Source organism: Bradyrhizobium sp. USDA 4516, from assembly GCF_054055915.1.
In genome coordinates this window covers 1,872,036-2,794,781 of sequence record NZ_JBSRXT010000001.1, presented here as the reverse complement: position 1 = coordinate 2,794,781, position 922,746 = coordinate 1,872,036, and the positions used below count along the sequence as shown (strand labels likewise).

Here is a 922,746-nt window from a genome sequence, read left to right as displayed (position 1 = left end):
ACGGTGAGCGGCGTTCGCCTTTCGGCCTAACTGCCTTCCCAAAAAAGCGTTTCCCGGTTATCCATCCGAGCCGGCGGAGGGGAATCGCCGGGCCATCTTGCAGTCACAATGATGGGGGAACCAGTTGGCCGTGCGGCAGATTCTGACATCACTGGTTGCTTGTATCCTGGGCGGGTTCATCACCCTCGCGCCGGCGCAGGCCGCGCCCAAGAAGGATACGGCCAAGGAAGCAGCCAAGCCGGCGCCTTCGGCCGCGGCGGCTGCGGCCGGCGGCGCGGAGCCGACGCTGATCGGCCAATTCGGGACCTGGGGCGCGTACACGGCATCGCCCAACGGCAAGAAGGTGTGCTTTGCGCTCGCCAAGCCGTCGTCGTCGAAGACCAATCCGGCGAACCGGCCGCGCGATCCGGCCTATGCCTTCATCTCCACCCGTCCGGCGGAGAAGGTCGTCAACGAAGTCTCGATCATGATCGGCTACACGGTGAAGCCGGGCTCCGAATCGACGCTTCAGGTCGGCGGCGGGACCTATGCGATGTACACGCAGGGCGACGGCCTCTGGATCAAGAATGCGGCCGAGGAGGAGCGGATGGTGGAATCCATGCGCAAATCGGCCGAACTGACGGTAAAAGCCGTCTCGGCCAAGGGCACCGAGACGACAGACACCTTCTCGCTGAAGGGCCTGGCGCAGGCGCTCGACCGGCTCGGGCAGGACTGCCGGCGCTAGAGCATGATCCGGAAAAGTGTGAAGCGGTTTTCCGGAAAGATCATGCTCTGAAAATCGACTTAAGGCCTGAAATCGAGGTATTCGGTGGCTTTCCAGCACCGGCTGGAAGGCCTATTTGAGGTTTCATGACCGACACCGTGACCACCCATGCCGTCTCCGGCGCCAGCGCGCTGGTCGAGAAGGTTCCGCTCGAGACCTACGTGCCGCCGGCCAAGCCGTCGCTGATCGGGCTGTCGCGCGCCGAGATCGCCGATCGCCTAGGCGAGATCGGGGTGCAGGCCGGCCAGCGCAAGATGCGCACCCAGCAGCTCTGGAACTGGATGTATTTCCGCGGCGCCAAGAGCTTTGCCGAGATGACCAACGTCTCGAAGGACATGCGCGCCGAGCTCGAGAAGCATTTTACCGTCGATCGTCCCGAGGTGGTCGCCGAGCAGATCTCCAACGACGGCACCCGCAAATGGCTGCTGCGGCTGCCGAGCGGCGACAAGGTCGAGCGGCCGCACGAGGTCGAGTGCGTCTACATCCCCGAGACCGATCGTGGCACGCTGTGCGTTTCCTCGCAGGTCGGCTGCACGCTGAACTGCGCGTTCTGCCACACCGGCACGCAGCGGCTGGTGCGCAACCTCACGGCCGGCGAGATCGTCGGCCAGGTGATGGTGGCGCGCGACCGGCTGAATGACTGGGCCGACCGCGAGGACGGCACGCGCCGCGTCACCAACATCGTGATGATGGGGATGGGCGAGCCGCTCTACAATTTCGACGCGGTGCGCGATGCGCTGCTGATCGTCGCCGACAATGAAGGCATCGGCATTTCGCGCCGGCGCATCACGCTGTCGACCTCGGGCGTGGTGCCGAACATCCAGCGCACCGGTGACGAGATCGGCGTGATGCTCGCGATCTCCTTGCATGCGGTGCGCGACGAGCTGCGCAACGAGCTGGTGCCGCTGAACCGCAAATATCCGATCAAGGAATTGCTGCAAGCCTGCCGCGATTATCCCGGCGCCTCCAACGCCCGGCGCATCACCTTCGAATATGTGATGCTCAAGGGGGTCAACGATTCGCTCGATGACGCCAAGCTCCTGGTGAAGCTGCTCAAGGGCATTCCGGCGAAGATCAACCTGATCCCGTTCAATCCGTGGCCGGGCACTGCCTACGAATGCTCGGACTGGGAGCAGATCGAAAAATTCTCCGAATACATCTTCAACGCCGGCTATTCCTCGCCGGTGCGCACGCCGCGCGGCCGCGACATCCTCGCCGCCTGCGGCCAGCTCAAGTCGGAGACCGAAAAGCTCTCGGCCCGCGAGCGCCAGGCGCTGCGCGCGATGGCGATGACGGATTGAGTGTGACGCCCTCCATGCAATCCGTCATTGCGAGGAGCGAAGCGACGAAGCAATCCATGCCTCGGCGAGCTGCGAGATGGATTGCTTCGCTCCGCTCGCAATGACGGGGAGGTCGTAGCATGGCCCTGATCGGCCGCCTGTTCGTCGTCGCCTTCGGCTTCCTGATGGCCTGCTTCGTGGCAGGGATCATCGTGGTCGTCGCGGTGCTGTATCCCGAGATCAGCGATTTCGGCGGGCAGATCGACCAGAGCGCGATCAACGTTGTGCTCGGCTTCGGGTTCATCTTTATCTCAGGCTTTGCGCTGCTGCCGGCGTTGATCGTGGTGCTGATCACCGAGGCGTTCTTCATCCGGAGCGTGCTGGCCTATGCCGTCGGCGGCGCGATCGTCGGCGCGGCGTGCTATCTCGGCCTGGTTCCGTTCGATCCCGACATGATGCAATTCCATGGCATCGTGCGCCGGCACATGGAGATCATGACCGGGGCCGGCATCGTCGCGGGCCTGGTCTACTGGCTGATCGCCGGCCGCACCGCCGGCGCCTGGCGCGAGCCGGCGCGACCGTTGCCGCCGCCCCCGCCATTGCCGTCGCAATCGCAGCGGCCGTGACCTCGTCCAGAGTGCCAACATGGATTCGAACCAGAGAGCCGCATCCGCAATCTTGGGAAGCGTGATAAGCGCGCAGTCGGGCAAATTGTCACTTCCCGAGCTTGAACGAGATATCCTCGCTCAATTGCCGGCGATCGACTCAACCTTGCCCAGAGCGACCCGGGAACTTCTGGATGGACTAGTATTGAGCGTTTTTCAGGCGCAGACGAAAAATGGTGCTGCAGCGCTCAATACTCCGCGGCAGTTTAACTACGACGAAAATGAAGGTGTCGATCACCTGTTTGATCAAGCGGCAAATGCCCTTCGGGCTTACTTGAAATGATTGCGTCGCCTCATCCGCCTCGGCTAAACCGCGCGCCATGAACCGGACCGGACTTTTCATTGCGCTGGCGCTGGCGCTCATCATCGGCATCCTGTTCGGGATCTATCCCGAGCTCGACCTGAAGCTGGCAGCGCTGTTCTACGATGTGGCGCAGAAAACCTTCCCGCTGAAGCTCGACGCGGTGGCGTCGTTTGCGCGCGATGCGGCGATGTGGATCGCCTGGGCGCTGGTGCTGCCGGCGATCGTGACCATCGTCTGGAAATTCATCCGGCCGGACCGGCCGATGCTGATGTCCGGCCGCGCCGCGGTGTTCCTGCTCACCACGATGCTGCTCTCGGCCGGCGTGCTCACCAACCTTACCTTCAAGAATTATTGGGGCCGGCCGCGGCCGGTGTTCGTGACGCAGTTCGGCGGCGACCTGCAATTCATGCCGTGGTGGGACCCGCGCGGCGGCTGCCCGCGCAACTGCTCGTTCTTCTCCGGCGAGGGCGCCACCGCGTTCTGGACCTATGCACCGGCGGCGCTGACACCGCCCGCGTGGCGGCCGCTGGCCTTTGCCGGGGCCACCGTGTTCGGCATCGTCACCAGCGGGCTTCGCATGGCCTTTGGCGGCCATTTTTTCACCGATGTGGCGATCGCGGGCCTGGTGTCGTTCTTCACGGTCTGGCTGTTCTACGCGCTGATCTACCGCTGGGCAGCGACCCGGCTGACCGACGCCCAGGTCGATGCCGCGCTGACGCGCCTTGCGATGCCCGGCTACCGGTGGATGCAGCGCTGGCGCCGGGGCGGCAAGGCGGCGTCCAGCCAGCCCGAGGCCTGATTTGGGCCTGATTAAAGGCGTGCTCAGCCTTCGGAAATTTGATATCGCCACCCCGGAAACATCATTGATTTCGACCGATTGGACCGTCCCATGAGTACGATTCTGAAAAGCCTGCCCACTGGCGAAAAAGTCGGCATCGCGTTCTCGGGCGGGCTCGACACGTCGGCGGCGCTGCTCTGGATGAAGCTGAAAGGCGCCAAGGTCTTCGCCTATACCGCCAATCTCGGCCAGCCCGACGAGGCCGACTACGACGCGATCCCGCGCAAGGCGATGGATTTCGGCGCCGAGAAGGCCCGCCTCGTCGATTGCCGCACCCAGCTGGTCCATGAGGGCATCGCCGCGATCCAGTCCGGCGCGTTCCACATCTCGACCGGCGGCATCACCTATTTCAACACCACGCCGCTCGGCCGCGCGGTGACCGGCACGATGCTGGTCGCGGCGATGCAGGAGGACGGCGTCAACATCTGGGGCGACGGCTCGACCTTCAAGGGCAACGACATCGAGCGCTTCTATCGCTACGGCCTGCTGACCAACCCGAGCCTGCGCATCTACAAGCCCTGGCTCGACCAGCAGTTCATCGACGAGCTCGGCGGCCGCGCCGAGATGTCGGCGTTCATGACCGCGCAAGGCTTCGCCTACAAGATGAGCGCGGAGAAGGCCTATTCGACCGACAGCAATCTGCTCGGCGCGACGCATGAGGCCAAGGATCTCGAGAGCCTTGCGAGCGGCATCACCATCGTCAACCCGATCATGGGCGTGCCGTTCTGGCGCGCCGATTGCGACGTCAAGGCCGAGAAGGTCGTGGTGCGGTTCGAGGAGGGGCAGCCGGTCGCGCTGAACGGCAAGACGTTTGCCGATCCGGTCGCGCTGTTCCTCGAGGCCAATGCGATCGGCGGCCGCCACGGCCTCGGCATGAGCGACCAGATCGAGAATCGCATCATCGAAGCGAAGAGCCGCGGCATCTATGAGGCGCCGGGCATGGCGCTCTTGCACATCGCCTATGAGCGTCTCGTCACCGGCATCCATAATGAAGATACGATCGAGCAGTACCGCATCAGCGGCATGCGGCTCGGCCGCCTGCTCTATCAGGGCCGCTGGTTCGATTCGCAGGCCTTGATGCTGCGCGAGACCGCGCAGCGCTGGGTGGCACGTGCCGTCACCGGCGAGGTGACGCTCGAGCTGCGCCGCGGCAACGACTACTCGATATCAAACACCGAGAGCCCGAACCTCACCTACGCGCCGGAGCGGCTCAGCATGGAGAAGGTCGAGGACGCCGCCTTCACGCCGGCCGACCGCATCGGCCAGCTGACGATGCGCAACCTCGACATTGCTGACACCCGCGCCAAGCTCGGCCTGTACAACAAGACTGGCCTCATCTCGAGCGGCGAAGGCTCGCAGATCTTCCAGCTCGAGAACGACAAGGACTGAGGCGGCACCCTCTCGCCTTGTCGTCCCGGGCAAGCGAAGCGCGACCCGGGACCCATAACCACCGGCCATGGTTATGAAGCACGCTGGTGCTCCAGCGCTTCCACGACTCCTCCCTGTGGTTGGGTCCCGGCCTTCGCCGGGACGACGTGGGGAGAGAGGCCTGCCTACTTCACCCTGAGCGCATCCAGCAGCGAGCGGAACGCGCGCGCGTAATCGGTGCCGGTCTTGCCGATATCCGGCCCCGCGGAGACCGCAACCGCGGCTTCCGTCACCGCGCCGAGCAGCAGCCGCGCCAGGGGCTCGATCGGCTGCTTGGCGATCACGCCGGCATCCATCGCGGCGGCCAGCGCGCGCGGAAACTTGCCGCCGAAATGCTTGGCGTCGATCTCGCGCCAGCGTTCCCAGCCGAGCACGGCGGGGCCGTCGCGCAAGATGATCTGGCCGGTCGGGCCTTTCGAACACGCCGCGAAATAGCCCTGCGTGCCCGCCGCCATCGCCGCCAGCGGATCGTTCTCGGCGCGCGAGATGCGGTCGAGATCGGCAACAAGGTCGATCGACACCTGCTCGAACACCGCCTCGAACACCGCCTCCTTGGTCGCGAAGTGATGATAGACCGCGCCCTTGGCGACACGCGCGCCGGCGGCGATGTCGTCCATCGTCGCAGCGGCGAAGCCGCGCTCGCCAAAAATGCGCCGCGCCGCCTTGACGATGGCGGCTCTGGTTTTCTCGCGCCGTTCGGCCTGGGTTGCCATGGCGCATCTCTAGCCCAGTTCCAGACGCAAGCCAATTGACTTACCGACTACTAGTCGATAAATACCGACTGTAAGTCGGTAAATGGAGAATGCCCGATGCCCTCGCTTAGGACGTTGCAAGCCTTCGCTGACACGGTCGAGTCCAACGACCATGTCGGCGCGATCAGGAACTTCTATTCAGTCGATGCCCGCACCCAGGAGAATGACGGCGAGTGGCGGGTCGGCCGCGAGGCGCTGGCGGCGCGCGAGGCGGCGGTGCTGGCGGCGGTCGCCGGCGTCAAGACCACGCGGCTCGGGCCGCTCCTGCTCGACGGCGATCATTCGGCGATCTGCTGGCGCTTCGAATTCACCGGCAAGGACGGCAAGGTCCGCAGCATGGAGGAGGTCGCCTGGCAGATCTGGCGCGACGAGGAGCTGGTCGAAGAGCGCTTCTTCTACGATCCGCAGCAGATGGCGCGCTGAAATCGCGCCGGCCCTTGCGGCAATACGCCCCGGCGCGCCTCATTGCGCCGTCATCCGCCGCAACTAGCCTCCGCTCCGATGCGCATGATGCGCGAGAGCGGAGCATCGATCATGATCAAGCAAGTTGCCGGTATGGCCGTCACGCTGGCGTTGTCGGCAGCGCCGGCGTTCGCCCAGACGATCTATCCGATCGATCGCGCCGATATCCTCGTCGGCGCCAAATTCGACTTCAAGGTCGAGCTTCCGGAATTGGTCGATCAAGCAAAGCTCAAGGTCACGCTGAACGGCGCGGACTATGCCGCGGTGTTCGGCCAGGGCGGCACATTCACCGCGCACGAGGCCGGCCGGGAGCAGTCGGCGCTGTTGCTGCGCGATGTCTCGCTCGTCAAGCCCGGGCAGGTCGCCGTCGAAGTCAGTGACGGCACGCAGAGCCGGACCGTGACCTGGACCGTCTACGACACCGGGGCACGCAAGGCCAGGAACGTGATCCTGTTCATCGGCGACGGGATGTCGCCGTCGCATCGCGTCGCCGCGCGAATCCTCTCCAAGGGAATCGCGGAGGGCAAGAGCCGCGGCAAGCTCGCGATCGACGACATGCCGCATATGGCGCTGGTCGCGACCGCCGGCTCGGACTCGATCATCACCGATTCGGCGAATGCCGCGAGCGCCTACGCCACCGGTCACAAGGCCGCGGTCAATGCGCTCGGCGTCTACGCCGATCGCACGCCCGATCCGCTCGACGATCCCAGGGTCGAGACCATCGCGAGCCTCGCCAAGCGCCGGGCGGGCCTCGCGGTCGGCATCGTCACCAACACCGAGGTCGAGGACGCGACGCCGGCGGCGATGGTTGCGCATACCCGCCGCCGCGCCGCCTATGACGCGATCGTCGCGCAATATTTTGACGCGAAGCCCGACGTGCTGATGGGCGGCGGCTCCGCGAACTTCCTGCCGCAATCCGCGTCCGGATCGAAACGCAAGGACGATGTCGACTATCTCGCGCGCTTCCGCGACGCCGGCTATCCGGTAGCGATGACCGCAGGCGAACTCGCCACGCTCGCGGCCAAACCGGACACCCGCCAACTGCTCGGCCTGTTCGCCGCCGGCAACATGGACGGCGCGCTTGACCGCAAATTCCTCAAGGGAGGCGGCGTCAGGAAATTCCCCGAACAGCCGGACCTGACCGAGCAGGTCCAGGCCGCGCTCACGGTGCTGTCGAAGCACGAGGCCGGTTTCTTCCTGATGGTCGAGTCCGGCCTGATCGACAAATACGCCCATCTGCTCGACATGGAGCGCGCGGTCCACGACACCATCATGCTCGACAACGCGGTGCGGCTCGCAAAGGACTGGGCGAAAGCGCGCAACGACGACACGCTGATCCTGGTCGTGGCCGACCACAACCATCCGAACAGCCTGGTCGGCACCATCAATGACGACATGGCGGCGACACCCAACGTGCCGCTGCGCGAGCGCGTCGGCGTCTACGAGAAAGCCGGGTTTCCGAATTATCCGGCGCCGGACGCCGAAGGTTATCCGTCAAGGGTCGATGTCAGCCGGCGCCTTGCGATCTTCTCGGCCAGCCTGCCGGATCACTACGAGACGTTCCGCCCGAAGCTCGACGATCCGAACGAGCCGACCGTGAGGGGCGACCAGCCCGACACGTTCAAGGCCAATGACAGGTACAAGGATGTCCCCGGCGTTGTGCTGCGGTTCGGCAATCTGCCGGCGATGATCGGCGCCAGCGTGCATTCCGGCGAGGATGTCATCCTCACCGCGACCGGACCGGGCAGCGAGCGCGTCCATGGCTCGATGGACAACACTGAGGTGTTCCGCGTGATGGTCGAGGCGCTGGGACTGGGTGCGGGCAAGTAACGCATGATGAGATTGAGACGAGGCATGCCCGCTGTACCCCTCCCGCTTGCGGGGGTCGAGATGAGCAAAGTTTGCTGTTGGAGGGTTGGTGTGAGCGGCGAGGCTTCTCCGACCTCTCCTTGAAAAGGGGAGGTCGCTTTGCTCGCGAGAGCAAAGCGGGTGGGGATCTGCTCTCTCCGTAGACACCGTCACCTGCGGCTGACCCCCATCCCGACCTTCCCCCTTTCAGGGGGAAGGAGAACAAACAAAAATGGCCGGGATCGCTCCCGGCCATTTCGTATCGTGATGTCGCGCCGGCTCAGCGCGGCGGCGCGGCCGAGGCGGTGCCGCCGTTGAGCAGCGGGGTGATGCGGCGGACGGTGACGCGCCGGTTGATGCGGCTCGGTCCGTCGGTCTGCTCCTTCGGATATTGAGAGCCATAGCCCTGCGAGGTCAGGTTCTCAGCCGGCACACCGAACTGCTGCGTCAAGAGCTCGGCGGCGGATTGCGCGCGGCGGTCGGACAGCGACAGATTGTCGGTGTCGTTGCCGGTCGCATCCGTGTGGCCCTCGATCAGGAACACCTCGCGCGGATTGCGCTGGATGGCCCGGTTGAGGCCGTCGGCGATCACTTGCAGCCTCGCCGCCTGGTCCGGTGGGATGGTCCACGATCCGGAGTCGAAGTTGATCGTGTTGACGTCGATGCTCGGCATCTGCATGCGGATATTAGGGCTGTAGCGGATCTCGTCCAGCGAGTAGCGCCGTTCGATCCGCTGCACCGGCGGTGCCTCCATGGTCTCGTAGATCACGTCGGGCGACGCGTCCTGCGCGTCGACGATGTAGCGATCGTAGGGAATGTTGACCACCGGCGGTGGCGCGTCGACATAGAAGCCGCCGACCGCCCGCGGATCGCGATAGCTGTTGTCGATGATGACGACCTCGCGTCCGCCAGTATCCCTGCGGATCCGGCGCAACATCTGGCCGTCGGAGCCGACCACCGTGATGATCTCGCTGCCGTCGGGACGAACCACCACGGTGCGGGTTTCGCCGCCGACCGTTTCGGTGCGGATGTCGCGCGCGCCATAGCGGAAGCGATAGACGTCGTCGCCGCGCACATAGGCCTGCCCACCCGGATCGCGGATGATGACCCGGTCCGGCTCGGTGTAGATGGTGCGGCCGCCTTCGACCACCTCCTGCCGCTGGCTGTGCAGGTCGGCGATGCTGCCGCCGATGATGGCGCCGGCGACCACGCCGGCGCCGACCGCGGCGCCGATCGCGAGCGGCTTGATGTTGTCATGCCGCGGCGGCGGCGGCAGCGGTGCTGCGACGGCAGGCGCGGCCCGGAAGGCGGGCGCAACCGTCGGCGGGGCGTATTGCGCGCGGCCGGGCGGCGGCGTTGCGGCGGCCGAGCCGGGGACGACCGACGGTGCCGGCGCGCCCATGGCTGCTCCCTGGGCCGGCGAGACGCCGGGCGCGACGCCGGGACGTGCTGCCGGCTGACCCGGAGCCGGGGTTGCGCCAGGCGCGCCCATTGCCGCGCCCGGGGTCGCCGGCGTTCCGGGCGGTGTCGCCGGACGTCCCTGCTGACCTGGCGTCGGCGTCGCGCCGGGTGCCGGAGGCGTCGCGGCAGGCGGGGTGCCTGGCCGTGCGGGCTGTGCGCCGGCTGCCGGAGGTGTCGGCGTCGGTGTCGCACCGGGAGCTGTCGCGGCGGGCGGCGTGCCCGGTCGTGCCCCTGCTGCCGGAGGGGTTGTCGTTGCCGAAGGCGCGGGCGTTGACGTCGCCGCGGGCGGCGTGCCCGGCGGTTGCTTGGCGCCGCCAGGACGTTCACCGCGTTCGCCACCCGGACGATCGCCAGGGCGGCGTTCGGCCGGCGCCGTTGTCGGAGCGCCGGGCGTTGCGGGCGTCGGTGTCGGCGTTGCCGCTGTGGGCGGGGTGCCGGGGCGTGCTGCCGGCGCGGCATTCGGCGTGGCGCCGGGGGTTGGCGTCGGAGGCGTGTGCGCGGGCCCTGCGCCGGGTGGCGGCGTGCCCGGTCGCTGCGGTGCTGCGGCCGGCGGCGGTGGGGTCGGCGTCGGATGTGCGGGGGCAGCCGCCGGCGGTGGCGGGGTTGGCTTCGCAGGCGCTGCTGCGGGCGGCTCCGGCCGTGCCGGTGCCGGCGATGGCTTCGCGGGTGCGGCCGCGGGCGGCGGCGGTGTGGGATGTGCGGGAGCAGCCGACGGCGGAGGTGTCGTCGGGCGCGCCGCAGGCGGCTCGGGCCGTGCGGGAGCCGGCGGCGGTGCCGGATGCGGTGCGGCTGCCGGAGGCGGCGTCGGCTTTGCCGGTGCAGCTGCGGGCGGCTCGGGCCGGGCAGGTGCTGGAGGCGGGGTCGGCTTCGCGGGTGCTGCGGCCGGCGGAGCGGGATGCGCGGGTGCCGCGGCGGGAGGTGGCGCCTGCGGATGCGGTGCTGCGGCCGGCGGTGCGGGACGTGCGGGAGCACCCGGCGCACCCGGCGCCGGCCGCGCCTTCGGCTTTCCGTCAGGTCCGGTTTCTTCCTTCTGCTGCGCCTGTGCGACGACAAGAGGCGAAGTTTGGGCGTGCGACGCCGAGGTGGCGAATTGCATCACCGTCAGCGCAGTCGTGGCAAGCAGCACGAGACGAAGCTTTGTCATTGTCTAGGAGTCCCCGGCGGAAAGTCTGGGCAGGAAAGCAAAGTGAGAACCGAACAATTCGGCAGGACGATGAACCGCCAGCCGTTAGGCCGGATTGTGGCGAGCCACGAATCATCGGCGAAGTTTATTTCGACATTATAACGGGTTGCATGTGTGGTTGTTCACCGTGCGTTCAGAAGAAACGCGCCTACACATTTGCAATCGACGTGGAACTTGGGCGCAAGGGCGACTCACCGGCGGCGAGTCGATCTGTCGCAGGCGGCGGGCCGGACGGTCCAGGCGGTCCGCGCACCGGTGATTCGTCAGGTGTCTTGCCGGGCAACTCGTCCGGTCGCGGCGGCTCGCCGGGTTCGCGCACCGGCTCCGGAATCTCGGGGCGCGGACTGCCGGGCGGAATTCCCGGCGGCGGTTCGCTCGGTGTGCCCGGCGTCGTCGGCGGAATCTCGGGAGGCTCGATCGGCATCATATCGAGGCCCCGCGGCTGCCGCCGCCAGATCGCGTCGCGCGCATTGATCGCTCCATCGAAGTTCGAAGCGACAACGGATCGCGCGCCGCGGCGTTCCGATGTTTCACCCGGGCGTGTGGCAGACCGCCTCGATATTGTGGCCGTCGGGATCGAGGACGAATGCGCCGTAATAGTTCGGGTGGTAATGCGCACGGATGCCGGGCGCGCCGTTGTCACGGCCGCCGGCCGCCATCGCGGCCTTGTAGAAGGCGTCGACGGTAGCGCGGTCCCTGGCCGTGATGGCGATATGCACCGGCTTGTTCATTGCGCCTTCGCCGCCGATCCAGAAGTCCGGCTTGCCGTCGGCGCCGAAGCCCGCGGCGGGCGCGTGCCCGGTCACCTCCGCGGGCACTTCCATGATCAGGCCGTAGCCGAGCGGCGCCAGCGCCGTCTGGTAGAAAGCCTTCGCGCGTTGATAGTCGGAGACGGAAAAGCCGATATGGTCGATCATCGCGAGCCTCCCTTGTTGTGTGACGCTACAGACTCGTTGCACCTCCTCCGCAAGCGGGAGAGGGAGCAGATCTCAGAAGCGTAGATGGGGTAACGGGCCGGCCGCCCGCTCGCTACGGCGCAATTTGGAAGCGCGCTCGCGAGCGGCCTGTTGGTTGGAAGGCGGTCGTCCCTCAAACTGATGGTGTTCAACGGAGTCGGGCAAGCCCGCTCCAAGCATCATTAAGGGACGACCATGTACCACTATGCAGGAATTGACGTGTCTTTGGAATGCTCGAGCGTTTGCCTTGTCGATGGGACAGGCAAGATTTTGCGCGAGACGAAGGTTGCGAGCGAGCCGGCGGCGCTGATCGCCTGGTTCCGGTCGCTGGGTCTGGTACTGGAACGGATCGGGCTGGAGGCAGGCCCCTTGTCGCAATGGCTGTATGCGGGTCTGCGAGACGCAGGGCTTGCGGTCGAGCTGCTGGAAACGCGGCACGTTCGCGAAGCCTTCAAGTCGATGCCGGTGAAGACGGACCGCAACGATGCCCGCCGGATCGCGCAGTTGATGCGGCTCGGCTGGTTCCGGCCGGTGCACTGCAAGTCGGTCGCGGCGCAGGAGACCCGCGCCATCCTGACGGTGCGCAAGCTGCTGCAATCCAAGCTTCGCGATGTCGAGAACAGCCTGCGCGGCATACTTCGCGGTTTTGGCCTGAAGGTCGGTGCGACCACCGAGCGCACGTTCGCCGGGCGCATCCGCGAGCTCGTGACCGGCCATCCCGGACTGGAGTTGGTCGCGGCGGCGCTGCTCCAAGCCCATGCGGTGCTGCTGCGGGAGTTCAAGAGCCTGGACAAGCACACCCAGAAGCTCGCCAGGACGCATCCATCCGCCAAGCTCCTGATGACAACGCCGTCCGTTGGTCCGATCGTGGCGCTCACCTATGCCGCGGCGATCGACGACCCGAAGCGCTTCCGCTCCTCGAAGGCCACGGGAGCCCACTTTGGGCTCACCCCGAAGAAGTACCAGTCCGGTGAGACCGACTACACCGGCCGCATCAGCAAGATCGGGGATGCCTCCGTGCGCGAGGCACTCTACCAGGCAGCTCACGTCATGCTGACCAAGCCGGTCAAGAATTGCTCGGCATTGAAGAGCTGGGCGATGCGGATCGCCCGGCGCGCAGGCATGCGCAAGGCCAAGGTAGCGCTGGCTCGCAAGCTCGCCGTGATCCTGCATCGCATGCTCGCCGACACCAAACCGTTCAACCCGATGACCAAGGCCATCTAGCCAGGAGCAGCAATCGGTTCCGGGCGGGCCACGACACCAGGCTCTCCCCGAGCGAAGTCCCTCCGCTGGGACGATGGATCCGGTCAGGCCGCCATCCGGGAAGTGGCTCACGACCACGCAATCCGTAGATTGGCCGGCCGGCTCCTCAATGCACCCCATCAGGCGACGGCCTTCGCGCCGATCCCGTACAGAAGCAAGTGCCCGGCGAGTGGATGACGCGAAAAGGGATTGACTAACCAAGGCCCGTTACAGAAGCCCGGATGAAGCGAAGCGCAATCCGGGGCTGCTCTAGCCGCGGATGGTCTGGTCCCGGATTTCGCTGCGCTTCATCCGGGCAACCTCAGCCGCGGCCAGGTCTCAACTCCGCACCAGCAGCGTGTTGCTCCGCGTCCGGCCGTGCTCGACGTAACCGCGCGCATGCATGTCCGCAATGCAGTCGTCGGTCCATTCGTCCTTCGACAGATGCTCGATCACCACCGCGCGCGGCCACAGTGCCTGGGGCGCGTCGCGGAAGAAGCCGATCAGCACGCGGTCCTCGAAACCCTCGACGTCGATCTTGAGCGCATCGACCTTGCTCGCGCCGGCCTCGTCGAGGATGCGTTGCAGCCGCAGCGAGGGCACCTTGAACGCCTTGCCCGTCGGCGTGCCGGTGACGATGTGGCTGGCGCCGAGATTGTCGCCGTCGGTCTCGATCATCAGTTCGCCATCGGTCGGGCCGGCGGCCGCCGCAACCAGGCGCACCTGCGGAAAGCCGGAGGCCTGGGTGTTGAATTTGAGCCGCGCATGCGTCACCGGATGCGGCTCGATCGCGATCACCTTGCCGCCGGGCCCGACATCGTGCGCCAGCGCCAGCGCATAGGTGCCGACATTGGCGCCGAGATCGACGAAGGTGCCATCCGCGCCGACATGCGCCCGCAGGAAGGCGAGTTCTTCAAGGTTGTAATCGGGATTGAACAGCGCGCCGCGCTCGGTCGCGCTTTGCTGATGATAAAAGCGGAACGATGCGCCCTGATAGGTCACGTCCAGCGGCCCCGCGCCGAACAGATTGACCAGTTTCGACAGCCAGGGCCGGAACGCGCCGCGCTTCAATCCTGAGCCATGAGCCAGGCGGATGATGGCGGCCTGCGCCGCATTGGGCGCGAAGGCGCCGAACGGCGCCGGCGATATGTCGTTGCTCGGGATCACGCATGGCCTCGTCGAAAGCGCGGCATGCATAGCCGGTTTTGCCGGCAGCGCCAACGCCCGTTACGCCGCCCTGCCCGCTGCCTGCCGTTACCGCAGGAAGCGGCCGAGCAGCCTTCGCTTGCCCTTGCGCGGGATCAGATCGACGTCGCTGACCAGTTTGGCGCCGCCCTTGCGGCGCTCCAGCACGATCTTGCGGCTATGGAACGCTTCGAGCTCGACGCGGTGGGCGACGCTGACGATAGTCGCCTTCGGCAGTTCCGTCGTCACCGTCTCCATCATCTTGTCCTGGCTCTTCTCGTCGAGCGCGGACGTCGCCTCGTCGAGCACGACGATGTCGGGGGCATGCAGCAGCAGTCGGGCAAAGGCGAGCCGCTGCTTCTCACCGCCGGACAGGGTCTGGTCCCACGGCGCGTCCTCCTCGATCTTGTCCTTGAGATGGTCGAGGCCGACCTTGTGCAGGGCACGGCTGATCTCATCGATGGTCCAGTCTTCCGCCGCGCCGGGATAGGCCACCGCGCGCCGCAGCGTGCCCGAGGGCACGTAGGGCTTTTGCGGCAGCATGAACAATCGGCGGTCCGCGTGCAGGCCGACACTGCCGCCGCCCCACGGCCACAGCCCGGCGATGGCGCGCACCAGCGTGCTCTTGCCGGTGCCGGATTCGCCGGCGACCAATAGCCGCTCCCCCGGTTCGATCACCACTTCGGTCTCGCCGACCACGGCGGTGCCGTCGTCCAGTGTGACGGAGAGATCGTTGAGGCTCAGCATGGCCTCGCCCGCGGTCTCGCCGCGCTCGATGCGGCCGAAGCCGTCGCCGGTCTCGGCGCGTTCGAGCCCGTCAAGCGACGTCATCAGCGAGGCGATGCGCCGGGCGCAGGCGTTCCAGTCGGCGAGCCGCGGATAGTTGTCGACCAGCCAGCCGAACGCGGTCTGCACGATGGTGAAGGCCGAGGCCGCCTGCATCACCTGGCCGAGCGACATGCTGCCGTCGAGGAATTTTGGCGCGCACAGCAGCAAGGGTACCACCGGCGCAATGAGGTTAGATCCCTGCGACACCAGCGTCGTGCGCATGTGCTGCCCAGCGAGCCGCGCCCATTGCCGCAACACATTCGAGAACGTCTTGTCGATGCCGTCGCGCTCCTCGGTTTCGCCGCCGAGCAGCGCGATGCTTTCGCCATTCTCCCGCACGCGGGTCAGTATGTAGCGGAATTCCGCTTCCGCCTGGTTCTTGTCCTCGGAGATCTGCACGAAGCTGCGGCCGATCGCCGTGATCGAGCCCGACGCGATCGCAGCATAGATGATCGCGGCAATGACCAGGAAGCCCGGGATGCTGATCGACGAGCCGCCGAGCGTCACCGTCAGCGCGCCGCCGATGGTCCAGAGCACGACGATGAAGGTAACGGCCGAGAGCAGCGCCGACGTCACGCCGGCGATGAAGTCGACCGGAGAATCGGTCGCGATCCGCAGATCCTCCGCGATCCGGTACTCCGGATTCTTGTGATCGCCGTCGACGAGGTTGAGCTGGTAGTAGCGGCCGTTCGTCAGCCAGCGCGACACGACGGCGTTGGTCAGCCAGGCGCGCCAGCGCCGCTGGATACCCATGCGGCCGAACACCTGGGCGACCCCCAGCAGCACGCTGCCGATCGCCAGCGGAAAGAAGATGGCCGTCAGGTGGAAGACACTGGCCGCGTCGCGCTTTTCGATCGCATCGAAGATCGCGCGATTCCAGACATTGATGCCGTACTGAACGGCGACATTGGCGACGATCAGCAGCAGCAGGCCGACCGTGAACAGCCACGCCAGCCGGTCGCCGCTCCGGCCCCAATAGCCGCGCGCGCTGATCCAGAACCGAGTCAGCAAATAGTCCTTGCGCGCCTGTTCGGCTTCTTCGGCCGACAATTCGGGATCGGGTTCGACGATTTCCGGCGGCGGCGGTTCGACATCCTCGCCGCCTTCGGCAATCACCTCGACGAATTCCGACTTCTCATCCCCTTCGCTTGCCGCGGGATCCTTGCGCTCTTGACCGGCCGCCTTTGCGCTCGCTTTCCGAGACGATGAAGTCCTGGCCGACGACGGCCCGTCCGACGATTTGGATTTTGCCTCAGCTTTGCCCATGGCACGATAACGCCAGGCAAATTACCCGGTTCCGCACTGGGACCGGCGGTCAGTCGCGCGGATTGCAACGACTTCAGGGGCTGAGGCCCGCGCATGCGGGCGATCCAGTACGCCGCGACCTCTTGATTCAAGCACAGCCGTCTCTGGGACACTGGATCACCCGCGGGTGATGACACCGATATTCGATATCTTGAAACGAGACCTATCCTCATCGTCGTCCTGGCTTTCGCCAGGACGACAACGTGCTTGAGATGTGCCGCGCAACTACCTCACTCCGCCGGCGCCTGATCGCGCTTCAGCCGGCGCGAGCGCGTTGCTTTGTGCAGCACGCGCGCGAGCTGCTCGGCCGAATAGGGCTTCTGCAGCAGCTCGAAGCCGCCGCTGCCCTGCTGCGACAGCACCTGGCTGTAGCCGGAGGCGAGCACGATCGGCAGATCGAGGCGCTGCCGGCGGATCTCTTCCGCAAGCTCGATGCCGCTCATGCCGGGCATCACGACGTCGGTGAACACCAGGTCGAACCGGTCGGCGTCGACGGCGAGCTCCTCCAGCGCGTGGGTGGCGTTGTCCACCAGCACGCAGGTGCAGCCGAGCTGGGTCAGCGTGTCGGCGGCAAACTTTCCGACCTCGGCATTGTCCTCGACGATCAGGACCGATGCGTTGGTCCGATCGACCGAGGGCGCGTCCTCGGTGCGCTGCGCTCGCGCGCCATGCCCGCCGACGACGCGCGGCAGATACAGCGTGAATGTCGCACCCTTGCCGACTTCGCTGGTGACGGTCACCTCGCCGCCGGACTGCTTGGCGAAGCCGAACACCTGCGACAGGCCAAGGCCGGTGCCGTGACCGACCTCCTTGGTGGTGTAAAACGGCTCGAAGATGCGGCCGAACAGCTCCTGTGGAATTCCGACGCCGGTGTCGGTCACCGACACCGCGACGTGGCCGGGCGAGTTCGGCGGCGTGCTGGTCGCGGACGGCAGTCTGTCCACGGCGCGGACCGCGATCGTGAGCCGGCCGACGCCGTCCATGGCGTCGCGCGCGTTCACCGCCATGTTGATGATGGCGGTCTCGAACTGGCCGGCATCGGCGTTAACGAGACAGGTCTCGTCCGGCACCTGCGCTGTGATCTCGATGCGCGCGCCGATCAGGGTTGCGATCATCTCGCTCAGGGTGCGGACATTCTGGCAGGCGTCGAACACCTCGGGCTTGAGGGTTTGCCGCCGCGCGAATGCAAGCAGCTGGTTGGTCAGCTTGGCGGCACGGTTCACGGTGTTGGAGATCGCATCGATGTAGCGCTGCCGCCGCGGCTCCGGCAGGTCCGGCCGCCGCAACATGTCGACCGATGCGCGGATCACGGTGAGCAGGTTGTTGAAGTCGTGCGCGACGCCGCCGGTGAGCTGCCCGAGTGCCTCGAGCCGCTGGCCGTGCCGCAATGCCTCCTCGGCCTCGATGCGCCGGTTGGCCTCCTCCTGCAGGCGCTGGGTTCGTCGGAAGGCGAGTGCGAGCAGGCCGAACAGCAGGGCGGTGGCCGGGATCCCGAAGATCAGGTGCTGGGCCATGGTCGACATCCAGCGCGACTGGATCGCCGAGGTTTCAAGGCCGGCACTGACATAGACCGGGTATTCCGCCAGCCGCTGATAGCGCATGCGCCGCTCGATGCCGTCGGCTGGGGATTGGATCGTCATCGTCCCGGCCTCGGGATTGGCGACGATCTGCCGCCCGAGCGGGCCGCTCGGCTGGAACCGGACATCGTGGCCAACGGCAGGGAAATGCGCCAGCACGGCGCCGTCGGTCCGGATCAGCGCCAGGAAGCTGCCCGGCTCGCGGCCGATCCTGGCGTAGAAATTCTCGAAATATTCCGGAAGCACGGAGGCCTGGATCACGCCGGCAAAGCTGCCGTCGTCGCCGTTGCGGCGCCGGCCGACGCTGAAGAACCGCGAGCCCTGATAGGGCGGCCGCGGCGTCAGCACCTCGCCGATATAGGTGCCGATGTCGCCCTGGGCATGGATCCGGAAGTAATCCCGGTCCGAGAAGTCGACGTCGGGGGCCGGCTGCACCAGGCTGTTGACGAGGGCACGGCCGTTGGCATCGAACACCCAGACCGATTTCACCTGGGGAAGCGCCATGGCGACCTGCCGCAGCCGCTCGTGCAGGCTCTTCTCGCGCGCGCCGATATCGGCATCGCCCATGCCGCGGACGACCTCGGTGACCTCGGCTAGGCCCCGATCGATGGTCTCGAACACCTTCAGCGCATGCTCATGGGCGACATCGAGCGTGCGCTGGATCTCCCGGTCGGCGGCCTCGCTGATCGAGATCCAGGACATTGCGGAGGCAAAAACGAACAGCGCCAGCGGAAGGGCCAGCGCGGCGGCCATCATCCATTGCAGCAGTCTCAGCGAATTGCGTTGTGCGGTCTGCACGGGCGCTCCGGCTCCGCGCGGACCATAGCGCAAACCGTTGCACGGGAGGAAGCGAAACGGCGCCGCCGGGCGCGGCGCGGACGCCCGTTCGCCATTCCGCGACCCGTCAAGGTTACCGGAGGCCAACCCGGATCGATCAATTCGCAGCCGGCTCGCGTCCGGGGCAGCACGGGGCGGCTGCGGCGCGGCGGCATCACGACCTCGTTAGCGCCTCGCCGGCAGTCAAGCGGAAAATCGGCCTGGATGGCGCTTCCGGGCGCTGTTTTTAGGAGTTCTAAAACCTCTCACGGGCAAACGCTTGACCCTGTGACTACCTGCTGAAAAACAGGCCGCATGACAGGCGATCCAAACAGCTCCCGGGATGATTTGCAGGACGTCCGGCTCGGACATGCGGATCGCGGTTTTGTCGGAAAGATCATCAGGCTCGATGCGCTCGTGACGGGCTCATCGCTGTCTCCGCAGGAGCTGGAGCAGCGCCTGGTCGAGATGGGATTTGTCGAGGGCGCGCGCGTGGAAATCCTGCATGAAGGCACGATCCGAAAGGACCCGATCGCGGTGCGCGTCGACAACATCACGATCGCGCTGCGCCGGAGCGAAGCCATGGCTGTGATCGTCGAATGACCGCTGCATCCCTGCGCCTGGCGCTGGTCGGCGCGCCGAACACCGGCAAGACGTCGCTGTTCAACAGCCTGACCGGCAGCCGTCAGAAGGTCGCCAACTATCCGGGCGTCACGGTCGAGCGCAAGTCCGGCGGCTTCGTCACGCCCGAGGGCCGCAGCGTGACCGTGCTCGACCTGCCCGGCACCTATTCGTTGCGCGGCCGCAGCCCGGACGAGGAGATCACCCGCGACATCGTGCTGGGCCGCTTCGACGGCGAGGCGGTGCCCGACCTCGTGCTCTGCGTCGCGGACGCCACCAATCTGCGGCTGACCCTGCGGCTGGTGCTCGAGCTGAAGCGCGTCGGCCGGCCGATGATGCTCGTGCTCAACATGATCGATATCGCCAAGCGCCGCGGCGTCACGATCGACATCGACCGGATGTCGCAGGAGCTGGGACTGCCGATCGTGACCTCGGTCGCGGTCCGCAAGGGCGGCATCGACGAGCTCCTGAAGCGGACCGACGAATTCCTCTCCAAGTCGCATGAGGCGGCGGCCAGCGAATGGACGACGCCGACGATTGCCGACCTCAAGGCGGCGCAGCGCGAGGCGGACCGCATCATCGCGGCGGCGGTGACGCTGCCGACCAAGCCCGACACGCTGACCAACCGGATCGATTCGGTCGTGCTGCATCCGGTCTGGGGTCTCGTGATCCTGGCCGTGATCCTGTTCGTGATGTTCCAGGCGGTGTTCACCTGGGCGCAGCCCGCGATGGAGTTCCTGTCGGACAGCTTCGCCGCGCTCGGGCAGCTGATCCACAATTTGCTGCCCGAAAGCTGGAGCCTGTTGCAGAGCTTCCTGCAGAACGGCGTGATCTCCGGCGTCGGCAGCGTGATCGTGTTCCTGCCGCAGATCATCATCATCTTCCTGTTCATCCTGCTGTTGGAAGATTTCGGCTACATGGCGCGCGCCGCGTTCCTGATGGACCGCATCATGGGCGGCGCCGGGCTGCATGGCCGCGCCTTCATTCCGCTGTTGTCGAGCTTTGCCTGCGCCATTCCCGGCATCATGGCGACGCGCGTCATCGACAATCGCCGCGACCGCCTGACCACGATCCTGATCGCGCCGCTGATGACGTGCTCGGCGCGCATTCCGGTCTACACGCTGATTATCTCCGCTTTCGTTCCAGCGACCACGCTGTGGGGTTTCGTCAATCTGCAGGGACTCGTGATGTTCGGCCTCTACGCCGCCGGCATCACCAGCGCGCTGACGGTGTCGGCGATCGCGAAATTCTTCTTGTGGCGCGATCACGCGCCGGCACCGTTCATGCTGGAATTGCCCGACTACAAGATGCCGCGGCCGAAGAGCATCGCGATCGGCGTGTTCACCCGCGCCAAGATGTTCCTGTACCGGGCCGGCACCACGATCCTCTCGATGATGGTGCTGATCTGGTTCCTGGCCTCGTTCCCGCAGGCGCCGGCCGGCGCCGAGGGGCCGGCGATCAACTACAGCTTTGCCGCGATGATCGGCCATGCGCTCGAGCCGCTGCTGCGGCCGATCGGCTTCAACTGGCAGATCGCGGTGGCGCTGATCCCCGGCATGGCGGCGCGCGAGGTCGCGGTCGCGGCGCTCGGCACGGTCTATTCGATCGAGGGCGGCAAGGAGGCGGCGGACCAGATCGGCCAGGTGCTGGCGCAGAAATGGACGCTGGCGACCGCGCTCTCGCTGCTGGTCTGGTACATCTTCGCCCCGCAATGCGCCTCGACGCTCGCGGTGATCCGCCGCGAGACCGGCGGCGCGAAGTGGATGGTGGTGACGTTCGTCTACATGCTCGCGCTGGCCTATGTCGCGAGCTTCCTGACCTTCAACCTCGCGCAGGCGCTCGGCCTGCATTGATCGGCAACACAGTTTCATCATCTCGACTCGAAACTGCGATAGGTGCATGCAACCAAGCGAAGCAGTAGAGTTGGTCGAGGGCGCATGAAGCGGGCGCCTCCGCGTGTTCCCTGCGAGACCATGCAATGTCGACGTACGGCCTGGAGCGGCTATTTTCGCCTCGAAGCATCGCAATCGTCGGCGGCAGCCCGCGTCCGTCGTCGCTCGGCGCGGCGGTGCTCAGGAACATCAGAGCGAGCGGCTTCACCGGCCGCGTCGGCGTCGTCAATCGGAACTATGCCGACGTCGATGGTGCGCCGACCGTTCCCGACCTGAAATCGCTGCCATTCGTTCCGGACCTCGTCGTCATCAGCGCACCGGCGGCTGCGGTTCCGGAGATCGTCGCGGAGGCGGCTTCGGCCGGCGTTGCCGGCGCGGCGATCCTGTCGGCCGGTCTCGGCCATGGCCCGGGCTCGCTCGCGGAGACCGCGGGGCAGACGGCGCGACGGCATGGTATGCGCCTGATCGGGCCGAACTGCCTCGGCGTCATGGTGCCGCGCGCCAAGCTCAATGCGAGCTTCGCCTCGCATCAGCCGTCCGACGGGCACGTTGCCCTGATCTCGCAGTCCGGCGCGGTCGCGTCGGCGATGATCGAGTGGGCGGCGGAACGGCGGCTCGGCTTCTCCGGCATCGCGTCGATCGGCGACCAGCTCGATGTCGACGTCGCCGACCTCCTGGACTATTTCGCGCTCGACGACCACACCAGCGCGATCCTGATCTATCTCGAAGCCGTCAAGGACGCGCGCAAGTTCATGTCGGCGGCGCGCGCCGCGGCGCGGCTGAAGCCGGTCGTCATCGTCAAGTCGGGACGGATGGAGCAGGGCGCCAAGGCCGCCGCGACCCACACCGGCGCGCTGGCCGGCTCCGATGCGGTCTACGACGCCGCATTCCGTCGCGCCGGCATGCTGCGCGTCTACGACCTGCGTCAGCTGTTCGATTGCGCCGAACTGCTTGGCCGCGGCTTCGTTCCGCGCGGCAACCGGCTGGCGATCCTGACCAATGGCGGCGGGCTCGGCATCCTCGCGACCGACCGGCTGGCCGAGCTCGGCGGCGTTCCTGCGACACTGACGGCGGAGACCATCGAACGGCTCGACAAGGTGCTGCCGCCGGGCTGGTCCTATGCCAATCCGGTCGACATCGCGGGCGATGCCGATGCCGACCGCTACGTGGTGGCGCTCAGCGCACTGCTCGATGATGCGAACAGCGATGCGGTGCTGGTCGCGAATGTGGAAACCGCGGTTGCGCCGGCCCAAGGAATTGCAGAGGCGGTGGCGCAATGCGTCCGCGACCGCAGGACGAAGCGGAGTGCGGTCGCCGCACTGGTGCTCGCGGCCTGGGTCGGCGCCGACGAGCGCACCGGCGCGATCTTCGAGGCGGCACGGATTCCGCACTTCCCGACCGAGGACGATGCGGTGCGCGCCTTCATGTATCTGGTGCGCTATCGCGAGGCCTCGACCGCGCTCGCCGCAACCCCGCCTGGGGTCGCATCGGTGTTCACGCCGGAGACGGCGGCGGCGCGCCATGTCGTCGTGAACGCGCTGTCGGAAGGGCGCGCCTGGCTCGATCCGGCCGAGATCGTCGCCCTGTTCGCGGCCTATCGTATTCCGATCGCGACGACGCTCGTCGCCAACAGTGCCGAGGACGCTGCCGAGAAGGCGGCGCCGTTCCTCGCCGAGGGACATGCGATCGTGGTCAGGGTGTTCTCGCGCGACATCCGGCACGCCTCCGACGTCGGCGGCGTGATCCTCGACCTGCGCACGAAAGACAGCGTCGTTGAAGCTGCCCGGACCGTCATGGCGCGGGCACGAAGTGCCCGGCCCGATGCCATCCTGCAAGGCGTGACGATCCAGCCGATGATCGTGCGGCGCGCGGCGCGCGAACTGATCCTCGGCATCGCCGAAGATCCGACCTTCGGTCCGGTGATCGTGTTCGGGCGTGGCGGCTCCGCGGTCGAGGTGATCAACGACAAGGCGCTGGCGCTGCCGCCGCTCGACATGAATCTCGCTCGCGAACTGATCGGGCGCACCCGCGTCTCGCGGCTGCTCGGCGGCTATGGCGATGTGCCGGCGGTCCCGGCGGACGTCGTGCCGCTCACCCTCGTCAAGCTGGCGCAGATGGCGGCCGACATTCCCGAGGTCGCCGAGCTCGACATCAACCCGATGCTGGCGGACGAGAGCGGCGTGCTCGCGCTCGATGCGCGGGTCGCGATCCGCAAGCCGGCGCGGCTGTTTGCCGGCCAAACGCGGCTCGCGGTGCGGCCCTATCCGTCGCAATGGGAAGGTGAGCTTGCGTTGCGCGACGGCTCGCGTGTCACGGTACGCCCGATGCGGCCGGAAGACGAGCCGATGGTCAGCGAGTTCTTCAAGCGCGTCACCGCCGAAGACCTCAGGCTGCGCTTCTTCCATGCGATGAAGGAATTCTCGCACGCCTTCATCGCGCGCCTGACCCAGCTCGACTATGCGCGGGCGATGGCGTTTGTGGCGCTCGATCCGAACACCGGCGAGATGATGGGTGCGGTCCGGCTGCATTCGGACTCGCTGTACGAGAATGCCGAATACGCGATCCTGCTGCAGTCCGATCTCAAGGGCAAAGGGCTCGGCTGGGCGCTGATGCAGCTCCTGATCCACTATGCGCGGTCGGAGGGATTGAAGCGTCTGTCCGGCCAGGTGCTGACCGAGAACACCACGATGATCGGGATGTGCCGCGATCTCGGCTTCACCGTGACGATGGATCCGGACGATCACAGCATCGTCGATGTCGTACTCGACCTCGATCGATCCGGCGTCGATGCGGTCGGCGCCGATATCCTGATCCGGCCTGCTGCGGCTGGCCGCTGATAACAGCGCCAGCCGCGGCTGCAACGGATCAGATCTGGCGTTCGACCAGCTTGAACTTGAGCTCGGCGATCGCTTCGGAGGGGTTGAGGCCCTTCGGACACGCCTTGGCGCAGTTCATGATGGTGTGGCAGCGATAGAGGCGGAACGGATCCTCGAGATTGTCGAGCCGCTCGCCGGTCGCTTCGTCGCGGGAATCGGTGACCCAGCGGTTTGCCTGCAGCAGCGCGGCGGGGCCGAGGAAGCGCTCGCTGTTCCACCAGTAGCTCGGGCATGAGGTCGAGCAGCAGGCGCACAGGATGCACTCGTAGAGGCCGTCGAGCTTCTCGCGGTCCTCGTGGCTCTGCCTCCACTCCTTCTGCGGCGTCGGCGTCGTGGTCTTCAACCACGGCTCGATCGAGGCATATTGGGCGTAGAAATTGGTCAGGTCCGGGACCAGGTCCTTCACCACCGGCTGGTGCGGCAGCGGATTGACCTTCACCGCGCCGCCCGCGCCGACGTCGTGCATCGACTTGGTGCAGGCCAGCGTGTTCTGGCCGTCGATGTTCATCGCGCAGGAGCCGCAGACGCCTTCGCGGCAGGAGCGGCGGAAGGTCAGCGTCGGGTCGATGTGGTTCTTGATCCAGATCAGGCCGTCCAGCACCATCGGACCGCAATCATTGGTGTCGACATGATAGGTGTCGACGCTCGGATTCTTGCCGTCGTCCGGGTTCCAGCGATACACCCGAAATTCGCGCGTCTCGGTGGCGCCGGCCGGCTTCGGCCAAGTCTTGCCGCCGGAAATCTTCGAATTCTTCGGAAGTGCGAATTCAACCATGCTTGCTCGCCTTCGTTCTCAGTAGACCCGCGCCTTCGGCGGGATGTACTGCACGTCATTGGTCATCGTGTAGCTGTGCACCGGACGGTACTCGATCGCGGTCTTGCCGGCCGGATCGATCCAGGTCAGCGTGTGCTTCATCCAGTCCTTGTCGTTGCGGTCCGGGAAGTCCTCGCGCGCATGCGCGCCGCGGCTTTCGGTGCGGTTGGCCGCCGAATCCATCGTCACGACCGCCTGCACGATCAGATTGTCGAATTCCAGCGTCTCGACCAGGTCGGAATTCCACACCAGCGAGCGGTCCGACACCGAGATGTCGCCGACGCCGCCATAGACCTTGTGGATCAGGTTCTGGCCTTCCTGCAGCACGTCGCCGGTGCGGAACACCGCGCAATTGTTCTGCATCACATGCTGCATGCTGTCGCGCAGCTTCGCAGTCGGCGTGCCGCCGGAGGCATGGCGGAAATGATCGAGCCGGCCGAGCGCGAGGTCGGCGGAATCCTTCGGCAGCTCCGGCTGCTTGGCGTTCGCGGTCAGCTTGTCGGCAAGGCGCAGCGCCGCGGCGCGGCCGAACACCACGAGGTCGATCAGCGAGTTGGAGCCGAGGCGGTTGGCGCCGTGCACCGAGACGCAGGCCGCTTCGCCGATCGCCATCAGGCCCGGCACCACCGAATTGTCGTCGCCATTGCGCTTGGTCAGCACCTCGGCGTGATAATTCGTGGCGATGCCGCCCATGTTGTAGTGCACGGTCGGCACGATCGGGATCGGCTCGCGGGTGACGTCAACATTGGCGAAGATCTTTGCCGATTCGGAGATGCCCGGCAGCCGCTCATGCAGCACCTTCGGATCGAGGTGGTCGAGGTGCAGGAAGATGTGGTCCTTCTTCTTGCCGACGCCGCGGCCTTCGCGGATTTCGATCGTCATCGCGCGCGAGACGACGTCGCGCGAGGCGAGGTCCTTGGCCGACGGCGCATAGCGCTCCATGAAGCGCTCGCCCTCGGAGTTGACGAGATAGCCGCCTTCGCCGCGGGCGCCTTCGGTGACGAGGCAGCCCGAGCCGTAGATGCCGGTCGGATGGAACTGGACGAATTCCATGTCCTGCAGCGGCAGGCCGGCGCGCAGCACCATGCCGCCGCCGTCGCCGGTGCAGGTGTGCGCCGAGGTGCAGGAGGCATAGGCGCGGCCATAGCCGCCGGTCGCCAGAATCGTGGTCTGGGCGCGGAAGCGATGCAGCGTGCCGTCGTCGAGCTTGAGCGCGATGACGCCGCGGCAGACGCCCTGATCGTCCATGATCAGGTCGATGGCGAAGAACTCGATGAAGAACTCGGCCGAGTGGCGCAGCGACTGGCCGTACATCGTGTGCAGCATGGCGTGGCCGGTGCGGTCGGCGGCGGCGCAGGTGCGCTGTGCCTGGCTCTTGCCGAAGTCGATGGTCATGCCGCCGAACGGGCGCTGATAGATCTTGCCGTCCTCGGTGCGCGAGAACGGAACGCCCCAGTGCTCGAGCTCGTAGACCGCGTCGGGCGCGTTGCGCACCATGTATTCGATCGCGTCCTGGTCGCCGAGCCAGTCCGACCCCTTCACGGTGTCGTACATGTGCCAGCGCCAGTCGTCCTGATGCATGTTGCCGAGCGAGGCCGAGATGCCGCCCTGCGCCGCCACCGTGTGCGAGCGGGTCGGGAACACCTTGGTGATGCATGCGGTGCGCAGCCCGGCTTCCGAACAGCCGACCACTGCGCGCAGGCCCGCGCCGCCGGCGCCGACCACAACGACGTCGTAGGTGTGGTCCTGGATCGGGTAGGCCTTGCCGTTCGTGGCCGGGCCACCGTTGGTGGCCTTGCCGTTTCCTTCACCGGCCATGGATCAAACTCCCGACGACAATTTGAGGATTGCGTAGATCGAGGCCAATGCGACCGCGACGCAGAAGAAGTTGTTCGCCATCACGCTGGCGATCTTCAGCTTCTCGTTATGGATGTAGTCCTCGATCACGACCTGCATGCCGATCTTCATGTGCCAGGTGCTGGCGACGATGAAGAGCAGCAGGATGATGGCGATTGGGATCGAGCCGAGGATCTGCGCCGCGCCGGCATGGTTGCGGCCGATCAGCGTGATCACCACGACGATCACGGGAACGATCAGCAGCGTCATCGCAACCGCGGTGAGGCGCTGGCGCCAGAAATCGCCCGTGCCGGTGTGCGCGGAGCCGAGGCCGCGGACGCGCTCCAGCGGCGTGCGCATCGAGGAGGGGCCGCTCATCGTCCACCTCCCACGGCGTAGGCAATGATCCAGACCAAAACGGTCAACGCGATGCCGGCGACCAGCGCGCCCCAGGTCAGGGCTTCGCGCTCATTGGCCTTGAAGCCGTAGCCGAGGTCCCAGACGAAATGCCGGATGCCGCTGCAGAGATGGTGCATCAGCGCCCATGTGTAGCCGAACACGATCAGCTTGCCGATCGCGCTGCCGGTGAAGGCCTGGACGTTGGCGTAAGCCGAGGGGCCGGAAGCTGCGGCGATCAGCCACCAGGCCAGCAGCAGCGTGCCGAAATAGAGGGCCAGACCCGTGGCGCGGTGGACGATGGACAGCGCCATCGTCAGCGTCCACCGGTAGGTCTGCAAATGGGGTGAAAGCGGTCGTTCGATCCTGGCGGTCATCGGCGGGCTTTATGTTGTGAGGGACCGCGGCCGGCCCATCGGGGAACGCGGTAGAGGAGTTCTATTTACGGAGTCGGATCACCCCGCGCAACGGCCAAATAGCCTTCGGTCGAACCGAAGTTCATTGTTAGAGTTGCCGAATTCTGGTTGATCCGCAGTGTGGTATACCAGATGCAAGGCTGAGCGAACCAAGTAGTGAATTGAGATGTTCGAGGATCGATTGGCGCGCTCAGCTGTCCGCAAACGGGGGTCGCAAGGCGTCGATTTTGCCCCAGCGTTCCACCAGATAATCGACAAATGCCCTGATCTTAGGCGATGCGAGACGTGAGGGTTGAAGCATCAGATGCAGCGGCGTCGGCGCCGGCTCATGGTCGATCAACAGGCGCGTCAGGCGACCGTCGGCGAGTTCGGACTGCACTTGCCAGGACGGCACGCGGACGATGCCGGCGCCCTCCCGCGCCGCGCTGACCAGCGCGTCGAGGCTATTCATCCAGAGCCGACCGGATATGCGGATTTTGCGACCCGTGTTGCTGCCGTCGGCAAAGCGCCACTCCGCGCTGCCGGGCGAATCGGAAAACACCAGGCAGTCATGCCCGGCAAGATCAACCGGTGTCTGCGGCGCGCCGCGCCGGGCCAGATAGTCCGGCGACGCGCACACAATCATCTGCAGATCGGTGAGCTTGCGCGCTACCAGCTGCGAGTCGCGCAAGCGGCCGATGCGTATAGCCAGATGGATATCCTCCTCGACCATGTCGACGGCGCGGTCGACCAGAAGAAGGTCGACGGACAGCGCCGGATAGCGGCGCAGAAACTCGACCAGCAGCGGCGCGATCACGAGCCGTCCGATCAGACTCGGCGAGCTGACGCGGATCCGTCCCGATGGCTGATGCGGGTCGCGCGCCAGCGCCGCCTCGATCTCCCTGACTTCGCCGAGGATCGATTTCGCGCGCTCGTAGAGGATGCGTCCGTCGTCGGTCAGCGCGAGCTGGCGGGTGGTGCGCAACAGCAGGCGAGTGCCGAAATGCTCCTCGAGCGCGCTGATCTGCCGGCTCACCGAGGTCAGCGAGCTCGGCAGCGAGCGCGCGGCCGCCGACAGGCTGCCGCTCTCGACCGCGCGGACAAAGGCCGCCATCGCCGCAAGCCGGTCCAAGCCCGATCCTTCCGCATTTCGCAAGAGAGCCTGCTCATCTGCAGCAATACCCCCGTCTTTCAGAAGGGTCTAGCCTGACGGCTCCACGATTTGAGGAGTTCGACATGGCCTCAACGTCCATCCGTCCAAATTCGCTCGAGCGGCGCGGACGTGCCGGCGCCGACGATCCGGCCATCCTGCTTGTTTTCTCCTGCGTCGGACTGTTAATCGACGTGCTGACGTTGCCGATGCAGGGCGCGACGTCCTCGATCCCACTCCGCTTTGCCTTGATTGCGGTCGCTGCTCCCGTGGCAGCGCTGGTCGCACTGTGGTTGGCCGACCGCACCGAGGCAGGCGCCTCCTGACGATGCGAAGGACATGATGGCCGGCCTCGATCCCAAGGAATTGCTCGAACTTGCGCTGCTGCTGATTGCGGTCGGGGCGCTGTCCGGCTTTCTCGCCGGCCTGTTCGGCATCGGCGGCGGCGCGATCCTGGTGCCGGTGTTCTACGAATGCTTCCGGCTGGCGGGCGTGCCGCTCGAGGTGCGGATGCCGCTGTGTATCGGCACCTCGCTCGCGATCATCATCCCGACCTCGCTGAGCTCGTTCCGCGCCCATTATCGCCGCGGCGCGGTCGATATGGAGATCCTGAAGCGCTGGTGGCTGCCGATCGTGATCGGCGTCGCCGCCGGCAGCGTCACCGCGCGGTTCGCGCCGGAGCGGCTGTTCAAGATCGTGTTCGTGATGGTGGCGTGGTCGGCGGCCGCGCGCCTGCTGCTGGCGCGCGAGACCTGGAAGTTCGGCGACGACGTGCCGAAGGGCTTCCTGATGCGCGCCTATGGCTTCTTCGTCGGCCTGTTGTCGACGTTGATGGGCATCGGCGGCGGCCTGTTCGCCAACCTCTTGATGACCTTCTACGGCCGGCCGATCCATCAGGCGGTCGCGACCTCTTCCGCGCTTGCGGTGCTGATCTCGATCCCCGGCGCGCTGGGCTACGTCTATGCCGGCTGGCCCGCGGCCGCGCGCTTCCCCGACGTCGCCGCGCTGCAATCGCCGTTCGCGCTCGGTTACGTCTCACTGATCGGGGCGCTGCTGGTGATGCCGACCACGCTCGTCACCGCGCCGCTCGGCGTCAAGGTTGCGCACGCGCTGTCGAAGCGGGCGCTGGAGGTGGCGTTCGGGGCCTATCTCTTCATCGTCGGCGGACGGTTCGTGATCAGCCTGCTGGGCGGGCACTGATCGGCTCGTCCTTCAGCCGTACTTCGCTGTGACCCCACGGTCGGAGGTCTCCGACGCCCTCGATCCGATCGGCGTGGGACAGGAATCGCAAGCGTGCTCCGATCATTTCAGGAGCTATCGGCAATTTCAGTTTCTCGCAGTCTGCCATCGCGACCCCTATAATCATCGCGACCTTCTGCCATCGCGATGTCAGGGCCGACATGATGACGTCGTCGAGCGCAGCTTCCGTAGCGCCACGGGGAAGACGCACGTCACTCCACTTCAGTTCGGAGGTCGGGGGAGGCAGTTCTTCGTGAAGCTCCAGCTTCATCAGGTCGCGAAACTGTTCGTAGAGCGGTAGCATCACCTGCCATTCCAGTTCGAGCAGGAGGTCATAAAGCCGGCCATCCAATTCAAGCCGCTCCTGCTTTCCGAGCTCCGCAATCGCGATTCGAGCCTTCTTCATCGCCTCGTGCGCGATGACGAGTTGATCGTTAATCTGGATAGCCTGCTCCCGCTCCATCTACCCCTCACGACGTTCTTGCGGCTTCATCCCTTCGCGTAAATATTCTTATACGTATCCCGCAGAATATTCTTTTGCACCTTGCCCATCGCGTTGCGCGGCAATTCCTCGACGACGAAGACGCGCTTCGGCATCTTGAACTTCGCCAGCCGTCCGTCGAGCGCCTTCAGCACCGCGGCCTCGCTGACATCGGCGCCCTTGGCGCAGACCAGAACGGCGGTGACGCCTTCGCCGAAATCGGCATGCGGCACGCCGATCACGGCTGACTCGATCACGCCGGGCATGGCGTCGATCTCGCTCTCGATCTCCTTCGGATAGACATTGAAGCCGCCCGAGATCACAAGATCCTTGCCGCGGCCGAGGATGTGGACATAGCCCTTGTCGTCGATCTTGCCGAGGTCGCCGGTGATGAAGAAGCCGTCGGCGCGGAATTCGGCCTTGGTCTTCTCCGGCATGCGCCAGTAGCCCTGGAACACGTTCGGGCCCTTGACCTCGATCATGCCGATGGTCTCGCGCGCGAGCTCCTTGCCGGTCTCGGGATCGGTCACCCGCACCGAGACGCCGGGCAGCGCGAAGCCGACTGCGCCGGGTACGCGGTCGCCGTCATAGGGGTTGCTCGTGTTCATGTTGGTTTCGGTCATGCCGTAGCGCTCGAGTACGGCGTGGCCGGTGCGATCAGACCATTCGCGATGGGTGTCGGCGAGCAGCGGCGCCGAGCCGGAGATGAACAGCCGCATGTGCCTGGTCGCGTCCTTGTTCAGGCCGGGGTTCTGCAGCAGGCGGGTATAGAAGGTCGGCACGCCCATCATCACGGTGGCGCGGGCCATCAGCTTGATGATCACGTCCGGATCGAACTTCGGCAGGAAGATCATCGAGGCGCGCGCGAACAGCGTCACGTTGCTCGCCACGAACAGGCCGTGGGTGTGATAGATCGGCAGCGCGTGGATCAGCACGTCCTTGTCGGTGAACCGCCAGTAGTCGACCAGCGAATACGAGTTCGAGGCCAGATTGTCGTGCGACAGCATCGCGCCCTTGGAGCGGCCGGTGGTGCCCGACGTGTAGAGGATCGCGGCGAGATCATTGTTGCCGCGCGGCACCGTGGCGAATTCCTTCGCCGCCTTGTCGGCGGCCTCGGTCAGCGAACCCTTGCCGCTGGCACCGAGCGTCTCGACCTTGGCGCCCACCTTGGCGGCGATCGCCTTGATGCCGTCCTGCTTGGAAGGATCGCAGACCACCAGCGCCGGCTCGGCGTCGGTGATGAAGTATTCGAGCTCGTTCAGCGTATAGGCGGTGTTGAGCGGCAGGTAGACGCCGCCGGCGCGCACGGTGGCGAGATACAGAACCAGGGCCGAAACGGACTTCTCGGTCTGCGCCGCGACGCGGTCACCCGGCTTGACGCCGCGCTCAACCAGCACGTTCGTCATCTGGCCTGCGCGCGCGATCAAATCGCCATAGGAGATGCGGCTGCCGTCGAGCTGCTCGATCGCGAGCCGGTTGGGGTCGTCGAGGCCGTCGAACAGGCGGGAAAACAGGTTGGCGTTGGTGGTCGTGTTCATGCAAACATTCCCCGGGGGGCGAAGGGCCGGAAGATTTCGGCTGGATTAGCAAAAACGCCCTTCGGAAAGCAACGGAGACAGTTTGCATGACAAATAATGGGAAACGCGTGGCCTGGGTTACCGGCGGCGGCACTGGAATCGGCGAATCCGGGGCGGAATTCCTGGCTGCGGACGGCTGGACGGTGGTGGTCTCCGGCCGCCGCAAGGAAGAGCTCGACCGCGTGGTGGCCAACATCACCAAAAAGGGCGGCAAGGCCGAGGCGATCCCGCTCGATGTCAGCAACAAGGCCGACGTCAACAAGGCCGCCGAGGCGATCGTCGGCAGGCACGACCGCATCGACCTCCTGGTTAACAGCGCCGGCATCAACGTGCCGAAGCGCAGCTGGGCCGACATGGAACTGGAAGGCTGGGACAAGCTCGTCGAGGTCAACCTCAACGGCGTGCTCTACTGCATGCGCGCGGTGCTGCCGACGATGCGCAAGCAGAAGGACGGCTGCATCATCAACGTCGCCTCCTGGGCCGGCCGCCACGTCTCGAAGATGCCGGGCCCGGCCTACACCACGACCAAGCACGCCGTGCTGGCGCTGACCCATTCCTTCAACATGGACGAATGCGTCAACGGCCTGCGCGCTTGCTGCCTGTCGCCGGGCGAGGTCGCGACCCCAATCCTGAAGCAGCGGCCGGTGGTGCCGAGCGAAGCCGAGCAGGCCAAGATGCTGCAGCCCGAGGATTGCGGCCGCACCATCGCCTTCGTCGCCAGCATGCCGGCACGGGTGTGCATGAACGAGATCCTGATCAGCCCGACCCACAACCGCGGCTTCATCCAGACGCCGGCGAACCGGGATTAGATGAGGACCGTCTTCTCCTTCCCCCTGAAAAGGGGGAAGGCCGGGATGGGGGTCAGCCGCAGGCTATGCTGTATGCGGAGAGCGCTGATCCCCACCCGCTTTGCTCTGCGAGCAAAGCGACCTCCCCTTTTCAAGGGGAGGTTGGAGCTCCGTAGCCCGGATGGAGCGAAGCGTAATCCGACGGTCTGCCCGCGGAGAGGCTGGTTCCGGATCTCGCTGCGCTTGATCCGGGCTACAAACGACGGAGTCCCGCGCGACTCACTCGATGATCTCGTTCAGCTCTTTCCCGGTATGCTCCGGCACGAACAGGAACACGCCGATCGCCATCGCGATCATCAGCACCGGGATGCAGAGGAACGACAGCGCGAACGAGCCGGTGTGCTGCTGAAGCGCGATCGAGACGAAGGGAAACAGCACGAAGCCGACGAAATAGGCGATCGCCCAGACCACGCCGTTGGCGGCGCCGCGGATGCGGGTCGGGAAGATCTCCGCGGTCAGCGTCGTGCTCGGCCCCCAGAAGCCGAGGAAGCCGAGACACCAGGCGAGCCCGAACGTCCATAGCAGCACGCGGTCTTCGGAATAGACCCAGAGCGTCATGAAGATCGCACCCTCGATCAGGGTGATGATGAAGGTGCGGCGGCGGCCGATCTTGTCGATCAGCCAGCCCACCAAGCACAGTCCAAGGAAGCCGCAGAGCCCGTAGAACACGTAGAACAGGCTGTACTCGGCGGTCGACCAGTGCTTCTCGGTCGACAGATACAGCGGCATCCAGGCGCCGACCGTGCCGTAGATGCAGGTCGAGGCGCAGGCGACGAACAGCGCAACAAGCGTGGCGGGCAGCACGTCGGGCATGAACACCTGGCGGATGCCGACCGACTTGGCCTTGCCGAACCAGGCGCTGTCCTCGGCGCTGACCGTGCCGCCGCGCGCCAGCGTCTCCGAGATGCGCCGCTTGCGGTCCTGCGCGCGCACCCAATAGGGCGATTCCGGGCAGGTGGAGCGGATATAGATCGCAAGCAGCGCGATCACGCCGGGCACCATCACTGCGATGCGCCAGCCGAAATTGGCAGCCACGAGCCCGGTGATTGCGCCGGCGAGCGTGGCGCCGAGGCACCAGGCCGAGCGGGTGATGCTGATGACGCGGCCGCGCAGCCGGGCCGGCCAGGTCTCCGCGACCAGCATCGAGCCCAGCGACCATTCGCCGTTGAGCGCGAAGAACAATAGCGAGCGCGCGATCACGAACACCGCGAAGGTCGGCGACATCGCCGCGACCGGCATCAGGAGCGAGAACAGCGCGATATTGACGGCGAGCAGCGTGCGGCGACCGTAGCGGTCGGCGAGCCATGGCCAGAAGTAAAGCCCCGCGATGCCGACGAACAGCGCGATCTGCATGCCGGAGCGGTACTCCGGCAGCCTCAGCGAAAATTCCTTGATCACCATCGGCGAGATCAGCGCGAAGATCACGCCGTCCATGCCGTCGAAGCCCCAGCCGAGCGCGTTGGCAGTGGCGATATGCCAATGCGTTTTCGTGATCTCGGTTGTGTCCGCAACCGCGCGGTAGTTGGCGTATTGCAGGTGCTTCTGCTCGAGCGGACCGATGTCGATACTTGCATCGTTCACCGCAGGTGCGGCGTGGCCGTCAGCCGTGATGCTGCTCATGATGCCTCCCCGCGGCCGCTTTCTGCGAAGCTGTGCCGCAACCTCAAGCTGAACCAATCAGCTGACTGCGGCAAGCAAATTGCTCGCGGCAGCGCACGCGTCCATTCCGCTGAATGGAATGCATGCCGGGCAGCGCGAGGCGTCGCGTGTACGCAGCGCGCGCCGGCCGGTTTCAACAATCACAAAGAATTATTTCCGGAAACCGTCCGGAAAGCCTGCCGTAGCTCAGCCAACGACGACGCACTGATCAACCAGCACGCGCCGTTGTTGCCCCTTCAACGCCGGCGAAGCCTCGCCGGTCGGCCTACTCATCGGGAGATGAAACCATGTCGAAGCGTATTGCCTATCTCGCCGCCGCCGCCTTCAGCGCGCTTGCGATCACCGCCACTGTCGTGGCGCCGGTCCGTGCCGAGGAAAAGACCGTGATGGTCGGCGGCGCCGCGATGTTCCCGTCGAAGAACATCGTGCAGAACGCCGTCAACTCGAAGGATCACACCACGCTCGTCGCCGCAGTGAAGGCTGCGGGCCTGGTCGGCACGCTGGAAGGCAAGGGCCCGTTCACGGTGTTCGCGCCGACCAATGCCGCGTTCGGCAAGCTGCCGGCCGGAACCGTCGACACCCTCGTCAAGCCCGAGAACAAGGCGACGCTGACCAAGATCCTCACCTACCATGTGGTGCCGGGCAAGCTCGAGGCCTCCGACCTCACCGACGGCAAGAAGCTGAAGACCGCCGAGGGCGAGGAGCTGACCGTCAAGAAGCAGGACGGCAAGGTCTGGATCGTCGATGCCAAGGGCGGCAGCTCGATGGTGACGATTTCCAACGTCAACCAGTCGAACGGCGTCATCCATGTGGTCGATACCGTGCTGATGCCGGCGACGTAACACCTGGCGGCCTGCTTTAGTCCCTCAAAGGACCCGCGACATAGCGAGCCGGCGCCTCGCCCGGCTCGCATTTTTGTGACCATGTGAAGCAGCCTATATCAAACTGATGATGCCTGACCCCGTAACGGAACGCCGGTTCCGGGCGTATAACCTGGTAACGATCACGAGCAGAGACATCCCATGACGAGCCTTGCCGTCAGCGACCACCAGGCAGAGACCGCGACGCCCGCGAAGGCGATCCAGCCGGTCTGGGTGCGCATGGTGCACTGGATCAACGCCTTCGCGATGATCCTGATGATCATGTCCGGCTGGCAGATCTACAACGCCTCGCCGCTATTTAGCTTCACCTTCTCGCGGAGCATTACGCTCGGCGGCTGGCTCGGCGGTGCGCTGCTCTGGCATTTCGCCGCGATGTGGCTGTTGATGGCCAACGGCTTGGTCTATCTGGCGCTGGGTTTCGCCACCGGCCGCTTCCGCAAGAAGCTGCTGCCGATCACCCCCGGCGGCGTGATTGCCGACACCAAGGCGGCGCTGGCCTTCAAGCTGTCGCATGACGATCTCAGCAAATACAATTCGGTGCAGAAGTTGCTCTATGCCGGCATCATCGTGGTCGGCGTCGTCATCGTGCTGTCCGGCCTGTCGATGTGGAAGCCGGTGCAGCTGCATTGGCTGGTGTCGCTGTTCGGCGGCTACGATTTCGCCCGCTACGTTCACTTCACCTGCATGGCGCTGATCGTCGCCTTCCTGGTGATCCATGTCGCGCTCGCGCTGCTGGTGCCGAAGAGCCTGCGCGCCATGATCATCGGACGCTAGGGAGGTAGTCATGGGTCGTCTCCGCAAGCTCCTGATCCCCGGTGTCGACAAGAAGCTGCTCGTGCGCGATGCGATGAAGACGATGCCGGAGCTGACGCGCCGCCGCTTCATCACGGCGGGCACCAGCCTCGGCGCGCTGACGCTGCTCACCGGCTGCGATGTGGTCGATTCGTCGTCAGCCGAGGAAATGCTCAAGCAGGTCTCGAAGTTCAACGATGCGGTGCAGGCCTGGATGTTCAATCCGGATGCGCTGGCGCCGACCTTCCCCGAGAGCATGATCACCAAGCCGTTCCCGTTCAACGCCTATTACGATCTCGACGACGCGCCTGAGATTGCGGCAGCGGACTGGAAGCTCGAGGTGCGCGGGCTGGTCGAGAACAAGAAGTCGTGGACGCTCGACGAATTGTACAAGCTGCCGCAGGTCAAGCAGGTGACGCGGCATATCTGCGTCGAAGGCTGGAGCGCGATCGGCAGCTGGACCGGTACACCCTTGCGCGATTTCCTCAAGCTGGTCGGCGCCGACACCCGTGCCAAATATGTCTGGTTCCAGTGCGCCGACAAGGACGGCTACAACTCGCCGCTCGACATGCGCTCGGCGCTGCACCCGCAGACCCAGATGACGTTCAAATTCGGCGACGAGATCCTGCCGCGCGCCTACGGCTTTCCGATGAAGATCCGGGTCCCGACCAAGCTCGGCTTCAAGAACCCGAAATACGTGCTCTCGATGGAAGTCACCAACGACTACAAGGGCGGCTACTGGGAAGACCAGGGCTACAATTCGTTCAGCGGGAGCTAACTCGCTGTCGTCCCGGCCTAATGCGCAATTGCGCACGGGAGCCGGGACCCATACCCCGCGGCCGCGGGAATAGGTACGAGGGGAGACGCTCCCTTCCATCACAACCGCTTGTGGTTATGGGTCCGGCCTTCGCCGGGACGACGCTGGGAGGGGACCTTCCTCTGAAACGCCGACAGCAGCGCGCCGAGCGCGAGCATCGCGGCCGAGACGTTCAACGCGAATGACAGGCTGCCGACCGCGTCGGTGATGGCGCCGACCACGATCGGTCCGAGCGTCTGGCCGATGCCGAAGGCGATGGTCATCGCCGCGATCGCGGTCGGCCAGGATTGCGGCGGGTAGTTGAAACGCACGAAGGCGGTGGTCGAGCCGACCACGGCGAAGAAGGCGACGCCGAACACCAGCGCCGAGATCGCCAGCAGCAGCGGCGAATGCCCGAAGATCGGCAGGCTGGCGCCGAGCGCGTTGACGCCGAGGATGATGGTGGTGGCGAGCCCGCCGCGGTCGAGCGCCAGCACCCGCCCCCAGACCCAGGGCGTGACGAATGCGCTGACGCCGATCAGGCTCCAGAACGCGCTCTGTGCAGCTGCGCCGCCGCCGCCGTCCCGGACATAGGCGATCATGAAAGTCATGTAGGCGATGTAACCGGCGCCGAACAGGAAGTAGGCGGCGAGGTAGATCAGGACCGGCATGACAGCGAATTGGGTCCGCACGATACCGCCGGCGGCGGTGTTGGCGTGGAGCGGCGCCAGCATCAGCGGCACGGTCATGATCGCGGAAAGCAGCGTCATCGCCCACCACACGATCGACCACGAGCCGGCGCCGAAACCCTGCAGCACGAAGGGCGCGATCAATCCGGATGCCAAGATGCCGACGCCCGGCCCGGCATAGAACAGGCTGAGCAGGAAGTTCGCGCGTTCGGGTCGCGATTGCGCGATGGTTGCCGCAAGCGCGCCGCCGCCGACGAAGCCGATCGCGGCGGCGAAGCCGACCAGCAGGCGGGCAAAGCTCAGCACCACGAAATTGCCCGAGAGGGCGCAAAGCGCCAGCGACAGCGCGCAGGCCAGCGTCGACCAGCGCACCGACGCGGCAAGTCCGAAGCGTTCGATCAGGCGTGAGGCGAGCAGTGCGCCGACCAGATAGCCGGCGGCGTTGATCGTGTTCATGAAGCCGGCGGCCGAATAGGACCAGGCCAGCTGCTCGCGCATGTCGGGCAGCACCAGCGAATAGGCAAACCGGCCGATGCCGAGACCGACCGTCGGTGCGAGCGACAGAATAAGGATCAGCCGCGCGGCATGCGGGTAGGACGGGGCGGGGGCTCTCACAATTCACTCCGGCAATGCGGCCATTGTGACAGGCCGCGGCGGCGCTGCCCAGCGCCGATGCCCGCAACACTGTCTTGCGTATCAGGCAATCAGGCGATCAGGACCAGCGCGACGCCGATCACGGTCAGCAGGGTTCCGCCGACGATCCGCGCGGTGATCTCGACATGCTTGAGCACCACCGCGCTCATCACCACGGTGACCAGCGGATAGATCGCGGCGAGCGGTGCCACCAGCGTGATCGGGCCGTTGCGGACCGCGGCGAACAGGCTGAGCGCGCTGAGCCCGTTGCTGATCCCGGTCAGCGCGAACCAGAACCGGCCCTCGCGCGGCGCCTGCACCATGAAGCTGCCCTTGCGGACCCGTTGCACGGTCAGCACCACCAGCGAGGACATGACGTAGCCGACCAGGCAGGCCCATAGCGGGCTCGGCCAGATCGCAAGGCCGAGCTTGGCGATCGGCGGCACGATGCCGCGCACCAGCGCGCTGGTAAGCGGCAGCAGCAGCGCCCAGCTGCGCCAATGGCCGAGGTCGCGCGGCCTCGTCACGGTGATGATGGCGGCGCCCGCGACCGCGACGACGAGGCCGATGAGCTGCTGCGGCAGCAAGGGCTCGTGCAGCAGCACCACGGCGGCGGTGACCGCAAACAGCGGCGCCAGATTGCCCAGCGTCGAGGTGATGACCGGTCCCAGCGCCCGGTTTGACGCAAAGGTCAGGAGCGTCAGCGAGGCCGGGAAGAACAGCCCGATCGCCATGAAGATCGGCAGCGCACGCCAGACCACCGGCTCGCCATGCAGGATCAGCGGCGACAGCACCAGGAATAGCAGGGTGAAAGTGGGCACGCTGATCGCGGCGCCCGACAGCGGCTCGACGGTGCGCAGGCCAAGCTGCGCCAGCACCACCCCGGCGCCGAGGAAAATCGCCGAGGCGAAGGCGTAGACGATGGCTGCGGTCATGAGGTCCGTCTTGTTGGCTTCTAGAGGCGCGGGTTGCCCGTTGGGACCATTCTGGGCCGATCCGAGGTGCCTTGCCAATCCGGCTCCGGCGCTTTAGCACTCCGGCCGGATTTCCCCCGCTCGTCATGCCCGGGCTCGACCCGGGCATCCATCCATCTTCAGAGGCCTTTCGAAGCGGGATGGATTGCCGGGTCATCTGTGCGAGGACGCGCTTCGCGCTCTTGCCCGGCAACGACAACAACGATTAGCTCGAGGTAACACCATGGCGACCCATAAACTGCTGCTTCTCCCCGGCGACGGCATCGGCCCCGAAGTGATGGCCGAGGTGCAGCGCCTGATCGACTGGCTGAATGCGCAGGGCATCGCGAAGTTCGAGACCGAGCAGGGCCTGGTCGGCGGCTCCGCCTATGACGCCCACAAGGTGTCGATCTCCGAGGGCGACATGGCCAAGGCGACGGCGGCGGACGCCGTGATCTTCGGCGCGGTCGGCGGCCCGAAGTGGGACAGCGTGCCCTATGAGGTGCGTCCCGAGGCCGGCCTGCTGCGGCTGCGCAAGGATCTCGGCCTGTTCGCCAATCTGCGCCCGGCGGTGTGCTACCCGGCGCTCGCCGAGGCCTCGAGCCTGAAGCGCGACGTGGTCGAGGGGCTCGATATCATGATCGTCCGCGAGCTCACCGGCGGCGTCTATTTCGGCGAACCGAAGACCATCACCGATCTCGGCAACGGCCAGAAGCGCGCGGTCGACACCCAGGTCTATGACACCTACGAGATCGAGCGCATCGGCCGCGTCGCCTTCGACCTGGCGCGCAAGCGCCGCAACAAGGTGACGTCGATGGAGAAGCGCAACGTCATGAAGTCGGGCGTGCTCTGGAACGAGGTCATGACCCAGGTCCACGCGCGCGAATACAAGGACGTCACGCTCGAGCACCAGCTCGCCGATTCCGGCGGCATGAACCTCGTCAAGGCGCCGAAGCAGTTCGACGTCATCGTGACCGACAATCTGTTCGGCGACATGCTGTCCGACATCGCGGCGATGCTGACCGGCTCGCTCGGCATGCTGCCATCGGCCTCGCTCGGCGAAGTCGATTCGAAGACGAAGAAGCGGCGCTCGCTGTTCGAGCCGGTGCACGGCTCGGCGCCCGATATCGCTGGCCGAGGCCTCGCCAACCCGATCGCGATGATCTCGTCGTTCGGCATGGCGCTGCGCTATTCCTTCGACATGGGCGAGCTCGCCGACAAGGTCGATGCCGCGATCGCGGCCGTGCTCGCCAGCGGCCTGCGCACCGCCGACATCAAGTCGGAAGGCACCACGCCGGCCAGCACGAGCCAGATGGGCGAGGCGATCCTGAAGGAATTGCAGAAGCTGCACGCGTGACGGCTCTGCCGTCATTCCGGGGCGATGCGTAGCATCGAACTATGGTGTGCGCTTGCGCACCTGAGAATCTCGAGATTCCGGGTTCATCGCTGCGCGATGCCCCGGAATGACAGCACCAAAAATGAAAATGCCCGGCCGGAGCCGGGCATTTTCGTATCGGCTGCTCGCCGAAATTCTCAGTACAGCGGGAAATTCCGCGGATAGCCGCCGAGATCGGCCGGCGGGCTGAGCGGCTGGCGATCGATCGGGCGGTTGTTGTTCTCACGCGCGAACGAGGGATAACCGATCTCCGGCGGATAGGCGTAGTCGTTGAACTTGCGGTCGCCCGGCAGCACTTCGGTGCCGGCGTCGAGCCACGAGCGCGTGGTGACGTAAACGCGGGTGCGCGGACCCTGCTGATAGACCCGGTTCGGACCCTGCGCGCCGTAGTAGCGGCGGCCATCGCGGTCATACTGCTCCTGCTGCTTGCGCGTGCTCGGGCTCTGCGCGCTGGCTGCGGTCATGCCGAACGCGGTTGCGGTGACGGCAGCCGCGGCAAGCAACACCACGAGCTTGTTCGCGGCAGGGAATTCTAGGGTCATCGCATCCTCGTCATTACGGCCCCGTCGGGGCTGGCGCGTCCGCCAAAATCACTCGGAACACATTGTAGCCATGGTGGGGAGGCCGTCACTAGGTCAATTGCGCCACACCGGCCGAGATAATGAGTGTCCAAGCGCAAAAGTTTCATGAAAACCAGTGCTTTGCCACGGTCTCGCCATCAAAGGGCGCCGCGCAGGCGCGGGTTCTCGCTGCCCATGACCCAGTCGGCCGACAGGGCCGGCGCGCTGGAAGTAACGCAGTCGGTGCGCTTGAGCTCGGCATGCGCGAACAGGGCGGCGAGCCGCGGATCGTTGCCCGCGGCCAGCAGGGTCAGGCGGTTCAGCATGCAGATGATCGCGGCGCGCCGGGCCGGCAGGCTGGCGCCCTGGCAGGTCCAGCCGGAGATCCGGAGGTCAGGCGCGTCGGCCTGCTTGAGGAAGCCGAGGCAGGCGCGGTCGCCGTCCTGCCGCGCCGGGCGCAGCAAGGTGACGCTGCCGAACTTGCTGTCGACGATGCCGGCAGCCTCGAACTCGCGGACGCCGCCCGGGTGGAGCCGCCCGGCAATCTCGGTGACCGCAGGCCCCATGGCCTCGCCGCCGGGGCGATAGATTTCCAGCTCGGCGACTGTTGCACCGTTGGCATCGGCCCAACGGAAGGCGTCCTTGCGGCCGCCCTCGGGGTGCCGGAAGATCTCGTAAGTCTCTGTTTTATCTCGCAGATCGAGCTGGCTTACGGCAAAGGCCGGCGCCGTGCGGCCGGCCGGGCTCCAGCCTGCGGCGGCAGGGGCCGCCATCGCCGTTGCGTCGGGCAGTTGCTTCCATAGATAGTTGCCGAGGACGACGAACAGCGCGAGCACGGCGACATAGGCGAACAGCCGGGAGAGCGTGGCGTACACCTCGTCGACGAAGCTCGTCAGTGCTGACGGAATTCTCGTATGATGGGGCGCGGCCGGATCGGCCCGAAATAAACGCATCAAAACGCTCAAAAGCTACGCAACGTTGTCTTGACGGGGTTTCTCGCATAGAAGCGCTGCCTCTTCCCTTTCTGCAGCTTGCGGGGGAACGGGCATTTTTCGTCGGAGAGTGAACGATGGGTTACAAAGTCGCGGTGGTCGGAGCGACCGGCAATGTCGGGCGCGAAATGCTCAACATTCTCGACGAGCGCAAATTCCCCGCCGACGAGGTCGTCGTGCTGGCCTCGCGCCGCAGCGTCGGCATCGAGGTCTCCTATGGCGACCGCACGCTGAAGGTGAAGGCGCTCGAGCACTATGACTTCTCCGACATCGACATCTGCCTGATGTCGGCCGGCGGCTCGGTCTCCAAGGAATGGTCACCCAAGATCGGCGCCGCCGGCGCCGTCGTGATCGACAACTCCTCGGCCTGGCGCATGGACCCCGACGTGCCGCTGATCGTGCCCGAAGTGAACGCGGATGCGACCGCCGGCTTCACCAAGAAGAACATCATAGCCAACCCGAACTGCTCGACCGCGCAGCTCGTCGTCGCGCTGAAGCCGCTGCACGACAAGGCGACGATCACGCGCGTCGTGGTCTCGACCTATCAATCGGTGTCGGGCGCCGGCAAGGACGCAATGGACGAATTGTTCTCGCAGACCAAGGCCGTCTACACCAATGACGAGCTGGTCAATAAGAAGTTTCCGAAGCGCATCGCCTTCAACGTCATTCCTCAGATCGACGTCTTCATGGAAGACGGCTACACCAAGGAAGAGTGGAAGATGATGGCGGAGACCAAGAAGATCCTCGATCCGAAGATCAAGCTCGCCGCCACCTGCGTACGCGTGCCGGTCTTCGTCGGTCACTCCGAAGCCGTCAATGTCGAGTTCGCCAATCCGATCACGGCGGACGAGGCGCGCGACATCCTGCGCCGCGCGCCGGGCTGCCTCGTGATCGACAAGCACGAGCCGGGCGGCTACGTCACGCCCTATGAGGCTGCCGGGGAGGACGCGACCTATATCAGCCGCATCCGCGAGGACGCGACGGTGGAGAACGGCCTGTCGTTCTGGTGCGTGTCGGACAACCTGCGCAAGGGCGCGGCGCTCAATGCCGTGCAGATCGCCGAAGTCCTGATCAACCGCAAGCTGATCACCGCCAAGCAAAAGGCGGCATAAAAGCTGCCGCGGGAATACGGCGTCAGGAAGCGCGTGGCATGGCGGAAGCGGAACAACCGGGGACCTATCGGCCCAATCCGACGCTGAAGCGGGTTGAACGTCGTTTCGAGAACCTGCTGTTCAACAGCCGTTGGCTGATGGCGCCGTTCTATTTCGGCCTCGTCATCAGCCTCGCGGCGTTGCTGTTCAAGTTCTGCATGGAGCTGTGGCACTTCATCCTGCATGTGCCGGATGCCAAGGAATCCGACATCATTCTCGGCGTGCTGGCGCTGATCGACATCTCGCTGACCGGCAATCTGATCCTGATCGTGGTGTTCTCAGGCTACGAGAACTTCGTCTCGAAGATCGATCCGGAAGGGCATCCGGATTGGCCGGACTGGATGACCAAGGTCGATTTCGGTGGCCTGAAGCAAAAACTGCTGGCGTCGATCGTCGCGATCTCGGCGATTCAGGTGCTGAAGGCGTTCATGAACCTCGATACCGCGTTCGACCCCAGCAAGCTCGCCTGGCTGGTCGGCGTGCACCTGGTATTCGTGGTGTCGTCCTTCATGCTCGCGATCTCCGACCGCTGGGGCAGCGGCCATCACGGCAACGAGTAGATTACTGGTCTGATTTCAGCTCGTCGCGGACGCTGATGAATTCCTTCGCGACCCGGTCGAGCACGAACAGCGAGCCCTCGGCGACGCCGAAATAGGCACCGTGCAGCTGCATCTCGCCGCTCTCGACGCGTTCGCGCACGAATGGGAACGTCATCAGGTTCTCCAGCGAGCGGAACACCGCGGCCTTCTCGATGCGGACGACGAAGTCCTGCATGGTCTCATGCTCGCGTTGCTCGACGATTTCGCCGGGCTTGATGAACATCTGCATCCATTTGCCGATGAAGTCGCCGGGCGTGAGCGGCTTGATCTTGTCGACGAAGGCGCGGATGCCGCCGCACTGCGCGTGGCCCAGCACCACGATGTTCTTCACCTTCAAAACGGTCACGGCATATTCCAGCGCGGCCGAGACGCCGTGGGCGTTGCTGTCGGGCTGATAGACCGGAACCAGATTGGCGATGTTGCGGACCACGAACAACTCGCCGGGGCCGGCGTCGAAGATCACCTCCGGCGAGACGCGGGAGTCGCAACAGCCGATCACCATCGTCTCGGGAAACTGGCCGCGCTCCGAGAGATCCTGGTAGCGCGACTGCTCGGTCGGCAGCCGCTGGGTCGCGAACGTCCGGTAGCCGTCGATCAACTGCTTCGGAAAGAATTTCATGGCCTCTGGCTAACCACATGCGGGTAACGGGAACAAGACTTTCGGCGTGTGGCCTGAGATGATACGGCAGCGTTGAAGAATGGTTCCCGCCCGATGCCTAAACAATGGCCACCGGCGGAGCCCGAGCCTCCAGGAGAATGTCGATGACCCGTCCGCGCCGCAGCTTGTTGTTCATGCCGGGATCGAATGCACGGGCGCTGGAAAAGGCCCGGACGCTGCCGGCGGACGGCATTATCCTCGACCTGGAGGATTCCGTTGCCCCCGACGCCAAGGCCACAGCCCGGGAGCAGATCGCCACGGCGGTCGCGGCCAAGGGCTTTGGCAAGCGCGAGGTGCTGATCCGCATCAACGCGCTCGACACGCCCTGGTGGGTCGACGACATCGGCATGGCCGGCAAGTCGCAGCCGGACGGGATCCTGGTTCCCAAGATCTCGACCGTCGACGATCTCAACGCCGTCGCCGATCGCCTCAGCGACATCAATGCGCCTGCCTCGATCCGGGTCTGGGCGATGATCGAAACCGCGCGCGCGGTGCTCGACGCCGACAAGCTGGCCGCGGCATCGAAGGATTCCGAAACCCGGCTCGCCGGCTTCGTGTTCGGGCCGAACGACATTGCCCGCGAAACCCGGATCCGGATGAAGCCGGGCCGCGCGGCGATGATTCCGATGATCACGCATTGCATCCTGGCGACCCGCGCGCACGGGCTCGAGATCCTCGACGGGCCCTATAGCGACATCAGCAATGTCGACGGCTTCGCGGAGGAATGCGCGCAGGGCCGCGATCTCGGCTTCGACGGCAAGACGCTGATCCATCCGAGCCACATCGATGCCTGCAACGCGATCTTCACGCCGCCGGAGGCCGAGGTCGCCGAGGCGCGCAAGATCATCGCCGCCTTCGAGAAGCCGGAGAACGCCTCGCGCGGCGCGATCCAGCTCGACGGCCGCATGGTCGAGCGCCTGCACGCCGAGATGGCCAGGCGCACCATCGCGATCGCCGATGCGATCGCCGCGATGGGGCATTAGCCCTGCGAAGCGTCTTCCCTTCTCTCCCTGTGGGAGAGGGTGCAGCGGTGTTTGCGTTACGCTCCAAATCTCTCCGCCGCCCACGCGTAGAGGCTGCCCGGGATCGGCGCCTCCTTGCCGCGCCCTTTCGGCGAGATGTGCAGGCCGATGATCCCGGGATCGTTCAGGTAGCGCGAAAAATCCGACGGCTCGAAGAACAGCTTCGGCTCGGCATGCACGGCGTAGAATGATCGCTTCGGCAGCGCGTGCTGCAATTCGCCTGCGCGGCGCGCCAGCGCGGTGAGCGCCGCCGGGCCGTAGATCGCGACACGGATGTCGGCGAGGCGATTGGACTTGCCGCGCAGCCGGCGCATCGCGAAGGTCAGGCGATGGCGCAGCGCCAGCCAGTCCGGGATCAGCTCGTCCTGCTGCATCAGCGCCTCGAACGCGCGCACGATTGGATCGTCGGTCGGCAGATACAGCACGGAGTTGCCGAGCTGCCGCGGCCGCTCCCAGGCAAAATAGGGCTTGGCCGGATCGAGCTCGACGCCCTTCAGCAGCAGCACGTCAGCGTCGAGCCAGAGACCGGCGCGCCGCGCCATCAGCCGCATGCGGAAGAAGTCGCTGAACTGCAGCATGGTCCAGTCGCGCCACGAGCCGTCGGGCTCCGCCGGGCGCAGCTTCTCCGCGAACGAATGCGGCAGCACGGCTTCGGCTTCGGCATTGCCGATACCGTCGGGCAGGCCGGGAATCGGATCGAAACTGTAGACGGTGACCTTGTGCCCCGCCGCCGCCTGCGAGCGCAGGCAGGTCTGGCGCAGCGCGTCCATCGAGCCGTGCCAGAAGGTGACGATGTCAGGCAGCATGCGCGTCAGCTATCAGCGGGTTTGCGGCGAGCGAATTCGGCAAAGAAAAGCCCCGGCGCCTGACGGCACCGGGGCACGATGATGCGCTGAGCCTCAAGCCCAGGCGCGTTCCCTAAGCTTCGTCTCGTAGCTGTCGATCGACGATTTCTTTTCCATCGTCAGGCCGATGTCGTCGAGGCCGTTGATCAGGCAGTGCTTGCGGAACGGGTCGATCTCGAACTTGACCTTGCCGCCGTCGGGACCGCGGATCTCCTGGTTGGGGAGGTCGATGGTCAGCGTCGCGTTGGCGCCGCGCTCGGCGTCGTCGAATAGCTTGTCGAGGTCCTCCTGCGACACGCGGATCGGCAGGATGCCGTTCTTGAAGCAGTTGTTGTAGAAGATGTCGCCAAACGAGGTCGAGATCACGCAGCGGATGCCGAAGTCGAGCAGTGCCCAGGGCGCGTGCTCGCGGCTCGAGCCGCAGCCGAAATTGTCGCCGGCGACCAGCACCTTCGCGTTGCGATAGGCGGGCTGGTTGAGGACGAAATCCGGGTTCTCGCTGCCGTCATCCTTGTAGCGCTGCTCGGAGAAAAGCCCCTTGCCAAGGCCGGTGCGCTTGATTGTCTTGAGGTATTGCTTCGGAATGATCATGTCGGTGTCGACATTGATGATCTTCAGCGGCGCCGCGACGCCTTCCAGCGTGGTGAACTTATCCATCGGTGCTCTTCCCGGGCAAAAAATAGCGGATATCGGCCGGATGTTTATCGCGAATGTGACAGCGGTAAAAGGGCCATTTCTGCAGGGCTAGCCCGCATCGGCCTCAATCGCCTCCATATCGGCGTCGGAGAGGCCGAAATGGTGCCCGATCTCATGGATCAGCACGTGGCGAACGATGTGGCCGAGGGTCTCGTCGTGCTCCGCCCAGTAATCCAGGATCGGCCGGCGGTACAGCCAGACCAGGTTGGGCAGCCGGGCCACGTCGCTATGGCTCTGCTGCGGCAGGCCGATGCCCTGAAACAGGCCGAGCAGGTCGAACTCGCTCTCGGCCTGCATCTCGTCGAGCACCTCGTCGGTCGGAAAGTCGTCGACGCGGATGATCAGGCCCTCGCAGAGGGCCCGGAACGTCTTGGGCAGGCGCTCGAAAACCTCGTGCGCCATGGCCTCCATCTCGGCCAGCGAGGGGGCTTTTTCTGTGGTCCACATGACACTCCTTTAGCGCGAGTGCTATCGGCGGCGCCAGCGCAGTTGACCTTGGCGGCGCAATGGGAGACCGTGCCGCCCACGAATGGGGCTCAAGAATCGAGCTTGGGTGGGCGTAATGAAACGGATCGTGGCGACAGCGCTGTTGGCTGTAGCAGTCGGGCTCTCGCTCCCGGCGACAAAGGCGCAGGCACAGAGCGCGGCGGCTGAGGCGCGCGTCGGCGAGGCGGCACCGGTCGCGCGCACGCGCGTCGTCGAGCGCCGCCGGCTGAAGCGCGTGCCGATCTACCGGTCCCGGCCCGATCATTGGGAACCCGATGTCATCCCGCGCTACAACCCCGGTCCGAACGCCGTGCGCGACTGCACCGCGACCTATGTGCAGGAGCACCGGCCGAGCGGTACCGTGATCACGCCGCGCATGAACTGCTTCTGGCGGCCGGGCTAGTTACGCGTATGTCGGCGCGTTGCGCCGATCATCGCAACAGCCGCGATCAAACCTGTCGCCCATAAAACCGCCGCCGCCATCAGCATCCGCGTGCGATGGCTTGCGGTGCCGATGTCGTCGCCCGGTCCTTGGCGGCGAGCGCGACATCGCCGGGCATGATGGAACAGCTGAGCGCCGCGAGGGCTGTTCGAAGCAGCCACCTGCGTGCGCGTTTGTGTCATGGCAATCCTGCAACGGACAGAACGCGAGATACGACCATCGTCTATGTCGTTTGCACACCAACGCGAAAAATCGCGCGCAGTGCCGGAACCTGAAGCGCGCCGGCAGCATTCATGTTCGTGGCGCAGTCATTCACTTCCCATTCACGTCGTCCGCATTCTGCTAGCGATCTGCGTCGCGGCAACGGCGTCGATTCGAAAGCTGAAGCGTTTTCCAGCGGAGCCTGTCCCGCGCGTGATGCGGGACGGACACCGGTTCGCGTGAGGAAAACGCGTCAAGCAGAAGTTCAAGTCGTCGCTGCAAGACGTGACATCAAAGGATCAAGGAGACAATTCATGAAGGCGATGAAGGTTCTGGGGCTCGCGGCTGTCGGTGCCGTGTTGGTGTTGGCGGCGCCGGCCGAGCGTGCAAGCGCGATGTCGCTCGCCACGCCGGGCACAGCCGCCACGGTTCAGGACAACGCGAACCAGGCGACCACGCAGGTACGCTGGGGTGGGCGCGGGTGGCATCGTGGCTGGCATCGCGGACATCACCGCGGCTGGGGGCATCGTCGCCACTGGCGCCGTTGATCGCGCGGCGTATTAGCGCAGTTGAGACACAGGCCCGTGAGCAGCGGGCCTGTTGTCGTTCTCAGCCATCAAACCGGCAGATTCGCCCACGCGAGATGATATCCATCGCAATCTGCAGGAGTTGATCATGATGAGATGGATCGGTGTCGCGGCTGTCGCTTGTACATTCGCGTTGACGGCGCCGGCATCGGCAACCGCCGCGGCATCAGCCCAGCCGCAGGCCGCGGCACCGCAGCGGCAAGTAGGCAAGGCAACGGATATCAGCGCGCAGCGCTATCATCATTACCATCGTCGCCACTATCACTACGGCTACCGTCCTTATTACCGGCCGTACTACCGGCCCTATTCCTATTATCGGCCGTACGGCTCCTATTATTTAGGGCGGCCCTATTACTATCGGCCGTACCCCTATGCTGCGCCGGCGCCATTCACCTTCGGCTTCGGGTTCGGCCCGTTCTGGTGATGCACGCAGTCGCGCCGTGCGCGACATCAGCCGTGCAACAAGAGAGCAGCTCTCCGATCGGAGCTGCTCCGTCCGCCTCAGGGCGCGAAGCCCTTCGCCAGCAGCACAATGCCCTGCGCACCCGCCTTGCGATCCCTGGAGATCTCGACATATTCGGGCGACTCCGACCAGGCGCGGAATGCGGCTTCGTCAGGGAATGACATCAGCACCAGCTTGTCGCGATCCCAGCTGCCCTCGAGCACCGCGGGCTGTTCGTCGGCCGACAGCAGGCGTCCGTTGAACTTCCTGAATACGTCGAAGAAGCGCGCCTGATACCGATCATAGGCGGCGCGATCGGTCATCTTGAGTTGCGCGATCACATAGACAGTCACTGACGTTTCTCCCGGACGTTTCGCCGCAGCGTTTTGCGCGTTCATGGCGCATTCACTCAGCGATTTCTAGCGTCATGCCGGGAGCGACTGCAATGAACGCAATGAAACCGGCTGCCATGCAGCTTGGTGCTCGTTGCCGTTGTCAGGGAGGTTCAGAGATGAGGGAGAGCTATTTGCGGCGCGGATTGGTGCGCCGTCTCGGCGTTGTGGCGGCCGCTGTCTTCGCATTGTCGGTTGCTTCGCAGCAGCGCGCCGAAGCGCTGTCGCTGGCAAGCCCGGCCGCCGCGCCCGCGGCAAGGTCTGCGGCCGATGCCATGACGACCCAGGTCCGGCACGGCGGTGGCGGCCACGGCGGCGGATTTCACGGCCGCGGCTTCCGTGGTGGCGGCTTCCGCGCCGCGCCGGCGTTCCATGGCGGCTATCGCTATGGCGGCTTCCATCGCCATTATGGTGGCTACCACCGCTTCTACGGCGGCGGTTACCGCTACGGCTATCGGCCCTATTACCGCCGGCACTTCCATCACCGGCGCTTCTTCTACGGATCGTCCTACTATTACCCGGCCTATTATCATCACCGCCGTTGCCGGGTGGTCTGGACCTATTACGGACCGCGCCGGATCTGCCGGCCGTGGTGGCACCACCGCCACTACTGGCGGCCGTATCGCGTCTATTGGTAAAGTTTGAAATGACAGCGGGCGCCTCACGGCGCCCGTCTTGTTGGGTCCCTCTCTTTGCGCGCTGGAGCGTGTTCGAACGAAGTGGGCGCCGCTTCGCGTGAAGAAAACGCGTCAAGAAAGGGGCGTTAGTCCCAGTTCTTCAGCTTCCAGGACTTTATCTTCCACGGCGTCAGGTTTTCCATCCGCCATTGCGTCCAGCGCTCCGGCGGCCAGTGGCTGAGGCGCGAGGTTTCCTTCACCTCGGGAAGCGGATCGATGATGCGCGCCACGGCACGACGGCGCTTCTGGCGCGTCGCGTCGCTGATCATGTCGACGAATTCGGGTTTATCGGCCACGGCACGCGCTCCTTGCGAAGGCTTGTTTTCGCAAGGAGGCAGTGTGCGTGCGCCCCGTTAACGAGCCGTTTCCGAAACGGCTCGAGCTTGAGACGAAGCAATAGCGTTTTCGAGCGAAGTGGCCTCGGTTCGCGTGAAGAAAACGCGTCAAAAAAGAATCTGGCGCGTACCTTACCGCCAGTCGCGGACGTCGACGAAGTGGCCGGCAATCGCGGCGGCCGCGGCCATCGCGGGCGACACCAGATGGGTGCGGCCCTTGAAGCCCTGGCGGCCCTCGAAGTTGCGGTTCGAGGTCGAGGCGCAGCGCTCTTCCGGCTTGAGCTTGTCCGGGTTCATCGCAAGGCACATCGAGCAGCCCGGCTCGCGCCAGTCGAAGCCGGCCGCGATGAAGATCTTGTCGAGGCCTTCGGCTTCCGCCTGCTCCTTCACGATGCCCGAGCCCGGCACGATCATCGCGTTGACGTTGGCGTTGACGGTTTTGCCCTCGGCAATCTTCGCGGCAGCGCGCAGGTCCTCGATGCGGCCGTTGGTGCAGGAGCCGATGAAGACGCGGTCGAGCTTGATGTCGGTGATCTTGGTGCCGGCGGTCAGGCCCATATATTTCAGCGCGCGATGCTTGGAGATGCGCTTGGCCTCGTCGGCGATCTTGTCGGGATCGGGCACGAAGCCGGTCACCGAGATCACGTCCTCAGGGCTCGTGCCCCAGGTGACGATCGGCGGCAGCTTGGCCGCATCGAGCCGGATCTCGTGGTCGAAATGCGCGCCCTCGTCGGAGCGCAGCGTCTCCCAGTAGCGCATCGCGGCGTCCCAGGCGGCGCCCTTCGGCGCCTTCGGGCGGCCGCGCAGGAAATCGAACGCCTTCTGGTCGGGCGCAACCAGGCCGGCGCGCGCGCCGCCTTCGATCGACATGTTGCAGACCGTCATGCGGCCTTCCATCGAGAGCGCACGGATCGCCTCGCCGGCATATTCCAGCACATAGCCGGTGCCGCCGGCGGTGCCGATCTCGCCGATGATCGCCAGGATGATGTCTTTGCCGGTCACGCCTTCGGGCAACTTGCCGTCGACGACCGCGCGCATGTTCTTGGCCTTCTTCTGGATCAGGGTCTGCGTCGCCAGCACATGCTCGACCTCTGACGTGCCGATGCCGTGCGCGAGCGCGCCGAACGCGCCATGCGTCGAGGTGTGGCTGTCACCGCAGACGATGGTGGTGCCGGGCAGCGTAAAACCCTGCTCCGGGCCGATGACGTGGACGATGCCCTGACGCTTGTCGAACTCGTTGTAATACTCGATGCCGAATTCCTTGGCGTTCTCCGCCATCACCCGCATCTGCTCGATGCTTTCAGGATCGGGGTTCGGCTTCGAGCGGTCGGTGGTCGGGATGTTGTGGTCGACGACGGCGAGTGTCTTCTCAGGTGCGTGCACCTTGCGGCCGGCGGCGCGCAGCCCCTCGAACGCCTGCGGCGAGGTCACCTCGTGCACCAGGTGGCGATCGATATAGAGCAGGCAGGTGCCGTCGTCGGCCTCGTGGACCAGATGGTCGTTCCAGATCTTGTCGTACAGGGTTGTCGGTTTGGACATGAGCTTCAGCTCCAGAAGAAATTCGGTGGTGAATGGCATGAGCGCGTCTTAAGCGCGCGGACAGGCGAAAGCGTCCAGGCAGCGTTACGCTGCGCGTCTAAGCTCTGATGTTGCCGACGTCGCAAAGCGCCCGAAGAAGCGGCCGGGCAGCCGCGAGCGATCGTCGATCACGACGCGCTGGCAGGTCTGACTTGGACAGCGCTGGCTTGCTTGATCCGGAACCATTCTAAATTTCTAACACAGGGCTCGCGCCCGCGACAATCGATCGATGCGCGGGCCTGTCCGTCAGATAGGTATGCCGCAACAAAAAAGCGCGGGGCAGGCCCCGCGCTTTTGGTCACATCCCCTGAGGGAAACGTTACTCGCCAACGGCGGTCTGGCGGTCCTGCTTCTCGACGATGCGGGCCGACTTGCCGCGCAAGTTGCGCAGATAATAAAGCTTGGCGCGACGAACCTTGCCGCGACGCACGACCTTGATCGAGTCGATCATCGGCGACATCACCGGGAAGACGCGCTCGACGCCTTCGCCGTAGGAGATCTTGCGCACGGTGAAGCTCTCGTTGAGGCCCTGACCGGAACGACCGATGCAAACGCCCTCATAGGCCTGCACGCGGGTACGCTCGCCTTCGACCACCTTCACGTTGACGATGACGGTGTCGCCGGGGCCGAATTCCGGGATATCCTTGGTGGCGGCGAGCTTGTCGAACTGCTCTTTTTCGAGCTGCTGAATAAGGTTCATCGAAATCTCCATCGGCGGCGCGCCCAGCCTGTATGGGGGCTGCGCAAACGTCCATCTATCCTGCGCGGGTGCGGATTTGGCCGCCCGTATAAGGCAAAGCGCAGGGTTTGTCACCCGTCTGTCGTGTTTTTTGTCCCTCGCCGAGCGGCTTTTTGGCCGGCCTTGCGGGCCCAGAGATCGGGCCGCCGGGCCGCCGTCAGGGCCTCGGATTGGGCCAGCCGCCAGGCCGCGACCTTGGCGTGATCGCCGGAAATCAGGATTTCCGGGATCTGCCTGCCCTCGAACTCCTGCGGGCGGGTGTATTGGGGGTATTCCAGTAGTCCTTCGGAAAAGCTTTCCTCGGTTCCCGAGGTCTGCTTGCCCATCACCCCTGGCAACAGGCGGACGCAGGCGTCGATCAGGGCCATCGCGGCGATTTCGCCGCCGGACAGCACATAATCGCCGATCGAGACCTCCTCGAGGCCCCGCGCCTCGATCACCCGCTGGTCGATGCCCTCGAAGCGGCCGCAGACGATGAGGGGGCCGGGGCCGGCCGCAAGCTCCGCGACCTGGGTCTGGGTCAATGGCCGACCGCGCGGGCTCATCAAGAGGCGCGGACGGTCAGGCGCGATATCAGCGGCGTCGATCGCCGCCGCCAGCACATCGGCCCGCAGCACCATGCCGGGGCCGCCGCCGGCCGGCGTGTCGTCGACGCTGCGGTGCTTGTCGGTGGCCGAGGCCCGGATGTCGCGCGCTTCCAGCGCCCAGAGTCCGCCAGCCAGCGCCTTGCCGGCGAGGCTCACGCCGAGCGGCCCCGGAAACATGTCTGGGAACAGGGTCAGCACGGTGGCGCGCCATGGTGTCGCCTGGGCTGTGGTGTCTTGCGATGTCATGGCCTCTGGTTACGGCACCACGGCCGTGAGGTCGAGGCTCTGCATCATCGCGGCCGCGTCCACCGCGCGTCGGAAGTCGGCAAGCTTGAAAGTCGCGACATTGATCTTGCGCAGGTCCAGCAGGCCTTCGGCGGCGAGGCCGGCGAGCTGGCCTGGTGCCGTGCGGTCGTACATGAACTGCCCGACCACCTCCCAGTCGTTGGCCAGCATCTCGCGGAACGAGAGTTCGAGCGGCACCTCGGCGCTGCCCATCAGCACCATCCGGCCGCCACGCCTGAGCGCGCGCAGGGAGGACAGCGTGGTCGAGGTGCTCTTGGCGGTGCCGAGCAGATCGAGCGCGACATCGGCGCTGCCGCCAGCGGCGCGGCGGATGACCGCAAGGTCGGCTGCGGCATCGCCGCTGACGACGGCGGGAATGACGCGAGGGCCGAACGCGTCGCGCAACTGCTCGAGCGCGGCCTCCTTGCGGCCGACGGCGACGACGCGGCCCGCGCCCATCGCGACCGCGAGCATCACGCCGCCCGAACCGAAATAGCCGGTCGCGCCGTTGACAATGATGGTCTGCCCGCCGCGCAGGCCGGAGCGCTGCAAGCCGCCGAACGGCACGATCAGTTTTGCGAGCCCGATCAGCTCGGTCGCCGGCTTGTCGTCGAGATTGGCAAGTGGCGTAACGCAGGCGGCCGGCCAGTGCGCGATCTCCGCGAATACGCCGTCGCGCCAGCGCGCCTGCAATGCGAGCGCCTCCGGCGTCGTCACCGTGGCGGTGAGGCCGATCAGGATCTGCGGCGGATCGCGATCCGGCACGTCGCCGCGCAGATGCGGGCTCAGGAACACGCGGTCACCGCTTTGCACGTGCGTGACGTTGTCGCCGGCGGCGACGACGCGCGCGATCGCGTTGGTGCCCGGCACGAACGGCATCGGTGGCAGGCTGTAGGGCAGTGCGCCGGACAGCAGCCTGTTGGTGTAGGACAGCACCATGCCGGCTTCGATCCGCACCACGACGCCATCGGGCGCGGGCATCGGCGTCGTGACATCCTCGAAGCGCAGATCGTTGTGGGCGTGCAGCCGCCAGGCCTTGTGCGTGCTTGTCATTGGGATGCTCCGTGAGACCATTGCTTAAGTAGCCCGGATGGAGCGAAGCGCAATCCGGGAATCACGCAAGCAATGACGAGCGGCTCCGGATTGCGCTGCGCTTCATCCGGGCTACGGGCTAACCCACGTTATGGTCACGCCGTCGTCGGATCGTCAGCGAGATGCCGCGCGAGCGCGACGGCAAGCGGACAGATCGCCAGCGCCGTGAGCGCGGTTGCTGCGGTCGCGAGCGACGGGCCGAGCGCGTCGCCAAGCAGGCCGTAGATAACAGGCGCGATCGCGCCCGATCCGATCGTTCCGGTATAGAACTGCGCGAAGGCGCGCTCGGTCTGATGCGCGGGGGTGAGCTCGGGCACCGTGCCGTAGAGAACCGAGGAGGTGCCGTTGAGCATCACGCCGAGCAGCGGCAGCAGCACGATAGCGGGTGCGAGCGGCAGCGCCAGCACGGCTGCGATCAGCGCCGCCGTACCGCCTTCGGTGATCAGCACGGTGCGCAGCGTCCCGACCCGCGCGCCGAGCCAGCCGCATGTGAATTTTCCCGCAGCGCCGCCGATGAAGACCAGCGCCAGCGCAAGGCCGTTGGTCGGCAGCGAGGCGCCCTTGTCGCGCAGCAGGAACGGCAGGAAGGTGAGAAAGCCCATCCTGACCGCGGTGTCGAGAATTCCGATCGCGAGCAGGCAGTGAAAGCCGCGGCCTGTGCTGGCGCCGCGCGATGCTGATGCCGCCTTGTGCTCGGCGCCCTTGCCGACGGCCGGCATCCAGAGCGCAATGCAGACCGCGACGAGCAAGCCTGCGAGAGCGAGCACGAGCAGCGCGTGCCGCCACGACATGATCACCAGCAGGATCGAGGTCAGGGCCGGGATCGCCGCCTTGCCGAGATCGCCCGAGAAATTGTAGATACCGAGCGGCCCGCGCGCCGCTGCGCCATAGGCGCGCGACACCGCGGCGGAAGCGATCGGATGCTGCGTGCTCGATCCCGCGCCGGAGAGCGCGAGCGCCAGGCCGAGGCCAATGACACCGCCGGAGCATCCAGCAAACGCGTAGCCGACTGCGGACAGCGCCGTGCCCGCGATCAGAATCACCTTGCCGTCGATCCGCTCCGCGATGCGTCCGACCGGAATCTGCAGCCCGGCCATGGCGCCGGCATAGAGCCCGCGCAGCAGCGCCAGCAGGCCGTAGCTCAGCGCGAATTCGGCCTGCCAGACCGGCAGCAGCACGTAGATGACGTCGGTGTAGCCGTCGTGGAGGGCGTGGTTGAGCCCGGTCACGGTCAGGGTGCGGGTTGACCGGGCACGGTCGGGCCGCGTCGTGCCGGTTTCGGCCGACACGCTCATTGCCGCCCTCCAATGCAAGAAAATCTAAAGATTGCGCGGGCGAGCATCAGGAGGGGACCTCAGAAAAGAAAGCTATACAAGGAGCTTGCATGGCAGTATGCGCCGCCAAGGCGCTTGTCACAAATCAGTAATAATCGGATCATACGTTAGAAAATCTTGTATTGAGGGATCATGTTCGTCCCACGCCGCAGCCTGCCGCCGCTCAATGCGGTGCGTGCCTTCGAGGCCGCCGCACGGCTAGGCAGCTTCAAGGAAGCCGCCGCCGAGCTCAGCGTGACCCATGGCGCGGTCAGTCAGCAGATCCGCCTGCTCGAGGAATGGCTGGGCGCGCCGTCGCTGTTTCGGCGATCGGTGCGGCGCGTGGTGCTGACGCCGGCAGGCGCGGCATTGCTGGCAGAGTTCGCGCCCGCGCTCGACCGGATTTCCGCCGCCGTGCAGCAGCATCGCGAGCGGCGCGGCGATCTGGCGGTCGCGGTGTTGCGCGTCAATGCACTCGCGACCTTCAGCCTGCGCTGGCTGCTGCCGCGGATGAGCCGGTTTCGCGCCGAGCATCCCGATATCGAGGTGCGCCTGAGCACGTCGAACGATCCGGTGGATGCGCTGCCTGAATCATTCGACGTCGTGATCCGCGGTGGCCCCGACACCTTCCACGGCTTCTCGTCACGCTTCCTGGTGTCGGAGCGGAGATTGCCGGTATGCAGTCCGTCGCTATTGGCGCAGCTGCCGCTCAATGAGATCGCGGACCTCTCCAGGCACACGCTGCTGCATGTCACGTCGATGCCGCGGCTATGGCGCGACTGGCTCACCGAGGCCGGGCAATCCGCGCTGGAGCCGGCGGCCGCGCTGACCTTCGATCACTTCTATCTGACGATCCAGGCCGCGCTCGATGGTCTCGGCGTCGCGATGGGACCGACCGCGCTGATCGCGGACGATCTCGCGGCCGGGCGCCTGGTGACGCCGTTTCCGGATGTCAGCCTGCCGGCGCGGAGCTACTTCGCTTACTTCCCGGCGGGGCGCAGCAACGATCCGCACAGCGCGGTGTTCTGCGACTGGCTCGAGCAGCAGGGCCGGATGACGGGTTGAAGATTATTTTCGATCAGGCCGCCGACGGATCGTCGCCGTCGATTTCCTTGGGCAGGTCGATCACCACGCGGCCGCCGTCGAGATCGACAGTCGGCACCACGGCATTGGTGAACGGCAGCAGCATCGTCGCGCCCTGCGGCGGGGCGATCTCGATGATGTCGCCGGCGCCGAAATTATGGATCGCGATCACCTTGCCGAGCGGCTGCTCCGTCGTCGTCACCGCGGCGAGCCCGATCAGATCGGTGTGGTAGTATTCGCCGTCGTCGGTGTCCGGCAGCCGGTCGCGCGGAACGTAGAGCTCGAGCCCGTTGAGCCGTTCGGCATCATCGCGGCTGGCGACGCCCTTCAGCGTCACCACCAGATGGTCTTTGGCCTCACGCAGATGCGTGACCTCGAACTGGCGCGTGCCGTCCTTGGTCATCAGCGGACCGTAGTCCTTCACGGCCAGCGGATCTTCGGTGAAGGTCCAAAGCCTGACGGCGCCGCGCACGCCATGCGCAGCGCCGATGCGGGCGACACAGACCGGTGCAGCCACCGTGGTCGCCGTTCAGCCTTAAGCCTTGGCGGCGGCTTCGGCCTGCGCCTTGCGCTCCTTGCGCGGCACGGCCTTTTCCGGGTTGTTGCGCGGCGCGCGCTTCATGACGCCGGCGGCGTCGAGGAAGCGGGTCACGCGATCCGACGGCTGCGCGCCCTTGGCGAGCCAGGCCTTCACCTTGTCCATGTCGAGCTTCAGGCGCGACTCGTTGTCCTTCGGCAGCAGCGGGTTGAAGTGGCCGAGACGCTCGATGAAGCGGCCATCGCGCGGGAAGCGCGAGTCGGCGACGACGACGTGATAGACCGGACGCTTCTTGGTGCCTGCGCGAGCGAGGCGGATAACAACGGACATTCAGTTCTCCTTCAAAGGTCGATGTGTTCGATTGATTGGCATTCCGCGTCGCGCCGGCCGTATGCGAGCCGTCGCGACGAATTCCTCATTTCTTCTTGCCCGGGAAGCCGCCGAGGCCCGGCAGCATCGGCTTGCCGGAAAGGCCGGTCAGGCCCGGCACGTTCGGCAGGCCGCCGCGCAGCCCGGCCGGCAAATCCTTCGGCAGATTGGGCAGGCCGCCGCCGGCGCCGCCCTGCATCTTCTCGGCGAGCGCCTTCATCTCCTCGGCCGAGGGCGGCTTCATGCCACCGCCGAATCCCATCGCCTGCGCGATGCCGGCGAGCGGGCCGCGTTTGCCGCTTCCCATGGCCTTCATCATGTCGGCCATGTTCCGATGCATCTTCAGCAGCTTGTTGACGTGCTCGACGCTCTGGCCGGCGCCTGCCGCGATGCGCTTCTTGCGGCTCGCCTTCAGGATGTCCGGGTTCTTGCGCTCCTGCCGCGTCATCGAGTCGATGATCGCGACCTGGCGCTTCAAGATCTTGTCGTCGATGCCGGCCGCCGCGATCTGGTTCTTCATCTTGGAGATGCCGGGCATCATGCCCATCAGGCCGCCGATGCCGCCCATATTGGCCATCTGCTGCAGCTGCTCGCGCATGTCGTTGAGGTCGAACTGACCCTTGCGCATCCGCTCGGCGGTGCGCGCGGCCTTTTCGGCGTCGATATTGGCGGCGGCCTTCTCGACCAGCGAGACCACGTCGCCCATGCCGAGGATGCGGCCGGCGATGCGGTTCGGATGGAAGTCCTCCAGCGCGTCGGTCTTTTCGCCGGTGCCGATCAGCTTGATCGGCTTGCCGGTGACCGCGCGCATCGACAGCGCCGCGCCGCCGCGGCCGTCGCCGTCAACGCGCGTCAGCACGATGCCGGTGAGGCCGACGCGCTCGTCGAACGAGCGCGCGAGGTTGACCGCGTCCTGGCCGGTGAGGCTATCCGCGACCAGCAGCACTTCGTGCGGGTTGGCGGCGGCTTTGATCTCGGCCGCCTCCTTCATCATGTCTTCGTCGAGCGTGGTGCGGCCGGCGGTGTCGAGCAGCACGACGTCGTAGCCGCCGAGCTTGCCGGCCTCCAACGCGCGCCTTGCGATCTGCGGCGGCATCTGGCCGGCGACGATCGGCAGCGTCGGAATGTCGAGGTCGCGGCCGAGCACCGCGAGCTGTTCCATCGCCGCCGGGCGGTAGACGTCGAGCGAGGCCATCAGCACCTTGCGCTTGTCGCGCTGGACCATGCGGCGCGCGAGCTTTGCGGTGGTGGTGGTCTTACCGGAGCCTTGCAGACCGACCATCATGATCGGCACCGGCGGCACGGAGTTGATATCGATGGTCTGGCCGTCGGAGCCGAGCGTGGCGACGAGCTCGTCATGGACGATCTTCACCACCATCTGGCCCGGCGTCACCGACTTGACGACGGTGGCGCCGATCGCCTGCTCGCGGACCCGGTCGATGAAGCTACGGACCACCTCGAGCGCGACGTCGGCCTCGAGCAGCGCGCGGCGCACCTCGCGCATTGCGGCATCGACGTCCTTTTCGGTCAGCGCACCGCGCCCCGTCAGACGATCGAGAATGCCACCAAGCCGTTCCGACAGATTGTCGAACAATGCCGTTGTCCTCTTTTACCTCTCCCCGTCTGCGGGGAGAGGTCGCCACGCACTTGCGCGGCGGGTGAGGGGGTACAGGGCTATCCACACGCACAGTGCGCGGAGAGAGCCCCTCACCCCGACCCTCTCCCCGCAAGAGCGGGGCGAGGGAGAAGGAAATCCAAACACTTTCGCGCCCGAGGGCGCATCGCGCTGTCGGGCGTTGGCCTCTGGCCTCCAGGACCAGTCGGCGGGTCGAAAAGACGGAGCTTTCCGAGAAAGTGGCCGCGTTAAACGCCGCCGGGGCGGCAAAGTCAAGGAAAGTTTCGCTGAAATTCGCTCAGTATCGACCGTAAGGTACTGAAATCACGTCGATTTGCCCTATTGGTTCCGAATTCGCCGCTGCCACCCATATAACCGGAGCCTGCCTCCTATTCCGGAACCCGCGTGCTGATCACCCGCCGCCGCCTTCTCGCAACCTTGACCGGAGCCGCCGCCGCAATCGGCGTGCCCTCGATCTGGATGTCTCTTATGAAAACCTACGACGGCCCCGTCTCCGATCATTTCGACGGTCTGCACTTCTTCGATCCGGACGGCTCGCCGCCGAAATCGCTTGGTGAGGTGCTGCGCTGGCAGTTCGGGGGCGGCCGGAAGCGCGCAGTCTGGCCGGAATGGGCGCCGAGCCCCCATGCCGATACGCCGCCGCCCCGCGTCGAGGGCGACAAGGTGCGGCTCTGCTTTGTCGGTCATGCCAGCTGGCTGATCCAGACCGCGGGCCTCAACATCCTGTTCGATCCGGTGTGGTCGATGCGGGCCTCGCCGTTCAGCTTCGCCGGGCCGAAGCGGCACAACGATCCCGGCATCGCATTCGATAAACTGCCCAGGATCGATGTCGTGCTGGTGTCGCACGGCCACTACGACCATCTCGACGTCGCGACGCTGTCGAAGCTCGCGGGGGCATTTGGTCCTCGCGTGATCACACCGCTCGGCAACGACGTCACGATGCGCGCATCCGATGCCGCGATCAAAGCCGAGGCCTTCGACTGGCATCAGCGCGTCGAGCTCGGCAATGGCCTTGCCGTGACACTGGTGCCGACGCGGCACTGGTCGGCGCGCGGGCTGTTCGATCGCAACAAGGCGTTGTGGGCGAGTTTTGTTTTGGAGACGCCGGCCGGCAAGCTCTACATCGTTGGCGATTCCGGCTACGGCGACGGAGGACATTTCCGCCGGGTGGCCGAGGCGTATGGACCGTTGCAGCTCGCGATCCTGCCGATCGGCGCCTATGAGCCGCGCTGGTTCATGCGCGACCAGCACATGAACCCGGAGGATGCGGTGAAGGCGTTGGCCGATTGCGGCGCCGCCCAGGCGCTGGCGCATCACCACGGCACATTCCAGTTGACCGACGAGGCGATCGACGCGCCCGCGATGGCGCTTGGCGAAGCGCTCGACGCCGCCAAGGTGCCGCGCGGGAAGTTTGTCGCGTTGAAGCCCGGGCAGGTGTTCGAAATCTAAATGCTGTCGTCCCGGCGAAGGCCGGGACCCATTACCCCAAATATTAATTGTTGCGCGACGCTGGGGCCACGATTCCGTTCACAACCAAACTCGGTGGTAATGGGTCCCGGCCTTCGCCGGGACGACGTCAATTGGCTGCCTTGAATTACTTCTCCTTGATCGCCCAGGAGACGCTGACATTGACCGTCAGTGTTTCCTCGCCTTGCGCCACCGGCGTCGGCGCGGCGAAGCCTGCCGTCGCCATCTTGGGACGGAACACCGGGACCGGCGCCGAGCCGACCTCCGCAATATTCACGGGTGCGCCGAGCGTGACGCCGGCGGCCTTGGCGTAGATCTCGGCCTTGCGGCGGGCGTCGGCGATCGCCTTTTCGCGCGCCTCGTCGAGCAGCTTCGAGGCCTGTGACACCGAGAAATTGAGCCCGCCGATATCGTTGGCGCCGGCGCCGACCAGCACGTCGATGACGCTGGCGACCTTGCTTACATCGTGCAGCCTGATCGTGACGCGATTGCTCGCATGGTAGCCGACGATGCTGGGCGGGGCGTTCGGCGACGACGGCCCACGATTGGCGAATTGCGGCTGCAGCGACAGCCGCGAGGTCTGAAAGTCCTTCTCCGCGATCCCGGCGCCCTTCAGTGCGGCCAGCACCTTGCCCATCGTCACATTGTTGGCTTCGGCGGCTTCGCGTGCGGTCTTGGCGTCGGTGGTGACGCCCGCGTCAAGCTGCGCCTGGTCGGGCGGCGCCGACACGGTCGCCTCGCCGGTGACCGAAATCGCAGGCGGAAAGTCGTCATTGGCCAGTACGGGCGCAGCCAGCAGCGTGGTCGCGATCAGGGGGACGGCGAAGGAGAGGCCGAAGGGGAGGCCAAGGAGAAGGCGATGGGTCATCTGGCTCACTTCAGGGGTACGTAGACGTTGATCACAAGCTTGTCCTCCGCGGTCTTCAGCGGATCGGTGATGTATTCCTCGACAAAGGTGTCCTTGGCTTCGAGCTTCTTGTCGTCGAGGTGGTTGGTGATCGCCTCATAGGTGTTGTCCATGTTGTCGTAGGAACCGCGATGGACGAACTTCAGCGCCTTGCCGTCGGGCGAATTGCCCATGCTCATGTTCTTGCCGAGGTTCTTGACGTCCTGATCGACCGGGATCTCGGCGATGAAGGTGAAGCCGGTGTCGTCGGTCGAGGTGTAGACGATCATCGGATTGCCCGATGCCTTGACGCCGTCCTTGTCGAGCAGCGCGGTGAGCTGCTTGAACGCCTCGATCAGGGCGTCGAAGGCGGAATCCCAATTGGCCGTGCCCTTCAGCATCACGACCTTTTTCGGCTCCAGCGTGAACGGCTCGCCGAAGGGATCGGCGGTCTGCACCGGGGCGGCCGGCGCCGGCGCCGGGGTCTGCGCTGCGGCCGGGCTGTCGGCCGGCGACTTGGTCTCGGCCGGCGGGGGCACCGGTGTCGCCGACGGTGCAGGGGCAGGGGTCGGGCTCGCTGCGGGAGCGGGCGAGGCTGACGGCGACTGGGCAGGGGCCGGGCTTGCCAGTGCGATCGCGGCCAAGGGCAGCAGCGCGACCAGGGCCGCGCGGAGCGTGTTGATACGGTTCATTGGTTTTTCTCCATCCCCTGCCTCGAACGGCCGCTCGATCTGTCCCGGCGCGCGGTCCGCGAGGTGCGATATTCCTAACACGCAAGTTCTGCATTCGTCCCATGACAGATGTGTCATGGGGCCATTCAGGCTGGCTAACTGGCCACCACTCGCCATATAACCGGGCAGAATTTGGGAAAATCGATGAGCGCGCTCGCCAATCACGCATTCGCCAAGATGAACGGCATCGGCAACGAGATCGTCGTCGTCGACCTGCGCGATTCAGCGGCACAAGGTCGGGCACAGGTGTCGGCGGCGGAGGCGCGCGCCGTGGCTTCGCCGGCGGGCGTGCCCTATGACCAGCTGATGGTGCTGCAGCCGCCTCGGCTCGACGGCACCGAAGCGTTCATCTCGATCTACAACAATGACGGCTCGGAGGCCGGGGCCTGCGGCAACGGCATGCGCTGCGTGGTGCGGCGGATCTTCGAGAAGACCGGCCAGACATCAGCGACGTTCCAGACCCGCGCCGGCCTGCTCAATTGCTGGCAGGGGCCGGCGCCCGATCTCTACACCGTCGACATGGGCGCGCCGAAGTTCGGCTGGCAGGACATTCCGCTGGCTGAGGAATTTCGCGACACCCGCTACATCGAGCTGCAGGTCGGGCCGATCGACAATCCGGTCTTGCATTCGCCCTCGGTGGTCTCGATGGGCAATCCGCATGCGATCTTCTGGGTCGACGACGTCAATGCCTACGACCTCGAACGTTTCGGGCCGCTTTTGGAAAACCACCCGATCTTTCCGGAGCGCGCCAACATCACCCTCGCCCATATCGTCGATCGCGACCACATCACGATCCGCACCTGGGAGCGCGGCGCCGGTCTCACCAAAGCGTGCGGCTCGGCGGCCTGCGCGACGGCGGTTGCGGCGGCGCGGCTGAAGCGTGCCAATCGCAGCGTCGAGATCACGCTGCCCGGCGGCAAGCTCGGCATCGAGTGGCGCGAGCGCGACGATCACGTGCTGATGACCGGCACCGCCGATTTCGAATATGAGGGCCGCTTCGATCCGGCGCTATTCGCCAGCGTCGCTTGATCGGGCGTGAGATCGGTTATGGGCGTCGATGTCGTCACCTTTGGCTGCCGCCTCAATTCATTTGAATCCGAGGTGATCAGGCGCGAGGCGGAGCAGGCCGGGCTTACCGATGCCATCGTCATCAACAGTTGCGCCGTCACCAACGAGGCGGTGGCGCAGGCGCGGCAGTCGATCCGCAAGTTGAAACGCCAACGCCCGCATGCGCGCATCGTCGTCACCGGTTGTGCGGCGCAGACGCAAAGCCAGATGTTCGCCGAGATGGCCGAGGTCGATCGCGTCGTCGGCAATGACGAGAAGATGCGCGGCGAGGCGTGGCGCGTGACACGTTCAGCATTCGAGGCGCCGTTCGGCATCGATGCGAGCGAGAAGGTCGCGGTCGCCGACATCATGGCGGTGACCGAGATGGCGCCGCATCTGCTCGACGGCTTCGAGCGCGGCCTGCCTCGCGTATTCGTGCAGGTGCAGAACGGCTGCGATCATCGCTGCACCTTCTGCATCATCCCCTACGGCCGCGGCAATTCGCGCTCGGTGCCGATGGGCGCGGTGGTCGATCAGGTCCGCGCGCTGGTCGAGCGCGGCCATGCCGAGATCGTGCTGACCGGCGTCGATCTCACGAGCTATGGCGCCGACCTGCCGGGCGCGCCAAAACTCGGCCAGTTGACCCGGCAGATCCTGCGCCATGTGCCCGAGCTGAAGCGGCTGCGCATCTCGTCGATCGATTCGATCGAGGCGGATCGCGACCTGCTCGATGTCATCGCCGACGATGCGCGGCTGATGCCGCATCTGCATCTGTCGTTGCAGTCCGGCGACGACATGATCCTGAAGCGGATGAAGCGCCGGCATTCACGAAAGGACGCGATCGATTTCTGTGCGCAGGTCCGCCGGCTGCGGCCGGACATCGCTCTCGGCGCCGACATCATCGCGGGCTTCCCGACCGAGTCTGAAGCGATGTTCGCGCGTTCGCTCGATCTGGTCGCGGAATGCGATCTTACCTTCCTGCACGTGTTTCCCTATTCGAAGCGCCCCGGAACGCCCGCCGCACGGATGCCGCAGGTCGATGGCGGCGCGATCAAGGAGCGCGCCAGGCGGCTGCGCGCGGCAGGCGAAGCCGCGCTGCTGCGCCGGCTTGACGCGGAAGTCGGCGCGATGCGCGAGGTGCTGATCGAGAGCGAGCGGCAAGGCCGCACCGAGCACTTCCTGCCGGTCGCGATCGAGAGAGATGTGCCGGGCATGGTACGCGCGATGACTATCCGCGGCCATGACGGTGCGCGGCTCATTGCATCGGGCCGCTGAGAAAGTTCGCTCCCATTGTTCTCCCGGCGCAGGCCGGGGCCCATTACCCCAGATCTCAATTGCTGCGCGACGCTGGGGCCGCGATCTCGCACGGTCACAGAATGCGGTGGTTATAGGTCCAGGCTTTCGCCACGACAACGAATGTGGGGAGCCGCGCATGGCGCGTCCGGAGCAGCGGACACCTGCATTTCGCATGTGATGATACTGAACCAGCTATTTGACAGGTTGAATCTCTACATGCGCATCGTGCATGACGCACTCAGTGCGTGCGCCCGCCCAGCCTTGCCGGCTGCGACGCGCGAACCTGCCAGAACCGCAGCAGGCGATCGGCGTTTTCGCGGGTCAATTTCGTGAACTGGCTCTTCGCACGGGCGAGCTCGACCGGTCCCATGGAGCCGGTGGTATAGCGACATTCCATCACCGCGGCGGCGGTATCCCAACTCAGGCCTGCCGCCCGGCACGGCACCAGCAGGCCTTCGCTGCGCAGGCTTTGCATCAGGGAGCGGATCACCTCGATGTTCGACTGCGCAAGATACGCCAGCGCAACGATGGTCTCTTCATATTTTCGCTGCCTGGCGAAGCCGAGCAGTGAGGCTTCGTTGAGCTCGCCGTCGTCCTTCAGCTTCGCGACGTGGTGCTTGGCCGCGGTGAAGTCGCGGACTTGCGACATGTCGCGCTCGACGCCGGCGGCGACCGCTGCGATCGCATGCCGAATTTCTTCGAACAGATAGGGCGGGGCGCGTTCCAGCAGACGGCCGCGAACCTCTTCCGTCGCGCGGCGCAGGAGTTGAAGGCGGAGCTCCGACGGCAGGTCCGCGCGAATGCCGGTCTCGACCGCAAGCACCGGATCGTGCTCGGCCTGCGCGAGGATGACGGCAAATCCGCCCGGCGATACTTTGGCGCCGGGATTGGTGACCAGGCGGTGGCTCACGCTCGCAAAGCGACGCGCCAGAAGCGCGTCAGTGACGACCTCCTTCAGCCACCAGCGGCCGGAGACGGCGAGCAGATGCTGCTCGCTCTTGGTCCGTGCGATCTCGACCAAATCGTCCGCGCTGAGCCGCGACGATTCCTGCAGGATCGGCCGCGCGATCCTGATCTCGTCATTGCTGGCGAGACGGCGAATGATTGCGGGCGGTGCCTGGGCGACCGGTGCGAGCTGCTCGCTGATGTCGGTGAGCGCCATCCGGGCGCTGATGTCAGCGAGCGCGCGCAACTCGATGGTCTTCACCAGACGCTCGAGCACGTTGTCGAACAGCTCGATCTGTTCGCTGTTGAACTTGCCGGCGGATGCGAGGAAGAGGCTGGTGACGCGCCTTGCCGTGGCCAGGCATTTATCGGCGGAGCCGGCGCGTATCGCAGCCTCGACCTCGTCGACAATTGCTTGTCCATCATTCAGCATTGCTCGTCCTGAGCCGTCGCGGCGCGCTTTTCTAAGCTGCCTTCAGGACTAGCGGATGGGCCTGAATGTTCCGTAAAGGATAATTCTCCGTAAAATCACGGAGGCTAAAGCGCGATGAGGTTGGGCTGGATCGTCATCGCGCTTTAGCTCTTTGTTTGAGCATAATCTTTTCGGAAAAACGCTTCGCACTTTTCCGGATCATGCTTAGTCGCCGTTCCAGCCGCAGGCCCTGAGCCGCTCCCGCATGTGTTCGGGTGCCGGCGCGACCACATGCACCGGGTCCTTGTTCCTGGAGATCGGGATGCCGATCTCGCGGGAATGCAGATGCAGGGTCGGCTCACCGAAGCGCGGACCATTGCCATAGATATTGTCGCCGACGATCGGCCAGCCCATCGCCGCCGAATGCACCCGCAGCTGATGGGTGCGGCCGGTGACCGGCTCCATCGCGAGCCAGGTGAGGCCATCGCCACGCCCCAGCACCTTCCAGTTGGTGATCGCCTTCTGGCCATCCGGGTCCGGCTTCTGCCACCAGCCGCGCTCGGCGTTGAGCCGGCCGAGCGGCATGTCGATGGTGCCTTCATCCTCGGCAGGGCCGCCCTCGACCACGGTCCAATAGGTCTTCGAGATCTTGCTGTGCTTGAACAACAGCCCGAGCGAGGCGGTTGCCTTGCGGTGACGTCCCAGGACGAGGCAGCCCGAGGTGTCCTTGTCCAGCCGATGCGCCAGCACCGGCGGCCGCGGCAGGCCGAACCGCAGCGCTTCGAACGAGGCCTCCAGATTGGGGCCGCCCTTGGGACCGCGATGCACCGGCAGGCCGGCCGGCTTGTCGATCACCAGCATCAGGCCGTCGCGGTGGAGCACCCGGCCCAGGATTTCTTCCGCGGTTAGTTGGGGAACATCGATCAATTCGTCGAGACTTTCGTTTGTGGGCCGAAACGGCTAACACGTCCGCGCCATGAACGATACCACTGCGGGAACTCCAAAACAGAGCTGGTGGCAGCGGCTGAAGGGCGGCCTGAAGCGGACCTCGAGTTCGATCGGGACCGCGGTCGCCGACCTCGTCACCAAGCGCAAGCTCGATTCGGCCATGCTCGATGACATCGAGGATGTGCTGCTGCGCGCCGATCTCGGTACCGATGTCGCGGTCCGCATTGCGGAGGCTGTCGGCAAGGGGCGCTACGACAAGGCGATCTCGGCCGACGAGGTCAAGGACGTCGTCGCGACCGAGGTCGAGAAGGTGCTGTCGCCGGTGGCGAAGCCGCTCGAGATCGATACCGCGAAGCAGCCGTTCGTCATCTTGGTGGTCGGCGTCAACGGCTCCGGCAAGACCACGACGATCGGCAAGCTGGCCGCGAAATTCTCCGCCGAGGGCCGCAAGGTCATGCTGGCCGCCGGCGACACCTTCCGCGCCGCGGCGATCGAGCAGCTCAAGGTTTGGGGCGAGCGCACCAAGTCGCCGGTCATATCAGGCGCCCAGGGCTCGGATTCGGCGAGCCTTGCCTTCAGCGCGCTGACCGCGGCCAAGGAGCAGCAGCGCGACGTGCTGCTGATCGACACCGCCGGCCGCCTGCAGAACAAGTCCGAACTGATGAACGAGCTGGAAAAGGTCGTGCGCGTCATCAGGAAGGTCGATGCGTCGGCGCCGCACGCGGTGCTGCTCGTGCTCGACGCCACGGTGGGACAAAATGCGTTGTCGCAAGTCGAGGCGTTTCATCGTACGGCAGGCGTCACGGGGCTCGTGATGACCAAGCTTGACGGCACGGCGCGCGGCGGCATCCTTGTCGCGCTGTCGGAGAAGCACAAGCTGCCGGTGCATTTCATCGGCGTCGGCGAAGGCGTCGAGGACCTCGCGCCCTTCGCGGCGAAGGATTTTGCCAAGGCAATTGCTGGAATCGAGGCATGACCCCGACCCGAAGGGCCGCGTTAGCGCAAAGTGGACACCGGTTTTCGGATCGGGTCATGCCTCAAATCAAAGTAGAGAGTTGATGGACAAGACCCAGCCGCATCCGCTGTTCAAGCTGGCGACCGAACTCGGGCCACTGCTCGTGTTCTTTATCGCCAACGCCAAGTACCATCTGTTCGTCGCGACCGGCGCGTTCATGGTGGCGATCGTGGCCGCGATGATCGCATCCTATGTGGTGACCAGGCACGTGCCGATCATGGCGCTGGTGACCGGCGCGATCGTCTTGGTGTTCGGCACGCTGACGCTGGTGCTGCACGACGAGACCTTCATCAAGGTCAAGCCGACCATCATCTACGGGCTGTTCGCGGCCGTGCTCGGCGGCGGGCTGTTGTTCGGCCGGTCCTTCATCGCCATTATGTTCGACCAGGTGTTCAACCTGACGCCGCAGGGCTGGCGCATCCTCACCCTGCGCTGGGCGCTGTTCTTCGCCGGCATGGCGGTGCTCAACGAGCTTGTCTGGCGCACGCAGACCACGGATTTCTGGGTGAACTTCAAGGTGTTCGGCGTGACGCCGCTGACCATGATCTTCGCCATCGCCCAGATGCCGCTGACCAAGCGCTATCACCTTGAGCCGGTCTCGCTGGAGGCGAGCGAGGCCGACGCGGGCGACGTGCGGAAGGGGTGATCAGCACTCTGCTCCCTCGCCCCGCTCTCTTGTCCGCCGAAGCCCGCCTTCGGGCGAAGGCGGATGCGGGGAGAGGGTGGGGTGAGGGTCTCTCCACGGATAGGCTCGGAGTTTATTTACAAACACCGTCCAAAGCCCCTCGCCGTAAAGGACGGGGAGAGGTGAGCGCAAGTAACGGCTATCAACTGCCCGCCGCGAGCGCCTTCTCGATCTCGGCCTTGAGCACGCGGTTGACGTTGTCCGGAGTCACCGGGCCGACCAGCTTGTAGACGATGGTGCCCTCGCGCCCGACCAGGAAGGTCTCGGGCACGCCATAGACGCCCCATTCGATCGAGGCGCGGCCGTTGCCGTCGACGCCGACGATGCCGAACGGATTGCCGTAGCGGCCGAGGAAGCGCCGGGCATTCTCGGGCGAGTCCTTGTAGTTGATGCCGATGATCTGGAAGCGCTTGTCCTTGCCGAGCTCGGTCAGCAGCGGCGCCTCGTCGTGGCAGGGCACGCACCACGACGCCCAGACATTGACGACCGAGACCTTGCCCTTGAAGGCGGCGGGATCGAGACCGGGGACAGGCGCGCCGTCCCGCACCAGGCCGTCGAGCGCGGGCAGCGCGGTCTGCGGCGCCGGCCGGCCGATCAGCGCCGATGGGATTTTCGAGGGATCGCCGCCATAGAGCCGCAGCAGGAACAGCCCGGCGAGGCCGAGGAAGATCAGCAGCGGCAGCACCACCAGCAGGCGGCGGGCTTGCGGCGGGCTGTTGGTTGCCTGATCGCTCATCTTATATCCGCCGCGCTGCGGCCGGAGCGACGCGTCACGCCGCTGGCCTCGATCTCCCTGAGGCGCGCCTGTTGCCGGCGATAGTCGGCGATGATCCAGACGATCAGCAGCAGCACGACCGCCGCGACCAGCGCGTAGGACGTCACGATGAAGGAGGCGTAGGGACCAAGCGCCATCGTGTCACGCCGCTCCAATTTCGTTTGACGCGCTTTGATCGCGCGAACCGGTCGTGAACGAGACGCGGCTGGCCTGTATCATCTGCAGGCTGCGCACGCGCCGGCGCAGGATCTCGTTGCGCATCGCCGCCAGGTGCAAGGTGATGAACAGCAGCGAGAACGCGATCGCCATCACCAGCAGCGGCCACAGGAACGCCTTGTCGAGCGTCGACCCGCCGGCGCGAAACACCGAGGCCGGCTGATGCAGCGTGTTCCACCAGTCGACCGAGAACTTGATGATCGGGATGTTGATCGCGCCTACCAAGGTCAGCACCGCCGCCGCCCGTGCCGCACGTGACGGATCCTCCACCGCGCGCCACAGCGCCATCAGGCCGAGATACATCAGGAACAGGATCAAGACCGAGGTCAGGCGCGCATCCCACTCCCAATAGGTGCCCCACATCGGCCGGCCCCACAGCGAGCCGGTGACGAGCGCAAGGAAGGTGAAGGCGGCGCCGATCGGAGCGGCGGTCTTTCCGGCGACGTCGGCGAGCGGATGCCGCCAGACGAGCGTGCCGAGGGCGGCCACGCTCATGACGCCCCAGACGAACATCGACAGCCACGCATTCGGAACGTGGATGAACATGATCTTCACCGTGGCGCCCTGCTGGTAGTCGTCTGGCGCCATCGCCGACTGGTAGAGCCCGATCGCGAGCAGGATCGCGGTCACGCCCGCGAGCCACGGCAGGATGCGCGCGGTCAGCGCCAGAAACTTGGTCGGGTTGGCGAGGTCGGTCAGCGTCATGGCACCCTGATAATCGTCCGACGTGTCGCAGGCAATTGGCCGATTTCCTCCGGGCGAGATTTGATCGGGCTCATTTCAGTCCAGCCCGTGCCGCAGGCTCGCGGCGGCGGCAAAGGGGCCGATCACGAGGCTGGCAAGCGACAGCGCGCAGAGGATCGAGAACGGCGTTCCAAACGGCAAAGGGCCCGATATCGCCGCCTGCGAGGCCGCAACCCCGAAGATCAGCACCGGGATCGACAGCGGCAGCACCAGCACCGCGAGCAGCAGCCCGCCGCGATGCAGCGTCACCGCCAGGGCCGCGCCGATCATGCCGGTGAAGGTCAGCGCCGGTGTTCCCGCCAGCAGCGTCGCGGCGACCGCAAGCGTCGCGGTGCCGTCGAGATTGAGCAGCAGGCCGAGCACCGGGGTTGCGATGATCAGCGGCAGGCCGGCGGCGATCCAGTGCGCCAGTGCCTTGGCGGCGCAGGCGAGTTCCAGCGGCGTCCGGCTCATCACGATGAGGTCGAGCGAGCCGTCCTCGTGGTCGGCCGTGAACAGGCGGTCGAGCGTGAGCAGGCTCGCCAGCAACGCGCCGAGCCAGAGGATGGCGGGCCCGAGCCGCGACAGCAGCGCGAGATCCGGTCCGACCGCGAACGGCATCAGCACCGTGACGGTGAGGAAGAACAGCACGCCGATCAGCGCACCGCCGCCGACGCGCAGCGCGATGCGGATGTCGCGCCGGATCAAGGCGCCAAGCGCGCTCATGCCGCGCCTCCCATCCGCAGATCGCGCGCATCGATGCCGAGCGGCAGATGCGTCGCCGCGACGATCAGGCCGCCCCGTGCGAGATGGTCGCGCATCAGGTCGATGAACAGCGCCTGTCCGGCCGCGTCGAGCGCCGATGTCGGCTCGTCCAGCAGCCACACCGGTCGCCGCACCGAGAGCAGGCGCGCGATCGACAGGCGGCGGCGCTGCCCGGCGGAGAGGTAGGCCGCCGGCAGATGCGCGGCGTGGTCGAGCGCCACGGCGGCAAGGCAGCGGCCGGCGTCCTCGGTCTCGCCGCCGAGGAATTCCCGCCAGAAGGACAGATTTTCCGCAACGCTCAGCGCCGGCTTCAGGGCGTCGCGGTGGCCGAGATAGTGGGCCTGCTCAGGCAGGCTGAGCTCGGCGTCGCCGCCGTCGAGCGCGACCACACCCTCGGCGGGAACCAATAGCCCGGCGAGGACGCGCAGCAGCGAGGTCTTGCCGGCGCCGTTAGGGCCGGTGATGGCGAGCGCCTCGCCTGACGTGGCCGACAGATCGAGGCCGGAAAACACCTCGCGTCCGCCGCGCACGCATTTCAGATTTCGTCCCGAGAGCCGCATGGTTCGTCTTGTCACAGCCCTCTGAAATCTTTCGCTACCGCGTGAGAATTTTTGGGTCGCGCAACGCTATCGCACGCTTGTCGGTGTGGCGGCGCTTCTAGAAAGGTTCTATAAGCCCGGAACTTGATGCAGCACACACAATCGGCGGCCGCAACCCACCCCAGGCCATCCCTTGGCCAGTGTCGATCGCCGGTGTTTAGTTACCCTTGCCGGGTATAACTGAGAATTGGGATTCCTCGCATGACCTCGCTCGACAGCTTCAAATGCCGCAAGACCCTGAAGGTCGGCGGCAAGTCCTACGTCTATTACAGCCTGCCCCAGGCAGAGAAGAACGGACTGAAGGGGATTTCGAAGCTGCCGTATTCGATGAAGGTTCTGCTGGAGAACCTGCTGCGCAACGAGGACGGCCGCACCGTCAAGAAGGAAGACATCGTTGCGGTGTCGAAGTGGCTGAAGAAGCGCCAGCTCGAGCACGAAATCGCGTTCCGCCCGGCGCGCGTCCTGATGCAGGATTTCACCGGCGTCCCGGCCGTGGTCGACCTCGCGGCGATGCGCAACGCGATGCAGAACCTCGGCGGCGATGCCGAGAAGATCAACCCGCTGGTGCCGGTCGATCTCGTCATCGACCACTCGGTGATCGTCAACTTCTTCGGTGACAACAAGGCGTTCGCGAAGAACGTCACCGAGGAATACAAGCAGAACCAGGAGCGATACGAGTTCCTCAAGTGGGGCCAGAAGGCGTTCTCGAACTTCTCGGTGGTGCCGCCCGGCACCGGCATCTGCCACCAAGTCAATCTCGAATATCTCGCGCAGACGGTGTGGACCAAGAAGGAGAAGATGACGGTCGGCCGGAAGACCGGCACCTTCGAGGTCGCCTATCCCGACTCGCTGGTCGGCACCGACTCGCACACCACGATGGTCAACGGCCTCGCCGTGCTCGGCTGGGGCGTCGGCGGCATCGAGGCGGAGGCCTGCATGCTCGGCCAGCCGCTGTCGATGCTGCTGCCCGAAGTGGTCGGCTTCAAGCTCAAGGGCCAGCTCAAGGAAGGCGTCACCGCGACCGACCTCGTGCTGACCGTCACCCAGATGCTGCGCAAGCTCGGCGTGGTCGGCAAGTTCGTTGAATTCTTCGGCCCGGGCCTCGACTATCTCTCGGTCGCGGACAAGGCGACCATCGGCAACATGGCGCCCGAATACGGCGCGACCTGCGGTTTCTTCCCGGTCGATGCCGCGACCATCGATTACCTGAAGACCTCGGGCCGCAAGGCCGATCGCGTCAAGCTGGTGCAGTCCTACGCCAAGGCGCAGGGCCTTTTCCGCACCGCCAAGTCGACTGACCCGGTGTTCACTACCACGCTGACGCTCGACCTCGGCGACGTCGTGCCGTCGATGGCCGGGCCGAAGCGCCCCGAAGGCCGCATCGCGCTGCCGGCGGTGTCGACCGGTTTCGCGACCGCGCTGGTCGGCGAATACAAGAAGCCCGAGGGCGAGCAGAAGCGTTATGCGGTCGAGGGCCGTGACTTCGATCTCGGCCATGGCGACGTCGTGATCGCGGCGATCACCTCCTGCACCAACACCTCCAATCCGAGCGTGCTGATCGGCGCCGGCCTGCTGGCGCGCAAGGCGGCCGCCAAGGGCCTCAAGGCCAAGCCGTGGGTGAAGACCTCGCTCGCGCCGGGCAGCCAGGTGGTGGCGGAGTATCTCGCCAATTCTGGCCTGCAGGCCGATCTCGACAAGGTCGGCTTCAACCTCGTCGGCTTCGGCTGCACGACCTGCATCGGCAATTCCGGCCCGCTGCCGGAAGACATCTCGAAGTCAATCAACGAAAACGGCATCGTCGCCGCCGCCGTGCTGTCGGGTAACCGCAACTTCGAAGGCCGCGTCTCGCCCGACGTGCAGGCGAACTACCTCGCCTCGCCGCCGCTCGTCGTCGCGCATGCGCTCGCCGGCACCGTGACCAAGGATCTCGCGGTTGAGCCGCTCGGCATCGGCAAGGACGGCAAGCCGGTGTTCCTCAAGGACATCTGGCCGACCGCCAAGGAGATCAACGCCTTCATGAAGAAGTACGTCACCGCGACGATCTTCAAGAAGAAGTACGCCGACGTGTTCAAGGGCGATACCAACTGGCGCAAGATCAAGACCACGGAAAGCGAGACCTATCGCTGGAACATGAGCTCGACCTATGTGCAGAACCCGCCCTATTTCGAGGGCATGAAGAAGCAGCCGGATCCGGTCACCGACGTGGTCGACGCGCGGATCCTCGCGATGTTCGGCGACAAGATCACCACCGACCACATCTCGCCGGCCGGTTCGATCAAGCTGACCTCACCCGCCGGCAAGTTCCTCAGCGAGCACCAGGTGCGTCCCGCCGACTTCAACCAGTACGGCACGAGGCGCGGCAACCATGAAGTGATGATGCGCGGCACCTTCGCCAACATCCGCATCAAGAACTTCATGCTGAAGGGTGCCGACGGCAATATTCCGGAAGGCGGTTTGACCAAGCACTGGCCCGACGGCGAGCAGATGTCGATCTACGACGCCGCGATGAAGTACCAGCAGGAGAGCGTGCCGCTGGTGGTGTTCGCCGGCGCCGAATACGGCAACGGCTCGTCGCGCGACTGGGCCGCAAAGGGCACGCGCCTGCTCGGCGTGCGCGCGGTGATCTGCCAGAGCTTCGAGCGCATCCATCGCTCCAACCTGGTCGGCATGGGTGTGCTTCCGCTCACCTTCCAGGACGGCACGTCGTGGTCCTCGCTCGGCCTCAAGGGCGACGAGAAGGTCACGATCCGCGGGCTGCAGGGCGACCTGAAGCCGCGCCAGACGCTAACGGCCGAGATCGTCTCCGCTGACGGCGGCAAAAAGGATGTCCCGCTGCTCTGCCGCATCGATACGCTGGACGAGCTCGACTACTATCGCAACGGCGGCATCCTGCATTATGTGCTGCGCAAACTCGCGGCCTAAGGCCCCTTTGTTTGAGCATGGTCTGTCCGGAAAACCGTTTCACACTTTTCCGGACCATGCTCCAACGCGGATTTGTGATCGGTGCCTCACTGCTTAGTGAGTAGCGGCTAAAAAGAAGGCGGCCTATGAAAAGGCCGCTTTCTCGCGTTTTGGGGCACGCAAGTTCAGGGACAGACTTCATGCTCCGTACAATTACGGATGGAAATCATCACGACTGGTTCGCAGTATGACAGCGATGATGGCCTATAACTGTATCTCGCGATGGTCCAGCGCCCTTGGTATCTGCGCAATCGTCGCGATCATCCGCCCCGCCCACGCCGATCCGCGTGCCGTCGTCGAACTCTTCACCTCGCAGGGATGCTCGTCCTGTCCGCCCGCGGACAAGATCATCGGTGACCTCGCGAAGGACCCCAACGTCATCGCGCTGAGCATGCCGATCGACTATTGGGACTATCTCGGCTGGAAGGACACGCTGGCCGATTCCCGTTTCAGCGCGCGCCAGAAGGCCTATTCGCATGTTCGCGGCGACCGCGACGTCTACACGCCGCAAGCCGTGATCAATGGCTCCGCGCATGTGATCGGCAGCGATCGCGCCAGTATCGAGGACGCCATCAAGGACACCGAAAGGAGCGGCAGCGTGATGTCGGTGCCCGTGACGATGACGCTGAGCGGCAAGCAGATCAACGTGTCGGTCGCCGCATCGAAGTCGCCGGCCGTGTCGCGCGGCGAGGTCTGGATCTGCTCGATCTCGAAGTCGGTGCCGATCTCGATCGCGCGCGGCGAGAACCGCGGCCGCGAGATCACCTACCACAACGTCGTGCGCAATCTCCTCAAGGTCGGTGACTGGAACGGTTCGTCCGGGAGCTGGACCGTGCCGCTGGAGAACATCACGCGTGACGGTGTCGATGCTGCGGCGGTGTACGTCCAGGACGGCAACCGCGACAAGCCGGGCCCGATGCTCGGCGCTGCCTTCACCTCACTTCACTAGCGCCTCGCTGCGGTAAGGCGCGATGCGCTGGCTTCCGCCGGTCGCACGCATGTTTTCGTGCAGCCGCATGGCGACAAACCTGCATTCAGTGATCTGCCGAAAGGAAGGCGCCGGTGCTTGGCGCGCGCGTCTTGCTTGCGCAGGTCCCAAAACAAAAAGGACCAACTTTCGTTGGCCCAGTGTTGGGATTTGACTCCCCTGCGAACAGGCCCGATCCCGACGGCCCCGGGGGGCTGGGGGCTGAGGAATCCGGAACCGAAAGGACCGGGCCAACGCAGGATTTCGTTTTCGCAGGGCAGCGGGGCGGGCGATGGGCGGAAGTGGGGCAGCAATATGATTCCGCTAACGTTCCCGTGACTCTGCGGTTTTTCGGACAATCCGCCGCGCGCGGCGGTGGTTAAGGCCCGGTTGCATTGCGATTGGCCCCTTGCGGGCCCGCGCGCTTAGCGCGATCATGTCACTCTCGTGACGATCCCGAAGAGGGGCCTTCGGAACCCGATCGCCACCGAGGTGACAGGAGGCGCTCGATGAGTTTGATCTCGGAGGACACTGATCCGAGCGGGAGTCGTGCCGCGGCGCGCACCGCCGCCGCGACCCCTCAGCCCAATCGCGTGACTTTCAATCGACTTGAACTCAACCGCATTCTCAATCTCTACGGCCGCATGGTCGCCGACGGCGAGTGGCGCGATTATGCGATCGACTTCCTGAAGGACCGTGCCGTGTTCTCGGTGTTCCGGCGCGCGTCGGAAGTGCCGATCTACCGGATCGAGAAGGACCCCCGGCTTGCGCGCAAGCAGGGCATGTACAGCGTGATTTCCGCGACCGGCCTGATCCTCCGTCGTGGCCATGAACTCGAACGCGTGCTGTTCGTGATCGATCGCAAGCTGTCGCTGGTGTAAGCGCGTCAGGTCAGTCCGCTTGTAGCCCGGATGGAGCCAACGGGCCGCGCGAACGCGCTCGATGGCAGGCTCCGCTCAATCCGGGGCCGTTGAAGCCGCGGATGAGCCTGTCCCGGATTTCGCTTGCGCTTCATCCGGGCTACATCACATCTCGCCTCGCCCAAAAGAAAAGCCCCGGCGGAATGGCCGGGGCTTGGATTTGATCGGCTCGCTCGAGGCGCTTAGTCGCGCTGGCCGAGCAGCTGCAGGAGCAGCGTGAACAGGTTGATGAAGTTCAGGTAGAGCGACAGCGCACCAGTGATTGCCGCACGCTCTGCCATCACGCCACCCTGCGCGGCATAGCCGTAGATGTAGTCGTTCTTCAGCCGCTGGGTGTCCCAGGCGGTGAGGCCCGCGAACACCAGCACGCCGACCACCGACACGATGAACTGCAGCGCCGAGCTCGCCAGGAACAGGTTGACCAGGCTCGCGATGATGATGCCGATCAGACCCATGAACAGGAACGAGCCCATGCCGCTCATGTCACGCTTGGTGGTGTAGCCGTAGAGGCTCAGCGCACCGAACGTTGCCGCGGTGATGAAGAACACGCGCACGATCGAGGTGTGCGTGTACACCAGGAAGATCGACGACAGCGACAGACCCATCAGCGCCGAGAACACCCAGAACAGGAGTTGGGCGGTCGCGGGCTGCAGGCGGTTGATGCCGGCCGAGATGACGAACACCATCGCCAGAGGGGCGAGGATGAACAGCCACTTCAGCGGGCTCACGAACATCGCGTAGCCGAACTGCGTCAGATAGGCGTTGCCGAACTTGGCGACGGCGGCCGACTGGTCGGTCGTCACCGCACCCATGTAGACGCCGAGCGCGGCGAGGCCGGTGATGGCCAGGCCGATACTCATGTAGTTGTAGATGCGCAGCATGTAGGCGCGCAGACCGGCGTCGACGGCCGCAGCGTCAATGCGCCCGGCGGCCCGGCCGAAAGGAGAAGCGTAGTTGCGGTCTAGGTCCGACATGGTCGAATTCCCGTGGTTGGTCCCGGTGGAGCGCAAGGGATTTGCGGCGCCGGTCGTAAATCTATCTCAGATGGCTCGGTTTGCGGAACATTAATTCCGTGTCATTCAAACCGACTATCCGACCCGATTGGTATGTGGGAAATTAACACATCCGACGCAAGCTTCCACGCGCGGCCGAATGTCGCTCTGCCCTAGCATCATAGGCAAAAACGGCGCTCGCGCCGCTACATTTTGTCACAAATTCCGCAACACTGAGGCCGGCTTCTGGTTTAGCGCGAGCAGCGTCCCGGCGAGCCCCAGTCCGACCGTGACGACCAGCGCGGCGACCACGACCAGCGCGGCGCTGCCGGCCTGCCAGATAAAACTCAGCGTCATCAGCCTAGTCACGATCAGCCAGGCAGCGATCGAGCCGGCGATCACCCCGAACACCGCGGTTGCAAAACCGATCATCAGATACTCCAGCGCGTAGGCGCCGAGCAGTCGCACCCGCGTGGCGCCGAGCGTCTTGAGAATCACGGCGTCATAGACGCGGTGGCGGTGTCCGGCGGCGAGCGCGCCGCCGAGCACCAGGATCGCGGAGATCAGCGTCACGGCGCTGGCGCCGCGGATCGCCAGCACCAGATTGCTGACCACGCTGCCGACCGTCTCCAGCGCCTCGCGGACCCGCACGCTGGTCACCATCGGGAACGCGTCGGCGACCTGCTTGATGATGCGCGCGTCGTCGGCGGAATCGGCGTGTGGTTCCGTCAGGGTCGCGACATGGCTGTGCGGCGCACCCCTGAAGGCATTCGGCGAGAACACCAGCACGAAATTGATGCCGAGGCCCTGCCAGTCGATGTTGCGCAGGTTGGCGATTTTCGCCGGCACGTCGCGTCCGAGCACGTTGACGACGATCTCGTCGCCGATCTTCAACGACAGGCCGTCGGCGATCTTCTTCTCCATCGAGACCAGCGGTGGCCCGCTGTAGTCCGGCCCCCACCATTCGCCCTCGACGATCTTCGAGCCCTTGGGAATTTCGCCGGTGTAGGTCAGGCCCCGGTCGCTCTGCAGCACCCACTCCGAATCGACCGACGGCTTGAGCTGGTCGGCCTTGACGCCGCGCGCGGCCACGATCCGTCCGCGCAGCATCGGTACATCCTCGACGGTCGAGCCGGCGGCGACCTTCGCCAGGAAGGCATTGAAGCGGTCGGCCTCGGTGGAGGGGATGTCGATGAAGAAGAACGACGGCGCCCGCTCCGGCAGGGCGGCCAGGAATTGCCGGCGCAGATTGCCGTCGATCTGGGTGATGGTAACGAGCACCGCCAGCCCGAGCCCCAGCGACAGCACCACCGACGGCGTCAGCGCGCCCGGCCGGTGGATGTTGGCGATCGCGAGCCGCAGCATGGTCATGCGGCTGCGCGGCAGCCGCCGCGCCACCGCCATCAGGAGCTCGGCGATTCCGCGCAGCAGCAGGAACACCGCGATCGACGAGGCGACGAACACGGCAGCGACCCGCTTGTCATAGGCAAGCCCGATCGCGACTCCGATCAGGAGCGCGATCACCACGGCCATCAGCGCCAGATAGCTCCAGCGCGGGCGATGCCACTCGCTGGCGACGGTCTCGCGGAACAGCGCCGCGACCGGCACGTCATGGACACGGCCGAGTGGCCACAGCCCGAACGCCAGCGCGGTGAGCTGGCCGTAGAGGAAGGACAGCGCGAGCTCGTCGGGATGCAGCGCGGGCACCACCGGCAGCGGCAGCAGCTTGCCGAACAGGCCGACGATGACGAAGGGGAGCGCGGCGCCGAGCACGAGCCCGATCACCGAGCCGATCCCGGCCAGCACCACCACCTGCGTGCAGTAGATCGTGAAGACGTCGCGGCCGGTGGCGCCGAGCGCCTTGAACGAAGCGATGACGTCGCGGCGCCGGTCGATATGGCTCTTCACCGCGTTGGCGACGCCGACACCGCCGACCAGTAGCGCCGCGAGGCCGACCAGGGTCAGGAACTGGGTGAAGCGGTTGATGGTGCGCTCGAGCTGCGGCGAGGCATTGCTGCGGCTGCGGACCTCCCAGCCGGCCTCCGGCGCCGCGGTCCGCGCGCCGTCGATCAGCGCGGTGGTGGCGCGATCGTCGTTGGCGCCGTCAGGCAGCTTCACGCGGTAGATCCAGCGCACCAGGCTGCCCGGTTGCAGCAGGTCGGTGGCGTGCAGGCTGGCTTCGCTGACCAGGAAGCGCGGCCCGAGGCCGACGCCGCCGGCAAGCTTGTCGGGCTCGGCCACCACCACGCTGCGGATCTGGTAGGTCGCACTGCCGATGGTGACGCGGTCACCGAGCTTCAGGTCGAGCCGCGCCAGCAACGTCGAATCGGCGGCCGCGCCGTAGACGCCGTCGCGTTCGGCAAGCAGATCGGCGACCGGCATGTTCGGCTCGAGCGTCAGCTCGCCGAGCATCGGATATTTGCCGTCGACGGCCTTCAGCTCGACCAGCGCCAGCTTGCCGTCATTGCTGCGGGCCATCGCGCGCAGCGTGGCCGCGATCGAAACCTCGCCGCGCGTGCGCAGATAGGCGACCTCGTTGGGTTTGGCCTCGCGCGAGATCAGCGAGAATGCGACGTCGCCGCCGAGCAGCGTACGTCCCTCGCGGGACAGGCCGTCGCCAAGGCTCGCGGCGACCGAGCCGACGCCGGCAATCGCCATCACGCCGAGCGCGATGCAGGCGATGAACACGTAGAAGCCGCGCAGGCCGCCGCGCAATTCGCGCAGCGCATAACGGAAGGCAAGCGACGACGCGCGGCCCTGCACCGCGGCTTCGGACGCGATGCTCATGTCGTGGATTGTCCGTCGATGCGGCCGGAGCGCAGCCGCACGACGCGGTCGCAGCGCTGCGCGAGCGCGAGATCGTGCGTCACCAGCACCAGCGTCATGCCGCGCTCGGCGTGCTTGGTGAACAGCAGGTCGACGATCTGCTTGCCTGTCGTCTCGTCGAGATTCCCGGTCGGCTCGTCGGCAACGAGGATCGCGGGATCGGGCGCGAGCGCGCGCGCGATCGCGACGCGCTGCTGCTCGCCGCCGGAGAGTTGCGTCGGATAATGATGCAGCCGCTCGCCGAGCCCGACCGATTGCAGCTCCTGCGCGGCGCGCGCAGCGGCATCGGGATTGCCGGCGAGCTCGAGCGGCACCGCCACGTTCTCCAGCGCCGTCATGGTCGGGATCAGATGGAATGACTGGAAGACGATGCCGACCTGGCGGCCGCGGAAGCGCGCCAGCGCATCTTCGTCGAGGGCATTGAACGAGGTGCCGTTGACGACCACTTCTCCACTGTCAGGACGTTCGAGCCCCGCCATTACCATCAGCAAGGTCGACTTGCCCGAGCCCGACGGGCCGATCAGGCCGATGGCCTCACCCGCCGCCACACGAAGGCTGATATCTTTGAGGATATGGACCCGTGCCGCGCCGGTGCCGAGCGAGAGATTGACGTTCCTGACGGCAATGGTGTCCGGCTCGACGTCGGTCAGTGAAGAGGATTCGATGAGACTGTCCATGGTTCGGTCATATGGCACTTCCGCGTCTGCGGTCGAGGGCCGGTTGAGAATCTTCGTGCACATACTCGTGTTGCTTATGGGCTTGATGACGGCGGCCAGCGCGCAGACGCCAAGGCTGGAGAATGGCCCGGAGAAGGGCCCGGCGAAGCCGATCAAGATGGTGGTTCTGGGCGATTCCCTGAGCGCCGGGTACGGCCTCCCGGGCCCGGCGGCATTCCCGATCCGGCTGCAAAAGGCGTTGGAAGCCAAGGGGATAAAGGTCGAGATGAGCAATGCCGGGGTGTCCGGCGACACCGCCTCGGGCGGCCGCGAGCGGCTCGACTGGTCGGTGCCTGATGGAACCGATGCCGTGATTGTCGAGCTTGGCGCCAACGATGCCTTGCGCGGCATCGATCCCGCCGTCACGCGTGCCGCGCTCTCCGACATCATCACAAAGTTGCAGGCGCGCAAGATCGCCGTGCTCTTGTGCGGCATGCTCGCGCCACCGAACTATGGCAGTGAGTATGCAGCGAAGTTCAACGCGATCTATCCGGACCTCTCGAAGACCCTTGGCGTGCCGCTCTATCCGTTCTTCCTCGATGGGGTTGCCGCCGACGCGAAACTCAACCAGGCCGACGGCATGCATCCGACGGCAGCAGGTGTGGACATCGTTGTGAAAAATATCCTGCCCACAGTGGAGGCATTTCTCGGCGCAATATCAGGGCAACGCAGTTGAAGCGCAGGCAGTGAGCCGTGCCGTGTCCGTAGGTTTACGAGCTGTTAACGGGTCATGCTTCGCAGAGTCACATATCTCGGGTACAAATAGGCATCGGTGATTCGTCGCCGGGCCGTTACAGGGTGCGGGCTCCCAAAACCCGCGCCAAGCATCGAGGATTATTGCGATGCCGCGTCTGTTCACTGGACTGGAAATTCCGGCCGATATCGGCCAAACCCTCTCCAGCTTGCGTGGCGGCCTTCCCGGCGCACGCTGGATCGATCCCGAAAATTATCATGTCACTCTGCGCTTCATCGGCGATATCGATGGCATGTGGGCCAACGAGATCGCGACGATGTTGTTTCGGGTAAACCGCAAGCCGTTCGAGGTCAAATTGCAGGGCCTGTCGAGCTTCGGCGGACGCAAGCCGCGCGCGGTGGTTGCCGCCGTCGAGCCGAGCCGGCCGCTGATCGAACTGCAGGCCGAGCTCGAGCGGATGATGCAGCGGATGGGGCTCGATCCCGAGGGCAGGAAATTCACGCCACATGTCACGCTCGCTCGTCTGCATGACGCTTCGAGCCAGGACGTCGCGGATTATCTGTCCGTGCGCGGCTACTTCCCGAGCCGCAGCTTCCTGGCGGACCGCTTCGTGCTGTTCTCGTCGCGCGCGTCGACAGGCGGCGGCCCCTATGTGGTCGAGGATTCCTACGCGCTCTGCGCGTGAGCCTCTTCACCTCGCCCCGCTTGCGGGGAAAGGTCGGATCGCATCGAAGATGCGATCCGGGCGAGGGGGTACGGGTCCGTCGATAGAGCGCGTCGGGTGGTGAGAGCCCCTCACCGCAGCCCTCTCCCCGCAAGAGCGGGGCGAGGGAGAGGAAAGTGCATACCCCACTGGCACAATTCACGGCTTGCAATTTGCCGCACACTAGGGCCGTAAGGTGGGCTCATGCTGTCCACCTCGCCCAGTTCCTTTCTCGAGCTCTACAAATCCCTGGTCGCCTCCGGCGCGATCGAGGCCGATCCCGCCCAGGCCCGCGCCGCCGAGGCATTCGGCGCGCTGGATGAGCGGCTCGCGAGCTACAAGCCGCAGCGCAAGCAAGGCCTGTTCGGGCGGCTGTTCGGCGGCGACAAGGACGACAAGCCGCCGCGCGGGCTCTACGTCCACGGCGAGGTCGGTCGCGGCAAGACCATGCTGATGGATCTGTTCTTCCAGCAGAGCCCGGTCGAACACAAGCGCCGCGCGCACTTCCACGAATTCATGGCCGAGGCGCATGAGCGCATCTACGGCTACCGTCAGCAGATCGCGCGCGGCGAGATCGCGGACGGCGACGTGATCGCGCTCACAGCGCAGGCGATCTTCGACGAAGCCTGGCTGCTCTGCTTCGACGAATTTCACGTCACCGACATCGCCGATGCGATGATCCTCGGCCGGCTGTTCGCCAAGCTGTTCGATCTCGGCACCGTGGTGGTCGCGACCTCGAACGTTGCGCCTGACGATCTCTACAAGGGCGGGCTCAATCGCGCGCTGTTCCTGCCGTTCATCGCGCAGATCTCCGACCACATGGACGTGCTGCGGCTCGATGCGCGCACCGACTTCCGGCTGGAGAAACTCGTCGGCGTCAAGATGTGGCTGGTGCCCGCGGATGACGCGGCCGATGCCGCGCTAAACGCGGCCTGGCGGAAGATGACCGGCAATGCCCCGTGCAAGGCACGCCTCATTCCGATCAAGGGACGCATCCTGAACGTGCCCTGCTCGGCGCACGGCGTCGCGCGCTTCAGCTTCATGGACATCTGCGAGAAGCCGCTTGCCGCGTCCGATTATCTCAGGCTCGCGCACGACTACCACACGATCCTGATCGACCACATTCCGGTGATGGATTACGCCGAGCGCAATGCCGCCAAGCGCTTCATTTCGCTGATCGATACGCTCTATGACAATGCCGTGAAGCTGATGGCCTCGGCCGAGGCCGATCCGGTGTCGCTGTACCTTGCGACCGACGGCGTCGAGGCGATGGAGTTCAAGCGCACATCCTCGCGCCTGATCGAGATGAGCTCGGAATCCTACCTGGCGCTGCCGCACGGCCGGAAGGACTCCTCCGCGAGCGGCGCGTCGACCGGCCTGGTCGAGACCTGAAATTCAGCCTCGAAATTCCGTCTCGAGATTCCGTCTTGCGCGCGGTCCGGTTCGGAGCAACTTTTCGTGTCTCCGCGGCGGATGTTGCTGGCATGCCTGATCGAATTCCAGGCAGGGCCCGCAATCGGGCAGGCCGCGACTTGAATGGATCATTCGAAAGGGATAACCACCCTTGCAACCGACTTCCCTCCCTCCCGTACACAGTTCAAAGGACTGATTTCCCATGGCACGCGACAAGATTGCTCTGATTGGCTCCGGACAGATCGGCGGAACGCTGGCGCACCTCGTCGGCCTCAAGGAACTCGGAGACGTCGTGCTGTTCGATATTGCCGAGGGCGTGCCGCAGGGCAAAGCGCTCGACATCGCGCAGTCGTCGCCGGTCGACGGTTTCGATTCCAATCTGGTCGGCGCCAATTCCTATGAAGCGCTCGACGGCGCCAAGGTCTGCATCGTCACCGCCGGCGTGCCGCGCAAGCCCGGGATGAGCCGCGACGATCTCCTCTCCATCAACCTCAAGGTCATGGAGCAGGTCGGCGCCGGCATCAAGAAGTACGCGCCCGACGCCTTCGTCATCTGCATCACCAACCCGCTCGACGCCATGGTGTGGGCGCTGCAGAAGGCCTCGGGCCTGCCGCACAAGAAGGTGGTCGGCATGGCCGGCGTGCTCGACTCCGCGCGTTTCCGCTATTTCCTGGCCGACGAATTCCACGTCTCGGTCGAGGACGTCACCGCCTTCGTGCTCGGCGGCCACGGCGACACCATGGTGCCGCTGACCCGCTACTCGACTGTCGCCGGCATTCCGCTGCCCGACCTCGTCAAGATGGGCTGGACCTCGCAGGCGCGCATCGATGAGATCGTCGATCGCACACGCAACGGCGGCGCCGAGATCGTCAACCTGCTCAAGACTGGCTCCGCCTTCTACGCGCCGGCTGCGTCCGCGATCGCGATGGCCGAGAGCTACCTGAAGGACAAGAAGCGCGTGCTGCCCTGCGCCGCCTATCTCAACGGCGAGTACGGCGTGAAGGACATGTATGTCGGCGTGCCGGTCGTGGTCGGCGCCAAGGGTGTCGAGCGCATCGTCGAGATCGAACTGGCGGGCAAGGACCGCGAGGCTTTCGACAAGTCGGTCGGTGCGGTGCAGGGCCTGGTCGACGCCTGCAAGAAGATCGCGCCCGATCTGCTCGGCAAGTAATCTCGATTGGCAATGGCCCGATAGGCGGTTTCAATCGCCTGTCGGGTGCAAGGCGATGAAATTCCGGCGGATTTTTTAGTTGCGCGAGCTTTGGTATATGGTATGCCAGTCTCAAGGCTGATGTAAAAGGTCGCCGCACGAGGGTTTGGGAGCGTCTTTCCATGAATATCCATGAATACCAGGCCAAGGCTTTGCTGCATGAATTCGGCGTGCCGATCTCGCGCGGCGTGCCGGTGCTGAAGCCGGAAGAGGCCGACGCGGCGGCCAAGCAGCTGCCCGGCCCGATCTGGGTGGTGAAGAGCCAGATCCATGCCGGCGGCCGCGGCAAGGGCAAGTTCAAGGAAGCATCGGCCGGCGACAAGGGCGGCGTCCGCATCGCCAAATCGGCCGCCGAGGTCGCCGAATTCGCCAAGCAGATGCTCGGCGCGACGCTGGTCACGGTGCAGACCGGTCCGCACGGCAAGCAGGTCAATCGCCTCTACATCGAGGAAGGCTCCGACATCGACAAGGAGTTCTACCTCTCGATCCTGGTCAATCGCGAGACCTCCGAAATTTCCTTTGTGGTGTCGACCGAAGGCGGCGTGAATATCGAAGAGGTCGCGCATTCGACCCCGGAAAAGATCGTCTCGTTCTCGGTCGATCCCGCGACCGGCATCATGCCGCATCACGGCCGCACGGTTGCCAAGGCGCTGAAGCTGACCGGCGATCTCGCCAAGCAGGCCGAGAAGCTGACCGGCCAGCTCTATGCCGCCTTCGCCGCCAAGGACATGGCGATGCTCGAGATCAATCCGCTCGTCGTCACCAAGCAGGGCCAGCTTCGCGTGCTCGACGCCAAGGTGTCGTTCGACAGCAACGCACTCTATCGTCATCCGGACGTGGTCGCGCTGCGCGACGAGACCGAGGAAGACGCCAAGGAGATCGAGGCGTCGAAATACGACCTCAACTACGTCGCGCTCGATGGCACGATCGGCTGCATGGTCAACGGCGCCGGCCTTGCCATGGCGACCATGGACATCATCAAGCTGTACGGCATGGAGCCGGCGAACTTCCTCGACGTCGGCGGCGGCGCCAGCGTGGAGAAGGTCGCGGCCGCGTTCAAGATCATCACCGCCGATCCGAACGTGAGGGGCATCCTGGTCAACATTTTCGGCGGCATCATGAAGTGCGACGTGATCGCCGAGGGCGTGGTCGCCGCGGTGAAGCAGGTCGGCCTCAAGGTTCCGCTGGTGGTGCGCCTCGAAGGCACCAATGTCGAGCAGGGCAAGAAGATCATCCGCGAGAGCGGCCTCAACGTCCTGCCCGCCGACAACCTCGATGACGCTGCACAGAAGATCGTGAAAGCCGTCAAGGGAGGCTAACGATGGCCGATCATCTCGACGCTCCGACACCGCTGGACGAACACCGCAAGCTCGCGGCGTTTGCGGGCGAGTGGAGCGGCGAAGAGATGGTCTATCCGTCGCGCTGGACCGCGGGCGGTCCGGCCACCTCGCAGGTCGTTGCGCGCATCGCGCTCAACGGCTTCTACCTGATCCAGGACAGCGTGCAGACCCGCGACGGCAAGGAGAGCTTCGCCACCCACGGCGTGTTCACCTACGACCGCGACGATCGGGCCTACAAATTGTTCTGGCACGACTCGCTCGGCTACTACCCGCCGTCACCGGCGTCCGGTAGATGGGCGGGCAAGTCGCTGATCCTGGTGCGCGGCTCGCTGCGCGGCAATGCCCGTCACGTCTACGAGGTCGTCGACGACAACACCTACAACATGAAAATCCAGTTCTCGCCTGACGCGGAAGGGTGGGCCGACGTGCTCACCGGCGTGTACCGGCGTATTCACTGAGCATGATCCGGAAAAGTGGTCTCCGGTTTTCCGACAAGATCATGCTCAAACCATAGAGTCCCATCACCGATCGTCTCGCGAAAGCATCTCGAACCATGTCCATTCTGATCGACAAGAACACCAAGGTCATCTGCCAGGGCTTCACCGGCAAGAACGGCACGTTCCATTCGGAAGCGGCGATCGCTTACGGCACCAAGATGGTCGGCGGCGTGGCGCCGGGCAAAGGCGGCTCGACCCACCTCAACCTGCCGGTGTTCGACACCGTCGCCGAAGCGCGCGAGAAGACCGGCGCCGACGCCAGCGTGGTCTATGTCCCGCCGCCGGGCGCAGCCGACGCGATCTGCGAGGCGATCGATGCGGAAATCCCGCTGATCGTCTGCATCACCGAGGGCATCCCGGTGCTCGACATGGTGCGCGTGAAGCGCTCGCTGTCGGGCTCGAAGTCGCGGCTGATCGGGCCGAACTGCCCCGGCGTGATGACCGCCGGCGAATGCAAGATCGGCATCATGCCGGCCAACATCTTCAAGCCCGGCTCGGTCGGCATCGTCTCCCGCTCCGGCACCCTGACCTATGAGGCGGTGTTCCAGACCACCCAGGAGGGTCTCGGCCAGACCACCGCGGTCGGCATCGGCGGCGACCCGGTCAAGGGCACCGAGTTCATCGACATGCTGGAGATGTTCCTGGCCGACGAGAAGACCAAGTCGATCGTGATGATCGGCGAAATCGGCGGCTCCGCCGAGGAGGACGCCGCCCAGTTCCTCAAAGACGAGGCCAAGCGTGGCCGCAAGAAGCCGATGGTCGGCTTCATTGCCGGTGTTACCGCACCTCCCGGCCGCCGCATGGGCCATGCCGGCGCGATCATCTCGGGCGGCAAGGGCGACGCCGGTTCCAAGACCGCGGCGATGGAAGCCGCCGGCATCAGGGTGTCGCCATCGCCGGCCCGCCTCGGGCACACGCTCGCGGAAATGCTGAAGTAACCGCCGTCCGGCGAGTTCCCTTCGAGGTTTGACGTGATTTGGGGCGGGTTCTCCTTGGGGAACCCGCTCTTTTATTGCGTTTTGGTGCCGGAATGCCGATCAATAAAAAATGAAAATAAATTCACTTCTTAGTTCTTTTAGGCAGGAATATCTGTCCTAGATAGGGTAAAGGGTATCAATCCAGCCGGCGCACTTCCAGACCGGCATCAGCGCCGTCTCCTACGCGCGAACCGAAAAAATCACCAGGACTGCCCATGTCTCGCCAAGACGCGAACGCCGCTTTTGCACTCTCATCATTCCTGCAGGGCACCAACGCCGCCTACATCGACGACCTCTACGCCCGCTACGAGCAGGACCCGTCGTCGGTCGACGCCGAGTGGCAGGATTTCTTCAAAAGCCTGAAGGACGCCCCGGCCGACGTCCAGAAGAACGCCGAGGGCGCCTCGTGGGGCCGCGACAACTGGCCGGTGACGCCGCGCGACGATCTGACTTCCGCGCTCGACGGCAACTGGGCCCAGGTCGAGAAGGCGGTCGGCACCAAGCTCGCAGCCAAGGCGCAGGCCAAGGGCGCCGAGCTGTCCGATGCCGACGTCCATCAGGCCACCCGCGATTCGGTTCGCGCACTGATGCTGATCCGCGCCTACCGCATGCGCGGCCATTTCCACGCCAAGCTCGATCCGCTCGGCATCGAGGCGCCGCGCGACCGCGAGGAGCTCGATCCGCGCTCCTACGGCTTCACCGAGGCGGACTTCGATCGCAAGATCTTCCTCGACCACGTGCTCGGCCTCGAATACGGCACGCTGCGCGAGATCGTGCAGATCTGCGAACGCACCTACTGCCAGACGCTCGGCGTCGAATTCATGCACATCTCGAACGCCGCGCAGAAGGCGTGGATCCAGGAGCGCATCGAGGGGCCGGACAAGGAGATCTCGTTCACGCCCGAGGGGCGCCGCGCGATCCTCAACAAGCTAATCGAGGCGGACGGCTTCGAGAAGTTCTGCGACACCAAGTTTACCGGCACCAAGCGCTTCGGCCTCGATGGCGGTGAATCGCTGATCCCGGCGCTCGAGCAGATCATCAAGCGCGGCGGCAATCTCGGCGTGAAGGAGATCGTGGTCGGCATGCCGCATCGCGGCCGCCTCAACGTGCTGACCCAGGTGATGGGCAAGCCGCACCGCGCGCTGTTCCATGAGTTCAAGGGTGGTTCGGCCAACCCCGACTCGGTCGAAGGCTCGGGCGACGTCAAGTATCACCTCGGCGCCTCCTCGGACCGCGAGTTCGACGGCAACAACATCCATCTGTCGCTGACCGCAAACCCGTCGCATCTCGAGATCGTCGATCCGGTCGTGATGGGCAAGGTGCGCGCCAAGCAGGACCAGCACGGCGATCCGCCGGATATGCGTATCTCCGTGCTGCCGCTGCTGATGCACGGCGACGCGGCATTCGCGGGCCAGGGCGTGGTGGCTGAATGCTTCAGCCTGTCAGATCTGAAGGGCTACCGCACCGGCGGCTCGCTGCATTTCATCGTCAACAACCAGATCGGCTTCACCACCTATCCGCGCTACTCGCGCTCGTCGCCCTATCCGTCCGACGTGGCGAAGATGATCGATGCGCCGATCTTCCACGTGAATGGCGACGATCCGGAGGCCGTGGTGTTCGCGGCCAAGGTCGCGATCGAGTTCCGGCAGAAATTCCACAAGCCGGTCGTCATCGACATGTTCTGCTACCGGCGCCACGGCCACAACGAGGGCGACGAGCCGGCCTTCACCCAGCCGGTGATGTACAAGAAGATCGCTTCTCACCCGTCAACGCTCGAGATCTACGCCAAGCGGCTGGTCGCTGACGGCGTGTTGACCGAGGGCGAGGTCGAGAAGGCCAAGGCCGACTGGCGCGCGCGGCTCGACGCCGAGCTTGAAGCCGGCGCCGGCTACAAGCCGAACAAGGCCGACTGGCTCGACGGCAAGTGGGCAGGCTTCAAGATCGCCGACCAGGAAGAGGACGCCCGCCGCGGCGTCACCGGCGTCGATGTCGCCGTTCTCAAGGATATCGGCCGCAAGATCACCAAGGTGCCGGACGGCTTCCGCGTCCACCGCACCATCCAGCGTTTCCTCGACAATCGCGCCAAGGCGATCGATAGCGGTGTCGGGATCGACTGGGCCACCGGCGAGGCCCTGGCATTCTGCACGCTGCTGCAGGAAGGTCATCATGTGCGACTGTCCGGCCAGGATTCCGAGCGCGGGACTTTCTCGCAGCGCCATTCAGTGCTGATCGACCAGGAGGACGAGAGCCGCTACACGCCGTTCAACCATCTCGGCGGCGAAGACACCGGCCACTACGAGGTCATCAACTCGCTGCTGTCGGAAGAGGCGGTGCTCGGCTTCGAATACGGCTACTCGCTGGCCGAGCCGAACGCGCTGGCGCTCTGGGAAGCGCAGTTCGGCGACTTCGCCAACGGCGCGCAGGTGGTGTTCGACCAGTTCATCTCCTCGGGCGAACGCAAGTGGTTGCGCATGTCGGGCCTCGTCTGCCTGCTGCCGCACGGCTACGAGGGACAGGGGCCGGAGCACTCCTCCGCGCGTCTCGAGCGTTACCTGCAGATGTGCGCCGAAGACAACATGCAGGTGGTCAATCCGACCACGCCGGCGAACTACTTCCACGTGCTGCGGCGCCAGCTGCATCGCGAGATCCGCAAGCCGCTGATCCTGATGACGCCGAAGTCGCTGCTGCGCCACAAGCGCGCCGTGTCGCAGCTCGAGGAGCTCGGCAAGAACGCCACGTTCCATCGCATTCTGTACGATGACGCGCAGATGCTGCCGGACGAGAAGATCAAGCTGGTGCCGGACGACAAGATTCGCCGCGTCGTGCTGTGCTCCGGCAAGGTCTACTACGATCTCTATGAGGAGCGTGAGAAGCGCGACATCGACGACATCTATCTGATGCGCGTCGAGCAGCTCTATCCGGTGCCGCTGAAGGCGCTGGTGCAGGAGCTCGGCCGCTTCAAGAACGCCGAAGTGGTCTGGTGCCAGGAAGAGCCGCGCAATATGGGCTCCTGGCACTTCATCGAGCCCTATCTGGAATGGGTGCTCAACCAGATCCACGCACCCAACAGGCGTCCGCGTTATGCGGGCCGTCCGGCATCGGCGGCAACCGCGACCGGCTTGATGTCGAAACATCTGGCGCAGCTCAAGGCGCTGCTCGACGACGCACTGAACTAACGACTTTCATTGAAGCCATGCCCCGCGAATGCGGGGCATCCGGTATCCCGCGTCATCCAGCAGAAGTGCTGTCGTCACGGAGTACCGGATCGCTCGCTTTGCGGGCGGTGGCGGACAAGTTTCACGACCGCAAATTTTGCGACCGCAGGGTTATCGAGGAAAAGACCATGACTGAAATTCGCGTTCCAACGCTCGGCGAATCCGTGACCGAGGCCACGATCGGCCGCTGGTTCAAGAAGGCCGGTGAAGCCGTCGCGGTGGACGAGCCGTTGGTGGAGCTGGAGACCGACAAGGTCACCATCGAGGTGCCCGCGCCGGTGGCCGGTACGCTCGGCGAGATCATCGCCAAGGACGGCGAGACGGTCGCCGTCGGCGCGCTGCTCGGACAGATCAATGACGGCGCCGCTCCGGCCGCCAAGCCGGCTGCTGCGGCTCCCGCCAAGGCCGCCGCACCGGCTGCCGCTGCTGCGCCGGCTGCTGCCGCTGCGCCGAAGGCGCCGCCGGCGGATGCGCCGCTGGCACCCTCGGTCCGCAAGCTGTCCGCTGAAAGCGGCATCGATGCGTCCACCGTTCCCGGCTCGGGCAAGGACGGCCGCGTGACCAAGGGCGACATGCTGGCCGCGATCGAGAAGGCCGCCTCGGCGCCGACCCCGGTCAACCAGCCGGCCGCCGCCGTGCAGGTTCGTGCGCCGTCGCCGGCGGACGACGCCGCGCGCGAGGAGCGCGTGAAGATGACCCGGCTGCGCCAGACCATCGCGCGCCGCCTCAAGGACGTGCAGAACACCGCCGCGATGCTGACGACCTTCAACGAGGTCGACATGACCGAGGTGATGAAGCTGCGGGCCCTCTACAAGGACACGTTCGAGAAGAAACACGGCTCGAAGCTCGGCTTCATGGGCTTCTTCACCAAGGCGGTCGTGCAGGGGCTAAAGGACATTCCGGCGGTCAACGCCGAAATCGACGGCTCTGACCTGATCTACAAGAACTACTATCACATCGGCGTTGCGGTCGGCACCGACCGCGGCCTCGTGGTGCCTGTGGTGCGCGACTGCGACCACAAGTCGATCGCCGAGATCGAGAAGTCGATCGCCGACTACGGCCGCCGCGCCCGCGACGGCCAGCTCAAGATCGACGAGATGCAGGGCGGCACCTTCACCATCACCAATGGCGGCATCTACGGTTCGCTGATGTCGACGCCGATCCTGAATGCGCCGCAGTCCGGCATCCTCGGCATGCACAAGATCCAGGAGCGGCCGATGGTGGTCGGCGGCAAGATCGAGGTGCGCCCGATGATGTATCTGGCGCTGTCCTATGATCACCGCGTCATCGACGGCAAGGAAGCGGTTACCTTCCTGGTGCGCGTCAAGGAGAGCCTGGAGGATCCGGCCCGCCTGGTGCTGGACCTCTAAGGTCGTATCGCGCGCGGCGTCCGATCGGCTCGGGCGCCGCGATCTGTTGGTTGCTCACATTTGGGGATCAAAGTGACGGATAAGGTCGTTGTCATCACCGGCGGCAGCCGCGGCATCGGCCGCGCCACCGCGCTCGCTGCCGCCGCGCGCGGCTATCGCATCGTGGTCGGCTATGCATCCAACAAGACCGCGGCGGACGAGGTCGTCGCCGCGATCGAAGCCGGCAACGGCAAGGCGATCGCGGTGAAATGCGATGTCGGCAGCGAGCAGGACATCCTGGCGCTGTTCAAGGCGGCCGACGGCTTCGGCACGCTCGGCGCGCTCGTCAACAATGCCGGCATCGTCGGCAAGAGCGGCGTGCGTGTCGACGAGATGTCGGCCGAGCGTATCCAGCAGATGATGGCAGTGAATGTCACCGGCAGCATCCTGTGTGCGCGCGAGGCGGTGAAGCGCATGTCGACCAAGCACGGCGGCAAGGGCGGCGTCATCGTCAACCTGTCCTCGGTGGCGGCGAAGCTCGGTGCGCCCAACACCTATGTCGACTATGCCGCTTCCAAGGGCGCGATCGATTCCTTCACGATTGGCCTCGGCTACGAAGTCGCGAATGAGGGCATCCGCGTCGCCGGCATCCGGCCCGGACTGATCGACACCGACATCCACGCCGCGGGGGGCGAGCCCGATCGCGCGCACCGGCTTGCCCATATGGTGCCGATGAAGCGTGTCGGCACCGCCGATGAAATCGCCAACGCCATCGTCTGGCTGATCTCGGACGAGGCTTCCTATGTCACCAGCGCGATCCTCGACGTGTCGGGCGGTCGCTAGCACACGATCAAGAGCGGGCGGCGGTCTGCCGTCACGATCGCGCCCCGCGCAATTGTCACAGAGCTTAGCTACAGGACCTTCCATCATGGCTTCTTACGATCTCGTCGTCATCGGCACCGGCCCGGGCGGATATGTCTGCGCGATCCGCGCGGCGCAACTCGGCATGAAGGTCGCCGTCGTCGAGAAGGACGCGACGCTGGGCGGCACTTGCCTCAACGTCGGCTGCATGCCGTCGAAAGCGCTGTTGCACGCCTCCGAGATGTTCGAGGAAGCCGGGCACTCCTTCGCCAAGATGGGCGTCAGCGTCCCGGCGCCGAAGCTCGATCTGCCTGCGATGATGAACTTCAAGCAGCAGGGCATCGACGGCAACGTCAAGGGCGTCGAGTTCTTGATGAAGAAGAACAAGATCGACGTGCTCAAGGGGACCGGCAAGATCCTCGGTGCCGGCAAGGTCGAGGTCTCCGGCGACGGCAAGTCCGAGACCGTCGAGACCAGGAACATCGTGATCGCCACCGGCTCCGATATCGCCCGCCTGAAGGGTATCGACATCGACGAGAAGCGCATCGTGTCCTCGACTGGCGCGCTGTCGCTGGAGAAGGTGCCGGAGAAATTGCTGATCATCGGCGCGGGGGTGATCGGGCTCGAGCTTGGCTCGGTCTGGCGGCGTCTCGGTGCGGACGTCATGGTCGTGGAATTCCTCGACCGCATCCTGCCCGGCATGGACGGCGAGGTGGCAAAGCAATTTCAGCGCATGCTCGAGAAGCAGGGCTTCGTCTTCAAGCTCGGCGCCAAGGTCACCGCGGTCGATAGCTCCGGCAAGACGCTGCAGGCCAAGGTCGAGCCCGCCGCGGGTGGCGCTGCGGAAACCATCGAAGCCGACGTCGTGCTCGTCTGCATCGGCCGGGTGCCCTACACCGAGGGCCTCGGGCTGAAGGAAGCCGGCGTCGCGCTCGACAATCGCGGCCGCGTCGAGATCGACGCGCACTTCTCGACCAACGTGAAGGGTATTTATGCGATCGGCGACGTCGTGGCCGGGCCGATGCTCGCGCACAAGGCGGAAGACGAAGGCGTTGCCTGTGCGGAGATCATCGCGGGCCAGGCCGGCCACGTGAACTACGACGTCATTCCAGGTGTTGTGTATACCACGCCGGAAGTGTCGTCGGTCGGCAAGACCGAGGAAGAACTCAAGCAGGCCGGCGTCGCCTACACCGTCGGCAAATTCCCGTTCACGGCAAACGGCCGGTCCAAGGTCAATCAGACCACCGACGGCTTCGTGAAAATTCTCGCAGATGCGAAGACGGATCGGGTGCTTGGCGTCCACATTGTCGGCCGCGAAGCCGGCGAAATGATCCATGAAGCCTGCGTTCTGATGGAATTCGGCGGATCGGCCGAAGATCTGGCTCGCACCTGCCACGCGCACCCGACCCGTTCGGAGGCGATCAAGGAAGCCGCGCTTGCGGTGGGCAAGCGCGCCATCCATATGTGATGATCGAAAGTCCGGCGTCAGCCGGGTTGAGATCATAGCGATGCTGCGCCGCCTGCTTCAGCCGTTCTGGGTCCTGCTTGCGATCATCTTCCTGGTCGAGGCTTGGCTATGGGACCATCTCGAGCCGATCGTGGCGCGGGCGGTGGCGTGGATTCCGCTCCGCGCGCTCAAGCAGTGGCTTGCCGACCGGGTCGATTCGCTGTCGCCGGCGATGACGCTGATTGTCTTTGTCGTGCCGGTCATCCCGCTGTTTCCGCTCAAGCTGATCGGGCTCTGGCTGCTCGCGAACCAATACTGGTTCAGTGCGGTCTCGCTGATCCTGTTCGCCAAGTTCGTCGGCGTCGGCGTGACGGCCTTCCTGTTCGACGTGACGCGGCCGAAACTGCTGGAGATGCCCTGGTTCGAGGCACTCTATAATTTCGTGATGGCGCTGCGGGCCAAGGCCACCGCGCTGGTCGAGCCAATCAAGCGGCGCATTCGCGAGATGATCAGTGGCGACGGCGAGGGCTGGGCGGCGCGCACGCTGCGCGTGATCGCGCGCTTCCGCAAAAGCGTGCATCAGACCAGCAAGCCTCTTTGATCAAGACTTTCTATTCCGTCATCCTGAGGAGCGCGGAACGCGCGTCTCGAAGGATGCACGGCCCGGCCGGTGGCCGTCGATCCTTCGAGACGCGCGCAAGGGCGCGCTCTTCAGGATGACGGTTCGAAAGCGGCGCGCTGCGCCTCAATGCAGATGCAGCAAGTGCGGCTGGAACAGGCCGAGCGCCGTCATCACGATGCCGGCGAGCGTCACCAGGCCGGAGACCCAGGCCAACGCGATGATGCCCGTGATGATGGTCGCCGATGCCAGCACGATGGCGATCTGGAAGGCGGCGGAGGCAAGCTCGAAATGATGATATTTCGCGGTGGCCTCGTCGCGCTCATGCTCGGCGTGCTTGGCGCGTTCGGAGAGCTGCTCTGAACCCTCGCCGGTTTCCGGCTCCGAGCGATAGCGCGCCGCGGTCTTCTGCCAATCGTCGATCTGCTTCTGCAGCGCGGCCCTGGCCGCCTCGTCGGTGGTGGTCGCGAGGTTCAGCTTGCCCTGTTCGGCCGCGGTCTGCACCGCGGTCCGGCGGATGCTCTTGGCCTGGAAGAAGGCCCACAGGTTGGAGGCCTCGACATTCTTGCTGATCGATTCGGTCTGGGCGCCCTTGCCGAGCGTTTCCGACAGCGCCAGGCACAGGGCGATCACGGCGATCAGGAGCGCGATCTTCTTGTTCTCGCCCGAGGCATGCTCGGCATGCTCCGCGTGCTCCATACTTTCATGTGCGCTCATGATTCCCCTCCGGATGAGACCGCGCCACGATTGCCGAATGCGGTGCACAAGGCAAGGGCCGAACGGTTTTGGGTAACCGTCTGAAGATGAACGGCGCATGACGGCGGGCCAAAGCCCGCGCTTTATTTTTTCAGAACCGAACGTTCAACCTCGGGGATGCGCGGAGCGATAGACTTCGAGCAGGCGCTCGCTGTCGATGCCGGTGTAGATCTGCGTGGTCGACAGCGAAGCGTGGCCGAGCAATTCCTGGATCGCGCGCAGATCGCCGCCGCGGCTCAGCAGATGCGTGGCGAAGGAATGCCGCAGCGCATGCGGCGTTGCGCTGTCGGGGAGGCCGAGCGCGCCGCGCAGCCGCTCCATGGTGAGCTGGATGATGCGCGGGCTCAAGGGGCCGCCGCGCGCGCCGACGAACATCGGCCCCGCGGGGCTGAGCTGATGCGGGCAGATCGCCTCATAGTCCGCGATCAATTGCAGCACGTTCTGCAGCACCGGCACCATGCGGGTCTTATTGCCCTTGCCGGTCACCACGAGCACGTCGCCTTCGCCAGGTTTCGGCACGTCGCGGCGCTTCAGCCCCAGCGCCTCGGAGATGCGCAGGCCCGAACCATAGAGCAGCGCCATGACGGCGGCGTCACGCACCAGGATCCAGGTCTCGCGGGTTTCGTCCGCGCGCTCGTCGGCGTCGGCGAAGCGTTTCGCCGCTTCCATGTGAATCGGCTTCGGCAGGCTCTTCGCCACCTTGGGCGCGCGGATCGCCGAGAGCGCGCCGACCTTGCCCTTGCCCTCGCGTTCCAGGAATCGTCCGAACGAGCGCAGGCCCGCCAGCGCCCGCATCAGCGATCGCCCACCGATCTCCTCGGTTCGGCGCATCGCCATGAAGGCGCGCACATCGCTCGCCTCGAGCGCGGAAAATGCCTTAAGCGTCACCCGCGCGCCCCAGTGCCCGGCCAGGAAGGCGAGGCATTGGCGCACGTCCCGGGCATAGGCCTCAAGCGTCTTCGGCGACAGCCGCCGCTCCGCACGCAGATGCGACAGCCAGCGCGTCATCTCCTGCGTAACCGATGCGTCGGCGCAGTCGAGTTCGAGCGGTTGGATGGGCTGATCGGTCCGGGCCATCTGTTAGGGGCTATTGGCACTACGAATCTCCTGATTATATCGCACTGCCTTCGTTTACCGATCGCTAAGACCGCGTAGCGGTGCTAGCCCGGCGCAAAGTTCGGATTCAATGGACCACACCACGCGCCACAACCCAGCCTCCGCATCGACGACACGTGTCGTCGACGTGCTGGTGCCTGTCGCGCTGAACCAGACCTATTCCTACCGCGTTCCGCGCGGCATGGAGCTTGCGCCGGGCGACGTGATCGGCGTTCCGCTCGGGCCGCGTGAGGTCGTCGCGGTGGTGTGGGCGGAAAATGCCAATCCGGATCCGCGGCTGCACAACCGGCTCAAGGACGTCAGCGAGAAGCTCGATGTTCCGCCGCTGAAGCCGGAGCTGCGCCAGCTGGTCGACTGGGTCTCCAATTACACTTTGTCGGCACGCGGCACAGTGCTGCGGATGACGCTGCGGATGGGCGAAAATCTCGGGCCGGAGCGGATGCGGCTCGGCGTGCGGCTGGTCGGCGAGCCGCCGCGGCGCCTGACGCCGGCGCGCCGGCGGGTGATCGAGGTGCTGTCGGACCGCTTGCTGCACGGCAAGTCAGAGGCGGCGCGGGAGGCCGGCGTCAGTTCCGGCGTGATCGACGGCCTGGTCGACGAAGGCACCCTGACGGTTGAGGCGATGCCGCCGCCGGGACCGCCGCCCGTTCCGGATCCCTCCTACGCGCAGCCGGATTTTTCGCGCGAGCAGCGCAGCGCCGTCGACGTGATGCGGACGCTGGCCGCGAGCGGCAGCTTTCACGTCGCGTTGCTCGACGGCGTCACCGGTTCCGGCAAGACCGAAGTCTATTTCGAGGCGATCGCCGAGAATATCCGCCGCGGCAAGCAGACGCTGATCCTGATGCCGGAGATCGCGCTGACCGGCCAGTTCCTTGACCGTTTCGCGCAGCGCTTCGGCGTGCGGCCGCTGGAGTGGCATTCGGAGCTGACGCCGCGCACGCGCGCGCGCAACTGGGCCGCGATCTCCGAGGGCAAGGCGCCGGTCGTGGTCGGCGCCCGCTCCGCGCTGTTCCTGCCCTATGCCGATCTCGGTCTCATCATCGTCGATGAGGAGCACGACCAGGCCTACAAGCAGGACGACGGCGCGCATTATCACGCGCGCGACATGGCGGTGGTCCGCGCCCATATCGCAAAGATCCCGATCGTGCTGGCGTCGGCGACGCCGTCGGTCGAGAGCGAGGTCAATGCGCGCAAGGGGCGCTACCAGCGCGTGGCGCTGCCGTCGCGGTTCGGCGGCCAGCACATGCCGCATATCGAGGCGATCGACATGCGCCGCGCGCCGCCGCCGCGTGGCCGCTTCATTTCGCCGGTGCTGGCCGAGCAAATCGGCCATGCCATTGAGCGCCGCGAGCAGGCGCTGCTGTTCCTCAACCGCCGCGGCTATGCACCGCTGACGCTGTGCCGGGCCTGCGGCCACCGCTTCGCCTGCACCATCTGCGATGCATGGCTGGTCGATCACCGGTTCCGACAGCGGCTGGTCTGTCATCATTGCGGCTTCTCGATGCCGCGCCCGAATATCTGCCCGCATTGCGCGGCCGAGGAATCGCTGGTCGCGGTCGGGCCCGGCGTCGAGCGCCTGCAGGAGGAGGCCGCCCACATCTTCCCCGAGGCACGGACGATGGTGCTGTCGAGCGATCTCATCACCTCGATCGAGACCATGCGCAGCGAGCTCAACGAGATCGCCGAGGGCCGCGTCGACATCATCATCGGCACCCAGCTGGTGGCGAAGGGCCACAACTTCCCGCGGCTCAATCTGGTCGGCGTCATCGACGCCGATCTCGGCCTGAGCAATGGCGATCCGCGCGCCGCCGAGCGGACGTTCCAGCTGCTGAACCAGGTGGTCGGCCGCGCCGGCCGCGAGCAGGGCCGCGGCGTCGGCTTTCTGCAGACCCATCAGCCGGAGCATCCGGTGATCAAGGCCCTGATCGCCAATGACCGCGAGGCGTTCTATGCCAGCGAGATCGAGATTCGCGAGCGCACCGGCTACCCGCCGTTCGGTCGGCTGGCGAGCCTGATCGTCTCCGCCGGCGACCGTCCGACCGCGGAAGGCTTCGCCCGCAAGCTCGCCGCGGTGGCGCCGCTCGATGAGCGGATCCAGGTGCTCGGCCCCGCCGAGGCGCCGCTCGCCGTCATCAAGGGCCGCTATCGCTTCCGCCTGCTGGTGAAGTCGCTGCGCAATGTCGACCTGTCGCAATATCTGCGCGAATGGCTGGAATCCGGTCCCAAGACCAAGGGCAATCTGAAGCTCGAGGTCGACGTCGATCCGCAGAGCTTTTTGTAAGCAGCTTCAATCTTGACCGTCATTTGCGAGGAGCGAAAGCGACGAAGCAATCCATGTGTCCGCAAACGCGGTGAAATGGATTGCTTCGCTCCGCTCGCAATGACGGCGGCTGGCAGCACGTCCCGCAAAAGAAAAAGCCTGCCGTCATTTGCGACGGCAGGCCATTTTTTGGCGCGAAGCAGGCCTCGCGGCCGTTACGCAACGCAACGCTTACTGAAGGCGCTTACGAGACGACCTCAGCGGTGACGCGGCCGACGCCGGCACCGGTCAGGCCGATGGCGCGTGCTGCGCCGGTGGAGAGGTCGAGCACGCGGCCGCGGATGAACGGGCCACGATCGTTGATGGTGACGACGACGCTGCGGCCGCCATGGGTGACGCGGAGCCTGGTGCCGAACGGCAGCGAGCGGTGGGCCGCGGTCATGGCGTTCTGGTTGAAGCGCTGGCCGGAAGCGGTGCGGCTGCCCGACTCATTGCCGTAGAAGGAGGCCATCCCCGAGAACGAGTGGCCGCCGGACGGCTGGATCGATGCATTGGCGTCGCGCCAGGACGAGCCTTCGGCGCGGGCGTGGTGATGATGGTGGTGGCGATGATGGTGGTGCCGGGACTTCGCGGACGCCTCGGTCACGCTGCCCCCGACCAGAATAGTTGCGGCTACAAACGCAAGCGCCGTACGCGAGCGGGTTACGTTGCCCGCCGCCTTCTTGATATTCAGCATTGATAAGACCCTCAGACAGTATTGCCGCTAACGCGGCAAGTGGAACCCCCGTCCCTTCGTTGACCAAGGCCGTTTGGTTTCCCAATGAGGCACGAATTGGGCAGTAAATCCGGATTATCTCGTGCTGAAATATCTTGTTACCGCCTTGGGGTAGTCAATCGAGGTCCCGTAATCTTGCTGTTTAACCAATTTTTAACGATCAATATACTTACCAATACTGATTATCGAGGCGACGGTAAGTTTTCGGTAAGTAATCGCTAAATGAAACCGCAGCCGGCCCGGAGTTCCCTGCGCGCTCGGCCATAGGCCTATGCAAATTTCGATGGAACAAAATCGCGGCGGCGCGAATCGGAGCCGACGCGCCGAATTTCCGCGCGCCAAATTTTCCGGTTCGGCCACCGGCTGCGGTCGGCAAAAAGCGCATGCGACAAGGCGGCACTCACGATGCCGTCATGTTGCACCTGCGCGATTGCTATGTTAGCAAAGCCGCGATTTTAACGGTCCCGGCACGTCCTGTGCCGGTCGAAAATCGAAGTCCCGCTTGAATTCCAAGGGCTTGGATCGCTAGGCGCTGCTTTGGTGGCGACGGTTTTTCCCTTGCGAATTTGACAGCAAAAAAGAGCGAGCTCGTGGCTGCTGAAGATCCGTCCGTTTCGGGAGTGTCCGGTCGTTACGCAACGGCCCTGTTCGAGTTGGCGCGCGACGAGCAATCCGTCGATCAAGTCCGGGCCGACCTCGACAAGTTCGAGGCCCTGCTCAACGAGAGCGCCGATCTCAAGCGCCTCGTCCGCAGTCCGGTGTTCGCGGCGGACGCCCAGCTGAAGGCGCTGACCGCGGTGCTCGACAAGGCCGGCATCGCCGGCACGTCGGCCAAGTTCCTCAAGGTGCTCACCGCCAATCGCCGGCTGTTCGCCGTTGCCGATGTGATCCGCGCCTATCGCGCGCTGGTGGCGAAGTTCAAGGGCGAGGCGACTGCGGAAGTCACCGTCGCCGAGCAGCTCAGTGACAAGAATCTCGACGCGCTGAAGGCCGCACTGAAATCAGTGACGGGCAAGGACGTCGCGCTCAACGTGAAGGTCGATCCCTCCATTATTGGTGGCCTGGTGGTCAAGCTCGGCAGCCGCATGGTGGATAGTTCGCTTCGCACCAAACTCAATTCGATCAAGAACGCGATGAAAGAGGCAGGCTGATGGACATCCGCGCCGCAGAAATTTCTGCGATCCTCAAGGACCAGATCAAGAATTTCGGCCAGGAAGCCGAGGTCACCGAAGTTGGCCAGGTGTTGTCGGTCGGTGACGGTATCGCCCGCGTCTACGGTCTCGACAACGTTCAGGCCGGTGAAATGGTCGAGTTCGAGAACGGCACGCGCGGCATGGCGCTCAACCTCGAAACCGACAACGTCGGTATCGTGATTTTCGGCGCCGACCGCGAGATCAAGGAAGGCCAGACCGTCAAGCGCACCCGCGCGATCGTGGACGCGCCGGTCGGCAAGGGCCTGCTCGGCCGCGTCGTCGACGCGCTCGGCAACCCGATCGACGGCAAGGGCCCGATCCAGGCCACCGAACGCAAGCGCGTCGACGTCAAGGCGCCCGGCATCATTCCGCGCAAGTCGGTGAACGAACCGATGGCCACCGGCCTCAAGGCGATCGATGCGCTGATCCCGATCGGCCGCGGCCAGCGCGAGCTGATCATCGGCGACCGTCAGACCGGCAAGACCGCGATCGCGCTCGACACCATCCTGAACCAGAAGCCGCTCAACGCCCAGCCGGACGAGAACCTCAAGCTGTATTGCGTCTACGTCGCAATCGGCCAGAAGCGCTCCACCGTCGCGCAGTTCGTCAAGGTGCTCGAAGAGCAGGGCGCGCTGGAATACTCGATCATCGTCGCGGCCACCGCGTCCGATCCGGCGCCGATGCAGTACATCGCGCCGTTCACCGCCTGCACCATGGGCGAGTACTTCCGCGACAACGGCATGCACGCCGTGATCATCTATGACGACTTGTCCAAGCAGGCCGTCGCTTATCGCCAGATGTCGCTGCTGCTGCGCCGTCCGCCGGGCCGCGAAGCCTATCCGGGCGACGTGTTCTACCTGCATTCCCGCCTGCTCGAGCGCGCCGCCAAGCTCAACAAGGAGCATGGCTTGGGCTCGCTGACGGCGCTGCCGGTCATCGAAACCCAGGCCAACGACGTGTCGGCCTACATTCCGACCAACGTGATTTCGATCACCGACGGCCAGATCTTCCTGGAAACCGATCTGTTCTTCCAGGGTATCCGTCCCGCCGTGAACGTCGGTCTGTCGGTGTCGCGCGTCGGTTCGTCGGCGCAGACCAAGGCGACCAAGAAGGTCGCCGGCAAGATCAAGGGTGAACTCGCGCAGTACCGCGAAATGGCGGCGTTCGCGCAGTTCGGTTCGGACCTCGACGCCTCGACCCAGCGCCTGCTCAACCGCGGCTCGCGCCTGACCGAACTCCTGAAGCAGCCGCAATTCTCGCCGCTGAAGATGGAAGAGCAGGTCTGCGTGATCTGGGCCGGCACCAACGGCTATCTCGATCCGCTGCCGCTCAACAAGGTCAAGGCGTTCGAGGACGGCCTGCTATCGCTGCTGCGCGGCAAGAACGCCGACATCCTCGATGCGATCCGCACCAGCCGCGATCTGTCCGACGACACCGCCGCCAAGCTCAAGACGGCCGTCGAGGGTTTCGCCAAGACGTTTGCATAACGAATGGGGCGTCGCCCGGCTTGCCGCCGGGCGTGACGAACGGAGGCTTGCGATCTGACCATTGTGGTCGGATCGCCGGGGTGAACGAAGAATGGCGTCACTAAAAGACATGCGGGTCCGCATCGCCTCGACCAAGGCGACGCAGAAGATCACCAAGGCCATGCAGATGGTCGCAGCCTCGAAGCTGCGCCGCGCGCAGAACGCCGCCGAAGCGGCGCGGCCGTATGCCACCAAGATGGATGCGGTGATTTCCAACATCGCCGCGGCAGCCAACGGCACGCCCGGCGCGCCGGCGCTGCTCGCCGGCACCGGCAACGACCAGGTGCACCTGCTTCTGGTCTGCACCGGCGAGCGCGGCCTGTCCGGCGCGTTCAACTCCGCCATCGTGCGCCTGGCGCGCGAACGGGCGAACGCGCTGCTCGCGCAGGGCAAGGAAGTGAAGTTCTTCTGCGTTGGCCGCAAGGGTTACGAGCAGCTGCGGCGGACCTTCGAGAAGCGCATCGTAGAGCATCTCGACCTGCGTTCGGTGCGCCAGATCGGCTTCGTCAATGCCGAGGATATCGCCCAGAAGGTGCTGGCGCGGTTCGAGGCCGGCGAGTTCGATGTCTGCACGCTGTTCTACTCGCGCTTCCAGTCGGTGATCGCGCAGATCCCGACCGCGCAGCAGATCATCCCGCTGGAGGTGGCTGCGCCCGCGGCCAATGCGGCGCCCTCCACGTCCTACGAATACGAGCCTGAGGAAGACCAGATCCTCGGCAGCCTGTTGCCGCGCAACCTCGCGGTGCAGATCTTCCGCGCGCTGCTGGAGAACAACGCCTCGTTCTATGGCGCGCAGATGAGCGCGATGGACAGCGCGACCCGCAATGCCGGCGAGATGATTCGCAAGCAAACCCTGATTTACAACAGAACCCGTCAGGCCCAGATCACGAAGGAGCTGATCGAGATCATCTCCGGCGCTGAGGCGGTCTAAGGCAGATTTCGAAGGAGAACAGTCCATGGCTACAGCAGCCAACCAGATCGGTCGCGTTACCCAGGTCACGGGCGCCGTGGTCGACGTGCAGTTCGAAGGCCACCTTCCGGCGATTCTGAACGCACTCGAGACCAAGAACGGCGGCAACCGCCTGGTGCTCGAAGTCGCGCAGCATCTCGGCGAATCGACCGTCCGCACCATCGCGATGGACATCACCGAGGGCCTCGTGCGCGGCCAGGAAGTGACCGACACCGGCGAACCGATCCGGGTGCCGGTCGGCGAAGGCACGCTCGGCCGCATCATCAACGTCATCGGCGAGCCGATCGATGAAGCCGGCCCGATCAAGTCCGACGGCCTGCGCGCCATCCATCAGGAAGCGCCGACCTATACCGACCAGTCGACCGAAGCCGAAATTCTCGTCACCGGCATCAAGGTCGTCGACCTTCTTGCTCCGTATGCGAAGGGCGGCAAGATCGGCCTGTTCGGCGGCGCCGGCGTCGGCAAGACCGTGCTGATTCAGGAGCTCATCAACAACGTCGCGAAGGCGCACGGTGGTTACTCGGTGTTCGCCGGCGTCGGCGAGCGCACCCGCGAAGGCAATGACCTCTATCACGAGTTCATCGAATCGAAGGTCAACGCCGATCCGCACAATCCGGATCCGAGCGTGAAGTCGAAGTGCGCGCTGGTGTTCGGCCAGATGAACGAGCCGCCGGGCGCCCGCGCTCGCGTCGGTCTGACCGGTCTCACCGTTGCCGAGCACTTCCGCGACCAGGGCCAGGACGTGCTGTTCTTCGTCGACAACATCTTCCGTTTCACCCAGGCGGGTTCGGAAGTGTCGGCGCTGCTCGGCCGTATTCCTTCGGCGGTGGGTTATCAGCCGACGCTCGCCACCGACATGGGCGCGCTGCAGGAGCGCATCACCACCACCCAGAAGGGCTCGATCACCTCGGTGCAGGCGATCTACGTGCCGGCCGACGACTTGACCGACCCGGCGCCCGCCACCTCGTTCGCGCACTTGGACGCCACCACGGTGCTGTCGCGCGCGATCTCGGAAAAGGGCATCTATCCGGCGGTGGATCCGCTCGACTCGACCTCGCGCATGCTGTCGGCGCTCGTCGTCGGTGACGAGCACTACAACACCGCGCGCATGGTCCAGCAGATCCTGCAACGCTACAAGTCGCTGCAGGACATCATCGCCATTCTCGGCATGGACGAATTGTCGGAAGAGGACAAGCTGACGGTCGCCCGCGCCCGCAAGGTCGAGCGCTTCCTGTCGCAGCCGTTCCACGTCGCCGAAGTCTTCACCGGCTCTCCGGGCAAGTTCGTCGACCTCGCCGACACCATCAAGGGCTTCCGCGATCTCTGCCAGGGCAAGTACGACCATCTGCCGGAAGCGGCGTTCTACATGGTCGGCACCATCGAAGAAGCCGTCGAGAAGGGCAAGAAGCTGGCGGCCGAAGCCGCCTAAGCTTTGGGATGTCGTCATCGCCGGACCTGATACGGCGATCCATCGCACGTGAAGTATTTTGACTGATGGACCCGCGGGTCGAGCCCGCGGGTGACAGCGCAAAGAACGGAAAGACCATGGCCACCTTCCACTTCGATCTCGTCTCTCCCGAAAAGCTCGCCTTCTCCGGCGAGGTCGATCAGGTTGACGTCCCCGGTGTGGAGGGTGATTTCGGTGTGCTCGCCGGACACGCTCCGGTCATCGCCACGGTTCGTCCGGGCATCCTGACGATCACGACCGCCGGCAAGCGCGAGAAGGTGATCGTGCTCGGCGGCCTTGCCGAGGTGTCGGACAAGGGCCTCACCGTGCTCGCCGACGTCGCGACCGCGCTTGCGGACATCGATCGCGCGAAATTCGCCGAGACGATCAACGAGATGCAGGAGAAGCTCGCCGAGAAGGAGGGCTCCGAGCTCGACCACGCGATCGAGCGGCTCGACCACTTCAAGAGCATCCAGCAAGAGCTCAACACGACGGCTATGCACTAAGGCGCGGTTGCCGACCGGCGATCGCGCCGCCATGTCGAGTGAGCCGACCCCTTAGTGGAATAGCTCACACTTTTTCGATCATCGCCTGAGAAGGCTTGAATAATTCAACGCTCGCCACGCCGTGGCGAGCGTTCAATGTTTATTGCGCGCGGGATCGTCTGGCGGCATTCTCCTCGGCATATCTGGGTTCGGGGGCCGCTACTCATGAAGCGCAAGGTCGCAGCGATCCTCGCGGCCGATATCGCAAGTCAGAGCCGATTGGTTGCCGACGATGAGGAAGAGACGCTGCGGCGGCTCGCCTCTTCTCGACAAGTCCGCTTCTTCGCGGTCGGCCCGAACGAACGACCTGCAAATATGTGAAGCAGCTTGCAGCAGGGATCGTGCACAAATGACAAGCTGCAGCGCGATTACGATTTGGCCCGACCGCATCGCGATTTCATTCCTGACATAACGGACAAGCTGCCGTGCTGACCTTCACCACCGATGCTCTCCGCCCGCAGGACCGTTTCGAGCACTGGTGCGAGGTGCGCGGCAAGAGCCTGTTCGGGGTCACGATCGAGCTCGAGCGCGACAAGAGAGCCGATTTCCGCGGACACTTCTCGGCGACGCCCGTGGGCAGTGCCGTGCTGGCGCAAATGTCGGCTTCCTCCTACCGCGTCAGCCGGACCGCATCCGACATCGCGCGCGTTCCGAGCAACAGTCTGCATCTCGCCTGGCAGGTGCGCGGTCCCGGCCACATGAATATCGGTCGCGATCGCGTCCAGTTCGTGCGCAACGGCGACCTGGTGTTCGGCCATTCCAATCTTCCGTTTGCCTCGACACCCGAACGGACCGACGGCTTTGACTTCTTCAGCCTCAAGATCCCGGTCACCGACGAGCTCGTGCTCGGCGCGCGGATCGAGGATGCGCCGCCGGTCGCGCTGGCGCGTGATGCGAGCCTGACCCGGCTTGTCGGCGCCATGTTCCGCTCGATGACGCGAGATCTCGCGCAAGCCGGGCAGTTCGCCGACGACGTTGCGCATATGGTGCGCCTGGCGCTGCTCGCGCGCGGACGCGTGCGGCCACGCCAGGACGAAATCCGTGCCGCGCTGCATGCGGGCTACCTTCATGCCGCCCGCGAAATTCTGTTCCGCGACCTGCATCGCGCCTCGCTCACGCCGGCCGCGGTTGCCGCCGCGCTCGGCATCTCACTGCGGCAATTGCATGCGCTGTTCGAGCCGACCGGCCTGTCATTTGCGCGGACGCTGACGGCGGCAAGGTTGAAGGCGGCGAGGCGCGCGCTCTACGCCATACGGGAGCGCAGCATCGACGAGATCGCGTTCTCGTGCGGCTTCGACAGCATCGCGACCTTCTATCGCGTCTTCCGTTCGACCTACGGCATGACACCGGGCGACGCGCGGCGCATACCGCCGCAGGATCAGCCGGCGAATTCCGCGAACCGGGTCGCCACCGCGCGATAGACGTCGCGGCGGAACGGCACCACGAGATCGGCGACGCGGTCGAGGCGCTCCCAGCGCCATTGATTGAATTCGGCGGGCTGGCCGTTGCGCGGCGTCAATGGATCGATCTCCTCGTCGCGTCCGGTGAAGCGCAGCGCAAACCATTTCTGCCGCTGGCCGCGGAACTTGGCGAGCCGGTGCGATGCCGGCCCGTCATAGGCGGGGAATTCGTAGGTCATCCAGTCGGTCTCGCCGAGATAGTCGGCGTTGACCGCCCCGGTCTCCTCCCACAATTCGCGCATCACGGCCTGGCGCGGATCCTCGCCGGCGTCGATGCCGCCCTGCGGCATCTGCCATTCGAGGCCGGGCAGCACGATCTCCGGACCGTCGTCCTTGATCCGGTGGCCGATCAGCACGCGTCCGTCGGCGTTGAACAGCGCGATGCCCACATTGGGGCGATAGGGCTTATCTGATGACATCTCGGTGGGTACGTCGCGCGTTGACCCGGTCGGCTACTTGGCCGCCAGACCGGCGAATTCCTTCACGACGCGCTCATAGACCGGACGCTTGAACGGCACAATCAGCTCCGGCAGATTCTTCATCGGTTCCCAGCGCCAGGTGATGAACTCGGCCTTGTGGCCGCCGCCCGGATTGGCGACGTTGATCTCGTTCTCATTGCCGGTGAAGCGCAACGCGAACCATTTTTGCCGCTGTCCGCGATAGCGGCCCTTCCAGGCGCGGCCGGCGACGGTGCGCGGGATATCATAGATCAGCCAGTCCGAGACCTCGCCGAGCTTCTCCACGGACTTGATGCTGGTCTCCTCATAGAGCTCGCGTCGCGCCGCCTGAAACGTATCCTCGCCGGGATCGACGCCGCCTTGCGGCATCTGCCAGACATGCGCGTCGTCGACATGCTCGATGCCGCCCGCGCGGCGTCCGATGAAGACCAGCCCCGCTGTATTCAGCAGCATGATGCCGACGCAGGTTCGATAGGGCAGGTCTTCATAACGTGCCATGCTGCCGCTACCTCGCACATTTTCTGGAGCCGCCCGACCCGGCCCCCCGGCAAGGTCTCGAGCTGCACCAACGGATTGAATCTTTAGCCCGATTTTGATTTCAGCATCGCCGTTGTCAATGGCACAAGCATAATGCCCTTGGAGTCCAGTGTCTTGAGCCAGGCGCCGAGCCGCTCGATCGAGACCGGCAACGCCGAGGCGACGCCCACCGCCATGCCGCGTTCCTTGGCGATCGTTTCCAGCTTGACCAGCGCGCGGTCGATTTCCGCCGACGTCGGCACTGCGTCGATGGCGAAATCGGCCTTGGCGAACGGCAATGCCTGCCCCGCTGAGAGGGTCTGCGCGACGCTACGCGGGGTGGAACCGTCGTCGAAATAGCTCAGGCCGCGCTTTGCCGCTTCGCGGACGATGGGCTGCATCACGGGATCGGCCGCAACGAACCGGCCTCCCATGAAATTGGCGATCCCGGCATAGCCCTGCAGGCGGCTGAGGTGCCAATGGAAGCGGTCAAGGTTCTGCTCGCTGCTCAGCGTGGTCAGCAGGGTTTGCGGCCCGGGATCATTGTCGGGATAGTCGAACGGCTCCATCGGGATCTGCAGCAGGATCTCGTGACGCTGGGTCCGGGCACGTTCCGCAAGCTTGCCCGGATCGGAGCCATAGGGCGTGAAGGCCAGCGTCACCGCCGGCGGCAGCTTCATGATGGCGTCGGTGGTCTTGGCGGCGCCGACGCCGAGGCCGGCGACCACAATGGCGACCACGGGCATCCGGGCGGCCTTGGCGCGGTCAGCCTCGGCCGCGTAGACCGTGAACGGCTTCAGGCCGTCGGCGACCACCGGGATCATGCCGTAGCGTGACTTTTCCAGCAGGCGCGGATCGATGCCAGTCATCGCGAGTGGCGGCGTATCGCCATCGGCCTTGTCGGCCCGATCGCCGGCGCCGATCACCACGTCCTGGCGCTTGCCGCTGGAGCCGTCGATGATGGTGACGGTTCTCGCGTCACTGGCTGCGGCCGGGGTCTTGGCGGCGGATTTGGCCGCCGGTTCGGCCGCCGCCTGGGCGGCTGGAGCGTGCTTGTCGTCAGCGGCGGCGGGCGGAGGATTGCGGAGCGTGACACGGGCGATCGGCTCGCCCCCGAGCGGGTTGTCGTTGAACAGCGCGATGCCGACAAAGCCGACCAGCACGAGCCCGAGCAGCACGGCGAGCGCCTGCATCGCCGTGAATGGCAGGCGAAACCGGCGCGTCCTGCCCACGGTCGTCTGCCCAAGCGGCGTGCTCAGTTCGTCGGCCGCTTCTGCCATGACCCTCCCCGAATCAACAGCGCGAACGATAGCACGATGCGGTGCAATCCCGCGCGCCGGCCTGCCCGGCAAAGCACGGTTACGGGTGGACACCGAAAGCAGAAAGGGCGGCCCGCGGGCCGCCCTGTTCGCCGAATCGATCGGATTAAATCAGTTCGCGGCCTTGTTGCCCGGCTTGTCGACCGCGGCCTTGTCGCGCGCGGCCTCCGGCGCCGCTGGTGCGCTCGAGGTCGACTTGATGCCGTGCAGCAGGTCGTCGGCCATCTTCAGCGCCTTGTCGTCCTTGGCGTCCGGCGGGACGTAGGACTGCGAGCCGGTCTTCTCGTCGCCGTCGTTCTTCAGATGGCCGCGCAGCGAAGCTTCGCCCTTGGTGTCGGTGCGCGCCTTCAGCTCTTCCGGCACGTCCTGCAGCACCTCGATGTCGGGCACGATGCCCTTGGCCTGGATCGACTTGCCCGACGGCGTGTAGTAGCGCGCGGTGGTCAGGCGCAGCGCGCCATTGCCCGAGCCGAGCGGGATGATGGTCTGCACCGAGCCCTTGCCGAACGAACGGGTGCCGACCAGCGTCGCCCGCTTGTGGTCCTGCAGCGCGCCGGCGACGATTTCGGAGGCCGATGCCGAGCCGCCGTTGATCAGCACGATCACCGGCTTGCCCTTGGTCAGGTCGCCCGGATGGGCGGCGCGGCGCTGGGTTTCCTCGGCGTTGCGGCCGCGGGTCGAGACGATCTCGCCACGCTCCAGGAAGGAGTCGGACACCGTGACCGCTTCTTCGAGCAGGCCGCCGGGGTTGTTGCGGAGATCGATGACGTAGCCCTTCAGCTTGTCGCCGATCTGGCCCTGCAGATTGGTGATCTCCTTCTTCAGGCCTTCGGTGGTCTGCTCGTTGAAGGTGGTGATGCGGATATAGGCGATGTCATCGGCCTCGACGCGCGCACGCACCGAGCGGACGCGGATGTTGTCGCGCACCAGCGTGACGTCGATCGGATTGTCCTGGCCCTTGCGGATGATCTTGAGCTTGATCTTGGTGTTGACCGGACCGCGCATCTTCTCGACGGCCTGGTTCAGCGTCAGACCCTGCACCGCCTCGTCGTCGAGGGTCGTGATGATGTCGTTGGCCATGATGCCGGCCTTCGAGGCCGGGGTGTCGTCGATCGGCGAGACGACCTTGATCAGGCCGTCTTCCATCGTGACCTCGATGCCGAGGCCGCCGAACTCGCCGCGGGTCTGCACCTGCATGTCGCGGAAGCTCTTGGCGTCCATGTAGCTCGAGTGCGGGTCGAGGCCGGTCAGCATGCCGGAGATCGCGGATTCGACCAGCTTGCTGTCATCGGGCTTCTCGACATAGTCGCTGCGCACCCGCTCGAACACGTCGCCGAACAGATTGAGCTGGCGATAGGTGTCCGACGTCGCGGCGCGCGCGCTCGATCCCATCAGCACAGCGCGGGGCTGCGTAACGAAAAGCGTCAGGGCCGCGCCGGTGGCGGCGCTAAGGAGAATTACCGAAGTCTTGCGCATCATCCGCGAACCTTTTCGCCTTCATTTGCGGCCCACCATGGACCTGGATCGATTGGAGTGCCGTCTTTCCGGAACTCGACATAGAGCACTGGCTGGCTCGCATTTGTCGCGAGAATGGATGCAACTTGGGACGTCGACCCCATGGTCGCAACCGGCTCCCCCGTAAGTACAAACTGGCCGATGTTTACCGAAATACGCTCCATCCCGGCGATCAGGACATGATACCCGCCCCCGGCATTGAGGATCAAGAGTTGTCCATAGCTACGGAAAGGACCAGCGTAAACAACCCAGCCGTCACACGGGGTTGTGACCTGCGCGCCCGGCTTGGCTGCCAAAGAAATGCCTTTTTGTACGCCCCCCGCGCCGTCGGAACCGCCAAATTCGCGAATCTTGGTGCCATTCACGGGATAGGAGAACAGGCCCTTGGCCGAGGCGAAAGCGACCGCCGGGCTCATGCGGGCCGGGTCCTTGAGCGCCCCCAGATTCGGCTTGCCGTTAACCGTCGCCGGCGCTCCCTGGAGGCTGGCGGTGGCGGCGGCCTTGGCCGCGCTCTTGATATCCTGCTCCATCTTGGCGATCAGGGTCTGCAGATTGTCGGCCTGCTTCGACAGTGCGATGGCGCGGGCGCCTTCGGCCTCCATGTCCTTTTCGGCCGCGCTCTGCTGCCGCTGCCGTTCGTCGACCAGCGCCGCCAGCCGGGTCTGGTCTTCCTTCAGCTTGTCGCGGTCGGCCGCCAGCGCATCGCGCTCGGTCGAGATGGTCTTGCGCAGCGCCACCAGCTCGCCGAGATCGGCCGCAAGCTTCTCGGCGCGGACGCGCAACTCCGGCACCACGGCGCCGAGCAGCATTGCGGTGCGCAGCGATTGCAGCGCGTCCTCGGGCCGCACCAGCAGCGCCGGCGGCGTGCGTCGCCCGGCGCGCTGCAGCGCGGCCAGCACCTCGATCACCTCGGAGCGGCGTGAATCGAGCGAGGCGCGGATCTCGCGCTCACGGCCGTCGAGCGGCTGCAGGCGTGCCTCGGCGTCAGCGATCCGCGTCTCGACGCCGCGGACCTGGCCGGCAATATCGATCAGCTGCTGATTGAGCTTGCTGCGGTCCTGGCCGATCGCGGCGATGTCGGCCTTCAGCTTCTCCTGCAGCTCGGTCGCCTTGCGCTGCTGCTCGCGCGCGGCCTCGAGTTCCTGTTCGCGCTGCTTGATCGCATCGGGCGATGGCTCCGCGGTTGCGGCCTGCTGCGCCGGCGGCGCGGATTGCTGCGCTGGTGGTGTCGCTTGCCCATGCGCCGCGGCCAGCGGATAGGCGGCGAACATCGCGATCGACAGCGGCAGCGATGTCGGCAGCCGGCGGCGGCGCGCGGTGCCGGCATGCGAAGCCGAATACGAAGCTGTGTCCCGCTTGTGCTGCATTCGCGTGAGTTCAGTGGTTTCGACTGTCCGTCACCACGCCTTACGCGCGATGATAGGGGTGGCCGGCCAAAATGGTTGCGGCGCGATAAATCTGTTCCAGAAGCATGACGCGGACCATTTGATGCGGCCAGGTCGCGGAGCCGAATGCAATTCGCAACAAAGCCTTGCGCTGCAATTCAGGCGAAAGTCCGTCTGCGCCGCCGATCACGAAGACAGTATGTGCTGTTCCCTCGTCGCGCCAGCGACCGAGCTGCCGGGCAAAGGTCGCACTGTCGATGCTCTTGCCGCGTTCGTCGAGGGCGACCAGCGCGTGCTTCTCAGGCAGCAATGCGGAGATCGCCGCAGCCTCCTCGGCAATGCGCGCGGCGGTGTCGCGCGCGCGGCTTTCCGCGATCTCGTGGATGTCGAGGCCGCGAAACCCGAGCTTGCGGCCGATATCCTCGAAGCGCTCGCGGTAACGCTCGGCGAGCTCCCGTTCAGGGCCCTGTTTCAGACGGCCGATGCAGATCACGACAAGGCGCATCAACGCAGACTAGCTGCGCTGCAGCCGATTCGCATCGGCTTCGAACCCCCTTAGACCGCCGCGACCGCCGGGTTCTGAGTCCACAACCGCTCGAGGTTGTAGAACTCGCGCACCTCAGGCCTGAACACGTGCACGATCACCTCGCCGGAATCGATCAGCACCCAGTCGCAATTGGGCAAGCCCTCGACATGGATGTTCTTGACCCCGTTCTCCTTGAGGCTCTTCGTCACATTTTCCGCGATCGCGCCAACGTGCCGGTTAACCCGGCCGGTGGTGACGATCATGTAGTCGGAATATGCGGATTTGCCCCGAAGGTCGATGGTGACCGTCTCTTCCGCCTTCATGTCCTCAAGGCGGGAGAGGATCAGGCTCAGCGTCTTGTTGGCATCCGGTTTGTCGGCGTCCGGTTGCGCCTGCAAGGCCGCGGTTTTGGTCGATGTTTTACGCGCAGTCTTTGGAACCTTGGGTAAAACAGACTTTGACAATACAGATGTGGCCAGGGACCATTCCTTTCACTGTATCGCGGGTGCCGAATCCTCGGCCCCACGCGCCATACTACGCATGTGGGGTTAATGGTTTCAATATTCCAGTAACCCTTTTGCGCTTCATGCCGTTCTCCAGCTCCCGTCCGGGTTCCGAAGTCCGGTCGAAGACAAATTGGATTTCATTCCTGTCAGGAACACCCAGGCCGGCGCCTGCTGGTCGGCCAGCCGTGTCGCCTGATTTTCGGGCATGCGATAGCGCGCGAGCGCCTGCGCCGCCGGTGCGGCAAGGGCGCGGAAGCTTTGGGGCGGACGGTCGATCACGGCAATCGGCACATCGGACGCGATGCGCCGCCAATCTTTCCAGCGATGAAATTGCGCGAGATTGTCAGCGCCCATGATCCAGACGAAGTGCACGCCGGAGACACGGCGGCGCAAGTGGATGATCGTGTCCACAGTGTAGCTGACGCCAATGACAGCTTCGAGACAGCTGATGTCGATGCGCGGATCGTCGGCAACGCGGCGCGCTGCCTCGGCGCGCTCGGCGAGCGCGTGCAGGCCATCATGGTTCTTCAGCGGATTGCCCGGCGTCAGCAGCCACCACACGCGGTCGAGCTGCAGGCGCTTGAGCGCGAACAGGCTGATGGCGCGATGCGCGGCGTGCGGCGGATTGAACGAGCCACCAAGCAGCCCGATGCGCATGCCGTTGGTATAGAACGGAAGCGCTTGGGCTGCGGATAACGACACGCTCGATGCTTGCTGCAATGGCTTACCGTGCGCGTGCGACAATGATCACGGCCGCGTCTGCCCGGTGCCGTGGACGCGGTACTTGAAGCTCGTCAGCTGCTCGGCGCCGACAGGCCCGCGGGCGTGGAATTTGCCGGTAGCAATTCCGATCTCCGCGCCGAAGCCGAACTCGCCGCCGTCGGCGAACTGGGTCGAGGCGTTGTGCAGCACGATTGCCGAATCGACCTCGTTGAGAAATCTTTGCGCGGCAGCGGCATCCTCCGTCACGATCGCATCGGTGTGATGCGAGCCGTGATTTTGAATATGCGCAATCGCTTCATCGAGACCGTCGACGATCCTCGCCGAGATGATCGCGTCCTCGTATTCGGTGTCCCAGTCCTCGTCGGATGCGGGCTTCACCCTGGCATCGACGCCCTGCACGGCGTCGTCGCCGCGCACCTCGCAACCGGCATCGATCAACAGCTCGACCAGCGGTTTCAGCTGCGTCGCGGCAGCGTTGCGATCGACCAGCAGGGTCTCGACGGCGCCGCAGACGCCGGGACGGCGCATCTTGGCGTTCAGCACGACCGCCTTGGCCATATCGAACCTGGCGCTGGCGTCGACGTAAATGTGGTTGACGCCCTCGAGATGCGCGAACACCGGAACGCGCGCCTCCGCCTCGACACGTGCGACCAGGCTCTTGCCGCCGCGCGGCACGATCACATCGATGCCGCCGTTCAATCCCGTCAGCATCAGGCCGACGGCCGCGCGGTCACGGGTCGGCACCAGGGTAATCGCGGCCTCGGGCAGGCCGGCCTCACGCAGGCCCTGCACCAGGCAGGCATGGATCGCGCGGCAGGAGCGGAAACTGTCCGAGCCGCCGCGCAGGATCACGGCGTTGCCGGACTTCAGGCACAGCACACCGGCGTCGGCGGCGACATTGGGCCGGCTCTCGAAGATCACGCCGATGACGCCGAGCGGCACGCGGACGCGTTCGATGGTCATGCCGTTCGGCCGCTGCCAGCTTTCGGTGACGGCGCCGACCGGATCGATGATCTCGCGCACGGTCGCAACGCCATCGGCCATGCCGGCAACGCGCGCCTGGGTCAGCGTCAGGCGGTCGACGAAGGCGGAGGTCATGCCGCTCGCGCGCGCCTCGGCGACATCCTCGGCATTGGCGGCGAGGATGGCCGGCGCGTCGGCGCGGATCGCGCGCTCGATCGCGGCGAGCGCCCGGTCCTTCTGCTCCGGCGGCGCCAGCGCCAGCACGCGCGCCGCGGCGCGCGCCTTGGCGGCGAGGTCGGTCATCAGGGCAGTAAGATCGGCGTTGCCGTCGATCGCCTTCAGGGGGGCGCTCATGAAACTACCAGCTTTGGACTAAGGCCATGTTCTAGCATGGCAATTGAAGGGTGGCGAGGCGCGGAACCGGCATGGCAGGTGGGCGGCAGGCCGCCCCGCTCGGCCAATGGCCTATCCAGTGGCTTATTTGGGCGGGATCGCCCCGGCCGGGCCGATCACGAGGTCGTCGCGATGGATCATCTCGGACCGCCCGCTGATGCCCAGAATGGTCATCACGTCGGGCGAGGAGCGGCCCATGATCTTCTCGGCGTTCTCAGCGTCGTATGCGACCAGGCCGCGGCCGATTTCATGGGTGTCGGGGCCGCGCACCACCACGGCATCGCCGCGGGCGAACTGGCCGTCGACCCGGATCACGCCAGCCGGCAACAGGCTCTTGCCGGCGCGCAGCGCCGCGACCGCGCCGGCATCGATGGTCAAGGTACCCTTTGGCTCGAGTGAGCCCGCGATCCAGCGCTTGCGCGCGGTGACCGGATTGGCGGGGGTCAGGAACCAGGTGCAGCGGCCGCCGTCGGCGATCGCAGCAAGCGGATGCTCGATCTTGCCCGATGCGATCAGCATGTGGGTGCCGGCCGTGGTCGCTATCTTCGCGGCTTCGATCTTGGTGGTCATGCCGCCGCGCGACAATTCGGACCCGGCCGAGCCGGCCATCCCCTCGATCTCCGAGGTGATGCTTTCGACCACCGGGATCAGCTTGGCGTCGGGATCGAGCGCGGGCGGCGCGGTGTAGAGGCCGTCGATATCGGACAGCAGGATCAGAAGATCCGCGCTCGCCATGGTGGCGACGCGGGCGGCGAGGCGATCATTGTCGCCATAGCGGATCTCGGTGGTCGCGACCGTGTCATTCTCGTTGATCACGGGCACCGCGCCCCATTCCAGCAGCTTTGCGATCGTCGAGCGCGCGTTGAGATAGCGGCGGCGCTCTTCGGTGTCCTGCAGCGTCACCAGAATCTGCCCGGCGCCGATGCCGTGATGGCCGAGCACCTCCGACCAGATTCGCGCCAGCGCGATCTGGCCGACCGCTGCGGCAGCCTGGCTCTCTTCGAGCTTCAGCGGGCCGCGCGGCAGCTTCAGGCGGCTGCGGCCGAGCGCGATCGAGCCCGACGACACCACCATGACCTCGCAGCCTCGCTTGTGCAGCTTTGCGATGTCCTCGACCAGCGCGGCGAGCCAGGACGCGCGCACCTCGCCGGCCTGCGAGTCGACCAGCAGCGATGAGCCGACCTTGACGACGATGCGGCGAAAGTTCTTGAGCGCGGGGCGTTTCATGGATTTGGTCTGGCAGGAAGGTGGAAGCAATAGACGCCACAATGTGGCTTGGGAAGTCCAGGCGTTGCGCGGCTTGTGCCGTTCAACCCTGCGGCACCGGCGTCGCCCACGGCTCCGCCTGGCCACCCTTGGCCTTGTTGGACACCGGCGCCTCGCCGATCACCTCGACCAGCGCGCGCAGCGCATCCTGCACGCCTTCGCCGGTCGCGCCCGAGAGCAACAGCGGCGTCTTCTTCGCCGCCCGCTTGAGGCGGTCCTTCTGCTTCTTCAGTTCGTCGGGCGCGACGGCGTCGATCTTGTTGAGCGCGACGATCTCGATCTTGTCGGCGAGATGGCCCTCATAGGCTTCGAGCTCGGTGCGCACCGTCTTGTAGGCCTTGCCGGCATGCTCGCAGGTCGCATCGACCAGATGCAGCAGCACGCGGCAGCGCTCGACATGGCCGAGGAAGCGGTCGCCGAGGCCGGCGCCTTCATGCGCGCCCTCGATCAGGCCGGGGATGTCGGCGAGCACGAATTCGCGGCCGCCGAAATTCACCACGCCCAGCTGCGGATGCAGCGTGGTGAAGGGATAGTCGGCGATCTTCGGCCGTGCCGCGCTGACCACCGAGAGGAAGGTCGATTTGCCGGCATTGGGCAGGCCGACCAGCCCGGCGTCGGCGATCAGCTTCAGCCGCAGCCAGATCCCGCGCTCTTCGCCGGGCGCGCCGGGATTGGCGTTGCGCGGCGCGCGGTTGGTGGAGGATTTGAAATGCGCGTTGCCGAAGCCGCCATTGCCGCCTTCAGCCAGCACGAATTTCTCGCCGAGTTCGGTGAAGTCGTGCAGCAGGGTCTCGCGGTCCTCGTCGAACACCTGGGTGCCGACCGGCACCTTCAGCACGATCGGCTTGCCGTTGGCGCCATGGCGGTCCTTGCCCATGCCATTGGTGCCCTTCTGTGCCTTGAAGTGCTGCTGGTAGCGGTAATCGATCAGCGTGTTCAGTCCGTCGACGGACTCGATGATGACGTCGCCGCCGCGGCCGCCATTGCCGCCGGAGGGACCGCCGAACTCGATGAACTTCTCGCGCCGGAACGCGACGCAGCCGTTGCCGCCGTCGCCCGAGCGAATATAGACCTTGGCTTCATCGAGGAATTTCATGATTTTCACTAGTTAGGGCAGGGTGGCCGCGGCGGCAACCCGGAAAGGCCCTGACTTCAGCGAAAAGCCTTAATTTTCGGGCCTTTTTACGGCCCTTGCGGCTAACTCGGCCGCCGCCGGACCAGGAATTTCTGCATCCCCTCCAGCACCAGCTCGCGGCGCTGGTTGTGCACGGTCGAGCGCAGCGTCACGACGCCGGTGGTCTTGCCCGGCGACAGCTCGATCACCTCCAGCGCGGGGTAGATGGTATCGCCGGCATAGACCGGTTTCAGGAACTTGCTCGATTGCTCGAGGAAGCCGATCAGCGACTCCTCCACGACATAGGGGAATAATCCCGCGCCGGGCGCGGTGTGCACCAGGGTCTGGAAGCCGTGCGCGAGCAAATCAGGCATGCCGCGCGCGCGGCAATATTCGACGTCGTAATGGATCGGATGGGTGTCGCCGCTGGCGGTCTGGAACGCAGCGAAAACAGCCGAGGTCTGGGTCCGGCTCGGAATCACGAAGCGCTCGCCGAGCACGAAATCCTCGAACCAGCGCTGCGCGGGGACCATGCGATGCTGGGTGGGGTCGAAGTCGCTCATGCGGCGTTTCCTGCTCTTTTTGTTGCCGGGATCAGCTACCGGTATCGCAGCGGCGCAGGTGCGGCAATCCGTTCAATTCGTCATGCCCGGGCTTGTCCCGGGCATCCACGTCTTTAAAACCGGACGACTCGGGAACAAAAGCGCAAGTCTGCTCATGAGCCTGTTCGCAAAGCTGTCCTCCTACGACGACCGATCGGCGCGGCTCGCCGGCATCGGGTTGATGCTGCTGTCGATCTTCATGTTCTCGTTCGGCGATGCGATGGGCAAATTCATCGTCGCCACCTATTCGGTCGGGCAATTGCTGTGGCTGCGCGCCTGTGCGGCGCTGCTCGTGCTGCTGCCGATCGTGTGGCAGCGGCGCGCGGATTTTCTGCATCTGGAACGCCCGTGGCTGCAATTGCTGCGCGTCACGCTGTCGACGGTGGAGGTTGCGGCGTTCTTCCTGGCGACCGTCTATCTGCCGCTCGCCGACGTCATCACCTACTATCTGGCCGGACCGATCTTCGTCACCGCGATGTCGGGCCTCGTGCTCGGCGAGCATATCGGCTGGCGGCGCTGGACCGCGATCCTGGTCGGCTTCTGCGGGGTGTTGATCGCGCTTCGGCCGTCGGCGCAGACCATCAGCTGGCCGGCAATGATCGCGCTCGGCGGCAGCCTGTCGTTCGCGGTGCTGATGCTGATCACGCGTTCGCTGCGCGCTACCCCCGATATCGTGCTGGCGACGTCGCAATTCGGCGGCACCTTCATCCTGGGCCTCGTGCTCTCGCCGTTCGGCTGGGTGACGCCGTCAGCCGGCAGCCTCGTGCTGTTCTTCACCGCCGGCATCATCTCGGTCGCGGCGCTGCTTTGCGTCAATCGTTCGCTGAAGCTCGCGCCGGCGAGCGTGGTGGTGCCGTACCAGTATTCGATGATCGTCTGGGCGGTGATCTTCGGCTTCGTGGTGTTCGGCGACGTGCCGTCCTGGGCCACCATCATCGGTGCCGCTGTCATCATCGCGGCTGGCCTCTACATCTTCGTCCGCGAGCAACAGCTTGGACGCCCGGACTCCGCAGTGAATCCGCCGGCGTGATGTTTACCCTCCCCTGGAGGGGGAGGGTCGACGCGAATGCAATGAGCGGCGGGGTGGGGTGAAGGTCTCTCCTCATCCAACGGTGCCCGAGTGGATAGATCACCCCACCCCGCTGCGCTTCATGCGCAACGACCCTCCCCCTCCAGGGGAGGGTGAAGCCAAAAGCCTCAGCTCTCCCGCCGGGTCGAGTTGTTCCAGCTCTTCAGCGACGCCCAGACGCCGCGCGACAGGCGGAAGCAGTCGACCGGGCTCGAGGAGCCCAGCGCCTCGAAGCGGTGCAGCTCGACGCCGCCCCACTGGAAGCCGCACTTCTCGAGAATGTTGCGCGACGACGGATTGACGACGCGGGCGCCCGAGATCAGCTGGTCGAGATCGAACTCCTCGAAGAAGTAATCGATCACCGCGCGCGCAGCCTCGGTGCCGAAGCCCTGGCCCCAATAGTCGACGCCGAGCCAGTAGCCGAGTTCGGCCGATGTCTCCTCGCGCCAGTCGATGCCGACCATGCCGATCGGCGTGTGATTGTTCTCGATCAGGAAAACGGTTTCGCGCCCGCCGGCGCCGAGCGCGCGCACGAAGTCGATGGCGTCGTCCTGGGTATAGGGATGCGGCAGGCGGCGGGTGTTCTCCGCGATGCGGCGGTCATTGGCGAGGCGTGCGATTGCTTTTACGTCCGCGAGCGTCGGCTTGCGCAATGTCAGCCGTTCTGTCTCGAGGACGCAAGCTCTTGCCTCACGCAAGGTCGGCGTCGGGATGTCCTGCAACATGTCGAGCTCCTGTGATGCGAAAAAATCGGTACGCAACGCTTGGAACGTCACGCGCGGTCGAACTGGAACGCGCGCAACAAAAAGGGGAGGCCGGTCATCCCGCCTCCCCTTGGAGCCCTTTGCGACTCCGCCGGTTCAACAGGACCCGGCGGACTCATGTGTGTCCACCGTCTACTCGGCCGCCTCTGCCATCGGAATAACCGATACGAATGTGCGGCCGTTGGCTTTGGCACGGAACTCGACATGACCCTCGACCTTGGCGAAGAGAGTATGATCGGTGCCCATGCCGACATTAAGGCCAGGATGCCAGGTGGTGCCGCGCTGACGCGCGATGATGTTTCCGGGGATCACGCGCTCGCCACCGAACGCCTTGATGCCAAGGCGCTTGCCCTTGGAATCACGCCCGTTGCGCGATGAACCGCCTGCTTTTTTGTGAGCCATGGCTCGTCTCCGACTTCGCTTTGATCTCTAGATCAATTCCTTGACGGAATCATTTCACGTTTTGTCACGCTTCACATCTGAAAGCGCGACGATCACTTCTTCTTAAGCCTTGGCCGCGGCCTTCTTGGCCGGAGCCTTCTTGGCGGCCGGCGCCTTTGCGGGCGCCTTCTTCTTGGCCGCCTTTGGCGCTGCATCCTCGCCATCGGCGGGCGCTGCGACCTTTTCCTTCTTCGGCCGCGGGCCGACGGTCGGCTTGGCGTTATCGGCGAGGATCTCGGTGATGCGAAGCACCGTGAGCTCGTCGCGATAGCCGCGCTTGCGGCGTGAATTCTTGCGGCGACGCTTCTTGAACGCGATCACCTTGGCGCCGCGCTTGTGCTGCAGCACTTCGGCTGCAACGGACGCGCCTGCCACGGTGGGCGTTCCCAGCACCGGCGTGTCACCGCCGAGCACCAGAACTTCGCCAAGCTGCACGATCGTGCCGACATCGCCGGCGATCTTGCCTATCTCGAGTACATCATTCGGAACGACACGGTATTGCCGGCCGCCGGTTTTGATGACTGCGAACATCGTTTGATTCCTTCGTGTTCGATCCCGGCCTCGGACGATTCGCCCGGGTCGGCTTTTTGTTCAGTCGCTATGGGTTGCGTGTCTCGTGCGAAGGGAATGAATTCCCAAATGGTCCGCACAAAAACGATCGGCGCGAGAAATCCCCGCGCCGGATGGGGGGACTTATAGCCGCAAACGACCGAGAGTCAAGGTAAAGCAGGGCAAAAACCGGCCAAAAATGAAGGGTTTGGCATGGTTTTGGCCGAGATTGGCGGCTCAAGCCTGCGCCTGGGCCGCGATCCTCGCGTGGCGTCGGATGGTCTGGGGCGGCTGGCCCAGCACCCGCAAGAACGCCCGCCGCATCCGTTCGCGGTCGGCAAAGCCGGTCTCTACGGCAATTTCGTCCATCGAATGGCGGCCGTCACCGATCAATTCGCGCGCCGCCTCGACCCTAAGATGCTCGATCGCCTTGGCCGGTGACTGGCCGGTCTCTGAACGGAAGGCGCGGCTGAACTGGCGCGGGCTGAGCCGTGCGACGGCGGCCAACTCCTCGACCGAGAGCTCGTTGCGCAGATGCGCCTTGGCGTAATTGAGCGCGTTCTGGATACGATCGGATTTCGGGTCGAGCTCGAGCAGCGCCGAAAACTGCGACTGTCCGCCGGTGCGGCGGTGATAGACGACGAGCTTGCGCGCCACCGAACGGGCGACCTCGACGCCGAGGTCATGCTCGACCATCGCCAGCGCCAGATCGATCGTCGCGGTCATGCCGGCCGAGGTCCAGATCGGCCCGTCGACGATGTAGATGCGGTCCTGCTCGACTTTCAGCTTGGGAAAGCGCGCCTGCAGTTCGGCGGCGTATTGCCAATGCGTGGAGACGCGCCGGCCGTCGAGCAGGCCGGCTTCGGCGAGCGAGAAGGCGCCGACGCAGGGCGCGGCGATGCGCTGTGACGCCGTCAGGGCGCGGCGAACATAGTCGGTCAGCTTCGGTGACGCTGGATGCAGCTCGGTGCCCGCGCCGACGAACAGCGTGTCGAAGCTGCGCTCGCTGAACGCATCGGTCTCGACATTGAAGCCCGCGGATGACCGCACCGGGCCGCCATTCTCGGACAGCAGTGTGACCCGGTAGAAATTTTCACCGGCCACCAGATTGGCGATCTCGAAGGCGGTGATGGCGGTGAAGCCCATCACCTGGAAGCCCGGGAAGACGACGAAGCCGATGTGCTGCATGGAACCCTCCGGCCGCAATTCATGTCCTAAAAAGGTGTATATATGACATTTGAGACATGCAAGGGGGCCTGTAGAACCTGAACAGCGGCCAAAACCGGCCGTTCGGGTCAAACAGGAGACCAACATGACCAAGTCAGCCAAAGGAACGGCGCTCGTTACCGGTGCGTCGTCCGGAATCGGTGCCATCTACGCGGACCGGCTCGCACGGCGTGGCTACGATCTGATCCTCGTCGCACGCAACCGCGAGCGCCTCGACGGGCTTGCCAGGCGTCTGTCGGCGGAGACGGGCCGATCGATCGAGATCGTTGCCGCCGACCTCGGCAAGCGCGGCGACGTGTCACGGATCGAATCCATTCTGCGCAGCAATACCGGCATCAGCCTGCTGGTGAACAATGCGGGCGTCGGTGCAACCGCGCCGCTGCTCGCATCCGATGTCGACAAGATGAGCGACATGATTGCGCTCAATGTCGATGCGCTGATGCGCCTGACCTATGCGGCGGTGCCGGGATTTGTCGCGCGCGGCAACGGCACCATCGTCAACATCGCCTCGATCGTCGGTGTCGCGCCCGAAATTCTCAACGGCGTCTACGGCGGCAGCAAGGCTTTCGTCCTCGCCTTGACGCAGTCGTTGCAGCACGAGCTCAAGGACAAGAACATCCGGGTCCAGGCCGTGCTGCCGGGCGCCACCGCGACCGAGTTCTGGAACGTGGCCGGCACGCCGGTCGAGCATCTGCCCGGCGAGATCGTGATGAAGGCCGAGGACATGGTCGATGCCGCGCTCGCCGGTCTCGATCAGGGCGAGGTCATCACCGTGCCTGCGCTGCCGGATGCCGCCGATTGGCAGGCCTATGAGTCAGCCCGCCAGAAGCTGATGCCGAACCTGTCGCGCAGCACGCCTGCGGCGCGCTACGGGCTGAAGGCCGCCTGACGCCCCTGCGAAAATTGCGTCCCGCGCCTGGCCAGACGGCGCAGCGCGGGACGCAACCATTTGAGTTCCCGGCCGTTACAGCATGATCCGGAAAAGTGCGAAGCGGTTTTCCGAAATGATCATGCTCAAACAATAGTGCAGGCAACCTCAAGCGGGCAGGCAAGGGCGAATGGCTGAAGACGCTGGATTGACCACGGGCATCGCGCACCACGGTGCCGCGCGGTTGCCGTCTGTCGACATCGACAGCTTCAACATCGAGCTGAAGGACGACGAGGGCTTTCTCGGCGATCGCGCCTCGAAGGGCGCGTTCCGCAAGATCCTCGACCGCTGGCGCAAGCCGCTGCGCAAATCGGACGAAGATCCGTTCGGCGACGAGCCGTCGGACAAGATCAGCAAGAAGAAGCTCGATGAGTTGCTGGTCGGCGACGACACCGAGGCCTCGGCGGTCGTGCACAGCGCGATCGAGGAGTTTGCGCAGGAGCTCGCCTATGTGACGCGGCGCTTCCTCAACACCAAGGCCTGGGCCAAGACCGAGCGCATCGTGGTCGGCGGCGGCTTCCGCGACTCCAGGCTCGGTGAGCTCGCCATCGCGCGCACCGAGATCATCCTGAAGTCGGAGGATTTCAAGGTCGATTTGCTGCCGATTCGCTTCCACCCCGACGATGCCGGGCTGATCGGCACGCTGCATCTGGCGCCATCGTGGATTTTCGAAGCCCATGACGGCGTCCTCGCCGTCGACATCGGCGGCACCAATATCCGCTGCGGCGTTGTCGAGACGCGCTGGAAGAAGGCGCCCGATCTCTCCAAGGCCGCGGTCTGGAAATCGGAGCTGTGGCGCCACGCCGATGACGAGCCGACGCGCGAAGGTGCGGTGAAGCGGCTGGTGAAGATGCTGAAGGAGTTGATTGCCGCCGCCGAGAAGGAGAATCTCAAGCTCGCGCCGTTCATCGGCATCGCCTGTCCCGGCGTCATCAATGAGGACGGATCGATCGAAAAAGGTGCGCAGAACCTGCCCGGCAATTGGGAGAGCAGCAAATTCAACTTGCCGGCGAGTCTGGTCGAGGCGATCCCGCAGATCGGCGATCATGACACCGCGATCGTGATGCACAATGACGGCGTGGTGCAGGGGCTGGCCGAGGTCCCGTTCATGCAGGACGTCTCGCGCTGGGGCGTGCTGACGATCGGAACCGGGCTTGGCAATGCCCGCTACACCAATCGCAAGCGGGAGAACGGCAAGGACGAGAAGAAGGCCGAGAAGAAAGACAAGGATGACGAGAGCGAAAAGAGCGAGAAAAAGGCCAAAAAAGCCAGGAAAGCCGACGCCTGAGCCGTGCGGGCTTCAGCGATCGTGCGCGCTCCATCCGGGCTACGGTCTGCCTTCTCCTTCCCCCTGAAAGGGGAAAGGTCGGGATGGGGGTCAGCCGCAGGCGATGCTGTTTGCGGAGAGAGCAGATCCCCACCCGCTTTGCTCTGGCGAGCAAAGCGACCTCCCCTTTTCAAGGGGAGGTAAGCATGCGTAGCCCGGATGCAGCCAACGGGTCGCGCGAATGCGCGCCCGATGACAGGCTCCGCGAAATCCGGGGCACCTCCATCCGCAGATCCAGCGGCCGCGGATTACGCACGGTAAGGTTGATCGGTTAGGTTAAGATCGGGTTCGCGTTGCCGTTTCGACGTCGCTCGCTACCGTGGCCCGTGTCGCTCCCGCCGACCGGCGAAGCCGCACTTCCCGGCCAGCAATATTTAGAAGCGGCACGGGACCGCCAGTTTTTGTCGCGTCCTGGCGGTCCCACCACTTCTACTTCCAATTGATCCGCCCGAAGAAGCCGGCGATCTCGGCGGCCGCGCGGTCGGGGTCCTCGCGATGCGGGAAATGCCCGACATCGGGAAACATCCCAAGGTCCAGATTGGAGAAGGTCTCGCCTAATCGGTCGGTCCAGGCATAGGGAAACAGCGGATCGTGCTCGGCCCAGCGAATGCAGGTCGGAACAGTGATCGGCGGCAGCGCCGGGGCTTCGCCCTGCATCATCTTCACGCGCGCCGCATGCGACGCGCGATAATGCGCAAAGCCGCCGGCGAGATTGCCGGGCTTGAAGAAGTTGTCGGCGAAGTCCTCGATCACGTCGTCGAACGCAGCCTTGCGGTGCGACCAGTTGTGCAGGAAATGGCCGATATAGGTGCGGCAGCTGTCTCTGTTGGCGCCGACCAGCGCCGGCGCCATCTCCATCTGGTGGAACGACTGGTACCAGATGTGGTTCAGCCGGTCGGGCGCGGCCATCCGCGGCCCGATGCCGGGATAGACGAAATCGAAGAAAAACAATCCGGCGATGCGCTCGGGCGCCTTGCGGGCGAGGGGCTGCATCACGGCGCCACCGACGTCGTGGCCAACCACGCCGGCCTTGTCGATCCCGAGCGCGTCCAGCAGCGCCAGCATGTCGTCGGTATGCTGATCGGGGCCATAGGGGCCTTCGGGCTTGTCGCTGTCGCCGAAGCCGCGCAGGTCGGGGGCGATCAGGGTGTAGCGGCCGGCGAGGCGCGCCATGACAGGCTTCCAGGTCAGCCAGAACTCCGGCCAGCCGTGCAACAGCAGCAGCGGCTTGCCCGTCCCGGTCCGCGCGACGTGGAACGCCGCGCCATTGGCTCGAATCGTCACATGCTCCATGGCCCGCTCCTGCTCCGGCTGGTTCGCTCGCGCGCCGATCGAGCCAGAACCGTTCTGCTAGCGCTTTGTTTCCGCGCGCTTTCTCCGGCCGTCCTGGTGCTTTGGTGGCGCGAGGCACGGGTGACGGAAATATTATTGCAGCGCCTTGTCTGGCCCGCCATCCTCGCCTAGAACACGCCCCGACCGCGGGTGGCGCAAATCACCCGGGCCATCGGAGAGGTGGCAGAGTGGTTGAATGCACCGCACTCGAAATGCGGCATAGGTGCAAGCCTATCGGGGGTTCGAATCCCTCCCTCTCCGCCACCCTTCGCCCTGCCGGGCTCGAGTGGCAGGCCACCCTGCCTAGCGGGCTCCGCTGCGCGCTGACATTCCACACGATCACGACCGCTCGCCTGACGCTGCGTCCGCAGGCGATTGACGAGTTCCCCGCCGATCAGGCGTTCCTGGCCTCGCTCCGATCGGCCGGAATGGGCGGCCCGATCGACGTGCGCGCGGCGGTGGGGGATGTTTTGCCACGACCTAGCGTGCTGGCGCTTGTTCGGCCATGGCGCGTTGATGATTGAGGTCACGGCTTCGAAGCAGTGCGTCGGCCAGGTCGGCATCAACCATGGACCGCTGTTTCCGGAGCAGGAGCTTGGCTGGCTGCTCTATGACGGACAGGGCTACGCCACCGAGGCGGCGCTTGCCTTGCGCAACTGGACCTTTGCGGCAGCCGCGATCCGCTACAGCCTCGACCTCCCGGTATTTCGAACAGCCTTAGCGGGAAAACTAGCGATCCGAATCAGCCAACTGCGCCGTTTGGCGCCCGCCGTTCAACTCTCTCAACTGATTTACGTATTCCTCAGGCTTCAACAAATGGAATGGCGCCTTCAGGCCCATGAAGTTGGCGATGCGACCAATAAAGGCCGTGCAATTGGTCGTTTCCGCATTCCAAACAGGCGAGGTCGCCTGGAGGTGCTTGATGTACGCAAAGACCTTCTTCGCGTCGGCCTCGCTCAAGTACACGCGATAGCTGGCCGTCAGATACTGCTCGTCAAGGTCGCCGTAGCTCGCTCCGGTCTCGGAGGGCACCCAAGTAAGATGTCCGAGCACATAAGGCAGGACATCGCCCGCCGGGTGCAGCCCGGCGACTTCGACCTGCTTCTCGCTTGTCTTGCCGTACCAAACAAACGCATGCCCATAAGAAGCCGCCGTGCGGGCACGAAAGTCGACGTAGTACGGCCCTTTGGCCGAGGACCTTCGAACCAGCTTCGCGGCTGCTCCGGAAGCGGGACCGCTTGAACCCGCGACGGCCGTTGCCACAACCGACCTCGTCGACGGCTTACGCGGCTTGTCCTGCCGCAGCGGCGCTTGATCCGTTTGCGCAGCCAATTGCTGCGCATGACCGATGCCGGCTCCCAAAGTCACGGAAGCCACAATGACACCAATTCCGGCAAGCAGCCACAAGCCGCCCCGTGTCCGATTGGATTCTGGCACGTTCAAGCCCTCACAAGGGTAGTCGGCCCCAAGCAGCGCCTTCAGCAAAACTAAAGCGTGCGCTGACTGAGCGATCCTCGAGCTAACCCTTCGTCACGATCGGAGCAGGAGCTTTTCCAACCGGGTACTTACCGACGGGGTACTTGCCAACCGGATACTTGCCGATCGGCATCTTGCCAACCGGAGCCGTAGCAGTAACCGGCTGCGGATGAGGAAGATCTGCCGCGCTGGCGGCAGCCACAAAACCAAACGTCGCAACTCCAGCAACCAGGAACTTCAACATCGTGATCTCCGAGATGGGTAGCGTGAACATGAACAGCCTACCCTCTAAAGGCCATGGCGTAATTAACGCTGTAGCAAAGCTGGCGCTTGCGCGGTCATTTCCTTGCCGAGTGTGACAAAAACGGCACGGCATTATTGCTTTGTGTGAGTATCCGGACGTGAGTTCGGCGAGAGGAGTCTCTTGTGGCCGGCTCAGAACAGCCTCGGTAAAAGGCGTCCGGTCCGGGCCATATATTCGCGATACTCGTCGCCGAAGGCTTCCAGCATCATCTGCTCTTCTCGGGCAACTCGCCCGAAAAACAAGGTTCCAAATCCGATCAGGCCTGCGAAACCGGCCACCCAGTTCGGAAGGAGCAATGCCTGAGCAGCAGCCCAAAGCCAGAATGCAGTATACATAGGATGGCGAACTGTCCGATAAATACCGTCTGTGATCAGGCGATGATTTTCCCGCACGTCGAGGCTTAAGGACCAATTCCGACCAAGAGCTCGGTGGGTCAGCCGGAACATGACCAGCGCCGCAACCGCGACGAAAACACCCAGCCAGGCTTGAGCTGGCCGGAAAGCGTATGATGCGAAATGAGGCATGGCCGTTGCGATGTAGACGAGCGGCACAATGCCAAGACCCGTGAGCGATATCAGCAGCAGGGTGTTTTCGCGCGAGCCTCGGGCGCTTCTCGCGACCTTTTCACGGCGAGCACGACGCGCGTGTCTGTAGCGGATGAGATACCAACCGACCGCCATCATCACGAACACGAACTTGGCAATACCGGGCGTCATCATGGACCACGCGCTTGTTTCGCTGGCGCGCCATCTTCGCCGATCATCGAAAGGGTAGCATCCTTGGCGAGCGTCTGAGATCTGACAGAAGCACGTCCACAGACCGGCATGAACCAATCATACAGGGCTTGCGGGTCGTTTCCACCGATTAGTTGGCAGTCCGACAGGTGGATCCTGGGTGGATGCGTCGCCCGGTTCGCTCTATCGAACCGGATAGCACAATGCCGGCATGGCAAGGCTTTTTCTATCTCGCGCGCGGCGGAGGCACGGTGGCTCTCCGGTCTATCTCCAACACTCGCGGGAGCAATTGCGACGCTATGAAAGCATGCCCGGCAGCCGTGAGGTGAATAAGATCGAAAGCGTAATACTGCGGAGGAATCTCTTCGTCGTACAAAATGACTTTGATGGCGCGATCACGGAGCCGTCGCTCCATCGCCGCGATGTTGGCCGCCCGCTGCTCCTTCGTGACAAGGAAGCGCCTATCGTTGCCTCCAGGCTGCAAGATGACGATGTCGGTTCCCTTTGGCACGTCGCTATCAATGCGCTTCAACATGCCGGCGGTGGTGTCAAAGGGGACTCCGGCATTGGCGACGGTCGCATTGACGCCCTTCTCCCTCAGCAGGGCTTCTAGCTTGGCCGGGTAAGCGCCTTGCCTCCCAACGTACCAGCCTTGGGTGTTGCTTGCGCCGACTGCCACGATATGAATCGGCTTTGTGAAGGCTGCACACACGGCCGCCACGCAACAAATGGCGATGGCGGCTGAGAGTTTTCTAAATGGCGTCACTGACTGTCTCCCGGCCTAAAGTGCTAAGCAAAAACAACACCGACACCGGGCTCCTGCAGGGACCTAATCTAAAGCCTCACATCTTGCGTCAACGCCAACTTCAAACTGTCCTTTTGGACGGTATGCTAAGAGTTGGTCGAAGCTCGGGCTGCAGATGAAACCGGGTTCGAAGGACTCTGATTTCTTCGTGGGCGCGCGACAGCCGATCCGATTGCCCTGATCTTTCGTAGAACCATGCTATGCAACGCCGTGTCTTTATCGATGTTGAAGTGAGTGACGTTTGCATTACGAACATAGAAATTCGTCAGCTCGCCGCGGAAGCCGGGTCCGCGACCTATTCTAACGCCTTCATTTTTGTACAGATTTAGAACGCGCCCTACGTTGGCCGATGCCATATGCGACGATGTTCCGTCGAATGGGACGACCAAAGCAACCGGCACGCCCATTTGGCCAAGGTGCTCTGCCATCGACATCACGGCATCAGCACCAAGAGAGTGCCCCACCAGTATGATAGGCCCGCGCTGGCCTGCCCTATATCTTACGATGATTTCGTCGGCGACGCTTCTCCATTGAGTGTGATTTGCGACAGCCGCGACAACGCCAGCCGCTTGCAACTGAGCGGCAAGGTCGTCCATGCCCAAAGAAAAGACGTTCAACAATCCGCGGAATAAATAAACGTGCGCCGCAGAAGAGTGCAGTCGAGCGGGCGAATTTGTCGATCTAAGCGCCACCGCCGTTCCGGGCTTCGCCTGAGCCCCATTGTTCAAAAGCAGACTGCTTGCCAAAAGAATCGTCAAGCCGGCGCAAATCAGCGCCGTGCTGCAACGCAATCTCTCCATTGTCAGAATCCCCGCCACCTCAGGTCGAGACGCATTAAATCAGACTTACGAATCGTGACAATCCTGAACGGCTTCGAAAAACGCGTTGAGGCGCGCAATTGGCTCGCTGTCGCGGATTTGCCACACGAAGAAAGCGATCGTGCCGCGACCGTCAGGACCCTCTACTGTCAGTGACTCCGGCGCCCTGCGCTTTTTTGCTCAAAGCCAAACTCAACGAGTGCCACCCCGCGGACGAAGTGGTAATTTTACAAGCCGAGATCCGCATCATCCATGTCAGGTTCGCCAAGGGCTGCGGTCAACGAGGAGTAGCGCCAAAGTGTCCATGCATTTCCGTCTTACAGAATGAGCGCCGATCAATATCTTTACAGAATTCGAGCTGCTGGATGATTCGACGACGGCACGTCTTTCACATTGGTGGTTACGATCCAATCACCCCCGAAGAGCAGGTCGAGCGCTTGCGGCGCTCGCTCTCGAGCTTCCAAAAGATTTGGGGCGCTTCTTCACGGCTGTCGGAGATATCGAACACGTCTGCAATTAGTGCTTCATGCAGCCTGGAAGCATGGGGGCCAAACTGGAAAACTCACGTCACCTTCGAAATACTCCGCTGGGATGATCTCATTCGGTGCGATTCGAAAGCCGGCTTCGTGTCTCGTCTCGTTCAATCCTTGAAAGCGCTATTCGACTTCATCGTGACGGGAACAATATTTAGATATGCGATCGCGAGCTGGAAGTACGCTGTCTTTTTCATCTTTCCATATTGCTGCTTGCTATTGATCGCATTTTGCAGCCTCGGGCTGTCATATCTGGTGATCAGGCTCATACACGCTACATTTTGGATCGAATTACTGCTTGGACTTTCTTTGTCGCTTGCCATCTTTGTCGGCGCGATGCTCTGGATCGGACCAAAGCGTAGGATAAATCACATTCTCGATGATGCCATTTTCTCCCACCAATTTCTTTACGGGCAGAAGAACAAACTTGACGAGCGGCTCGGCGCTTTTGCGAACCTGATATCAAGAACGGTTCGGGCCGCAGAAGTTGATGAAGTTCTGATTGTTGGCCACTCCCTCGGCGCAGCGCTCACAATTGCGGCGGTGGCGCGCGCGCTGACATCGGATCCTCCGCTCGAAACGTGTGGACCCAAACTATGCGTTCTCACGGTGGGCGCTACCATTCCTAAATTCGCGCTGCATCCGATGGGCGGCCAAATACGGAAAGCGGCGCAACTTGTGGCCGGAGCGTCTGCGATAGGCTGGGTCGAATACCAGGCTCGAGATGACGCAATCAGCTTCTATCGCTTCGACCCCGTCACTCTGAAACGTGTCAGTCGAGACCATTCAGGTGGCCACCCAAGGATTCGGCGCGTCCAAATACATTCAATGATAAGTCCAATCCGCTTCAGACGTCATCGATTCGATTTTATGCAGATTCACTATCAGTTTCTAATGGGAAACGATCAACGTTCGGCTTACGACTATTGCATGATTACTTGCGGTCCGCTCGATTTCGACGTTTCGACTTCACCGTGCGGAGCGGTTGGCCTGTTCGACGCGGACGGTTCGGTGATGACGACCGAAGTTGATGATCGGCTGGATCCATGTCGAGAATAGACGCGAGCCAGCGCAGCCAGGCGTCGTGCACGACATCCTCCGCGTCCGCGACCGAGCCCAGCATCCGAAAGGCTAGCCGGATCAGGCGCGGACGCAGCTCGGCGAAGATTTCGGCTGCCGACGCTTCGGCTGCATCTGTCATGACGCCACCGGAACGGGCACCGAGGCCGCGTCACGGCCGCGCACGAACTAAAGCGCGGTTTTCGCGACCCGCTTTCCCAGGTGACCGGCGGTTGCGAGATCGGATCCCGGCGGGGCGGTGTCCGCGCCCTCGTCGGTGTTCGACTGTGCGTCGGCTCCGAGCCAGAACCCCAGCCTGTTCGGATCGGCTTCCGATCCCGATGCGGAGTTGTTCCCCGGGGGCAGATCGAGATTGACTCCAATGCATCCCATGCTGCGCGGCGAACAATGCAAGCTGGATCAATGTGGACAGCTTGTCGCCGGCGTGTGCCCCCGAATTGGCGAAGCCCGCCGCGAGCTTGTCTTTCCAGCGATAGCCTTTGGACATCACCGCGCGTGACGTTGCTTCCTGAAAGGCTTTGAGGGCCGCGGAGGCGGCGCCCATGTAGGTGGGCGTGCCGAAGATCAACGCTTCCGCATCCATCAGCCGATCCCAGTTCTGTTCCACGTTCTCGACGGGCACCAGAAGCGCCTCCGCGCCATCGATATCCTGGACGCCGGACCTGACGGCCTCCGCCTGCCGCCGGTATGGCCGTAGGCGCTATGATAGACGATTGCGATCAGGGTGCGACCGCCGCCGGTTCCGAGTGTGTGCATGCTGTCCTCTGCTGCTGCCCTTGCAGAAGCCAAGAAGACAGCGCGTCGAAACGTGACATGCCCTGCGAATTTTCGTCCGGAGGATGTTGCTCCAATTGACCGCCACGCAGGCCGGGAGCGGCGGCCGCCGGCTCCTTTGCATGGGGTTGTTTTCGATATTTTGGCGGGAGCCGCGGTCGCGTCGGGGGCGATCGACCTCGCCGAAGGTTGACCCCGACAATCCCATCCATCATCACCGGGTGTCGGCAGCGAGGTCGAACCTCGCGCGGTCGCGCCGGTAACCTTAATTTTTCCTTTCGATTGTCGATAAAGTTTTATCGATTATCCTCGTGGCAGTTGAGCGGTGTGACGAACCGCACGATGAGCGGCAACAGCCGAGTGGCTGGACGACCGCTCTGAAATCGAAGGGTGGGCAGAGCGCAGTGCCAGCCACCTTTCGGGCTGTCCGGCGGCGGCCGGCGGGGCAAATCAATTTTGAAGTGCTTTTGATTGCCAGGTTGCGGCGCATATCGCTCCGCAAGAAGCCTTTCAATTGGGATGTTCCAAGATGACGCTCGCGCATGTCTTGATCGCGGCCGGTGGCGGCTTTTTGTTGCTCGCTGGCTTCGTCGCATTTGGCCTTTGGAGAAACGCGCTTCATTCGACGGCGCGGATTTAGCAACAGACCAGATTCAGCTCCGACGGCCTCGCGCTTGGGGACAAGCGAGGCTGGCGGGATGGCCGCACCGCCGCGCGGCCTGACAGCCGAGCACCGCGCCTTACGACCTGCCCAAGGTGACGCGTGCTCGGCTGTTCACTTTCCTGACCAATCTTCGTCGTTCGAAACATTGATTGCGCAATGGCAATTGCTCCGCTCTCCGCGTCACCTCCACGACGCGAGATCCAGTCTGCGCGTGATCGCGATGGCCTCGAGGAAGGCCTCATCGTGGCTGACGACCAGCAGCGCGCCGTCATAGGCGCGCAAGCCGGCCTCGACCGCTTCCATGGATTCGATATCCAGGTGATTGGTCGGCTCGTCGAGGATCAGGAAAGGCGGCGGCCTCACGCCGCCCAGCACACAGGCAAGACCGGCGCGAAGCAATTGGCCGCCGGAGAGGCTCGCAACGGCCTGCAGCGCGGCATCGGCGCGGAACATGAATCGCGCCAGCGCCGCGCGACAGGCGTTCTCGCCGGCGTCCGGATTGATGCGGCGGAAATTCTCCAGGATGGAGGCCGACGCATCGAGCAGGCTGACCGCCTGATCGAACACGGCGAACCGGGTCATCACCTCGACGGTGCCGCGCGCCGCGGTCAGGTCGCCACTGACGAGCTTGAGCAGCGTCGTCTTGCCGGCACCGTTGGGGCCGGTGATCGCGACGCGCTCCGGACCCGACATGGAGAAGGTGACGTCGCGCAGGATCGGCGCGTCCGCGCTGTAGCCGACATCGGCCGCGTCGATCCGCAGCACCATCCTGCTCGCCGGCAGATGCGTCGATGGCAGCTGCACCGAGAACGGTTGCAGCACCTCGATGCGCTGCCGCGCCGCGGTGGCAAGCTCGAGCGCTTGCGCCCGCCGTCGTTCGGCGAGACGGGCGTTCTCGCCGCCGCTGTCCTCGCTGCGGTCCTTGCGCAGCCCGGCGGCGATGCGCGGCAGATCGCCCTTGGCGCGCTTCCTTGCGCCCGCGCCGTCCTTGCGCGCCTTGCGTTCGTTGGCTTCTCTGGCGTTGCGGTCGATCTCGGCGACGCGCATCTCGGCATCCGCCAGATCGTGCCGTGCTGCCGACAGTTCGATGGCCTTGCGAGCGCGGTACTGGCTCCAATTGCCGCCGTACCGCCTGGCTTCCAGCGATGTCAGTTCGACGATCGCATCCATCGTCTCCAGCAGTTCGCGGTCGTGGCTGACGATGATGGCGCCTTGCCGCCAGTCGGCGAGCAGGTCGATCACCGCCTCGCGTCCCGCGCGGTCGAGATTGTTGGTCGGCTCATCCAGCAGCAGAAAATCAGGTTGCGCGAAGGTCAGGGCGGCGAGGCGCGCCCGGGTGGCCTGGCCGCCGGACAGCGCTGCCAGCGGCGCGTCGAGTGCATCGCTCAGTCCGACGCGCTCGAGCGCGGCCGCGATGCGCGTATCGAGCGTCCAGTCGACGTCGGCAATCTCCTCGGAGCTCGCAAGGCCCTGTTCGGCACGACGTAGCGCGGCCAATGCGCGGCGCGCGTCGAACAGGTCGACGACGCGTTCATCCGGCTTTAGCTGAACCGTCTGATGCAGCATCCCGACGCGTCCCTGAACCGAGACCGTGCCGGATTGCGGCGTGCGCACCCTCGCGATGAGGCCGAGCAGCGTCGTCTTGCCGACGCCGTTCCTGCCGACAAGGCCGGTGCGTTCAGGTCCGAAATTCAGATCGACATTGGAAAGGAGAACCCGGCCGTCAGGCGCGGACAGGGTCAGATGAGAGAGCGCGATCGATGCAGGCATGGATATCCCCGAGGGCAAGGCTGATGGGCGTTGCTGTCAGGGTGAAATCCATGGCCGTCGGCATCCTCGTGGATTGATGATTGGCGTGATGTAGTCATCTATTGAGCCGGGATCAAGGCGCGAAGCAAGCCGTCACGCGGCCTCGGCGAAGGTCCAGCGGTCTGGATCGGGTGTGTGGCCGATCAAAGCGAGGCCGTAGGCGATCGATTCGAATTGATCCGCCGAAGTCAGCCGTGCCGCGCCGAAGCGCTCGGCGAACAGCCGCTGCACGGCCGGCACGAACGAGGTGCCGCCGGTCAAAAACACCTTCTCGACGTCGCGCGCGGTGATGCTCGACTTGGTCAGCGCCTCGTCCACCGTCGCGCCGAGCCGCTCGATGTCGTCGGCGATCCAGGATTCGAAATCGTCGCGCGTCACGGTGGCGCCGATATCGATGCCTTCGCGGGCGAAGCGGAACTCGACGCGGTCGCGGCTCGACAGCGCGACCTTGGTGTCGGACACGGCGCGATAAAGCGCGAAGCCGAGATCGTGGTCGACGATGGTAATGAAATCGTGCAGCGGCGCCGGATCGAGCGCGGTGCGCGCGAGCTGCTGCAACTCGCGCAAATCGCCATTGCCCCGCATCATCGCCAGCTGGTGCCAGCGGGCGAGGCTCGAATAATAGTGATTGGGGATCGGCAGCACCTTGTCGAACGAGCGGTAGCTGGTGCCCTTGCCGAGTCGCGGCGAGACGATGTGGTCGACGATGCGGTAATCGAAGGTGTCGCCGGCGATGCCGATGCCGGCGTGGCCCAGCGGTTCGGCGCGCAGCACGCCGCCCTTGCGCGAGAACCGCATCACGGAAAAGTCGCTGGTGCCGCCGCCGAAATCGGCGACCAGCACCGTGGCATCGTGGTCGAGTGTGCGTGCGAAGGAGAACGCCGCGCCGACCGGCTCGTAGACATAGCGCGCATGGCCGGCGCCGAGCCGTTCGAACGCAGCGCGGTAGCGCTGCATCGCCAGCTCGTCATTGGGATTGCCGCCGGCAAATTTCACCGGACGGCCGACCATGATGGTCGGCGCGCCGAGATCGAATCCTTCGCCGGCATGGCGCGTCAGCGTGCGCAGGAACGCCGCGAGCAGGTCCTCGAACTTGTAGCGTTGCCGGAAGATCTGGGTGGTGTTGAAGGCCGAGCTTGCCGCGAACGTCTTGAACGACTGGATGAAGCGATGGATCGTGCGTCCCTCGAGGAACTGCTCGATCGCCCACGGGCCGCCCTCGGCGCGCGGATGCAGGCCCGCGCCCGGCCGCTCCTCCCAGAAGCACAGCGCAGACACATAGACGCTATGCGTGCGGCCGCCGTGGTCGAAGCGAACAGCCTCGACGCGGCCATCGCCGTCGGACAGCGCGACCACGGTGTTGCTGGTGCCAAAATCGACGCCAATCGAGACGGCGGGCGGGGCGCTCGACATGTCATGCTCGGATTGTCTGTGAAAGGGGGCGGACCTTTAGCGGCTTTGGCCGGATTTGCCAACCCGTCTGGAGCTATCCAGTTGGGCCAGTTCGACCTCCCCTTGGAAAGGGGAGGTCGCTTTGCTCGCCAGAGCAAAGCGGGTGGGGATCCGCGCCCTCCGCAGAGAGCATTGCCTGCGGCTGACCCCCATCCCGACCTTCGGGAAGGAGAAGGAAGATGACGGCCTCGATGACGCGGCTCAATCCTTCAACGCGTAGGCGATGACGTAGTCGCCGCGTTTGGTGCCGAACGAGCCGTGGCCGCCGGCTGCGGTGACGACGTATTGCTTGCCGCCAGCCTCGTAGCTCATCGGCGTCGATTGCGCGCCGGCCGGCAGGCGATCCTCCCAGAGCACCTTGCCGTTGCGGACATCGTAGGCCCGGATCGTGTACTCATAGGTCCCGGTGTAGAACGCAACGCCGCCGGCGGTAGTGATCGGCCCGCCCAGCATCGGCACGCCCATCTTGAATGGAAGCGGCAGCGGCGTGGTGTCCCGGATCGTGCCGTTGGGATGCTGCCAGACGATCTTCATCGTCTTCAGATCGATCGCGGCCATCGAGCCCCATGGCGGCCGGTAGCACGGCACGGAGAGCGGCGAGAGGAAACTCGAGACGCCGACGCCGAACGGCGTGCCGTACATCGGCTGCACCCCGACCTCGCTGCCGACCGGTTTCTCGGCCGTCGGCGCCGGAGGATTGAGCGGACCGCGCGGAATGAGCCTGGAGGCGAACGGCAACGACATCGGATTGGCGATGGCGATCTGCCTGACAGGATCGACCGCGATGCCGCCCCATTCGAACATGCCGAGATTGCCCGGGAAGACCAGCGTGCCCTGCAACGAGGGCGGCGTGAAGGTGCCTTCGTAGCGCAAGCGGTGGAACATGATCCGGCACAGCAACTGGTCGAAGATCGTGCCGCCCCACATGTCGGCGCCGGTCAGCTTCGCCTCCGGGCGGAAGGTCAGTTCGGAAAACGGCTGGGTCGCTGCAGAGCGGTCGCCGGGCGCGGGCCCTTGCGGCACCGCGCGTTCCGGCGCCGGCACGATCAGCTCGCCGGTCCTGCGGTCGAGCACGAAGATGTTGCCCACCTTGGTCGGCTGGATCAGCGCGGGAACGACGCCCTTGGCCGTCGTCACATCGACCAGGCTCGGTTGCGAGGGAACGTCCATGTCCCAGAGATCATGATGCACGGTCTGGTACGACCAGACGCGCTTGCCGGTGTTGACGTCAAGCGCGACGATGGCGCTGGAATAGCGCTCGACCAGCGCATCGCGATTGCCGCCCCAGATGTCAGGTCCGTTGTTGCCGGTCGGGATGTAGACCAGATTCAATTTCGGATCGAACGAGGCCGTGATCCAGGAATTCGGCGACCCGTTGGTGTAATGACGCGTCGGCGACGGCAATGCGTTCTCGTCCGCCGCGCCGGAATCCCAGGCCCAAACCAGCTTGCCGGTATAGACATCGAAGCCGCGGATCACGCCCGACGGCACCTCGACCGCATAATTGTCGATCACCGCGGCGGCCACGACCAGGATCTTGTCGCTGACGACCGGCGGCGACGTCGGCTCGAAGAAGCCGGCGGTCTTGATCCCCATGCCTTGCTGCAGGTCGAGGATGCCGTGATCGGCGAAGCCATCGCAGAGCTTGCCGCTGTCGGCATCGAGCGCGATCATGCGGCCGTCATTGACGGGCAGGAAGATCCGCCGTGGGCATTCGGCCGGCGCCGAATTGCCGCCAGAGTCGACGGCGCCCTGCGCGGTTTCGTGATAGGAGACGCCGCGGCAAGTCATGTGCTGGAACGTCTTGTTGTGCACGAGCTTGGGGTCGTAGCGCCAGCGCTTCGTGCCGGTCTTGGCGTCGAGCGCGAACAGCACCTGGTGCTGCGAGCAGAGATAGAGCGTGTCGCGCACCTTGATCGGGGTGACCTCGAAGGTCGTCTCCCCGGAATCGTCTGGTGTCTTCACGTCGCCGGTGCGGAAGGTCCAGGCGACCTTGAGGTTGCCGACATTGTCAGGCGTGATCTGCTTCAGCGGCGAATAGCGCTGTCCGAACTGCGTGCGTCCATAGGCGCGCCAGTCGCCGTCCGGCTGCGGGTCGGCTTCGCTTTGCGGCACGGCAGAGCCGGACTCGGCAATCGTGCCGTTGATGTCGTGATAGCTGGACAGCAGCCCGGCGATGAGCACCGCCGCAGCAGCGACGACGCCGATCCAGAGTGGCGCCGTCGCGCGCATGTAAGGCACCGGCCCGCTTCGTGTCAGGGCACGAACGATCACCGGCGTAAGCAGCCAAAGCGCCATGGGGAAGATGATGTCGCCACGCGCCGCGAGCGGCCACCAGTCGAACCGCACCTCATAGACGGCCCACGCCAGCGTGCCGAGCAGCACGATCGCAAACAGCCAGAGCGCCTGATGGCGCCGCGCCAGCAACAGCGCAGCCGTGGCGAGAATGCCGACGCCGAGGACAATGTAGAAGGGCGATCCACCTAGTGCGGCGAGCCAAATGCCCCCGCCCGCGAGGACCAGGCCGATCAGGGCGTAGACGATAGCCGTGATGAAGACTGCCCTGGATCGCTGCATGGTCGCTCCGGTGCGGGGGAGGGACCGGGCTTGTCCCGCACAAGCGCGACAGACCGCGTCCGCCATCGCGGACTGTCGTTCAGCCAACCGCAACTTGCAACCTGGAACTGCGATGTTGATGTGCCACAAGCGCGTAAGGTTGCTATGCAAAACCCGCCGAAGCAAATCATTCAAAATGCGCGCATCTTCAACGGGGAGCAGTGGAGCTGCGGGGCTGACGCAAAGGTGAGAGATCTTCAGCGAATTTTGAATCGACGCGCTCTTCCAGTCCTGTGCAGGCGCTGCTCTATACCGTTCCGCGGATCGCACCGCGGATGGTTGGCGCGCAGGAGAAGCAACAATGACACTGAACCCCACTGCCGAGAATTATCGTGTCGCGGTCGCCGCCTACGAGGCGGGCCGGCCGAGCTACCCTGCGGAGATCGTCGCCGCGCTGCCGCTTGCGGCCGCGCGCTGTGCCGTCGACCTCGGTGCCGGAACCGGCAAATTCACCCGCCTGCTGCTGCAGCATTTGCCCGCGACTGCGCGCCTGGTCGCGGTCGAGCCCGTCGCCGAGATGTCGGCCAGGCTGGCCAGGGAAGCCGGGGTGGAGGTCATCAACACGCGCGCCGATGCGATCAATCTTGATACCGGCAGCGTCGACCTCGTCACCTGCGCCCAGGCGTTTCACTGGTTCGACAACGAGGCGTCGGTTGCCGAGATCGCGCGACTGCTGCATCCCGGCGGGACGCTTGCGCTGGTCTGGAACAACAGGGACGACCGCACGCCGTGGGTCGACGCGTTGTCCGTCATGATCGAGGGTTATGCGGGCGACACGCCCCGGCACCGGACCGGACGCTGGCGCTGGATCCTGAAGGACCCGCGCTTCGTGCTTGAGAGGGAAATCGTGCAGGACCATCCGCACCGGATGAAGCGACAGGACGTCTTCGAGCGCATCGCATCGACGAGCTATGTCGCCAATTTACCCGATGCGGAGAAGGCGATCCTGCGCGACAAAACCGACAATATCCTGCGCGAAGCCGGTCTCGGCGACGCCGACGAAGTGGTGTTTCCCTACGTCACGCAGCTCTTCTTGCTGAAGCGGATCTAGACCACGCTATTGCGCGGCGCGTCCTTGCTCGACCGCCTGCTTCAGGCGCGGCAGCGTCATGCGCCAGTAGAAGGAAACATGCTTGGCGCCTGAGTCAGGCCCGATTTCCCAGCCGCTTCCGCGGCGGGTCGGCGAAGGCGGCACCTGCTGGGTGACGGTCAGCACCGTTTCGCCGCCGTCAGGCACGAGCGTCATCGTGATCGTCGCATAGGATTGCGGAACATCCGGCAGGCCGGAGACCTGCGACCAATAGGAGTATTCGAGCCGCATCGGCGGCTCGACATGGAGGACGCGGCCCCTGTCGCGATAGCGCGTTGTGCCGATCTCCGCCTCGATCTCGATCGGCGCGCCGATCCGCCAATCGGTCCTGAAATGCGCGTTGCGCCATCTCTCGCCCGCTTTGGAGTCCATGATCGCGTCCCACACCTGCCTTGGCTCGGCAGCGATGCGGATCGTTTCGGTGACGGACTGAAAGGCCGGGGGCTCGTGCGTCATCGAATGCTCACTTGTCGCCCACGACCTTCCATTTTCCATCGGCGCCGCGCCGCAGCGAGGGATCGCCGATGCGGATGTTTTGCGCGAGAAAATCGATGAAAGCGCGGACCCGCGCCGGCAGCGGGCCGGCATGGCCGACATAGACCGCGTGGATGTCCTCGCGGTCGCCGGGATTGAGATTTTGCAGCACCGGCACCAGACGCCCGGCCTCGATATCGGGGCCGATGTGGAACAGCGCCAGCCGGCCGAGCCCGACACCGCCGAGCGTGAGCTGGCGCGCGGCTTCGCCGTCGCTGACGCGGGCGACCGGCGGCGGCAGCGCTTCCTCGATTCGTTCAGCGCGGCGGAACGGCCAGCCGCGGATGCTGCGTGGAAAGGTCCAGCCGATGCCGCGATGGTCGGCGAGGTCGGCCGGCGTCTTCGGCGTGCCGAAGCGGGCGAGGTAGGACGGCGCGGCGGCCACCACCATGCGGCTGGTGCCGAGCTTGCGTGCGATCAGCCGCGAGGCGCCGAGCGGGCCGACCCGGATCGCGACATCAGCGCGCGCCTGCATCAGATCGACCAGCGTGTCGGTCAGCACGATGTCGAGCGTGATATCGGGATGTTCGCGCATGAAGCGCGGCAGCAGCGGCATCACATGCAGCATGCCGAACGGGATGTTGCTGTTCACGGTGAGATGGCCGCGCGGCACGCATGAGGCGGCCTCGCGTTCGGCCTCGTCGATATCGGCGAGGATGCGCTGGGCGCGCTGATAGAAGGCCTGGCCTTCCTCGGTGAGCTGCAGCTTGCGCGTGGTGCGGTTGACCAGCCGCGTGCCGAGCCGGGTCTCGAGCCGCGAGACCAGCTTGCTGACGCCGGACGGTGTCTGGCGCAAGCTGTTCGCGGCAGCCGTGAAGCCGCCGAGATCGACGACGCGGACGAATACGTCCATCTCGCCGGAGCGGTTGGTATCTGTGCGGGCCATCTTGAATTCAAGTCACAAATGATTGGATTGCGGTCATTCTAATCCTTCCCCGCCCGGACCGCTATCTCGCTTTGCGGAATCCTTTTTGTCCGGAGCGACACATGCCTGCTGCAGTCCTTGCCTTGACCGCCGGTGCCTTTGGTATCGGCACCACCGAATTCCTCATCATGGGACTGCTGCTGCAAGTCGCCGCCGACATGCAGGTATCCGTATCCGCGGCTGGCCTGCTGATCTCCGGCTATGCGCTCGGCGTATTCGTCGGCGCGCCGATCCTGACGCTGGCAACACGGCGGATGCCGCGCAAGGCGGTTTTGCTGGCGCTGATGGCGATCTTCACGCTCGGCAACGCAGCGTGTGCGCTGGCGCCGAGCTACGGGCTCTTGATGGCGGCACGCATTCTCACCTCGCTGGCGCACGGCACCTTCTTCGGCGTCGGCTCCGTGGTGGCGACAAGCCTCGTCCCGGAAGACAAGCGCGCGTCGGCGATCGCCACGATGTTCATCGGGCTCACGGTTGCGACCCTGCTCGGCGTGCCCTTCGGCGCCTGGTTCGGGCTGATGCTCGGCTGGCGCGCGGCGTTCTGGGCGGTGGCCGCGATCGGCGTGATTGCGTTCATCGTGCTGGCGGTGCTGGTCCCCGGCCATGTCGGCGCCAACGACAAGCCTGCGCCGCTGCGCGAGGAGCTCGCCGTGCTCGGCCGCCCGCAGGTCCTGCTCGGACTGGCGATGACGGTGTTCGGCTTCGGCGGGCTGTTCGCGGTCTTCACCTATGTGCAGCCGATCCTGACGCGGCTCACCGGATTCTCCGACGCCGCGGTGTCGCCGATCCTGCTGGTGTTCGGTGCCGGCCTTGCGATCGGCAACGTCGCCGGCGGACGGCTCGCCGACAAGGGACTTGCGCGGGCGCTGCTGGTGTCGCTCGGCGGCCTCGCCGCCGTGCTCGTCGCGCTGACGGCGGTCGTCTCGATCAAGGCATTGGCGGTCGTGCTGCTGTTCATTCTCGGCATCGCCGCGTTCGCGACCGTCGCGCCGCTGCAGCTCCGCGTGCTCGAAGCCGCCGGCGTCGAAGGGCGGACGCTGGCCTCCAGCCTGAACATCGCGGCGTTCAATCTCGGCAACGCGCTCGGCGCCTGGGCCGGCGGCGTCACCATCGATCGCGGCCTCGGCCTCGGCGCGCTGCCGCTGGTGGCCGCCGTCATCACTGCAATCGGCCTGCTGCTCGCGCTGTGGAGCCTGCGCCTCGATCGGCCGATCGCGCTCGCCGCGCAGTGCCCGGCGGAATGAATCGGATCAAGGGAGCATGACCATGGAATACCGCAATCTCGGTGCATCCGGCCTGAAGGTCCCCGTGCTTAGCTTCGGCACCGGCACCTTCGGTGGCCAGGGGCCGCTGTTCTCGGCCTGGGGCCGCAGCGACGCCAGCGAGGCGCGCCGGTTGATCGACATCTGCCTCGAGGCCGGCGTCAATTTGTTCGACACCGCCGATGTCTATTCAAACGGCGCGTCGGAGGAGATCCTCGGCGCCGCGATCAAGGGCCGCCGCGACAAGGTGTTGATCTCGACCAAGACCGGCCTGCCGATGGGCGACGGCCCGCTCGATGCCGGTACGTCGCGATATCGCCTGGCCGCCGCGGTCGACGCCGCGCTTCGCCGGCTCAACACCGACTATATCGACCTGCTGCAGCTTCATGCTTTCGATGCCTTCACGCCGGTCGATGAAGTGCTGTCGACGCTCGATGCGCTGGTGCGCGCCGGCAAGCTGCGCTATGTCGGCGCCTCGAATTTCTCCGGCTGGCATCTGATGAAATCGCTCGGTGCCGCCGAGCGGCACGGCTGGCCGCGCTATGTGGCGCACCAGGTCTATTATTCGCTGGTCGGCCGCGACTATGAATCCGAGCTGATGCCGCTCGCGCTCGACCAGGGCGTCGGCGCGCTGGTCTGGAGCCCGCTCGGCTGGGGCCGCCTCACCGGCAAGATCAGGCGCGGGCAGCCATTGCCGACCAACAGCCGCCTGCACGAGACCGCGCAGTTCGGGCCGCCGGTCGACGACGAGAAGCTTTACGCGATCGTCGACGCGCTGGACGCGGTCGCCACGGAGACCGGCCGCAGCGTGCCGCAGATCGCGATTGCCTGGCTGTTGGCGCGGCCGAGCGTGTCGTCCGTAATCATTGGCGCCCGCGATGAGGCGCAGTTGCGCGACAATCTCGGCGCGGTCGGATGGTCGCTCTCGCCGGACCAGATCGCGCGTCTCGACCGCGCGAGCGCGGTGATGCCGGCCTATCCGTATTATCCCTACCGAATCCAGGAAGGCTTCGCGCGCCTCAATCCGCCGCCGGTGTGAGTCCGTCGCAGTCTCACGCCTGGACGGTGTGCTCGCAGACCTGCCGGCGGTATTCCGCCGGGGTGACGTTCATGTGCTGCCGGAACACGCGATTGAGGTGGCTTTGATCGGCAAAGCCGGCGAGCAGCGCGATCTCCTTCAGCGCGACGCGGTCCTTGCGCAGATGCTGGCACGCATGCTCGACCTTGCGCCGCAGGACATAGGCGTGCGGCCGCATGCCGTAATGCACGCGGAACTTGCGGGCGAACTGGACCGGCGTGCAATTGCAGATGTTCGCGAGCTCCTCCAGCGTGATGTTCCGGAAGATGTTCTGCTCGATATAATCCTCGATCAGCCGGGCATGCGCCGGGCGAAAGGGTCCTTGCGCGCAGGGCATCTTGAACTCGATCGCCGCATATTTCCGCAGGATATGCACGCTCGCCTGCAGCGCCAGTGCATCATAGCAGAGCCGTCCACCGGGACCGCCCGCGGCGACTTCCTGGACCATTTGATCGTTGATCCAGGTCAGCATTGGGTCTTCGACCTTGAGCAGGTCGTGAATCTCGATCGTTTCGGCGTCGCGGTCGAAGGCATCGCTCGCGGTCTTCGTCATGAGGGCAGGAGAGATGTAGAAATGGCTGACCTCAATGTCGTTGTTCCAATGCCAGCTTGACGGCTCTGCGCGCGTCATGAGCGACGTGACGCCGCGACCGACTTGATCCTGCTTCCACGCGCCGGTGACGCGGCGGTTCATCGACGTCACGCCGTCGCGATAAAGCACCAGGAGGAAGTTTGCCGACGGCGGGACCCAGATGTCCGACGGCGCATAGCGGAAAATTCGCAGCCGGAAATCACTTCTCCCGACCGCCAAACTATCCAGCTTCATCTCGCCGGGAGCGTAGCGCGGCAGCTCCTCGACCGTGATCAACTGGCCCATCGCGTGAGCCTCCTCCCTGGGATTGGTGGCGCGGTTGACCGCTTGTTCTTGGCCGGACGGCTGAGCGCAGAATAGGCCGCTTTCGCCATTTGCCAAGCCGACCAACGGCTGGTGCTCGATTGCACGGTCGCGTTCCAGAGATTGTCGGTTTCATCCAAGCCGCGCGGCCGAACGGCCCGTAGCCTGCTCTGCGTTTCGGCGACAACGCGAACGGCCGAAACCCAAATTGACGCAACGCACCATCATCCGGCGACACCGCGGGTGGGAAGGTGCGTGCGAGAAGCCAGACACAGGAGGAAACCATGACCGAGACCGTCACAAGGTCGAATGGAAGCAATGGTGCGCATGCAACGACCAAGCTCGACGCCGTGGTCGTCGGCGCCGGCGTCGCCGGTCTCTATCAATTGTTCCGCCTGCGTGAGCAGGGACTGAGCGTGAAGGCGATCGATGCCGGGTCTGGCGTCGGCGGCACCTGGTACTGGAACCGTTATCCCGGGGCGCGCTTCGATTCTGAAGGCCACACCTATCAGTACCTGTTCTCCGAGGAGCTCTACAAAGGCTGGAGCTGGAGCGAGCGCTTCCCGGGCCAGCCGGAAATCGAGCGCTGGCTGAACTACGTCGCCGACCGCCTCGACCTCAGGAAGGACATCCAGTTCGGCACCACGGTGAAGAGCGCGCACTTCAATGAGGCGACGCAACGCTGGCTGGTCGCGACCGACCAGGGCGACGTGATCGATACCCAGTTCCTCGTCTCCTGCTGCGGCATGCTCTCGGCCCCGCACGTGTCCTTCCCGGGACAGGAGACGTTCAAGGGCGAGCTGTTCCACACCGCGCGCTGGCCCAAGGGGCCGATCGAGCTCGCCGGCAAACGCGTCGGCGTGGTCGGCAACGGCGCGACCGGGATCCAGGTGATCCAGTCGATCGCCGGTGAGGTCGGCCACCTCAAGGTGTTCATCCGCACCCCGCAATACATCATCCCGATGAAGAACCCGAAATGGGACGCGTCGGATGCCGAGGCCTACAAGTCGAAGTTCAAATTCCTCACCGAGCGGCTGCCGAAGACGTTCACCGGATTCGAATTCGACTTCGAGCACGCCTGGGCCGACCTGACGCCACAGCAGCGCCGCGAGGTGATCGAGGACTGCTGGAACGACGGATCCCTGAAGTTGTGGGTCTCGTCCTTCGCCGAACTGTTCTTCGACGAAGCCGTCAACGCCGAGATCACCGAATTCGTCCGCGAGAAGATGCGCGAGCGGATCAAGGACCCCAAGCTGTGCGAACAGCTGATTCCCGCCGACTACGGCTTCGGCACGCACCGGGTGCCGCTCGAGAGCAATTTCCTCGAGGCCTTCCACCGGCCCAATGTCGAGATCGTCAGCGTCAAGAACAATCCGATCGCCCGCATCACGCCTGAGGGCATCCAGACCGCCGACGGCACGGTGCACGAGTTCGACGTCATCATCCTGGCGACCGGCTTCGACGCCGGAACGGGAGCGCTGACGCGGATCGACATCCGCGGCCGCGACGGGCGATCGCTGAAGGACGATTGGGGCAGGGACATCCGCACCACGATGGGCTTGCAGGTCCATGGCTATCCGAATCTGTTCACAACGGCGGTGCCGCTCGCGCCCTCGGCCGCACTCTGCAACATGACCACCTGCCTGCAGCAGCAGGTGGAGTGGATTGCCGACTGCATCAGATATTTGCGCGGCAAGAACCTGAACGTCATCGAGCCGACCAGGGATACCGAGGATCAGTGGGTGGCGCATCACGATGAGACCGCCAACGCAACGCTGATCGCCAAGACCAACTCCTGGTACCTGGGCTCCAATGTCGAGGGCAAGCCGCGCCGGGTGCTGTCCTATTGCGGCGGTGTCGGCACCTATCGCCAGAAATGCGATGAGGTCGCCGCGAGCGGCTATCGCGGTTTTGCCACGCAGTAGGGCTGACCGCATTTCGACCGCGTAGCCGGATGGAGCGAAGCGTAATCCGGGCTGCGCGGGTCAACATCACAAAACACAGGAGGAAGACAATGAGCACGAATTTCAGTGCAGCCGCCGATGCAATCCTTGACGGCGTCGTGACTTCAAACCCGCGCGTTCCCGGCGTCGTTGCGATGGTGACCGACCGCCATCGCAACATCTATGAAGGTGCCGCCGGCAAGCGCCGCCTCGACCAGCCCGCCGATATGACGGCCGATAGCGTGTTCGCGATCTTCTCGACCACCAAGGCGATCACCGGGACGGCCGTCCTGCAGCTCGTCGAGGAAGGCAAGCTCGATCTCGACGCACCCGCCAGGACCTACGCGCCCGACATCGGCAAGCTCCAGGTGATCGAGGGTTTTGACGACAAGGGCGAGCCGCGGCTGCGTCCGCCGAAGCGCGACATCACCACCCGCATGCTGATGGTCCACAGCGCGGGTCTGAGCTACGACTTCATCAATCACACCTATAACCGGCTGGCGCAAGAGAAGGGGCAGCCCAGCGTCATCACGGCATCCAAGGCTTCGCTGATGACGCCGCTGCTGTTCGATCCAGGCGAGCGCTGGGAATACGGCACCAACATGGATTGGTGCGGCCAGATCGTCGAGGCCATCGCCGGCAGGCGGCTCGGCGAGGTCTTCAGGACGCGGATCTTCGAGCCGCTCGGGATCATGGACACGACGTTCGAGCTCACCGACGCGATGCGTCGCAAGCTCGCCGGCATCCACGCCCGCAACGCCGACGGCTCACTCACGCCGATGGATTTCGAGCTGCCGGCCAATCCCGAGATCCACATGGGCGGCCACGGGCTTTACGGCACGATCGGCGACTACATGCGATTCATCCGGATGTGGCTGAACGACGGCGCCGGCGAGCATGGGCGGGTCCTGAAGGCGGAGACCGTGCGGATGGCGGAGAAGAACCATCTCGGCAACAACAAGGTCACCGCGATCACCGGCGTGATCACCTCGCTCGCCAACGACGCCGAGTTCTTCCCCGGTCAGTCGAAATCCTGGGCGCTGAGCTTCATGATCAATGAGGAGCAGGCTCCGACCGGCCGCCCCGCCGGCGCGCTCGGCTGGGCTGGGCTGGCCAATTTGTTCTACTGGATCGATCGGCAGAACGGTTTTGGCGGATACTGGGCGACGCAGATCCTGCCGTTTGGCGATCCGACGTCCTTTATCGGCTACATCAATTTCGAGACCGCGTTCTACGAATCCCTGAGGCTGCGCAAGGCGGGATAGGGACAGCCAATCGGAGCGTGCTAAAGGCTAGCTCGCTCCGAGCAGCTCCGTGATCAGCCCCGCCGCCTTGATCCCGGTGCCGCTGATGATGACGACGGTGCGCTCCGCCGGCCGGATCGCGCCGCGCGCCTTCAGGACATCGAGCGCGGCGGCGGCCGAGGCCGAGGTCGGCTCGACGAACAGACCGGTCTGCGCCAACCGCTTCAACGCGGCGACGATGCCGTCTTCGGAAATTGCGACGGTGCCGCCGCCGCTCTCCTTCAGCGCCGCGATCATCTGCTTCAGCCGCAGCGGATGCTTGATCGCGGTGCCCTCGGCGATGGTCTTGCGGACCGCGCGATCGACCGGCGTGTCGACGCCGGCGGCGAAGCTGGCATCGACCGGCGAGCAGTTGAGCGGCTGTGCCGCGAACAGGCGCGGCAGGCGCGCGATCTGCCCGGCCGCCAGCAGCTCGTTGAAGCCGATATAGCAGCCGAGCAGGCTGCTGCCGGCGCCGACCGGCATGATGACGTTGTCCGGCGCGGTGAAGCCGAAATCTTCCCAGATCTCATAGGCCAGCGACTTGGTGCCCTGCAGGAAGAACGGTTGCCAGTTGTGGCTGGAGTAGAAGATCTGCTTCGACTGGCGGATCGCCTCTGCCTCGGATTCCTCGCGCGGGCCTTCGATCAGCTGCACCTCGGCACCGAAGGCGTGCATCTGCGCCACCTTCATCGGCGACGTCGTCGCCGGCGCAAGGATCCTGACCCGCATGCCGCCGGCCGCGCCATAGGCCGAGACCGACGCGCCGCCATTGCCGGAAGAGTCCTCCAGCACCGCATCGACGCCGAGCTGGCGCAGGAACGACAGCATCACCGTGGTACCGCGATCCTTGAAGCTTGCGGTCGGATTGAACCATTCGAGCTTGAAATGCGGCCGCAGATCATCCCACGCCTTCTCGACGGCTGGCGTGCAGCCTTCGCCCATCGTGATCGGCCGCCTGATCTCGACCGGCAGCGCCGCGCGGTAGCGCCACAGCGACCGCGTCGTGCGATCGATGTCGTGGCGGGAGATGCCCGGCAGCGGCGTTATCAGGAGCGGCTTGCCTTCGTCGGAGCACCAGCGCGGGATATCCAGCGGATAGAGCTTTCCGTTGAGCGGGTCGATGTAGCTGGGTGAAGGCATGTCGTGAAATCCCAAACGCGAGTGGCATTCAGCGGCCGTTACGCCGCGCCGGCCTGCCTGCTCAGATAACTCTTTGCAAAATCGAGATACCAGTCGAGGCATCCTGGATTGGCCATCGCATCGCGATTGATGATCTTCTCGACGGGGTGGCCGAGCAGCAGCTTCTTGACCGGCAGCTCCTGCTTTTTGCCGGACAGCGTGCGCGGAATTTCCGCCACCACGAAGATGTCGTTGGGCAGGAAGCGGCGCGACAGCCCGGCCTCGACCGCCTTGTTGATCTTCGCCTTCATCGCGGCATCGAGCGCGATGCCCTCGCGCAGCACCACGAACAGCGGCATGTAGCTGTCGCGGCCGAGATATTCGAGGTCGACGACCATCGAATCCAGCACCTCCGGCAGCGCCTCGATCGCGGAATAGAGCTCGCTGGTGCCCATCCGCAAGCCATGGCGGTTGATGGTGGCGTCGCTGCGGCCATAGATCACGCAGGAGCCGTCGGGGTTGATCTTGAGCCAGTCGCCATGCCGCCACACCGGGCCGCGGCCACTTCCGTCGAAATTGTCGGGGTAGGTCTCGAAATAGCTGGAAAGGTAGCGCGCATTGCCGGGATCGTTCCAGAAGCGCAGCGGCATCGAGGGCAGCGGCTCGGTGCAGACGAGCTCGCCGACCTCGTCGATCACCGCGCGCCCCTGCTCGTCGAACGCTTCCACCGCGCAGCCGAGCAGGCGGCATTGCATGATGCCCGGCGTCTGCGGCAATTCGCGATTGCCGCCGATGAAGGCGCCGGCGAAGTCGGTGCCGCCGGAAATATTGGCCCACCACATATCGGCCTGCGCGGCGTTGCCGTTCTGCTTCGCAAGCGCGGCGAAGCGCTCGTTGAACCAGGCCTGGGTGTCGGCGCTGAGCGGCGAGCCGGTCGAGCCGAGCGTGCGCAGGCCGGAGAGGTCGCCGACGGCAGCGAGATCGATTTCCGCCTTGGTGCAATTGGCAAAGAACGCCGCCCCTGCGCCGAAGAAGGTGGCCTTGGCGTCGGCGACGAAGCGCCACAGCGTGGTCCAGTCGGGCTTGTCCTTGGTGCCGCCGGGACTGCCGTCGAAAATGCAGCAGGTCGTGCCGTTGAGCAGGCCGTTGGCCTGGCAATTCCACATGATCCAGCCGGTCGAAGAGTACCAGTGGAAGCGTTCGCCGAACGAGTTTGGCTGATAGCTGCAGCCGATGTCGTTGTGCAGGGTCGAGAGCGGCAGCGCCACGACGATGATGCCGCCATGGCTGTGCAGGATCGGTTTCGGCAATCCGGTGGTGCCTGAGGAATAGACGATCCAGAGCGGATGATCGAACGGCAGCCATTCCGGCTCGAAGGCGTCGATCTCCGCACTCCGGCCCGCGAGGATCGCTGACAATCGCGTCTCGGACGGCGCGGCGTCGCTGTGCAGGATGACATGCTGCACGGTCGGCAGCGCGCGCCGCAATTCCTCGATCACACCTTGCCGGTCGTGGCGGCGGCCGGCATAGGTCACGGCGTCGCAGGCGATCAGCACCTTCGGCTCGATCTGCTTGAAGCGATCGATCACCGCGGGTGCCGCCATGTCAGGCGCGCAGACGCTCCAGACCGCGCCCAGGCTCGCGGTCGCGAGGAACGCGATGATCGTCTCGGGAATGTTCGGCAAGTAGGCGGCGACGCGATCGCCGGCGCGCACGCCGTTGGCCTTCAGATGCAGCGCCAGCGCTGCCGATTTGCGCTGCAGCTCGGGCCAGCTCGTCTCCGAGAGCTTGCCGTCCTCGCCGCTCGAGATCAGGGCCGGCAGGCCTGCGGCATGCGCCGGCGCGACGTGGCGGAAGACCTGGCGCGCGTAGTTCACCGAAGCGCCGGGAAACCACACCGCGCCCGGCATCTTGCGCTCGGCCAGCACCGCCGAATGCGGCGTCGGCGAGCGCAGGTCGAAATAATCCCACACGCTCTGCCAGAAGGCGTCGATATCGGTGACCGACCAGCGCCGCATCGCCTCGAAATCCGCAAATTCAAGGCCGCGCGTCTGCTTCAGCCATTGGCGGTAAAGAGCCATTTGCGGGACATAAGCTGCTGTCATGGGCGGTTTCCGAAAGTCCTTGTGTCGTGGCGGGCGACCGAGGCCCGCCGGCGTGTCTTAACATAGTGATGCGAGCACGGGGAACGCAGTCGAGCAGCAAGCTGCGTCATATTCTTACCGCCGCTGCAGCGTGCTATTCCATCGGGTGCGGCTGATTCCATGCGGCAACTGAATCGAGCGGCCATGTCCGTCGGCGAACTCTTCATTCTCGGCTTTTACGGCAAGGTCGTTCCGCCCTGGCTGAAGGAATTTGCCGCGCAGTTCGGGCTCGGCGGGGTAATCCTGTTCGACTATTCCTGCCAGACCCGGCAGTATGACAACAACATCGCCTCGCCCGCGCAGGTGCAGTCGCTCTGCGCCGAGATCGCGGCGCTGCCGTCGCGGCCGCTGGTCTTCATCGACCAGGAGGGCGGCCTGGTGCGCCGGCTCAAGGACAGCTGCGGTTTTCAGCCGCTGCCGAGCGCGAAGGAGTTCAACCTGCTCGCGCGCGCGGAAAAGCAGACGGTGCTGGCCGCAAGCTACGGCGAGCTGCGCCGGCTCGGCATCCGCTACAATTTCGCGCCTGTCATCGACGTCGACTACAATCCCGACAATCCCAACATCGGCAGGATCAAGCGGTCCTATTCGCCCGATATCGGTGAGGTCGAGGCCAATGCCCGGCTGGTCGACGCTGCGGCGCGGCAGGCGGGAGTAGGCCTCTGCCTGAAGCATTTTCCGGGCATCGGCGGTGCAAGCGTCGATTCGCACCTGGAGTTCATGGACATTTCCGATGCGCTGCGTCCCGAGCAGGAGGAGCTGTTCTACGCGTTGGCGCCGCGCACCTATGGCGATGCGGTGCTGGTCAGCCACGCCATTGTCCGGCAGTGGGACGCGCAGCGTCCGATGACATTGTCATCGGCCGGGCTCGGCCGGCTTCGCCGTCGTCTGCCCGAGACGCTGCTGATCACCGACGACATGCAGATGCAGGGGCTGCAGAAGGCGCTCGGCACAAGCGCGGCCAGCCTGCAGTCGATCGCCGCCGGCATGGACATGATCTGCATCGGCAACAATCTGTTCGACCAGGAGCAGGGGATGGCCGGCATCGCCGCGGCGGTCGCGGGTGCGGTGCAGGATGGATCACTCGATCAGGCCGCGGTGCGGCGATCCATTGCGCGCGTGCAAAAGCGCAAGGCGCTGTTCGCCTGACGGCGTTGAACCAAATTTTGCGTCGGGCGACCACAAGGTGTGGAACCAAATTTCATTGCCGCGATTTAACAATGACGCTCATCGGGGCTGACAACCATGAAGATGCTCAAGCGTCTCTTCCGATTGACCTGGCTACGTCGGGCCGCACGCAAACCAGCCGATTTTCCGCCTGCCTCCATCGATCCTGACGAATTCAGCCGCCTGCTTTGCAGCGGGCGCGCCGAGGATTTGCGGACACTGGCAAAGCGATTGAGCCAGCGCTCGCGGGCTCACGCATAGGCGGTGGATCGGATCCAATCGCCAGCCCGGTCTTCGGCCAAAACCGGCAAGTCCGGCGCGCGGCCGTGACTCCCGGCATCGGTCTCGATGCGACCGGCTACTGCTTTGCTTTTTCATGATTGCCGATCCCGACCGCCTTGTAGTCGTAGGTCGGGTAGAACTCGGTGTGGTAGGCGCCCCAGGCGCTGTTCTCGATGACGCGGTTGACCTCGCGCAGCCGCGATGCCGGCAACCGCAGCGTCACCACCTGGCCGATCCCCATCATCACGTACCAGCTGACTACCTCGACACCCTCGGGCGGAAACGCCTTGTAGAAGCCCTGCCGCTCAAGCTGGGCATTGAGCTCACCGAGCGGTCGTGACTGATCATGCTTGAAGAAGATGGTGAGCATGACCGCGGTGTCGGGCGTCGGCGTTGCATCGCTGGTCGGCGGGGTCTGGGCCTGCGCGCCTGCGCCAAGCAGCAGTGCCGCGGCGAGCGCCGCAATCGTCATCCAGGAAATCCAGGATCCGTTCCGCCCTCGCTCCATGGCCGCGCCCTTATTGCTGATCGAGAGGCGGCGATCATCGCGACGCCTGCCGGGGCTGTAAATTGACATTCGCCTGATCCGGTGCCTGCCCGACGCTTCTCGGTTGATGTGAACCGTCTCATAGGTGCGCGCGCCCGCGTGCGGTATGCCGGGGCCATCCCGATGCCCAGAGGGATGATCGATGACGACCCGGCGAATGGCGTATTGGTGGTTCAGGTTCGTTCTTTCGGGGCGGTTCCTGCAGAAATTCCTTCGGCTCCGGCGCCCCTGAGGCGCCGGGCCGCGAATTCCGGCCTTTTTCAATCCGAACCAGGGGGGCCGGAAATGGCTGCCCGAACCGTTGAAGGTCGATGCCCGGCGGAGAATCCCGCCGGTGGCAGCCTCGCCCATCCGTCCCGTAAGAATACTGTAATTCGACTCAAATATGCGAGATTCGTTGCCAAATCAGCGGTAACCTGCGCCTGCTTGGCAGGTCGGGGACCGAGGTCACAGTTGCGTCACCCGTAGTTCTACGGAGCCCCATGTTAACGCGGCCACAAGTTCACCTTTGGTAAACCATACTTATGACGCAACATGACAACCGAGCCGAGGCGCGCCCTCCGGCATGGACGGGTGGAACCGCGACGCTCGAGCCGCAGTCGCTTGACACTCAGGGACCCGCAGGGCCGCGGCCGCAGGCGGACGCCGGTGCCGCGATCGTCCGGCAGTTCAATGGGCCGGTGACGGCGCTGCTGCTCTATATGAACGAACTCAAGCAGCACAGTCAGCAATTCGCGCACGCGCCCGGCAACGGCGTCTATCTGCGGCAGGTGATCGAGAACGCGCTCGAGCAGACCGAGCGCGTGTCCGCGATGCTGAAGCAGATTTCCGACCTCTATCCCAATGCCGTCCCGGCCGCAGACCTCAAGCCGCCGGGCGACGACAAGCCGGCAGGCTCCCAGCCGCCGGATGTCATGTTCGCGCCGGAAGCCGGCCGCAAGCCGTTGACCAAGCGCGAGCGTGAAGTGCTAAGCCTGATCAGCGACGGCTATTCCAACAAGCAGGGTGCGCTGCGGATGAACATCAGCCCGCGCACGTTCGAGAGCCATCGCGCCGAGGCGATGCGCAAGCTCGGCGCGCGCAACACCGCCGATCTCGTCCGCAAGGCCTTGCTGCATTCCGCATAGAGCGATTTCAAGCGAAGTGGTTCGCGCAAAGAAGACGCGTCAAAACTGAAAACCAGAGCCCCGTTCCGATTCCATCGGAATGGGGCTCTGAGCGGTGTTCGGTTCGTTAGGACCCGGTTCTCAGAAATCGTCTTTTCAGAAATCGTCTTCCGCGGCGAAGCACAGGCGCGGTGCGAGCCGCGCGGCCGTCGCGGATGCCTTCGGTTCATCCGGAACGATCGTGACCACCCATGCCGCGGTCGCGCCAGACCTGCTTTCGACGATCGCGCGCACGCGTCCCGTGACGGTCGCGCCGGCCGACCGTATGGTGGCGGTCCGGCCGTTGAACTGGGCCATGCGGAAGCGCCGGGCTTCCTTCCGGTCGGTCGTCTGGTACGTGAACATCGGCTCCCCCGTGCGTCCACGTGAATGTGAGGAAACAGCGTTATCCGACGATGAAAATCGCACGCCGTAGAAGTACGGCTTGCACAGCGGTCAGAGCGCTTTTGAGCGAAGCGGGTGCCGGCTTGCGCGAAGAAGACGCGGCAAAAACAACAAACTCTAACGGCCGACTTCCTGACAATTCAGCAGTCCGGCATATTGCGCCTTGACCGCGGCGTAGCATTCGCACGCCGTCTTGATCAGCCCATCCGCGTTGGTGATCTCGATGTGCCCGCGGCTGTAGTGGATGAAATTGGCCTGTTGCAGGGTATGCGCGACCAGCGACACGCTGTTGCGGCGCGCGCCGATCATCTGCGCCATCGCCTCCTGCGTCAGGACGATCTTGTTGCTGCCGGAGAGATCGCGCGTGTGCAGCAGGCATCGCGCCAGCCGTGACTCCACGGTGTGCGCGGCGTTGCAGCCGGCGGTCTGCTGGATCTGGGCATAGACGGCGAGCCCGTGCCGGATCAATCTCGCGCGAAGCGTCGGGCTCTGGCCGGCAGCTGCGCGCAACGGCTCGAGTTCCACGGTCGAGGCGACGCCGGGCACCAGCACCGTGGCGTTGTTGAGGACAGGCCCTTCGACGAGCGGGGCGAATGCGCCATAGACGCTGTCGCGGCCGACCATCGCGACCTGCACGCGCTCGCCTCTAGCCAGCTTGACCACCAGCGAGATCACGCCCTTGTGCGGCATGTATGTCCGCTTGAGCATCTCGTCGGTCTCGACCAGGACCGAATCGGCCGCGAGGTCGACCGTCCGCAGATGCGGCCGAATCAATTCGAAATCGCTCGCCGAGAGCGACGCCAGGAATCCGTTGGGTGATCGAGGAACCGTTTCCAAAGCAACCTCCAGCCTGCCGGCAAAGCTTGTCTCTGGGCCCAGGGCTGACGTGCGGCTGGACGTCCTTGCAACCTATTCTGGCACGCCAGGGTTCCAATGGAAACATGTCTTGGTTCCAATAGGAATAGACCTATCGCCGCACATTCGGGTTGTCTGCTCGATCACAGTTGGGGCTGGCGGCGCGCCAGTCAGTCTTCCGGCCCGATCAATTGTTCGGCGTGCGCCCTGACCGTCGTATAGCATTCACACGCCGCCTTCCGCAGGCCGTCGATATCGGTGATCTCGATATGACCGCGGCTGTAACGCAGGATGCCGGCCTGCTGAAACCCATGTGCGACAATCGAAACCGCATTGCGCCGGACGCCGATCATCTGCGCCAGCATCTCCTGGGTTAGCGGCAACGCCTCGCTGCCGCACAGATCGCGTGCGCGCAGCAGCCATCGTGACAGCCGTGCCTCCACCGGATGCGAAACATTGCAGGCGACGGATTGTTGCGTCTGCGCCATCAGCGCCTGCTCATAGAGCGCGACCAGGGTCCGGAAATCCGCGCTGCGATTTGCTGCCTCGCGGAAATCCTCCGCCCGCATCATCGAGGCTGAGCCTGGCACCACGACAATCGCATCGGCAAGCAGCGGCCGCTCGTGCAGGGCGGCAGACGCGCCCACGACGCCGTCGCGACCGACGGTTGCAATCTCGACAGATTGCCCGTCGGACAGATTGATCATCATCGAGACCACGCCGCTATGCGGAAAATAAACCCGCTGCACCGGCGCGCCGGCATCGGCGAGCGCCGTTTCCTTGGTCAGGTCGACGGTTTCCAGGAGGGGATGAAGTTGCGCGTACTCCGTGGGGGGAAGTGCTTGCAACAGACGATTGGGCGGACGCGATACCGCGGACATTGCTGCTCCTGCCGAGGGCGGGAGCACTACGGTCTCGCATCACCTACTCTTGGCGTGTGGAAGGACTGCGAACATAGCTTGCCTGTCCAATTGCACAAGGGTTGTGGTGTTGAAACTATACCCTCTGGAGGGCAGACGGCGTGGCCGCCGCCGGGACCGGTGATCGACGTCGATCCGCGCGGCGCGAGATCCCAGCGCGACTTTGTCTCTCATTTATTGATTTCCATTAACTCTGTTCCTCGCTGGACTTTGCATCGTGGTGACCTGCAACGCCGGCTATCGACGCGCCGGGCCTGCCGCGCCGGGATGTCGCAAGTCCTGCACATGCGCAGGAAATTCACGGCCATGACGTCGGTCCGGCGCCGACCGCGCGCTGCCGCGGCCAGCCATCGCGCCGGCCGCCCGTCGAATCACCGGCAAGGCCGTCCTGGGTATTTGTACGGACCAGCCCTTTAACGAACGGGTAGCGCGGACGGACCAGTGTGACGTGGGTCGCCGTGCGAAATTTACGGCGTCGCGTCAATCGTGTTCATCCAGAAGGGTATCCAGTATGTCCGGCATCGTTCTTTCGGCATCGGTCCGTCAAAACCTGCTTTCGCTGCAGTCGACCGCTGACCTGCTCGCCACCACGCAGAACCGCTTGTCCACCGGCAAGAAGGTCAACACTGCGCTCGACAATCCGACCAACTTCTTCACGGCGCAGTCGCTCGACAACCGCGCCAGCGACATCAACAACCTGCTGGACGGCATCGGCAACGGCGTGCAGGTGCTGCAGGCCGCCAACACCGGCATCACCTCGCTGCAGAAGCTGGTCGACAGCGCCAAGTCGGTCGCCAACCAGGCCCTGCAGGCCGCCGTCGGCTATTCCGCGAAGTCGTCGGTGACGACCGCCGCGATCCCCGGCGCGACCGCCGACAACCTGCTCGGCACCGCGACCCCGACCAACGCAACCCTCACCAGCACCGCCGCCTATACCGGCATCGACCTCACCGCGGCCGGCGCGAACCTGACGTTCCAGATCAACAGCCAGACTGTGACCTTGAACTCGGGCACGAACTACTCCGCCACCCAGGTTCGCGACGCCATCAACACGCAGGTCGGCGCCAGCGCCAAGGTCGCCGCCTCGATCGACGGCACCGGCAAGCTGGTCCTGACCAGCACCAACACCGCCGGCACCGGCGACACGCTCACCGTCGGTACGTTCAGCTCGGGCGACGCGACGCAGCTCGGCCTCCCGGCCGGTGCTACGGCAACCGCAACCGGCACGGCTGGCGCGAGCCCGCTGGACACCCTCACGCTGACCATCGGCGCAACCGGCAACGGCACCGCGACCAACATCACCTTCGGCACCGGTGCCGGCAAGGTGAAGTCCCTCAACGACCTGAACGCCGCGCTGGCGGCCAACAACCTGCAGGCCTCGCTCAGTGCGGCCGGTGCGCTCACCATCAGCACCACCAACGATGCCGCTTCGGCGACCATCGGCACGATTGGCGGCACGGCGGCCGGCGCCGGCAAGCTGTTCAACGGCCTTGCGGGCAGCGCTCCGGTGCAGGACCCGACTGCGCTGGCGAACCGCGCCAACCTGGTCAACCAGTACAACAACATCCTGGACCAGATCACCACGACCGCCCAGGACGCGTCGTACAACGGCATCAACCTGCTCAATGGCGATCAGCTCAAGCTGACCTTCAACGAGACGGGCTCCTCGACGCTGAAGATCCAGGGCGTGACCTTCGACGCCACCGGCCTCAACCTCACCAAGCTGACCGCCGGCACGGACTTCGTGGACAACGCTTCGGCCAACGCGACGCTGAAGACGCTGAACAGCGCGAGCGGCCTGCTGCGCACCCAGGCTTCGACCCTTGGTTCGAACCTGTCGATCGTGCAGATCCGCCAGGACTTCTCGAAGAACCTGATCAACGTGCTGCAGACCGGCTCGTCCAACCTGACGCTGGCAGACACCAACGAGGAAGCGGCCAACAGCCAGGCGCTGTCGACCCGCCAGTCGATCGCGGTGTCCGCGCTGGCGCTGGCCAACCAGTCGCAGCAGAGCGTGCTGCAGCTGCTCCGCTAAGCGTAGCCGCGACAGGCATCGACTATCGAGGCGGCGGAGGAAACTCCGCCGCCTTTTCTTTGGCTGCGCTTAGCCATCCCGCCGGGTTCAACCAATGAGCGATCGCGTTCGGATGCAGGCGGTCGTCATGTCGCGAACGTTTTGCCAGACTTAGAGGTCCTCAATTCCAATTAGTTCAAATTGCGATGACCGGTGGAACGGGCTCTTTCCCGTCCGGGTGGTAAGGGCCTGAGACCGGCCGTGATGTCGTGATGCGTCGTCGAACTGCTGAAGGGCTTCATCGTCCGTATTTGCACGGACGGCAAAATTAACGTCGCCGTGAAGCCGGCCAAGTTATCGATGCAAGGCGAGCGTTCCGTAGCACCTTGAGGGGACCTATCCATGGACGATCTGTTGCGCGAGTTCCTGACGGAGAGCAGCGAGAGCCTGGATACGGTCGACAACCAGCTGGTGCAGTTCGAGCAGGATCCGAACAACGCGAAGATCCTGGATAACATCTTCCGGCTTGTGCACACCATCAAGGGCACCTGCGGCTTCCTCGGGCTGCCGCGGCTCGAGGCGCTGGCGCATGCCGGCGAGACCTTGATGGGCAAATTCCGCGACGGCATGCCGGTGAAGGCGGAAGCCGTGACGCTGATCCTGTCCTCGATCGACCGCATCAAGGAGATCCTCGGCGGCCTCGAGGCAACCGAGGCCGAGCCCGAGGGCAACGACCGCGATCTGATCGATCAGCTGGAAGCGATGGTCGAGCACGGCATGGCGGCGATGTCCGATTCGACGCAGTCGATATCGTCAGGCTCGACGCAGTCGATGGCGGTTGCTGCTGATGAAGATGTGCCTGTCGTTGAAGCCCCGTCGGTGCAGGCGGCAATGACCGAAGGCGCGCTGGTGGTGCAGACGCTGGAGCGTCCGCTGCGTCCGGGCGAGGTCTCGCTCGACGAGCTCGAGCGCGCCTTCCGCGAGACCGAGACCGAAGTCGCCGCACCGGCGCCGGCCGCGAAGCCTGCCGCTGCGGCTCCCGCCGCCGAGCCGGCCGAGGCTGTGAAGAAGCCGGCCCGCAAGGCGGCCGCTGAGGACGTCCAGGAAGGCGACAAGATCGCCAACCAGTCGATCCGGGTCAATGTCGACACCCTCGAACACCTCATGACCATGGTCTCCGAGCTGGTGCTGACCCGCAACCAGCTGCTGGAGATCTCCCGCCGCAACGAGGACACCGAGTTCAAGGTGCCCTTGCAGCGGCTCTCCAACGTCACCGCCGAGCTGCAGGAAGGCGTCATGAAGACGCGCATGCAGCCGATCGGCAATGCCTGGCAGAAGCTGCCGCGCATCGTCCGCGATCTCTCCGGCGAGCTCGGCAAGCAGATCGAGCTCGAGATGCACGGTGCCGACACCGAGCTCGACCGCCAGGTGCTCGACCTGATCAAGGATCCGCTGACGCACATGGTGCGCAACTCCGCCGATCACGGGCTCGAGACCACCGCCGAGCGCCTCGCAGCCGGCAAGCCGGAACAGGGCACCATTCGCCTCTCCGCCTACCACGAAGGCGGCCACATCATCATCTGCATCGCCGACAATGGCCGCGGGCTCAACACCGAGCGGATCAAGGCCAAGGCGCTCCAAAACGGTCTCGTCACCGAGGCCGAGCTCGAGAAGATGACCGAGGCCCAGATCCACAAGTTCATCTTCGCGCCGGGCTTCTCGACCGCCGCGCAAGTGACTTCGGTGTCCGGCCGCGGCGTCGGCATGGACGTGGTGCGCACCAATATCGACCAGATCGGCGGCACCATCGACATCAAGAGCGTGGCCGGCGAGGGCGCCTCGGTCACCATCAAGATCCCGCTGACCTTGGCGATCGTCTCCGCTTTGATCGTGGAAGCCGGCGGCGACCGCTTTGCGATTCCTCAATTGTCTGTCGTCGAGCTGGTGCGGGCCCGCGCCAACTCCGAGCACCGCATCGAGCGGATCAAGGACACCGCAGTGCTGCGCCTGCGCAACAAGCTGCTGCCGCTGATCCACCTCAAGAAGCTCTTGAAGATCGACGACGGCGCGACGACCACGGATGCCGAGAATGGCTTCATCGTGGTCACTCAGGTGGGCAGCCAGACCTTCGGCATCGTGGTCGACGGCGTGTTCCACACCGAGGAGATCGTGGTCAAGCCGATGTCGACCAAGCTGCGGCACATCGACATGTTCTCCGGCAACACCATCCTTGGCGATGGCGCCGTCATCATGATCATCGACCCCAACGGGATTGCAAAAGCCCTCGGCGCGTCCGGCTCCTCGGCCCATGACCTCGCCGACGACAATGCGAACGCCCACGCCGCAAGCGGCGAGCAGCTGACCTCGCTGCTGGTGTTCCGCGCCGGCTCCTCGCAGCCCAAGGCGGTGCCGCTCGGCCTCGTCACCCGGCTGGAGGAGATCGCAACCGACAAGATCGAGCTCTCGAACGGCCGCTACATGGTGCAGTACCGCGAGCAGCTGATGCCGCTGGTGCAGATGGCCGGCGTCGAGGTGCAGTCGCAGGGCTCGCAGCCGATCCTGGTGTTCGCCGACGACGGCCGCTCGATGGGGCTCGTGGTCGACGAGATCATCGACATCGTCGAGGAGCGGCTCAACATCGAGGTCGCGGGTTCGCAGGACGGCATTTTGGGCTCGGCCGTGATCAAGGGCCAGGCCACCGAGGTGATCGACGTCGGCCACTTCCTGCCGATGGCGTTCGCCGACTGGTTCTCGCGCAAGGAGATGCGGCCGTCGGCCTCGGCGCAGTCGGTGCTGCTGGTCGATGACAGTGCCTTCTTCCGCAACATGCTGGCGCCGGTCTTGAAGGCCGCCGGCTACAAGGTCAGGACCGCGGGCGGCGCGCAGGAAGGGCTCGCCGCGCTGCGTTCGGGACAGAGCTTCGACGTCGTGCTGACCGACATCGAGATGCCCGAGATGAACGGCTTTGAGTTCGCCGAGAACATCCGAAGCGACCACAATCTGAACCAGCTGCCGATCATCGCGCTGTCGGCGATGGTGTCGCCGGCGGCGATCGAGCGCGGCCGGCAGGCCGGCTTCCACGACTATGTCGCCAAGTTTGATCGTCCCGGGCTGATCGCGGCGCTGAAAGAGCAGACCGCCGAACTGCGCCGCGCGGCTTGAGGGGAGAGAGCATGATCCGGAAAAGTGTGAAGCGGTTTTCCGATCGGATCATGCTCAAACAAAGGGTTCATTGATGACCAGCAAGACCGAGACCAGCGAAGGCGCGATGGCCGAATACGTCACCGCCGTGATCGGCGGGCAGCTGTTCGGCCTGCCGATCTCGCGGGTGCAGGACGTGTTCATGCCGGAGCGGCTGACGCGGGTGCCGCTGGCCTCCAGCGAGATCGCCGGCGTGCTCAATCTGCGCGGCCGCATCGTCACCGTGGTCGACATGCGCGCCCGGCTCGGGCTGCCGAAGGCCGACGACGGTAAGCCTCCGATGGCGGTCGGCGTCGACCAGCGCGGCGAATCCTACGGCCTGTTGATCGACCAGATCGGCGAAGTGCTGCGGCTCTCCGAAAACAGCCGCGAGGACAATCCGGTCAACCTCGATCCCCGCATGGCCAAGCTCGCCGGCGGCGTCCACCGCCTCGACGGCCAGCTCATGGTCGTCCTCGATATCGATCGCGTGCTCGAACTGGTGCCCAAAACAGCTGCTGCAGCGTAACACTCCACCGCGGAGACGGTGGATTCCACAGGGAGGCCAACACATGAAGACATGTCTCGTCGTCGACGATTCCGGCGTGGTGCGAAAGATCGCGCGCCGCATCCTGGAAGGAATGGAGTTCACCGTCATCGAGGCCGAGGACGGCGCGGTCGCGCTCGAGGCCTGCAAGCGCGCGCTGCCGGAAGCGGTGCTGCTCGACTGGAACATGCCGGTCATGGACGGCTTCGAATTCCTCGTGCAGCTCCGCCGCATGCCCGGCGGCGATCAGCCCAAGGTCGTGTTCTGCACCACCGAGAACGGCATCGACCACATCTCGCGGGCGCTGCATGCCGGCGCCAACGAATACATCATGAAGCCGTTCGACAAGGACATCGTGATCGCGAAATTCCAGGAAGTGGGCCTGCTGGCGCTCGACGCGTCGGCCGAAGCCTGACACCCAGTTTCACCATTCAGTCCCTTGTGAGGCTCCCGTGACGCCCCCCGACTACGAGTATCTGCGTAAGCTCCTGAAGGACCAGTCCGGTCTCGATCTGTCCGCGGACAAGCAATATCTGATCGAGAGCCGCCTGCTGCCGCTGGCGCGCAAAAGCGGCCTGTCCGGCATTCCCGACCTTGTCGCCAAGATCAAGGCGGGCTCGTCCACGCACACCGTCCAAGTGGTCGAGTCCATGACCACCAACGAGACGTTCTTCTTCCGCGACAAGGTGCCGTTCGAGCACTTCCGCGATACCATCATGCCGGAGGTGCTGAAGGCACGCGCCGCGCGCCGCAGCGTCCGGATCTGGTGCGCCGCCGGCTCGACCGGCCAGGAGCCCTATTCGCTGGCGATGTGCCTGAAGGAAATGGGCGCGGCGCTTGCCGGATGGCGCGTCGAGATCATCGCGACCGATCTGTCGCAGGAGGTGTTGGAGAAGTCGAAGGCCGGCATCTACAGCCAGTTCGAGGTGCAGCGCGGACTGCCGATCCAGATGCTGGTCAAGTACTTCAAGCAGTCGGGTGAGTTCTGGCAGGTCAATCCCGAGTTGCGCGCGATGGTCCAGCACCGCCAGCTCAATCTGCTGCACGATTTCTCCCAGCTCGGCACGTTCGACGTGATCTTCTGCCGCAACGTGCTGATCTATTTCGATCAGGACACCAAGATCAACATCTTCAACCGTCTCGCCCGGTTGATGGAGGCCGACGGCTTCCTGGTGCTGGGCGCCGCCGAAACCGTGGTCGGCCTGACCGACACGTTCAAGCCGATTCCCGAGCGGCGCGGTCTGTACCGGCCGAGCGGGGTGCGGGGCGGGCTCGCCATGCCGAAGCCTGCCATGGCGGTCGGATATTGAGCGATGACCGAGGACGGCAAATCCATTGAGCGGGTCACCTTCAGCCGGGGTGTCGATGTCTGCATCATGGCCATCGACGGCACCTGGCGGCGCGACTGCCAGCTCAATGCCATCTCCGACACCGATGCCTCGCTGACGGTCGAAGGTTCCATTCAGGGGCTCAACCTGAAGGAGTTTTTCCTCCTGCTGTCCTCGACCGGACTTGCCTATCGCCGTTGCGAACTGGTCCGCGTCAACGGCACCGAAATGGACGTCAGTTTCCTCAAGGGCAAGCCGAGCAAACGCCGATCGGCCGCGGACGAAGAGCGGGCCAGGGCCTGACGTCAAGAAGGCCTATCCGACCGGGCGGGCAAGGCCCGCGGCCAATCCGGACGATGCGTGGAACGGATCGTCGCCTGATGGGTTGGGCGTCGTCGGGACAATCGAGGTGATTGGGCCGAACCCGTCGGTGGCGGCGGGTCAGTTCAGCAGACGCGCTGCTGCCCCGGAATCGCGCAGGCGGTCGAGCGTCGTGCCGAGGCCGGCATCGCATGTCTTCAGGGCGGTGGATGCTGTGAGATAGCGCGGGGTAACGTCGTCGAGAACGACGGTGTCGACGTCGGCCTGCCGCGCGGCCAGCACGGCCTCGCGCGCGATCGCCGCTTCGATCAGCCGCAGGCTCGCCTGGACATGGCCAATCAGCGCGACCAGGTCCGTCACGATCAGACCGTAGGGATCATGGCCCTCGTCCAAGCGCGCTGCAACGCGGTCCGACGCTGCATTTTCCATGCATGTTTCTCCACTGCCCCCCACTTTTAGGGAACGCGGTGCTACTTGTGCGTTAAGCGGACGTCCCGTACAAATACGGGTCCATTGATCGAGATGGTCGAGTTAGTTCTTGTGCGGTCAGGGCAGCACGCTTCACCACTGATGGACGATGCATATGGTTGAAAATGGCGCTCCGCGCGGGGAAATCTTTGTAGTCGACGACGATCCTGCCGTTCGCGAGACGCTTTCAGTGGTCCTGTCGACCGCTGGTTACAAAGTGATCTGCTTTGCGGACGGCGCGGCGTTGCTCGCGGTGGCGCGCAGCAGGACGCCAGCCTGCATCCTGCTCGACGTGCATATCCCCGGCAAATCCGGCCTCGATATCCTGAGAGAGCTGCATGGCGAGGATTATCCGGCGCCGATCTTCATGATCTCCGGTCAGGGTGACATCGCGATGGCGGTCAGTGCCATCAAGAACGGCGCGCTCGACTTCATCGAGAAGCCGTTCCGCGGCAACGAGATCGTGAGCCGTCTGAACGAGGCGATCGACGCCTACACCAGGCGCCAGGCCGAGACCTCCGCGTCGCGGATCGCCGCGCTGCACTTCCCGGGTCGCGAGCCGCTGACCCGCCGCGAGCGCGAGGTGCTCGAGCAGTTCACCGCGGGCGCCTCCAACAAGGAAGCCGGGCGCCACCTCGGGATCAGTCCGCGCACGATCGAGGATCACCGCGCCAACATCATGAAGAAGCTCGGCGCGCGCAACGCCGCCGATCTGGTCCGCATCGTGATGACGGCGCAGCAAAAATAACCTAGGGCCGGTTTACGTTCCGATTGCCACATTGCGGAGCGTGTGCGGCGCACGTTCAGCGAACGGCACGTCTGCGCCGGGGGCGGGACGACATGTCTGAAAATCGAGTGTATGCCTGACGCAGGGCAAGCGCGCCGGAACCGCGCGCGTGCGAGCAATGTCGAGACCCATGCCGATGACGAAGAAGACCCCTGATCAATTGCGCAGCGCGCGCTGGTTTGCGCCCGATGATTTGCGCGCCTTCGGCCACAGATCGCGGGCGATGCAGATGGGTTACGCGCCGGAGGAGTGGCGCGACCGGCCGGTGATCGCGATCATCAACACCTGGTCGGATGCGCAGCCCTGCCACATGCATTTCAAGAGCCGGGTCGACGACGTCAAGCGCGGCGTGCTGATGGCCGGCGGTTTTCCGCTCGAGCTGCCGGCGCTGTCGCTGTCGGAATCCCTGTTGAAGCCGACCACGATGCTCTACCGCAACATGCTGGCGATGGACGCCGAGGAACTGCTGCGCGGCCATCCGGTCGACGGCGTGGTGCTGATGGGCGGCTGCGACAAGACCACGCCCGGCCTGCTGCTCGGGGCCACCAGCATGAACCTGCCGGCGATCTACCTGCCCGCCGGACCGATGCTGCGCGGCAACTGGAAGGGCCGCACGCTCGGCTCCGGCTCGGACGCCTGGAAATACTGGGACGAGCGCCGCGCCGGCAAGATCTCCGACAGGGACTGGGTCGACATGGAGGCCGGCATCGCCCGCAGCTACGGCACCTGCATGACCATGGGCACGGCCTCGACGATGACCGCGATCGCGGAAGCCATCGGCATGACGCTGCCGGGCGCCTCGTCCATCCCCGCGGCCGACGCCAACCACATCCGCATGAGCTCGGAGGCCGGCCGCCGCATCGTCGAGATGGTGTGGGAGGATCTCACGCCGCAGAAGATCCAGACCCGCAAGGCCTTCGAGAACGCGATCACGGTCGCGATGGCGATGGGCTGCTCGACCAACGCCATTATTCACCTCATCGCGCAGGCGCGCCGCGCCGGCCAGGACATTTCGCTGGACGATTTCGAGAAAGCGAGCCGCAAGGTGCCTGTCATCGCCAATGTGCGGCCGAGCGGCGACCTCTATCTGATGGAGGATTTCTTCTATGCCGGCGGGCTGCCCGGCCTGATGAACCGCATCAAGCCGCATCTGCATCTCGACTGCATGACCGTGTCAGGCAGGACGCTCGGCGAGAACATCGATGGCGCCGAGGTGCACAATGACGACGTCATCCGCACCGTCGACAACCCGATCTACAAGGAGGGCGCGCTCGCGGTGTTGAAGGGCAATCTCGCGCCCGACGGCTGCGTCATCAAGCCAAGCGCCTGCGATCCGCGTTTCCTCAAGCACACCGGGCCTGCGCTGGTGTTCGACGACTATCCGTCGATGAAGAAGGCGGTCGATGATCCCGATCTCGACGTCACGGCCGATCACGTGCTGATCCTGCGCAATGCCGGTCCGCAGGGCGGGCCGGGCATGCCGGAATGGGGCATGCTGCCGATCCCGACCAAGCTGGTGAAGCAGGGCGTGCGCGACATGGTGCGGCTGTCGGACGCGCGGATGAGCGGCACCAGCTACGGCGCCTGCATCCTGCACGTCTCGCCGGAATCCTATATCGGCGGCCCGCTGGCGCTGGTGAAGAACGGCGACCGCATCACGCTCGACGTCGCCGCGCGCACCATCAATCTTGATGTGCCGGAGGCCGAGCTCGCCAGGCGCCGCGCCGAATGGACGCCGCCGGAGCTGCGCTTCGAGCGCGGGTACGGCTGGATGTTCTCGAAGCACATCAAGCAGGCCAATGAGGGCTGCGACTTCGATTTCCTCGAGACCGGCTTTGGCAAGCCGGTTGGCGAGCCGTCGATTTATTGATCACTGTCGTTCCGGGGCGATGCGCAGCATCGAACCCGGAACCTCGAGATTCCGGGTTCGGTCGCTGTAGCGCCCGCCCCGGAATGACAATCGGAAAAATCATCATGTCAAAACTCAGCGACACCACCCGCAACAAGCTGAAATCCGTCTCCACCGCGACGGTCGCGACCGCGCTGTTCAAGCGCGGTTTCCGCATCCAGATGATCCAGGATGTTCATCCCCTGGGCCCGGATCAGCCGACCATGGTCGGCGAGGCCTTCACGCTGCGCTACATGCCGGCGCGCGAGGACCTCAACAAGATCGAGGTGTTCCGCGATCGCGCGCATCCGCAGCGCAAGGCGATCGAGGAGTGCCCCGTGGGCGCGGTGCTGGTGATGGACAGCCGCAAGGATGCGCGCGCCGCGTCGGCCGGCGCGATCCTGGTGACGCGGCTGATGAAGCGTGGCTGCGCCGGCGTTGTCACCGACGGCGGCTTCCGGGATTCGGCCGAGATCGCGCGGCTCGGCTTCCCGGCCTTTCATCATCGCCCGAGCGCGCCGACCAACCTCACGCTGCATCAGGCGATCGAGATCAACGTTCCGATCGGCTGCGGCGATGCGCCGGTGTTTCCCGGCGACGTCATCCTCGGCGACAGCGACGGCGTCATCGTGATCCCGGCGCATCTCGCCGACGAGATCGCCGACGAGACGTTCGAGATGACCGCGTTCGAGGATTTCGTCACCGAGCAGGTCCAGAGCGGCCGCGGCATCTTCGGGCTCTATCCTGCGACCGACGAACAGACGCTGAAGGATTTTGCGACGTGGCGGAAGGCGAAGGGGCGGTAGCGCCTCACTCTCCGCCGTCGTCCTTGATAAGCGATCGCCATACATCCCGCCGTCGTCCCGGCGAAAGCAGGGACCCATAACCACAGGGAGGAGTTTGGCGAAGACTGGCAGTTGCGTTGTGTGCCGTGGTACTGTGACTGCCTTGCTCGATAGATCACGCGGTATGGGTCCCGGCCTTCGCCGGGACGACGATGGGGAGGGGACCGCGCAAGCCAACCGGCACCCTACACCTCCGCCTTGTCAGCCATCCCGACCGCCCACAGCGCGAACGCATAGACGATCGCGACCTCGTCGAGGCGGTTGAAGCGGCCGGAGGCGCCGCCGTGGCCGGCGCCCATGTTGGTGCGCAGCAGCACCGGGCCGCCGCCGCGCATGGTGGCGCGCAGCCGCGCGATCCATTTCGCCGGCTCCCAATAGGTGACGCGCGGATCGGTGAGCCCGCCCATCGCCAGGATCGCCGGATAGTCCTTGGCCGCGACATTGTCGTAGGGCGAATAGGACAGGATGGTGCGGAAATCCTTCTCGCTCTCGATCGGATTGCCCCATTCCGGCCATTCCGGCGGCGTCAGCGGCAGCGTGTCGTCGAGCATGGTGTTGAGCACGTCGACGAACGGCACTTCGGCGACGATGCCGGCGAACAGCTCGCCGGCGCGGTTGGCCACCGCGCCCATCAGCATGCCGCCCGCCGAGCCGCCATGGCCGACGATGCGCTTCTCACCGGTGTATTTCGTCTCGATCAGCGCACGCCCGGCGGAGGCGAAATCGTCGAACGTGTTGGTCTTCTTCTCGCGCTTGCCGTCGAGATACCAGCCCCAGCCCTTGTCGGCGCCGCCACGGATATGCGCGATCGCATAGACAAAGCCGCGGTCGACCATCGACAGCCGGTTGGCGGCAAACGAGGCCGGCATCGCCATGCCGTAGGAGCCGTAGCCATAGAGCAAGAGCGGCGCCTTGCCGTCGCGGACAAAATCCTTGCGATGCAGGATCGAGACCGGCACTTGCGCGCCGTCATGCGAGGTCGCCATGATGCGGGTGGTGACGTAGTCGGCCGGGTTGTGGCCGGACGGGATCTCCTGGCGCTTGCGCAGCACCCGCGTCCGCGTCGCCATGTCGTAGTCATAGACTTCCGACGGCGTCGTCATCGACGAATAGGCAAAACGCAAGTTGGTGGTGTCGAACTCGTAGCCGCCCATGGTGTCAAGCGAATAGGCCGCCTCGTCGAAGGCGATCGCGTGCTCTTCGCCGCTGTTGAGGTCGTGGATGATAATCGCCGGCAGCGCATTGGCACGCTCCAGCCGCACCATGTGGCCGGCATAGAGCTCGACGTCGAGCACATAGACGCCTTCGCGATACGGGATCAGGTCGCGCCAGTTGCTGCGCTCGGGCGCGGTGAGCGGCGCGGTGACGACCTTGAAGTCGATGGCGTCGTCGGCGTTGGTGAGGATGAACAGCTCGTCGCCGCGGTCGGCGATCGAATATTGCACGCCTTCCTCGCGTGCCGCGACCAGCCGCGGCGGCGCGTCGGGACTGGAGAGATCGATCAGCCGCTGTTCCGAGGTCTCATGGTCGCCGCCCGCGATCACGCAGAAGCGGCCGCTCGCGCTCTCGTGCAGGTGGGTGAACCAGCCGGAATCCTGCTCCTCATAGATCAGCGTGTCGTCGGCCTGTTTGGTGCCGAGCTTGTGCCGCCACACCTGCATCGGCCGGTGATTGTCGTCGAGCTTGACGTAGAAGAAGCTTTTGGAATCCGCGGCCCAGACCACGCCGCCGTCGGTCTCCTCGACGAGGTCGTCGAGATCGCCGCCGGTGGCCCAGTCGCGCACCCGGATCGAGAAATATTCGGAGCCCTTGGTGTCGGCGCTCCAGGCGTGCAGGCGGTGATCGTTGGAATGCCGGCTGCCGCCGAACTTGAAATATTTGTGGTCCTTCGCCAGCGCGTCGCCGTCGAGCACGACATGGGCGTCGCCGCCGTCGCGCGGCGTGCGGCAGTACAGCTCGTGCTGGCCGCCCTCGCGGAACTTGCGGAAATAGGCGAACGGGCCGTCCGGCGACGGCACGCTGGAATCGTCCTCCTTGATCCGCCCGCGCATCTCCTTGACCAGCCGCTTCTGCAACACGTCGGTATGGCCGAGCAGGCTCTCGGTGTAACCGTTCTCGGCTTCGAGATAGGCCCGGATGTCGGGATCGAGGATCGAGGGATCGCGCAGCACCTCCTGCCATTTCGGATCCTTGATCCACGCATAGTCGTCGGTCACCGTGATGCCGTGGGTGGTGAAGGAATGCGGCCGGCGCGGCGCGACCGGGGGCGATGTTGTGGTGGCGGATTTGGTCACACGATCCTCATGGTGCGGGGTTCCGCTCTATATCGGGATGAATGTGGCGATTGCCAGATGGGGCGGGCATCCTTGGTTGCCTCGTCATTGCGAGCGAAGCGAAGCAATCCATCGTTCCCCGAAGGGATAGAATGGATTGCTTCGTCGCTTCGCTCCTCGCAATGACGACGTGGTTAGGGCGAACTACCCGTTCCGCAGCCGCGCGCCGGCATTGCCGCCGGACATCGGAATCCGGTTCACCGCCAGCACCACGGCGAAGGTGATCACCAGCATCGCGATGCCGAGCACCGCGATCGCGGCGAGGTCGCCGCCTTCGTTGAGGTCGTAGATCAGGACCGAGAGCACCTTGGTCTGCGAGGTGAACAGCACGATCGCCGCCGACAGTTCCCGCATCACGCCGATGAAGATGAAGCACCAGGTCGCGATCACGCCGGTGCGCAACAGCGGCGCGGTGATCTGGCGCAGCGCCTGCAGCCGGGTCGCGCCGAGGATGCGGCTTGCCTCCTCGAGCTCGGGATGGATCGTCGCGAACGCCGCCTGCAATTGCTGATAGGCGGACGGCAAATTGATGGTGAGGAACGCCAGCAGCAGGATCCACAGCGTGCCGTAGAGCACGAAGGGCGGCCGCGTGTAGCTCAGGAACAGGCCGACGCCGAGCACGATGCCGGGGACCGCGACCGGCGCGGTGGCGAGGAAGCCGAGCACGCGGTGGCCCGCGATCACCTTGCGCGTCGTGACATAGGCGATGACGAGCGCGAGGATGGTGCCGATCGTCGCGGTCGCGGTGCCGAGGATCACGGTGTTCTTGAGCGCGAGCTGGGTCGACGACAGCTCGGTGAATACGAAGACGATGTTGTGCAGCGTCGCCGTCGACGGCGTCACCAGCGTGGTCGCGTTCGGCGAGAACGCGGCGTTGAGCAGCGCGAGGTAAGGCAGGAACACCGGGTTGAGCAGCACCAAGAGGCAGAAGCCGAGCGCGGCCCAGCGCCAGCCGCGCAACTCGACCCGGCGCGGCGCGCCATATTTGCCGCCGATCACCGAATAGCCGCGGCGGCCGAGCAGCGCCTTCTGGCCCTGCAGCAGCAGGATCGTCAGCACCAGCAGCGGCACCGCGGCGGCGGCGGCGAGCTCGAGCTTCGGCGGATACTGGAATAGGCTCCAGATCTTGGTCGTCATGGTGTGGAAGCCGGCGGGCAGCGCCAGGATCGCCGGCGAGCCGAACAGCGTCATCGCCTGCAGGAACGCGATCAGGGCGCCCGCGACCAGCGCGGGCAGCGCGAGCGGGATCGTCACCCGCCGCGCCGTGGTCCAGGCATTGCCGCCGAGGATCGCCGACGCATCTTCCAGCTCGCCCGGCATGGTGTCGAGCGCATTGGCCACCAGCACGAACACGAACGGAAACGTGTAGCAGGAGATCACGAAGATGATCCCGGTCATCGAATAGATGTTGAACAGCGCGTCGGCATCCTCGCCGGCGAACAGCCGGTAGAGCTGGTTCAACAGTCCCGAATTCGGCGCCGCCAGCAACTCCCAGGCGACCGCGCCGAGGAACGGCGGCGTCACGAACGAGGCCGTCACCAAGGCACGAATGGTCTGCCGCCCCGGCATGTCGGTGCGCGACACCAGCCAGCTGATCGGCGCCGCGACGACGCAGCAGATCAGCGCCGACGTGGTCGCGATGATCGCAGTCGTCAGCAGCGGATCGAGGAAATCCGGGTTGCTGAACAGCGTGACGAAGTTTTGCAGCGTCGGATGCCGGCTCTTGTCGGTGAAGGCAAACACCGCGAGCCACGACAGCGGCAGCAGGATCAGCAGGATGAGCAGCGCCGCGAACAGCCACAGCACGGGGCGTGTCCAGTCGATGCGGGGCTTTGCGGCGGGGGAGGCGGTTGTTGTCATGTTGACACGCTGCAAGCTGTTTCGACTCCCTCGCCCCGCTCTTGCGGGGTCGAGACAAGCGAAGCTTGCTCTTGGAGGGGTGGTGTGAGGGGCTGCCTCCGCAGACACCGAATGCGCGGAGAGTCCCCCTCACCCGCCGCGCATCTTGCGATGCGCGTCGGCCTCTCCCCGCAAGCGGGGCGAGGCAAGAAAGCGTGCACGGCGACCTTCATCGCTCAAACCCTGAACAAGCGCGCATAGCGCGTCTTGATCTCTTCGGTCATCGCCTCCACCCCCGCCGGGTCCTCTTTCATCAGCTTGATGTCGGAAAGCTTGCGCCGGCCGGCCTTCGGCTGCACCTGGGCGTGCAGCGAATATTGGCCGGTGAAGTCGACGAAGAATTGCTGGGTCGCGCGGCTGTGCAGCCAGGCCTGGAACAGCTTTGCGGCGTTCGGATGCGGCGCGCCGGCGAAGATGCCGGTGAGACCCGAGATCGTCGGCGTGCCTTCGGCCGGATAGACCGGCTCGACCGGTTGCCCGGCTTCCTTCAGGAGCACGATGCCATATTCATTGCCATCGGCCATCACGGCGCGCTCGCCGAGCGAGAGCTTCTTCGGCGGATCGGTCGAGGACTGCACCTGCATCACACGCTGTTTTGCGAGCTTTTCGAGGTAAGGCCAGCCGAGCTCGCGCACGATCTGGAATGTGGTGGTCATGATGGTGCCGCTGTAGGCCGGATGACCCTTCACCATCTTGCCCATCCACTTGGGATCGAGCAGGTCGGCAAAGCTCTTCGGCGCGTTCTCCGCCTTCACCAGATTGGTGTTGTAGGCGATCGACGACAGCCACAGCCGCGTGGTCACGGCCATGCCGTCGGGGTCGCGGTAATTGTCGGGAAAATGCTTCGCGACGTCTTCGGGCACGAACGGCATCAGCCAACCGCTCTTCTTCCAGGGGATGAAATGCGAGGCATCGGCGCTGTTGACGACGTCGGCGGCGTGGATGTTGGAATCGAATTCCTGCGCCACGCGCTGAAACAGCCGCTCCGAGCCTGAGCGTTCGATCTGCACGGTGATGCCGGGATAGGCGGCCTCGAACGCCTTGCCGAGCTTTTCGCCGACCGGCAGGTCCATCGACGAATAGAACACAAGCTTGCCTTCCTTGGTCGCGGCGGCGACGAGATCGGGCGTGATTGCGACCGGCTCGGGCGCGGCAGCGCGTGCCGGTGACGCGAACACCGTGCCGACCGCAAGCGCCGCAGAGCCTTTCAGGACATCGCGTCTGGAAATCGGCTTCCGCATCGCTCGCTCCGTTACTCGTTGTTATCGGCTGAGCGCCCGGCAGCGCGCGGGCGGCAGGGTCAGCCAGACCTCGCTGCCCTTCTCGACTGCGGTTTCGGTCGGCGTGGTCACCCGCAGCGCCGTGCCGTCAGCGGTCTCCAGCATGTAGTCGCGATTCATGCCGAGATAGACCTGCCGCGTCACGATGGCTTTGAGCGTGTTCTGCGCTGCCGCGGGCGGTTGCGTCGCGAGCTGGATCTCGTGCTGGCGGATCGCGACCGGCGCACTCTGGCCGGTCGTCAGCGTGGCGCCGACCACCTCGAGCGTTGCGCCGGCGAACTCCACGTGGTTCGCATCGCGCGCGGTGCCCTTGATCACGTTGGCGGCGCCGATGAAGCGCGCGACGAATTCCGATTCCGGCCGCGCATAGATGTCCTCAGGCGCGCCGAGCTGGTCGATCTTGCCGGCATTCATCACCGCGATCAGATCGGCGGTCGTCATCGCCTCGGACTGGTCGTGGGTGACATAGACGGTGGTGTAGCGATATTCGTCGTGCAGACGGCGGATCTCGAATCGCATCTCCTCGCGCAGATTGGCGTCGAGATTCGACAGCGGTTCGTCGAGCAGCAGCGTCTCGGGACCGACGATCAGCGCGCGCGCCAGCGCGACGCGTTGCTGCTGGCCGCCGGAAAGCTCGCCCGGATAGCGCTGCGCCAGTGGTTCCAGCTTGGTGGTGGCCAGGATCGCGGCGAGCTTCTTGGCGATGGTCTCGCGATCCATTTTGCGCAAGCGCAGGCCGTAGACGATGTTCTCCGCCACCGTCATATGCGGCCACAGCGCGTAGCTCTGGAAGATCATCGACATGTTGCGCTGCTCGGGCGGCAGCGTGCGCGCCTTCGATGACACCACGCGCTCGCCGACGCGGATCTCGCCGTCGGATGGTTCGAGGAACCCGGCGATCAGCCGCAGCGTGGTGGTCTTGCCGCAGCCGGACGGCCCGAGCAGGCAGACCAGCTGGCCATGATCGATCGTGAGCGAAACATCATCAACCGCGACAAACGATCCAAACCGCTTGACCAGGCCGCGCAATTCCACCGATGCCAAGCGGTCCCTCCATTTTGTTGTGTCGCAGGGATCCGTGCCCGGCTGTTGCCGGCAGTAAAGCGGAAAATGATGACGACGAAAAGTGCTCGTGCCCCGTCAAAAAGTCGTGGCACCTCTTCGTTGCGTTATTCCCCGACCACTCTTCCGTCATCCTGAGATGCGAGCGGAGCGAGCCTCGAAGGATCGACGGCCCGGCTACTTCCGCGCACTCCGATTCGATCACGGCGGGAGCGCGGCCGTCGATCCTTCGAGACGCCCGACTTTGGCGGGCTCCTCAGGATGACGGGTTAAAGCCTCAGACCGGCTCAAGCTACGCCTTCACGTTCTCGCCGAGCCACTGGATGGCGGCGTCGGCGCCTGCCTTGCCGTGCGGGATGTTCAGCGCTGTCAGCGCGACCTCGACGACGCCGAGGGTGCCGAGAATCATCGGGGCGTTGACGTGGCCCATATGCGCGATGCGGAAGGCCTGGCCCTGCAAATCGCCGATGCCGGTGCCGAGCACGACGCCGCATTTCTCCTTGGCGTAGCGCTGGATCGCGGCGGGGTCGGCGCCCTTCACGGTCACCGTCGTCACGGTGTTGGAACGCTCGGCGGGCTCGGCGATGTTGAAGCCGAGCACCTGTCCTTCACCCCAGACCGCGACCGCGCGGCGCACCGCTTCGCCGAGCAGGCGATGCCGCTCAAAGGCATTCTCCAGGCCTTCGGCGTGCAGCATGTTGATCGCCTCGCGCAGCGCGAACAGCAGATGCACCGGCGCGGTGCCGGCATATTTGCGGTAGTGCTCCGAGCCCTCGCGCTCGGTCCAGTCCCAATAGGGCGTGCGCAGATCGGCCTTCTTGTGGGCGTCCCAGGCGCGGTCATTGGCGGCGACGAAGCCGAGGCCGGGCGGTGTCATCAGGCCCTTCTGCGAGCCCGACATCGCGACGTCGACATACCATTTGTCCATCTCGAACGGCATGCAGCCGAGCGAGGCCACGGTGTCGACCATGTACAATGCGGGATGGCCGGCGGCCTTGATCGCCTTGCCGATTGCCTCGATGTCGTTATAGGCGCCGGACGCGGTGTCGACCTGTACCACCAGGATCGCCTTGATCGTGTGCTCCTTGTCGCGCCGCAGCCGCGCCTCGACCTCGGCCGGACGGATCGCGCGGCGCCAGTCGCCCTTCAGCACCTCGACCTCGGCGCCCATCGCGGCCGCAGCCTGGCCCCACCCGATCGCGAAGCGCCCGCTCTCCAGCACCAGCACCTTGTCGCCGCGCGACAGCACGTTGGAGAGCGTCGCCTCCCACGCGCCGTGGCCGTTGGAGATGTAGATGTAGGACTTGCCCTGGGTGGCGAACAGCCTCGAGAGGTCGCGCAGCAGGCTCTCAGTCAGTTCGACCATCTCGTTGGAGTAGATGTCGAGCGCCGGGCGGTGCATTGCCTGCAGCACCTGATCGGGCATCGTGGTGGGCCCGGGGATGGCCAGAAATTCCCGGCCCGCGCGAACGGTCATCGTCCTGTTCCTTTTGGATAAAGCGCGCAAATCATGCGTGTGAGGGGTCAAGCGCGGAGACTATTCCATCGCGGCTTCGATTGCGAGCAGGACGAAGCAATCCAGCGTTTCCAAAACCGCGGGACACAATGCTATTTGCCGATCGATTCGACGACCGCGCGCCAGATCTGGTCCTTCAACTCGGTCGCGGCGGGGCTCGGGAGCTGCTCGACGGTGCCGTTGTTCTTGCGGCAGGCCTCGACCAGCAGCAGCACCCAGATTTCGCCGTCGGTGTAATAGGGATCGCCGCCGCCATTGCGGCCGTTGAAGGTCGGGCCGATGCCGGTGACCTGATATTTCGCGGTGACCATGCCGGCGGACTCGAGGTCAGTGGCGAGCAGCGCGCGTTCGGCGTCGAGGTCGGCCGCGATGTGATGCGTCACCGCGCCGGTGTAGTGGCTGACGCCGACGCTGCGGTCGAGCGTCGCAGCGCCCAGCCACACCGGGCGTTTCTCCTCGCCCTGGTCGAGCACTTTCCAGAACCGGACATGGTTGCGGCGGTCCGCGCTCGATCCGACCGGCCGCTCGAAGGCGAGATCCTCGCGGCGGTCGAGATAGAACAGGTTGCTCACCGGCGCATCCTTGTAGGGACGATCGAGCAGCACGCTGCCCACGATCTCGATCGAGGATTTCAGCGTCACCGGATCGGCCGGAAACCAGCCGGCCTCGTGCATCGCGCAGACCACATCCCTCTTGTCGCCGATCAGCCCGACATTCATCGGATCGCCGGGAATGCCCTGCGCGGTGCGCGTCACCATCGGCAGATTGGCGAGGCCCTTCTGATGCTCGTAATGCGTCCACAGTGCCGGCAGCAGCAGATAGGCTGCGATCAGGTAGATCGCCAGGACGAGCAGCAATGCCATCTGCGCTTGCCTGAGGCGGCTGCGCCGGCGCACGGAAGGCGGATCGATCTCGACATCGGTCATGCCGTGGTCCTTCACCTCTCCCGCTTGCGGGGGTCGAGACGAGCGAAGCTCGCTCTTAGGTCGGATTGCATCGAAGATGCAATCCGGATGGGGGCTTTCTCCTCATAAAGAGCGTCGCAAGCGGTGCCGATGAGGCTACAACTCAATCGCACTTCCGACTAGCGCCGCGTCTCGCGGCAGCCGGCTGCCTCGGCCTCCTCGACCGAGCAGAACCAGCGCGTGCCCTTGCTGATCTTCATTTCGATCTTGGCGTACCAGCGGCTGGTCCGCTGGTGAAAGATGCATTCACCGGAGCGGTTGACGTTGCCCTTGATGGTGCAGTCGGGTGACGGCGCCACCGGGCCGGAGGCCGAGGCGAGCAGGATCGCATTGGCGCCATCCGGCGGCTTCACCGCGCCGAGCACGGTGGTCTTCTTGTTGCGCACCCGCCAGTCCCACGGCGCGATGAAGGCGCCCTGCCACATCCCGGCTTTTGCCTCACGCGCGGCCTTCTCGTCGGCTTCGTAGTCATGCGAGGCGCGGGTGTAGGCCAGCGCCCAGCCGCTCGCGACCAGCCATTTCTGGATGTCCTCGCCGTCGACCTCGCAGCGCGCGATGGTGCGGCCGCGACGATCGACCGAGCGGGCGTGGCAGGTCCAGCTCTTGCTGCCGGCATGCTTGATCAGCTCGTCGCGCGCCGCGACGCCGCAGGTCCAGCGCTCGCCCTTGGTGTTGAGGCAGAGCTGGTCGGTCGACGGCGCGTCGACGCCTGCGAGCCGGATGCGGACGCTGCCGATCATGAGCTGGTCGCCGTCGCGGATCTTCGGCACGCCGGTGATGTCGGCGGCGACAGCCAGCGTCGGCAGCGAGAGCAGCAGGCCCGCGGTGAGCAGCGTCTTGAACATCGGCGTTCCCGGCCAGGTTCTTATCGTTCAAAATGGCTTTTAGCGTGCAGTGGTCAGTGCCCAACGATTGTGCGGGCAATTGGGCAACCGTGCCAGTGCTGTTGCGTTTCCGCCAGTTTCAACTTCGCGTCATCCCCGATGTCCGCCATCCTCCCCTGGAGGGGGAGGATCGGGTCGCATGAAGCGCAGCGCAATGCGAGCCGAGGTGGGGTGAAGGTCTGTCCACTTGAGCAGTGCCCGTGTTGAGAGATCACCCCACCCCATATCGCATCTTGCTTCGCGCGACGCGATACGACCCTCCCCCTCCAGGGGAGGGTGAAGTCCCGCAGCCCGGATGAGTAGAGTGCAGCGTCATCGGGTATCGACGAGGCGTTGGTCTTTATCCATAGCCCGGATGGAGCTCCGCGCAATCCGGGAATCTTTGTCGGCGGGCAACACCCCGGATTACGCTGCGCTCCATCCGGGCTACGAAACTACACCGCGGCCATTCGTCGCTTCGCCAGCGCCAGCGCCATCAGCACGAACGCCGAGGTCACCTCCGGCCCGCCGACCAGGATGCGGGTCGGCGTCTTCATCTTATTCCACTCATAGGCCCGGTAGGGCCCCTTGCGGCCGCCCTCGCCGAGGCCCTGCACGATGCAGTGCAGCGCCGGCGTGAAGGTCGAGACCTCGGCGCCGAGATGCGCCAGCGCCATCAGCGCCAGCGCGGCGTCGAACGGGTTCATCTCGTGGGCGATCAGCTCGAGCGTGACATAGCCGAGCACGCGGGCGCGGATCAGCGCGAACACGTTGCCGGGATCGATGATGCGCTGCGCCGCCAGCGGCAGCGCGACGAAGGCGGCATAGCAGCGGCCGAAATAGGCCGAATAGAGCTCGGGCAGATAATAGATGTGCGAGCGCGGATTTTTAAACGCGCCGCTTTCGACCAGATTCTTCTGGAAGGCGATGATGCGATGCACGGTTTCCAGCAGCTGCGGCGTCTCGATGATCTGCCAGCGCGCGAGGTTGCGGAACGAGACCTCGAGGATGTCGAGGTTCAGTGTCGGATCGAGGTCGTTGCCATAGGGCCGCTCGCCGGCGAGATTGTCGATCCAGGTGACGATGCCGCCCTCGTAGTCGATATTGTCGTTGAGCGGCACGGTGACGCGCGGCTCGTTGGCGCCCGATCGCACCTGGTAGCCGCGGTAGAAGTCGAGCAGCGGCTGCTTGAGGATCGGATCGTCGGAGCCGGCCTGGGTCGCGGCCGAGAACGAGCACGCCGTGGTGTCGCAGTCCGGCACATAGATGCCGAAGCCGAGATCCTGCTTGATCTGGGCGAAGAAGCGCGAGAAGCGCGGATGCCGGCCCGGCGCCAGCGCGGTGATGACCTTCACTGTCGAGCCGTCATGCGACGGCACCTCCTCGGCGCTGGTCTTGAGGCAGAAGTCCACCATGTCGGCGATCGCGCGCCGCGCGGTAACAGCTTCATCCGGCGAGGCAAGCCCGGTCTCGACGAAGCCGAGCAGCGCCTCGGTGAAGAAGGCGTCGTAATAGGCCGAGCGGTGGCGGATCTGCACTGGCTCCCACATCGGCTCGGCGATGCCGCGCCAGGCCGGGTTGATCAGCGCGCGCGCCGGCGAATGCGCGATGAAGATCCGCGCCAGATTGAACAGCAAGGTCGAGTTCTTGTAGCCGCGCGCGTTCAGCCCGGTCAGCGCCATCAGCAGCTCGCGCCCGCCGACGTCGGGGTCGCCGATCAGGTTGAAGGCGGCATAGGTCGGGATGAAGCCGTTCCTGCCGAACGAGCCGAGCAGATGCGCGCCGGTCAGGCGGATCACGCGGTCGATCTCGGCGATCTCCGGCGGACGGCCCGGCGCCGTCGCGACGGGCGGGGCCGGGTGGCGCACGCCGATACCGTCCATCAATGCTGCGACGGGCGTGCCGATCGCGGCCCAGTCCGGCGCCGCGACGTCGCGCGCCGCGGTGAGCGCCGCGCGCAGGCCGGCAAGGCGGTCGGGATCGTTGAGCCCGGGCAGGCCGGTGCGGCGGAGCAGCGCGCGCAGCGGCGGATTGCCGAGCGCGGTCCGGTAGAATTTTCCGAGATGGGCATCGCCGCCGCGATAGGCCTGCAGCACGGGGTCGCAGACATCGTACAGCGACGGGCCGTCCTTCTTGACAGTCAGCGACCGGCACACCGCGCCTGCGATCTCGTGAAGGCCCAAGAAGCTCAAACAATCCCCTTTCCCGAGGAACCGGTTAACGCCGCCGCCCGACGGAGTTTCCTGTCGCTCTGCCCCAAACCCGCAAGCCTTTGGAAAGCTACATGAATCCCTGAAGAATACAAATGTGACAGAGATCACGTAACGGGATCTTAACGGCGTCAATGGCCTCTGCCGGGCGGCAGCATGCGGCAATTCGGGTTGCCCCGGGCGGCCGTCCGGGTTAAAGGAGCGTTTGTTGCGGCGCCGCAAATTGAGTTCAATTCAACGGCACACACACACCTCAACCCCATTAAACCTGAACGTCTTTGACGCGACTAACTGGCGCGATCTTCGCTTGAGCGCCATCGGGATAAGAATTGGGACTTAGGAACGCTATGGACCTTAGGCAGCTTCGCATTTCCCGCCGCACCATCGCCGTCTGCGTGGCGGTGGCCGGCACGGTGTCGCTGGCGATTGGCGCCCATGCCGCGCTCAACAAGCGCACCCTCGATGTCGCCAAGGGTGGCGACAAGATCGCCCCCACCGAGCTGACCGGCAGCATTCCGGCAGGCACGTCCCGCCTCGCGCTGATCATCGGCAACGGCCATTATCCGGACGCCGCGGCGCCGCTGGCCCAGCCGATCAACGATGCCCGCACCCTGTCGTCGGCGCTGCGCCGCGAGGGCTTTGACGTCGACGTGGTCGAGGATGCGACCAAGGACGACATGTTCCGCGCGGTCGAGCGCATGAAGGCCAAGATCCGCCCCGACACCGTCGTGATGCTGTTCTTCGGCGGCTACGGCGTGCAGGTCGGCCGCGAGAGCTACATGATCCCGGTCGATGCCACGATCTGGAAGGAAGCCGACGTCAAGCGCACCGGCGTCAGCGTCGAGTCCGTGCTCGATGCGATGAAGGAGCGCGGCGCCAAGGCCAAGCTCGTCGTGCTCGACGCCTCGCGCCGCAATCCCTATGAGCGCCGCTTTCGCGCGTTCTCGCACGGCCTCGCCCCGATCAGCCCGCCGGAGAACACCATCGTGCTGAGCTCGGCAACGCCGGGCAAGGTCGCCGACGATAGCAAGGCGCCGAACAGCGTGTTGGTCTCCGAGCTGCTCAACAACCTCAACGCCCAGGCCGGCGCCGAAAGCGCCTTCAACAAGACCCGCGTCGCGATCTCGCGCGCCAGCGAAGGCGAGCAGGTGCCGAGCGTGTCGTCCTCGCTGCTGGAAGACATCAAGCTCGGCGGCTGAGCCCGACTCTTTCCCCACGTCGTCCCGGCGAAAGCCGGGACCCATAACCACAGGGCCGCATTGTTGAAGTGCACTGTGGCTACAGCTCTTCAGACAATTCACATTGGTGGTTATGGGTCCCGGGTCGCGCGGAGCCTGTCATCGGGCGGCGCTTTGCGCCGACCCGTTGGCTTGCCCGGGACGACGCTGTAGATGGAGCGCCGCCTACTTCGCATCCGCGCTGGCGCCGACCGGCCGCACCGGATCGCCCTCGCGCAGCAGCGCGCCGGCGCGGGCGACGACGATGTCGCCTTCCTGGATGCCATCTCGGATCTCGACCTGGCCGGCCGACATCAATCCGGTCTCGACCCGCCGCGTCTCGACGCGGCCGCCGCGCACCACCTGCACCACGGTGCCGGCGGTGGAATAGAGGATCGCGGTCAGCGGCACCGCGACGCCGCAGCTCTGCCCGGTCTTGATCTGGGCGCGGCCGGACGAATTCACCAGCAGCCGCTTGTTCGCGCCGATGCCGATGAACACCTGGCCGAGCTGGCTGTTCGGCTCGACCGTCGGCGCGATCCGCCGCACCTTGCCATCGAGATCGCCGGCGCCGAGGACCTTGAGCTGCGCCGTCTGCTCGGTCTTCAGCTTGGCGATGTCGCGGGTCGGCACCATGCCGACCAGATCGTACTCGCTCTTGGCGATGATCGAGAACAGCGCGTCCTTGCCCGAGGCCGGGCTGCCTACAATCGCCGACGACGCGGAGATCGTGCCCGCCACCGGCGCCGTGACGTTGACCGAGTTGGCCCCATCGGTCAGCTTCGCCAGCACCTGGCCGGCGGTGACGGTGTCGCCGGGATCGACCATCACCTCCGCCACCTTCAAGCCGAAACGGTCGGGCCGGATCTGCTGCTCATCGCGCGGCAGCACGATGCCCGAAACCTCGACGATATTGCCGAAGCAGAATTTCAAGGCCTTCAGCACCGTCACCGCCGCGCCCTTCGGCACGGCGTCGGCCTCGCCCGCGGCAAGCGCGGGAGAGGCCGCGAGCACGAGCAGTGCGGAGGCGGCAAGGGCTGGGGCGCGCGTGCGAGGCAAAATCATTGGCAAACTATTCCCAAAATGAGGGCCTCCTGAATACCAGATGCCGCCGGGCCGAACCAGCCGCCTGCGCTGCCTCGGCCGGCCCCGCATCCGCCGCCAGCTCCAAATTCGCCAGCTCCAGCTTCGCCAACTCCTGGGCGCGCCAGATGTGCCGCAGGATCTCCGGGTTGACCCGATCGGCATGCGTCACCGGCAGCATGTGGCCGGCACCCGGCAGATGCCGCAGCTCGGCGCCATCGATCAGCGCGGCGAGTTTGGCGACAATGCGCTGCGTCACATAGGGCGACAGCCCGCCCGAGATCAGCAGCGTCGGCACCTTCAAGGCGCGCGCGGCTTCCGCCACGGCGTCGAGGTCGAGCGCGGCGCTGAAATCGCAAGGCAGCTTGTCGGCCTGCTCGATCATCCGCAGCCGCCCGCTCGGCGAGAACTGCTCGCGCGGCCCGGAGCCGGCCCAGAACGCGGTGAACGCCTCGACCGCCTCCAGCACGGCGCCATCGACAATATCCTTTGAGACGATCTGCGCGATCCGCGCGAAGCGGTCGTACAGCCGCGCATCGGCAGGCGTGTCTCTGAGCAACGTAGGCAGGACGGGCTCGATCAGCGTAAGGCTGCGGATGTACTGCGCATAAGGCGTTGCCGTCGCCAGCCGAAACGCGATCGCCCCGCCATAGGAATGCCCGATCAGATGGAACGGCCCGTCGGCCCTGGTGAGCCAGGGCTCGAGCCGCGCAATCTCGCCATCCAGCGTCTGTGGCCAGTCGCGCCCGCAGGCGGCAACGCCATAGCCGGAAATATCCGGCGCCATGAACCGATCGCCGCCGAGCGCAGCCGCAAGCTTGGTCCATTGCCGTCCCGACCCCAGCGAGCAATGCAGCGCCACCACCGACGCCGCCGCGTGCGTCCCATCCAAACCTGTCATCAAACCCATCCTGCTTGTTCTTGTTGTCGCCGGGCGCGCGTTCGCACGCGCCCGTCATGACGCGAGCGAGGTGGGGGACGGGTTATTCCTGGCAGGGGAGGGAGGGGGGCGGGATCGTGATTGCGGAGGTGATCAGATTCACTGGATGTTGATTTGAGGCTCGTGGCAATCGGCGCCCGGCCTTCCCTGCGCCCTCTCCTGTGTGAGGCTGGATTGATCGCATGACTCGGGCGCGATCGCGTCGCGAGGATGCGGGCGTGTGCTTCTCCCCTCGGGTCTATCCCTTGGCTGTTTGATAGTTGAATCAGAAACGGGGCCGCATATTCAGTGTCGTCCCGGCTTTCGCCGGGACGACGTGGGAGGGAGCCGTGTCTTGACTACTCCGCCGCCGCTTCCGCTGATGGCTCGCCCTTCCAGCTCAGGATCTCCGCCGCCAGGATGGGATGATTGAATCCCTTCAGCACGAGGTCGTCGATGGCGCGGCCTTCGACGTAAGGCTCGACCATGCCGTAGACGCGGCGGCTCACCACGATCTGGCCGGCCTTGGCCTCGCCGCACAGGCGCGAGGCGAGGTTGGTGACGCTGCCGATCGCGGCATATTCCAGCCGCTGCTCGAAGCCGACCTGGCCGAGCGTGGCATAGCCGAGCGCAATGCCGATGCCGAAGCCGAGACTGTGCCCGCGGTTGCGCCACTTCTCGGTCAGCGGGCCGACCGTGTCGCGCATCTCCACCGCCATCTTCACGGCACGCGCGGTGTGGTCGGCGAGCTGGATCGGCGCGTTGAACAGGATCATCACGCCGTCGCCGGCATATTTGTCGAGCGTGCCTTCATACTTGAAGATCAGCTTGCCGAGCGCGGCGTGATATTCGCGCAGCACGTTCATCGCCTCTTCCGGCTCGGTCGCCTCGGTGAAGGCGGTGAAGCCGCGCAGGTCGCAGAACACGACGGTGACCTCGCGGCGGTGGCTGTCGAGCAGGCCCTCGGGATTGTCCGACGAGGCGATCAGCTGCGCAACCTGCGGCGCCAGGAAGCGCTCGAGCCGGCGGACGCGCTCGAGCTCGCCGAGCTGGGTCTCGACCCGCTGCTCCAGCGACTTGTTCCAGTCCTTGAGCGCCTCGGTCTGCTCGCGCAGCTTGTCGGCCTGCTCGCGCACGGTGGCATTGGCCTCTTCCAGCGCGTGGCTCTTCTGGTCCACCTCGGTGAACAGCCGCGCGTTGCGCATCGCCAGCACCGCCTGGTGCGCAAAGGTTTTCATCAGGCCGATCAGGCTCGACGGGAAGTCGCCGGCCGCCTTGCGCAGCACCACCAGCGCGCCGAGCACGCCCTGCTGGTCGACCAGCGGCACCACGAGCACGGAGTGGAAGCCGGCGCCGACCACGACATCGCGCAGCGGATGATTTGGCTGGTCGGTGAGATCGGGAAACGCCAGCGGCTCGCCCTTCGCGGCGGCTTCGCCGAGCGGGCTGCTGTTCGCCGCATCGATCGCGCGATGATGGCCTTCGGTCGCAGCGTCGATGCCGATCGATTGCGTCAGGTTAAAGCTGCGTTGCGCGGCGTCATAGCCATAGATCAGCACGGCGTCGGCATGGGTGATCTCGAGCGCGCGGGCGCCGACCGTCGGCAGCACCGCATTGAGGTCGAGCGAGGACGCCACCGCGCGGCCGACCTCCTCCAGCACCTTCAGCTCGTTGATCGATTGCGCGAGGTCGCGGGTGCGCTCCTTCACCTTGGCCTCGAGGTCGGAATAGGTCTCGGCAAGCTGGGTGGCCATGCTGTTGAACTGGCCGGCGAGCTCTTCCAGCTCATCGGATGTCTTCACCTCGATGCGATGGCCGAAGTCGCCGGCCCCTAACCGCCGCGCGCCGATGCGCAGCGCGGTGATCGGCTCCAGCATGCGCCGCGCCAGGATCGTGCCGGCGATGATCGCGACCACGAGGCCGAGCGCGATCAAAAGCGCAATGCGCACCAGCTGGTCGCGGATCGGCGACAGCGCCTGCGCGGTCGGCTGCTCATAAAACACGTGCCAGCCGAGGTTCGGCGCGGCCGTTGCTGTCGTCAGCACCGCGTTGCCGTCGACATCCTTGCCGGAGACGATCGGCCTGCCGCTAGGCGACAGCACCGCGGCGACCTGCGGCAGCGCGGCAAGGTCCTTGCCGACCTCCGGACCCTTCGACGAGCTCGCCAGCACGCGGCCCTTGCCATCGACCACATAGGCATGAGCGAGGCGGCCGACCTGGGAATCGCCGAAATAATCATTGAGGAAGCGCAGGTCGATCTCGGCCATGGTGACGCCGGCATTGAAGCCGGAATGCTGCTCGCCGATCGACATGAACGGCCGCCCGTCGCGAAAATACGCCGGCGCGTAGGCGGTGCCCCGGGCGATGGTCTCGGTGAATCTGATATCGCGGGAGAAGTCGGCGTTGGAGTTGACGGTGGTGGTCTGGCGCGACAGCCGCAACAGCTCGCGGCCCTGGCCGCTGATCAAGCTGAGCTGGCTCACCGCCGGCACCTGGCCGAGCAACTGGGCGTAGTCGGCGCGGCGCAGCTCGATCGTGTTGGAGGAGGCGCGGGTCACCCAGGAGATCTGCCGCTCGAGGTCGGAGATCGCCTGCTCGATGCGCTTGGCGGTCGCATTCGCCTTCTCGCTCATCGCGTCCGTCAGCGTGCCCTTGATGCCGCGGTAGCTGATCCAGGTTTCGAGCGCACCATTGACCGCGAGCACGAACACGACGAGGCCGACCAGCGCGAGGACATATTTGGCGAACAGGCCGCCGCGCAGGAACCAGTTCTTGCCCTTGTCCGTAGCCGCGTTCATCCAGCCTCGTCCGGCCCCCAATCGGGTGCGCCGCATGATCCGCCGCTGTTTAGCACGGATCGGCGAGGCGGGGCGGCCGCTCGGGCCGCATGGTTATCCCTTCATATCGGCGGGGGATATCCGGGAATATCAGCGATTGAACAGCTGACGCAGCACGTCCTTCATCGCCGGACTGTCGTGCTGCTCGGCGGTCTCGCCGGGCGGAGGGGGCGGTGGCGGCGGGGCCTGGTCGGGGGCCGGCGGCGCGGGCTGGCTCAGGTCGCGGCTCGGGCGCGATGCGTTGCTCTGGTTGAGGGTGGAAAGGCCCTGCTGCAGCAAATTGCCGATGGTGTCGCCAAGCTGCCCGCCGAGCGGGTTGCTCTGGCCGGCGCCGCCGCCCTGGCCGCTGCTGCCGGGCTGCGCGCCGCCGCCCTGCACGCCGTTGAGCAGATTGGTCAGCCCGTTGATGCCCTGACTCAGCCCCTGGCCGTTCGCCCCGAACAGGCCCTTGCCCATCTCCTTGAGCTTGGCATAGGCCGCCTGCGGATTGTCGAGCATGCCCTGCATCTCCGGATAGATCCGCGGCGATACCCAGGGTCCCTCGAGCATCACGGGGATGCCGAGGCCGACCGGATTGCCGGCGCGGCCCTGGCCTTCGGTGGTCATCACGAGCTGCGGCTCGACGCGGAACCCGATCTGGCGGGTGTTGAGGTCGATGGTGCCGACCCCGGTCATCTTCACCAGCGGACCGATCAGATTGAGGTCGGTGGTGACGGCCTGGCCCTTGTCGACCTTGAACGAGGCCGAGAGCTGGCTGAGATCGGTCGACAATTCCTGGCTCTCCTGCCAGCCCGACAAGGTGCTGGTGGTGAGGCTCCGGATCATCTGCGCCACGTTGAGGCCGAGGATCTTGCCGTCCTGGAACACGACGAAGGCGGTGCCGGCGAGATTGCCGACGATGGCGCGCTCGCTGCTGCCTTGCGAGGTCAGCGCGATCTTGGCCTGCATCTTGCCGTCGAGCTTGTCGAACTCGGCGAGGCTCTTCAGCACCGGCAGCGCGCGCGCGCCGGCGAGGTCGAGCCGTAACGCGTAGGTTGGATTCGGAGCTCGCGCGTCGATGGTGACGTCGCCATCGGCGGTGCCCTCATAGGCGCCGAGATTGGCGAACCGGCCCTTCAGCACGCCGCTGTCGATGGACGCATCGATTGCCGCCTGCGTGAAGCGGCCGTCGCCGATCACGAGCTCCGCCGCCGAGATGCGCGCCTGTGCGTCGACATAGTTGAGCCCGGCAAGATCGACCGACGCGTTGCTCCACGTATTCGTACCCAGCGGCTGCTTGGAGCCGGCCTGCCCCGGCGGCATCGCGATCGCAATGTGCTGGAAGTCGAGATCGAGCTTCACCAGCGGCTTGTTGCTGGCGAAATCGACCGAGGCCCAGCCGGTGAAGCCGCCGTCGCCGAGCGTGCCGGAGACGCCGTTGAACATCACCACCGTGCCGTTCAGCCGCGCTTCCGCATTCGCCTTGATCGCCGCGGGCAACAGGCCGGGCGCATCGATGCTGAATTCGGCCGGCACGCTCTGACGCTCCAGCGGTGCTTGCGGCGCGGTGGCGCGGATCTCGAATTTCAGCGGCTTGTCGCCGGCGTGTGCGTCACCCGTGACGACGATCTTGCGGTCGTCGCCGATGGTCGCGTCCGCATTGAGCGTCTCGATCCGGCTCTCGATCCGGTCGCGCACATTGGCGAAGACGATGGTGCCGCCGCTGACGCTGACATGCCGGATCGTGATGCCGCTGCTATCGGACGCGGAGGATTTCGCCGGCGGATTGTGGTCGCGGGTGCGCTCGCGCTGCAGCGGCAGGTTGATCACCGGCTTGACGATCGAAAGGTCGGTGATGTCGGGCCGGCCCGACCACAGGCTCGACAGCGTCATCTCGGCCTCGACGCTGCTTGCCGCGAACCGGTTGTTGACGTCGCGTCCGCGCGGGTCCTGCAGCACGACGTCGCTCAGCGTCAGATTGATCTTCGGCCAAAGGCCGATCTTGGCGCCGCCCTTGATGGTGAGCTTGTAGCCGGTCTCGCGCTCGACCCGATCGGTGATGGTCGATGTGAGGAACGAGGACGGGATCCCGACCACGGCCACCAATGCGATGATCACGATCACGGCAGCGATGGCGGCCCCGGCGAATTTCAGTGCTCTCATGTCGCTGTTCCAGGCCGGGCAAGCGGGGTTCCGTTGCAGAAAGTCACGGCCGATCACACGAGTTTATCCCGCAAGCGGGATCTGGCTCCAATGACTGGAAAAATAATCCGTTACCGCATGAACTTATGTGACCTCTCCCACACTCTTATGAGGGTGATTTTTGCTAACCGGGCGTCAGGGGACTGCTCGGATGGATTTGGAAGGCAGTACAATGAGCAAACAGGCCGAATTTGCGGTCATTCTGAAGATGAATCCGATGTTCGCCGATCTCGGTGCGGACGAGTTGCAGCGGCTTTCCGGCCTCTGCCACACCCAGCAACTCGCGACCGGTGAGGTGCTGTTCCAGAAAGGCGATCCCGGCGATGCCCTGTTTGGGGTCCGCCGCGGCCAGATTCGGATCGAGACCGGTGCTTCCGACGGCAGCCGGCTCACACTGAACTTCATGGGATCCGGCGACCTGTTCGGCGAAGTCGCCGTGCTCGACGGTCAGGACCGCACCGCGGATGCGACCGCGGGCGAGCCCAGCGAATTATTCGTGTTGCGGCGGCAGGATTTCCTCGGCTTCCTCGAGCGCGAGCCGAAGGTTGCGGTCAGGCTGATCGAATTGCTGTGCCAGCGAATTCGTTGGCAGAGCGAGCGGATGGAAGAATCCGTGCTGCAGCCTTTGCCGGTCCGCCTCGCACGGCGGCTGTGCGCGCTGGCCGAGGATTTCGGTTCCGAGGTGCACATCTCGCAGGAACAGCTCGGCATCTTCGTCGGCGCCGCGCGCGAAAGCGTCAACCGGCAGCTGCAGACCTGGCGCAAGGACGGCATCGTCGACCTGCAACGCGGCCGGATCATGCTGCACAACATGACCAAGCTGACCGCGGTCGCCCGCAACGACTAGAGCGGACTGCATGCAACGCGCGCGGGAAGATTCAATTCTCTCGCGTGCTCTGCTTGCCGATGTTGACGCACTCCTGCCTAAAAGACGTGCTTGCATGATGAGGCCGGTACCGCTTTCATCCGGCCGCCGGTCCTTGGGGTGACACCCAGCCTTGCTGGCCTCACGCCATCCACCTGCAAACCCCTGCGGTCTCTCCCGTTGACCGCAGGGGTTTTGCATTTCGATAGATGCGTGACGCGAGGGCGCCTACCGCATCACCACTTCGGGATCGGCCCAGCGCAGATACTGGCGCGGCGCGGCGCCGAGCTCGCGCTTGAACATCGCGGCGAAAGCGCTCGGACTTTCATAGCCGACGTCGAGCGCAACGCAGGTGACGGCCTCGCCGGCGCCGAGCCGCGCCAGCGCTTCGAGCAGCCGCACCCGCTGGCGCCAGGCCGCAAAGCTCTGGCCGGTCTCGCGCCGGAACAGACGCGTCAGCGTCCGCCGGCTGAGCTGGCAGCGATCGGCCCATTCGTCGAGCGTAAGATCGGAACTCGGATCGACCAGCACGGCTTCGCAGATCGCGGCGAGCCGCGGATCGGGCGGCACCTGCACATGCAGCGACACTTCCGGCATCCTGCCGATCTCGTCGAGCAGGAAATCGACCAACCTGCCGTCGCGCCCTTCCGGATCGTAACGGGTCGGCATGTGCACCGCTTCTTCCATCAACGCCTCGACCAGCGCGGAGACTTTGATCAGGCGGCATGTCGCCGGAGCATTCCTGATGCGGTCAGGCGTGACATAGATGGTCTGGATCTCGACCTCGCCCCATGCCCGCGACTGGTGCGCGACGCCGGCCGGAATCCACAGGCCGTGGCCGGGCGGCACGACGAAATGGCCGCGCTCGGTCATCATCGAGGTCACGCCCGCGGTCTGCAGGATGAATTGATCGCGTCGGTGCGCGTGCCGCGCGCTGGTGCTTTCGTTCGGATAGGAGGCCGCCATCGCCGCGAGCGGCCGTTCGACCTGTTGCAGCTGTCCGGCATAGTGCGCGGCGGCTGCAGGACCCGATTGCTTGCGGCAAACGCGCAAGCCGGTGGTGTCATTTCGTCGCGCTGCGACTTTCAAGTGTCGTGAGCTCCTGATCGATCGTCGTTTTCGCAGGGTGCTCATGCATCTTCCGGGCCACTTGGCCCGATCGCGATGGTTGTTGTCCCCCTTCAGGTAGCGCGGGATATGGCGTTTGGCAACAATGCCTCACCCCGCGGCATTCGCCGAAATCGAATGTGAGAGCGCGGAGACGGAGAGGTCCGATGAACAGACGCGAATTCACCAAGGCAATGCTGGCCTGCGGTGCAGCCATCCCGTTCGGCATCACGCGGGCGGCGGGCCAGACCCGCGGTGGGACGCTCAACACCATCATCCAGCCCGAGCCGCCGGTGTTGGTGACCGCGCTGAACCAGCAGCAGCCGACCTTGACGCTCGGCGGCAAGATTTACGAAGGCCTGCTGAAATACGGCGCCGATCTCAAGCCGATGCCGGGCATGGCGCAGTCCTGGGAGATCTCGCCCGACGGCCTGACCTATACGTTCAAGCTGTTTCCGGGCATCACCTTCCACGACGGCAAGCCGATGACCTCGGAGGACGTGGTCTTCAGCTGCATGAAGCTGCTGGTGGAGACGCATCCGCGCGCACGGCAAAATTTCGCCCGCGTGGCGTCGGCGGAGGCGCCCGATCCGCTCACCGTCGTGTTCAAACTGAAGCAGCCGTTCGCGCCCTTCATCGGCTGCTTCGATTGCACGTCTGCACCGATCGTACCCAAGCACATCTATGACGGCACCGACTACCGCAAGAACCCGGAGAACGACAAGGCGATCGGCACCGGCCCCTTCAAGCTGAAGGAGTGGGTGCGCGGCTCGCACGTTCATCTCGTCCGCCACGATGGCTACTATCAGAAGGACCAGCCCTATCTCGACGAGATCGTCTACCGCGTGATTCCGGATGCGGCCTCGCGCGCGCTGGCGCTCGAGAACGGCACGGTGCAGCTCGTGCAATGGTCCGACGTCGAATTCTACGACGTCCAGCGCTTCAAGGCGCAGAAGAACCTCGAATTCACCACCAGGGGCTACGAGTATTTCGCGCCGCATCAGTGGCTCGAGATGAACAACCGCATCGCGCCGATGAACGACAAGCGGTTCCGGCAGGCGGTGATGCACCTGATCGATCGCGAGGCGTTCAGCAAGCGGGTCTATTTCGGCAATGCCAAGGTGGCGACCGGACCGATCTCGTCGAAGACGCGGTTCTACGATCCGAACGTGAAGCGCTACGAGTTTTCGGTCGACAAGGCCAAGGCCCTGCTCGACGACATGGGACTGAAGCCTGGCGCCAACGGCAAGCGCGCCGAGATCAAGTATATCGTGCCGCCCTATGGCGAGTCCTATCAGCGGGCCGGCGAATTCTTCCGCCAGAGTTTTGCGCGGGTCGGCATTGATCTCGTGCTTGTCGGCACCGACATGGCCGGATGGGCCGAGAAGGTCGGCAACTGGGATTATGAGATGACCCAGAATCTGCTCTACCAGCTCGGCGATCCCGCGCTGGGCGTCGCCCGCACCTATATTTCGTCGAACATCAAGAAGGGCATCCTGTTCTCCAACACGCAAGGCTATTCGAATACCGAAGTCGACAAACTGTTCGACGAGGCCGCGGTGACGCTCGATGAAGCCAAGCGCCAGGAGCTCTACAGCAAGGTGCAGCAGATCCTGGTCGAGGAAGTGCCGGTGGCCTGGACGCTCGAGATCGAATATCCCATCATCTACGACAAGGCGTTCAAGAACATCGTGACGACGGGCATCGGCTCGCACGAAACCTTCGGGTCGGTCTACAAATCGTGACCCGGCTCGGCAGCGCCGCGACGATCGGACTTCAGGCGGTCAGCCGCATCGCCCAGCTCGTCGCCGTGATCCTCGTCATCGCGACGTTCAATTTCGTGCTGGTGCGCGCCGCGCCCGGCGATCCGGCCCAGGTCATGGCCGGGCAATCCGGCGCGTCCGATCCAAAACTGCTCGACGACCTGCGCAAGGAGTATGGCCTCGACAAGGCGTATTTCGTGCAGCTCGTGAGCCACCTCGGCCGCGTCATCAGGCTCGACCTCGGCTATTCCTATCGCCAGCGTCGTCCGGTCGTTGATCTGATCCTCGAACGGCTGCCGGCGACGCTGCTGCTGTCCGTCACGGCGTTTTGCCTCGCGCTCCTGATCGGCACCGCGCTCGGCGCGCTGGCCGGGCTCGCGGCCGGCAGCGTGCTCGACACGGTGTTCACCGTGCTCTCGCTCGTGCTCTACGCGACGCCGGTGTTCTGGCTCGGCCTGATGCTGGTGCTGGTGTTCTCGGTGACGCTCGGCTGGTTGCCGCCGTTCGGTTACGAGACCATCAACGTCCAGCTCTCGCCGGTCGAGCATGCGCTCGACATCATGAAACACATGATCATGCCGGTCACGTCGCTGGCGGCGATCTATCTGGCGATCTATGCGCGGCTGATGCGATCCTCGATCATCGAGGTCGCGCAGCAGGATTTCATCAAGACCGCGCGCGCCAAGGGCTTGTCCGGAACGCGCATCGTGGTCGGCCACATGCTGCGCAATGCGCTGGTGCCGGTCGTCACCGTCGCCGGCATGCAGGCCGGCGCGCTGGTCGGCGGCGCTGTGGTGATCGAGACGGTGTTTGCCTGGCCGGGCCTTGGCCGCTTGACCTTCGAGGCACTGTTGCAGCGCGACTATCCGGTCCTGCTCGGCATCTTCCTGATCCTCTCGATCGTCGTGATCGCGCTCAACCTGCTCACCGACCTGGTCTACCGGTTGATTGATCCCCGCATGACCACGGGAGCGGCGTGATGGACACGGTGCGCGCCTTCCTGCGTCATCCGAGCGGAATGATCGGCCTCGTCCTGCTGCTCGTCGTTGTTGTCGTCGCGATCGTTGCGCCGATCGCGTTTCCGGTCTCGCCCTGGGAGATGGTCGGCGCGCCGTTCACGCCGCCCGGCGAGGACGGATTATGGCTCGGCGGCGATACGCTCGGCCGCGACGTCGCCGCCGGCGTCGCCTATGGCGCACGCGTGTCGCTCCTGATCGGCATCGCCTCAGCGCTCGCGGCGATGGCGATCGGCGTCGTGATCGGCGCGATCTCAGGCTATTTCGGCGGCAAGGTCGATCTGGTGCTGATGCGGATGACGGAATTGTTCCAGACCATTCCAGCCTTCGTGCTGGCCATCCTGCTGGTCGCGACCTTCAATCCGTCGCTGCTCACGATCATCCTGACCATCGGCGCGGTGAGCTGGCCGCCGCTGGCGCGGCTCACGCGCGCCGAATTCCTCCGTCTGCGGCACCGCGAATTCGTCGAGGCCGCGCTGTGCCAGGGCGCACGCACCTGGCGCATCGTGCTCGGCCATATCCTGCCGAACGCGATCTCGCCGATCCTGGTGGTGACGTCGCTGACGGTTGCCACTGCGATCCTGCTGGAAAGCGCGCTGTCCTTCATGGGGCTCGGCGATCCCAATCTGATGTCGTGGGGCTTCATGATCGGCGCGGGCCGCACCGTGATCCGGAACGCGTGGTGGATGAGCGTGTTTCCCGGCCTCGCCATCCTCGTCACCGTGCTGGCGATCAACCTGTTCGGCGAGGGACTGTCTGATGTCCTCAACCCGCGCGTCTCGAGGCGCCGCTCATGAGCGAAGCCATGCAGTCCGGTGCGCCTGTTCTTGCCGTCGATGGTCTCTCGATCGCGCTCCCCAAGGGCGGTGATCGGCCCTTCGCGGTCGAGAACGTCTCCTTTGAGATCAAGCCAAACGAAGTGGTTTGCCTGGTCGGCGAGTCCGGCTCCGGCAAGTCGATGATCGCGCATGCGGTGCTGTCGCTGTTGCCGCGGGGCGTCGACATCGCGTCCGGCGCCGTGGCGGTCGCAGGGCAGGATCCGTCGAAGCTCGACGGCCGCGCTCTCCGCAAGCTGCGCGGCGGCAACGCCGCGATGATCTTTCAGGAGCCGTTGTCTTCGCTCAATCCGCTGAAGCGCGTCGGCAGGCAGATCGAGGAGATGATCCTGGCGCACCAGCGGCCTGCGCCCTCGGCGACCGAACTCCGCGAGCGGGTGCTGACGCTGCTGACCCAGGTCGGACTGCCGAATCCGCAGCTGCTGGAAAAGAGCTACCCGTTTGAGCTTTCCGGTGGCCAGCGCCAGCGCGTGATGATCGCGATGGCGATGGCCAACCGCCCCGCGCTCCTGATCGCAGACGAGCCGACCACCGCGCTCGATGTCACGACCCAGCGCCAGATCCTGCGCCTGATCGACGATCTCCGGCGCGAGCGCGGCATGGGCGTGCTGCTGATCACCCATGATTTCGGCGTTGTCGCCGACGTTGCCGATCGCGTCGTGGTGCTGCGCCATGGCAAGGTGGTCGAGCAGGGCACGGCCAGCGAGGTGCTTCGCAATCCGCAGGCCGCCTACACGCGCGAACTGATCGACGCGGTTCCGAAGGCGCGCCTCGCCGACATCCACGAGGCCATCCTGCGTCCCGAGCCGCTGCTCGAGGTCATCGGCCTGCAAAAGACCTTTCGGGTCAAGCGCGGCTGGCTGCAGCCGCCACGCGAGGTGATCGCCGCTGATGGCGTCTCGCTGACGCTGCACGAGGGCGAGACGCTTGCGGTGGTCGGTGAATCCGGTTCCGGCAAGTCGACGCTCGGGCGCATGATCATGCGGCTTACCGAACCTGACGCCGGCGCCATCCGCTTTGGCGGCGCGGATCTCCGGCAGCTGCGCGGCGAGGCGTTGCGCCAGGCGCGGCGCCAGCTCCAGATCGTGTTCCAGGATCCGTTTGCCAGTCTCGATCCGCGCCAGAAGGTCGGCGATGCCATCGCGCGCGGACCGATGGCCTATGGGACGTCGCGGGCCGAGGCGATGGCCCAGGCGAACAAGCTCCTGGTGCGGGTCGGCCTGTCGGCGACCGCCGCCGATCGCTACCCGCACGAGTTCTCGGGCGGCCAGCGCCAGCGCATCTGCATCGCGCGGGCGCTGGCGCTGAAGCCGCGGGTTCTGATCGCCGACGAGGCGGTGTCGGCGCTGGACGTCTCGGTGCAGGCCCAGGTGCTGGCGCTGCTCGCCGAGCTGCGCCAGGAGATGCGGCTTGCGATGATCTTCATTACACACGATTTGCGGATCGCCGCCGAGATCGCCGACCGCGTCATCGTCCTGCAGAAGGGGCGTATCGTCGAGGAAGGCACCACCGCCGAAGTGTTCACCGCGCCGCGCCAGGCCTACACTCGCGATCTGCTCGACGCGATTCCCGGGCGCGATTTCTTCGACCAGCCGGGCTTTGCGGCCGTGGCCGATACACGCTCCACAGCAAGGATCAATTCATGACCGACAGCCGTTCAGTTCCCCTTCCGGCCGGCGCGCGCGAGCGCATCGAGGCGGCTGTCGACGCCGCCTTCGAGCAGCAGCTCGCGACCACGATCGCCTTCTCGTCGATTCCCAGCACGCGCGGCCAGGAAGGTCCGTGCCAGGACATGTTCGCGAAGCTGCTGCGCGAGCGCGGCTATGAGGTCGACGACTGGGTCATCAATCAGGACGAGCTGAAGACCTTGCCCGGCTACGGGCCGGTCGAGACCGATTTTTCCCGCGCGCGGACCGTCGTCGGCACCTATCGGCCGGCGCGCGAGGAGGGACGTTCGCTGATCCTTCAGGGGCATTGCGACGTGGTGCCGGTCGGGCCGCTCGACATGTGGGAGCGGTCGCCGTTCCAGCCGGTGGTCGAGGACGGCTGGCTCTATGGCCGCGGCACCGGCGATATGAAGTCGGGCACCATTGCCGCGCTCTACGCGCTCGATGCGGTGAAGGCCGCGGGCTTTGCGCCGAAGGGCCGCATCCATCTGCAATCCGTGATCGAGGAGGAAAGCACCGGTCTCGGCGCGCTGTCGACGTTGCAGCGAGGTTACCGCGCCGATGCCTGCCTGCTGCCGGAGCCGACCGAGGAACGGTTGATGCGCGCCCAGGTCGGCGTGATCTGGTTTCGCCTCAGGGTTCGCGGAATCCCGGTCCATGTTGCGCGCGCCGGCACTGGCTCCAACGCTATCCGCGCCGCCTATCATCTGATCGGCCATCTCGACGCGCTCGAGGCGGAGTGGAACGAGCGTGCCAAGTCGCATCGCCATTTCGGCGCGGTGCATCACCCGCTCAACTTCAATCCCGGCATCATCAAGGGCGGCGATTGGGCCTCCAGTGTGCCGGCGTGGTGCGACGTCGATTGCCGGATCGGAATCCTGCCGGGATGGAAAATCGCCGACTGCCAGGCCGAGATCGTCGAGTGCGTGACCAAGGCTGCCAGGGCCCATCCGTTCCTCGCCAACAATCCGCCAGAGATCGTCTGGTCCGGCTTCCTGTCGCCGGGCTATGAAGCGACCGAGGTGCAGGAGAGCGAGGCGGTCCTCGGCTCGGTCTACGAGCATGTGTTCGGGCGCAAGCTGACGGATTTTCCCTCGACCGCGCTGACGGATGCGCGCTTCTATGGCCTGGATTATGGTGTTCCCGCATTCTGCTTCGGCGCCAGGATGGAGAACGCGCACGGCTTCAATGAACGGGTCCAGCTCGATTCGCTGAAGAAGGTGACCAAGGCCTACGCCCTCTTCGTCGCGAGCTGGTGCGGGATCGACGCGGTATAGAGCATGATCCGGAAAAGTGCGAAGCGGTGTTCCCTCGCGACAAACGCGGAGCGTTTGCGCGGAGATCATGCTCAACGAATTGAGACAAACCAAACGGGAGGTTCGCTATGGGTGACCAGAGTGCGGGCGGCAAGCCGCCGGTCAAATCGCACGAGGATCTTCGTGCGCATTTCGGGCAATTGAGCCCGCTCGCCGAGAAAAAGGTGCTCTATCATCTCGACAAGTTCTGCCGCGACTTCATCGCGCTGTCGCCGTTCCTCGTCATCGCTTCCAGCGACGGCAAGGGTCATGCCGACGCCAGCCCGCGCGGCGATGCGCCGGGCTTCGTCTCCGTGCTCGACGACAAGACGCTGCTGATCCCGGATCGGCGCGGCAACAACCGGGTCGATACGTTCGGCAATATCATCGCGTCGCCCGGGATCGGGCTGATCTTCATGGTGCCCGGCATCAACGAAACGCTGCGCGTCAACGGGCGGGCCGAAATCTCGCAGGAGGCGGATCTGTTGACGCCGCTGACGGTGCAGAACGTCACGCCGATCATCGGGCTCAAGGTGCATGTCGATGAGACCTACTTCCACTGCGGCAAGGCACTGATGCGCTCGAAGCTCTGGAATCCCGCCGCGCAAGTCGAGCGCCACAGCTTTCCGACGCTCGGCCGGATCATCGCCGAGCAGACCGCCGCGATCGAGGTCGAAGTCGCCGAGAAGGCGATGGAAGAGGCCTATCGGACGCGGCTGTATTAGAACTTGAGATCACCCGCATGCGCAGGCGATGACACCGCCTGGTGTAACGCCCTGAATCGATATCCTTCCTTACCGTCGTCCCTGCGAAAGCAGGGACCCATAACCACAGCTACCAATCGTTGGGCGATGCTGGAACGACGAGTCGCTGCAACAAGGTCCGCCGCGGCGTATGGGTCCCTGCTCCCGTGCGCAATTGCGCACCAGGCAGGGACGACGTGTTGGAGGAGTCGTAGACTCACCATGATTTCGGAATAATGGAAAAATATCGCTGATTTGCCCGACGTGTCAAGTCGCCGTGTCGGATTCCGGCCGCCGTCGGCTCCTTTGCATGGGGTTGTTTTCGATATTTTGGAGTACGTCATCTCGTACGGGTCGCACCGCTGGCGAGGCGCGGCCTCAGCTCATTCCGCGGCGGGCGAGATCATGTTCGGCGGGCCGGGCGGGCGCTTGGTGTCGTCGGACTGGTGCTCGTTCGGGGTCAGCTCGTGGTCGGCATGCGAGACCACGAGCCGCTTGCCGAAGCGCCAGATCAGGCCGCCGACATCATCCATCACCATGAACATCGCCGGCACGAACACCAGCGACAGCGCGGTCGAGAAGATCAGGCCGCCGATCACTGCGAGCGCCATCGGCGAGCGGAATTCGCCGCCCGCGCCGAACGCAAGCGCTGACGGCATCATGCCGGCGGCCATCGCGATCGTGGTCATCACGATCGGGCGGGCGCGCTTCATGCCGGCGTCGATCATGGCTTCCTCGCGCGCCTTGCCGTCGCGGATCGCCTCCACCGCGAACTCCACCAGCATGATGGCGTTCTTGGTGACGATGCCCATCAGCATCAGGATGCCGATCCACACCGGCGTGGTGAGCTGCTTGCCGGTCAACAGCAGTGCGCCGATCGCGCCGCCGATCGAGAGCGGCAGCGAGAACAGGATGGTGATCGGCTGCAGGAAGGTGCCGAACAGCAGCACCAGCACGGCATAGACCATCATCAGGCCGGCGGTGATCGCGGTGGCGAAACCGTCGGACAGCTCGGCGAGGCTCTCGGCGTCGCCGGACGGGCTGACCCGCACGCCCTTCGGCAGGGTCTTCATGACCGGCAGGTCGTAGATCAGCTTGGTGGCGTCGCCGAGCGCGGCATTGCCGACAAGGTCGGCGGCGACGGTGGCCTGCCGCTCGCGGTCGTAGCGGTTGATGCTGGTCGGGCCCTGGTCGAGCTGGATGTCGGCGACGACGGAGAGCGGCACGCCGCCGCGTTCGCCGCGCTGGCCGAGCGGCACCCGCAACTGCTCCAGCATCTGCAGATCGCTGCGCGCATTGTCCTCGAGCTGGACGCGGATCGGCACCTGGCGGTCGCCGGCGTCGAACTTCGCCAGCGCCGGGCCGACGTCGCCGATGGTGGCGACGCGAATGGTCTGCGACAGGCTTTCGGTCGAGACGCCGAGCCGGGCCGCGAGCTCGGCGCGCGGGCGGATGCGCAGCTCGGGCCGGTCGAGCGCGGTCTCCGAGATCACGTTGGCGATGATCGGAATCCGCTTCATCTGCGTCGCGAGTTCGCTGGCCACGTTGTTGACGATGTTGCTGTCGGTACCGGTGACGACCAGCGAGATCGCGCGCAGGCCGTTCTCGTCGAGGAACCAGAACCTGATATCCGGGACGTTATCGAGCTCCTTGCCGATCGACAGTTCGAGCTCGCGCTGGGTGATCTTGCGGTCGGCCTTCGGCGTGTAGTTGATGATCAGCGCGGCGCGGCGCACCTCCTGCAGGCCCGGCGGCACCCGGCCGCCATCGACGAACACGCTCCGTACCTCAGGCCGCTTGCGCAGCCGCGCCACGATCTCCTCGGTGACCTTCTCGGTGTAGGCGAGTTGCGAGCCGGGCGGCAGCTCCATCGCCAGCAGCGAGCGCGCGGTGTCCTGCGCCGGCAGGAAGCCCTGCGGCAGCAGCGTGATGCTCCAGATCGACGCGGCGAAGATCGCAAAGCCGATCAGCACGGTGACGAAGTAATGCTTCACCGACCAGGTGACGAGGCTGTGATAGCCGCGCAGGATCGGGCCGGGCGGTGGATCGTCGTGGTCATGATGCTTGAGGAAATAGGCGGCCAGCATTGGCGTCACGAAGCGCGCGGCGAGCAGCGAGAAGAACACCTGCACCGACACGGTGATGCCGAACTGCTTGAAGAACTGCCCGGCGATCCCTGACATGAAGCTCGCCGGCGCGAAGATCGCGATGATCGTGAGCGAGATCGCGATCACCGCAAGGCCGATCTCGTCGGCCGCTTCGAGGGCGGCACGATAGGGCGTCTTGCCCATCCGCATGTGGCGGACGATGTTCTCGATCTCGACGATGGCATCGTCGACCAGGATGCCGGTCGAGAGCGTGATGGCGAGGAAGGAGACGAGGTTGAGCGAGAAGCCGAGCAGGTCCATCGCCCAGAAGGCCGGGAAGATCGACAGCGGCAGCGAGACCGCCGCGATGATCGTGGCGCGCATGTCGCGCAGGAACAGCAGCACGATGATCACGGCGAGGATCGCGCCCTCGAACAGGGTCGAGATCGCGGCCTCGTAATTGCCCTTGGTGAACTCGACCGAGGTGTCGATCAGCTTCAGGTCGACATCGGGATAGGCCACCTTCAGCGCGTCGATCCGCTTCTGCACCGCGGCCGCGACGACGACGTCGCTGGCGCCCTTGGAGCGCTTGATGCCGAGCGCGACAACCGGCTCGCCGTTGAAGCGGGCGAAGGTGCGCCGGTCGGCGATGGTGTCGGTGACGGTGCCGAGATCGTCGAGCCGGATCTCGCCGCCGCCGAACAGCGGGATCATGGTGCCGGCGAGCTCGTTCAGCGTCTTGGCGCCGGCCAGCGTGCGGATCGCCTGGTCGTTCTTGCCGATCTCGGCGCGGCCGCCGGCGACGTCGACATTGGTGCCGCGCAGGATCTGGCTGACATTGACCGCGGTGAGTCCCACCGCCTGCAGCTTGTCGGGATCGAGCGAGACCAGGATCTCGCGCTCGACACCGCCGATGCGCTCGACCTGGGCGACGCCGCGCACGCCCTGCAGGGCGCGCTTGACCACGTCGTCGACGAAATAGGACAGCTGCTCCGGCGTCTTGCCGGGCGAGATCGCGGCATAGGTCACGATCGGCAGGCCGATCACGTCTACCCGCTGGATCAACGGCTCGGTGACATTCTGCGGCAGGTTGGCGCGCACGCGCGTCACCGCATCCTTGACGTCGTTGAGCGCGCGGTCGGTGTTGGTCTCCAGCGCGAATTGGATCGTGGTCACCGACAGGCCGTCGGTGATCGAGGAGGAGATGTGGCGCACGCCCTCGACGCCAGAGACGCCGTCCTCGATGGTCTTGGTGACCTGCGATTCAAGTTCCGACGGCGCGGCGCCGAATTGCGAGACCGCGACCGAGATCACCGGAATGTCGGCGCTCGGCAGCCGCGTCACCGCGAGCTTGGTGAAGGAGACCCAGCCCAGCACGAGCAGGATGATCGAGAAGACGATCGAGGGAAGCGGGTTCCGGATCGACCATGCCGAGATGTTCAAAGCCATTAGCGTGCCCGAATTACCGTGATCGCGTGCGATCGAGTTCGTCGGCGAACATGGTCTTGATCTGGTCGCCGTCATGCAGCGAGGTGCCAGCGTCGGCCACGACGATTTCGCCGACGTCGAGGCCTTCAAGGATTTCGGTCGAGGTGTCGGAGGTCAGCCCGACGCGCACCCTGCGGGTCTCGACGGTGTTGCCCTTCACGACCTGCAGGGTCAGGCGGTCGATCGCGGTGCGCGGCACCGCGACGCCGCAGGAGCGCTTGGCGTCGATATTGGCGCGCGCGAACATGCCGACCTTCAGCGTCGGATTGTTGTTGATGGTGATGCGGACGTGCCCGAGCTGGGTGGTGCGGTCGATCTGCGGCGAGATCTGGCGGACCTTGCCGACCATGTCGGGCGCATCGTCGCGGCTGATCCGCACATTGGCGCCGGGATTGAGCTTCAGGAGCTGGAAGCCCGGCACTTCGGCGTCGAGCTCGATCTCGTTGTTGATGGAGATCTTGAACATCGGGGGAGCCTGCGGCGAGGCCGGCGCGCCGGGCGCGGTGCGCACTTCGGTGACGAGGCCGGCCGCCGGCGCCCGCAGCACAAGCGGCTTGGCATTGGCCTGTGCGGCCTGCTGCGGCGGCGGGGTCAGCCGCGCCAGTTCCTGGTTCTCGGTGACGGTGTCGCCCTCGCGGACCAGCACGTCGGTGACCTTGGAGCCGTCCTGGTCGACATTCACCTGCGCCTCGCGGCGCGGCACGATGAAGCCGGTGACGCGGACCATGTCGGAGAAACAGGCATTGGTCGACTTCGTGACCACGACCAGCGCCTGACCCGGCGTCACCTTCTCTTCGGGATGGGAGCGATGCTCGAACGCGTAATAGGCGATCGCGAGGGCGAGGAAGAACACCGTGCCGAGCGCAGGCTTGAGGTATTGGGAAAAATTCATCGCCTGATCAATCCGGAGCTTGGCGCGTCATGGGTGTTGGTCGAAGTCTCATCACGCTCGCTATCGTATTGCCTGGGCATTCGGAAGGCCGGTGCCATTGTTCCGGATCATGCCCTGACGTCATGTGAGGCGGGTCACCTGTTATGCCACATTGGGGCTCGGCCCAAACAGCATTGGCCCTAAAGCAAATGCGCCCCGCCGGGGTGCGGGACGCATTGTAGCCTCAAAAAGGGGCCACGCCACCGCCCATCACTTGGCGGCGGCGGCCTTGTTTTCCACGTTCACGACCTGCACGCGCCGGTTCACCTCCGCCATCGGGTGGCTCGGGTCCTTCAGCTTGCTCTTGCCATAGCCGACGGTGACGAGATCGGTGCCGTTGATGCCGTATTTGTCGACGAGATAGCGCTTGATGGCATCGGCGCGGCGTTCCGAGAGGCCCTGATTGTAGTCCTCGCCACCGGCGGCGTCGGTGTGGCCGGCGACCACGAAGGTCGAGCCCTTCAGGTCCTGATTGGTCAAGGCGCGGCCGAGCGCCTGCACCGACGGCAGCGACTTCGCGCTGATGTCGGCGGAGTTGTAGTCGAAGTTGATCTCGAGATCGATCTTGGGCTTGTCCTGGACGATGGTCGCGATTTCCTCGCGCTCGGCCGAGGACAGCGAGCGGGTGGCGCGGCCGCGGACGCTCTGCACGAATTTGGCCTGGTCGGCGTTCAGCTCCGGCGAGGTGGTCTGCGGGCCGGCCGAAAGACCGCGGGTCAGCGGCTTCTTGTCGGGCGTCAGCGCTCTGATGATCTGGTCCTCGGTGACATCGTCACCGGCGCGGGCGGCCGCCAGGCAAAACGACAGCGCGGCGCCAATGGTGATTGAAACGATCGCGGCCTTTGCCGACGGCTTGAACATTTCGGTCCCTCCTGCGCAAGCTGGCGCGGTTCCAACGACTATTCAGATTGATTGCCGGCATCGCTGCCCGGCTCGCACCCTCTGATTAGTCGCTCAATTCCGTCAGCGGTTCGCGCCGCGGGCAGACCTTCGTCCATTGTCACTGCACGCCGTAGTCGGCGAATTCCTTGACGATGTTCGGGTCCATCGCCTTGGCGTTGGCGATGTCGAGATCGCCCTCCGCGACCGCGCCGTTGCGCTGCTTGGCGAGCCCGCGCCCGTACAGCGACGAGGTCAGCCGCGGGTTGATCTTCAGCGCGGCGTCGAAATCGGCGATCGCGTTCTTGTTCTGCCCGCCCTTCAGGTTCATCAGCCCGCGGCTGTCGAGCGCATCGACGAAGTTCGGGCGCAGCCGCAGCGCCTCGTTGCAGTCCTTCAGCGCCGCCTGCAGGTCGCCGATCACGGTGCGGACCCAGCAGCGGTTGTTATAGGCCTCGACATCCTTTGGGTTCAGCCGCAGCGAATTGGTGAAGTCCTTCACCGCGAGGTCGTAGGCCCCCTTGCTGGCATAGACCTGGCCGCGGCGATACAGCGCCGCTGCGTCATCGGGATTCTTGTCCAGCTTTTCGCTCAAGCTCTTGATCGTCGGATCATCGGCGAGCACAGGCGAATTGCTCGGGGCCGGCGTGGGCTGGATCACCACCGGCGGCGGAGCCGCGGGCGGCGGCAGGGCGATCTCGGGCGCCTTGGGCTGGGGTGGCGGTGCAGTCGGCGCTGCCGCAATCGGAGGCGTCGGCGGCGCCGGTGATGGTGTCGGCGCTGTTGCCGCTGGTGGCGTCGGGGTCGCCGCGGGCGGTGTCGGCGTTGCTGCGGGCGGAGCCGGCGGAGGCGCGACTGGCGGTGCCGCTGCCACTTCCGGTGACGGCGACGCGGCGGTTGCCGGCGCGGCGTTCGACGGCCCGGCCGTGCCGGCCGGAATGAACGAGAAATCCTCGGCCAGTGACGACGAGATCCACGGCACCTGTTCCTGCCGCGAGGCGCGGGTGACGCCGACGCGGGTGCGGTTCAGCGTTTCCTCGGCCATCAGGTCGGGGGTGCGGATCTCCTTCAGGAGTTCCCGCACGAACAGGCTGTGGTCGCTGCCATTGTCGGAGACGACAGACGACAGCGCGGCCGAATACATCACCAATGTACCGTTCGGGGCGATCACCGGGGCGAGCCCTGCCGAAAAGCTGCGGAAGCGCCGCTCGAACGGGTTGCGCCGCGAGGCGTCGATCAAGGCGATCTTCACACCGGCGCCACGGCTGTTGATTTCCCCGAGCACGGTCTCGAGGCTGAAGCCGTCGCGCCGAACGTCGGCCTCGGCCCAGATCTGCGCATCGATCGGGATCATGTAGCTCTGCCGGTTCGACTGGATACCGTAACCGGAGAAGAAGATCAGGGCGACCGAGCCCGGCTTGATCTTGCCGTAGAGCCGGTCGAAGGCGCGACGCATGCCGTCGCCGGTCAGGTTCTCGCCGACCTCGACGGTGAAGCCGTCGCGCTTGAGCTCGTCGCCGACGTCACGGGCGTCGTTGACCGGCTCCTTCAGCGGTGCGTCGGCGTCGGGATATTTGGCGTTGCCGATGACCAGCGCGAAACGGTCGCCGGCGGCAAAGGACAAAGTGGGCGCCGCGATTGAAAAAATCAGCGTGGCGAGCAAGGCAAGGCGGATTTTCATAATCGCAGCAAATCCAGATCGCGGCATTCCAGTGAAACGGCGCCGCTTCCAGCCTGCGCCTCGGGAACCTTACTCTAGCGAAAATCCATTATCAAACCACGGCCAAACCCCGTCAACGGCTTGCGGCAGCATCGTTTATCGCGGTGATGCCAGCCAGACCGCAGTGCAGCAGCATGCGGTCATGGCGGCCATCGTCATCCGGCACGGTGCTGGTTCCTGCGGGCCGATAACGTGCCTGCCTCACGAAGGCTGTCGCCACCCTGTCATGCGCTCGTCGCACGCCGCGCGGTTTGACCTTTGCGCGAGGCGATGGCTTTGTGTTCGGGACGGCAGGCTATTCAAAGACAAGCCGTTCAAAACGGGCCTTGCAAACAAGAGCGAAACCGATGGGAAACGCCTACGAGATCTACGCCCTGCGCTATGCGACGATGTCGCCGCGCACGCCCCACCTCAACTTCCTGGTGCCCGATCCGCACGATACCACCGCGCAGGACCTGGATTATTTCGTCTGGCTGATCCGTGGCCATGGCCGCGACATCCTGGTCGACACCGGCTTCAACGCCGAGGAGGCCAAGGCGCGCGCCCGCAAGCTGACGCTCAACCCGGTCGACGCGCTGGCCGGCTTCGGCGTCAGTGCCGATAGCATCAAGGACGTCGTCGTCACCCACCTGCATTACGACCACGCCGGCAATCTCGATCGCTTCCCGAACGCCAAATTCCATCTGCAGGAACGCGAGATGAGCTATGCGACCGGCCGCTGCATGTGCAACGGCATGCTGCGCCATCCGTTCTCCATCGAGCACGTCACGCAGATGGTGCGCCACGTCTATGGCGAGCGCGTCACCTTCCACTCCGGGGACGGCGAGATCGCACCCGGCGTCACCGTGCATCGCGTCGGCGGCCATTCCGACGGCCTGCAAGTGGTGCGCATCGAGACCGCGCGCGGCCCGGTCGTGCTGGCGTCGGACGCCGCGCATTATTATGCGAACCTGCACAAGCGCAGCCCGTTCCCGATCGTCTACAATGTCGGCGACATGGCGCAGGGCTGGGAGACCGTCGAGCGGCTCGCCGGTCATCCGGACCGCTTCATTCCCGGTCACGATCCGATCGTCAGCGAGATCTATCCGCGCGCCAGCGACAAGGTCGATGCGTTCGCGCTGCATCTCGCGCCATCGCGATCGTTCGCGAAATAGCCTCGCCGATTGGGCGAGGCTCGTCTGCAACACGTCAAGAAACGTCAAAAGAAGCGATATGACTGACACCAAGACGACTGACACCAAGACTCTCGGGTTCATCGGCCTCGGCGTGATGGGTGAGCCGATTTGCCGCAACCTGATCAAGAAGAGCGGCAAGCGCGTTGTCGTGTTCGACCTCTCGGCCGAACCGCTGCAGCGGTTGCGCGCCGACGGTGCCGAGGTTGCGGCGTCGGTCGCCGACGTCATCAAGCGGAGCGATGTGCTGTTCCTCTGCTTGCCGAGCGCCAGGCACGTGCGCGCGGTGTTCGAAGGCGACGGCATCTTGAAGAACACGAGAAGCGGCCAGATCGTGGTCGATCTCGGCACGTCTTCAGTCAGCCAGACCCGCGATTTCGCCGCGCAGTTGCAGGCCAAGGGCGCGGCGTGGGTCGACGCACCGATCGCGCGCACGCGGCAGGCGGCGCAGGACGGCACGCTCAGCGTGATGGTCGGCGCGGTGCCCGCGCTTTATGCCGCGATCGAGCCCTTGATCCGCTGCTTCGCCACCGATGTCACCAATTGCGGTGACGTCGGCGCCGGGCAGGTGACCAAGATCCTCAACAACATGGTGCTGTTCGAGACCGTGAACGCGCTGGCCGAGGCTGTCGCGGTGGCGAAGCATAACGGCGTCGATCCGAAGCTGCTGCTGGAAACCTTGTCGAAGGGCTCGGCCGACAGCTTTGCGCTGCGCAACCATGGCATGAAGGCGATCGTGCCCGGCGTGTTTCCCGAGCGCGCATTCTCGACCGAATATGCGCTGAAGGATCTGTCCTACGCGCTGGAGCTCGCCGCCGATGCGGGCATCAAGATCCGCGGCGCGGAGCTGATCGGCACGGTGCTGCAGGAAGCGATCGACAAGGGATCGAAGGACAATTATTTTCCGGTGATCGCCAAGTATATCGAGCGGACATAGCTCGCCCCGTCGTCATTCCGGGCTCGTGCTGCGCACGCCCCGGAATGACGGTGAGATCAAGCTGCGTAGGGCGAGGCGCGAAGCCAACCCCGGCGTCGTCCTGGCGAAGGCCAGGACCCATAACCACAAATCTCGCTTGTTTGGCTCGCTGCAACGACGGGTCCCGTTCACAACACCGGCCGCGGCGTATGGATCCTGGCTTTCGCCAGGACGACAGCGTAGCGTGTGTCCAACGCGGAGCGCGTGTCTAATACGCGTCCTTCGCGTCGGCCTCTTCGCTGGTCTGCACCAACTCGAGGGTGCTCTCGACCTTGCCGAGCAGGCGGCCGAGGTCGCGGCGTTCCTGTGCGGAGAGGCAGGACAATATCTCCTGTTCCTTGCGCAGCAGGCGCGGGATCAGTTCCTCGTAGAGCGCCTGGCCCGTTTTGGTCAGTCGCAGGCGGAATTCGCGGCGGTCGTCGGCGTTCTCGACGCGCTCGACGATCTCGCGCTCCATCAGCGCCGACACCGCGCGGCTGATGGTGGATTTATGGGTGCGCGTGCAGTGCGCGATGTACTGCGCGCTGCAGGGATCGCTGCGGAAGCCGAGCGTTGCGAGCACGCGCCACTCCGGAATGTCGAGGCCGTAGCGCGCCTGATATTCGCTCGACAGCGCCGAGGACACCTCGGCCGCCAGCCGGTTCAGGCGGAACGGCATGAAATGGAAGAGATCGAGGCGCTTCTTGGTCGGCGCGATAGTGTCGCGCAGCTCCGCTTCCACGGCACTGCGCGGCCGGGCTGGAGGCTGGCTTGCAGAGGTCCGTGCCAAAAATCCCTCCAATTTGAGTTGACGGCAGCCCCGACTGGGGGTTTAAGATAGTTGCAAGTGAGACTAATTTAGCAAGGTCGCGGCCGGCTCGCAAGGTCCCGGTCGCACGCCGGTCACACAGAACCGCAGCCAGAGGCCGCGGCGCAAGGGAAACATCCAGGGTCACGCAATGGCACACGCCAACACGGCACAGGCCAAAACCCAGTTCGGCTATCGCCGTCATCCCGACCAGGAGCGCTCGGGCGCCAATGTCGCGGAGCATCCCGTCGTCGTGGTCGGCGCCGGGCCGGTGGGATTGTCGCTCGCGATCGATCTCGCGCAGCGCGGCCAGCGCGTGGTGCTGCTCGACGATGCCGACCGGATCGGCGAAGGCTCGCGCGCGATCTGCTTCTCGAAGCGCTCGCTTGAGTTCTGGGATCGCCTCGGCGTCGGCGACCGCATGGTCGAGAAAGGCGTGGTGTGGAGCGTCGGCAAGATCTTCCACGGCGCCTCGCAGCTCTACCAGTTCAATTTGCTTCCCGAGGAAGGCCACAAGCGGCCCGCCTTCATCAACCTGCAGCAGTTCTACGCCGAGGCCTATCTGGTCGACCGGGTCGGGCAACTGCCTGAAATCGACCTGCGCTGGCGCAACAAGGTGATCGCGCTGGAGAGCCGCAACGATGGCGTTGCGCTGACCATCGCAACCCCTGACGGCTCCTACCAGGTGCACGCGACCTTCGTGGTCGCCTGCGATGGTGCTCGTTCCTCGCTGCGGCAGATGGTCGGCGCGGAGTTCGCGGGCCAGGTGTTCGAGGACCAGTTCCTGATCGCCGACGTCAAGATGACGGCGGCGTTCCCGACCGAGCGCTGGTTCTGGTTCGATCCGCCGTTCCATGCCGGACGCTCGGCGCTGCTGCACAAGCAGCCGGACGACATCTGGCGGATCGATCTGCAGCTCAACCCGGATGCCGATCCGGTGGCCGAGAAGCAGCCCGAGAATGTCCGGCCGCGGATCGAGCGCATGCTCGGCCATGACAAGTTCGAGTTCGAATGGATCTCGCTCTACAAGTTCCAGTGTCGCCGGATGGCCAAGTTCATCCACGGCCGGGTGATCTTTGCCGGGGATTCCGCCCATCAGGTCTCGCCGTTCGGCGCGCGCGGCGCCAATTCCGGGCTCGAGGACGCCGAGAATTTGGCGTGGAAGCTCGACCGCGTGCTGCGCCGGCTGTCGCCGGAGGGCTTGCTGGAGAGCTATCACATCGAGCGCAGCGCGGCTGCGGACGAGAACATCCGCGAGTCGACCCGCTCGACCGACTTCATGGCGCCGGTGACACGGCAGGAGGCGCGGCTGCGCCAGGCGGTGCTGTCGCTCGCCAAGGATACCGAGTTCGGCAAGCGCATGGTCAATGGCGGGCGGCTGTCGGTGCCGTCGGTCTACGATACGCCGCTGTCGAGCGGCGATCGCGATGATTGGCGCGGCGGCCCGCGGCCCGGCGCCTCGATGCCGGATGCTCCGGTGACGGAGCAGGGCGGAGGTTCCACCTATCTGACCGATGTTTTCATCAGACAGGGAACGCGCTTCACGCTGCTGGAGTTTGGCAATGGCGCGGCTGCCGATGTGCCCGATGGCGTCGGCAGCATCCGAGTCGGCGGCGAGGATGGGCTGGTCGACGCGCAGGGCCTTGCCGGCAAGCGCTACGATGCCGAGCCCGGCACCGCCTATCTGCTGCGGCCGGACGGCTATGTCGCGGCACGCTTCCGCAACGCGGCGCGGCCGGCACTTGATGCGGCGCTGGCGCGCGCAGCCGGCCTGAACTGAGGAGCAGTCATGGCGCTGTCGACCGGTTCGAATTTCGCAAAGCCCGACGACGCCTTCCGCGCCATCGTCGAGGCCCATCGCGGCCTCACCGAGGCGCAGAGCGCCGATCTCGATGCTGCGCTGGTTCTGGTGCTCGCCAACCATATCGGTGATCTCGACGTGCTGCGCGAGGCGATCGCGCTGGCGAAGCGGCGGATGCTGGACGCCAGCCAGCAGCAACAACAGCAACAGCAATAGTTACGAGCTGAATCAGGATGGATCTTTATCAAGTCGCGCAGCAGCCTCCGCCTCACCTCGCCCCGCTTGCGAGGAGAGGTCGGAACGCATCGTCAGATGCGGTCCGGGTGAGGGGGAGCTTCCGCAGACACATCTGTCGCCGTGTATGCGGAGACAGCCCCTCACCCCAACCCTCTCCCCGTAAGAACGGGGAGAGGGGGCGAATGCTCTTGAACGGACAGGATTGAACTGATGGCCAAAGGTTTCGCATCGACCACGGATCTTTCGGAGAAGAAGGTCACCTTCTCCGAGATCGGCACCGACCTCTATGCCTTCACCGCCGAGGGCGATCCCAACACCGCCGTGATCGTCGGCGACGACGGCTGTCTGGTGTTCGACGCGCAGGCGACGCCGGCGATGGCGAACAAGGTGATCGAGCGGGTCAAGACCGTCACCGACAAGCCGATCAAATATGTCGTGCTGTCGCACTATCATGCGGTGCGCGTGCTCGGCGCCTCCGCCTATCACGCGCAAGGCATCGTCGCCTCGCAGGAGACCTATCGCCTGATCGAGGAGCGCGGCCAGCAGGATTGGGATTCCGAATATGGCCGCTTCCCGCGCCTGTTCCAGGATGCGGCAAGCATTCCCGGCCTGACCTGGCCGACGCTGACCTTCGAAGGCGAGATGTCGATCTATCTCGGCAAGCGCGAGGTGCGGCTGATGCAGCTCGGCGCCGGCCATACCTCGGGCGACATCGTCGCCTGGGTGCCGGATGCCGAGGTGATGTTCTCCGGCGATCTGATCGAATATCACTCGGCGTGCTATTGCGGCGATGCGCATTTGCGCGAATGGCCGACGACCTTGAACGAGATCCGCGCCTTCAATCCGAAGGCGATCGCGCCGGGCCGTGGCGATGCGCTGAAGGGCCTCGCCACCGGGCGCGATGCGATCGCGATGACCCGCGATTTCGTCACCACGCTCTACGGCGCGGCCGAATCATCCGTCGCCAAGGGCCGCAGCCTGAAGGAATCGATGTCGGCAACGCGCGAGGTGATGGATCCGAAGTTCTCGAGCTTTGCGATCTACGAGCACTGCCTGCCGTTCAACGTTTCGCGCGCCTATGACGAGGCGTCGGGGATCGACGATCCCGTGATCTGGACCGACAAGCGCGACCAGGAAATGTGGGCCGCCCTGCAAGGAGGATAGCGATGAACATCAATACCTCGCCTGATCAGATCGTCCGCAGCTCAGGGCAAGTCACCCCGGGCTACATGTCCGGCTTCGGCAACAGCTTTGAGACCGAGGCCTTGCCCGGCGCGCTGCCGATGGGGCGCAATTCGCCGCAGCGCTGCGCCTACGGGCTTTATGCCGAGCAATTGTCCGGCTCGCCGTTCACGGCGCCACGCGGCACCAACGAGCGCTCGTGGCTCTATCGCATCCGCCCGTCGGTGCGGCACTCCGGCCGCTTCGCCAAGGCAGATAGCGGGCTGTGGCGCACCGCGCCGTGCCACGAATACGACATGCCGATCGCACAGTTGCGCTGGGACCCCGCGCCGATCCCGAAGGAGGACATGACCTTCCTGCAGGGCGTGCAGACCATGACCACGGCGGGTGATGCCAACACCCAGGCCGGCATGGCCGCACACATCTATCTCATCACCAAATCGATGGTCGATCAGCATTTCTACAATGCCGATGGCGAGATGATGTTCGTGCTGCAGCAGGGCAATCTGCGTTTCGTCACCGAGTTCGGCCGGATCGACGCCGAGCCGGGCGAGATCGTGGTGATCCCGCGCGGCGTCAAATTCCGCGTCGAAATTCCCGGCGGCCCGGCGCGCGGCTATCTCTGCGAGAATTACGGCGGCGCGTTCACGCTGCCGGAGCGCGGCCCGATCGGCGCCAACTGCCTCGCCAATTCGCGCGACTTCCTGACGCCGGTCGCGAGCTACGAGGACAAGGACACCCCGACCGAGCTCTACGTCAAATGGGGCGGCTCGCTGTTCAAGACCACGCTGCCGCATTCGCCGATCGACGTGGTCGCCTGGCACGGCAATTACGCGCCCTACAAATACGATCTGCGTACTTTCTCGCCGGTCGGCGCGATCGCCTTCGATCATCCCGATCCCTCGATCTTCACGGTGCTGACCTCGCCGTCGGAGACCGCGGGCACCGCGAATATCGACTTCGTGATCTTCCCGGAGCGCTGGATGGTGGCCGACAACACCTTCCGTCCGCCGTGGTACCACATGAACATCATGTCGGAGTTCATGGGGCTGATCTACGGCGTCTACGACGCCAAGCCGCAGGGCTTTGTGCCGGGCGGCATCAGTTTGCACAATTGCATGTTGCCGCACGGTCCCGACCGCGAAGCCTTCGAGCACGCCAGCAACAGCGAGCTGAAGCCGGTCAAGCTGACCGGCACGATGGCCTTCATGTTCGAGACCCGGTTCCCGCAGCGCGTGACCGAACATGCGGCGAAATCGTCGACGCTGCAGGACGATTACTCGGATTGCTGGAAGGGCTTGGAGAAGAAGTTCGACCCGAACAAGCCGTGAGTTTGTGTCCCTCGTCATCGCCGGGCTTGACCCGGCGATCCATCGCGCTTTCCGAAGATGGATGCCCGGGTCAAGCCCGGGCATGACAGCTTCTTGATTGGAGGAATCAGTGACCCACCCCAACGACCCAAAGCTCCGCTCCTTCATCGACGTCGCCCCGACCTCCGACTTCCCGATCCAGAACCTGCCCTATGGTGTGTTCTCGTCGAAGGATGGCCTTGCGCCGCGCGTCGGTGTTGCGATCGGCGATTATGTGCTCGACCTGTGGGAGCTCGAGCAGGACTCGCGGCTCGATGTCGGGCCGCTCGGCGTGTTCTCGCAGCCGTCGCTCAACGCCTTCATGGCGCTCGGGCCGAAAGTGTGGTCGGCGACGCGGGCGCGGATCAGCGAGCTGCTCCGCTCGGATCATCCGGAGCTGCGCGACAACAGGGAATTGCGGGCGCGGGCGCTGGTGCCGATGGCCGACGTCAGGCTGCACATGCCGTTTGCGGTTTCGGGCTATACCGATTTCTATTCGTCGAAGGAGCACGCCACCAATGTCGGCGTCATGTTCCGCGGCAAGGACAATGCGCTGCAGCCGAACTGGCTGCATATGCCGATCGGCTACAACGGCCGCGCCTCGACGGTGGTCGTGTCGGGCAGCAAAGTGCGCCGCCCCCGCGGCCAGCTGAAGCCGCCGACCGCTGAGGCGCCGAGCTTCGGCGCCTGCAAGCGGCTCGACTTCGAGCTCGAGATGGGCGTGGTCGTCGGCCAGGCCTCGCCGATGGGCGAGATGCTGACGGAGAAGCAGGCCGAGGAGATGATCTTCGGCTTCGTCATCCTCAACGACTGGAGCGCGCGCGACATCCAGCAGTGGGAGTATGTGCCGCTCGGCCCGTTCCAGGCCAAGGCGTTCGCGACCTCGATCAGCCCGTGGGTGGTGACGCGCGAGGCGCTCGAGCCGTTCCGCATGCAGGGCCCGGCGCAGCAGCCGGAGCCGCTGGCGTACCTCAAGCAGACCCAGCCGAACAATTACGACATGCAGCTCGACGTCGCGCTGCGCGCCGGTGCAATGAACGAGGCGAAGACAATCTGCAGCACCAACTTCAAATACATGTATTGGTCGTCGGTGCAGCAGCTCGTGCACCATGCCTCGAGCGGCTGCGCGATGAATGTCGGCGATCTCCTCGGCAGCGGCACGATCTCCGGCCCCGAGAAGCACCAGCGCGGCAGTCTCCTGGAAATCAGCTGGAACGGCACCGAGCCGGTCGAACTTGCCAGCGGCGTGACGCGGTCGTTCCTGGAGGACGGCGATTCGCTCGTGATGCGCGGCTGGTGCCAGGGCGACGGCTATCGCGTCGGCTTCGGCGAGGTCGAAGGCACGATCGTCGCGACGGAGTAGCTCCCCGCGCATTCCGCGGCTTCACCTTCCCTTGAAAAGGGGAGGTCGGTTTGCGCAGCAAACCGGGTGGGGATCCGGTCTCTCCGTAGACGCCAGCGCTTGCGGCTGACCCCCATCCCACCTTCCCCCTTTCAGGGGGAAGGAGCCAGGCAGGCGTGCAAACCTCACCGTTCCTCGGGCCTGACATCCCTCAAGCGCGCCGTATTCGCCGCGACGTCCTCGAGGCTGTATTTCAGGTGCACCCGCTTGTCCGACGGCGGCTGATTGACCGTGCAGACACCTGGCCGCCACGGCTTGGCCGGGCGGATCGGCCGCGGCGCAAAGCCGCCGCCGCAGTTCGGGCAGACATTGCCGAGCCTGGTCTCGGCGCAATCCGCACAGAACGTGCATTCATAGGAGCAAATCCGCGCGTCGGTTGCGCTGGGTGGCAGGTCCTTGTCGCAATATTCGCAGTTCGGTCGCAGCTGCAGCGCCATGGTTCGTCTCTCTTGCCGTTGTCGGAATGATCGCAAGCCAAGCCGCAAAAGCGAATGGCGGATTTCCCTCGATTCGAGCCATCACGCCTGTAGCGACTTCAGCGGCAGCCTGGTGCTCTCCTTTAGCCGGTCGAGCACGATCGAGGAGCGCACATGGGCCACGCTCTGGTGCGGCATCAGCACGTTGTTGACGATGTCGGACAGGCTCTTGAGGTCGCGCAACATCACCTTGAGCACGTAGTCGGCATCCCCGGTCAGCGCATAGGCCTCCTGGATATCATCGACCCGGTTGACCAGCTCGCGAAACCGCTTGGCGTTGTCGGGCGAGTGGGTCGCCAGCGTGATGTGGATGAAGGCGATCAGGCCGAAGCCGAGCGCCTCGCCGGCGAGATCGGCGTGGTAGCCGGCGATGACCTTCTCTTCCTCCAGCCGCATCCGCCGCCGCGAGCATTGCGAGGCGGAGAGCCCGACGAGGTCAGCCAGCTGCTGGTTGGTCAGCCGGCCATCGTCCTGCAGCGCGGCGAGCATTTTCAGGTCGAAGGCATCGACTTCAGGCATGCGAAGAATGTCCATTTCATGCATGGATCGTGCGCGACAATAGCAAAAAGGGACCTATTTTGCACGCACGTTGCGCAGCAAGTGACGGAAACTGACCCCCAGACAAATCAGGGAGTTGCCGCCATGGGTCCGTTTCCGCACGATGCGCCGCCGGCCGAAATCAGCACTGAGAACCCGATGGGCACCGACGGCTTCGAGTTCGTCGAATATGCCCATCCGAATCCGGCGGAGCTGCACGCGCTTTTCAAGCTGATGGGCTTCGTCGCGGTCGCCCGCCACCGGACCAAGCAGATCACGGTCTATCGCCAGGGCGACATCAACTATCTCGTCAACGAGGAGCCGGGCAGCCACGGCTTCAACTTCGTCGCCGCGCACGGTCCCTGCGCCCCGTCGATGGCGTTCCGCGTCGTCGACGCCAAGCATGCCTATGAGCGCGCGATCGCGCTCGGCGCGGAGCCGGCGGATGTCTCGCCTGCAGCGAAGACGCTCGATGTGCCCGCGATCAAGGGCATCGGCGGCAGCCTGCTTTATTTCGTCGACCGCTACGGCGCCAAGGGCTCGGCCTATGATGCCGAGTTCGAATGGCTCGGCGCGGCCAACCCGCGCCCCGCAGGCTCGGGCCTGTATTACGTCGATCACCTCACCCATAACGTCCATCGCGGCCGGATGGATGTCTGGACCAGCTTCTATGCAAAACTGTTCAACTTCCGTCAAATCCGTTTCTTCGACATCGAGGGCCGCGCATCCGGCCTGTTCTCCCGTGCGCTGACCAGTCCGGACGGCAAGATCCGGATTCCGATCAACGAGGACGCCGGCGATTCCGGTCAGATCGAGGAATATCTCAACGCCTACCGCGGCGAGGGCATCCAGCACATCGCCTGCGGCGCGCGCGACATCCACGCGACCGTCGAGAGGTTGCGCGCCGACGGCCTGCCGTTCATGCCGTCGCCGCCCGATACCTATTTCGAGCGGATCGACGCCCGCCTGCCCAAGCATGGCGAGGACGTCGCCCGGCTCAGGACCAACGGCATCCTGATCGACGGCGAGGGCGTGGTCGACGGCGGCCAGACCAAGGTGTTGCTGCAGATCTTCTCGGCCAACGCGATCGGGCCGATCTTCTTCGAGTTCATCCAGCGCAAGGGCGACGATGGCTTCGGCGAAGGCAACTTCAAGGCGCTGTTCGAATCGATCGAGGAAGACCAGATCCGCCGCGGCGTGCTGAAGGTCGATCACGCGGCGTGAGCCATGGCGCGCCGCGCCAGCGCACAGCAAAGGGTGTCGTCCCGGCCTCGTGCGCAATTGCGCACGGGAGCCGGGACCCATACCGCGGAATCTATCGCGTGTGCCGGGTAGTAGTCCCGCGGAAAAAGCCGCGCGCCACAACCGCGTGTCGTGGTTATGGGTCCCGGCTCGCGCTTCGCTTGGCCGGGACGACAACGAGATTTACTTCGCTGCTTTCCAAGCCGCCGTCACATCCCCGATATTCGCCAGTTCCGGCTCGCGGATCGCGGACGGTGTCCGCGAGAAGCGCGGCGCGGGGGCGGGCTGGGTGACGCCGTGGCGGTCGACGAACACCTGGCGTGCGGCCATGTGCGGATGCTTGGGCGCTTCCTCCATGGTCAGGATCGGCGCGAAGCAGATGTCGGTGCCTTCCATGATCTGACACCAGTCCGCGCGCGATTTGCTCTTGAACACCCGGGTCAGCTTCTCCTTCAGCGCCGGCCAGGCCTTGCGGTCCATCTGCGCGTCGAAGTCGGCGTCGGTCAGGTCGGCATGCTTGCGCAGCAGCGCGTAGAACTGCGGCTCGATCGAGCCGATCGAGATGAAGTTGCCGCAGGAGCATTCATAGACGCCGTAGAAATGCGCGCCGCCATCCAGGAAATTCTGGTCGCGGCCGCCGCTCCAGCGGCCCTGCGCGGCCATGTCGTAGAACATCGACATCAGCGAGGCCGCGCCGTCGCACATCGCGGTATCGACCACCTGGCCCTTGCCGGACTTCTGCGCTTCCAGCAGCGCGGCGAGCACGCCGACCACGAGGTAGAGCGCGCCGCCGCCGAAATCGCCGACCAGGTTGAGCGGCGGCACCGGCTTCTCCTTGGTGCCGATCGCGGCCAGCGCGCCCGTGATCGAGATGTAGTTGATGTCATGGCCGGCGGCATTCGCCAGCGGGCCTTCCTGGCCCCAGCCGGTCATGCGGCCATAGACCAGTCTTGGATTGCGCGCGAGCACGACATCCGGGCCGAGGCCGAGGCGCTCCATCACGCCGGGACGAAAGCCCTCGATCAGCGCGTCGGCGTGGCCGAGCAGGTCGAGCACTTCAGCAATCGCCGCCTTGTTCTTGAGGTCGAGCTCGATGACCTTGCGGCCGCGGGTTGCGACCGCCTTCAGATTCTTGCCGGCGCCGACCCGATCGAGCGTGATGACCTCGGCGCCCATGTCGGCGAGCAGCATGCAGGCGAACGGGCCGGGACCGATGCCGGCGAATTCGACGATGCGGAAGCCGGCGAGCGGGCCCGAGGTGCGGGCGGCAGTCTGGGAGGCAGGTTTATCGAGCACGTTGTTCTTCCGTTGGTTGCGGGGCGCTAGGCGGCTGAGATGTCACGGCTGGCTTGGTGCCGAACTTCATGCGTTCTCCCAGCCGTCCGTGGGACGGTATTTTTAATTAGCTGATTAGCTAAATTGTCTCGCCTAAAGCCGGATGTGGCAAGCACCTTTTGTCCTGTGCCGCCGGTAAAAACGCGAACGGCGCGCATCGCTGCGCGCCGTTCTGGACTTGTGTTTAGGCGCTATCAGCCCGCGGCCGCGACCGCCCGCTGTCCCATCACCTTGATCAAGTTGGCGCGGTAGTCGGCCGAGCCGTGGATGTCAGCGAGCAAGCCGCTCGCCGGGATATTGACGCTGTCGAGCGCCGAGGCCGCCCAGTTCGCCTTCAGCGCCTGCTCGATCGGCGCCACCCGCATGACGCCGCTCTGCGATGCGCCAGTGGCGGTGGCGCGGACGTCACCCGACTTGGTCTTGGTGACGAACACGCCGGTCAGCGCGAAGCGCGAGGCCGGGTTCGGAAACTTCGCGTAGCCCGCCTTGGCCGGGACCGGAAACGACACCGCAGTGATGATCTCGCCATCCTCGAGCGCCGTCGTGAACAGGCCCTTGAAGAAATCATCCGCCGCGATCGACCGCTTGTTGGTCTTGACCGTCGCGCCGAGCGCCAGCACCGCCGCCGGATAATCCGCCGCCGGGTCGTTGTTGGCGAGCGAGCCGCCGATCGTGCCGCGATAGCGCACGGCGGGATCGCCGATCAGCGACGCCAGATTGGCGAGCGCCGGGATCGCCTTCTGCACCGCATCACTTTGCGCCACATCGTAATGCGGAGTCGCGGCCTTGATGGTGACGGTGTCGCCCGACACCTCGATGCCGATCATCTCCTGCACCTTGGACAGGTCGATCACGTCGGAAGGCGCGGCAAGACGCTGCTTCATCACCGGAAGCAGGGTCTGTCCGCCGGCGAGGAATTTTGATTCCGCGCCTTTGGCGAAGGTTGCGGCGGCGTCAGCGACCGAGGAAGCGCGGTGATAATTTGTCTCGTACATGGCTCTTCCTCCCTCAACCGTGAATGGCGTGCCAGACGCGATCGGGCGTCGCCGGCATTTCCAGCTTGTTGTTGCCGATCGCGTCCGTGATCGCGTTGATCACGGCAGCCGAGGCGCCGATCGCGCCGGCTTCGCCGCAGCCCTTGACGCCGAGCGGGTTGCCCGGACACAGCGTCGTGGTGTGGGAGAGCTGGAACGAGGGCAGGTCGTCGGCCCGCGGCATGGTGTAGTCCATGAAGGACGCGGTCATGAGCTGACCGGTGCCGTCATAGACCACACCTTCGAGCAGTGCCTGGCCGATGCCCTGCGCAAGGCCGCCATGGACCTGGCCCTCGACGATCATCGGGTTGATCAGCCGGCCGAAATCGTCGGCTGCGACGAAGTTGACGAAGGAGGTCTTGCCGGTGCCGGGATCGACCTCGAGTTCGCAGATATAGGCACCGGCCGGGAAGGTGAAGTTGGTCGGGTCGTAGAACGCCGTCTCCTTCAACCCGGGCTCCATGCCATCGGGCAAATTATGCGCGGTGTAGGCGGCGAGCGCGACCATCGGCAGCGCGATCGACTTGTCGGTGCCGGTGACCTTGAACTCGCCGTTCTCGATCACGATGTCGCTCTCGGACGCCTCGAGCGCATGCGCCGCGATCTTCTTGGCCTTGGCCTCGACCTTCTCCATCGCCTTCACGATCGCCGTACCGCCGACCGCGAGCGAGCGCGAGCCGTAGGTACCCATGCCGAACTGCACCTTGTCGGTGTCGCCATGGACGATCGAGACCTGGCTGATCGGCACGCCGAGCCGCTCCGCGATGATCTGGCAGAACGTCGTTTCGTGGCCCTGGCCGTGGCTGTGCGAACCGGTGAGCACCTCGATGGTGCCGACCGGGTTGACGCGGATCTCAGCCGACTCCCACAGGCCGACGCCGGCGCCGAGACTGCCGACCGCCTTCGACGGCGCGATGCCGCAGGCCTCGATGTAGCAGGAGATGCCGATGCCGCGCAGCTTGCCGTCGGCTTTGGCCTTGGCCTTGCGGGCCGGGAAGCCGGCATAGTCGATCGCCTTCATCGCGGCATCGATCGAAGCGTGGAAGTCACCAATATCATACGCCATGATCACAGGCGTCTGATACGGGAACTGGGTGATGAAGTTCTTCTTGCGCAGCTCGGTCGGATCGACCTTCAACTGCCGCGCCGCCGTCTCCATCATGCGCTCGATCAGATAGCTGGCCTCGGGGCGGCCGGCGCCGCGGTAGGCGTCGACCGGCGTGGTGTTAGTGTAGACGCCGATCACCTCGGCATAGATCGCCGGAATCACGTACTGGCCCGACAGCAGCGTCGCGTAGAGATAGGTCGGGACGGCCGAGGAGAACAGCGACATATAGGCGCCGAAATTGGCGTGGGTCTTCACCCGCAGGCCAAGGATCTTGTTGTCCTTGTCGAACGCCAACTCCGCCTTCGAGACATGGTCGCGGCCATGCGCGTCGGTGAGGAAGGCTTCCGAACGGTCGCCGGTCCACTTCACCGGGCGGCCCACCTTCTTCGAGGCCCACAGCGCCACCATCTCTTCGGGATAGATGTAGATCTTGGAGCCGAAGCCGCCGCCGACGTCGGGCGCGATCACGCGCAGCTTGTGCTCGGGCGCGATGTTGTAGAACGCCGACAGCACGAGGCGGGCGACGTGCGGATTCTGCGACGTCGTGTAGAGCGTGTAGTGCTCTTCGGCCTGGTCGTAATGCGCGATCGCCGCGCGCGGCTCCATCGCGTTCGGCACCAGGCGGTTATTGGTGAGGTCGAGCGTCACCACATTGGCCGCCTTGCCGAAGGCATCCTTGACCGCGGCTTCGTCGCCGAGATGCCAGTCATATACGATGTTGCCGGGAGCTTCGGGATGAAGCTGCGCGGCGCCCGGCTTGATCGCGGCCTTGATGTCAGGCACCGCGGGAAGTTCTTCGTAATCGACGACGACCGCTTCGGCGGCGTCCCTGGCCTGGTTCTTGGTCTCGGCGATCACGACCGCGACCGCCTGCCCGACAAAGCGCACGGTCTCCGGCGCCATAGCCGGCCACGCGCCCATTTTCATCGGTGAGCCGTCCTTCGAGGTGATGGCCCAGCCGCAGATCAAATTGCCGACCTTGTCGTCGACGATCTGCTGTCCGGTCAGCACCGCGATCACGCCGGGCATCTTCATGGCCTCGGCGGAATCGATGCCCTTGACCTTGGCATGGGCATGCGGGCTGCGGATGAAGTGAGCGTAGCTCATGCCGACCATTTTGACGTCGTCGACGTAACGTCCTTGTCCGGTGATGAACCGGCGATCTTCCTTGCGCACGACACGTGCGCCAATTCCTTCAACACCCATTGTCTAGTCCTCCCGACCGGAGATTCGATTTGCCGCCGTTTCCATCGAGACCGGCGGTGGTGAGCTTGATCGTGTGCGGTGCGTGGCGCGCTATTCGGCGGCCTGCGCAACCTTCATGCGGCCGGCTGCGTCGAGCACCGCCTTGACGATGTTGTGGTAGCCGGTGCAGCGGCAGATGTTGCCTTCGAGTTCGTGGCGAACCGTTTCCTCGTCGAGCTTGCCGCCATGGCGGTGCACGATGTCGACAGCGGACATGATCATGCCGGGGGTGCAATAGCCGCACTGCAGGCCGTGATTGTCGCGGAACGCCGCCTGCATCGGGTGCAGCTCGTCGCCTTTGGCGAGGCCTTCGATCGTGGTGACGTTGCAGCCCGCGGCCTGGCCGGCCAGCATGGTGCAGGATTTGACCGCCCGTCCATCGACATGGACGACGCAGGCGCCGCATTGGCTGGTATCGCAGCCGACATGGGTGCCGGTGAGGTTCATGTTTTCGCGCAAGAGGTGCACGAGGAGGGTTCGGTCCTCAACGTCGACCGAGACCGCCTTGCCGTTTACCGTCAGTTTGACTGTAGACACGCGTTTCTCCCAATAGCTTCGTTATGGGCCCAGTAGACCACGCTTCATGTGGGTCGTAACCGCGATCAAAGTCGTAGTCGCGGCCCTGTCATGAAGGCGCCGGGCAGTGCCTGCGATCCTAGCAGGCAGCCGTTCAATGGGCAATTTGCAAGCAGCCTGCGACGCACTCCAGCGCGACGAAATTGCCCGGCAGCGCAAGCGGTTTTCGGCAAACTGACGGTGCTCGCCGCACGCCAAAATCGTCGCCGCGATCGCTACTACCTTCCGCCTATAACGACGCAAGGGCGTTGCTGTCATTTTCATCGCCGACGCAGCGGCAGAAGATCGCTGGTTCATGAAATTCGGTAGCGATCCGCGCCCGCGATGCATCCATCGCGGCAACAAAATCATATTGGAGGAAGCCAATGAAGCTGAGGAGCGGGATTTTCTTTGCCGGCGTGTCGCTGGTCGCCATGGTGCTGGCAGGCATTGGTGCGTCGAAAGCCAATGATTCCGTCGTGAAGGCGGCATCCGATCCCAACGGATGGGCAATTGCCGGCCACGATTACGGCAATACGCGTTTCAGCCCGTTGAAGCAGATCAACTCCGAGAATGCCGGCAAGCTGCAGCTGGTCTACTCGCTGTCGCTGGCTTCGCTCCGCTCCAACGAGTCGTCGCCGGTTGTGATCGGCAAGAACCTGTATGTGTCGACCTCGTGGGGTCCGAAATACGTCTATGCGATCGATGCCGCGACCGGCGCGCGCAAATGGACCTGGCAGCCCGATATTCCGGATGACGTGCTTCAATACGCCTGCTGCGACGTCAACAATCGCGGCGTGTCCTATGCCGACGGCAAGATCTTCGTCGGCCGGCTCGACGGCAAGCTGACCGCGCTCGACGCCGAGACCGGCAAGGAGCTCTGGACCTCGACGGTCGTCGACTACAAGCAGGGCTCGGTCATCACCTCGCCGCCGCTCGTCGTCCGCGACAAGGTCATCACCGGCTTCGGCGGCGGCGAATATGGCGTCCGCGGCGCCTTGCAGGCGTTCTCGCTCAAGGACGGCAAGCTGCTCTGGCAGACCTACACGGTGCCGGCGCCGGGCGAACCCGGCAGCGACACCTGGAAGGGCGACACCGGGCTGCACGGCGGCGGCGCCGCCTGGCTGGTCGGCTCCTACGATGCCAAGTCCGACACGGTCTACTGGGGTACCAGCAATCCGGGGCCGTGGAATACCGCGGTGCGCTCCACCGGCGACGGCAATTTCGGCAAGCTGACCAACCTTTACACGGCCTCGACGCTGGCGATCGATCCCAACACCGGCAAGATCAAGTGGCACATCCAGGGCACGCCGGCTGACGCCTGGGACTATGACGGCGTCAACGAACTGCTGCTCGCCGACCTCAAGATCAAGGGTACCGAGACGCCCGTGCTGATGAAGGCGGACCGCAACGGCTTCTTCTTCGTGGCCAACCGCGAGACCGGCAAGATGATCTCCGCGGAGAAATACGTCTTCGCCAACTGGGCCAAGAAGTGGGACATCAACACGATGCGGGCGGAAGAGGATCCGGACAAGCGTCCGGGCCCGGGCCATCCCGCCAAGGACATCTGCCCGAACCTGATCGGCGGCAAGAACTGGCAGCCGATGTCGTTCAACCCGCAGACCGGCCTCGTCTACATCCCGAGCAACAATGTGTGCATGGACTGGTCGGTCTCTGACGTGAACTACAAGCGCGGCGTGTTCTATCTTGGCGCCGAATTCCCGACCAAGCCGGGCCCCGGCGGCTTCCTCGGCGAGCTCGTAGCCTGGGATCCGATCGCCAACAAGAAGGTGTGGAGCATCAAGGAAGACCTGCCCTTCAACGGCGGCACGCTGACGACCGGCGGCAATTTGGTGTTCTCCGGCAACCTGCATGGCGACTTCCGCGCCATCGATGCCAAGAACGGCAAGGTGCTGTGGAGCAAGAACCTCGGCAGCGGCATCGGTGCAGGTCCAGTGACCTATTCGGTCGACGGCAAGCAGTATGTCGCGATCGTGGTCGGACGCACCGCGGCGCTGCCGGCCTTCCTCGGTGACATCGGCAAGAAGATGGTCGCCGCGGCGCCCGAAGGCGGCTCGCTGTTCGTGTTCGCCCTGCAGTAAACGATCGTCTAGGAGGCAGCATTGTCCGTGTCCTGCATCGCCCGAAACGAACTGCGCACCCCCTCGCGCAACACGCGGTTGGAACATGCAATCCGGACCGTGCTGCTCTCCGCCCTGCTCATGGTGCTGGCCCTAGCGGCCGGCGCCGACGAGACAAAGCCGCCGCTGCGGCTCTGCGCCGACCCGACCAACCTGCCTTTCTCGAGCGACGACCCGGGCAAGCCCGGCCTCTATCTCGAGATCGGCCAGGCGGTGGCGCAGACGCTCGGCCGCACGGTGAGCACCAACTGGTACAAGTCCTATTTCGGCAAGCGCACGGTGCGGGAGACGCTGCTCAGCAAGCAGTGCGACGCCATGGTCGGCCTGCCTTTGATCGACGATTTCATGGGCCCGGCGGTGATCTTCTCGAAGCCGATCGCCCATGAGGGCTATGCGCTGGTCGGCAGCAAGGACCGCAAGCTTGCCGGCGTCGACGACCTCAGGGGATTGCGGGTTGCGGTGCAGTATCAATCGACGCCGCAGAACCTGCTCGCGCTGCGCGACGACGTCCGGAAGGTGACCGTGCTCAGCCCGGAGGAGGGCATGGCGGCGCTCGAACAGGGCAAGGCCGACATCGCCTTCATCTGGGCGCCGGTGGCGGGCTGGCTCAACAAGACCAGCTTCGGCGACAAATATCAGATCGTGTCCACCGAGGGCGACGGCCTGCTCTGGGCGACCGCGATCGGTTTCGCCAAGGCGTCCGGCGCGTTGCGCGATGAAGTCGACGGCGTGCTGCCGGCGCTGCAGCCGGAGATTGCCGCCCTGTTTGCCAAATATGGCGTGCCGAACGGCGCACCGGTGAAGTTCGGCGAGGCCGACCGCGCGACGACGTCGTCCGTCGGCGCCAGCGAGCCCGTCACGGTCGGGCAGGCCGCGGCCGCGGCGGCCGAGAGACCGGTTCAGACCGCCGCGACCGCCGGCGACGCCAAGGGGGATGCCACCGCCGGGCGGGAGGTCTTCAACGGAACCTGCGCGCATTGCCACGGCCCGGACGCGGTGCAGGCCGAGCGAAAGATCGATCTCAGGCTGCTCAAGAAGCGCTATGCTGACGACATGGAATCGACATTCTGGAAGACGGTCCATGACGGGCGGCCGGCCAAGGGCATGCCGGCCTGGAAGGACGTCTTCAACGACGACGAGCTCAGAAACGTATATGTCTATCTGCAGAGCGTGCAGGATACCGGCGGATCGAACTAGAAGCTGCGGTTCGCAAGAGGAGCGTTTTCGAGCGAAGTGGATACCGGTTCGCGTGAAGAAAACGCGTCAGAACATGAATCGAGAGCCCCGTTCCGATCCAATCGGAACGGAGGCTTGGGCAGTGCGAGGGTCCTCATGATGGGGTTCCTGATCATCGACGATCACCCCCTGTTCGGGGAGGCGCTTGGCAACGCCATCCGCATCTCGCATCCCGATGCCCGGATCTATGAGGCCACCTCGATCAAGGGGGCCCTTGGCATCCTCGCCAGCGAGCCGAATATCGACCTGGCGCTGCTCGATCTGCTGCTGCCCGACGTGGTCGGCTTCTCCGGCTTCCAGAAGATCAGGGATCGCTATCCGCGGCTGCCGATCGCCATCGTCTCGAGCGAGGAGGACAAGCACACCATCCGCGAGGCGCTCGAGATGGGCGCGGTCGGCTATCTGCCGAAGTCGACCTCGCTCGGCGAGCTCTCGCAGGCGATCGCGCGCGTGCTGAGCGGCTCGGTCTCGGCGCCGCGGGATTTCGTCGCGGTCGGTGCGCTGGAACAGTCCGAGACGGCGCGGACGCTGCGCGAACGCATTCAGAAGCTGACGCCGCAGCAGATCCGGGTGCTCCATCTGATCATCCGCGGCCTGCAGAACCGCGAGATCGCCGCCGAGCTCAAGCTCGCGGAATCCACCGTGAAGGCGCATGTCACCGAGATCCTGCGCAAGCTGAAGCTGTTCAGCCGCAACAAGGCGATCATCGAGCTCGGCAAGATTCCGCTTCCGGTCCCGGAGGCCTGTTCGGGCGCAAAGGCGGAGAAGGCGCCCTAGTGTGCTGAATGCGAAGTTCGTGCGATTTCGCGGCAGCCACTTTCACGAACTTCGCATTGATAAAGCACACTAGAATCATAAGTTTGCTAGTGTCCTTATCGAATCCGAAGTTCGCTCCGAAGGTGCGGCAAATGATGCGAACTTCGGATTCGGGACACTAGCCGTGCTGCACTGCGAGGCGGGCGCATTGGAAATCCTGCCTATAGGCTGCCATCCGGCTTTGAGATAACGTCGTGCGCACAATGGCTGTTATGAGCATCCGAGGGAGGACGGCGCAGCATTGACCACGACCGCGCCCCTGGCGGACGAGCCGCCGCTCGGCAAGGCGGGTACGCCTCGACTGCTGATTGTCGAGGATCACCCGCTGTTCCGTGCCGCCCTGATCGGCGTGATCGGGGCCGAGTTTCCCGATGCCGAGGTGCTGCAGGCGACGTCGATCGACGGTGCGCTGGATGTGATCGCGGCGCGCGACGGGCTCGATCTGATCCTGCTCGATCTGTCGATGCCCGGCACCACGGGCCTGCTCGGCGCCTACCGGGTGCGTGCCGCCGCGCCGCGCAGCGCGCTTGTGATCGTGTCGGCGCATGACGATCCCCGGATCGTCGGCGGCGCGATCTCGCTCGGGATTTCCGGCTACATCCCGAAGTCGACGCCGAAGCTCGAGCTGGCGCGGCTGTTGCGCGGCATTCTCGAAGGCGCGGTGTGCCTGCCGCCGCGCTTTCGCGATACCGCCGCCGCCCGGAAGGCCCAGGCCGAGGCGCGCGAGCTGGTGCAGCAGCTCGGCCAGTTCACCGCGCAGCAGCTTCGCGTGCTCGACATGATCTGCCGCGGCCTGCAGAACAAGCACATCGCCTATGAGCTCGATATCTCGGTCACCACCGTGAAGGTGCATGTCTCGGAGATCCTGCGCAAGCTCGGCGTGCGCAGCCGCACCGAGGCCATCATCGCGCTGTCGAAGCTGGACTTCGGCAAGCACGACCACGCGCCGGTGACGGCCTCGCCGTCGTCGCATGGCGCCTAGAGCCTTTCCCGTTTCGATGGAATCGCAACGGGAAAGGCTCCAGGTTCTTGTCTGACGCGTTTTCTTCACGCGAACCGGTATCCACTTCGCTCGAAAACGCTCTGCTCATAACCGCGCGCCCGACTGCTCCGCCGCCAGCAGGAACGACAGCAGCGAGCGCATCTCGGCGGGCTTGATCGGCTTCTTCAACAGCTCATGGCCGAAGGCCGATACGTCGGAGGCGGCCTTGGCCGAGTAGTCGGCGGTCACGATGATCGCCGGTACCTTGGCGTTGATCGCGCCGCGGATGACATCGACGGCCTGAATGCCGGTCTCGCCATTGTCGAGATGCAGATCGGCGATGATGGCGTCGGGAATGCCGTCGAGCGCGTGGATGCGCTCGAGCGCCTCGGTCTTGGAGATCGTCACCGCGACGTCGCAGCCCCATTTCTCCAGCAAATGGGCGAGCCCCTCGGCGCTCGAGAGGTCGTTCTCGATCAGCAGGATCTTGGCGCCCTCCATGCCGCCATATCGATAGTCGACGCTGGCCTGTTCGCGCACCGGGATCGCAACCGGATCCAGCGTGCGAGGCACGGTGACCGAGAACACCGAGCCTTTGCCGGCGCGCGAGCTCAGCCTGATGTCATGGCCGAGCAGGTCGGCAAACCGGCGCACGATCGAGAGACCAAGCCCGATGCCGGCCTTGTCGCCAGCGCTGGTTTCGCCGCGCTGAAACTCGACGAAGATGGCTTCGCGCTGCGCTTCCGGAATGCCCGGCCCGGTGTCGTGCACCTCGATGCATATGTCATCGCCCCTGGCACGGCATCCCATCAGCACGCTGCCGCGCTGGGTGTAGCGCAGCGCATTGGCGACGAGGTTTTGCAGGATCCGTCGCAGCATCAGCGGATCGGAGCGAACGACCGCGGACGACGGCATGATCCGGAAACCGAGATTGCGCTTGGCGGCGGTCGCGACAAATTCCTGCTCCAGCGGCTCGAACAGCGAGGCGATCGCGACCGGCCCGAATTCGGGCCTGAGCACGCCCGCATCGAGCTTGGAGATGTCGAGCAGCGTCCGCAGCATGTCCTCGAGCGTCGCCAGCGAACGATCGATCTGATCGGTAAGCGCGACGCTCTTGGACTCGGTTGCCATCTCGGTCAGCGCGGACAGCGTCAGCCGCGCCGCATTCAGCGGCTGCAACAGATCGTGCGTGACCGAGACGAGCACGGATGATTTCAAGGAGCTCGCCGCTTCGGCCTGCTGCTTGGCCTGCAGCAGGCGACCATTGGTTTTCTCCAGCGATTGCAGCGCCTGCTTGAGCTGCTGGGTGCGGTCGCGCACCTGCTGATCCAGCGCGATCGCGGTCTCGAACAGCGAGAAGGCGTTGAGCTGCTGATCGGTCGAGCGTTCGACGCGCGACATCAGCGCCGCGTTGATCTTGCGCAGCTTCTCGGCCTCGCGTTCAAGCGCCGCAATTCGCGTGGTCTTGGTATCCGTCATTGCGGCGCGAGTGCCCGCTTGCCGATGGCGATGCCGGTCAGCGTCTGGTTGACATGCATGGAGCGATACTGCTCGCCATAGGTCTGAAAGCCAATCACTTTGTTGCGGCGATAGAGCTCCGACATCTCCCGCGACAGCTGGCGCTGCTCGACGTCGAGCCGGCGCAGCACGCATTCGAAGCCGATGAACATCGAGACCTCGCCGAGATCGTCGGTCAGCTCCTTGAGCAGGCGGCTCGTCACGTCGATCGGGTCGCGCTCGCGCGCCACCGTCAGCACCATGCCCTCGTCGATGGCGCAGAAGAATTGCAGCGATCCGTCCGGGTTGGTGCGCTGGATCGACCGCGCGTAATAGGCGCCGCCGACGCGAACCAGCACGGGATGCGCGGCGAACGAGAACAATTCGAGCTTGCTGTCGCTGAGGCCGACGGCGCGGGAATATTCCAGCGCCGCCGGCTCGGCATTCAATTCCTTGACGATGCGGTGCTCGATGTCGGCCTCGGTCACCACCATCTTGGTCGATGTCGGTTCGAAGTGATCGCACTTGAACAGGCGGAACGGCAGCCGGGTCCGGATCAGGATCAGGACCGCGGCATCGGTAAAGGCCTCGCCGCCATGGAAGACCCACGATTTCTCGAAGCGCAGACCGTCGCCGGCGGAGCCGCCGACCACCGGGATGTCGCCGAGCGACGCATAGATCGCCGACATGATGGTCTCCTCACGCTGGCACATGCCGTCGATGAAGAGCAGCCCGAAGGAATCGTGGGTGTGATCGCAATGCTCGGTGCGTTGCGCGAATTCGTTCTGCAATTCGGTGCAGATCGAGCGGCCGTGATCGACCCGAAATGTCGAAAGGTCGAACAGCGGCCGGGCCGCGATGACGAAATCGGCCGCGTTGAAGCCCATCGCGACGACGCTGTCCTCGTCCCAACCGCCGGGCGACAATTCGCCGGCCGTGGTGCAGCCGAAGATCGGTACGTCGGGCATCCGGCTGGACAGTTCGGCAATGAATGTCTGCGGCTCGTAGACCGGTGACACGAACACCACGAGCATCGCGAGATCAGCCGCCGCCAATTGGCGCGCGATCTCGTCGGCTGCTTCCCGCGGCCCGTCGGTCTTTGCCTGCACCACGACGATACTGTCGGCGGTGCTACCGTTCTGCTTCGCCAAAGGCGCTCTCCCTGACCAGAATTTTTTGCTTTTCTTGGCGCGGCCGATTGAACCCGCGCGGGTCGTGAGGGCATCCGGACCATGCCGCGATGGCTGGCGTTCCGGCTTGCCCGCGGCTTTCAGGTCGTGAGGGGAAATGCCATTGGCCGGGCTATTGCGCCGGCAGCTACGCTCGCCGCAAGCGCCAATGGCGCCGGTCGACGCGATGACATGGGACACCTCCCGATGTGTGTTCTCCTGGCCCGGGCAGGGACAGGATTTGATCGGTTCTAAACTATCGGGCCGGACCTGCGCGTCAATCACCTTACCCACCCGCCTAGCCCGACCAAGGTAGTATCGCGCCGGGCCCGGCGGCCGCTGCCCATTTACCGGGCCTTATCGATTCTGCCTTAGTTTTGCGCTCCGGGGTCTGGGGCGGGTTGCTGCCGGACCTCGCGTGGTTTTCAGAATGAAGACGGGGGTTGGAATGCCGGGGCTGAAGCGATCGTTGTCGATCAGGATCCCAACCCTCAGATTTCGCGCCAAGATCATGCTCGGCTTTGCCGTCACGCTGGCGCTTTCGGCAGCCACCATGGGCTTTGCCTATATGGGCTTCGAGCGGGTCTCCGCCGGCGTCGGCTCCTATCGCCAGAGCGTCGCGGAAGCCGATCTGGCCCGCAACATCGATCGCGAATTGATCTCCTACCGTTCGCTGGCGCGCTACTTCGTCGCGACCGGCAAGGAGGACGACGCCAAGGCCGCGCTCGCCGCCGAGGGCAGCCTGAAGGACGCCATCATGGCGTCGATGAAGGGCACCACCAATCCGGCCCGGCTCGAGCAGATCACCAAGCTGGAGCGCGAATTCCGCGCCTTCACCAAGATCTTCACCGAGATCGTCCGCATCAAGGACGACAGCGCACAGACCGCGCAGAACAAGCTGACCCGCAGCGCGACCTCGATGCGCTACAAGCTCGACGATCTTCCGAGCAATGCCGATGATTCCGAGCTGCAGTCGATCCAGTTCGGCGCCAAGAAGGTGACCGACCAGCTCCAGTCGATCACCGGGGCCGTCAATACCTTCGTCGTCAACGGCGACAAGACGGTCGCTTCGAGCGCGCTCGCCCGGCTGAAATTCGCCGACAATCTGGTGAAGGCGATCACCTCGAATAACGAGCGGATCACCCAGAGCGTGAAGGACATCACCGCGCTGCTCGAAGAGTACCGCGAGGCGCTCGCCAAGCTGATCGCGAACGCGAAGTCGATCGACGAACTGACCGTCGAGATGACGGAGTCCGCGGCCGCCATCAGCCAGGGCGCGGCGGCGATGAAGTCCGATCTGCTCGCCGACCAGAAGCGGCTTGAAAACGAATCGCACACCATGATCGGCGAGACCGAGCAGCTGATCCTGATGCTCGCCGCCGGCAGCTTCGTGCTCGGGCTGGTCTGGGCGTTCCTGCTGGGCAAGGGTATTTCGCGACCGATCGCGGCGATGTGTGCGGCGATGCGCGAGCTCGCGGCGGGCAATTTCGACGTCGTGCTGCCGGGCCTCGGCCGCCGCGACGAACTCGGCGAGATGGCCGGCGCCGTGGAGGAATTCAAGGTCCAGGCGATCGCCAAGGCCGAACGCGATGCCGCGACCCAGGAAGCGCAGAACAAGGCAAGTGCGACCGCGCGGCGCAACGAGCTGATTCGTTTTGCCGACGAATTCGAATCCGCGGTCGGCTCGATTGTCTCCAACGTGTCGGCCTCAGCCGTGCAACTCGAATCCGCGGCCGGTACGCTGACCCGGACGGCGGAGACCACGCAGAACCTGTCGAGCCAGGTCGCCGGCGCCTCGGAGGAAGCCTCCAGCAACATGCAATCGGTCGCCTCCGCAACCGAGGAGCTGTCGGCGTCCGTCGACGAGATCGGCCGCCGCGCCAAGGAGTCGAGCCAGATCGCGGATTCCGCCGTGCGTCAGGCCGAGCAGACCGACGCGCGGATCGGCAAGCTCTCGCGCGCTGCGCAGGAGATCGGCGACGTCGTCAAGCTGATCACGGCGATCGCCGAGCAGACCAATCTGCTGGCGCTGAACGCCACCATCGAGGCCGCGCGCGCCGGCGATGCCGGCCGCGGCTTCGCGGTGGTTGCGGCCGAGGTGAAGTCGCTGGCGAGCCAGACCGCCAGGGCCACCGACGAGATCTCCACCCATATCTCGGGCATGCAGGCGGCGACGCAGGAATCGGTCGCCGCTATCAAGGAGATCGGCGGCACTATCGGGCAGATCTCCGGCATCGCGACCAACATCGCAAGCTCGGTCGAGCAGCAGAGCGCGGCAACGCAGGAGATCGCGCGCAGCGTGCAGAACGTCGCGCAGGGCACACAGGAAGCGGCGTCCAGCGTCACCCAGGTGAATCGCGGCGCCACCGAGACCGGAGCTGCTTCCGAAGAGGTGCTGAATTCGGCCCGCTCGCTGTCGGTCGAGAGCTCGCGGCTGCGCGAGGAGCTCGACCGCTTTATGGCCAATATCCGCGCGGCATAAGGCGCGCGCGGATCTATCCATCGTCGTCCTGGCGAAAGCCAGGACCCATAATCACCACTCACTATTGTTTTAAGTGCAACTCGCCGCGTGCCCTTTTGTTGGGCCGCGGCGTATGGGTCCTGGCTTTCGCCGGGACGACGCTGTTTGGTTGGCGAGATGATGCGATTAATCTCGTCCGAACTGGTGCTTCAACTCGACCTTGGCGCGCTCCAGCCGCGACCGCTCGGTCTTCGGCAGCGTCTTGCCGGCGCGGTTGATATAGAAGGTCAGCATCGAGAGCGCGGAACGATAGGCGCCGCTCTTGCGGCGCGCGCTGTGCTCGGCGGACCGCTTCAGCGATGATGCGATCTTCTTCGCGCTGGTCTGCTTGAACACGCCGCGCTTGAGGTCGAGCGCGTCGCTCTCCTTTGTCACCCGCTGCGACCAGCGCTTCGCCGTCCTCTTGCTTGCGCCGCGCCTGCGACGCGTCGTGCCCATGGACCGTGCCGGTAATGTCCTTGCCGTCTTGCGTGTTGCTTTCTTGTGTGCGGCCATCGATGCCTCCGTGTGTTTTGAGCCGAGAACAGTTCACCGCGATCGTGGTTCCTATGCCGCATTGCGGGAACCCTTGCCGGCCTGCCGCGTTGACACCGCGTGGCGGGCACTCCGTTTGCCGCAATTCCGGGTGAGTGAACCTTGGAACAGATCGTTCCGGGGTTTTTCTCATTGGTCGATTCTGATGACAGTGCAGCCGACACAATTGAGTTCCGCGACGACGCGACAGGCCGTGGCTCCGGTCACGCCGGACGATGACCGCATCATCGAGACCTCGATTCCGGTCCGGCTCGACAATCTCAGCTGGAGCCGCTTTCACACCCGCGTCGTGCTGGCGCTTGGCATCACCTGGATCCTCGACGGGCTGGAAGTGACGCTCGCGGGTGCATTGTCGGGTGCGCTGAAGGACAGCCCGACGATGAGCTTCTCCAATGCCGATGTCGGTCTTGCCAGCAGCGCGTATCTCGCCGGCGCCGTGCTCGGCGCGCTGGGCTTCGGCTGGCTCACCGACCGGATCGGGCGCAAGAAGCTGTTCTTCATCACGCTCGCGCTTTATCTGTCGGCGACCGCCGCGACCGCGCTGTCGTGGAATGTCGCGAGCTACGCGCTGTTTCGCTTTCTCACCGGTGCCGGCATCGGCGGCGAATACACCGCGATCAACTCGACCATCCAGGAACTGGTGCCGGCGCGCTATCGCGGCTGGACCGATCTCGTCATCAACGGCAGCTTCTGGATCGGGGCGGCGATCGGTGCGCTGAGCGCCATCATCCTGCTCGATCCCGCGTTCCTTGCGCCGGACCACGGCTGGCGGATCGCCTATTTCACCGGCGCGGTGCTCGGCCTCGTCGTGCTGTTGATGCGGATGTGGATTCCGGAGAGCCCGCGCTGGCTGATGATCCACGGCTATCCCGACCGGGCCCACAAGATCGTCGCCGATATCGAGACCTCCGTGCTCGGCCACGAACAATCGAGCGCGGACTTCGAGAAGATCAGGCTGCGGATGCGTGATCACACGCCGCTGCGCGAGGTCGCGGTGACGCTGTTCTCCACCTACCGGCAGCGCTCGCTGGTCGGGCTCACGCTGATGGCCGCGCAGGCGTTCTTCTACAATGCGATCTTCTTCACCTTCGCATTGATCCTGACCGACTTCTTCGGTGTCGCCGCCAGCAATGTCGGCTGGTACATCCTGCCCTTCGCCGCCGGAAACTTCCTCGGGCCGCTGCTGCTCGGCCGCCTGTTCGATACGCTCGGCCGCCGCACCATGATCGCGCTGACCTATGGCATCTCGGGCGTGCTGCTGGCGCTGTCCGGCTATCTGTTCTCGATCGGCGTGCTCAGCGCGCAGACCCAGACCATCGCCTGGATGGTGATCTTCTTCTTCGCCTCGCCGGCCGCGAGCGCCGCCTATCTCACCGTCAGCGAGACGTTTCCGCTGGAGGTCCGCGCGCTCGCGATCGCCGCCTTCTATGCGATCGGCACCGGCATTGGCGGCGTAATTGGACCGGCGCTGTTCGGCGTGCTGATCGACACCGGATCGCGCAACAGTGTCTTCGCCGGCTACCTGCTGGGGTCGGCGCTCATGATGGTCGCCGCAGCGGTCGCATGGCGCTATGCCGTCGCGGCCGAGCGGAAATCGCTCGAATCTGTCGCGCGACCACTGGCATGTGTGGAGTAGACTATGACGAAGCATGACGTGGCCGAAATGCCCATGGATGATGACATCGCCCCTGACGCCAGGACGGACAGCGTGCCGACGCCGGCGTCGCTGATCCCGCCGCTCCGCCAGGCCGCGGTGCTGCTTGACATCGACGGCACCCTGCTCGATTTCGCGCCGACGCCGCGCGAGGTCTGGGTGCCGCCGGAACTGTCGACCACGCTGAAGCAGCTGCATGAGCGCACCCACGGCGCGCTGGCGCTGGTCAGCGGCCGCTCCCTCAACGACATCGACCTGATCTTCGCGCCGGAAGTGTTTCCCGCGATCGGCGGCCACGGCGCCGAGATGCGGCTGCAGCCGGACAGCGAGGCGGTCGCCGCACACGCGCCGCCGCTCGACAAGGAGTTGAAGCGCCGTCTTGCCGCGATCGCAAAGCTCAGCCCCGGCATTCTGCTCGAGGACAAGGGCTATTCGCTGGCGCTGCACTACCGGCTGGCGCCGCAGGCGGAGAAGGCGATCTATGAAGCGGTGTCGCTGATCCGCGCCGAGTTGCCGAATGCGCCGATCGAGGTGCTGCCGGGCAAGAGCGTCTGCGAGATCAAGCATTCCGGCTTCACCAAGGCGACCGGCGTGCTCGAGCTGATGACGCATGAGCCGTTCAAGGGACGGCGCCCGTTCTTCATCGGTGACGACGTCACCGACGAGACCGTGTTCGCGATCATGCCCGATTTCGACGGTCTAGCGTTCTCCGTCGGCCGTCGCGCAACCGGCGTCGCCGGACATTTCGACGGACCGAGCGATGTGCGCGAATTCCTCGCGCATCTGCTCGACGTTGATAGGGACGTCAGCCTGTCCTAACCGAAACGCATTCATCGCAGGCGAATCGAATACGGTGCTTTTGCGTCGTGGCGTCAACCTCGCGCGTAATTTTCTTTTCGCGAGTTCCCGCGAGTTCCGTGCGTGTTCGCCAGAATTTGGTTTCAATTGGGAGATTCCTTGATCAGGAACCATCTTGATGAATGGTTGTTAATACGCGAGTTGACCAACAGGAGGGGACCTGGTGAACCTCGTCGTCGTATCGAACCGCGTCTCGCGCGGAAAACCCAATGAACCCATGACGGGGGGGCTGGCTGCGGCATTGTTGCCGGTGGTGGAAAAGACAGGGGCAATATGGGTGGGTTCCAGCGGACGCGTCCGCGACGGGAACCTGAAGGAACCTTTCGCAGAGGTCGAAGCGCTCGGGGCGGGCGCGCTGGCGATGCTCGATCTGCCGGCCGCGCACTATGGCGGCTATTACGAAGGCTTTGCCAATTCGGCGCTGTGGCCCGCGATGCATTCGCGCGCCGATCTGATTCGTGCGTCTCGCGAGGACTACGCGAGCTATCGCGAAGTGAACGCGTTCATGGCGCGCGCGTTGCTGCGCTTCCGCAAGCCGGATTCCGTGTTCTGGGTCCAGGACTATCATTTCCTCGCGCTCGGCGCCGAGCTGCGCGATCTCGGCGTCACGCAGCCGATCGGCTTCTTCCTGCACACGCCATGGCCGGCGCGCGCGGTAATCGCGGGCGTGCCCAATCATCGCGAGCTGATCGAGGCGATGCTGTCCTATGACCTGATCGGCTTCCAGACCGATGAGGACTGCGAGAACTTCCTGAGCTATGTGCAGCACGATCTCGACTTCGAGGTGCGCGACGGCGTGATCAATTCGTCGTTCGGCCGCACCCGCGCCGCGGTGTTTCCGATCGGCATCGACCCCGGCAAGTTCGCGCAGCAGGCGACCAAGGCGATGACGCATCCCGACGTGACGCGGCTGCGGCGCAGTCTCAACGGCGAGAAGCTCGCGATCGGCGTCGACCGGCTCGACTACTCCAAGGGCCTCGTCAACCGCATCAAGGCGTTCGACAAGATGTGGACGCTGCATCCGAACCTGAAACGTTCGGTGTCGCTGCTGCAGATCGCAACGCCCTCGCGCGGCGCGATCGAAGCCTACGGCAATCTGCAGAGCGAGGTGGCGAAGCTCGTCACCGACGTCAACGGCGTGCATGGCGAGGTCGACTGGACGCCGATCCGCTACCTCAACAAGGGCTTTGGCCAGGGCGTGCTCGCAGGCCTTTACCGCACCGCGCAGGTCGGCGTCGTGACGCCGCTGCAGGACGGCATGAACCTCGTCGCCAAGGAATATGTCGCCGCGCAAAACCCGGCGGACCCCGGCGTGCTGGTGCTGTCGAAATTCGCCGGTGCGGCGAACGAGCTCGACGCGGCGCTGCTGGTCAATCCGCACGATATCGACGGCATGGCGCGCACCTTGGCGACGGCCCTCGCGATGCCGCTGACCGAGCGGCGGATGCGCTGGGAAGCCATGATGGAGAAGCTCAACAGCGGCACCATCCAGCAATGGTTCGCCGACTTCATCGAGGCGCTGCAGGATACGCACAATGCGGGAAACGCGGCGCTGCCGGAGCCACCAACCCTGTGGCCGCGCCGCACGGCGGATTTTGCCGCGCGCTATCACTGAGCGAGCATGACGATGCAGGGTGGGTGCGTTAGTTCGCCCATCCGCGGTTCTGTCGTCCCTGCTAATGCGTAATTGCGCACTAGGCAGGGAACGACACTGAATGTGTTGCGCGGCCAGTGGTCGTAACTTCGCGTTCCCGCGACGGGGCTCGCGAAAGCGGGAATCCGGCATCCGTTCTTCCAGGAGCGATGCGGTCCAATAGATTCCCGGCTCTCGTCTGCGGCGAGCCTCCGGACGAAGAGGCGGGCTGATCGGATGCACTCATTGATTTGCGCCGGTCCCTGACCGACCGCCGGCCAAAATCGCGCGCGTCCACGCGCAAGGCCGCAGCGCGCGGCTGCCGTCGCTATCAATTTACCCAATGTTTTCAATCTGTTGTGGAAATTTCGCGCTCCCGGCCTGCGCTCCCTTGCAAAATCCGCCTCAGCCCTTCAAGAGAGGGCCTCCCGGAGAGATGGCCGAGTGGCTTAAGGCGCACGCTTGGAAAGCGTGTGTGCGGGAAACCGTACCGTGGGTTCGAATCCCACTCTCTCCGCCACTTTGTCCCGGATTTTCGTACCTCGAAACGGAGACAGGCCCGAAAACTCGGCCGTTTTCGTGCATTTTCTCGCCCTGGAGAATGCGGCCGTACTAAAAACGAGGTCGTCAATGGCGGTGGAGAATGCATTTTTCTCCGAATCCTAGAACGCTAGAAATCGGTACGGTACGACATTTCACGGAAAACAAAGCCCTCATAGGGGGCCGGTTTTGAATCTCTCTCGCTCAAGCGACGCGTTCTCGCCGAGGCCAAGATCCTTCAGGTCCTTCTTTTTTGATGAGGCCCCCGATCGGTGGTCTCCACGCTTCCTTAGGCGACACCCCTGCACGCTCACTAGAACGCATGTGAGAATTGGCTACTCGTCCATTGGTCCACAATCTTGGTTTCGAAGCCGCGCTTAACTACTATTTTCGTGCTATTGCCTCCGACATGGATTTCTAGGAAGGGTGCACTACCATCCCTGTGCAGCTCGATAGTCCATGCGCGCTTGCCCCAACGTATCTCAAAGGCGGAGAGCGTCGTCGTCGTAATCGGAGGGTAAGGGGCGCTCTAGAATGCACATAGGCTGGAACGAGATTCGTGTGCGAGCAGCACGGTTCGCAGACGAGTGGAAGGACGCGCGCTACGAGAAGGGCGATACTCAAAGTTTTTACAATGAGTTTTTTGAGGTCTTCGGCGTTCGTCGCCGAAGAGTTGCGAGCTATGAAGAGCCGGTCCGCCTCCTCGGTGCGAGAAGGGGCTTCATAGACCTGTTTTGGAAAGGCACGTTGCTTGTTGAGCAAAAGAGCGCCGGCCGCGATCTCGCACCCGCCAAGACACAGGCGCTGGACTACTTTCCGGGTCTTAAGGACTCGGAGCTGCCGCGTTACATCCTTTTGAGCGATTTTCAGACGTTCGAACTGTACGATTTGGACGAGGGCGCGCCGCCTCTCAAGTTCAAGCTTAAGGAATTTCCCCGGCACGTAAATACGTTTGGTTTTATGCTCGGAATCCAAACACGCCAATTTCGGGACCACGATCCCGCGAGTATCGATGCGGCCAATCTTATGGGGAAGCTGCACGACGCGTTGGAGGCAACAGGATATAGAGGCCATGCGTTGGAGCGATTGCTAGTTCGCCTGCTCTTTTGTCTCTTCGCAGAGCACACTGGCATCTTCGAACCCGGAGATTTCGCCGCACTTATCCAAGATCGTACTCGCGAGGACGGCAGCGATCTAGGTCTTTGGCTGAACCATCTATTTGAGGTGTTGAACACTCCGCGAGAACAACGGCAATCAACACTTGATCCGGACTTAGCCCGGTTCGATTACATCAACGGCAGGCTATTCGAGGAGCATCTGCCGGCGGCTATCTTTGACACGAACATGCGGAATCTGCTGCTGGAAGCGTGCGATTTTCGATGGTCGGAGATATCTGCTGCGATCTTTGGCTCCTTGTTCCAATTTGTTATGAATCCCGTTGAGCGGCGAAAGCAAGGCGCTCACTACACAAGCGAGCGTGACATTCTGAAGGTAATCGAACCGCTGTTTTTGGACGAGCTAAGGGCAGAGCTGGCAAGGTGCAAGGCCTTGCAAAGAGGACGAGAGGCTGCGCTGCATCGACTGCAGGACAAAATAGCTGGATTACGCCTTTTTGATCCAGCTTGTGGCTGCGGAAATTTCCTGGTCATCGCCTATCGCGAGCTGCGTCTGCTTGAGCTCGAAATACTAAAGTCGCTGTTTCCGGACCGGCGGCAAGGCTGGCTAGACGTAGCCTCTTTGTCCCATGTGAACGTGGACCAGTTTTTCGGGATTGAGTTGGATGAGTTTGCGACCCTGATTGCGGAGGTCGCGCTTTGGCTAACTGACCATATCGCGAACAATCAACTCTCCGAAGAATTTGGTGAATCATATGTTCGTATACCGCTAAAGACATCTCCCTCAATCCGCTGCGGGGACGCACTTGAGATGGATTGGACGGAAGTCCTTTCTCCCTCCGACTGCTCATTTGTTTTCGGAAACCCGCCATTCGGTGGCGCAAAATATCAGAGCACATTCCAGAGGGCTCAGGTTCGGAGAATCGCAAATCTTGGTCGGTCCGGTGGAACGCTGGATTTCGTGACGGCTTGGTTTTTTAAGGCCGGAGAGTTTGTCCAACGAGGTGGCAATGCGCTGATTGGGTTTGTTGCGACAAATTCCATTACCCAAGGCGAGCAGGTAGCACAATTGTGGCCATCCCTTTTTGGCCGGTATCAGTTGGAGATTTCATTTGCCCACCGGACATTCGCCTGGGAGTCAGAGGCAAGGGGGGCCGCTCACGTTCATGTTGTGATTATTGGCCTCGCACCTCGAAGCCGTCAGCCCAATTTTAAGCGCTTGTTCTCCTACAGCGACCCCTACGCAAATCCGCACGAAACAAGGCACCCTGCGCTATCAGCTTACCTACTGGATGCGTCAGGGCTTGCCGATCCTCACGTGGTTGTAACAGAAAGAAATCGGCCGTTGGCGGATGTGCCTGCTATCGAGTCAGGAACGCAGCCGATTGACAATTCTCATCTGATTTTCAACGCCGATGAACGTGCGGTGTTTTTGAGACAAGAGCCCAAAGCTAGGCGGTTCATGCGCCCCTTTTGGGGCACCACGGAATTTCTGAGCGGGGCGGGCAGGTGGATTCTGGCGCTCCAGAACGCCACGCCTGCCCAGCTGAGGGCGATGCCCCGCGTGCGGAACCGGCTAGCGCTTGTGAAGAAATTTAGGAAGGCAAGTAAGAGGGCGCAAACCCTACGAATTGCCGACTTCCCAACTCGGTTCAATGTCGAGAGCATACCTACCGCCGATTATTTGGCCATTCCTGAGGTCAGCTCGGAAAACCGGGAATACATCCCCATCGGATGGCTTAGCCCACCAACTATTCCGTCCAACCTGTTGCGGATCATCGAAGGCGCGGATCTCTGGCATTTCGGCATAATCACGTCCCGTATGCATATGGCTTGGGCGCGGCTAATAGGTGGCCGTCTTGAAAGCCGGCTCCGATACTCTTCGGGCATCAACTACAATTGCTTCGTATGGCCCGAAGCCAACGCCACCCAGCGGTCACGAATTTCAAATCTCGCTCAACGTGTTCTTGATGCTCGGACCCAGGCCGGCTCAGTAAGCTACGAAGATATGTATGACCCAATAGCGATGACCCCCAACCTTCGGCGGGCGCACCGCAATCTCGACGTGGCCGTCGATCGCCTTTATAGGCAATCGGGATTTCAATCTGACGCAGACCGCGTTACGTTTTTGTTGGCTCTCTACGAGCGTGCTGTTGCACCATTGCAAGTGGCGGCTCGCCCTGCACGACGACGGGGGCGCGAACAGGCTCCGCAAGCAGAGGCTCCGTGATCAAAAAGGAGACTGGGAATGTCGGCGTGGGCGGCGAGTTCATCCTTCGTTCGGTTGCACGCGTATTTGGAGCTGAGCTTCACCGAATTTTCGTATTATTTCTCGATCACGTCCATGCAAGACTATCGTAGGTGCCTCGCACGCACCAAGGCCGCGCTATTTCGATCGTAGACATAGTCAGTGATCGTCCCGTCCTTGATGCGATCAACTGCCTCGTCGATTACGAACAGCGGCACCAGAAACCATTCGCGCGGGGTCACTGGATTCCCGAAGCGATCGTTAATCTTGATATCGAGCCGTGCGGGGTCAAAGATTCGGTGGATGAGGTTTTCAAGCTTAGTGCGGCTAATATTGGAAAGTTTGTATGTGGCTACGATTTCTACGTCCGCCATCAGGAAGGTCGGATCGAGCCGCGCGTTGGTGATTCGCGTCTCAACCTTACTGCCCGTCACGCCGATCTTGTGCAAAACGTCGCGGCTTGCGGCGACCACTGGATGGTCGGATTTGCTTCGGGCGACATAAATGATGCCGCTTGCGTGATCGCCGCTCTCGCCTTCGCTGCCGAACAGCGGCCCCGCAACAGGATCGGTTATGCGCCGTCCGGCTTCGTCGCGGTGAAGCGCCCGCTGAAGTGAGCGTAACAGAACATCACTTTCTGTCCCGTTATCATAGATCACGCGCAGCCGGCTGTCGCGGCGGTCATATCGCGAAATGAATTCCTTTCCCAATTCCGCGACATAGGCGATCTGTCCGCCGACGATAAAGAACTCGCCTTTCTTGATTTCGGCCATCATTTGGAAGGGGCGCGTTTCGCGTACTCCACCGTCGAGCTCCTTTTTGACCCGCGCGAACAGGGGCCTGAACCGGTCAAAATCCTCGCATTTGGTTCGATTGGCGATTTCCTCCGCCGCCCTTTTGTCAGCAGCGGAGCGGACATGTCTGAGTTTGGTGATGTCGCCTTCGGTTACATTCATTCCCAATTCCGCTAGAAGCGCATCATCGTTCAAATCATCGACGGTGGCGACCGGCGCAGGTGTTGCGCCCGCCAGGAGGCCCTGACGGTCGACCGGCTCTAGCAGAGCCAGACAATCGGCTTCACGCAGCCGATCGAGACGCGCCGCATACAATCGCTCGAATATGTCGCGGCCTTTGCCGTGCTGGGGCGCACGGCCGTGCTGATCGACAAAACGTTGGATTTCCTCAAACCCTGCGATGACACGTTCCTCTCGCGCCGTGCGGCCCGTCTCTTTCTTAGTCTCGACCTTAACGCCCAATTCTTCGAGAAGGGCATCGTCCTCGTTGGTGAACTTATTCGCCACGGGCTGCCTCCGCCTTCTTGCGCGCAAGGAAGGCAACCCCCTCAGCCATCCGTTTTTCCCAAGCGTCGCTTGATGTGATTGAGGGTAAGCGCCCACGTTCTTGCTTGAATTTCAAAGCCCGCTTCGCAAGCTCGCGTGCCTCGTCGACCGTGAGGCTGACGCGCTTTGCGGAAATCACCGCTGCCACCTGTTTCAGGCTATCCTCGCTCATCGTCTTGGCGAGGATGGCATAGGCCTCGCCGAAAGGATTGATACGGTCGATGAGGTCAATGTTCAGTTCGCGTACGTCCATCGCAAACTTGCGCACACCGTCAATCAGGGCAGTGTTTGCGCTCGGCTGATCATAGCCTCCCACGTCAGCGAGGACGATTTTTTTAGCTTGTTGCGTGAGATTCAGGGCAGCGACAGCGTACTGGCGCACGGATTCCCGATCCGCTTCGTCCAGTTCGGGGTATTTGTCCTTGATGATCTTGCCCATGCGAGCGACCGTCAGTTCCTCGGGCACAAGTTCTTCATCGAACAAGCCGCGTTCGATGGTGGCTTTGTCCTGCACGAAGGCGGCAATAACCTCGTTCAAATCCTCGCGGCAGATGCGTTCGGCTTCCTTGCTCTTGGGTTCGACTAGTCCCTTGATCTCGATCTGGAATTGCCCAGTTTGTTCGTTAAAGCCGACATTGGTCTTGTTCGGATCGTACCCGCCCTCGCCATACTTGAAGCCGGGCGTCGCCGTGTTGTCTGGGTTCTTAGGCTTGAACTCGAAACGCGGCGCAAGCACCTGCTCCATCAATAAGCTGGCCGCGATGGCTTTGAGTGTATCGTTCACCGCTTCCGCGACGATGTCCGCCGCCGCATCCGGCTCGGTGATCAGATTCGTAAAACGAGCGCGAGTCTTGCCCGGCGCGTCGCGGGTAGCGCGGCCGATGATCTGCACGATTTCGGTCAGGCTCGCCCGGTATCCGATGGTCAACGCGTGTTCGCACCAAATCCAATCAAAACCTTCCTTGGCCATGCCAAGCGCAATAATAATGTCCACATGGTCACGATTGTTCTTCTGCGCCGAGTCTTTTAGAGCGGCGGACACGCGGTCGCGGCTGGTCACGTCATCATCGACCAGATCGGCGATCTTGATAACGCGGCCTGAGGCCGTCTTGACCAACTGAAAACCGGTCGTGGGATCGGCTCCCTGCCACTCGCCCAGTTCTTCGATGATGTGTTCCACCTCCTTGATCTTGTCCTTCGTACTTTCGCGCGAATTGACGCTGGGGATATGGATGATTGTCTTTTCCGTAGAGTCGAGAACTTTCAGAATGTCGTTGGTATAGGAGCCCGAATAGAAGAAGTAGCCTATGTCGAGTTGCTTGAGATACTCGTAGCCGTTGAGCTGTTCGTAGTAGGTATAGGTGACGGTATCGAACTTGGCCTCGTCTCGCGGGGCGAGCACCGCTTCCGCATCCCCGCGGAAATAAGAACCCGTCATCGCAACGATATGGACCTTCTCGCGGGCGATGAACTGGCCGAGATGAAATCCGAGCTTGTTGTCAGGGTTGGCCGAAACATGATGAAACTCGTCGACGGCGATCAACCGGTCGTCAAACTTCTCGACTCCGAACTTCTCAACTGCAAAGCGGAAGGTGGCGTGCGTGCAGACCAGCGCCTTGTCGCCGCCTTCCAAGAATGTCCCGACGGAATTGACTTTGCCGCCGTTGTCCGAGCCAGGGGCGTCGCAGAGGTTCCATTTCGGCTCAACAGTCCAGTCGGCAAAGAACCCATGTTTAGTCAGAGGTTCGTCATGGAAGCTCGCGCCAATGGATTTTTCCGGCACCACGATGATCGCCTGTTTGATGCCCTGATTAGCGAGCTTGTCTAGAGTGATGAACATGAGCGCGCGGCTCTTGCCGGAGGCAGGCGGCGACTTGATAAGCAGGTATTGCTCGCCACGCCGCTCATACGCGCGCTCCTGCATTGGCCGCATCCCAAGGGCGTTTGCCTTGGTCGAGTTGCCGTTGCGGGCATAATTGACTGAAATGGATGGGATTAATTTCGTTCCGTCGGTCATGTGCCTGTCTCTAGCTTTGCCTTCTTGGCCGTTCCGCTCGCCGCGGTCATTTTGGTGTAGAGATCAAACAGCTTCTCCAGCCGTTCAGTATCGTTGCGGAAGCGGCGACCAATATAGATGCGTTCCAAGACTTCATCGTTGCGCTCATGCGCTTCCCGTAGATCGGTGGGCATGTTTTCGGGATCATACATGTCAGCAATGGTCGCCGGGAAATGCGCTTCGCGAGCCAACAGGATCTCTTCCGCGCAGCAGGCAAGGTCGGCTTTGTTTTTCTCAGTAAGAGTGGGGACGGGGAAGGTGTTCCAACCGAGTGTGTTGGAGTAGCGGTATCGAGTTTCCAGCTTGCCGCAAACCGTCGCTATCCAGACGAGATGTAATCGCGAAGCGATCAATGCCATATTCCAAATCGGGGCATCAAAAAATGCAAAGGCTAGATTGCTGACAATCGTTCCCGCAGGCGAGTATCCCACCGGTAGGTACTGGCGCCTCTCAGATGAGACGCTCGGCACGATAATAACTGTCTCATCTCCTCTCTGTCGGACCTCACCAAATCTGAACGGCACGCTGCTAAGTTTCGCCGTTGTTGCTCGACTGCTCGCAAGCCGTTGTGCTTCCACGGCTTCGAAGCGACTGAAGAGCCAAGCATTATTCCGGGCTTTATTCTGGTCGGCCTCGCCTACCCAGATGCATCGACGCTCGATGCCGTTGATGAACTCCTGCGAGCCTAAGAACGGGCGAACGAACGTTTGCTCGACGCCGTGACGATCTACAGCCAACGATCCCTCTTCGGCAGTCAGCAGAAGGTGGCCGCCGTCGTTCGGCATGTTGCCAAAGGTCATTTCGTTGACCATGCTGAGGGGACGCGAGAGTTGGCCTACGACGACGTTTGGCCCTGGGACTAAGTAGGCATTGATGTTGTCGACGGCCTTCACAATGGCTTCGGCACCCTCGGTCTCCGAAAACAACAATCGTGTTCGGCCGGCGTGGTTTGAGATACCCACAATTACGACGGTCACGCCTGCATTGTGACTCGCTAGGTTCGCCCATTTGAAGGAGCTATGGGCAAAGGCAATCTCGTGCTTGGTCGAAAAAATTAGCGACCAGAGCGTATCAATCTGCCGTCCTTGACAGATTGAATTCGTTGTCACGAACGCAGCAACCGCTCTGGTAGCCGCGCCATAGTCGGCCGCCTTTATGAGCCAGCCGGCTACATAATCGAGAGACTTCCAGTTGCTCGTGCGTCCCTCAAAGATGGCTTTCAGGTCGGACTTCTGTTGATCGGTCTGCCATTGGCTGCCGCGGTAAGGCGGATTCCCGCAGATGTAGGTTTCTCCGCCTTCGTTCTCGAAGTCAATCTGCGCTTGATCGAGCGGGGTGCTAAACAGGTCGTCCGCCTGAAGCTTCACCCCTGTTCCGGTAGGCGGGCAGATACTTAGCCAGTCGAGTCGCAGCGCGTTGCCGCAGGTGATCCAGTTCTGCGTGTCTAGCGGCAGAAATTCCTCGAGAGCCTCCTTCTGGCCGCGATGCAGGATATCGCACTGATATTCCGCTATAATGAGGGCAAGGCGCGCGATCTCGGCCGGGAAGTCGCGCACTTCGATCCCTCGGAAATTGGTCAGGGGAATTTCGGTTCGCTGACCAGCCTCGCCGCGTCGCTTGTTGATCTTGGCTTCAATCGCCCGCATTTCCTTGTAGGCGATGACGAGGAAATTGCCGGAGCCGCAGGCCGGATCGAATACCCTGATCTTCGCCATGCGCTTGCGCAAATTGAGCAGCATGCGGGGATTATCTCCGGCTTCCTCTAGCCGCGCGCGCAACTCATCAAGGAACAGCGGGTTCAGCACTTTCAAGATGTTTGGCACGCTAGTGTAGTGCATGCCGAGGGCGCCACGCTCTTCTTCGTCGGCGACGGCCTGGATCATCGATCCGAAAATGTCGGGGTTGATCTTCCTCCAATCGAGCCTACCGATATGGATAAGGTAAGAGCGAGCGATCTTGCTAAATCGTGGCACCTCGGTGCTGCCCGCAAACAGGCCGCCGTTCACATAGGGAAATGCGTCTGCCCACCGGGGCAGCTTTGCAGCCGCTCGATCATCGATCTTCGTGTTCATCGCGCGGAAGATTGTGCTTATCACCTCATGCGTATTGGACGAATCCTTCTCGCTCATTTGCTCGGCTGTGTCGGTAAACAGGTCGACCTTGCGGAAGATGTCGGTGTCTTCGGCAAAAAAGCAAAAGATCAGCCGCGCCATGAAATGATTCATGTCGTGGCCGCGGGTCGCCGTTTCCCAATCGGGATTGTCCTTCAGCAGTTCGACATAGAGGCGATTGAGGCGGCTGGTCGCGCGGATATCGAAGGAACTTTCACGAACCTGCGCAATGGTCGCGATACCGGCCAGGGGTAGGAAGAAACCAAAGTGGTCGGGGAAGTCCCTAAAGGCGCACGCAAGCGCTTCGCCGCTTGTAAGGTCTTCGGCCTCAAACGAGTCACCGTCCGTCGCCAGGACGAACTTAGCCTTCGCTTTTGCGGTCGCCGGACTTACCCTTAGGGCAGCCAAGGTCTTCGTGACCTCGCCGGGCGCGGCAACGGCGATGTGGATGTTGTTAGTCTGAAGGACGCCGCAAAGGTCCGACTTGTTCGACTCGCCCTTTCGCAAGCGCTTGAGGGTCGTTTCCTTGTTGCCGAAAGCTTGAAGGAAAGCGAAGGGAAACTCGGTCGCGTTGAAGGGCTGCTCGGCCAAAGCCGAAATAGCCTCTTCGATTTCAACGGCATTCATAGGTCCCGCCCCAAAAGGTAAAACGCCTGGTGTTTTGTCCGGCCCAAGCACTCAACATAGCGCTATCATGTCGATGGCAGTTTCTTGCCTAACATCTTCCATCTTCAACTACACCAATGGTAGAGCCCGCAAGAAGAGTGCCCAGCGCTTGGGAGCCGTCATCGTCGGATGCTCCTTGGAGGGCCCGGATAAGCTCGCGACGCTTTCAGGATGGCTTTGGCTTCGGTAGGAAGCCCTTTTCTCGGCTCAGCGGCGTCTTCGAAAGGCGAACTTTCGCACTGAGGGTTCTGATCGAGGTGCAGGCTGTCGGTCGCTCAACCAAACGAGGCTTCGGGCGCTCGCCAGAGGATCGAGCAGGTCTCCTCAATGAGATAACGCACCCGCCCCGCCACTGACCCTCGCTTCTGTGGAACCGTTGTGGCGCCGAAAGGGAGTTTATGGCAGTCATTTCAGGTAGTTCAAGCTACTAGAAGGGCTTATCTGGCGCTGCCGGACAGACTGTTCCATAACATTCGATGGGCGAATCTGCGCTGGCCTGATAGGCCAGTTCAGCCGCAAATGACTGTACGTTCCTGCTCCTGATGACAGACAAATTCGATATCATCGGTGACATCCACGGCCACGCTGACGCTCTGCGGCGGCTTTTGGCCGCTCTCGGATATCAAGAGGTCGATGGTCTCTTTCGCCATCCGGAGCGCCGGGTGATTTTTGTCGGTGACTTCGTCGACCGTGGGCCTGAGCAGCTAGCCGTTCTGCAAATCGCGAAGCGAATGTGCGAGACAGGACTGGCTTTGGCCGTTATGGGCAACCACGAGTTCAATGCGCTGGGGTGGGCTGAGCCGGATGGGAAGGGAGGCTTCCTCCGACCGCATACGGAAAAGAATAACCATCAGCACGAGGAGTTTGTTAGGCAGGCTCGAGAAAAGCCGGGTGCGTACCAACAAGCGCTTGAGTGGTTCAGAGAATTACCGGTCTGGCTAGACCTTCCCGGCCTGCGCGTAATCCATGCGTGCTGGAACAGCGTAGCGCAAGGGGCACTGGCCGGCTGCCTCGATCCTGGTCATCGGTTCACCCAGCAAGGATTCCGAACGGCTAACCAGCGCGGTACTCCTGCCTACCAGGCTGCCGAGGTGTTGCTAAAGGGGCCCGAGGTACCACTCCCGGACGGACGCTTCTTCTTCGACAAGGATGGCCACAGGCGCCAGGACGTGCGCATTCGCTGGTGGGATGCAGCGGCGGTAACCTATCGAACCGCGGCGCTGGGCATGGACGGGGAGGAGACCACCTTGCCCGATCTGCCGCTGGTGACGGACTATCAATACAAAGACGAAACGCCGGTCTTCTTCGGCCATTACTGGCTTCGTGGAGAGCCGTCGCTCTCGAGTGAATATGCGGCTTGCCTCGATTTCAGCGTGGCAAAGGGCGGGTTTCTGACCGCTTATCGGTGGTCCGGCGAAAGGGTACTTTCACCTCACAACATCGCTTACGTCGCTGCTGGGTTTCCAATTGAGCGAGCAACACCGGATAACTAACATCGGATCCACCCCCGAGTCGCACGCTAGAAGCAGCCGGAGTAGCATTGCATGGCAGAGCTGGATCTCGTGAAACTGGCAGATGGGCGCAAGGCGCTCGAAGCGTGGCAAACACCTGAGCAATTTAAGAAGAAGATTGACGAACTCGCCGATGCGGTCGACAGCGAGGCGCTCTTTAACCGCAACGAAACCCAATTCCTTCGCGACGCCATGGCACTCGAGACGTTTACGCGATGCCGAACGACGGAAAAAGTTCGGTTGGCTCAACCCAGTGATCAATGGCCGGACGGACAAATAGGCACGCCCGAACAGCCCATTAACATCGAAGTCACGGAAGTGATGGAAGAAGGACGAAAACGAGGGGACGAATACAAGGACGGTGCGAAGCCCCTCGATGGCGACGCTGAGAATTGGAGACGCCGCGCCCTGGATATTCCGGTGCAGCTTGAGAAAGCAATCAAGCGCAAGAAGAATAAGGGCTACGGCAAGAAGTGCAAGCTTGTGATCTATCTCAACATGAGCAACTACGGCCTCCTGCAAAAGGAGACCGAGGCTAAGATCGCCGCCATCAAGGGCAAGTACGCTGCTGACTTTCAAGAAATCTGCGTACTCTGGCAACAGAAGCTGCTTTGATCTGCGCTAGCCCAATCGGTTCACTTAGAGCCCCCGGAACGGCGACGGCTGTCTGCATCATGCGGGTGTAGTCTGCCTGTACTTGGGCGCGAGTTACCTATTGCACGTCGTTGCCTGGAGAAGAGCCCGCTGTTGATCCCATTCGACTGGAAGCGATTGGAGTAGCCGTGCGAGATCCAAGCCCTCTGGTTGTTGGCCGTTAAGGATGGCCTCAGTGATCGTCGGTGACAGAAGAGTCAGCCGAAGAACGCGGCAGAGATAAGATTCATTGATCTTTTCGGCCTTTGCCAAGTCTCGGACCGAGGCAAATAGGTTGGACTCGAGCATACCGCGCCATCGATGAGCGCGAACAAGCGCCTTGATCATGGTGTTATCGACATACGCGGGGGCCGGTGACCAGGGCGATGAGTCGGCCGGGGTAACAACGCGCTTCCGGCCTCCCTGTCGGCGCAGCGAAATCGGTATGCTCACAACAATAGTGCGGCCATCACGGCCCAATTTGGGGCGGCCGGGTACGCCGATGGTAATGGGAGCGGGGCGGGTCATTCGGCAGCTTGTTGGACGACGGGCTGTGTGCTGAGTTGGTTAGTGAGTGAGGTTAGGCCCTCGACCTTGAGCGTGATGTCCAGCTTGTCCGACCCAAGATCGGCGCGCTCAACGAGCAGCTCAACGATGCGAGCTTGCTCCGCCGGAAACAGCTCATTCCATAGTTCGTCAAACCCGAGGAGCGCTTCGCGGACATCGTTCTCATTGACGTCCTTGCGTTGCTTGCGCACGGCACGCCAAGTCTGGACGATGACTTCGGGCGTTTGGAGGATGAGGCGAACCTGATCAACGACGATCCGTTCGATCTCGGCAGCTGGCACCATTCTGACCGGGCAGTCGGACCTGCCCTGCTTCAGAGCCGTCTGGCTGATGTAGTAGCGGTAGAGCCGCCCGGCTTTCCGTGTGTTGGTTGGCGTCATGGCTGCCCCGTCAGGAGCAAAGAGGAGGCCTCTCAGCAGTGCTGGCGATCGCGCCCGAGCGTTGTTTGCTCGCTTGCGGGGGCTCACCTTTAAGATGCCGTGGGCCTGGTCCCAGAGCTTGCGATCGATAATCGCTTCGTGCTCGCCGGGATACGACGTACCCTTATGCACCGCTTCGCCGATATAAACCCGGTTGTGGAGGATCTTGTACAGGACCCCTTTGTCGAGCACGTGGCCATATCGGTTTTTCGCACCGGCGGCGACGAGTTCGCGAGCCAGCAGCGTTGCAGACTTAAGCTGCACAAATCGTCGAAAGATCGATCGCACGCGTTCAGCATCCGGCTCGTGGATGAGCAGCTTGCGGTCGCGGACTTCGTAGCCGAGGGGCGTCCAGCCGCCCATCCACTTGCCACGCCTACGGGACGCCGCGACCTTGTCGCGGATCCGCTCGCCGATCACTTCTCGCTCGAACTGCGCAAACGTGATCAGGATATTCAACGCCATGCGGCCCATAGCGTCCTTTGTATTGAAGGACTGAGTCACAGAGACAAATGTGACGCCGTGCTGTTCGAATAACTCGACCAGCCGAAGGAAATCGAGCATCGAGCGAGAGAGGCGGTCGATTTTATAGACGACGATGACATCAATCTTCCCGGCTTTAACGTCCGCCAGGAGTCGCTTGAGCGCAGGGCGCTCTAACGTGCCACCCGAGAAGCCACCATCATCGTAGCGGTCTGAAACGGGGGCCCAGCCCTCGGCTCTTTGGCTGGTGATGTAGGCCTCACAGGACTCCCGCTGCGCGTCGAGCGAGTTGAAGTCCATGTCGAGTCCTTCCTCACTCGACTTGCGAGTGTAGACGGCGCAACGCGCTTTACGAACAGCGTTAAGAGGGGAAGCGGCATCAAACAGGCTGCTCGAGCGCTTGGCGCCAGCTTTGGGGCGATGGCGCAAGCTCATTTGCGATCCAGAGTGTTCTTAAGGCCGAAAAAGACCCAGCCATTCCATTTGGTGCCTGTGATCTCCCGGGCAACAGAGGAGAGGGACTTGTAGGGGCGGCCAAGGTACTCGAAGTCATTCAACCGGACCGTCACGGAATACTCCGCGCCCTGCCATTCCCGGATCAGTCTGGTTCCAGCTATCGGTCGCAAGGCGAGCCGAGCTTTACGCTCAGCCGGCTCCTGATTGGCATATTGCTTGGCCATAGCCTTCAGGCGGTCTTGGGTCTCGCGACCGAGGCCGCCATAAGCCAGCTCCTGAATGCGATAGGCCAATCGGTTCTCCAGGAAGCGCCTGTTGTATGCCGGAGGTTCGGTATTAAAGAGCTCGCGCCAGCGGGCTTTAAGGACGTCGACAGGGGCGCTCTTCAGGGCCGCCAGCTGCGACAGGACGTGGGTCTTCACAGGGCCATTTCCTTGCTGTTTCGCCGGACATGACCTTCAACGACCGCTCCACAGTCGAGCGGATTTTCTTCGCTGCGGTGCGATAAAGGACTGGACTTTCGCTCCAGAAGACGCTGGAGGCCGGCGGCCAGCAACGAGCCCAATTCGGCCAGGTCGTCTTGATTGCGATGGAGAGCGTCTGAATGCATGACCAGCAAGCTGCATTCGACTGAAGACGCGCGCTAGGTCGATTTTGGCTTGCCGCAGCTGGCGGGCGTCAAACGCGGTGCATCGCAAATGGTCGCCGTGGATGATTTGCAGATTTTCCTGTCTTGAAGACGATCTATTGCACTTAATTGCGGTCGAACACCCGAATCACTGCACAGGTTTTGCATGTCAAAAGAGAAGCGCGGATCGGTCCCTCTCCAGGAGGTAAGAGAGCTATTGTACTCCAAAGAGAAGGAGCCGGTAATTGTCAGCACCAGGCGGAGGGGGTTCCTGCTCGACGTCGGCATCAAGACCCACACGGGCGCCCTCAGTGAGCTCTTCTTTCAGCCGAATGGGAAGGAGGTTTTGAGCGCTCTTGCCAACCGACTGCGTGCTCACTTAATTGCTCGCCACTTGCCTACCGATAAAACTCCTCTCGCGCCTATTGAAAATGCTCATGCATATACGCCTGAGGAGCTTGCCGCCGCGGCAAGCGAGGATGCCTGGTTTGAGATAGCGCGCGATTCGACAGAGCCGTTGAGCGAAGACCGCTTAGCGGCCGAGCTTCTTCATGCGATCACCCGTCTGTTTGCTAAATTCAGAGACGACGAGCTGAGCGATATATACCGCGCGATGTACCTCCATCACCTCCATTCCTCTGCTGGTGAACTTAACGAGCTGGCGGTCGAGGCGAACATTTCAAGAGGCAACAGAGCGAAAGGATGGCAAGCCAAGAAGTCGAAGGGAGAATTGCAGCGTCAATCGATCTTATCGATTGCACAAGAATTCTGGAAGCAGCATCCGAAGCTGAACGGCCAAAGTCGTAATACAGCTAAGAAGATCGAAGAAGCCGTAAACGACGAACGGAAGAAGCAAGGGCTCGGTCGAGAGCCTCTCGCCGTGAAGTCCATTTCAGACCATTTGAGTGCAGCTTTGAAGGAAGCCGGCGCCAAGCCGTAACGGATTCAACTCCGAATTCGCCAGTTCGGACGTACACGCAATCCAAATTGTCCAGTTCAGACGTACAGCTGGTTGGATCCGGCTCGCCGCCCAATTACCCCTTGAAGCGCTGAATCGTATTTGATCGCGCTCCAGGAGGTTCCGATGACTACCCCCGAGTTTGGCAGTATCGCCCTGCTCAATGAGAAGCAGGCCGCGCGTTTGCTCGCTATCTCATTTCGAACGCTGCAAGCTTGGCGGAGGACAGGCGTCGGTCCATCCTTCATTAAGCTGGGACGCGCGGTCCGTTATCGGCAACAGGATCTCCTTGCGTGGGCCGACGGACATCGTCGGGCAGGCTGATCCGATCGCTCGTCATGGCAGCAAAATCCAAAAGCGCCGATTTATTCGATCAGGCTAATCCCTCGGTCGGACCTACTCCGATCGCGCAAGAGCTCCAGACCTACTTTGAACATGGAGGCTCGATTGATGGCGCAGTGCCATTTGTCGCGGCTCTTGAGCGGGCCAAGAAGGGAACGCTTCCCGTTCGGAGGCAGGATCAAGGACGTGGCTGCCGCCTGCCAGCCGGGTGGCGGCCGACGCCACATGAAATGCAATTCGCCTTAGACCGTGGTCTCAGCCACGAGCGTGCGCTGGCTGAAGCCGAAAAATTCACGAACTACTGGATAGCCAAAGTCGGCGCCGGTGCTACGAAACGCGACTGGAGTGCCACTTGGCGAAATTGGATAATTGCAGCCGCGGAGCGCATCTATGCCCGTCCTTCCTATCCCGCTTCCCAACGTTCGCAATCTGGACCAGATGCCGTGTTGGCCGGAATGGGTCGACTTGCGCGTGCGATCGATGAAAGACGAGTGCCAGCGGTCGTTGGTGGACGGGAAATACAGGACGCTGCCGACGCTCCCCGTCAACTTGGTTTTGACCCGAGATCAGAGAGTGGTGATTGAGCGTTATGTCTCAGAGGTGAATGCCCTCTTTCAGCAGACGCCAGCTCAGCATGAAGATTGGGAGCGGGCGACGCTGGCCAAGATCACAGTGCTGCTCATGAGCCAATTTCGCAATGCGCGGCTCACGGCTGTAGAGGCCGAACTAGCCGGGAAGCATTATCTTCTGGCACTTAGGGACGTGCCATCATGGGCAGTCGAAATTGCGATCGATAGCTGGAGCGGCGGTTTCTGCGGTAACGATGAACACGGGGAACCGTACGACTGCGCATGGCGGCCCGTTCCCTTCGTGCTGAAGAAGCTTGCTATCACTGTGACCTTCCCCCTTTACAAGCAAACCCGAACGCTGCACCGGCTTCTTGCGGCAGAGCCGATCGTCGAGTTTAGCGAGGAGCACCGCGCCAGCATGAGAGCTAGGGTCGCCGGCCTGTTATCATCGGCGCGCTCTTAATTCGTTTTTTGAGTTCGTATGCGCTGGTCGGTTAACGGCGGCGGCGCATATTGATCGCCTACCGTGGGATGCAGCCAAAGCAAGCCCGGCCTCGAGCGTGAGGGCGGCTGCCGGCGAGATGATGATCGCCGCAAGTAGACGCGACCTGTGTGGCACCATCGCATGCACGGGGTCCGATAGCGACGGGCCTGGCTCCGCCGAGCATGATCGCTGAGGACATGGGAAGCATCTCGGCGTGAGAGCGCTGGGATTGCTCGCCTATGTCCTCCGCAACAAACCTTCACCACCGAACATTCGAGGGCTCCGCCGTCGGTGAAAGATGCGGACGCGACGGTGGCCGTAAGGCTGAGAAAGCGGTTGTGGCCTGTTTAACGGGGGGGGTGGGTCAGAAGTCTACGAGTTGTTCTCGTCGACCGGTCTCCCTGGTTTGCAGGCAAAAAGTTGAAATTAAATACAAAAAGCCACCCGCAGGTCTCTTTGGAAGCGGCATGTCCCACCGAATGAGGACGCATTGATGGAGCCGTGCAGATTTTGTCGCGCATCCCGATCGGCAGGCTTTCGTTCCGAAACAATTTAGAATCGCCACGGTTGCGATCCAGAGATCATCCCGAAATGTGTCCTCCGGGGCGAGGCATCACGTGCCTCACAATCCAACAATACCTTCGGCGCATGGTGTCTCTTCCACCTTGACTCTCATCATACGAAGTCGATCTAATTCACCAACTACAAGGTGAATACATGGCTCATACTATTCAGCGACTAACGCTCTACGCTCTAATTTCGTCTCTTGAACGAGACCTTCGAGATTTTTTGTCCTTCTACATCGCTCCTCTTGTGTCTTCCAAGAAGGTGCTGTCTGACGCGTTGGCCGAAAAGGCCTCCGAGAGATTCGTAAAGGACAATCCAGACTCTGTGCCGGACACGGCGGACTTAATTGAATACCTCGATCTAGGCGAGGAAGTTCAAGCTATCAGAGTTCACGACAAGCTGCTTGACCCGATTACCAAGTCATACATCAAGCGCTTCTACCCACAGCTCGAAAGTCTGATTTCTATTCGCAATCGGGTAATGCATTCGCGGCCGCTCGAATTTGATGACTACTACAACGTGTCAAATCTGGCGTCTGAGCTAGTAAAATCCCATCGCTCGCTCTGGGCAAACCTCAGAACAACCCGCCGCGAGTTAGATCGAGATCCGGATTTTGCCACGAAGATCGTTATTCCAGACACTGCCGACGAGAATGCTCGTATCCTTCATAATCTTCCGCAAGTTGAATTCGACGATACTGGTTTCGTCGCTAGAGAAAAAGAACTAGGAGAGCTAAAGCGCGCGATCTTGGGTTCCTATCCTGTCGTGACAGTTGTGGGCGAGGGAGGGCTCGGCAAGACCGCGCTAGCAATGAAGGTCTGTTATGACCTCCTGGACGATGACGAAGCAAACCTCGATGCTATCGTATGGACCACGGCCAAAGCCACCAAGCTAACCGTCTCGGAGATTCAATCCATTGAAGGCTCAATCTCTACTTCATTGGGGATCATCGAGAGCGCTACCGCGTTGCTAGGGCGTGAGCAGGGAGGAGCTGCGATCGATGATCTGCTCAGCCACCTAAGCAACAACAAGATTCTGTTAGTGATTGATAACTTAGAGACGGTTATCGACAACACTATCCGCGATCTCGTTAAGCGCTTGCCAAAAGGCAGCAAGATACTCTTCACGACACGGATCGGATTGGGGGCGTTCGACTTTCCTGTTCCGTTGGCGCCTCTCCAGAAGAAGGAAGCGGCATTCTATTTCCGTCGAGCTGCCCAGGTGTTCGGTGTCAGTGATCTAGCCAGCGCTACGAATCAGGTCGTTGAGGGTTACTGCGAAAAGCTTCAGCACAATCCATTGTTCATAAAATGGTTTATACAGAGCGTGCGGGCGGGCAAGAGACCGTCCGTGATTGCCAGCGATCCCCGAATTCTGCTTCAGTTCTGTCTCCAGAACGTATTCAACTCGATTTCTCCGGAGGCGCAGAAGGTCGCGAGCATTTTGGCTAGCGTGAGTGGCGCTCAATCGGTAGCCAGCATTGCGTTCTATTCAGATCTGGACAGCCTGGGTGTGCAGAGCGCTCTCTCGGTGCTCATTACCTCCAATCTGGTATCCACTGAAAGGGGAAGATCTTCGGAGGATGAAGATCGTTACACGCTGAGTCCCCTCGCTAGGCTGTATTTTCAAAAATTCATCCGCCCGAATGTTGGGGATCAAAAGAAGCTTTTGCAAAAGCAGAGTGAGCTCCGATCAGCGCGCGAGGAATACTCAGCTCGCGCGGGTACCGATGTCGTCGACATGTATAATGTCTACATTCGTGATAAGGATGATTACATAGTCGCGAAGATGCTCACAAAAGCAGTCTCGCTAATTTTCAAGAAGAAGCTTGATGTAGCTGAAACAGAAATCGAACGCGCCAGAGATCTTTCTCCGAACTACTTTGAAGTGTATCGCGTTAAGGCGCTTTTGCATGTTGAACAAGAGGACTACTTCTCAGCCGAGGCGGCGTATGAAACAGCCATATCTCTGGGTCAGGAGCGCCCCTCATTGCGGCTATGGTTTGCTGGATTCTTATCGAGGAAGCTAGGCGATCAAGACAGGGCAGTTGAACAATTGATTGTAGCTGAAAGGCTCGCTCCGGAATCGGCGCTGATCAAGCTCGAGATGGCTCGAGTTCTGCAATATCAAAGGAAATTTGCTGAGGCAGCCAGCCGTCTAAAGGCGATACTTGGCATAGATAAGCTGTCCTCCAGGACGCGAAGGGTTCATCTGGATCTCTCGTTGCAAAACGAGCTAAGGCAAGCCGAGTATCTTACAAGTCAGCACGACTTTATGGGGGCCCTCGAAAGTTTGGAAACTGCAAGAGCGATACTGGAAAAAGCACCGAATTCATTGATAGATCCCGAAACCACAAGACACGTTTTGCGGCGGTCATCTCAGTTTACAGCCCTCGCACGTGCCTTTCAGGGGTTAGCGGAAGAGCGTCGGCTTGGGGCGGTATTGGAATGGCTTATGAACCCAACCGGTTGGTGTGGAGGGAATGGCGTTTCATCGCCTCCGTCAGGTGCGATGCAGAGCGAGCCGACACCTTCGCTAAACGATTCCGAGCTCCCTCCCAATCGAGGGAGACTTGTGCAGTTGCATCCGACATTTGCTTTTATCGACACAGGCGGTCAACGCTTCTTTTTCCATAAGAGTGATTGGAAAGGAGATGCGCGCCATTCGGCCTACCAGGAAGGGACAATCGTTGATTTCGATGTTGGTGCGAATAGCAAAGGGGTGTGTGCGAAGAACGTCAGGCCGATTGGAACGAGAGAAGCTGCCGTAGGTGCAGACAAGCTATTGGGAGAAGTGATGTCCCTCTTTGTCGCGCACGGCTTTATTCGAATGGATGTCGGTGGCAGTGTCTTCTTTCACCGCGACACCTGTTTGAGTCCTAGCGAGTTCAGATCGATTCATCTTGGCAGCCGCGTGGCATTCAGACTTGGTCAAAACGCTGTAGGAAAGCGGAGAGCAGAAGAGGTCGAACTATTGAAGTAGTGTCGATCGCTTCTCCAGAATCTTTGCGGTATTGGGGCGAGCGCGCATTGCGGCTTGTTTGTGGGCAACCCAAGCTGTGCTAGGCGAATAACCGGTTAAAGTAGCAGGTGCGAATCGGCCGAGGATATTTCCCAGGTGCAGCGCCCCGCCGAGGAACAAGGACTTGCTGGCTGCTAGGGCTAAGCGGATCGAAATTGCGTTTGGTGCGAAGACATGTCTCACCGGGCGCCCGTTTTCGGTTGGCCAGATGGGCCATTAGAGTCCCGGCTGACGTGATGGAGCGAGAGCGCGTGGTCGAAATCGCCTTAGGAAGACATACTCCAGAAGAGTCTGCGTCCCGTTTGTGACGCCCGGCCGTAGCGCAATGAACGTAAGCTCGACACAGGCGAAGAGCAAAGGTCGAGCTCAGCACGGGACGCCAGATGTGGGGCGCAAGATGGGCCGCAGTCGAAATCGGCCATTGGCCGATCTCTTCCATAACGTCTCATTTGCGAATCCAAATTGGTTCATGTCACCAAGCGGTAGCCTACTTCCATCCCACAATTGAGGACGGAGAAATAAGGCTCGGCGACTTTGTTGATGTGTGGTCGCCGCTCATGCGAAGCGAGTAGCCGCGCCGTAGATGCTCGACCACCTCTCTGATGCTTTGTAGCCGGATGTAGTCGCTTTCAAAGCGGGTCATGCTTACAACAAAGCGGCCGTCACTGTGTCGATGTGGAACGAGGATCGATCCTTTGGCGCGGCCTCGTTGCACCGTGACGCGCAGTTCGTGGCTCCCTGTTGAGGCAAAGTCTTCCGAAGCGGGACTTGTTTGGGTGCCGACGAATTTTTGATCCAATGGACGCTCCTGTTGCTTTGATTGGAGCGAGCTGGGTTTCGAGGCGAGTGGGGGTGCAGAGCTGATCTGATTAACAGCCGCAACGGCGCTACGTTGCTTCTCGCCCTGTGTTGAGCGGTCACCGGCCAACCAAGCATTTATGTGGCTCTGTGCGAGTGGACTGCCATGTACGGTATGAACCCACGTCACCCGACCGTCTGAATAAGCGACAGGGTTGATTCTGCGTATACCGGGATACAGCTGACCAAGCCTGCTAAAGCAGGCGTCGATGTAGCTGTCATCGTTCGATAGCAGGACGACCACCTCCAGTCTCGCGGGTAGTTTAGAAAGGAAGTTGTGCATGCAGTTATACGCCCAATCATCTCCTGCAGCGCGCTTCGCGAGGCGGCCGATAATGTCTCCCGATTTGAGCGGTTTGCTCGTAACAGGGTCCAGATGAGCAACGCTGCAGCGAATCAGCGAACCAAACCCGAAGTCTTGCTCCTTGTCGTGGATGCGGTCTTCAATCTGCTCGTGTGGACCCAACAGGCCAAGCTTCCGAACGATTGCCGTTACATTTTGTCGAAAGCCGGCGAACGGAATCTGCTCATGCTGAGCAGACTGCAGCAGGTTGCACTGCCGTATTCCCTTTGAAAAGCCTAGGACGAGATAGCGCGGATTGTTCGACCCCCATGACAATGGATTGTTTTCGAGAATCCACCCGTTTCGTTCGATGCTGGTCGCCCCCCAAGTTGCGCCTGATGGAAAGCAACGTGTACAGCTAATGCGGCCATGGCTTGGTAGGCTTGTCATCGGAGCGCCTTATGCAGCCTCATGCGAAGGCGTTAGGCAAACCACAAGAAAAATAGGAATTCTATTGGCAATTATAGGAAGTTGTTGTGCGCCGCACACCAGACAAATCCCGTCGCCGACCTACTCTCAGTTTGCCGCCGAGCCGCGTTTCTTCCGCAACGTTCGAAACAGAGTAGGTGAAGACGTCATCGTTTTGAGCGCCTTCCTTGGTGCCGGCGTCCGATTTAGCTAGCGAGCTACCAGCGGGGCCTACGAACGATCTTGCAGTGCAATGCGAACGCAATTCGAAATGCGTATCAGCGCACACGCCGTCGACACGTAGCCAGCTCCGCCTCATCGAACAGGCCAGCCCATCGCTCTTCTAAAGCCAACGATTCAACTGTTAAGTCGAGGCGCTCCAGCAGCACCAATCTCTTAAATCCATCCGATATCGGATTGGCGATGAGCCGTTTGACCGCCCCGACGGCGCCATACTCCTGCATCAAATCGAGCATACCTGTCGGTCGATAGCCGAGGCGATCGCACTTCCGGTAGATCTCAAGTAGTGCTTCCCGGAGTTCTCGTTCCTTGGCTCGATTCGTCTCAGTAGATGCAGGCGAGACGTGGCGCGGTTGAAATAGATCGCCAAGCTTCTCGGCATTGTTTTCGAGCCAGGCTGTAAGGTCGCGTATAGCGTGAAGCCCCTCCAGTATTTTTTGGCGTTGAGGCTCGAAGGGGGCTGTCGGATCGATGCCTGGCGTCGACTTGCGGACGAATAGAGTCTTGTTTGTGACTTCCAACGAAAATCCAGAGCCCGCCAACAATTCACTCCGAGCGAGTGAGTCTTTCGCACCGGCCAAGTTATCAAACTGGACGTTTGCATACTTGGTGGCCGTCTTCGAGCCGAACTCGTGCTTGATCCGTGTAGCAGGAAAGTTCGCGGGCAGCCTGGCACCATCAAAGAACTTGGTAATTGCCTTGGGCCCGTCGCTTGATGCCCTAACCGTCAGGGTTGGGACTATCTCTGCCGCCATCTGCGCGTAAAGTTCTGAAAATGCCCGCTTCTCGGGAAGCGTGATTGGCGACCACGTTGCACCAATTCGCTTTCCGCAAAGTGCTTCCAATATGTCAATGCGCGTCTCCAGACGGCTGATGAGTTCGGCGGGCATGGCTTCATTCTCCACGCGAGCTCGAAGAAATTGAACGATTTCCTCGATTGGAAGGCAATCGTCGAAGGCTTCGCGGCCAACCATTGTCGAAAGTTTCGCAGCTGGAGCGACAAGAACTGCGCATGCCGCCTGCGCACCTAACAAGTTTCGACAATGTTCAAGTTCCGCTGCGTACGACTCTGCTTGCCCCTTCTGAAAGTCGGCAGTCACTTTGCTCTCAATCAGAATGCAGGCGAGCAGCCGTTGCTCCTGATCAAACCATCCCATGCGAACGTCGGTCTGCCGATTGTCCTGAAGCCGCTTGGGCGACTTACCAAGTCGGACCAATGCAGCTCGGGGGCTCACGAACCAGTCGCTTAGGCGAGCAATAAACCAAGACCGAAACTTAGGTGAAGAGTGCAGTTCCTCGACCAGGAAGTTATCAAGGTCGCGCTCTCTGACCCGATCTTGAAACAGCAATTCTTCGCTCAAACGTGCTCTCCGACGTCCAGTTTGCGAAATAGCCGCCAAGAAGGCTTTCGCGGCGGAACCCGCGAATGTCGAGATAATGAGATTATGCCCAGGTCTTTCCGGCCAACTCAGCGGCGATCTCAGGCAGTGACATCCTCTTGCGGCCCGAAAAATATCCCTGCAGGTTTAGATAGCGATGTCCCATAATCCCTCCGCGGTCTGACTTTCTAAAGTCCGTCGGTATTAGGTCGTCGCACAGAAAGAATTTGTGGCCAGTCGTGATATCCCACCCCGTGGTTTTCCTGGCGTCGCCAATCGCTCCTGCGATGCGCGTCGTTTCGGAAGTGCTAAGCGAGAGCTGACCTCCGCCCACCTTGAGCAACTGCTCCCCGTGTAGTTCGCAATGCACGATCTTCGATATCTCGCCTATATATTGCACTGCTTTCTCGCGGTAGATCCCTAGATATTTTACTTTGCGTCTGCTCCAGTCGGAAGGGCAGAAGTATAATTTGTGCTTCACGTTAATCTCGAACGACTGTCCACAGGGCGGGACAAAGATTGTCACGTCGTCCGTGCCAAGCAAGTCGTGCTCGCTGCAAAAGCTTTCAAAGTCCTGAATTAGCTCATGCAGTTCATCATCATGAGGTCGCAGACAGTCTCGAAAACTCTCAATGATCTGCTGGAATGTTATAGAGCTCACGATGACACGTTTTTTCTTGGCCGCATCGTGGAGCTCCCTCCAGGCGTCTTCTGCAAGGTCGACCTTGTCTGGCCGGAGAAGAAGCAGGTATCCCGACCCACCGTCGTCGAAACGCTCGAGATGATTCAATAATTGCTGTTTATCGAACTCGGTTCGAGGGGCCTTGGCTTCGATGCCGATTCGAACGGCGCTCTGGTAAAGGAATCCGTCTAGCACGCTCCTTCCCGAGGATTCCTGTTGGTTCATCTGGAGCCCTAGCGCTGCAATGGGAACGTCGGCGGTCTCATCTAGTAGCCTCGTCAAAAATTCCTGAAATCGCCGCCGACTTGTCTCGTACAGCCGATACATGAGCAGAAGCGTGTTGTTTGTTGCAAAATTTTCGCGCTGAGAATAACGGGCAAAGTAAAATACGTTGGTCACTCAGATGCTCCTCGGCGCTTAGTCTGATTTGATTTGGCAAGTTGCTGCGGGAGAGGGGATCAGGCGTGATCGATCTTCTCTTCCATCCACTTCAACGCGCTCATGATTTTCGCCTCGCCCTCCGGGTCAGCTGTTATGGTACGCAGCGGAATGGAAGGATATCTGCTCAGATCAGCCTCTCTCAGATTGGCTCCGCGAACCGTATTGAAATGCTCCATCAGCGCACGGCGAGCCTCAATCGGTCCGAAGACGGGCTTGCCCTCCAAGGCGCCGAACTGGAGCCACAGCTTGCCGTCGGACGAAAGATAAGCGGGATTGATCGGAATGCCGTTTGGCTTGAAGACCGGATAGACGGACCCGTTCTCTTTACCTGTCCCAAAGGCGAGTGGACGACTCCCACCCTTTCCCATCCAATTGTAGATTGCTCGCGCGATTGCTAGCTCCTTTTCACCTACGTTCTGCGAGAGTTTCTCGAACAGTGTGGTTTCGTCCCACCGTTGCACTGGACCGGCCCGCTTTCGAGCGGTCGCTTGTGTCTGGCCATACACGGTTGGTACAATCGTCTTGAGATCTTTGCTGGCAAACTGACGGAGTTCGATGGCCAGTACCTCTGCAGGGTCCATCTGCTCATTTAAAAACTCGACGATGCGCCGCAGTTCGATCGGAATTACGTCTGCGACAAAGAGCAACCTGATCTTCTTGGCCTGAAGGTTGGTTCTCACGCGCTCCCAGAAGTCGCTGACGCCATCATCCGCTCCTAAGAGCTCGCGGAGTGCCGCATCAGACTCGCGCCCCAACTCTCGGCAAGTTTTCTCGAAGCCCGACTGTAGAGTTTCGAGCGACCAATAGGTGATGCAGTTTGCTGCGTAGTCTAGCATTTGGCCGACAACTTCACGTCGAAGCCGGCTGTCGGTCTGTCGCTTTATCTCGACTAGCGTTGGAATGCCGTCCTGGTCCAGAAACACATGATCGATCGACCAGAGCGACGCTCCAACTTCCCCCGTTGAAATTGATTGCTCGCGCTTGACCAGAATCCAGCGTCTGGGGTTCTGAGGATCAACCTGATCTCCGACCAACAATTCTGGAAAACGGGATAACAGCCGCTGAAAGTCATCTTCGCTGGCGAATTGACCGGGCTCCATCGGGACCAGCGAGTGCTCGCCTTGCAATAAGAAGACCCCTGAACTTTGCGTCATATGCTTCCCCGGTTAAAAATGGAGAGAGGGCCAGAACTCAAGCGGTTAGGCAAGCTCAACCTTAAGACGAGGCGGTTTCCGCTTATAACCCTTAACCCGGCACCGCTGGTGCTGCCGAATGATTGCCAGAGCGCATCTCATGTCATTGGCATCGGCGCGGCCCTCCTCGCCGGACGCCCTCAGGTATGCCGCGCCTTTGAGGAGGCGGAGCCTGGCCGGATCAATTCGCGCCTTGCGTGTCTCAGCCTTCCCTTTCGCGCCGGCCTAAAGGCCGGTATCGTAGTTACGAAAGCCGCGTCCCTAGGGCTCCGGCAGCAGTCTAGGGGGAAGGATGCAAAAGAACGGTGGGGCGATCGTCTTCAGCGCTGGCGACCTGATTGGGCACCTGAATTGTCGTTACCTCACGTACCTCGACCTCAAGGTCGCGCAGGGCGAACTGGCCAAGCCAAAGCTCCGCGATGATCCGACCCTTGATGCGCTGGTGGAGCGCGGCAAGACCCATGAGCAGGGCTTTGTCGACCATCTCGCCGAGCAGGGCGGGGCCGTCACCGTCATTGCCGGCGTTGGCATCGATGAGGCCTCGGTTACCCAAACGCGGCAGGCGATGACGCGCGGTGACGCGGTGATCGTTCAGGCGGCATTACGGGATGGGCATTGGAGCGGTCGAGCCGACGTGCTGCGACGGGTCGAGACACCAAGCGGTTTGGGCGCCTGGACATACGAGGTCACCGACACCAAGTTGGCCCGCGAGACCAAGGGCAACACGGTCCTCCAGCTCAGCCTCTACTCGGACCTCTTGGCGACGTTGCAGCAGAAGGTTCCGGAGACGGCCCATGTCGTGACGCCCGGGACGGAGTACCTGCCGGAGGCCTACCGCGTGGCCGATTTTGCGGCGTTCTACCGACGCGTCAGACGAAGCCTGGAGACCTTTGCGGCGGCGCCCCGGCCTGATGGTCTCTATCCCGACCCGGTCGAGCACTGCGAGGTCTGCCGATGGCGCGAGCCCTGTGCTTCGAGGCGGCGCGCCGACGATCACCTGTCCTTTGTCGCAGGGATAGCTAAGACCCAGATTGAGGAGCTGGTCGGGCGAGGTGTGGGCACCATGGCAGAGCTCGCCACGCTACCCATCCCGCTGCAATGGCGGCCTGATCGGGGCACTGCGCCGAGCTACGAGAAGATGCGCGAGCAGGCGAGACTTCAGGTCGAGGGACGCAGGGCGGGCCAGCTGCTTCACGAGACGCTGCCGTTGGTCGCTGAATTTGGCTTGTTCCGGCTGCCTGAGCCTTCGCCCGGCGATATCTTTTTCGATTTCGAGGGCGATCCGTTCGTGGACGGCGGGGGGCTCGAGTTCCTGTTCGGCTATCTTTATGCCAATACAGACAGCACGGACGCCTATGTTGGCGATTGGGTGACGACAAGGCAGCATGAACGGGCAGCGTTTGAACGCTTCATCGACTTCGTCACAGAGCGGCTGACCAAGTATCCCGGTTTGCACATCTATCACTTCGCGCCCTATGAGCCGGCCGCGCTAAAGCGGCTGATGGGGCGGTACGCCACGCGAGAGGACGAGGTCGACAACTTGCTCCGGGCGGGCGTGTTCGTGGACTTGTACGCCATTGTCCGGCAAAGCATCCGCGCCAGCGTCGAAAGTTACTCGATCAAGAAGCTGGAGCCGCTGTACCGGTTTGACCGTAGCGTCCCGCTGATCGATGTCGGCGGCGCCATGGCGCGGGTGCAGGCCTGCCTTGAATTGGCCGACGCCGATGGAATTGACCCAGGCGATCAGGCCGCCATCATCGGCTACAACCGCGACGACTGCGCCTCGACGCGCGCCTTGCGGGACTGGCTCGAGGGGGTACGGGTCGGGCTAATCGCACAGGGGAAGACGATCGATCGGCCGCAGCCGAAGGCCGCCGAGATCAGCGAGGATCTAAGTGCCTGGAAGCGCCGGGTCGCCGGACTTGTGGCGCGGTTGACCGCCGACGTCCCGGACGACGTGGCCGAACGCAGCGATGAGCAGCAGGCGCGCTGGTTGCTGGCCCACCTGATCGACTTCTTCGGCCGCGAGAACAAGGCAGTCTGGTGGGAGTATTTCCGGCTGAGCGACCTCTCGGCCGAGGATCTCTTGCACGAGCGCGCCGGGGTGGGAGAGCTGACTTTTCTTGGCGCTGTTGGCGGGACGGTGAAGACGCCGATTCATCGCTACAGGTTTGCGGTCCAGGAGACCGATGTCCGCCCCGATGACGATTTGAAATGCGTTGGTGGGGACAAGTTTGGCTGCGTCGTTGCGATTTCCGATGACGAGAGAACAATTGACATTAAGAAACGACAGGACACGGCAAGCTTTCATCCCGAAGCCGTGTTCGCGCACAAGTTTGTCGGCAATCAGGTTCTTGCAGAATCGGTCTTCCGAATCGGCGAGCATGTGGCGGATAAAGGGATCCTCGGGCCGGGCACCTATCGTGCTGCTCGCGATTTGCTGCTCAAAGTCGCTCCACGTCTTCGCGGGCAGGTATTGGAGCAGGCTGGCGAGCCGCCGTTGACAGCCGCACTGCGCGCTGCGCTCTCGCTGGATCAGAGCGTCTTCCCGGTCCAGGGCCCACCAGGCGCTGGCAAGACCCATGCTGGTGCACGCATGATCTGCGCGCTTGCGCGCGACAAGCGGAAGGTCGGTGTTACTGCCAACAGCCATAAGGTCATTGGCCACTTGCTTGACAAATCGCGAGAGGCGGCCACTGAGCAAGGTCTTGCAATTCAGTGCATTCAAAAGGTCAAAGATGAGCCGGTCTCCCTGCCGGGGCTCCAGCAAACGACCGAGAATCCAGATTTTATCGACGGGCTCAGCAACGGTTGCCAGGTCGGCGGTGCCACCAGCTGGTTTTGGGCGCGTCCGGACGCGTCGGGCATTGTGGATGTTCTGTTCGTCGACGAAGCGGCGCAAATGTCACTGGCAAATGTGCTGGCCGTCTCGCAGGCGGCCGAGAGCATCATCCTCCTGGGCGACCCAAGGCAGCTTGAGCAGCCGATACAGGGGAGCCATCCGGACGGCGTCGCGACATCGGCGCTTGACCATGTCCTGGGCGGGCACGCAACGATCGAGGCCAGCCACGGACTTTTCCTTGGGGAAACCTGGCGCTTGCACCCCGACATCTGCGCTTTCACGTCGGAGCTCTTCTACGAAGGCCGGCTTCGCTCGCACGCGGGATTGGAGCGGCAGGAGATCAGATCATCGAGCCCTGTAAATGGGGTCGGCCTTCGTTACCTTGCCGTCCAACATGTAGGTAACCAGAACTCGTCTCCCGAGGAGGCCGATGAGATCAAGAGGCTCGTCGATGAAATTCTCAGCAGCAACGCGAGCTGGGTCGACGGTACGGGGAAGGAAGCCGCCCTCAGGCTGGAGGACATCCTGATCATCGCTCCCTACAACGCGCAAGTCTTCGAACTTCAGGAGCGATTGCCCGGCGCGCGCATTGGCACGGTTGACAAATTTCAAGGACAGGAGGCGCCGATCGTAATTTACTCGATGACCACCTCGACTCATTCGGACGCGCCGCGGGGAATGGAATTTCTATATAGTGCGAACCGCCTGAACGTGGCGACTTCGCGTGCGAAGTGTATCTGCGTAATAGTCGCCTCTCCGCGCCTGTTTGAAGTCGAATGCCGAACACCGCGCCAAATGCAGTTGGCTAACGCTTTTTGCAGATATCTGGAGTTGGCGTCGGTGCTCTGATCCACGACAATTCGCGGTTGACGGCGGACGTGCTGACCCCAGGCTGGTCGTGCGCCCCCTCTCCCCGCCTGCCTGTCATTTCCCCGATTTCACCTACGCCCCACTACAAGAAGCTCGAAAAAACCGAAGCGATGAGATCGAACCATGAATGTGCGATTTATTGCTCTTGACCCGCGAAACCGAGCGCAACCAGATTTAGATAATCTGCTGTCCCATGGAACGGATCAATTGGCTATCGCGTGTGCTTTTCTGACGCCGGGCGGAGTGGAGACGCTGAAGCGACATGCCGCGCGGCTGAAACAACCCAATTCCTTCGTGGTTGTAGCATGGGACACTCCCACCAGTCTCGACGCCTTAAACGAGCTGCACACATTCATCCCCGGCAAGCTATATGTTCATTTGGGATCGCTGACGCCGGTCGAGCGTGGCGTAGGACCGGGACTCATGCATTCCAAAGTATTTTTCGCCAGAGCCGGAGAGCAGTGCCGGCTCTGGACGGGCAGCCATAACTTGACCGCCTCCGCCATGCAGGGCGTTAACTGTGAAGCGGCGGTTCTGATCGAGGGCAATAGAGGTGAGGCCGTGTTCACCGACGCGCTAACGCATCTAAACCAGTGCCGCGCGGAGGCAATGCTTTTCGATCCGCTTAATCCGCCACCACCCTTGACCCCCGAGCAGACGTTGGTGATCCACGCGGAATGCCACACGGTCTTGAAACCTCATCCGTGGTTCGTGCATCTACTGCCGGACAACACAGACTACGACAAAGCGATGCGACCGCCGGCTGCGGTATGGCTTTATCTGTATGATCGCGGGACGCTTCAACCTGGAACTCGCCGTCCATCTGCCGTTGCAGCCTATTCTGGCACTCTTACCGCTTTGAATTTCACCGAACGCCATCCTCGGTATCGCGGCATTTCTGCAGACTGGAGTGCTGCTGATTACGTCGTTGAATTTAAGGGTGGGATTCCATGTTTGACGGAGCCTGCTCCACATAGGATCACTCCCTCGCAAGGTATCTTGCGGATGGAGACAAAAGAAACTACGGACACTGTGTGGCTGACGGAGAGTCCGAAGCCGGCTCTGGAGAGAGTTGTGGGTGAGCAGCATCTTTCTCAAATTGACCCGGAGTTTCGGCAATTCTTCACGACGAAGTCGTTGAGAGAAAACCAATTGCTGCATCAACAGTATCGAAGTGTAAGGACGGTCATCCGCATTCCGAGAAAGGAAATGGGATTCGTCGAGCCAGCTCAAATATTGACTCGTCTCGAGGCGCCGGGGAACGTCGAGATTGTCATCGACGAAGGATTGGAAGCAGAGGACAGATTCGCCTTCATTTATCGCGCGAAGTACCGCACATGATCCCAGCCCGAGCCCTCGGCTGCCAGACTGCTTCTCACTGGGGGGTGGAAGGCTAGACAGCTTACGTGGGCTCGCGATCGTGGGGTGAGAAGCCGTTGTCAGGACTTGCTCATTCGGCCAAAGGCCGAGTTCTTCCATAACAATGGATATGCGAAGATCGGGGGCTGTCAGTTAAGGTCCAGCAGCTTCGTCGCGTCATTCAGGTGAACAAGTTCCGCTGAAAGCCGATCCTTTGAAAGCGACAGCTTGGCCGTCTTCTGTAGAACCTCTCTCGCACTAAGCAGCTCAGTTTTGTAGCGTTCGAAGAGCTCGTTCGCTTCGTCCGACGTTAGGTCGGGGCTCGTGATCATCTGCTGGTATAGCGTAAGAAGAAGAGCTTTTGCTCGTTTCCATCCTTCCTCTCCCGAAAGGACGGATTCGAGTGCTTGTTTCCGAAGCGAATAAAAGGGCAAGCTGCTTTCGTCCGCTCGTCGGGCGTATCCGAGCAGGGAATACAAGACGTAGTCTTGAGATTCGAATTTCTGCTGCCTGCTCGCATCTTTCCCCACCGACAACCGGCCATTTTCTACGACTAAATCCTTGTAAGGAAGGTCGCCTGTGGCCGTCAGAAGCCAACACGAGGATGAAAGGCCAGAGATGTCCGATGTGTCTATTTCCAAGCGATTTCCGAAAAGGGGGACCGTATCACCCAGATCGATCAATGCCTCTAGTCCATCGATGAAGGCGTTGCCAACTTTCGAAAGAAGACCAATGTCGGCAGGAATTCCCACGGCGGTGGAAAGGCCCTCTACGAACTTAAGTGTCTTCTTTGCGAAATTGTCTCGCTTCACCTTATAGAGCATCAAACTGAGTGCGACGTTACCGCCGCGGAACGGATGAGGTCCAGCGACCAAAATGTCATTGAATAGGAGGGCGTGAGCTGCTTGGTTGGATTTTTGCTTGAGTAGGTCGGAGCCGACGACGAACGGAACGGATAGCTTCTTTCCGTCATACAAGAATTCTGTAACCGCAATTAACATTGGATCATAGGTGTCCCAGAGCGACCTTCCTTCCTTTAGAAAGAGCTCATTCACCCTCACAGCAAAGTAGCCTGCATCTTTTGGAATTCTAGCTCCAAACGCGTCTGCAGGTTCGCACATCGTTGCTGGCACTCTGAGCAGGCTCGGGGTTGGATAAGGCGATGATATGATCCGGCTCGCCAGACTCTCCAATCTTTCCAGAAATGAAGCCATCATCATTTGCCCTCACAAGGTTGGCGGTCACGTCCTGCAAATAAGTTTCTAACTTCGATAGGTGAGAATCTGTTGCTTCCTTCGAACCCGGCGACTGCACAGGCGAGATCACGTAGTTCGTCCAATGTCATCGCGTCCAGCTTAGTCTCGTAAGCCGAACTCAAGTCCCAGATCCGAAATACGGCAGGATCGAGAAAACCCGACTGTGATACTGCGACCAGCCAACGACCGTCCGGGCTAAGTTCTATCCGAACGATCGAATCGAGAGGCGCTGCCGGAAGTAAGGGCTGTGCTCGAACGAGCGTACCTAATCCTTCTTTTGAGGCTTCGAGCAGGTCGATGCCTTCGGCTCCCAGCCAGGCCAGCCGCCAAAGATTATCAAGTTTTACGCCAGTGATTAAGGGCCGCGAGAAGCCAAATCGCGGTCTAATAGGTGCACTCTGTCTCGCTTCATATATGCCAAGTCGCAGTGGCTCCGATGTTCCGGTGCGGAAAATCAAAATCTCTGATCGGGACGGTCGGATCAATATCGCTGAATCATCTCGGGCGAAGCCGATCGGTTCTAAGAATAGCTCGGGTCCTTGGCCGACCATATCCCGGCCTTCCTTGCCGAGCTTCGATTGCTCTGCAATCGCGCCAACCTGGTTTTTGGAGGAAGGCGTAGACCGACTAGTTTGCAAGAGTTCTTTGTTGCTCGAAAGAAACGCAATCTTGTCGCTGTACTGAGAATAAACTGGCCAGAGAGGATAGCTCCAAGCGAAATGCCTCACCTCACTCGCAACAAACTTGTTGCCAGAAAGCGAAATGTCGAGAAAGTGATATACTCGCGGAGAATTTGTAACCTGAGTTACGCGCACGCGCCCATCTGTGATTTCGACCCATGTGAACCCAGCAGTCCCGAACTCGGCTGGCAATAAGGACTTGAGTTCAAGCCTCAGCGGTTGATCTGGCTTGGCGTCCGTTGGCCACCAATATAGATAGCCATTTTGATATGCGACTGGTCTCGCTGCGCCCGAAATGTACCCGACTGCCGATTGAGATTGATCGTCTGCTGAGCGGGGAGGTATGTTTCCAATGAGTTGCTCGGTCTGAGGCTTGTCAATTGACTGAACCCAAACCTTTCCCTGCCGGTCGAGGCTCACGATTCGATCGTCATTGAAGCCAATTGCCATTGATGGTTGGCTCACGAAGACCGGAGACCGTATTAGGTTCTGCCTGAGACTGCGGACATGCCCCGCATGCGACAGTTGTTTCGATAATAATCCGCTCGATTCAATTGCTGCTTCGAGAGTTAGGAGGACGCGGCTCCTATAAATTGGGGTGCTGTCATTGTCGGATAATGTTGCCATCAACTGCAAGGACTGCGATCTGTTCTGATAGATTTGCCAGAGCACGATCGCTGCACCGATGAGGATGAGCCCTGAGGTAATTGCGAGGGCAATTTTGAAGCGGCGCGCAGCGCGACGTTCTTTCAGAATATCTTCGCGAGCTTCACGCCATTGAAACAGCGAAGGGGCCAATGCATCATGCCCTAGACTGAATTGGGTGGCTCCTGCTCCCTCCGAGATCCTAAGCAACCCTGAGTGCTCGGACGCCATCTCCTTGAGGCCTTGTGAGATGTTCCCATCGATTCCTCTTGATTTGGCATCTTCGACAATACCCTCCTCGTCGACAAGCAGGCTGGTCAAGACTCCGCCTTCTTGCCTTGCGACGAGATTGGCTAACACCTCCTGCCACCTGGAAATCTCTACTTCGCTTGGGTTCGCACGCTTTAAAGTCCTTAGGACGTCTCGAATCGAGTTTTCAATAAACGCATTCACCCGTCCGTCAACGCGGCCAAGTCGGTCGTAGTCTCGCAGGGAAATCATACGGCACGTTTCCGGCCGACTATCTCCAACAACAGAGCGAAAGAGATCGCGACAGACTATCTGCATCACAGGTAGAATGCTGGACTCGCCACAATGTTGGAGTAGATCAGTCGCGATCTGCCGTGCAACGCTTTCCTCAAACGCGAAGTTATAGATTTTCCGCGGAGGACCATATGGACCAATAGATTCATCAAGCGTGGGACGCACGATGGTTGCTACTATTTGATCTTCGGTTCTTAGACCATGCAGCATGTATTGATCGAGGGAAGTTCGCGAGGTCGATACGATCAAGTTAGGATCGATACGAAGCTGATCGCAAAACTGCCCGTAATACTCGGTTCGGATCGAAACAATGAGCTTCAGGTCTATATGTCTGATGCACAGCTCTTCGATCAGATAGAAAAAGGCCGCCTTGGTCTCGGGGGAGCTTCCTAAAGTAAAAATCTCCTCACCCTGATCGATTGTAAAGAGAATGGGTCGAGATGATGCCGCGGAGACATAGTGGAACGCCTCCAGGAGGCGGTCAGCAGTTGAGATCTGGTCGACTGCTGGCTCCGCCTGGAGCAATGAAAGAGCTTTCTCTCTGCCGATCTGTCCCAATATGGCGGAGCAGTCAGGGTCGATCAGGCGAAGTTGCAGGGTGTGTCGAAGTTGGCGGAGAGGGTCCGCCGTGCATCTAACCAGCAATGGCTCTTCGCCAGCGCCTGCGCTCTCAAAACTATAGAATCGAGCACGTCGAAGTTCCGGAAGAAGGCCTGCTCGCAAGAACGAAGACTTGCCAGTTCCGCTTCGACCATGAAGTAGAAGTACCTTGTTTGTTGCGGAGCCGAGGATCGCCGCGCAATTGCTTACGTCCGAATCTCGCTCGCCGAAGAGCGGCGCGTCTGTTCGTTGAAAAAAATTTAGTCCCTTGTATGGTTCTGCCGGCCATTGAATTATTGCCTCCGAGGCAGCCCTCACTTCAAGCTTTTCTGGGGCGAGCAAGATCATGCAGCTTCTCCCCTCGGAGGGGCGGCTAATTTGAAATCCGGTTGGGCGTAGCAGGAGTAAAGCAGGTTGAGTGGGAAGAAGTCGTCTCGTGCCCTCAAGGAGGCGAAGGCTTCTTGCACGGATACCCTGTCTACGCACATCTTCTGCATAAATGCAGCGCCGTATCGGGTGGCGAAGACATTAGATAGTTCTGCTTCGCTGCCAACGAAGCCAAAGAAACCTTTGCTGGCAGTCACCGAGAGGAAGCTGCTGCCTAGTAGCCCAGCGCCCGTACGACATCCGTTTATGAAACAGATCGTATTTGACCTTGCGCCCGCGCGCTTTCGGAACGTGGCTGAAAAGCCATTGGCGTCTAGTATATACTTTGGATCATCAGTGTCCTCCGAGAGGAAGATGTTCTGACCATCCGAATGGCCGAAGATGTAGATGATACTGTCAGCGTCCTCGCTTTTGCGCCATTTCTGCCTACAACTGTCCCAGTCTGTCGTGTTGCCAATTTCGAGGTTCAGCAAGTGATCAACGACTGTCGTTTCAGCATCGGTTAGGAGCGACTTGGCGTCGTTGAAGTGCTTTGCGTGTAGTGCGTGTAAAACAAAGGGGGCGCGGCTTTCGCTTTGAGGGGCCTTCAGAAACGTCGTCCGGCTATAGCTAACGTTGATGTCAAATACGTTTGTCCAGAAGTCCCGAAAGTCGTCTAAGGTCCCCGAAGCCGGCGGTAGCGAATCGAGGTCGCCCCGAAAGACGAAGCCCCAGGGGACATGTATCGGCGTTCCGGAGATCACGACTGTTAGAGGAACTTGCCCGCTGATGGACGATATCAACGAGCGCGCTTCATCAGCCGAACCTTGATCGCCGCTGGATCTGTTTAGCAAAGCTTCGGCCAGATGAGCGCCGGCGCGAACTAAGTCCACGTAGTAGGACGAGTAATCCGGCTTCGTTTTCGTGATTTCACACTGGCGATAATGTTCGCTCAGAGCATTGAGAACCTCTCGGACCCCTTCACTGGCCTTTGTAACAAGAGTGCCGCTTACGCAATAGGGCTGCAAATCGCTGAAATGATCACTCCAAACGAGCTTGAACTCGTCCCCTTCCTCGGGCGAAACACTTAATCGATATCCGGCACGCACGGCGGCCCTCAATAAATCGCGAGTGGCAAATCTTTGGGTGGGATAGCGAGGCATCCCTTAAATTGTAACTAGTCTGATGCGCTACTTAAGGAAGATCAAGGGCAATCTTGCTGGCTAGCGGCTTCCCGAGATTGGACAGCGCAGCTGTCCGTATTGGGCTGCACGAACTAGGGCTCAGCTCGATCAAGGCAATCCCGGTGTACTCCCCTTTCGAAAATCTTGAGTGCGACCAATCCAATCTCATCGATTGCTGACGCTGCACGAATTCCATGATTTCCAATAAGCGAAACTCGAACGAAGCCCTGGCTCCCCTATAGATTGCATTGAAATAGAATGTCTCTTTCGGCGATTGACAATCTATAAGGGTGGTGAGATTGTTACGCAATTATTAAATTGATTTACGCGCTTGGAGGGGCAGGCGTGTCGCATGTTCCATCTGCAGGTTTTTTCGTGTGGTTGAGAGCGGCGTGCGTGACGCCGCCCGTCGATAGCTCGCCGCTTCACGTCGCTGTTGACCCCTGCAACGATCACATAGGCCAGTGAGCCAAAATTGGCTGGCAAGAAGTATTCTCAGTTGAACTAACGAGTTGCGAGGAACGATTTTTCTATTTCGGATGCAGTTGTTTTCCTGAACAGTCTTCTGTGTCGCCGCCGTAATCGTCGGCGGTGGGGGGGTGCATGCGTACGATCGTGTGCGTTGCTTTTGGGGCATTGATGTTCGCCGTTGCTGGCTGTACCTCAACGCAGGTAGGCCCTGTGCGTCCAATCACGATTGCCGACGACGTCGCATACGTTAGGCCTCTTGCAGAGCAAGACCTGTCGACGTTCTATGCCGCGCCTCCTTCGACGCAGGCATCTGTCCGAAATCAAATTCTTACCGCGCGAATGTATATCGCCGACATGGAGTATCACTATTACGAAGCGCGCTTGACCAGGGAGATGCAGGAGGAAGGAGTCGCCGCGACTTTGGCAAGTCTTGGTCTTACGACGGCATCGACTTTGGTAACTCCCGTTGCGACGAAATCTATCCTGTCAGGAACCGCCGCTGCTGTCATTGGAGCGGACAAAGCTTACAACGAAAAGGAATTACTAAGTAACACGATGCAAGCCCTGCAAACGCAAATGCGAGCGGACCGAAAGATGCAGGCAGCGGTTATATTTGCCAAGATGTATAAGAACGCCGGCAACAACGCAAAGATCGTAACGTCGATTGCCGAATATACGTTGCCAATGGCGCTATCCGACGCCGAAACCTATTATCAGGCCGGCACCATTGCGTCCGCTCTTATCGGTCTTTCGAAGACCGTGGCAAATGCGGATCGTAACGCTGATCAGGCCAAATCTCAGAACGGACCAAATCCAGCAGCGGTCTCCGATGCGAAAAGTATCGCGGCGCCAATCGTCAACTAACCTTTACGATAAGGCGGAGGTCGCCATATCTCGACTCTCTCGCCGCCATCTAAACCGGGATGGAAATTGTCGAATTACTTGGTCGAGCGTGCGCTACCTTAAGATGCCGCGATAACGTGACAGTTTGTGCAAAAGAGAACTACGAGACCGATTTTATCATATTGGCTGCAGTGCTTTCCTGAAGAGCTTTGGTTTCGTCGCCACGATCCTAGTGGGCGGTGGGGGGATGTTGCATGCGTACTTTCGTGTGCGTTGCTTTTGGGACATCGATGTTCGCCGTTGCTGGCTGTACCTCAACGCAGGTCGGCCCTGTGCGTCCCATCGCGATTGCCGACGACGTCGCATACGTTAGGCCTCTTGCAGAGCAAGACCTGTCGACGTTCTATGCCGCGCCTCCTTCGACGCAGGCATCTGTCCGAAATCAAATTCTTACCGCGCGAATGTATGTCGCCGACATGGAGTATCACTATTACGAAGCGCGCTTGACCAGGGAGATGCAGGAGGAAGGAGTCGCCGCGACTTTGGCAAGTCTTGGTCTTACGACGGCATCGACTTTGGTAACTCCCGTTGCGACGAAATCTATCCTGTCAGGAACCGCCGCTGCTGTCATTGGAGCGGACAAAGCTTACAACGAAAAGGAATTACTAAGTAACACGATGCAAGCCCTGCAAACGCAAATGCGAGCGGACCGAAAGATGCAGGCAGCGGTTATATTTGCCAAGATGTATAAGAACGCCGGCAACAACGCAAAGATCGTAACGTCGATTGCCGAATATACGTTGCCAATGGCGCTATCCGACGCCGAAACCTATTATCAGGCCGGCACCATTGCGTCCGCTCTTATCGGTCTTTCGAAGACCGTGGCAAATGCGGATCGTAACGCTGATCAGGCCAAATCTCAGAACGGACCAAATCCAGCAGCGGTCTCCGATGCGAAAAGTGCCGCAGAGCCGATCGTCGACGTGTCAGCACCTCTTGCTCGCCGCGTCGGCTTCACGATCCGCCAATCCATCCCGAGTAGTCCCCGATCTCCGTTGCCAGGCGTGGCCGGGCAACCCGGCGGTCCCAAATCCGAACCTGTGATTGAGGGAGCACAAACGGAGGTGGAAAGAAGTTTGTCTGTTTCCCTTGGTAAACAGATCCAAGGGAATCTGTGTGTTTCGGTGCCCGATGGCGACTTTGGAGCAGAGACGCGGGAAGCCATTCGTCAGGCAAAAGTGGCCGCGAACATGAGTAGGGCCAACAGGGCAACGGCTTCGCTCTTTAAGTCTGCTAACAACCAAATTGCCACGAACGACGAGGCCCAAATTTTCCTCAGCGCCAAACACTGCGAACTAGACCGCTCGGGCACAGATCGCGCGTACGCGACAGCTTTTGAGAAGTACCGATTTGCCGACGATGCCTCAATTAAGGACTTACAAAAGGTGCTCGCCGGGTGTGACCCGAAAGTTGAGCCGACCGGAGTATTCGATCAAAGAACGCGTGACGCAATCTCTGTGGCTACGGGCAGGAAGACAGATAAGTTGGACGAGAAGTCGTACGAAACGGTAAGCGGGACCTGTATTCGAGGCTCCCGTCGTTAGGCACATTCGCTCCCGGGAGGCGGGACATGACCGCAATGAAGAAAGTCATCGTGACGCAGTTTTTACGGAGCGAGCCGAAATTCTTGCCGCTCACCTTTATCGACCCCGGTGACGGAGGCGGCAAATTACAAGTTCTATTCGGCGAGCAGGTGAACGTCGGCGCAAAACCAGATGTTGATGAGACAGTCGATGGCAGATCCTTCAAATGGGTCTTCGCCGAAGCAACCGCAGGCCAGCAAGTCGAAAAACGAAAAGGATTTGTTTCAGACGAATTTTTGGGGCCGGATGGCACTGCGATTCCTGTATCAGGAGGTTTTGAGCCGTTCGCTACGCAGGTCAATAAAGAGGATTTTGCGAGCACCTGCTATTTGCAGGCCGCGTTGAATGTAACCAATCCGGCGTATCTTTACGCATTGGCTTTTGCATTGAGTGGTGATCAATGGAGCGCTAGCGACGTCAAGACTGACGATCCCGTTGATGCCCCGGCTGTTGGGGTGTTTCGTTTCCCGAAGGAGACGTGGCAGCGCCTCATATCGGAACCCGAAGCGACAAATGTTCTACCCGAAGAGATCAAATTTCCGGAAGTTCAATGCATTGTGGCGGCGATCTGCGCCGCGAAGTCAGCGAAGCTGCTGAAAGGAAAGATCACGAACCGCGAACTGACTGCCCTGGATCTTTTCCTGGCCCATCTTTTTGCCGACACCCTAAACTTTGGATCGGATGCGGTGGCAGTAATTCTCCGGGCCATGAACGAGAATAAGACGCAGTCGGCAGAAGCTGTCATCAAAGCGATTTATCCGGAGACTGCCGTACGAACTGCATTCTTCGCGCGCAATGCGAACATTTTTAGTGCCGACGGGACCGCAACCATCGAGCAAGCGGTTGCGGTTTGCGAGACCGCGCTAAATGCGGGTTTTGCCGACGCGGGTAGAATAGCTAGTCAGATTGACTCTAACATTTTCGGCGACAACGTCCCCGAAAGTTCGGCGGCGCCGATTCCAGTAGGCGCAGGCAATCGTGGTTCGGAAATCCAGACGACAAAAAGCGTCCCTTGCGCGAAGAACGGCATCGATCGCAGGCAGTTTCTTGACGAGCTCAGGAACCCAACCATCGTAAGGAAATTGGCGGACATGGTGAAGGGCGAAGTAGGCTGGAATGCTCCGCACGACACTAAAATCGTCCAATTGGAGACGGTGTTCAATCGTGCCATTGCTCGCGGCCATTCGCTTGCGCAAGCCCTGCTCTCAACCTCGGAAGACAGGATACGCGGTTATTATCAGGGCGGCCCGAAAGGGACTTATTCCCGTCCGGCAACCACCGCAGAGTTCGAGGACTTCCAGAAAAACGTTTTTCCGGAGGTCGTTGCTGGCTCGAACAAGTCGGAAGAACTGCTCCACTTCATTGCTACGGGCAACGCTTCACCGCCAACGTCTACCGAGCAGTATCGTCGCGGAACGCAAGGCGGCGATCTGCCGACGGCTCTCCCTGGACATCCGGAAAGCTATTTCTATGAGCCCCCATTTCGGTTTCCTTTTAAGCGGCTTCAGGGTACGGAATCTATATCGCTGCCAATAGGAAAATTGTCAGAGCAGCTATCGGATCGCGGTGAGCCTCCCGAGCATATGGACGGCGATACGGAGGGGTACGGTCCTCCCGGGGGCAAGTTCAATGTGAGCGCAGGCACACCAATTGCTCCCGCAAAAGATCACCAAACGATCACACTCGATAATGATCAAGCTGTAACCGTCAATAAGGCGGTCGCGGAACAGTTCCGCGGATTCTTCAACGATCTCGTTAAACTCGGAGCGCCCGTCAAGGGCCTTGGTGGCTTCGGGCTCCGCGGAAATCCTTCGGAGCATCCCATTGGATTCGCAGTCGATTGGGCACAGCGCGGCCGGAATGATGTTGCGTCTGACGTGGGCCAATGGATAGCTGCCAATCTCGAGGTGCTAAAGAAATTGGAGCTGCGATGGGGGCTAAGCGGCGGTGAAAATTGGCATAATCCCGATACCGGTCACTTCTCCATCGAGCGAATCTTTGGCGCTCAGCACTTGAAGGCATCGAAGGAGGCGAGCGCAAGGGGCTAATCACCCCATTTTACGGGTCCGACAATCTGGTCGATGATATACGTATTGCCGTTCCGCCGCTCGACGTGCGCCCTGAACGTGCAAAAGTTATCGTCGTTGCAGTATTTCTGGACGTCCGGCCATGCCCTGCTGTTGTTGGGAATTTCGCATGCTGGCGCGTTCTCGTCGTTGATATCAAGCGTAACTAAGTCGCGGACCCTCATCCCATAGCGATAGCCGTTGCAGTCGATCTCGCTCGCGGATGCTGATGTCGGCAAGGCCAGCAAACAAACCGTCGCAAGTAGGATGTTACGCATTTGCTGTCCTTTCGGGTGGAATATATAGCATCACGCAGGCACTCGCGCACCTGAGCGGATTTTCTGATGCGGATTTTGGTGGACTGAGAGAGCGTGGGGCCTGTCCTGGAGCACGGTTCTCTCCCCGGGGGAGACGACCTCAGCTGCAGCAGTCGAGCAATTCTTTTTCTAGATTCCCTCCCTCCGCCATTTCCACGATTTAGTGCGCCAAGCCGCGATCTTCTACGATTTTGTGCGACCGGCGGCGCGTATGCAGCGCTTACACAACATGCGCGGCCCCGCCAAGAGAAGTTGAGCCCTCTTGGAGCTCCCCCGTTTCTGGCAATCGAAGCCGCAACCGCTCTTATGAGGCAGACAGCGAGAGCGCAAGCAGCGAAAGTACCAATGCCGGCGGCATGACCACAATGCCGAGTTGCAGAAAGCGAAGCGCGCCAACATGCTCACCCTCGCGCCGCAGCGCGATCAGCCACAGGATTGTGGCGAGTGAACCGGTGACTGAAAGGTTGGGTCCGAGGTCGACGCCGATCAGGATTGCGCCGGTGACGTGATGCGACGCCTGCGCGGCTTGCATGGTCGTCGCCGCGATCAGACCCATCGGCAGATTGTTGATGAGGTTCGAGGCGATCGCCGTGATGACGCCGGCGCCCCATGAGGTTGCGTGCGGCGATAGCGCGGCGGTTCGCTCGAGCTCTTCCGCGAGTGCCGGCAGCGCGCCGGTGCGATTGAGGCCCTCGACCAGGATGAACAGTCCGGCGACGAGAGGAAGGACCGACCATGAGATATCGCGCGCGATCGATAGCGGCGATGTGCGGCCGAGCAGGAGCACGATCACGGTCACCATCGCCCCGCAGGCAAATGTCGGGATTCCAAGATCCAGACCCAACGCCGATGTGGCGAGCAGGACCGCCGCCGTCGCGCCGATGCCGGCGGCGACGATCGCGGCACTTCTGGCAAGCACGGCCGGCTCTCCGTCGCGCACATCGACACTACCCGACAGGCTGTTCCGCAGGCTGAGCCGGAGCATGATGAAGGTCGCTGCAATCGCCACGATCGAGGGCAGCAGGAAGTAGTGCAGCCACTGCGGCAGCGTCGGCATCCGCGCGCCGAACAACACGAGGTTGGCCGGATTAGAGATCGGCAGCACGAAGCTGGCGGCGTTGGCGATGAACGCACAGACGAAAAGATACGGCAGCGGCTCGACCTTCGCGGCACGGGTCGCGGCGTAGACCGCGGGCGTCAGCACGACGGCGGTGGCGTCGTTCGACAGGAAAATGGTGACCAGCGTACCGACCGCATAGACGATCGAAAACAACCGCGACGCTGAGTTGCGCGAATGCTTGACGGCGAGTTCGGCGAACCAATCGAACAAGCCCTTTTTCCGAGCGACCTCGGCCAGCAGCATCATGCCGATCAAAAAGAAGTAGACGTCCGTTCCCTTGCCTGCCGCCGCGACGGCGTCTCGCCACGGCAACAGGTCGAAGGCGATCAGCAGGACGGCGCCGGTCACTGCCCAGATGTATTCCGGCAGATTCCAGGGGCGCGCAATGACGCCCAAGGTCGCAAGACCGGCGATTCCCCAGGTCGCGGCGTTGTGAGTGAACATCAGGCGACGCTCGCGGCGCTTGAAACCATTGCATCCGATGCGTGCCCGGGCTTTGTCGCACAAGCAGGCTTCGACAACGGCGCGAAGACGCTCCACAGCGCGACTGAGACCGTGGCGCAGCCACCGAGAATGAGAAACATCGGCCCGTACCCGAACTCCTGCGCGATCCAGCCACCGATCGCAGGGCTGAGCGAGGCACCGATGTTTTGGACCGTCATGACCGCGCCATGGCCGGCATTGATCCGCCCGGTCCCGTCGAGAATCCGCGCGACGAGGCCGGGCACTGCCACGCTCTGCAATCCCGCGCCGACGCCGTCAAGAATCTGTACCGGATAAACGCCCCAGCTGTTCAGGAGCCACGCCGCGATGATGCCCCGGACCGGCAAGGCGATGAACGACACCAGCATGACCAGCCAGTAGCCCTCCCTTTCGGCCATCCGCATCGCAACCAGCGAGGTCAGGATCATGGTGCCCTGGGCGATGACGATGGTCATCGCGACGAAGCTCGCGGGGTCGGCCTGCTTGTCGGCCACGACCGCCAGGCCGTACAGCGGGAGCATCGCCGCATTGCCGAGGTGGAAGAACAGCAGAGTTGCGGCGAGGATCAGCAATGGCTTCGATTCGATCAGCACTTGCAACCCGCTCGCGCGCTTGTCGTCCGTGCTCTCGCGTTCGAGCCCGCGGGCTGCGTCGTCGTCGATGGACGCGCTCGGGATCATCATAACGGAAGCGATCGAGAGAACACCGAAGACCGCCGCGAGCCAGAACACCGCGGTGAAGCCGTACACCCAGCCGACGAATCCGGACAGCCCGGCGCCGACCATGTTGCCGGCGTGGTTGAAGGCCTGGTTACGGCCGTTCTGTCGATTGAAGCCTGCCTGGCGGACGATACCCAGCGTGATGCCGGCGACGGCCGGACCGATCGCGGCGCCGGCAATCGCCGTCGCGACCTGTGAGGCTGCCACGAGCCAGAACTCCTGTGACAGCAGCACGATGCCGGAGGCGACGACACTGCAGATGCCGGGGATGATGACGAACAGCTTCTTGCTGCGCGTGGCGTCGATCAGGGCTCCGGCCGGCGTCGTCATCAACATCCCGGCAACGCCGCCCGCCGTCATCACCGTCCCGATCCAGCCGGCCTGCCAGCCCTGCGCGAGCAGAAATACGCCGAGGAACGGCCCGATGCCGGCCTGCATGTCGGCGATGAAGAAGTTCAGCGCGAGCAGCGGACGGAGCGCCTTCTCTGGACTTGCGCTGTATGAGGCCGTCGGTGCTATCGACACGTTGCATCCCGATGCTTGATTAAACAAACTGCCTGTCCGATGAGATCCTCGACGCACCCGAGCCGGTTGAGTCCGGTTCGGGTCCGGTTTCCTGTTACGGCTGCTCAGAGCGGCGTCAGTCGTCCCCTAAGCGTCAAGCAGCTTCGTGTCCGTTGCCGACGAGCTTGGCTTTCCGGATTCGTCCGCCCAATTCGACGTGCAGTTCGTAGGTCTCGCCGTTGCGCCGGCCGTCTATTTCGAAATGCTTGGGCTTGCGACGGGGCGTACCCATCGGTTCGAACCCGGCCGAGCGAGCGGCCTCGATCGCTGCGGCGGGGTCTGCGGGTTCGTGGTGGGCGTGCTCGGGCTTCTTCTTGTGCTGGATCGTCACGCCCGCGCCATCGCACGCGAAATGCGTCACCTTGAGCTCAGAAGGCTTCTGCTCGCCTTCCAGTTCGACATCGGCTCCGATCCGGAGCTTGACGAGGTCTGCTCCATGCGGCGTGAGATCGGCAAGCACCATGCCTTTCGGGGTCTGAACCACAAAGCGGTGCGCAAAAACGTGCACGATCCTGCCGGACAATTTGATCTGGTCTTCCGACATCCTGATCTCCTGATTTTCTACTGTTCGTGATTTGCTCAAAGCGCTTTGGGCCCAGGGGGCGGTGGCGGTGCTCCGGGCGGTGGTGGCGGGGCGTCAGCCCGCGGTGGTGGGGGTGGTGCCCCTGGGGGCGGCGGCGGAGGCGGCCCGTCGGCCCGCGGAGGCGGCGGTGGCGCGCCGCGAGGCGGATGCGGCGGAGGACCGAAGGCTTCGGTTCGGCCGTGGGCATGCGAGACGATTTGAGCGCGGAAGATCCCCTGATCGAACATTCCCTGGACCGTCACGATCTCTCCCCTGGTGACGGCATCGGCATTATCCCCACGCGGTCTGAGATCGATCAGGGCGCGGCCGCCGCCGTCCTCCATCAAGAACATGTGGCCGAAGATCTCAGCGACGTTGCCGCGCACGGCGGACGGACCGCCGGGTTGCAGCCTGTCGATCGCGGTCGGCTGCAGCAGCATGACGTTGCGCGGCGGCCAATTCTGGGCGACGCGAACGCCAGCGGCACCGGCCGCTGCGCCGGCGACAAGCACGGCAAGCGCGGCCCCTGCCAACAGGCCACGATGCCGGACCTGCCGACGCCCAGGCAGCGACGGGCTCGTATCCCTCTGTGCATCGCTTTCGGTCATTGGACGCTCCTTTCATGATTGCGATGCCTGAAGCCTAGGACACTGTCCCCAATCCAGCCTGAACCGTTCCGTTCAGCTTGAGTTAAGCTTGGGCGCCTAGTTCCGGTCCGAGGTGTGAGCCGAATGAAAATCCTTCTGGTCGAAGACGATCGCCTGCTCGCGCAAGAGATTGCCCGAGCCCTGCGTGAGGAGAATTTCGCGGTCGACATCGCCGCCAACGGCGAGGACGGACAGCACCTCGGCGAAACCGAATCCTACGATGCCGCGGTGCTCGATCTCGGGCTGCCCAAAGTGCCCGGCGTCGAGGTGCTGCGCGGTTGGCGGAAGCAGGGCCGGCACCTGCCGGTGCTGATCCTGACTGCGCGCGACGGCTGGACCGACAAGGTGGAAGGCTTCAAGGCCGGGGCCGATGACTATCTCACCAAGCCATTCCGGATCGAGGAACTGGTCATGCGCCTTCGCGCGCTGGTCCGTCGCGCCTCGGGGCATGCTGTGCCGCGAATTTCCTGCGGACCCCTGAGCTTCGAAACGCAGACCGGCGTGTTCGAGCTCGATGGATTGCCGTTGAAGCTGACCGGGTTGGAGTGGCGTGTTCTCGAATGCCTGATCCTGCGCAAGGACACCGTGGTCGAGCGAGGCCTGCTGTCGGAAAAGGTCTATGAGGGCGACGTCGGGACGGATTCGAATTCCATCGAAGTGATCGTCGCGCGGCTCCGGCGCAAGGTCGGCAAGGCGCTGATCGAGACCGAAAGGGGCCGCGGCTACAAGCTCAACTCGGGATCCCCATGATGAGCCGGAATGCATCGCTCGGCCGGCGCCTCATGATCGGAGCCGGCGTGTTCATCACCGCGGCCCTGATCGTCGCCGCGATCCTGATATCGTTCGTGCTGCATCGATTCGTGCAGGGGCAGATCGATCAGAGGCTCGACGCGCAGATCCTCTTCCTCGCGTCCATGCTTGAAGCCGACGGCGCCGGCAACATTCGTCTGGCGGGATCCGCCGACGGGCCGCCATTCGATCGACGCCGACGCGGCTGGTACTGGCAGATTTTGGGGCCAAAGAACGCCTTGCGGTCGCGGTCGCTCGACGGAGCGGATCTGGCTCCTCCCGATATCAGCAACAGACCCCTGCCGCCCCCGCCGCCGCCTCCCCCGATCGGCGAAGATCCGCCTCCGCGAGAACGCCCGCTGCCTGCCGACGGCAAGGGTCCATACGACAACGTACTCCACTTTCGCATTTTGAACGTCGCGGTGTCCGGCACTCCTGTCACGATCGTGGCCTCCGCGCCGAGAGACGCGGTGCGCGGGCCGTTGTGGGAAGCAATGCGCACGTTGGCCTTGTCGCTCGCGGTGCTCGGCATCGCATTGATCTTAGCGATGCTGATCCAGGTTCGTCTGGGGTTGCGTCCCCTCGAACGACTTCGTCAGGCGGTCGCCGATGTAAGAGCTGGACTTCGCGACAACGTGCCCGACGCGCAGCCGGGCGAGGTGCAGCCATTGGCCACCGAACTGAATGCGCTGCTGGTTCAGAACGCCACCAACCTGGAGCGGGCGCGCAAACACGTCTCGAATCTGGCGCACGGACTGAAAACGCCGCTTGCGACGCTGGCGGTCGCGCTGCAGAAGCAATCGTCAGGCTCAGAGGATCTTCACGGTCTCGTCGTCCTAATGGACCGGCGCATCCGGCATCATCTGGGCCGCGCCCGATCGGCCGCACTTTGCGGTCCGGTTCGGACAAGAACAGTAATCGCGCCACGCGTCGCGGATCTCGGTCTCGTCCTCGGCAAAGTGAACGCCGACAAGACGATCGATTTCGTCAATCATATACCAGCCGGCCTGGCGGTAGCCTGCGAACAGCAGGACGTCGACGAGATGCTGGGAAACGTGCTGGAGAACGCCTTCTCCTGGTGCGGCAGCAAGGTTGTCGTCGAATCTCGCGAGGAGACGCGAAGTGTCGTCCTCGTCGTCGAGGACGATGGACCGGGGCTTTCGCCGGAGCAGATGTCGCAGGCGGTGCAGGCCGGCCAACGGCTCGACGAAAGCTCTCCAGGATTCGGCTTCGGGCTGTCGATCACGCGGGAACTCGCCGAGCTTTACGCCGGATCCCTTAGCCTGGACCGGTCTCCACTCGGGGGACTTCGAGTGGCGATACGTCTGCCGTCCGCGGGGCTGGAGTGAGGGAAATCCCGGATGTCTGGTGCCGGTGACCGGTCCCGCGCTGCCGCGGCGTGGGGACACGCACAATGGATAATCCGGAAGGAGTAGTGGGCTCCCCCATGGGGAGAAATAGCGCGCGCCGATGAACTGCATGAAACTACGACAAAATCACCGATCGGCGAGGGCGGAGATCCCATGGGACAGACCGCAAAAAGGGAATTGCACCCGTTGCGCATGCTGGCGCTGCTGATTCCGCTGCTCACGACCGTTCCGCTGTCAAATGTGGATGCACAGGCGCAACCTGCTGCACCGCGTCAATTGCGCCGTGAGCCGCCGCCGCAAAAGCCGCAGGTGACGATGAATGCCTGGACGATCGGCCTCGCCGGGGGCCTGCTCGAGGGCGCGCCCATTCGTCTCGCGGCCGAAATCGCCCGCGTGGTAGACGATGGCGACAAGCTGCATGTGTTGCCGGTCGTGACGCGCGGGCCGACGGAGAATGTGAACTCACTGCTGTATTTGCGCGGCATCGATGCCGCCATCATCAATTCCGACGTGCTCGAGGAATACAGGAGCCAGGTGCCGGATATCCAGCAACGGCTGGCTTTCGTGCTGAACCTGTTTCCGTCCGAACTGCATATCTTCGTTCGTCCCGAGATCCAAAGCCTGAGCGATCTCGCCGGCAAGAAGGTGAACTTCAATAATCTGGGTACCGCGGCGGCCTATTCGGGGCCGCTGATCTTCAGCCGCCTTGGCCTCGATGTGGAAAAAACGTTCATTCCCCATCAGGTCGCGCTCGAGCAGATGCGCAAGGGCGAGATGGCCGCGGTCGTCTTCATCACCTCGAAGCCGGTGGATGCCTTCGTGCGCGGCCGCTGGGACCCGGGGTTCAAGTTCCTGCCTGTTCCCTATGACAGGAGGTTCGAAGACTTTTATCTTCCCGCCTCGCTCGAGGCCACGGAGTATCCCAATCTCATCAAGCAGGGCGAGCGCGTCACGACAATCGCCGTGCCGACCGCCCTGGTGGCTTTCAACTTTCCGGCCAAATCGAACCGCTATGAGCGCCTTGCGCGCTTCGTGGAGTATCTGTTCTCGCGGATCGACAAGCTGCAGCAGCCGGGCTTCGACCAAAAGTGGAAGACGATCAATCTCGCCGCGACCGTTCCCGGCCTGACGCGCTTCCCCGCAGCGCAGGCGTGGCTCGATCGCGAGCCGCGCGCCGCCGCAAATACATCGCAATGAGACGCGCGGCGACCTGCGCGGTGGCTGGAGTCTTGCTCGCAAGCGGCATTGCTTCGGCGCAGGCGGCAGGATATCGCCAGATCGCTCAGCTCCGCGATTGCTCCGCCAAGGAACGCTCCGAACGGCCGGAGTGCTCCGAGAAGACACCGCGGGCGTCGGCGCTGCCCCAGGCGAACCTGGGTAACAGCTGGGTCGTCAGCCTGACGACTTCACCGCTCGACTATTCACCGGTCGCCACCGCCACGACGTCATCGCGCGACGGTGCTGGCGAAAGCGCAATGACGCTTTCGATTCGCTGCCATGGCGGGCGGAGCGAACTGATCGTCGCGGGCTCCCGCGTGTCCGGTCGCGGCGATGGATATGCGATTTCCTACCGCATCAACGACGGTCCGCCGCAGCAAGTAGCGGCAGCTGTGCCTGCGTCCGGGACCGGCGTTGCGTTCGGCGGTGACGTGGTTCGCTTGCTGCAGTCCCTTCCGGACGGCGGAGGTCTCAATATTCACCTCGCACCCCGTACCGGACCGGCGCTGGATGCGGTGTTTCCGTTGGGCGGGATGGATGTGGTGCGCGCGAAGATCACCGCTGCCTGCAGGTGGCCACAACCGACCGCAAAACCCAACGGCTAGGGATTTCAATAACGTGTCTTTAACAGGAGGTATCCATGCGCGTGTTTCAGCATATTGCGAAGGTAACCATCATCGGAGCCGCAACGGCGCTCCTGGCCGCTTCATACGCTGCGGCGGAGCAAGGCGGCGGACGGTACTGGACACCGACAACAACGAACCGCACTGCGGACTATCAGCACGTTTCAGAAAAGGTCCAAAGGGTTCATATCTCGCGCAAGGCGACCACCCACAAGAGGGAACGATCTCCTCTCGACGCCAACGCCCGGCTTCCATCCAACGCCAAGTCGCACAACCTGATCCTGCAGGTGAACACGAACGATCCCGCAGCCATGAATCTCGCGCTCAACAACGCAGTCAACGTTGCGCAATACTACAAGGATCTCGGCGAGAAGGTGAAAATCGAGGTGGTCACCTTCGGACCCGGCCTGCACATGCTGCGCGACGACACCTCGCCGGTGAAAGCCCGTCTCGAGGAAATGGCGCTGAGCACGCCGGAGGTCTCGTTCAAGGCCTGTGGCAATACCCAGGAAAAAATGCACAAGGCCGAGAACAAGGATATCCCGATTGTTCGCCAGGCGGAGGTGGTGAAGTCAGGCGTCGTGCGCGTGATGGAACTGCAGGAGAAGGGCTGGTCCTATGTGAAGCCGTGACCTGTGGCCTAACCCGAAAGGGGTGGGTGGGGTCCTCCATGCGGGCTGTAGGCTTCGCGCTGCGGTACGGCGCATAATGCCGTACCTCAACAGATCGTGTCGCCACGCGACAGGTGATTGCGGATGGGCCCGGTGATCCTCAAGGACAAGGCAGTTGCCGGCTGCGACATCGCAGATTCGTCGCGCCGCCTGCTGCCCAAGGCGGGACGGTCCGCGCTGTCGTGGACGACTGCTGCCATGCTCGCAATGGTGTGCGCGCCGGAAACACGGGCTTCCCCAGATCCGGCGCGCCCTTCGACGCAACCGCAGCATTCGGCGGCTGCCGGTAGTCCCGCTTTCATCGAAGCGGCAAGGAACGGCGCTCCCGAAGCCTTGCCGCCGGGTCGAGGCGGCAATGACAGACCGGTGCAGGTCGCCCAAGCGAGCGTCGGCGACACGGGGCAGGCCTCGAAACGGGAATACAACTGGGCGGAGTCGCTCTCCTGCGAACTGACGAATGCAAGACGTGACATCGAGTTGCTGCAACGTCTCGAGCAAGAGCGCTATCGGGCCGAGTCGATGGAGCAGAGTCTCGCGGCGGCGCGCCGCGATATCGAGGCCCAGGCCGCGTTGACGGACAAGGCGGCCGAAGAGAAGCAGGCCGCGCAGGGCGGCGCGGAGTTGCTGAACTCCCTGCAAGAGACGCGTGAGCGGGCGGATCGCCTGGAGCGGGATCTGGCGGCAGCGCGGCGTGATGTCGAAACCCAGACCGTGCTGGCGACAAAAACGGGTGAGGAAGCGTCTCGGCTGAAAGCAGCGGCGGAAGGTGGCGCGGCGGATCTGCAGCGGGAGCGCGAGCGGTCCGCGCGGCTCGAGCAGGATCTCGAGGCATTGCGCCGCAACGTCGAGACTCAGACGGCGCTGGCGGCAAAGGCAGGCGAGGAGGTTTCCCAGCTGAAGGGGATGCGTGAAAGCGGCGCTACGGAGCTGCAGTCGGCCCTGCAAAGGGAGCACGAGCGGAGCGCGCAGCTGGAGCAGGATCTGGCGGCAGCGCGGCGCGATGTCGAGACCCAGATGGCGTTGGCGACAACGACAAAGGAAGAAGCCCTGCGGCAGAAGCAGGCAGCGGACGTCGGAGCTGCCGAGCTCAGGCAATTGCGCGAACGAGCCGAGGCGCTGGCGCAAGACCTCTCGCTGTCGCGGAGCTCGATCTATGCATACGAAGCCCAAGTCCGTAAATCCGGAGACGAAGCGACGGAGCTCAGGCAGGCGGTTGCAAGCTGCACGGCTTCGGTCAGCAAATTCACACCCGACGAAGGTGAGCGGTTCGCACGGCTGGAGCGGGACCTTGCGGCTGCCCGCAGCAACGTCGAGACCCAGGCCGCGCTGGCGACCAAAGCCGGCGAGGAGGTTTCCCGACTGAAACAGCAAAGCGAAAGCGGAGCGGCCGAGTCGCAGGGCTCCCTGCAAAAGGAGCGAGAGCGGTCCGAAAGGCTGGAGCAGGATCTTGCGGTCGCGCGGCGTGATGCCGAGACTCAGACCGCGCTGGCGGCAAAGGCGGCCGATGAAGCCCTGCGGCAGAAGCGGACGGTGGAGGCCGGGGCCGCCGAGCTGCGGGACTCGCGTGCCAAGGCCGACGCGCTGACACAGGAGCTTTCCCAGACGCGAAGCACGATCTACGCCTTCGAGGCGCAGGCCCGCAAAGCCGGTGAAGAAGCAGCGGAGCTCAGGCAGGCGGCCGAGAGCGGCGCGGCTTCGGTTCACAAATCCACACCGGACGAACGTGAGCGACTGGTGCGGCTGGAGCAGGATCTTGCGGCTGCGCGCCGCGATGTCGAGACGCAAACCGCGCTGGCGACGAAAGCAGGCGAGGAAACCGCCCGACTGAAGCGGGAAAGGGAAAGCGGTGCGGCGGAGTTGCAGAACTCACTGCAAGCGGCGCGGGCCGACCGGCTGGAGCAGGAACTCGCGGCAGCGCGGCGCGATGTCGCGACCAAGACGGCGCTGGCGACGAAAGCAGACGAGGAAACGTCCCGGCTGAAGGCGGTGGAGAAGAGCGGTGCGGCCGAGCTGCAAAAGGAGCATGAGCGGTCCGCCCGGCTGGAGCAGGATCTTGCGGCGGCGCGCCGTGATATCGAGAGCAAGGCCGTGCTGGTGACCGAGGCGGGCAAGGAAACGTCCCGGCTGAAGGCGGTGGAAAAGAGCGGTGCGGCCGAGCTGCAAAAGGAGCGTGAGCGGTCCGCCCGGCTGGAGCAGGATCTCGCGGCGGCGCGACGTGACGTCGAGAGCAAGGCCGTGCTGGTGACCGAAGCGGGCAAGGAAACGTCCCGGCTGCAAGCTGTGGGAAAGAGCGCTGCGGCGGACCTGCAAAAGGAGCGTGAGCGGTCCACGCGGCTGGAGCAAGATCTGGCGGCAGCGCATCGCGACAGCGAGACCCAGACGGCGCGGGCGGCAAAGGCAGGCGAGGAAATCTTGCTGCAGAAGCAGGCGGCGGAAGCCAGCGCTGCCGAATTGAGACAATTGCGCGCCAGGATCGACGTGCAGCCCCAGCACCTCCCTTTGTCGCGGAGCGCAATCCATGCGTATGAAGCCGAGGATCGCAAGGCGCACGGCGCGGCGTTGACGACCGGTGCAACCGCGCGGGACAAGTCCATCGAAGTGGCCACCAATCCAACCGCCGAACAGACGCGAGCGGCGCCTGCTCGCGCGGTTGCCCAGCCTGCTCCCGAGCAGGCCGCGGAAGCCGGAGGGTTGGTTGCGCGGGCGAGCTCCTTGTTGCGTCAGGGCGACATAGGCGCGGCGCGGCTTGTACTCGAGCGCGCCGTGGAAATGGGCAGCGCCCAGGCGAGCTTCGCGCTGGCAGAAACCTACGATCCCCTGATTCTTGCGAAGTGGGGGACTTACGGCACGCGCGGCGACGAGCGCAGGGCGCAAGACCTCTACGCCAAGGCCAACGCCGCGGGAGTCCATGAGGCGAAATCGCGTCTGGAAGCGCTGCGCCGATAGCGCATGTGCCAATCCACCGGCAATTTCACCGCAATCGTCCTAACGACGGGCGCCACCGCGACGAGCTTCGCTCTCACGCGCGTGGCGCCCAGCCGGGCGCAACGTCCGGCGACGGGCTTCGCTTTAGCGTTCGCGCAGGGCCTCCTGCCGGTAGCGTGCCAGCGGCGACAGCAGGTAGCTGATGATCCTGCGCGTGCCGGTCTTGATTTCGACCGTCACCGCCATGCCCGGCCCGAGCTTGACGAGCTTGTCCTCGATTTGCATGTGCGTCCGGTCGAGCGAAACGCGCGCGGCGTATTCCAGCTCCTGACCTTTAGGCTCGCTGCTGCTTTGCGCCGCGCCCAATGTCCGGTCATTGGGGTTGCCCTGTTGCTTGTCGCGCGTGATGGCATCCGTCGACACGCTGAGCACATCGCCATGAAGCAGCCCGTACCGGGTGAAGTTGAACGTATCGACCTTGATCTCCGCCTTCTGGCCGGGATGCACGAAGCCGATGTCGCGGTTCGACAGCATGGCCTCGATCTCGAGCTGGCTCTCGCTCGGGACCACGACGGCCAGCGCCTGAGCGGGCGTCACCACGCCGCCCACCGTATGAACGGCAAGCTGCTGCACGACGCCGTCGACCGGTGCGGTCAGGCTCTGCAGTTTCGTTCGCCGATCCGCCTTGACCACCTCCTGCGCGGCGCTCGCAGCTTTCTGCTCGGCCTTCGCAAGAGCATCATAGGTCGCGCGGCGATACTCCGCGGCAGTCTTGTCCTTGGTCTCCTTCAGCAGCGCGATCGCCGCATCGGCTTCGCGCAGCCGGCTCTGCTGCAGGACGAGGTCCTGCTGCATGGCGACCAGTTCCTGATATTCGGAGAGATAGACGACCTTCGACGCCAATGCCTTCTCGACGAGACCCTTGCGGATATCGACGCGCTCCTTCAGTACCGGAATCGTCGCCTCCAGCTTGTCGACGCTCGCCGATGTGGTCGCCCGTTCCGCCTCCTTCTGCCCCTGCTGGCGCTCGATTTCAGAAAGCTTTGCGCTCTGTTCGGCGCGCTGGCTGATCAGGAACTGGCGATGCATCTCGATTTCGGCCGCACTTGCGTTTTGCGGCGGCCGGAAGGCCGCGAGCGGGTCTGCGGCCAGCGCGGCGCGCAGCCGCGCGACGTCCAGCTCGGCTGCAAGCAGATCGCTCTTCTGGCGTTCCTGGTCGGCTTCCGTCATTGTCGGGTCCAGCTCGATCAGGACGTCGCCGGCCTTGACGCTCTGGCCGTCGCGGACGCGGATGGCGCGGACCACACCGGTCTCGAACGGCTGGATCAGCTTGGTGCGCCCGCCCGGCACGATCTTGCCGGTCGCGCTGGCGACGATATCGACGCTGCCGAGCGTCGCCCACAACAGCGCGATGCAGAACGCGGCGATGATGCAGGCCCCGATCGCGCGCCCGATCGGCGACGGCGGCGATTCGGCGATCTCGAGCGCCGCCGGCAGAAAGGCGATTTCGTGCTCGCGGCGGCGAGGTTCGCGTCTCGGGAACGCGACGACATTGCGGCTAGCGGACGTCATGGATACCGGCCTGCAGATAATGGAGGTTGGCGTAACGGCCGTTGGTGCGGATCAGCTCGTCATGGCTGCCGTCCTCGACGATGCGGCCATGCTCGAGGGTGATGATCCGGCTTGCATTGCGCACCGTCGACAGCCGGTGGGCGATGACGAACACGGTCCGGCCGGCGGAAATCCGCCTCATGTTCTGCTGGATCGCGCGCTCGCTTTCGTAGTCCAGCGCGCTGGTCGCCTCGTCCAGGATCAGGATGCGTGGATCGGTGATGAGTGCACGCGCGATTGCGATTCGCTGGCGCTGCCCGCCGGACAGGCTGCTGCCGCGCTCACCCACGACGGTGTCGTAACCCTCCGGCAGTTCGAGGATGAAGTCGTGGGCGCCGGCTAGCTCCGCCGCTTCGATGACGCGCTCCATCGGCATCGCCGGATCGGCCAGCGCGATGTTGTCGCGAACCGTGCAGTTGAACAGTACGTTCTCCTGCAACACGACGCCGATCTGGCGCCGCAGCCAGCTCAGATCGACCATCGCGAGGTCGACGCCGTCGACGAGCACGCGCCCGCTTTCCGGGACATAGAGACGCTGGATCAGCTTGGTGATGGTGCTCTTGCCCGAGCCCGACGAACCCACGATGCCGATGACCTGGCCTGGCTCGACGCTGAAGGACACGTCGTGCAGCACCTCGGGGCCGTCGATGCGGTAGCGGAAAGTCGCGTGCTCGAATGTGACCTGACCGCGGATCGGTGGCAGCGCCGCGCGGGCCGGCGTGAAGCTCGGCTCGGGAATGGTGTTGAGGATGTCGCCGAGACGATCGATCGACAGGCGGGCCTGATGGAAGTCCTGCCAGATCTGCGCGAGTCGCAGAACCGGCGCGCTGACACGCGCGGCCAGCATGTTGAACGCGACGAGCTCACCGACAGTCAGGTCCCCGCTGACCACCAGGCGGGCGCCGAAGTAAAGGGTCGCGGCGATGACCAGCTTGTTGATCATCTGGACCGCCTGGCTCGCCGTGTTGTTCAGGCTGAGCACGCGGAAGCTTGCGGACACATAGCCGGCGAGCTGCTCCTCCCAGCGGCGCTGCATCTGCGGCTCGACCGCCATGGCCTTCAGCGTCTCGATACCGGTGACGCTCTCGACCAGGAAGGCCTGGTTCTCGGAGCCGCGATTAAATTTCTCGTCGAGGCGCCGACGGAACAGCGGCGCGGCTCCCGCGGAGATGCCGATGTAGAGCGGGAAGGACGCCAGCACGATCCACGTCAACGTCGTCGAGTAATAGAACATCACCGCAAGGAAGACGACGGTGAACAGCAGATCGATCACCAGCGTGAGCGCCGAGCTGGTCAGGAACTGGCGGATGTTCTCGAGCTCGCGGACGCGCGCCACCGAATCGCCGACGCGGCGGGTCTGGAAATAGGCGATCGGCAGCGCCAGCAGGTGACGGAACAGCCTGGCGCCGAGCTCGACGTCGATACGGTTTGTCGTATGCGCGAACTGATAGACGCGCAGCGTCTCGAGAACGGCCTCGAACACGGTCAGTACGACAAGCCCGACGACCAGCACGTCGAGCGTGCTCATGCTTCGATGCACGAGCACCTTGTCGATCACCACCTGGAAGAACAGCGGTGAGACAACGGCGAAGATCTGAAGGAAGAACGACGCCGCCAGCACCTCGCCGAGCAGGCGACGATACTTTTGCATGGCGCCGACGAACCAGGAGATATCGAAGCGCCGCGCGAGGTCGGTCAGGCTGGCGCGCCGGGCCATCAGGATGATGCCGCCGTCCCAGATCGCCTCGAGTTGGGCCTGGGTGATTGCTTCGGGCCGCGGAGACAGCGGGCGCTGAACGAGAAGCTTGTCGTCGATAACCTTGCCGAGGATCAGGAAGCTGCCGTCGCGCAGCACCGCAATTCCCGGCAGCGGGGTGACGGCAAGCCTGTTCCAGCTCGTCCTCTGCACCTTTGCCTTGAGTCCGAAATCCTTGGCGCAGCGCAGGATTTCAGTAACGCCGAGGCGCGCCGCGCCGATCCGGTGACGAATTTGGCCGGGGTCGGCAGCGATGCCATGGCAACGCAGCAAGATCGCCAGCGCAATGAGCCCGGATTCATCGTCATGTTCGGATTCGACGCCGGCGGCCGGGGATTCGGTGTTTGTGTTCGCCGGATGGATTGCGGCATCGTCGCGAGGCCCGCGCATCAGGATGCCAGGTCTCATCGCCAAGAAGCTCTTCGTGAGACCGTCACGAGCCCGCATCAGGCCCTCGCCGGCGCGGTGCATCAGGCCGGCGCCCAGGTCAAACGAGCGCGTGCGGATGCCGGCAAATGCATGACGTGCGCGCTGCGCGAGGCTCTGTGATCCAGCACAGATCAAACCGCCATCCCAGATCGCTTCGAATTCCGCGCGCGTCATCCGGCTCGGATGCGGCGAGGTCGGGTGCAGCACAAGCGCCACCTGGTCGTCGATCTTGCCCAGCAGCAGAAATCCACCGTCACGCAGCGAGGCGATTCCGGGCAGCTGGATACCCGCAAGGCGGGTCCAATCCATTGTCCGCGAGCGGACCTTGACTCCGAATTCGCGCGCGCAGCGAAGCATCGCGCGGACGCCGATCTCGTCGCTCCCGCAACGATCGCGGAGCTGGTCCGGCACAGTATTCACGCCATGGAGGCGCAGGAACAGAGCTAGCGCGCGAAGCCCTAGATCTGCGGCGGGGGCATTTCCGTTCTGGATCGCCATTCTTACTCAACCCTTCGCGGCTACCCGGCCGCGTTAGTGTTCCTTCTCATGCATTTCCAAAGACTGGGAATTCCAATGCCGCGCATCGACAGAGCATGCGACATACCGCTTGCTCGCAGCCAAAAAGGCGCAAGCAACATCAAAGCACTAGGGCCTCGAACCGCGAGGGGATTTCAAAGCAGTGGGATTTTAGACCTGCCCCCCGACTGCTGAACCGGTTCGTTAATGCGCAAAAATGGCGAAAAAAGTTTCAAATCTTGATTTTTGCACCGTTATGTTGCGCGCAAATTTGCCGCATACCCGAAGCTGTTGCGCCAGCACGCATTTTGATCGCTTGGAAACAGATGCGAGCGATGAAGCCAACCGAGACCAGGACCCGCGCGTGGCAGTCCCTTCGCCGTTACCGTCCGCGATCGACCGCCCGTTTCCAATTCCCAACACGTTGATGGTACTGCACCCGGGCGCAGAGCCCCCGGGTGCAGTAGCCGGATCAACCCTGAGGTTTGCTCAGGAACGAGTTGTGCGTCCAGCTGTTCGCATTCGACATGGCCGCCGCGATCTGACCAGCGTCGACCCGACCGGAGCTGCCGGCCAGATACTGGTTCAGCAGCGCAAAGCCCTGGCTTGCCTGGGACGCTCGCGCGCCTTGATCGGCCCCACCGGTCGTCTGCGATGCTGTGTTCGCCAGGGTGCTGGTGTCGCCCATCTGCTGCTGCAACTGCGCAAAGCCGTGGTTTGCCCAGCTCCCTGCGTTTCCGCCAGTCCAGCTGGACGGCCGGGGATCCGTCACGCGGATCGTCTGCGGGTCCGACGACATCACAGCGCCGGTGGTCGGATCCATAGCGCTCGCGGTCAGCGTGAGGTTCGCGACCGGATGAGCATTGCCCCTGTAGTACGATGTCAGCGTCAGTCCGCTGTCGACCTGCGCGGACGTCAGGGTGATGTTGTTGCCCCTGAGCGTCGTGCCGTCGCCGGTCGTGATCGTCTCGTATCGCGGCAATCCCATGATACTGAGGGTGAGGTTATCGTTGGGGTCGGTCGTCGTAATGGTCGTCCCCAGGTCGACCTGACCGCCTCTGCCGGCCACCCAGAGCGACTTGTCCGCGACGTCGAGCACCGGTGCGGTCACGCTTGGAGTCGTGGGGGTTGTCGGCGTCGTGGGGTCGGTCGGCGTCGTCGGCTGCGCCGGTATCGTGGGATCGGTCGGCGTCGTCGGCGTCGTCGGTGTCGTGGGCGTCGTCGGCGAAGAGGTGCCCTTCAGCGGAGGCGGCAGATCGGCCTGCAACTGCGCAGAAGTCATCGAGGTGAAGTAAAGGGTCTTGTAGTTCGTCGTCAGTGCGACCCAATCGCTCATCCCGGCACCGGGATTGTTGGAGAAGCCATCGACGTATGCGGCCGTCGAGTTCGACCACCAATCAGCTCCCAGATCGGCAACGAGATGCTCGTTCGGATCAGTGGTCCTCATATCGGCCTGGACATAGACGCCATCGACCGTTCCGGCAGAATAGGTGCCGCGCGAGCCCGGCCAGAAATGGTCGTTGTATCCGCTGAGGGGCGCAGCGCCCATCGCGCTGCCGTCCGCCTGCCTTGTCACGCTCCAGGCAGAGTTCGTGTTTCCGGAAAAGTCAGCGAGAAACTGAGATCCGGCGATCGGGTCCGTCGCCTGATCTTGCACGAGAGACCAGCCGCCAGTTTTCAGATGCACCCACGTCTGGAAGTTCGCGATCTGGACGTTGGCCGGATTAGAATCGTTGCTTGCCCCGGATTGGGGATAGACCTGTCCCCACCCTGTGACGGCGGTGAAATTGGAGGGCGGGGTGCTACCTGTATGGCCGGTGCTCCCGCCGTACCAGGAATAGCTTGTGGGAACGCCAAGCGGAAACCCTTCGCTGTTGCCAGGCGTATTTTGATAGGTGACATCGGTCAGCGCCACTTTAGTTCTCCATTGCAGACCAGATTTAAGGACGAGGAATTCCGCTGCCGCGCATCAGGGATGTGCGACAGATTGCATGCTCGCGACTTCAGTCGCGAACAGATTCCAATGACTTGCAGCCTCGAACCGCGAGGAGATTTCAAGCAGTGGGTTTTTTGGAAGTTGGCCCCCCCGACTGCTGAGCCGGTTGGTTAATAATCAAAAATGGCAAAAAAACTTTCAAAGTGTGATTTATACACACGTATACCTGACCGGCATTTACTCCACATGGGCGATTTTCCGCTGACATTTGCCGCGGTGGTCGGTTTCACGCCATATTTGATTTCTGCAACGTCGCGTCGGCTTCGCCTGGCTCAGCCTACGGTCTCATGGCTTGCGCAGACCGAGCGCTGCCAAGAGCTCTGGGATAAATGCGCCGTTGTCGCTGGTGATGCGAAACGACTCATCAAGGTCGTGAACGCACCAGCCAAATCCGTTGTCCTCGACGGCTTGACGCACCGACTGCAACCACATCGCCCGATCCGATAACGCGGCACCGGTGCGACCGGCGAAGTCGCCAAAACATCCGAACTCACCGCACATGATGCGCTTGCGATCGACCTTGTTCTGGTCGGACCAAGCGGCGACCTCGCCCACTCTGCGACGGATGAACTCGATATCCTGAGGGACATTGAAATATTGATCGGCGCCGCTCATCAGCTGCTGGACAAGGTACTCCTTTCGCAACACGGAGGTTTGCTCATCCGATTTCAACAGACCTATCGCTCGCTCGATCGCCCGAGCGCGGTCGCCGGGTTGCGGGGGAAACTGGAGGCGATGCAAATATTTGCTATAGGATAGATTGACGCCCTGAAGAGTGAATATGAACGGCTCGTAGTAGTGAAAAACGAATATCGTATTCGCGTCGAAGGCCTTTACGTCGATCGAGAGCAGACCATCGATGCTCGCGTAATTCATTCCTGAAAGTAGCAGCGTGTGTTTCGGAGCGGCTGATCGTACTGCGTCGTAAAGATGTTTGAGCTGTTCCGCCCAAGCCGTCTTGGAGCTGAAATCCGACGGCGGCGGCGGTTCATTGAACAGCTCCAACGCGACCGACTTGGGCTCATATCTCGTCTGCAATGCCGCTGCGATGCTCGTCTCGACTTCGACAAGACGCAGGAAATGCGGGCCTGCGAGTCCATCGGTCAACGTCTGAATGTTCCAGTCCTCGTGCTCCGTACTGACGTGAACGTCGAATAACACCTTCATGCCGGCCTGAAGGACGGCGTCGACCGATCGAAGGACAGTTTCGATGCCTGAGGTCAAATCGGCCTTGGTCTCGACAGCGAGTAGCGGCGCTGGATCGACACAGATGCGCAGGAAGTCGACTCCGCTGGCAGCGATTCTTTCGAGCCGCTGTTTCGGCATCCAGCTGTCCCAGCCCCTGCGGATGTTCCAGGGCTCACCTTTCTGCCAATGCGCGAAAGGCTGCTGGATGTTTATGCCGCGCAGGCGGTCGTGCGACGACGTGAACGCGACGTCCGACTGGCGATCAAGGGACGGCGCGGCGGTTGGCTGTCCGAAGACCGGCGATCGCGTCACGCCGTACGCAGCCGCGCAGGCGGCGGCCCGAAGTGCGTGACGCCGGCTCAATCCAGGTCGAGATCTAGGTGGAACGCCGTTCTTCCGCGACTGCAAGGTTACGTTCTCCAAATGCTGCGCTGGCCGGCGAACCGGCGGTCATCAAAAGCTGGCGGAAGGACCATCCGGGGTTTCGCGCGGTGACCGCTTCCGGCTGAGACAGGATTATGAAAACGGTGACGATCAAATGCGAGAACGCCACTGTTTCCCGGTTGAAGCTTTGATCGAGTAATGCAACCAGCGTCACGCCGACAAAGATGGCAACCCAGAAATGCAGAATTCCGGCTTCCGCTGATTTCTTTCCGAATGTGTTGATGATCCGTCGCCGGTCGGACATTGCAGCCAGTGGAAGGCTGAACCAAAACGCGGCAAAGGAGATCAGGCCTACCATGCCCGTATCGAAGAATATCTCCACGAACTGATTGTGTGCCTGCAGAAGGAACGGACTGTAGATCGGGGTTTGACCGGGGCCATATCCGATCCATGCTCGTTCCAACCCAAGCGTGGACAGATAGTACCAGTGGTGAATGCGCCAATGGACCGAGGTCACCGCGGTTTGCCAGTCCCACACCACATATTCGCCGTTCATGATGTAGTCCGGAACGGTCTTCAGGTCCGAAAACAACTCTCCAAATGGAGACAGCCATAGGAGGATCGCGAATGCTGCCGCGAACGCGGGAAGGAGGCGAGGCCTCTGGATGAAGAGGTATACGCTGAGGGCCACCCCGAGCAGCGCGACGCCGGTCCTTGAAGCAGAAAGGACCAGGGCAACAACAAACAGCAAGTACACCGCGAGGTGAAAGTGCTGAATGGGAAGGCGCATTTTCCGTCGCGACAGCTCGCAAACGAAAAAGGTCAGCACGATCTCCAGGCTGTAGGGTACGGGGTGCGAAGAAAGACCCGCCACCCGTTCAAACTTGTCGTATTGCGTGACGAGCTCTGCATGACCGGTCAGGTATTGACCGAGCCCCACCGCGGAAATGATGAACAACAGCCACATATAAACACGATGGAGGCGCGGGCAAAAATCCGGATGACGATAAAGGGCAGCAAGTAGTGTGACGAACATGATCAGGTGCACGTACCTGAACATCTCGTACAAGGCGGCATACTGGTTGACGATCTTGCCGGCTCCGAAGCCATTGGTGACAAAAGACAGGATGCAAGCGGCAACAAAGACGGACATGGCTATCAAGAGCACGAACAGTCTTTTATGTATCCTGACATGTCGCGCATGCCAGGCGGCCACAACACCGATCCCGATGACGGTGAGCGACAGGATCATGGAAAAGCTCGTCCCGGACAGACGGTCGAGGCCGTTGGAGATCGATCGAAAGAACGTATAGATGAGGAAATACAGCAAAAGCATATTCATCTTGAACGTCGCTTTGGTTCGATCGGTTTGAGGCGATACCTCAACTGCGGGACGGGAATCGCGCGTTGGCCGATGCGCCGCGTGCGCAGCTCGCTAGGCGGTGCTGGGCGGCGCCGTCCGGGACCGCGCATGAGGACCGCCTCGACGAGGTTCAATCGCCCTGCGATAGCATCCGAGAGTGCGCTCTGCGATCGAGCGCCAGTCTTCCCGTTCGGCCAACCAGTTGCGTGTCTTCTCGCGCAACTCCAACGGCCACGGACTGTGTGCAAACGATGCCAGGCGATCCGCGAGCGCTGATACATCTCCCACATGAAAATAGTGCGCGTCATTCAATCCGATCTCCAGGTGAGCAGGAATGTCACTGGCCACCACGGGCAAACCGAAGCTCAGAGCTTCCAGCAGCGCGATCGGCAAGCCTTCGTGCGAGGATGGCAAAACGAAAATGCCTGCGTGGGCGTATAGCTCCCGCAGTGCGAGCCCGCACTGGAAGCCCGCCATGATGACCCCAGCAGTCGCCCCAGCGCGTGCCGCAAGCATCTCGGTATAGGCGTCTGGATGCTCGGAGGCGCCGACGAACACGAGCTTCCATCCGGTGAGCCTGGCATCGGCAAAGGCCTGAATCAGGTCGGTGTGCCGCTTCTCCGGCACCAGCCTGCCCACCATCAACACGTATCGTCCCGGCGTAAGCCCAAGCTTGTCCAGCACCGAGGTGCTTTTCGGCACGTCGGGCAAGGTGACGCCGTTTGGAATGAGGTCCGAATTCAGGCCGTACTTTTCCCGCACCAGCTTTCGGATGGTCTGGGAGATGACGATGCGGCCGTCGGAAAATCGCATGCCCCAGGCCTCGCCGGCGCGCAGGGCCATCCTGGCCAATCGGCCCCATTTCTCCCGTTCGTAATCCGGGCCGTGGTGCGTCACCACAACATGCAGTCCCAGCAATCGCGCGAGTGGCGCCATCAGGGCCGGTCCGATGGCCTGGATGTGCAGCACGTCCGGCCGCTGCCATGCAGCGACAAGCACCCCGAGGAACGAATGGACGATTGTCTCAAGACCCGAGGTCTTCGGACACCATACCCGCTGGTAGCGTACGCCGTGCCACTCGTCGCCGCGATCAGGCGGCATATAGGAGGAGCGAACGATTACCTCGACATCGCAGCCCAGTTCCTTGAGATGGGGGCACAGGTGCTCCGCGTGAACTTCCACTCCTCCCTGCACATTGGGAAATCCACGCAAGCCAAGCATGATCACCCGCAGTACCAGATGATCCGCACTCACTGCACCCTCCTGTCGAATTAGTTATTGATGAATTCCTTGAGTGGATATCGGGCGTCGGCCGTATCTCTCCCGCGCACCAACCGTGCCTTTTGCTTTTCGTTGAGGAATGACGTTCGCTGGACGCGCGGAGTAGGCGCGACATTGGAATAATCAATGTATTGATCGAAACAGATCGGTCGGCCGAGCTCGACCTTCAGCTTGTTCTTCAGCACCCAGATGAGCGGCCCCATCTTCGGTGCCTGCGGAATCAGCGTTGACCGCATTGCCGTGCGCGCGGTCGTCACCATCCAGCAGTTCTGTTGGCAAGCGTGAACCTTGGCGACGGAGTTCTTGGCCGTGTCACTGGCCATGATCTCGCTCCAGGACTGGCGCGCCAAATTACCGAGCGGCAGGTCCGACCGCACGTTGCAGGCCCACACATCGGACCATGGGTCGATGAATGCGAAATCCGTCCCCGCGCTGCAGCGGATCAACCGTGGGTGGCCGAGGATCTTTTCGATCAAGCCCAGATTCAGGTAGGCGCGAAACCAGTTCTTCGGCTTGTTGCTCTTGAGCATCGCAGTGATAAGCCCTTCGACTTGCCGGGCCACCGCGACGCGTTCATAGAAATAATTGTCGTTCTTGTAGAATTGCCACGCGTTGTGCAGCGTCGATGTCGCAAGTTCGAACCCCATCGAACGCGCCAGTTCATAGGTTCGAACGAGCTGCGCCACATTCTCATCCTGGATGACGAAAGCGAATCCCAGGTCTTGCCCACCTGCCTCCTGCAGCATGCGAAGTCCGGAGACCTTCGTGGCGTAGCCGTCCTTCTCGCCGCGGATGCAGTCGCTGGTGGTCGCGTCACCCTCGAGGCTGAAACGAACCTTGACCTTCGGGTGCTTCTTGACGATGGGCAGGAGACGCTCGGGATGCAGGCCGTTCGAGCTGATCTCTATGATCCGGGCCTTTGGGTGGAGCAGGTCCACCATCTCGGCCAGATCCTTCCGCAGGGTCGGCTCTCCGCCGGAGATATTGAGATTATCGAACCCCGCAGGAAGTTTCGCCAGGGTCTCGAGCGTGACCTCTTCCTTTGGATCGGTCGGATTCTTCCAGATGTAACACATCTGGCATCTCGAGTTGCAACGAAACGTGGAGATTACGGTGAGGTCCATTTGCAATCCTCAATGCGATGAATGCCGCTCGCTCACCAGTGATCGGTAGACGGCCATCAGCTCGGTGTTATGCTTCTCGAGGGAGAAGTCCGCTTCGACGCGACTTCTTCCTGCTGCTCCCATGCCTGCACGGCGTGAGGCGTCGTTCATCAGGCAGTCGACGTGCTGACGAAGCTCGTCCGTATTGCCGGGCTCAAACAAAAGCCCCGTCACTTGATCGTCCACGAGCTCCGGAATGCCGCCGACGCGGGTCGCTATGACCGCCTTGCCATAGGCCATCGCCTCCAGCACCGACATCGGACAGTTCTCGCACCACTCCGAAGGCACAACCACCACGGAAGCCTCGGCGATCGTCTCGTTTAAAGTCTCGCCGGATAGCTGGCCCGCGAAACGCACATTCCGGGTGAATTGCGTCTTCAAACTATCCGCCAGCGGGCCGGAGCCTGCGATGACGAGAGGCCACCGGCAGTCCGCTGCTTCGTGGGCGCGCAACAGCGTCTCCGCACCTTTTCCCGGCGCGAGCCGGCCGCAATAAAGCACGTATCCCTTGTCCCGATCGCTCGCCAAAATGCCGCTGACATCCACGCCGTTGTAGAGCACCTGTACCCGGTCCGCGGCGAACCGAGGCAACACCGACTCCCGCATGAACTGGCTCGGCGCGAGGAAGCGATCCACCTTCTCGTAGCTGCCAAACCAGCGCTGAATGACCGCTTCCATGTAAAGCGTGGCGCTCTGTGCGATCGAGCCGTCAGCGCAACGGTGCATCAGCACGTGATGGAAATCGCCTGAGAGACACGATGAACACAATTGGTCCTCTCGCATGCGGGTGTGCACCGGACACACGGGCTTCGAATCGTGCAGTGTGAGCACGACCGGAATCCCGCGCGACTTGGCGACGCCGACAATCGACGGGGTCAGCTGATGATAGATGTTGTGGCAATGCATCAGGTCTGGCCGAGTCTCCTCGATCAGGGATGCGAGTTTGCTCACGGCTTCGCGTGAGTGAATCAATGACAGCGCGCTCTTGATCTTGGCGAGATGGCCGCCGGTCCGGTATTCCTGGCGAGACACGAAGTGATTTGCATAGCGGGATTCGATGTTCCGCTCGTGCTGCATCGCGAAGTCAATGACGTCCGCCCCGCTGCTCGTCAGGAACATTCTCTCCTGAAGCAGCACTGCCTCTGCGCCACCGTTGTTGAACAGAAACTTATTGGCGAGCAGTACTTTCATTGAGGCCCTCGACACGCGCATCACGAAGGCCGGCATCACCAGTGGCCGGTGCACTCTGTGTCTGACGAAAAGCTACCGTGAAAGCAGTTCGATGCAGGCGGCGCATTCAGAGTGGAGGCGATGAAATCTGGGGTACCCAGTAGTGAGTACCAGCGCCGTGGTTGCCAGAGCGGCGCGGTTTGTCGATAAATGGAGGGGTGTTTCCCATCGGAAACACTGCTGTGTTCACGAGGGCTATTTGAGATGAGCATGGGCAGATCGCGCACGCAATCACATGAGCACCGACGACGCTTGGTCGGCTTGCGCGCAATCAACCTGTCCGGTGGTGATTTCGCGTGAAGCGACTACTCAGCCGAACGATATTCCATGCGGCAAGTTGGGCGGGACTTGCGCCTGCTTTGCGCATGGCATTTGCCGGCAGGGCCACTATCCTGATGTTCCACGAGATTCAGCCGGATTGGCGCTCGGAGCTGAAGACCGGTGCATCGCCTGATTTCTTTGAATACACCCTGAAGTGGCTGCGCCAGCAGGGATGGGAGATTGTCAGTCTCGATGCTTGTCTCGAGCGGCTGGCGGTGGATCCTGAACCCCGCCGCTATGCGGTGCTTACCTTCGACGACGGCTACAAGGACAACGTCACGACGGCATTGCCGATCCTTGAGCGAAATAACGCGCCCTTCACCGTATATGTTCCAACGGGTGCGGTGAAGCGAACGCTGCAACCGTGGTGGCTGGGCTTGCGCGACCTGTTTCGCTCGAGAGACAGTCTTGCGATCGACGCAATGAACATGCGATTCAGCTGTCGCGATTTTGACGAGAAAGCATCGGCCCTGGAGAAGGTGAGCAACTGGGTCCATGAAGATTACCAACGAGTCGAGATGCTCGCCCCTACGTTCAGCAAGGCCGATCTGTCGCTGGAGGCCTTGAACGACGCCTATTTCATCAACGAGCGGGAGCTTCAGCTCCTGGCACGACACCCCCTGGCTACGATTGGCGGGCATACGGAATCGCATCCAGCGCTCGCGTACCTGAATGCAGCTTCAGCGCGCGCCGAAATGGCGGGTAATCGCACCTATCTGGAGAGACTGCTTCAGCGCCCGGTTCGGCACGTCGCTTTTCCCTACGGCAACTCCAGGGCATGCGGTGATCGAGAACAACATCTCGCGGTGGAGGTCGGTTTTTCGACCGCAGTCACAACCCGGCATGGACAGATATCTGATCGGAAGCTGAATCCTTTTGGGCTCCCCCGCATCGCGGTCGGAGGTCCTTCCGACGGGAGAATTCCGTTCGAGGGGCGAATGAATGGCGTCCAGTCGGCGGTCCAGATGCTGTTCGGTCGCGGCGACTGATATCGTGCATTCCGATCGCGTCGAAGAGTTGAGTGCACGCGAATTCTGGCTCGGGCGCGCGAACTAGGTTGAGCCGCCGGCGATCTCGCGCCCAGGATCGGCGCCCGACACGATCAGGCCTGACTGGCGATTCCTGATATCCAGCGGTGGAAGCCGGATCCGGGTGGGCAGGTCGCGAAATTGTAGCCGATTTTGGGGTTCACCTTCAGGCGATCCAGTGTGCCGAGGTCACTGACCTTCGTGATTGATCCGTCTGCAGCAAGAGCAAACACCGGAAGTCCAAGTGCCTCGAACACATACCTCGTGGTCGCGTGGCTGCGATCCTGGCCATGATCTTCGTAGATGATCAGCGTGTCGCGCTTCAGAGCCTGCCGAGCGCCCTTCAGGGCCGCAACCTCCTGGCCCTCGACGTCGAGCTTGATGACGAGCCGATCGCTGTCGGTCAGCTGCTGGTCCCTTGCCAACGCATCGATCGTTATCGACATGACGGGTTCGGTGTGTGACGGACGGCTGCTCTGCGACGTTACGATGTGCCGGGCCGAATGAGGTCCGTCGTCGGAGAAGAACAGGCTGCGCCCGTCGTACTCGAACAATGCCCTTCGGCAGATCTCGAAGCGCTGATCATTCGCGTCACGGTTCTGCTCGAGAATTGCAAGCGTCTCCCGTGAAGCCTCGACGGCAATCGCGCGCTTGCGACCCAGCATTTCCGACGTGACGAGAACGGACCAGTATCCGATGTTTGCACCGCAATCGAAGAACGTATAGTCGGTATCCTTCAGCCGCAGCAGAAGCGTCGCTATGTCCGGCTCGTAGGTCATGCCGGGCTGGCCGATGAAGAACGCATTCCAATAGACGTCGTTCAGCTCGAAGTACAAGCGGCTACCGTCGGCGAAATGGACGCAAGACAACTGGGAATGCAGAAGCGGCTTGACCGCCCGCATGGCAAGTCCCATACCGCGCCCGGTACTCCGCGCAACAACGGTGTGCAGAAGCCTCACCAGCCCCATGGAAAGCCGGCTTCCTGACACCTCGTAATCGAATGTAGACCGGCCCATCAGGTACCGCCTCCCGCGCGTAAATCCAATTGCAGCAGTCGCGTCCTCGGATGACAGCGAACGCATTCAACTATCTCCCCAATTCATGTACGTGTGTCCCGACTGCCGCGAGCAGGCTGCAGGTCAAGAATGGTGCCGCTGGCTTCTGGCCGTATTGCCTCGCTACGCGGTTCGGATACTCCTCGGCTCGTTGCGCGCCTAACCAACGCGCGGAGCGCCGTGGTGGCGGTGATATCGATCCCTTCCGCCGAATAAATGTAGGCCGCAGTCCACACCCTGGTCGCGATGCCCGCGCAGGAGCCAGCAACCGCTGCTCCTATCGTCCCGAAGGCCCAAGTCGCGCCGACCATGGCTAGGATTCCCGACACCCAAGTGATCACCACGATGTGCATCGCGGCGCGCTGATGGCCTGTCATATTCAGGGCGATGGGGCCGATCCCGAAATATGTCGACACCAGCATGCCGGTTGCCAGGACCATCAGGACGCCGTAGGCGCGGGTGAAAGTCGCTCCGAACGCCATCAACGCGAGGTCGCCACCAAGCGCCAACGTCGCAACGCAGCCGAGCACAGCGACAAACGCAGCCAATGACGCTCCCGACGTGACGCGCGTGATTTCCGCATGACGATTCTCATCGAACAGACGTGCGATGAGGGGCGCCGCGGGAATACAAAAGGTCGCCAGGAAGAAATCAAGAAGGAGCGCGATCCGGCTGGCAGCGTAGTAATATCCTCCGGCTTCCGGGCCGACCATGACCGAGATGACGACGAGGTCGACTGTGCCGCCCATGATGCTCGTGACGCTGGTTACCCAGAACGGTCCCGAAGTGGACACGATGTCGCGAAGCCGGTCATTCGATCGCCCCACCGCCATGGTGAATACCTTACACCCCTCCGCGAGATGCCGCAGGTAGATGTTCTGGGCGGCGATCAACACGATCAGGATTCCAGTCGCAATCAGCAGAACGTCTTCAGCCGGCAGCGGATTGCCAGACGTCGCGAAGAGAACGGCGCCCAACAATATGATGAGAAATCTCCACAGCACATCCTTCGACACGAGTGCGAGATTGACGGAGCCGAGCGCGCGCCCCAGCGAGCTCTGCATTTCGATCAAGGACAACGGCAATATCAGGAGCACGCTCGTGGCATATTGCCAGCCTCCGAATATTCCGTCGCGGCCGTGAGCGGCGACGAACGGAAGGAGGGCGAGTACGGCCACGGCAACGCTGCCCAGACATGCCACGCGAACCCGCTTCGCGACAATCGAGCCGATCTCCGGGTAGTTTTTCCGGGCGGCGATGCTTGGTATTTCCCGCAACACGCGAAATTGCTGACCGATGAGGCCGACCGTCGAGGCGACGAGCGCGAACGTCATCAACGACATGAGCGCACCGTATTCCTCTATGTTCATCATCCGCGCAAAACTTACGCCGAAGAGGAGGGAGACGACGGCGCCCGAGCATCGGTATGCCAAGGCCAGCCATGACTGCCGGAAGACATTGCTGAACATGGTCGCCGGTCCGCCGGACGGTCGAGTAAAGCTCGTCATTGCTCAAGCCAACGTTGGTGGGCGCCACGCGGCGCCCAGTAATTGTGATCGAGCTCTTGCCCGGAATTCCCGGTTCGGCGCACCTCGTGGGCGGAGGAGCGGACTGCGCGGAGGCTGAGCGTTCAAATGTTACACATTGTCAAATCGGCACATTGTCGCAGGGTCGAATATAACCCCACGGCTGCGGAGAGCGTCCGGCCCTTCTGGATTACCCACTCCGGTGGCCGTAACGAGAAACATGCTGCCTTCGTCGCGATGAAGGCGGTTCGCCGACGAGCATTGTTCGACGGGTGATGTACGGGGCGTTTCAATCGAGCTTGCGGTATCGCGATCGGGAGCCAATTCATGCGACTATAAGTCAGGATTGGCCTCCTTGTAGGTGTGTTGTTTCTCGACCTTGAACGAACCATCGAAATGGGGCTTCACGCCGTTCGCCTTGAGTCCCTGGACGACTGCAGTTCCTCCGGATGCGGTGGCTGCAGACCTGCGCGCGGGCGCGCGTTCCCGGTCCGACCTGTCGCGCAGCAATCCTATTCCAATCCCCAGTAGCATGCCGCCGAGGATCGCTGATCCAAGTATCAAACGGGCGTTTGGCGAACTGGCCGTGTAGGGATGAGACACTCCGGTGAGCAGACGAGCCTCGAACACCGGCGCGGATTGCTGCTGCATGGCGTCCATGTAGCGCAACATCCGCAGGAAATTGTCATACGTTCTGGTGGCGGCGTCCGCCGTGGCTTCCAGTTCGCGGAGTTCGTCTTGCGCCGTTCCGGTCGACTGCGACGAGGGTGGACCTGCCCCGGTGGTGTTCGCAGGAGCCGCGATGCCATTCCTGGGCCTGTTGTAATCCGCTACGGCCTTTTTGGCAGTCGACGCCTGGTTGCTCAATTCGTTGACACGTTCCTTGACCCATTTCTCGTTTTGCAGACCCCATTTGTATTTCGCGTCCATTTGCGTCGTGATGTAGGTCTCTACGACGGTGTCCAGGACCTGCGCGGCCCGATCGGGGTCGGCGGAGCTGAAGGCGAGATCGACTATGTAGGTGAGACCGGCGCGCTTCACCGAGAGCTTGCGCGCGAATGCTTCCATCGCATCACGCGTGACGACGTCCGTGTCCTGCCTGCTCCAGCCGAGCAGCCGGGATGTCGACCGACTGAGGTGGTGCAGGGCGCCGCCGGAGAATTCCCGGTCTCCTGCCAAACCGAGCTTCGCGATCGCTGCGCGAGCGACGCTCTCCGACTTCAAGATTGCGACCTGACTTTCGACGGCCGTCGTTGCCGACGCCGTGTCGTTGGAAGAAGTCGTCTTGGCGTCGACGATGAGTTGCGCGGTTGCCGTAAACGTCGGAACTGCGACAACGAGATAGAGCAAGCCGGCGCCAAACATCAAGGAACACGTCAGCAGTATGATCGAGAGGCGGCGGCGCAAGAAGGCGAGAACCTCCGCCACGAATTCGGCCGGCGAGCCAAATTCAGGCGGCATCGCGTCCTGAGGTGCCGAATTGTCAGTTCTGTGAGTTTGCAGCATTGTCTCGAACCTGCAGTTACTGGTGGCCTACCGAAGCCTCCGCCGATCAAACGGGAACGGGATCGACTGCAATGCCCTTGCGATCTTGCTGTACAGACTGCATGCAGCAATCGTCATCGCGCTAGAAGGCATTCCAATAGACCTTTCTGGAGAAGAGGGTCATGACGATGATCTTGAGATCGAGAAGGAATGACCAATTGTCGATGTAATACAGGTCATGCTCGACACGACGTTGCATTTTCTCCAGGGTGTCGGTTTCGCCACGATAGCCGTTGACCTGTGCCCAGCCGGTAATGCCGGGCTTGACGTTGTGGCGGCGGGAAAATGACGAAATCATCCGGGCGAAGCTCTCGTTCTGCGAGGTCGCGTGCGGACGAGGCCCGACGAGTGACATATCGCCGACCAGCACGTTGAAGAGCTGTGGAAGCTCATCGATATTGGTGTGGCGCATGAAGCGTCCCAACCGGGTCACGCGTGGATCGTGTCTGGTCACCTGCTTGAAATTGTCGCCGTCCTCCGTCACGGTCATCGATCTGAATTTCAACACGCGAATAGTCTCGTTGTTGTAGCCGTGCCGCGTCTGACGAAATAGCACCGGCCCGGGGGAATCGAGCTTGATTGCGATTGGAATGATGACGAAGAGGGGACTGATGATGACAAGTCCGGCAATTGCGGCCGCGATGTCGAAGGCTCGTTTGATCGCCCGGTGGAACGGCGTCAGGGGAGACTGGAAGATGCGCATCGTCACCATGTTGCCGAATTGCGTGATGCGCGACACGGCCATGAGGTCGATTGCACCGACCGGGACGACGTGAACGTCGACCGGGAGCTCTGACAGGGCGCCGGCGAGCGCGAGGGCCGCCCGAACATCCGACTCCGAAGTCAGAATGACAATGTCATCCGCTCGCAGGGGCCGGCACTCTGCGATCAGTTCGCGGACATGGGATAGCACTTCGACCGCCCCGAAGTGCTCCGATGCCGAAGAGCCCTTGCGAAAGGTCGGCAACTCGAACGAGCGAATGGTCCGGATTCCGGTGGCGCTTACTCGTGCGGAAAAATCCAGGCAGTGGCTCGGTTCACCTATGAGGATGACGCGCCTGGCGTCGATCAGTCCGGATGCGATGGCAGGCTGCAGCAACGAGAAGCATATTGCCCGCGCGAAGAGCACCATGACGATAACGCTTGCCGCCTGGGCCATCACGGTCGCGCGCGAGTAGCCATCCGAGATCTTGAGAAGAAATATCGTTGAGATGAAGAAGGAGAATACGAAGAAGACGGCGCTGACGCCGCTCCATAGGAAGATGTGGCGGGGCTGCGTCTGGATCCGCGAATACTGCCGGAGCCCAACGGATACGAGCAGTTGCAACGTGGCAATCAGAAGAGATTCCAGGATGTATTTGGGAGTGTCCGGATAGTCGAGCGCAAGGACCAGCCGATAATAGAGGACGGCAGCGGCAAAAGCCCCAACGGCTACGAGGAGGAACTCGGCGCCTGCCGCCAGCACCAGCAAGGCGGCCAATCTGTTCTTGCCAAGGTCAGCCGCAATCGCCTTGCGGCCAGTGACCGAATGCGCCGAACGCTCGGTAGGGGCCGGCGAATTGGTGAAAAACGCATAACTCACCGGTTACTCCCAAGCAGTCCGTCACGCAGTCCGTCCCCCTGACAAAAACATAGCATTCGGGTCAGGAGGCGGATTGGCAATAAATGGGTAGCCGGGAGTAACTACGATGGTCAGTTGAGCCGAGGCGCTGCGGGATTAGATTGTCGATCAATCCGTGAGACCGAGCCATCGAGCACGCCATGCCGCACGCCAAGCTGCGTAATTTCCTCCGTCTTGACAACCGTCGCGGTCAAACAGGCCATTGCGTCAGGTGGGGCCTGGTGGCTGTTGGCCTGACGATTTCCGCGCAGGCGAAAGCCGAATATCGAGTGAGCGTCGGAGATGTTCTGGAGGTCGCGGTAGCCGGCGTGCCGGAGCTGCGGCAGCGCGCGCCCGTCCAGGTCGATGGCAATATCTCTTTGCCGCTGGTCGGGATGGTCCCGGTCGCCGGCCTGCCGTTGCAAGAGATTCGGGCCAAGGTCGGGGCCGCAATGACGAGCAAGGTCTTTCGACAGAGGACCGTGGACGGCCGCGAGGTCGTGGTCGTGATAGATGCAGATCAGGTCACGGCGATCGTTGCGGAGTACAGGCCTGTTTACGTCAACGGGGACGTGTCGAAGCCGGGAGAGTACCCTTATCGTCCGGCGAGCACCGCGCGCCAGCTCATCGCCATGGCGGGTGGCTACGACATCATGCATATCAGGATGAACAACCCGTATCTCGAGTCGGCCGACCTGAGAAGCGAGTATGGTTCGCTTTGGACAGAACTCGCCAAGGAACAGGCGCGTATGTGGCGCATCAAGAGCGAGCTCGGGGAAGGGACGCAGATCAATCCAAGCGCTTCTCTTGCCGACCTGCCGATAGCCCGGTCGGCGGTTTCGGAAATCGTCAATGCGGAAGCCGAATACCTGAAGACGAAGCAGAGCGACTATCAGCAGGAAAAGGCGTACTTGCAGCGCAGCGTTCGGCAGGGAGACGACGAGGTCCGCGTGCTGTCGGAGCAGCAAAAGAAAGATGAAGAGGGACTTCAGTCCGACGTCGAGGACCTTCAGAAAGCGACCGATTTGTTCGGCAAGGGATCGTTGATCAGCCCTCGCGTGACGGATGCGCGTCGCGCGGTTCTGCTGTCGGCGACCCGGAGGCTGCAAACCTCTGCGCAATTGCTCCAGGTCAAGAAATTGCAGGACGAGTACGCCAGACGGTTGGCAAAGCTCGACGATCAGCGGAAGCTTGATCTGTTCCGTGAGCTGCAAGAGACCAGCTTAAAGCTCAATCAGATTCGCGAGAAACTGCAGAGCGTCGGTGAGAAGCTTCAATACACTTCGATGGTTCGATCGCAGCTCGCACGGGGAGCCGGCAGTAAGCCCGATATTGCTATTATTAGAAAGAGCGAGAAAGGACCGGAACGGATTGTCGTGAACGAGGATGCCGAGTTGCAGCCCGGTGACACCATCGAGGTCTCGCTGCGATACCAGGATGGTCCCGACGCGGCACCCCGAAAGCTGAGCAGTTCAAACGTTCCGGTCGTGATAGGCCGGACCGACGTGACCGCGGCAGACTCGCGGAGTGACAGCAGGTGACAAAGCCGGAAGCGGCAGAGTGATCGGAATTGGCACGTCGAGAAGACACGAGCAGCCACGGAGTTTGATGCCGCTTGTCCGTATATTTTTAGCCTATGCGACGGTGTCGCCGCTTAGGCATAGGCATAGGGTAATTCCGCTTGATCTGAACCTTGAATATTTTGTGACTTTTGCCGTTCTCGATCCGCTGTTCCGCTTCGCTGCGATCTGAACTTACAGAAGGGGCAACCTCCTTGTGCGGCTTCGTTGGCATCTTTGGATTTAAAGAATCGCTCGAGACGGCGCGCGGCCGGGCGCTCGAGATGGCCAAAACGGTCAGGCACCGCGGGCCAGACTGGAGCGGCATTTATTCCAGCGACAGCGCAGTGCTCGCGCACGAGCGCCTTTCCATCGTCGACGTGGAGCACGGCGCTCAACCCCTTCTCGACGTGACCGCGGGTCGCGCTTTGGCCGTGAACGGAGAGATCTACAATCATGTCGGTTTGCGCGCGGCGCTGAAGCTGCCGCACGCATGGAAAACGAAGTCCGACTGCGAAATCATCCTGTATCTCTACGACGAGTACGGCCCTGCCGTGTGCAATATGCTGAGTGGAATCTTTGCATTTGCCCTCTTCGATGAGCGCAGTGGCGATTTCTTCGTCGCCCGAGACCACATTGGCATTGTTCCGCTTTACATCGGATGGGGCAGCGACGGCACGACTTACGTCGCGAGCGAAATGAAAGCCCTCGATGGCGTATGCGAGACGATCCGGGAGTTTCCTCCGGGACATCATTACAGCGCCAAGGCCGGAAAGTTCGTCAAGTGGTATGATCCACAGTGGGCACATACTCTTCCAAGCAGGAAGGTGTCGCTGCAGGAGCTCCGATCTTCGCTCGAAGCTGCGGTCAAGCAGCAGATGATGTGCGATGTGCCTTACGGGGTGCTTATTTCCGGCGGGCTCGACTCGTCGCTTATCGCGGCGCTCGCGGCGCGCCACCGCTTCAAGCGGATCGAGTCGGGAGAAACCGAAGAGGCATGGTGGCCGAGGCTGCACTCGTTCTCGGTCGGCCTCGAAAACTCACCTGACATGAAGCATGCGCGAGACGTGGCAGCTCACATCGGCACGGTCCATCACGAGATTGTTTTTACCGTGCAGGAAGGATTGGACGCATTGCCGGACGTGATCCGGCACCTGGAGACCTTTGACGTCACCACCATTCGTGCCGGCACGCCGATGTATCTCATGGCGCGCAAAATCAAATCAATGGGCATCAAAATGGTGTTGTCCGGAGAAGGCGCTGACGAGGTATTCGGCGGCTATCTCTACTTCCACATGGCGCCGTCAGCAGAAGAATTCCACGACGAGACTGTCCGAAAGATCTTTGCGCTCAGCAAGTATGATTGCTGTCGCGCGAACAAGGCAATGGCGGCGTGGGGGGTCGAAGCCCGTGTGCCTTTCCTGGACAAGGAATTTCTGGACTACGCAATGTCGATAAACCCCGCCGAGAAGATGTGCCCTGGCGAGAAAATCGAGAAGGGCATATTGCGGGAAGCATTTACCGATCTGTTGCCGCAAGCGATCTTGTGGCGTCAAAAGGAGCAGTTTTCCGACGGGGTAGGGTACAGCTGGATTGAAAGCTTGAAGCATCAAGCCGAGAATAAAGTCTCGGATCAGATGCTCGCAGAGGCGAGCAAGCGCTTTCCGCGGCAAACGCCGACGTCCAAAGAGGGATATTTCTACAGGACCATCTTTGATGGCATTTTCAACAACCCGACAGCCTGCCTGACTGTGCCCGTCGGTCCTTCGATCGCATGCTCCACGCCGACCGCGTTTCTTTGGTCTCAGCAATTTGCGAGCATGAATGACCCATCCGGAAGGGCAGTGAAAGGGATCCACGTTCAGGCCATTGATCATGTTCGGTCAGTTGAAAACCTCAACAGTTCGAAGGCCCCATCGGGCGGACGGGTTGCAGCGGCGGAGTGAAATCGTCCTTCAAGTGAATTTCGGATTCCACACAGCGTCTTCGGCGGCAATGACGCCTGCCCGATTTCGTGGGTGAATCCGGCGCGCCGTATGCTGCGTCGGTCGCCGCGACCCGGCCCGGATGCCGAGACCATTCAAAGCCCGGCCCGCCGCGCGAAGCGCCGGCACTTGGCCTTTCTGCAAGCAACGCCAGAGCGACGCCTCAACGCCGCGTCAGGATCATGACATCGATGCGACCACCTCAAGCATCACTTCGGTCGCGCCGCCGGCGATCGAAAGGACGCGGGCGTCACGCGCGACGCGCTCGATCGCGCTCTCGCGCATGACGCCCATGGCGCCGTGGAACTGCACGCAATCATACGCGACCTCGTTGACGAGTTCGCCGCAGATGGCCTTCAACATCGAGATCTCGCGCAGGCAATCGTCATCGGCCGCCATGCGCCAAGCGGTGGCATAGAGAAACCCGCGGCTTGACTCGACTTTCGCAGACAGCATCGCGAGCCGCTGACGGATCGCCTGCATGTCCCAAAGGACGCCCCCGAATGCCCGGCGGGTTTTCACGTAGGTGAGGGTCATGTCGATCGCTGCCTCGGCCATCCCTATCGCCATGGCGGCGAGGACAAGGCGTTCGTTCTGCAAGTTGCGCATGATGGAGTAGAAGCCTTGTCCCTCCGCGCCCAGCACGTTCTCGGCGGGGATGCGGCAGCCGTCGAAGACAAGTTCCGCCGTGTCGGAGGAGCGCCAGCCGAGCTTGTCCAGCTCGCGCGCGACGCTGAAGCCTGGCGTTCCCTTCTCGACGAGGAACATCGTGATCCCGTTGCTCCCGGCCGAGGGATCAGTCTTGGCCGCGACGCAGTAGAGATCCGCGTGGACGCCGTTTGTGATATAGAGCTTGGTGCCGTCGAGCACGTAAGAGTCGCCGTCCCGCACCGCGCGCGTGCGGATGGCTTTCACGTCCGAGCCCGCATCCGGCTCCGTGATCGCGATCGCGGTGATCACCTCGCCGCTGATAATGCCCGGCATCCAGCGCGCCCGCTGGGCTTTGGTCCCGTCGTGAAAGACGTACGAGGAAGCCATGTCGGCATGGACGAGCATCGCGTCGGCGGCGCCGCCATAGGTCGAGCGCCCGAGCTCCTCGGCGAAGACCGTTGATGCGACAGAGTCCATTTCGGCGCCACCATACTCAGCCGGGTAGCGGATGCCGAAGAAGCCGAGTTCGCCCATGCGGCGCAGGATCGAACGGGGAATGAACCCGTTCTCTTCCCAGTGATCCGCGCAGGGCTTGATTTCCTCCTTGACGAACCGGCGGACCTGGTCCCGCAAGAGCTCATACTCCGCCGCCATCCAGGGCAGCTCCGGCTCTCGTGACGCCTTCCAAGCTTTGTCCATCATCTTCATCCGATCTGCTACGAGCCTGACTCAAAGGCTCCTGTCCCGCCCAAGACCAGGCGGAGACCTTCCGGCTAGAGTTCGACCTCCTCTCTCGGTCCCTCCGAGAGGGAAGGGGCATTGGAATCGGCCACCCAGCGCATTCCGTCGATGACTTCCGCCAGTTCGGCCAGTGTCGGCCGCTCAAAGAGGTTGCGAAGCTGCACGTCAACGCCGAAGATCTTTCGCATGCGCGACACCGCCCGCACCACCAGGAGCGACTCCCCGCCCAGCTCGAAGAAGTTGTCGTGGCGTCCGATCGACTCGAGCTTCAGGAGTTGACACCATAGAGCGGCCAGCGCCTTCTCGGTCTCTGTCGAGGGGGCGGCGAAGACCTGCGCCGGCTGGATGTTTTCCGCCGTCGGCTCGGGAAGCGATGAGCGGTCGATCTTGCCGTTGGGCGTGAGCGGCATCCGCTCGAGGCGAACGTAGTGCGTCGGAATCATGGACTCCAGCAGTTCTTCGGCGAGGTGCGCGCGCAGGTCCGCCACGGTCAGGGGTTTCGACGCAACATAGTAGGCCACAAGTCGTGCGATGCCGTCTTCGGGCGTCGACGGTTCGCCATGGCCGATTTGGGCCGTTTTTTGTGTCGCTCCTTTCGTCATCGAGGTGACGACGGCGCATTCGTGAACGTCCGGGTGCTTGAGAAGCCGTGCTTCGATCTCGCCGAGCTCGATACGGGTGCCGCCGACCTTCACCTGATGATCGGCGCGGCCGAGAAATTCCAGGCGTCCTTCCGAGTTCCAGCGGGCGAGATCGCCCGTTTTATAGAGCCGCAGCTTCGAGCGCCCATCTCGGGGATCGGCGACCGTGCGGAAGCGCTCGTCGGTCAGATCGGGGCGATTGAAATAGCCTCTCGCGAGACCGTCGCCGGCAATGAACATCTCACCGATGATTCCGGGGCCGGTGGGCTGATATTCTTTGCTGAGGACGTAGATTCCCGCATTCGCGGCCGGAATGCCGATCGGCACCGATGCGGATTGATCCCGGTCGGTATCGAAGCGGTGAATCATGCAGCCCACCGTGGCTTCGGTTGGTCCATACTCGTTGTAGATCTCGATAGGATGGGGAATAGCGTTGGTGATATCGCGCGCCAGCGCGGCCTTGAAGTCCTCACCGCCCACGATGAATTTGCGCAGTCTTGTGGTCTCTAGATTGCGGTCGCGGATCATCGCGAGATGCGCCGGCGTCAGCTTGATGATATCCACTGCATTGTCGTCGATCACCTTCAGCACGACCATGCTCTGCACTCCGGGATCGCCAAGATAGACCACGATGCGGCCGCCGGTGATGAGTGGCGTAAAGAGCGTTGTGACGGTCAGGTCAAATGCGAGAGATGAGAAAAGGGGCCATGCGAGGCTTTCGTCGGAACTGTACACCTGGGCGGCCCACCAGATGTAGTTCACCAGGCTTCGGTGCTCGATCTCGACGCCCTTGGGAGCGCCGGTCGAGCCGGAGGTGAAGATGATATAGGCGGCGCCGTCCGGCGTGGCAGCGGACGGTCGAGCCGAGGCCGGTTGATTCGAGATCGAATCGAGATCGGCGTCGAGTACGAAAATGTCGGCAAGGTTCGAGGCAATGCCCGAACGCAGGCGCGACTGGGTGATCGCCACGGGGGCCCGCCCGTCGGTCCCGTTGGAAATGTCTTGCAGGATTGTTGTGATACGCCCCTTCGGCGTTGCCGCATCCACCGGCACATAGGCTGCGCCGGACTTCAGGACGCCCAGGATCGCAACGACGACTTCAATGGAGTGCTCCATGAAGACAACGGCAATCCGGCCCGGGCCCACGCCGATCGAGCTCAAATACGCGGCCATCTGGTTGGAGCGTTCGTCGAGCTGCCGGTAGGTCAGCGTCGCATCGCCAAAGCGGATCGCTTCGGCGTCAGGATTACGCGTCGCCTGGTCGCGGAAGAGATCGATGATCGTCCTGTCCGACGGATAGCGTGCCGCCGTGGCGTTGTAATCGACAACCAGCGCCTGATGATCGGAATCCTTCAGCAGGGGAAGCGCTACGCCCTCCGGCGCGATAGGTAGGACTTCGTTCATGAAATACGCTCCCGTCGGGAAAACCAAAAAAGAAAATCACGTCAATCGTTCTGCTTCTGGGTAGCCTGGCGATAGAGGTCTGCGATGGCAGGTGCGTCAGGTTCCATCAGCATCGAGGCTTCGTTGCAGTCATCGGGCCCGAAGTAAAATTCGGCATGCGGCACTACTTGTAGCCATCGGTGTGGCGCGGCGCCCGATCGCAGCCAGGCTTTGTTGGGAAGGATGATGCAAACCCGACCGGAATACGGAGTGGGAGTGTAGCGCTGAAAGGCCGCGATCGCCGTGGATTTGAGCAGAGCCCTGCTCGCCAATACCGGGTCTGTCGCGACAGGCTCATTGCTCTTGCCAACGAGGGGTACGAGGGCGCGGACGTGCTCGCGCAGGCGACTGCCGAAATATCGGAGACGGGCGCCGAATGTCGGCAGCTTCGCTGTCTCATGCAGGAACGATTCCGCCTTGCCCCTGGCAATGAAATACAGCCGGCGCGGCCATTCCCCATAGGTGGTGGGGTGAAGCGGGCCAAACAGCGCAACGCATGAGACCTCGGACTCGCGCTGTCCCAGGATTCTCGCCAGTTCAAAAGCTGTTGGAGCGCCCGAGCAATAGCCGACGATGATGTACGGACCGGTCGGCTGATATTCGACGATCTGGCGGGCGAAGTACTCGGCGATATCTTCGACGCGATCCATCGGCTCGCTCTGCCCATCGAAGCCAGGCGGTTGGAGGGCGTAGAACGGTTGATCGACGCCCAGGTGCTTCGAGAGGTCCAGGAATGAGGACGGTGCCCCGACATGACCGGGTACGGCGTAAATGGGCGTGCGTGTGCCGCGAGACTGCAACGGAACAATTGCAGACGGTTGCTTGGCCGCGGCCGTGGCCATGTTCAGAAACGCGATGATCTCGCCCTTCCGCCCCTGCAACTGATCGCGAAGCTCCGCCGTCAGCGCGCCGGCCGGGGCGTTGCAGCGCAGCCGGTCGCCATCCACCCAGACCTTGATGTCCTTGACCGCGAGGTCTGCGAGCAGCTCCGAGAACTGCATCACGTGCGCTGACATCGGGCTTTTCATCGATGAAGCTGACATTTCCTGTTCCGTGCGCCATCGCGGTGACTTCGACTCCGGATGACAGTTCATTTCCGGACGACCACGCTCCCAACATATCCAGGTTGCGGTACGAAGCTTCGGACAGCCCAATCCCTTTCATCCCAGGAAATCGGCTGTCCCAAGCCACACCCCAGCGCCTTGGAGACAGCCTCCAGCCGGGTCCAACGCTGGAGGAAGCCTTCCAGCCGGTCTTCCGGATCGAGGGCGGCGTAGGACTCGTATTCGGAGGTGGAAAGGCAGAGCGCTGCGATCTCGTCCGCTTCGGGCACAGGGAGGATTGCCTCGATGTCCACGCCGACCTCTTGCCTGATCGAGAGGGCGATGACCGCTACTTCTCCAGATCGCGAGACGCTGAAGCGCACGTCGCGGGCGGGCATGCGGCGGGAGAGGTGGGGTTTGCCCAGCCGTCCATATTCCAGCTCGATCTCTGAAGGCGAAATTCCCAGTCTGGAAGCGAGGACCTGGCGCAGCTGCCCGCGGCTAACAATGAAGCGGCGGCGATCGCGCTCCAATCTCAATCCCGCGGCGCGCCGATGTTCTTCCTCGTTGAGGCAAGCGCTTAGCTCCCGGATGACGTCCTGCTCCACATGGAGCATGAATGCCAGGAGCTCCAGACCATCATGCTCGAGAACCGGCGTGATGACCCCGGGTCTCAGCTCAACTGCTTTGTCCAAAAAGCTCAAAGGGGCGGTGCCGGCTCCGCGAGCCCCACGTTCAAGTTTGTGATAGCCTCGCCCGTCAAAGGAACGACTATTTTCCCACTCGCTCTGTTCACAGGCACCTGTGCGAAAAGCCATCACAACTTGCTTTCTATTAGCCTCGATCCGGATTGCCGCCGGTAGGTTGCGAACGGTATTGCGATGGGCATTCGAGCGGACTGCTGATTGAAATTTTAATCGCGCACCGCCATGGCTCAATGGACCATCGTAATTACCCATTTTTTGCCAGTTCCCGTCCGGTGCCCCGGATCGGACTGCTTGAGTTGAGTGACCTGGTGGCAAAGTGCCGCGTCCTTCCGCCAAAAGCGCAAGCGGGGGAATATTCCTGGGGGAATCGGACCGCTAAACGGTCAATGGATGCAGTCCAGGCGTCAGCCTGCCCCGGCCGGCAGTCAGAGGGGGAGAAGCACCGACATGGCCACATCGCTGACCTGGACATTGGTTCTCGCCAAGGAGCCCAAACCGATCGACTAGGAGCCAGCCCCGAATACGGAATACAGAGCCGCGGTCTTTTTTGGAAGATTCGTGGCAATGGTCCGTAGCATCCGCTTGGCACTGCGGAGCTTGGCCTCGATGTGGCGCTCTGGACTGTCTCTGCCGACAGCGATCCACGTCATGGCCTGCTCCCTGTTGGCCAGATGGGACTTGTGCCCGCCGCCACCGGCCAGGAAGTCGTAGCCACTTTCCCCGCGTGCAATGCTGTCCTCAATAGCCAGCACATGGCTGACGAGCCCGGGCTTGAGCCGGCTATCGCTCTCATAGAGAAAGCCGCTCTGGTAGTTCAGGACCCGGCCGTCGTGCACGAAATTGTACACGACCCCAATTGTCTCGTTCCCAACCAGCGTCCGTGAGATGCGAATGGCCCCCGTCGGGACTCCGCGCGCAATCAGCTCCTCGTGAAACGGACGGAAGCCGGGATTGGCGAAGGCTCCCCTGCGTCCCCATCGCGACCGATGAAAGTCGCCCAGCAATTCGAATGCGGCGAGGGCCTCCGTCGTCGTTTCCATGATCCGGAGTTCAACGGGGCCGCGTTCGGCATACAACCGCATGGCGCGATTCACGGCCTGGCGTGTGCTGCGGCCCAATGTGGCGCGATAATCCCCCCCGCGCTGGCGGACCGGGGCAAAATCAACCCACAATGCCGCATCAGCCTTTTTCACCTCGGTCACGAGCCCGGCCCGGCCTGCGGCGCGACTGGCCGTCGCCTCAAGGTCCGGATCAATTCCGGAGAGCACCAACTGATCCGAGCGGTGCAAGCGGGACGTCAACGCATTGAGGCCTGCCGATATGATGGCATCGGATTGCTCTGCAAGAATACCGTTGTACTCGATGAACAATCGGTCGAAGCGAGTATCTCCCGTTTCATTGAGCAGCCAGCGCGTCCGCGCATGCGGCCCGAGACTCCACGCCCTCCGCCGGCAAATAATCGCCAGGCCAACGATCTTGCCTGATGACCGAGCCACGAGGACGTGCGGTCGCGCGCCATCCGGGATATGCCGCAGCCAAGTGCCGATCCAGAGCCAGGACAGGAAGAACGAGTGAGTCACTCGCGCTTCGAGCTCCTTCCATGAGGTTTCAAGCCAGGCGATGCTTTCCAGGGCATCCAGGCTGACATCGGTGACCGTCTCAGGCATGCTTTCCCGTTCCAACGCCGGAGGGCTGAATGCGCGATGTGACGGGAATACCGAAGGATCGAGCTGCAGTGTTCGCGCAAGATCCGATGATGGATGGCTCGTCACGCGCGGATATCCCTCTGGCAGACACGTCCTGGTTGGGCGTCTCTGACCGTTGTCTCGGCGGAGGCCGATGACGGCAACTATATCCGGAATTCGATCGAGGCGCGGACCCTTTCTGATTACCCACGGTAGCTGCTTGTGCCAGCGCAGCAACTGTGCCGAGGTGAAGCTGTGATCGACCGGGTTCGAGGCTGGTGCAGCGCGCTCCGGCCTTCGGCGTCCGACGGCCTCGATGCTCCGCCCGCTCATCGGGGCGTGTCATGGCTGACGTCCGATTTCTCACGTGGCGCTCGATCCCGAGGCGAGTTTTTCAAATCTCCGCCGCAGGTGATCCACGAGCAGTTCCGCACCGATCAACAGGCAGCCAGGATGTCCGCCAGGCACCTGTATCAATTCCAGTTGAGGGCTGAGACGCCGCCACGCTCGGCCATCGTGGTCGGCCGCGTAAAAGGCCACCGGGATCTCGAGCGGCGCCGGACAATACCGCGCCATTGCGATTGAATGAGCGTCCCACAACGCCGTTGGAATTGCGACTTTGGCGATCGCAGGCTGTTCGTTCGCCGGGAGCTTCAGGTATCGCTCCAGTCTCACCATTTGCTCGAAGGTCCAACGCAAGAGATAAGGCGAAACCAGCGGCTTCAGCAGCCCCAGGATCGCCCGTGGCATTGGACGGGCACTGACGGTCGGCGGGTCCACCATCGTAACCAAATCAACCGTGTGGCCGGCAGCCATCAGCTGGCGGGCCACTTCGAACGCCACCATGGCGCCATTGCACTTGCCGCCCAGAAGAAAGGGACCGCTCGCTTGCCTTGCCAGGATGAACGGCAGGCGGTCGGCGGCCATCGCCTCGATCGAGCCCGGAATCGGCTCGCCATGAAGACCGTGGGGATTGATCGAGATGATCGGATAATCCGGCCCCAGAAGCTCTACCACCCGCCGCACACTCGCGTGGCCGCTGACAAGGTCGCCGTTGAAAAAGTACAGCGGAGACCGCGTGCCAGGCGCATGGGGCTGGAAGAACGGCGTCGTCCACGTGTCCGTTGGTGCGGAAACCCTTGCGGCAAATTGCCGGACGGTTTCTGCCCCGAACATGATGGTTTCCGGCACGGGATAGCCGACGAGCCGCTCGACCTCGACCAGCATCTCCATCGCGAGAAGGGAGTCTCCGCCGCTGGCAAAAAAATCATCGTCGACGGTCACGACCTCGTTCTTGAGCAGCCTGCGCCAGAGGGTCAGCAACTCGGCTTCCAAATTCAACGGCCCGTTCGCGACGGGCGCCGGCACCGTCGCCTGGTGCCCCCGTGGCCGGTCGACCAGCTCGCGCAGACGTCGCCGCTGAACCTTTCCCGTCACCCCCTTCGGCAGATGGTCGAGCGTCAGAATGCGTCTCGGAATCTTGAACGAGGCCAGCTCGCGTTGAAGGAACAGGCGAAGCTCCGCAGCGCTCGCCTGCGCGCCGCGATGAGGGACGATGGCGACTGCGACGTCCTCGCCCAGGCGCGGATGCGAGATCGCGAAGGCCGCAGCTTCGGCGATGGCCGAATGTCGCAATAGCGCGGCCTCGATCTCGGCGGGAGAAATCTTCTCACCACCGCGATTGATCAGCTCGCTCAGGCGGCCGTGCAGCGAAAGGAAGCCGTCTTCGTCGAGGCTGCCGATATCGCCGGTGCGAAACCAACCCTTCGTGAAAGCGGCTTGATTGAGTTCCGGCGCATCGAGATAGCCCGACGTCACGGTCGGTCCACGAATCCAGATCTCTCCGCGCTCGCCGGCTGCCAGGGGATGTCCATCCTCGCCAACGATGGCCACGGTATCGGGCCAGGGTCTTCCGCAGGTGCCCGGCCTGTTCGGACCGGGCGGCAGCTGGTTGGCGGCGATCTGGGCCGCCTCGCTGGAGCCGTAATGCTCGAGCACCGGCACGCAGAGAGCGTGTTGCAGGCCGTCCTGCACGGCCCTCGCGAGCGGCGCGCCGCCCGACATCGCGAACCGCAAAGTGTGCGCCGGGTGTGCATTCTCGAGGCTTTGTGCCTTGTCCAGCACCGTGGCGTGAAGCGTCGGGCCTGCCGAGTACCAGGTCGGCCGCAAGACATCGAACCACTCATCGAGTGCGACGACGGCACTGTTCGCCGGGATGGCAATGCTGCCTCGCGTCAGCAACGGCGTGAAGACCGTCACTTTGAGCCCATGGGAATAGTAGGGGGGCGACACGCTCAGGCATCGGTCCCGGGACGTGAGGCCGAACCAGGCCTGAAGGCGTTCGGCCGCCGCCAGCATATTGTCATGGCTGAACGGAATGAGCTTCGGCTGCGCGGTCGTGCCCGACGTCTGCAGAATGAAGGCGGGGGAGCGCGGATCCGGCTCGGCGTCGATGGCAGGTGAGCCGGCAACTTGCACGGCGATCTCGAGTCCAAGCTGGCCCTGTCCGACCGGAGCGGCTTCTATGATGGCAAGCGTTCTGCGTGCTGCGGCCTGGCGAGCTTCAGGGGCACTGCCCTGCAGCACAACGAGGGCGCTCAAGTTGAGCATGTCGAGGCGCTGCTCGATTTCAGGCAGGGAGAGGCGTGGGTCGAGGGGCACCGCGACGCTACAGCAGGCGACTGCCACGATGGCGAGAACCGCCTCCGGGCCGTTCGGCATCAAGACCCCGATCCGGGTATTGCAATCGAAACCGGCCAAGCGCAGCCGCCGGCGGATTGCCTTCAACTGGCGTTCAAGACCGTTGTATGTCAGAGGCTCGAAAGCGCTCGAGACGATCGCCGGCTGGTTCGGAAACCGACTGGCAGTTCGACCTATGACCTGGCTTATTGTGAGCCGGGCTTCCGACTCCCCATGGTCGCGAGCGTGGAAGCTCTCGGAACACATGGTGGCGCCAGGCGTCTCGTTGTCCAGAAGCATTCCGTCCTACCTTGAACAACGTAAGTCGGTTGGCAGGACCATAGCCCGCCGCTCCCGAAGATGCCTTGCCGTACAGCAAGTGAAGCTAGCAATTAAGGATTAGCCAATATTCGGTGCGTCATCCTGCCATCCTGCCGATTGCGACCATTGGTGAGTGGTGGCGGAACCAGGCAGCGGCGCGACTTGAGCTTGCCGATGAGAGCAGTCGTCTGGCTTGCGCGGGATTGAGCAGGCCTCGAACAAGACAGAAATTCTCGAAGACGCAGATGGCTCTCGCCGACTACGTGCCGCGATAGCCATTCGGGTTCTTCATCTGGAAATGCCAATGGTCGGCACACATCTGTGTCAGCGATCGCGCTGATGTCCAGCCCAACAGGTTCTTCGCGACAGTTGGATCGGCATAGCAGATTGCGACGTCACCGACCCTGCGTTGGTCGATCACATACGGCACGGGCCGGCCACTCACTTCCTTGAATGTCCGGATCACGTCCATGACGCTACTGCCGCTTCCTGTTCCGAGATTGACCGTCAGAAGGCCGGGCTGTCTCAGTTGGCTAAGGGCGCTCAGATGTCCGGATGCAAGATCGACAACGTGAATGAAGTCGCGGATCCCGGTGCCGTCCGGAGTATCATAGTCGTTTCCCCAAACATGCACCGTCGGACGTCGTCCGATCGCCACTTGTGCCACAATAGGCAACAGATTGTTCGGCACATCCAGGGGATCTTCTCCGATCAGTCCGCTTTCGTGGGCGCCAACCGGATTGAAGTAGCGCAAGATGGCAATCCGCCAATCCTTGTCGGACTCATGAAGGTCCTTCAGTATTTCTTCGATGAAGTATTTTGTGCGGCCGTACGGATTGATCGGTGCGACGGGATGCTTCTCGTCCAGCGGCAGGTACGCGGGTGTCCCGTAAACGGTTGCGGATGAACTGAAGACCAGCGTCTTGACGGATGCTCGCGTCATGGCCGACACGAGCCGCATCGTTCCCACGACGTTGTTGTCGTAATAGGTGATGGGTTGAGCGCTGGACTCGCCCACCGCCTTGAGGCCGGCGAGATGAATGACCGCAGTCACGTCGTGGGCGCGCAGGATCTGGTAGATCGCCTCTTCATTGCGAATATCGGCATGCCGGAAAATGACCGATCGCCCGCAGATGGCTCGTATCCGTTCGAGAGAGGCGCTGTTGCTGTTGGAAAGATTGTCGACCGCGACGACATCGAGCCCGGCGTCGAGTAGGGCGACAGCGATGTGGGATCCGATATAGCCGGCACCGCCGGTCAACAAGATCATTTCCGCTTCCGTTTCGCGTCTGCGTGGTCAATGCTCGCCGCGCGCGGGAAATCATCCCGCGCGGTGATGCCGATGCGCCAGACCGGACGAGTCTCAGCTATTTCCGCAGTCGGATCGCCCCGTCGGCTTTTGAGCTCATGTCCTTGCGGGTATGGCCGTTGGCGAGGGAGACTTCGAAGTAGTTCTCCGCATGGTCGATCCCGCCAAGTGGCGCCGGCCGGCCCGCTCTCGCGATCTTGGGAATTTCCCGGCCGGGTGGGAGGAGCCGCTCGGTCACGTCAACGATCTGATGCGCCGAACTGCTGTTTCTCGACCAAGCCGCAGATCGATGGTTCAATCCCCAGATTGCTGCCTGCGTTCTGTTTTGAACCCGAATCTTGCGAAGGATCGCCTTGATGTGAACCTTCACCGTGGCTTCGGCAATCTTGATCTTGCGCGCAATGCACTTGTTGGAATCGCCTTCAATCAGGCACTGCACAATTGAAACTTCCCGCGGCGAAAGTTGCTGAGCCAGCGTGTCATCTGCCGTTGCGACGGCATGATCGTCATCGTTGGGTACAGGAGCATCGTCCACCTCGCGTTTCTCGGTCTCGAGAGCGGACTCCAAGAATGCCGGCGGGAATACCGTCCCACCCATCATGACGAGTTCGATGGACTTGATGAACGCGTCGCAGTTCATCACGTCGATGAAATATCCGGTGGCGCCGGCTCGGAATGCGGCAACCAGATCATTCAGATGAAAGTGATCCGCGACAACTGCGACACGTGCATCCGCGTGACGGCGCTTGAACGAGTCGATTTGCTCGACTGTCGGGCGAAAATCATCGCCACTATGAACGATGAGGAACAATGACGGACTCGCGGGGGCTTTCTGAAGCGCCTCATCGCTGGGCCAATCATCGGCGTCGTATATCGAGGTTAGGACGAAATTCTCCGAATTTAGAATTCTTGCAAGGCCTTCTTTGCGAAGACTATTTTCACCAACCAGTGCAATGGCAAAAGGATATCGTCGTCTCATGGAAACTCTCCCGGACGCTACAATGATACAAGCGGTTGAAGGGTTGAACCCGATTCATTTTTGGTGGCCCGCCCAGCTGAAAAGAACGACGTAAAAACAAGCTTCCTCAGATTCGGTCGATAGAACAAACCTGGGACGAAAAGCGCTTAACCCACTCCGAAAATATTTAAGAATGTTAGATGCTAATCCCCAATATCCCTATATACCGTTGGTTATAGGCATTTGGGGCCGCCAAACTGACGAGGGTGGTCTCTCGGTCCTCGTCGACAGGCACTCGCTGAGGGTGCCTCGGATCGTCGCTGCGATTACGCGTTGTGGAATCTGGTTATCGGCGCGCTCCAGGCGGTAGATTCACGGGACCAAACGACAACAAAACCTTACTGAAATGCCTCATATTGGAGTAGCTTATTAATGTCATGGGCGCCGATCTGAACTGAGGGGGATTGAGGGTTGATCGGAAATGCATTTCAGTCGTGTAGTCATTGCCAGTAGATATCCAGTCGTTTTATTGGGTCTGAACTGCCTGCTCGAAGCAGAGCGTGATTTCAAAGTTGTTGCTCGCTGCAATGATATTGCGAGCTGCTTCAAGGCAATACAGAGCCTCGCGCCCGACATCGCCATTTTGGACATGTCGATGCCTGACATTTCTGGGCAGGCCATGCTCGAGGTCGCAAACTCCGGGGCGCTTGGTGTGCGGCTCGTGTTTCTTGCCGCCTCGGTTGAGGATCGCGATCTCGCCATGCTCGCAGCAGCGGGAGCTTGCGGTGTTCTTCTGAGCGAGGAGGAGCCCGAAACGCTCTTGCAGACGTTGCGGCAAGTCGCCGACGGCCAGAAGACATTGCCTCCGCCCTCGTACGAAGAAGCCATCCCTTATGCGCAAACGACGATCCCGGAGAAATATCTTGCGGTGCTGACGGACCGCGAGCGTCAGATCATGCGTTTGGTGTCGGAGGGCTTGTCGAACAAGGAGATTGGCCGCCGTCTGAAGGTGGCCGACGGTACCATCAAGGTTCATCTGCACCACATCTTCCGCAAGCTCGAGATCAGTAACAGGACCGTCCTTGCTACGCTTGCCGTCTCATATTCCGGGCCGACCGGGTCTCCATCCGTCGAATAGCGGCGACGGACCGGCGTTTTTCATCGAGCTTCATGCGCGATGATCATCCCCGCTAGGCCAACGGGCTGTCTGTACGCCTGGAGATTGCGGAAAACGAGCGTCGCAAGGCAGTTGCGATGAAAACGCCTGCACAGCAGCCGGCGCCTTTGACGAACATGTCCTTTACGTATCCATGTCTGTCGGGGAGCAGTCTTTGGATGAGTTCGAAGCCGACGACGATAGCGAGAAGGACGAGCAGGATTGGCAGCACGTGCTTCGGATAGGCGAGCGAAAAGGCGCCCCCGATAATGAACAGAGCTGCAAAACGATCGATGTTCGCCGATATCAACGTGTGCGGACGGAATGCCAGCGGTGTATCGGTGACGATGAAGAGGCCTAGGATCAAACCCCAAGCCAAGCATCGGAATACGGCTTGCGTCATCCCTTGTGGTTCAGCAAGAGCGCAGTAACCTGGTTTCATCATTCGCATTCGCAACTACTCTTCAGGCGCGGCCGTTTTAAAGAGATGGATCGTCGTTGCACGATGGGGGCAAGCTCAACTGCGGATCACCATGGCGGGCTAGGTTTTGCCAAGCCACTGGCCAATGTCTCTGGATCCGATGACCCGTTTGGGCCGGTATGGGTTGATCGTTCCGGCTGAAAGTCTCTCGATGCGCTGGTCCTCCGCCAGTTTCCTTGTGAACTGCTTCGCATCCTGTTCGGATACGAATGTCGCAGTCCTTCGTGCGTGCCTGTCGGGCGGAGCATCGCGTTGATCAATGAAGGAGACGTACCAGATGTGCCTTGCTGTCATGCGGGACCTCCGAGGTCAGGTCTAGGCGCGAATACAAATTCGAGACACCAGGCGGTGATATCTGAAAGCTGATCGGCAGAAAGCTTCTTCTCCATTGTGTAGTCGTGATTGGTTTCTGCGAGCCAAAGCAAGCCGGCGATTGGTCCGTCCGCAATGGACGGGAATTGCAGCTTTCGCTCAGCGTGTCGCCGGGGCTTTCAGAGTACTCCTCCTGGACATCAAGCTTGCACGCTTCGTTCCATCGCGAAGAAGATGGCCACGAGGCGCCGCAGGCGAGCGCTGCGATTCATGCCGCAATGGAAAACTGAAGGACGAACAGTGACTGGCCGCCCGGCTCGGGGCTGTCGCTGATTTCGACATGCCAGCGAAGATGACGCAAGAATGGCTCCGTCACGTCGTGCTTGAGTATCTCGCCGCTCAGTTCAATCGCCGTCGTCCGTGCGGCGAAAATGTCGGGAAGATCCAGGCCGACATCATCGAGCACTGAATGGCCGCCGTGGATATGAAAAAAATACCGCGGCATTGGTGTCTCCGGATGAGGCGAACATTCCGACGACTGCGACGAGCTCGACGCATCAAAGTGGTGTCATCGCACCACGGTGAGGCGGACGGCAAGCCGCTATTCTAGGAGGGCGGATCATCATTGTTGGGTACCCCGACGTGGACCTGCACCATCATCGGTTCGGAAGGTCGAGCGACGCATCGGGTCGATAGCAGGGCAATCGCATTTGGAATGAACTGATTCTTCCGCGCCGTCATGGCCGGGCTTGTTGTTTAGCCCGGACAGATCACTGACGGGTGTTCGGAGACATAGCTGACACATCAACATTGGCTGGATTGGTCCGATTCGGGAGGCCGTCCATGCCGTGGAGTGAGGTGTCAGTAATGGATCAGCGCCACGAGTTCGTGCGGCTGGCATTGCAGGAAGGCGCCAACCGGCGCGAGCTGTGTCAACGGTTCAACATCAGCCCTGACGTTGGCTACAAATGGCTGCGGCGCTGGCAGGCTGGTGATCGGGAACTGGCTGACCGCTCCCGGCGTCCGCATGCGATGCCCAAGCGCAGTGAGGCTGCCATCGAGGAGCAGGTGCTTGCGGTGCGCGACAAGCATCCGGTCTGGGGCGCGCGCAAGATCGCCCACTGCCTGAAGCGGGACGGCAAGACGGTGCCTGTGCCCTCGACGGTGCACCGGATCCTGTGCCGGAACGGCCGCGTCAAGCCGAGCGAGAACGCGCCGCCAAATCCAGGGCACCGCTTCGAGAAGGAAGCTCCCAATCTACTGTGGCAGATGGACTTCAAGGGCCACCTGCCGCTCGCCGACGGAACGCGGTGTCATCCGCTAACGATCGTCGACGATCACTCGCGCTATGTCCTGTGCCTGAAGGCCTGCGCCGACGAGCAGCGTTTCACCGTGCAGGATCACTTGACGACGACGTTCCGCTGCTATGGTTTGCCGGAGGCCTTCTACACCGACAACGGCTCACCATGGGGCGATACGTCCGGCATTCGCTGGACCGGATTGAAGGTCTGGCTGCTCAAGCTTGGCGTCAGGGTGGTGCATGCCAGGCCTTGCCACCCGCAGGCCCGCGGCAAGAACGAACGCTTCCATCGCACCCTGAAGGCCGAGGTCTTTGCGATGCGCCGCTTCCGCACCCTACCGGAAGTCCAGCGTGCCTTGGATGCCTGGCGGCCGATCTACAATCTGCAGCGCCCTCACCAAGGCCTTGATATGCACGTTCCCGCCGATCGCTTCCGACCCAGTGCCCGCGCTATGCCGGCCCGCGTCCCGAAAATCGAGTACGACAGCGGCGAGACCGTGCGCAGGGTCTCATCGACGAGGCCCTACATCTCCTTCAAGGGACGCTTCTGGAAGGTTCCACAGGCCTTCGCGCGCGAACGGCTTGCCATCAGGCCGCTGGATCGCGACGGCCATTACGGCGTCTTCTTCGCCAGCTGGCAGGTCGCATCAATCGACTTGACCAACCGCCAACCTGTCAGTGATGTGTCCGAACAGGTGTCAGCCATGTCCCCGGACTAAACACTTGTCCCGGCCATCCACGTCCTTCTTCGCGTGGAAATGAAGACGTGGATGCCCGGGACAAGCCCGGGCATGACGAGTTTGTGGGAACTCCGATTGCCTCAAACTGCCAATAAGCGATTTGCCTCGATAGAGGAGGCTAGCCGAAATCGTGCGGGCTTGCCGGGCTGAGCTAGCGATTCGGTCAGGGCAAGCACGCCTCAGCGCAGGCAGTTCTTATGAATAACGCCGGACGCGCCGAGATCTCTCGGATGGTCAGGGAAGCGTGCGGCAATACCAATGCCCGAAGCCAGTAAGCAGCGTTTCACGGCGGCCCCCGCCCCGGTACTCGCCAAGCGCGTCGGCGATCAATTATTTGTGCGGTGCGGCAATATTGATGTTGCATTGCAATAATAGCTGACTAACTCTGCTTCTCACGCGCCACTGAGGAGCCTTCCGTGATCAAGATTTCCCTCTCCACCCTTGCCGCCGCTCTCGCGATCGTAACCGCCGCGTCCGCTGCGGAGCTTCCGACCTATGAGGCTGCGGGCCTGCCGATCTCGGCGGTGCAGGCCGGCGTGATTGGCGCCGCCAACGCCCGCGAGCAGGCGCCTGTTGCGACCACATCGGCGACGCCGCATCAGCTCAGCGTTCTGACGCCCCGCAACAAGATGACGACCGCGCGGGCCGCTGCCCGCACCGACCGCTCGGTCCACTGATCGGCATAGCCGTTCCCGGAAGGCCCGCGACGACGTCGCGGGTCTTCGGCGGGCGTAGAGCAAATACATCGCGCGCTCAGCTGCGTCCGATGCAAGCTCGCGCCGCTCGCCGCCGCCAAGTGGCGCCTCACGCCGTTGGCGCGAACTCCCGCAGGTGGAGTTTGATTGCGGCGTCGACCTCGTCCGGGTGATCGACCTGAGGCAGTCGCCGAGGTCGAGAAATGGTGGCCGATCGTCAAGTCGGCGAATATCAAGGCGGAATAGCTACAACGATGATTTTCGGCGTGATCGGCAGATGCGCGTTAAGGCATCCGCTGTCATGGCAGGGCTGGCAGCTTGCAGGCTCGGCACTGGAAATCGTCGCCGCGCTCGTCGGCGCGAACTTCGAATTCCTCCGAAACCCGAACAATTCGGTTGCGAAGCGGGGCGACCTCGGAAAGCTCAGCGTGGCCCGTGCGTCGGCATTTCGGGCACCGCAGGATCTCAATCCAGTAGGTTTGGGTCATGACGTCGTCTGCAAACGCTCGCGCAATGATAACCCCGACTGGCGCGAAGAAAATTGATCCAGCTCAAAAACGCGGCCGCATCTCCTCCAATTCCGCACCTGTTCAAACGCCAAAGCGCGTTTCGAGGCCCCGGGGCGAGCGCTGCTCAAATCGGTGAAAACCCTGACCGCGTTAACCTTTGATTAACCATGCGGTCCGATTGTTAACCATTCGACAAGACAACCGAGTCAGGGGCGATGGACGCAACTCAACAGGTCGCACGTCAGCAGGTCCGCATGCGCGGCCGTTCCTACGTTGCGTTCGTTTTCTCGCCGGTCGTGCCTGTCGTGTCCTGGCTGGCCGAGATCGACGCGACGCTGGCGAAGTCGCCGGGCTTCTTCACCGGAAAGCCCATCGTGCTCGACCTCTCGGCGGTCGATCTCAGCCAGACCGCGATCGCGCATCTGATCGGCAGCCTCGGCGAGCGCAACATCCGCATCCTCGGCATCGAGGGCGTCGACGAATCGAAGCTCGGCGCCAACATGCCGCCGCTTCTGACCGGCGGCAGGGCCTGCGCGATCACCCATGTCGAGCCGCAGAAGCCGCAGGTGCAGGAAAAAAACAAGGACAAGGACAAGACCAAGTTGCCGTCGCTGCTGCTGGAGAGCCCGGTCCGTTCCGGCCAGTCGATCGTGTTTGCCGAGGGCGACGTCACCGTGCTCGGCTCGGTCGGCTCCGGCGCCGAGATCGTCGCCGGCGGCTCGATCCATGTCTATGGCACGCTGCGCGGCCGCGCGATGGCCGGCATCAACGGCAATTCGGCGGCCCGCATCTTCTGCCAGAGGATCGAGGCCGAGCTGCTCGCGATCGATGGCTACTACCAGACTGCGGAAGAAATCGCCGACAGCTTGCGCAACCGGCCCGCCCAGGCGTGGCTCGAGGGCGAAATGCTGCGCATTACACCATTGAACTGACCGACCACAAGGAGAGAGAGAATGGCCAAGGTATTGGTCGTGACGTCTGGGAAGGGCGGGGTCGGCAAAACGACCTCAACCGCCGCGCTCGGCGCGGCGCTCGCGCAAATGGGTCAGAACGTCGTCGTCATCGATTTCGACGTCGGCCTGCGCAACCTCGATCTGGTGATGGGCGCGGAGCGTCGGGTGGTGTTCGACCTCATCAACGTGGTGCAGGGCGTCGCCAAGCTGCCGCAGGCGCTGATCCGCGACAAGCGGCTGGAGAATCTCTGGCTGCTGCCGGCGTCGCAGACCCGCGACAAGGACGCGCTGAGCGAAGAGGGCGTCAAGCACGTGATCGCCGACCTCAAGACCAAGTTCGACTGGATCCTGTGCGACAGCCCGGCCGGCATCGAGCGCGGCGCGACGCTCGCGATGCGCTACGCCGACGAGGCCGTTATCGTCACCAATCCGGAAGTGTCGTCGGTTCGCGACTCCGACCGCATCATCGGCATGCTCGATTCCAAGACGGTCCGCGCCGAGCGCGGCGAGCGCGTCGAGAAGCATCTTCTGGTCACCCGCTATGATGCCGGCCGCGCGGCGCGCGGCGAGATGCTCTCGATCGACGATATCCTGGAGATCCTTGCGACCCCCTTGCTCGGCATCGTCCCGGAAAGCCAGGACGTGCTGCGCGCCTCCAATGTCGGCTGCCCGGTCACGCTGAACGCAGCAAGCAGCGCGCCGGCGCGGGCCTATACCGATGCGGTGCGCCGCCTGATGGGCGAGGCGGTGGAGATGACCGTGCCGGTTCAACGCAAGGGACTGATGGATCGGCTACTGCGACGGAGGGCGGCATGATGAACGTAATGCGGCTGTTCGGCGGCCGCGCCGCATCGGCGCCCGTCGCGCGGGAGCGGTTGCAGATCCTGCTTTCGCATGAGCGTGGCCGGACCGGCGCGCCAGATCTCCTGGAGACACTTCGCTCGGAAATCCTGAGCGTGGTTTCCAAGCATATCGACGTCGACCCCGACAAGGTCGTGGTCCGGATGGACCGTGGCAAGTTCGTCTCGATGCTCGAGGTCGACATCGAGGTTCCCAATGGCGTGCAACGATCGAAGATGGTGGCGGCCACATGACGGCAGACAGCGATAGTCACATTGCCTGGCAGCGCGCGCAGCTCAAGAAGCTGCGGGCGGCGTTGAGGGCGATCGAGGCCGATCAGCTCGGCAAGGCCAATTGCGGCCGCGCGACGCAGATGACGATCGACGAATTGCAGCGCAAGATCGGCGAGTCGGGCCGCTGCATCGCGGAGTACGAGCGCCGGACCCGTCGCCCGCTGGCGACGGACCTCGGCAGCCTCGCCAGCGTCAGCTGGACGCACTGGAACGCCAACATGCCGATGGCCAAGGCGCCGCGCCACCGCGCGTAGTGCGATAATTCTCCCGTCGTCATTGCGAGCCACCCGGTCGGCGCAAGACGCCGCCGGATGACAGGCTCCGCGAAGCAATCCATTTTTCCGCATAGGCGGCTCGATGGATTGCTTCGTCGCTATCGCTCCTCGCAATGACGTGGAGAGAGCAGCGACCTACAGCAAAAACGCCAGCGCGCTCTCGCAACTATCCTCGACTTTGAGGGTGAGCAGCTCGTCGGCGCGGGTGCGGCCGAGATTGACGGCGGCAATCGGCAGGCCGTGCTGCTCTGCCATCCGGACGAAGCGAAAGCCGGAATAGACCATCAGCGAGGAGCCGACCACCAGCACGGCGTCGGCCTGCTCGAGATGCGCCTGCGCCGACGCGACCGTATCGCGCGGCACGTTCTCGCCGAAGAACACCACATCGGGTTTCAGCACGCCGCCGCAGGCTTCGCAGGCCGGCACCACGAACGACGAAAAATCTTGCTCGAGATCGGCGTCGCCGTCGGGAGCGTCGGCGGCATCGAGCGTGAGCCAGGCGGGGTTTCGTTGCGCGAGCTCGTGCTGGAATTGTTCGCGCGGCATCGTCGCGCCGCAGCCGAGGCAGCGCACCACGTCTAATCGGCCGTGCAGGTCGATCACCCGCCGGCTGCCGGCGGCCTGGTGCAGGCGGTCGACATTCTGGGTCAGCAGCAGCTCGCAGCGCCCCTGCTGTTCGAGCTTGGCCAGCGCGCGATGCGCGCCGTTCGGCGCGGCGCGGCCGAACCGTCGCCAGCCCACCATGCTGCGCGCCCAGTAGCGCTGCCGCGTCGCCGCCTCGCCCAAGAACGCCTGGATGGTGACCGGGCGCGTCCGCTTCCAGTTGCCGTCGCTGTCGCGATAGTCAGGAATGCCGGAATTGGTGCTGCAGCCCGCCCCGGTCAGGACAAACAGGCGCTGGTGGCCGGCGACGAAATCCTCGAGGGCGGGGTGTGGCATGGCAGCACATCTAGTGCGGCGTGCGTATCTGCGCCAGATGTGGGGCCTGCCGCGAGCGGACCTTTCACGCCGCCTCTGCGTTGACGGCATGGCACCCGAGGCGTGGTGCTGCGCGCGCCTGTTTGCCTGGCGCAATTGCCGACGGAGTGATCGATGCGGCCGGGATTCATCGTCGTCGTTTGCGGGCTGATGTCGTTGGCCTCATCGCCGTCCCATGGTCAGGATGCGGGCGTGTCCGGCGAGCAGGCGTTCAACAATTCCTGCCGCACCTGCCACACGGTCAAGGACGGCGACAACCGCGTTGGCCCGAACCTGCACAATGTCGTCGGCCGCAAAGCCGGGTCGGTTGCGGACTTCCCTTATTCGGAGGCGATGAAATCATCCGACATCGTCTGGGATGAGAGCACGCTGCTGCGCTTCATCGAAGATCCCGAGGCCGTGGTGTCGGGCAACGGCATGAAGCCGTATACCGGCGTGCGTTCGGCGGAGGATCGCGCCAGGATCGTGGCGTTCCTGAAATCCCCCGGCAAGTGACCGTTGGCGGAAGGCCGGTCTCACCTTGCCGGCACGACGAAGACCTGGCCGGGATAGATCAAATTGGGATTGCGGATCTGCTGCGAGTTGGCCCGATAGATCACGGCGTAGCGCTGTCCGGCGCCGAATGCGCGCTGGCTGATCCGCCACAGGCTGTCGCCGCGGGCGACGGTGGTCGTCGTGATCTTCGGCACGATCACGGCGGAGGGGGACTTCACATCGGATGCGGTGGCGGTTGCCGCCGCGGCGAGCTGCGGTTTGACCACATCCGCGCGGCCGGACGAGGTTGGCGATGCCGGGATCGATGCGGTCGTCATCGTGTCCGGAACGTTGAACGGCACCTCGGCCCGCGCGCGGACCTTGCCGGAGCTGGGATCGACGTCGTCAAGCCGCACCTGATAGTTGCCGGCGGTCACGCCCTTGTTGATCGTGACCGAGAGATGTCCCGCCTCGTCGGCCGTCGCGGACGTGATCAAGCTGCCGTTGAGATAGAGCCTGACGGTCGCGCCGGGAGCTGCCTGACCGCTCACATGGAGCTTGCCGTCCGGTTCGGTCTCGACGGCCTCGATGGCCACTTTCCCAGCCGCCGGCGCCGTGGCCGCAGGTTGCGACAGCACGCGGACCGGTTTGTCCGGTGTCATCAGCGCCACCATCGGCCGCTCCCGCGTCGCAGCCTCGAGCGCCACCGCCACGCTTTGCTTGGAGGTCACCTGCTTGCCGTCGCGCGTCATGCGCAGGGTGAGGTCATAGTTTCCCGGCGGAAGCGGGCGCGGGACCATGACGAACTGGCCGGACTTGTCCACCACGACGCGATCGTGCACCTCGCCATTGCGCAGCAGTTCCACCGTCGTGCCCGGTAGCGCCCGGCCGGCAACAACGGTCTCGCCGGTCGGCTCTATGTTGACGACGTCGAACTCCGGCACCGCGTCGCCGCCTGGTGCTGGCGCCGGTCCCGCCAGCACGTCGGCCAAGGCCGCGGTCTCGGTTTGCGCCTTTGCCAGCGCGGTCTTGTTTTGGTCTCGCGCCGGAGCCGCTGGCGCGGATGGTGCCGTCGCCGTCAAAGGCGTGCTCCCGCCCAGGATTTGCTGGGTTTGGCGGATGCCGAAGACGAGCGCCGCCGTGCCGCCGGCGGCAAGTGCCAGCAACGGAATGACCAGTCGGATCGCCGTGGCGTTCATGATTGTCATCCGCGGATGATGTCCCCCGCGCATCCGCGCGCGACCCCCGCCCCCCGCGGGGATTTAGTGAGAGACTGCGCCGGTTTGCGCCGGCCATCAAGTCGGATGAAGGGATTACTTCTCTCGGGCAGGCCGGCCGATCTGGCGGCTCGCGGCGCCCGGCCCGGGTCGGGATCACGTCAGGTTCAAAATTCCAGCGCCGCATTGTCCACCACCTCCTTCATGACGAAGAAGGTGCGGGTCTGCCGCACGCCGGGCAGCGCGATCAGCTGATCGCCATGGATGCGCTTGAAGTCGTCGACGTCGCCGGCGCGGATCTTGAGGAAGTAGTCGAAATCGCCGGCGACGAGGTGGCAGTCGAGCACGCATTTGAGTTTCGCCACCGCCTGCTCGAAGCTCGCAAAGCTTTCCGGTGTCGAGCGGTCGAGCACGACGCCGACCATCACCAACGTGCCCTTGCCGAGCTTGCGCGGCGCCACCATGGCGCGGACGCCGCTGAGATAACCCTCGTCGAACAGCGCTTGCGTCCGGCGATGGCAGGTGGCGGGGCTGACGCCGACCTGATCGGCCAGCTCGGCATTGCTGAGCCGGCCGTTCTTTTGCAGCAATCTCAACATCTTGAGGTCGATGCGGTCGAGTCGGGCGGACATGGAAGAATCTCTCACTATTGGTCGATTTCATGAGAGAAAATATACCATCAGGGCCAGATCCGGCAATCTTCGGCAATTGTGCAAGCTGAGTTAGAGAGCACCTTTCGCGCCTGGGGTGATAGCTGTGGCCGCCGTTTCAGACCACCAAAGAGGATGCCAGCATGCTGGAGAAGTTCGCGCGCTATCCACTCACATTCGGGCCGACTGCCATCGAGAAGCTCGATCGGCTGTCAAAGCATCTCGGCGGCAAGGTCGAGCTCTATGCCAAGCGCGAGGATTGTAATTCCGGGCTCGCCTATGGCGGCAACAAGCTGCGCAAGCTTGAATACATCATCCCCGATGCGATCGCCTCCAATGCCGACACGCTGGTCTCGATCGGCGGCGTACAGTCGAACCACACCCGCATGGTCGCGGCGGTCGCGGCCAAGATCGGCATGAAGTGCCGGCTGGTGCAGGAAAGCTGGGTGCCGCATGAGGACGCGGTCTATGATCGCGTCGGCAACATCCTGCTTTCGCGCGTCATGGGCGCCGATGTGCGGCTGGTCGACGAAGGCTTCGACATCGGCATCCGCAAGAGCTGGGAGCAGGCGATCGAGGAGGTCAAGGCCGCGGGCGGCAAGCCCTACGCGATTCCGGCCGGCGCCTCCGTGCACAAATTTGGCGGGCTCGGCTATGTCGGCTTCGCCGAGGAGGTGCGCGCGCAGGAGCGCCAGCTCGGCGTCAAGTTCGACTACATCATCGTCTGCACGGTGACCGGCTCGACCCATGCCGGCATGCTGGTCGGCTTCGCCGCCGATGGGCGCGCGCGCAACGTGATCGGCATCGACGGTTCGTTCACGCCCGCGCAGACCAAGGCGCAGGTGCTGTCGATCGCGCAGAACACCGCAAAGCTCGTCGAGCTCGGCCGCGACATCGTCGAGGATGATGTCGTGCTGATCGAGGACTACGCCTATCCCGCCTACGGCGTGCCGTCGGAGGAGACCAAGGAGGCGATCCGGCTCAGCGCGCGGCTGGAAGGCATGATCACCGACCCCGTCTACGAGGGCAAGTCGATGCAGGGCATGATCGATCTGGTGCAGAAGGGCTATTTCCCGGCCGGATCGAAGGTGCTCTACGCCCATCTCGGCGGCGCACCGGCGCTCAACGGCTACGCCTACGCGTTCAGGAACGGCTGAGGCGAGCCACGCTTCGTAGCCCGGATGCAGCGAAGCGTAATCCGGGGCCCGTGTCGTTCGGGGATTATCCCGGATTTCGTGGAGCCTGTCATCGGGCGCGCGTTTGCGCGACCCGTCGGCTGCATCCGGGCTGCACGCCTCCCGTCCCATGTCAGGTCCGCGTCAGCTTCGCCCGGTATTTTTGCCTGGCCGGGCGAGTTGGGAGACCATCGCGTGAGGATGATGAATGCGGCCGGCCGAGCCATCGCCGCGCTCGGCGTTGGCATCGTCGCCGTGGGGCACTGGATCTGGACCTACCAGGGCCAGGGTGCCGCGCCGCATCCCCGCCTGCTGGCGATGAATCACGCAGTCGAACTCTATGCCGGCATCTTCCTGATCGGCGTCGGCGTCCATGCCCTCGCATCCTGGTACTGGTTCAGCGATCCAAATCCGCCGGCGCGCTCCTCGGTCGGGGAGCCGCAGTAGCGTCCGCCTTGGCGGCAATGCTCCGGTTGAGGTGCTGTCCTGGTTAGGGCACTCGGAGAGGGGAATTAGGACATCTGATGCCCGGTGGAATCTGGAAATTGGACACAGCCGCTGACTGACATACGCTAAAGCGCCCGCCGATCCGACGTGTAATGCTTTGAACATTATGTTCAGGACCGATTTAGATGGCGTCGAGTTCAGCCTCATAGGCTTGGCGGGGATATCGCTCGTCGCGTTCATCATCAGCTTAGGCTGGCTTCTGATAGGCTGAACTGGCGTAGCTCATTGGAGACGTCAACTTGGCCTTAGCGCTCTCCCGGCGCTGGGGCCGTTTTCTAATCAGGACACTTCCAAAATCAACTTAGGACGCTCGCTTGGGGAAATCAGGACACTCATTCACATATGCAAATGCCCTTCCGTACCATCGAGGTTCTAGCTCACGCGGGGGTGTCCATAATCTTTCCCTACCCCACGGGCGCTCCTCGGCCTCAGCCTCCTTGCCCGAGTGCTGGGGCCGTTTGCTTGAGTGCCGCATCGCATCTGCGATGAAACGCAAGCTGACTTTCCTATGCAAATGCGGGAACAGACCTATTGGGCGCAGGGTCGAGTTCTCATGGGAATGACAATCCCTCTGGCCCCGGCGCTAGCTACGTGCCGGGGCCGCCTTATTCTCAGCGGCGCGGTAAGGCGGCCTCAGCGTTCGTTCCAACGCGCTGGGGCCGTTTCCTTGAGGGCGTCACGGGGAACAGTCTCGCTGGAAGGCCTGATTGATCGCCACTCTCTACGTAGCATCTCGGATTGGTGTGCCAGCATACGCGATTGGGCTGCGACGTTCCGGACAATGGCGCGCTCGGGAGCGAGTAGCTTCACGGCCACATCATCGCACTGTGCTGCCATCGCTCGCATCTCTTCCGACGTCATGGTGTCGTATCAGAAGGCGATTCGAACGGGGCTGCATTTGCCTATGTTTCAGCCCCAAGCCGGGGATTGTGCCGGAGATTCAGCCGCGAGCTTGCGGAGGATGGATCGCAACCACAGGAAGGGAGGCGCCGCTCTCATTTGGCGTGACGGCTAACTCGGAAGCAGAAGTGCGCGAGCGATTTGAATCGAGCTTGCGCCGATGGATCGAGATCATAAACGGAGAGGCCGCCAACTGAGGCGGCCTTACTCAACGACGCCTTTGATATCGGACCTTCGCCGGAACAGTTTTATTTGTCCGATCAGCGGTCGGATCAGATATTTTAGAACAAGGCCGAGACCTATGATCGACACCAGGATTGGCCAGTAGGCCAAGATCGCAAGAACGGCCAACCATTCCGGGCTGCGCTGCTCCCGCCAATACACCGACGCCGCGATGACGTGGGCCACCAATAGCGCGGCCCAAATAGCTAGCGCGACGATGACGGGCTCATCGAATGTCAACGCTTCCCACGCGGCTTCACCCGGCCCTGAAGGCGCACTTTCGCTTTCCATGGCTTGGTCGACCTCCCTCAGCTTCCAACCCCTGCGATGGCGGGCTTATTCCATCGGAATGCTAAGGGGGACGGTAGCGGAGGCTGGAACTCCGTTCACCCACGGAGAACCCCGGTAACACTTCTGCCCTGTGGAGCGAGAACACTTGGCGGATTGCAAAAGCCAGAACATCTGGCGTGCGACTCAGTAGTCTTGCCGAGAACATCGGCCAAGTTACGGTTTTCGTTCGCTTAATCGGAATTAAGATACTCCAAGATTCAACTTGGGACACGGGCTTAAATACGGCCAGTACCTCGGTTGACATAGGAACATAGTAGGAACATAGGTACTGTAACCTGAGGGTGTGGCGATCGCCTCATCCGCGGCGGACTTGCGTGGCCGCAGGACCAAAGACCAAGCCGCGCACCACTTGCGGATGAATTTCGACGCCTCCTATGATGGGTTGTGGCTGGGGGAGTGCGCGTCATGAGAGTTGCGATCTGGGCGGCCGTTGCGGCCGCGTGGCTGTTTGCGTCTGCAACTCCGTCGAGCGCCCGCGGTCCCTACGGCTCGATCACGGTCGGCAACTGGAAGGGCGGCGCTTTCACCAACGACAAGAATGGCGCCTTCACCCATTGCTCGGCGGGCACCACCTATCAAAGCGGCATCTTCTTCATGGTGTCGATCGCCGAGAATGGCAGCTGGCGTCTCGGCTTTGCCCATGACAGCTGGCGTCTGACGCCGGGCGAGGCCTTTCCGCTGGCGCTGACCTTTGACGGCCAGCCGGCGTTCAACGTCTACGGCATGCCGCTCGGCACCCAGCTCGTGAATGTCGAGATGCCGGTGAATTCCAGCCTGATCAACCAGTTCCGCAAGGCGCGCCAGATGACGGCATTCGCGCAGGGACAATTGTTTCAGTTCAACCTCAATCAGACCGCGCAGCTGTTGCCGGCTCTGCTCAACTGCGTCGTCTCGGTGAAGAAGAACGGCGTCTCCAATGCCGGCGAGTTCGCGGTCGCGACAAAGCCTGCGGCGGCGCCGCCGCAGCAGGCTGCAGCACCCAGCGCGCCGCCGGCGAAGCAGGCGAGATCGGGGACCGGCACCGGCTTTGTGGTCAGCAGCAGCGGCCACGTCGTCACCAATCACCATGTCGTCGGCGGCTGCAGCGAGATCACGGGCAACCTGAGCGGCGAGGCGCCGGTCAAGCTGCGCCTGGTGTCCGATGACGAGACCAATGATCTCGCGTTGCTGCAGGCGCCGACCCCTTTCAAGGATGTCGTCAGCCTCAGGCAAAACCCCATCCTGGTCGGCAACGGCGTAGTGGCGATCGGTTATCCCTATCACGGATTGCTGACATCCGATTTCACGGTCACCACGGGCATTGTCTCTTCGCTGAGTGGCATCCTCAACGATACCCGTCATCTGCAGATCAGCGCCGCCGTGCAGCCGGGCAACAGCGGCGGTCCGCTGTTCGACCTTACCGGCGCGGTGGTCGGCGTGGTGGCTGCCAAGCTCGACGCGGTCAGGATGGCGCGGGCGACGGGGACCATCCCGGAGAACATCAATTTCGCGATCAAGACCGGCGCGCTGCGCGACTTTCTCGACAACAGCGCGGTGGCGTACCGGACCGCCGAGTGGCGCGAGGAGATGAAGAAGGAAACCGCCGAGATTGCCAAGAATGCGCGCGGCTACACGCTGCTGATCACCTGCACGGTGAACGAGCAGAGCGCGAGTGCGAAGAAGGGCAATTGAGACCTCCGCTACGCCCTCTTCCCGTCCTTACGGCAGGGCGACTGCATCTGGCTACCGGCCACACGTCTTTCCTTGCGACGTCCGGGCAGCCGCCGACTCCTTTGCATGGGGTTGTTTTCGATATTTTGGCAATGGGCGCCTGCCAGGTACGGGCGGAGCTCAACGGAGCCGCCGCAGAGTATGCACGGTGATCTCGGCCGGGCAATTCAGCCGCACCGGCGCGAGGCTGGTGCCGGCGCCGGCCGAGGTGTAGCCGGCAAGTTCACCGAAGCGCCAGGCGCCTCGGCCCATCCGGCGCGGCAGCCGCGCCTCCAGCTTGATCGCGATGCCGCCGGGCAGGCAGAGCTGGCCGCCATGGGTATGGCCGCTCAGCATCAGGTCGAAGCCGGCTGCCGCCGCCGCGCGGTAGGATTCCGGCGTATGTGCCAGCAGGATCGAGAATGCATCGCGCGGGATCGCCGTGGCAGCCCTTGCAATGTCGTCGGTGCGGTAGAAGTGCGCGTCGTCGATCCCGGCGAGGTGGATCGTCGCGCCATCGCGCGTGATCGACTCCTGCTCATTGAACAGCATCCTGATGCCCATCGCCTCCAGCGCCGGCGTCATGCGGATGCTGTCGTGATTGCCGAGGATGCCGTAGAGCGGCAGCTTGATCCGCGCGCACAGATCCCGCATCAACGCGAGGCTCGTTTCAAACGGCCCATACGTCTTGCCGCGGTAGTCGCCCGTGAGAACGCAGATATCGCAGGCGATATCGCTCACGATGTCCATCAGATGCCGCATCGCGCGTTGGCTGATGTCGGCATGGAGATCGCTGAGCTGAAGCATGGCGAAGCCGTCGAAGGCCGCCGGCAGGCGCGCCGACGTCACCAGGTTGCGTCGCACTTCGACCCTATCGGCATTACGCCGCGCGCGGCCGTGCAGGCCGGTCACCTTGAGCGCGGTCTCGATGATCCGCGGCGCCAGTTTCCAGTTCTCGACGTTGAACAGCAGCGTGCCCTGGCCGAACACCTGCTTCTCATGCGCGGCCTCGATCCCAAGCCGGCGCACGACGTGATCCGCGCCGATCCGCTCGACCAGTCCCTGCAATGCCGTGTCGGCCATCGTCCCCCGTGCGCTCCGCGATGCCAAGCGCGGACCGGCGCGACACTATCATGCGCAATCCCGGTGGGGATACCGCCGGCACTCAGACCACGGGAACCCGCTTCGCGGCGACCGCGGCCGGCGAGATCACCTCGATGTCGAGCGGTACCTGCCAGCGCTCGGTGAAGCGCACCTGCGGCGGTGCATTGCCGTTGCGCCCACCCTGCAGCACGAAGCCGTCGTAACCCGAGTTCATCACCTCATTGCACTTCTGCACATAGATCGGGAAGCCGCCGATATAGGGCATGAACACGCGGGGACGGCCCGGGATGTTGGCGCCGACATACCACGAGCTGCAGGTCGAGCGCAGCGAGACCGTTGAGACGTCGTTGACATGGGCGACCCAGGCGTCTTCGTCGTCGCGGACCGCCTCGATCGTGCCGGCGCCGATGTCGCGCATATGACTGATGCAATCCGCCAGCCAATCGACATGCTGCTCGATCGCCTGGATCATGCTGGCGAGCACCGACGGGCTGCCGGGCCCGGTGATCATGAACAGGTTCGGAAAGCCCTCGGAGGCAAGGCCGAGATAGGCACGCGGGCCCGCGCGCCATTTCTCGGCCAGCGTCTGCCCGCCGCGGCCGGTGATCGCGATCTTGTCGAACGAGCCGGTCATGGCGGCAAAGCCGGTGGCGGAGACGATCGCGTCGAACTTGTATTCGGTGCCGTCGACGACAATGCCCTCCGTCGTGAAGCGATCGATCGGCGTCGTCGACACGTCGACCAGTTTCACATGCGGCAGATTGTAGGTCTCGAAGTAATTGGTGTCGACGCAGAGCCGCTTGCAGCCGAACACGTTTCGCGGGCACAGCAGCTCGGCCGTCGCAGGATCCTTGACGATGCCGCGGATCTTCTCGCGCGCGAAATCGGCGATGGTGTCGTTGGCGGCCTTCTCGAACAGGAGATCGCCGAACGCGCCGAGGAAGGGCAGGCCGCCGCGCTGCCACGCTTCTTCGTATTGCTGCTCGCGCTCCCGCTCGCTCGCCTGCAAGGCGGGCTGGGCGTTGAACTGGAAATAGAAGCCGGTCGGGCGCGCACGGGCCTTGGCGCGCAGCTCCGGATAATGCGCCTTCGCTTCCTTGAGATATTCCGCCGACAGCCGCTCGTTCCACGCCGGCACCGACCAGGTCGCGGTGCGCTGAAACACCGTGAGCTCGGAGGCCTGCTGCGCGATGATCGGGATCGACTGGATCGCCGACGAGCCGGTGCCGATCACGCCGACGCGCAGGCCGCTGAAGTCGACACCCTCATGCGGCCATTCGCCGGTGTGATAGATCGGCCCGCGGAAATCCGCCATGCCCGGGAAAGCCGGCCGGTTCGGCGCCGACAGGCAGCCGACCGCCATGATGCAGAACTTTGCTGTGACCCTGTCGCCGCGGTCGGTCTCGATCAGCCATGTGCCTGCCTGCTCGTCGAAGGCCGCCGCGGTGACGCGGGTGTCGAACACGATCTGGCTGCGCAGATCGAAGCGATCGGCGACGTGATTGGCGTAGGCGAGAATTTCGGGCTGCGGAGAATATTTCTCCGACCAGCTCCAGTCCTGATCGAGTTCCTCGGAGAACGAGAAGGAATATTGCAGGCTCTCGACGTCGCAGCGCGCGCCGGGATAGCGATTCCAGTACCAGGTGCCGCCGACGCCGCCGCCGGCCTCATAGACCCGCGCGGTGAAGCCGAGTCCGCGCAGCCGATGCAGCATGTACATGCCGGCGAACCCAGCGCCGATCACCACGGCATCGAACGTTCCGGTCTCGGCAGGGCGCACAGTTTTGCGCGCGGTGCTCTCCTGAGCCATGGGCCGTCTCTTCCCTATATCGTTATGTCTTGTCCGCGCCTCGTTGGACGCGGTAGGCAAAGATTAGGGCGAGGGCGGCGCGGCCCGCAAGCAAGCGTATTGCCGTCCAGCGAATAGCTCCTATGCTGTCTCTGGGAGAGGATGAGGGTAAGCGGTGATCGGGTAGTTGTTCTGTCGTGACCGTTCATCTGCCGGCAAAGATCGAGGTCCCATGAAGAAGGAAGAAGTAGAAGCTATCTTCGAGCGGGGCGATTTGGGGCCGATCGAAGACTATCTTGAGGCCGTCGCGACCGAGAAACAATTGCCTGCGGCCGCAGTCGGAATGTGCCTGATCAGAATGGAAGAAGCGGCCCCCGCGCTGCGCGCCATCGTCGCCCGGGCAGGGAACGGCGAGGAACTGTCCGACGATGAGGCCAGGCTGCTGTTCCGAGGTGTCTACATCCTCGGTGGAGCTCGTGACACGGATGTTTGCCGCGACCTGCTGCGACTGCTGCGCAGACCCGAAAGCGAACTTGATGACCTGTTGGGTGACTGCCTGACCGAAAGCATGGCGCGCATTGTCGCGGGTGTCTTTGACGGGGACGTCGACGCCTTGTTGAGTCTGGTCGTGGATCAGTCCGTCGATCAATTTGCGCGCGAGCAGGTTCTCGGCGCGGCCACCTTCCTCACATGGAATGGGATGATCGGGCGGGAGCGCATGCAGCGCCTGCTCAAAGCATTCCACGAGCAAAACCTGGCGGATGACGAGAACCATGCCTGGTACGCGTGGCAGCAGGCAATTGCCCTCCTGGGGTTGCGCGAGCTGGCGCCCTTGGCGTATCGCGCTTTCGATGACGGGCGTATACCCGATTGGATGACAGAACGCCGCGAGTTCGACGAAATGCTCGTCGATGCCGAGCAGCGACCCGAGGAAATCGCACGATTCGAGGAAGTTGGCCTCGGCTATATCAAGGATGCGGTCCAGGAAATGGAAGGGACCGACTACGGCTACAACGAGACCTTCGACGATCTGGATGCCCCCTTTGGGGACGATCTCGATACATTGTGGAGCCACACCGAACCCGTGAGGAATCCCTTGCGCCATGTCGGGCGCAACGACCCATGCCCGTGCGGCAGCGGCAAGAAATACAAGAAATGCTGTCTCGCTGACCAGCGTTGAGCTGCGGCTCCCTCGGTCTCAGCGCCGGCCAAAGCGACTGTCGTCGCTTCGGCGTGGAGAGGACCGGTCACGCTCCTGTCGTCTTCACGATCCGGATCAGCTCGTCGCCGTAGTGCTCGAGCTTCTTGTCGCCGATCCCTGCGATGTTGCGCAGCTCGCTGAGCGTGTCCGGCCGCATCGCGGCGATGCCGTCGATGGTGGAATCGTGCAGCACGACATAGGCCGGCACGCCGCGCTGGCGCGCGACATCCGAGCGCCAGGCGCGCAACGCCGCATGCAACGCGGGATTTGCGGCGCCACCCGGGCTGTCGGCCGCGGGCACAAGCTCGCCGCGGCGCGACTTGCCGCGGACCGCGCGGTTGCGCGCGCCCTCCGGCTGCTCACGCAGCATCACCGCGGTCTCGCCCTTCAGCACGCCGCGGGCGCTGTCGGTCAGAACAAGCGCGCCGAAGGCATCGCTGTCGGCGCGCAGATGGCCCATCGCCACCAGCTGGCGCAGCACCGCGCGCCATTGCTTCTCGTTGAGCTCGCGGCCGATGCCGAACACCGACAGCTGGTCGTGGTTGAACTGCTTGACCCGTTCGGTCAGCCGCCCGACCAGCACGTCGATCAGGTGCATGGCGCCGAAACGTTGGCCGGTGCGGTAGACGCAGGACAGCAGCTTTTGTGCGAGCACCTTGCCGTCGCGGACGCGCGGCGGCGTCAGGCAGTTGTCGCAATTGCCGCAGCTATCCTCCGCGCGGGTCTCGCCGAAATAGCCGAGCAGGCGCTGCCGGCGGCAATGCACCGTTTCAGCCAGCGCAACCAGCGCGTCGAGCTTGCCGACCGAGACGCGCTTGAAGGCATCGGAGCCGGTCGATTCATCGATCATGCGGCGCTGTTGCACGATGTCGGACAGGCCATAGGCCATCCATGCCGCCGACGGCTTGCCGTCGCGGCCGGCACGCCCGGTCTCCTGGTAGTAGGCTTCGATGCTCTTCGGCAGATCGAGATGCGCGACGAAGCGTACGTCGGGCTTGTCGATCCCCATGCCGAAGGCGATCGTGGCGACGATCACGAGCCCGTCCTCGTTGAGGAAGCGGTCCTGGTGCCGGGCGCGCACGCCGACATCGAGCCCGGCATGATAGGGCAGCGCCGGAATGCCGGCCTCGCTCAGCGCCGCCGCGACGTCCTCGACCTTGGCGCGGGACAGGCAATACACCACGCCGGCATCGCCGGCATGCCGCTCCTTGATGAAATTCTTCAGCTGCGTGGTCGCATTCTGCTTGTCGACGATCTCGTAGCGGATATTGGGCCGGTCGAAGCTCGCGACGAATTGCGGCGCGTCGGTAAGCTGCAGCCGCTCGGCGATCTCCCTCCGGGTCAGCGCATCCGCGGTCGCGGTCAGCGCGATGCGCGGCACTTTGGGGAAGCGCTCGGCAAGTGCGGACAGGCCGATATATTCCGGGCGGAAGTCATGGCCCCATTGCGAGACGCAATGCGCCTCGTCGATCGCAAACAGCGCGATCTGCGCCTGGCCGAGCAGACTGAGGCAGCGCGGCGTGAGCAGCCGCTCCGGCGCCACATAGAGCAGGTCGAGATCGCCGGCGAGCAGCCGCCGCTCGACCTCGGAGGCTTCCTCATAGGACAGCGTCGAGTTCAGCACCGCGGCGTTGACGCCGGCTTCAGTGAGGCCCGCGACCTGGTCGCGCATCAGCGCAATCAAAGGTGATACCACGATGCCGCAGCCGTCGCGCAGCAGCGACGGCAATTGGTAGCACAGCGACTTGCCGCCGCCGGTCGGCATCAGCACCAGGCAATTGCCGCCATCGGTGACGTGACGGATGATGTTTTCCTGCGCGCCGCGGAAGCCCGACAGGCCGAACACGGAACTGAGCATGGACAGCGCATCGCGAGACGGGGCGGAGGCGCGATCGAGGGCGGGCTGGGCGGTCATGATCCCTTGCGCGATCCCTTTGGGATTTTCCAGGATTCCTTGAGGTCAACAGGCGGTGATCGAGGTCTTCTGGCCGAACGATACCGGAATGAAAGGTGTTAATACACGTCCCAACAACAAACTCAATTCAGCATGACTGGTCAGCTGCGGATCATCACAGGCATTGCCGCGATCGTGCTGGTCGCGGGCGCGGCGGCAGCCTTTGCCGTCGCCTGGCGGCCGCAGATTGCCGCGATTGCGCCGCCGCGGGCCGATACCTTCGACCCTGATGTGGTCAAACGCGGCCGCGAACTCGCCGCGATCGGCAATTGCAACACCTGCCACACCGTGCAGGGCGGCGCGACTTATGCCGGCGGGCTCCCGGTTCCAACGCCGTTCGGCATCGTCTTCTCATCCAACATCACGCCGGATGCCGAAACCGGCATCGGGCGCTGGCCGGAGGAGGCGTTCGTCCGCGCGATGCGCTCCGGCGTCGCCCGCGATGGCCAGCATCTCTACCCGACCTTTCCCTATGACCATTTCACCAACGTCTCGGATGCGGACGACCGGGCGCTGTATGCGTTCCTGATGACGCGACAGCCGGTCCGCGCGTCGCCGCCGGCGAATCAGCTTTCGTTTCCGTTGAACTATCGACCGCTGATTGCAGGGTGGAAGCTGCTGTATCTGCGCAGCGGCGATGCCCCTCAGGACTCGGCGAAGGGCGCGGAATGGAACCGCGGCGCCTATCTGGTGGAGGGGCTCGCGCATTGCGGCGCCTGCCACACGCCGCGCAACGCGCTCGGCGCCGAGCGTGTCAATGCGCAGTTCGCGGGCGGCGAGGTCGACAATTGGCACGCCTACGCGCTGAACGACACCTCGCACGCCCCGGTGCGCTGGACCGCCGACGCGCTCTACGCCTATTTGCGCCACGGCTGGCAGGCCGATCATGGCACCGCGCGCGGGCCGATGGCCGAAGTGATCGGCAATCTGGCGACGGTGCCCGACAGCGACGTGCGGGCCATCTCCGTGTACATGGCCGATATCTCGGGCGCGCCGGCGCCGGATCGCAAACGGCCGGCCGACGTCGTCGCACAATCGTCTTCCGATGATGCGGCACAGACCCATGCGGCCGGCGCAGCGATCTATGCCGCGGCGTGTGCCTCCTGCCATGAGGGCAACCGCGCGCTGCCCTATGGCGGCGTCAATCTCGCGCTCAGCACGGCGATCGCAAGCCCCGACCCGCGCAATCTCCTCAATATCGTGCTGTCGGGCGTCGGCGCCGTCGAAGGCGAGCGCAGCCCGATCATGCCGGGCTTCGCCAGCAGCATCGATGATACGCAGATGGTCGCGCTCACGGCCTATCTGCGCGAGCGGTTCGGCAAGCGGCCGGCGTGGGCCAATCTCGACAAGGCGGTGCGCGATGCGCGGGCGGTGCAGGCCACGTCGCTTGCGGCGCGCGACACGCCAGCGGAATCCAGACAGCGAGGCAAGCCATGATGACATTGAAGGTCAATGGCAGGGATCATCAGGTCGATGCGGAGCCGGATACGCCGTTGCTCTATGTGCTGCGCAATGATCTGGCGCTCAATGCCGCCAAGTTCGGCTGCGGGCTCGGGCAATGTGGCTCCTGCACGGTGATCGTCGACGGCAAGGCGGTGCTGTCCTGCGTCACGCCGCTGGTCCTGGTCGAGGGCAAGCAGGTGACGACGCTCGAAGGGCTCGGCACCGTGGCCGCGCCGGCGCCGATCCAGCGCGCCTTCATGGAGGAGCAGGCGGCGCAGTGTGGCTACTGCATCGCCGGGATGATGATGCGCGCGCAGGCGCTGCTGATGCGCAACCCGAAGCCATCGGATGCGCAGATCCGCGCCGAGCTGGAGCCCAATCTCTGCCGCTGCGGCACCCATATGCGCATCCTGCGCGCGGTGCACCGCGCCACCAGGTTGATGGATACGGCCGACGCCGCAAGCGACAGGAGCGTCCGATGACCGCGCCGGTAATTCTCGATCGCCGCAGCGTGCTGGCCGGCGGCGGTGCGCTGATTGTCAGCTTCTCGCTGCGCCATGCGGTGGCGCAGGAGCAGAAGGCTGCGCAGGGCCCGGCGTTGCCGGGCAGCCTGGCCAAAACGCCCAATCTGGATTCCTGGATCCGTATCGATGCCAATGGCCAGGTCACGGCCTTCACGGGCAAGGCCGAACTCGGCCAGGGATTCCGCACCGCGTTCCAGCAGATTGCGGCCGAGCAGCTCGATATTCCCTTCGATGCGCTGAAGGTGATCACCGCCGACACCAAACTCACGGCGAACGAGGGCTACACGTCCGGCAGTCATTCGATGCAGGACAGCGGCACGGCGATCCTGCATGCCGCGGCGCAGGCGCGCATGTTGCTGGTGGCCGAGGCGGCAAAGCGTTTCGGCTTGCCGCCCGACGGCTTGCGAACCGAGAATGCGGCCGTCATCGCTCCCGATGGCCGGCGTCTGGGCTATGGCGAGCTTGTCGCCGCGGACATGTTGCACGTCCAGGCGCAACCGACATCGAGCCTGAAGGATCCGGCGAGCTTCAAGGTGATGGGCCAGCCGGTGCCACGCGTCGATATTCCGGCCAAGGTCACGGGCGGCGCCGCCTATGTGCAGGACATGCGGCTTCCCGGCATGGTGCATGCGCGCGTGGTGCGCCCGCCGAGCTACGGCGCGCAGCTCGTGGAATGCGACACGGCCGCGATCGAGAAATTGCCCGGCGTGATTCAAATCGTGCGCGACGGCAACTTCCTGGCCGTGGTGGCGGAGAAGGAATTTTCGGCGGTCAAGGCCATGCACGCGCTGGCCGCCGCGGCGAAGTGGCGGGAGAGCGCGAAACTGCCGAACCAGCACGATCTGGCCAACGTGCTGACCACGCTGCCCTCTCAGGATTTCGCGATCTTGCAGCGTAGCGATCCCACGGTGAGCGGCGCGCGGTCGCTCGAAGCGACCTATGCGCGGCCTTACCAGTCGCACGGCTCGATCGGGCCGTCCTGCGCGGTCGCGCAATTCGTCGACGGCGCGATAACGGTGTGGACGCACACGCAGGGCGTCTATCCCGACCGGCAGGCGATCGCCGAGATGCTCGGCATGACGCCCGCCAGCGTCCGCCTGATCCATGTCGAAGGCTCCGGCTGTTACGGCCACAATGGCGCCGACGATGCCGCGGCCGACGCCGCGCTGATCGCCCGGGTGCTGCCAGGGCGCCCAATTCGGGTGCAGTGGATGCGCGAGCAGGAGCACGGCTGGGAGCCGTATGGTCCGGCGATGGTGACAAAATTGAGCGCGTCACTCACGGCCGACGGCAAGATCGCCGACTGGAATTTCGCGGTGTGGAGCAACACCCATTCGATGCGGCCGGGCGGCGCCGGCGCGCTGCTTGCGGCCCAGCACATGGCGCGATCATTCGCGGTGCCCGCACCAAAGCCGTTGCCGTTGCCGGAAGGTGGCGGCGATCGCAACGCGATTCCGATCTACAATTTTCCGAACGCGCATGTGATGCATCACTTCATCCCCGCGATGCCGCTGCGGATCTCCGCGATGCGCGCGCTCGGCGCCTATCACAACGTGTTCTCGACCGAGAGCTTCATGGATGAACTGGCCGCTCTCGCCGGCGCCGATCCGGTCGAGTTTCGGCTCAGGCATCTCGACGATCAGCGGGGCCGCGCGGTGGTCGAGAAGGCCGCGGAGGAATTCGGCTGGACGCGCGGACAGCAGCCGCCGCGAAATCGCGGCTACGGCTTCGCTTTCGCGCGCTACAAGAATCTCGCCGCCTATTGCGCCATTGCATCCGAGGTCGAGGTCGATCGCGAAACCGGGCGGGCCCGGCTGGTGCGCGCGGTCGCCGCCGTCGACGCCGGCCAGGTCGTCAATCCGGACGGCATCACCAACCAGATCGAGGGCGCGATCGTGCAGTCGACCAGCTGGACGCTCTATGAAAGCGTCACCTTCGACGAGACAAGGATCACCAGCATCGACTGGCAGACCTACCCGATCCTGCGCTTCAATGCGGTGCCCGACAGTATCGCCGTCCACATCATCAACCGCCCCGGCCAGCCATTCCTCGGCAGCGGCGAGACCGGGCAGGGCCCGGCCGCCGCCTCGCTCGCCAATGCCATCGCGCATGCAACCGGCAAGCGGCTGCGCGAGCTGCCGCTCAGCCGCAAACGGATCAAGGACGCGATCGACGCGTAATGCGGTCAAGCCGTTGCAGCAGGGGGAGCCGGGGGCGGCGTCATCGGCTCGACGTTGTAGGTCATCGGCATATTGATCGGCTTGTAGGCCGGATCCTTCTCCATGCGCTCCAACACCGAGGCATGGATGGTCGCGCCGTCCGCAATCGGCCGCGGCTCGCCGCGCGGCAGATAGAAGCCGAGGAAGCATTTCCGCTCCGGCCATTCCTTCCATTTGTCGCTCTTCGGAATCCATTCCAGGATTTCCCAGGCGGCGGTCAGCGAATTGTGCAGCGGAGCGGTCGCGCTCGGCGGCACATATTCGTGCTTGTGCGGCGGCAACGGCATGCCCCAGGCGAGATGATCGATCAGCGCCTGATCCATGTGCAGCCCGGCTGCCTTGGCCTGCTCGAGCATCCAGATCAGCGGAAACTTCGACGGCCCGCTCTGGTCTTCCGGATAGCCGCCGCCGACGTCGGAGTGCACGCCGGCAAACCAGACCTGGCGGATGTCCTGCTCCACCTCCGTTGCCGGATCGAATGGATCCGAGCGAAATTTCTGCGGCTCGATCCAGCGATTGAGTCGGAACATGCGCCTGCGCTCGTCGATCGAGATCGCCTGGCGGAACCGTTTGACGCTGGAATTGGTGCGGGTGAACAGCAGCGTCTGCAAGTCGAACAGGAAATTGTCCTGTCGCGGCACGATGATCGAGGCCACGGTGTCCCAGACCCCGACGAACTCGATATCGATGTTGCGGCCGCCGGCAATCTGGCTGAAATGCCAGGCCTCCTTCAACGGAGCATAGTCGAACGAGCCGTCGGATTTCTGGGCGTCGGAGCTGGCTTTTTTGTAGGTGCCGAAGGCGTAGCTCGCGAGGTCGAGCTGGTCGACGGGCAGCAGGCCCATCACATGGACGAAGGCCGCGAGCACGCGCACCGTGTAGGCACCGCGGCTGAAGCCGAACATCCAGACCCGGTCACCGGGCTCCCAGGTTCGGCACAGGAACAGGTAGGCGCCGAGCGTGTCCTGGTCGAGACCGGCGCCGAAGGCCAGCCCGAACAAGCCGCGCATCTGCTGCTTGAAGCGGCCCCAGGCGTTTTGCAGGCCGATGGTGCCGAGGCCGGGATGATAGTAGATCCGCTGCCGGTCATTCTTGTCGGCGACGCGGAACAGCTTCAGCACGTTGGAAATATTGTCACCGATCTCGTTGCCGGTGCCGTCGCAGCAAATCACAATATCCTTCGGCATCCGTTGCCCTCGCGGCCGCCGTGAAAATTCGCAGCCTCTATGTACGGCAGAATGCGGTGAAAATTCAATCTCCAATTGAAGACGGTTCTGTGGCGGCGGCGTGACCGCCGGTGGTGCCGGGTAGCCGAAGCGCGATGCGCGTCGACGCTGCCTGCCGTTGGCTCTCGAATTGAATCTCGCCACGGCCGGCAAAGCTGCGCCAAGGACGGCGTCGCTTCAGCTCGCGGATGCCCGGCCACGAGAGATCCAATTCCGTTTGCGATGCGTTGAGTCGGCCGCCAATGGCGCTCTCAAAATTCAATTGCAACACTTCGGAAAAGATGGAAATCTGCTCGTCGATCATTGCTATATGCGTCGACATTTTCTCCCTTTCAGGGACTCCGCGGTGCACGCGATCATCTTTCCTGCGGCTTCCCGCAGCTTCCTCAGCAGCAACAGGAACAGGTCGGCATGAGCCCTCAAGCTCTCGTGACGGCCATTCTCTTGGGACTTGTGGTGGTGGCGTTCGGGCTGTTCTGGTGGGTCGGCAGCTATTCCGATCGCGTGTTCGCAAGCAGGTTCCGCACCCGCTTTCCGGAGAAGACGCTGAGCTACACCGGCGACCAGCTCGGCGAGCTGGTGCAGTCCGATCTGCGGATGAAATATGTCTTTCCGATCCTGTTTCCGCTCGACCTGATCGTCATGCTGGCGCTGGCGGGTGCGATGGGGGCGGCGTCATCGCACTGGCTCAGCCGGATCTACCCGTCCGCTGCGTGGCTCGGCCTGGTCGTGCCGGCGGTGTACCTGCTCAGCGACCTGATCGAGGATTGTCTCCTGGTATGGCTGCTGCTGCACGGCGACCCGCATGCGGCGGCGCGGTCTGTCTCGATCCTGAAGGCGATCACGACGATCAAGCTGGTCGGCATCTTCGCCTCGATCGCTCTGACATTGGCTGCGTTCGTCGGGTGGCTGTTCCACGGCGAGTCGCTTGCCATCTAAGTGCGGCGGGCGGCCTATTGATAGGTCGCGACGATATCCGACACGGCACGCTCGAGCTGCTGCGCGGTCGCGCACTGCCGCAACACGCTGCAGAAGGTCGCGTAGCGCGGCATCTCGGAATCGCCAAAACCCCAGACCATGCGGCCCTCGGGATTGAGCCAGACCAGCCGTTTGGAGCGCTCGCCGATCCGGCGCAGGATGTCGGCGCGCGGATCGAGGTTGTTGCTGCGGGCGTCGCCGAGCACGATCACCGTGGTCTGCGGCGTGATCGCGCTCATCCAATTGTCCTCGAAATCGGCGAAGGAATTGCCATAGTCGGATGAGCCGAAGCCGACCTTGGACATGATCTCCTTCATCGCCTCTTCCGGCGATTTCGATTCCAGGATGTCGCTGACCTCGATCAGGTGGCCCGAGAAGGCGAACGAGCGGACGTCGTCCACCACTTCGTGCAGGCTGTGGATCAGGAGCAGGAAGAAGTCCGAGACGCGGGCGACCGAGCCCGAGACGTCGCATAGCGCGACGATCTTCGGCCGGTCGCGATGCTTGCGCTTCCACGCTGTGAGGAAGGGGACGCCGCCCCAGGCTGCGTTGCGGCGTAGCGTGCGGCGGACGTCGAGATGACCGCGGCGCTGGCGCTTGCGCGGCTTGGAATAGCGCTCGCGCAGCCGGCGCGCGATCTGGCGGATCAGCGCGCGCATCTGCTCGACCTGCCGCGGCTCGATCCGCGCCAGCGGCGCGTTGCGCAGGATCTCGTTGCGCAGATTCTCCGCTTCCTCGCGCCCGTAGAGCAGCAGGGCCTGCGAGACCGCATCGCGAACGGTGCCGCGCAAGCCGTTGAGCGCCTCCTGCAGCCGTTCGGCGAGCGCGGGATTGCGCGTGGTCTGGTCGTCGATGTCGTCGCGCAGGCGCTGGATCCCCATCGCATCGAGGATGCGGGTCTGGAAGATGCCGCGCTGGGTGAAGTAGCGGATATCCGGCAGCGAGGCGGCGCCGGAGGCGTTGGCGATCGCGCTCGATATCGCGGAGCGATCCTGCGACAGCAGCATCTGCGCCAGCGGCCCGACGTTCTCGCTGGCGGCGCCGCCCGACGCATCGCCATGCTCGTCGGCCGATGGGTTGGCACCGGATTCGCTGCCGTCGTCGGTCTTGCTCTGCTCGGCGTTCTCCTGCTGCGGCTCGGGCTGGCTGAAGAACAGGTCGAAGCATTCGCCGAGCGCGCGCTTCTCGTCCTGGGTCTTGGCCAGCGTCAGCAGGAAGGTGTCGCGCAGGATGTCGCGATCGGCAAAGCCGACCTGGGCGACCGCCCGCATCGCATCGATGCTTTCGGCGGGCGAGACCCGGACCCCGGCTCCCCGCGCCGCACGAAAGAAGCGATGCAGGTTCTCGCGCATCTTGGTTTAGCTGAACACGCCCTGGCGCGACGCCTTGGCGATGAAGGACGAAATCTGCGGTGTCGCGGCCTCGATATCGGCCTCGTATTTCAGGAGCACGTTGAGCGTGTCCTTGACGATCTCGTGGTCGAGCTCGCTGGCCTGCAGCAGCACCAGCACGCGCGCCCAGTCGATCGCCTCGCTGACCGAGGGCAGCTTCTTCAGGTCGAGCGAGCGGATCTCGTGGATGAAGCCGACCATCTGCTTGCGCAGCGTCTGCGAGATGCCGGGCACCCGGCTCTCGACGATGCGCTCCTCCAGCTTCTGTTCGGGGAAGCCGATGTGCAGATGCAGACAACGCCGCTTCAAGGCATCGCCAAGATCGCGCTCGCTGTTCGAGGTCAGGATCACGGTCGGCGGCGCCACTGCGGAGACGGTCCCGAGCTCGGGGATCGTGACCTGGAAGTCCGAGAGGATTTCCAGCAGCAGCGATTCGAATTCGGCATCCGACTTGTCGATCTCGTCGATCAGGAGCACGCAGCCGGCCGGCTGCTCCAGCGCCTGCAACAGCGGCCGCGGCTCGACGAACTCCTTGGAGAAGAACACATCGCCGAAGGTGTGGAGCTGGTCGAGCGCAGCCGCCAGCGACTGCGCGCCGCCGAGCACCTCGCCGAGCTTGTCCTTCAGGATCTGGGTGTAGAGCAGCTGCTTGGCGTATTTCCACTCATACAGCGCCTTGGCCTCGTCGAGGCCCTCATAGCATTGCAGGCGGATCATCTTCATGCCGCGCCATGCGGCGATCGCCTTCGCCAGCTCGGTCTTGCCGACGCCGGCAGGGCCCTCGACCAGGATCGGCTTCTCGATCTGCTGCGACAGATAGACCGCGGTCGCGATCTGCCGGCTCGCAATATAGCCTTGCGCGGCGAGGCCGCTTTCCACGGCCTCGATCGAGGCGGTGGGCCTGGTGTCAGCCACGAGGATCAGCTCCGAATTTGCCTTGAACTCGGACCTGTTCTGCGCCCGTTGCGGACAAAGCACAAGGCTCGTTTGGCCCGCATAGCGCATGGTTCCGGGGTATTCCGCCAAGCGCAATACGGGCTACGCTTGTTAGCGTGTAGTTCGAACCTCCCCTTGAAAAGGGGAGGTCGCTTTGCTCGCCAGAGCAAAGCGGGTGGGGATCTACTCTCTCCATCAACGCCGGCGTCTGCGGCTGACCCCCATCCCCCTTTCAGGGGGAAGGAGAAGAATCTCGTAGCCCGGCTACCGTCAACCCGCGCAGCTCTTCACGAAATCCTTGCGCTGCTGGCCCGTGATCTTCTGGTCGATGGCCTGCTTCAGGCAGTCGAGATGCGCCTGCGCCATGCAGAGCTGCATCTGGTCGTGCCGGTCCTGACCCTTCAGCGCCTTCGCCGCGCTCTGGCAGGCCGCGCGCTTCGCGCCGGGCACGGGCGCCGCCGTCGACGCGCTCTGTTGCGCGGGAGCTGCCACCGGCGCTGTTGTGGGGGCTGGTGTTGTCTGCGCGAGCGCTGCGACCGGGATCAGCAGCGAACCAGCGGAGACAAGGGCGACGACAAGACGTTTCATGGGAAGTGCCTCCGCGAGGCATGATCCGGAGAAGTGGACGTCGGTTTTCCGGAACGTCATGCTCAGACCAGGAAAGGGGTCACGATGCGATCGCGCCGTGACCCGGGGGGAGGCCGACAATTAGAAGCCGCCGCGTGAATGCGGCATGAACAGGCGCGTAGCCCGCTTCACCTCAGCGTGAGGCCGGTCGCGGCTTCAAGCTCGCCGATCGCCTGCGCGGCATTCGCGACCTTGATCGTGGTCATGCCCATCTCGCGCGCCGGCTTCAAATTGACGCCGAGATCGTCGAGATAAACGCAGTTCTTCGGGTTCACCTGCAGCGTCTCCACCATCATCTGGTAGATCCGTGGGTCGGGCTTGCGCAGGCCGATCTTCGCGGACTCGATGACGTGATCGAACAGCGCCATCACCTCGGCGACATAGAGCGTGCGTCCGCTGCGGCTGCCGATCGCGTTCGCCGGCAGGTTGTTGGTGATGCAGCCGGTCTTGAATTTCGCCTTGATGCGCTTCAGCGCCTCGACCATCTCGGGGCGCAGGTCGCCGGAGAGCAGCGGCAGCACGTCCTTGCCGCGCACCTCGGCGCCGAGCGCCTTCGATTCCGTGGCGAACAGCGCGTCGAACGCGTCGATATCGATCTCGGCGCGCTCGAACTTGGCCCAGGCGTTCTCGAGATGATTGGCGGCGTTGGTGCGGCGGATGATGTCGATCGGCAGGCCGCGCTCGGTCTCATAGCGCGCGAACGCCTCGAACGGCGAGGTGGTCAACACGCCGCCGAAATCCCAGATCACTGCCTCGATCATGCTTTCCTGCCCAATGATGCGTTGCTTGAGGAGCGGCTAACACGGATCGCAGACCGGGACCAGCCCGATCCGGCGCTTGTTCGGTGCTCGTTCGGCGCTTGGCGACCCGCGCGGAGCGGGCTATTGCTTCGCCGATGAAGACATCCCGCCTGATCCTCGCCGTTCTCGTGTCGCTGGTCTGCCCTCCGGCTTTCGCCATCGTCGGCGGCGGCGCGCCGTCGACGGATGGCGTTGCGCGCTCCGTCGTCACGATCGTCGGCTCGCGCGGCAATTTCTGCACCGGTGCGCTGATCGCGCCGAAGGTCGTGCTGACCGCGGCACATTGCGTGCAGCCCGGCGCCGATTACAAGATTGTCGAATATGGCGCGGACAGGCAGCCGAAGCTGCAGGACGTCAGGACGGTTGCGATCCATCCCGGCTTTCGGATGCAGGCGATGACCAATCATGTCGCGACCGCCGATGTCGCGCTGCTGCAGCTCGAGGCGCCGGCCGCAGGCAAGGCGCCGGCCGCGCTCGGCATGCCAAACATTCCGATCCAGGTCGGCGGCCGCTTCACCATCGCGGGCGTCGGCGTCACCGTGCGTGGTGACGGCAAGAGCGGCGGCGCCACCCGCGTCGCCGGCCTGATCGCGAGCGGCAAGCCCGGCACGTTGCAGATCCGTCTCGTCGATCCGGTCGGGCAGGGCGTGCGCGACGGGCTCGGGGCCTGCACCGGCGATTCCGGCGCGCCGGTGTTCGAGGACAAGCAGGGCGGCCCCGCAATCGTCGGCGTGGTGAGTTGGTCGACGGGACCGAACGGCGCCGCCGGCTGCGGCGGCATCACCGGCGTGACGCCGCTGACACTCTATCGCGACTGGGTGATGCAGACCGCGCGGCAGTGGGGTGCGAGCTTTTAGAGCGTTTTCAAGCGAAGTGGATACCGGTTCGCGTGAAGAAAACGCGTCAAAACAAGAATCTAGAGCCCCGTTCCGATTCCATCGGAACGGGAAAAGCTCTAGCGCGCGGTGGCGGTCGAAGCGCTGACGGGCTCAGAGTTCCGTCATCCCCGCGCAAAGGCTTCGCCTTTGTCGCTGGAGGAGCCGCGAAGCGGCGTCTCGAAGGATGCACGGCCACCAGCCGGGCCGTGCATCCTTCGAGGCTCGCTCCGCTCGCACCTCAGGATGACGGGGAAGGAAAAAGCGAGTATCGAACCCTAATGCCCCGCGGCCTTGTTCGCGGCGGCGTTGTTCAGCACGATCAGGCCGTCGACGGCGACGCCGAGCTTGCTGTTGATCAGGAACGGGTTGACGTCGATCGAGGCAATGCGGCCATTGGCGTCGGCCATCAGGTTGGAGAGCCCGACCAGCGCCTTCACTGCCGACGGCTCGTGCAGCGCGGGCTTGCCGCGATAGCCCTTCATCTTGACCCCGGCCTTGGTCCTGGCGATCAGCTCCTTCGCCTCGGCGGCGTCGAGCGGCGCGCCGGCGAGCGCGACGTCCTTCATCAGCTCGATATCGACGCCGCCGGTGCCGAACAGCACGACGGGGCCCATCTCGGCGTCGAGCGAGGCGCCGACCACGAGCTCGAGGTCGGCCTTGACCTGCTGCGCGATCAGGATGCCCTCGAGCTTCGGCTTGCCCTTCAGCTTCTTCACCCGCGCGGTGATGTCGTTGAAGGCTTTCTTCACCTCGGCCGCATTGGCAAGGTTCAGCACCACGCCGCCGATATCGGATTTGTGCAGGATGTCGGGGCTGACCACCTTGGCGACCACCGGGAAGCCGATTTGCTTGGCGATCTTCACGGCCTCCGCCGCGGTCTGCGCGACCTCTTCCTTTGAGATCGGGATGCCATAGGCCTTGAGCAGCTTCTTCGAGGCAACCTCGTCGAGCGCGGCGGCGCCGTTGGCGGCCTTCAGCGTCTTCTCCAGCACCGCGCGCGCAGATGCCGTCGAGCTCGACGCGATATCGGGCACTTCCTTGCGCAGGCCGGCATATTCGATCAGCGACTTGATCGCGCCGACCGCGCGGTCGAGGCCCTGCATGACCGCGATATCGGGCAGCGACTTGCGCAGTCCCTTGGTGAATTCGGTGAAGCCGATCGACATCGCGCTGATATAGATCACCGGCTTGTTGGCCGGGCCCGCCATCTCGTTGACGATGCGCAGATTGCGCTCGCGCAGCTCGTGTGGCGCCTTCGGCAGCTCGGCATCGATGATGACGATATCGGTGTCGGGATCGTCGATCATGATCTTGATCGACTTCATGTAGACGGAAGGATCGACCACCGCCGCGAAGCCGGCGTCGAGCGGATTGCCGACGATGCTGCCGGGGCCAAGCATCTTCGCCAGCTGCTCCGAGGCGTTCGGACTCAGCGGCGCGAAGTTCAGCCCGGCGGAATAGAACGCGTCGATCAGGAGCCCGCGCTTGCCGCCCGACAGCGACACCGCCGCGAGGCGGTTGCCCTTCGGCGGATCGGCATGGACGAAGCACTCGGTGGTTTCGATCAGTTCATCCAGCCCACGCACCCGGATCACGCCTTCGCGGGTCGAGATCGCATCGAAGGTCTCGATCGAGCCGGCGAGCGCGCCGGTATGTGCCATCGCCGCCGCGCGGCCGCCTTCGGAGGCGCCGAGCTTGAGCGCGATCACCGGCTTGCCGGCGGCGCGCGCGGCCTTGCAGGCATCGCGGAATACCTTCGTATTCCTGACGCCTTCGAGATAGACCACGATGACACGGATGCTCGGATCGGCGGCGAAATAGCTCATCAGGTCCGGGGTCTCGAGGCCGGATTCATTGCCGGTCGTGACCATGTAGCCGACGCCGACCCCACGATCCTCCAGCGCCTGGCGGATCGCCATCACGATCGCGCCGGATTGGCCGGCGATCGCCACCGCGCCCTGCTCCATGGTGACGATGCGGTCGTCGATATTGGTGAACAGGTTCTCGCCGGCGCTGAGATTGCCGAGGCAATTCGGACCGGTGACCGCAAGCCCGGTCTCCTTGATCGCCTGTTTCAGCTCGACCGCGAGGCGCTGGCTCTCTTCATCCTGCAATTCGCTGAAGCCGGAGGTGACGATGGTCGCCGAGCGCGCGCCGGCCGCCGCCGCATCGCGGATCACCTGCACCGCAAACCGGGCCGGCACCAGCACCAGCACATGGTCGGGTTTTTCGGGAAGGCTGGCGAAGTCCTTGTAGCAGGTGACGCCCCAGATCGCTTCGCGCTTGGCGTTGATCGGATAGAGGCCGCCGGCATATCCGTATTTAACCAGATTGTTCCAGATCCGTTCGGCGTAATTGCCGGGCTTGTCGGTGGCACCGACCAGCACGATGTTGCGCGGATGCAGCATCGCGTGGATGCTCTTGACGATATCACTGGCGTCAGCGGGCGGCGCCCATTCGTGGGACACATGAGACGCGGTGCTTGCGAAAGCTTCCATGGAGCCTGCCCTTATCCTTGTTGTCTTTGTTTCCTCTGGCCACGGCGGATCACCGTGAGACGCGCGATTTTTCATTGTTTTTATGGCGAGGGAAAGGGGGTAGCAACTCATGCCGGCGCAGGTCAGGGCACCGCGCGCAATATCCCGGCAGGCGCAAAATTGATTGCGTATCAGGAACCCGATCCGCGCGGGCGCGAATCCGTTTCGACCAAAGTCGCGTGCAACAGATAACGCTCGGGCCCCGATGTCAGCGCATCGAACGGCCAGCAGGTCGACAGCACCAGTTCACGACGGTCGGTGAGCGGATCGATCCCCGATTGATCGAAGCGGACCACCGAACTGCGATCGGCCCGATAGCGAAACATCTTGCCGTCGCTGCGCGTGACGTCGATCTCGTCACCGATTGTGACATCCCTGAGAAAGTGAAAATGCGTATCGCGGTGAGCGGAATAGACCGCGACGCCCCGCTCGCCGGCATCGACTGTCTGTTCGACATGGCCGGGGCCGAACGCCAGCGCCTGGCCGCTGCTGCCGGCAAGCACGATCGCGGAGGCGTGCAGACGCTTCACCTCGATCCGCGCCACTGGCCAGGTATCGGCCCAGCTCCACGGCCTCACCGGCTGGCCGGTCGCGATGCTTTGTGTGAAGGCGCGCTCCAGCAGCACCTGTGCGAGCAGCGCCTTGGCGTGGATATAGGCGCCCTGGCCGAACAGGATCAGGCCGATGAGGGCGAAGGCGAGGAGTGGGATGAAGCGGGGCATTGTTGCGCCTGTTGCTGTCATTCCGGGATGGTCTGAAGGACCAGACCCGGAATCTCGAGATTCTCAGGCGCGCAAGCGCGCACCATAGTTCGATGCTGCGCATCGCCCCGGAATGACATTGCGGGTTGGAAAAAAGTTGCGCGCGCGGCCCCTGGGGGACGGGTGGGAACGCCGCGCGCGCTCTTGAAGGAGGAGGTTGGGGGGCACCTCCTCCTTTCATCCGACGTCATTGGGGCGACGTCTGACGCCGGTTGAACACCAGGAGGAGAATGCTCACCGTGAGCAGGATCACGCCCGCGATCATCTTCAGCTCCGCATCGGTCGCGGTCTTCGGCAGCTGGATCGTGCCGGGACCGTGCGTGGCGACCGGTGACCGCTTCAGCGCAGCGAGCTGCAGCTTGCCGTCGCCGGCGCGCCGCTCGCCCGGGACGGCCGGCAGACTCGGACGCTCGCCGAACAGCTTCGCGAAATCCCAGCCGGCGGGCAGGTTGAGCGGGAGTTCGCTCAACTTCAGCGGCTCGCCTTCCGGGCGGCTCGGCGTCTTGTCGACCGCGACAAGGCTGGTCAGCCGCGTGACGAGCTGATGCTCCAGCGCCAGCGCGAGGATGGTCTTGTCGGCGTCCTCGGGGTTCTGCTGCCGCGTGGTGCATGCGACCTCGGCATCGGCGATCTTGCGGCGCGCCCACAGTTTCGACAGGCCCTTGCCTTCAGCGGCATTCGCGAGCGGCAGCGTCACGCTCCACGGGTGGTCGCCAATGCGACCCTTGATCTCGACTGAGCCGGCCAGCTTGTCGAGCTTGGCGGCCAGCACCAGCGGCTCGTCGCGATAGACGTCAGGCAGTGCCGACGGTGTCAGGTCGGCCGTCGCCTCGGAGAATTTCGCGGAGAGGCTAGTCACCGCGGGATTTTCCAGCTTGGCGAACAGGCCGCGCATGCGCTCGTCGACCTGCTCGACCGAGCCGATATGGGTGAAGGTGCCGCGGCCGAGTTCGGCGGCGCGCGTCATCAGATAGGTGTTCGGCGCCGAGCCGATGCCGACCATGAACACCCGCGAGCGGCCGCGCAGCGCGCTGATGGTCTCGAACAATTGCTGCTCGTTGCCGATGGCGCCGTCGGTCAGGAACACGACCTGACGGACGTAATTGGCGTCGTCATGGTTGGTGTCGGACAGCGCTGCGCGCATCGCCGGCACCATCTCGGTGCCGCCGCGGGCCTGCAGCGCGCTGACGAACGCCGTCGCGTTGCCGACATTGGCGTTGTTTGCCGCGACCGGTGCCGGATACAGCGTGTCCATGGTGTCGTCGAACCGGATCACGTTGAAGCGATCGGTCGGCTGCAGGCGACCGAGCGCGTAAGTCAGGCTCGCTTTGGCCTGGATGATCGAGGTGCCACCCATCGAACCGGAATTGTCGATCACGAAGATCACTTCGCGCGGCAACGGCTTCTGTTGCGCCTGCTCGACCGACGGCGGGGTGACGAAAGCGAGCAGATAGTCGGAATTGCCGACATGCTCGCGGAATAGCCCGACCGACGGCGCCTTCTCGGCGGCCGGCTTCCAGGTGAGCTCGAAATCACGATCGGCCGGCACCGGGCCTTCGGCGAGCTTGACGAGCCGCGTGGTGCTGTCGGGGCTCTCGATCCTGACCTGGTGGAAATGGCTCTTCACCTCGCCGAGCGGGAAGCCGGCGTTGAGGCGCACCGTGATGTTGGTCGGATTGACCGGCGCATTCTCCGCCGGATCGAGCACTTGCGAGGCAATGCGGTCGCGGTCCGGCACGGGATCGGTTGACGTGGCGCCCCAGCCGTTGCCATCGGCGCGAAGGTCGACGCTCTGCACCACCGGGCGCGGATTGTAGCGCGGGCCGACCACCATCGGCACCCGCAGCGAGAATTCGCTGCCGTTCTGCTGCACCGGCTCCTGATATTCGATCTGCACCAGCACGGTTTCGCCGGGGCCGATATTGGCGACCGAATTGGTGAAGATGTTGGGCCGCTCCTGTTCGGTGAGCGCGGCCTTTTGGCCGTTCTGCTTGGCCTGCTCGTAGACGGCGCGAGCCTGTTGCCGCTCCTTGATGTCGCCGACCACGACGCGGTCGCCGACCACCATCTTCAGCGTGTCGACCGCGCCGCCCGCCGGCAGCGGATAGACATAGGTCGCCTCCACCCAGTCCTTGGTCGGGTTGCGGAAGATCTGCGTGACGCGGGCGCGGACCGTCGGACCCGACACCGTGAGGTCGACGTCGATGCCGAGCCTGGTCGCGTCGGCATAGCCGTCGTCGGTCTTGAACAGCAGCGAGCCGGAACGTGCATCGCTCGGCCGCAGCACCGCCTGTCGCGGCAGCTCGGCCGACCACACCGGATCGAAGCTCACGAACAAGGCTGCAAAGCCGATCGCCAGCGCGGCCACACCTTCCACCAGAAAGAACAGCGCAATGCGCATCCTGCGCGACAGGCGGATCTGCGGGCTGCTCTCACCTGCATCGTAAATCGTCATTTTCGTCACTCCCGAGCGAGGCTTTCGCTGCCTCGCGATCATGGAGAACGGCGGTTTTGGCGCGAGCAGAATGATCGGCAATGATTGGCCGCCGTCCGGCGCGCCCCGCCGCCGGTAAGGCGGATTTGTGCGGTTTGGTGATGGATTGTCCGGTCTGCTAGACTGCGCGGAATCAAGGGGAACCGGGCAGGAATCTGGATGCCGACGCCTGATAAGCAGCTATCCGCCGAGCAGAGCCAGCAGGTCGCGGAGACCATCCGCGAGGAAATCGCGCGCCGCCGCATCTCGCGGCAGACGCTGGCCGAGCAGGCCAAGCTCAGCCTCTCGACCCTGGAGAAGGTGCTCGGCGGCCGCCGCCCGTTCACGCTTGCGACCACCGTGCGGCTGGAGCAGGCGCTGGGTGTGTCCTTGCGCAAGCTGCCGGAGACGATCACGGTGGCCGCACCCGCCAATGGCGGGATCGCACCCGACAGCCTCGGGTCCTATTCGCGCCGCGCGGTGGCGCGGATCGAAGGGACCTACATCACGGTGCGGCCGTCGTTCGGCGAGCAGGGCGCGCTCTACGCCTATCGCACCGAAATCGCCTGGGACGAAGCGGCGTCATCGCTCGGCTTTCGCGAGGGCGAGCGGCAGGACGCCGACTATACGCAATACGGCGAAGTCGCGGTGCCCAATGAATCCGGCTTCGTCTACCTCGTGACCAACAGGCACGGCCAGCATCGCGTGATCACGGTGTCGCGCCCGCGCAATTCCGGCGAGATGTACGGCATCATCACGACGCTGCTCGCCGGCCGCGGCTCGCTGCTGACGCCGGTCGCCGCGCCGATCGCGTTCCTGCCGGTGAAGAACGTGCCCAAGCCCAGCCTCGGCCGGGTGTCGGCGGATGACGCGAACTACGCCGCCTATCGCGAGCATTTGCGTCGAACGATCGATGAGCCGTTCGCGATTTTCTTGCCGGGATGACAACGGCAGAGTTAGGTCCGTCATCCTGAGGTGCGAGCCTTGCGGCGCGATTGCGCCGCTGGGCGAGCCTCGAAGGATGCACGGCCCGTATGCATCGACTCGGGAGAGAGCCCGGCCGTCGACCCTTCGAGACGCCGCTTCGCGGCTCCTCTGGGTGACGGTGAGATAGCTTGCGCGTCGCTCGGCTTCACCCGCGATCCGCAAAAAGCAACGAAGCCGCCCGGATGGGCGGCTTCGCGATGGCTGATGTTTGGTGGCGGTGCGCGTCGCGCTAGCCGCCGGTCTCGGCGCTGATGATGTCACCGAACAGCTCCCACTGCCCGTTCTTGAACTGCATCATCTTGAGCTGCTCGACCGGTGCGAAGTCGGTCGCGCTGGTGTTGATCCTGATGCCGGGGATCAGCGTGTCGGGCGCAAAATCCTTCAGGCTGGCGGCCTGCTTCATCACGTTCTCACGCGTCAGGTTGTCGCCGGCCTGCTTCAGCACCTGCACCATGGTCTGCGCGGCGGCGTAGCCATAGACCAGATTGGCGTCGGCGAGGTTGCCGCCCGGCATGTACTTCTCGGCGAAGGCCATGAACTTCTTCATGCCCTCGTCATTCTTCCATTGCGGATCGGACGCGTCCTTCAGATAGCCGGCCGACAGCACGCCTTCGGAAGCTTCAAGCCCGGCGGGCTTCATCACCGCGCCGATCGAGATCGAGACGTCGGTCATCACCTGCATCGGCTTCCAGTTGAGCTCGGCGATCTTCTTGATCGCCTGCGCCGCGAATTTCGGCGTCGAGATGTTGACGAACACGTCGGCGCCGGTGTCCTTCAGCTTGACGATGTGGGAGTCGATCGACGGTTCGGTGGTCTCGTAGCTCTCTTCGGCGACGATCTTGACGCTCGACTTGTCGAGGATCTCCTTCAGGCCGACCAGGTAATCCTTGCCGAAATCGTCATTGGCATAGAAGATCGCGACCTTGGCATCCGGCTTGGCTTTCAAGATGTACTTGCCGAAGATCCGCGCCTCGACGCGATAGCTCGGCTGGAAACCCATGGTCCACGGGAAATCCTTCGGATCGTTCCACTTGCTGGCGCCGGTGGCGAGGAACAGCTGCGGCACCTTCTTGGCGTTGTGATACTTCTGCACCGCGGTCTGGGTCGGCGTGCCCAGCGCGTTGAACACCAGGAACACTTCGTCGCTCTCGATCAGCTTGCGGATCTGCTCCACGGTCTTCGGCGGCGAGTAGCCGTCGTCATAGGAGATCCAGTTGATCTTGCGGCCGTTGATGCCGCCCTGGTCGTTGATCATCTTGAAATAGGCTTCTTCGGTCTTGCCGATGACGCCGTAGGCGGAGGCGGGACCGCTATAGGCCTCGACATTGCCGATCTTGATCTCGGTGTCGGAGGCGCCGGTATCATACTTCTTTTGTGCAAAGGCGGCCTTGGTGGAGAGCAGGCAGAGCGCCGTGGCGGCTGCCAACAGCGACAGTGTTGTTGTTTTCATAAAGGCAATTTCCTCGATTGATCTTGGTTGGGGACTTACGCAACGAACCCGCAGCCGGTCCCGGCAGACGGCAGCGGGGCAATCCTTGTCGCGGCGAATCCGGAACGCGCGGCGCGCGTCTGGCTCACGCTGCGGTATCGGTTGGCTTCGGCCGGCTGAATTGCTGCCGGAGCGTCGGCTTATGAATTTTGCCTGTCGCGTTCCGCGGCAGGACCTCGATGAATTCGATCCGGCGCGGGCATTTGAACCGCGCCAGATTGGCCTGGCAATGCGCGTGGACCTCGGCCGGGGTCAGCGAATGGCCGGATTTCACGGCGATGATCGCCATGCCGACTTCGCCCCATTGCTCGTCGGGGATGCCGATCACGGCGGCTTCGGCGACGGCGGCCAGTTGATGCAGCACGCTCTCGACCTCGGCCGGATAGACGTTCTCGCCGCCCGAGATGTACATGTCCTTCCAGCGGTCGACGATGTAGTAGAAGCCTTCCTCGTCGATCCGCGTGGCGTCGCCGGTGTGCAGCCAGCCGTCGGTGAAGGAGGAGGCATTGGCGTCCGGCCTGTTCCAGTAGCCCGGCGTGATGTTCGGGCCCTTGACCCAGAGTTCGCCGAGCTCGCCGATTGCGGCGTCGCTGCCGTCGGGCCGCACGATGCGGACCTCGGTGTGCAGCACCGGCTTGCCGGAGGAGCCGGCCTTGCGCGCGGCATCCTCGCGGTCGAGCACCATCACCGCCGGCGACGTCTCGGTCATGCCGTAGCCCTGCTGCAGTGCGACGCCGCGCGCCTCCCAGGTCTTGAGCAGCGGCACCGGCATCGGCGCGCCGCCGACGCCGCCAATCACGAGGCGGCTGAAATCCGCTGTGGCGAAGGAGGGATGCTGCGCCATGAACTGGTAGATCGCGGGCACGCCGAAGAACACGTTGATGCCCTGCGTGGGATCGCCGATCAGCTTCAGCGCCTCGCCGGGATCGAACGCGCGCATGATCAGCACGGTGCCGCCGGCATGCAGCACCGGGTTGGTGTAGCAATTCAGCCCGCCGGTGTGGAACAGCGGCAGCACCGTCAGCAGCACCGAGGCCGGCGAGATGTAGGCGGGGCCGCCGAGATTGACGCAATTCCAGAACGTCATCCCATGCGTGATGATCGCGCCCTTCGGCTGGCCCGTCGTCCCCGAGGTGTACATGATGGTCGAGATGTCATCGAGCATGACCTCCTCGAACCGTTCGAGCGGCGCGGCTGCCGCAATGCCGGTCTCATAGGCGCCGCCCGGGCCGAGCCTCACGGTCGCAGCGACATTGCAGAGCTTTGCCACCGCAAGCGCGGTCTCGGCGAGGTCGTCGTCATGGATCATCACCTTCGGCGCGGCGTCGCCGGTGACGTAGCGCAGCTCGGGAACGGTGAGGCGGGTGTTGAGCGGCAGAAAGATCGCGCCGATCCGGAAGCAGGCGAACTGCACCTCCAGCGTATCCGTCGTGTTCAGCGCCAGCACCGCGACGCGGTCGCCGCTGGCAACCTTGAGCCCATCGCGCAGCCAGGCCGCGAGCCGCGACACGCGGGCGTCGAGCTCCGCATAGCTGAAGCGGCGTCCGCTGGCGAGATCGACAAGCGCCATCTTGTCCGGCGTGCGCCGGCGATGATGCGCGATCCAGTCGTAGTAACGAACCGGCAAATTTCCCTCCTCCGGAACGGCAGTCTTGCGCCGCCTGTTCCTGGCTCAATTGATGCCATGAATTGGCAGTGGAGGGGGCGTATAAGGATACTGTCTTGCGTTTAGTGGCTGGCAAATCGCCGGACCGGGCGTCGGCACCGATGGCAGCCACTCGACGCAAGTGAACCGGGAGAAATCCGGACATCGTCGGAGGGAAGAATCAACGGAGCACGCGGATGGCAAACCCGTTCTACACCGGCGAGCATGAGGCCTTTCGCGAGGTGATGCGGCGCTTTGTTGCCAGGGAAATCGAGCCTTATGCCCATCAATGGGACGAGGACGGCGAGTTTCCGCGCGAGCTCTATGCCAAGGCGTCCGCGATCGGGCTACTCGGCCTCGGCTTCCCGGAAGAATATGGCGGCATCGCCGCCGACCAGTTCATGAGAATCGTGGCCTCGCAGGAGCTGGCGCGTGCCGGCGCCGGCGGCGTCTCCTCGAGCCTGATGAGCCACACCATCGGTTCGCCGCCGATCGCCCGTGCCGCGCGACCCGAGGTCAAGGCGCGGGTGCTGCCGGAGGTGCTCGCCGGCAAGAAGATCTCCGCGCTCGCGATCACCGAGTCGAGCGGCGGCTCCGATGTCGCGAACCTGCGCACCAGGGCGCGGCGCGACGGCGATCACTACGTCGTCTCCGGCGAGAAGACCTTCATCACCTCGGGCATGCGCGCCGACTATCTGACGGTCGCGGTGCGCACCGGCGGCGAAGGTCCCGGCGGCGTCAGCCTGCTGTTGATCGAAGGCAATACGTCCGGTCTGTCCCGCACCAAGCTGAAGAAGATGGGCTGGTGGGCGTCGGATACCGCGACGCTTCACTTCGACGAATGCCGCGTGCCGGTCGAGAACCTGATCGGCGAGGAAGGGCAGGGCTTCAAGATCATCATGCAGAACTTCAACAGCGAGCGCATGGGCATGGCGGCGAGCTGCACCGCCTATGCGCGGGTCTGCCTCGACGAGGCGGTCACCTATGCCAAGGAGCGCAAGACGTTCGGCAAGCCGATCGCGCAGCACCAGGTGATCAGGCACAAGATCGTCGACATGGCACAGAAGGTTGCGGCCTCGCAGGCGATGCTGGAAATGCTGGCATGGCGGCTCGGCCAGGGCGAAAGCCCGGTCGCCGAGATCTGCATGATGAAGAATCAGGCGACCCAGACCATGGCGCATTGCGCCTCCGAGGCGGTGCAGATCTTCGGCGGCGCCGGCTTCATGCGCGGCGTCAAGGTCGAGCGTATCTACCGCGAGGTCAAGGTCAACGCCATCGGCGGCGGCACCGAGGAGATCATGAAGGACCTCGCGAGCCGGCAGATGGGGTTGTGATCGCGTCAGGTGATGATGTGGTCGCGGCGAAAAGGCGGATTGTGAACCCTCCCCCTGAAAGGGGGAGGGCAGGGTGGGGGTCAAGCCGCGAGTCGGACTGCTAGTTTGACCCCCACCCGGCCCGCTCGGCATAGCCGAACGTGCCGACATCCCCCTTTCAGGGGGAGGTGAGAAGGCAAGGTCATTCCGGGGCGCGCGCCAGCGCGAACCCGAAATCCAGAGGTAATGGATCGAGATTCCGGGTTCGATGCTTCGCATCGCCCCGGAATGACAAAGGATAGTTCGAGAACATGCTCTTCACCGCCGACCACGACGAACCGCGCCGCGCTCTACAGAAGTTCATCGCGGCCGAGATCAATCCCCATGTCGACGAATGGGAGAAGGCCGACATCTTCCCGGCGCATGAGCTGTTCAAGAAGCTCGGCGATCTTGGCTTCCTCGGCCTCAACAAGCCGGTCGAGTTCGGCGGTCAGGGACTGGATTATTCCTACGCGCTGATGATGGCCGAGGAGCTAGGCGCCATCACCTGCGGCGGCGTGCCGATGGCGATCGGGGTGCAGACCGACATGGCGACGCCGGCGCTGGCGCGGTTCGGCTCCGACGAGGTGCGGCGCGAATTCCTCAGCCCGGCGATTGCCGGCGATCAGGTCGCCTGCATCGGCGTCTCCGAGCCCGGCGCCGGCTCCGACGTCGCCTCGATCAAGACCAGTGCGCGCGCCGACGGCGACGACTACGTCATCAATGGCGGCAAGATGTGGATCACCAACGGCACCCAGGCCGACTGGATCTGCCTGCTCGCCAACACCAGCGACGGCCCGGTCCATCGCAACAAGTCGCTGATCTGCGTGCCCATGAAGACAAAGGGCGTGCAGATCGCGCGCAAGCTCGACAAGCTCGGCATGCGTTCGTCGGATACGGCGCAGATCTTCTTCGACAATGTCCGGGTGCCGAAGCGCAACCGGATCGGCGAGGAGGGCCAGGGCTTCACCTACCAGATGATCCAGTTCCAGGAGGAGCGGCTGTGGGGTGCGGCCGCCTGCCTGAAGGCGCATGAATTCATCATCAACGAGACCATCGACTACACTCGCAACCGCAAGGCGTTCGGCGGCTCGATCCTCGACAATCAGGTGGTTCACTTCAAGCTCGCGGAAATGCAGACCGAGGTCGAGCTGCTGCGCTCGCTGATCTATCGTGCCGGCGAGGCGCTGGTGGCCGGCGAGGACGTGACGCGGCTCGCGACCATGGCCAAGCTGAAGGCCGGCCGGCTCGGCCGCGAGCTTACCGATGCCTGCCTGCAATATTGGGGCGGCATGGGTTTCACCAACGAGACGCCGGTCAGCCGCGCCTATCGCGACAGCCGCCTGACCTCGATCGGCGGCGGCGCCGACGAGGTCATGCTCATGGTATTGTGCAAGATGATGGGCACGCTGCCTGGCCTGAAGCAAAAGGGAAACGCCTGATGATCACGCTCTATCACTGCGACGCCGCGCGCTCGTTCCGTCCGCTGTGGATGCTGGAGGAGCTCGGGCTTGCCTATGAGCTGAAGATGCTGCCGTTCCCGCCGCGCGTGTTCGCCAAGGAATATCTCGGCATCAATCCGCTCGGCACCATCCCGTTCATGATCGATGGCGAGACCAGGATGACGGAGTCCTCCGGCATCTGCCATTATCTCGGCACCAAATACGGCCCGACGCCGCTGATCGTCGGCGTCGACGAGCCGGCCTATGGCGCGTTCCTGAACTGGATGTATTTTTCCGACGCGACGCTGACCTTCCCGCAGACGCTGGTGCTCCGCTACAGCCAGCTTGAGCCGGAGGAGCGGCGCAACCCGCAGGTCTCGGGCGATTATGCAAAATGGTTCCTGGGCCGCCTGCGCGCGGTCGAGGCCGCCGCCGCGAAGTCGGAATTCCTCTGCGCGGAACGCTTCACCGCGGCCGACATCGCCAACGGTTATGCGCTCCGTCTCGCCAGCAATATCGGCCTCGCCAAGGATTTCGGGCCGAATGTCGCGGCCTATTGGGCGCGGCTGCAGCAGCGCGACGGTTACCAGCGCGCGGTCGCGGCGGAGCAAAAAGCCGGTCAGGAACAGAACGTTGCGCCGCGGGCGCGGCGTTAGCGCTCGTCATTCCGGGATGGTGCGTTAGCACCAGACCCGGAATCTCGAGATTCCGGGTTCGATGCTGTCGCATCGCCCCGGAATGACGACGTTTCGTTGCAGTGACAGCGTGCGAATTTGCGTTATGGTAGCTCCGCCGCAGCGGCCCAAAGAGCCGCGCGAGGAGGAACCGCCATGGACGCGATCGTGGACGCGAAGTGCCAGAGCTCCAGCCAGCAATCCGGTCACCGGATGCTGATCACGCCGGAACGGGTGTTCTATGCCGGGCTGCTCGGACGCCCGCGCGAGCGCTGTCCCGGTGCATTCCATGTCTATGTCGCGATCCGCGACGGCTTGCATCTGTCGACCAGCGAAGGCCGCGAGTCGCATGGCGAACTCGCGGTGACGATGCCGAACCTCCGCCACACCATCACCAGCGAATATCGCTCGGCGATCTGCGTCGCGATCGAACCGGAAAGCGTGCCCGACGGCACGCTCGAAGCCGTCGCCCGCCGTCTGCAAGGATCGGACTCCCATCTGTTCGCCAATCGCATTCGCAACGCCTATGCGACGCTCGCCGAGATGCAGCATCGCGATGCGATCGCGAATGCCGAGTTCGACACCATGTGCTTCGGCGACGCGCTGCCGCAGCGCGTGCTCGATCCGCGTGTCGTGCGCGCGATCGGCCGCATCGGGCAATTCTCCGGCGAGCCGGTGACCGCGGCAGGCTGCGCCGCCGAGGCCGGGCTATCGCCCTCGCGCTTCCTGCATCTGTTCAAGGAGGAGACCGGGATTTCGTTCCGCTCCTTCCGCGCCTGGAAGCGCGCGCGGCATCTGCTGCACTTCGCCAACCAGGACATCAACCTCGCGCATCTCGCGCAGGATATCGGCTATCCCGATAGCACGCATTTCAGCCACTCGATCCGCCGCTTCTATGGCTTGAAGCCGCGCGCGATCTTCTCCGGCTCGCGGGACCTTGCGATCTACCGCACCGGGCAAACCGCGAGCGAGCGCGCGCTGACGTAACCTCCGCTGTCGTCCTGGCGAACGCCGGGACCCATACCGCGTGATCTATCCGTGATGCGGGATGGCAGACGCGCTGTTAAATAATGAGCAGCGGTGGTTATGGGTCCCCGCCTTCGCCGGGACGACATTGGGGTTGTTCTCCGCTACAAATTCGCGCCCTGGATCACCTCCCCGAACCGCAGCCAGCCCGGACCTTCGATCCGTTGCAGCTGAAGCTGCTGCAGCGGGTGATGATTGGTCGGGCTGGTGTTGACGCGGATGCCGGGCAACAGCGTCGGCACCTCGATGTCCTTCAGGTTGTTGGCCTGCGCCATGATGTTGTCGCGCGTGAAATTGCCCTTGCACTGCTCGAGCACGATCTTCAGCACCTGCGCCACCGTGTAGGCGTAGAGGTTGTAGCCCTCCTTCGGATTGCCGTCGGGGAAGTACTTCTCCATGAAGGCGAGGAAGTTCTTCACGCCGGGATCATTGGCCCAGGCGGGGTCGGCGACGTCCTTGACATAGGCCGACGAGATCGTGCCCTGCGACTTGTCGAGGCCGACAGGCGCGATGGTCGAGGAGATCGAGGCGGCGCCGCTGGCGATGAAGTGCATCGGCTTCCAGCCGAGCTCATAGATCTTGCGAATCGACTGTGCACAGAACTTTGCCGTGGTGCCGGAGATCAGCACATCCGGGTTTGCGCCGCGCAGCGCAACGATCTGGGAATCGATCGTGGGATCGGTGACCTCGTGCGAGGCCACCACGGCCGCGGTCGCGAACCGCTCGCCGAGCACGTCCTTGGCGCCGGCGACGAAATCCTTGCCGAGGTCGTCGTTCTGGTAGAGCACCGCGAATTTCGCGTTCTTGTTCTGGCTCAGTGCATATTTGACGAACACCTGCGCCTCGGTCCGCGCGCTCGGCGCAAAGCCCATGGTCCAGGGATAGGTCTTGTAGTCGCCCCATTTGTCGCCATTCACCGACAGGAACAGGTGCGGCACCTTGGCGGCGTTGATGTATTTGACGACCGACGAGTTCGGCGCGGTACCGAGCATGTTGAACAGGAAGGCGACATTGTCGCTTTCGATCAGGCGGCGCACCTGCTCGACCGTCTTCGCCGGGTTGAACGCATCGTCATAGTAGATGTACTTGATCTGCCGGCCGGCGATGCCGCCCTGCTCGTTCAGCATCTTGAAATAGGCTTCCTGGCAGCGCGCCTGCACGCCGAGCGCGGATACCGGGCCGCTCAGGGAGGTGGTGCTGCCGATCCTGATCTCGGTCGCGGTGACGCCTGGCGTGTCGTCGGCCAGCGAAGGCTTAAGACCCGCGACCGCGGCAAGTCCCGCGCCTGCCGCGCCGGTGAGCCATGTGCGTCGGTTGATCGAGACCATGACGTTCTCCCCGTGATGCCGGCTTGTTGCGCCGCTTCTGCTTGGCAGCAAGGTTAGGCGTGATACGGGCGCCGCGTCTTGTGTTAACCGGCTGGCGGCAGATCGTGTCGTCGGCCGCATCCACTTAGCCAGTCAACGCAAGATGGCGCGAAGGCAAAGTTCTCATCATGGCGAAATCAGCAGCGCATGTGCGCTGCAAAGCGGACAAGAGACCCATGAGCGACAAGGCCGTCATCACCTGCGCGCTGAACGGCGTGCTTACCGACCCGAAGCAGCACAACGTTCCGGTGACGCCCGAACAGATGGCGCGCGAGGCCAAGGCCGCGTTCAACGCCGGCGCCAGCATCATGCACATCCATCTGCGGCAGCAGGAGCCGAACAAGGGCCACCTGCCGTCGTGGGATGTCGGCGTCAGCAAGGAGATCCAGCAGGCGATCCGCGAGGCCTGCCCCGGCGTGATCATCAACCACACCACCGGCACCTCTGGCCCGAACTACCAGGGCGCGCTCGATTGCGTGCGCGAGACGCGGCCCGAGATCGCCGCCTGCAATGCCGGCTCGCTGAATTATCTGAAGGTGAAGGCCGACAACACCTGGGCCTGGCCGCCGATGATGTTCGATAACGCGGTCGAGAAGGTGCAGGACTATCTCGACGTGATGAAGGCGGCCGGCACCATTCCCGAATTCGAGTGCTTCGATGTCGGCATCGTGCGTTGCGTTGGCATGTACCGGCAGACCGGGATGTATTCCGGTCCGCTCGAATACAATTTCGTGATGGGCGTCGCCTCGGGCATGCCGGCCGATCCGGAGCTGTTGCCGATCCTCCTGAAGCTGAAGGCGCCGGAGGCGCATTGGCAGGTCACCGCGATCGGCCGTGCCGAGATCTGGCCGCTGCACCAGCGCGCCGCCGACCTCGGCGGCCATCTGCGCAGCGGGCTCGAGGATACGTTCTATCTCGGCGACGGCACCAAGGTGACGTCGAACGGGCAGCTCGTCGAAGGTCTCGCCGCCTGCGCGCGCCGCGCCGGCCGCGAGATCGCGAGCCCGGCCGAGGCGCGGCAGATTTTTGGAACGCGACACTGACCGTCATTCCGGGGCACGCGAAGCGTGAACCCGGAATCTCGCGCCACACCTCTGGATTCCGGGTCTGCGCTTCGCGCATCCCGGAATGACGGAGCCCGGGAGGAGAAACGCATGCACAATCTCGCAGCAACCGGCGGCGTCACCGGGCCGGGTCGTATCGGCCGGGTCGCGATCGGCGACCTGTTGAAGCGCGCCGCGCGGCGGTTTCCGGATCGCATCGCGCTGACCGACGGCAGCAGGCAGGTCACCTTCACCGAACTCGAGCGCGACGCCAATCGCTTCGCCAATCATCTGGTGCAGCGCGGGCTGAAGCCGGGCGAGAAGATTTCGACCATCTGCAACAACTCTGTCGAATTCGTCAAAGCGCTGTTTGGCATTCACCGCGCCGGGCTGGTCTGGGTGCCCATCAACACCATGCTCGGACCGGCTGATATGGACTACATCCTCGGCCATGCCGAGGTGCGTTTCGCCATCATCGATGACGCCCTTCATGCCCAGGCCGACCGCCGCGCCGCGCTGGAAGCGCGCGGCATGGAGATGATCGCGATCGATCTGACCGGCAATGCCGGCAAGACCGGATTGCAGGAGTTCAACGGTCTGCTGGAGGGACAGTCCGATATCGAGCCTGACATCGAGATCAACGACCGCGACCTCGCGATGATCATCTATACGTCAGGCACGACCTCGCGGCCGAAGGGCGCGATGCATTGTCACCTCGCCGTTGTCATGGCCGTGATGAGCAATTGTATCGAGATGCAGCTCTCGCGCGATGACGGGATCACCGGACAGTTTCCGCTGTTCCACTGCGCCGGCCACGTGTTGCTGCTCAGCTATCTCTCGGTCGGCGGCCGCATGGCGCTGATGCGCGGCTTCGATCCGGTCGCGTGCATGGAGGCGATCGTGCGCGACAAGCTCACCGTGTTCGTCGGCCTGTCCTTGATGTATCAGGCGATCCTCGACCATCCGCGCCGCCGCGACTACGACCTGTCGGGTCTGCGCTGCTGCATCTACACCATGGCGCCGATGGGCAAACCGCTGCTCGAGCGCGCCATCGCCGATCTCTGTCCGAACTTCGTGCTGTCCAGCGGCCAGACCGAGATGTATCCGGCGACGACGATGTCCCGCCCGGAGGTGCAGCTCGACCGCTTCGGCAACTATTGGGGCGAATCGCTGATCGTCAACGAGACCGCGATCATGGACGACAATGGCAACCTGCTTCCGCGTGGCGAGATCGGCGAGCTCGTGCATCGCGGGCCCAACGTGATGATGGGCTACTACAAGGACCCCAAATCGACCGAGGAGGCGCGCAAGTTCGGTTGGCACCATACCGGCGATCTAGCCTTGATCGACGGCAATGGCGAGGTGCTGTTCCTCGACCGCAAGAAGGATATGATCAAGTCGGGCGGCGAGAACGTTGCCTCCGTCAAGATCGAGGAGACGTTGCTGGCGCATCCCGCCGTGCAGAACGCCGCCGTGGTCGGCCTGCCGCATCCGCAATGGGGCGAGGCGGTCTCCGCCTTCGTCAAGCTGAAACCCGGCGCGGAGGCTGACGAGGCCGGCATCGAGGCGCATTGCAGAAAGCATCTCGGTGGCTTCCAGGTGCCGAAGCTGGTGCGTATCCTCGAGGAGATGCCGATGACCGCGACCGGCAAGCTGCGCAAGGTCGAGCTGCGGCAGCAATACAGTGGGCATTTTGTGGAGCGCGCCTAGTGGCCATCATCGAGAACACGATTTCCACCGGCAGCGCCGCCTTCCAGGGCAATCGCGACGGCATGCTGGCGCTGATCGCCCGGATGCGCGCCCTGGAGGAGCGGACGCGCGCAGCCTCCGCCGCGGCAAAGGACCGCTTCCACAAGCGCGGCCAGCTATTGCCACGCGAGCGCGTCGCGCTGGTGCTCGATCCCGGTTCGCCCTTCCTCGAACTGTCGACGCTCGCCGGTTACATGTTCGACGTAGCGGATGCGGACAAGAGCGTGCCCGGCGGCGGACTGGTCGCGGGCATCGGCTTCGTCTCCGGCATCCGCTGCATGGTCAGCGCCAATGATGCCGGCATCGACGCGGGCGCATTGCAGCCTTACGGCCTCGACAAGACGCTGCGGGTGCAGGAGCTCGCGCTGGAGAACAAGCTGCCCTATGTGCAGCTGGTCGAGAGCGCCGGCGCCAACCTGCTGCGCTACCGTGTCGAGGACTTCGTCCGTGGCGGCAACATCTTCCGCAACCTGGCGCGGCTGTCGGCGGCAGGGCTTCCCGTCGTTACCGTCACCCACGGCTCCTCGACCGCGGGCGGCGCCTACCAGACCGGTCTCTCCGACTACATCGTGATGGTGCGCGGCCGCACCCGCGCGTTCCTTGCCGGGCCGCCTCTGCTCAAGGCGGCCACCGGCGAGATCGCGACCGAGGAGGAGCTCGGCGGCGCCGAGATGCACACCTCGATCTCGGGCCTTGGCGATTATCTCGCCGAGGACGACCGCGACGCACTGCGCATCGCGCGCGACATCATGGCCAAGTTGCCTTGGGACCGGCCGGCACCGGCGCCGGCCGCGTTCAAACCGCCGCGTTACGACGCGGAGGAACTGCTCGGCATCATGCCGATGGACCACAAGCGTCCCGTCGACATGCGCCAGGCGATCGCGCGCTTCATCGACGATTCCGACTTCACCGAGTTCGGCGCCAATTACGGTCCGGCGACGGTCTGCGGCCAAGCCCGCATCCAGGGCCAAGCGATCGGCATCATCACCAATAATGGCCCGCTCGACGTGCCCGGCGCCAACAAGGCGACGCATTTCATCCAGGCCTGCTGCCAGTCGCGCACGCCGATCCTCTACATGAACAACACCACCGGCTACATGGTGGGCAAGGCCTATGAAGAGGCCGGCATGATCAAGCACGGCTCCAAGATGATCCAGGCGGTGACCTCCGCGACGGTGCCGCAGATCACGCTGTATTGCGGCGCCTCGTTCGGCGCCGGCAATTACGGCATGTGCGGCCGCGGCTTTCACCCGCGCTTCTGCTTCTCCTGGCCCAACGCCAAGACCGCCGTGATGGGCGGCGAGCAGGCCGCCGAAACCATGGCGATCGTCACCGAAGCCGCGGCGGCGCGGCGCGGCAAGCCGATCGAGAAGGAGAAGCTGGACGCGATGAAGGCGCAGATCACCGCGGTGTTCGACAGCCAGATGGACGTGTTCTCGACCAGCGCCCGGGTGCTCGACGACGGCGTGATCGATCCGCGCGACACGCGGACGGTGCTGTCAGAGGTGCTTTCGATCTGCCGCGAGGCCGAGGTGCGCAGCCCGCAGCGCATGCAGTTCTCGGTGGCGCGGCCATGAGCGGGGCAATCGTGAAGCGGACGCCGTTCTTCAAGATCCTGATCGCCAACCGCGGCGAGATCGCGCTGCGCATCATGCGATCGGCACGGCGGCTCGGCCATGGCGTCGTCGCGGTCTATTCGGACGCCGACCGTGACGCGCTGCATGTGCGCGAGGCCGACCAGGCGGTGCGGATCGGCGAGGCGCTGCCGGCGCAATCCTATCTGAAGATCGACGCGATCATCGCCGCCGCCAAGGCGAGCGGCGCCGGCGCGGTGCATCCCGGCTATGGCTTCCTCGCCGAGAACGAGGATTTCGCGCGGGCCTGCCGCGATGCGGGTCTGGTGTTCATCGGTCCGTCGCCGGAAGCGATCCTTGCGATGGGCAACAAGGCCGGCGCCAAGGAGATCATGCAGCGGGCCGGCGTGCCCTGCGTGCCCGGCTATCAGGGCGCCGACCAGAGCGATGCCGTGATGCTGGCGGAAGCCAGGGCCATTGGTTTTCCGGTCATGATCAAGGCGGTCGCCGGCGGCGGCGGCCGAGGCATGCGGCTGGTCGAGGACGCGGCGGCATTTCCCGACGCGCTGCGCAGTGCGCGGTCGGAGGCGCAGGGCGCGTTCGGCGATCCCACCGTCATTCTGGAGCGCGCGATCGTCAATCCCCGCCACATCGAGATCCAGGTGTTCGGCGACCGCCATGGTAACGCCATCCATCTCGGCGAGCGCGATTGCTCGGTGCAGCGGCGGCACCAGAAGCTGGTCGAGGAGGCGCCGTCGCCGGCGGTGACGTCGGAGCTGCGCGCGCGGATGGGCGCGGTCGCGGTGCAGGCGGTCAAGGCGATCGGCTACGAGGGTGCGGGCACGCTGGAATTTTTGCTCGATCGCGCCGGAAATTTCTACTTCATGGAGATGAACACGCGGCTGCAGGTCGAGCATCCCGTCACCGAGGCGATCACCGGGCTCGATCTGGTCGAATTGCAGCTGCGCGTCGCCAGTGGCGCGCCGCTCGGCTTGACCCAGGAGGACGTCAAGTTCTCCGGCCATGCCATCGAGGTGCGGCTCTGCTCGGAGGATGCTGCGCACGATTTCATGCCGCAGTCCGGTACGATGGCGCGGTGGCAGATGCCCGACGGTATCCGCGTCGAGCACGCGCTGCAGTCCGGCTCGGAGATTCCGCCGTTCTATGATTCGATGATCGCCAAGGTCATCAGCCATGGCACGGCCCGCGATGAAGCGCGCGGCAAGCTGATTTGTGCCCTGGAGCAGGCCACGGCCTTCGGCGTCACCACCAATCAGGGCTTCCTGATCGATTGCCTGCGCCATCCGGTCTTTGCCAGGGGCGAGGCGACCACGGCCTTCATCGGCGACAACCGCGACGCGCTGTTGGCGCCGCGGCCGGATCGCGGCAGCGACCTCGCGCTTGCGGCGCTGCTGCTCTACGTCACCAATCCGCACGCCCCGCCATGGCGGCGCGGCCGGTCGCTCGCAGCGACATTCCCGCTCGGCCTGCGGATTGATCTCGGCCACGGCGTGCAGGAGATCGAGATTGTCCGCGAGCGCGACGGCAGCTACATCGCGACCCGCAACGGCGATCGCTTCAGCTTCGTGATCGACGAGCTCAGCCGGGACAGCATCCGCTTCCACCACGATGGGGTGATGGAGCATGCCCAATTCCTGCGCGATGGCGACCGGCTCTATATCCTGCATCGCGGCGTCACGCTGTCGGTGCGCGATCTCACGCTGGCGCCGCCGGAGAGCGCGACGGCGGCCGGCGGTGACGGCAAGGTCCGCGCCGCCATGAACGGCCGGGTCGTCGCGGTGCTGGTGAAGCCGGGCGACAAGGTCGCGGCCGGCCAGCCGGTGATGACGCTGGAAGCGATGAAGATGGAGCACGTCCACACCGCCGGTGTCGCGGGCACGGTATCGTCGATCGATGTCGCCGAGGGGGAGCAGGTGACGACGGGGAAGATCGTGGTGGAGATCGAGGCGGCGGCATAAAGACCGTCGTCCCGGCGAAGGCCGGGACCCATAACCACCGCTGTATGTTGTTGGAGCAAGCTGTGGCCCCAGTTTGGCAAATCAACGGGCATTCGGGGTAATGGGTCCCGGCCTTCGCCGGGACGACATTTATGAGGCCGCTTGCCCGGTCCCGTCATTCAGCCAGCAGGCGACCTGATGCGCCGGGCCGGCCGCCTGCAGCGCCGGGCGTTCGCTCTTGCAGCGATCCATCGCGTAGCGACAGCGGGTGTGGAAGGCGCAGCCTGAAGGTGGATTGATCGGGCTCGGGACATCGCCGTCGATCAGGGGCGCGGTGCGTTTCGCCTTCGGGTCGGCGATCGGCACCGAGGCGAGCAGCGCCTGGGTGTAGGGATGGCGTGGATTGGCGAACAGCTCGTGCTTGTCGGCGATCTCGACGATGCGGCCGAGATACATCACCGCGACGCGGTGGCTGATATGGGCGACGACCGCCAGATCATGCGCGATGAACAGGTATGAGAAATTCTGCTTGCGCTGCAGGTCGATCAGCAGATTGATCACCTGCGCCTGGATCGAGACGTCGAGCGCGGACACCGGCTCGTCGCAGACGATCAGCCGCGGCCCGAGCGACAGCGCACGCGCGATGCAGATGCGCTGGCGCTGGCCGCCGGAGAACTGGTGCGGAAAATTCTTCATCTGGTCGGGCCGCAGGCCGACCTGCTGGAACAGTTCCGCGACGCGCTCCTGCTTCTTCGCGCCGGGCGCGAGGCCATGCACAATGAGGGGCTCGCCGACGATGTCGCCGGCCGTCATGCGCGGGTTGAGCGAGGCGAACGGATCCTGGAACACGATCTGCATCGAGCGCCGGTACGGCCGCAGCGCCGTCTTGCTGAGCGGCGCGATGTCCTCGCCATCCAGCTTGATGGCGCCGCTGGTCGGCTCGACCAGCCGCAGCACGGTGCGCGCCACCGTTGACTTGCCGCAGCCGGATTCGCCGACCAGCCCGAGCGTCTCGCCGGCGCCGAGCGCGAAGCTGACGCCGTCGACCGCATGCACGGTGCCGACCTGCCGGCGCAGCACACCGCCGCGCACCGCGTAGTGCTTGACGAGGTCGGTCACCTCGAGGAGCGGGCGCTGTTCGGTCATTACGCCTCCGCAATCTCGCCGGCGCGCCAGCACGCGGCCCAGTGATTGCTCTTGATCTCGTCGAGCGGCGGATATTCCTGACGGCAGCGGTCGACCGCCAGCTTGCAGCGCGGCGCGAAGGCGCAGCCGGGCGGCAGCTTGGTCAGCGACGGCACCATGCCGGGGATTTCGGTCAGCCGCGCATCGGTCTTCGCGCCGAGCGCGATCACCGCCGGCATCGAGGCCATCAGTCCGCGGGTGTAGGGATGCAGCGGCGTCTCGAACAAAGCTTCGACCGTCGCCTCCTCGACCTTCTTGCCGGCATACATCACGATCACGCGCTGCGCGGTTTGCGCGACGACGCCGAGGTCGTGGGTGATCAGGATCAGCCCGGTGCCGAGCCGCTTTTGCAGATCGACGATCAGCGCCAGGATCTGCGCCTGGATGGTGACGTCGAGCGCCGTGGTCGGTTCGTCCGCGATCAGGAGCGCCGGCCGGCACGCCAGCGCCATCGCAATCATCGCGCGCTGGCGCATGCCGCCGGACAGCTGATGCGGATATTCCTGCGCGCGGCGCTCCGGCTCCGGAATCCGCACCAGCCGCAGCATGTCGACCGCCTGCTTCCAGGCCTCCTTGCTGCTGACCTTCTGGTGCAGCCGCACCGCCTCAATGATCTGGTCGCCGATCCGCATCACCGGATTGAGCGAGGTCATCGGCTCCTGGAAGATCATCGAGATGCGGTTGCCCCTGATGTCGCGCATCGCGGCATCGTCGAGCTTCAGCAGATCGGTGCCCTCGAGCGTCACCGAGCCGCCGACGATGCGGCCGGGCGGATCGGGCACCAGCCGCATGATCGACAGCGCGCTGACGCTCTTGCCGCAGCCGGACTCGCCGACGATCGCCAGCGTCTCGCCGCGGCGGACCGAGAACGAGACGTCGTCTACCGCGCGGAACAGGCCGGAGTTGGTGAAGAACACCGTTTGCAGGTTCTTCACGTCGAGAATCGTATCGAGCGTCTTGGCCTCGCTCATCAGCCGCGCTGCCTCGGATCGAGAATGTCGCGCAACGCGTCGCCGAACAGATTGGTGCCGAACACCGCAAGGCTGATCGCAATGCCGGGGAAGATCACCAGCCATGGCGCGGTGCGGACATATTCGGCGGCGGATTCGGACAGCATGCGACCCCAGGACGGATAAGGCTCGGGGATGCCGAGGCCAAGGAACGACAGCGACGCTTCGGTCAGGATGGTTGAGCCGAGCTGCGCGGTGGCGAGCACGATCAGCGGCGCGATGGTGTTGGGCAGCACGTGGCGCAGCGCAATCCGCATCTCGCTCATGCCGATCGATTTGGCGGCCTCGACGAACGGCTGCTCGCGCAGCGCCAGCGTGTTGGCGCGGATCACGCGCGCGACCGTCGGGATCAGGGGAATTGCGATCGCCAGGATCACGTTCGGCAGCGAGGGACCGAGCGCCGCGGTCATGACGAGTGCGAGTACCAAGAGCGGCAGCGACTGCAGGATGTCGGTCACCCGCTGGAACACGAGGTCGACCCAGCCGGAGAGATAGCCAGAGGCGAGGCCGACGATCACGCCGAGCGTGGCGCCGAGCGTCGTCGAGCCGATGCCGACCGCAAGCGAGATCCGCGCACCATGGATGATGCGGCTCCAGACGTCACGGCCGAAGGAGTCGGTGCCGAACCAGTGCAGCGCGGACGGCGCAGCCAGCCGGTGCGCGGAATCGACGCTGAGCGGATCGTAGCGGCTGATGACGTTAGCGAAGATCGCGGTCAGCACGAACAGCAGCATGATGACGAGGCCGACCGTGCCGAGCACGTGGCGCTGCGCGAGGAACGCAAACCGTCCCCAGCCACCGGTGGCGTTGGCCCCGGCACGTCGCAATTCGCTGTCGAAATTGATCGTCGCCACGTGTCAGCTTCTTCGCCTGATGATTGCAGAACGGTCTTCTCCCTCTCCCCGCTTGCGCAGGGGTGTCCGGGGAAATTCAGGCATAGCGGAGCTCCATCTGGTCAGGTGAGATGGTTGATTTCCGACGGCTGGGGTTGATGGGCGGAGGTTTGTCGATGGCAGCGAGGGATCGACGCGTGAGCAGGAGCTGGCCGACGAGTTCGGCGAACCTGAGCGGGAGCATTTTGATGCAGTTGGTGTGAGCGGCGATGCGCAGCAGCAGGTAGGCAATCATCGCAGCGAGCACCTGAAGGCGGATCGCGTTGTCGTTGGCGCCGAGGAACTTGCGAATATCGAGATGCTGCTTGATCCAGCGGAACAGCAGCTCGATTTGCCATCTGCTCTTGTAGAGGGCGGCGATCTCGACGGCGCTACGGGCAAGGTCGTTGGTCAGGAGTGTGATCTTGCCGCCTTTCTCGCGTCTGATCTTGATGCGGCGGAGCGGGATTGGAAGGCGCGAATCGCCCTTGCTGGTGAGCTTCACCTCGTCATCGGCAAGGATTTCGAAGCCATCCCCGTTACGCTTGCGGATGGCGCGATGCCTGAGCGAGCGAAGACGGATGCTCGTCTTCGCCCGGGTAACGAAGAAAGCCTTGCTATCATTGATCTTCTGCCACCAGTCGAAACGGCAATAGCCCTTGTCAAACACATAGGTGGTGGCGGGCTGGATTGGGGTCTGTCGGCCGATCTCGATGTCATTGACGTTCGCGGCCGTCATCTCGACGCAGGTCGGGACATCGCTCCTTGGGTCGTAGACGACATGCGGCTTCATGCCGCGGATGCGGCCGTTCCACGTCGCCCAACTGCAGACCTTGCCGAGCGGGATCGGACTGGCGTCGATCAGACGCACCATCTCCATGCCTTCACTCCGCAGCTGGCGACGCGCCATCGCCGACAGCGCCGCAAAGGTTTGCGCGAAAATGCCGATCGGACGGCGGGCATTGGCATCGGACAACGTCGAGCGCGACAGCTTGCCGGTTCCCAAGTGATAGTGATGCTGCGAATTGGCGTTGAAGCCAGTCACCACCCCGCGCAGACTGCTGTTGCCGCTAAGCTGGGCATAGATCAGCGCCACCAGATGATCCCAGCTCCTGAACGACTTGTCGTAGGCATCCCCGTCCAGACGATCCACAACCGTCTGAAACTGCCGTCGATTGATCGGTTCAAGCAGCCTTCCAAAAATGCTACCGCGATATCGCATGCTCGGCCCTCTGTGTCTCGACAACCAGAAAAGACCGATTTGCCTCGGTCCTGCCGAGCATGCACCGCGACACAGTGAATCATTCCCCGGACACCCCTGCCGCTTGCGGGGAGAGGGTTGGGGTGAGGGGGGCTCTCCGCAAGCGCGGTGGGCGTTGGATTCGCGGTGAGCCCCCCTCACCCGGATCGCATCTGCGATGCGATCCGACCTCTCCCCGCAAGCGGGGCGAGGTAAGAGTTGGACTCGGCCTTCGACCAATCCTGTCATGTCACTCTCCAAACCGGATACGTGGGTCGATTGCCGCATAAAGCATGTCGACGATGAAGTTCACCACCACCACGACGACGGCGATGAACATCACGAGGTTCTGCACGATCGGGTAGTCGCGCCAGCGCAGCGCCTCGACCAGGAAGCGGGCGATGCCAGGGATGTTGAACACGGTCTCGGTGACAATCAGGCCGCCGATCAGGAACGCGGCCTCGATGCCGATCACGGTGATGACCGGCAGCACCGCGTTCTTCAGCGCGTGGTGATAGTTCACGGAGGCCTCGGATGCGCCCTTGGCGCGCGCGGTGCGGATATAGTCCTGGCGCAGGATCTCCAGCATCGAGGAGCGGGTGATGCGCATGGTGAGTGCCGCGCTGCGGAAGCCCACCGCCATCGCCGGCACCGCATAGATGGTCAGCGCCTCGAGCCAGGTTTTCGGGTTCGGATTGAAGATCGGCATGGTGCCGAACAGCGAGACCGAGGCCATCAAGACCAAGAGGCCGAGCCAGAAAGACGGCAGCGACAGGCCGCTGAGGCTGACGACGCGCAGCGCATAATCGAGCCGTGAGCCCTGGTGGACGGCGCTGATGACACCGAGCGGAATACCGATCGAGGCGGAGAACAATAGCGCCAACCCGGCGAGCCGCGCCGTGATCGGAATCCGCGGCAGGATTTCCTCCAGCGCCGGCTTTTCCGAAACGTAGGAATAGCCGAGATCGCCGTGCAGCAGGCCGCCGATCCAGTGCAGATACTGGATCACGATCGGCTGGCTCAACCCGAGCTCGCGCTCGAGATTGGCCTTGTCGGCGGGATCGACGAAGCCTGCGGCGTCGAACAGGATGTCGACGATGTTGCCGGGAACGACGCGCAGCAGCACGAAGATGATGACCGAGATCCCGAACAGGGTCACCAGCATCAGGAACAGTCGCCGCACGATATAGGCAAACACCCTGGCTCTCTCCTTGATCCCGCCTGTGTCTTGTCCTCCGGCGCGCTGTTTCTTTTGCGCGAACCGGTATCCACTTCGCCCGAAAACGCTAGGCCTACTTGTCCAGCCAGACGTCTTCGTAACGATAGCCGTTATAGGAGCTGTTGGACATGATCGTGACATTCTTCACGTAAGGCTGCCAGCAGGTGCCGGTGCGGGCATGGAAGATGATCGGACGCGCGACGTCTTCCTGCAGCTTCTTGTCGATCTCCCAGACCAGCTTCTTGCGCTTGTCGACGTTGGTCTCTTCCGACTGCTGGTCGAACAGCTTCTCGATCTCCTTGTTGCAGTAGTTGGTGTAGTTCCGCTCCGAGCCGCAGGCGTAGTTCTCGTAGAACGACTGGTCGGGCTCGTCGACGGCATTGCCGGTGAGGTTGAGACCGAGCGAATAGTCCTTGCGGGCGATCTTCGGGAACCATTGCGCGGTGTCGACGACGTCGAGCTCGGCGTCGATGTAGATGCTCTTGATCTGGTCGATCAGGATGATCGCGGGATCGCGATAGACCGCGATGTTGCGGGTCGAGACCTTGATCTGCAGGTGCTTGTCCGGGCCATAGCCCGCCTTCTGCATCAGCTTGCGGGCCTCCTCGCGGTTCTTCTCGATGTCGGGACCGTAGCCGGGGATCTGCTCCAGCATGTCCTTCGGCATCGCCCACAGCCCGTCCGGCGCCGGCTCCATGGTACCGCCGATGTCGCCCTGGCCTTCGAACATGATCTGGATGAACGCCTTGCGGTCGAGCGCCAGCGCCAGCGCGCGGCGGATGTCGAGATTGTCGAACGGCGGCGCGGTCGAATTGATGATGATGTTGGTGGAGACGTTGTTCGGTTCCACCATGCAGACCGCATTGGCCGCCTGCGACTTGACGTCCTTGAGCAGCGGGATCGAGACCTCGGTCGGGAACGTCATGTCGAACTTGCCGGAGACGAAGCCGAGAATTGCGGTCGAGCGGTTCGGGATGATGGTGAACTCGATACCGTCAAGATAAGGCAGGCCCTTCTTGAAGTAATCCGGGTTCTTGGTGAGCTTGATCGATTCGTTGGCCTTGAACTCGACGAACTTGAACGGGCCGGTGCCGACCGGCTTGGTGCGCATCTCGGCCGGCGACACATGGCAGGGATAGACCGGCGAGTAGCCCGAGGCGAGCAGCGACAGCAGCGCCGGCTGCGGCCGCTTCAGCTTGAACGACGCCTCATGGTCGCCGTTGGTCGTGACCTCTTCGACTTGCTCGTACCAGGACTTGCGCGGGTTCTGCCGGAACTTCTGCTGCGACTTGCCCATCAGCATGTCGAAGGTGCATTTGACGTCGGCGGCGGTGAACGGCTTGCCGTCGTGCCATTTCACGTCCTTGCGCAGCTTGAAGGTCAGCGTCTTGTTGTCGCCGCTCCAGGCCCAGCTTTCCGCAAGCTCGGGCCGGATCGTGCTGGTGCTGTTCTGGGCGATGTGCTGGTCGAAGATGACGAGATTGTTGAAGATCGGCATGAACGGAACGTTCAGCGAATAGGTCGCGCCCTCGTGGATCGAGGCGCTGCCGGGGCTGTCGCGGTGATAGATCCTGAAGATGCCGCCCGGTTTCGGCTCGGCTGCGCGTGAAACGTCGCTGATGATCAGCACAGACAACACCGCGACGGCCAGCGCTTGCACGCTCCGCATGGTCCCCTCCCACATTTCGGTCTCAATGGCCGATTGGCATCGACGATACCACGGTGAGGCTGTCGGGCAACCAGCGAGGATCGCGCGGGGATTGGCAATTCGGATGACCCCACAACATTAAAATTTCCACGGATCGGGAATAATGGCTGTGATTGCGGGGAACCTGGGTCGTTTTGCTATGCAGCGGCGAAACTCCGTTTGAATTCGGTTGCCGATGCCGATGTGTGCGGCGTGAAGCGGGCTGCAATCAGCGACAGTATGTCGCCGATGTAAGCCGCGCACTGCACACGCTCTCCGTCATCCTGAGGAGCGCGAAGCGCGTCTCCAAGGATCGACGGCCCAGCTGGTGGCCGTGCATCCTTCGAGGCTCGCTCCGCTCGCACCTTAGGATGACGGGGAAACATTCGCATTCACCTCACTCCGCCGCCTGCGGCGAAGGCAGGTGCATGTTGGCGACGCCATCGGCCTCGGTCGCCGAGATCGTGGTGCGAATCATCAGGCGGCCCTCATGCGCCGGCCAGGGGCGGCCGCGATGCATGGTGGCGCGGTTGTCCCACATCACGACGTCGCCCTGCTTCCATTGATGCAGATAGCTGACGCCGGGCGCGGTCGCGGCTTCGGTCAATTGCTCGATCAGCGCCCTGCCGGCCTCGGTATCCATGCCCTCGACGCCATAGGCATGGGAGGCAAGATACAGCGCGCCGCGGCCGTTGACGGGATTGCGCCAGACCATCCGCCAGCATACCGGCGGCAGCGCGTCGACTTCTTCAGTCGTTGCGAGGCCGGTGGCCACCTTGCTGCGCGAATGCGCGTAGGAGTGCCAGGCGAACGCGTTCTCCAGCCGACTTGCCGCGTCCTTGTCGAGCCGCTCGAAGGCAAGCCGCATCGAGACGAATTCGGTCTCGCCGCCATGTTCAGGAATGATGCGCGCCGACAGGATCGAGGTCAGCGCCGGCACCTGCTTGAAGGAAGAGTCGGTGTGCCAGAGCTGGTTGGCCCTGGCGCGCAGCTGCTGCCGGTGATCGGATGGAACCACCTTGCCGTCGGGCCCGAAGGTCGAGAGGATCACGAAATGCGAACCGGTGCCCATCGAACCGACCTTGGTCACCTCGGGCGGACCGAACCGGCGCGAGAAGGCGAGCTGGGTGTCGTTGCTGACCTCCTGGCCGCGGAACACCAGCACCGAATGTTCCTCGAACGCCGCGCGCACCGCCGCATAGGCGGCATCGCTGGCGGCAACGTCTGACAGCGTGACGCCGCGCAGCTCGGCACCGAATCCCGGACGCAGTGGGATCACTTCCATCGCAAGTCCTCCCTTTTCTTTGTTGTTGCGGCGAGGTTAGGGGAAAAGCCCGCGATCGGCAACGCGGCCCGCGGCGCCTCAGCCCATTGCGATCAGATTGTGCCGCGTGCGCCGGTCCGCGACCTCGATGCGATGTGTGACGAAGGCGAACAGCGCCCAGCTGGAATGGAAGGCGACACCGGCCAGAATCACGATGGTTCCGGGAATCGGACCGATCGAAGCGCGGTCCAAGATCGCGCTCATCGTGGTCAGCGGTAGCGGGTGGATCGCCAGCTTGCCGTAATAAGCGATAGCCTGGATCGCGAAGATCCAGCCATAAGTCCGTCGCAGGCGCCGGCCGATCGCTCTGACATAGCTGATGTGATAGCTGGGGCGGCGGTAGTCGTTGGCGAGCAGGTCGGTCCAGGCTGCGTTCGGTGTGGGGCCCTCGCCGCGGATCATCGGTGCGTAGAAATCGGTTTCGAGCAACCGCGCCCGGGCGCGCCAGACGTTGAAATAGCGATAGCGCCGCGCCTCGAATAGCAGGAATACGGTCACCAGCAGTCCGACCAGGACCATCGGCAAGGGCGAGGCTTCCGCACTGCTGTAGGTCGCCGACAGCGCGATCCCGGTCGTGACCACCGCCCAGTTGGTCGAACTGTCGAGACGGGTGCGCCAGACCGTGCTGCGATAGACCTCGCCACGATAGAGATGGGCGAGTGCACCGATCTCGGCGGCAGTGAATTCGAGCCTTCCGGCCTGCACCGGCTCCGGCTCGCGCGGCTGGGGCAATGGCATGGCGGCCTCCGGCGAAGCTGGCTTACGATCCCGGAGCATAGCGCGAAATCCGCGCGACCGGCGAGTCCGTTGCGTCCGTCGGCTTGGTTGGCAGCATCAGTCCGGATGCCGCACCGCCGCTCACACGATCCGCGAGGTCTTGTTGCCCCAATAGCGGTCACGCAGCAGGCGCTTGTAGAGTTTGCCGGTCGGCAGCCGCGGCAGCTCGGCTTCGAAATCCACCGAGCGCGGCACCTTCTGGCGCGACAGCGAGCCGGCGCAGAACGCGATCAGTTCCTCGGCAAGCTCCGGCCCCGGCGCGATGCCGTCGACCGGCTGCACCACCGCCTTCACTTCCTCGCCGAGATCGACATTGGGCACGCCGAACACCGCGGCGTCGGCGACCTTGGGATGGGTGATCAGGAGGTTCTCGCATTCCTGCGGATAGATGTTCACGCCGCCGGAGATGATCATGAAGGTGGCGCGGTCGGTGAGATAGAGGAAGTTGTCGTCGTCGACATAGCCGACGTCGCCGACCGTGCTCATGCTGCCGTCGGCCGAGCGCGCCTCGCAGGTCTTGGCGGGGTCGTTGAAATATTCGAATGGCGTGGCGGTCTTGAACCACACGGTGCCCGGCGTTCCCTTGGGGCAAGGCTGCATGTTCTCGTCGAGGATATACAGATCGCCGAGCAGGACCCTGCCGACGGTGCCGCGATGCGCGAGCCACTCCTCGCTGTTGCAGGCGGTGAAGCCGAGCCCCTCGGTCGCGCCGTAATATTCGTGGATGATGGGGCCCCACCATTTGATCATGTCGTCCTTGACCAGCGCCGGGCAGGGCGCGGCGGCATGGATCGCGATCTCGAGGGTCGACAGATCGTAGCGGGCGCGAACCTCCTCGGGCAGTTTCAGCAGGCGCGAGAACATGGTCGGCACCAGCTGGCTGTGGGTGATGCCCCATTGCTCGACCAGCTGCAGATAGCGCTCCGGGTCGAAGCTCTCCATGATGACGACCGTGCCGCCCATCCGGATGGTGAGATTGACCGCGGCCTGCGGCGCCGAGTGGTAGAGCGGCGCCGGCGAGAGGTAGACCATGCCCTCGCGGTAGTGCCAGAGCTTGGTCAGGAAATCGAACAGCGGCAGGTTCTGCGATGGCGGCTGCTCCGGCAGCGGCCGCACGATGCCCTTGGGCCGGCCGGTCGTGCCGGAGGAATACAGCATCGCGGTGCCGGCAAATTCGTCCGCGATCGGCGTTGACGGCAGGCCTGCGGTGGCCTCTCGCAGTCCGACAATGCGATCGCTCTCGCTTTCGCCGTCGACCACGATGCAGAGCTCGACCCGCAGGCACTCCTTCAGCGCCTCGCGCGCGATGTCGAGCTTCAGCTTCGAGGTGATCAGGATCCGCGACTGGCTGTTGGTCAGGATGTAGGCGAGTTCGCCCGCGGTGAGGTAGGAGTTGACGCAGGTGAAGTAGAGCCCGGCGCGCTCGCCGGCGCCGCAGGCCTCGAGGTAGCGGTTGTTGTTCTCCATGAAGATCGAATAATGGTCGAGCCGCCGCAGTCCCTGTTTGCAGAACAGATGCGCGAGCCGGTTGGAGCGCGCCTCGAGCTCACGATAGGTGACGGTCTCGCCGGTCCCGGCCATGATGAAGGCGGGTTGCAGCGGGCGCAGGTAAGCATGCTTGCCGGTATACATCGAACTCCAGATCCCCCTTGATCGTGCTTGTTCTTGTTTGACGCGTTTTCTTCACGCGAACCGGTACCCACTTCGCTCGAAAGCGCTCTATGCAGCCATCTCCAGAATCTCGCGAACCTGGGATGGATCGTCGATCTTGCGCGGATTGCGCGGCACCCAGGGCGTTCGCATCGCTTGCTTTGCGATGCGGTCGAAATGCTCGGGGCCGACGTGGATCTCCTGCAGGCTGCGCGGCATGCCGAGGTCGCGGATGAAGAGGTCGAGCACGTCGCCGGCGTCCGCGCCCGCATGTCCCATTGCGGCCGCGACCAGCGCGTGCCGGTCGGCATTGTCGCGCTTGTTCCAGCGCATCACCGCGGGCAGCATCACGCACGAGGTATAGCCGTGCGGCACGTCGAATTCGGCGCCGAGCACGTAGCCGATGCCGTGGCTCGCGCCCATCGGCACGCCCGAGGCGAGCGGGCCGGTGGAGAGCCAGGTGCCGATCTGGCAATCCATTCGCGCCGAAATATCCTTCGGGTCGGCTTTCACCCGCGGCAGGCCGGCTGCCAGCATCTCGAGTCCCTTCAGCGCCTGCGCGTCGCCGTAAGGATGCGCCTCGCGCGAGCAGATGCCCTCGACGCAATGGTCGACGGCACGGATGCCGGTCGACAGGAACAGCCATTCCGGCGTGTGCACCGACAGTTCCGGATCGAGGATGGTGGCACGCGGCATCACCAGCGGATGGCGCAGCATCTCCTTCTGCCGCTTGGCCTCGTTGGTGACGCCGGCGATCGACGAGAACTCGCCGCCGGCGATGGTGGTCGGCACGCTGATCTGGCGCACGGTCGGTGGGTTCATCGCGGGCGAGACGCCGCCATGGGTGCGGATCGTCTCGATGCCGTCGGACGTCGTGACGTTGTTGGCGAGGCAAAGCTGCACCGCCTTGGCGCCGTCGGTGATCGAGCCGCCGCCGATCGTGACGATCAAATCCGCTTTCGCGCCGCGCGCCTGCTCCGCCGCCGCGATCACCGCGGCGCGCGGCGTATGCGCCGGCATCTTGTCGAAGGTGCCGACGCAGCGGCGCCCAAGCGCCGCGCGAACCTTCTCGATCTCGTCGGTCTCGCGGTTCAGCGTGCCCGACACCATCAGAAAGGCGCGCTCGGCGCCAATCCGGTCCAGCTGCTCGATGATGGCCTCACGCGCGGGCCGCCCGAACACGACCTCGTCCATGGCACCGAATACGACACGGCCTTGATGCAAGCGCCTGTCCTCCCTCAACACGGTCCGCCTTGCTGGCGGACCTTTGCGGCGAGGTTAGCGGAGGAAATCGGGGCCGTCATCAGGGCTGTGGGCCGGTGGTTTGATACGGTCGCGCCGCCCATTCCGCTGTCGTCCCTGCGAAAGCACTAGTGCATCTACACGTTTGTCGGGCCATTTGCGAGGATTTGGAAGCGGGCCATTCCGGTGTGGAAGGTGATTGGTCCAGGTGGACGGTGGGAGGCGTAGCCGGTCCATCCGCCGAGTTTTGCGATGATCCATGCCGCCCAAGCAAGGGTGTTGGGGCGATGGTGGTTTTTCTGAAGCTCGGTGCGACCTTTCATGGTTTTGTTGATGGCCCTGAGCGTCTCGATCTCTTCTGCGGTGAAGACAAATTCAGCCGGCAATTCTTCGCCACTGTTGCGGGCCTGAACGAGTTGAATGACGATACATGCCGCTCTGGTGGCGACCGCCACGAGCTTGATCAGGCCTTCGGCGCTCTCGATCTGACTATCCTCGATGCGCAAACCCTGGCTCTTCAGCGAGCGAAAGAGTTGCTCAATGATCCAGCGCTGGCGGTACCAGGAGACGATCTGCCAGGCGTCTTTAACGGTGGCGACCGGATAAGTGGTCAGGAGCAGCCAGCGAATGGGCTCCGCACCTCTCGGCGGATGCAACTCGACCACTTCTACGAAGCTGAGTTTGATGCCCTCCGCCAAGTCGGTGACGCCGGGCCTCTGCGGCCGCTTGAGCACGACGGTTCCGAAGCGCATCGAGAGATGGGCCTGCCGGCCGCGCCGATCCATTCGCTGCGGCAGATCGATCACCGCGTTGTCGCAGAAGCGGCTCCGCTCGACCGCCTGATAAAGTGTGTCGCCATCGACCAGCGCATGGTCGTGCATGGCACGCGACAGAAGATGGACATTCTCAGCTGGCGTCAGCGCCCAGTGAGCAAAGAAATCCCCCTCGCGGTCGTTGACGACGGTGATCATGTCGGGCATCTGCCAGGACGTCGCGGCCTTGCTCGGCGGCCGTCACCCAGCGCGCCGACTCCTTGTCGGCCAAGGCGCGCCGCTCATGCGGGATTTTTACCTTGCCTTTGCGCGTCCAAACGTTGCCGCCAGTAAGGCCAAGACAGACCCCGCTGTCGGCATCCACCGCCATCATCGCATGCAACAGCACGCCGCGAGCATTGCCCTTGCCGACTTTGCCCAGCCCGCGCCGCCGTCCCGCCTGGGTCTGGAACTTGACCTCGCTCGTATCCTGGATCGCCAGCACATGACGCCCGCTGACCGCAGTCCGCGTCTGCGTGCTCCAGCCCTCAATCAATTTATCGATCGTGACTTGGGGGTTGTTCACAAACCGCCAGAACGCCATATTGGCAGCCCAATCGCCCCGGGCCATCTGGCGCAAGCAGACGCTGCGCGTGCAAAGCATAGCCCGGAGAAGCGTCGCCCCCTTTTGTCGAGACGAACGTCCCGAACTCACCCAAAGACAAATCCGGCTGCATCGCTGGCGCTCCTTCGAATCAAAGCGCCAGTGAGAGAATCATACAACATGCTGCAGAGACGCCACTTCTTGCTGCACCGAGTCAATCTGTCGCGCCCCAAAACCGTGTAGACACGCTAGTGCGAAAGCAGGGACCCATAACGACAGGGTTGCGTTGTTGAAGTGAGCTGTGGCCCGCGCGCTGGCTAAACAATTGGCATCGGTGGTTATGGGTCCCGGGTCGCGCGGAGCCTGTCATCGGGCGGCGCTTCGCGCCGACCCGGTGGCTTGCCCGGGACGACATCGAATATGTGGCACTCGCGTGAGTCATACATCCGCATCCTCGCGGCGCGCTGCATCCGAGTCTTGCGTTTACTTGCCTCCCCCTGGAAGCAGAGGGCGCCCCGGAATGACGGTGAGAGCTTCAGGTCGAAATCGGATGACCGACAGAAATCTTGACGGCAACATCGCGGCATGTGTTACACCTCGAAAGCAACAGGGACGTGCGCATGACATCGACCGTCGATCTCGCGAAACTGCATATTGACGACTTCACGCCGCATCAGGAAGCGGAGTTCGAGATGCAGGCGGAGAGGGATCGCGTCGTGCCGCTGAAGCTCGCCAAGGTCGAGCCCGCGGGCAACAGCGGCCGGCCGGGTGGCCCATTCTCGCTGCTGTTCACGGCGCCGAAGGGCGCGTGGCTGCCGCAGGCGATCTATCCGGTGCGCCATCCGGCATTGGGCGTGATCGAGATGTTCCTGGTGCCGATCGGTCCGGTCGCGGACGGCAATGGTTATCAAGCGATCTTCACCTGACGCTCTGCCGCCCGCCAGCGCATCAGGTCGTAAACGCCCTTGTCTTCCTCGGTGATGAAGCCGAGCCGCCGGTAGAGCCGCATCGCCGGGTTGAGCTTCTCGACGTGGATCGAGACGTCCTTGCCGGCGGCCTTCGCCTCGTCGATCGCGTCGCGCAGCAACGCTTCGCCGTAGCCCCTGCCGCGATGCTCGGGCAGGAAGGCGATGTCGATGATGCGGTGCTGGCTCGGCCAGCGTTCGAGATAGAACCGGCCGACGTCTTCACCCTGGCGCGCGATCACCAGCCAATCGGCGTTCGGATAGTGCTGCTGGTAGTGCGCGTGCTGGGCGCGGAATTGCTGCTCGAGAAAGGCAGCCTTGTCGGCCTCGCTCCACGGCACCGGCGCAAGTTCCTCGGCGCGCGTCGAGGCATAGAGGCGGCCGAGGAACGGCAGGTCCGCCTCCGACAGGCGGCGAAAGCCGCAACCGACTTCGGCCGCGCGCGCCCAGCCGAACGCGGGCATGATGGTGCCTGGCGCTTCGAGAGCCAAAACGAGCTCAGCCTCGCGCCGGGAAGACGCCCTGCAGTGCGATGCAGAAGTTCAGCGTGAGGTAAGGCTGCATGTTGTTATGCGGAAGGTTGCCGCCCGTCATGCCGATCATGGTGGCGTTCATCTGCGTCAGCGTTGGCGCCGGGCTCCCGGGCACGTAGGCGAACGCGTTGGCCGATTTGCCGAGGATGCGGGTCGGGCTCGGGACTTGAACGTCGGCCGTGTCCTGCGTACCGACGTTCACGGGGTGGTTGTGCTGCGGTATCTGGTTTTGCAGCAGCGTCACATTGGGAGAGCCGGTGGTCTCGCCGAGGTCATACAGCGACAGCCCCGGGCCCTGTCCGGGCGCCAGCGGCGCGTTGCCCTGCATGTTGGGAAGCGCGAAATTCGAGGTGCCGTTGCCGCCATAGGTGACGCCGAGCAGCGAAAACAGCGCCGTGTTCTGCGAGATCGGCAGGATCTGGCCGCTGCAGAAGGCCCAGCCCTTGGGAGCGAAGTTGAACGGAAAGATGCGGATTTCGGCGACGAAGGGGTCGGCCATGGTGTCGCGCTCCTAGCCCTGGCTCGGGAAAATGCCGGACAGCGAAATGATGAAGGTGACGCAAAGCAGCGGCTGCAAATTGCTGTGCGGCAGGTTTCCGCCGGTATTCGTCAGCATTCCGCCTGCCATGAGCCCGTCGGGCGGCTGGCCGTCGATATACATCGCGATTGTGCCGGTCGTCTGATCGAGAATATTTCCCTGCGGGTTCGACGCGGTGCCGGTCTGCTTCGCGGCGATGAAGGCGTGCGAATGCTGTGGGATCGTCTGCGTCGTGAGTGTTACGTTTTCGACGCCGCCAGTCTGCCCCATGGCATAGGTCGTGCCGCTGCTGGCGGTGCCCGTGTGGATTGGCACACGGCCGCGCAGATCGGGGACCGCGAAGGTGGATTGGCCATCGCCGCCATAGGTGGTGCCGATCAGATTGAACAGCGCGTCGTACTGGGAGATCGCCAACAGGCTGCCGTCACAGAAATTCCATCCGACCGGGGCAAAGCTGCCGCCGAACATACGGATTTCGCCTAAATAGGATTCTGACATCGGCGCTTCTCGTCAATTCTGCGAGGGGAAAATGCCCTGTAGGGCAATGCTGAAATTGATCGTCAGGAACGGTTGCATGTTCTGATGGGCCTGGCTGCCGCCGGCATTGCCCACGGTCAATGGATTGAGCGGGGTGATGTCGGTCGTCGACGTGCTGTAGCCGTTGTTGAAGGCACCGAGATAGGCCCCCGAATCGAGCGGCTGGCTACCGTTGCTGTTGGTGGCGTTGGCCAAATGATTGTGCTGCGCCATCTCGTTGATCGTGAGCGTGTGGCTCTCCTCGCCGCCGCGTTGGCCGAGCGTATAGCCGGGGCCCATACTTATCGGCACCCGGCCTCGAAGGTCGGGCAGGCCAAAAGTGACGCGCCCGTCCCCGCCATAGGTCGTACCTAGCAACGAGAACAGTGCCTGATTCTGAGCGATGGGAAGCAGTTGGCCGTTGCAAAATGCCCAACCCTTGGGCGCAAAGCCGAACGACATCATGCGGACTTCGGAAAGAAACGGATCGGCCATCGGTCCTCCGCGAATACGTCGTACGATTTGTGAAAAATTCGAAGCAATGATGCTGCGTGTGCAACGTCTGCACGATAGCGTGTTTTGTGGCTAGTGCAACCTCAACGATTGTCTGGTTTCCGCGATTTTTTCGATTCCGCGGCCGCGCGAGCCATTCGCAGTTCGCGACGAGACGGTATCGCTGCTGACGGGACCGTTGTCACGAATCGGACATGTCCAAGCGGACATCATGAGGCGATTGAAGTTTGCCGGGTCGACGGAAGCGCGGATCCCATCCATCTGAGGCAAGCCTGCCGGAACGCTTCGGCAGGCGTTGTGTAGTCGATACGGTGCCCGGTCAGACGATCAGGTCATGGTGCAACTGGGCGTGGTTGTCGGTCGGCGTGCCGCCCATGGCGGCAAACGTCGCCTCATGGCCGACCCACCATGGGGTGCCGGCATTGGCGTGCCCGCTGAACAGATCGGACCAGGTCTGGGTGTTCGCGGCCAGGTCCGCGTGGCTCGTGCTGGCCTGCGACGGCGTCTGGGTGAACGACGAGAAGTCGAAGCCGTCGCGGTTCAGAGTCGAGGATGTGTTGCTCTGCATGGGCATCGCCTTCGCCGATCCCACGTTGGCCTGCGTGACATCCGCGGCGGTTGGGAGCCGCCGCTCGCCGTCGGTGAGACTGATATACATCAGGTCGTTGGCATCGGATGACGACGTCAGGTCGGGGAGGCCGAGCACGTGTCCCAACTCATGGACCACGGCGGTCAATAGATCGAGATGACCGGCTGCGGCCGTCGACGAATCGGTCTGCAGATCGGAGCCGGAAGCATTGAGCGCGTGGGGGAACTCAAAATTGTCAAACGGTGTCGAATCGACGAACCAGCCATGGCCGGCGGCATCGGCATCGATCGTAATGTGGCCGGCGCTTTCCAGGCCGACCACCTGGCCGGCGAGATCAGCGACGCTGAAGGTGACGGCATGCAGCGCGGCCAGTTGATCCGCGTCCACGCCAGCCTTTGCCCATTGGGTATTGGCCGCCGAGACGACCGAGTCGAGCTGGCTTTGCGTCAGGTGGGTTTCACCCGGGGTCGCGACGGCGGCCTGCACGCCGCCATCCGCGGCGAGCAGCGGCGACGAGCCGAAGCCGTTGGTGCTGCCCGCCGTGACGCTGATGGTCGGCGCCGTGGTGACCGTATTGTGCGCCAGGACGTAGCTCGAGATTGCGGCGGTATCGGTCGCGCCGCCGCCATAGGACGAGCCGTCGCCCGCGTGCAGGCCGACGGTGGTGGCAAACCGATCGCGCAGCCGGATGTCGGTGCCGGTCGCGCCCGAACCGAGGAACTGATTTTCCTGGGCGCCGGTGCCGCCCAGCGTCAACGAGACGCTCTGCGCATCGCCCGCGACCGTGCCGGCATTAAGTTCGAAGCCATGAGCGCCGAACGCACCCGGGTTGGACACCGTGTTGCCCATGACGATCGCGGTCAATAGGGCGTTGCCGCCGTTCGCAGCGTCACCGGTCTGCAGTTCGATTCCGTCGTTGTTGTACTGATACAGATGATTGTTGGTGATCGTGACGCTGGAATTGGCCCCGCCCATCGTGACGAAGCCGATGTCACTGCCCTGGGCGGAGCCGCTGTTGGCGACGCCCGCGACGCCGATCGTGTTGGAATCGATCGTGCCGTTGAACGAGCTTGCTCCTGATCCCGTGCTGATGCCGAGCGCGGTGCCGAGGGCATCACGCATGGTATTGTTGGCGATGTTGAAGGTCAGGTTGGCGTGGTCGCCGGTCCCGCCGGAGCTGATGGTGATGCCGCCGCCGCCCGAGACGATATTCTGGTTGTTGTTCGAGAAACTGTTTCCGTTCAGCACGAGGTCCGAGTTGACGCCGCCGTGCAGATCGAGCTGGAACAGGTCGCCGCGCGCCGACGTGAATGTCGAATTCTGGACGGTCGCGTTGAATGTTCCGTCGGTGGCCTGGAACACCAGGGCATCGCCCGAGCTGTTTCCGGCCGCCGAATTGGTCGCGAAGGTCGAGCCGGTAATGGTGATGCGGTTGAGTGTCTGACCGCTGTTGTTGAAGACGTGGAACGCATCGAGCGCTGCGCCCGTGAAGGTCGAATTCGTTACCGACGCCGTGCCGGACAGGCCGGTGAAGTAGACGTCGCCCTCGCCGATGCCGCCGACGTTGGTGCCGTTGGTGCCGGTCACCGTGGTGTTGCCGAGGGTAAAGCCGGTGACGCTGGTGCCGACGATGCCGTAGTTCTGGAAGTCGTGCATCGCCAGATAGGACAGCTGAACGTCCTTGGTGTTGTTCAGATAGACGCCGCTGCCCTGCGTGGTGCTGCCGTCGGCGCCGGTCTTGTTGGCGATGGTGCCGCCGCTGCCCGCCGTCGAGCCGTCGCCGGTGATGTGCAGGCCGCCGTTGCCGGCGGCGGTGCCGGTATTCGACAGGATGATGCCGTTGTTGGACCCGCCGCTCGAGGTGATGCTCTTGAGGATGAAGTTGGACGAGCCGATCTGGGTGTTCTCGACATCGAGCGCGGTGCCGGTGCCCGACGTGATGGAGTTGTTGGTGCCGGTCAGCGTGATGGTGCCGCCATGGGTGAAGCTCATGCCGGTGCCGCTGGCAGTCTTGACCGTGATGTCGGACATCGTGACGGTGCCGACATTGTTGTTGTCGTCGCTGATGCCCATGCCGGTCGAGGCCGAGGTATCGATGCTGACGCCGCTGATGCTGTGGCCCGAGGTGCCGAGCAGGTCGATGCCGTTGTCGGCGCCGGTCACCTTGATCACCGGATCGGTGCCGGTCGCAGTGTTGGCGGTCACCACGGCGCCGGTCACCGGATTGGTGAACGTCAGGGAGTGACTGCCGCCGACCAGGTTGACGCCATTGGCGAGGTTGATGCCGTTGGCCTCGGTATAGGTGCCGGACCTCAGCACGACATAGTCGCCAGAGCCGGCCGGATTCGCCGCGTTGTAGGCGGCGATCGAGGTGTATGGATCGGCCGCGGTGCCGAGATTGGCGCTGTTGGCCAGCGCCGTGGGCGAGTTGTCGATATAGAACACCTGCGGGACGACGCCGACGTGGAAGGTCTGGGCGCCCGACGTGAGCGGCCCGCCGGTGCCGGTGTTGCCGTTGTCGTTGATGTTCAGCGTGACGGTATCCGAGCCGGTGAAGCCGTCGTCGCTGTTGTATGTCAAGGTCGCCAGCGCGGTGTTGACCTGTGCGACGGTGCCGGTCAGCGTCACCGTGTGGCTGCTGTTGTTGGTGGAGCTGGCGAGCCCGGCGGTATTGAAGGTCAGGTTCGCATGGCTTGAGGCAATCGTCGCCGTGACGTTGCCGCTGGCGGCATCGATGTCGGCGACCGAAAGTCCTGAAATCGCGAAGTCGGTGTGCGAGAATGCCGTGCCGATCGAATTGTCCGCCGGCACCGACGCGGTGGGTCCGTCGTCCACCGCGGTGACGCTTCCCGTCGTCGATCCCGTCCCGGTGTTGCTGCCGCCATTCGCGGTACCGCCGTCATCGTGCACAGTCAGGCTGTAGGAGCGCGCGGCGGTGTCGGGGTTTTCGCTGGTGTTGTTGAACTGGATCAGGTCCAGCGCCGCATTGTAGTGCGCAAGCGTGTCGGTACCGGTGAAGCTGATCGTTTCGGTACCGGCGGTGCTGGTGATCTCGAAGTGGATGCCGCCGATATCGCCGCTGTTGCCGGCGTGGCCTGCGATCGACAGCGCATCCGACGGCTTCAGATTGTTCAGAACGAAGGTCGCATCGGTCAGGTTATTGCCTTCGGCGTCCGTGATCGTCAGGTTCGGCGTGATCGTGACCGGCGTCGAGTTCGCTGCCGGCGTGCCGTTCGGCGGCTCGGAGAAGCCGGTGATGGCACCGAAGCTCACGACCGGCGCATCGTTGACCGGCGTGACGTGGATGGTCGAGGTCGAGGTGTTGCTGCTGTCGGTGCCGTCGGTGACCGTAAAGCTGACGGTGCGATCCGCCCCGGATGGGTTGTCGCTCGAGTTGAAATAGGTGATGGAATCGAGCGCGGCCTTGTAGTTGGCGACGCTGGCGGAGCCGGTCAGCGTCAGCACGCCGGTCCCGGAATTGTACGAGCCGGTGATGCCGTTCTGGTTGACGAAGCCCAGCACGTCCTGGCCGGCGGCGAAGCCGCCGGTGATCTGCACCGTAGCGCCGGTCAGATTGGCGCTGTCGACGTCGGTCACGTTGACCGACGCATCGATCACGGTCGCGGCCTGGTTTTCGGTGTAGTTCAGCGTGCCGCCGGCGGTCGTGACCGGCGGATCGTTGACCGGCGTGACGTTGATGGTGCCGGTGACCGGCGTGGAGGTCGCCGTGCCGTCGTTTGCGATGATCGTGACGGTGCGCGCCAGGCCCGACGGGTTGTCGCTGGTGTTCTGATAGGTCACCGAGGCGAGCGCCGCCTGATAATCGGCGACGCTGGCGGTGCCTGTCAGCGTCAGCATGCCGGTTCCCGCATTGAACGAGCCGGTGATGCCGTTCTGGGACGTAAAGGCGAGGACGTCCTGACCGTTCGCGTAGTTGCCGGTGATCTGCACCGTCGCGCCGGTCAGCGTAGTGTTGTCGACGTCGGACACGATGATCGCCGGGTCGAACGCGGTCGCGGCCTGGTTCTCGGTGTAATTGAGGGTGTGACCGGCGGTGACGACGGGCGGGTCGTTGACCGGGGTGACGTTGATGGTGTCGGTGACCGGCGAGCTGTCGAGCGTGCCGTCATTGGTCGTGATGGTGACGGTGCGCGCCAGCCCGGACGGATTGTCGCTGCTGTTGATGTAAGTCACCGACGCCAGCGCGGCCTGGTAGTTCGCGACGCTGGAGGAGCCGGTCAGCGTCAGCGATCCGGTCGCGGCATTGAACGAGCCGGTGATGCCGTTCTGGTTGGTGAAGCCGAGGACATCCTGGCCGCTGGCATAGTTGCCGGTGATCTGCACCGTCGCGGACACCAGATTGGCGTCATCGCCGTCGGTGACGGTGATCGCCGAATCGATCACGGTCGCGGCCTGGTTCTCGGTGTAGTTCAGCGTGTGGCCGGCGGTGACGACCGGCGCCTGGTCGACCACGACGGCGATGGTGAAGGTCTGCTGGCTGTGCAGCGTACCGTCGCTCGCATCGACCGTGACGTCATAGGACGGGTCGGCAATGTTGATCTTGCTGGGATCGGCGACCGTGATCTTGCCGGTGGTCGCATCGATGGTGAAGCCGCCGCCGGAAGTGTCGCCGACCAGCGAATAGGTCACGGCGGGGCCGTTGACGTCCGTCGAGGATGCCGTGACGCTGGTTCCCGCGCCGACCGGTGCGTTGACCGCAACGCGGTTGGCGCCGGCGTCGGCATCGACCGGGGTCGACGGCGCGACGTCGGTGACGGCGATGGTGAAGGTCTGCGAGCTCGTGAGCAAACCGTCGCTGGCCTGCGCGGTGACGGTGTAGGCGTGCCCGGCCGGGCTTTCGTAATCGATCTTGGAGCTGTCCGCGACGGTGATGACGCCCGTCGTCGCGTTGATGGTGAAGCCGCCGCCGGAGGTGTCGCCGATCAGCGACCAGGTCACGGCCGGGCCGTTGACGTCGGTTGCCGCCGCGGTGATGCCGACGGTCGAGCCGTTGGCAGCGCCTTCGGCGATCGTGTTGGTGCCGGCGTCGGCATCGACCGGGGTCGACGGTGCGGCGTCGTTGACGGCGATGGTGAAGCTCTGCGAGCTCGCCAGCGTGCCGTCGCTGGCCTGCGCGGTCACCGTATAAGAATGGGTCGGGCCGCTGCCCTCATAATCGATCTTGGTCGGGTCGGCGACGGTGATGACGCCGGTCGTCGGGTCGATGGTGAAGCCGCCGCCGGAGGTGTCGCCGATCAGCGACCAGGTCACGGCCGGGCCGTTGACGTCGGTCGCATGCGCGGTGATGCCGACCGCAGTGCCGGCGGCCGCGCCTTCGACAACGCTGTTGGCGGCGGCGTCGCCGTCGACCGGCGTCGATGGCGCAACATCCGCGATGTTGATGGTGAAGGTCTGCGAGCTCGCCAGCGTGCCGTCGCTGGCTTGCGTGGTGACGGTGTAGCTGCCGCCCGAGCTTTCGAAATCGAGCTTGCTCGAATCGGCGACCGTGACGACGCCGGTTGCGGCATTGATGGTGAAGCCGCCGCCGGAGCTGTCGCCGATCAGCGAATAGGTCACGGCCGGACCGTTGATGTCGGTCGCCGACGCGGTGATACCGACGGTCGAGCCGTTGGCTGCGCCTTCAATGACGGTGTTGGCGCCGGCGTCGGAGTCGACCGGGGTCGACGGCGCGACGTCGGTGACGGCGATCGTAAAGGTTTGCGAGCTCGCCGTCGTGCCGTCGCTGGCCTGCGCGGTGACGGTATAGGAATGGGTCGGACCGCTGCTCTCGTAATCGACCTTGGTGCTATCCGCGACGGTGATGACGCCGGTTGTCGCGTCGATGGTGAAGCCGCCGCCGGAGGTGTCGCCGATCAGCGCATAGGTCACCGGCGGGCCGTTGACGTCGATCGACGACGCCGTGACACCGACGGTCGAGCCGTTGGCGGCGCCTTCGGCGATCGCATTGGCGCTGGCGTCGCTGTCGACCGGGGTCGAGGGCGGGGCTTCGGTGACGGCGATGGTGAAGGTCTGCGAGGTCGCAAGGGTGCCGTCGCTGGCCTGCGCGGTAACGGTATAGGCGTGGCCGGGCGCGCTTTCGTAATCGAGCTTGCTCGGGTCGGCGACGGTGATGACGCCTGTTGTCGCGTTGATGGTGAAGCCGCCGCCGGAGCTGTCGCCGGTCAGCGAATAGGTTACCGCCGGGCCGTTGATGTCGGTCGAGGATGCGGTGACGCCGACCGTGGTGCCGACGGCCGCACCTTCGACGACGGTATTCGCGGCAGCATTGCTGTCGACCGGGGCCGACGGCGCAACGTCGGTGACGTTGACGGTAAAGGTCTGCGTGCTGGTCTGCGTGCCGTCGCTGGCCTGCGCGGTGATCGTGTAGGCGTGGCCGGGCGCGGTTTCGAAATCGACCTTGGTGGGATCGGCGACGGTGACGACGCCGGTCGCGGCGTTGATGGTGAGGCCGTGGGCATCGCCGACCAGCGAATAGGTCACGGTGCCGCCATTGATGTCGGTGGCGTGCGCGGTGATGCCGACGGCGGTGCCGATGGCGGCGCCTTCGACCACTGTGTTGGTCGCGGCGTCAGAGTCGGTGGGAGCCGACGGCGGGGCGTCAGTCACGCCGATCGTGAAGGTTTGCGTCGTCGTGGTCGCGCCACTCGTCGCCTGCACCGTGATGGTGTAGGCGTGGCCCGGCGCGCTCTCGTAATCGAGCTTGTTCGGATCGGCGACGGTGACGACACCCGTCGTGGCATTGATGGTGAAGCCGCCGCCGGAGGTGTCGCCGGTCAGCGAATAGGTGGTTGCGGGGCCGTTCGGATCGACCGCGGAGGCGGTGATGCCGACCAGCGTATTGACGGCAGCGCCTTCGACGACGCTGTTGGCGGCGGCATTAATGTCGACCGGGGTGCTGACCGCCACGTCGTTGACGTTGATCGTGAAGCTCTGCGAGCTGACGCCGCCATGGCCGTCGCTGGCCTGGACCGTGATGGTGTAGGCGTGGCCCGGCGCGGTCTCGAAGTCGATCTTGGCGGAATTGGCGACGGTGACGATGCCGGTGGTGGGATCGATCTTGAAGCCGCCATTGGAGGAATCCGATGTCAGTGAGTAGGTGACGCCGGGGCCGTTGACGTCGGCCGACGACGCGGTGATGCCGACCGAGGTGTTGACCGCGGCGCCCTCGTTGACGGCGTTGGCGGTGGCGTTGCCGTCGGTCGGTGTCGAGGGCGGCGCATTGCTGACCGCGATCGTGAAGCTCTGCGACGAGACGAAGATACCGTCGGTCGCCTGCACATTGACAACGTAGCTGCCGCCGGAGCTCTCGAAATCGACCTTGGAGGGATCGGCAATCGACACGACGCCGGTATTCGGATCGACCTTGAAGCCGCCATGCGAGGAATCGGACGCCAGCGAATAGGTGACCGGAAGACCGATCAGGCTGGTGGATTGCGCGGTGATGCCGACCGATGTATTGGCTGCGGCGCCCTCAACAACCGTGTTGGCGCCGGCATTGGCGTCGGTCGGAGGCGACAGGAAGCCGGGCACGGGCGGCCACGGCGTGCCGGGAGGACAACCCAGGTAAAGATATTGCAGACCATACGTATTGATGAACGCCTGCGCGGCCGGATCCAGAATGATATTGCCGCTCGGATCGAGATGAAGCTCGGGGCGGGTTAAACCACCGATTGTATAGGCAGGTATGGTCGTCATGAGCACTCCCGCGATCGGCGTGAAAGCCGATCAACTAACTACAATTTTTGGGGACGACGAGGTGTGAAGGAGTTCACACGTTGAGGTTGACTACTTGCGATCCGAGATCGCACCGGTCCGCTCGCAATATGCGGACACCGCGACGGTTGCGGAGTCCCGACATCAGCAAGTTCAAATGCGCTTGCCATTACGTAATCGCTTCCACTCACTCACGCCGCGAGAAAAGCCCAATGAATGTTCGAGAAAAGCGCGGCGGCCAAGAAAATTTACCGGTTGGCAACCACGACCGTATTGTCGATGCTTCCGAGTGTCAATGTGTGTCCACGTGACACCGCGCCGTTAACCACGATTCGGCCATGCAGCGGGAGGTAGAGTGTGGGAACTCGACCATTTTTAATCTTGTGCGACCCCCGGTGGTTTCTGCGCCGCAGGCGGAATTGTCGTTGTGTGACGAACATGTGTCGGTGATTCGCCTTGGGATTGATTCCCGGCAAGCCGTCTGTGATCTCTCCTCACCCGAAAGGCCAGTGAATCTGTCCCTTCCTGTCGTCACGGCTTCGCGATCACGTCGTAAGGCTTTCAGATTGCGCAACTATTCGCTTGATCCGGCGGCCATCTTGAACAGACTGGGGAGCGGCTACATCTGTGACGTCCGCTGCCGCGACATTGCGGTGGTCCATCCGCGTTGAATCACCGCAAGTTTAATTGCGACTTTCGTAGCCCTGCACTGATCCTTGGGGAGAGGGAATTGAGTTCGATTGACAGAACGGGGCGTGTGGCTCCGGTGACCGGCGTCGAGCGTCATTCGCTTCGCCGCCATGCCTCGCGTGGCCCGTCGCTCAAGCCTTGGCTCGGCCTTGCGCCGATCGGGCTGCTGGCCGCGCTGGCGCTCGGCGGCTGCGACAACAAGAGCGCGCAATCGCAGGCCGCGCCTCCGCCGCCACCCGTGACCGTCGCGCAACCGGTCAAGCGCACCGTCACCGACTGGGACGAGTTCACCGGCCGCTTCGAGGCGATCGAGGAGGTTCAGGTCCGCGCCCGTGTCGGCGGCTTCGTCAACAGCGTCGAGTTCAAGGATGGTGCGATCGTCCACGCCGGCGATCTGCTCTACATTATCGACCCGCGGCCGTTCGAGGCGGTCGTGCTGCAGGCCGAAGGCCAGCTGGCCGACGCGCGCGCCAAGGGGGAGCTTGCCAAGCGCGATCTCGAGCGCGGGCTGAACCTCGTGCAGACCAGCGCGGTCTCGGAGCAAGTCGTCGATCAGCGCCGTCAGGCGTTGCAGGCGGCACGCGCCGCCGAGACCCAGGCCGAGGGCACGCTGAAGGCCGCGCAGCTCAACGTCGAATTCACCCATGTGCTGGCGCCGATCACCGGCCGCGTCAGCCGGCATCTGGTGACTCCGGGCAATCTCGTGCAGGGCAGCGAGGGCGGCGCGACGCTGCTGACCTCGATCGTGTCGCTCGATCCGATCTACATCTATTTCGACGTCGACGAGGCGACCTATCAGCGCAATAGCAAGCTGTGGTTCGAAGGCAGGCGGCCGAGCTCGCGCGACACCGCGAACCCGGTGCAGGTGACGCTGACCGGCGAGACCAAGCCCTCGCATGAAGGCAAGATGGACTTCCTCGACAACCGGCTCGACGTCTCGACCGCGACGCTGCGCAGCCGCGCGATCATTCCGAACAAGGATCTGTCGGTCCTGCCCGGCCAGTTCGGCCGCGTCCGTATCATCGGCTCCTCGCCCTATGAGGCGCTGTTGATCCCGGACAGCGCTGTTGCCACCGACCAGTCGCGCAAGATCGTGTTCGTGGTCAAGGACGACAACACGGTGGAAGCAAGAGCGGTCACGCTCGGGCCGCTCGACGAGGGCTTGCGCGTCGTCCGCGAAGGCCTCAAGGCGGAGGATCACGTGATCGTCGACGGCTTGCAGCGCGCCCGCGTCGGCGCCAAGGTGACGCCGAAGATGGCGCAGGCTCCGGCGGATTCCAAGCCCGCCGCAGGCGACAAGCCCGCGGCCGCTGACAAGCCCGCCTCAGGTGCCAAACCATGAATCTCGGCAGGCTCTCCATCAACCAGCCCATCCTCGCGATGGTGCTGTCGATCGTGCTGCTGATCGTCGGCGCGATCGCCTATCCGACGCTGCCGGTCTCGGAATATCCGCAAGTGGTGCCGCCGACCGTCGTCGTCACCACGCAATATCCGGGCGCCTCGGCGCAGACCGTGTCCGACACCGTCGCCGCGCCGATCGAGCAGGAGATCAACGGCGTCGAGGACATGCTGTATCTCTACAGCCAGGCGACGTCGAACGGCCAGCTCACCATCACAGCGACCTTCAAGCTCGGCACCGACCTCGACAAGGCCCAGGTGCTGGTGCAGAACCGCGTCGCGATCGCGCAGCCGCGGCTGCCCGAAGAGGTGCAGCGCAACGGCGTGACCACGCGCAAGAACTCGCCCGACATCCTGATGGTCGTGTTCATGCTGTCGCCCGATGACACGTTCGACCAGCTCTACATCTCCAACTACGCGCTGCTGCAGGTCCGCGACCAGCTGTTGCGGCTCGATGGCGTCGGCGACATCCAGATGTTCGGCGCGCGCGATTACTCGATGCGGCTGTGGCTCGATCCCGACCGGATCGCCAATCTCGGTCTGACCTCGACCGAGGTGCTGGCGGCGATCCGGGCGCAGAACCTGCAAATCGCCGGCGGCCAGATCGCCGAGCCGCCGATCGCCGATCGCGCATTCCAGCCGAACCTCGTCTTCACCGGCCGCCTCAAGGACATCAGGCAGTTCGAGGACATCGTGGTGAAGGCCGGCTCCGACGGCCGCACGGTACGTCTGCGCGACGTCGCCCGCGTCGAGCTCGGCGCGCTGTCCTACGCCACCAACAGCTTCCTGCTGCGCAAATCCGCGGTCGCCCTGCTGGTGACGCAACGGCCCGGATCGAACGCGCTCGCCACCGCCAAGAGCATCTCCGACACGATGGAGCGGATGAAGGCGAGTTTCCCGAAGGGGCTCGACTACAATATCGGCTACAACCCGACCGAATTCATCGCCCAATCGGTCCACGAGCTGATCAAGACGATCTACGAGGCCATGGCGCTCGTCGTCATCGTGGTGCTGGTGTTCCTGCAGGGATGGCGGCCTGCGATCATCCCGATCATCGCGATCCCGGTGTCGCTGGTCGGCACCTTCGCGGTGATGGCGGCGCTCGGCTTCTCGATCAACAATCTGACGCTGTTCGGCCTCGTGCTGGCGGTCGGCATCGTGGTCGACGACGCCATCGTGGTGGTCGAAAATGTCGAGCGGCATCTCGAGCACGGCATGAGCAGGCGCGACGCTGCGCTCAAGACCATGGAGGAGGTCGGCGGCGCGCTGGTCTCGATCGCGCTCGTGCTGTGCGCGGTGTTCGTGCCGACCGCCTTCCTCGGCGGCATTTCCGGGCAGTTCTTCCAGCAATTCGCGGTCACCATCGCGGTCGCGACCGCGATCTCCTGCTTCTGCTCGCTGACGCTGTCGCCGGCGCTGGCCTCGCAGATCCTGGTGCCGCATGAGGAGAAACGCCCGCCGGCGCGCTGGAACATTATCGCGCGCGGCTGGGACAGCTTCACCGCGCTGTTCAACCGCGTGTTTGACCGGCTCGCGCACGGCTATGCATCGGTGGCCGACTTTGTGATCCGGCATACGGTGGTGATGCTTGCGCTCTACCTCGTACTTATCGGCAGCGCCGGCTGGCTGCTCGCGACCACCTCGCAGGGCTTCATTCCGGCGCAGGACCGCGGCTACGTCATCATCTCGGCGCAGCTGCCGGGCGCCGCGTCGCTGGCGCGGACCACCGCTGTTGTGCGCGAGATCGAGCGGATTGCGCTGGATACGCCGGGCATCGTTCGCGTCGCGGCTTTCGCCGGCTTCTCCGGTGCGACGCGCACGCAGCAGGGTAACGCCGCGGCGCTGTTCCCGGTATTCGACGAGCCGGAGGCGCGCCTGAAGAAGGGGCTGACGGCGAACGCGATCACGGCCGAATTGCGCAAGCGTCTGTCGGTGATCCAGGGCGCCTTCATCATCGTCATTCCGCCGCCGGCCGTGCCCGGCATCGGCACCGGTGGTGGCTTCACCATCCGCGTCCAGGACCGGCAGGGGCGCGGACCCGAACTGCTGGCTTCCGCGACCGATGAATTGGTGACAGCCGCGCGCAAATCGCCGTCTCTCACGTCGGTGTTCTCGCCGTTCACCGCGAACACGCCGCAGCTGTTCGTCGACATTGATCGCGTCAAGGCGCAGAAGCTCGGGGTGCCGATCGCCAACATTAACGACACGATCCAGACCTATTTTGGTTCGACCTATGTCAACGACTTCAACCTGTTCGGCCGCACCTATCACGTTACCGCGCAAGCCGATCTGCCGTTCCGGAAAGACAGCCCCGATCTCGCAAGGCTGCGCACCCGCAACGTCGCCGGCGACATGGTGATGCTCGGCAGCATCGTGGACTTCAAGGACGTCTCGGGACCCGACCGCGTCGCGCGCTACAATCTGTACTCGGCGTCCGAACTGCAGGGTGAGCCGGCACCCGGCGTGAGCTCGACGACGGCGCTCAACACCATCAAGCAGCTCGCCGACCAGACATTGCCGAGCGGCTTTTCGTTCGAGTGGACCGACCTGTCCTATCAGCAGGTGACCGGCGCCAATGCCGGCCTCTACGTGTTCCCGATCTGCGTGCTGTTCGTCTATCTGGTGCTGGCCGCGCAATATGGCAGCTGGACATTGCCGTTCGCGGTGATCCTGATCGTGCCGATGTGCCTGTTCGCGGCCACGATCGGCGTGCGCCTGATGGGCCAGGACGTCAACATCCTGACCCAGATCGGCTTCGTGGTGCTGGTGGGGCTGGCCGCCAAGAACGCGATCCTGATCGTCGAATTTGCACGCGACATCGAGCTCGAGGGGAGGTCGCGGCTGGACGCGGTGATCGAGGCCTGCCGGCTCCGTCTGCGGCCGATCCTGATGACCTCGTTCGCCTTCATCCTCGGCGTGCTGCCGCTGGTGGTATCGACCGGTTCGGGCTCGGAGATGCGGCAGGCGGTCGGCGTTGCCGTGTTCTTCGGCATGCTCGGCGTCACCCTGTTCGGCCTGATCTTCACGCCGATCTTCTACATGGTGGTGCGCAACCTCGCGGAAGGAAAGAACGAGGGCAAGCCGGCCGAGCCCAAGGCAACCGTGGCGGGTTGAGGGCGGCACCCAACGTTCCGCAGCAGCAAGTCCTTCCCCGTCATCCTGAGGAGCCTGCGAAGCAGGCGTCTCGAAGGATGCACGGCCACCGGCCGGGCCGTCGACCCTTCGAGACGCGCGTTCCGCGCTCCTCAGGGTGACGGGAAGCTAGCAAGTGCTGTCGACGCAGCCCATACTTTTGGCTGAGCGGAAAGAGATGGGCAGGCGTGGGGTTATAAAATAATGTCGCGCCGATTTTCCTGATAGAAACTGCTGGGAGAGCATAGAATGAAGTCCGGATTTTTGGCCGCGGTCGCGGCCTGCAGCCTGATGCTTGCGGCGCCGGCGATGGCCCAGGGCGTCAAGATCGGCATCCTGAACGATCAGTCCGGCGTCTATGCCGACTACGGCGGCAAATATTCGCTCGAAGCCGCGCGGATGGCGGTCGAGGATTTCGGCGGCGAGGTGCTGGGACAGAAGATCGAGATCGTTACCGCCGACCATCAGAACAAGCCGGATCTTGCGACCGCGATCGCGCGGCGCTGGTACGAGGTCGAGAACGTCGACATGATCACCGAGCTTACGACGTCGTCGGTCGCGCTCGCGGTGCAGGAGCTGTCGAAGGAAAAGAAGAAGATCGACATCGTGGTCGGCGCGGCGACCTCCCGTATCACCGGGGATGCCTGCACGCCCTACAGCTTCCACTGGGCCTATGACACCCGCGCGCTCGCGGTCGGAACCGGCGGTGCGCTGACAGAAGCCGGCGGCAACACCTGGTTCTTCCTGACCGCCGACTACGCCTTCGGCTACGCGCTGGAGAAGGACACCAGCGACATCGTCACCTCAAAGGGCGGCAAGGTGGTCGGCTCGGTCCGCGTGCCGCTCAATTCGTCGGACTTCTCGTCCTTCCTGCTGCAGGCGCAGAGCTCGAAGGCCAAGATCATCGGGCTCGCCAACGCCGGACTCGACACCACCAACTCGATCAAGCAGGCGGCCGAGTTCGGCATCGTGCGCGGCGGCCAGAAGCTTGCCGGCCTGTTGATGACGCTGTCGGAGGTGCACGGTCTCGGGCTCGAGGCGGCGCAGGGTCTCGTGCTCACCGAGGGCTTCTACTGGGACCACGACGACGCCTCGCGCGCCTTTAGCGAGCGCTTCTTCAAGCGCACCAGCCGGATGCCGAGCATGATCCATGCCGGCACCTATTCGGCGACGCTGAGCTATTTGAAGGCTGTGAAGGCCGCCGGCACCAAGGACAGCGAGGCGGTCGCCGCCAAGCTGAAGGAGCTGCCGGTCGATGACGCCTTCGCCAAGGGCAAGGTGCTCGCGAACGGCCGCATGGTGCACGACCTCTATCTGTTCGAGGTCAAGAAGCCCTCGGAGTCGAAGAAGCCGTGGGACTATTACAAGCAGATCGCCGTGGTGCCCGGCGACAAGGCCTTCTTCACCGCCAAGGAAAGCGGCTGCCCGCTGACCAAGTGAGGCGAATATCCACGGGTGGTGTCGTCCTGGCGAAAGCCAGGACCCATTACCCCGATTGGATGTTATTGCACCACGCTGTGGCCATCAGATTGCCCATAACCACGCTCTGTGGTTATGGGTCCTGGCTTTCGCCAGGACGACGGTAGTGGTTATGGCGCGACCGCGCCTTCAATGCGCCAGCCGCCACACCGCGCCGCCGATCGCGCCAACCCAGAGGATGACGCAGGCGAGCGCCTGGATGGCGAAGCCGGGGCTGCGTTTCGCCACCGCTTCGCGATAGCCGATGAAATAGACGATGCGGCCGATCACCCAGATCGCGCCGACCGCCGCCGCGGCGGCATCGCCGACATAGACCGCGAACAGCCAGAGCGACGGCAGGAAGATCGGCATCCATTCCAGCGTGTTCATCTGGATGCGGTAGATGCGCTCGAAATCCGGATTGCCCGTGATCGCCGGCAGCTTGACGCCGTAGACCGCGCGGGCGCGGGCGACCTGCAGCGCGAAGAAGAAGTGCAGCGCGACCGCAAGGCAGGTGACGATGGCGGTGTAGTGGTACATGTCAGGCGTGTCCTCTTTCCATTGGCCCCGATGTCATGACGGGACAGTGAAGCCCGGTGTGACATGCGGCCTTGCTTTACCTCTCCTCGCGCGCGGGGAGAGGTCGGAACGCATCGTCAGATGCGTTCCGGGTGAGGGGGGGCCTCGGCGAGACCAACTGTCACCGAGTACGCGGAGACAGCCCCTCACCCCAACAACCCTCTCCCCGTAAGAACGGGGCGAGGGAGCACAGTTATGCCGCGGCCCCATTCGGACCAATTCCGTCACGTCCTAGTACCCCGTCATCTCAAGATAGCCGATTCCGGCGTGGCTGCCTGAGAAGCGGATCGGGCCTTCCCAATAGGGGAAGCTGGTTCCCATCCAGCTCCGTGCATTGAGCGGCGTGGTCTCGATGGCGAGGCCGCGTGCGGGCAGGCTGACGCGCCATGACGTCGGCAGCTTGCGGCCGTCGATCTCGGTGATTGTGACAGGCACGATGCTGTTGCCGCCGGCGGCGATCTCGGCCGAGCGGCCGTCCGGCGTGATCCAGTTGCCGAACAGGTTTTCGCGGCCGTCCTTCTGGCGCAGCCGGTACAGCATCAGCTTCTCGTCGCCGGGCAGATGCAGCGAGAACCAGTCCCAGCCGGTCTGATCGGCCGCCAATGGCTGGCTGCTCCATTCGCGATCCATCCACGCCGAGCCCGTGACGTCGACCGGTCTGTCGTCGATTACGATGCGGCCGGACGCCTTGTAGAACGGCTGGCTGTAGTAATAGGAGGCTTGCCCGCGATCCGACTTGCGGCTGTAGCCGCGGTCGCCCTGCAGCACCAGCGCGCGGTCGGCCTCGAGCCGCAGCGCGGTGCTGAAGTCGGCGGCGGAGGCCTTGAGCTCGAGCGGTGCGACGCGCTGAGCATCGAACGCGTCGCGCCCGCGCAGCTCCCAGGCGTCGATCCAGGCGCGGAACGGCGTGGCTTCGACAGCGGCCTGCCCGACGCCGCCGCGGGCAAAGGTTTCGCTGAAGCGGTGCGTGCCGGCGCTGGTCACGGCGGCGTGGCCCATCCAGAGCTGCTGATTGGCCCAGCCCTCGGCCGGTCCGCCCGCTTTCATCGCCTGGCGGAACAGCGTCCATTGCGCGCCATAGGCCGCGCCGCTCGTGTCGGACAGGTTGGCGGTCACGTACCACCATTCGATCCGGAATTCCGGATGCGGGCCGTGGTCCGCGGGGAACGTGAATGGCTTGCCCGGCGTGACGGCGGCAAATCCTTCCGCCGTCTCGCCGAGCCCGGCGAAGCCCTGCGCGAACGTCTTGCCGCCGAGCGCGAGCCCTAGCGCACCGCCGGCAAAGGCGCGACGGGTGATGGTGCCGCTAGCGCTCATTGACAAAGATCCTGATCAGGCTGGCGGGCTGCATGCGCGCCAGCCTCGCGACCGGAAGCGCCGCGGCACAAAATGCGGCGGCCAGCGCCACCGCGAGCAGCTCGATCAGCTGCAGCGGGAAAATGTGGAACGGCAGCCGCCAGCCGAACGCCTTGACGTTGACGATCGCAAGCAGGCACCACGCCACCAGCAGGCCGAGCGGCAGCGCAAACAGCGCGGTGATCAGCGCGACCGCCATGGTCTTCAACAGTTCGAGCGCGGCGAGCCGCCGCCGGGTCAGGCCGATCGCCCACAGCGGCGCCAGCTGCGGCAGCCGCGAATTGGCCAGCGTGAGCAGGCTGGTCAAAAGCGCAATGCCGGCGACGCCGAGCGTGAAGGCGTTGAGCGCGGCGGTCACCGAGAAGGTGCGGTTGAAGACCCGCTTCGATTCCGTTTTCATCCTGGCCTGGTCGGCGATGTTGCGATCATCGAGACCGAATTTCTCCTGTAGCGCGGTGATCAGCGGTGCGATCTTATCCGGTGCCACGCGGAGGCCCATCCGTGTCATTGGTGTCTGCGGGAAGCGCCGGGTCAGCGCGGCGAAGTTGACCGCGATCTGGCCCTTGGGGTTGCCGTAATCGGCATAGATGCCGACGATCTCGAGCGGCCAGTTGCCGCCGGGGGCGGGTACCTCGATATGATCGCCGATCGCCAGCTTCATCCGCCGCGACAGCTGCTCGCTGACGAGGCAGGTGTCGCCGGGCCGCAGCCGAACCCACGCATTTGCGACGCTTTCGAGCAACGGCCAGCTGTCGTGATAGGTGGCGTGGTCGGGCAGGCCGAGCACCTCGATCGGCGCGCCGTCGAGCTGGGTGTCGGCGCGGCCGCCGGGCAGGATGGCCTGAACCTCGGGCCGATCGCGCAGCCAGGCCTTGATCTCCTTTGCCTGCTGATCGCTGGCGGCGCTGATGTAAACGTCGGCGGCGAGCCTTCCGTCGAGCCAGACCAGGAAGGTGCGGTTGAAACTTTCCACCATGGTGCCGACGCCGACATTGACCGCGAGCGCAAGCAGCAGCGCCATCAGCGCCAGCGACAGTCCCGACAATTGCTGGCGGCTGTCGGCCCAGAACCAGATGCCGACCGGCGCCCGCGCGCTGCGCTGCCCGAAGGCCAGCGCAATCTGCAGGACCATCGGCAGGATCAGCGCCGCGCCGAGCATCAGCGCGGCGAGCACGGCGAAGCCCGCGATCAGGGAATCGCCGAACCAGATCAGGCCCGCGGCGACCGCAAACACCGCGAGTGCCGCCGCGCTCTGGAGCAGCAGCCAGCGCCGCTGCGCCTGCTGCCAGGCCTGCGGCTGCGCCGTCGCCAGCACCGGCATCCGGATCGCCTTGGCAAGGCTCGCAGCCGCCGCGGCGAGCGCGCCAAGAATGCTGATAGCGATGCCGGCGAACCACCAGGCGGGTTTAAGCGAAAGCTGTCCGGGAATCTGCGCGCCATAGAGCCCGCGCAGCGAGGCCGCGACATCCGGCAGCAAGGCAGCCGCAATGAAGTAGCCGCAGACGAGGCCGATGAGGCCGGCGACCAGCGCCAGCGACACCAGCTCGATCACCAGCACGGTGTTGAGCATTCGCGCCGAGACGCCACAGGCGCGCAGTGTGCGCAGCATCGGCAGCCGCTGCTCGAAGGCGAGGCCGATCGCGGAGTTGACGATGAACAGGCCGACAAAGAACGACAGCAGCCCGAACGCGGTGAGGTTGAGATGGAAGCTGTCGGTGAGGCGTTCGAGGTCGCTCTCCGCGCTCGGCTCGACCAGGCGGAGCTTGTCACCCGCCACGTTTTCGAACGCTGTGTGCGGCGCTTTGGACTTGCCGACGAGCAGGCGCGAGACCTGGCCGGGCACTTTGAGGATGTCCTGCGCGATGCCGATATCGACGATCAGTGCGCCGGGCGCGAGCTCGGCCTGCACGCGCAGCGGCGGCAAGCTCATGCCGTTGGCCTGCGGCCGCTCGCCTTCCTTGAGGCCGAGATCGCGCAGCGTTTCGCCCGCCACCAGCATTTCGCCCGGCGGCGTGACGAAGGACTGCAGGCTGCCGCGTCCGACCGCCGGCGCGTTGCCGACCTCGGACGGCAGCGTCACCGGCTCGACGCCGAGCAGGCGGAAGCTGCGCCCGTCGATCTGGACCCGGCCCTCCAGCATCGGCGACACCGGCCAGCCGGCACGGCGCAGATCGACGAACAGTTGTTGCGGGAGGGTCGCGCTGTCCCTGGCGACCAGCATTGCAGTCCGCGACCCGCCGAAGGTCGCGGCGGCGCGATCATAAGCGATGCGGGCCTGCTGGTTCAGCGCCTGCACGCCGCTCCACAGCGCGGTGGCCGAGATCAGTCCGATCAAGAGCGTTGCGAGCTGCATCGGATGCCGCCGCCAGTGGCTGAGCAGCACCGCGAGGATCCACAGCGCGCGCCTCATGCGACGATCCCGGCATGCAGGGTGATCTGGCGGTCGAGCGTCGCCGCGAGCCGCGCGCTATGCGTGACCATCAGGAAGCCGCAGCCGGTGCGGGTCACCAGATCGCGTGCCAGCGCCAGCACCTCGTCGGCGGTGTCCTCGTCGAGATTGCCGGTCGGCTCGTCGGCGAGCAGCAACAGCGGCTTTGGCGCCAGCGCGCGGCCGATCGCGACGCGCTGCTGCTGGCCGCCGGACAGTTGCTCGGGATAGCGCTTCAGCAGCTGCTTCAGCCCAAGGCGCTCGACCAGTTCGTCGTGCCAGACGGCGTCATGCCGTCCGGCGATGCGCGACTGAAACACGAGATTGTCCGCGACCGTCAGGCTCGGGATCAAATTGAACTGCTGGAACACGAGGCCGAGCCGGTTGCGGCGCAATTCGGCACGACCGGCGTCGCTGAGGTGGGAGACGACGGTGTCGGCGAGAGCGATCTCGCCGCTATCGGCGGCATCGAGCCCCGCGATCAGATGCAGCAGCGTGCTCTTGCCGCTGCCGGATTCGCCTGATAGCGCCACGCTCTCGCCGGTCGCAACGGCAAGGTCGACGCCGCGCAGCACAGCGACGTCTTCGCCGGCAGAACGGTAACTCTTGGTCAGGCCGGTGACGCGAAGCACCGCGGCGGTCTGGTCAGATGAAGCGATGGCTGGGCCTCATTGCGGCTTCTGGTATTTCAGGACGAACTCGTCGATCGGCACCGGTGCCTTGAAGACGGGAATGTCCTTGGGGTCCTCCGCATGATGCAGGAAATCGCCCTCGGCCACCAGCTTGAAGCCCGCCGCCTCGATCTCCTGCTTCAAGGTGCTCTCCTCGATCCGGTGCAGCGTCTTGGCGACACCGGTGCCTGCGCCCGTCTTGGCCGAGTGATCCGCGATCACGAGCAAGCCGCCCGGCTTGAGCGCGGCGAACATCTTCTTGTTCATCGCGGCGCGGTCGACAGGCAGATAGGTGATGTCGTGATAGAAAAAGAAGAAGGTGATCATGTCGAGGTCCTTGACCTCGGGCGGGATCGGGTCGTCATAGTCCCGCACCACATGGACCACGTTCTTCATCGCCGGCGCCTTGGCGCGGGTGTCGAACTTGTCCTTGACGAAGCGCTCGAGCACTGTCGCGGAATCCTGTGCGTAGACCTTGCCCGACGGGGCGACGGTGCGCGCCAACAGTTCGGTGCTGTAGCCGGCGCTCGCCGCCATGTCGAGGATCGTCATACCCGGCTTGACGCCGGCAAAGGTGAGCATCTTGGCCGGCTGCCGGCGCTGGTCGACCTGGCGATCCGCATCGCTGCGATCGGGTGCGGCGACGATCGCGGCGTAGTCGGGATTGGCGGCGTCTTCCGCGCGGACTTGAGGCGCGGCAAGCAGCGCGGCGGACATAAGTGCAGCGCAAGCGGTGGCACGTAGGATCAATCTGTTCATGAAATAACCCCGGGCTTTTCGTTGGCCCTGAACATAGCAGTCGGGACATGACAGTTCACCGCTCCACTGGCGCGACCGACGCGATCGTGATCGGGCCGTTAGAAGCGCTCCGGGGCGCACAACCCCGAGGAAATGCGGTGTTGCGTTGCACGGCGAGGCGTGGCTAGCATCGCCGGACGGGGCCGATTTACGAAGCCAAAACGAAACGACGGGGAGCCGGACATGACGACGCAAGCGACGTCCAAGAGGACGTCAGAGGGGCTGTCAAAGGGGACGCCGAAGGGCGCCTGGCAAATCACCTTCCTTCTATTCCTGTTCATGGTGGTGAACTTTGCCGACAAGATCGTGGTCGGGCTCGCCGGCGTGCCGATCAAGAAGGAAATGGGCCTCACCCAGGAGCAGTTCGGCGATCTCGGCTCGTCATTCTTCCTCTTGTTCTCGATCTCGGCGATCGTGGTCGGCTTCATCGTCAACCGCGTCGCCACCCGCTGGGTGCTGCTGATCCTGGCGGTGATCTGGTCGCTGGCGCAATTTCCGATGGTCGGCACCGTCAGCTTCACGACGCTGGTGATCTGCCGCATCATCCTCGGCGCCGGCGAGGGGCCGGCGTTCTCGGTCGCGGCGCACGCGATCTACAAATGGTTTCCGGACGAGAAGCGTACGCTGCCGACCGCGATCCTGTCGCAGGGCTCCGCGTTCGGCGTGATCCTCGCGGTGCCCGCGCTGAACTGGATCATCGTCAATCACAGCTGGCATCACGCCTTCGGCGCGCTCGGCATCGTCGGCCTGATCTGGGCGGTCGCCTGGTTCGCGCTCGGCAAGGAAGGGCCGCTGGTGTCGACGTCTGCCGTGGCGGCTGACGAGCCGCGGATTCCGTATTGGAAGCTTTTGACCTCGCGCACCTTCATCGGCTGCGTGGTGGCAACCTTCGGCGCCTATTGGGCGCTGTCGCTCGGGCTCACCTGGTTCACGTCCTTCATCATCGAGGGGCTCGGCTTCTCGCAGCACCAGGCCGGCTTCGTCTCGATCCTGCCCTGGATCTTCGGCGCGACGATCGTGCTGCTGACCGGCTGGATCTCGCAGCTGATGCTGGCGCGCGGCTTCACCACCCGCGGCGCGCGCGGCGTGCTCGGCTCGGTGCCGCTGATCTTCGGCGGCGCCATCCTTGCGATGCTGCCCTATGCGCCGCCCGGCGGGATCATGATCGCGCTGCTGGTGATCGGCTCCGGCCTGTGCGGCTCGATCTACGTGGTGTGCCCGCCGATGCTCGGCGAGTTCACGCCGGTGTCGCAGCGCGGCGCGATCATCGCGATCTACGGCGCGCTCTACACGATCTCGGGCATCCTGGCGCCGATGGTGATGGGCAATGTGATCCAGCACGCGGCCACGCCGATGGCCGGCTACATGTCCGGCTTCACCATCAACGCGGCGATCATGGCCGGCTCCGGCCTGCTCGGATTGCTGCTGCTGTGGCCGAACACCGAGCGGGCGCGGTTGACCGGCACGTCGCAGCCGGCAGGCACGATCAAAGGCGCGATGTCGCCGACGTAAGGGGCGCACCTCTGGCAACTCGCTCCACTTCGCCTCTCCCCTTGTGGGAGAGGCCGGATTTCGCGCGTCAGCGGGAAATCCGGGTGAGGGGTCTGCCTCCGCGAGCTCCGTCCCTCGAGAGACCGCAACCCCTCACCCGGATCGCATTGCGCTCCGCTGCATGCGATCCGGCCTCTCCCACAAGGGGAGAGGCGGGAGTCCTGTAGCCCGGATCGCTGCGTCTCTCAATTCATCCCCTGCGCGCCGCGGACGAGCTTGCCCGGGCGTGCGCCGGTGGCCTTGCCCTCGCGCTGGGTCACGATGCCCGACACGATGGTGGCGTCATAGCCGTCGACCTGCTGCAGGAGGCGGCGGCCGCCGACCGGCAGGTCGTAATGCACCTTCGGAGGGTGCAAATGCAGCCGGTCGTAATCGATCACGTTGACATCGGCCTTGAAGCCAGGAGCGATCACCCCGCGATCATACAGACCGACCGACAGCGCGGTCTTGCGCGACTGCGCCGCGACCACGAACGGGATCGAGAGCTTCTCGCCGCGGCTGCGGTCGCGCGTCCAGTGCGTCAAGAGATAGGTCGGGAAGCTGGCATCGCAGATGATGCCGCAATGCGCGCCGCCGTCGGACAGGCCGGGCACGGCACTGGGCTCGCGCAGCATCTCATGCACGGCGTCGAGATTGCCGTCGGCGTAATTCAGGAACGGCACATAGAGCATACCGCGACCCTCGTCGGTCAGCATCGCGTCATAGGCAAGCTCTTCCGGCTGACGGCCCTGGCGCCGCGCCTGCGGCCCGAGCGCGTTTTCCGGCGGCTGCTCATAGTTCGGCGGATTACCCAAGAGATACATCTTGTCGTAGTTCGGCCGGAAGAACAGCGGATCGTCGGTCGCCGTCGCGCTCTCGCTCAGGATCGCCGCGCGCACCTCGGGCCGGCGCAGATGCGCGAGCCGCTCGGCCAGCGGCAATTTGGCGATCTCGCGATAGCTCGGATGGGTCTGGAACGGATTGCGCGACAATTCGAGCCCGAGCAGCAGCCCGACCGGCCGCGCCGCGATCTGGGTCGTGATCGACAGGCCGCGGGCGGCGGCTTCATTGATGGTGTCCATGGTCTGCCGCCAGCGTCGCGGCGCCTTGTCGGCCTGGGCGACCGAGAACGAGATCGGGCACCTTGTGTTCTCGGCGACCCGCAGCATCATCGGCAGGTCCTCGTGCACGGTGCTCTGGTCGAGCACGAATTGCAGCACGCTGCGGCCGACGCCGTGCATCGCGCCGGCGATCGCGGTCAGTTCATCCTCGCCGGCTTTCAGCGTCGGCGTGTAGTCGCCGGTCGAGGTGCGGTGATTGAGCGTGCGCGAGGTCGAGAAACCCAGCGCGCCCGCCCGCACCGCGTCGCCGGCGAGCGCCGCCATCGCCTTGTTGTCCTCGGCCGTTGCGGGATCGCGGCGCGCGCCGCGCTCGCCCATCACATAGACCCGCAGCGCGGCATGCGGCAGCTGCGCGCCGATGTCCATGTCGAAATTGCGCTTCGACAGCCACTCCATGTAGTCGGGGAAGCTCTCCCACGCCCAGGGAATGCCGGCGGAGAGCACCGGCTCCGGAATGTCTTCGACGCCTTCCATCAGCTGGATCAGCCTGGTGTGGTCGCTCGGCCGGCACGGCGCGAAGCCGACGCCGCAATTGCCCATGATCGCCGTGGTGACGCCGTTCTGCGACGACGGCGTGATGTCCTGGCTCCAGGTCACCTGGCCGTCGTAATGGGTGTGGACGTCGACGAAGCCGGGCGCCACCAGCTTGCCGCGGGCGTCGATCTCTTCCTTGCCCTTTGCCGAGACCTTGCCGACTTCGGTGATCTTGCCGCCTGTGATCGCGACATCGGCTTCATAGAGGTCGCCGCCCTTGCCGTCGGCGATGGTGCCGCCGCGGATCACGAGGTCTGGGGTCGAGGTCATGGCATTTCATCCCGAGGCTGTTTTTGGTTGACGGCATCATGGGTCAGCCCCTGATGCTGTCAACCAGCGCCGATGAAGCTCTGGGATGCGCTGATGCTGATTTGCCAGCTGGGATCGAACGTTGCCGCCCGGCGGAAATTTGTTCCGCCGGGCAAATCGCCGCGAACCTAGCGCACGCCGAAGAACGCTGTCTTCTGGGTCTCTTCGGCCTGCAGCCTGGCGCGGACGCGCATCAGGTCCTTCCAGCCGATATAGCCGACGAGGCGCTGATCCTCGCGCGAGATCACAGGCAGATGCGAGACGTTGACCTGCATCAGGCGGTCGGCGAGCCGGTCGAGATATTCGTCGGGATAGGCGACGGTGATCTTGCTGCCGGCCAGCAGCTGCTTGAGCGTCGCGGTGCGATGCTTGCCGGCGCGGCGCCAGCGCAGCACGGACGGCGGGTCGATCACGCCGAGCACGTGGTGGTTGGCGTCGACGACGGGAAAGCTGGGGTGACCGGTCTTCGGGTTGGTCAGGAAGGCGGCCGCGCCATGCAGCGTCATGGTGTCGGCGACGGTCTCGACCGCCTTGGTCATGACGTCGCGCACGCGGGTCAGCGCGAACGGATCGACACGGTACTCGCGCACCAGATGATGGCCGCGCCGAGCCACCTTCTCGGTCAGGATCGAGCGCCGCATCAAAAGCACCGTGACGCCGTGCGCGGTGCCGCAGGCTGCGATCAGCGGCAGCAGCACATGGGTGTTGCCGGTGAGTTCGACGGCGAAGAAGGTCGCGGTCAGCGGCGAGCGCATCGTGCCGCCCATTGTCGCCGCCATCGCCAGCAACGCCCAGAAGCCGGGGCTCGCCGGCGGCAGATAGCCGCTCAGCGCCGTTCCCATCGCGCCGCCCATGATGAGCAGCGGCGCCAGCACGCCGCCCGAGGTGCCCGAGCCGAGCGCGACCGACCAGATCACGGCCTTCACCACGAGCAGCAGCGCGGCCTTCAGCACCACATCGCCTTGCAACATCGACGCGAGGTTGTCGTAGCCGACGCCGAGCGCCTGCGGCTCGATCAAGCCGCCGAGGCCGACCACCAGGCCGCCGATCAGCGGCCACCACATCCAGTGGATCGGCAGCTTGAGGAAGATGTCCTCGCAGCCATAAACCAGCTGGGTGAGCACGCCCGACAGCAGGCCGGAGAGGATCCCGATCAGGATCCAGGCGCCGAGCTGCAGCACCGAAATGTCGACGCCGCCGGTGAACGGAAACAGCGGCGCGGGCATGTGCAGGAAGGTGCGCCCGACCGCTGCCACCACGGCGGCGACGGTGACGGGAATGAAGCTGCGCGGCGTCCATTCGAACAGCAGCAGTTCGACCGCGAGCATGATCGCGGCGATCGGCGTTCCGAACACCGTGGTCATTCCGGCGGCGGCGCCCGCCACCAGCAGGGTCTTGCGCTCGTTGTCGCTGACCGGGAGCATCTGCGCGATCAGCGAGCCGATCGCGCCGCCGGTCATGATGATCGGGCCCTCGGCGCCGAACGGGCCGCCGGTGCCGATCGACACCGCCGACGACAACGGCTTCAGGATCGCCACCTTGGGGTCGAGCCGGGAACGGCCGAGCAGGATGGCCTCGATGGCTTCCGGGATGCCGTGGCCGCGGATCTTCTCGCTGCCGAAACGCGCCATCAGCCCGATGATGAGCGAGCCCGCGACCGGCACCAGCACGGTCCAGAGCCCGAGCGGCGAATCCTGCAATTTCAGGTCGGCGAAGCTGAACTGGCCGAAATAGGCGATGTTGGTGGCAAGCTTGATCAGCTGCAGCAGTCCCGCCCCGGCCAGCACGCCTGCGGCGGAGACAAACACGGCGATCGCCGAGATCACCACGACGCGCGGATCGGTCGTGAAGTCGCTCAGGAGGTGGCTGGCCTTCTCGCCGATTTTGGCAGTGTTTGGGGCGGTGTTCGTGGCGGAGACGCTCGATTTGGTGGAAATGACGCTCATTGGTGGCGTAAGGCTCGGGTGAAGTGGATGCGGCGTCATATCGCATTGCGATATAATTACAAGCGGGAGACATCGAATGGCACCGTCGAAATCGCCGAGGCAGGACCAGAAGCGGGTTCCCAGCCAGGGCGATTACGAAACGCTGTCGCAATTTCGCTATCTGATCCGCCGGTTTCTGGAGTTCAGCCAGGACGCCGCGAAGGCCGCAGGCCTGACACCGCGGCAGCATCAGGCATTGCTGGCGATCCGGGGGTATCCGGGGGGCGGGCCGGTTGCGGTCGGTGATCTGGCCGAACGGCTGCGGCTTCGTCACCACACCACGGTCGAACTGGTCGACCGGCTGTCCGAGGCCGGACTGGTCGAGCGCGTGCTCGATCCCGCCGACCAGCGGCGGGTGCTGCTGAAATTAACCGGCCTTGCGGCCGATCATCTCGCCGAATTGTCGGCGGTCCATCTCGATGAGCTGTCGCGCATCGAGCCGCTCCTGAAGCAGGTGCTGTCGCGACGGTCGGAGTGAGCGCGCTGCGTGCGCAACGTTTCGCGTTTCAGGCGCGCGGGCTGGCGGTCTCGGCCTCGTATCCCGAAGCCTGCGGCTTGCGCTCGGTGACGAGGGCAAGCAGCACGGTCAGCACCATGAACACCACGGAGGCGCCGAACACCCAGTGCGGCATGTGCTGGTCCATGATCCAGCCGAACAGCAGCGGGCTGACGATGCCGCCGAAGTTGAAACCGGTGGAGACGATGCCGAAGGCGCGGCCGGCGGCGCCGGGCGGCGCGGCGTTGCGCACCATCATGTCGCGGGACGGCGCGATCACGCCGCCGAGGAATCCGGCAAGCCCCATCGCCAGCGTGAGCGCCACCGGCGGCAGGTTGAGCAGCGCAATCAGCAGCACGAGGGCGGCGTTGACCGCGAAGCAGCCCGCAGCGACCTGGCTGTGGCGGTGGGTCCAGTCGGCGAGGTAGCCGCCGGCGAGCACGCCGGCCGCGCTGGCGCCGAGGAATGCGGTCAGCGCGATATTGGCCGTCGAGAACGATGCGCCGTAGCCGCCCATCAGTGCGACCACGCCGAAATTGTTGATGCCCGAGGTCGACAGGCTGAGCAGCGTGAAGAAGGCCGTCAGCACCATCAGCGCCGGTGTGATCACGCTGGCCTTTGGTGCCGCATCGTCCTTTGACTTGTTCTTGTTGGCGCCGGCATCGGGAATGCCGAGCACGATCAGGAACAGCGCCACCAGCGGCCCGACCGCACCGGCGACGATCAGCGCGCCGAGGCCGCCGATCGAGGCCACGAGCGCCGCCATGATCGCGGGCGCCACCGCGCCGCCGAGGAATCCGGCGAAGGTGTGGATCGAGAAGGCGCGGCCCATCCGCGCCTCGTCCATATGCGCCGAGAGGATCGCGTAGTCAGCCGGATGATAGACGCTGTTGGCAAGGCCCAGCAGCACCGCGCAGACGATCAGCGAGGTATAGCTGAGATGCAGGCCGAGCCCGATCAGCGCGCAACCGCCGACCGTCAGCCCGATGAGGAGGATCTTGCGCGCGCCGATGTGGTCGGCGAGGTAGCCGATCGGCGCCTGGGTCAGCCCGGAGACCACTGCGAACACCGTCAGCGCCAGGCCGAGCTCGACATAGCCGACGCCGAGCTGCTGCTTCAGGAACGGGAACAGCATCGGCAGCACGAAGATATGGAAATGGCTGACCCAATGGGCGACCGAAATCCCCGTCAGCGTGCGCAGCGCACTGTCGGCTTTCGCTTGCTGCGGTGCGGCCAGAACGTCGACCATGTCGTCGAAAACCCCAGTTCCATAGCGTTTTCAAGCGAAGTGGGTACCGGTTCGCGTGAAGAAAACGCGTCAAACAAAATGCCCGGCAGGGCCCGCCGAAAATAGAGATTGGCCGCTAATTGTCTATGAACGCGGGCGCATGGCTGCCCCCGGCGCGGGCGTGCCGGATCGACCCATGCGGCATTAAATGCGGCGACAAAGCACGGCGGCACGGCGATGATCGGCCATGATCGACGCCAAAAAGCAGCTCCGCGTGCTGGTGTCGGAGGGCTCCAGCACCTCCGGCCGCGAGGCGATCACGATCCTGGGCCTGGCCGGCCATCACGTCGAGGTTTGCGACCCCTCGCGCTGGTGCCTGGCGCGCTACTCGCGCTTTGTCCGCAAATACCACCATTGTCCGCCGCTGCGGTCGGATCCGGCCGGCTTCCTGCGCTTCGTCGAGCGCCTGTTGGCGTCGCGGCATTTCGATGTGCTGCTGCCGACCCATGAACAGGGATTTCTGTTCGCCCGCGCCGCGGCGGGGCTGGCCTCACGTACCGGCCTCGCGCTGCCGGATTTCGCCAGCTATCGCGCCGTGCACAGCAAGGCCGGCTTCAGCCGCCTGCTCGACCGGCTCGGCCTGCCGCAGCCGCCGACCCGGATCGTGAATTCGGCCGAGGAGCTGCGCGAGGCGGTGCGGTTTCCATCCGTTGTCAAAACGTCGGTCGGCACCGCCAGCCGCGGTGTCTGGTTCGTGCGCGACGCTGGTGATCTCAATCGCGCGCTCTACGACCTCGAATCCTCAGGCGATCTTGCCGGCGAGGTGCTGGCGCAGGATCTGGTCACCGGCACGGTCGAGAAGGCGCAGTCGGTGTTCTGCCACGGCACGCTCGTCGGCTTCCATGCGTACCGCCAGATTGCGGCCGGTGTCGGCGGCGGCGAGGCGATCAAGGAGAGCGTGAGCCGGCCGGCGATCCGCGCCGGCCTCGAGACCATCGGCGCGCATCTTCGTTGGCACGGTGCGCTCTCGGTCGACGTCATCATGCCGCTCGACAGCGCGACGCCGCTGTTGATCGACTGCAACCCGCGGCTGGTCGAGCCGATGAACGCCTTTCAGTCGGGCGTCGATCTGGTCGACCTGCTGCTGCGCGTCTCGCGCGGCGAAACGCCGGCGCCGCTGGCCGAGGGGCGCGCCGGGGTGCGGACGCATCTGGCGATGCAGGCGCTGCTCGGCAGTGCGTCGCGCGATGGTACGCGGCGTGACCTGATCCGGGAATGCGGCCGCATCGCCGCGGGCGAAGGGCACTATCGGGGAAGCAGCGAAGAGCTGACGCCGGTGGGGCTCGACTGGCTCAGCGCCGTGCCGCTTGCGATGACGACAGTGCTGCTGCTGGCATCACCGCAGATCGCCTCATCGCTGGCGCGCGGCGGCTTTGGCGCGCATCTGCTCGATCGCGGCAGCATCAAGGCGATCGAGAATGGCGATTTCCGCTAGTATCCCTCCAGCGCGAATTCACCGCACGATCTTGTCTGCGCGCTTCAAGAGCTCCGGTGGAATCTCGACGCCCACGGCCTGGGCCGCCTGGAGATTGAATATCAGCTCTCGCTTGGTGACGACGCCGACTGGCAGGTCGCCCGGCTTCGCGCCCTTGAAAATCTTGTCGGCGAATGTCGCAAACTCGCGCCATGTATCGGCGACGTTGGCCCCATAAGTAATCACCCCGCCCGCGTCCGCCTGGCCGCCGGGAAACATTGCCGGCAAGCGGTTCTTGATGGCCAGTTCACCGACTCGTTTTCGATTGCTCCAGGGCACCGGCACTTCAAGGACCAGCAGCGCCTGCGCGCGCTCCTTTGCCATCCCGGCAATCGCGGCCTCCAGATCGTCTGCACCCTTGACCTTCACGATTTGCGGCTCCACCCCCTGGGCCTTGGCTGCGGCCTCGTTGGCACGATCAATCGGGGCGAGCCCGCGTTCATCCGCGCCGGGGATCGTTTGATCACTGAGAATCGCAACGCGCTTGATCCCGGGGAATGCCTCCTTCAGAAGCTTGAACTGGTCGCTGGCCTGCCGCGGATCGAGGTTGGTGAGGCCCGTGACGTTGCCTCCCGGTTTTTCCATCGAGGCGACAAGCTTCAACGCGACCGGATCGGTCACGATCGCAAAGATCACCGGGATCGTCGACGTGGCTTTCTGCGACGCGACCGACGCCGGGCCGCCGAGTGCGAGGATGACATCCACATTCGCGTCGACCAGCTCCGAGGCGAGGCCCGGAAGGCGCTCGAGCTTCGATTCGGCAAATCGCGGTTCGATGACGATGTCGCGTCCTTCGAGATAGCCGCGCTCGGCGAAGTCGCTCAGAAGGTTTTTCTTGATGGAGTCGAACAGCGGCGACGGGCTGCCGTTGACGAGGATTCCTACTTTCCTGGGGGCCTGTTGCGCATCGGACGGGTCGCACATCGACGCGATCATGCAGAAGACCGTGAGCACCGCCTTCGCAAACCTCATGGCACCGCCCCCAGCAAGGACCCAGCGTCCATGCGAAGCCTAGCATCCAGGGGGTGGGCAACCAATCCGGAAGGGTGGTCCGGCCGATGACCTCGCTGCGACCTAATGTCTGCTTGGCGACGACGAGCCGGGCTCGGTAGCTCGCGAGCTACGAGGCCGCCGCGCGCGACTGCGCGCAGGATCTGTGGATCGATATTCGCCGGGCCTCACAACGGCTCGTCATCATTGCCGTAGCGGTCGAGCTTCGGCGTGGCGATGTCGCCGTCCTCGTAGTACTCGTCGTCCTGTAGCGCTGCGGGTGGCGGAGGTTTCTTCGACTTTTCGTCGGCCTTGTCTTTGGTCTTCGTGCCGCCCTTGGTCTGCTTCCCGGCCTTGGCCATGCGTTTCCCCTGCGCGGGTCAAATCAGCTGCCGGAACTCTACCCCAGTTTCGGTGCGTTTGTAATGTTCGGAGACGGTGCGCGGGGCAGACCCGCCCCACCGGTTCACGCTCTAAAACGTCGCGCCGGCCTTTACCATGTAGGTGCGGCCGGGCAGCGGATAGGCCGAGAAGCGGCCTTCGGTGAACGTGCTCGCGATGGCGTAATCGTAATAGAGCGCGTTGAACAGGTTGTTCACGCTCAGTGACCAGAAGAAGCGGTCAACTTGCCCGCTCAGCTTGATATCGGCGGTGGCGTTGCCGGGAATCCGGCTCTGGGTGTTGGCCTGATCGTTGTCCATGATGCGCGAACTCCAGGACCGCACCGTGGCGTCGAACACCAGATAGTTCTGCCAGATATTCCAGGTGACGCCGAGATTGCCGGTGTAGCGCGACACCAGCGGCACGTCGTTGCCGGCCCAGATGCCTTCGCGGAACACCGCGCGGGTGATCGCCATGCCGCCGCGCAGGGTCACCGTATCGCTGAACTTGAGCGAGGCACTGGTTTCCGAGCCATAGCGGCGGGTGGGGTCGAGGTTGGTGTTGAAGAACAGCACCGGGTTGAAATGGATCTCGTTCTCGAGATCCATCAGATAGACGCTGGTCTGGACCTGGAAGCGGTTGGTCCTGACGCGAAAGCCGCCCTCGACATCCTGCGAGGTCTGGGTCTTGAGCTGGAAATTCTGCGGGATCGGGGCGAAGGTCAGCGGGTCGAATGACGGACCCGACGCGACGCGTTCGTCGACATCAGGCGTGCGGAATGCGCGTGCCGCGCGGCCGAACACCGAGAAGGTGTCGGTCAGGCGATGCTCGATGCCGACATGCAGCGCGTATTGCGTCTCGTTGCTGTCGAGCGGTGCCGCCTGGGTGTCGAATGCGAATGGCGCATTCGGGTCGTAGCGATCGCGCGCCGAGATGCTGGTGTTCTGCACGCGCGCGCCGTAGGCGAAGTCGGTCGTCGGCAGCACGCCGATCGTGTGCTGCCAGTAGCCGGCCACGCTCTGCTGCTCGATATTGTAGATGTGGAACGGGTCGACGCCCTGATAGGCGCCGCGCGCCTCGCGGAAGCTCGAATCGTAATAGTCGATGCCGGTCAGGATCGTCGACGGCACGCCCAGCATCACATTCTTGACGCTGAGCCGCGGCGTCAGCGACCAGGTCTGCAGCGCGGCGTCATTGTAGGTCGAGGCGAAGCTGATGGTCGGCACCGTGCCGAAGAAGCCGCTCTGCGTCTCGCGCTGCCGCCAGCCGCCGTCGACGATGAGGTCGACGCCGTTCATCAGCGTCTTGGTGAAGCCGGCGGTGACGCTGGCGGTCTGCTGGTTGGCATAGTCGAAGGGCGTCGCGGCGCCGCGGCGATCGGTGAGCAGCTCGTTCACGCCGATCGACGGATCGACCAGCCGTCCGCCGGGTAGGCCGAGCTTCTGGTCGCTGCCGGTGACGGTCAGGAAGGCGGTGAGATCAGGCGTCGTGTAGTTGATGTTGCCGACGGCGTTGCGCTGGTCGAGCGCATTGTTGACGCGGTAGCCGTCCGACTTGATGCCGTTGCCGTAGAACGAGGTGGACCACGGGCCGGAATTGAGCGCCGCGGAGACCGCGGCCATGCGGGTGTTGAACGAGCCAACTCCGGCCTCGGCCCGCATCGTCGTCGGCGGGCCGCCGACGCCGGTCTTGGTGATGATGTTGACGACGCCGCCCACCGCGTTGTCGCCGTAGAGCACCGCGCCGCTGTTGCCGCGCGTGATCTCGATGCGCTCGATCGAATCGAGCGGAATCGTGGTGAGGTCGAAGCCGGCCTTGTCGACGTCGTTGAGGCGGCGGCCGTTGAGCAGGAAAAGGGTATTGTCGGTCGCGAATGCGCCGAAGCCGCGCAGGTCGACCGACGTCTTGGCGCCGTTCGGTCCGCCATAGGGCGTTTGCAGCTGCACGCCCGGCACCTGCGCGAGGATCTCGGGCAACGACTGCACCGGCGAATGCGCGATGTCGTCGGCGGTGATCACGGCCGAGGAGGAGCCGACAATGCCGGCGAACTGGCGGCCGCCGGTGCCGCCCGTTCCGGTGGCCACGCCGGTCCCTGTCGTGCCCGATCCGGCTCCGCTGCCTGTATTGTTGCCTTGCGAGGTGCCCGGCGCCGGGCGTCGCGGCGCCGGCGCTTCGTCAGCGGCCGGCCTGGCGCGCGTGACGTTCTGGTCGCCCGGCTTGGTGACTTCGATCGCCGGCAGCTGATCGGGAGCGGGTGCCTCCTGCGCCCGCGCTGCGGAGACAAGGATCGCCGGCGCGATCATCGTCGACGCGAGCAGAAGCGCGCGGCGCCGCCGATGGAAAGGGAAGGAGAACATAAGCAAGGCCTCGGCAACGTCAGTGGCACGTCACCGCGAACCAGTCTCACCATCGTGCTCACAGCATCAGGTGAAGCTCATGCCTGTACTCCCCGACCGGCAGCATCGCGTGTGACCACGGCTGACGGCAGGTCTCCTGGCTCGCGGGTCGTTACCCTTCGTCGCCTTCCCAGGACCGAGATTCCCAGTGGCCTGTGACGAAGGATTCACCGCATACAGTTGCGGGGGCAGCCGCGGCGTTGGGGAAGTTTCCCCGTACCGCATTCCCTTTTCATCTCATGAAAGAACCGTCATGTTCATCTAGGGTTCGGCCGGGTAGCAAAGTCAATCCGGCGGAAGTCGGGCGGCGGCCGCGCGGCCACGGTTTTTGTCGAGTGTCGCTTGTCTGCCACGGCGATCGCTGTAAGAGCATGGATCCGATGAGCGTGCAGGATTTTGCCTTGGCGGCCGAGGTCGCGGCGCGGCGCCGGTGGGGCGCCACGGCGGCGCTGCTCGCGCTCGTGGTCCTGTTGTGTGTGCTCTCGCTCGGCATCGGGCCGGTGCGGCTGTCGCCGCTCGCGGTGGTCGAGGCGCTGTTCGGCGGCAGCAGCGATGTGGCGCAGGTGATCGTGCGCGAGATCCGCCTGCCGCGCACCATCCTGGCATTTGCGATCGGCGGCATTCTCGGGCTGTCCGGTGCGGCGCTGCAAGGGCTGCTGCGCAATCCGCTGGCCTCGCCGTCGCTGTTCGGCGCGCCGCAATCGGCGGCGTTCGGCGCGGTGCTGGTGATCGCGCTGGGCCTCGCCGATGTGCGCTCCTACGCGCTGCCGGTGGTGGCGATCATCGCCGCGTTCGGCTCGGTGTTCGCGCTGCTTGCGATCGCCGGCCGCAATGCCGGGCTGTTGATCCTGATCCTCGCTGGGCTCGCGATCTCGAGCTTTGCGGGAGCCGCGACCGCACTGGTGATGAATCTCTCGAGCAATCCGTTTGTGGTGCTGGAGATCGCGTTCTGGCTGCTCGGCTCGCTGGAGGACCGCAGCTTCCAGCACGTGGCGCTGGCGCTGCCCTTCATCGTCGCGGGCGCCGCCATCCTGCTCAGCCAGGCGAGCGCCTTCCGCGCGCTGACGCTTGGCGAGGAGGCGGCGCAGAGCCTCGGCGTCGACGTCGGGCGGTTGCGGCTCTTCGTGATCACGGGCGTGGCGCTTGGCGTCGGCGGCGCGGTCGCAGTCACCGGCACGATCGGTTTCATCGGCCTCGTCGCGCCGCATCTGATGCGTCCCGTGATCGGTCACGATCCGGCGCGGCTCTTGGTGCCCAGTGCGCTCACCGGCTCGGCGTTGCTGCTCGCGGCCGACATCGCGGTGCGCATCATCCCCTCGACCTCCGACATCAAGGTCGGCGTGCTGACCTCGATCATCGGCGTGCCGTTCTTCCTCTATCTGATCATGCGCGAACGCCGCGCGCTCGGCGGAGGCGTGGCATGACGCTGCTCTCCGCCGCCGCTCTCAATGCCTCGCTCGGCAGCCGCAAGGTGCTGCACGATGTCTCGCTGTCGTTGCCATCGGGCCATCTGGTCGCGCTGGTCGGGCCGAACGGCGCCGGCAAGACCACGCTGCTGCGCGCACTCTCCGGGCTGATTCCGTCGGGCGGCGAGATCCGGATCGGCGGCGATCCGCTGGCGTCGCTGCCGCTGCGCGAGCGTGCGAAACGTTTTGCCTACCTGCCGCAGGGGCACATGGTGCACTGGCCGCTGCCGGCGCGCGACATCGTCGCGCTCGGCCGCTATCCGCACGGCGCGACCGATCCGGCGCGGCTGTCGCAGACGGATATGGAGGCGGTGCTGCGCGCCATGCAGGCGGTTGACGTCACCGAATTCAGCGATCGCCGCGTCACCGAACTCTCCGGCGGCGAGCGCAGCCGCGTCGCACTGGCACGGGTGCTCGCGGTGGAGGCGCCGGTGATTCTCGCCGACGAGCCGACCGCCTCGCTCGATCCGCGCCACCAGATCGACGTGATGCAGAAGCTGCGCAATGTCGCCGACAGCGGCGTGCTGGTGATCGTGGTGACGCATGACCTGGGACTTGCCGCGCGCTTCGCCGATCACGTGCTGGTGCTGTCGGAAGGGCGGCTGGCCGCGCAGGGCGCGCCCGTCGAGGCATTGTCGGAGAGCGTCCTCGCCAGCGTGTTCCGCATCAGCGCCTATCGCGCCGAATTTCAGCGCGAAGCCGTCATCGTGCCGTGGGCGGACGTGTGATGTGGCCACGGCCTCACCACGAGCTCAGTTCACCTCTCCCGCTTGTGGGGGAGGTCGCTGCGCTCGAAGAGCGCAGCGGGTGGGGGCTCTCTCCACTCAAAGAGCGTTCATTGCGGTACGACCCCCACCCCGACCCTCCCCCGCAAGCGGGAGAGGGGGCACTGTCTTCGCGCGGACGCTATCTTGCGTCGTCTTGCTTTGCCCTGATGCTTTCACTCCTCGTGTGGCTCATGTCAGCCGGTGCCGCGTTCGCCGCTGGACCACGCATCGTCTCGATGAATGTCTGCAGCGACCAACTCGTGCTGTCGCTGGCCGACCCGGACCAGATCATCGGCCTCAGCCGCTTCTCGCGCGATGCCTGGCAATCCTGGGCCGCGGAGAAGGCGCGAAACTTTCCGCGCCTGTCCGGCGAGGCCGAGGACGTGCTGCTGCTCAAGCCCGACCTCGTCGTGGTCAGCCTGTTCGACAAGCGCGCGACCCGCGATCTGTTGAAGGCCCACGGGCTGCACCTCGTCGAATTCACCGTGCCGCGCACGCTGGACGAGGTGAAGGACCAGATTCGCGCGATGGGCGATGTGGTGCAGCATCCCGATCGCGCGGAGGCCGAGATCGCGCGCCTCGATGCGACGATCGCGCATGCGCGGGCGGCGGCAAGCGCGCATCATTACCGCGTGCTGCCGCTGGAGCGGCGCGGCTTTGTCTCGGGCGACCATAGCCTGGTCAGCTCGCTGCTGGCGGCAGCCGGCCTCGCCAACGCCGCCGGCGAACTTGGCGTCGGCGCAGGCGGGTTTGCTTCGCTGGAGGCGATCGTAAAACTCCGGCCGGATTTCATCCTGGTGTCGGAAGCCGGCGACCGCGCCGAGGATGACGGTCGCGCCTTCCTGCTGCATCCGGCGCTGGAGCGCTTCTATCCGCAAAGCAAGCGCATCGTGCTGCCGGAGCGGCTCACGGTGTGCGGCGGCGTGATGCTGGCGGATGCGCTGGATCGCCTGACGGAAGAGTTGCAGCGAGTGACGCAGTGACCTTCCAAACCCGTCATCCTGAGAGTCTGACTCATAAATCACCCAACCTTAGCTGCAGCCGCGAGTCTGCGGGTCAGGAGCCTGATGTGTGCAATCAGCAGCCAGGCAGCTTCGGTTGCCACCGTCGCCTCGAAGTCCTTGGCGAGGCGGCGGCATCTGCCGAACCAAGCGAATGTGCGTTCAACCACCCACCGCCTCGGCAGAAGCTGGAAGCCTTTGACGCCTTGAGGCCGCTCGACGATCTCGACAGTCCATGGACCGCAGTCTGAGAGCGCGTCGAGGAGTTGATTTCCGCGGTAGATCCGGTCGGCAAAGACGTGGCGCAGCCGGGGGAAGTTCATCCGCACGTTCTTCAGCAGCGGTACGGCGCCATGGCAGTCCTGAACGTTGGCCGGATGAACATGAACCCCAAGGAGGAGGCCATTGGTATCCGTCACGATATGCCGCTTGCGGCCGTAGATGCGCTTGCCTGCATCGTAGCCGCGCGGTCCGCCAGCTTGCGTGGTTGGCGCACTTTGACTGTCGATCACGGCTGCCGTCGGCTTCGGTGTCCGTCCAAGCTTTTTTCGCGCCCGTCGGACAAGCACGCTGACAATCCTCTGCCACCGGCCTGTATCCCGCCATCTATAAAAATAGCCCTGCACCGTCGAATAGGGCGGGAACTCCTGCGGCAACGCCCGCCACTGGCAGCCGGTCGAAACGATATAGAGGATCGCTTCGATCACACGACGCAGCTCCGTCTTACGCGGCCGGCCGCGCCGGTTCGCTCGCGGCAACAGGCGTCTGATCACCGCCCACTCCGCATCGGTCATATCGCTTGCATAACGCAGATCGTCCCGCCGATATTGCTCCCGAGTGATCTTGGTCCAGGGCATCGTGCTCTCCCTCGAATCTTTGCAAATCCGATGGAATCACACCCCACTGAGATCACTCACCCATTTTTCAGTCAGGCTCTGAGGAGCGGCGAAGCCGCGTCTCGAAGGATGCACGGCCCGGATACTTCCAGGAGTTCGCGGAAGGAGTGTGGCCGTCGCCCTTCGAGGCTCGCTTCGCTCGCACCTCAGACGGTGAGATATTTGCGAGCGGGCTAAAGGGTTATGAGACTATCCCATCACCACCGGCCCGCCGGCCTTCTTCCACGCATCGATGCCGCCATCGATATGCGCGGTGTTGGCCAGTCCCGCCTTCTTCGCGGCGGCCACCGCCATCGCCGAGCGCTCGCCGAAGGCGCAGAAGAACACGACGCGGCGGCCGGTTGCGGCGGCGACCTCGCGCAGCATGCCGCCGGGCTGCAGGGTGGCGCAAATCCCCGGATAGGGCGCGTGCAGCGCGCCCGCGAGCGTGCCGTGCTTGGCCCGCTCGCCGCTCTCGCGCAAATCGACCAGAAGGATATCGGGGCGGCCGAGACTCGCGATGGCGTCGCGCGCGCTGAGGGAGAGGCCTTCCTTGGCGAGTTCGTCCTGGTGCAGGCCGACATGCATGTTGGCGGGCACCACGACGTCCATCAGCTTCGGGTTCGGCAAATTGAGGTTGTTCATCAGCTCGACATAGTCGTCGATCGATTTGACCTGCAGCCGCGGATTGTAGCGCTTCTCCTCGCCGATGGTGGAGACGGTGTCGCCCTTGTAGTCATGCGCGGGGAACACCATGGTCTCCTCCGGCAGCTTCAGCAGGCGGTTGAAGATCGAATCGTACTGCGCCCGCGCGCTGCCGTTCTGGAAGTCGGTGCGGCCGGTGCCGCGGATCAGCAGCGTGTCGCCGGTGAAGACGCGGTCGCCCATCAGATAGCTGTAGGAATCGTCGGTGTGGCCGGGCGTGTACAGCGCCTCGAGGCAAAGGCCCTCGATCGTCACCTTGTCGCCGTCGGAGACGCGCATCGACACCACGTCGGCCTTGCTCTGCTCGCCCATGATGGTGATGCACTGGGTGCGGTCGCGCAGCTCGCCGAGGCCGGTGACGTGATCGGCGTGCAGGTGCGTATCGACGGCCTTGACCAGCCTGAGGTCAAGTTCCTGGAGCAGCTTGCAGTAGCGATCGGCCTTCTCCAGCACCGGATCGAGGATCAGTGCCTCGCCGCCGGCGCGGCTCGCGAGCAGATAGCTGTAGGTTCCGGATACGCTGTCGAAGAGCTGGCGAAAGATCATGACGGCTTACCTATTCTCCGGGCCGAGTCACATGGAGGATATTATTCCATAGATAGGGTCTGTTCAAAGCAAATCCATCCCCACCCCAGCCGAATCCCGTCACCCTGAGGAGCGCGCTCTTGCGCGCGTCTCGAAGGGTGGACGGCCCGGGTCTTTCCGCGAATGGGACAAGGCATCTGGGCCGTGCATCCTTCGAGGCTCGCTCCGCTCGCGCCTCAGGATGACGGGATATGCATCGAGGTCGTGGAAGAGACGAAGTTACGGCCGCACGTAACTCCAGCCTGCTCTTGCGGGCGCGCGTTCGCGCGACCCGTTGGCTCGCAATGACGACGGGGCCGTTACGGCCGGACCAGCGTGTATCCGTTCTCGGTGAGCAGCAAGATCTGCGCGACGCCGACCTGCACGGGGGTGGCGGCGGCGATGTAGTCCGGCCGCTTGCCGCTGTCGCGTTCGATCGTGTCGGCGGTGTTGAGGCAGATGTCGACCCGCGCGCCCTGCGCGACCAGGCTCTCGACCAGCTTGCGGTTCGGGTTGTCGGGCTTGAGCAGGTCGATGCCCGGGCCGAAGGCGACGATCTCGACCGCGACCTTGTCGGGGTCGTAGTGCTTCATCAGATTGTTGGCGACGCTGATGACGAGGCCTTGCTTCCTCGGATCGTTGTCGGAGAGCTGCAGCACGACCTTGTGCTCGGCGAACGGCTTGTCCTGCAACGGCGCCTGCTGGGCACGCGCGAGTGGCGTCGCCAGCGCGAGCGCAGCAAGGCCGAATGCCGCGATCAGCGCGCGGCGCGTCATCCGTGCCTCGCGATGCCCGGGTTGTCCTCGACGCCTTTCAGCGTCACGCCGGGTTCGTCGCGGTTCGGCGGCCGGCCGGAGCGCAGGTGCCTGGCGACGACATCCCAGATCGGCGCGCCGCTCTGCTGGTTGACCGAGGCCCAGCCTGCGACCTTGTAGTGCTTGCCGGCTTCGAGACGCTTGCCGTTGCCCAACTTCAGCTCGGAAATGCGCTTGCCGACAGTCTCGGCCGGCGTGCAGGTGTAGGCGAGGCCGCCGACGCGGACCATGTCGCCGCCCTGCTGATAATAGGGATCGACGTTGAACAGATTGTCGCAAACGTCTTCCAGCACATCCTTGATCTGGCTACCCGTCATCTTGGCGACGTAGGTCTCCGGATAGGTGATCGCGGTTTCCGACAGCACGTCTTCCATGGTCAGCGGCTGGCCGGCGAGCGTGGTGATGCCCCAGCGGAAGCCCGGCGACAGCGCGATCTCGGCGTCGAGCTCGTTCAGCAGCGCATCGCAGATCAACTGGTCGACGGTGCCGGAGAAATTGCCGCGGCGGTAGAGCAGCCGGTCGGCCGAGGCCAGCTTGTTGTTCCATTCGTCGGCATGCGGATCGCGCATCTTGTCGATCAGCGTCTGCATCGCAGGATCGGGCTTCAGCAGTTCGGCGAACACCGGCAGCAGCCGGTAGCGGACATTGGCGACCTTGCCCTTGGCAAGGTCGAGATCGAGCACGCCGATGAATTTGCCGTTGGAGCCGGCATTGGTCACCAGCGTGACGCCGCCGGCATTGGTCACCGTGATCGGGATCGGGATCGCGTCGTGGGTGTGCCCGCCGAGGATGACGTCGATGCCGGTGACGCGGCTGGCGAGCTTGAGGTCGACATCCATGCCGTTATGCGACAGCAGGATCACCGCCTCGACCTTGTCGTTGTTGCGATGGCCGTCGACGAGCTTCTGCAGCTCCTCGTCGCGGATGCCGAACTTCCAGTCCGGCGTGAAGCGCTTCGGATGCGCGATCGGCACGTAGGGGAAGGCCTGGCCGATGATCGCAACGCGATGGCCGCCGATCTCCTTGATGAAGGACGGCTTGAACACCCGTCCCGAAGCCGGGTCGAACGCCTTGGCGTCGTTGAACGCGGCTTCCTCGGTCAGGAACACGTTCTGCGCCAGGAACTCGCCCTTGAAGCGGGAGAGGTTGTCGCGCAGCACCTGCTCGCCATAGGTGAATTCCCAGTGCCCGGTCATCGCCTCGATGCCGAGCAGATTGGCGGCCTCCACCATGTCGGCGCCGTTCATGGCGTTGGCGAGCGCCGAGCCCTGCCAGAGGTCGCCGCCGTCGAGCAGGATCGAACGCTTTTCGCCGACATCGGCGCGCAGCTTGTCGACCAGTGTCTTCAGGTGGGCGAAGCCGCCGAGCCGGCCGAAGCGGCCGGCGGCCTTCTCGAATTCGACGCAGGTGAAGGCATAGGCGTCGGCGCTGTCGGGCCGGATGCCGAAGCGGTCGAGGAAGGCCTTGCCGACGAGGTGCGGCGGCTGGCCGGCCATCGCGCCGACGCCGAGATTGACGCCGGGCTCGCGGAAGAACACCGGCTTCAGCTGCGCATGCGTATCGGTCATGTGCAGGATGCGGGCGTTGCCGAACCGCTCGAGGTCGTAGACGCTGGCGGTATCGGCGCTGCGCGCGAGGCGGGGCAGGCCGGCCGTCAGCGTTGCGGCGGCCGCAGCTTTCAGGAATTCCCGGCGGCGGATGATCATCATTCTCTCCGCGCGGCCCCTGGCCTGCGCGCTCTTAGCGAACTTCCATGTCCTTCCAGCGTTCCTTTTCGCTGGTGGCCTGGAAGATCGAGGCCTTTGCCAGCGCCTCGGCCTCCTTGGCCCTGGCGACTGCGGTGTCGAAATCACCAGCCTCACCGGCCTTTTTTGCGGCAGATAGTGTCGAGGCGGTGGTGGTCCACTGGTTGCGCAGGTTGCCTGCTTCCTTGTTGGCGGCTTCGGCGGCGGCGTAGGCGGCCTTGTAGTCGGCTTCGGAGGCGGCGAGGGCACAGGTCGCCGCTGCGATCAGCAGGGCTGATGCTGCGAGGACAGTTTTGATGGCCGCGCTCATGGCCGTGCTCCCGGACCCGAAATCGGCAGCCCGTTGCTGACATAGGACAGATAGTATTCGAGGTTGCGGTACTCGTCGTCCTGCGGATTGAGCGGCACGCCGCGGATCTGGCTGTTGCAGGTGGTGAAGCGGCGGCTGGTCGTGCCCATGCCGCTCCATTCGGAGCGGTAGATCGGCATCGCGTTCAGGATGCCGAGCGCCGGCGCCAGCACCTCGGCGCGGATCCGCTCGCCCGGGCTCTGGATGTGGCAGGTGGCGCAGGAGAAATTGAGCTGGCCGCGGCGGGTGTAGAAATACTCCTTGCCCTTCTGATAGGCCTCGAGCGCGCGCGGATCGTTCGGGATCTTGATGTCCATCGGCTTGCCGCGCGAGGTGAAGGCCATGTAGGCGGTGAGCGCCGCCATGTCGTCCTTCACATAGGAGAACGGCGCCTCGCCATTAGCTTCGCGGCAGCGGTTGAGCGCGAGCTCGAGCGTGACGACCTTGCCTTCCTTCTCGTCGAAATAGGGATAGTTCTGGCGGATACCGATGCCCTTGTTCGGGAAGCAGTCGGCGTAGGTCTTGCCGTTCTTGAACGGCGTCGCGAACATCTCTTTGCCGGCTTCGAGCGAGAACTCGTAGGGCGGAAACTGCTCCTTCTCCTCCCACTGCCTGTGCAGGTCCTCATTCATCGAATAGGGACCGTTGACGAAATCCTCGAGCTTCAGCTTGGGGAATTTGCTGGTGAAGAATTTCTGGAACGCGGCCTTGTCGGCGGCGGGATCGACGGTGTCGGCCGCCCGCGCGGCCGGCGCGAGCGCCAGCACGCCGAGCGCGAACGTCGCGAGTGCTGCACGGATTGCGAGGCGCCGCGTCATTGAATCTTCGCCGTGGCGGTGTCGGTCGCGCCCTTGTTGTCGACCCAGCTGACCTTCAGATCGTCGCCCTTCTTGCCGCCCTTGAAGGCGAACTTGACATAGGGATCCTTGGAGACGCCGCCGCCCCAGTCGGCGACGAACACCGGCTTGCCGTCATATTCGAAGGTGAGCTGCTGGATGAAATGCGGCGGAATGATCTCGCCCTTGGCGTCCTTGACGAAGCCGGAATCCATCGGATGCTGGATCAGAGCCTGCACCTCGGTGGTGTCGCCGTTTGACGTGGCGCGCACGCGAATGCTCGATGCCATCTGATTATCCCTATTGTTTGCGCATGATCTTGTCGGAAAACCGGTTCCCACTTTTCCGGATCATGCGTACTCAGCCGCCGCAGCCGCCGACGGTGACCTTGATTTCCTTTTTGGCGCTGTAGAGCTTGCCGCCGGCCTCGACGATCGCGGTGACGTTGCTGGTCTTCGCCATCTTGATGCGGTTGGAGACGGTCGGCAGCGTGCCGGCCGGAATCCTGTATGAGGCGACCAGCGAGATCGGATTCTCGCTCACCAGAAACGAGATCGAGGTGACGTCGGCCAGCGTCGTGGTGGCGGAGATCGGCACCACCGCGCCGTTCTCGGCGATCTCCGGCGCATCCATCTTGATCTTGTCCGACGGCTCGGCGGTCTTGCCATAGAGCGCCTTGATCGCGTCGGCCTCGTTCTTCTGCTTGAATGCGTCTTCGGGATATTTGTCGTTGGCGGCGGCGAGCGCCCGCGGCACGTCGAACGGAATGACCCCGAGGCCGATCAGCGCGGCGACGCCGGCGCCCTTCAGCACCATGCGGCGCGCTTTGAAAAATTCGCTGGTCGTGATGTTCATCGAAAAAAATCTCCTCAAGCGACGGTCGCGGCGTCACAGCGTCTGCAGGAAGTCCACCACCGCGTCGATTTCCTTCTCGCTCAAAATCCGGTTTCGGCCGAACGGCGGCATCACCGTCTGCGGATTGCGCCTGGTTTCGTCGGTCACGATCGCGATCAGCTCGTCACGGCTGTATTTGGCCTTCAGGCCGCTCAGCTCGGGGCCGATCGTGCCGGGCAGGTCGCCGCCCTTGATGACGTGGCAGGTCAGGCAATTGCCCTTGCCGCGGTCGAAGGCGAGCTTTTGTCCCTCGGCGGCGGACTGGGCCTGCGCGGGCGCGGCCATGGCGGTGCCCGCCAGCAGCGCCAGGACGAAGGCTGGCTTGGAGAAAGTGGCGATCAAGGACGTTTCCCGGGCTTCAATCTCGATGATCCCATCGCAATATAAAGCGTGGAAAGCACAAAGGCCATCGGCTGGCAACACGGAGAATAGGCGCGTTGCGACGGGGTTAATGCCACAGGGGCAGTCCGGCACTGGAGCGCATGTCCTGCGCCTTCCGCCTGTCATGTTTGTGCGGTTGAGATGTGGCTGAGGCGTAGGGAGAAGCGCGGTGGCGGAATTCGTGGCGGAGTTTGGCAAGGACGGCCGGCCGGTCGAGGCGGACGGGCGGCTCGATGCGCCGGCGTTCCATCGCAACCATCAGCCGATCTGGACCGTCCTGAAGGACTGCCTCGCCGGCCAATCCGGCGACGTGCTGGAAGCCGGCAGCGGCACCGGCCAGCATGTCGTCTATTTCGCCGGTCAGACGCCCGACATCACCTGGTGGCCGAGCGATCTCCATGCGGCGCACCTGCGCAGCATCGAGGCCTGGCGCGCGCATGCCGGCCTTCGGAACATCCGGTCGCCGCAGCCGATCGATCTGTCCGACCCGGCTTGGTCGCCGGCGCCGCCGGACGGCAAAGGTCCGGACAAACTGCTCGCGATCTTCTGCGCCAATGTGATCCACATCGCGCCGTGGCGCGTGGCCGAGGGCCTGTTCGCCGGCGCCGCGCGGCACCTGCGCGCCGACGGCCGGCTGTTCCTCTACGGCCCGTTCAAGCGCGGCGGCAAGCACACCGCGCTCAGCAATGCCGTGTTCGACACGTCGCTGCGCGAGCGCGACGCCGAGTGGGGGGTGCGCGATATCGCCGATCTCGAGACGCTTGCGGAGCGCGTCGGGCTCAAGCTCGCCGGCAGCTTCGAGATGCCGGCCAACAACATGATTTTGGTCTTTGCCCGCAAGTAGCCGCGCTCAATCGTAAGCCAGGCACCAGCCTGGCCCACGCAGCCAGCAACGTTCATCGGGGATCCCGGCGTCGCGATAGAGCTGCGTCACCTTCTGCCAGCCGCCGCGGGCGAAGGCTTCGGCGAGCGTTTTTTCGGACGTCTCGTCCCGGCCGCCGTCGCAGGGAATGATCGCGACCGGTGATATCCAGTCCGCCCGGTACGCTGCCTCCTCGCGCCGGATCCGGAACACGGCGCCGGATCGCGCCACCTGCTCCGGCGCGCCGCCCTTGAATCCCTCATCCGAAGTCAGCGGCAGGATCAGACGGCCGCCGGCGGCGAGCCCGTCGAGCCATCGCGCGACAGGCCGGGTGCAGCCGGCGTTGACATAGATCACGTCGGCGGACTCGAACGCGACCTGTGTGCCGTCGCCCTGGATGATCTCGACATTTGCGCAAGCGGCGAGATTGGCGCGAGCGTCTGCCGCAAGGTCCGGATCGTATTCGATGCCGGTCACGCGGCCGGACGGTCCGACCAGATGCGCGAGGATCGCGGTGTAGTACCCCGTGCCCGTGCCGATATGCACCACGTGCTCGCCGGCGGTGGGTGCGGCCTGGTGCATGAGATAGGCATGCAGCGAGGGCTGGCCGTTGTTGAGACGTCGCTCGGGTCGCAAGGCGACGAGATCGTTGGTGTAGAGATAGACCGGGTCGGCATCGGGCGTCGGCGCATAGTCGCGGCTCCACCAGCGCAGCATCATCCATGGTCCCGGGCCGACGAAGTCCTCGCGGCGAATGGCGGCGAAGGCCTCCGTCAGCCGCGGATTGATGGTGTTGGCGGCGGCCAGGATCTGCTTGGCATAGGCCGCGCGGACGATGCGGAGTTCGGCTTGCGGGTCCATTGCCGCGCGCTCCCACGATGTCGCGTGTTGTGTGATTTGACACACCGAGGTGTGTGAAATAGCATACTGCGGCGACGGAGGCCAGAATGAAGAGACGGCTTTATCCGGCCGTGCTGGAGCGCGGTCCGCGCGGCGCGTTCGGGGCGTGGTTTCCGGATTTTCCCGGCTGCGTCGCCGCGGGACGATCGCAGGAAGACGCGATCGAGCGCGCCGAGCAGACGCTGGCGCAAACCGTCGACGGCTGGGTCGAGCAAGGCAAGCCATTGCCGGAGCCGACCCCGATCGAGCGCATCGTGGCGCCGAAGGGCTCCGACGTTGCAGCCTTCTTCATGGTCGGCGTCGATCCGCCCGACCCGTCCGAGCGCGTCAACGTCTATTTGCCGAAGAGCCTGATCACACGGATCGACAAGCATGCCGCCGGACTCGGCATGAGCCGTTCGAGCTTTTTCGGTTTCGCCGCGACGCTTGCGCTTGAATGGCACGTTCACAAGCCGCACCTCGTCGGGCCGCGCTCCAAGGTGCACAAGACCGGCGCGCTGCGCGCCGAGAAGCGGATGGGCAAGAAGCCGGCGCGGTAGGCGATCGATCATCGAGCAGCTCTCTCACCGTCACCCTGAGGAGGCCGCAGAGCGGCCGTCTCGAAGGGTCGACGGTCCGGCTGTTGGCCGTGCATCCTTCGAGACGCGCTACGCGCTCCTCAGGATGACGGTACTGATAGAAGTGCCGGGCTGCTGTGACGTCACTCTGTGAGAGCAAGCGATCCCCTCGTGCGCCTCCTGCATGGCGTACGTCCGTTTGCGCCGGTTGATCGGCTTCGACCCGCTCTCCATAGTGCGCCCGATTGGGGGCTCCCGCCGGGGCTTCGAGGCGGGACCACCGATGATTGACGTGACGGCTGCGGATGAGGCGAGCGACGACGCGCGGGCGCGCAGCAATGTGTGGCGGCTTGCGGCGGCGCAGGCGCTGACCGGCGCCAATTCGGCCGTGATCTTCGCCACCGGCTCGATCGTCGGCGCGACGCTGGCACCCGACGTCTCGCTCGCGACGGTGCCGCTCTCGATGTATGTGCTCGGGCTTGCCGCCGGCACGCTGCCGACCGGCGCGATCTCGCGCGCCTATGGCAGGCGCGTCGCCTTCATCATCGGCACCTTCTGCGGCACGCTCACCGGCGCGCTCGGCGCCTGGGCGATCCTGCATTCATCGTTCTGGCTGTTCTGCGGCGCGACCTTCCTCGGCGGGCTCTACGGCGCCGTCGCGCAGTCCTACCGCTTTGCCGCGGCCGATGGCGCCAGTGTCGCGTTCCGGCCCAAGGCGGTGTCCTGGGTGATGGCCGGCGGCGTATTCGCCGGCGTGCTCGGGCCGCAGCTCGTGCAATGGACCATGGACATCTGGCCGCTCTATCTGTTCGCGTTCTCCTTCGTGATGCAGGCGCTGGTCGCGCTGGTGGCGATGGCGGTGCTCTCGGGCGTCGACGCGCCGAAGCCTGCGGCGGCGGACCTGCATGGCGGCCGCCCGCTGCTCGAGATCGCAAAGCAGCCGCGCTTCATCGCCGCGGCGCTGTGCGGCGTGATCGCCTATCCGATGATGAATCTGGTGATGACCTCGGCGCCGCTCGCCATGAAGATGTGCGGGCTGTCGGTCAGCGATTCCAATTTCGGCATCCAGTGGCACATCGTGGCGATGTATGGCCCGAGCTTCTTCACGGGCTCCTTGATCGCGCGGTTCGGCGCGCCCGTGATCGTCGCGCTCGGGCTGGCGCTCGAGGCGGTCGCCGCGATGATCGGACTGTCAGGCGTCACTGCGCCGCACTTCTGGGCGACGCTGTTCGTGCTCGGGATCGGCTGGAATTTTGCGTTCGTTGGCGCTTCCGCGCTGGTGCTGGAAACGCACCGGCCGCAGGAGCGCAACAAGGTGCAGGCGTTCAACGATTTCCTCGTGTTCGGCATGATGGCGATCGGCTCGTTCTCGTCGGGCCAGCTGCTCGCGCATTACGGCTGGAATGCCGTCAACTGGGTGGTGTTCCCGCCTGTGCTGCTCGGCCTTGCCGTGCTTTCGTTCGCTTCATTCGCCAAGCGACGCGCGAAATTGCGCGCGGTGGAAGAAATCCCGGATCCCAGCATCTAAAGCTTGTCGTTTGACCATGGTCTGTTCGGAAAACCGCTTCGCACTTTTCCGGACCATGCTGCTGCCAATTGCTGACACTTCGATCAGCTTCGAAATGATCCGCTTGCAACGCTGTTCACATCATGGGATCGGGTTGGTCCGGCCATGACGATGTGAGAAGCAAGAGCAAGAAATGGACGCATCCTCAGCCACGCTGCCTGATGAATCCTCGCTTGGCTACGAAGGCTGGCGCATCGTCGTCGTCTGCTTCCTGCTTGCGACCTTCGGCTGGGGATTGGGCTTCTACGGCCAGAGCGTCTATGTTGCCGAGCTGCAGCGGCTGCACGGTTGGCGGGCGTCGCTGATTTCGTCGGGCACGACCTTCTTCTATCTGTTCGGCGCCGCGCTGGTCGCCTTCGTCAGCGAGGCGATCAAGGCGTTCGGCGCGCGCAGCTGCCTGATCGCCGGCACCTTTGCGATGGCGATCGCGGCGGTTGCGATCGGCGAGGTGCGCGAGCCCTGGCAGCTCTATCTTGCCGATGCGCTGCTGGCGTTCGGCTGGGCCGGCACCAGCCTCGGCATCATCACCAACACGCTCGGCCTGTGGTTCGACAAGAAGCGCGGCATGGCGATCAGCCTGGCGCTGAACGGCGCGAGCTTCGGCGGCATCGTCGGCGTGCCGCTGCTGGTGGCGGGGATCGGCACGTTCGGCTTCTCCGGCGCGATGATCGCGGCTGCGGCGCTGCTGATCGTGGTGATGGTGCCTGTCATCCTGATCTTTGTCGGGCGGGCCGCCGGCGCATCTGCACGCGGTCACGGCCGCCGCTGCCGACGCGCCGTCAGCGACCCAGGTGCGCAGCCGGGCGCTGCGCGACATCCGCTTCCTCTCGGTCTCGCTTGCCTTCGCGCTGGTGCTGTTCGCCCAGGTCGGCTTCATCGTGCATCTGATCGCCTATCTCGATCAGGTAATCGGCCGCGAGCGCGCGACGGTGGCGATGGCGCTCTTGACCGCGATGGCCGTGGTCGGGCGCGTCTCGTTCTCCTTCGTGATCGACCGGCTCAACCAGCGGCTGGCATCGGCGCTGTCTTTTATCAGCCAGGCGGTCGCGCTCGCCGTCATCATCAATGTGCACAATGACGTGGCGCAGATCGCCGCCTGCGCGCTGTTCGGCTTCTCGGTCGGCAATCTGATCACGCTGCCGGCGCTGATCGTGCAGCGCGAGTTCGATCCGCGTGCGTTCGGCGTGCTGGTCAGCCTGATCACCGCGATCAACCAGATCACCTACGCCTTCGGCCCCGGCGTGGTCGGGCTGCTGCGCGATCTCTCGGGCAGCTATTCGCTGCCGTTCTACGGCTGCATTGGCCTGGAGCTGATCGCGGCGGCGACGATCATGGCGAAAGGGAAGTAGATTGTAGCCCGCATGAGCGAAGCGATATCCGGGACCCGTCCCTGAACTTGCGCCAGACCCCCGGATATCGCTTCCCTCATCCGGGCTACGTTCTACGACTTGCGGCGTGACTTCCGCGCCTTCTTCTCGCCGATCTTGCCGGCCGCCGCGACCCGCAGCAGGCGGCGGAAGGTCGGGCATTCCATGTGGCTCGGCGCCGGGCAGACGGCGGCGTGGCGCAGGCCGTCGCGCATCGCGTTGAGCCTGCGGATGGTGCGGTCGAGCTCGTCGGCCTTGGCAGAAAGCATTTTCCGGTCGATGCGCGGTCTTCCATCGGGCGCGAACATCCTTGCGATCTCGTCGAGCGAGAAGCCGGAGGCGCGCCCGAGCGCGATCAGCGCCAGCCGGTCCAGCACCGCCGGATCGAACAGGCGGCGCAACCCGCGCCGGCCATGCGAGGCGATCAGACCTTTCTCCTCGTAGAAGCGCAAGGTCGAGGCGCGCACGCCCGATAGCTCCGCCACCTCCGCGATATCGATGTCCCGCATGGCCCTTGACCTCAAGTTCACTTGAACTGGCAGTATCCAGCCTATCGCTTGCGTAAGGCAAGCATCAACAAGGACGAGAATCATGGGTGTCGCAGCGCAAGTCGACGACGAGCAGGTCAAACTCTGGAACGGCGCCGCCGGCCGCGCCTGGGTCGAGACGCGCGAGGTGCTGGAAGGGATGTTCAGGCCGCTTGAAGAACTGCTCGTTCAGGCGGTGTCCGATGCCGCGGCAAGCCGGGTGCTCGATATCGGTTGCGGCACGGGCGCCACAACGTTCGCCGTTGCCCAATTGCTCCGCCAGCAGGGGCATTGCACCGGCATCGACGTTTCCGAGCCGATGATCGCGGCGGCGCGCGCCCGCGCGGAGGGGGAAGGGCGGCCGGTCAGCTTCATCTGCGCCGACGCGCAGACCTATCCGTTCGCGCCCGCGAGCTTCGACATGATCATCTCGCGCCTCGGCGTGATGTTCTTTGCCGATCCGGTGCAGGCTTTCGCCAATCTGCGCCGCGCGGCCCGGCCGGATGCTGCGCTCCGCATCATCGCCTGGCGCGGCGCCGCCGAGAACCCGTTCATGACGACGGCGGAACAGGCAGCGAAGCCGTTGCTGCCGGATCTTCCGGCGCGGCGTCCCGATGCGCCGGGGCAGTTCGGCTTTGCCGACCGGAAGCGGGTCGAAACTATCCTGGAGGATAGCGGCTGGGACGCGATCGCGATCGAACCGGTCGATGTCGCCCTCGGCTTTCCGGCATCACAGCTGGCCCACTATGTGAGCTGGCTCGGCCCGGTCGGGACGATGCTGCAGGCGATGGAGGAGCCGCGCCGCACGCGAGTGATCGAGACCGTGCGCGGTGCGTTCGATCGCTACATCCACGGGACCGAGATTCGCTTCACCGCGGCGTGCTGGATGGTCGCGGCACGAGCGCCGGCGGAGGCCGCGCATGGTTGAAGCCGCGGAATTTGTGGCGAGCGCGGTGCTGACCGGGATCGGTGCGACCGTCGTGATGGACATCTGGGGGATGGTTCGAAAGCGCCTGCTTGGCATCCCGTCGCTGGACTATGCCCTGGTCGGTCGCTGGCTCGGCCATCTCGTATCCGCTCGCCTGCGCCACGACCGCATCGCCGCGTCACCACAGGTCGTGGGCGAACGGATCATCGGATGGACCGCGCATTATCTGATCGGGATCGGCTTTGCCGGCGTGCTGCTTGCGATCTTCGGCCTCGATTGGGCGCGGCAGCCCACCATCGCTCCGGCTCTGATGGTCGGGATCGGCAGCGTGGCCGCGCCGTTCCTGGTGATGCAGCCCGCGATGGGCGCCGGCATTGCCGCGAGCCGTACGCCCCATCGATGGGCGGCGCGGCTGCAGAGCCTCGTGACGCACACGGTGTTTGGGATTGGGCGCTTTATGCGGCCGGCTGGCTCGCGCACCCGTTCCTGAACTCGTAGATGGGGTAACGGGCCGGCCGCCCGCTCGCTACGGCGCAATTTGGAAGCGCGCTCGCGAGCGGCCTGTTGGTTGGAAGGCGGTCGTCCCTCAAACTGATGGTGTTCAACGGAGTCGGGCAAGCCCGCTCCAAGCATCATTAAGGGACGACCATGTACCACTATGCAGGAATTGACGTGTCTTTGGAATGCTCGAGCGTTTGCCTTGTCGATGGGACAGGCAAGATTTTGCGCGAGACGAAGGTTGCGAGCGAGCCGGCGGCGCTGATCGCCTGGTTCCGGTCGCTGGGTCTGGTACTGGAACGGATCGGGCTGGAGGCAGGCCCCTTGTCGCAATGGCTGTATGCGGGTCTGCGAGACGCAGGGCTTGCGGTCGAGCTGCTGGAAACGCGGCACGTTCGCGAAGCCTTCAAGTCGATGCCGGTGAAGACGGACCGCAACGATGCCCGCCGGATCGCGCAGTTGATGCGGCTCGGCTGGTTCCGGCCGGTGCACTGCAAGTCGGTCGCGGCGCAGGAGACCCGCCATCCTGACGGTGCGCAAGCTGCTGCAATCCAAGCTTCGCGATGTCGAGAACAGCCTGCGCGGCATACTTCGCGGTTTTGGCCTGAAGGTCGGTGCGACCACCGAGCGCACGTTCGCCGGGCGCATCCGCGAGCTCGTGACCGGCCATCCCGGACTGGAGTTGGTCGCGGCGGCGCTGCTCCAAGCCCATGCGGTGCTGCTGCGGGAGTTCAAGAGCCTGGACAAGCACACCCAGAAGCTCGCCAGGACGCATCCATCCGCCAAGCTCCTGATGACAACGCCGTCCGTTGGTCCGATCGTGGCGCTCACCTATGCCGCGGCGATCGACGACCCGAAGCGCTTCCGCTCCTCGAAGGCCACGGGAGCCCACTTTGGGCTCACCCCGAAGAAGTACCAGTCCGGTGAGACCGACTACACCGGCCGCATCAGCAAGATCGGGGATGCCTCCGTGCGCGAGGCACTCTACCAGGCAGCTCACGTCATGCTGACCAAGCCGGTCAAGAATTGCTCGGCATTGAAGAGCTGGGCGATGCGGATCGCCCGGCGCGCAGGCATGCGCAAGGCCAAGGTAGCGCTGGCTCGCAAGCTCGCCGTGATCCTGCATCGCATGCTCGCCGACACCAAACCGTTCAACCCGATGACCAAGGCCATCTAGCCAGGAGCAGCAATCGGTTCCGGGCGGGCCACGACACCAGGCTCTCCCCGAGCGAAGTCCCTCCGCTGGGACGATGGATCCGGTCAGGCCGCCATCCGGGAAGTGGCTCACGACCACGCAATCCGTAGATTGGCCGGCCGGCTCCTCAATGCACCCCATCAGGCGACGGCCTTCGCGCCGATCCCGTACAGAAGCAAGTGCCCGGCGAGTGGATGACGCGAAAAGGGATTGACTAACCAAGGCCCGTTACAGAAGCCCGGATGAGCGAAGCGCAATCCGGGAACAGTATCACCCCACGGTGCCAACCCCGGATTTCGCGGAGCCTGTCATCGGGCGCGCGCTCGCGCGACCCGTTGGCTCCATCCGAGCTACCTCTTCACCTCCCCTTGGAAAGGGGAGGTCGCTTTGCTCGCAGAGCAAAGCGGGTGGGGATCTGCTCTCTCCACTTGCAGCAGAGCCCGCGGCTAACCCCCATCCCGACCTTCCCCCTTTCAGGGGGAAGGGGAAAGCACTCGTAGCCCGGATGGAGCGAAGCGTAATCCGGGAGCAGTATTACCTCATGGAGCGAACCCCGGATTTCGCTGCGCTTCATCCGGGCTACGAAATTATCGCCTTGCGGAATTACGTCGCACGCTGTTTCAGCAGGTCGTCCAGGTCCAGCCGTCGCGTGAACATCGCGAGCTTGCCGTCCGCGCTGCGCGGCCATTCGGCCTCGGGGCGATCCCAATAGAGCTCGACGCCGTTCTCGTCGGGATCGCGCAGGTACAGCGCCTGGCTGACGCCGTGGTCGCTGGCGCCGTCGAGCTCGATGCCGGCCGACAGCACCCGGTGCAGCGCGTCGGCGAGCGCCGGGCGGGTGGGATAGAGGATGGCGGTGTGGAACAGGCCCGTGGTGCCCGGCGGCGGCGGATGGCCGCCCTTGCTTTCCCAGGTGTTGAGGCCGATGTGGTGGTGATAGCCGCCGGCCGAGATGAAGGCCGCGTCCGCGCCCAGGCGCTGCTGCAGCTCGAAGCCGAGCACGCCGCAATAGAAGCCGAGCGCGCGCTCGAGATCGGCCACCTTGAGATGGACATGCCCGATCCGGGTGCCCGCGATGATGGGGGGATTCTCTGGCATGAGCGGACTCCGTTGACGTCAATGCCCCTGCCATCAGGGGCGAGGTTTCGCCACCTGATATAGTCCGGATTTGCCGACGCCGGAGCGTTCGATCCGGAAACGCAAGGTTTTCGAAAGGCGCCACGGTCCGCCGGCGTCTAGCAGAGCTCCGACAGCTCGCCGCCGGGCAGCTGGAACTCGAACGTGTTCAGCGTCATCGACACCATGGTGTAGTAGCCGCAGAGGCCGATCACCTCGACCAGGCCGCGCTGGCTCAGCACCTCGACCGCCTCGTCATACAGTGCCTTCGGCAGGCCGTGACCTTCGTGCAGCGCCTTGGCGACGTCGTAGATCACCCTGGCCTTGGGATCGTCGAACGTCGGCGTCCGGCGCACGCGAATGTCCTCGATGATCTTCGGGTCGAGGCCGCCCTTCAGCGCCAGGCGCTTGTGGGCATACCATTCGTAATGCGCGGTCCAGTGCCGCGCGGTGACGAGGATCGCGATCTCCGACAGCTTTGGGGAAAAGATCGTGTCGAAGCGCAGCACCTCGCCGAGCCGCGTCGCATGCCGTGCCATCTCCGGGCTGTTCAGCCAGGCCATCATCGGCGCCGGTGGCGCGCCGCGCTTGCCGGCGATCGACTCGTCGTAGGTTTCTTTCTGGGCGGCGTTCATTTCGCTAGGCGAAAGCAGCTTCAGCCGCATGTCCGTTTCCTCTTGTTTTTCAAGCGTTACCCCATCTCGGCGATACACCCGATCGCGCGCAGTGAGTAGCGACGCCAGAGCATGGCGCGGCCGCGAGGCATATTGAATTCGGCGGCTGCGTAGGTCTAAGGTCGAATCCAATTCGACGATTTTTTGACTGGAAACGCACCATGGCCGACCTCGAGAAATTCCGCGCGGAGACCCGCGCCTGGCTGGAGCAGAATTGCCCGGCGGAGATGCGCAAGCCGATGACCTCGGATGGCGACACCTTCTGGGGTGGCCGTAACACGAAATTCTCGTCCGAGGCGCAGCGCGTCTGGTTCGAGCGGATGCGCGACAAGGGCTGGACCGTGCCGCATTGGCCGAAGGAATATGGCGGCGGAGGCCTCGACGGCGAGGAGGCCAAGATCGTGCGCCAGGAGATGGCTGCGATCGGCGCGCGTCAGCCGCTGACCTCGTTCGGCATCTCCATGCTGGGACCGGCGCTGCTGAAATACGGCACCGAGGAGCAGAAGAAGGAGCATCTGCCGAAGATCACCGCGGGCCTGATCCGCTGGTGCCAGGGCTATTCCGAGCCGAATGCCGGCTCCGACCTCGCCTCGCTGCAGACCCGCGCGGTCGGCGACGGCGACGATTACATCATCAACGGCCAGAAGATCTGGACGTCCTACGCCAACTACGCCGACTGGATCTTCTGCCTGGTGCGCACCGATCCGGCGGCGAAGAAGCATGACGGCATCAGCTTCATCCTGTTCGACATGACCTCGAAGGGCGTGTCGACCAAGCCGATCCTCCTGATCTCGGGCTATTCGCCGTTCTGCGAAACCTTCTTTGACAATGTTCGCGTGCCGAAGTCGCATGTCGTCGGATCAGTCAATCGCGGCTGGGATGTCGCGAAATATCTGCTGCAGCACGAGCGCGCGATGATCTCCGGCATGGGCGAGCGCGGCGTCGGTCGTCCGCTCGGCCAGATCGCCGCCGACTCGGTCGGTGCGGACGCGCAGGGCAAGCTCGATGACGCGCAGCTGCGCAGCCAGATCGCGAGCTTCGAGGTCGACGAGGCCGCGCTCGCTGCCGCCGCCGAGCGCGCGGTCGATCTCGCCAAGGCCGGGCAATCGCATCCGGCGTTCTCCTCGGCGATGAAATATTACGGCACCGAGCTCAACAAGCGCCGCTATGAGATCCTGATGTCGGCCGGCGGCATCGATGCGCTGGAATGGGAGAGCGACCGCTCCAAAGGCGGCGCCCGCCCGCGCGCCTGGCTGCGCACCAAGGCCAATTCGATCGAGGGCGGCACCTCGGAGGTGATGCTCGGCATCGTCGCCAAGCGCATCCTCGATTTGCCGGGCGCGTGATCGCTGCACCGTCGTTCCGGGGCGTCGCGAAGCGGCGAACCCTAATGCGCAGTTGCGCATTGTGGAACCTCGAGATTCCGGGTTCGATGCTGTCGCATCGCCCCGGAATGACGAACTCAGACCGTTGCTTAGAACGTTAGATCGGATTTCCTATGGCCCTCGTCCTCACCGAAGAACAATCCATGCTGCGCGACAGTGCGCGCGGCCTTATCAGCGACAAGGCGCCGGTGGCGCATCTGCGCGGTCTGCGCGATGCCAAGGATGCCACCGGCTTCTCGCGCGAGCTCTGGAAGACATTTGCGGAGATGGGCTTCTCCGGCCTCCTGGTGCCGGACCAGTTCGGCGGTAGCGGGCTCGGCTGCGTCGAGGCCGGCATCGTCATGGAGGAGATCGGCCGCACCTTGATGCCGTCGCCGTTCCTCGCGACCTCGGTGCTCGCCGCCTCGGCGCTGTCGCGCGGCGGCAGCGAGGCGCAGAAGGCGCAGCATCTGCCGAAGATCGCCGACGGCTCGCTGCTGGCGGCGCTCGCGATCGATGAGGGCGCCAAGCATCGCCCGCTGCAGACCAAGTTGCAGGCCACGCGCTCCGGCAACGGCTTCAAGCTGTCGGGCGACAAGGCCTTCGTGCTCGACGGCCACACCGCCGACCTCCTGATCGTCGCGGCGCGCACGGCCGGCAGCGCCGGCGACAAGAACGGGCTGACGCTGTTCCTGGTCGATCCGAAGGCGAAGGGGCTCGCGGTCGAGCGCACCGCGATGGTCGATTCGCACAACGCGGCGCGCATCGTGTTCGACAATGTCGAGGTCAACGCCGACAGCGTGCTCGGCGAAGTCGATCAGGGCTTTGGGTTGCTCGAGGGCGTGCTCAATATCGGCCGCGGCGCGGTGGCGTCCGAAATGGTCGGCCTCTCCGACGAGGTGTTCGGCCGCACCGTGGCCTATCTGAAGGAGCGCAAGCAGTTCGGCAAGGCGATCGGCGAATTCCAGGCGCTGCAGCACCGTGCCGCGCAGCTCTACATCGATATCGAGATTACGCGCGCCGCTGTGTTGAAGGCGCTGCAGGCGCTCGACACGGACATCGACAAGGCGGCCACCGCGGTCGCGGTGGCAAAGGCCCGCGCCGGCACCACTGCGACGCTGGCCGTGCAGGAGGGCGTGCAGATGCATGGCGGCATGGGCATGACCGACCAGTTCGACATCGGCTTCTTCATGAAGCGCGCCCGCGTCTGCCAGGAGCTGTTCGGCGACAGCAACTTCCACACCGACCAGCTGGCGAGCGGCAAGGGGTATTGATCTTCGCCGCGTCATTGTCGCTACGCAACACGCTGTCATCGCCCGGCTCGCCGCCTTCGCTCGAGCTTCGGCGCGCCTGAAAGCGAAAGCCTCGTCGAAGCCTTGGCGTAGACGGGACCGGGCGTTCCAGTATTCCAGAGACGTCGGCGCTTGAGCCGAGAAGCCGCGGCGTACCGGATCACCCGCTTTCGCGGGTGATGACAGCGGTGAGGGCGGCTTGGCATAGGCTCGTCATTGCGAGCGAAGCGAAGCAATCCATCTCTCCACTTGTGGCGAAATGGATTGCTTCGCTTCGCTCGCAATGACGATGGAGAGTCTACCGGATCGGCGGCGCGTACTGGACGCCGCCGGCGTTCCAGAGCTGGTTCATGCCGCGCGGGATCTTCAGCTTGGAGTCGGCGCCGACGTTGCGGTCGTAGACCTCGCCGTAATTGCCGACATGGCGGATGATGCGCACCGCCCAGTCCTTGGTCAGACCGAGATCCTCGCCATAGCTGCCCTCGGTGCCGACCAGCCGCATCACCTCCGGCTTCTTCGACTTCAGCGCCTCGTCGATGTTCTTCGAGGTGATGCCGAGCTCTTCGGCGTTGATCATGGCGTACAGCGTCCACTTCACGATCATCATCCAGTCGTCGTCGCGCAAGCGCACCACCGGCGCCAGCGGCTCCTTGGAGATGATGTCGGCGAGGATCGTGTGGTCGCTCGGCTTGGCGAGGTTGAGCCGCAGCGCATAGAGCTGCGAGGCGTCCGATGTTAGCGTATCGCACTGGCCGGAGTTGTAGGCGTTCACGACGTCGTCCAGCTTGTCGAACTTCATCTCCGTGTACTTCATGTTGTTGGCACGGAAATAGTCGGCGAGATTGAGCTGCGTCGTGGTGTTGGCCTGCACGCAGACCTTGCTGCCGTTCAGGTCGAGCGCGGAATCGATGTTGCGCGAGCGTGGCAGCATGAAGCCCTGGCCGTCATAATAGGCGACCGCGGGGAAATAGAGGTCGTAATTGGTCTCGCGCGACATGCTCCAGGTGGAGTTGCGCGAGAGGATGTCGACCTTGCGGTTCTGCAGCTCCTTGAAACGCTCGCTGGCGTCGAGCGGAACGAACTTCGCCTTCGACGGGTCGTCGAAGATCGCCGACGCGACCGCGCGGCAGAAGTCGACGTCGAAGCCGGTCCAGTTACCCTTGTCGTCCGGAATCGAGAAGCCCGGCAGGCCCTTGTTGACGCCGCACAGCACGTCGCCGCGACGGACGGTGCGCTTCAGCGTGCGGGTGTCGTAACGCTCATAGGTGATGGCGGCGGCCGCAACCAGTGCGGCGATCGCGAGCCCGATCGTCAGGCCGCCTCGAAATGTACGCATGGGTTCTCTCTCGCGAAGGATCGGGGGGAAAAGCGGGGCGGATATCGAAGGCGGGTAGAGATCAGAGTTCGGGCTTCTGCCGGATGATCACCTTGGTGCCGACCGGAACGCGGTTGTAGAGATCGGCGACGTCGTTGTTGACCAGGCGGAAGCAGCCGGAGGAAACGGCGGTGCCGATGGTGTCGGGCCGGTTGGTGCCGTGGATGCGGTAGACCGTGGTGCCGAGATACATCGCGCGTGCGCCGAGCGGATTGCCCGGGCCGCCCGCCATGAAGCGCGGCAGATAGGGCTGGCGTGCGATCATTTCCGGCGGCGGCACCCAGTCCGGCCACTCGGCCTTGCGGGTGATGCTCACCAAGCCCTGCCATTGAAAGCCTTCGCGGCCGACGCCGATACCGTAGCGGAGCGCGCGGCCATTACCCTGCACCAAATAAAGATGGCGCTCGGCGGTCGCGACGATGATGGTGCCCGGCGCCTCACTGGTCCGGTAATATACGACCTGCTTCTGCCATTCCGGGTCGAGCTCGTAGCCGTCGTCAGCAACAAGGCCGGGCTCGTCGGCGTCCGGGCGGTTTTGGGCGAAACCCTGCGACGTCGACAGCACGAGCGCGCCCGTCGCGATCAACATCCAGACCAGGTGACGAAACTTCGTCATTGAAAGCTCTCCTCGTTGGCACGCGGCCAAATGGTTGCTCCACCCGCAAATCAGGCAGCATCAAATCTCAGCGGCAGCTTGATGGCAAGCTTAGGGCCGCACCACAGGTATATCCCTGTAATGCTTCTGTTTTTTGTCATTGATTGTCGCGGCACGTTGCGCGGGCCGCCTCATTTCGGCGCGATCCAGAGTCGTAAGGCGAACGAGATCAGCGCCACGGTGCCGACGCCGCCGAGCCAGAGCGCTGCGAACCACAGCAGGCGCTGGCCGAGCGGCCGCTGATTCGGGCTCTCGGGCATCAGTGGTATCCGTGGCCGGGGCGCACCTTGCCGCGGAACACCCAATAGGCCCAGGCGGTGTAGCCGAGGATCAGCGGCACCAGGATCGAGACACCGACCAGCATGAAGACCTGGCTGTTGGTCGGTGCCGCCGCCTGCCAGATCGTGATGCTCTGCGGCACGATGTACGGATACATGCTGATGCCGAGTCCGGCATAGGACAGCGCGAACAGCCCGAGCGTCAGGAAGAACGGCTGATGGTCGTTCTTGTTGCTCAGCGCGCGCAGCAGCAGCGCGGTGACGGCGGCGACCGCGATCGGCACCGGCGCGGTGAGGATGATGTTGGGCCAGGCGAACCAGCGCTGGGTGTACTGCACGCTGAGGAACGGCGTCGCGATGCTGACGGCGCCGATCGCGCAGAGCATCGCGACCAACAACATCCAGCTCAGATGATAGGCGCGGTCGCGCAACTCGCCCTCGGTCTTCATCACCAGCCAGGTCGCGCCGAGCAGCGCGTAGCCGATCACCAGCGCGACGCCGGTCAGGACGCTGAACGGCGTCAGCCAATCCCACCAGCCGCCGGCGTACTGGCGGCCCTCGACATGGATGCCCTGCAGGATGGCGCCGAGCGCGATCCCCTGCGCCAGTGTCGCAAGCAGCGAGCCGCCGGCGAAAGCGATATCCCATTTGTTGCGCGCCTTCTGGGTCCGCCAGCGGAATTCGAAGGCGACGCCGCGGAACACGAGGCCGAGCAGCATCGCGATCATCGGCGTGTAGAGCGCCGGCATCAGCACCGCATAGGCCAGCGGAAACGCCGCCATCATGCCGCCGCCGCCGAGCACCAGCCAGGTCTCGTTGCCGTCCCACACCGGCGCCACCGTGTTCATGATGACGTCGCGGTCGGTCTTTTGCGGAAACAGTGGGAACAGGATGCCGAGGCCGAGATCGAAGCCGTCCATCACGACATAGACGAACACGGCAAAGGCGATGATGAAGGCCCAGATCGTGGCGAGATCGATCATCGCGCGCCCTCCACGGCTGCGCCCGCCGCCGGCGTGATGCCGGCCGCGCGGGCCGGAAGATCCTTCGTCGGGCCTTGCTCGCCGGGATGCGGCGGCTGCGCCATCAGCCGCAGGATGTAGATCACGCCCGCGGTGAACACGGCGAAATAGACGATGATGAAGGCGATCAGCGACGAGCCCACCGCGGGCGCCGCCAGCGGCGACGCCGAATCGGCGGTCCGCAGCAGCCCGTAGACCGTGAACGGTTGCCGCCCGGTCTCCGTGGTGATCCAGCCCGCGAGCACCGCGATGAAGCCGGCGGGGCCCATCAGCACGGCGAAGCGATGCAGCAGCGACGACTGGTACATCATCCCCCGCCAGCGCATCAAAAGGCTGAGCAGGCCGAGCCCCATGATCAGGAAGCCGAGGCCGACCATGATGCGGAACGACCAGAAGGTGATCGGCACCGGCGGCCAGTTCTCGCGCGGCACGGTGTCGAGGCCGGCCAGCGGCGCGTCGAGCGAATGCTTCAGGATCAGCGACGACAGTTTCGGCACCTCGATCGCATACTTGACCTTCGCTTCACGCTGGTCGGGCCAGCCGAACAGGATCAGTGGCGCGCCGTCCTTGTGGCTCTGGTAATGCCCTTCCATCGCCATCACCTTGGCGGGCTGGTGCTCCAGCGTGTTGAGGCCGTGCTGGTCGCCGGCGAGGATCTGGATCGGCGCCACGAGGGTGGCCATCCACATCGCCATCGAGAACATCACGCGCGCTCCCGCCAGATGCTGGTCGCGCAGCAGATGCCAGGCGCCGACCGCGCCGACCACGAGCGAGGTGGTAAGGTACGCCGCCAGCACCATGTGCACGAGGCGATAGGGGAACGACGGATTGAAGATCACCTTGAGCCAGTCGGCGGCGACGAACTGGCCATCGGCGTTGACGGCGTGGCCGGTCGGTGTCTGCATCCAGGAATTGGCCGACAGAATCCAGAACGCCGAGATCAGCGTGCCGATCGCGACCATCAGCGTCGCCACGAAGTGCAGCCTGGGGCCGACGCGTTCGAGCCCGAACAGCATCACGCCGAGGAAGCCGGCTTCCAGGAAGAATGCGGTCAGCACCTCATAGGCCATCATCGGGCCGATCACCGGCCCGGTCTTGTCGGCAAAGGACGACCAGTTGGTGCCGAACTGGTAGGACATCACGATGCCCGAGACCACGCCCATGCCGAACGCGACCGCGAAGATCTTCAGCCAGTAATTGAACAGGTTGATGTAGACCTCGCGCCTGGTGGCAAGCCACAGCGCTTCCAGCACCGCGAGATAGCTCGCAAGCCCGATCGAGAATGCGGGAAACACGATGTGGAACGACATCGTGAAAGCGAATTGCGCGCGGGCGAGTACGACCGCATCCCAGCCTTCGAACATTACGCACCATCCGTCGTCGACCTGGCGTGGACCTTACCACGTCAGCTGTGACGACAAAGAGGGCGGATTGTCCGACTGGAGCGGGTTGAGTTTTGGCTGGATCGGCTTGGTGCGGTCCCGGTTCACCTCTCCCCGTCGGGGAGAGGTGAGCTTTCGACGCCGTTCCAGCTCAACCTGATTTCATCAGGCTTTAGCTGTTGGCGTTGAGCAGCCGCGCGACGGTGCGGTCGATCTCGTCGTACTGTCCCTCGCCGGCGTGCTGGAACACGATCTTGCCGTTCTGGTCGATCACGTATTGCGCCGGCCAATACTGGTTGCGGTAGGCGTTCCAGGTCTGCGAATTGTTGTCCTGCGCCACCGGATAGAGGATGCCGTGCCGCTTCAGCGCCGCCTGCACGTTGGAGGCCGAATGCTCGAACGGGAATTCCGGCGTGTGGACACCGATCACGACGAGGCCGCGATCCCGGTACTTCGAATAGAGCTGGGTGACGTGCGGCAGCGTGTTGACGCAGTTGACGCAGCCATAGGTCCAGAAATCCACCAGCACGACCTTGCCGCGCAGGTCGGCGAGCCTGAGCGGCTGCGAATTGAACCAGTTGCTGATGCCGACGAATTCGGGCGCGGTCTGGCTCTGTCCGGTTGTCATGGCGATCGCCCGCGGCACCGGCTGTGCCGGCGCGTCTGACTCGGTGCAGAGGCCGGGAATGACGGCGCCGCCGAGGCCAAGGCCCGTAACCAGAGCGGATATGGCAATCAAGCGCAGGGACATCGATATCTCCTTTGGGCTTACAGGCCGATCTGGCCGTTGGGATAGAACTGGGTCAGCCACGCCACGATCAGCGTGTCGTATTGCAGGTAGGACAGCGCGGCGAATGCGACGATCACGACGCCGAAGCCCTGCTGCAGGCGCGGCGCGATCCGCGCCATGCTGCGCGCGCGCGTGGTGACGGCCTGTCCGCCATAGGCAATCGCAAGCATCGGGATCGCGGCGCCGATCGCGTAGGTGACGAGCTGCAGGCTCGCCCACGCGGTGTCCTTCGAGGTCGCGACGATGGTCAGGATCGAGCCGAGCACGGGGCCGGCGCACGGCGTCCACACCAGGCCGAGCGTAGAGCCGAGCACGAAGCCGCCGAACAGGCTTTGCGACGGCGCGGCATGACCGAGGCTGCCCCCTTGTTTGGACGTGTTTTCTTGACGCGAACCGGTATCCACTTCACTCGAAAACGCTTTGGTAGCGCCGGTGAGCCGGATCGACAGCCATTCGAACGGCGCCGGCCAGATCATCAGGAGGCCGAAGCCCGCGAGCAGCACGGCCGCGCCGGTCCGCAGCACGTTCGGATCGAAATCGAAGGCGCGCGTGATCGCGCTCAGCAGCAATGCCACCGCAGAGAATGACATCACGAAACCGAGCGCGATCATCGCGGGCCGCGCCTTGCCGGTCTGGCCTATCGATACCCCAAGCAGGATCGGCAGCATCGGCAGGGTGCAAGGGGCGGCGACGGTGGCGACACCGGCAAGCAGGGCAAGGGCAAGGCTGAGCATCGTCATCCGTCCATCAGAGTCCCGGCGCGCCAGAGGGCCGTGCCGGGTACGCCTGATGTTCTTCGCGAGGACGGTTTGGCCGTTACGGCGGGCCGGTCGCGGGCCGCGTCACGTCTGTGTGAGGCGAGGTGCACTCGGCTTCACGACGTCGCGCCAAATACAGAGCGACCCGGCTGGGGGGCATCCCGGCCGGGTCGTTGGAGGCTACTTGGGAGGTTAGAACGAAGAGGTATCGAAATCGGTTTAGTGGATTGGAGTTGGGGTTGCGTCGTTGGATATAGGTATAGAGGTCGCGTTTTTCCGGGTGATGTCGTCGATTGTTTCAATTGTTTCGTCGCCTGAATTTTTCGGCTTCGTGGATAATTGCCCGGGTCGCGCGATTTCCCTTTAAGGTATTGAATTTGCAGTCTTTTATGCGGCGACGCTATCCACGCCGGCACCCCGCAGGAGGTCGGCGAGCTGCTTGCGGGCATAGAACATGCGGGTCTTCACCGTGCTCTGCGGGATCCCGATGATCTGCCCGGCCTCCTCGACCGACTTCTCATGGTAGTAGACCAGATTGATGATCTCGCGGTGAGCCGGCGACAGCTTGGCCACGCAGGCGCGGAGGATCTCGCTGGTGGTGGCGCGATCGAGCGAGGTTTCCGGCGTGTCGGCGCCGTCGGCGATCTCCAGCACGTCGTCCTGGTCGATGTCCTCATGCTTGCGCTGGCGTAGCGCGGTCAGCGCCTTGAAGCGGGCGATCGAGAGCAGCCAGGTCGAGACCTGCGAGCGGCCCTCGAATTGGGCCGCGGTGCGCCAGACGTCCAGGAACACCTGGCTCACCAGGTCCTCGGCCATCGTGGTGTCGCGCACCATGCGGAGCACGAAGCGGTAAACCCGGACGTTATGACGGGAATAGAGCGTGTGCATCGAGGTGCGGTTATTCTTGGCGATACGCGCGAGCAGCGTTTCATCCGAGGTCGCGCGAGCAGCGTCGATATGCTTCGTGGCTGCAGAGTTGATGGCGATGACGTTCGGCATGACAGGCTCCCAGTTCGCCGTTGGGCGGCGGTTCGTTGGGAGAATTGTTAGTTACGGCCCGTTTCCGGATGTCTGCGCGAAAAGCGGAAAATGGTTTCGTGAACGGGAGAATTGTTTCGTCGCCGGCCCGACGACGAAACATTCGGGACCAAAAAGCCAATAATTTCAATGCGAGGAAAATTCGAACGGCCGGATTCCCGCCGTCGGAACGAATCCGGCTGTTATGACTTCTGGCACTGTCGGGGCTTATTCGGCCGCCTGCAGCGAGGGCGCCGCCTTTTTCGGGGCAATCCAGAACGCATCGGGCCGTTCGAACAGGAAATTGGCCCGCGCCGCCAGCGCCAGCCGCCAGATCACGAGCGAGCCGGCGACGCCGACCGCGGTCACGATCAGCGAGATCAGGCCGATGTCGTGGATGACGCCGAAGCGCAGCAGAAGGGTGCGTGACGCCGCCATCGGCAGGAAGAAGGCGAGATAGATCACGATCGAATGCTCGCCGCAGAAGCGCAGGAAGCCAAGCCAGTGCGCGCGCGCCAGCAGCGTGCCGGTCACGATGATCGCGCAGGCGCCGGCAAAGCCGAGTGCCAGCGAGACGACCGGCCATTCGCTCACCTCGAGCGCAACCAGGCCGCCATTGATCAGCGCCCAGAGCCCAAGCCCGAGCAGGGCAAGCGCAGGCCGTGCCCGCGCGCGGTCCGAGAGCGCGAACACGTAATCGGCGAGGACATAGCCGGTGTAGAAGTAGACGAAGCGGGAGCAGAACTCGTCGATCACGGTCCAGCCGGTCGCGACATGCGCGGTCTCCAGCGCTGCTGCGATCAGCCAGATCACGAGCGGGTGGACGTTGCGCGCGAGCTTGGTGACGACGAAGAAGATCGGCAGCAGATAGATGAACCACAGCGTGCCGAACGGCTCGATGAAGGATTCGAGGTATTGCAGTCCAACCTGGGGCCAACCGGTCTCGGCGGCCAGCGACGGCGCCTTGAAGCCGAACTGGATCGTCACCCAGAGCACGTAGAAATAGGCGAAGTGCATCACCTTGCGGTCGAGATAGGTGCGCCAGTCGCGATCGATCACGACCGACAGGAACAGGCCCGAGATCAGGAAGAAGTCCGGCATCCGGAACGGCTTCGCGAACATCACGACGTAGTGCATGAAGCCGGTCTGGTCGGCGGCCTTCTCGACCCCCAGCACCGAATGCATCATCACGACCATGATGATGCAGATGCCCTTGGCGTAGTCGACCCAGTCGACGCGTCCGCTCGCGCCTGGGGCGGAACGATCTGTCGCAGCGGCTGTGCCGTTCGTGGTCATCTTTGTCTCGTTCCGGCGTGATCGTGCCTATCATCGGCCCGATCGGTTGCTTTCTCCTTTATTGATACAAATGGTGTGCCACCAAACCGGACCTTTCCGCGGGTTTCCCGTAGCCGGCGAATGGTCTAAGAGGCCGTGGAATCCAAGAGAAGAGACCGTTTGTTAACCATGGGACGCAGCCCGGCCCGAGCGCCGCTGCGATGATGAGAATCCTTGCCGCGCCAATTCGATAGTCCGCTGCCGATCGACGCCGTGCTCGATGAGCTCGATCGCACGCTCGTGGGCCACAACGCCGCGGTGCTGGTGGCGCCGCCGGGTGCCGGCAAGACCACGCGCGTGCCGTTGGCGTTGCTCGATGCACCCTGGGCGAGGGGCAAGAAGATCATCGTGCTGGAGCCGCGCCGCATCGCCGCGCGCGCCAGCGCGGAGCGGATGGCGAAGACGCTCGGCGAGCGTGCCGGCGAGACCGTCGGCTATCGCGTGCGCTTCGGCTCGAAGGTGTCGCGCGCGACGCGGATCGAGGTCGTCACCGAAGGCATCTTCTCGCGGCAGATCCTCGACGATCCCGAGCTCAACGGCATCGCCGCGGTGCTGTTCGACGAATTCCATGAGCGCTCGCTCGATGCCGATCTCGGGCTGGCGCTGGCGCGCGACGCGCAGACCGGCCTGCGCGAGGATCTGCGGATCCTCGTGATGTCGGCAACGCTCGACGGTGCACGCGTCGGAAAACTGCTCGGCGACGCGCCGGTGGTCGAAAGCGAGGGGCGCGCCTTTCCGGTCGAGACCCGTTACGTCGGCCGCAAGGTCGACGCGCCGCTGGAGCGGCAGATGGCCGAGACGATCGCGACCGCGCTGCGTGCCGATGCCGGCTCGGTGCTTGCCTTCCTGCCGGGCGCCGCCGAGATCCGCCGCACCCAGACCTTCCTCACTGAGCGTGTGCACGACGCCTCTGTCGAGATCGTGCCGCTGTTCGGCGCGCTCGATGCCAGCGTGCAGGATCGCGCCATCGCGCCGGCGCCGAAGGGCACCCGCAAGGTGGTGCTGGCGACCTCGATCGCCGAGACCTCGCTGACCATCGAGGGCGTCCGCATTGTGGTGGACTCTGGCCTTGCGCGGGTGCCGCGCTACGAGCCAGACATGGCATTGACGCGGCTCGAGACCGTGCGGGCGTCGCGCGCCGCGGTCGATCAGCGGCGCGCGGCCGCGCCGGCCGCATCGAGCCCGGCGTCTGCTACCGGCTCTGGGACGAGCCGCAGACCGCGTCGCTGCCGGCCTACACCGCGCCCGAAATCCTCTCCGCCGATCTGTCCTCGCTGGTGCTCGACCTCGCGCAATGGGGCGTCAGCGATCCCGCGGGCCTTGCCTTCCTCGATCCACCGCCGGGACCGGCGCTGAAGGAAGCCAGATCGCTGCTGTCGGAGCTCGGGGCGCTCGACGGTGATGGCCGCATGACAGAGGAAGGGCAGAGCCTGCGCGCGCTGGCGCTGCCGCCGCGGCTGGCGCGCATGATCGTGGATTCCGCTCGCTTCGGTATGGGCGAGGAGGCGGCCGAGATCGCCGCGGTTCTGACCGAGCGCGGGCTCGGCGGCGACAGTGTCGATCTCGACGTCAGGCTCGACCAGTTCCGCCGCGACCGTTCGCAGCGCGCATCGAGCGCTCGCAGCATGGCGGCGCGCTGGGCCGCGCAGGTGAAGTCGGCTGTCGGCGAAGCGAAGGATCTCTCCACCGGCGTCATGCTGGCCTTCGCATTCCCGGATCGGGTCGCCCGGAACCGCGGCAATGGCAGCTTCGTGCTGGCCAACGGCCGCGGCGCCGCCGTCGAGCAGACCGCGGCGCTGGCGCGGCTGCCTTATATCGCGGTCGCCGAATTGACCGGCACGGCCGCGAGCGGCCGCATCCTGCTGGCGGCGCCGATCACCCAGGAGGAGATCGAGCAGCGTTTCGCCGACCAGATCGAGAACGTGGAAGAGGTGACGTTCGACCGCGGCGCGATGGCGCTGCGCGCGCGGCGCCGGCGTTCGCTGCACGCGATCACGCTGTCGGAAGCACCGATGTCGCTGTCGCCCTCGGCCGAGACCGCGCGCGTCTTCGCCGACGGGCTCATCGCGGCCGGGCTCGACCGGTTGCCGTGGTCGAAGCACTCCAAGCAATGGCGCGACCGTGTTATGTTCCTGCGCAAGGCCGAGGACGAGAGCTGGCCCGATCTGTCCGACACCGCGCTCGCCGCGCGTGCCGACGACTGGCTGGTGGGAGCGCTCTACGACAAGACCGCGCTGAAGGACCTGTCCGCCGGCGACCTGTCGGACGCGCTGATGGCGTTGCTGCCGTGGGAATTGCGCGCGCGGCTCGATCGCGAGGCGCCGACGCATTTCGAGGCGCCGACCGGAACGCAGCTCGCGATCGATTACGAGGCCGAGCAGGGCCCGACCATCGCGGTGCGGCTGCAGGAGCTGTTCGGGCTCAACACCCATCCCTCGATCGCCAAGGGCGCGGTGCCGCTGGTGCTGGAACTGCTGTCGCCGGCACAGCGGCCGGTGCAGGTGACGCGCGATCTGCCCGGCTTCTGGCGCGGCAGTTACGCTGCGGTGCGTTCCGACCTGCGCGGCCGCTATCCGCGCCATCCCTGGCCGGAAGATCCCGCCAGCGCGATGCCGACCAGGCGCGTGAAACCGCGCGGCACGTGACGGGTCGCGAATCTCATGCATCGCCGTCATTGCGAGGAGCGATAGCGACGAAGCAATCCATCGTTCCGCGCATGCCGCACGATGGATTGCTTCGCTTCGCTCGCAATGACGGGCATAGACCCGCACCATCCGGGACGTAACGCTGGCGAGCGTCCGCAAACGGTGGTTAGATTTGCACGCTGGGATGGGATCACGGGCTCGCAGTTTGGGGAGGTCACCGTGGAGATCAAGAACGCATCGCCGTCGCTGTACAACGAAGACCTGGCGCCGGCCAAGGAACGCAACTGGGGCGCCTTCAGCATCTTCAACGTCTGGACCTCGGACGTGCACAGCCTGTGGGGCTATTATCTCGCCGCCAGCCTGTTCCTGCTCTGCGGCAGCTTCGTCAATTTCATCCTCGCGATCGGCGTCGGGTCGCTGGTGATCTTCGTGCTGATGAGCCTGATCGGCAATGCCGGCGTGAGGACCGGCGTGCCCTATCCGGTGCTGGCGCGCGCCTCGTTCGGGGTCTGGGGCGCCAACATTCCGGCGCTGGTCCGCGCCGTCGTCGCCTGCTTCTGGTACGGGGCGCAGACCGCGGCGGCCTCGGGCGCGATCGTCGCGCTGCTGACGCGCATCGACAGCTTCAAGGCGTTCCACCAGTCCAGCCATATGCTCGGCCATTCCACGCTCGAGGTGATCTGCTTCGTCGTGGTCTGGGCTTTGCAGCTCCTGATCATCCAGCGCGGCATGGAAACGGTGCGGCGCTTCCAGGACTGGGCGGGACCTGCGGTATGGTTGATGATGCTGATCCTTGCGATCTATCTGTGCATCGCGGCCGGCGGCATCTCGCTCACCGCGCCGATCCCGCAGGACGTGCTGCTGGAGAAGACCAAGGAGGCTGGCGTACCCGGCGTGCCCGGCTCGTTCCCGGCGCTGTGCGCCGTCGCCGCGACCTGGATCACCTATTTCGCCGCGCTCTATCTCAACTTCTGCGACTTCTCGCGCTATGCGCCCGATGCAGCCGCGCTGCGCAAGGGCAATATCTGGGGCCTGCCGGTCAATCTGATCCTGTTCTCGCTGGTCGCCGGCGTCACCACGATCGCGGCGTTCAACGTCTATCACGAGGTGCTGCTGCATCCCGACCAGATTTCGGCGAAGTTCGACAGCTGGTTCCTGGCGCTGCTCGCGGCGGTCACCTTCGCGGTGGCGACGCTCGGCATCAACGTCGTCGCCAATTTCGTCTCGCCGGCGTTCGATTTCTCGAACGTGTTTCCGCGGCATATCGACTTCAAGAAGGGCGGCTATATCGCGGCGCTGATCGCGCTGGCGCTGTATCCGTTCGCGCCCTGGGAGGGCAGCGCCGCCTCGTTCGTCGGGCTGATCGGCGCGACGATGGGACCGATCTTCGGCGTCATGATGGTCGACTATTACCTGATCGCCAAAGGCCGTGTGAACGTGCCGGCGCTGTATCAGGAGAACGGCGAATATCGCTTTCAGAACGGCTGGAACGTCAGCGCGCTGATCGCCGCCGGCATCGGCGCGCTGTTCTCGTCGGTACTGCCGAACTTCACCTCAATCCTGCCGGCGTGGTGGGCGGTCTATGGCTGGTTCTTCGGTGTCGGGATCGCGGGCACGGTCTATTACGCGCTGCGCGTTGCGATGCCGAGCCCGGTCGCCAGGACGGCCTGAGAGACGGCCTGAGGGCCGGAAATTGCGGCCCTCGCGGGCGACCGACGTCATTCGGCCGCCCCTTGGGGCTCGCATTAACCCTTCGCTCATCCTTTTCGCCAAAATGGCAGGCTCGTGCCGCCGCCCTCGCTCGCGGCGGGGCGGGCGGCGTGGTGAAATTGCGTGTTCGGTTTTCCGAGTATGGTGTCATGCGTAACCTGATGATTTTCGCGGCCATCCTGATCGGGCTGGGCACCTTCATGGCTCAGATGGCCAGCAAGATGTCGCCCGCCGCCGCGACCACCACAAAGCAGATCATGGCCCCAGCCGTCACGGTGGCGCAGGCCAGCGCCCGCACGCTCAGTATTGCGCCCGATCCTCGCGGTCATTTCGCGACCGACGGCCGGATCGACGGCCAGCGCATCAACTTCATGGTCGACACCGGCGCCTCGGTGGTAGCCCTGAACGAAACGTCCGCGGCACGCTTCGGCCTGCGTCCGGTGCCGGGCGATTACACCTCGCGCGTCACCACTGCCAACGGCACCATCAAGGCCGCGCGCGCCCGCATCGCCATGATCGAGATCGGCGGCCTCACCGTGCGCGACGTCGATGCCCTGGTGCTGCCCGACGAGGCGCTGTCGGAAAACCTGCTCGGCCTGTCCTTCCTGTCGAAGCTGAAGCGCTTCGAATATGCCAACGGTAAATTGTTGCTGGAGCAATAGGCCGCACTTTCGCACTGCGAGGGAATTCAGGGCGCTGCTTGTTCACATTTTGGGAATGAGAGGGCAATCGAGTCGATCCTCGCGACGGCGCGGCATTTGCGCCAGACGTTCGCGGGCAACGTCAGACCTTAGGCGCTTTCGCAGAGCGTCGCGCCGATCTCCCGGCGTCCTCACTGTAAATCCCTACTGCACTCTCTGATATAGCCGGGCGGGTCGTCGACATCTTTCGGCACATCAATCCATTGCCCATTGTGTTCAATGCGCATCGACCGTTCCAAGCCTACCCCAAACCCTTTCTTTTCCGGGTTTCGGTCGCAAACTGCCTTGAGGGTGCGAAGTTCGATCTTCGCAAGATCCCGCTTTGTTGATTTTTGAAAGCCAAAGTCACGACATCCAGCTTACACCAGGGGCCCGAGTTTGCCTTGCATACCGTTGAATTGGCGAGCAGAAGGCATAAGGCTCCGGCGAGCACGAACATTTTCATCGGCATGACTCAATATTTGTATCGATTCCAATCAGGCATTCTCGACCCCGATTGGCTTGCCGTGAAGCCAATACAGATAGCTCCCATCCCAAGATCCAACCCACGCTCGATAATCCGGAGTTTTCTGCGAATAAGCCTTCGCATTGTCTAGATCTCCATCAATCTCGTGCTGATCATCCCAGTGCATGTGCCGACGTGCCACCGCACCGCTGTCGCCAAACCCCACACCACCGCCCAGCGCTCCGTCTTGGAATCCGCGCGCTATCTGATCGTAGTAATATAGTCCGCCGCGCTTATGAATTTCCACGCCCAGTTCCGTGATAAAACCCCTGCTCTTGGTCTCTTCCGGGTAATATTGGGCACCAAGGTCTATCATTTCCTTACGGGCAGCGTCCCATGCGCGCTCCGCGCTCTCGAAACCGATCCCCGCATTGCGGCTCGGAAAGTCGCCACCTTCGGCGCCGCCAAAGCGCTTGATGCCAGCGACGCCACCCGATCCGCTGGGGCTGTTGCCAGTCGCCGGCCCGTTGACGCCGGGCTGACCGGCTGCTGTCGCAGGCTGTTGCGGCTGGGTTTGCGGCTGTGGCTGCGTTAGTTGAGTCGATGTCGGCGGCTGCTGAATCTGCGCCTGTTGAGTTACGCCATCCGCGGCGAACGGGTCGTGGTCAACGGGAACGAGCGAGTCTTCGCCGGACGCCCGCCTGTCGGCGGGGGCGGCCTTGGCCGTCAGCCAGTTCGGCTCGCTGCGGTGGCCGATTTCGGCGCGCTGCTGGGTCGGAGCGATTAGCGGTCAAGCAGCGCGTAGGGCGCAACAGCGCGGCGTATTGCGCCGGCGTACAAGTATTGGCCGACGCCAAATCTGGCGCAATTATTAGCCACCAGCCCCAGTCTCTGCTTTCGCCCGGCCCGCGCATTCGCTAAAGGCTGCGACGATGTTTTTCTGCATACGACCATAAGGCCGAACCATGTTTCCCAAGCCGAAATCCGCGCTGGTTCCGAACACCTATGCCTTCGAATCCGAGCCGATGGTGAAGCCGACCGGGTTTCGCGAGTACGACGCGCGCTGGCTGTTCAACAAGGAAATCAACCTGATGGGCGTGCAGGCGCTGGGCATGGGGCTCGGCGCGCTGATCGCGGAGCTCGGCATCCGCCAGGAGATCGTCACCGGTCACGATTTCCGCGGCTATTCCGCCTCGATCAAATACGCGCTGATCTCGGGGCTGATGGCGGCGGGCTGCAAGGTGCATGACATCGGGCTCGCGGTGACGCCGATGGCCTATTTCGCGCAGTTCGATCTCGACGTGCCCTGCGTCGCCATGGTCACCGCCTCGCACAACGACAATGGCTGGACCGGCGTCAAGATGGGCGCCAACCGTCCGCTCACCTTCGGTCCTGACGAGATGTCGCGGCTGAAGGCAATCGTGCTCAACGCCGAATTCAACAACACGGCCGGCGGCTCCTATCAATTCCACGAGAATTATCCGGCGCGCTACATCGCCGACCTCACCAGCCGGCCGAAGCTGAAGCGCAGGCTGAAGGTCGTCGCGGCCTGCGGCAACGGCACCGCGGGCGCGTTCGCGCCGCAGGTGCTGGAGGCGATCGGTTGCGATGTGATCCCGCTCGACACCGAGCTCGATCACACCTTCCCGAAATACAATCCGAACCCCGAAGACATGGAGATGCTGCACGCGATCCGCGATGCGGTGCTGGCGCACAAGGCCGATGTCGGCCTCGGCTTCGACGGCGACGGCGACCGCTGCGGCGTGGTCGACAACACCGGCGAGGAGATCTTTGCCGACAAGGTCGGCGTCATGCTGGCGCGCGACATGTCGGCGATCAATGCCAACGCGCAGTTCGTCGTCGACGTGAAGTCGACCGGGCTGTTCGTGACCGATCCCGTCTTGCGGAAGCAGGGCGCGAAGACGGTCTACTGGAAGACCGGCCATTCCTACATGAAGCGGCGCACCAATGAGCTGGGCGCGCTCGCCGGCTTCGAGAAGTCGGGCCACTTCTTCTTCAACAAGCCGTTCGGCCGCGGTTATGACGACGGCCTGGTGTCGGCGATCGCGATCTGCGAGATGCTCGACCGCGCCCCCGGCAAGTCGATGGCCGACCTGAAGAACGCGCTGCCGAAGACCTGGTCGTCGCCGACCATGTCGCCGCATTGCGCCGACGAGGCGAAGTACGGCGTCGTCGACGCTGTCGTGAAGCACTTCGAGGCGTTGCAGCAGCAGGGCGGGAAGGTCGCGGGCCAGAACATCCGCGACCTCGTCACCGTCAATGGCGTGCGTGTCACGGTCGAGGACGGCAGCTGGGGCCTGGTGCGCGCGTCCTCGAACAAGCCGGAGCTCGTGGTCGTGGTGGAAAGCCCGGTCAGCGAGCGGCGCATGCACGACATGTTCGAGGCGATGGATGCCGTGCTGCGCACGCATCCCGAGGTCGGCGAGTATAATCAGAAGATTTGAGCTGGGTGCTCCTGGGTCGTCATTGCCGGGCTTGACCCGGCAATCCATCTCGGAAAAGCTTTCTTGAAAATCGATGGGCACGCGGGTCAAGCCAGCGTGCGATGGTCGGTGTCCGCAGCTTCACGCCGCCCGCAGCGAGGCCAGGAAGCGGTCCAGCTCGGTCTTCAGCCACTCCGATTGAGACGACAGGCCGTTGGCCGCATCGAGCAGTTGTGCGGTCGCGCTGCCGGCCTGTTCGGAGGCGCGGTTGACGTTGAGGATGCCCTTGTTGACGTCCCGCGTGCGATCGGCGGCCTGCTGCAAATTGCTGGAAATCTCGCGGGTCGCCGCGCCCTGCTGATCGACGGCGGCCGCGATCTCGCCGGAGACCTGGTCGATCTCCGCGATCGTGGTGCCGATGCTGCCGATCGCGCTGACGGCAGCACCCGTCGCGCTCTGGATGTCCTGGATCTGGGCCGAAATCTCCTCGGTCGCCTTGGCGGTCTGGTTGGCCAGTGCCTTGACCTCGCTTGCGACCACGGCGAAACCGCGGCCATGCTCGCCGGCGCGCGCCGCTTCGATGGTTGCGTTCAGGGCGAGCAGATTGGTCTGGCTGGCGATGCTCTGGATCAACGTCACCACCTCGCCGATCTTCTGTGTGCCGGCGGCAAGGCCTTCGACGACGCTGTTGGTGCGGCGTGCCTCGTCGGCGGCCTTGGCGGCGATCCGCGCCGAGCGCGTCACCTGCTCGGCGATGTTGTTGATCGAGGCCGTCAGCTCCTCGGTCGCGGACGCGACGGTTTCCACATTGCTCGAGGCCAGCGTCGATGCGGAGGCGGCGGCGGTGGCCTGGCGGATGGTTTCCGCGTTGCTGCCGTTCATCGTTGCCGACAGGTCCTGCATCGCGCCGGCCGCCACCGCGACGGCCTCGACGACCTCGCCGATCTTGCGCTCGAAGCCGGCGGCGAGCTCGCGCCGCGCGGCATCGCGATCGTGCTTGGCGCGTTCGGCCTCGATGCGCTCGGCGTTGGCGCGCGCCTCGGCGGCACCGGCGGCCTCGGCCTCCGCCGCCTTCAGCGCCGACGTCCTGAACAGTTCGGCAAGCGTGTGCGCGAGCCAGATCAGCACGCCGGCCTCGATCAGCAGGATCACGGCGTGGAGAACGACGCGACCGAAATCGGCGCCGCCGGGATAGATCGCGGCCGGCAGGATGAAATTCAGCGTCAGGTGGTGCAGGGCAACCGCCAAAGTGCCGGCGACGATCGGCCGATAGTCGCAATAGGCGACGAGGCACGCCAGCGCGGCGAAGAAATACATGTGCATGTCGACCTGCCAGCGGTGGCCGGCAAACTGGTAGACCAGCATCGACACGCCGGCCATCAGGGCCACGGCAACGATCAGGCGGGTTGAAACGCCGTTCCCCGAGACGCGCCACGCCACCGTCGCGGCCAGCGCCATCGCGACCATGAAGCCGGCCGGCATCAGCCAGTCGGTGTGCAGCGTGATGCCGACGATGATCGCGATCGGAACGTGCAGCCACAGCACCACGAGCAGGATCTTGCTCGCCGTCTCGCGCAGCGCGGCCATTTCATCGCCTTCGAAGGTCATCCCCAACCCCCAGATCGTCATCCGCCCCGAAGCAGCCGGCGATCGCCTGCGGATCCATGGTCAGCAAGGCGCCGGCCTCGTACAGCCGGCCCAGCCCTCCATTGCGGTCAGGCCGCACCACCAGCAGGGCCGGGATCGCGGTCATCCGAACGATCGACGCATTGGCGGCTGCGGCGGCCAGCAGCGCGCGCTCGGCGCGCCACCATGGCGGAAAGGCCACGGCCACCACGTCGCTGCCCGCACGCACCTTTAGCGACAGCGTTGCGACCGCGATCCAGCTCGCGATCAGCAATGCGGCCGCGCCCAGCCAGGCAGGCCGTCGTCTCGCTGGGATGATCTCCCCCGGCTCCATCGCAGCAGGATACCGCTGCCGGCGCTAACTTCAGGTAAATGCCGAACAGGCGAACTACCTGGGAGCGTATCGACGTCTCGTGTGGGGTTGTGCGGCGGCGCTTACGCCGCGGGCACCGGCAGCGCCGTCACCGACTTGATCTTCTCCATCGCGAAGCGCGAGGTGACGTTCTTCAGCGGCACGGCACTGATCAGCTTCTTGTAGAAGACGTCGTAGGCCTGCATGTCCGCGACCACGACGCGCAGCATGTAGTCGACGTCGCCGGCCATCCGGTAGAACTCCATCACCTCGGGCATGGCGCTGACGGCGTCGGCGAATTTGCGCAGCCAGGCTTCCGAATGGTCGGCGCTCTCGACCGAGACGAACACCGAAATCCCGAGGCCGATCTTGTTCTGGTCGACCAGCGCCACGCGGCGCAGGATCACGCCGTCGGCCTCCAGCCGCTGGATGCGCTTCCAGCACGGCGTCGACGACAGGCCGACCCGGTCGCCGATCTCGGCGACGGAGAGCGACGCATCCTCCTGCAGCACGGTTAGAATCTTGCGATCGATCGCATCGAGGCGGCGGCTGTTGTCATGAAGCTGAATGGCGACATCGGTCATAGAAGAAAGTTCCATATGGAGGTTCAATATCCCTCATATAGAGAAGAATCTTCCAAATCAAGCGATTCGTGGCGGCTCAGGCTGGCTTGGCGTCGGCGTGCTGACCCAAAAACTCTTCAACTTCAGTACGTTGCGGTGCGGCATAAGCACCCCCGAAGCGGGTGCATTTCAGCGCTGCAGCGGCCGAGGCGAAGCGGAGCGCGTCCCGTAGCGGCTGTTTCTCGGTGATGGCGAGGGCGAAGGCCCCGTGGAAGACGTCGCCGGCCCCGAGCGTGTCGACGGTATGGACCGGGAAGGCCGGGGTTTCCTCGAGCTCGCCGTTCTCGTTGAGCCAGATCGTGCCCATCGGCCCGCGGGTGCCGGCCAGGAAGGAGGGGGTGAGCTTGGCGAGCTTGTGCAGCGCCTGGCCGTCGTCGGTGACGTCGGCGGTCTCCTGCAGCGGCTCGCTGGAGAACACCAGGTGGGAGGAGGCGGTGAGCAGCCCCTCCCGCATCGACATCGCGCGGTCGACGTCGACCACCACGGGGATGCCGCGCTTGACCGCCTCGGCGCAAAGCTCGGTGCAGAACGGCGCGCAGCGGCTCTCGGTCAGGATCGCCGCGCAATCCTCCAGCAAGAGTTCGGTCGGCGGCAGCTTGACCTTCCAGAGCTCCGGATCGCGGAAGGTGACGATGGTGCGTTCGCCGCTGTCGTCGATCATGATCGCCGAGATCGGGGTGACGAGGTTCGGCATGTGGATCAGATGATTGGTCTCGATGCCTTCCTGGGCGAGCTTGTCGAAGATGTAGCGGCTCGAGGTCTCCTGCGAATCGCCCATCGGTCCGCAGATCGAAGCGCGCCCGCCCAAGCGGACGATGCCGATGGCGGCGTTCAGCGCATTGCCGCCGCAGATCTCGTCGAAATGCGTCGCGTTCTCCTTGGAGCCGCGCGCCGGAACGCTGACGCGAAAGGTCAGGTCGCGCACCGGCAGGCCGATGCAGAGGATGCGGGGCGGGACTTTCGGGGCGCCGTTCTGAAAATTCATGCGGGGATCCGTCGCAATGGTTCCGTTACTGCCAGAACTGTGTCCAGCTTTAATCGGCAGAACGATGTCCGGTTCCCGCTATTTGTCCAACGGGTTCTGGTGATGCACCCAGCGGCCGAGCAGATGATGGGCAATCGCGAACGGATGCGGGCCGGCGAGCCCTTCGGGATGCTGGCGCTTCAGCATCAGCGACGCCTCGGCATGGTCGAACCAGCGCGCATCTTCCAGCTCGGTGCGGTCGACCACGATGTCCTCGTTGGTCGCGCGCGCGGTGCAGCCGATCATCAGCGATGACGGATAGGGCCAGGGCTGCGTCATGTAGTAATTGACGTCGGTGCAGCGGATGCCGGACTCCTCGAAAATCTCGCGCCGCACGGCGTCCTCGATGGTCTCCGCGGCTTCCACGAACCCGGCGAGGCAGGAATACATGCCGGGCATGAACTGCTTCTGCCGTCCCAACAGCACCTTATCGCCATACGTGACCAGCATGATCACCACCGGGTCGGTGCGCGGAAAGTGCTCGGCCTTGCAGCTCGGGCATTCGCGCTTCCAGCCGCCGTCCTTCATCGCCGTGCGGGTGCCGCAGTTCGGACAGAAGCCGTGGCGCTGATGCCAGGTCACCATCGATTTCGCCATCGCGATGGCCGAGAGCTGCTCGGGCGGCACCACGCCCTGCATCGCCATGCCGCGCAATTCGGTGATCGCGACGTCGGCGCGTCCGACCAGCTTCTCGGCCGCCTGCGGCGCGATCCCCATGCCGAAGATCGGCGCGGCGTTGCGCAGCCCCAGGAAGATCGTGCCGGGATTGGCGCCGTAGCTGCGGGCTTCCTCCAGCGACAGCAGCGCGCGGGCGCCGCCGTCCTCCTGCTTCACGACCAGCGAGTCGCGATAGATCACATAGGCTCTAGCCTCGCGGTGGCCTTCCAGCGCGAACAGCTTCTCGTCGTTGGTGCGCAGATGCGCGGCGCGGTCCAGCACGTGGGTGACGAAGGCCGGCTGGCCGAGCGGAAATGAATCGAATGCAGACATTGAATGTTCAACCCAACCAGATCTTGCGGCGAAGCGCGCTGATGAAATTCTGCACTTCCTCGGCGTCATGCGCCAGCGGCGGCATCACGCCCCAAACGGGACGCGGCCATGCAGCGTCGCTGGTGCGGCGCGCGATGACGTGGACGTGCAGCTGCGGGACGAGGTTGCCGAGCGCGGCGACATTCAGCTTGTCGCACTTGGTGACCTCTTTCAGGGCCCGCGAGACGCGGGTGATTTCCGTCATCAGCTGCGCCTGCGCGACCTCGTCGAGGTCGATGATCTCGACCGCGCCGTCGCGCCGCGGCACCAGCAGCAGCCACGGATAATGCGCATCCTTGATGACGAGCACCTTGCACAGCGGCAGGTCGCCGATGTCGATGGTGTCTTTCTTGAGCTGCGAATGCAGCGACCAATTGGAGGCGGGCATGGGGGGCAAATAATGCCTTTCCGTGTTCCCAGACAAGCCCCGCAAAGCCAGCCTTACAAAGCCGGGTCAGGCCGCTTGCTTTCCGGCGGTTTTGGCCCCAAATAGGGACCGGGAGATTGGCGGTGGACGAGCCACTCGCCAACCGGGTCAGGTCCGGAAGGAAGCAGCCCTAACGAGGTCCGGATCGGGTCGCTCGTCAGTCTCCTACCTGTTTTTCCGAGCGAATCGCGCTGGAATGGCGGTCTCCGCGCCCGGCGCTCGATTTTGGCTCCTATCCGCACGCCGGCTGAAGAGACAATTCCCAAGTTGCGGATCGATGCATGAATGACGCTGGCGACCCCTCCCATCCGTCCGACGGCGCAGGCAAAGGCACCCTTGACGGCGGTTTCGATCTCGGTGGCGCGCCGGACGCCGCAAAACCCTACCGCGTTCTTGCCCGCAAATACCGCCCCTCCAGCTTCGAGGATTTGATCGGCCAGGAGGCCATGGTGCGCACGGTCTCGAACGCGTTCGAGACCGGGCGAATTCCGCAGGCCTGGATTCTCACCGGCGTCCGCGGGGTCGGCAAGACCACCACCGCGCGCATCCTCGCCCGCGCCTTGAACTACGCCAAGCCGGACGGCTCGGTGCAGGGGCCGACCATCCACATGCCCGACCTCGGCATCCACTGCCAGGCGATCATGGAAAGCCGGCACATGGACGTGCTGGAGATGGACGCCGCCTCCCACACCGGCGTCGACGATGTCCGCCAGATCAATGACAGCGTGCGCTACGCGCCGGCCAGCGCACGCTACAAGGTCTACATCATCGACGAAGTCCACATGCTGTCGACGGCGGCCTTCAACGCCTTCCTGAAGACGCTGGAGGAGCCGCCGGAGCACGCCAAGTTCGTGTTCGCCACCACCGAAATCCGCAAGGTTCCGATCACGGTGCTGTCGCGCTGCCAGCGCTTCGACCTGCGCCGCGTCGAAGCCGACGTGCTGATGAAGCATCTCGGCAACATCGCGGCCAAGGAAGGTGTCGAGGTCGAGCCCGAGGCGCTCGGCATCATCGCGCGGGCGGCCGAGGGATCGGTGCGCGATTCGCTGTCGCTGTTCGACCAGGCGATCGCGCATGCCGCGGGCGACGTGAAGGCCGACGCGGTCAGGCAGATGCTCGGCCTCGCCGACCGCACCCGCGTGATCGATCTGTTCGAACAGCTGGCGCGCGGCGATATCGCCGCCGCCTTCGACGAATTCCGCGCGCAATATGACGTCGGCGCCGATCCGGTCGTGGTGCTGTCTGACCTTGCCGAGTTCGTCAATTTCGTCACCCGCGTGAAGTTCGTGCCGGGGACGGCCGACAATGTTGCGTTCGGCGAGACCGAGCGGGTGCGGGCGCGCGAGTTCGCCGCCAAGCTGTCGATGCGGGTGCTGTCGCGGATGTGGCAGATGCTGCTCAAGGGCATCGCCGAGGTGCAGACCGCGACGCGCCCGGCCGCCGCGGCCGAGATGGTGCTGGTGCGGATTGCCTATGTCGCCGATCTGCCGACGCCGGATGAGGCGATCCGGATGATCGAGCAGAATGGCGGTGGCGCTGCGCCCGCGACCTCTGGCTCCGCCGCCTCGCAACCGTCGCGCGGCGCACCATCCTCGGCGATGCCTGCGATGTCATCCGCGCCGGTGCGCATGCCGCAGGCCGCGCCGCGCGGCGATCTCGCCGCGCGTCCGCAGATGGCAGCGCCGGTCGCCGATGCCGCGCCGGCGCTGCGGATATCAAGCTTTCCGCAACTGATCGCGCTCGCCGGCGAGAAGCGCGACATCATGATGAAGAGTGCGCTGGAAGCCGATGTGCGGCTGGTGCGCATCGAGGACGGCCAACTCGAGATCGCCCTCGAGCCGAAGGCGCAGCGCGCGCTGGTCACCGATCTGTCGCGCAAGCTCGAACTATGGACCGGGCGGCGCTGGACCGTGATCATCTCCAACGAGGCCGGCCAGCCCACGGTGCGCTCGCAGAACGAACTGGCGCGCAGCGAGCACCAGCGCGCCGCCGAGGCCGATCCGCGCGTGCAGGAGGTGCTGGCGCGCTTCCCCGGCACCAAGGTGGTCGAGGTTCGCCGCCTTGCCGCCGAGGTTCCGGTTTCGGATGCGTCAGGCGAAGACCCGATTGAAACTTCCGACAGCGACGACGATTGATATTTGGCTATAGGGACGCACGCATGGCTGATTTTCTCGGCATGATGAAGCAGGCAGCGCAGCTGCAATCCAAGATGCAGGAGATGCAGGAACAGCTCGGCAATGTCGAGGTCGAAGGCATCTCCGGCGGCGGCCTGGTCACGGTGCGCATGACCGCCAAGATGGAAGTGAAGGGCATCAAGATCGATCCGTCGCTGATGAAGCCGGAGGAACGCGAGGTGCTCGAGGATCTCCTGGTCACCGCGCATGGCGATGCACGCCGCAAGGCCGAGACCGCGATGCAGGAGAAGATGATGGCGCTCACCGGCGGGCTCGGCCTGCCGCCGGGATTTGGTCCGACTTAAATGGCTGCAAGCGTTGCCGGCCCCGAGATTGAACGCCTGATCCAGTTGCTGGCGCGGCTGCCCGGGCTCGGGCCCCGTTCGGCGCGGCGCGCGGCGCTGCATCTGATCAAGAAGCGCGAAGCCCTGATGACGCCGCTGACCGCGGCGCTGCAGGTCGCGATCGACAAGATCCAGGTCTGCAAGACCTGCGGAAACATCGATACACAAAACCCCTGCACCGTGTGCACGGATCCGCGCCGCGATCCCTCGATCATCGTCGTGGTCGCGGACGTCGCCGACCTCTGGGCGCTGGAACGCGCCAATGCGACCAATGGCCGCTATCACGTGCTCGGCGCGACGCTGTCGCCGCTCGACGGCGTCGGTCCACAGGATCTCACCATCGATCAGCTGGTGGCGCGCGCGCATGCGCCCGAGGTCAGCGAGATCATTTTGGCGCTCAATGCGACCGTCGATGGCCAGACCACCGCGCATTACATCACCGACCTGTTGTCGGAGGCCAATGTGCGGGTGACGCGGCTGGCGCATGGCGTGCCGGTCGGCGGAGAGCTTGATTACCTCGATGAAGGTACGCTATCTGCAGCCATGCGGCAGCGGACGCTGTTCTAGCGCGCGATGCTGGCGCCGAGCGCGCGTCAGGCGCCAAGCGATCGGTCACAATCCGAAAAGATCGCACCGAAACAAAATGGTAGGGTGGATGCCGATTCGGGGACGGTCATTCACGCTCTGACGAATCAAGATACGGAACCACTGACAATGACGGCACACCGATTCGGCGTACGCTTGTTCGGCGTACGTTTGGGCTTTGCGCTTCTGACGGCAACGTTCGCCGCGCCTTGCGCGCTCGCGCAGCAGGCCGACGCCCCGCAGAAGCCCGGCAAGATGATCCACGCCGGCGACGTGCTGTCGGGAGAGCTCGGCGTCATGAAGGTGCGTGACGCCAAGAACCGCGGCAAGCGCGTCGCGACCTACCAGATCACCAGCGAGCCGCGCCGGCTGCCGCCGCCGAACGGTCTGTGCAATCTCGAGACCGGGCCGGAAACCTTCCAGCTGATTCCGACCAACGACGCCCAGGCCGCGCAGCTCAAAAGCCTCTCCGGCAAGGAAATCTCGGTGAAGGTCGACGAAGTCGCCTGCGCCAAGGATGCCGGCGAGATGAGCGAAGCCATCGTCACCAAGTGGAGCGTAGTGGCGAAGTAGCCACCCCAATTTCGGTGTCATCGCCCGGCTTGCTGTTTAGTCCGGGGACATGGCTGACACCTGTTCGGACACATCACTGACAGGTTGGCGGTTGGTCAAGTCGATTGATGCGACCTGCCAGCTGGCGAAGAAGACGCCGTAATGGCCGTCGCGATCCAGCGGCCTGATGGCAAGCCGTTCGCGCGCGAAGGCCTGTGGAACCTTCCAGAAGCGTCCCTTGAAGGAGATGTAGGGCCTCGTCGATGAGACCCTGCGCACGGTCTCGCCGCTGTCGTACTCGATTTTCGGGACGCGGGCCGGCATAGCGCGGGCACTGGGTCGGAAGCGATCGGCGGGAACGTGCATATCAAGGCCTTGGTGAGGGCGCTGCAGATTGTAGATCGGCCGCCAGGCATCCAAGGCACGCTGGACTTCCGGTAGGGTGCGGAAGCGGCGCATCGCAAAGACCTCGGCCTTCAGGGTGCGATGGAAGCGTTCGTTCTTGCCGCGGGCCTGCGGGTGGCAAGGCCTGGCATGCACCACCCTGACGCCAAGCTTGAGCAGCCAGACCTTCAATCCGGTCCAGCGAATGCCGGACGTATCGCCCCATGGTGAGCCGTTGTCGGTGTAGAAGGCCTCCGGCAAACCATAGCAGCGGAACGTCGTCGTCAAGTGATCCTGCACGGTGAAACGCTGCTCGTCGGCGCAGGCCTTCAGGCACAGGACATAGCGCGAGTGATCGTCGACGATCGTTAGCGGATGACACCGCGTTCCGTCGGCGAGCGGCAGGTGGCCCTTGAAGTCCATCTGCCACAGTAGATTGGGAGCTTCCTTCTCGAAGCGGTGCCCTGGATTTGGCGGCGCGTTCTCGCTCGGCTTGACGCGGCCGTTCCGGCACAGGATCCGGTGCACCGTCGAGGGCACAGGCACCGTCTTGCCGTCCCGCTTCAGGCAGTGGGCGATCTTGCGCGCGCCCCAGACCGGATGCTTGTCGCGCACCGCAAGCACCTGCTCCTCGATGGCAGCCTCACTGCGCTTGGGCATCGCATGCGGACGCCGGGAGCGGTCAGCCAGTTCCCGATCACCAGCCTGCCAGCGCCGCAGCCATTTGTAGCCAACGTCAGGGCTGATGTTGAACCGTTGACACAGCTCGCGCCGGTTGGCGCCTTCCTGCAATGCCAGCCGCACGAACTCGTGGCGCTGATCCATTACTGACACCTCACTCCACGGCATGGACGGCCTCCCGAATCGGACCAATCCAGCCAATGTTGATGTGTCAGCTATGTCTCCGAACACCCGTCAGTGATCTGTCCGGGCTAAACACTCGACCGGGCGATCCAGTACGCCGCAGCTTCTCCACCGAATCACGAACGCCTCTGGAATACTGGATCACCCGGTCGAGTGTTTAGCCCGGACAGATCACTGACGGGTGATGACAGGGGAGCTAGACCCTGACCGGCCCCAGTTCGTCGAAATGCCCGCGCCGCTGCAGCCAGGCGAGCAGGATCAGGCTCGGGATCGCGACCAGCACGCAGATCACGAAGAACATCTGCCAGCCGACGGCCTTGGCGACATAACCGGCGCCTGACGACAGATAGGTGCGGCCGACCGCGGCGAGCGCCGTGAGCAGCGCGTACTGGGTCGCGGTGTGCAGCGGATTGCGGCACAGCGCCGACAAATAGGCGACGAAGATCACGGTGCCGATCGCGCTGGTGAAATTCTCCGCGGTGATCGCAAGCGCGAGCGCCCATTGATCGACGCCGACATGGGCGAGCCAGGAGAATGAGAGATTGGCGACCGCCTGCAGCACGCCGCCGATCCAGAGGCTGGTCGCGAGCGAATAGCGCCGCGCCACGAAGCCGCCGGCAAAGCCGCCGATCAGGGTCGCGGCAAGGCCGACGCCTTTCACGATCGCCGCGTAATCGACCTTGGAAAAGCCGATGTCGATCACGAACGGCGCGGTCATGGTGCCTGAAAACGCGTCGGTGAACTTGAACAGCACCACAAAGGCGAGCGCCGCGAAGGCGTCCTTGCGGCTGAGGAACTCGGAGAACGCGCCGAGCGCGGCATGTAGCACGCGTTCGGCCGCGTTCTGCGCATGCGTCGCCGCCTCCGCGCCCTTCGATTGCGTCGGCTCGGTCGCCGCAAGCGCGGTGACGATGCCGATCACGACCAGCGCGGCCATCACCACATAGCCCCACATCCAGGCCGACAGGCGCACGAGGCCAGCGGACTCGAAGCCGCTGACGATGAACAGCGCGCCTGCGGTCGAGACCAGCATGCCGACGCGGTAGGCCGCGACATAGGACGCCATGCCGGCGGCCTGCTCGCTTTCAGGCAGGCTTTCGACGCGGAAGGCATCGACCACGATGTCCTGCGTCGACGATGCGGTTGCGACCAGCAGCGCGGCGAAGGCCGCGAACCACGGCGATCGCGCCGGATCGGCCATCGCCAGCACCAGGATCGCCGCGATCAGCAGCAGCTGCGAGAACAGCAGCCAGCCGCGGCGGCGGCCGAACATCTGCGTGAACAGCGGAACATGCAGCGCGTCGACCAGCGGCGCCCAGAGGAATTTCAGCGTGTAGGGCGTGCCGATCAGCGCCAGCAGCCCGATGGTGCCGAGATCGACCCCGGCCTCCTTCATCCAGACCTGCAGCGTCGAGCCCGACAGTGCCAGCGGCAGCCCCGAGGAGAAGCCCAGCAGCAGCACGATCAGCACCCGCGGCTGCAGATACACCGCAAAACTGTCGCGCCACGAGGTGGCGGCGGGGGGATTCTTTTCCGACTGGGTCGCGGTCACTTCGGGCGCGGTCATGCCCCTCTGTTAGCAGATTCGACCGCAGCTGCCTTGGCTCCCTCTCCCCGCTCTTTCGCGGGGAGAGGGTTGGGGTGAGGGGCTTTCTCAGCGAATTATGCCGTGCGCAGTATGCGGAAGCTCCCCCTCACCCGAAATTCGCGCGATGCGCGAATTTCGACCTCTCCCCGCAAGCGGGGCGAGGTGGCTACTCCCCTGCCTGCAGCTTGCGCGGGGCGGGGAACAGGTCGGGGGCGGGCTTGACGAAGCGGGGGACCTCGATCGGGGTCTCGGACTTGCTGAAGTCGAGTTCCTCGATCCGGCCGGCGCGTTTCTCGATCTTGTCGGCGGAGATCAGGATCTGCCTGACGTCCTCGTTCACCTGGCCGAAATGGGTCTGCAGCTTGAGCACGCGCTCGCGCAGGCGGCCGAGGTCGTCGCCGAGATGCATCACCTCGTTGCGGATCTGGTCGGCGGCGTCGCGAATGCGGGCGTCCTTCAGGATCTGCTGCATCACCTGGATCGCCAGCATCAAGAGCGAGGGCGACACCAGCACGACGCGGGCACGATAGGCCTTCTGGATCACGTCGTCGAAGCCGTCATGGATCTCGGCATAGACCGATTCCGACGGCACGAACATCAGCGCGGTGTCCTGGGTCTCGCCCGGGATCAGGTACTTCTCCGCGATGTCGCTGACATGCTTCAGCACGTCGGCGCGCAGCCGCTGGCTGGCGAATTTGCGCTCCTCGTCGCTGCGCGCATCGTGCAGCGCGGTCATGGCCTCGAGCGGGAATTTCGCGTCGATGCAGAGCGGGCGCTGGTCGGGCAGAAACACCACGCAGTCCGGCCGCTTGCCCGACGTCAGCGTGTACTGGAACTCGAACGAGCCCTTCGGCATGCCGTCCTGGACGATCGCCTCCATCCGCGCCTGGCCGAAGGCGCCGCGCGATTGCTTGTTGGCGAGCACGTCGCGCAGCGTCGTCACCTGGGTGGTGAGCTCGTTGAGGTTCTTGTGGGCGTGGTCGATGATGCCGAGCCGCTCGTGCAGCACGCGCAGCGAATCCATCGTGTTGCGGGTCGATTGCTCCATCGACTGGCCGACCCGGTGGGTCACCGAATCGAGCCGCTCGTTGACGGCGCGGGCCATCTCGGCCTGGCGGCCGGCCAGTGCCTGCGCCATAGTATCAACCTTGGCATCGACCCGCCCGGAGGATTCGCTCTGGGCCCGGAGCATGTCGGCGAGGCGCTCCTCCAGCTCGTCGGCGCGGATGGCCTGGGCCATCGCGAGTTCCGCGCCGCGCCGGCTGGCGCGTGCGATCACCAGCGCAATGGCGAACAACAGGATCAGCGCCAGCGCCCCAAGGCCGATCAAGGCGTCGGAGACACGGACGGGAAGGTCGCCAATCGTGAGGAGAATCTCGTTCATGCCGGCAGTTGTAGCCGATTCGCGGCCCGGCGCGAACGAAGAGGGAACGCTTATGGGAAATGCATCCCTGATTTTCCGGGTTAATGCGGAGTGAAGAAACGTGGTTAACGTTGTCCTAACGGGTTCCTGAGCGCATTGACCCCATGAAGTCAGCAGCTTAAATCGCCGCCATGGCATTAAGAGAAATTATCATCCTGCCGGACAAGCAGTTGCGGCTGGTGTCGAAACCGATCGAGAAGGTGACGCCGGAGATCCGCAAGCTGGCCGACGACATGCTCGAGACCATGTATGACGCGCCCGGCATTGGGCTCGCGGCGATTCAGGTCGCGCAGCCGCTGCGGCTGATCACCATGGATCTCGCCAAGCGCGACGAGAACGGCGAGACCACGGCGAAGCCGCGCGTCTTCATCAATCCGGAGATCATTGCGCGTTCGGAAGAACTGTCGGTGTACGAAGAGGGCTGCCTGTCGATCCCCGAATATTACGAGGAGGTCGAGCGGCCGGCGCGGGTGCGCGTGCGATTCACCGATCTCGACGGCACGGTGCATGAGGAGGATGCGGAAGGACTCTACGCCACCTGCATCCAGCACGAAATCGATCATCTCAACGGCGTGCTGTTCGTGGATTATCTGTCGAAACTGAAGCGCGACCGCGTGTTCAAGAAATTCGAGAAGGCCGCCAAGCGCGCGGCGGAGTAGGCGCGGTCGCTTTCCCGGACGCGTCATGGCCGGGCTTGACCCGGCCATCCACGTCTTGCTTCGCTGTCGCCGAAAACGTGGATGCCCGGGGCTTCTTGTGCGAAGACGCGCTTCGCGCTTAAGCACTCCAACTGCTACCGAGCCTGTTTAATGCCTCTCCGCCTGATCTTCATGGGCACGCCCGATTTCGCGGTGCCGACGCTGCTGGAGCTCGTAGCCCATGGCCATGAGGTCGTGGCGGTCTACACCCGCGCGCCGAAGCCGGGCGGGCGACGCGGCCTGCAGCTGCGGCCGACGCCGGTCGAGCAGGAGGCGCGCCGCCTCGGCATTCCCGTGCTGACGCCGAAGACCCTCAAAACGCCGGAAGCACTCGAGGAGTTTCGCGCGCATGACGCAGACGCCGCCGTCGTCGTCGCCTATGGCATGATCCTGCCGCAGGCCATTCTCGACGCGCCGAAGCTCGGCTGCTTCAACCTGCATGCCTCGTTGCTGCCGCGCTGGCGCGGCGCCGCGCCGATCAACCGCGCCATCATGGCGGGCGATGCCGAGAGCGGCGTGATGGTGATGAAGATGGATGTCGGCCTCGACACCGGCGACGTCGCGATGGCCGAGCGGTTGCCGATCACGGACAGTATGACGGCATCCGATCTGCACGACGCGCTGGCGCCGCTCGGTGCCGACCTGATGGTGCGCGCGATGGCGGCGCTCGGGCGCGGCGGCTTGCAACTGACGAAGCAGAGCGCGGACGGCGTCACCTATGCGGCCAAGATCGAGAAGGCCGAGGCGCGGATCGACTGGACACAGCCGGCGCATATGGTGCTGCGGCACATTCACGGGCTCTCGCCGTTTCCCGGCGCCTGGTGCGAGCTTGCCGGCGAAGGCGAGCCGGTGCGGCTGAAGATCCTGCGCTGCGAGCTGGCGAAAGGCTCGGGCGCACCGGGCGCTGTGCTCGACGACAACTTCGCGATCGCCTGCGGCGACGGCGCGATCCGGATCCTCGAACTGCAGCGCGCCGGCAAGGCGCCGATGAAGGCAGCGGATTTCTTGCGCGGCACGCCGTTGAAGCCGCCTGCGCGGCTCGGCTGATGCCCCGCTACAAGCTCACCATCGAATATGACGGCACGCCGTTCTCCGGCTGGCAGATCCAGGACACCGCGCCGACCGTGCAGGGCGCGCTGGAGGCGGCGGTCAAGGCGATCTGCGGCGAGGACGTGCGCGTCCACGGCGCAGGGCGTACCGATGCCGGAGTGCATGCGCGCGGCCAGGTCGCGCATTGCGACATCGCCAAGCATTTTCCGCCCGGCCGCTTTCGCGACGGGCTGAATGCGCATCTGCGGCCCAATCCGATCGGCGTGCTCGCGGCTGACATCGTGCCCGACGATTTCGAGGCGCGGTTCTCCGCGACCAGGCGGCACTATCTCTATCGCATCACCAACACGCGCGCGAACCTCGCGCTCGACATCGGCCGCGTCTGGCGCGTGCCGCGCGCGCTCGATGCTGACGCGATGCACGCCGCCGCGCAGCGCCTGCTCGGCAAGCACGATTTCACCACCTTCCGCGACACCGAGTGCCAGGCCAAATCGCCGGAGAAGACGCTCGATCAGCTCGACGTCACCCGTGATGGCGCCGCCATCAACATCGTGACGTCGGCGCGCTCGTTCCTGCACAGCCAGGTGCGCTCGATGGTGGGCTCGCTGGTCTGGGTCGGCGAGGGTCGCTGGAGCGCCGACGATCTTGCCGGTGCGCTCGCCGCCCGCAACCGCGCCGCCTGCGGCCCCGTGGCGCCGCCGGACGGGCTCTACCTGATGCGGGTGGATTACTAGGCGGTGTGAATGATCTTGTAGGGTGTGAGCCTACCCGAAATACCACGCTGTATCTGGTGCAGGTGGATGACTGGTAGCCCCAACCCCTACTGTGCATGGGGTTGTTTTCGATGTTTTTGTCCAGCCGGGCGGCTGGCCTACTCGAAATATCGCTCCAGCACGCCGCGATAGATCTTCGTCAGCTTCTCCAGATCAGCCACCGGCGTGCGCTCGTCGACCTGGTGCATGGTCTGACCGACCAGGCCGAATTCGATCACCGGGCAATAGCTCGAGATGAAGCGCGCATCCGAGGTGCCGCCGGAGGTCGATAGCTCCGGCCTGCGGCCGGTGACCTCCTCGATCGCGGCGACCGCGAGGTCGGTGAACGGGCCGGGCTGGGTGACGAACACGTTCGAGTTCGAGGGTTGCCAATCGATATGGGCGCGGATCCGATTGCCGCAGGCTTTCGCCAGCCGCTCATCGACGATCTGCCGCAGGCTCTCCTGGGTGTGGTTGTCGTTGTAGCGGATGTTGAACTTCGCCCGTGCCTGGCCGGGGATCACGTTGGTCGCGGTGTTGCCGACATCGACGGTGGTGAATTCGAGGTTGCTGGCCTGGAACTGCGCGCTGCCGTGATCGAGCGGCTCGTCGCTCAGCGCCACGATCAGCCGCGAGATATCAGGCACCGGATTGGAGGCGCGGTGCGGATAGGCGACGTGGCCCTGCACGCCCTCGACGACCAGCGTGCCGGACTGCGAGCCGCGCCGGCCGATCTTGATCATGTCGCCCAGCACCTCGACATTCGAGGGCTCGCCGAGCACGCAATGATCGAATGTCTCGCCACGCTCGGCGCACCATTTCAACAGCTTGACGGTGCCGTTGATCGAGACGTCTTCCTCATCGCCGGTGATCAGGAAGGAGATCGAGCCGTTGCCATTCTCTTGTGGCTTGCCGCCGTGGTCCTGCAGATATTGCAGCACCGCGGCGACGCTGCAGGCGATACCGCCCTTCATGTCGACGGCGCCGCGGCCATAGAGATAACCGTCCTTCACCTCGCCGGAGAACGCGCCGAGCGTCCACGCGGCTTCATCGCCAGGCGGCACGACGTCGGTGTGGCCGGCGAAGGTGATATGCGGCGCCGAGGTGCCGATGCGCGCATAGAGGTTGTCGATATCGGCGGTGCCGGGCTCGGAGAAGGTCACGCGGTGGACTTCGAAGCCTGCGGCTTTCAGCAGGTTTTCGAGCACGCCAAGCGCGCCGGCGTCGGCCGGGGTGACGGAGGGGCAGCGAACGAGATCGCGGGTAATCGAGACGGCATCACTCATGCGCCTCGCTTAACACGTCACACGGCGGGTGGACCAGCTTTGTGCGGCACGATATCGAGCTCGCTCTGCTGATCCCAGCCGCGCGCGGAGCGCGACCCGCTGTCGCGGCCTTGCCGCACATGGGTTTTCCCAAGCGGATTGGGGCCGTAGCGATTGGGGTAGCTGGTGCCGCGCAGAAAGGCGAGCTCGACGAAGCCCCAGACGTAAAGCACGAAGACGATCAGGCCCGCGGCCGTCACCCAATAGGATTCATCGGAGAGCCGGTCCGAGAACTGGCTCATGAGACCCGGGATCGCGAAGAACGGGACCATCCACCAGCCGCTCTTGTCGCGGTCGTGCAGGCGCTTGATCGAGACCGCGACATAGACCCAAACGAACAAGAACGTTCCGCAGGCCTTGACCAGCAATGCCGGCAATCCGGCCCAGCTCAGCGATTTGTAGCTGTCGGGGTCGAAGGCCCGGAAGATGTCGTCGACATTGAAGCTGAACCCGTTCTTGCCGCCGAGGCCGGCCGAGACCGCCAGCAAAGCCAGGAACATCATCCAGCAGACGATGATCAGCCCTGCGAGCCAGAATTTGGCCCGGTTGACGCGGCCCTTGAAGCCGAACAGGTAATTGGCCCAGTCCATGAAAATAAGCTCCGGGCTGCGGCAATTCTTCGCGGCCCGGAGATATGTCGGCGTCGGATCGAAATTGGTTCGATCAGTCCAGACCCGTCGTCCTGAGGTGCGAGCCTTGCGGCGCAATTGCGCCGCTGGGCGAGCCTCGAAGGATGCACGGCCCCGCTGGTGGCCGTCGACCCTTCGAGACGCCTGCTTCGCAGGCTCCTCAGGGTGACGGTGATGGACTGATCTCGCGGCGAAAAAGCGATCAATCCCGCAGCAGCTCGTTGATGCTGGTCTTGGCGCGGGTGCGCTCGTCGACCCGCTTGACGATCACGGCGCAGGCGGTGGCAGGTCCCGGCTGGCCGTTCTTCAGCGGCTTGGCCGGCAGGGTGCCGGGCACCACGACGGCATATTCCGGGACCTCGCCGACGAAGATTTCGCCGGTCTCGCGGTCGACGATCTTGGTCGAGGCGCCGAGGAACACGCCCATCGACAGCACCGCGCCCTTGCGCACGATCACGCCCTCGGCGACCTCCGAGCGCGCGCCGATGAAGCAGTCGTCCTCGACGATCACGGGCTCGGCCTGCAGCGGCTCGAGCACGCCGCCGATGCCGACGCCGCCGGAGATGTGCACGCGCTTGCCGATCTGGGCGCAGGAGCCGACCGTCGACCAGGTGTCGATCATGGTGGCTTCATCGACATAGGCGCCGAGATTGACGAAGGAGGGCATCAGCACGACGTTGCGGGCGATGAAGGCCGAGCGGCGCACGATCGCGCCCGGCACGGCGCGGAAGCCGGCGTCGCGGAAACGGTTCTCGCCCCAGCCCTCGAACTTCGACGGCACCTTGTCCCACCACGATGCCTTGCCCGGGCCGCCCGCGATCTGGCCCATGTCGTTGAGGCGGAACGACAGCAGCACGGCCTTCTTCAGCCACTGGTTGACCTTCCACTTGCCGCTCGTCTCGCGCTCGGCGACACGGGCCTCGCCCTTGTCGAGCAGCTCCAGCGCGTGGTCGACCGCCTCGCGGACCTCGCCCTTGGTCGAGGTCGAAATGCCTTCGCGGGCGTCGAACGCGGTGTTGACGGTGGTTTCGAGGGCGGACAGCGACATCGGGACAATCCTTGGCGTATCGGGGATTATGACGGGATTTTGCGGGGCTTTTTTCGGAATTTGGGGCCGCGGAGTCAAGGCAAACTCCTCCGTCGCCGAGTGGTCTCTCTTCCGTCGTCTCCGTCGTCCCGGCCTTCGCCGGGACGACACCTGTTGAGAGGCTACGGCTTCAGCCCCTGCAGGAAGCCGGTGAGATCGTCCGTGACATGGTCGACATGGTCGGCGTCGCGGCCTTCGAGCTCCCAGGTCTCGCGCACCACCTCCTGGCTGCCGTCGGGCACGACCAGCACGGTGGTCATGCCGAGCTCATGCGGCACCACGAGGTTGCGCGCGAGGTCCTCGAACATCGCAGCCCTCGCCGGATCGACGTCGTGGAGCCTGAGGAACTTCTGGTAGGTCTGCGGTGCCGGCTTCGGCTCGAGATCGGCGGCGATGATGTCGAACACGCCGTCGAAATGGTTGCCGATGCCGAGCCGGCCCAGCACCGCATCGACATGGTCGACCGAGCCGTTGGTCAGGATCAGCTTGCGCCCCGGCAGTTTTGCGATCGCGGCTCCCATCGCCGGATTCGGCTGCAGCGGCGAGTGGTCGATCTTGTGCACATAAGCGAGATAGTCGTCGGCCTGCACGCTGTGCTCGGTCATCATACCGCGCATCGTGGTGCCGTAGCGCAGGTAGTAGTCCTTCTGCAGCCGCCGTGCTTCCTCGGGAGAGATCTTCAGCCAGTTGCTGACGAACTCGCCGATCCGCGCATCGACCTGCTGCCACAGGTTGACGTGATGCGGGTACAGGGTGTTGTCGAGGTCGAACACCCAGGTCTCGACATGGCTGAAGCTGCGGGGAGTATTCATTGTGGCTCTCCACTTGTCAGCGTGAACGTCGTTCCGCCCTCCGCCGTCGTCCTGGCGAAAGCCAGGACCCATACCGCGGAATCTATCAATGTGGCACGGTGCTCGTCGTTCTTCGCCAAACGCAGTCTTGTGGTAATGGGTCCTGGCCTTCGCCAGGACGACATCGATGTTTGCGGCCTCATTATCTTCATCACGGCATCGCAAAGCGCAGCGTCTTGCCGCCGCTGGTCATGTCGACGGTGGTGAAGCCGAGTGCGGCGAGGCCGCGGGTGCTGCAGTCGCCCTGTTCGTTGATCTCGAACTTGCTTTCGCGGGTGCAGAGCTGGACCCCGCCGCCCCAGTTCAGCGGCTTGTCCTTGATGCGGATGGCCCGGTTGTCGTTGTCGACCGCTTCAGCAAACGAATAGATCTGCTTCGGCGTGCCTGACACGTCCGGATGCAGGCACTTGCCGGGGTCGATGCGATACCAGCCGCGGCTGGTCACCACCTTGCCGTCGTCGGTTGCAACCGCGGCCATCACCTTGTGCGGCGTGTCGTTGCACCAGGTCAGCCCCGATGGCGACGGCTTCTGCACGGCATCGATCATGGTGGCGAAGAAATTCGGCGACTGCACGATGTCGCTGGCGAGCCCGCGACTCCTGAGGAATGCCGCCAGCGCACTCTGGGTCTTCGGCCCGTCGACGCCGTCGATCGGCGCGGCATCGTAGCCCGCGATCACCAAGAGGCGCTGGATGCCGGCGAGGCGCGCCTGCTCGTCGTCATATTCGCTGTCTTCGGCGAGATAGGCGACCAGATGGCCGTCGTCGGTCTTGGTCGGCGTGATCTGGGTGAATTGCGCGGGCATCTGGCCGGAACGGCATTGTCGCGCGGCGGCGATCACGAAATTGTCCTGCGCCACGCAGAGCGTGTCGGTGCCGTTCTGCGGGATCGGCGAGGCGCCGTAGACGCCGAGCGCCCGCGCATTGAGCAGCACGCGGTCGGCGGTGAGCGCGCCCTGCACCACGACCCGGCAGGTCGCGGGATCGATGCGGAACCAGCCGCGTGTCGCGGTCGCGGCCTTGTCGTCGATGCCGATCGCGGCCTCGATCACATAGCTCATGCGGTTGCAGAGCTTGAGATCGGCATGCGCCGGCGCCGACGAGAACAGGAACGACACCAGCGCGGCCGGCAGCGCCATCGCGAGCCGCGCCGCCGGCGACCGGCGAGGGATCCTCGCCGTGTGTCCCGCGTCTGCCATTACTTGTGGATCAGCGTGCCGGTGCCCTGGTTGGTGAAGAGCTCGAGCAGCACCGCGTGCTGCGTCTTGCCGTCGATGATCACGACGCCCTGCACGCCCTGTTCGAGCGCGTAGATGCAGGTCTCGACCTTCGGGATCATGCCGCCGGAAATCGTGCCGTCGGCGATCAGCTTGCGGGCTTCCTTGATCGACAGGTCCGGAATCAGCTTCTTGGACTTGTCGAGCACGCCCGGCACGTCGGTCAGCAGCAGCAGGCGCTTGGCCTTCAGCGCGCCCGCGATCGCGCCGGCGAAGGTGTCGGCGTTGATGTTCAGGGTCTGGCCGTCCTGCGAGGTCGCGAGCGGCGCCAGCACCGGGATCAGCTCATAGCCGATCAGCTGATTGAGCAGCGTGAGGTCGACCTTTTCGGGATCGCCGACGAAGCCGAGATCGATGGCCTTCTCGATGTTGGAATCCGGATCGACCATGGTGCGCGTCGTCTTCGACGCCTTCACCATGTTGCCGTCCTTGCCGGAGAGGCCTACGGCCTTGCCGCCCGCCTCGTTGATGTAGCCGACGATCTGCTTGTTGACCGAGCCCGCCAGCACCATCTCGACGATCTCGATGGTCGCGGCGTCGGTGATGCGCAGGCCCGCGGCGAATTCCGACTGGATGCCGAGGCGCTTCAGCATGGTCGCGATCTGCGGCCCACCGCCATGCACGACCACCGGATTGATCGCGGTCTGCTCGAGCAGCACGATGTCGCGCGCGAACGCCTTCGCGGTGTCCTCGGCGCCCATGGCATGGCCGCCATATTTGATGACGATGGTTTCCTCGTCATATTCCTGCATGTGCGGCAGCGCCTCGGACAGGATGCGGGCCTGATCGAGCGGGCTGATGTGCTGGTCGGTCATGGGGCTGGTCTCGTCGTCAGCGGAGGGGTGGCGCGGTTCTATCTGATTGGCGGGCAGGGCGCAAAGCGGTCTTGACCCTCTCCCCTTGTGGGAGAGGGTGGCTTCGATGCGGCGGCATCGAAGCCGGGTGAGGGGTCTGTCTCCGCGGATAGAGACCCCTCATCCGGCGCGGATTGCATCCGCGCCACCTTCTCCCACAAGGGGAGAAGGAAGTATGGCGGTCATCACCGCTTCGGCCACACCGCCGCGACCGCCAGTACCAGCCAGCTCAGGATCAAGAGCGTTCCGCCGGTCGGCGCAGCCATCGGAAACAATCCATGGCCGGCATATTGGCGCAGCACGAGGTCGCCCGCGAACAATGACGCCGCGATGACGAAGCCGGCCGCCGCCACGACTGCGAGCTTCGCATGGATGATCGCGCGATCCGCGACCGCGATGGTCGCGACTACGGCGGGTGCATGGAACAGCAGCATCGAGGATGCCGCCGCCAGCCGTGTGGCGTCAGGCAGATGGGCTGCGGCCGCCGCCAGCATCACGCCGCAAGCGCCCATGATGGCGGCAAGGCCGATCAGGAAGCGGGATGCGCCGCTCATCGGCGCCGTTCCTCGATCAGGCGCACCATGGCGGCACGCAGCTCCGGCATGCCGTCGCCGGTGCGCGACGAGGTCACCAGCACTTCGGGGAAGGCGGCGGGATGTTTTGCGAGCGTTGCTGACGTGTCGGCGATGACGGTCTTGAGTTCGCCGGCCTTCACCTGATCGGCCTTGGTCAGCACGACCTGATAGCTCACCGCGGACTTGTCCAGCGTCTTCAGCACGTCGAGATCGACGTCCTTGATGCCGTGGCGCGCGTCGATCAGCACGTAGACCCGCGCCAGTGTCGCGCGCCCGAGCAGGAATTTGTGGATCAGCGCCGTCCACGACGCCACCTTGGTCTTGGGCGCCGAGGCGTAGCCGTAGCCGGGCATGTCGACCAGGCGGAAGCCCGCCTTCTCCGGCCCCTCGAAGAAGATCAGCTCCTGGGTGCGCCCGGGCGTGTGCGAGGTGCGAGCCAGGTTGCTGCGGCCGGTCAGCGCGTTGATCAGGCTCGACTTGCCGACATTGGAGCGGCCGGCAAAGGCGACCTCGAGGCCGGCCATCGGCGGCAGCGTCTCGATCGAGGGCGAGGCCCAGATGAAGCGCCAGTCGCCGGCGAACAGTTTCCGGCCTTGCTCAATTAGCGCCGCATCGGGGTCGGTGCTCATGCGAAGGATTCCATCTCGTCGCGGCCAGACAAAGGCCCAAGGCGGGTCCTTGGCGTAGGACGACCCGGCCATCCAGGTCAACGTCCAGAGCCTCGGTTCTGGCCGTCCTCCAATATGTCGATGCCCGGCACAAGGCCGGGCATGACGTGGTGACGAAGCGCCGTTGCTGGAAGCTACGTCGCCTTCTTTGTCTCAGTCGTCACGCTTTTTTTTTGAAACGTCGACTTCAGATTGTCGAACAGCTCCACCTTCACGCCGTTGCGCCGCATGATGTAGCTCTGCTGCAGCACCGACAGCAGGTTGTTCCAGGCCCAGTAGATCACGAGACCCGCCGGGAAGCCGGCCAGCATGAAGGTGAAGATCAGCGGCATCCAGTCGAAGATCATCTTCTGGGTCGGATCCGGCGGCGCCGGATTGAGCTTCATCTGGACCCACATCGTGATGCCCATGATGATCGGCCAGATACCCATCACCAGATAGGCGCCGAAATGCGGTCCGAGTAGCGCGATCGGATCGAACGGAATGAGGCCGAACAGCGTGAACAGATTGGTCGGATCAGGCGCCGAGAGGTCCTTGATCCAGCCGAAGAACGGCGCGTGCCGCATTTCGATGGTGATGAACAGCACCTTGTAGAGCGAGAAGAACACCGGGATCTGCAAGGCGACGGGAAGACAGCCCGCGATCGGGTTGATCTTCTCCTTCTTGTAGATCTCCATCATCTCCTGCTGCTGCTTCACGCGGTCATCAGGATAACGTTCCTTCAGCGCCTGCAGCTGCGGCTGCACCGACTTCATCTTCGCCATCGAGGCGTAGGACTTGTTGGCGAGCGGGAAGAACAACAGCTTCACGATCACGGTCACCAAGAGGATCGCGATGCCGAAATTGCCGACCAGGCGATAGAACCAGTCGAGCGCCAGGAACATCGGCTTGGTGATGAAGTAGAAATGGCCCCAGTCGATCAGGAGATCGAAATGGTTGAGGCCGAGCTGCTTGTTGTAGCCGCCGAAGCCGACCAGCGGGAAGTTGAGGCCGACCGTGGCGGCCTCCTTCGCGCCGGCGAACAGCCGCCCGTTGGCAACGCCGGTGCCGCCGATCGGAATGGTCTGCGCGCCGAGCATGTAGTCGGTCTGGTAGCGCTTGTCGCCGGTGGTGAAGCGGGCGCTTTCGAGCGTTGCGGTGGTCTCCGGGAGCAGTGCCGTGGCCCAGTATTTGTCGGTGATGCCGAGCCAGCCGTCGGTGACCTTCGTGAACACGATGCCGCGCGAATTTCCGCCGGTTGAGGTCTTGGCCTCGTCGATGTTCTTGTAGCTGAATTCCTGCAGGCCGTGTTCGCCGAGATAGCCGATCGGGCCTTCATGCAGAATCGCGTAGCCGGAGACCGGCGGCTTGCCGCCGCGCGAGATCAGACCGAACGGATACAGCGTCACCGGCGCGCTGCCTTGATTGATAACCTCGTCCTTGATGCTGAAGAGGTAGCGATCGTCGATCGAGATGGTGCGGCGGAAGGTCAGGCCCTGGCCGTTCTCGTATTTCAGAATCACCGGGGTGCTCGGCGACAGGGTGTTCGATCCCTCCTGCTGCCAGACGGTTTCGGCGTTCGGCGTCTTCACCGATGAGCCGTTGGCGGTCAGCCACAGGAACTCGGCGTAATAAGGCTCGGCCGTGCCCGACGGGGAAAGCAGCACGACAGCCGGCGATTTGGGATCGACCGTCTCGCGGAACTGAACCAGCGCCAGGTCGTCGATCCGGGCGCCCTTCAGCGCGATGCTGCCGGTGACGCGCGGGGTCTCGATCTTGATGCGCGGGCCGGAGGCAAGCACCGTCTCGCGGCTCGCGACCGGAGCGTCAGCAGCAGGCGCGCCGGGAGCCGGAGAGGGAGTCGCCGAGGTACCCGGAGCGGTGCCGGGAGCAGCACCCGGAGTCGCCTGCGGCGCCGGCTTCTGCAACTCCGCCTGGCGCTGCGCCTCGCGCTGCTTCTCCATCTGCGGCACATTGTAGAAATATTGCCAGGCGATCAGGACGAGGCCGGACAGAATGACGGCAAGGATCGTGTTGCGGTTGTCGGACATCTCTTAGGGTCTCGTCATTCCATTCGGATTGGGCGCGCTCTTGTTACCCGCCTTGTTGGTACCCGTCTTGTTATTACCCGTGTTGGGCGCAGGCCGGTCGAGGCGGCGCAGCGCCGACCGCAGGTCGTCAAGCATGGTCGCAAAGTCGCGGGTCAGCGCGTCACGACGGCCCACTAGCACATAATCATGGTGCGGCCGCATGAATACGGCGTCGACCTGTCTCATCACTTCGCGAAGCCGGCGGCGGATGCGGTTGCGCTCGGTCGCGGTGCCGTTCTTCTTGGTGACGGTATAGCCGACGCGGATCGGGCCCTGATCGTCGCGGCGGCGGCCCTGCAGCACAAAAGCTGTGGTGTTCGCCCGTGCGCCATTGGCAACGGCGAGGAAATCCGCCCGCTGCCTCAGCCGATCCATGATGGGTATCTCCGGAGAGGAGACGTCCGGGCTCAGGCGCTCAGGCGCTTGCGGCCACGCGCGCGGCGCGCAGCGAGGACCTTGCGGCCGCCGGCCGTGGCGAGACGGGCGCGGAAGCCGTGACGGCGCTTGCGCACCAGTTTGCTGGGTTGATAAGTCCGCTTCACGGGTAATTCTCCGCTGACCGGGCAATTTGCCGTTGTATTGAGATGGAGTCCGGTGATGCTGGCGGGCCCAAACGAGCCGTTGACGGCCCCAAAGAGCCGCCCCCGGGTCAAGAACCGGGCCATCGCGGACAGTTGGCGCGGCTTATAAGGGAGCGCCCTGTTTTCGTCAATGTCACAGGCCGTCGCAAAAAGGCTTCTTCGAAACGTCGCAATTGGGGCGAATATATCTGATTTCGCGGGGTATTTGACGGTATGGAGACGCTTTGGGGCGTTCGGGGAACCGCCCACATTAGCGATCCGTAATTTGACCGGCTTGGGGGCCGGGCCCCATCTTCCGACCCCTAAGCCAAACAAGGCCTTATCTTGTGGCTCTAACTGACGATCAGGCGACCGCGCAGAAGCAGCGGCCCAAGCCGTCCCCCCGGCTCGGGCTGTCGGGCAAGCTTTTGCTGCTGACGATTCCCTTGGTGATGATCGCCGGGCTCCTGATCTACGTCCCGGCCATCGCCAACTTCCGGATGAACCGGCTCAATGACCGCCTGGCCGCCGCCAATACCGCGGCGCTGGTGCTCGATGCCGCCCCGTCCGGCCTGGTGCCGGATTCGCTGGCGCGGCAGATCCTGACCAGCATCGGCGCCCGTGCCGTCGCCATCAAATTGGGACAGCAGCGCAGGCTGCTCGCCAGCGCCGATCTGCCGGCGGCGATCGACCATGACGTCGACATGCGCACCATGACGGTGTGGTCGGCGATCGTCGATGCCTTCGAGATCATGCTGGAGCACGGTGACCAGACCATCCGCGTGGTCGGACCCGCGCCGGGCCAGGCGCAATTCATCGAGGTCGTGATCGACGAGAAGCCGCTGCGGCAGGCGATGTACCGCTTCTCGCGCAACGTTTTGGTCGTTGCATTGTTGATCGCCGGCCTGACCGCCGGTCTGGTCTATCTGGCGCTGCATTATCTGTTCGTGCGCCCGATGCGGCGGCTGACCGCGAGCCTGGTCGGCTTCCATGAGAATCCGGAGAGTTCGGCGCGAATCATCGTGCCGAGCCAGCGCGGCGACGAGATCGGCGTTGCCGAGCGCGAGCTGTCCGACATGCAGCGCGACCTCGTCTCGATGCTGCATCAGAAGAGCCGGCTTGCCGCGCTCGGGCTCGCCGTCTCCAAGATCAACCATGATCTGCGCAATCTGCTGGCGTCCTCGCAATTGCTGTCGGACCAGCTCGCCAGCGTGCCCGACCCGCGGGTGCAACGCTTTGCGCCGAAATTGTTGCGCTCGCTGGAGCGCGCCATCGCCTTCTGCCAGTCGACACTGTCTTATGGCCGCGCGCAGGAGGCAGCGCCTGATCGCCGCGTCATCATGGTGGAGCCCGCGGTCGCCGAGGTGCGGGAGTCGGCCGGGCTTGCCACCGATGTCTCGATCACCTGGATCAGCGCGATCGAGCGCGGCCTGACCATCGACGCCGACCCGGACCAGCTGTTCCGCGTGCTGCTCAATCTGGTGCGCAACGCGGCGCAGGCGCTGGAAACCCGGCCCGCAGGTGACGGCGGCGCGCAGCAGATCCGCATCACCGGCCGCCGCGAGGGGACGGTTGCGATCATCGAGGTCTCCGACACCGGTCCGGGCGTCCCGACCAAGGCGCGCGAGCATCTGTTCGAGGCATTCCAGACCTCCGGCCGCCCCGGCGGCAGCGGACTCGGCCTTGCCATTGCCGCTGAGCTGATCCGGGCCCACGGCGGCCACATCCACCTGGTCGAGGGCACGATCGGCGCCACCTTCCGGATTTCGATCCCGGATCGTCCGGTGGAACTGCTGTCGGTCCGCAGCGAGCGGGCGAGGGCCTGAGGCCGTTCCGGTATTCCGGGGCGGCCAAAACTGCGGCCGAAATTGGCGTTTCCAGACCTTGCCAACCGGACCCGGAGCCTGTAGCTAGAGCGCTCTTTCGCGACGTTCCGGGCCTCCCGGGACCATGCGGGCTCAAGCCCACCCGCGAAAATGCGCCCGTAGCTCAGCTGGATAGAGCATCAGACTACGAATCTGAGGGTCGGACGTTCGAATCGTTCCGGGCGCGCCATTTTACGACAGGGCGCGGTACCACGCCCTTCCCGCGGTGGCGCCCGCGTCACGAATGATTCCGGCGTCGTGCGGCTCGCCAGGCCGTGAGCCGCGGAATCCAGCGCGGGACATTGGCCCGGAAATCCTCGTACTCCGTTCCGAACATACGAACGAGCGCCGGCTCCTCGTACCCCACGACAAACGCGTGGAAGGCGAGCCACACCAACACACCGTACCCAAGAAGGCGCTGGTCGCCGAACAAGACCGCTTGGCCCAGAATGACGGCGACAAGGGCAACGTAAATAGGATTGCGCACATAGCGATAGAGACCCGTCACCACGAGGTTCTGCGCCGGTGCGACCGGCGCCGGCGTGCCCAATCCTTGCAGCGCAAAGCGTGCAAACGAGTCGACAAGCCCGGGTAGACCGGCGACGATCAACAGGATCCCGACGGCGCGCGTCGCGTCGAGATCGAAGAAGGGCGGCCGAAACTCCCAACGCGTAATCCACCAGGGAACGAGCCCCGCCACCGAGCTGGGCGCAACCGCAAAGAAGAAGGCAGAGCCCAATACCGCGATCGTTTTCGGCATGGGCACCTCCTTTCCGTCCTGTCGCAAGGCGGTCGGCAAAATTGAACCGTTGCATCATAGCGCCACGGCGAACACGTAGTGCCCATCTTCATCGGCCACGGCGCGCCATTCACGCAAGCTCCCATTGGTTCGGGCAGCTGATGCGTGCTCGTCTTCAGTAGAGCATCCCCAGACACTTCTGGATCGATTGCGTTCCACTGCACTCACACAGCCCGTGGTCACAGTTGGAGGGCGCTGTGGGTGTCATTGGCTTCCCTCCTCAGTCCTCAAGAGCCCGGTAAACCGACGCGCGGCCAATCTTGAGCGCCTTCGCGATAGCGGACGCTCCCATGCCTTCAGCCTTAAGCGCCTTCACTTTGGCGGTGTCGATGGACGGTTCGCGGCCTTGGTAGACCCCGCGTGCCTTGGCCTCCGCGATACTCTCAAGCTGCCGCTCTTTGCGGAGGTTGGTCTCGAACTCGGTGAACACACCGAGCATGTCCAGGAAGCGCTTGCCCGCTGCTGTGCTGGTGTTGATGGGTTGCTCTGTATAGCCCCTCAGGGATGCACCACGCGCCTTCACGGTGCGCACAATGTCCTGCGGGCGGGCGCGGGGTTCGCTTCAGCGGGCTATCGCCGCACCGGATCGGAGACCGGCCCGGAAAAATGCGCCCGCGCGGGCCAGAATCGTGCCGAAGACGAGGGCCGCCCCGTAAAAACCCTGCTTGCCCCCGGCCGGAGCGTTGAGAAAAAATAAGCTTTTTTAGCCTATAGGCACAGCAATGTTTTTATTCTTATTGTCTGTCCTTTTGAACCGGCGAGTCATCCCTCATGCAGAGTGACATCGCAAACGCCGTATTTTATGCGGCCGTGTTTCTGGGCATCGTCTACACCAGCCGCATCCTGGAAAAAAGATGGCCGATTGCGGACGTTCCCTACGCCGAGTTTCGTGATGATTGGCTCGCGGTGATCGTGAGCCTCGGGTTGTCGTCCATGCTCGCTCCGATCGCGGCGATCAGCGCGGGCAAGATTGCGAGCTATACCGGTCTCGGTTGGATCAAGCTGCCGACCGACGGTTACTGGTGGTACGTCTCACTCGCGATCATCGTGGTCGCATTCGATCTCTACAAGTACACGTATCATCGCCTCCAACATGCGATCCCCTTTCTATGGGCGATGCACTCCTTCCATCACAGCGCGAACGGCGTCACGTTCATTACCGGCGGCCGGCATTTCTGGCTGGAGCGGGTGTTGTCCGACGCCTTTCTTCCGATCATGGCGATCCTGTTCCGCATCCCGCCGGACATGGTGATCGCGGTGGGATTTATCTTCTTCATGCCCGATGCGTGTGCCCATCTCAACGTCCGCATTCCGCTCGGTCGGTATGTGACATGGATCAACAATCCGCAATGGCACCGGATCCATCATTCGGTCCTTCCCGAGCACAGGGACAAAAACTTCGCTGCCTGTTTTCCGTTTCTCGACATTCTGTTCGGCACGGCCTGGATACCGAAGCCGGGCGAATATCCTGCAACGGGCCTCGTGCCGGCTGAGCGCGTGGACATCATCAACAGTGTGATCTGGCCAATCCGGCATCTTCGGCATTACTGGCATCGGGAGTCTCGGAATGAATTGGGTTAAGGGTCTTTTGGTGCTCCTCGCTCTGCTGCTGGGTTACGCCGACCTTGAGTCGACGAATGTGATCCTGAGTCTCGGATTGGGTGAGTTGAACCCGTTCATGCATCTGGCGCAGACATGGTTCGGTGTCTGGTGGCTGGTGCCCAAGCTTGGCTTGACGTTCGTGGTCACGTGGCTGCTTTGGCGGAGCAACAACGTTTACAACATCGCTCTCGTCGTCGCGTTCTGCTCCACGCCTGTCCTGAACAATCTCGTCATCATCGCGGGCACGAACTGAATCAATCCCTTCGCCGGTTGCCGCAACCGGCGACGTCAGGAGGGTCAGTGATGTCGGACAGGTTCGTTGTCGTCTGCATGGTCTGCTGTGCGCTGATCCTGGGGGCTCCGGGAGCGACCGTGCACGCGCAGACGCCGTCGAACTGCAAGGAGCCGCAGACCGGCACCAGCCGCGTCCCGATGCTGTCGCCGCCGCTGGCCAATGTGGTGACGGGCACGGGACGGCTGCAATTCTACTCCGCACCGAATCTGCACTGTCCGATCCGCGGCGTGTTCGTCATTCCGAATGACGCACTGATCGCGTATGCGCAAACCAGGGATGGCTGGTCGTCGGTGATGTATCTCAATCCGGGGACGGGCAACGACGTCTCGGGTTGGGTGAGATCGGCGAGACTGAAGGTGACCGGAACCGTCGGACCGAAGTAGCGTTCGACCAGGATCGCGGCAGGCGGCTTCCCGCGCCGCACCTGACGCTTCAACCAAAATCGCATCGCGTTTCAGGGCATCAATGAATCGCCGCGTACATGATCTTCTCCTCGGTGGCTTCGAGCGCGGAGAATTCCTCGACCACCTTGCCCTGACGCGAGACCAGGATGCGGTCGGACAGCGCCATGATCTCGGGCAGATAGGACGAGATCACCACCACCGCCTTGCCTTCGTCGGCGAGCTGGTTGATCAGCTCGTGGATCTCGACGATGGCGCCGACGTCGACACCACGGGTCGGTTCGTCGAAGATGATCAGCTCGGGCTCCTGCACCAGCGATTTGGCGATCACCACCTTCTGCTGGTTGCCGCCTGACAGCTCGACCACCTTGGCCTCGTCGCCGATGGCGCGAACCTTGAGGCGCTGGGTCCAGGTCTTGCCGACCGAATTGGTCTCGCGCCGCGACAACATCATGCGGCCCCCGGGAAACTTGGAAAGCAGGCCGAGATAGATGTTGCGGGCGATCGAGGCGGTTTCGAAGAAGCCCTCGACCTTGCGATCCTCGGTCACATAGGCGATGCCGGCCTTGACCGCCGGCGCCGGAACCCGGTAGCGCACCGGCTTGTCATGCAGCAGGATCTCGCCGCCGTGGAAGAAGTCGCGCTTCAACACGCCGGAGACGATCTTGAAGGTCTCGGTGCGGCCCGCGCCGACCAGGCCGAACACGCCGGTGATCTGCCCGGCAAACACCGACAGCGAATTGTTCTTCACCATCGGCGCCATCTTGAGGTTCTGCACCGCGAGCACGCGCGCACCGGCCGGCCGGACGCTGGTCTTCCGCGCGCCATACAGCGTGTTGGAGAGGTCGCGTCCGACCATCGCCTGCACGATCGCCGCGCGGTCGAATTTCGCCGTGTCGTCGGTGATGACATGCTTGCCGTCGCGCAGCACGGTGATGCGGTCGGCGAGCAGTAGCGCCTCTTCCAGCGCGTGTGAGATGAAGATGATCGAGACGCCGCGCTTCTTGAGGTCACGGACCAGGTCGAAGAAGTATTTCTTCTCTTCCGGCGTCAGCGACGCGGTCGGCTCGTCGAAGATGATGACCTTGGCCTTGTGCAGAACCGCACGCGCGATCTCCACCATCTGCTTCTTGGCGGCGCCGAGCCCGCTCACGGTGGCGGTCGGCGTCACGTCGAAATTCAGCGATTGCAGGAACTGCTGGGCGGCGATGTAGATGCCGCGCAGCCGGTTGTAGAATTTCTCCTGCCCGAGGAACAGGTTTTGCGCGACGGTCATGGTCGGCACCAGGCTGTTCTCCTGGAACACCATGGCGATGCCGAGATTGCGCGCCTCCAGCGGCGTGCGCGGCGCGACCTCCGTGCCATCGACACTCATGCCGCCGGACGTCAAGGTCACGACGCCGGCCATCACCTTGGTCAGCGTCGACTTGCCGGCGCCGTTCTCGCCGACCAGCGCGTGAATCTCGCCGCGGCGCAGATCAAAGTCGACGCCCTCGATGGCGGGCACGCCGGCGTAGAGCTTGGTGGCCTTGCGCAGGGACAACACGGTGTCGCTCATGAGCCTGTCTCCTCGGCGAGCCCGGCGAGGGGCAGTTTCAGCACGCGGCCCGGTCCCTTGGCGATCAGCACAAGGTCACCGCCCAGCTCGAGCGCCGCGACGATGCCGTGATTGATGCCGTCGACCCGGCTGTGCAGCGAATACTTTGGCTTGCCGTCCTCGCTCAGCCGGATGACGAGGCCGTAGGAGCGCGGCGGCGCCCACGGCTTGATCACGCCCATCGTCTTGATGTGCGCGCCCTGCATCGGCTCCTTGAACGAGAACCCCGAGCGCAGCCGCGGCGCCACCCAATAGGCCGGCTCGATCTCGGCCATCATGCGGCGCCGGTAGGCCGGCTCGCGCAGCACGAACTCGATCAGCTGGGTGCGTGCGGTGAATGCGGTGAGCCAATAGCCGCCGCCCGCGGCCTTCGACAGCCGCGACGGATAGACGGGCAAATGGCCGAGCACGACCTGCAGCGGCCGTCCGTTCGAGACGAGGACGAGGCGATGCCGCCAGCTCTCGCTGACCAGCACGCCGTCGCCGCGTGCGCAGGCGCCGAAGGCGTAGCCGAGCTTCGAGGCCAGCGGCTGCGCCGATTTGGTCCTGGGGTCGAGCCGGAACACGCGGCCGCTTCGGTTCAGCTCCATCAGGTCGCGCGCCCAATCATCGATGCCGCAGGTCACCGAGCCGTCGGTTGCGATCAGGGTCCCGTCGCCGGCCTGCGTCAGCGCGTTGATCGCGTTGAAGACGGCGTCGCTGAACGTCACGCTCGGCTCGCCCGACGAGGGATCGGTATAGAGCCGCACCTCGCGGCCGCCGAGCGCGACCGCGATGCCGCCGCCGGTGAGCGCGCAGAGCGCCGAGATCGGCTGCTCGAAGCTGCGGAGCTCGGCCGCTCCGCCGCCGTCGAGGCGCAGCAGGCGCCGGCCGTCGGCGACATAGAGGTTGCGGCCGTCGGTTGCGAGATCCTCTAGCGCCTCGCATTCCAGCAAGGTCGTCGCCGCCTCCAGTTTTTGATTCGGCTTGAGCGCGCCGTCGAACGACGGCACGGTGATGGTGGCCTCGCCACGGCCGAGAAAGCGGTTGGCGAATTCCCTGACGGCCGCGATCACGACAGCTTCCCCCAGCGCTTGTCATACTGCACGAAGTTCGGGTCGGCGTTCTCCAGCTTGTAGCGGCCGATCCGGTTGTTCATGATGCCGCCGAGATAGAGATAACCGCGATGCTCACGCATCGAGGTGATCATCGGATGGTTCTCGCCGCGCAGGTCCCAGAACGATTCGAGGATCTTGCCCTGCTCGTTGAATTTGACGACGCAGCCGGTGTTGATGTTCGGGAACAGCCATTCATCGACCGGCACCCGCTTGGCCATACGGCGGCGGAAGCCCGGCATCTTCCAGGCGAGGTCGAGCGAGGGGCTGCGCATGCCGACCAGCGCCAGCCAGTAATTGCCGTCGGAGGCGAGATTGATGTTGTCGGGATAGCCCGGCAGATTGTCCATCACCACCTCGACCTGACCCTTCTTCGGCCCCGCGAACCACAGTCGCTTGACCGAGCAGCCGAAGGTCTCGGCGAACAGGATCGACTGGCCGTCGCTGGCGACGCAGATGCCGTTGGGGAATTTGAGGCCGCGCAGTGCCGTATGCGTGGCGCCGGTCTTGGTGTCGTAGCAGATGATGCGGCCGTTGCCGCGCGCCTCGAGGCCGTCGATCGGCCATTCGTCCATCTCGTAGCGCACGGTGGCTTCGGAGAAGAAGATCAGGCCGTCGTCGGTGATGTCGAGGTCGTCGGCCAGCCGCAGGCGGCTGTCGTCGTTCACCGAATGCATGCTGCGGTTGGTCTCGTCGGTCGCCTTCTCCACGGTGCCGTCGGGCGTGATGCGGTAAAGGCCCATGCCGCCGATGCAGACATAGAGATTGTCCTGCCGGTCGAACGCCATGCCGAGCGGCTGACCGCCGATATGGGCGAACACCTCCATCCGCTGATAATCGGGCGCATGGAAGCGGATGATGTCCCCATGGCGCGAGCCGGCGTAGAGATTGTTGTTGCGATCGAGGATTACGTCCTCCGGCGCCTCGATGCGGCCGAGGCCGATCAATTCGACGTCGCGCAGCTTGTCGTTCTGCTCGAACGGGCCGCCCTGGCCGATCTCGGTGGCCGGCGGCGGCGGCAGCGCATGATAGGTCGGCGCGACATAGACCTTGCTGATGATGCGGGTGCGGTTCTTCTGCCAGCGGATGTCGACCATCGCTGCGACCAGCAGGATGCCCGCCAGCGCCATGCGGTTGATACCGCCACGTGCATTGAGCGTGGTCAGGCCGTTGGTGATCAGGAGCACGATCAGCACGCCGACCAGCGATTTGGCGACCGAGCCCTTGCCGCCGCCGAGCGTGATGCCGCCGAGCACGGTCGCGGTCAGCACGATCACCTCGAGGCCGACGCCGATGTCGCCGCCGACGGTGCCGAGCCGGGCCGCGAAGAACAGCGCTGCGATGCTGGTCAGCACGCCGCTTGCGACATAGCAGAGCGCGATGGTGCGGCGGACCGGAATGCCGGAATTGTAGGCGGAACGGCGCGAGCCGCCGATCGCGGTGATGTGCCAGCCGGGACGCAGCCGGGTCATGAAGATATGGCCGAAGATGGCGATCGCGATGTAGACGATTGCGACGCTCGGAATGCCGAACACGTCGCCGCCGCCGATGAAATTCCAGGACGGGATGTCGGGGAAGGCCGCGGCGATCGAATTGGAGTAGCGTTGGATCAGCAGATCGAACGCCGAGCGGTAGATGATCAGGGTGATCAGCGTGGTGATGAAGGCGCGCAGCCTTAAGTAGCCGATCAGGACGCCATTGACGGCGCCGAGCAGTGCACCGCAGACGAGGGTGGCGACGACCACCGCGGGCACCGGCCAGTTCAGCACGTCGAGCAGATAGAGCGCGCAGAAATCCGTCAGCGCGAAGATCGAGCCGACCGACAGATCGATGCCGCCGACGATGACGACCAGCGCCATGCCGAGGCCGATGAAGCCGATTTCGCCGGCCTGCCGCGCGGTGTCGGCAAGGCTCGACGGCGACAGGAAGTGATCGATGGAACGGCTGAGCGCGAAGCCGACGATCAAAAGCAGGATCACCGGTATTGCGGTCTCGGTCCAACGCTTGGACAGGATCTCGCCGAGGAGATGATCCGGCCAGTAGCGGTAACGCAGGCTCGTCAGGGTGTCGCGCATCGGCATTCCAGCAAGGCGTTCGATTTGGGAAAATCGACGTCCCGGGTGAGATCGCCCGGGACGTCGAGCGGGAATGGTTCGACTATTTTTTCAGGTCACTGAGATTCCAGCACGCGGTCTGGCTGTCCGCGTTCTCTTTGGTGATCGGAATCAGCGTCGTGTATTCCGACCCCTTGATCGAGCCGGCCTTGGCGCCCGACGACAGCAGCCATTTGATCGTGCCGGCCATCTGCGCGGCCTGGGTCGGCACGTCGTAGCTCATGTTGAGATCGAACGCGCCGGACTTCACCAGCTCGCAGGCGCCCTTGCGCTCGCCGCCGCCAGAGGTCGCGACGAACACCTTGCCGGTCAGGCCGGCTTCCTTCACCGCAGCGGCGGTGCCGATGTCCATGCCGTCCCAGAAGCCGACGATGCCGCAAAGATCAGGATTCTGCTTCAGCACCGTTTGGGTGATCGCCTTGGCCTTCGCGGCATCCCAGTCGGCCGCCTGGCTCGAGACCACCTTGATCTCCGGATGCTTGGCGAGCACGTTCTCGACGCCCTTGAGCGTGTAGGCGCTGGCGGCCGCCGAGAGCGCGCCCTGCACGATCGCGATCTTGTTCGACTTGCCCTGGCAAGCCTTCACAACCGCCTCGGTGTCCCGCTCGCCGATCTCGATCCAGTTGGCGCCGACAAAGGCCGACGAGCGATAGGCCGATCCCATGTTGATCTGGATGACGTAGATGCCTTCGTTCTCGGCGCGCTGCAGCAACTTGGCGTAGGTCTGGACGTCCGGATTGTGGATCACCATCACGGCCGGCTTCTCCGAGATCAGCGAGGTCACTGCCTGCGCGCCGGCATTGGTGTTCCAGTTGGGATCGCGGATCTCGAACTTCACGCCGAAGGGCTCGAGCTCCTTCTTCATGCCGGCGTACCAGCCTTCGGTGAGGTCGAAGTTCATGGCGACCGGAACGTAGGCCACCGTCTTGCCGGCGAGAGCTTCCCTGAACGGCTTCTGGAACGGCTCGTCCAGGCCCTGCTGGGCCAGAGCCGGGGCGGCGATGGCGGCAAGCCCAAGCGCCGCGGCGATCACCTTTGCAGTGCTGACAGCGTATTTCATTGCTTCCTCCTTGGTCGTGATTGAATGTTCTTGTGGCTTGGTTCAGATGTCACCCTGCTGTGCCGTTTCTTCGTTGCGCGGATTCAGGAATGAATCCGCGATGACGGCGAGCAGCAGGACGACACCCTTGACGAGATTTTGTCCGGCGTAGGAAATGTCCATGATGGTCATGCCGTTCAGCATGGTGCCGATCAGCAGCGTGCCGATGATGACGTTGAGGACGCCGCCGCGGCCGCCCGACAGGCCGATGCCGCCGAGCACGACGACGAGGATGACGTCGTAGATCAGGGTCGAATTGAAGATGCGGGTCGGCATCGAGTTGACCGATGCCGCCATCACGAGGCCCGCGAAGCAGCCGATCAGCGCCGCGACGACGTATTGCAGCACGATGATCGGGCGCGAGGGGATGCCGGTGACGCGGGCGGCGTAGGGATTATCGCCGATCGCGTAGATATAGGCGCCCCAGCGCGTCTGGCGCAGCAGGAACGCGACCACGACGCAAGCGATCGCGAACATCACGATCGAGGTCGGGATGCCGAGGATGGTGCCTTGTCCGAGCCGCTCGAAGCCTTTCATGCCGTCGCTCCACTGCACGACGTCGAGCCGAAACAGCGCGGCCTGCCCGAGGCCGGCGAGCAGCAGGCCGGTCGCCAGCGTCGCAAACAGCGAAGGGACCTCGGCATAGGCGATCAGCCAGCCATTGACCAGGCCGAACGCGATCGTGAGCAGCACGGCCGTCACCAGCGCGGTCGGCAGCGAGTGGCCGTTCTGCACCATCTGCAGCACAAGCCCCGGCGGCACCGCGAGCGCTGCGATCAGGGAGATGTCGATGCCGCGCCCGATCACGACGATCGCCATCGCAAGCCCGAGGATGCCGAGCACCGCGACGTTCTGCAGCAGCGTCAGCATGTTCTCCGGCGTCAGGAAGCCGCGCAGGAAGATCGAGAACGCCAGGAACAGCACGGCAAAGACGGCGAAGACGATCTCCTGTTGATTGAACCGCAATCGCTTCATTGCCCCGTCCTTCCTTGCGTCTATAGGTGCGCCGTCTGCCTGGATCTGGTGCGGGAGCCGGTCGCGACACGGCCGGGCCGCGTCCTGGCTGCGACCGCAGCGTCGACGAATGCGCCGACGGTGTTGATGTAGGCCTCGATCGAGGTGCCACGTCTGCGGTACTTGGCGCGCTTGACGTACCAGTCCTGCAGCAGCGGCTTGATCAGCGATGCCGTCAGCGTGACCTGATCGATCGTGAAGACGCCGCTGGCGACGCCCTGCTTGAGGACGCCGGCGATGATCTTCTCGGTCATCACCTCCATCTCGATGGCGCGCTGCCGCTCCGCCGGCGGAAACGACTTCGCTTCCATGAAGCAGAACACGAACCAGGGCTGCATCGCCTCGCTCATCCGGACATGGGTCGCGATGATCCAGTGCAGATGCTTGCGCGCATCCTGCTTCACGTCGGCGGGCGGCGAGTTGAGGACCTCCGCCACCGTCTCGGCGACCTCGCCGAGGATCATCGACAGCAGCGTCGGCTTGCTGTCGAAATACGTATAAAGGCCGCCCATGCTGAGGCCCGAGGCCTCCGCGAGCTGGCGCAGCGTGGTGGCGTGAAAGCCGTGCTTGTTGGAAAGCGTGAGCGTGGCGCCGATGATGCGCGTGAGATTCGGAACGGCGAGATGGGTTTTCTGGACCCGGATGGAATCCCGATGACGTTCGAGGATGCGTGCGCAAAGCACGTCCATCGCGAACGCATTCGCCGTCCCCGGTCGCTGACGCGCGAGACCCACGTTGCCTCCCTGGCTATGCTCCCGGACCATTTCATTTTGTTGCTGGTCCGGGCCGGGCTTTACGCCTTTGCCTAATTCCTAGCCCACGAAACGGCACTCGGAAAAGGGGGAGAATGAAATTTTCTTAGTGAGCGCTCGTTCGTTTTCGGCGTGCCCTTGCAAGAAACGAAGGGTAGAGGTTGTACGAGCCGCTACGCCTGGTGTGAGCCTCAGAGTAACTAAAGCGGTGGCTAGCCATGATCTAGCTGGCTGCCAACAAGTATGTCAGTGCCTCTCCAAATAAGCATTCACTCTGCTTCAATTTCTTCGGCTGCCACGTCTTCTGTGACCTCAGGTAACACCTCGTCACCTCGGCCGTCGATGACGTTGCTAAAGCGGAGCATTTCCTGAGCCAAGATGTTGGCCGCCCCCCGCTGAGCCGCACGAGCCCTCAAGATTTCGGCAATCAGAGCGTGCTGTTCATCGCGGGTTGGTGGATATGCTATTTCGAGACTCTCGAAGTCATCCACCTGAGTACGCCGCCGGTTACTATGCCCGGTGGTAATAGCTCTGAACGCGCGTTGATAATATCGGCTCCTGAGAAGGACTGAGAGGAACTCCGGGTCTAAGTCCTGGTCTGTGATCCGATATATGGGGAACTCTTTCGTGACGAGAGCGCCATCCATGTGTTGTGGAACGACCGACACGCAGCCTTTCCAGAGGTCAATCGAGGAAAACACCACGTCGCCGGCCCGCGCTCGAAACCAGGTTGACGAGCTATCCTCAAAGTACATGCCCAACCATTCCGGAGGATTTCGTCCTTTCCCAGCCGCCCGCGGCCTTATCTCTCCGGTTTGCGAGATCGTCATTACTTGAACCTCTTCGTCCGGCTTCCGCTCCGGTTCGATAATCTCTTCCCGGCGGCGCAAGACTTGCCTGAGAGAGCGGCGTGCCCACCCTTGGGGAGCCGCCTCTATCGCCGGATCGAACTGACGTCGAAAGGCGGCGCCGCGGGTGAGTTTCGCTGCCTGGTGTGCGAACACATCATCGAGCTGATGGATGGTTCGACCGACGTCGCCTTTCGGCTGACCGTGCAGCCGGGCAAGACGTCCTACGCCTACTAGCGTTTTCGGTTCGCGTGAAGGACACGTGCTCAAACACAGGGTAGCAGCGCCGGTCGGTGGCGCCATGCTCAACGCTGCTGCGGCAGGTTGACCTCGCTCCTTCGCGCCTCCTGGCTGCGGCGCTCGGCTTCGCCGCCCGATCGGGACAGCATGCCGATCGCCACGATCGCTGCGGCAAAGCCGGCGGCGGCGCCGACGCCGAGGGCCCAGCGCGGGCCGAGGTGATCGGCGACCCAGCCGACGATCGGCGCGCCGATCGGCGTGCCGCCGAGCGCAACGCCGAGCCGCAGCGCCATCACCCGTCCGCGCATCGCCGGCTCGGTCGAGAGCTGCATCAGCGCGTTCGAGGTGTTGGTGACGGTCAGCGCGGCGACGCCGATCACGACCAGCGCCGCGGCAAACAGCCAATAGCTCGGCGCCAATGCGGCGAGCGTGCAGCCCAGCCCGAAGATCGCGGCACCCAGCATCAGCGAGCCGAAGCGCGGCTCCTCGCGGCTCGCTGCCAGCAGCGCGCCCGACATCGTTCCGAGCGCCATTATCGACGACAGCAGGCCGAAGCCGCGCGCATCGGTGTGGAACACGCCAACCGCCATGGTGGAAATGAAGATCGGAAAGTTCAGTCCGAAGGTCCCGATCAGAAACAGCATGATCAGCGTCGCCCTGAGATCGGGCCGCGACCAGACATAGTGGAAGCCCTGCATCACGCTGCCCTTGGTGCGATGGGCGCGCGCGTTCGGGCGCAGCTCGGAGGTGCGCAGCAGGGTCAGCGAGGTCAGCACCGCCAGGAACGATGCGCCGTTGAACAGGAATGCCCAGCCGGTGCCGACGGAGGCGATAATCAGGCCGGCGACGGCGGGGCCGATCATGCGCGCGGCGTTGAACGAGGTCGAGTTCAGCGCGATCGCATTCGACAAATTGGTATCGCTGACCAGTTCGGCGACGAAGGTCTGTCGCACCGGGGCATCGAGCGCCGCCGCGCAGCCGAACAGGAACGCGAAGGTGTAGACGTGCCAGAGCTGCACCAGCCCGGTGACGGTGAGAATGCCGAGGATGAGTGCCAGCGCGCCCATCGTCGCCTGGGTCGCCATCAGCAGTTTGCGCTGGTTGAAGTGATCGGCGGCAAAGCCGGTCCACGGCATCAATAATAGTTGTGGCCCGAATTGCAGCGCCATCACGATGCCGACGGCGGACGCGCTATGATTTGTCAGCTGGGTGAGAACCAGCCAGTCCTGCGCCGCGCGCTGCATCCAGGTGCCGATGTTGGATACCAGCGCGCCGGCCGCCCAGACCCGGTAGTTGAAGCTCGCGAGCGATCGAAATACGCGTCTCATGTTCCCTGAGGTTCATTCCCGCCGTGAAACCGCCCGAACCGCCGCGCCAGGAACAGGCCGATCAGAAGACCGCCGAGCCCGAGCGCTGCAACGTCGCTGGTGGTTCGCAAGCCAAAGTCGCCGACGCGGCAGACCAGAAGATATCCGACCGCGAGGTTGAAGAAGCCCCACACGATGTTGACGGTCGATGAGGACAGGCCTTCGCCGGGCGGTTTGGCGAACGGGCTCTGGAACGCTTCGCCCATCATGCCGGCGACGACGTGGGGGATCGCATTGGTGAGAAAGACGCCGCCGAAGAAATAGGCGACGAGATCAAGCCAGTTCATGCGAGTTGGTCCTTTCAACGAGATCGATGATCGCCTGCGTCGAGCCGGTTTCGCCAAGCCGCGGGAACACGTGCTCGATGCTGTATTCATGTGCGTGCGACCGCGCATCGGTCATGGCGTCGATTGCGAGCGTGACGTTGAAGCCCGCCTCATAGGCCTGTCTCGCCGTCGATTCGACGCCGCCCGCGGTGGCGACGCCGGCGATCACGACTTGCGTGACGCCGCGCGCTCTCAGCAGGCTTTCGAGGTCGGTGCTGGCAAATGCGCCTCGCGTTCGCTTGGTCACAACGATGTCGCCGGTCTGTCGGTCGAGCTCCGGAATGAGATCGGTCCATCCGTCGGGAAGCGGGCCGCCAAATGGATTTCCAATTGGATTTCCAATTGGATTTCCATGGCGCGGCGCCTGCTCGGTTCGTCCCGGCGAGCTGCCGTCGACATTGACCAGCGCGACCGGCAGACCGTGCCGTCGGAACGCAGTGCCAAGCGCGGCCGCGCGAGCCACGATGTCGCCGATCGGATGGGCGAAGGGCCAGCCCATGAGGCCGCTTTGTAGATCGATGACGATCAATGCGGTGATCGGATCGAGCGTGGTCAGGGCCATGGTCGTTACCTTTCTCGCAAGCTGACGCGCCGCAGCCCGCCTCAATCCTCGACCAGCCGCTTCAGCAAGCCGACGGCGGCGGCGAGTTCGTCCTGCTCCCGCGCCGACAGCCGCGCGGCGATGGTGCGCGACAGCCAGTCCTGCCGTGCGGCGCGGCCGGTGCGAAGCCGCTCGCGGCAGCTATCGGTGAGCGACATGATGGTCTGCCGGCCGTCGTCCGGATCCGGCGCGCCGCGGACCAGGCCCGCAGCCTCGAGCGCCGATATCGCCGAGCTCATCGATTGCGGACGCATACCCTCCGATCGCGCCAGGCTGGACACGGTCGCGGGGCCATCCTTTTCGAGGCGAAGCAGCACCGCGACCTGGGAAGGCGGGAGGTCCTCGCGTTGACCCTGCTCGCGAAGCCGCCGCTTCAGCCTTCCAATCAACAGGCGAAGATCTTCGGCCAGCGCGGATGTGCGCGCCGAGCCGGGGCGGGCCGGTCCATTGCTCATGCCGGATCGGATAGCATATATGAAGGTAAACTGTAAAGATTATCTTCGCAGTTTATCTGCATACGTGTCCTGCTGCAGCCAACCGGCTGGTCTGACGCTGCTCGCGGCCGGAATCGGCGCGGCACGCGACAGCGCCCGCGCGTGCGTGACGCCGGCCAGGTCTCAGCGAAGAAATGAAATGGACGGTGAGGGTTTTGAGCGCCTCAGCGTAATGGCGCGCGCTTACTCGGGCGCAGGGTCGCTGCTTGCCGCGGCCTCGTACATCTCGCGCGCGCGCCTGGTCACGGCCGCATAGCGCGCCGTCGCGCTGAGGCTCATCAGGCCGGCGCGCACCAGTCCGAGAATGGCGCGTCGGGAGTGGAATGGTCCGGTCTTGCTCGCGGCATATCCGCGCGGATAGAGCTGCAGGCGGCCGGCGAGCGCTTCCTGCAACGCCTCCTTCTGGGTCGCGCTCAGGCGACGGCGCCGCGCGGGCTTGCTTGCTTCCGCCAGCATGCGCAGCTCGATGCCCGACGGTTTCCGTGGTGCGCCCTTCATTGTCAGCTCACATTCCGGCCGACTGGCGCGACCTTTCGCGAGGCCCGGCGCCCGGCCGGCATCGCCATGGACGCCGGCATGTGGCACATCATGGCTTGCGCTGTTGCTCATTCGTGGGACAGAACCGCATTTCGAGCAGCGGCGGCATCTGACGAAGGTCAGGACCGGTTGTGACGAAAGTCATATTCGTTTGCGACCGCTGCCGGCTTACGCCAGAGTGGGCTGCTCGCTGAGCTGATGGGCAACGCATGATCGATCTGAGCGCGGATTTGCTTGCGGCCGCAGAAGCCGACGTCATCGGTCTCGCCGTCATCGGCGCCGATCGAAGCATGCAGCGGAAGATCGGCCGGTTGGTCGAGTGGCTTCCGGCAACCGGCGTCGATTGCTGCGAGTGTGTGTTGCTGGTCGGCATGGAAGCCGAGTTGGCGGCGCTTGCCGGAGGCCAGCGGGACATGATCGCGCTGGCCGGTGTGCGTGGCGCGTCGCCTGACATCACGCAACCGATGACGGCGGTCGTGCTGTGGAACGGCGCGCAGTCGCATTACTTCGTCATCGCCATGCCGGATTTTGCCGGCCGTCAGGTCGAAACGCTGCTCGGCAGCGAGCGTCGCGCCCGGCGCCTGATGGAGCAGCAGCTCGAGGCGGCGAGCGCGGAGGTGCGCTTTGCCTCGCTGGCGCGGACGCGGCTGCGGCTGGCTCGCGATCTGCACGATACGCTGGTGCACTCGATCGTGGCGCTGCTGACCCAGATCCGGCTGATCCGGCATTATTTGTCGGCCGATCCCGCCCGTGTGGCGGACAGCCTCGCGACCGCTGAAGATGCGGCCGCGAGCGGCCTGAACCGCGCCCGCGAAGCCATCGACCGCCTGCGCACGCCCGACGACCTGAAGCTTGATCCCGATGTCGAGGGGCTGCTCAGCGACTTCGCCGCGCGCAGCGGTGTCAGGGTGTCGATCCAGATCGACGAAGCGGCGCGCTCCGGCCTGCGCGATTGCGGCCTGACGGTTCAGCGCATCCTCAGCGAGGCACTGCGCAATGTTCAGACGCATGCGCGGGCGCGCCGCGTCTTCTTTCACGCCTTCGACGAACCGGCCGCGGTCGGCCGCAAGCTGATTGTCGAGATCCGCGATGACGGCCGCGGCTTCGATCTCGCGGTCCCGACGCCAGGACATTTCGGATTGATTGGCATGGCCGAATTTGCTGAACTTGTCGGCGGCAGCTGCGCGGTGGAGAGCGCGCCCGGGCAGGGAACGCTGGTCCGGATCTCGCTCCCCGTGGCGGTGCCGCCGGCGGCGTCTGCCGGCGTGCTGGCCGATTGAATTCGTTGCCGCGCATGCAACGCGTTTTCGAGAGGATGACGGAAAGCCCGTGAGCAGAATTGAGAAGATACGGGTGCTGATCGCCGAGGATCAGACGCTGATCAGGGAAGGTATCGCGACGCTGCTCGCCCAGCAGAACGACGATTTCGAGATCCTTCCCGGCGCGGCCGATGGCGAGCAGGCCATCGAATTCGCGCGGCGTTACCGGCCGGATGTCATCCTGATGGATCTGCAGATGCCGCGGGTCGACGGCATCGCCGCGACCCAGCGGATTCTCCGCGAATTGCCGCAGACCCATATCGTGGTGCTGACGACGTTCGAGACCAACGACCTGATCTTCGAGGCGGTGAGCGCAGGCGCCAAGGCTTATCTGTTGAAGGACGCCAGGATGGAGGAGATCGCCTCGACCATCCGCGCGGTCATCAACGGCCAGTCCGGGCTTTCGCCCGGCGTCGCCGCGCGCATCCTCGACGAGTTCAAGCGGCTGCGCGGCCCGCGCGTCTCGGCGAAGCTGCCGGTTCGCGACGGGCTGACGGCGCGGGAGAATGAAATTCTTACGCTGATCGTCGAGGGCAAGAGCAACACCGAGATCGGCGAGCAGCTGCATTTGGCCGAAGGAACCGTGAAGAACTATGTCAGCACGATTCTGGAGAAGTGCCAGGTCAAGAACCGTACAGAACTCGCAATAAAGGCAATAACTTACTAGAAATAATTGGCCGTGATCGCACAACCACGCGGTTGATCCGGCTGAGATTGCTCGCCTTTCTCTGGGCCGCGCCCGCAAAATTGGCTATAGGGTTGTTTCGGATTTGCTTTTTGACACCGCAGGTCCGGATTGCGCGGCTACGAGTAAGCGGGAAATGACCATGAAGGGTATCGAGCGCCAGACCAAAGGTACGGACGGACCGGCGGACGCTGCGGCGGCCGGCAACGGCGTGGATCCGGCGGCGCATGGCATGGCGGCGATCGATCAGGTTCGCGACCTGCTGTTCGGCGGCGCGCAACGTTCGCTCGAGACCAACCTCTCGGGTCTGCGCGAGGAGATGCAGGCATCGCTCAAGCAGATGCAGGCGGACTTCACTAACGAGCTCACCGCGCTTTCTGCGCGGCTCTCCGACCTCGAGCGGGATACCGAGCAGAAGCGGCTCGACTCGCTGAAGGATGTCGGCGCGGCGATCACCCAGCTCGGCTCGGTCATCAGCGGATTGGGATCCGGCCGCACGGGCAAATAGCATGGCAGCTGCTGCCGGCCAGAACCGCGAGATCGAGCAGCTCAAGACATTGCTGTTTCAGCCCGAGGCGACGCGTCTGACGTCGCTGGAGGCCGACCTCGACTCGCTGCAGCGCTATGTCGGCAACGCCGACCGCCTGGAGACGGCAACCGCGGGCATCCTGGTCGAGGCGCTGGAGCGCGCCGAGGTCAACCGGCCGCGCGAGCTCGCCAGCGCGATTGCGCCGGTCGTGGTCTCGGCGATCCGCAGCGAGATCAAGAACTCGCGCGAGCAGATGATCGAGGCGCTCTATCCGATCGTCGGCCGTCTGGTCAGCGCCGCGGTGGCAAATTCGTTCAGGGAGCTGGTTGCCTCGCTCGAGCAGCGCATCAATGCGTTGACCTCGGCGCAATTGTGGGTCGGCCGCGTCAAGTCGCTGGTGACGGGACGCCCGATCAGCGAATTCGTGCTCGCCGATCAGCCGCCGCAGATCAACCGGCTCCTGATCATCGAACGCGGCAATGGCCGCCTGATCGCGGACTGGAAGCGCGATGCGACCGCCGACGAACGCGCCGACCTGCTCAGCGCGATGGTCGCGGCGATTCTGGAATTCTCCGTGCAGGCGCTGGCCGGCGAAGGCAATCTGCAGACGCTCGATTTCGGCGGACGGCAGCTCGCGCTGCGCGCCTCGCCCCGCTTCATCCTGGCGGCGGAGTGCCTGGGACCGCTGCGGCCCGCCGACAACGCCAGGATCAACTCGTTGTTCTTCGATGCGATCGAGCGCATCGACCGCGGCGCGGATTGCGACGGGCCGATGCTGGCGTCGCTGGCTGCCGCGATCGAGACCGACGATACGCCACGGCGGATCGCGAGCCGGCGCGGCAAGGTGATCCTTTTCGCCTTGCTCGCGGCATTGGCCGCGCTGCTGCTCTGGCTTGCCGCGACATCGGTGACGCGCGGCCTGTTGGAGCGGCGGACCCAGGCGGCGCTGGAACAGCTCGCCGCAAAGCAGCCGTTGCTGGCCTCGTTCCCGCTGCGGCTCGACTTCGATCACGGCAGCCGAAGCGTGGCCGTTTTAGGCATCGAGCCGAGCCAGCTGGAGACCGCGCCCTTGATCGATGCGCTCGCCGCGGCCGCGGCGCCGTACAAAATCGTCAACCACATCGGTCTGGTGTCCGCACCGGAGCAAGTCGCGGCATCGCAGGCCGGCATCGCGGGCCTGCAGCAGAGCCTGACGCGGCTGCAGGCGAGCCTCGACCAGATGCGCGAGGCGATCGGTGCGCAGGCGAAGTCGGCCGACCAGAAATATGCCGCCCTGACCGAGCAATATGACAAGCTCGGCGAGCAGTACGCCAAATTGGCCGAGCAATATTCGAAGCTGCAATCCGTCGCCGATGGCCCGGCGGCGCGGCTCGACCGCTTCATCGCCACCACCGCGATCTTCTTCGCGAACAATTCAGACGAAGTCCTCGACAACGACCAGGCCGAGCAGCAGCTGCGCGAACTCGCCGGACTAATGGCGAACAACGATCTCAGGCTGCGCATCGTCGGCTATGCCGATCAGAGCGGCACGGAAGGTACCAACCGGACGCTGGCGCGCAAGCGGGCCGAGCAGGTCCAGCGCAGGCTGACCGCGCTCGGGGTCGATTCGTCGCGGCTGATTTTGGTTTCGCGCGCGGCGACGATGCCGATCACCGACCGGGTCGACTCCACCGTCGGCGGTAATCGCCGCGTGGCGTTCGAGACGGTCTATCGAGGCGAAGTGGCCCGCTGATGCTCACCGCGAAAGTCATGCTGCTCGGCGATATGGGGGTCGGCAAGACGTCGATCCTCTATCGGCTGATCTACAACCGGTTCGAGGGCCAGTACAAATCGACGCTGGGCGTCGAGATCCTGAGCCACGACGTGGCGCCGGCGGGTGGCAGCGATCCGACGCGCCTCGTGCTGTGGGACACCGACGGCGATTTCGGCACGCAGATCTTCGACACCGTCTACGTCACCGGCGCGTCCGCCGCCATCATCGTGTCCGACGTCACGCGGCCGCAGACGGTGACCCGCATGGTGGAACTGGTCCGCGGCTTCGAGGAGCGCTTCCCCGGCCGGCCCTACCGGGCGCTGCTGAACAAAATCGACTTGCCGGAAGCCGCGGGCAGCGCGGGCGCGATTGCCGGGCTTGCGAAGTCGAGCGTCAAATCGGTCAGCGCCAAGACCGGCGTCGGCATCGCCGAGAGCTTTGTCGAACTCGCCCAGACCATCCGCCGCCGCCAGCTCTAGCTAGCGACAACGCGCACACGTCTGTGTCAGCCGCCCCGACTTCTCGGGGCTGGCGAATCGGGCCGGGACGGCTGACTTCATCGCACGTGGGGCGTACGATGAAAGGCTCTCGCGCGGCCGCAGAAAGCCGCACGCTTTCTCCGCCGACAGCACCACGCCGTCCCACACTCCGATAGTGACGATGGTCATCTTCCGCTCGGCCAATGGCCTGCCTATCGTCCGCCCCGTCACTGGAAACAGCCACGGGACGAACGGTGTCTCGGGCGCACGGAGCGAGAGATCATGAGCATTTTTGGAAGCATCATGGGTGCAATCTTCGGCCACGGCGCCCAGGCCAAAACCGCTGAGAGCACAACGGCGGCTGCGCCCGGCGCAGCGCCATCGACATCGACGTCTGCATCTGCTGCGCCCGGCACGGCGGCGGCACAAACCGTCGACGTCGCCGCGATCGTCGACAAGGCGGCCGCGGCGACCGGCGAGAAGCTCGACTGGCGCAGCTCGATCGTCGACCTGATGAAGGCGCTCGGCCTCGACAGCAGCCTCGCGGCGCGCAAGGAGCTCGCGAAGGAGCTGCACTACACCGGCGACACCAGCAACAGCGCCGCCATGAATGTCTGGCTGCATCAGCAGGTGATGGCGAAGCTCGCCGCCAATGGCGGCAAGCTGCCGGACGACATCAAGACCTGACGTCCCGCCTCGAGCCGTGCGCGGCGCTCGCGCCCGCACGGCTCCGAACGATGTGTATTGCGTGAGGAGCAGTTGCGATGACCTCATCTCATCCTGCCATCCTGAACAGGCCGCGCGCTGGTGTGGTGCGGTCCGTCGCATTGGTCGGCGCGGCACTCGGATCCGTCGCGCTGACGCTCGGCATCCTTGTCGCCACCGCCCGCGCGGATAACGCCCGCGACGAGCCGCGGTCGGAAAATGCGAATGTGCAGCGCGCCGCGCAGAACCCGCCTCCGGCGCGGGTCATCCTGCCGGCGCCATGGGAGCAGGCCGCGCCTGCGCAGCCAGTCGCGGCGCCCGCGAAGCCGGCCGATCGCAAATAGTCTTTCGCCCCCTTGGAGCGGCCGGCGACCCGGTCGCCGGGCCGTGCCACCGCATTCATTTGGAAAACAGGAGATCAGATGCTGAAGGAATTCAGGGAATTCGCCATGAAGGGCAACGTCGTCGATCTCGCCGTCGGCGTGATCATCGGCGCGGCATTCGGCGCGATCGTTTCGTCGATGGTGGCCGATGTCATCATGCCGATCATCGGCGCGGTCAGCGGTGGGCTCGACTTCTCCAACTATTTCACCGCGCTTTCGAAGTCGGTGACCGCGACCAACCTGGCCGATGCCAAGAAGCAGGGCGCGGTGCTGGCCTGGGGTAACTTCCTGACCCTCACGCTCAACTTCCTGATCGTCGCCTTCGTGCTGTTCATCGTGGTCCGCCTCATGAACCAGCTCAAGCGCGAAGCGCCCGCGGCGCCGGCCGAACCGCCGAAGCCGACCAAGGATCAGGAGCTGCTCACCGAGATCCGCGATCTCCTCAAGTCACGCGCGTAGCAATCGCTGCGAATGCCACTGCGTACAGCCCCCAGCTCTGGAGCCTAGCCATGCCAGATCAGGTCAAGCTGCCCCGAAAATTGTCGCAAGAGCCCGGCGGTGCAGAGCCGCTACGGCCGAGCCACCGGCGGGTCATCGAGGAACTCGATCGCTGGGCCAACAGTCCCGGCCTGCAGCCGCCGAGCGATGAAGAAAAGCCGGACGACGACAAGCGCTAGGCGGCCGTGACCTCGCATGGCCGGATCGCGGCCGTTTCGGTCAAGCCCGCCGGGCCGTCGCGATCAGCGCGGTCGACGGAATCGCGAAGCTGTCGCCGACCCGCCTGCGCTCGATCTCGGCGCGGAAGGCGCGCGCGACTGCGGCGCTCTGGTCGGCATCGAGCCCGCTCCAATGCGGCATGAACTCGAACAATTTGTCGACGTCGGCGGGATTGGCGACATTGAGCTTGAAGTCGTGGGTGATCTCGGCAATCGCCGGATCGGAGAAGCCGGCGGCGATGAGCGCAGCGGCGAGGCGGTCGGGGTCGGCGAGCTCGGCGAGGCCCGTGCACGGCATCGGCGTGACATTGTCGGGATAGAGCCGCCGGATGATCTGCGAGAGCAGGAGATGCACGGCGGCGCCATCGGCGCTCTTCCAGACCGCAATCGCCGCCGATCCGCCCGGTCGCGTCACCCGTGCCATCTCGCAGAGGCCGGCGCGCCAGTCCGGAAACAGCATCACGCCGAACACCGACACTGCCGCGTCGAAGGCGGCATCCGGCAGGTCGAGCGCCTGGCCGTCCATCTGCCGCGCCTCGATATTCGCCACACCATGCGCGCGGACACGTGCCACCATGCCGGCGGAGAAATCGATCGCGGTGACCTCGGCTCCGGTGCGGGCGGCGGCCAGCGCCGCGGCGCCCGTGCCGGTGGCGACGTCGATCACCCTGGATGACGGGTCGATCGGAAGCGTTGCGACCGCGGCGTCGGCGAACAATGTCGTGAACGGCTGCGACTGCGCCTCATAGGCGGCGACCATTTTGTCCCAGTGCGCGGGATCGTTGTACGGCAGAGGTTTCGCCTGCTCACTTGACTGCATGAATCTGATCCTCGAGACTTTGTTTGTGTTTGGCGAGCCGGCGCTTGAAATCCTTCGCGAGCACATCGAGCGTCACCGCGCCGAGCCGCTTCAGGAACAGCGCCTCGACCTCGCGAAACGTGTCTCCGAGCGCGTCGTTGACGGCCTGTTCGACCAGGCAGCCGGGATTTTCCGAGCGATGGCCCATCGCAACGATCGTGGGCGCGCCGACCGCGCGATAGATGTCCGCGAGCGTGATGTCGGCCGGATCGCGCGCCAGCGTCCAGCCGCCGCCATGGCCCTTCTCCGAATGCACCAGACCCTGCTCGCGCAGCCCCGCCATCACGCGGCGCACCACCACAGGGTTGGTGGCCATCGCCTGCGCAAGTTGCTCCGACGTGACCGGCTCGCCGGCCCCGATCATGTGGAGCAGGCCATGCAGGACGCTCGACAGGCGGCTATCACGTATCATGTAACTTCATATGTTACATGAAGCGGCGGCCGTCAAGGGGGCGATGGTCTGTCGCCCTCCTACCTCCCCTTGAAAAGGGGAGGTCGCTTTGCTCGTCAGAGCAAAGCGGGTGGGGATCAGCTCGCTCCACTTGCAGCGTCGTCTGCGGCTGACCCCCATCCCGACCTTCCCCCTTTCAGGGGGAAGGAGAAGATCAGCCTGCGCCCGGTTGTGATTCTTCAATCTGGAATAGCGTGCCGGATTTCGCGGCGTCGCCCGTTTAATCCGCATCGGGGTCGTTGGCAGGGGCGGTATCGTGGGCAGCGTGGCGGTCGATCGGATGTTGCGGGATGCGGTGGCGCATTATGGCGCGGGCCGCGCGGCGGAGGCCGGCACGCTGTGCGGCGACATCCTCACCGCCGATCCCGACCATGTTCCGGCGCTGCATCTGTCCGCCGTCATCGCCTTCGTGACCGATCGTGCCGCGGAAGGCGCGGTATTGCTCAACCGGGTGTTCAACCTCGATCCGGACCATGCACCGGCCTTCGCCACCCTCGGCGATGCGCTCGCCGTGAAGGGCGAGCACGAGGGCGCGGTGGCGGCGTTCGAGCGCGGCGTGACGCTGCGGCCGCAGGATGCCGGCCTGTACATCAAGCTCGGCGTTGCGCTGTGTGATCTATCGCGCTTCGACGAGGCCGAGGCCGCGTTCCGGCGCGCGATTGCGCTCGATGGTGGCCTGACGCGGGCGCGGTTCAACCTCGCCGTCGCGCTGGCCGGGCAGCAGCGACCGGTCGAGGCGGAACAGGCCTATCGCGAGGTGATCGCGCGCGATCCGGTCTATCGCGGCGTCTGGCTCAACCTCGGCAATGTGTTGACCGATCAGAAAAGGCACGAAGCGGCCGCCACGGCCTATCGCCGCGGACTTGCCGCGGATCCTGACAATGCCGGGCTGCATTGCGGCCTTGGCGCCGCGCTCTATCGCCAGGGCTTGCTGGAGGATGCGATCCTGCACTACCGCCGCGCGATCGCGCTCGATCCCGGCAACCTCGCGCCGCAGCGCCTGCTTGCGATGGTGCTGCACGAGCTGGGCGAGCGCGCGGAGGCCGTCCGCATCTATCGCCAGGTCTCGGCCCGCGACCCGTCCGATCACGTCATCCTCAACAATCTCGGCGCCGGCCTGTTCGAGCTCGGACAGGTCGACGACGCCATCGCCTGCGCCGAGCTCGCGCTCGCGCTCAAGCCGGACTACGCCGCCGCGCACACCAATCTCGGGATCATCTTCGAGGCGCAGAATCTGGTCGAGGCGGCGGTCGCGGCGCATCGGCGCGCCATCGAGCTCGACCCGCTCTATGCCAAGGGCCACGCCAACCTTGCGGTCGCGCTGCGCAATGCCGGCGAGATCGATGCGGCGCTGATGGCCTCGCGCCGGGCGATTGCACTCGATCCTGAGCAGCCGCTCGCGCACTACAATCACGCGCATTTCCTCCTGATGAACGGCGAGTTCGAGGAGGGCTTTGAGGAGTATCAGTGGCGCCGCAAGACCAGGATGCTCAGCGACGGCGATCCCGTGTTCGACGAGCCGGAATGGCAGGGCGAGCCGCTCGCTGGACGCACGCTGCTGCTGTTTGCCGAATATGGACTCGGCGACGCCATCAATTTCGTCCGCTATGTGCCGATGCTGGAGGGGAGGGGCGGTCGGATCATTCTGCAGGTGCAGCCGGGGCTGGTCGCGCTGCTGCGGCCGATGCTGCCCGATGTTGCGGTGTTCGCGCGCGGCGAGCCGCTGCCGCCGTTCGATCTGCAACTGCCGCTGCTGAGCCTGCCGCGGATCTTCCGCACCACCGTCGAGACCATTCCTGCAGCGATATCCTATCTGCGGGCGGATGTCGTCAAGCTCGCGCGCTGGCGCGAGGCGCTCGCCGGCGTGACCGCGCTGAAGGTCGGCGTGGTCTGGGCCGGCAATCCCAGGCACAAGGGTGACCGCCAGCGCTCGCTGCCGGCGGACGCCGTGCTGCCGCGGCTGGTCACATCGGGCGTGCAGCTGTACAGCCTGCAGAAGGAGCCGCGGCCGGACGATGCTCCGGTGCTGCGGGGCCTTGGCGCCGACATCATCGACCTCGCGCCGACGCTCGGCGATTTCGCCGACACCGCGGCGGCCGTCTGCGCGCTCGATCTCGTCATCGCCGTCGACACCTCGGTGGCGCATCTCGCCGGCGCGCTCGGCCGCCCGGTCTGGATGCTGTGTCCCTATGCGCTCGACTGGCGCTGGCTGCGCGATCGCGCCGACACGCCCTGGTATCCGACCATGCGGCTGTTCCGCCAGGACAGACCGCAGGCCTGGGATCGCGCGCTGGCGCGCGTGTCGGACGAACTCGCGCGGCTCGCCGGCGGAGAGCGCGAGTTGCTGTTGCCGGCACGTTTAGCGCGTTGACCGGCCATCACCCCGCACTCATCCCCTGCGCGCCGCCGAGCAGCTTCACGTTGAGCCGGCCGCCGTCGAACAGCATCTCGTTCAGCGCTGCGTCGATGTCGTCAGCAGTGACATCCTGGCCTCCCCCGCGGGCGATGCTGGCCTGAGCGATGCGGCGCATCAGCTCCTTGATGAATGCGGCGCTGACCCCGGCGGTGCGCTGCACCGCTGCGTCAACCACGGGCGGTTCGAGCGGCAGGCCCTTGCCGTACAGTCGGATCAGCTTGCCGCGCCCGGTCTCGTCGGGCACCGGCACCTCGATGGCCTGGTCGATGCGGCCGGGCCGGCCGGCCAGCGCGCCTTCCAGCTCCTCGGGCCGGTTGGTGGTCAGCACGAACAGGATGTCGCAGTCCTCCTTCAGGCCGTCCATCTCGTTGAGCAGCTTGTTGAGCAGCGATTCCTCGCACGGTCCGCCCATGTCCTCGCGGTCGCGCGCGATCAGGTCGACATCCTCGATCACGACCATGGTCGGCTGCAGCAGCCGCGCGAGGCTCATATAGGCGCCGAGCAGGCCGACCTGCTCGGCGGTGATGATCAGCGTGGTGTGATCCGGCAGGTTGGTGGCGAGATAGCGAATGGTGTGGGTCTTGCCGGTGCCGGGCGGGCCGTAGAGCAGGATGCCCTTGCGGGTCGACTGCCCGAGCTTGCGCAACAGATCGCGGCTTTCGACGAAGTCGAGCACGTTGCGGTCGAGCAGCCGCAGCGTCCGGTCCGGCAGGATCACGTCATCGCGCGCGACCGTCGGCAGGCGATGCACGGTCACGCCGCGGGCGCGGCCGCGATAGTCGGCGGCATCCTCGAGCGACAGGATCTTGCCGCGATAGGATCGTGCCGCGTACACGGCCGCTTCCAGCTCGGCAAAGGTCCGCTGCACCAAGGCGTTTCCGGCGACGCCTGCGGGCACCGCGAGCTCGATCCGCAAGCCCGGCTCGGTCTGATAATCACGATGGTAGCTGAGCAGCACCGCGTAGCGCAGCTCTCCGGTTTGGCATAGCCACAAGCCATTGGTCAGGCATTTCACCGACTCAGGCTCGCCAACGTCGACGTCGTGATACTGCGGCGGCGCGATCGGCGGCGCGTTGCGGCTGTTCTCCATCAGCGAGGCAATCGCGAGGGTCTCATAGCGGTGTTGCTCATGAATGCCGAAGAAATGGATCGGCACATCGAACAACCTGTCGATCGCGATCTGAACGTCCGCTCGCATGTGACCGGGAAATTGTCGCGACCGGGTCATGATCTGATTGCGCGGCGTCCCGGCAAAATGCCAATCGAGCGCCATGAAGGCATATCTGAACTCCTCGCTCGGTAGATTTTCCGAGCTTGCCCGCGCGGCGATCAGGCAGTTGCCGCACAGGCAGACTGTCCGGCGGATGAGAAACACGTCGGTGACGGGCTCCAGCGCGCCACAGAGATCGCACGGCCGGGCCGCGTCGGCGGCCGATGCGGTGATCAGCAATGGATGCCCGTTGTTGCGGATCAGCTGTTGGGCGGACTCCAGCAGTGCCTTGGCCACCGTCGCGGGATAGGGGCCGCATGCGAATCCGTTCTGGGCCTCGATTCGCGCGGTGACGGCAACAGCCTCTTTCCGGGACTTGCCGAATACCGTGCGCAGCAGGTTGCGCATGAATTCTATCGGTGTCTCGTCGTCATCATGGATGAAGAGCCTGACCGGACCGTTCTCGGCAAAAACGTCGTGCATGAAACCCCCGAAACGCAATTGGGAACAAAAGAACAAAGTAAGAACATCACGGCGGCTCCTGCGCGTCAAGCGAAAGATTCTGCGGTCTCACCCCTGACGTGTAGTGAGCCGGCCGGGAACGCGCACTGGAAGTGTAAACGCGGCTCAACGCCTGTGACGATTGTGTTGCGGCAAATGCCAAGAGATGGCCGTCACAGCGGCAAACTTCCGACACACCATCGGGGCGAAAAGGAGTATCCGACATGGCGCGAGCGCGAGAGCAGATTCCTCCCAAGGGTTTGCGGTCGCGCAGTTATTTTATGAGGCCCTCGTGTCGCACAAACTTCGCCTTGCGCTGCTTCTCGTCTTCACCTTGTTCGTCTCTCCCGCGCTGGCGCAGCCGGCCGCCAAGCCGGCGCCGCCGCAACCCGCTACCGGCGACGCGCTGACGCCCGAGCAGGCGAAACGTGCGCTCGACACGCTGCAGGACGACAAGAAGCGCGGCGAGATCATCAACACGCTGCGCGCCATCGCCAATGCCTCGCCGCAGGCGGCGGCCCAGCCGGCGCCTGCGCCGGAGCAGCATTCGCCGATCCCGCTCACCGCCGACAGCCTCGGCGCACAGCTGTTGCTGATGGTGTCCGAGCAGGTCGGCGAGATGTCGCGCGAGGTCGCCGACGTCGCGCGCACGCTGACGCATTTCCCGGCGTTCTACTACTGGTTCGTGCGTACCGCCAACGATCCGGTCGCCTATGGCCTCTTGATCGATATCGCCTGGAAGCTGGCGCTGGTGTTCGGCTGCGCGCTGGCCGCCGAATGGGTGGTGTTCCGCCTGATCAAGCGGCCGGTCGCGTTCCTGGAAGCGCGGCTGCCGCAGACCGCGCGCATGCCGGTGCAGACGCTCGCCATCGTCGATCCGCCGTCGTCGGTTGCCGACGTCACGCCGGCGCCCGAGTTGCAGCGGCGCCGGCTCAGCCTGGCGCGGGCCTGGCAGTCGCTGGTCCGGCTGCCCTTCGTGCTTGGGCGCCTTTTGCTCGAATTGCTGCCGGTCGTCGTGTTCGGCGGCATCGCCACCGCGCTGCTCGGCACCGAGATCGGCGATCAATCGACCACGCGGCTCGTGATCCTGGCCGTCGTCAACGCCTATGTGTTCTCGCGCGTCTTGATTTGCGCGGTGCGCGCGCTGGCGGGGCCGTTCGGCCTGTTCCGCGTCCGTGCCGAGACCGCGGCCTATATCGAGATCTGGGCCCGGCGCATCGTCGCCGTCGGCGTCTCGGGCATCGCCTTTGCCAATGTCGCGCTGCTGCTCGGGCTGCATCGCGCCGGCTACGCCGCGCTGATCCGGCTCGTGATGCTGGTCGTGCATCTGTTCGTCGTCGTCATCATCCTGCAGTGCCGCCGCCAGGTCGCCGACGCCATCCGCGCGCCGGCCGATCGCACCGGGCTTGCGGCGCGGACGCGCAACCGGCTCGCGGCGCTCTGGCATGTGCTGGCGATCGCGCTCGACCTCGCGCTGTGGGCAGTGTGGGCGCTCAACATCCGCAACGGCTACTCGCTGCTGCTGCAGTATTTCGTCGGCACCGTCGCGGTGCTGCTGGTCACCCGCCTCGTCACCATGGTGGTGCTGAGCCTGATCGATCGCGGCTTTCGCATCAGCCCGGAGCTGATCCAGCGCTTCCCGGGGCTCGAGACCCGCGCCAACCGCTATCTGCCGCTGCTGCGCAAGGTGGTCACGGCAGTGATCGCCTTCATTGGCTTCGTCGCGCTGCTCGAGGTCTGGGGCGTCGATGCCATCGTCTGGTTCTATGGCGGCCAGATCGGAAGCCGCCTGATCTCGGCGCTGGTGACGATCGGCATTGCCGCGCTGGCCGCGGCCGTGATCTGGGAAGTCGCCAATGCGCTGATGGATCGGCAGATCGAGACCCTGTCGCGCGACGGGCATTACGCCCGCGCCGCGCGCTTGCGCACCTTTCAGCCGATGCTGCGAACCGCGCTGTTCTGCATGATCGTCGCGGTGGTCGGCCTCACGGCGCTCAGCGAGATCGGCGTCAATGTCGCGCCGCTGCTGGCCGGCGCCGGCATCGTCGGCATCGCGATCGGCTTCGGTTCGCAGAAGCTGGTGCAGGACCTGATCACCGGGCTGTTCCTCCTGATCGAGAACACCGTGCAGGTCGGCGACAACGTCACGGTGTCGGGCCTCTCGGGCGTGGTCGAGAACGTCTCGATCCGCACCATGCGGCTGCGCGCCGGCGACGGTTCGGTGCACGTCGTGCCGTTCAGCGCGGTGACGACGATCACCAATTCCAGCCGCGGCGCCGGCAATGCCGCGGTCAGCGTCAACGTGTCCTACAAGGAGGACACCGACCGCGCCGGCGAGGTGCTGAAGGACATCGTCGCCCAGATGCGCCAGGAGACGGCGTATCGCGCATTCATTCGAGGCGACCTCGAATTGTGGGGCGTCGACAAGGTCGACGGCTCGGTCGTGACCATCGTCGGCCAGATCCGCTGCACCGATAGCGGACGCTGGGCGGTGCAACGCGAGTTCAACCGCCGCATGAAACGGCGCTTCCAGGAGGAGGGCATCGAGATCGCCTCGATGGGCCAGACCATCCTGATGCAGCTTCCTCCACCCTCCGAGCCCGATACCAACGCCCAGCCGCGCCGCGCGGCGGGCTGATCCGGCGCTCCGCTTCACCTCGCCCCGCTTGCGGGGAGAGGTCGAATTCGAGCGAAGCTCGAATTCGGGTGAGGGGGAGTCTCCGCGAGAGTATCTGCTTCCGTGTGTGCGAAGGCAGCCCGAGCCAACCAGCGGGAATGCTTGCCGGCGCGTCTCATGGTTGCGACACGTCTCGCGACGGTGAGACGCCGCCAGCCTTGCCAAGCCCGCTGACCGGCGCGCAGCCGGCCGAAATCCGGCCGTTCTCACCCATTCCCTGCGACTTCCTCCGCTGGCACAGCGCTTGCTGATCGTCATGCAATGCGCGGCAAGACGCATTGCACGACTGAACCCAACGCGAAGGAAGGAAACGCACATGGAGCTTGGATACTTCACTATGCCCTCGCACCCGCCGGAGTGCGGATTGAAGGAGGGCCACGACTGGGACCTGCAGACGCTGCGCTGGCTCGACGAGCTCGGCTACCAGGAAGCCTGGATCGGCGAGCATCACACCGCACCCTGGGAGCCGCACCCGTCGCCCGACCTACTGGTGGCGCAGGCGCTGCTGCAGACCAAGAATCTGCGCATCGGGCCCGGCGGCTTCCTGCTGCCGTATCATCATCCCGCCGAGCTCGCGAACCGCGTTGCGATGCTCGATCATCTCTCGAACGGGCGCCTCAACTTCGGCGTCGCGGCCTCGGGCCTGCCCAGCGACTGGGCGATGTTCAATGTCGACGGCATGTCGGGCCAGAACCGCGACATGACCCGCGAGGCGCTCGAGATCATCCTGAAGATGTGGTCCGAGCCGGGACCCTGGACGCACAAGGGCAAGTACTGGACAGTGAGCAAGCCGGACACGATGTTCGACTTCCTCAAGCCGCACATCAAGCCGTTGCAGGGGCCGCATCCGCCGATCGGCGTCGCCGGCCTGTCGAAGAATTCGGACACCTTGAAGCTCGCCGGCGAGCGCGGCTTCATCCCGATGAGCCTCAACCTCAACCCGGCCTATGTCGGCAGCCACTGGGATTCGGTCGAGGCCGGCGCCGCCAAGACCGGCCGCAAGCCGAGCCGCAAGGACTGGCGGCTGGTGCGCGAGGTGTTCGTGGCGGATACCGATGAGGAGGCGTGGAAGCTGTCGACCGGCGACATGATGGGCCGGATGATGGGCGAGTACTTCCTGCCGCTGCTCGGCCATTTCGGCTTCAAGGACTATCTGAAGCACGCGCCCGACGTGCCCGACAGCGACGTCACCGTCGAATATTGCGCACGCCGGAATTGGATCGTCGGCTCGCCCGCGACCGTCACCGAGAGGATCGAGAAGATCTACCGGGAGGTCGGCGGCTTCGGCGTCCTCTGTGTGTTCGGCTTCGACTACAAGCACAAGCCGGAAGCCTGGCGGCACTCGCTGGACCTGCTCAAGAACGAGGTGATGCCGCGGCTCAAGCATCTCGGAGCCGAGTTCGAGAAGGCTGCATGACAGCTGCGCGGGGTGCGGGGCTTGCCTCGCACCCCGCCTCGCATATCTTGAACGAAATGTTTTTACCGAAGCATGATCCGGCGGATCATGCTCAGACAGGGTTTGCGGCATGACGGTCGACGCACAGAGTTTCAAGCAGGCGATGCGCCATTGCGCGGGCGCCGTCGCGCTGGTGACGGTCGGCTCGGAGACCGGGCAGCGCACCGGCCTGACCGTGACCTCGGCCTGCTCGCTGTCGGACAATCCGCCCTCGGTGCTGGTCTGCGTTAACCGTAACGCCAGCGCGCATCAGCGCATCCGCGAGGAGCGCCATTTCGTCATCAACTTCCTGAACGAGGACCACGCGCTGCTGGCGCTGACCTTCTCCGGACAGAAGGGCGTCAACGGCGACGACCGTTTTGCGTTTGGGCGCTGGACCACCGGCGCCACCGGCGCCCCGGTGCTGGAGGATGCCGTCGCGGCGTTCGACTGCGTGCTGGCGCAGGAGCTCGAGACCAAGACCCATTCGATCTTCATCGGCGAGGTCCAGCACGTCCGCGCCGCGACCACAGTCGACCCGCTGATCTATCTGCGCTCCGGCTTCCAGAGCGTGCGCAACATCCATGATCCGGTCGAGCTCGGCGACGTCGATGCGCGGCGTGTGAGCTGGAACGAATTTTCCTGAAACGTACTGACATCTGCGAGGCGGACGGGTCCAGGTACCCGATCCTCTCTCAATCGTTTGAGAGCTGTCGGGCTGCGTCGCCTTGAGGGCGCAATGCTGACGACCCGTCTTGCACGCGTTTGATGGCTTTGGCCCGGCCGTGCGACCGCTGGCCGAGCCAACGCTCATGTGAGGCGTCGCTGTCCTTGCCGTGGTCCCGCGGACGCTGCGCTGCTATGACCCCGGCGTTCTCACGACCAGTTTGATGTTCAGAAGATTGACCCCCTTGAAGGGGTTCGGCGCGCTTTCGATCGTTCCTGTGCCCGTTGCATTCGCATAAGCGCCCGTGCCCGAAAGGATCGTATATTCGCCGTTTGATTTTCCGTCCTTGATCGCGCCGGTGTAACGCGCGGTGATCGCGCCTTCCTCGAACGTGTAGGTGCTGTAACCGTAATAGGAGCCCGAGCCCTTCAGCATGTCTCCTGAATGGACGAACTCCTTCACCCCGATATGGCCATCACTGAAGATGGCGACACCAAAGAACTTGCCGGAAACGACCGTCTGCCCCTCGACGTTTGCTGCCTCGATGACCTTGACGTCGACAGGCTTGGTGACGAGCTTGAACTCGAGCACCTTCTCACCCGCTAACGCGGTCGACCCCGCAACGACGATTGCCACGCTGGAAACGAAAAAGGTGATAAAATTCCGCATAGACTCCTCCTGCGTTTGCTGAAATCAAATCAAGGAGTGCACAGCGGGCTATACGTCATGCCCAGCATTTGCGTTGCAGCACGAAAGAGAGCCCGCGGTTATATCCCGGCAGCGGCCGAAGCTTTCGGTACCCCAGCACGCTGGCTGGAACGCACGCATTAGTCTACGTGACGGTAAGAGGTTCAGCAAGCGTAGACACCAACGGCTCATGCTCGTCAGACGACAGACTCCGCGACATCAGAACAGCCGTGGCGTGCTATAGTGTGGTTGCGTGCGAGAGAGCGACACAAGAGGTCGCGCGACGTACCAATGACGATTGCCGCCGGCAAATCCGGAAAGCATGTCTCAAGAAACCTCGTCACCGACAAGGAGTATCACCATGAAGATCGTTGTGATCGGCGGTACCGGACTGATCGGCTCAAGGACCGTTGCCATTCTGCGCCAGCGCGGCCATGACGTCGTCGCCGCCTCGCCGAAGAACGGCATCAACGCCATCACCGGCGAGGGGTTGAAGGGGGCGCTGGCCGGCGCGGCCGTCGTGATCGACCTCGCCAATTCGCCCTCGTTCGAGGACAAGGCGGTGATGGAATTCTTCGAGACCTCCGGCCGCAACCTGCTGGCGGCGGAGAAGCCGGCCGGCGTCAAGCACCATGTCGCGCTGTCGATCGTCGGCACCGACCGGACGCCCGAGAACGGCTACTTCCGCGCCAAGGTGGCGCAGGAGAAGCTGATCGAGGCGTCCGGGATTCCCTACACCATCATCCGCGCGACCCAGTTCATGGAATTCGTCGGCGCGATCGCCGATGCGGGCGCAGTCGGAAACACGGTGAGGCTCTCGCCCGGCCTGTTCCAGCCGATCGCGGCGGAGGACGTCTCCGCGTTCGTCGCCGATATCGCGCTCGAGCCGCCACGCAACGGCATCGTCGAGATCGCAGGTCCCGACCGCGCGCCGTTCAACGAGATCGTGGCGCGCTATCTGAAGGCAAAGGGCGACCCGCGCGAGGTGGTGAAAGACCCTGACGCGCTTTACTGGGGCGGCCGGGTCGAGCAGCACTCGCTGGTGCCGCTCGGCGAGGCGCGCCTCGGCCGGATCGATCTGAACGAATGGCTGCGCCGCGCGCGACCGGCGGCCTGACGGTATCGGCTATTTGAGCCACACCAGCAGTGGGACGGGCGCGCGTCCTTCGCAGGACAGCGTGCCCTCGTAATTGCGCGTCTTGCGGGCGCTGTAGGTGCAGGGCGCGCCGTCCAGCACCAGCTCGGCGGTGACCTGGGAATCCGCGCCCGTGATTTGCAGCTTGATTTCTCCGGCGCGTTCGTCCGGCCCGTCTTGCGTGCAGATGCCCACATGCTTCATCTTGAGCGGTCCGGAGAACTGCCTCGGCGCGCCCGGCGCGCTTTCGGTGAGATGTCCGGTCAGCTCCCATTCGCCGAGCACGCCGGCCTGGCCGAGGATCTCCATCGCGCCAAGCGGCAGGGTATGGCAAAGCGATAGCGCAACGGCGCCGAGCAGCGCCGCTCCACCGTTGCGCCATGTCGCCCGTGGCATCACAGCTTGCTTCCGGTCGTCTGGCGCAATTCGATCAGCTCCGGCCGCGACAGATCGGCATCCGCGGTGAGCCGGGCAATCTGATCAGCGCATTCCCGGATCTTGGCCTGATCGCCGGCCGCCTTGGCGCTCTTGATCATGCCGAGATAAGTCGCTAGCCGGTTGGGCTCCTTCTTGAGCACGGCCTCATAGGCGGCGAGCGCCTCCCTGGCCGTGCCGCGATCGAGCAGCATCGCCGCGTAGAGCTCGCGCGCCGGCGCCAGCGGTCCCGGCGTGACGGGATGCTTCTCGGTCTTGTCTTCCGCCTCCGCGGCGGCATTCATCGCGCTGAGCGCATCGTCGTATTTGCCTTCCGCGTACAGCACCCAGGCGCTCGCGATCTGCTGCTGGATGTCGACGATGTTGGACCAGTAGGCGTCCTTGGCGTCCTTCAACTTGTCGCGCAACTCGACCAGCTTGGCGACATCGGCTTTGGCGGCGGCGGGGTCACCCGAGCGCGCGGCGCCGACCGCGCGGGCGAAATAGGTGATGGCATCCGCATAGGCGTATTTGGTGGGATGCACTTGAAGCGCGGCGGCACCCTTCCAGTCGCCGCGTTCGAAGACATAGCGGGCCTGGCTTGCCGCCACCGCGAAGGGGCCTGCGAACCGGTCGAGCTTGAACTGGAGCTTGCCGAGCTCGTCGATCACAGCACGTGCCTCCTTGTCCTGGCCGAGCTGGAGATAGGCATACACCAGATAGTCCATCGCGTGTGCCTGGTCCTGCTGTTCGCCGTCTTGCTTGGCGATGCGCGCGGATTCCTTGTTCGAGGCGATCGACTCCTTCCAGTAGCCGACCCGCGTGAAGATGTGCGACGGCATGTGCTGGGCATGCGGCGCGTGTTCGGCGATCTTGGCATAGCGCATCGCCGCGGGGAGGCCCTTCTCCGCGAGCGCCGGGTAGTCGTAGAGATGGATCAGATAGTGGGCGATGCCGGGGTGCTCGGGCTGGCGCTTGAAGATCGGTTCGAGCAGCGCCGCGCCCTTCAGCTGGTTGGCATAGGTCTTGTCGCCCGGCGAGGCCGCGACGTTGAGCGTGATCGCATAGGCGATCTGCGCCTCGTCATCGTGGGCATAGTGCGTCGCGACCTGCTCTTCGGCGGCGAGGAATCGCTGCACGCGGGTGCGGTGATCGACCTTGTCGTAGTCGACATACATCGCCGCGATCGCATCGATGTATTCCCGCTCGCGCGGGGTGCCGGCATTCAGCGCCTGGCCTTTTTTCGCTGCTTCAAGGCCGAGCGGAAGGTTTTCCGGCGGCGGAGGCGCGTGCGGATTGTAGAGATAGCTGAGCGCGATGCCCCAATAGGCGATGGCGCATTGCGGGTCCGCCTCCAGCACCTCCTCGAAGGTTCGTCGCGACGCGCTGTACCAGAACGAATGCTGATACAGCATGGCGCGATCGAACAGCTCCTGCGCTTCGGGCTTGCAGGATGTTACAAAATGGACTTTGCCCAATCGTTGCTCAGTGGAATCCGAGGCGGCAGGCTGCGAAATGGTCGCGGCAATGAGGCCAACGACCACAGCGAGGGGAAACCGTGTCATGGGACCCGCTCCGTGGCGTTGAAGGCGAAAACCGTACGATATCACCTTTCCCGCACCGCCGGAACAGCAGGGGCCGTTCTGGTCTAGCTGTCCAGCGCGATCCCTAACGCCTTGATCTTCCGGTACAACGTCGCGCGGCTGAGCCCGAGCGCCTTGGCCGCGTCCGTCACTCTTCCGTCATTGGCGCGCAATGCATCGATGATCGCGGTGCGCTCGCTCGCTGTGTGATCGGCCTCCGCGCCGCGTGCGCTGAACGGCGGCAGATCGAGATCGGCCTCGGTGATGACGCCGTCCTCCGCGGTGGCGCCGGCGAGCCGCAGCACGTGGCGAAGCTGGCGCATGTTGCCGGGGAACGGATAGGCCATCAGCTGCGCCCAGGCGTCGGCCGCGATGCGGCAGTGCGGCGCTTCCTCGTCGGCGATCTGTGCGATGACGTCCTTGCGGTCGGCACGCTCGCGCAACGCGGGCAGGCGGATCTCCATGCCGCGCAGCCGATAATACAGATCGGAGCGGAAGCTGCCGTCCTCAGCCATCCGCGCCAGGTCGCGGTGCGTGGCGCTGATCAGGCGGATGTCGACCGCGACAGGCTTCAGCGCGCCGAGCGGCCAGACCTCGCGGTTTTCCAGCACGCGCAGCAGCCTGGTTTGCAGCGAAAGCGGCATGTCGCCGATCTCGTCGAGGAACAACGTGCCGCCGCTGGCTTGCACGATCAGCCCCTTCGATCCCTCGCGCCGCGCGCCGGTGAAGGCGCCGGCTTCGTAGCCGAACAGCTCGGCATCGATCAGGCTCTCCGGCATCGCTGCGCAGTTCAGCGCGACGTAGTTGCGGCCGGCGCGATTGCTCGCCGCATGGATGGCGCGCGCGAACACGTCCTTGCCGGCGCCGGTCTCGCCATGCAGCAGGATCGGCAGATCGAGATTGCCGACCGTCATCAGCCGCTTCACGCCCTTGATCAGCACGGGATCGCGGCCCGCCAGCCGGTGCAGGCCGGAAAACTGTCCGGCCGGCTTTTCGCGCGGCGGTGTGGATGGCAGGCGCGGCGAACGCGCCCGCACCGGCGGCGCCAGATGGCCGCGTCCCCACGGCGTGCCGTCGGCGCGGCGCAGCGCGACCTGCTCGTCCGCGGCCCGTGTCGCGCGATCGTCGAGTTGAATAAGATGCGACAGGTCGATGCCGTCGTCGATCATCGCATCGGTCAGGCCGAACGCCGCGCGCGCGGTGCGGCAGGCGCCGACGACACGGCGGTCGTCGTCATAGGCCAGCATGCCGTGCCCGTCGCCGGGCAGCATCGCGATCCAGGAGGCGCGGTAGCGCCGGCGGAAGAACGACTGCTCGATCCGCCGCGTCGCCTCCGTGGTGACGGCGAGCGCCAGCTCATGCGCGCTGCGGCCGAGGTCGCTGCGGCACGAGGTGATGTTGACGGCGCCGGCGAGCCGCCCGGCATGATCGAACAGCGGCGACACCGCGCAGGTGAACATGTGCCACTGCTCGCGGAAATGTTCGTCGCCATGCACCAGGATGGGCCGCTGCTCGGCGAGCGCGGTGCCAAGCCCGTTGGTGCCCTCGAACGTCTCGGCGAAGTTCGAGCCGGTGTAGATCTTCCACTCAAGGAACATCCGCGCGTAGTCGCCCCCGGGCAACCGGCTCACCAGCATGGTGGCGTTGGGGTCGGCGAGATTGACGCAGTAGCCGGAATCGTGGAGCACGCGGGCGAGGTCCTCGAGCTCGGGGATCGCGACCTGGATCAAATCCTCCATCGGCTCGGCGATGTGCCGGATCTCGGCCTCGGTCAGGGTCTGCGGCGGCCCGCGCCGGGCCGGATCGAGGTTGTGATTGACAAGGCAGCGCCGCCAGGACGCGGCGATCCGCGTCTCGGTGTCGACGCCGGCCACCTGGTTGGCCGCCGACAGAACACGGGCGACGTGATTTGAGGCCGAAAGGTTGGCCATCCAGAGGTCTCCACCCCTAATTTTCCGCGAAGTCTGGCAGTCCGCGGCCGAATGTCAATTGGCCGACGGCGTCGCGGGACTCTTACCTCCCCTTGCAAAGGGGAGGTCGCTTTGCTGGTGAAAGCAAAGCGGGTGGGGATCTGCTCTCTTGCAGCATCGCCTGCGGCTGACCCCCATCCCGACCTTCCCCCTTTCAGGGGGAAGGAGAAGGCGGATCGCAGCCCGAGTGGAGCCAACGGGCTACGGGGATGACTTCACCTCGCCGGCGGTGAAGAGCACGAACGAACGCCCTACCGCCTTGTACGTGCCGTCGAACGCAAACTGCGCGCCTGCCGGCTGTTCCGGCGCGTTGGTGTCGAGCAGCCGCGACCAGCGCGGTCCGGCTGACGTCGGCGGCAGCTTGAAGTCGACCTCGCCCTCGTAGCTGTTGAGGATGACAAGCACAGTGTCGTCCTCGCCCTCACGCGCGATCGCGGTCTTGCGCGCGCGGCCGTCGAGCACGACGCCGAAGCATTTGATCCAGCCGGTGCTCCAGTCGGCCTGCGTCATCTCGGCGCCTGTCGTGCTGATCCAGACCACGTCGCGAATCTCGAGTTGGGGATCGCGATCGCCGGAGAGGAAGCGGCTGCGGCGCAGGATCGGGTAGTCGCGCCGCAGCTTGATCATCCGCTTGGTGAAGGCGAGCAGCTTCCCGCCGTCGTCGGAAAAATTCCAGTCGAACCACGAGATGTCGTTGTCCTGGCAGTACGCATTGTTGTTGCCGCGCTGGGTGCGGCCGAACTCGTCGCCGCCGAGCAGCATCGGCGTGCCCTGCGAGGCCAGCAGCGTCGCCAGCATGTTGCGCTTCTGCCGTTCGCGCAAAGTGCGGATATCCGGATTGGAGGTCGGGCCCTCGGCGCCGCAATTCCAGGAATGGTTGTCCGACGAGCCGTCATTGTTGTGCTCGCCGTTGGCCTCGTTGTGCTTGTTGTTGTAGCTCGCCCAGTCGTTCAGCGTGAAGCCGTCATGGGCAGTGATGAAGTTGATGCTGGCCCAGGTGCGGCGGCCCTCGCGGTTGAACACGTCGTGCGAGCCGAGCAGCCGCGGTGCCAGGCTGCCTGGCGCCGCCTCGCCGCGCCAGAAATCGCGCACAACGTTGCGGTATTTGTCGTTCCACTCCGCCCAGCCCGCCGGGAAGCCGCCGACCTGGTAGCCGCCGGGGCCGCAATCCCAGGGTTCGGCGATCAGCTTGACGGTCGCGAGCAGCGGGTCCTGGTTCATCGCCTTGAGGAAGCCGGACTGCTCGTCGAAGCCGTAGACCTCACGTGCCAGGATGGTGCCGAGATCGAAGCGGAAGCCGTCGACATGCATGTGGCCGGCCCAGTAGCGCAGGCTGTCCATCACCATCTGGATCACCCGCGGATGCGACAGGTTCACCGTGTTGCCGGTGCCGGTGTCGTTGATGTAGTAGCGCCGCTTGTCCGGCAGCAGGCGGTAATAGCTCGCATTGTCGATGCCCTTGAACGACAGCGTCGGGCCGCGCTCATTGCCTTCGGCGGTGTGGTTGTAGACGACGTCGAGAATGACTTCGAGGCCGGCGCCATGCAGCCGCGACACCATCTCCTTGAATTCGCGCAGGCTGTTCGGCACGTCGGCGGCGTAGCGCGGATCCGGCGCGAAGAAGCCGATGGTGTTGTAGCCCCAGTAATTGGTCAGGTGCTTGTCCAGCAGGTTGCTGTCGTTGATGAAGGAATGCACCGGCAGCAGCTCGACCGAGGTGATGCCGAGCGCCTTGAGATGGTCGATCGCAGCGTTCGAGCCGAAGCCGGCATAGGTGCCGCGCAAATGTTCGTCGATGCCGGGGTGCTGTTTGGTGAACCCCTTGACGTGGGTCTCGTAGACCACGGTCTCGTCCCAATGCACGTCCTGCCGCTGCGCCTCCTGGACCCAGTCGAAATTGGGATCGACCACCACGCATTTCGGCATGAACGGCGCGCTGTCGCGCTCGTCGAAGGTGAGGTCGTCGCCGCTCTCCATCTTGTAGCCGAACACCGCCGGATTCCAGGTCAGGCTGCCGGCATGGGCGCAGGCGTAGGGATCGAGCAGCAGCTTGTTCGGGTTGAAGCGGTGGCCGCCGTCCGGCTGGTAGGGACCGTAAACGCGATAGCCGTAGAACGTCCCCGGCTGCACGCCATTTATGAAGCCGTGAAACACCTGGTCGGTATATTCGGGCAGCTCGAAGCGGTGCGTCTCGCGCTCGCCGTCGAACAGGCAGACCTCGACCTTGGTCGCGTTGGCGGAAAACACCGCGAAATTGGTGCCGTGGCCGCTCCAGTGGGCGCCCAGCGGATAGGGCAGCCCTTCCTCAATGACGAAATCGGACATCGGTCCCCCAGCCATGAGATCAACCTGCAACAAACGCCGCCGCGCGGAAAACGTTGCATCGGGCTAGTTTAGCGGCAGTTACGCTTGGTTCGTATGACGCGGGCGGAACGAGATGCAAGGCTCGGCAAGAGATGTCGCGAGAATGCGGACGTATGACTCTCTGCCACAATCTCGATGTCGTCCCGGGCAAGCGCAGCGCGACCCGGGACCCATAACCACGAAAGCAAATTGGCTTGCAAAGCTGGAGCCACAGCGTGCTTCGACAATGCAACCCTGTGGTTATGGGTCCCGGCCCCGTGGGCAATTGCGCACTAGGCCGGGACGACAGCGGAGGGCTTGTTGAGTGCAATGCTAAATCAGCCGCATGCCCTTGAAGCTGGTATGCCCGTTCTTGCCGACGATGATGTGATCGTGCACGGCAATCCCGAGCGGCTTTGCGATGTCGACGATGGCTTTCGTCATCTGGATGTCGGCCTGCGACGGCGTCGGGTCGCCGGACGGATGGTTGTGCACCAGGATCAGCGCGGTGGCGGACAATTCCAGCGCGCGCTTGATCACCTCACGCGGATAGACCGGGGTGTGATCGACGGTGCCGGTCTGCTGCACCTCGTCGGCGATCAGCTGGTTGCGCTTGTCGAGGAACAGGAGGCGGAACTGCTCCTTGTCGGCGAACGCCATGCCGGTGCGGCAATAGTCGATGACGTCGTTCCAGGACGACAGCGCGACGTTGCGCCTGATCTCACCCTTGGCGATCCGGCCGGCGGCCGCGGCGAGCAGCTTGAGCTGGTTGATCGAGGCATCCTTGACGCCCTCGACCTCGCGCAGCCGCGCCACCGGCGCGTGCACGACCTCGGCGAACGAGCCGAACTTCTTCAACAGCGCCTTGGCCAACGGCTTGGTGTCGCGGCGCGGGATCGCGGCGAACAGCGCCATTTCCAGCAGCTCATAGTCGGTCAGCGCGTCGGGACCGGCCGCATAGAAGCGCTCGCGCAGCCGTTCGCGATGGCCGTGATAATGTGGCGTCTCGTCGGCTTCGTCGCCGCTGGTATCGGGCTTGGTGGGCATCGGCCACAACCATGCCGTGCCGGCCGCATTTTGCAAGGGGCGATCCTGAAGGGCCGATGCCGCTCCGGTTTGCCACAATGCGACCGGCGAATTACCGTCGGCCGCAACGGTTCGAGAGCAAAGAGGGGGAGGGTCGCGTGGCATCATTCAAGGTGATCCGCTCGCGCGCCGAGAAGCGCAAGGGCGGGCCAAAGGCGCTGGAGAAGCTGCTGCGGCCGCCGGCGGGCGCCAAGGCGCTGGCCAAGCTCGGTGACGACCGCGTGCTGGCCGAGATGACCAGGCGCGTGTTCTGCGCGGGCTTTGCCTGGAGCGTGATCGACGCCAAATGGCCGGGCTTCGAGGAGGCGTTCCTCGGCTTTCAGCCCGCCAAGCTCGCCTTCAAGCCCGACGAATTCTGGGAGAAGCTCGTCAGCGACGCCAGGATCGTGCGCAACGGCGCCAAGATCATGTCGGTGCGCGACAACGGCCGCTTCGTGCAGGAGATCGCGCGCGAGCATGGCAGCTTCGGCAAATTCCTTAGCGCCTGGCCGTCATCGGATGAGGTTGGACTGCTGGAGCTATTGGCCAAGCGCGGCAGCCGGCTCGGCGGCAACACCGGACAGATGCTGCTGCGCTTCCTCGGTTGGGACGGCTTCGTCACCTCGCGCGACGTCGTCGCCTGCCTGCGCGATGCCGGCCTCGATATCGCCGAGGAGGTCAAGTCGAAGCGCGATCTCGCCAAGGTGCAGGCGCAGTTCAACGCCTGGGCGGAGGAGACCGGACTGTCCTATCTGCATCTGTCGCGGATCTGCGCGATGTCGATCGGAGAGAACCATACGCCCGAGGAGATCATCGAGCGCACGCGGAGCGATTATTGACGAGGACGGTTACAGCTGAACCCGATTAGACCTGAACCCACGGCTTCTCGCCATGGCGTTCGGACAGCGTGAAGATCTCGACGCCGTCGGCGGTGACGCCGACCGAATGCTCGAACTGCGCCGACAGCGAACGGTCGCGGGTCACCGCGGTCCAGCCGTCGGACAGGATCTTCACATGCGGCTTGCCGAGATTGATCATCGGCTCGATGGTGAAGAACATGCCGGGCTTCAAGGGCGCGCCTTCGCCGGGGCGGCCGATATGGATGATGTTCGGTTCGTCGTGGAACAGGCGGCCGAGGCCGTGGCCGCAGAAGTCGCGCACCACGCTCATGCCCTGCGGCTCGACATAGCTCTGGATGGCATGGCCGATATCGCCGGTGGTGGCGCCGGGCTTCACCGCGGCGATGCCGCGCATCATCGCCTCATAGGTCACCTCGATCAGCCGCTCGGCCTTCCGCGCGATGGCGCCGATCGCATACATGCGGCTGGAGTCGCCGTACCAGCCGTCGACGATGAAGGTGACGTCGACATTGACGATGTCGCCTTCCTTCAGCGGCCGGTCGCCCGGCATGCCGTGGCAGACCACGTGATTGATCGAGGTGCAGGTCGAGTAGCGATAGCCGCGATACATCAGCGTCGCCGGATAGGCGCCGTGGTCGAAGGCGAACTTGCGAACGAACTCGTCGATGACCGAAGTCGGGATGCCCGGCTTGACGATGTCGGTGAGCGCATCGAGGCATTTCGACACCAGGGCGCCCGCCTTGCGCATGCCGGCAAAGCCGCTCGGTCCGTGCAGCTTGATCTGACCGGTCTTGCGAAGCGAGGTGTCGGTGGCGTCGATATAGCTCATGGGCTTGCTGTTTCTGCGGGCAAGGGGCTGATTTCAGGCCCTAATTTAATGATCGGCGCGCCCGGCGCAAGCCAAGGTTGGGCATGGGGACATGCCCAAACGGCTTGATTTTCAGGCCATATCCGGAACAGCGACCACCGCTGCGGCGAAAAGACCGCGCTCAAGCGCTAATTGGAGACCTCGACCACGCTCTCGACCGGCAGCGCGCCGCCGCGGATGCGGAGTTCCCGCACCGGGTAGGGCACCCTGATCCCCTCCTGCTTGAAGGCGTCCCACAGCGACAGCATGACGTCGCTCTTCACATTGTCCATGCCGTCGGGGTCGGCGATCCAGAAGGTCAGGGAGAATTTCATCCCGGCCTCGGCGAACTCGGTCAGGATGCAGTTCGGCGTCCGGCCCTTGGTGGCGCGCGGATGGGCCGCCGCGGTCGTGATCGCGAGCTTGCAGACCTGCCGCGGATTGGCGTCGTAGTTGGTGGAGAAGGCGATCTTCACCAGCGTGTTCTTGTCGGTATAGGTCCAGTTGGTGACCTTCTGCGTCACCAGGTCCTCGTTCGGGATCAGGAACTCGCGGCCGTCGCCGGCGGCGACCGAGATGTAGCGGGTCTTCATCGCGCTGATCCGGCCCGAATTGTCGCCGATCGTGACGAGGTCGCCGGGCTTCACCGATTTGTCGACCAACAGGATCAGGCCGCTGATGAAATTGGCGACGATCTTCTGCAGGCCGAGACCGATGCCGACGCCGGCCGCGCCGGTGAACACCGCGAGCGCCGAGAGGTTGATGCCGACCGCGCCGAGCGCGATCACGATCGCCGTCACCATCAATCCGATGCGGATGATCTTGACCAGCAGCACCTGGATCGACGGCGTCAGATCGGTGGCGCGGTTGATCCGGCTCTCGGCGAAATTGCCGGCGAGGTTGGTCAGCCACAGTGCCACGATCAGGAGCGCGCCGGCCTTGATAAGCAGCAGCGGCGAAAGGCGGAGGCCGCCGACCACGACCGCATATGCATCCAGCGTGTCGGCCGCCCAATCGAGCTGGCCGATGATGCTGAGGGCGGCGACCACCCAGGCCGCGATCGAGACTGTTTTCACGATGAAGGCGTTGTCGATCACCGAGGTGACGAGGCGGATCACCAGCCAGGCCAGCGCCAGCTTGGCGGAGACCGCGATCAGATAGCTGCGGCTCGGCCAGGTCGCGTGCCACATCACGATGCGGGAGATGATCATCAGGACCGCGAACACGGCGGTGGAAGCGCTCTTCACCATCACGCGGGCGAAGTGCCGGAGCGGCAGCGGCCAGCGCATCGCCAGCGACGACATGTCGACCCGCGCATGAATGGCGGTGTCGGCGGCGTAGGCGAGGCCGGCGGCGGCGAGGATGATGCCGAATTGCAGATAGAACCAGGGCGAGGCGACCTCGGCGCCGACCGAGCGCGCCGCCATTTGGATCGATTCGAGGACGTCCTTCCAGTTCATGTCCATCGGCAAAATCTCAACTCGAAGCGCGGGTCAGCCAAATGTGATTCGAATGCCCCGCGAGAATCCCACAAAGGCGCACACGCGACCATCGATACAACACAGTGTCGGGGCGACCTAGGGCTGATGAGACCGGGCACATTGCCGCTTATGTCAGAAATCGGTTGGCGTCCCAGTGTGGCGACGATAAGGATGCAATTGCAAGTATTTGAGACCTCCGAAGGCGCATGGCATCCCTCGACTCCGTCAGTATAGCGATCCTGCTCGGTGCGGTGCTGGTGATGGCCGGCATCCTGTCGAGCCTGCTGGCCTTGCGGTTCGGCGCTCCCTTGCTGCTGGTGTTCTTGCTGGTCGGCATGCTGGCGGGCGATTCCGGCCCCGGCCGGCTGCAGTTCGACGACGTCCGCACCACCTATCTGGTCGGCTCGGTGGCGCTGGCGCTGATCCTGTTCGACGGCGGATTGAAGACGCGGTTTGCCAGCATCCGCACCGTGCTGGTGCCCTCGATGGTGCTGGCGACCGCCGGCGTGCTGTTGACCGCGCTGATCACAGCGCCGGTCGCCCGTTTCGTGCTCGACCTCAACTGGACCGAGTCATTGCTGGTCGGCGCCGTCGTGGCCTCGACCGACGCGGCTGCCGTGTTCCTGCTGGTGCACACCCAGGGTCTGCGGCTACGCCCACGCGTCGGCGCGACGCTGGAGGCGGAATCCGGCACCAACGATCCGTTCGCGATCTTCCTCACCTTGATGCTGGTCGAGTTCATCTCGATCGGCCAGAGCTCGGCCTCGCACATCGCGCTGGAGTTCATCCAGGAGGCGGTGTTCGGCGCCATCATCGGGGTGATCGGCGGCCGGCTGGTGGTGATCGCGCTGAACTATGTAGCGCTGCCGCAGGGCCTGCATGCGCCGTTCGTCACCACCGCGGCACTGGTGATCTTCGGCGGCTCGCAGATCGTGCACGCCTCGGGATTCCTCGCGGTCTATCTCGCCGGTATCATCATCGGCAACCGGCCGACCCGCGCGCATAATTCGGTGGTGACGTTCCTCGACGCCGCGACCTGGCTGGCGCAGATCGTGATGTTCGTGCTGCTCGGCCTCCTGGTCTCGCCGCATCGCCTGCTCTCCAGCGCCGGCGGCGCCGTGCTGGTGGCGTTCGCGCTGATGCTGGTGGCGCGGCCGCTGGCGGTGCTGATCTGCCTCGCACCGTTCAAGTTCAACTGGCGGGAGAAGGTCTTCATCGCCTGGACCGGCCTGCGCGGCGCGGTCGCGATCTTCCTCGCCTCGATCCCGATGCTGGTCGGTCTGTCGAAGGCCTATCTCTATTTCGACGTCGCCTTCGTCGTCGTCATCATCTCGCTGCTGTTGCAGGGCTGGACGCTGGCGCCGGCGGCGCGGCGGCTGCATGTCGCGCTGCCGCGCGCCGAACGCGGCCCGCGCCGCGTCGAGCTCGATTTGCCCGGCCAGCTCGAGCAGCAGCTGGTCGGCTATCCGGTGCGGCCGAAGAGCCTGTACTTCCGCCGCGGGCTGATCCCGTCCTGGTCGAAGCCGACGCTGGTGATCCGCGACGAGCGGATCCTGACGCCGACCGAGGCCGATCCGGTCGCGCCCGGCGACTACATCTACCTGCTGGCGCCGCCGGAGCGCGCCGAGGCGCTCGACCGCTTCTTCGTCGACATGGCGCCGTCGAGCGCGCCCGATCCGCATCTGCTCGGCGACTTCATGGTGTCGGCGGAGCATACGCTCGGCGAGCTCGCCGAGATCTACGGCGTCAAGGTCGACGAGCACCAGGCCAAGCTGACGCTCGCCGACTATTTCGACGTCAATCTCGACCGCGCGCCGAAGGAAGGGGCCGAACTGGCGCTCGACGAGATCGTGCTGGTGGCGCGCAGCATCAGCGGCGGCCGCGTCAACGTGGTCGGCCTGCGCCTGCCGGAGGAAGAGGAGAAGGTCGTGCCGCAAACGCGGATGCAGATCGTCAAGCGCAAGCTCGCCGACATCTGGGCGTCGGTGGCGGGGGTCTGAGGCGCGCCGTTACGTCTTGCGCAGGAAGCTCGAATCCGGCGCGAACTTCCTGATCATGTCGGACAGCCCGTCGTCGGCCGGCGGACCGGATGGGCCCTTGGACGCCGCGTCCGGCTTGGTCTCGCCCTTGATTTTCTGGCCGGAAATCTCGGCCAGCGCCGCGAGCAGCGTCTCGTCGAGATTGTCGGCCGCTGTCTTCGCAGGTGGTGTCGTCGCAGCTGGCGTCGTGGCGGGCGCAGCGGGAGCCGGCGGAGATGGCGTCGGTGGAGTGGGCGCGACCGCACGGATTTCGGGCTCGCGCCGCGCCGGCGGCGCTGACTCCGGTGCCGGCTTGGACGCATCCTTGGATGCATCCTTGAACGCATCCTTGGGGGCGTCCGCCCGCCGGGCGGCAGCCTCGCTGACGGCGGCGATCAACGATGCTTCGAGAGCGGCGGGCGTGTCGGCCGGCATGGGCGGCGGTGTAGCCGGCATCGGCGGCGGTGTGACCGGCACCGGCGGCGGCCCGGCGGGCTTCGCGTCCCGGGTGGCGCGACCGAACAGCGGTTCCCGCTGGCTCGCCGCCTGCGGTCGGCTGTCGGTGGCCTTGCCCGGCTCCGTTCCAGGCTCCTTGGCAGGCTTGAAGAGACCCGCGCGTTCGGCGGCCATCTTGGCGGAAGCCTCCTCGACTGTGGCGAGCAGGGACGCTTCGAGAGCGTTTGCGCGATTGCTTGGCGAAGTCGCCGGCTTGGCGGCAGGAATGATCACCGGCTTTGGCTGCGGCGGGGGCGGCAGCGGCGGCGGCCGAGATGCTTCGACTGGTGCGGGCGGCGGCGGGATCGGCTGACCGTCCCCGGTGCGCGCGATGATGCCGTCGACGATCGCCGCCAGGCGGCCCTTATCGGGGGCGGCCAGATAGCTCGCCGCCAGCTCATCGACATATTGCGGGCCGTAATCGGCGAGCACATTGGCGATCTGGGCGAGATCAGGATCGCTGTCGACAAGCCGGCGCCAGGCCTCGCGGTCGTAAGTCTCCCGGCCGTAGGCTGCGTCCCCCTTCTTGTCGGGCCAGGCCACCCGGCGCGACTGACGCTGCCCGGTATCCTGGCCTGCGATCGGATCGAGGGTCGGCGGCTGCAGCCCGTCGCTGAGGCGCGGCGGGGTAAATCCCGAGGCGCCGGCCGGCACGGCGGCATCGGCCGGACGCCGGCGCCGCTCGTCGACCTGCAGTGCGATCAGGCCGACGCCCATCAGCAGGAAGCCGAGCGCGGCCCACGAAATCGTGGCGCACAGCAGCCCGCCGATCAGCAGCAACACCCAGCCAGTCAGTCGCACAAATATACCCTTCCCTATGCCCGATCGGACGTCCCGACGCGGGCCTGGCAGACAAGATAGGCTATCTTATGCCGACTTTCGGAAAAACGGCCAGCTAGGCGCCCGCCGTCAGCACCTTGACACCGCCGAACGCGGTCACCTGGCCGCCGCGCAGCATCACGATCTGGGTGGCGAGCTGGCGCAGCTCGGCCGCGTCGTGGCTGACATAGACCATCGGGATGCCGGCTTCGTCGCGCAGCCGCACCAGATAGGGCAGGATCTCGAGCTTGCGGCTTTCGTCGAGCGCCCCCAGCGGCTCGTCGAGCAGCAGCAGCCGCGGCTTGGACAGCAGCGCCCGGCCGAGCGCGACGCGCTGGCGCTCGCCGCCGGAGAGCTTTCCGGGACGGCGGTCGAGCAGGGCGCCGATGTCGAGCAGGTCGACGACGCGCCGGTGTTGGGCGGGATCTTCGGTGAGGCCGTTCATGCGGCGGCCGTAGTCGAGGTTCTGGCGGACATCGAGATGCGGAAACAGCCGCGCGTCCTGGAACACGTAACCGATGCGGCGGCGCCAGCTCGGGACGTGGATGCCGGTCGCGGTATCGTCGACGGTCTCGCCGTCGATCACGATGGTGCCGCGGTCGGGACGCAACAGTCCCGCGATGGTGTTGATCAGCGAGGTCTTGCCGGAGCCGGACGCGCCGAACAGGCCGGTGACGCGGCCCTCGCTGCTGAACGAGGCCGCAAGCGAGAACTCGCCGAGCTGCTTGGTGATGTCGACGCGCAGCATGGCTAAAGCGCGATGAGATTGAGTTGAATCGTCATCGCGCTTTAGCTCCTTGTTTGAGCATGGCCTCTTCGCAAAACCGCTTCACACTTTTCCGGATCATGCTCTATTGCCCATGCAGGCGCGCGGTGGCGCGACGCGCGAACACTTCAGCCGCGACCAGTGCGCCGACCGCGAGCACGATCGAGATGATCACGAGCCGCGCGGCGGCGGGGTCGCCATCCGGCGTCTGGATCAGCGAATAGATCGCCGACGAAATGGTCTGGGTCTCGCCGGGAATGTTGGAGACGAAGGTGATGGTCGCGCCGAACTCGCCGATCGCCTTGGCAAAACCGAGTACCATGCCGGCCAGCACGCCGGGCAGCGCCAGCGGCAGCGTCACGGTTGCGAACACCCGCCACGGCGCGGCGCCGAGCGTCTCGGCCGCCTGCTCGAGGCGGCGGTCGACCGCTTCGATCGAGAGACGGATCGGGCGCACCAGAAGCGGAAACGACATCACGCCGCAGGCGAGCGCCGCGCCGGTCCAGCGGAATGCGAACACGATGCCGAGATGGTCGGCCAGCCAGCCGCCGACCAGGCCGCGCTTGCCGAAGGTCAACAGCAGCAAATAGCCGGTGACGACGGGCGGCAGCACCAGCGGCAGATGCACGGCGGCATCGAGCAGCGACTTGCCCCAGAAATCGCGCCGCGCCAGCAGCCAGGCGAGCGCTACCCCGAACGGGGTCGCCACCAGTGTTGCGATGACGGCGACCCGCAGCGACAGCAGGATCGCCGTCCATTCGGTCGGCGAGATCTCAAACACGCTTAGGTCGTCGGGCTGATCAGGAACTTGAAGCCGTATTTCTCGAGGATCGTCTTCGCCGCGGAGGAGCGCAGGAAGGCCAGGTACTCGGCGGTCTCCGGTTTCGCGGTCGTGGTTGCTGCGACCGGATAGATGATGGCCGGATGGGTGTCGGCCGGGAAGGTGCCGACGATCTTGACGCCTGGCTCGACCTTGGCGTCGGTCGAATAGACGATGCCGAGCACGGCTTCGCCGCGCGCCACCAGCGTCAGCGCGGCGCGCACGCTCTCGGCCATCGCGAATTTCGGCTCCGCCGCCTGCCATGCGCCGAGCTTCTCCAGCGCGGCCTTGGCGTATTTACCGACCGGCACCGCCTTGACGTCGCCGGTCGCGATCCTGCCGTCGCCGGCGAGCTTGGCGAGATCGAAGCCGGGTCCGATGTTGACGTTGTCGAGCTTGGAATCCTTCGGCGCGATCAGCACGATCGAGTTGCCGAGCAGGTTCACCCGCGTCTGCTCATTGATGTTCTTCTGCTTGATCGCATAGTCCATCCAGTCGGTGTCGGCGGAGACGAACACGTCGGCCGGCGCGCCCTGCTCGATCTGTTTTGCCAATGCCGAACTCGCGGCATAGCTGGCGGTGATCTTGACGCCGCTCTTGGCGGTATAGGCCGCGTCGATGTCGTCGAGCGCGTTCTTCATCGAGGCGGCGGCAAAGATGGTGAGCGTCTTGTCCTCGGCGCTCGCGGGCGAATGCATCGCACCGAGCAGGATGACGAAGGCGGTGAAAAGTCCGGCAAGCCTTGAAATTGAAAGTCGTGACATGGAAAGCGCTCCGTGCGGGTTCACGCGCGAACGGGCGCGCAAATCAGGCGTTGAGTGGGGTCTGGCCTGCGACGGACGGAAGCGCTGTTCCGCTGGTCCCCGATGGACTTACGGTCCTCAGGGATATCGCGCTGCAAACATAGCAGGCTGAGGCTTACGGTAAAGGCGACCGTTTGTCTAACCGCTCGTCCTATTCGTCCGCCGGCTGGATCGCGATCGACAGCGAGTTCTCTTTTGAGCCGCTGACCTGCAGCACGAAGGGGCTGGCGGCGAGGTCGTATTTCACGGTCTTGCGGATACCGTCGCAATCGGTCGCGCCGCTGAACGCCTTGGGCTTCAGGAGATGCCCGCCCTGCACCAGGTCGACCCAGGCCCCGGCCGACAGGCTGACGGTATAGAGCCCGGCCTTCGGCGCGGCCTTGAAGTTGGTGAAGCCGGCGGAGGTGCCTTCCTTCGGCGTGCGCTCCGGCGGGGTCGGCAATTTGGCGTCGCCGGGGGCCACCAGCGCCAGCGTGATCGCGGTCGCCGGCAGCGCGGCCTGCTCGCTTCCCGATACGACCCGGGCACGATTGGGTGCGGTCAGCGCGGCGCGTGCGCGCTCGATCGACCATTTGAACTTGTCACAACCGCTCGGCTCCTCCGCCGCGAAAGCGGAGGTCGAGACGAGTACGAGCGATGCGGCGAGGAGCGATTTGCGCATGTCTGGTCCATTCATGACGACGGATAGAATAGATCAGCCGCCCCGATCCATCGCCCGAACGCGCTTACGGCGCGACGGCACGAGATCATATCGCAGTTCGAGCCGGCCGGCATAGCCGCCTGACGAAGATGTCATTGCCCTGGCAGCTGCTGTTTGGCGTCGGGGGCGTTCAGCACCGTCCTGCAGTCAGCCGGCATCTGCGCGAGCGTCATCGGCGGGCGGGGTTTCGGCGGCTTCGGCGGAGGCTTCGGATGCAGCACCGAATCCTTGAACCAGAAGGCGAGATCGGACGGCTTGCAGCCTTCGCCCTCCGCTTGCGGCTTCTGTCCCTCGCAGCTAGGGCTGCCGGGCGGACATCGCATGCGAATGTGGAAGTGGTAGTCGTGGCCCCACCACGGCCGGATCTTCGACAGCCAGCCGCGATCGCCCGTGGCCTCGCGGCACAGTGCCTTCTTGATCGCGGGATTGACGAAGATGCGCTGCACCGCCGGCTCCCGCGCCGCGTCGCGGATGACGAGCACGTGGCCCGGCGTGAAGACGCGTGGATCGATGTCGAGCCGGTCGTCGCGCACCATCATCACCGCCGACATCTCCTCGCGGTCCTCGCGCGACAATTTGCGATCAGGCATCGGCGTCAGCCAGATGTCGGCGTCGAGTCCGATCTGGTGGCTGGCATGACCGGAGAGCGCGGGGCCGCCGCGCGGCTGGCCGATATCGCCGACCAGGATGCCCGGCCAGCCGGCGTCCTTGTGCGCGTTGGCCGCAAGCCGCTTCAGCAGCGCGATCATGTTGGGGTGACCCCAGTAGCGGTTGCGCGACAAGCGCATCACCTGCCAGGTCTCGCCGTTGAGCGGCATCTGCGCGGCGCCGGCGAGACAACCCTTGGTGTAGCCGCCGATCGACCGGGTCGGCAACGCCGCCGGCAGCACCTTGCGCGCGAACAGCTGCTTCGCCCCGATCTTTGGATCATTGGGGTTGGCGAGCGGCGGCAGCGGCTGTGGATTGAGCGAGCCCCTGTCCTGCGCCCGCGCGGAGATGGTGCAGGCGACGAGGGCTAAGATCAGGAGTGGGAAGAGACGCAGGCGGGGTGTCATTCGGATCACTCTGTCGGCGCAAGGCTAGCATGGATTCGGAGCAGGCGGACCGCGCTTTCATCCCATTCGCTTGATCGCCCACAGGGTGGATTAAGATTACCTGCGGCTTCCAGGCTCCGATGTGAGCCACGCCACTTTACAAGCGCACGTTGTGGGCGACATCATGTCCGCAATAATTTCAGGGTAGGCGTTATTGTGACGAGCGTATCGTGCGTACGGCTGGCGTTTGCCGCCGCGATTGCCGCGCCGATTTTGGCGCTCTCGCCGGCGCGGGCCGACGTCGTCGTTCACATCGATAAATCATCGCAGCGCATGGCGGTCAGCGTCGATGGCGCGAGACGGTACAACTGGCCGGTGTCGACCGGCCGCCGCGGCTATGGCACGCCGAGTGGGGTGTTCCGTCCGCAGATGCTGGCGCGCCGCTGGTACTCGAAGAAGTACTATAACTCGCCGATGCCGCACTCGATCTTCTTCCACCGCGGCTTTGCCATCCATGGAACATACGAACTCACGCGCCTTGGCGGGCCGGCCTCGCATGGCTGCGTGCGCCTGCATCCCTCGCACGCCGCAATGCTCTATGGGCTGGTCGAGCGCAACGGCCGAGGCGGCACGCGCATCGAAATCACCAACTAAGGTATGATCCGGCAAAATCCGAAGGCTGAGGCGCACCGCGGATTAACCGCGCGATAACCCTGCCGCACGCTGACGAACATTGATGCGCTTGAAGCGTCTTCGGCGCATTCATTGTGCAATCGCGCGCCGGTTTACGCTTCCTTCACCAAGCGCCGGCACTTCCACGCTGCGAATCTGTGCCGTGCGCCGCCGGCGCGCCGGGAGCAAACTCGCGCCCGGCGTGAATTCGCCTGCAAAGCAGGCATGCAAGGGTTTCTCAGGCACCGCAGCTACTCGCCAAGAGATACCAATTTTTCAGAGACTTATCGCAGATATATCGCCGAACTGGAATGCGCGTGGGGCGTGCGATACCGATGATGCGGCCGAAGAAAAAGACCAAGAAACCGAACCAGGCCAAACTGTCCCGTCCTCGGGGCCGTCGTCCCACACCGATGCCGAAAGTGTCGGGCAGATCGCGCCGCCCCGCGGTCGAGATCGGCGAACTGGTGCGCCAGCGCGCGCAGGCCGAAGCCGCGATCGCCGAGGCGCGCAAATCCAACGCGCGGCTGCGTGAGGCGATCGACATCCTGCCGCAGGGCATCGTGTTCCTGGATCCGGAAGGCCGCTACACACTCTGGAACAAGAAATACTCGGAAATCTACAAGCGCAGCTCCGACCTGTTCGAGCACGGCGCGCGCCTCGAAGACACCATCCGCATCGGCGTCGCGCGCGGCGACTATCCCGAGGCTGCCGGCCGCGAGGAAGAGTGGATCGCCGAACGGCTCAGGAAGATGTACCAGCCCGGCGAGCGGCACGAGCAGGTGCTGGCCGACGGCCGCGTGGTGTTGATCGAGGAGCGGCTGACCGCAGATGGCGGCATCGTCGGCCTGCGCGTCGACATCACCGAACTGAAGCAGCGCGAGGCGTCGTTCCGCCTGCTGTTCGACGGCAATCCGGTGCCGATGATCCTGTGCGCGCTCGACGGCGAGCGGATTCTCGCCGTCAACGACGCCGCGATCGCCGCATTACGGCTACGTCCGCGCCGAATTCGAGCGGATGACGATCAGGAGCCTGCAGGCGTTCGATGCCGAGCTGCCTTGGGCGGCAGGCCGCAGCAGCGACGAGCAGGCGGCGCGGACCTGGAAGCATGTACGCGCCGACGGTACGCTGATCGACCTTGCGATCTATTCGCGCCAGCTGATGCATGGCGACCAGCCGGCGATGCTGCTCGCGCTGATGGACATCACGGAACGCAAGCGCGCCGAGGCGCGGCTCGCCTTCATGGCCCAGCACGACAGCCTGACCGGCCTGCCCAACCGCAATCTGCTGCGCCAGCAGATGGACGAGATGCTGCAGCACACCCGCCGCTCCACCGACAAGGTCGCGGTGCTGATGCTGGGTCTCGACAATTTCAAGGCGGTCAACGAAACGCTCGGCCACGGCATCGGCGACAAGCTGCTGCGCGCGGTCGCCAAGCGCCTGCGTTCGACGCTGCGCGAGGAAGATGCGCTGGCCCGTCTCAACTCCGATGAGTTCACCATCGTGCAGGGCGGCGTGATGCGGCCCGAGGACGCGGTGTTGCTGGCGCGGCGGATTTTGGACGCGATCGGCGAGCCCTATCTGCTCGAGGGGCACTCGGTGGTGATCGGCGCCAGCATCGGGATCGCGATGTCGCCCGGCGACGGCGAGGATTCCGAAAAGCTCCTGAAGAGCGCCGACATGGCCTTGTCGCGCGCCAAGAGCGAATTCCGCGGCACCTTCTCCTTCTTCGAGGCGGAGATGGACGCGCGTGCCCAGAGCCGCCGCAAGATCGAGATCGACCTACGCGATGCGATCCAGAACGAAGGCCTGCGGCCCTATTACCAGCCGCTGGTCGATCTTGCGACCGGGCGCATCACCGGCTTCGAGGCGCTGGTGCGCTGGCCGCATCCGGAGCGCGGCATGATCTCGCCTGGCGAGTTCATCCCGGTGGCCGAGGAGACCGGGCTGATCAATCCGCTGGGCGCGCTGATGCTGCATCGCGCCTGCATGGACGCGGCGCAATGGCCGGATGACGTGCGCGTCGCGGTCAATCTGTCGCCGCTGCAATTCCGTACCGGCAATCTGCTGGCGCTGGTCACCGACGCGCTGCGGCAATCCGGCCTGCCGGCGCGGCGGCTCGAGCTCGAGATCACCGAGACGCTGTTGCTTGAGAAGAGCAGCCAGGTGCTGGCGACGCTGCATGCGCTCCGCGCGCTCGGGGTTCGGATGTCGATGGACGATTTCGGCACCGGCTATTCCAGCCTCAGCTATCTGCGCAGCTTCCCGTTCGACAAGATCAAGATCGACCAGTCGTTCGTGCGCGACCTCGGTGCGAACCCGGACGCGCAGGCGATCGTGCGCTCGATCGTCAGCCTCGGCATCGGGCTCGGCGTCACCATCACCGCCGAGGGCGTCGAGACCGAGGCGGAGTTGAGCCGGCTGCGCGCCGAAGGCTGCCACGAGGGCCAGGGCTTCTTGTTCAGCCGCGCCCGGCCGAACCCCGAGGTCATCAGCCTGCTCAAGGCGCAGCGCGTCGCGACGGCGCTGGTGGCGTAGTGGAGCCTAGAGGCAGAGATGTTACCTCGATCGAGCGTCGGGCTCCCCTTACCTCGCCCCGCACGCGGCAGGGGTGTCCGGGGAAATTCAGGCATAGCGGAGCTCCATCTGGTCAGGTGAGATGGTTGATTTCCGACGGCTGGGGTTGATGGGCGGAGGTTTGTCGATGGCAGCGAGGGATCGACGCGTGAGCAGGAGCTGGCCGACGAGTTCGGCGAACCTGAGCGGGAGCATTTTGATGCAGTTGGTGTGAGCGGCGATGCGCAGCAGCAGGTAGGCAATCATCGCAGCGAGCACCTGAAGGCGGATCGCGTTGTCGTTGGCGCCGAGGAACTTGCGAATATCGAGATGCTGCTTGATCCAGCGGAACAGCAGCTCGATTTGCCATCTGCTCTTGTAGAGGGCGGCGATCTCGACGGCGCTACGGGCAAGGTCGTTGGTCAGGAGTGTGATCTTGCCGCCTTTCTCGCGTCTGATCTTGATGCGGCGGAGCGGGATTGGAAGGCGCGAATCGCCCTTGCTGGTGAGCTTCACCTCGTCATCGGCAAGGATTTCGAAGCCATCCCCGTTACGCTTGCGGATGGCGCGATGCCTGAGCGAGCGAAGACGGATGCTCGTCTTCGCCCGGGTAACGAAGAAAGCCTTGCTATCATTGATCTTCTGCCACCAGTCGAAACGGCAATAGCCCTTGTCAAACACATAGGTGGTGGCGGGCTGGATTGGGGTCTGTCGGCCGATCTCGATGTCATTGACGTTCGCGGCCGTCATCTCGACGCAGGTCGGGACATCGCTCCTTGGGTCGTAGACGACATGCAGCTTCATGCCGCGGATGCGGCCGTTCCACGTCGCCCAACTGCAGACCTTGCCGAGCGGGATCGGACTGGCGTCGATCAGACGCACCATCTCCATGCCTTCACTCCGCAGCTGGCGACGCGCCATCGCCGACAGCGCCGCAAAGGTTTGCGCGAAAATGCCGATCGGACGGCGGGCATTGGCATCGGACAACGTCGAGCGCGACAGCTTGCCGGTTCCCAAGTGATAGTGATGCTGCGAATTGGCGTTGAAGCCAGTCACCACCCCGCGCAGACTGCTGTTGCCGCTAAGCTGGGCATAGATCAGCGCCACCAGATGATCCCAGCTCCTGAACGACTTGTCGTAGGCATCCCCGTCCAGACGATCCACAACCGTCTGAAACTGCCGTCGATTGATCGGTTCAAGCAGCCTTCCAAAAATGCTACCGCGATATCGCATGCTCGGCCCTCTGTGTCTCGACAACCAGAAAAGACCGATTTGCCTCGGTCCTGCCGAGCATGCACCGCGACACAGTGAATCATTCCCCGGACACCCCTGCGCGTGCGGGGAGAGGTCGGAACGCATCGTTAGATGCGTTCCGGGTGAGGGGGATTCTCCGCGAACGCAGCTATTACCGCATGTGCGGAGACGGCCCCTCACCCCAACCCTCTCCCCGTTAGAACGGGGAGAGGGAGCGCACCGCCGTCGCCTTCACGCCCTACGATTCTTTTTTGTTGAGATGATAAGTCAGCGCCAGCGCCACGCAGTGGCGCAGCGCGGGCTCCGGCAGCTTGCCCGCGACATCGAGCAGGATGGCGCGGTTGCCGCTGTAGCTGAGCTCGGGATAGAGCTCGCGAAAGGTCTCGACCAGATTGGTCTGGCAGTGAAAGTAGACCGCGACCTGGTCGGCGGCCGGTTTGACCTGATCGATCCGGACCGTGCTGCCGCTGCCGGTCTCCGGCGTGAGGTAGCTCGGCTGGCCCCATTTCAGCGTCTCTTCCAGCGCGCCGACGCCCTTGGTTGCCTTCGCGGTCTCGAAGATCAGCCGCCGCAGCGCCAGCAGCTTGGCTCTGACCGGGGCAGGGTACGTGTCGAACAGCGCAGCTGCCGGTTTGGCGTGCGGCCGTCGCGCCGCCTTGCTGGTCGATGCTGCCGGCTTGCGCATGGTGGGCTCCGTGAGGAGGACGTACCTATATCTATCTACCACAGCGCCTTGAAGGTCATATAGACCGCCATCAGCGAGACGAAGACGATTATCGCGCTGCGTAACCGCGCGCGGTCGATGCGGTTGGCGGCGCGGGCGCCGAGATCGGTGCCGGCCAGCAGGCCGACGATCACGCCCGCCAGCACCGGCCAGGACGCCAGCGAGCCCTCGCTCCAATAGATCCAGGCCGAGGGGATCGTGGTCGGGATCAGCGACATCACGAGGCTTGCCATCTGCGCCTGATGCTGCGGCACCCCGAGCACGGCGCTTAAGCCCACCACGGTCGCCAGTCCGCCGCCGATGCCGAGAAAGCCCGACGACAGGCCCGCCAGCAGCCCGACAATGAGCAGCGCCGGGCAGGATATTTCGCGCGCGGTGACTTTGTCGTCGTGCTTCGCCTCGTCGCGTCCGCCGCGCAGGATCAGCATCGCGTCGAGCACGACGAGATAGGCCACATAGGTCCAGCGCAGCGCGGGCTCGGCGACATGGTTGGCGGCGAGTGCGCCGGCCGCGCCGCCGGCGACAAAGCCGACTGTCAGCAGCGCGATCCAGCGCAATGGCGTGCGGTTGCCGCTCTGCCAATAGCGCCGGATCCCGGTGAGGCTGGTCGGCGGCACCTGCGCGACCAGCGAGATGCCTTGCGCGACATGTTGGCCGGCGCCGAGCAGTAGCACCGAGAACACGACCAGTCCGCCGCCGGGGCTTACGCCGAGCAGCCCGGCGGTCAGACCGCCGGCGAGGCCCGTGCCGATGCCGGCGAGGAGGTCGTGGACGATCACCGCATCCCCCGTCAGCGCCTGGCGGCAAGGCCGGCAAGGAAGATGTCGAAGGCGTGCATCGCTTCCGCGGTCGAGACGGTTTCGCCCCACAGCCGTTGCAGCACGATGCCCTGAAACATCGCGACCATTGCCCGCGCCGCGCCGCGCGGCTGCACGCCGCGGTCGATCGCGCCGCTCTTCTGGCCGCGCCGCAGCAGGTCCACGATCAGGGCGATCGGCTGGCGGATTCCGCTCAGCACCTGGTCGCGGACCACGTCGTCGCGCAGCGCCTCCGCCCAGAGCTGCAACGCGACGCGGCGGGCACGCAGGCCTTCTTCCTTCTGCAGGTCGCCGAGAAAGCCGCGGGCGATCGAGCGCAGGCTCTGCAACACGTCGTCCGGTGGACCCTTGAGCGCCAGCAGCGCGCTGTCGCGGCCATGGCGGCTTTCGCCGATCGCCTGGATCAGTTCTTCCTTGCCGCTGAAATGCCCGTAGATGCAGCCGGCGCTGAGCCCGGACTGCTTGATCACGTCCTGGATCGTGGTCTGGTGAAATCCCTGGCGCGCAAAGCAGATCTCCGCGGCCTGCAGGATCTCCTCGCGGCGGATCGCGAGCGTCTCGGGTTTCACCTTCGGCATAGTCGGGTCCCTGTCAGGTCGCGGCCGGCCGATGCGGCGGGCTTGACGATCATTCGTTGCCATTATAAAGAACGAATATTCGTTTTGTAAAGAGGGGAGGCTGACGGCATGATCGGCTTTGCAAAGCTTCTGTGGCATCCGGGCGCGGCTGAGATGGCTCATGTCGAGCTGCCGTCGACCGGCGCGCGGATCGCGTTCCTGCTCGCGTCGTTCGCGATCGTGCTGCTGTTCGAGGCCGCGTTTCCGCTGTTCAGCTACGGCCGCAGCGACCGGATGCGCAATATCGGCCGCAACGCCGCCATCACCGTGATCTTCGTCGGCGTGAACCTTTTGCTCAGCCCGCTGTCGCCGCTGGCCGCGCAATGGACGCTGGATGCGAAATTCGGCCTGTCGCACTGGCTCGGCCTGTCACCCCCGAACCAGCTCCTGCTCGGCATCATCGGGCTCGACCTGTTCGCCTATTTCGCCCACGTCTCCATGCACAAGCTCGGCTGGATGTGGCGCTTCCATCGCATGCACCATGCCGATCGCTTCGTCGACGTCACCACGGCGTTCCGCGAGCATCCCGGCGAGACGCTGTGGCGGATCGGCTGGCACGTCGCCGGCGTCTTCGTGTTCGGAACGCCGGCCTGGGTGCTGGTTACCTATCTGACGCTGTCGGCGCTGAACGCCCAATTCGAGCACGCCAATATCCGCCTGCCCGAGCGGCTCGACCGCTGGCTGCGGCTCGTCTTCGTGACGCCGAACATGCACAAGATGCATCATTCGCGTCATCAGCCGGAGACCGACAGCAATTATTCGAACCTGCTCTCGATCTGGGACCGGCTCGGCGGCACCTATAATCGTGGTCCACGCTTCGCGGAGCTGCGCTATGGCCTCGACGGCTTCGATGATCCCGAGAAGCAGTCGCTGCGCGGCCTGCTGAAGATGCCGTTCATGCGCGATTGGGGGCGGGTCGACGCTCGGCCGGACGACAAGTCCGACCGGTCCGCTCCGCCGCCCGTGCTGCCCTGGCCATGACTTGAAGCCCGGCGCCGCCGCTCAGGCGGCGTTGCGCAGTCCGGCGAGGAAGGTGTCGACGCTGTGCGACAGCGCGGCGGCGTGATCGCCGAGCTGGCCGGACGTATCCAGCACATTGCCGGTGAGGGCGCGGGATTGGCTGGCGGCCTCGCTCGCGCCCGCGATATTGGCGGAGACCTCGACGGTCCTGGTGGACGCCTGCTGCACGCTGCGGGCGATCTCCCGCGTCGCCGAGTCCTGCTGCTCGACGGCGGCCGCGATCGCGGTGGCGATACCCGAGATCTCGCGGATGGTGCCGCTGATGTCGCCGATCGCGCTGACGCAGTTGCCGGTGGCGGACTGGATCGCGCCGACCTGGCCGGCGATCTCCTCGGTCGCCTTCGCGGTCTGGCTCGCCAGGTCCTTCACCTCGGCAGCGACCACGGCAAAGCCGCGGCCGGCCTCGCCGGCGCGCGCGGCCTCGATGGTGGCGTTGAGGGCCAGCAGATTGGTTTGGCTCGCGATCGCGCTGATCAGGCGCAGCACGTCGCCGATCTTCTCTGCCGATGCGGCGAGGCTCGTCACCATCTCGGTGGTCTCCATGGCCTTGGTCACGGCGCTGTCGGCGACGCGGCTGGAATGGGTGACCTGGCGGCCGATCTCGGTGATCGAGGACGCCAGCTCCTCGGTTGCGGCTGCGACCGCATTGACGCTGGCGGATGCTTCCTCGGACGCGGCGGCTGCCGCCGAGGTCCGTTCGGAGGCGCCGTTGACGCTGGCGGTGATCTCGCCCGCGACGCGCTGCATGTCGCCCGAGGACCGCGCGACGGCGGCGACCATGCCCTTGACGTCGGCTTCGAAACGATCGGCCATCTGCCGCTGCAGCGCCTGCTTGTCGGCCTCCGCCTTCACCTTATCGGCCTCCTGCGCCTCGCGCAGCGAGGAGGTTTCGACCATGCTGCGGCGGAACACGTCGACCGCCTTCGCCATCGTGCCGAGCTCGTCGCGGCGCTCGCTGCCGGGTATGGTGACGCTGGTGTCGCCGCTGGACAGGCGGTTCATGACCGCGGTGATCGCGGTGAGCGGCCGCGACAGGCCACGGCCGAGCAGGAACGCGAGCAGCACGGCGGCGGCCATGATCGCGATCACGCCGAGGATCAGATTGCGCTGCGCGCTCGCCGCGGCGGCTTCATAGTCGCTGGTGTCCTTGACGATCTCGAGCACGGCGACCGGCTCGCCGGCGTAGTTCTTGATCTGGCCGAGATAGAGCTCCACCGCATGGCCGTCGAGAACAGCGTCGCGCAGCAGCGCCGCACCGTTCATCACACGCTTGAGCTCGTCCTGGGTCGCGACCACGGTATCGCCGAAGGTCGAGGACAGCCGCTTGAAGCTCTGGCCGTCGAAGGAATGCACCGCAAGGTCGATGCCGAAGCGCTTTTTGGCGCGGTCGACGAATTCCTTGCCGAAGGCGGCGCCGACGTCGACATTGGCCAGCGTCTTGCCCTCGTGCATGATCGGGGTCATGCCGAAGATCGAAAGCGCTTCGCGGCCGGGTTCGACGCCGACGATCGGCTTGCCGGTCCTGTTCGATTCCACCACCGTGGTGCGCCGCGTCGAGGCGTCGTCGCCGAAAGTCTTCGGCGCATGGACCCGGTAGAAGCTGGTCGCCGGGGGCTGCCAGAACGAGATCAGCGGGATGCCCTGCGCCTTCATCGACGCCCAGGAGGCGCCGAGCAGCTTTCCGAGGCCGTCGCGGTCGCCCTTGGCGATGGCGTCCTCGACCGGCGGCAGGGCGGCGATGACCGCCGAGACCGCGAGCGCCGCGCGCCCCTCGTAGTCGATCGCCGCAATCACGCTGTCATATTGCAGCTTGAGCTGCTGATCGAGCGCGAGCCGCGTCAGCGCCCGCTGCTGGCTGATGGAGAAGCCGCCGAGGATGGCGCAGGCGACCGCGACAGTCAGCGAAATCGCCAGTATCAGGCGGGCGGCAATCGATCGAAGCGTGAACATGGGACCAGCGAAACTCCAGGCATTAGCGCCGTCCGCAAAGTCGCAGAAAAAGCTTAACAACCGGATGTTGCGCCGCCGGTATTCGTGCCGCGACCATGGCCGCCGGTGCTACTTTCGTACTGTTCAACGTCTGGCCTGACAGGGCCGGCCGGCTGCGCGCATCAATAGGCATGTGTCACTCAGGGGCGAACGCGGATGATCGTACTCCCTTTGCGTCGACCGGTCGGATTCAAGGCAGCGACGGCCTCGTCGAGAGTCGTGACGTTGCCGATGTTCGTCAGCAGGCGTCCGTCCCGCACCCGCTGGACGATCTCACTCAGTTGGGAACGATCGGACTCGACGACGAAGTCGACCGCCAGGCCGTCGGAGGGGCGCGCCTCGGCCGGCCCAACGACCGTCACCAGCGTTCCTCCGCCTCGAATCAGTTTTACCGACCGCTTCTGGATTTCACCGCCAATGACGTCGAACACCAGATCGACTTTGCCGACGTCCTCAAGGGCGTCGTTGTCGAGATCGACGAACTCCTGCGCGCCGAAGTCGAGCACAGTCTGACGATCGGCGGACCGCCCGGAGCCGATCACATACGCGCCGGCCTCTCGCGCGAGTTGCGTCACCATCGACCCGACTGCGCCGGCCGCGCCGTGTGCGAGGACGCTCTGCCCCGCCTGGAGGCGGCCGTGCTGAAATAGTCCTTGCCATGCCGTCAGGCCCGAGACCGGAAGGCTTGCACCCATTGTGAAGTCGACGTCGCCCGGTAGCGGCGCGAGGTTGCGCGCCTCGATCGCCACATACTCGGCCAGCGTGCCGTCGCGATACCAGTCAGCTAGACCGAACACCCGCTGTCCCACCGATAGCCCTGTAGTGCCATATCCGAGAGCGGTGACCACTCCGGCCAGCTCGTGCCCCGGGATCGACGGTGTTCGGTCACGATCGAGGCGATCGGTCCAGGTCGAGGGTCACGCCAGCTCAGTCGGGACAAATCTCGACGCATAAACCTGAACGACGACGTCGTTTATCGCTGCCTGCGGCTCGGGCCGGTCCACCAGCTTCATCCCGGCCGTTCCCGCGGCTTGGTCCGTTACAACGATGGCCTTCATGGGAATACTCCTTGTCTCTTGGTGGAACTGCTGCAGAGCGCGCGGACGCGCCGACTAACCAAGAACTGCCAGGGCAGTTCGGTTGCTTAGTACGAACGAATAGATGCGCTGCGCCTGCTCATAAAACAGCACCAAGATTGCGAATTTTGGCTGTACCAAGCGCGACGGCTGCCCTCTGCGAGCTCAATGCGTTACCGCACCGCTGAAAAATCCGGGCAGTCGACAGAATCCATTTTGCACAGTCGGGGACAGAATTCAGATTGCGAGGGCCGCCAGTCGTCATGCCCACTGTTGGGCCCAAAACCGACATGCCATGATTACCCGGCGATGTCGTGTTTTAGGGAGCAGAGCCGACACAGCGGACTTATGAGTCAACGCCCTGATGCAATCTGACTTGATCGCGCTTCAGTTCCTGTTCAAGTATGATCTTTTCGGAAAACCGCTTCGCACTTTTCCGGATCATGCTTTAGCGCGCGGTCGGCGGAGCGCCGAGATTGCCTGCCAAAATCGCCTTGCCGGCGTCCTCGTACTGGGTGTCGCGGGCCTGGATCTGCTGCGCGATTGCGTGCATGTCGCGAAACCGTCGCTCGAACGGATTCTTGGCGAACACCGCCGTTGCCCCCGACATGTGATAGGCGATGTCGACCACTGCGGCCGACTGGTGGATGGTCCAGGTCGAGGCGATGCGGATCGCGACGCGATGCGCCTCGGTGATCAGGTCGCCGCGGACGAGATCGCTCCAGACCTCGTGGGCCGTCGCGTACAGATAGGCGCGCGCGGCGCGCAGGCTGGCCTCGGTGCGCCCGATCTGGCCCTGCACGGCATTGTTGTCGCGCATCGCCTTGAGGCCTTGCGGGGTCTTGCCGCGGGCAAGCTCGGTCGCCGCGTCCAACATGGCGCGCGCGACGCCGAGCGAGGTGGCGGCAAAGCCCATGCTGAACACCATGTTGGTGGAGAGCTTGTAGAGCGGGCCGCCCTCGCGGCACGCGGCGGGATCGTCGCGCAGCGCGGCGAATTTTTCCGGGATCAAGAGGTTGTCGACCGAATAGGAATCGGTGCCGGTGCCTTTCAGACCGATCACGTCCCAGACGTCGTACATCACGGCCTGCGACATCGGAAACAGGATGGTGCGGACCTCCGGCGAACCGTCGGGCTTCCTGCGCGGCGAGCCGTCGGCCTCGACGACGCGGACATGGGCGCCGAGCCAACTCGCCTGCCGCGAGCCCGAGGCAAAATCCCAGCGCGCGCTGGCGCGATAGCCGCCGGGCTCGGCGCGCACCTCATGGGCGATAGCGCCCCAGGCGAGGATGCCGGGCGTGGTGTTGAAGATCTCGTTAGCTGCGTCGGGTTCGAGATAGGCCGCGGTCATGGCGCAGACGCTGCACTGGCCGAGGCACCAGGCGGTCGATGCATCGGCCTTGGCGATCTCCTCCTGCATCTGCATGAAGGCGTCCAGTGTCGCCTCGGCGCCGCCAAAACGCTTCGGCAGCAGCGCGCGATACAGCCCGTTCTCGACCAGTGCCGCGGTGACGGATGGCGTCAGTCGCCGTGTCCGTTCGATCTCGTCGGCTTCACTCGTGATCAGCGGCGCCAGCGCGCGCGCCCGCTCGACAAGGTCGAATCCCTGCGGCTTGTTCATGCGTGTCCTCGGCGCCTTCTGTCATTCTTGTTGGGCAGGCCGGGCGATGGTGGCTCATCCGGCAGGAGAGGGCAAGGGAAGGCAAGGCGGGACGGCGCCGATGCAGATCAGCTATCCATCCGCTGTGCCGGTGCGCGCGAGTGTGACGAATGCAGCCGCGCTCAGGCGGCGGCGCGGCCGAGATCGAGCGACGGCTGGCGCTTGGTCGAGAAACTCAGCGCCACGGCGACCGCGGCGAGGCCGATCGCAAAGGAACCGGCGTGCAGCCACGTATAGCCGTGGAACGTGTCGAACACGTAACCGCCGGCCCACGGCCCGAGCGCCATGCCGAGGCTCGCGAAGGCCGACACCGCGCCGAACACCGTGCCCATGATGCGCGCGCCGAAGAACTCGCGCACCAGCACGGCGTAGAGCGGCATCACTCCGCCATAGGCCAGCCCGAACACGACAGACAGCGCGTAGAACTCGCCGAGCTGCGCCACCGCGAGATAGGTCGCGATCGACAGCGCCTGCACCAGGAGGCCGCCGACCAGGACCGGCTTGGCGCCGAGCCGGTCGGCGAGCACGCCGAGCAGCAGCCGGCCGCCGAGCCCGGAGAAGCCGGCGAGGCTGTAGACTGTGACCGCGGTGAGCGGCGCGATGCCGCACACCATGGCGTAGGACACCATGTGGAAGATCGGTCCCGAATGCGCCGCGCAGCAGGCGAAATGCGCCAGTGCCAGCGTGATGAATTGCGGCGTGCGCAGCGCCTGCGCCGCGGTCCATTCAGTTTGCGGCACGTTCGCGGCGGTCGGGATTGCGACGTCCGTTCCCTGCGGCGCCGGGCGCACCAGGAACGATGCGGGGATCAGCAACGCCCATGCGGCGATGCCGATCACGAACATCGCAAAGCGCCAGTCATAGGCCGTGATCAGCCAGCTCGCGGACGGCGCGACGGTCAGCGGCGATACGCCCATGCCGGCCGACACCAGCGCGACCGCGAGGCTGCGATGCTTGTCGATCCAGGCGCTGGCGAGCGCCATCATCGGCGCATAGAAGCTGCCGGCCGCGATCCCGATCAGCACGCCGAAGCAGAGCTGGAATTGCCACAGGCTCTGCGCCTGGCTTGCCGTCACGAGGCCAAGCCCGAGCAACAGGCTGCCCGCCAGCACCACGATGCGGGTACCGAAGCGGTCGGACAGCGCGCCCCAGGCGAACGCCGCAAAACCCATGCAGAGGAAATCCAGCGTCGCCGCCGCCGAGACGCCGGCGCGCGACCAGCCCATCGCATCCGAGATCGGCTGCAGGAACACCGCGAGCGACAGCATGGTGCCGAAGCCGACGCAGGTCATCAGCGCGCCCGCGCCGACGACGACCCAGCCATAGTCCAACCGAGCGGCCTTGCTCATGCGTTTCCCCGGCGCTGTTGTTTGTTGTGGTGCGCGCAGGGAGGATGCTGGCCTATCTGAGGTCCAGGGGCAACATGACGGGCAACATGCCTCTCATTCCGGGATCAGCGGATTGTGCGTTGCATGCGCAAGATGTCGCAGCCGAGGTGCGGCTAGAGCCTTTTCCGTTCCGATAGAATCGGAACGGGGCTCTAGATTCTTGCTTTGACGCGTTTTCTTCACGCGAACCGGAGCCACTTCGCTCGAAAACGCTCTAGCCGCACTGCCAGGCGCGCCCGATCGGCGTCCAGGTCCAGCACGGGCCAAAACTGCCGCCATTGTAGCGGCCGCGGTAGAATCCGGGGCGGCCGAAATAGTACCAATCCCCGCCATACCAATATTGCGGCGAATAGTCCGGGTAGCCGCGGGCGGCGCCGCGCGGGGCCGAACACCGGAATGGTTTGGTTCGGCGGCTGCCGGTAGCCGGGCAGGAAGCCATAGCCGTGCCAGCGGGTGCCGTGCCGCTTCTTCGAGGAGGCGGCGGAGCTCAGGTCCGGCTGCAGCAGTGCGAGGATGACGATAAGGAGGAACAGGATGCGCAACATGATCGCAGTCTAGTCGGAGCGCGATGCAGTGGCGATTCAAATCATGGTGCGTTTTGTTGCTGGGACAAGAATGGGCAACAGTCGCGCCGGTAGCGCCGCCTCAGCTGTCCACCTTGAGCGCGGCGATGAAGGCTTCCTGCGGGATGTCGACCTTGCCGAACTGCCGCATCTTCTTCTTGCCTTCCTTCTGCTTCTCCAGAAGCTTGCGCTTGCGCGTGATGTCGCCGCCGTAGCACTTCGCGGTGACGTCCTTGCGCAGCGCGCGGACGGTTTCGCGCGCGATCACCTTGCCGCCGATCGCCGCCTGGATCGGGATCTGGAACATGTGCGGTGGAATCAGCTCCTTCATCTTCTCGACCATGGCGCGGCCGCGGCCCTCGGCGCGGGTGCGATGCACCAGCATCGACAGCGCGTCGACCGGCTCGGCGTTGACCAGGATCTGCATCTTGACCAGATCGGCCGGCTTGTAGTCGGTCAGATGATAGTCGAACGAGGCGTAGCCCTTGGAGACCGACTTCAGGCGATCGTAGAAGTCGAACACCACTTCGTTGAGCGGCAGGTCGTATTTCACCATCGCGCGGGAGCCGACATAAGTGAGCTCCTTCTGCGAGCCGCGGCGGTCCTGGCACAGCTTCAAGACGCTGCCGAGATATTCGTCGGGCGTGAGGATCGTCGCCTCGATCCACGGCTCCTCGATCTCGGCGATCTTGACCACGTCGGGCATGTCGACCGGGTTGTGGATCTCGAGCTCGGTGCCGTCGGTCAGCTTCATCTTGTAGATCACGCTCGGCGCGGTCGCGATCAGATTGAGGTCGAATTCGCGCGACAGCCGCTCCTGGATGATTTCCAGATGCAGCAGGCCGAGGAAACCGCAGCGGAAGCCGAAGCCGAGCGCGGCGGAGGTTTCCATCTCGTAGGAGAAGCTTGCGTCGTTGAGCCGCAGCTTGCCCATCGCCGCGCGGAGCGTTTCGAAGTCGTTGGCGTCGACCGGAAACAAGCCGCAGAACACGACCGGAATCGCCGGCTTGAAGCCCGGCAGCATCTCGCTGATCGGCTTCTTGTCATCGGTGATGGTGTCGCCGACGCGGGTGTCGGCAACTTCCTTGATCGCCGCGGTGATGAAGCCGATCTCGCCGGGGCCGAGCTCCTCGACCTGCTCCATCTTCGGCGTGAAGAAGCCGACGCGTTCGATATCGTAGGCCGCGCCGGTGCCCATCATGCGGATGCGGCTCCCCTTCTTCATCACGCCGTCGACGACGCGGATCAAGACGACCACGCCGAGATAGACGTCGTACCAGCTGTCGACCAGCAACGCCTTCAGGGTCGCGTCGCGGTCGCCCTTCGGCGGCGGCAGGCGGGTGACGATCGCTTCCAGCACGTCAGGCACGCCGACGCCGGTCTTGGCCGAGATCATCACGGCGTCGGACGCATCGATGCCGATCACGTCCTCGATCTGCTGCTTGACCTTCTCGGGCTCGGCCGCGGGCAGGTCGACCTTGTTCAGGACCGGCACGATCTCGTGATTGTTGTCGAGCGCCTGATAGACATTGGCGAGCGTCTGCGCCTCGACGCCCTGGCTGGCGTCAACCACGAGCAGGGAACCCTCGCAGGCCGCCAGCGACCGCGAGACCTCGTAGGCGAAGTCGACATGGCCGGGCGTGTCCATCAGGTTGAAGATGTAATCCTTGCCGTCCTTGGCGCGGTAGTTCAGCCGGACGGTCTGCGCCTTGATGGTGATGCCCCGCTCGCGCTCGATATCCATCGAATCGAGCACCTGCTCCTTGCCCGCCATTTCACGATCCGACAGGCCGCCCGTCATCTGGATCAGGCGGTCGGCAAGGGTCGATTTGCCATGGTCGATATGGGCGACGATGGAGAAGTTGCGGATGTTCGAAATCGGGGCAGTTGTCATGGGCGCGGGATAGCATCCGCACCCCCGCGCGGGCAACCAAATTGCGGTATTTTGCAGCGGTGTGACGACGAATCACGGCGCCGTTTCCGGCTGGGTTGCCGTGACCGATTCCCGGGCATGTTCCTGCCAGGTTCGGCGGCCCGAAAATCGTCTTTCGCGTCGCCGACACCGGGCGGATGAGCATGCACGGCTACGCCGCCGCCATCGACCTCAACCTGAAAGTTCGGGATGAACCGGCTGTGGGCCGGCAAAGGCAAGACCATCCCCTGCAACAACTGGATGCCGCGCGAGATCGTCGACATCTTCGAGCGTCACGGCTTCATCTGGGGCGGCAAATGGTGTCACTACGATACCATGCATTTCGAGCACCGGCCGGACTTCCCCGAAAGTGAATCCGCTGGCTGGAGGCGTTCTCACGCCAAGCTGATTTCACTGGCCACAAAAACGCGCTAAAGCGCGCTGAAATGCGGATGAGCACTCATCGCGCTTCCGCTTCCATTCGGGCATGATCCTTCCGGGAAACCGCTTTCCACTTTTCCGGGGCATGCCTCAGGCACAGGCCATGTCGACCGCCTCCACGCTCCCCGCCGCCCGGCGCACCAAACGCAAGCTGACGATCCGGCGGATTGCCGCCTGGATCGCCTCGCGCGCCACCGATCCCAGGACCAGCCTGTGGTTCGTGATCGGCTTCGCGCTGGTTCATGCGGTGCTGTGGACGCTGATCCTGGTCAAGCTCAAGGCCGCACAGGACATCCATATGGATGTTGCGGAAGCCTATGCCTGGGGCCAGCGCTTCCTGCTCGGCTATGGCAAGCACCCGCCGCTGTCGGGCTGGATCGCCGGGGTCTGGTTCAGGATTTTTCCGGTCACCAACTGGTCGACCTATGCGCTTGCGATGACGACGGTCAGCTTCGCGCTGGTGGTGTGCTGGCTGATCGCGCTGCGTGTCGTCGATCGCCGCCGCGCGTTCTTCATGGTGGTGATGCTCGCGCTCTACCCGATCTTCAATTTCAAGGGCTTCAAATACAACGCCGATCTCGCGCAACTGGTGCCGTTGCCGCTGCTGGTGCTGGCCTATCTGAACGCATTCGAGAAGCGCAGCTTCAACTCGGGTCTCTGGCTCGGCTTTGCCGGCATGCTGGCGCTGATGACCAAGTACTGGGTGGTGACGATGATCGGCGCCGTCGGGCTGGCCGCGCTGATCCATCCGCAACGGACGCAATTCCTGCGCTCGCCGGCGCCATGGGTTGCGATCGGCACGATGGCGGTGGCGATGATCCCGCACCTGGTGTGGCTGGAGGAGGTGGACTTCGTGCCGTTCACCTATGCCGGTGACGTCTACGCGCTGTCGAGCCGCGCACTCAATGTGCAGCTCGTGATCGGCTATGTCGTGCACAATGTCGGGCTGCTCGCGATTCCCGTCGTGCTGGGCCTGGTGGCGCTGCTGCTGGGCTCGGTGCCGTGGCGGCCGTCGGACGTGCTGGCGCGGGTCTGGTTGCGCGGACCCAATCCCGCCGTCAACCTTCCGCAGGCGCTCAACGTCTGGATCATCCAGCTGATCGTCGCGATCGGGCCGCCGCTCGGCGCGCTGGCGTTCACCGTCTATATCAAGACCGATTGGGGCATCCCGCTGTTCTTCCTGGTGCCGCTTGCGCTGGTCGCGATTCCCTCGCTTCGCTTCCCGCGCATGGCGCTGTTCTCGATCACCGCGATCTGGTTCGTGGCCACGATCGCCACGCTGATCGCCGCGCCCAGCATCGCCACGCAGGAGATCGCGTCCAACCATGTCGGCGGCTCGACCTACGCCGCGCGCTCCGAGCTCGCGCGCGAACTCACCCAGACCTGGCAGGACAGATTCCATTCACGCTGGGCCGTGGTCGTCGCGCGGTCCGATATCGGCGAGCCGATGACGTTCTACAGTCCGGATCATCCGGCGTCGCTGGTGCCGGGCGAAGCCTGGTCGTCGGGGCTGACGTCGCTCGACGAAGCCAAGCGTCTCGGCTTCATCGGCGTCTGCGACACCACCGATCCGGTGTTCCTGAAGCCCTGCGAGGCGTGGATGGCGGAGCACGCCAAGGACGCCGAGCCGCTGGTGATGACCACCATGCGCTTCTTCAACGGCCATCCCGGTCCGTCGACGGTCTGGAAGGTCTATCTGGTGCCGCCGGCGAAGTAGCTTTCGCTCCCTCGCCCCGCGCTTGCGGGGTCGAGACGAGCGAAGCTCGCTCTTAGAGGGTTGGGGTGAGGGGCTCTCGCCGCGATGGCGATCTATCGATAGACCTGTACCCCTCACCCGGATCGCATCGTTCGATGCGATCTCACCTCTCCCCGCAAGCGGGACGAGGTGAGAGGTGACTGCCTTACGTGCCTTCCTCGTTGAACTTGCTGGCGACGAGTTCGGCGATGGCGTCGAGCGCCTGCTGCGCTTCGTCGCCCTTTGCTGAGACCACGACCGTGGTGCCGGGCCCGGCGGCGAGCATCATCAAGCCCATGATCGAGGTGCCGCCGACGGTCTCGGTGCCGCGGGTGACCCAGATCTCGGCGTTGAATCGCTCGACCAGCTGGACGAACTTGGCCGATGCCCGCGCATGCAGGCCGCGCTTGTTGACGATCAGGAGCTCACGGGAAATGGCGCCCGCTGGCACGCCCGGGCCGACCTGATTTCCGCCCGGGGCCTCGTCGCTCATTTGCCTGCGAGAACGCGGCTGGCGATGGTGACGTATTTGCGGCCGGCTTCCTGGGCCATCGCGATCGCGTCGGGCAGCGAACGCTCCTCGCGAACCTTGGCAAGCTTGACCAGCATGGGAAGGTTGATGCCTGCGAGCACTTCCACCTTCGGGCGGCTCATGCAGGAGATCGCAAGGTTTGACGGCGTGCCGCCGAACATGTCGGTGAGGATCGCAACGCCGTCGCCGCTATCGACGCGGTTCACCGCCTCGATGATGTCGCTTCGACAGAGATCGGAATCGTCCTCGGCCCCGATCGTGATCGCTTCAATTTGTTTCTGCGGACCCATGACGTGTTCGAGCGCCGCTCTGAACTCGTCGGCAAGGCGCCCATGGGTCACCAGCACTAGACCAATCATTGGAAACTCCTCGCGGGCGCCCTTTGGTGCACCGCACGAACGCGCCACTTTGACCATCCAGAGGCCCTACGCAAGAGGGCATCTTGGCTAGTCTCCCGGTTCCTGGCGGTAGAGAGGGGAGGCTGCGCCGGCAAAATCCGACGCGATAGTGGATGTGATATGGTTACCAATTCCCTTCCCACAATTGGCCGCAAGATTACGGGAACATGAACTTTCAGGTTGTCGTCAGCGCGGCGACAACCAGCGGCAGGGGTTGGAAGCCAACGCCGATGGGAATTCGCGGTAACAAAACACCATTAAGGCGAATCGTGAGCGCCTCCGGCGGCGGCAGTCGCTCGGCGTCGTTAGCGGCGAGGTCGACGATCAGCCCCACCACGGCTTCATCTGCGAACGGACAATGGCGGATTCCGAGGCCTCGGATCTCGATCAGACCAGCCAATTGCTGGACCGGACGAACCCACAATTGTTCGCCGGCTGTGTCGAGACGGACACGGTCATCCCCCACCAAAATGGCCGGCGGAAGCGCTCCGGTGCGCCCGGCGAGAATCAGGTCAAAGGCCAGACGCGACTTGCCGGCGCCCGACGGGCCGCGGATCAGCACCGCACGCTCGCCGACCAGAACGGCGGATGCGTGCACGCTTGAATTGTCGCTCATAGTGTCGGCAGCCTGACCACGAAGCGTGCGCCGGCGATGGTGGGCTTGCCGTCTGCGTCCGCAGGGCCAGCGCGGTTCTCGGCCCAGATGCGTCCGCCATGGGCTTCAATGATCTGCTTGGAGATCGCAAGCCCGAGGCCGGAGTTCTGGCCAAACCCTTGGTGCGGCCGGTCGGTGTAGAAGCGCTCGAAGATCCGCTCCAGCGCGTCCTCGCCGATGCCGGGCCCGTCATCGTCGACCACGATCTCGACCTCGCCGCGGTTGCGGCGGCAGACGATGCGCACCTTGTCGCCCGGCTTGGAGAATGATTGCGCGTTCGACAGCAGGTTCGAGATCACCTGGCCGAGCCGTGAATCATGGCCGGGCACAGAGAGCGTATCGGTCGGTCCGCGGCCCTCGAAGCGGGCTTCGACGGCGACGTCGTGGCCGAGCCTGGTCTCGTTGGCGACGCCGGTCAGCGTCGTCAGCAGCCGCCGCAGATCGACCGGCGCCATGTCCTGGCGCTGCAATTCGGCATCGAGCCGGCTGGCGTCGGAGATGTCGGAGATTAGGCGGTCGAGCCGCCTGACGTCATGCTCGATCACGGCGAGCAGCCGCGCGCGGCTGTTGTCGTTGCGCGCCAAAGGCAGCGTCTCGACCGCGGAGCGCAGCGAGGTCAGCGGATTCTTCAGCTCATGGGCGACGTCGGCGGCGAACATCTCGATCGCCTCGATGCGGCTGTACAGCGCGTTGGTCATGTCGCGCAGCGCGCCGGAGAGATGGCCGATCTCGTCGCGGCGCCCGGTGAAGTCGGGAATCTCGACGCGGGTCTGGATGCGGTGGCGGACGCGCTCGGCGCCGTCGGCGAGCCGTCGCACCGGGCCAGCGATCGTGCTCGCCAATAGCAGCGACAGCATGATCATGACGGCGGAGGCGACGCCGCCGATCTTGAGGATGGCGAGGCGCTCGGACATCACCAGCTGGTCGATGTCGTCGCCCTGCGTGGTCAGCATCAATGCACCGCGCACGGCGCGGAAATGCTGCACCGGGACGGCGACCGACACGATGATCGCGCCGCGCTCGGTGACGCGCACGGCGCTGCCCTTCATGCCCTCGAGCGATTGCGCGACTTCGGAATAACCCTTGCCGCCTTCGGGACCGAGTTCGCGATAGATCGGCAGGTCGCCGCGGTTGAGCCAGGTCTTGATGGTGGCCTTGGTCCTTTCATAGAGCGACGGCTTCTCCGACGGCGGCGGCAGCTCCATGCGCAGCACGTCGCCGCGCGCGAACAGATTGCGGCTGTCGAGGATCAGGCCGCCATCGCGGTCGAAGATGCGGGCCCGCGTCTTGGTCGGCGCGATCAGGCGGCGCAGGACCGGCGCGACCCGCTCGGGATTGATCGGGAAATCCGCCGATTCATCCGGCTGGCCATAACTTTCGCCGGGCTTGAGGTCGAGCAGGCGATCGGGGTCGATCGTGACGGTGTTGCCTTCGACGGTGGCCGAGGCCGCGATCGCCTCCGAGATGATCTCGGCATAGACTTGGAGGCTCTGCGTGCGCGCCTCGATCAGGCCAGCGCGGAATTGCGAGAGATAGAGGATGCTGGCGACCAGCGCGACGAGGCCGGCGAGGTTGAGCGAGACGATACGGCGCGTCAGGCTCGAGAACGACAGCGCGAAGAAGAACTGACCGGCGCGGCGCAGCCAGCCGAGCGGACGGCGCCAGCCCTTGTCCTGCGCCACGTCTTCGGCAACGGCGTCCTGATCGAGGAGCTGTGACGCGTCCTCGGTGTTCAGGCCTTGCTCGAGCTGCGTTCGATCAAGCACTGGCAAAGCTGCCGGTTGGTATGGATGTCGTCCCGCGAAGCAATCGTTCGCCCGAGCTTACCCCAGCCGTGCGGAGCCTGTCAGTTAACAAGCCGCCCGGGAAGCGCAGATCAGGCTTCCTTGAAGCGATAGCCGACGCCGTACAGCGTCTCGATCATCTCGAAGTCGTCGTCGACCACCTTGAACTTCTTGCGCAGCCGCTTGATGTGGCTGTCGATGGTGCGGTCGTCGACATAGACCTGGTCGTCATAGGCCGCGTCCATCAGCGCGTTGCGGCTCTTTACGACGCCGGGGCGGGTGGCGAGCGCCTGCAGGATCAGGAATTCGGTCACGGTGAGGGTCACCGGCTCGTTCTTCCAAGTGCAGGTGTGGCGCTCCGGATCCATCCGCAGCAGGCCGCGGTCCAGCGCGCGGGCGTCCGGCTCCTTCGGCGCGGCGGTCGGATCCTTCGGCTGACCGCGGCGGAGTACCGCCTTGACCCGTTCGACCAGCAGGCGCTGCGAGAACGGCTTGCGGATGAAATCGTCGGCGCCCATTTTCAGGCCGAACAATTCGTCGATCTCCTCATCCTTCGAGGTGAGGAAGATCACCGGCAGGTCGGACTTCTGGCGCAGCCGGCGCAGCGTTTCCATGCCGTCCATGCGCGGCATCTTGATATCGAGGATCGCGAGATCGGGCGGCGACGTGCGAAACCCATCCAGCGCCGACGCACCGTCCGTGTAGGTCATGATGCGATAGCCTTCGGCTTCGAGCGCGATCGAAACCGAAGTGAGAATGTTGCGGTCGTCGTCGACCAGGGCGATTGTGGGCATGTGCTGCTTTCACAATGAGAGTGGCTTAGACGGCGGGCACTCTGGCGACGCGCCGTAGAATTGGGCTTCGAACGCGGTCAACGAGCAATGCAAGCTGGGCTGAAGTGTGACCGAGTTCCGCAAAAATCCGCTTCTGCGACCCACGCGATGGGTCCCCATATAGCACCCTTAGACCATGAGAAAAGGCCCTTTTTTCATAGGGAACCCACCCGATTCGCGCATAAAATGACCCGATAGGCCCATGCAACCGACCGCCGACTTCGATCCTGCCCACCTTGCCCGCTCGCTGCTCCGCCGCAGCCGCCAGGGCGCCCTCGCCACGTTGATGGCCGGCACCGGCGATCCCTATTGCTCGCTGGTCAATCTGGCCAGCCATCCCGACGGCTCGCCGATCCTGCTGATTTCCCGGCTGGCGCTGCATACCAAGAACGTCCTGGCCGATAGCCGGGTATCGCTGATGCTGGACGAGCGCGCCGAGGGTGATCCGCTGGAGGGCGCCCGGATCATGCTGGCGGGCAAGGCGGAAGAGGTCGGGGAGGCCGGGCAGGAGCTCGTCCGAAGACGCTATCTCGCTGCCCATCCGTCAGCGGAAGCCTTTGTGGAATTTAAGGATTTCTCGTTCTTCCGGATCAAGCCAAGCGGTGCCCATCTGGTCGCCGGGTTCGGCCGCATCGTGGACCTCAAACCCGCGCAATTCCTGACCGATCTCGGCGGAGCCGAGGCGCTGCTCGAAGCCGAGCCCGGCGCGGTGGCGCATATGAACGAGGATCACCGCGAGGCCATGAACCTTTACGCGACGCGGCTGCTCGGCGCGGAAAGTGCCGAATGGCTCTGCACCGGCTGCGATCCTGATGGCATGGACATGCAGGCCGGCCGCGACACGCTGCGGCTGGATTTCCCTGAGCGCGTCACCACCGGCACCGAGCTGCGCAAGATGCTGGTGCGGCTCGCCGGCGAGGCGCGCGCCAAGGGATAGCAAGGATAGGAGAAAGACCTGTCCTCACGGCGGCGCTGCGGCTGTGGCGAGGCATGGTGTCGCATGGCTGCGGCGGCGCGATTGCGCGGTCCGGATTTGACAGCGCGATCATTTCGCACGGGCGTGTCGTGTCATCGCCCGTTGGCTCGATCTGCATGCAAGAATGTCTGGCGCGGCTGCATCCGAAAATCAGCCGGATCGCGATGTCGACCGCGATGACGCGCGCGTGCGACCACGCTGATTGCGTTATCATCGATCGCGGGCTCAGCGATCGCCTCGCCGCCCAACGCTACGCGTTGCGGAACGTTCACGGCAGTTGAGCGTTGTACCAATCGGGCTTCAACGAAGGTGTGTTGAGCGCAGTCGAAACTGCTCATCAGCAGCTTCTCACTTGCAGCTCAATGCCGATCAGGTGGTGCCGCGTGCAACACGATGGTCATGCTCGGCTCTGCAGCGCTGCGTCAACGCGCGGCGGCTCATCTCAACGATACATCCTCAGCGCGAAATGCATACCCGGCATTCTCCGCGCCGTTCGCCTCGATCGGCGAACGCGCCGCCCGCCGGCTGGCACTTTTTGTGCATCGCAAAGCTCCGTGCGCGGCGGGAAAGGCGATGAAACGTCGCCCGACTGCCGGCAAAACAATGAGAAAACGAAAGCAAGACGAAAGGGTTTCGCGCTGCGGTACTTGCGCCAGATGATGGGCCTGCCTTGGAATCAGCCAAAAGCCGTTCGATTGGCTTGGCAAGCCCGGCGATCCCCACTATTAGGTCGCCGGACCGAAGCCGAGAGGCTATATTCTGATCACGGTCACCGCGGCGGGGCGCGACTAGCGACATTCGCGCGAACAAGGATACGCGGGTTCGAGGAGGTTCTTCGTGCAAGAGACGGGCGTGCATAACGGTGCCTTCGGCGCCGACAAATTCGGCTTAAAAAATCTCAAGGGCGTGCATTGGAATTATGGCGCACCTCAGCTTTACGAGCATTCGCTGCGTAATGGCGAAGCGGTGCTGTCGGCCGATGGCGCGCTTTGCGCGGATACCGGTGTGTTCACCGGGCGCAGTCCGAAGGACAAGTTCACGGTCCGCGACGATCTCACCGACAAGAACATGTGGTGGGCCGGCAACCAGTCGATCACCTCGGAGCAGTTCGCCGCGCTTCATGCCGACTTCCTCAAGCATGCCGAAGGCATGACGCTGTTCGCGCAGGATCTCTACGGCGGCGCCGATCCGAAGCATCGCATCAAGACCCGCGTCTTCACCGAGCTTGCCTGGCACTCGCTGTTCATCCGCACGCTGCTCATTCGTCCCGAGGCGTCGGAGCTCGCGAGCTTCGTGCCAGAGCTCACGATCATCGACCTGCCGAGCTTCCGCGCCGATCCGAAGCGTCACGGCTGCAAGTCGGAGAACGTCGTCGCGATCGATTTCGCCCGCAAGATCGTCCTGATCGGCGGCTCGCAATATGCCGGCGAGATGAAGAAGAGCGTGTTCACCACGCTGAACTATTACCTGCCCGAGAAGGGCGTGATGCCGATGCACTGCTCGGCCAATGTCGGCTCCGACGGCGACACCGCGATCTTCTTCGGCCTGTCCGGCACCGGCAAGACCACGCTCTCGGCCGATCCCAAGCGCACGCTGATCGGCGATGACGAGCATGGCTGGAGCGAGGACGGCGTCTTCAATTTCGAAGGCGGCTGCTATGCCAAATGCATCAAGCTGTCCGGCGAAGCCGAGCCGGAAATCTATGCCGCCAGCAAGCGCTTCGGCGCGGTGCTGGAAAACGTCGTGCTCGGCGCCAATGATCGCGTGCCCGATTTCGACGACGGCTCGAAGACCGAGAACACCCGCTCGGCCTATCCGCTCGATTTCATCCCGAACGCCTCGCGCACCGGCTGCGCGCCGCATCCGAAGAACGTCGTGATGCTCGCCGCCGACGCCTTCGGCGTGATGCCGCCGATCGCCAAGCTGACGCCGGCGCAGGCGATGTATCACTTCCTGTCCGGCTACACCGCGAAGGTCGCCGGCACCGAGCGCGGCCTCGGCAACGAGCCGCAGCCGGAATTCTCCACCTGCTTCGGTTCGCCGTTCCTGCCGCGCGATCCGTCGGTCTACGGCAACATGCTGCGCGAGCTGATCGCCAAGCACAATGTCGATTGCTGGCTGGTCAACACCGGCTGGACCGGCGGCAAGTACGGCACCGGCCGCCGCATGCCGATCAAGGTGACCCGCGCGCTGCTCACCGCGGCGCTGAACGGCTCGCTCCGCAACGCCGACTTCCGCACCGACAAGTATTTCGGCTTCGCGGTGCCGACCTCGCTGCCGGGCGTCGAGCCGCACATCCTCGATCCGATCAAGACCTGGGCCGACAAGGTCGAGTTCGACAAGACCGCGCGTGCGCTGGTCGGCATGTTCCAGAAGAACTTCGCCAAGTTCGAAGCGCAGGTCGACGCCGAAGTCCGCGCCGCCGCACCGGAAGTGAAGCTGGCGGCGGAGTAAGCCGCGCAAGCGATACGCGATTTGAAAAGGCGGCCCTCGTGGCCGCCTTTTTGATTTTTACGCAGTCAACGAAGCGCGCACCTTTTCGATCCGGCAAGCTGAGCAGCCAACGGCGCCACATACTCCAGTGTCGTCCCGGCGAAGGCCGGGATCCATACTCCGCAGCGGATGTTGTGGTTGGGCTCGTCATTCCACCGGTGCGCAACAATGACCATCGGTGGTTATGGGTCCCGGCTTTCGCCGGGACGACATCGCGCGTGTTGCTCCACTACTCACCCATCTCCGGCAGCACCGCGTTGCTCGGCGTCTGCCGGTCGGTGATCTGCAGGCCGAACAGGCTGCCGATCAATTCGACCGCGACGCGCGCGGTGCGGCCGCGCTCGTCGAGGAAGGGATTGAGCTCAACGATGTCGAGCGAGCGCACCAGCCCGGAATCGTGCAGCAGCTCCATGATGAGATGGGCTTCCCGATAGGTCGCGCCGCCGGGCACCGTGGTACCGACGCCGGGCGCCACCGCCGGATCGAGGAAGTCGACATCGAACGAGACATGCAGCACGCCGTTCTTCGCCCTGACGCGTTCGATGACGCGGCGCGTGAGCACGGCGACGCCGAACTCGTCGATCTGGCGCATGTCCGCGATCGACACGTTGCGCTGCCGCAGCAGCTTGCGCTCCAGCGGATCGACCGAGCGCGTGCCGATCAGGTCGAGCTGATCGGGCGGGATCGAGGCGCGCGGCAGTCCGCCGAGCAGATCGTCGAGACCGGGCTCGCCGCACAGGAACGCGGCCGACATGCCGTGCATGTTGCCGGTGATGGTGGTGGCCGGCGTGTTGTAGTCAGCATGCGCGTCGACCCACAACGCAAACAGCGGCCGGCCCTTTTCCTGCCAGTAGCGCGCGACGCCATTGATCGACCCCATCGACAGCGAGTGATCGCCGCCCATGAAGATCGGGATCGCGCCGGAATGCGCCAGCCAATAGGCGCGCTCGGAGAGCGCGCGGGTCCAGGTCTTCACCTCGTCATAGAACCTGGTGTTGGCCGGCACCGGGCCGTCGGCGACGACGGCGGGGATCGCAAGGTTGCCGTGATCATCGACCTGGAAGTCGAGCTGCTCGAGCAGGCGCGCGATGCCCGCGGTGCGCAGCGCATCCGGTCCCATCAGCGGGCCGGCCTGCGATGCGCCGATCTCGATGGGAACGCCAAGCAGGGCGATGCGCGAGGGCTTTGACGTGTCGGCTTCGGACATGCAGCAGTGCTCCCAAAGGTGTGGAACAGAAGCGACGTGCCAATGTTCCCTCAACCCTTGAAATAGGCAATGCGGTCGTAACAGACCAATGTGGATATTTGGCTACGCCTTGAAATAAGCGATCTGCGTCGTGGTCGCGAGCAGCCGGCCGGACGGCGACCACAATTCGCCGTGCTGGTCGCCGTAGCTCTTGTGGAAGCTCTTGGCGTCGGCGGTGGCGAGCACGCGGGTGGTATCCTCCGCGTCCAGGTCGGCCGCGTCGGCGTGGAAATAGGTGGTCAGCGACACGGTGCCGAACGGCACCAGCTCGTGCCTTGCGTGGAAGACGCGGCCGAAGAACGCGTCCGACATCGACATCAGCGACAGCGCATCGAGCTTGCGCGGCACACGGTCGGCGATCCAGAGCTTTGAATAGGGGCTCGACGGCTGTTTCGCGCCGCCGCCGCCGGCGAACTTCGGCTCGCCCTCGGCGAAACGGAAATCGTACTGGTTGGCCCAGGTCATCTTGAGTTTCGGAAAGGACCGCAACTCGTCGAACGGCACGGCGCCCGGAAACCCGGCCGGTTGGTGCGACCAGGACGGGCGGCGCTCGGCGAACACGGCGGTTGCCAGCGTCGCGACCTCGCCGCCGCCCTGCGTCATCTCGACCGACCAGTGCTGGCTCGAGCGGTTGGCCTTGACCAGGCGGACATCGAGATCGAACGCGCCCTCGGCGACCGGCGCGCAGTAGTTGACTGTCAGCGCCAGCGGATCACCCGCGCGCTGCGGATGCTGCATCAGCGCGCGCAGGATGGTCGCGGCCGTGCAGCCGCCGAACGGGCCGACGAACGCCCAGTAATCGGGACTGGTCCGTCCCTGCCAGCGGCTGTCGCCGGCGGTCACGGCGGTGGCTTCATCGAAAAGGTGCGGGGTCTTGGTGAGCATGCAGGTCTTTCAATATCGACTGGCGCTTCCGTATCGCCATACGCAATGACGAGCAATGACGTTCGTCATGCAATATCGCGAGCATTGCGCTGATTTCAATGACGTCGGGCGTAATCGATTTCCGCGTCCCGGGATTATCCCTTCGCCTCGCGCTGGTTGCCGAGCTGCGGCGAGGCACCCGGATGCATCGGCACGTGCCAGATGTCCTCGGCATATTCGCGGATGGTGCGGTCGGAGGAGAACCAGGCCATGCGCGCCACATTGAGGATCGAGGCGCGGGTCCATGCCGGCGCTACCATCCAGCGGGCGTCGATGCCGCGCTGCGCGTCGTAGTAGGAATCGAAATCGGCCGAGACCATGTAGTGGTCGAGGTAGCGCAGCGCGTGCCCGATCGAGGCGAAGCGTGCGGGATCGCCGGGCGAGAACTCGCCGCTCTCGATGGCGCGGATCGCGCGCTCCAGCCGTGGCGATTTGCGGATCGCATCGCTGGCGTCCAATCCCTGCTTGCGGCGGACCATGACGTCGCCGGCCTCGAGGCCGAAGATCGCGATGTTCTCCTCGCCGACATTGTCGCGAATCTCGATATTGGCGCCGTCGAGCGTGCCGATCGTCAGTGCGCCGTTCAGCGCAAGCTTCATGTTGCCGGTGCCGGAGGCCTCCATGCCGGCGGTCGAGATCTGCTCGGAGAGATCGGCGGCCGGAATGATCACCTCGGCGAGGCTGACATTGTAGTCGGCGAGAAAGGCGACCTTCAGCCTGCCGCCGAGCGAGGCGTCATTGTTGACGACCTCGGCGACGTCGTTGATCAGCTTGATGATCAGCTTGGCGTATCGATAGCTCGCCGCCGCCTTGCCGGCGAAGATTTTCACGCGCGGCACCCAGTCGCGCCGCGGCTCATCCTTCATCGCGTGGTACAGCGCGATCGTCTCCAGGATGTTGAGCAGCTGCCGCTTGTATTCGTGGATGCGCTTGATCTGCACGTCGAACAGCGCCGACGGGTCGACCTTGATGTGGTTGCGCTCGCCGATCAGCCTTGCCAGCGCCAGCTTGTTGTGATGCTTGACGTCGCGGAAGCGCCGCTGGAATTCCAGGTCGCTCGAATGGGTCTCGAGCCGCTCGAGCAGCGAGAAGTCGTCGAGCACGGCCTCGCCGCAGGTTTCGCGCAGCAGCGCGGTCAGCCGCGGATTGGCCAGCATCAGCCAGCGGCGGAACGTGATGCCGTTGGTCTTGTTGGTGATGCGCGACGGATAGAGATGATGCAGGTCGTGGAACACGGTCTCCTTCATCAGGTCGGAATGCATCGCGGAGACGCCGTTGATGCGGTGCGAGCCGACGAAGGCGAGCTGGCCCATCCGCACGCGGCGGCCGCTGCGCTCGTCGATCAGCGAGACCGAGGCGCGATACTCGATGTCGCCGGGGAAACGCTCCTCGGCGAGCGCGAGATGGGCCACATTGATGCGGTAGATGATCTCGAGATGCCGCGGCAGCAGCCGCTCGAACAGTTCGACCGGCCAGGTCTCGAGCGCCTCGGGCAGCAGCGTGTGGTTGGTGTAGGACAGGGTCGCGACCGTAATCTTCCAGGCCTCGTCCCAGCGGAAATTGTGCAGGTCGACCAGGATGCGCATCAGCTCGGTGACCGCAAGGCTCGGATGGGTATCGTTGAGCTGCACGGCCGCCTTCTGCGCAAGATTGCGCAGGCCGCCGTCGGAGGCGAGATGCCGCTTGACGAGATCCTGCAATGAGGCCGAGACGAAGAAGTATTCCTGGCGCAGCCGGAGCTCGCGGCCTGCCGCGCTCTCGTCGTTCGGATAGAGGAATTTGCAGATTGCTTCCGCGCGCGCCTGCTCGGCGCTGGCCGAGACGTAGTCGCCGGTATTGAAGACGTCGAGCTCGAGCGGATCGGGAGCATGCGCCGACCACAGGCGAAGCGCGTTGACGTGCTGGCCGCGCCAGCCGACGATTGGCGTGTCATAGGCCATGGCCTCCACGGTTTCCGCCGGATGCCAGGTCGCGCGGTCGCGGCCGCGCTCGTCGACATGCTCGACATGGCCGCCGAAGTGAACGTTGTAGACCACCTCCGGCCGCTGGAATTCCCACGGATTGCCGAAGGCGAGCCATTCATCGGGATATTCCTGCTGCCAGCCATGGTTCATGATCTGGCGGAACAGGCCGAAATCGTAGCGGATGCCGTAGCCGGTCGCGGGGATCGCCAGCGTCGCCATGCTCTCCATGAAGCAGGCCGCAAGCCGGCCGAGGCCGCCATTGCCGAGCGCCGCATCCGGCTCGCATTTGCGCAGGTCTGAGAGATCGACGCCGAGGTCGCCGAGCGCCGCCTCGAACAGCGGCAGTAGTCCCATATTGTTGAGCGCGTCGGTGAACAGGCGCCCGATCAGGAACTCGAGCGAGAGATAATAGACGCGCTTGGCGCCGGCGTCGTAGCTCTGCTTCTCGGCCGTCAGCCAGTGGTGCACGATGCGGTCGCGCAGCGTCAGTGCCGCGGCCTTGTACCAGTCGCGTCTGGTCGCAACGGTGGCGTCCTTGCCGATCGCAAGCCGGAGCTTGGCCAGGATCGCGCTCTTGATCTCGGTCAGCGCCAGCTCGTCGATCGGCTGGTTCAATGCCGGGTAGTTTGTCTGTTCCTGCAACGCGCCCAATCCCTGCCGTTCAACCGGAACATGATGCGGTGATGCGCATCATGACCCCATCTCATTGGTGGAGCATGGTTCCCCGGAAATCCCGGTTCCGCGGCCTTCCGATTACGCTCCAGCGCAATGATACCCGCCTTGCATGGCAATCGAAACCGTCAGGGACGGTGCCATACACAGCGCTGCCGTGATTTTATGCAAGGACCGGGCCGCTTCGGGAACCTTCCGGACCAGCCGTCATGGGTGTTACGATGGCGCTGCAGAAGCCGGGATTTCGCGACAATTGACCGGAGGATGCGTGATGAGACTCTTGATCGAAATCGCGGCCGCGGCGTTGCTCGTGGTGTGCATCACGGCGACCAGCGCAGCCGATGCCGCGGGCAGACCGGGCCGCAGCGCCGACGGCCTGAATTGCGGCTTCAGCGTGGCGCAGAACGCATCGCCCGCCGCGCGCTGTGCCGCCATCAAGCGGCAATGCGGCGGCAAGTTCTACGCAAATGCCTGCGGCGACAAGCTGCTCTCGGCGATGAATTGAGCGGCCGCGCAACGCGCTTTCACGCTCAATCGGGACACCGTGGTGATACGGATTTCCAAGCCTTAACGGAGCCTTTACAAACACAGCTGTCGCTCGTGGGGCGGGCACATTTTTCAGCTCCGACGCATTTCATTCCGAAGCCATTTTCAACGGGCCGCTGACCTGGTCAGCGGCCCGAATTGCTTTTTGGGGCGGCATATGCGCGCGACGGGGCGATGATACTCACTCGCGCCTCAGCCGTCGTCCTGGCGAAAGCCAGGACCCATTACCCCAATAGTCAGATGAGGCCCGACAGGTCGTTCCAATCCGGATTTTCTGCTTCGATCAGCTTGATCTTCCAGTCGCGCTTCCAGAACTTCAGCTGCTTCTCGCGGGCGATCGCTTCCTGCGGCGTGGCGAATTCCTCGACATGGACGAGGCGGAAGACTTGGTATTTGTACACAAACTTGGAGCCTCGACCGGAGCGATGCAATTCAAGCCGCGCGCCGACATCGTTGGTGACCCCGATATAGATCGTGCCGTGATGCCGGCTTGCGAGGATGTAGACGTAGTAGCTGCTTGCTGCGCTCATCGTTTGGCCCAATCTCGCGAGATGTCGGCCTATTGGGCTAATGGGTCCTGGCTTTCGCCAGGACGACGTCCGGGAACGATCATTAAACCAATCAGAACGAATTAAGAACACTTTAGCAAGTCTTTGATATATCATTGTGATTCGGCGGCTGCGCCGACACAATATCTATGGTCTTTCAGTCTCTGCGAGGACTACATGTCCACCATCGCCTTCGATCAATTCGCCCTGACCCGGATTGCCGATTTCGCGCGGTCGCTGTCGCGGCTGCACCAGGCCTCGCGCCGCCAGCCGATCGACGACGACCAGCTCGATCGCGAGTTCAACGCGGTCTGCATGTCGATCTGGGGCTACACCACGGATGATTTCAGCGACGAGCTGTTCTCGGACGAGGATCATGCCTGGCTCGACTCGCTCGATGAAGCGCATGCGCGGATCTTCGCTGGCGAGCAGGGTTATGATCTCGTCGACGACCACGGCATGCTGACGGACTGGTGGGGCTATTGCTGGATGATCCTTGCCGAGAAGCGCGGCATCCTCAATCCGGAGAACCGCGCGGCCGCGCGGGCCGCGATCGAGGAGAAATACATGGCCGCGCCGAACGTGATCGGCGTGATCGTGGCGCGCTGATAGTTGTCGCGATGTCATTCCGGGGCGATGGGAAGCATCGAACCCGGAATCTCGAGATCCCGGGTCTGGCGTTTACGCACCATCCCGGAATGACGGGCTGACGCCCGTCAGTTCACTTCGGCGCGCCTTGCCGGCTTCGCGGCGTTGCCCTTCGGCGCAACAGACGACGGCGGCGACGGCGCGACATCGCTTCTGGTTTCCGGCAGCGGCGCGTCGCCGGCGATCTCGGCGCTGACGGGGGCGACCTTCATTTCGCCGAGCCGCGCGCGGACCGCCGAGGTCAACCCGGGATAGGAGGCGACCGGCGTGAAGTCGAACGACTGCTCGTTGCCGACGCGGATGCCGGTGTAGGCGACGAGGCCGTCGGTGGTCGCGATCACGTCGCCGGCACGCAGCGAGGCATCGAGCGCGAGGTCGACCGGCGCGAGCCCCGCCGGGTCGCGGCCGTTGCAGGTGCAGTCGGCGCGCAACGCCTTGCGATAGGCGAAGGCGTTCTCGCTGTCGGCGTAGCGTTCGCCGGCGGTCGAGGCGGCGCTGTCGATATGGCTGCCGTAATAGACCTTGGTCGCGCTCGCCGGACAGAACGCCTGGCAAAGCTGCGCCGGCGTGGCGTTGCCGCGCATCGTCAGCGGAAAATATTTGCCGTCGCAGCTGCGCACGCAATACGCCGGTCCGGAACCGGCCACGCGCGGCGCCGAGATGGGGGCGGACGGCTGCCGTTCAGCCTGCTGGTTGAGGCCGAACGGGTCGGCGAAGAAATTGGCTTGCGGCGGCGCCTGCCGGCTCTGCTGCTTCTGGGAACCGCCGAAGAAGAAGTCGAACAGCCCTTCGGCCGACACAGGCGCGGGCACCACCAGGATGGAACCCGCAAAGGCCGCGGCGGCCAGCATCACGCGGCGCCGCATGCGCCGATCACTCAACTCTGTACGCAACGCCAACTCCACCCGACGCGCCACGCCGCGGCGACAAGCTGCCCCGGCGGCTTCACCTTAAGGCGTGATGGTAAACGAGCGATTGATTTGGGGTGACGGCGTCACACGAAGGCGAGGTCGCGCGAACCGCCCCTTCCACCTCGCCCCGCTTGCGGGGAGAGGGAGGGAATAAACTCAGTCCTTCAGGAACTCGCCCGCCTTGTACAGCGCGCGGAATTGGAGCCCGGCTTCGGCGAACGTCTCGGTGGCGCCTTCCTCGCGGTCGACCATGGTGAAGACCAGGGCGATCTCGCCGCCGGCCTCGCGCACGGCTTCCACCGCCTTCAGCGCCGAGCCGCCCGTCGTGGTGACGTCCTCGACGATGACGATGCGCTTGCCCGCAAGGCTCTCGCCCTTCGCCAGCCCTTCGACGGACAGCTTCGCGCCGTGCTCCTTCGGCTTCTTGCGCACGAAGAACGCCGCGATCGGGTGGCCCTTCAGCCAGGACAGTTGCGCGATGGCGCCGGCGAGCGGCACCGCGCCCATCTCGAGCCCGCCGACGAAATCAAGCTTGTCGTCCTTCAGCGCTTCATAGGTGAGCTCGGCGAGCAGCGCCGCGCCCTCGGGATCGAGCATCGTCGGCTTCAGGTTGAAATAGAAGTCGCTCTTGCGGCCCGACGCCAGCGTGATCTCGCCGCGGCCGAACGAGCGCTTGCGGATGATCTCGGCGAGGCGGGCGCGGGAGGCTGATTTGGACAAAGACTTTTTCCCTTGAGGGTTTGAGGCGGGCGGCAATCTATCCACGCTTACCGGCACATTCCAGCGTGGAAATCGGGCCGTCAACAGTGCCCAAGCCGCGATTTCCGCGGGCGTGCTTTCCGCAAAGCGCGGTTGTGCGGCCGTTCCGTTCCCCGTAAGCAGGCGCCAAACACTCGGCCGAACACTTGCCCAAACACTTGCACGGGAAGCGGAAATGACCATCGAGCTGCACACCTGGAACACCCCCAACGGCCGCAAGATCTCGGTGGCGCTGGAGGAAATGGGGCTGCCCTACAAGGTGATCCCGGTGAACATCAGCAAGGGCGAGCAGATGGCGCCCGCTTTCCTCGCGATCAGTCCGAACAACAAGATCCCGGCGATCGTCGATCCGGATGGGCCGGGCGGCAAGCCGGTCAGCATTTTCGAGTCCGGCGCGATCCTGCTCTATCTCGGCGAGAAGACCGGCAAGTTCCTGCCGAAGCCGCTGGCGGAGCGGATCCCGGTCTATGAGTGGCTGATGTGGCAGATGGGCGGCTTCGGCCCGATGCCGGGCCAGGTGCACCATTTCATCGCGCTGGAGAACGAGCAGGACCGCGCCTACGGCCTGAAGCGCTACATGGCCGAGACGCGGCGGCTCTACGGCGTGCTCGACCGCCGGCTTCAGGAGCGCGAATTCGTCGCCGGCGATCTCTCGGTCGCCGATTTCGCCATCCTCGGCTGGGCCTGGCGCCATCCGCGCCACAAGGTCGAGCTGGCCGACTTCCCCAACGTCAAGCGCTGGTACGAGACGCTGATGGCTCGCCCGGCGACGAAGCGGGGCATGGAGGCGAAGCTGGATTGATCTTCTCCCTCGCCCCGCCCTTGCGGGGAGAGGGGTGGGGTGAGGGGCTATCTCCCCGATAACGGTGGGAATTGAATTTGCGGATGCGCCCCTCACCCGGCGCTACGCGCCGACCTCTCCCCGCAAGAGCGGGGCGAGGTGAAGAAAGCTAGGCCCGCCGCGCTTCGAGCGCCATCTTCATCGCCAGCCCTGCGAGCACCGTGCCCATCAGCCAGCGCTGCACCAGGAGCCAGGTCGGGCGAGTGCCGAGAAACACCGCGATCGAACCGGCGGCGAGCGCGATCATCGCGTTGACGCTGACGCTGATCACGATCTGGATCGAGCCGAGCGCGAGCGACTGCGTCAGCACGCTGCCGCCGGTGGGATCGATGAACTGCGGCAGCAGCGCCAGATAAAGCATCGCGATCTTCGGGTTGAGCAGATTGGTGACGAAGCCCATCGCGAACAGCTTGCGCGGGCCGTCGACCTTCAGCGCCTTGACCTGGAACGGCGAGCGGCCGCCGGGCCTCACGGCCTGCCATGCCAGCCACAGCAAATAGCCCGCGCCGGCAAAGCGCAGCGCGTCATAGGCGTAGGGAATCGCAAACAGCAATGCGGTGATGCCGAACGCCGCGCACAGCATGTAGAACACGAAGCCGAGCGCCACGCCGCCGAGCGAGACGATGCCGGCCGCGGGCCCCTGCGTGATCGAGCGCGAGATCAGGTAGATCATGTTCGGCCCCGGCGTCAGCACCATGCCAAGGCAGATGAGCGCAAAGCCGAGCAAAGCGGAGGTGTGGGGCATGACGGGTCTCGCGAGGGATGCGCACGCTTCTAGCGTGCCGTCCGCCGCGCGGCCATCGCGGAATTGCTCTCGGAGCAATGTGGCGGGGCGGTGGTGCGCTCCCTCGCCCCGCTCTCTTGTCCGCCGAAGCCCGCCTTCGGGCGAAGGCGGATGCGGGGTCGAGACGAGCGAAGCTCGCTCTGAGAGGGTTGGGGTGAGGGGTTCTCTCAACGTGCAAGGACCGAGGTGAGACCTGTACCCCCTCACCCGGATCGCAAGAGCGATCCGACCTCTCCCCGCAAGCGCAGGGGTGTCCGGGGAAATTCAGGCATAGCGGAGCTCCATCTGGTCAGGTGAGATGGTTGATTTCCGACGGCTGGGGTTGATGGGCGGAGGTTTGTCGATGGCAGCGAGGGATCGACGCGTGAGCAGGAGCTGGCCGACGAGTTCGGCGAACCTGAGCGGGAGCATTTTGATGCAGTTGGTGTGAGCGGCGATGCGCAGCAGCAGGTAGGCAATCATCGCAGCGAGCACCTGAAGGCGGATCGCGTTGTCGTTGGCGCCGAGGAACTTGCGAATATCGAGATGCTGCTTGATCCAGCGGAACAGCAGCTCGATTTGCCATCTGCTCTTGTAGAGGGCGGCGATCTCGACGGCGCTACGGGCAAGGTCGTTGGTCAGGAGTGTGATCTTGCCGCCTTTCTCGCGTCTGATCTTGATGCGGCGGAGCGGGATTGGAAGGCGCGAATCGCCCTTGCTGGTGAGCTTCACCTCGTCATCGGCAAGGATTTCGAAGCCATCCCCGTTACGCTTGCGGATGGCGCGATGCCTGAGCGAGCGAAGACGGATGCTCGTCTTCGCCCGGGTAACGAAGAAAGCCTTGCTATCATTGATCTTCTGCCACCAGTCGAAACGGCAATAGCCCTTGTCAAACACATAGGTGGTGGCGGGCTGGATTGGGGTCTGTCGGCCGATCTCGATGTCATTGACGTTCGCGGCCGTCATCTCGACGCAGGTCGGGACATCGCTCCTTGGGTCGTAGACGACATGCAGCTTCATGCCGCGGATGCGGCCGTTCCACGTCGCCCAACTGCAGACCTTGCCGAGCGGGATCGGACTGGCGTCGATCAGACGCACCATCTCCATGCCTTCACTCCGCAGCTGGCGACGCGCCATCGCCGACAGCGCCGCAAAGGTTTGCGCGAAAATGCCGATCGGACGGCGGGCATTGGCATCGGACAACGTCGAGCGCGACAGCTTGCCGGTTCCCAAGTGATAGTGATGCTGCGAATTGGCGTTGAAGCCAGTCACTACCCCGCGCAGACTGCTGTTGCCGCTAAGCTGGGCATAGATCAGCGCCACCAGATGATCCCAGCTCCTGAACGACTTGTCGTAGGCATCCCCGTCCAGACGATCCACAACCGTCTGAAACTGCCGTCGATTGATCGGTTCAAGCAGCCTTCCAAAAATGCTACCGCGATATCGCATGCTCGGCCCTCTGTGTCTCGACAACCAGAAAAGACCGATTTGCCTCGGTCCTGCCGAGCATGCACCGCGACACAGTGAATCATTCCCCGGACACCCCTGCGCAAGCGGGGCGAGGTGAGGAAGCGCTAATGCGCCTCGTCCCAATTGTTCGCGGCGCGGGCGTCGACCTGCAGCGGCAGCGACAGGATCACCGCCGGGAAAGGCGCGTCCTGCATCACCTTCTGCACCACCGGCAGCGTCGCCGCGACCTCGTCGTCGGGCACCTCGAAGATCAGTTCGTCATGCACCTGCAAGAGCATCTGCGCCGAGAGCTTTTTCTCGGTGAGCGCGTCCTCGACGCGGATCATGGCGCGGCGGATGATGTCAGCCGCGGTGCCCTGCAGCCGCGCATTGATGGCGGCGCGTTCGTTGAAGGCGCGCACCGAGGCGTTGGACGCCTTGATGTCGGGGTAGTAGCACTTGCGCCCGAACAACGTCGTCACATAGCCGTTGCGGCGGCAGAAGTCCTTGGTCTCGTCCATATAGGCGCGGATGCCCGGGAAGCGCTCGAAGTATTTCTTGATGTAGGCCGAGGCCTCCTCGCGGGCGATGCCGAGCTGGTTGGCGAGGCCGAACGCCGAGATGCCGTAGATGATGCCGAAGTTGATCGCCTTGGCGCGGCGGCGCACCTCGCTCGGCATGTCCTTGATCGGCACGCCGAACATTTCGGATGCGGTCATGGCGTGAATGTCGAGCCCGTCGCGGAAGGCCTGGCGCAGCACCGGCACGTCGGCGATCTCGGCGAGCAGCCGCAACTCGATCTGGGAATAGTCGGCCGACACCAGCTTGTGGCCCGGCGTCGCGATGAACGCGCGGCGGATCTTGCGGCCGTCCTCGGTACGAACAGGGATGTTCTGCAGGTTCGGCTCGTTCGACGACAGCCGGCCCGTGGTGGTCGCGGCCAGCGCGTAGGTGGTGTGGACGCGATGGGTCTGCGGATTGACATAGGTCGGCAGCGCGTCGGTGTAGGTCGATTTCAGCTTCGAGACCTGGCGCCACTCCAGGATCTTCTTCGGGAATTCGTGGCCTTGCTCGGCGAGCTCGTCGAGCACCTGCGCGGTGGTCGACCACGCGCCGGTCTTGGTCTTGCTGCCGCCGGGCAATCCCATCTTGCCGAAGATGATGTCGCCGATCTGCTTCGGGCTGCCGACATTGACCGGCTCGCCGGCGATCTCCTGGATCTCGGCCTCGACGCGCGCAGCGGTCTGGGCGAAATCGCCCGACAGCCGCGACAGCACCTGGCGGTCGATCGAGATGCCGCGGCGTTCCATCCGCGCCAGCACCGAGACCAGCGGCCGTTCCAGCGTCTCATACACCGTCGCCATCCGCTCGGCGACGAGACGCGGCTTCAGCACCCGCCACAGCCGCAGGATCACGTCGGCGCTTTCGGCCGCATATTCGCTGGCCTTGTCGATCGTGACCTGATCGAAGGTCAACTTGCCCTTGCCGCTGCCGACGAGGCCGCCGTAATTGACGACGGCGTGGCCGAACCAGCGCTCGGCGAGCGCCTCCAGCGCATGCGAGCCGCGGCCGGCATCGAGCGCGTAGCTCATGAGCTGCGCATCGTCGATGTTGCGCAGGGTAATTCCGTGCTGCGCCAGCATCACCGAGGTGAACTTGACGTCAAAGCCGACCTTCTGGATTCCAACGGACTCCAGCAGCGGCTTCAGCGCCGCCAGCGCCTCGGCCGTCTTGATCTGGCCGGGTGCGAGGCCGGCATCGAACAGGCCCGCGCCACCGCCGGCCTGCCGGTGGCTGAGCGGGACGTAACACGCATCGTTTGGCGCCAGCGCCAGTGCAAGGCCCGCGAGCTCGCCCTGCATCGGGTCGATCGATTCCGACATCGCCTCGATCGCGACATAGCCGGTGTCGGGCACGCGGGCGATGAAGGCGTGGAGCTGCTCGAGGCTGCCGATTGCCTGATACGCCTTGCGGTCGAAGCCGGTCTTGCGGATCGCCTCGCCGCGGGCCTCGGCCAGCGTTGCCGGCGTGCCCTTGAGGTTCGAATTCTTGTCGTCGCGCGCGCCGGTCGGCTTGGCTTTCGGCAGCGGCGCCGCGGCCGATGCCGGAGCGTCTCCGGGCGCCGGCGTCACATCCGACGGCGGCAACGGCGAGAACACGCTCGCGCCGCTCTTGTTGCCGGGATCGGCATCGACATTGGCCGGGTCGATCTGCGCGTAGTCGGCGACGCGGCGGGTGAGGGTGGTGAACTCCATCGCCTTGAGGAAGGCGATCAGCCGGCGCGAGTCGGGCTCGTTCACGGCGAGGTCGTCGAGCGGCACTTCGAGCTCGACCTTGTCGTCGAGCAGCACCAGCTGGCGCGAGATGCGCGCCTTCTCGGCGTTCTCGAGCAGCGCCTCGCGCCGCTTCGGCTGCTTGATTTCGCCGGCGCGGAACAGCAGCTGATCGAGATCGCCATATTCGATGATCAGCTGCGCGGCGGTCTTGATGCCGATGCCGGGCACGCCGGGCACGTTGTCGGTGGAGTCGCCGGCCAGCGCCTGCACCTCGACCACCTTCTCCGGCGGCACGCCGAACTTCTCGATCACCTCGTCGCGGCCGATGCGGCGATCCTTCATCGTGTCGTACATCACGACCTTGTCGTTGACGAGCTGCATCAGATCCTTGTCCGATGACACGATCGTCGTGGTCGCGCCGCGCTCGCTGGCGAGCCGCGCATAGGTCGCGATCAGATCGTCGGCCTCGAAGCCGACCTGCTCGAGGCAGGGCAGTTCGAAGGCGCGCACCGCCTCGCGGATCAGCGCGAATTGCGGGATCAGATCGTCGGGCGCCGGCGGCCGGTGCGCCTTGTAGTCGGGGTAGAGCTTGTTGCGGAACGTGATCTCCGACTTGTCGAACACGATCGCCAGATGCGTCGGCCGGTTGTCCTCGGGCATGTCGCGGAGCAGCTTCCACAGCATGTTGCAGAAGCCGAGCACGGCGTTGACCTGCAGCCCGTCGGATTTGCGGTTCAGCGGCGGCAGCGCGTGGTAGGCGCGGAAGATGTAGGACGAGCCGTCGACCAGGAAGACATGGTCGCCCTTCGCCGTGGCCTTGGCGGCAACGGGCTTGGCGGCGGTCTTCGATGCGGGCTTGGCGGGGGCTTTGGAGGCTGTTTTCGGCATGGCCGAAACTTAGGGATTTTTGCGCGGATTGACAGCCTTTGCTGTGTGGATTCTGGGTGTGTCGCACAGCCAAATCGATAAATTCGAGGATGATGCAGGGCGTAGTCCCGTCATCCTGAGGTGCGAGCGCAGCGAGCCTCGAAGGATCGACGGCCACCAGCCGGGGCCGTGCATCCTTCGAGACGCCGCTGCGCGGCTCCTCCAGCGACAAAGGCGAAGCCTTTGCGCGGGGATGACGGGGACGGCACCGGAATGACTACGCCTTGTCGCCGGTCGGCGAGAACAGATAGCCGCCGCCGCGGATGGTGCGGATCACGGACGGCTTGGTCGGGTCGAATTCGATCTTGCGGCGGATGCGCATGATGCGCAGGTCGACGGCGCGGTCGAAGGCCTCCGCGTCGCGCGCATTGGCGAGTTCCAGCAGCCGCTCGCGCGACAGCACCCGCTTCGGGTTGGCCGCGAACACCTTCAGCAGGCCGAATTCGGAGGCCGTCAGCGGATGCTCGTTGCCCTCGTCGTCGCGCAGCGCCTGGGCCTCGAGATCGAGCCATTTGGTGCCGAACCGCACCAGCTGCTCCTTTTCGGCTTTGGCGCTCGCCGGTTCCGGCGCCGTCGCTTTCGCCGGTCCGCTCCGCCGCAGCACCGAGCGGATGCGCGCCATCAGCTCGCGCAATTCGCAGGGCTTGGCCACGTAATCGTCGGCGCCGAGCTCCAGCCCGACCACCCGGTCGATCGGGCTGGCAGTAGCTGTCAGCATGATGACGGGGACGTTGATCTTGCTCTTGAGGTCGCGAATAATCGACAGCCCGTCTTCCTCGGGCATGTTGAGGTCGAGCACCACGAGATCGGGCGTGCAGCCCTCGATCTCCTTGCGCAGGCTCTTGCCGCCGTCGCACAGCGTCACGCCGAAGCCGTGCATCTTGAGGTAATCGCCGACCATTTCGCGGGCCGGCGCCTCATCGTCCACGATGAAGATATGCGGGTTCTGGCTCATGATGTCTCTGTTGCCGGCAGTGTAACCGTAAAGGTCGACCCCTGTCCGGGGCCCGGGCTCTGCGCGGTCACATGGCCGCCATGCATGTCGATGATGCGCTTGACAATGGAAAGGCCGAGCCCGGTCGAGCTTTCGCCCGCGGTCGGCTTGGCCGACAGCCGCTGGAACCGGCCGAACAGCCGGCCGAGATCCTCGGGGCTGAGGCCGGGGCCCTGGTCGGCAATCCGGATCACGGTGTCGTCGCCCTCATGGCTGACCGTGACCGTGATCTTGCCGCCGATCGGCGAGTACTTGATGGCGTTGCTGACGAGGTTGTCGATCGCCTCGCGGATGCGGTCGGCGTCGCACATCGTGACGAATTGCTGCGGCCCCGAGACCGAGATGCTCTGCTGCTTGTTGACCGCCGAAGGCAAATTCGCCTCGGTGACCTCGTTGACGAGGGCCGCGACGTCGACCGGCTCGCGGCGGATGGTGATGTCGAACGCATCGGCCATCGCGTCCGAGATCAGATGGTCGACCATCGAGGTCAGCCGCTTGGTCGCGTCCCTTATGTGCTCGACCTGCGATGTGACGTTTTCCTTCGGCGAGCCGGCGCCGATCAGTTCGGTCAGCATCTCGGTGCGGCCGAGGATGACGCCGAGCGGGTTCTTCAGATCGTGAGCGACGGTGCCGAGGATTTCGTTCTTGAAGCCGTTGGCGCGCTGCAGCCGCAGCCATTGCGCCGAGAGCCGCCGGTTGGCCTGCATCAGCGCGCGGGTGCGCTGCGCGACGCGGTCCTCGAGCTGGGTGTTGGCCTCGTGCAGCTGCTGGTAGAGGATCACATTGTCGAACGCGATCGACAGCCGGCTCGAGAAGATCTCGACCAGCGCACGGTCGGTGTCGGAGAGCTGGCGCTCGGCCTGCAGCAGCACCACGACCTCGCGGCCGCTGCCGGTGCGCGAATAGAGCACGCTGCGGTGGTCGGCGAACTCGTTCTTGCGGCGCTGGAATGCTTCCTCCACCATGTGCCGCAGATCCGGATCGAGCGCCTTCGACGAGGTGGTGCCGATGAAGCGGCTGTAGCAGCCCGAGCAGGCCAGCACCGAGAAATCGGCCGCGGCCGAATTGCCGTCGTCGCGCAGCACCAGAATGCCGGCGCAGTCGACGTTGAGCAGCGAGGCGAGCTGGGTCAGCACGCCCTCGGCCAGCCGCTGCATCGATTTGAAATCGTACAGCGTCGAGGCCGCGTCGATGATGATCTCGAGCCCGCGCCGCGTCTGCACCATGCGCTCGAGTTGCTGGTAGCTGCGCAGCGCGGCGGTCAGCGACGTGAACAGCTTGTCGGCGGTGAGCTCGGTCTTCGCCTTGTAGTCGTTGATGTCGTATTGCACGATGACGCGCCGCTCCGGCGCCTGGCCGGGCTGGCCGGTGCGCAGGATGATGCGCACGGTCTCGTTCTTGATCTCGTTGCGGATGAACTCGACGAGCTCGAGGCCGGCGACGTCGGTCTCCATGATGACGTCGAGCAGCACGGCCGCGATGTCGGGGTTGTCCCGCATCAGCGTGCGGCCTTCGGCCGCAGAGTAAGCCGAGAGGATCTCCAGCGTCGAACCGTTCAGGTTGTAATCGCTCAGCGCGAAACGGGTGCCTTCATGGACGGCGTGATCGTCGTCGATGACGGCGATCTTCCATTTGCGGGCCGACGAGTCCTCCTGGGGGCTCTCGGTATCGTCGATCAGTTGGAGGACATCGTCCTGTTCGGCCATTGACTGGTTCCGTCGGCTGCTGCGTCAGCGATCGTGGGCTCGCCCTTGGCAGCCCCCTTGGCGATCCTGGGCATGATAATGCGAAAAGTGGTGCCTTGTCCTACCCTTGACTCCAGCATCATGCGTCCACCGAGCTGCTGGGTGACGAGGTTATAGACGATGTGGAGGCCAAGGCCCGTACCACCTTCGTTGCGGCGCGTCGTAAAGAACGGGTCGAACGCCTGCCGCTGCACGTCCGGCGTCATGCCAGCCCCGTCGTCTGCGAAGATGATCTCCACATCGTCGGCGCCGCGCCCGCGCGCCGAGATGGTGATGGTGCCGGAGCGGCCATCGGCAAAGGCATGATTGACGGCGTTGAGGAAAAGATTGGTTAAGATCTGCCCATAGGCGCCGGGATAGCCGTCGATCAAGAGCCCCTCGGGCACATCGACCGACAGCGCGATCGCGGCCTTCTTCAGCACCGGCCGCAGGCTCGCCACGATCTGGTCGGTGGATTCGCTCAAGGCAAACTGGCGGCGCTCGGCATGCGATCGGTCGACGGCGACCTGCTTGAACGACTGGATCAGCTCGCCGGCGCGCGTCAGGTTCGAGACCAGTTGCTGCGATGCGTCACGCGAGGCGCGGACGAACTCGTCGAGCCTGGAGCGGCGCAGCGGCTCGGTCTTCAAATCGTTCTCGAACATCTCGCTGCGGCGGGCAAAGCTCGAGGCCACCGTCAGGCTGATGCCGATCGGGTTGTTGACCTCGTGGGCGACGCCGGCAACGAGGCCGCCGAGCGCGGCGAGACGTTCGGCATCGATCAGGTTCTGCTGCGCGGTGTTGAGCTCGAGCAGCGCGCTTTCGGCCTCCTCCTTGGCGGTGCGCAGCTCGTCCTCGGTCTTGCGCTTGGCGATCGCGTTTTCACGGAACACTTCGACCGCGCGCGCCATGGCGCCGACCTCGTCCTTGGCCGACGTGCCCTGCACCGGCCGGTCGAGGTCCCCCGAGGTGATGGTGCGCATCGCGGCCATGATCTGCGCCAGCGGCAGCCGGATCGACAGCGCGATCATGACGCCGGCCGACATGATGACACCGAGGAAGATCACGGCAATCGACAGCACCCGGCGCGAGATCGAGGTCAGCGTCTTGTCGAACGTCTCCTGCGCCTTCTGCTCGCGCTGGCGCATCTTCACCGAGAGATCGTCGATCGCGCCGATCGCATCCGCCTGGCTGGCGTCGATCGAGTTGCGCAGCAGATCGGTGCGGTTGGTGAGCTGCTCGCTGAGCTTGCCGAGCCCGTCGCGCAGCTCGGCGGTCTTGACCTTGAGCCGCGCCAGCGCCATGCGCTGCAGATCGTTCTCGGCCAGATCGGTCATGACCGGAATCGTCCGCTCGATCGTATCGATGTTGCGGCGGGCTTCCTCGGCCGACGAGGAGGCAAGCGAGAGGTAGTAGGCGTTGGCGGCGACCAGCAGCGAGGTGAACGCCTCGCGCGACTTGCCGAGCGCGGGCCAGATCAGTGCATCGCGATGGCCGGTCGCGCCCTCGATGATCGAATAGAGCCCGGCCATGTCCTTGGTCGGCGACAGCACCTGCTCGTCATAGGTCTTGGCGATCCTGGTCTGCACGGTGCGCAGTTCGCCGAAGCCGTCGAGGAAACGGCTGGTGACGCGCTCCAGCTGCTCGACCGAGCCTGACAGCATCGGGTCGGTCGAGGCCCGGTTGGTCAGCGTGCCGAGCACGGCCTCGCGGAGCAGCAGGATTTCAGCGAACAGGTCCGGGCTCGGCTGATTGATGTAGCGATGGATCAGGTTCTGCAGACGGCTGGTCTCGCTTTCGAGCTTGGCCAGGATCTTGTCGGATTCCCGCACCTGGCGGACATCCTCCCAGGCCGAGCCGAGCACCTTCGAGCCGTTCCAGATCAGCACCGCCAGCACGATCACGACCGCGGAGTTGAGCAGGGCGATCGAAAGGATGCGCCAGCGGATCGGGACCGCACGCAGCAACTGGACGATGCGGAAACGGCCCTGCGGCCCGAAGGCCGCCCGCCGTCGCTTCGTCCCGTCCTGCTCTGGTGCGTCCAAGATCCGGTTACTCCATGTTGCGGATGCGTTCGATCAGCGCTGATATCGCAGGATCGCGCTCGGCCCTGGCGTAGATGCCGGCCATCGCGGCTTCGAACGGCTTGCGGTCGATGTCGGTCACGATCTTGACGCCGGCCAGCTCCGCCTGCTGGCGCGAGCGCTCCTCGAGGTCGCGCCATCTCTCGCGCATGTAGGCGCTGGAGCGTTGCGCGGCCTCGCGGAAGATCGCCTGCTCCTCCGCCGAGAGGCTGGCCCAGGCCTTTTGCGACATCAGCAGCACGTCCGGACTGAAAGTGTGCCGGGTCAGCGTGTAGTAGCCGGCATATTTGTAGTGGCCGGTGGTGACGAAGGACGCCCAGTTGTTCTCGGCGCCGTCGATCAGCCCGGTGGCGAATCCGGTCAGCACCTGGCCGTAGGGCATCTGGACCGGCTGGGCGCCGAGCGCGCGCACCATGTCCGACATCCGTTCGGATTGCTGCACGCGCACCCGCAGTCCCTTGAGGTCGTCGAGCGAACGCACCGGGCGCACGCTGTTATAGATCGAGCGGGCGCCGGAATCGTAGAAGGCCAGCCCGACGAAGCCGTGATCCCCGAGACTGTTCAGGATCTCGCTGCCGATCGGTCCATCCAGCACGGTTTGCAGGTGTTCGGGCGATCGAAACAGGAACGGCATTGCCAGCACGTTGACCGACGGCACCATTGTCCCGATCAGCGCGACATTGGTCCGGTTCAAATCGATGGCGCCGGCCCGCGTCTGCTCCAGCGTCTCCTTCTCCTCACCCAGCTGGCGGGAATGGAAGACCACGATGCGGTGCCGGCCGGCGGTGCGTTCGGCGATCAGACGGTCCATGTAATTCAGCGCCTGGACGGTCGGATAGTCCTCATTCTGGGTATCGGCGGTCCGGAATTCGCGCGCAAAAACGCTCGCCGGGACCGCTGCCCATGACAGCGCGACGGCAAGCATCGTTATCCGCGAAAGGCCGGCGCGGCGGTACACAGGCTACTATTCCCCTTGTGAATTGTGTCCAGGGCGGGAAGAAAAGGTTCAACGCATTTTTAGCAGAATGGCGCTGGTTCGCCATCGGCCAAACGTTAAATCCGCGGTGCAACCTGCGGTGTAGGTTGAATCTGCGGTTGTGGCGCCTTATGAGGGCGTGGTGGCATCCGGGAACGGCTCGTCGTGAAGTTCGCTTTGAAGCTCGCCTTAAAGCTTTTGTACCTCGTCGTCGCGGCTCTTCTGCTTGTGTCGCCGGCGCGGGCGGCCACCGAGATCATGTGGTGGCACGCGATGTCGGGCGAGCTCGGCAAGCAGCTCGAGAAGCTTGCCGCCGATTTCAACGCCTCGCAATCCGACTACCGGATCGTGCCCGCCTACAAGGGCAACTATACCGAGACCGTCACCGCGGCGATCTTCGCCTTCCGATCGCGCAGCCAGCCGGCGATCGTTCAGGTCAACGAGATCGCGACCGCAACCATGATGGCGGCCCGCGGCGCGATCTATCCGGTGTTCGAGCTGATGCGCGATCAGTCCGAGGCATTCGCGCCGTCGGCCTATCTGCCCGCGGTGGCCGGCTACTATGCCGATGTCGACGGCAACATGCTGTCGTTCCCCTTCAATGCCTCGACGCCGATCCTCTACTACAACAAGGATATGTTCGGTCCGCCGGGCTCGATCCGAGTGTGCCGCCCAGGACCTGGCCGGAGCTCGGCGTCGTGGCCAAGCGGCTGCGCGCGGCGGGCGCGATGTGCGGCGTGACCACGTCGTGGCCGTCCTGGATCAATGTCGAGAACTTCTCCGCCTTCCAGAATCTGCCGATCGCGACCAAGGCCAACGGGTTTTCCGGGCTGGACGCCCAGCTGATCTTCAACAATCCGCTGGTGGTGCGCCACATCGCGCAGCTCGCGCAGTGGCAGGCCGACAAGACCTTCGACTATAGCGGCCGCGGACAGGCGGCCGAGCCGCGCTTCCAGAAAGGGGAGTGCGGCATCTTCATCGGCTCGTCGGGCACGCGCGCCGACATCAAGGCCAATTCCAAATTCGAGGTCGGCTACGGCATGATGCCGTACGAACCCGACGTGCAGGGCGCGCCGCAGAACTCGATCATCGGCGGCGCGACGCTGTGGGTGCTGCGCGACCGGCCGCGCGCCGAATACGCCGGCGTGGCGAAGTTCTTCGCCTATCTGTCGCGGCCGGAGGTGCAGGCCACCTGGCACCAGAACACGGGCTACCTGCCGATCACCCGCGCCGCATTCGATCTGACCCGCGCGCAGGGTTTCTACGATCGCAATCCCGGCGCCTCGATCTCGATCGAGGAGGTGACGCTGAAGCCGCCGACCGACCATTCGAAGGGCATCCGCCTCGGCTCGTTCGTCCTGATCCGCGACGTGATCGAGGAGGAGCTCGAGCAGGTGTTTGCCGGCAAGCGATCGGCGCAGGCCGCGATGGACAACGCCGTCGAGCGCGGCAACCGCCTCTTGCGCCAGTTCGAGCGCGCCAATCCGGATAGGTGATGAGGTTATGCGTTGCCTTAACCTCCCCTTGAAGAGGGGAGGTCGCTTTGCTCGCCAGAGCAAAGCGGGCGGGGATCTTCTCTCATCACTTGCAGCGTCGCTTGCAGCTGACCCCCATCCCGACCTTCCCCCTTTCAGGCAGGGGTGTCCGGGGAATGATTCACTGTGTCGCGGTGCATGCTCGGCAGGACCGAGGCAAATCGGTCTTTTCTGGTTGTCGAGACACAGAGGGCCGAGCATGCGATATCGCGGTAGCATTTTTGGAAGGCTGCTTGAACCGATCAATCGACGGCAGTTTCAGACGGTTGTGGATCGTCTGGACGGGGATGCCTACGACAAGTCGTTCAGGAGCTGGGATCATCTGGTGGCGCTGATCTATGCCCAGCTTAGCGGCAACAGCAGTCTGCGCGGGGTGGTGACTGGCTTCAACGCCAATTCGCAGCATCACTATCACTTGGGAACCGGCAAGCTGTCGCGCTCGACGTTGTCCGATGCCAATGCCCGCCGTCCGATCGGCATTTTCGCGCAAACCTTTGCGGCGCTGTCGGCGATGGCGCGTCGCCAGCTGCGGAGTGAAGGCATGGAGATGGTGCGTCTGATCGACGCCAGTCCGATCCCGCTCGGCAAGGTCTGCAGTTGGGCGACGTGGAACGGCCGCATCCGCGGCATGAAGCTGCATGTCGTCTACGACCCAAGGAGCGATGTCCCGACCTGCGTCGAGATGACGGCCGCGAACGTCAATGACATCGAGATCGGCCGACAGACCCCAATCCAGCCCGCCACCACCTATGTGTTTGACAAGGGCTATTGCCGTTTCGACTGGTGGCAGAAGATCAATGATAGCAAGGCTTTCTTCGTTACCCGGGCGAAGACGAGCATCCGTCTTCGCTCGCTCAGGCATCGCGCCATCCGCAAGCGTAACGGGGATGGCTTCGAAATCCTTGCCGATGACGAGGTGAAGCTCACCAGCAAGGGCGATTCGCGCCTTCCAATCCCGCTCCGCCGCATCAAGATCAGACGCGAGAAAGGCGGCAAGATCACACTCCTGACCAACGACCTTGCCCGTAGCGCCGTCGAGATCGCCGCCCTCTACAAGAGCAGATGGCAAATCGAGCTGCTGTTCCGCTGGATCAAGCAGCATCTCGATATTCGCAAGTTCCTCGGCGCCAACGACAACGCGATCCGCCTTCAGGTGCTCGCTGCGATGATTGCCTACCTGCTGCTGCGCATCGCCGCTCACACCAACTGCATCAAAATGCTCCCGCTCAGGTTCGCCGAACTCGTCGGCCAGCTCCTGCTCACGCGTCGATCCCTCGCTGCCATCGACAAACCTCCGCCCATCAACCCCAGCCGTCGGAAATCAACCATCTCACCTGACCAGATGGAGCTCCGCTATGCCTGAATTTCCCCGGACACCCCTGCCTTTCAGGGGGAAGGAGAAGACGGCTGTGTAGCCCGGATGAAGCGAAGCGAAATCCGGGGCCGGTCTTTCAGGCGGCACAGAATCCCGGATTACGCTTCGCTTCATCCGGGCTACGAAATAGCTTCCCGTCATTGCGAGGAGCGAAGCGACGAAGCAATCCATTCGCTGTACAAGCGGTGCCATGGATTGCTTCATCCGGCGGCGCTTCGCGCCGACCGGGTGGCTCGCAATGACGGTCCGAGAGATGATCGCTTCCCTTCCACTCCTCACCAACTACGACAGCTACCGCGCCTGGCGCAGCGACACGTCGCGCTGGTTGCCGGTCGCGCGCGATATTGCTGATGGCCACGGGCTGTCGTGCGTCGCGCCGCATGTGTTCTCGACCGGCACCAATCTGGTTGTCGGGCTGGACGATAACCTGATCCTCAAACTCTTCCCGCCGTTTCTGCGCCCGCAATTCGTGTCCGAGCGCGGCGCGCTTGCCGGGTTGCGCGGACGGCTCGGCATTCCGATTCCCGACCTTGTCGCGGAGGGCGAACGCGACGGCTGGCCGTATCTCGTCATCACTCGCCTGTCCGGCACCGTCGGCTCGGAGGTCTGGCCATCGCTGTCGGAAGCCGAGCGCGAGCGCGTGCTCGCCGAGATCGGGGCCGTGATTGCCGAGGTGCAGCGCGTGCCGCCCGGCAGCCTGCGCGCTATCGAGCCGCGCTGGGAGGCCTTCATGCGCGGGCAGATCGCGCAGTGCCGGGCGCGCCATGAGCGGCTCGGCCTGCCCAAAAAATTCCTCACCTCGCTCGACGATCTCCTGCGTGACGCCGCTGAGTTGATCCCAATGAACGCGCCGCCGGTGATCCTGACCGGCGAATACATCCCGGAGAACTTTCTGCTCGGACGCCGGGCCGACGGCTGGCACGTCGCCGGCCTGTTCGACTTCGGCGACGTCCGGGCCGGATGGGGCGAGTACGACCTGCTCGGTCCCAGCGCCTTCATGGCCGCCGGGCATCCGCGCCGGGTGCGCAGCCTGTTCGACGGTTTCGGCATCTCGCGCACTGATGTGACGTTCACGCTGAAGCGGCGGCTGATGGCGCTCTTGATGCTGCACTCTGCCAGCGATCCGCTCCGGCACATCTGCATCGACGGCTGGCCGGACCGGGTCGACGACTTCGTGCAATTGCAGGAGCTGATCTGGCCGGATTAGCGCGCTTCAGCGCGGCCTCTATTGCCGGCCACAAAGCAAGCAGAAGCCGTTTCATGCTCATTTATTGAGCATATAGCCTGTCTTTGTATGCAATTGGCGATCTGAGATTTTGCCCGACCGGGATACCGGCCGACGTTTTACCTCGCTCCGGCAAGGCATTAGCAGGACATAAGATTTCGTTAAGGGTTGGCACAATCCTTGCGATCTGAGTTCCAAGGCCGTTTCCCAAGGCGTTGGAGCATCACATGAAGCGTCGCGATTTCCTCAAATCGGTGTCCGGGCTGGCCGCGGGGGCGCTGGCGCCGACCGCGCCCGCGATCTGGTCGCCGGCCAAGGCCGACGCGCGCTCCGAGACGCTGCTCATCGTCTCCGAAGGCGGTCCCAACAATCTCGATATCCACGGCGTCGGCACCAACGTGCCGGGCTACGAGGTGTCGTGGAATTGCTACGACCGCCTGATCAGCCACGAGATGAAGAGCGGTCCGGGCGGCGTGCCCTATTACGACCGCGACAAGTTCAAGCCCGAGCTCGCCGAGGACATCAACATCGGTGACATGTCGGCCACCTTCAAGCTGCGCAACAACGCCAAATTCCACGACGGCACGCCTGTCACGGCGAAGGACGTCAAATGGTCGCTCGACCGTGCTGTCAGCGTCGGCGGCTTCCCGACCTTCCAGATGAGCGCGGGCTCGCTGACCAAGCCCGAGCAGTTCGTGGTCATCGACGACACCACGGTGCGCGTCGACTTCCTGAAGAAGGACAAGCTGACGATCCCCGACCTCGCTGTCATCGTGCCCTGCGTCGTCAACTCCGAGCTGGTGAAGAAGAACGCCAGCGAGAAGGATCCGTGGGGTCTCGAATTCACCAAGCAGCAGACCGCGGGCTCCGGCGCCTACAAGGTGACCAAGTGGACCGCCGGCACCGAAGTCGTCATGGAGCGCAACGACGAGTGGGTCTGCGGCCCGTTGCCGAAGATCAAGCGCGTGATCTGGCGCATGGTGCCGCAGGCCGGCAACCGCCGAGCGCTGCTCGAGCGCGGCGATGCCGACATCTCCTATGAGCTGCCGTTCAAGGACTTCCAGGAGATGAAGGCGAGCGGCAAGCTCAACGTGGTCTCGCTGCCGTTCTCCAACGGCATCCAGTATATCGGCATGAACGTGACCAAGCCGCCGTTCGACAATCCCAAGGTACGGCAGGCGATGGCCTACGCGATGCCGTATCAGAAGATCATGGATGCGGTGCTGTTCGGTCTCGCCAACCCGATGTTCGGCGCGGCCAAGGACAAGCCGACCGAGGTCGCCTGGCCGCAGCCGACCAAGTATTTTACCGACATGGAGAAGGCCAAGGCGCTGCTCGCGGAGGCCGGCTACGCCAACGGTTTCGAGACCACGATCTCGTTCGACCTGAATTTCGCAGGTGTCAACGAGCCGCTTTGCGTGCTGGTGCAGGAGAGTCTGGCGCAGCTCGGCATCAAGACCACGATCAACAAGGTGCCCGGCGCCAATTGGCGCACCGAGCTCACCAAGAAGGAAATGCCGCTGTTCACCAACGTGTTCTCGGGCTGGCTCGATTACCCCGAGTACTTCTTCTACTGGTGCTATCACGGCAACAATTCGATCTTCAACACGATGAGCTACAAATCGCCCGAGATGGACAAGCTCATCGACGGCGCACGCATTGCCGCCGCGAATGGCGACACCGCGGCCTACGACGCCGACGTCAAGGGCTTCGTCGATCTCGCCTTCGCCGACATCCCGCGCATCCCGCTCTATCAGCCCTTCGTCAACGTCGCGATGCAGAAGAACGTGACGGGCTACCAATACTGGTTCCACCGCCGCCTCGATTATCGCGCGATGGCGAAGGGGTGAGGCGCTCATGCTTGCGATGATCGGCAAGCGGCTGCTGTTCGCGATCCCGTCGCTGATCGGGGTCGTGATCGTGACGTTCCTTTTGACGCGTGCGCTGCCGGGCGATCCCGCGGCGTATTTTGCTGGCCCCGCGGCCACCAAGGAGGCGGTCGACCAGATCCGGAAGAAGCTCGGCTTCGACAAGCCGCTGATCGAGCAGTTCGTCCGCTACACCAACGATCTCGCCCATGGCGATCTCGGCACATCGCTCACCACCGGCCAGCCGGTGGCGGCCGAGCTGCGCAACCGCCTGCCGGCGTCGGCCGAGCTCACTCTGCTCGGCCTCGTCGTCTCCATCGTGATCGCGATCCCGCTCGGCGTGCTGGCGGCGACGCGGCCGGGCTCCTGGATCGACCATCTCTGCCGCGTCACCACCACGGCCGGCGTGTCGCTGCCGGTGTTCTTCACCGGGCTCGTGCTGGTCTATCTGTTCTACTTCCGGCTCGGCTGGTCGCCGGCGCCGCTCGGCCGGCTCGACGTGTTCGCTAGCGCACCGCCGACCGTCACCGGCTTCTATCTCGTCGACACGCTGATCGCGCGGGACTTCGAGGCGTTTCGTTCCGCGCTCAGCCAATTGATCCTGCCGGCGGTGACGCTCGCGATCTTCTCGCTGGCGCCGATCGCGCGGATGACGCGGGCCTCGATGCTGGCGGTGCTGGCGTCCGACTTCGTCCGCACCGCGCGTGCCAGCGGCCTGTCGCCCGGCAAGGTGATCGTCACCTACGCCTTCCGCAACGCGATGCTGCCGGTCATCACCACGCTCAGCATGGTGTTCTCGTTCCTGTTGGGCGCCAATGTGCTGGTGGAAAAGGTGTTCGCCTGGCCCGGCATCGGCTCCTACGCGGTCGAGGCGCTGATCGCATCCGACTTCGCGCCGGTGCAGGGCTTCGTGCTGACCATGGCGGTCATGTACGTGCTGCTCAATCTGCTGATCGACATCCTCTACGGCGTGATCGATCCCCGCGTCAGGCTGGAGGGCTAGAGCATGAGCACCGTAGCTCCAACCGTCGAACCCGCAGGACCCGCCCGCACGTCGGGGCTTGCCGCTGCTTTTGAGCAAACCCGCTACGTCTTGAGCGAAAACAAGGTCACCGGCTTTGCCTTCGCGCTGCTGGTCCTGATCCTGTTTGCCGCGCTGTTCGGGCCCTACGTGGTGCCGTACGACCCGCTCGCCTCCGACACCGCGGCTGCATTGAAGCCGCCGTCGGCCGCGCACTGGTTCGGCACCGATCAGCTCGGCCGCGACATCTTCAGCCGCGTCATCGTCGCAACTCGGCTCGACACCTTCATCGCGGTCACCTCCGTCGTGCTGGTGTTCCTGATGGGCGGGCTGGCCGGCATCGCCGCCGGCTATTTCGGCGGCTGGACCGACCGCATCGTCGGCCGCATCGCCGACACCATCATGGCGTTTCCGCTGTTCGTGCTGGCGATGGGCATCGTCGCGGCGCTCGGCAACACCGTGCAGAACATCATCATCGCGACCGCGATCGTGAACTTCCCGCTCTATGCCCGCGTCGCACGCGCAGAAGCAAACGTCCGCCGCAATGCCGGCTTCGTGCAGGCGGCGCGGCTGTCCGGCAACGGCGAGTACCGCATTCTGCTCGGGCACATCCTGCCCAACATCATGCCGATCATGATCGTGCAGATGTCGCTGACCATGGGCTATGCGATCCTCAACGCCGCGGGCCTGTCCTTCATCGGGCTCGGCGTCCGGCCACCGACCGCGGAGTGGGGCATCATGGTCGCCGAGGGCGCGGGCTTCATGGTGTCGGGCGAGTGGTGGATCGCGCTGTTCCCGGGCCTGGCGCTGATGATCGCGGTGTTCTGCTTCAACCTGCTCGGCGACGGTCTGCGCGACATCGTCGACCCGCAGCGGAGGACGTGATGATGTGGACCTGGCTAACGCATGCGCGCTTTCTTCGCCTCTCCCCGCGTGCGGGGAGAGGCCGGGCCGCGTTAGCGGACCGGGTGAGGGGGGCGCTCCGCGCACTCCTCAGCCAGTTGTACGTGCCGATAGATGCCCCTCACCCCAACCCTCTCCCCGCAAGAGCGGGGCGAGGGGGCGCACTGGACAGGCGGAGAACATGATGCCTGTCCCGGTCCGGTGCCGTGCTACCGCTCCGCTCCTTTGCATGGGGTTGTTTTGCGGATTTTTGGATCACGCACCGCATGAGGGGAGGTGCGCATGACCGCCCAGCCGCTGCTCGACGTCAGCGACCTCACGGTCGAGTTCACCACCCGCCGCGGCATCGTCAGGGCGGTGCAGCACGTCAACATATCCGTCGGCAAGGGCGAGACCGTCGGCATCGTCGGCGAGTCCGGCTCCGGCAAGTCGGTGACTTCCTATGCCGTGATGCGCATCCTCGACCGCGCCGGCCGGATCGCCGAGGGCTCGGTGATGTTCTCCGGTATCGACGTCAAGTCGGCCTCGGAGAGCCAGATGCGCGATCTGCGCGGCCGCGAGGTCTCGATGATCTTCCAGAACCCGCGCGCCGCGCTCAATCCGATCCGCAAGGTCGGTCACCAGATCGAGGACGTGCTGCGCCAGCATGTGCAGCAGGCGCAGGTCACCGATCGCGGCGAGACGGCGATCGAGGCGCTGGAGCAGGTCAAGATCGCGCGCGCACGCGAGCGCTACCATGCCTATCCGTTCGAGCTGTCCGGCGGCATGTGCCAGCGCGTGGTCATCGCGCTGGCGCTGGCCTGCAATCCGCAGCTTCTGATTGCCGACGAGCCGACCACCGGGCTCGACGTCACCACCCAGAAGGCGGTGATGGACCTGATCGTCGAGCTGACCCGGCGCCGGGCGATGTCGACGATTCTGATCACGCATGACCTCGGCCTCGCCGCCGCCTATTGCGACCGCGTCGTGGTGATGGAGAAGGGCCGTGTGGTCGAGACCGCCAAGTCGGCCGACATCTTCGCCGCGCCCCGGCATGCCTACACCAGGAAGCTGATGCGCGCGACGCCGCGGCTCGGGGTGTCGCTACGGGATCTGTTGCCGGAGGAGGATTCGCTTGCCTCTCCCCGCGTGCGGGGAGAGGCCGACACGCTCGGCAGCGCACTCGCGCGCCAGAGCGTGGCGGGTGAGGGGGACCCTCCACGGGCCGTGCCTGCGGATGCGGCCCCTCACCCCAACCCTCTCCCCGTAAAGAACGGGGAGAGGGGGCTGATGGAGCCTCTCCTATCAGTCGAAAAGCTCGTCAAGGAATACCCGCGCCAGGGCGCGGGCGGGATGCTGGCAAAGTTGTTCGGGCGCAAGCCGCCGGTCGAGGAAGAGACCTTCCGTGCGGTCGACGGTATCAGCTTCTCGATCGATCATGGCGAGAGTGTCGGGCTGGTCGGCGAATCCGGCTGCGGCAAGTCGACGACGTCGATGATGGTGATGCGGCTGCTGGACCAGACCTCCGGCCGCATCATGTTCGATGGCCAGGACATCGGCGGCATCGCGCCGCAGTCCTTCGCGCGGCTGCCTCGGCGTAGCCAGATCCAGATGGTGTTCCAGGATCCGACCGACAGCCTCAATCCGCGCTTCACCGCGGCGCGCGCGATCGCGGATCCGATCATGCAGCTCGGCGACATCAGCGGGCGCGACGCGCTCCGCGCCCGCTGCGAGGAGCTCGCGCGGTTGGTCGGCCTGCCGGTCAATCTGCTGGACCGCTTCCCGCACCAGCTCTCCGGCGGCCAGAAGGCCCGCGTCGGCATCGCACGCGCCATCGTGCTGCACCCGAAGCTCGTCATCCTCGACGAGCCGACCGCGGCACTTGATGTCTCGGTGCAGGCGGTGGTGCTCAATTTGCTGCAGGACCTCAAGCATTCGATGGGCATGAGCTATTTGTTCGTGTCGCACGACCTCAACGTCGTACGTCTGCTGTGTGATCGCGTCATCGTGATGCGCGCCGGTCGCATCGTGGAGCAGGGCACATCCGAACACGTCTTGGGCAATCCGCAGGATGCCTATACAAGGGAGCTGCTGACGGCGATCCCGCATCCGCCGCTGCCGGTGTCTTGACGCATGATCCGGAAAAGTGGGGACCGGTTTTCCTCGCGACAAACGCGGAATGCGTTTGCGCGGAGATCATGCGCAAAATCGTTATTGGGAGCGAAATGACCGATCATCTCGACGACTATCTGAACGCCGTCGCCGGCGCGATGGCGTTGCCGCTGGAGGACGCCTGGCGTCCGGCGGTGCGCGCCAATCTCGACGTCTCGCTGCGACTGGCGCGGCTGGTCGATGATTTCCCGCTGCCGGACGACGTCGTGTCGGCCGCCGTCTATTCGACCTGAGACCCCGATGTCCGAAACTCCCGCTTCCATGTCGGCCGCCGAGATCGCGCAGGCCGTCTCAAACCGCAAGATCACGGCTCTTGCCGCGACCGAGGCTGCGCTGGCGCGGATCGCCGCGCATGACAAGGTCCTCAATGCCTTCACCGACGTCACCGCCGATCGCGCGCGCGCCAGGGCCAGCGCGGTCGATGCCGGGATCGCCGCCGGTCAACCGGTCGGCCCGCTCGCCGGCGTGCCGTTCGCGGTCAAGAACCTGTTCGATGTGCAGGGCCTTCCGACCCGCGCCGGCTCGAAGATCAACCGCGACCTGCCGCCGTCGCCGCGCGATGCGACGCTGATCGAGCGGATGGAAGCGGCCGGTGCGGTGCTGGTCGGCGCGCTCAACATGGGCGAATACGCCTACGACTTCACCGGCGAGAATGTGCATGACGGCCCGTCGCGCAATCCGCATGATCCGGCGCGAATGACCGGCGGCTCCTCCGGCGGCTCGGGCAGCGCCGTCGGCGGCGCGCTGGTGCCGATCGCGCTCGGCTCCGATACCAACGGCTCGATCCGCGTGCCGTCGTCATTCTGCGGCACGTTCGGTTTGAAGCCGACCTACGGCCGGCTGTCGCGCGCGCGGTCCTATCCGTTCGTCGCCAGCCTCGATCATCTCGGCCCGCTGGCGCGCAGCGTGAAGGACCTCGCGCTCGCCTACGACGCCATGCAGGGGCCTGATGCCGATGATCCGGCCTGCATTGTGCAGTCGGTCGAGCCGACCGTGCCGTTGCTTGCCAACGATATTGGCGGGTTGCGGGTTGCGATCGCCGGCGGCTATTTCCAGCAGAATCTGTTTCCGGAGGCGGCAGAGGCGGTCGCGCGTGTCGCGAAGGCGCTCGGTGCCGCGCGGATCGTGGAGCTTCCCGAAGCTGCGCGCGCTCGCGCCGCGGCCTACATCATCACCACGACCGAGGGTGCCGCGCTGCATCTCGATCGCCTGCGCAAGCGTCCCAACGATTTCGATCCGGCGGTGCGCGACCGTCTCATTGCGGGCGCGATGGTCCCGGCGGTCTATGTCGACAAGGCGCAGAAATTCCGCCGCTGGTATCGCGCGAAGGTGCTGGAGCTGTTCCAGTCGGTCGACGTGATCCTGGCGCCGGCGACGCCGTGCACCGCGCCGAAGATCGGTCAGGCCAGTTTCACGCTCGACGGCGTCGAGCTTCCGGTGCGCGCCAATATCGGCATCCACACCCAGCCGATCTCCTTCATCGGTCTGCCGGTGGTCGCCGTGCCGGTGCCGCTTGAGCCGCTGCCGATCGGCGTGCAGATCATCGCGGCGCCCTGGCGCGAGGACGTCGCGCTGCGGGTCGCCTATGCGCTGGAACAGATGGGCGTTGCGGCCGCGCCGGCGCCGAGAGGACTCTGATATGGAAATCGATATTCCCGACGTCGTCGCCGAGGTCACCGCGCAGTTCCAGCGATATGAGAGAGCGCTGGTCTCGAACGATGTTGCGGTGCTCGACGAGCTGTTCCGCGACGACCGCCGCACGCTGCGTTACGGCATTGGCGAGAACCTCTATGGCTATGCCGAGATCATGGCGTTTCGCGCCGGACGCTCGCCGGTCGGGCTGATGCGCAAGATCGAGCGGACCGTGATCACGACCTATGGCCGCGACACCGCGATCGCCTCGACGCTGTTCTACCGGGACAGCGCGCCGGGCAGAGTGGGGCGGCAGATGCAGACGTGGATTCGCTTCCCCGAGGGCTGGAGAATCGTCGCCGCCCATGTCAGCGTCATCGACGAACCCAAAGGTGCTTGAAGGGCGCTTGAGGATGAGCCTGGAAGATCTGCCGCAGGGCGCAGAATCCGAGATGACGGTGCGCCGCATCGATCGGCCGTCGTCGCTGGTCGACAAGGTCACCCGTGCCGAAGAGCTGCGGCTGCAACTCGCCGACGAGATCGTGCGTGGCACGCTGCCGCCGGGGGCCGGGCTCGATGAAACCGACCTTGCGCGGCGCTTCAACGTCTCGCGCACCCCGGTGCGCGAAGCGCTGCGGCAGCTCGCCGCCAGCGGCCTGATCGATGCCCGCGCGCATCGCGGCGCCGTGGTGGCGCGGCCCTCGCTTGAACGGCTCACCGGCATGTTCGAGGCGATGGCCGAGCTGGAGGCGATCTGTGCCGGCCTCGCCGCCGAGCGGATGACGGCGGCGGAGCGCCACGCGCTGGAAGCGATCCACGAGGAGTTGCGGGTGCTGAGCTACACCGGCAATCCCGAGCGCTTCCATGAGGTCAATGAGCGCTTCCACAACGCGATCTATGCCGGGTCGCAGAACGCCTACATCGCCGAGATCACTTTGGCGACGCGGGTGCGCGTGCAGCCGTTCCGCCGCGCCCAGTTCCGCAACCTCGGCCGTCTGGCAAAATCCCACGCCGAGCACGACCGCGTCGTCGTCGCCATCATGCGCGGCGACAAGACAGGCGCCGCCGCGGCGATGCGCGCCCATATCGAGCAGGTGCGCGGGGAGTACGAGACCTATGCGGTGTCGGTGTAGTGGCCCTCGCAGGATAGGCGGCATCTTCTGTTTGAACGGTTTACGAGGTTAAGCTTCTAGTGCTGACCCTTTGTCAGACCACAACGTTTTGCTGCCGGTCTGCGCTGACTGCATGCGACTTAAGGTCTAGTTCTTATCCCCTGCAATGTGCAACCGCAGCTTGTGTTCGGGCGACTCCATGAAATAATACGCGATCAAACTGGCGCAAGCCACGCTTGTACAGGCGTTTGTGTATATCTACTTTGATGCGTCTCGCGGCGTGGCTGATTTATCTGGGCAAACGAATTGCCAATACCGCAAAGTGGTACGATCGATTTGCGTGCGGCCGCCTTCAGGATCACATCAAGGTCACCGTCGCTAGCCTGAACGCATTTATCAAGAAGCAACCGGACCGGCGACTTTGATAGCGCCGTCGCGTCAACATTGATGAGAGGGTCTGAATAGGCGCTCGCTTTCCCGAACGGCTAGGCTTTCGCCCTCTCCGCCATGAATGCGCGCCAGCCGCCATAGGCGGAAATGTCCTTCGCGCCCTGGATCGCGGCGGGCTCGACGATGAAGCCCTTGGCCTGCCGTCCGTCGGCGAGCCTGATCGTGCCGATCGACAGCGGCGGCGGGATCGCGGCGACGAATGTTCCGAATGCTGCCGGTGACATCGCCCATAGTTCGAGCTTGATCACATGACCCGCTCCGGTCTCGACACGCAGCATGCCGGGCTTCGGCGGCGTGGTGTCGAGTGCGTAGAGCCTGTAGTCCGGTGCGGTGACCGCGTCTTCCAGCAGGCGCGCATCGAGCGTCGTCAGCTCGTGGTTCAGCGCCATGCCGGAGAGATGCGCGCCGACCACCGCGATGGTGATGTCGTCGGAGCCGGCCTGCGTCGGTGTGGCGGTGAGCGGCGGCTGCGGAAGTGAATTGGCGCCGAGCGCCAGTCCGGTGTCGGCGTGAAACACGCGGCCGATGCCGGCAAGCTCGGCGTCGCGGCCGGCGCGCGCGAGCAGCGTGATGCCGAACGGCGCGCCGTCGGGCCGCATCGCTGCCGGCAGCGCCAGGCCGCACATATCGAGCAGGTTGACGAAATTGGTGTAGGTGCCGAGCCGCGAGTTCAGCTCGATCGGATTGGCGAGCACGTCAGCGGTAGAATACACGGTCGGGGCGGTCGGCAGCACGATCGCATCGAGTTGCGCAAGGCTGCGCTCGGCGATGCGGCGCAGCGCCTCGAGGCGGTACAGCGCCGAGAAGGTGTCCGCAGCGGTGGGGCGCGATCCGCCGACGGTGATCTCGCGCGTCACCGGATGGACCGCCTCGGGCGACGACGCGAGCAGGTCGCGGATCACGAGATACCGTTCCGCCACCCACGGGCCCTCATAGAGCAGCCGTGCGGTCTCGTAGAACGGCGCGAGGTCGAACTCGACGAGGTTGGCGCCAAGCGCCTGCCAGCGCTTGCACGCCTCGCCATAGGCCTCCTCGGCCTCGCGATCGCCGAAGAATTTCAACTGGCCGGTTTGGGGAATGCCGAGCTTCAGCTTGGCCGGAAAGCTCGCCAGCGGGGCCAGCGCCCGGTCGCGCGAATACGGATCGGACTGATCGGGCCCGGACATGACGGCGAGCGCGGCCAGCGCGTCGTCGGCGGTGAGCGAGAAGATCGAGACGCAGTCGAGCGTGCGGCAGGCCGGCACGACGCCGGTGGTCGAGATCAGCCCAAGGCTCGGCTTGAGCCCGACGATGTTGTTGAGCATCGCCGGCACGCGGCCGCTGCCCGCGGTGTCGGTGCCGAGCGACAGCGGCACCAGGCCCGCGGAGACCGCGACCGCGGAGCCCGAGCTCGACCCGCCCGGCACGAGATCGCCGCGCACCGGGTTCCTGGGAATGCCGTAGGGCGAGCGCACGCCGACCAGGCCGGTGGCGAACTGGTCGAGATTGGTCTTGCCGATGATGACGGCGCCGGCCGCGCGCAGTTTCGCGACCACGGTGGAATCCTGCGCAGGCAGATAGGAGAACGCCGGGCAGGCGGCTGTGGTCGGCAGGCCCGCGACGTCGATATTGTCCTTCACCGCGACCGGCACGCCATAGAGCGGCAACGTCGGATCGGCGAGCCGCTCGGCCTCGGCAAGCGCGTCCTTCTCGTCGCGCAGGCTGATGAAGATGGCGGGGTCATTGTGCTCGCGGATGCGCTGGTAGCTGCGCGCCACGGTTTGGGCCGGCGTCATGGTCCCGGCGCGGTGCGCGGCGACGATCGCGGCGACAGTTTCAGTCACGTGCTTGGCCTCATCTCGTGAGCGGGAGGCGTCGGACGCCATCCGCAAGGGAATTGCAGCCTGATCGAAGCAAGCAATGTGCCATTGTGTACAATTCGCCCGCGTCCGTTGCGAGGCGGATTATTGCACAATATCAGTTGCTTGAAACGCTCGTCGGGAGCGAGCGCAGGCTGGCCTGAGAGCGTGTCTGCCCAATTTAGAGGCAAATCCGGTCAGGCCGAAGTCTCGTCGCGAGGTCAGGTGAAGCAGGCGAGGATCTGCAGCAGCTGTTCGCGATTTTCCTTGCCGATCTTCTCGGCGACATGCCGCTCATGCTCGGCGGCGAGCCGCTTGAACTGCGCCAGCGCGGTCTTGCCGCGCGCCGTCAGATGCAGCGCATGGGAGCGGCGGTCGGTCGCGGAGGGGACGCGGCTGACGAAGTCGCGGTCTTCCAGGCTGTCGAGCAGATGCACCAGCCGCGCGCGCTCGATCCCGAGCCGCTTTGCCACCGCCATCTGGCTGAGGCCCGGATTGGCCCCGATCACGGTCATCACCGAATACTGGGTTGGACGGATATCGACCGTCGCCAGCGTCTTGATGAAGTCCTGAAAGATCCAGAGCTGGAAGCGCCGCACCGCATAGCCGGCGTGACCGACCAGCGCGTCGAGGCCGATGTCGTCGCCGGCCTCGCCGCCGGGCGCCCCGCCATTTGCTCTGTGCGACCGGGGGCGGCGGATTGCTGCTACCGTTCCTGCCGCCTTGCGCGATGTCTTTTGCTGGCTCGCCATGAGCTCAGGCTAGCGCGCCCAAGGCGAGAGGGAAAGATTGTTGTTGACGACAACAATTGATGTCCGCAACATTATCACCAAAGAGCCCGGCCAGGACCGCGGCGCCGCACCATGTTGCGGCGCGATCCCGCAAAGACACGGGCGAGGAGGAAACCATGACGATGGCCGCCGCCAGCGGAGACAATCCGAGCAGCCTGTTCGCGACGCCCGCGATCGTTGCGGATCGCCGCGACGACGGCAGCATCCTGGTTCGCTCCACCACGCCGCTGAAGCAAGGCGCCCGCTGCGTCGGCGACTGGCTGGAGCATTGGGCGCGGCAGGCGCCGGATCGCATCTTTCTCGGCGAGCGCGCCAATGCCGATGCGCCCTGGAGCACCGTCAGCTATCGCGACGCGCTCGGCATCGTGCGGCGGGCCGCATCGTGGGTGCTAGCGCAAGGGCTGAGCACGGAACGTCCGCTCGTCATCCTCTCCGACAACGGCATCGATCACGCGTTGTTCGCGCTCGCCGCGCAGCATGTCGGCGTGCCCTCGGCCGCGATCTCGCCGGCCTATTCCTTGATGTCGAAAGACTTCGACAAGCTGAAGAGCATGATCGAGCTGCTCGACCCCGGCGCGATCTACGTCGCAAGCACAAGGCCGTTCGCGGCGGCGCTTGCCGCAATCAAGCCGCTGCATCGCGCAACCATCGTCAGCGGCAATCCGAACGACGCCGACGCATTGTCGTTCCGTACCGTCGCTGCCACGCCGGAAGCGCCCGGGGTCGCCAAGGCGTTCGCGGCGGTGACGGCGGACACGATCGCAAAATTCCTGTTCACCTCGGGCTCGACGGGCACGCCGAAGGCCGTGATCAACACCCAGCGCATGCTGACCTCGAGCCAGCAAGCCAAGGCGCAGACCTGGACGTTCCTGGAGCAAGCGGGCGAGGAACTGGTGATCCTGGACTGGCTGCCGTGGAGCCACACCTTCGGCGCCAACCACAACTTCAACCTGGTGCTGCGCAACGGCGGCACGCTCTATATCGACGGCGGCAAGCCGGCGCCCGGGCTGTTCGCGACCTCGCTGGCCAACCTGCGCAGCGTGGTGCCGACGGTCTATTTCAACGTGCCGCGCGGCTTCGACATGCTGATCGCGGCGCTGCGCACCGACGACGAACTGCGCAGAAAATTCTTCGAGGGCACCAAATTCGCCTTCTATGCCGGCGCGGCGCTGCCGCAGAATCTGTGGGACGCGCTGGAGGAATTGTCGCTGCGGACGGTCGGTCGCCGGCTGCCGATGGTGTCGGCCTGGGGTTCGACCGAGACCTCGCCGCTCGCGACCGATTGCCACTTCCTGGCCAAGCGCTCCGGCAATATCGGCGTGCCGATCCCCGGCACCGAGCTCAAGCTGGTGCCGTCGGGCGACAAGCTCGAGGTTCGCGTGCGCGGGCCCAACGTCACGCCGGGCTACTGGAAGGCGCCCGAGCTGACCGCTGAGGCCTTCGATGCCGAGGGTTTTTACAAGATCGGCGACGCCGTCACCTTCGCCGATCCCGCACGGCCCGATCTCGGCCTGTTCTTCGACGGCCGCGTGGCGGAGGATTTCAAGCTCAATTCCGGCACCTGGGTCAGCGTCGGCACCTTGCGCGTCGCCGGCATCGCGGCGCTGGCGCCGCTCGCGCAGGACATCGTCGTCACCGGCCATGGCCGCGACGAGGTGCGCTTCCTGGTGTTTCCGAACCTCGCCGCCTGCCGCGCGCTGGCAGGGCTGCCCGAGGGCGCCGATCCGCGGGAGGTGATCGGCCATCCGGCGGTTCGTGCTGCGGTTGGGCGGGGGCTGGCGACGCTGAAGGCGCAAGGCGGCCATTCCTCCGGCCATGCCACGCGCGCGCTGCTGCTGGCCGAGCCTGCCTCGGTCGACGGCGGGGAGATCACCGACAAGGGCTACATCAACCAGCGCGCCGTGCTGACGCGCCGCGCCGCAGCAGTGGCGGTATTGGAGGACGACGGGTCGGGTGAGGCGATCGCCTGCGCGGGCGTGTGAGGCGATTTGTGCATCTGACGCGCCAGCAGCGCGCCGCGTACACTGCCGTCGTCCCTGCGGAAGCAGGCACCCATACTCCGCGGCCGAAATTGTGAACAAAGTTCGTCGTTCCGCCGACATGCGATAATCAGCATTTGTGGTTATGGGTCGCGGCTCGGAGGCCGGGACGACACTGCGTTTGTGGCACGGATCATCCAAGTTTCAGCTGTCCAACCCGCCAGGTCCCCGCTGCTTCCACTTGCCGCGCTGCACGCGGCTGCGTTTTTAGTTGCCATAGCAACTAAGCTGTGCGAGTTTCCGCACCCATAGGGACAGGGCCGGTCAACGGCCACGCGTTTGGGAGGAGAATGTTGCGCAGCACGGCGCGAACGGCACGCATGGAAGATCGGGCGAATACTGTGGGGGCGCAGCGCGGCGACCATGGCACGGCTGCGCCGTCAGGTCGTGCCTTGCCCGGTGACGGCGCCGAGATTCTCGTGCAGCCGGCGCAGCAGCTCGATCAGCACCTCGCGCTCGTCCTTCTTCAGGCACGCCAGCAGCCGCCGCTCGCGCTCCAGCGCCGCGACGATGACCTTGTCATGGACGGCGCGGCCGCGCGCGGTCAGCGTAATCGAATGGGTGCGGCCGTCGTCCGGAGCGGTGCGGATGGTCAGCAGGCCGCGCTTCTGCAATGCCGCGAGGTTGCGGCTGACCGGCCCTTTGTCGAAGCCGATCACTTGGCAGATCCGGGAAGCGGGAATCCCCGGCTCGATCGCCAGTTGCGAGATGATCCGCCACTCGGTGACGTTGACGCCGAAATTCTTCTGGTAAAACGCGGTGGCGCTGTTCGACAGCTTGTTGCCGATGAAGGTGATGAACGCCGGCACATAGCGATCAAGGTCCAGCAGCGGGCCGTCACTGGCGTCTGCGGGATCGGCCGGTCTCGGCCGGCGGGGCTTTCGGGGGAGGGGCTGGCTGCTCATCTCTCAAATCATCGCTGCGAAACTGTCCGGGAGCAATAGATATGCGGCCCGTGTTGACAAGATCAAACCTCGGGAGGTCCCGATGACTGCAACAGAAGCTGCGTCCGTCCCGCATCTCGACGTCGATCCGTTCGCGCTCGAGTTCTTCGCCGATCCATTCCCGACCCATGAGCGGCTGCGCGAGGCCGGGCCGGTGGTCTATCTCGACAAGTGGAATGTCTATGGCGTGGCGCGCTACGCCGAGGTCCATGCGGTGCTGAACGACCCCGCGACCTTCTGCTCCAGCCGCGGCGTCGGCCTCAGCGACTTTTCAAAGGAGAAGCCGTGGCGGCCGGCGAGCCTGATCCTGGAGGCCGACCCGCCCGCCCATACCCGGACCCGCGCCGTGCTGAGCACGGTGTTGTCGGCGACCGTGATGAAGCAGCTTCGCGGGCAATTTGCCGCCGCCGCGGAGGCCCGCCTCGATGCGCTGCTGGAGAAGCGCAGGTTCGACGCGATCGCGGACCTTGCGGAAGCCTATCCGTTGTCGATCTTCCCGGATGCACTCGGCCTGAGGCCGGAGGGCCGCGAGCATCTGCTGCCCTACGCCAGTCTGGTGTTCAATGCCTTCGGCCCGCCGAACGAGCTCCGCAAGGAGGCGATCGAGCGCTCGGCGCCGCATCAGGCCTATGTTGCCGAGCAATGCCAGCGCGACAATCTCACCCCGGGCGGCATCGGCGCCTGCATTCACGCCCATGTCGATAGCGGCGCCATTACCGCTACCGAGGCGCCGCTGCTGGTGCGCTCGTTGCTGTCGGCCGGTCTCGACACCACCGTCAACGGCATCGGCGCCGCCGTCTACTGCCTCGCCCGCTTCCCCGACCAGTTCCAGAAGCTGCGCGCCGATCCGACGCTGGCGCGCAACGCCTTCGAGGAAGCCGTGCGGTTCGAAAGTCCGGTCCAGACTTTCTTCCGCACCACGACGCGCGACGTCGAGCTCAGTGGAGCCAGCATTCCTGAAGGCGAGAAAGTGCTGATGTTCCTGGCAGCGGCCAATCGTGATCCGCGCCGCTGGGAAGCGCCCGATAGCTATGACATCACCCGTCGTACGTCGGGCCACGTCGGCTACGGTTCGGGCATCCATATGTGTGTCGGCCAGCTCGTCGCCCGCCTCGAAGGGGAGGTGATGCTGGCGGCGCTGGCGCGTCGTGTCGCCAGGATCGACATCACCGGCGAGCCGAAGCGCCTTTTCAACAACACGCTGCGCGGGCTCAGCAGCCTGCCGGTCGAGATCACGCCGGCCTGACGAGACGCTCAAGACCAGCAAAAGGTCGATTGAGGAAACATGGGAGGGAGACGATGAGGGGCTTCGGGGTTGGGCGATCTAGGATTGGACTTGCGCTGGCACTGGCCTGCGCCGCGGGCAGCGCACGCGCGGAGATTTCCGGCGACGTGGTCCGCGTCGGCGTGCTCAACGACATTTCCGGCATCTTCCAGGACACCAACGGCATGGGTTCGGTGGAAGCCGCGCGCATGGCCGCGGAAGATTTTGGCGGTGGCGGCAAGGGCATCAAGGTCGAGATCGTCTATGCCGATCACCAGAACAAGGCCGACGTGGGCTCTGCGATCGCGCGCAAATGGCTCGATGTCGAAGGCGTCGATGCCATCGTCGACGTGCCGAACTCGGCGGTCGGGCTCGCCATCAACACCATCCTGCGCGACTCAAGGATGACGTTCCTGGCGTCGTCGACCGCGAGCTCCGATCTCACCGGCAAGTCCTGCTCGCCGAACACCATTCAATGGGTCAACGACGCCTGGGCCACCGGCAACACGACCGCGGCCGCGATGATGCAGCGTGGCGGCAAGGATTGGTACTTTGTGACCGTCGACTATGCCCTCGGCAAAGGCATTGAGGCCGAGGCGACCAACTACATCGAGAAGCACGGCGGCAAGGTTTTGGGCTCGAGCAAGCATCCGCTCGGCACCTCGGACTTCGCGTCGTTCCTGCTGCAGGCGCAGAGCTCGAAAGCAAAAGTGATCGGGCTTGCCAATGCCGGCGGCGACACCATCAACGCGGTGAAGCAGGCGGCCGAGTTCGGCATCCAGCAGGGCGGCCAGACCATGGTGGCGTTCCTGCTGTTCGTGAACGACATCCACGGCATGGGCCTGAAGGTCGCGCAGGGCCTGCAGCTGCTGGAAGCCTTCTACTGGGACATGAACGACGACACCCGCGCGTTCGCAAAGCGCTTCGCCGCCCGTCCCGGTATGAACGGCAAGATGCCGAGCGGCAACCAGGCCGGCGTCTACGCCTCGACGCTCGCCTACCTCAACGCGGTTGCCGCCACCGGCAGCGACGACGCCAAGGCGGTGGTGCCGCAGATGAAGACCTTCAAGGGCAAGGACAAGCTGTTCGGCGACACCACGATCCGCCAGGACGGCCGCGTCATCCATCCGATGTATCTGTTCGAGGTGAAGAAGCCGGAGGAGTCGAAGTACCCCTACGACTATTACAAGCTGATCGCGACCATCCCGGCCGACCAGGCGTTCCGCCCGCTGGCCGATGGCGGCTGCTCACTGGTGAAGTGAGCTCTTCGCCGCGAATGCTGCTGCGCTCCCTCTCCCCTTGTGGGAGAGGGCTGGGGTGAGGGGTATCTCTCCACGCGGCGTACGGACCGGAGAGACCGCAACCCCTCACCCGGATCGCATTGCGCTTCGCTTCATGCGTTCCGGCCTCTCCCACAAGGGGAGAGGCGGACCGAATGTGCGATGCGCTGTTCGTGAACTCGCTACGCCGCCTTCGAGCCCGCCACCTTCACCCGCGCCAGCATCTCGGCCGCCGTCATCACATGTGCCGTTGAGAATGCGAGGATCGTCAGCGTGGCGCGGTGTACTTCGTCGGCGGACAGCGCGCCCTGGCCGACATCGGGATAGTCGAACGTGCCGGTCGCGTCCGACAGGAAGACGACCTTGTAATTGTGGAACATGGCGTCGCGCGCGGTGGCGTGGCAGCAGTTCTCGGTCGTGGTCCCCGAGATGATCACCGTGGTGATGCCCCATTCACGCAGGATGAGATCGAGATCGGTGGCGAAGAACGCGCTGTAGCGGTGCTTCTTGATGACGTGCTCGCCGGGGGCGGGGGCGAGGTCGTTGAAGATCTCGACGCCCTCGCTGCCGTCGACCAGCGACGACCGGTCGGCGATCGGCGAATAGAGATCGTCATAGAGCCCCATGTCGCTGCCGTCGCGGCGATGCACATGCGCGGTGTAGATGACGCGGATGCCCTTGTCACGGCAGGCCTTCAGGGTCTGCGCCAGCCGCGGCACCATGGCGGCGGCCTGCGCCGAACGCAACTTGGCGCCCTCGGCCACGAAATCGTTCTGCATGTCGACGACGATCATGACGGTTCGCGCCGGATCGATGATTTCGCATTGGTAGCCCATGTGGTGTCTCCTCCTGGTGAGAGACAATTTCTACGCCGGTTCCCGCGATCGTTCTTGGCTGCGCCGGCCAGTCGCTGGTCTCTGCTTGCCAGAAGGGAGGGCTGGACGCAGAATGTCGCGCTGCCGGGTTGGGCGGGAGCAAGGTCCGATGCAGACCCCAGATCACACAGTCGTCGCGCAAACGCTTGTCGCGCCGGGTGACAGTTTCGACCGCTGGCATCACGTCACCTGCCGCGAATTCTCGCTGACCGAATGCCGCCGCGTCGCCGACGAGGCGTTCCAGGCATCGATCTCGATCCGCCATCTCGGCCCGCTGGCCATCAACGACATCTGGTCGTCGACGCCGGCCGCCGACCGCATCCGGGTGATGCGCAGTGCGAGCGACGTCCGCAGGGATCCGCGCGACTATTTCATGCTGTGGCTCACGCTGCGCGGCGAGGTCAGCTTCGCCCAGGGCGGCCGCGACGTGCGCATGCGCCGGGGCGATCTGATGCTGCATGACCAGGCGCAGCCGTTCACGCTCGAATTCGCCCCGAGCGCGCGCGCGATCATGGTGTCGATTCCGCGGCCGCTGCTGCTCGCACGCCTGCCGGATGCGCAGCGCCTGACGGCGCGGCGGGTCGGCAACGCGTCGAAAGTGGGAGCGCTGGCGGGATCGCTGATCCGCCGGCTGACGCGGCTCGACGACGCGGCCGGACCTGCGGCGACACGGCTTGGCGCGGCGGCGCTCGATATTTTCGCAACCACGCTGCAGACCGAGCTGACGGACGAAGGGCCGCAGCGCGGCGACGAAAGGCTGGCGCGGGTCAAGGCCTACATGCTGGCCAATCTCGACGATCCCGGGCTCGATCTCGATGCGATCGCCACCGCGCAGAACATGGCGCCGCGCACGCTCAATCGCCTGTTTGCGCGCGAAGGCACGACCCCGATCCGATGGCTGTGGCAGCAGCGCCTCGCCGCCGCCTATCAGGCGCTGGCGGAGCGGCGCTTCAGCCATGTCACCGATGTCGCGCTGAGCTTCGGCTTCAGCGACGTCTCGCATTTCAGCCGCGCCTTCAAGGCCGCGTTCGGCCGCTCGCCGCACCAGGTGATGGGGTGAGAATGCGTACAGCGCTGAGAGGCTAAGACAGATTGTTATCCGTCATCCTGAGGTGCGAGCCTTGCGGCGCAATTGCGGCGCTGGGCGAGCTTCGAAGGATGTACGGCCACTAGCGGGGCCGTCGATCCTTCGAGACGCGCGTGCCGCGCTCCTCCAGCGACAAAGGCGGAGCCTTTGCGCGGGGATGACGGATAACAGGATAGCGCAGTGCCGAGCCACCTACTGCGCGACCTTGCTGCTGCCTTGCGTGATCAGCCGCGCGGCGCGCTGGTCGCGGGTGTGGATCCAGAGCCAGTTCATCGCCACCGCAATCCGATGCCGCACGCCGATCAGGAAGTAGATGTGGGCGAGGCCCCAAATCCACCATGCCAGCGAGCCGCGCAGCTTGAGCCAGCCGAAATCGATCACCGCTTTCTTCTTGCCGATCTGGGCGAGGCTGCCGGCATGCTTGTAGCGGAACGGCGGCAGCGTCTTGCCGTCGAGCCGGGCCTTGATCAGCGCGGCGACATAGCGTCCCTCCTGCTTGGCGGCCGGCGCGATGCCGGGCACCGGATTGCCGTCGGGATCCTTGATCGTGACGGTGTCGCCGACGGCGAAGACATCGGGATGGCCCGGCACGGTCAGATCCGGCTCGACCTGCAGTCGGTGGGCGCGATCGGCCGGTGCGTTCAGCCATTCGGCGGCGCGCGAGGCGCGCACGCCGGCGGCCCAGACGATGGTGCGCGCCTCCAGCCTCTTGCCGCCGAACACCACGCCGTCGGCCGAGCATTCGGTGACCGGCTCGCCCAGCATCACCTCGACGCCGAGTTTTTCCAGCGACGCCTGCGCGTAAGCCGAGAGATCGTCGGGGAAGCCGGCCAGCACGCGCGGGCCGGCCTCGATCAGCACCACGCGCGCCTTGCGCGTGTCGATGTGACGGAAGTCTTGCGGCAGCGTGTCCTTGGCGAGGTCGGCGATGGTGCCGGCCATCTCGACGCCGGTCGGGCCGGCGCCGATGATGACGAAGGTCAGCAGCGCCGCGCGCTTGTCCGGATCGGTCTCGCGCTCGGCGCGCTCGAAGGCGACCAGGATGCGCCGCCGCAGCGTCGTCGCGTCCTCCAGCGTCTTCAGGCCGGGCGCGAACGGCTCCCATTCGTCGTGGCCGAAATAGGCGTGGCGCGCGCCGGTGGCGAGGACCAGCGTGTCGTAGGGAATGCTGCCGCCGTCGTCGAGCGCTACCCGCTTCGCCGCGGCATCGATGCCGCAGACATTGGCGAACAGCGTCGTCACCTCGGGCCGGTCGCGCAAGAGATAGCGGATCGGCCAGGCGATCTCGCTGGTGGCAAGCGAAGCGGTCGCGACCTGATAGAGCAGCGGCTGGAACAGATGGTGGTTGCGACGGTCGATCAGCGTGATCTCGACCGGCGCCCATCTGAGACCGAAAGCGGCTTCCAGGCCGCCGAAGCCGGCGCCGACGATCACCACGCGATGAGGTTTGGCCGGCGCTTGCGTCATCTGATGTCGCTCCCGGTTTCGAACGGCTTCGTCGTTTGATTATGTATTCATTCGCAGCCCCATTCCAACACGAAATGCCTGATCGCCCGATAGCAAAACCCAATCGCCGCAAGCTTCACGCATCCTGCGGCGCGGCCGCGGCCACGGCCCGCCGCCGCATCGGCAGGAACAGTCCCGCGACCGCGCCGGCGAATGACAGCGTTGCGGCAAGGCTCATCGCCGACGCGAATCCGTTTGCGAAATGACCGGATGAATCGGCTGCGCCATTGGCGGAGAAGCTCGCCACCAACGCCGCGATACCGAACATGCCGCCGAGGAAGCGGCCCATGTTGAAGACGCCCGAGGCCTTGCCCATCTCGCTGACGGCGACCGCGCCCAGCACCGCGTTCTGCGCGGCCGGCATCGCCATCGATACGCCGACGCCGGCGAGCACCAGCGGCGCGACCAGCGCCGAATAGGGCACTGCGGGGCTCACGATCTCGCTGATCCAGCCGAGCCCGATCGCCTGCATCAAGAGGCCGGTGACGACCAGCGTGCGCTCGCCGAACCGGTTGACCGCGGCGCCGGCGATCGGCGCGGTGACGAACAGCGTCGCCGTCCACGGCAGCAGACGCAGCCCGGCACCGAAGGCGTCGAAGCCGAGCGCGATCTGCAGGAACTGCGGCAGCAGGAACAGCACGCCATACATCGCGGCGTAGAACAGCACGCTTGCGGCCATGCCTGACGCAAACGGCCGTGCCGCGAACAGCCGCATCGGCACCATCGGGCTTGTGGCACGCAGCTCCCACAGCACGAACAGCGCCGCCAGCGCGACGCCGGCGATCAGCGCGCCCGTCACTTCCGCGCTGGCCCAGCCGACGCCGTTGCCGCGCAGCAGGCCCCAGACCAGCGCCAGCGCCGCGAGCGCGACCAGCGTGAGGCCGGTGATGTCGAGCGGCGCCGTCGGCCCAAAACTTTCGCGCAGGCGCGTGATCACAAGGGCGATCGCGATCAGGCCGACCGGTAAGTTGATCCAGAAAATCCAGCGCCAGCCGAGATGTTCGGTGATGAAGCCGCCGATCGCGGGACCTATGATCAGCGCGCATCCGGTGATGCCGCTGAAAATGCCGAGCGCGCGGGCGCGCTCCTCCCGGCCGAACGCGCCGCTCAGGATCGCCATCGCCAGCGGCATCACCAGTGCCGCGCCCGCGCCCTGCAGGGCGCGGGCGGCGATCAGGGCCGCGGCGTTGCCGGCCAGCGCGCAGGCCGCGGACGCCACGACGAACAGGCCGATCCCGGCCGCGAACATCCTGCGCCGCCCGAAACGGTCGCCGAGCGCCGCGCCGGTCAGGAGCAGCACCGCGAAGGTCAGGTTGAAGGCATTGACGGTCCATTGCAGCGTCTCCACGGCGCTTCCGAAATCGGCGCGGATGGTGGCGAAGGCCGTGGTCATGATCATGGCGTCGAGCGCCATCATGAAGGATGCCAGCGCGGTGAGGCCGAGCACCCAGCGCTGTTCGGCGCGCTCTCGAGGGGTCTGCATGGTCGTTCTCCGTTGCCGCGCCGCGAGATTGCGGCGCGCTTCGCCGGCAAGGACGAACCGGAACGGGCAAAGGATGCGGCCGAAGTTTTTTTTGCCGGACCGCATCCTTTGGCGGTTCGCGAACGTCCTTGGGTCTGAGGCGGCCGGTTCAGGCCGCAGAACCAGGCCAAGGAGGCTGCGATGAGACGGACCCTGATCAGGTACAAGGCGAAGCCGGAGATGGCGGAGAAGAATGCCGCGCTGGTGTCGGCCGTGTTCGCCGAGCTGAAGGCGGCGAGGCCCGACGGCGTGCGCTATCTGACCCTGCGGCTGGAGGACGATACCTTCATCCACATGGTCGAGACCACGGCCGAGGACGGTTCGAGCCCGATCCCGAAACTGGCCGCGTTCCAGGCGTTCCAGGACGGCATCCGCGATCGTTGCGCCGAGCCGCCGCTGGTTCGCAGTGCGGTGATTGTCGGGAATTATCGTATGCTGGATGAGCCGTGAACCGGCGGGCAGTGCACCGATCTGGCGGAGCCATCATGACGTCACCACACCAAGCGCCGGCCGCGACCGACGTCGACACGCTGTTGGCGGCGATGCGGCCGAGGCTGCATCGCTACTGCGCCCGCATGGTCGGATCCGTCATCGACGGCGAGGATGTGCTGCAGGACGCGCTGATCAAGGCGGTGGAAGCCTTCGGGTCCGCCGCTCCGATCCAGAATCCGCAAGCCTGGCTGTTCCGGATCGCGCACAACACCGCGCTCGATTTCCTCAGGCGGCGCAACCGCCAGGAAGCGCTCCACGCGCCGGAGGAGGTGGACATGATGGCCGGAGAGCTCGATGACGTCGGCCGCCGCGAGATCGCCGCGACCGGCCTGCGCACCTTCATGCGCTTGCCGGTGGCGCAGCGTTCCAGCGTGATCCTGATGGACGTGCTCGGCTGCTCCCTGCAGGAGATCTGCGGCATCATGGATTTCAGCCTGCCTGCAGTGAAAGCCGCGCTGCACCGTGGACGCACGCAGCTGCGCGAGTTTGCCGCCGAGCCGGACGACGCGCCGCGGCCCGGCCTGTCGCCGGCCGATCGCGTCAGGCTCAACGCCTATGTCAGCCATTTCAACGCCCGCGACTTCGACGCCATCCGCGCCATGATCGCCGATGACATCAGGCTCGAGCTCGTCAACCGCACGCGGCTGAACGGCAAGGCCGAGGTGTCGCGCTACTTCGGCAATTATTCGAAGATCGACGACTGGCACTTGGTGACCGGACAGGTCGAGGGACGCCCCGCGATCCTGGTGTTCGATCCGACCGCTCTGGACACGCCGCGATCGTTCATGCTGCTCGACTGGTCGGCCGACAAGGTTGCGACGATCAGGGATTTCCGCCACGCGTCCTATGCGATCGACGGCGCCGAATGGGCGGTGGATAAGGGGTGATCGGCTTTCGCCGCCAGCCTTTGGCTCAGTGATCGCGCGGCAAATTCCGCGTCGTCCCGGACAAGCCAACGGGTCGGCGCGAAGCGCCGCCCGATGACAGGCTCCGCGCGATCCGGGACCGATAACCACCAATGGGAATCGTCTTGGTCGCTGGGGCCCCAGCGGTCTTCAACACCCTGATCCTGTGGTTATGGGTCCCTGCTTTCGCAGGGACGACGGCTGCTACCGCGTCTTTCCGCCGAATTCGCCGTTGGCGATCCGCGCGACGCGGCTGCCGCCTGTGGCCGGCGTACTGCGTCTTTCGAACGGGCCATCGCCGCCGGTCTCGCGCGGCGATGGCGGGGCTTCTTCGTAATAGCCGCCGCTCCGCCAGACCAGCAGGACGATGTTCATTGCGCCATTGACGGCGGCGCCGACCACCGTTTCGGTGTGCTGATAGGTCAGCGCATATTCGGGAAATCGTCCGGCAATCGCCCTGTCGAGCACGAGGAGGGCGATCCATGCCGCCATCACGCAGACCGGATCCCAGCCCATGTCGCGCACCCGCATCGATTGCAGCATGAAGCAGATGACGAGCATGCCGTAGAAGGCAATGACCAGCACGGAGTTGCTCGATGCCTGCGCCAGCAGCACGTCCATACTGCCGCTCGCCGGTGCGTTGCCGGTGACGCCGTAGACCAGCATCATAAAGCCGAGGCCCACCACGAAGGTGCAGAAGAAGAAAGCCAGTCGGCCCATCCGGGCATTGAAGCCGAAGATGTAATTCAGCATGTGACGCACCCCTTTGGCGGCAGCGTCGGCCAGGGATGCTTTCCGGACCATGAAGCCCGCAGGCGCTTGCCGGCCTGTGGTTTCCGGGTGCTTTACCGGATCGTTAAAGCCTGCTGCAGTGCGGGCGTGGGTCGTTGCGGAAGGCCGGTGCCTGCGACAATCGTTGCCCACGCAACCGGCATTATATTTCTTGCCATGGTCGATTTAGACGAATTATGATGCAAGGTGCTGGGGTATGCGCCGAAGGTTCTAAGTCAGCGCCGTCGGTTCATGCTTGCTGCAGACTTGCGATATCGCGCACAAAATACGTCACAGAACGACGCGCGCAAAGCGTGACCCCCGGGCCCTCGTGATCGAGCCTCGTGGGATCTTTGGTTGAGGAGGGGAGTGAATATGAAAAAGGCATTTTGGCTGGCAGGCGCCATGGCTGTGGCGCTGGCGCAGCCCGCGATGGCGGCTGACAGCGTCAAGATCGGCTTCGTCTCGACCTTCAGCGGTCCGACCGCCGTGATCGGCAACGACATGCGCAATTCCTTCGAGCTCGCGCTCGACCATCTCGGCCGCAAGATCGACGGCAAGCCGGTCGAGGTGATCTACGAGGACGACCAGCAGAAGCCGGATGTCGGCAAGCAGAAGACCGAGAAGCTGGTGCAGTCCGACAAGGTCGACTTCATCGTCGGCTACATCTGGTCGAACGTGCTGCTGGCGTCGCTGAAGACCGCGGTCGATTCCAAGACCTTCCTGATCTCGGCCAATGCCGGTCCGTCGCAGCTCGCCGGCGAACTGTGCTCGCCTTACGTGTTCTCGACCTCCTGGCAGAACGACCAGACCCCGCAAGCGGTCGGCACCTACATGAACCAGAAGGGCGTCAAGTCGGTGTTCCTGATCGGCCCGAACTACGCCGCGGGCAAGGACATGCTGGCCGGCGTCAAGAGCACGTTCAAGGGCCAGGTCGTCGGCGAGGAATATACGGTGTGGCCGAGCCAGCTCGACTTCTCCGCCGAGCTCACCAAGGCGAAGAACTCCAAGGCCGAGTCGATCTTCGTGTTCTATCCGGGCGCGGCCGGCGTGCAGTTCCTGAACCAGTATGCGCAGGCCGGCATCAAGCAGCAGATTCCGCTCTACACCGCCTTCACCATCGACGAATTGTCGCTGCCGTTGCAGAAGGACAATGCGCTCGGCGTTCCCGGCGCGCAGCAATGGGTCAACGACCTGCCCAACGAGGAGAACAAGAAGTTCGTCGCCGACTACCGCAAGAAGTATCCGGGCCTGCGGCCGACCTTCTACGGCGCACAGTCCTACGACGCTGCCAACCTGATCAACAGCGCCGTGGTCGCGGTGAAGGGCGACCTGACGAAGAAGGACGCGATGAAGGCCGAGATGGAGAAGGTGAACTTCAAATCGGTGCGCGGTCCGTTCAAGTACGGCAACAACCACATTCCGATCCAGAACTTCTATCTGCAGGACGTGGTCAAGGACGCCGAGGGCCAGCTCTCGCTGAAGACGGTCGCGACCATCGTCAAGGACGACCAGGACCGCTTCCACGACAAGTGTCCGATGAAGTGATTGTCGGGCGTCTTTTTGGCGCGCGGCTTGCTTCTCTTTACCTCGCCCCGCTCTTGCGGGGAGAGGTCAATCGCGAAGCGATTGGGTGAGGGGCTCTTTCCCGGCATTCGGTTTGCGGAAAGAGCCCCTCACCCCAACCCCTCCCCGCAAGAGCGGGGCGAGGGAGAACCCGCAATGTGCAATGCGGCGGCGTGCTTGCGCTGCCGCTGTTTTGTTTCAGCCCGGTATGAAGGATCCATGTATCTCGTCGTCGAACAACTGCTGAACGGCCTGCAATTCGGCCTCCTGCTGTTCCTGCTGGCGGCCGGGCTGACGCTGGTGTTCGGCATCATGGACTTCGTCAATCTGGCGCACGGCTCGCTCTACATGATGGGCGCCTATTTCGCGGCGACCTTCGTGGCCTGGACCGGTAGCTTCGTGCTCGGCGCGCTGATGGCGCTGGGCGCCACGCTGCTGCTCGGCTTCGCGCTGGAATATGTCGCGCTCAGGCATCTCTATGGCCGCGACCATCTCGACCAGGTGCTGGCGACGTTCGGTCTGATCCTGTTCTTCAACGACGCCGTCCGGCTGATCTGGGGCCCGGCGGGCCTCGCGCTGCCGCTGCCGGCCTGGCTCACCGTGCCGGTGCAGATCATTCCCGGCGTTTACTATCCGGCCTACCGCCTCATGATCATCGTGGTCGCGCTGGCGGTCGCAGCAATGCTCTATCTCGTCGTGATGCGTACCCGCATCGGCATGCTGATCCGCGCCGGGGCCTCCAACCGCGAGATGATCGGGGCGCTCGGCATCAACATCAAGCTGCTGTTCACGCTGGTGTTCGGCCTTGGCGCGGCGCTCGCCGGCCTCGCCGGGCTGATGCAGGCACCGATCCTCACCGTGCAGATCGGCATGGGCGAGAACATCCTGATCCTGGCCTTCGTCATCATCGTGATCGGCGGCATCGGCTCGATCCGCGGCGCGTTCATGGCCGCGATCTTCGTCGGCATCATCGACACGATGGGCCGCGCCTTCCTGCCGGACCTGCTGCGCAAGGTGCTAAGCGGGGCGGCGGCGTCCACCGCGGCGCCGGCGCTGTCCTCGATGCTGATCTACCTCCTGATGGCCATCATCCTTGTGCTGCGGCCCGAGGGGCTGTTCCCGGCGGCCAAACGATGATGCGAAAGCTCAACGTCTCCAATGCGGTCGCGGCGCTGATGTGTGCCGCCCTGATGCTGCTGCCGTTCTATTCGGCGGTCACGGGCAATATCTTCATCCTCACGCTGTTCACCCGGATCGTGATCTTCGCGCTCGCCGCCGCGAGCCTCAATCTGATCATGGGCTATGGCGGCATGATGAGCTTTGGCCACGCCGCCTATCTCGGCATCGGCGGCTATGCCGTCGGCATCCTCGCCGCCGAGGGGGTCGGCTCCGGCTTCATCCAGTGGCCGGTGGCGCTCGCCGTCTCGGCGCTGTTTGCGCTGCTGATCGGCGCGCTCTCGCTGCGCACCCGCGGCGTCTACTTCATCATGATCACGCTGGCCTTTGCGCAGATGGCCTACTACATCGCCTCCGCGCTGTCGCGCTACGGCGGCGACGACGGGCTCACCGTCTACAAGCGCAGCGATTTCGCCGGTCTGATCAACCTGTCGGATCGCAACCAGTTCTATTACCTCTGCCTGGCCTGCCTGTTCGGCGGCCTCTACCTGATCTGGCGCATCGTCAATTCGCGCTTCGGCCTCGTGGTGCAGGGCGTCCGCTCCAACGAGCAGCGCATGCAGGCGATCGGTTTCCATGCCAACCGCTACCGCTTGGTCTGTTTCGTGATATCAGGCACGATCTGCGGCCTGGCCGGCGCGCTGCTGGCCAACAACACCGATTTCGTCAGCCCCGCCGTGATGTACTGGACGCGCTCCGGCGATCTCATGGTGATGGTGATCCTCGGCGGCATGGGCTCGCTGTTCGGTCCCGTCATCGGCGCGATCGTCTATCTCCTGCTCGAGGAGCTGCTATCGCAGTTCACCGAATATTCGGGGCTGATCCTGGGCCCGGTGCTGCTCCTGATCGTGCTGTTCGCGCGCGGCGGCATCATGGGCCTGCTCGGGAGGATGCGCCGTGGTTGATTCCTTGCCTGATCCCTTGCTCCGCGTCGACAATCTGGTCCGCCGCTTCGGCGGCATCACCGCGACCGACAACCTCTCGATGGAGGTGGTGCCGGGCGAGTTGCACGCCATCATCGGCCCCAACGGCGCCGGCAAGACCACGCTGATCAGCCAGCTCACCGGGCAGGTGATGCCGAACTCCGGCACCATCCGCTTCGCAGGCCGCGACGTGACGAACCTGCCGTCCTACAAGCGCAGCCGCCTCGGGCTGGCGCGCTCGTTCCAGATCACCTCGCTGCTGAAGGATTTTTCCGCGATCGACAATGTCGCGCTGGCGGCGCAGGCGCATGACGGCCACTCGTTCCGCTTCTGGGGCAATGCGCGCAAGGAGCGGCATCTGCGCGAGGCCGCGCGCGCGGCGCTCGAGCGCGTCGGCCTCGGCACGCGCGCCGATATCGTGGTGTCGCAGTTGAGCCATGGCGAGCAGCGCGAGCTCGAGCTCGCGGTCGCGCTCGCCACCAGGCCGCAGCTGTTGCTGCTGGACGAGCCGATGGCCGGGCTCGGCGTCACCGAATCGGCGCGGATGGTCGCGCTGCTGAAGGAGCTGCGCAAGGAAGTCACCATCGTGCTGGTCGAGCACGACATGGAGGCGGTGTTCGCGCTGGCCGACCGCATCACGGTCTTGGTTTATGGCCGTGTCATCGCCTGCGACGTGCCGGATGCGATCCGCAAGCACGACGAGGTCAAGCGCGCCTATCTCGGCGAACAGCATGCGGTAACGCGCCATGGCTGATACCAGAATGGCTGAAACCCTGCTTGAAGTGGATGGCATCGAGACCTGCTACGGGCTGAGCCAGGTGCTGTTCGGCCTGTCGCTCCAGATCAAGTCGGGCGAGATGGTCGCGCTGATGGGCCGCAATGGCATGGGCAAGACCACGACGATCCGCTCGATCATGGGCCTGACGCCGGCGCGGTCAGGCGCCATCCGCTTCGCCGGCGAGGCGGTGCGCGGCCTGCCGTCCTACAAGATCGCAAAGCTCGGCATCGGCCTGGTGCCGGAAGGCCGCCAGATCTTCCCCAACCTCACGGTGCGCGAAAATCTCGTCGCCGCGTCGGGCAATCGCTTCAGTGCCTCCGATCCTTGGACCATCGACAGGATCCACGCGCTGTTTCCGCGGCTCGCCGAACGCACGAACAATATGGGCGTCACGCTGTCCGGCGGCGAGCAGCAGATGCTGGCGATCGGCCGCGCGCTGATGACCAATCCGAAATTGCTGATCCTCGACGAGGCGACCGAGGGTCTTGCGCCCCTGATCCGCGACGAGATCTGGAGCTGCCTGTCGATGCTGAAGGAGCGCGGGCAGTCGGTGCTGGTGATCGACAAGAACGTCGGAAACCTCGCCCGCATCGCCGACCGCCATTACATCATCGAGCGCGGCCGCACGGTGTGGAGCGGCACCAGCGAGCAGCTGCTCGCCGAGCCGGATCTGCAGCACAAGTATCTCGGGATTTGAGCAGCAAGCATTGCCGTATCGCCGTCATCCTGAGGAGCCTGCGTAGCAGGCGTCTCGAAGGATCGATGGCCCGGCTGGTGGCCGTGCATCCTTCGAGACGCGCTACGCGCTCCTCAGACTCTCAGGATGACGGATCAGAGAGGCGGGCTGCCGCGGCTTATCGTGAAGAGCCTCGCAGCAGTCGTTTCGCTGCGTCGGCCGCTGCTGCTGCATAGGCGCGATCGCCATGCACCAGCATCAGGGAGATCGCGCCCTCGGACAGCAGCCAGATCTCGCGTGCGCGGCGGTCAGCCTCGCGGACGCCGGCGCGCTTCAGCAGCGCGCCGAGATGGGTTTCGAGCAAGGCCTTGTGCCGGCGCGCAATTGCGCGTGCGGGATGGCCAGGGAGATCGGCCAGCTCGATGACCAGCCTGGTGAATCCCGAGCCGGCCCATCGCGGCCTGTCCGCCCAGACCGCGAGGTCGCGGAACAGACCGTCGATGATCGCCGCCGGCGAGCCGGACAGCTTGTCGCCGAACGTCGCGAACGCGGCCAGGGCCAGTTCGTTCTGAGCTTCGAGCACGAAGGCGAGCAGCTGATCCTTGCTTTGAAAATGATTGTAGAGCGTGCGCTTCGTCACCCTCGTCGCCGATGCGATTTCGTCCATGCTCACGCGGCTATATCCGCGCTGTCGAAACAGGACGTATGCGGCAGCAAGGATGCGCCGCCGTGTCGGTTCTGCAGATCGCGCCATGCAGTCACCTCTTAAATATACCGGGTAGTGAATTTACATCGGTTGAAAAACCAATTGGAATGGCTTCCGGGATTTTTCGGCCCGCGCCAGCCAGCTTCCTCGCGCTGCGAAAGCCATTGCCATGCCCGATTCGTTGACGCTCAGAGAAATCAAAGCTCGTCCGGTGGTGCTCAAGCTGAAGCGGCCCGTGGTCGCGCGCATTGTCACGATATCAGAGTGGCCGCTCGTCCTCATCGATCTGGTGACGGAGGAGGGCATTGTCGGGCGAAGCTATCTCGAGCCTTACATCGTGAAATCGCTGCGATATCTGGTTCCGGCGTTGCATGATCTCGGCGAATTGCTCAGAGGTCGGAGCGTGGCGCCTGTCGAGTTGTTCGAGGCGGCGCGCAAATCGCTTCACTTTGTCGGCTATGAGGGATTGTCGATGATCGCGGCGTCGGGCCTCGACATGGCCGCGTGGGATGCGTTGGCGAAAGCCGCAAACAAGCCGCTGTGCGTGCTGCTGGGGGCGACGGTCGGCGCCGTGAGATCCTACAATAGCAACGGCCTTTGGCTGAAGGAGCCGGCCGCCGTCGCGGCCGAGGCTTTGGAATTGCGCGACGAAGGAGGGTTCTCAGCCCTGAAATTGCGCCTCGGCAGAAGCGATCCGCGCGAGGATCTGACGACCCTTGACGCCGTTCGAAAAGCAGTCGGGGATCGGATGCATTTGATGGTGGACTACAACCAGGGCCTAAATCTCGCCGAAGCCATCGAGCGGTGCCATACGATCGATGACTATGGCCTCGACTGGATCGAGGAGCCCGTCGTCTATGACAATCTTGACGGGCACGCCCGACTGGCGGCGGAGCTGAAGACGCCGATCCAGATCGGTGAGAACTTCTATGGTCCGAGGGAGATGCATAAGGCGATCGCGAGAAAGGCCTGCGACCTGGTGATGCCGGATTTCATGCGTATCGGCGGAGTGACGGGCTGGATGCGGGCGGCTGCGATCGCCGGCGCCGCGGGTATCCCCATCTCAACGCATCTTTATCCGGAAGTCGCCGCTCACGTCATGCGCGCAACCGAGACCGCTCACTGGTTGGAATGGCAGGACTGGGCCGATCCGATTCTCGAACGGCCGTATGAAATCAAGGATGGTCTTTTGCATATTCCCGACACGCCTGGTGTCGGTCTGGAATGGAACGAAGCGGCCGTCGCGGCTCACCTTGCAAGCGTCTAAAGCGCGATGAGATTGGGTTGAATCGTCATCGCGCTTTAGCTCTTTGTTTGAGCATGATCTTTGCGGAAAATCGCTTCACACTTTTCCGGATCATGCTCTAGAGCGGCGGAGCGCCTACGCCGACGCTTCCGTCAAAACATCTCGAAATATTCGCGGTGCTCCCAGTCCGACACCTCGGCCTGGAAGCGTTCGATCTCCGCGTTCTTGATGAAGACGTAATAGTCCACGAATTCCGGCCCGAGCGCCTGGCGGAAGAACGGATCGTCGTTGAGCGCGAACACGGCCTCGCGCAGCGACTTTGGCAACAGCGCGGCCTTGGCCTCGTAGGGCGTGTCGGCCGACGGGCCGGGGTCGAGCTTGCGGTCGACGCCGTCGAGGCCGGAGAGGATCTGGCTTGCCATGTAGAGATAGGGATTGGCGGCGGGTTCGCCGATCCGGTTCTCCAGCCGGGTCGCCGGATCGCCGGCGCCGCCGAGCACGCGGATCATCACGCCGCGGTTGTCGCGGCCCCAGATCGCGCGGTCCGGCGCCAGCGAATAGGAGCGGTAGCGCTTGTAGCCGTTGATGGTCGGCGTCGTGAACACGGTCGAGGCCCGGGCGTGCTCGATCAGGCCGGCGAGCCAGCCGCGGCCGAGCGCACTGAGCGGCTCGCCGGTCTCCTTGGCCATGAAGACGTTCTCGCCATTGGCGCGCGACACCAGCGACTGGTGCAGGTGCCAGCCGCTCGCGAACACGTTCGGCAGTTTCGGCCGGCACATGAAGGTCGCGTGATAGCCGTGGCGGCGCGCGATCTGCTTCACTGCCGAACGAAACAGTACCATGGTGTCGGCCGGCGCAAGACCGACAGTCGGTGCGAAAGTGAATTCGCACTGGCTCGGACCGAATTCGACCTCGACCGAGCGCAACGGCAGGTCGAGCGCGATGATGTCGCGGCGGATGATCTCGAGCGCCGGCTCCATCAGGTCGTAGCGCTGCTCGGTGAGGTATTGATAGCCGTGCGATAGCAGGCTGACCGACGGCGGCCGTCCGGGCTGGCCGGCATCCTCCGGCGCCATGTGGGCGTCGTCGAGCTTGAACAGGTGGAATTCGACCTCGAGGCCGGCGACGAAATCGTAGCCGCGGCCGGCGAGCTGATCGAGCACCTTGCGATAGAGGTTGCGGGTCGCGAACGGCACCGGCCGGCCGTCGCTGAAATAGAGGTCGCAGAGCAGCCAGCCGGTGTTTTGCGCCCAAGGCAGCACGCGGAAGGTGGTGGGGTCGGCGACCATCAGCACGTCGGCCGCGCCTTCCATCTCCTTCATGCCGAAGCCGCCGCCTGATGTGAACACCGGAAACACCGTCTTGTGCGAGGTGTCCTTGGCGAGCATCGTCGTGGTGATGGAGCAGCCGCTTTCCAGCGAGCGCACCGCTTCGCCGGCGATCAGCGTCTTGCCGCGCAGGATGCCGTGCTGGTCGGGGAACGACAGGCGGATGACTTCGAGGTTCTTCTCCTCGACGATGCGGCGGAGGCGTTGTGCGGCCTCCTTCTGCTCATCCGACCACAGGCCGTGACGCTCGACGAAGCTCACCGCGTCACTCCTTCACTTCTCCCTCGCCCCGCTCTTCGCGGGGAGAGGGTCGGGGTGAGGGGCTCTCTCCGCCGACTCGATATGCCGATAGACCTGTACCCCCTCACCCGGATCGCTAACGCGATCCGACCTCTCCCCGCAAGCGGGGCGAGGTGAAGGATACAATGCGGAGCCATTGATACCATCTTCACTCCGCCGCCGTCAGATGATGCACCTTGCCGGCGATCTCGCGCGGCACGGGAGCTGCCCATGGTGCGCCGCGGCGGCGCTTGACGTCGACTTCCATCCAGTAGAGCTCCCAGCCCTGGGTCGGGCCGATGCCGTCCATCGTGGCCGGGCCCTGGATACTGCGCGCGGAGGCGTCGTCGAGGAACAGCATCGGCTTCTCGCCGCCGGAGACCTTCTCGATCTCCTGCCGCAGCAGGCGGCGGTACTGCACGATCGCCTTGTCGCTCTGGCCGAGATGCTCGTTGGTGCGGTCCTGAATCGCCCCCATCGACTCCACTGCCCACTGGTCGTGGACATTGATGTCGGTGCCCATGCCGGTATAGGTCTCGGTCGCCTGCTCGTGCGGATCGAAGCCGTAATCGTTGCTCTTGTTCTTGCGCGACTTGTAGTCCGGCAGCGTATAGAGCTCGAGCCGCTGGTCGCGCATCTTCTGCTTGTCGACCGGCGCCGCATAGCTGGTGAAGATCGCGTACCAGTAGCAGTTCTCGTCGTCGACCGGCACGTGCCACTGCGTGATCGTCATCTCGGTCGACATCGGGATGACGAAGCCGTGCGGGAACAGCTGGTTGGTGACGCGCACATGGGTGCGCTCCGCGTCGAGCTCGCGCAGCGCAATCAGGCGCAGGCCATATTCGGTGTGCTCGACATTGATGATCGGCCGGTCATATTCGCGCAGGATCTTGGTCATCGGCATGTCGCTGCCGGCCGAGGCGCCGCGGAACTGCTTGCCGTAAGCCGCTGAGGTGTCCTCGTCCTCGAAGAAGCGATGCAGAAAGGAGGCGTGCGCCGGATCGATGCCGACCTCGAGCGCCTGCAGCCAGTTGCAGTTCATGTGGCCCTTGAACGCAAACGTATGGCTTCCGGGCGCAACGAAGCAGTCGAGCTCCGGAAAGGCGGGCGGGGCGCCTTCGCCGAGCCAGGCCCACAGGATGCCGCTCTTCTCGACTACCGGATAGGAGCGCTGCCTGATGCCCTTGCAGAGTTGCGAGCCGGCCGGCTCCGCCGGCGTCTCGATGCACTGGCCTGACGTGTCGAACAGCCAGCCGTGGAAGGCGCAGCGCAGCCCGCCATGCTCGAGCCGGCCGAAGGCGAGATCGGCGCCGCGATGCGCGCAGTGGCGGTCGATCAGCCCGTAGCTTCCGTCCTCGCCGCGGAACAGAACCAGGTTTTCGCCAAGCAGCCGCACCGGCCGAACCGGGCGCGGTCCTTCCAGCTCGTCGACCAGCGCCGCCGGCTGCCAGTAACTCCGCATCAGCCTGCCACACGGGTCCTTGCGGCCGGTGCGGGTGATCAGATCGTTCGCTTCCTGGCTCATCATGGCGGCGTCTCCCGGATTGGATTTGTTCGCCTATTGAACGAATGTGCGAATTATGCCATGTCTGGTTTGGACAGCAAGTGCAATTTTTGAACCGTTCAAAGCCGCGACCCAACCTAAAACGCCATGCCCAAGCTGAAGCGGACCGACCAGGACGAGCGCGCCACCGACTTCGTCGAGGCGCTCGATCGCGGCCTGCGCCTGCTGCAGGTGTTCGGCACCGTGTCGGGTCCTGCGACGCTGAGCGATCTGGCGCGTGCCGCCGATCTGCCGCGCGCCACCGCGCGCCGCATCCTGTTCACGCTCGCGCATGGCGGCTTCGTTGCCACCGACGGCAAGCTGTTCACCCTGACGCCGCATGTGCTGACGCTGGCGGGCTCGTTCCTGCAATCCAACCAGGTGGTGACGGTGCTGCAGCCGGTGCTCGACCGCATCGCGACGGCAGCGCAGGAGATCGCCTCGCTCGCCTTGCTCGACGGCGACGATGTCGTGTTCGTGGCGCGTTCGAGCCCGACCCGCGTGTTCTCCGCCGGTCTCGACATCGGCTACCGGCTGCCGGCGTTCTGCACCTCGGTCGGCCGCGCGATGCTCGGCCGGCTCACTGATGCCGAGCTCGCGGCGCGGCTGAAGGCGATGCGCCGCGATCCGGTGACGCCGCAGACCACGACCGATCCGAAGAGGCTGCTCGCCACCATCATCGCCGATCGCGCGCAGGGTTATTCACTGGTCGACCGCGAGGCCGAGCCGCATTTCCGCTCCATCTCGGTGCCGGTGCGCCGCTACGACGGCACCATCGTCGCCGCGATCAACATGGGCGCGCATGTCGATCGCGTACCGATGCAGGAATTGATCGACCGCTTCCTGCCGCTGCTGCGGGATGGTGCTGATGATGTGAAGAGCCGGCTGCTCTAAGGTAGTCCAACTTCGCTGACGATTTTCGTCATTGCGAGGAGCGATAGCACGAAGCAATCCATGCATCCACGCGCGCGGAGAGATGGATTGCTTCGCTTCGCTCGCAATGACGGGGGTAGTGTTTCTTTTTGTGCTGTGAGATTACAGCGCCACGCTGCGCAGACCGAACGAGCGCGCCTCGTTCTGCAGTACCGGCCGCACGGAATCGATCAGCCGCGCGGCGGCGGCGTCGACCGAGAGGCCGGCGGTGTCGACCACCGCCGATGCGCGGGCATAGAGCGGCTCGCGGCTGACCAGGATGTTGCGCAATTCCGCCATCGCCGAGCGATCGTCCGCCATCGGGCGCAGATCGCCCTGGCGGCGGACGCGGGCCATGTGCTCTTCCGGCTCGGCCTTCAGCCAGATCGTGTAGAACGACGACAGGATCAAATCGAAGGTCAGCGCCTCGGAGACGATGCCGCCGCCGGTCGCCAGCACCATCAATTCCTTGCGCGCCAACAGCTGCGTCAGCGCGGCCTGCTCCATGCGGCGGAAGCCTTCCTGGCCGTACAGCGCGATGATCTCGGCGACCGAGAGGCCGTTCTGCGCCTCGATCTCCTTGTTGAGCTCGACAAAGCTCCAGCCGATCTTCCTCGCCAGCATCCGGCCGAGCGTGGTCTTGCCGGCGCCGCGCAGGCCGATCAGCGCAATGCCGGAGAACGAGGCGCGCCGCGGCGCCAACGGGCTGCTGCCGGCGAGCATGTCCTTGGCCTGCGCGATCTGGTTCGGCGACGCCTTGCGCAGCAGGTCGCGGATCACGGCCCAGTCCGGCACGGGCTCGCTGGAGGGGATCAGGTCCTCGAGATGCGCACCCATCGCGCCTGCGACACGGCGCAGCAGCACGATCGAGACATTGCCTTTGCCGCTTTCGAGCTGGGCGATGTAGCGTTCGGAAATGCCGGAAACCTTGGCGAGCACCTTGCGCGACATGCCGCGCAGGGCGCGCATCGTGCGCACGCGCTGGCCGAGCTGTTCAAGGAAGTCGGTTTCCGGGTCGTTGGCTGCGGTCATGATCCCTGTGCGACGCGCGGTCCTGACTGAATCAGACCGAGGTTCTAGGAAACATAGTGCCGATAAGGATTGACAGCAAGCCAACGTGGTGGCTTTGTATGAATTATAATTCTTAAATTCACAGGAGAGGGAAGCGTGGCACGTCCGGGTCCGAGGAGCGGAGCATGACTTACAACGCGGTCTCCTGGCTGCTCGACCGCAACGTCGATGAAGGCCGCGGCGACAAGGTCGTGTTCGACGATACGGTGTCGCAAATCACCTATGGCCAGTTGCAGCAGCAGACCCGCCGCGTCGGCAACATGCTGCGCCAGCTCGGCGTCCGCCGCGAAGAGCGGGTCGCCATGATCATGCTGGACACGGTCGATTTCCCGATCGTGTTCCTCGGCGCGATCCGCGCCGGCGTGGTGCCGGTGCCGCTCAACACGCTGCTGACCGCGGAGCAATACGCCTACATCCTCGGTGATTGCCGCGCCCGCGTGCTGTTCGTGTCGGAAGCGCTGCTGCCGGTCGTGAAGGACATCATCGCGCGCATGCCCGACCTCGAGCATGTCGTGGTCTCCGGCAAGGATGCGCATGGCCACAAGAAGCTGTCCGATGAGATCGCGCGCGAGAGCGACGTGTTCGCCACCGCGCCGACCCATGCCGACGAGCCGGCATTCTGGCTCTATTCGTCGGGCTCGACCGGCATGCCGAAGGGCGTGCGCCATCTGCATTCCAATCTCGCGGCGACCGCGGAGACCTACGCCAAGCAGGTGCTCGGGATCCGCGAGGATGATGTCGGCCTCTCGGCGGCCAAGCTGTTCTTCGCCTACGGGCTCGGCAATGCGCTGACCTTCCCGATGTCGGTCGGCGCCACCACGGTGTTGAACTCCGAGCGGCCGACGCCGGCGGTGATGTTCGCGCTGATGAACAAATATCACCCCAGCATCTTCTTCGGCGTGCCGACCCTGTTCGCGGCGATGCTGAACGACGAGGCGACCAAGGCGCAGTCCGGCGGCAATCGCCTGCGCGTCTGCACCTCGGCCGGCGAGGCGCTGCCGGAGTCGGTCGGCAATGCCTGGAAGACGCGGTTCGGCGTCGACATCCTCGACGGCGTCGGCTCGACCGAGCTGTTGCACATCTTCCTGTCGAACGCGCCCGGCGACATCAAATACGGCTCGTCCGGCCGTCCGGTGCCCGGCTACAAGGTGAGGCTGGTCAATGAGGCCGGCGCCGACGTCGCGGACGGCGAGGTCGGCGAACTCTTGGTCGATGCGCCCTCGGCCGGCGAGAGCTACTGGAATCAACGGGCCAAGAGCCGCGCCACCTTCGAGGGCGCCTGGACCCGCACCGGCGACAAATACACGCGCGATGCCGACGGCCGCTACACCTTCTGCGGCCGCGCCGACGACATGTTCAAGGTCTCCGGCATCTGGGTGTCACCGTTCGAGGTCGAGAGCGCGCTGATCACCCATCCCGCGGTGCTGGAGGCGGCGGTCGTGCCGGAGGCCGACCCGGAAGGCCTGCTCAAGCCGAAGGCCTATGTGGTGCTGCGGTCCGACAGTTCAGCCGCCGGCCTGCACGAGGCGCTGAAGGAGCACGTCAAGCAGAAGATCGGCCCGTGGAAATATCCGCGCTGGATCGATGTCGTCGACAATCTGCCGAAGACGGCGACCGGAAAGATCCAGCGGTTCAAATTGCGGGAACACGAGCACTAGCTCCCCGCGTCGTCCCGGCCTAGTGCGCAATTGCGCACGGGAGCCGGGACCCATACGCCGCGGCCTTCGTTTCGAGAGACGCTGTTCAACAGCTTTGCGCAACAACTAACGCCTGTGGTTATGGGTCCCGGCTTTCGCCGGGACGACGATGAGGAAGGCCTACCATGACAAACTTGAAACCCTCCGGCTTCCTCAGCATCGACGGCGCCGAGCTCGAATACCGCATGATCGGTCCCTCGCCGGACGCGGCGCCGACCATCGTGATGCTCCATGAAGGCCTCGGCTCGGTCGGGCTGTGGGGCGACTTCCCCGAGAAGCTGCAGGCGGCGACCGGCGCCGGCGTGTTCGCCTATTCGCGCGCGGGTTATGGCGCCTCGTCGCCGGCGAAGCTGCCGCGTCCGGTCGACTACATGCACCGCGAGGCGCTCGACGTGCTGCCGAAGCTGCTCGATCGGATCGGCTTTCGCCGCGGCTTGCTGCTCGGTCATTCCGACGGCGCGTCGATTGCCGCGATCTATGCCGGCGCGCAACAGGATCATCGCCTGCACGGCTTGGCGCTGCTGGCGCCGCACTTCATCGTGGAGGACATTTCGGTGAAGTCGATCGCCGAGATCAAGACCGCATACGAGACCACCAATCTGAAGGAGAAGCTGGCGCGCTGGCACAAGGATGTCGACAACGCCTTTTATGGCTGGAACGGCGCCTGGCTCGATCCGGCATTCCGCGACTGGGATATCTCCGACTATCTCGCCTATATCCGCGTGCCCGTGCTGATCGTGCAGGGCGCGGCCGACCAGTACGGCACCATGCGCCAGGTCGAGATCGCCCAGGAGGAATGCTACTGCCCGGTCGATGTCACGGCCATCGATGGTGCCGGCCATTCGCCGCATCGCGAGGCGCCCGCGGTGACGCTCGAGGCGGTCGCCGAATTCGCCAAAGCGGCGCTGCGCGACGACCCGGCACTGGCGGCCTGACCTTTGGTGCCGATGCCAGGTCATTGGCCGAGCGTGTGAATTTCGCGAACATGAAACAAAATGCATGTTTTTGCGTTTTGAACTAGACCAGATCAAAAACATGCATTATTGTGCATGAAGACCTCGACGACGAACCTTCAAACGAACAACAGCAAGACAGCAGATAAGGGTGGCCCATGGCTGGTGACGAGCGCGTCCTTGCAGGCGGGGCGAAGTACATCGACTTCCAGACCGACCCGTCGCGCTACCGGCACTGGAAGCTCGACGCTGCGGGCGACGTCGCGACGCTGACCATGGACGTCGACGAGAACGCCGGCCTGTTCGAAGGCTACCAGCTCAAGCTCAATTCCTATGACCTCGGCGTCGACATCGAGCTTGCCGACGCCGTGCAGCGGCTGCGCTTCGAGCATCCCGAGGTCAAGGTGGTGGTGATGCGCTCGGGCAAGAACCGGGTGTTCTGCGCCGGCGCCAACATCCGCATGCTGGCGGGCTCGACCCATGCCCACAAGGTCAACTTCTGCAAATTCACCAACGAGACCCGCAACGGCCTGGAAGACTCCAGCGAGAATTCCGGGCAGAGCTTCATCACCGTCGTCAACGGTACCGCGGCCGGCGGCGGTTATGAACTGGCGCTCGCGACCGACCACATCATGATGGCCGACGACGGCGCTGCCGCCGTCGCGCTGCCGGAAGTGCCGCTGCTCGCGGTGCTGCCGGGCACCGGCGGGCTCACGCGCGTCGTCGACAAGCGCAAGGTGCGCCGCGACCATGCCGATTTCTTCTGCACCATCGAGGAAGGCATCAAGGGCAAGCGCGCCGTTTCCTGGCGCCTGGTCGACGAGATCGCGCCGAACTCCAAGCTCGAGGGCAAGCTGGCCGAGCGCGTCAAGGAATTCGCCGCGAAGTCGAAGCGCAACGGCGCCGGCAAGGGCATCGCACTGGCGCCGCTGACGCGCACCATCGACGACAGCGCCATCCGCTATGGCTTCGTCAGCGTCGACATCGATCGCGCGGCGCGCATCGCCACCATCTCGATCAAGGCGCCGGAAACCACGGCGCCCGCCGACATCGACGGCATGATCGCGCAGGGCGCTGCGTTCTGGCCGCTGCAGGTCGCCCGCGAGCTCGATGACGCGATCCTGCATCTGCGCATCAACGAGCTCGAGATCGCGATGCTGGTGTTCAAGAGCCATGGCGACCGCGCCAATGTCGTGTCCTATGATGCGTTCCTGGAGGCCAACAAGGCGCACTGGCTGGTCAACGAGGTCAGGCATTACTGGAAGCGCGTGCTCAAGCGCATCGACGTCACCTCGCGCACGCTGGTGACGCTGGTCGAGCCCGGCTCCTGCTTCGTCGGCACGCTGGCCGAGCTCGTGTTCGCCGCCGACCGCTCCTACATGCTGATCGGCCAGAAGCAGGGCGACAACCGCCCGCCGCCGGCGATCGAGCTGACGGCGATGAATTTCGGGCCCTATCCGATGAGCCACGGCCTGACCCGGCTGCAATCGCGCTTCCAGGCCGATCCGTCGGATCTGGAGCGCGCGCAAGGCTCGATCGGCAAGGCGCTCGACGCGGAGGAGGCCGAGGAGCTCGGTCTCGTCACCTTCGCGCTCGACGACATCGACTGGGACGACGAGGTCCGCGTGTTCTTCGAGGAGCGCACCTCGTTCTCGCCCGACGGTCTCACCGGCATGGAAGCCAATCTGCGCTTCGTCGGCCCGGAGACCATGGAATCGAAGATCTTCTCCCGCCTCACGGCGTGGCAGAACTGGATATTCCAGCGGCCGAACGCGGTCGGTGAGGACGGCGCACTGCGCCGCTACGGCACCGGCCAGAAGGCGCAATTCGACATGACGCGAGTTTAAGGGAGCACGGCCATGAACATCATGAACGTCGATTACTCGACCAAGATTCCGAACAATGTGAATCTCGCCGAGGACCGCCAGGTGCTCAAGGCGCTGGAAGGCTGGCACCCCGGCTACATGGACTGGTGGAGCGACATGGGTCCGGACGGCTTCCAGGAATCGCTGGTCTATCTGCGCACCGCCTATTCGGTCGATCCGCGCGGCTGGGCCAAGTTCGACTACGTGCGGATGCCCGAATATCGCTGGGGCATCTTGCTCGCGCCGCAGGAAGAGAACCGCGTCATTCCGTTCGGCGAGGACTATGGCAAGCCGGCCTGGCAGGAAGTCCCCGGTGAGCACCGCGCCATGCTGCGCCGCCTGATCGTGATCCAGGGCGACACCGAGCCGGCCTCGGTCGAGCAGCAGCGCCATCTCGGCAAGACCGCGCCCTCGCTCTACGACATGCGCAACCTGTTCCAGGTCAATGTCGAGGAAGGCCGCCATCTCTGGGCGATGGTCTACCTCTTGCAGAAGTATTTCGGCCGCGACGGCCGCGAGGAGGCGGATGATTTGTTGCGCCGCCGCTCGGGCGACGCGGATAGCCCGCGCATGCTAGGGGCCTTCAACGAGGCGACGCCGGACTGGCTGTCGTTCTTCATGTTCACCTACTTCACCGACCGCGACGGCAAGATGCAGCTGCACTCGCTGGCGCAGTCGGGCTTCGATCCGCTGTCGCGCACCTGCCGCTTCATGCTGACAGAAGAAGCCCACCACATGTTCGTCGGCGAGACCGGCATCACCCGCGTCGTGCAGCGCACCTGCGATGCGATGAAGGAAGCCGGCATCACCGATCCGAACGACATCGCCAAGATCCGCGCGCTTGGCGTGATCGACCTGCCGACCATCCAGAAGAAGCTGAACCTGCACTATTCGCTGTCGCTCGACCTGTTCGGCTCGGAAGTGTCGACCAACGCGGCCAATGCCTTCAACGCCGGCATCAAGGGCCGCTACAAGGAGACCACGATCGACGACGACCACCAGCTCAAGAGCTCGACCTATCCGGTCATGAAGATGGTGGACGGCCAGATCAAGATGGTCGACGAGCCGGCGCTGACCGCGCTCAACATGCGGCTGCGCGACGACTACACGCAGGATTGCGTCAAGGGCATGCTGCGCTGGAACAAGGTGATCTCGACCGCCGGCATCGACTACAAGCTCGCGGTGCCGAACACTGCCTTCCACCGCCAGATCGGCGAGTTCAAGGACGTCCATGCGACGCCCGATGGCCTCTTGATCGACGACGCCACCTGGGCCAAGCGCAAGAACGACTGGCTGCCGTCGACCGCGGACGGCGACTTCATCGCCTCGCTGATGAAACCGGTGACCGAACCCGGCCAGTTCGCCTCCTGGATCTCGCCGCCCAAGGTCGGCATCGACAACAAGCCGGGCGACTTCGAGTATGTGAGGATCGAGAGCTGATCGGCGCGAGCATGATCCGGAAAAGTGTGAAGCGGTTTTCCGAAGAGATCATGCTCAAACAACGGATAGGTCATGATGCGAAAATCGCATCGTGACCTAACAGTTTCTTTCCGCAGGGAGAGAACAGGAAGGGGCGAGCCGAAAAGGTCCCGGGGCTCGTCCCTTTCTTTTTGGTCAGATGCCGGTACGGAGGCGCGGCCTCAATCGTCATTTGTAAGTTCGTCGGGCCACATCTGCGCACCGTGAAGCACGCGCAAGATGCGAACAGTCTCACCGTCAACAAGGTACGCCGTGACATAAGGTGTGCGCGGGATGACCAACTCGCGCGTGCCGGCAACACGCCCGGGCCGGCCACAGGAAAGTCGAGCAGGCGCCGCGCAGCATCGGCAATCTGTTCGTCAACATGGACCGCCGCGCGAGGATTCTCGGCCGCCTGGTGCACCTTCTCGCGAAACCAGCTGTCGTAAGCCTGGCTGTTGCTCACGAGTTCCAGTGGAAGCATTCCTTCATTGGCCGTGCGTGTCAGCAGAATCCGCACGGCGCCGGATACCGTGAGACCCATGTTCTCCAGAACCTCGGTGGCCTTTTCCTTTACGTCCGCATCGATGCGGGTTTGGACCAGGGCATTCGAAGCCATAGCGATCTCCTTCACTCGCATCCAATGTAATGCATTTGAATGACAAGCGCCCACAGCCCTATGGAAGCAGGTGAGCCAGCGACGAAAACGGCCCCGCCCTTCGGCGGAGCCGTTGCCGTAGGTCGGTCGCGCGGCCGCTTAGCCCGCGATCTCCAGCCCTGCCGTCGCATAGACCACGCCGCCATCGACCGCGATGGTGTTGCCCACGACATAGTCGCCGGCGCGCGAGGCGAGGTAGATCGCGGTGCCCGCCATGTCCTCGTCGGTACCGACGCGCTTCGCCGGCACGCGCTTGGCGACTTCGTCGGCGTGGTCGCGCGCGGCGCGGTTCATGTCCGACTTGAAGGCGCCCGGTGCGATCGCGGTGACGTTGATGTTGTCCTTGATCAGGCGGGTCGCCATGCGGCGCGTCAGATGGATCACCGCCGCCTTGCTGGCGGCATAGGAATAGGTCTCCATCGGGTTGACGAAGATGCCGTCGATCGAGGCAATGTTGATCACCTTGCCCGGCCTGTCGTGCGTCGCCGCCGCACGCAGCGGCTTGGCCAGCGCCTTGGTCAGGAAGAAGATCGACTTGACGTTGAGGTTCATCACCTTGTCCCAGCCGCTCTCCGGAAATTCGTCGAAATCCGCGCCCCAGGCCGCGCCGGCATTGTTGACGAGGATGTCGAGCTTCGGCTCGCGCTTGATGATCTCGCCCGCGAGCTTCTCGCAGCCCTCGACGGTCGAGATGTCGATCGGCAGCGCGATGCATTCGCCGTCATAGGCGGCGGACAGCTCCTGGGCGGTCGCCTCGCAGGGACCTGCCTTGCGCGCGGTGATGTAGACCCTGGCGGCACCCTGCGCGAGGAAGCCGGCCGCGATCATCTTGCCGATGCCGCGCGATCCCCCGGTCACCAATGCGACGCGGCCTTTCAGCGAGAACAGATCCTTGAACATGCGCTCCTCCTTTGCGTTGCCAGTGGTTCTGGGCGCGCCCGGGGAGCGAGTCAAGGAGAGGGAAGGGATCGGTAGCCCGGATGCAGTGAAGCGAAATCCGGGAAAATGCTATCCGCGGATGCGACGGCCCCGGATTACGCTTCGCTGCATCCGGGCTACGAAGAGTAGCTTACGCCGCGTCGATGCGGCGAAAGCCGTTCCACACCGCTGTAGCGGCGCCTGATGTCAGCACCGGCAGCAGGCGCGCGTCCTGGTAATTGCCGTTCAGCGAGACCCGCTGCAAGGCGGTCAGATGGTCGGCGCTTTCGGGAAACAGCATGCCGGGCCGCGTCGTCACCGCGGTCCGAAAGCCGATCGACCGGGCGAGGGCGAATTCACGCTGCCCGGCGGCGATCCGGTCGCCATAGGGATAGGCGAGATGCAATGCCGGCCGCTGCAGCGCATCCTCGATCCGCGCCCGGCTGGTCGCGAGCTCGAACGATGCGATGGTCTCGCTCTGCTTGGCGAGATTGCAATGGGTGATGGTGTGCGCGCCGATCGTCACCAGCGGATCCTCGGCGAAGCCGCGCAACTCGTCCCAGGACATGCAGAGCTCGCGCGCGATGCCGGTCTCGTCGACCCCGTGACGGGTGCACAGCGCGGATATCTCGGCCTGCATCGCCTGCTCGCCGGGCAGTGAACGCAGCCAGTCGTGGATGCGGCCGAAGGCAGTACGCTTGGCCTGCGGTGTCGCAGTGTCGATCCGCGTCATGGTGCCGTCGATCGGCACCTCGATCGCGGACGCCGCCGCGATCACCCGCTCCAGCGCGATCCACCACAATCTGCCGCAGCCCTCGGCGAAATCGCTCGCGACATAGACCGTGAACGGGGCGCCGAACTCGCGCATCACAGGCAGCGCGAAATCGCGGTTGTCGCGATAGCCGTCGTCGAAGGTAAAGCAGGCGAAGCGCCGCGCGAAATTCCGTTCGGCGAGACGGCGATGCGCCTCGTCGATGCTGATCACGTCGACGTCGAGCGCGCGCAGATGCGTCAGCATCGCGCGCAGGAAGTCCGGCGTGACCTCGAGATGATGGTTCGGCTGGAACGCGTCGCCGCGCCGCGGGCGGACGTGGTGCAGCATGAAGATGGCGCCGACGCCGGCGAAGATCGGCCGCAGCAGGATATGCGCACCCGAGAAATACAACGCCTCCATGCCGGCACGGATCACGGTGTTGCGGAGTTGTTTCATGTGGGCGCGGGCCGGCCGATTTGCATTCCGCGGCAAACTTAGCGAAAGACCACTGAAGAAACTGTTATCCCGGTCCGACATGGCGCCCCCGCCATGGCGCGTCATTTGGGGTTTGACAGTCAGCCAAGGGTTTGTTTTCTCTCTGGTTCCCGACCCCGCAGGACGCTGAATGCACGGACTTTTCAAGTGGAGTAGCAAGTGGTGGCCGGGGGTGATTCCACTGGTCGTGCTTTGGGGTATTGCGGCCTGGACGAGCACTGCAACGGTCGAAGCGGACCTTGCCGCGCGCTCTAATGCCGCACTGAAGGACACCGTTCTCGACAAGCGCCGCATCAGCGTCGACGGCCGCGACGTGACGTTCGCGGCCAACGCCTTCTCTGAAGACGGCCGCCTCAGCGCGGTGGCGTCGGTCGAAGCCGTGCCCGGCGTGCGGCTGGTCAACGACGAGACCCGCCTTGTTCCCGAAGCCAAGCCCTTTGTCTGGTCCGCCGAACGCGACGTGGTGCGGGTCACACTCGGTGGCAATGCGCCGCTGCCGTCGAGCAAGGGCAAGTTGACCGAAGCCGCGAAGGCCGGTCTCGGCGGCGTTGAGGTGGTGGATCAGATGGTGCTCGCCCGCGGCGCGCCGCTGCGGTTCGACGCGGCGGCGCTGCTGTTGCTCGACCAGATCGGCAAGCTGAAGGAAGGCAAGATCACGCTGACCGACAACAAGGTCAATCTCGCCGGCATGGCGCGCGAGCTCGGCGGACGCGAAGCGGTCGCCGCGGCGCTGAAGAACCTGCCGGAAGGCTATTCGATCGCCGCCAACGACATCAAGGCGCCGCCCTACGTGTTCCAGGCCTACAAGGACCCGGTCGCGGTGACGCTGACGCTGACCGGCTACGTGCCCGACAACAACGTGCACGCCGCGCTGGTCGCCGCCGCCGGCCGCAAGTTCTTCAGCGAGAAGGTGGTCGACAATCTCAAGGCCAGCATCGGCGCGCCGTCGGGTTTCGCTGCCGCGGTGGGGCCCGCGCTCGGCGCACTGTCGCGGCTCTCGACCGGAACGCTGGTGGTATCGGACCGCGAGGTGAAGCTGTCGGGCGATGCGCTCTACGATGCCGCCGCCGGCCAGATCCGCGACGGGCTCGGCAAGGATTTTCCGCAGGGCTGGCAGTACAAGGCCGAGGTCACGGTCAAGCCTGCGGCTGCCCCGGTCGATCCCACGGTGTGCCAGCAGCTGTTTTCCGAAATCCTCTCGAAGGGCAAGATCCGCTTCGAGTCCGGCAAGGCCGACATCGTGCCGGATTCCGCCGGCCTGCTCGACCGCCTGATCGAGACCGCGTTGCGCTGCCCCAATGCGACGATCGAGATCGCCGGCCATACCGACAGCGATGGCGAGGAGGCCGCCAACCAGGCACTGTCGGAACGCCGCGCGCAGGCCGTGGTGGATTACCTCGTGCGCGCCGGGCTGCCTGCCAGCCGCTTCACGCCGATCGGCTATGGCAGCACGCAGCCGCTAGCCGGCAACGAGAGTGAAGACGGCAAGGCGCAGAACCGCCGCATCGAATTCGTGGTGAAGTAGCGATGACCGTGCTCGCGACATTCTTCTGGGGTTGGCTGCTCGGCGCGGCGCTGCTCGGCTTTTGCATGGGCTGGATCGCGGTGGTGCATCGGGCGCGGGGCGTCTCGAAGGTCTGGATGCGCTGGCTGGCGCTGCTCGCCGCCGCGCTGGTGGCGGCGTCGTTCGCGCGGATCGTGCCCGGCCGGTTCGGCTACTGGCTCGATCTCTTCCTGGTCATGTTCGCGCTCTATCTCGTCGGCTGCGCGATCGGCTCCTGGCTGCGCGACTGGGTGGTTTCGCGCAGCAAGCCCGCGAGCTGACCTCAATCCCCTGATCCGACAGGCCTGAGCGGCGTCGCCAAGCGCAGGGCGAACTGCATTCGTTTTAGCGCTTGACATCAATACGTACGTACGTATTAAATCCGTCCATGCCAAAACCCTCTCTCCGCGATGCCATCCTCGACGCCGGCCTGACGGAAATGTTCCGGACCGGCTATCACGGCACCAGCGTGCGCGACGTCACCGCCGCCGCCGGCGCGCCGCAGGGCTCCTTCACCAACCATTTCCGCTCGAAGGAGCTGTTCGCATCCGAGGTGCTGGACCGCTACTTCGTCTATGTGCGCGGCCTCGTTGCCGAAGCGCTGGGCGACACGACGCTGACGCCGCGCGAAAGGCTGAGGAGCTATCTCGATCTGATCACCGGCAAGCTCGCGCATGACGGCTTCACCCGCGGCTGCCTGATCGGCGATTTCAGCCTCGAGGCGTCGGGCTCGAGCGAGATGCTGCGCGAGCAGCTCGACGACATCTTCCGGGAATGGCGCGCGCCGTTTGCGGCCTGCATCGCCGAGGCTCAGGCCACCGGCGAGATCGCCTCCGACTTCGATCCCGATCAGCTGGCCGATTTCCTGCTCGCATCCTGGCAGGGCGCGATGCTGCGCATGAAGGTCGAACGCAGCGAAGCGGCGCTGACGCGTTTCAAGACGATCGCATTCCAAACCGTGTTCAAGGAGTTGCCATGACCAGATCCCCCGATATCAGCCTGCATCATCGCGCCGTGCTTGGGTCTACGATGGCCTATCGCGAGACCGGCCGCAGCGACGCGCCGCACGTGCTGTTCCTGCACGGCAATCCGACGTCGTCCTACATCTGGCGTAACATCATGCCGCTGGTCGCCCCCGTCGGGCACTGCATCGCGCCCGACCTGATCGGCTACGGCCAGTCCGGCAAGCCCGACATCGGCTATCGCTTCTTCGACCAGGCGGACTATCTCGACGCGCTGATCGACGAGCTCGGCATCGCCTCGGCCTATCTCGTCGCCCAGGATTGGGGCACGGCGCTCGCCTTCCATCTCGCGGCACGCCGTCCGCAACTGGTGCGCGGGCTCGCCTTCATGGAGTTCATCCGCCCGATGCGTGATTGGTCGGACTTCCACCAGCACGACGCCGCGCGGGAGACGTTCCGGAAATTCCGCACGCCGGGCGAGGGCGAAGCGATGATCCTCGACAACAATGCGTTCGTCGAACGCGTGCTGCCCGGCTCGATCCTGCGCACGCTCGGCGAGGAGGAGATGGCCGCCTACCGCGCGCCGTTTGCGACGCGCGAGAGCCGCAAGCCGACCCTGATGCTGCCGCGCGAGCTGCCGATCGCGGGCGAGCCGGCCGATGTCGCTGAGGCGCTCACGGTGGCGCATGCGGCGCTCGTGGCATCGACCTATCCGAAGCTGCTGTTCGCGGCGACGCCCGGGGCACTGGTGTCACCAGCCTTTGCCGCCGAATTCGCCAAGACGCTCAAGCATTGCGCGGTCATTCAACTCGGCGCGGGCGCGCACTATCTGCAGGAGGATCATCCGGAGGCGATCGGCCGTTCTGTGGCCGGCTGGATCGCCGGCGTCGAGGCTGCCTCCGCGCAGCGCGACGCCGCATGAGGGCACGGAGGGCGTGACATGAGGAATGTCTCGATCACCTATTGCCGGCCGTGCGGCTATGAGAAGCGTGCAAAGGAAGCCGCGGCGCTGTTGCGCGAGCGCCTTGGCGTCGATGCGACGCTGATCCCCGGCAAGGGCGGCATCTTCGAGGTCAAGCTTGGCGACGAGGTTGTCGCCAGGCGCGCCAAGGGACATTTTCCCGATGCCGCCGAGATCGTCGCCGCGGTCACGGCCGCGCGGGATTGCTGATCGGCGGAGCGCCTCTCGGCGGGTACGGAAGATCATTCTCTATTCGGCCGTGCCGGTACTTCACCGTAGTTTTCCGGATGGCCTTGCGGACCGTTCGGCGGGCTAACTGCCGCACGCGCATGTCAAGTCTTGTCGAAGGCGGCGGGAAACGCGCATATTTGTGCACCCGCTGTCATGAATCATCCGTAATATCTTGAAGATGCGCGTTTTATTGTCTTTTGACGAATTCCACTCCGGTTTAAAACGCGCTACACGGGCCAGGGCACAGCGAAGCGCCGGCGGAGATCGCCCGGGAGCCGTCGTCGCGGGATCGCAATTCGAGGTCTAGATGCTGGAAGCAATACGCAGGGCGATGGCGTTTCTGCGCCAGAAGCAAATCCTGCATCGGCTGGGTGTTGTCATCAGCATCGCCGTCATCGGCATCGCCTGCTACGTCCTTTATCACATGCTGCGCGGCATCGACACCAACGAGGTGCTCGAGGCCATCAAGAGCACCGAGCCGCGGCAGATTGCCCTGGCGGGACTGTTCGTCGCGGCGGGCTACTTCACGTTGACCTTCTACGATCTGTTCGCGGTGCGCGCGATCGGCCACGCCCATGTGCCCTATCGCATCAACGCGCTCGCGGCCTTCACCTCCTATTCGATCGGCCACAATGTCGGCGCCAGCGTCTTCACCGGCGGCGCGGTGCGCTACCGGATCTATTCGGCGTGGGGGTTGAATGCGATCGACGTCGCCAAGATCTGCTTTCTTGCCGGGCTCACCTTCTGGCTCGGCAATGCCGCGGTGCTCGGGCTCGGCATCGCCTACCACCCGGAGGCGGCCGCCAACATCGACCAGCTGCCGCCCTGGCTCAACCGGGCGCTGGCATTCGCGATCATCACCGCGCTGGTCGCCTATGTGGTCTGGGTCTGGACCCAGCCGCGGGTGGTCGGCCGCGGCCCCTGGACGGTGACCCTGCCGGGCGGCCCGCTGACGCTGCTGCAGATCGCGATCGGCATCCTCGACCTCGGCTTCTGCGCGCTGGCGATGTACGTGCTGGTGCCGGACGAGCCAAATCTCGGCTTCGTCGTGGTCGCCGTCATCTTCGTGTCGGCGACCCTGCTCGGCTTCGCCAGCCACTCCCCCGGCGGCCTCGGGGTGTTCGACGCCGCCATGCTGGTCGGCCTCTGGCAGATGGACCGCGAGGACCTGCTCGGCGGTATGCTGCTGTTCCGGCTCCTCTACTATATTGCGCCGTTCGTCATATCTGTAATCTTGCTGACGTTTCGGGAGGTTATCGTCGGCGCCCGACTCAAACGGCTGCCGCAGGCTGATTCGGGTCCCCGCGCCGAGCCGCACCATGAGGCGGTTCTGGTTCGAAAGCGCGGTGACTCCGGGGTCTGATGAAGCGGCCCGATGCCTCCCGAGGGAAGGTCGCTATGACCGCGCCTGGGCGAGACATGAACCGACGGGATGAAAGCCGCCGCGATGGCAATTGACGATTCGCATTCCTCCATCTTCTCGCCCTGGCCCGACCGGTTGCGCCATTCCGCGCTGATCCTGCTTGCCGCAGCGCTGGCCTTGAGCGTGGTGGTCGCGCTCGGCGAATTGTCGCTGGTGCGCGCCTGCGCCGTGTTCGTCTGCATCGCGGCCGCGGCGCTGGTGCCATGGCGGCTGCATGATGCCGGAACCTCGCGCGAGGATGTCCGCGGCGTCAATCCGGTCGAGGCCGCCGCCGTCAGCGCGGTCGTCGCCGGCATGCCGGATCCGGCCGTATTGCTCGATCGCGCCGGCCGCGTCATCCATCTCAACGCCGCAGCGGCGCAGCTCGCGCCTGCGCTGCGCAAGAACGAACTGGCGCAATTTGCCCTGCGCTCGCCGGAGATCATCACCGCGCTGCGCGAGGCGATCGCGACCACCGAGCCACGCCGCGCCACCTACACCGACCACGTTCCGGTCGATCGCTGGATGGAACTGGTGATCACGCCGGTGCCGGTGCCGACCCAGTTCGGCGGCACCGAGAAGTGCATGCTGATGACCTTCCACGACCTGACGCCGCTGCGCCGGGTCGAGGAGATGCGAGCCGACTTCGTCGCCAATGCCAGCCACGAGCTGCGCACGCCGCTCGCCGCCTTGTCCGGCTTCATCGACACGCTGCAGGGGCCGGCGCGCGAGGACGCGCGGGCGCGCGAGCGCTTCCTCGGCATCATGCACACCCAGGCGACCCGCATGGCGCGGCTGATCGACGATTTGCTGTCGCTGTCGCGGGTCGAGTTGTCGGCCCATGTGCGGCCCGAGGCCTCGATCGACATCGTGCCGATCATCCGCCAGGTCGCCGACGGGCTCGAGGCACTGGCCAGCGAGCGCCAGGTCGAGATCGAGGTCGACCTGCCTCAGGCTCCGGTCATGATCGCCGGCGACCGCGAGGAACTGCTCCGCCTGTTCGAGAACCTGATCGAGAATGCCCTCAAATACGGCGCCTCCGGGGGGCGCGTCATAGTGTCGCTGAATCAGGCCGTTTCGGGTGCATCGGGCGAAGGGGCCCCCGAAATCCGTGTCATGGTACGGGATTTCGGCCCCGGCATCGCCCCCGAGCACCTGCCGCGGCTGACCGAGCGCTTCTACCGGGTCGACGTCGGCGACAGCCGCAACCAGGGCGGAACGGGCCTCGGATTATCGTTGGTGAAACATATTCTTAACCGTCATCGCGGGCGTCTTTTGATCGAGAGCGTGCCGAAGAACGGGGCCACTTTTACCGCCTGTTTTCCCCGGCCGAAGACCCCGTTGCCAACTCAAAGCTAAGCGTTTTCAGAAGCTTAGTACTGTCATCCAACTGTCATCCAACCTTCGTAAAAGCAGCACCGACCGCTCCTAGATGGACCGGCGTGAGCGCGATCGGGCGCATTCGGCGCTTCGCTCACTGATGGAGACCACCCATGAATTTCATCAAAGCAATCGTCGCAGCCGGCGTGATCGCCGCTTCGACGTCGGCCTTCGCTGCCGATATTACCGGCGCGGGCGCGACGTTTCCGTTCCCGATCTATTCGAAGTGGGCTGACGCCTACAAAAAGGAGACCGGCAACGGTCTGAACTACCAGTCGATCGGCTCCGGCGCCGGCATCAAGCAGATCCAGGCCAAGACCGTGACCTTCGGCGCCACCGACGCGCCGCTCAAGCACGAGCAACTCGAGAAGGACGGCCTCGTGCAGTGGCCGATGGTGATGGGTGCGATCGTCCCGGTCGTGAACCTCGAAGGCATCAAGCCGGGTGACCTGATCCTGTCGGGCGAAGTGCTCGGCGACATCTATCTCGGCAAGATCACCAAGTGGAATGACGCGGCGATCGCCAAGCTCAATCCGAAGCTGACCCTGCCGGGCGATGCCATCACCGTCGTGCGCCGTTCGGACGGTTCGGGCACCACCTTCAACTTCACCGACTATCTCTCCAAGTCGAACGCCGACTGGAAGTCCAAGGTCGGTTCCGGCACCGCGGTCGAGTGGCCGGTCGGCGTCGGCGCCAAGGGCAACGAAGGCGTTGCCGGCAACATCAGCCAGACCAAGAACGCTATCGGCTATGTCGAGTATGCCTACGCCAAGCAGAACAAGCTGACCTACACCGGGCTGGTAAACAAGGCCGGCAAGACCGTGCAGCCGACCATGGCTGCCTTCCAGGCTGCCGCCTCGAATGCCGACTGGGCCAAGGCTCCCGGCTACTACGTGATCCTGACCGACCAGCCGGGCGAGGCCTCCTGGCCGATCACCGCGGCGACCTTCATCCTGATGCACAAGGACTCGACCGACAAGGCGGCCTCGCAGGAAGCGCTCAAGTTCTTCAAGTACGCCTTCGAGAAGGGCGACAAGGCGGCCGAAGAGCTCGACTACATCCCGATGCCGGACTCGGTCGTCAAGCTGATCGAGAAGACCTGGTCGTCGGACATCAAGAGCTAAGTCCGACGCTGCGACAGGGCCTGTGCCGACTCGATCGCGGCACAGGTTGAGCGACCAAGACCCGGTCTCCATCACCGCGGCAACAAGCGCGCGATCGAGGCCGGGTTCGCGCCTCAAGGGGCGTGGCTGGAACGACGACGCCCGGCCAAATGCGTCAGTGAAGATCGCTTCGGGGCGTAGCGGTTTGCGTGGCTTTTGCATACTAAAGAGGGGATTGGCGTGGCAGACATGGCTGTTCAGAGCGATGTGATGGAAGCCGCGGGACCTTACGATCGCGCCAAGGCCCTCAGCGCCTTCAAGCTCGGTGACCTCACCTTCTATTGGATCACCCGTATCTCGGCGATTTCGGTTCTGTTGATCCTCGGCGGCATCATCCTGTCGCTGATCGTCGGCGCCTGGCCGGCGATGAAGGAATACGGCTTCGCCTTCCTCTGGACGCAGCGCTGGGCGCCCTCGGCCGATCCGCCGGTGCTCGGCGCGCTCGGCCCGATCTACGGCACGCTGATCACTTCGGTCATCGCGATGCTGATCGCCATTCCGGTCGGCATCGGTATCGCCGTGTTCCTCACCGAGCTCTGCCCGCAAATGCTGCGCCGCCCGATCGGCATCGCGATCGAGCTGCTCGCCGGCATCCCCTCGATCATCTACGGCATGTGGGGCTTCTTCGTCCTCGGCCCGTTCCTGGCCAACACCTTCCAGCCCTTCATGATCCGGATCTTCGAGGGCGTCCCGGTGCTGGGCGCGGTGTTCGCCGGCCCGCCGTCCTATCTCAGCCTGTTCAACGCTGCGCTGATCCTTGCGATCATGGTGCTGCCCTTCATCACCGCGATCTCGGTCGACGTGTTCAAGACCGTGCCGCCGGTGCTGAAGGAGGCCGCCTACGGCATGGGCTGCACTACTTGGGAAGTCGTTCGCAGCGTCGTGATCCCCTACACCCGCGTCGGCGTGATCGGCGGCATCATGCTGGCGCTCGGCCGCGCCCTCGGCGAGACCATGGCGGTGACCTTCATCATCGGCAACTCGTTCCGGATCTCGTCGTCGATCTTCGCGCCGGGCACCACGATCTCGGCGGCGATCGCCAGCGAATTCGCCGAGAGCGACGGCCTGCACCAGTCCGGCCTGATCCTGCTCGGCCTGCTGTTGTTCGTGCTGACCTTCTTCGTGCTCGCCGGCGCGCGGCTGATGCTGATGCGGCTTGAAAAGAAGGCGGGGAAGTAACGCCATGAACCCGATCTACAAATCCCGCCGCCGCAGCGACATCGTCATCCGCGCACTCTGTGTCGGCGCGGCGCTGTTCGGCGTTACCTGGCTGGCGCTGATCCTGATCACGCTGCTCTATAACGGCCTTGCCGGCCTCAGCGTGCAGCTGTTCACCCAGAACACGCCGCCGCCCGGCTCGACCGAAGGCGGCTTGCTCAACGCCATCGTCGGCTCGGTCATCATGACCGTGATCGGCGTCGGCATCGGCGCGCCGCTTGGCCTGTTCGCCGGCACCTACCTCGCCGAATACGGCAAGCACGACAAGCTGACCTCGGTGATCCGCTTCATCAACGACATCCTGCTCAGCGCGCCCTCGATCATCATCGGCCTGTTCATCTATGGTGCGGTGGTGGTGCCGATGCGCGGCTTCTCGGCGATCGCAGGCAGCCTTGCGCTCGCGGTGATCGTGATCCCGGTCGTGCTGCGCACCACCGAGGACATGCTGCTCTTGGTGCCCAATCCGCTGCGCGAGGCCGCCTCCGCGCTCGGCCTGCCGCGTTCGCTGGTGATCAAGCGGATCGCTTATCGTGCCGCGCGATCGGGTCTGATCACCGGTGTGCTGCTGGCGACCGCCCGCGTCGCCGGCGAGACCGCGCCGCTGCTGTTCACCGCGCTGTCGAACCAGTTCTTCAGCCTGGATCTGACCAAGACGATGGCCAACCTGCCAGTGACCATCAACAACTTCGTGCAGAGCCCCTACGCCTACTGGAAAGAGCTGGCGTGGAGCGGCGCGCTGCTCATCACATTCACCGTGCTCGCGTTGAATATCGGCGCGCGTATCCTTGGTGCCGAAAGGGCCGCAAAATGACCGAGCTTTCCGTCTCCACGACTGCCGCAGGCCACATTCCCCAGGTTCCGCTGCCGGAAGCGCCGCCGAAAGTCACGGTGCGCAACCTCAACTTCTATTACGGCGAGCACCACGCGCTGAAGAACATCAACCTGACGCTCGGCACCAACCGCGTCACGGCGTTCATCGGCCCGTCCGGCTGCGGCAAGTCGACCCTGCTGCGCATTTTCAACCGGATGTACGACCTGTATCCGGGTCAGCGCGCGGTCGGCCAGCTGATGCTGGACCAGACCAACATTCTCGACCCCAAGCTCGACCTCAACTTGCTGCGCGCGCGGGTCGGCATGGTGTTCCAGAAGCCGACGCCGTTCCCGATGACGATCTACGAGAACATCGCCTTCGGCATCCGCCTCTATGAGAAGATCTCGAAGTCCGAGATGGACGACCGGGTCGAGAAGGCGCTGCGCGGCGGCGCGCTGTGGAACGAGGTCAAGGACAAGCTGAACGCCTCCGGCCTGTCGCTCTCCGGCGGCCAGCAGCAGCGCCTGTGCATCGCGCGCACCGTGGCGGTGCGCCCCGAGGTGATCCTGTTCGACGAGCCGTGCTCGGCGCTCGACCCGATCTCGACCGCCAAGGTCGAGGAGCTGATCCAGGAACTCTCCGAGGACTACACGATCGCGATCGTCACCCACAACATGCAGCAGGCGGCGCGCGTCTCCGACAAGACCGCCTTCATGTATCTCGGCGAGCTGATCGAGTTCGACGACACCAACAAGATCTTCACCTCACCGAGCGATCGGCGCACCCAGGACTACATCACCGGCCGGTTCGGTTGACCGGCGCATGATCCGGAAAAGTGGAAACCGGTTTTCCGATCAGGTCATGCTAAAATTCAGGACACGAAACCATGATCCCCGGGATCATGGTTGAGGGAGACAAGCGATGGCTTCTGAACATACCGCCAAGGCATTCGACAGCGACCTGCAGGAGTTGACCCGCCTGGTCGCCGAGATGGGCGGCCTGGTCGAACGAATGATTACCGAGTCGGTCGACGCGCTGATCCGTCGCGACGTCGCGCTCGGCAAGCGCGTGGTCGCCGCCGACATCGAGATCGACAATCTACAGCGCAACATCGAAGAGCGCGCGGTGCTGACGATCGCGCGCCGCCAGCCGATGGCGATCGACCTGCGTGAGATCGTCAGCGCGATGCGCGTCGCCACCGATCTCGAGCGGATCGGCGACCTCGCCAAGAACATGGGCAAGCGCGTCGCGGCGCTGGAGAGCGATTTCCAGCCGCTGAAGTTGATCCGCGGCCTCGAGCACATGACCGACCTCGTGCTGTCGCAGGTCAAGTCGGTGCTCGACGCCTATGCCGCGCACGACCTGCCGGCGGCGATGAACGTCTGGAAGGGCGACGAGGAGGTCGATGCGATCTGCACCTCGCTGTTCCGCGAACTGCTCACCTACATGATGGAAGATCCGCGCAACATCTCGTTCTGCATCCATCTGATGTTCTGCGCCAAGAACATCGAGCGGATCGGCGATCACGCCACCAATATCGCCGAGACCGTGTTCTACATGATCGAGGGCCAGCAGATCACCGACAAGCGCCCGAAGGGCGACATGACCACTTTTGCCACCACGGTGCCGGGCAACTGAGGCATGATCGGCAAGCACGGAACCGGCAAGAGCGAAACTGGACGATCCTCGCGACAAATCGTTTCCGCGGGGACTATGCTCAAGGAAGTAAGCGTTTCGGTTTGCGTCCGGGCAACGGATCACCACAGAGAAAGAACTTAAACCGATGAGCGCACGCATTCTGGTAGTCGAAGACGAGGAAGCGCTGACGACGCTATTGCGCTACAATCTCGATGCGGAAGGCTACGATGTCGAGACGGTGGGGCGCGGCGACGATGCGGATACAAGGCTGAAGGAGCGCGTTCCCGACCTCGTGGTGCTGGACTGGATGCTGCCGGGCCTGTCCGGCATCGAACTGTGCCGCCGCCTGCGGGCGCGGCCCGAGACCAAGCAGCTTCCGATCATTATGCTGACCGCGCGCGGCGAGGAAAGCGAGCGCGTGCGCGGGCTTGCCACCGGCGCCGACGATTACATCGTCAAGCCGTTCTCGGTGCCGGAGCTGCTGGCGCGGGTGAAGGGCCTCTTGCGCCGCGCCAGCCCGGAGCGGCTTGCGACCGTGCTGACCTACGGCGACATCGAGCTCGACCGCGAGAAGCGCCGCGTGGCGCGCTCGGGCCGTCCGATCGATCTCGGGCCGACCGAGTATCGCCTGCTCGAATTCTTCCTCGAGCATCCCGGCCGCGTGTTCAGCCGCGAGCAATTGCTCGACAGCGTCTGGGGCCGCGACATCTACATCGATGAGCGCACCGTCGACGTGCATATCGGCCGCCTGCGCAAGCTGCTCAATCCGGGCCGCGAGCAGGATCCGATCCGCACTGTGCGCGGCGCCGGCTACGCGCTCGACGACCGCTTTGCCAAGGCCGAGCCGCAGCCGTAACGGCCATGCGGCATTCATAAACCGCAACACGGCGTCGTCCCGGCGAAAGCCGGGACCCATACGCCGCGGCCAGCGCAATCGGCACGCGGCCAGACGGCTTTCTAACAACACCCATTCGTGGTTATGGGTCCCGGCCTGCGCCGGGACGAGGCCGGTGATGTAGCGGTAGCCCGGATGGAGCCGACGGGTCGCGCGAACGAGCGCCCCGTTGGCTCCATCCGGGCTGCGTCACACAAAAAAATCCCCGCTTTCGCGGGGATTTGTCTTTGAGGTCTTCCGTCGTTTTCCCGAGTGCTCACTTGATCTGCGGTTTCGCCGACGGCCGGCGGCGATCGGCGGCGGGCTGGTAGGCGACGCGCGAGTGATGCGCGCAATAGGGCAGGCCGCCGAGCGCTTTGCCGCCGCAGAAGAAGAATTCCGGGCTCGAGGGATCGCCGACCGGCCAGTGACAGGTGGCCTCGTTGAGCTCGAGCAGCGACAGCCGCTGGCTCATCGGCACCACATTGTCGTAGGAGATCGGATCGGGCTCCATCTCGGCCTCGAAGGCGTGCGCCAGCGCGGTGTTGCCGCGCGAGACCGGGCGCGCCACCCGCATCATGTGCTGGGCGGGGCGGGCCTTGCGCTGCCGCGGCGCGGCCGTGGAGGGTGCCTTGGCGCGGCCGGAGAGGCCGAGCCGATGCACTTTGCCGATCACGGCGTTTCGCGTCACATTGCCAAGTTCCGCCGCGATCTGGCTGGCCGACAGGCCGGACTCCCAGAGCTTCTTCAGCTGCTCGACGCGATCGTCGGACCAGGTCAATACAGTCATCGCATTCTTCCCTTCGCGTAGCGCCGGCCAATCATTGGAGCGGCGCTGCGAGCCAATCTGGACAAATATCCCTGCGGCCAGAATCCCTTAGCCCTCGCCGGGCACGGTGTTGCGCCCGAACGTTTACGCGAGACACAAAGGCTACTTAGAGGGTCCAGTACCGCCGCACGAGATGTCGTACCCGACAGGCCAAACGCTACAATATGGCGTGACTCTGGCGCAAGAGTCCGCGGTCGTGCGTCCACATGTTCCCACACAGTTAAGCATCGCGATGAGGCTTTTCCACCGCACCGGAATGCTCCGGATTGCGCTCGTTTCGCATTGCAGGAAGGCCACTTCGTGGCGATTGACACTTACCGACCGCAGCATAGAATGCCCGCCACGTGCCGCCCGCAAAGGCGGCCGTTTTGTTTTCCGAAGCTGGCCGTTGCTGCGCTGGCGTCAAGGCGCGCGGCAATTGTCGGCTTAAAAACCGTCAGTGATCGTCATGACCAACGCTGCCACGTCGCATCTGCTCCCCGTCTTCGCCAGGGTCGATCTCGGTTTCGAGCGCGGTGAGGGCGCCTGGCTGATCGCAACCAACGGCGACCGCTATCTCGATTTCACCTCGGGCGTCGCGGTCAACGCGCTCGGGCACGCGCATCCGCATCTCGTCAAGGCGCTGCAGGAACAGGCGACCAAGCTCTGGCACATGTCGAACCTGTTCAAGAGCCCGGACGGCGAGGTGCTTGCCGCGCGGCTGTGCGAGCAGAGCTTTGCCGACTTCGTGTTCTTCTGCAATTCCGGCGCGGAAGCGATGGAGGGCGTGATCAAGCTGGTCCGCCACTATCACTTCTCCAAGGGCCATGGCGAGCGCTACCGCATCATCACCTTCGAGGGCGCCTTCCACGGCCGCACGCTGGGCACGCTGGCGGCGACCGGCTCGGCGAAATATCTCGAGGGCTTCGGCCCGCCGATGGACGGCTTCGACCAGGTGCCGCATGGCGACATCGACGCGGTGAAGAAGGCGATCGGTCCGCACACCGCCGGCATCCTGATCGAGCCGGTGCAGGGCGAGGGCGGCGTGCGCTCGGCGCCACAGGCGTTCTTCAAGGCACTGCGCGCGCTGTGCGACGAGCACGGCCTGCTGCTCGCCTTCGACGAGGTGCAGACCGGCATGGGCCGAACCGGCGAGCTGTTCGCCTACAAGCGCACCGGCGTCACGCCGGACGTGATGTCGCTGGCCAAGGCGCTCGGGGGCGGTTTCCCGATCGGCGCGGTGCTGGCGACCGCGCAGGCCGCGGCCGGCATGGCGCCCGGCTCGCACGGCTCGACCTTCGGCGGCAATCCGCTCGCGGTCGCCGCCGCCAATGCCGTGCTCGACGTCATGCTGAAACCCGGCTTCTTCGAGCATGTGCAGAAGATGTCGCTGCTGCTCAAGCAGAAGCTCGCCTCCGTCGTCGACCGCTATCCCGGCGTGCTGTCGGAGGTACGCGGCGAGGGGCTGTTGATCGGCGTCAAGGCCGTGGTGCCGTCGGGCGACCTGATCGCAGCGCTGCGCAGCGAGAAGCTGCTCACCGTCGGCGCAGGCGACAATGTGGTGCGGTTCCTGGCGCCGCTGATCGTGACCGAGTCCGAGATCGACCAGTCGATCACCGCGCTCGAGCGCGCCTGCGCGACATTGTCGGTGGCGCAGCCGAAGAAGGCGGCTGGATAATGAGCAAGCCGGTCCGTCACTTCCTCGATATCAACGAGCTGCCGCTCGGCGAACTGCGCAACATGCTGTCCGCCGGAGCCGCCATGAAGGCGAAGCTGAAGGCGCATGAGAAGGGCAGTAAGCCGCTCGAAGGCAAGACGCTGGCGATGATCTTCGAGCGCCCGTCGACCCGCACAAGGGTGTCGTTCGACGTGGGCATGCGCCAGCTCGGCGGTGAATCCATCATGCTGACCGGCGCCGAGATGCAGCTCGGCCGCGGCGAGACCATCGCCGACACCGCGCGCGTGCTGTCGCGCTATGTCGATGCGATCATGATCCGCATCCTCAACCATGACGCGCTGCTCGAGCTCGCGGCTCACGCCACCGTTCCCGTCATCAACGGCCTGACCCGGCGTTCGCATCCCTGCCAGGTGATGGCCGACCTCATGACCTATGAGGAAAACCGCGGCTCGATCGAGGGCAAGACCGTGGCCTGGACCGGCGACGACAACAACGTGCTGGCCTCCTGGGCGCATGCCGCCGAGCGGTTCAAGTTCCAGCTCAATGTTGCGACCCCGCCGGAGCTGTCGCCGAAGAAGCCGATGCGCGACTGGATCAAGGCGACCGGCGCGCCGATCATGCTCGGCACCGATCCGGAAGCCGCCGTGCGCGGCGCCGACTGCGTCGTCACCGACACCTGGGTGTCGATGGGCGACAAGGAGGGCGAGCACCGCCACAACGTGCTGCGGCCCTATCAGGTCAATGCCAAGCTGATGTCGCTCGCCAAGCCGGACGCACTGTTCATGCACTGCCTGCCCGCGCATCGCGGCGAGGAGGTCACCGACGAGGTGATCGACGGGCCGCAATCCGTGGTGTTCGACGAGGCGGAAAACCGCCTGCATGCGCAGAAGGGCATTCTGGCCTGGTGTTTCGACGCGGTCGCGTAGTCGGAGATCAGTAAGCGTTGTCGTTCCGGGCAAGCGAAGCGCGACCCCGGACCCATAACCATCGCTGTCAATTGTTGCGAAGGCTGGGGCACCAGCTTGATGCAAGCAACTCACATCGGTGGTTATGGGTCCCTGCTTTCGCATGTTTTCGCAGGGACGACGGAAACATCCGCGTTAGTGAACCCCTTTATTTCATGGTCCGAGACCCCAGATAGAGCGCCATGGTTTCACAATCCCCCGACATCAAAAATACGCCCGAGGCGCCGGTTCGCGCGCCCTCAGCGGTTCCGGTCGACGATGCCGTGCTGGCATTCGAGGTCGGCGCGCTGGACCTGCGCGGCCGGCTGACCCGGCTCGGCCCCGCGCTCGACGAGATCCTGCACAAGCACGATTATCCGCCCGCGGTCGGCAAGCTGCTCGGCGAGGCGATCGTGCTGACCACGCTGCTCGGCTCGTCGGTCAAGTTCGAGGGCCGCTTCATCCTGCAGACCCGGACCGAAGGTCCGGTCTCGCTCCTGATCGTGGATTTCCAGGCGCCCGACCGGCTGCGCGCCTATGCGCGCTACGACGCATCGCGCCTCAAGAATGGCCAGAGCTCGGGCGAGCTGCTCGGCAAGGGCCACCTTGCGATGACCATCGATCAGGGCTCCAACACCAGCCGCTACCAGGGACTGGTCGCGCTCGACGGCGGCGGCCTGGAAGAGGCGGCCCACGAATATTTCCTGCGCTCGGAGCAGATTCCGACGCGGGTGCGGCTTGCGGTCGGCGAGGAGATGCGCGGCGGCGAGGGCGGCAAGCTGCACTGGCGTGCCGGCGGCATCCTGCTGCAATTCCTGCCCAAGGCGCCCGAGCGCGCCAAGCAGGCCGATCTGCATCCCGGCGATGCGCCGGAAGGCACGGCCACGCATAGCGTGCCGGACGATGACGCCTGGGTCGAGGGCCAGTCGCTGATCTCGACCGTCGAGGACGTCGAGCTGATCGATCCCGATCTGTCCGGTGAGCGGCTGCTCTATCGCCTGTTCCACGAACGTGGCGTGCGTGTCTTCAACCCGCAAACGCTGCGCGCGCAGTGCTCCTGCTCGCGCGACGCGGTGTCGTCGATGCTGAAGAGCTTTGCGCCGAACGACCGCGCCGAGATGGTCAAGGACGGCAAGGTCGTCGTGACCTGCGAGTTCTGCTCGTCGGTGTATGAATTCACGCCGCAGGAAGCCGGCGTGGAGTAGACGCGTTCGTCATCTTAGATGGGGTAACGGGCCGGCCGCCCGCTCGCTACGGCGCAATTTGGAAGCGCGCTCGCGAGCGGCCTGTTGGTTGGAAGGCGGTCGTCCCTCAAACTGATGGTGTTCCAACGGAGTCGGGCAAGCCCGCTCCAAGCATCATTAAGGGACGACCATGTACCACTATGCAGGAATTGACGTGTCTTTGGAATGCTCGAGCGTTTGCTTGTCGATGGGACAGGCAAGATTTTGCGCGAGACGAAGGTTGCGAGCGAGCCGGCGGCGCTGATCGCCTGGTTCCGGTCGCTGGGTCTGGTACTGGAACGGATCGGGCTGGAGGCAGGCCCCTTGTCGCAATGGCTGTATGCGGGTCTGCGAGACGCAGGGCTTGCGGTCGAGCTGCTGGAAACGCGGCACGTTCGCGAAGCCTTCAAGTCGATGCCGGTGAAGACGGACCGCAACGATGCCCGCCGGATCGCGCAGTTGATGCGGCTCGGCTGGTTCCGGCCGGTGCACTGCAAGTCGGTCGCGGCGCAGGAGACCCGCGCCATCCTGACGGCGCGCAAGCTGCTGCAATCCAAGCTTCGCGATGTCGAGAACAGCCTGCGCGGCATACTTCGCGGTTTTGGCCTGAAGGTCGGTGCGACCACCGAGCGCACGTTCGCCGGGCGCATCCGCGAGCTCGTGACCGGCCATCCCGGACTGGAGTTGGTCGCGGCGGCGCTGCTCCAAGCCCATGCGGTGCTGCTGCGGGAGTTCAAGAGCCTGGACAAGCACACCCAGAAGCTCGCCAGGACGCATCCATCCGCCAAGCTCCTGATGACAACGCCGTCCGTTGGTCCGATCGTGGCGCTCACCTATGCCGCGGCGATCGACGACCCGAAGCGCTTCCGCTCCTCGAAGGCCACGGGAGCCCACTTTGGGCTCACCCCGAAGAAGTACCAGTCCGGTGAGACCGACTACACCGGCCGCATCAGCAAGATCGGGGATGCCTCCGTGCGCGAGGCGCTCTACCAGGCAGCTCACGTCATGCTGACCAAGCCGGTCAAGAATTGCTCGGCATTGAAGAGCTGGGCGATGCGGATCGCCCGGCGCGCAGGCATGCGCAAGGCCAAGGTAGCGCTGGCTCGCAAGCTCGCCGTGATCCTGCATCGCATGCTCGCCGACACCAAACCGTTCAACCCGATGACCAAGGCCATCTAGCCAGGAGCAGCAATCGGTTCCGGGCGGGCCACGACACCAGGCTCTCCCCGAGCGAAGTCCCTCCGCTGGGACGATGGATCCGGTCAGGCCGCCATCCGGGAAGTGGCTCACGACCACGCAATCCGTAGATTGGCCGGCCGGCTCCTCAATGCACCCCATCAGGCGACGGCCTTCGCGCCGATCCCGTACAGAAGCAAGTGCCCGGCGAGTGGATGACGCGAAAAGGGATTGACTAACCAAGGCCCGTTACAGAAGCCCGGATGAAGCGCAGCGAAATCCGGGGCCGCTCCAACCGCGGATGCACCTGCCCCGGATTGCGCTTCGCTCCATCCGGGCTACGCAGGCGTCAGTTCAGCACCCTTTTGCCGCCCGGGCTCGGGCTGTCCAGCGAAAATGTCGGCACGTCGATGTCGAAGCGCTCGCCGGCTTCGGTGACCATCTGATAGCTGCCGGTCATGAATCCGGAGGCGGTCGGCAGCGGCACGCCGCTGGTGTATTCGAAGCGTTCGCCGGGCGCGAGCACCGGCTGCTCGCCGACCACGCCCTCGCCGCGCACCTCCTGGCGGCGGCCGGTGGCGTCGGTGATGATCCAGTGCCGCGTCCGCAGCTGCACCGTATCCGGGCCCGAATTGACGATCACGATCTTGTACGACCAGAAATATTCGCGCCGGTCGACCGACGAGCGCTCCGGCATGAAGTTCGGCTCGACGGTAACTTCGATCTGGCGGGTAACGGCGCGGTACATGCGGCTCAATCCGATGGTCCTGGCGCATGGTCCGTTTTCGACCGGATCATGCTCAAACAGGGCGCTATCATAGCCAATTGAACCGCCGGAACCAATCGCCTGCCAGGCCGCGAAAGGGCGGGCTTGGAAAGCCGGATTTGGGGCGGCCCGTTCATCGCGGTTTCAACATAGTTCCGCTCTAAAGCGCGGCCGCATGCCGCCGCACTCCGTGCTTTGTCGGCAACTCGCGGACCGATATTATCTTTTCAGCACGGCGTGCGGGGCGTCCGCGGCCGACACGGTGTTTGATGAGCTCGATTGCCGATCCCATAGCCGGTTCGCCGGTGGCTGACGTCAACGCCGAAGTAAAGGCAGAGGCCGAGGCGAAGGTTGCTGCGCCCGCGATCACGCTGCCGGCGACCGGCGAGCGCGAGCTCCGCCTCGATCTGTTCCGCGGGCTCGCGCTGTGGCTGATCTTCATCGATCATCTGCCGACCAATCTTCTGACCTGGCTGACGATCCGCAATTACGGCTTCTCCGACGCCACCGAGATCTTCATCTTCATCTCCGGCTACACCGCGGCCTTCGTCTACGGCCGCGCGATGCTGGAGGGCGGCTTCGTGATCGCGACCGCGCGCATCCTGCGCCGGGTCTGGCAGATCTACGTCGCGCACGTCTTCCTGTTCACGATCTTCCTCGCCGAGATCTCCTATGTCGCGACCTCGTTCGAGAACCCGCTCTACAGCGAGGAAATGGGGATCATGGACTTCCTCAAGCAGCCCGACGTCACCATCGTCCAGGCGCTGCTGCTGCGCTTCCGTCCCGTCAACATGGACGTGCTGCCGCTCTATATCGTGCTGATGCTGTTCCTGCCGCTGATCCTGTGGCTGATGAAGTGGAAGCCCGACGTCACGCTCGGTCTCTCGGTCGTGCTCTACGCGCTGACCTGGCAGTTCGACCTTTATCTCTCGGCCTATCCGAACGGCTTCTGGGCGTTCAATCCGTTCGCCTGGCAATTGCTGTTCGTGTTCGGCGCCTGGTGCGCGCTCGGCGGGGCGCGGCGGATGTCGCGGATCCTGTCGTCGAACATCACGATGTGGATCTGCATCGTCTATCTGGTCGCGGCGTTCTTCGTGACCCTGACCTGGTACGTGCCGCAGCTCGGCCACATCATGCCGAAGGTGATCGAGCAGTGGATGTATCCGATCAACAAGACCGACCTGGACGTGTTGCGATTCGCGCACTTCCTGGCGCTCGCCGCGCTCACCGTGCGCTTCCTGCCCAAGGACTGGCCGGGCCTGAAATCGCCCTGGCTGCGACCTTTGATCCTGTGTGGCCAGCATTCGCTTGAGATATTCTGCCTCGGGGTCTTCCTCGCCTTCGCCGGTCACTTCGTGCTTGCCGAAGTATCTGGCGGTGCCGCACTGCACGCCTTGATCAGCGTCTGCGGCATCCTCATCATGTGCGGCATGGCGTGGATCATTTCGTGGTACAAGCACTCCGCCGACAAAGGCGCCTCGAAAAAAGGCGCCGCCGGCAACGCCGATCTGGCGGGAGGGGGAGCATGAAGTCCGCGCGGACGATGCTGGGCCTGACGCTGCTCGCAGCCTGCCTGACGGCCGGTTTGGCGGCGGCGCCCGCGTGCGCCGGCGACACCGCGGAGCCGCCCCCGCCGCCGCCCTGCGACGTGCCCGCCTATCTGCTTACGAGCGAGAGCTCGCTGCCCAAGGTCACCGACGCCATCAAGTCCAACCGGCCGCTCAACGTGCTGGTGGTCGGCAGCCGCTCCTCGACCATCCAGGGCAACGAGGCGAGCGCCTATCCGGCCACGCTGCAGGCGGCGCTGAAGGAAGCGTTGCCGTCGTCGACGATCGATCTATCCGTAGAATTACAGGGAAAGAGCACCGCCGAGGAGACCGCGGGAACTCTTGTTAAGCTTGTTGAAGCAAAAAAGCCTACTTTGGTTATCTGGCAGACCGGAACCGTCGATGCTATGCGAGCAGTCGATCCCGACGATTTCCGTACCGCCATCAACGAAGGCGTTGTTGCGTTGCGGGACGCCGGGACCGACGTGGTGCTGGTCAATCTGCAATACAGCCCGCGTACGGAGACGATGATCTCTGCACCGCCCTATCTCGACAACATGAAGGTGGTGGCGCAGCAGCACGACGTTCCGCTGTTCGACCGGTTCGCGATTATGAAGCAGTGGAGCGACGCCGGATATTTTGACCTGTTCAGCACCTCGCATGGTGTCGATCTGGCCAAGAAGGTTCATGCCTGTCTCGGCCGCGCACTGGCGAAATTCGTGATCGATGCGGCCCATCTGGGCCCGGTGCAGCAGAATTAAGGAAGCAGAGTAAATGCGTTTTGCCTTCCCTTTTCGCGCTTCCGCAGGGCGAGGTCTCTGTGCCGTTGCGGTGCTGACGCTGCTCGCGGTTGTGCCGTCGCGCGCGCAGACCGACCAGCATGCAGCGCTTTCGTCCGACGGCAAGACCGAGGCCGCAAAGCCTGATGCAACGCAGCCCGCTGCGACGGCCGATGCGACCAATCCGCCGCAACCCGGCATCGCCGCGAAGGCGTTCGACAGGGTGAAGCAGGCCGCGAAATCCGCCAGCGACATCTTCCACCGCGTGCCCTGTCAGCAGCCCAAGGGCGTGCCGAACAGCACCGGTTCGCTGCCGCATGTCGCGGCCAAGCTCGCCGCCGGCAAGCCGGTCGTGATCATCGCATTCGGCTCGTCCTCGACCCAGGGCTATGGTTCGTCGGCGCCGGAATTCACCTATCCGAACCGGCTCGCCGGACAGTTGCGCCGGCAGTATCCGTCCGCCGACATCACCGTGCTCAATCGCGGCAAGGGCGGCGAGGACGCGCCCGAGATGATGAAGCGGCTGCAGACCGAAGTGATCGACGTCCATCCCGACATGGTGATCTGGCAGGTCGGCACCAACGCGGTGCTGCGCAACCTCGATCCGACCGAGACCGCCAGGCAGGTCGAGGACGGCGTGGCGCGCCTTCAGGCGTCCGGCGCCGACGTCGTGCTGGTCGATCCGCAATATTCGCCGCGCGTCACCGAGCGCCCCGAAAGCGCGCGCGGCATGGTGAAGCTGCTCGGCCGCATCGCCGCCCTGCGTCATGTCGGCATCTTCCCGCGCTTCGAGGTGATGCGCGACTGGCACGAGAAACAGGCGATCCCGATCACCGATTTCGTCATCGCCGACGGCCTGCACATGAACGACTGGGGCTATGCCTGCTTCGCCCAGCTGCTCGGCGACGACATCATCCGCTCGGTCGGCGCGATCAAGATCGGCGTCAACGTCCCCGCCGATGTGCGGACCTACCGGCCGATGTGATCGGGCTGCCCGGCCGCTCCAACCGTCATTGCGAGCGAAGCGAAGCAATCCATTCGTCCGTTTGCGCTGATGGATGGATTGCTTCGTCGCTTCGCTCCTCGCAATGACGGTTGAGGCGGTGCGCTCATTTCCATCACCGTCACCCTGAGGTGGCCGCTTCTTCAGCGGCCCTCGAAGGGTCGACGGCCCGACTTGGGGGGCCGTGCATCCTTCGAGGCTCGCTCCGCTCGCACCTCAGGATGACGGGACTGATACCCTCGCGGACTCTTGCCTCGACCATCTCGGCACTCACCACCAATCTTGACCTCGCCGCGGTAATCCGCTCCCTTGGCGCCTGCACCAATCCCTCTCGGGATGAAGCTGTTTAAGGGAAACGCTCATGTCTTTCGTGCTGGCCATCGATCAGGGCACCACATCGTCGCGCGCCATGGTGTTTCGCGGCGACATCTCCATCGCCGCCGTCGCGCAGCAGGAGTTTCCGCAGCATTTCCCCGCCTCCGGCTGGGTCGAGCACGAGCCGGAGGACATCTGGACCTCGACCGTGATGGTGTGCCGCGAGGCGCTGGAGAAGGCCGGCCTCAAGGCGAAAGATATCGCCGCGATCGGCATCACCAACCAGCGCGAGACCACCGTGGTGTGGGACCGCGCCACCGGACAGGCCGTGCACCGCGCCATCGTCTGGCAGGACCGCCGCACCGCCGACATCTGCGCAAAACTCAAGGCCGAGGGCCATGAGTCGGTGATTTCGGCCAAGACCGGTCTGATCATCGATCCCTATTTCTCCGGCACCAAAGTCGCCTGGATCCTCGATCACGTGCCGGGCGCGCGCGAGCGCGCCGAGCGCGGCGAACTCTTGTTCGGCACCGTCGACTGCTATCTGCTGTGGCGGCTCACCGGCGGGAGAGTCCACGCCACCGACGCCACCAACGCCTCGCGCACGCTGCTGTTCAACATCCATACCGGCGCCTGGGACGATGACCTCATCAGGCTGCTGCGCGTACCGCGCTCGATGCTTCCCGAGGTGAAGGATTCTTCCGCCCGGTTCGGCGAGAGCACGGCGGACTTGTTCGGCGGCCCGATCGCGATCTCCGGGATTGCCGGCGACCAGCAGGCCGCGACCATCGGCCAGGCCTGCTTCGAGCCCGGCATGATGAAGTCGACCTACGGCACCGGCTGCTTCGCGCTGCTCAACACCGGCACCACGCCGGTGGCCTCGAAGAACAAGCTGCTCACCACCATCGCCTACCAGCTCGGCGGCCAGCGCACCTACGCGCTCGAGGGCTCGATCTTCGTCGCCGGCAGCGCGGTGCAGTGGCTGCGCGACGGGCTCGGCATCATCAAGCACGCCGCCGAGACCGGGCCGCTCGCCGATAAATCCGACTCCATGCAGAGCGTCTATTTGGTGCCCGCCTTCGTCGGCATGGGGGCGCCGTACTGGAATCCGCGCGTGCGCGGTGCGCTGTTCGGGCTGACCCGCAACACCGGCCCGGCCGAGCTCGCGCATGCGACGCTGGAGAGCGTGTGCTACCAGACCTTCGATCTGTGGGCCGCGATGCGCACCGATTGGCCGGAGGCCAACGCCGCCAACACCGTGCTGCGCGTCGACGGCGGCATGACCGCCTCGGACTGGACCATGCAGCGGCTCGCCGATCTGCTCAACGCGCCGGTCGACCGCCCGATGATCCAGGAGACCACGGCGTTAGGGGCCGCCTATCTCGCCGGCCTCGATGCCGGCGTCTATCCGGAGCCCGCCAAGTTCGCCGACAATTGGCGGCTCGAGCACCGCTTCAGGCCGGCGATGAGCCAGGCGACGCGCGAGCGCAAGCTCGCCGGCTGGGCCCGCGCCGTGAAGGGCGTGCTGGCGAGCGACGAGGGGGAATGATGAACTGATGCTGCGGCAAGCTCGCTGCACCTCTCCCGCTAGCGGGGTCGAGACGAGCGAATCTCGCTCTTAGGTCGTAGTGCATCATCAGATGCGCTACGGGTGGGGTCTCTTTCCACACCAAGCAAGCGGCGACGCTACGGCTGCCGCTCAATCTCGCCAAGTGTGCGCAACAATCAATAACAACCATCGGAGAACAACATGAACACGGATCTCAACCGCGTCGCCAAGCTACTCACTGCCGCACTCTGCGCCGCAATACTTGTTGCACCCGCCACCGCGCGCGAGAAGCCGAGCCCGCTCGTCGCGGCGCGCGAGGTCAAGACCGACGTCGCCGGGCTGAAGGCGCCGGGGCAGATCCTGGTCGATGTCTGGGGCATCCCGCACATCTATGCCGGCAACGAGCACGACCTGTTCTTCCTGCAAGGCTTCAACGCCGCGCGCGATCGGCTCTGGCAGATCGATCTCTGGCGCAAGCGCGGGCTCGGCCTCTTGGCGAAGGATTTCGGCCCTGCCTATGCCGAGCAGGACAAGGCGCTGCGTCTGTTCCTCTATCGCGGCGACATGAATGCGGAATGGGCCGCCTATGGCCCGAAGGCGAAATCCTATGCGGAGGCGTTCGTCGCCGGCGTCAACGCCTATGTCGCCGACGTCCAGGCGGGCAAGCGCGCGCTACCGATCGAGTTCAGGATCGCAGGCACGATGCCGGATTTGTGGTCGGCAGAGGATGTCGTGCGCGTCCGCAGCCATGGCCTGACCCGCAACGTCGCCTCCGAGGTGAAGCGCTCGCGGGTCGCCTGCGCTGCCGGCCTCGATGCCGATCGTTTCCGCGTCAAGCTGGAGCCCACCTGGACCACCAGGATCCCCGATGGGCTCGATCCCTGCAGCGTGCCGAAGGCGGTGCTCGCCGCCTACGATCTTGCCACGCGGCCGGTGAAGTTCGCCGCGCCGAAGGACCAGAAGGCGGCGCTGGCGCATGATCCCGACACCTACCTCGCCGAGGCTGACCAGCAGCGCGACACCATCGGCTCCAACAACTGGGTGATCGCGGCATCGCGCACCGCGACCGGACGTCCGATCCTCGCCAACGATCCGCATCGCGAGCACTCGGTGCCGTCGCTGCGCTACATCGTCGGCCTCAACGCGCCCGGCATCTCCGTGATCGGCGCCGGCGAGCCGGCGCTGCCGGGCATCTCGATCGGCCACAACGACACCATCGCGTTCGGGCTGACCATCTTCAACGTCGATCAGGAAGACCTCTACGTCTACGAACTCAACCCCGACAATCCGAACCAGTACCGCTACGGCAGCGGCTGGGAGGACATGCGGATCGTGCATGAGAAGGAAGCGGTGAAGGGCGAGGCCGACCGCGACCTCGAGCTGAGGTTCACCCGCCACGGCCCGGTGATCTTCGTCGACGCCGACAAGAAGCATGCGTTCGCCGTGCGCTCGATCTGGTTCGAGCCGGGCACCTCGGCCTATTTCGGCTCGTCCGACTACATGACGGCGAAGAATTGGAACGGCTTCCTCGGCGCGATGCGGCGCTGGGGCGCGCCGTCGGAGAACCAGGTCTATGCCGACACGTCAGGCAATATCGGCTGGGTCGCCGCCGGCAAGACGCCGCGCCGAGCCAGTTTCGACGGCCTGATGCCGGTGCCCGGCGACGGCCGCTACGAGTGGCAGGGCTTTCTGTCGCTCGACGAATTGCCGAAGCTGTACCAGCCGAAGCAGGGTTTCATCGCCACCGCCAACCAGATGAACCTGCCGGCGGATTATCCGGTGGGTGAGCGCAGGGTCGGATTCGAATGGGCCGACAGCGCGCGCTGGCAGCGCATCACCGAGGTGCTGCAGGCCAACAGCAAGGTGACGCTGGCGGACGCGATGGCGCTGCAGAACGACGACACCGGCATGCTCGCGCGGCGCCTCGTCGCGCTGCTGAAGCCGCTCACGTCGGATGATGCGAGCGTCAGGAAGGGCCTCGATCTGCTCAAGGCGTGGGATGCGCGTGATGCGGCCGATAGCGCGGCCGCCGCGGTCTATGAGGTGTGGATCGCAAACCATCTCGGCCCGGTGCTGCTCAAGACCACCGCGCCGAAGGCGGCCGAGCTGATCGCGCCGGAGGCCTCCAGCATCTCAGCCATTGTCGGCTATCTCGAAAAGCCGGACGCGGCGCTCGGCAGCGATCCCTCAGGCGAGCGCGACCGCGTGCTGCGCGACAGCCTCGGCGAGGCGGTCACCGATGTTGCCGACAAGCTCGGTCCCGATGCGTCGACCTGGCGCTGGGGCCGGCTGCATGTCGCGCAATTCAATCACGCGCTGATGCCGCTCGCCGACAAGGCGACCGCGGCGCAGATGCAGGTCGGCCCGCTCGCCTTTGGCGGCGCCGCCAACGTGCCGCGCGCCGCCACCTATCGCCGCTCCGACTATCATCTGATCTCCGGCGCTTCATTCCGCATGGTGCTCGATGTCGGCAATTGGGATGCGAGCCGCGCCGTCAACACGCCGGGCCAATCCGGCGATCCCTTCAGCGGCCACTACCGCGACCTCGCGCCGCTATGGGCGACGGGCCAGTACGTGCCGCTGCTCTACAGCCGCGGCGCCGTGGAAGCTGCAACCGCTGACGCGATCACGCTGACGCCGAGGTGAGGGGCGAGTACGTCTCACCGGCTGCGCCACAAACTCCAACGTCGTCCCGGCGAAAGCCAGGCGAAAGCCGGGACCCATAACCACCAATGCCGATTGCTTTGCGGTGCTGGGGCCACAGCGTGCCTTAACAACCCAACTCTGTGGTAATGGGTCCCGGCCTTCGCCGGACGACACCGAGTGTTCGGCACACTGTAGCCGCAACCGCGGACGCGATCAGCTGACGCCGAGATGAGGGAGCGAGTGCGTCTCATCGGCTGCGCCACAAACTCCGCCGTCGTCCCGGCGAAGGCCGGGACCCATAACCACGAATGCCAATTGTCCTGCGATGTTGGGGCCGCAGCAGCGTCGTTCAACAACCTAGTCCTGTGGTAACGGGTCCCGGCCTTCGCCGGGACGACGTCAAACGTGTGGCGAGCACCGCGCTCACTTTTCCTGCTTCTCCTGGAAGCGGAAGCGCGACCCTGGATTCATCCATGCGAATGCCGACGCGGACTGCGGCGGCCAGCCACTATTCACCTCGTGCCATCAACGCGGCGGCGCATCTGGATCACTACAAGTTGACGTTTGCGATTTGCGCACGGACTTCCCGCAACACTGTGCGCGGGCGTCCAAGAAGCGTTGGCTTCTGCCTGTTAGTCTGACCGATCGTGATCGCCGCCGGCCTGTGACGGTTCTCACATCCGGCGCGAGCACGCATTTTCTGGAAGCGATTGAAAGCTCAGCTGGTTACTTCACAGGAGCTGACCATGACGAAAACTATTCTTGTTTCGATCGCAGTTGTTTGTCTGTCCACGGCGGCACTCGCCGATGCACGCACGGCACAACACCGGACCCACCAGCGTCTCGTGATGGGTACCGCACTGAGTCCTGCCGTGCTCAATGCCAACGCACTCAATGGCGATGTCAGCGACCGCGCGATGCGCATGCGGAGTCTTCGCGAGTCCGGCTACAACCCGAAGAACGATTTCGACGCGAACGGCAACGTTTGGGTCGGCAACTAACCGGGTACGGGAGGGCCTGGGGGGCCCTCCCTCAAAGCGCGTTCAAACTGGTTTATCCCGCTCGTTGGACCTGGCCGCTCGAATGAGCAGCGGCGGATGCGGCGGGTTACCTCTTCTTCTCCTGACCAGGCATTGCGTGCAGCGTTGCATTGCATCTGCGGCGACGTGCGGTTATGTCCCGCCGACAGCCTGCAAACAGAGGTCGCGCGATGCTGCTGCCCGATGGTTACTCCGACATCCCCCACGGCAAGATCGCTGCCGTCGTCACCCATCTGGAAATGACCGCGCGTCCGCCGCTGCGCGTCGACCCGCCCGGCGCGTGGCGCCTGCGCAAGGTCGATCCGCCCGCGCTCGACTGGTATCGCGATATCTATCGCCGGGTCGGCGAGGAGTGGCTGTGGTTCACCCGCACCGGGCTCGATGATTCCGATCTCGCCTCGAGGATCCACGCCCCCGGCAACGAGCTCTACGGGCTGGCCGTCGACGGCCAGGATGAGGGCCTGCTCGAACTCGATTTCAGCGTGGCCGGCGAATGCCAGCTGCTGTATTTCGGCGTCACCGCAAAATTCATCGGCACCGGCGCCGCGCGCTTCCTGATGAACCGCGCGCTCGAGATCGCCTGGTCACGCGACGTCAGCCGCGTCTGGGTGCACACCTGCACCTTCGATCATCCCTCGGCCGTCGCGTTCTACCAGCGCTCCGGCTTCCGTCCGTTCCTGCGGCAGATCGAGGTGGCGGATGATCCGAGGCTCGACGGCAAATTGCCGCGCGATGCGGCGAGGCACGTGCCGGTGATTGGGTAGCTCGCCTAACGGACCGGATCAGGATCCGGTTGCAATGCGGCGCGGCCCATCTACGATGGTGCAAAGTGCAACCTTTGTCCCCGGCATTCGCACACTTCGAAATCTCTGTTTTCGAGGCGGCTTGCTGCGGCATGACCGACGAGATGACAGATGTTTTTGATCGGCCAGTACGACTCGCCCTTTGTCCGTCGGACCGCGATCGCGCTGCGGCTCTATGGATTGCCGTTCGAGCACAAGCCGTGGTCGACCTTCGGCGATGCGGAGAAGGTTGCGGCCTACAATCCGGTGCGGCGGGTGCCGACGCTGGTGCTCGATGACGGCGAGGCGCTGATCGAGAGTAGTGCGATCCTGGATTATCTCGACGAGCTGGTCGGGCCGGACAAGGCGATGATCGCGCGCTCAGGCGCCGAGCGGCGCAAGCATCTGCGCATCACGGCGCTGGCGACCGGGCTTGCCGACAAGGCGGTGAGCCTTGTCTATGAGCGCGTGTTGCGCAAGGAGCAGTTGAAGCTCTGGGTCGAGCGCTGCGAGGCGCAGATCGCGGGCGTGCTCGCGGTGCTGGAGCAGGAGCGCGCGGCGGTGCCGACGCCGTACTGGCTGGGCAATCGCATCGGTCATGCCGACGTCGCGGTGGCCTGCGCGCTGCGCTTCACCGGCGAGGCGCATCCGCATCTGTTCGACGCGCGCTATCCGGCGCTCGAGGCCCACGCCGCGTGCTGCGAGGCGCTGCCGCCGTTCCAGGAGATCGTGCAGCCGCTGGCGCCGCCGAGCGGTTAGTGGATGGCGCGACCCACGCTGATTGGCGTGTACCCCTCGCGCGCGGATGTCGCGAGAACGCATGATTATGACTCACAAGCGGCACCACACATTTGCTGTCGTCCCTGCTTCGCGTGCTTTCGCGGGGACGACGGTTGTGTTTGCGGCGCGCCCGCCAATCTCCCTCAGCAACGCCACGCACTCGCCCGCGACCCCGAGGCGCGCGCTTCGGGCTACCCATTGCTGGTCCGATCTTCTATGGTGAACCGTTCGGGTCGCATGAGGCGAACTCGATAATTCCATGATATCAAAGGCTTAAGGCTCGGATCGAAGCCTTTGGAGGGCGGTTTGACGCGGTATATTTCGACCAGGGGTGAGGCCCCGGTGCTCGGCTTCTGCGATGTGATGCTGACCGGGCTTGCCCGTGACGGCGGGCTCTACGTGCCCGAGACCTGGCCGCAGCTGTCGCCCGAGACCATCGCCACCTTCTTCGGCCGTCCCTATTGGGAGGTCGCGGTCGAGATCATCCGTCCGTTTGTCGCCGGCGAGATTTCCGACGCCGAGCTCGGCCGCATGGCCAACGAGGCCTATGCCACGTTCCGCCATCCCGCGGTGGTGCCGCTCGACCAGGCCGGGCCGAACCAGTTCCTGCTCGAGCTGTTCCACGGGCCGACGCTGGCGTTCAAGGACGTCGCGATGCAGCTGATCTCGCGGCTGATGGATCACGTGCTGGCCAAGCGCGCACAGCGCACCACCATCGTGGTCGCGACCTCGGGCGATACCGGTGGCGCCGCGGTTGAGGCTTTTGCCAATCTCGACAATGTCGACCTCGTCGTGCTGTTCCCGAACGGCCGCATCTCCGAGGTGCAGCGCCGCATGATGACGACGACCGGCGCCGCCAACGTCCACGCGCTCGCGATCGAAGGCACCTTCGACGATTGCCAGGCGCTGGTGAAGGCGATGTTCAACAACCATCGCTTCCGCGACCAGGTGGCGCTGTCGGGCGTTAACTCGATCAACTGGGCGCGCATCGTCGCGCAAGTGGTCTATTACTTCACCTCGGCGGTCGCGCTCGGCTCGCCGCAGCGCACCGTCGATTTCACGGTGCCGACCGGCAATTTCGGCGACATCTTCGCCGGCTATGTCGCCAAGCGGATGGGGCTGCCGATCCGGAACTTGCGCATCGCCGCCAACGTCAACGATATCCTGGCGCGGACGCTGAAGACCGGCATCTACGAGGTCCGCGAGGTGCACGCCACGACGTCGCCGTCGATGGACATCCAGGTGTCGTCGAACTTCGAGCGGCTGCTGTTCGAGGCGAGCGGCCGCGACGCCGATCAGGTCCGCCGCCTGATGGCCTCGCTGAAGCAGTCCGGCCGTTTCGTGCTGCCGGATGCGACGCTGGCCGCCGTGCGCCGTGATTTCGACGCCGGCCGCGCCGACGAGACCGAGACGGCAGCCGCGATCCGCGCCGCCTGGCGCGAGGCCGGCGATCTGGTCGATCCCCACACCGCGGTGGCGCTCGCAGTCGCCGACCGCGACACCTCGGATTCCAGGATCCCGAACATCGTGCTGTCGACCGCGCACGCGGCCAAATTCCCCGACGCGGTGGAAGCCGCCTGCGGGGTGCGTCCGCAGCTGCCGGTCTGGCTCGGAGGCCTGATGAGCAAATCCGAACACATCACGGTCATGAAGAATGATTCCGCCGAGGTCGAGCGCTTCGTGCTGTCGGTCAGCCGTGCTGCCAAGCAGGGAGTCGCCTGATGGGCGTTGAAATCACCAAGCTGCCGAGCGGACTGACAATCGTCACCGACACCATGCCGCATCTGGAAACCGCGGCGCTCGGGGTCTGGGCCGGCGTCGGCGGGCGCGACGAGAAGCCGAACGAGCACGGCATCTCGCATCTGCTCGAGCACATGGCGTTCAAGGGCACGGCGCGGCGCTCCTCGCGCGAGATCGTCGAGGAGATCGAGGCGGTCGGCGGCGACCTCAATGCCGGGACCTCGACCGAGACCACGGCCTATTATGCGCGGGTGATGAAGGCGGATGTGCCGCTGGCGCTCGACGTGCTCTCCGACATCCTCGCCAACCCGTCCTTCGTGCCGGACGAGCTGGAGCGCGAGAAGAGCGTCATCGTGCAGGAGATCGGCGCGGCGCAGGATACGCCCGACGACGTCGTGTTCGAGCATCTCAACGAGCTCTGCTATCCGGAGCAGCCGATGGGGCGCTCGCTGCTCGGCACCGCCAAGACGCTGAAGGTCTTCGATCGCGACATGCTGCGCGGCTATCTCTCGACGCATTACCGCGCCCCCGACATGGTGGTCGCGGCCGCCGGCGCGGTCGATCACGCGCGGATCGTCGAGGACGTCACGCAGAAGTTTGCGAGCTTCGACGCCACCCCGGCGCCGAAGCCGCAGGTCGCGATGTTCGGCAAAGGCGGCTCGCGGGTGGTGCATCGCGATCTCGAGCAGGCGCATCTGACGCTGGCGCTCGAAGGCGTGCCGCAGACCGACCCGTCGCTGTTCTCGCTGCAGGTCTTCACCAACACGCTCGGCGGCGGGATGTCGTCGCGGCTGTTCCAGGAGGTGCGCGAGAAGCGCGGGCTGTGCTACTCGATCTATACCTTCCATGCGCCCTACACCGACACCGGCTTCTTCGGCCTCTACACCGGGACCGATCCGGCCGATGCGCCGGAAATGATGGAAGTCATCATCGACGTCATCAACGACGCGGTCGAAACCCTGACCGAGGCCGAGGTCGCCCGCGCCAAGGCGCAGATGAAGGCCGGCCTGTTGATGGCGCTGGAAAGCTGTTCATCGCGGGCCGAACAATTGGCACGCCATGTGCTAGCCTATGGCCGGCCGCAGACGGTGGAAGAACTGGTGGCCCGGATCGATGCGGTCAGCGTCGAATCGAGCCGCAACGCCGCCCGTGCCCTGCTGGCGCGCAGCCGGCCCGCCGTTGTCGCGCTCGGCAGCGGCAGGGGTCTGGACACGGCGGTGGCTTTTGCGGAAGGATTGACGAATTCGAAGGCAAAGACGCTATTGCATTGAGTATTCTGCTTACCTCGCCCCGCGCTTGCGGGGAGAGCATAGGCCGCCTACCGGCGGCCGTTGACGGACATACGCCGAGGCGGAGCCTCAGCTATGGCCGAAGGCTTCGGGTGAGGGGTAGAGCCGCGAGACCGAATCTGCGGTAAGACCCCTCACCCCGACCCTCTCCCCGCAAGGGCGGGGCGAGGGAGAAGTGGCGGGGAGTGTTGGGCCATGGCCCTGTTTCGTTTGCCGTCCAATGGACCCGCTGCACTGATGCCGCGCGGTCACGGGCTCTTGCTGCGCGCGCCGCAGATGTCGGATTTCCCGCAATGGGCGCAATTGCGCGAATTCAGCCGCGCCTATCTCACGCCATGGGAACCGATCTGGCCCTCCGACGACCTGACCCGCGCCGGCTTCCGCCGCAGGCTGCGCCGCTACACCGAGGACATCGCCGCCGACCGCTCCTATCCGTTCATCATCTTCCGCGAATCGGACGGGGTGATGATCGGCGGCATCACGCTCGCCAATGTCCGGCGCGGCATCGTGCAGGCCGGCACGATCGGCTACTGGGTCGGGCTGCCGCATGCCCATCGCGGCTACATGACGACGGCGCTGCGGGTGCTGCTGCCCTCGCTGTTCGGCGAGCTCAATCTGCACCGCATCGAGGCGGCCTGCATTCCCTCCAATGCCTCGTCGATCCGCGTGCTGGAGAAGTGCGGCTTCACCCGCGAGGGCCTGGCGCGGCGCTATCTCTGCATCAATGGGATCTGGCAGGACCACCTGCTGTTCGGCCTGCTGCACGAGGATTTCCGCGGCTGATCCGTAAGCCTTTTTGCGGATGGCGGTGCCGCCTTCGATGCCTTGGGTTCGCCGCCATTGCCTTGCTATAACGGCCGCGAAACAGGGAACCCGGTTGGGAAATTTGAGGACATTGATGGGTGAAAGGGTGATCAGGTTCGCGCTCGCAGCGGCGGTATCGATCGGTCTCGGTGCCACTTTGTTGCCTTCGGCAGCTCCTGCGCAGTCGCTGAGCGACCGCTTCAAGAGCCTGTTCGGCGGCGGCTCGTCCGACCAGGACAAGCCGGCGACGCCCGCAGCGCCGCAGCAGCTCAACGATGCCGACGCCGAACTGACCTGCCCGCCGGTGCAGATCCGCTCCGGAGCCTCGACCTATTCGGTGGCCGCGAACGGCAAGGAAGCGGTCGGCAACGACGTCAAGTTCCTGGCCTCGATCACGCGCACGGCGCGGCAATGCAATCTGAACAGCGGCCAGATCACGGCCAAGATCGGTATTCAGGGGCGGATCATTGTCGGTCCCCAGGGCGCGCCACCGAGCATTCAGGTGCCGCTGCGCGTTGCCGTGGTGCAGGGCGGCGTCGGCGAGAAGACCATCATGACCAAGGCCTACACCACCACGGTGCAGATGGACGAAAGCGGCAGCGTGCCATTCAGCCTGGTCGCCGAGGACGTCGTCTATCCGGCGCCGTCTCCGGCCGACAACGACAATTACATCTTCTATATCGGCTTCGACCCGCAGGCCCTGAAGCCGGAGCCCAAGGCCCGCGCGCCGCACAAGAAGAAGTAACAGCGCGTTTTCGAGCGAAGTGGACGCTGGTTCGCGTGGAGAAAACGCGTCAAACGGACGAATTTGGACAAAACAAAAGGCCGGCGCGATTAGCTCGCGCCGGCCTTTTTTTAAGGAGTTCAGATCACGTCAGTTCAGCTTGGAGCGGACTTCGGCGATGCCCTTGCCGACGAGGTCGTCGGCAACCGAGCCCTTGACCGACTGCGACAGGATGGTCGAGGCGGCCGTCACCGCGGCGTTGGCCGCGGCGGCGCGGACATCGGCCACGGCCTGGGCCTCGGCCTGGGCGATCTTGCTCTCGGCGGTCTTGGTCCGCCGCGCGACAAAATCTTCCATCTTGGTCTTGGCCTCGGCCGCGATCCGCTCGGCTTCGGCCTTGGCGTTGGAGATGATCTCCTCGGCCTCGCGCTCCGCGCTGGCGCGGCGCGCCTTGTACTCGCCGAGCAGCTTGTTGGCCTCGTCCTTCAGACGGCGGGCGTCTTCCAGCTCGGCCTTGATGCGCTCGGCGCGGTGGTCGAGCGCCGTCAGCAGGGTGCGATGAACGCCGAGATAGCCGAACACGACCAGCAGAAGGACGAAGGCGATCGCAACCCAGGTTTCCGGTTCGTAAAACATCGTCTATCCCTTCAGCGACGCGTCGACGGCGCTGTTGACCGCATTGGCGTCCGGCGTGACGCCGGCAAGTTGCTGGACGATGGCGCCGGCCGCATCCGCCGCGATGCCGCGGACGTTGCTCATGGCGTTGGTCCTCGTCGTTGCGATCTGCTTCTCGGCGTCGGCGAGCTTTGCCGCCAGCTTCTCTTCCAGTGCCTTGCGCTCGGCTTCCGAGGCCGCGTTCAGCTTTTCGCGGGTCTCGTTGCCGATCGCCTGCGCGTTGGCGCGCGCATTCGCCAGCTCGGTCTCGTAGGCCTTCAGCGCCGCGTCGGACTCGTCCTTCAGCTTCTGCGCCTCGGCCAGATCGCCCTCGATCTTGTTCTGACGTGCATCGATCGTCCCGCCGACGCGCGGCAGGGCGATACGCGACACGATCAGGTAGAGCGCGACAAATGCAATCGCCAGCGACACCAGCTGCGAGGCGAAGTTGGACGAATCGAACGGCGGAAAGGCTCCGCCGTGATGTCCGCCGTCGGTCTCGGTGTGGGCGCCGGCCTTCTGGCCTTTTGCCTCGCCATGACTCTCAGCCATGGTGTTCTCCTGTTGCTGTCATGCGCGCCGCCCTTGGAACGAACCTTGGGCGGCGCGAAGGGGTTACCGCAAAGCGGAACCGGGTTACCGCAGAGCGGAACCGGCGTGCCGCTCAGAGCGGAACGAACAGCAGGAGCAGCGCGATCAGCAGCGAGAAGATGCCGAGCGCTTCGGTCACGGCGAAGCCGAAGATCAGGTTGCCGAACTGGCCCTGAGCGGCCGACGGGTTACGCACCGCAGCGGCGAGGTAGTTGCCGAAGATGATGCCCACGCCGACGCCCGCGCCGCCCATGCCGATGCACGCGATGCCCGCGCCGATAAGTTTTGCTGCTGCCGGTTCCATATGTAGCTCCTTGAGAAAGATAGACAGATTGGTGGGTGGAGATTCCCCGGACCGCTTAGTGTCCCGGATGAATGGCGTCGTTGAGGTAGATGCAGGTCAGGATCGCGAACACGTAGGCCTGCAGGAACGCGACCAGCAGTTCGAGGGCATACAGCGCAATCGTGAGCGCCAGCGGCAGCACGCCGCCGACCCAGCCGAGCGCGCCCAGCGAGAAGCCGAGCATCGCGACGAAGCCCGCGAACACCTTCAATGCGATGTGGCCGGCCAGCATGTTGGCGAACAGACGAACGCTGTGCGAGACCGGCCGCAGGAAGAACGACAGGATCTCGATGAACATGACCAGCGGCAGGATGTAGATCGGAACGCCGTGGGGCACGAAGATGCTGAAGAATTTCAGGCCGTTCTTGTAGACGCCGTAGATCAGGACGGTGAAGAACACCAAAAGCGCGAGCGCCGCGGTGACGATCAGGTGGCTCGCGATCGTGAAGGTGTAGGGGATGACGCCGACCAGGTTCGAGACGCAGAGGAACATGAAGAGCGAGAAGATCAGCGGGAAGAACTTCATGCCTTCCGCGCCGGCCGTGCTGCGAATCGTGGTGGCGACGAACTCGTAGGAGATCTCGGCGACCGACTGCAGCCGTCCCGGAACCAGTTCCCGGCCGCTCGCCAGCATCAGCAGCGCAATCAGCAGCACCGCGATGAGCATGAAGAGCGAGGAATTGGTGAAGGCGATCGTGTGATTGCCGATGTGGCCGAGCGTGAAGAGGGGCTCGATATTGAACTGGTGGATCGGGTCGATTTTCATCCGCGCGGCTCTTGGTCCACCGGCTATCGTGCCGGTAATCGAATTTCAAATGTCGTGACTTCCCGCCAGCGCTCAGCGCTTGCCCGAGGCCACGCCCGCGGACCTCACCACGTTGACCACCCCGGCGACGAAGCCGAGCAGCGTTAACACGATGAAGCCGAATGGCGACGTCGACAGCAAACGGTCGAACCCCCAGCCAATCGCCGCTCCGACGGCAACGCCCGCGATCAGCTCCGAGGAAAGACGAAAACCGAGCGCCATAGCCGAAGCTCTGGCCGCACTGTCCCCGCTTTCATTACCGGATTGATCAGTCTTGCTCCTGCGGCTGTCGCGAATTTCTGACAACCGATGATCGAGACTTCCGAGCCTTGCGGAAAGCGCAGCTTCGTCAGGAGGCGATTGATCGCGACTTCCATTTGCGCCGTCGTTGGTGTTCTCAGCCATGCTGGAAACACTAACCGATGCCGCGGATGATGGAAATTGCGCCCGTCCCCGTCAAAAGCCGCGCGGACCATACTTACCGCGTCTAATCAAGTCAAGATTGCGTCGTAACCAGTTATTGCTTTGATTCTGCTGGTTTTATTTGGAGATATTCAAGGTCAGAGTGACGCAGTGATCGCAGTGCAACAGCTTGCGTGGCATTGAGCGATATTGCGTGGCTATTCCCGCTCTGCTGGGATCGCCGAAAGTCCCGTCCTCTCACGCAGTCAGGTTCCGCATGTCGCGCCAGATCGATTACTACTTCTCGCTGCAATCCCCCTGGGCCTATATCGGCCACAAGCCCTTCGTTCGACTCGTAAGCACTTACGATCTCAAGGTAAATTACCGGCCTGTGCTGCTGGTCGATCTGTTCTCCGAGACCGGCGGACTGCCGCTCGCCAAGCGCCATCCGGTGCGGCAGCGCTATCGGATGATCGAGTTGCAGCGCTGGCGCGACAAGCGCGGACTGAATTTTCATTTGCAGCCGGCCAACTGGCCGTTCAACGGGCGCCTTGCCGATGGCGTGGTGATCGCGATGCTCGAGGCCGGCCTCGACCCCGAGCCGTTCTTGCAACGGGCCTATCCCGCGGTGTGGGAGCAGCAGCTTAATCTTGCTGATCCTGCGACGCTGGTGAAGCTCGCCGACGATGCCGGTTTGCCCGGCCGGCAGCTGGTCGAGCGCTCGAGCACTGAAGCGATCAGCGCGGCCTATGAGCAGAATCGCCAGAATGCATTGGACGCCGACGTGTTCGGCTCGCCCGGATATGTGCTCGATGGCGAGGTGTTCTGGGGCCAGGACCGGATCGAATTGCTTGAAGACGCGTTGAAGTCAGGCCGTAAGCCCTATAGCTCTGTGGTCTAGGGCAGGAATCAGGTTGAGGCGGAGCAAGCCATGCCCATCGCGATGTCACCGTCGAAATTGTCCATCGCAATTGCTGCCATCCTGATCGCAAGCGGCGCGGCGATCGCGCAAACCGTGCCGGACACCGAGAATGGCCGCTACGCCTTATCACCCGCCGGCGATGGTTTCCTGCGGCTCGACACGCGCACCGGCGCGGTGTCGACCTGCACCAATTCCAGCGCCGGCTGGGCCTGTTACATGGTGCCGGACGAGCGGGCGGCGCTGGATGCCGAGATCGGGCGCCTGCAAGCCGACAATGACAAGCTCAAGGATGAGCTCGCCGCGCGCGCACCGTCGGCCAAGACCGACGAAGCGTTGCCGAAATCCGATCAGCTGAAGAAGCCGGAGCCCAAGACCGAGCCGAAGGTCGCCGAGGGCGAGCGCAAGATCGAGATCCCGCTGCCGAGCGACCGCGACATGGATCGCATGATGTCGTTCGTGGAGCGGGCCTGGCGGCGACTGATCGAAATGGCCAACCGCGTGCAGCGCGACATCAATGGCGGCAAGATTTGATGTTGTGCTGGCGCTGTCTCTCCAGCGTCGTCCCGGCGAAAGCCGGGACCCATACGCCGTAGCCTCTCGATTTCGACGACTCGGAGTTGATATCTCGCGTAACCAATGAACATCGGTGGTTATGGGTCCCGGCCTTCGCCGGGACGACGGTCTAGAGGTAAGATGAGTTCATCGAAGCAAATGTCGCACCCGGCGCCATCCTCCGTCGCGGCAACCAGCATCGTGTCGTCGCGCCTGGCGGTCGAAACGTCGGGCGCCGGCTTTACCGACATCACGCGCGAGGTCGCCAAATTCCTGCGCGAGGCGCGTGCCGGCGAGGGTGTGGTCACGCTGTTCATCCGCCACACCTCGGCCTCGCTGACGATCCAGGAGAATGCCGATCCGACCGTGCTGGTCGATCTGAAGACGGCGCTCGACCGCGCAGCGCCCGAAGACGGCGGCTGGCGTCACGACACCGAAGGCCCTGACGACATGCCGGCGCACATCAAGACCATGCTGACGGCGACCTCGCTGCAGGTCCCCGTGCTCGACGGCGAGATGGCGCTCGGCACCTGGCAGGGCATCTATCTGATCGAGCATCGCGCCCGTCCGCACCGGCGCGAGATCGTGCTGCAATTCATCGGCGCCACGCGCTGACGCGCGCGACCTGTCTTTTAAGACGCGGCCTCCAAATGACTCGGCCGCGGATCGCTCCGCGGCCGATGCAATTCTGATCGCGATGTCGACGGTCAGGTCTTGGTGATGTCGACGTCCTTGGTTTCCGGAATGAACAGCGCGCCGACCACGACGGTGATTGCGGCGAAGATGACCGGATACCAGAGACCGGAGTAGATGTCGCCGGTCGAGGCGGTGATCGCGAACGCGGTCGCCGGGAGCAGGCCGCCGAACCAGCCGTTGCCGATATGATAGGGCAGCGACATCGAGGTGTAGCGGATGCGGGTCGGGAACAGTTCGACCAGCATGGCGGCGATCGGGCCGTAGACCATGGTGACGTAGAGCACCAGGATGAACAGCAGGCCGATGACCGCGGCCACCTGCGGACGGAAGACATCGAACGGGTGCGACATCTTCACGATGCCGGCGTCACCCGGCTTCGGATAGCCCGCCGCCTGCACCGCCGCGAGGATTGCGGGGTTCGACGTCTTGGCGTCCGTATACGGCACTTCCTTGTCGTTGATCAGGATCTTCACCGGCGAGCCGGCCGGGCCCGGCACCGTCGAATATTTCACCGACGATTGGGCCAGGAAGGCGCGGGCGGTGTCGCAAGGCGCGCTGAAGACGCGGGTGCCGACCGGGTTGAACAGATCGCCGCAGCCGGCCGGATCCGCAACCACCTGCACCTTGACAGTCTCATAGGCCTTCTCCAGCGCCGGATTGGCGTTGGTCGTGATCATCTTGAAGATCGGGAACAGCGTGAGTGCGCCGATCAGGCAGCCCGCCAGGATGATCGGCTTGCGGCCGATCTTGTCCGACAGCGCGCCGAACACCAGGAAGAAGCCGGTGCCGAGCAACAGAGACCAGGCGATCAAGAGGTTGGCGGTGTAGCCGTCGACCTTCAGAATCGATTGCAGGAAGAACAGCGCGTAGAACTGGCCCGTGTACCAGATCACCGCCTGGCCCATGGTCAGGCCGAGCAGCGCGAGGATCACGATCTTGGCGTTGCTCCAGGTCGCGAAGGCCTCGGTCAGCGGCGCCTTGGAGGTCTTGCCCTCCTCCTTCATCCGCTGGAACACCGGCGATTCGTTCAGCCGCAGCCGGATCCAGACCGAGATGCCGAGCAGCAGCACCGACACCAGGAATGGAATGCGCCAGCCCCAGTCGGCGAAGTCCTTTTCGCCGGTGAGGGTTCGCGTGAACAGGATCACCAGCAGCGACAGAAACAGTCCAAGCGTTGCCGTGGTCTGGATGAACGAGGTGTAGTAGCCGCGCTTGCCGGGCGGGGCATGCTCAGCGACATAGGTCGCGGCACCGCCATATTCGCCGCCGAGCGCGAGGCCCTGCAGCAGGCGCAGCGAGATCAGGATGATCGGCGCCGCGATGCCGATGGTCTTGGCGTTGGGCAACAGGCCGACGATGAAGGTCGACAGACCCATGATCAGGATGGTGACGAGGAAGGTGTATTTGCGGCCGACGATGTCGCCGACCCGGCCGAACACGATCGCGCCGAACGGGCGCACCAGGAAGCCCGCGGCGAATGCCAGCAACGCGAAGATGTCGCGGGTCGCCGGCGGATAGTCCGAGAAGAACTGCGCGCCGATGATGCCGGCCAGCGAACCGTAGAGATAGAAGTCGTACCACTCGAACACGGTACCGAGCGACGACGCGAGGATGACGAAACGCTCATCCTTTGTCATGCCGGCGGGCCGCGCCGAAGTTGCAGTCATAGTGGACATCTGGATTGCTCCCCCCGAAATATTGCTGCCATGCTCGCCCCCGGCTGGCGGGTGAGGCCCGAATAGGCCCTCGGCTTGAGATGAAGGTAACATCGCAGTGAAACCCGCCCCAATAAGACTTTTGGCCTTTTCAGGATCGAACCTATCTTCTGAAGGAAGAGCAGGATGGAACGCCTCCGCAGGCGTCTATTGCGGCGCACAAGCTGCGCGGGTTAACCGCGTTGGCATCTGGTATTATCAAGCGCTTGCGTGATACTGCCGCGCGGGCGAAAACCGAGCGACGCGGGTTTGCCTAAAGCCCGCTTGTGGGACTGAGATGACTGCTGCTGCCAATACTCATCTTGTCATCGCCGACGACCATCCGCTGTTCCGCGATGCGTTGCGTCAGGCGGTGTCGAGCGTCGTGAGTTCGGCCACGATCAGCGAGGCCGGATCGTTCGAGGATCTGACCGCGCTGCTGGAACGGGACTCCGAGGTCGACCTGATCCTGCTGGACCTGAGCATGCCGGGGATCAGCGGTTTCTCCGGCCTGATCTATCTGCGGGCGCAGTATCCGGCGATCCCGGTGGTGATCGTATCCGCCAGTGACGATGCCGGGACCATCCGCCGCTCGCTCGACTTTGGCGCTTCCGGTTTCATCCCCAAGCGCTTCGGCGTCGAGACGCTGCGGGATGCCATCATGAAGGTGATGGAGGGCGACGTCTGGGTGCCGCCGGACACCGATCTGTCGGCGGCCGGCGATCCCGACATGACGCGGCTGCGCGACCGGCTGGTGACGCTGACCCCGCAGCAGGTGCGGGTGCTGATGATGCTGTCCGAGGGGCTGCTCAACAAGCAGATCGCCTATGAGCTCGGCGTCTCAGAAGCCACCATCAAGGCCCATGTCTCGGCGATCCTGCAGAAGCTCGGCGTCGAAAGCCGCACCCAAGCCGTGATCGCCGCCGCCAAGATCGCCGGCGGCCAGTGGCGCCAGGGCACGCCGCCGACGTAGTCCCGAGCAACTCCAGCTGTGATCGCCGGGCTCGGGCCACGGCATTGAAAAAAGGGGCGCGAAAGCGCCCGATGGCACGCTTTCGCGAAGCCATCCAGATCCCATTCAAACTGCGCATCGGTCGAAAACCGAGTATCCTGTCCGACACCGGCCCGTGAGAGGCCGCGTGCTTTTGGGGAGAACGCCATGATTTCCGTCACTCGCGTCGCCGGACTATCTCTGGCTGCGGCAATCCTTCTCGGTACCAGCTCTTTCAATTGCGCTCAGGCCAAGCCCTTGATGATCGTCGGCCTGGACGAGAAGCTGTTGTGGGACGACGACGGCAAGCCGGTGCTGTCCGCGCCCGGCAAGGATCAAGTGCTGATCATCGATCTCGCCGATCCCGAGAACCCGAAGATTGCGGCTTCTCTCCCATTGAAGAACTCGGTAGTCGGCCCCCCGGTCAACGTCGCTATCGATCCGACCGGAACGGTGGCGCTGGTCGCGGATTCGGTCGACGTGGTGAAGGAAGGCGACGCTCTGAAGCAGGTGCCGGATAACAAGATCTATGTGATCGATCTCAAGGCGACCCCGCCCAAGCTGGCAGCGACCATTGCCGGCGGAAAGCAGCCATCAGGGTTGAGCTTCAGTCCCGATGGCAAGATGGCGTTGGTTGCCAACCGCGGGGACAATTCGATCAGCGTGCTTTCGGTCAACGGCACTGACGTCAAGATCACCGACACGATATCGATGCCTGACAGTGTCGCACATGTCGCGTTCGCGCCAGACGGCAAGCACGCGCTGGTCGCGCGTTTTCCCGGGCACAAGATATCGGTGCTCGATATCGCCGGCGACAAAGTCACCTACGCCAAGATAGACCTGCCGACCGGCCAATGGCCTTACAATGTGGCAGTGACCCCGAACAGCAAGATCGCGTTGACGTCGGACAATGGCAACTCAGGCGCGTCGGACGGCAGCGTCGACACGGCCAGCGTCATCGATCTCGAAGCGAAGCCGCCGCGCATCATCGATCGCGTGGTGGTCGGCGATGGACCGGAGGGGCTTGGCGTCAGTCCGAAGGGGGATCTCGCAGTCTCGGTGATCCTGCGCGGCTCGAACATGAAGAATGCGTTCTTCCATGAGAAGAACGGCAGCGTCTCGGTCCTGAAGATCGACGGCAAGAAAGTGACCAAGACCGGAGATATCGAAGTCGGCGGACTGCCTGAGGCCGCGGTCTTCACGCCTGACGGAAAATACATCCTGGTCGGGAACTACCTCAGCCAGGATTTCTCGATCCTGAAGGTCGACGGAACCAACGTCACCGACACAGGCAAGCGCTTTCAGGTGCCAGGGCACCCGGCGTCGGCCGGAATGGGACCGAACTGAACCGACGCTTGGCGATCTTGCTGGAGCATGTGATTTTCGGTTGAGCCGGCCACTGCGCAGGCTCGCTTCACCTCACGCGCTTGCGGGAGGGAGCGCCGTGTCTTTGCCGTGCCTTCATGATGCGATTCGATCCAGTCGCATCATGATCCAATGCGAGATGCGCGCCCGGATTGCGCCGCCGCGCGCTACTCCGCCGCCACCATCTGCTGGGTGCGCCATTGTCCGAGTAGGGCGCGGAGCGAGGCGGGTTTCACCGGCTTGTTCAGCACCGCGATGTTTTCCTCGCGCGCGGCGGCGCGCACCGCAGGGCTGCGGTCGGCGGTGATCAGGATCGCCGGAATGCCGTCGCCGAAGCGGCGGCGGATCTCGCGGATCGCGGCGACGCCGTTGCCGCGGTCGAGATGGTAGTCGACCAGGACGCCGGTGACGCGGCCACCGGCGGCCTCGATCGCGCTGATCGCGCCGTCGGCGTCGAGCACCGCGATCACCTCGGCGTCCCACGCCGTCAGCAGCGTCTTCATGCCGTCGAGGATGGCAGGATCATTCTCGATGCAGACAATCAGCGAGCCGCTCATCGGCGTCTTCGACAGCGGCGTGGCGGTGGTGACGGCCGCAGTATGGTTGACCGCGGTCGCGACCGGCACGGTGACCGAGAACGCCGAGCCGCCGCTGACATTGGCCGAGATCGCGATGCGGTGGTTGAGCACCCGCGCCAGCCGCTCGACGATCGACAGGCCGAGGCCGAGGCCGCGGGCGATCCGGGCGCCCTGCTCGAGGCGGTGGAACTCCTTGAAGATCTCGCCGCGCTTCTGCACGGGAATGCCGACGCCGGTGTCGAAGATGCTGATCTGGAGCGTGGTGCCGCGGCGGCGGCAGCCGATCAAGACGCGGCCGCGCGGGGTATATTTGATCGCGTTGGAGATGAAGTTCTGCAGCAGCCGGCGCAGCAGCGAGCGGTCGGATTCGACCGGCAGCGAGCACGGCACGAAGCGCAGGTCGAGGCCCTTGTCGCGGGCGATCGGCATGAACTCGATCTCCAGCGAGCGCATCAGGTCGGCCATCCGGAAGCTCGTGATCGCCGGCGTCATGGCGCCGGCATCGAGCCTGGAAATGTCGAGCAGCGCGCCCAGGATGTCCTCGATCGCCTCGAGTGAGTCGTCGATGTTCTCGACCAGGCGCGAATCCTCGCCGCCGTTCTGGCGCTCGACCAGGCTCGTGACGTAGAGGCGCGCCGCATTGAGCGGCTGCAGGATGTCGTGGCTGGCGGCCGCAAGGAAGCGTGTCTTCGAGGCGTTGGCGTCTTCCGCGATGCCCTTGGCGAGCGCGAGCTCCGAATTCAGCCGCGTCAGCTCCTCGGTGCGGTCGCGCACCCGCTTTTCCAGCGTCGCGTTGGCGCGCTCCAGCGCCTCCGCCGCCTCGAAGCTCGGCGTGACGTCGGAGAAGGTGATGACGAGCCCGCCGCCCGGCATGCGGTTGGCACGCACCTCGATCACCAGATGGCGGTCGGTGAAGCGTTCCAGATAAGGCTCGCCCTCGGTGGTGTAGGCGCGCAGGCGGGCCTGCAGCAGGCTGTCGCCGTCGCCGGACGCAGGCGGACTGATCGCGCCCATGAATTCGAGGATTTCGGACAGCGGGATGCCGAGCTGCACCAGATGCTGCGGCAGCCCCAGCAATTCGGAGAACTGGCGGTTGGAACAGATCAGCTGCAGATCGGCGTCGAACACCGCGATGCCCTGGCGCACGTGATTGAGCGCGGTCTGCAGGATCTCGCGGTTGAAGTGCAGGGCGGCGTGGGAGTCGTCGAGCAGTTTCAGCGCGGCCTTGGCCGACACCGTGCGCCGTTGCAGCAGCAGCGACATCACAAGGCGCGAGGACGCGGCCCCGATCGAGGAGGCGATCAACCGCTCGGCATGCTGCAGCAACTCGAAATCAGCCGGAGCCGACGCCAGCAGCACGATGTTGCGGTCGACGGCGAAGGAGGCGAAGGCCTCGCGGGTGCGGTCGGGGCCGAGATATTGCGTCACCGTGCTCTGGATATCCTCCACCGTCACCGTGGTGCGCCAGCGCCGGAAGCTGGGCGCGATCGGGGCCAGCGCGTTGGGCACGAACACGTCGGCCTGCAACAACTCGATCGAGGACGGCGCGCGCGCCAGCGAGAACAGCACATAGGTGAGGATGTTGAGCGCAAGGCTCCACAGCACGCCGTGCAGCAGCGGCGGCAGGTCGGCGCCGAACAGCGCCTGCGGCCGCAACGCCTCGATCCCGAACGGCCCGTGCTGCAGCAGCATCAGGCCGGTGGTCGAGGTTTCCAGGAAGCTCGGGATGAACAGCGTGTAGAGCCACGTCGCGAAGCCGACCAGCATGCCCGCCATGGCGCCGCGTGCGGTGGCTCTGCGCCAGAACAGGCCGCCGAAGAACGCCGGCGCCAGCTGGGTGATCGCGGCAAACGACAGCAGGCCGATCGCGACCAGCTGGGTGTTGCCGAGCGCGCGATAGTAGAAATACGCCAGCACCATGATGGCGAAGATCGAGAAGCGGCGCGCCTTCAGCAGGAAATCGCCAAAGTCCTTCTGGCCGGCGCTGGCGTCGTCGCTGCGCGGCAAGACCAGCGGCAGCACGATGTCGTTGGAGACCATGATCGACAGCGCGACGCATTCGACGATCACCATCGCGGTCGCCGCCGACAGTCCGCCGACGAACACGGCGAGGCTGAGCAATTGCGAATTGCCCTCGATCGGCAGCGCCAGCACGAACATGTCGGCATCGACCGCGCCGAACGGGAAGATGACGAGGCCGGCGATCGCGATCGGAATCACGAACAGGTTGATGGCGATGAGGTAGAGCGGGAACAGCCAGCGCGCCCGGGTGACTTCGGCGGGCGTCGAATTCTCCACCACGCTGACATGGAACTGGCGCGGCAGCAGCATGACCGCGCAGAACGACAGCAGCGTCATGATCAGGAAATTGCCGATCGACGGGACATATTCGATCGCGCGCACCGCCTCCGGCGTCTTCAGGGCGCGCTCGTAGAGCTCGACCGGCGAGAACATCCAGAAGGTGACGAAAGCGCCGGCGGCGATGAAGGCGACCAGCTTGACGATGGACTCGGCCGCGATCGCGAGGATCAGGCCGTGCTGGTGCTCGGTCGCGTCGGTGTGGCGGGTGCCGAACAGCACCGCGAACACCGCCATCGCCAGCGTGACCATCAGCGCGATGTCGCCGATCACGGGGATTTTCGAGAACGCCTGGTCCTCGCTCAGGATGGTCTCCAGCGACGCCGCCACCGCCTTGAGCTGCAGCGCGATGTAGGGCACCGAGCCGATGATCGCGATCAGTGCCACGGTCGCCGCCACCGCCTGGCTCTTGCCGTAGCGCGCGGCGATGAAGTCGGCGATCGAGGTGATGTTCTGCGACTTGGCGAGCGCGATCACCCGGCGCAGCAGCGGCGTGCACAATCCGACCATCACGATCGGGCCGACATAGATCGCCAGGAAGTCGATGCTGGTGCGGGTGGCGAAGCCGACCGAGCCGAAGAAGGTCCAGGAGGTGCAGTAGATCGCCAGCGACAGCGGATAGATCCACTGGCTGGCGCGGCCGCGCTCGCCCGGCGAGCTGCGGTCGCCGCGGCTGGCAATGAAGAACAACAATCCGATGTAGGCGAACGCCGTGGCGATTACGCCCCAGTCGTGCAGCATCGCTGCTCATCTCCTGTCCCGGCCGCTGGGGAAGGGCCGGTTGTCAGGATTATAACGCAAAGGACCGGCCGCGCGATGCACGGCCGGCCCAAATTCGGGGTCGGAAGCGGATAGGGTTACTCGGCGGCCAGCGACTTCTGGTGCAGGGGCAGGCCGAGCCGGTCCCAGACCTGGAGCAGCGCCTCGGCCAGCGCGTCGATCAGGCCGTCGTCATGGTAGGGCGAGGGCGTGATGCGCAGCCGCTCGGTGCCCTTGGCGACCGTCGGATAGTTGATCGGCTGGATGTAGATGCCGTGGTCCTCGAGCAGCAGGTCGGAGGCCCGCTTGCACTTCTCGGGATCGCCGACGAACAGCGGCACGATATGGGTGTCGCTCGACATGACCGGCAGGCCGGCGGCGGTCAGGATCGCCTTGGTGCGGGCGGCACGGTCCTGGTGGCGCTCGCGCTCCCAGTTCGAGGTCTTCAGGTGCCGGATCGCAGCCGTCGCGGCCGAGCAGATCGCCGGCGGCAGCGCGGTGGTGAAGATGAAGCCCGGCGCATAGGAGCGCACCGCGTCGATGACCTCGGCGCGGCCCGCGATGTAGCCGCCGAGGCAGCCAAAGGCTTTTGCCAGCGTGCCCTCGACGATATCGATCCGGTGCATCACGCCGTCGCGCTCGGCGATGCCGCCGCCACGCGGGCCGTACATGCCGACCGCATGCACTTCGTCGAGATAGGTCATGGCGCCGTATTGCTCGGCGAGATCGCAGATCTTGCCGAGCGGTGCGACGTCGCCGTCCATCGAATAAAGGCTCTCGCAGACGATCAGCTTCGGCCGGTCGGGACCGGCGGCGATCAAGAGCTCCTCGAGATGCGCGACGTCGTTGTGGCGGAATATCTGGCGTTCGCAGCCGGCCTGGCGCACGCCTTCGATCATCGAATTGTGGTTCAGCGCGTCCGACAGGATCAGGCAGTTCGGGATCAGCTTGGCGAGCGTCGAGATGCCGGTCTGGTTCGAGACATAGCCCGAGGTAAACAGCAGCGAGGCTTCCTTGCCGTGGAGGTCGGCGAGTTCCGCCTCGAGCTGCACCAGCGGATGATGGGTGCCCGCGATGTTGCGGGTGCCGCCGGCGCCGGTGCCGACCCGGGTCGCGGTCTCGACCATGGCACCGACCACCTTGGGATGCTGGCCCATGCCGAGATAGTCGTTGGAGCACCAGATCACGACGTTGCGGCTGCCCTTCGGCGAATGCCAGGTGGCGTGCGGGAAGCGGCCCGCGATCCGTTCGAGGTCGGCAAAAACCCGGTAGCGCCGCTCGTCGTGCAGGCGGTTGAGGGCGGTATTGAAGAACTGGCTGTAATCCATCGGCAAACCCAGAGAGCGGAACCTGACCGGAATGACTGCTTCTTCTTAGAGCTTTTCCAGCTCTAATGTCCATGCATTGACCCACATCTGGGCATGCGCCGCAGTTGGGCAAATTGCCCTAGCCGGGACCGTTCGGCTCGATTTCGGTCAAATCGCCGGGCGATGCCTTGCCGCCCGGCCGGGTTCAGGTCGTCTTGAAGCGCAGCATGCCGTCGGCGTGCATCTCGGCCGTCAGGCGGCCCTCGACCAGCATGTAGTTGACATGGGCGACCAGCTCGCCGGCGGCGAAGCCCATCTGGTGCTCGTCCAGCACGTGCTTGTGGAACACCACGGGCACCAGCTCCTTGGAGGTCTGCGGCACCTGGCGGCAGGCCTCGGCGATCAGCCGGCAGCGCTCCTCATGGTGATCGGCGAGCTGCTTGATCCGGGTCTTCAGCCCGTAGAACGGCACGCCGTGGCCCGGCAGCACCATCACGTCGTAGGGCAGGGTGGTGGTCAGGCTTGCCAGCGAGGCCAGATATTCGCCGAGCGAGTTCTGCTCGGGCTCGACCGCCCAGACGCTGACATTGGGCGAGATCTTGCTCAGCACCTGGTCGGCGGACAGGAACAGCTTGTCGGCCGCGCAATACAGCATCACCTGGTCGAGCGCGTGGCCGCCGCCGGTGATCACCTTGAAGCGCCGCGTGCCGATCACGACCTCGTCGCCATGGGTGAGGCGGTGATAGGACGGCGGCAGCACCGACACGCGCTTCAGGTAATCCTGGCCACGGCCGAGCAGCTTCTCGGTGAGGTCCTCGTCCATGCCGTGGCGGCGGAAGAACAGCCGCTGCGCATTGCGCCGCTCCTCGGTGCCGCGGTTCTGGTGATAGACCGACTGCAGATATTCCACCTGCGACATGAACAGCGGACAGCCGAAACGCTCGGTGATCCAGCCGGCGAGACCGACATGGTCGGGATGCGAATGCGTCACGATCAGGCGGGTGACCTTGACGTGCTTCAGCGGCCCCTCGAATAGCGTGGTCCAGGCCGCGATCGATTCCTCATTGCCGAAGCCGGCGTCCACCATGGTCCAGCCGTCGCCGTCGGCGAGCAGATAGATGTTCACATGGTTGAGGCGGAACGGCAGCTTCAGCCGCGCCCACAGCACGCCGGGAGCCACCTCCACGACCTGGTCGTGGCCGGGATGGTTCTCCCAAGGGTATCGCAGTGCCTCCGCCGAGGAGTGCACGGGGTCGGTCTTCGTATGCATGCTACCGGCTTAGCGGCACACGGGCCGCCGCGCCAGCCGAAAAATCAGATAGTCGTCCGGAGAATGGGACGAGAAATCGCCGGAATTCCGTAGATGGGGTAACGGGCCGGCCGCCCGCTCGCTACGGCGCAATTTGGAAGCGCGCTCGCGAGCGGCCTGTTGGTTGGAAGGCGGTCGTCCCTCAAACTGATGGTGTTCCAACGGAGTCGGGCAAGCCCGCTCCAAGCATCATTAAGGGACGACCATGTACCACTATGCAGGAATTGACGTGTCTTTGGAATGCTCGAGCGTTTGCCTTGTCGATGGGACAGGCAAGATTTTGCGCGAGACGAAGGTTGCGAGCGAGCCGGCGGCGCTGATCGCCTGGTTCCGGTCGCTGGGTCTGGTACTGGAACGGATCGGGCTGGAGGCAGGCCCCTTGTCGCAATGGCTGTATGCGGGTCTGCGAGACGCAGGGCTTGCGGTCGAGCTGCTGGAAACGCGGCACGTTCGCGAAGCCTTCAAGTCGATGCCGGTGAAGACGGACCGCAACGATGCCCGCCGGATCGCGCAGTTGATGCGGCTCGGCTGGTTCCGGCCGGTGCACTGCAAGTCGGTCGCGGCGCAGGAGACCCGCGCCATCCTGACGGCGCGCAAGCTGCTGCAATCCAAGCTTCGCGATGTCGAGAACAGCCTGCGCGGCATACTTCGCGGTTTTGGCCTGAAGGTCGGTGCGACCACCGAGCGCACGTTCGCCGGGCGCATCCGCGAGCTCGTGACCGGCCATCCCGGACTGGAGTTGGTCGCGGCGGCGCTGCTCCAAGCCCATGCGGTGCTGCTGCGGGAGTTCAAGAGCCTGGACAAGCACACCCAGAAGCTCGCCAGGACGCATCCATCCGCCAAGCTCCTGATGACAACGCCGTCCGTTGGTCCGATCGTGGCGCTCACCTATGCCGCGGCGATCGACGACCCGAAGCGCTTCCGCTCCTCGAAGGCCACGGGAGCCCACTTTGGGCTCACCCCGAAGAAGTACCAGTCCGGTGAGACCGACTACACCGGCCGCATCAGCAAGATCGGGGATGCCTCCGTGCGCGAGGCGCTCTACCAGGCAGCTCACGTCATGCTGACCAAGCCGGTCAAGAATTGCTCGGCATTGAAGAGCTGGGCGATGCGGATCGCCCGGCGCGCAGGCATGCGCAAGGCCAAGGTAGCGCTGGCTCGCAAGCTCGCCGTGATCCTGCATCGCATGCTCGCCGACACCAAACCGTTCAACCCGATGACCAAGGCCATCTAGCCAGGAGCAGCAATCGGTTCCGGGCGGGCCACGACACCAGGCTCTCCCCGAGCGAAGTCCCTCCGCTGGGACGATGGATCCGGTCAGGCCGCCATCCGGGAAGTGGCTCACGACCACGCAATCCGTAGATTGGCCGGCCGGCTCCTCAATGCACCCCATCAGGCGACGGCCTTCGCGCCGATCCCGTACAGAAGCAAGTGCCCGGCGAGTGGATGACGCGAAAAGGGATTGACTAACCAAGGCCCGTTACAGAAGCCCGGATGAAGCGAACGGTCTTGCGAATACGTGCCCGTCATCCCGGGGCGCCTCGAAGAGGCGAACCCGGAATCTCGAGGTTCCGGGTTCTATGCTTCGCATAGCCCCGGAACGACGCTGTACCTACGCCGCGCGGATGTTCGACAGGAAGCCGTCGATCTCCGAGCGCAGCACGTCGGCCTCGCGGCGCAGCGCGTCGGAGGCGCTCAGCACCTCGCCGGCGGCAGTGCCCGCCTCGGCCGAGGCGGTCGAGACGCCGACGATGTTGCTCGACACCTCGCTGGTGCCGCCCGCCGCATGCTGGATGTTGCGGGCGATCTCGCGGGTCGCCGCGCCCTGCTGCTCGACCGCGGCGGCGATCGCGGTGGTGACGTCGTTGATCTCGCCGATCGTGCTCGAGATGTTGCGGATGGCGGAGACTGCCGTCGTCGTCACCTCCTGCATGCTGACGATCTGCTGGCGGATTTCCTCGGTTGCCTTCGCGGTCTGGCTCGCGAGGTTCTTCACCTCGGAGGCGACCACCGCAAAGCCGCGGCCGGCCTCGCCGGCGCGCGCCGCCTCGATGGTGGCGTTGAGCGCGAGCAGATTGGTTTGCGAGGCGATGGTCTGGATCAGGTCGACCACGACGCTGATGCGTGCGGCATTGTCGGCGAGCCCCTGCATCGTGCTGTCGGTGGCGCTGGCTTCCTCCACCGCCTTGCGGGCGATCTCCGCCGAGGTCACGACCTGGCGGCCGATCTCCTGGATCGAGGACGACAGCTCCTCGGTGCCGGCCGACACCGTCTGCACGTTGACCGAGGTTTCCTCGGCGGCCGACGCGACGGCATTGACCAGCGCGCTCGACTGGTCGGCGGTCGCCGACATGCTCTGCGCAGTCGACTGCATCGAGTTCGCCGCGGTCTGCAGGCTGCCGAGCGCGCTGCGGACGTTGGATTCGAACGTGACGATCTGCGCTTCCATGCGCGAGGCGCGCTCCGCCTTGGCGCTGCGGTCCTTGTTCTGGTTTTCGGTGAGCTCGCGGCTCTCGACCATGCTCTCGCGGAACACCTGCAGCGCGTCGGCCATGACGGCGATCTCGTCGCGCTGGCGGCTCTGCGGGATCTCGGTGTCGAGGTCGCCGTCGGACAGCAGCTGCATCGAGCGCTGCAGGCCGCGGATGCGGCGCAGGATGTTGCGTCCGACATAGAGCCAGACGAACAGGAACGAGCCGACCAGCGTCAGGGCGCCGAGGCCGATCATCACCATGGTGGCAAGCGAGATCTGCTGCCGCGCCTGGAAGGTCGAACTGTCGGTCTCCTTCTGCACCGCGTCGACCAGCTGCTGGACGCTGATGCCGAGCCCGACATTGAGCTTGCGCGTCTCTTCCAGGATGGTCTGGCCGTAGTCGATCGCGTCGAGCTCCTTCTGGCGGATCTTGAACACGCCGGTCTTGCCTTCGCCGAGCACGAGCAGCCTCGAGGCGGTGTCGCGCACCGCGACGATCGCGGGATTGTTCGGCAGGTCCTCGAGGTTGGACTTGACGCGTTCGCGCCCGGCCTTGAACTCGGCCTCGATCCCATCGAGGGTTTCGCTGGAATTGGCCGACAGCGCCGCGGTCATGTCGGCGGCCATCAGATTGCCGGCGGCGAGCACGTTGCTGATCTGGCCGACGGTGCGGGCAGCTTCAGTGGCGTCGTCCGCCGACACCTCGGCCGCGGCGAGGATGGCGTTGAGCCGGGTCTGCGCGTCGAGCATCGCGGGACTTGCGGCGGAGACGAACGCCGCCTGCGCCTTGCGCAACGCGTTGTACTGCTTGTCGCGCAGCGCGCCGACCTCGAGCCGCTCGCGCGCCGCCGAGATCAGGCTCTTGGTCGCCTCATCGGTGTTCTTGACGTTCTCCTGCAGCGCGCTGACCACGGATTTGTCGGCGCCGAGCTCGATGATCTCGCCGAGCTTGGCGCTGGTGAGCCGCGCGACGTCCTGCACCTTCTTGGTGCGATCGTTCAGCGCGTCCTCGCTCTGCACGGCGAGCAGGCCGGGGCCTTGCGCCGCGAGCGAAGCGCTTTGCGCGGCAAGTTGCAGGCTCGCGGCAAGCCGCGGAATGTCGCGGCCGGAGAGATCGGTCATGGTGCCGCCGAGCTGATGCAGCACGATGCCGGCGCCTGCGCTGATCACCAGCGCCATGCCTGCGATCACAGCGAACGCCGCGAACAGGCTGCCCCTGACGCCCATTTGCGGCAGATGGATACGCTTGAGATTTGGTTTGCCGAGCTTGAACCGAAACGCCATTGCCCCTGTGCCCCCTGGCCCACTACGCTTGGCCACTATCCTTGGCCACTACTCTTGGATGTTTCCCCGGCGCGGGAGTATCGGTGCGGCCGGTTAACAAAATCGGGAAAATTGCGACGATCTGCGGGATTTTTCAGGGCTGCCGCGCAGTGGCGACGTCTCGGTTCGCTGTGCGGAATCGATGCACGCGATCGGATGCAAAAAGGCCGGCGTGAGCCGGCCTTTTCCACGCCTGGTTGTAAGGGCGATCTCAGTAGCGGCCGTAAGCGGGGCCGCCGAGGTTGCCGAGATTGAAGCGGTAGTTGAGGCCCGCCTTCACGGTGTGCTCGTCATTGTGGAAGCTGCCGACCGGCACCAGCGCGCCCGGCGCGGTGAAGCGGCTGTCGCCGAAGTCATAGTACTGGTACTCGACCTTGGCCGACCAGTTCGGCGCGAACATGTATTCGGCGCCGCCGCCGATGGTCCAGCCGTTGCTGTGGTTGTCGCTGAGCGTGAAGCCGACCGGCGCGCCGCCGAGCGTCACCGTTTCGTTGTTGTCGGAATAGGCATAACCGCCCTTCACATAGATCAGGCCCGGACCCCAGGTGTAGCCGACGCGGCCGGTGATCGAGCCGATGCCGCGCTGGTTGTTGTTGTAGACGTAGCCGCCCGGGAAGATCGCGTTGAGCTGATGGCCGCCGACCCAGGAATACTGGCCTTCGAGGCCGATCACCCACATCGGCGACAGCTGCCAGTCGTAACCGGCCTGCACGCCGCCCATGAAGCGGGCGTCGGAGTCGGACAGCGCGAGGCCGTTGAAATTGTTGTTCTGGGAGAACACGCCGCCGAGATGGCCGCCGAGATAGAAGCCGGTCCAGTTGTAGAGCGGCGCGGCGTAAACAGGCGCGGGCGCCTTCTGATAGTAGCCACGGTTGAAATCGGCGGCGTTGGCGGTCGCGCCAAAGGCAGCGACGGCCGCCGCGACGGCGGCGGTTGCGAGCAGGAACTTCTTCATGGGGGCAGTCTCCGGACAAGTCATGAGGCGCAGCGTGAATGGCGCCATCCACGGCGATGGGTTAGACCGCATTTGAATAAAATGCAGTCACCGGAACGCTGCGCGGAGCGTTAAGTCGCAGCCTTTGCGGCGAAACGTTTTGTTGTGCCTAACGAACGCTTAAGGTGGAATGAAGCAAGGCTTAACGCGGTGTGCGCGGCGCGCATTTCCTGTTAACCAAGCCGTCGGTTAGAGCATGATCCGGAAAAGTGCGAAGCGGTTTTCCCTCGCGACAAACGCGGAACGCGTTTGCGCGGAGATCATGCTCAAACAAGGAGCTAAAGCGCGATGATGATTCAACCTAATGTCATCGCGCTTTAGGCCAGGCGCTTGCGCACATCGTCGCGCATCTGCTCGCGGAACGCCTGGCGGCGGGCGGCGCGATCCTTGACCGGGACGTCGTGGCGATCGAACACGTCGAACTTCTCCAGGATCGGATAGTGCTCGCTCGCCATCGCCAGCACGCGCAGCAGGGCGGCGACCTTCGGGGTCGGGCCGCTGACTTCCCACCTGCGCAGCTTTTCGGCGCCGCCGGCGGCCGATAGCCCGCACAGCTTTGCCATGTCAGCCGCCGTCAGCTCGCGGCCCAGCGCCTCGCCGAGATGTTCGCGCAGTTTCTTCAGTTCTGGGCCGGTCACGCTTGGTCCGCTCCGCGATGGCAAAATGTGAAGTGAGTCACATGACGTGCTCGAGGCGCGGGTTATACGCCACGCAGGCGAGTTCTAAAGGAAACCATCATGCACGGCATCATCGAAAGCCTCAGCCCCGAACACGATCAGATCGATTGGAAATGGGTCGGCAGTGTGTTCGCCTTCTACGTCGTGCTGACGATCGGCGGGATGGGTGTGCTGCTGGCGCGTTGATTCCAGCGCACGCGGGCGCACCGCGTGCCTGCGACTGCCATCGTTTGCGAAGATCCTGGTGCTGCCAGACAGGATTGAACTGTCGACCTCTCCATTACCAATGGAGTGCTCTACCACTGAGCTACGGCAGCATGCCCGGGAAAAATTGAATCGGCCCCAAGGGCCCGTCCAAGCGGGCGGTTCTTGCCACAGGCCTCCCTTTGGCGCAAGCGAAAGAGCGCCCCTGCCGCCCTTGAAATCGGCAGAAATCGACCGCCTCGCCGATGATTCCGGCCAATCTGGCCGATTTCGGCCGGATTGGGTTCCCGATTGCGCCGAAACTATCCCGATCCGCGCTTGCCGCCGAATCATATCGCCGCAACTGGCCGACCGGGCAGGGTGCGCGGGCATCCGCCATTGGCTATGCTCGGCCTATCCTCCCCTTGCGCAGGGCGGCGGCGGTTCGAGAGTTATGCAATGACAGGCGACCAGGACAGAGGCGGCGGGCAGGCCGGAGCCCGCGTGAAGGATTCACGACAGGATCGTCTCAAGCTCGCGCTGCGCGAAAACCTGAAGCGGCGGAAATCGCAGGCGCGCGGTCGTGACGGTGCGGCCTCTTCCGAAGCCGCCCATGGTTCGCTAGATGGCGGCTCACCAGATGACGCCGGCGGAAACGAGCCGCGCCGTTAACCCGGTTCGTGCGCATTGTTATAAGGAAGCGGGTTGCCGAGATGGCTGTAGATGAGACGACGATCGATCGGCTGAGCGCAACCGCCTACGCCTTCCCGCGCCATGAGCAGACCTTTCCGACCCTGACCGCGCACGAGATCGAGCGGATGCGCCGCTTCGGCGAGCCGCGCTCATACCAGGACGGCGAGGCGCTGTTCGAGACCGGCAAGCCCGGGCCCGGCATGTTCGTGGTGCTGTCGGGCAATGTCTCGATCACCCAGCGCGACGGCCTCGGCCATGTCGCGCCGATCATCGACCAGGGACCGGGCCAGTTCCTCGCCGAGATCGGCCAGCTCTCCGGCCGCCCGGCGCTGGTCGACGGCCATGCCGATGGGGTGGTCGAGACGCTGCTGCTGCCGCCCGACCGGCTGCGCGCGCTCTTGGTTGCGGAGGCCGATCTCGGCGAGCGCATCATGCGCGCGCTGATCCTGCGCCGCGTCAGCCTGATCCAGGGCGGCGCCGGCGGGCCGGTGCTGATCGGCCCCGCCTCGGTCGGCAACATGGCGTCGCTGCAGAATTTTTTGGCGCGCAACGGCCAGCCGCACCACCTCCTCGACCCCGCGACCGACAAGGATGCCGCCGACCTCGTCGCGCGCTATTCGCCGACGCGCGCCGAGCTGCCGCTGGTGGTCTGTCCCAACGGCACGGTGCTGCGCAATCCGTCCGAGACCGCGCTTGCGATGGCGCTCGGCATGATCGGCAACAGCGCGCATGAAAAACTCTACGATGTCGCCGTGGTCGGCAGCGGCCCGGCCGGGCTTGCCACCGCGGTCTATGCGGCGTCGGAAGGCCTGTCGGTTGCGGTGTTCGATTCCCGCGCCTTCGGCGGCCAGGCCGGCGCCAGCATGCGCATCGAAAACTATCTGGGCTTTCCGACCGGCATCTCCGGCCAGGCGCTGGCCGGGCGCGCCTTCAACCAGGCGCAGAAATTCGGCGCCGAGATGCTGATCCCGGTCTCGGTCAAATCGCTCGACTGCACGAAAGCGTCCGGCGCATTCGTGCTCGACACCGCCTGCGGGCATACGCTGCGCGCGAAATCCGTGGTGGTCGCCAGCGGGGCGCGCTATCGCCGGCCCGAGATCGACAATCTCGATGCCTTTGAAGGCCGCGGCGTCTGGTACTGGGCCTCGCCGATCGAGGCGCGGCTCTGCGCCAACCAGGACGTCGTGCTGGTCGGCGGCGGCAACTCCGCGGGGCAGGCGGCGGTGTTCCTGTCGGCGCATGCCCGCAAGGTCAACATGATGATCCGCGGCGGCGGGCTCGGAGCCAGCATGTCGCGCTATTTGATCGAGCGCATCGAGGCGACGCCGAATATCGAATTGATGTTCAACACCAAGGTGATCGGGCTCGACGGCGCGGAGACGCTGCAGCGGGTGCGCTGGCGCAGCCGGCTCGCGCCCGACGAGTTCACCATGGATATCCGCAATCTCTTTTTGTTTGTCGGCGCCGATCCGGCGACCGGCTGGCTCGATGGCTGCGGGGTGCAGGTCGACCGCGGCGGCTTCGTGATGACCGGCGTGCAGACCGGCGAAGGCGCGCGCGCCGTGCCGCTGCTCGAGACCACGGTGCCCGGCGTGTTCGCGGTCGGCGACGTCCGCTCCGGATCGGTCAAGCGCGTCGGCGGCGCGATCGGCGAGGGCGCTCAGGTGGTGGCCGCGCTGCACGGCTATCTCGCTGACGCGGGTGATCACACACTGTAGCAACGTCGATGCGACGCACGCAAACGTTTTCCCGTCATCCTGAGGAGCCGCGAAGCGGCGTCTCGAAGGATGAATCGGCCACAGTGTGGCCGTGCATCCTTCGAGGCTCGCAAGAGCTCGCACCTCAGGATGACGGATCAGATAGCTGCGACAGGTAAGGGCCGAAAAATGACGAAAGGCTGCACCCATATCGCCGGCATCCAGGATGTCACGCCGAGTGCGCTTGGCTGCGAGGAATGCCTGAAGAGCGGCAGCCGCTGGCTGCATTTGCGCATCTGCCGCACTTGCGGCCATGTCGGCTGCTGCGACGACTCGCCGAACCGGCATGCGACGGCGCATTTCCACGCCACCGGCCATCCCGTGATCGAGGGCTACGATCCGCCGGAAGGCTGGGGCTGGTGCTATGTCGACGAGGTGCTGTTCGACCTGTCGAAGCGCAAGACGCCGCATAACGGACCGATCCCGCGCTATTATTGATGAGGCTTCTCGCACGGCGCACGTGCCGCATCGTGTGACATATGTGCGAAAATTTTCAGCAATCGCCCGCGCCGGCAATTTTTGATGGGATGTCGGCCGTCCTGCCATCGAAGCATGTAGCAATTTTCCGTCACGCATCGTAACCTCGCACGCGGGTCTCAACGGGGAGTGCGCCACATGACGACATTGGTGCTCGTGCACGTCATTATCAGCCTGATTGCAATCGTCGCCGGCGTGCTCGTGATGTTCGGGCTGCTCGGCTCGCGCGCGATGCCGGGGCTGACCGCGATCTTCCTCGCGCTCACGATCCTGACCAGCGCCACCGGCTTCGTGATCCCGCCTTTGGTGACCGAGAAGCTGCTGCCGTCGCACATCATCGGCGGGCTTTCGCTGGTGCTGCTCGCGATCGCCTGCATTGCGCTCTATGCGATGCAGCTCAAGGGCGCCTGGCGTCCGATCTATATCGTGACCGCGATGGTCTCGCTCTATCTCAACGTCTTCGTGCTGGTCATCCAGAGCTTCCTCAAGGTGCCGGCGTTGCAGGCGCTGGCGCCAGCCGTGCCGCCGAACCCGCCATCCGGGCCGGTCTTTGCCGTGGTGCAGGGCATCGTGCTGGTGTTCTTCGTCCTGGTGACCATCGGTGCCTGGCGCCGGTTCAGGGCGGTCACGTTCGCCTGATCCGGGGCGGATGACCTCATTTCGTAGCGACACGCAGCATAGAAGACGAGATGCGGTGGCGTGTCCGCGATGCGCCGTCGCCCAAGGTTCGTTCACGCCTGGCGTGTCCGGAATGACGATCAGCTGAAGGAGTGCTTCCAATGCCCACCATCACCACCAAAGACGGCGTCGAGATTTTCTACAAGGATTGGGGCTCGGGCCAGCCGATCGTGTTCAGCCATGGCTGGCCGCTGTCGTCGGACGACTGGGACGCGCAGATGCTGTTCTTCGTGGGGCACGGCTTTCGCGTCGTCGCCCATGACCGCCGCGGCCACGGCCGCTCCGCCCAGGTCGCCGACGGTCATGACATGGATCACTATGCCGACGACCTCGCTTCCGTCACCGCGCATCTCGACCTGAAGAACGCCGTCCATGTCGGCCATTCCACCGGCGGCGGCGAGGTGGTGCACTACATCGCCCGCCACGGCGAGAGCCGGGTGGCGAAGGCGGCGATCCTGAGCGCGGTGCCGCCGTTGATGGTGCAGACGGCGAATAATCCCGGCGGCTTGCCGAAGTCGGTATTCGACGGCTTGCAGGCCCAACTCGCCGCCAACCGCTCGCAATTCTACCGCGATCTGCCGGCCGGGCCGTTCTACGGCTACAACCGGCCCGGCGCAAAACCGTCGGAGGCCGTGATCCAGAACTGGTGGCGGCAGGGCATGATGGGCGGCGCCAAGGCGCATTACGACGGCATCGTCGCGTTCTCGCAAACCGACTTCACCGAGGATCTGAAGAAGATCAACGTGCCGGTGCTGGTGATGCATGGCGACGACGACCAGATCGTGCCCTACGCCGACTCCGCCCCGCTCTCGGCCAAGCTTTTGAAGAACGGCACGCTGAAGACCTACAAGGGTTTTCCGCACGGCATGCCGACCACCGAAGCCGAGACGATCAACGCCGACCTGCTGGCGTTCATCAAGGGCTGAAGGTGAGAGAGGCTGTGCTCTACGCCGCGCGTCTCAACATTGCGCAGCCTCAATCCACCTCGCCCGGTGGCTCACTCCTCTCCCCACAAGGGGCAGGGCAATCGCATATGGAATGAACCGATTCTTCCGCGCCGTCATGGCCGGGCTTGTCCCGGCCATCCACGTCTTTTCTTCGCGTGGAAACGAAGACGTGGATGCCCGGGACAAGCCCGGGCATGACGAGTTTGTGGGAACTCCGAACGCCTCAAACGGCCATATGCGATTGCCCTACCACAAGGGGGAGGAGTCCGAAGCATGTGCTCGCCTTACGGAGACTATGTTTCGGAAGCGCCGTGATCGGCTCGCTCACTCAAAAATCGCGCGGATCGCGGCGAACAGGCGCTTGGCGACCAGGTCCGGCTTCTCGCGGGCGCCATCGTCGGCCCAGAGTTCGCTGCCGACGCGCATCGCGCCGGTCGTGATCATCGCGACCAGCCGGGCTTTCATCCGGTCGCTCCTGTGGTTGGCGCGCTTGAGCAACGCGTTGGCGAGTTCGCGCTCAAGCCCTTCATATTTGGCCTGATCGCGCGCCTGCAGCGCTGGATTGTCGCGCTTCAGCCGCGCCAGCGCGACCGCCTCGCGCGGGTCGATCTGCTTGACCATGTCGGCGATGGCGTTCTCGGCGGCCTGCAGCATGGATTCAGTGGCCGGGCGCGCCGCAACGGCTGCGATCAGTGCCGCGGTACCGTCCTCCTGCCAGGCCAGCACCACGTCTTCCTTCGAGGCGAAATAGTGAAAGAAGGTGCGGCGCGAGACGTCGGCGGCGGCGACGATGTCGTCGAGCGTGGTCGCCTCGAAGCCGCGCTCGAGAAACAGCATCATCGCCGCCTTGGTCAGCCGTTCCCGGGTCTCCTGCCGCTTGCGTGCGCGCAGGCCCGCCGCCGGCGGCGCCGGATTCGCTTTGGATTGCGCCGACTTGACCGGTTTCTTGGCCGATTTCCTGGCCGGTTTGCGCGCGGGCGCCGGACGTTGCAATTTTTCACCCCTTGCAAAAATGCACTTAGTGCACATTTCGTCGGATGCGGCTGGACCCGCAGGAACCCGACGAGAAACCCGAATCGTGTCGCAAGGAGATATAAGCATGACCGGCTGGAGCACTGCAGACATTCCGCGGCAGGGCGGCAGGACCGCCGTGATCACGGGCGCTACCGGCGGACTCGGCTACGAGACCGCGCTGGAACTGGCGTGCGCCGGCGCCAATGTCGTGCTCACCGGCCGCAACGGCGCCAAGGGGCAGGACGCGCTGGCGCGGATCCGCGCGCAGCTTCCCGATGCCGCGGTGACCTATGAAACGCTCGACCTCGCGAACCTCGCATCGGTCGCCGATTTCGCCGGGCGCTTCGCCGCCACGCATACCGCGCTCGATCTTCTGATCAACAATGCCGCGGTGATGTCGCTGCCGAAGCGGCAGGTCACCGCTGACGAGTTCGAAATGCAGTTCGGCACCAACTATCTCGGCCACTATGCGTTGACCGCGCTGCTGTTGCCGCAGCTCCGCCGCGGCCACAACACCCGCGTCGTCAATCTTTCCAGCCTTGCGCATCGCTCCGGCGTCATCAATTTCGACGATCTGCAGGCCCGCCGTTCCTACGCGCCGTGGCGCGCCTACTGCCAGTCGAAGCTTGCGATGCTGATGTTCGCGCTCGAATTGCAGCGTCGCAGTGCGATCAACGGCTGGGGATTGATGAGCAATGCCGCGCATCCCGGCTACGCGCGCACCGAGCTGATCCCGAACGGTCCCGGCACCGACAGCCTGTCGTGGCGGCTCGGCCGATATTTGCAGCCGATCATGAGCCACTCCGCGGCGGCGGGCGCGTTGCCGACGCTGTTCGCGGCGACGTCAGCCGCGGCCCAGCCGGGCGGCTATTACGGGCCCAACGGGTTCTACGAGTTGAAGGGCCCACCTGCGCCGGCGCGCATCATGCCGCACGCCAGGGACATCGCGGTAGCGCAGCGGCTATGGGATATCTCGGCTGCGCTGACCGGTGTATCGTTTGATCAGGTCGCAACCGCCGCCTGAACGGATCGGGCGGCAGCGGGGCAATCGACATGAAGGTCATCCTGTTCGGCGCGACCGGCATGGTCGGGCAGGGCGTGCTGCGCGAATGCCTGCTCGATCCCGGCGTCGAGCGCGTGCTCGCGGTTGGGCGCAGCCCGACCGGGCAGCGCGATGCCAAGCTTGTCGAGTTGATCCACGACAATTTCGTCGATTACAGCGCGATCGAGCCTCAGCTTGCCGGCTACGACGCCTGCTTCTTCTGCCTCGGCGTCTCCTCGATCGGCATGGACGAGGCACGCTACCGCCATCTCACCTACGACATCACACTGGCCGCGGCGACGGTGCTGGCGCGGCTCAATCCCGGCATGGTGTTCACCTATGTCACGGGGCGCAGCACCGATTCCACCGAGCGCGGCCCGTTGATGTGGGCCCGGGTGAAGGGCAAGACCGAGAACGATTTGCTCAAGCTGCCGTTCAAGGCCGCCTACATGTTCCGGCCCGCCGGGATCCAGCCGCTGCATGGCGTCCGCTCCAAGACCGGCTGGGTGCAGGCGATCTATCTCGCGACCTCGCCGCTGCTTTCCTTTCTGGTGCGGGTCGCCCCGAACTACATGACGACGTCGGAACAGCTCGGCCGCGCCATGCTGAAGGTCGCCCGCGACGGCTACCCCAGGCCGGTGCTGGAGAGCGAGGACATCAATCGCCTCTGAAGCGCGGTGGGCCGGTTCCCTCGAGCGGCGATTTCGCCAGGTCTCTTGGTACCTCCCGGGCCGCGAGGCGTTATAACCACCGTCATGTCCCCACCCGCGCCGCTGAAGCTGATCGCCCTCGATGCCGATGACCTCGCGGTCATCTCGGCCCATGTGCAGGACGCCCGCGTCCAGCCCTGCGACATCGTCTGGCGCCAGGACGAGAAGCGGCTCGTGGTCGGCCTGAACCGGCTGGACTGGGAGCAGACCCTGTCGGGCGGCGCCTGCTCGCGCCGGCTGATCGCCGCGCTCAGGTTCGACCGGGTTCTGGCATGCAAGTCGCGCAATATCGACCTGGAAGCCCCGGAGGCCACCCTGGAACTGCTCGGGATCGAGTTCTATGCCTCCGACCCGCCGGGCGGCAGCGCGCTCCTGATGTTCGGCCATGGTGGGGCGCTGCGGCTGGATGTCGAGTGCCTGGAGTGCGAATTGACTGATCTGGGCATCGACGATCTCGGCGTGGCGCCGGGGTGATTGGGCACGTCATTCCGGGGCGGTCCCAACGGGTCCGCGCAAGGCGCGGCCCGATGACAGGCTCCGGACCGAACCCGGAATCTCGAGATTCCGGGTCTGGTCCTTGGGACCATCCCGGAATGACATCCCCCAAGGGTTGACGGCCATTATCCGTCGCGCCATTGAGCAGGGACCCGAATTCCTCCTAAGAAAGCCGTCATGCCCGTTCGCCTGGACCGACAGAGCGCCGATTTCGAGCAGCGATTCCGCGATTTCCTGGCGGCCAAGCGCGAGGTGTCGGCCGACGTCGAGCGCGCCACCCGCACGATCGTCGACGACGTGGCGGCCCGCGGCGACGCGGCGCTGCTCGAGGCGACCAAAAAGTTCGACCGCCTCGATATCGAGGCGGCCGGCCTGCGCATTACCGCAGCCGAGATCGACGCCGCGGTTGCGGCCTGCGATCCCAAGACCGTCGACGCCCTGAGGTTCGCGCGCGACCGGATCGAGACCTTCCACCGCCGCCAGTTGCCGAAGGATGAGCGCTTCACCGATGCCGCCGGCGTCGAGCTCGGCTGGCGCTGGAGCGCGGTCGATGCGGTCGGCCTCTACGTGCCCGGCGGCACCGCGGCCTATCCGTCCTCGGTGCTGATGAACGCGGTGCCGGCCAAGGTCGCCGGCGTGCCGCGGGTGGTGATGGTGGTTCCGGCGCCGGACGGCAAGCTCAACCCGCTGGTGCTCGCCGCCGCCCATCTCGGCGGCGTCTCGGAAATCTACCGCGTCGGCGGCGCCCAGGCGGTGGCGGCACTGGCCTACGGCACCGCGACAATCGCGCCGGTCGCCAAGATCGTCGGCCCCGGCAACGCCTATGTCGCCGCGGCAAAACGGCTGGTGTTCGGCAAGGTCGGCATCGACATGATCGCCGGCCCCTCCGAGGTGCTGGTCATCGCCGACGACACCGGTAATGCCGACTGGATCGCGGCCGACCTCTTGGCCCAGGCCGAGCATGACGTCAGCGCGCAGTCGATCCTGATCACCGACAGTGCACGGCTCGCCGCCGACGTCGAGCGCGCGGTCGAGACGCAGCTAGCGACCTTGCCGCGCGGCGAGATCGCCCGCACCTCGTGGAACGACTTCGGTGCCGTGATCAAGGTGGCAAAACTCGACGACGCGGTCGAGCTCGCCAATGCGATCGCGGCCGAGCATCTCGAGATCATGACCGCGGATGCCGAGGGCCTGTCGAACAAGGTCCGCAACGCCGGGGCGATCTTCCTCGGGGCCCATACCCCGGAGGCGATCGGCGACTATGTCGGCGGCTCCAACCATGTGCTGCCGACCGCGCGCTCGGCGCGGTTCTCCTCGGGCCTCGGGGTGCTTGACTTCATGAAGCGAACCTCGATCCTGCGGTGCGGGCCGGATCAACTCCGTGCGCTCGGGCCCGCCGCGATGACGCTCGGCCAGGCCGAGGGTCTCGATGCCCATTCACGTTCCGTCGGATTGCGCCTCAACCTCTCATGAACAAGCCACCAGACGACGAGGATTCCAACAATCGCATCGTCGCGGTGACGCTCGACGAGGAATCGATCGGCCGTTCCGGGCCCGATATCGAGCATGAACGGGCGATCGCGATCTACGATTTGATCGAGCAGAACCTATTCGCGCCCGAGGGCGCCGCCGGGCCGGGGCCCTACACCCTGCATATCGCGATCACCGGCAACCGGCTGATGTTCGATATCCGCAAGGAGGACGGCGCGCCGGTGGTCGCGCATCTGTTGTCGCTGACCCCGTTCCGCCGCGTCGTGAAGGACTACTTCATGATTTGCGACAGCTACTATCAGGCGATCCGGACCGCGACGCCGGACAAGATCGAGGCGATCGACATGGGCCGCCGCGGCATCCATGACGAGGGCTCGCGCACGCTGCAGGAGCGGCTCAAGGGCAAGGTGCGCGTCGATTTCGAGACCGCGCGGCGGCTGTTCACGCTGATCACTGTGCTGCACTGGAAGGGTGAAGGCGCATGATCCCGAGAAGTGGATACCGGTTTTCGGATCAGATTATGCGCCAATCGAAGTGGCGCATGATCGGTGAAGCGGTGATTGACGGGGGCGTACCCCGATCGAAAAAAGCCTGATCGCATGGAAGCGCCGCGCGCGCGCAACCCCCAGGCCGTGCTGTTCGCATGCGGCCTGAACAGCGTGCGGTCGCCGATGGCCGAAAGCCTGCTGCAGCAGATGTTTCCGCAAGGCCTCTATGTCCGCTCGGCCGGCGTCAAGAAGGGCGAACTCGACCCGTTCGCCGTCTCGGTCATGGCCGAACTCGGCCAGGACATTTCCAGCCACAAGCCGCAAACCTTCGAGGAGCTCGAGGACTGGGAGGGGCTGAACTTCGATCTCATCATCACGCTGTCGCCGGAGGCGCACCACAGGGCGCTGGATCTCACCCGCACGCTCGCCGCCGATGTCGAATACTGGCCGACGCAGGATCCGACCGGCACCAGCGGCAACCGCGAGCAGAAGCTCGCCGCCTACCGCGAGGTCTGCGACGGCCTGTTGCTGCGCATCCGCCGCCGCTTTGCCAGGGCCGGCGCGGCAAACCTGTGAGGCTCGGCGAGGCGAGGGGACCAGCTTGTTCCGATTCGCAGAACCGCCGCTTGTCGCCAGACTGACAAACAGCTGTGCTTATGGGGCCCGGTCTCAGGCGGGGTCGCGATTCGCGGCCGGTTCCAAGGTTGTGCATCCATGCCCCATCCGATAGGTTCCGCCCGCGTCTGTCCCCCCGATTCAGCCCAAAAGCCCGCATGCTAGGCCGTCCCAAATTCGTTCTTGCTTCCGGTTCGCCGCGGCGGCTGGCCCTGCTCAACCAGGCCGGCATCGAGCCCGATGCGCTGCGCCCGGCCGATGTCGACGAGACCCCGCGGCGGGGCGAGTTGCCGCGGGCCTGCGCCAACCGCCTGGCGCGCGCCAAGGCCGACGCGGCGCTGAAATCGGTGCATCTTGACGACGACCTGCGCGGCTCCTTCATCATTGCCGCCGACACCGTGGTCGCGGTCGGCCGCCGCATCCTGCCCAAGGCCAATCTGGTCGACGAGGCCGCGCAGTGCCTGCGGCTGCTGTCGGGCCGCAATCACCGCGTCTACACCGCGATCTGTGTGGTGACGCCGCGCGAGGCATTCCGTCAGCGCCTGGTCGAAACGCGCGTGCGCTTCAAGCGGCTCAGCGAGGACGACATCCAGGCCTATATCGGCTCCGGCGAATGGCGCGGCAAAGCCGGCGGCTACGCGGTGCAGGGCATTGCCGGGTCGTTCGTGGTCAAGATGGTCGGCTCCTACACCAATGTGGTCGGCCTTCCGCTCTACGAGACCGTGACCTTGCTCGGCGGCGAGGGCTTTCCGATCCGCCACGGCTGGCTCAACTCCGTCGCGGTGTGAGGTATCCACTGAGGTCGTATCGCATCGCAGATGCGATACGGATGGGGCTCTTTCCTCGTGAACGACTCGCGATGAGACCCCACCCCAACTGCTCCACATCGTCATGGCCGGGCTATGCAACGAGGCCGATAGCCGGACGCGATAGCCTGCCGCAGGGGCGCGCTGCCAAAATATCGAAAACAACCCCATGCAAAGTAGCCGGCGGCTGCGGGCGTTCGACACGACAACTGTCCGTAGCGGGTGAAGATGTCGTGTTTTTGTAGCTCGTGATCTGTCGCCTTCGTTTCTGATTTGCAGGGGAGCCGGAAGGCGGGGACGGCTTTCCCTGATTGATCATGCCACGGCTGTTGTGGCGGTTTTAGCCCTGTGGGTGAGTTTCTTTGTTCGACTTGAAGCCCGTTTCTCCGTCCCGACCCGCGCTTTCTCGACGGCGGCGCGCGGTGGAGCGGTCAAGGACGCGCGCTTGCGCGCCCGCCAGGGCTTGTCCTTGACGGCTCCGAGCACGCCGCCAGGCTGAAGCGCGTCGGGGCTGATCTGCTGTCCGTCAGGCGCAAACCTCGCCAATCGATGCGGTCCAAGGAACACGCTGACGGTGCCATCGGGATACTCATGGAGGCGCACCACAGCCTTGACGAAGTGAGGCCTGAGCCGGCTCTGCGGCAGCTGCAGCCGCCGACCGTTCCATGCGATGGTATTGTCGTTGGCGACGGTTCGCTCCTCGATCACGCACAGCGCCTCGCGCCAGGCCTCATGCCGGTCGGCCACGAATGCCGTGCCTTCCTGTTCGGGCTTGATCGCAAACGCGGCGTTGTGCCCGGGGATGTAATGCGCCTTCAGCCACGCGTTGGCAGCCTCAACCGTCGTGATCCCGGCAAGCCGCAGCTCCTTCGGCAGCCGATCCTGCAAGGTGCCGAACACCCGCTCGGAACGCCCGCGCGCCTGCGGCGAATAGGCTGCGATATGCTCGATCCCAAGATGCGACAAAGCCCGTCCCACCTGGGTTTGTTGCGTCTTCGAGACCTTCTCGCCAGCTTTTGGGGTCAGGAAATAATGGCTGCCGCGGTCGGTGTAGAGCGCGCAGAACAGGCCATGCTCGCCAATCACTTCGCGCAAGGCCTGGAAGGTCGAGGCCGTTCCTTCTTCCTCGACCAGCACCATCGAGTAGATCTCGCTGGTCGCATCGTCCATCGTGACGATCAGGTCCCTCGCGGGCAGGCCTTCGATCCAAACGTGGCGCGATCCGTCCTGGTGCAGCAGCATGCCCCGAAGCGGCCGCCGCGGCCGCTTCTTGCGGTGCGCCGAACGCTTCGGAGCCTTCCGCACCAGCCCCGCCGCGTGCAGCGCCAGCTTCGTCACCGTATAGCCCAGCACATAGTCGTGCCGCTTTTGCATCTGCTCGTGGAAGTGCTTCACCGTGAAGTCCGCGTACTTGTCCCGGTACAGCGCAAGCATCCGTTCCAGCGCCTCCTCCGGCGCCCGCCGTGGCGAACGACGCCCCAGCCGGCGGTCGACAAGCCCGTCGTCGCCCTCCGCCTCATAGCGCTCCGCCCAGCGTTGAAACGTCCGAACACTGATCCCAAGAACCTCCGATGCTGCCTCCTGCGTCAGTTCCTTCGCCTCCGTCCGATCCAGCAAATCTGAAAACCGCATCCGTCGTACACCCTCGTGAATGGATGCCGTGCCCATCGTGCCCCCCTTGTTCCGGAGCACCGAAAACACGACACTTCACGAGCTACAAACAGGCGACAGATCACGAGCTACTGACAGCGTTCGACACGACAACTTGACTCGTCGGGCAAATCAGCGGCATTCTTCCATTATCCAGAAATCGCGGAGACGCCCTTCGCTCCGAGGCTATCGCCCTGCGCTTGCGGGCGAGGCCGCCGTCTCGATCCACGAGGCCAAGCACCTGCGCGGCCGGCAAAGACGCATATGCGATTGCCCTACCCGCAAGCAGAGGGGAGCGCAGCGGAACATGCGGCAGATGATGTAAACTCCGGCCCAGCCATGACCGACCAAGCCCGAACGCCCAAGGCCATACCCTCTGCCACCCCGCGCGCCTGCCCGATCTGCGGCAAGCCCGTCGAGCAGGCCTTCCGCCCGTTCTGCTCGGCGCGCTGCCGCGACGTCGACCTCAACCGCTGGCTGACCGGCCGCTATGTCGTCCCCGGCCGCGAGGACGACGCGGAGGACCCGGAATAGCCAAGATTTCCCAACAAGTTGGGGAAAGAGTGCCGGGCGGGCCGCGGCCGGCGAAGCCTTTGGCGAAGGCGGGTGGACACGACGCTCCGACCTCTCTATAAACCGCCCGCTCGCTCCGGCCTTTTCGGCCCCGCGGGTATGCCCAGGTAGCTCAGTTGGTAGAGCATGCGACTGAAAATCGCAGTGTCGGTGGTTCGATCCCGCCCCTGGGCACCATTAGCACGTTCCCCAGCTTCCCCCTTTGTTCGCCGATGTGCTAGAAGTGCTTGAATCTAAGCGCTTTCTCGTTCGCTGACATTCGCGACCTTCCGCCAGCAGTCGCCGACTTTGTTGGTATCTCTGTTGGTATCTCGTTGGTCGCGTGTTGGTAGATTTGACCGCGGGGATCGAATCGATGCCACTTTCGGATGCCGCCTGCCGTTCCGCCAAACCCGCCGAAAAGCCCTACAAAATCAGTGACGGTGGCGGGCTCCATTTGCTCGTTGAAAAGAACGGATCGCGGCTTTGGCGGCAGGCGTATCGGTTCGACGGGAAGCAGAAACTGATCGCTCTGGGCGCCTATCCGGCGGTCAGTCTCGCCGACGCCCGCGCCGGTCGGGACGCGAACAAGGTGCTTCTGGCCAAGGGCATTGATCCGTCCGAGCAGCGCAAGTTGGATCGCAGTGCCGCGCGCATCGCGCGTGCCAATACTTTCCGGGTCGTCGCCGACGAACTGATCGTGAAATTCGAAGCCGAGGGCGACGACCCCAAGACAATAGAAAAGAAAAAATGGCTTCTCGGCTTTATCAACGCCGATTTGGGCGATCGACCGATCGCCGAGATCAAGGCGTCGGAATTGCTGGATGTGCTTCGAAAGATCGAGAGGCGAGGGCGGTATGATACGGCCCGGCGCGCCCGCAGCATAAGCGGTCGTGTTTTCAAGTATGCGATCAGCACCAATCGCGCCGAGCGTGACCCATCGGCTGATCTGGCGGGAGCCCTCATAGCTCCAAAAGTTAATCACCGGGCCGCCATCACCGAGCCGAAGGCTGTCGGTGCGCTTCTCCGCGCGATCGACGATATAGACGGTCAGATCACAACACGAGCGGCGTTGCAGTTGATCGCCCTTACGTTCGTTCGGCCGGGCGAACTGCGGCACGCGGAATGGAATGAATTCGATCTGCAGGGCGCGATCTGGAACATTCCGAAGGAAAAAATGAAGATGCCGCGGCCGCACAAGGTTCCGCTTTCCACAGGCGATTGCGATCATCAATGACCTTCGCGAAGTGACGGGTACGTCACGATACTTATTTCCGCAAATCCGCTCGTGGCATCGCCCAATTTCGGACGGCACCCTGAACGCTGCGCTGCGCCGGCTTGGGTATACGAAAGCGCAAGTGACCGCGCATGGCTTTCGCTCGACGGCTTCGACACTACTGAACGAAAGCCGCCGTTCGGATGGCAAGCGCCGTTGGGATAGCGATGCTATCGAGCGTCAGCTAGCGCACCAAGAGGAAGACGAGGTTCGCGCTGCCTACAACGGCGCCGAATATTGGGAGGAACGCGTCCCGATGATGCAGTGGTACGCGGATTATCTGGACGACCTCCGCAGGTTAGGAACCGTCCTGTCGATCGCGAAGTCCCCGCGATCCCGATCGTTGTCAGCATTCTAGCCCGTCGAACGAAGTGTCGTGCAAAATATTCGTCTGGCCGATCCGCAAACCGGCCGCCGCCCAATGCGCCGCTCGGATATTCAACTGATAACGGTGCGAGCGGCGAGAGCCCGGCGAAACAGATCAGAGATTCGAACGCGTTTCGTGGGTTTCGGCGAAACTGATGCGGCACTCGATAGGATAAGCAAGCTGCCAATACGCGATGAAGGCAAACATGAATATAACTGCCGCCATCGATAGCGTCGACCGCCCATCGAACAGGATCGCTACCAACCCACTGGACACTGCACCGGCCATCACCTGTGTGCTTCCGACGACGGCGCTGACGGCTCCTGCGATATCGGGCAGTGACCGTAAGGTGGCGTTCAATATGTTCGGCATGGTCATGCCAAAGGCGAGCGCTACAGTCATCAAGAGTACTGCGATCAGCGCCGGGGGCGTACACCCGGTCAGTGTTAGTGCGAGTAGCGTCGAGGAGGCTGCGACGAGCAGTGAGAGACCTATCGTCAGAACCTGCCGCGACGGAACGCCGTAGAAGCCGAAATAGCCATCGAGAAGGGCTCCGCTCATCACGGCTACCGAACAAGCGCTGAGGATCAGACCGTACTGGCCTGCCGTCGACCTCACGATGCCGATGAAGAACAGCGAGCATCCAGTGACATAGGCAAATACCTCGGCGCCACCAGCGGCGCCGACCAGGATGTACGCAAGCGAAAGGCGATGGGTCAGAACGCGAAGAAAGGATCGGACTCCGGCGGCCGGAGCCGGGTGTTTCGTCGGATCGAGCCTCACGCTCTCGGCAAGTCCATAAAACACAGCTAACAGCAGCGCGGTGCCGATCCCAGCTTGAATCGCGTAAATCAACCGCCAACTTCCGATCGACAGCAGCGCGGCCCCCGCGGTCGGCGAGATGATGGTCACAACATTGGTTGAGACTATGACGCTCCCGATCTTTGCGCTAGCGACTGCCTCATCGAAGAGGTCGCGAATAATGGCAAAAGTCATCGCAGCGCTGGCGGCACCGACGCCTTGGGTGAATCGATAAATCAGGAGTTCAAGTAAGGACCGCGCAATCGTGCAGGCTAAACTCGCGGCAATGAACAGTGCGAGGCCGAATACGATGACTGGCTTTCGGCCAAGCCGGTCGGAGATGGGACCATAGAGGAGGGGTGCGACGGCAAGACTAAACATGAAAGCGCTCATTGTCAGGCCGACATCAGAGGCGCTCCTACTGAGCGAGGCGCCGGTCGCCGCGAGCGCCGGCAGATTGATGTCGATGCCCGAATACGGCACGGCCGCGAGAAGGCCGGGCAGCAGGGTGAAGGCAAAAGATGTTTGCCGGATTTGCATGATGCCTACCTTCGAAAGGTTTCTTGCGATTCTGACGAGAGAGCAAGGTGCGAAGGAGAGGGTGACTTTCCTTTCGCAACTGATGGTGGTTCGGTTTACTGGCTGGCGATCTGGCGGGTGCGGCTGTCCGCTACTGCGCGAGCCCGGGGCTTGCGTTCTTTGCCGGCGACAACCTGATTGATGATTCGCAGGATCTCCGATCGGGTGTCTATCCTCGCGAACTCGCGCGCCAATTCAGCGGCGCGGAGGCCATAGCTGGGCCGATCTAGCACTGTGCGCACCGCCTTGCGCAACGCTTCCGGTGTTGGCTCATTGGTCGCGAGGTCGATTCCGACGCCTGACCACGCGACGCGCGCGTTGACGTCAGCCTTGTCCTCCGTCAGCCCCGCGGTAACCAGCGGAATGCCGAAGCTCATTGCCTCATTGACGGTGCCATAGCCTCCATTGGTCAAAAGTACGTTGACCCGCGGCAGCAGCCACTCGAACGGCAAGAAGCTCGCGACGCGGGCGTTGGACGGAATGCGACCCGGGATCGCTTCGATCGGGCGGCCACCGGCCGTAGCGACCACCAGCACGTCGGGCTCATTGGCCAGGGCCGCGAGCGTCGGAGCAACAAGCAAACCGAAATTGTGATTTGCGACGGTGCCTTGCGTCACCAGCACGACTTTGCGCGACCCATCGAGTTCATCGGCCCAGGGAGGCAGCGGGACCTGGCCGGGGATAATTGGAGGCGTACCGACGAAATGCACTGATGAAGGCATCTCGCGTGGAAACTCAAAGCTTGGTATCGACAATTGCAGAGAGGCATCTGCGAACTTGACGATAGTTTCGAACAGCGGAGTTGCTATCCTGCTTGCACCTAGAATTGTCAGCAGGTGATTCGCGCGATCAATCACCGGCCGATCGACCGCTACCTCAAATTCTCGGGCGATAACGCCGTACTTCGCGCGCTGCTCCGCGGTCGTTGCTGGCGGCAGACCGAGAAAGTTCGGTACCCCGTCTTCCCTTGGCCAGTGGAGAACGGATGTGCCGCAGAGAACAATCGGCTTCCGTTGCCTTCGTAATTGCAGCAACATCGGCAATGCGCCGAGGAACATGTCGTTGCCGACGATGACGTCGGCCGGAAACGATCGCAGGGACTGCTGCAGGCCATGGTGTTGCGCCGGGATCGCGTCGACGAAGACGTGCTCAAAGGCAGCCCGAATCCATCCAAGTCCGGGCGTGGCATTTTTGAGTCCTGGGACTACCGAGGAAATGTCTCCCGGATCGAAATCTGCGCTCGGTGGCAAGGCAAAGAATGCGGCTCCGCTACTTTCGATCCGCTCGCGAAAAGCGCTGCCCGTCAGGAAGGCAACCTCGTGACCATCGCCGATAAGGATGCGCGCAATCGCCAGCAGTGGATTGAGATGCCCGGTCGCCGGTGTCGAAGGGATTAGAATTTTCATGCAGGGAGTCCTCTGGTTTGGCGATAGGAGCAACCGTCTCTGGGAGAGGGGCCGCTAGGCAAACAGAGGGACGTTATCGAGATCGACGTTACGCGTTGATTTCCGCGGAGCACAATATGATTGCAGTCGCAACGCGTGGTGACGTCACCGTGGCGAGACGGCGGCCTTCGCTCAATGCCGGGTTCGACACTCGGAGTGCGTCTATACCGTACTTTGGACTAGCGCGGCCGCGATCTCTCTCGGAATGATAGGCCAGCTCACGACGCTAGAAATTCCGGCAGTCATCAGTTTGTCAGAACTCAATCCGATGACGGCTAAGGAGGCTAGCACGATCGGAAGTCGCGGGACGGACGCGTGCAAGACTGTCGCAAATTCAAGTGAGCGTGCGGTCGACTCAAAGTGGCCCACCACGGCCATATCGAATCGGTTCGAGTCGGCACGACAGGCTGCCAGCGCCGCGTCCGGATTGGTAAATCCTATGGGTTCATAGCCAAGTGCAGCGAGCATTTCCTCGTCGCACCGAACGCGCTCGCGATCCGAGGCTACGAGGATCACGGTTTTGGGAACCGTGACGTCGTGGGAGGCCGACATCGACGGGGCTTCCGGCAACCAGATCTCGAAGCGGCTTCCCTTGTTCGGCTCGCTCTGCACGTGCACTGCCCCGCCGTGATCAGAAATGATCTCACGGGCGGTCGCCAATCCGAGGGAATTGGTGGACGATCTGCTAGCGAAGAAGGGTTGAAAAATTCGTCCCTGCGTCGCCTCATCCATGCCATCTCCGGTGTCGGTCACGGTGATGCAGACGTACTGACCTGGTCTGAGCTCATCATGGCTGAGCGCAAGAGTATCTGGAACATCGCGTAGTTCGGCCGCAATCTCGATGCGTCCGCCGTCACGTATGGCATGTACGGCGTTATCAAAAAGGTCGATAATGACCTGCTGTAACGAAGCATTCTCACCCAACACGATAGTCGCAACTGGTGCTTCACGGATGATGAATTCGATGTTTTCTGGTAGCGAGGCACCAAGCAGCGATGCGGTCTCAGCGATCAGGGCGCTGACCTTTAATGGCTGGCGATGCACGCCGTGCCCAGACGCGAAGGCTACCATCTGGTCCACAAGGTCCCGTGCGCACTCCGCGCCCCGGCGGATTGCAGCTAAACTGCACATGGACCGGTTGTCCAGTTCCGCACGCTCTTCCATCATCTCGGAATGGCCGAGAATGCCCCCCAATATGTTGTTAAAACTGTGCGCTAAGCCGTTCGCGAAGATACCGAGCTTTTCCATGCGCCGTGCCTTCTGCAGACGTTCCTCAAGGCGCGCGCGCGCCGTTTCGGTCTCGTGTCGCTCGACGGCCCTGGCGATGCAATCGAGCGCCGTCTGAAGGAGCGAAAGCTCTTCATGCGTTCTGATCATGCAGTTGTTTCCGACCGCATCAAAGCCGAGCACGAGGCGAGTTTCATCTTTGCCGCTAATCCTCGCACAGGCCCATCCTCCGAGGCCCCACTCAAGGCATCGAGTCCTTCTTTCTCCGACCGGCATTCGACCGACATGGGGAACATGAATCGCACCATCGGCGAACGTTTTTACCTGTGTCGCCAGTTCGACGGCCGCAACGGGCCAGCCGGGAGGAGGCGGCAAGCTCGACCTGTGCCAAAGATGGAGCCGCGGCGTTGAACCGGACATTACGAAATAGGCGCGATCTGATCCGATGCAGGCCGCCAGATCAGCCACGGCGCGATCAATCTCCTTGTCGATGTTCTCCAACCGCGCGCCGATAAAGCGCATGGATATATCGGTGATCACATGTGCAAGCTTTGCGCTGCGCTGTAGCGCGATCGCGCGTGACCTCAGGCGGATACTGAGGTGGACCAGGAACACCACGACGATCAACAAGGTGACGCAGAGGATCTTGCCGTCCATCTGGATATCCCCTCGCGATGTAACCAGGTGTGTTGCGAGCTTTGCGGAGGTGCATCCTGCTCCTGCTTTTGAGGCAGCTCCCGCATAACACTCAATGTGCTATCCGCTGGGGCGGTAATCGTTCGCAGGAGCGCGATACCTCGACATACTCCTTGCGCCATCCAGTTCACCTTTTGGTCAAGTTGATCTAGGCGATGCCCGATCTCGAAGACGGAGGCCGACGCTGTATCCTGGCGTCAACTACAAAATTGCGACCGCGCCGCTTATCGCCAAATTCATGGCCGGCGGATCGCGAATGCGATCGGAACCGCGCGAAGAAGCCTGCTCGGAGCGTTGCGATTGAGCTCGACGAAAACGCATCCGAATAGCCCAGCCTTGCAATCAAACGTACACAGCAGCAAGGATGCCTGTAATAGGGCGGGGCGTGACGAGAATTCTGATAGCTCGAACCGCTTTATGGCGCAGCCTCGCGCGGGGTCGAACAAGCGCCGGCCACATACGTTGATCGAGCTTCGCGTTGGGTGACAGCGCCAGGTTGAGCTTCCATCGGCACGACGGGGTCACCCAGTCTGATGTTGTGCGAAATAAGGTGCAGGGTGGGTCGTTGCCGCTTCACAGGAAGACCGGTTGGCGCGGAGGGGTTTGCGTCTTCGTCATGCATTGCTGGAGGTATTCCGTGCATCGCCTGGGCATAAGCGGCGCATCCAGCAAGCATTTCTGCGACCAGCCACGCCGCGATTGCCAACAGGCTCTCGCCGAGAGCTCCGATACAGCGTGCCGCGGTCGAGAACGTCGGTCTGTACTTAACTGGGAGCGATCGGATGATCGCTCGTGCGTCAGACTCCTCATCGGAATGAATGCGGAGATGATAGGACGGAGCTCCATTGGTTCGTCGCGGCCGCTCTGTTCGCGATCGCGGGTTAACGTAGGACAAGAGCTTTGCGACTGCCATTGGTGCGTCTCCCTTGGGGTCAAGTTCGGGGGAGACCATCTCGCGCGCATGCTTCTGAATTATTCCAATGACGGAGATTAAGGCTACAATTGTCATGGGAACCTGCGCCTTACCGCGGCGGCAAGGATCGGTCCATGTCATTGGCACGAAACGTCGGCGGTTCCGGCGGTGCCGAAGTCACACCAACTCGACGGGTAGCGAGAAGACATATCCCACGCCCCGCTCGGTGCGGATGATGGACGGCATGCCGGGATCAAGTTCGAGCTTACGTCGTAACCGCAGCACTTGCACATCGATGCTGCGATCGAAGACATCTTCGTGAATGCGCGTGGCCTGCAACAGGTGCTCGCGCGACAGTGGCCGCAGCGGCGCTTGGAGAAAAGCGGTCAGAAGGGCGTACTCGCCTTTGGTCAAGGCGATTGGCTCGCCGCCGGAGTTCGTCAAGAGCCGGGTTCGACGATCGAGCTGCCAGTCACCGAATCGGTAGCGGCCTTTTTCCATATCGCGCGGTGAATTGGTCTGGCCGGCTTCGCGGCGCCTCAGCACCGCGCGGATACGGGCCAGCAGCTCCCGCAAGCCAAACGGCTTGGTGATATAGTCGTCCGCGCCCAGTTCGAGCCCGACCACGCGATCAATCTCGTCGCGGCGCTGGCCCGTCGTGATGATGATGGGAACGTTGGATTGAGCGCGTATCTCGCGAAGCAGATCGAGCCCGTCGTCATGACCAAGCCGCAAGTCGAGCACCACCAGATCCGGCTGACTACGTGCCATCAATCCACTGACCTCGTCACGACGGCTGGTGGACACCGCGCGGATGTCGTGATCCTCGAGATAGCTCGTTACTAGATGCCGCATGGTGCTGTCGTCTTCCACGACCAGGCATGTCGGCGATTTGCGGCCTGCCGCGTTACTCGTTGCCGATGGTTCAGCCGACACGAACGGCTGATCGTCTTCTTGATTGTCCATTGATGCAGTAGCGCGCAGTGGCTCACCCTCTATACTTTGTCGTCACCGAATCTCTCCGGCCCTCCACGACGCGCTAGCGGTATATGGGACCTCATCCGGTATCGCAGCACACGTTTCGGAGAGCGGTGTCCTTATTTCAACGTCCTTTCGAGTGCATATGAGGCGAACTAGGGGCGCGCTCAAATATGTTCGATCAGATTGCATCTGTAACGCAATAATCCGAAATTGAAATCAATCGGTAGCGAATGGTGCCCAGACTCCGAGTGATGGCTTCACTGCGAACGGAGAAACGATGCTTGATCCAAAAGGGAAGGCATGGAGAGCGCCGACCAAAAAGGAGATGCCGCGGATCGTCGTGCTAACGGCACTGGAGAGCGAACTTGACGCCGCAAGCGCTGTCGGTGACGTTAAGGTCGTTTACGCGGGTGTTGGAAAAATTAACGCCGCGATCGCCACTACGACAGAGATATTGGCCGAGAAGCCAAGTCTCCTCGTAAACTACGGAACCTGTGGCAAGATCACGAAAGAATTGCGCGGTTTGGTCGAAGTATCTCATGTGCTTCAGCGAGACATGATGGCAATGCCGTTAGCGCCACGTGGCACAACGCCATTTGGCCATGCTGAGCCAATCTTGGCCTCTGGTCATGGCTCCGCTGTATGCGGGACGGGTGACAGTTTCGTCACCTCAGTCGATTCCTGGCTCATTTCGAACAACGTCGATGTGGTTGACATGGAATTGTTCGCCATAGCCCACGTATGTCGGCGATTTGACGTTGCCTGGCGCGCGTTCAAATACGTAACTGATGGCGCTGATGAATCAGCCTCAGAGCAATGGACGAGCAATTGTGCAAAGGGGTCTGATTTATTCTGGCGCCGACTGAAAAGCATTCTTGATGAGTATTCCTGACACAAACAAGGAACCGCAAGTTTGCGGCGCTTTCCCGAAATGCTGACGACGGAGCCGTGGAAGAACCGAGCGTTGCTGCGGCCCACGGCTCACTAGCCCTGATTCTGGATGTTCGCGATCGGAGTTGAATATCAAGATCTCTGTTGTCGATGGGCTGGATTGGACTGTTAGCATTGAATATTCTCACCCGCAGCACGAATCGCGGATCTCTAACGTTCGGTTGCGATCGGTAAGTTGATTCTTACGCAAGTGCCCTGATGCGGCGCGCTGTGGACTTCAATGTGTCCGCGCGCTTGATCAACAAAATGGCGTACCATCGGAAGCCCGAGCCCCGTTCCAACACCATTTGGCTTCGTCGTAAAAAACGGTTCGAATACCTTCGCTATGACGTCGGATGAAATGCCGTCGCCAGAATCCGTGACGCATAGCGTAACATAGCGGTAGCCATTGTCGCCTTCGGATGAGCAAGTCGTGCTCGTCTCGATTGTGATAGTGCCGCCCTTGGGCATGGCGTCCCGGCTATTTATTACGAGGTTGATGATCGCGCATTCGAGCAGGTGGGGGTCGCATCGGACTGCAGTTGTTGAAGCCGACATAATCAAGCGCAGGTCGACGCGGTCTCCGGCGGCGCAGTGCAGCAGATCGTTCATTGAAAGGAGAGCGTCGTTGAGCTGAAACACATTGCCCGCTTGAACGTCCGTGTTACGCCCAATGTTCATAAGATGATGCGCCAGTTTACTGGCGCTGACCAACGACCGCTCTGCAACTTCTATGAGAGAATCTAAGTCAGACGTGCAGCCGGCCGCGACACGCGCACGCATTAGACTGAGGGCGCTCGCCATGTTCTGCAGTCTGTTATTAAAGTCGTGAGCAACCCCGCTTGCGAGTTCTTCCATCAAATGCATGCTGTTGTCTCCTCGGATATTCTCATGGAAACTCCCGCAACTCGCGTCTTCCGTTTCGAAGTCATTGTTACCCTGCAGCGCACCAGTGGCTCCTCGCAACGTCCCCAAGCTGGGGTGCGTCTTGTAAAAGTCGGTGCGCGCCGCTTAGTCCATGCTGCGGTAATAGGTAGATGACCGAGGTGGTAGCGCTTCTCGATTTTCGATCAGACGGCAGCGAACGAGCAGAGACTAAAGCCATGGCATATTCGTAGCTAATCTCACGGAGGTCTCGGTTACCCTTCGCGCGCGGTGAGCGACCGGAACGCAAGTCTTTCGGTCAGTATCTCACTGGCGGCGAAACCAAGCGAGTGCGCTTGGACGGAAGCGCACCGGAACATCGGACGCTTGCGATGAAGTGTGAAATTCCCTTTGGACATGCATTTGATAGACGGGATACCTCCTTCAAACGGGACATCTCTTTCAAACGGGACATCTCTTTCAAATGTGTCGTGGGCGCCGTCGTCCGGCACCTTCGCGATTGGCCCTCGTGCTGTCTCTTTGGATTGGCGTCAATAGGGGGCGTTAGGCGGTGAAGCGATCGTTGGAAGTGGTTTGTCGACTGGGTGCGTGTGTGGGTCATGCGGACGCTCTCGTCACATCCGAAACCGTTGCGTTCGGTCCGGCCCGGTCGGTGACTTCGAATGACCAGTCGCGAAGGCGCGCGACCTTGACGAAAGCGTCAAGCGCCGGCGAGTAGCGGCGCCCCTGCACGGCCAGTAACCGCACCTCCCGCGAAACCGGCGAGCCTTCGAGCGGTATGGTCTTGAGCGCTGGAAGGCGAGGCATGTGCTCGGGCGCGAGGATCACGCCAAAGCCGGCGGCGGCCATGTGCTGAAGGTGCAGGTCGTGACCGCTGCAATGGCCAAGTTGGGGCGGTTCCTCAGGGAAATAGGACTGCCGGATCTTCACGGCTACGTCACAGTCGGCGCGTTCCAGCAAGATGGTCTCACGGAGGTCGTCGATGCCGATCGAAGGACGGTTTGCCAGTCGATGTGTCGGCGCAAGGACCGCGACGTAGCGCTCCTCGAACAGCGACCAACCGTCGATACGATCGGGCACGTCCTGCACGTCCCCGACCATTGCCGCGCTGATCTCCCCCTCAAGCAAGAGGTCGACGAGCTTGTCAGTCGCGACCTCGCGCAGCTCGACGTGGAGGCCGGGAACGAACTTCGCAATCTCCGCGATCGGATCGACGACAAGCGAGGCCGAAATAGACGGGGCGAGGCCGATCTTCAGTGGCGCGACGTCCTTGCGCTGGAACTCCTGGGCTCGGCGACGCACGGCCTCTGCCGAGGCCAGCGTCCGCTCCAGCATCGGAAGGACTTCCTTTCCTAGATCGGTGAGCTGCGTCAGCTGACGCTCGCGGTAAATCAACTGGCCGCCGAGTTCCTGCTCGAGCTTCTGCACCCCCTTGGTTAGGGCGGGCTGCGTGACATTGCACTGCTCGGCCGCGCGGGTGAAGTTGAGCGTCGATGCGACGGCGAGGAAATAGCGAACTTGATAAAGCTGCATACGGGTCGATATCACTCCAATACGACGTGACGGGGTATGCCTCAACGATGAAGCGTAGATGTAACCTGCATGCAAACGTTTGAATGGTCCGGCTCTATTGTTTGGACGCACGGACACGCTTTCTAGAGCCTTTGCGAGCGTCATCACTGACTCGTTCTATGCCATTTGTGTCTGACGCAGGCGAGGGGCGCTTGGTCGTTCTGCAACTGTGTTGGCCGCGCAGTGAAGAATGGCGCGGCTTTCCTATCAGCCGGGAGGCAGTTCGCCGAAGCAATCCCTTGCGATTGTCTAGTTTATGGCATTGCGCGGCGCTCTACTTCTTAACGCGGCGCTATCTAAGATGTGACTTTGCGTCGATGACGGTTGATTTGTACTCAGTTGGCGAAACGACGATCTTTCGAAGAAATCGCAACGTCGACAATTGAGGTGCCAATGTCAGACATCTTGAAGAAGATTGAAGCTTATAAGCGCGAGGAGATCGCCGCCGCCAAGCGAGCGTGTCCTCTTTCCGAAGTCGAAGCATGCGCGAAGACGGCGCGACCGCCACGCAATTTCGTCAGCGCGGTCCGTGATAAGCATGCGGCCGGGGAGTATGCGCTGATCGCCGAGATCAAAAAGGCCTCTCCGTCAAAGGGACTCATTCGCGCCGATTTCGATCCGCCGGCGCTCGCAAAGGCCTACCAGGCCGGTGGCGCGGCGTGCCTGTCGGTGCTGACCGATACGCCCTCGTTCCAAGGACGCCTCGACTTTATGGTCGCGGCGCGCGCGGCAACTGATTTGCCAGTGTTGCGAAAGGATTTCATTTTCGACCCATATCAAGTTGTTGAATCGCGCGCACATGGCGCCGACTGCATCTTGATCATCATGGCCGCGCTCAATGACAGTGCCGCGAAGGAAATCGAGGACACCGCGTTGGCGCTCGGCATGGACGTCTTGATCGAAATCCACGACCGCGCCGAACTTGATCGCGCGCTGAAACTCCGCTCGCCGATGATCGGCGTCAACAACCGCAATCTCCGCACTTTCGACACCACGCTCGACACCAGCGAGGCGCTGGCGCCGCTGATACCGAAAGAACGACTGATGGTCGGCGAAAGCGGCATCTTCACGCCGGATGACTTGGCTAGGCTGGAACGGGTCGGCATGTCGACGTTCTTGGTCGGCGAGAGTTTGATGCGGCAGCCCGATGTGGCGGCAGCAGCGCGCTCGCTTCTCACGCGGCACAGGGTTAGCGCCGGCGCCGGTCGGGGTTCGGAGCGATCGGCAGGAACGGTATAGCGAGCTGGATCGCACGAGTAGCCTTGGCACGGTTGGCCTCAGTTTGATAGCAGCTTGCACGGAGAGATGCAGAGCGGCAGTAGTTTAAGCTCCGCGCGGTCGATGTCCTTGCATATCCAGGCTTCGACGAGCTTGCGGATATCGTAAACGCCCTGCCATGACAAACACCGGCCCGATACATTCAACGGCCAATGTACGGCACTGCTAGAGATCGTTGCCGTTCGGATGATCATCCGTTTTTCGAGCTGGCAGCTTTCCTCGCCAGCAGGTGCCGCACAATCACCGCCGTAGCTGAGTTATGGGAAATTGTAATCCTGATGTGACAGCGAACGGCCACCATGCACTGAAAGCGTTAGGTAGGTTCAGTCAGAAATCGCCGATATCGACCATCCGGACCGCAGCGCAACACGGGAGACTGTTTGATGCAAGATTACGTTTTGGGGCATTCGAAGCGGGAGCTTCGCCGGTTGATGCTGCAGGCAGACAACCTGCGCCCGATCACGACGCGGCTACTTCGCGAGATCGGGTTGGCTCCAGGCATGCGAGTCGTCGACCTCGGTTGCGGAGCAGGGGATGTGGCCATGCTCGCAGCTGAAATTGTCGGAGCGTGCGGAGCCGTCGTCGCGATCGATCGTAATGCCGCTGCGATCGCAATGGCGCGTGACCGGGCGCGCGCCGCTGGTCATGCAAATATCGAGTTCGTGGAAGGCGATGCCTCCGAAATGATTGGTCCTGGAAACTTCGACTTGGCTATCGGTCGCTATGTCTTGGTGCACCAGAGCGACCCGGTGGCACTGATCCGCGCAGCGGTCACTCATCTGCGGCCGGGGGGCGTAGTTGCCTTCCATGAGGTGTTCCTTCTCGGGACGTGGTGGTCCTTTCCCATGGTGCCGTTGTGGGAGAATACCGGCGACCTCATCTCTAAGACGTTTCGCTCGGTTGTCACGTACCCGGATGCCGGTGCTCGTATGGTGGAGTTGTTCCACAAAGCAGGGGTTAGATCGCCGCGCTTGTTTTCGGAGACCCCGGTGGGAGGCAGCCCTGATTCGCCTCTTTACGCATGGGCGGCAGAGACCTTGCGCACGCTGTTGCCGAGAGCTGAGGAAATAGGCCTTGCCGCACCCGGCGAGATCGATATCGACAGACTTGAGATCCACCTGCGTCAAGCGGTGACCGGAGCCCATGCTCAGATCGGCTTTGCTCATCAGCATTGCGGCTGGTCGCGCGTCTGACGGCGCCTGTCCATTGATGGACTAGTTGTGCGAGACCTCCGCGATCGATGCGCTTTCGGTACGCCCCGTATGGTCGGTTGATCTCGCTGATAAGACCTGGTCCGCAACTCGCCTCGGCATACGAACGATGCCGAGCGGACGCGGAAGCATTCTCCGCAGCTATGAAAACCATATTCGCCGCGCATTGGACGATTTCGTTGCGGACTGCGACAATTGGGCAGTTGAGACGCAGATTTCATCGAGCAACGCTGAGGTGCCCGGAACGAACTATGGCGGGCGGAAACGCCGGCCTGCCGGAGCACTGGACTTTAAGCCAGGATCAAGGCTTCTCACTCGTTGAGGTCCGCGGGCGTGGCATTCAAGTGTTGAGACCGCGCATGACATCATTCGGCCCGGAAGGCCGCTCCGACGTCACTTGCCTCCTCGTCGACGACGATCATGATTTGCGCAACTTGATGACGAACTATCTGGGAGAATATGGCGTCCGCGTGGTCTGCGCCTCTCGGCCGCGCGAAGTGGCGCCGTTGCTTGTAAGAATTCAACCCGATCTGATCTTGCTTGATTTGCAGCTCGGGCAAGAATGTGGCCTCGATCTCCTTCGCGAACTTCGCGCTCTATCCAGTATACCCATCATTATCATTACTGGACGCCTCCGGGACGAAGCCGATCGAGTCGTTGGGCTAGAGCTAGGAGCTGATGACTACATCAACAAGCCGTTTAGCTTGAGGGAATTGCTGGCTCGTATCCGCGCTGTCTTGAGAGGCCGTGAGGCTGGATTGACCAAGCGGCGGAGCCGAAATGAAGCGGGCCACCTTTGCTTCGGCGGATGGAGGCTCGAACGGCGGACACGCCGTCTCACCAATCCGCGCGGTGACCCGGTCGCCCTCACCAAGGGCGAATATGCGCTGTTGCGGGCATTTCTTGAGGCGCCGCAAAGGCCCCTTTCACGCGAATATCTGCTGCAGGCTACACGTGTCCACGACCACGCATTTGTCCGCAGCATCGACATGCAAGTCATGCGCTTGCGCCGAAAGCTCGGGGACGCGGAGCACGGCCGCTCCATCATTCGCGCCGAACGCGGTGTCGGCTACGTCTTCACTCTTTCCGTGGAGGCTTCATGATACTGGAGGTCAGCCCTTGCCGGCGCAAATTTCACGAAAAAGGCCTGGATGAACTTCTTCCTAAATTGCGGGAGCTGAAAATGAGTTCGATACCATGGCCTCCGACCTCATCGGTTATACCCGCCATGCCCGCCCGAAGAGATTTGAACGGAGAGATCTTGGCCTGCGCGTCATTCATCAACTGAATGAACGGTTCGCGGCCTAGACGCTCGCGCTCGAAGGAGACCGCGACAAAATTCAGTGACGCGAGCCTATCGGTCAGCGGTCGCGGATTTTGTACACTTCATGACTGCCTGAATGCTGCGCGCCAACTCTGTAAGGCGAAAAGGCTTGCGGATGATCGGAAATTCATCCACGGCATTATGCCGTTGCAACGCATCTCTCGCGTATCCCGATGTGAGCAGTATCTTGATGCCATGCCGCAGTCGCCGCGCGTCGCGTGCAAGCTCAACTCCGCTCATGCCGTTTGGCATCACGATATCTGTAAGCAATAATTCAAACTCCTGGTCGCTTTGCAACATTCGAAGCGCTTCCGCTCCGCTACGGGCGCAAGAAACCTGATACCCGCGCATGGTCAGCATTTCCGACGTGACCTCGAGAATATCCTTGTTGTCGTCGACCAACAGGATGCGTTCCGAGCCGGACGTTATCAATTGAGCCGGTTTGACGTCTTCCTCGACTTCAGCTTTCTGCGCTGCTTTAGGCAAATACAACGAAATCGTGGTTCCCTCTCCAGGCGCGCTTTCAATCGCGACATGTCCTCCGGATTGTCGGACAAAGCCATAGACCATGCTGAGACCAAGCCCGGTTCCCTTGCCAACCTCCTTGGTCGTGAAAAACGGTTCAAACACCCGATCCTGGACTTCCGGAGGTATGCCGCACCCTGTGTCGGTTACGGATAGCCTGACGTAGGGTCCCGCCACGCACCCCGTCAGGGCACCTTCTTCTACAACGATGTTTCGGGTCTCAATCTGGAGCGCGCCGCCATCGGGCATGGCATCGCGTGCGTTCAGCACCAAGTTGAGCAGAGCGGTTTCTAGCAGCGATGGATCAACATAGCATAGCCACAATTGATCATCGGTCCTAAGCTTGACTTCGTATCCCGCTCCGACCGCCTGACGAACGAGATCTTGAAACTCTGAAATGCGCTGGCCGGCATTGAACACCTTTGGATTCAGTGTTTGGCGCCTTGAAAACGCCAAGAGCTGTGCTGTCAGTTTTGTCCCACGGTCAATCGCACGCTGCGCGGCAGCGGCGTACTTGCGGACCTTGCGGACATCCGTAGCCGTCTCGACGAGTTCGAGATTCCCGGAAACGACCGTGAGCAGATTGTTGAAATCGTGCGCGACACCGCCAGTAAGCTGACCGACGGACTCCATCTTCTGGCTCTGGTGGAGCTGTTCCTCCATCTGGTGTCGAGCCTCCAATGCATGCTTGTGCTCGGTGATGTCGCGGAGAAAAATCGCGAAGCCTTGGCTTGAAGGGAACGCATTGATTGCGTACCAGATATTTCGACGTGGGCAGTACACTTCGACGAATGCCGGCTGTTGCTCTGAAGTCTTCTCTTCGATTTGTTGCAAGACTTCAATTTGGCGATCGTCTTGAAACGCCTCGAACAGTGTCTTGCCGATGATATCATGGCCCTCGGCGATCGACGCCCAGGCCGGCCCGTTAAGGTACTGAATGCACCAGTCCCGATCGACGATGAGCACGCTGTCATTCGTGCTTTCAAAGATGGTCGTGATCCGAGCGGCGGCTTCTTCGGCCGCATCCTTCGCTTTGGACAATTCCCTCTCGCGGCACTCTAACGCATCAGCCATAGTGTTGAACGCGTCGGCAACTAGCGCGATTTCCCCATCTGCGCCAATGTCCACACGTCGGGAAAACTCGCCCCGTCGCCATTGGTTTGCGGCATCCACCAACCGTCCAAGCGGTCGGTGGATAAACTGTCGGGCGCCTAATGATGCGAGCGCCAACACCAGCGTAGTGCTCAATAGGATGAGAAGGATATCTCGCAGCGTCTCACGTTGGATCTCGGTGAAAGCCTGCGCCTTATCGAGACCGAAGCTGATCACGAATCCGCCAGACTCGTCCTCGAGGACGGCGCGGCTTTGAATTCGCTCAATACCATCGACGTCGACAATATCGACCGCGTCGCGGCCGTCCATCATCAGATGCTTGAACCCGGGCATCTTCATTCCGACAAACCGGTCGTTATCGGGATAGCGAGCGAGGTAGGTGCCGTTGCGGTCTGTGACGGCGAGCGCGGACCCTGTCGAAGCCTTTCGAGCGACGTAGTCGCCAAGCCAGTCCAGACCGAGACTCGCAATGATGACGCCGCCCATACTCCGGTTGTCGTCGTAGAACGGCAGTGCAAACTGTATAACGTTTCGGTCGGACGATAGGCCTATCGAAAACTCACCGACCGTAAAAGCGCCGGTTGCGAGTGCGCGGGTGAAGTATGAGCGCTTGGCAACGGCAACCTGCTTGCCGTCAGTGTGACAAAAGCTAAGCCCGTTCAAGTCGGTTACGATAATGGTAATGAATGCCGGAAACCGCTGCTTTATCGCGCTGAGATAAGCAATGCATCGCGAACTATCCCTCGACTTGATTGATGGGAGTTCCGACAGCGCGATCAAGACCTGGCGAATTCCCTGGACGATTTGTTGCTGGTCCGCGGCCGCAAGCTTGGCGAGGCTAAGCGCATGGTCCTGCACGTCGAACTGGCGCGCACGCCGTCGATCGAATTCGTTGTATCCCTGTATCGCGATCGCCGGCAAAAGTGCAACTGCCACCAGCACGAACAGTCTTGACAGAAGAGTCACTTCCGATCTGGCCCCAACCCGAGGAATCTCGTTTGGACAGAGGCGATTGCTGTGCCGCTTAAGGGAGCAGCAGTCGGTGACCACCCTCCATGCGCGAGGCTCCCGAACTCAGACGGGTTGGGCCGACAGCTCCAAAAGGCGCGCGCCGCGCGCGCATAAGTCGCCTGCACAATTTCGCTGCTTATTCTGAGGTCGTAGCCGACGCGTTGTATGAGCTGGTACTCCCCGGAAGAGCTGGAAAGGCTGAGACCATCTCAGTCTTCATCTCATGCCAATTCGTCCTGGGCACGCTAGTGTCGAATTGCGCGACAGTATGAGGCGACAAGCGGTCACAGCATGGTTTCAACGCGGATGAAGCGCGTTACAATTGTGATAGTTTCGCTGGCTTACAGTCGCTATAGCGATTTGTCGGCTCACCGATGGAGCTCCAGGCAAGGGATTCGTCTGAGGGGCATTGGTCAAATCGGTCAAGCATATCGTCGAAGCCTTTGGGTCGACGCTGGCACTAGCCACTGGTAGCGGGATTAATGAGCCGCGCTAACGCGCGGTCTGTCGCGACGAACGTCGATCAACGATCCCAATTCATCAATGTCACGCATCGTTTCGATCGAGTGAACCGACGCCACTAATCTAAACACCTTATGCCGCGACCGCCTGGCTATCGTTTCGATAGCTGGAGGTGATTGGACGGTCTGCGCTTCGCGACATATGTCCAAGCGAAGAAGCATGATCAAAGAGAAATGCTCGCGAAGCTTGAGGGACTCGTCACATCAACCGGTCTATGCGGCCGGCGCTACTTCGAAGACCACCAGGACAGCCAGCTAGGCGATCTGACGTCCGAGCATGAGATTAAGGAGAAGCTGCTATGAACCACGCAATGTCGCCAGCCCTCAGCTTTGGTGTCTTTGATCATTTGGATCACGCAGGCGGCAACCTTCGCCAGCAGTATAACGACCGACTAGAAATCGCTTCAGCTTGCGATGAGGCTGGCTTTCGCTCCTATCACGTCGCCGAACATCATGGCACGCCACACGGCCTGGCCGCTTCACCCAACCTGTTCTTGTCCGCCGTGGCGCAACGTACAAGCAGGCTGAGGGTCGGGCCATTGGTCATGTTGTTGAATCTGTATCATCCGTTGCGTGCATTTGAAGAGATCTGCATGCTGGATCAGCTGAGTGGGGGCAGACTCGACCTTGGTATCGGCCGCGGCGGCGTCCCGCTCGAACTGTCGTTTTTTGGCGTTGCGATCGCTGAGGCGCAAGATCGCTACAACGAGGCAGTCGAAATCGTTATCAAAGCGATGAAAGCGGACGCCCTTACGTATAGCGGCCGTCATTTCAGCATCCCTGACGTGCCGATCACGCTCTCACCGATCCAAAAGCCGCATCCGCCGCTATGGTATGGGACGACGAAGCCGGAAACGGCTCGATGGGCGGCCCAGAATTCGATCAACATCGCGTGCGTCGGAACGAGCAGCGCAATTCGGTCAATCACGGATGAGTACCGCGCGCATTGGATAGCGCGACCAACGCAGAAGATGCCATTGCTCGGCATGGTTCGCATTGTCGTGATAGCCGAGTCGGACGTTGAGGCAAATGCTCTTGCAGCTCCCGCCTACGCGCAATGGTTCGAGACATTTACCTTCCTTTCGCGAACTCGCAATTTGCCCCTACCGCCGAATCTGCCGAAGTCCTTTGAAGAGGCACAGGAGGAGGGGTTCTGCTTGGTCGGATCGCCATCCACCGTGCGAGAGGCGCTCGAGGAGCAAGCCGTTGAGGCGGGGGCTACGTACTTGATGTGCCAACTCGCGTTCGGAAATTTGCCGCTTGCGGCATCGCTCCAAACGATCGCGGCTTTGCGATCGACCATCATTCCCGATTTCTTGCGGCATCCGTCAGACGCGCAAGGGGAGGGTCATTGAAGGCGATGGCCCGCGCCGCAGGTAATGCATTAGGACATTGGCTCATTGAGCAGTGAGGATCAGCAGCTCCATCGCCTTCGAAATCGGTTGCGGGACTAATTGATCGTAGCTATTCGCGCGGGCTTTGACAGAACAGGCTTGCCTGCCAGTCGTTTCCAGAGGGCAGGTCAAGCGTCGGCGATGAGTGAGGCGATGTCCTCGAGCGGTCGCCCGCTGAAATCATTCGGGAGCTCACCTATGATCTTTCCCTTCAGGTCGCCGTGGAAATGCTTGCGCATCTTACCTAGGGTCCTTTGGTCGGAGACAACGACCAGGTGTTCTATGGTCCCGTCCAAGCAGAGCTTGTTCAGGAATGCGGCCGTGATCGCCGCGAAGTCGTCTTCGACGAGCCGCCTGCCCTGGAAGTTGACAACGCCGACGTGAGCCCGTGCACTCGAGCTGGTGGGGAACCGGACAGGCGAAGCCGCCGTAATCTCGACCAAGTGTACCCCGGGTTTCACGCCTGTATTGTGGAACATGCGAATCGTCTTGCCGTCAGCGACTGCTACTGTCGTACCGATAGGTAGAATCATCGAAAGATCTCCTCTTCAGGATGCGACAGCTACGACACTTGCTTGCCCGACAAGTGGTCTGTATTGCGGTCGACCGGACGGTCGAGACGACCAAGCGGATCACGGGCTTACTTGTCGAAGTGGTCTCCAGAGTTGTTCGCCGGCCAAGAGGGCGTCATGGCCGTTGCTGGGCTTACAACGTAAAATACTCCGCCGTTGGATGACGGCCTGTACGCGATCTCCGTGCCGAAGATAGCGCCTTGGAGCGGAGCTGTGTGCACGCGCGGGAGGAAGAGACGTACCTGCGTGCCGGCACCCCGCTCGCTCTTAATACAGATCGTGCCGCCCCGTCCTTCAGCGAAGCGCCGGATCTGGGTGAGCCCGCGGCCCGTGCCGCCTTCGGCCTCTGTCGTGAAATACGGGGCCGGCAAGAGGGCCTTCTCGGGCGTGCCGTCACCGTCGCCGGCGACGACGATCTCGACGAATCTCCAGGCCGCGTCGGCGGAGGGCTCGACGTTATGTGCCGTGACCGATATCGTGCCGCCCCTTGGCATGGCATTGGCCGAGTTTCGGCAAAGATCCAGCAAAGCGAAGTACAGCTCCTCCGGGTCGGCATTGAAGGCCCACAAGTCAGGGGCGATGTCGATGCGGACCGCGATGTCCGCGGGCAACGTCCAGTAAAGCGTGCCTGCGATCGCTGCGAGGCGAATGCCTGAGACAAACCCGTCGATCGGCTTCGGGCATGGTTGCTCGGCGTCGAGCGGCCGGCTGGACAACGCGCCTTGTGCAATCTCCTCCTGCATTTTGCCAAGAACGGCCTTTCGGTGTGCGGCGTCGCTCTGGCCCTCCAGTAGCAACGAGCCGCTGTCGATCACGACAAGGAGGTTGTTGATGTTGTGGACCAGGAGCTGCGTCGGCTCCGTTATGGCGCGCATCCCATTTCGCCTGCGAGGAGCGACCACACCGCGCGCGTCGGAGGTCGCGCCGGTATGGCATAAAATCCCGGACACCTCGCCATCGGACCCGACGAGCGGGATCTCCACGTACTTGGAGGCGATGAGACCGCAACCGCAGTCACGGGTGCCTCGCACCCTTGCGCTAAACGCACACTTTACTCCGAGCGCGACGCCAGCGCTGTCCACGAGCACGACCACATCCTCTAGCGGCGGGACTTCGACAGAGCTGGGCAATGAAACGCCGATTGTCTCTTTGATCTGCATATCGGACCTCTGACCTGCGATCTTTCAGGGGAACAGCGACTTGCCCGTCTGGACGCGAACTTCATGCCTGGAGACTGAGTTCATGACGGACGAAAGGAAAATCACCTCTCGCCATGAAGTCGATAGCCGAGCGTTATCGGATTGACTGAAAGGCCGGTGACTAGCTGCAGCGGAGGCGCGCCGGTTACCCAGCGAGACTTGCCGAGCGGAACTCCTTGCGACGCCCAATCGGCGTGCGGTGACCTCATGGGCGAGACAGGTTGCTGAAGCAGCCGCTTGGTGCACGCCGGCCCGATGCTGAACGCCTGCGGCCATCATAACGCCCGGCTATCGACTTTATGGCGTGACGTCACTTCCCATTCGCCGCAGGCAATTCGATGCTTCAACCATATTGCGCTTGGCCGGCGCGTAACATCGAGATCGGGTACGTCGAAGCGTTCCAGGAGCCAGATACGATCATGTTTTCTGTGATTTTCGAGATCCGCCCGAATGATGGGAATTGGGATGAATACCTTGACAATGCCAAGATGCTGTGCCCCGAACTGCAGCGCGTCCAGGGCTTCGTCGACAACATCGGCTACAAGAGCCTGATCCGCGACGGGTGGTTCCTTTCGCTTTCGAGCTGGCGGGACGAGAAGTCACTTGTCCGCTGGCGGACCAACATGCGCCACCGCGAAGTCCAGCAGAAGAGCCGCGACGAAATCCTCGCGGACTACCACTTGCGCGTTGGTGAGATCACAGCCGACAACCAGTTGCCTGCGGGATACGTTCTGACCGAGCAGCGGCTCGACGAGACTGAGGTCGGGGAGGGAACGACGGTCACGCTGATCAACGCGACTCGCCCCGCGGAATGGAAGCGGACCGACAACCCGTACGACTGCGCCGAATGGCTCGGACTGAACCCTTGGGCTGCCGACTGTATGTCCTGGGACATCTTCGATGCGGTGCTGACGCCCGGCGACCTGATTCTGCTCATATGCTGGAAGGACGCCGCTGCAGCGCGGGCCTATGAGGATGCTTTCGCGCCGATCGACAAGGCAAGAGTCCGAAGGGTCCGGATTATTCGCGACTATGGGAAATACGACCGTCGCGAGGCGCCGCAATACTACGCAGATACCAAGGGCGGTGAGACCCTTCTTGTCTGACGCGCTCCGTCGCGAAGGCGCCGTCAAGACCGGGTCCCCGCTTGGGATGGCGCCAGCCCGCCAGGCGGAGCTTCCCGGGACGCTGGCTCGCCTTGGGGACGTCCTGTTCTCGGCCGACTTCGCAGAGCGAGCCTCGGCTCTCAGAAGCTCCTGAAAGCGTGTCCGTGCGTCCAAATCAATAGGACAGGCCGTTTCAATGTGCGCATGCAAGTTGCATCTACGCCCTATGATTTGACGTGCCCGCCACGTCGTGGAGAAGGCCCGTCAGTATCGACAGCCGCACCTTGATAGAGAACGCACCCCATGGAGCTTCATCAAGTTCGCTATTTCCTCGCCGTCGCATCGACGCTCAACTTCACCCGCGCGGCCGAGCAGTGCAATGTCACGCAGCCCGCCCTAACCAAGGGGGTGCAGAAGCTCGAGCAGGAACTCGGCGGCCAGTTGATTTACCGCGAGCGTCAGCTGACGCAGCTCACCGATCTAGGAAAGGAAGTCCTTCCGATGCTGGAGCGGACGCTGGCCTCGGCAGAGGCCGTGCGTCGCCGAGCCCAGGAGTTCCAGCGCAAGGACGTCGCGCCACTGAAGATCGGCCTCGCCCCGTCTATTTCGGCCTCGCTTGTCGTCGATCCGATCGCGGAGATTGCGAAGTTCGTTCCCGGCCTCCACGTCGAGCTGCGCGAGGTCGCGACTGACAAGCTCGTCGACCTCTTGCTTGAGGGGGAGATCAGCGCGGCAATGGTCGGGGACGTGCAGGACGTGCCCGATCGTATCGACGGTTGGTCGCTGTTCGAGGAGCGCTACGTCGCGGTCCTTGCGCCGACACATCGACTGGCAAACCGTCCTTCGATCGGCATCGACGACCTCCGTGAGACCATCTTGCTGGAACGCGCCGACTGTGACGTAGCCGTGAAGATCCGGCAGTCCTATTTCCCTGAGGAACCGCCCCAACTTGGCCATTGCAGCGGTCACGACCTGCACCTTCAGCACATGGCCGCCGCCGGCTTTGGCGTGATCCTCGCGCCCGAGCACATGCCTCGCCTTCCAGCGCTCAAGACCATACCGCTCGAAGGCTCGCCGGTTTCGCGGGAGGTGCGGTTACTGGCCGTGCAGGGGCGCCGCTACTCGCCGGCGCTTGACGCTTTCGTCAAGGTCGCGCGCCTTCGCGACTGGTCATTCGAAGTCACCGACCGGGCCGGACCGAACGCAACGGTTTCGGATGTGACGAGAGCGTCCGCATGACCCACACACGCACCCAGTCGACAAACCACTTCCAACCCGTCGATCCTCAGCTTGACAACTCCCTGCCGATGCTAAGCCAAACCGACAAGACACTCGCCCGGATGCGCACCGAGTTGCTGACGACGTTCAGCGCCGCGGATTGGGAGTCATACAACCACCTCGTGGGCTGGCTCCGCGATACAGACGTGGCATCGCACGCGTTGAAGGTCGGAGACGACGCGCCGGATTTCCTTTTGCCGGACGCTGATGGCCGTCTTCACTCTTCTGAAGAGCTGCGCCGAAACGGACCCCTCGTCCTGAGCTTCTTCCGGGGCGGCTGGTGCCCGTTCTGCACCGCTGAGCTCTGTGCCCTCCAGGCCGCGAAGGATGAGTTCGAGAGCATCGGCGCGACCCTCGCGGTCGTGACGCCCGAGACGAGGGACTTTCCGCGGCAACTCAAGCGAAACCTGGGCTTGGACCTGAAAGTACTCTCCGACGTCGACTACGGCGTTGCCATGTCGTATGGCGTCCTGTTCCGGGTGCCCGACGAGACCAAGGCACACTATTCCGGCTTAGGGTTCGACTTCGGCGCACGGCACGGGTCATCAACGTGGATGTTGCCGATTCCCGCGACCTACGTGATCGACGCGGAAGGCCGGATCCGCAGCGCATTCGTCGAGCCTGACTTCACAATACGGGAAGATCCGGCGCAAATCCTGGCTTCGCTGCGCCGGGCCGCTTCGACATCCAGGTGAAGGGGGCCGAAGGTGGACAGTGACCTCCGGGACAATCCGGCAATGAGCCGGTTTGAAATGCCCCTCGGCGGCGGCTTGCTCGCAGTCGCCTACTACAAGATCGAAGACGGACGCGTCGTCCTGCTTCACACGGAGGTGCCGCAAGAGCTATCTGGCCAGGGGTACGGGTCGAGGCTGGCGCATGGCGTGTTCGAAGCCTTGCGAAGCCGCGGGAAAAGAGTGATCGCAAAGTGCCCCTTCATGTCGTTCTACGCGTCTCGGCATTCCGAGTACGGCGCACTCCTCGACGGCTGATCGTGGACGGATGGGACGCCACCGCGCAGCGCTCTTGGGCGACAATACCTTGCGCCTATCGAATACATGTCCAAAGGGAATTTCTAATTTTGTCGGCTGCGTCCGATCTTTGAGGCTGGCTAGCCAAGCGCATGCGGTCGGCTCCGCGGCGATTGAACCAGTGATTGAAACCGCGCCAAGTCAGCACGCCGCGCGGACGGCAAAGGAGACCGTCAATGAAATTCTCGAAGACTGTCGGATTGGCTGTCGCCGTCTCGCTGGTCGCCGGCACCGTGACGGCGCTCGCGCAGATCAGCGGAGCTGGGCCGGTCGGCCCGGCCGCGGACGTGGTGGATGCCGCAGGGCACCTGCGCGTGCCGGCGGACTACCGAACCCTCTACCAAGCGCTCGGCAGCTGGGCAATTGCCGCCGACAGCGGCCAGGGCTCGAAAGAAGTTCACGCCGTCTATGCATCCCCGGGTGCGATCGACGCCTATCGGAAGACGGGCCACTTCCCGGATGGTGCCGTTCTGGTGAAAGAGGTATTCGCGACTTCAACGAACGAGATGACCACGGGTACGGTGAGCCACGCCGACAAGCTCCAGGGCTGGTTCGTGATGGTCAGGGACGGCAAGGGAACGCATCCGGGCAACCCATTGTGGGGCGACGGGTGGGGGTGGTCGTGGTTCGACGCCGATAAGCCGCTCAAGACCACCTCGACGGACTACCATTCCGATTGTCAGGGGTGCCACGTGCCGGCCCAGGCCACGGACTGGATTTACGTGAATGGATACCCCGTCCTGCGTCACTAGACGACCGTATGCGTAGACCTCCGCCCGCCGCGGCATCGCTGAATTCAATGTCGAATTCCGTGCGCTTGTGCGCCAAGGCGGAAGGTCAAGCACGAATGAGCGAACGGAGTTCGGCGTGTCCTTCTCAGTGTATGACGTCACGGTCCCTGTCATGCTGCACGGACTGAACGTGATGGCCGACTATCTCGACCACGCCCAGGCGCTGGAGCGAGTCGGCGGTGTTGAACCCGGAAGGATCCTTGGCGAGCGGCTTGCGCCCGATATGCTAACTTTCGGAGAGCAGTTCCTCGTAAATTGCAACAAAGTCCATGCGCACATGGCGAAGCTGATGCAGCGCGACGCGCCAGCACGCCGTACCACCCCCATGATGTATCCGGCATTGAAGGCGCGTCTCCTCGAGACGCGCGACTTCCTGCAAAACATGCAGCCGGATGAGATTGCCGGCGCGCAGTCTCACACCTACGAGCTGACTCCGCCTATCGTGCGCGGGTGGTTCGGCGGCGACGACTATATCCGTCACCTGGTGCTGCCTGACTTCTTCTTTCACATCTCGATTGCGCACGCGATCCTTCGGTACGCCGGAGCAAAGATCGGGAAGCGCGACTACCTCGGCAATCTCAGTCAGCAGAGCGGCGGCGACTACTCGTGAAGGCAGGGCGCGGCACGGTGCTGAAGTCTTCAAAATCGCTATTCGCGGAGTTCGCATCCTGATGGGTGGTGTTGAATGCTGACGGCGTCGAAGCGCCGCTGGGCGATGCTCTGCATCTTGCTTGGACTTGGTCTGAGTTCCCTTGCAAGCGCGACCGTGAATATCGCGTTGCCTGATATCTCGCGTTCTTTCGCAAGTAGTGAAGCGGCGACCGTTTGGGTCGTGAATGCCTACCAGCTTTCGGCAACGGTCTGCCTGTTGCCCGTCGCAAGCCTGCTTGAATCGCTCGGTCTTAAGTCCGTCTACGCCGCCGGCCTCGCCATTTTTGTCCTCGCGTCGTTGGGTTGCGCTTTCGCTCCAACATTGCCGATGCTGGTGAGTGCGCGCTTGATCCAGGGTGTCGGAGCGGCCGCAGTTTCTGTGGCCGGCGTTGCTTTTGTACGCGTGATCTATCCGCATAGCATGGTCAGCAAGGGTTTCGCGTTGGTCGCGCTAGCGGTGGCGGTACCCGGAGCAGTGGGGCCGACCATCGCGGCGACGATACTTGCGGTGGCAAAATGGCCTTGGTTGTTTCTGGCGACTGTGCCATTCGGCCTCGCGGTACCACTGTTCATCGCTGTTGCACCACGAGATGTTCGGATTCCTCGCTCTCTTGATCTGATAGGGATTGCTCTCAATGCGTTGGCGTTCGGGTTGTTCGTTGCCGGTGTCGGCACGCTGGGTATTGGCGATGGGCGCATTGCGATGGGAGAGATGCTGGCCGGTCTTTTCTGCTTCGGCCTCTTCGTTCGACAACAGCTCTGGCATCCCCTGCCAATGCTGCCATTCGATCTTTTTCGTATACGTCCGTTTACTTTATCGGTCTGGACCTCTGTCTGCTCCTATGCCGCCCAAATTCTGGCTTACGTCTCTTTGCCGTTTCTGTTTGAGACGGAGCTCCATCTTTCGGCCGTGGAGACCGGCTTTCTCTTGACGCCTTGGCCGCTCATGACTGCCATTACGGCTCCAATCGCCGGCCGCTTGACAATCCGCTACGACGCCTCGGTGATTAGCAGCATCGGTTTGGGGTTGTTGGCGGCTGGTTTGTTTCTGATGGTCTTCCTGCCGACAGTTCCGGCAAAGTGGGACGTCGTATGGCGGCTGGCGCTTTGCGGTGTCGGCTTTGGCCTTTTCCAGACCCCGAACAACACTGCGATGATGACGGCCGGACCCATAGGACGCAGTGGCGCCGCGAGTGGGATGAATGCCGCGGCTCGCTACATCGGATGGTCGCTTGGTTCCGCCTTGGTCTCGCTGATCTTCGGCTTGGGCGGACATCACGGCGTGGTCTTTTGCCTGGTGGCCGGAATGGTCTTCGCTCTGATGGGGGGCGCTGCCAGCAGCGCTCGCTGGTTCAGATAGCGGTCAAATGCGAAACCCCGGCTCTTTGTCGACGGCTGCGTGGCAATGTGCGCGCCGTCCCGGTCTGGGCTCCGGTACACACCGCGTACGAACCTACGCCTTAGGCGCCGGGATCACCGGCGCCGGCGCGCTCTGCTAGCGAAATGCGTGTCTCATCGTCAGCCGGTTACCATGGGACCGAATAGGTGTCTCTCTTTATCCTCGTTGCAGCAACAGGGTCGTCAGTTCGTTTGGCATGTCGAGCATCACATCGTGCCCACATGCAAACTCCTCGCGCCACCAGCGGCGTTCCCGCGCGAGGGCGTAAAAACCGTCGAAATATGGACTGTCATAGCCCCGCGCCCGGATGTATCCGATGTCTGGAACCTCGTCACAAGCGCCGCTGATCTGCGCTGGCACTTCAAAAGTGGACAACGGCTGCATCGTGCACTGTCGGTCCACCCAATCGGCGTCTGCGGCGTTCACCGCCAAGAACGACGCCGGGGGTGGTGGGAGCTTCCAGCCATCGCCGTTCGTCGCTGCGAGTGCTCGGAACTTGTTGCCCTTGTCAGGTACGTAATCGAAAAGAGCTTTGCCGTTATCTGGAACAAAGGCATCAAGATAGATCAATGAGCGAATGCGGTCCGACATCTGGTCGGCGACGTGACGCACGACAAATCCACCATAGGAATGTCCGACCAGGACAATGTCGCGCAGTTCTTCCCAAGTCATGAGGTTGGTGACATCCGCGATGTGGGTGCCGAGGCTGACCTCACGGCTCAAGAGATGCGACCGTTCTCCGAGACCTGTCAGCGTCGGCGTGAACACCCGGTGGCCTTTTGAGGCCAGCAGGCGGCGCACGCGGGTCCAGCACCAACTGCCGTGGAACGCACCGTGGATCAGAACGTAATCTGGCATTCTAAGCTTCTCCCGAACTCTCCACCTTCGCCGCAGCGAGCGTCGGCATTGCTGCAGCCGCAAAGGCGCCGCAGACCGAGGTCGCGGCGGCTACGAAAAGACCGACTTCGTAGCCGGACTCGAACGACGCGACACCGGCGGCCATTGCCGCGCCGGCAAGTTGCGCAATCCGGCTCGCAGCATTGTTGACGCCGGAGGCGAGCCCTTCGTCCGCCTGGTCAACGCTAGAGATGACGGACGCGGTAAGCGGCGCCACGAGCACGGCGAAGGACAGACCAAGCAGCGCCATCGGTATGATCACGGCAAGCATCAAGGCTTCATTCTGAGCAAGCGCCATCCAGACATAGGCCAGTGCAGCGCCTACCGGTCCCGCAATGAGCATGGGCCGTCCGCCAGTCCTGTCCGCCAAACCACCGAAGACATTCGACAACAGCCCGACGCCGAGCGTGAACGGCAGGAATGCAAGCCCGGCATCGGTCGATGACAGGGCGCGGCGGTCGATCAGGTCAAAAGGTAGCACGAAGAACATGATGGAAATCCCCGCATAGATCATCACGGTCGCGACGTTCAGTCCGAGGAAAGCGCGGTTCTCCACCAGACGGGGCGGCGTCATCGGGTCTGCGCTTCTGCGCTCCCAAATCGCGTAGACGGCGAGGCCGGCAATGCCGAGTCCGGTGGCGACCACGAGCGCCGTGGTCGTCCCACCGGAACCATCGGCGGCGACCCGAGCTTCACTGGGGCCGATCTGGCTGAGCGCCCAGGCCAGCGCGCCGAGCGCCGAAGCCAGGATCGCAGCGCCGATCACATCGAACTGGCGCGGAATGCGGCTATCTTTTGGCGCGAAGACCAGCAGAATTCCCACCGCTACGATCGCGAGTGGCGGGTTGATCCAGAACACGAATGGCCAGCCAAAGGCCTCGGTCAGCCAGCCGCCCAGGACGGGCCCCGCGGCGGTGGTGAGAGCCGATGCGGCGGCCCATACGCCGATCGCTTGGTTCCGCTCAGCGCGTGGATAGGTGGCCCCGATCAGGGCGAGGCTGGCGGGAGTAACGATCGCCGCGGCCGCTCCCTGAGCAACGCGGGCAGCGATCAACCAGACCGGCGAAGGCGCCAACGCGCAAGCGGCGGACGCCAGACCGAACAGGACGCAACCCAGCGCGAGCATGCGCGCCTTGCCATAGACATCCGCGAGTGCGCCGCCGATCAATGTCAGCGAGGCGAGCGCCAGCATATACCCGTTGAGAATCCATTGAACCGCAGCGATGTCCGCTGCGAAATCAGCGCGTAGTCTCGGTAACGCGACGGGCAGCGCTGTTCCATCGATGAACGCCATCGAAGACGCGAGCACACAGGCCGTGAGGACCATGCGCCGGCACCGAGGCGACCCCTCGCGCCCGAGTTCTCGGGGGCAGGGTTCAGCATCGATAGCGCCGCGGCTGCACGGTTCCACGAGCGGCTGTGCCATACGTCGACCTCCGCGCACGTCGCCATTGGGGTTCATTTCCTTACCAAAGATTTGAGGTGGCGGACAAAGCCGAGCACATCATCGGGCATCAGACGGCCAATCGCGCGGGTCGAATAGACGGCCGTCACCACCCGGCCTTCTGGATTGAGGATGAAGCCGGTTGCCTGGAGACAGACAGGATCGTCATTGACGAAGGCGCCGGTGACCGCGGAAACGGCTCGCGCGTTGGCGCCGTAAGCGACGGGGAAGCCGAGCTTGTGCTGTTCGACGAGCATCTCCGATTTTTCGCGATCATCTACCGATACGGAGACGACTTTGATGCCTTCCGCAGCGAACTTGTCGGCCGCTCTCGCGAAAGCAGCAAGCTGGGCGTTGCAGTACGGGCACCAGGAACCGCGGTGAAACAAGACCACACCGAACCAACCGGCCAGATCGGCGGGCAAATGGATTTCGCCGCCGCTGACGCGAGCAAAGGTGAGAGCAGGAAAGACGTCGTTATTCTGCAGCATTACAATTGCACTCCGCGTTGGACATGTCTGGTGTTCGAGGCACTAAACAATCCCTCTTCTCAGCTCACCGAAAAATGTCCCACACCGTGACGGTCGAACCCCGGCGAGGGAAATCACGTCTCGCCATAGAATCGATAGACGATCGCTATCGCCGCTGCTGAGTGCAGCGATGCCGTCGCGACCTGCCAACCTGCCTTGATTTACGAATGGTGGAGAGGATCATCGTGGCGGCATTCCCCGCCGCTATCGAAACGATGCGTGCTGGCTATTGGAAAACTTCGTCCCGCGCTGCGAACAAATGGCTGCCACAGCTGCCGATGTCATTGAGAATGCCCAGGGAGGGCACCCGGGTGAATTCTGCGGGCATGAGATGTCGAACGGGTTTTCACCGCTGGGACACATCCAGAAGAGATAAGTACCCAAAGGGACAGTTCACATGAAGGCAATTGTCGTGACGGATCAGGCCGCGGGAACTGCCGGGATGAGGCTCGTAGAGCGGCCCGAACCACGCGCAGCGGTCAACGACGTCGTAGTTCGGGTTCGTGCGTCGGGATTCACCGCGGGTGAACTGACGTGGCCCTCGACGTGGACCGATCGCCTTGACCGCGATCGAACGCCGTCGATCCCCGGGCAGGAGCTGGCCGGAGTGGTCACTGCTCTCGGTTATGGCACGACGGGCCTGTCGGTGGGGCAGCGCGTGTTCGGACTCTCGGATTCGTATCGGGGCGGAACGCTGGCAGAGTATGTGGCTGTCGAGGCGCGCAACCTCGCGCCTCTGCCGAGCGACGTCGACTTCACGGTAGGCGCGAGCGTGGCGATGCCAGGTCTGACCGCGTGGCAGGGACTGTTCGTGCACGGACGCCTTCAGGCAGGACAGAGTATTCTCGTGCACGGCGCAGCCGGCGCAGTCGGATCGATGGCGACGCAACTCGCGCGGTCGGCCGGCGCCTACGTTATCGGGACCGGGCGTGCCGCCGATCGTCAGAAGGCGCTCGATTTCGGCGCGCACGAGTTTATCGACCTTGAGAACGACGTCCTCGAAGACGCCGCCGGAGTCGATCTGGTGTTCGATGTCATCGGCGGCGACATAGGGACGCGTTCCGCTAGAGCGATCCGGCCTGGAGGAACACTGGTGACCATCGCCGGACCGACCGAGGCGCGGCCCGCCGACGGCCTGACGATTGACTTTGTCCTGATGTCCGATCGCGCTCAACTGGGTGAGATCGTCCAGCGAGTGCGGGACGGACGACTGCGGCCGAACATTGGCAAGATCGCGACCCTCGACGAGGCCGTCGCTGCATTCAATCCGACCAAGCGGATGAGCGGAAAGACGATCATCCGCGTTCGTCCGTAATGATCTGGGAAAAAGGGCACAGGGGGCCTGTCCATCCCTCACGTCACCTTGTGGATCGTGGCGATCTACCGCTTTCTTCACGTGCACGCCGGGGCTCGACCGTGGCCTCGCGCGTCCGGGGTGCAGCGCGGGTTGGAAGTGACGGCGGTTTTGAGGGTCTGCCTGGGATTGGTTCCATGTTGCGAGGAGTAATCCGCGAACGGACACGACGGCTCGGCCTCGGGCTGCTGGCCAGTAGGTTTGCGCGCCGTGAGTCGCGCGACCTCACCTGAGGGATCAGGTCGTGAGCAGCACGTCCTTGACCCTTGCCGACCGTGGCCTGGCACTCTGCGAGCCTAAGGCCGCCGGCACACAGGACAGCACCAAGGTGCTCGCCGCGTCGAGTCTGGGTGGCTGCCTCGTATTCGTCAACAGTGCCGTCGTCACGGTCGCGCTTGCGGCGATCGGCCGAGACATGCGCCTGTCGCCGCTCGAGCTGCAGTGGGTGATGAATGCTGAGCTCCTGCCGCTCGCGGCGCTGACCTTGGTCGCCGGCGCTCTGGGTGACCGGTTCGGACAGAAGCGGATCTTTCTCGGGGGGATCGCGATTTACGGTCTGGGCGTGGCCGCGATTGGTCTTGCGCCGAGCTTCACGCCGCTCGTCGTCGGCCGCTTCCTGCAAGGCTTTGGCGAAGCTGTGATCCTGCCCAACGGCCTTTCCGTGCTCGGGCAGGCCTTTCCTGCCGACGAGAAAGCCAGTGCGGTCGGCATTTGGTCCGCGGCGGCGGCTGTCGCCAGCGGCGTCGCGCCTGCGATCGCCGGCGCGATCCTAGATCACGGGTCCTGGCGAACGACCTTTCTGATGCTGTTGCCCGTCGTCGTCGGTGCGTTGGCCGTCGGCGCCGCGTGGATACCCAAGGACACCCCGACTGGCCAAGCCCGGGTCGACGTCGGAGGCGCGATCCTCTCGACAATCGGGCTCGGTGGGCTTGGTGCGGGGCTGACCAGCCTAACCAACGATTCCGCGCTGAACATTGGGGTGGTCGTCACTCTGATCGTCGGTCTGGGTGGCTTAGCCGGCCTCATCGTCAGTCAACGGCGATCGGGTGACAAAGCGCTGCTGCCGCCGTCTCTCTTCGTCTCGCGGTCGGTCGTCGGTGCGAACCTGTTCACAGCGTTCCTCTATGGCGCATTCACTGTCACGCTAACCTTGATCCCGTTTGTGATGATCCGGGGTGCGCATCTGCCAACGCTGCTGGCGGGCTTGGCTTTCATTCCACTGCAAGTGTTGATTACGGTGATCTCGCCGCTTGCCGGCATGCTCTGCCGTCGGTTCGGCCGCCGCTTGCCATTGTTCGCCGGCGGCGCCGTCGCCGCCTTGGGATGCGCGACGGCGCTTCGTATCGGTCCGAACGCGACTTACTGGACGGATATCTTCCCCAGTATCCTGTTGCTGGCGCTGGGCATGAGCTTGGCGATCGCGCCGTTGACAACTCTGGTCCTCACCTCCGTTGAGCCCGATCGCGCCGGAACCGCGTCAGGCGTCAACGGTGCGGTCTCGCGCGCCGGGTCGCTCTTTGCCATTGCCCTACTCGGCGGCGTCCTGCAGCAGGGCGGTCCTCAGCTTTTCCAGGGATTTCACATGGCGATGGCTGTCGCCGCGGTCGCCTGCGTTCTCGCAACACTCGCAGTGTTCATTATCGAGCCGGGACCCCACGTCGACTTTATCCCGAGAGACTGATCCGTTCGGTCTCTGCAATCAGCAAACCAGCAAGGCCCGAAAGGGAACGCTGAAATACGAAGACCAACTTAAGGGCAGAAGGAGAAAGCTCATGAAAATCCGAACCATTATTGCCATCGTCTGCGCTACCTTCTCGATGGGCGGCCCCATCCACGCCCATGATAGCGAGGCGGAAACTGTCACAAAGAAATTCGAGGCGGCCATTCCCAACATCCTTGGCAAGTCGCTGGTCGTCGTGGAGGTCGATTACGCGCCGGGCGCGGCCTCTCCATCTCACACGCACGCGAAGTCGGCCTTCATCTACGCCTATGTGATCTCAGGAGCGATCGAATCGAAGGTGAATGACGGTGAGACGCGCATCTATCGGGCAGGCGAGGGCTGGTCGGAACCGCCGGGCGCCACTCATTCGATTAGCCGCAACGCGAGCAAGACGGAGCCGGCAAAGCTGCTCGCCGTCTTCGTCCTCGGCGTCGATGACAAGCAGCTGACGACGCCCGTCAAATAACCTGCTCGCTGCGCCAAGCAAGAATCCACAATGATGATATCGACCGCGAGTTTAGCGCGGCGGTCATCCGCCGCGTCACCGAAAGCGGAAATGTGCTTCACGCCAACAACAGCATCGACCCAGTTGAAAAAGCATCCGCCCGAGACGTCGTGACCGGATTATCCGCTGAAGTGAAGACACTACCGAGCCGCTAGCTAGTTATACGACGCGCGCGGATCTGCACTCTTTGAAGAGATACGAGGCTGGATGAGTAGAACCTGGCCCGAGCCGAAATGTCGATCCTGCGAGAGCGGCAGAGTGACATTGCCGATTTTGTACAGCCTGGCGCGATCGAGTATGGTGCGGGAGCTGGCATTAAAACGGAGTTTGTGCTGGCGGGACCGCGTGATCCGCGGGGCTACGTGCCGATCGACATCGCCGACGCTTTCCTCGAAGAAACATCGAAGAGGATCGCTTCACGCTTCCCGTTGCTCTGGGTCCGCCCCATCGAGCGCAATTTCCCTCGGAGCAGAGTTTCGCGGGGCTTGCCCGCTCCGGCGGATGGAAGGTTGCCGAAGATTGGCAGGATGCGGACGGGCTATTCGGCCTGTTCGGCTTGATTCGCGAATGAACAATCACGTTTAGTCGTCGTTCCAGGCCGGCCTCATGGCCATATATTCTGGGCCGCAAGCTCGACCAAGAAACGTTGCCGGAACGCGAAGCACGTTCGAGATAGTTCCGCACGTGCTCGCTGGTATCGTTAATGAACAAGTGGCTTTTGGGCTCACGCTCGCGTCAATCAAAGCTCCAAGAAACCCTTGGCAGTGGCCGTTGCGACTGGACCGAGCTCAGATCGCGCCAGCCGGCGCAACAACGGGAAAGTCCTTCTCCGGATCGAAGACATTATTGAAAAAATTCGTCAGAGAGTACATCGCAACCAGCGCGACGATCTCCATGACGTTCGCATCCGTGTAGCCCGCGTCTCGGACGGCCTTCAGATCGGCGTCGCTGACCTTGCCCCGGGCCACGATGACTTTGCGCGCAAATTGAATGGCGGCATCCCGCTTGGGGTCGCTGGCATGGCCCATCCGGGCGAGAATGATTTCATTCGCCGGCAACTTGGCCATATGCTCTGCCGTGAAGCTGTGAACCGTGAGGCAATAGTCGCAGCCATTCACTTCGGAGACCGCGAGGCCGATGCTGTCACGCGTTTTCACGTCCAGCGCCTTGCTTAACGACCCGAGCAGGGTTGCCCATGAATTGAACGCGATCGGACTTGCCGCGAAGGTGGACATCATGTTTGGCGTAAACCCGATGTTCTTGGTGAACATATCGAGGGTCGGTTTCGAGTCGGCGGGCACTCGTTCCGGCTTTAAAGCGGCAGTTCTTGGCATGATAGGCTCCGTAAGTTGCTGGGTGCGCGGAAAGTCAAACGAGATCCAACACGTCGGCCACCGGACGGCGCGGCTTTTGCGCCCAGTTCCCCGAACGCAGCGCCCCTACGGACAACAGCATGACCGGCACTTCGTTTTCGGCCAGTCCGAACTCTTGGTGCACCGCGTCGGCATCGAAACCGATCATCGGCGTCGAGCCCAGCCCTAGCGAGCGGGCCGCATAGATTATCGCCGCCGCGCCGAACGTGCCGGTGCGAACTGCCTCGTCGCGTTGGCGCTGCGGGTATTCCATGTACAGGTCGCGTGCGGGGATTTCCCATTCCGGCACCATCTTCGCCGGCATGATGCCGGCTTCCACCAAGGGTGCTAGCCGCTCCGGCACGACACTGGAGTCGGCCAACTGGCCGCAGACGATGAATGTGACTGCCGCCTCGGTGATCGCGGGCTGATCCCAGGCAATCGGACGTAACCGTGCCTTGGCTTCAGGCGAGCGGACCGCAATGAAGCGCCAGTTCTGCAAGTGGAAGGATGTCGGCGCGGTGGTGCCGATTCGTACCAGCTCGCGGATCAGATCGTCGCTCAAGATAGCGGCAGGATCGTAGTACTTGGCGGCGCTGCGGCTGAGGATGCATTCGATGACGGCGTTGGTCATGGTTGTCTCGTTAATCATGGCAGGTCCTGGGTGCGAGGGGTGGCTGAGGCAACGGTTTTTCATTCTCGTTGCTCGAGGTGGTGCGGGCACGGTGCGCGTTCACGGACGAATTCGGATAATCGTCTTCCCGTTGATCCGCTTGGTCGCGTTGAAAGCGGCGACGGCATCGTCAAGAGGCACGATGTTGCCGATGTTCGTCCGCAGTCGTCCGTCCCGCACCCGCTGAACAATCTCACTTAGCTGGGGGCGATCGGCCTCGACCACGAAGTCGACCGTGAGGACGTCGGCGGGCCGTGCCTCGACCGGCCCGACGATGGACACCAGCCTACCTCCAGCGCGAACCAGGCGCGCGGATCGCTTGCCGATGTCGCCGCCGATGACATCGAACACGAGATCGACTCCACCGACGTCTTCGAGGGCATCGGTCTCAAGGTCGACGAACTCGTTCGCGCCGAAGTCGAGCGCCCTCTGACGATCGGTCGCGCGCCCGGTGCCGATGACGTAGGCGCCGGCCTCTCGCGCGAGTTGCGTTACCATCGATCCGACTGCGCCGGCCGCACCGTGCACGACGGCGCTCTGCCCCGCTTGAAGGCGTCCGTGCTCGAACAGCCCCTGCCAAGCAGTCAGACCCGAAATCGGCAGGCTCGCGCCCACGGCGAAGTCGACGTCGCCCGGCAGCGGCGCGAGGTTGCGCGCCTCGATCGCCACATACTCGGCCAGTGTGCCGTCGCGGTGCCAGTCCGCGAGCCCGAACACCCGTTGCCCTACCGACAAGCCCGTCGTGCCGTACCCTAGGGCTGTCACTACCCCGGCCAGCTCGTGGCCAGGGATTGACGGTGTCCGGTCACGATCGAGGCGATCGCTCCAGGTCGAGGGCCACGCCAGCTCGGTCGGAACAAATCCTGACGCATGTACCTGAACGACGACGTCGTTGATGGCAGCCTGCGGCTCGCGCCGCTCAACGAGCGTCATGCCAGCGGCTCCCGCGGTTTGATCCGCTACGACGATTGCCTTCATCGCTCATCTCCTCGTGTGTGGGATGTCTTTCCTTGCAGCCGAGCAAAAAAGTACGACCGCGAAATTCGATGGTCCAATGACCTGTGGCTATGGAATCGATGCCATCGACGTGGCTTGGCTCAGACCAAGAGTCGGCCGAATTGCCCTCAACAAGCCGCGGCCCGGTGATACGGTCGTGCTGGCCGAAGAAAGGACGACGGTGAATGGGGCGCCGGCGATAGTGGGATACGGTTGGGATTAAGCGTCGTGACGGGTCAAACGTTGCGCGAGATCTTCTTCGACGCGGGGAGGTCGGGCGCTTCCGCCGACGACAGGGCCTGTTTCGACGCGATGGGTTGGCTTGTTCATTGAGCCGGAGATCGGTGGCGTGAGAGACAGTCAATCCGGAGTAATATTCGGGATCGAGAGTTCAGTCAGATCATTTTCGTAACTGGCCCGAGGGCTTTCGTTGCGGCCGGACGCAGTAACGCCCAGGCGCGTACTAATGTCCGCACTGGCGCCGAGAACTTTACCTACGGGACAGAGGTTCGCGGCTTCCAGCAAGAAAGCGCGTTGTTGCGCGTCGAGTTCGCCATCCAGCACCAGGGTGCGCTGGAACGAGTCCTTCTTGCCTTGCGCACCATGGTGGAAGCTGACGCTCACCTCCACCCGCTCCAGTGGCAGCTTCTGGCGCCGAGCTTGAAAACGAACGCTCATAGCGGTGCACGCCGCGAGAGATGCGCTAAGAAGGTCGTACGGATTGGGACCAGAAGAGACGTGACCGACGCCGTCTGGGCCGCCGACGAGAAACCGGGAGTCGCCGACCTGGCACACCAGCGCACCATGGTTGGTGAGGTCACTTGCGACGACGACTTCGCGAATCTTGGTCATGATTGTGGCCTGATCGTTTGAATGACTGATCCGCCGGCTTCGACGAATGCTTGCGGCAGCACAAAATAGATCCCAAAGCATTCGAGACCTTGGTGCCTGCGTCCAACCGGCGCTTTCAGCAGGTAGATCCAACGACCGTTCGGGTAAAGGTATCGTATCCATAGCCGCCAGGAATGCTCGGCGTGAAGTGCACGTCGAGTCTCCAGTGAGCAAATCCGTGAACAGCTCGGCGGGCATGATCGTGCGTCCATTCAGGTAACAATAGCCAATCTGACCTTTGCGCCGGGTGAACGCGCCTTCGCCATCTGCTGCCGATCGACGTTCTGCATGATCCGCATGACCGTGCGCGTGACGTCCGTCTCTGCAGGATAAGGGTGCGGTGGCTTTGAGTGCCATCCGGCTTGCGGTACTTCTTGCGTCACGCTCGCGCAGCGATCGGCCATAACGACCGTTTATCGACTCGATGGCGAGAGGTGATTTCCTCCGCCGGCATTGCGCGGTCATTCTCCAAGGCATCGTCGAATCTAAACCTGCAGTTCCGAGATCGACGCGCAAAACGCGACGAATGATCAAAACGGCAGAGGGTCGACATGCAGAGCAACGACACGATCGAAATCGTCGCACCATGGTCAGGCTGACATTACGACCCGGCGGGACCCTTTGCGGCAGCGGAAGATGGCGGCGCGCACGCCGTTGGCGGTGGCGCGGTGGGCGAAGAACTTCTGGCAAGCGTTCGACTCCAGTCTGATGACGATGCGATTGGAGTTCGATTTTGGGTCTCGGCGAGGTTCGGCGATCTGTCGGCGCGTCATTGAAATCAAGTAATCCACGATCGTCGTTGGAAATAACGGTGCCAATGGTCGTGCCGGTATCGAGAGAGATGCCGCTGGTGACAGCGCAAGTTGAGTACTTCGATTGCAACACCCTAGGTCTTTGGAGGGACGGAAGTGAGTACGATTGATAGAACGGAGCATCGGGCTCCAGTGCTCTGGCTCAATCGCGGTTCGTTTCGTAGCCTTCCTCGATTCGGCTACACACCTATCGGCCTGCTGTTGACGCTAGCGCTCGCTGGTTGCAACGAGAAGGCTCAATCGCAGGCTGCCGCGCCTCCGCCGCCGGTGACGGTTGCGCAACCGGTCAAGCGTACGGTCACCGACTGGGACGAATTTACCGGCCGTTTCGAGGCGGTCGAGGAGGTTCAGGTTCGCGCCCGCGTCGGCGGCTTCGTCGACAGCGTCGAGTTCAAGGATGGCGCGATCGTCCACGCCGGCGATCTGCTCTACATCATCGACCCGCGGCCGTTCGAGGCGGTGGTGTTGCAGGCCGAAGGCCAGCTCGCCGATGCGCGCGCCAAGGGCGAGCTTGCCAAGCGCGAACTCGACCGTGGGCTGACACTGGTGCAGACCAGCGCGGTCTCCGAGCAGGTCGTCGACCAGCGCCGTCAGGCCTTGCAGGCTGCTCTTGCAGCCGAGACACAAGCCGATGGTGGACTGAAGGCGGCCCAGCTCAACGTCGAATTCACCCACGTGCTGGCGCCGATCACCGGTCGCGTCAGCCGGCATCTGGTCACTCCGGGCAACCTGGTGCAGGGCAGCGAGGGCGGCGCGACGCTGCTGACCTCGATCGTGTCGCTCGATCCGATCTACGTCTATTTCGACGTCGACGAGGCAACCTACCAGCGCAACAGCAAGCTGTGGTTCGAAGGAAGGCGGCCGAGTTCGCGCGACACGGCGAACCCGGTGCAGGTGGCGCTGACCGGCGAGACCAAGCCCTCGCATGAAGGCAAGATGGACTTCCTCGACAACCGCCTCGATGTCTCGACCGCGACGCTGCGCAGCCGCGCGGTGATTCCGAACAAGGATCTGTCGATCCTGCCCGGCCAGTTCGGCCGCGTCCGCCTGATCGGCTCCTCGCCCTATGAGGCGCTGCTGATCCCGGACACCGCTGTCGCCACCGACCAGTCGCGCAAGATCGTGTTCGTGGTCAAGGACGACAACACGGTGGAAGCCCGCGCGGTCACGCTCGGGCCGCTGGATGAGGGCCTGCGCGTGATCCGTGAAGGCCTCAAGCCGGAAGACCACGTGATCGTCGACGGGCTGCAGCGTGCCCGCGTCGGCGCCAAGGTGACGCCGAAAATGGCGCAGGCCCCGGCGGGTGACAAAGCCCCGGCGGGTGACAAAGCTCCGGCAGCAGCCACGCCGGCGGCAGGCGACAAGCCCGCGGCAGGTGCCAAGCCATGAATCTCGGCAGGCTTTCCATCAACCAGCCTATCCTCGCGATGGTGCTGTCGATCGTTCTCCTGATCGTCGGCACCATCGCCTACCAGACGCTGCCGGTCTCGGAGTATCCGCAGGCGGTGCCGCCGACTGTCACGGTAACCACGCAATATCCGGGCGCCTCGGCGCAGACCGTGTCCGACACCGTTGCGGCGCCGATCGAGCAGCAGATCAACGGCGTCGAGGACATGCTGTACATGTACAGCCAGGCGACCTCGAACGGTCAATTGACCATTACCGTCACTTTCAAGCTCGGCATCGACCTCGACAAAGCTCAGGTGCTGGTACAGAATCGCGTCGCGATCGCGCAGCCGCAACTGCCGGAAGAGGTGCAGCGCAACGGCGTCGTCACGCAGAAGAACTCACCTGACATCCTTATGGCTGTGTTCGTGCTATCGCCCGACGACACGTTCGACCAGCTCTACATCTCCAACTACGCGCTGCTGCAGGTGCGCGACCAGCTCCTGCGGCTCGACGGAGTTGGCGACATCCAGATGTTCGGCGCGCGCGACTACTCGATGCGGCTGTGGCTCGACCCTGACAAGATCGCCAATCTCGGCATGACGTCAAGTGATGTCGTCGCCGCAGTCAGAGCCCAGAACCTGCAGATCACCGGCGGTCAAATGGCGGAGCCGCCGATCGCCGATCGCGCATTCCAGCCGAACCTCGTCTTCACCGGCCGCCTCAAAGATATCAGGCAATTCGAGGACATCGTGGTGAAGGCTGGCTCCGACGGGCGGACCGTGCGGTTGCGCGACGTCACCCGGGTCGAACTCGGTGCACTTTCCTACGCCACGAGTAGCCGCATCCTGCGAAAGTCGGCGGTCGCGATGGTAGTGACGCAACGGCCCGGATCGAACGCGCTCGCGACGGCCAAGGCAATCTCGACTACCATGGCGAAACTGAAGGAGAGCTTTCCCAAGGGCCTCGACTACAATATTGGGTACAACCCCACCGAATTCATCACCCAATCGGTCCACGAGCTGATCAAGACGGTCTACGAGGCAATGGCGCTCGTCGTCATTGTTGTGTTGGTGTTTTTGCAGGGATGGCGACCTGCGATCATTCCGATCATAGCGATTCCGGTATCGCTGGTTGGAACCTTCGCAGTGATGGCAGTGCTCGGGTTCTCGGTCAACAATCTGACGCTGTTCGGTCTGGTGCTGGCGGTCGGCATCGTAGTCGACGACGCGATCGTGGTAGTCGAGAATGTCGAGCGACATCTTCAGAAAGGTATGAGCCGACGCGAGGCTGCGCTCAAGACCATGGAGGAGGTTGGCGGTGCGCTTGTCTCGATCGCGCTCGTGCTGTGCGCAGTGTTCGTGCCAACAGCATTCCTTGGTGGCATTTCCGGGCAGTTCTTTCAGCAGTTTGCTGTGACAATCGCAGTCGCAACCGCGATCTCCTGCTTCTGCTCCTTGACTCTGTCACCCGCGCTGGCCTCGCAGATCCTGGTCCCGCACGAGGAGAAGCGACCGCCGGCGCGCTGGAACGTGATCGCGCGCGGCTGGTCGGTCTTCACAGGAGTCTTCAACCGTGTGTTCGACCGGCTATCGAGTGGCTATGCGGCGACGGCATCCCTTGTGATACGGCATTCGGCGCCGATGTTGTTGCTCTATATCGCGTTGATCGGGAGCGCCGGCTGGCTGCTGGCCACCACCGCTCAGGGCTTTATCCCCGCGCAGGATCGCGGTTACCTCATCATCTCGGTGCAGTTGCCGGGCGCTGCGTCGCTCGCGCGCACCGCTGAGGTGGTCCGCGAAATCGAGCGGATTGCACTGGATACCCCAGGTATCGTCCGTGTTGGAGCGTTCAGCGGCTTCTCTGGCGCAACACGCACGCAAGCCGGAAACGCCGCGGCGTTGTTCCCGGTGTTCGACGAGCCGGAGGCACGACAAAAGAAGGGATTGTCGGCCAGCGCGATCACGGCTGACCTGCGCAAACGGCTGTCGGTGATCCAGGGCGCCTTTATTATCGTCATTCCGCCGCCTGCTGTGCCCGGCATCGGCACCGGTGGCGGCTTCGCCATCCGTATCCAGGATCGACAGGGACGCGGTCCCGAATTGCTCGCGGCCGCGACCGACGAACTCGTCGCCGCCGCACGGAAGTCGCCGAACCTGACCTCTGTGTTCTCGCCCTATACAGCCAACACGCCGCAGCTGTTTGTCGATATCGATCGCGTTAAGGCGCAAAAGCTCGGCGTCCCCATTGGCAGCATCACAGACACGATCGAGACCTATTTCGGCTCGACCTATGTCAACGACTTCAACCTGTTTGGGCGTACCTATCATGTGACCGCGCAAGCGGACCTTCCGTTCCGCAAGGAGACCACTGATCTTGCGCGGCTGCGAACCCGTAACGCCAATGGCGACATGGTGATGCTCGGCAGCGTGGTAGACTTCAAGGATGTTTCGGGACCTGATCGTGTCGCGCGCTACAATCTCTACACCGCGTCTGAACTCCAGGGCGAGCCGGCTCCGGGTGTGAGTTCTGCGACCGCCCTCAACACCATCAAGCTGCTGGCCGACAAGACGTTGCCAAGCGGGTTTTCATTCGAGTGGACCGATCTGTCGTATCAGCAAGCGACAGGCGGCAATGCCGGCCTCTACGTGTTCCCAATCTGCGTGCTGTTCGTCTATCTGGTGCTGGCCGCGCAATATGGCAGCTGGACGTTGCCGTTCGCGGTGATCCTGATCGTGCCGATGTGTCTGTTCGCGGCCACCATCGGCGTGCGCATCATGGGCCAGGACGTCAACATCCTGACCCAGATCGGCTTCGTGGTGCTGGTGGGGCTGGCGGCCAAGAATGCCATCCTGATCGTCGAGTTTGCCCGGGACATCGAGCTCGAGGGCCGGCCTCGGCTGGAGGCTGTGATTGAGGCCTGCCGCCTGCGACTGCGGCCGATCCTGATGACGTCATTCGCCTTCATCTTCGGCGTGCTGCCGCTGGTGGTGTCGACCGGCTCAGGCTCGGAGATGCGCCAGGCGGTCGGCGTTGCAGTATTCTTCGGGATGCTCGGCGTCACCCTGTTCGGTCTGTTGTTCACGCCGATCTTCTACATGGTGGTGCGCAACCTCGCCGAAGGAAAGAATGAGGGCAGGCCGGCCGCCCGGACGACAGCGGCGGCCGAATGAGCCGCTGCTGCCCCCACGAATAAAGTCGGCAAGTGGCTCAAAATTGCTAAATTGCTGCTGAAGGAGAAGGTTCCGCGTCCGCGCGACCAAGGGATGACTGACATTTCTCGACCGGCGGGGTACGTTCTCTCCGGGCCGGAGAGGTCTCGTGTGTGAAGCTCGACGCCGGAGTCTCGCAGGTGGTGCAGCAGCCGCTCAACGTCGTGTGCTCTGACAGTGACTCTCAGCTGATTTGGGAGGACGGCGAACGAGTGTTCAGCCGCGGCTGGCGACTGGACGACGATGGCAACCAGATCGCGGTGATGCTCGTCGCCGTTGCTGCCGACCACCCGTCTCGGCCGGCGCTCGATCGCCTTACGCACGAATATGAGCTGAAGGATGAACTCGATGGGGCATGGGCGGCGCGGCCGCTAGCCCTCATGCGCGACGCCGGCCGGACCGTGTTGGTGCTGGATGATCGGGGCGGTCAGCCGCTCGACCATTTGCTCGATGGGCCTATGGAGATAGGGTCGTGCTTGACTCTGGGTATCGCGGTTACTTCGGCTCTGGGCAAGCTTCATCAGCACGGGCTCATCCATAAAGACATTAAGCCAGCCAACATTGTGGTGAACTGCGTGGATGGACACGTGCGGCTCACCGGATTTGGCATCGCATCGCGCTTGTCTCGCGAGCGGAAGGCACCCGAGCCGCCCGAGACCTTGGCCGGTACGCTCGCATACATGGCACCAGAACAGACCGGGCGGATGAATCGCTCGATCGACGCCCGCAGCGACCTCTACTCCCTCGGAGTCACGCTTTACCAGATGCTCACGGGCGCGCTGCCGTTCACGGCGACCGATCCAATGGAATGGGTGCACTGCCATATAGCAAGGCGACCGATGCCGCCAGGGGAACGGCTTGTGAGTGCTCCGGCTCCGGTCTCGGCGATCATTATGAAATTGCTCGCCAAGACACCTGAGGATCGCTATCAGACCGCGGTCGGTGTCGAGCGCGATCTGCGACGCTGCCTGGCAGAATGGGAAGCCCGCCGCCGCATCGATGATTTTCCGCTCGGCCTGCAGGACTTGTCGAGCCAGCTCCTGAATCCCGGCAAGCTGTACGGGCGAGATCGTGAGATCGCGATGTTGCTTTCCTGCTTCGATCGCATCACGAAAACTGGTGTTCCAGAATTGGTCCTGGTTTCGGGATACTCCGGCATCGGAAAATCTTCCGTCATCGACGAACTGCATAGAGTGCTCGTGCAGTCGCGCGGCTTGTTCGCGTCTGGTAAGTTCGACCAGTATAAGCGCGATATCCCTTGCGCGACACTGGTTCAGGCGTTCCAAAGCCTCATCCGGCCCCTTCTCAGCAAAAGCGACATGGAGTTGGCGAGCTGGCGTCGCGCGCTCTTAGAGGCGCTGGGATCGAACGGGCGGCTCTTAATCGACCTCATACCCGAGCTCAAGCTAATCATCGGGGATCAGCCGCCGGTCCCTGAGTTGCCGCCACAGCAGGCGCAAAGCCGATTTCAACTGGTATTCCGTCGCTTCATAAGCGTGTTTGCCCGCACGAACCAGCCACTTGTGCTCTTCCTCGACGACCTGCAGTGGCTCGACGCGGCGACGCTTGATCTGCTGGAAGATCTTTTGCGGTCAGATATCCAGCATCTGATGCTGATCGGCGCCTATCGCGACAACGAGGTCGCTGCCGCCCATCCTCTCATGAAAAAGCTCCACGCCATCAAGGCCGCCAACGGAAAAGTAGTTGAGATCGAGCTTTCGCGGCTCGACCAAGAGCATCTCGGTCAACTGGTCGCCGACGCCCTTCGCTGTCAGCCAGAGCGCGCCGCTCCGCTTGCGAAACTGTTGCATGTCAAGACGGACGGCAATCCGTTTTTCGCCATTCAGTTCCTGTCCTCGCTCGCCGAAGAAGGTCTACTTGCATTCGATCGTGATGGCGCGCGTTGGTCCTGGGATATCGACCGCATTCACGCCAAGGGCTACACCGACAATGTCGTTGATCTTATGGTGGGAAAGCTCAGCCGGCTTCCCGTCGCGACTCAAGATGCGTTGCAGCATTTGGCTTGTCTTGGAAGCATTGTCGAGAGCACAGCACTTTCGCTTGTTCTCGGGATGTCGGAGGCGCAGCTCGATACGGTTATGTGGCCGGCTCGTCTTCAGGAGATGGTCGAGCAAGCGGAAGGTGGCTACCGATTCGCCCACGATCGCGTTCAAGAGGCCGCCTATGCACTGATCCCGGATCAGCTACGTGGCGAGACGCATCTTCGAATAGGAAGGCTGCTCGCGGCGAGGACTCCTCCGGAGAAGCGGGACGAAGCGATCTTTGAAATCGTTAACCAGCTCAACCGAGCTCTTCATTTGATCAAATCGATCGAAGAGCGCGAGCAGGCCGCGGAATTGAACCTGGCGGCAGGCCGGCGCGCGAACGCATCAACGGCTTACGTCTCGGCGCTCAGTTACTTTATTGCAGGTCGAAGTCTATTGGCAGAGGATTGCTGGGAACGCCGTAGGGAGCTTATCTTCGCACTCGATTTTCGTCGCGCCGAATGCGAGCTACTGACGGGCGCGCTTTCGGACGCGGAAAGCCACTTTGCAGCATTGTCTGCTCGCGTCACGAGTGCGGGCGATCGAGCGATGGTGGCGCGCCTCGGTGTCGACGTTTACATCAGGCTTAATCGACCCGGCCGCGCGGTCGTGGTCGGTCTTGATTACCTAAGTTATCTAGGAATCAATTGGTCGCCGCATCCGACGGATGAGGAAGCGCACCAAGCGTACCAGCGTGTCTGGTCGGAACTCAACCGGCGCACGAGCGAGGAGCTGAAGGCGCTTCCCATCATGACCGACTCGGCGTCTCTCGTCGTGCTGGATGTTTTGAACCGGCTCTCTTCGCCGGCGCAATACACCGACTTCAATCTCTACACGCTCGTGGTCTGCCAAATGCTCCGCCTTACCTTGGATAGTGGCAACAGCGACGCGTCTGCGGTCGCCTATGCCCGGCTTGGAATGATCGTCGGGCTACGGTTCAGTGACTATGAGGGCGCATATCGCGTCGGGCGGCTCGCCTATGAACTCGTGGAGGAGCGAGCACTGTGGCGTTTCCAAGCGGGCGTCTATCTGAATTGCGGAAATATGGTCATGCCGTGGAGGAAGCATATCCGGGCGTGCTGCGAACTTATGGATCGCGCATTCGATGCGGCCCGGAAAACCGGCGACTTCGTGTATGCGCGCATCTGCTCCCATCTAAGGGTGCTCAATCTTCTTACAGTCGGCGACGCGCTCGTCGACATCGAACGAGAAGCTGAGAGGGCAAGGTTTCGGCAAGTACAGCTTGGCACGGACGTCGAATTCATCAGTGTAGCGGTCGCATTAGTGCGGATGTTGCGCGGCAAGACGATAAGATTCGGCTCCTTGGATCACGATCAGTTTGATGAGCAACGATTCGAACGCGATTTCGTGGGCGCCTCGAAAGGGACGGCCGGCCAATGCTTGTACTGGATTTGCAAGTTGCAGGCTCGCTTTATGGCTGGTGATTACCCGGCAGCGATTGATGCCGCATCGAGGGCGCGACCCCTTTTGAGCCTCTCTCTCACTGTCATGGAGGCCGCCGACTATCACTTCTACAGCGCCTTGTCATACGCGGCGTTCTACGACTTGACGCCTGCAGACCAGCGGGTGTCAATCTTGGAGGCACTGGCTCCTCATCACCGTCAGCTCGCCAGCTGGGCCGCGGCATGTCCGGAAAACTTCGCGGACCGCGCGGCGTTGGTTGATGCGGAGATTGCCCGAATTGATGGCCGCGCATTCGCTGCAATGAACCTCTACGAACAAGCGATACGTTCGGCGCAGGCGAGTGGCTTTGTCCACAACGAGGCGCTTGCCAACGAGTTGGCTGCACGCTTCTACGCCAGCAGCGGGTTCGATCAAATCACGCACCTTTATCTGCGAAACGCCCGGGACTGTTACCTGCGCTGGGGCGCGAACGGCAAAGTGCGCCATCTCTACGCGATGTATCCGCGCGTCAGGATGGAAGGGCCCACACCTGCTCCGACAAAAACGATCGCAGCGTCTGCCGAACAACTCGACCTCGCGACGGTGATCAAGGCGTCACAAGCGATATCGAGCGAGATTGTTCTGGAGAAACTGCTCGAAACGCTTATGCGGACAGCGCTCGAGCAGGCCGGCGCCGAACGGGGCTTGTTGATTGTTTTACGAGGGGACGTGCAGCGAATTGCCGCCGAGGCGACGACCGACGGCGATTTGGTGATCGTGCATCTGCGCGACGAGGAGGTGGCCACGACCGAGCTGCCGAAGACGATGCTCCACCATGTCCTGCACACCCAAGAAAACGTGATTCTCGACGACGCATCGTCCCTTAATCCATTTTCGTCCGATCCGTACCTGGTTGAAGGCCATCTTCGTTCTATTCTCTGTTTTCCATTGATCAATCAAGGAAACCTTACGGGCATTCTCTACTTGGAGAATAATCTGGCGCCCGGGGTCTTTACATCGGATCGCGTCGCTTTGTTGAAAGTGCTTGCGTCGCAGGCGGCGATCTCGCTCGATAATTCACGGCTTTATCGCGACATTGAAGACCGCGAACGCAAGATCCGGCGTTTGGTCGATGCGAACATCATTGGGATCATCATTGCCGACCGCGAAGGTAGGATTATTGAAGCCAACGACGCGTTTCTGCACATCTTAGGATATAGCCGTGAGGAGTTGGTCTCGGGCCGCGTACGCTGGACCGAGCTGTCCGCGCCCGAATGGCGTGAGCGCGACACATTGACTCTGGCGAAACTGAACTCAACCGGGATAGTTCCGCCCTACGAGAAGGAGTATGTTAGGAAAGACGGCACTCGCGTTCCTGTGCTCGTTGGCGCCGCTCTAGTTAAAGAAGGTGGCGACGAGGGCCTCGCATTCGTACTTGATTTGACCGAGCGCAAGCGCATAGAGGAAGCGCTCAGCCAAGCGCAGAGACTGAGCCGCACCGGCAACTGGATCTACGACGCAACAACAAAGCGTTTCCTTTATTGGTCGGACGAGTGTTACAGGATCTGGGGGTTTGATCCACTGCAGGGCCTTCCAAGCCATGACGATGTGTGGCGACGCATCCACCCAGAGGACCGCGACAGAGTGTCAGGAGCGGTTCAGGAGGCCGTGCACCAGAGAAGAGGTTTGAAGGCCGAATTCAGACTCCTCTTGCCTAATGGAATAGTGAAATTGATCGAAGGAACCAGCCATTTTGTGTTTTCCCCCCAGGGCGCACCGGTTGAGGCTATCGCCACAAGCGTCGATGTGACGGAACGAAGGCGTGCGCAGGACGAACGCGAAAAGCTGCGCCAGCTCGAGCTGGATTTCGCTCATATGAATCGCGTGAGCGTAATGGGAGAATTGGCGGCCTCGTTGTCTCACGAAATTCTGCATCCGATCGCTACCGCTCGTAACAACGCCCGTGCGGGGATGCGCTTTTTGGAGATGAAACCGCCAAATCTGGATGAGATCAAGGAAGCGCTCGCTTGCGTTGTCAGGGACGCGGATCGAGCGAAGGATATCATCGGACGGATGCGTGATCACATCAAGAAGGCGCCTCTGCGAAAGGAGCGGTTTGATCTCAATGCGGCTATCGACGAAGTAATTGTACTGGCGCAAAGCGTGGTTCACAGGAACGGCGTTTCAGTCGATACGCGGCTCGCGGATGAACTTCTTCCGGTTATGGGGGATTGCGTTCAGCTGCAACAGGTCTTGCTGAACTTGATTTTGAACGCGGTCGAAGCAATGAGTTCGGTTGATGAAGGGCCACGACATCTGTTGATTAGCACCGAGCAGGATCAGACAGGCGCCCTCGTTACCGTGCGTGATTCGGGGCCCGGAATTGATGCGCAGCATCTCGATCGAGTCTTCGACGCCTTTTACACCACGAAGTCCAGTGGAACAGGGGTGGGCCTGGCGATATGCCGCTCCATCATTCACGCCCACGAGGGCAAGTTGTGGGCGGAAGCAAACGAACCTCGCGGCGCCGTCTTTCAATTCACGTTGCCCACGAACACGGCTCATGAATGGTCTTCAGCTGGCGAAACCAGGCTGCAGAGCCGAACGTAGGCACCGGGCGAGATCTTCGTCGTCCAACGGCTTGCTGAGGTAGCAAACAACTCCATCCTTTAGCGCTTGATCCTTGGCGACCTTATCGGGGTAAGCAGTAATAAGGATCGTCGGGATCGCGTAACCCGCGTCTACCAAGCGCCGGTGCAACTCGACACCGGTCATTCCGGACATATTAACGTCGGTGACCAGGCAAGTGGTTTCGGGCAAGACACCCGATGCCAAAAAATCGGCCGCCGACGGAAATGCCTCGACGGTGTAGCCTAGCAACATTATGAGCTTTCGCATTGACTCACGATATGGCTGGTCGTCGTCGACGATTGATATCAGTGTTCGGTTCACCATTGCAGGTTCCAAGCGCCTCCGCAGAGCGGCACGGCAAGACCTCGCGCAGCATGCGGCTTAATGTCATCGACTTTCCTCAATAACGCAATGTTACCGTTCCTAAGCGATGGCTTAGCCCCTCGGCCGTCCGCTTAGGCGACAAACATTGTTTCTTGCGGTCGATTGGGCATAGAATGATGTTGGTAGTAGGAGAACGCTTTGCCAACGCAGGATGCCGAGAGTGGGTGAGGCAAATCCCAGTGTCTTGGTAATCGACGATGATCCGGAGTTTCGCGACTCGGTCGCGCGGCTGTTGCGGACAGTCGGCTTGCCTGCCCGACAATTTTCGTCTGTTTCCGATTTTCTCAAGGCCGATCCGCCGGACGGTCCTACCTGCTTGGTGCTCGACGTGAGAATGCCGGGACGCAGCGGTCTTGAGCTTCAGCGCGACCTTGTCGCCGCAAACAGGCAAGTGCCGATCATCTTCATCACAGCACATGCCGACGTGCCGATGACCGTGCAAGCGATGAAGGGCGGTGCGATTGAGTTCCTTACAAAGCCATTCCGTGATCAGGATCTTCTTGATGCCGTCGAGGCAGGCCTCGCTCGCGATCGTGCCCGTCGAGAGAGTGAAAGCGCAGTGGCCGCGCTCAAGGAGCGTTTCGACACACTCAGCTCCCGAGAGCGTGAAGTCATGTTCGGCGTCGTCGCCGGTCGCCTCAACAAGCAAGTTGCCAATGATATCGGCATCTCCGAATCTACGGTGAAGGTGCATCGCGTGAATTTGATGCGGAAGATGAAGGCGCGTTCGCTTCCCGAACTCAGCCGAATGGCGGACCTTCTCAACGAAGGTCTCCATCACCCGCACAACTCCTGAACCCAGAAGGTGTTTACTCCGCGCTTCGCGTGAGGGTGCATTTCTGCGGCCTCTTGCTGTGCCGACATCTCCAATTGGCGCGCTTATCCGGCTAGCGGATCCGGGCGCGCGCCGTTTACGTCTTGCGTCTAAGCGAACGCTTAGCACAATCAGCAACAAGTGAACTTCACGGTACCTTCGCGGAATCGACCGCAATACCCCAAGCCGTCAAGATGGGATGCGACGCGTGTCGGGTCATCGTAGCATCTCAAGACTCGCCGCGACTTGACGGAGAATCAACGATGGAGCTTCATCAGGTTCGCTATTTCCTCGCCGTCGCGTCTACGCTCAACTTCACTCGCGCGGCCGAGCAGTGCAATGTCGCGCAGCCAGCGCTGACCAAGGGGGTGCAGAAGCTCGAGCAGGAACTCGGCGGCCAGTTGATCTACCGCGAGCGTCGGCTAACGCAGCTCACCGACCTTGGAAAGGAAGTCCTTCCGATGCTGGAGCGCACACTCGCCTCTGCGGAGACGGTGCGCCGCAGGGCCCGGGATTTCCAACGCAAAGAGGTCGCGCCCTTGAAGATCGGCCTTGCTCCTTCGATCTCGGCGTCGCTCGTGCTCGACTCGATCGCCGAGACTACGAGGGGCGTCCCCGGACTTCACGTCGAGTTGCGTGAAGGAGCAGCAGAGAAGCTTGTCAACCTCTTGCTTAAGGGGGAGATCAGCGCGGCAATGGTCGGGGACGTGCGGGACATGCCTGACCGGATCGACGACTGGTCGCTGTTCGAGGAGCGCTATGTCGCGGTCCTCGCGCCGACACATCGGCTGGCAAACCGTCCCTCAATCGGCATCGAGGACCTCCGTGAGACCATCCTGCTGGAACGTGCCGACTGCGACGTGGCAGCAAAAATCCAGCAGGCCTATTTTCCCGAGAAGCCGCTTCACCTCGGCCACCGCAGCGGCAACGACTTGCACCTGCAGCATATGGCCGCCGCTGGGTTCGGCGTAATGCTCGCGCCCGAGCACATGCCGCATCTTCCGATGCTCAAGACTATCCCGCTCGAAGGCGACCTGGCTTCGCGCGAGGTGCGGCTACTGGCCGTGCAGGGGCGCCGCTACTCGCCGGCGCTTGACGCTTTCGTCAAGGTCACGCGCCTTCGCGACTGGTCATCCGTTGTGCGAACGACGTGAAATTGCAGTTCAGTGGGACGGCATGCAGCGCATACCTCGCTGTTGCTACTTAAAAAGCCAGCCCAACGCGCCGCGTATGAAGCAAGCAACGCAGCAGTTCGAGGGCTGACGTGCCGTGGAACGCGTCGGGTCGATAGAAGCGAGCCATTCCACCCGGCAGAAGGCGCAGTGGCAGCTCGCGAGCATCTCGTCCGACCCGATTGACGACATACTCCGGCAAGATCGGGCCGCTCTGGGCTATGGGCTCCAGGTTAAAGGAGCAAGGACGAGAATAGGGCGGCGACCCGGGAATGAGCGGATGACGTAGTCCTGGGCTGCGATAGCGGGACACTGAAGCACCATTCTCGACTTGGTGGCCGACGCCACGCAGACACAAACCTCGCCTCCCCGGCGCTGAATGAGGCGGAATGGAAACGATAACGACCGGGCATTTCTAATGGTTCGCGTGCCTGCTTACTGTTCATCCAACGGGGCTGACCTGTGACGGTTGAATGAAGTGCTACAGCGCAGGGCGGCGCAATCGTCCTGATCACCGTCGGGTGATGCACTCTCCGCACCGTAAGGACCCGCTCAACTAAACAAATCCAACAACTAGGAGACAGCGATGTCGCTTCGCTTCATCACCAAATCCATTCATGCTTACTTGATCGACTATCCGGTCGCTATCGTCTTGATCGCAGCGCCTTTCGTGCTGGATCTCGGCCAGAACAACCCGGTCGCAACGTGGCTTTCGGTCGTTGTCGGTGCGACCGCGCTGCTCTTGGCCGCCCTGACTGACCATCCCACCGGGCTCGTCCGCATCATTCCCTACTGGCTTCACCTTTGGGTCGATCGCGCCGTCGGCGTGTTGTTTATCATCGCTCCGTTTGCGTTCAAGTTCGTCGGGCTCGATGCCTGGTACTACTGGGTCCTCGCCGCCGCCGTTCTGCTCACGACGACAGTCTTGAATGCGCCTGAGGAACAGCTCGCTACGGGCTCGACATTGGGCAGGCGCGCGGCGGGTTAAAAGCGACAACAGCGCGTCACCTGCTCTGTCTCAGCGTACGCCATCGCGCGGTGTGGTGAAGCGACAATAACGATCGTCTATCAACTCCATGGCGAGAGGTGATTTCCCTCGCCGGTCGAGAAGGATCACCCTCCAAGAGCAAGGTGTAATCAAGCTCCGAACCAGGTGCCGCGATAGAGCGGCTCCCGGGGCGAGATTGAACTAAAAATGGCGCGAAAGAGAAAGATACGGATGTCCCAGGAGAGGTACGACATCGTCGTTGTTGGCGCGGGTGCGGCCGGTTGCGTCGTCGCGAGTTATCTCGCCGAACACACCGATGCATCGATTGCGCTGATCGAAGCGGGCGACTTGGATCGCGATCCGTTCATCCACATCCCCGCCGGCTTCGCCAATATATTGGTCCACGACCGGCATGTCTGGAAGTATGAGACGGTTCCCCAGCATGGCAAGAAAAGGGCATATCGTTCGGGCAAGGTGCTCGGCGGCGGCTCCTCGATCAACGCGATGTGCTACGTCCGTGGTCAGATACGCGACTTCGCCGCGTGGCAGGATGCGGTCGGCGACACTGGCAAATGGTCGTATGAAGACCTGCTTCCCGTCTTCATTGCGCAGGAACGCAACGACACCTTCCATGATGAATATCACGGCATCAACGGCGGTCTGGCGGTCCAGTTGCCCAAGGGCATCAACGAGCTGAATCAACATTGTCTCAAGGCGTTCCAGGAATATGGGCTGCCCTACAATCCCGACTATAACGGCGAGAGCCAGATCGGCGTCTCGCCGGTGCAGTCGACGGTCGGAAATCAACGCCGGTGTAGCGCGGTCGACGCTTATCTGCGTCCGTATCTCGCCTCGGGCCGCGTCACACTTCTCACCGGCAAGACCGTCGTTCGGATTCTCGTCGACGACAAGCGGGCTGTCGGGATCGAACTGAAGGATAACGGCCTCGAGAGGGTCATGGCCGGCGAGGTCGTTCTGTCGGCCGGGGCCGTTCATAGCCCCAAAATTCTCATGCACTCAGGCATTGGACCGGCCGAGCAGCTGCGGCAGCACGGCATCACGGTGGTTGTCGATTCTCCGGGAGTTGGCGAAAATCTCCACGACCACCCGATGGTCCCGGTTCGCGCCTATGTGAAGGGAGATCTCGGCTATCAGGCCGCCGCTCAGGGACTCGGCACAATTAAGGCCGGCCTGCGGTATCTCGTCACCAAGGACGGCCCCGCGTCGGGCAACGGCATTGAGACGGTTACTCACTGGAGCCCGTCAGACTTCGCCGCCGACCCCACGATCCAATGCTACCACGCTCCTATCATTTTGAACGAGCAACTCGGTCCGACAGGCAACCGCTCGGGCGTCACCTTCGAGCTCGTGGTGCTTCAGCCCAAGAGCCGCGGCTGGGTGCGGCTGGCCGACAGCGACCCGACGTCGATGCCCCTCATCAATCCAAACTTCGTCGGCGAGGCGGAAGACTTGAGGGCCGCGGTGGAATCAGTGCGGGCGATCCGCGAGGTTATGGCCCAGGAGTCTTTGGCGTCGGTGATCGAGGAAGAGATGGATCCCGGTCCGCATATCCAGTCGGACGCGGAGATCGGCGAATGGGTGAAGCGCGTCGTAACGACGATGTGGCACCCGGTCGGAACGTGCCGGATGGGACAGGATGAGCGAGCGGTGGTCGACGCCAGGCTCAGGGTCCGCGGGGTCGACAGCCTTCGGGTGATCGACGCCTCGATCATGCCGAACATCACCAGCGGCAATACCAACGCGCCAACCCAGGCGCTCGCACGCCATGCGACGGCGATGCTGGTCGAGGATCTGAAGCGCACCTGAGAAGCTCCGGCAAGGCTATCGAACAGCGAAACTGCGCCTGGCTCCGAACTCCGAAGACGACCGGAGGGTCTGCAGACGATGTTGAATCGATCAGGCGATGGTTTCTATCGGGCGCTTGTGCCCTTCGATTCCTTCGATGACGTAATGCAGCGAGATCTGTACCGCCCGCTGCCGGAAGACTGGATCATCGCCGTTACAGATGTCAGCCATTCGACCAAAGCGATTGAACAAGGACGGTACCGAGATGTGAATACGGCCGGCGCGGCGGTTCTTGCCGCCATCAGCAATGCACTACCAGACCTACATCTTCCGTCCACTTTCGGAGGCGACGGCGCGAGCATCGCAGCGCCCGGCGCCCGTTCGTCCGTTGTCAAGGATACCCTGGGAAGAACTGCCGCTTGGGCTGAAGACGTGTTGGATCTCACATTGCGCGTTGCGGTCATTCCGGTCGCAGACATTCGCGCTCAGCACTTGGACGTCCTGGTCGCCCGCTTCGCGCCCTCTTCGAATGTCAGCTACGCGATGTTCGCCGGCGGGGGGCTTGCCTGGGCCGAGCGCGAACTCAAGGAAGGCAGATACATCGTTCCACGCGCGCCTTTCGGAGTTTCAGCCGACCTCACAGGTCTCTCGTGCCGATTTGCCCCGATCGATACCAAGAACGGCATCATTCTGTCTCTTATCGTCATTTCGCGCGATGATCCGGCTTTCTTCGCGGAAACTATACAGGAGCTCCTGCAAACGCTTCGTTCCAACGATCTCGACCTGCGTCCGCTGCCCGCCGAAGGTCCGCTTCCCGCAATGACGGGCGACTATCTTGATCATGCTATCAAGGAAAGCAGGCGGAAGATGCCCTTTGCGACCTGGGTCGCGGAGTCCCGGCGCGCCGTTCTGGCTTGGGTAGGCGCCCGGTCGGGGCCTCCGATTGAAGGCTTTGATGAAGCGCGGTTCCGACGTGAGCTTGTGGAGAATACAGATTACCGAAAATTCGATGACGGCCTGCGCATGACGGTGGATTGCTCATCCGAGCTCGCCAATGCGATAGGCGCGCGCCTGGAGGAGGCCCAGCGACGAGGCGCCTGCTTTTTCGGGACGCACCGACAGAAGGCTGCGAATCTGACGTGCTATGTGCCATCACCCACGAGAGCCGATCACGTGCACTTCGTTGATGGTGCTTCCGGGGGATATGCCTTCGCCGCGGCCAACTTGAAGCGTAATGTCGCCAGTTTCTCAGAGGATTCGTGACTTGGCCGCTCACGTCAACCATCAGAGCTTCGGGCAATTGCGCTTCGGTTGCCATTGCAGAGCGCACAGCGGCGGCCATCGTTGTTTGGAGATTGGGTGACCAGCCCGCACGCGCTAAACAGGTCGTTTCAGACATCCTGCCGGGCATTGCGCTCGCCGGCTGTCCGCCGATAGTCGCTCGGATCTCGCTTGTACGCCTTTCGAAAAGCCCGCACAAAACTTGAACGGCTTTCGTACCCCGCATTAAGAGCAACGACGTCGATCGGCATCGTCGTCGTCGTCAAATCGACTGCGGCCTGGCGCATCCTCAAGTCCCGCAAGATGGCCATCGGCGATTGTCCAAAGATAGCCGAAAAGCGAGCCATGAATGCCGAGCGGCTCAATCCCGCACTGTGCGCCAAGCTTTGAACTGAATGGGCTGCTCCCGGCCGCGCCACCATATCCGCAAAAGCACGGGTCACCTGCCTGTCGGCAAGTATCGAGAATCGCTCGGTCCACCGCTGGGAAGACCTCAGGGACCGCCGCACCAAAGAGACGACGATCTGCTTGAGAAGAGACGCTGTCATGGCTCCCACGCCGACCTCTTGCTGCAGCAGCTCGTCCATAGCCTCGCGAAGCTTCAGGTCGATTTTGTCAGCCGGCTCGAATTGCTCGATCACTGGTTCGCGGAGTTCTCCGAACAGCCTCACCGACTGACCAAAGGATGCGTTAAAAAAGCCGCATACCTGGACGATTTCGGGTCGCTCATTCGGCGCTGCGACGCGGAGAATGCCTTCCTGATGGGTCCAGCAGTCTTTCGAAATGAGCTTCGGTGGGCCGCTCCCACCGTCAACCTCGATCATGAAGGGAGTGTTTGGCGGCACGATGATGAGTAAATGAGGGCTCAACGGTATCGCTGGTCCGCTGTTGATCGATATGCGTCCCACGCCACTCAAGTTGTAGTGGATTCCAGGTACGTCAATCGTCCCGAATTTCACTCGGTGACCGTGTGGCACCAGTATCTCGGTCAGCGCGATGACATCGATGTCGAGCGCCTGCATTAGGTTGTCGAGGTCCGTTGTAGACAATTTCACCGTGGACCCCGTGGACAGCAACACGTTCTGCCTGGTGAGTGTGTGCTTTGGAACCGCTTTCGTGTGCATGAGAGTGGCCCTTTATTGCTGGCTACTGGCGCCGATAGTGCTCCTACGCCTGTTCTCCAAGGATCAGTGGGAGCGGCGCCATTCTCGCTCCTACCACTGCTCGGCCTTCCTCCAGTGCCCGATGGCGCAATCATGATCAGAGTACCGGAGTATGGAAGTGAAACGTTTGCAGATCAATCCTGAACCGCCTTCAGGTCGAGATGCTGACGACGAGTCTTCGACGCCACCATCGAAAAGCGCGGCACGCGATGAACGCGCCAAGAAAGCTGTCACGCGGGATGAAGGGCAAGGACCTAGGATGACGACTTCAGCGAATCCGTATCGATCGGCAGGCTGCGTGCACGCTTGCCGGTCGCGGCGAAGATCGCATTGGTCACTGCAGCACTCACGATGGCTGTCGGAGCTTCACCAATGCCGCCCGGAGCCTCTGCGTTCTTGATCAAGTGCGTCTCCACCACCGGGACCTCGTCGATACGCATCGGCAGATAGCTGTCGAAATTGCTCTGCTCGACCCGTCCATCCTTGAAAGTGATTGATCCATGGAGAGCGGCGGTCAGGCCGAAAAGCGTGCCGCCTTGAATCTGTGCTTCGATTGTATCCGGATTGACGTACGTGCCGCAATCAATCGCACAGACGATGCGCCTGACTTTGACAGAGCCATCGACGCCGACGCTGACCTCGGCGACTTGCGATGTGTAACTTCCGTATGCGAACTGTACCGAAATTCCGCGGCCATGCCGCGTCGGAAGGGGGGATCCCCATCCCGCTTTTTCCGCTGCAAGCGACAGAACAGCGAGCGCTCGCGGATTGTGGCCAAGTAATCTCTTGCGATAGGCGAGGGGGTCTTGCTTCGCGGCATGAGCGAGCTCATCGATGAAGCTTTCGACCACAAAAACGTTGTGAGTCGGTCCGACGCCGCGCCACCAGGACGTCCGGACACCAGGGGGCTCGACCCGGACGAAGTCGACGTGGATATTGGGCAGTGCATAGGGTGGCTCGGCCGCCGCTTCCACGGCATCGGGGTCCAATCCGTCCTTGAAATAAGGGGGATAATAGCGCGCCATGACCGAGGAGCCGGCGATCCGATGCGTCCAGGCGACCGGCTGGCCAGTCGTATCAAGTCCTGCCGACAGCCGATCAAAATAGTAGGGCCGATACATGTCGTGCTGGATGTCTTCCTCGCGGCTCCAGATTACCTTCACCGGGCCGTCGACGTGCTTGGCGATCTTGACGGCGAGAATCGTGCCATCGGCTTCCAGCCTTCGACCGAAGCCGCCTCCAATCAGATGATTGTGGACTTTGACCGCATCCTTTGGCAGGCCGGTGAGTTCGGCCACTTGGGACTGCGTGATCGTAGGCGCTTGCGTACCGACCCAAATGTCGCAACGATCCTTCCGCAGATGAACAGTACAGTTCATCGGCTCCATCGTCGCGTGGGCCAGGAAAGGCACCTGATAGACGGCGTCAACCCGTTGCGCAGCGTCCGCAAGCGCCTTTCGGGCATCGCCGACGTGACGGGCAACAGCGCCCGGCTTCTTCGATTCTTCCTCCAGTTGCAGTACGATATCGGCACTGCTGATCTTGCTGTTCGGGCCATCGTCCCACCTGATGGCGGCGGCCTCGAGACCCTTCTTCGCCGCCCCCATGTGATCCGCCACCACGGCGACGGCTTCACCGATATTGACGAACTGCCGGACATTCTTCACCGCCAGTGCGGCCTTCTCGTTCACCGCCTTCACCTTGCCACCGAGCACAGGCGAAATAGCAACCGCTGCGACCTTCAAGCCCGGCAGTCGCGTATCGATACCGTAGAGCGCGCGTCCGTCGACCTTTATCGGAGAATCCACGCGCTTGGCGCGAGTACCGATCAGCGTGAAATCCTTCGGATCCTTCAATTTGACGTTAGCCGCCGGCGGCACAGGCAATTTCGCCGCAGCTTCCGCAAGCTCGCCATAGCTCAGAAGCTTCGAACCCGAAGCATCGGACACGACGCCGTTGCTGGCGCGGCAAGTCGCCGGATCGACATTCCACCGCTTGGCGGCCGCCGCAAGCAGCAAATTACGACCCACCGCGCCCGCCTGGCGAAGCGGTATCCAGAAGGCGCGGATGGAGGCAGAACCACCCGTATTCTGAATGCCTATGATCGAATTGACGTAAAGCGCATGATTTGGCGGTGCATGCTGTACCTGAATCTGGTCAAGCCTCACTTCCAGTTCTTCAGCGAGAAGCATCGAGAGCGACGTGTAAACTCCTTGTCCCATCTCGACCATGGGCATGATCAGGGTCACGGCGCCGGTCGGATTGATTCGGATGAATCCGTTCGGCGCGAAGGTACCGGTGACCTCGCTTTCGACCAACTGCGACGCGGACGCCGCGAACACCGGCTCCGCGCCGGCACCGCTCAACGCAAAACCGAGCATCAAACCTGCGCCCCGTACAAACGCGCGCCGCGAAATCGCCATTTCGTCTTCGGCGCGGTCCTTCAGAATCGGCATATCCATGAGCTCAAACTCCCGCTGCTTGCTTGATAGCCGCACGGATGCGCTGATAGGTGCCGCAACGGCAGACATTCCCCGACATCGCCGCGTCGATATCCGTGTCGCTCGGCTTCGGAGTATTTTTGAGCAATGCCGCCGCCGACATGATCTGGCCGGACTGGCAGTAGCCGCATTGCACGACCTCCAGATCCAACCAGGCCTTTTGCAACGCGGCTCCTTGCGACGTGCGGCCGATCGCCTCGATGGTGATGACCGCACTGTTGCCGATGCTATCGATCGACGTTTGGCAGGATCGGACCGGTTGACCATCGACATGCACGGTGCAGGCGCCGCACAACGCCTGGCCGCAACCGAACTTGGTCCCGGTCATGCCGAGCACGTCGCGCAGTACCCATAACAAAGGGATATCGCCGTCGACATCGACCTCATGAAGTGAGCCGTTGATCTTCAGTGTGAAAGCCATGAATGCCTCTTGAGCGCGCTGGGAGTGAGCAGTGAGCCAATCAACATCACTCATGAATCCGCGAAAATGGTGCGGATTGATCGCAATACGAGGCGAAGCTTTCCAATAGCCAGTATGTATGGTGTCTATAGCAATGAGGAATGCAGCCGCGACGCTCCGGCACGAGCGCTGCAGCGTTCCACATTACTTGCGAACGATGTACTTTAACTGCTGGATAGCGTCGTCTTGCGCTTCCGAAGGTCCAGCGTCGCCGAGCCGGTCGCGAAACTTAGGATTTCCGCGGATTTTAACGGCGCGGTTGCGGCGGGCGCTTCATAGTTAAAAGCTCAGTCACATCATGCCGGTCATCGGCCGATGAGATCGCTACCGTTAGGAACTTCCCGTCTGGGTATGTTTTGGCTTCATCATAAAGCTTGATCAACCGCGAGCGCCACAGATAGCGCCGCTCTTCAAATTGTTCTCGTTCCGCTCTCCCCAAGACCACCACGGCCGAAAACCGCTTATACTCGGGCAGGAAGGTGCAGAACGCCTTTGTTTTCTTGTAGCGCAGCGACCAACCCCGTTTCTTGCCACCATAGAGCCATTCCGGCGCGAAAATGCCGGGGTAGAACTTCTCGATCCAGTTCTGGAGGTGGGTCCAATGCTTGAACGCACCCGGTCCGATCCAATCGCGGACAACGCTGTCATCGGGCGAGGCTGATTTGTCGGTGATCCTGTCGCCGACCTGGGGGGACTGTTCCATAACTTTCCTTTCGCTGCGACGGCTCTTCCTTGAGCTTCTGCGAGAGTTGCGTTGCCAAGTTCCTGAGGATTGAACTTATGTTGCGCGCGAAATGTCTTCCGTCTCGGAATCGGAAGTTCTGTCGCGGGCCTCTCTCCGGCAATGGCGCATAGGCGAGTTGCCCGTCAACGCTGGAATCTTGCGCGCGGATTTGCGGACACGTATTCGGGACTTCTTGTCGCTTCCTTCAGGACAGGACTGCGCTTGTTGACAAGCGATTGTGGTCCGTCCGGTAGGTCGTTCTTCGTTGGGGTGGGGCGCGTCCGCTGGTCGCGGACCGGGCTCTCGTGAACGGTGCCGCTTCGCGTCGCGGCCATGCGGCTGCGATCCCTCGCGCAAGTAAGAGACAGATTATAATGAGTCGCTCGCCGGAGGCACTCGCCCGCGGGCCCCGCCGTCATTGCATGCCGGCGTCGCTATCGCTGTCCCGCGCTCGGGTGCCTTGTTAACCGGTCTCACGACTGCAGTCGCCTCGGTGCCCGCGGGCATTGCATGCCCGCGTCGCTATCACTGCCCTGTCGTCGGCTGCTCTTTTGATGCTGGCACTTCTGCCATGTCGTCACGACTGCAGGGTTGCGCATTTTTCTCATGGTTGGATCTCAGGGGCGCTGCCCCTCGCGCGCGCCAGGGTGAAGCGCCGGCTTGCCGGCGCCGACCCGAGCGGTCTCCCCGGTCTTCCGCGCTGATTTCATTCTGCCGACTTTGGACGACAAGAAGCACGCGCTTGTGCAGACCCGCTTCTTGCGAAGCGGCCCTTATCGGGCGGGCGATCCCCCTCCGCTCGGGTCGCCCTGGCCCTTGCTAACCCCGGTCTCGCCGACGGGCAGGGGTGCAGGCGCGGAGTGCGCCTTGCACCCATGGAAGCAAAAGGAAGTTTGATCATGTCGGCCAAGTCAGTTGAAATCATCCCCGTGAGCGGGACCGAGGTTCTCATTCCGCTCAACAAGCTCAAGAAGTCACCGAACAATGCGCGCAAGACGCCGCACAGTGAGGCGATGGTCGAGGCCTATGCGGCGAGCATCGCCGCGAAAGGCATCCTGCAAAATCTAGTGGTCGAGCCGGAGCTGGATGGCGAGGGAGCGGCTACCGGGTGCTATCTGGTGACCATCGGCGAGGGCAGGCGGCTGGCCCAGTTGTTGCGGGTCAAGCGGAAGGAGATCAAGAAGACCGAGCCGATCCGCTGCATCGTCGATACCGCGAACGACCCCCACGAAATCAGCCTGGACGAGAACGTCACCCGGGAAAGCATGCATCCCGCTGACCAGTTCGAGGCGTTCAGGAAGCAGGCGGACGAGCGCGGGCTCGGCGCTGAGGAGATCGCCGCGCGGTTCGGCGTCACGCCAAATGTGGTGCGGCAACGGCTCAGGCTGGGCGCGGTTTCCCCGAAATTGATCCAGCTCTATCGCGATGGCGATCTTGCGCTTGAGCAGGTGATGGCCTTTGCCATCACCGACGATCAAGCACGGCAGGAGGCTGTTTATGAGCGTCTCACCTATGACCGGGATGCCTCTACCATCCGCCGTCTGCTCACCGAAACCCATGTCGCGGCCACCGATCGCCGTGCGCGTTTTGTCGGCCTCGAGGCCTATACGGAAGCGGGCGGTACCGTCCTGCGCGACCTCTTCACTGAGGATCGCGGCGGCTATCTGGAGGATGTCTCGCTGCTCGATCTCTTGGTGACGGCAAGGCTTGGCCGCGAGGCGGATAGCTTGCGGGCGGCCGAGGGATGGCGGTGGACGGAAGCTCATCTCGACTTCCCGCATGCCCACGGCATGCGCCGGGTCTACCCGCATCCGGTAGAGCTTTCGGCGGAAGATCAGGCCGCCCTTCAGGCGGTCCAGAGCGAGTTCGACCGGCTGACCGAGCAGCACCAGACGGCCGAGGAACTGTCCGATGAGGTGGACGCGCGGTTCGGTGAACTGGAGACCGAAATCGACCGGCTGGAATCAAAACGGCAGGCCTACGATCCCGATGACATCGTGCGCGGCGGCGCTTTCGTAATCCTCAATCACGACGGTGCAGTGCGGATCGAACGGGGTTTTATTCGCCCCGAGGACGAGAAAGCCCATGCTGAGACCGGGCAGGACAGCAGTGCCCAGGCGCTGGAAGAGGAGGGCGTCGGAGGTGACGAAGCCAAGCGCGATGGTGAAGAAGGGGAGGAAGAAAACGAGGAAGAAGAGGAGGTGCCGAGGCTGTCTGACACGCTCGTCCGCGATCTCACCGCGCACCGAACGCTGGGGCTGCGGCTCAATTTGAGTGAGCAGCCGGAGGTCGCTATCGTGGCGGTCACTCATGCGCTCGCCGCCCAAATCTTCTATTTCGGGGCCAACGCGCATGTGGTCGGCATCCAGCCGGTGAAGACGGATTTGGCCGTGCATGCGGTCGGAATCGAGGACACCGCGGCTGGCAAGTCTTGGTCGGACCGGCACACCAATTGGGCACGGCAGATGCCCAAGGACGTCGCCGGACTGTGGTATTTTGTGGCCGAGCTCGACCACGACAGCCGCATGTCCCTGTTCGCGCACTGCACGGCGTTGACGGTCAATGCGGTCAAACTGCCGTTTGACCGGAGGCCTTGCGCCCTCTCGGCAGCGGACCGTTTGGCCGAGGCCGTGGGCCTCGACATGACCTCCTATTGGTGTCCAACCGTGCGCAGTTATCTCGGCCGAGTCACCAAGGCGGGCATTCTGGAAGCGGTCAGGGAAGGCGTCAGCGAAGAGGCGGCAGAGCGCCTGTCGTCGCTGAAAAAGGCCGACATGGCGCAAGCTGCCGAACAGCTGTTGGCGGCAACCGGTTGGCTGCCGATGTTGCTGCGGACGGCCGCGCCGCAGGGCCAAAGCGAGGTGAAGGGCAGCGAACTTCGCTCGCAGGCTGCGGAGTAAGATGCGCGCCGGGGCCGCGTGGCGGCTCCGGCAGGCTCCAAAATTTTCGGCCGCGCACCTGACGGCGCGCGGCCGGTTCAATCAATGCACAGCGGCGACTGCTCACGTTGGACCCTCCCCAAATCCGGGCCACGATCCGTCCGAGTCACGCTGTTTGCAGCGGCCGATGCGGCTGTGCCGCGCCTTCTTTTTGCGGGGACGAGGCAATCGGGCTGGAAGCTTTGGTCGTGCCCAGAACCTCGTGCGAGAGCGCAAAGCGGGCGGATCATCCTGGCGGCGACGTCGGTTTCTCGCGCGCAAATGCGGTTGGTTCGGGTTCGTTTGGTCGGGCGTCGTCCCTGCCATTGATGCGTAGACGCTGGCTCTTCTTTGGATCGATCGCGCCGTTGTCCGATGCCGCGGTGGGGCGCCGGCAGCCATGGTCATCGCCATCAGTTCGGGTATGGGCGCGCGTCCAACGCACCCTCGATTGGGCTGATCAGGCCCGAGGCACGGCAAGCGCCTCGATCGCCTTCCCGCAACACCTCAAGCCTGCTTTTTTCCTCTGCCGCGAAGTGGCGGCATTCCTCGCGGACGACAAAAAAGCAGGCTTTCGCCGTCCTCCGCTGGCGCTGCGGGCCTTGTGGCTGCGGGCCGATCGCTTCCCGGGCAAGGGATCGCCATCGAGGCTGCGATGGGCGCGGCCCGGGCAAAACAGACGGAGATCACCATGGCGACCATCGGCACTTTCACCGCTTCCGACAACGGCTACAGCGGCTCGATCAAGACGCTGACGCTCAACATCAAGGCCAAGTTCACAGCATCCGAGAAGGACAACGACAAGGCTCCCGACTACCGAATCTTCGCTGGTGCGACCGAGTTCGGAGCCGCCTGGAAGAAGACCGTTCGCGACAGCGATCGCGAATATCTCTCGGTCAAGCTCGACGATCCGAGCTTCCCGGCTCCGATCTACGCCTCGCTGGTCAAGATCGAAGGCGACGAGGGCTTCACCCTGATCTGGTCGCGCCGCAGCGGCGATTGATCGCCGCGGTTCAAAGGCCCCGCCTCTTCGGAGGCGGGGCTTTTTGCGTTGCTTGCGCCGCTTTGGGAGGGAGTCGAAGGGGATTCTCGGATCGAAAAGGGGGCCTCGCCGCCTGAGAAAAAGCGATCGATGGATGGATTTTGGTGCAGTATTCAGGGCCGAGCGATCAGATTTTCGCGTCGGATCTGGCTCGGATTTTCGATCGTCGGAGGTGCTCTTTCGTGTGTCTCACGGGCAGCAATGACCCGCATTCGGAGCTCGAATTGCTCTCCATTTTGCCGCGCGAAAGGCCTCGATTTCCTGTCGCAAAGACTGAGCGCGGATGAATCGACCTGGCAATTTGAGCAAAGTCAGACTAACCAAGTCTGAGGGCAGAGCAGGGTAGGGAGTATCGCAAGATAAAAGCACTGTCGCCGAAGGGCGGCCAAGTCGTTGTCTGCACATCCAAAGGTTAGCGCCATTGACAAACCTCGTGTCGCCATAACGTACCCAAGCGTTTCAAACTCCTACAAGAACTCGTCTGATGCTCCGTTCGGATTTGTCGCGCGGAAAATTCTGGAATCTCGCTGGGACTAGCGCGGACAAGCTCTCGGGATAGACCCTCATAGGGGTAGGTTATCCGCACGCCGCGGCCGCCCCTCAGGTCATCCTTCAGTCAAGCTGTTCGTTCCCACGCCGGTCCTCTACGCCAACCGTCGACACGGTTGGCCTTTTACCGAAAGGCGCGGAACGCCTCTACACAGGACCGTTGCGCCTGAGCTGAGGGATGCCGAGGGCGATCGCAAACGCGTCGAGAGACAAACCACGTAATCGCTCCGGCAGATATTCCTCCCAGAGCCGCAGCGCGAACTCGATGTTGGCATCATTTGCCGCGTCGTAGCCGCACATGGTGTCGACGGACCGGGAGCTTGGACGAGCTCGATACGCCGTGAGATTCACGTGAAGCAGCGGATCGGTCCCGCTTAGTTGGGCGAGATACGTCTCGATAGCCTTCACGGCCTCGGCAGGAGGCGCACCCGCATCGCGGCCGCGATGCAACCGGACATACAGCGGCTCCCCGGGTGCGCCGTCCCCTCCAAACTCGAACGCGATCTTCGCAGTGGACAGCCGCTTGATGGCTGTGGCGTCGTCGCTACAACGCAATGAGACGATACGCCCAATACCGCTGAGACAACTCTCGACATAGCGCTTTGCAGCCATTCGATGGTTTAGCCCCGCGACCCCCTGGGCGTCGATTCCTGCCCTCGCTTCGTCGACCAGCATGGTCCTCGAGGTCAGCGGAACTATCTCCACGTCCACCTCACCTACTCGGATCACCGCGCTGGGGATCGCCGCCGGCCAGGAATCCTTATCCGCTGTTCCGGGGGACAGCTCGGCAAGCTTCGCTTCGATGTTCTCGCTCTGCTGGTACCAATGCGCAGCGCGTTCGAACAACGTCTCGGCCGGCAATTCTGTGAACACGACGCGACGGGCTATCTGGTACGCCTCGGTCAATGGAGAAAGGGTCCCGACGTACGCACCACCGTCGGTCGAGCGCACCAGAAGCGGGAAAACGACTTGCTGTCCGAACGCAGTGCACGCATGGCTGACTGCGATCATTCCTGAGCCCAACAAAGGCGATCCGGGCGGCCGCGCCGCGTGCAAGACACGCTCAACCCATTCGGCCCACTGTCCGTCGCAGTTGTCAGCAACGACAATACTTTACGGCAATTTATCTAGCCGACCATCATTTCAAGCCGATCCATTTCGTCGACTTCGCAGTGAGGCACCGAGGCAAGGACGGTTGCAATGCGTCCGGCGCGCCGTTGGTCGAACAGTTTAGCGGTTCGGAAACGTAAGCGCTTCGTCACGGAGCAGTTCGATGAAGGCAGTCATGGCGCTGGAGAGATAGGTGTCGTGTCTGCGGACAAATGCGGTCTGTACATTTGCATCTTCTGGCGGGAGCTGGTGTACCTTTACAAGGCCATCACGCTTGACGCGGTTTATGATGCCTATCGGCAGAAGCGACAGCCCGACGCCCGCTTCGATGCAGCCAAGGATGGCCTCGAGCGAGCTGAATTCAAGCGTCGCAACCGTCGATACTCCCCGTGCGGCTAACAGCATCTCCAGCTTTTCCCTGTACACGCATCCTTGCCGAAACACGATTGCTCGGACATTCGGTATCGAGACAAGTTCATCGACGGAATGGATCGATGCCGACGTCACCAAAACAAGCTCTTCATGAAACATTGACGCATGATTTAGCACGATGCTTTCGACGGCACCGGTTACAAGTGCCCCATCGATCCGTCCGTCGATGACATCAGAAACGAGGGCGCGAGTGGTTCCAGTTTTCAGAGAGATCTGTACCGTTGGATACGATCGGGCAAACCCGGCGAGAACGTGCGGCAACCGAAGAGCCGCGATGGTTTCGAGTGTCCCGATTTCCAGGCGCCCGCTAGGCGGTCCGTCGTCACGAGCTGCCGCCCTGGCGTCCGATAGTAGCTTCTTAAGTCGCAGCGGGAAGGGAAGCATTCTTCGGCCGGCAGGGGTGAGTTCGACGCCGCGCGCGCTGCGTTGAAAGAGCTGTGTCTTCAGCTCAAATTCGAGATTGCGGATCTTGGCCGTGACGTTGCTTTGCACCGTATTCAGCTCTGCGGCCGCGCGGTTCATGCTGCCCAGGCGGGCGACCGCCTCAAACGCTCTCAGATCGCTTACATCCATGTTTGGGTACCATCAAGGTCGCTAACGTCACGAGACTCCGAGATCAATCGTCGTCCTCATCGGGCGATGAGGAGCCAACCTCCTTGCAGCAAGTACCAAGTCGCCACGGCCGTAATCAGGCGTCCGGCCCAGAGCCGAAACTGAGTATCGCTCAGCGACTCCAGGACGCGTCGGGCGAAGGTCGTTCCAAGGACGGACGCTATGACAGCATAAGCGAGCAGCATGGGGTCCAGTCCCGAAACGCCCGCCGCGAGGCCGCCGAAATAGGCTAGCTTGAATCCGTGTGCCAAGACCTGAGCCGTCGCTTTGGTGGCAACGATGCCGCGGCGATCGTTGGTCTTGGACCCAAGGAAGAACGTATCGAGCAACGGGCCGGTTACGCCCGTGAGCAGCATCAGGGACATGCAGATCAAGCCGTAGGCGAGCCCGTGCGAAGGCCGCTCCGGATCCGGTTGTAATTTCATTGGCAGCGCTCTCGCCAGGAATGGCGTCACGCCGAGACAAAGCAGGGCGACCGGTTTCTCGGGTACGAAGAAGATGGCAGACCAGGCGAGCAGCGCGACGACGCATCCGGCGGCGTAATAGCCGAGTTGACGCCACACGATGTGGCGACGCCAAAGGAAGGCCCTCCACCCATTCGAGGCCATCTGTGTCACGGCATGCAGGGCCATGGCGGCCGGAACGGGCATTATGGCGAGCAGGACGCCTATCAGGATGAGACCACCTGCCATCCCGAAGATGCCTGAGAGGAAAGCCGTCGCGGTCATCAAGATCGCTAGGCCTAAAGCTGCTAGGGCTGTCATAGCCCGTTGTGGCTCAGGCGCGTGACCGAGCGCAAACAGAGATAGTTAGGGGGTGCCTTAGAAAAGTTGGCCCTGATCGAGGGAGAATGCCCGGAAATAATGAAAAACTTGCGCGATTCTGGCCGTGCAATTATCTTTTGCAATCGGTCAGACCGAGCTGGCTTAGGGCTAAACGGCCGTGGGATTGCGCGGGCGTCGCACTAAGCCTCATCTGCCGAGGTTTCGTCCTTGTAGAATTCTCGCACCCGGCCCGGTACGTATGTCTCGTTCCTTTCTGCCCCTGAACGCCTTGCGCGCGTTTGAAGCGTCTGCGAGGCACGTCAGCTTTACCGCGGCAGCTACCGAGCTTGGCGTCTCCCAAGCGGCTGTCAGCCGGTTCGTGCGCATCCTGGAGGAGAATCTCGGCGTCAAACTGTTCGACCGTCAGCGCAACAGACTTGAACTTACCGAAGTAGGCGCGGCGTTGGCCCCCGAGCTAGGAGCCTCGTTCGCCCGCATCGAACAACTGATGCTTGAAACGAAGAAGCGCGGGCAGAAGACCAACGTCCTGACGGTTGGCATTGGACCGACCCTGGCAGCGAGATGGCTGATTCCGAGACTTGGCCGGTTTGCATCATCCCATCCTCATATCGAGATCCGAATAGCGACCGGCGGAGCCGTCGCGCCGTTCAACGAAGAGTGGACCTGTGCCGTGCGGCTTGGACAGGATCCATGGCCGGGGTTCATCGCTGATCGGCTGTTCAGCATGGACCTCGTGCTGGTGTGTTCCCCAGATGTTGCGCGACGGCTCCGCCGGCCGGCCGATCTGGCAAACATTTCCCTGCTTCGTGTCCGTCACGCGCCAAATGATTGGTCGCGCTGGTGGCTCGCTGCGTCGTTGCCGACCGAGACGTTCGCGAAGCTGACGCCCGGTCCGGTCTTCGATTACTATGGTTTGGCAGTTCAAGCCGCAACGGACGGTCTTGGCGCCGTACTGGCGATGAGCGCATATGTCGAGGCGGAGCTCGCTGCAGGCCGCCTGATCGCCCCGTTCCCGCTGTCGATACCGAAGATCGAGGCCTGGTATTTGATCCGTCGTCCGACCAGGGAACATGATCCCAGCTTGCAGCTTTTCAGGAACTGGCTGCGGGAGGAGAGCGCGATGCAGGAAGCGTCGGATGAGCAGGCGAGAAGGTCCAAGCTGGGTGCCCCGTCGGCCGGCTAGACCTTGCTTGCAGCGGGCTATCCTTTGAACGCTGTCGCTTCGTAGGCCGGCACCTCGCTCGAAAAGTTCTCCTGCCATCGATCCAGCTTCGGCCGGCCTTTACGCCACTTTCCATCGAACCGAAGATCGAGAAAGCCAAGTCCGGTCGCGAGGGCAATCGCTCCGATATGCGGCGTGCCCCGCCACGCGAACGGCGTTGCTTCGATGGCATCGAGAGCACGCACGACCTTGCCATTCTGGTGCTCGAGCCAATCTTCGCTAAGCTTTTCCGGCTTTCTCCAGCGCCGCTCGTAGACCTCCAACAGAGCTGCGTCGGTCAGACCGGAAGCCAACGCATGCATACGCAAAACTTCGATACGTTCCGGGCCGCGCGGGATGATAGCGTCGGCGCCGACGAGCTCGTTCAGATACTCGAGAATGACCAGGGAATCGTACAAGGTTCGGCCGTCCTCCAGCAGGAGTGTCGGTACTTTGCCGAGCGGATTCTCCAATCTTATCTCGTCGGCCGGGTCGTAGGTATCCGCCAGACTGACTTCGATTCGGTGATCGAGCTCCAGAACGGAGATGGCTATCCGGACTTTGCGGGCAAATGGCGAAGTCGCGGAGATACGCAAGGTCATCATTCGCGGGCCTTCCGAAGGAGACGTTGGTGAGGGGCAGTGCTGTTCGCGGCGGATTACGCGAGAACAGGGCCCTTGGCCAATCTGAAGCGCAGATAGCGGCATCGGAAAAAACCATTACCCGAGACATCGCGCCGTAGCTGTAAGTTACCGCTAACGCGCTGCGCTGCGGATGGACCATGCCGTGGTCTGCGGTCGATGCAGATTGCTCGGCCTGAGCCGCTCCGTCGAGAAAGAAGCAGGACACTGCCGAGCAGCGTGACGCCAACAAATAGCAGGCCAAACGGGGGCGAGTATGTCGACCGCAGTTTCCGAGAGCACCATCAAGAAAGTGTCGATGCGGCTCATGCCCATACTCTTTGTCGGGTACGTCTTGGCATATATCGATCGGATCAATGTAGGCTTCGCGGCCCTTAAGATGAACGACGACGCCGGCATTTCGCCCTACATCTTCGGCCTGGGGGCGGGCGTCTTCTTCCTGAGTTACTTCGTTTTTGAGATACCCAGCAATCTCGCCCTTGCGCGATTTGGCGCCAGAAAATGGATCTCCCGGATCATGATTTCGTGGGGTCTGATTTCCGCGGCGATGGCGCTCGTGCAGGGGCCGACGAGCTTCATCGTCATCCGGTTTCTGCTCGGAGCCGCCGAGGCCGGCTTTTTCCCAGGCGTGATCCTGTATCTCACCTACTGGTTTCCGCAGGCATATCGGGCACGCATCGTGGCAGCCTTCATCGTCGCGGTGCCTGTTTCGCTGGCTGTCGGCGGTCCGATCTCAACGGCGATCCTTGGCATTCATGGATTTGCCGGGCTGAAGGGATGGCAATGGTTGTTTCTTCTGGAAGGCATCCCAACGGTTATCTTCGGCTTCTTCTTCCTTGCCGTCATGCCCGACAAGCCTCGGGACGCCAAATGGTTGACCCTGGACGAGCGGAACGCCCTGCAAAAAGCGATCGCTGACGACGATCGCGCAGTTGCAGAGGCCCACGGTTTGACGACTATCCAGGCGTTGTCGGACCGGCGGCTGCTGGCTCTCGCCTTCATCTGGTTTGCCAACACGACTGCAAATTTGGGACTAGCGTTCTTCCTGCCGCAAATCCTAAAGGGTCTGGGCTTGACCGACATGCAGACGGGTATCACCACGTCAATTCCTTACATCTTTGGTACGCTTGGCATTATCGCGTTCGGCTATGTATCGGACAAGTACAATGAAAGACGATGGACGCTGTTTGTCGCGCTTGCCGTAACGGCCGTCGGCCTGCTCGCGGCCGGTCTTCTCCACGGATCGCTCATCGCGGTCGCGTTCATGGCGGTTGCTGCGATCGGCATCTATGGAGCCAAGCCGCCGTTCTGGCCGCTCCCGTCAACTTTCCTGACAGGGCGGGCCGCAGCTGGCGGCATAGCGCTCATCAACGCAATCGGAAACCTGGGTGGCTTCGTTGGACCGTATGTCATCGGTTGGATCAAGGAATCATCGCACAGCTTCGAGGCAGGCATTTACTTTCTGGCTGCTCTTTCGATCCTCGGAGCGGCGATCACGCCGATCGTCGTGAATGCGCGCTTCGTGGGCGCACCACGGGCCGGTCCGACCCTGAAGAAAGCATAGGCGGAGCTTCCGCAGAAAAGGCTGCGATCGCGACCCGGGAGGGCGGAGGCTCCACAACTCCATCAACCCTGTCTGGAACGTGGTGGTGGTCCAAACGTCGCCGCTTTGAAAAGGATTCGTGATGAGCATCAAAATCGCGCGCATTGAGGCATTTCTCTTCCGAGCCGACGTTAAGGAGCCGGTTAAGACGTCGTTCGGCAGCATTCCGCGCCGCAGCGTCTTGTTGTTGCGCGTCGAAGACAAGGACGGCGCTCACGGCTGGGGGGAGATCTGGTGCAACTTCCCGCCATTTAGTGCGGACAACAAGATGCGGCTGCTCGAAACCATAATCTGTCCGGCGGCTTTGTCTGGAAGTTACCACGATCCGTCTGATGCATGGCACGTACTGTCCGTTCGTACGCATCGTTGGGCATTACAGGGCGCTGAACCCGGGCCATTTGCCGCGTGTCTCGGTGGACTGGATCTAGCGTTGTGGGATCTGGTCGCGCGCCGTGAGAAGAAAACGCTGAGATCAATGTTGTGCGGCCGGCAAACGGCGGAGTCGATCGCAGCCTATGCGAGCGGCCTCAATCCCGACACAGCGCAGGAGACCGTCTCTCGCTGCCGTGAGACAGGCTTTCGCGCCTTCAAGGTCAAGGTGGCATTCGGCACAGCGGTCGATGAAAGGGTTGTGTCGGGCCTTGCTCGCAATCTTCGTGACGGTGAACAGCTCATGGTCGATGCGAACCAGGGATGGGATTTGGCTGAAGCACGTCGATCAGTGCCCCTGCTGGGTGAATACGGACTGGGTTGGATCGAGGAGCCCATCGCCGCGGACCGGCCGTCGTCTGAATGGGCCGAGCTTGCGCTCCTGTCGCCAGTGCCGCTCGCGGGTGGCGAGAACGTCATGGGCTACGATGCCTTCGCGAGCTTGATCGAAAGAGGCCATCACGGAGTGGTGCAACCCGATATGCTCAAATGGGGCGGCGTCACCGGGGCGTACGCGGTCGGCCGACGGGCTGTGAAGATGGGGCGGTCCTACTGTCCCCATTGGCTTGGGAGCGGGGTAGGACTACTGGCCGCGGCTCAAGTGCTGGCGGCGGTAGGCGGACCTGGCATGCTGGAGCATGACGTCATGGAAAACCCGCTGCGTGAAGCTCTCAGCCAGCCGTTTCCGCGAGTCAAAGACGGATTATTCCCTTTGCCGGATGAGCCTGGACTTGGAATCGAGCCCGACCTCAAAGCGAGCGCCGGTTGGCTGCTGAATCGGGCCGAGTATCGGTCGTCGAACTAGATGTGCTTTTTCAATAGTGAGCGGAGGTACGACATGATGTCGAAGAGCATTCGAACGACGTTGGCGATCATCCTTGCCGCTGGATCAGCAGCCTCCGGCGCGCGGGCTGCTCAAGTCGACGCAGATCGGCCATTGATCATCTCAAAGCAGGGAAGCTTCTTCGTTGGCGGGCACGATGTGCAGAGCGATGCTTTGTCGACCATCCCCAACTTCGCCTCGAGCGGCACGATCAGCGTGGACCAGGTCTATGTGCGTTACCAAACGCCCGTCCGTCCTGCGCGCTATTCGATCACGCTTATTCATGGCTGCTGCCTGTCGGGCAAGAGCTGGGAGACCACTCCAGACGGCCGGATGGGATGGGATGAATATTTTCTGAGGCAGAATTTTACCGTGTACGTGATCGATCAGGCTTGGCGCGGCCGATCGGCAGCGAACCCGGCTGCTGTCAACGCAGTGAAAGCCGGCAAAGCCGGGGCAGACACGTTGCCTGCATTCATCTCGGCGGGACACGAATCTGCCTGGACCATTTTCCGCTTTGGCCCGGAGTATCCAAAAGTATTCCCCGGGATGCAGTTTCCGCTCGAAGCACAGGGAGAATTCTGGAAACAGATGGTGCCCGACTGGGGATATTCAATGAAGCCACCGGTGCCGACGGTGCCGGCACTTTCCGAACTTGCTCAAAAGGTGGGGAATACTGTCCTGATCAGCCATTCGCAATCGGGCATTTATCCGTTCCAGACGGCAATGATCAGCAGCAAGGGAATTGCCGCGATCATCTCTCTGGAGCCTGGCGCTTGTCCGGCGGCCGACTATGATATGAGTGCGTTGAAGAATATTCCGGTTCTCGTACTGTTCGGAGACTTCGTCGACAAGTCGGAAGCGTGGACGAACCGCTTCAAGGGCTGCCAAGAATTTGTCAGGTCCGCAAAGGCCGCAGGCGTCACTGCAGAGCTCGTGTCACTTCCGGATGTCGGCTTTCACGGCAACTCTCACATGATAATGCAGGACAGGAATAGCCTAGCGGTCGCGGGCTGGCTGGGGGAGTGGCTGAGTCATCATGTCCGTCAACCTAGCAGCCGACAATAAAGAAGCACATTCGTTGATTTCTGCTTCTGGCCCTCAGCCGATGCTTGCTCAGAATGCCGCTATGTCCGCTGTCGGGAGGAAAAGCCGACCAAGGTCGAGCCGAGGCGTCGTGGTCGGCTTGTGGACCCAGGCTGTGTGAAAACGCTCTGTTTGAAGTGATTCGCGCGATAAGATTCCCGGCGATTTCGCGGGGCCTCTGATGAAGCGCTTTTTCGAAGGGTTGGATCGCGGGCAGAGCACACTGTTTCAGGCATCGCTCGATGACTATGTGGCCGAGGATACAATGTGCAGATTGCCGTTGATACGCAGCATCATCTCATTGTGGCTCACGATGTGATCAACGTGGGCAGCCACCGTCACCAACTTTCTAACATGGCCGGGCAGGTTCGTGCCGAGATGGCTGTCGAGACGCTCGAGGTTGTTGCGGATCGTAGCTACTACGACGGCGAAAAACTTCGCGCCTGTGAGCAGGCTGGCGTCACGGTCACATTGCCGAAACCGCTGACCTCAGGGGCGAAAGCCGCCGGCCGTTTTGGCAAGCAGGACTTCGTCTATGTTGCGGCCGAGGATGTCTATCGCTGCCCTGCTGGAGAACGGCTCACCTACCGCTTTGCCGGCCAAGAGGATGGTAAGATGCTGCGCCGTTATTGGACGACGGCTTGCCAAGGCTGCGCGCTCAAAGCTCAGAGCACGACCGGCCCCGAGCGGCGCATCACGCGCTGGGAGCACGAGGCCGTGCTGGAGAAGGTTCGGCGGCGGCTCGACCAACCCAACAAGATGACCTTACGCCGTCAAACGGCCGAGCATCCGTTCGGGACCATAAAGGCCTGGATGGGTGCGACGCACTTCCTGATGCAAAGACGAAACAAGGTTGCGACCGAGATGGCGCTGAATGTACTCGCCTACAATATGAAACGTGTCATAGCGATTTTGGGTTGCCGAACACTGCTGGAGGCGATGCAGACGTAAGGGATATTTGTGCGCCGATCGGCGACCTTCAGGTTCAGAAGCCTCGCGCCGCCATCGGACCGCCCAAATCGAGCCGATGCCGGACTCCCGACCTGCCCAAAAGAGGTTCTCACACAGCCTGGGCCCATAGCGGACATTGCTGTGCGAGTCGAACGCTCCTTTGGCGGTGCTAGCGGACAGGGCCGAAGGCGCAGTTGGCTCGTCTCTAGGCCGCGACCCGGCCCATCCGGTCATTCTCCAGAGCGCCGAGTGTCGCCTATGCTGCCGACGGATGAGTAATAAAGCTGTACGCTCTGGTGGACGCGATGAGCGCGGCGGCGCCCAAGAACACCGAGATCGGATACCAAAAGGTGGGATGGACGATGACGAACGGTATCAAACCGACGGCGAGGGCTGGCGGCATATGGACCTTGAACATCCGTAAAATAGCAATCGAGCAAAGCATGGTAACCGTCACGCCCAAAAATTCCGCGTGAAAGCTCGTGCTCAAGAGTAAGCCGACGGACGCGGTCAGGAAACATACGAGAGGAAACAATACCGGCCGCGACATCCAGCCGGGAAGGTCCGGGTGACCGAATAATTCATAGGCTACGACGATCAGCGGAGGGAATAACAGGAAGTGCAATCTCGTTGCTTGAGCCACCGCTCCCAGAGCGAAGACGAAGGCCGTCAGTGCGAAGATCCAGAACCGATTTCTCGGCGGCGTTTCGGCGGTCTCTATAATCTGGCCCTCTTTGCCCCCCTCAGACAGGTAACGATGGGGATCAAGGCGCCTCCAGAGCGTCAACGCAATAGCGAGTACTGCGAGTCCCGCCAGAATGGCGGCGGGATACCCCCAACTCATCACGCCGAGGGTCATTGGAAGCACACCCGCAGAGATCGCTGCTCCGATGTTCGACCGAAGCAGTTTAATAGCAAATAGGCTCAGGAGGGCAACAACAGTTACAGCGAGGGCGCTGTATTCCCAGTGTCGGGTTATCATCACGCCTAGGATCGCGGTGATCGTAGGGGTAGCAATTAGTCTGATTGGTTGGCTTGCCCATTTTCCGTGGGGGCGCGTGAATACATCATACGCTAAAGCGGCAATCTCAGGAAACAGGATAAGAGATATGCCCGTGGTATCGACCGCAAGCCCAATTCCTCCAACGAATGTAAGCGCAAGAAATTCGGCAAATAATCTCGTCGTGTATTTCACAATCGTCCAATCTTCCGAATTCTTTGGTTGACGAGACGAAAGTAGAAACCCGAAACTCGATTTCTAATGACCATTGGTTATTGAATCGATGCCATCCGCGAGGCCCCCCGCGCCGGACCTTTGGCTGACTTCCGCTTTGCCGAAGAAGGCCGACTTCTCCGCAAAAGGGAGAGATTGCTTCTGTCGGTGCCTCTCCGTCGGCCGAAGGCGAGGATCGTGGGTGGCACTGCCGCGTCCGCTCATCAGCAGGCGAGCTTGCCTAACGCCGCTGCGAACTTTCGTGTGAACGAAAAGAGCACGTTTCTGGTGCGGTTTCTGGTGCGGTCGTCGCACTGCGGGCAATCAGGACCCAGTAAGATACTGATCTTCTTGGTGGGCCCGGCAGGACTCAAACAGCGGTAGGGCCAATCTGACCTCCCATAGGCAGGGTTCTTCTTTAAGAAGAAGTGCTTTGGCGTTGCACTGAAGGGGCAGAACGATTGCGCCGCTGGTCCAGGCACCACCTGCAAGGGCACCTCGACCGTCGATTTCCAGGGCAACGCATGGAAGTTCGTTAAGGGTCGCACCAGCGCCAATATCCAGCTTCCGAACGGCAAGTCGGGCTCGCTCAAGCCGGTCTAATAGTTGGACGGACGATAACGAAACGGCGGGAAAGCGGAGAGAGAGCGTGGATGCGACGGTGTCGGCCGGGTTGTCTGCAATCGAATCCCCTCGCTTTCCTGCACTCGGAGTACGCGGCCTTGCCGGCAGCAGCTTCCAGCAGGAGCACTTCGCCGCGATTTTCGACGAATGGCGGCAGCGTGGCTTCTTCGAGGTTCACGCTGAGAACTATATGGGAGCCGGTGGGCCGCTGCATCGCGCGCTGGAGGCGTTGCGCCGCGATCATGCCCTATTGTTGCATGGGGTCTGCATGTCGATCGGAGGTCCGGGACCACTCGCCAGGGCACATCTCGCGCGTTTCCGCGCATTGGTCGAGCGCTACGAGCCCGCGCTGGCCTCGGAGCATCTGGCATGGTCGACGCATCAGACGACCTATTACAATGATCTGCTGCCGCTGCCTTCCGACGAGGCGACGCTTAGTCGCGTGTGCGACCGCATCGACCAAGTACAGGATGCTATCTGGCGTCCACTTCTGCTGGAGAACCCATCTACCTATCTAGCGTTGAACGAATCGACAATGGGTGAAGCGGAATTCATTCGTCCCGCTGCTGAGCGTACCGGATGCGGTTTGCTGCTCGACATCAACAACGTGTTTGTCTCCGCAACCAATCAAGGCTTTTCGGCACTGGACTATCTTTCAGATTTTCCACTGTCCCGCGTGAGCGAGAGCCATCTAGCCGGCCACACTGAACAAGCTGACGATGAGGGCGACACGCTTCTGCTCGACAGCCACGACGGACCGGTGGCCGATGCCCTATGGAAGCTTTATGAGATCGTAATCGAACGTTGCGGTGCGTCCCCACGTTGATCGAATGGGACAGCAATGTTCCCGACTGGCCGATCCTGAGGGCCGAAGCCGCGGCCTCGCAAGCGATCCTTGATCATTGCAAGAGAGAGGTGCGCCATGCAGCGGCTTGAGCAGGAACTGTCGTCATACGCGGCCTTCGCATCGGCGCTTGTCAAACCAGAGCGCGCGCCCCCGGCAGTGGTCTGCGGTCCCCGGCGCAAGGCGGCCGTGAAGCGCTATAATGTCTATCGCAACAACATCACCGTCAGTCTCATCAAATGCGTTGGCCGCTGTCTATCCCGGCAGTCCAACGCATTACCGGGGTCAAATTCTTCTGCGCGATGGCGCGCTATCACCTCCGCGCCACACCGTCGACCTCACCGCTGCTATTCGGAATATGGTCGCGACTTTCCTGCCTTGATCGTTGAGTTCAGCGTTCCCGATGGTTGGCCGATCCACGTCACATGGGCGGCGATGGCGCTCGGCATCATGCCTGGGGACCTGGGCGCGTTTCGGCGGATCATCTGGTTCGCGGCTTCCTCAGGGTTCCCGAGAGTGTTTGTTAGAGACTGAAGTGAAGTTAACCTGCGACGCGCTTTGGAAAGAAAGTTCTCCAACCACGATTGACCGCGGAAGCATAGGCGGATGTTTGAACCGCCGAGCATTGAAGCGCGAAGTCCTATGGCCGATAGTTGCATGATCCACGACGGCTGACGGATGCTCTCCGCCGCGCCAGAGCGATAAAATCCTCGGGCATAGGAAGCGAACTGACCCGTCAGCGCAGCTCGTTCAACGGCTGGGCAATCTGATTTGCGCAGTTGAGCAGCACCGGTAACAGACGTTTGCGCAAATCGCTGACTTTGACGCGGGCCGTCGCCGCACTCACGCTGACGGCGGCGACGATGTCACCGTTGGGGGCCAGCACCGGGACGGCCATCGACCTGATGCCCGGCGCCAGCTCCTCGTCGCTGATCGCATAACCGTTCTTCGCGGCAGTCCGGATCGCAGACAGAACGTCCGGGATGGTTGTTAGCGTTCGCGGCGAGCGCGCGCTCATCTGCTGCTGGCTCAGTCGTCGCGTGATTTCGTCATCGGTATGGTGGCCGAGCAGGATGCGGCCTGTCGCCGAGCAATAGAGCGGAAGATAGGCGCCGACACGAACGCCGGTCTGGACGTAGTGCTCGGCTTGCGCGCGCGCAATGAAGAGCGATTGATTGTCGTCTAGCACCGCCAGCGAAACCGATTCCGCGACTTCGTCGCGGGCGCGCTCCAGCAGTGGCTGTGCGATTTGCACGAGCTTATCGCGCTTCGACATCATGCCGCCAAGCCTGCGCAAGCGAGGCAGGGGACGGAAGTCTCGTCCCGACAGCTCCAAATAATTCAATTCGACCAGCGTGAGCAGGCATCGGCGCGCCGCTGCGCGTGTGGCACCTGAAGCGCGCGCGGCGTCGGCGACGCTCATCACCGGGTGAACCGAGAATGCCTCGATGATCGCGAGGCCTTTCGCGAGCCCCGCCATCCCTTCACGTCTCTCTTTAGTTTCCGCGATCGCCATAGCTGAGCTCACCTTGACAGCCGTTTTAGAGTGGCTCAAGGTGTTCGAAATATGAGTATATGTTCGATATTCGAACAAACGAAATGCTAAGTCAAGCGTTAGGAAACGCCGATGAACAAGAACGTTTTGCCGCCGGAACGAGCAAATCCGGTCAACTGGCCGGAGGGGCTCACCCGCGTTCCGTATTGGGTGTTTCAGGATCAATCGGTTTATGCGGAGGAGCAGCGCAAGATCTTCCAGGGACCGAATTGGCATTATCTCGCGCTAGAAGTTGAACTGGCGGACTCGGGCGATTTCCTCACGACGCTCATCGGCGAAACGCCCGTGATCGTAACCCGCGACACCGACAACGAAATCTACGCGTTCGAAAATCGCTGCGCCCATCGAGGTGCGTTGATCTGTCTGGAGAGCCGCGGCAAGCATCGCAAGGATTTCAGCTGCGTCTATCACGCTTGGAATTACGACCCGCAGGGCAACCTGACGGGCGTTGCCTTCAAGGACGGCATCAAGGGCAAAGGGGGCATGCCCGACTCGTTCAAGATGGAGCAGCACGGACCGCGCAAGCTGCGCATCGCGGTCATTCACGGTCTGATATTCGGTTCATTCTCCGAAGATGTGCCATCGATTGAGGATTATCTCGGCGAGGAGATCATGAACCGCATCGAGCGGGTGCTCGGCGGCCGTACCCCGGTGGTGCTCGGGCGATTCACTCAAGCGCTTCCGAACAACTGGAAGCTCTACATGGAAAACGTCAAGGACTCCTACCACGCCAGCATCTTGCATCTCTTCTTCACGACCTTCGAATTAAACCGGCTGTCGATGAAGGGCGGCATAATTGTTGATGAAAGTGGCGGACACCATGTCAGCTATTCGGCAATCGATCGGGAGGCGGATAAGGACGTTGACTACGCCAAGCAGCAATTGCGGTCCGAGAGCGAGTACAAGCTGGCTGATCCGACCCTGTTGGAAAGTTTTGACGAGTATCACGACGGCTGCACCCTGCAGATCTTGTCGGTGTTCCCGACATTCGTGTTGCAGCAGATCCAGAACGCGATCGCGGTGCGTCAGATCGTGCCGCGCGCGGTCGACAGGACCGACTTGAACTGGACTTATCTCGGCTTTGCCGACGACACGCCTGAGCAGCGTCTGACGCGCATCAAGCAGGGCAATCTGGTTGGTCCGGCCGGTTACATCTCAATGGAAGACGGCTGTGTCGGCGGCTTTGTGCAGCGCGGCATAGCCGGCGCAAGCGAGGATCAGGCGGTACTCGAGATGGGGGGCGCCGACGCCAAGAGCAGCGAGAGCCGGGTGACCGAAGCGTCGGTGCGCGGCTTCTGGAAGGCGTATCGCGCCAACATGGGAATCTGAGGACTGCGCCATGAGTGGTAACTCTCTGCAATACATCACCAAAGCGCAGGCCGATTATGCGCGGTGCATCGACGATGATCGTCTTGAGGAATGGCCGAGCCTGTTTCACGGTCCCTGCCTCTACAAAATCACCACCGCGTCAAACTATCGCGACGGGCTCGAGGCCGGCATCGTGTTCGCTAACTCACGTGGCATGCTGACCGACCGCGTCTCCGCCCTGCGCGAAGCCAATATCTACGAGCGGCAGAGCTATCGCCACATCCTCGGTCTGCCGTCAATCCTGTCGGAAGATGGTGCAATGGTGAGGAGTGAGACGCCATTCATGGTGGCACGCATCGTGCAAGACGGTGACACGTCGATCTACGCCACCGGCCGCTATTTTGACGTCTATGAGATCGTGAGTGATACAGCGCGACTGCACGAGCGCACGGTGGTGTGTGACAGTTCGCGGATCGACACATTACTGGCGCTGCCGTTATGACTCCGAAAGCTGTTGCGCTGACAATCGGCGATCCTAATGGCATCGGCCCCGAAATCGCGGTCAAGGCCGCGATGCTGTGCGCGAAGGCGCAGTCTGAAGCGCGTCCGATTCTGGTGGGCGATGAGCACGTAATCCGCTTCTACACGGACAAATTCGCGGCGGGCTGGCCGCTGACACGAGACGGGTCATTCCTTGACAAGTCGGCCCTGCGTTATCATCCCGTTACGGCTTTGGGGCCCAAAGCCTTCCAGCCGGGGCAAGGGTGCGCAGAAGGCGGCCGTGCGACCGTCGCCTATGTCGAGGCGGCGCTCGACCTCATGGCGCGAGGGCGCGCCCACAGTATCGTGGCGTGTCCGCATTCCGAGACCAACGTGAACTCGGCCGGCATCAAGTTTTCCGGTTATCCGAGCCTGCTGGCGCGGTTGAAGAAGGTGTCCGAGGATGAAGTGTTTCTCATGCTGGTCGGCGCGGGGCTGCGCATCGTCCACGTGACATTGCACGAGCGGCTTGCCGGTGCACTTGAGCGGATCACGCCTACACTGATCGAACGCGCCGTTCGCACAACGATCGATGCATTGAAACGTCAGGGCATTGCCCAACCACGGCTTGGCGTGTTCGGCATCAATCCCCACGCAGGCGAAGGCGGTCTATTCGGCGATGATGATGATCGTATCGTCAAGCCACTGGTCGAACAGCTGAAGGCGGAAGGCATCGATATCGAGGGGCCGGTGGGCGCCGACCTGATGCTCGGTCGGCAAGGCTTCGATGCGTTCGTGGCAATGTATCACGACCAGGGACACATCCCGATCAAGCTGATGGCGGGCCGGAATTCGGCTGCAATGTCGATTGGTGCCGGTCTGATGTTTTCAAGCGTCGGCCATGGCAGCGCCTTCGACATTGCGGGCAAAGGCATTGCCGATCCGACGCCCGTCCTGCGATGCATCCAGCTCGTCGCAGGCGCCAATCAATTCAGGGAAACCGTATGACGTATACAATCGCGGTCGAAGACGCCGACATAAGCTTTCCCTGCAATGACGGCGAAACGATTCTCGTCGCGGCGGAGCGCGCAGGTTTCACAATGCCGTACTCATGCAGGAAGGGCGTTTGCGCGTCCTGTGAAGGCTTTCTAAGCAAGGGCAACGTCAAACAGCGATCAAAAGAGATTGTGGGTCCCTCCGGCAAGGTGTTGTTCTGCTCAGCGACCGCTAAGAGCGATCTAACTATTCGGCCGCGACGAATCCAACGCCACGATCCGTTGGCGCGGAAGAATATTCAGGCGAGGGTCTTTCGCATGTCGCGCCCGACGGATGACGTGGCCATCCTGCAGTTGCGCTTTCCGGCCAGCATTCGCGCCAAATTCAAGGCGGGGCAGTATCTCCGCATCCGCACGCCGGACGGCGACGAGCGGAGCTTCTCGATGGCCAACCCTCCGCAGCAGAGCGATGGCGTGCAGTTGCACATTCGGCACGTGCCCGGTGGCGAGTTTTCCGAAAAAGTTCTCGCTTCGTTGCGGCTCGACGACAAGCTCGAGGTCGAGGTGCCGTTCGGCGAGTTTTATCTGCGGGAAGATGAGCAGGCGCGCTATGTGTTCATCGCGACCGGCACTGGCTTCGCGCCTCTGAAATCGATCCTCGATGACATGATCCGTCGTGGGCTCAATCGTGAAGTACGCTTCTATTGGGGAGGACGGAGCAAGGCTGATCTTTATCTCGCGGACACGTGCGAGAAGTGGGCCAAGCGATATCCGTGGTTCACCTTCGTTCCGGTGCTATCTCAACCTGACGCCGATTGGTCTGGGCGTCGCGGTCTGCTGCATGCTGCGGTGCTTGATGATCTTGCGGATCTGTCGGACCGACGTGTCTATGCCTGCGGCAATCCCATGATGATCGATGCCGCGCGTAGCGAATTCGAGACGCTTGGCGGATTGCCGAGGGATCACTTCTACGCGGACGCGTTCATCCCCAGCGGCTCGTCGGACACGCCGCCGGCGCGGCTCCTGCAAACGGTCGACTGACAGTTGCCCGCACTCCATAAGACCTGCGGCGCCGTATGATCGGATCAACCGACCAACAACAAGAACTTATCGGACCAAAATCATTTGGCCAGCATAGGTGAGGAAATGAGGAGTGCCGAGGTTGCTTTCGACGTCCCATCATTCATTAACTCGCGTCGCACCGGTATCACACAATACGTGATCGTCGCCTTGTGTGGCCTTGTCATGTTCCTCGACGGCTTCGATACGCAAGCCATCAGCTACATGGCGCCGGCGATTGCAAAAGAATTCGGGCTCACGAAGCAACTTCTCGGGCCGATCTTTTCGTCGGCGTTGGGCGGCTTGATGGTCGGTTATCTACTTGTCTCGCCGTTGTCGGATCGCTTCGGCCATCGCAGGTTAGTGGTTATTTCGACGTTTGCATTCGCGCTGCCGACGTTCGCCACCATCTTCGCAACGAATGTCACCGAATTGATAATGTTGCGCTTCGTCACCGGCATCGCGCTTGGGGCCGTGATACCCAGCGCTATTGCCCTGACGACGGAGTTCAGCCCCGCTCGCCTGCGCGCGACGTTCGTGTTGGCAATCTATTGCGGATTCTCGCTCGGCTTCGTCGCTGCGGGCGCGGTTGCAGCCTGGGCTATTCCTGAATATGGCTGGCGATCGATGCTGTGGATCGGCGCAGCCGCGCCCACGGTCCTCGCAATCCTGACGCTTATGTTCTTACCTGAGTCGATGGACTTCCTGATCCGCACGAACGCGAAGCCGGAAGCCGTCTGGCGTGTAGTGCGTCGAGTGGATCGCGCGTTGCCGGTGCAGGGGCCGGCGCAGTTCGTCACTGAGGTGGCTGAGCCGCGCAGCACGGTTGGAAGTCTATTTTCGTCTGGTCGCGGTGTCGGAACACTGGTGATATGGGCCGTGTTTATGCTCAATCTCGCCGAATTCTACGCGCTGCAAAGCTGGCTGCCGTCGATGCTGACGAATGTCGGCCATTCTCTCAACACAGTCGCGCTCGCCACCACAATGACCACCGTCGGTGGCATCGTCGCCGCATTCGCGATCGGACCAGCGATGGATCGTATCGGACCCTATGGGTCCCTTGCCACGGTTTATCTGGCCGGCGTTCTGTTTGTTGTCTTGTTCGGCTATTCGATCGACAAGCAGAGCTGGAGGATGGTGGCGACGGCATTTTGCGCGGGCTTTTGCGTCAGCGGCGGACAGAAGAGCGTGATCGCGTTGGCGGCGATTTACTATCCGACCTCGATCAGATCCACCGGCGTGGGCTGGGCTCTCGGGATAGGCAGATTAGGCGGCATCGGTGGGCCGCTGTTGATTGGGGCATTGCTCGCGTATCACCTCAGCGCGCAGCACATTTTCTATGTCGCCGGTGTCCCAATGCTGATCGCTGGATTGCTCATCCTCATGCTCGGACATTGGTACGGACGGGATAGAACAAAGAATTAGGATCGAACGAACCGTTGCTTTGTCGAACGACAATGCGAACTCGGATTCCTTCGCTAATTTGTCCGCCGCTCGTCGGCAGATCGCGCCTCGATCGGTTCTGACGGGAGGGTCCCCTCCCGTGGACCTCCGGCGCGTCGAGTGCGGCCAAAGTGTTCGTTGACCTCTTGCTTGAGGGGGAAGTGGTGGCGAAGTTGGCGTCGCGCGTCCCCATCTCAATTTTGACCTGCCCATTTGGCGCCGATCGATGGCGAGGAATATGCCGCTCACCGCGGAGGCGGCTAGACGCGGCAAGCGGCGCTGGACGCGAAGTCACGCAATCGCCCGGGCGGTGCAAGGATAGTCGTGCCGCGGCTTTGAAGCTCTTCGACGGTTCACGCTTTATTGTACTGCATCACCACATGCGTCCAAACTTGCCGGACCTGGACGTGGATACAGGAAAACTGGCTTGAAATTGCCGTAGCTCTTCTTCGCGATTTTTCAGGCTGTTGAAGTGTTCTCGCTGTTGCTCTTTATATCATCTGATCTGTCTCCAGCACGCTTTAATCAAGCAACTGCATTCGCGACAAGGAGAGACGATGACGGGCAGCCAATTGGAGAACGATTCACGAAAGGAGGCTGCAAATAGATTGTCTCCTCCAAATGGTCACGATGCGAAATTCGTCCCGTTTGCTGAGCGGCTCAGTTGCACCGTCGACGAAGCTTGCGTCGTAACTGGCTTGGGACGTACAAAAGTTTACGAGTTGATAGGAACTGGCCAAATTATCACGACAACGATCGGGCGTCGGCGCTTGGTGATAGTGCGATCACTTCTCGCACTTCTGGACGCGACAAATTCGTTGTGACCAATCGTTGGCTTTTCGTCCGGCGCGCAGCTCGCTAGTTGAAAATGAGTGCGTCGTAAGAGCGTTCATTGCTCCACCGCATTGCCGAGTCCGACGCGTCGCCTGAGTAGGCTTTTGTCCTTAGGTGACTGCTGGCGCAGGTCTGACGCGGCGCGGATGGTGGCATACGGTAATGATCGGCGTCGCATTGATCGGCATCGGAATGCAGTCTTGTCGTCGGTCACCGAGCTTCGAGAAAATCGCCTCGAAAATTCAGCAGCTCAACGTTCAAAATAAGCGTAAACAGACGAACAAATCAGAGCGCACCTACCCACGTCGGGAATGGCGCCGTTGTTGTCTGTTGGTGCGTCCGCCGGGCATTCATTATCCCCAACTACCAACATTCGCAAAATTGTTGGTAGAGACGTTGGTAGTCCGTCCGTCGGATTCAAAATACATTGGTCTTATCAACGCGTTATCTCCGTAGTGCGGAGCCGCCCCTGGGCACCACTCCTGAACAGATTTATGAAACCAAGGTTTGGGTTGACCCTTTCGGCCGAGAACGGACCGGATGTTGTCATTTGAGCCGACGGTCCTCCGACGCGATGATCGCGTCGACCACGCTTGCGAGATAGGCCTTCCGAGCAGCGACGTCGCCCGACACGAGTTGCTGACGCATCAGGCGGATGAACCGATCGATAGCGATCGGGTCAATCTGGATGGGGTTGCACTCGACTTCTTCGCATAATGGAGAGTCACAACGGCCCTACCCCGGCTTGCCATCAACGCGGCGATCCGGTTCTTGAGGGATCCGGATCCATCGGTACCATCGATAGCGCCGCTCTCAATGGCCGCATAAAGGCGCTCCAGCCGTTCCTCGGCCTCGGAAGCTTGGCGTGCTAGCTAGGCCTATCGCGCGAAAGGATCTTCATAAAGAGTCCGTCCGGCTGTCTCCGGCATGAAGCGCAGCGCGATCAGCCCAACAACGCATGTAGCCATCATGTAGTAGGCCGGCATCAGCTCGTTCCCGGTAACAGAGATAAGGCCGCTGTTGATTGCCGGCGCCGTGCCGCCAAAAATGGATGTCGAAATGTTGTAAGCGCCGGCGAAGCCGGCGAAACGCACATGGGTGGGAAACATGGCCGGGAAAGTCGCCGAAATGGTCGCGAGTTGCGGTACGTAGAGCAGCCCGAGAAGAATGAAGCCGACACAGGCGCCGACGAGGCCCGTGCCCATGAGCATGTAGAGAGGGGCCACCAGCAGAAACAACCCGATCAGGGAGAAGCTCCACATCGGACGGCGCCCGATTCGGTCCGAGAGCCGGCCAGCAAATGGCAGGAACAGCATCATGAACAGCATGCCGAGGAGGGGCACCGCAAGCGCCTCATCCGGCGACAGGCCGATGCGGCTCTGTAGATAGGTTGGCATGTAGCTGAGCAGCGTATAATTGACGACATTGAGCGCAACCACCAGGCCGCCGACGACGAGCATAGGACGCCGGTGACGTGCCAGAAGGGCGATCAGGCCTGGTGAGGATCGTGCCTGGCTTGCGGTTTCGTGGGCACGGAAGACCGGCGTATCTTCCATTCTCGCGCGCAGATACGCGCCGACGAGGCCCATTGGCGCGGCGACCAGAAACGGAACGCGCCATCCCCAGTCGTGCATCGCCTGATCACCCAGAAAGAGCGAGAAGGATAACATCAGGAATGCGCCCAGCGAGAAGCCGGCCAGCGTTCCGAACTCCAGGAAACTCCCATAAAAGCCGCGTCGGTCATCGGGAGCGTACTCGGCCATGAACGTCGCGGCGCCGCCGTATTCGCCACCGGTCGAAAAGCCCTGTACGATGCGGAGAAGAACGAGCGACAGTGGCGCCCAGAAGCCGACGCTGTTGTAGGGGGGAATAAGCCCGACGCACAGCGTCGCGCCCGACATCAGCAGTATCGTTAGCGCCAACACGGATTTTCGGCCCACCCGGTCTCCCAGCGATCCCCAGAATATCCCGCCTAGCGGCCGTATGAGGAAGGAGATCGCGAACGTGGCCAACGCAAAAAGCACCGCTTCCCCGACGTCGCCGGGAAACAGTGCCGCGGAAATGTACGTCACGCCATACGCATAAATGCCGTAGTCGAACCATTCCGTCGCATTGCCGACGGCAGAGGCGGCAATCGCACGGCGCAACGTGGCGCGATCAGCAGTTGGATCAGGTGCGGAAACGGGGGCATTCACGATTGCTGTTCTCCGATCACCGCTGCGTCGGGCGTATTGGGGTCAAGCAGCGATGCAATCGGCGTCGTGCGTGGAAGAATCTGAAAGTCCTGCTGCTCGGGTGCAGGAACAGGCGGGGTTGCCGTCTGCCGCCACATGCCGAACGCGGCCGCGCCGCCGGCGCAAAGGGCGATGAAAAGGAAAAGCCCGCCGCTGCTCCAGCCTGTCATGAATATCGCTCCACCGATCGGCCCGAGCGCGGCGCCGACGGAATACAGCAGCACCAGCCGTCCACTTGCGGCGATACGTTGTGCGGCGTGCAGACGGTCGTTGCAATGGGCCACGCAGAGTGGATAGAGCGCGAAGCTGAGGCCACCAAACATTGTTCCGAGAATCAGCAGCCACGGGCCGACCGACGAGAGAAAGGAGATGACCAAGCTGATACACAGGGTTGCCGCGAAACTGAGCACGATGACCTGGCGACGATCATAACGGTCGGAAATGCGTCCGAGCGGCCATTGCAGGATCACGCCGCCAAGAATCACGATCATCATGAAGTGGGCTGTCTGCGATAAATCGAACCCTAGGCGTCGAACCTGCACTGCGGCCAATCCGTAAAATGCCCCTAACATCAAGCCGGTCGTCATTGCTCCGACAGCACCGAGGGGTGATGCGGCAAAGAGTGTTCGGGTTCCGAACGCCGCGGCTTCGGCAGGCGGCGGCGCCGAGTTGCGTGTGAGACAAAGTGGAATGATCGCGAGCGAGATTAGCATTGACGCTAGTTGAAACGGAACAGCAGGCAAATCACCGCTGGCTCCAAGCAGCAACTGTCCCACCGCCTGTCCGCAATATAGTGCAACCATGTAGGCCGCTAGAATGCTGCCGCGCGAGGCCGCGTCAGCGCGTTCGTTTAGCCAGCTCTCGAGACAGACGAAGACGCCGGCGACGCAGAAGCCGTCGATCAGCCGCAGTCCCGACCAGAGCAGAGGATGGACGATTTGCGCGTAGCCGAGCGTGCTCGCGGAGAGAAGCGCAACGAACGCCGCAAAGGCGCGGATATGTCCCACGCGCCGGACGATACGCCCCGAGCGCAGGGCTCCGACGACCAGCCCGGCAAAATAGGCGGTCGCCACCGCGCCGATCACGATCGTGCCCTGTCCCGCCCGCTCGAGCCGCAAACTCAGGAGCGTCGCCATAAACCCGCTTCCCGCCATGAGCATAAAGATGGCGAGCAGCAGGCTACGAACCGGGGAGATTGCCGCGAGCATGACGATTGCGACGCGCGCCGTCAGGCCGGGCGCCGGCCTTCCGCTTCCCCGTCGGCCTCCACCGGGACACGATGCAGAACCCTAGCGCTAGCATCGAAGTGGCAAACGGTCACGACGAACTGAACGTCAGCATTGCGAATCTGATGCCGCGTCGCAATCACGTCGATTCGTGCGTTATCGAGGGCTCGCAGCGCATCGAACACCAAGCCTGGCCAAGCGATGTCGCTGTCGGCCATCGCTTGACGCCATCCGTCCGCGCCGTCATCGGCAACAAAGCGTGCATAGATACCAGGCTCGTAGGTCTTCTTGTGCTCCAGCAGCAGGTCAGTCATCCCGGCACAGGCGGAGACGACAAAGGCGCGATTGTAAAGGTCCTCGCCCTTGCGCTCCGCGATCGGAACGTCGTCGAATAGCGTGCCAGTCGCGGCCATCGATGTGCCGCCGATCTTCTCGACACTATGAAAACCGCTCATGCGAGAGCATCCTCCATCAACGGGCCGTGCTGAGGCACGAGAGCTTTCGGGTCGCTGCGCGCGGCAACGAAGCTCGGCCGCGGTTCTTTGACGCCGAATGGCGCCTGCAGCCGGTTGCTCACGGCGTTATAGACGAAGAACGCGTTAGCGCGTGGAAATGGCGTGATGTTGCCGTTCGATCCGTGCATCGTGTTGCAATCGAAGATCACCACCGTGCCCGCCTTACCGGTTGGCGCCACGATGCCGTGGCGGTGCGCCAACTCGGTCAGACTTTGCCGGTCGGGCACGCCATACTCCTGCTTCTTCAGTGACGTGCGATAGTGGTCTTCCGGCGTCGCGCCAATACAGGTCAGGAAGACGCGGTGCGATCCGGGCATCAGCATCAGGGGGCCATTGTCCGGCGTATTTTCCGCCAGCAGGACTGACATGGAGAGTGCTCGCATGCGCGGCATGCCGTCTTCCACGTGCCAAGTCTCGAAGTCGGAGTGCCAGTAGAACTCCTTGCCTTCGAAGCCGGGCTTGTAGTTCAGGCGTGACTGATGGATGTAGACCTTGTCGTTCAGCAGGAACTGAGCGATGCCTGCCAAGCGTGCGTCGGCGGCGAGGCGCCCGATCACTCTACTCTGAGAGTGGATCTCGAAGACCGAACGGATTTCTTGGCTGTCCGGCTCGGCGATGATCGTTTCCGGATTGAGGCCGTTAGGGCTCGATAGCAGTTTCTTTGCCTGCGTCTGCAGGTGGTCGACTTCCTCGGGAGAGAGGACATCCTTGAGCACGAGGAAGCCATCGCGATCGAACTGCTCGGCCTGCTGCCGCGTTAGCGGTGCGCTCTCGCTCCAGTCGCTATGAATAACGGGATCGAGACGCGGAAGCATCTGGGCCTCCGAGGTGAGACGGGATGGGTAAATGTCTGTCAATGCCTTTCCCTCTTTCAGTTGTTTCAGGAGTTAACGGCCGCCTCGCGCGGCGCTTCGACATCAGTCGGATAGGCACCAGTCTCATCGTGCACTTCCTGGCCGGTGACCGGCGGGTTGAACACGCAGGCCGTCAGGAGGTCAGTGTCCGGGCGAACGATATGCTGGTCGTTCTTGTTGAGTGCGTACATGATGCCCGGTGCGAGCTTGTGCGTTTCGCCGGTCCCGAGGTCTTCGATGGTCCCGGTTCCCTTCAGTATGAAAACCGCCTCGAGATGGTTCTGGTAGTGCATCTTGAGTTCTTCGCCCGCGTACATCGTCGTAATGTGGAAAGAGAAGCCCATGCCGTCGCTCTTGAGCAGAAGGCGGGCACTGTCCCAGCCCTTCGATTTGACGAGACGATCGGTCTTTTGAATGTCGCGGAGTTGACGAACGATCATTGTTCTTTCCTTTCGTTATTCGGCTGCAATGCCGTAGCTGCCGGTCCGCACCGCGCGGACCGACTCCTCGATGATGTCGAGGCCGGCCGAGAGAGCGGCGTCGTCGATAATGAGAGGTGCAAGCACCTTGACGATTTCGTCGTGTGCGCCGCTCGTTTCGATGATGAGTCCGGCGGCAAAACAGGCGCTGGTGATGGCATCGGCAGTTTCACCGGACCCGACGTCGATGCCGCGCATCATGCCGCGGCCGCGTGTCGAAAGGCCGAATCCAGAAGCGATGGCATCCAGGCGTCGTGCGAGCAATCGTCCCTTGCGCTGGATGTCCTGCTCGAACTCGTCATCCTTCCAGAAGTTCCGCAGAGACGCGGTGGCCGTGATGAAGGCGTGATTGTTGCCCCGGAACGTGCCGTTGTGTTCGCCGGGCAACCATTGATCCAACTCGGGTCGGAACAGTGTCAGCGCGAAGGGAAGCCCCATGCCGGACAGCGATTTTGCCATGGTGACGATGTCGGGCGTAAAACCCATGCCTTCAAAGCTGAAAAACGGACCGGTGCGTCCGCATCCGGCTTGAATATCGTCGACGATAAGGAGTGCGCCGTGGCGTTTTGCGATATCGGCGATTGCACGCAGCCAATCCGGCGATGCGGTGTTGAGACCGCCTTCGCCCTGAACCGTCTCGACTAGAATCGCGGCCGGCGCATCGAGCCCGCTGGAAGGGTCGGACAGCCGCCGTTCCAGCAGCGCGGCGGTGTCGAGATCCGGGCCGTGATAGCCATCGTAAGGCTCGTGGCTGACATGGCTGAGTGGTACGCCCGCGCCGGTGCGCTTGGCGGCATTGCCGGTGCAGGCCAGCGCACCGAGGGTCATGCCGTGGAAACCGTTCGTGAAAGCGATCACCAGTCCACGGCCGGTCACCTTGCGGGCCAGTTTGATGGCGGCCTCGACCGCGTTAGTGCCGGTCGGTCCGGTGAACATCACGCGGTAGTCCAGCCCGCGTGACTTCAGAATCAGCGACTCGAATGTTTCGAGGAACTCCGCCTTGGCGTCGGTATGCAGGTCAAGCCCGTGCGTGATGCCGTCAGTCGAGATGTAGTCGATCAGCGCTTGCTTCAGCGCGGGATGATTGTGTCCGTAATTAAGCGTCGAGCATCCCGACAGGAAGTCTAGATAGCGTCCGCCCTGATTATCATACATCCAGACATTGTCAGCTCGGCTGAACTGGCGCGGCATGGTGCGCGCATAGCTCCGCACGACCGACTCCCGGCGTTCGTAAATGGATCGGTCCGGGATATGGCTGGTCGGCTTGGGTCGTGTATGGCGAGCAAGTGTGGTTGTTGTGGTCATGTCGTCAGTTCTCCTGATCTCTGGCTCCGGGCTGTCGGTTTGGCAGGGGGCCAATGCGGGCCAACCACTCTGTGGCGTGCTTACCGGCGAAATGCGCGTCGCACTCGAACATCACACTGCGGATCAGCGGAGCGCCCCACGCGCGGGCCAGTCCGTTGAACAATGCCCAGGATGGAGCGTTGTCGTCGGTCACTGTGGTGAGGAGATACTTGGCACTTTCGGCGGAAGGGCGATCCAGCAGCGCGTTGATCATGCGCTGAGCAAGGCCTTTGCCGCGCGCCGCCTTCGCGACCGCGACCTGCCAGACGAAGAAGCTGTTCGGTTCCGAAGGCGGGCGATAACCTGAAACCCATCCTAGAATTTGCGCGTGACGTTCCGCAACGAGGCAGGAGTCCGTGAAGTGCGTGCACTGGAGGAGGTTGCAATAGGCGGAATTGGAGTCCAGTGGCGCGCAGGCTGCGACCAGGCGGGTAACCGCGGGGCCGTCAGCGGGCGACGGCTTTCTCAACTGGAACGCTTCGTTGACATCCGGAGCAGCGTCGAAAGCCACTGGCGAGGATCCACCGAAAGCGTCGACCCGAGGGCCGGCTATTGCTTCAGATTTCGAATTAATCGCTTCATTCTCCGAAATATATAGCGCTTTACCTTATAGGAAAATAAGTGGCGAAATCTTGAAAATTGGCTTGAGATCTCACATCAAAAGCTTCGTAGATATTTCGTTATCCGAATAAAATTTGAAGGGCTGACTTGGAACCGGTTACGATTCGCCTCGGCGCGGCCGTAGCTATAAGAAAAGCCACATGAAATCAGAGATCGCCTCACTGACGCTGCGCGCCCTGCGAAGAGTGCTGCGGGCAACTGAGATCGGCAGTCGCCAGCTGGCCATTGCGACCGGCCTTACGACATCGCAATGGCTCGTGTTGCGAGAGATCGACGCGCGCGAGAAAACCACACCGGGTGTCATTGCGCAGGCGCTTCAGTTCGGTCAGGCAACGATCACGACGATCGTCGATCGGCTTGTGGCGCTCGATCTAGTGCAGCGCCAGCGTAACGCAAACGACAAGCGCCAGTTCCTTCTGACGGCGACGCCGGCAGGCAGGGACATCGTGGCCAACGCACCCGACTTGCTTCACCTGACGTTTACAGATCGCTTCGTCCAGTTGCCGCAATGGGAGCAGGCCATGATCCTTGCTGCAGTAGAGCGGCTGGCCATGCTGATGGACGCGCACAACATCGATGCCGCGCCATTGCTGGACAGCGGGGCCATCGATCGATCCCAACCCAGATAGGTCGATTGCCTCGACTGCGTGGACGGCTCGACAGAGCCGGATCTTCCCGCGCAGGTTAGTGGCCGACATATCATCAGAAGCCGACGTCGGATCGGATGATTGCTGAGTCGGACGAGCAGCTCGGGCCGCATCGAAACCTGCACTGAATGTCGGTATCGGTGGGCTGCGCATCCAGCAATCGCTCCGCGCAGGCGCTCGTTCCGGCGCAGCGCGGAGGACGAAGCCGGATATTGTCGTCGATCCGACTAGGCAGCTCGGGCGCATACGATCCTTCAGCCGCGCAGGCGCTGTCGACGCGACCGGCAGGACTGGAGCAGGCGGCCCATGCAGGCCGCCTGTAGATTAGTCTGAGAGCAGAAGAGCCCTATTGGCAGGGGTGCTGGAGTCCGTCGGATCCCTTGAAAAAGGTGCCGGGCCTGCAGACGATGCCGTTGTGCGACGCGTAACTGTTCCAGTCGCCGTTCCACGCATAGTAGTCGCCATATGCGGCGGGCCGATCGTAGGTGCCGTATGCGGCGTAGGAATTGCGCCAGCCGCCGAAGGGAGCGGTCGCGATCGCCGCGGCGGTTCCGACGGCAGCGCCGGCCACGCCGGCAGCGGCCCCCACCGGCCCCACGGGTTCGCGATAGGCGGTTCGCCGCTGATAATAGCCCCGCCTGCTGTCGTACGGGCTCCCGGCTCCTCTGTTGAGGCAGTTGGCACTGGCGAATTGAGATGAACAGGCGGCCGGGTTGGAGAAGACCGCTTGCGCCGATGCGGGGCTCGAAACTGCGGACGCCACTATCACGGCCGCGCCAAGAACTCTTAGACTCATCATGGCTTGCTCCCTGGATTTGGTTTGCTTGCGAGCCTTGCGAAGCTTGGCATGACTGAATGCCAGGTCCGCAGGTTCCCGTTTTCTCGCACCTGACCAAATGCAACCTCCGGAAGTGGTTCCTGTGCATCTCGTGCGCGGCATCAAATCGACGTGACTTGCCGATCGATTTGGAATGCCGACTTCAGCAGAGGCGGCATGGGTGCGGCAGGGAGTCGCGGCGAGCAAGGATGCCGCGATCAATGCCAAACGATGGGACGGCAATTCCATTGGTCCGACGACTCCGGACGGAGGCGAGAATGCAAATTGATGAAAGGTTGCATCATCGCGCAACTGCACGACGGTCACACCAAGTTGCGCCGGACGTGCGCGAGAGAGCGCGACGTTTGGCGCGAACTGCATAAGTTGTGTGATGCGAAAGCATCAACTGCCAACAAACGGCAGCGCGCGTTTCGGATCGCCACATTCGAGTTGATCTTCGTCCTGATAGTCGGATGATGCGATCTTGAATTGTAGCCGCTCCTGCTTTTTGCACCGCGACCAAGCAACCCGTTCTTTTCAATTTGACGTTGTTGAGAACGACAGGTTTGGAAGGCGGCGCAAATGAAGTGCTTTACCGGCTCGATTCTCCTTGGATCTTGCGCGCGCAATCGCATGGAACAGGCGTCGGTGCGCGCCGCCCTGCAATCATTGGTCCAGTTCTTCAGGAATAAGCCGAGACCATGTGTCGCGGCCTGTCGGAGCCGGTTCCGGCTCGCCGCGCTTGCCTTGATTGCGTCGGCCGCTCTGGTTGATGCGGCCTCGGCTCAGTCCTGCACGGTCGCGCCGGATTCGACTGTCTCCGCAATGAGTGGAAGCTGCGCGATCGACGCGAATACGACGTTGACCGGAACGCCTGCCGTTCACGCAAGTTCGAGCGCTCAGATCACGACCAACAACGTCAACATCAATCCCTTCAATGGCGGCAGTATCGGTGGTTTGGCCGATGCTGCAGGTACGATCATCTTCAGTTCCGGGGCGAGCATCAACGGCAACTGGAGCACTGCCGCGTCGGCACAAGGCGGCGGCCAGATCATCTTTCAGTCGGGTTCGATCATCAACCCGGCCTTCGGCGGCGGAGGAACTGCGCTGAGCGCTGATGGAACGGGCAGTCAGATCAGCGCGACAGGACTCACCATTGGTCTCAATGGCGCCGGCAACAACGTCGCTGCGAAGGCGACCAACGCGGCGACGGTCAGTCTGCTCAACAGCTCAATCGCCTATGCGGTCGGCGGTGGCGGCAACACCGGCCTGTGGGCAACGGGCACCGGCAGCCAGATTACCTCGACGGGTACAACCATTTCGATGCCCGGCGGCGGCGGCAACGACGTTGGCGCGCGCGCGGACACCGGTGGGGCGGTCACGCTGACCGGCGGCATCGTCAGCGTTGAGGGGAACGGCGGCGGCGAAACCGGCCTGTTGGCGCAATCGTCCGGAAGCACTGTCACGGCAAACGGTGTTGCGGTCACGGTCTCCGGCGGCGGTGGAGATGTCGGCGCGAAGGCGCTCGACGGCGGTGCGATCATCTTGAGGGGAGGCAGCGTCGCCGCGACGGGCAGCGGCGGGGGTGAGATCGGCCTGCAGGCCAGCGGCACCGGCAGCACGCTCACGGCGAGCGGCGTGACGGTAACGGTTCCGAACAGCAGCGGAGGCCGCGGAGTGCAGGCCGACGATTCGGGCAGCGTCACGCTCGACGGCAACTCGGCGGTCACCACCTCCGGCGCAGGCACCCATGCGGCCGGCGTGACAAGCGGCGGTACGCTAAACATGACCAGTGGCTCACTCACGGCCAATGGAGCCGATGCCAACGCGCTCAACATCAGTGGCGGTGCAGCGACGCTCTCCGGAGTCACCATGACCAGTCCGAACGGTGCGTCGATCGCCGCCCCGGGCGGCACCAGCAGCGTAAACCTGACCGGCGTGACTGCAGTCGTGAACAACAATCAGTGGCTGAACGTCAGCGGCGGCTCCACGCTCAACCTCGTCGCGGACAGCTCGACCCTGCAGGGCGTTGCGCTCACCGACTCCGGCAGCACCTCCAGCGTCGCGCTGAAAAACAATTCGCTCTGGACCATGACCGGCAATTCGAACGTCACCAATTTGATCAACGCTTCGAGCATGATCCAGTTCACGTCTCCTGTCGGTGATCCGACGCAGCTGTCGAGCTACAAGACGTTGACGGCAGTGAACTATGTCGGCCAGGGCGGCACCATCGGGCTCAATACATATCTTGGCACGGACGGTTCGCCGTCGGACAAGCTCGTCATCAATGGCGGCACCGCAGGCGGCAACACGTTCCTGAAGATCAGCAACACCACGGGCGGCGGCGCGCTCACCACCGGCAACGGCATCCTCGTCGTCGACGCGATCAATGGCGCGACGACGACGGCTGGTGCCTTCAGCCTGTCTCACCCGGTCTTGGCCGGCCCTTACCAATATTCGCTGTTCCGTTCGAGCGTCGACTCCAGCAACCCGCAAGCCTGGTATTTGCGCGACACCCTCGACTGTGTCGCTCATCCCAATCTGCGCGCCTGCGGCGGTGGCGGTCTCATCAACTGCTCCAATCTGCCCAACGTGCCTAGGTGCGGCGGCGGAGGTGGAGGCGGCGGCGGCGGAGGAGGCGGCGGTGGCGGTGGAGGTGGAGGCGGAGCCGACGGTGGCGGCGGCGATATTCCCGACTACCGCGAGGAGACTTCGCTCTACGCGGCAATTCCATCGATGACGCTGTTGTACGGACGCAGCCTGCTCGACACGCTGCATGAACGCGTGGGCGAGGAGGAGGACGAACGCTTCCGCGCCAATCCCGAGAACGCCAGGGTCGGATGGGGTCGCGTGCTTGGGGTCAACGGCGTGCATCAGGGCGACAGCTTTGGCGTGCTGGGCGGCGAAGCCGGACCGCACTTCAGCTATGATTTCCTGGCGCTGCAGGCGGGCATGGATGTCTATCGACACGACGGTCCCGACGGTTCGCGCGACCAGGCGGGGGCGTATTTCGCGATCGGCGGCGCGCGCGGGCGGGTCACCCATTTCGATGGCAGCCAGGGTGACAACATCTTCTCCGCCTACACGCTCGGTGGCTACTGGACGCATTTCGGGCCGACCGGCTGGTACATCGACTCGATCCTGCAAGGCACGTTCTACGACATCACGAGCAGCGCAAATCGCGGCATTCCGGCGCTGAAGACCGGTGCTCAGGGTGGTGCTGCGTCGGTGGAGGGCGGATATCCCTTCAAGTTCGCCGGCGGCTTCTTCATCGAGCCGCAGGCGCAACTGGTGTATCAGAACATCCACATCAACGACGCCAGCGACATCGCGGCGCAAATCCGCTTTGCGGACGTGGATTCGCTCGCAACCCGGATCGGTGCCCGATTTGGCCGAACATGGGCGGTCGATGACAGTCCGCGTACGCTGACGGCCTGGATCCGTCCGAGCCTGTGGAACGAATTCCTCGGTAACCCGAAAACGTTGTTCTCGTCGGACACCGGCTTCGTTCCATTCCAGGCCAGCCTTGGCGGCCTGTGGGGCGAGATCAATGCCGGCATCAGCGGACAGGTCACGTCGACCACGTCGCTTTATGCCAACGCTTCCTATCAGAGCCGGTTCGACGGTGGCGGCTTCTCCTACGGCGGGAAAGCCGGACTGCGCGTTAACTGGTAGCGCGCGAGGGCGTGACGCCGGCCCAGACAGGGTCGGCGAAACGCACTCGCGCAGGCATAGCGGACGAGGAAGTGCCTAACAGACCCTCACGCTTTGCTGAACATACGCGTAACCGTTCCACACGTTTCGCGTCTGATAGCAGGAGTTGTAGGCCGTCGCGGCTCCGATGGCTGCGCCAGTCGCCAAACCGGCTGCGGCAGCTCCGGCGCCCCAACCGCCTCGATAGTAACCGCCACCGCGGTAATAGCCGCCGCCGGCCCAACGTGCGCGGCCGCCGTGCCAACCGCCGGCATGCCATCGCGTGCCGCCGCCGTGCCAACCAGGCCGCATTCCTCCGCCGTGGAAGTGAGCCGATCGAGCGCCGGCTCCTCTGGGCCGGGCCTGGGCGTCATAAGGGAGTATCATTGCTGCAGATGCGATGAAGCTGAGAACCAGCAAAGCCTTGGTTGGTCGCATATCCGGACTCCTTGCAAGGGTGTCTCAACCAATCCCGCTGAACGTGCTTCGTTCCGTTGGTTCAACTGCGTGCCACGCTGGCACAAGATGCATGCTCAATACAGCGCGTCGTGGCTTCGGGGCGCAAGCGACCCCCGCGGGCATGGTGAAGCTCGATCCTTCGGACCCCGGCGGCGCGAGGCAGGTACGAACGTGTTCGTACCTTGAAGACCTCCCTGTGTGAAACAATGCTGACGCTTACTGCCGACGCAGCAAATTGGCGAACTGGTACGGCAGCTGGTCCACTACAGGGAACAGGGAGACGACTATGTGGAAGATATGTGTGCTTAGTACGTTGGTCTTGCTGGTTGCGGTTCCGGCAAATGCGGCTCCGAAGAATAGTGGCAAGAATGTCGATTCAATTCGTGCTGAATGCTTCAGGCAGGCGAATGAAGCCGCTGCCGCCGGCGGTGCGAACATGACAAGCGGGGCGACTGCCGCCCGAAACTCGGCGGGCTATTCCGCCTATCGGGATTGCGCGCGGAAGAACGGCATTCGCCCGTAAGCCGCTTTGGTTTCCGCTAACCCATGGAAGGCCGCCTTCGGGCGGTCTATTCCATGCGCAGTGAAAAACGGCGACGGCGGCATGGCCGTCGAAAGCCGAAGATGCCGGCTGAACGGCGCCGAAACGGCAGGGAAGGTCAGCTTGCGACGAGAGCCTGGGCCTTGCGCAATCCGGCCACGAGAGTGTCGACAACCTGATCCGCCGCTCCGTTGCGGCGCAAGAAGCCGGCCGGATCATCGGCCAACGCTTTGTACCGCGACATTCCTTTCAAGGCCGTTTGGGTCGCATCGCGGCGCCCCAGCTCTGTATTCGCTATCGCAATCAACAGTTGGCTGAATCCGGAATCGCGCAACGATGCCGTCTCGGCCACGTCGAGCATCTGCTTGTATTCACCCTTCAAGTAAAGGTCGACCGCGATGAAATGAAGATACCAGGCTGGCGGATGCAACGTGCGCTCGATCGCGCGCTTGAGCATCGGCACGCCTTCCGAGAAGTTCCCGCGGATGGCGAGACGCCAGCCGAATTGGGCAAGAATGTCGGGATCGTTGGGGTTGAGGTCGATCGCCAGATGGCTGATGCGATCACTATCGGCGTAACGTCCCGTGAAATGGTAGGCCGCAGCCAGGGCCTTCAGCGCCAGGGGACTGTTCGGCTGCAGGGCGATGGCGCGCGACGTTGCCTCAAGGGCCTTGTCATACTCCGTTTGCGGATTGCCGTCGGCTGAATAGCCCAACCGTCCGGCGTCGAGATGCAGCCATCCAAGCATGGCCCATGAATCGCTATACTGCGGATCCCGCTGAACGGTTTGCTGAAGACACTGCATGGCCGGATCGAAGTCGACGCGCCGGAACGTGCTGCGATAGGCCTGAGCGCGCAAGACGCAGAGATAGCTTTCCATATTCCTCGGTGGGTCCGCGCGAATGTCGTTTCTAACCACGCCGTAGGATTGGCCGACGACGGTTGCGATTTCGCTCGCGAGCTCGCGCTGGACATTCATGAGCGACTGGGGATCGAACGGTCGAGCGTATGTCCGCATCCATACGATCTCGTCGTTCTCGGCGTTGAAGACAGTCGTTGTGACTTGCACTTCTTCGGCGCTCGTTTGAACGCTTCCACGGACGACATAGGAAGCACCGAGAGGACGACTAGGTTGGGGCGCCTCGTCGCCTTTTGCGGAGAGCGCATTCGACGGCGACGTGTAGAGCCGGAATCCTCCGAAGCGAAACAGGTTGCTGGTCAGTTCGTGTCCCATGCCGATGGCGAAGAGCCGCGTGTTTTCCCCGGGAGTCAGTGGCGTGAATGACATCACGAGGACCGCGGGTTCGCGTGGCGTCATTGGGGACGGAGGCGGTCTTGCTGCAAGCCATATCCAAGCCACCACGCCGGCTGCCAGCGCGGCAGCGACGGGCCCATAGCGCCTGATGCCAGGCTTGGTCGTCCAATTCGCACGTGTAGCAGCAGCAGTTGTCGAATCATCGTGCAGTTCAAGAGCAGGCTCGCGAGATGGAGCGTCGGCAGTATGCATTTTGTGCCACTCAAAATGGGGCACATAGGAGCCTTTTGGAATTGTGATGCGTACCGGATCATCGCGGCCCGAATCCATGTAGTAGCTATCGAGGTCGCGGCGCAATCGTCGAGCTTCAAGACGGACGACAGGGTCAGCCTGGGGATCGAAAGAGTCGTCGCGCCGAAACACGGCCAAGGCAATTGTGTAGCCCTTCAGGCTATCAGCGCGGCCTGCAAGCGTCTCGTCGACAATGAAACGAAGGAAAGCTTGCCGCCGTTCGCTCGCCTGGAAATGCGGACTCGAGAGGATGCGGTCCAGCTCTTTCGCTACATGCGCCGGCGGCACCGCGGAATCATCACAACGCGGGATATCGGATGAGCCGCCGACGGCATCGTGAGCGAAGGGTACATCAGGCATCAACCGGCAACCCCAATCGTCGGTCGACGGTAGGCCTTCTCAGTACATGTTGCAACTCGTAAGCGAAGCAAGCAGCCGGCGCTGACGCGACAGCTTTCAATCATCGGAACAACGGGTTCCCGACTGCAGCGACAGCTGGTCGCATCGGCCTTGAAGCCGTCGCGCCTGAGACGGCGCGCTCAACGAGCGTCGCGCCGTGTACGAACATGTTCGTACCTTGAAGCCTCGATGAACCAGCAGCAAAGGTCACGTTGGCCACAAGCGAGTTCATCATGGAGGAGTTCCGCGCGATTGTGACCCGCTTTCCGCTGCGCGAACTTGACATTCGGCGCTGCTTCAATCGCGACGCGCAGTTTAGAGCGATTTGCGCAGATTATGACGAAGCTGTGAAAGCGCTTCGTCGTTGGCAACAAGCGGCAAAGCAAGGAGACCGCGAAGGAAGTCGGAAGGCCGCGGATTACGAACGGCTCGTTACCGAACTGGAAGCCGAGGCTCTGGTTCATCTGAACCGGCCGTGATCGAGGGGGCGTTCGCATAACTGGAGCAGTGCGTGAAAAATACGATTCTCGTCAACCTTTCGATATCAGGCGTGCTTGCCGCGGGCATGCTGCGTGCTGCGATCGGTCAGACACAGAACCTGCGCAGCGAGGCCGCCGAACCGACCAAGCACGCAATCGGCCGCAACGAGTAACTGGAGGCGATCTTCTTGAATATTGCCGAGAGGCCGGTCGCGAACGTGGACGAAACCGGCGCGTCAGACAGCATCTTCATTCCCGGCGGCACGTTTCGCATGGGATCGGATCGGCATTATCCGGAAGAAGCGCCGTCCCACATGGTGAGCGTCGACGGGTTCTGGATGGACCGCACGCCGGTGACGAACCGGCAATTCAAGGCGTTCGTGCGTGCCGCGGGCCACGTCACCTTCGCCGAGGTCGCGCCGGATCCCAAGGACTATCCGGATGCGCTCCCGCACATGCTCTTCACCGGATCGCTGGTCTTCACGCCTCCGGATTATCCGGTCGATCTGCGCGACTACAGCCAATGGTGGACGCTGCTCAAGGGCGCGAATTGGCGGCATCCTTACGGTCCGAAAAGCAACATCAAGTCGCTGGACGACCATCCCGTGGTGCACGTCACCCATGCTGACGCACTCGCCTATGCGCGATGGGCCGGCAAGGATCTGCCGACCGAAGCAGAGTGGGAGTTTGCTGCGCGCGGCGGCCTCGATGGCGCTGAATATGCCTGGGGCGATGAATTCGTGCCGGGCGGCGTGCATCAAGCCAATACGTGGCAAGGTCACTTTCCGTTCGAGAACCGGTGCGAGGAAGGCCATGCGCGCACCTCGCCGGTGATGACCTATCCGCCGAACGGCTATGGCGTGTTCGACATGATCGGCAATGTCTGGGAGTGGACCAGCGACTGGTGGGCTCCGAAACACCGCGCCGATGCAAAGAAGGCCTGCTGCATTCCCCAGAACCCGCGGGGCGGCTGCGAGCATGACAGCCACGATCCGTCGCTGCCGCTTAGCAGGATACCGCGCAAGGTGATCAAGGGCGGCTCGCATCTCTGCGCGCCGAACTATTGCCGGCGCTATCGACCGGCGGCGCGCCATGCCGAGCCGATCGATACGTCGACCAGCCATCTCGGATTTCGCTGCATTACACGTTCAGGGAGAAAGTGATGACTGAGAAGACAACGACAGACACCTTCAGCCGCCGCAACCTGCTCGCTGCCTCGAGTTCGCTCGCCACCATCGCCGCCTTCTCGGCGATGGCGCCCATCGAGACCGTCCAGGCGCAAGGGACCACGCAACCCTCGAGCGCGGCCGGCGGCGCAAAGCCGAACATCATCCTGATCCTGTCGGATGATTTCGGTTATGGTGACTCCGGGCCCTATGGCGGCGGCGAAAATCGCGGCATGCCAACCCCGAACATCGATCGTCTCGCGAATGAAGGACTGCAATTCATGTCCTTCTATGCGCAGCCGAGTTGCACGCCTGGACGTGCCGCGGTGCAAACCGGCCGAATTCCAAATCGCAGCGGCATGACGACCGTCGCGTTCCAGGGCCAGGGCGGCGGCATGCCGGCGGCGGAATGGACGCTTGCCTCGGTTTTGAAGACCGGCGGTTACAAAACGTTCTTCACGGGCAAATGGCACCTTGGCGAGGCCGACTATGCGTTGCCGAGCGCGCAAGGCTACGACGAGATGAAGTATGCCGGCCTTTATCATCTCAATGCGTACACCTACGCCGATCCGACCTGGTTTCCCGACATGGACCCCGAATTGAGGGCGATGTTCGAGAAGGTCACCAAAGGCGCACTTTCCGGAAATGCCGGGCAGCCGGCGAAGGAAGATTTCAAGATCAACGGCCAGTACGTCAACACGCCGGACAAGGGCGTGGTCGGCATTCCCTTCTTCGACGACTACGTCGAGAAGGCCTCGCTCGAGTATCTGGACCGCAACAAGTCATCGGGCCCGTTCTTCATGAGCATCAACTTCATGAAGGTGCACCAGCCCAACATGCCGGCGCCCGAATTCCAGGGCAAGTCGATGTCCAAGAGCAAGTATGCCGACTCCGTGGTCGAGAACGACACGCGTATCGGCCGTATCATGGACAAGGTGCGGTCCCTCGGCCTCGACAAGAACACCTATGTGTTCTGGACGACGGACAACGGCGCCTGGCAGGACGTCTATCCGGACGCCGGCTACACACCGTTCCGCGGCACCAAGGGCACGGTTCGCGAGGGCGGCAACCGCGTCCCGTCCCTTGCATGGGGCCCAGGCATCAAGGCCGGCACGAAGAATTCCGACATCGTCGGCGGCCTCGATTACATGGCAACCTTCGCAAAGCTCGCCGGCGTGAAGCTGCCGGAGAACGATCGCGAGGGTAAGCCTATCATCTTCGACAGCATCGATATGTCGCCGATCCTGTTCGGAACCGGCAAGTCCGAGCGCAAGAACTGGTTCTATTTCACGGAATCCGAGCTCTCGCCTGGCGCCGCCCGTGTCGGCAACTACAAAGCGGTGTTCAATCTGCGCGGCGACAACGGCGCAAAGACCGGCGGCCTGGCGGTAGACAGCAACCTCGGCTGGAAGGGGCCGGAGTCCTATGTGGCGACCGTTCCGCAGGTCTTCGATCTCTGGCAGGACCCCCAGGAGCGGTACGACATCTTCATGAACAACTACACCGAGCACACCTGGTCCTTGGTTTCGATCAATGCTGCGATCAAGGATCTGATGCAGACCTATGTGAAGTATCCGCCACGGAAGATTCAGAGCGAGACCTACGCGGGACCGATCACGATCCAACAGTATGAGCGGTTCGCGTTCTTCAGGGATCAACTCGCCAAGGACGGCTTCCAGATCGGCTTGCCTACCGGCAACTGATCGATGCAAATGGAGCGGCCCCCACTCTCGGGGGTCGTTCCTCTCTGAACGGCTGAAGTGGAGGACGGAGATTCGTGAACGGAAGCTTGGTTGACCGCCGTACGATCCTGGCCGGTCTGCTGGTGTCGGCGGCCACGCTGTCGGTCTCCGGCCGTATCGCACGCGCGCAGAGTGATCCTCTTCCTTCCTGGAATGACGGCCGGGCGAAGCAGTCGATCCTGGACTTCGTCGCCGCGGTGACCAAGGAAGGAGCGCCGGATTTCGTGCCGGCGCCGGAACGCATCGCGACATTCGACAATGACGGCACGCTGTGGTGCGAGCAGCCGATGTATGTGCAGCTTGCGTTTGCGCTCGACCGGGTGAAGTCCCTCGCCCCCAAACATCCGGAGTGGAAGCAGAAGCAGCCGTTCAGGGCGGTTCTCGACAACGACATCGCAGCGCTGGCCAAGGCCGGCGAGAAGGGCCTGGTCGAACTGGTCATGGCGACCCATGCCGGCATGACAACGGCCGAGTTCGCGCAGATCGCCGGCGACTGGATCAAGTCGGCGCGTCACCCGAAGTTCAACCGGCCTTATACCGATCTCGTCTACCAGCCGATGCTGGAACTGCTCGCCTGTCTGCGGGCCAATGGCTTCAAGACCTTCATTGTCTCGGGCGGCGGCATCGAGTTCATGCGGCCATGGAGCGAGCGGGTCTATGGCATCCCGCCGGAGCAGGTCGTCGGATCGAGCATCAAGACGAAGTTCGAGATAGACAAGGGGAAACCGACACTGATCCGGCTGCCGGCGATCGATCTCGTCGACGACGGACCCGGCAAGCCGGTCGGCATCAACTCGCATATCGGCCGCCGGCCGATCGCGGCCTTCGGCAATTCGGACGGCGACTTCCAGATGCTGCAATGGGCGACGCAATCATCGGGGAAACGCTTCGGCCTGATCGTGCATCACACCGATGCCGAACGAGAATATGCATACGATCGGAAGTCCTCATTCGGCAAACTCGACAAGGCGCTCGACGCGGCGAACTCCAATGGCTGGATCGTTGTCAGCATAAAGGACGACTGGAAACGCATGTTCCGCTTTGAATAGAGGCCGAACGATTGCGTAGGCATCGCTGACGCCCGGCGCCGCGGAGCGCGCCGGCGCCGCCGGTGATGCAAGCGAGACGAAGAACGAGGAGGCATCATGACACGACTTCTTCCAGGATTGCGCCGGCTCACCATTGCGAACGCGGCGCTGGCGGTTGGCCTGATGCTCGGAGGCTCGGCATACGCGCAGACACCCGCGGACCAGAAGCCGGCCCAGGACCAGGCTGCCGCGCCGGCGCCGGCCCCGACAGCCAGCAAGCTTCCGAACGGACAGATCGAGCAACTGGTCGCGCCGATCGCGCTCTACCCGGACGCGCTGCTGTCGCAGATCCTGATGGCATCGACCTATCCGTTGGAAGTCGTCGAGGCGGCGCGCTGGTCGCAAGACAACAAGACCGTCACCGGCAAGGCGCTCGAAGATGCCATGCAGAAGCAGTCGTGGGATCCGAGCGTCAAGGCCCTCGCGGCGGTGCCGCAGGTTCTTCAGATGATGAACGACAAGCTCGACTGGACCCAGCAGCTTGGCGATGCCTTCCTCGCGCAGGAGCAGGACGTGATGAGCGCCGTGCAGACCTTGCGCCAGCGCGCGGAGGCCGCGGGCAATCTCAAGTCGACGCCGCAGCAAAAGGTGATAAAGAGCGCGCCTCCTGCCGGTGTGACCGCGCCCTCCGGCATGCAGCAGGCGATCTCGATCGAGCCGGTCGATCCCGACCAGTATTACGTCCCGGTCTACGATCCCGGTGTCGTCTACGGGGCCTGGGATTATCCCGACTACCAGCCGTTCTATTGGTCTCCGCCAGGCTATGTCGCCGCGGGCGTGATCGGCTTCACCGCCAGCGTGGCCGTCGGCGCTGCGATCTGGGGCGGCTGCAACTGGTGGGGCCGCAACGTCTACGTCAACGTCAACCGATATAACCAGTTCAACCGCACCAACATCAGAAACACCAATTGGGCCCACAATCCGGCGCATCGCGGCGGTGTCGCCTATCGCGATGCCGGCGTGGCGAGGCGGTTCGGCAGTGGCAATACCCCCGCCGCGCGCGAGGCGCTGCGCAATCGCACCGGTGGTCCCGGCGGCAGGATCTCGAATGCGGGTGCCGGCCGGGCCAGGACCGCGGTCTCGCAACGCGCCGGCAATCGCGGTGCCTCGGTATCGCGCCGCACCAGCAGCAGGAGTGTCACGCATGCGCGTACGGGTGCGGGCAATCGCGCGGCGGTCTCGCACAGGAGCGTCACGCGCTCGCGCGTCAGCGGACGTGTTCACGCGGGCGGCCGGCCGGCCGCGATTCGCGGCGGCATGCGGGCCGGCGGCTTCCACGGAGGCGGCCGCGTGGGCGGTTTCCGCGGAGGTGGCGGCTTCCGGGGAGGGGGCGGTTTCCATGGCGGTGGCCGGCGGCGCTGATCAGAGTGCCTGGGCTCGCGCGTCGACATCTGCGACGCCCAGGTTGCTGCATAATTACAATACATCTTCCACGAAGAGAGGTAACGTCCAGGCAGATTTCAGCGGCACGTTTCAAATGATTGGGTTGGATCATGAATTCTTCATCAACCTGCGCAAGTTCCAGGATGTTCGCCATGGCCTTCGCAACCGCCGCCGCCGTCGTCGTGGCAGAAAAATCCGCCAGGGCCGATCCACAGGTTCTGGCGCTGCCGTCCCTGAAGGTCTGGGAGGGCGACTTCGATGGCATGCTGAAGCGCAAACTCGTGCGCATCCTCGTGCCGACCGACAGGACATCGTTCTTCATCGACAAGGGCGAGACACTCGGCTTCGAAGCCGAGCTCGGCGCCGAGTTCGAAAGCTGGCTGAACAAGCGGTACGGCAAGAAGAAGCAGAGGATCTATGTCGGCTTCGTCCCCACCAGGCGCGACAGACTGCTGGGTGACTTGATCGCCGGAAAGGGCGATATCGCCGCCGGCCTGCTCACGGTCATGCCGGATCGGAGCAAGTTGGTTGACTTCGCTGATCCTTGGGCATCCGGCGTTCGCGAAGTGCTCGTGACGGGATCTGCGGCGCCGAGCATCGGCTCGCTGAACGAGCTCGGTGGAAAGACGATTTTCGTCCGGGAAGCCAGCAGCTATTTCGAGCACCTGAACGCGCTCAATGCGGACCGGGCAGCCAAGGGGCTGGAACGCATCGTCGTCAAGCCAGCCGACAAGAACCTCGAGGACGAGGACTTGCTGAAGATGGTGAGCACCGGCCTGTTGCCCTGGGCCGTCGTCGACCGCTTCAAGGCGCAGGCGTGGGCGGGCCTCCTGAAGGGGCTGACGGTGCGCGACGATATTGCGATCAACGAAGGCGGCGACATCGCCTGGGCGATCCGCAAGGACAGTCCGGCGCTCAGGAAGGAGCTCGCTGAATTCGTCAGTACTCACAAAGTCGGAACTGAGTTCGGCAACGACCTGCGTGCACGCTATTTCAAGACGGCGAAACCGCTGAAGAACGCCCTCGCGCACACCGAGGCGGAGAAGTTCAAGGCGCTGCGCGGATCTTTCGAAAAGTACGGGGTGCAATACTCCATCGACCCCGTCCTGCTCGCTGCACAGGGCTATCAGGAGTCAGAGCTCGACCAGGCCTGCCACAATGCCTCCGGCGCCACCGGCATCATGCAGATCAAGCCCAGTACCGCGAAGGAGAAACCGATCGAGATCACCGGCGTCGCGGCCAGCGCCGACACCAATATCCACGCCGGCTCCAAATACCTGCGCTACCTGGCGGATACCTATGTCGACGCTTCGGTCACCGATCCGCGCGAGCGCGTGTTCATGGCCCTGGCGGCGTATAATGCAGGCCCGGGAAACCTGAAGCGTTTCCGGGACTATGCGAGCAAGCACGGCTTCGACTCGACCGTCTGGTTCGACAATGTCGAGAACGGCGCGGCTGCGATCGTCGGGCAGGAGACGGTTCAGTACGTCGGCAAGATCTACAAGTACTACATCTCCTACGAGTCGCTTCGCTCGCCCGCTCCGGCGAGCGCAACGGCCGACCCATCGCAGAAATGATCGGTTTGTTCAAAGTGTTCGCTGGCTTGGGTGGTGGACCAAAATCAAGAGGAGCTAATCATGAAACGCAAATCCTTCATGAACCAGATTGGGCTGAGCCTTGGCGCTCTCGTCATCTCGATTGCTTCTGTTCATGCCCAGGTCCCGCTCTCGACCTACATGGACTCGAAAGGGTTCATTGATGTGCAGGCTTTGACCTGCGCGCAACTCGCCAACACTTATCAGGAGGACGCCGACTTTCTCGCGATTTGGTACAGCGGCTGGTACAACGGCCTCGCGAAGAAGCATTTTGCCCATATTACGCGGACCAAATCCGGCGAGCACGAAGTCATTGTGTATTGCAAGGCCCACCCGAAACTCAAGGTGATCCAGGCCATCGACGTTCTCTTCAAGAACGAGAAATGATCGGCGGCTCCCCGAGGCAACCGGTGCGGCGAGACCGGGATGTCTCGCTGCACTGCCCGTTCACTCGCCAAGCATCGCAATGATCCGCATCAGGACGCGATGGTTGTGGCGACGTGGGCGGTCTGTTGACGCCCGGTGGCCATGGCCGTTCTTGTCGATCCGGGCGAGTTCTTTCGGCTGTTGGCGAAAGGCCCGGTTTCAAACGGCGTGTGCAAATGGAGAGGGCGCGGCAATGAAGGAGTTTTTGAAAACGACCTTAATCGGAGGCGCACTGTTTCTCCTGCCCGTCGCTCTTGTACTGGCGATTCTCAGCCACGCGATGCGTCTGGCGGTGAAGGCCGCACTTCCGGTGTCTCATGCCCTTCATTTCGACCAGATCGGAAAGGTCGCGGGCATTGGAATTGTTACAGTCGTGGCAGTGGCTTTATTGATCCTGGTGTCGTTCCTCGCCGGCATCGTCGCGCGAACCAAAACCGGCTCTCGGATTAGCGCGTGGGTCGAAAAATCATTTCTTGGCAGCCTTCCGCAGTACCAGATGGTGAAGAGTATGGCTCAAGGCCTTGCTCAGGCCGAAGGCGCCAGCGATGAGTTCAAGCCGGTGCTGGTGAACGTCGAGGGTGGCTGGCAGCTCGGATATCTCCTCGAGACACTCGAGAACGACTGGGTGGCTGTCTTCGTTCCGCAGGCGCCGACGCCGCTGGTCGGCATTGTCAGATATTGCCAGGTCGATCGCATTCGTCCTCTGAGCATGTCGATGTTGCAGGCGAGGGCAATCGTGACCAATGTCGGCATTGGATCCGCGGCGGCCCTCGAAGGAGAAGATCTGAGCAGAGCGGCAACTTGATTCCGCGGATCCACGTAAGTAACGAGGGAATTTGACCGAGCTTCCGTTAGGCTTGCGCGTTGAGCCATATAACTTGCAACTTGCTGCGTCCGTTGCCGGTGTCGCTTCGTCGATCAATCCCGCTATCGAATTCCGGATGGCGGCGGCAAGCTTCCGGGATGCCGCAACGCAGACCATCAGTTTGCGCTTGAACCCCAACGCGAGGCAGGAACTTGGCCGGCTGTGAGCTCGTTTGCTCCGGCGGGCTTTTTTAGTCCCGTGTCGTCGATTGGCGGCGTATCGTACGATCAATTTTTCGCGCCTGAAGGAGCCTGCAACGATGGCCAGGAAATTCAAGATCGGCGATCACGTCAGCTGGAATTCCGAGGCCGGCCGCGTCTCCGGCACCATCATCGCGGTCCACATCAGCGATTTCGACTACAAGGGGCACACCCACCGCGCCTCGGAAGCCGATCCGCAATACGAGATCAAGAGCGACAAGACCGATCATGTCGCGGCCCACAAGGGCAGCGCGCTGCATCATGCCTAGCAAAGACGTGGCGCTTCCGTTCTTCACGATCGGTCATTCCACCCGCAGCCTCGAGGATTTCATCGCTCTCCTCGGCGCGGCCACGATCGAGCGTATCGTTGACATCCGAACGGTGCCGCGGTCGCGAACCAATCCGCAGTTCAACAAGGATACGCTGCCCAAGCCGCTTAAGGCCGCGGGCATCTCGTATGAGCATCTGGCCGATCTCGGCGGGCTCCGCGGCAAGGCGCGAAGCGTGGCGCCGTCCGTCAACGGGTTCTGGAGCAACGAGAGTTTTCACAACTACGCCGACTATGCGCTGTCGCCGCAGTTTCATGCGGCGCTCCAGCATCTGCGCGACGAGGGGCGCCGGCAACGCTGTGCGATGATGTGCTCGGAAGCCGTGTGGTGGCGCTGCCACCGCCGCATCGTCGCCGACTACCTCATCGCGTCCGGCGAGACGGTCGTCCACATCATGGGGGAGGGGCGCCTCGAGCCCGCCCGTCTTACCGAAGGCGCCGTCGTCCAGGGCGACGGCACGGTGGTCTATCCGGCTACGGGTGAACTGGATTTATGAAAGGAGTGAGGCTTGCGGCTGCACCGTCGCGCCGCGCCCACTCACTCCATACTGCGCTTCCAATAGCCGGTGCCGAGCTTGCCGGTGATCACGGCAATGGCGTCGCGGATTTCGTAGGAGCCGCCGTCACTGTAGTTCCTCAGTCCTCTCAGCGCATGCAGCGTCCAGCGGCCGTTGGCGAAGCTGACGGTGCCTTCGTGCGGGCGCGCGGCGCGGGAGGGCTCGGCGTGGAATTGATAGGTGCCGTCGGCCATGATCTTCCAGATCCAGCGCGACTGGCCGCGGCCACCCGGCACCATGATCTCCCAGGTGCCGACCAGCGCGGGATCGATCGCGCCGGCTGCTGTCGCCGATGGCGCTGACAATGCGGCGGCTGCCGGCGCAGCGTTCGCCTGTTTCGTGGCGGCGGCGTCGGCGGGCGGAGCGGCCACGAGGTAGATCGCCTTGCGTGACAGCGAGCCGTACACAAACGGCTGCTGCGCGTTGCGCGTCGCCTCCATCACGTCGTCGCGGACGTTGCGGAACATGAAGGTGACCTCGACGCCCGGCGTCTCGATGTTGCGGAGCAGCGCCGCGGCGAACGGGCTGTTGCGGTCGTCACCGTCGAGCGCAATGGTGCCGTCGCGTGCGGCATAGGCGATCAGCATATTGCCGACCGGCTCGATGCGGCCGAGCCCGCTGCCGGCGGCGGCGCGGGTGGCGAGCGAGCGGCGCATCTTCGCCGCGAACGGATTGTTGCGACAGGCATCGAGGATGACGAGGCCGAGGCTTGTGGTGTTGGAGACCTGCAGCATCACGCTTTGCAGGCTGATCGCTTCATTGGCGGCGTCGGTATCGCGCTTCAGCTCGGCATCGACCGGGATCAGCCAGTTGTCGCCGTTGATCTCCATGCCATGGCCGGCGAAGTACACCGCGGCCATGTCGGCGCCGGCGGCATTGGGTCCGAATGCGATCAGGCCGCGCCGCATCTCGTCGAAGCCGGCATTGGTGATGAGCGTCACGGTAAAGCCGAGGCGCTTCAGCGCTGCTGCGATATCGCCGGCATCATTCGGCGGATTGGACAGCGCCGGCACGCTTTTGTAGGCGCCGTTGCCGATCACCAGCGCCACCCGCTTGCCGTCGGCCGCAGCCGGCACGGCGAAGCCCGCCAGCGCCGCGGCAACGGCCAGTCCCGAGACAAACGCGCGGCGGTTCATGCTGGCCCCGATCGGAGTGACGGGCGCATGGTAGCGTAGCGGGCGCGACGCGGCCATGGAAATGGCGCGCGATCAGGCCGCCTGCTTCGGCGTCCAGACGCCGGCCGGCACCGGCTCAGCCGGCAACAAGCTGCCGCCGGCGGCGCCCGCGATCGACATCGTGATCTCGTGGATGTCCTGCACCGACCGCTGCATCGAGAAGCGCGGATAAAGCTCGCGCAAGGTGGTCGCGGCCGCTGCCTGCGCCGCCGAGGGATCGGCCAGCACGGCCTCGACGGCGGCGGCGATGCTGGTTGTGTCCTGGCCGAAGCTGAAGCGGGCGAGATGCGGCATCTCGGCGGCCGAGAAGCGGTTGGCGTCGAACACCGGTACGGTGCCCGCGCCGAGCGCGAAGAACACCCGGTCATGCACCGACAGATCGATATTGGGATTGAGCGAGACCGCGGCGAGGTAACTCCCGAGGCCTTCGCGCATCGCATCGAAGGTCATCGCGCCGAGCACGCGGGCCGGACGCCCGCTGACGTCGAGATCGCTCCAGCCGCCGCCGATGAAGTCGACCGGATAGTCGGCGAGCACCGCACCCACCTCGCGGGTGCGCACGCCTCGTGTGTAGTTGTCGAGCCGGGTCAGGATCACGTTGAACAGGTCGCCGCCGGGCTTCAGATAAACCAGGTGCTGCTCGGCGACGTCGACGATGATCTTCGGAAATGCGCCGCAGGTCTTGCCGCGCGCCTCGGCGATCGCATCGAACAGCAGCGCAAACAGTTTTGGCGGCATCGTCTTGCGCCAGCCGCGCTCGAGCGCCAGCGGATTCCAGCCGGACTTGGCGAAGATCAGCCGGCCGTTGCGCTGCTCGGGCGGCAGGCCGCCGAAGAAGCCGGGATCGGGAATGCCCATATGAGTCGCGAACACGGCGTCGTTGGCCCCCAGATGATCGCGGTTGAATGCGGCATGGTCCGGAAACACGTAGCCATGCGCGGTGTAGCGGCTCTCGAGCCCGTGACGCATGGCGAAATAGCAGGGATGATCGCAGAACCAGGTGAAGACGGGAATCTCGGCGACGTCCCAGAACAGCCTGCCGTCCTTGGTATGGATATCGAGCCCAATGCCGGAGAAGCCGAGCGCCATGGTCTCGGCACGCCGCGGCAGCAGGGCGTTGAGCCGGGCCGAGAAATCCGGCGCCAGCAGATCGAGCATCCTGACCTCGTGCCCGAGCCGGTCGAACTCGGCGGCGGCCATCGCCAGGATGCCGCGCAGCGAATCATAGGTGGTGTTGCTGGAGTACAGGACGCAGATCACGGACATGGGACCTCCGCGCTTGATGGTGTTGCTGCTCGCGCGGGCATTTCCGTCGCCTTGCTTGCTGTCAGTTGAACGGCCGAGCCGGCCGTTCCGGGCTCGGAATTATCCTGATGGGCGGATTTATTTCGCCGGAAACGGCCGTGTCGTCACGTTGAAGCTGCGTCGGGCGCCGTCGCGATCCGACATGAGGGCGAGAGCGCATGCAGCTTGATGGCTTCGACGTCGTCGTGGTGGGGGCGGGCTTCTTCGGCGCTGTGATCGCCGAGCAGGTGGCGAGCAGGCTCGGCCGCTCCGTCTGCGTGCTCGACCGCCGTCCGCATATCGGCGGCAACGCCTATTCGGAGCTCGACCCCGACAGCGGCGTCGAGGTGCATCGCTACGGCACGCATATCTTCCACACCAATTCCGAGACCGTCTGGCGCTATCTGCACCGCTTCACCGAGTTCACCGGCTACCGTCACCGCGTCTTCACGGTGGCGAAGGGCCGCGTCTATTCGATGCCGATCAACCTTGCGACCGTGTGCGCGGCGTTCGGGCGCGCCATGACGCCGGACGAGGCCCGCGTCGTGATCGCGGCGGAGGCGGCCGCGCACGGCGCCGCGGGGATCGGCAATCTCGAGGACAAGGCAATCGCCTCGGTCGGCCGCACGCTCTACGATCTCTTGATCCGCGGCTATACGCAGAAGCAGTGGCAGACCGATCCGCGTGAGCTTCCGGCCGACATCATCGGCCGCCTGCCGGTCCGCTTCACGTTCGACGATCGCTACTTCGCCGATCGCTATGAGGGCATGCCGGCAGACGGCTACACCGCGATCTTTCGCCGGATGCTCGATCATCCCAGGATCGCGGTCCACCTCGGCGTCGACTATTTCGACGTCGCCGACCGCATCAATCCGCGGCAGCTCGTGGTCTATACCGGTCCGATCGACCGCTTCTTCGGCTATGCCTGCGGCCATCTCGGCTGGCGCACCGTCGACTTCGCGCGCGAGGTGCACGACGTCGCCGACTACCAGGGCGCCGCGGTCATCAACTATGCCGACGCCGAGGTGCCGTACACCCGCGTCCACGAGTTCAGGCATCTGCATCCGGAGCGCGCGCATGCGCAAGGCCGGACGACGATCTATCGCGAATATTCCCGCTTCGCGGGCCGGAGCGACGAGCCGCATTATCCGATCAACACCGCCGCCGACCGCGCCATGCTCGCCTCCTATCACGCCATGACGGCGTCGCGGCCGAATGTCATTTTCGGTGGCCGGCTCGGCTCCTACAAATATCTCGACATGCACCAGGCGATCGGCGCGGCGCTGAAGACGTTCGAGCACGAGGTCGAGCCGTTCTTTGTTCGCGAAGGCATGCACCGGCGTGACGCGGCCGCGCGCCGCGAAGTCTTGTCGCCCTTGCCGGCGTGATCTAATCCTGCGAGCTGCGGGCAACGAACGCCATAACAAATCGCCCGCGGTCCCCGGTGAGGAAACAATGAGAAAAACCGTTATTGCCGCGGCTGCCGCCGCCACTAGCCTTGCTGTCAGCATCGCCCACGCCGCGCCGCTTCCGGAAACGTCGGCGCACCAGGCCGGTTTCTCGGAGCGGGGGCTGGCGCGGCTCGACGACTTCTTCGCGCGCGAGATCGCGGCCAAGCGCGTGCCCGGCGCCGTGGTGGCGATCGCGCGCGACGGCAAGCTCGTGCATTACAAGGCGTATGGCCAGCTCGATCCGGTGAAGGGCACGCCGATGCCGATCGACGCGGTGTTCGCGCTGGCGTCGATGACCAAGCCGATGGCGGCGGTTGCAGGACTGACGCTGATGGAGCAAGGCAAGCTGCCGCTGCAGGCCAGGGTCGCCGAGTTCTATCCGGCGTTCGCCGACATGAAGGTCGGCGTGCAGCAGGCCGACGGCTCGCTGAAGATGGAGCCGCAGGCGCAGCCGATCTTCATCCACGATCTCTATCGCCACACCTCCGGCCTGATGTATGGCGGCCGGCCCGACAGCTCGAGCGCACTGGCGCGACTCTATCCCGACGGCACCGCGCCGGCGGTCGAGGGCGATACCCAGGCCTTCATCGACCGCATCACCCAGCTGCCTCTGGTGCATCAGCCCGGCACTGAGTTCGAATACGGCTTCTCGATCGACGTGCTCGGCGCCGTCGTCGAGAAGGTCTCCGGCCAGCGGCTTGGCGATTATCTCGCGGCCAATGTCTGGAAGCCGCTCGGCATGAAGGATGCGACGTTCCACCCGGCCGAGGCGCAGCGCGCGCGGCTGGCGCGTCCGTTCCCCAACGATCCGCTCACGGGCAAGCCGCAAGCCATCAAGCTGCTCGATACACCGTCCAGGTTCGATTGCGGCGGCGCCTGCTCGTTCGCCACCGTCGGCGACTATCTGCGCTTCGGGCAGATGCTGCTCAACGGCGGCGAGCTCGACGGCAAGCGCATCCTCAGCCCCAAGACGGTGCATCACATGACGTCGAACCATCTCGGGCCCGAGATCAGGAACAACGTCGCGGCGGTCGAACCGCATCGCGGCGGATTCGGCTTCGGGCTGTCGGTCGCGGTGCGGACCAGCGAGGGGCTGTCGTCAGTGCCGGGCAATCCCGGCGAGTTTACCTGGAACGGCGCTTATGGCACCCAGTTCTTCTGCGATCCGAAGGAGCGTCTTGTCGTTGTGGTGGGAACCGCGGCGCCGGGCGAGCTGCGTAAATATTATCGCGAGAATGTGCAGGACATCGTCTATGGCGCGTTGGTGAAGTAACGCCTCAGCAGAAAAGTCGAACCTCACGTTCCCACGTTTTGCATACGTGGAACGTTGAACAGCAAAAAGGTCCGTCGCTCAAGCTGAGCGACGGACCTTAAATCTTGCGTGGCTACCAGCGCCTGTAGACGCCGGTCAGCGTACCGTTGTTGTTCCCTTCAGGACCCACGTCACCCTGGGTCGAGCTCGGCGTCGGGTGGTTGGTGCCGTTGAACGAACCGTACCAGCCCGGCTCCGCTGGAGAGTACATCACGTCAGGCTGCACGGCCTGATAGCGGGGGCCGCCGTAATATCTCGGACCAGGGTTCCCATAAGGATAGTAGCCTTGTGCGAACGCGCCTGCCGTTGTTGCGATCAGGGACGCCGCGGCGAGGGACAATATCTTGGTCTTTCGTTGCATTCACACTCTCCTTACTGGTGTCCCGACCAACGACCGCCATGGAGCGGCGTTCCTGATCTGCCATGCATCTCGCAAGGGCAAATCTGCGCGAGCGTGGGATCAGGTTCTTGTGAGGGGGCTTGTGTTCCGGGAGGGCACTGCCGGGCTCTGCCCGGCAGGATGCATCCGTCGCCGGCCCGTTATGCTTCCATGGCTATAACGGCGGATGCGCGAGCGGCGCCTCGAAAAACCGGGGCGGTTCGTAAAAGGAAGCCCGCCACTGCGGCGGGCAAGGTCTCAGGGAGGAAAGCGCCCTGACAAGGGAGCGTGCAGCCAGTCTCCCCGATTCGTGCGCGGCTGCGAAGATCGTATAACTACTGTCATCAGGGGCGGCATTATGCGAATGCTCTAGAGGCCGCGGCCGGCCGGCAAGGGAATGACAAGGCGCGCTAACACTGCGCAATTACAGGGGAAGTTTCATGAGCACGTCTGGAGTTTTTGCCCGCGTCGTCGCGGCGATCGGGGCCGGCGCCCTGGCGTGGCGGCGGATGCAGGGCGCGCAGCCCGCGCCCGCCTGGGGTAGCGCGCCAGAGATCCCGCAGGCCAAACCGCAGGGCGCGATCCCGACGCTCAAGATGCCGACGGCGCTGGGCTGGGACAACGACCAGAAGCCGGTCGCCGCGCCCGGGCTCAAGGTCAACGCCTTTGCCGCCGGGCTCGATCATCCGCGCTGGATCAATGTGCTGCCCAATGGCGATGTGCTGATCGCGGAGGCGACGCAGATCGCAGGAAAGCCGCGCAGCGTCTTCCACTACGCGATGCAGGCGACGATGCGGCGCGCCGCGGCGCTCGGCGTCAGCGCCAATCGCATCACGCTGCTGCGCGACCGTGACGGCGACGGCGTCGCCGAAAGTCGCGGCGCCTTCATGGAAGGATTGAGCCAGCCGTTCGGCATGGCGCTGGTCGGCGACACCTTCTATGTCGGCAACACCGACGGCGTCGTGGCTTTTCCCTACACTGCGGGCGCCGATCGCATCACCGCGCCGGGACGCAAGCTCGTCAGCTTCAAGCCCGACGGGCACTGGACGCGCAGCCTGCTGCCGAGCGCCGACGGCAAGAAACTCTATGCCGGCGTCGGCTCGCTCAGCAACATCGCCGAGAGCGGTTTTGCGGTCGAGGAAGGCCGTGCCGCGATCTACGAGCTCGATCTCGCAGGTGGCACCAGCCGCATCTTCGCCGGAGGCCTGCGCAATCCGGTGGGCATCGCGTGGGAGCCGAGCACCAATGTGCTTTGGACCGTCGTCAATGAGCGCGACGGCCTCGGCGACGAGACGCCGCCGGACTATCTGACCTCGGTACGCGACGGCGGCTTCTACGGCTGGCCCTATTGCTACTGGGGCAAGACGGTCGACGATCGCGTGCCGCAGGATACGGCGATGGTCGCCAAGGCGATCCAGCCGGACTACGCGCTCGGCGGCCACACCGCCTCGCTCGGCCTGTGCTGGATGCCGCAGGGCACGCTGCCGGGTTTTCCCGACGGCATGGTGATCGGCCAGCACGGCTCGTGGAATCGCTCGACGCTGTCAGGCTACAAGGTGGTGTTCGTGCCGTTCGCGGACGGCCATCCCGCGGGGCCGCCGCGCGACATCCTTTCGGGCTTCCTCGCGCCCGACGAGAAGGTGTCGTACGGCCGCCCGGTGGGCGTCGCGCTCGGCCCCGACGGCTCGCTGCTGGTGGCCGACGACGTCGGCAACGTGATCTGGCGCGTGACGGCGGCGTAAGCGCCTGCACTTGCGGCAAGACGATTTGAACGGCGCGGCTTCGATCGGAGCCGCGCCGTTTCATTTGGAACAGAGCGTTAGCCTTGACTTACCGTAAGTGTAGACTTACGTTAAATCCAACAACGGACGACACGATTATGATCAGCGCCGAACGCGCGCTCGACGCGCTGGGAGACCCGACCCGCCGCCTGGTGTTCAAGCGGCTGCGTGAGGGCAATCGATCGGTGCAGGAGATCGCCGACGGCCTCAAGGTGAGCCGTCCGGCAGTGTCGCAGCATCTTCGGGTGCTGAAGGACGCCGGCCTTGCCGTGGTGCGGATCGAAGGCACGCGGCGGCTCTATGCCATCGACACCCGCGGGTTGGAGAGCCTGCGCGGCTGGCTCGACGGATTCTGGGACAAGACACTGACCGCCTTCAAGCAAGCGGCCGAACGCGAAGCCGCCAAAGAGAGGAGATCCCGATGACGATGCAAGCGACCTCCGACAATTACGATCCCTACAGCGTCCGCAAGGTGATGAATGTCGAGGCGCCGCCGGCGGTGGCCTGGCGGGTCTTCACCGAGCAGATGGGCACGTGGTGGCCGCTCGCGCATTACAAAATCGGCAAGACCAATGCGGTCGATGCAATCATGGAGCCGCGCGTCGGCGGCCGCTGGTACGAACGCGGCGACGACGGCAGTACCTGCGACTGGGGCAGCGTGCTGCTCTGGGAGCCCCCGTCGCGCCTCGTGCTGTCGTGGGATATCACCGCGGACTGGCAATACGATCCGAACCTGAAGACCGAGATCGAGGTGCGCTTCATTGCCGACGGCAAGGACGCCACCCGCGTCGAGCTCGAGCACCGCAAGCTCGACCGTTACGGCGCCCGCGCCGCCGAGATGCGCCGCATCTTTGATACCGAAGGCGATTGGGGCCGGCTGCTCGCGATGTTCGCGGCACGCGCCGCGCAGGGGCCGAAAGCATGACCGCGCGCGGATCGGCAATAGCGCGGCGATGTCAGACAGTCCTGATCTCGCCGCCATCGATGCGCAGCACGGTGCCGGTCATCCAGCGCGCCGGCGGCGACACGGCATAGGCGACGAGGTCGGCGATCTCCTCCGGCGTGCCGAACCGCCTGATGCCGGCCTGCCTGAGGAAGCCGGCCTTGGCCGCGTCGACATCGAGCTGCCTTGCCGCTGCGATCTTCTCCAGCATCGCGAGGCGTCGGCCGGTCATCACGGCGCCCGGGGACACGCAGTTCACCTGCACGCCGTCGTCGATGCCGCGCTCGGCGAAGGCTTTTGCAAGTGCCTCGATCGCGGCGTTGATCGTGCCCACCGCGGCGGCGCCGGCGCGGGGTAGCACGGCGGCATTGCCTGACGTGAAGATGACAGCGCCTTGCGACGCTTTCAGCGCGTCCCAGGCGCGGATCGTCAGCCGCCTCGCGCCGTGAAACTTGAGCGCGAGGCCGGCGTCCCATTGCTGGTCGGTCAGCTCGAACAGATCGAGCCCGGGCACTGAGCCTGCGACATTGACCAGCGCGTCGATGCGGCCGAAGCGATCCAGCGTGGCCTTGACGATTTCATCAGCGGCATCAGGCGCGGCGAGATCGAGCTCGAGCGCCAGCGGCGTGCTGCCGCGTCTTTCGATCTCCTGAGCGGCCTCGCGCAGCCTCTCGCCGCTGCGCGCGACGAGGACGATGGCGGAAAAATCCCGCGCGAGCCGCAGCGCGGCGGCGCGTCCGATGCCGGAGCTGGCGCCGGTCACGATGGCGACGGATGTAGTCATGTGTACTTCCTTGCAGTGGTCGGCGCGACTGAGTGGATGTGAGCCCGTCATTGCGAGGAGCGACAGCGACGAAGCAATCCATCCTTCCGTTGTGCGGAGCTATGGATTGCTTCGCTTCGCTCGCAAAGACGCGGATAGAGTTGTGGGTGCCGACATCCTTGAGTCAGCGGTTCAGGAACTCGCGGATAGCCTGCGCGATCTCGGCGGCGTGCGTTTCCAGCGCAAAGTGGCCGGTGTCGAAAAATTTGACGACCGCCTTCGGATTGTCGCGCTTGAACGCCTCGGCGCCCGGCGGCAGGAAGAACGGATCGTTCTTGCCCCACACCGCGAGGAACGGCGGCTGGTGGGTGCGGAAGTAAGTCTGGAAGGTGGGGTAGAGCGCGACGTTGCTCTTGTAGTCGCCGAACAGATCGAGCTGCACGTCGTGCGCGCCGGGCCGCGCCATGTAGTAGTTGTCGAGGTTCTGGCCGTCCGGCGACACCGTTTGCGGATCTGATGTGCCGTGGGTGTACTGCCAGCGCGTGGTCTCCGGCGTCAGGAACGCACGCAAGGCGTCGCGGTTCGCCGGCGAGGGATCCTGCCAATAGGCCTTGATCGGCGTCCAGCCGTCGCTGAGGCCTTCCTGATAGGCGTTGCCGTTCTGGGAGATGATCGCCGTGATCCGCTCCGGATGCTTGACCGCCAGGCGGAAGCCGGTCGGCGCGCCATAATCGAACACATAGACCGCGAAGCGATCGAAGCCGATCACCTCGGTAAAGCGATCGATGACGCCGGCGATGCTGTCGAAAGTGTAGTTGAACTTGTCGCGCGGCGGCATGTCCGTCTGGCCGAAGCCGGGCAAATCCGGCGCCACGATGTGGAATTTGTCCGCGAGCTGCGGGATCAGATCGCGGAACATGTGGCCGGCGCTCGGGAAGCCGTGCAGCAGCAGCAGCTTTGGCGCGCCGGGCGAACCGGCTTCGCGATAGAAGATGTTAAAGCCGTCGACATCGGCAATGCGGTATTTGACCTGGGACATCTGTCACTCCTTGTGATCGTGCGTTGGTGAGTTCCGGGACTTAGGATTTGATTTGCTTCGCGAGCCCGCTGATCGCTTCGGGACGCAGATAGAGCAGCAGGGCGCAGCACACCGTGGCAAAGCCCAGCAGCGGCATGAACGGCGCGATGGCGGCGCCGGCCGCGAACACCAGCACGGCGAGCAAGGTGCGACGCTGCGTCCATGTCCGCACGCGCTCGGAGATCAGGCTCTGGTCTGCCTGCGTCAGCACCGTGCGCTCGAAGGCGAGATAGGCGAGATCGATCAGCAGGAAGATGACTGCATAGACCACCACCGGCGCGGCGGCCATGTGCGATCGCGCGACCCATGCGGTGGCAAACGGCAGCAGTGAAACCGCGAACAGATGCACGAAGTTCAGCCAGATCAACCGCGGCGTCGGCTGCCGCACCAGATGCAGCAGATGGTGATGATTGACCCAGATCACCGCGATGAACAGATAGCTCGCGGCGTAGCTGATCGCGGTCGGCCACAGCGGCAGCAGGTCGGCGAACCGCGAGCCCTCCGGCGCCTTCAGCTCCAGCACCATCACCGTGATGATGACGGCGATCACCGCATCGGAAAACGCGCCGAGCCGGTCGGCCGAGAGACGTTTCTCCTGCATGGCAGCTCTCCTGTCCGAAATCGTGGGAAGAGGTCAGCGCTCTGTAACGTTCTCGACCGCTTCCCGGATGATGTCGGTGACGAGCTTCGACGCGGTCATGATCGGGGTGTGATCGACCGGGTGTGAGCGCACGCTCGCCTGCATCCGCGCCGCCATGCTGCGCTGGGTCTCGGGCGCGATCATCCGGTCGTCCTCGGCAACCAGGAACCAGCTCGGGACGTCCTTCCACAGGGGGCGGCCGACCGGCACGGTGATGCAGGCCGGCGAGATCGGCCGCTGCACCGCGGCGAGTACCGCAAGGTCCTCGGACCGCGCGCCCTGCGCAAAGGCCGCCGCGAAAGCGGACTCCGGCAGCCAGATCAGGCCATTGGCGTCGGGCGCGAGCTTCGGCGCGAACGGATGCGGCGGCAGCCGGTAGAATACGTCGGCGACCGTCTCACTTTCATCCGGCGCCAGCGCCGCGACATAGACCAGCGCCTTGACGCGCGGCGAGCGGGTCTCGGCAATCACGGCGCCGGCATAGGCATGGCCAACCAGCACCACCGGGCCCGCGACGCGGTCCAGAGTGCGGTTCAGCGCGGCGACGTCGTCGGCGAGCGAGGTGAGGGGCAGCGGCGCCGCCACCGCCCTGATGCCCTCGGCGTCGAGCGCCGTGATCACCCGCGCCCAGCTCGAGCCGTCGGCCCACGCGCCATGCGCAAGCACCACGCTGACATCCTTGTTCGACATTGTCCGCTCCCTCGTTTCAGGCCCGTTTTGGCCGTAACCTCTAAAATGCTATTTTACAGGTTATCGCGCTTATGGTCCAGGACGCGTAACTTGTCAAATGAATTTTATCAGGTTACTATTTCCGTGACTGAGGAAGCCGTCAGAAAGCCGCCAGGAGGGCGTCACCGTGCAATCCCATCCGCCCGCGATGTTCATCGCAGACAGCCTGGGCATCGATTTCATCAATTCGATCGCGACGCCGGTCGATACGCCGGTCGACTGGATCGGCGATGGCGACGGCCTGCTGCGCTGGCTCGCGCAGGCGCAGCTGGTGCCGCCCGATGTGCTCGACGAGCTCAAGGCGCGCGCGACGTCGGGCGAGCTCGACGACGTCGCCGGTCAGGCCCGCGATTTGCGCGAGTGGTTCCGCGGCTTCGTGCGCAAGCATATGGGCCGGCCGCTGGCGCCGCGTGCGCTCAAGGAGATCGAGCCGCTGAACCGGCTGCTGGAAAGCGATCAGGCGTTCAGCCGGATCGTGGCGCATCGCCACAAGGACGGCGATGGCGGCCATGACGGTTTCGCGCTGGAGCGGACGCGGCGCTGGCGTTCGGCCGAAACATTGCTGCTGCCGATCGGGGAAGCGATGGCCAGGGTCGTCTGCGAGGAAAGCTTCTCCGACATCAAGGCGTGCGAGGGCCCGGCCTGCACGCTGATGTTTGCCGACCACACGCGGGCGCGGGCGCGCCGATGGTGCAGCATGGCGATCTGCGGCAACCGCGCCAAGCAGGCCGCGCACCGCAGCCGGATGAAGGATAGGGGCTGAGACCACCAAAGCATGATCCGGAAAAGTGCGTAGCGGTTTTCCGAAAAGATCATGCTCAAAACAAAGCCCAACAGGAGCCCAACAAAATGGCGGCACTTCCCCTGATCGTGTTCGACGTCAACGAAACCCTGCTCGACCTCGAGACCATGGAGCCGGTGTTCGCGCGCATCTTCAACGACAAGAGCGCGATGCGGCTGTGGTTCGCCAACTTCATCATGTACTCGGCCTCGCTCACCGTCGCGGGGTGTTACGTGCCGTTCACCGATATCGGCGCCGCGGTCATGAAGATGCTGGCCGACACCCGCGGCATCAGGATCGACGATGCCGACAAGCAGGAGCTGACCGAGAAATTCTCCACCATGCCGCCGCACGGCGAAGTGCCCGGCGCGCTGCGCAGGCTGCGCGCGGCGGGTTTCCGCCTGTTCACGCTGACCGACAATCTGCTCGAGGTGCAGACCCGGCAGTCTGACCCATGGCGGCATCGTCGATCTGTTCGAGCGGCGCTTCTCCGCCGACGGCGTCAAGCATCACAAGCCGTCGCGGCAGGCCTATGGCTATGTCGAGAAGGAGCTCGGGGCAAAGCCCTCGGAGTTCTGCCTGATCGCCTGCCACACCTGGGACACGCTGGGCGCGGTCGCGGCCGGCTGGGAGGCCGCGCTGATCAAGCGTCCCGGCAACGATGTCCTCGGCGTCGGCCCGCAGCCGCAGGTCGTCGGCAATGATCTCGACGATGTCGCCGGTCAGCTGATCCGCCGCTACGGCGCCAAAGGGTAACGACGCCTGACGGATTCCCGCGCAGAGAAGAGGGCAAAACGCCCCTCCAGGCCCGATCGCTCGGAAGCGCATAAAACCGGAATGAAATCCATAGCGGTTCTCAACCATGCCCCTTGAGCTTTCCTCAACTTCCGCGGCCGATGCTGCATCCGCCGCAGGGATCGAAGGAGCTCACAGCATGCCGGCCAAGGGACGAGCGACCGCCACCAACGCCACCGCGCAAGGGCGCGAGGACATCCTCAACGCGCGCGCCATCAGCACGCTGGGCGCCGGCGTCGTCAGCGCGATGAGCGCGGTCGGCGCCGCCGTCATCAAGAAGAACAAGCCGGCACTCGGCAAGAATGCCGACTGGTTCTGGCACATGTTCGCGAAATGCGAGGCCAGGGCCGCACGCATCGCCGAGCAGGCCGCGCGCAATCCGGAGGCCTGCGGCGATGCCACCTTCATCGAGGTCTATGCCGCGCAATTGCCGAAGCTGATGACAGCGGCGCTCGAGAGCCACGAGAAGGCGCTCAAGGCGAAGTGATGCCGCGTCCAGGGAGTCCCGCAACGGTGCTCGTCCCGTTCTCGTCCCTCTTGACCTCTCAAATGCGCCAAGGCGGCAAAGTAGCGGCGGCTGTCGCCGACCGGACGGTCTTGCAGGTTAGGCGAAGCCGTCACCCGCCATCGCGCTGACCAGCCCTACGGCCCGGATCGGGCAGGCCGCCTGATCCGGGCGCCAGCTTTTCTGCGACGGGGGCATGGCGATTTGGCGCTTCTTGGCGTAAAGCAGCCCAAATCGTCATGCGGCTGTGCCGCCTGCCGGGTACGCAGCTCCAGGTCGTCCCGCTCGACGTTCTGCGCCCGGACCAATCAAGGTTTCCCATCTCGTGCCCTTTCCGACCACAAGTTCGCCGCTCGCCCGCGCCTTGGCTGAGCGCAACTACGATCAACCGACCCCGGTCCAACTCGCCGTGCTCGCCGCCGACGCGGTCGACCGTGATCTCCTGGTTTCGGCCCAGACCGGCTCGGGCAAGACCGTTGCCTATGGCCTAGCCATGGCAAAGGACTTGCTCGACGGCGCCGAGCGGTTCGAGCCGGCCGCCGCCCCGCTGGCCCTGATCGTCGCGCCGACGCGCGAGCTCGCCTTGCAGGTCCAGCGCGAGCTTGCTTGGCTTTATGAACACGCCGACGGCCGCGTCGTCTCCTGCGTCGGCGGCATGGACCCGCGCCGCGAGCAGCGCGAGCTTGCCGAGGGCGCCCACATCGTGGTCGGGACGCCCGGCCGGTTGTGCGACCATTTGCGGCGCGGCCGTCTCGACATTTCGGAACTCAAGGTCGTCGTGCTCGACGAGGCCGATGAAATGCTCAATCTCGGTTTCCGCGAGGATATGGAATTCATCCTCGAGACCACGCCGGACACCCGCCGCACCTTGCTCTTCTCGGCGACGTTTCCGCGCGGCATCGTCGCGCTCGCCAAGCAGTATCAGGAGCAGGCGTTCCGGATCGAGGTCGCGGGTGACGAAGGCGGCCATGCCGATATCGAGTACCGCGCCATCCGGGTGGCCGCCGACGATGTCGAGCACGCCGTCGTCAACGTGCTGCGTTTCCATGAGGCGCCGAGCGCGCTGGTGTTTTGCAACACGCGTGAGGCCGTCAGGCATTTGCAGGCGGCGCTGCTCGAGCGCGGGTTCTCCGTCGCCGCGCTGTCGGGCGAAATGACCCAGAACGAGCGGACCCAGGCGCTGCAGGCGTTGCGCGACGGGCGGTCGCGGGTTTGCGTCGCGACCGACGTCGCGGCGCGCGGCATCGACCTGCCGAGCCTCGATCTCGTCATTCACGCGGATCTGCCGAAAGATCCGGAGGTCATGCAGCATCGCTCGGGCCGCACCGGCCGCGCCGGCCGCAAGGGTGTCAGCATCCTGCTGGTGCCGCCGGCACGGCGGCGGCGCGCCGAATTGCTGCTCGATCTCGCCGGCATCGATGTGGTCTGGGGCTCCGCGCCGCAGGCGGAGGAGATCCGCAAGCTCGACCATGATCGCCTGCTGCAGGATGCAGTGTTCTCCGAAGAGGCGACGTCAGATGATCTGGCGCTGGCGCAGGCCTTGCTCGCCGAACGCGCGCCCGAGGCGATTGCCGCAGCGCTCGCCCGGCTTTACCGTGCGCGGCTGCCTGCGCCCGAAGACATTCTCGATCCCGGCGAGGGACGCGGTCGGGACCGCGACGATCGTCGCGGCGAGCGCGCCTCGCGCCGCGATGATCGTGCCGCGGGGCCGCGATCGAAGACCGGCAAGTCCTCCGCGCGTCACGGCATGGAGGAGGCGACCGTCTGGTTCCGCGCCGCGATCGGACGCCGGAAGAGCGCCGAAGCCCGCTGGCTGCTGCCGATGATCTGCCGCCGTGGCGGCATCGACAAGCGCGACATCGGCGCGATCAAGATCATGGATACGAGCACCGAATTCGAGATCGCCGCGCGGGTCGCGGATTCCTTCGCGGTCAAGATCAAGCGTCCGGACAAGGAAGACAGCATCCGCATCGAGCCGCTGGCGGGCGCGCCGCAGGGAGAGGTGCGCGAGAAGCCGGCGCGCAAGCCCTGGCGCGACGATGGCGACGGCGGATACAGCGCGCCGCGCGCCGGGGGGCCGCGCGCCGAGGGTGCAGGAAAGCGGCGCGGCACGCCGGACCGCGAGGCCAGAGCGTTTTCGAGCGAAGGCGCGAGCGGTTCGCGTCAGGAATACGCGTCAAAGAAGGAATCCAGGGACTCGTTCCGATCCGATCGGGACGGAAAAGGCTTCAGGCCGAAATCCGGCGACGAGCCCCGGTTCGGAAAGAAAAAGAAGCATCCGGGCAAGTCCAGCCACGCCGGACCCACGCAGTGGCCGGACGTGTCGGCGAAGCCGAAGTTCGGCAAGAAGCCGAAGAAGAAGCGGCGGGGCTGAGGCGGCGTGCGGATGTGTGAGTCACAAGCCGTGCCACATCCTCACCGTCGTCCCGGCGAAGGCCGGGACCCATTACCCCGAATGCTCATTGTTGCCTAACGCTGGAGCCGCAGCTCGCTTCGACAACGAACGCCTGTGGTTATGGGTCCCGGCCTTCGCCGGGACGACGATGCGGAGAGGGCTTCGCGTCTAACTGATTGCTTGTGACGCCCGGTATTTTGCAGCCGCTTGGCCCCTCACGCCACCAGCGCGATCTTCGGCACGGTCGCGAGCACCGACTGGTTGCGGCCGTTGGCCTTGGCGGCGTAGAGCGCCTTGTCGGCGGCCTCGATCAGATCGGACCATTGCTGGCCCGCGGTCGGCCGCATGCTGGCGACGCCGATGCTGACTGTCGTGATCAGTTCGCCCGCGCACCATTGCTGGACCTTGCGGCGGATGGTCTCGGCCAGGTTGAAGGCCTCGAGCGCGGTCATGTTGGGCAGCAGCACGGCGAACTCCTCGCCGCCGAAACGAGCCGGGCAATCGCCGGCGCGGCGCACCGCGTCCGAAATGCAGATCGCGATCCCGACCAGCACCTGGTCGCCGGCCTGATGCCCATAGGTGTCGTTGTAGGCCTTGAAATGATCGGCATCGATCATCAAGAGCGCGACCGGCTGGCCGTAGCGGCCGGCACGGCGCCATTCGCGCTCGATCTCGCCGTCGAACTTGCGCCGGTTCTTCAGGCCGGTGAGGGCGTCGGTAGTCGCCATCTCCTCGAGCTTGTCCTCGGCGTCGGCGCGGCGAACGATCTCGCGGGCGAGCACCAGCGTTCCGCTGAGCACGAACAGGATCAGAAACGCCATGATCGCGCCGATGCGAATGGCCTCCGTGCGCCAGAGGTTGAAGACGGCTTCGAGCGGCTTGCCAACCACCACGTAAAGCGGCCCGGAGCTGCTGCGCCTGACATAGAGCCGCGGTATGTCGTCGACCGGGCCCTTGCCGGAGAAGGCGCCGCCGACCTTCAGGTTCTCGGCCTTCCAGTCCAGCTGCTCCGCGAGGTTCTTGCCGATCACGTCGAGATCGAACGGCGTCCGCATGATGATGGTGCGGTCGTTGCGCAGCACGGTGATGGTGTCGCCTGGCATGAGGTTCAGCCGCCCGAACAGATCGTGGAAATAGCTGAAGCGGATCGAGCCGACCACGACGCCGAGGAAGCGGCCCTCGTCGTCGACGATGCGCCGGCTCAGCACGATGGCGTAGGCGCCGCGATGCAGCATCGGCCGGCTGATGTAAAGGCCGACATCGGGATTGTCGCGCTGGACCGTGAAATACTCCTCGTCGCTGCGGTTCTCCGGCCGTGGATCGAGGCTCGCCGCGTCGATGGTCAAATTGCCCTTGGTGTCGAACACCTGGATCGCGCCGAAATGTTTTGCGGTCGCGGCGTGATCGAACAGGATCAGCTGGCGCAGTTCCTTGCTGATATTGCGGATCTCCGGCATCTCGAGATTGCTGGCGACCGCGCGCAGCGACAGGTCGTAGAGCTCGATGTTGCGGCTGATGTCGGCCTCGATCCCCGACGCCAGATTCTCCAGGGTGCGGCGGGCCAGTTCCTCCTCGCCGCGGCGCATGTCGAACATCACGCCGGCGCAGACCGCGGAGAAGCCGAGGACAGTCGCAATCGACGCCGCGATCAGCAGCTTTGCCGATAGTCGCCAGCGCCGCCTTGCGTCGTTTCGCCGTCGAAATGACATGTCCCGCTCCAATGCGCCGTCATGCAACGGGAAATCTTGTTGTCGCCTTAAATGGCGACAGCAGCCGCCGAATGGGTTAACGGGTGGTTGCCGGACTTTTGTCATCGAGGACGTTGTGAACGACTACGACGCATTGCGGGATTATCTGAAGAAGCAGCATCTGCCCGAATTCGTGCTGACCTTCGAGGAGATCGAGGCGATCATCGATGCGGCGCTGCCGCGCGCCGCGCACCGGGCCTCGTGGTGGGAGACGTTGCGCAGCCCGCAGGAGAAGATGCCGCAGCGCGAGGCCTGCCTCGAGGCCGGCTACATCGCCACCCGCCAGGCCGACGGCAAAAGCGTCAGGTTCAAGCGCATGCCCAACCGTCGTCCCGGCCTTCGCCGGGACCCATAACCACAGGGCGTTGTTGTTACGAAGGCAACCGGCCCCAGCGCGTCATGGATGGGCCGCGGCGTATGGGTCCCGGCTCCCGTGCGCAATTGCGCACGAGGCCGGGACGACAAGAGTTAGCTCGCGGCTTCCAGCCGTTCCTCGGTGAGCAGCCGGGTCGCCGCATCGGCGTCCATCGGCTCGCCGAAGGCAAAGCCCTGGGCGTATTCGCAGCCGAGCTGGTAGAGCTCGACGGCATCCGAATCCGTCTCGGCGCCTTCCGCCACCACCTCCATCCCGAGATCGTGGGCCAGCGCGATGATCGATTTCAGGATCACCGGGCGGGTGCCGCGGCTGGTGGTGCGGACGAAGGACTGGTCGATCTTGATGGTGTCGAACGGGAAGCGCTGCAGATAGGACAGCGAGGAGTGGCCGGTGCCGAAATCGTCGAGCGACAGCCCGGTGCCGAGCTCGCGGATCCGCGCCAGCATCTGGGCGGCGTGCTCCGGGTTCTCCATGACCAGCGATTCCGTCAGCTCAAGCTTCAGCGTGCCGCGCGCCACCGAGGAGCGCGACAGCACGGTGCGGATATCGTGGATCAGATCGTGGCGCAGCAGCTGCCGCGACGACACGTTGACCGAGGCGAAGATCGGCTCGCGGGCGCGCATCGCGCGCTGCCACACCGCGAGCTGGCGCGCGGTCTGGTCCATCACGAACATGCCGAGATCGACGATCAGGCCGGTCTCCTCGGCGACGTTGATGAACTCCGACGGCGACATCCGGCCGAGCTTGGGATGGTCCCAGCGCGCCAGCGCCTCGAAGCCGGCGATCGCGCGATCCTCCAGCCGCACGATCGGCTGGTACAGGATCGTGATCTCCTGCCGCTCGATGGCGCGGCGCAGGTCGCTCTCCAGCGTCAGGCGGTCGGTCTTGCGCGCCCGCATCGCCGGCTTGTAGACGTCGATGCGGTCGCCGCCGATCCGCTTGGAATGATACATCGCAAGCTCGGCGTCCTTGATGATCTCGTCGGTCAGCGGCGCCGCCGGGTCGGACAGCGCAAGCCCGATCGAGGCGGTCAGGAAGATCTCGCGGTCGTTGAACGCGATCGGCGCGCGGATGGTCTTGCGGATGGTCTCGGCGAAATTGGTGATCCGTGCCGGGTCCTGCTCCGACAGCAGGATCAGGCCGAACTGGTCGCCGGCCATGCGGGCCAGCGTGTCCTGCGGCTTGAGGATGCGGGTCAGCCGCCGCGCCAGCGTCAGCAAAATGGAATCGCCGACCGCGATGCCGACGGAATCGTTGACCTGCTTGAAGCGGTCGAGGTCGATCACCATCAGGGTCGGCCGCAGGTTCGGCATGGTCTTGGCGAGATTCGCCACTGCGCCGAGGCGGTCCATGAACAGCCGGCGGTTCGGCAGGCCGGTCAGGTTGTCATGGACGGAGTCATGAAGCATCCGCTCTTCGGAGTTCTTGAACTCGGTGACGTCGGTGAGCGTGCCGACCACGCGCGAGACCTCGCCGTCGGAGCCGACCACCGGCCGCGCCTTGAGCGCGAACCACATGAAGTGGCCGTCCGGCGTGCGCAGCCGGAAATCCTGCACCAGGCGGCCGCGACGCTGGTCGAGCACGCTGTCGAGCGCGGCGCGGAAGCGGTCCTGGTCGAGCGGGTGCAGCACCTCGAGCCATTTCGCGGCGGGGCCTTCCAGCGTGCCGCGCTTGAGGCCGAGCAGGGCCTCGGTCTCGGGACTGGTGAACACCTTGTCGGCGGACACGTCCCAATCCCAGATCAGATCGCCGGAGCCGGTCAGCGCCAGCGCCCGGCGCTCGACATCGGAGACGACGCCGGTGGTGGCGCCGCCGCCGGCGAAGGCGTGCTGCATCACCGTGAATCCGATCAGCATCACGATCAGCACCAGGCCGCCGAGCAGCGCCGGGCCGACGATGTCGTTGGTGACGGAGCCCGCGACCGTCATGCCGGCCGCGACCACCCAGACCACCAGCAGGAACCAGGTCGGGATCAGCAGCACCGCGCGGTCGAAGCCGTGGGTCGAGAGATAGACGATCAGCGCGAAGCCGGCGAAGGCGATCATGACCAGCGACATGCGCGCGATGCCGGAGGCGACCGCGGGATCGAACAGCGCCAGCGCGACCAGCGAGCCGAGGAAGACCAGCCAGCCGATCGTGATGTGCGAGTAGCGGACGTGCCATCTGCTCAAATTCAGATAGGCGAACAGGAACACCAGCAGTGTCGCGGCGAGGATCGCCTCGCCCGCCGCGCGCCAGACGCGCTCGGCGTTGTTCGACATGTCGAGCACCTTGCCCCAGAAGCCGAAGTCGACGCCGATATAGACCAGCACCGCCCAGGCCAGCGCCGCGGCGGCCGGGAACATGATGCTGCCCTTGACCACAAACAAGATCGTGAGCACGAGCGCGAGCAGGCCCGAGATGCCGATCACGATGCCCTGGTACAGCGTGAACGAGTTGACCTTGTCCTTGTAGGCGTCGGGTTCCCACAGATAGAGCTGCGGCAGCTTGTCGGTGCGCAGTTCCGCGACATAGGTGACGACGGCGCCGGGATCGAGCGTGATGCGGAACACGTCGGCGGTCGGGCTCTCCTGCCGCTCGGGACGATCGCCGACCGACGGAGTGATGGTGGCGATGCGCGACAGGCCGAGGTCGGGCCACAGCAGGCCGGACGACACGATGCGGTAGTGCGGCGCAACGATCAGGCGGTCGAGCTGGTCGTCGGTGTTGTTGGCGAGCGCGAACACCACCCAGTTCTGGCCGCCTTCGCGGGCGCGAACCTCGATGCGGCGCACGATGCCGTCGGTTCCGGGGGCGGTGGAGACCTGGATGCGGTCGGCTTCACTGCGCTGATGGTCGAGAACCGCCGTCAGATCGATCGCGGGCGCATCGCTGCGCACGCTGACCGCGTCGATCGCATACGCGGCAGGCGCGGCGGCAAACATCATGAGGCCCAGCGCGAGCAGCGCAAGGCACCTGATCAGACGCAATGTCAGTACTCCGCGATCGACAAACTGACCGGACCCGGCGACCGGCCCGGCGGTGGCGCGATAAATGACACGAAAGCGAAGGGAATCAAAGGGTTTCCGCCCCTGCTTCCGTCGCGAGGGTTAAACCGCCAACACAATTTTGCCAATATGTTCGCTGGTCTCCATACGCCGGTGCGCGTCGGCGGCCTTTTCCAGCGGGAATGTGCTGTCCATCAGCGGTTTGACGCGGCCTTCGCGCAGCAAGGGCAGCACCTTCGCCTCGATCGCCGCGACCATCGCCGCCTTGTCCGCATTACTACGGGGGCGCAGGGTCGACCCGGTGTGGTGCAGCCGCTTGACCATCAGCTTGGCGAAATTGGCCGTGGCCTTCGGTGTTCCCGACAGGAACGCGATCTGGACGATGCGGCCCTCGACCGCGGCGGCGTCATAGTTCCGGTCGATATAATCGCCGCCCACCATGTCGAGGATGACATTGGCGCCGTTGCCGCCGGTGGCCTTCTTCACCGCCTCGACGAAATCCTCGGTCTTGTAATTGACCGCGTGATCGGCGCCGAGCTTGAGGCAGGCATCGGCCTTGTCCTGCGAGCCGACGGTGACGATCACCTTGGCGCCGAACGCCTTGGCAAGCTGGATCGCCATCGTGCCGATGCCCGACGAGCCGCCGTGGATCAGCAGCGTCTCCCCGGCCTGGAGTGCGCCGCGCTCGAACACATTGTGCCACACCGTCATCAGCGTTTCCGGAATCGCGCCCGCTTCCTGCATCGACAGCGAGGGCGGCACGGTCATCGCCTGCGCGTCCTGCGCGATGCAATATTGCGCGTAGCCGCCGCCGGCGACGAGCGACATCACCTTGTCGCCGATCTTGTGCTTTGCGCCTTCGCCGAGCGCGACCACTTCGCCCGCGATTTCGAGGCCGGGCAGGTCGCTGGCGCCGGGCGGCGGCGGATAGGAGCCGGAGCGCTGCGCGACGTCGGGACGATTGACGCCGGCGGCCGCGACCTTGACCAAAATCTCGCCGGCCTTTGGCACCGGCACCGCGCGGGTCTCCGGCACCAGCACCTCAGGGCCACCCGGCTTGCTGATGGCAACGACGGTCATTTGCGCGGGCAGATTTGGCATGGCTGGTCCCTGGTCAGTGGAGAGGATCGGCGGATGGCATACCGCCTTTTCCACCGAAGCGAAACGCCATTAAACCCCGAACCGCGTCGTGAGCTGGTCGGCTCTCTCAGGCGTGATTTTCTCGACCAGCGGCCCGAGCCTAGCGACCGGCGTGCCCGCGCCGCGATCCAGCAGCGGGAGGAGTGGGCCAGTGGGCCAGCGCGGGATCACATCGTCGCAACTGAGCGCGCCAAGTACGCGCGCCGCGAGATCAGGCACGATGCTCCACGCCAGCGTGGCGCTGAGCGCGACAAGATTGAGCCCGGTGCGGGTGATGACTGCCGCGCGTGCCGGATCGGACTTGATCGCCGTCCAGGGTGCTGCGTGCTGCAGATAAGCGTTCGCGGTGTCCCAGATCGCGCGGGTCGTGGCCGCCGTTGCGCGAAATTCCAGCGCCGTGTGATGGCGGTGCAGCGCTGCGATGCGCTGCTCCAGTTCAAGCGCGAGTTGGCGCTCGGCATCGCCGGGAGCGCCACCATCCGGGATGCGGCCGTCGAAGGCGCGATGCGCGAAGCTGATGATGCGGTTGGCGAGATTGCCGAAGATATCGGCGAGATCCTTGTTCACGTCGGCGACGAATCTGGCGACGCCAAAATCGGTGTCGGCGCTCTCCGGCGCGTTGGCGATCAGCCACCAGCGCCAGAGATCGGCGGGCAATTCCGCCAGCGCCGCATCGGTGAAGATGCCGCGCTTCCTGCTGGTCGAGAACTTGCCGCCCTCGTAATTCAGCCAGTGGAATCCCTTGATCACATCGGCGGTCCTCCACGGTTCGCCGGAGCCGATCAGCGTCGCCGGAAAGCTCACGGTGTGGAACGGGATGTTGTCCTTGCCGAGAAATTGGATGTAGCTGACGTCATCGGCCTGCCACCACCACTGCCGCCAGTCGCGGCCAGGCGCGGCGTCGGCCCATTCCTGCGTCGCCGCGATGTAGCCGATCGGCGCGTCGAACCAGACATAGAACACCTTGCCGTCGAAGCCGCCGCGCGGCACCGCGATGCCCCAGGCGAGATCGCGCGTGATGCAGCGGTCGCGCAGCTCCGCATTGAGCCAGCCCTTCGCGGTCGACACCACGAAGGGCGGCCACCCGGTGCGGCTGTCGATCCATGCGCCGATTTTTTCGACCAGCTGCGACTGGCGCAGATACAGATGACGGCTGTCGCGGATCTCGAGCGCGCGGTCGCCCGACAGCGCCGAGCGGGGATCGATGAGGTCCGGCGGGTCGAGCAGCGTGCCGCAATGGTCGCATTGATCGCCGCGCGCGCCGGCGTCGCCGCAATGCGGACAGGTGCCGAGCACGTAGCGGTCTGGCAGGAAGCGCCGGTCGGCCGGCGAGAACACCTGTCGGGAGGTGCGTGCTTCGATCAGCCCGGCGTCATCGAGCCGGCGATAGAAGTGCTGCGTCAGCGCATGGTTGTGCGGCGAGCTGGTGCGGCCGAAATGATCGAACGACAGACCGAAGCGCCGATAGATGTCGGCCTGGACGGCGTGCTGTGCGTCGCAGAACGCCCGGACATCCTGTCCGGCCTCGATGGCGCCGAGCTCGGCCGGTGTGCCGTGCTCGTCGGTCGCGCAGATGAAGAGCACGTCGCAGCCGGTCTGCCGGCGGAAGCGGGCGTGGACGTCGGCGGGCAGCAGCGAGCCGACGAGATTGCCGAGATGCTTGACGCCGTTGACGTAGGGCAGCGCGCTGGTGATGAGAATCTTGGTCATGGATTAAGGTCTTTCGCGTTCGGTGATGCCGACCCCGCAAGAATCAAAGCGGAAAATCAAAAAGCCCTCCCGCATGATCGGAAGGGCTTGGGGTCGGCTCATGCCTAGCGCGCTGGCGCGCAACTATCCCGTCCGGTCAGACTCCTTGCGGTCGGGCCGGGGCATTCGCGTCAGATGTTGCGCGCACACGAAAGTCACTGCAAAATTCTCCTCTGGACGGATATCTATCATCGCTGGACGCACGGCGCCAGACCAGCATCGCGGGGAGGACACATGCCGATTGAGGATGAGGACCGGCCGCGGAAGAAAATCAGCCATGAGATCGGCCAGGATCTCTCGCTGCTGTCGGTCGAGGAGTTGACGGAGCGCATCGCGCTGCTCAACGCCGAAGTCGATCGCCTGAAAGAGGCGATGACGAAGAAGCGCGCGTCGAAGGACGCCGCCAACGCGTTCTTCAAGTCGTAGGTCGCCACATCATTCGGTCCTCGTAGCCCGGATTTGCGCTCCATCCGGGCTACGCTGCTCCACCTCCCCTTGAAAAGGGGAGGTCGCTTTGCTCGCCAGAGCAAAGCGGGTGGGGATCAGCTCTCTTCACATACGCCGTCGCCTGCGGTTGACCCCATCCCGACCTTCCCCTCTCAAGGGGAAGGAGAAGAGGCCTGTCCCAAACTAGGTCAATGGCCGACATGGCAAACAAAGCCTGAAGAAATCCGTTCATTTACGATCGGTTAAGCTTTCTCGATTATGACTGCATTGTCCTCGTTTGGACACCGAGTGGCTCCTGTCCACTCTGTTTGACGCCTCCCTGTTATCAACTTCAAAGCCGCCGGAAACGGCGGCTCTTTTTTGTGCGTCCTAGCGGCTGGAAACCATAAATCCGGTTGCGGCTGGACTCTTCGGCGCGCCCGCGCAATGATTTGTTCATCATAAGCTGGCGCGTCAGATGCCAGCGGGCGTTACGGTGGTGTGAGGGCGTTAACCATGGCCGATCGTTCCCAGAGCGAAGCCGGGCTTGTACTGTTCAGTGAACGGCTGACCAATTCTGCGGCATTCGGCGTGCTGTTCCGGGAAGGCATGGACCTGGTCGAGCAGACCGCCGCCTATCTCGACGGCGACGGACGTGCCGAGGCCAAGGCGCTCGAACGGTCCGTGAGCCTGACCTATGCCACCGAAAGCATGCGCCTGACCACGCGGCTGATGCAGCTCGCCTCCTGGCTGCTGCTGCATCGCGCGGTCAAGGAAGGCGAGATGACGCTGACCCAGGCCAATCGCGAAAAGACCAAGGTGAAGCTGTCGGCCGCCGATCCCGGCCCGGCCGACATGGTGACCAAGCTGCCCGAGCAATTGCAGCAGCTGATCGCCCGTTCGATGGATCTGCAGGCGCGCGTCCGCCGCCTCGACACCACGATCCACGCGCCGGCGCCGGACCGCTCGACGATCGGCAACCCGCTGGTGCCGCAGCTCAACCGCCTCAAGGCGGCGTTCGAGCAGTAATCCGGACAGCAAATCAGTGTGACGCGTCCGCGCGGCGTGGCCTGGTCCGCCGCGGCGACGTGTGCTGATCCATCACGCGCCGCAGCCTGATCGCCGCCGCCTCCAACTCCTCCGGTTCGAAACCGCCGAAGCCGAGCATCAGGCCGGGGCGTGGCGCGGCCTTGTACATCGGCGAGATCGGCCGCACGACGATGCCGGCGGCAAGCGCTGATTTTGCCAGTTGCACATCGTCGAGGTCGTGGGGCAGCCACAACAGCAGATGCATGCCCTGGTCGCTCGGCTGCAGCGTGACGTCACCAGGCATGTGGTGCGTCAGCGCCGCGATCAGCGTCGCACGCCGTGCGGCGTAGACGCCGCGAATGCGCCTGATATGCGCTTCGAACAGCCCCTTGCGCATGTAGGCTGCCAGCACATGCTGGTCGGCGGTCGGCGAATGCCGGTCGAGCAGCGCCCGCGCGCCGGCGAAAGCGTCGATCAGCGGCGAAGGCGCCACGACATAGCCGAGCCGCAGCGAGGGAAACAACACCTTGCTCAGCGTGCCCAAATAGATCACCCGCGATGGGGCGAGGCCTTGCATCGACGGGAAGGGATGCCCGGCGTAGCGCAGCTCGCTGTCGTAATCGTCCTCGACGATCCACGCATTGCTTCGTTGCGCCCACGCCACCAGCGCATTGCGGCGGGCCATGCTCATCGGCATGCCCAGCGGATATTGATGCGACGGCGTCACGAACGCCGCGCGTGCGTGCGGGCACGCGGCGGTGGCGGCATCGACGTCGATGCCCTGCGCATCGACGCCAACGCGCGTGGTGACGAGATCGAGATCGTCGAGCACGGCGGTCATGCCGGGATAGGCGGGATCCTCGGCCCAGACAGGATCGCCTGACGACAGCAGCACGCGGCCGGCGAGATAGAGGCCTTGCTGGGTGCCGGCCGTGATCACGACCTGCTCGGGCTCGCAATGCACCGCGCGGGATTTGCGCACATAGTCGGCGATCGCCTGCCGCAGCTCGATCAGGCCGCGCGGATCGCCATAGCTCGCCGGCGCCGCGGCGCGCGATGCGCGCACGCGGTTGCCGAGGCGGCGCCAATGGTCGTCGGGCGCGACCGCGCCGCCGGGGACCGCGATCGCAAACGGGACCTCCGGCATCGGCCTGAAGGCCGCCGCCACTTTGGCAAGCCGCGCCGCGCGCGGCGGCAACCGGATCGGCACTGATTTGTTAGGCTTGCGATTGACCACGACGGGCCGTGCCTGCTCGGCAAGCGTCGGCGCGACGCGGGTGCCGGCACCGACCTGCGATTCCAGATAGCCCTCGGCCAGCAACTGCTCGAAGGCCTCCGTCACCGTGCCGCGCGCGACGCCGAGCGAGGCCGACAGCGCGCGCGTCGACGGCAGAAAATCCCCGGCCTTCAGCTCGCCGCTCGCAATCGCGGCGCGCAGGGCCTGCGCGATCTGCCGCCCGACCTGTCCGGCGGCGCGGTCGACGGCCCGGAGCGAAGGGATGCTGATCGTGGCGCGCAGGCGGGGCATAGTGGACCAATTAGTTTGATCGAAAGTGGCCCTTATCATAGGCCAATTCAACGCTATGGTGCGAGCAGCAATTGATCAGGCCTGCCAGAGTGTCTGCCAAGAGGTTCGCAATGTACCTGCCGCCGCATTTCAAGATGGATGAGCTCGGTCCGATCCACGCCGCGATGCGGGCCTCAGAGCTTGCGACGCTGGTCACCGCAACCGCCGACGGCCTGATCGGCACGCCGCTGCCGCTGATCCTCAATGAGAACGAGGGCGACTACGGCACGCTGTACGGTCACGTCGCGCGGCCCAATCCGCAGTGGAAGCTGCCCGCGGTCGGCGAGGCGATGGCGATCTTCATGGGGCCCGACGGCTATGTGACGCCGTCCTGGTATGCGACCAAGGCCGAGCACGGCAAGGTGGTGCCGACCTGGAATTACGTCGCCGTCCACGCCTATGGCGCGGCCGAGTTCTTCGAGAATGCCGATCGTCTGCTGGACGTCGTGACCCGGTTGACCGAGCTGCACGAGACTTCGCGCCCGGAAGCCTGGCAGGTCAGTGACGCGCCTGGTGATTTCATCAAGGCGCAGCTGCGCGGGATCGTCGGCTTCCGGATGCCAATCACGCGGATCGATGCCAAGAAGAAGATGAGCCAGAACCGCAAGCTCGAGGATCGCGCCGGCGTGATCGCGGGGCTTGAGGCCAGCGACAATCCGACTGATCGCGAGGTCGCGGCAATGATTCCGGCGAGCTGAAACGCCTTGAACAAATTCCAGACCGTCATTGCGAGGAGCGATAGCGACGAAGCAATCCATCTATCGGCATATGCGGGCAGATGGATTGCTTCGCTTCGCTCGCAATGACGGCGGAGGAAGTTGCGCCCGCTCAACCCTTCAGAGATTGACGCACACACATGGAATTGTACGTTGCCTTCGCGGTCACGACCGCGACCTTCGCGCTGATCCCGGGTCCCGCCATGCTGTACGCCGCGGCCCGCACGCTGGCGGGCGGCCGGTGCGCGGGGCTGATGGCCTCGCTCGGGCTGCATCTCGGCGGCTATGTCCATGTCGTCGCCGCGGCGGCCGGCCTCGCGCTGCTGTTTCATGCGGTGCCGCCGTTGTTCATGGCGATGAAGCTTGCCGGTGCGGCCTATCTGGTCTGGCTCGGGCTGTCGCTGTTCCGCGACCGCGACAATGCAAAGCGCCCCACACTTGCGCCGCTCTCCGCGGAGCGCGCCTTCGCGCAAAGCATCGTCGTCGAGGTGCTCAATCCGAAGACGGCGATCTTCTTCCTGGCGTTCCTGCCGCAATTCGTCGATGCGTCGGCCGGCCTGCCGGTCTGGGCCCAGCTATTTCTGCTCGGCACAACGGTAAATCTGACCTTCTCGGCGGTCGACATCGTCTGCGTGTTTTTCGCCAGCGCCGTGATGTCGAAGCTGCAGCGCTCGAAGCGGTCGCAGCGCATCATGCAGCGGATCGGCGGCAGCATCCTGGTCGCGCTCGGCGCGCGGCTGGCCTTCCAGGATCGCTAGCAGCAGTCATGTCCATCAGCGGCGATGGTACGGATCAACGCTTCGCCAGGCTGCGCGACGAGCTGCTGCTGCAATGGCGCGACCGGTCAATTTCTGCGTGAGGCTTCAGTCGTGTTTGACGTCATGGGCGTGCCGGATGATCGCGGTGGTCGCGGCGGCGCAAGATCGTGGATAAAATCTCTCAGTGCGTCGGTATCGAACGGCTTGCGGAGGATTTTTAGACTTGGCGGGGCTGCTTTTGCGGCATCGCTGTAGCCGGTTGTAAGGGCGATCGGCAAACCGGGGTATCGCGACCGGACTTCTCTCGCGAGCCCGACGCCATCGATGGTCCCGGGCATGACGATATCGCTGAAGACGAGATCGATCTTTGTACCGGCGTCGAGCAATTTCAGCGCCGCTTCGGCCGAATCTCGATAGATCGTGTCATAACCCAGATGCTCGAACAGCGAGGAAGTCACATCCGCCACCTCGGGGCTGTCGTCGACAACGAGAACCGTCTGCCGCTGCGGCTGCCTTGCTCTTGTTCTGGCAGCGGCCAGCTCTTTACTGGTGGTCTGCTCGTCTGCGCAGGACGGCAAGTAGATTGTAATCGTTGTTCCCTGTCCAACCTTGCTGTCCGCCGTCACCGTTCCGCCGGCCTGGTGCGCGAAACCATAGACTTGGGACAAGCCGAGCCCGGTACCCTTGCCGACCTCTTTGGTCGTGAAGAACGGATCGAACATCTTGGACAGCAGGTTTGGCGGAATGCCGGTGCCGGTATCGCCAAGCGCGATCGCAAAGAAAGCCTTTGCGCGGCGATCGCCGCCGGTTTCCTGGTTCGCGGTCACCGCATGCACGGATAAGGTGAACGTGCCGCCGCTTGGCATTGCATCGCGCGCATTGACGGCGATGTTGACGATCGCAAGTTCCAGCTCGGCGAGGTCCACCTTGACCGACGCGACACCCTCGCCGACGTTCTCATTGTACACGATGTTCCCGCGCAGCGAGCTCTCGATCATGGTCCGCATGTTCTTGATGGACGCATTCAGATCGACGACCGTCGGGCTGAGATGCTGATGACGAGAGAATGTCAACAATTGGCGTGTGAGGCTTTCGCCGCGTTTGGCCGCGGTCTGTATGGCTTCAATTGCCTTGGGCAGTTTTGGATCAAGCAGGCGTGTGAAGATCTGGGCGCTGCCTCCGATGATCATCAATAGATTGTTGAAGTCGTGTGCAATCCCGCCGGTCAGCTTGCCGATTGCCTCCATTTTCTGCGACATCGCGAGCTGTTCGCGTGCCTGAACCAGCTTCTCTTCCGCGTCGCGTCGCTCGGTTGCGTCCCGCAGAATACTGATGAAGCCGATCAGATTTCCTGAGTCATCATGGCTCGACGAGACCGAGCCCGTGATGAAGAACGGCGTACCATTCTTTCTGATGCGCCAACCCTCTACGTCGTACTTGCCTCTTTCGATTGCCGTCTCCAGCGCGTGTGTCGGCGAACCCGCGCGGCGTTCATCCGGCCGATAGAATATTCCAAAATGCTTGCCGATGATTTCTTCCGAGGTGTAGCCGATGATCTTTTGAGCGGTGCTATTCCAACTCGTAACGTGTCCTTCTCTATCAAGCGCAAAAATCGCATAATCGACGACGCCTTCGATAAGGGTTTGGAAGTGCCGTCTGATGCTGTCGAGCGCCGAAGCGTTCCGTTCAAGTTGACCGTTCAACTGGTCCTGCACGGAAAGCAGATGGGCTTCCGCGGTGTGACGCGTGGCGATTGCCGCTGCCAGGGCAAGAGAGGGGGCCGATACGGTGATCGAAAGCACGAGCAGTGACAACAATGCTCCGTTCGGATCCGTTTTCGGAAACGGATCATTACCGAACGCGAAACCCCAGACTGCGATTCCGGTGAAAATGAGCGCAGCCGTAGCCGCGGTGCATCGATTGCCGCGCAGACCGGTCCAGATCAACGGGAGCAAAGCCAGAAAACCCAGCAGGCTGCGATGCGGCAACGCCACGTTGAGATCGTCGCTGACGAGGTCACTGCCGATGAGCGGGCTGTAGGCTACGATCCCAATGAGACCAGCGAGAGCGATAACTGCGATCGATTCCAACAGATCCCATCTGGAGGAAATCCGTAAGGGCATCATCGCCCAGAGCACGATGACCGGAGCAATCACCAGGATCGCGGCTGCGTCGGCAAGCCACCAGGTCAGCCCGGCGGCGACGGAATCGGGAAAGCTCGGTTCGTTGACGAAGATGGATCCGGCCAAGGCGGAGAATGAACTGATCATCGCGGTCGGCGCAAAGGAGACACCTGCAAACTTTGCGACACCGGATGGCGTGGCAAACGTCTGGCAACCGTTCGACCAGCGTCCGATCAGCCATGTCCCGGCCAGTGCAGCAAGGAGGGTGCCGATCCCGGCGGCGACAAATTCCAGGAGCGATCGGTCGGTTATCAGGTAAGGCGCGACGGCGCCCACCAGGATCGCGGGCCAGATCCGGTAGCCACGCAGCAGCATAAGCGCGAGCGCAACCCCGGTTGGCGGCCACAGCGGTGTCGCGGTCGGATTGATAGCGGGAAGGAAATGTGCGGAGGCCGCAAGGCTCCCGTAGATCGCGGTGACGATAAAAAGTTCGATCGAGTAGGTCACAGCGCTCCGAGCATCGCCAAAAGCGAAAATCCCGGCCTTATCGAACCTTGCCCGTTCCATCACAAGCCTTTGCGGTGGGCACCTCAAGAATGCGGTAGGGAACGACCTGGCACCCGGTTCCATGTCACCCGAAGGAGGGCGATCGTATTTTCGCCAAGTCGATGACCCCTGCCAAACACTCAACGCAGTTTTGACCAAAGCATGGCCGCTGGATCGAGAGTAGGGGGCGCCAGCAACTTCTGAACAAGAGACCATGGGGCAGAACCGCTGACCTAACGGCGTGGGCCTGCAAAATCGACCCGATTCCGCCGCGTGTCGGCGTCGTTCAAGTAACCGCTCCGGGTCAAAGGCGAATATCGGCAAGAGCCGTTCGAGCTCAGCTTTGGGCTAGACGCCGGAACGGTGCGAGCGGTGGGCGTTCTCTCGCCGCCATGTCGACGTCGATCGTGAGACACCGGGAGATTTATCCTCAACCCTAGGTAGCCAAACTCGGGCTGTATGGTACCGTGCCCTCGTCGGGACGGCATTTCCGTCCCGGATTTGGGAGGGCTATGTCATGAGATTGCCGTCGAGCCTTGTCGCGCCTTCAGCCGTCGCCGTGTTGTCAACTGTCTGGCTGTGCGGCCCGGCAGCGTCGCAAACAGACCCAGCCAAGCCGCTTCCCTCCATCACGGTCGAGGCGCCGAAGCCGGTGGCAAGGCCAAATCGTCCGACACAGGTGGTGACCACGGGGGTATCTCACCGGAGATCGAGAACCACCCAGACGTCGTCGTCAACCGCTCGAGCGCCGTCGCCGGCGCCGGATTCAGTGCTGGGCAGGATTGCCGCGCTGGAGAAAGTCGCCAGCAATTGCAACGGTGGCTGCGAATCGAGCCTCCCGCATGGCAAGGACCCTTGGGTCGGGTGCAGCGAGTCGACGGGCGGACAAACCCACGGACCGTTCTCGTCGACGTGCCGAGACAACCTCACCTACAAGTCCTACGTCGATTGCGTCGAGACCAAATGGTTCCTGGGCGAGTACCGAAACAGGGCCTGGTGGCTTTGCAGCAGCCTGCAGGCCGCGGGGAAGTTTAAGGTCGCCGAACTCAAGCGACCGAAACGTCCGCGCTAGGTTCGCCGTCGGAATCCGCGCGACGGCGCGAGCTACCATTTCATGTTCGTGATTGAGTCGTTGTTGCGGGTCCCGGAAGCAGGCCATCCGCGGCAATTCCCGCAAGGCGACTACGCCTTTGTTTCTTCCGGCCTCGGTAGAGGGGAGACGCGCTTGGCAAACTCGCGTCCCGGATAGTGCTGGCCGCAATAGGCGACGAGTTCGTCGATAAAGGATTTGGCATAAGGAGCCAGAAAGCGCTGCGGATCCCAAGCCACCGCAGTCCATCGCCCGATCGAGGCGCCCCTGTGAATCAGCGGAAAGACGCGGACGCCTGCGGACGGGATCTGGACATTCGACGGCACGATGGCGACATCGTTGCCGCCTTTTGCCAGCGCGAGCAAGGTGTGAGGCGCTGCGCTTTCGAGGATCACGCGTGGCCTGATGTGTGCGACGTTGCAGGCGGCATCGAACCAGCCGCGAGATGCGAAGTCCCGCCGCAGGAGCAGCAATGACTCTTCGGCGAGTTCGGCAATCTCCAGCTTCCGCCTGCTTGCGAAGCCATGCCGCGGCGAAACCGCAGCAAGCATATGGACGGGAGCCAGCAACCGGCGGTGATAGCCGTCGTCGGCGGCCGGAATGATCGCGAGATGAACGTCGCCCCGCTGCAGACGATCCGGAACGCGGGCACCACCATCCTCGATCAAATCGATGGCCACGGAGGGGTGCTTGCGCCGGAACAGGGGGAGGAAATTGGCGAGCACCGTTTCCATATGTTGGGTGCTGCAGCCGACGCGCAGCGCGCCGGCCTTGCCGGTTCTCAGCGCGCGGGCACGCTCGCCGAACGATTCGGCATCCTGCAGGAGACGGCGGCCGCGCCGTAGCAGATCCTCGCCTTCTGAAGTCAGTTTGATCCCGCGGCCGACGCGATCGAACAACGGAATCCCGAGTTCGTCCTCGAGCGCCTGGATCTGGCGAGAGGCCGCCGGCTGGCTCAGACGCAGCTGTTGTTGAGCGGCGGCAAAGCCGCCTGCCTCGGCAACGACGACGAAGGTGCGCAGCTGTCGAAGGTCCATTTTCAATGCACCAAATGCATGAATAGATGGATAATAAATGCATTGGACACATTGAGCAAGCCGCGACATCCTTACGCGGCCCAGCCGAGATTTGTCCAAAAGGGGAATCGCGATGTTTGACACCGAGCGTTTCGTTGCCGACTGCCGCGCAGCGTTCGCGGCGGACCCGTCTCACCGAGCCATTCATGAGGTCGTTGCCCGCGCGATGTCTGAACCGGCTGCGGTATTCAAGGGACTCGGCGAGCCGCAGCGTCCCGAAAGCCGCGCGCTCTTCCATTCCGAGACGCTGACCATCCTCAACGTGGTGTGGCCCCCCGGCTATATCGTGCCACCTCACGACCATCACATGTGGGCCGTGATCGGCGTTTATGGGGGCCGTGAGGACAACGTCTTCTGGCGGCGCATTCCGAGCGAGCCGAACAGGATCGAGGCTGCCGGCGCCAGGGCCTTGTGCGTGCGCGATACCGTGCCGCTCGGCACCGACATCATCCATTCGGTGATCAATCCAATCGACCGGCTGAGCGGCGCAATCCACGTCTATGGCGGCGATTTTTTCGCCACGGAACGGAGCAAATGGGATTCGTTGACGCTTGAAGAGGGCCGCTCCGACCGCGAAGAAGCGCGCCGCAACTTCGAACGGGCGAGCGCGCGCTACGAAGCAAGTCTGCGCGAGGCCGCCGGCTGACTGCAGCGCGCTTAAAGAAGTAGCCCATCCATGCTTGCTTGCAGATGTATGACCCAAAAGTCGAGCCACACATTCAGTGTCGTCCCGGGCTTGACCCGGGACCCATAACCACAAATGACAGTAGTTGCGCGACGCTGGGGCCGCAGCCCTCTTCAACAACACAGCCCTGTGGTTGTGGGTCCCTGCTCCCGTGCGCAATTGCGCACTAGGCAGGGGCGACGATTGTGGATGGAGGCCGTGCCACACATTCGCTGTCGTCCTGGCCTTTGCCAGGACGACGCATCGGGAGGATCGCGGGCCCGTTCAGCCCGCCGGTCCGGAGCGGCCCCCAAAAACAAAAACGCCCCCGAGACGGGGGCGTTTTGCGTGTGGTCGCCGGGGCGATCCCGAAGCGGACTTTAGTCCTTCTTGAGGAAGCCCGAAAACTTCTTCTGGAAGCGCGAGACGCGGCCGCCGCGATCCATCAGCTGCTGGGTACCGCCGGTCCAGGCCGGGTGCGACTTGGGGTCGATGTCAAGGTTCAGCGTGTCGCCTTCCTTGCCCCAGGTCGAGCGGGTCAGGTACTCGGTGCCGTCGGTCATGACGACCTTAATCGTATGATAATTCGGATGAATATCGGCTTTCATGACAGTTCCTTCGGCGCGCCGGCGCCCGTCTCAAGATGTCTGGAATACGGGATTTGCGCGGGTCTATAACCCATGGAGCCCGCCAAAACAAGCCAAGAAAGGGCCTAAGCCCATCACCGGATTGGGACTTTACCGGATTTGCCAGCCGGGGGTCGGCGGGCCTATGTGGGGGGCGATAGAACCGGTCTAGATTGATGAGCGTAGCCGAACAGCTTGAGACCCCGCGCGGCGCCCCGCAGCCTCCGCGCGACGCGTTGCTCGATGAGGAAGCCTTCATCGAGAGCCAGATCACGGAGCCGGCGAAGAGCCGTGCCCGGTTGCGGCCGTTGCTTGCGCTCGCGCCCTATGTGGCGCGCTACAAGGGCCGGGCGATCCTCGCGCTGATCTCGCTGACGATCGCCGCGATCACCACGCTGATCGTGCCGGTCGCGGTGCGGCGGATGATCGACATGGGCTTCACGCCCGAAGGCATCGCGATGATCAACAGCTATTTCAGCGTGATGATCGCGGTCGTCGCGGTGCTCGCCTGTGCCAGCGCCTCGCGCTATTACCTCGTGATGACGATCGGCGAACGCATCGTCGCCGATCTCCGGCGCGACGTGTTCGCGCATCTGATTTCGCTGTCGCCCTCGTTCTTCGATTCCGCGCGATCAGGCGAATTGGTGTCGCGGCTCACCGCCGACACCACTCAGATCAAGTCCGCGGTCGGCGCGTCGGTGTCGATTGCGCTGCGCAATCTGATGCTGTTCTTCGGCGCCGCCGCGATGATGGTGATCACCAGCCCGCGGCTGTCCGGCTTCGTGCTGCTCGCGATCCCGATCATCGTGATTCCGCTGGTGGCGTTCGGCCGCTGGGTGCGGCGGCTGTCGCGCACCGCCCAAGATACGCTGGCCGATGCCAGCGCCTATGCCTCCGAGCTGGTCAACGCGATCCGCACCGTGCAGGCCTATACTGGCGAACGGCTTGCCAGGACGCGCTTTGCCGGCGAGGTCGAGCAGGCCTATCAAGCCGCGCGCAGCTCGACCAAAGCGCGGGCGGTGCTGACGTTGATCGTCATCTTCATCGTGTTCGCCAGCGTCGTCGTGATCCTCTGGGTCGGCTCGCACGACGTGCTGGTCGGAACCATCAGTCCGGGCCGGCTCGGCCAGTTCATTCTCTATACGGCGTTCGCCGCGAGCGGCCTCGGCCAGCTCAGCGAGGTCTGGGGCGAGGTCTCGGCCGCATCGGGCGCCGCCGAGCGGCTGTTCGAGATCTTGCGCGTCAGGCCGCAGATCGCGGCGCCCGCGTCGCCGCGCGCGCTGCCGCAGCCGGCGCGCGGCGATGTCGGCTTCGACAATGTCAGCTTCGCCTATCCGACCCGGCCCAACGCGCTTGCGGTCGATGAAGTGTCGCTCTCGGTCCGGTCAGGTGAGAAGGTCGCGATCGTCGGCCCGTCCGGCGCCGGCAAGAGCACGCTGTTCCATCTGCTGCTGCGCTTCTACGATCCGAAATCGGGCACCATCTCGCTCGACGGCGTGTCGATTCGGCAGGCCGATCCGGCCGAGGTGCGCGCGCGCATCGCGCTGGTGCCGCAGGATTCCGTGGTGTTCGCCGCCAGCGCCCGCGAGAACATCCGGTTCGGCCGGCCCGATGCGACCGACGCCGAGGTCGAGCGTGCCGCCGATCTCGCCCATGCCACCGAATTCCTGCGCCGCTTGCCCGAAGGCTTCGACACCCAGCTCGGCGAGCGCGGCGTGACGCTGTCAGGCGGCCAGCGCCAGCGCATCGCGATCGCACGCGCGATCCTGCGCGATGCGCCGCTGCTGCTGCTCGACGAGGCGACCTCGGCGCTCGACGCCGAGAGCGAGACGCTGGTGCAGACCGCGCTGGAGGAACTGATGCGCCACCGCACCACGCTGGTGATCGCGCATCGGCTGGCGACCGTCTTGTCCTGCGACCGCATCATGGTGATGGACCAGGGCAGGATCGTCGAGCAGGGCACCCACGCCGAACTGGTCGCCGCGGGCGGACTCTACGCCCGGCTGGCGCGACTGCAGTTCGAGGGGATCTGAGCGAATTGGGCCTCGGCGCGCTCCGCCTATGCGATTCCTATGCGATCGGGCGCGCGCTCCCCTCGAAAACCTATTCCCGCGCAAGGATAGTCGCGCCGCGCCCGACCTCCCTCGACAGCCGAAGGACGTCAGGCGCGCGGGGTGTTCGACTGATGCGCGAGAATGCGACCGAACCGGAGAGCAAGCTGCTCCGTGCCTGGCAGCTTGCCGTGCTGCGCTTCGCAGTGACGCTGGGCGACGACGATCGGATGCACGCGCTCGGTGTGGCCGGCGAGGTCGACCGGCTGGGTGGCGCGGCCGATGACGCCTTCCACTTCTTCCGCAGGACGACCGCGGAGCTGTGCGCGGCGATCTCCGGTCAGGGCGCGGATCAGGAGGCCGTCATCCGGCGATTCCTGGCGAAGATCGACAACGTCAGGCTCAAACGTGCGGTCGAGGCGGCGATCGCCAGGGACCGCACGCCGCCGAAACTCGTGACGAGCCGCGTGAAGCCCGGCCCCGATCTCTGGCGCGGGCTGCCGTCGCGGCGTGCAACCGGAACGTAGGAAGGGCCTCACTCTGCAATCGCCATCACGGCGCGGCGGATATTCCGTCACAGCATGTCGCCACAACCCTGGCCGGCTTGCTGCGATCAGTGCGATGCGCTTCTCTGTGCTCGACAGGAGACCGGTCGGTTTCGGAATGCGGGGAGTGGCGAGATGGGTGGCTTGGTGATCAGCGGCGGCCGGGTGGTGGATCCGGCCAGCGGGATGGACGCGATCGGCGATGTCGCCGTGGTCGACGGCAAGATCGCCGCGGTCGGCACCGGCCTCGGCGGTTCCGAACGGCAGATCGACGCGACCGGGCTCGTGGTGGCGCCGGGCTTCATCGACCTGCACGCGCATGGCCAGACCATTCCAGCCGACCGCATGCAGGCGTTCGACGGGGTGACGACCTCGCTCGACCTCGAGGCCGGCGTGTTGCCGGTCGCGTCCTGGTACAAGCGCCAGGCCGAGAAGGGCAGGGTGCTGAACTACGGCGCCGCCGCCAACTGGGCCTTCGCGCGCATCGGTGCGATGACCGGCTCGAATTCGGAGAGCTCGCTGGAATCGTTTGGTGCCGCGATGCGCGATCGCCGCTGGATCGAAAACGTCGCGACCGAAGGCGAGGTCGGCGGCATCCTGGAGCGCCTCGCCAATGCACTGAACGAGGGCGGCATCGGCATCGGCATTCTCAACGCCTATGCGCCGGGCGCCGGCGTGCAGGAATTGACCGCGGTGTGCCAGCTCGCGGCGGATCATGCGGTGCCGACCTTTACCCACGTCGCCTACATGTCGCGGATCGATCCCGAGAGCGCGGCGGAAGCCTATATCCGCCTGATCGGCTATGCCGGCGCCACCGGCGCGCATATGCACATCTGCCACTTCAACTCGTCGAGCAAGACGGATATCGAGCGCTGTGTCGCGCTGATCGCGAAAGCGCAGGCGCAGGGCCTGCCGATCACGGTGGAGGCCTATCCCTACGGCACCGGCTCGACCGTGCTGGCGGCGACCTTCTTCAGCGATCCGAAATTCGAGGAGCGCAACGGCCTCGGCTACGATTCGGTGCAGCGCGTGACCGACGGTCACCGCTTCGGCAGCCGCGAGGAATTGCTGGCGGCACAGGCCGAAGAGCCCTCGACCTTGGTGCTGTGGCATGTGCTCGACATCGAGAACAACGCGCATCATCGCGATCTGCTCGATATGGCGGTGCTGTATCCGGGCGGCGCGATCGCCTCCGACGCGATGCCGTGGACGCTGTCGGACGGCCGCCCCTACAGCGGCGACGCCTGGCCGCTGCCCGACGATGCCACCTCGCATCCGCGCTCGGCCGGCTGCTTCACCCGCTTCATCCGTGAATGGGTGCGCGAGCGCAAGAAAGTGTCGCTGCTCGAGGGCATCCGCAAATGCGCGCTGATCCCGGCCGAGATCCTGTCGGCGAGCACGCCGGCGATGCGGGCCAAGGGCCGGCTGCAGGTCGGCGCCGACGCCGATGTTGTGGTGTTCGACTACGAGACGCTGAGCGATCGCGCGACCTTCTCGGCGATGAATCGTCCGGCGGAGGGCGTGCGGCATCTCGTGGTCAGCGGCCAGCCGCTGATCAGCGATGGTGTGCTCGATGTCGCGGCGCGTCCCGGCCGGCCGGTGCGCCGGCCTATCACGGGGGGCTGAGGTGCCGGTCCCGATCCTGCTGGTCGCGGGCTTCCTCGGGGCGGGCAAGACCACGGTCGTCAACCATCTGCTGGCGCATGCGCAAGGGCGGCGCATCGCCGCCGTGGTCAACGATTTCGGTGCGATCAATATCGACGCCGAGCTGATCGCCGGCGCCAGCGACGGCGTGGTCAGCCTGAGCAATGGCTGCATCTGCTGCACGCTGGAGGGCGACCTGCTGCGCACGCTCGCCACGTTGCTGCGGCGTGATCCGCGTCCCGAATTCATCGTGATCGAGACCAGCGGGATCGCCGATCCCGCCGACATCGTGCGCAACCTGATGGATCCCGTGATCTGGAAGGAGGCGCCGCTGGAGACCGTGCTGTGCGTGGTCGACGCGACGCAGCCTGCGGCGATGCTGAACGATGCGCTGCTGCGCTCGCAGCTCCGGGCGGCGGATGTGGTGGCGCTGAGCAAGGTCGATCTGACTGACGCCGCTGCGTGCGCCGCGATCCGCGACGCCGTGCGCGCGGTGCGTCCGGCGGCCGTGGTGGTCGATGCCTTGCATGGCGAGGTGCCGGCCGCGCTGCTGTTCCCAGCGGACCTCGATCATGTGTCGGCGCCGCGCGAGACCGCGCCGCGACGGCCGTCGTCCGATCGCTTCGACACGCTGAGCTGGACCTCGGAGCGGCCCGTCGTGCTGCCGCGCTTGCAGCAGGCGATCGGCAGACTGGCGCCGAAGCTGGCGCGGGCGAAGGGATTGTTCGAGACGGTGGAGCAGCCCGGGCGGCTGACCGTGCTTCAACTCGCCGGCGGCCGGGCGACCCTGGCTGCGGGCGGCGTGCCGTCGCCCGGCGTGCCGCGCACGCGCATCGTGTTCATCGCCGAGATGGGTGCGCTGTCGCGCGCGGAGATTGATGAGGTGATGCAGGGATGCGTCGAGGCTCAGTGACGCGAACCTACGTTTCCCGTCATCCTGAGGAGCCGCGAAGCGGCGTCTCGAAGGATGAATCGGCCGCCAGCCGGGCCGTGCATCCTTCGAGACGCGCGTGCCCCGCTCCTCAGGATGACGGGTTGCCTTTCGGCGTCAGCCCTCGACGTCGCTGTGTCATCGCCGCCGCAGCATCTCGCAAAGCATGTGTGCGACAATCGCATCGAATTGACAGCCTTGCCGGCACCACCTATCGTTTTTGCCGACGGTTCCCTTCGGGGATCAAAAGGGAATGCGGTGCGAGGGTAACCCCAATGCCGCAGCTGTCCCCGCAACTGTAAACGGCGAGCCTTTCGTCAATTTGCCACTGGGCCAGCGGCCCGGGAAGGCGTCGACAGGCGATGACCCGTGAGCCAGGAGACCTGCCGTCAGTCGTGGTCATACGCGAGCACATCGGGCGGGGGCGTCCTGGTGGGATCGGAGCACTGCCTTTTCGGCAATGCGCCATCCGCGTTCGCGGTGACGTGCCACGTTACCGCGAGTCCTTTCATGTCTCCGTCCTCTCCCGTTGCGCGCAAATGGCGCCTCGGTCTCGTCTGCTCCCTGTCATCGCTGTTGCCGGCCGAAGGCTCGGCACAAACACCGCCACCAACCAGGCTCGATCCGATCGAGGTCGCGCCTTCCGCTGTGGCAAGGCCGAAGCCCGCGGCGCGAAGCCGTGCCGTGGCCGCCGCGGCGCGGCCGAGGCCCGCGACGATCGCAACAACCGGCAACACGCCGCGCGTCGCAGCGTCGGGCGTACGGGGATCGGCATCGCCGACGCTCAATGCCACCACGCAGGGCGGCACCGGCAGTCGTCTCAACCTGACGCCGCTGCAGACACCGGCCAGCGTCGAGATCATCACGGCGCAGACCATCGCTGAACGCGGCCAGCATAATGTGCTCGATGCCGTCACCCAGGACGCGGCCGGGTTCGTCGCAACGCCGGCGCCAGGCAATGGCGGCCTGTCGTTCAGCACCCGCGGCTTTGCCGGCAGCAACTCGGTGATGACGCTGTATGACGGCACGCGCTTCTATATCGGCTCCGGCACGCTGACGTTCCCCTACGACACCTGGTCGACGCAGCGCATCGAAGTGCTGCGCGGCCCGGCCTCGGTGCTGTACGGCGAAGGCGCGATCGGCGGCGTCATCAACGTGATTCCGAAGAAGCCGCAGAGCACGCCCTATAACGAGGCCGAGGTTTCGCTCGACAGCAACATGACGCGGCGGCTCTCGGTGGACAGCACCGGTCCGATCAATCCCAATGTGTCGTACCGCATCAACGCCACCGGCAACATGTCGGACAGCTGGGTCGATCGCGACAAGACCTCGAACGCGGTGGTCTCCGCTGCCGTGCGGGTGCAGGCGTCGGACAATCTCGCCTTCACGCTCTCGGAAGATTACGGCGATCGCAGCCCGTCGCGCTATTTCGGCACGCCGCTGATCAACGGCGCGATCCAGGACGCGCTGCGCTTCAAGAACTACAATGCAGCGGACAGCGCGATCCGCTATCAGGACAGCTGGACCCGGTTCAAGACCGAGTGGGACGTCGCCGACGGCATCAAGGTCAACAACACGCTGTATTACCTGACCAGCGAGCGGCACTGGCGCGACATCGAGAACTACACCTGGAATCCGAAGACCCAGCTGATCGATCGCACGAGCTATATCGAGATCTTCCACGACCAGAAGCAGCTCGGCAACCGGATGGATACGACCTTCAGCGGCCACGTGTTCGGCCTTGCGAACCAGGTCGTCGCCGGGTTCGACGTCAACCGGATCGACTTCACCCATACCAACAACTCGCCCTATGGCGGCGCGTCGTCGGTCAATCCTTATGTGTTCGATCCCGGATCGTTCTTCGCCACGACGACGGCGACCACGCCGGGCTTCAACGCGATCGTCAATCAATACGCGCTGTTCGCCGAGGATCGGCTCTCGCTGACCGATCAGTTGTCGCTGGTGACCGGGGTCAGGTATGATCGCCCCGAAGTGGACCGCACCGACTACAAGACGCCGGCAAACAGTTTTGAGACGACGCTATCGGGCACTAGCTGGCGCGCGGGCCTCGTTTACGAGCCGATCAAGAACCTCGCGTTCTATGGCCAGTACGCGGTCGGCGTCGATCCGGTCAGCAATCTGATCTCACTGTCGACCACGCAGAAGACATTCCAGCTTGCGACCGGCAAGCAGACCGAGATCGGGGTCAAGCAGTCGTTCTGGGGCGGCCGCGGCGAGTGGACGCTGGCTGCCTACGAGATCGTCAAGACCGGGCTCACGATTCCCGATCCCGGCAACCCTACCGGCGGCGTGGCATTGCAGATCGGCCAGCAATCATCCCGCGGGGTCGAAGGATCGATCGGGCTCGCGCTGAACGACGGCTGGCGCGTCGACGCCAATCTTGCGCTGTTGCGCGCCAGATACGACAACAACAGCCAGGTGGTCGGCGGCAAGATCGTCAGCTTCAACGGCAATGTCCCGGTCAACGTGCCGCAGCAGGTCTCGAATGTCTGGCTGACCTGGGATTTCGCGCCCAACTGGTCGGTCTATGGCGGCGTGCAGATCGTCGGTGCGATGTACTCCGATCTTGCCAACACCCAGCTGCGTCCGGGCTACAATGTGGTCAATGGCGGCGTCAGGTGGAAGCCGGATAACCGCACCACGGTCGCGTTCCGCGTCTACAACCTGTTCGACAAGGCTTACGCGGTGACCTCGAACGGCACCGGGCAGTGGCTGCTAGGCATGCCGCGTACCGCCGAATTGTCCGTCAACGTGAAGTTCTGACCATGCGCAACGCTCTGATCCGGCGCGGGCGGCGGTGGCTCTATATCGTCCATCGCTGGATCGGCATTGCGACGTGTCTCCTGTTCGCGATGTGGTTCATCTCCGGCCTTGTCATGATGTACGTGGCCTTTCCGCGCCTTACCGACAGCGAGCGCCTCGCCGCGCTTCCTGTCATTCCCTGGAGCAAGGTGCGGGTCACGCCTGATCGCGCGATGGCGATCGCAGGTGTCGAGCGTTATCCGCGTGACCTGCGGCTTTCGATGATGGACGACACGCCCGTCTATCGGGTGACCGGCTGGAAGGGAGGGACGATCACCATTTCGGCGACCGACGGCAGCGTGATTGACCGGATCACGCCGGACCAGGCGCTGGCCATTGCCGCTCATCATCCGCATGCCTTGCAGCCTCGCTTGATCGAAACGATCACGCGCGACCAATGGTCAGTCACGTCGCGCTTCGATCCGTTGCGGCCGCTCTATCTGATCGGTCTCGGCGACGCCGATGGCACCGAGCTCTATGTTTCCTCGCGCACCGGCGAGATCGCGCTCGACACCACGCGTTGCGAGCGGATCTGGAATTGGCTCGGCTCGATCCCGCACTGGATCTATCCGACCGTGTTGCGCAAGGACGGCCCGCTGTGGCGGGATGTGGTGCTGTGGATCTCGGGTGTCTGTCTTGTCGTCGCGGTCACCGGCTTCTGGATCGGCGTCCTCCGCCTGCGGCTGATGCGCCGCTACGCTGATGGCGCCGTCTCGCCCTATCGCGGCTGGATGGCCTGGCATCACATCGCCGGCCTGGTCGGCGGCATCTGCGTCTTGACCTGGATGTTTAGCGGCTGGCTGTCGCTCAATCCCGGCGGCGCGTTCTCCGGCCGCGGCGTCACCCGCGAGATCGCGATCGGCTATAGCGGCCATGACACGGCCGACATCGTCGCCGGCTTCCAGTCGTCGCCATCGATGCCTGCGGTGGAGGCCCGCTTCGTCTGGATCGGCGGACACCGGTTAATGTTGCTCGACGACGGCAACGGCGGCCGCAGCATCGCCGATCCTGTGACCGGTGCGCGGATGACCCTCTCGCGCGACGAGGTCATCGCTGCCGCCCGACACGCAATGCCCGGCGCTGCGATGACATCAGCGCGGCAGCTCGATGAACCCGACGCCTATTGGTACACGCTGCACCAGGCGCGCGAGCTTCCGGTATTGCGGATCGGGTTCGACGATCCCGCCCGCACCTGGCTGCACATCTCCCCCGTCACCGGCGAGATCCTCGAGCGCAGCGACGACAGCCGCCGGTCCTACCGCTGGCTGTTCAACGCGCTGCACAGCCTCGATGTCCCGCTGCTGCTGCGCATCTGGCCGGCGCGCGACGTCGTGGTGTGGCTGCTATCGGCGGCTGGTACGATTATCTCGATCAGCGGGATCGTGATCGGGTGGCGCCGGTTGCGGCGGCGGAAGGTACGAGGCAGGCGCGTGTCGGCGGGCCTCGTGCGCACACCCCCGTAAGGCGCGATTACTTGGCGGTCAGGTGCACGTCCGGCGCCGGCCGATCGGGGGCCCATTCCAGTGCAAACCGCTGACCGGCGATGATCTCATAGGTCGAGAGCTTGGATGCGACCGCATCGCGGAAACGGAGATAGGCATCGCGCTGCCGCCCGTTCGAGCGGGCCGCGGCCAGATTGAGCCATTTGTAGGCCAGCACGAAATCCGTCGGAACGCCGTGACCCTTGTCGTACATCAGGCCGAGCTGGGCCTGCGCGAACGGGTCGCCCTGCACGGCGCCGCGATAGTAGCAGTCGGCGGCGGCTGCGTAGGCCTGCGGCACGCCGAAGCCGTGCTCATACAAGAAGCCGAGCATGCCGAGAGCGCGCGGATTGCCGCGCTCGGCGGCCGGCGCGAGCTCCCGAGCCGCCCGGACATAGTCGCCGCGATGGAAGGCGGCCGATCCGCGCGCGACGCTGTCGGCGCTCGCGACAGAGGCGGTCATCGCCCAAAGCGCGATCGCAAGCGAAGCCGAGAGGCCCGTCCGTTGTGCGAGAACGCGGCGCATCCTGCTGCCCGGCTCAGTGATAGCTGGTGGTGATCGGCGCATTGGTCGATGTCGTGGCGATGCTGCCGCGCAATTTCGATCGAAGCTCCTCGGCCACAGTCTGGGCGTCGGAGCCGTTGCGGATGATCTGCGGGCGGATGAAGATGATCAGCTCGGTACGCTGGGTGCCGTTGCTCTGATGTCCGAAGGCGTCACCGAGGCCCGGAATCTGGTCGAGCACCGGAAGCGCGTTGCGGGCGCCGCTCTGCTGTTCGCTGATCAGGCCGGCCAGCAGCACGGTCTGACCGTTGGCCACCGAGATCTGGCTCTTGACCCGTCGCTCCGAAACGGTCGGCGTCAGGTTGACCGTGCTGCCGCTGCTTTGGGGAACGTTGCTGATCTCCTGCTCGACATCGAGCCGCACGGTGCCGTTCACGCTGACGCGTGGCGAGACCTTCAGGATGATGCCGGTGTTGCGATAGTCGATGGTGTTGACGACGGTGTTGCTCGTGGTCAGCACCGTCGCGCTGCCGGTCGAGACCGGGACGACGTCGCCGACCTGCAGGGTCGCGACCTGGTTGTTGATCACCACCAGCGAGGGATTGGACAGCACCTTGACGCTGGTGACGGCGTGCAGCGCATCCAGGATCAGGCTCGGCTGCGTTGCATTTCCGATCAGGAAGTTGAAGCCCGGGAAGCTCTGGTTGATGAAGGCATTGGTGAGCGACCCCGCGACCGAGACCGCGCCGGTGGTCGCGTCGGTGGTGGTCGCGGGAGCGGAAGTGGCCTGGGTGCCGAGGATCGAGCCGGTGTTCGGCTTCAGGCCGAGGTTCTGGCTGGTGAGATAGGTCTGCACGCCATAGGACAAGGTGTTGTTGAGCGTGACCTCGGCGATCGTCGCGTCGATCGCGACCTGGAGCTGCGGCTCGTCGATCTGCAGCAGGGTCGACTCGATAATGCGGTAGTTGGCCTGGTCGGCATAGATCAGGAGATTGTTGTTCACGACATCGGGCGTGATCCGGACGTCCTGCATGACGGGCTGCCCGTTGCCGCCGCCGGCACCGCGTCCGGCATCCAGCGCGGCATTGTTGCCCTGGCCCGGATTGTTGGGATTGTTCGCTTGCCCGCCGGCGCCGAATCCCTGGCCAAGGCCCTGGCCTGTTGCGCCTGTCCCCGACGTGCCGCGGGATGCGAAGCCGCTCATGCCTGAATTCGCGCCGTTGTTGTTGTTGAGCGACAGACGGTCGGCGACGCTCGAGGTCGACGAGGTGCCGGAGCCGGGCGCGAGCTGGCTGTCGGCACTGTCGAGCAGGTTGCCAGACGATCCGCCAAGGAACATGTCGGTCAGGACCCGCGCGATCTGGCGCGCATCGCCGTATTTGACGCGGTAGACATGGACCGAGGTGCGCGCCGTGTCGTTGCGGTCGAGGCGCTTGATCCAGGTCGCGGCCGTGTGCAGCATGTCGGGCTTCTTGGTCACCACCAAAATCGCGTTCAGGCGCGCGATCGGCATGAACTTGATGACATTCTGGCTGAGGCCGTTCTCGCCGGAATCGACGATCTTCTCCAGCTCGGCAATGACAGGCGCGGGCGAGCCGCTCGAGATCGGGAAGATGCCGACGGATTGGCCGCGCATCCAGTCGACGTCGAAACTGAGCACGGTATCGACCGCGGTGCGGCGCTCGGCGCCGGTGCCCTGGATCAGCAGCAGGTTGCGTGTCGTGTCGGCGCGGATCGCGCCCGCCCTGGTGGCGAAGCTGTCGGTCAGCTTCATGAGGGTCTGCGCCGACACATATTGCAGGGGGACCACCGAGATGCCGAATCCGGGTTCGGGATTGGCCGCCGCAGCATCGACGCGGCCGCCGCCGACGGCGTCGCCGAGCGGCGTCAGGCGATAGCCTGCCGTATCCTTGAGCAGCACAACGCCGCTCAGGCGGAGTGCGTTTTCAAGCACGAACACCATGTCGGACTTCGGCACCGGGCGGACCGAGACCAGGCTGACCGTGCCCTGCACCCGCGGGTCGATGGTGTAGCCGACATGCAGGATGTCGCCGAGCACCACCTTGGCGACGGTCGCCACCGGCGTGCTCTCGAAATTCAGATCGAAGCCATTGCCGTTCGACGCCGGCTGAGGCCGCGCGTCCGCGACCGCCGTCACTTCGCTTCCGTCATACATCGCCGCGCGGACGCTGCCGCTCTGGCTGCCGCCCGTCGCCGCCAGTGCGTTCGCCGGTTGCGGCTGGCGCTGCGCCAGGTCCAGCGAGCGCACCTTGTCGGTGACGTCGAGTTGGGATGCGTCCACGCTCTCGCCGACCGTCGCAGAATTGCAGGACGCCAACAGCCCCAATGACGTCAAGGCAAAAATGGCTGCGAGGCCGCCACGGATCGTCGGGCAGCGGCCCACTGTGCCTACGCGTTGCATGAAGGCCCTTCGCTTTGACTAACTGAAATTTCGATTGCTTGCGACGATCGGTCCTGCCCCGGAGGGACTCTTAGCGATCGAACATGACAGAAATAAATTGGTTACATGATTGTCGTTCGCGACCTGCCCATCGCATCGCACCTAAACTGTGCAGCCGGCGCGCTGCTTGTGTCCGCGATGCCACCCTCAAAGTTTCTTGAGCGCGACGAATGATGTGACTTCGCACAGCTGTCACACTTCGGATCGATAACCGCACAATTGCCGGGAGCCGAACGCGACGGCACGCAGCGGCACTTGGCACGAACTGATCCGGGATAGTGTGGCGGGATATCGAGAATGGCCAACGACCTGTCCGTTCGGTTCGTGGATTATCTGCGTCAGAACAATCACCTGGCGCCGAGCGATGGAACGGCCGAGCGGACCGGGCAGGGCGCCGACGCAAGGCAATCGAAGCTGTGGGAGGTCACCAGCCTCTCGCCGACCGACTTCGCCGACGAAGCCGCGCGCTTCTTTGCGCTCGGCCGGTTGACGCTCCAGGAGATGACGTCGGCCGAGCCGCTGGTCGGGGCGTTCTCGCCGCGCTTCCTGCGCGAGACCATGGTCTATCCGTGCCGGGCGGTCGACGGGACCACGGTGCTCGCCGTCGTCGACCCGACCGATCAGGCGACGCTGCGCGCGGCACAGATCGTGCTTGGCGCTGATATCAATGTGAAAGTGGCATCGTCAGAAGACGTCGCCATCGCGCTGAACAACTCTTCCAGCACTGAAGAGGCCGAGGCCGCCGATAGCGCGGCGGCGCTGCCCCGCGAAGACGACATCGAGAGCCTGCGCGATCTCGCCAGCGGCGCGCCGGTGGTGCGCGCGGTCAACGATCTGATCGAAAAGGCGGTCGAGCTTCGCGCCAGCGACATCCATATCGAGCCGTTCTCCGGCGGGCTGATGGTGCGCTTACGGATCGATGGTCTGCTCCGGCCGGTCGCCGCGCTGTCGGGCGTGCTGCCCCAGGCGGTGGTCTCCCGCATCAAGATCATCGCCAACCTCAATATCGCCGAGCGCCGCCTGCCGCAGGACGGCGCGGCGCGGCTGCGGGCCGGTCGCACCGACATCGATATCCGCGTCGCGATCATGCCGACGCAGCACGGCGAATCCTGTGTCATCCGCATCCTGCCCAAGGATCGCGGCTTGCTGGTGGTCGAAAAGCTCGGATTCTCCGAGCCTGACGAAGCCAAGCTGCGGCGGCTCTTGAAGCTGCCGCACGGCATGGTCGTGATCACGGGGCCGACCGGCAGCGGCAAGACCACGACGCTGGCGACGATCCTGTCGATCCTCAATGAGCCGAGCCGCAAGATCCTGACCATCGAGGATCCGGTCGAATACGAGCTTCCCGGCGTCAACCAGTCCCAGATCAAGCCCGCGATCGGCCTGACCTTCGCCACCGCCCTGCGGTCCTTCGTTCGCCAGGACCCTGACGTGATCATGGTCGGTGAAGTCAGAGATTCCGAGACCGCGCATGTCGCGGTGCATGCGGCGCTGACCGGGCATCTGGTGCTGACGACGCTGCACACCGAGACCGCGGCTGCCGCGGTGCCGCGTCTGCTCGACCTCGGGGTCGAAGGCTATCTGTTGCGTTCGGTGCTGCGCGGCGTGATCGCGCAGCGTCTGGTCCGGCAACTCTGCGAGCGCTGCAAGACGGCGCGGCCGCTTGCAACAGCCGATTTCGCCGAGGACCCCCGGCTCGCCGCGCTCGGCTTCAAGGCCGACGAGATCATTCACGAGCCATGCGGCTGCGAGCGCTGCGGCGGGACCGGCTATCGCGGCCGCCTCGGCGTGTTCGAACTGCTCGAACTGTCCAATGAACTGCGCGAACTGATCGGGGAGCGAACCGACGGGCTGAAGATCGATACGATGGCGATCCGCTCGGGCATGACCACGATGCTCGACGATGGGGTCGCCAAATGCCGCGCCGGATTGACCTCGCCCGCCGAGATCCTCCGCGTCGCAACGGTGCGGTGACGCCGTGCCGAATTATCGCTATCGCGCTCTGACCCAGGCCGGCGAGATCGTGAACGGCACGATCTCCGCCCCGACGGCGGCCGAGGTGGCGCGGCGGATCGAATATCTCAAGCTGCTGCCGATCGAAACCACCGAGGACAAGCGCGCATCCGGCGCCGTCGGCGCCCGCAGCCTGTTCGGCGGGCCGAGCGCGGCCGAGGTCACTACGTTCACGCGTGATCTCGCACTGCTGCTCAAGGCCGGTGCGCGTCTCGACGATGCCTTGGAGCTGCTGTCGGGCGACGCGGACGTGGGCCGGATGCGTCCGGTGGTGGCGAAAATTCGCGCCGCCCTGCTCACCGGCGAGAGCTTCGCCGACGCGGTCGCCGATCATCCAACCCTGTTCCAGCCGATGTACATCGCCCTGGTCCGGGTGGGAGAAATCTCCGGCACGCTCGATTCTGTGCTGGAGATGCTGGGCACCGAGCGCGCGCGTTCCGAGCAGATGCGGCGCAAGCTGACCGACGCCATGCAATATCCGGCCTTCGTGCTGGTCGCGGCGTCCGGCGTGATGCTGTTCTTCCTGCTGTTCGTGCTGCCGCAATTCTCGACCGTGCTCGGCGATTTCGGCGGCAAGTCGGACACGGCGCTCGCCAGCTTCATCGCGGTGTCGGATTTCCTGCGCGCCAATGCCACCGCGGCAAGCCTGATCAGCGCGGCGACGATTGCGCTCGCATGGTGGCTGTTGCGGCAGTCGGGCGTCCGCGCCGCGCTGGTCAACGCCATCTCGCGGGTGCCGGGCATCAGCAGCGCCTTCCAGTTCTATCGCGCCAGCCTGTTCTGCCGCAATCTCGGCGTCCTGCTCGGCAGCGGCGTCAACCTCACCGCCGCGTTGCGCATCCTGGTCGACATCATGTCAGTGACCGGAAGCGAGGCGAACTGGACCGCCGCCGCCGACCGCGTCCGCCATGGCGGCAAATTGTCGGAAGCACTCGCCGTGGCGGACAGTCTGCCGCCGATGGCGGTCCGCATGCTGCGGCTCGGTGAAGAGACCGGGCAGCTGCCGGTGCTGGCCGGGCGGGTCGCGGAATTCTACGAAGCAAAATTGCAGCGCAGCCTGGACCGGGTCGTCGGCATCGTCGGTCCGCTGGCGATCATCACGATCAGCACCGTCGTCGGCGGACTGATCGTGTCGGTCATGACGGCGCTGCTCTCGGTCACGCAGCTAGTCGGTTAGAGCAGGGGTCATCGGCCATGATATCGCGCAACACCATCATAAAGGCATTCGCCACGCGAGTGGAACGCGCTCGCGCGCCGTCGCAAAGCCAGAGGCGTTCGGGGCAGGAGGGCTTCACGCTGGTCGAGATGCTGGTGGTGATCGCGATCATCGGCCTGATCATGGGGCTGATCGGCCCGCGCGTGCTCAACTATCTCAGCGAATCCAAGGTCAAGACCGCGCGCATTCAGTTGCAGAGCTTCTCCAGCGCGCTCGACCTGTTCTATCTCGACGCCGGGCGCTTCCCGTCCACGGCTGAGGGGCTTGCCGCGCTGGTGCGGCGCACGCCGGGGGTCGCGGCCTGGAACGGCCCGTATCTGAAGGGCGGCAACGTGCCAAACGATCCCTGGAACCACCCCTATCTCTATCGCTCGCCCGGCGAGCACGGACCCTATGACATCGTCTCCTACGGCTCCGATGGTCAGGAGGGCGGCAGCGGCACCTCGGCCGATATCTCGCTCGAGAAGACCACCGCCGCCAACAACGACCAATAAGGATGCATGGCAAGCATGAATGACGCGACGCAGCGCGGTTTCACCCTGCTCGAGATGGTGTGCGTGCTTGCCATCATCGCGCTGCTGGCGGCCGTGCTGCTTCCGTTCATTCCGCACCAGACCTCGCGATCGCGCCTGCAGGCCTATGCGTTGCAGACCGCGACGCTGCTGAAGGCGGATCGGAATGCCGCCATCGAGCGCAGCACCAGCGTTGCGACGCTGGTCGATGCGCCGAGCCGGGTGATCCACTCCGGTGCGTCGCGCATGATGGTGCGGATCCCCGAAGACGTGCGGCTCGATGCCGTTCTGCCGCAGGGCTGTCAGCGCCGCGCCGCGCTGTCGACGATCCGCTTCTTCGCCAATGGCGGTTCCTGCGGCGGCTCCATCGCGCTGACGCGGCTCGATGCTGGATATGAGGTCCGCGTCAACTGGCTTACCGGAAGGGTTGAAATCGTTGCTCGCGACGTCGCCGCCAACTAACCGCGCTGATGCGGGGTTCACCATCATCGAGGTGCTGGTGGCGCTGGCGCTGGTGGCTGTCTCGATCGTTGCGATCGGCGCCCTCATGGGCGTCAAGACGCGCGGCGTGCGGGCGCTGGAGCAGCACGTGGCGCTGATGCAGGCGGTGCGCACCTTGATGACGGTCGGCATCCCGCCCCGCGCGGAATTGCAGTCGGGCACCTCGACGGGGCAGGCGGAAGGCTACCGCTGGACGATTGATGTCAGTCCGCTCGGCGGCGACTGGAAGGTGCCCGAGGGCAATGTGCCCTGGGCTCCGGAGCTGGTACGGATTCGCGTCAAATCTCCGGGCGGTGCGCTGTCCGACATTCGCACCGTGCGCCTGATGCCGAGGTCGTCGGAATGACCCGGGCATGGGCAGACCAGCGAACGGGCGAGCGCGGCTTCACGCTGATCGAGACCATCGTCGCGCTGGCGCTGATGGGGCTGTTGCTGTCGGCGCTCGCCAGCATCACGGCGCAGTGGCTGCCGAGCTGGAACAGGGGCCTCGACCGGATCCAGCGCAGCGAATTGATCGGGATCGCGCTGGAGCGGATCGGCGCCGATCTTGCGGCCGCGGAGTTCGTTGCCGCCAACCGCGACAGCCACAAGCCGCTGTTCGACGGATCGGAGTTGTCCGTGATGTTTGTGCGCACGTCGGTGGGGCCGAATGCCGGGGCGGGGCTCGACGTGGTGCGCCTTGGCGAGACGCGCGATCGCGGCGAGTTCGTCACGGTTCGCACGCAGACGCGGTTCACGCCGCTGGCTGAAGGGGTGTCGCTGTCGGAACAGGTCCATCTCGCCAGCCCGGTGGTGCTGCTGCGCGCGCCCTATCGGCTGTCGTTCGCCTATGCCGGTGCTGACCGGGCCTGGAAGAGCGCGTGGAAGGACGCGGACAGACTGCCGGCGATGATCCGGCTGACCGTGCGCGATGCGGCGAGCCAGCGCGTCCTGTCGGTTTCGACCATCGCGCCGGTCCATGTCCAGATTCCGAGCGACTGCACCAAGCCGGACGGCAATTGCGGCGACAGGCAGAGTTCCGGCAGTGCCACCGATCAGGGGAAGACGTGATGCGCGCGTCCGGCAATGTCGGCCGATCGCCGGCCAATCGCGGCTTCGTCATCGTTGCGGTGCTCTGGATCCTGCTGGCGCTGTCGTCGCTGGCGATCATCTTCTCGGCCTATCTGGCCGCGTCGGCGCGCGCGCTGGCGGCCAGCGATCTGTCGTTGCAGACCGAGGCGCTGGTGTCGGCCGGGGTTGAGCTCACCGCCTATCAGCTGACGCTGACGGACGAGAAGACGAGGCCGCAGCAGGGGACGTTTCATTTCGGTCTCGACGATGCCAGCGTCGATGTCACCTTCACGTCGGAGGCCGGCCGCCTTGATCTGAATTATGCATCGAAGGAGATGCTGATCGGCCTGTTCGTCGTGCTCGGTGCCCGCAAGGACGCCGCCGCCGAATATGCCGACCGGATCGTCGGCTGGCGAACCCGGCCCGCGCCGGGCAGCGAGAATGTGGAGGCGGCACGCTACAACGCGCTTGGCTATTCGCCGCGGCAGGGGCTGTTCACCCATGTCAACGAGCTGGCGCTGGTCGCCGGCATCCCCGAAGCGTTTGTCGATCGCGTGTTGCCGTTCGTGACGGTGTTCAACGGCGGTCCGGATGTTGATCCGACCATCGCTGCGCCGGAAGTCGCTCTCGCCGTCGATAAGGCGTCGGGGAAGGACCGGGACGGCTTCGGGGCGCGTCCGGCTTCGCCGAACAGCATCGCCGCGGCCGCGCAGGCCCCAAGCCAGCAAAGCGCGGCATCGACGGCGCAGAGCCCGTGCTATCGGATCGCAATCTCGATCCGCTTCCGCAACGGTCACCGCACCACATCCGAGGCGGTGATCGCACTCGGCGACAAGGTCGAGCCCTATCGGGTGTTGTCCTGGCAAAACGACGTCGAGCCGCGAAACCCGGTTCTGCTGCGCAAGAGAGGATGATGGCAATGCTTGCCGAGGCACGGCAATGGTTCGAGCAATGGATCACCGCGGTCGCGACCACCGTCGACGGCGTCGCCGGCAGGTTCATGCGCCGGCGCAGCATCGAGCTCGACGAGAATGGCGACGGCACGTTCACCGCCCGCCTCGCGGTCTCGAAGGGTGGCTCGCCTTCGATGCCGGTTTCGTTCCGGCTCGATCACGATGCGCCGCAGCCTCCGCTGCCGGCGGAGTGGAAGACCGCGTTCGACGGCAGCCGCATCGAGGTACGTTTGCGATCGGATCAAATCGTCAGCCGCGTGCTCGATTTCCCGAGCCAGGCAAGCGACTTCCTCGACGGCATGATCCGCGCGCAGGTCGACCGGCTGACACCATGGAGCGCCGCCGATGCTGTCTTTGGCTGGAGTTCGCCGCAGCCGATCGCCAATGACCGCATTGAAGTCGCGTTCGGCGCGACCGCGGCGACGAAGGTCGATCCGTTGATCCGGATGGCGAGGATGCTCGGCGCCGCCTCCATCGCGGTGTTCGCGCCGGCGGTTGGCGGCGACGGCGCCGCGCAGCAGGTGACGCTGCTCGACAAGTCGCTGCGCGGCCTTGCCGGGCCTTCGGTTCCGCGCCTGTTGCGCGTCGGCCTGGTCTCGACAGCGGCCGCGGCCGCGGGCTCGCTGCTGCTGAACATCTATCTCGGCGGGCGGCTGCAATCCGAGCAGGACGATCTGCAACACCGGATCGCGCAGCGCCGCGCCGCGCTGCGTCTCGATGCCAATGGCGACTCGTCCGGGCTCGGCCTGCTGGCCAAGCGCAAGCAGACGACGCCGTCGAGCGTCATGGTCCTGGAAGCGGTCTCGCGCGTGCTGCCCGACACGACCTATGTGACGGAGCTTCGCATCGAGGGCAACAAGGTGCAGGTGGTCGGACTGACCCAGGATGCGCCATCCCTGATCCGGTTGCTGGAGCAGTCGCCGCAATTCACCCGCGCGACGTTCTTCGCGCCGACGACGCGTGCGGCAAATGAATCGGCCGAGCGGTTCCACGTCGAGGCCAACATCACTGCTTATTTTGGGTCCGGCTCATGAGCGCAGCATCCCGATCGCTGACCGCTGTCAGCACCTCGCCAATGGTCGCGACCGCGAGCTATCTCGGCCTGTTCGTGCTGCTGCTCTTTGTCGTCATCTCGTCAATCTCCGACATCATCGGCCTGCGCAGCGATGTCGCGGCAGCGGCCGGATTGCTGGAGCAACTGGAGGGGCGATCCAGGGCGAATACCGCGCCAGGTCAGCCGGCGATGCCGACCGGCTCGGCCTATCTCGAGGGGGCGACCGTCACGGTGGCCGGCGCCACCTTGCTGCAACGCGTGTCGGGTGCGGTGATCAAGGCCGGCGGCAACGTGCTGTCGACGCAGCTCGATGTTCCCAACGCGCCGGCCAAGGCCGGCTTCATCAGCATGGTCGCGAGCAGCGAGATCGAGCAGGCGCAATTGCAGCAGGTGCTCTACGATCTGGAAGCTGGCATGCCGTTTTTGTTCATCGACCAACTGGTCGTGCAACCCGTCGCCGACGAGGGCGCCAAGGGCGCCGATCCCGGCAAGCTGCGCGTGCTGCTCGGCGTCTCCGGACAATGGCGAGGAGCGAAATGATGCGACGCTTCGCAGCGACCATCGTGCTGTTGGCAGTGTCGGCCTATTCGGCGCCGGCCGCGGTGCCTGCCCCGTCCGGCGATGCATTGGACGCCGGGATGCTCGACGATACCCGTCTCGGCGGACCGGTGCTGAGTTCACCGCCGCCGTCCGAGCCGGTGACGTCGGTCCGGGTGACCCCGTCGCCGGCACCGACACCCCGGCCGCTTAGCGCCAATCCGTTGTGGGGCATCCCGCTCAAGACGCTGTCCAACACGCGCGACCGGCCGGTGTTCTCGCCGTCGCGGCGACCGCCACCTGCCGTCGTTGCGGAACCGGAGGTCAGCAAGCCAGCGCCGCCGCCGCGCAAGCTCGCGATCGAGCCACCGCCGCTGTCGCTGGTCGGCACGATTGCGGGAGATGACGAAAGCTTCGGGATCTTTCTCGATCAGTCGAACAAGACGGCGCTGCGGCTGAAGATCGGCGATGACTTCCAGGGATGGAAGCTGCGGTCCATCAACGGCCGCGAAGTCACGATGCAGAAGGACGATCAGGGGGCCGTGCTCACATTGCCCCAGCCCGGTGGCGACGAGAGCGGCGATGTCCGCCTGGTTCCGGTCAGCACCGAAAGGAAGCCCTTGGCCGCGCGGCGCCAGATGTGATTGCGCGTCGGACCGAGATGCTAGTTCAACGCGAGCCAGCTCTGAAGGGCCGGCGTCACGAGAAGCCCGAGCGCCAGAAACGGGCCGAACGGGATCGAGGTCTGGCGCTTCATCTCGTGACCTGCGAGTTGCAGGCCGCCGGCAACACCGAGCGCCGCGAGTGCCGCGATCAGCAGCAAGGTCGGAACGCCTGTCGCGCCGACCCAGATCGCCGCGGCGGCAAGAAACTTGACGTCGCCAAGTCCCAATCCGTCGACATGCCGCAAGGCGAAGTAAAGACGCTGCAGTAGAAGGAACACGATGCCGACCAGGACCGCAATCGCCATGGCGGTGAAGGCGGCCATCGTGCCTTCGGTGACGACGACGTTGGCGAGACCGAGCGCCGCGATCGCAAGGTTCAGCCAATTCGGAATGATGCCGTGGCGAAGATCGATCAGCGCGACCGCGCAGCAAAACATGCAAAGCGCGCCGTAAGATCCGATAAAATAGAGAGCTTCGCGATCAATCTGCATGACGACGGACAAGTGCGACGGGTGCGAACGTTGTGTTGCAACAACTCACGCGCGTTGAACAGTCCAATTTCAATCCGTCTGCAGCAGCGCCAACGAGTTTGCGAGATTGTGATCGTCATCGACGATCGCGAAGCAGAAAAGATGCGACAAAAAGTCTGCGCTGTCACAAATCCGCATAGGATACCGACAATAGTTCGCCCCGCTACATGCCGCGAGCCCTTCGTGGCAGACGAGTGGGTTGACTATGCACAAGATGCAAGTGGCGGCGTGCCTTGCTTTGCTGGCAGCGTTCGCAGGCGTGCGCGCCGCGAATGCCGGCGCTCTCGAGGAGGGCGCCGAGCGCTACCGGCCATATTTGATCGAGGGCGTCGCCAGTGCGCTGACAGGCGCGCATGCACTGCGCGAGCGCGCCGCAGCGGCGGATTTGCCCGGAGCGAAGAAGGCCTGGCTGTCGGCGCGCGCCGGCTGGGAGCGCTCGGAGGTGTTCACCGCGGGCTTCGTGCCTGAGCTCGATGCGCAGATCGACGCCTGGCCCAACGCGGACAGCGGGTTCCACGCCATCGAGGCGAAACTGTTCGGAGCTGCCAGCACCGACGTTGCAACGGATGCGACCGGCCTTGTCGAGCATCTGAACGATCTCCACGGCAAGCTCAAGGATATCAAGCTGACGCCGCAGGGCCTTCTGGATGGCACGGTGCGGCTTGCCTACGAGGTCGGAGAGAGCAAGGCCGATGGCGGCGAGTCGCGCATTAGCGGCACCTCGCTGGACGACATGCGCAACAACATCGCCGGCATCGACTTCGCCTACCACACGATCTTCTCGGCGGCGCTCAACACGGTCGACGGCAAGCTCGACGAGATGGTGACCAACCGGATCGAGCAGCTCGAAGCGATCGTCGCTACGCCCGACCTGCCGCATGTCAACATTGCCGATCTGCGCCAGACTAGCGAGGAACTGGTGGTTGCGTTGCAGAGCGCCTCGGCAAAGCTCGGGCTGCAGCGGCCGACCCTAGAGGCCCAGGCGCGATGACATCGCTTCACCTACGTCTGGCCACGCTGCTCTCCGGTGTCATCGCCCTGGCACTGCTCGGGCGTGCGGTGGCGTTTCCGGTCGACGGTGACAAGACCGTGCTGCCTGTCGCGACCGAACTGAACGAGGATGCGCTCGACAAGCCGCGCGAGGTGTTCCAGTCCGAGCGGACCGGAGCCAAGTCGTATCTGGTGAATCTCGGCGATCTCGCATTCAATTCGCCCGGGCTGCTCGGTGACGTGGCGCGGCAGGCCGGCGTGAGCTGCGGCACCTGCCACGTCAATGGCGCGAATAACGCCAAATTCTTCATGCCGAAGATGTCGAGCCGGCCCGGCACGTTCGACACCACCGGTCCGCTGTTCAATCCGAAGGCCAACAATCTGGCGTTCGATCCCGTGCGGATCCCGAGCCTGCGCGGCGCCCGCTATCTTGCGCCCTACGGCGCCGACGGCCGCTTCGCCTCGCTGCGCGACTTCGTCCACAACGTCATCACCAACGAGTTCGCAGGTCCCGAGCCGTCGCCGGCAACGCTCGATGCGATCGTGGCGTATATTCACGACATCGACTTCCTGCCCAATCCGAGCCTTGGTCCCGCCGGACGGCTGGCCGGCAAGATCAGCGACGCGGAGCGCCGCGGCGAGGTGCTGTTCGCAAAGCCGTTCCCGCACGATCCCGCGCTGAGCTGCGCGGGCTGCCACGTTCCGTCGTCCGGCTTTGTCGATCACCAGCAGCACGATGTCGGTTCGGGCGGCCTGTTCAAGACGCCGACGCTGTGCAATGCCGATTTCAACGCGCCGTACTTTCACGACGGCCGCTTCGACAATTACGACCAGGTTGTCGATTATTTCGACCGGACCTTTCAGCTCGAGCTCTCGGCGCAGGACAAGGGCGACCTCGTCGCCTATCTCACGGCAGTCGGCGATGGCGTTCAGCCCTATGAGCGCGACGGTGCCGGTGCAACGTTGAAAGAGATCAACGATTTCTCGATGGTGCTCGCGACTGCGATTCCGGCAGGTGACAAGGACATCGTCGCGCTGGCGGTCGATACGATCGGCCGCGAACTGCGCGAGTTGACCGAGCAGTATCCCGACCGCAAGAACACCAGCGTCTCGGGCGGGGAGCAGCAGCGCGTACTTGCGCGCAACGGCCTCAAGGAGCTCGTGCTCACGCTGCGGCGAATCGAGATGGCGGTTGCGGCAGGGCGCAACGCGGATGCCGCAACCGAGTTCAGGAATTATCGCAATCTGATGGCTGCTGCAGTGCCGGCGCTGTTGGCCAGCGCCGAGCCGTGGTCGCTATTCAATCAGGGCGTGCATGACCAACATTATGCTGCGCTTCGCCAGGTGATGCGCTCCAGGCACCTTTCGCATTGATTGCGTTGTATTGAAGTGATTTTGCGATCTGCGCTGCGGGCGCGGATGCTCGATCAATTTTCGATCATTGGTTGCATGATTGAATTGTGGAGATGCACCGCGCGGCGGCAGATGTCTCCTCAGAAAATATTTGAACGTTTCGAAATTTCTTGCGCGCTTTCATGTAAGCGAAAACCATGCGTCATATTGTCGCACTAAACAGTGTGTGTTGCTAACCGCAAACACCCTGAGGTCGACAATGAGTTTGAATTACAAAAAGCACTGGCGAACCAGCACCGCGCTCTGCATCGCGTCAACGGTGCTCGTCGCAACGGCCGCATATGCTGCTCACTATCCGGGCGGCCGCAGTGATTGGGACAAGCGTCCGCATCACAATCACCAGGCGCACGAAGAGGGCGATCGTGCGAATCATGGGAACCATGGCCATCATGGTGACGGCGATCACGGCGTGAAGACCGCGTCGCCGATCAAGCACGTCATCATCCTGATCGGTGAGAACCGCGGCCTCGATCACACCTTCGGTATCTACAAGCCGAAGGGCAAGGGGCAGACCATCTCCAACCTGTTGTCGAAGGGCATCGTCAACGAGGATGGAACGCCGGGACCGAACTTTGCGCAGGCGCAGCAGTCCTCGGTCGCGGGCCAGCCCTTGTACTATATCGGCGCGCCGACCATCGCGAAGTCGCCCTACAACGCGACCAACCCGATGCCGCAGCCGAACACGGCCGGCACGCCGACCGCGCAGAGCGACACCGCGCCCCCGTTCAAGACGATCGCCGAAGCCAGCGTCGAGAAGGACATGGACCCGGCCGATCTCGATATCCTCACCACCGGCTTCAGCGGCCTGCCGACCGGTGTGCTGGATACCCGCATTCCCGGCGCCGGCGGTCTGAACGGACCGTTCCAGTTGCAGGGTGAGCAGATCAGCGACGACGACTATACCGGCGACTCGACGCATCGCTTCTACCAGGATTGGCAGCAGGAAGACTGCAGCGCCGCCAACGCCACCAAGAAGAACAATTCGGGCTGCCTGAACGACCTGTTCCCGTTCGTGATGGCGACCTATTCGGCGTCCAACAAGAGCATGGCCAACTCGATGGGCTACTACAACGCCCAGCAGGGTCAGGCTCCGGTCCTGAAGATGCTCGCCGATCGCTTCACCCTGAGCGACAACTTCCACCAGTCGTTCCATGGCGGCACCGGCGCGAACCACTTCATGCTCGGTACCGGCGACGCGGCCTTCTGGAGCGACGGCAAGGGCAATCCGGTGACGCCGCCGGCCAACCTGATCGCCAATCCGAATCCGGTCGCGGGTTCGGTCAACCGCTACACTGCCGACGGCAATTGGAGCAATTGCTCTGATGTCTTCCAGCCCGGCGTCAAGCCGATCGTCACCTACCTCAACAATCTGCCGTACGCGGCGGAGCCGAACTGCAAGCCCAACCACTACTACATGCTCAACAACGTCAACCCGGGCTATCTGCCGAACGGCGCGCTGTCGGGCGGCAACAACGTGCCGCCGTCGTCGGTTCGCACGATCGGCGATGCGCTCATGGAGAAGAACGTCTCCTGGGCGTTCTATGGTGGCGCGTTCAACGACGCCGTGGCGCTTTCCAACGCCGCGGTTGCCGCCAATCCGTCGAACCCCAACCTCAGCGCCGCTGCGGTCGCCGATCCGGCGCACGCGCTCGGTGTTGCCTACTGCCAGATCTGCAATCCGTTCCAGTATGCGACCTCGATCATGGCCAACCCGGCCGTGCGTCAGGCTCACATGAAGGACACTGCCGATCTGATCACGGCGATCCAGAACAACACGCTGCCTGCGGTGTCGTTCGGCAAGCCGGACGGCCTGCTCGACGGTCATCCGCAGAGCTCGAAGGTTGATCTGTTCGAGGCCTATGTCCTGAACGTGCTCAACTCGCTGGACAACAATCCGGAGCTGAAGGCTGAAACCGCGGTCTTCATCACCTGGGACGAGGCCGGCGGCTATTGGGATTCCGGCTACCAGCAGTCCATCGACTTCTTCGGCGACGGACCGCGCATTCCGACCCTGATCCTTTCGCCCTATTCGACGGGCGGCAAGGTCAACCACAACTACGCCGACCACGTTTCGCTGCTGAAGTTCATCGAGCGCAACTGGGCTCTCCAGCCGCTCACGAACCGCAGCCGCGACAACCTGCCGAACCCGACCTACTCGAAGAACAACGAGTACGTTCCGACCAACAGCCCGGCATTGTCCGACATGTTCGACGCGTTCGACTTCAGCAAGCCGGTTACGTTGTCCTACACCGAGTGATCAAGCTCTCGCCCACGGCGAGGTCTTGACTGCATCCAAGGGCGGCGCCGATCGAACCACTGGTTCGGTCGGCGCCGTCATGTTCTATCCCTGCCACCTGATCGACCGGAGACATGCGATGAAACGCAATGAGAAGACGTGCGCGATCAGCAGCAGCGTCGCGGCCGGCCTGCTTGCCGTTGCCGTCCTGGCCGGCGCGGCGATCCCGGCCATGGCGCAGCAGTTTTCCGCCGACCTCGTCGCGAACAAGGACGATGCGGCAACCGCCATGGGTGCCTTGCGCGTCTCGGGCCGAAAAGCACGGATCGAGACAAGCGCGCTGCCCGACGGGTTCTTCCTGATCGATACGGGTAAGCCCGCAGCCTATTTCGTCCGTCCGGCGGCACGGGTTTACATGGACGCGCGGCAATCGAGCCCGCTCACCCGGATGTTCATTCCGGTCGATCCGGATGATCCCTGCCGGCAATGGCTGGCGATGGCGCAGCTGTCCGCGCCGATCGACCTCGCGACGTGGCACTGCCAGCGCGATGGAGTGGAAAGGATCGGGGGGCACGACACCGACGTCTTTCGAATCGCCGCGCCGTCCGGTTTGAGCTTTGTCGGCTGGATCGACCGCGCGCGCAGATTTCCGCTACGGATCAGGACCGCGGATGGGACGGTGATCGCTGCCGATCACATCCGTGACGAGCCGCAGCCGGCGCAAACGTTTGAAATTCCCGCAGGCTTGCGCAAGTTCGACCCGCAAGCGCTGATCCGTCGGATCCAGCAGAGCGATGTGTGGGTTGAGCCGCCGGCTTCGGAGTGAGCACGCTGTCCGTTATTGCGACTGCTGGCTTGTCACCGGCAGGATCCGGCCGAGCGCGGTGTAGTGCGACTGATGCACGTTGCTGTTGAACAGCGACCAGGGTTCGGCCTTTTTCAGAGCGACGGGTACGTCGAAGTGCACCAGCTGCGCAAAGTTGCGATATTCGGCCATCGCATCGTCGATACGGCCGGCGCCGACGTCGAGATCGATGCGGCGCAGGGTGAGAACGAGGTCCTTCAGGATCGCGCGCGCCGCCAGCCGCTCGTCCTTGCCACCGATCGCCGTGTTCCTGATGTCCGGGATGCGCTCGGTCAGTTCGCGCAGTTCGGCCCCGACCCCGGTCACGGCCAGCGACACCACCGCGGTGTCGGCAGCCGGGATCGCGACCTCGAGGACACTCGAGAGCTCGAGCACCTCTTTCATCCGGAGCATGACGCCGTCCTTGTCGAACGGGCGTTCGCCGTCGCCGACCGCATTCAGATAGGCCACGAGGTCCTGGGTGTCCTGGGTTGACAGTTCGAGGTCGAACACACGATCGAAATGATCGACCACTTGTTCATAGCTGTCGTAGCGGCCATCGTGGAAATACGGGGCGTTGAAGTTGGCGTTCAGCAAAGTCGGGGTCTTGACCAGTCCACCGGATCCGACGTCGTGGCGCATCTGGTCGTTGAAGGTTCCACCCGGAACATGACAACCGGCGCAGCTCAGCTCGGCCTGCTTCGGGAACGGCTTGAAGAACAGCTCTTCGCCGCGGCGCTCGGCCAGGCTCGCCTGCGCGGCAAGCCTGCCGCCGGGCGCAATCTTCGGATTGGGGAGGAAATCGATATCGTTGATATAGGCGACCAGGCCGTCGAGAACCTCGTCACGCGGCTTCGGACCGGAAAATTCATTGACGATGACATTGTAGACGAAGTCGCGCAGCGAGGTGATGCGTCCGTCATGTCCGTAGGGGGCGAGGAAGCGGGCGCCGCGCAGGCTCGGAATCCTCACCGGATCGAGGATGCTGTTGAACGTCTTCGCGTTGAAGACAAGGCTGGTCGTATCGAAGGTGCCCGGCCGGGAGGATGCGCCCGGAACGAACAGTTTCGGGTTCGATGCGCCGTTGACGTGACAGGTGCCGCAGCTCATCTCGGCCTGACGCGCCTTGCCGCCGAGGATGGAAGGCGAGTTGAACGCGAGATCGCCGAGATTGACCAAATAGGACTTTCGCCCACCGACGGCTTCGGAATGAAAGAGTTCGCGCGGCCGCGCCAGCGCCTCCTCGGAAAATTCAGTGCCGGCCGGCAGCACGGTCTGGTCGCCGCCGAGCGGGAACGCCGTCGCGCGCAACGGGAGCAGGGCAACGACGAGCGCCAGCCACGCGCCCCGTGCCGGTCTGACGCCGCGATCGGCGGCTGTCGCGCGATGTTTTCCGGAGCCGGACGCCAGAATATCCCAAGCCATCGCGCGAAAACGTCCCTGTCACAAATGTATATGCGCTGCCGCGCGTCGGAAGATGTCACGGAGGTGACAGTTTCCTGTCGGCAGGATCAATGACCATCTGACTGGATAGACGAATTTTGATTGCGGTTTGATGACGCGCGATCAGCGAAGCGCAACGCAGTCTGCGTTTGACACGATGAAAGTCTGTTGGTGCGCGAGCATCTTTCCGCGCGTTTGCGCGCGCGTCGAAAAACAGTCATCCCAGCGAAATGTGTTTTGCATAGCGTGTAGCTCCATTTCTATTTCTTTCTAAATCAGGAGAGCACTATGCGGCTTTGGGGAGCCATTCCGGCGCTCGCGGTTGTTGCTGGCGCCGTTGCCATCTCGCCGGTAGCAAACGCAGAGAATTTGGTCGAAAAGATCGTTGATGAGTTCAAGCACGAGATCAAGGACGAGCTGCGCGACCTGCGGGATCGTGGCCATGAAGGCGTGCACCAGTACAAGCACATCGTCGTCATCTATCAGGAGAACCACAGCTTCGATAACCTCTACGGTCACTGGGGCGACGTCGGCCGCGACCGGATCAACGGCACATCCTATGCCGATCAGGCGCACACCCTGCAGGTTCGGCAGGACAACCAGACCGTCTATGCCTGTCTGCTGCAGAACGACGTCAACCTGACTTCTCCGTCGCCGCAACCGACGAGCTGCACCGACAATACGGGCACGGTCGCGATCCTGAGCGCCTTCAAGAACAAGCCGTTCGAGATCAATGAATTCATTCCGACCTCGGCCACGACCTGCCCGAAGCCGCTCGGCGCTTTCGCGGCTCACGGTTTCCTCAACGGCACCGGCGCGCCCGGCGGCTGCACCGCGGACATCGTGCACCGCTTCTACAGCGAGCAGTACCAGCTCAACGGCGGCCGGCAGAACCGCTACATGACCGGCAGTGATGCGGCGGGTCTGGTGATGGGCTATTACGACACCAAGAAGCTGCCCATCTACACCTATCTCCACGGCAACGGCGCGCCGAACTACATCATTGCCGACAGCTTCTTCCAGGGCGCCTTCGGCGGTTCGTTCCTCAACCACCAGTTCCTGGTCGCCGCCGCGGCGCCGCAGTTCGTCGGTGCCCTGAATGACGGCAGCGCCAACGATTTCCACTCGATCGTCGATGCCAACGGCATGCCGACCAGCACGCCGCTCTACACGCCGCTCTCGACCGTGAAGGATGCGCAGCTGACGGCGAAGTGCAATCAGGCCGGCCTGCCGGCGGGCCTCGCCTGCGGCGACTACGCGGTCAACACCACGCAGCCGTTCTATCAGCCCTATTCCCCGGGCACCGCCGACATCAAGCGTCTGCCGCCGCTGCACACGCCGAACATCGGCGATCGGCTGTCGGCAAAGCACGTCGATTGGGCCTGGTATTCGGGCGGCTGGTCGAACGCCAACGGCGACGTCGGCGCTTCGGGCTGGACCAACGGCAACGGTACGACCTGCACCGACCCGAACCATGTTTCCACGGCGGTGTTCCCGAACTGCCCGGACGTGGATTTCCAGTACCACCATCAGGCGTTCAACTACTTCGCCAACTACGCGCCCGGAACGCAGGCCCGCAAAGATCGCCTGAAGGACGAGGCGGAGTTCATCCAGGCGGCGAAGACCGGCCGGCTGAAGCAGGTCAGCTTCATCAAGCCGATCGGCGAGGAAAACGAGCATCCGGGCTACACCAGCGAGTCCGAAGGCAGCCAGCATCTCGTCGATCTCGTCAAGGCGATCGTCGAGGGGCCGGATGGCAAGGACACGCTGATCGTCATCACCTATGACGAGTTCGGCGGGCAGTGGGATCACGTTCCCCCGCCTCCGTTCAACCGCCATGGTGCCGAAGCCAAGGCTGCGGACCAGTGGGGCCCGGGCACCCGCATTCCGGCGCTCCTGATCGCCAAGCGCTTCAACAAGTCAGGCGTCGCGCACGAGGACTTCGACACCACGTCGATCCTCAAGATGCTTGAAAAGCGCTTCGACCTCGACCCGCTGGTGACGCGCCCGGTGCGCAGCCTCTCGGCGGCGCTGAAGGCCGGCGAGGGCTGGCACTGACACGAGAAACGCTGCCGGCCGCCCGCGTCAACGTCCGACGCGGGCCGGAGTGCCGGCCACGCGCCCAAGGGATCGCTAGACGAAGGGATCGCTACAAGAAGCGATCGCTACATGATCAGATCGTGTAGCGGATGGGTCACGACGGCGTCCGGCGTATGGTCCGGGAAGAAATCTGTTTGGTGCTCCGGGACAGCCGGCCCCATTGCCGGCGTTCCACCAGTTGCAACTCCTTGCGCCAGCTGAAATCCGGCGGAATCGTCGTGGCGGCCGAACCATGCGAGGCTTTGATCAAACTGTGGAGGGGACGAAGCTCCCTGCTGTTCAAGGCTCGAAGGCTCCGCGAAATGAAAGGACTGCTCGGTCGTTCCCGACGTTCCGCCGTCTACAAAGGGCAAGATTGCCTGAGACAACGCCGCGTCCTCGTGGCTACTCGTTGACATCGGACTAACATCGGGTGCGGGAGCGCTGGCGCCGACCGGCGGCGCGGGGCTGTCCTGGCTGGCGGCGAATATGAAGGTGTCCATCCCCGCCGTGTGGCACTGAATATCGACCTGAAGGCTGCTCGTGGCCGAATCGCCGTCCGCATCGACCGCCGTCACATCGAACAGCAGATCCGCATTGATGCTCGTCTTTTCGGTATAGCTGATGTTGTTGATCGCGAAGGTGGGACACCCGGCTTCCACCCGATCGTAGTCGACCTGGACTTGATCGAACGACCTGTCAACGTAAAGCGTATACGTCGTCGTCGTGGCATCAAAGGTGTAGGTGTCGATCAGCGAAGCATCCGATGTCTCCTGCACCACGAAGCCGGCACTGCCGCAGAGCGGCCTGGGAACATCGATGCAGAAGTCGTGAACGTCGGCGCTGCCATCAAGAACCTTGAGGATCACACCGGCGGTGCCGTAGCCCTGCCATTCCGTGAGATTGAAGCCGACCTGCGACTGCTTCTCGGTGAACGCGAGATTCAACTGCTCGGCCGGGTCCATCTGCAGTCCACTGTCGCCGACCGCAATACCGCAGTCCGATGCCTTGACATCGAGCGGCTGGCCGGCGCAGTCCGACCCGGTAATAACCAGTTGTCCGTCCGGAGCCGTCAATGACGGCGTGCCGCAGATCGGGGCATCAAAATCGGAGCCATGGACGGTGACGTCCTTCGACGGCCCGGCGTGCTCGAGATCAAAGCAGAATGTTCCATCCGGATTGATCAGCAACTTGAAATAAGGATCGTCCAACCTACCGCCGCAATCGGTAAGATACGCGTCGAGCTCGACGCCGCCGCCCACCTCATGGGTCGTATAGTAGAAGTTGTAATCATCGCCATGTCCGGTGACGTGCACCGCGGTGATGCCGTTGCCCAGGCATGATGTGGCCAGATCATATCCCGAGCAGCCGACCGGACCGTTGTGGACGGCAACGAACATCGCGGCATCGCCATCCGCGCCGAAATTGATATCGTAGGTACCTGTCGCAGTCTGATGATCCTGAGCGGCGACGAAGGTCTCCGGGAAGCCGCAAATGGTCGGGTGATCGTCCGTGATCGTCAGTTGCTTGCCGAGGTCGATGCACGCGCTCTGGAAGTCGCCGTCCTTGTCCGTGATGGTGGCAACCAGGCTTACGACGCCGGCGGTCAGCGACACGGCTTCGCCGCTGTCAGGGCCGGCGCAGGCCGGATGCGTCACCGCGCGATATTCGGTGAAGGTGATGCATCCCGTGGCCGGATCAACCGCGATGGTGAATGCCAGCGCGCCACTTGCTGTGCCAACATGGCCTTCGATGGTGTTGCCGTTCAGAACTAGCACGTCGGAGCAGCCGGTATGCGAATCGATCAGACCGGATGGGGTGCAGTCACCTCCGTTGATCGACAGTGCATAGTGAGTCGTCGCGCCGTCGGCGCCCTGGAGCGAGCTGAACGCCGTCGAGAATTCGGCGGAAATTTTCGTCAGCGCCGCGTCCGGTGCCGAGCCCGCGACATGGTCGTCCAGTGCCGTTGCCGTCAGGTGCGTCTCGCTCAGCGTCAGCGACGGAGCGGTGCAATTGGCCCGGATGCAGGGGCCATCGTCGCTGATGGTCAGCCTGCTGCCGAGGTCGAGGCCGGCGCTCTGGAAGTCGCCGTCCTTGTCCGTGATCGTGGCAGTCAGGCCCACGATGCCCGCGGCCAGCGATACGGCTTCGCCGCTGTCCGGGCTGGTGCCGAGCGGCTGCTCCACCGGCCGGTAGTCGGTGAAGGTCACGCGTCCCGTAGCCGGATCGAGCGTGATGGTGAATGCCAGTATGCCGTTGGTCGCGCCGACGCGGCCTTCGATCGTGTTGCCGTTCAGAACCAGCAGGTCAGCGAGGCCGGTATGCGAGTCGATCAGCCCCGATGCCGTGCCGTTGCCGCCGGTGATCGTCAGCGCGTAGCGGATGGTCGCGCCATCGGCGCCTTGCACCGAAGTGAACGCGGTCGAGAAATCGGCGGAAGTCGTCGTCAGCGCCGCGTCCGGTGCCGAGCCGGCGATGTGGTCGTCCAGCGCCGTTGCCGTCAGATGCGTCTCACTCAGCGTCAGCGATGGGGCTGTGCCCGCCGCCTCGATGCGCGGGCCATCGTCCGTGATTGTCAGCTGCTTGCCGAGATCGATGCTTAGATCCTGGTACTGGCCGTCGCTCTCCGTGACCGTCGCGATCAGGTTGACGAGGCCGGTCCCCAGCGCGATCCCTTCGCCACTGTCAGGGCTGGTGCCCGACGATTGTTCGACCGCGCGGTGCTCGACGAAGGTCACGCGGCCCGTGGCCGGGTCAACCGTGATGGTGAACGCGAGCGCCCCGCTTGCCGTGCCGACATGGCCTTCGATGGTGTTGCCGTTCAGAACCAGCAGGTCAGCGAGGCCGGTATGCGAATCGATCAGCCCTGACGCCGTACCGTTGCCGCCGGTGATCGTCAGTGCGTAGCTGACCGTCAGACCCGGTTCGGTGACGAATGCCGCCGAGAACTCGCCCGATGTCGTCGTCAGCGCGGCGTCCGGTGCCGAGCCGGCGATATTGTCGTCCAGCGTCGTCGCTGTCAGATGGGTCTCGCTCAACGTCAGCGATGGCGCGGTCCCAACCTCGATCAGCGGGCCGTGGATGGTGAGTGTCACCGTCTGCGGGGTTCCGCCGATCGTGGTCACCGTGAAGCTGTCGGTCAGCGTGTTGCCGACATGGAGGGCTTGCACGGAGCTGTTGGCGTTGTCGAGCGTATAGGTCCACACGCCGGCCGTTGTGAGCGTGAATGAGCCGTAGCCACCTGCGCTTGTCGTCGGCGCGTTCACGGCGGTGAAGGTATTGGCGGGATCGTCGACATCGGTGTCGGTGAGCGTGCCCTTTGCGATGAGCAGGCCGGGCGAGGCATGACTGACGCCGACCGCACCCACCACCGAGCCGGCCATGGTGCCGGAGATGATGGAGGCGTCGTCGGCGCCCAGGATGCTGATGTCGAAGCTCTCGCTGGCCGAAAGCGCGCCGTCCGAGACCGTGATCACGAAGCTCTGGGTCGTGTTGGCCTTCAGCGCGTTGATTGCGGTATTGTTCGGAACGAAGGTGTAGCTTCCGGTCGCGCTGTTGAGATAGAGCGTGCCAAAAGTACCGACGCTCGACACGTCGTATGTCGCCTGTCCCAGCACCGTATCGCCTGTGGCGCCTCCGCTGATGCCGAATTTCAGTGCGCCGCCCTTGATGCTGCTCGCGGAAAAGGTCCCGCTCGCCGCATTGAAGTCGTCAAATATCACCGTATCGATTTCAGTCGGCCCCGCTCCGAGGTTCAGCTTCGGCGGAACCGGCGGCAGCTTGAAGAGATCATTTTTCGCGAAGGTCGCTACCGGCAGCGGCCCGAGCGTATCTTGCACCGGCGACAGCGGAGACTGCTGAATAAAATTGATCGGCAGCAGGAGTTGTCCGCCTTCGAGAGCAGGCATGCCGGATCCTTTCGATGCCGGTCCTTTCTCGAAATAGGCAAGGGTCTCCTGTTGGGCCTCCCGTAATTCCTCCATGTGCGAAGGGGAATTCGTGGCATGGTTCACGCCGACGGAGGAGCCTCTTCTGCTCAGGATGATCGTCTCTTCGGGATCCTCGACGATGATGTGACGGGGGATCGCCTCCTTGGTGACGAGTTCGAACACGCCGTGGTGGAGGTCCTTGTATTTGATGTTGTCGTCGTCCAGGAGCGTGACGTTCGGCTCCGCGGCTCGGGCGTCCTCCAGCAGCGAGAAGGTCAGGGCGGCCAGCGACAGCATGCCGAGGCCGCTGGCGCGGATGGTGCCAACCGGTGTGTCCGCCGTCAGGACGCCAGACCCCGCGAGCCGGCTGCCGATGAGGCGGAAGAGGCTTCTGGTTTTCGCGAACAGGCGCGGCCGCAAGCCCCCGCCGGGGTCCTGCGCGATGTCCAACTCCAGCCGGGTGCCGGCCGGCAAATTGAGCACCCTGCCATCGACCAGGCGGATTTCGATCCGCCCGCCGGCTCCGACCTCGATGACGTCACCCTGGCGAACGGGATCGCCAGCTACGATTTGAATCGGTATGCCGCGGGCACCCGCGATCGTGCCGCAGCCGATCGCCGTCCGAACAGTGCCAACTAAGCGGGGCGGCTGGCCCAAAACGGCCATGCACGCGTCCCCGAACTCTACGCCGGACGCAACTGACATTGGCTTTTTGCCTGTTAGGCAGTTCGAGCGGAAAGTGGCGCCGCAGTCTTTTTATTTTGGCTTGGTTCGGCCACGCGGCGAAAAACCCCGCGCCGTCAGCCATAGGCTTGTCCGCTGAAACGTCCTGATTGAAACCAAATTCGGCAGTAAAAATGGAATTCCAATACTGCGGGGAAGCCTTACGAAAAGGACAGAACAGCTGTCCTTTATCGCGCGTGCAGCCCCGCAAAATTAATAGTATGATTACCATGCAAATTGTCCACTTATTAATTTTTAGTCGAACTGCGTCAGGCATTTAGGCCTGTCTGCGACAACTCGTTTGGCACTCAAGGTCCTGCGGTCTCGGCCCGGTGGTCCCGGTCACCCATCGAGCCCCGGCACGACAAGACCTTTTCGAGGAGGGGATCGTGCGCATCCATTTGATTGTTCAATTGCTTGCAAGCTTCGTCCTGGCGCTCGCAACGCTCACGCCCGGCCAGGTGCAGGCGCAAACCGAACCGGACAATATCCAATTGAAATTCATCGGAAGGGTCGTAGCCGCCACCGGTTCGGTCACGATCGAGCATCCGAATGCAGTCGTCGTTCAGGCAGGGCTGCCCGGCAAACTGCCTCAGGCGCAGGTGGGCGACCCCGTGTATCTGGGCGACGTGGTGCAAACTGGAGCCGACGGACGCGTTGGGATCAATTTCTCCGACGGCACTTCGTTCAATCTGTCGAGCAACGCCAAGATGGCGATGACCGAGTTCGTGTACGACCCGAACGGCAAGTCGAACTCGACCTTGCTCAAACTGACCAATGGGACGTTCACCTTCGTTGCCGGCAACATTGCGAAGACCGGAGACATGAAGATCGACACCCCTGTCGCAACGATGGGCATTCGAGGCACCACGCCACGCATCGAGATATCGGACGATGGAACGGTGAGGTTCGCCACGCTCGTTGAAGAGGGCAAGAGCAAGGTCAGGAAGGTCGGGACTCGAACGCCGCAGCAACCTGAGCAAAACACCCTTCACAAGTTCAATCCCAACATCTGTCGAGGGTGCTAGGCCAGGCGCAGCCAGTTTCGTGCAAGCAAGGCCCGATATGAAACTTCGTGCAAGCGCCGGCGCAATTGTCAGCCTGATATCGCTTCTCGTTGCGACGCTCCCCGTGTTGCCGGCGGTCGCGCAGAACGCGAAGAAGGACAGCTATCTCCGCACTATCGGATTGTGCAGCGGCCTCGATCGCACACCGGCCGACGCGCGCATTGCTGCCTGCACGGCGCTGATCGATGCGGGGCAGGACATGACCCAGGCTGGCCTCGCGATCGCCTATAACAACCGTGGTAACGCCTACGCCGCCAAGGGAGACTATGACGGCGCCATCCGGGATTTCGATCGATCGATCGAACTCAATCCGACCTACAGCAAGCCGTTCAACAACCGCGGCGTGGCCTATCTCAGGAAGCGCGAATATGATCGCGCGACCGACGCCTTCGATCAGGCGATCAAGCTCAACCCGAACTACGGCGAGGCCTTCACCAACCGCGCCGGCGCCTATTTGAAGAAGAACGATTATGCACGCGCGGCGCAGGACTACGATGAGGCAATTCGCCTCGAGCCGAAGCTCGACGGGGTGTGGAACGGACGCTGCTGGAGCCGGGCCATCCTCGGCGAATTGCAGGCGGCGCTGGAAGATTGCAACAAGGCCCTTCAATTGGCGTCAACCAACGCCGCGACGTATGACTCGCGTGCCCTTATCTATCTGAAGACCGGCGAGCTGGGCGCGGCGATCGCCGACTACAGCTCCGCACTTCGCATCGATCCCAAGCTGGCAAGCGCTCTTTATGGCCGCGGCCTGGCGAAGTTGAAGCAGGGTGACAAGGCCGGCGGCAATACCGACATGGCGGCGGCCAAGGCGATCCAGGGCAGCATCGGCGACGATTTCACACGCTACGGCGTGCGATAGGCGAGTGGTCGACGAGCCGCAGTAAGGTGCACCGGCTCGATGCTGTCGCCGCGGATGCGCCCGGCCAGCCGGCTAGTCCATGATCTCGACCGTCGCCGAACGGCCGGCGACCAGCGCGATGCGATCCGGCAGGTGGTCCAGCGCGATGCGCACGGGGATGCGCTGTGCGAGCCGAACCCAGCTGAAGGTCGGGTTGACGTTTGCGAGCAGGCTCGCGCCTGCCGCGCGGTCGCGATCCTCGATGCCGGCCGCAATGCTCTCGACATGTCCGGTGAGCCGCACCGGCTCGCCCATCAGCCGGATCTGCGCCTTGTCGCCGACGCGAATGCGCGCGAGCTTGGTCTCCTCGAAATAGCCCTCCACATGCAGCGTGTCGGTGTCGACCAGCGCCATCACGCCCTTGCCTGCGGTGACGTAAGCGCCCGGCCGCAGGTCCATATTGGTGATGGTGCCGTTCACCGAAGCGTGCACCTCGCTGCGATCCAGATTGAGCTGCGCGACGGCGCGGTCGGCGACCGCCTGGTCATAGGCCGCCTTGGCCTGCAGCTGCGTCGCCAGAACCTGCTCCTGCTTCTGCTGCGACACCGCATCGGTGGTCAGCGAGCTGTAGCGTTTGAGGTCGGCGTCGGCCTGATCCAGCGTCGCGCGATGGCCGGCGACCGCAGCATCGGCCTGCTTCAGCGCCAGGGCAAAGCGGGCGCGATCGATCCGGAACAGGATGTCGCCGCGACGCACCGGCTGATTGTCCCTGACCAGCACGTCGGTGACGAAGCCGGAGACGTCGGGAGCCACCTGGATCACGTCGGCGCGAACCCTGCCGTCGCGGGTCCACGGCGATTCCATATAGTAGACCCAGAGCGCGCGAGCGACAGCGAGTGCAGCGATGACGGCGACCGCGGTCAGCGCAACCCGGCCGAGCCAGGCGAAATTCCCTTTCATGGCAGAAACTCCGAAAGATAAACCACGACGCCGAGCAGGCATACATACAGGGCGAAATTGAACAACGCGCGATGCCACACCAGCCGGTAGAACCCGAAGCGCTGCATGATCCGGCTCGCCACCGCGCTCAATGCATAGGCAACGATCAGCCACAGCAGCAGCGCCGGAACGAGCACGCCGTAAATGTCGAGCTCATATCTCATGCGGCAAAGCTCTCCTCGGGCTGCGATCGATACGCGGGTGCATCCGGAAACAGGCCGCGGCGGATGCCGACGAGGCCGAGCAACGCATCGTCCCGCGCGCGCTCATTGGGGTCCTTGACGACCGCGGTCAGCGCCGCATCGATGCATGACAACAGTTCGGCCGGCATTGCCTGGTCCGCACGGGCGCGAAACGCCGCCGCGAGGTCGTCCAGCATGTCGTCGATGGCACGCACGGTCACTGCGGCGAGGCCGTAGCGGGCCCGCCGGAGGTCGATGATGTTGAGCCCGATGCGGAGCTGGACCAGGCTGTCGGCATCGCGGCGGTCGCTCTCGGAGATGAAGGCGATCCGCTGGACCAATAGCCCGAGCCGATGCAGCATCAGGCCGGCAAACTGCGCGCGATCGCCGTGGCCGCGCCGTTCGGCCGCGACCGCGAGCGTCTGCCAACTCGACTTCATCAACCGCTTGGCGATCCATTCGGCGCCGACGCCGCGCGCGATCCGCGTCACGATCTCCGCGATCACAACACCGAGGAAGAAGGCGACCGACGTGTTGGCGAAACTGGCGAAATCCGCGCTGTAGGTCGATTGCAGCGCGAGCAGCGTCGCGGTGTTGGCGGCGAGCGCCATGCCGATCGGCGCGGTCTTGGGTCGTGCGATCAAAAAGCCGTACAGGAGGAAGGTCGGCGCCAGTGCCGCGATCAGGACCTCGACATGGGAGATGCCGGGCACCAGCGCGAACTGATAGATTGCCACGATGACGATCGCGACCAGTGAAAACAGGCCGAAGGCCCGGATGCTGCGCGCAGGCTCGTCCTGTGCGGCGAAGAAGGAGCAGGCGACCGCCGCCATCATCGGCGCCGAGGCGCCATCGGCCCAGCCGGTCGCAATCCACAGGCCGCAGCAGATCAGGATGGCGACCGCCGCGCCCGCGGCCGACCACAGCGCCATGCCGTGGTCGCGATGACGGACCGGTGCGGCCCCCGACTCCGGGTGGAACGCCAGCTGGACGCTGGAGATATCCCGGCCCGCGGTGATCGCATCGCCCAGCGCGCGGCAGTCGGCCGAAATGTCGGCAAGCTCGCGCAGCCGGAGCAGCAGGCTGATCGTGATGATGCGTTCCCGCGGCGCGATACCGTCGAGCGCAGATTGCCGCTCGGCGATTGCGGTGCGGATCTGCTCGCCGGATTGCCGCTGGCGGTCCTCGTCCACGATCCATGCGGCGAGATCGCCGATCAGGCGTCGCAGCTCCGGTTGCCGTTGCAGCGCCGCTTCGCCAAGTGCGGTAAGCCGGTCTTCGATCGACGTGATGATCGGCAACAGCATCAGCATGCGCAGCCGGACCTCGCCGAGGCCACGCACGGTGCCGGCGTCGGCCAGCCGGTCATAGGCGACATGGGTCGCCAGCGTATCGATCTCGACAATGTCGGTCGCAAGACGGAGGCGTTGGGCCCGGCGCGTCTCGCCGGTCCCGCGGTCAAGCAGCACGTCGCGGGACAGACGGCGCGCATCCGACAGCCAACTCCTGATGCGGCCGCCGACCGCCGGCGCGACGCTGCGGGGAAACACCACCGTCGACACCAGGCTCGCACAGATGATGCCGAGCGAGATCTCCTCGACTCGTGCCAGCGCTACATCGAAGATGCTGCCCGGTTCGGCCACCGACGGAAAGCCGATCAGCGCGACGGTATATCCGCCCAGCATGAAGACATAGCTGCGCGGCGTGCCGTCGAGCAGCGATAAATAGAGACAGAGCCCGACCCAGAGCGCGATCGCGAGGCACAGTAGCTCCGGTGCATTGACCAGGTTCGGCACCAGGGCGACCGTGACGCTCGCGCCGACCAGCGTACCGATCACGCGGAAGAACGCCTTCGAGCTGGTCGCGCCGGCCAGCGGCTGCGAGGTGATGTAGACCGTCGCCATCGCCCAATAGGGACGCGGCAGATCGATCGCCAGGGCGATGACAAGCGCCAGCATCGACGCCGCGAACGTCTTCAACGCGAAGATGAGATCCGCGTGGCGGACCATGAACGGCTCTTCCGCGCGCATGACTATTTCGCCTCTGGAGCAGTCCTGGCTGGCGCAGTCCTGGCGTCCTGCAGGCGGCTCGCCCGCTGCTCGATGAGCTGCAGCGTCTCGAAGGTTACCGCAAGTTCCGCGCTGCCGATATCCTTCAGCAGGCTGGCCCGTACGCGACGCAGCACCCGATTGATCTCCTCGACCTTGGCTCCGCCGGCCGCGGTGAGATGCAGCGTCTTGGCGCGCCGGTCGGTCGGGTCCTCGCGACGCTCGACCAGGCCTTCGGACTGCAGCAGATCGATCAGCCGCACCAGTGAAGGCCCCTCGATTCCCAATTCATCCGCAAGCACGCCTTGCCGGACGTTTTCCCCCTGGCGCGACAACACCAGCAGCGGAATCGCCGTCGCGTAGGACAGTCCGTGGTCGGACAAGGCCTGATCCGACTCGCGGCGCCAGATCCGGGCCAGCCTGGTCACCAGGCGGCCGATCTCGGCGTGGATATGGGACTGTGAAGGCATGTAAACTAGATAGGATACGAACTATTAGGATGCAACGATATAGTACGAACATCGCGGATGATCACGCGAATGCGATCCTGCGTGAGGGAGTGTCAGTACTGCTGCGGGATCGACCTCGATGCGCTGGTTATGCTCGGTTGCGGGCGGACCTTGAGCGCGGCGGGTTAGGAACACATCGGGATACAGATGCTTCTGTTCTTGAGGAGATTGTCATGAACAGAAAGCCGGTAACGCAGGATTCCGGACGCTCGAGCGACTGGGGTTCCCACGCGCAAACCGACAAGCCGTGGAAGGGAAACCCGGAGAAGGAGCAGCGCTCCGGAGATGCGAGGCGCTCAGGAGACGCGAAGGCCTCCGGAGACGAGAAGCCGGACCTGGAAAAGTGGCATGAATCGAACACGCATTGATGCGCGGAGATAGCCAATGTCCGCCTTTCATTTCGCGATCGTGAATGATGAGCGTGTGATCGATGCAACCGGTCAGCCGGTTGCCGACCGCGATGAAGCCATTGCGGTGGCCAAGCGGCTCGCCATCGACCTTGCGGAGACCCGACAGGAATATCTGGGCCGCGGCTACATCTCGGTGATCGGCAGCGACGCCCGCGAAATTCACCGCGAAAGCATCGACAGTGCCGCGAAGAGCGGATGAACGATGCCGCCCCGGCGGGCGGCAAGAGAGCAAGGCTTCGAGAACAAGGCTTTGAGAACAAGGCCTGGAGAGACCAAATGGATATGGGCCTTGAGATCATCTACGGCATCGGAGCGCTCGCGCTGCTGACCGCTTTGATCTTCGGCGTGCTTCAACACCATTTTCGCAGCAGGCGCACGGTGCAGGCCGGCGAGGAGGTCGTCCGCGAGCGATACAAGCGGAATGAGACCTGACGCAGCGCCGCTGGCGCAAGGAGGAGACGATGGGATTGGCTCAATATGCGGTGATTGCAGCCGGCGAGGAATGGGGCGTCCTGCACGACGGCAATCTCAACGGCGGATACGCCACCAAGGAAGCTGCATTCGAATCCGCGGCGGCCGCCGCGGCTCTGGCGATCAGGATGGGGCACGAGGTCCACGTCAGCGTTCCCGGGCGCGAGGAGGGTGAAGCGGCCCTCACCAAGCGACCCGCCTGATCCAGATCACAGCAGTGCGGCTTGCATTCGGTGTAAGGATGGCGCGCGCCAGCGCGGTCTACGGATCGAGCTCAGTATCCCAGTAGAGATAATCGAGCCAGCTCTCGTGCAGATAGTTCGGCGGAAACAGCCGGCCGTTGCGATGCAGCTGATGCACGGTCGGGGCGTAGGGCGTCTGCTTCGGAAACATCCTGGCCTGCTGCGGCGTCAGATTGCCCTTGCGCAAATTGCAGGGCGAGCAGGCGGCGACGACGTTTTCCCAGGTGGTCTGGCCACCCTTGCTGCGCGGAATGATGTGATCGAAGGTGAGATCGTCGCCCGACAGGCAATACTGGCAGCTGAATCGGTCGCGCAGGAAAACGTTGAACCGGGTGAAGGCGGGGTGGGTGGTCGGCTTGACGAAGGACTTGAGGGATACGACGCTCGGCAGCTGGATTTCGAAGGAAGGACTTCGTACCGCCCGGTCGTAATATTCGACGATGTTGACACGATCGAGGAACACCGCCTTGATCGCGTCCTGCCAGGACCAGAGCGACAGCGGGTAATAACTCAGCGGCCGGAAGTCCGCATTCAAGACCAGCACCGGCCAACCGCCTTGCGAGACATGTGCGTTCAAATAACGCTCCTGACTCCCACTAGCTGCGAAGCAGCATGCACTCACATACTACAGGCAGCGTGACGGGATTGTGAAGAGCAATGAGCGGCTTATCCGCCGCGCCCTGCCATGTTCCTGCCCCGATTGCCTCCCGCCCGCGAGGCCCGTAAAGGGAGCCGCAAGGCCCTGTCGGCCAGTGACGGACCCTGCCGATGACCACGACCTCAAGCTATCTCGAGGCGCCGCGCCGGTTGCGCGCGTTCGTGCGCGCGCACGAGACGAGCCTTGTGGTGCTGGCGGTGCTGATCGGCGCCATTGGCGGCCTCGTGGTGGCGGTCATGAGCGGCCTCGTCACGGTGCTGCATTCGGTACTGTTCAATCTGCCGCTCGGCGACCGGTTGTCGAGCCAGCCCAGCATCGATCCCGTGCGCGCGCTCGTGGTTCCCACGATCGGCGGCCTGCTGGGATTTGCATTCCTTCTGTTGCTCCGGGTGCGGCCGGCCCGCGAAATCGACCCGATCGAGGCCAACGCGCTTTATGGCGGGCGGATGTCGTTCCGCGGCAGCGTGATCGTGGTGCTGCAGACGATCTGGTCAAGCGGCGTCGGCGGCTCGGTCGGGCTCGAGGCCGGCTACACCCAGCTCTCCAGCGGCCTCGCCGCCTCGCTCGGGCGCGGCTTTCACCTCCGCCGCAACGACCAGCGAATCATGGTGGGCTGCGGTGCGGCGGCGGCGATCGCCGGCGCCTTCAGCGCGCCGCTTGCGGGTGCGTTCTACGCTTTCGAGCTTGTGATCGGCGGCTATACGCCGGCCAGCCTGACCCCGGTCGGCGTGGCGGCGGTGACCGGCTACTTCGTTGCCCATGCCTTCGAACCGCTGCCGCTCGGCGTCGGCGTCGGAACCGTCGGCGATGTGCTTGGACGGGATCTTGCGATTGCAGCGCTGCTCGGCATGGTCGCGGCCCTGACCGGCATTGCGATCATGCGCGGGGTGACGCTGTGCGAGGCGCTGCTGACCAAGAGCCGGCTGTGGCCGCCGCTGCGGCCGGCGCTCGGCGGGCTTGCGGTCGGCGCGATGGCGCTATTGACGCCGCAGGTGATGTCGTCGGGCCATGGCGCGCTGCGCTTCGCCGGCATCGTGGCGATGCCGCTTGCCTTCATCGCCGGCGTGTTCGCGCTGAAGGCGGTGGCCTCGATCATCTCGCTCGGCTCGGGCTTTCGTGGCGGATTGTTCTTCGCCACGCTGTTCATGGGCGCGCTCGGCGGCCGGCTGTTCGCCGCCGGCGTCGACATCGTGTGGCCGGGGCTGAACCTCGACCCCAACGCCTATGCGGTGATCGGCATGAGCGCGCTGTCGGCCTCGGTGATCGGCGGTCCACTGACGATGTCGTTCATCGCGCTGGAATCCACCGGCAACCTCTGGCTTACCACCGCGGTGCTGGTCGCGGTCATCATCTCGACCACGATCACGCGCGAGCTGTTCGGCTATTCGTTCGCGACCTGGCGATTGCATCTGCGCGGCGAGACCATCCGCAGCGCCGCCGATATCGGCTGGATCCGCGATCTCACGGTCGGCAAGATGATGCGGCAGGACATGACGACGGTGAACGCCGCGATGCCGATCGAGGCGTTCCGCGAGGAATTCCCCCCGGGCTCGAAGACCCAGGTCGTCGCGGTCGACGGCGAGGGGCATTACGCCGGGCTTGCGCTGGTCGCCGAAGCGCATGCGCCCGATATCGAGGCCGACAAGGGGCTTGCCGCGATTCTGCGCTATGCCGATGTGGTGCTGCATCCCGGCATGAACGTGCAGGAGGCGATCGCGGTGTTCGACGCGGCCGAAGCGGAATCGCTCGCCGTGGTCGAAGGTGACCGCCGGCCGATCGGCCTGCTCACCGAAGCGCACGCCATGCGGCGCTACGCGGAAGAATCCGAGCAGCGCCGCCGCGAGGTGATCGGCGAGATTTGATTGCGCGGGAACGCTTTTCGACCCGTCATCCTGAGGAGCCGCGAAGCGGCGTCTCGAAGGATGCACGGCCACCAGCCGGGGGCCGTCGACCCTTCGAGACGCGCGCGATGCGCGCTCCTCAGGGTGACGGTGATGGAGTGACGGTGGGAGACTGAATCTAAACCTTCTCCAGCTTCTGCAGGCACCGCGTCACGCGCACCGCGGCCGGCATCTCGGTGTCCGGAAAGCTGGTCTTCCAGTCGGTGACGCCGACTTCGCCGACATAGATGTCGCCGCGGGAATCCAGCGCGATGCCGTGCGGCGCCAGGAATTTGCCGGTCTCGACGCCGGGGCCTTGCTCGCCGCCGAGGCGCGCGATGCGCTTGCCGGTGTGATCCACGATCGACAGTCTCGGGCCGAGATTGGGCACCTTGCGATTCACCGCCATGCCAGGGCCGAGTTCGCCGATCACGAAGTTCGGCTGCTTGCCACCGCCGCAGCAGCACAGCGCGCAGGGCCGGTGCAGGTTGTTCCACTGCGTCTCGTATTTACCGTTGCCGTCGAACACCTGGACGCGGTGGTTCTCGCGGTCGGCGACATAGACCCAGCCATCGGCGTCGGTCGCGATGTTGTGCACGATGTTGAACTGGCCGGGGTCGGTGCCGGGCTCGCCCCAGGTTTTGATCAGCTTGCCATCCGGCGCGTATTTGTGGACGCAGGCATTGCCGTAGCCATCGGAGACATAGATCTCGCCCTTCGGCGACAGCGCGGTATGGGTGCAGCGGTGGAACGGCTCGCCGCTCATGAACGGCGCCGGCTTGTTCGGGATGCCGATCGTCAGCAGCACCTTGCCGTCGGTCGAGCATTTGCGCACGGTGTGGTCGCCGTCATCGGTGCAATAGAGATTGTCGTCGGCGTCGATATGCAGGCCGTGGGCACGCGAGAACACGCCTTCGCCCCAGCTCTTGATGAAATTCCCTGCGCGGTCGAGCACCACCATCGGATGGTCGCCGCGGTTGAAGACATAGACACGGTCCTTGCTGTCGACTGCGACGGACGCGACATCGGTCAGGCTCCAGCCGTCGGGCAGTTTTGCGAAGTTCTCCACCACGCGATAGCGGTGTTCGCCGGTGCCGAGGGTGATTGGCATGTTGTCTCTCCTCTGAGCCGTCATTCCGGGGCGATGCGCAGCATCGAACCCGGAAGCTCGAGATTCCGGGTCTGGTCCTTCGACCAGCCCGGAATGACGATGGTGGGGTTAGGAAAAATCCGCCCGTGGCCCGACGTCGCGCGGCAACAGGCCTTCCTCGATCGCCTTGATCTGCAATGCGAGATAGCGCGAATTGATGCGGCATTGCGCGAGGCTGCCGGCGATGAACCACAGGCCGGGCTGCGGCGTGCGGGTGTACATGTTGCGCAGCTCCTGGCCGTCGCCGAAGCCCCAGATCGGGCCGACGCGCGCGGCCATCGCCTCGCCGAACAGCTTCTTCACCAGCTCTTCCTGCGGCCGGTAGCCGGTCGCGAGCACGATCAGGTCGGCGGCATTGATCTCGCCGTCTTTCAGCCGCGCGCCCTCGCTGACGAAGGTGTCGATGTCGGTGAATTGCTGCAGGGCGACCGCGCCGCTCGCGACGAGATCGGAGCAGCCGACGTTGAAGTAATAGCCACCGCCGCGGGTCAGGTATTTGAACTGCCAGCCGGTGCCGCCATCGCCGAAATCAAGCTTGAAGCCCTTGCGCGTGAGGCCGTCGAGCAGCGGCTTGTCGAGCTCTTTCGACTGCTCGGTCATCAGCACATGGCTGCGTTTGGCGAGCACGAGCGGCATCGAGGTCGCGATCAGATCATTGTCCTCGAGCGTACCTTCATTGTAGGCGGCATAGGCCAGCTGCGCCGACGGCTCGATATTGGTGATCAGCGTCGAGGAGCGCTGTACCAGTGTGACCTCGGCGCCCGATGAGTGCAGGTCCTGCGCGATGTCGTGGCCGCTGTTGCCGGTACCGATCACCAGCGCGCGCTTGCCGGTCCAGTTCTCGCCGTCCTCGTAGCGGCTGGAATGCATCACCTTGCCGGAAAAATTCTTCAGGCCGGGGATGTCGGGCAGATTGGGAATGCCGCTGACGCCGGTCGCCATCACGACATGGCGCGGCTTCATCTTGCGTGTCGTGCCGTCGGCGCGGCGCAACTCGACGCTCCAGCGTCCGTTCGCATCGTCATAACTGCCGCCGACAAATTCCGTACCGGTCCAGAAGTTCAGCTCCATGGCGTCGACATAGGCTTCGAACCAGTTGGCGAGCTTGTCCTTCGGGATGTAGGTCGGCCAGTTCGGCGGGAACGGCATGTAGGGCAAATGATTGACCTGCACCTGGTTGTGCAGGGTCAGTGCGTGATAGCGCTTGCGCCAATTGTCGCCGACGCGCGCCTCGCGGTCGACGATCAGCGCGTCGACCTTGAGCTGCTGCAGCCGCGCGGCGATCGCAAGCCCCGCCTGTCCGCCGCCGACCACCAGCACGTCGGGGTCGCGGTCGGCGTATTCGGCGGATGCCTTGCGCAGGTCGAGCCAGTTGGGGCCGCGGAAGTCGCGCGAATAGGCCTGCCCGCGCGGCCTGGTGTGGCCCTGCTGCTCCTCAAAACCCTTCAGCTCCTCGAGCGCCGTCAGCAAGGTCCAGGCCTTCAGGCGATCGTCGTCGGCGGCATCGGGGATCAGCCGCACGATGCCATGGCCGCGGCCGACCGCCGTCTCGAATTTGTAGATCGCCTCGATCGCATGGGTGCCGGCGCGCGTCACCCGGCGCGGCGCCGCGCGCTCGGCATCGATGCGGAAGTCATGCGGCGCGCTGCGACGCGCATGCGCCGGCAGCTCCTCGATGATCGCGAAGGCCCGGTTGACGGTCTGGATGTTCCAGCTCAGCGCCAGCACGTCGCGCCAGTAGCTGTCGGGATGGAACAGTGGCTTCAGCAGCACATCGTCCGGGCTCGCCAGCGCATCTTCGAACTGCACAAGCCAATTGTCGGCGGCGACCGAAATATCGTCCGTCTTGTCGAGCATTGAGCGTTTCTCGCCATCGGCCGCCTTGCTGATATTTTCTTGGCGGCGTTCCCTTTCCGCGAAGCCTATACCCATTCGAAGGCGTGCAGAAAGGGCGCGACGAGATAGCGCCTATTCGGCCAGCGACAGGATCAGGCCTTGATCCGGTGGAACGCGGCCTTGCAGGGTATCGAGATAGGCCTCGCGCACCGCGGCCGGGCCGCGCCGCTCGACCACGTCAAGCCAATTCGGCAGATGCGGCACGAGCTCCGCCCATGCGGCGCCAAAACGCTGGTCGATGCCGCCGGGACCCCATTCCTTGGCGCGCTTGCGGATCTGGTCCGGGGCGAAGAACCAGACCGGCTTGGCGCCTGGCAGCGTCGGCTCCTCCGGCTCGCTCGCACGGTGCGTCAGCCCGACCCGGCCGGAATAGACCATCTGCGCGCCGAAGTGCCGGTGCAGACTTTCGCGCAGCGCACTGTTGCCGGCCATGTCGACATAGGCTGTCGGCTCGGCCGCCGGGATCGCGGCGACCTGGTCATAGGTGACGACCTCGTCATAGCAACCGAGCGAGCTGACGAAATCGACATTGCCCTTGGAGGTCAGCCCGATCACGGGGATACCCCGCTTGTGCACGAGATGGGCGAGGCCGAACGCGGTCTTGCTCGAGGCCGACGACAGGATGACGCGGCGTGCGCCGTAGAACGCATTCTCGGCGAGGGCGTCGTCGACCAGGAACGACAGCATGAACAAGGGCAGCAGCAGTGCGCGGAAATCGCCCTGCTGACCGGCATAGGTCGGATCGCCGGAGACGCGGCATAGGCGTTGTAGACCGGCGAGACCTCCTGCCGGTGTGCCGCGCCATCGCGCAGGCCGCGCTTGTTGACGTCGGCCGCCTCGATCACCAGATGGGCCGCCATCGGGAGATAGCCGAACAGCGTTTCGCCGACGGCGATCATCGGATGTTTCGAGATCAGCACCTCGCCAAAGCCCCACACCGGGATGATGCCGTAGCCCTCGGGCGCCGGGAACAGATGCCAGTATTTCAGCTGCTCGCCGATCACGGCGTAGGTGATGTTGTTGGCGGTGAAGGCGAAGCGGGTCACCTTCACCAGCAGCGCATCGGCCGGCAGCGCCGCGGCATCGGGCAACTGCGTCTCGATCACCTTGCACTGTTGCAGGTCGTTGCGGATGACGATGAAGTCGGTCGAGTTCATGGCGATGATCCCAGCTTCCGATGCGCCGGCATCGTTGCGTCGATTGCCGGCCTTTTGCAACAGCAACTAAGTTTCAAACGCCGTTCGCTTCGCCGTCACATCGTTCAGCGAAGCTGTCCTTCGCGGTAGAGGTCGCGCAGCTTGCGCTTGAAGATCTTGCCGGTGGCTTCCCGCGGCAGCGCGTCCATGAAGCGGATATCCTTGGGCACCTTAAAGTTGGCGAGCTTGCCGCGGAGAAAATCCTGGATCGCGCTGATCGACAGGGTCGCGCCGGCTTCCGGCTCGACGCAGGCGAACAGCCGCTCGCCGTATTCGTCGTCGGGAACGCCGAACACCGCGCAGTCGCGGACGCCTGCCATGCCGATAAGGGCATTCTCGATCTCGGCGGGATAGATGTTGACGCCGCCCGAGATCACCATGTCGCGCTTGCGGTCGCACAGGAACAGATAGCCGCCCGCGTCGAGATAGCCGACATCGCCGACGCTGATCAGGCCGTCGTGATCGGCCTCGGAGCGCGCCTTGGCATTGCCGTGATAGTCGAAGTCCGAGATCAACGTCTGACGCATGAAGATCTCGCCGGGCTCGCCGACGTCGCATTGCGTCCCGTCGGGCCGGAAGATCTTGACGATGCCGCCCTCGATCGCGCGGCCGACGGTGCCGGGCTTGGCCAGCGCTTCGGCTGACGAATGCCAGACCGGGATGCCGGTCTCGGTCGAGCCGAGATATTCGTTGATGACCGGTCCCCACCACTCGATCATCGCGCGCTTGACGTCGACAGGGCAGGGCGCCGCGCCATGGACGATGAAGCGCAGCGACGACAGGTCGTAGCGGCGCCGCGTCTCCTCGGGCAGGCGCAGCAGCCGCACGAACATGGTCGGCACCATATGCATGTGGGTGACATGGTGGCGCTCGATCAGTTGCAGCAGATCCTCCGGATCGAAGCGCGGCTCGAGCACGATCACGCAGCCGTTGCGGAACGCGAGCATCCCGTAGGAGTGCGGCGCCGAATGATACATCGGGCCGTTCATCAGGATCACCTGATCCTCGTTCGGCTTGACGCCGTAGGTGATGGCACCGACCCGCGCGGCTGCCGCCTGCTGCTCGGGCCGCATCGGCTTGCGCTTGACGCCCTTCGGCAGTCCAGTGGTGCCCGACGTGTAGAACATCGGCGCCGCGCCGATCGGTGCGTCGGTCAGTGGTTGGTGCGTCTCCCGCCAGACGTCCCAGTCGGTCATGCCGTCGGGCACGCGGGTGAGCGCCGGCGCCACGCCATAGGCCGCGGCAATCTCCGGCGGCGTCGTCACCACGAGCAGCTTGATTGCCGGCGGTAGCCCGTCGCGGATCTGCGGCAGCAGATCGGCGTGGCAGACCAGCGTGTCGGCGCCGCTGTCGGACAGGATGTAGGCGACCTCGTCGGCCTTCAGATGCCAGTTGATCGGCACCACCGGGCTGCCGAGCGCGGCCGAAGCCGCGACCACCTCGAACAGCGCGAAATCGTTGCGCAGCATCATGCCGACCGGCTTGCCGCCCTGCACGCCGAGCGCCCGGAAGCCGCTGGCCGCCCGCGCGATGCGGGCGTGAATGTCGCCGTAGCTGATCTGTCTTTCGCCGCTGATGATCATGTCGCGCCTCGTCTTCTAGCGATCGTCCAGGATCTCGCCGAAGCTGATCCAGCTCTTGCCGTTGAACCGGCGCAGCCGCAACTGCTGGAACGGCAGGTAGTCGTCCGGCCCGGTCGATACCGTCATGCCCGGCAACAATAGCGGCAGCGGAACGTCGCGCAATGACGCCGCCTGGCGCATGATGTTTTCGCGGCTGAAATCGTTCTTGCAGGCCTTCAGCACGGCCATCAGCAATGTCGCATAATGATAGCCCGCCGAGTAGTTCGAGTTGCTGAGGTCCGCATTGGGCAGGTACTGCTTCATGAAGGCAAGATAGTCCTTCACGGCGGGATCATCGGCCCATAGCGCATCCATCGTGTCCTTCTGGTTGCTGGACGAGATCAGGCCGACCGCGTTCTCGAGCCCGGCGGGCTCCAGGAACGAGATCGACGACGCGGAGGTCGGCACGAAGAACAGGTCCGGCTTCCAGCCGATCTCGGCCACGCCCTTGATCATCTGCGGCGTGAACTTGCCGAGCACGACACCGAACAGCACATCGGCACCGGACGCCTTCAGGGTCGCGAGCTGCGAGCTGATGGTGGGCGCTGAGGTCTCGTAGCTCGCTTCCGCGACGATCATGCTCGCGGCCTTGCCGCCGAGCGCACGCTTGAAGCCGGCGACATAGTCGCGGCCGAAATCGTCGTTCTGCGCAAGGATCGCGATCTTTGCGTCGGGCTTGGCCTGCAGCACATATTTGGCATAGACCACGCCCTCAGATTCGTAGGACGCCATGCCTGGCATGGTCCACGGATAAGTCTTCGGGTCGGCCCATTTGGTCGCGCCGCTCAGCACGAACAATTGCGGGATCTTCTTGCTGTTGAGATAGCGGTGCACGGCGTTGTTGGTGGCGGTTCCGAGCGAGCCGAACATCATCAGCACCTCCTCCTGCTCCACCAGCTTGCGGGTCTGCTCGACGGTCTTCGGCGGCGAATAGGCGTCGTCCAACGTGATGAATTTCACCTGCCGGCCGTTGATGCCGCCCTCCGCGTTGACCTTCGCGAAAAACGCTTCCTGGGCGCGGCCGATGGTGCCGAAGCCGGAGACCGGTCCGCTATAGGGCAGCGTCTGGCCGATCCGGATCGCTTCGTTGCCGTTGTCGGCGGCGGCCGTGCTGGCGATCGCGCAGACCGCAAGCGCAGCTGCCAGCGCGTGTTGCGCTCGTTTCATGGTTCGCTCCCGGACTTTGTGAAACAGCGTCAGGCGCTGGCGCGCAGGAAGTCGCCGCGCGCCGCGGCGAACTCGGACTTGAGCCGCGCCGCCAGTTCGGCGACCGGCGGGGCGTCGGTGATCTGGCCGATGCCCTGGCCCGAGCCCCAGATGTCGCGCCAGGCCTTGGCCTTCATGTTGCCGCCGGAGCCGAAGTTCATGCTGGATTTGTCGGCGGCCGGCAGATTGCCCGGATCGAGGCCTGCCGCCGCGATCGACGGTCCGAGATAGTTGCCGTGCACGCCGGTGAACAGGTTCGAATAGATGATGTCGTGCGCGGCGTATTCGGTCAGCGCCTGCTTGTACCTGATATCCGCGTTGGCTTCCTCGGTCGCGATGAAGCGGGTGCCGATATAGGCGAGGTCGGCGCCGAGCGCGAGCGCGGATGCGATGCTCCAGCCGTCGGAGATCGCGCCCGACAGCAGGATCGTGCCCTTGAACCATTGCTTGACCTCGCGCACCAGCGCGAACGGCGACAGCGTGCCGGCATGGCCGCCGGCGCCGGCGCAGACCAGGATCAGGCCGTCGACGCCCTGCTCGGCGGCCTTGCGCGCGTGCTTCACGTTGATGACGTCGTGGAACACCACGCCGCCATAGGAGTGCGCGGCCTCGACGATCTCGGACGGCGGGCGCAGCGAGGTGATGATCACGGGTACCTTGTGCTTCACGCAGGTTTCCATGTCGCGCATCAGCCGGTCGTTGGAGGCGTGGCAGATCTGGTTGACGGCGTAGGGTGCGACCTTCTTTTCCGGATGCAGCGCCTGGTACTCGCCGAGCTCGTTCTCGATCTGGGTCAGCCATTCGTCGAGCTTTTCGGCCGGGCGGGCGTTCAGCGCCGGGAACGAGCCGACGATGCCGGCCTTGCACTGCGCGATCACGAGCTCGGGCCCCGAGACGATGAACAGCGGGGAGCCGACGACCGGCAGTTCAAGCCTGTTGGCGAGCGAAACGGGCAGCGTCATTTTCGGATCCTCCATGCGCGTCGCCCGGCCGGCAGCCGGGGCGGATCGCGATTTATTGTGATGGCTGGAGCGGTGGCGCTCTTGGCGCGGCAATATAAGGCTGGACGGCTCGGTCATGACGTTCAATATTGAACATCGGATCGACCAGAAATGAACGATGTCGCAAGAAGGGGAGTGGCATGGACTGGGAGCTTTGCAAGACATTCGTCGCGGTGGCGGAGACACGCAGCCTTGCCGGGGCGGCTCGGCGGCTGCGCATCAGCCATCCCACCGTCGGCCGCAACGTCGCGGCGCTCGAGCAGCAACTCGGCACCCGCCTGTTCGCGCGTTCCAATGACGGCCTGTCGCTGACGTCGCATGGCCGCAAATTCCGCGAGCACGCCGAAGCGATGGCCGCGGCTGCCTTGCGCGCGGAGGCGGCCGCGTCCGCCACCGGTGGGCAGGCGCGCGGTGTCGTGAAGCTGTCGATCGGCGCGACGCTGGCCGCGCACTGGCTGATGCCGCGCCTCGGTCCGTTCCTGCGCGATCACGCCAGCATCCAGCTCGAGATCATCACCCATCCGTTCCCGGCCAGCGTGCGCCGCCGCGAGGCCGACGTGGTGCTACGGCCGGTCGATGCGGGCGAGGAGAACCTGATCGGGCGCAAGATCGGGCGGCTCGGCACCGGCTTCTACGCTTCCCGCGACTATGCGGCAGGCCGCAAGCTGCCGGAGCGGCGGGACGAGTGGCGGGGCCACCATGTGATCGGCTTTGCCGACCAAGCCTCGAACGCGCATCTGGCGCGCTGGAGCGATGTCATCACCCGGCAGGGCACGCTGGTGATGCGCTGTTCCTCGCAAGGCGACATGCTGGCAGCGGCGCGGGCTGGGCTCGGGATTTGCGCGCTGTCCTGCCTGGTCGGGGCCGACTACCCCGATCTGGTGCGGGTCGCGCCGCAAAAGCTCTCGAGCCTCTCCGATCTCTGGCTGCTCGCCCATCCCGATCTGGTCGAGCTTCCCGCGGTGCGCGCCGTCATCGGCTTCGTCACCGACTGCGCGCGCGAGGATCGCGTCAGGCTGCGCGGCTAGAGCGCGTTGTCAGGCACGCGCCCGCAACAGCGTCACTGCGAGCAGAAGGAAGGCCGCGCAGGTCCATAGCGACTGCCAGTTCTCCGCCCCTTCGTTGAATCCTGTGTAGATCGCCGTTGCAATGAAAATGCCGGCAAAGATCGACTCCGCCAGTGGGCGGATTCCCTTCGTGGGAGGATTGAGCAGCGTCACGGCAGCAAAGGGCACCGCCGCCATGGTGAGAGGCGCGAAGGGAAAATCAATGAAGCGCGGGTCGAACACGAGGCCGATTGCGGTCGCCGTGCCGATCACGACGGTGATCATCAAGGCCAGTCCGTGCAGGGTCGCCAGCACCGATTCAGTGTGGTGGCCCTTCGGACCCAACACTTCGAAAAAGCTGGGCGGTGCGCGGCCCGACATCAGGGCGTTGGCGCTCAACACCGGCGAAGCCGTGGCCGCCACCAGCAGCGAGCCCCAGACAAGCCAGCCTCCCGTTCCGTAGCTTTCATAGACCAATCTTTGCTCGGCGACGCCAAACAGGATGCCAGCCGTGGTCGCCGATAGCGCGACCGCAAGCCATGACGCGAATGCGGGCTTTCTCGGCTTGCGACGCAAGGTCAGCCATGCCGCGCCGAAGACCAGGATCGCCAGCGCCATTCCGCTGACCATTTGCAGCTTCCAGAGCGGAAAATTGCTGACCGGCTGGCCCGGCGGATATTTCGGCATGCGCTGCTCGGAATCGAACAGGCCCCAGGAGCCGCCGACTGTGCCCTCGATCTCCCGCTTCCAGCCTTCGTCATAGGCCTCGAACAGGTTGACGCGGAAATGCTCGCGCCGGGCAAGGTCGAGGACCTCCGAAACCACCCGCGCCTGATTGATACGCGACGGCAGCGCGGACTCGCGCATGCGCCCCTCGCTGGGCCAGCCGATCTCTCCGATAAAGATTTCCTTGCCTGGAAAGACCGCGGCGATCTGCCGGCGCATCTCGTCGGCGTGAGCAGCGGCATCTTCCGCCCGGATTGGAACATTTTCCCAATACGGCAGGATGTGAACCGTGACGAAGTCGACGGCGTCGGAAAGCTCGCGATTGCTCAGCCAGAATTCCCAGACGTCGGCGTAAGTGACGGGCACGGAGACCTGCGCCTTGATCGAGCGGATCGTGGCGGCAAGGTCGGAAGCCGACATTTCCTTGCGCAGCAAGACCTCGTTGCCGACCACGAGCGCGATGATGGTTTCCGGATATTCCTGGGCGAGGCGGATCGCGGTGGCGACCTGCGTTGCATTCTTCTTGCGGTCCCGATCGAGGAAGATGCCCTGGATGACCTTCAGCCCCGCCTTGGCCGCGAGTGCGGGAATCTGATCGAGACCAAGATCGGTCGCATAGGTGCGGATGCAGTCGGATATCTTCGCGAGTTGCGCGAGGTCTTCCGCGATCTGTTCCGGCGAGACCTGCGTCGCCGGCGAAAGCGATGTCTGATTGTTACGGAACGGCGCGTACGAGATGCATTGCACCTTGTCGTTCGGATCGATCGGCGCGCGCGGCAGGTTGACCGGGACGCCGAGCCACCACCACGCCGCGGCGATCGCGCCCAGGGATAACGAGAGAAGCGTCAGCGGGATACGGAGAGAAATCAGGTCCGTCTCCTTGCAATAAGGACGTGCTGCGCGTGCAAAATGGGCGAGGCCGGCAAATTGAAAAACTATATCTCTGCTGATTCTATATCACGCGATCACGCAGTTGGTGTGTTTTTCTCCACGACTACTTTGCACCGGCGATCACGCCCTCGCGATTTCTGAGCACGCGATAATATGCCCACCACAGATGCGCTGCGGCGCCGCGCAGCGGACGCCACGGCTCCGCAAGCGGCGCCATCTGCTTCGGCGTCGGCCGATCCTTCAAGCCGAGCCCGACCTTGACCGCTTCCTGCACGGCGAGGTCGCCCGCGGGCCAGGCATCGCCATGGCCGAGGCAGAACAGCAGATAGACATCGGCGGTCCACGGGCCGATCCCGGGCAGCGCCGTCAGCGTGTTGTGCGCCGCATCGGCCTCCTCATTGGCAAGGACGTCGAGGTTCAGCCGCTCCTCGGCGAGCTCGCGCGCGATGTGCTTCAGCGTCTTGATCTTGGCCGCCGACAGCCCGAGCCGGTCGAGCCGGTCGGCCCGCGCCTTGCGGATCGCGTCATGGTGGAACGGGTCGAACGCCGTGCTGACGCGCCCCCAGATCGCCGCCGCACTCGCGGTCGAGAGCTGCTGGCCGCAGATGATCGCGGCAAGCCCGGCAAATCCGGGCTCGCGCTGCCGGATCGCCGGCATGCCGGTCAGCTCCAGGATCGGGCGCAGGCGGCGGTCCTGCTCGACCAGTTTTTGGATCGCGTCTTCGAGGTCGGCCTGGGTTTCGAGGTGAATCAGCATTTGCGGGGTCTGCATCGGCTTGTCAGGCGCGGGCTTGACCCGCGCATCGATCTCCTATCGTAACAGAGTCTTGTCCGGGCGCATGAACCAGAGTCGCCGGGGCAAGCCCGGCAATGACGCGTGACCGATGACCATGCCACCCGTTTTCCGCTTCGCGCCGAGTCCGAACGGCTACCTGCATCTCGGCCACGCCTATTCGGCGCTGCTCAACCACGACCTCGCGCGGCAGTCGGGCGGACGCTTGCTGCTGCGGATCGAGGACATCGACGCGACGCGCTGCCGGCCGGAATTCGAGCAGGCGATTTATGAGGATCTGGCCTGGCTCGGCATCGCCTGGGAGACCCCGGTGCGGCGGCAGTCCGAGCATTTTGCCGCGTATGGCGCGGCGATCGACCGCCTGTCGGCCCAGCGGCTGGTCTATCCGAGCTTCGAAAGCCGGGCCGAGATCGCGCGGCTGGTCGCGGAGCGCGAGGCCGGGGGCGCGTGGCCGCGCGATCCGGACGGCGCGCCGCTCTATCCGGGGCTGGCCAAATCGCTGTCGGCCGAGGCGCGCGACCGGCTGATCGGGCAGGGCGTGCCGTTCGCGTTGCGGCTCGACATGGCCTCAGCCCGCGCGCACGCCGGCGAGCTGCGCTGGCAGGAAGCGGGCGAGGGGCCGGCTGGCGAGAGCGGAGACGTCGTGGCCCGGCCTGAGGCCTGGGGCGACGTGATCCTGGCGCGCAAGGAGACCCCAACCAGCTACCATCTCTCCGTCGTGATCGATGACGCCCTGCAGGGCATTACCGATGTCGTCAGGGGCGTTGACCTGTTCTGGTCGACCAGCGTGCATCGGCTGTTGCAGGAACTGCTCGGCCTGCCCGTGCCAAGCTACCGGCACCACCGGCTGATCCGAGACGCGGCCGGCCAAAAGCTGTCGAAATCGACCCAGGCGACCGGACTGCGCGAATTGCGGGCGGCTGGGGCGAGCCCGGCCGATATCCGCCGCCTGGTCGGCTTGCCGTAGATTCTGGCCAATTGATCGCATGATGGCGTTTTGCGCGGGCGCGCCGTAAACGTCGCCGTGACTCCGGCACGCCTGGCATGCCATGTTGTTGACCGGGGCGGGGATCACGGAGACCATGGCGTCAAAATCGCGCGCACGGCGCAGCAAGCGGCCATCCAAAGGGACGCCGCCGAAGACACGCGCCGCCAAAACGCGTGCTGCCAAGACACGGACTGCCAAGACACCGACTGCCAAGACACGAACGGCCAAGGCCCGCGCCGCCAAGGTGGCGGCCAGGCCGCGTCGCAAGCGGGCCGTGCCCAAGCCGGCCCCGAAGGCCGGTCCCGGCATGGTCGATGCCGCGCTTGCCGCCTTTGCCCATGAGGTGCGGACGCCGCTCACCGGAATCCTTGCGATCAGCAATCTGCTCGCGACATCCGATCTCGGCGAGCGCGAGCGGCGCTGGGTCGACACCATCAAGGCCGGCGCCGAACATCTGGCGAGCCTTGCGACCCTGTTCGTCGACGCCGCCCGGAGCGAGGGGCCGGGGCTCGAGATCCGGCAGGATTTCTTCGACTTGCGCACGCTGGCGCGTCACGCAGCGGATTCGTTGGCCGGCCGCGCGGCGGCCAAGGGGCTGCAGGCTTCCGTCGAGGTCTCCGACCAGTTGCCTGCCTTCGCGGTCGGCGATCCCGTCCGCCTGCGCGCGGCGCTGGAAAATCTGATCGACAACGCGGTGAAGTTCACCGAGCAGGGCAGCATTGAGCTGCGTATCGTGCCGGTGGGCGCGGTGAAGGGAAGGTCCGGCGACAAGATCGGCGTCGCGTTCGCGATCTCCGACAGCGGGATCGGCCTGATGCTATCGGAGGTCAAGCGCCTGTTCCGGCCGTTCTCGCAGGCCAACGTCTCGATCGCCGCGCGGTTCGGCGGTGCCGGGCTCGGCCTGTCGTCCGTCAGGCAGCTCGCGCGCGCCATGGGCGGCGACATCGTCGCGGACCGGCGCGCCGGCGGGGGCACCACCTTCACGCTCAAGGTGGAACTGGCGCCCGCCGAAGGGCCAGCCGGCACCGCCTCCGGCGAGAGCGCGGCGGCGCTGCTATCGCAAGGGCTGCGGCTGCTCAGTGTCGAGGACAATCCGTTCGGCCGCGTCGTGCTCAACACGATCCTGACCGAGCTCGGCCACCACGCCGAATTCGTCGGTCAGGGCGAGGCCGCGCCCGACCGGCTCGTGCAGGGCGCCTTCGACGCCGTGCTGATGGACATGGTGCTGCCCGGCATCGGCGGCATCGAGGCGATCAAGCGCATCCGCGCGCTGCCGCCACCGCACGGTCGCATCATGATTGTCGGGATTTCCGGCCGGGCCGAGGACGAAGCCGCGGCGCGCGCTGCAGGTGCAGACGGCTTCCTGGTCAAGCCTGTGTCCCCGCGGGCGCTCGCGACTGCGCTGCATGAAGCGACACGCCGTGCGGCAACCGCGACTTGATGATCGCCGCATTCAACTCGCCGCCGAACACGAAAATCGCGGCGATGAAATACAGGAACACCAGTGCGATCACCACCGAGGCCAGCCCCGCATACATCGTGACGTAGTTGTTGGCGAAGCGTGCCAGGTACATGCCGAAGCCGATGCCCGAGAGCAGCGAAGCCACCATGGTGAAGATGATGCCGGGCAGGATCTGCGTGAAGCTGCGACGGCCCGCCGGCAGCCAGGCGTGCAGGATGAAGAGCGCGACGACCAGCGCCAGGATCGTGACGCCGTAGCGGGCGGTGTTGAGCAGGCTCTCGTTTGATTCGACGAAGAACGGGATATAGCGCCGCGCCGCCTCGATGATCAGCGGTCCGAGCACGATCAGGAAAGCCATCGCGAGCGAGGTGAACGCCGCGACCAGCGTGTAGCCGATCGACTCCAGCCGCAGCCAGTACCAGCGCCGCGGCTCGATCACGGCATAGGCGCGGTTCAGCGCCACCCGCAGCGCCTCGACGCCGTTGGAGGCGAAGTAGACCGCGAGCACCGCGCCGATGGTCAGGATATCGCCGCGGGTGTTGGTCAGCACGTCGTGGATCTGGCCGGACAGCGCCTCGGCGACCTGCTGCGGCCAGACCTGCAGCATCAGCCCGACCGCCTGGTCGGCGAGTTGCTTGGAGCCGAAGAAGCCGGCCACCGAGGTCAGCACGATCAGGAACGGAAACAGCGCCATCAGCGTCGACAGCGCGATGTGGCTCGCGATCGCCCAGCCGTCGTCGGCGAGGAACGTGTAAAAGGCATCCATCACGACGTGGGTGACGTAACGAAGCTGCTTCACATTCCACCCGGCATTGTCGAAAACCGCTCGGCCCGAGAACCGACCCAGCATCTGATATTACGCGCTGAAAAGCCAGTTGGTTGCATGGCCGGGCTGTGTGGAAGTCCGCGTCCTGCGGTGTTATGTACCGCAAATGACATCTCTCCTCAGCACGATCATTCTTCCCATCGCCGTCGGCGCCGTCGCGCTGGTGCTCCTGCTCGGCCTCATCAATATGATGAAGGGCGGCTCGTCGAACACGTCGCAGAAGCTGATGCGGCTGCGCGTGCTGCTGCAGTTCGTCGCCATCGTCATCGCAATGCTCGCGGTCTGGGCGATGGGGCGTTAGGTGAGGTAGATTTGTCGGGCTATTCTCCACCTCTCCCGATCGGAGTGGTGGACTCGAACATCGAACACCGGAGCCTGCCATGGTTGTTCTCAATCGGATCTACACGCGCACCGGCGATGACGGCACCACCGCGCTCGGCTCCGGCGAGCGGCGGCCGAAATACGATCTGCGCATTGCCGCCTATGGCACGGTCGACGAGACCAATGCCGCGATCGGCGTGGTGCGGCTGCATCTTGCCGGCAGCCCCGCGGTCGATGCGATGCTCGGCCGGATCCAGAACGATCTGTTCGATCTCGGCGCCGACCTCGCGGTGCCCGAACGCGAGGGCAAGGCCGAACGTCTGCGGATGCTGGCAAGCCAGGTCGAGCGGCTCGAGCGCGATATCGACAGCCTGAACGACCAGCTCGCGCCGCTAACCTCGTTCGTGCTGCCCGGCGGCACGCCTGCCTCTGCCTATCTGCATCTCGCCCGGACGATATGTCGCCGCGCGGAACGGATGATGGTGGAACTCGCCGCCCAACCCGACGAGCCGGTCAATCAGGCTGGCATCCAGTATATGAACCGGCTGTCGGATTTCCTGTTCGTTGCCAGCCGCTTCCAGAACAGTAAGGGAGCGGGAGACGTGTTGTGGGTGCCGGGCCAGAACCGCTAAACTGGTTCAAAACCGGGGGACGGTTTTTTGGCTTTGGCGCGTTGACCGGGAGAAACGGGACCTTTAGGTTCCGCGCCAGCCAACCGAAACCCATAAAATCAAAGCGAAAGAGGATCGATGAAGGTTCTTGTGCCGGTAAAGCGGGTCATCGACTACAACGTCAAGGTCCGCGTCAAGAGTGACGGGACGGGCGTGGAGCTCGCCAACGTCAAGATGTCGATGAACCCGTTCGACGAAATCGCCGTCGAGGAAGCGCTGCGGCTGAAAGAAGCCGGCAAGGCGACCGAAGTGGTGGTGGTGTCGATCGGACCGGCGCAGGCCTCCGAGACCATTCGCACCGGACTTGCGATGGGTGCCGACCGCGGCATCCTGGTCAAGGCCGAAGGCAATGTCGAACCGCTCGCGGTTGCCAAGATCCTGAAGGCGGTGGTCGAGGCGGAGCAGCCCGGCCTCGTCATTCTCGGCAAGCAGGCGATCGACGACGACTCGAACCAGACCGGCCAGATGCTGGCCGCGCTGCTCGGCTGGTCGCAGGCGACCTTCGCCTCCAAGCTCGAGGTCGAAGGATCCGACTTCAAGGTCACCCGCGAAGTCGACGGCGGCCTGCAGACCATCAAGCTCAAGGGCCCGGCGATCGTCACCACCGACCTGCGCCTGAACGAGCCGCGCTATGCGTCGCTGCCCAACATCATGAAGGCGAAGAAGAAGCCGATCGACGACAAGAGCGTCGCTGACTACGGCGTCGATGTGACGCCGCGTCTGGAAGTGCTGAAGACCGCGGAACCGGCAGGCCGCAAGGCGGGCGTCAAGGTCAAGGACGTCGCCGAACTCGTGAACAAGCTCAAGACCGAAGCCGGGGTTCTCTGATGACGACGCTGTTGATTGCTGAACACGACCACGAGACGCTGAAGGACGCGACCAACAAGGCGCTGACCGCGGCGAGCCAGCTCGGCGGCGATGTCCATGTGCTGGTTGCCGGTGGCGGCCAGGGCACCAAGGCGGCGGCGGAAGCAGCCGCCAAGCTTGCCGGCGTCACCAAGGTGCTGGTGGCCGAAGGCCCGGCCTATGAACACGACCTTGCCGAGCCGCTGGCCGCGCTGATCGTCGCGCTGGCTCCTGGCTATGACGCGTTCGTCGCGCCCGCGACCTCGCGCTTCAAGAATGTGATGCCGCGCGTCGCGGCCTTGCTCGACGTCATGCAGGTCTCCGAGATCATCAAGGTCGTCGCCCCCGACACCTTCGAGCGGCCGATCTATGCCGGCAACGCGATCCAGACCGTGAAGTCGAAGGACGCCAAGAAGGTGATCACGGTGCGCACCTCGACCTTCGCCGCCGCCGGCGAAGGCGGCAGCGCTGCGATCGATAACGCCGCTGCGGCCGCCGATCCCGGCCTGTCGACGTTCGTCGGCGAGGAAGTCGCCAAGAGCGACCGTCCCGAGCTGACCTCGGCCAAGATCATCGTCTCGGGCGGCCGCGCCATGCAGAGCCGCGAGAACTTCGCCAAGTACATCGAGCCGCTCGCCGACAAGCTAGGGGCCGGCGTCGGCGCCTCGCGCGCCGCGGTCGATGCCGGCTATGCGCCGAACGACTGGCAGGTCGGCCAGACCGGCAAGGTGGTGGCTCCGGAACTTTATGTCGCGGTCGGCATCTCCGGCGCGATCCAGCATCTGGCCGGCATGAAGGACTCCAAGGTGATCGTCGCCATCAACAAGGATGAGGACGCGCCGATCTTCCAGGTCGCCGATTACGGCCTGGTCGCCGACCTCTACCAGGCGGTTCCGGAGCTCACCGAAGCGCTCGGCAAGCTCGGAAAGTAAGCGACAAGACACCGGCCGGGTGGGTAAGCTCCGGCCGGTGTTATTATTTTCGAGGCAATGATCCGGAAACGTTTTTCCGAAAGGATCATGCTCGACGGGGGAAAATGGGACCCGGGTATGATGACCTGTCATCACATCATGGTCCCGGGAAACGTTTTCCGGCGGATTGGGCAACCCGGAAGGCTTTACTTCGGGTATCGTTGGAATTGGGCAGGCGCGATGTGCGCGCCGTTCCGGTGGATGACAAGATGACGGTGGCAATCAAAAAGGTCGGCGTGATCGGTTCGGGCCAGATGGGCAATGGCATTGCCCATGTGGCGGCGCTGGCCGGCTTCGACGTGGTGCTCAATGACGTGTCCGGCGACCGGCTGAAGTCGGCGCTGGCGACCATCAACGGCAATCTGACCCGGCAGGTCGC

The 922,746-nt window shown here is 63.9% G+C and carries 779 protein-coding genes, 5 tRNA genes, 1 other RNA gene, 18 pseudogenes and 2 riboswitches (1 of these 805 cut by a window edge); of the genes and pseudogenes, 402 read left to right on the top strand and 401 right to left on the bottom strand.

The window, feature by feature from the left end; translation table 11 throughout:
- Positions 1-130 precede the first annotated feature (130 nt).
- From ACVI1L_RS12810 to argG, 6 genes are all read left to right on the top strand, one after another.
- Complete coding sequence (locus ACVI1L_RS12810) at positions 131-724, top strand: invasion associated locus B family protein (protein ID WP_057021355.1); 594 nt, start codon at positions 131-133, stop codon at positions 722-724.
- Positions 725-849: 125 nt separating this feature from the next.
- Positions 850-2,064, top strand: a complete 1,215-nt coding sequence (rlmN, locus tag ACVI1L_RS12805) for a 23S rRNA (adenine(2503)-C(2))-methyltransferase RlmN (RefSeq protein ID WP_057021293.1) — start codon at positions 850-852, stop codon at positions 2,062-2,064.
- Between the two features lie 119 nt (positions 2,065-2,183).
- Positions 2,184-2,669, top strand: a complete 486-nt coding sequence (locus ACVI1L_RS12800; RefSeq protein ID WP_225163123.1) for a hypothetical protein — start codon at positions 2,184-2,186, stop codon at positions 2,667-2,669.
- 19 nt (positions 2,670-2,688) lie between these two features.
- The gene (locus tag ACVI1L_RS12795; protein ID WP_156436599.1) at positions 2,689-2,991 is read left to right on the top strand and encodes a hypothetical protein; all 303 of its coding nucleotides are present in this window, start codon (positions 2,689-2,691) and stop codon (positions 2,989-2,991) included.
- A 37-nt stretch (positions 2,992-3,028) separates the two neighbouring features.
- On the top strand, positions 3,029-3,811 hold the full coding sequence (locus ACVI1L_RS12790) for a phosphatase PAP2 family protein (RefSeq protein ID WP_057021290.1): 783 nt from the start codon (positions 3,029-3,031) through the stop codon (positions 3,809-3,811).
- A gap of 90 nt (positions 3,812-3,901) precedes the next feature.
- Positions 3,902-5,239: an argininosuccinate synthase gene (gene argG, locus ACVI1L_RS12785; RefSeq protein ID WP_057021289.1), complete on the top strand. Its 1,338-nt coding sequence runs from the start codon at positions 3,902-3,904 to the stop codon at positions 5,237-5,239.
- 164 nt (positions 5,240-5,403) lie between these two features.
- Here the strand turns inward: argG and ACVI1L_RS12780 are convergent, their stop codons facing one another.
- Positions 5,404-5,991, bottom strand: a complete 588-nt coding sequence (locus tag ACVI1L_RS12780; protein WP_076834698.1) for a TetR/AcrR family transcriptional regulator — start codon at positions 5,989-5,991, stop codon at positions 5,404-5,406.
- Between the two features lie 96 nt (positions 5,992-6,087).
- On the opposite strand from ACVI1L_RS12780, the gene ACVI1L_RS12775 reads away from it, so the two are divergent.
- Positions 6,088-6,453: a nuclear transport factor 2 family protein gene (locus ACVI1L_RS12775; RefSeq protein ID WP_456783041.1), complete on the top strand. Its 366-nt coding sequence runs from the start codon at positions 6,088-6,090 to the stop codon at positions 6,451-6,453.
- 111 nt (positions 6,454-6,564) lie between these two features.
- A complete protein-coding gene (locus ACVI1L_RS12770; protein ID WP_456783040.1) occupies positions 6,565-8,322 on the top strand; it encodes an alkaline phosphatase in 1,758 nt (585 codons plus the stop codon).
- Positions 8,323-8,620: 298 nt separating this feature from the next.
- Here the strand turns inward: ACVI1L_RS12770 and ACVI1L_RS12765 are convergent, their stop codons facing one another.
- The 3 genes from ACVI1L_RS12765 to ACVI1L_RS12755 all read right to left on the bottom strand — a co-directional run bounded on the left by ACVI1L_RS12765 (position 8,621) and on the right by ACVI1L_RS12755 (position 11,901).
- The gene (locus tag ACVI1L_RS12765) at positions 8,621-10,945 is read right to left on the bottom strand and encodes an OmpA family protein (protein ID WP_456783039.1); all 2,325 of its coding nucleotides are present in this window, start codon (positions 10,943-10,945) and stop codon (positions 8,621-8,623) included.
- 187 nt (positions 10,946-11,132) lie between these two features.
- Positions 11,133-11,408 (bottom strand): hypothetical protein, encoded by a 276-nt coding sequence (locus ACVI1L_RS12760; RefSeq protein ID WP_076834722.1) that lies wholly within the window; start codon positions 11,406-11,408, stop codon positions 11,133-11,135.
- A gap of 106 nt (positions 11,409-11,514) precedes the next feature.
- Positions 11,515-11,901: a VOC family protein gene (locus ACVI1L_RS12755; RefSeq protein WP_057021286.1), complete on the bottom strand. Its 387-nt coding sequence runs from the start codon at positions 11,899-11,901 to the stop codon at positions 11,515-11,517.
- A 234-nt stretch (positions 11,902-12,135) separates the two neighbouring features.
- On the opposite strand from ACVI1L_RS12755, the gene ACVI1L_RS12750 reads away from it, so the two are divergent.
- Entirely contained in the window at positions 12,136-13,164 is a 1,029-nt protein-coding gene (locus tag ACVI1L_RS12750) for an IS110 family RNA-guided transposase (protein ID WP_456783038.1), read from the top strand.
- A 357-nt stretch (positions 13,165-13,521) separates the two neighbouring features.
- Here the strand turns inward: ACVI1L_RS12750 and ACVI1L_RS12745 are convergent, their stop codons facing one another.
- The 3 genes from ACVI1L_RS12745 to ACVI1L_RS12735 all read right to left on the bottom strand — a co-directional run bounded on the left by ACVI1L_RS12745 (position 13,522) and on the right by ACVI1L_RS12735 (position 18,875).
- Positions 13,522-14,379: an FkbM family methyltransferase gene (locus ACVI1L_RS12745; protein WP_156436303.1), complete on the bottom strand. Its 858-nt coding sequence runs from the start codon at positions 14,377-14,379 to the stop codon at positions 13,522-13,524.
- Positions 14,380-14,436: 57 nt separating this feature from the next.
- Positions 14,437-16,461, bottom strand: coding sequence for an ABC transporter ATP-binding protein/permease (locus tag ACVI1L_RS12740; RefSeq protein ID WP_456783036.1), 2,025 nt, complete (start codon positions 16,459-16,461; stop codon positions 14,437-14,439).
- 269 nt (positions 16,462-16,730) lie between these two features.
- Positions 16,731-18,875 carry an ATP-binding protein gene (locus ACVI1L_RS12735; protein ID WP_456783034.1) on the bottom strand — a complete coding sequence of 715 codons (2,145 nt, stop codon included), beginning with the start codon at positions 18,873-18,875 and terminating at the stop codon, positions 16,731-16,733.
- A 333-nt stretch (positions 18,876-19,208) separates the two neighbouring features.
- Between ACVI1L_RS12735 and ACVI1L_RS12730 the strand changes: the two genes are divergently transcribed.
- The 3 genes from ACVI1L_RS12730 to ACVI1L_RS12720 all read left to right on the top strand — a co-directional run bounded on the left by ACVI1L_RS12730 (position 19,209) and on the right by ACVI1L_RS12720 (position 24,243).
- Complete coding sequence (locus tag ACVI1L_RS12730; RefSeq protein WP_057018132.1) at positions 19,209-19,496, top strand: FeoA family protein; 288 nt, start codon at positions 19,209-19,211, stop codon at positions 19,494-19,496.
- Positions 19,493-21,367 carry a ferrous iron transporter B gene (gene feoB / locus ACVI1L_RS12725; RefSeq protein WP_057018133.1) on the top strand — a complete coding sequence of 625 codons (1,875 nt, stop codon included), beginning with the start codon at positions 19,493-19,495 and terminating at the stop codon, positions 21,365-21,367. Before ACVI1L_RS12730 ends, feoB begins: the two co-directional genes overlap by 4 nt.
- A 125-nt stretch (positions 21,368-21,492) precedes the next feature.
- A complete protein-coding gene (locus ACVI1L_RS12720) occupies positions 21,493-24,243 on the top strand; it encodes a bifunctional acetate--CoA ligase family protein/GNAT family N-acetyltransferase (RefSeq protein WP_456783032.1) in 2,751 nt (916 codons plus the stop codon).
- 28 nt (positions 24,244-24,271) lie between these two features.
- Here ACVI1L_RS12720 and ACVI1L_RS12715 read toward each other — a convergent pair whose 3' ends face one another.
- From ACVI1L_RS12715 to ACVI1L_RS12695, 5 genes are all read right to left on the bottom strand, one after another.
- The gene (locus ACVI1L_RS12715) at positions 24,272-25,057 is read right to left on the bottom strand and encodes a succinate dehydrogenase iron-sulfur subunit (protein ID WP_028337893.1); all 786 of its coding nucleotides are present in this window, start codon (positions 25,055-25,057) and stop codon (positions 24,272-24,274) included.
- An 18-nt stretch (positions 25,058-25,075) separates the two neighbouring features.
- Positions 25,076-26,914: a succinate dehydrogenase flavoprotein subunit gene (gene sdhA, locus ACVI1L_RS12710; protein ID WP_057018135.1), complete on the bottom strand. Its 1,839-nt coding sequence runs from the start codon at positions 26,912-26,914 to the stop codon at positions 25,076-25,078.
- Positions 26,915-26,917: 3 nt separating this feature from the next.
- A complete protein-coding gene (sdhD, locus tag ACVI1L_RS12705; RefSeq protein ID WP_141341401.1) occupies positions 26,918-27,292 on the bottom strand; it encodes a succinate dehydrogenase, hydrophobic membrane anchor protein in 375 nt (124 codons plus the stop codon).
- A 14-nt stretch (positions 27,293-27,306) separates the two neighbouring features.
- Positions 27,307-27,705: a succinate dehydrogenase, cytochrome b556 subunit gene (gene sdhC, locus ACVI1L_RS12700; RefSeq protein ID WP_028337891.1), complete on the bottom strand. Its 399-nt coding sequence runs from the start codon at positions 27,703-27,705 to the stop codon at positions 27,307-27,309.
- Between the two features lie 229 nt (positions 27,706-27,934).
- The gene (locus tag ACVI1L_RS12695) at positions 27,935-28,837 is read right to left on the bottom strand and encodes a LysR family transcriptional regulator (RefSeq protein WP_456785546.1); all 903 of its coding nucleotides are present in this window, start codon (positions 28,835-28,837) and stop codon (positions 27,935-27,937) included.
- Between the two features lie 122 nt (positions 28,838-28,959).
- On the opposite strand from ACVI1L_RS12695, the gene ACVI1L_RS12690 reads away from it, so the two are divergent.
- Together ACVI1L_RS12690 and ACVI1L_RS12685 are read left to right on the top strand one after the other, a co-directional pair.
- Positions 28,960-29,199, top strand: a complete 240-nt coding sequence (locus ACVI1L_RS12690) for a hypothetical protein (RefSeq protein WP_076834686.1) — start codon at positions 28,960-28,962, stop codon at positions 29,197-29,199.
- A 13-nt stretch (positions 29,200-29,212) separates the two neighbouring features.
- Positions 29,213-30,073 (top strand): sulfite exporter TauE/SafE family protein, encoded by an 861-nt coding sequence (locus ACVI1L_RS12685; protein WP_456783030.1) that lies wholly within the window; start codon positions 29,213-29,215, stop codon positions 30,071-30,073.
- Here the strand turns inward: ACVI1L_RS12685 and ACVI1L_RS12680 are convergent.
- Both ACVI1L_RS12680 and ACVI1L_RS12675 read right to left on the bottom strand, forming a co-directional pair.
- Entirely contained in the window at positions 30,051-30,575 is a 525-nt protein-coding gene (locus ACVI1L_RS12680; RefSeq protein ID WP_083715232.1) for a DUF3658 domain-containing protein, read from the bottom strand. The two genes, ACVI1L_RS12685 and ACVI1L_RS12680, sit on opposite strands and share 23 nt — an antisense overlap.
- A 26-nt stretch (positions 30,576-30,601) precedes the next feature.
- Positions 30,602-32,131 carry a malonate--CoA ligase gene (locus ACVI1L_RS12675; protein WP_456783028.1) on the bottom strand — a complete coding sequence of 510 codons (1,530 nt, stop codon included), beginning with the start codon at positions 32,129-32,131 and terminating at the stop codon, positions 30,602-30,604.
- Between the two features lie 86 nt (positions 32,132-32,217).
- On the opposite strand from ACVI1L_RS12675, the gene ACVI1L_RS12670 reads away from it, so the two are divergent.
- Positions 32,218-32,979 (top strand): SDR family oxidoreductase, encoded by a 762-nt coding sequence (locus ACVI1L_RS12670; protein ID WP_057018142.1) that lies wholly within the window; start codon positions 32,218-32,220, stop codon positions 32,977-32,979.
- A gap of 258 nt (positions 32,980-33,237) precedes the next feature.
- On the opposite strand, the gene ACVI1L_RS12665 is transcribed toward ACVI1L_RS12670, so the two are convergent.
- Positions 33,238-34,638 carry an MFS transporter gene (locus tag ACVI1L_RS12665; RefSeq protein ID WP_456783026.1) on the bottom strand — a complete coding sequence of 467 codons (1,401 nt, stop codon included), beginning with the start codon at positions 34,636-34,638 and terminating at the stop codon, positions 33,238-33,240.
- A gap of 326 nt (positions 34,639-34,964) precedes the next feature.
- Here ACVI1L_RS12665 and ACVI1L_RS12660 point away from each other — a divergent pair, with 326 nt between their 5' ends.
- The 3 genes from ACVI1L_RS12660 to ACVI1L_RS12650 all read left to right on the top strand — a co-directional run bounded on the left by ACVI1L_RS12660 (position 34,965) and on the right by ACVI1L_RS12650 (position 37,128).
- Positions 34,965-35,519, top strand: a complete 555-nt coding sequence (locus ACVI1L_RS12660; protein ID WP_057020966.1) for a fasciclin domain-containing protein — start codon at positions 34,965-34,967, stop codon at positions 35,517-35,519.
- A 180-nt stretch (positions 35,520-35,699) separates the two neighbouring features.
- Complete coding sequence (locus tag ACVI1L_RS12655) at positions 35,700-36,332, top strand: cytochrome b/b6 domain-containing protein (protein ID WP_076834681.1); 633 nt, start codon at positions 35,700-35,702, stop codon at positions 36,330-36,332.
- 10 nt (positions 36,333-36,342) lie between these two features.
- Complete coding sequence (locus tag ACVI1L_RS12650) at positions 36,343-37,128, top strand: molybdopterin-binding protein (RefSeq protein ID WP_456783024.1); 786 nt, start codon at positions 36,343-36,345, stop codon at positions 37,126-37,128.
- A gap of 98 nt (positions 37,129-37,226) precedes the next feature.
- Here the strand turns inward: ACVI1L_RS12650 and ACVI1L_RS12645 are convergent, their stop codons facing one another.
- Positions 37,227-38,450 carry a YbfB/YjiJ family MFS transporter gene (locus ACVI1L_RS12645; protein ID WP_253588491.1) on the bottom strand — a complete coding sequence of 408 codons (1,224 nt, stop codon included), beginning with the start codon at positions 38,448-38,450 and terminating at the stop codon, positions 37,227-37,229.
- Between the two features lie 89 nt (positions 38,451-38,539).
- Positions 38,540-39,403: a DMT family transporter gene (locus tag ACVI1L_RS12640; protein WP_057020962.1), complete on the bottom strand. Its 864-nt coding sequence runs from the start codon at positions 39,401-39,403 to the stop codon at positions 38,540-38,542.
- 262 nt (positions 39,404-39,665) lie between these two features.
- Here ACVI1L_RS12640 and leuB point away from each other — a divergent pair, with 262 nt between their 5' ends.
- On the top strand, positions 39,666-40,778 hold the full coding sequence (leuB, locus tag ACVI1L_RS12635; RefSeq protein WP_092086966.1) for a 3-isopropylmalate dehydrogenase: 1,113 nt from the start codon (positions 39,666-39,668) through the stop codon (positions 40,776-40,778).
- Between the two features lie 176 nt (positions 40,779-40,954).
- On the opposite strand, the gene ACVI1L_RS12630 is transcribed toward leuB, so the two are convergent.
- Complete coding sequence (locus ACVI1L_RS12630) at positions 40,955-41,359, bottom strand: hypothetical protein (protein WP_057020960.1); 405 nt, start codon at positions 41,357-41,359, stop codon at positions 40,955-40,957.
- Between the two features lie 176 nt (positions 41,360-41,535).
- Entirely contained in the window at positions 41,536-42,330 is a 795-nt protein-coding gene (locus ACVI1L_RS12625; RefSeq protein WP_456785545.1) for a hypothetical protein, read from the bottom strand.
- 116 nt (positions 42,331-42,446) lie between these two features.
- Here ACVI1L_RS12625 and ACVI1L_RS12620 point away from each other — a divergent pair, with 116 nt between their 5' ends.
- On the top strand, positions 42,447-43,481 hold the full coding sequence (locus ACVI1L_RS12620) for an aspartate-semialdehyde dehydrogenase (RefSeq protein WP_253588492.1): 1,035 nt from the start codon (positions 42,447-42,449) through the stop codon (positions 43,479-43,481).
- 38 nt (positions 43,482-43,519) lie between these two features.
- Complete coding sequence (locus ACVI1L_RS12615) at positions 43,520-44,080, top strand: TIGR00645 family protein (RefSeq protein ID WP_225645284.1); 561 nt, start codon at positions 43,520-43,522, stop codon at positions 44,078-44,080.
- Position 44,081: 1 nt separating this feature from the next.
- Here the strand turns inward: ACVI1L_RS12615 and ACVI1L_RS12610 are convergent, their stop codons facing one another.
- Positions 44,082-44,738, bottom strand: coding sequence for a carbonic anhydrase (locus ACVI1L_RS12610; RefSeq protein WP_168858194.1), 657 nt, complete (start codon positions 44,736-44,738; stop codon positions 44,082-44,084).
- Between the two features lie 143 nt (positions 44,739-44,881).
- On the opposite strand from ACVI1L_RS12610, the gene ACVI1L_RS12605 reads away from it, so the two are divergent.
- Complete coding sequence (locus tag ACVI1L_RS12605) at positions 44,882-45,760, top strand: HpcH/HpaI aldolase/citrate lyase family protein (RefSeq protein WP_229192521.1); 879 nt, start codon at positions 44,882-44,884, stop codon at positions 45,758-45,760.
- Between the two features lie 56 nt (positions 45,761-45,816).
- Here ACVI1L_RS12605 and ACVI1L_RS12600 read toward each other — a convergent pair whose 3' ends face one another.
- The 3 genes from ACVI1L_RS12600 to ACVI1L_RS12590 all read right to left on the bottom strand — a co-directional run bounded on the left by ACVI1L_RS12600 (position 45,817) and on the right by ACVI1L_RS12590 (position 47,787).
- Positions 45,817-46,605, bottom strand: coding sequence for a hypothetical protein (locus tag ACVI1L_RS12600; protein WP_253588493.1), 789 nt, complete (start codon positions 46,603-46,605; stop codon positions 45,817-45,819).
- A 93-nt stretch (positions 46,606-46,698) separates the two neighbouring features.
- Positions 46,699-47,301: a 3-isopropylmalate dehydratase small subunit gene (gene leuD, locus ACVI1L_RS12595; RefSeq protein WP_028336269.1), complete on the bottom strand. Its 603-nt coding sequence runs from the start codon at positions 47,299-47,301 to the stop codon at positions 46,699-46,701.
- Positions 47,302-47,388: 87 nt separating this feature from the next.
- On the bottom strand, positions 47,389-47,787 hold the full coding sequence (locus ACVI1L_RS12590) for a metallopeptidase family protein (protein WP_016847635.1): 399 nt from the start codon (positions 47,785-47,787) through the stop codon (positions 47,389-47,391).
- Between the two features lie 115 nt (positions 47,788-47,902).
- Between ACVI1L_RS12590 and ACVI1L_RS12585 the strand changes: the two genes are divergently transcribed.
- The 3 genes from ACVI1L_RS12585 (at position 47,903) to ACVI1L_RS12575 (ending at position 49,480) form a co-directional block, all read left to right on the top strand.
- Positions 47,903-48,229: a hypothetical protein gene (locus ACVI1L_RS12585; protein ID WP_057020952.1), complete on the top strand. Its 327-nt coding sequence runs from the start codon at positions 47,903-47,905 to the stop codon at positions 48,227-48,229.
- Between the two features lie 554 nt (positions 48,230-48,783).
- Positions 48,784-49,017, top strand: coding sequence for a hypothetical protein (locus ACVI1L_RS12580; protein ID WP_057020951.1), 234 nt, complete (start codon positions 48,784-48,786; stop codon positions 49,015-49,017).
- Positions 49,018-49,144: 127 nt separating this feature from the next.
- Entirely contained in the window at positions 49,145-49,480 is a 336-nt protein-coding gene (locus tag ACVI1L_RS12575; protein WP_253588494.1) for a hypothetical protein, read from the top strand.
- A 77-nt stretch (positions 49,481-49,557) separates the two neighbouring features.
- Here the strand turns inward: ACVI1L_RS12575 and ACVI1L_RS12570 are convergent, their stop codons facing one another.
- Entirely contained in the window at positions 49,558-49,851 is a 294-nt protein-coding gene (locus ACVI1L_RS12570) for a DUF1330 domain-containing protein (RefSeq protein ID WP_456783022.1), read from the bottom strand.
- A 158-nt stretch (positions 49,852-50,009) separates the two neighbouring features.
- Between ACVI1L_RS12570 and ACVI1L_RS12565 the strand changes: the two genes are divergently transcribed.
- Positions 50,010-50,528 (top strand): hypothetical protein, encoded by a 519-nt coding sequence (locus ACVI1L_RS12565; protein WP_253588495.1) that lies wholly within the window; start codon positions 50,010-50,012, stop codon positions 50,526-50,528.
- A gap of 125 nt (positions 50,529-50,653) precedes the next feature.
- Here the strand turns inward: ACVI1L_RS12565 and ACVI1L_RS12560 are convergent, their stop codons facing one another.
- From ACVI1L_RS12560 to ACVI1L_RS12535, 6 genes are all read right to left on the bottom strand, one after another.
- On the bottom strand, positions 50,654-50,863 hold the full coding sequence (locus ACVI1L_RS12560; RefSeq protein WP_016847629.1) for a hypothetical protein: 210 nt from the start codon (positions 50,861-50,863) through the stop codon (positions 50,654-50,656).
- Positions 50,864-51,034: 171 nt separating this feature from the next.
- Positions 51,035-52,441, bottom strand: coding sequence for a 3-isopropylmalate dehydratase large subunit (gene leuC / locus ACVI1L_RS12555; RefSeq protein WP_456783020.1), 1,407 nt, complete (start codon positions 52,439-52,441; stop codon positions 51,035-51,037).
- 358 nt (positions 52,442-52,799) lie between these two features.
- Positions 52,800-53,180, bottom strand: a complete 381-nt coding sequence (gene rplS / locus ACVI1L_RS12550; protein WP_018269387.1) for a 50S ribosomal protein L19 — start codon at positions 53,178-53,180, stop codon at positions 52,800-52,802.
- A 110-nt stretch (positions 53,181-53,290) separates the two neighbouring features.
- The gene (trmD, locus tag ACVI1L_RS12545; RefSeq protein ID WP_456783018.1) at positions 53,291-54,052 is read right to left on the bottom strand and encodes a tRNA (guanosine(37)-N1)-methyltransferase TrmD; all 762 of its coding nucleotides are present in this window, start codon (positions 54,050-54,052) and stop codon (positions 53,291-53,293) included.
- A gap of 9 nt (positions 54,053-54,061) precedes the next feature.
- Complete coding sequence (locus tag ACVI1L_RS12540) at positions 54,062-55,144, bottom strand: quinone oxidoreductase family protein (protein ID WP_253588498.1); 1,083 nt, start codon at positions 55,142-55,144, stop codon at positions 54,062-54,064.
- Between the two features lie 134 nt (positions 55,145-55,278).
- Positions 55,279-56,478, bottom strand: coding sequence for an MFS transporter (locus ACVI1L_RS12535; protein WP_253588499.1), 1,200 nt, complete (start codon positions 56,476-56,478; stop codon positions 55,279-55,281).
- 171 nt (positions 56,479-56,649) lie between these two features.
- Here ACVI1L_RS12535 and gcvA point away from each other — a divergent pair, with 171 nt between their 5' ends.
- Positions 56,650-57,561 (top strand): transcriptional regulator GcvA, encoded by a 912-nt coding sequence (gene gcvA, locus ACVI1L_RS12530; protein ID WP_168858202.1) that lies wholly within the window; start codon positions 56,650-56,652, stop codon positions 57,559-57,561.
- Positions 57,562-57,574: 13 nt separating this feature from the next.
- Here the strand turns inward: gcvA and rimM are convergent, their stop codons facing one another.
- From rimM to ffh, 3 genes are all read right to left on the bottom strand, one after another.
- The gene (rimM, locus tag ACVI1L_RS12525) at positions 57,575-58,096 is read right to left on the bottom strand and encodes a ribosome maturation factor RimM (RefSeq protein WP_057020943.1); all 522 of its coding nucleotides are present in this window, start codon (positions 58,094-58,096) and stop codon (positions 57,575-57,577) included.
- An 18-nt stretch (positions 58,097-58,114) separates the two neighbouring features.
- Positions 58,115-58,447 carry a 30S ribosomal protein S16 gene (rpsP, locus tag ACVI1L_RS12520; RefSeq protein WP_456783016.1) on the bottom strand — a complete coding sequence of 111 codons (333 nt, stop codon included), beginning with the start codon at positions 58,445-58,447 and terminating at the stop codon, positions 58,115-58,117.
- Positions 58,448-58,532: 85 nt separating this feature from the next.
- Positions 58,533-60,080 carry a signal recognition particle protein gene (gene ffh, locus ACVI1L_RS12515; RefSeq protein ID WP_018269389.1) on the bottom strand — a complete coding sequence of 516 codons (1,548 nt, stop codon included), beginning with the start codon at positions 60,078-60,080 and terminating at the stop codon, positions 58,533-58,535.
- 426 nt (positions 60,081-60,506) lie between these two features.
- Here ffh and ACVI1L_RS12510 point away from each other — a divergent pair, with 426 nt between their 5' ends.
- Positions 60,507-61,571, top strand: a complete 1,065-nt coding sequence (locus ACVI1L_RS12510) for an MBL fold metallo-hydrolase (RefSeq protein WP_456783014.1) — start codon at positions 60,507-60,509, stop codon at positions 61,569-61,571.
- A gap of 145 nt (positions 61,572-61,716) precedes the next feature.
- Here the strand turns inward: ACVI1L_RS12510 and ACVI1L_RS12505 are convergent, their stop codons facing one another.
- On the bottom strand, positions 61,717-62,457 hold the full coding sequence (locus ACVI1L_RS12505; protein ID WP_456783012.1) for an SIMPL domain-containing protein: 741 nt from the start codon (positions 62,455-62,457) through the stop codon (positions 61,717-61,719).
- A gap of 5 nt (positions 62,458-62,462) precedes the next feature.
- Positions 62,463-63,167, bottom strand: a complete 705-nt coding sequence (locus ACVI1L_RS12500; RefSeq protein ID WP_316395349.1) for a GyrI-like domain-containing protein — start codon at positions 63,165-63,167, stop codon at positions 62,463-62,465.
- A gap of 183 nt (positions 63,168-63,350) precedes the next feature.
- Here ACVI1L_RS12500 and dapF point away from each other — a divergent pair, with 183 nt between their 5' ends.
- Entirely contained in the window at positions 63,351-64,235 is an 885-nt protein-coding gene (dapF, locus tag ACVI1L_RS12495; RefSeq protein WP_253638303.1) for a diaminopimelate epimerase, read from the top strand.
- A gap of 18 nt (positions 64,236-64,253) precedes the next feature.
- Positions 64,254-65,528, top strand: a complete 1,275-nt coding sequence (gene mtaB / locus ACVI1L_RS12490) for a tRNA (N(6)-L-threonylcarbamoyladenosine(37)-C(2))-methylthiotransferase MtaB (RefSeq protein ID WP_253638304.1) — start codon at positions 64,254-64,256, stop codon at positions 65,526-65,528.
- A gap of 259 nt (positions 65,529-65,787) precedes the next feature.
- On the opposite strand, the gene ACVI1L_RS12485 is transcribed toward mtaB, so the two are convergent.
- Positions 65,788-66,927, bottom strand: a complete 1,140-nt coding sequence (locus tag ACVI1L_RS12485) for a DUF2336 domain-containing protein (RefSeq protein ID WP_253638305.1) — start codon at positions 66,925-66,927, stop codon at positions 65,788-65,790.
- A 204-nt stretch (positions 66,928-67,131) separates the two neighbouring features.
- Entirely contained in the window at positions 67,132-67,833 is a 702-nt protein-coding gene (locus tag ACVI1L_RS12480; protein WP_057020938.1) for an RluA family pseudouridine synthase, read from the bottom strand.
- 49 nt (positions 67,834-67,882) lie between these two features.
- On the opposite strand from ACVI1L_RS12480, the gene ftsY reads away from it, so the two are divergent.
- Both ftsY and ACVI1L_RS12470 read left to right on the top strand, forming a co-directional pair.
- On the top strand, positions 67,883-68,830 hold the full coding sequence (ftsY, locus tag ACVI1L_RS12475) for a signal recognition particle-docking protein FtsY (RefSeq protein ID WP_038384709.1): 948 nt from the start codon (positions 67,883-67,885) through the stop codon (positions 68,828-68,830).
- A gap of 82 nt (positions 68,831-68,912) precedes the next feature.
- Positions 68,913-69,515 carry a septation protein A gene (locus ACVI1L_RS12470; RefSeq protein ID WP_057020937.1) on the top strand — a complete coding sequence of 201 codons (603 nt, stop codon included), beginning with the start codon at positions 68,913-68,915 and terminating at the stop codon, positions 69,513-69,515.
- A 181-nt stretch (positions 69,516-69,696) separates the two neighbouring features.
- Here the strand turns inward: ACVI1L_RS12470 and ACVI1L_RS12465 are convergent, their stop codons facing one another.
- From ACVI1L_RS12465 to ccmA, 5 genes are all read right to left on the bottom strand, one after another.
- Entirely contained in the window at positions 69,697-70,290 is a 594-nt protein-coding gene (locus ACVI1L_RS12465) for a DsbE family thiol:disulfide interchange protein (RefSeq protein ID WP_057020936.1), read from the bottom strand.
- Entirely contained in the window at positions 70,287-70,466 is a 180-nt protein-coding gene (ccmD, locus tag ACVI1L_RS12460; protein WP_057020935.1) for a heme exporter protein CcmD, read from the bottom strand. Before ccmD ends, ACVI1L_RS12465 begins: the two co-directional genes overlap by 4 nt.
- Positions 70,467-70,470: 4 nt before the next feature.
- A complete protein-coding gene (locus ACVI1L_RS12455; RefSeq protein WP_057020934.1) occupies positions 70,471-71,250 on the bottom strand; it encodes a heme ABC transporter permease in 780 nt (259 codons plus the stop codon).
- Positions 71,251-71,325: 75 nt separating this feature from the next.
- Complete coding sequence (gene ccmB / locus ACVI1L_RS12450) at positions 71,326-71,994, bottom strand: heme exporter protein CcmB (RefSeq protein ID WP_057020933.1); 669 nt, start codon at positions 71,992-71,994, stop codon at positions 71,326-71,328.
- Complete coding sequence (gene ccmA, locus ACVI1L_RS12445; protein WP_456783010.1) at positions 71,991-72,593, bottom strand: heme ABC exporter ATP-binding protein CcmA; 603 nt, start codon at positions 72,591-72,593, stop codon at positions 71,991-71,993. The genes ccmB and ccmA overlap by 4 nt, the downstream gene beginning before the upstream one ends.
- Before the next feature lie 240 nt (positions 72,594-72,833).
- On the opposite strand from ccmA, the gene acnA reads away from it, so the two are divergent.
- From acnA to ACVI1L_RS12430, 3 genes are all read left to right on the top strand, one after another.
- The gene (acnA, locus tag ACVI1L_RS12440; RefSeq protein WP_229190000.1) at positions 72,834-75,554 is read left to right on the top strand and encodes an aconitate hydratase AcnA; all 2,721 of its coding nucleotides are present in this window, start codon (positions 72,834-72,836) and stop codon (positions 75,552-75,554) included.
- Between the two features lie 226 nt (positions 75,555-75,780).
- Positions 75,781-76,542: a DUF1223 domain-containing protein gene (locus ACVI1L_RS12435; RefSeq protein ID WP_057020930.1), complete on the top strand. Its 762-nt coding sequence runs from the start codon at positions 75,781-75,783 to the stop codon at positions 76,540-76,542.
- A gap of 527 nt (positions 76,543-77,069) precedes the next feature.
- Positions 77,070-77,441 carry a DUF2794 domain-containing protein gene (locus tag ACVI1L_RS12430; RefSeq protein ID WP_028340822.1) on the top strand — a complete coding sequence of 124 codons (372 nt, stop codon included), beginning with the start codon at positions 77,070-77,072 and terminating at the stop codon, positions 77,439-77,441.
- A gap of 221 nt (positions 77,442-77,662) precedes the next feature.
- On the opposite strand, the gene ACVI1L_RS12425 is transcribed toward ACVI1L_RS12430, so the two are convergent.
- The 3 genes from ACVI1L_RS12425 to ACVI1L_RS12415 all read right to left on the bottom strand — a co-directional run bounded on the left by ACVI1L_RS12425 (position 77,663) and on the right by ACVI1L_RS12415 (position 81,975).
- On the bottom strand, positions 77,663-78,454 hold the full coding sequence (locus tag ACVI1L_RS12425) for a Bax inhibitor-1/YccA family protein (protein ID WP_456783007.1): 792 nt from the start codon (positions 78,452-78,454) through the stop codon (positions 77,663-77,665).
- Between the two features lie 234 nt (positions 78,455-78,688).
- Positions 78,689-81,259 (bottom strand): ABC transporter permease, encoded by a 2,571-nt coding sequence (locus ACVI1L_RS12420; RefSeq protein WP_456783006.1) that lies wholly within the window; start codon positions 81,257-81,259, stop codon positions 78,689-78,691.
- Positions 81,256-81,975, bottom strand: coding sequence for an ABC transporter ATP-binding protein (locus ACVI1L_RS12415; protein ID WP_028336302.1), 720 nt, complete (start codon positions 81,973-81,975; stop codon positions 81,256-81,258). The genes ACVI1L_RS12420 and ACVI1L_RS12415 overlap by 4 nt, the downstream gene beginning before the upstream one ends.
- A gap of 55 nt (positions 81,976-82,030) precedes the next feature.
- Here ACVI1L_RS12415 and ACVI1L_RS12410 point away from each other — a divergent pair, with 55 nt between their 5' ends.
- The 12 genes from ACVI1L_RS12410 to ACVI1L_RS12355 all read left to right on the top strand — a co-directional run bounded on the left by ACVI1L_RS12410 (position 82,031) and on the right by ACVI1L_RS12355 (position 96,321).
- Positions 82,031-82,690: an arylesterase gene (locus ACVI1L_RS12410; RefSeq protein WP_076834707.1), complete on the top strand. Its 660-nt coding sequence runs from the start codon at positions 82,031-82,033 to the stop codon at positions 82,688-82,690.
- Between the two features lie 166 nt (positions 82,691-82,856).
- Complete coding sequence (gene thpR, locus ACVI1L_RS12405) at positions 82,857-83,393, top strand: RNA 2',3'-cyclic phosphodiesterase (protein ID WP_057020928.1); 537 nt, start codon at positions 82,857-82,859, stop codon at positions 83,391-83,393.
- A gap of 222 nt (positions 83,394-83,615) precedes the next feature.
- The gene (gene zapE / locus ACVI1L_RS12400) at positions 83,616-84,803 is read left to right on the top strand and encodes a cell division protein ZapE (protein WP_057020927.1); all 1,188 of its coding nucleotides are present in this window, start codon (positions 83,616-83,618) and stop codon (positions 84,801-84,803) included.
- Positions 84,804-85,026: 223 nt separating this feature from the next.
- Positions 85,027-85,995, top strand: a complete 969-nt coding sequence (mdh, locus tag ACVI1L_RS12395) for a malate dehydrogenase (RefSeq protein WP_028336306.1) — start codon at positions 85,027-85,029, stop codon at positions 85,993-85,995.
- Positions 85,996-86,156: 161 nt separating this feature from the next.
- Entirely contained in the window at positions 86,157-87,353 is a 1,197-nt protein-coding gene (sucC, locus tag ACVI1L_RS12390) for an ADP-forming succinate--CoA ligase subunit beta (RefSeq protein ID WP_456783005.1), read from the top strand.
- A gap of 2 nt (positions 87,354-87,355) precedes the next feature.
- Entirely contained in the window at positions 87,356-87,832 is a 477-nt protein-coding gene (locus ACVI1L_RS12385; RefSeq protein WP_076834630.1) for a DUF1579 family protein, read from the top strand.
- Between the two features lie 95 nt (positions 87,833-87,927).
- Positions 87,928-88,809, top strand: coding sequence for a succinate--CoA ligase subunit alpha (gene sucD / locus ACVI1L_RS12380; RefSeq protein ID WP_028340814.1), 882 nt, complete (start codon positions 87,928-87,930; stop codon positions 88,807-88,809).
- Positions 88,810-89,063: 254 nt separating this feature from the next.
- Positions 89,064-92,024 carry a 2-oxoglutarate dehydrogenase E1 component gene (locus tag ACVI1L_RS12375; RefSeq protein ID WP_456783004.1) on the top strand — a complete coding sequence of 987 codons (2,961 nt, stop codon included), beginning with the start codon at positions 89,064-89,066 and terminating at the stop codon, positions 92,022-92,024.
- A 167-nt stretch (positions 92,025-92,191) separates the two neighbouring features.
- Positions 92,192-93,433 carry a 2-oxoglutarate dehydrogenase complex dihydrolipoyllysine-residue succinyltransferase gene (gene odhB, locus ACVI1L_RS12370; protein ID WP_057020975.1) on the top strand — a complete coding sequence of 414 codons (1,242 nt, stop codon included), beginning with the start codon at positions 92,192-92,194 and terminating at the stop codon, positions 93,431-93,433.
- 72 nt (positions 93,434-93,505) lie between these two features.
- On the top strand, positions 93,506-94,255 hold the full coding sequence (locus tag ACVI1L_RS12365; protein WP_456783003.1) for an SDR family oxidoreductase: 750 nt from the start codon (positions 93,506-93,508) through the stop codon (positions 94,253-94,255).
- Between the two features lie 85 nt (positions 94,256-94,340).
- The gene (lpdA, locus tag ACVI1L_RS12360; protein ID WP_057020923.1) at positions 94,341-95,741 is read left to right on the top strand and encodes a dihydrolipoyl dehydrogenase; all 1,401 of its coding nucleotides are present in this window, start codon (positions 94,341-94,343) and stop codon (positions 95,739-95,741) included.
- Between the two features lie 40 nt (positions 95,742-95,781).
- Complete coding sequence (locus tag ACVI1L_RS12355; RefSeq protein WP_225163860.1) at positions 95,782-96,321, top strand: hypothetical protein; 540 nt, start codon at positions 95,782-95,784, stop codon at positions 96,319-96,321.
- Between the two features lie 144 nt (positions 96,322-96,465).
- Here the strand turns inward: ACVI1L_RS12355 and ACVI1L_RS12350 are convergent, their stop codons facing one another.
- Both ACVI1L_RS12350 and ACVI1L_RS12345 read right to left on the bottom strand, forming a co-directional pair.
- Positions 96,466-97,056: a DUF4337 domain-containing protein gene (locus ACVI1L_RS12350; protein WP_028336314.1), complete on the bottom strand. Its 591-nt coding sequence runs from the start codon at positions 97,054-97,056 to the stop codon at positions 96,466-96,468.
- A 144-nt stretch (positions 97,057-97,200) separates the two neighbouring features.
- On the bottom strand, positions 97,201-98,172 hold the full coding sequence (locus ACVI1L_RS12345; RefSeq protein WP_456783002.1) for a tyrosine recombinase XerC: 972 nt from the start codon (positions 98,170-98,172) through the stop codon (positions 97,201-97,203).
- 109 nt (positions 98,173-98,281) lie between these two features.
- Between ACVI1L_RS12345 and ACVI1L_RS12340 the strand changes: the two genes are divergently transcribed.
- On the top strand, positions 98,282-100,492 hold the full coding sequence (locus tag ACVI1L_RS12340; protein WP_456783001.1) for a primosomal protein N': 2,211 nt from the start codon (positions 98,282-98,284) through the stop codon (positions 100,490-100,492).
- 223 nt (positions 100,493-100,715) lie between these two features.
- Here ACVI1L_RS12340 and ACVI1L_RS12335 read toward each other — a convergent pair whose 3' ends face one another.
- Positions 100,716-101,207 carry a septal ring lytic transglycosylase RlpA family protein gene (locus ACVI1L_RS12335; protein ID WP_229189994.1) on the bottom strand — a complete coding sequence of 164 codons (492 nt, stop codon included), beginning with the start codon at positions 101,205-101,207 and terminating at the stop codon, positions 100,716-100,718.
- A gap of 629 nt (positions 101,208-101,836) precedes the next feature.
- Between ACVI1L_RS12335 and ACVI1L_RS12330 the strand changes: the two genes are divergently transcribed.
- The 7 genes from ACVI1L_RS12330 (at position 101,837) to ACVI1L_RS12300 (ending at position 108,348) form a co-directional block, all read left to right on the top strand.
- A complete protein-coding gene (locus tag ACVI1L_RS12330; RefSeq protein WP_028340805.1) occupies positions 101,837-102,397 on the top strand; it encodes a F0F1 ATP synthase subunit delta in 561 nt (186 codons plus the stop codon).
- A complete protein-coding gene (gene atpA, locus ACVI1L_RS12325; protein WP_028340804.1) occupies positions 102,397-103,926 on the top strand; it encodes a F0F1 ATP synthase subunit alpha in 1,530 nt (509 codons plus the stop codon). Before ACVI1L_RS12330 ends, atpA begins: the two co-directional genes overlap by 1 nt.
- Before the next feature lie 91 nt (positions 103,927-104,017).
- Positions 104,018-104,896, top strand: coding sequence for a F0F1 ATP synthase subunit gamma (locus ACVI1L_RS12320; RefSeq protein WP_092087080.1), 879 nt, complete (start codon positions 104,018-104,020; stop codon positions 104,894-104,896).
- 25 nt (positions 104,897-104,921) lie between these two features.
- A complete protein-coding gene (gene atpD, locus ACVI1L_RS12315) occupies positions 104,922-106,364 on the top strand; it encodes a F0F1 ATP synthase subunit beta (protein WP_016843821.1) in 1,443 nt (480 codons plus the stop codon).
- Between the two features lie 116 nt (positions 106,365-106,480).
- Complete coding sequence (locus ACVI1L_RS12310) at positions 106,481-106,888, top strand: F0F1 ATP synthase subunit epsilon (RefSeq protein ID WP_028336321.1); 408 nt, start codon at positions 106,481-106,483, stop codon at positions 106,886-106,888.
- Positions 106,889-107,092: 204 nt separating this feature from the next.
- Complete coding sequence (locus tag ACVI1L_RS12305; protein ID WP_456785683.1) at positions 107,093-107,248, top strand: hypothetical protein; 156 nt, start codon at positions 107,093-107,095, stop codon at positions 107,246-107,248.
- Between the two features lie 104 nt (positions 107,249-107,352).
- A complete protein-coding gene (locus tag ACVI1L_RS12300) occupies positions 107,353-108,348 on the top strand; it encodes a helix-turn-helix domain-containing protein (protein ID WP_456783000.1) in 996 nt (331 codons plus the stop codon).
- On the opposite strand, the gene ACVI1L_RS12295 is transcribed toward ACVI1L_RS12300, so the two are convergent.
- The 12 genes from ACVI1L_RS12295 to ACVI1L_RS12240 all read right to left on the bottom strand — a co-directional run bounded on the left by ACVI1L_RS12295 (position 108,306) and on the right by ACVI1L_RS12240 (position 119,634).
- A complete protein-coding gene (locus ACVI1L_RS12295) occupies positions 108,306-108,806 on the bottom strand; it encodes an RNA pyrophosphohydrolase (protein WP_092087086.1) in 501 nt (166 codons plus the stop codon). The genes ACVI1L_RS12300 and ACVI1L_RS12295 overlap by 43 nt on opposite strands.
- 33 nt (positions 108,807-108,839) lie before the next feature.
- The gene (locus ACVI1L_RS12290) at positions 108,840-109,343 is read right to left on the bottom strand and encodes an RNA pyrophosphohydrolase (protein WP_076864732.1); all 504 of its coding nucleotides are present in this window, start codon (positions 109,341-109,343) and stop codon (positions 108,840-108,842) included.
- A gap of 83 nt (positions 109,344-109,426) precedes the next feature.
- Complete coding sequence (locus ACVI1L_RS12285; RefSeq protein ID WP_456782999.1) at positions 109,427-110,641, bottom strand: divergent polysaccharide deacetylase family protein; 1,215 nt, start codon at positions 110,639-110,641, stop codon at positions 109,427-109,429.
- 150 nt (positions 110,642-110,791) lie between these two features.
- Positions 110,792-112,159 (bottom strand): S41 family peptidase, encoded by a 1,368-nt coding sequence (locus ACVI1L_RS12280; protein ID WP_057020912.1) that lies wholly within the window; start codon positions 112,157-112,159, stop codon positions 110,792-110,794.
- Positions 112,156-113,562, bottom strand: a complete 1,407-nt coding sequence (locus tag ACVI1L_RS12275) for a murein hydrolase activator EnvC family protein (protein WP_456782998.1) — start codon at positions 113,560-113,562, stop codon at positions 112,156-112,158. Before ACVI1L_RS12275 ends, ACVI1L_RS12280 begins: the two co-directional genes overlap by 4 nt.
- Before the next feature lie 40 nt (positions 113,563-113,602).
- Positions 113,603-114,085 carry a 23S rRNA (pseudouridine(1915)-N(3))-methyltransferase RlmH gene (gene rlmH / locus ACVI1L_RS12270; protein ID WP_076834612.1) on the bottom strand — a complete coding sequence of 161 codons (483 nt, stop codon included), beginning with the start codon at positions 114,083-114,085 and terminating at the stop codon, positions 113,603-113,605.
- Between the two features lie 50 nt (positions 114,086-114,135).
- Entirely contained in the window at positions 114,136-114,504 is a 369-nt protein-coding gene (gene rsfS, locus ACVI1L_RS12265) for a ribosome silencing factor (protein ID WP_016847840.1), read from the bottom strand.
- A 186-nt stretch (positions 114,505-114,690) separates the two neighbouring features.
- Positions 114,691-115,314 carry a nicotinate-nucleotide adenylyltransferase gene (locus ACVI1L_RS12260; RefSeq protein ID WP_080583350.1) on the bottom strand — a complete coding sequence of 208 codons (624 nt, stop codon included), beginning with the start codon at positions 115,312-115,314 and terminating at the stop codon, positions 114,691-114,693.
- 45 nt (positions 115,315-115,359) lie between these two features.
- Entirely contained in the window at positions 115,360-116,652 is a 1,293-nt protein-coding gene (locus ACVI1L_RS12255) for a glutamate-5-semialdehyde dehydrogenase (RefSeq protein ID WP_456782996.1), read from the bottom strand.
- Between the two features lie 123 nt (positions 116,653-116,775).
- Entirely contained in the window at positions 116,776-117,918 is a 1,143-nt protein-coding gene (proB, locus tag ACVI1L_RS12250) for a glutamate 5-kinase (protein WP_076834609.1), read from the bottom strand.
- A gap of 82 nt (positions 117,919-118,000) precedes the next feature.
- Entirely contained in the window at positions 118,001-119,053 is a 1,053-nt protein-coding gene (gene obgE, locus ACVI1L_RS12245; protein WP_456782995.1) for a GTPase ObgE, read from the bottom strand.
- A gap of 101 nt (positions 119,054-119,154) precedes the next feature.
- Entirely contained in the window at positions 119,155-119,634 is a 480-nt protein-coding gene (locus tag ACVI1L_RS12240) for a MaoC family dehydratase (RefSeq protein WP_076834607.1), read from the bottom strand.
- Between the two features lie 154 nt (positions 119,635-119,788).
- Between ACVI1L_RS12240 and ACVI1L_RS12235 the strand changes: the two genes are divergently transcribed.
- Positions 119,789-120,703: a DMT family transporter gene (locus tag ACVI1L_RS12235; RefSeq protein WP_253605440.1), complete on the top strand. Its 915-nt coding sequence runs from the start codon at positions 119,789-119,791 to the stop codon at positions 120,701-120,703.
- 167 nt (positions 120,704-120,870) lie between these two features.
- Here ACVI1L_RS12235 and ACVI1L_RS12230 read toward each other — a convergent pair whose 3' ends face one another.
- The 4 genes from ACVI1L_RS12230 to ACVI1L_RS12215 form a co-directional block, all read right to left on the bottom strand.
- Positions 120,871-121,467 carry a GNAT family N-acetyltransferase gene (locus ACVI1L_RS12230; protein WP_038384665.1) on the bottom strand — a complete coding sequence of 199 codons (597 nt, stop codon included), beginning with the start codon at positions 121,465-121,467 and terminating at the stop codon, positions 120,871-120,873.
- Positions 121,468-121,638: 171 nt separating this feature from the next.
- Positions 121,639-121,908, bottom strand: coding sequence for a 50S ribosomal protein L27 (rpmA, locus tag ACVI1L_RS12225; RefSeq protein WP_016847848.1), 270 nt, complete (start codon positions 121,906-121,908; stop codon positions 121,639-121,641).
- A gap of 102 nt (positions 121,909-122,010) precedes the next feature.
- Complete coding sequence (gene rplU, locus ACVI1L_RS12220; RefSeq protein ID WP_016847849.1) at positions 122,011-122,478, bottom strand: 50S ribosomal protein L21; 468 nt, start codon at positions 122,476-122,478, stop codon at positions 122,011-122,013.
- A 255-nt stretch (positions 122,479-122,733) separates the two neighbouring features.
- Positions 122,734-123,684: a GlxA family transcriptional regulator gene (locus ACVI1L_RS12215; RefSeq protein WP_456782993.1), complete on the bottom strand. Its 951-nt coding sequence runs from the start codon at positions 123,682-123,684 to the stop codon at positions 122,734-122,736.
- Between the two features lie 124 nt (positions 123,685-123,808).
- On the opposite strand from ACVI1L_RS12215, the gene ACVI1L_RS12210 reads away from it, so the two are divergent.
- Positions 123,809-124,612, top strand: coding sequence for an SDR family NAD(P)-dependent oxidoreductase (locus ACVI1L_RS12210; protein ID WP_456782991.1), 804 nt, complete (start codon positions 123,809-123,811; stop codon positions 124,610-124,612).
- A 169-nt stretch (positions 124,613-124,781) separates the two neighbouring features.
- Positions 124,782-125,939, top strand: coding sequence for an ROK family protein (locus ACVI1L_RS12205; protein ID WP_456782989.1), 1,158 nt, complete (start codon positions 124,782-124,784; stop codon positions 125,937-125,939).
- A gap of 468 nt (positions 125,940-126,407) precedes the next feature.
- On the opposite strand, the gene ACVI1L_RS12200 is transcribed toward ACVI1L_RS12205, so the two are convergent.
- On the bottom strand, positions 126,408-127,271 hold the full coding sequence (locus ACVI1L_RS12200) for an alpha/beta fold hydrolase (protein WP_076834602.1): 864 nt from the start codon (positions 127,269-127,271) through the stop codon (positions 126,408-126,410).
- A gap of 213 nt (positions 127,272-127,484) precedes the next feature.
- Here ACVI1L_RS12200 and ACVI1L_RS12195 point away from each other — a divergent pair.
- A tRNA-Ser gene (locus ACVI1L_RS12195) sits at positions 127,485-127,574 on the top strand.
- Positions 127,575-127,685: 111 nt separating this feature from the next.
- Positions 127,686-127,928 (top strand): annotated as a pseudogene (locus ACVI1L_RS12190) (GNAT family N-acetyltransferase); the annotation flags it as partial.
- Between the two features lie 111 nt (positions 127,929-128,039).
- Here the strand turns inward: ACVI1L_RS12190 and ACVI1L_RS12185 are convergent.
- The 5 genes from ACVI1L_RS12185 to ACVI1L_RS12165 all read right to left on the bottom strand — a co-directional run bounded on the left by ACVI1L_RS12185 (position 128,040) and on the right by ACVI1L_RS12165 (position 131,429).
- Positions 128,040-128,717, bottom strand: coding sequence for a hypothetical protein (locus tag ACVI1L_RS12185; RefSeq protein ID WP_456782987.1), 678 nt, complete (start codon positions 128,715-128,717; stop codon positions 128,040-128,042).
- 112 nt (positions 128,718-128,829) lie between these two features.
- Positions 128,830-129,030 (bottom strand): hypothetical protein, encoded by a 201-nt coding sequence (locus ACVI1L_RS12180; RefSeq protein ID WP_057020971.1) that lies wholly within the window; start codon positions 129,028-129,030, stop codon positions 128,830-128,832.
- Positions 129,031-129,221: 191 nt separating this feature from the next.
- On the bottom strand, positions 129,222-129,806 hold the full coding sequence (locus ACVI1L_RS12175; RefSeq protein ID WP_057020970.1) for a protein-S-isoprenylcysteine O-methyltransferase: 585 nt from the start codon (positions 129,804-129,806) through the stop codon (positions 129,222-129,224).
- A 244-nt stretch (positions 129,807-130,050) separates the two neighbouring features.
- Positions 130,051-130,590 carry an SGNH/GDSL hydrolase family protein gene (locus ACVI1L_RS12170; RefSeq protein WP_229191613.1) on the bottom strand — a complete coding sequence of 180 codons (540 nt, stop codon included), beginning with the start codon at positions 130,588-130,590 and terminating at the stop codon, positions 130,051-130,053.
- A gap of 125 nt (positions 130,591-130,715) precedes the next feature.
- Entirely contained in the window at positions 130,716-131,429 is a 714-nt protein-coding gene (locus ACVI1L_RS12165; protein ID WP_141342041.1) for a thioesterase domain-containing protein, read from the bottom strand.
- Positions 131,430-131,812: 383 nt separating this feature from the next.
- Here ACVI1L_RS12165 and ACVI1L_RS12160 point away from each other — a divergent pair, with 383 nt between their 5' ends.
- Complete coding sequence (locus ACVI1L_RS12160) at positions 131,813-133,039, top strand: hypothetical protein (RefSeq protein WP_456782986.1); 1,227 nt, start codon at positions 131,813-131,815, stop codon at positions 133,037-133,039.
- Here the strand turns inward: ACVI1L_RS12160 and ACVI1L_RS12155 are convergent.
- From ACVI1L_RS12155 to ACVI1L_RS12135, 5 genes and pseudogenes are all read right to left on the bottom strand, one after another.
- Positions 133,038-133,181, bottom strand: a pseudogene (locus ACVI1L_RS12155) (sigma factor); the annotation flags it as partial. The gene ACVI1L_RS12160 and the pseudogene ACVI1L_RS12155 overlap by 2 nt on opposite strands.
- A 47-nt stretch (positions 133,182-133,228) precedes the next feature.
- A pseudogene (locus ACVI1L_RS12150) lies at positions 133,229-133,816 on the bottom strand (flavodoxin family protein).
- Between the two features lie 862 nt (positions 133,817-134,678).
- A complete protein-coding gene (locus ACVI1L_RS12145) occupies positions 134,679-136,268 on the bottom strand; it encodes an ABC-F family ATP-binding cassette domain-containing protein (RefSeq protein WP_456782984.1) in 1,590 nt (529 codons plus the stop codon).
- Between the two features lie 132 nt (positions 136,269-136,400).
- On the bottom strand, positions 136,401-137,720 hold the full coding sequence (locus ACVI1L_RS12140) for an Hsp70 family protein (protein WP_456782982.1): 1,320 nt from the start codon (positions 137,718-137,720) through the stop codon (positions 136,401-136,403).
- A gap of 240 nt (positions 137,721-137,960) precedes the next feature.
- Positions 137,961-140,336: a glucose/quinate/shikimate family membrane-bound PQQ-dependent dehydrogenase gene (locus tag ACVI1L_RS12135; protein ID WP_456782981.1), complete on the bottom strand. Its 2,376-nt coding sequence runs from the start codon at positions 140,334-140,336 to the stop codon at positions 137,961-137,963.
- Between the two features lie 340 nt (positions 140,337-140,676).
- On the opposite strand from ACVI1L_RS12135, the gene ACVI1L_RS12130 reads away from it, so the two are divergent.
- Entirely contained in the window at positions 140,677-141,426 is a 750-nt protein-coding gene (locus tag ACVI1L_RS12130) for a class I SAM-dependent methyltransferase (protein WP_456782980.1), read from the top strand.
- Positions 141,427-141,432: 6 nt separating this feature from the next.
- Here the strand turns inward: ACVI1L_RS12130 and ACVI1L_RS12125 are convergent, their stop codons facing one another.
- Both ACVI1L_RS12125 and ACVI1L_RS12120 read right to left on the bottom strand, forming a co-directional pair.
- Positions 141,433-141,921, bottom strand: a complete 489-nt coding sequence (locus ACVI1L_RS12125; RefSeq protein WP_456782979.1) for an SRPBCC family protein — start codon at positions 141,919-141,921, stop codon at positions 141,433-141,435.
- 7 nt (positions 141,922-141,928) lie between these two features.
- Positions 141,929-142,885, bottom strand: a complete 957-nt coding sequence (locus tag ACVI1L_RS12120) for a LysR family transcriptional regulator (RefSeq protein ID WP_456782978.1) — start codon at positions 142,883-142,885, stop codon at positions 141,929-141,931.
- Between the two features lie 101 nt (positions 142,886-142,986).
- Here ACVI1L_RS12120 and ACVI1L_RS12115 point away from each other — a divergent pair, with 101 nt between their 5' ends.
- Positions 142,987-144,168 (top strand): MFS transporter, encoded by a 1,182-nt coding sequence (locus ACVI1L_RS12115; protein WP_028343803.1) that lies wholly within the window; start codon positions 142,987-142,989, stop codon positions 144,166-144,168.
- Positions 144,169-144,190: 22 nt separating this feature from the next.
- Positions 144,191-145,225, top strand: coding sequence for an aldo/keto reductase (locus ACVI1L_RS12110; protein WP_456782977.1), 1,035 nt, complete (start codon positions 144,191-144,193; stop codon positions 145,223-145,225).
- A 13-nt stretch (positions 145,226-145,238) separates the two neighbouring features.
- On the opposite strand, the gene ACVI1L_RS12105 is transcribed toward ACVI1L_RS12110, so the two are convergent.
- Positions 145,239-146,141, bottom strand: coding sequence for a helix-turn-helix transcriptional regulator (locus ACVI1L_RS12105; protein ID WP_456782976.1), 903 nt, complete (start codon positions 146,139-146,141; stop codon positions 145,239-145,241).
- Between the two features lie 302 nt (positions 146,142-146,443).
- Here ACVI1L_RS12105 and ACVI1L_RS12100 point away from each other — a divergent pair, with 302 nt between their 5' ends.
- Together ACVI1L_RS12100 and ACVI1L_RS12095 are read left to right on the top strand one after the other, a co-directional pair.
- On the top strand, positions 146,444-148,084 hold the full coding sequence (locus tag ACVI1L_RS12100) for a flavin-containing monooxygenase (RefSeq protein ID WP_456782975.1): 1,641 nt from the start codon (positions 146,444-146,446) through the stop codon (positions 148,082-148,084).
- A gap of 89 nt (positions 148,085-148,173) precedes the next feature.
- The gene (locus ACVI1L_RS12095; protein ID WP_057020890.1) at positions 148,174-149,367 is read left to right on the top strand and encodes a methyl acetate hydrolase AcmB; all 1,194 of its coding nucleotides are present in this window, start codon (positions 148,174-148,176) and stop codon (positions 149,365-149,367) included.
- A 27-nt stretch (positions 149,368-149,394) separates the two neighbouring features.
- Here ACVI1L_RS12095 and ACVI1L_RS12090 read toward each other — a convergent pair whose 3' ends face one another.
- Positions 149,395-150,528, bottom strand: coding sequence for a threonine synthase (locus ACVI1L_RS12090; protein WP_456782974.1), 1,134 nt, complete (start codon positions 150,526-150,528; stop codon positions 149,395-149,397).
- A 38-nt stretch (positions 150,529-150,566) separates the two neighbouring features.
- Positions 150,567-152,615 (bottom strand): annotated as a pseudogene (locus ACVI1L_RS12085) (acetoacetate--CoA ligase); the annotation flags it as partial.
- Positions 152,616-152,795: 180 nt separating this feature from the next.
- Here ACVI1L_RS12085 and ACVI1L_RS12080 point away from each other — a divergent pair.
- Positions 152,796-153,797: a glycoside hydrolase family 3 N-terminal domain-containing protein gene (locus ACVI1L_RS12080; RefSeq protein ID WP_076834579.1), complete on the top strand. Its 1,002-nt coding sequence runs from the start codon at positions 152,796-152,798 to the stop codon at positions 153,795-153,797.
- A 376-nt stretch (positions 153,798-154,173) separates the two neighbouring features.
- Here ACVI1L_RS12080 and ACVI1L_RS12075 read toward each other — a convergent pair whose 3' ends face one another.
- On the bottom strand, positions 154,174-154,605 hold the full coding sequence (locus ACVI1L_RS12075) for a hypothetical protein (RefSeq protein ID WP_456785544.1): 432 nt from the start codon (positions 154,603-154,605) through the stop codon (positions 154,174-154,176).
- 563 nt (positions 154,606-155,168) lie between these two features.
- Here ACVI1L_RS12075 and ACVI1L_RS12070 point away from each other — a divergent pair.
- On the top strand, positions 155,169-155,771 hold the full coding sequence (locus ACVI1L_RS12070) for a helix-turn-helix domain-containing protein (RefSeq protein WP_456782973.1): 603 nt from the start codon (positions 155,169-155,171) through the stop codon (positions 155,769-155,771).
- A 135-nt stretch (positions 155,772-155,906) separates the two neighbouring features.
- Here the strand turns inward: ACVI1L_RS12070 and ACVI1L_RS12065 are convergent, their stop codons facing one another.
- From ACVI1L_RS12065 to ACVI1L_RS12055, 3 genes are all read right to left on the bottom strand, one after another.
- Complete coding sequence (locus tag ACVI1L_RS12065) at positions 155,907-156,155, bottom strand: hypothetical protein (RefSeq protein WP_253588544.1); 249 nt, start codon at positions 156,153-156,155, stop codon at positions 155,907-155,909.
- 156 nt (positions 156,156-156,311) lie between these two features.
- Positions 156,312-157,031 carry a Crp/Fnr family transcriptional regulator gene (locus ACVI1L_RS12060; protein ID WP_456782972.1) on the bottom strand — a complete coding sequence of 240 codons (720 nt, stop codon included), beginning with the start codon at positions 157,029-157,031 and terminating at the stop codon, positions 156,312-156,314.
- Between the two features lie 188 nt (positions 157,032-157,219).
- Positions 157,220-157,930, bottom strand: coding sequence for a Crp/Fnr family transcriptional regulator (locus ACVI1L_RS12055; protein ID WP_456782971.1), 711 nt, complete (start codon positions 157,928-157,930; stop codon positions 157,220-157,222).
- Positions 157,931-158,480: 550 nt separating this feature from the next.
- On the opposite strand from ACVI1L_RS12055, the gene ACVI1L_RS12050 reads away from it, so the two are divergent.
- The 6 genes from ACVI1L_RS12050 (at position 158,481) to ACVI1L_RS12025 (ending at position 165,341) form a co-directional block, all read left to right on the top strand.
- Positions 158,481-160,004, top strand: coding sequence for a flagellin N-terminal helical domain-containing protein (locus ACVI1L_RS12050; protein WP_076834571.1), 1,524 nt, complete (start codon positions 158,481-158,483; stop codon positions 160,002-160,004).
- 381 nt (positions 160,005-160,385) lie between these two features.
- A complete protein-coding gene (locus ACVI1L_RS12045) occupies positions 160,386-163,145 on the top strand; it encodes a hybrid sensor histidine kinase/response regulator (protein WP_456782272.1) in 2,760 nt (919 codons plus the stop codon).
- 73 nt (positions 163,146-163,218) lie between these two features.
- The gene (locus ACVI1L_RS12040; protein ID WP_253588546.1) at positions 163,219-163,692 is read left to right on the top strand and encodes a chemotaxis protein CheW; all 474 of its coding nucleotides are present in this window, start codon (positions 163,219-163,221) and stop codon (positions 163,690-163,692) included.
- Between the two features lie 43 nt (positions 163,693-163,735).
- Positions 163,736-164,125, top strand: a complete 390-nt coding sequence (locus ACVI1L_RS12035) for a response regulator (protein WP_137484161.1) — start codon at positions 163,736-163,738, stop codon at positions 164,123-164,125.
- A 37-nt stretch (positions 164,126-164,162) separates the two neighbouring features.
- Positions 164,163-165,020 carry a CheR family methyltransferase gene (locus ACVI1L_RS12030; RefSeq protein WP_456782970.1) on the top strand — a complete coding sequence of 286 codons (858 nt, stop codon included), beginning with the start codon at positions 164,163-164,165 and terminating at the stop codon, positions 165,018-165,020.
- 3 nt (positions 165,021-165,023) lie between these two features.
- Positions 165,024-165,341, top strand: coding sequence for a pilus assembly protein PilZ (locus tag ACVI1L_RS12025; protein ID WP_076834731.1), 318 nt, complete (start codon positions 165,024-165,026; stop codon positions 165,339-165,341).
- A gap of 138 nt (positions 165,342-165,479) precedes the next feature.
- On the opposite strand, the gene ACVI1L_RS12020 is transcribed toward ACVI1L_RS12025, so the two are convergent.
- Complete coding sequence (locus ACVI1L_RS12020; protein WP_229191470.1) at positions 165,480-165,788, bottom strand: hypothetical protein; 309 nt, start codon at positions 165,786-165,788, stop codon at positions 165,480-165,482.
- A 154-nt stretch (positions 165,789-165,942) separates the two neighbouring features.
- Between ACVI1L_RS12020 and ACVI1L_RS12015 the strand changes: the two genes are divergently transcribed.
- The 3 genes from ACVI1L_RS12015 (at position 165,943) to ACVI1L_RS12005 (ending at position 169,308) form a co-directional block, all read left to right on the top strand.
- Entirely contained in the window at positions 165,943-166,575 is a 633-nt protein-coding gene (locus tag ACVI1L_RS12015) for a response regulator transcription factor (protein WP_018269422.1), read from the top strand.
- Between the two features lie 175 nt (positions 166,576-166,750).
- The gene (gene araD, locus ACVI1L_RS12010) at positions 166,751-168,484 is read left to right on the top strand and encodes an L-arabinonate dehydratase (protein WP_456782969.1); all 1,734 of its coding nucleotides are present in this window, start codon (positions 166,751-166,753) and stop codon (positions 168,482-168,484) included.
- Positions 168,485-168,588: 104 nt separating this feature from the next.
- Positions 168,589-169,308 (top strand): ribonuclease activity regulator RraA, encoded by a 720-nt coding sequence (locus tag ACVI1L_RS12005; RefSeq protein WP_456782968.1) that lies wholly within the window; start codon positions 168,589-168,591, stop codon positions 169,306-169,308.
- Between the two features lie 224 nt (positions 169,309-169,532).
- On the opposite strand, the gene ACVI1L_RS12000 is transcribed toward ACVI1L_RS12005, so the two are convergent.
- From ACVI1L_RS12000 to ACVI1L_RS11965, 8 genes are all read right to left on the bottom strand, one after another.
- Positions 169,533-171,641, bottom strand: coding sequence for a S9 family peptidase (locus ACVI1L_RS12000; RefSeq protein WP_456782967.1), 2,109 nt, complete (start codon positions 171,639-171,641; stop codon positions 169,533-169,535).
- 183 nt (positions 171,642-171,824) lie between these two features.
- A complete protein-coding gene (locus ACVI1L_RS11995; protein WP_057021084.1) occupies positions 171,825-173,540 on the bottom strand; it encodes an ABC transporter permease in 1,716 nt (571 codons plus the stop codon).
- 215 nt (positions 173,541-173,755) lie between these two features.
- Complete coding sequence (locus ACVI1L_RS11990) at positions 173,756-174,820, bottom strand: extracellular solute-binding protein (protein ID WP_456782966.1); 1,065 nt, start codon at positions 174,818-174,820, stop codon at positions 173,756-173,758.
- A gap of 21 nt (positions 174,821-174,841) precedes the next feature.
- Complete coding sequence (locus tag ACVI1L_RS11985) at positions 174,842-175,894, bottom strand: ABC transporter ATP-binding protein (protein WP_456785543.1); 1,053 nt, start codon at positions 175,892-175,894, stop codon at positions 174,842-174,844.
- A gap of 319 nt (positions 175,895-176,213) precedes the next feature.
- Positions 176,214-177,398, bottom strand: coding sequence for a pyridoxal-phosphate-dependent aminotransferase family protein (locus ACVI1L_RS11980; RefSeq protein ID WP_057021087.1), 1,185 nt, complete (start codon positions 177,396-177,398; stop codon positions 176,214-176,216).
- 131 nt (positions 177,399-177,529) lie between these two features.
- A complete protein-coding gene (locus ACVI1L_RS11975) occupies positions 177,530-178,363 on the bottom strand; it encodes an LssY C-terminal domain-containing protein (RefSeq protein WP_456782965.1) in 834 nt (277 codons plus the stop codon).
- A gap of 158 nt (positions 178,364-178,521) precedes the next feature.
- Positions 178,522-179,247: a thermonuclease family protein gene (locus ACVI1L_RS11970; RefSeq protein ID WP_016845489.1), complete on the bottom strand. Its 726-nt coding sequence runs from the start codon at positions 179,245-179,247 to the stop codon at positions 178,522-178,524.
- Between the two features lie 473 nt (positions 179,248-179,720).
- On the bottom strand, positions 179,721-181,448 hold the full coding sequence (locus tag ACVI1L_RS11965; protein WP_456785542.1) for a hypothetical protein: 1,728 nt from the start codon (positions 181,446-181,448) through the stop codon (positions 179,721-179,723).
- A 374-nt stretch (positions 181,449-181,822) separates the two neighbouring features.
- On the opposite strand from ACVI1L_RS11965, the gene ACVI1L_RS11960 reads away from it, so the two are divergent.
- Positions 181,823-182,674 carry a caspase family protein gene (locus ACVI1L_RS11960; RefSeq protein ID WP_057021090.1) on the top strand — a complete coding sequence of 284 codons (852 nt, stop codon included), beginning with the start codon at positions 181,823-181,825 and terminating at the stop codon, positions 182,672-182,674.
- 204 nt (positions 182,675-182,878) lie between these two features.
- Here ACVI1L_RS11960 and ACVI1L_RS11955 read toward each other — a convergent pair whose 3' ends face one another.
- The 4 genes from ACVI1L_RS11955 to ACVI1L_RS11940 form a co-directional block, all read right to left on the bottom strand.
- On the bottom strand, positions 182,879-183,757 hold the full coding sequence (locus ACVI1L_RS11955) for an efflux RND transporter periplasmic adaptor subunit (RefSeq protein ID WP_456782964.1): 879 nt from the start codon (positions 183,755-183,757) through the stop codon (positions 182,879-182,881).
- A gap of 7 nt (positions 183,758-183,764) precedes the next feature.
- Positions 183,765-184,676: an alpha/beta fold hydrolase gene (locus ACVI1L_RS11950; RefSeq protein ID WP_456782963.1), complete on the bottom strand. Its 912-nt coding sequence runs from the start codon at positions 184,674-184,676 to the stop codon at positions 183,765-183,767.
- 377 nt (positions 184,677-185,053) lie between these two features.
- Positions 185,054-187,492 carry an adenylate/guanylate cyclase domain-containing protein gene (locus ACVI1L_RS11945; RefSeq protein ID WP_456782962.1) on the bottom strand — a complete coding sequence of 813 codons (2,439 nt, stop codon included), beginning with the start codon at positions 187,490-187,492 and terminating at the stop codon, positions 185,054-185,056.
- A 129-nt stretch (positions 187,493-187,621) separates the two neighbouring features.
- Positions 187,622-189,673 (bottom strand): AsmA family protein, encoded by a 2,052-nt coding sequence (locus ACVI1L_RS11940; RefSeq protein WP_456782961.1) that lies wholly within the window; start codon positions 189,671-189,673, stop codon positions 187,622-187,624.
- Positions 189,674-189,884: 211 nt separating this feature from the next.
- Here ACVI1L_RS11940 and ACVI1L_RS11935 point away from each other — a divergent pair, with 211 nt between their 5' ends.
- Entirely contained in the window at positions 189,885-190,559 is a 675-nt protein-coding gene (locus tag ACVI1L_RS11935; RefSeq protein ID WP_057021095.1) for a Crp/Fnr family transcriptional regulator, read from the top strand.
- Between the two features lie 246 nt (positions 190,560-190,805).
- Here the strand turns inward: ACVI1L_RS11935 and ACVI1L_RS11930 are convergent, their stop codons facing one another.
- Positions 190,806-191,666, bottom strand: coding sequence for an AraC family transcriptional regulator (locus ACVI1L_RS11930; RefSeq protein ID WP_028335183.1), 861 nt, complete (start codon positions 191,664-191,666; stop codon positions 190,806-190,808).
- 185 nt (positions 191,667-191,851) lie between these two features.
- Here ACVI1L_RS11930 and ACVI1L_RS11925 point away from each other — a divergent pair, with 185 nt between their 5' ends.
- The 6 genes from ACVI1L_RS11925 to ACVI1L_RS11900 all read left to right on the top strand — a co-directional run bounded on the left by ACVI1L_RS11925 (position 191,852) and on the right by ACVI1L_RS11900 (position 198,986).
- Entirely contained in the window at positions 191,852-193,429 is a 1,578-nt protein-coding gene (locus ACVI1L_RS11925; protein WP_456782960.1) for an ABC transporter substrate-binding protein, read from the top strand.
- On the top strand, positions 193,426-194,427 hold the full coding sequence (locus ACVI1L_RS11920) for an ABC transporter permease (protein ID WP_456782959.1): 1,002 nt from the start codon (positions 193,426-193,428) through the stop codon (positions 194,425-194,427). The genes ACVI1L_RS11925 and ACVI1L_RS11920 overlap by 4 nt, the downstream gene beginning before the upstream one ends.
- Positions 194,427-195,260 (top strand): ABC transporter permease, encoded by an 834-nt coding sequence (locus ACVI1L_RS11915; RefSeq protein ID WP_456782958.1) that lies wholly within the window; start codon positions 194,427-194,429, stop codon positions 195,258-195,260. The genes ACVI1L_RS11920 and ACVI1L_RS11915 overlap by 1 nt, the downstream gene beginning before the upstream one ends.
- A complete protein-coding gene (locus ACVI1L_RS11910) occupies positions 195,257-196,945 on the top strand; it encodes a dipeptide ABC transporter ATP-binding protein (RefSeq protein WP_456782957.1) in 1,689 nt (562 codons plus the stop codon). The genes ACVI1L_RS11915 and ACVI1L_RS11910 overlap by 4 nt, the downstream gene beginning before the upstream one ends.
- Positions 196,942-198,243, top strand: coding sequence for an ArgE/DapE family deacylase (locus ACVI1L_RS11905; RefSeq protein ID WP_456782956.1), 1,302 nt, complete (start codon positions 196,942-196,944; stop codon positions 198,241-198,243). The genes ACVI1L_RS11910 and ACVI1L_RS11905 overlap by 4 nt, the downstream gene beginning before the upstream one ends.
- A gap of 107 nt (positions 198,244-198,350) precedes the next feature.
- Entirely contained in the window at positions 198,351-198,986 is a 636-nt protein-coding gene (locus tag ACVI1L_RS11900; protein ID WP_076834761.1) for a pyridoxamine 5'-phosphate oxidase family protein, read from the top strand.
- A 401-nt stretch (positions 198,987-199,387) separates the two neighbouring features.
- On the opposite strand, the gene ACVI1L_RS11895 is transcribed toward ACVI1L_RS11900, so the two are convergent.
- From ACVI1L_RS11895 to ACVI1L_RS11880, 4 genes are all read right to left on the bottom strand, one after another.
- Positions 199,388-202,540: an efflux RND transporter permease subunit gene (locus ACVI1L_RS11895; protein WP_057021104.1), complete on the bottom strand. Its 3,153-nt coding sequence runs from the start codon at positions 202,538-202,540 to the stop codon at positions 199,388-199,390.
- 13 nt (positions 202,541-202,553) lie between these two features.
- On the bottom strand, positions 202,554-203,471 hold the full coding sequence (locus ACVI1L_RS11890; RefSeq protein WP_456782955.1) for an efflux RND transporter periplasmic adaptor subunit: 918 nt from the start codon (positions 203,469-203,471) through the stop codon (positions 202,554-202,556).
- A 249-nt stretch (positions 203,472-203,720) separates the two neighbouring features.
- Positions 203,721-204,371, bottom strand: a complete 651-nt coding sequence (locus tag ACVI1L_RS11885; RefSeq protein WP_456782954.1) for an OmpA family protein — start codon at positions 204,369-204,371, stop codon at positions 203,721-203,723.
- A gap of 139 nt (positions 204,372-204,510) precedes the next feature.
- A complete protein-coding gene (locus tag ACVI1L_RS11880) occupies positions 204,511-206,070 on the bottom strand; it encodes a caspase family protein (protein ID WP_456782953.1) in 1,560 nt (519 codons plus the stop codon).
- A 386-nt stretch (positions 206,071-206,456) separates the two neighbouring features.
- Here ACVI1L_RS11880 and ACVI1L_RS11875 point away from each other — a divergent pair, with 386 nt between their 5' ends.
- Together ACVI1L_RS11875 and ACVI1L_RS11870 are read left to right on the top strand one after the other, a co-directional pair.
- A complete protein-coding gene (locus tag ACVI1L_RS11875) occupies positions 206,457-207,263 on the top strand; it encodes an N-acyl homoserine lactonase family protein (RefSeq protein WP_016843242.1) in 807 nt (268 codons plus the stop codon).
- The gene (locus ACVI1L_RS11870) at positions 207,217-208,218 is read left to right on the top strand and encodes an NAD(P)-dependent oxidoreductase (RefSeq protein WP_456782952.1); all 1,002 of its coding nucleotides are present in this window, start codon (positions 207,217-207,219) and stop codon (positions 208,216-208,218) included. Before ACVI1L_RS11875 ends, ACVI1L_RS11870 begins: the two co-directional genes overlap by 47 nt.
- A 247-nt stretch (positions 208,219-208,465) precedes the next feature.
- Here ACVI1L_RS11870 and ACVI1L_RS11865 read toward each other — a convergent pair whose 3' ends face one another.
- On the bottom strand, positions 208,466-209,026 hold the full coding sequence (locus ACVI1L_RS11865; protein ID WP_057021109.1) for a MarR family winged helix-turn-helix transcriptional regulator: 561 nt from the start codon (positions 209,024-209,026) through the stop codon (positions 208,466-208,468).
- A gap of 169 nt (positions 209,027-209,195) precedes the next feature.
- Here ACVI1L_RS11865 and ACVI1L_RS11860 point away from each other — a divergent pair, with 169 nt between their 5' ends.
- From ACVI1L_RS11860 to fahA, 5 genes are all read left to right on the top strand, one after another.
- The gene (locus tag ACVI1L_RS11860) at positions 209,196-210,824 is read left to right on the top strand and encodes an FAD-dependent oxidoreductase (protein WP_253638351.1); all 1,629 of its coding nucleotides are present in this window, start codon (positions 209,196-209,198) and stop codon (positions 210,822-210,824) included.
- Between the two features lie 9 nt (positions 210,825-210,833).
- Positions 210,834-211,061 carry a DUF2783 domain-containing protein gene (locus ACVI1L_RS11855; protein WP_225643236.1) on the top strand — a complete coding sequence of 76 codons (228 nt, stop codon included), beginning with the start codon at positions 210,834-210,836 and terminating at the stop codon, positions 211,059-211,061.
- Between the two features lie 231 nt (positions 211,062-211,292).
- Complete coding sequence (locus ACVI1L_RS11850) at positions 211,293-212,246, top strand: MBL fold metallo-hydrolase (RefSeq protein ID WP_456782951.1); 954 nt, start codon at positions 211,293-211,295, stop codon at positions 212,244-212,246.
- 2 nt (positions 212,247-212,248) lie between these two features.
- Positions 212,249-213,595, top strand: a complete 1,347-nt coding sequence (gene hmgA / locus ACVI1L_RS11845; RefSeq protein ID WP_057021113.1) for a homogentisate 1,2-dioxygenase — start codon at positions 212,249-212,251, stop codon at positions 213,593-213,595.
- Between the two features lie 109 nt (positions 213,596-213,704).
- The gene (fahA, locus tag ACVI1L_RS11840; protein WP_057021114.1) at positions 213,705-214,976 is read left to right on the top strand and encodes a fumarylacetoacetase; all 1,272 of its coding nucleotides are present in this window, start codon (positions 213,705-213,707) and stop codon (positions 214,974-214,976) included.
- 164 nt (positions 214,977-215,140) lie between these two features.
- On the opposite strand, the gene ACVI1L_RS11835 is transcribed toward fahA, so the two are convergent.
- Both ACVI1L_RS11835 and ACVI1L_RS11830 read right to left on the bottom strand, forming a co-directional pair.
- Positions 215,141-215,452 (bottom strand): DUF1272 domain-containing protein, encoded by a 312-nt coding sequence (locus tag ACVI1L_RS11835; protein WP_028335203.1) that lies wholly within the window; start codon positions 215,450-215,452, stop codon positions 215,141-215,143.
- Positions 215,453-215,533: 81 nt separating this feature from the next.
- A complete protein-coding gene (locus ACVI1L_RS11830; protein ID WP_050384067.1) occupies positions 215,534-216,010 on the bottom strand; it encodes an Lrp/AsnC family transcriptional regulator in 477 nt (158 codons plus the stop codon).
- Positions 216,011-216,133: 123 nt separating this feature from the next.
- Here ACVI1L_RS11830 and hppD point away from each other — a divergent pair, with 123 nt between their 5' ends.
- Entirely contained in the window at positions 216,134-217,252 is a 1,119-nt protein-coding gene (hppD, locus tag ACVI1L_RS11825; protein ID WP_456782950.1) for a 4-hydroxyphenylpyruvate dioxygenase, read from the top strand.
- Between the two features lie 201 nt (positions 217,253-217,453).
- On the opposite strand, the gene ACVI1L_RS11820 is transcribed toward hppD, so the two are convergent.
- From ACVI1L_RS11820 to ACVI1L_RS11805, 4 genes are all read right to left on the bottom strand, one after another.
- Positions 217,454-218,566: a CaiB/BaiF CoA transferase family protein gene (locus ACVI1L_RS11820; RefSeq protein ID WP_456782949.1), complete on the bottom strand. Its 1,113-nt coding sequence runs from the start codon at positions 218,564-218,566 to the stop codon at positions 217,454-217,456.
- A gap of 233 nt (positions 218,567-218,799) precedes the next feature.
- Positions 218,800-219,600 (bottom strand): FAD binding domain-containing protein, encoded by an 801-nt coding sequence (locus ACVI1L_RS11815; protein ID WP_057021118.1) that lies wholly within the window; start codon positions 219,598-219,600, stop codon positions 218,800-218,802.
- A 13-nt stretch (positions 219,601-219,613) separates the two neighbouring features.
- Positions 219,614-221,953, bottom strand: a complete 2,340-nt coding sequence (locus ACVI1L_RS11810) for a xanthine dehydrogenase family protein molybdopterin-binding subunit (protein ID WP_456778507.1) — start codon at positions 221,951-221,953, stop codon at positions 219,614-219,616.
- A gap of 90 nt (positions 221,954-222,043) precedes the next feature.
- Positions 222,044-222,529 carry a (2Fe-2S)-binding protein gene (locus tag ACVI1L_RS11805; protein ID WP_456782948.1) on the bottom strand — a complete coding sequence of 162 codons (486 nt, stop codon included), beginning with the start codon at positions 222,527-222,529 and terminating at the stop codon, positions 222,044-222,046.
- Between the two features lie 404 nt (positions 222,530-222,933).
- Between ACVI1L_RS11805 and ACVI1L_RS11800 the strand changes: the two genes are divergently transcribed.
- The 4 genes from ACVI1L_RS11800 to ACVI1L_RS11785 all read left to right on the top strand — a co-directional run bounded on the left by ACVI1L_RS11800 (position 222,934) and on the right by ACVI1L_RS11785 (position 227,722).
- Entirely contained in the window at positions 222,934-224,649 is a 1,716-nt protein-coding gene (locus ACVI1L_RS11800; protein WP_076834785.1) for a PQQ-dependent dehydrogenase, methanol/ethanol family, read from the top strand.
- 27 nt (positions 224,650-224,676) lie between these two features.
- Positions 224,677-225,885, top strand: a complete 1,209-nt coding sequence (locus tag ACVI1L_RS11795) for a c-type cytochrome (RefSeq protein ID WP_456785541.1) — start codon at positions 224,677-224,679, stop codon at positions 225,883-225,885.
- Between the two features lie 135 nt (positions 225,886-226,020).
- The gene (locus tag ACVI1L_RS11790) at positions 226,021-226,701 is read left to right on the top strand and encodes a response regulator (protein ID WP_016843264.1); all 681 of its coding nucleotides are present in this window, start codon (positions 226,021-226,023) and stop codon (positions 226,699-226,701) included.
- 280 nt (positions 226,702-226,981) lie between these two features.
- Positions 226,982-227,722: a LuxR C-terminal-related transcriptional regulator gene (locus ACVI1L_RS11785; RefSeq protein WP_057021123.1), complete on the top strand. Its 741-nt coding sequence runs from the start codon at positions 226,982-226,984 to the stop codon at positions 227,720-227,722.
- 105 nt (positions 227,723-227,827) lie between these two features.
- On the opposite strand, the gene ACVI1L_RS11780 is transcribed toward ACVI1L_RS11785, so the two are convergent.
- Both ACVI1L_RS11780 and ACVI1L_RS11775 read right to left on the bottom strand, forming a co-directional pair.
- Positions 227,828-229,201 (bottom strand): ATP-binding response regulator, encoded by a 1,374-nt coding sequence (locus tag ACVI1L_RS11780; protein WP_229192426.1) that lies wholly within the window; start codon positions 229,199-229,201, stop codon positions 227,828-227,830.
- Entirely contained in the window at positions 229,198-230,370 is a 1,173-nt protein-coding gene (locus tag ACVI1L_RS11775; RefSeq protein WP_456782947.1) for an FIST N-terminal domain-containing protein, read from the bottom strand. Before ACVI1L_RS11775 ends, ACVI1L_RS11780 begins: the two co-directional genes overlap by 4 nt.
- Before the next feature lie 466 nt (positions 230,371-230,836).
- On the opposite strand from ACVI1L_RS11775, the gene ACVI1L_RS11770 reads away from it, so the two are divergent.
- Entirely contained in the window at positions 230,837-232,870 is a 2,034-nt protein-coding gene (locus ACVI1L_RS11770) for a methyl-accepting chemotaxis protein (RefSeq protein WP_456782946.1), read from the top strand.
- A 165-nt stretch (positions 232,871-233,035) separates the two neighbouring features.
- Here ACVI1L_RS11770 and ACVI1L_RS11765 read toward each other — a convergent pair whose 3' ends face one another.
- A complete protein-coding gene (locus tag ACVI1L_RS11765) occupies positions 233,036-233,347 on the bottom strand; it encodes a DUF3175 domain-containing protein (protein ID WP_229192424.1) in 312 nt (103 codons plus the stop codon).
- A gap of 241 nt (positions 233,348-233,588) precedes the next feature.
- On the opposite strand from ACVI1L_RS11765, the gene ACVI1L_RS11760 reads away from it, so the two are divergent.
- The 5 genes from ACVI1L_RS11760 to ACVI1L_RS11740 all read left to right on the top strand — a co-directional run bounded on the left by ACVI1L_RS11760 (position 233,589) and on the right by ACVI1L_RS11740 (position 241,473).
- Positions 233,589-235,079, top strand: coding sequence for an MFS transporter (locus ACVI1L_RS11760; protein ID WP_456782945.1), 1,491 nt, complete (start codon positions 233,589-233,591; stop codon positions 235,077-235,079).
- Positions 235,080-235,082: 3 nt separating this feature from the next.
- Positions 235,083-235,916, top strand: a complete 834-nt coding sequence (otsB, locus tag ACVI1L_RS11755; protein WP_375166737.1) for a trehalose-phosphatase — start codon at positions 235,083-235,085, stop codon at positions 235,914-235,916.
- Positions 235,917-236,118: 202 nt separating this feature from the next.
- Positions 236,119-237,570, top strand: a complete 1,452-nt coding sequence (locus tag ACVI1L_RS11750) for a trehalose-6-phosphate synthase (protein ID WP_057021128.1) — start codon at positions 236,119-236,121, stop codon at positions 237,568-237,570.
- A gap of 448 nt (positions 237,571-238,018) precedes the next feature.
- Positions 238,019-238,108 (top strand) — tRNA-Ser (locus tag ACVI1L_RS11745).
- Positions 238,109-238,662: 554 nt separating this feature from the next.
- Positions 238,663-241,473 (top strand): class I SAM-dependent DNA methyltransferase, encoded by a 2,811-nt coding sequence (locus ACVI1L_RS11740; protein WP_456782944.1) that lies wholly within the window; start codon positions 238,663-238,665, stop codon positions 241,471-241,473.
- A gap of 122 nt (positions 241,474-241,595) precedes the next feature.
- On the opposite strand, the gene ACVI1L_RS11735 is transcribed toward ACVI1L_RS11740, so the two are convergent.
- Genes ACVI1L_RS11735 through ACVI1L_RS11725 form a run of 3 tightly spaced genes read right to left on the bottom strand, consistent with a single transcriptional unit; the run spans position 241,596 to position 247,625 of the window.
- Positions 241,596-242,792, bottom strand: a complete 1,197-nt coding sequence (locus ACVI1L_RS11735) for a GIY-YIG nuclease family protein (RefSeq protein WP_456782943.1) — start codon at positions 242,790-242,792, stop codon at positions 241,596-241,598.
- Positions 242,782-244,848 carry a DEAD/DEAH box helicase gene (locus ACVI1L_RS11730; protein ID WP_456782942.1) on the bottom strand — a complete coding sequence of 689 codons (2,067 nt, stop codon included), beginning with the start codon at positions 244,846-244,848 and terminating at the stop codon, positions 242,782-242,784. The genes ACVI1L_RS11735 and ACVI1L_RS11730 overlap by 11 nt, the downstream gene beginning before the upstream one ends.
- Positions 244,845-247,625: a class I SAM-dependent DNA methyltransferase gene (locus ACVI1L_RS11725; protein ID WP_456782941.1), complete on the bottom strand. Its 2,781-nt coding sequence runs from the start codon at positions 247,623-247,625 to the stop codon at positions 244,845-244,847. Before ACVI1L_RS11725 ends, ACVI1L_RS11730 begins: the two co-directional genes overlap by 4 nt.
- A 581-nt stretch (positions 247,626-248,206) precedes the next feature.
- Here ACVI1L_RS11725 and ACVI1L_RS11720 point away from each other — a divergent pair.
- Positions 248,207-249,157 carry a metallophosphoesterase gene (locus ACVI1L_RS11720; protein ID WP_456782940.1) on the top strand — a complete coding sequence of 317 codons (951 nt, stop codon included), beginning with the start codon at positions 248,207-248,209 and terminating at the stop codon, positions 249,155-249,157.
- A 51-nt stretch (positions 249,158-249,208) separates the two neighbouring features.
- Positions 249,209-249,790, top strand: coding sequence for a hypothetical protein (locus tag ACVI1L_RS11715; protein WP_456782939.1), 582 nt, complete (start codon positions 249,209-249,211; stop codon positions 249,788-249,790).
- 542 nt (positions 249,791-250,332) lie between these two features.
- On the opposite strand, the gene ACVI1L_RS11710 is transcribed toward ACVI1L_RS11715, so the two are convergent.
- The 3 genes from ACVI1L_RS11710 to ACVI1L_RS11700 are packed head-to-tail and all read right to left on the bottom strand — an operon-like array spanning position 250,333 to position 252,352.
- Positions 250,333-251,712 carry a recombinase family protein gene (locus ACVI1L_RS11710; RefSeq protein WP_456782938.1) on the bottom strand — a complete coding sequence of 460 codons (1,380 nt, stop codon included), beginning with the start codon at positions 251,710-251,712 and terminating at the stop codon, positions 250,333-250,335.
- A complete protein-coding gene (locus ACVI1L_RS11705; RefSeq protein ID WP_456782937.1) occupies positions 251,709-252,155 on the bottom strand; it encodes a DUF2924 domain-containing protein in 447 nt (148 codons plus the stop codon). Before ACVI1L_RS11705 ends, ACVI1L_RS11710 begins: the two co-directional genes overlap by 4 nt.
- On the bottom strand, positions 252,152-252,352 hold the full coding sequence (locus ACVI1L_RS11700; protein WP_456782936.1) for a hypothetical protein: 201 nt from the start codon (positions 252,350-252,352) through the stop codon (positions 252,152-252,154). Before ACVI1L_RS11700 ends, ACVI1L_RS11705 begins: the two co-directional genes overlap by 4 nt.
- 226 nt (positions 252,353-252,578) lie before the next feature.
- On the opposite strand from ACVI1L_RS11700, the gene ACVI1L_RS11695 reads away from it, so the two are divergent.
- The 4 genes from ACVI1L_RS11695 (at position 252,579) to ACVI1L_RS11680 (ending at position 258,263) form a co-directional block, all read left to right on the top strand.
- On the top strand, positions 252,579-253,301 hold the full coding sequence (locus ACVI1L_RS11695) for a hypothetical protein (RefSeq protein ID WP_456782935.1): 723 nt from the start codon (positions 252,579-252,581) through the stop codon (positions 253,299-253,301).
- A gap of 144 nt (positions 253,302-253,445) precedes the next feature.
- A complete protein-coding gene (locus tag ACVI1L_RS11690) occupies positions 253,446-253,643 on the top strand; it encodes a helix-turn-helix transcriptional regulator (protein ID WP_456782934.1) in 198 nt (65 codons plus the stop codon).
- A gap of 408 nt (positions 253,644-254,051) precedes the next feature.
- The gene (locus ACVI1L_RS11685) at positions 254,052-254,693 is read left to right on the top strand and encodes a hypothetical protein (RefSeq protein ID WP_456782933.1); all 642 of its coding nucleotides are present in this window, start codon (positions 254,052-254,054) and stop codon (positions 254,691-254,693) included.
- Between the two features lie 810 nt (positions 254,694-255,503).
- Positions 255,504-258,263: an NB-ARC domain-containing protein gene (locus tag ACVI1L_RS11680; RefSeq protein ID WP_456782932.1), complete on the top strand. Its 2,760-nt coding sequence runs from the start codon at positions 255,504-255,506 to the stop codon at positions 258,261-258,263.
- 526 nt (positions 258,264-258,789) lie between these two features.
- Here the strand turns inward: ACVI1L_RS11680 and ACVI1L_RS11675 are convergent.
- From ACVI1L_RS11675 to ACVI1L_RS11660, 4 genes are all read right to left on the bottom strand, one after another.
- A complete protein-coding gene (locus tag ACVI1L_RS11675) occupies positions 258,790-259,893 on the bottom strand; it encodes a hypothetical protein (RefSeq protein ID WP_456782931.1) in 1,104 nt (367 codons plus the stop codon).
- Positions 259,894-260,189: 296 nt separating this feature from the next.
- Entirely contained in the window at positions 260,190-261,512 is a 1,323-nt protein-coding gene (locus tag ACVI1L_RS11670; protein WP_456782930.1) for a hypothetical protein, read from the bottom strand.
- An 82-nt stretch (positions 261,513-261,594) separates the two neighbouring features.
- Positions 261,595-262,611 (bottom strand): hypothetical protein, encoded by a 1,017-nt coding sequence (locus ACVI1L_RS11665; RefSeq protein WP_456782929.1) that lies wholly within the window; start codon positions 262,609-262,611, stop codon positions 261,595-261,597.
- Between the two features lie 59 nt (positions 262,612-262,670).
- Entirely contained in the window at positions 262,671-263,807 is a 1,137-nt protein-coding gene (locus ACVI1L_RS11660; RefSeq protein WP_456782928.1) for a hypothetical protein, read from the bottom strand.
- 331 nt (positions 263,808-264,138) lie between these two features.
- Here ACVI1L_RS11660 and ACVI1L_RS11655 point away from each other — a divergent pair, with 331 nt between their 5' ends.
- Positions 264,139-267,537 carry a TM0106 family RecB-like putative nuclease gene (locus ACVI1L_RS11655; RefSeq protein WP_456782927.1) on the top strand — a complete coding sequence of 1,133 codons (3,399 nt, stop codon included), beginning with the start codon at positions 264,139-264,141 and terminating at the stop codon, positions 267,535-267,537.
- A 144-nt stretch (positions 267,538-267,681) separates the two neighbouring features.
- Entirely contained in the window at positions 267,682-268,899 is a 1,218-nt protein-coding gene (locus ACVI1L_RS11650) for a hypothetical protein (RefSeq protein ID WP_456707979.1), read from the top strand.
- 167 nt (positions 268,900-269,066) lie between these two features.
- On the opposite strand, the gene ACVI1L_RS11645 is transcribed toward ACVI1L_RS11650, so the two are convergent.
- Genes ACVI1L_RS11645 through ACVI1L_RS11635 form a run of 3 tightly spaced genes read right to left on the bottom strand, consistent with a single transcriptional unit; the run spans position 269,067 to position 274,116 of the window.
- A complete protein-coding gene (locus ACVI1L_RS11645; RefSeq protein ID WP_456782926.1) occupies positions 269,067-270,131 on the bottom strand; it encodes a hypothetical protein in 1,065 nt (354 codons plus the stop codon).
- Between the two features lie 2 nt (positions 270,132-270,133).
- Positions 270,134-272,989: an nSTAND1 domain-containing NTPase gene (locus tag ACVI1L_RS11640; protein WP_456782925.1), complete on the bottom strand. Its 2,856-nt coding sequence runs from the start codon at positions 272,987-272,989 to the stop codon at positions 270,134-270,136.
- Entirely contained in the window at positions 272,986-274,116 is a 1,131-nt protein-coding gene (locus ACVI1L_RS11635) for a hypothetical protein (RefSeq protein WP_456782924.1), read from the bottom strand. The genes ACVI1L_RS11640 and ACVI1L_RS11635 overlap by 4 nt, the downstream gene beginning before the upstream one ends.
- A 678-nt stretch (positions 274,117-274,794) precedes the next feature.
- Here ACVI1L_RS11635 and ACVI1L_RS11630 point away from each other — a divergent pair.
- The 3 genes from ACVI1L_RS11630 to ACVI1L_RS11620 all read left to right on the top strand — a co-directional run bounded on the left by ACVI1L_RS11630 (position 274,795) and on the right by ACVI1L_RS11620 (position 279,196).
- Complete coding sequence (locus ACVI1L_RS11630) at positions 274,795-275,526, top strand: hypothetical protein (RefSeq protein ID WP_456782923.1); 732 nt, start codon at positions 274,795-274,797, stop codon at positions 275,524-275,526.
- Positions 275,527-275,759: 233 nt separating this feature from the next.
- A complete protein-coding gene (locus tag ACVI1L_RS11625; RefSeq protein WP_456782922.1) occupies positions 275,760-277,109 on the top strand; it encodes a hypothetical protein in 1,350 nt (449 codons plus the stop codon).
- A gap of 26 nt (positions 277,110-277,135) precedes the next feature.
- On the top strand, positions 277,136-279,196 hold the full coding sequence (locus ACVI1L_RS11620) for a hypothetical protein (protein ID WP_456782921.1): 2,061 nt from the start codon (positions 277,136-277,138) through the stop codon (positions 279,194-279,196).
- Here the strand turns inward: ACVI1L_RS11620 and ACVI1L_RS11615 are convergent.
- The 4 genes from ACVI1L_RS11615 to ACVI1L_RS11600 form a co-directional block, all read right to left on the bottom strand.
- The gene (locus tag ACVI1L_RS11615) at positions 279,193-279,492 is read right to left on the bottom strand and encodes a hypothetical protein (RefSeq protein ID WP_456782920.1); all 300 of its coding nucleotides are present in this window, start codon (positions 279,490-279,492) and stop codon (positions 279,193-279,195) included. The two genes, ACVI1L_RS11620 and ACVI1L_RS11615, sit on opposite strands and share 4 nt — an antisense overlap.
- Before the next feature lie 343 nt (positions 279,493-279,835).
- A complete protein-coding gene (locus tag ACVI1L_RS11610) occupies positions 279,836-281,095 on the bottom strand; it encodes an arsenic transporter (protein ID WP_456782919.1) in 1,260 nt (419 codons plus the stop codon).
- On the bottom strand, positions 281,095-282,291 hold the full coding sequence (locus ACVI1L_RS11605) for an MFS transporter (protein WP_456785540.1): 1,197 nt from the start codon (positions 282,289-282,291) through the stop codon (positions 281,095-281,097). The genes ACVI1L_RS11610 and ACVI1L_RS11605 overlap by 1 nt, the downstream gene beginning before the upstream one ends.
- 220 nt (positions 282,292-282,511) lie before the next feature.
- Entirely contained in the window at positions 282,512-282,961 is a 450-nt protein-coding gene (locus tag ACVI1L_RS11600) for a hypothetical protein (protein ID WP_057021152.1), read from the bottom strand.
- Between the two features lie 224 nt (positions 282,962-283,185).
- Between ACVI1L_RS11600 and ACVI1L_RS11595 the strand changes: the two genes are divergently transcribed.
- The 7 genes from ACVI1L_RS11595 to ACVI1L_RS11565 all read left to right on the top strand — a co-directional run bounded on the left by ACVI1L_RS11595 (position 283,186) and on the right by ACVI1L_RS11565 (position 291,243).
- On the top strand, positions 283,186-283,605 hold the full coding sequence (locus ACVI1L_RS11595; RefSeq protein ID WP_057021153.1) for a hypothetical protein: 420 nt from the start codon (positions 283,186-283,188) through the stop codon (positions 283,603-283,605).
- Between the two features lie 105 nt (positions 283,606-283,710).
- Positions 283,711-284,376 (top strand): response regulator transcription factor, encoded by a 666-nt coding sequence (locus ACVI1L_RS11590; RefSeq protein WP_076834811.1) that lies wholly within the window; start codon positions 283,711-283,713, stop codon positions 284,374-284,376.
- Entirely contained in the window at positions 284,376-285,764 is a 1,389-nt protein-coding gene (locus ACVI1L_RS11585) for a sensor histidine kinase (protein ID WP_316395468.1), read from the top strand. Before ACVI1L_RS11590 ends, ACVI1L_RS11585 begins: the two co-directional genes overlap by 1 nt.
- Positions 285,765-285,977: 213 nt before the next feature.
- A complete protein-coding gene (locus ACVI1L_RS11580) occupies positions 285,978-286,982 on the top strand; it encodes a TAXI family TRAP transporter solute-binding subunit (RefSeq protein WP_057021156.1) in 1,005 nt (334 codons plus the stop codon).
- A 32-nt stretch (positions 286,983-287,014) separates the two neighbouring features.
- Complete coding sequence (locus tag ACVI1L_RS11575) at positions 287,015-287,608, top strand: hypothetical protein (RefSeq protein ID WP_225643109.1); 594 nt, start codon at positions 287,015-287,017, stop codon at positions 287,606-287,608.
- Between the two features lie 35 nt (positions 287,609-287,643).
- Positions 287,644-288,258, top strand: a complete 615-nt coding sequence (locus ACVI1L_RS11570) for a DsrE family protein (RefSeq protein WP_057021157.1) — start codon at positions 287,644-287,646, stop codon at positions 288,256-288,258.
- 123 nt (positions 288,259-288,381) lie between these two features.
- Complete coding sequence (locus ACVI1L_RS11565) at positions 288,382-291,243, top strand: hypothetical protein (protein ID WP_456782918.1); 2,862 nt, start codon at positions 288,382-288,384, stop codon at positions 291,241-291,243.
- Positions 291,244-291,366: 123 nt separating this feature from the next.
- On the opposite strand, the gene ACVI1L_RS11560 is transcribed toward ACVI1L_RS11565, so the two are convergent.
- The 8 genes from ACVI1L_RS11560 to ACVI1L_RS11525 all read right to left on the bottom strand — a co-directional run bounded on the left by ACVI1L_RS11560 (position 291,367) and on the right by ACVI1L_RS11525 (position 304,100).
- The gene (locus ACVI1L_RS11560; protein ID WP_057021159.1) at positions 291,367-292,794 is read right to left on the bottom strand and encodes an HlyD family type I secretion periplasmic adaptor subunit; all 1,428 of its coding nucleotides are present in this window, start codon (positions 292,792-292,794) and stop codon (positions 291,367-291,369) included.
- Positions 292,781-295,516, bottom strand: coding sequence for a type I secretion system permease/ATPase (locus ACVI1L_RS11555; RefSeq protein ID WP_092079169.1), 2,736 nt, complete (start codon positions 295,514-295,516; stop codon positions 292,781-292,783). The genes ACVI1L_RS11560 and ACVI1L_RS11555 overlap by 14 nt, the downstream gene beginning before the upstream one ends.
- Positions 295,517-296,006: 490 nt before the next feature.
- Positions 296,007-297,449, bottom strand: a complete 1,443-nt coding sequence (locus tag ACVI1L_RS11550) for a hypothetical protein (RefSeq protein ID WP_456782917.1) — start codon at positions 297,447-297,449, stop codon at positions 296,007-296,009.
- A 366-nt stretch (positions 297,450-297,815) separates the two neighbouring features.
- A complete protein-coding gene (locus ACVI1L_RS11545) occupies positions 297,816-299,081 on the bottom strand; it encodes a glycoside hydrolase family 5 protein (RefSeq protein WP_456782916.1) in 1,266 nt (421 codons plus the stop codon).
- Positions 299,082-299,094: 13 nt separating this feature from the next.
- Positions 299,095-300,444: an O-antigen ligase family protein gene (locus ACVI1L_RS11540; protein WP_229189966.1), complete on the bottom strand. Its 1,350-nt coding sequence runs from the start codon at positions 300,442-300,444 to the stop codon at positions 299,095-299,097.
- Between the two features lie 93 nt (positions 300,445-300,537).
- Positions 300,538-301,719 (bottom strand): glycosyltransferase family 4 protein, encoded by a 1,182-nt coding sequence (locus ACVI1L_RS11535; protein WP_253588582.1) that lies wholly within the window; start codon positions 301,717-301,719, stop codon positions 300,538-300,540.
- 17 nt (positions 301,720-301,736) lie between these two features.
- A complete protein-coding gene (locus ACVI1L_RS11530; RefSeq protein ID WP_456782915.1) occupies positions 301,737-302,870 on the bottom strand; it encodes a radical SAM protein in 1,134 nt (377 codons plus the stop codon).
- A 9-nt stretch (positions 302,871-302,879) separates the two neighbouring features.
- Complete coding sequence (locus ACVI1L_RS11525; RefSeq protein WP_456782914.1) at positions 302,880-304,100, bottom strand: glycosyltransferase family 4 protein; 1,221 nt, start codon at positions 304,098-304,100, stop codon at positions 302,880-302,882.
- A gap of 335 nt (positions 304,101-304,435) precedes the next feature.
- Here ACVI1L_RS11525 and ACVI1L_RS11520 point away from each other — a divergent pair, with 335 nt between their 5' ends.
- Positions 304,436-305,449, top strand: a complete 1,014-nt coding sequence (locus ACVI1L_RS11520; protein WP_229157725.1) for a polysaccharide deacetylase family protein — start codon at positions 304,436-304,438, stop codon at positions 305,447-305,449.
- 113 nt (positions 305,450-305,562) lie between these two features.
- Here the strand turns inward: ACVI1L_RS11520 and ACVI1L_RS11515 are convergent, their stop codons facing one another.
- The 4 genes from ACVI1L_RS11515 to ACVI1L_RS11500 all read right to left on the bottom strand — a co-directional run bounded on the left by ACVI1L_RS11515 (position 305,563) and on the right by ACVI1L_RS11500 (position 311,196).
- Positions 305,563-306,570: an FkbM family methyltransferase gene (locus ACVI1L_RS11515; RefSeq protein ID WP_229189970.1), complete on the bottom strand. Its 1,008-nt coding sequence runs from the start codon at positions 306,568-306,570 to the stop codon at positions 305,563-305,565.
- A 17-nt stretch (positions 306,571-306,587) separates the two neighbouring features.
- Entirely contained in the window at positions 306,588-308,012 is a 1,425-nt protein-coding gene (locus ACVI1L_RS11510; protein ID WP_456782913.1) for an oligosaccharide flippase family protein, read from the bottom strand.
- A gap of 390 nt (positions 308,013-308,402) precedes the next feature.
- On the bottom strand, positions 308,403-309,575 hold the full coding sequence (locus ACVI1L_RS11505) for a Wzz/FepE/Etk N-terminal domain-containing protein (RefSeq protein ID WP_456782912.1): 1,173 nt from the start codon (positions 309,573-309,575) through the stop codon (positions 308,403-308,405).
- A gap of 121 nt (positions 309,576-309,696) precedes the next feature.
- A complete protein-coding gene (locus ACVI1L_RS11500; protein ID WP_316395478.1) occupies positions 309,697-311,196 on the bottom strand; it encodes an undecaprenyl-phosphate glucose phosphotransferase in 1,500 nt (499 codons plus the stop codon).
- A 179-nt stretch (positions 311,197-311,375) separates the two neighbouring features.
- On the opposite strand from ACVI1L_RS11500, the gene ACVI1L_RS11495 reads away from it, so the two are divergent.
- Positions 311,376-312,755 carry a polysaccharide biosynthesis/export family protein gene (locus ACVI1L_RS11495; RefSeq protein ID WP_456782911.1) on the top strand — a complete coding sequence of 460 codons (1,380 nt, stop codon included), beginning with the start codon at positions 311,376-311,378 and terminating at the stop codon, positions 312,753-312,755.
- 233 nt (positions 312,756-312,988) lie between these two features.
- Positions 312,989-314,719, top strand: a complete 1,731-nt coding sequence (gene asnB, locus ACVI1L_RS11490) for an asparagine synthase B (protein ID WP_456782910.1) — start codon at positions 312,989-312,991, stop codon at positions 314,717-314,719.
- A gap of 219 nt (positions 314,720-314,938) precedes the next feature.
- Here asnB and ACVI1L_RS11485 read toward each other — a convergent pair whose 3' ends face one another.
- The 8 genes from ACVI1L_RS11485 to ACVI1L_RS11450 all read right to left on the bottom strand — a co-directional run bounded on the left by ACVI1L_RS11485 (position 314,939) and on the right by ACVI1L_RS11450 (position 326,957).
- Entirely contained in the window at positions 314,939-316,063 is a 1,125-nt protein-coding gene (locus ACVI1L_RS11485; RefSeq protein WP_456782909.1) for an acyl-CoA dehydrogenase family protein, read from the bottom strand.
- A 119-nt stretch (positions 316,064-316,182) separates the two neighbouring features.
- Positions 316,183-318,195: a non-ribosomal peptide synthetase gene (locus tag ACVI1L_RS11480; protein ID WP_456782908.1), complete on the bottom strand. Its 2,013-nt coding sequence runs from the start codon at positions 318,193-318,195 to the stop codon at positions 316,183-316,185.
- 41 nt (positions 318,196-318,236) lie between these two features.
- Positions 318,237-319,277 (bottom strand): thioesterase domain-containing protein, encoded by a 1,041-nt coding sequence (locus ACVI1L_RS11475; RefSeq protein ID WP_456782907.1) that lies wholly within the window; start codon positions 319,275-319,277, stop codon positions 318,237-318,239.
- Positions 319,278-319,324: 47 nt separating this feature from the next.
- Positions 319,325-320,236 (bottom strand): 4'-phosphopantetheinyl transferase family protein, encoded by a 912-nt coding sequence (locus ACVI1L_RS11470; RefSeq protein ID WP_456782906.1) that lies wholly within the window; start codon positions 320,234-320,236, stop codon positions 319,325-319,327.
- A 251-nt stretch (positions 320,237-320,487) separates the two neighbouring features.
- A complete protein-coding gene (locus ACVI1L_RS11465; protein ID WP_456782905.1) occupies positions 320,488-321,651 on the bottom strand; it encodes a GNAT family N-acetyltransferase in 1,164 nt (387 codons plus the stop codon).
- Between the two features lie 381 nt (positions 321,652-322,032).
- On the bottom strand, positions 322,033-324,648 hold the full coding sequence (locus tag ACVI1L_RS11460; RefSeq protein WP_456782904.1) for an AMP-binding protein: 2,616 nt from the start codon (positions 324,646-324,648) through the stop codon (positions 322,033-322,035).
- A 280-nt stretch (positions 324,649-324,928) separates the two neighbouring features.
- Positions 324,929-325,939 (bottom strand): UDP-glucose 4-epimerase GalE, encoded by a 1,011-nt coding sequence (galE, locus tag ACVI1L_RS11455; protein WP_456782903.1) that lies wholly within the window; start codon positions 325,937-325,939, stop codon positions 324,929-324,931.
- A gap of 97 nt (positions 325,940-326,036) precedes the next feature.
- Positions 326,037-326,957, bottom strand: a complete 921-nt coding sequence (locus ACVI1L_RS11450; protein ID WP_456782902.1) for a LuxR C-terminal-related transcriptional regulator — start codon at positions 326,955-326,957, stop codon at positions 326,037-326,039.
- A 460-nt stretch (positions 326,958-327,417) separates the two neighbouring features.
- Between ACVI1L_RS11450 and ACVI1L_RS11445 the strand changes: the two genes are divergently transcribed.
- On the top strand, positions 327,418-328,074 hold the full coding sequence (locus ACVI1L_RS11445; protein ID WP_225162391.1) for a LuxR C-terminal-related transcriptional regulator: 657 nt from the start codon (positions 327,418-327,420) through the stop codon (positions 328,072-328,074).
- A 52-nt stretch (positions 328,075-328,126) separates the two neighbouring features.
- Here ACVI1L_RS11445 and ACVI1L_RS11440 read toward each other — a convergent pair whose 3' ends face one another.
- Together ACVI1L_RS11440 and ACVI1L_RS11435 are read right to left on the bottom strand one after the other, a co-directional pair.
- Entirely contained in the window at positions 328,127-328,543 is a 417-nt protein-coding gene (locus ACVI1L_RS11440) for a hypothetical protein (protein ID WP_456782901.1), read from the bottom strand.
- Positions 328,544-329,153: 610 nt separating this feature from the next.
- Positions 329,154-329,390, bottom strand: a complete 237-nt coding sequence (locus ACVI1L_RS11435; protein ID WP_028335246.1) for a DUF6894 family protein — start codon at positions 329,388-329,390, stop codon at positions 329,154-329,156.
- 338 nt (positions 329,391-329,728) lie between these two features.
- Here ACVI1L_RS11435 and ACVI1L_RS11430 point away from each other — a divergent pair, with 338 nt between their 5' ends.
- From ACVI1L_RS11430 to ACVI1L_RS11400, 7 genes are all read left to right on the top strand, one after another.
- Complete coding sequence (locus ACVI1L_RS11430) at positions 329,729-330,904, top strand: IS481 family transposase (protein WP_057015551.1); 1,176 nt, start codon at positions 329,729-329,731, stop codon at positions 330,902-330,904.
- A gap of 437 nt (positions 330,905-331,341) precedes the next feature.
- Entirely contained in the window at positions 331,342-331,602 is a 261-nt protein-coding gene (locus ACVI1L_RS11425; protein WP_456782900.1) for a hypothetical protein, read from the top strand.
- A gap of 221 nt (positions 331,603-331,823) precedes the next feature.
- Positions 331,824-332,165 carry a hypothetical protein gene (locus tag ACVI1L_RS11420; RefSeq protein ID WP_456782899.1) on the top strand — a complete coding sequence of 114 codons (342 nt, stop codon included), beginning with the start codon at positions 331,824-331,826 and terminating at the stop codon, positions 332,163-332,165.
- Between the two features lie 179 nt (positions 332,166-332,344).
- Entirely contained in the window at positions 332,345-333,061 is a 717-nt protein-coding gene (gene minC / locus ACVI1L_RS11415) for a septum site-determining protein MinC (protein WP_028335249.1), read from the top strand.
- Between the two features lie 21 nt (positions 333,062-333,082).
- Positions 333,083-333,898: a septum site-determining protein MinD gene (gene minD, locus ACVI1L_RS11410; protein WP_057021178.1), complete on the top strand. Its 816-nt coding sequence runs from the start codon at positions 333,083-333,085 to the stop codon at positions 333,896-333,898.
- Positions 333,898-334,176, top strand: a complete 279-nt coding sequence (gene minE, locus ACVI1L_RS11405; protein ID WP_026192121.1) for a cell division topological specificity factor MinE — start codon at positions 333,898-333,900, stop codon at positions 334,174-334,176. The genes minD and minE overlap by 1 nt, the downstream gene beginning before the upstream one ends.
- A complete protein-coding gene (locus ACVI1L_RS11400; RefSeq protein ID WP_057021179.1) occupies positions 334,173-334,469 on the top strand; it encodes a hypothetical protein in 297 nt (98 codons plus the stop codon). Before minE ends, ACVI1L_RS11400 begins: the two co-directional genes overlap by 4 nt.
- 156 nt (positions 334,470-334,625) lie before the next feature.
- Here ACVI1L_RS11400 and ACVI1L_RS11395 read toward each other — a convergent pair whose 3' ends face one another.
- A complete protein-coding gene (locus tag ACVI1L_RS11395; protein WP_076834846.1) occupies positions 334,626-335,429 on the bottom strand; it encodes an NAD-dependent protein deacetylase in 804 nt (267 codons plus the stop codon).
- A gap of 153 nt (positions 335,430-335,582) precedes the next feature.
- Here ACVI1L_RS11395 and ACVI1L_RS11390 point away from each other — a divergent pair, with 153 nt between their 5' ends.
- Entirely contained in the window at positions 335,583-335,963 is a 381-nt protein-coding gene (locus ACVI1L_RS11390; RefSeq protein WP_229189985.1) for a c-type cytochrome, read from the top strand.
- Positions 335,964-335,983: 20 nt separating this feature from the next.
- Here the strand turns inward: ACVI1L_RS11390 and ACVI1L_RS11385 are convergent, their stop codons facing one another.
- Together ACVI1L_RS11385 and ACVI1L_RS11380 are read right to left on the bottom strand one after the other, a co-directional pair.
- Complete coding sequence (locus tag ACVI1L_RS11385; protein WP_456782898.1) at positions 335,984-337,141, bottom strand: Ig-like domain-containing protein; 1,158 nt, start codon at positions 337,139-337,141, stop codon at positions 335,984-335,986.
- Between the two features lie 185 nt (positions 337,142-337,326).
- A complete protein-coding gene (locus tag ACVI1L_RS11380) occupies positions 337,327-337,791 on the bottom strand; it encodes an Lrp/AsnC family transcriptional regulator (RefSeq protein ID WP_057021181.1) in 465 nt (154 codons plus the stop codon).
- Between the two features lie 161 nt (positions 337,792-337,952).
- On the opposite strand from ACVI1L_RS11380, the gene ACVI1L_RS11375 reads away from it, so the two are divergent.
- Positions 337,953-338,966 carry a 1-aminocyclopropane-1-carboxylate deaminase gene (locus tag ACVI1L_RS11375; protein WP_057021182.1) on the top strand — a complete coding sequence of 338 codons (1,014 nt, stop codon included), beginning with the start codon at positions 337,953-337,955 and terminating at the stop codon, positions 338,964-338,966.
- A 219-nt stretch (positions 338,967-339,185) separates the two neighbouring features.
- On the top strand, positions 339,186-339,431 hold the full coding sequence (locus ACVI1L_RS11370; protein WP_456785539.1) for a hypothetical protein: 246 nt from the start codon (positions 339,186-339,188) through the stop codon (positions 339,429-339,431).
- 1,164 nt (positions 339,432-340,595) lie between these two features.
- Here the strand turns inward: ACVI1L_RS11370 and ACVI1L_RS11365 are convergent.
- Positions 340,596-340,904 carry a hypothetical protein gene (locus tag ACVI1L_RS11365; RefSeq protein ID WP_229193518.1) on the bottom strand — a complete coding sequence of 103 codons (309 nt, stop codon included), beginning with the start codon at positions 340,902-340,904 and terminating at the stop codon, positions 340,596-340,598.
- A gap of 465 nt (positions 340,905-341,369) precedes the next feature.
- On the opposite strand from ACVI1L_RS11365, the gene ACVI1L_RS11360 reads away from it, so the two are divergent.
- On the top strand, positions 341,370-342,635 hold the full coding sequence (locus ACVI1L_RS11360; RefSeq protein ID WP_253605153.1) for a S1C family serine protease: 1,266 nt from the start codon (positions 341,370-341,372) through the stop codon (positions 342,633-342,635).
- A 159-nt stretch (positions 342,636-342,794) separates the two neighbouring features.
- On the opposite strand, the gene ACVI1L_RS11355 is transcribed toward ACVI1L_RS11360, so the two are convergent.
- Both ACVI1L_RS11355 and ACVI1L_RS11350 read right to left on the bottom strand, forming a co-directional pair.
- A complete protein-coding gene (locus ACVI1L_RS11355) occupies positions 342,795-343,736 on the bottom strand; it encodes a metallophosphoesterase (protein ID WP_456782897.1) in 942 nt (313 codons plus the stop codon).
- An 82-nt stretch (positions 343,737-343,818) separates the two neighbouring features.
- On the bottom strand, positions 343,819-345,567 hold the full coding sequence (locus tag ACVI1L_RS11350) for a flavin-containing monooxygenase (RefSeq protein ID WP_456782896.1): 1,749 nt from the start codon (positions 345,565-345,567) through the stop codon (positions 343,819-343,821).
- A 211-nt stretch (positions 345,568-345,778) separates the two neighbouring features.
- On the opposite strand from ACVI1L_RS11350, the gene ACVI1L_RS11345 reads away from it, so the two are divergent.
- On the top strand, positions 345,779-346,726 hold the full coding sequence (locus ACVI1L_RS11345) for a DUF1186 domain-containing protein (protein ID WP_057021184.1): 948 nt from the start codon (positions 345,779-345,781) through the stop codon (positions 346,724-346,726).
- Between the two features lie 67 nt (positions 346,727-346,793).
- Here ACVI1L_RS11345 and recQ read toward each other — a convergent pair whose 3' ends face one another.
- Positions 346,794-348,662, bottom strand: a complete 1,869-nt coding sequence (gene recQ, locus ACVI1L_RS11340) for a DNA helicase RecQ (protein ID WP_057021185.1) — start codon at positions 348,660-348,662, stop codon at positions 346,794-346,796.
- 132 nt (positions 348,663-348,794) lie between these two features.
- Here recQ and ACVI1L_RS11335 point away from each other — a divergent pair, with 132 nt between their 5' ends.
- The 3 genes from ACVI1L_RS11335 to ACVI1L_RS11325 are packed head-to-tail and all read left to right on the top strand — an operon-like array spanning position 348,795 to position 352,848.
- Positions 348,795-350,138, top strand: coding sequence for a c-type cytochrome (locus ACVI1L_RS11335; protein ID WP_057021186.1), 1,344 nt, complete (start codon positions 348,795-348,797; stop codon positions 350,136-350,138).
- On the top strand, positions 350,135-350,626 hold the full coding sequence (locus tag ACVI1L_RS11330) for a (2Fe-2S)-binding protein (RefSeq protein WP_057021187.1): 492 nt from the start codon (positions 350,135-350,137) through the stop codon (positions 350,624-350,626). The genes ACVI1L_RS11335 and ACVI1L_RS11330 overlap by 4 nt, the downstream gene beginning before the upstream one ends.
- The gene (locus ACVI1L_RS11325; RefSeq protein ID WP_456782895.1) at positions 350,623-352,848 is read left to right on the top strand and encodes a molybdopterin cofactor-binding domain-containing protein; all 2,226 of its coding nucleotides are present in this window, start codon (positions 350,623-350,625) and stop codon (positions 352,846-352,848) included. The genes ACVI1L_RS11330 and ACVI1L_RS11325 overlap by 4 nt, the downstream gene beginning before the upstream one ends.
- A 5-nt stretch (positions 352,849-352,853) precedes the next feature.
- On the opposite strand, the gene ACVI1L_RS11320 is transcribed toward ACVI1L_RS11325, so the two are convergent.
- Positions 352,854-354,074: a DUF2235 domain-containing protein gene (locus tag ACVI1L_RS11320; RefSeq protein ID WP_168857643.1), complete on the bottom strand. Its 1,221-nt coding sequence runs from the start codon at positions 354,072-354,074 to the stop codon at positions 352,854-352,856.
- Positions 354,075-354,138: 64 nt separating this feature from the next.
- Positions 354,139-354,417: a hypothetical protein gene (locus tag ACVI1L_RS11315; protein WP_456782894.1), complete on the bottom strand. Its 279-nt coding sequence runs from the start codon at positions 354,415-354,417 to the stop codon at positions 354,139-354,141.
- A gap of 107 nt (positions 354,418-354,524) precedes the next feature.
- Between ACVI1L_RS11315 and ACVI1L_RS11310 the strand changes: the two genes are divergently transcribed.
- Positions 354,525-355,052 (top strand): hypothetical protein, encoded by a 528-nt coding sequence (locus ACVI1L_RS11310; RefSeq protein WP_210262845.1) that lies wholly within the window; start codon positions 354,525-354,527, stop codon positions 355,050-355,052.
- Positions 355,053-355,066: 14 nt separating this feature from the next.
- Here ACVI1L_RS11310 and ACVI1L_RS11305 read toward each other — a convergent pair whose 3' ends face one another.
- The 4 genes from ACVI1L_RS11305 to ACVI1L_RS11290 all read right to left on the bottom strand — a co-directional run bounded on the left by ACVI1L_RS11305 (position 355,067) and on the right by ACVI1L_RS11290 (position 358,806).
- Entirely contained in the window at positions 355,067-356,443 is a 1,377-nt protein-coding gene (locus ACVI1L_RS11305) for a vWA domain-containing protein (RefSeq protein WP_057021191.1), read from the bottom strand.
- A 6-nt stretch (positions 356,444-356,449) separates the two neighbouring features.
- Entirely contained in the window at positions 356,450-357,397 is a 948-nt protein-coding gene (locus ACVI1L_RS11300) for an AAA family ATPase (RefSeq protein WP_021078095.1), read from the bottom strand.
- Positions 357,398-357,688: 291 nt separating this feature from the next.
- Positions 357,689-358,006, bottom strand: a complete 318-nt coding sequence (locus tag ACVI1L_RS11295) for a hypothetical protein (protein WP_456782893.1) — start codon at positions 358,004-358,006, stop codon at positions 357,689-357,691.
- A gap of 167 nt (positions 358,007-358,173) precedes the next feature.
- A complete protein-coding gene (locus ACVI1L_RS11290) occupies positions 358,174-358,806 on the bottom strand; it encodes an HAD-IA family hydrolase (RefSeq protein ID WP_168857640.1) in 633 nt (210 codons plus the stop codon).
- A 134-nt stretch (positions 358,807-358,940) separates the two neighbouring features.
- Between ACVI1L_RS11290 and ACVI1L_RS11285 the strand changes: the two genes are divergently transcribed.
- Positions 358,941-359,702 (top strand): S1 family peptidase, encoded by a 762-nt coding sequence (locus ACVI1L_RS11285; protein ID WP_456782892.1) that lies wholly within the window; start codon positions 358,941-358,943, stop codon positions 359,700-359,702.
- A 296-nt stretch (positions 359,703-359,998) separates the two neighbouring features.
- Here the strand turns inward: ACVI1L_RS11285 and ACVI1L_RS11280 are convergent, their stop codons facing one another.
- The 3 genes from ACVI1L_RS11280 to ACVI1L_RS11270 form a co-directional block, all read right to left on the bottom strand.
- On the bottom strand, positions 359,999-362,221 hold the full coding sequence (locus ACVI1L_RS11280; RefSeq protein WP_456782891.1) for an acetate--CoA ligase family protein: 2,223 nt from the start codon (positions 362,219-362,221) through the stop codon (positions 359,999-360,001).
- Positions 362,222-362,391: 170 nt separating this feature from the next.
- A complete protein-coding gene (locus ACVI1L_RS11275) occupies positions 362,392-362,982 on the bottom strand; it encodes a class GN sortase (protein ID WP_057021195.1) in 591 nt (196 codons plus the stop codon).
- Positions 362,983-363,208: 226 nt separating this feature from the next.
- Positions 363,209-365,422: a marine proteobacterial sortase target protein gene (locus ACVI1L_RS11270; protein WP_456785538.1), complete on the bottom strand. Its 2,214-nt coding sequence runs from the start codon at positions 365,420-365,422 to the stop codon at positions 363,209-363,211.
- Positions 365,423-365,674: 252 nt separating this feature from the next.
- Here ACVI1L_RS11270 and ACVI1L_RS11265 point away from each other — a divergent pair, with 252 nt between their 5' ends.
- Entirely contained in the window at positions 365,675-366,439 is a 765-nt protein-coding gene (locus ACVI1L_RS11265) for a helix-turn-helix domain-containing protein (RefSeq protein WP_456782890.1), read from the top strand.
- A gap of 271 nt (positions 366,440-366,710) precedes the next feature.
- Here ACVI1L_RS11265 and ACVI1L_RS11260 read toward each other — a convergent pair whose 3' ends face one another.
- Complete coding sequence (locus ACVI1L_RS11260) at positions 366,711-367,931, bottom strand: ABC transporter substrate-binding protein (protein WP_456782889.1); 1,221 nt, start codon at positions 367,929-367,931, stop codon at positions 366,711-366,713.
- 124 nt (positions 367,932-368,055) lie between these two features.
- Positions 368,056-369,597, bottom strand: a complete 1,542-nt coding sequence (locus ACVI1L_RS11255; protein WP_456782888.1) for an acyl-CoA synthetase — start codon at positions 369,595-369,597, stop codon at positions 368,056-368,058.
- 215 nt (positions 369,598-369,812) lie between these two features.
- On the opposite strand from ACVI1L_RS11255, the gene ACVI1L_RS11250 reads away from it, so the two are divergent.
- The 4 genes from ACVI1L_RS11250 to ACVI1L_RS11235 all read left to right on the top strand — a co-directional run bounded on the left by ACVI1L_RS11250 (position 369,813) and on the right by ACVI1L_RS11235 (position 374,070).
- Positions 369,813-370,949, top strand: a complete 1,137-nt coding sequence (locus tag ACVI1L_RS11250; protein WP_456782887.1) for an acyl-CoA dehydrogenase family protein — start codon at positions 369,813-369,815, stop codon at positions 370,947-370,949.
- Positions 370,950-371,239: 290 nt separating this feature from the next.
- Positions 371,240-372,409 (top strand): acyl-CoA dehydrogenase family protein, encoded by a 1,170-nt coding sequence (locus tag ACVI1L_RS11245; RefSeq protein ID WP_057021200.1) that lies wholly within the window; start codon positions 371,240-371,242, stop codon positions 372,407-372,409.
- Complete coding sequence (locus ACVI1L_RS11240; protein ID WP_456782886.1) at positions 372,409-373,065, top strand: glutathione S-transferase family protein; 657 nt, start codon at positions 372,409-372,411, stop codon at positions 373,063-373,065. Before ACVI1L_RS11245 ends, ACVI1L_RS11240 begins: the two co-directional genes overlap by 1 nt.
- A gap of 174 nt (positions 373,066-373,239) precedes the next feature.
- Complete coding sequence (locus tag ACVI1L_RS11235) at positions 373,240-374,070, top strand: helix-turn-helix domain-containing protein (RefSeq protein ID WP_057021202.1); 831 nt, start codon at positions 373,240-373,242, stop codon at positions 374,068-374,070.
- A 143-nt stretch (positions 374,071-374,213) separates the two neighbouring features.
- On the opposite strand, the gene ACVI1L_RS11230 is transcribed toward ACVI1L_RS11235, so the two are convergent.
- Positions 374,214-375,437, bottom strand: coding sequence for an ABC transporter substrate-binding protein (locus tag ACVI1L_RS11230; protein WP_456782885.1), 1,224 nt, complete (start codon positions 375,435-375,437; stop codon positions 374,214-374,216).
- 215 nt (positions 375,438-375,652) lie between these two features.
- Between ACVI1L_RS11230 and ACVI1L_RS11225 the strand changes: the two genes are divergently transcribed.
- The 4 genes from ACVI1L_RS11225 (at position 375,653) to ACVI1L_RS11210 (ending at position 381,821) form a co-directional block, all read left to right on the top strand.
- Positions 375,653-376,519, top strand: a complete 867-nt coding sequence (locus ACVI1L_RS11225; protein WP_057021261.1) for a BKACE family enzyme — start codon at positions 375,653-375,655, stop codon at positions 376,517-376,519.
- Between the two features lie 111 nt (positions 376,520-376,630).
- Positions 376,631-378,229: an AMP-binding protein gene (locus tag ACVI1L_RS11220; RefSeq protein ID WP_456782884.1), complete on the top strand. Its 1,599-nt coding sequence runs from the start codon at positions 376,631-376,633 to the stop codon at positions 378,227-378,229.
- Entirely contained in the window at positions 378,229-379,845 is a 1,617-nt protein-coding gene (locus ACVI1L_RS11215) for an acyl-CoA carboxylase subunit beta (protein ID WP_456782883.1), read from the top strand. Before ACVI1L_RS11220 ends, ACVI1L_RS11215 begins: the two co-directional genes overlap by 1 nt.
- A complete protein-coding gene (locus ACVI1L_RS11210; RefSeq protein ID WP_456782882.1) occupies positions 379,842-381,821 on the top strand; it encodes an acetyl/propionyl/methylcrotonyl-CoA carboxylase subunit alpha in 1,980 nt (659 codons plus the stop codon). The genes ACVI1L_RS11215 and ACVI1L_RS11210 overlap by 4 nt, the downstream gene beginning before the upstream one ends.
- A 129-nt stretch (positions 381,822-381,950) precedes the next feature.
- On the opposite strand, the gene ACVI1L_RS11205 is transcribed toward ACVI1L_RS11210, so the two are convergent.
- The 12 genes from ACVI1L_RS11205 to ACVI1L_RS11150 all read right to left on the bottom strand — a co-directional run bounded on the left by ACVI1L_RS11205 (position 381,951) and on the right by ACVI1L_RS11150 (position 395,398).
- On the bottom strand, positions 381,951-382,946 hold the full coding sequence (locus ACVI1L_RS11205; RefSeq protein WP_456782881.1) for an ABC transporter ATP-binding protein: 996 nt from the start codon (positions 382,944-382,946) through the stop codon (positions 381,951-381,953).
- Complete coding sequence (locus tag ACVI1L_RS11200) at positions 382,946-383,956, bottom strand: ABC transporter ATP-binding protein (RefSeq protein ID WP_316398544.1); 1,011 nt, start codon at positions 383,954-383,956, stop codon at positions 382,946-382,948. Before ACVI1L_RS11200 ends, ACVI1L_RS11205 begins: the two co-directional genes overlap by 1 nt.
- Positions 383,956-384,849: an ABC transporter permease gene (locus tag ACVI1L_RS11195; RefSeq protein ID WP_016848340.1), complete on the bottom strand. Its 894-nt coding sequence runs from the start codon at positions 384,847-384,849 to the stop codon at positions 383,956-383,958. The genes ACVI1L_RS11200 and ACVI1L_RS11195 overlap by 1 nt, the downstream gene beginning before the upstream one ends.
- Positions 384,850-384,925: 76 nt before the next feature.
- Complete coding sequence (locus tag ACVI1L_RS11190; protein ID WP_456785537.1) at positions 384,926-386,089, bottom strand: IS4 family transposase; 1,164 nt, start codon at positions 386,087-386,089, stop codon at positions 384,926-384,928.
- Between the two features lie 268 nt (positions 386,090-386,357).
- Complete coding sequence (locus ACVI1L_RS11185; protein WP_057021208.1) at positions 386,358-387,305, bottom strand: ABC transporter permease; 948 nt, start codon at positions 387,303-387,305, stop codon at positions 386,358-386,360.
- Positions 387,306-387,399: 94 nt separating this feature from the next.
- Positions 387,400-388,995 carry an ABC transporter substrate-binding protein gene (locus tag ACVI1L_RS11180; RefSeq protein ID WP_057021209.1) on the bottom strand — a complete coding sequence of 532 codons (1,596 nt, stop codon included), beginning with the start codon at positions 388,993-388,995 and terminating at the stop codon, positions 387,400-387,402.
- Positions 388,996-389,410: 415 nt separating this feature from the next.
- Complete coding sequence (locus ACVI1L_RS11175; RefSeq protein WP_456782880.1) at positions 389,411-390,298, bottom strand: TauD/TfdA dioxygenase family protein; 888 nt, start codon at positions 390,296-390,298, stop codon at positions 389,411-389,413.
- Between the two features lie 78 nt (positions 390,299-390,376).
- Positions 390,377-391,075, bottom strand: coding sequence for a DUF2270 domain-containing protein (locus tag ACVI1L_RS11170; protein ID WP_371852193.1), 699 nt, complete (start codon positions 391,073-391,075; stop codon positions 390,377-390,379).
- Positions 391,076-391,195: 120 nt separating this feature from the next.
- The gene (locus tag ACVI1L_RS11165; RefSeq protein WP_456782879.1) at positions 391,196-392,746 is read right to left on the bottom strand and encodes an AMP-binding protein; all 1,551 of its coding nucleotides are present in this window, start codon (positions 392,744-392,746) and stop codon (positions 391,196-391,198) included.
- A gap of 87 nt (positions 392,747-392,833) precedes the next feature.
- Positions 392,834-393,988 (bottom strand): iron-containing alcohol dehydrogenase, encoded by a 1,155-nt coding sequence (locus tag ACVI1L_RS11160; RefSeq protein ID WP_456782878.1) that lies wholly within the window; start codon positions 393,986-393,988, stop codon positions 392,834-392,836.
- A 155-nt stretch (positions 393,989-394,143) separates the two neighbouring features.
- A complete protein-coding gene (locus ACVI1L_RS11155) occupies positions 394,144-394,977 on the bottom strand; it encodes an IS4 family transposase (protein WP_456782877.1) in 834 nt (277 codons plus the stop codon).
- A complete protein-coding gene (locus ACVI1L_RS11150) occupies positions 394,913-395,398 on the bottom strand; it encodes a hypothetical protein (RefSeq protein ID WP_456782876.1) in 486 nt (161 codons plus the stop codon). Before ACVI1L_RS11150 ends, ACVI1L_RS11155 begins: the two co-directional genes overlap by 65 nt.
- 584 nt (positions 395,399-395,982) lie before the next feature.
- Between ACVI1L_RS11150 and ACVI1L_RS11145 the strand changes: the two genes are divergently transcribed.
- Positions 395,983-396,288 carry a DUF6916 family protein gene (locus ACVI1L_RS11145; protein ID WP_456782875.1) on the top strand — a complete coding sequence of 102 codons (306 nt, stop codon included), beginning with the start codon at positions 395,983-395,985 and terminating at the stop codon, positions 396,286-396,288.
- Here ACVI1L_RS11145 and ACVI1L_RS11140 read toward each other — a convergent pair.
- From ACVI1L_RS11140 to ACVI1L_RS11120, 5 genes are all read right to left on the bottom strand, one after another.
- Positions 396,270-396,818 carry an N-acetyltransferase family protein gene (locus ACVI1L_RS11140; RefSeq protein WP_456782874.1) on the bottom strand — a complete coding sequence of 183 codons (549 nt, stop codon included), beginning with the start codon at positions 396,816-396,818 and terminating at the stop codon, positions 396,270-396,272. The two genes, ACVI1L_RS11145 and ACVI1L_RS11140, sit on opposite strands and share 19 nt — an antisense overlap.
- A gap of 7 nt (positions 396,819-396,825) precedes the next feature.
- The gene (locus ACVI1L_RS11135; RefSeq protein WP_076834877.1) at positions 396,826-397,359 is read right to left on the bottom strand and encodes a phage tail protein; all 534 of its coding nucleotides are present in this window, start codon (positions 397,357-397,359) and stop codon (positions 396,826-396,828) included.
- Between the two features lie 12 nt (positions 397,360-397,371).
- Entirely contained in the window at positions 397,372-397,896 is a 525-nt protein-coding gene (locus ACVI1L_RS11130) for a phage tail protein (RefSeq protein ID WP_456782873.1), read from the bottom strand.
- Positions 397,897-397,908: 12 nt separating this feature from the next.
- Complete coding sequence (locus tag ACVI1L_RS11125) at positions 397,909-398,409, bottom strand: phage tail protein (RefSeq protein WP_225162022.1); 501 nt, start codon at positions 398,407-398,409, stop codon at positions 397,909-397,911.
- A gap of 337 nt (positions 398,410-398,746) precedes the next feature.
- Positions 398,747-406,732 (bottom strand): cadherin domain-containing protein, encoded by a 7,986-nt coding sequence (locus ACVI1L_RS11120; protein WP_456782872.1) that lies wholly within the window; start codon positions 406,730-406,732, stop codon positions 398,747-398,749.
- Positions 406,733-407,597: 865 nt separating this feature from the next.
- On the opposite strand from ACVI1L_RS11120, the gene ACVI1L_RS11115 reads away from it, so the two are divergent.
- From ACVI1L_RS11115 to ACVI1L_RS11105, 3 genes are all read left to right on the top strand, one after another.
- A complete protein-coding gene (locus ACVI1L_RS11115; protein WP_229190875.1) occupies positions 407,598-408,782 on the top strand; it encodes an efflux RND transporter periplasmic adaptor subunit in 1,185 nt (394 codons plus the stop codon).
- Entirely contained in the window at positions 408,779-411,952 is a 3,174-nt protein-coding gene (locus ACVI1L_RS11110; RefSeq protein ID WP_028344243.1) for an efflux RND transporter permease subunit, read from the top strand. Before ACVI1L_RS11115 ends, ACVI1L_RS11110 begins: the two co-directional genes overlap by 4 nt.
- Before the next feature lie 267 nt (positions 411,953-412,219).
- The gene (locus tag ACVI1L_RS11105; RefSeq protein WP_057021219.1) at positions 412,220-413,410 is read left to right on the top strand and encodes an ABC transporter substrate-binding protein; all 1,191 of its coding nucleotides are present in this window, start codon (positions 412,220-412,222) and stop codon (positions 413,408-413,410) included.
- 168 nt (positions 413,411-413,578) lie between these two features.
- Here ACVI1L_RS11105 and ACVI1L_RS11100 read toward each other — a convergent pair whose 3' ends face one another.
- The 5 genes from ACVI1L_RS11100 to ACVI1L_RS11080 all read right to left on the bottom strand — a co-directional run bounded on the left by ACVI1L_RS11100 (position 413,579) and on the right by ACVI1L_RS11080 (position 419,221).
- Positions 413,579-413,968, bottom strand: a complete 390-nt coding sequence (locus tag ACVI1L_RS11100) for an MAPEG family protein (protein WP_057021220.1) — start codon at positions 413,966-413,968, stop codon at positions 413,579-413,581.
- A 270-nt stretch (positions 413,969-414,238) separates the two neighbouring features.
- Positions 414,239-415,324: a lipocalin-like domain-containing protein gene (locus ACVI1L_RS11095; protein WP_253638372.1), complete on the bottom strand. Its 1,086-nt coding sequence runs from the start codon at positions 415,322-415,324 to the stop codon at positions 414,239-414,241.
- Positions 415,314-417,773, bottom strand: a complete 2,460-nt coding sequence (locus ACVI1L_RS11090; RefSeq protein WP_456782871.1) for an FtsX-like permease family protein — start codon at positions 417,771-417,773, stop codon at positions 415,314-415,316. Before ACVI1L_RS11090 ends, ACVI1L_RS11095 begins: the two co-directional genes overlap by 11 nt.
- A complete protein-coding gene (locus ACVI1L_RS11085; protein WP_316398558.1) occupies positions 417,770-418,423 on the bottom strand; it encodes an ABC transporter ATP-binding protein in 654 nt (217 codons plus the stop codon). The genes ACVI1L_RS11090 and ACVI1L_RS11085 overlap by 4 nt, the downstream gene beginning before the upstream one ends.
- A 36-nt stretch (positions 418,424-418,459) precedes the next feature.
- A complete protein-coding gene (locus tag ACVI1L_RS11080) occupies positions 418,460-419,221 on the bottom strand; it encodes a class I SAM-dependent methyltransferase (RefSeq protein WP_057021224.1) in 762 nt (253 codons plus the stop codon).
- Between the two features lie 222 nt (positions 419,222-419,443).
- Between ACVI1L_RS11080 and ACVI1L_RS11075 the strand changes: the two genes are divergently transcribed.
- Complete coding sequence (locus ACVI1L_RS11075; RefSeq protein WP_229190874.1) at positions 419,444-420,772, top strand: MFS transporter; 1,329 nt, start codon at positions 419,444-419,446, stop codon at positions 420,770-420,772.
- Positions 420,773-420,996: 224 nt separating this feature from the next.
- Here ACVI1L_RS11075 and ACVI1L_RS11070 read toward each other — a convergent pair whose 3' ends face one another.
- Together ACVI1L_RS11070 and ACVI1L_RS11065 are read right to left on the bottom strand one after the other, a co-directional pair.
- Positions 420,997-422,715 (bottom strand): N-acyl-D-amino-acid deacylase family protein, encoded by a 1,719-nt coding sequence (locus ACVI1L_RS11070; RefSeq protein ID WP_057021226.1) that lies wholly within the window; start codon positions 422,713-422,715, stop codon positions 420,997-420,999.
- A 167-nt stretch (positions 422,716-422,882) separates the two neighbouring features.
- Positions 422,883-424,700 carry a chloride channel protein gene (locus ACVI1L_RS11065; RefSeq protein WP_456782870.1) on the bottom strand — a complete coding sequence of 606 codons (1,818 nt, stop codon included), beginning with the start codon at positions 424,698-424,700 and terminating at the stop codon, positions 422,883-422,885.
- 76 nt (positions 424,701-424,776) lie between these two features.
- On the opposite strand from ACVI1L_RS11065, the gene ACVI1L_RS11060 reads away from it, so the two are divergent.
- Entirely contained in the window at positions 424,777-425,217 is a 441-nt protein-coding gene (locus ACVI1L_RS11060) for a MarR family winged helix-turn-helix transcriptional regulator (protein WP_456782869.1), read from the top strand.
- 28 nt (positions 425,218-425,245) lie between these two features.
- Here the strand turns inward: ACVI1L_RS11060 and ACVI1L_RS11055 are convergent, their stop codons facing one another.
- Entirely contained in the window at positions 425,246-426,484 is a 1,239-nt protein-coding gene (locus tag ACVI1L_RS11055; protein WP_316398553.1) for an MFS transporter, read from the bottom strand.
- A gap of 226 nt (positions 426,485-426,710) precedes the next feature.
- On the opposite strand from ACVI1L_RS11055, the gene ACVI1L_RS11050 reads away from it, so the two are divergent.
- On the top strand, positions 426,711-427,958 hold the full coding sequence (locus tag ACVI1L_RS11050) for a hypothetical protein (RefSeq protein WP_456782868.1): 1,248 nt from the start codon (positions 426,711-426,713) through the stop codon (positions 427,956-427,958).
- 18 nt (positions 427,959-427,976) lie between these two features.
- On the opposite strand, the gene ACVI1L_RS11045 is transcribed toward ACVI1L_RS11050, so the two are convergent.
- From ACVI1L_RS11045 to ACVI1L_RS11035, 3 genes are all read right to left on the bottom strand, one after another.
- Positions 427,977-428,969, bottom strand: coding sequence for an ABC transporter substrate-binding protein (locus tag ACVI1L_RS11045; protein WP_057021230.1), 993 nt, complete (start codon positions 428,967-428,969; stop codon positions 427,977-427,979).
- A 206-nt stretch (positions 428,970-429,175) separates the two neighbouring features.
- Positions 429,176-429,349 (bottom strand): hypothetical protein, encoded by a 174-nt coding sequence (locus ACVI1L_RS11040; RefSeq protein WP_456782867.1) that lies wholly within the window; start codon positions 429,347-429,349, stop codon positions 429,176-429,178.
- A 111-nt stretch (positions 429,350-429,460) separates the two neighbouring features.
- Positions 429,461-431,725: a TonB-dependent receptor gene (locus ACVI1L_RS11035; protein ID WP_456782866.1), complete on the bottom strand. Its 2,265-nt coding sequence runs from the start codon at positions 431,723-431,725 to the stop codon at positions 429,461-429,463.
- Positions 431,726-431,834: 109 nt separating this feature from the next.
- A riboswitch (cobalamin riboswitch) is annotated at positions 431,835-432,032 on the bottom strand.
- Between the two features lie 112 nt (positions 432,033-432,144).
- Between ACVI1L_RS11035 and ACVI1L_RS11030 the strand changes: the two genes are divergently transcribed.
- The 3 genes from ACVI1L_RS11030 (at position 432,145) to ACVI1L_RS11020 (ending at position 434,980) form a co-directional block, all read left to right on the top strand.
- Complete coding sequence (locus ACVI1L_RS11030) at positions 432,145-433,188, top strand: FecCD family ABC transporter permease (protein ID WP_253638379.1); 1,044 nt, start codon at positions 432,145-432,147, stop codon at positions 433,186-433,188.
- Complete coding sequence (locus tag ACVI1L_RS11025) at positions 433,185-433,958, top strand: ABC transporter ATP-binding protein (protein WP_456782865.1); 774 nt, start codon at positions 433,185-433,187, stop codon at positions 433,956-433,958. The genes ACVI1L_RS11030 and ACVI1L_RS11025 overlap by 4 nt, the downstream gene beginning before the upstream one ends.
- A gap of 206 nt (positions 433,959-434,164) precedes the next feature.
- A complete protein-coding gene (locus tag ACVI1L_RS11020; RefSeq protein WP_456782864.1) occupies positions 434,165-434,980 on the top strand; it encodes an ABC transporter substrate-binding protein in 816 nt (271 codons plus the stop codon).
- A 38-nt stretch (positions 434,981-435,018) separates the two neighbouring features.
- Here ACVI1L_RS11020 and ACVI1L_RS11015 read toward each other — a convergent pair whose 3' ends face one another.
- The 9 genes from ACVI1L_RS11015 to soxX all read right to left on the bottom strand — a co-directional run bounded on the left by ACVI1L_RS11015 (position 435,019) and on the right by soxX (position 442,066).
- Positions 435,019-435,855 carry an IS5 family transposase gene (locus ACVI1L_RS11015; protein WP_076824982.1) on the bottom strand — a complete coding sequence of 279 codons (837 nt, stop codon included), beginning with the start codon at positions 435,853-435,855 and terminating at the stop codon, positions 435,019-435,021.
- A 228-nt stretch (positions 435,856-436,083) separates the two neighbouring features.
- Positions 436,084-437,124 carry an MBL fold metallo-hydrolase gene (locus ACVI1L_RS11010; RefSeq protein ID WP_076834892.1) on the bottom strand — a complete coding sequence of 347 codons (1,041 nt, stop codon included), beginning with the start codon at positions 437,122-437,124 and terminating at the stop codon, positions 436,084-436,086.
- A 338-nt stretch (positions 437,125-437,462) separates the two neighbouring features.
- Complete coding sequence (locus tag ACVI1L_RS11005; RefSeq protein WP_456782863.1) at positions 437,463-437,918, bottom strand: DsrE family protein; 456 nt, start codon at positions 437,916-437,918, stop codon at positions 437,463-437,465.
- Positions 437,915-439,663 carry a thiosulfohydrolase SoxB gene (soxB, locus tag ACVI1L_RS11000; protein WP_076834894.1) on the bottom strand — a complete coding sequence of 583 codons (1,749 nt, stop codon included), beginning with the start codon at positions 439,661-439,663 and terminating at the stop codon, positions 437,915-437,917. Before soxB ends, ACVI1L_RS11005 begins: the two co-directional genes overlap by 4 nt.
- 34 nt (positions 439,664-439,697) lie before the next feature.
- Entirely contained in the window at positions 439,698-440,012 is a 315-nt protein-coding gene (locus ACVI1L_RS10995) for a hypothetical protein (protein ID WP_083715237.1), read from the bottom strand.
- Positions 440,009-440,869, bottom strand: a complete 861-nt coding sequence (gene soxA / locus ACVI1L_RS10990; RefSeq protein WP_057021235.1) for a sulfur oxidation c-type cytochrome SoxA — start codon at positions 440,867-440,869, stop codon at positions 440,009-440,011. Before soxA ends, ACVI1L_RS10995 begins: the two co-directional genes overlap by 4 nt.
- A complete protein-coding gene (soxZ, locus tag ACVI1L_RS10985; RefSeq protein ID WP_057021236.1) occupies positions 440,866-441,177 on the bottom strand; it encodes a thiosulfate oxidation carrier complex protein SoxZ in 312 nt (103 codons plus the stop codon). Before soxZ ends, soxA begins: the two co-directional genes overlap by 4 nt.
- A 70-nt stretch (positions 441,178-441,247) precedes the next feature.
- Positions 441,248-441,742, bottom strand: coding sequence for a thiosulfate oxidation carrier protein SoxY (gene soxY, locus ACVI1L_RS10980; RefSeq protein ID WP_456782862.1), 495 nt, complete (start codon positions 441,740-441,742; stop codon positions 441,248-441,250).
- Positions 441,743-441,775: 33 nt separating this feature from the next.
- Positions 441,776-442,066 (bottom strand): sulfur oxidation c-type cytochrome SoxX, encoded by a 291-nt coding sequence (gene soxX, locus ACVI1L_RS10975; RefSeq protein ID WP_229192219.1) that lies wholly within the window; start codon positions 442,064-442,066, stop codon positions 441,776-441,778.
- A 265-nt stretch (positions 442,067-442,331) separates the two neighbouring features.
- Here soxX and ACVI1L_RS10970 point away from each other — a divergent pair, with 265 nt between their 5' ends.
- Positions 442,332-443,006 (top strand): DUF938 domain-containing protein, encoded by a 675-nt coding sequence (locus ACVI1L_RS10970; protein WP_456782861.1) that lies wholly within the window; start codon positions 442,332-442,334, stop codon positions 443,004-443,006.
- Between the two features lie 6 nt (positions 443,007-443,012).
- On the opposite strand, the gene ACVI1L_RS10965 is transcribed toward ACVI1L_RS10970, so the two are convergent.
- Positions 443,013-443,885 (bottom strand): protein-L-isoaspartate O-methyltransferase family protein, encoded by an 873-nt coding sequence (locus ACVI1L_RS10965; protein WP_057021240.1) that lies wholly within the window; start codon positions 443,883-443,885, stop codon positions 443,013-443,015.
- 86 nt (positions 443,886-443,971) lie between these two features.
- Here ACVI1L_RS10965 and ACVI1L_RS10960 point away from each other — a divergent pair, with 86 nt between their 5' ends.
- The 3 genes and pseudogenes from ACVI1L_RS10960 (at position 443,972) to ACVI1L_RS10950 (ending at position 447,397) form a co-directional block, all read left to right on the top strand.
- On the top strand, positions 443,972-444,463 hold the full coding sequence (locus ACVI1L_RS10960) for a type II toxin-antitoxin system HicB family antitoxin (RefSeq protein WP_456782860.1): 492 nt from the start codon (positions 443,972-443,974) through the stop codon (positions 444,461-444,463).
- Positions 444,464-444,764: 301 nt separating this feature from the next.
- Complete coding sequence (locus tag ACVI1L_RS10955; RefSeq protein ID WP_456782859.1) at positions 444,765-446,009, top strand: MFS transporter; 1,245 nt, start codon at positions 444,765-444,767, stop codon at positions 446,007-446,009.
- Between the two features lie 172 nt (positions 446,010-446,181).
- Positions 446,182-447,397 (top strand): annotated as a pseudogene (locus ACVI1L_RS10950) (MFS transporter).
- A 92-nt stretch (positions 447,398-447,489) separates the two neighbouring features.
- Here ACVI1L_RS10950 and ACVI1L_RS10945 read toward each other — a convergent pair.
- Positions 447,490-447,924, bottom strand: a complete 435-nt coding sequence (locus tag ACVI1L_RS10945; RefSeq protein ID WP_057019001.1) for a helix-turn-helix domain-containing protein — start codon at positions 447,922-447,924, stop codon at positions 447,490-447,492.
- 82 nt (positions 447,925-448,006) lie between these two features.
- Here ACVI1L_RS10945 and ACVI1L_RS10940 point away from each other — a divergent pair, with 82 nt between their 5' ends.
- The 3 genes and pseudogenes from ACVI1L_RS10940 (at position 448,007) to ACVI1L_RS10930 (ending at position 450,545) form a co-directional block, all read left to right on the top strand.
- Positions 448,007-448,870 (top strand): class I SAM-dependent methyltransferase, encoded by an 864-nt coding sequence (locus ACVI1L_RS10940; RefSeq protein WP_456782858.1) that lies wholly within the window; start codon positions 448,007-448,009, stop codon positions 448,868-448,870.
- A complete protein-coding gene (locus ACVI1L_RS10935; RefSeq protein ID WP_456782857.1) occupies positions 448,863-449,360 on the top strand; it encodes a DUF2938 domain-containing protein in 498 nt (165 codons plus the stop codon). Before ACVI1L_RS10940 ends, ACVI1L_RS10935 begins: the two co-directional genes overlap by 8 nt.
- A gap of 158 nt (positions 449,361-449,518) precedes the next feature.
- Positions 449,519-450,545 (top strand): annotated as a pseudogene (locus ACVI1L_RS10930) (IS110 family RNA-guided transposase).
- 621 nt (positions 450,546-451,166) lie between these two features.
- On the opposite strand, the gene ACVI1L_RS10925 reads toward ACVI1L_RS10930, so the two are convergent.
- Both ACVI1L_RS10925 and ACVI1L_RS10920 read right to left on the bottom strand, forming a co-directional pair.
- Positions 451,167-451,661, bottom strand: a complete 495-nt coding sequence (locus ACVI1L_RS10925; protein WP_057018998.1) for a VOC family protein — start codon at positions 451,659-451,661, stop codon at positions 451,167-451,169.
- Positions 451,662-451,798: 137 nt separating this feature from the next.
- The gene (locus tag ACVI1L_RS10920; protein WP_456782856.1) at positions 451,799-452,344 is read right to left on the bottom strand and encodes a carboxymuconolactone decarboxylase family protein; all 546 of its coding nucleotides are present in this window, start codon (positions 452,342-452,344) and stop codon (positions 451,799-451,801) included.
- Between the two features lie 170 nt (positions 452,345-452,514).
- Here ACVI1L_RS10920 and ACVI1L_RS10915 point away from each other — a divergent pair, with 170 nt between their 5' ends.
- A complete protein-coding gene (locus tag ACVI1L_RS10915) occupies positions 452,515-453,699 on the top strand; it encodes an acyl-CoA dehydrogenase family protein (RefSeq protein WP_137481397.1) in 1,185 nt (394 codons plus the stop codon).
- A gap of 152 nt (positions 453,700-453,851) precedes the next feature.
- The gene (locus ACVI1L_RS10910; protein WP_456782855.1) at positions 453,852-454,991 is read left to right on the top strand and encodes an acyl-CoA dehydrogenase family protein; all 1,140 of its coding nucleotides are present in this window, start codon (positions 453,852-453,854) and stop codon (positions 454,989-454,991) included.
- Positions 454,992-455,307: 316 nt separating this feature from the next.
- On the opposite strand, the gene ACVI1L_RS10905 is transcribed toward ACVI1L_RS10910, so the two are convergent.
- The 9 genes from ACVI1L_RS10905 to ACVI1L_RS10865 all read right to left on the bottom strand — a co-directional run bounded on the left by ACVI1L_RS10905 (position 455,308) and on the right by ACVI1L_RS10865 (position 463,582).
- Positions 455,308-456,345 carry an amino acid ABC transporter substrate-binding protein gene (locus ACVI1L_RS10905; protein WP_141339963.1) on the bottom strand — a complete coding sequence of 346 codons (1,038 nt, stop codon included), beginning with the start codon at positions 456,343-456,345 and terminating at the stop codon, positions 455,308-455,310.
- Between the two features lie 61 nt (positions 456,346-456,406).
- Positions 456,407-457,000 carry a L,D-transpeptidase gene (locus ACVI1L_RS10900; protein WP_057018994.1) on the bottom strand — a complete coding sequence of 198 codons (594 nt, stop codon included), beginning with the start codon at positions 456,998-457,000 and terminating at the stop codon, positions 456,407-456,409.
- A 170-nt stretch (positions 457,001-457,170) separates the two neighbouring features.
- Positions 457,171-457,299 (bottom strand): DUF2474 domain-containing protein, encoded by a 129-nt coding sequence (locus ACVI1L_RS10895; RefSeq protein ID WP_141339964.1) that lies wholly within the window; start codon positions 457,297-457,299, stop codon positions 457,171-457,173.
- On the bottom strand, positions 457,299-458,300 hold the full coding sequence (cydB, locus tag ACVI1L_RS10890) for a cytochrome d ubiquinol oxidase subunit II (RefSeq protein WP_168858892.1): 1,002 nt from the start codon (positions 458,298-458,300) through the stop codon (positions 457,299-457,301). The genes ACVI1L_RS10895 and cydB overlap by 1 nt, the downstream gene beginning before the upstream one ends.
- Complete coding sequence (locus ACVI1L_RS10885; protein WP_057018992.1) at positions 458,297-459,703, bottom strand: cytochrome ubiquinol oxidase subunit I; 1,407 nt, start codon at positions 459,701-459,703, stop codon at positions 458,297-458,299. Before ACVI1L_RS10885 ends, cydB begins: the two co-directional genes overlap by 4 nt.
- 190 nt (positions 459,704-459,893) lie before the next feature.
- Complete coding sequence (locus tag ACVI1L_RS10880; RefSeq protein WP_456782854.1) at positions 459,894-460,472, bottom strand: redoxin domain-containing protein; 579 nt, start codon at positions 460,470-460,472, stop codon at positions 459,894-459,896.
- A gap of 17 nt (positions 460,473-460,489) precedes the next feature.
- A complete protein-coding gene (locus ACVI1L_RS10875; protein ID WP_076834956.1) occupies positions 460,490-461,245 on the bottom strand; it encodes a cytochrome c biogenesis CcdA family protein in 756 nt (251 codons plus the stop codon).
- A gap of 411 nt (positions 461,246-461,656) precedes the next feature.
- A complete protein-coding gene (locus ACVI1L_RS10870) occupies positions 461,657-462,268 on the bottom strand; it encodes a sigma-70 family RNA polymerase sigma factor (RefSeq protein ID WP_057018990.1) in 612 nt (203 codons plus the stop codon).
- A gap of 246 nt (positions 462,269-462,514) precedes the next feature.
- Complete coding sequence (locus ACVI1L_RS10865) at positions 462,515-463,582, bottom strand: acyltransferase family protein (protein WP_456782853.1); 1,068 nt, start codon at positions 463,580-463,582, stop codon at positions 462,515-462,517.
- 213 nt (positions 463,583-463,795) lie between these two features.
- On the opposite strand from ACVI1L_RS10865, the pseudogene hrpB reads away from it, so the two are divergent.
- The 3 genes and pseudogenes from hrpB to ACVI1L_RS10850 all read left to right on the top strand — a co-directional run bounded on the left by hrpB (position 463,796) and on the right by ACVI1L_RS10850 (position 468,638).
- Positions 463,796-466,266: pseudogene (gene hrpB, locus ACVI1L_RS10860) on the top strand (ATP-dependent helicase HrpB).
- A gap of 219 nt (positions 466,267-466,485) precedes the next feature.
- On the top strand, positions 466,486-467,937 hold the full coding sequence (locus tag ACVI1L_RS10855) for an NCS1 family nucleobase:cation symporter-1 (RefSeq protein ID WP_456782852.1): 1,452 nt from the start codon (positions 466,486-466,488) through the stop codon (positions 467,935-467,937).
- Between the two features lie 200 nt (positions 467,938-468,137).
- Positions 468,138-468,638, top strand: a complete 501-nt coding sequence (locus ACVI1L_RS10850; protein WP_316398627.1) for a TIGR02281 family clan AA aspartic protease — start codon at positions 468,138-468,140, stop codon at positions 468,636-468,638.
- A gap of 515 nt (positions 468,639-469,153) precedes the next feature.
- Here ACVI1L_RS10850 and ACVI1L_RS10845 read toward each other — a convergent pair.
- Positions 469,154-469,498, bottom strand: coding sequence for a hypothetical protein (locus ACVI1L_RS10845; RefSeq protein ID WP_456782851.1), 345 nt, complete (start codon positions 469,496-469,498; stop codon positions 469,154-469,156).
- Positions 469,499-470,087: 589 nt separating this feature from the next.
- On the opposite strand from ACVI1L_RS10845, the gene ACVI1L_RS10840 reads away from it, so the two are divergent.
- Positions 470,088-471,587, top strand: coding sequence for a phosphomannomutase/phosphoglucomutase (locus ACVI1L_RS10840; RefSeq protein WP_456782850.1), 1,500 nt, complete (start codon positions 470,088-470,090; stop codon positions 471,585-471,587).
- A 120-nt stretch (positions 471,588-471,707) separates the two neighbouring features.
- Here ACVI1L_RS10840 and ACVI1L_RS10835 read toward each other — a convergent pair whose 3' ends face one another.
- The 6 genes from ACVI1L_RS10835 to ACVI1L_RS10810 all read right to left on the bottom strand — a co-directional run bounded on the left by ACVI1L_RS10835 (position 471,708) and on the right by ACVI1L_RS10810 (position 476,608).
- On the bottom strand, positions 471,708-473,174 hold the full coding sequence (locus ACVI1L_RS10835; RefSeq protein WP_456782849.1) for a methyl-accepting chemotaxis protein: 1,467 nt from the start codon (positions 473,172-473,174) through the stop codon (positions 471,708-471,710).
- The gene (locus tag ACVI1L_RS10830) at positions 473,155-473,466 is read right to left on the bottom strand and encodes a hypothetical protein (RefSeq protein ID WP_229193314.1); all 312 of its coding nucleotides are present in this window, start codon (positions 473,464-473,466) and stop codon (positions 473,155-473,157) included. Before ACVI1L_RS10830 ends, ACVI1L_RS10835 begins: the two co-directional genes overlap by 20 nt.
- Before the next feature lie 161 nt (positions 473,467-473,627).
- On the bottom strand, positions 473,628-474,128 hold the full coding sequence (locus ACVI1L_RS10825) for an Lrp/AsnC family transcriptional regulator (RefSeq protein ID WP_016848075.1): 501 nt from the start codon (positions 474,126-474,128) through the stop codon (positions 473,628-473,630).
- Between the two features lie 76 nt (positions 474,129-474,204).
- The gene (locus ACVI1L_RS10820) at positions 474,205-475,152 is read right to left on the bottom strand and encodes a sugar kinase (protein WP_038385636.1); all 948 of its coding nucleotides are present in this window, start codon (positions 475,150-475,152) and stop codon (positions 474,205-474,207) included.
- 78 nt (positions 475,153-475,230) lie between these two features.
- Positions 475,231-476,181, bottom strand: coding sequence for an NAD(+) diphosphatase (gene nudC, locus ACVI1L_RS10815; RefSeq protein ID WP_057018981.1), 951 nt, complete (start codon positions 476,179-476,181; stop codon positions 475,231-475,233).
- Between the two features lie 7 nt (positions 476,182-476,188).
- Complete coding sequence (locus ACVI1L_RS10810; RefSeq protein WP_028344138.1) at positions 476,189-476,608, bottom strand: HIT domain-containing protein; 420 nt, start codon at positions 476,606-476,608, stop codon at positions 476,189-476,191.
- Between the two features lie 111 nt (positions 476,609-476,719).
- Between ACVI1L_RS10810 and ffs the strand changes: the two genes are divergently transcribed.
- The 5 genes from ffs (at position 476,720) to ACVI1L_RS10785 (ending at position 480,323) form a co-directional block, all read left to right on the top strand.
- Positions 476,720-476,816, top strand: an RNA gene (gene ffs / locus ACVI1L_RS10805) — signal recognition particle sRNA small type.
- 112 nt (positions 476,817-476,928) lie between these two features.
- A complete protein-coding gene (locus ACVI1L_RS10800) occupies positions 476,929-478,782 on the top strand; it encodes a DNA polymerase III subunit gamma/tau (RefSeq protein WP_456782848.1) in 1,854 nt (617 codons plus the stop codon).
- 23 nt (positions 478,783-478,805) lie between these two features.
- Positions 478,806-479,126 (top strand): YbaB/EbfC family nucleoid-associated protein, encoded by a 321-nt coding sequence (locus ACVI1L_RS10795; protein ID WP_028335943.1) that lies wholly within the window; start codon positions 478,806-478,808, stop codon positions 479,124-479,126.
- Complete coding sequence (recR, locus tag ACVI1L_RS10790) at positions 479,127-479,732, top strand: recombination mediator RecR (RefSeq protein WP_028335942.1); 606 nt, start codon at positions 479,127-479,129, stop codon at positions 479,730-479,732.
- Positions 479,733-479,879: 147 nt separating this feature from the next.
- Positions 479,880-480,323 (top strand): hypothetical protein, encoded by a 444-nt coding sequence (locus tag ACVI1L_RS10785; protein ID WP_371852196.1) that lies wholly within the window; start codon positions 479,880-479,882, stop codon positions 480,321-480,323.
- A 36-nt stretch (positions 480,324-480,359) separates the two neighbouring features.
- Here ACVI1L_RS10785 and ACVI1L_RS10780 read toward each other — a convergent pair whose 3' ends face one another.
- From ACVI1L_RS10780 to ACVI1L_RS10770, 3 genes are all read right to left on the bottom strand, one after another.
- Positions 480,360-481,535, bottom strand: a complete 1,176-nt coding sequence (locus tag ACVI1L_RS10780; RefSeq protein ID WP_057015551.1) for an IS481 family transposase — start codon at positions 481,533-481,535, stop codon at positions 480,360-480,362.
- 211 nt (positions 481,536-481,746) lie between these two features.
- Positions 481,747-483,117 (bottom strand): AmpG family muropeptide MFS transporter, encoded by a 1,371-nt coding sequence (locus ACVI1L_RS10775; RefSeq protein ID WP_229192583.1) that lies wholly within the window; start codon positions 483,115-483,117, stop codon positions 481,747-481,749.
- 187 nt (positions 483,118-483,304) lie between these two features.
- On the bottom strand, positions 483,305-484,522 hold the full coding sequence (locus tag ACVI1L_RS10770) for a DNA recombination protein RmuC (RefSeq protein ID WP_456782847.1): 1,218 nt from the start codon (positions 484,520-484,522) through the stop codon (positions 483,305-483,307).
- Between the two features lie 170 nt (positions 484,523-484,692).
- On the opposite strand from ACVI1L_RS10770, the gene def reads away from it, so the two are divergent.
- From def to truA, 3 genes are all read left to right on the top strand, one after another.
- Positions 484,693-485,220 carry a peptide deformylase gene (gene def, locus ACVI1L_RS10765; protein ID WP_038385628.1) on the top strand — a complete coding sequence of 176 codons (528 nt, stop codon included), beginning with the start codon at positions 484,693-484,695 and terminating at the stop codon, positions 485,218-485,220.
- Positions 485,221-485,370: 150 nt separating this feature from the next.
- Entirely contained in the window at positions 485,371-486,306 is a 936-nt protein-coding gene (gene fmt / locus ACVI1L_RS10760) for a methionyl-tRNA formyltransferase (RefSeq protein WP_456782846.1), read from the top strand.
- On the top strand, positions 486,306-487,043 hold the full coding sequence (gene truA, locus ACVI1L_RS10755; RefSeq protein WP_057018975.1) for a tRNA pseudouridine(38-40) synthase TruA: 738 nt from the start codon (positions 486,306-486,308) through the stop codon (positions 487,041-487,043). Before fmt ends, truA begins: the two co-directional genes overlap by 1 nt.
- A gap of 137 nt (positions 487,044-487,180) precedes the next feature.
- Here truA and dapE read toward each other — a convergent pair whose 3' ends face one another.
- The 11 genes from dapE to rpmH form a co-directional block, all read right to left on the bottom strand.
- Positions 487,181-488,347 carry a succinyl-diaminopimelate desuccinylase gene (gene dapE, locus ACVI1L_RS10750; protein WP_456782845.1) on the bottom strand — a complete coding sequence of 389 codons (1,167 nt, stop codon included), beginning with the start codon at positions 488,345-488,347 and terminating at the stop codon, positions 487,181-487,183.
- A 17-nt stretch (positions 488,348-488,364) separates the two neighbouring features.
- Positions 488,365-488,976 (bottom strand): DUF805 domain-containing protein, encoded by a 612-nt coding sequence (locus ACVI1L_RS10745; protein ID WP_253588649.1) that lies wholly within the window; start codon positions 488,974-488,976, stop codon positions 488,365-488,367.
- Positions 488,977-489,217: 241 nt separating this feature from the next.
- Positions 489,218-490,063 carry a 2,3,4,5-tetrahydropyridine-2,6-dicarboxylate N-succinyltransferase gene (gene dapD / locus ACVI1L_RS10740; protein WP_028335932.1) on the bottom strand — a complete coding sequence of 282 codons (846 nt, stop codon included), beginning with the start codon at positions 490,061-490,063 and terminating at the stop codon, positions 489,218-489,220.
- Between the two features lie 161 nt (positions 490,064-490,224).
- Positions 490,225-490,914, bottom strand: coding sequence for a pyrimidine 5'-nucleotidase (locus ACVI1L_RS10735; RefSeq protein WP_456782844.1), 690 nt, complete (start codon positions 490,912-490,914; stop codon positions 490,225-490,227).
- Positions 490,915-491,104: 190 nt separating this feature from the next.
- Positions 491,105-492,151: a DUF1036 domain-containing protein gene (locus tag ACVI1L_RS10730; protein ID WP_456782843.1), complete on the bottom strand. Its 1,047-nt coding sequence runs from the start codon at positions 492,149-492,151 to the stop codon at positions 491,105-491,107.
- Complete coding sequence (gene argB / locus ACVI1L_RS10725) at positions 492,151-493,044, bottom strand: acetylglutamate kinase (RefSeq protein WP_016848093.1); 894 nt, start codon at positions 493,042-493,044, stop codon at positions 492,151-492,153. The genes ACVI1L_RS10730 and argB overlap by 1 nt, the downstream gene beginning before the upstream one ends.
- 224 nt (positions 493,045-493,268) lie before the next feature.
- Positions 493,269-493,637, bottom strand: a complete 369-nt coding sequence (locus tag ACVI1L_RS10720; RefSeq protein WP_456782842.1) for a DUF423 domain-containing protein — start codon at positions 493,635-493,637, stop codon at positions 493,269-493,271.
- Complete coding sequence (gene yihA, locus ACVI1L_RS10715) at positions 493,634-494,287, bottom strand: ribosome biogenesis GTP-binding protein YihA/YsxC (protein WP_456782841.1); 654 nt, start codon at positions 494,285-494,287, stop codon at positions 493,634-493,636. Before yihA ends, ACVI1L_RS10720 begins: the two co-directional genes overlap by 4 nt.
- Positions 494,288-494,460: 173 nt before the next feature.
- On the bottom strand, positions 494,461-496,356 hold the full coding sequence (gene yidC, locus ACVI1L_RS10710; protein WP_057018969.1) for a membrane protein insertase YidC: 1,896 nt from the start codon (positions 496,354-496,356) through the stop codon (positions 494,461-494,463).
- Positions 496,357-496,359: 3 nt separating this feature from the next.
- Complete coding sequence (rnpA, locus tag ACVI1L_RS10705; protein ID WP_057018968.1) at positions 496,360-496,770, bottom strand: ribonuclease P protein component; 411 nt, start codon at positions 496,768-496,770, stop codon at positions 496,360-496,362.
- A gap of 32 nt (positions 496,771-496,802) precedes the next feature.
- Positions 496,803-496,937 (bottom strand): 50S ribosomal protein L34, encoded by a 135-nt coding sequence (rpmH, locus tag ACVI1L_RS10700; RefSeq protein WP_008542748.1) that lies wholly within the window; start codon positions 496,935-496,937, stop codon positions 496,803-496,805.
- A 365-nt stretch (positions 496,938-497,302) separates the two neighbouring features.
- Here rpmH and ACVI1L_RS10695 point away from each other — a divergent pair, with 365 nt between their 5' ends.
- Together ACVI1L_RS10695 and ACVI1L_RS10690 are read left to right on the top strand one after the other, a co-directional pair.
- Positions 497,303-498,781 carry a sensor histidine kinase gene (locus tag ACVI1L_RS10695; protein WP_057018967.1) on the top strand — a complete coding sequence of 493 codons (1,479 nt, stop codon included), beginning with the start codon at positions 497,303-497,305 and terminating at the stop codon, positions 498,779-498,781.
- A 152-nt stretch (positions 498,782-498,933) separates the two neighbouring features.
- Positions 498,934-499,010, top strand: a tRNA-Arg gene (locus ACVI1L_RS10690).
- Between the two features lie 48 nt (positions 499,011-499,058).
- On the opposite strand, the gene ACVI1L_RS10685 is transcribed toward ACVI1L_RS10690, so the two are convergent.
- Both ACVI1L_RS10685 and ACVI1L_RS10680 read right to left on the bottom strand, forming a co-directional pair.
- Positions 499,059-499,580: a methyltransferase family protein gene (locus ACVI1L_RS10685; RefSeq protein WP_456782840.1), complete on the bottom strand. Its 522-nt coding sequence runs from the start codon at positions 499,578-499,580 to the stop codon at positions 499,059-499,061.
- 259 nt (positions 499,581-499,839) lie between these two features.
- Positions 499,840-500,160 (bottom strand): annotated as a pseudogene (locus tag ACVI1L_RS10680) (recombinase family protein); the annotation flags it as partial.
- A 230-nt stretch (positions 500,161-500,390) separates the two neighbouring features.
- Here ACVI1L_RS10680 and ACVI1L_RS10675 point away from each other — a divergent pair.
- Genes ACVI1L_RS10675 through ACVI1L_RS10665 form a run of 3 tightly spaced genes read left to right on the top strand, consistent with a single transcriptional unit; the run spans position 500,391 to position 501,899 of the window.
- Positions 500,391-501,200 (top strand): sterol desaturase family protein, encoded by an 810-nt coding sequence (locus ACVI1L_RS10675; protein WP_456782839.1) that lies wholly within the window; start codon positions 500,391-500,393, stop codon positions 501,198-501,200.
- Positions 501,187-501,474: a DUF5658 family protein gene (locus tag ACVI1L_RS10670; RefSeq protein ID WP_225161514.1), complete on the top strand. Its 288-nt coding sequence runs from the start codon at positions 501,187-501,189 to the stop codon at positions 501,472-501,474. Before ACVI1L_RS10675 ends, ACVI1L_RS10670 begins: the two co-directional genes overlap by 14 nt.
- 50 nt (positions 501,475-501,524) lie before the next feature.
- A complete protein-coding gene (locus ACVI1L_RS10665) occupies positions 501,525-501,899 on the top strand; it encodes a hypothetical protein (protein WP_456782838.1) in 375 nt (124 codons plus the stop codon).
- Positions 501,900-501,978: 79 nt separating this feature from the next.
- Here the strand turns inward: ACVI1L_RS10665 and ACVI1L_RS10660 are convergent, their stop codons facing one another.
- From ACVI1L_RS10660 to ACVI1L_RS10630, 7 genes are all read right to left on the bottom strand, one after another.
- A complete protein-coding gene (locus ACVI1L_RS10660) occupies positions 501,979-503,475 on the bottom strand; it encodes a sugar ABC transporter ATP-binding protein (protein WP_456782837.1) in 1,497 nt (498 codons plus the stop codon).
- Positions 503,472-504,569 carry an SMP-30/gluconolactonase/LRE family protein gene (locus ACVI1L_RS10655; protein WP_168857310.1) on the bottom strand — a complete coding sequence of 366 codons (1,098 nt, stop codon included), beginning with the start codon at positions 504,567-504,569 and terminating at the stop codon, positions 503,472-503,474. Before ACVI1L_RS10655 ends, ACVI1L_RS10660 begins: the two co-directional genes overlap by 4 nt.
- Positions 504,566-506,689 (bottom strand): ABC transporter permease, encoded by a 2,124-nt coding sequence (locus ACVI1L_RS10650; RefSeq protein WP_456782836.1) that lies wholly within the window; start codon positions 506,687-506,689, stop codon positions 504,566-504,568. Before ACVI1L_RS10650 ends, ACVI1L_RS10655 begins: the two co-directional genes overlap by 4 nt.
- 76 nt (positions 506,690-506,765) lie before the next feature.
- A complete protein-coding gene (locus ACVI1L_RS10645) occupies positions 506,766-507,782 on the bottom strand; it encodes a sugar ABC transporter substrate-binding protein (RefSeq protein ID WP_057018945.1) in 1,017 nt (338 codons plus the stop codon).
- 42 nt (positions 507,783-507,824) lie between these two features.
- Positions 507,825-508,796 (bottom strand): ABC transporter permease, encoded by a 972-nt coding sequence (locus ACVI1L_RS10640; RefSeq protein WP_456782835.1) that lies wholly within the window; start codon positions 508,794-508,796, stop codon positions 507,825-507,827.
- Between the two features lie 20 nt (positions 508,797-508,816).
- Positions 508,817-509,524 carry a TetR/AcrR family transcriptional regulator gene (locus ACVI1L_RS10635; RefSeq protein ID WP_076834932.1) on the bottom strand — a complete coding sequence of 236 codons (708 nt, stop codon included), beginning with the start codon at positions 509,522-509,524 and terminating at the stop codon, positions 508,817-508,819.
- A gap of 332 nt (positions 509,525-509,856) precedes the next feature.
- Positions 509,857-510,417, bottom strand: coding sequence for a hypothetical protein (locus ACVI1L_RS10630; protein WP_456782834.1), 561 nt, complete (start codon positions 510,415-510,417; stop codon positions 509,857-509,859).
- 3 nt (positions 510,418-510,420) lie between these two features.
- Here ACVI1L_RS10630 and ACVI1L_RS10625 point away from each other — a divergent pair, with 3 nt between their 5' ends.
- Positions 510,421-510,672, top strand: coding sequence for a hypothetical protein (locus ACVI1L_RS10625; RefSeq protein ID WP_456782833.1), 252 nt, complete (start codon positions 510,421-510,423; stop codon positions 510,670-510,672).
- 68 nt (positions 510,673-510,740) lie between these two features.
- On the opposite strand, the gene ACVI1L_RS10620 is transcribed toward ACVI1L_RS10625, so the two are convergent.
- From ACVI1L_RS10620 to ACVI1L_RS10600, 5 genes are all read right to left on the bottom strand, one after another.
- The gene (locus tag ACVI1L_RS10620; protein WP_225647156.1) at positions 510,741-512,003 is read right to left on the bottom strand and encodes an MFS transporter; all 1,263 of its coding nucleotides are present in this window, start codon (positions 512,001-512,003) and stop codon (positions 510,741-510,743) included.
- Positions 512,000-512,329: a hypothetical protein gene (locus ACVI1L_RS10615; RefSeq protein ID WP_057018940.1), complete on the bottom strand. Its 330-nt coding sequence runs from the start codon at positions 512,327-512,329 to the stop codon at positions 512,000-512,002. Before ACVI1L_RS10615 ends, ACVI1L_RS10620 begins: the two co-directional genes overlap by 4 nt.
- The gene (locus ACVI1L_RS10610) at positions 512,316-512,930 is read right to left on the bottom strand and encodes an isochorismatase family protein (protein ID WP_456782832.1); all 615 of its coding nucleotides are present in this window, start codon (positions 512,928-512,930) and stop codon (positions 512,316-512,318) included. Before ACVI1L_RS10610 ends, ACVI1L_RS10615 begins: the two co-directional genes overlap by 14 nt.
- Before the next feature lie 41 nt (positions 512,931-512,971).
- A complete protein-coding gene (locus tag ACVI1L_RS10605; protein WP_076834935.1) occupies positions 512,972-513,424 on the bottom strand; it encodes a MarR family winged helix-turn-helix transcriptional regulator in 453 nt (150 codons plus the stop codon).
- Between the two features lie 222 nt (positions 513,425-513,646).
- Complete coding sequence (locus ACVI1L_RS10600; protein ID WP_456782831.1) at positions 513,647-513,961, bottom strand: hypothetical protein; 315 nt, start codon at positions 513,959-513,961, stop codon at positions 513,647-513,649.
- Positions 513,962-514,209: 248 nt separating this feature from the next.
- Here ACVI1L_RS10600 and ACVI1L_RS10595 point away from each other — a divergent pair, with 248 nt between their 5' ends.
- The 9 genes from ACVI1L_RS10595 (at position 514,210) to ACVI1L_RS10555 (ending at position 520,530) form a co-directional block, all read left to right on the top strand.
- On the top strand, positions 514,210-515,280 hold the full coding sequence (locus tag ACVI1L_RS10595) for a histidine kinase (protein WP_456782830.1): 1,071 nt from the start codon (positions 514,210-514,212) through the stop codon (positions 515,278-515,280).
- Between the two features lie 49 nt (positions 515,281-515,329).
- Positions 515,330-515,986, top strand: a complete 657-nt coding sequence (locus ACVI1L_RS10590; RefSeq protein ID WP_028335911.1) for a response regulator transcription factor — start codon at positions 515,330-515,332, stop codon at positions 515,984-515,986.
- A 160-nt stretch (positions 515,987-516,146) separates the two neighbouring features.
- Positions 516,147-516,512, top strand: a complete 366-nt coding sequence (locus ACVI1L_RS10585; RefSeq protein ID WP_233442850.1) for a hypothetical protein — start codon at positions 516,147-516,149, stop codon at positions 516,510-516,512.
- A gap of 1 nt (position 516,513) precedes the next feature.
- Complete coding sequence (locus ACVI1L_RS10580; RefSeq protein WP_456782829.1) at positions 516,514-518,265, top strand: OmpA family protein; 1,752 nt, start codon at positions 516,514-516,516, stop codon at positions 518,263-518,265.
- Complete coding sequence (locus ACVI1L_RS10575; protein ID WP_076834938.1) at positions 518,265-518,765, top strand: GTP-binding protein; 501 nt, start codon at positions 518,265-518,267, stop codon at positions 518,763-518,765. The genes ACVI1L_RS10580 and ACVI1L_RS10575 overlap by 1 nt, the downstream gene beginning before the upstream one ends.
- A gap of 282 nt (positions 518,766-519,047) precedes the next feature.
- Entirely contained in the window at positions 519,048-519,452 is a 405-nt protein-coding gene (locus tag ACVI1L_RS10570) for a DUF3597 domain-containing protein (protein ID WP_310881095.1), read from the top strand.
- A 77-nt stretch (positions 519,453-519,529) separates the two neighbouring features.
- Positions 519,530-519,814 carry a hypothetical protein gene (locus ACVI1L_RS10565; protein ID WP_141340903.1) on the top strand — a complete coding sequence of 95 codons (285 nt, stop codon included), beginning with the start codon at positions 519,530-519,532 and terminating at the stop codon, positions 519,812-519,814.
- A 78-nt stretch (positions 519,815-519,892) separates the two neighbouring features.
- On the top strand, positions 519,893-520,312 hold the full coding sequence (mscL, locus tag ACVI1L_RS10560) for a large conductance mechanosensitive channel protein MscL (protein ID WP_057018930.1): 420 nt from the start codon (positions 519,893-519,895) through the stop codon (positions 520,310-520,312).
- Positions 520,313-520,362: 50 nt separating this feature from the next.
- On the top strand, positions 520,363-520,530 hold the full coding sequence (locus tag ACVI1L_RS10555; RefSeq protein ID WP_168857300.1) for a hypothetical protein: 168 nt from the start codon (positions 520,363-520,365) through the stop codon (positions 520,528-520,530).
- A gap of 40 nt (positions 520,531-520,570) precedes the next feature.
- On the opposite strand, the gene ACVI1L_RS10550 is transcribed toward ACVI1L_RS10555, so the two are convergent.
- Together ACVI1L_RS10550 and ACVI1L_RS10545 are read right to left on the bottom strand one after the other, a co-directional pair.
- Positions 520,571-521,389: a class I SAM-dependent methyltransferase gene (locus tag ACVI1L_RS10550; protein WP_233475585.1), complete on the bottom strand. Its 819-nt coding sequence runs from the start codon at positions 521,387-521,389 to the stop codon at positions 520,571-520,573.
- Complete coding sequence (locus ACVI1L_RS10545; RefSeq protein WP_168857299.1) at positions 521,376-521,840, bottom strand: Rrf2 family transcriptional regulator; 465 nt, start codon at positions 521,838-521,840, stop codon at positions 521,376-521,378. The genes ACVI1L_RS10550 and ACVI1L_RS10545 overlap by 14 nt, the downstream gene beginning before the upstream one ends.
- 319 nt (positions 521,841-522,159) lie before the next feature.
- Here ACVI1L_RS10545 and ACVI1L_RS10540 point away from each other — a divergent pair, with 319 nt between their 5' ends.
- On the top strand, positions 522,160-524,250 hold the full coding sequence (locus ACVI1L_RS10540; protein ID WP_456785536.1) for a tetratricopeptide repeat protein: 2,091 nt from the start codon (positions 522,160-522,162) through the stop codon (positions 524,248-524,250).
- Between the two features lie 7 nt (positions 524,251-524,257).
- Here ACVI1L_RS10540 and ACVI1L_RS10535 read toward each other — a convergent pair whose 3' ends face one another.
- Complete coding sequence (locus ACVI1L_RS10535) at positions 524,258-525,988, bottom strand: ATP-dependent Clp protease adaptor ClpS (protein ID WP_456782828.1); 1,731 nt, start codon at positions 525,986-525,988, stop codon at positions 524,258-524,260.
- Positions 525,989-526,298: 310 nt separating this feature from the next.
- On the opposite strand from ACVI1L_RS10535, the gene ACVI1L_RS10530 reads away from it, so the two are divergent.
- The 3 genes from ACVI1L_RS10530 to ACVI1L_RS10520 all read left to right on the top strand — a co-directional run bounded on the left by ACVI1L_RS10530 (position 526,299) and on the right by ACVI1L_RS10520 (position 530,764).
- A complete protein-coding gene (locus ACVI1L_RS10530; protein ID WP_253588666.1) occupies positions 526,299-528,644 on the top strand; it encodes a mechanosensitive ion channel family protein in 2,346 nt (781 codons plus the stop codon).
- Positions 528,645-528,999: 355 nt separating this feature from the next.
- On the top strand, positions 529,000-530,100 hold the full coding sequence (locus tag ACVI1L_RS10525; RefSeq protein WP_076831185.1) for an LLM class flavin-dependent oxidoreductase: 1,101 nt from the start codon (positions 529,000-529,002) through the stop codon (positions 530,098-530,100).
- Between the two features lie 109 nt (positions 530,101-530,209).
- A complete protein-coding gene (locus ACVI1L_RS10520; RefSeq protein WP_057018925.1) occupies positions 530,210-530,764 on the top strand; it encodes a flavin reductase family protein in 555 nt (184 codons plus the stop codon).
- A 213-nt stretch (positions 530,765-530,977) separates the two neighbouring features.
- Here the strand turns inward: ACVI1L_RS10520 and ACVI1L_RS10515 are convergent, their stop codons facing one another.
- The gene (locus ACVI1L_RS10515; RefSeq protein ID WP_057018924.1) at positions 530,978-531,454 is read right to left on the bottom strand and encodes a hypothetical protein; all 477 of its coding nucleotides are present in this window, start codon (positions 531,452-531,454) and stop codon (positions 530,978-530,980) included.
- A gap of 379 nt (positions 531,455-531,833) precedes the next feature.
- On the opposite strand from ACVI1L_RS10515, the gene ACVI1L_RS10510 reads away from it, so the two are divergent.
- Positions 531,834-532,589, top strand: coding sequence for an SDR family oxidoreductase (locus tag ACVI1L_RS10510; RefSeq protein WP_253588667.1), 756 nt, complete (start codon positions 531,834-531,836; stop codon positions 532,587-532,589).
- Positions 532,590-532,598: 9 nt separating this feature from the next.
- On the opposite strand, the gene ACVI1L_RS10505 is transcribed toward ACVI1L_RS10510, so the two are convergent.
- The 5 genes from ACVI1L_RS10505 to radC all read right to left on the bottom strand — a co-directional run bounded on the left by ACVI1L_RS10505 (position 532,599) and on the right by radC (position 539,964).
- Positions 532,599-533,003, bottom strand: a complete 405-nt coding sequence (locus ACVI1L_RS10505) for a hypothetical protein (protein WP_229192436.1) — start codon at positions 533,001-533,003, stop codon at positions 532,599-532,601.
- Positions 533,003-534,586, bottom strand: coding sequence for a hypothetical protein (locus tag ACVI1L_RS10500; RefSeq protein ID WP_456782827.1), 1,584 nt, complete (start codon positions 534,584-534,586; stop codon positions 533,003-533,005). Before ACVI1L_RS10500 ends, ACVI1L_RS10505 begins: the two co-directional genes overlap by 1 nt.
- An 83-nt stretch (positions 534,587-534,669) precedes the next feature.
- Positions 534,670-536,535 carry a sigma-54-dependent Fis family transcriptional regulator gene (locus ACVI1L_RS10495; protein ID WP_057018920.1) on the bottom strand — a complete coding sequence of 622 codons (1,866 nt, stop codon included), beginning with the start codon at positions 536,533-536,535 and terminating at the stop codon, positions 534,670-534,672.
- Positions 536,536-536,775: 240 nt separating this feature from the next.
- Positions 536,776-538,899, bottom strand: a complete 2,124-nt coding sequence (glgX, locus tag ACVI1L_RS10490) for a glycogen debranching protein GlgX (RefSeq protein ID WP_456782826.1) — start codon at positions 538,897-538,899, stop codon at positions 536,776-536,778.
- A 351-nt stretch (positions 538,900-539,250) separates the two neighbouring features.
- Entirely contained in the window at positions 539,251-539,964 is a 714-nt protein-coding gene (gene radC / locus ACVI1L_RS10485; RefSeq protein WP_456782825.1) for a RadC family protein, read from the bottom strand.
- Positions 539,965-540,101: 137 nt separating this feature from the next.
- Here radC and ACVI1L_RS10480 point away from each other — a divergent pair, with 137 nt between their 5' ends.
- Positions 540,102-540,821, top strand: a complete 720-nt coding sequence (locus ACVI1L_RS10480) for a DNA-3-methyladenine glycosylase I (RefSeq protein ID WP_456782824.1) — start codon at positions 540,102-540,104, stop codon at positions 540,819-540,821.
- A gap of 25 nt (positions 540,822-540,846) precedes the next feature.
- Here ACVI1L_RS10480 and map read toward each other — a convergent pair whose 3' ends face one another.
- Together map and ACVI1L_RS10470 are read right to left on the bottom strand one after the other, a co-directional pair.
- Positions 540,847-541,671 (bottom strand): type I methionyl aminopeptidase, encoded by an 825-nt coding sequence (map, locus tag ACVI1L_RS10475; RefSeq protein ID WP_016844429.1) that lies wholly within the window; start codon positions 541,669-541,671, stop codon positions 540,847-540,849.
- A 167-nt stretch (positions 541,672-541,838) separates the two neighbouring features.
- A complete protein-coding gene (locus ACVI1L_RS10470) occupies positions 541,839-543,155 on the bottom strand; it encodes a mechanosensitive ion channel family protein (protein ID WP_057019519.1) in 1,317 nt (438 codons plus the stop codon).
- Positions 543,156-543,376: 221 nt separating this feature from the next.
- On the opposite strand from ACVI1L_RS10470, the gene ACVI1L_RS10465 reads away from it, so the two are divergent.
- Entirely contained in the window at positions 543,377-545,170 is a 1,794-nt protein-coding gene (locus ACVI1L_RS10465; protein ID WP_253588672.1) for a potassium/proton antiporter, read from the top strand.
- A gap of 9 nt (positions 545,171-545,179) precedes the next feature.
- On the opposite strand, the gene ACVI1L_RS10460 is transcribed toward ACVI1L_RS10465, so the two are convergent.
- From ACVI1L_RS10460 to mepA, 6 genes are all read right to left on the bottom strand, one after another.
- On the bottom strand, positions 545,180-546,484 hold the full coding sequence (locus ACVI1L_RS10460; RefSeq protein ID WP_456782823.1) for a hypothetical protein: 1,305 nt from the start codon (positions 546,482-546,484) through the stop codon (positions 545,180-545,182).
- Positions 546,485-546,578: 94 nt separating this feature from the next.
- Positions 546,579-547,250 carry a molybdenum ABC transporter ATP-binding protein gene (modC, locus tag ACVI1L_RS10455; RefSeq protein ID WP_225647134.1) on the bottom strand — a complete coding sequence of 224 codons (672 nt, stop codon included), beginning with the start codon at positions 547,248-547,250 and terminating at the stop codon, positions 546,579-546,581.
- A 103-nt stretch (positions 547,251-547,353) separates the two neighbouring features.
- Positions 547,354-548,049 carry a molybdate ABC transporter permease subunit gene (gene modB / locus ACVI1L_RS10450; protein ID WP_057019516.1) on the bottom strand — a complete coding sequence of 232 codons (696 nt, stop codon included), beginning with the start codon at positions 548,047-548,049 and terminating at the stop codon, positions 547,354-547,356.
- A gap of 2 nt (positions 548,050-548,051) precedes the next feature.
- Positions 548,052-548,837, bottom strand: coding sequence for a molybdate ABC transporter substrate-binding protein (modA, locus tag ACVI1L_RS10445; protein WP_057019537.1), 786 nt, complete (start codon positions 548,835-548,837; stop codon positions 548,052-548,054).
- A 205-nt stretch (positions 548,838-549,042) separates the two neighbouring features.
- Positions 549,043-549,552, bottom strand: a complete 510-nt coding sequence (locus ACVI1L_RS10440) for a hypothetical protein (RefSeq protein ID WP_057019515.1) — start codon at positions 549,550-549,552, stop codon at positions 549,043-549,045.
- Positions 549,553-549,683: 131 nt separating this feature from the next.
- Complete coding sequence (gene mepA, locus ACVI1L_RS10435; protein WP_057019514.1) at positions 549,684-550,646, bottom strand: penicillin-insensitive murein endopeptidase; 963 nt, start codon at positions 550,644-550,646, stop codon at positions 549,684-549,686.
- Between the two features lie 195 nt (positions 550,647-550,841).
- Between mepA and ACVI1L_RS10430 the strand changes: the two genes are divergently transcribed.
- Both ACVI1L_RS10430 and ACVI1L_RS10425 read left to right on the top strand, forming a co-directional pair.
- Positions 550,842-551,279, top strand: a complete 438-nt coding sequence (locus tag ACVI1L_RS10430) for a L,D-transpeptidase (protein WP_225163662.1) — start codon at positions 550,842-550,844, stop codon at positions 551,277-551,279.
- A gap of 356 nt (positions 551,280-551,635) precedes the next feature.
- Positions 551,636-553,835, top strand: a pseudogene (locus ACVI1L_RS10425) (putative bifunctional diguanylate cyclase/phosphodiesterase).
- A gap of 87 nt (positions 553,836-553,922) precedes the next feature.
- On the opposite strand, the gene ACVI1L_RS10420 reads toward ACVI1L_RS10425, so the two are convergent.
- From ACVI1L_RS10420 to ACVI1L_RS10405, 4 genes are all read right to left on the bottom strand, one after another.
- Positions 553,923-555,086: an IS4 family transposase gene (locus ACVI1L_RS10420; RefSeq protein ID WP_057015126.1), complete on the bottom strand. Its 1,164-nt coding sequence runs from the start codon at positions 555,084-555,086 to the stop codon at positions 553,923-553,925.
- A 259-nt stretch (positions 555,087-555,345) separates the two neighbouring features.
- Positions 555,346-555,792, bottom strand: coding sequence for a DUF1801 domain-containing protein (locus tag ACVI1L_RS10415; RefSeq protein ID WP_057019512.1), 447 nt, complete (start codon positions 555,790-555,792; stop codon positions 555,346-555,348).
- Between the two features lie 35 nt (positions 555,793-555,827).
- Positions 555,828-556,610 carry a sulfite exporter TauE/SafE family protein gene (locus ACVI1L_RS10410; RefSeq protein ID WP_456782822.1) on the bottom strand — a complete coding sequence of 261 codons (783 nt, stop codon included), beginning with the start codon at positions 556,608-556,610 and terminating at the stop codon, positions 555,828-555,830.
- An 11-nt stretch (positions 556,611-556,621) separates the two neighbouring features.
- On the bottom strand, positions 556,622-557,227 hold the full coding sequence (locus ACVI1L_RS10405; protein ID WP_456782821.1) for a TetR/AcrR family transcriptional regulator: 606 nt from the start codon (positions 557,225-557,227) through the stop codon (positions 556,622-556,624).
- Between the two features lie 108 nt (positions 557,228-557,335).
- Here ACVI1L_RS10405 and ACVI1L_RS10400 point away from each other — a divergent pair, with 108 nt between their 5' ends.
- On the top strand, positions 557,336-558,247 hold the full coding sequence (locus tag ACVI1L_RS10400) for a sterol desaturase family protein (protein WP_456782820.1): 912 nt from the start codon (positions 557,336-557,338) through the stop codon (positions 558,245-558,247).
- A 21-nt stretch (positions 558,248-558,268) separates the two neighbouring features.
- On the opposite strand, the gene ACVI1L_RS10395 is transcribed toward ACVI1L_RS10400, so the two are convergent.
- From ACVI1L_RS10395 to lepA, 6 genes and pseudogenes are all read right to left on the bottom strand, one after another.
- Positions 558,269-560,236 carry a cache domain-containing protein gene (locus tag ACVI1L_RS10395; RefSeq protein WP_456782819.1) on the bottom strand — a complete coding sequence of 656 codons (1,968 nt, stop codon included), beginning with the start codon at positions 560,234-560,236 and terminating at the stop codon, positions 558,269-558,271.
- 179 nt (positions 560,237-560,415) lie between these two features.
- A pseudogene (locus tag ACVI1L_RS10390) lies at positions 560,416-561,333 on the bottom strand (NADP-dependent oxidoreductase).
- 466 nt (positions 561,334-561,799) lie between these two features.
- Positions 561,800-562,972 (bottom strand): acyl-CoA dehydrogenase family protein, encoded by a 1,173-nt coding sequence (locus tag ACVI1L_RS10385; RefSeq protein ID WP_456782818.1) that lies wholly within the window; start codon positions 562,970-562,972, stop codon positions 561,800-561,802.
- A gap of 161 nt (positions 562,973-563,133) precedes the next feature.
- Entirely contained in the window at positions 563,134-564,360 is a 1,227-nt protein-coding gene (locus ACVI1L_RS10380) for an MFS transporter (RefSeq protein ID WP_076831136.1), read from the bottom strand.
- Between the two features lie 253 nt (positions 564,361-564,613).
- Positions 564,614-564,944, bottom strand: a pseudogene (locus ACVI1L_RS10375) (hypothetical protein).
- Between the two features lie 100 nt (positions 564,945-565,044).
- Entirely contained in the window at positions 565,045-566,856 is a 1,812-nt protein-coding gene (lepA, locus tag ACVI1L_RS10370; protein ID WP_057019506.1) for a translation elongation factor 4, read from the bottom strand.
- 228 nt (positions 566,857-567,084) lie between these two features.
- Between lepA and ACVI1L_RS10365 the strand changes: the two genes are divergently transcribed.
- Together ACVI1L_RS10365 and ACVI1L_RS10360 are read left to right on the top strand one after the other, a co-directional pair.
- Complete coding sequence (locus tag ACVI1L_RS10365; RefSeq protein ID WP_456782817.1) at positions 567,085-567,309, top strand: M15 family metallopeptidase; 225 nt, start codon at positions 567,085-567,087, stop codon at positions 567,307-567,309.
- A gap of 109 nt (positions 567,310-567,418) precedes the next feature.
- The gene (locus tag ACVI1L_RS10360) at positions 567,419-569,032 is read left to right on the top strand and encodes a glycosyltransferase family 39 protein (RefSeq protein ID WP_456782816.1); all 1,614 of its coding nucleotides are present in this window, start codon (positions 567,419-567,421) and stop codon (positions 569,030-569,032) included.
- Between the two features lie 184 nt (positions 569,033-569,216).
- Here the strand turns inward: ACVI1L_RS10360 and ACVI1L_RS10355 are convergent, their stop codons facing one another.
- From ACVI1L_RS10355 to ACVI1L_RS10335, 5 genes are all read right to left on the bottom strand, one after another.
- Complete coding sequence (locus tag ACVI1L_RS10355; protein WP_028335869.1) at positions 569,217-569,543, bottom strand: HPr family phosphocarrier protein; 327 nt, start codon at positions 569,541-569,543, stop codon at positions 569,217-569,219.
- Positions 569,540-569,941, bottom strand: coding sequence for a PTS sugar transporter subunit IIA (locus ACVI1L_RS10350; protein WP_021076632.1), 402 nt, complete (start codon positions 569,939-569,941; stop codon positions 569,540-569,542). The genes ACVI1L_RS10355 and ACVI1L_RS10350 overlap by 4 nt, the downstream gene beginning before the upstream one ends.
- A gap of 214 nt (positions 569,942-570,155) precedes the next feature.
- The gene (locus ACVI1L_RS10345; RefSeq protein WP_456782815.1) at positions 570,156-570,596 is read right to left on the bottom strand and encodes an HPr kinase/phosphorylase; all 441 of its coding nucleotides are present in this window, start codon (positions 570,594-570,596) and stop codon (positions 570,156-570,158) included.
- A complete protein-coding gene (locus ACVI1L_RS10340; protein WP_057019534.1) occupies positions 570,593-572,401 on the bottom strand; it encodes a sensor histidine kinase in 1,809 nt (602 codons plus the stop codon). The genes ACVI1L_RS10345 and ACVI1L_RS10340 overlap by 4 nt, the downstream gene beginning before the upstream one ends.
- Before the next feature lie 110 nt (positions 572,402-572,511).
- The gene (locus ACVI1L_RS10335) at positions 572,512-573,213 is read right to left on the bottom strand and encodes a response regulator transcription factor (RefSeq protein WP_016843287.1); all 702 of its coding nucleotides are present in this window, start codon (positions 573,211-573,213) and stop codon (positions 572,512-572,514) included.
- A 241-nt stretch (positions 573,214-573,454) separates the two neighbouring features.
- Here ACVI1L_RS10335 and ACVI1L_RS10330 point away from each other — a divergent pair, with 241 nt between their 5' ends.
- From ACVI1L_RS10330 to ACVI1L_RS10320, 3 genes are all read left to right on the top strand, one after another.
- On the top strand, positions 573,455-574,189 hold the full coding sequence (locus ACVI1L_RS10330; RefSeq protein WP_456782814.1) for a HugZ family pyridoxamine 5'-phosphate oxidase: 735 nt from the start codon (positions 573,455-573,457) through the stop codon (positions 574,187-574,189).
- A 53-nt stretch (positions 574,190-574,242) separates the two neighbouring features.
- The gene (locus ACVI1L_RS10325) at positions 574,243-574,509 is read left to right on the top strand and encodes a hypothetical protein (protein WP_229189683.1); all 267 of its coding nucleotides are present in this window, start codon (positions 574,243-574,245) and stop codon (positions 574,507-574,509) included.
- 556 nt (positions 574,510-575,065) lie between these two features.
- Complete coding sequence (locus ACVI1L_RS10320; RefSeq protein ID WP_168858356.1) at positions 575,066-576,682, top strand: phosphoenolpyruvate carboxykinase; 1,617 nt, start codon at positions 575,066-575,068, stop codon at positions 576,680-576,682.
- 268 nt (positions 576,683-576,950) lie between these two features.
- On the opposite strand, the gene rocF is transcribed toward ACVI1L_RS10320, so the two are convergent.
- The 3 genes from rocF to ACVI1L_RS10305 all read right to left on the bottom strand — a co-directional run bounded on the left by rocF (position 576,951) and on the right by ACVI1L_RS10305 (position 581,506).
- A complete protein-coding gene (rocF, locus tag ACVI1L_RS10315; RefSeq protein WP_076831116.1) occupies positions 576,951-577,928 on the bottom strand; it encodes an arginase in 978 nt (325 codons plus the stop codon).
- A 102-nt stretch (positions 577,929-578,030) separates the two neighbouring features.
- The gene (locus ACVI1L_RS10310) at positions 578,031-578,852 is read right to left on the bottom strand and encodes an acyl-CoA thioesterase (protein WP_168858357.1); all 822 of its coding nucleotides are present in this window, start codon (positions 578,850-578,852) and stop codon (positions 578,031-578,033) included.
- Positions 578,853-578,986: 134 nt separating this feature from the next.
- Complete coding sequence (locus ACVI1L_RS10305) at positions 578,987-581,506, bottom strand: glycogen/starch/alpha-glucan phosphorylase (protein ID WP_456782813.1); 2,520 nt, start codon at positions 581,504-581,506, stop codon at positions 578,987-578,989.
- 292 nt (positions 581,507-581,798) lie between these two features.
- On the opposite strand from ACVI1L_RS10305, the gene ACVI1L_RS10300 reads away from it, so the two are divergent.
- A complete protein-coding gene (locus ACVI1L_RS10300) occupies positions 581,799-582,032 on the top strand; it encodes a hypothetical protein (RefSeq protein WP_057019498.1) in 234 nt (77 codons plus the stop codon).
- Positions 582,033-582,309: 277 nt separating this feature from the next.
- Here the strand turns inward: ACVI1L_RS10300 and ACVI1L_RS10295 are convergent, their stop codons facing one another.
- Positions 582,310-582,603 carry a GIY-YIG nuclease family protein gene (locus ACVI1L_RS10295; protein WP_076831108.1) on the bottom strand — a complete coding sequence of 98 codons (294 nt, stop codon included), beginning with the start codon at positions 582,601-582,603 and terminating at the stop codon, positions 582,310-582,312.
- Between the two features lie 195 nt (positions 582,604-582,798).
- On the opposite strand from ACVI1L_RS10295, the gene ACVI1L_RS10290 reads away from it, so the two are divergent.
- Entirely contained in the window at positions 582,799-583,230 is a 432-nt protein-coding gene (locus tag ACVI1L_RS10290; RefSeq protein WP_016843277.1) for a hypothetical protein, read from the top strand.
- Between the two features lie 107 nt (positions 583,231-583,337).
- Here the strand turns inward: ACVI1L_RS10290 and ACVI1L_RS10285 are convergent, their stop codons facing one another.
- Both ACVI1L_RS10285 and pyrE read right to left on the bottom strand, forming a co-directional pair.
- On the bottom strand, positions 583,338-584,135 hold the full coding sequence (locus tag ACVI1L_RS10285) for a DUF2865 domain-containing protein (protein WP_456785535.1): 798 nt from the start codon (positions 584,133-584,135) through the stop codon (positions 583,338-583,340).
- Positions 584,136-584,336: 201 nt separating this feature from the next.
- Positions 584,337-584,900: an orotate phosphoribosyltransferase gene (gene pyrE, locus ACVI1L_RS10280; RefSeq protein ID WP_057019495.1), complete on the bottom strand. Its 564-nt coding sequence runs from the start codon at positions 584,898-584,900 to the stop codon at positions 584,337-584,339.
- A gap of 214 nt (positions 584,901-585,114) precedes the next feature.
- Here pyrE and ACVI1L_RS10275 point away from each other — a divergent pair, with 214 nt between their 5' ends.
- Positions 585,115-585,741, top strand: a complete 627-nt coding sequence (locus ACVI1L_RS10275) for a glutathione S-transferase family protein (protein ID WP_229189680.1) — start codon at positions 585,115-585,117, stop codon at positions 585,739-585,741.
- A gap of 148 nt (positions 585,742-585,889) precedes the next feature.
- Here the strand turns inward: ACVI1L_RS10275 and ACVI1L_RS10270 are convergent, their stop codons facing one another.
- The 7 genes from ACVI1L_RS10270 to ACVI1L_RS10240 form a co-directional block, all read right to left on the bottom strand.
- A complete protein-coding gene (locus ACVI1L_RS10270; RefSeq protein ID WP_076831097.1) occupies positions 585,890-586,525 on the bottom strand; it encodes a LysE family translocator in 636 nt (211 codons plus the stop codon).
- A 303-nt stretch (positions 586,526-586,828) separates the two neighbouring features.
- Complete coding sequence (locus ACVI1L_RS10265; protein WP_057015126.1) at positions 586,829-587,992, bottom strand: IS4 family transposase; 1,164 nt, start codon at positions 587,990-587,992, stop codon at positions 586,829-586,831.
- A gap of 125 nt (positions 587,993-588,117) precedes the next feature.
- Complete coding sequence (gene polA, locus ACVI1L_RS10260) at positions 588,118-591,156, bottom strand: DNA polymerase I (RefSeq protein WP_456782812.1); 3,039 nt, start codon at positions 591,154-591,156, stop codon at positions 588,118-588,120.
- 256 nt (positions 591,157-591,412) lie between these two features.
- Positions 591,413-592,150, bottom strand: a complete 738-nt coding sequence (locus ACVI1L_RS10255) for a response regulator (RefSeq protein WP_229189678.1) — start codon at positions 592,148-592,150, stop codon at positions 591,413-591,415.
- Positions 592,147-593,895, bottom strand: a complete 1,749-nt coding sequence (locus tag ACVI1L_RS10250) for an ATP-binding response regulator (protein WP_092078609.1) — start codon at positions 593,893-593,895, stop codon at positions 592,147-592,149. Before ACVI1L_RS10250 ends, ACVI1L_RS10255 begins: the two co-directional genes overlap by 4 nt.
- Positions 593,865-595,862: a sensor histidine kinase gene (locus tag ACVI1L_RS10245; RefSeq protein WP_168859052.1), complete on the bottom strand. Its 1,998-nt coding sequence runs from the start codon at positions 595,860-595,862 to the stop codon at positions 593,865-593,867. Before ACVI1L_RS10245 ends, ACVI1L_RS10250 begins: the two co-directional genes overlap by 31 nt.
- Before the next feature lie 103 nt (positions 595,863-595,965).
- Positions 595,966-596,922, bottom strand: a complete 957-nt coding sequence (locus ACVI1L_RS10240; RefSeq protein WP_076831094.1) for a TRAP transporter substrate-binding protein — start codon at positions 596,920-596,922, stop codon at positions 595,966-595,968.
- A 309-nt stretch (positions 596,923-597,231) separates the two neighbouring features.
- On the opposite strand from ACVI1L_RS10240, the pseudogene ugpB reads away from it, so the two are divergent.
- From ugpB to ACVI1L_RS10185, 11 genes and pseudogenes are all read left to right on the top strand, one after another.
- A pseudogene (gene ugpB, locus ACVI1L_RS10235) lies at positions 597,232-598,469 on the top strand (sn-glycerol-3-phosphate ABC transporter substrate-binding protein UgpB).
- Between the two features lie 238 nt (positions 598,470-598,707).
- Positions 598,708-599,871, top strand: a complete 1,164-nt coding sequence (locus ACVI1L_RS10230; protein WP_057015126.1) for an IS4 family transposase — start codon at positions 598,708-598,710, stop codon at positions 599,869-599,871.
- A 250-nt stretch (positions 599,872-600,121) separates the two neighbouring features.
- On the top strand, positions 600,122-601,090 hold the full coding sequence (locus ACVI1L_RS10225) for an aminoglycoside phosphotransferase family protein (protein ID WP_456782811.1): 969 nt from the start codon (positions 600,122-600,124) through the stop codon (positions 601,088-601,090).
- Between the two features lie 245 nt (positions 601,091-601,335).
- Entirely contained in the window at positions 601,336-602,958 is a 1,623-nt protein-coding gene (locus ACVI1L_RS10220) for an ABC transporter substrate-binding protein (RefSeq protein ID WP_456782810.1), read from the top strand.
- 7 nt (positions 602,959-602,965) lie between these two features.
- Complete coding sequence (locus ACVI1L_RS10215) at positions 602,966-603,979, top strand: ABC transporter permease (protein ID WP_057019487.1); 1,014 nt, start codon at positions 602,966-602,968, stop codon at positions 603,977-603,979.
- A 3-nt stretch (positions 603,980-603,982) separates the two neighbouring features.
- Positions 603,983-604,882, top strand: a complete 900-nt coding sequence (locus ACVI1L_RS10210) for an ABC transporter permease (protein ID WP_456782809.1) — start codon at positions 603,983-603,985, stop codon at positions 604,880-604,882.
- Between the two features lie 300 nt (positions 604,883-605,182).
- Positions 605,183-607,009, top strand: a complete 1,827-nt coding sequence (locus tag ACVI1L_RS10205; RefSeq protein ID WP_456782808.1) for a dipeptide ABC transporter ATP-binding protein — start codon at positions 605,183-605,185, stop codon at positions 607,007-607,009.
- Between the two features lie 95 nt (positions 607,010-607,104).
- Positions 607,105-607,284, top strand: coding sequence for a DUF4089 domain-containing protein (locus ACVI1L_RS10200; protein ID WP_456782807.1), 180 nt, complete (start codon positions 607,105-607,107; stop codon positions 607,282-607,284).
- 7 nt (positions 607,285-607,291) lie between these two features.
- Complete coding sequence (locus ACVI1L_RS10195) at positions 607,292-608,689, top strand: AtzE family amidohydrolase (protein ID WP_456782806.1); 1,398 nt, start codon at positions 607,292-607,294, stop codon at positions 608,687-608,689.
- A 1-nt stretch (position 608,690) separates the two neighbouring features.
- On the top strand, positions 608,691-609,083 hold the full coding sequence (gene hpxZ, locus ACVI1L_RS10190) for an oxalurate catabolism protein HpxZ (RefSeq protein ID WP_168859043.1): 393 nt from the start codon (positions 608,691-608,693) through the stop codon (positions 609,081-609,083).
- 13 nt (positions 609,084-609,096) lie between these two features.
- Positions 609,097-609,816 carry a GntR family transcriptional regulator gene (locus tag ACVI1L_RS10185; protein WP_057019483.1) on the top strand — a complete coding sequence of 240 codons (720 nt, stop codon included), beginning with the start codon at positions 609,097-609,099 and terminating at the stop codon, positions 609,814-609,816.
- 464 nt (positions 609,817-610,280) lie between these two features.
- Here the strand turns inward: ACVI1L_RS10185 and atzF are convergent, their stop codons facing one another.
- Both atzF and ACVI1L_RS10175 read right to left on the bottom strand, forming a co-directional pair.
- Positions 610,281-612,110: an allophanate hydrolase gene (gene atzF, locus ACVI1L_RS10180; protein ID WP_456785534.1), complete on the bottom strand. Its 1,830-nt coding sequence runs from the start codon at positions 612,108-612,110 to the stop codon at positions 610,281-610,283.
- A gap of 194 nt (positions 612,111-612,304) precedes the next feature.
- Complete coding sequence (locus ACVI1L_RS10175; RefSeq protein ID WP_456782805.1) at positions 612,305-612,835, bottom strand: MarR family winged helix-turn-helix transcriptional regulator; 531 nt, start codon at positions 612,833-612,835, stop codon at positions 612,305-612,307.
- Between the two features lie 155 nt (positions 612,836-612,990).
- Here ACVI1L_RS10175 and ACVI1L_RS10170 point away from each other — a divergent pair, with 155 nt between their 5' ends.
- The gene (locus ACVI1L_RS10170; RefSeq protein WP_456782804.1) at positions 612,991-614,856 is read left to right on the top strand and encodes a feruloyl-CoA synthase; all 1,866 of its coding nucleotides are present in this window, start codon (positions 612,991-612,993) and stop codon (positions 614,854-614,856) included.
- A 437-nt stretch (positions 614,857-615,293) separates the two neighbouring features.
- Here ACVI1L_RS10170 and ACVI1L_RS10165 read toward each other — a convergent pair whose 3' ends face one another.
- Positions 615,294-615,818, bottom strand: a complete 525-nt coding sequence (locus tag ACVI1L_RS10165; RefSeq protein ID WP_082653966.1) for a MarR family winged helix-turn-helix transcriptional regulator — start codon at positions 615,816-615,818, stop codon at positions 615,294-615,296.
- Between the two features lie 82 nt (positions 615,819-615,900).
- Here ACVI1L_RS10165 and ACVI1L_RS10160 point away from each other — a divergent pair, with 82 nt between their 5' ends.
- Together ACVI1L_RS10160 and ACVI1L_RS10155 are read left to right on the top strand one after the other, a co-directional pair.
- Positions 615,901-617,103 carry a cytochrome P450 gene (locus ACVI1L_RS10160; protein ID WP_141339779.1) on the top strand — a complete coding sequence of 401 codons (1,203 nt, stop codon included), beginning with the start codon at positions 615,901-615,903 and terminating at the stop codon, positions 617,101-617,103.
- A 53-nt stretch (positions 617,104-617,156) separates the two neighbouring features.
- On the top strand, positions 617,157-618,383 hold the full coding sequence (locus ACVI1L_RS10155) for an ABC transporter substrate-binding protein (protein ID WP_456782803.1): 1,227 nt from the start codon (positions 617,157-617,159) through the stop codon (positions 618,381-618,383).
- A 200-nt stretch (positions 618,384-618,583) separates the two neighbouring features.
- On the opposite strand, the gene ACVI1L_RS10150 is transcribed toward ACVI1L_RS10155, so the two are convergent.
- Positions 618,584-619,237, bottom strand: coding sequence for an isochorismatase family protein (locus ACVI1L_RS10150; RefSeq protein ID WP_253588699.1), 654 nt, complete (start codon positions 619,235-619,237; stop codon positions 618,584-618,586).
- A 148-nt stretch (positions 619,238-619,385) separates the two neighbouring features.
- Here ACVI1L_RS10150 and ACVI1L_RS10145 point away from each other — a divergent pair, with 148 nt between their 5' ends.
- Entirely contained in the window at positions 619,386-620,336 is a 951-nt protein-coding gene (locus ACVI1L_RS10145) for an AraC-like ligand-binding domain-containing protein (RefSeq protein WP_141339776.1), read from the top strand.
- A gap of 219 nt (positions 620,337-620,555) precedes the next feature.
- On the opposite strand, the gene ACVI1L_RS10140 is transcribed toward ACVI1L_RS10145, so the two are convergent.
- Both ACVI1L_RS10140 and ACVI1L_RS10135 read right to left on the bottom strand, forming a co-directional pair.
- Positions 620,556-621,830, bottom strand: a complete 1,275-nt coding sequence (locus tag ACVI1L_RS10140; RefSeq protein WP_456782802.1) for an NAD(P)/FAD-dependent oxidoreductase — start codon at positions 621,828-621,830, stop codon at positions 620,556-620,558.
- Between the two features lie 115 nt (positions 621,831-621,945).
- A complete protein-coding gene (locus ACVI1L_RS10135; protein WP_456782801.1) occupies positions 621,946-623,352 on the bottom strand; it encodes a DHA2 family efflux MFS transporter permease subunit in 1,407 nt (468 codons plus the stop codon).
- A gap of 180 nt (positions 623,353-623,532) precedes the next feature.
- On the opposite strand from ACVI1L_RS10135, the gene ACVI1L_RS10130 reads away from it, so the two are divergent.
- Complete coding sequence (locus ACVI1L_RS10130) at positions 623,533-623,841, top strand: hypothetical protein (RefSeq protein WP_057019474.1); 309 nt, start codon at positions 623,533-623,535, stop codon at positions 623,839-623,841.
- Between the two features lie 35 nt (positions 623,842-623,876).
- On the top strand, positions 623,877-624,770 hold the full coding sequence (locus tag ACVI1L_RS10125) for a sigma-70 family RNA polymerase sigma factor (protein ID WP_456782800.1): 894 nt from the start codon (positions 623,877-623,879) through the stop codon (positions 624,768-624,770).
- Positions 624,771-624,992: 222 nt separating this feature from the next.
- Here ACVI1L_RS10125 and ACVI1L_RS10120 read toward each other — a convergent pair whose 3' ends face one another.
- Positions 624,993-625,541, bottom strand: a complete 549-nt coding sequence (locus tag ACVI1L_RS10120; protein ID WP_253588703.1) for a DUF805 domain-containing protein — start codon at positions 625,539-625,541, stop codon at positions 624,993-624,995.
- 393 nt (positions 625,542-625,934) lie between these two features.
- Here ACVI1L_RS10120 and ACVI1L_RS10115 point away from each other — a divergent pair, with 393 nt between their 5' ends.
- The 5 genes from ACVI1L_RS10115 (at position 625,935) to ACVI1L_RS10095 (ending at position 630,699) form a co-directional block, all read left to right on the top strand.
- Entirely contained in the window at positions 625,935-627,107 is a 1,173-nt protein-coding gene (locus ACVI1L_RS10115) for an ABC transporter substrate-binding protein (RefSeq protein ID WP_076831021.1), read from the top strand.
- Positions 627,108-627,344: 237 nt separating this feature from the next.
- A complete protein-coding gene (locus tag ACVI1L_RS10110) occupies positions 627,345-628,262 on the top strand; it encodes a branched-chain amino acid ABC transporter permease (protein WP_456782799.1) in 918 nt (305 codons plus the stop codon).
- Positions 628,259-629,206, top strand: coding sequence for a branched-chain amino acid ABC transporter permease (locus tag ACVI1L_RS10105; RefSeq protein ID WP_456782798.1), 948 nt, complete (start codon positions 628,259-628,261; stop codon positions 629,204-629,206). Before ACVI1L_RS10110 ends, ACVI1L_RS10105 begins: the two co-directional genes overlap by 4 nt.
- Before the next feature lie 4 nt (positions 629,207-629,210).
- Positions 629,211-629,978 carry an ABC transporter ATP-binding protein gene (locus tag ACVI1L_RS10100; RefSeq protein WP_168858701.1) on the top strand — a complete coding sequence of 256 codons (768 nt, stop codon included), beginning with the start codon at positions 629,211-629,213 and terminating at the stop codon, positions 629,976-629,978.
- Between the two features lie 7 nt (positions 629,979-629,985).
- Positions 629,986-630,699, top strand: a complete 714-nt coding sequence (locus ACVI1L_RS10095; RefSeq protein WP_456785533.1) for an ABC transporter ATP-binding protein — start codon at positions 629,986-629,988, stop codon at positions 630,697-630,699.
- Positions 630,700-630,856: 157 nt separating this feature from the next.
- Here ACVI1L_RS10095 and ACVI1L_RS10090 read toward each other — a convergent pair whose 3' ends face one another.
- The gene (locus ACVI1L_RS10090) at positions 630,857-631,432 is read right to left on the bottom strand and encodes a TetR/AcrR family transcriptional regulator (protein WP_028340504.1); all 576 of its coding nucleotides are present in this window, start codon (positions 631,430-631,432) and stop codon (positions 630,857-630,859) included.
- 121 nt (positions 631,433-631,553) lie between these two features.
- Here ACVI1L_RS10090 and ACVI1L_RS10085 point away from each other — a divergent pair, with 121 nt between their 5' ends.
- Complete coding sequence (locus ACVI1L_RS10085) at positions 631,554-632,651, top strand: enolase C-terminal domain-like protein (protein ID WP_456782797.1); 1,098 nt, start codon at positions 631,554-631,556, stop codon at positions 632,649-632,651.
- A 131-nt stretch (positions 632,652-632,782) separates the two neighbouring features.
- Here the strand turns inward: ACVI1L_RS10085 and ACVI1L_RS10080 are convergent, their stop codons facing one another.
- Together ACVI1L_RS10080 and ACVI1L_RS10075 are read right to left on the bottom strand one after the other, a co-directional pair.
- Positions 632,783-634,219: a glutamine synthetase family protein gene (locus ACVI1L_RS10080; RefSeq protein ID WP_310882343.1), complete on the bottom strand. Its 1,437-nt coding sequence runs from the start codon at positions 634,217-634,219 to the stop codon at positions 632,783-632,785.
- Positions 634,220-634,406: 187 nt separating this feature from the next.
- A complete protein-coding gene (locus ACVI1L_RS10075) occupies positions 634,407-635,765 on the bottom strand; it encodes an aromatic ring-hydroxylating dioxygenase subunit alpha (protein WP_456782796.1) in 1,359 nt (452 codons plus the stop codon).
- A 123-nt stretch (positions 635,766-635,888) separates the two neighbouring features.
- On the opposite strand from ACVI1L_RS10075, the gene ACVI1L_RS10070 reads away from it, so the two are divergent.
- Positions 635,889-636,674: an IclR family transcriptional regulator domain-containing protein gene (locus ACVI1L_RS10070; protein ID WP_456782795.1), complete on the top strand. Its 786-nt coding sequence runs from the start codon at positions 635,889-635,891 to the stop codon at positions 636,672-636,674.
- Positions 636,675-636,815: 141 nt separating this feature from the next.
- Here ACVI1L_RS10070 and ACVI1L_RS10065 read toward each other — a convergent pair whose 3' ends face one another.
- Positions 636,816-637,808 (bottom strand): helix-turn-helix transcriptional regulator, encoded by a 993-nt coding sequence (locus ACVI1L_RS10065; RefSeq protein ID WP_456782794.1) that lies wholly within the window; start codon positions 637,806-637,808, stop codon positions 636,816-636,818.
- A gap of 80 nt (positions 637,809-637,888) precedes the next feature.
- Here ACVI1L_RS10065 and ACVI1L_RS10060 point away from each other — a divergent pair, with 80 nt between their 5' ends.
- The 4 genes from ACVI1L_RS10060 to boxB all read left to right on the top strand — a co-directional run bounded on the left by ACVI1L_RS10060 (position 637,889) and on the right by boxB (position 643,718).
- A complete protein-coding gene (locus ACVI1L_RS10060) occupies positions 637,889-639,421 on the top strand; it encodes a benzoate-CoA ligase family protein (protein WP_456782793.1) in 1,533 nt (510 codons plus the stop codon).
- Positions 639,422-639,585: 164 nt separating this feature from the next.
- Entirely contained in the window at positions 639,586-640,395 is an 810-nt protein-coding gene (locus ACVI1L_RS10055; protein ID WP_057019462.1) for an alpha/beta fold hydrolase, read from the top strand.
- 176 nt (positions 640,396-640,571) lie between these two features.
- Positions 640,572-642,260, top strand: coding sequence for a 2,3-epoxybenzoyl-CoA dihydrolase (gene boxC / locus ACVI1L_RS10050; protein ID WP_057019461.1), 1,689 nt, complete (start codon positions 640,572-640,574; stop codon positions 642,258-642,260).
- Between the two features lie 21 nt (positions 642,261-642,281).
- Entirely contained in the window at positions 642,282-643,718 is a 1,437-nt protein-coding gene (gene boxB / locus ACVI1L_RS10045) for a benzoyl-CoA 2,3-epoxidase subunit BoxB (RefSeq protein ID WP_076831085.1), read from the top strand.
- A gap of 379 nt (positions 643,719-644,097) precedes the next feature.
- On the opposite strand, the pseudogene ACVI1L_RS10040 reads toward boxB, so the two are convergent.
- From ACVI1L_RS10040 to ACVI1L_RS10030, 3 genes and pseudogenes are all read right to left on the bottom strand, one after another.
- Positions 644,098-644,355 (bottom strand): annotated as a pseudogene (locus ACVI1L_RS10040) (type II toxin-antitoxin system RelB/DinJ family antitoxin); the annotation flags it as partial.
- 138 nt (positions 644,356-644,493) lie between these two features.
- Entirely contained in the window at positions 644,494-645,294 is an 801-nt protein-coding gene (locus tag ACVI1L_RS10035) for an SDR family oxidoreductase (protein ID WP_168858689.1), read from the bottom strand.
- A 169-nt stretch (positions 645,295-645,463) separates the two neighbouring features.
- Positions 645,464-646,522 carry a polysaccharide deacetylase family protein gene (locus tag ACVI1L_RS10030; RefSeq protein ID WP_456782792.1) on the bottom strand — a complete coding sequence of 353 codons (1,059 nt, stop codon included), beginning with the start codon at positions 646,520-646,522 and terminating at the stop codon, positions 645,464-645,466.
- A 169-nt stretch (positions 646,523-646,691) separates the two neighbouring features.
- Between ACVI1L_RS10030 and ACVI1L_RS10025 the strand changes: the two genes are divergently transcribed.
- From ACVI1L_RS10025 to phoB, 13 genes are all read left to right on the top strand, one after another.
- On the top strand, positions 646,692-648,086 hold the full coding sequence (locus tag ACVI1L_RS10025; protein WP_229191268.1) for an OmpA family protein: 1,395 nt from the start codon (positions 646,692-646,694) through the stop codon (positions 648,084-648,086).
- Positions 648,087-648,088: 2 nt separating this feature from the next.
- Entirely contained in the window at positions 648,089-648,385 is a 297-nt protein-coding gene (locus ACVI1L_RS10020) for a hypothetical protein (RefSeq protein WP_057019456.1), read from the top strand.
- Between the two features lie 107 nt (positions 648,386-648,492).
- Positions 648,493-649,083: a TetR/AcrR family transcriptional regulator gene (locus ACVI1L_RS10015; protein WP_141339766.1), complete on the top strand. Its 591-nt coding sequence runs from the start codon at positions 648,493-648,495 to the stop codon at positions 649,081-649,083.
- Positions 649,080-649,988, top strand: a complete 909-nt coding sequence (locus ACVI1L_RS10010) for a haloalkane dehalogenase (protein ID WP_456782791.1) — start codon at positions 649,080-649,082, stop codon at positions 649,986-649,988. Before ACVI1L_RS10015 ends, ACVI1L_RS10010 begins: the two co-directional genes overlap by 4 nt.
- An 18-nt stretch (positions 649,989-650,006) precedes the next feature.
- Positions 650,007-650,237: a SelT/SelW/SelH family protein gene (locus tag ACVI1L_RS10005; protein WP_028333755.1), complete on the top strand. Its 231-nt coding sequence runs from the start codon at positions 650,007-650,009 to the stop codon at positions 650,235-650,237.
- A gap of 328 nt (positions 650,238-650,565) precedes the next feature.
- The gene (locus ACVI1L_RS10000) at positions 650,566-651,621 is read left to right on the top strand and encodes a putative bifunctional lysylphosphatidylglycerol flippase/synthetase (protein WP_026192163.1); all 1,056 of its coding nucleotides are present in this window, start codon (positions 650,566-650,568) and stop codon (positions 651,619-651,621) included.
- Positions 651,622-651,705: 84 nt separating this feature from the next.
- Positions 651,706-653,019, top strand: a complete 1,314-nt coding sequence (locus tag ACVI1L_RS09995; RefSeq protein WP_057019526.1) for an ATP-binding protein — start codon at positions 651,706-651,708, stop codon at positions 653,017-653,019.
- Between the two features lie 134 nt (positions 653,020-653,153).
- A complete protein-coding gene (pstS, locus tag ACVI1L_RS09990) occupies positions 653,154-654,164 on the top strand; it encodes a phosphate ABC transporter substrate-binding protein PstS (protein ID WP_076830985.1) in 1,011 nt (336 codons plus the stop codon).
- A gap of 228 nt (positions 654,165-654,392) precedes the next feature.
- Positions 654,393-655,382 carry a phosphate ABC transporter permease subunit PstC gene (gene pstC, locus ACVI1L_RS09985; protein ID WP_057019452.1) on the top strand — a complete coding sequence of 330 codons (990 nt, stop codon included), beginning with the start codon at positions 654,393-654,395 and terminating at the stop codon, positions 655,380-655,382.
- A 4-nt stretch (positions 655,383-655,386) separates the two neighbouring features.
- A complete protein-coding gene (pstA, locus tag ACVI1L_RS09980) occupies positions 655,387-656,232 on the top strand; it encodes a phosphate ABC transporter permease PstA (RefSeq protein ID WP_050386784.1) in 846 nt (281 codons plus the stop codon).
- Positions 656,229-657,047 (top strand): phosphate ABC transporter ATP-binding protein PstB, encoded by an 819-nt coding sequence (pstB, locus tag ACVI1L_RS09975; protein ID WP_074131128.1) that lies wholly within the window; start codon positions 656,229-656,231, stop codon positions 657,045-657,047. The genes pstA and pstB overlap by 4 nt, the downstream gene beginning before the upstream one ends.
- A 106-nt stretch (positions 657,048-657,153) precedes the next feature.
- Complete coding sequence (phoU, locus tag ACVI1L_RS09970; RefSeq protein ID WP_016844066.1) at positions 657,154-657,870, top strand: phosphate signaling complex protein PhoU; 717 nt, start codon at positions 657,154-657,156, stop codon at positions 657,868-657,870.
- A 145-nt stretch (positions 657,871-658,015) separates the two neighbouring features.
- Entirely contained in the window at positions 658,016-658,726 is a 711-nt protein-coding gene (gene phoB, locus ACVI1L_RS09965; protein ID WP_016844067.1) for a phosphate regulon transcriptional regulator PhoB, read from the top strand.
- 295 nt (positions 658,727-659,021) lie between these two features.
- Here the strand turns inward: phoB and ACVI1L_RS09960 are convergent, their stop codons facing one another.
- Positions 659,022-659,534 carry a GcrA family cell cycle regulator gene (locus tag ACVI1L_RS09960; RefSeq protein WP_076830977.1) on the bottom strand — a complete coding sequence of 171 codons (513 nt, stop codon included), beginning with the start codon at positions 659,532-659,534 and terminating at the stop codon, positions 659,022-659,024.
- A 487-nt stretch (positions 659,535-660,021) separates the two neighbouring features.
- Between ACVI1L_RS09960 and ACVI1L_RS09955 the strand changes: the two genes are divergently transcribed.
- The 4 genes and pseudogenes from ACVI1L_RS09955 to ACVI1L_RS09940 all read left to right on the top strand — a co-directional run bounded on the left by ACVI1L_RS09955 (position 660,022) and on the right by ACVI1L_RS09940 (position 664,576).
- Positions 660,022-661,230, top strand: a complete 1,209-nt coding sequence (locus ACVI1L_RS09955; protein ID WP_076831076.1) for an aspartate aminotransferase family protein — start codon at positions 660,022-660,024, stop codon at positions 661,228-661,230.
- Complete coding sequence (gene argF, locus ACVI1L_RS09950) at positions 661,230-662,156, top strand: ornithine carbamoyltransferase (RefSeq protein ID WP_456782790.1); 927 nt, start codon at positions 661,230-661,232, stop codon at positions 662,154-662,156. The genes ACVI1L_RS09955 and argF overlap by 1 nt, the downstream gene beginning before the upstream one ends.
- Before the next feature lie 221 nt (positions 662,157-662,377).
- Positions 662,378-663,379 (top strand): Hsp33 family molecular chaperone, encoded by a 1,002-nt coding sequence (locus tag ACVI1L_RS09945; RefSeq protein ID WP_057019450.1) that lies wholly within the window; start codon positions 662,378-662,380, stop codon positions 663,377-663,379.
- Positions 663,380-663,548: 169 nt separating this feature from the next.
- Positions 663,549-664,576, top strand: a pseudogene (locus ACVI1L_RS09940) (IS110 family RNA-guided transposase).
- Positions 664,577-664,922: 346 nt separating this feature from the next.
- Here ACVI1L_RS09940 and apaG read toward each other — a convergent pair.
- Positions 664,923-665,321, bottom strand: coding sequence for a Co2+/Mg2+ efflux protein ApaG (apaG, locus tag ACVI1L_RS09935; protein WP_076830971.1), 399 nt, complete (start codon positions 665,319-665,321; stop codon positions 664,923-664,925).
- Positions 665,322-665,608: 287 nt separating this feature from the next.
- Between apaG and ACVI1L_RS09930 the strand changes: the two genes are divergently transcribed.
- From ACVI1L_RS09930 to ACVI1L_RS09875, 12 genes are all read left to right on the top strand, one after another.
- The gene (locus ACVI1L_RS09930; RefSeq protein WP_456782789.1) at positions 665,609-666,868 is read left to right on the top strand and encodes an OpgC domain-containing protein; all 1,260 of its coding nucleotides are present in this window, start codon (positions 665,609-665,611) and stop codon (positions 666,866-666,868) included.
- Positions 666,865-667,647 carry an SGNH/GDSL hydrolase family protein gene (locus tag ACVI1L_RS09925; RefSeq protein WP_456782788.1) on the top strand — a complete coding sequence of 261 codons (783 nt, stop codon included), beginning with the start codon at positions 666,865-666,867 and terminating at the stop codon, positions 667,645-667,647. The genes ACVI1L_RS09930 and ACVI1L_RS09925 overlap by 4 nt, the downstream gene beginning before the upstream one ends.
- Positions 667,648-667,660: 13 nt before the next feature.
- A complete protein-coding gene (locus ACVI1L_RS09920; protein ID WP_168858682.1) occupies positions 667,661-668,650 on the top strand; it encodes an SGNH/GDSL hydrolase family protein in 990 nt (329 codons plus the stop codon).
- Between the two features lie 379 nt (positions 668,651-669,029).
- Complete coding sequence (gene glpK, locus ACVI1L_RS09915) at positions 669,030-670,532, top strand: glycerol kinase GlpK (RefSeq protein ID WP_076830963.1); 1,503 nt, start codon at positions 669,030-669,032, stop codon at positions 670,530-670,532.
- 201 nt (positions 670,533-670,733) lie between these two features.
- The gene (locus ACVI1L_RS09910) at positions 670,734-673,178 is read left to right on the top strand and encodes a penicillin acylase family protein (protein ID WP_456782787.1); all 2,445 of its coding nucleotides are present in this window, start codon (positions 670,734-670,736) and stop codon (positions 673,176-673,178) included.
- 746 nt (positions 673,179-673,924) lie between these two features.
- A complete protein-coding gene (locus ACVI1L_RS09905; protein ID WP_456782786.1) occupies positions 673,925-674,179 on the top strand; it encodes a hypothetical protein in 255 nt (84 codons plus the stop codon).
- Positions 674,180-674,388: 209 nt separating this feature from the next.
- The gene (locus ACVI1L_RS09900) at positions 674,389-674,982 is read left to right on the top strand and encodes a GNAT family N-acetyltransferase (RefSeq protein ID WP_057019444.1); all 594 of its coding nucleotides are present in this window, start codon (positions 674,389-674,391) and stop codon (positions 674,980-674,982) included.
- A gap of 150 nt (positions 674,983-675,132) precedes the next feature.
- On the top strand, positions 675,133-675,759 hold the full coding sequence (locus ACVI1L_RS09895; RefSeq protein ID WP_253588721.1) for a glutathione S-transferase family protein: 627 nt from the start codon (positions 675,133-675,135) through the stop codon (positions 675,757-675,759).
- Positions 675,760-676,086: 327 nt separating this feature from the next.
- Complete coding sequence (thrC, locus tag ACVI1L_RS09890; RefSeq protein ID WP_168858994.1) at positions 676,087-677,502, top strand: threonine synthase; 1,416 nt, start codon at positions 676,087-676,089, stop codon at positions 677,500-677,502.
- Positions 677,502-678,791: a M16 family metallopeptidase gene (locus tag ACVI1L_RS09885; RefSeq protein ID WP_456782785.1), complete on the top strand. Its 1,290-nt coding sequence runs from the start codon at positions 677,502-677,504 to the stop codon at positions 678,789-678,791. The genes thrC and ACVI1L_RS09885 overlap by 1 nt, the downstream gene beginning before the upstream one ends.
- A gap of 213 nt (positions 678,792-679,004) precedes the next feature.
- A complete protein-coding gene (locus tag ACVI1L_RS09880) occupies positions 679,005-679,592 on the top strand; it encodes a GNAT family N-acetyltransferase (RefSeq protein WP_026191927.1) in 588 nt (195 codons plus the stop codon).
- Between the two features lie 115 nt (positions 679,593-679,707).
- The gene (locus ACVI1L_RS09875) at positions 679,708-680,358 is read left to right on the top strand and encodes a hypothetical protein (protein ID WP_057019442.1); all 651 of its coding nucleotides are present in this window, start codon (positions 679,708-679,710) and stop codon (positions 680,356-680,358) included.
- 129 nt (positions 680,359-680,487) lie between these two features.
- On the opposite strand, the gene ACVI1L_RS09870 is transcribed toward ACVI1L_RS09875, so the two are convergent.
- From ACVI1L_RS09870 to ACVI1L_RS09850, 5 genes are all read right to left on the bottom strand, one after another.
- Positions 680,488-680,973 carry a F0F1 ATP synthase subunit B family protein gene (locus ACVI1L_RS09870; protein WP_057019441.1) on the bottom strand — a complete coding sequence of 162 codons (486 nt, stop codon included), beginning with the start codon at positions 680,971-680,973 and terminating at the stop codon, positions 680,488-680,490.
- A gap of 3 nt (positions 680,974-680,976) precedes the next feature.
- The gene (locus tag ACVI1L_RS09865; RefSeq protein WP_076830944.1) at positions 680,977-681,543 is read right to left on the bottom strand and encodes a F0F1 ATP synthase subunit B; all 567 of its coding nucleotides are present in this window, start codon (positions 681,541-681,543) and stop codon (positions 680,977-680,979) included.
- Positions 681,544-681,655: 112 nt separating this feature from the next.
- Positions 681,656-681,886, bottom strand: coding sequence for a F0F1 ATP synthase subunit C (locus tag ACVI1L_RS09860; RefSeq protein WP_016847054.1), 231 nt, complete (start codon positions 681,884-681,886; stop codon positions 681,656-681,658).
- A 55-nt stretch (positions 681,887-681,941) separates the two neighbouring features.
- The gene (locus ACVI1L_RS09855; protein ID WP_016847053.1) at positions 681,942-682,691 is read right to left on the bottom strand and encodes a F0F1 ATP synthase subunit A; all 750 of its coding nucleotides are present in this window, start codon (positions 682,689-682,691) and stop codon (positions 681,942-681,944) included.
- Between the two features lie 72 nt (positions 682,692-682,763).
- Complete coding sequence (locus tag ACVI1L_RS09850) at positions 682,764-683,135, bottom strand: AtpZ/AtpI family protein (protein WP_028338953.1); 372 nt, start codon at positions 683,133-683,135, stop codon at positions 682,764-682,766.
- Between the two features lie 274 nt (positions 683,136-683,409).
- On the opposite strand from ACVI1L_RS09850, the gene ACVI1L_RS09845 reads away from it, so the two are divergent.
- The 3 genes from ACVI1L_RS09845 to ACVI1L_RS09835 all read left to right on the top strand — a co-directional run bounded on the left by ACVI1L_RS09845 (position 683,410) and on the right by ACVI1L_RS09835 (position 685,221).
- Positions 683,410-684,033 (top strand): 2-hydroxychromene-2-carboxylate isomerase, encoded by a 624-nt coding sequence (locus ACVI1L_RS09845; RefSeq protein WP_057019439.1) that lies wholly within the window; start codon positions 683,410-683,412, stop codon positions 684,031-684,033.
- Between the two features lie 30 nt (positions 684,034-684,063).
- The gene (locus tag ACVI1L_RS09840; RefSeq protein WP_456782784.1) at positions 684,064-684,585 is read left to right on the top strand and encodes a hypothetical protein; all 522 of its coding nucleotides are present in this window, start codon (positions 684,064-684,066) and stop codon (positions 684,583-684,585) included.
- Positions 684,586-684,747: 162 nt separating this feature from the next.
- Complete coding sequence (locus tag ACVI1L_RS09835) at positions 684,748-685,221, top strand: secondary thiamine-phosphate synthase enzyme YjbQ (protein ID WP_456782783.1); 474 nt, start codon at positions 684,748-684,750, stop codon at positions 685,219-685,221.
- A 92-nt stretch (positions 685,222-685,313) separates the two neighbouring features.
- On the opposite strand, the gene ACVI1L_RS09830 is transcribed toward ACVI1L_RS09835, so the two are convergent.
- On the bottom strand, positions 685,314-686,978 hold the full coding sequence (locus tag ACVI1L_RS09830) for an MFS transporter (RefSeq protein ID WP_035631004.1): 1,665 nt from the start codon (positions 686,976-686,978) through the stop codon (positions 685,314-685,316).
- A 316-nt stretch (positions 686,979-687,294) separates the two neighbouring features.
- Here ACVI1L_RS09830 and ACVI1L_RS09825 point away from each other — a divergent pair, with 316 nt between their 5' ends.
- Both ACVI1L_RS09825 and ACVI1L_RS09820 read left to right on the top strand, forming a co-directional pair.
- Positions 687,295-687,969: a response regulator gene (locus ACVI1L_RS09825; RefSeq protein ID WP_057019436.1), complete on the top strand. Its 675-nt coding sequence runs from the start codon at positions 687,295-687,297 to the stop codon at positions 687,967-687,969.
- 186 nt (positions 687,970-688,155) lie between these two features.
- Positions 688,156-689,334, top strand: coding sequence for a YncE family protein (locus ACVI1L_RS09820; protein WP_229189939.1), 1,179 nt, complete (start codon positions 688,156-688,158; stop codon positions 689,332-689,334).
- Positions 689,335-689,519: 185 nt separating this feature from the next.
- Here ACVI1L_RS09820 and ACVI1L_RS09815 read toward each other — a convergent pair whose 3' ends face one another.
- From ACVI1L_RS09815 to ACVI1L_RS09805, 3 genes are all read right to left on the bottom strand, one after another.
- On the bottom strand, positions 689,520-693,029 hold the full coding sequence (locus ACVI1L_RS09815; protein ID WP_057019434.1) for a PAS domain-containing hybrid sensor histidine kinase/response regulator: 3,510 nt from the start codon (positions 693,027-693,029) through the stop codon (positions 689,520-689,522).
- Positions 693,030-693,145: 116 nt separating this feature from the next.
- Entirely contained in the window at positions 693,146-694,375 is a 1,230-nt protein-coding gene (gene hemA / locus ACVI1L_RS09810) for a 5-aminolevulinate synthase (RefSeq protein ID WP_057019433.1), read from the bottom strand.
- A gap of 184 nt (positions 694,376-694,559) precedes the next feature.
- Positions 694,560-695,624, bottom strand: a complete 1,065-nt coding sequence (locus ACVI1L_RS09805; protein WP_456782782.1) for an MBL fold metallo-hydrolase — start codon at positions 695,622-695,624, stop codon at positions 694,560-694,562.
- A 244-nt stretch (positions 695,625-695,868) separates the two neighbouring features.
- Here ACVI1L_RS09805 and ACVI1L_RS09800 point away from each other — a divergent pair, with 244 nt between their 5' ends.
- Positions 695,869-696,897: an IS110 family RNA-guided transposase gene (locus tag ACVI1L_RS09800; RefSeq protein ID WP_057016162.1), complete on the top strand. Its 1,029-nt coding sequence runs from the start codon at positions 695,869-695,871 to the stop codon at positions 696,895-696,897.
- A gap of 378 nt (positions 696,898-697,275) precedes the next feature.
- On the opposite strand, the gene ACVI1L_RS09795 is transcribed toward ACVI1L_RS09800, so the two are convergent.
- From ACVI1L_RS09795 to ACVI1L_RS09785, 3 genes are all read right to left on the bottom strand, one after another.
- The gene (locus ACVI1L_RS09795; protein WP_456782781.1) at positions 697,276-699,420 is read right to left on the bottom strand and encodes a methyl-accepting chemotaxis protein; all 2,145 of its coding nucleotides are present in this window, start codon (positions 699,418-699,420) and stop codon (positions 697,276-697,278) included.
- 250 nt (positions 699,421-699,670) lie between these two features.
- Positions 699,671-700,414 (bottom strand): outer membrane protein, encoded by a 744-nt coding sequence (locus tag ACVI1L_RS09790; protein ID WP_076830931.1) that lies wholly within the window; start codon positions 700,412-700,414, stop codon positions 699,671-699,673.
- Positions 700,415-700,770: 356 nt separating this feature from the next.
- Positions 700,771-701,091 carry a hypothetical protein gene (locus ACVI1L_RS09785; protein ID WP_253638528.1) on the bottom strand — a complete coding sequence of 107 codons (321 nt, stop codon included), beginning with the start codon at positions 701,089-701,091 and terminating at the stop codon, positions 700,771-700,773.
- Positions 701,092-701,190: 99 nt separating this feature from the next.
- Between ACVI1L_RS09785 and ACVI1L_RS09780 the strand changes: the two genes are divergently transcribed.
- Positions 701,191-701,316: a hypothetical protein gene (locus ACVI1L_RS09780; protein ID WP_256527829.1), complete on the top strand. Its 126-nt coding sequence runs from the start codon at positions 701,191-701,193 to the stop codon at positions 701,314-701,316.
- A gap of 56 nt (positions 701,317-701,372) precedes the next feature.
- On the opposite strand, the gene ACVI1L_RS09775 is transcribed toward ACVI1L_RS09780, so the two are convergent.
- Positions 701,373-701,447, bottom strand: a tRNA-Thr gene (locus tag ACVI1L_RS09775).
- A 325-nt stretch (positions 701,448-701,772) separates the two neighbouring features.
- On the opposite strand from ACVI1L_RS09775, the gene ACVI1L_RS09770 reads away from it, so the two are divergent.
- From ACVI1L_RS09770 to ACVI1L_RS09750, 5 genes are all read left to right on the top strand, one after another.
- The gene (locus tag ACVI1L_RS09770; protein ID WP_253588732.1) at positions 701,773-701,985 is read left to right on the top strand and encodes a hypothetical protein; all 213 of its coding nucleotides are present in this window, start codon (positions 701,773-701,775) and stop codon (positions 701,983-701,985) included.
- 41 nt (positions 701,986-702,026) lie between these two features.
- On the top strand, positions 702,027-703,724 hold the full coding sequence (locus ACVI1L_RS09765) for an FAD-dependent oxidoreductase (RefSeq protein WP_456782780.1): 1,698 nt from the start codon (positions 702,027-702,029) through the stop codon (positions 703,722-703,724).
- 168 nt (positions 703,725-703,892) lie between these two features.
- On the top strand, positions 703,893-704,201 hold the full coding sequence (locus ACVI1L_RS09760; RefSeq protein ID WP_057018148.1) for a UBP-type zinc finger domain-containing protein: 309 nt from the start codon (positions 703,893-703,895) through the stop codon (positions 704,199-704,201).
- A 177-nt stretch (positions 704,202-704,378) separates the two neighbouring features.
- Positions 704,379-704,879 (top strand): hypothetical protein, encoded by a 501-nt coding sequence (locus ACVI1L_RS09755; protein ID WP_057018160.1) that lies wholly within the window; start codon positions 704,379-704,381, stop codon positions 704,877-704,879.
- Positions 704,880-705,019: 140 nt separating this feature from the next.
- Complete coding sequence (locus ACVI1L_RS09750) at positions 705,020-705,844, top strand: alpha/beta fold hydrolase (RefSeq protein WP_050382324.1); 825 nt, start codon at positions 705,020-705,022, stop codon at positions 705,842-705,844.
- 345 nt (positions 705,845-706,189) lie between these two features.
- Here ACVI1L_RS09750 and ACVI1L_RS09745 read toward each other — a convergent pair whose 3' ends face one another.
- On the bottom strand, positions 706,190-706,858 hold the full coding sequence (locus tag ACVI1L_RS09745; RefSeq protein WP_456782779.1) for a TetR family transcriptional regulator: 669 nt from the start codon (positions 706,856-706,858) through the stop codon (positions 706,190-706,192).
- A 106-nt stretch (positions 706,859-706,964) separates the two neighbouring features.
- Between ACVI1L_RS09745 and ACVI1L_RS09740 the strand changes: the two genes are divergently transcribed.
- From ACVI1L_RS09740 to ACVI1L_RS09710, 7 genes are all read left to right on the top strand, one after another.
- On the top strand, positions 706,965-707,903 hold the full coding sequence (locus ACVI1L_RS09740; protein ID WP_456782778.1) for an SDR family oxidoreductase: 939 nt from the start codon (positions 706,965-706,967) through the stop codon (positions 707,901-707,903).
- A 29-nt stretch (positions 707,904-707,932) separates the two neighbouring features.
- Entirely contained in the window at positions 707,933-708,592 is a 660-nt protein-coding gene (locus tag ACVI1L_RS09735) for a Rossmann-fold NAD(P)-binding domain-containing protein (RefSeq protein ID WP_057018151.1), read from the top strand.
- Positions 708,593-708,676: 84 nt separating this feature from the next.
- Positions 708,677-709,105, top strand: a complete 429-nt coding sequence (locus ACVI1L_RS09730) for a DUF2948 family protein (RefSeq protein ID WP_229193280.1) — start codon at positions 708,677-708,679, stop codon at positions 709,103-709,105.
- Between the two features lie 198 nt (positions 709,106-709,303).
- On the top strand, positions 709,304-710,599 hold the full coding sequence (hisD, locus tag ACVI1L_RS09725) for a histidinol dehydrogenase (RefSeq protein WP_168859105.1): 1,296 nt from the start codon (positions 709,304-709,306) through the stop codon (positions 710,597-710,599).
- Complete coding sequence (locus ACVI1L_RS09720; protein WP_016841326.1) at positions 710,596-711,102, top strand: UPF0262 family protein; 507 nt, start codon at positions 710,596-710,598, stop codon at positions 711,100-711,102. Before hisD ends, ACVI1L_RS09720 begins: the two co-directional genes overlap by 4 nt.
- Before the next feature lie 114 nt (positions 711,103-711,216).
- Positions 711,217-711,681 carry an arsenate-mycothiol transferase ArsC gene (locus tag ACVI1L_RS09715; protein ID WP_076828053.1) on the top strand — a complete coding sequence of 155 codons (465 nt, stop codon included), beginning with the start codon at positions 711,217-711,219 and terminating at the stop codon, positions 711,679-711,681.
- A gap of 197 nt (positions 711,682-711,878) precedes the next feature.
- Entirely contained in the window at positions 711,879-712,508 is a 630-nt protein-coding gene (locus tag ACVI1L_RS09710) for a Maf-like protein (RefSeq protein ID WP_018269043.1), read from the top strand.
- 333 nt (positions 712,509-712,841) lie between these two features.
- Here the strand turns inward: ACVI1L_RS09710 and ACVI1L_RS09705 are convergent, their stop codons facing one another.
- Positions 712,842-714,158, bottom strand: a complete 1,317-nt coding sequence (locus tag ACVI1L_RS09705; protein WP_456782777.1) for an ISNCY family transposase — start codon at positions 714,156-714,158, stop codon at positions 712,842-712,844.
- A gap of 357 nt (positions 714,159-714,515) precedes the next feature.
- Between ACVI1L_RS09705 and yacG the strand changes: the two genes are divergently transcribed.
- From yacG to ACVI1L_RS09685, 4 genes are all read left to right on the top strand, one after another.
- Positions 714,516-714,710: a DNA gyrase inhibitor YacG gene (gene yacG / locus ACVI1L_RS09700; protein WP_057018155.1), complete on the top strand. Its 195-nt coding sequence runs from the start codon at positions 714,516-714,518 to the stop codon at positions 714,708-714,710.
- Positions 714,711-714,850: 140 nt separating this feature from the next.
- Positions 714,851-714,926, top strand: a tRNA-Phe gene (locus ACVI1L_RS09695).
- Between the two features lie 178 nt (positions 714,927-715,104).
- Positions 715,105-715,965, top strand: a complete 861-nt coding sequence (locus ACVI1L_RS09690) for a tyrosine-type recombinase/integrase (protein WP_456782776.1) — start codon at positions 715,105-715,107, stop codon at positions 715,963-715,965.
- A 121-nt stretch (positions 715,966-716,086) separates the two neighbouring features.
- Positions 716,087-716,362 (top strand): tyrosine-type recombinase/integrase, encoded by a 276-nt coding sequence (locus ACVI1L_RS09685; protein WP_456782775.1) that lies wholly within the window; start codon positions 716,087-716,089, stop codon positions 716,360-716,362.
- A 123-nt stretch (positions 716,363-716,485) separates the two neighbouring features.
- Here the strand turns inward: ACVI1L_RS09685 and ACVI1L_RS09680 are convergent, their stop codons facing one another.
- The 4 genes from ACVI1L_RS09680 to ACVI1L_RS09665 form a co-directional block, all read right to left on the bottom strand.
- Positions 716,486-717,712: an MFS transporter gene (locus ACVI1L_RS09680; protein WP_456782774.1), complete on the bottom strand. Its 1,227-nt coding sequence runs from the start codon at positions 717,710-717,712 to the stop codon at positions 716,486-716,488.
- A 95-nt stretch (positions 717,713-717,807) separates the two neighbouring features.
- A complete protein-coding gene (locus ACVI1L_RS09675; protein WP_456782773.1) occupies positions 717,808-719,157 on the bottom strand; it encodes a glycosyltransferase in 1,350 nt (449 codons plus the stop codon).
- A 201-nt stretch (positions 719,158-719,358) separates the two neighbouring features.
- Positions 719,359-721,080, bottom strand: a complete 1,722-nt coding sequence (locus tag ACVI1L_RS09670) for an ATP-binding protein (protein ID WP_076828086.1) — start codon at positions 721,078-721,080, stop codon at positions 719,359-719,361.
- Between the two features lie 1,129 nt (positions 721,081-722,209).
- Positions 722,210-722,998: a response regulator gene (locus ACVI1L_RS09665; protein WP_083715022.1), complete on the bottom strand. Its 789-nt coding sequence runs from the start codon at positions 722,996-722,998 to the stop codon at positions 722,210-722,212.
- 292 nt (positions 722,999-723,290) lie between these two features.
- Here ACVI1L_RS09665 and ACVI1L_RS09660 point away from each other — a divergent pair, with 292 nt between their 5' ends.
- The gene (locus ACVI1L_RS09660; RefSeq protein ID WP_244558822.1) at positions 723,291-723,905 is read left to right on the top strand and encodes a phosphorylase family protein; all 615 of its coding nucleotides are present in this window, start codon (positions 723,291-723,293) and stop codon (positions 723,903-723,905) included.
- A gap of 209 nt (positions 723,906-724,114) precedes the next feature.
- Here the strand turns inward: ACVI1L_RS09660 and ACVI1L_RS09655 are convergent, their stop codons facing one another.
- Both ACVI1L_RS09655 and ACVI1L_RS09650 read right to left on the bottom strand, forming a co-directional pair.
- Positions 724,115-724,810 (bottom strand): sensor histidine kinase, encoded by a 696-nt coding sequence (locus ACVI1L_RS09655; RefSeq protein WP_082653854.1) that lies wholly within the window; start codon positions 724,808-724,810, stop codon positions 724,115-724,117.
- Between the two features lie 615 nt (positions 724,811-725,425).
- Positions 725,426-726,361, bottom strand: a complete 936-nt coding sequence (locus tag ACVI1L_RS09650) for a LysR family transcriptional regulator (RefSeq protein WP_057015977.1) — start codon at positions 726,359-726,361, stop codon at positions 725,426-725,428.
- Positions 726,362-726,793: 432 nt separating this feature from the next.
- On the opposite strand from ACVI1L_RS09650, the gene trpC reads away from it, so the two are divergent.
- The 3 genes from trpC (at position 726,794) to ACVI1L_RS09635 (ending at position 729,992) form a co-directional block, all read left to right on the top strand.
- A complete protein-coding gene (gene trpC, locus ACVI1L_RS09645; protein ID WP_076824847.1) occupies positions 726,794-727,639 on the top strand; it encodes an indole-3-glycerol phosphate synthase TrpC in 846 nt (281 codons plus the stop codon).
- A 422-nt stretch (positions 727,640-728,061) separates the two neighbouring features.
- The gene (locus ACVI1L_RS09640) at positions 728,062-728,871 is read left to right on the top strand and encodes a class I SAM-dependent methyltransferase (RefSeq protein ID WP_076824849.1); all 810 of its coding nucleotides are present in this window, start codon (positions 728,062-728,064) and stop codon (positions 728,869-728,871) included.
- A gap of 377 nt (positions 728,872-729,248) precedes the next feature.
- Positions 729,249-729,992: a response regulator gene (locus ACVI1L_RS09635; RefSeq protein ID WP_057015984.1), complete on the top strand. Its 744-nt coding sequence runs from the start codon at positions 729,249-729,251 to the stop codon at positions 729,990-729,992.
- 251 nt (positions 729,993-730,243) lie between these two features.
- On the opposite strand, the gene ACVI1L_RS09630 is transcribed toward ACVI1L_RS09635, so the two are convergent.
- Positions 730,244-732,793 (bottom strand): ATP-binding protein, encoded by a 2,550-nt coding sequence (locus ACVI1L_RS09630; protein WP_245311313.1) that lies wholly within the window; start codon positions 732,791-732,793, stop codon positions 730,244-730,246.
- Between the two features lie 889 nt (positions 732,794-733,682).
- On the opposite strand from ACVI1L_RS09630, the gene ACVI1L_RS09625 reads away from it, so the two are divergent.
- Positions 733,683-734,738, top strand: a complete 1,056-nt coding sequence (locus tag ACVI1L_RS09625) for an LLM class flavin-dependent oxidoreductase (RefSeq protein ID WP_076824853.1) — start codon at positions 733,683-733,685, stop codon at positions 734,736-734,738.
- A 167-nt stretch (positions 734,739-734,905) separates the two neighbouring features.
- On the opposite strand, the gene ACVI1L_RS09620 is transcribed toward ACVI1L_RS09625, so the two are convergent.
- Entirely contained in the window at positions 734,906-735,310 is a 405-nt protein-coding gene (locus tag ACVI1L_RS09620) for a baeRF12 domain-containing protein (RefSeq protein ID WP_456782772.1), read from the bottom strand.
- Positions 735,311-735,417: 107 nt separating this feature from the next.
- Entirely contained in the window at positions 735,418-736,509 is a 1,092-nt protein-coding gene (locus tag ACVI1L_RS09615) for an ATP-binding protein (RefSeq protein WP_456782771.1), read from the bottom strand.
- A gap of 458 nt (positions 736,510-736,967) precedes the next feature.
- On the opposite strand from ACVI1L_RS09615, the gene ACVI1L_RS09610 reads away from it, so the two are divergent.
- The 7 genes from ACVI1L_RS09610 to ACVI1L_RS09580 all read left to right on the top strand — a co-directional run bounded on the left by ACVI1L_RS09610 (position 736,968) and on the right by ACVI1L_RS09580 (position 742,762).
- Entirely contained in the window at positions 736,968-737,654 is a 687-nt protein-coding gene (locus tag ACVI1L_RS09610; protein ID WP_076824859.1) for an antibiotic biosynthesis monooxygenase family protein, read from the top strand.
- Between the two features lie 303 nt (positions 737,655-737,957).
- On the top strand, positions 737,958-738,893 hold the full coding sequence (locus ACVI1L_RS09605) for a LysR family transcriptional regulator (RefSeq protein WP_057015983.1): 936 nt from the start codon (positions 737,958-737,960) through the stop codon (positions 738,891-738,893).
- On the top strand, positions 738,890-739,627 hold the full coding sequence (locus tag ACVI1L_RS09600) for a peroxiredoxin-like family protein (protein ID WP_057016341.1): 738 nt from the start codon (positions 738,890-738,892) through the stop codon (positions 739,625-739,627). The genes ACVI1L_RS09605 and ACVI1L_RS09600 overlap by 4 nt, the downstream gene beginning before the upstream one ends.
- Before the next feature lie 42 nt (positions 739,628-739,669).
- Positions 739,670-739,921 carry a GNAT family N-acetyltransferase gene (locus ACVI1L_RS09595; protein ID WP_057016340.1) on the top strand — a complete coding sequence of 84 codons (252 nt, stop codon included), beginning with the start codon at positions 739,670-739,672 and terminating at the stop codon, positions 739,919-739,921.
- 215 nt (positions 739,922-740,136) lie between these two features.
- Positions 740,137-740,712, top strand: a complete 576-nt coding sequence (locus ACVI1L_RS09590) for a cytochrome P460 family protein (protein WP_076825104.1) — start codon at positions 740,137-740,139, stop codon at positions 740,710-740,712.
- A 115-nt stretch (positions 740,713-740,827) separates the two neighbouring features.
- Positions 740,828-741,361, top strand: coding sequence for a DUF1993 domain-containing protein (locus tag ACVI1L_RS09585; protein ID WP_063790068.1), 534 nt, complete (start codon positions 740,828-740,830; stop codon positions 741,359-741,361).
- A 75-nt stretch (positions 741,362-741,436) separates the two neighbouring features.
- Positions 741,437-742,762 carry an MFS transporter gene (locus tag ACVI1L_RS09580; protein ID WP_076825102.1) on the top strand — a complete coding sequence of 442 codons (1,326 nt, stop codon included), beginning with the start codon at positions 741,437-741,439 and terminating at the stop codon, positions 742,760-742,762.
- A 195-nt stretch (positions 742,763-742,957) separates the two neighbouring features.
- Here ACVI1L_RS09580 and ACVI1L_RS09575 read toward each other — a convergent pair whose 3' ends face one another.
- From ACVI1L_RS09575 to ACVI1L_RS09565, 3 genes are all read right to left on the bottom strand, one after another.
- Positions 742,958-743,659, bottom strand: coding sequence for an alpha/beta fold hydrolase (locus tag ACVI1L_RS09575; protein ID WP_456782770.1), 702 nt, complete (start codon positions 743,657-743,659; stop codon positions 742,958-742,960).
- A 1-nt stretch (position 743,660) separates the two neighbouring features.
- Positions 743,661-745,025, bottom strand: coding sequence for an MFS transporter (locus ACVI1L_RS09570; protein ID WP_456782769.1), 1,365 nt, complete (start codon positions 745,023-745,025; stop codon positions 743,661-743,663).
- A gap of 131 nt (positions 745,026-745,156) precedes the next feature.
- Positions 745,157-745,633, bottom strand: coding sequence for a redoxin domain-containing protein (locus ACVI1L_RS09565; protein ID WP_076825096.1), 477 nt, complete (start codon positions 745,631-745,633; stop codon positions 745,157-745,159).
- Positions 745,634-746,069: 436 nt separating this feature from the next.
- Here ACVI1L_RS09565 and ACVI1L_RS09560 point away from each other — a divergent pair, with 436 nt between their 5' ends.
- From ACVI1L_RS09560 to ACVI1L_RS09545, 4 genes are all read left to right on the top strand, one after another.
- Positions 746,070-746,987 (top strand): NADP-dependent oxidoreductase, encoded by a 918-nt coding sequence (locus tag ACVI1L_RS09560; RefSeq protein WP_076825088.1) that lies wholly within the window; start codon positions 746,070-746,072, stop codon positions 746,985-746,987.
- Positions 746,988-747,270: 283 nt separating this feature from the next.
- On the top strand, positions 747,271-748,707 hold the full coding sequence (locus ACVI1L_RS09555) for an MFS transporter (RefSeq protein ID WP_076825087.1): 1,437 nt from the start codon (positions 747,271-747,273) through the stop codon (positions 748,705-748,707).
- A gap of 91 nt (positions 748,708-748,798) precedes the next feature.
- Positions 748,799-749,212, top strand: coding sequence for a cupin domain-containing protein (locus ACVI1L_RS09550; protein WP_076825086.1), 414 nt, complete (start codon positions 748,799-748,801; stop codon positions 749,210-749,212).
- A gap of 257 nt (positions 749,213-749,469) precedes the next feature.
- Positions 749,470-749,811 (top strand): L-histidine N(alpha)-methyltransferase, encoded by a 342-nt coding sequence (locus ACVI1L_RS09545; RefSeq protein ID WP_371852094.1) that lies wholly within the window; start codon positions 749,470-749,472, stop codon positions 749,809-749,811.
- A gap of 228 nt (positions 749,812-750,039) precedes the next feature.
- On the opposite strand, the gene ACVI1L_RS09540 is transcribed toward ACVI1L_RS09545, so the two are convergent.
- The 4 genes from ACVI1L_RS09540 to ACVI1L_RS09525 all read right to left on the bottom strand — a co-directional run bounded on the left by ACVI1L_RS09540 (position 750,040) and on the right by ACVI1L_RS09525 (position 753,124).
- Positions 750,040-750,585, bottom strand: a complete 546-nt coding sequence (locus ACVI1L_RS09540; RefSeq protein ID WP_057016329.1) for a carboxymuconolactone decarboxylase family protein — start codon at positions 750,583-750,585, stop codon at positions 750,040-750,042.
- Positions 750,586-750,619: 34 nt separating this feature from the next.
- Positions 750,620-751,255: a nitroreductase family protein gene (locus ACVI1L_RS09535; protein WP_057016328.1), complete on the bottom strand. Its 636-nt coding sequence runs from the start codon at positions 751,253-751,255 to the stop codon at positions 750,620-750,622.
- An 81-nt stretch (positions 751,256-751,336) separates the two neighbouring features.
- Complete coding sequence (locus ACVI1L_RS09530; RefSeq protein WP_076825084.1) at positions 751,337-752,254, bottom strand: NADP-dependent oxidoreductase; 918 nt, start codon at positions 752,252-752,254, stop codon at positions 751,337-751,339.
- Positions 752,255-752,632: 378 nt separating this feature from the next.
- Complete coding sequence (locus ACVI1L_RS09525) at positions 752,633-753,124, bottom strand: OsmC family protein (protein ID WP_076825083.1); 492 nt, start codon at positions 753,122-753,124, stop codon at positions 752,633-752,635.
- Between the two features lie 983 nt (positions 753,125-754,107).
- Between ACVI1L_RS09525 and ACVI1L_RS09520 the strand changes: the two genes are divergently transcribed.
- The 3 genes from ACVI1L_RS09520 (at position 754,108) to ACVI1L_RS09510 (ending at position 764,632) form a co-directional block, all read left to right on the top strand.
- Positions 754,108-755,364 (top strand): efflux RND transporter periplasmic adaptor subunit, encoded by a 1,257-nt coding sequence (locus tag ACVI1L_RS09520; RefSeq protein ID WP_456782768.1) that lies wholly within the window; start codon positions 754,108-754,110, stop codon positions 755,362-755,364.
- Positions 755,361-758,534, top strand: a complete 3,174-nt coding sequence (locus ACVI1L_RS09515) for an efflux RND transporter permease subunit (RefSeq protein ID WP_057016324.1) — start codon at positions 755,361-755,363, stop codon at positions 758,532-758,534. The genes ACVI1L_RS09520 and ACVI1L_RS09515 overlap by 4 nt, the downstream gene beginning before the upstream one ends.
- Before the next feature lie 179 nt (positions 758,535-758,713).
- On the top strand, positions 758,714-764,632 hold the full coding sequence (locus ACVI1L_RS09510) for an AAA family ATPase (protein WP_456785532.1): 5,919 nt from the start codon (positions 758,714-758,716) through the stop codon (positions 764,630-764,632).
- Here ACVI1L_RS09510 and ACVI1L_RS09505 read toward each other — a convergent pair.
- Positions 764,597-764,977, bottom strand: a complete 381-nt coding sequence (locus ACVI1L_RS09505; protein WP_076825070.1) for a response regulator transcription factor — start codon at positions 764,975-764,977, stop codon at positions 764,597-764,599. The genes ACVI1L_RS09510 and ACVI1L_RS09505 overlap by 36 nt on opposite strands.
- A gap of 220 nt (positions 764,978-765,197) precedes the next feature.
- Between ACVI1L_RS09505 and ACVI1L_RS09500 the strand changes: the two genes are divergently transcribed.
- The 5 genes from ACVI1L_RS09500 (at position 765,198) to ACVI1L_RS09480 (ending at position 771,080) form a co-directional block, all read left to right on the top strand.
- Positions 765,198-765,833 (top strand): response regulator transcription factor, encoded by a 636-nt coding sequence (locus tag ACVI1L_RS09500; protein ID WP_057016343.1) that lies wholly within the window; start codon positions 765,198-765,200, stop codon positions 765,831-765,833.
- A 281-nt stretch (positions 765,834-766,114) separates the two neighbouring features.
- Positions 766,115-767,005: a LysR family transcriptional regulator gene (locus ACVI1L_RS09495; protein ID WP_076825068.1), complete on the top strand. Its 891-nt coding sequence runs from the start codon at positions 766,115-766,117 to the stop codon at positions 767,003-767,005.
- 604 nt (positions 767,006-767,609) lie between these two features.
- On the top strand, positions 767,610-768,011 hold the full coding sequence (locus tag ACVI1L_RS09490) for an SPW repeat domain-containing protein (RefSeq protein ID WP_057016321.1): 402 nt from the start codon (positions 767,610-767,612) through the stop codon (positions 768,009-768,011).
- A gap of 207 nt (positions 768,012-768,218) precedes the next feature.
- A complete protein-coding gene (locus ACVI1L_RS09485) occupies positions 768,219-769,838 on the top strand; it encodes a GMC family oxidoreductase (protein WP_456782767.1) in 1,620 nt (539 codons plus the stop codon).
- Between the two features lie 78 nt (positions 769,839-769,916).
- Positions 769,917-771,080: a DUF3095 domain-containing protein gene (locus ACVI1L_RS09480; RefSeq protein WP_076825064.1), complete on the top strand. Its 1,164-nt coding sequence runs from the start codon at positions 769,917-769,919 to the stop codon at positions 771,078-771,080.
- 128 nt (positions 771,081-771,208) lie between these two features.
- Here the strand turns inward: ACVI1L_RS09480 and ACVI1L_RS09475 are convergent, their stop codons facing one another.
- From ACVI1L_RS09475 to ACVI1L_RS09460, 4 genes are all read right to left on the bottom strand, one after another.
- Entirely contained in the window at positions 771,209-772,120 is a 912-nt protein-coding gene (locus ACVI1L_RS09475) for a helix-turn-helix transcriptional regulator (RefSeq protein WP_244558668.1), read from the bottom strand.
- A gap of 395 nt (positions 772,121-772,515) precedes the next feature.
- Positions 772,516-774,723, bottom strand: a complete 2,208-nt coding sequence (locus tag ACVI1L_RS09470; RefSeq protein WP_076825060.1) for a xanthine dehydrogenase family protein molybdopterin-binding subunit — start codon at positions 774,721-774,723, stop codon at positions 772,516-772,518.
- Positions 774,724-774,727: 4 nt separating this feature from the next.
- The gene (locus tag ACVI1L_RS09465) at positions 774,728-775,183 is read right to left on the bottom strand and encodes a (2Fe-2S)-binding protein (RefSeq protein ID WP_057016316.1); all 456 of its coding nucleotides are present in this window, start codon (positions 775,181-775,183) and stop codon (positions 774,728-774,730) included.
- 286 nt (positions 775,184-775,469) lie between these two features.
- On the bottom strand, positions 775,470-775,925 hold the full coding sequence (locus ACVI1L_RS09460; RefSeq protein ID WP_076825048.1) for a DUF3788 domain-containing protein: 456 nt from the start codon (positions 775,923-775,925) through the stop codon (positions 775,470-775,472).
- Positions 775,926-776,845: 920 nt separating this feature from the next.
- Between ACVI1L_RS09460 and ACVI1L_RS09455 the strand changes: the two genes are divergently transcribed.
- Positions 776,846-778,846: a ParB/RepB/Spo0J family partition protein gene (locus ACVI1L_RS09455; RefSeq protein ID WP_076825045.1), complete on the top strand. Its 2,001-nt coding sequence runs from the start codon at positions 776,846-776,848 to the stop codon at positions 778,844-778,846.
- A 709-nt stretch (positions 778,847-779,555) separates the two neighbouring features.
- Positions 779,556-779,867 carry a DUF736 domain-containing protein gene (locus tag ACVI1L_RS09450; RefSeq protein ID WP_076825106.1) on the top strand — a complete coding sequence of 104 codons (312 nt, stop codon included), beginning with the start codon at positions 779,556-779,558 and terminating at the stop codon, positions 779,865-779,867.
- Between the two features lie 735 nt (positions 779,868-780,602).
- Here ACVI1L_RS09450 and ACVI1L_RS09445 read toward each other — a convergent pair.
- From ACVI1L_RS09445 to ACVI1L_RS09435, 3 genes are all read right to left on the bottom strand, one after another.
- Entirely contained in the window at positions 780,603-781,466 is an 864-nt protein-coding gene (locus ACVI1L_RS09445) for a hypothetical protein (protein WP_076825044.1), read from the bottom strand.
- A 219-nt stretch (positions 781,467-781,685) separates the two neighbouring features.
- Positions 781,686-782,570, bottom strand: a complete 885-nt coding sequence (locus tag ACVI1L_RS09440) for a LysR substrate-binding domain-containing protein (RefSeq protein WP_310885534.1) — start codon at positions 782,568-782,570, stop codon at positions 781,686-781,688.
- A 56-nt stretch (positions 782,571-782,626) separates the two neighbouring features.
- Positions 782,627-783,373, bottom strand: a complete 747-nt coding sequence (locus tag ACVI1L_RS09435; protein ID WP_076827239.1) for a sulfite exporter TauE/SafE family protein — start codon at positions 783,371-783,373, stop codon at positions 782,627-782,629.
- A 259-nt stretch (positions 783,374-783,632) separates the two neighbouring features.
- On the opposite strand from ACVI1L_RS09435, the gene ACVI1L_RS09430 reads away from it, so the two are divergent.
- A complete protein-coding gene (locus ACVI1L_RS09430; protein WP_076827241.1) occupies positions 783,633-784,577 on the top strand; it encodes a LysR substrate-binding domain-containing protein in 945 nt (314 codons plus the stop codon).
- Between the two features lie 17 nt (positions 784,578-784,594).
- Here the strand turns inward: ACVI1L_RS09430 and ACVI1L_RS09425 are convergent, their stop codons facing one another.
- Positions 784,595-785,200, bottom strand: coding sequence for a glutathione S-transferase family protein (locus ACVI1L_RS09425; RefSeq protein ID WP_076827243.1), 606 nt, complete (start codon positions 785,198-785,200; stop codon positions 784,595-784,597).
- Between the two features lie 292 nt (positions 785,201-785,492).
- On the opposite strand from ACVI1L_RS09425, the gene ACVI1L_RS09420 reads away from it, so the two are divergent.
- The 4 genes and pseudogenes from ACVI1L_RS09420 to ACVI1L_RS09405 form a co-directional block, all read left to right on the top strand.
- Entirely contained in the window at positions 785,493-786,800 is a 1,308-nt protein-coding gene (locus tag ACVI1L_RS09420; RefSeq protein WP_076827245.1) for an MFS transporter, read from the top strand.
- Positions 786,801-786,921: 121 nt separating this feature from the next.
- Positions 786,922-788,073 carry a mandelate racemase/muconate lactonizing enzyme family protein gene (locus ACVI1L_RS09415; RefSeq protein WP_076827247.1) on the top strand — a complete coding sequence of 384 codons (1,152 nt, stop codon included), beginning with the start codon at positions 786,922-786,924 and terminating at the stop codon, positions 788,071-788,073.
- 33 nt (positions 788,074-788,106) lie between these two features.
- On the top strand, positions 788,107-789,159 hold the full coding sequence (locus ACVI1L_RS09410; protein ID WP_076827288.1) for an alpha/beta hydrolase family protein: 1,053 nt from the start codon (positions 788,107-788,109) through the stop codon (positions 789,157-789,159).
- Positions 789,160-789,435: 276 nt separating this feature from the next.
- Positions 789,436-790,128: pseudogene (locus ACVI1L_RS09405) on the top strand (transposase); the annotation flags it as partial.
- 256 nt (positions 790,129-790,384) lie between these two features.
- On the opposite strand, the gene ACVI1L_RS09400 reads toward ACVI1L_RS09405, so the two are convergent.
- Entirely contained in the window at positions 790,385-791,323 is a 939-nt protein-coding gene (locus ACVI1L_RS09400) for an HPP family protein (RefSeq protein ID WP_076827249.1), read from the bottom strand.
- Between the two features lie 438 nt (positions 791,324-791,761).
- On the opposite strand from ACVI1L_RS09400, the pseudogene ACVI1L_RS09395 reads away from it, so the two are divergent.
- The 3 genes and pseudogenes from ACVI1L_RS09395 to ACVI1L_RS09385 all read left to right on the top strand — a co-directional run.
- A pseudogene (locus ACVI1L_RS09395) lies at positions 791,762-791,944 on the top strand (BufA1 family periplasmic bufferin-type metallophore); the annotation flags it as partial.
- Between the two features lie 46 nt (positions 791,945-791,990).
- A pseudogene (bufB, locus tag ACVI1L_RS09390) lies at positions 791,991-792,901 on the top strand (MNIO family bufferin maturase).
- Positions 792,888-793,343: a hypothetical protein gene (locus ACVI1L_RS09385; protein WP_206601510.1), complete on the top strand. Its 456-nt coding sequence runs from the start codon at positions 792,888-792,890 to the stop codon at positions 793,341-793,343. Before bufB ends, ACVI1L_RS09385 begins: the two are co-directional and overlap by 14 nt.
- A gap of 202 nt (positions 793,344-793,545) precedes the next feature.
- Here ACVI1L_RS09385 and ACVI1L_RS09380 read toward each other — a convergent pair whose 3' ends face one another.
- Positions 793,546-794,325 (bottom strand): IclR family transcriptional regulator domain-containing protein, encoded by a 780-nt coding sequence (locus tag ACVI1L_RS09380; protein WP_310885535.1) that lies wholly within the window; start codon positions 794,323-794,325, stop codon positions 793,546-793,548.
- Positions 794,326-794,436: 111 nt separating this feature from the next.
- On the opposite strand from ACVI1L_RS09380, the gene ACVI1L_RS09375 reads away from it, so the two are divergent.
- The 7 genes from ACVI1L_RS09375 to ACVI1L_RS09345 all read left to right on the top strand — a co-directional run bounded on the left by ACVI1L_RS09375 (position 794,437) and on the right by ACVI1L_RS09345 (position 800,939).
- Positions 794,437-795,693 carry a Rieske 2Fe-2S domain-containing protein gene (locus tag ACVI1L_RS09375; RefSeq protein ID WP_456782766.1) on the top strand — a complete coding sequence of 419 codons (1,257 nt, stop codon included), beginning with the start codon at positions 794,437-794,439 and terminating at the stop codon, positions 795,691-795,693.
- A 10-nt stretch (positions 795,694-795,703) separates the two neighbouring features.
- Complete coding sequence (locus ACVI1L_RS09370) at positions 795,704-796,174, top strand: aromatic-ring-hydroxylating dioxygenase subunit beta (RefSeq protein WP_076827255.1); 471 nt, start codon at positions 795,704-795,706, stop codon at positions 796,172-796,174.
- Positions 796,171-797,160: a PdxA family dehydrogenase gene (locus ACVI1L_RS09365; RefSeq protein WP_076827257.1), complete on the top strand. Its 990-nt coding sequence runs from the start codon at positions 796,171-796,173 to the stop codon at positions 797,158-797,160. The genes ACVI1L_RS09370 and ACVI1L_RS09365 overlap by 4 nt, the downstream gene beginning before the upstream one ends.
- Complete coding sequence (locus ACVI1L_RS09360) at positions 797,157-798,188, top strand: 2Fe-2S iron-sulfur cluster-binding protein (RefSeq protein ID WP_076827259.1); 1,032 nt, start codon at positions 797,157-797,159, stop codon at positions 798,186-798,188. Before ACVI1L_RS09365 ends, ACVI1L_RS09360 begins: the two co-directional genes overlap by 4 nt.
- A gap of 105 nt (positions 798,189-798,293) precedes the next feature.
- Positions 798,294-799,631, top strand: coding sequence for an MFS transporter (locus ACVI1L_RS09355; protein ID WP_076827261.1), 1,338 nt, complete (start codon positions 798,294-798,296; stop codon positions 799,629-799,631).
- Positions 799,632-800,206: 575 nt separating this feature from the next.
- Positions 800,207-800,473, top strand: a complete 267-nt coding sequence (locus ACVI1L_RS09350) for a helix-turn-helix domain-containing protein (protein ID WP_076827263.1) — start codon at positions 800,207-800,209, stop codon at positions 800,471-800,473.
- Between the two features lie 172 nt (positions 800,474-800,645).
- Positions 800,646-800,939, top strand: coding sequence for a hypothetical protein (locus ACVI1L_RS09345; RefSeq protein WP_456782765.1), 294 nt, complete (start codon positions 800,646-800,648; stop codon positions 800,937-800,939).
- A 422-nt stretch (positions 800,940-801,361) separates the two neighbouring features.
- Here ACVI1L_RS09345 and ACVI1L_RS09340 read toward each other — a convergent pair whose 3' ends face one another.
- The 7 genes from ACVI1L_RS09340 to ectA form a co-directional block, all read right to left on the bottom strand.
- Positions 801,362-802,678, bottom strand: a complete 1,317-nt coding sequence (locus ACVI1L_RS09340) for an MFS transporter (RefSeq protein WP_199805256.1) — start codon at positions 802,676-802,678, stop codon at positions 801,362-801,364.
- A complete protein-coding gene (locus tag ACVI1L_RS09335) occupies positions 802,675-803,925 on the bottom strand; it encodes an MFS transporter (RefSeq protein ID WP_456782764.1) in 1,251 nt (416 codons plus the stop codon). Before ACVI1L_RS09335 ends, ACVI1L_RS09340 begins: the two co-directional genes overlap by 4 nt.
- Before the next feature lie 20 nt (positions 803,926-803,945).
- Positions 803,946-804,398, bottom strand: coding sequence for a hypothetical protein (locus ACVI1L_RS09330; RefSeq protein ID WP_456782763.1), 453 nt, complete (start codon positions 804,396-804,398; stop codon positions 803,946-803,948).
- Positions 804,395-805,273: an ectoine hydroxylase gene (gene thpD, locus ACVI1L_RS09325; protein ID WP_456782762.1), complete on the bottom strand. Its 879-nt coding sequence runs from the start codon at positions 805,271-805,273 to the stop codon at positions 804,395-804,397. The genes ACVI1L_RS09330 and thpD overlap by 4 nt, the downstream gene beginning before the upstream one ends.
- 65 nt (positions 805,274-805,338) lie before the next feature.
- The gene (locus ACVI1L_RS09320) at positions 805,339-805,752 is read right to left on the bottom strand and encodes an ectoine synthase (RefSeq protein WP_076827282.1); all 414 of its coding nucleotides are present in this window, start codon (positions 805,750-805,752) and stop codon (positions 805,339-805,341) included.
- 15 nt (positions 805,753-805,767) lie between these two features.
- On the bottom strand, positions 805,768-807,096 hold the full coding sequence (gene ectB, locus ACVI1L_RS09315) for a diaminobutyrate--2-oxoglutarate transaminase (RefSeq protein ID WP_456782761.1): 1,329 nt from the start codon (positions 807,094-807,096) through the stop codon (positions 805,768-805,770).
- 4 nt (positions 807,097-807,100) lie between these two features.
- A complete protein-coding gene (ectA, locus tag ACVI1L_RS09310; RefSeq protein WP_225160841.1) occupies positions 807,101-807,646 on the bottom strand; it encodes a diaminobutyrate acetyltransferase in 546 nt (181 codons plus the stop codon).
- A 250-nt stretch (positions 807,647-807,896) separates the two neighbouring features.
- On the opposite strand from ectA, the gene ACVI1L_RS09305 reads away from it, so the two are divergent.
- A complete protein-coding gene (locus ACVI1L_RS09305; RefSeq protein WP_057017678.1) occupies positions 807,897-808,385 on the top strand; it encodes a MarR family winged helix-turn-helix transcriptional regulator in 489 nt (162 codons plus the stop codon).
- Positions 808,386-808,749: 364 nt separating this feature from the next.
- On the opposite strand, the gene ACVI1L_RS09300 is transcribed toward ACVI1L_RS09305, so the two are convergent.
- Positions 808,750-809,547, bottom strand: a complete 798-nt coding sequence (locus ACVI1L_RS09300) for a hypothetical protein (RefSeq protein ID WP_456782760.1) — start codon at positions 809,545-809,547, stop codon at positions 808,750-808,752.
- A gap of 498 nt (positions 809,548-810,045) precedes the next feature.
- On the opposite strand from ACVI1L_RS09300, the gene ACVI1L_RS09295 reads away from it, so the two are divergent.
- Positions 810,046-812,895: an autotransporter family protein gene (locus ACVI1L_RS09295; RefSeq protein WP_456782759.1), complete on the top strand. Its 2,850-nt coding sequence runs from the start codon at positions 810,046-810,048 to the stop codon at positions 812,893-812,895.
- 1,136 nt (positions 812,896-814,031) lie between these two features.
- Here ACVI1L_RS09295 and ACVI1L_RS09290 read toward each other — a convergent pair.
- Complete coding sequence (locus ACVI1L_RS09290; protein WP_456782758.1) at positions 814,032-815,819, bottom strand: tetratricopeptide repeat protein; 1,788 nt, start codon at positions 815,817-815,819, stop codon at positions 814,032-814,034.
- 272 nt (positions 815,820-816,091) lie between these two features.
- On the opposite strand from ACVI1L_RS09290, the gene ACVI1L_RS09285 reads away from it, so the two are divergent.
- The 12 genes from ACVI1L_RS09285 to ACVI1L_RS09230 all read left to right on the top strand — a co-directional run bounded on the left by ACVI1L_RS09285 (position 816,092) and on the right by ACVI1L_RS09230 (position 825,627).
- Entirely contained in the window at positions 816,092-816,337 is a 246-nt protein-coding gene (locus ACVI1L_RS09285) for a hypothetical protein (protein ID WP_456782757.1), read from the top strand.
- Between the two features lie 32 nt (positions 816,338-816,369).
- Positions 816,370-816,510 carry a hypothetical protein gene (locus tag ACVI1L_RS09280; RefSeq protein ID WP_194295343.1) on the top strand — a complete coding sequence of 47 codons (141 nt, stop codon included), beginning with the start codon at positions 816,370-816,372 and terminating at the stop codon, positions 816,508-816,510.
- A gap of 15 nt (positions 816,511-816,525) precedes the next feature.
- Positions 816,526-817,500, top strand: coding sequence for a formylglycine-generating enzyme family protein (locus tag ACVI1L_RS09275; protein ID WP_456782756.1), 975 nt, complete (start codon positions 816,526-816,528; stop codon positions 817,498-817,500).
- Positions 817,500-819,206 (top strand): arylsulfatase, encoded by a 1,707-nt coding sequence (locus ACVI1L_RS09270; RefSeq protein ID WP_316398590.1) that lies wholly within the window; start codon positions 817,500-817,502, stop codon positions 819,204-819,206. The genes ACVI1L_RS09275 and ACVI1L_RS09270 overlap by 1 nt, the downstream gene beginning before the upstream one ends.
- Before the next feature lie 74 nt (positions 819,207-819,280).
- Positions 819,281-820,294: an HAD family hydrolase gene (locus ACVI1L_RS09265; protein ID WP_456782755.1), complete on the top strand. Its 1,014-nt coding sequence runs from the start codon at positions 819,281-819,283 to the stop codon at positions 820,292-820,294.
- Between the two features lie 96 nt (positions 820,295-820,390).
- Positions 820,391-821,695 carry a DUF3300 domain-containing protein gene (locus ACVI1L_RS09260; RefSeq protein WP_456782754.1) on the top strand — a complete coding sequence of 435 codons (1,305 nt, stop codon included), beginning with the start codon at positions 820,391-820,393 and terminating at the stop codon, positions 821,693-821,695.
- 173 nt (positions 821,696-821,868) lie between these two features.
- Positions 821,869-823,293, top strand: coding sequence for an MltF family protein (locus ACVI1L_RS09255; RefSeq protein ID WP_316398593.1), 1,425 nt, complete (start codon positions 821,869-821,871; stop codon positions 823,291-823,293).
- A gap of 60 nt (positions 823,294-823,353) precedes the next feature.
- Entirely contained in the window at positions 823,354-823,698 is a 345-nt protein-coding gene (locus ACVI1L_RS09250) for an HdeA/HdeB family chaperone (protein ID WP_456782753.1), read from the top strand.
- Positions 823,699-823,930: 232 nt separating this feature from the next.
- Complete coding sequence (locus tag ACVI1L_RS09245) at positions 823,931-824,542, top strand: DUF502 domain-containing protein (RefSeq protein ID WP_456782752.1); 612 nt, start codon at positions 823,931-823,933, stop codon at positions 824,540-824,542.
- Between the two features lie 31 nt (positions 824,543-824,573).
- On the top strand, positions 824,574-824,768 hold the full coding sequence (locus ACVI1L_RS09240) for a hypothetical protein (protein WP_456782751.1): 195 nt from the start codon (positions 824,574-824,576) through the stop codon (positions 824,766-824,768).
- 93 nt (positions 824,769-824,861) lie between these two features.
- The gene (locus ACVI1L_RS09235) at positions 824,862-825,071 is read left to right on the top strand and encodes a DUF2945 domain-containing protein (protein ID WP_456782750.1); all 210 of its coding nucleotides are present in this window, start codon (positions 824,862-824,864) and stop codon (positions 825,069-825,071) included.
- Positions 825,064-825,627 carry a DUF488 domain-containing protein gene (locus tag ACVI1L_RS09230; RefSeq protein WP_168857746.1) on the top strand — a complete coding sequence of 188 codons (564 nt, stop codon included), beginning with the start codon at positions 825,064-825,066 and terminating at the stop codon, positions 825,625-825,627. The genes ACVI1L_RS09235 and ACVI1L_RS09230 overlap by 8 nt, the downstream gene beginning before the upstream one ends.
- A 41-nt stretch (positions 825,628-825,668) precedes the next feature.
- On the opposite strand, the gene ACVI1L_RS09225 is transcribed toward ACVI1L_RS09230, so the two are convergent.
- Together ACVI1L_RS09225 and ACVI1L_RS09220 are read right to left on the bottom strand one after the other, a co-directional pair.
- Entirely contained in the window at positions 825,669-826,823 is a 1,155-nt protein-coding gene (locus ACVI1L_RS09225; RefSeq protein ID WP_456782749.1) for a caspase family protein, read from the bottom strand.
- 72 nt (positions 826,824-826,895) lie between these two features.
- Entirely contained in the window at positions 826,896-828,128 is a 1,233-nt protein-coding gene (locus ACVI1L_RS09220; protein ID WP_456782748.1) for a hypothetical protein, read from the bottom strand.
- Between the two features lie 197 nt (positions 828,129-828,325).
- Between ACVI1L_RS09220 and glf the strand changes: the two genes are divergently transcribed.
- Complete coding sequence (gene glf, locus ACVI1L_RS09215) at positions 828,326-829,534, top strand: UDP-galactopyranose mutase (RefSeq protein WP_456782747.1); 1,209 nt, start codon at positions 828,326-828,328, stop codon at positions 829,532-829,534.
- A gap of 67 nt (positions 829,535-829,601) precedes the next feature.
- Complete coding sequence (locus ACVI1L_RS09210; RefSeq protein WP_456782746.1) at positions 829,602-830,870, top strand: serine hydrolase domain-containing protein; 1,269 nt, start codon at positions 829,602-829,604, stop codon at positions 830,868-830,870.
- A gap of 112 nt (positions 830,871-830,982) precedes the next feature.
- Here ACVI1L_RS09210 and ACVI1L_RS09205 read toward each other — a convergent pair whose 3' ends face one another.
- Positions 830,983-831,270 carry a hypothetical protein gene (locus tag ACVI1L_RS09205; RefSeq protein ID WP_075969423.1) on the bottom strand — a complete coding sequence of 96 codons (288 nt, stop codon included), beginning with the start codon at positions 831,268-831,270 and terminating at the stop codon, positions 830,983-830,985.
- A 458-nt stretch (positions 831,271-831,728) separates the two neighbouring features.
- On the opposite strand from ACVI1L_RS09205, the gene ACVI1L_RS09200 reads away from it, so the two are divergent.
- From ACVI1L_RS09200 to ACVI1L_RS09190, 3 genes are all read left to right on the top strand, one after another.
- Positions 831,729-833,030 (top strand): PQQ-dependent sugar dehydrogenase, encoded by a 1,302-nt coding sequence (locus ACVI1L_RS09200; protein WP_456782745.1) that lies wholly within the window; start codon positions 831,729-831,731, stop codon positions 833,028-833,030.
- Between the two features lie 137 nt (positions 833,031-833,167).
- Entirely contained in the window at positions 833,168-833,494 is a 327-nt protein-coding gene (locus ACVI1L_RS09195) for an ArsR/SmtB family transcription factor (protein WP_141340053.1), read from the top strand.
- Positions 833,491-833,994 carry an SRPBCC family protein gene (locus ACVI1L_RS09190; RefSeq protein ID WP_225646597.1) on the top strand — a complete coding sequence of 168 codons (504 nt, stop codon included), beginning with the start codon at positions 833,491-833,493 and terminating at the stop codon, positions 833,992-833,994. The genes ACVI1L_RS09195 and ACVI1L_RS09190 overlap by 4 nt, the downstream gene beginning before the upstream one ends.
- A gap of 31 nt (positions 833,995-834,025) precedes the next feature.
- Here ACVI1L_RS09190 and ACVI1L_RS09185 read toward each other — a convergent pair whose 3' ends face one another.
- From ACVI1L_RS09185 to ACVI1L_RS09170, 4 genes are all read right to left on the bottom strand, one after another.
- Positions 834,026-834,796 (bottom strand): SDR family oxidoreductase, encoded by a 771-nt coding sequence (locus ACVI1L_RS09185; protein ID WP_076827323.1) that lies wholly within the window; start codon positions 834,794-834,796, stop codon positions 834,026-834,028.
- Between the two features lie 163 nt (positions 834,797-834,959).
- On the bottom strand, positions 834,960-835,814 hold the full coding sequence (locus ACVI1L_RS09180) for an alpha/beta fold hydrolase (protein WP_456782744.1): 855 nt from the start codon (positions 835,812-835,814) through the stop codon (positions 834,960-834,962).
- Between the two features lie 40 nt (positions 835,815-835,854).
- A complete protein-coding gene (locus ACVI1L_RS09175; protein WP_456782743.1) occupies positions 835,855-836,454 on the bottom strand; it encodes a TMEM175 family protein in 600 nt (199 codons plus the stop codon).
- A gap of 33 nt (positions 836,455-836,487) precedes the next feature.
- Positions 836,488-837,183 carry an alpha/beta fold hydrolase gene (locus ACVI1L_RS09170; protein ID WP_456782742.1) on the bottom strand — a complete coding sequence of 232 codons (696 nt, stop codon included), beginning with the start codon at positions 837,181-837,183 and terminating at the stop codon, positions 836,488-836,490.
- A 187-nt stretch (positions 837,184-837,370) separates the two neighbouring features.
- Between ACVI1L_RS09170 and ACVI1L_RS09165 the strand changes: the two genes are divergently transcribed.
- The 4 genes from ACVI1L_RS09165 (at position 837,371) to ACVI1L_RS09150 (ending at position 841,677) form a co-directional block, all read left to right on the top strand.
- The gene (locus ACVI1L_RS09165; RefSeq protein WP_456785531.1) at positions 837,371-837,985 is read left to right on the top strand and encodes a CGNR zinc finger domain-containing protein; all 615 of its coding nucleotides are present in this window, start codon (positions 837,371-837,373) and stop codon (positions 837,983-837,985) included.
- Positions 837,986-838,092: 107 nt separating this feature from the next.
- Positions 838,093-838,707 (top strand): hypothetical protein, encoded by a 615-nt coding sequence (locus tag ACVI1L_RS09160; RefSeq protein WP_456782741.1) that lies wholly within the window; start codon positions 838,093-838,095, stop codon positions 838,705-838,707.
- 230 nt (positions 838,708-838,937) lie between these two features.
- Complete coding sequence (locus ACVI1L_RS09155; protein WP_456782740.1) at positions 838,938-839,285, top strand: hypothetical protein; 348 nt, start codon at positions 838,938-838,940, stop codon at positions 839,283-839,285.
- 343 nt (positions 839,286-839,628) lie between these two features.
- Positions 839,629-841,677 carry a DEAD/DEAH box helicase gene (locus ACVI1L_RS09150; RefSeq protein ID WP_456782739.1) on the top strand — a complete coding sequence of 683 codons (2,049 nt, stop codon included), beginning with the start codon at positions 839,629-839,631 and terminating at the stop codon, positions 841,675-841,677.
- 236 nt (positions 841,678-841,913) lie between these two features.
- Here the strand turns inward: ACVI1L_RS09150 and ACVI1L_RS09145 are convergent, their stop codons facing one another.
- Positions 841,914-843,407 (bottom strand): sensor domain-containing diguanylate cyclase, encoded by a 1,494-nt coding sequence (locus tag ACVI1L_RS09145; RefSeq protein ID WP_456782738.1) that lies wholly within the window; start codon positions 843,405-843,407, stop codon positions 841,914-841,916.
- Between the two features lie 115 nt (positions 843,408-843,522).
- Here ACVI1L_RS09145 and ACVI1L_RS09140 point away from each other — a divergent pair, with 115 nt between their 5' ends.
- Positions 843,523-843,801 (top strand): DUF7662 domain-containing protein, encoded by a 279-nt coding sequence (locus tag ACVI1L_RS09140; protein ID WP_253588767.1) that lies wholly within the window; start codon positions 843,523-843,525, stop codon positions 843,799-843,801.
- 113 nt (positions 843,802-843,914) lie between these two features.
- Here the strand turns inward: ACVI1L_RS09140 and ACVI1L_RS09135 are convergent, their stop codons facing one another.
- The 3 genes from ACVI1L_RS09135 to metG form a co-directional block, all read right to left on the bottom strand.
- The gene (locus tag ACVI1L_RS09135) at positions 843,915-846,791 is read right to left on the bottom strand and encodes an EAL domain-containing protein (protein ID WP_076827342.1); all 2,877 of its coding nucleotides are present in this window, start codon (positions 846,789-846,791) and stop codon (positions 843,915-843,917) included.
- Between the two features lie 120 nt (positions 846,792-846,911).
- A complete protein-coding gene (locus ACVI1L_RS09130) occupies positions 846,912-847,910 on the bottom strand; it encodes an NAD(P)H-quinone oxidoreductase (RefSeq protein ID WP_057017706.1) in 999 nt (332 codons plus the stop codon).
- A 69-nt stretch (positions 847,911-847,979) separates the two neighbouring features.
- Positions 847,980-849,659 carry a methionine--tRNA ligase gene (gene metG / locus ACVI1L_RS09125; RefSeq protein WP_456782737.1) on the bottom strand — a complete coding sequence of 560 codons (1,680 nt, stop codon included), beginning with the start codon at positions 849,657-849,659 and terminating at the stop codon, positions 847,980-847,982.
- 273 nt (positions 849,660-849,932) lie between these two features.
- On the opposite strand from metG, the gene ACVI1L_RS09120 reads away from it, so the two are divergent.
- Entirely contained in the window at positions 849,933-850,124 is a 192-nt protein-coding gene (locus ACVI1L_RS09120) for a DUF1192 domain-containing protein (RefSeq protein ID WP_016845225.1), read from the top strand.
- 516 nt (positions 850,125-850,640) lie between these two features.
- Positions 850,641-851,153, top strand: a complete 513-nt coding sequence (gene rcdA, locus ACVI1L_RS09115; protein WP_028333674.1) for a protease adaptor protein RcdA — start codon at positions 850,641-850,643, stop codon at positions 851,151-851,153.
- A gap of 13 nt (positions 851,154-851,166) precedes the next feature.
- On the opposite strand, the gene pdxR is transcribed toward rcdA, so the two are convergent.
- Positions 851,167-852,681: a MocR-like pyridoxine biosynthesis transcription factor PdxR gene (pdxR, locus tag ACVI1L_RS09110; protein WP_456782736.1), complete on the bottom strand. Its 1,515-nt coding sequence runs from the start codon at positions 852,679-852,681 to the stop codon at positions 851,167-851,169.
- A gap of 110 nt (positions 852,682-852,791) precedes the next feature.
- Between pdxR and ACVI1L_RS09105 the strand changes: the two genes are divergently transcribed.
- Both ACVI1L_RS09105 and ACVI1L_RS09100 read left to right on the top strand, forming a co-directional pair.
- Positions 852,792-853,418, top strand: coding sequence for an FMN-binding negative transcriptional regulator (locus tag ACVI1L_RS09105; RefSeq protein ID WP_456782735.1), 627 nt, complete (start codon positions 852,792-852,794; stop codon positions 853,416-853,418).
- A gap of 158 nt (positions 853,419-853,576) precedes the next feature.
- Positions 853,577-854,194, top strand: coding sequence for a LysE family translocator (locus ACVI1L_RS09100; protein WP_456782734.1), 618 nt, complete (start codon positions 853,577-853,579; stop codon positions 854,192-854,194).
- An 86-nt stretch (positions 854,195-854,280) separates the two neighbouring features.
- Here ACVI1L_RS09100 and ACVI1L_RS09095 read toward each other — a convergent pair whose 3' ends face one another.
- On the bottom strand, positions 854,281-856,824 hold the full coding sequence (locus ACVI1L_RS09095) for an MASE1 domain-containing protein (RefSeq protein WP_456782733.1): 2,544 nt from the start codon (positions 856,822-856,824) through the stop codon (positions 854,281-854,283).
- A gap of 556 nt (positions 856,825-857,380) precedes the next feature.
- Here ACVI1L_RS09095 and ACVI1L_RS09090 point away from each other — a divergent pair.
- A complete protein-coding gene (locus ACVI1L_RS09090) occupies positions 857,381-857,935 on the top strand; it encodes a hypothetical protein (RefSeq protein ID WP_253588773.1) in 555 nt (184 codons plus the stop codon).
- Positions 857,936-858,045: 110 nt separating this feature from the next.
- Here the strand turns inward: ACVI1L_RS09090 and ACVI1L_RS09085 are convergent, their stop codons facing one another.
- The gene (locus tag ACVI1L_RS09085; RefSeq protein WP_456782732.1) at positions 858,046-859,113 is read right to left on the bottom strand and encodes a LysR family transcriptional regulator; all 1,068 of its coding nucleotides are present in this window, start codon (positions 859,111-859,113) and stop codon (positions 858,046-858,048) included.
- Between the two features lie 82 nt (positions 859,114-859,195).
- On the opposite strand from ACVI1L_RS09085, the gene ACVI1L_RS09080 reads away from it, so the two are divergent.
- Positions 859,196-859,675 (top strand): hypothetical protein, encoded by a 480-nt coding sequence (locus ACVI1L_RS09080; RefSeq protein WP_210262858.1) that lies wholly within the window; start codon positions 859,196-859,198, stop codon positions 859,673-859,675.
- Positions 859,676-860,073: 398 nt separating this feature from the next.
- On the opposite strand, the gene rpmE is transcribed toward ACVI1L_RS09080, so the two are convergent.
- On the bottom strand, positions 860,074-860,301 hold the full coding sequence (gene rpmE, locus ACVI1L_RS09075; protein WP_016845230.1) for a 50S ribosomal protein L31: 228 nt from the start codon (positions 860,299-860,301) through the stop codon (positions 860,074-860,076).
- 194 nt (positions 860,302-860,495) lie between these two features.
- Here rpmE and ACVI1L_RS09070 point away from each other — a divergent pair, with 194 nt between their 5' ends.
- From ACVI1L_RS09070 to ACVI1L_RS09045, 6 genes are all read left to right on the top strand, one after another.
- Positions 860,496-862,352, top strand: coding sequence for an ABC transporter ATP-binding protein/permease (locus tag ACVI1L_RS09070; RefSeq protein WP_456782731.1), 1,857 nt, complete (start codon positions 860,496-860,498; stop codon positions 862,350-862,352).
- Positions 862,353-862,504: 152 nt separating this feature from the next.
- Positions 862,505-862,897, top strand: a complete 393-nt coding sequence (locus ACVI1L_RS09065) for a hypothetical protein (protein ID WP_456782730.1) — start codon at positions 862,505-862,507, stop codon at positions 862,895-862,897.
- A gap of 153 nt (positions 862,898-863,050) precedes the next feature.
- The gene (locus tag ACVI1L_RS09060; RefSeq protein ID WP_057017717.1) at positions 863,051-864,541 is read left to right on the top strand and encodes an amidohydrolase family protein; all 1,491 of its coding nucleotides are present in this window, start codon (positions 863,051-863,053) and stop codon (positions 864,539-864,541) included.
- Between the two features lies 1 nt (position 864,542).
- Positions 864,543-865,472, top strand: coding sequence for a CobW family GTP-binding protein (locus tag ACVI1L_RS09055; protein ID WP_141340056.1), 930 nt, complete (start codon positions 864,543-864,545; stop codon positions 865,470-865,472).
- 228 nt (positions 865,473-865,700) lie between these two features.
- Positions 865,701-865,895, top strand: a riboswitch (cobalamin riboswitch).
- 105 nt (positions 865,896-866,000) lie between these two features.
- Positions 866,001-868,274 carry a TonB-dependent receptor gene (locus tag ACVI1L_RS09050; RefSeq protein ID WP_456782729.1) on the top strand — a complete coding sequence of 758 codons (2,274 nt, stop codon included), beginning with the start codon at positions 866,001-866,003 and terminating at the stop codon, positions 868,272-868,274.
- A gap of 2 nt (positions 868,275-868,276) precedes the next feature.
- A complete protein-coding gene (locus ACVI1L_RS09045; RefSeq protein WP_456782728.1) occupies positions 868,277-869,776 on the top strand; it encodes a PepSY domain-containing protein in 1,500 nt (499 codons plus the stop codon).
- 7 nt (positions 869,777-869,783) lie between these two features.
- Here the strand turns inward: ACVI1L_RS09045 and ACVI1L_RS09040 are convergent, their stop codons facing one another.
- Positions 869,784-870,257 (bottom strand): tetratricopeptide repeat protein, encoded by a 474-nt coding sequence (locus ACVI1L_RS09040; RefSeq protein ID WP_253625332.1) that lies wholly within the window; start codon positions 870,255-870,257, stop codon positions 869,784-869,786.
- Positions 870,258-870,333: 76 nt separating this feature from the next.
- Positions 870,334-872,721, bottom strand: coding sequence for a type II secretion system secretin GspD (gene gspD / locus ACVI1L_RS09035; protein WP_194295345.1), 2,388 nt, complete (start codon positions 872,719-872,721; stop codon positions 870,334-870,336).
- Between the two features lie 336 nt (positions 872,722-873,057).
- Here gspD and ACVI1L_RS09030 point away from each other — a divergent pair, with 336 nt between their 5' ends.
- From ACVI1L_RS09030 to ACVI1L_RS08985, 10 genes are read left to right on the top strand one after another with little or no spacing between them, the layout of a single operon-like run.
- Positions 873,058-874,734 (top strand): GspE/PulE family protein, encoded by a 1,677-nt coding sequence (locus tag ACVI1L_RS09030; protein ID WP_253588781.1) that lies wholly within the window; start codon positions 873,058-873,060, stop codon positions 874,732-874,734.
- Between the two features lie 4 nt (positions 874,735-874,738).
- Positions 874,739-875,950 carry a type II secretion system F family protein gene (locus ACVI1L_RS09025; RefSeq protein WP_229190387.1) on the top strand — a complete coding sequence of 404 codons (1,212 nt, stop codon included), beginning with the start codon at positions 874,739-874,741 and terminating at the stop codon, positions 875,948-875,950.
- 17 nt (positions 875,951-875,967) lie between these two features.
- Complete coding sequence (gene gspG / locus ACVI1L_RS09020; protein WP_229190386.1) at positions 875,968-876,483, top strand: type II secretion system major pseudopilin GspG; 516 nt, start codon at positions 875,968-875,970, stop codon at positions 876,481-876,483.
- 15 nt (positions 876,484-876,498) lie between these two features.
- Positions 876,499-876,963 (top strand): type II secretion system protein, encoded by a 465-nt coding sequence (locus ACVI1L_RS09015; protein ID WP_076827491.1) that lies wholly within the window; start codon positions 876,499-876,501, stop codon positions 876,961-876,963.
- Positions 876,929-877,348: a prepilin-type N-terminal cleavage/methylation domain-containing protein gene (locus tag ACVI1L_RS09010; protein ID WP_456782727.1), complete on the top strand. Its 420-nt coding sequence runs from the start codon at positions 876,929-876,931 to the stop codon at positions 877,346-877,348. The genes ACVI1L_RS09015 and ACVI1L_RS09010 overlap by 35 nt, the downstream gene beginning before the upstream one ends.
- Positions 877,345-878,052 carry a PulJ/GspJ family protein gene (locus tag ACVI1L_RS09005; RefSeq protein WP_456782726.1) on the top strand — a complete coding sequence of 236 codons (708 nt, stop codon included), beginning with the start codon at positions 877,345-877,347 and terminating at the stop codon, positions 878,050-878,052. The genes ACVI1L_RS09010 and ACVI1L_RS09005 overlap by 4 nt, the downstream gene beginning before the upstream one ends.
- Positions 878,052-878,966 carry a general secretion pathway protein GspK gene (locus ACVI1L_RS09000; RefSeq protein WP_456782725.1) on the top strand — a complete coding sequence of 305 codons (915 nt, stop codon included), beginning with the start codon at positions 878,052-878,054 and terminating at the stop codon, positions 878,964-878,966. The genes ACVI1L_RS09005 and ACVI1L_RS09000 overlap by 1 nt, the downstream gene beginning before the upstream one ends.
- Complete coding sequence (locus ACVI1L_RS08995; RefSeq protein WP_456782724.1) at positions 878,966-880,039, top strand: PilN domain-containing protein; 1,074 nt, start codon at positions 878,966-878,968, stop codon at positions 880,037-880,039. Before ACVI1L_RS09000 ends, ACVI1L_RS08995 begins: the two co-directional genes overlap by 1 nt.
- Positions 880,036-880,599 (top strand): type II secretion system protein GspM, encoded by a 564-nt coding sequence (gene gspM, locus ACVI1L_RS08990; protein WP_456782723.1) that lies wholly within the window; start codon positions 880,036-880,038, stop codon positions 880,597-880,599. The genes ACVI1L_RS08995 and gspM overlap by 4 nt, the downstream gene beginning before the upstream one ends.
- Positions 880,599-881,240 (top strand): hypothetical protein, encoded by a 642-nt coding sequence (locus ACVI1L_RS08985; protein ID WP_456782722.1) that lies wholly within the window; start codon positions 880,599-880,601, stop codon positions 881,238-881,240. The genes gspM and ACVI1L_RS08985 overlap by 1 nt, the downstream gene beginning before the upstream one ends.
- Positions 881,241-881,260: 20 nt before the next feature.
- Here ACVI1L_RS08985 and ACVI1L_RS08980 read toward each other — a convergent pair whose 3' ends face one another.
- Positions 881,261-881,698 carry a prepilin peptidase gene (locus ACVI1L_RS08980; RefSeq protein WP_456782721.1) on the bottom strand — a complete coding sequence of 146 codons (438 nt, stop codon included), beginning with the start codon at positions 881,696-881,698 and terminating at the stop codon, positions 881,261-881,263.
- Positions 881,699-881,996: 298 nt separating this feature from the next.
- Here ACVI1L_RS08980 and ACVI1L_RS08975 point away from each other — a divergent pair, with 298 nt between their 5' ends.
- From ACVI1L_RS08975 to ACVI1L_RS08960, 4 genes are all read left to right on the top strand, one after another.
- Entirely contained in the window at positions 881,997-882,782 is a 786-nt protein-coding gene (locus tag ACVI1L_RS08975; RefSeq protein ID WP_456782720.1) for an EfeM/EfeO family lipoprotein, read from the top strand.
- A complete protein-coding gene (locus tag ACVI1L_RS08970) occupies positions 882,779-884,155 on the top strand; it encodes a cytochrome c peroxidase (protein WP_456782719.1) in 1,377 nt (458 codons plus the stop codon). Before ACVI1L_RS08975 ends, ACVI1L_RS08970 begins: the two co-directional genes overlap by 4 nt.
- Positions 884,156-884,399: 244 nt before the next feature.
- Positions 884,400-886,451 carry an alkaline phosphatase family protein gene (locus ACVI1L_RS08965; protein WP_456785530.1) on the top strand — a complete coding sequence of 684 codons (2,052 nt, stop codon included), beginning with the start codon at positions 884,400-884,402 and terminating at the stop codon, positions 886,449-886,451.
- Between the two features lie 118 nt (positions 886,452-886,569).
- Positions 886,570-887,256 (top strand): hypothetical protein, encoded by a 687-nt coding sequence (locus ACVI1L_RS08960; protein ID WP_245311513.1) that lies wholly within the window; start codon positions 886,570-886,572, stop codon positions 887,254-887,256.
- 12 nt (positions 887,257-887,268) lie between these two features.
- On the opposite strand, the gene ACVI1L_RS08955 is transcribed toward ACVI1L_RS08960, so the two are convergent.
- Positions 887,269-888,699: a cytochrome c peroxidase gene (locus tag ACVI1L_RS08955; protein ID WP_082653815.1), complete on the bottom strand. Its 1,431-nt coding sequence runs from the start codon at positions 888,697-888,699 to the stop codon at positions 887,269-887,271.
- 306 nt (positions 888,700-889,005) lie between these two features.
- On the opposite strand from ACVI1L_RS08955, the gene ACVI1L_RS08950 reads away from it, so the two are divergent.
- Positions 889,006-890,775 (top strand): alkaline phosphatase family protein, encoded by a 1,770-nt coding sequence (locus tag ACVI1L_RS08950; protein ID WP_057017734.1) that lies wholly within the window; start codon positions 889,006-889,008, stop codon positions 890,773-890,775.
- A gap of 107 nt (positions 890,776-890,882) precedes the next feature.
- On the opposite strand, the gene ACVI1L_RS08945 is transcribed toward ACVI1L_RS08950, so the two are convergent.
- The gene (locus tag ACVI1L_RS08945) at positions 890,883-895,391 is read right to left on the bottom strand and encodes a DUF5801 repeats-in-toxin domain-containing protein (RefSeq protein WP_456782718.1); all 4,509 of its coding nucleotides are present in this window, start codon (positions 895,389-895,391) and stop codon (positions 890,883-890,885) included.
- Positions 895,392-895,837: 446 nt separating this feature from the next.
- Here ACVI1L_RS08945 and ACVI1L_RS08940 point away from each other — a divergent pair, with 446 nt between their 5' ends.
- Positions 895,838-896,476, top strand: a complete 639-nt coding sequence (locus ACVI1L_RS08940; protein ID WP_194295347.1) for a FecR family protein — start codon at positions 895,838-895,840, stop codon at positions 896,474-896,476.
- Positions 896,477-896,513: 37 nt separating this feature from the next.
- The gene (locus tag ACVI1L_RS08935; protein ID WP_456782717.1) at positions 896,514-897,377 is read left to right on the top strand and encodes a tetratricopeptide repeat protein; all 864 of its coding nucleotides are present in this window, start codon (positions 896,514-896,516) and stop codon (positions 897,375-897,377) included.
- 72 nt (positions 897,378-897,449) lie between these two features.
- Here ACVI1L_RS08935 and ACVI1L_RS08930 read toward each other — a convergent pair whose 3' ends face one another.
- The 4 genes from ACVI1L_RS08930 to ACVI1L_RS08915 are packed head-to-tail and all read right to left on the bottom strand — an operon-like array spanning position 897,450 to position 901,055.
- Entirely contained in the window at positions 897,450-898,316 is an 867-nt protein-coding gene (locus tag ACVI1L_RS08930; protein ID WP_225646561.1) for an efflux RND transporter periplasmic adaptor subunit, read from the bottom strand.
- A complete protein-coding gene (locus ACVI1L_RS08925) occupies positions 898,313-898,519 on the bottom strand; it encodes a DUF1656 domain-containing protein (protein ID WP_092080457.1) in 207 nt (68 codons plus the stop codon). Before ACVI1L_RS08925 ends, ACVI1L_RS08930 begins: the two co-directional genes overlap by 4 nt.
- Entirely contained in the window at positions 898,516-900,567 is a 2,052-nt protein-coding gene (locus ACVI1L_RS08920) for an FUSC family protein (protein ID WP_456782716.1), read from the bottom strand. Before ACVI1L_RS08920 ends, ACVI1L_RS08925 begins: the two co-directional genes overlap by 4 nt.
- A gap of 2 nt (positions 900,568-900,569) precedes the next feature.
- Entirely contained in the window at positions 900,570-901,055 is a 486-nt protein-coding gene (locus tag ACVI1L_RS08915) for a MarR family winged helix-turn-helix transcriptional regulator (RefSeq protein WP_057017738.1), read from the bottom strand.
- Between the two features lie 212 nt (positions 901,056-901,267).
- Between ACVI1L_RS08915 and ACVI1L_RS08910 the strand changes: the two genes are divergently transcribed.
- Genes ACVI1L_RS08910 through ACVI1L_RS08895 form a run of 4 tightly spaced genes read left to right on the top strand, consistent with a single transcriptional unit; the run spans position 901,268 to position 902,178 of the window.
- Positions 901,268-901,462, top strand: coding sequence for a hypothetical protein (locus ACVI1L_RS08910; protein ID WP_076827404.1), 195 nt, complete (start codon positions 901,268-901,270; stop codon positions 901,460-901,462).
- Between the two features lie 16 nt (positions 901,463-901,478).
- Positions 901,479-901,703 carry a DUF6894 family protein gene (locus tag ACVI1L_RS08905; RefSeq protein ID WP_456782715.1) on the top strand — a complete coding sequence of 75 codons (225 nt, stop codon included), beginning with the start codon at positions 901,479-901,481 and terminating at the stop codon, positions 901,701-901,703.
- Complete coding sequence (locus ACVI1L_RS08900) at positions 901,700-901,936, top strand: hypothetical protein (RefSeq protein WP_456782714.1); 237 nt, start codon at positions 901,700-901,702, stop codon at positions 901,934-901,936. Before ACVI1L_RS08905 ends, ACVI1L_RS08900 begins: the two co-directional genes overlap by 4 nt.
- A 29-nt stretch (positions 901,937-901,965) precedes the next feature.
- Complete coding sequence (locus tag ACVI1L_RS08895) at positions 901,966-902,178, top strand: hypothetical protein (protein WP_028333636.1); 213 nt, start codon at positions 901,966-901,968, stop codon at positions 902,176-902,178.
- 58 nt (positions 902,179-902,236) lie between these two features.
- Here ACVI1L_RS08895 and ACVI1L_RS08890 read toward each other — a convergent pair whose 3' ends face one another.
- Positions 902,237-902,794, bottom strand: coding sequence for an HNH endonuclease (locus tag ACVI1L_RS08890; RefSeq protein ID WP_168857820.1), 558 nt, complete (start codon positions 902,792-902,794; stop codon positions 902,237-902,239).
- Positions 902,795-902,985: 191 nt separating this feature from the next.
- Between ACVI1L_RS08890 and ACVI1L_RS08885 the strand changes: the two genes are divergently transcribed.
- A complete protein-coding gene (locus ACVI1L_RS08885) occupies positions 902,986-904,737 on the top strand; it encodes a chloride channel protein (RefSeq protein ID WP_456782713.1) in 1,752 nt (583 codons plus the stop codon).
- Positions 904,738-904,894: 157 nt separating this feature from the next.
- Here the strand turns inward: ACVI1L_RS08885 and ACVI1L_RS08880 are convergent, their stop codons facing one another.
- The 6 genes and pseudogenes from ACVI1L_RS08880 to ACVI1L_RS08855 form a co-directional block, all read right to left on the bottom strand.
- Entirely contained in the window at positions 904,895-905,866 is a 972-nt protein-coding gene (locus ACVI1L_RS08880; RefSeq protein ID WP_456782712.1) for a peptidyl-alpha-hydroxyglycine alpha-amidating lyase family protein, read from the bottom strand.
- Positions 905,867-905,974: 108 nt separating this feature from the next.
- Positions 905,975-907,762: a flavin-containing monooxygenase gene (locus tag ACVI1L_RS08875; protein WP_456782711.1), complete on the bottom strand. Its 1,788-nt coding sequence runs from the start codon at positions 907,760-907,762 to the stop codon at positions 905,975-905,977.
- Between the two features lie 111 nt (positions 907,763-907,873).
- Positions 907,874-908,958, bottom strand: a pseudogene (locus ACVI1L_RS08870) (DUF2855 family protein).
- Positions 908,959-909,062: 104 nt separating this feature from the next.
- On the bottom strand, positions 909,063-910,580 hold the full coding sequence (locus ACVI1L_RS08865; protein ID WP_456782710.1) for an acyl-CoA synthetase: 1,518 nt from the start codon (positions 910,578-910,580) through the stop codon (positions 909,063-909,065).
- A 15-nt stretch (positions 910,581-910,595) separates the two neighbouring features.
- The gene (locus tag ACVI1L_RS08860) at positions 910,596-911,786 is read right to left on the bottom strand and encodes an ABC transporter substrate-binding protein (RefSeq protein ID WP_456782709.1); all 1,191 of its coding nucleotides are present in this window, start codon (positions 911,784-911,786) and stop codon (positions 910,596-910,598) included.
- A gap of 29 nt (positions 911,787-911,815) precedes the next feature.
- Positions 911,816-912,787: an NAD(P)H-dependent flavin oxidoreductase gene (locus ACVI1L_RS08855; protein WP_456782708.1), complete on the bottom strand. Its 972-nt coding sequence runs from the start codon at positions 912,785-912,787 to the stop codon at positions 911,816-911,818.
- Positions 912,788-912,966: 179 nt separating this feature from the next.
- Here ACVI1L_RS08855 and ACVI1L_RS08850 point away from each other — a divergent pair, with 179 nt between their 5' ends.
- Positions 912,967-913,854, top strand: a complete 888-nt coding sequence (locus tag ACVI1L_RS08850; RefSeq protein WP_456782707.1) for a LysR family transcriptional regulator — start codon at positions 912,967-912,969, stop codon at positions 913,852-913,854.
- 9 nt (positions 913,855-913,863) lie between these two features.
- On the opposite strand, the gene ACVI1L_RS08845 is transcribed toward ACVI1L_RS08850, so the two are convergent.
- Complete coding sequence (locus ACVI1L_RS08845; RefSeq protein WP_456785529.1) at positions 913,864-915,426, bottom strand: glycoside hydrolase family 17 protein; 1,563 nt, start codon at positions 915,424-915,426, stop codon at positions 913,864-913,866.
- Between the two features lie 166 nt (positions 915,427-915,592).
- A complete protein-coding gene (locus ACVI1L_RS08840; protein WP_456785528.1) occupies positions 915,593-916,246 on the bottom strand; it encodes a DNA-3-methyladenine glycosylase family protein in 654 nt (217 codons plus the stop codon).
- 133 nt (positions 916,247-916,379) lie between these two features.
- On the opposite strand from ACVI1L_RS08840, the gene gluQRS reads away from it, so the two are divergent.
- Together gluQRS and ACVI1L_RS08830 are read left to right on the top strand one after the other, a co-directional pair.
- The gene (gene gluQRS, locus ACVI1L_RS08835) at positions 916,380-917,249 is read left to right on the top strand and encodes a tRNA glutamyl-Q(34) synthetase GluQRS (protein WP_456785527.1); all 870 of its coding nucleotides are present in this window, start codon (positions 916,380-916,382) and stop codon (positions 917,247-917,249) included.
- Between the two features lie 115 nt (positions 917,250-917,364).
- Positions 917,365-918,711: an ATP-binding protein gene (locus tag ACVI1L_RS08830; RefSeq protein WP_456782706.1), complete on the top strand. Its 1,347-nt coding sequence runs from the start codon at positions 917,365-917,367 to the stop codon at positions 918,709-918,711.
- Here the strand turns inward: ACVI1L_RS08830 and ACVI1L_RS08825 are convergent.
- Positions 918,638-919,498: a YihY/virulence factor BrkB family protein gene (locus ACVI1L_RS08825; protein ID WP_370143883.1), complete on the bottom strand. Its 861-nt coding sequence runs from the start codon at positions 919,496-919,498 to the stop codon at positions 918,638-918,640. The two genes, ACVI1L_RS08830 and ACVI1L_RS08825, sit on opposite strands and share 74 nt — an antisense overlap.
- Before the next feature lie 166 nt (positions 919,499-919,664).
- Here ACVI1L_RS08825 and ACVI1L_RS08820 point away from each other — a divergent pair, with 166 nt between their 5' ends.
- The 5 genes from ACVI1L_RS08820 to ACVI1L_RS08800 all read left to right on the top strand — a co-directional run.
- The gene (locus tag ACVI1L_RS08820) at positions 919,665-919,859 is read left to right on the top strand and encodes a twin transmembrane helix small protein (RefSeq protein WP_456782705.1); all 195 of its coding nucleotides are present in this window, start codon (positions 919,665-919,667) and stop codon (positions 919,857-919,859) included.
- Positions 919,860-919,938: 79 nt separating this feature from the next.
- Entirely contained in the window at positions 919,939-920,511 is a 573-nt protein-coding gene (locus ACVI1L_RS08815) for a cob(I)yrinic acid a,c-diamide adenosyltransferase (RefSeq protein WP_168857829.1), read from the top strand.
- Between the two features lie 117 nt (positions 920,512-920,628).
- Complete coding sequence (locus ACVI1L_RS08810; RefSeq protein WP_456782704.1) at positions 920,629-921,378, top strand: electron transfer flavoprotein subunit beta/FixA family protein; 750 nt, start codon at positions 920,629-920,631, stop codon at positions 921,376-921,378.
- The gene (locus ACVI1L_RS08805) at positions 921,378-922,328 is read left to right on the top strand and encodes an electron transfer flavoprotein subunit alpha/FixB family protein (protein ID WP_057017750.1); all 951 of its coding nucleotides are present in this window, start codon (positions 921,378-921,380) and stop codon (positions 922,326-922,328) included. Before ACVI1L_RS08810 ends, ACVI1L_RS08805 begins: the two co-directional genes overlap by 1 nt.
- A 248-nt stretch (positions 922,329-922,576) precedes the next feature.
- A protein-coding gene (locus ACVI1L_RS08800) for a 3-hydroxybutyryl-CoA dehydrogenase (RefSeq protein ID WP_076827506.1) crosses the window boundary here: on the top strand, positions 922,577-922,746 show its 5' portion. The gene runs 712 nt beyond the window's last position; only the first 170 of its 882 coding nucleotides appear in the window; it begins with the start codon at positions 922,577-922,579; its stop codon lies off the right edge, out of view.

Bases quoted from the DNA above. Each gene is read 5' to 3' on its own strand.
- ACVI1L_RS10635 (WP_076834932.1), bottom strand. From the start codon at position 509,524: ATGGACGTGCTTTGCGCACGCATCCTCGAACGTCATCGGGATTCCATC.
- ACVI1L_RS10630 (WP_456782834.1), bottom strand. From the start codon at position 510,417: ATGACGATCTCGCAAACCGGAGAGATAAGGCCGCGGGCGGCTGGGAAA.
- ACVI1L_RS10300 (WP_057019498.1), top strand. From the start codon at position 581,799: ATGAGACTCTTGATCGAAATCGCGGCCGCGGCGTTGCTCGTGGTGTGC.
- ACVI1L_RS11895 (WP_057021104.1), bottom strand. From the start codon at position 202,540: ATGGCTTTGAACATCTCGGCATGGTCGATCCGGAACCCGCTTCCCTCG.
- ACVI1L_RS10545 (WP_168857299.1), bottom strand. From the start codon at position 521,840: ATGATACGTGATAGCCGCCTGTCGAGCGTCCTGCATGGCCTGCTCCAC.
- ACVI1L_RS10875 (WP_076834956.1), bottom strand. From the start codon at position 461,245: ATGCTCAGCCTTGCCCTTGCCCTGCTTGCCGGTGTCGCCACCGTCGCC.
- ACVI1L_RS09475 (WP_244558668.1), bottom strand. From the start codon at position 772,120: ATGCAGGCGCTCGACATCGATGTCATCGCGCTGACCGAGATACTGGTG.
- ACVI1L_RS09850 (WP_028338953.1), bottom strand. From the start codon at position 683,135: ATGGCTGAGAACACCAACGACGGCGCAAATGGAAGTCGCGATCAATCG.
- ACVI1L_RS09495 (WP_076825068.1), top strand. From the start codon at position 766,115: ATGGAGCTTCATCAGGTTCGCTATTTCCTCGCCGTCGCGTCTACGCTC.
- rlmN (WP_057021293.1), top strand. From the start codon at position 850: ATGACCGACACCGTGACCACCCATGCCGTCTCCGGCGCCAGCGCGCTG.
- ACVI1L_RS12455 (WP_057020934.1), bottom strand. From the start codon at position 71,250: ATGACGCTGACCGACCTCGCCAACCCGACCAAGTTTCTGGCGCTGACC.
- ACVI1L_RS09635 (WP_057015984.1), top strand. From the start codon at position 729,249: ATGACATCATTCGGCCCGGAAGGCCGCTCCGACGTCACTTGCCTCCTC.
- ACVI1L_RS10325 (WP_229189683.1), top strand. From the start codon at position 574,243: ATGGTGTCGCATGGCTGCGGCGGCGCGATTGCGCGGTCCGGATTTGAC.
- ACVI1L_RS12055 (WP_456782971.1), bottom strand. From the start codon at position 157,930: ATGTCCGCGGTATCGCGTCCGCCCAATCGTCTGTTGCAAGCACTTCCC.
- ACVI1L_RS10015 (WP_141339766.1), top strand. From the start codon at position 648,493: ATGCCAAAACCCTCTCTCCGCGATGCCATCCTCGACGCCGGCCTGACG.
- ACVI1L_RS10465 (WP_253588672.1), top strand. From the start codon at position 543,377: ATGGCATCCCTCGACTCCGTCAGTATAGCGATCCTGCTCGGTGCGGTG.
- feoB (WP_057018133.1), top strand. From the start codon at position 19,493: ATGACCGCTGCATCCCTGCGCCTGGCGCTGGTCGGCGCGCCGAACACC.
- ACVI1L_RS10650 (WP_456782836.1), bottom strand. From the start codon at position 506,689: ATGCCGATGCGCGACACCCTGACGAGCCTGCGTTACCGCTACTGGCCG.
- ACVI1L_RS11205 (WP_456782881.1), bottom strand. From the start codon at position 382,946: ATGACCGAACAGCGCCCGCTCCTCGAGGTGACCGACCTCGTCAAGCAC.
- ACVI1L_RS10095 (WP_456785533.1), top strand. From the start codon at position 629,986: ATGGCTGAAACCCTGCTTGAAGTGGATGGCATCGAGACCTGCTACGGG.
- ACVI1L_RS09105 (WP_456782735.1), top strand. From the start codon at position 852,792: ATGTACCTGCCGCCGCATTTCAAGATGGATGAGCTCGGTCCGATCCAC.
- ACVI1L_RS11380 (WP_057021181.1), bottom strand. From the start codon at position 337,791: ATGTCCGCCCGACTCGACCGCATCGACCTCAAGATGTTGAGATTGCTG.
- ACVI1L_RS09790 (WP_076830931.1), bottom strand. From the start codon at position 700,414: ATGAAGAAGTTCCTGCTCGCAACCGCCGCCGTCGCGGCGGCCGTCGCT.
- ACVI1L_RS10215 (WP_057019487.1), top strand. From the start codon at position 602,966: ATGCTTGCGATGATCGGCAAGCGGCTGCTGTTCGCGATCCCGTCGCTG.
- ACVI1L_RS12640 (WP_057020962.1), bottom strand. From the start codon at position 39,403: ATGACCGCAGCCATCGTCTACGCCTTCGCCTCGGCGATTTTCCTCGGC.
- ACVI1L_RS11310 (WP_210262845.1), top strand. From the start codon at position 354,525: ATGAGCCCTCAAGCTCTCGTGACGGCCATTCTCTTGGGACTTGTGGTG.
- leuC (WP_456783020.1), bottom strand. From the start codon at position 52,441: ATGTCCAAACCGACAACCCTGTACGACAAGATCTGGAACGACCATCTG.
- ACVI1L_RS10195 (WP_456782806.1), top strand. From the start codon at position 607,292: ATGTCCGAAACTCCCGCTTCCATGTCGGCCGCCGAGATCGCGCAGGCC.
- ACVI1L_RS11870 (WP_456782952.1), top strand. From the start codon at position 207,217: ATGCGTTCGCGCTGCATCTCGCGCCATCGCGATCGTTCGCGAAATAGC.
- ACVI1L_RS10520 (WP_057018925.1), top strand. From the start codon at position 530,210: ATGACGGTCGACGCACAGAGTTTCAAGCAGGCGATGCGCCATTGCGCG.
- ACVI1L_RS10165 (WP_082653966.1), bottom strand. From the start codon at position 615,818: ATGAGCAGCCAGCCCCTCCCCCGAAAGCCCCGCCGGCCGAGACCGGCC.
- ACVI1L_RS11730 (WP_456782942.1), bottom strand. From the start codon at position 244,848: ATGACCGACGGAACGAAATTAATCCCATCCATTTCAGTCAATTATGCC.
- ACVI1L_RS09170 (WP_456782742.1), bottom strand. From the start codon at position 837,183: ATGTCGAACAAGGATGTCAGCGTGGTGCTTGCGCATGGCGCGTGGGCC.
- ACVI1L_RS09485 (WP_456782767.1), top strand. From the start codon at position 768,219: ATGGCGCGAAAGAGAAAGATACGGATGTCCCAGGAGAGGTACGACATC.
- ACVI1L_RS11855 (WP_225643236.1), top strand. From the start codon at position 210,834: ATGGCGCTGTCGACCGGTTCGAATTTCGCAAAGCCCGACGACGCCTTC.
- ACVI1L_RS11365 (WP_229193518.1), bottom strand. From the start codon at position 340,904: ATGGAAAGCGAAAGTGCGCCTTCAGGGCCGGGTGAAGCCGCGTGGGAA.
- ACVI1L_RS12695 (WP_456785546.1), bottom strand. From the start codon at position 28,837: ATGGCGGCCTTTGTCCGCGCGGTCGAGAGCGGCAGCCTGTCGGCGGCC.
- phoB (WP_016844067.1), top strand. From the start codon at position 658,016: ATGAGCGCACGCATTCTGGTAGTCGAAGACGAGGAAGCGCTGACGACG.
- gspD (WP_194295345.1), bottom strand. From the start codon at position 872,721: ATGCAACGCGTAGGCACAGTGGGCCGCTGCCCGACGATCCGTGGCGGC.
- ACVI1L_RS09905 (WP_456782786.1), top strand. From the start codon at position 673,925: ATGACGAAAACTATTCTTGTTTCGATCGCAGTTGTTTGTCTGTCCACG.
- ACVI1L_RS10595 (WP_456782830.1), top strand. From the start codon at position 514,210: ATGATCGATCTGAGCGCGGATTTGCTTGCGGCCGCAGAAGCCGACGTC.
- ACVI1L_RS10255 (WP_229189678.1), bottom strand. From the start codon at position 592,150: ATGAGCCAGAACCCGCATATCTTCATCGTGGACGATGAGGCGCCGGCC.
- ACVI1L_RS10905 (WP_141339963.1), bottom strand. From the start codon at position 456,345: ATGCGTACATTTCGAGGCGGCCTGACGATCGGGCTCGCGATCGCCGCA.
- ACVI1L_RS08855 (WP_456782708.1), bottom strand. From the start codon at position 912,787: ATGACGCTGCCCGTTTCGCTCGCCAACAGGCTTGAACTGCCGGTCGTC.
- ACVI1L_RS12320 (WP_092087080.1), top strand. From the start codon at position 104,018: ATGGCGTCACTAAAAGACATGCGGGTCCGCATCGCCTCGACCAAGGCG.
- soxA (WP_057021235.1), bottom strand. From the start codon at position 440,869: ATGACGCGGCGCCTCGCAATCCGTGCAGCACTCGCGACGTTCGCGCTC.
- ACVI1L_RS10140 (WP_456782802.1), bottom strand. From the start codon at position 621,830: ATGACGCAAGCGCCGGCCAAACCTCATCGCGTGGTGATCGTCGGCGCC.
- ACVI1L_RS09680 (WP_456782774.1), bottom strand. From the start codon at position 717,712: ATGCAAATCCGGCAAACATCTTTTGCCTTCACCCTGCTGCCCGGCCTT.
- ACVI1L_RS09195 (WP_141340053.1), top strand. From the start codon at position 833,168: ATGATCAGCGCCGAACGCGCGCTCGACGCGCTGGGAGACCCGACCCGC.
- ACVI1L_RS09675 (WP_456782773.1), bottom strand. From the start codon at position 719,157: ATGAAAATTCTAATCCCTTCGACACCGGCGACCGGGCATCTCAATCCA.
- minD (WP_057021178.1), top strand. From the start codon at position 333,083: ATGGCCAAGGTATTGGTCGTGACGTCTGGGAAGGGCGGGGTCGGCAAA.
- mtaB (WP_253638304.1), top strand. From the start codon at position 64,254: ATGGGCGTCGATGTCGTCACCTTTGGCTGCCGCCTCAATTCATTTGAA.
- ACVI1L_RS11435 (WP_028335246.1), bottom strand. From the start codon at position 329,390: ATGCCGCGGTATTTTTTTCATATCCACGGCGGCCATTCAGTGCTCGAT.
- ACVI1L_RS10055 (WP_057019462.1), top strand. From the start codon at position 639,586: ATGACAAACTTGAAACCCTCCGGCTTCCTCAGCATCGACGGCGCCGAG.
- ACVI1L_RS11180 (WP_057021209.1), bottom strand. From the start codon at position 388,995: ATGCGGAGCGTGCAAGCGCTGGCCGTCGCGGTGTTGTCTGTGCTGATC.
- ACVI1L_RS09425 (WP_076827243.1), bottom strand. From the start codon at position 785,200: ATGATGACCTTGCGTATCTCCGCGACTTCGCCATTTGCCCGCAAAGTC.
- ACVI1L_RS12565 (WP_253588495.1), top strand. From the start codon at position 50,010: ATGAGGGAGAGCTATTTGCGGCGCGGATTGGTGCGCCGTCTCGGCGTT.
- ACVI1L_RS11570 (WP_057021157.1), top strand. From the start codon at position 287,644: ATGCGCGTGTTTCAGCATATTGCGAAGGTAACCATCATCGGAGCCGCA.
- ACVI1L_RS09235 (WP_456782750.1), top strand. From the start codon at position 824,862: ATGGCCAGGAAATTCAAGATCGGCGATCACGTCAGCTGGAATTCCGAG.
- ACVI1L_RS09855 (WP_016847053.1), bottom strand. From the start codon at position 682,691: ATGAAAATCGACCCGATCCACCAGTTCAATATCGAGCCCCTCTTCACG.
- ACVI1L_RS08945 (WP_456782718.1), bottom strand. From the start codon at position 895,391: ATGGCCGTTTTGGGCCAGCCGCCCCGCTTAGTTGGCACTGTTCGGACG.
- ACVI1L_RS09650 (WP_057015977.1), bottom strand. From the start codon at position 726,361: ATGCAGCTTTATCAAGTTCGCTATTTCCTCGCCGTCGCATCGACGCTC.
- ACVI1L_RS09305 (WP_057017678.1), top strand. From the start codon at position 807,897: ATGAAATCAGAGATCGCCTCACTGACGCTGCGCGCCCTGCGAAGAGTG.
- ACVI1L_RS12660 (WP_057020966.1), top strand. From the start codon at position 34,965: ATGTCGAAGCGTATTGCCTATCTCGCCGCCGCCGCCTTCAGCGCGCTT.
- ACVI1L_RS11555 (WP_092079169.1), bottom strand. From the start codon at position 295,516: ATGGCGATCCAGAACGGAAATGCCCCCGCCGCAGATCTAGGGCTTCGC.
- ACVI1L_RS10125 (WP_456782800.1), top strand. From the start codon at position 623,877: ATGACGTCACCACACCAAGCGCCGGCCGCGACCGACGTCGACACGCTG.
- ACVI1L_RS12670 (WP_057018142.1), top strand. From the start codon at position 32,218: ATGACAAATAATGGGAAACGCGTGGCCTGGGTTACCGGCGGCGGCACT.
- ACVI1L_RS09740 (WP_456782778.1), top strand. From the start codon at position 706,965: ATGACCGGCTGGAGCACTGCAGACATTCCGCGGCAGGGCGGCAGGACC.
- ACVI1L_RS09730 (WP_229193280.1), top strand. From the start codon at position 708,677: ATGTCCCCACCCGCGCCGCTGAAGCTGATCGCCCTCGATGCCGATGAC.
- ACVI1L_RS12675 (WP_456783028.1), bottom strand. From the start codon at position 32,131: ATGAACACGACCACCAACGCCAACCTGTTTTCCCGCCTGTTCGACGGC.
- ACVI1L_RS12025 (WP_076834731.1), top strand. From the start codon at position 165,024: ATGACCGAGGACGGCAAATCCATTGAGCGGGTCACCTTCAGCCGGGGT.
- ACVI1L_RS11600 (WP_057021152.1), bottom strand. From the start codon at position 282,961: ATGTCGGAAGACCAGATCAAATTGTCCGGCAGGATCGTGCACGTTTTT.
- ACVI1L_RS09130 (WP_057017706.1), bottom strand. From the start codon at position 847,910: ATGCCAAATCTGCCCGCGCAAATGACCGTCGTTGCCATCAGCAAGCCG.
- ACVI1L_RS10405 (WP_456782821.1), bottom strand. From the start codon at position 557,227: ATGCCGAAGGTGAAACCCGAGACGCTCGCGATCCGCCGCGAGGAGATC.
- ACVI1L_RS12430 (WP_028340822.1), top strand. From the start codon at position 77,070: ATGAGTTTGATCTCGGAGGACACTGATCCGAGCGGGAGTCGTGCCGCG.
- ACVI1L_RS12655 (WP_076834681.1), top strand. From the start codon at position 35,700: ATGACGAGCCTTGCCGTCAGCGACCACCAGGCAGAGACCGCGACGCCC.
- ACVI1L_RS10965 (WP_057021240.1), bottom strand. From the start codon at position 443,885: ATGGACCCGCAAGCCGAACTCCGCATCGTCCGCGCGGCCTATGCCAAG.
- argB (WP_016848093.1), bottom strand. From the start codon at position 493,044: ATGACCGACCAGCACATCAGCCCGCTCGATCAGGCCCGCATCCTGTCC.
- ACVI1L_RS08825 (WP_370143883.1), bottom strand. From the start codon at position 919,498: ATGGATGCCTTTTACACGTTCCTCGCCGACGACGGCTGGGCGATCGCG.
- proB (WP_076834609.1), bottom strand. From the start codon at position 117,918: ATGAAACGCCCCGCGCTCAAGAACTTTCGCCGCATCGTCGTCAAGGTC.
- ACVI1L_RS09625 (WP_076824853.1), top strand. From the start codon at position 733,683: ATGAACCACGCAATGTCGCCAGCCCTCAGCTTTGGTGTCTTTGATCAT.
- ACVI1L_RS11105 (WP_057021219.1), top strand. From the start codon at position 412,220: ATGAAGTCCGGATTTTTGGCCGCGGTCGCGGCCTGCAGCCTGATGCTT.
- ACVI1L_RS10495 (WP_057018920.1), bottom strand. From the start codon at position 536,535: ATGGCCAACCTTTCGGCCTCAAATCACGTCGCCCGTGTTCTGTCGGCG.
- lpdA (WP_057020923.1), top strand. From the start codon at position 94,341: ATGGCTTCTTACGATCTCGTCGTCATCGGCACCGGCCCGGGCGGATAT.
- ACVI1L_RS08850 (WP_456782707.1), top strand. From the start codon at position 912,967: ATGGACTGGGAGCTTTGCAAGACATTCGTCGCGGTGGCGGAGACACGC.
- ACVI1L_RS12350 (WP_028336314.1), bottom strand. From the start codon at position 97,056: ATGAGCGCACATGAAAGTATGGAGCACGCGGAGCATGCCGAGCATGCC.
- ACVI1L_RS08895 (WP_028333636.1), top strand. From the start codon at position 901,966: ATGGGATTGGCTCAATATGCGGTGATTGCAGCCGGCGAGGAATGGGGC.
- ACVI1L_RS10290 (WP_016843277.1), top strand. From the start codon at position 582,799: ATGTCCACCATCGCCTTCGATCAATTCGCCCTGACCCGGATTGCCGAT.
- ACVI1L_RS08860 (WP_456782709.1), bottom strand. From the start codon at position 911,786: ATGAAACGAGCGCAACACGCGCTGGCAGCTGCGCTTGCGGTCTGCGCG.
- ACVI1L_RS11980 (WP_057021087.1), bottom strand. From the start codon at position 177,398: ATGACCGTTCGCGCGGGCCGGGAATTTCTGGCCATCCCCGGGCCCACC.
- glgX (WP_456782826.1), bottom strand. From the start codon at position 538,899: ATGTCCGATTTCGTCATTGAGGAAGGGCTGCCCTATCCGCTGGGCGCC.
- ACVI1L_RS10335 (WP_016843287.1), bottom strand. From the start codon at position 573,213: ATGCCCACAATCGCCCTGGTCGACGACGACCGCAACATTCTCACTTCG.
- ACVI1L_RS09595 (WP_057016340.1), top strand. From the start codon at position 739,670: ATGAGCCGGTTTGAAATGCCCCTCGGCGGCGGCTTGCTCGCAGTCGCC.
- hisD (WP_168859105.1), top strand. From the start codon at position 709,304: ATGCCCGTTCGCCTGGACCGACAGAGCGCCGATTTCGAGCAGCGATTC.
- ACVI1L_RS12275 (WP_456782998.1), bottom strand. From the start codon at position 113,562: ATGCAGCACAAGCGGGACACAGCTTCGTATTCGGCTTCGCATGCCGGC.
- ACVI1L_RS09765 (WP_456782780.1), top strand. From the start codon at position 702,027: ATGGCTGTAGATGAGACGACGATCGATCGGCTGAGCGCAACCGCCTAC.
- ACVI1L_RS10120 (WP_253588703.1), bottom strand. From the start codon at position 625,541: ATGCTGAATTACATCTTCGGCTTCAATGCCCGGATGGGCCGACTGGCT.
- ACVI1L_RS12615 (WP_225645284.1), top strand. From the start codon at position 43,520: ATGGCGGAAGCGGAACAACCGGGGACCTATCGGCCCAATCCGACGCTG.
- ACVI1L_RS12075 (WP_456785544.1), bottom strand. From the start codon at position 154,605: ATGGAGCGAGGGCGGAACGGATCCTGGATTTCCTGGATGACGATTGCG.
- ACVI1L_RS11275 (WP_057021195.1), bottom strand. From the start codon at position 362,982: ATGCCCCGCTTCATCCCACTCCTCGCCTTCGCCCTCATCGGCCTGATC.
- ACVI1L_RS11035 (WP_456782866.1), bottom strand. From the start codon at position 431,725: ATGTTCTCCTTCCCTTTCCATCGGCGGCGCCGCGCGCTTCTGCTCGCG.
- ccmD (WP_057020935.1), bottom strand. From the start codon at position 70,466: ATGGCGCTTGGTCCCTACGCCTCCTTCATCGTGACGTCCTACGCGCTG.
- ACVI1L_RS12180 (WP_057020971.1), bottom strand. From the start codon at position 129,030: ATGTTGAAGTTCCTGGTTGCTGGAGTTGCGACGTTTGGTTTTGTGGCT.
- ACVI1L_RS08950 (WP_057017734.1), top strand. From the start codon at position 889,006: ATGCGGCTTTGGGGAGCCATTCCGGCGCTCGCGGTTGTTGCTGGCGCC.
- atpD (WP_016843821.1), top strand. From the start codon at position 104,922: ATGGCTACAGCAGCCAACCAGATCGGTCGCGTTACCCAGGTCACGGGC.
- ACVI1L_RS11945 (WP_456782962.1), bottom strand. From the start codon at position 187,492: ATGAACGCGGCTACGGACAAGGGCAAGAACTGGTTCCTGCGCGGCGGC.
- dapF (WP_253638303.1), top strand. From the start codon at position 63,351: ATGAGCGCGCTCGCCAATCACGCATTCGCCAAGATGAACGGCATCGGC.
- ACVI1L_RS12235 (WP_253605440.1), top strand. From the start codon at position 119,789: ATGAGCCTGTTCGCAAAGCTGTCCTCCTACGACGACCGATCGGCGCGG.
- ACVI1L_RS09470 (WP_076825060.1), bottom strand. From the start codon at position 774,723: ATGGATATGCCGATTCTGAAGGACCGCGCCGAAGACGAAATGGCGATT.
- zapE (WP_057020927.1), top strand. From the start codon at position 83,616: ATGCTGTCCACCTCGCCCAGTTCCTTTCTCGAGCTCTACAAATCCCTG.
- soxX (WP_229192219.1), bottom strand. From the start codon at position 442,066: ATGGCCGCGCCCGCGCAGGCCCAGTCCGCCGCCGAGGGACAAAAGCTC.
- ACVI1L_RS12770 (WP_456783040.1), top strand. From the start codon at position 6,565: ATGATCAAGCAAGTTGCCGGTATGGCCGTCACGCTGGCGTTGTCGGCA.
- ACVI1L_RS11910 (WP_456782957.1), top strand. From the start codon at position 195,257: ATGAGCGAAGCCATGCAGTCCGGTGCGCCTGTTCTTGCCGTCGATGGT.
- ACVI1L_RS12175 (WP_057020970.1), bottom strand. From the start codon at position 129,806: ATGACGCCCGGTATTGCCAAGTTCGTGTTCGTGATGATGGCGGTCGGT.
- ACVI1L_RS10610 (WP_456782832.1), bottom strand. From the start codon at position 512,930: ATGGCCCTGACCACGCTCGATCCGATCACCGCATTGATCGTCATCGAT.
- ACVI1L_RS10770 (WP_456782847.1), bottom strand. From the start codon at position 484,522: ATGAACGAGATTCTCCTCACGATTGGCGACCTTCCCGTCCGTGTCTCC.
- ACVI1L_RS11450 (WP_456782902.1), bottom strand. From the start codon at position 326,957: ATGAGACGACGATATCCTTTTGCCATTGCACTGGTTGGTGAAAATAGT.
- ACVI1L_RS11385 (WP_456782898.1), bottom strand. From the start codon at position 337,141: ATGAACGCCACGGCGATCCGACTGGTCATTCCGTTGCTGGCACTTGCC.
- pstB (WP_074131128.1), top strand. From the start codon at position 656,229: ATGACCGAGCTTTCCGTCTCCACGACTGCCGCAGGCCACATTCCCCAG.
- ACVI1L_RS09565 (WP_076825096.1), bottom strand. From the start codon at position 745,633: ATGCTGCAGAATAACGACGTCTTTCCTGCTCTCACCTTTGCTCGCGTC.
- ACVI1L_RS10470 (WP_057019519.1), bottom strand. From the start codon at position 543,155: ATGGACATGAACTGGAAGGACGTCCTCGAATCGATCCAAATGGCGGCG.
- boxB (WP_076831085.1), top strand. From the start codon at position 642,282: ATGAACGTCGATTACTCGACCAAGATTCCGAACAATGTGAATCTCGCC.
- ACVI1L_RS09830 (WP_035631004.1), bottom strand. From the start codon at position 686,978: ATGTCCACTATGACTGCAACTTCGGCGCGGCCCGCCGGCATGACAAAG.
- ACVI1L_RS11170 (WP_371852193.1), bottom strand. From the start codon at position 391,075: ATGCCATTGCCCCAGCCGCGCGAGCCGGAGCCGGTGCAGGCCGGAAGG.
- ACVI1L_RS10005 (WP_028333755.1), top strand. From the start codon at position 650,007: ATGAGGAATGTCTCGATCACCTATTGCCGGCCGTGCGGCTATGAGAAG.
- ACVI1L_RS11900 (WP_076834761.1), top strand. From the start codon at position 198,351: ATGGGTGACCAGAGTGCGGGCGGCAAGCCGCCGGTCAAATCGCACGAG.
- ACVI1L_RS10020 (WP_057019456.1), top strand. From the start codon at position 648,089: ATGACCGTGCTCGCGACATTCTTCTGGGGTTGGCTGCTCGGCGCGGCG.
- ACVI1L_RS10660 (WP_456782837.1), bottom strand. From the start codon at position 503,475: ATGAGCGACACCGTGTTGTCCCTGCGCAAGGCCACCAAGCTCTACGCC.
- ACVI1L_RS08830 (WP_456782706.1), top strand. From the start codon at position 917,365: ATGGCGTCAAAATCGCGCGCACGGCGCAGCAAGCGGCCATCCAAAGGG.
- ACVI1L_RS12500 (WP_316395349.1), bottom strand. From the start codon at position 63,167: ATGAACCGTATCAACACGCTCCGCGCGGCCCTGGTCGCGCTGCTGCCC.
- ACVI1L_RS09285 (WP_456782757.1), top strand. From the start codon at position 816,092: ATGGAGGAGTTCCGCGCGATTGTGACCCGCTTTCCGCTGCGCGAACTT.
- ACVI1L_RS09090 (WP_253588773.1), top strand. From the start codon at position 857,381: ATGAGATTGCCGTCGAGCCTTGTCGCGCCTTCAGCCGTCGCCGTGTTG.
- ACVI1L_RS12105 (WP_456782976.1), bottom strand. From the start codon at position 146,141: ATGGGCCAGTTGATCACGGTCGAGGAGCTGCCGCGCTACGCTCCCGGC.
- ACVI1L_RS09190 (WP_225646597.1), top strand. From the start codon at position 833,491: ATGACGATGCAAGCGACCTCCGACAATTACGATCCCTACAGCGTCCGC.
- ACVI1L_RS09120 (WP_016845225.1), top strand. From the start codon at position 849,933: ATGCCGATTGAGGATGAGGACCGGCCGCGGAAGAAAATCAGCCATGAG.
- ACVI1L_RS12230 (WP_038384665.1), bottom strand. From the start codon at position 121,467: ATGTTGCAGGACATCCCGACGCCGACCTTGCGTGAGGCAAGAGCTTGC.
- ACVI1L_RS10895 (WP_141339964.1), bottom strand. From the start codon at position 457,299: ATGCCCGAGAGCCCGAATCAGCGGCCGCTCGGCCAGCGCCTGCTGTGG.
- ACVI1L_RS10345 (WP_456782815.1), bottom strand. From the start codon at position 570,596: ATGAGCGACAATTCAAGCGTGCACGCATCCGCCGTTCTGGTCGGCGAG.
- ACVI1L_RS10075 (WP_456782796.1), bottom strand. From the start codon at position 635,765: ATGATGAGCCAGGAAGCGAACGATCTGATCACCCGCACCGGCCGCAAG.
- ACVI1L_RS09780 (WP_256527829.1), top strand. From the start codon at position 701,191: ATGCACGGCATCATCGAAAGCCTCAGCCCCGAACACGATCAGATCGAT.
- ACVI1L_RS12415 (WP_028336302.1), bottom strand. From the start codon at position 81,975: ATGGACAGTCTCATCGAATCCTCTTCACTGACCGACGTCGAGCCGGAC.
- ACVI1L_RS12160 (WP_456782986.1), top strand. From the start codon at position 131,813: ATGATTCGACGACGGCACGTCTTTCACATTGGTGGTTACGATCCAATC.
- ACVI1L_RS11995 (WP_057021084.1), bottom strand. From the start codon at position 173,540: ATGACAACAACCGCCTCCCCCGCCGCAAAGCCCCGCATCGACTGGACA.
- ACVI1L_RS12080 (WP_076834579.1), top strand. From the start codon at position 152,796: ATGTCCGTCGGCGAACTCTTCATTCTCGGCTTTTACGGCAAGGTCGTT.
- ACVI1L_RS11045 (WP_057021230.1), bottom strand. From the start codon at position 428,969: ATGAGGTTTGCGAAGGCGGTGCTCACGGTCTTCTGCATGATCGCGTCG.
- map (WP_016844429.1), bottom strand. From the start codon at position 541,671: ATGAGCTATATCGACGCCACCGACACCTCGCTTCGCAAGACCGGTCAG.
- atpA (WP_028340804.1), top strand. From the start codon at position 102,397: ATGGACATCCGCGCCGCAGAAATTTCTGCGATCCTCAAGGACCAGATC.
- pstS (WP_076830985.1), top strand. From the start codon at position 653,154: ATGAATTTCATCAAAGCAATCGTCGCAGCCGGCGTGATCGCCGCTTCG.
- ACVI1L_RS12750 (WP_456783038.1), top strand. From the start codon at position 12,136: ATGTACCACTATGCAGGAATTGACGTGTCTTTGGAATGCTCGAGCGTT.
- ACVI1L_RS12120 (WP_456782978.1), bottom strand. From the start codon at position 142,885: ATGGCCCGCACAGATACCAACCGCTCCGGCGAGATGGACGTATTCGTC.
- ACVI1L_RS10365 (WP_456782817.1), top strand. From the start codon at position 567,085: ATGAACCGGCTGTGGGCCGGCAAAGGCAAGACCATCCCCTGCAACAAC.
- ACVI1L_RS11070 (WP_057021226.1), bottom strand. From the start codon at position 422,715: ATGACCTCGACCCCAGACCTCGTGATCCGCGGCGGCACCATCGCCGAC.
- mepA (WP_057019514.1), bottom strand. From the start codon at position 550,646: ATGACACCCCGCCTGCGTCTCTTCCCACTCCTGATCTTAGCCCTCGTC.
- ACVI1L_RS11990 (WP_456782966.1), bottom strand. From the start codon at position 174,820: ATGCGGAAGCCGATTTCCAGACGCGATGTCCTGAAAGGCTCTGCGGCG.
- ACVI1L_RS10995 (WP_083715237.1), bottom strand. From the start codon at position 440,012: ATGAGCGCGGCCATCAAAACTGTCCTCGCAGCATCAGCCCTGCTGATC.
- ACVI1L_RS12340 (WP_456783001.1), top strand. From the start codon at position 98,282: ATGGACCACACCACGCGCCACAACCCAGCCTCCGCATCGACGACACGT.
- ACVI1L_RS12125 (WP_456782979.1), bottom strand. From the start codon at position 141,921: ATGACGCACGAGCCCCCGGCCTTTCAGTCCGTCACCGAAACGATCCGC.
- ACVI1L_RS12425 (WP_456783007.1), bottom strand. From the start codon at position 78,454: ATGTCGGACCTAGACCGCAACTACGCTTCTCCTTTCGGCCGGGCCGCC.
- ACVI1L_RS12765 (WP_456783039.1), bottom strand. From the start codon at position 10,945: ATGACAAAGCTTCGTCTCGTGCTGCTTGCCACGACTGCGCTGACGGTG.
- ACVI1L_RS11605 (WP_456785540.1), bottom strand. From the start codon at position 282,291: ATGCAGGCCGGCATCGGGCCGTTCCTCGGCGTATTTCTGCTCGCGCAG.
- minC (WP_028335249.1), top strand. From the start codon at position 332,345: ATGGACGCAACTCAACAGGTCGCACGTCAGCAGGTCCGCATGCGCGGC.
- ACVI1L_RS11915 (WP_456782958.1), top strand. From the start codon at position 194,427: ATGGACACGGTGCGCGCCTTCCTGCGTCATCCGAGCGGAATGATCGGC.
- ACVI1L_RS11860 (WP_253638351.1), top strand. From the start codon at position 209,196: ATGGCACACGCCAACACGGCACAGGCCAAAACCCAGTTCGGCTATCGC.
- ACVI1L_RS09040 (WP_253625332.1), bottom strand. From the start codon at position 870,257: ATGACCGCCTCTGTCGCGAGCGCCGACAGCGTCGCGCGCGGATCGGCC.
- ACVI1L_RS09030 (WP_253588781.1), top strand. From the start codon at position 873,058: ATGGCCAACGACCTGTCCGTTCGGTTCGTGGATTATCTGCGTCAGAAC.
- ACVI1L_RS11780 (WP_229192426.1), bottom strand. From the start codon at position 229,201: ATGACGGATACCAAGACCACGCGAATTGCGGCGCTTGAACGCGAGGCC.
- atzF (WP_456785534.1), bottom strand. From the start codon at position 612,110: ATGGCGTCCGACGCCTCCCGCTCACGAGATGAGGCCAAGCACGTGACT.
- ACVI1L_RS11050 (WP_456782868.1), top strand. From the start codon at position 426,711: ATGATCGACGCCAAAAAGCAGCTCCGCGTGCTGGTGTCGGAGGGCTCC.
- ACVI1L_RS08820 (WP_456782705.1), top strand. From the start codon at position 919,665: ATGACATCTCTCCTCAGCACGATCATTCTTCCCATCGCCGTCGGCGCC.
- ACVI1L_RS11320 (WP_168857643.1), bottom strand. From the start codon at position 354,074: ATGCCGAAGGATATTGTGATTTGCTGCGACGGCACCGGCAACGAGATC.
- ACVI1L_RS11030 (WP_253638379.1), top strand. From the start codon at position 432,145: ATGAGCGTGCAGGATTTTGCCTTGGCGGCCGAGGTCGCGGCGCGGCGC.
- ACVI1L_RS12665 (WP_456783026.1), bottom strand. From the start codon at position 34,638: ATGAGCAGCATCACGGCTGACGGCCACGCCGCACCTGCGGTGAACGAT.
- ACVI1L_RS12385 (WP_076834630.1), top strand. From the start codon at position 87,356: ATGGCCGATCATCTCGACGCTCCGACACCGCTGGACGAACACCGCAAG.
- ACVI1L_RS11100 (WP_057021220.1), bottom strand. From the start codon at position 413,968: ATGTACCACTACACCGCCATCGTCACCTGCCTTGCGGTCGCGCTGCAC.
- ACVI1L_RS11760 (WP_456782945.1), top strand. From the start codon at position 233,589: ATGACAGTGCAGCCGACACAATTGAGTTCCGCGACGACGCGACAGGCC.
- soxZ (WP_057021236.1), bottom strand. From the start codon at position 441,177: ATGGCATCGAGCATTCGCGTGCGCGCCACGTCAAACGGCGACACCACC.
- ACVI1L_RS11525 (WP_456782914.1), bottom strand. From the start codon at position 304,100: ATGAAAGTACTGCTCGCCAATAAGTTTCTGTTCAACAACGGTGGCGCA.
- ACVI1L_RS11975 (WP_456782965.1), bottom strand. From the start codon at position 178,363: ATGACCGATGTCGAGATCGATCCGCCTTCCGTGCGCCGGCGCAGCCGC.
- ACVI1L_RS10800 (WP_456782848.1), top strand. From the start codon at position 476,929: ATGAATGACGCTGGCGACCCCTCCCATCCGTCCGACGGCGCAGGCAAA.
- ACVI1L_RS11315 (WP_456782894.1), bottom strand. From the start codon at position 354,417: ATGATCGACGAGCAGATTTCCATCTTTTCCGAAGTGTTGCAATTGAAT.
- ACVI1L_RS11765 (WP_229192424.1), bottom strand. From the start codon at position 233,347: ATGGGCACGACGCGTCGCAGGCGCGGCGCAAGCAAGAGGACGGCGAAG.
- ACVI1L_RS11830 (WP_050384067.1), bottom strand. From the start codon at position 216,010: ATGCCTGAAGTCGATGCCTTCGACCTGAAAATGCTCGCCGCGCTGCAG.
- ACVI1L_RS09605 (WP_057015983.1), top strand. From the start codon at position 737,958: ATGGAGCTTCATCAAGTTCGCTATTTCCTCGCCGTCGCATCGACGCTC.
- ACVI1L_RS10155 (WP_456782803.1), top strand. From the start codon at position 617,157: ATGAGGGGCTTCGGGGTTGGGCGATCTAGGATTGGACTTGCGCTGGCA.
- ACVI1L_RS11460 (WP_456782904.1), bottom strand. From the start codon at position 324,648: ATGCTTCTGGACAACGAGACGCCTGGCGCCACCATGTGTTCCGAGAGC.
- ACVI1L_RS10795 (WP_028335943.1), top strand. From the start codon at position 478,806: ATGGCTGATTTTCTCGGCATGATGAAGCAGGCAGCGCAGCTGCAATCC.
- ACVI1L_RS11740 (WP_456782944.1), top strand. From the start codon at position 238,663: ATGCACATAGGCTGGAACGAGATTCGTGTGCGAGCAGCACGGTTCGCA.
- ACVI1L_RS11250 (WP_456782887.1), top strand. From the start codon at position 369,813: ATGGCAAACCCGTTCTACACCGGCGAGCATGAGGCCTTTCGCGAGGTG.
- ACVI1L_RS12285 (WP_456782999.1), bottom strand. From the start codon at position 110,641: ATGGCAGAAGCGGCCGACGAACTGAGCACGCCGCTTGGGCAGACGACC.
- ACVI1L_RS09360 (WP_076827259.1), top strand. From the start codon at position 797,157: ATGACGTATACAATCGCGGTCGAAGACGCCGACATAAGCTTTCCCTGC.
- ACVI1L_RS11445 (WP_225162391.1), top strand. From the start codon at position 327,418: ATGCATTTCAGTCGTGTAGTCATTGCCAGTAGATATCCAGTCGTTTTA.
- ACVI1L_RS11135 (WP_076834877.1), bottom strand. From the start codon at position 397,359: ATGGCCGACCCCTTCGTCGCCGAAATCCGCATCTTTCCGTTCAACTTC.
- modC (WP_225647134.1), bottom strand. From the start codon at position 547,250: ATGCTGCGCGTCGACATCACCAAGCAGCTCGGCGAGTTCTCGCTTGCG.
- ACVI1L_RS12295 (WP_092087086.1), bottom strand. From the start codon at position 108,806: ATGTCATCAGATAAGCCCTATCGCCCCAATGTGGGCATCGCGCTGTTC.
- ACVI1L_RS09845 (WP_057019439.1), top strand. From the start codon at position 683,410: ATGTCGCGCCAGATCGATTACTACTTCTCGCTGCAATCCCCCTGGGCC.
- ACVI1L_RS09865 (WP_076830944.1), bottom strand. From the start codon at position 681,543: ATGGCTGAGAGTCATGGCGAGGCAAAAGGCCAGAAGGCCGGCGCCCAC.
- ACVI1L_RS09175 (WP_456782743.1), bottom strand. From the start codon at position 836,454: ATGCAGGAGAAACGTCTCTCGGCCGACCGGCTCGGCGCGTTTTCCGAT.
- ACVI1L_RS09505 (WP_076825070.1), bottom strand. From the start codon at position 764,977: ATGGTGAACCGAACACTGATATCAATCGTCGACGACGACCAGCCATAT.
- ACVI1L_RS11350 (WP_456782896.1), bottom strand. From the start codon at position 345,567: ATGGCTCAGGAGAGCACCGCGCGCAAAACTGTGCGCCCTGCCGAGACC.
- ACVI1L_RS11770 (WP_456782946.1), top strand. From the start codon at position 230,837: ATGCCGGGGCTGAAGCGATCGTTGTCGATCAGGATCCCAACCCTCAGA.
- ACVI1L_RS09720 (WP_016841326.1), top strand. From the start codon at position 710,596: ATGAACAAGCCACCAGACGACGAGGATTCCAACAATCGCATCGTCGCG.
- ACVI1L_RS11615 (WP_456782920.1), bottom strand. From the start codon at position 279,492: ATGCGTAACATCCTACTTGCGACGGTTTGTTTGCTGGCCTTGCCGACA.
- rpsP (WP_456783016.1), bottom strand. From the start codon at position 58,447: ATGTCCGTTGTTATCCGCCTCGCTCGCGCAGGCACCAAGAAGCGTCCG.
- ACVI1L_RS09665 (WP_083715022.1), bottom strand. From the start codon at position 722,998: ATGGACAATCAAGAAGACGATCAGCCGTTCGTGTCGGCTGAACCATCG.
- ACVI1L_RS09320 (WP_076827282.1), bottom strand. From the start codon at position 805,752: ATGATCGTTCGTCAACTCCGCGACATTCAAAAGACCGATCGTCTCGTC.
- ACVI1L_RS09445 (WP_076825044.1), bottom strand. From the start codon at position 781,466: ATGATCGCAGTCAGCCATGCGTGCACTGCGTTCGGACAGCAAGTCGTT.
- ACVI1L_RS10010 (WP_456782791.1), top strand. From the start codon at position 649,080: ATGACCAGATCCCCCGATATCAGCCTGCATCATCGCGCCGTGCTTGGG.
- nudC (WP_057018981.1), bottom strand. From the start codon at position 476,181: ATGTCTGCATTCGATTCATTTCCGCTCGGCCAGCCGGCCTTCGTCACC.
- ACVI1L_RS09060 (WP_057017717.1), top strand. From the start codon at position 863,051: ATGGGTGGCTTGGTGATCAGCGGCGGCCGGGTGGTGGATCCGGCCAGC.
- ACVI1L_RS11950 (WP_456782963.1), bottom strand. From the start codon at position 184,676: ATGACAGGTTTGGATGGGACGCACGCGGCGGCGTCGGTGGTGGCGCTG.
- ACVI1L_RS11240 (WP_456782886.1), top strand. From the start codon at position 372,409: ATGATCACGCTCTATCACTGCGACGCCGCGCGCTCGTTCCGTCCGCTG.
- ACVI1L_RS09295 (WP_456782759.1), top strand. From the start codon at position 810,046: ATGAGTGGAAGCTGCGCGATCGACGCGAATACGACGTTGACCGGAACG.
- ACVI1L_RS09925 (WP_456782788.1), top strand. From the start codon at position 666,865: ATGAAGTCCGCGCGGACGATGCTGGGCCTGACGCTGCTCGCAGCCTGC.
- ACVI1L_RS10295 (WP_076831108.1), bottom strand. From the start codon at position 582,603: ATGAGCGCAGCAAGCAGCTACTACGTCTACATCCTCGCAAGCCGGCAT.
- ACVI1L_RS10225 (WP_456782811.1), top strand. From the start codon at position 600,122: ATGACGGTCCGAGAGATGATCGCTTCCCTTCCACTCCTCACCAACTAC.
- ACVI1L_RS09835 (WP_456782783.1), top strand. From the start codon at position 684,748: ATGAGTTCATCGAAGCAAATGTCGCACCCGGCGCCATCCTCCGTCGCG.
- ACVI1L_RS08810 (WP_456782704.1), top strand. From the start codon at position 920,629: ATGAAGGTTCTTGTGCCGGTAAAGCGGGTCATCGACTACAACGTCAAG.
- ACVI1L_RS11295 (WP_456782893.1), bottom strand. From the start codon at position 358,006: ATGAAACGTCTTGTCGTCGCCCTTGTCTCCGCTGGTTCGCTGCTGATC.
- recQ (WP_057021185.1), bottom strand. From the start codon at position 348,662: ATGACCGCCCAGCCCGCCCTCGATCGCGCCTCCGCCCCGTCTCGCGAT.
- ACVI1L_RS09435 (WP_076827239.1), bottom strand. From the start codon at position 783,373: ATGACAGCCCTAGCAGCTTTAGGCCTAGCGATCTTGATGACCGCGACG.
- ACVI1L_RS10730 (WP_456782843.1), bottom strand. From the start codon at position 492,151: ATGGCAGACGCGGGACACACGGCGAGGATCCCTCGCCGGTCGCCGGCG.
- metG (WP_456782737.1), bottom strand. From the start codon at position 849,659: ATGACCAAGATTCTCATCACCAGCGCGCTGCCCTACGTCAACGGCGTC.
- ACVI1L_RS12015 (WP_018269422.1), top strand. From the start codon at position 165,943: ATGGTTGAAAATGGCGCTCCGCGCGGGGAAATCTTTGTAGTCGACGAC.
- ACVI1L_RS09260 (WP_456782754.1), top strand. From the start codon at position 820,391: ATGACACGACTTCTTCCAGGATTGCGCCGGCTCACCATTGCGAACGCG.
- ACVI1L_RS09145 (WP_456782738.1), bottom strand. From the start codon at position 843,407: ATGTCATTTCGACGGCGAAACGACGCAAGGCGGCGCTGGCGACTATCG.
- ACVI1L_RS11725 (WP_456782941.1), bottom strand. From the start codon at position 247,625: ATGAATGCCGTTGAAATCGAAGAGGCTATTTCGGCTTTGGCCGAGCAG.
- ACVI1L_RS11850 (WP_456782951.1), top strand. From the start codon at position 211,293: ATGGCCAAAGGTTTCGCATCGACCACGGATCTTTCGGAGAAGAAGGTC.
- ACVI1L_RS09225 (WP_456782749.1), bottom strand. From the start codon at position 826,823: ATGAACCGCCGCGCGTTTGTCTCGGGACTGGCCGTTGCCGCGGCGCTG.
- ACVI1L_RS10575 (WP_076834938.1), top strand. From the start codon at position 518,265: ATGCTCACCGCGAAAGTCATGCTGCTCGGCGATATGGGGGTCGGCAAG.
- ACVI1L_RS10615 (WP_057018940.1), bottom strand. From the start codon at position 512,329: ATGAACTGGCTTGATCTCGTCGCCTATTTCTTCGGCGGCGTCTTTCTC.
- ACVI1L_RS08910 (WP_076827404.1), top strand. From the start codon at position 901,268: ATGAACAGAAAGCCGGTAACGCAGGATTCCGGACGCTCGAGCGACTGG.
- ACVI1L_RS11690 (WP_456782934.1), top strand. From the start codon at position 253,446: ATGACTACCCCCGAGTTTGGCAGTATCGCCCTGCTCAATGAGAAGCAG.
- ACVI1L_RS11935 (WP_057021095.1), top strand. From the start codon at position 189,885: ATGAGCAAACAGGCCGAATTTGCGGTCATTCTGAAGATGAATCCGATG.
- ACVI1L_RS11815 (WP_057021118.1), bottom strand. From the start codon at position 219,600: ATGTACGAGACAAATTATCACCGCGCTTCCTCGGTCGCTGACGCCGCC.
- ACVI1L_RS10540 (WP_456785536.1), top strand. From the start codon at position 522,160: ATGTTGCGGGATGCGGTGGCGCATTATGGCGCGGGCCGCGCGGCGGAG.
- ACVI1L_RS09430 (WP_076827241.1), top strand. From the start codon at position 783,633: ATGTCTCGTTCCTTTCTGCCCCTGAACGCCTTGCGCGCGTTTGAAGCG.
- ACVI1L_RS11640 (WP_456782925.1), bottom strand. From the start codon at position 272,989: ATGATCTTGCTCGCCCCAGAAAAGCTTGAAGTGAGGGCTGCCTCGGAG.
- ACVI1L_RS09200 (WP_456782745.1), top strand. From the start codon at position 831,729: ATGAGCACGTCTGGAGTTTTTGCCCGCGTCGTCGCGGCGATCGGGGCC.
- ACVI1L_RS12690 (WP_076834686.1), top strand. From the start codon at position 28,960: ATGGCCTCAACGTCCATCCGTCCAAATTCGCTCGAGCGGCGCGGACGT.
- ACVI1L_RS10035 (WP_168858689.1), bottom strand. From the start codon at position 645,294: ATGTTCAAGGATCTGTTCTCGCTGAAAGGCCGCGTCGCATTGGTGACC.
- ACVI1L_RS12040 (WP_253588546.1), top strand. From the start codon at position 163,219: ATGACCAGCAAGACCGAGACCAGCGAAGGCGCGATGGCCGAATACGTC.
- ACVI1L_RS10085 (WP_456782797.1), top strand. From the start codon at position 631,554: ATGCCCGATTCGTTGACGCTCAGAGAAATCAAAGCTCGTCCGGTGGTG.
- minE (WP_026192121.1), top strand. From the start codon at position 333,898: ATGAACGTAATGCGGCTGTTCGGCGGCCGCGCCGCATCGGCGCCCGTC.
- ACVI1L_RS09570 (WP_456782769.1), bottom strand. From the start codon at position 745,025: ATGGTCCTCACGGCCTGTGTGCTCGCGTCTTCGATGGCGTTCATCGAT.
- ACVI1L_RS11220 (WP_456782884.1), top strand. From the start codon at position 376,631: ATGCACAATCTCGCAGCAACCGGCGGCGTCACCGGGCCGGGTCGTATC.
- ccmB (WP_057020933.1), bottom strand. From the start codon at position 71,994: ATGAGCGCGCTTGGCGCCTTGATCCGGCGCGACATCCGCATCGCGCTG.
- sucD (WP_028340814.1), top strand. From the start codon at position 87,928: ATGTCCATTCTGATCGACAAGAACACCAAGGTCATCTGCCAGGGCTTC.
- ACVI1L_RS08975 (WP_456782720.1), top strand. From the start codon at position 881,997: ATGCACAAGATGCAAGTGGCGGCGTGCCTTGCTTTGCTGGCAGCGTTC.
- argG (WP_057021289.1), top strand. From the start codon at position 3,902: ATGAGTACGATTCTGAAAAGCCTGCCCACTGGCGAAAAAGTCGGCATC.
- ACVI1L_RS11625 (WP_456782922.1), top strand. From the start codon at position 275,760: ATGCGTACTTTCGTGTGCGTTGCTTTTGGGACATCGATGTTCGCCGTT.
- ACVI1L_RS08805 (WP_057017750.1), top strand. From the start codon at position 921,378: ATGACGACGCTGTTGATTGCTGAACACGACCACGAGACGCTGAAGGAC.
- ACVI1L_RS11440 (WP_456782901.1), bottom strand. From the start codon at position 328,543: ATGCGAATGATGAAACCAGGTTACTGCGCTCTTGCTGAACCACAAGGG.
- araD (WP_456782969.1), top strand. From the start codon at position 166,751: ATGACGAAGAAGACCCCTGATCAATTGCGCAGCGCGCGCTGGTTTGCG.
- ACVI1L_RS11420 (WP_456782899.1), top strand. From the start codon at position 331,824: ATGGTGGCCGATCGTCAAGTCGGCGAATATCAAGGCGGAATAGCTACA.
- ACVI1L_RS10285 (WP_456785535.1), bottom strand. From the start codon at position 584,135: ATGCGGCGCCGCGTGATGCTGGCCGCCGCGGCCTTTGCGGGTTCCATC.
- thpR (WP_057020928.1), top strand. From the start codon at position 82,857: ATGCCGCGTCTGTTCACTGGACTGGAAATTCCGGCCGATATCGGCCAA.
- ACVI1L_RS10605 (WP_076834935.1), bottom strand. From the start codon at position 513,424: ATGAGCAATGGACCGGCCCGCCCCGGCTCGGCGCGCACATCCGCGCTG.
- hemA (WP_057019433.1), bottom strand. From the start codon at position 694,375: ATGGATTACAGCCAGTTCTTCAATACCGCCCTCAACCGCCTGCACGAC.
- ACVI1L_RS10270 (WP_076831097.1), bottom strand. From the start codon at position 586,525: ATGCCCCACACCTCCGCTTTGCTCGGCTTTGCGCTCATCTGCCTTGGC.
- ACVI1L_RS12045 (WP_456782272.1), top strand. From the start codon at position 160,386: ATGGACGATCTGTTGCGCGAGTTCCTGACGGAGAGCAGCGAGAGCCTG.
- ACVI1L_RS09995 (WP_057019526.1), top strand. From the start codon at position 651,706: ATGGCAATTGACGATTCGCATTCCTCCATCTTCTCGCCCTGGCCCGAC.
- ACVI1L_RS10775 (WP_229192583.1), bottom strand. From the start codon at position 483,117: ATGACCGCGCCCGAAGTGACCGCGACCCAGTCGGAAAAGAATCCCCCC.
- ACVI1L_RS10380 (WP_076831136.1), bottom strand. From the start codon at position 564,360: ATGAGCAAGGCCGCTCGGTTGGACTATGGCTGGGTCGTCGTCGGCGCG.
- ACVI1L_RS10275 (WP_229189680.1), top strand. From the start codon at position 585,115: ATGACCATCGAGCTGCACACCTGGAACACCCCCAACGGCCGCAAGATC.
- ACVI1L_RS11325 (WP_456782895.1), top strand. From the start codon at position 350,623: ATGACCGCGCCGGTAATTCTCGATCGCCGCAGCGTGCTGGCCGGCGGC.
- ACVI1L_RS11540 (WP_229189966.1), bottom strand. From the start codon at position 300,444: ATGAATATGCTTTTGCTGTATTTCCTCATCTATACGTTCTTTCGATCG.
- ACVI1L_RS09575 (WP_456782770.1), bottom strand. From the start codon at position 743,659: ATGCCAGATTACGTTCTGATCCACGGTGCGTTCCACGGCAGTTGGTGC.
- ACVI1L_RS09385 (WP_206601510.1), top strand. From the start codon at position 792,888: ATGCAGCGGCTTGAGCAGGAACTGTCGTCATACGCGGCCTTCGCATCG.
- ACVI1L_RS11020 (WP_456782864.1), top strand. From the start codon at position 434,165: ATGCTTTCACTCCTCGTGTGGCTCATGTCAGCCGGTGCCGCGTTCGCC.
- ACVI1L_RS11565 (WP_456782918.1), top strand. From the start codon at position 288,382: ATGGGCCCGGTGATCCTCAAGGACAAGGCAGTTGCCGGCTGCGACATC.
- ACVI1L_RS09420 (WP_076827245.1), top strand. From the start codon at position 785,493: ATGTCGACCGCAGTTTCCGAGAGCACCATCAAGAAAGTGTCGATGCGG.
- trpC (WP_076824847.1), top strand. From the start codon at position 726,794: ATGTCAGACATCTTGAAGAAGATTGAAGCTTATAAGCGCGAGGAGATC.
- ACVI1L_RS12020 (WP_229191470.1), bottom strand. From the start codon at position 165,788: ATGGAAAATGCAGCGTCGGACCGCGTTGCAGCGCGCTTGGACGAGGGC.
- ACVI1L_RS10025 (WP_229191268.1), top strand. From the start codon at position 646,692: ATGCACGGACTTTTCAAGTGGAGTAGCAAGTGGTGGCCGGGGGTGATT.
- ACVI1L_RS12050 (WP_076834571.1), top strand. From the start codon at position 158,481: ATGTCCGGCATCGTTCTTTCGGCATCGGTCCGTCAAAACCTGCTTTCG.
- ACVI1L_RS12090 (WP_456782974.1), bottom strand. From the start codon at position 150,528: ATGCCTTCACCCAGCTACATCGACCCGCTCAACGGAAAGCTCTATCCG.
- ACVI1L_RS09355 (WP_076827261.1), top strand. From the start codon at position 798,294: ATGAGGAGTGCCGAGGTTGCTTTCGACGTCCCATCATTCATTAACTCG.
- glpK (WP_076830963.1), top strand. From the start codon at position 669,030: ATGTCTTTCGTGCTGGCCATCGATCAGGGCACCACATCGTCGCGCGCC.
- otsB (WP_375166737.1), top strand. From the start codon at position 235,083: ATGACGAAGCATGACGTGGCCGAAATGCCCATGGATGATGACATCGCC.
- ACVI1L_RS09375 (WP_456782766.1), top strand. From the start codon at position 794,437: ATGAACAAGAACGTTTTGCCGCCGGAACGAGCAAATCCGGTCAACTGG.
- ACVI1L_RS08985 (WP_456782722.1), top strand. From the start codon at position 880,599: ATGCGACGCTTCGCAGCGACCATCGTGCTGTTGGCAGTGTCGGCCTAT.
- ACVI1L_RS10935 (WP_456782857.1), top strand. From the start codon at position 448,863: ATGGTTGAAGCCGCGGAATTTGTGGCGAGCGCGGTGCTGACCGGGATC.
- ACVI1L_RS11145 (WP_456782875.1), top strand. From the start codon at position 395,983: ATGACATCGACCGTCGATCTCGCGAAACTGCATATTGACGACTTCACG.
- ACVI1L_RS12590 (WP_016847635.1), bottom strand. From the start codon at position 47,787: ATGTGGACCACAGAAAAAGCCCCCTCGCTGGCCGAGATGGAGGCCATG.
- ACVI1L_RS09895 (WP_253588721.1), top strand. From the start codon at position 675,133: ATGTTTTTGATCGGCCAGTACGACTCGCCCTTTGTCCGTCGGACCGCG.
- ACVI1L_RS12600 (WP_253588493.1), bottom strand. From the start codon at position 46,605: ATGCTGCCTGACATCGTCACCTTCTGGCACGGCTCGATGGACGCGCTG.
- rcdA (WP_028333674.1), top strand. From the start codon at position 850,641: ATGGCCGATCGTTCCCAGAGCGAAGCCGGGCTTGTACTGTTCAGTGAA.
- dapE (WP_456782845.1), bottom strand. From the start codon at position 488,347: ATGAGTGATGCCGTCTCGATTACCCGCGATCTCGTTCGCTGCCCCTCC.
- ACVI1L_RS09670 (WP_076828086.1), bottom strand. From the start codon at position 721,080: ATGGACGGCAAGATCCTCTGCGTCACCTTGTTGATCGTCGTGGTGTTC.
- ftsY (WP_038384709.1), top strand. From the start codon at position 67,883: ATGAACGATACCACTGCGGGAACTCCAAAACAGAGCTGGTGGCAGCGG.
- rplS (WP_018269387.1), bottom strand. From the start codon at position 53,180: ATGAACCTTATTCAGCAGCTCGAAAAAGAGCAGTTCGACAAGCTCGCC.
- radC (WP_456782825.1), bottom strand. From the start codon at position 539,964: ATGCCCACCAAGCCCGATACCAGCGGCGACGAAGCCGACGAGACGCCA.
- ACVI1L_RS12305 (WP_456785683.1), top strand. From the start codon at position 107,093: ATGAAGCGCAAGGTCGCAGCGATCCTCGCGGCCGATATCGCAAGTCAG.
- ACVI1L_RS12110 (WP_456782977.1), top strand. From the start codon at position 144,191: ATGGAATACCGCAATCTCGGTGCATCCGGCCTGAAGGTCCCCGTGCTT.
- ACVI1L_RS10030 (WP_456782792.1), bottom strand. From the start codon at position 646,522: ATGAAACAACTCCGCAACACCGTGATCCGTGCCGGCATGGAGGCGTTG.
- ACVI1L_RS09815 (WP_057019434.1), bottom strand. From the start codon at position 693,029: ATGCTGCACGACTGGGGCGTAATCGCCACGGCGTTCGCCTACATCGGA.
- ACVI1L_RS10900 (WP_057018994.1), bottom strand. From the start codon at position 457,000: ATGACGAAGTTTCGTCACCTGGTCTGGATGTTGATCGCGACGGGCGCG.
- ACVI1L_RS11260 (WP_456782889.1), bottom strand. From the start codon at position 367,931: ATGAAAACAACAACACTGTCGCTGTTGGCAGCCGCCACGGCGCTCTGC.
- ACVI1L_RS09205 (WP_075969423.1), bottom strand. From the start codon at position 831,270: ATGCAACGAAAGACCAAGATATTGTCCCTCGCCGCGGCGTCCCTGATC.
- ACVI1L_RS10840 (WP_456782850.1), top strand. From the start codon at position 470,088: ATGTTTCCCAAGCCGAAATCCGCGCTGGTTCCGAACACCTATGCCTTC.
- ACVI1L_RS12715 (WP_028337893.1), bottom strand. From the start codon at position 25,057: ATGGTTGAATTCGCACTTCCGAAGAATTCGAAGATTTCCGGCGGCAAG.
- ACVI1L_RS09770 (WP_253588732.1), top strand. From the start codon at position 701,773: ATGACAGGCGACCAGGACAGAGGCGGCGGGCAGGCCGGAGCCCGCGTG.
- ACVI1L_RS09875 (WP_057019442.1), top strand. From the start codon at position 679,708: ATGGGTGAAAGGGTGATCAGGTTCGCGCTCGCAGCGGCGGTATCGATC.
- ACVI1L_RS11080 (WP_057021224.1), bottom strand. From the start codon at position 419,221: ATGAACAGATTGATCCTACGTGCCACCGCTTGCGCTGCACTTATGTCC.
- ACVI1L_RS08920 (WP_456782716.1), bottom strand. From the start codon at position 900,567: ATGCGCGCGGAAGAGCCGTTCATGGTCCGCCACGCGGATCTCATCTTC.
- ACVI1L_RS11595 (WP_057021153.1), top strand. From the start codon at position 283,186: ATGCGAGACGATTTGAGCGCGGAAGATCCCCTGATCGAACATTCCCTG.
- ACVI1L_RS08960 (WP_245311513.1), top strand. From the start codon at position 886,570: ATGAAACGCAATGAGAAGACGTGCGCGATCAGCAGCAGCGTCGCGGCC.
- sdhD (WP_141341401.1), bottom strand. From the start codon at position 27,292: ATGCGCACGCCGCTGGAGCGCGTCCGCGGCCTCGGCTCCGCGCACACC.
- ACVI1L_RS11130 (WP_456782873.1), bottom strand. From the start codon at position 397,896: ATGTCAGAATCCTATTTAGGCGAAATCCGTATGTTCGGCGGCAGCTTT.
- ACVI1L_RS11970 (WP_016845489.1), bottom strand. From the start codon at position 179,247: ATGTTCAAGACGCTGCTCACCGCGGGCCTGCTGCTCTCGCTGCCGACG.
- ACVI1L_RS10745 (WP_253588649.1), bottom strand. From the start codon at position 488,976: ATGGACTGGGCCAATTACCTGTTCGGCTTCAAGGGCCGCGTCAACCGG.
- ACVI1L_RS10915 (WP_137481397.1), top strand. From the start codon at position 452,515: ATGGCCGACCTCGAGAAATTCCGCGCGGAGACCCGCGCCTGGCTGGAG.
- ACVI1L_RS10670 (WP_225161514.1), top strand. From the start codon at position 501,187: ATGAATTGGGTTAAGGGTCTTTTGGTGCTCCTCGCTCTGCTGCTGGGT.
- ACVI1L_RS10780 (WP_057015551.1), bottom strand. From the start codon at position 481,535: ATGCCGTGGAGTGAGGTGTCAGTAATGGATCAGCGCCACGAGTTCGTG.
- ACVI1L_RS09050 (WP_456782729.1), top strand. From the start codon at position 866,001: ATGTCTCCGTCCTCTCCCGTTGCGCGCAAATGGCGCCTCGGTCTCGTC.
- ACVI1L_RS10170 (WP_456782804.1), top strand. From the start codon at position 612,991: ATGACGATGGCCGCCGCCAGCGGAGACAATCCGAGCAGCCTGTTCGCG.
- gluQRS (WP_456785527.1), top strand. From the start codon at position 916,380: ATGCCACCCGTTTTCCGCTTCGCGCCGAGTCCGAACGGCTACCTGCAT.
- ACVI1L_RS11495 (WP_456782911.1), top strand. From the start codon at position 311,376: ATGCCGCACGCCAAGCTGCGTAATTTCCTCCGTCTTGACAACCGTCGC.
- ACVI1L_RS09410 (WP_076827288.1), top strand. From the start codon at position 788,107: ATGATGTCGAAGAGCATTCGAACGACGTTGGCGATCATCCTTGCCGCT.
- ACVI1L_RS11810 (WP_456778507.1), bottom strand. From the start codon at position 221,953: ATGGGTGTTGAAGGAATTGGCGCACGTGTCGTGCGCAAGGAAGATCGC.
- ACVI1L_RS09270 (WP_316398590.1), top strand. From the start codon at position 817,500: ATGACTGAGAAGACAACGACAGACACCTTCAGCCGCCGCAACCTGCTC.
- ACVI1L_RS11485 (WP_456782909.1), bottom strand. From the start codon at position 316,063: ATGGCGGCGGAGTATGAGCTCTTGCGGGACCAGGTCCGCCGGTTCGTC.
- ACVI1L_RS09005 (WP_456782726.1), top strand. From the start codon at position 877,345: ATGACCCGGGCATGGGCAGACCAGCGAACGGGCGAGCGCGGCTTCACG.
- ACVI1L_RS11165 (WP_456782879.1), bottom strand. From the start codon at position 392,746: ATGTATACCGGCAAGCATGCTTACCTGCGCCCGCTGCAACCCGCCTTC.
- ACVI1L_RS12070 (WP_456782973.1), top strand. From the start codon at position 155,169: ATGACGCAACATGACAACCGAGCCGAGGCGCGCCCTCCGGCATGGACG.
- ACVI1L_RS10105 (WP_456782798.1), top strand. From the start codon at position 628,259: ATGATGCGAAAGCTCAACGTCTCCAATGCGGTCGCGGCGCTGATGTGT.
- leuD (WP_028336269.1), bottom strand. From the start codon at position 47,301: ATGGATAAGTTCACCACGCTGGAAGGCGTCGCGGCGCCGCTGAAGATC.
- rpmA (WP_016847848.1), bottom strand. From the start codon at position 121,908: ATGGCTCACAAAAAAGCAGGCGGTTCATCGCGCAACGGGCGTGATTCC.
- ACVI1L_RS08865 (WP_456782710.1), bottom strand. From the start codon at position 910,580: ATGATCATCAGCGGCGAAAGACAGATCAGCTACGGCGACATTCACGCC.
- ACVI1L_RS11940 (WP_456782961.1), bottom strand. From the start codon at position 189,673: ATGAGAGCACTGAAATTCGCCGGGGCCGCCATCGCTGCCGTGATCGTG.
- ACVI1L_RS10505 (WP_229192436.1), bottom strand. From the start codon at position 533,003: ATGCCACGGGCGACATGGCGCAACGGTGGAGCGGCGCTGCTCGGCGCC.
- ACVI1L_RS12575 (WP_253588494.1), top strand. From the start codon at position 49,145: ATGATGAGATGGATCGGTGTCGCGGCTGTCGCTTGTACATTCGCGTTG.
- ACVI1L_RS10415 (WP_057019512.1), bottom strand. From the start codon at position 555,792: ATGCGCAAGCCGGCAGCATCGACCAGCAAGGCGGCGCGACGGCCGCAC.
- ACVI1L_RS09660 (WP_244558822.1), top strand. From the start codon at position 723,291: ATGCTTGATCCAAAAGGGAAGGCATGGAGAGCGCCGACCAAAAAGGAG.
- ACVI1L_RS08905 (WP_456782715.1), top strand. From the start codon at position 901,479: ATGTCCGCCTTTCATTTCGCGATCGTGAATGATGAGCGTGTGATCGAT.
- ACVI1L_RS10535 (WP_456782828.1), bottom strand. From the start codon at position 525,988: ATGCACGACGTTTTTGCCGAGAACGGTCCGGTCAGGCTCTTCATCCAT.
- ACVI1L_RS12345 (WP_456783002.1), bottom strand. From the start codon at position 98,172: ATGGCCCGGACCGATCAGCCCATCCAACCGCTCGAACTCGACTGCGCC.
- ACVI1L_RS11155 (WP_456782877.1), bottom strand. From the start codon at position 394,977: ATGATCACCGTCGTCAACGACCGCGAGGGGGATTTCTTTGCTCACTGG.
- ACVI1L_RS11685 (WP_456782933.1), top strand. From the start codon at position 254,052: ATGCCCGTCCTTCCTATCCCGCTTCCCAACGTTCGCAATCTGGACCAG.
- pdxR (WP_456782736.1), bottom strand. From the start codon at position 852,681: ATGCCCCGCCTGCGCGCCACGATCAGCATCCCTTCGCTCCGGGCCGTC.
- ACVI1L_RS12465 (WP_057020936.1), bottom strand. From the start codon at position 70,290: ATGAGCGATCAGGCAACCAACAGCCCGCCGCAAGCCCGCCGCCTGCTG.
- ACVI1L_RS12065 (WP_253588544.1), bottom strand. From the start codon at position 156,155: ATGTTCACGTACCAGACGACCGACCGGAAGGAAGCCCGGCGCTTCCGC.
- ACVI1L_RS11590 (WP_076834811.1), top strand. From the start codon at position 283,711: ATGAAAATCCTTCTGGTCGAAGACGATCGCCTGCTCGCGCAAGAGATT.
- ACVI1L_RS12210 (WP_456782991.1), top strand. From the start codon at position 123,809: ATGACCAAGTCAGCCAAAGGAACGGCGCTCGTTACCGGTGCGTCGTCC.
- pstC (WP_057019452.1), top strand. From the start codon at position 654,393: ATGGCTGTTCAGAGCGATGTGATGGAAGCCGCGGGACCTTACGATCGC.
- ACVI1L_RS09885 (WP_456782785.1), top strand. From the start codon at position 677,502: ATGGGCGTTGAAATCACCAAGCTGCCGAGCGGACTGACAATCGTCACC.
- ACVI1L_RS11480 (WP_456782908.1), bottom strand. From the start codon at position 318,195: ATGAACGAAGTCCTACCTATCGCGCCGGAGGGCGTAGCGCTTCCCCTG.
- ACVI1L_RS10135 (WP_456782801.1), bottom strand. From the start codon at position 623,352: ATGCAGACCCCTCGAGAGCGCGCCGAACAGCGCTGGGTGCTCGGCCTC.
- ACVI1L_RS10555 (WP_168857300.1), top strand. From the start codon at position 520,363: ATGCCAGATCAGGTCAAGCTGCCCCGAAAATTGTCGCAAGAGCCCGGC.
- ACVI1L_RS11660 (WP_456782928.1), bottom strand. From the start codon at position 263,807: ATGACGCAAAGTTCAGGGGTCTTCTTATTGCAAGGCGAGCACTCGCTG.
- ACVI1L_RS10845 (WP_456782851.1), bottom strand. From the start codon at position 469,498: ATGATAGACCTTGGTGCCCAATATTACCCGGAAGAGACCAAGAGCAGG.
- ACVI1L_RS10835 (WP_456782849.1), bottom strand. From the start codon at position 473,174: ATGACCTTCGAAGGCGATGAAATGGCCGCGCTGCGCGAGACGGCGAGC.
- sdhC (WP_028337891.1), bottom strand. From the start codon at position 27,705: ATGACCGCCAGGATCGAACGACCGCTTTCACCCCATTTGCAGACCTAC.
- ACVI1L_RS12625 (WP_456785545.1), bottom strand. From the start codon at position 42,330: ATGCGTTTATTTCGGGCCGATCCGGCCGCGCCCCATCATACGAGAATT.
- ACVI1L_RS08980 (WP_456782721.1), bottom strand. From the start codon at position 881,698: ATGTTTTGCTGCGCGGTCGCGCTGATCGATCTTCGCCACGGCATCATT.
- ACVI1L_RS10385 (WP_456782818.1), bottom strand. From the start codon at position 562,972: ATGAACAAGCCGCAGGGATTCGACCTTGTCGAGCGGGCGCGCGCGCTG.
- ACVI1L_RS10060 (WP_456782793.1), top strand. From the start codon at position 637,889: ATGACTTACAACGCGGTCTCCTGGCTGCTCGACCGCAACGTCGATGAA.
- ACVI1L_RS09710 (WP_018269043.1), top strand. From the start codon at position 711,879: ATGCTAGGCCGTCCCAAATTCGTTCTTGCTTCCGGTTCGCCGCGGCGG.
- ACVI1L_RS12130 (WP_456782980.1), top strand. From the start codon at position 140,677: ATGACACTGAACCCCACTGCCGAGAATTATCGTGTCGCGGTCGCCGCC.
- ACVI1L_RS12580 (WP_057020951.1), top strand. From the start codon at position 48,784: ATGAAGGCGATGAAGGTTCTGGGGCTCGCGGCTGTCGGTGCCGTGTTG.
- ACVI1L_RS10955 (WP_456782859.1), top strand. From the start codon at position 444,765: ATGATTGACGTGACGGCTGCGGATGAGGCGAGCGACGACGCGCGGGCG.
- ACVI1L_RS10500 (WP_456782827.1), bottom strand. From the start codon at position 534,586: ATGACACGGTTTCCCCTCGCTGTGGTCGTTGGCCTCATTGCCGCGACC.
- ACVI1L_RS11560 (WP_057021159.1), bottom strand. From the start codon at position 292,794: ATGACGTCCGCTAGCCGCAATGTCGTCGCGTTCCCGAGACGCGAACCT.
- ACVI1L_RS10885 (WP_057018992.1), bottom strand. From the start codon at position 459,703: ATGTTCGAAGGCTGGGATGCGGTCGTACTCGCCCGCGCGCAATTCGCT.
- ACVI1L_RS10350 (WP_021076632.1), bottom strand. From the start codon at position 569,941: ATGATTGGTCTAGTGCTGGTGACCCATGGGCGCCTTGCCGACGAGTTC.
- ACVI1L_RS12255 (WP_456782996.1), bottom strand. From the start codon at position 116,652: ATGAGCGCCCCCCTGAAGGCGATCGACGGCAACGCCGATCTTACTGCC.
- ACVI1L_RS11715 (WP_456782939.1), top strand. From the start codon at position 249,209: ATGGCAGAGCTGGATCTCGTGAAACTGGCAGATGGGCGCAAGGCGCTC.
- ACVI1L_RS09910 (WP_456782787.1), top strand. From the start codon at position 670,734: ATGAACACGGATCTCAACCGCGTCGCCAAGCTACTCACTGCCGCACTC.
- ACVI1L_RS10150 (WP_253588699.1), bottom strand. From the start codon at position 619,237: ATGGGCTACCAATGCGAAATCATCGATCCGGCGCGAACCGTCATGATC.
- ACVI1L_RS12485 (WP_253638305.1), bottom strand. From the start codon at position 66,927: ATGCTGAATGATGGACAAGCAATTGTCGACGAGGTCGAGGCTGCGATA.
- ACVI1L_RS10000 (WP_026192163.1), top strand. From the start codon at position 650,566: ATGCTGGAAGCAATACGCAGGGCGATGGCGTTTCTGCGCCAGAAGCAA.
- ACVI1L_RS08840 (WP_456785528.1), bottom strand. From the start codon at position 916,246: ATGCTGATTCACCTCGAAACCCAGGCCGACCTCGAAGACGCGATCCAA.
- ACVI1L_RS09615 (WP_456782771.1), bottom strand. From the start codon at position 736,509: ATGCAGATCAAAGAGACAATCGGCGTTTCATTGCCCAGCTCTGTCGAA.
- fmt (WP_456782846.1), top strand. From the start codon at position 485,371: ATGCCTCTCCGCCTGATCTTCATGGGCACGCCCGATTTCGCGGTGCCG.
- ACVI1L_RS12280 (WP_057020912.1), bottom strand. From the start codon at position 112,159: ATGATGCGCAAGACTTCGGTAATTCTCCTTAGCGCCGCCACCGGCGCG.
- ACVI1L_RS09450 (WP_076825106.1), top strand. From the start codon at position 779,556: ATGGCGACCATCGGCACTTTCACCGCTTCCGACAACGGCTACAGCGGC.
- ACVI1L_RS10175 (WP_456782805.1), bottom strand. From the start codon at position 612,835: ATGGCGAGCCAGCAAAAGACATCGCGCAAGGCGGCAGGAACGGTAGCA.
- ACVI1L_RS10440 (WP_057019515.1), bottom strand. From the start codon at position 549,552: ATGCGCAAATCGCTCCTCGCCGCATCGCTCGTACTCGTCTCGACCTCC.
- ACVI1L_RS11065 (WP_456782870.1), bottom strand. From the start codon at position 424,700: ATGAGCGTCATTTCCACCAAATCGAGCGTCTCCGCCACGAACACCGCC.
- ACVI1L_RS11960 (WP_057021090.1), top strand. From the start codon at position 181,823: ATGGACCTTAGGCAGCTTCGCATTTCCCGCCGCACCATCGCCGTCTGC.
- hpxZ (WP_168859043.1), top strand. From the start codon at position 608,691: ATGGAAATCGATATTCCCGACGTCGTCGCCGAGGTCACCGCGCAGTTC.
- ACVI1L_RS08995 (WP_456782724.1), top strand. From the start codon at position 878,966: ATGGCAATGCTTGCCGAGGCACGGCAATGGTTCGAGCAATGGATCACC.
- ACVI1L_RS11290 (WP_168857640.1), bottom strand. From the start codon at position 358,806: ATGATCGAGGCAGTGATCTGGGATTTCGGCGGCGTGTTGACCACCTCG.
- ACVI1L_RS11335 (WP_057021186.1), top strand. From the start codon at position 348,795: ATGACTGGTCAGCTGCGGATCATCACAGGCATTGCCGCGATCGTGCTG.
- ACVI1L_RS10665 (WP_456782838.1), top strand. From the start codon at position 501,525: ATGTCGGACAGGTTCGTTGTCGTCTGCATGGTCTGCTGTGCGCTGATC.
- ACVI1L_RS11265 (WP_456782890.1), top strand. From the start codon at position 365,675: ATGCCGACGCCTGATAAGCAGCTATCCGCCGAGCAGAGCCAGCAGGTC.
- ACVI1L_RS08875 (WP_456782711.1), bottom strand. From the start codon at position 907,762: ATGCTCGACAAGACGGACGATATTTCGGTCGCCGCCGACAATTGGCTT.
- ACVI1L_RS11355 (WP_456782897.1), bottom strand. From the start codon at position 343,736: ATGGCCGACACGGCATTGCAGGGACTGGTCGAGCGGATCGGCGCGGAT.
- ACVI1L_RS11400 (WP_057021179.1), top strand. From the start codon at position 334,173: ATGACGGCAGACAGCGATAGTCACATTGCCTGGCAGCGCGCGCAGCTC.
- ACVI1L_RS10130 (WP_057019474.1), top strand. From the start codon at position 623,533: ATGAGACGGACCCTGATCAGGTACAAGGCGAAGCCGGAGATGGCGGAG.
- ACVI1L_RS10825 (WP_016848075.1), bottom strand. From the start codon at position 474,128: ATGACCGATGTCGCCATTCAGCTTCATGACAACAGCCGCCGCCTCGAT.
- ACVI1L_RS12720 (WP_456783032.1), top strand. From the start codon at position 21,493: ATGTCGACGTACGGCCTGGAGCGGCTATTTTCGCCTCGAAGCATCGCA.
- ACVI1L_RS11645 (WP_456782926.1), bottom strand. From the start codon at position 270,131: ATGGCTTCATTTCTGGAAAGATTGGAGAGTCTGGCGAGCCGGATCATA.
- ACVI1L_RS11430 (WP_057015551.1), top strand. From the start codon at position 329,729: ATGCCGTGGAGTGAGGTGTCAGTAATGGATCAGCGCCACGAGTTCGTG.
- ACVI1L_RS08955 (WP_082653815.1), bottom strand. From the start codon at position 888,699: ATGGCTTGGGATATTCTGGCGTCCGGCTCCGGAAAACATCGCGCGACA.
- ACVI1L_RS12215 (WP_456782993.1), bottom strand. From the start codon at position 123,684: ATGCAGCACATCGGCTTCGTCGTCTTCCCGGGCTTCCAGGTGATGGGC.
- ACVI1L_RS11510 (WP_456782913.1), bottom strand. From the start codon at position 308,012: ATGTTCAGCAATGTCTTCCGGCAGTCATGGCTGGCCTTGGCATACCGA.
- ACVI1L_RS08915 (WP_057017738.1), bottom strand. From the start codon at position 901,055: ATGCCTTCACAGTCCCATATCCACGCCGAGATCGGCCGCCTGGTGACC.
- ACVI1L_RS11120 (WP_456782872.1), bottom strand. From the start codon at position 406,732: ATGACGACCATACCTGCCTATACAATCGGTGGTTTAACCCGCCCCGAG.
- soxY (WP_456782862.1), bottom strand. From the start codon at position 441,742: ATGAACATCACGACCAGCGAATTTTTCAAAGCGCGCCGCATGGTGCTG.
- ACVI1L_RS11125 (WP_225162022.1), bottom strand. From the start codon at position 398,409: ATGGCCGATCCGTTTCTTTCCGAAGTCCGCATGATGTCGTTCGGCTTT.
- ACVI1L_RS09515 (WP_057016324.1), top strand. From the start codon at position 755,361: ATGAATCTCGGCAGGCTTTCCATCAACCAGCCTATCCTCGCGATGGTG.
- ACVI1L_RS09955 (WP_076831076.1), top strand. From the start codon at position 660,022: ATGACCAACGCTGCCACGTCGCATCTGCTCCCCGTCTTCGCCAGGGTC.
- ACVI1L_RS12335 (WP_229189994.1), bottom strand. From the start codon at position 101,207: ATGCTGAATATCAAGAAGGCGGCGGGCAACGTAACCCGCTCGCGTACG.
- ACVI1L_RS10585 (WP_233442850.1), top strand. From the start codon at position 516,147: ATGAAGGGTATCGAGCGCCAGACCAAAGGTACGGACGGACCGGCGGAC.
- ACVI1L_RS09620 (WP_456782772.1), bottom strand. From the start codon at position 735,310: ATGATTCTACCTATCGGTACGACAGTAGCAGTCGCTGACGGCAAGACG.
- ACVI1L_RS09920 (WP_168858682.1), top strand. From the start codon at position 667,661: ATGCGTTTTGCCTTCCCTTTTCGCGCTTCCGCAGGGCGAGGTCTCTGT.
- ACVI1L_RS08930 (WP_225646561.1), bottom strand. From the start codon at position 898,316: ATGAAAGGGAATTTCGCCTGGCTCGGCCGGGTTGCGCTGACCGCGGTC.
- ACVI1L_RS09760 (WP_057018148.1), top strand. From the start codon at position 703,893: ATGACGAAAGGCTGCACCCATATCGCCGGCATCCAGGATGTCACGCCG.
- trmD (WP_456783018.1), bottom strand. From the start codon at position 54,052: ATGACATCGCAAGACACCACAGCCCAGGCGACACCATGGCGCGCCACC.
- ACVI1L_RS10205 (WP_456782808.1), top strand. From the start codon at position 605,183: ATGACCGCCCAGCCGCTGCTCGACGTCAGCGACCTCACGGTCGAGTTC.
- sdhA (WP_057018135.1), bottom strand. From the start codon at position 26,914: ATGGCCGGTGAAGGAAACGGCAAGGCCACCAACGGTGGCCCGGCCACG.
- lepA (WP_057019506.1), bottom strand. From the start codon at position 566,856: ATGACAACTGCCCCGATTTCGAACATCCGCAACTTCTCCATCGTCGCC.
- ACVI1L_RS10960 (WP_456782860.1), top strand. From the start codon at position 443,972: ATGAAGAGACGGCTTTATCCGGCCGTGCTGGAGCGCGGTCCGCGCGGC.
- ACVI1L_RS09825 (WP_057019436.1), top strand. From the start codon at position 687,295: ATGACTGCTGCTGCCAATACTCATCTTGTCATCGCCGACGACCATCCG.
- ACVI1L_RS10675 (WP_456782839.1), top strand. From the start codon at position 500,391: ATGCAGAGTGACATCGCAAACGCCGTATTTTATGCGGCCGTGTTTCTG.
- ACVI1L_RS12095 (WP_057020890.1), top strand. From the start codon at position 148,174: ATGAGCACGAATTTCAGTGCAGCCGCCGATGCAATCCTTGACGGCGTC.
- ACVI1L_RS10600 (WP_456782831.1), bottom strand. From the start codon at position 513,961: ATGAAGGGCGCACCACGGAAACCGTCGGGCATCGAGCTGCGCATGCTG.
- mdh (WP_028336306.1), top strand. From the start codon at position 85,027: ATGGCACGCGACAAGATTGCTCTGATTGGCTCCGGACAGATCGGCGGA.
- odhB (WP_057020975.1), top strand. From the start codon at position 92,192: ATGACTGAAATTCGCGTTCCAACGCTCGGCGAATCCGTGACCGAGGCC.
- ACVI1L_RS12205 (WP_456782989.1), top strand. From the start codon at position 124,782: ATGGCTGAAGACGCTGGATTGACCACGGGCATCGCGCACCACGGTGCC.
- ACVI1L_RS11075 (WP_229190874.1), top strand. From the start codon at position 419,444: ATGACGACGCAAGCGACGTCCAAGAGGACGTCAGAGGGGCTGTCAAAG.
- ACVI1L_RS12745 (WP_156436303.1), bottom strand. From the start codon at position 14,379: ATGCATGCCGCGCTTTCGACGAGGCCATGCGTGATCCCGAGCAACGAC.
- ACVI1L_RS09070 (WP_456782731.1), top strand. From the start codon at position 860,496: ATGAGCGTAGCCGAACAGCTTGAGACCCCGCGCGGCGCCCCGCAGCCT.
- ACVI1L_RS10570 (WP_310881095.1), top strand. From the start codon at position 519,048: ATGAGCATTTTTGGAAGCATCATGGGTGCAATCTTCGGCCACGGCGCC.
- ACVI1L_RS09220 (WP_456782748.1), bottom strand. From the start codon at position 828,128: ATGTCCGTGATCTGCGTCCTGTACTCCAGCAACACCACCTATGATTCG.
- ACVI1L_RS12605 (WP_229192521.1), top strand. From the start codon at position 44,882: ATGACCCGTCCGCGCCGCAGCTTGTTGTTCATGCCGGGATCGAATGCA.
- ACVI1L_RS12535 (WP_253588499.1), bottom strand. From the start codon at position 56,478: ATGAGCGTGTCGGCCGAAACCGGCACGACGCGGCCCGACCGTGCCCGG.
- sucC (WP_456783005.1), top strand. From the start codon at position 86,157: ATGAATATCCATGAATACCAGGCCAAGGCTTTGCTGCATGAATTCGGC.
- ACVI1L_RS09480 (WP_076825064.1), top strand. From the start codon at position 769,917: ATGTTGAATCGATCAGGCGATGGTTTCTATCGGGCGCTTGTGCCCTTC.
- ACVI1L_RS09795 (WP_456782781.1), bottom strand. From the start codon at position 699,420: ATGGCGTTTCGGTTCAAGCTCGGCAAACCAAATCTCAAGCGTATCCAT.
- ACVI1L_RS12035 (WP_137484161.1), top strand. From the start codon at position 163,736: ATGAAGACATGTCTCGTCGTCGACGATTCCGGCGTGGTGCGAAAGATC.
- ACVI1L_RS11345 (WP_057021184.1), top strand. From the start codon at position 345,779: ATGAAGAAGGAAGAAGTAGAAGCTATCTTCGAGCGGGGCGATTTGGGG.
- ACVI1L_RS10580 (WP_456782829.1), top strand. From the start codon at position 516,514: ATGGCAGCTGCTGCCGGCCAGAACCGCGAGATCGAGCAGCTCAAGACA.
- ACVI1L_RS09250 (WP_456782753.1), top strand. From the start codon at position 823,354: ATGAAACGCAAATCCTTCATGAACCAGATTGGGCTGAGCCTTGGCGCT.
- ACVI1L_RS11800 (WP_076834785.1), top strand. From the start codon at position 222,934: ATGAAGCTGAGGAGCGGGATTTTCTTTGCCGGCGTGTCGCTGGTCGCC.
- ACVI1L_RS10850 (WP_316398627.1), top strand. From the start codon at position 468,138: ATGATTTTCGCGGCCATCCTGATCGGGCTGGGCACCTTCATGGCTCAG.
- recR (WP_028335942.1), top strand. From the start codon at position 479,127: ATGGCTGCAAGCGTTGCCGGCCCCGAGATTGAACGCCTGATCCAGTTG.
- ACVI1L_RS10400 (WP_456782820.1), top strand. From the start codon at position 557,336: ATGATCGGCTTTGCAAAGCTTCTGTGGCATCCGGGCGCGGCTGAGATG.
- ACVI1L_RS10200 (WP_456782807.1), top strand. From the start codon at position 607,105: ATGACCGATCATCTCGACGACTATCTGAACGCCGTCGCCGGCGCGATG.
- ACVI1L_RS09345 (WP_456782765.1), top strand. From the start codon at position 800,646: ATGATCGGCGTCGCATTGATCGGCATCGGAATGCAGTCTTGTCGTCGG.
- ACVI1L_RS10210 (WP_456782809.1), top strand. From the start codon at position 603,983: ATGAGCACCGTAGCTCCAACCGTCGAACCCGCAGGACCCGCCCGCACG.
- ACVI1L_RS09380 (WP_310885535.1), bottom strand. From the start codon at position 794,325: ATGGCGATCGCGGAAACTAAAGAGAGACGTGAAGGGATGGCGGGGCTC.
- ACVI1L_RS12685 (WP_456783030.1), top strand. From the start codon at position 29,213: ATGATGGCCGGCCTCGATCCCAAGGAATTGCTCGAACTTGCGCTGCTG.
- ACVI1L_RS09540 (WP_057016329.1), bottom strand. From the start codon at position 750,585: ATGCCAAGAACTGCCGCTTTAAAGCCGGAACGAGTGCCCGCCGACTCG.
- ACVI1L_RS09365 (WP_076827257.1), top strand. From the start codon at position 796,171: ATGACTCCGAAAGCTGTTGCGCTGACAATCGGCGATCCTAATGGCATC.
- ACVI1L_RS12780 (WP_076834698.1), bottom strand. From the start codon at position 5,991: ATGGCAACCCAGGCCGAACGGCGCGAGAAAACCAGAGCCGCCATCGTC.
- ACVI1L_RS12650 (WP_456783024.1), top strand. From the start codon at position 36,343: ATGGGTCGTCTCCGCAAGCTCCTGATCCCCGGTGTCGACAAGAAGCTG.
- ACVI1L_RS10250 (WP_092078609.1), bottom strand. From the start codon at position 593,895: ATGGCCGAACAGGACGATGTCCTCCAACTGATCGACGATACCGAGAGC.
- ACVI1L_RS11475 (WP_456782907.1), bottom strand. From the start codon at position 319,277: ATGTCAGCTTCATCGATGAAAAGCCCGATGTCAGCGCACGTGATGCAG.
- ACVI1L_RS09210 (WP_456782746.1), top strand. From the start codon at position 829,602: ATGAGAAAAACCGTTATTGCCGCGGCTGCCGCCGCCACTAGCCTTGCT.
- ACVI1L_RS09490 (WP_057016321.1), top strand. From the start codon at position 767,610: ATGTCGCTTCGCTTCATCACCAAATCCATTCATGCTTACTTGATCGAC.
- cydB (WP_168858892.1), bottom strand. From the start codon at position 458,300: ATGATCGATCTCGCCACGATCTGGGCCTTCATCATCGCCTTTGCCGTG.
- ACVI1L_RS11190 (WP_456785537.1), bottom strand. From the start codon at position 386,089: ATGCGATATCGCGGTAGCATTTTTGGAAGGCTGCTTGAACCGATCAAT.
- ACVI1L_RS09560 (WP_076825088.1), top strand. From the start codon at position 746,070: ATGAAGGCAATTGTCGTGACGGATCAGGCCGCGGGAACTGCCGGGATG.
- apaG (WP_076830971.1), bottom strand. From the start codon at position 665,321: ATGTACCGCGCCGTTACCCGCCAGATCGAAGTTACCGTCGAGCCGAAC.
- ACVI1L_RS10720 (WP_456782842.1), bottom strand. From the start codon at position 493,637: ATGAGCGGCGCATCCCGCTTCCTGATCGGCCTTGCCGCCATCATGGGC.
- ACVI1L_RS11280 (WP_456782891.1), bottom strand. From the start codon at position 362,221: ATGGAAGCTTTCGCAAGCACCGCGTCTCATGTGTCCCACGAATGGGCG.
- obgE (WP_456782995.1), bottom strand. From the start codon at position 119,053: ATGAAATTCCTCGATGAAGCCAAGGTCTATATTCGCTCGGGCGACGGC.
- ACVI1L_RS10395 (WP_456782819.1), bottom strand. From the start codon at position 560,236: ATGTTCACGCTTCGATCGATTGCCGCCCGCCTGATACTGGCGATTTCG.
- ACVI1L_RS09900 (WP_057019444.1), top strand. From the start codon at position 674,389: ATGCTGCTGCCCGATGGTTACTCCGACATCCCCCACGGCAAGATCGCT.
- yidC (WP_057018969.1), bottom strand. From the start codon at position 496,356: ATGTCCGACAACCGCAACACGATCCTTGCCGTCATTCTGTCCGGCCTC.
- hmgA (WP_057021113.1), top strand. From the start codon at position 212,249: ATGAACATCAATACCTCGCCTGATCAGATCGTCCGCAGCTCAGGGCAA.
- ACVI1L_RS11095 (WP_253638372.1), bottom strand. From the start codon at position 415,324: ATGAGCGCTAGCGGCACCATCACCCGTCGCGCCTTTGCCGGCGGTGCG.
- ACVI1L_RS12505 (WP_456783012.1), bottom strand. From the start codon at position 62,457: ATGACCCATCGCCTTCTCCTTGGCCTCCCCTTCGGCCTCTCCTTCGCC.
- ACVI1L_RS11885 (WP_456782954.1), bottom strand. From the start codon at position 204,371: ATGTTCAAGCCGTCGGCAAAGGCCGCGATCGTTTCAATCACCATTGGC.
- ACVI1L_RS12375 (WP_456783004.1), top strand. From the start codon at position 89,064: ATGTCTCGCCAAGACGCGAACGCCGCTTTTGCACTCTCATCATTCCTG.
- ACVI1L_RS11270 (WP_456785538.1), bottom strand. From the start codon at position 365,422: ATGCGCATTGCGCTGTTCTTTCTGGTGGAAGGTGTGGCCGCGCTGGCG.
- ACVI1L_RS08935 (WP_456782717.1), top strand. From the start codon at position 896,514: ATGAAACTTCGTGCAAGCGCCGGCGCAATTGTCAGCCTGATATCGCTT.
- ACVI1L_RS09930 (WP_456782789.1), top strand. From the start codon at position 665,609: ATGAGCTCGATTGCCGATCCCATAGCCGGTTCGCCGGTGGCTGACGTC.
- ACVI1L_RS11790 (WP_016843264.1), top strand. From the start codon at position 226,021: ATGATGGGGTTCCTGATCATCGACGATCACCCCCTGTTCGGGGAGGCG.
- ACVI1L_RS08885 (WP_456782713.1), top strand. From the start codon at position 902,986: ATGACCACGACCTCAAGCTATCTCGAGGCGCCGCGCCGGTTGCGCGCG.
- ACVI1L_RS11230 (WP_456782885.1), bottom strand. From the start codon at position 375,437: ATGGTCTCGATCAACCGACGCACATGGCTCACCGGCGCGGCAGGCGCG.
- ACVI1L_RS12310 (WP_028336321.1), top strand. From the start codon at position 106,481: ATGGCCACCTTCCACTTCGATCTCGTCTCTCCCGAAAAGCTCGCCTTC.
- ACVI1L_RS09945 (WP_057019450.1), top strand. From the start codon at position 662,378: ATGGTTTCACAATCCCCCGACATCAAAAATACGCCCGAGGCGCCGGTT.
- ACVI1L_RS10360 (WP_456782816.1), top strand. From the start codon at position 567,419: ATGTCGACCGCCTCCACGCTCCCCGCCGCCCGGCGCACCAAACGCAAG.
- ACVI1L_RS10820 (WP_038385636.1), bottom strand. From the start codon at position 475,152: ATGAATTTTCAGAACGGCGCCCCGAAAGTCCCGCCCCGCATCCTCTGC.
- ACVI1L_RS12630 (WP_057020960.1), bottom strand. From the start codon at position 41,359: ATGACCCTAGAATTCCCTGCCGCGAACAAGCTCGTGGTGTTGCTTGCC.
- yihA (WP_456782841.1), bottom strand. From the start codon at position 494,287: ATGAGCACCGACCCCGATGCGGCGCTAATTGAGCAAGGCCGGAAACTG.
- ACVI1L_RS10870 (WP_057018990.1), bottom strand. From the start codon at position 462,268: ATGCCGAACGTCATCGCCATCAACTCTGCAGCCACGAAGCATATCGAC.
- ACVI1L_RS09860 (WP_016847054.1), bottom strand. From the start codon at position 681,886: ATGGAACCGGCAGCAGCAAAACTTATCGGCGCGGGCATCGCGTGCATC.
- ACVI1L_RS11025 (WP_456782865.1), top strand. From the start codon at position 433,185: ATGACGCTGCTCTCCGCCGCCGCTCTCAATGCCTCGCTCGGCAGCCGC.
- ACVI1L_RS08925 (WP_092080457.1), bottom strand. From the start codon at position 898,519: ATGAGATATGAGCTCGACATTTACGGCGTGCTCGTTCCGGCGCTGCTG.
- ACVI1L_RS11225 (WP_057021261.1), top strand. From the start codon at position 375,653: ATGAGCGACAAGGCCGTCATCACCTGCGCGCTGAACGGCGTGCTTACC.
- ACVI1L_RS11375 (WP_057021182.1), top strand. From the start codon at position 337,953: ATGCTGGAGAAGTTCGCGCGCTATCCACTCACATTCGGGCCGACTGCC.
- ACVI1L_RS11880 (WP_456782953.1), bottom strand. From the start codon at position 206,070: ATGAAAATCCGCCTTGCCTTGCTCGCCACGCTGATTTTTTCAATCGCG.
- ACVI1L_RS09330 (WP_456782763.1), bottom strand. From the start codon at position 804,398: ATGAGCGGTTTTCATAGTGTCGAGAAGATCGGCGGCACATCGATGGCC.
- ACVI1L_RS09230 (WP_168857746.1), top strand. From the start codon at position 825,064: ATGCCTAGCAAAGACGTGGCGCTTCCGTTCTTCACGATCGGTCATTCC.
- ACVI1L_RS10265 (WP_057015126.1), bottom strand. From the start codon at position 587,992: ATGCGATATCGCGGTAGCATTTTTGGAAGGCTGCTTGAACCGATCAAT.
- ACVI1L_RS09080 (WP_210262858.1), top strand. From the start codon at position 859,196: ATGTCTGAACCGGCTGCGGTATTCAAGGGACTCGGCGAGCCGCAGCGT.
- ACVI1L_RS10920 (WP_456782856.1), bottom strand. From the start codon at position 452,344: ATGCGGCTGAAGCTGCTTTCGCCTAGCGAAATGAACGCCGCCCAGAAA.
- rpmE (WP_016845230.1), bottom strand. From the start codon at position 860,301: ATGAAAGCCGATATTCATCCGAATTATCATACGATTAAGGTCGTCATG.
- ACVI1L_RS12355 (WP_225163860.1), top strand. From the start codon at position 95,782: ATGCTGCGCCGCCTGCTTCAGCCGTTCTGGGTCCTGCTTGCGATCATC.
- ACVI1L_RS09820 (WP_229189939.1), top strand. From the start codon at position 688,156: ATGATTTCCGTCACTCGCGTCGCCGGACTATCTCTGGCTGCGGCAATC.
- ACVI1L_RS10945 (WP_057019001.1), bottom strand. From the start codon at position 447,924: ATGCGGGACATCGATATCGCGGAGGTGGCGGAGCTATCGGGCGTGCGC.
- ACVI1L_RS09840 (WP_456782784.1), top strand. From the start codon at position 684,064: ATGCCCATCGCGATGTCACCGTCGAAATTGTCCATCGCAATTGCTGCC.
- ACVI1L_RS09755 (WP_057018160.1), top strand. From the start codon at position 704,379: ATGACGACATTGGTGCTCGTGCACGTCATTATCAGCCTGATTGCAATC.
- ACVI1L_RS09610 (WP_076824859.1), top strand. From the start codon at position 736,968: ATGTTTTCTGTGATTTTCGAGATCCGCCCGAATGATGGGAATTGGGAT.
- ACVI1L_RS12800 (WP_225163123.1), top strand. From the start codon at position 2,184: ATGGCCCTGATCGGCCGCCTGTTCGTCGTCGCCTTCGGCTTCCTGATG.
- ACVI1L_RS12760 (WP_076834722.1), bottom strand. From the start codon at position 11,408: ATGCCGATCGAGCCTCCCGAGATTCCGCCGACGACGCCGGGCACACCG.
- ACVI1L_RS12115 (WP_028343803.1), top strand. From the start codon at position 142,987: ATGCCTGCTGCAGTCCTTGCCTTGACCGCCGGTGCCTTTGGTATCGGC.
- rnpA (WP_057018968.1), bottom strand. From the start codon at position 496,770: ATGGATCGGCTGAGGCAGCGGGCGGATTTCCTCGCCGTTGCCAATGGC.
- ACVI1L_RS11585 (WP_316395468.1), top strand. From the start codon at position 284,376: ATGAGCCGGAATGCATCGCTCGGCCGGCGCCTCATGATCGGAGCCGGC.
- def (WP_038385628.1), top strand. From the start codon at position 484,693: ATGGCATTAAGAGAAATTATCATCCTGCCGGACAAGCAGTTGCGGCTG.
- ACVI1L_RS12420 (WP_456783006.1), bottom strand. From the start codon at position 81,259: ATGAGCATCGCGTCCGAAGCCGCGGTGCAGGGCCGCGCGTCGTCGCTT.
- ACVI1L_RS09750 (WP_050382324.1), top strand. From the start codon at position 705,020: ATGCCCACCATCACCACCAAAGACGGCGTCGAGATTTTCTACAAGGAT.
- ACVI1L_RS10910 (WP_456782855.1), top strand. From the start codon at position 453,852: ATGGCCCTCGTCCTCACCGAAGAACAATCCATGCTGCGCGACAGTGCG.
- ACVI1L_RS11090 (WP_456782871.1), bottom strand. From the start codon at position 417,773: ATGAGGCGCGCGCTGTGGATCCTCGCGGTGCTGCTCAGCCACTGGCGG.
- ACVI1L_RS10510 (WP_253588667.1), top strand. From the start codon at position 531,834: ATGAAGATCGTTGTGATCGGCGGTACCGGACTGATCGGCTCAAGGACC.
- ACVI1L_RS10160 (WP_141339779.1), top strand. From the start codon at position 615,901: ATGACTGCAACAGAAGCTGCGTCCGTCCCGCATCTCGACGTCGATCCG.
- ACVI1L_RS10550 (WP_233475585.1), bottom strand. From the start codon at position 521,389: ATGCAGTCAAGTGAGCAGGCGAAACCTCTGCCGTACAACGATCCCGCG.
- glf (WP_456782747.1), top strand. From the start codon at position 828,326: ATGCAGCTTGATGGCTTCGACGTCGTCGTGGTGGGGGCGGGCTTCTTC.
- ACVI1L_RS10515 (WP_057018924.1), bottom strand. From the start codon at position 531,454: ATGCGGAATTTTATCACCTTTTTCGTTTCCAGCGTGGCAATCGTCGTT.
- ACVI1L_RS11015 (WP_076824982.1), bottom strand. From the start codon at position 435,855: ATGCCCTGGACCAAGATCACTCGGGAGCAATATCGGCGGGACGATCTG.
- ACVI1L_RS12140 (WP_456782982.1), bottom strand. From the start codon at position 137,720: ATGTCGAGCGCCCCGCCCGCCGTCTCGATTGGCGTCGATTTTGGCACC.
- ACVI1L_RS10330 (WP_456782814.1), top strand. From the start codon at position 573,455: ATGCAACCGACCGCCGACTTCGATCCTGCCCACCTTGCCCGCTCGCTG.
- ACVI1L_RS11835 (WP_028335203.1), bottom strand. From the start codon at position 215,452: ATGGCGCTGCAGCTGCGACCGAACTGCGAATATTGCGACAAGGACCTG.
- ACVI1L_RS12755 (WP_057021286.1), bottom strand. From the start codon at position 11,901: ATGATCGACCATATCGGCTTTTCCGTCTCCGACTATCAACGCGCGAAG.
- ACVI1L_RS10735 (WP_456782844.1), bottom strand. From the start codon at position 490,914: ATGAATACTCCCCGCAGCTTCAGCCATGTCGAGACCTGGGTGTTCGAC.
- ACVI1L_RS12145 (WP_456782984.1), bottom strand. From the start codon at position 136,268: ATGCCTGCATCGATCGCGCTCTCTCATCTGACCCTGTCCGCGCCTGAC.
- ACVI1L_RS11675 (WP_456782931.1), bottom strand. From the start codon at position 259,893: ATGACAAGCCTACCAAGCCATGGCCGCATTAGCTGTACACGTTGCTTT.
- ACVI1L_RS09165 (WP_456785531.1), top strand. From the start codon at position 837,371: ATGTTCATCGCAGACAGCCTGGGCATCGATTTCATCAATTCGATCGCG.
- ACVI1L_RS11465 (WP_456782905.1), bottom strand. From the start codon at position 321,651: ATGCCTGAGACGGTCACCGATGTCAGCCTGGATGCCCTGGAAAGCATC.
- ACVI1L_RS09440 (WP_310885534.1), bottom strand. From the start codon at position 782,570: ATGGATGTAAGCGATCTGAGAGCGTTTGAGGCGGTCGCCCGCCTGGGC.
- ACVI1L_RS12100 (WP_456782975.1), top strand. From the start codon at position 146,444: ATGACCGAGACCGTCACAAGGTCGAATGGAAGCAATGGTGCGCATGCA.
- leuB (WP_092086966.1), top strand. From the start codon at position 39,666: ATGGCGACCCATAAACTGCTGCTTCTCCCCGGCGACGGCATCGGCCCC.
- boxC (WP_057019461.1), top strand. From the start codon at position 640,572: ATGGCTGGTGACGAGCGCGTCCTTGCAGGCGGGGCGAAGTACATCGAC.
- acnA (WP_229190000.1), top strand. From the start codon at position 72,834: ATGACCTCGCTCGACAGCTTCAAATGCCGCAAGACCCTGAAGGTCGGC.
- ACVI1L_RS10240 (WP_076831094.1), bottom strand. From the start codon at position 596,922: ATGCTTGCCGTCGCGCTGTCATGGGCAGCGGTCCCGGCGAGCGTTTTT.
- yacG (WP_057018155.1), top strand. From the start codon at position 714,516: ATGACCGACCAAGCCCGAACGCCCAAGGCCATACCCTCTGCCACCCCG.
- ACVI1L_RS12795 (WP_156436599.1), top strand. From the start codon at position 2,689: ATGGATTCGAACCAGAGAGCCGCATCCGCAATCTTGGGAAGCGTGATA.
- ACVI1L_RS11390 (WP_229189985.1), top strand. From the start codon at position 335,583: ATGCGGCCGGGATTCATCGTCGTCGTTTGCGGGCTGATGTCGTTGGCC.
- ACVI1L_RS09245 (WP_456782752.1), top strand. From the start codon at position 823,931: ATGAAGGAGTTTTTGAAAACGACCTTAATCGGAGGCGCACTGTTTCTC.
- ACVI1L_RS09800 (WP_057016162.1), top strand. From the start codon at position 695,869: ATGTACCACTATGCAGGAATTGACGTGTCTTTGGAATGCTCGAGCGTT.
- ACVI1L_RS12540 (WP_253588498.1), bottom strand. From the start codon at position 55,144: ATGACAAGCACGCACAAGGCCTGGCGGCTGCACGCCCACAACGATCTG.
- pstA (WP_050386784.1), top strand. From the start codon at position 655,387: ATGAACCCGATCTACAAATCCCGCCGCCGCAGCGACATCGTCATCCGC.
- rlmH (WP_076834612.1), bottom strand. From the start codon at position 114,085: ATGCGCCTTGTCGTGATCTGCATCGGCCGTCTGAAACAGGGCCCTGAA.
- ACVI1L_RS11580 (WP_057021156.1), top strand. From the start codon at position 285,978: ATGCTGGCGCTGCTGATTCCGCTGCTCACGACCGTTCCGCTGTCAAAT.
- ACVI1L_RS09525 (WP_076825083.1), bottom strand. From the start codon at position 753,124: ATGACCAAGATTCGCGAAGTCGTCGTCGCAAGTGACCTCACCAACCAT.
- ACVI1L_RS09155 (WP_456782740.1), top strand. From the start codon at position 838,938: ATGCCGGCCAAGGGACGAGCGACCGCCACCAACGCCACCGCGCAAGGG.
- ACVI1L_RS10115 (WP_076831021.1), top strand. From the start codon at position 625,935: ATGAAAAAGGCATTTTGGCTGGCAGGCGCCATGGCTGTGGCGCTGGCG.
- ACVI1L_RS09530 (WP_076825084.1), bottom strand. From the start codon at position 752,254: ATGAAGGCAATCGTCGTAGCGGATCAAACCGCGGGAGCCGCTGGCATG.
- ACVI1L_RS09290 (WP_456782758.1), bottom strand. From the start codon at position 815,819: ATGCCTGATGTACCCTTCGCTCACGATGCCGTCGGCGGCTCATCCGAT.
- hppD (WP_456782950.1), top strand. From the start codon at position 216,134: ATGGGTCCGTTTCCGCACGATGCGCCGCCGGCCGAAATCAGCACTGAG.
- ACVI1L_RS10110 (WP_456782799.1), top strand. From the start codon at position 627,345: ATGTATCTCGTCGTCGAACAACTGCTGAACGGCCTGCAATTCGGCCTC.
- ACVI1L_RS10685 (WP_456782840.1), bottom strand. From the start codon at position 499,580: ATGCCGAAAACGATCGCGGTATTGGGCTCTGCCTTCTTCTTTGCGGTT.
- ACVI1L_RS12240 (WP_076834607.1), bottom strand. From the start codon at position 119,634: ATGAGCGACTTCGACCCCACCCAGCATCGCATGGTCCCCGCGCAGCGC.
- ACVI1L_RS08880 (WP_456782712.1), bottom strand. From the start codon at position 905,866: ATGCCAATCACCCTCGGCACCGGCGAACACCGCTATCGCGTGGTGGAG.
- gspM (WP_456782723.1), top strand. From the start codon at position 880,036: ATGAGCGCAGCATCCCGATCGCTGACCGCTGTCAGCACCTCGCCAATG.
- ACVI1L_RS12775 (WP_456783041.1), top strand. From the start codon at position 6,088: ATGCCCTCGCTTAGGACGTTGCAAGCCTTCGCTGACACGGTCGAGTCC.
- ACVI1L_RS11200 (WP_316398544.1), bottom strand. From the start codon at position 383,956: ATGAGCGAGGCCAAGACGCTCGATACGATTCTCGACGTGAAGAACCTG.
- ectB (WP_456782761.1), bottom strand. From the start codon at position 807,096: ATGACCACAACAACCACACTTGCTCGCCATACACGACCCAAGCCGACC.
- ACVI1L_RS10310 (WP_168858357.1), bottom strand. From the start codon at position 578,852: ATGCTCACCAAGACCCCGCACCTTTTCGATGAAGCCACCGCCGTGACC.
- ACVI1L_RS11890 (WP_456782955.1), bottom strand. From the start codon at position 203,471: ATGAATTTTTCCCAATACCTCAAGCCTGCGCTCGGCACGGTGTTCTTC.
- ACVI1L_RS11360 (WP_253605153.1), top strand. From the start codon at position 341,370: ATGAGAGTTGCGATCTGGGCGGCCGTTGCGGCCGCGTGGCTGTTTGCG.
- ACVI1L_RS10525 (WP_076831185.1), top strand. From the start codon at position 529,000: ATGGAGCTTGGATACTTCACTATGCCCTCGCACCCGCCGGAGTGCGGA.
- ACVI1L_RS09805 (WP_456782782.1), bottom strand. From the start codon at position 695,624: ATGCATACGAAGACCGACCCCGTGCACTCCTCGGCGGAGGCACTGCGA.
- ACVI1L_RS11470 (WP_456782906.1), bottom strand. From the start codon at position 320,236: ATGGGTAATTACGATGGTCCATTGAGCCATGGCGGTGCGCGATTAAAA.
- ACVI1L_RS12435 (WP_057020930.1), top strand. From the start codon at position 75,781: ATGACAGCGATGATGGCCTATAACTGTATCTCGCGATGGTCCAGCGCC.
- ACVI1L_RS10880 (WP_456782854.1), bottom strand. From the start codon at position 460,472: ATGTCCCTGCGCTTGATTGCCATATCCGCTCTGGTTACGGGCCTTGGC.
- ACVI1L_RS11655 (WP_456782927.1), top strand. From the start codon at position 264,139: ATGCAAAAGAACGGTGGGGCGATCGTCTTCAGCGCTGGCGACCTGATT.
- ACVI1L_RS09180 (WP_456782744.1), bottom strand. From the start codon at position 835,814: ATGTCCCAGGTCAAATACCGCATTGCCGATGTCGACGGCTTTAACATC.
- ACVI1L_RS09045 (WP_456782728.1), top strand. From the start codon at position 868,277: ATGCGCAACGCTCTGATCCGGCGCGGGCGGCGGTGGCTCTATATCGTC.
- ACVI1L_RS09015 (WP_076827491.1), top strand. From the start codon at position 876,499: ATGAATGACGCGACGCAGCGCGGTTTCACCCTGCTCGAGATGGTGTGC.
- ACVI1L_RS11955 (WP_456782964.1), bottom strand. From the start codon at position 183,757: ATGATTTTGCCTCGCACGCGCGCCCCAGCCCTTGCCGCCTCCGCACTG.
- ACVI1L_RS11040 (WP_456782867.1), bottom strand. From the start codon at position 429,349: ATGGCCAAGGCCGGGAAGCAGACCAAGGGCGGCACGAAGACCAAAGAC.
- ACVI1L_RS11610 (WP_456782919.1), bottom strand. From the start codon at position 281,095: ATGTTCACTCACAACGCCGCGACCTGGGGAATCGCCGGTCTTGCGACC.
- ACVI1L_RS09590 (WP_076825104.1), top strand. From the start codon at position 740,137: ATGAAATTCTCGAAGACTGTCGGATTGGCTGTCGCCGTCTCGCTGGTC.
- ACVI1L_RS09455 (WP_076825045.1), top strand. From the start codon at position 776,846: ATGTCGGCCAAGTCAGTTGAAATCATCCCCGTGAGCGGGACCGAGGTT.
- ACVI1L_RS09655 (WP_082653854.1), bottom strand. From the start codon at position 724,810: ATGCATTTGATGGAAGAACTCGCAAGCGGGGTTGCTCACGACTTTAAT.
- gcvA (WP_168858202.1), top strand. From the start codon at position 56,650: ATGTTCGTCCCACGCCGCAGCCTGCCGCCGCTCAATGCGGTGCGTGCC.
- ACVI1L_RS11330 (WP_057021187.1), top strand. From the start codon at position 350,135: ATGATGACATTGAAGGTCAATGGCAGGGATCATCAGGTCGATGCGGAG.
- ACVI1L_RS11285 (WP_456782892.1), top strand. From the start codon at position 358,941: ATGAAGACATCCCGCCTGATCCTCGCCGTTCTCGTGTCGCTGGTCTGC.
- ACVI1L_RS10145 (WP_141339776.1), top strand. From the start codon at position 619,386: ATGCAGACCCCAGATCACACAGTCGTCGCGCAAACGCTTGTCGCGCCG.
- ACVI1L_RS10220 (WP_456782810.1), top strand. From the start codon at position 601,336: ATGAAGCGTCGCGATTTCCTCAAATCGGTGTCCGGGCTGGCCGCGGGG.
- ACVI1L_RS12730 (WP_057018132.1), top strand. From the start codon at position 19,209: ATGACAGGCGATCCAAACAGCTCCCGGGATGATTTGCAGGACGTCCGG.
- ACVI1L_RS10185 (WP_057019483.1), top strand. From the start codon at position 609,097: ATGAGCCTGGAAGATCTGCCGCAGGGCGCAGAATCCGAGATGACGGTG.
- soxB (WP_076834894.1), bottom strand. From the start codon at position 439,663: ATGATCATCCGCCGCCGGGAATTCCTGAAAGCTGCGGCCGCCGCAACG.
- ACVI1L_RS10355 (WP_028335869.1), bottom strand. From the start codon at position 569,543: ATGAGCGACGAGGCCCCGGGCGGAAATCAGGTCGGCCCGGGCGTGCCA.
- ACVI1L_RS12470 (WP_057020937.1), top strand. From the start codon at position 68,913: ATGGACAAGACCCAGCCGCATCCGCTGTTCAAGCTGGCGACCGAACTC.
- ACVI1L_RS11060 (WP_456782869.1), top strand. From the start codon at position 424,777: ATGGCACCGTCGAAATCGCCGAGGCAGGACCAGAAGCGGGTTCCCAGC.
- ACVI1L_RS09600 (WP_057016341.1), top strand. From the start codon at position 738,890: ATGACCCACACACGCACCCAGTCGACAAACCACTTCCAACCCGTCGAT.
- ACVI1L_RS09880 (WP_026191927.1), top strand. From the start codon at position 679,005: ATGGCCCTGTTTCGTTTGCCGTCCAATGGACCCGCTGCACTGATGCCG.
- rplU (WP_016847849.1), bottom strand. From the start codon at position 122,478: ATGTTCGCAGTCATCAAAACCGGCGGCCGGCAATACCGTGTCGTTCCG.
- ACVI1L_RS09535 (WP_057016328.1), bottom strand. From the start codon at position 751,255: ATGATTAACGAGACAACCATGACCAACGCCGTCATCGAATGCATCCTC.
- ACVI1L_RS11010 (WP_076834892.1), bottom strand. From the start codon at position 437,124: ATGATCTTTCGCCAGCTCTTCGACAGCGTATCCGGAACCTACAGCTAT.
- ACVI1L_RS11210 (WP_456782882.1), top strand. From the start codon at position 379,842: ATGAGCGGGGCAATCGTGAAGCGGACGCCGTTCTTCAAGATCCTGATC.
- ACVI1L_RS09350 (WP_076827263.1), top strand. From the start codon at position 800,207: ATGACGGGCAGCCAATTGGAGAACGATTCACGAAAGGAGGCTGCAAAT.
- ACVI1L_RS11305 (WP_057021191.1), bottom strand. From the start codon at position 356,443: ATGCGCGAGAACCTGCATCGCTTCTTTCGTGCGGCGCGGGGAGCCGGG.
- ACVI1L_RS09870 (WP_057019441.1), bottom strand. From the start codon at position 680,973: ATGTTTTACGAACCGGAAACCTGGGTTGCGATCGCCTTCGTCCTTCTG.
- ACVI1L_RS11905 (WP_456782956.1), top strand. From the start codon at position 196,942: ATGACCGACAGCCGTTCAGTTCCCCTTCCGGCCGGCGCGCGCGAGCGC.
- ACVI1L_RS11530 (WP_456782915.1), bottom strand. From the start codon at position 302,870: ATGGACCTCACCGTAATCTCCACGTTTCGTTGCAACTCGAGATGCCAG.
- thpD (WP_456782762.1), bottom strand. From the start codon at position 805,273: ATGCTTCCGCGTCTCGATCCCGTTATTCATAGCGACTGGAGCGAGAGC.
- ACVI1L_RS10070 (WP_456782795.1), top strand. From the start codon at position 635,889: ATGCCCAAGCTGAAGCGGACCGACCAGGACGAGCGCGCCACCGACTTC.
- ACVI1L_RS10810 (WP_028344138.1), bottom strand. From the start codon at position 476,608: ATGCCCGCCTCCAATTGGTCGCTGCATTCGCAGCTCAAGAAAGACACC.
- ACVI1L_RS09580 (WP_076825102.1), top strand. From the start codon at position 741,437: ATGCTGACGGCGTCGAAGCGCCGCTGGGCGATGCTCTGCATCTTGCTT.
- ACVI1L_RS11925 (WP_456782960.1), top strand. From the start codon at position 191,852: ATGAACAGACGCGAATTCACCAAGGCAATGCTGGCCTGCGGTGCAGCC.
- ACVI1L_RS11875 (WP_016843242.1), top strand. From the start codon at position 206,457: ATGGGAAACGCCTACGAGATCTACGCCCTGCGCTATGCGACGATGTCG.
- ACVI1L_RS09000 (WP_456782725.1), top strand. From the start codon at position 878,052: ATGCGCGCGTCCGGCAATGTCGGCCGATCGCCGGCCAATCGCGGCTTC.
- ACVI1L_RS09705 (WP_456782777.1), bottom strand. From the start codon at position 714,158: ATGCGGTTTTCAGATTTGCTGGATCGGACGGAGGCGAAGGAACTGACG.
- galE (WP_456782903.1), bottom strand. From the start codon at position 325,939: ATGATCTTGTTGACCGGCGGTGCCGGCTATATCGGATCCCACATCGCT.
- dapD (WP_028335932.1), bottom strand. From the start codon at position 490,063: ATGTCGCTGTCCGCCCTCGAAACCACCGTCAACACCGCGTTCGACGCC.
- ACVI1L_RS12680 (WP_083715232.1), bottom strand. From the start codon at position 30,575: ATGGAGCGGGAGCAGGCTATCCAGATTAACGATCAACTCGTCATCGCG.
- ACVI1L_RS11515 (WP_229189970.1), bottom strand. From the start codon at position 306,570: ATGCGTTCGCTGTCATCCGAGGACGCGACTGCTGCAATTGGATTTACG.
- ACVI1L_RS09065 (WP_456782730.1), top strand. From the start codon at position 862,505: ATGCGCGAGAATGCGACCGAACCGGAGAGCAAGCTGCTCCGTGCCTGG.
- ACVI1L_RS09185 (WP_076827323.1), bottom strand. From the start codon at position 834,796: ATGACTACATCCGTCGCCATCGTGACCGGCGCCAGCTCCGGCATCGGA.
- ACVI1L_RS08970 (WP_456782719.1), top strand. From the start codon at position 882,779: ATGACATCGCTTCACCTACGTCTGGCCACGCTGCTCTCCGGTGTCATC.
- ACVI1L_RS08900 (WP_456782714.1), top strand. From the start codon at position 901,700: ATGAACGATGCCGCCCCGGCGGGCGGCAAGAGAGCAAGGCTTCGAGAA.
- ACVI1L_RS12740 (WP_456783036.1), bottom strand. From the start codon at position 16,461: ATGGGCAAAGCTGAGGCAAAATCCAAATCGTCGGACGGGCCGTCGTCG.
- ACVI1L_RS10420 (WP_057015126.1), bottom strand. From the start codon at position 555,086: ATGCGATATCGCGGTAGCATTTTTGGAAGGCTGCTTGAACCGATCAAT.
- ACVI1L_RS11235 (WP_057021202.1), top strand. From the start codon at position 373,240: ATGGACGCGATCGTGGACGCGAAGTGCCAGAGCTCCAGCCAGCAATCC.
- ACVI1L_RS09550 (WP_076825086.1), top strand. From the start codon at position 748,799: ATGAAAATCCGAACCATTATTGCCATCGTCTGCGCTACCTTCTCGATG.
- ACVI1L_RS12200 (WP_076834602.1), bottom strand. From the start codon at position 127,271: ATGGAGCATGTGACGATTCGAGCCAATGGCGCGGCGTTCCACGTCGCG.
- polA (WP_456782812.1), bottom strand. From the start codon at position 591,156: ATGCCGAAAACAGCCTCCAAAGCCCCCGCCAAGCCCGCATCGAAGACC.
- ACVI1L_RS11630 (WP_456782923.1), top strand. From the start codon at position 274,795: ATGCGTACGATCGTGTGCGTTGCTTTTGGGGCATTGATGTTCGCCGTT.
- ACVI1L_RS11395 (WP_076834846.1), bottom strand. From the start codon at position 335,429: ATGCCACACCCCGCCCTCGAGGATTTCGTCGCCGGCCACCAGCGCCTG.
- ACVI1L_RS12005 (WP_456782968.1), top strand. From the start codon at position 168,589: ATGTCAAAACTCAGCGACACCACCCGCAACAAGCTGAAATCCGTCTCC.
- ACVI1L_RS10645 (WP_057018945.1), bottom strand. From the start codon at position 507,782: ATGAAATACGCTGTCAGCACTGCAAAGGTGATCGCCGCGGCGCTTGGG.
- ACVI1L_RS11055 (WP_316398553.1), bottom strand. From the start codon at position 426,484: ATGGTCGACGTTCTGGCCGCACCGCAGCAAGCGAAAGCCGACAGTGCG.
- rocF (WP_076831116.1), bottom strand. From the start codon at position 577,928: ATGTCCGAAGCCGACACGTCAAAGCCCTCGCGCATCGCCCTGCTTGGC.
- ACVI1L_RS09690 (WP_456782776.1), top strand. From the start codon at position 715,105: ATGCCACTTTCGGATGCCGCCTGCCGTTCCGCCAAACCCGCCGAAAAG.
- ACVI1L_RS09100 (WP_456782734.1), top strand. From the start codon at position 853,577: ATGGAATTGTACGTTGCCTTCGCGGTCACGACCGCGACCTTCGCGCTG.
- ACVI1L_RS10230 (WP_057015126.1), top strand. From the start codon at position 598,708: ATGCGATATCGCGGTAGCATTTTTGGAAGGCTGCTTGAACCGATCAAT.
- ACVI1L_RS09335 (WP_456782764.1), bottom strand. From the start codon at position 803,925: ATGCTCGCGGCAATCTCCCCGGTTCGTAGCCTGCTGCTCGCCATCTTT.
- ACVI1L_RS11650 (WP_456707979.1), top strand. From the start codon at position 267,682: ATGAATGTGCGATTTATTGCTCTTGACCCGCGAAACCGAGCGCAACCA.
- ACVI1L_RS09735 (WP_057018151.1), top strand. From the start codon at position 707,933: ATGAAGGTCATCCTGTTCGGCGCGACCGGCATGGTCGGGCAGGGCGTG.
- ACVI1L_RS10925 (WP_057018998.1), bottom strand. From the start codon at position 451,661: ATGCCAGAGAATCCCCCCATCATCGCGGGCACCCGGATCGGGCATGTC.
- ACVI1L_RS09460 (WP_076825048.1), bottom strand. From the start codon at position 775,925: ATGGAACAGTCCCCCCAGGTCGGCGACAGGATCACCGACAAATCAGCC.
- ACVI1L_RS10640 (WP_456782835.1), bottom strand. From the start codon at position 508,796: ATGAAGCGATTGCGGTTCAATCAACAGGAGATCGTCTTCGCCGTCTTT.
- ACVI1L_RS10785 (WP_371852196.1), top strand. From the start codon at position 479,880: ATGACGGCACACCGATTCGGCGTACGCTTGTTCGGCGTACGTTTGGGC.
- mscL (WP_057018930.1), top strand. From the start codon at position 519,893: ATGCTGAAGGAATTCAGGGAATTCGCCATGAAGGGCAACGTCGTCGAT.
- ACVI1L_RS09255 (WP_316398593.1), top strand. From the start codon at position 821,869: ATGGCCTTCGCAACCGCCGCCGCCGTCGTCGTGGCAGAAAAATCCGCC.
- ACVI1L_RS09415 (WP_076827247.1), top strand. From the start codon at position 786,922: ATGAGCATCAAAATCGCGCGCATTGAGGCATTTCTCTTCCGAGCCGAC.
- ACVI1L_RS12585 (WP_057020952.1), top strand. From the start codon at position 47,903: ATGAAACGGATCGTGGCGACAGCGCTGTTGGCTGTAGCAGTCGGGCTC.
- ACVI1L_RS11370 (WP_456785539.1), top strand. From the start codon at position 339,186: ATGATGAATGCGGCCGGCCGAGCCATCGCCGCGCTCGGCGTTGGCATC.
- ACVI1L_RS10940 (WP_456782858.1), top strand. From the start codon at position 448,007: ATGGGTGTCGCAGCGCAAGTCGACGACGAGCAGGTCAAACTCTGGAAC.
- ACVI1L_RS11620 (WP_456782921.1), top strand. From the start codon at position 277,136: ATGACCGCAATGAAGAAAGTCATCGTGACGCAGTTTTTACGGAGCGAG.
- ACVI1L_RS12620 (WP_253588492.1), top strand. From the start codon at position 42,447: ATGGGTTACAAAGTCGCGGTGGTCGGAGCGACCGGCAATGTCGGGCGC.
- ACVI1L_RS10865 (WP_456782853.1), bottom strand. From the start codon at position 463,582: ATGACCACGAACGGCACAGCCGCTGCGACAGATCGTTCCGCCCCAGGC.
- ACVI1L_RS11175 (WP_456782880.1), bottom strand. From the start codon at position 390,298: ATGGAAGTGATCCCACTGCGTCCGGGATTCGGTGCCGAGCTGCGCGGC.
- gspG (WP_229190386.1), top strand. From the start codon at position 875,968: ATGATATCGCGCAACACCATCATAAAGGCATTCGCCACGCGAGTGGAA.
- ACVI1L_RS12290 (WP_076864732.1), bottom strand. From the start codon at position 109,343: ATGGCACGTTATGAAGACCTGCCCTATCGAACCTGCGTCGGCATCATG.
- ACVI1L_RS11245 (WP_057021200.1), top strand. From the start codon at position 371,240: ATGCTCTTCACCGCCGACCACGACGAACCGCGCCGCGCTCTACAGAAG.
- ACVI1L_RS08815 (WP_168857829.1), top strand. From the start codon at position 919,939: ATGGTTGTTCTCAATCGGATCTACACGCGCACCGGCGATGACGGCACC.
- ACVI1L_RS12610 (WP_168858194.1), bottom strand. From the start codon at position 44,738: ATGAAATTCTTTCCGAAGCAGTTGATCGACGGCTACCGGACGTTCGCG.
- ACVI1L_RS09370 (WP_076827255.1), top strand. From the start codon at position 795,704: ATGAGTGGTAACTCTCTGCAATACATCACCAAAGCGCAGGCCGATTAT.
- ACVI1L_RS09960 (WP_076830977.1), bottom strand. From the start codon at position 659,534: ATGACTGTATTGACCTGGTCCGACGATCGCGTCGAGCAGCTGAAGAAG.
- ACVI1L_RS09640 (WP_076824849.1), top strand. From the start codon at position 728,062: ATGCAAGATTACGTTTTGGGGCATTCGAAGCGGGAGCTTCGCCGGTTG.
- ACVI1L_RS11720 (WP_456782940.1), top strand. From the start codon at position 248,207: ATGACAGACAAATTCGATATCATCGGTGACATCCACGGCCACGCTGAC.
- ccmA (WP_456783010.1), bottom strand. From the start codon at position 72,593: ATGCGGCTCTCGGGACGAAATCTGAAATGCGTGCGCGGCGGACGCGAG.
- ACVI1L_RS09715 (WP_076828053.1), top strand. From the start codon at position 711,217: ATGGAAGCGCCGCGCGCGCGCAACCCCCAGGCCGTGCTGTTCGCATGC.
- ACVI1L_RS11505 (WP_456782912.1), bottom strand. From the start codon at position 309,575: ATGCTGCAAACTCACAGAACTGACAATTCGGCACCTCAGGACGCGATG.
- truA (WP_057018975.1), top strand. From the start codon at position 486,306: ATGCCCCGCTACAAGCTCACCATCGAATATGACGGCACGCCGTTCTCC.
- ACVI1L_RS12165 (WP_141342041.1), bottom strand. From the start codon at position 131,429: ATGGAGAGATTGCGTTGCAGCACGGCGCTGATTTGCGCCGGCTTGACG.
- ACVI1L_RS10090 (WP_028340504.1), bottom strand. From the start codon at position 631,432: ATGGCGCGATCTGCAGAACCGACACGGCGGCGCATCCTTGCTGCCGCA.
- argF (WP_456782790.1), top strand. From the start codon at position 661,230: ATGAGCAAGCCGGTCCGTCACTTCCTCGATATCAACGAGCTGCCGCTC.
- ACVI1L_RS10565 (WP_141340903.1), top strand. From the start codon at position 519,530: ATGACCTCATCTCATCCTGCCATCCTGAACAGGCCGCGCGCTGGTGTG.
- ACVI1L_RS11110 (WP_028344243.1), top strand. From the start codon at position 408,779: ATGAATCTCGGCAGGCTCTCCATCAACCAGCCCATCCTCGCGATGGTG.
- ACVI1L_RS11005 (WP_456782863.1), bottom strand. From the start codon at position 437,918: ATGACGCGCCGCGCGCTGATCGCGGCATTCGGCCTTGCTGCGCTCGCG.
- ACVI1L_RS12790 (WP_057021290.1), top strand. From the start codon at position 3,029: ATGAACCGGACCGGACTTTTCATTGCGCTGGCGCTGGCGCTCATCATC.
- ACVI1L_RS09465 (WP_057016316.1), bottom strand. From the start codon at position 775,183: ATGGCTTTCACACTGAAGATCAACGGCTCACTTCATGAGGTCGATGTC.
- ACVI1L_RS11710 (WP_456782938.1), bottom strand. From the start codon at position 251,712: ATGAGCTTGCGCCATCGCCCCAAAGCTGGCGCCAAGCGCTCGAGCAGC.
- ACVI1L_RS12135 (WP_456782981.1), bottom strand. From the start codon at position 140,336: ATGCAGCGATCCAGGGCAGTCTTCATCACGGCTATCGTCTACGCCCTG.
- ACVI1L_RS10620 (WP_225647156.1), bottom strand. From the start codon at position 512,003: ATGAGACGCGTATTTCGATCGCTCGCGAGCTTCAACTACCGGGTCTGG.
- phoU (WP_016844066.1), top strand. From the start codon at position 657,154: ATGGCTTCTGAACATACCGCCAAGGCATTCGACAGCGACCTGCAGGAG.